Source organism: Methanobrevibacter sp. TLL-48-HuF1 (assembly GCF_023617305.1).
In the GTDB taxonomy this organism is placed as follows: Archaea; Methanobacteriota; Methanobacteria; order Methanobacteriales; family Methanobacteriaceae; genus Methanocatella; species Methanocatella intestini.
Genome location: NZ_CP081485.1, coordinates 1,018,529 through 1,941,274, shown reverse-complemented (window position 1 = coordinate 1,941,274; position 922,746 = coordinate 1,018,529). Strand labels below are relative to the sequence as shown.

Genomic DNA, 922,746 nt, shown 5'->3' with positions numbered 1-922,746 from the left:
TGATTAATTCATCATTCATTTTTGCCTGAACATCGGCAATTGTAGAATCCGGAGTAATAGTTATAACATCACGTATTGTTAAATCTTCAGCTGACTTGACTTTTTTAACTTCTTCCACTTGTTTTTCCTGAGTAATATTTCTGTGAATTACTCCAATACCACCTTCCTGTGCCATAGCTATTGCCAAATCTGCTTCAGTAACAGTGTCCATAGCAGCACTTAAAATTGGTATATTTAACTTAATACCTTTTCCTAATTTAATTCTAGTATCAATATCCTTTGGTTCCACATAACTTGCATTAGGAGTTAATAAAAAATCATCAAAAGTATAAGCTACCTTTGCTTCTTGAACTTTTTTTGAAAACATTTAAAAATCACCTTATTTAAAATGAATCACATAATTCTTTAAGCTCAGCTACAGCACTATGATGTATTTTACCAGTGTTACGATCACCACCTACACAAGCAGCTCCCCTAATACCTACAACATCACAACCAATGTCATTTAAAGGTTTTAACTGTTCTTTTTTAACAGAACCTGCAAGAGCTGTTTTCAAACCATAACTATGAGCTTCATTAACAAATTTTTCTAAATCTTCAATACTTAAATAATCAAATAATGTATGACCGTCTTTAACAGCAGTATCAAGCATAGCTAAATCACATCCAGCATCTTTAGCTACTTTTGGAATTTCCATAGGGTCAACTGCACCAACACGGTGTGCATCTGCATAACCTGCAGCTACAACAATAGTGTCATTATCAACATCTTTAATTGTTTTAGCTACATTTTCCATAACTTCAACTGCTTCATCATAATCTTTTGTTCCATATAATCCTACTTTAATATAATCTGCTCCAGAAACATGAGCTCCCATCGCCGCAAGAGAAACAGTACCTGGCTTATACGGTACATCACCTAAAGTTGCACTAACTAATTTGTCTTCAGGAGTTATCTCCCTAATATCCCTAATAACCCAAGGGAAATTAGCACCTAAAGATCCTTCTTTAGGATTTTTCACATCGACAATATCTGCTCCGCCTTTAATAGATTCGAGAGCTTCTTCATGATTTATAGGACTTATTAATAGAAGCATGTATTTCCTCCGTTTTTACATTTTAAATATAATAATTAAATATAGTATAACCTTACTTATAAATATTTATTATTTTTACTGGCAAAAAATTAAAAAATGATAATAAATTATTTAAACACTAATTTAAAAAATACTTTAATATGAAAACATTAGACATAGTTGTTCCATGTTATAATGAAGAAGAAATGCTTCAAATATTCTACAAAGAAGTTTCAGATAATCTGAAAAACATAAAATGGAATGTTATTTTTGTAAATGACGGATCAAATGACAACACTTTAGAAGTTATCAAAGAACTTGAAAACAGCTATGATAATGTTAAATACATCTCATTTTCAAGAAACTTCGGTAAGGAATCTGCAATATATGCAGGATTAGACTATTCCACTGAAGATTATGTTGTACTAATGGATGCTGATCTGCAAGACCCCCCATCTTTAATTCCTAAAATGATGGAATATATCAAAGAATATGATATTGTAGGAACACGCAGAGTCACAAGAAAAGGAGAACCTTTTATAAGATCATTTTTTGCAAGATTATTCTATAAAATAGCTAATAAAATAACTAAAATAGAACTTGTTGACGGTGCAAGAGACTTTAGATTAATGAAAAGAGAAGTTGTAAATGCAATCCTTGATTTGAAAGAGTATAACCGTTTTTCAAAAGGAATTTTCCAATGGGTCGGATTTGAAACAAAATGGCTGGAATATGAAAATATTGAAAGACAAAAAGGAGAAAGTAGCTGGTCATTTTGGGAACTGTTCAAATACTCCATTGAAGGAATTGTTTCTTTTACAACAGCTCCTCTTCATATAGCTACCATTACAGGGATTTTCTTTTCAATTATTGCATTTTTAGCTATTATAGTTATTGTTATAAAAACTCTTTTATTTGGAGAGCATGTAGAAGGTTGGCCTTCAACTGTTTCAATTATTCTGTTTTTAAGCGGAATTCAGCTATTTGCTGCAGGAATAATTGGAGAATATTTAGCTAAAATTTATCTGGAAAGTAAAAAAAGACCGATTTATATTATAAAAGAAAAAGATTAATATGGAGAATCTTTTTCTATAACAGATTTACTTATTTTTTCATGAGCTTTTGGATGAAGCTGTGAAGATTTTCTCATTTTTTCAATTATGTCATTTGTAGGAATAGATACGGGACAATTAACAGTACATAACCCGCATAAAGTACATTTATACAATCCTGATTCAAAACATTTTTCATCATCTTCAATGAATTTACTCATAGCTACTCCACGACCGCCTAAATAATTGTTGAATCCGAATTCGTTTCCAACAGCATTATATACCGGACAGTTAACTATACAGTTTCCACAGCCAATACACCAGAGGCATTCTTCTCTAGCTTCACTTCTTCCATTGTCAAGCAATATAACAACTACCTTTTCAGCACCATACATATTTTTAAGAAGTTTTTTCTCAATATCTGCTGTTTTTGACGGTCCTGAAATTACATTAATATATGAAGTTACATAATTTCCAGTTGCATAAACTGTTTCAAGTTTTGCAACAGACATTGCATCTTCCAGAGCAGGTACAAATTTATCAATTCCTGCTACAATAATATGCAAATCTTTTAGAGAAACTAATGAAATATTGCCCTCATTATGAACTAAAACAATAGATCCCTCTTCAGCCGCTACAACATTAGCTCCACTTATACCTACAGTTGAATTTTCAAGACGTTTTAATACATCTGCCCTTACAACTTCCATAATTTCACGGGGAACCCTTCCCACATTAGTTTTCATGGATTCATTAACAATACTGGCTATTTCATCTACATTTAAATGAGATGCCGGACCTGTTGGATGCACTGGTTTGTTATCTTCTTTTTTAAGTTGTAAAATCCTATCTCCCAAGTCAGTTTCAACAACATCATAACCTTTAGCAGCCAAATTACTTTTAAGTTCAATTTCACCTAAAGTATTGGATTTGGCTTTAGCGATTACATTAGAACCGTTATCATCTAACAAATCATAAATAATATCCAACGCATCGTCCTTGGTTTTGGCATATTCAACATCAATACCATTTCGCTTAAATGATTCAACAGCCACTTCCATCAGTTCCTCTTTATGAGCAATTGACTCTTTTTCAATTTCCTTAACTCTTTTTTCCAATCGTTTAATGGAAGAGGAATTTTTAATTTTGGAAGATCTGTCTTTAACTGTTTTAAATGACTTCCTCATTGTTTTAAGTTCACTTTCCTTCATTATTCTCCCCCATATTTAATTAAAAATTCTGTTAAATCCAAAACCTCTAAACCATAATCTTTTAAATTAAGTTTACAAAAAGGACATGGTGTAATCAGTATATCACAATTAGTATCCTTAGCCTGACTGATTCTGGCTTCTGCAAGTTCTGATGCAATTTGAGGATAAGCTGACTTTACTCCACCTCCAGCTCCACAGCATAAACTATTTTCTTTAATATTTTCCATTTCAATTAAATTAGCTACTGATTCAATAGCTTCCCTCGGTTCATCAAATACTTTACAATGCCTTCCCAAATGACATGAATCATGATATGTAACATCCAGATCTTTTTTATTGAACTTTAACCTGCCTTCATCAATTAAAATAGCCAGCAGTTCCGAAATATGAATAACATCCAGCCCTTCATAATCCTGAAGTAAAGTCTTATAACATCCCGCACATGAAGTCAGTATTGTTTCATCACCAAAAACTTCAGTATTTTTAGCTATTTGCTTTTTAGCCTCATCTTCAAAACCTGTTCGAAGTAAAACTGAACCGCAACATTTCTCATCATCCAATATATGATAATCCACATTAGCCAATCCCAATAGCTTTTCTGTAGCCTCAGCAATACCTGTTTCTTTTTCTCTTGCAGTACATCCTCTAAAATATAACATTGTAATTATTACTTATGATGTTATTACTAAATATATATGATGGATTTTAAAAGCTAATCTGAAAGTATTATTTTAGAAAAATAAGAATTAAATAAAGTTAAAATAAAAAAAATAAGCTGATTAATCTTCATCATCAGATAATGAAATTTCATTATCCAATGCGATTTCTTTAACCATTTTGTTGATGTCATTTTCCAATTTATCCAACTTGTAATATAATTTGAATATAATATAAGCCATTACAGCAAATACTACAATAAAAATAAAATCAAGTCCCCTTGTTATTCCAAATAAATTAGCAAAGACCATACTGACATCCGGAGCCAGTGCAAAGAGCACTAAGAAAACCCATAATATAATCCACAGCACTAATGTACTAATTGTATTTTTTCCATTTCTAACACGTACAACAAACCATAAAATAGCCAATACTGCAATTATAGGAAATACTAAAGAATAAAAAAACATTAAAATCACCTTTTTAATCGAATAATTTATGTCTAATCATTGTAAACAATATTTTAATTCCGACTTTGTAATTGGTTCCTTTTGCCTGTGTTTCAGGAGTGTAAATAGTCTCAATTGTCACTTCTTCAAAAGGAATATTATTATCATTGATTTCTCGTATAAATTCTGAAGAAATTAAATAACCCTGAGCATTAATAGATATTTTATTTAATGCACTTTTAGTTAATGCCCTAAATCCTGTCTGAGAGTCAGAAACCTCAACACCATAAAAAATATGTGTCAATATATTCATTACAGAATTTCCAAAATTTTTAGATGTAGGCATATCTTTTAAAGAACGTACACCAATAACCGCTTCAGCCCTACCTGTAACTAACGGTTCAAGGACACTTTCCAAATCATCTACAGAGTGTTGCCCGTCAGCATCAATATTTACAATATATTTCGGATTATGTTTTAAAACAGCTTCAAAACCTGTCTGCATAGCTAATCCGACACCACGATTAATAACATGAGAATAAATAAAAATATTTTCAGGATATTTCCTTTGAACATCCTTTAGAATATCTAAAGTACCGTCAGTTGATCCGTCATTAACCAGAATTATCTTAAACCCCATATCAGCTATAGCTTCAATTACCGGTCTGACTCTTGTTTCTTCATTATAAGCTGGAATAATAACATAAGTCTGTTTTCTGTCTTCCATCGATACTTTAAATTCATTTTCAACAGTCATATAAATACACTTTTTATAATGGTCCTACATTAGGCTTTCCTTCACGGACTCCAGTTCCGGCTTCTTTTCTCATAGCTTTTGGATGATACATCATTTTAATAAGATTTTGTGCATGTTCACGTGCTCTGTTTTCAGCCAATACCTTAAGGTCTTCAGGATTATCCTCTTCATCTTCATGGACAAATACTTCCAAAATATGTTTATTAGTCATCAATTGTGCATTAATAAGACCTGTAGATGCTTCATGAGCACATACTTTATCTTTTTCCATAGGTCCCGGCATTCCAAGTGCCATTACAATATCACAATTTTCCTCTTCAATTAGAATTTTAGCTGTAACAGGCAAATCTTTAACTCCAGGAACTGTCTGGCGAATAATAGTTAAATCTGTAGCATTATTCTTTAATTCATCAATAGCTGCAGCTCCCATATCAAAACGAGCAAAAGTTGTATCACAAATTCCAATCCTCATAAGTTCACCTTAAGCTAAAATCTGTTATTTTTAATATATAACTTTTTATTAATTTTTTATCAGTTCTGAAATTTTATCTACTGCTTCATTAATTGTCAAAGGATAATCATTATTTTCAATACTTACTTTATTTTTAATATTCAGTACTTTAAAAAGTTCAGATATTATTGGAAGCTTCAGATTAGCTTTTTTAATTAAATCTTCATTGGAAAATATTTCATTAGGAGTTCCGTCACCTATAATTTCACCGTCAGCCATAACAAATATTTTATTTACATACTGGGAAATCAAATCAACATCATGTGTTGAAATTACAATTGTAATTCCTTCTTTGTTAAGCTCAGATAATAAATTCATGATTTTTAATGCTCCCTGAGGATCCAAACCTGCAGTAGGTTCATCTAAAATCATTATTTCAGGTTTCATAGCCAATATTCCTGCAATGGCTATTCTTTTTTTCTGCCCGCCGCTTAAATGATGTGGTGCTTTTTTCTCAAATCCTTCCATTCCTACTCTTTTTAAAGCTTCTTCTACTCTATGCTGAACTTCATCCATAGGTAATTTTAAATTCAGCGGTCCAAATGCCACGTCTTCCTCTACACTTGGAGCAAATATTTGATTATCCGGATTTTGAAAAACTATTCCTACTTTTTGTCTGCATTTAAGTAATGCTTTTTTGTTATACTTTAATTTTTCACCATCAATTAAAATTTCACCATCATCAGGTTCGTAAATTCCATTGAAATGCAGGAATAATGTTGATTTGCCTGCTCCGTTTTTACCAAGTATTGCTACCATTTCACCATCATCTATTTTTAAACTCACATTTTTTAGAGCTTGTGAATCATTATCATAAGAATAACTAATATTCCTTGCTTCTAACACTAATAATCACCTTCTATTTTGAGGTTTGTAAATTGGAATTTCACCATCATATCCTCTGGAATCCAGAGAATGTTGTAATGATTCTGCTTTATCCATAGATCTTAAAAATATATTGCTTCCCAGCATTGCTACAGATTTAAATGAAGTTTTATATCCATTATAACCTAATCTTGTTTCCTGTGCTTTTTTCATTACATCAAGTTCATTTAAAAATATGAAAATTGTATTATACATAAGCAATGCAATTTCTATTACTATTTTAGGTACTTTTATAACTTCCAAGGAATGTAAAACCTCGGCTATTGGAGTAGTTAAACCTAAAAATCCTAAACATGAAAAACATGCGAAAATTCTAAAAAAGGTATAAATTGCCAGATTAACGGCATCTTTTCTTATTGCAATTCCATAAAAATGGCTGTCCCAAACAATATTTCCCGTTCCAAAGAAAAACAATAAGAATACACAGGTTATTATTGTAAATACTGCTGGAATAGAAATGAACTTCAAATATGATTTAAATGAGATTCTGGCTACTCCCACTATTAAAATTAACATTAAAGTAAATATAATAACATCAAAGTATAGATTATCTAAAAATAATGTAATTATCATTAATCCAATAGCAATAGCTATTTTATAATAGGAATTCATTAAAGTTAATCTATTATGATGAGCAATGTAGTCCATGTCAAATTTCATAAAAATCACTAAAAAAAATAAAAAATGAGGAAATTAATCCTCTTTTTTAGACTGACCTTTCCAATAACCAAATGCATATCCGATTATCAATGCCCCGATAGCTGCCTGAAGTGCAAAAAGCAAACTTTCAATTTCACCACTTGGAGGTTCCCAGATAGAAGAAAACCATGGTTCATAACCGGTTTCTTCAATAGCTTCTCCAGCCTGACCGTCAGCTCCACCAAAGTAGCCTTCGTCTTCACCATATCCATTATACATTACTAATGGTGCAATAAACAAAATAATTACAACTGCTAATAAAATAATTAATGTTGATTTTTTCATAATAATCACCTAATTTTCCTTAGCACTTAATACATCAAGTTTTTTCAACAATTTTGGTTTATATACTTTCAATCTATCCCAAATAATCACAGTCAAAATACCTTCACCAATTGCCAACGGTATTTGAGTAACAGCAAATATTATTAAAAATTTGTATAATGCTGCTCCAAAAGTAGGAAGTGGGAAAGCAAGAGCTAACTGGAATGATGTAGCTACATAAGTCAATAAATCTCCTAAAAATGCTGCAAAGAAAACTGCAATAGTTGATGAAACATCAGATTTTATTAAAGATTTATAAACAATCCATGCTACAAATGGGCCTACAATACCCATTGAAAATATATTTGCTCCTAAAGTTGTAATTCCACCATGTGCAAGTAATAATGCTTGAAAAATTAAAACTATTGAAGCTAACACTGCAGTAACTGCAGGTCCAAATAATACTGCACCAAATCCATTACCGGTCGGATGTGAACAACTTCCAGTAACAGAAGGTAATTTCAATGAAGATAAAATAAACATAAACGCTCCGCTTACAGCAATTAAAGCTTTAGATTCGGGAGTAGTTTCTGTAATCTTCTTTATCTGATATACACCATAGAGTACTATTGGTATTGATATAATAAACCAAACAGCACACCATTCTGCAGGTAAAAAACCTTCCATAATATGCATACTTATATTCCTCCAAAATAAGCCAAAAACATACTCATACTCTCTATCCAATTCAATAAAAAATCAAATTGGTATTACTCTATTTTAATATTATAATATATAAACTTTGCCTGAATAGATGAACTAAATATAAAAATTTAATAAAAAAAATAAAAAAAATATAACAAACTTAAAAATAAAATTTAAACTACACAAAAATTGTATAAAAAGTATTAATAAAGTTATGTACTGCAAAAAACAATTCCTAATTTATATAACCATTAAAAGACAATAAATATAAAGTAACTATAAATCAATAAAGGCGATTCCAAATGAATATTAAAAATAACTTAATATTAGCACTTGATGTAACCAATAAAGACAAAGCACTTGAAATATGTAAACAGGTAAAACCTTATATCAACACAATAAAAATAGGATATCCGTTAACATTAGCTGAAGGATTAAAAATCATTAAAATTATAAAAGATGAATTTAATGCAAATATTATCTGCGATTATAAAGTTGCTGATATTGATGCTACCAATTCCAAAATCTGCGATTTAACATTTGATGCTGGAGCAGATGCAATAATCTGCCATGGTTTTGTAGGATCCGACAGTGTTCGGGCCTGTCTGGACAGTGCAAATGACCATGGAAAAGAAATATTTTTACTTACTGAAATGTCACATCCCGGAGCTAAAATGTTTTTACAAAAAGATGCTGAAGCCATAGCTAAAATGGGAGTCGACATGGGAATTACCAATTATGTTGCACCGGCTACCCGATTAGACAGATTAAGTAAAATAAGAGACATTGCAGGTGATGATGCCTGTATTATTTCTCCAGGTGTTGGAAAACAGGGAGGAGATGCTAAAAAAACTCTTGAATTTGCAAGTGCAATTATCGTTGGAAGAAGCATTTATGAATCTGATAATCCTGCACTAGCTTGTGAAAAAATAATAACGGATTAAAAATCCTTTTTAAATTCTACTTTTTTTAAATAAACCATTTTCAGATATTGAACCTGCAATCAAGTATGCAAACTCAAATAATATAAACAGTACAAAGAACCATATATTAAATATGCCGCAAAGAGCCAGTAAAAATATTGCTACTTTCATTGCAAATCTATACTCAAAAAAACAATTTAAAAATTTATTTTCAGTTAATTTACTTATTAATTCATGGCCTACTTCATCTAAAAGTGCTGAAAATATACATATTAATAAAATAACTAAATTTAGCTCAGGAATACCCATAATCAGTGAAATCAGCACAAAGAGTATTAAAGTTATAATATGATGAATCCCGTCTACTTTCAAGGCAAGTAAATTACCAATTAAAATTCCAATAAATATACATGCTGCAGATGCACTTGATACTGTTGCAAATGCAGAAGTTATTGCACATAATATGCCCAGTGCAATAGCTAATGACTTATCCTCACCTATATCACAGGCATCATCTGACAGTTTCATGAAAAATCCGCTTAAGAAAAATAAAACAGCTAAAATAACATAACTCACTTAAAATCACCAAAAAAGAAAATTAAATTTTATCTAATGCTGCTGCATAGATTAATGGAAATATAATTGTAACATCCCCAACAACAGTAGCTAAATTAGATCCGCATTTTGCTTTTGACCAGGATTTAGCTTCTTCTAGTGGAGCTCCACCTAAACTACCTGCTTCCGGTCTATCCATTGTTATTTGAATTGCACAATCAAGACCACCATTTAAAATGTTTGAAGCTAAAGTATAGTGTTTTGTAAGGCCCCCTCCAAGTAAGATTCCACCTACTTTTTTGCTGCCAAATACAATATCTGATAAATAAGGCATGTCTCCTGCAGCACTTATTGTAAAATCATGGTCCTGTGAAAAAATCCATAGCTGCAGACCAATCATACAATCAATAATACCCGGAGCAAAAATCGGAACATTGTTTCTAGCTGCAGTAGCTATAAAAGAATTTTCATCATCAATTAACATTCCAATTTCATAAATCAATTCCTGAATAGATATTACCGGTTTTTTAGCAGATATTATTTCAAATAATTTAATTATTTCTTTTTCAAAGACTTCAAAATCATTAGATCCTACATTAATATCAGCTATCCTACCAATTCCTTCAGCATTAAGTTCCTCATCATCTTTTCCTTCATCTCTGTAATGAGCACCACCAAATGCTTCAAGTAAATCATGAGTAAGATTAGCTCCACTTGATACAATCAAATCTACATGACCTTCCCTTATCATTTGAGAAACAATATTTCTCATTCCACCTGGAATTAATGGACCTCCAAGGCTCATAAACACATTTGTATCTTCATCTTTAATCATATTAGCTAGAATATCAGTAGCTCTTGCAACTCTGCCAGCACCTAAAACATCAGATGCTTCAAATTGAGCTATTAAATCACTTACTTTCATATCTTTGGAAATATCTATTTGATTTACTTTCATTAAATCACTTGTAAAAAAATAATTATTGGGTAATAATAGGGAATTGACTTAAATTAGTTATAGAATTAATTAAATCTGTTCTTGTAACAATTCCAAGTAAATTATTATCTTTATCAGCAATAAGCACCCTACTAATTGCTTTTTTAAGCATTATTTCAATAGCATTAGCTATTCTCATGTCTTCATTAACAATTACAATATTTGTAGTCATCAAATCTCCAACAAGCAAATCCTCTTTATCATCAGCTATTGCTCGAACAAAGTCAGTTACAGTAAATACTCCTATTGCTTTACCATCTTTCATTACAGGAGCTCCTTTAATATCATTAAAAGCAAAAACTTTTGCAGCTTCTTTTAAAGTAGAATTGACTTTTAAAGATACAACATTGCGACTAGCTATATCACCTACAGTATTTTTAGGAATGCTTCTGATTGTAGTGGTATCTACAAGTAAAATATTGTCCATATCATCCCTGCCTACAATTTTGCCCATTACTCCTAAATTATTAACTGGTGTAGGACCTATTCTGATAGTATCTCCTAAATTTAAATCCTTAATGTTTCCTAAAACTTTAATAGCTGCCTCACATTCACCAGGCTGTGGAATACTGGTAAATTCAATTTTAGCAACGGAAATATCTTTTAATTTTTCTCCACCTTTATAAATAGGTACATTAAAATCCTTATCAGTAACTGAAATGTTTAAAGAATGATATGCTTCAACAGTAGGTTTATAACCACCACGAGGTCCTGGTACTCCTTTAACTAAACCTAAACTTCTAAGAGACTGCATCTGATTACGAATTGTTCCCGGATTTCTACTCATAATTTCAGCAATGTCTTCCCCCTTAATAGATTTACCATTAGCAGATTGGTACAAATTAATCAATGTTTGTAAAATTTCTTTTTGTACTGAGGTTAACATGAAAACACCTAAATATTATTATAAAAATTAATATTATATCTGTAAAATAATGTTTATAAATATAATGATTTATCATAACAAATCCAAAATTAAAAACCATTCAAAAAATATAATTTAAAAATGAAATAATTTTAAAATAACAGTTAAATAAAAAAATAAAAGGTGAAAAACAAAAATTAAAAAGTCATAATTTTGAACAATGAGATTTTAATTTTAAAGAATGTCTGTGAGAATGAATATGTTTAACACCTTCAGATGTATGAATTTCACCAAGTATTTCTACATTTTCATGAGAATGTGCATGTTTACCGTCATCATGATAATGGTAGTGACTATGAATCCTATTTTTATCAAAGTTTCTGTCATATAATAATGCTGCATTTAAAACAACTAAACATGACCCTGCATTATGAACAATAGCCCCAGTTACCGGATTTAACAGTCCCAATACAGAACAGATAATAGCAATAGCATTAATCATCATTGATAAAACTATATTAAACTTAATTGTAAATAATGTAGAATTAGATAACCTTTTAAGATAGGGTATTTTTTCTATATCATCACCTAAAAGTGCAATATCTGCTGCATCAATAGCTATATCACTACCAATTGAACCCATAGCTACACTTACATTAGCTATCTTAAGTGCAGGAGCATCATTAACACCATCACCAACCATACAAACTTTATTTCCTGATTTTTTAAATTTTTCAACCCACTGAAGCTTTTCATTAGGCAGTAAATTTCCATGAACTTCTGAAATTCCTACCTGTTTTGCAAAGTAATTAGCTGTTTTAACATTATCCCCAGTTAAAAGAACTGTTTTAACACCTAACTCATGTAAATTTTCAACCACAGACTGTGAGTCTTCACGAATACTATCTGATAATGCAATTATTCCAATAACCTGATTATTTAATCCTACAATGATAATTGCTTTACCTTCACTGTTTAAATTATCCAAGTAGGTGTTAGTTTTATCTGAAATTTCAAAGTTTTCTTTAATGTAATTTAAATTACCTGCATAAATTTTTCCTTTTGAATTTATTCCAAAAACTCCTCTGCCTGGATACATTTTAAAATTACTTACTTTTTCAACTGCAATATGTTCATCATTGGCTTTATCTGCAATAGCTTTAGCTAATGGATGTTCACTTAAATTTTCCACAGCCGAAGCAATAGCTAAAACTTCATTTTCAGTAAAATCACCTGTTGGAATTATATCAGATACTTTTAAATCACCATAAGTTAATGTTCCTGTTTTGTCAAAAGTTATAGTACTTAATTCTCCTAAATTTTCCAGAGCTTCACCTGATTTAATCAGTATTCCATGTTTTGTAGCCTGGCCAATAGCTGCCATAACTGCAGTTGGTGTAGCTAATATTAAAGCACATGGACAAAATACGACTAAAACTGTAACTCCTCTTTCAATATTTCCTGTAGCAACCCATGCTGCTGCGGCTATTATTAAAGCAACCGGAACCAGCCATGTTGCCCATTTATCAGCTATTCTTTGAGTTGGTGCCTGCTTTTCATCAGCCTGTTTTACTAAATCAATTAATTTTTGAAGTGATGAATTTTCACCTAAACTTGTTGTTTTAATATCAAGTACACCATACATATTTAAAGTACCGCAGAAGACTTCATCACCATCTGATTTATCAACAGGCAGAGATTCACCAGTTATTACAGATTGGTCAATAGAACTGTCTCCATCAATTACTACTCCATCAACCGGAATTTTTTCACCAGGAAGTACTCTTAAAACATCATCAATTTTAATTTCATCAACTGAAATTATTTTTTCCTGTTTTTTTCCGTTTTTCTCATAAATTAATCTGCCTGTTTGAGGAGTAAGTTCTATTAAGTTTTTTAAACCTTTTTTAGCTCTCTCAACTGTCCAGTCTTCAAGAAGTGCTCCCAGTGCCATTATCCATGCTACTTCTGCAGCTGCAAATATTTCTCCAATAGCCAGTGAAGCTATCATAGCTATTGTAATTAATAATGCTGATGAAACCCATTTTTCAAATATTAACCTATCTAAACCCAGATAAAATAAAGGGATTCCGCTAATTATTACAGCTCCCCATGCCGGATCTATAGGACTTTCAATTCCAGATACCATACAAATAATAGCACATAAAAGAAAAACACCTGAAACTATTGTCATTTTAAGTCCTGCAAGGATATCCATTATTTTTATTAACATGTTTTCTCACCTGAAGTATTACTTTTTTTAGTTTTATTTATATATTGAGTATTACTAACATTCAATGAAGAATTACTTTTCATGAAAAAATAATTTAAAAAAATAGAAAAGTATTACTTTTTTGGATTTTATTTAAATACTCAGTATTACTTATTAGTTATGGACAACAATATTAATAAAAGTTTTCAAAATTATTTCAGCAGCCGATCTGATATAACTCAAAACCAGCTTTTCTAATTTTAGGTGAATAAATATTCCTGCCGTCAAAAATAATCTTCTGATTTAATCTTTTAGCTAATTCATCTAAATCAAGAGCTCTGAATTCTTTCCACTCAGTAATTAAAACAAGAGCATCAGCATCATTTAAAACATCATATTTGGAGTTTTCATAAACAATATTTTCAGAATCAAAGTTCTGTTGGAAATTATCAATAGCTTTCGGATCATATGCCTGTATTTTTCCGCCCCTTTCAATAATTTCAGAAGCTATTACTAAAGAAGGTGCACACCTTACATCATCAGTTTGAGGTTTAAAGGAAAGCCCCCAAATAGCAAAAGTAAGACCTGATAAATCCTCTCCAAACTTGTCAACAATCTTATTTACTAAAACAAGCTTTTGATTTTCATTGACCTCATCAACATTAGCCAAAATCTTAGGTTCATAACCATTATCAGCAGCAGTGTTAATTAATCCTTTTACATCTTTAGGAAAACAGCTTCCCCCATAACCGCATCCTGCATAAATAAAGTCATAACCAATTCTTTTATCGCTGCCAATACCTAAACGAACATTCTTAACATTTGCACCAACTTTCTCGCAGATATTAGCTATTTCATTCATGAAAGATATTTTAGTGGCGAGAAGAGCATTAGCTACATATTTGCTCATTTCAGCACTTTTAACATCCATTAAAACAAATCTGTCACTATTAACAATAAATGATGAATATAACTCTTTTAAAGTATCAAAAACTTCATCATTTTGAGCTCCAATAATAACACGGTCAGGATGCATGCAATCATCAATAGCTACACCTTCCTTTAAAAATTCAGGATTGCTGGCTATGTCAATTTTAATGTCTTTATCCAAATTAGATTCAATTAACTCCTTAACCTTAAAAGCAGTACCTACAGGAACAGTGGATTTAATAACAATTAATGAATCATGACTAATAACTTCAGCTATTTCTAAAGCTACATTATAAACATAATCTAAGTTAACACTGCCGTCCTCTTTTTCAGGAGTTCCAACAGCTATAAAAATAACATTGGAACTGTCTAAAGCCTCTTTTAAATCACCAGTAAAAATCAAATCTCCCTTTTCCTGATTAGATTTAACTAATGATGCTAAATTAGGTTCATAAATCGGCAATATATTATTTTTTAAATTAGCTATTTTTTCCAGATTATTATCAACACAGTAAACATTATTTCCCATTTCTGCAAAACAGGTTCCGGTAACAAGACCTACATAGCCGGTTCCAATAATTGTCAGTTTCATACAATTTATATATATCATTTAAATAATTTAAAGTTTATTAATAATTAATTATGGAAAAGAGGATTATCAAAAAAACCGGGGAAAAACTCTCACCAATAGGACTTGGAGCTATGAGATTACCTTCAAAAAACGGTAAAATCAACTATGCAGAATCTGAAAAGTTAATACACCATGCAATAGACAATGGAATAAACATTATTGATACTGCAGCAATCTATAATAATGGAGAAAGTGAAAAAGTCCTTGGAAAAGCTCTAAAAGGAGAATACAGAAATAAAGTTAAAATTTCTACAAAATTACCTGCAATAAACATTAAAAAATACGAAGATATGGAAAAAATATTAAATGAACAGCTGGAAAGACTGCAAACTGATTGCATTGACTATTACTTCCTCCACAATGTTGATTTAAAAGCTATGAACCGTTTACTTAAAAAAGATGTTTTAAAATTCCTGTCAAAAGCAAAGCAGGAAGGCAAAATAAAATATGTCGGTTTTTCATATCACGGCACTACTGAAGAATTTCCATTATTGCTTGATGCATATGACTGGGATATTGTAATGATTCAGTACAACTACTTTGATAATAATGTACAGGCAGATATTGAAGGCATTCACCATGCAGCATCAAAAGGAATGGGAATTTTTGTAATGGAACCTTTAAAAGGTGGAATTTTAGCTGGAAAAATGCCTGCTGAAGTTGAAGACATATTCAAAAAAGCTAACCCCTCTAAAACAAATGCTGAGTGGAGCTTATCCTGGATTTTAAATCATCCTGAAATAACCTGTGTATTTTCAGGAATGAATACATTATCTCAAATTGATGAAAATATAGCTGTCGGAAACCGTGCTGAACCTCATTCCATGACTCTGGAAGAATTGGAAACAATTGATTATGCAAAAAGAGCATTAAAGGAACTGCTTCAGATTAACTGTACAAGCTGCGGATATTGCCTGCCATGCCCCAAGGGAGTAAATATTCCTGAATGTATGAAAATATATAATGAAAAATATTTGTTTAATCAGAAAAGCCTTTTAAATCAAAGCTTAATCGACTATTATTTGACTGTAGGAGGGATTATGATAAACAAATCAAATGCCGGTTTATGTAACGGATGCGGAAAATGTTTAAGAAAATGTCCCCAACACCTGGATATTCCAAAAGAACTTGACAAAGTTAAAAAAGAATTTGAAGGTCATTTCTTTGGATTTAAAGTGTTATTTGTAAAAACTATCGGTATGAAAATATATCAGAAATTTTTTTAAATAATAAAATAAAAAGTGATAAATATGAAACTCGAAGAAATATTGGCTCCATGCCCAAAATGCGGTTCAAAAGATAAACATATACATAGAAAAATGTTAGACAATCACAGAGCACATGCAGAGTTAGACACTGTAAAATGTGAAGATTGCGGATATATTTTCTTTGTAAATGACAGTATGGATGAAGATGAGAAAAAAGAACTTTTAAAAGAATTAAACAAATACTACGGATAAAATGACTTTTCATGTAATGATAATCCCTACTTTAGGTTGCCAATGTAACTGCAAATACTGTTGGGGTTCCGAATCAACAAAAGAAATAATGGACATTAGTGTAATTGATGATATTATCACCTGGTTAAAGGATTTTAGAGATGATAAAGTTCATTTTACATTCCATGGAGGAGAACCCCTTCTTGCAGGCTATGATTTCTATGCACAAGCTTTAGAAAAATTATCCAAAATAGATAATGTAGAAGGCTTTTCCCTTCAAAGTAATATTTGGTTACTTTCAGATGAGTTAATTGATTTATTTTTAAAGTACAATGTTGTTGTAAGTACCAGTATTGACGGACCTGAAGAAATTAATGATTATCAAAGAGCAGAAGGTTATTTTGAAAAAACCATGTCAGGATATGAAAGAGCAAAAGAAAAAGGATTAAACATTAACTTTGTTTTAACAGTAACTCAATATTCTAAAGACTATAGTGATGAGTTATATGACTTTTTCAAATCAAATGGGATGAATTTAAAAATACATGCAGCACTTCCGTCACTACGTGGAGATAATGCTGATCCATGGGCTCTTGATCAGGAAGAACATGGAAAACTTTTAATTAACTGGCTGGATAAGTATCTTTACGATTTAGATAAATTCAGTGTAATGGATTTGGATCATATTGCTAAAAGTACATTCAGAAGAAGAGGAACATTATGTACCTTTGCAGATTGTATAGGTACAACATTAGCTGTTGGTGCAGATGGTTCAATTTATCCATGCTACAGATTTGTAGGAATGGATGAATATATTTTAGGCAATGTCAAAGAAAATCCAAGTTTTGATAAGCTAAAAGAGTCTGATGCATGGGCAAAACTTCAGGAATTTAGAGAATATGTTGATGAAAACTGTGCTAAATGCAGATATGTCAAATATTGTGAAGGCGGATGTCCATATAATGCCATTGTAGCCAGTAAAACTCCAAAAGCTGTTGATCCACAATGTGTAGCTTATAAAATGATTTTTGGTGAAGTTTCTAAAAGACTTAACAAAGAATTTGCAAAAAATGCATTAGGCGGATTAAACGGACCAAGTGTTAAAAAAGAAAATGAAGCTTTCAGCATTATGGATTTAATGATGAAACCCTAATATTTTTCTTATTTCTAATTCCCTATAACCAATACAAAGTAACTGTTCGATAGCTAATCTTAATTTACCATCAGGTGCAGGCATTTTCAACTGGCTACAATCTGTAGCCACTTCAAGACATTCATTACTCTTTTTTATACAAATCTTTCAAATATCCTCTTTCAATACACCAATCCTTAAATTCATTGTATTTTACTGGATCTTTTCTGAGATATAACTGTTCATAAAATAATTTATCATTATGACTCTTCATTTTTTTGATAGCATTCACTATCTGATAATTCATATCTTCACCATAACCCATTTTATCCATTTTTTTAAGCATATAAATCAACTCATACTAAATATATTATATTTACATATAAAGCATAATTTATACACAAAAATATATAAATGTTGTGGTAAAATTAAGTTTAAAAAAAAGAAGTTATAGGAAATATTTAATTTGAAGCTATAATATCTTTCATATAACTGATTAAATCGTTTTTAGATTCTTCATCATCCATTGCAAATTCTATAGATGTTTTCAACCATTCTAAACGATTTCCTATATCATAGGTTTTTCCTTCAAAGGTATTTCCATAAATTTTATCTAATTTAGCCAGCGCATCAGTAAGCTGAATTTCTCCTCCAACTCCAGCTCCGGTTTCTTTGATTTTATCGAAAATGTCTGGAGTGAGTACATATCTTCCCATAATAGCTAAGTTAGACGGTGCCTGATCAACTGGTGGTTTTTCAACAAGTTCATCAATCTGATAAACATCTGTTTCTATTTCTTCTCCTTTAATTATACCGTATCTTTCCACTTTTTCCTGAGGTACCTTTTCAAGAGAAATAGCTGATGCTTCGTATTTGTTGTAAATATCTATTAACTGTTTTGTACATGGAGTTTTTCCTTTCGTTATTGTATCTCCAAGCATTACTGCAAAAGGTTCCTCTCCCACATGTTTTTTGGCACAATAAATTGCATCACCTAATCCTTTTTGCTCTTTTTGACGAATATAACAAATATCGGCCAAATCAGTGATATCCTGAACCTGTTTTAAATATTTAGTCTTACCAGCCTGCTTTAAAGTATACTCCAATTCAAATGATTTATCAAAATGATCTTCAATAGAACGTTTATTTTTACCAGTTACAATTAAAATATCATCAATACCTGAAGCTACAGCTTCCTCAATAACATACTGAATAGTAGGTTTATCAAAAACAGGCAACATTTCTTTAGGTTGTGCTTTAGTAGCTGGCAAAAACCTAGTCCCAAAACCAGCTGCCGGAATTACTGCTTTCATCTAATTATCACCCTCTTAATTTAATTAATAATAACTTATGTTTTAATTGGTTAAATAGTTAATTATTTTTTACATTTATAAAATTTCACTTAATTTTTCCAATATATCATCAATACTGACATTATAACAGACAATTGTTTTTTGAGAAGATTTCTCACCTTTTGAAATACTAACATCACAATTAAATATTTTAGATAATTCTTTTACAATTTCCTTATTGGCCTTGCCTTTTTGAGGAACTTGCTTAATACGTATTTCAAATCTGTTTCTCCATTCGTTAAATCCTGAAATTTGAAATTTATTGGAATTTGGAGAAACCTCAATATCTATAAAAACATTATTATCTAATGAAGAAATTGCATTTAAGTATTTATTAGACATAATAATCAGAAAAATAGTTTATTAATTAAAGTGCGGGAGACGGGACTTGAACCCGCGAAGGGACTAACCCAATAGGCCCTCAACCTATCGCCTTTGACCACTCGACCACCCCCGCATCACACATAACAAAAGTAGTTATTAAAAAATGTGTTTTTTAAAGTATATAAAGTTAACGATTTTAATATAAACAGTAAAAACTGATTTTTTAATTTCATTATCCAGTTACTCATAATCCATCTTTTTAATAGCCTCATAGACTCTTTTACAATTATTTTTATCACTAAACTCAAAGAAATCATCGACTCTTTTAATATACTGATTTTTCATTTCACATTCATTTTCAATATATTCCATTATCAAATCAATTAATTCTTCATGATTATCAACAACTTCTCCAAAACCCATTGTTTTATAATCAAAATAGCTCTCTTCAATATCAAAATGATAATCCTGAGCATAATGATAATAAATAACTGGCTTTTTTAAATAAGCAAAATCAAAAGCTATTGAAGAATAATCTGTTATTACTAAAGAAGCATGTGTGAAAATATTATTATAACTATTGGAAGTTGAATCAATTGTTACATAATCATTAGTTTCAAATAATTCAATGAATCTGTAAACATTTGGATGCGGTTTAAAAATCAATTTATAACCATGTTCTCTACAAAAATCAATTAAACGAGAATCATTAATTAAAGTATTGTATATTTTGAAGTAATTTGATTTTAATATTTTTTCTTTAGTTGAATGATGGAAATGCCTCCTCCAGGAAGGCATAATTACAATTTCTTTATAATCTTCCTTTTTTTCAAGAGCATCATATCTAGGAAACCCCAATAACTGAGGAACATCTTTATGATAGTTATAAGGATACTTAAAAAATGATTGCAATTCCAGTTTTGATGCCGTTACAATTAATGAAATGTTTTTATCCGCTTTATTAAGCCACATTGAAATATTATCCTTTGTAATACCATGCTGTAAAAATACAAGCCTAAATTTAACAAGACCTGATAAAAAAGGATAATTACCCCAAAATGGATATACTAAACCATTATCCGGATGGGAGGATATGACCTTTTCTGCAAATAAAGCATATATCCTATGTTTAATAGAACCGTATTCAATGGTTTTTCCAATTTGAGAAACTTCATCAAATGCAAAATTATCTTTATTTAAAACAAAAACCTTTTCAATACCATCATTTATACCAACAGCATATTTAAAAAGATTAATACCATTATCATCAGCCAAATAAGGCAAATCCATAAAAATCCAAATTCTTCTAGATGATAAAAACGGATATAAAATAAAATAAACAATTCTAAATATCACACCAGTTCTCCAGCCCTGATTAGTTTCATGCAACATTGTGTAAATAGTTGAAATCTCATTTTTCAATATTCTTACCCAATTTTTTGGTTTGACAGTTATTACACTTCCTTTAACCTTAGCAATGTGATTTTTTGAAAGTGAATATTTAGAGGTATTTGAAAGTCTGCAAGGCCTATTAAATTTTATTTCAAGATCTTTAAAATCATTAACATCCGTTTTAAATTGGATTTTAAGATTTTTTGAAGTAATTGGAATAAAAAGCTCAAAATCATTATTGTAGGCATATTCAAAATTTAGAGAAAACCTATCTCTTTGTGGATATTTCAACTCTTTAGTTTCAAAAATCTTATCATTAACAAAGGCAAAAACCTTATCTTTTTTATTGAAAAATGTAGTAATAAATCCTGAAACATAAATAACATTATTTTGTATCTCAAAAATATCAATGAACACCTGATTTAATGATAACTTATCAAGAATATCATTATAAACTTGTTTTCTATATTTACAATCACAATTAGCTAAATAATCATTACCTAAATATTTTAAAAAGAATATATGTGTTTTAAGCTGATTTTGAATATTTTTTTGATTATATATCACATCATCATCAATATTTTGCAAAATAAAAATCAGATTGATGTAAAGTTCATAAATTTCATCATAACTTAAAATATGGTCAATTTTTTTAATTTTGAAAAGCCATTGCAAATCATACATCAATACATATTGAATAAACTTTAAAACTTCACCATAATCTCTTTTAGAACATTCAATTAATTTAAAATGAAACTGTTTAATTCTAGAAATATAGTACTCTTTAGTTTTACTTGAATAATCAAGAAGAGAATTTTTAGCTTCAAATTTTCTATAAAAATAAGATCCGCTTTTAACAAGCCCTAATTTTAGTTTATTTAAAAGAACCTGATTAACAAAAAATGCATCTTCAGCAGTTTGTAATTTATCATTAAATTTAATATTTTCAATAGCTTCTGCTTTAAAAAATGAAGAAGGTCCGGATAATTGAATAAATTCCGGTTGTTTCAATAAATCAACAACTTCTGTTTTTTTAAATTTAAAATTTAAAGGGTGATTACCTTTTTGTGATCCAAAATAATATATTGGAATTGAAACAACATCAATTTCTGAATAATGTTTTTCAAAGAAATTATAAACATCTTTAAATGTATTATGGCTTATATAATCATCACTGTCTAAAAAATTAATATATTTTCCTTGTGCTTCTTTTAATCCCTGATTTCTAGCATGTGCTGGGCCAAAACAATCTTTAGTTGATATATACTTAATATTTTGAGGATATCTAACCCTATATTTCAAACACATTTCTTCTGTATTATCCGTACTTCCATCATTAACTACAATAATTTGAATATTTTTTTCAAAATCCAAACTTTGACTAATAACAGAATCAAATGCTTTTTTTAAATACAAATCAGAGTTATGTGCTGCAATTATAACAGAAAATAAAAATTTATCATGAATTTTTATAGCCCCCCACTATTTTAAAAAATAATCCCAAAAATATATCAGATATAACCATTAATATAATAATATATCTACCAAAGATAATAAAGCTTTTGATGGTGAGAATTATGAAAAAACTATATTTATTATTAATTATACTGATTTTATTAATGGTAGAGGTCAATTTATACAATTACAATGGTTTTGATTTTAATTCAAACAAAATAGAATTCGAAGGTGCCAAGTTTGATTTGCCTGACAATTTCAATATTACTAATGAAAGTAAAAATACAATAAGCCTCTACGATAAAAGTAACAATATAACTATAAATATAACTCATTTAAATGACAATGTTTCAATTAAAACCTATTTCCAAAAAGCTCTAAAAGATAATTTTACAGTAGGCAATGAAACTCAAAAAATAGATGATATTAATGTATATGTAACCTATCGTGAAACAAATTATACTAATTCAACACAATTATTCTTTGAAAAAGATAATACAAATTATCGTATGTGGATACTGAACTATGATAATAAAAATGATTATTCTTCAAAAATAGCTGCTGAAATTATTACAAGCCTAAGACCTGCAAATCAAGGATATATAGGTTAAAAATAACCTTCAAATCCTTATTTTATTGCAAATCTATTTTTTCTTTTATTTTGGACAAATAATTTCTGAATAAAATCCAGAGAATCATCAACATTCAAACATTTTAATGTTTCGTCAATTTTAGGAAAGTAAAGTGATTCATTTGGAATGACATTATAAATAAAAACATCACTTACATAACTATTAACACTTTCAGACTCTGATTCACTGAAAGCACCTAAATAATCTTTAGTAAAAAAAACATTTTCTTGAATAATTTGTACAGGATTACCGCTCAAAAAAGAATTAGACAATCCTTTACAGTTAGGAGGGACAAATGCATTATTATCTACAATAGAACCAGAACCTAAAACAACTCCTGAAGATATATAAGCCAAATGACCTAACCACACATGATCCCCAATAAGAACAGAACCCGGAAAATTAATCCTTTCTTTAGTTTTGGATAAATATATCGGATAAGCAAAAGAAGTTCTAATATTTGTACCACTACCAATATTACAATCATCACCAATAACTAAATTCTGATGTTCCTGAACATTGATGTTTAAAGGAGCAGTCATATTATTATCACGACCAAAAAAGACAACTGAATCATGATAAACCTGTAAATTCAAAGGATATTGTGAATTAGGAGTGGAAGATAAATAAACTAACGAATTATTACCTTCAAAACGTATATTTGCATTAACTAACTTAACCTCACGTTCACAATAAAATAAATTACCTTTACCTCTAAAAGTAACATTGGAATTAACAAATTCTGGTCTACCAATAAAATTATTTTGCTTTAAATTCCCAATTTGATCAATATTACTAACTGACTCCATAAAAACCACAATAATTATTTTTTAATTGAATTTAGAATCGCATCTAATTTATTTTCAAGATTATTCATTCTTCTTTCTAAATTATCTCCACTATTTACTAAAGAACCTGTTTTTTTAGCAACAAGACATGTATCACACCAAGGTTTAGCATCAGCATTTGTAGAAACATGAATAACTTCAAAATCAACATATTTAGCTAATGCCCTCATACCATCTTCATAAAAACGATAGCAGTCAGTATCTGCATCACCATGTTTAGGTCCTCCACTAGGAGCAATAATACAGCAAAAACCACCAGGCCTTAAAACTCTGTCAATTTCAGCCATTGTAAGCCAGAAGAAACCTAAATGTTCAAAAAATTGACCTGAAACAACAACATCATAGCTATTGTCTTCAACTTCATACCAATTGTAAATATCATCAACAACAATATCCACATTAGCCCCTTTTTCAAAATCTAAACCCTGATAAGTCCAATTAGAACTATTAAAAATAGATTTATAATTATAATTAGTACCACTTGTATCTAAAGAACCAACATCCAATATATCTAAAAAATCATTATCATTAAGATAAGTATTTTTAAACCAACTCATTTTATCATGACTAGACTTATGCATGTTATCACCAATTAATTCTCTCTAAAATTAAGACTAAATTATACCAATTTTATTCGACCTTTGATATAAATTATATCTATTACAATTATTTTGTTTTTTAGCTATAAAAACATTATCTAATTACATTAAAAAATATTAAAATTATAAGTTTTCTTCTAATTTTTTCTTTAAAAACATATTTTCTTTTCTTAAAACACCATTATTTTTACAATAAAACTTTTTTTGATCATGTATTTTAATTAATTTTTCTTTTAAAATTTTCTGTTGGAAAAGTAAATGCTCAATTTCTTTTTCATAATTTAAATTCTTATCTGCCAAAAATTGATAATTTTTTGAAATATTATCAAATTCAACAATATGTTTAAGCTGATTAAATTTATCTGAATAATAAGACTTTTCATAATGTGTTCTACCAGAACCCCAAATATGAGATTCATCAGCTAAATAATCTCTACCAAAATACATAATTTCAACATCATAATTATTTTCTATGTATAACTCCAAATCTTCAATATAACTATTAACATTTAACAAATAACTATTTCCACTTTCATCAACAATTGTCTTGTCTTTTTTTAATATTTTTGTTGCATATCTTGCAGAATTCAAAATAATCTTTGAAGATTGACAATTATTTTTTAAAAAATTAAAAAATAAATCTATACTTTCTTCATATAATTTGAAATAAGTTTTTGAATCCTCAATTATTGTCAATGCAGTTGATTTGTCTTTGATAGTTTCATAAAACTTAGTTTTTGGTAAATCCCAATAATTATTTGTAATAATATTTCCATCATCTAAAATTAAAATTCCAAAAATCAATTCATAAATAACATCCATAATAATATAATCTGGAGGATTATTTGCTATTTCAGAAAGCCAACATTTACTTAAATCATACCTAATAGAATCATTGTAATCATTTTCAAATATTATGTCCTTTTCATCAAATTTTATGTTATTTTGCATCAAACTAATGATAGATGTTCTTTGTGAATAAGAAATTATTTGAAAAAAAGTTTTATAATTTGGAACAATTTGTGAATTAAATAAATCCCTTGACACACATGATCCAAAAACACCAACTGTAAAAACCAAAAAGAAACCTCCTTAATTAACTAACAATGAAAGAAAATTAACTTATTCATTAATTTTTTTTAAAATTAAATCTAATTTATTTTCAAGATTATCCATTCTTTTTTCTAGATTATTATTAACACCATACTGTTTTCTAGCTATTAAAACACAATCATACCACGGATAAGAAATTTCATCATCATTAACATAGCATTCCAATATTTGCAATCCTACATAATTAGCTACCTGTTTCATACCATCATCAGTGAATCTGAAACAGTCATAAGGATTTTTGTGAACCGGCCCTGCACTAGGAGCAATAATACAACATAATCCTCCAGGTTTTAAGATTCTTTCAATTTCTTTTATAGCTTTCCAAAAGAATTCCATATGTTCAAAAGCCTGACCAGAAACAACAACATCAAAAGAATTATCTTCAATTTCAATCCAATTATAAATATCTGAAACAACAATGTCTATGTTAGGACCTTTCTGAATATCCATACCCTGATATTTCCAGTTATCTTCTCTTAAAAATCTGCCGTAATTATAAGAAGTATCACTAGCATCATAAGATCCGATGTCCAAAATATTTAAGGGTTTTTCTGGGTTTAAATAATCATTCTTAAATTTTTCCATTGATTGAAATGAACTTTTATGCAAAAAATTATCCTCCAAAACAATTTTCATTAAAAAATATTAAAAATTACAGATAACTAATTAACTCTTAAATTTATTAATCAACTTTTTCCAAGAACTTTTTGAATTAGTTATCTTCAATTTTATCTCTTCTTCCAATTCTTTATTTTCTTCAAATAACTTTTTATTTTTTAAGGATAAATATCTGTTCCTACCTCTTAAAGCAATTAAATCTTTTTTGATAGAATTATACTCCTTATTTAAAAAATTATACTCAGTACTTATAGAGTCATACTCCTTATTTAAAGAATTATACTCAGTACTTATAGAGTCATACTTCTTATTTAAAGAATTATACTCAGTACTTATAGAGTCATACTTCTTATTTAAAGAATTATATTCCTTATTGATAGAATTATATTTATTATTAAGAAGAACAACTTCTTGCTTTATACCATTTAATTCAGAGGATAACTCTTGAATATTATTTTTCAAATTGCCATTTGATACTTCCAAACTATATTTATCCATTTTAACTTCACGAATTTTATAATTTAAAATAAATTCTCCATTCGTTTGGGATTTTAATATCATTCTATAAAAAATTAGATTTTCCACATCTAAATTTAGAATAAAATCCATATAATGTTTATTATTAATTTCATCAAAAAAATGTTTAATTAAATTAAAAATTATATTTTTATTTTCGGCACAAATATAACTTTTTTTAACAAAACAACAAATATAATTAAGTAAATTTCTTGAAACAACATTAAACAAAAACAAATTGTCAAATAAATTAATAATATTAATAAGTGTATCAAAATAACTTTTATTAAATACAATTTTTGAAAAATCATAATTATTTATAAAAAAATAATTGCAAAAATCGTTACCAAAAATAGGATATTCCTCTTTTTTTATATCTTCTTTAATATAATATGGTTGCATTTCTTTTCGTTTAAATGCCATTATACTATCAAAAAAACCAATACTATTTGAACTCAAAAAAGTTTTAAAAAAGAAATATACATTATCAAAACTTATATCCGTTGGAAATGATAAATTCAACTTTTTTAAAAAAGAAACATTATATAAAATATTAGTAATCTCATGAGAACTAAAAAACAAATAATCCATAAAATCTTTTTGATTTTTATGTGAATTTAATAAAGAATACTCAAAATATTCATCGTGCAAAATTTCTTTATTTTCAGTTATAATTCCTGATGGATAAAAAAGCATATCACATTTATTAATGCAAACATAATCATATAATGCATCAAAAGTAATAAACATGAAAAAATCCTCTTGATTAATAAATGTTACATACTCACCATTAATAATATTTATTATATTTTCAGACTTTTTTTTAGAAAATACTTGAAAATGTTCATTTTTACCAGCAAAATATTTTAGCCAATCATCAGAACAATAATTTATACAAACAATTTCAATTTGTTTTAATGTTTGATTTAACAAACTATGCAGACAATCTTTAACATAATTATTATTATCATAAATAGGGATAACAATTGAAATTTTAATATTATTTTTATTAATTTTAATCACCTTTAGCAAATATAATCATAACACAACAAATATTTATTAAATAAGATAAATATCAACCAATAAATCATCATTCAAATACTGGCCAATTACATTTTCAAATAAATTACCATTAAATATAACATTATCCAAAGTATTAGTAGTACTAAACATGAATTTATCATATTCATCAAACCTAATTCCAAAATTTTTAGATAAATACTGATAATGTAATAATGATTTTTTTATAAAATCCTTATTAACAGAAACATCTGCAAAAATAAAAAAATCATTATCATTAAAATCATCTTTTAAACTTAATAAATCTTTTTTTAGAATAAATAAAATATCTTCTTTTTCAAGTTTATTGTAAATATTCCTATTACCTCTTTCATTATCAATTACAACAATTAAATTTTTAAATGGATATTGAATTGAACTAAAATGTTTCTTAATATCTTCAATTTTAGTACTCTTTGTTAAATTATAAAAGATTGTAACATTGGCATATTCCTTTTGATAATCAAAGTTTATTGAATCTAATATATATTGGAAACGTTTAGTATAATTATGATTCTCCAAAACATTATATAAATTATCTTCAATAATATTATCTATATCTAAATTATTAAAATCCAATTTATCCAATTTATCTAAATAAATAACATTATTTTTAAAAATATCATAAATCCCTTTAGAAAAATTTGAAATAACAAAGGTATTTGATGACATTAATTCAAATATTCTCCTTGCAAACATAGTATAAGAATCTACAACAGTATTAATATTTAACCCAAATTTACTTTCCTTATACACTTCAGACATTTTATTAAATGGAACTGCAGGATATATATAGTTAGTATATTTCCTTGGAAAAATTCTATTAGACCAATTTTTTCCATAAGCTCTATCATAAATTTTTAAATCAAAATTACTTTCCAATATTTTATCAAAAAAATCGACCATTACATTGCATCTTTCTTCAAATTGCTTATACCAACTACCTGCAAATACAATCAAATCATCTTTTCTAGTTTCATTATGAATCGGATTAAATAATTTTAGATTAGATGCAAACATCAATGGATAAACATTATAATGTCCCCTAGAATTATATTTAGAAATACACTCTTCAGATGTTGTGAAAATATAATCAAACCTTAATGCAGTATCAATAAAATTATAATCTTGATTATTGAAAGATGTAGGGTCCTCTTTATTCCAAAAAACAGTAGGAATATTATGTTTATTACAATAATCTAATATTTTAAAAAGTTCATTTCTAAACTCTTTTTTAGTATTATAATTAACACCGATTTTTTTAAACCAAGGCCCATCATGTTTACTTTCAACCGCTATTCCATCAACCATTTCATCTTTAAAAAATCCATGATAAGCAGATTCACAGAAAAATATATCTGGTTGATTTTTTTCAAAAGATTCTAACCAATTATGAGGCTCTAAAATAATTGGAATAAATTCATCTTTATACGAATTATATGTGAAAGCATCCATGATTAAAGCAACCTTAATATTTTTCTGTTTTAATCTTTTATTAACTTTAGAAATATTATTTATAGAATTATCGCTCTTTTTAATTGAAGAAATATATTTAATTGCTTCATCATATTTTTTAATATTTAGTAAATCAAATAATAATTTGAAATTAGTTACATTAACATCAAAATCATAAGATTCACTAAAAAGAGGCTGTGCTTTTTTTAAAATTTCAAGCATCTCATCATAACTTAAATCATTACCTACTAAAAAATTGTTTGTAAAATAGACTAATTTAGATTTTAAAAGATATTGAACAAAAGGATATAACATATCTTTTTCCTTACTAATATTTAACATGATTAAATAAGCATCCAATCGACCAAGATTTCGTTTTAAGTCTTTTTGAAAACTTAAAGAATTATTATTTTCATCATTACGAGAGTTATTATAAACATAAATAATTTTATTTAAAAAAACAATACCCCTAGCATTAATTAATGAATTAAATAAAAAAACAGAATCTTCACCAGGAATATATTCTGGAAACTTAATAGTATGTTTTTCTATAAATTTCCTTCTAAAAATTTTACTAGACAACCCAAAATTTCCTAAAAAATATTCCATATCTTTAATTGATGAAAATTTCATCTCATCCCTAAAAACATTATCAAAATCTCGTTGTCTATCTTTCCAAGTATCAAGAGGATTAGTAAAAGAGTTTATTAATAAACCTGGAAAAATTACTTCATCATCATTATCAATTATAGAATGCACACCAGTAACAATATCTGCATTTTCATCCTCAATTTTATTAAAAAGAATTTCACAAGCATCTTCTTTAAGAACATCATCAGGATCTAAAAAAATTAAATAATCAGATGTTGCATATTCCATACCTACATTACGTGGTTTACCTGCAACACCAGAATTTTTATTCAAAAATACTCCTTTAATATTTTCATAAACATTATCATAAGCACTAATAATCTGTTTACTTCTATCTGTAGAACAATCATCAACCAATATAATCTCTAAATTTTCAAATCCTAATGACTGAGCAAATAAAGAAAATAAACATTTTTCTAAATACAATTCAACATTATATACAGGAATTATAATACTAACTTTATATTTCATTTTTTTCAACTCAATCAAAAAATATTATATAAGTTTCCATAATTGTAAAGCTTAATATCTTCAGGTACTTCTTTTATTATATTTTTGGTGTCAAATATAATTGGATTTTTCATGTTTTCTTTGATTAAATCGTAATCAAGGTCTTTAAACTCATCATGGTCGCATAAAATTAAAACAAGGCTCGCATTTTTGGTGGCTTGGTTTAAATCAACATATTCTTCATTGGCTACATGGGGATCACAGATGCTTATTTCATAGTTGTCTTCTTTTAATTTAGCTATTATCTCATATGCCGGACTTTCCCTGTCATCACCAGTGTTTCCTTTATATGCAACTCCTAAAACTGCTATTTTGCCATTTGGTGTTATTTTTTTAACATTTTCATATACAAATTCGGGCATTGAGTTGTTGGTGTCTCTGGCTAGTTTTATTATTTTTGCATATTCCGGTGCTTTTGAATAAATGAAATAAGGGTCAATAGCTAGGCAGTGTCCTCCAACTCCAGGTCCTGGTGAGTGCAGGTTTACTCTTGGATGTTTATTTGCCATTTCAATTACATCCAATGCATTTACTCCTATTTTAGTACATATTTTTGTAAGTTCATTAGCTAGTGCAATGTTAACGTCTCTAAAAGTATTTTCCATACATTTGGATAATTCTGCAGTTTTTGCTTCTGTTTTCATTAATGCACCTTCAACAAACTGACCATAAACTTCACTGGCTTTAATTGAGCATTCAGGGGTTATTCCACCTACAATACGATCATTATGTACTAATTCATACATGATTTTTCCTGGAAGGACTCTCTCAGGGCAATGGGCAAGGTATAAGTCTTTTCCTATTGTGTAACCGGCTTTTTCAAAAATAGGTTTAACATAATCATCCATAGACATTGGAGCTATTGTAGATTCAACAATTACAGTATTTCCTTTTTCCAAATAAGGAAGTATGGATTCACATGCACTGATAACATAACTTAAATCACATGTGTAATTTTCAGCAATGTATGGTGTTGGCACAGTTATTATAAATGCATCAGCTTTTACAGGTGTTGTTGAAGCAGAATATACGCCTTTTTCAACAGCTTTTTTAATTATTTCACCAATTCCAGGTTCTTCAATATGAATTTTTCCCTGATTTAAAGTTTCAACAACCTTTTCATTAACATCTACTCCAACAACTTCGCAATGATTTTTAGTAAAAAGTGCAGCTGTTGGCAATCCGATGTAGCCTTGTCCAATAATACAAATTTTCATAAATATCCTCCAAAAATATTATCTAAACATCATATATCTAAAAAATCATTTTTTCTCAACTAAACTTAAATATTCATCATAAGATTTTGCTTTTAAAACATTCTCTAAAAAATTACTGTTATTCATATATAATAATCCTTCCATAGAACTATTGTACTTTTTAAGATATTTTTTTATATCTTTAAAAAAATCATCCTTATTAATTTCGCCAATATCTAAAAACCATGATTTAATACCAAATACCATATAATTATATAATTCAACTTTAAATTTATCAAAAATATTATAATCTTTAAATAAATCAAAAAGAATATCATAAATTACAAGACAATCCATATACCTATCATCAGCACTTGTAATTATAGAATGTTCCCTATGTCTTCTAAGATAAAGATATTTATTATAAAAATAAATTTTTTTAGCAGCTAACATAACATGAAAATGAAAAACATTATCCTCAAAAATAAGGTTTTCAGGGAAAGATATATCATTATCTAAAAGAAAGTTTTTAGAATACACTTTACAACAAGTTGAATTGCATGTGGAAAACAAAATATCTGATATATCTTTATAAGTGAATATAGACTCGCCAACAGAATCATATAAATCTTTCATTTTAAAATATTTTGTTTCAAATATTTCATTAGTATCATTATCATAATTTAATAACGGGAAAATCAATAAATCTAAATTATTATTCTTTAAAATACGATATAATTCTTCCAATGCGGAATCTAACCTTAAAATATCATCAGAATCTATAAAATATACATATTCCCCTTTAGCATATTTTAGGCCAGTATTTCTTGCACCACCTGGACCCTTATTAATTTGAGATATAACTTTCATATTTTCATTATTACTCTCATATTTATTTAAAATATTTAAAGAATCATCTGTAGAACCATCATCAACACAAATAATTTCAATATCCTTTAATGATTGACTTAAAATACTCCCAATAGATTCTTTTAAATAACTTTCAGAATTAAAAACAGGCATTACAACAGAAATTTTAATCATAAAAAACCACTATCTCCCCTAACGATCTAACAAAGGCCATTTATTATAATATTTTTCTTTAACATATGCAAAATCATATGTAAATTGAGATTCATTAACAAGAATCTTTTTAAATCCAAATTTTAATAAATCACTCTCAAAATTTTCACCATCTATAAAATGTCCCTCACCTACAATTAAATCAAATTTATTTATTAATTTTGATTTAATTAAATCATTAATGATTTTATATTCTGCTCCTTCAGTATCTATTTTCAAAACAATATTGGATGTAATATTATGATTATCAATAATCTCTGAAATAACATTACTAGCTTTTTTGACATTAACCTTTTTTATATACTTATTATTTTCTTTAGTACTAATCTCTTTTTGAATGGGTATGTCAGGAAACATAGTATTAACCCCATCACACCCCTCTAAACAATATAAATCAACTTTACCCTCTTCATCAGAAAGTCCGAAATTATAAGTTGTTATTTTGTCTTGTAAAGTAGGATTAATATGAATATTTTCTAAAGCTAACCTATGAGTTTCATCATCAATCTCAAAACCAAAAACATTATAACAGTTCTCAAAATTAGCGAATTTTAAAGAGGAATAACCTCTATTCATCCCCACATCAAAAACTACAAATTCATCAAACTGATATAATTGAGGAAAAATATATGAATTTAATCCTATAACTTCATATAATGTCCAGATATGATTATTCGTTAATAACTTTATACCATCTTTGGTTTCAAATAATAATCTATTTTCATATGGGGAGTAAGCCAAAAATTCAATATTGTTAAAATAACATAAATCAAATAAAAAATCAGTATCGAGAACTTCCTTTAATAAATTTTCATAGCCTTTAAAAAAATAATTTTTATACTCATAATATTTTTTATATAAATCCTCTCTTAATAAAACCTTGTTAAATTCTTTTTGAAAACTACGAGAATCACCATTTCCATTAAAATCATTATCCGAAATTTTTTGATGCTCCGCAAAAACACCAAAATAATCAATCACATCCAACTTTTGAATTAAATTCAATAATAACTTATTATTATCCTTTATAAGTTTCATTGATTCTTGAATTGATAATTCAATATTATTATTAATCAAAATTTGGTGTTTCTTAAAATTATTAACATCTTTATGTAGTTTCTTAAAATTTACCATATAATCATTTTGTTTATGCGAATAATACTCTATAAACTTCTCAAATATAGTACATTTTTTTAAATATAACTCAAATATAGAATTCACATCATTAGTAAAATCATCAGAATCTAATTTCAATTAAACCCCCCCTTTATTAACCATTTATTAATAAAATCAAAATTATTTATTAATCTCATAAATATCTAAAACGCTACTAAGTTCATTATCATAATTAATTTCATTAAATGTCAGTTACATTAAATTGTTTAATTTAAAATAAATATCATCACCTAATTTATGATTTCAACATCAAGTTCTAGAATTATAATTTAAATATGCTAATCTTTTAAATTAATAAACAAATTATTAACAATAATAATTATATAAATTATACTATTTATATTTTCCTTATTAATAACATAAACACGAATCAATACTGATTTTAAAAGTGTTAATCAATCATTAATTATTTTGCATTTTAAAATAGTATCCGCAATAAATGTCCAGGGCTGTTCTTTAATAATCTCAAATTTATAACCTAGATCTAAATTCTCAATCCAAGGTTTTATTTCAAAGAAATCTTCAACACTATGATACATACTAATAAACAGCATTGGTTTTTGGCTTTTTATTGTTTCAATAGCTCCATTTAAAAGATCCTTTTCCGCTCCTTCAACATCAATAGTAATCAAACCAACATCCAAGTTATTTTCCTTGACAAATTGATCAACAGTCACCTCTTGAACTTTTAGCTCTTCTGTATATTTTCTTAAGTTAGAATCAGATGTAATCCCCTGAAAATTATCATTAGCTAAATATAAACTTCGCTCACCATTAATATTTCCTAAAGATTTGTTTACAGGTTTTATATTTGAAATATTATTTATTTCAACATTTTCTTTTAATAATTTAAAAGACTCTTCAAATGGTTCAAAAGCAAAAACATTTTTATGAGTAACTTCAGATAATGGAATTGCAGTATCTCCAGTAAATGCTCCTGCATCAATTATATCTTTATTTTCAAGAAAATTCTTATCTTCTTTACTTAAATTTAAATCTATAAATCCATGAAGATTATATCCGCCTTTAAAGTTATATTTTCCTATTTTATCCTCAGATACATTATTTATTTTAAAATCTGTCCACTGTTTTTGTTTTTCCAGTTCATCATCAAAAAATAAAGTTTCTCTTCTGTTATAATTAATAGCTAAACTTCTTAAAAAAAGCCATTTAAAGTAGTTTTTTGATTCTTTAGGTAAATTTTCAACCATTTTCTTGAATTTTTCCTCAAAATCATCTCTAAAATAATAATTTATATAAGACCAATTACAAAAGCTAGCTGCAGTATGTTCATTAGCTCTAATTTTACTAAGATTGTTATATTTATCGTTAAGAGAATCAATCTCTTTATGTAAATTTTCTATTTCTTGTTTAAGAACTTTATTTTCCTGAATCAACTTTTTTTTATTTCCAAATAAATTATTCATAATTGTCATAATCTGGCCTGTTAGTTAATTAATTTTCATAAATCCAGTCATAAACTCTTTTAGAGTTATTTTGGTCATTGTATTTGTAGAACTCGTCAACTCTTTTTTTATAAACTTCTTTCATTTCACAATCATTATCCAAATAATCTTTAATTAACTTTATTAAATCATCATCTTTTTTAATAACTTCTCCAAAGCCCATTGTTTTATAATCAAAATAGCTTTTGGATAAATCAAAGTTATAGTCATCTGAGTATTGATAATATATAACTGGCTTTTTAAGATATGAAAAATCAAAAGCAACAGATGAATAATCAGTTATAAGTAATTTTGACTCATTAAATAGTTCCTGATAAGTATTTTTATCATCCACAATAATGTTTTTATCTAAATCAAACAAATGAATAAAATTTGCCAAATTTGGATGCGGTTTAAAAATTATTTTATAACCTTTATCTTTAGCATAACCAATTAACTCTTCATTATTTAATAAATCATTTAATCCTTTAAAGTATTTGGAATTTTTAAGAGCAAATTCACTTTTTTGCAAATATTCTCTCCAGGAAGGCATTATTAATATCTGTTTTTTGAGATTATTATTTTCCAAATTATCAAAACGTGGAAATCCAAGTGTTTGAATAATTTCAGGAGAATAATTATAATCTTCACCTAAAAAGGACTTTCTTTCTAAAGGAGAAACTGTTAAAATTAAAGATAAATCCTTATCATATTTTCTAATCCATTTAGAAATATTATCTTTTGTAACTCCATGCTGTAAGAAGTATTTCTCTGATGTAATCAGTCCACTGTATAAATCTCCATTTTTGGCATAAAAAGGATTTAAAATGTTTTCATCAGGATGTGAAGAGATTATTTTATCTGCAAATAAATAGATTAATCTTTGTTTTAGTGAATAAAATGGTAAAACATTTTTATATTTGTTTGTTAATCTGGAATAATCTTTACTATCCTTTGAAACCGTGAAATATTTTTTAACATGATCTTTTCTGGATAGTGCATACTTAAATAATTGTTCAGCATTATCATCAGCCTCATTTCGCCTATCCATAAATAACCAGATTTTTTTATTTTTTAAAAATGGATATAAAAAAAGATACATTAATCTAAAAGCCAATGCAGAAGTATAATACGGGCCTTTATCATTATAGATTTTCATTAAACATTTATACTCCAATTTTAACATTTTAATAAATGAATATGATGTTATATAAAAAGAATTATCTTTAAAAACCACAATATTATTGTCTTTAATTAAGTAATTGCTGCTAGTTGATAATCTTGCATGCTTTTCAAAAGTAATTGGAAGATTAAATGATTCATTTCCACTTAAAACATTTATAGTTAATTTTTTGTCTTTAATTTCATCTACCGGAATTTCCAAATCAAAATCATAAGGAAATTTATACCCAACTGATAAAAATTTTAATGGTTTCCTTGTAGGATAAACAAATCGTTTAGAGATAAATTCCTTATTTTCACACTTAGCTACTATTTCAATATTGTCCGGATTAAAATTACTCATTAAAAGACCTGATATGTTTAAAAAGCCATTTTTTATATTAACTATATCAATGTAAAATCTGTGAATACCTAAACGGTCATTAAGCTGCAATTCATTAATTGTTTTGGCAGTTAAATCAGACTGTTTGATAGTTAATAAAAACTCGCGAACATTATTATCTAAAGTTTTATAGTTTTTAATAATATCTTCATCAATATAAGATAAGACATCTAAGAAAACTTCCCAAAATTCATTAATTTCTTCTTTAGTTAAAATATTCTCAATTTCTTCAACTTTTACCATCCATTGAAGATCATAAAGTAAAGTATACTGGATAAACTTTGGAGTTTTACCATATTTTTTAACTGAATAATCAATAAGTTCCTTAAAGTAATATTTTAACCTGTCTGTAAAAAATCCTTTCTTTTTTTGAGAATTATCAATTGTAGATGACTCATCAAAGCGTTTTCTATATAAGTAATTGGCATTTTTAACCAAACCTAATTTCGGATTATCAATAAGAATTTTATTAATGAATAATGCATCTTCAGAATTAACAATACCTGTATTAAATCTTAAATTACCAATAGCTTCCCTTTTAATAAAAGCTGATGAAGCTGAAAGCTGCGGATAATCAGGTTCATCTAAAAGATTAACTACTTTTTCGTTTTTATATTTATAATTAAGAATATGTGCTCCTTTCTGATTGTCAAAAAAAGTTATAGGTATTGATATAACATCTGCAGCAGGATTTTTCACTAAAAAATCATAAACTGCTTTAAAAGTACTTGGAGACAGTTTATCATCACTGTCAAGGAAGTTTATATAATCTCCCTTAGCATATTCTAATCCTAAATTACGTGCACTTGCCTGACCGCCATTTTCTTTAGAGATTACCTGAATATTATAAGGATAATTTTTCTGATATTTCTTAGCTATTTTTAAAGAATCATCATTACTTCCATCATCAACTATAATAAGTTCCACATTATGTTCGAATCCAAAATTTTGAACTGTTAAAGATTCAACTGCATCTTCAAGATATTTGTCATTATTATAAGATGCCATTATAACTGAAAATGGCTTATATGAATCCAATTTTTCAAATTCTTCAAGATTATTGGAATTCAATACTTTTAAAGTTCTTGATTTTATTTTAAAATCCAGTTCATCAACATTTAATGAAAAATCTTTTGAATTTTCATTTAATATTTCATTAAATTCTTTTTTCATCAGATTAAAGAAATTTTTTCTATATTTTGGAGCTGTCTGGCTGAATCTCCATAAAATAAGATGGATGAATCTGTTGTAAACCTGTTTTTTATAGACATTTATATAATTAGTTTCAACTAATAAGTCACAAATTAATCTGAAAATATGAATAATATCACTATAATCTTTATCCAAACCTTTAGAAACTGTTGAACCTTTTCTGTTTGTTCTGTAATAATATAAGTTTTCATCAATTAAAGAAATCCTTTTAGCTTTAAGATAAACATTGTAAAAAAAGACTTCATCTTCAAATATATATTTTTCCGGAAATCTGATATTATTTTTTTCAACAAAAGACCTTCGATATAACTTGTTGTAAGGAGTTACTGAAATTAATGAAGTGAACTCTTTAGTATCTAAATTATTAAATACCTCTTTTTTAAACCCGCTGAAACATTTAAGAGAATAATACCATAAATTATCATCAATTACATGTGTTTCATTATCAAAAGAAGAAACCTTACACATTACCAAATCCAAATTTCCATTAACTGATTTATTATACAATTTCTCAAGCATGTCTTTTTTTATAAAATCATCTGCATCAACAAAAGATATAAATTCACCGCAAGCATTGTCCAATCCAACATTACGTGCAGTTCCCTGTCCTTCATTTTCTTTAGAGATTATTTTAATTCGGTTATCTTTTTTAGCATAATTTTCTAAAATTTTTAAAGAATCATCAGTTGACCCATCATTAATGCAAATAATTTCAATATCTTCTAAACTCTGGTTTAAAATACTATCTAATGATGTTGATAAATAAACTCCAACATTAAAAACCGGAACTATTACAGAAACTTTAACTTTCGACATGATTCAGTAACCTATAAATGATATTTAAATTAAATATTAGTATATTGATACTAATTTATAAATTTTTGTGTGGAAGTTATGTTTAAAGAAATGATTAAAAGAAATACAAGTGAGCATTTCCTACTTAAACAATTAATTAAAAAAAATTTCACTGCTAAATACAAAGATTCAATACTTGGAATCTTATGGAGTTTTATAAACCCATTGTTAACTATGCTTTTATTAACTGCAATTTTTTCAACAATATTTTCTGGAAATATTGCAAATTATCCGGTTTATTTTTTAGCAGGTCGATGTTTATTTGATTTTTTTAGTGCCGGGACAAAAATAGCTATGAATTCCATAAAAGGAAACAGCGGTATCTTAAAAAGAATATTCGTTCCAAGATACATCTTTGCTTTTGGAGGAATATGTTCAGAGTTTATCAATTTCATAATTTCATTAATAATACTTGTTGCCGTAATGTATTTAACAGGCCTTCATTTAACCTTAATGTCAGTATTAGCTATTATTCCTATGATAATACTCTTTGTTATGGTAGTGGGAATCGGATTAATATTATCAATCGTATGTACATACTTTAGAGATATTGAATACCTTTACAACATATTTACAATATTATTGATGTATGCATCCGCTATATTTTATCCTGCAGAGATTATTCCAGAAGCATTAAGACAATATTTATATCTTAATCCTGTGTATTTACTAATTGATCAATTCAGAGACATTATAATGTATAATACATTACCAAATATCATGAGTGTTATTAATACCAGTTTATTTGCTCTTATTGTATTAGTTGCCGGAGTTATAATATTTACAAAATACCAAAGGAAAATTACATTAGAATTGTAGGTTGTTTATTATGAAAAAGAATTTAAGATTTAAAAATAATATAAATAGTGATTCCAACAATCAAAACAGAAATTTTAATCAGAGAAAACAACCAAAAGAAGTTATCTTTGACCTGCAAGATGATTACAACAGAATCCCAAATGATATGCAACAGCCTAAATCTCTACACCCTAATGGTTGGCAGCCATCAAAAAATAATGAAGTTCCAGATTACATAGAACCAATTCATAATAATATATTAGAAAAAGAAACTGCAAAACAACATCAGGATGTTGATAATCTAGTTTCACAATTTATTCCAGACTATCATGAAAAAGTTGCAGTTGAACTTAAAAATGTTTCTTTAAGTTTTAAAATATCTAATGATAAAATTGACAATTTAAAGGAATATGTAATACGTACTATTAAAAGAAACAAAGAAAAAAGCAGAAAATTCAAAGCTCTTGATAATGTTTCATTTAAAATCTACCAGGGAGAAAAAGTTGGAGTAATCGGTTTTAACGGTGCTGGAAAAAGTACTTTACTTAAAATAGTATCTGGTGTTTATGACTGTGACAGTGGAGAAGTAACTACTAACGGAATAATCGCACCGTTACTTTCTTTAGGTGCCGGTTTTGATTATAACTATTCAGGAAAAGACAACATCTTTCTAAATGGTGCTATTTTAGGATATACTGAAAAATTTTTAAAATCAAAATATAATGAAATTGTTGAATTTTCAGAACTTGAAGAGTTTATTAACTTTCCTGTTAAAAACTATTCCTCAGGAATGCTTGCAAAACTTGGTTTCTCAATAGCTACTGTTGTAAATCCTGATATTTTAATTATTGATGAAATCCTGTCTGTCGGAGATGTTAAATTCCAGAAAAAAAGTAATGATAAACTTAAATCACTAATGGGCTCAGGTACTACTGTTTTACTTGTATCACACTCAATTCAACAAATCAGAAACATATGTGATAAAGCATTATGGATTAATGAAGGAAAAGTTGTAGCTTTTGATGAAGTAAATAAAGTCTGTGATGCTTATATTAAAGCAGCTGAAAGTGCAAGTAAAGACCAGCTTAAAAACATCAGTCTAGAATAATTGTAACTTCCATTTCTTTTTCATTTTTCAAATCTTCAATTAAATCCAAATCAAGATCTCTGGAGGCTTTGTCTGCATTTACCATTAAAGTACGGGGACAGACATAATCACTGGTTCTGCAGACAATATCTGTCGGATGAGTTAAAGTCAAATCTTCATGACCAAAGCCGACAATCTCATCATAGCCGTTTTCAGTATCTAATATAACAGTTATTTTAGTGTTTTTATTGGCTATTTTAGCTTTAAACTCATCTGAAAAATCATTCATGGAATTATCCATAGCCACTCCAACAATACAGTCTGCAGCAGGCCCAATTTCTGGATCTTTAGTTATTTCAAAAGTGGATCTGTGCATGGAAGATACATTTTTGTGACCTTTAGTTCTAATTTTAAAAATCATAATTGTAATTTTAAACTGTAAAACTAATAAATATTTTCATTGAATATAATTAAAAATAAGTACCATAATATTAGTGATATATTAGTTAACATGTTGAAAAATTAAATGTTATTTTTATTAAATTAATAGCTATGTTAAAAAATAATAAATATATAAAGTTAAATCTACATGTAAAAAAGAAAAAAAGTAAGAGAATTATGAATTCTCTTTAAGGACTGATTTTTATTGTGTTTCCTGTTTGGAAGTCATTCCAGTAGGAAGTTATAATGTATTCGCCGCTCATTAATCTGATTCCTAAGCTTGCGATACCGTCTTTATTAGTAACTTTATGATAGAAAACACCGTTTACGTTAAATGATACGTTTTGGTTAGCTAATGGCTTACCTTGACCATCTAAAGTTAAAGCAGTGAAATTGCTACCGTCAAGGTACTTCATGGAGAGATCTTTTGTTACTAAAGTTGGCATGACAGTGACTTTGTTTCCAATATCCAAACCATCATACATTGTTGTAATAGTATATTCTCCAGGTCTTAAAGCAATTCCCAAGCTTGCAACACCATTTTCATCTGTTTTTTTGTGATAGAACACACCGTTGATGTTAAATGTTACTTCTTTGTTTACTGCTAAAGATCCGTCTTTATTGTAGACAGTTGCTTCAAATCTGGAAGCATTTAAGTAATATTTGGTTAAGTCATTTTGCATGATTAATGATTTTACGGTTATGTTAAATCCTTTTTCTTCGCCGGTTACAGGGTTGTAAGCAGTTAAAATGTAATTTCCAGGTCTTAACATAATGCCTAAATCAGCTACACCATCCTTATCAGTCTTTTTAGTATAGAAAACACCATTAATATTAAATCTGATTTCCTTATTAGCTATTGCTTTTCCAGTGCTGTCAGTAAACTTAGCATAGAATCTTGTAGCGTTCTGATACATTTTAACTAAATCTTTACTTATAATAGTCGGATTAATAGTTACAGTAATGTTTTTAGAAACTGCATTATACTTATCTGAACCATTATATGAAACAGTAGCTTTGTACACATTAGACGCTAAGTTTAATCCCATGGAAGCAGTACCGTTAGCATCAGTGGTTTTATTGTAAGTTTTACCATTGATAGTAAAGTATACAATAGCATTAGCAATAGGATTACCTAAATAATCAGTTAAAACAGCAACCATTCTGGTACCGTCTTTGTAAATCATTACAATATCTGAAATGTTTAATACTGGATTTCTATCAGGAGATATGTTAACTGCAACAGTTTTATTAACAACACCATTATATGAAACAATAGCATCATATTTGCCTACAGCTAATGGAGGTACAATAACTTTAGCTTCTTTACCTGAAACAGTAGCATTGTAAGTTACACCACCAATAGTTACAAATACAAAACCATTAGCTACATGATCAAAGTCCACAGTAAAAGTAACATTGCTTGCAGAATCTGAATCAGAAACAGAAACATTCATTTGTGTATTTTTAACTGAAACAATAGTCATATTACTTGAGTAAGAATTATCTAAATCTCCAGTATAATTAACAAATATTTCACAAGGACCAGTTTTTTCTGCTAACACATCAAAGGAACCCATACCATTTATTAAACTGATAGTTCCTTTTAAAACACTATTAAGATAAACATTCACACTACCATTTAAAAGTTTGCCATTCTTATCACGAACAACAACATTAACAGTAATATAATCTCCAGTTTGCGGAGCATTATTTGAAATAGTCATATTTGTAAATGTATCAATTCTGTAGAAAGTTACATTTAATTTTAAAATATTTCCATCACTTAAAGTTGCAGTTACAGTCTGATTACCAACACCATTATATGTATAATTAGCAGTTAAACCATTAGAGTTAAGAACACCTTTATTTGGAGTAATTACACCATTAGAAACTGTTAAACTAGCATTAACATCCAAAATAGGTACTTTAGAAACATCATAATAAGAATAATCAGTTCCATTAAAAGCCATATAAACAAGCCTAATAACCTGAACAGGACCAGAAGCATTATCCCCAACCAAAACAGGAACAATCCAACTACCACAAGAAATAGAAGGACTATAAACATAAGTAGGCTCAGAACTATTCCAGAAATTATTATCCAAATAAACTATGTATGCAGTTCCAGAAGCAGTAACTTCAGTGTTATAGAAACTAGATCCAGTAACATTACCTCCTATAAACTGAACACCTCTTTCATTGTTTAAGAATAATGAATTAATAATAGTTATAATATTGTTAACACCATCAGGTAATGAATCATCTTTATGTGTGGAAGATATTGATCCTCTAAATAATACTTGATTAGTCATGTTAATAAATTTAGTATTATTAACAACCCACCATGCATCTCTATAACGCATATCAGGACATGCAAATGCTCCACTATTAATAAATGTTGAGTTAATTAACCAGAATATTGGACGATAATCATTAGTTTGACCATAACCATAATCAATATCCCTTGTATTGTTTTCAAAGTAAGTACCCATAATAGTTACATTACATTTATATCCACTACTACTAAATGCATGAATAGCTGAAATATCTTTTAGGTTTATGAATTTAGAATTAATTACAGTAGCATTTGTACCCTCTAAATAAAGAGCAGAACCTACAGTTTTAGTACCATTATAATTTCCATCAAAAGTTACATTATCCAATAATACTTGTGTAACATTATACCTAGGAATAGAACTGGATGAAATAAAAATATCGCTAACTGCAATTAAACCAGTTAAATAAACTGTACGTCCATTCTTATTTACACCTAAATTACAGTTTATAAACTCAGTATTTGCTACGATTACATTTAATGCTTTAGTAGCTGAATAAACTCCACCACTGGATTCTATGAATTTTGTATTGTTAACTATAAGAGTTGAGAATAGTTTATCTGCAGAAATTCCATGACCAGTAGTATTTCTAAATACACAATCATCCACACTTAAATAATAACCATCAATACGAACAAGACCAACATCAACTGTCTTACCACCACCCTGAGTAGGATATGTAGTAGTTACACCGTTTTTAATTGTTAAGTTTTTTAGGTAAACTTTAACGTTGTCGTATGCTGGGGTAAAGTCAAATATGTATTTATTTTTTTCTGCATCGATAATTGAGGTTTCTTTATTTTCACCAACAATAGTTAAATCTATAAGTGGTGCTAAATCAAGATTAACATTACCTTCACCTTTCAAAGTACCGATAATATGGATTGTTAAGCTTAATGTGTTTTGTGACATTCCGTATTCAAATGCTTTTTTAATGGTTGCAAATGGTTTAGCTAATGAACCATCACCAGATTCATCACTACCTGTTCCAGAAACATAAACATCAAAAACAGACACAGGATTAGCATCAACATTTAACACACCTTTAACAACAGTAGTCTTGTTAATATAATCTCCAGAAGCTGAAATTTCGTATTTTCCATCATTAGCAACAGCAACAAAAGTAGCTACACCATTAACTAATGGAGCAGAACCTTTATAAACACCATTTAAATAAAATTTAATATTATATCCGCTTACTTTAAGACCATCTAAATCAAAAATAGCTTTTAATTCAGACCTAATACTAGAAGAATTAGTAGATACTAAAGTTAAAGTATTAGACATATTTAAACATAAACCACCAGTTATACCATTTGGAGCTATGTAACCATATATGTCATCACCGTCATCTGCTTTGTTATTTTCGAAAATACAGTCTTTTAAAGTTAAAACATTTGAATCATGATAAATAGCTCCACCTTTGGTAGCTTTGTTATTTATGAATTTAGCATTGATAAATGTTCCTCCACCTTTAACAGCACCACCAGATACACCATCATTATTTACAAAAGTATCATTTATACTTGTAAAATTAGCACTTCCTCTATTAATGTATAATCCTTTAACAGTGTTGTTTTCGAAAACATTATTAGAAGATACAAAATTAGCATCACTAACATATATTATTCCATAATCATTAGTGGATTTAGCGGTAATTTTGTTATTTATAAATGTAGAATTATATATTCCTTTTTCAGCACTAATATGACCATTACCTGAGTTATTTTCAAATAAAAGATTGTTTATACTAATAACATTAGTAATAAAACTAGAAGAAACAACATTCTCCCTCATTATAACATCATTTACTTTACCATTAATTTGAATTAAAGTTTTTGCATTACATTTTTCGAATGTACAATTATCAATATTTACAGTGAAATCACCAGAACCTCCTTTAATTAAACCAGCATATTTTTTACTGTATAAATTAGTGAATATAATATTTTTAATGTTAACATTTAGTGTAGTGCCAAAGTTAAATGCATAATCTTTACCATTACCATCAATTATTGTTTTACCATCTACACCAATTATATTAAGATAACCTAATAATTTAGTTAACTCTAAATTAACATTTCCAGTACCTGAATAAGTTCCTTCTAAGAGGTAGATGTTTACATAGATATTTTTAGCAAATGCTTCAGTTATTGCTTTATTAATGGTTTTAAATGGTTTATCTTTTGAACCATCATTGTTATCGTCATCACCATTAGGTGATACATAATAATCTACATAGTCACGGTCAATTTTAACATTTGCAGTAGTTGTTTTAACGATTGCATTGTTATTTAAAGGACCTGAAACTGTAACAATATATTTACCATCATCTAATAATTTAGAAAATGTACCAGTTATAAATCCATTTACAGAGCTTGCACTACCTATTCTAATATCATCTAGATAAAATGTGTAAGAACCTCCATGAATTGGATGACCCATATCATCAGTTGCAGTTGCATTAAGAGTAAAAGTAGAACTAGTTACATCTGCAGTTTTACCTTCAAGGATTGTGACTACTCCATTGAATCCAGAAAATGCAAATATGTAGTTTCCATTTCCACTTTTAGATACACAATTAGTCATAGTATTGTTTTTAAGGTTAAAACTAGACCCATAAATAGCTCCACCACCATTACTTGACCCAGTATCAGTAGTTGATGCATTTTCAAATATACAATTAGTAACATTTACATAACTTAAATAAAGTGCACCACCTTGTCTTGCAACAGATGTATCTTTAAATATATTTCTATTTAAAACAGAATATTTGTTACTATTTCCATTAATATAAATGGAACCTCCAGTTGAATATGTACCGGTACCTTTATTTCTTAAAAAAGTAGAATCATAGATACCTACATAGCTATAAGAAAAAACAGCACCACCATTATTTGTAACTACATTATCTTCAAAGGTAGAAGAATAAATGTTTAAATTAGCAGTGGTCCCAGAGTAAATAGCTCCACCAGAAGTAGCAGAGTTATTTTTAAAGTTACAATTTTGAATAGTTAAATTACCATTGTTGTAAATAGCTCCACCATACTTTGTATAACCATTTATAATGGTTAAATTAGTTAAAACTACAGAACTAGTGGACTTAATATCCATAAATTGAGTTTTGTTTAAATCTATTATAGTTTTATCCGCGCCAGCTCCTATAATGGTTATTGATTTGTTTTCAATTGTTAAACCGTTATTGCCAGTACCAATAAATTTTCCTTCAGATAAGTGTATGTTACTTACATTAGAATCTATTGCTTTATTAATTGTAGCAAAAGGATTATTAACATCACCTACATTATTATCATTTCCTGTTGGACTAACATAAACATCAGAGTTAGAATCACTTAGAACACTGACAGAATTACTATCTTCAGCACTAACACAAGAAATAGATACAATAAATAATATCAATAAAGTTAATATTGCGAGTTTATTTCTCAAAAATTAATCCTCCATTAATTATTACGTCAACATAAATTGACAAATATTATATTTTTATTAACTGATATAAAACTGTTCCTAAAGAAATACAATACTGATTAATAATAAAATATGAAATATTAATCTTACTTGAGCAATTACCCCTCCCAAAATAATTTTTTACCATAGAATTGTAACTATAATTAAAAAATAAAGATTTTATTATTTAAAACTTTAAATTACAGTGAATTTTAAATGAATTAATAAAAAATAAGAAAAAATAAGTCAGAAATTAAAATTTAAAAATCAGATCAGATAAAAAAAAATAAGAAATTTATTCATTAAATGAATAAATTAATTTGTATCAGTTACTTTTAAGGTATTATAAAGTAATTTATCTTCATAATTTCTAATAGAAAATGCTGTGATAATTTTATATACACCTGGGTTAAGATTAATGTTTAATTTTGCATAACCAGTTTCATTAACTGACCTAATATATGAAACACCATTAATTTTAAATGATACTTGCCCACCAGATATTGCATTTCCATTAACATCAATTAATTTTACATAAAATGCCGTACCTTTTTTAACCGTTTCATTAACTGCATCCATATTAACTGCCATATTATAAATCCAAATTTGATTAGTATTAACAATACCATTATATTCAGTTGTTATTGTATAAATATTTGAATTTAAATTAATGCTTAAAGCTGCTACACCATCTTTATCAGTAATTCTAGTATATGAAACACCATTAACTGTGAATTTAACAGTTGCATTAGGTTTAACTTTACCTTCACTATCATAGATAACTACTTTAAATTTAGACCCATCCCTATAATACATTGAAAGATCATCACTATCAATATTAGACAATACATTAATGACATTATGATTAACAAAATCACCACATGAAGTTACAACATCATATTTACCAGGATTAAGATTAATAGATAATTTAGCTTCACCAGAACTATTGGTAACACGTGAATAAACAATTCCATTAATAGAAATACTAATTAGTTTACCTTCAATAGGATTTCCAGCATTATCCACAAATTTAACAATAAATTGACTTCCATTTCTTAAAATTTTAGTTAAATCCTTAGAGATGATTTGAGATAAAACTGTAACTGAACTATTAACAAATGATTCAGTCCAATCTCCATAACCTTCAAAAGTGACATTTACATGATAGACACCAGGAGCCAAATTAATATTTAATTTAGCCTCACCTGAGCTATTTGTTATTCTAGTGTATTTCACACCATTAATAGATATAACAACTTCCATATTTGAAATAGGATTGCCATAAATATCCTGCAAACGGACAATATATTGAGTACCGTTTTTATAGAACTTAACTAAATCATTAGCAACTAAAATAGTAGCATATGGATTGAAATCATCAACTGTATCAACTACTATCAAAGTACTTGCATAATTACTGCCATCATACCATTCATTATCATTAAAATCAATTTTCAATAAATAATTACCAATATCTAACTTACATGTTAAATTAGCAATACCTTCACCATTTGTTTTAACTTTAAATATCTGTTTGACACCAGTAGCTTGACTAATTGCTGTAATGATAATTGTTTCATTAACAAGTAAGCGTCCATAAATATCAGTTAATTTAACCAAATAACTATTCATAGTACTATCAAAAATGATTACTGAACTTGCAGAAATTTGAGTAGGTACATGATTAATAGTCATATCTCCTTCAGCAGAAGATGGAGAATTCAATTTATTTCCAGCATATTTTACATAAACATTATACTTGCCAGGGACTAAATTAATAACAACACCTGCACGACCATTTTCATTAGTAGTAACTTTAAATGCTTGGGAAACTTTACCATCAGACAATATTATTTCAACAGTTTCATTAAATAAAACCCTATAATTATTATCTCTAAGCAATACTGTTAAAGTATTGCCTCTACCATTAAATAAAGACTGTTCAATAATTACATTAGTGCCAATAGACAATATATTGAATAAACCAGTACTTGAAGACCCATAATGCCAATTATCACCAGAATAACTTACATTAACATTATAATTCCCACCAGATAAATTAAGGTAGAATCCTGCTTGACCTTTCCAATCAGTAAGGGCATATCTCTTATAAATATTTCCATCAGATGAAGTTATGGTAAATAAAATCATCTGGTTAACCATAGCATCCCCTAAATTATCATAAACATGAGCATAAATGAAATTACCATTTCCATAAAATGTTTGATCTCCCTTAATAAATATAGATGTATAATATGGCATTACAACTAATTTAGCACTCCCTTGTGTTGGTTTAAAATAATTATCTCCATCATAACTAGCTTTAAAAGTATAATTACCCATACTGCAATTAATAATTAAAGTAGCTACTCCTAAAGCATTAGTTGTTAATATGTGTTTTTGATAAACATTAGTTCCATTTAAAATCAACAAAGTAACTGTTTTATTAGATACAACATAACCGTTTACACTTTTTAAAATAAAAGAGTAAGAAGTTCCTTTACCATAAACAATAATATCTCTTAAATCAAATACTGTGTTTTTATTATAAAATACTAAACTAATTGTTTGATTATCAACACGAAGACTAGCTGAAATATCCTCACCATTGAATGAAATATTTACCTTAGCTTGATTATTAATTAATGGAATAACATTAGGATTAATTTTAACCATTGAAGATTCGAATATAGCTATTCTAGAAGGCAGTTTACCAGTAATATTATAAATATTACCTTTACTATCTGTTACTTTATTTAAACTACCAATTAATGTATTATCTTCAATATCAAATGTTAATATAACCCAATTTTTAACATTGACAGTGCCTGCAGCCTTATAAATATTCTCATCATTTGGACCTCTGTTAGATCCCCACCAGCAATCAGAAACAAATACTTCACCACCTTTATTGAAAATATCTTTACCAAATACTGCATTATTATTATAAAATATAGAATTTGTAATATCTAGTTTAGAATAATAAAGTTTTCCAGGACTTACAGTTGTTCCATCATTATAAAATACACCACCATAAAATACGGAATTATTTTCAAAAGTACAATAATCTACAGTCATATTTCCGCCATTTAATATTAATCCTTCCCCACTACTGTTTCTATGGTCTTGAGCATAATAATTTGTATTATTTCCAAAATAACAGTTATATAAATAAATATTATCACCATAGTGGACAAAAGAAGTACTTATAATAACATCTTTATTTTTAGTAAAATTTGAATTAACAATAGATTGCATATTTCTAATTATTGGAATTAAAAATCCTGTTGAAAAACCTACAGACGGACCATAATCTTCAGTTATTAATGTATTATTTAATACTCCAGTTGTTAATGAATAAATAGATCCATGATTACGTATAAATCTTGAATTATCTACTAAAAATGATTTAGATGCATTTACACGAACAGCAGATGCTGTATTATCCTTAAATGTACAATTATCAATTAAGACATTTTCTGCACCTACATTAATTATAAATGAAGGGCTAACAACATCTGCTTTATCAATATAATTTTTACTATCCCAAGTAGTTCCCCACTCCATTGCTTTACAGTTAGTAAATACTGAGTTTTCAATAGTCACATCAAAGTGTTTAAAATAATTACTTCCAGTATAAAAGTATGATCTAATAACAATATCTTCTAAATTACTGAAAACAGAATTATTGATAATTAAATCATTACTAGTGTAAATTATACTTTGATTAGAGAAATATTGATAATGCTGTGCTTCATTACCTTTAAATACATATTTATTTCCACCATTAGCATCTTTAATAATACAATTATCAATGACTGTTTTTCCAGAGTTATTTACAAGTGGAATGAATTTTGATTTATCCATAGCAGATAATGTTAATCCTTTTAATGTTAGAACACCTCTTGGACTAATAGTAAACATTGTATGGAAATCATCCCTACATAATTTAACTTCACCATTATAACTAGAAAAGGTTAAAGTTTTATTAATTAAAAGTCCGGAATTATACAATCCAGAATAACTTCCTTTTCCGATGAAAATAATGTCTCCATTTAAAGCTACACTAACTGCTTTAGTTAAAGATTTGTATGGATTATTAATAGACCCATCTCCTTTTTCATCAGAACCTGAAGTTGAAACATATATTTTTCCATTATTAAATCCAGAACCTACTGTTAAAGTAGCAAAAGAATCATCAAACATTGCAAATATTAATGTGTTTTTAGAATTATCAAAGTAAGTAGTTAAAAATGCATTATTTATTAAATATCCTCCATTTTCTTTGAATCTGCCATTATCTGCTTCAAGTTGAATATAAACAGAAGGTAAACGAACATCAGAAGGTAAATTATATGTAGATTTTCCATTACATGCCTTAAAAGTAACTAAAACATCAACAACTGATTTAGATTTAATTATAGAACTTCCAGTGTTTTTATCTACGAAAATCATAATCAACCATCTATTAGCCTGTTTAGGGATATTTTCATTAGAACACCAGAAATTATTATCAATACTTAATCTTGAATTAACAAAATCATAGGTATTTATAAATGAATAACTGATATCTACAACAGAGTTTGATGTATTAATTAAAGTTACATAAGATTCTTTAATATATATACCACTATCTTTAACAAAAATATCAGAATTTTCAGTGAAGTATGAAGATGAAATATCTATTAAACTTTCTACTTTTTGATATTTATTTGATGAAATATTATTATCGATAAATCTGGAATTTGAAATAAACATATCATATGTATTTAAAATAGCTTCACCTTCTGCAGCAGTATTAGATTCAAATAATGAATTAACAATATTTGCAAAACCAAAATTGGTTATAGCTCCACCATAATATTTTGCAGTATTATTCTTAAATTCAGAATTATTAACAGTTAAATTTCCATAATTCAATATAATACCTGCTCTTAAACCAGTTGCATTATCAAAGAAACTATTTTCAACATTAAGATTACCATAATTTACAATAGCACTATATGTTTTAACAGTTGAATATTCGGTATTTAGAAATTCAATATTTTTCAAAGTTAAAGAACCTTTATCTGTAATATAAAATATATAATCAGTATATTTTCCATTAATTACAGCTGTTCCATCATAAGATTCAATAGTAATTGTTTTATTAATAATTATCCTACTGTTATCCGAAGTATAATAATTTCCACCTTTAATATGAATTACAGAGTTGTTATCTACTGAATTAACAGCATCTTTAATATTATTCATAGGATTGTTTAATGCACCATTCCCACCAATTGTTGCATTTGAATCAACATAAATTGAATCAGTTGCCGGAGCATCATTTACAACTGTAGAATTTAATTCTTCAGCAGATATAGCTCCTAATGAAACCATGAACAATATGAATAATGATAAGATTAAAATTGGTCTAAATTTATTCATTTATTCATCCTCCTTTTTAGAATTACGTTTATATCCAAATATTATTAATAACAAAATTATTGCTAAAACTACAATACCATACATAAAATTATCATCAGATAATACTTTTTTAACATTTTTATTAAGTTCATACATCATGTTTGATGATTGGGCTGCAGAACCTGCATCACTTCCACCAGCACCGGAACTGGAAGAAGATCCCAGATCACCTAGTGAACCTTGGTTTGAGTAAACAGTTCCATTAAATCCAGTTCCTGAACCTAATATTCCACCATTATTTCCAGAGCTTCCACCATTAGAACTTCCACTTCCAGAACCTCTACCATTACCATTACCAAAACCATTTCCAGTACCAGAACCTATACCTGTTCCAAAACCACCAGAATTTGAACCTGATGTTAATGATCCGCCAGTATTCGGACCAATAATTGGATTATTAGTTGATTGACCAGGTCTTGGATTATTTCCAGGATTGTTTGGATTATTATCCTGATTTGGATGACTAATAGTAGACCAAGTAATTTTATTTTTAACCCATTCCCTATAATATTGCGCATTTAACCATACATCTTCTCCAGGACCATTATTACTACCCCACCAATTACCATTTAAATCTATATTATTAACTGGTTTTATAGGGTAAAATATGTTAACTGAAAGGGAATTTTTACCATCTCCGCCAAAATTATTATAAATATTAGAATTTTTAACATTCATATTTAAATCCATAACATAAAACGCCCCACCAGTATAAAATCCTTTATTATTATGAATTGTCGAATTATAAATATTTAAAGTACCAGTAACATGATTTCCAACACGTTCACCATAGAAAACTATAGCTCCACCATGTTCAGCATTATTATCTGTTATATTACATAAATCCATAGTTATATTTGATTTCCAGGCGTCTATTGCACCTCCACTATAACTTGCAGAGTTTTTAAAGAATGTGGAATTATAAATTTTAGCATTGGATTTTGTGAAATACAATGCTCCACCACTATCACCTCCAATTTCATTTGATGTAAATGAAGAATTAGCAATATTTACATTAGCATTTGCAATAAATATAGCTCCCCCACCACCTGCAAAACAGGTATTTTTATCAAATATGGAGTTAATTATTTTAAGATTATGTTTTTTAACATCAGTGATACTTACAATAGCTCCACCCCAATTAAATGCTCTATTAGATGTGAAATTTGAATTATAAATATATAAATCTCCACGGTTGTAGATAGCTCCTCCGGAACCTAAACGAACACCAAAATCATCTTCTTCAAGAAGATATTCTGCATCAACTTTATTATCAGCAAAATTACAGTTATCAATAGTAAGAGTGCCTTTTCCTAAATTATAAATCGCTCCTCCAGAACCTTTAATATAACAACTATTATTAGTGAAATTTGATGATTTAATATCTAATTTATTATAATTAGCTATAACCCCGCCATTTTTCGCTTTATTTAGTGAAAATATAGAATTTACTATAACTAATTCTCCATAATTTACAATAGCTCCACCATAAGTTAAAGCTGTAGAATTTATTATTGAAACATTTTCTAAGTATAATTTTCCTAAATTGCAAAATGTTGAACCAGAAACTGAATATGCATTCATAAATTTAATATTATATACTTTTAATGAACCAGATTTTGTAATATTAAATAGACTACCTTCACAATTAACAATAACATCACCTAATCCCTTAATATTAACTACTTTTGAAATAATAATATTAGATTCAATATATTTACCTGCAATTACATAAACTATTCCTTTATTAATTACCTTACTTAAAGCATGTTTTATTGTTCTAAATGGATTGTTAATAGATCCATTACCTAATTCATCACTACCATCAGGTGATACATAAACATAATAAAGTTCATTATTAGTTAAATTAGCTGATGGTGCATATATCGCATTATCAGAGTATCTGTTCCAATTATCACTAATTAAATAATTGTCAACAATTGAAATTTTATTAGAATCTGCATCTACATAAATTGCATATTCATTTCCAGAAGTATAATTAGAGATAATACTATTTTCTAAAATCAATACATTAGAAGAACCACTTGATAAATAAATACCAGTTTGACCTACATTAGGTGCTAATGGCCTATTATTTAAAGTTCCATTTATTGTGAAATCATTATACCTTATTATATCTCCAGATGTTTTATATCCAAAGTAACCATAAGAACCACCATCAGCTGTAGCGATTAATATATTACTATCAACTAAGGTATTTTTAGCTTCAATTGAGTTAATTAAACAGACAATTGAACCTTTTGCATCAATAAAATTACGAATAATTTTTGTATTTGCAGTCCAAATAGTACTCATAAATACTTTGAAATCATGAGAATAAATATTATAAACACCATATGCAATATTACCTGCAGTTAATTTTATATTATTATCCATTATAATTGTATTATCTGCCATTGCAACATAAATACCAATTACATATTTAGTTGAATCAATTATAATATTATTATTTGAAATTATATTGTTTTTAGGACTTAATCCATAATATCCATCATAATAATTATAAATAGTAATTCCTGTTAATGAAGCACTACCTTTCATATTAATAGTATTGTTATTAATTAAATTGTCAAAACTTTCACCAGTTATTATAATAGCTGAAACATCCTTAGAAGATATTAAATTAATATTAACATTTTCAATAGTAATGTTTCTTGCAAAATTCAAATTAAATGCTGTATTCCCAACTAAATCAAAATTTAAATTTCTAATAGTTGAATTACTTGATTTTGAATTAAAATTTAAAGTTGCATCAATTACTGAAGTTTTATAATAAGAATCTAAAGTAACTACTTGATTAAAAATTAAATTATAATGTTTTAATTTTAAATTATCAAAAAGTAAAATGTCTTTTTGAGTTATTAATGAGTTACTAAATATTCCCTGTGAATCAAAGAATGTTTCAATATTTCCATCATAAATTACATATTTATTTTCATTTAAAATTACGTTTCCATCAATTAACTTTAAAGCATTTGAATAAATTATAGAATTTATTACTTCAACATTATTTAAACCTTTATTAACAAAAGTTGCACTGCTTTTAGATACTCCAATTAAATTAATGAAAGTAGAATTTAACAAAATATTACTATTATTTGAGAAATTCAAAGATTTTACCAAATTAGCAAATGCACTAATATTATTGTTATTCATAATAAAATTATTAGAATTAATTATTTCTAATGGAGAAACAACTTTAGTAGATCTGGCTATTAAATTGTTATATGAGATATTTAAATTATTAGAATTATCAACTAAAACAATGTCAAATACTCCATTTCCCTGAATATGAATAGTATTGTTAACTAAATTAGATACATTTACTGAATTTATAACAATTCCCTTAGCTGTTTTATTTCCTTCTAAAATTACACTATTATTATTAATTGTGATATTATTTGAATGACTAAGTAAAATACCCTGAATTAGTCTATTTTCACCTGTGACATATACATCATTTGATACAATATTGATGTTGTTTGATGAATTTATAGAAATTCCAAAAACATCTTTCATTTTAGAAGTTAACATCATATTAATTTGTTCTAAAGTCACATCATTTACATCATTTAAAACAATTGCACTTTTATCTGTGTTTTTAAAGTTTAGTGACTTAATTGAAGTTCCACTTGCTCCAGATACTAAATATAAAGTAACATTAGATAATATATTAACTGATCCACCATTTAATATAGTCATTTTCTGATTAATTACCATATCCTTATTAGAAAGCTTTGTAATTACTAAAACAATAGACTTAATATTATCAAATTTAAAATATCCATTCTCATTAAAATAGACATAGAAATTATCATCACTAATAACTATACCACTATAATTCAAAAACACACCATTAACAATATTATCCCTAACAACATTTGAAAATGGATCAGTAATATTCTCAACAATACCAATTGCAGCATTTGTAGTAATATTATTATATGTAATAGTAGTATTATAAACAGTTCCCACTAAATAAATCCCATATGACTTAGTATTGATAACATTATCACTAATATTATTATAATTTAATCTACCTTGATTAATTTTTACATAATAAAAAGCTTTTAATACACCACGAGTATAATAATATACTTCAGATGCTGCATCAACATAAACTCCATACAAATTAGAAGATATTTTATTTCCACTAACAATATTTTTAGAAGATAATATATAAATTCCAGAATCAACAGCTGTTTGAATAGTATTATTTAATATATTAGTATTAGTTTTAGCTACTCTAATCCCTTCACCAAAATTACTCACTTTAATATTATTATTTACTATTACTGCATTTTCACCTTCAACATTAACTGCATAATACCCATCAACTAAACTAATAGTATTAGATATTAAAGACGCATTTTCCCCAGATACCCAAATTCCAATTGAAGAATTTGTTATCATATTATTCTTAACAACAATATTATCATTCAATACAGCTATAGCCATAGTCATATCTATGAATGTATTGTTCTCAACAGTTAAATTATCACTATTAACAGATAAACCTAAACTTTCTATGCCTATTATAGTATTCCCTTTTACTATAGAGTTTGAACCTAAACCACTAATACCATCATAAACATTAGCAATAGTATTATTTATAATATATACATTACAATTACTTAAAAGAGACATACCTATAACCCATTCAGAGTTCCTATTTAAAGAACATATATAATTATTACTAAATGTATTATTATAACATACACCATGACCACCAAAATAATCCGCATGACCCCATGGATTATAGTAGATTACATTAGCTAAAGTAGATTGGAAATAATTACCATCAAATATATTATTATCACATTCACTCATAGGTACACAAGTACTCATTGTACTTACAAATTTATTTTTATATATTTTATTATTAGATGATGCACCCATCGGTAATGCAAATACACCCCTACCTTCTGCTAATTGAACTGAGTTATTATAGATATAATTGTTATTTGTATAGAATAAACCAATACCATTTAAATCAATACTTTGTATACCATCAACAACATAATGTGCTTTATCATTAATAATAGTTAATCCATGAACACTAGAACCATCACTACCTTTAACTAGCTTAACATAACCATTTTTAATAATATCACCATTATGCATAGTAGTGATTTCTAGTTGTTTATTGATAACAAATGTTTTATCTGTAACATTACCAATATGTATTCTATCTCCATCATTGATATTAGACTCGGGATTCATCTCACCTGAATAAACATCAAAATAATCATCATAATTATCATCAGTAATATTAATTATATTACCAGTATAAACATTATCACATACAATAACATCATCACTTGGTGAAGTAAATATAGTATTATTACTATTTTCAGCATATAATGGTGTGAATACTACAATAGCTATAATTGCATATATTACTAATAATATACATTTATTAAACCTCATAAGTAACCTCCACTAACTGTTATAATATTATTCATAGTTTTAGCTTCATATGCATTAGATAATAAACCAGAAGTTATCATATAATGACCTGGATTAAGATTAATTTTAAGAGATGCAACACCTAAATCATCAGTTTCACGATAATACATTACTCCATTAACAAATATTCCAACTTTTTGTCCGATGATTGGATTTGACAAAGCATCAGAAAATTTAACCTTATAAAAAGTACCTTGTTGAATATGGATACTAGATGAAACTATAGTAACAGGCATAGCTGCAATTGAAATGGTATTATAAACAGTTTTTCCATCATAACTTGCTGAAATACCATAAACACCAGGATTAAGATTTATATTTAAATAAGCAACACCATTAGAGTCTGTTAATTTATTATAAGTAACTCCATTAACTGTAATTGCCACTTCTTTATTAGATACAATTTTTCCATTAGAATCATATAATTTAGCTGCAAATCTTGTTCCATCTTTATAAAACATGGATATGTCACTAGTTTCAATTGTTGATAAAACATTAACAGAACTTGAAACAACTTCCTGACCATCAGTTACAGCAAAAATATAATTATTCGGATTTAATCTAACATTAAGTCTAGCTTCACCACTACCATTAGTAATACGATTATATTGAACACCATTTGCAATAATAGCTAATGAAGCATTTGTTTTTGGAGTTCCATCATCATTTACCAATTTAACAATAAATTTATTATTATCTACAAATTTTGTAATTATCTTGGATAAAACAACTATTTTATTGGTATTTAATGATTTAACATAATTATCATCATCTTCAAATAAAACAGTTATATTATAAACACCTGGGAAAAGGTTTATAGACAATCTGGCTTCTCCTTTATCATTAGTTATTTTATTATAAGTAACACCATTAATTGTGATTTTAACTATTTTACCAACTAGAACATTACCTAAAACATCTTTAAGGACAACATCAAACTGGGATCCGTTTTTATAATATTTAGTTAAATCTTTAGAAATAATAACTGTTTCAAGAGGAATTGAAGATATTCTTAATATAGCTGAATTTGAAGAATCTGCATATTTATTATTTCCTTTATAAATAACTGAAATATTATAAAATGATTTACTTTCATCAACTGTGATAGATTTACTGATAGCTAATCCAGTAACATTATTTGAACTTATTAATTTATTATTTAAATAAATTTCAACAATACCGAAATCAACTGCCAATCCTGTTTTATTATCCTTAATATTTACATTAATTTCAACTATGTCCCCTATTTTAGCTGTTTTTTGAGATAAATCTATATTAGTATCTACTTTATGCTGATTATAAAGAGTTATATTTAATTTAGTATTATCTGTAAAGCTAACCACTACATTTCTATCATCATTAGCCGTATTAATAAATTCAAAGATATCATTAATCAATGTACCAGAATCTAAAGAATTACTTCCTTTGGAAGTTATTAAAATAAATCTAACCGGTTTTACCGGAACATATCTAACATCATAATTTTTATAATTACTTCCATCAAATAATTTATAAGAAATAACTACTTTATAGCTATCATTAAATAAGTTTTCTGCAGATAAATGTTTAACAATCCAATAATTTAATTTAACATTTGCAGTTGTATCAATCATATTTTTAGGATTGTTATTATTCCAATAATTATAATTAAAATCTAAATTTCCCTTCTGATTATCATTATTAACAATGATTACTTTATTATTATAAAAACTTGAATTTCCAACAGTTATGGTATTTCCTCTAAATTCCACATTTCCTCCATCAAACAAACATCCATTAAAATTACTTTTATAATCATTAATTGAACTGAAAGTTAAAGAGTTTATATTTATAAAAGAAGAATTACAAACATCCCATATCATTCCATTAACAGACCCGCTTAACCAGTTACTATTTTTAAATACAGAATTATCTATTTTCACAAAGGATTTATCATAAGCAACTGCAAAATTGCAATCATTATCTGCATAATTAACATAACTCATAGTAACATTTGTATTACTTGCTCCTAAAAACTTACATCTGGAATCAAAGCTTTTTAAATTTTTAAATGTTGAATTAAAAAACTCCAAATAAACATTTTCTGTATTAACTGCTGTAGAATAAAAAATATCTGTTGAAGAATAATTATTTACAATACAATTATAAAATCTTGCATTAGCATCATAATTAAATAAAACACCACCATAGAATCCCAAGTGTTTTGAATCTACAAATGATGAACTAATAACCTTTAAATTAGCCAAATCATAATTGGATATTGAAGAACCTATAATATTTTTAAAAATACAATTATCAATAGTTAAATCTGCATAATTAGAAATAACCCCAATATTATTTTCTTTTTTATATCCTGTGCTTTTAGCTTTAAAATTAATTAAATTTAAATTAGATAAAACATATTTAAATCCGGAAATTGATCTTTCATTAGCTGCAAACCAATTAGAACCACTTCCATCAATTATGACTTTAGAACCAATACCTGCAATTTGAATATTCATACTACTTGGCAAACTGATATTAGTATTGCCTGCTCCACTATAAACTCCATCTAACAAATACACTTTCAAGTTATATACATTACCCGCTGATTTAGCAATTGCATTAGCTATTGTAGCATAAGGATTATTAAAAGACCCGTTACCATTTTCATCATTACCATTAACAGAAACATACACTACAACTTCATTAGAGTACTTTCCATCATAATCAGCAGGATAAATATTACTTTCCAAAACACCATTAACACTTGAGTTAATTCTCAAAATATTGGAAATACTATTTAAGTATTTAGGTTCAGAATAATAAGATCCACCTACTCCATTATTTCCTGTAACACTAGAATTAATAAAAGAATCATTAAATAAGTTACAGTTTATCATATAAATAGATCCGCCTTTGGCATATTCCCAGTTTGTTCTGAAACTTGTTGAAACAACATAATTATTAATAAAATTACTGTTTTTCACAGAAGGAACATTATTTAAATAAGCACCTACATAAATAGCTCCTCCAGAAATTGCATTTAAACAGTTACCCTTTGCAAAATTACCTACAAATCTGCAGGAATCAACTAATAAATCACTTTTTAATGAATAAACAGCTCCACCATTAGCATTCCCATATTCATCATTACAGGTAACTGAATTATTAATAAATACTGAGTTATAAATTTTACAATCCCCATTTTCTATAGAAGATATAGCTCCCCCGGCATTGAATGCAAAATTATTCCTGAAAATACAGTTATCAACTAACAATGTACCGGAATTGCATATTGCACCACCTTCAACACTTTTACAATCAACAATAGATAAATCTCTTAAAGTAACTACAGAATCAGCATATATATTAAATGCATAATATGCACTACTTCCTTTAATTATAGTTTTATCAGCTCCTGCACCAACAATAGTTATTGAACCACCTTGGCTTAAATGAGCTTTATTGATTGATATCATTACATTTCCATTTCCTTCAAATGTACCTTCCCCTAAATGAATAACAACATTATCACGAGGATTAGATACTTCTACTGCTTTATTTATTGAATTAAATGGACTATTAAGTTGACCGGAGTTACTATCATCTCCACCTAAATCAACATAAAATTCATTTCCATCATAATCCTGAGCAACTATGCTGGAATTAGTATTTTCATCAGTTGCAGAAACTACAGACAAACATAGTAAAAACAATAAAATAAAAAATACTGTTAAGAATTTTTTCCTCATAAAACACCTCATAATTTTATATAATAATAAAATAACTTTATTATGAAGTCAATTATGTTTTTATTAATAAATAAAGTTAATTGAAATATATTTAAAAAAGCATTAAGAAAATAAAAAAAATATATAATAAACTATTATTACAAGGTGTAGAAAAACATGAAAGGAAGCTACTGTCTAATAATCAACATTAAAAAAGATACTGAAATTAAAATCGGTAAAAAATTAGGATTTATTGACTTTAAAAAAGGATGTTATGTTTATGTCGGTTCAGCTATGAACTGCCTTGAATCCAGAGTTAAAAGACACTTGTCAGATAACAAGAAAAAGCATTGGCATATTGATTATCTTTTATTAAATGAAAACTCAAAAATTGAAAAGGTGTATACAAAAGAGTCTGATGAAAAACTGGAATGTGAAATAGCTAAAAAAATAATTGAAAATGAGGAATCAATAGCTGATTTCGGCTGCAGTGACTGCAAATGCCACTCCCATTTAATTTATTTTAAAAACTCAAAATTGGCTAATTTAAAAGTTTCATCCGTTCTCAATAGCTTTGATTAATTTATGTGCCTCTCTTTCAACTTTTTTACGGTTAAATGCTTTAGCTATTCTTTTTATTGCATCTAAATTTTTAACATAGCTATCTAACCATGAAAATATATCTCCGGGATAGACCTGTATCTGATACTTTCTAAACAGTTTGTTTGATATATCAATCGGATCTTTTCCTTTAAGCCTTTCATTTATTATTACTTCAGATATTCCTTTCTGCAGGCAGTCACAAAATGGTCTGTCTTCACATTTGCATTTTAAGAAATCTGATTGAATATTAATTAGAGCATCCTGGAATTTCTTGTCCAGCTTGCCGATTGCTTCACCTGATGAAATAATATCCAGTGTTGACTCTGCAAAAAGCCTTGTTGAAAATTTAATTTTTAAAGCATTTGCTATCTGATTATGAACAACTGAAGATAAATATGCATTTTCAAACATTTCCAGCTGCAGTCCAATAGCTAATATTTTTACTCTTAATTTATTAAATTTGTCTTTTTTCTTATAATACGGAGATTTTCTTAAATAGATTTTTAAATATCCCTTGTCGTCAATTGATTTTTTAATATAGCAGGCATCATCAAGTGATAAAAATGATACTGATACGGCACGGCCATATTTTGTTATGTTTAATTTATTTCCTACAATATCTATTAATCCCAAATCTTCCATTTCATTAATAGCTGTTTTAATATCTACAGGAATATTTATATTTCTATAGAATTTATTTAACTCGTCAATCGTTTTTATTGATCTTGAGGAAATATCCGCCAATATCTGTTCATATGAGCTTTCCTCATCATATTCTATAAATACATCTTCGCTGTCGCTTTCAAGTAAATCCAGGGCTTTTGCCTCTTCACTTTCACCGTCAAAGTCATGCCCTACTTCAGGTAAGAGATAAACTATTCCTCTGTCATGATAGCTTGGTCTTCCTGCACGTCCAAGCATTTGTGAAAATTCATTTGGGCCAATCCATTTGTTTCCCATGACCAATGAGTCAAATATAACCTGAGATGCTGGAAAATCAACTCCTGCTGCCAGTGCTGCTGTAGTTACAACAACTGATATTTTTCCCCTGTCAAAGTCCTTTTCTATTTTTTCCTTTTTATAATATGACAATCCTGCATGATAAGCAGCTGCATTAACTTTTTTATTTTGCAGGAAATTAGCTATTTTGTGAGTTTTTCGCCTTGAATTGGTAAAAATTATAGTTTGTCCTCTGTAACCTTTTTTAGATTTGGTATTGTATTCCCTTTTAGCCAGTTTTTGCATTATATGATGTTTTGATGATTCTGATCTGATATAAACCAAATGACGCTCCAATGGAACAGGCCTTTGAGAATATTCAACTAATTTCATATTAAATTCATCAGCTAAAAAATCAGGATTTTTAACAGTAGCAGATAATCCTATAATTTGTGATTTGGGATATAAATGCTTGATACGTTTTATTAATCCGTTAAGTCTTGTTCCCCTGTCTTCATCATCAATCATATGAATTTCATCAATTAAAACTACACCTAAATTAGACAATAAAGCTGAGTTCCCGTTTCTTAAAAGATAATCCAGACCTTCATATGTTCCAACAATTATATCTGCATCTTTAACATCACTGTCAGGTAATTTTAATTCACCTTTAGCTTTAACTCTATTCCTACCAACTTTAATAGCTACCTTTAAGCCTAATTTTTTATATTTTCTTTTAAAATCACGGTATTTCTGATTAGCCAGTGCCACCAAAGGTGTCAGGAATATAAATTTTTGGCCTTTCAGTGCTTTAGTTATTCCTGCAAGCTCACCAACTAAAGTTTTTCCGCTTCCTGTTGCACTTACAACCAGCAAATCCTGATTTTTTAAAAGACCTTCCTTAATGGCCAGATACTGAACAGGCAATAGCTTTTCATTTCCATTTTTAATTAAAATATCCCTGAACTTATGAGGTATTTTAAGCCTTTTCATTGATACATCAGGTATTTTATACTTGGATTTTGTATCTACCCTGTCAAATAATGTTAAATTTCTGTTAGAAAGGGGATCAAACTTAGGTGATAAGACAGATAATGTTTTTTCCAGGTTTCCTGTTTTATCTAAAATATCTTTAAGGTTTCTGAATATTTTTTTATCAAAACCCTGAAGTTTAATTTCTCTTTTTATTGTTTCATATGCGCACTGTTCACATATTAACTGATTATTATGTTTATATGAAAATTCAGAGTTTACAATTGTAATATTTCCTTCAAATGCACAAAAATCACAAACTCTAGTGTGTCTTACCTTAATATTCAGTGATTTAAGATAATTCCCAACTTCTTCATCCTTACTTGCTAAAAAAACAGCCTGACTCCTTAAAAGTTTAATTACTTCCTGAGGTGGAATCAGTTTCTCGGACAAATTAGATGAATCAGAATAATTATAGTCAGCTACAAATCTGGAAATAGCTATTGAATCATCATATTTTTTAAATTTAACAGTTCCAACATATTCAGGTTCTCGTTTATTGTTTAATGCGCCTTTTGGAGAACCGATTGGGTATAATTTCCACTGTTTTTTTATTTTTTTAAGAATTATCATTATATAATATTATGTTGTTAAAGTTAATAATACTTTAAAAAAAAGTAGAAATTTATTCGATATAATCGAATTTAGTTTCCATAACAACAATTATAACAAATCCAATAACCGCCAGGATAATACAAGGCAGTAATGCAGTAAATGTAAGTGGAGTCGTATTTACAATATTTACAAAAGGAAGTTTCAGTGTACCGATCATGACACCAATAAGAAATGCCATTGTAATACCTTCATGATGTTCAAGCAAATAATTTAAGATTTTGGAAAATCCTAAAATACCAATAAGGGCACCTGCACAAAATACAACAATTTCACTTAAACTCATGGTCTTTAAAGCATTTAACATATACTCATACTGACCTAACAATAAAAGCAAAAATGATCCTGAAATACCCGGTAAAATCATTGCACAGATAGCTATTAAACCTGACATGAACAGTATCGGCAAAGTATGATTCATAGCTATTGGATTTAAACTTACAAAAATATATGCCAAAACAGCTCCAATAATAGTAAATACTAAATGTTTAAGAGTAAGTTCATCCATTTGTCTGTATAACACATATGATGAAGCTATAATTAATCCTAAAAAGAAGGAATAAGTTAAAGCAGTGTATACGTCCATACAATAGGATATAACATTAGCTAATGTCAACATTGCAAGTCCAATACCGCATAATAATGGTATGAAAAATTTAAAGTCGATTTCATAGAATAATCTTTCTTTAAAACCATGTAAATCTCCTTTAAGTAATGGTTTTATGAAAGTAAAATTAATTGTACTGATTGAATGTACCAAACGTTCGTAAATACCTGTGATTAATGCAATTGTTCCTCCGGAAATTCCCGGAACAATATCTGCAGAACCCATAAGTATTCCCCGAATAAAAATTGAGAAAAAATCCATAAATTTCAAAATATTTCACCTTAAATATTAGTTACTTCTAAAAAAGTGAACTTAAAATTAATATGTTATAACTTTATTAAATACTTTGTTGAAAAGAGAAAATTTATTTGCTCATTTTCTCTTTAACAAGCTGTTTGGCATAAGGCGTGATGTTTTCACTAAGGATTTTTTGTAAGAACTCACCAGTATATGTTCCTGATTTAGCTATTTCTTCAGGAGTTCCGGTAGCTATTACTTTTCCACCACCATCTCCACCTTCAGGACCTAAATCAATAATATAATCAGCTGTTTTAATAACATCCAAATTATGTTCAATAACAACAACTGAATTACCTGCATCAGTTAATCTGGCAAGTACTGATAATAATCTTTTAATATCTGCAAAATGAAGACCTGTTGTAGGTTCATCTAAAATATATAATGTATTCCCAGTATTTGACCTTGAAAGCTCTTTAGCTAATTTGATTCTTTGAGCTTCACCACCAGATAAAGTAGTAGCTGGCTGACCTATTTTCATATATCCTAAACCTACATCAAGCAAGGTTTTAAGTTTCTTATGTATTTTAGGTATATGCTCAAAAAATTCCAATGCTTCTTCAACAGTCATTTCCAAAACTTCATAGATATTTTTACCTTTGTAACGAATATCCAAAGTTTCCTCATTGTACCTTTTACCTCCACATACTTCACATGGAACAAATACATCAGCTAAAAAGTGCATTTCAATTTGTACAATTCCATCACCTGAACATGCTTCGCATCTTCCTCCTTTTACATTAAAACTAAATCTACCAGGTTTATATCCTCTGGCTTTAGCTTCAGGAGTTTCTGCAAATAAATCACGAATATCAGTGAAAACTCCAGTATAAGTTGCAGGATTTGATCTTGGAGTACGTCCTATCGGTTTTTGGTCAATAGCTATGATTTTGTCAATGTTACTTACACCCTCAATTTTATCATAATCCCCGGCAAAAGTGAATTTGTTGTTTAATTTTCCGCTTAACCCTTTATATAGAATTTCATTGATTAAACTACTTTTACCAGATCCACTTACTCCAGTAACACATGTAAACTTACCTAAAGGTATTTCAACATCAATATTTTTAAGATTGTTTTGTCTAGCTCCTCTGATTATAAGTGATTCACCATTCCCTGACCTGCGTGTTTGTGGAATTGGTATTGTTTCACGTCTTGAAATATACTGACCTGTAACAGATTCATGAGACTCCATAATCTCTTCCGGAGTTCCGCAAGCAACTACTTTTCCACCGTGTTCTCCTGCTCCAGGACCTATATCTACAACATAATCTGCAGACAATATTGTTTCTTCATCGTGTTCTACAACAATTAAAGTATTTCCCAAGTTTTTAAGTCTTTTTAGTGTTTCAATAAGTTTTACATTATCCCTTTGATGAAGACCAATACTTGGTTCATCTAAAATATATAGAACACCAACTAATCCGGAGCCTATTTGAGTAGCTAATCTGATTCTTTGAGCTTCACCACCAGATAATGTACCTGATGAACGTGCCATTGATAAATAGTCAAGTCCAACATCTACAAGGAATTTAAGTCTTTGTCTGATTTCTTTTAAAACCTCTTTAGCTATGAACTGTTCCCTGTCAGTAAGTTCCAAATTCAAGAAGAACTGATATGAATCCTTAATTGACATTTCCACTACGTCAGCTATTGATTTTCCGCCAACAGTTACAGCCAGTACCTCAGGACGAAGTCTTTTTCCATGACATACATGACATTTTCTGTCACTCATGAATTTGGAAATGTATTTCCTGCTGTAATTTGATTTAGTTTCAATGTATAAACGTTCCATTCTCGGAATAACTCCTTCAAATTGACGATTAACCTGATAAGATTTATTTCTACGTTTAAATGAAAATGGTATTTTATCATCACAGCCATATAATATCATATCCCGCTGTTCTTTAGTTAATTCATTAAATGGAGTATCCATACTAAAGTTAAAATGCTTTGATACTGCTTCCAGCATCTGATGATAATAATTTTCCCTTTTATTTGATTTTGCCCATGGAGTAACTGCTCCGTCATTTAATGAGAGATTTTTATTTGGAATAATCAAATCAGGATCAATTTCCATTTTAACTCCAATACCGTTACATTCAGGACATGCTCCCTGAGGCGCATTAAATGAAAACATTCTTGGAGTAAGCTCCTCAAAGTTTATTCCGCAATCTACACAGGCAAAATGTTCTGAATATTTTTTCTCATAATCTCCATCATCATCTGAGAACAATACATTTATTAATCCGTCTGCAAACTCTGAAGCGGTTTCAAGTGAGTCAACCAATCTTCTTTTAAAGTCAACATCCTTTCTTATTTTAAGTCTGTCTACAACTACTTCAATGCTGTGTCTGTAGGTTTTTGGAAGGTCAATATCCTCTTCCAAATCTCTAATTTCATCATCTATTCTTGCCCTTACAAAACCTTTATTTCTCAAATCATTTAAAACATCTTTATGCTGGCCTTTTTTATCTCTAACAACAGGAGCCAGAATATGTATTTTTTTACCTTCCCCTTCTTCTATTATACTATCTCCAATTTGGCCTAATGTCTGGTGAGATATTTCCTTTCCACATTTTGGACAATGGGGAGTTCCTATTCTTGCAAATAATAATCTAAGATAGTCATAAATTTCAGTAATAGTTCCTACTGTTGATCTTGGGTTTTCTTTTGTGGTTTTTTGGTCTATTGAAATAGCAGGAGACAAACCTTCAATATATTCCATTTCAGGTTTTTTCATTTGCCCTAAAAATTGCCTTGCATAAGCTGATAGAGATTCAACATATCTACGCTGTCCTTCAGCATAAATTGTATCAAATGCAAGTGAAGACTTACCCGATCCGCTTAATCCTGTTATTACAATAAATTCATCACGGGGAATAGCTAAATCTATATTTTGCAAATTATGTTCTTTAGCTCCTTTAATAATAATCTGTTTTTTAGAGTCTTTTGTCATAATAACCTCCTAGTAATAATTATCCAATACTCCATTATTAAATATTAATCTAAGAGCATTTGAAAAATAAAACATTCGTAATGTATCAAACAAATATTAGATGTTTTTATATATAAATATATCTAATCATTTTTCCACTTAATATTTTGGAATTGTATCCGCGCCACCATTATAAAAACTATTAAAATATTGATTTAAAAGTGTTAAATTTACTCAAAACTGTTTTATTTAAGTTATTTACAACTTAACAACTTATATAGTGGTCAATACAAAGTATTAGTGTATTTTATCAAATCGATTTATAGAATATTAAACAATTAAGGAGAGAAAAAATGATTTATCAAAAACAGGATAAATTAATAAAAGGATTAGCAAAATATTATGGTCAAGACCTCTTTGATTATTTAGAAGCATTAGAAAAAGAAACAGATGAAATACATGAACCATTGCCTTGTACAAAAATTAAAAAGGTATATTCTACAGAATTAATAACACCTAATTTTAAGGGTTTATTAATGGATTTTGTATATGAAATGGTTGATGATTCATATATCCATTATGAACATTACAGCGGTAACTTAACTCATGGTAATCTTACCCATACTGGACGTTACGACATGGAATTACACGAAGAAACTGGAAAACCCATAAATACGATTATAATATCTACAGGCAATCCAAACAAATCAGAAACAGAATGCTGGATTGGAAAAGTAAATAAATATACGCCAATAAGAATAATTTTTCTAAAAAAATATCCCGGAGACCAAAGATTAAAGAATGTTAAAATCAAAATAGAAAATAACAAAAAACTAACAACTTTTGACATATTAGATTTAATTTTCATACCATTTTTAAACACAACCAAAAATTCTGAAGAAATAGTTAAAGAAATCTGCGGTTATGTTAGCAAAATTACCAAAATAACAACCAAACAAACTAAAATATTAACATGGGGACTTTGGCTAACAACAGAAATATTCATAAAAAACCCAGAAACATTAGAAAAGGTGAGAACAATGAGTATTCTAAAAGGAGAAAGCATAAACGAAAAACTACACAACAGAGAAATAGAACTTAGACAAGAAGGAAAACAAGAAGGAATAAAAGAAGGAATAAAAGAAGGAAAACAAGAAGGTATACAAGAAGGTATACAAGAAGAAAAAACAAATATGAAAAACACAATAAAAACTCTTGAAAACGAAGGAAAAACCTCCGACGAAATATTAAAAACACTAAAAACAACTTTCTAAAAAAATAATAAAATACTTTAAAAAAAGACAAAAAAAATTTAGAACCCTCTATAAAATAATATTAAACCCACTTGCTTTGATTAACAACAAAAAAAATCCTAAAAAAAATCTCAAACCATTAGAAAAGGTGAGAACAATGAGTATTCTAAAAGGAGAAAGCATAAACGAAAAACTACACAACAGAGAAATAGAACTTAGACAAGAAGGAATAAAAGAAGGAATAAAAGAAGGAATAAAAGAAGGAATAAAAGAAGGAAAACAAGAAGGTATACAAGAAGAAAAAACAAATATGAAAAACACAATAAAAACTCTTGAAAACGAAGGAAAAACCTCCGACGAAATATTAAAAACACTAAAAACAACTTTCTAAAAAAAATAAGTTCTAGCTGTCCATTAAATAAAATGCAAAAATTAAAATTAATGGACAGTTCCCATTTTAAATTATTCTATGAAGAATCTTTTTTTAAACCTTTTAAAGTAGCTATTTGATCTCTTAAACTAGCTGCTCTTTCAAAATCAAGTTTAGATGCTGCTTCTTTCATATCATTTTCTAAATCACTGATAAGTAAACGTAATTCATCTTTAGGTATTTTACTAATATCAGTTCCTTCAATATCCAAATCCTCAGCTACTTTTTTATCCTTAAGTGCCCTTTTAGTAGTTTTAGGAACAATACCATGTTTTTTATTATACTTAATCTGGATTTTTCTTCTTTTATTCGTAATAGCTGTTGCATTTTTAACAGAATCCGTCATTTCATCAACATACATTATTACCTGACCGTTAATATTTCTTGCAGCTCTTCCAATAGTCTGAATTAATGAAGTTTCATTTCTTAAAAATCCTTCTTTATCGGCATCTAAAATAGCTACCAGAGAAACTTCAGGTAAATCAAGCCCTTCCCTAAGTAAATTTACACCAACCAGCACATCAAATGTTCCTCTTCTTAAGTCATCTACAATGTCAATTCTCTCTAAAGTGTCAATTTCAGAGTGCATATATCTGACTTTAACACCTATTTTTGCATAGTAATCAGTTAAATCTTCAGCCATTTTCTTAGTTAAAGTTGTAACTAATACCCTTTCATCTTTTTTAGCTCTTTTTTTAACTTCTCCAAGCAAATCTTCAACCTGACCTTTAACCGGACGGATAATTATTTCAGGATCAACCAAACCTGTTGGACGAATAATCTGCTCAACAACATTACCTGATCTTGATAATTCATAAGCTCCGGGAGTAGCTGAAACATAAATGATTTGATTTATAGATGACTCAAATTCATCAAATCTCAATGGCCGATTTTCCTTTGCAGAAGGTAATCTGAATCCATGCTCCACTAAAGTTTCTTTACGTGCCCTATCTCCATTATACATTCCGCGAATTTGAGGCAGTGTAACATGAGACTCATCAATAATAGTCAGATAATCTTCAGGGAAGTATTTCAATAAGGAGTAAGGTTTTTCACCCCATTTTCTTCCAGACAGATGCATAGAATAGTTTTCCACACCGGGACAGTAACCCATTTCCTGAAGCATTTCAATATCAAAACGTGTTCTTTGTTCCAATCTTTGAGCTTCAAGAAGCTTATTTGATAAATTAAACTCATTTAATCTTTCATCCAACTCATCAGAAATATTTCTAATTGCAGTATCCATCTTATCCTGACCAACAACAAAATGCTTTGCCGGAAAAATCATGTACCTTTTTAAACTTTCTGTTTTTTTACCTGTAACCTTATCAATTAAACTGATTGCATCTATTTCATCACCAAAAAGCTCAACTCGTACAGGTGGAGTACCATGAACAGGATTTATTTCAATTACATCTCCACGTACTCTAAATTGCCCCCTTCCAAATTCAATATCATTTCGTTCATATTGCATAAAAACAAGTCTGCGAATAATGTCTGAACGGTCATAATTATCTCCTACAGCTATTCCAAATGCAAATTCACCGTAATCTTCAGGAGAACCTACACCATAAATACAGCTAACACTGCTAACTACAATTACATCATCACGGGATAACAAAGATTGAGTAGCAGAATGTCTCATTATATCTATTTCTTCATTAACTGAGGATTCCTTATCAATAAAAGTATCAGTTCTTGGAACATATGCTTCAGGCTGATAATAATCATAGTAACTGACAAAATATTCAACTGCATTATCAGGAAAAAACTCTTTAAATTCCTCATAAAGTTGCGCAGCTAATGTTTTGTTATGGGAAATAACAAGGGTGGGTTTTTGAACTTTTTCAATGACATTAGCCATTGTAAATGTTTTACCGGAACCGGTAACTCCTAAAAGAGTTTGTTCCTTTACACCCTTATTTATTCCATCAACTAATGAATTAATGGCTTTTGGCTGGTCACCTAATGGCTGGTAAGGTGAGTTTAGTTTAAATTTTTTCATGATTATTCTAAATTATTTCATCAACATTTATGTGAAAACTAACATGGAAATATGGTACAGAACAGCATGGAGTAACTTTACTGCTTCTTATGCTAATTCTACCATAGTCCTCAAAACTGTTTTCCAAAGCTTTTTCAATATTTTTAACATTCATCTCATTATAAACTCTTAAAGATCCTAAAAAAATAACATGACCTTTTGTATTCATAACAGATATAGATTCAACAACATCGTTTTCATCATATCTCTTTAAAATGATATTAGATCCTTCAATAATTTCTTTTTTAATAGCATCCTTATCAAACATTTTAATCCCTCAAAACATTTGCTATACTTTTTGCAAGAGAAACACGAGAACTGTCTGCAGATAAACTATTGGTAGATATTACACTATTAGCACCAGCTGAATAAATTCTCATAGTAGCTCCATTTACCAAAATCGGATGAACACAGCAAACATCAACTGATTTGGCACCATATTCTTTTAATATCTTAACTGCATTAACAATAGTTCCGCCGGTAGCTATAATATCATCAATGATAAATGCTTTTTTATCTTTAACTGAATCTACATTAACTGTTTCATCAGAACTGCCCTCAACATCAACAATTCTGGTTTCCACATTATCCGGTCCAAGACGAACTTTAGATAAATAAGTGCATTCACACTCAAGAATTCCGGCTATTTCCTGAGCAAAAGGATACGCCCCTTTATCTGGAGCAACAATTAAAGGTTTTTCATCAATTTTTTTATCAATATATTCAGCTATTGCACCCATAGCAGAAATATTTGTAGTTGGAATATCAAAAAAGTCTAAAACACATTTTTCATGAATATTAAATGTAATAAATTCATCAGCACCAGCAGATTGAATTAAATTAGCTACAATTTTTGCAGAAACTGCTTCTCCATCATGGAAACGTTTTTCCTGTCTTGCATAACCCATATACGGAACAACAACCCTAACTTTTTTTGCCCCAAGGTCTTTAAGATTAGCTATTAAAAACAGCAATTCCATTAAATTTTCATCCTGAGGATATCCTGTAGATTGGATAACCGTAACTTCTTCATCAATATTTCCATCAACACGTAAATATCTTTCGCCATCTGGAAATTTTTTAGTTTCTACATAACATAAATCATCATTTAATTCTTCTGCTACATGAGCAGCTAAATCTTGAGATGCTGAACCGCCAATAATCACATTATCACCAAAAATTAATATAATAATTAATATTTGATTTTAACATAAAAAAAGTTAACTATATTAATGCTAAAAACAATTGTAAATCATGAAAATTGGAAGAATTATTTTTGCAGTTATAATACTTGCTGTCATTGTTGTAGTAGGAATAGCTGCAACTTCTAGTGTGTTAATAATAGCTGAAGACGAAAGTGAAGGAGGTATTCCCGGTGTTGACATGGGGGCAACATGGAATTTAAGTAGCGGATTTACCTGGATTTACCCAGGAAGTTCATTTAATGCACAGCACCAAACTCTGCATAATATTCACTTAGATGATCCTGACGATCCTTATGGAGCAGCTAAAGAAATAATGGAATACACTTATCATATATCTCCAAATATTATTATAACAGTAAACAATAATGCATCTGAAAAAATATTTGGTGGAGATATCATATCCGATATTCGCCAATACGACTGGGGTGATGGAATGGATCGTGGAGATGCTGCTGATAAAGCAATGAGCGATTACCATATGAATTATCTGGCAATTCCAGAATGTTTATTAACTGGAGATATGAAAATACATTTTGTTTAAATTAAAAAAAAGTATTGTTTTTTAAAAACAATACTTAAAAACTCTTTTTTTATAACGGTAATGTTCTTATAAACAGGACGAATCCAATAAAAGATATAAATAACTGAATAAAACCATGTTTTTTAATTTTATTATCCCTTGCCTGAAGTAAGAAAAAGGGCATGAAAAATCCGAAAAAGCTAAAAAATCCCATTGAAGTATGTTTAGCTATCAAATCTATGATAAATCCTCCAAATGAAAAAAATATAGTAATTATATAAGAAATAACTATAAATTTCTTGCTAATGTTCGGTTCCACATTCCTATAAACAAAAAATGTATTGGACTGAAGCCCTTCCACTAACGGGGTTCCGCATTTAGCGCAAAAATCATAACTGTCCTGATTTTCAAATCCGCAATTTTTACAAATTCTAACCATAATTATCTAACCAATAAAATTAATATTGTCCGGAATTTCACGTTCAGGAGATGGGATTTTGCAGGGAGCCTCATAACCAACTAAAATACCTGAAACAGGTGTGAAATCTTCTGGAAGATTTAATTTATCTTTAAGTTGAGTTAAAATAGCTATTGGAGATACAACATAACATGTAGCCAATCCCAAATCAGTAGCTGCTAAAATCATTGTTGTTGCAGATGCTGAAACATTTATTTGAGTAAAAGGACCTTCAGGTGCAGAAATAACAATTAAAGTTGGTGCTCCATATAATGGTTCATAACCTGGAATAGAAGCTCTCTGACGCATAAAACCTTCAGAATTTAACATGAACTCCTTAGTTTTATCATTTATTTCACTTAAAAATTCTTTATCCTGAATTACACTAACTTGAAACGGACCTGCATTTGGAGCCTTATTAGCTACTCCGACAATTGTATCCAATTCATCTTCCGTTATCTGTTCATCCTTATAAGCACGGACACTTTTTCTTTTATTAATTGCTTCCAATGTTTCCATATTATCAGCTCATCATATTATTTTTTAAACTCATTACAATTTCTAAATAAGATTTTCCTGCATAATCAATATTCTGTAGTTCATCAAAGTATTTAAAACCTAATTTTTCAAGAACTCTTTTTGATTGATAATTGCTTTTTTTAAATGATGCAAAAATTTTATTTAATTTCAAATCCTCAAAAGCATGCTCCAATAGTTTTTCAGATGCTTCATAAGCATAGTTATTTCCCCAAAAATCTTCTGCAATCCAATATCCAAGTTCTGCATTATTATCTCCCCAATAATAATTTCCGTCAGGATGAATAAGCAAAGCTACACATCCAATAATCTGACCATTTAAAGTTACGGCATAAGTTTCATCTCGAGCAAAAACACTTTGAATTATCTCTAAGCTATTTTCAACATTTTTATGAGGTGACCATCCCGCAATTGGACCAATTTTTGGATTTTTAGCATGATGATATAATTCTTCAGCATCATCTATCTCCAAAGGTCTTAAAATTAAATTTTGTGTTTTAAGAATCATTATGTTAAATAATATTTAAAGTACTAATTATAATTTGTGAATTTAAAACTGCTATTTTTATCAACTTTAAAGATATAATTATATTCATGAAAATCAAAGATGGAATTTGCGGATTTGCTGTTGGCGATGCTTTAGGTGTTCCAGTTGAGTTCAGTTCCCGTGAAACACTTCAAAAAAATCCGGTAAAAACAATGACAGGTTACGGAACATACAATATGCCTCCCGGAACTTTTTCAGATGATACTTCAATGACACTAGCTACTATAAGCAGTATCTGTAATAAAAAAGCTATTGACTATGAAGATATCCAAAGTGAATTTTTAGAATGGTTAATTAACGGCAAATACACACAATATGAAAAAACTTTTGATTATGGCAACACCACTTATGAAGCATTATTAAGGTTTAAAAATGGTTTTGAAGCATTAAATTGTGGTGGAACTAGCGAAAGAGATAATGGAAACGGATCCTTGATGAGAATATTGCCTCTGGCTTTCATTTGTGATATTGACTATGAAACAATTGAAAATGTATCCGGTTTGACCCATGGCCATTTAAGATCAAAAATAGCTTGTGTATTTTATGTTGAACTGGCTAAATCCATGCTTTCAAGTAATTTAACAATAAAGAAACATGTTAAAATAGCCAGTGATAAAATCAGGAAACACTATAAAGGTTCCAAAGAGCTGGAACATTTTGAGAGAATTTTTAATAATAATCTGAAAGACAATATCAACAGTTCAGGTTATGTAATAGACACTCTTGAAAGTGTTATTTATTGTTTGGAAAGTACTGACAGTTATAAAGACAGTGTACTGAAAGCTGTTAATTTAGGTGGGGATACCGATACTGTTGCAGCTATTTGCGGCGGACTTTCTGGAATTTATTATGGATTTGATTCCATCCCTATAGATTGGCTCAATCAAATTCCAAAAATTGAAGAGGTTCTTTCATTATGTGAAAGTTACGAAGGTGTTATCAATGAATGTTGAAAAAACTATTGAAAATATTATAGCTAAATGTGATAATTATATAGATCCCCAACTAGCTATCTGCATAATCCGTGATAATTACACAATGGGTTCCAACAATATTGATGAACTGAAAAAATATGATATTGAAAATGAAGACAGCTATGTTGAAAAAGTCTTAAAAGTCTTAAAACATGAAAATATATTTATAACATTCGGAATGCTTGCTTTTATACCACTATTTAATGAATGTGATATTTTTTCCATTGAAGATAAAACTATAAGTCTCAGCAGTGAAGAATTTCAAAAATATGGTGATTTAAAAGAAGAATACTTTGGAGTTTTAATTGAGAAAAACAGCAATAACTTTATTATCGGCAGCTGTGATTTATGTGGATGTAAAATTGATTCATCATTTAGACAAATCAAAAAAAGCGAAGATAACTTCTATAAAACAATAAATACTATAATTGAAAGTAATATTATTTATTGATTAACTTCTGTTTTATATTTTCCCACATTTCCTGCTCTTCACCGCAACCAGTCATAATTACATAACCATAATCTGAAGTTTTAGCTAAATCCACTAATTTTTTAATTCTTTCATCCATTTTTTCATAACTTAAGGGATAAAAATCAGTATTATCAAATTCCTCAGATATTATACTACAATAATCCTGAGCTTTTTCAATAGATTTTCTTCCAGGAACAACAATTATATGGTCCGGATTTAAATTTTTAATAACATCCAAATGGTCTTCAAAGATTTCCTCTTCATGTTCATCCGGAGTTGTATAAATAAACTCTAAAGGCCCATCAATATATTGATTCATAAATAATGCATTGATTTTAGCTGCATCACCATTATCCCCCTGTCCTAAACCAACATATTTATCTTTTAATTTAACTACTTCAAATCTTCCAGGAGGAATAAAAGACATATCCAGATTATTGAAAACTTCTTTAATAGTATTTTCAATATTGGCTATTTTTGGAGTGAAAGTAGCATATGTACAAACAGAAGCTAATGTGTTGTAAATATTATGGAATCCAAATGGAGGAACATTTATAGTTACTTTAAATGAAATATCCCTGTTATTTGTATAATTGTATAAATTTCCTTCAATTGTCAAATCCCAATTGTCCGGCTTAAAATCGGCACCAACTAATTTAACATTAGGCTCCTGGCGTTTAAAACCACACTCACAACTATAAATTCCTCTGTGATTTAAGAATTTTTGAGAATATTCAAGCTTTTTGCCGCACTTCGGACAATCTGGACTCTCTGATTCAAAAATATCATTAATATCATCAATAGCCAATCCATAAAAATTAACATGAACATCTTCCTGTTTATTAAAAGCAATGTTTGCTGTTACAGGATCATCTACATTGGAAATAATAACTCCACGGGCCATAGCCTGTGAAAGCAGAGATTTGGCATCTACATATTCATCAAATGGATTTTTAACACCTGCTACCTGTGAGTGTTCACGTGAAATTGTTGTATAAACAACTCCCACAGGATCAATAAGCCTTTGAACAGTATCTGGAATTCCATAAATTTTATTTCTAATTCCATATTCAAAAACACCAATATCTCCACTACCTTTTAAAATACCTGTAGTTATTGCATGAATAGTATTGCTTTCAAAACTTTTCCGGATTTCAGTATCACATGAAAGTAATTTAATTAAAAGAGTTGTTGTAGTAGTTTTTCCGTTAGTTCCTGTGATTAAAATAGGGCCTACATTCATTTCATGAGCTAAGTCTTTTAGTGCTTCCTTTCCAGCAACCTTATAAAAAACATATCCCGGAAGATTATTACCACTTCCAAATCCTAATTTAGATACCTGAGAAGCTATTTTAGCTCCAAATTTAGCTATATTAAAACGAAGTTTATTAACCATATTAATCACAATTCAACCTATGACATTATTCTGTATAATATTATTAATATGTACAGATTAACATATTAAATTTACTATATTATTTTAAAAAATAAATAAAATCAAATCAGCAAAGCTATTGAGAAAAACCCGTTAACAAGTTAGCGAAATAAAAAAAATAAGTAAAACCAACTTAGTTAGTAGTTGGTTTTTCAATTTGAGAGTTAGAAACTTTACTTACAACTTTAGAACTTAAATTTTTCATTTTTTCAATTAAATGGTCTTTTTTACTACCGCTAATTAAAATATTTTCTAATACATCACTTAAAGTTTCAGTTGGAACAATCTCAATCATATCTTCATATTTTTTCTCAAGCATGACATCTTTCATGTTAGACTTAGGAATTAATACTTTTTTGATTCCTGCTTCTGCAGCAGCTTCAATTTTAGCTGTTGCACCACCAATAGGCATTACATCTCCACGAACATTTAAAGATCCGGTTAATGCAACAGTCTGATCAATAGGAATATCTTCAACAGCCGAAATTACTGCAGTAGCTATTGAAACACTTGCACTGTCTCCTTCTACACCATCATAAGTTTGGATAAACTGAACATGAATATCATAATCAGAAACATCTTTGTTGGTGTATTTTTTAATTAATGCACTTACGTTTTGAACTGATTCATTAGCTATTTCACCAAGTTTACCTGTAGCTATGATTCTTCCACCTTCTTTAGATTGGGATGGTGCAGCTTCAGCAGCAATAGGTGAAACAATACCGCTTCTATCTCCAATAACTGCAAGTCCATTTACAAGACCAACTCTTCCACCTTCAGGATGAACCATGCTGTATTCTTTTCTTTGTTTAATGGATCTGTCAGCTATTTGCTGTTCTAAGGTTCTGGAGAATTTTTTAGCTTCAATTACATGTTCTGCAGTTACTAAATCAGCACCTTTTTCAATAGCTACATCACCAGAGGATCTTACAAGTCCACCTAAATCTCTTAATTTAAGAGTTAAAGCATCTTGTTTTCCTGAACGACGTTTAGCTTCTAAAATAATTTCATCTAATGCATCAGGAGCGAAGTGAGGAATTCTTCCGTCATTTTTAACTTCCTGAGCTACAAATCTTACTAATTTTTTCCTGTTTTCCGGAGTATCATCCATGGAATCTTTCATGAAAACTTCATAACCATATCCTCTGATTCTTGATCTCATAGCTATATGCATTCCTTCAAGAACCTGAAGATTACCAGATGCTACTAGAACAAAATCACATGGTACTGCCTGAGATCTTACCATTGCACCACTGCTGTTTTCACTTTGACCAGTAATGGCATATTTTTTCTCCTGCATTGCAGATAAGAGCTCCTGTTGTGTTTTCATAGTCATTGTACCAATTTCATCAATGTATAAAACACCTTTGTTAGCTTTATGAATCATTCCAGATTCTACACGTTCATGTGCCGGAGTTCCAAGACCTCCAGATTGATAAGGGTCGTGACGAACATCTCCAAGTAATGCTCCTGCATGAGCACCTGTTGCATCCATAAATGGTGCGAATCTTTTATCTTCATTGTTAACCAATAATTTTGGAGACATGTTATTGTTTTTAGGCTTTATTTGAATAGAAATAAGCAGGATTAATGCTGCTGCAATAATAGCTTCAAGTACTCTGCCGTACATAAATCCAATAACAACAATAGCTGCAATGATAAATGTTGTAATTAGTGTTTTTTTCTCTTCATGGTTTTTAGCAGACCCTTTAGTTGCCTTTACTATTTTTTTACCTTCGCCTGCTGGAACTGACCTTATTAAAGGATGATTATTATCTTCCACATTCGGATAAATTAAAATATCTTCTAATGATTCATGTGGTAAAATTTGAGCCATACCTTTAGCCAGCATTGATTTTCCAACACCTGGATCACCAATAAGTAAAATATTTCTCCTTTGTTTTGCTGCTTTTTTAATAGTTTCAATGGACTCTTCATGTCCAATAACTTGATCAATTAATAATGGAGGAACTTCAATATCTTTTGAACTTTTAATATTACCATAATCTAACATCGGTTCAATTTTTTCAAAAGCCTCATTTTCTTCTATTTCAGGCTTTAATACAGTTTCTTTTGAGGAATCATCTATTGATTCTTGTTCTTCAAATTTCATGAAACCTACCTCAACATAATTTTTTAGTTCAATATAATTCAACAATAAATAATTTAAGTTAATTTACTATTTAAATATTGGCAAATTGCTATATAAAAAGCTTTCTATTTTAGTAAATTTAAGTAAGTAAAATAATATTAAAAAAATAAATTGATGTTTTTAAGTTTAAAGATTTATGAATATAAAAAAAAGCACTGATAATTAAAATTAACAAGAATTATACCTATATTTACTTTTAGAAAAATAATGCACTAAACATAATACTTATGATAGTTATTATTTTAAAAATCACACAAACCCCTAAACGTGTCAATTTTTATTTTAATTTATTAAATAGATAAGTATAATTCTTAAGTTAATTTATCCCATATTTTCCAAATTTACTACATTTTCATTGAAATTAATAGTAAATGATGTTTAACAACAATAGTATAAACTACCATTATAAAATGTAAATTAAAACAAATTTAATTTACATAATTGTATATATTATAAGTAGTATAAAATTGTTACTAAAACAAAATAAACAGAATAAATACCAATTAAAACTAAATAATACAGAATAAAGTTATAAATAAGAAAGTGATTAATGCAATATAAAGACATATAACATGAATAAAAAAGAAAGTGAAGAAAATACTTGGGAAATAATTGGGTTTATAAAAGTATCCCCTTCACGATACAAAACAATAAAGTCATTGTCTGGCAATGATTATAAGATGCCTTCAGAAATTGCAAAAGAGACTAATTTGCGTCCAACACAAGTATCTGGTGCATTAAATGATTTGAAAAGTAAAAAACTAGTAATATGTCTTAATGAAAATGCTAAAAAAGGCAGACTTTACAAAACAACAAAATTAGGATTAAAAATACTTGAAATATTAAAATAGCTATTTTTAAAATTTATAATAAAAAAAGAAAAAGATTAAGAGAATTTATGAAAAATCCTCTTAAGGACTAATTTTTATAGTGTTTCCAGTTTGGAAATCATTCCAGTAGGAAGTAATAATATACTCACCACTCATTAATCTGATTCCTAAGCTTGCGATACCATCTTTATTAGTAACTTTATGATAGAAGACACCATTTACATTAAATGATACATTTTGGTTAGCTAATGGCTTACCTTGACCATCTAAAGTTAAAGCAGTAAAATTGCTGCCGTCCAAGTATTTCATGGAGAGATCTTTAGTTACTAAAGTTGGCAAGACATTAACTTTGTTTCCAATATCAAGTCCTTCAAACATAGTTGTAATAGTATATTCCCCAGGTCTTAAAGCAATACCTAAACTAGCTACACCATTTTCATCTGTTTTTTTGTGATAGAACACACCGTTGATGTTAAATGTTACTTCTTTGTTTACTGCTAAAGATCCGTCTTTGTTGTAGACAGTTGCTTGGAACTTAGAAGCATTTAAGTAGTATTTAGTTAAATCACTTTGTACGATTAATGATTTTACAGTTATGTTGACTCCTTTTTCTTCACCATTTGCCAGATTATATGCAGTTAAGATATAATTTCCAGGTCTTAAATTAATTCCCATATCTGCTACACCATCTTTATCCGTGGTTTTAGTGTAAAATACTCCATTAATGTTAAATTTAACTTCACTGTTAGCTAATGCTTTTCCTGTGCTGTCTAAAAATTTGGCATAGAATCTTGTAGCATTCTGATACATTTTAACTAAATTATCAGCCACAATAGTGGATTTTACAGTTACTGTTACATTAACTGAACTTTCATTATATTTAACTGCTACATTATATGTTCCGGCACCTAAATTAATAGCCATAGAAGCTATTCCTTCATTATTGGTTTTTCTAATGTAATCTTTACCATTAATATTAAATATTACATCAGCACCAGCTATCGGATTACCCTTACTATCAACTAATTTAGCTGTAAGGCTTTCAGGACCTTTGTAATATTTTACAAGATCATCAGCAGTTAATGTAAATGTTTTTTTATTAACAGTTATAGTTCCATTTGCAGTTGCCTTATCATATTTATTATCACCATAATAAGTTACAATAAATTCATGAGTTCCTGCAGAAATATATGGGACAATTATTTTAGCTACACCATCAATAACTTTTGCAAAGTAAGGTCTGTTGTTCATAACTAAAGTTACATTACCAGTAGCATCTTTAGGTAAAATTACAGTAACTGTAGCATTTTCACCCTCATTTACCTCACTAACATTAACTTTAATATCATATCCGGATATTTTAGAAACTTTAAATGAAGTACTGTTACTTGAAGATAAATATTTAGCATCACCATTATAAACAGCATTGATTTTATAATTACCACTAGCTAAATCTTTAACAGTTAAAGTAGCTTTACCATCTTTAATCTCAACAGTTTCAGTCTTATCACCAACAGTAAAAGTAACATTACCAGTAGCACCAGAAATAACGCTAGCTACAATAACAGCATCCTCACCCACATTAATATCATCAACAGATACAGTAATTGAAGAAGGAAGTTTATTTACATTAAATGTATAAACTGCACTGCTTGTTAAATACTTAGCATCACCGTTATAGGTTGCTTCTATTTTATAATCTTCAGCAGTTAAATTTTCAATAGTTACAGTAGCTTTACTGTCTTTAAGCTCAACAACTTGTGATTTACCATTAATAACAACAGTAACATTACCAGTAGCACCAGAAGTAACACTAACAGTCACAACAGCATCTTTACCAATTTCAATATTATCTACAGAAATATCAACTTTTGACTCAACTTTAGAAACTTTAAATGAAGTACTGTTAGATGAAGTTAAATACTTATCATCACCATTATAAACAGCAGATACAGTATAATCGCCACTAACTAAACCTTTAACAGTTAAAGTAGCTTTACCATCTTTAATCTCAACAGTTTCAGTCTTATCACCAACAGTAAAAGTAACATTACCAGTAGCACCAGAAATAACGCTAGCTACAATAACAGCATCCTCACCCACATTAATATCACCAGCAGATACAGTAATTGAAGAAGGAAGTTTATTTACATTAAATGTATAAACTGCACTGCTTGTTAAATACTTAGCATCACCATTATAGGTTGCTTCTATTTTATAATCTTCAGCAGTTAAATTTTCAATAGTTACAGTAGCTTTACTGTCTTTAAGCTCAACAACTTGTGATTTACCATTAATAACAACAGTAACATTACCCGTAGCACCAGAAGTAACACTAACAGTCACAACAGCATTTTCACCAATTTCAATATTATCTACAGAAATATCAACTTTTGACTCAAGTTTAGTAACATTAAATGAAGCTGTTGCTTTTGCACTTCCATATTTATTATCTCCATTATATTGAATGGTAGCTGTGTATTGGCCAACATTTAAATTATTAATAGATACTGAAGCTTTACCATTTTTAATATTTGCACTTTGTGTAATATTTCCAATAACTACTTCAACACTGCCTGTAGCATCACTAGGAAGTTCGATATTGATAATAGCTTCTTCACCTACTTTAATATCCTCAACAGTTACATTAATAGCTGGAGTGACTTTACCTACACCTAATGCATAAACTGTTTTATTAGAATAAACATAGACAGTACCGTTTTTATCCATAACTATTGGTCCTACAGCTGAAGAATCTGCAGCAAATGTCCATAATAATTTAGCATTGCTATCAATAGCTGATACTTTTCCATTATCTGATCCTATATAAACAGTTCCATTATTATCAATCATTATGGAAGATGCTTTATCTCCAAAGTTATAGAAAACAGAAGTTTCACCTTTGTTAAATATATCTATTTTATAGACATTTCCATCACTGCCAACAGTGTATAATACACCATTTTCATCATCTAAAGCTAATGTGCTTCCATTTATAGCTATTTTAGTAGTCCATAATTTATTATTTATGGTTAATGCATTAACTTTTCCATCTTTATCAAATACATATATATTATCATTAGAGTCAATTACCGGACGTCCTACAATACCAATTCCGCCAAAACTTCCAATTACAGTTTTACTTGTAACATTGATTATTTTAAGACCATCTTTTGTATTAACAGCTACTAATCCATTACCAATTAATGTAGGTGCACTAACTGGCTGGGATCCTAAAGCAATCATAGTAGGAGTTCCTCCGGATTTCCACATATTATATGGAATAATTACTAAATTGTAGCTTTGGCTGCTGTACTGATATTCTCCGGAAATGTATACATTAGCATTTTCATCTACAACTGGTGAGAAAATACTTGAACCTTGCCAAATATTGGAATTATATTTTTTACCGGTAGTGGAGTTTATAAAGTATATTGCATCTCCAGATTTTGGAGCAATAATAATATCACGGGAAATTGCTATTCCTGAAGAAATTTCACGTCCAAATGAACCTGCAAATTTCCATCTTAAAGTTCCATTTGAAGTAAATGAATAAATTCCATCATTACAAGCCACATAAATATTTCCTGCATTATCAATAGCCATAGAACCGTTAATTTGGCTTCCGCTTACAACATAATTCCAGATAGCTGCACCATTACTATTTCCTGTGTAATTTGTTTTTCCAGTGTTTTTAGTGTCAAATCCGTCATTATCCCATTGAGGAACAGGATAACCGATTATTTTAATATCGGTTGTATTTTCACAACCATTATACAATCCATTACCACTATAAACTACTTTAACAGTATAATTACCTGCTGCTAAATCAGATACTTTTAAGGAAGCTTTACCAGTATCTTTATCAACTTTTACAATGGTTGATTTATCTCCAATTGTAATATTTACACTGGATCCGTCACTACCTGGAGCTGGTATGACAATTACAGAAATAACAACATCTTCACCTACTTTAGCATCATTTGCATTTACAGTTAAAGTAGAATTAAGTTTAACTTTAGCGAATTGTTGTGTAGCTTCACAGCCAAAGTAGTTATTATCTCCATTATAAACTGCATGAACAGTATGAAGTCCATCATCAAGATCAAATAAAACAATATATGCATTACCATCTTCAATAGTTGCATTTTCACTTTCGCCATCAACAGTAAACATTACTTCTCCAGTTGCATCTTCTGGAAGGCTTACAGTAATTGTAGTATATTTTCCAATACTAATCTTAATATCCATTGATGAAGCTATTTTATTAACTTTAACTGAAGATGTAGCAAGAGCTTCTTCGTAATTATCATCACCATTATATTTAGCTGTAATTTCATACTCTCCGCCAGTTAAACCAGATATTGTTGTAACTCCAGTACCATTTACCAAATCAATAGTATAATCTTTGTTATTAATCTTAACTGTAACAGTACCTGTTGGCCTACTACTTTCCAAAGCTACTTTAATTACAAGGTCTTCTTTTACCTTAATATCCTTAGTATAAATATTTAAATTTGTAAATGCTTTACTTACATCAAATTTTAAAGTGCTGGTTACACCGTAAAGATTAGTAGTTACTGAAGCTTCTCCAGTAGCAGTTGGAGTAAATATAACCTGCAATTTACCGTCAATAAATTTATCACTAACAGCAGTTGCTATACCATTAATGGAAGTAATATTTAAAGTACCCAATGGCAATTTGTCTCCAGCATCATATTTGCTAATTTCACCTTTACTAGAAATTACATTAGCTAAATCAACAGTTATTATTGCATTTTCACTGAAATTCAATTTATCAACATTACTTGTTACATTTAAGAATAACCAATTGTTTAACTCTTTTCTTGGTGCAGCTGTTGCATTTTCAGCAGTATTTCCCCACCAGTTATTATCTAATACAAATGATGCGGAATTACCTACTGTTGAAAATACATCACCTAAACTTGGTAGTTTTTGTTTATTTCCTAAAAAGATTGAATTTACAGCTGTAAGTACACATTTTTTCATAACATAAGCAACACTTCCCACAGATGCATAGTTATTAATAAATACTGAAGATGAAATTTTAATCTGATAGTTATCAGTAGAACTTGAATCAGCAGCCAAACAGCCACCTCTACCTTCTCCAGTGTTATTTATAAAAATAGAGTCAATAATATCTAATCCCTGATTAAAATTACTGCTTTTTACATAAATACAACCTTGATAAACACTGTTATTTTCAAAAGAAGTGCCTGAAATTATTCCCTGTTGGTCTTTAAGGTCCAAGTAAATTAAATTACCTACATCTGAAGTTCTTTTCTCATTTGCAGTATTATTTACAAATTCACAGTTAATCATTTCTAAATAATTAGCATAAATACATTTGAAAACATTATTATTGCTAAATTTGGAATCTGAAATAACTAAATTAGCTACATTAACAAGAATATCTTTTTGATTGTTTGAATAAAAGTTACAGCCAGTTATTTCAACTTCACCAGCATCTAATCCGTTGATAATTTCACCATTAGATACATCAGCAAATTTCAAATTATTAAATGACACATTTGCATTGTTTGAAATTTTAAATATAGGAATAGCTGAATTAGATCCGCCAATAGTAGCTTTTCCATCACCAACAATTTTTAAATCATTGGTAATATTTAACCCATATTCATTGTAATTTCCCTCTAAAATATAAATTCCATTAGTATTTAAAGAAATAGCTTTAGCTATTGTACGTACCGGTGAATTTTTACTTCCGTTATTGTTATCATTACCGTTTACAGACACATAAACATACTGAACAGGTATACCGTTTACAGTAAGATTATTTGAGTTAGTAGCACCGGCAACTGAACGTACATATACTTTATGTTCTTTACCATCATTAAAAGTTAAATTAAAAGACTCACTATAAACTGTTTTTAAATAAACATCATCTACATAAACAAAATAACCTGATTTGGATAAAATATCAGAATCATAATATTTGCTATTTTTTAAATTAAACTGAATATTTAATACTGTTGTATTGCCAATTCTTTCTTCTTCACTGATTTTAGATTTGGAAAATACTAAAGAATTGTTATAATAATAGTTGTCAGACAATTCCAGTACAGATTTGGAAAGATCAATTACTAATAAATCACCAGATTTAGTATGATTAATAAATTTATTACCTACCAATCTAACATTTGGAGATCCGTAACCCTGTGCCTGATTTGCACAAATTGCAGTACCTATAGATGCTGAATTAGTTATGAAAGTAGTGTTGTATACATCTAAATCACCAGCATCCATTATTGAAATAGCTCCACCACGACCAGTACCTGTTGTAGATTCATTAGTAAGAGACCAGCAATTGTTTACATTATATTGGAATAATGAGTCTTCAATATAAATATGTGGGTTGGTTCCGTAGAAACATGCACCAATAGCTCCTCCACCATTGTTGGTTGTACAGTTATTCCTTGTAAAAGTAGTATTGTATATCTGCAAATAACTGTAAGTATACAATGCACCACCATTCCATCCTGCTACATTATCTGTAAAATTAGAATCATATATTGTTGTATTTGCTCCGCTGTGAGTGTGTATTGCTCCAGCCCACCAAAATGCACTGTTTTTATAAAATGTAGAATTTTTAACAATCAATTGCCCGCAATTATTAATACAGCCTGGTTCTGTTGTAGCATAATTATTTTCAAAATAACAGTTTTCAACTAACATATGTGAAGTATTGCAGTTTAAACCAGCATCAGGATCATAAACACTTAAAACACCAAAACAGGTATTAATATTTGTAAAATTACAATTTTTAACAGTTGTATAACCTCTTTTAATATAGTAAACACAGGCATGACTTGATAAAGAAGTTATATTATCAAAAGTACAGTTTTCAAGCAAATTACCTGTGCAATCACCAGCCAACTCTACAAACATTCCACTATCCAAAGATGTTTTTTGTGAAAGAATCATCCATTTAAATGTCAAATTAATTAATTTTAAATTAATTCCTGAATTTTCAGGAGTTTTCATCGGAGTATAATAAATTGTAAATGCATCAGATGATTTATCTCCAAAATAAGCTCCATTATTTCCTAGGATAGTTACATTATTTCGAATAATAATCTGATTAGATTCATCAACTCCATCGCCCGGATAAAAATTAGTATTTTCCTTTAATTGAAGCACATAGTTTTTATCTGTTTTTTCACAGTATGTTTTTAGTTCACCCCAATTATTTACAATAATCACATCATCAGAAGGATTGGCTACCGGAATATCAACATTACTGTTAACTTGAGCAGAATCCTCCATAATTCCCATTGAAGAGTCATCCAATCCCATATCAGATGAATTAACGTCATTCAAATCGTTCGCACTTACACTACTAACTCCTAAAAGGAGAATAAGTAGCATAATGCCTAAAAAGAATTGTTTATTGAATTTCATAAATAATCAACCTTTTTACCAAATTAAAATATATTTTATATTTAATAAAATTTTTTTTATATTTATAAATTTTAGTTTAAATAATATATAATATTATAGATAAATTAACCAATCAACATTTATAAAATATAAATAACAAAAATATCTTTAAAAGAAAAACAAAGTGATTTTAATGGTTAAATGTTTAATGGTTCAGGGAACATCATCAAATGCTGGAAAAAGTATGCTTGTAGCTGCATTATGCAGAATATACAGAAACAGAGGCTATAAAGTAGCTCCTTTTAAATCTCAAAATATGTCTTTAAACTCATATACAACTAAAGAAAATGGAGAAATAGGAATAGCTCAAATGTTACAAGCAGAAGCTGCAATGATTGAACCAAGCATACATATGAACCCGATTCTTTTAAAACCAAAAGGTGATTTTACATCCAATGTAATTATCCAGGGAAAATCCATCGGAGATATGAATTTCTATCAATACCAGCATGACTATCATGACAGGGCTTTTGAAGCCATTAAAGAAAGTTTCAATATCCTAAAAGAAAATTATGACATTATAATCATTGAAGGAGCAGGATCACCTGCAGAAATTAACATGCGTAAAGAAGATCTTGCCAATATGGAAATTGCACATATGGCTGATGCAAATGTTATTTTAATAGCTGATATTGAAATGGGTGGTGTTTTTGCAGCTATTGCTGGAACATATGTTCTTTTAGATGATTATGACAGATCCAGACTAAAAGCCACAGTTATTAATAAATTTAGAGGAAATTTAGATATTTTAAAACCGGGACTTGACAGAATTGAAGAAATCACCAAAGCTCCAGTTTTAGGTGTCCTGCCTTATGATGAAACACTGAAATTACCTGAAGAGGATTCAGCATCATTAACAACACATGTATTTAATGAAAACAAGGACATTATTATTGGAGTTATAAGACTTCCTAAAATCTCCAATTTTACAGATATTGACCCCTTTGAGTTTGAAGAGGATGTCGGAATTAAAATGATTAATCTTAATGATGAAATTGGAGATGTTGATGCTATAATCATTCCCGGAACACGTAATTCAACTAAAGATGCAAAGGAGCTCTTTGACAGCGGACTTGCCGCCAAAATAATAGCCAAATCCCATGAAATTCCTGTTGTTGGAATCTGCGGAGGATATCAAATTCTCGGAAATATAATTTATGATGATGATAAAAAAGAATCCGATGTTGGAACTATTGAAGGACTGAAATTATTAGATATTGAATCAAAATTCCAACGCACAGAAAAAATCGTAACACAGTCTGAAGCTGTCGTACCTGAAAAAGAAGATTTAACCGGAATAGCCGGTGCCATATTTGCAAAGATAGCTGGAGAGAAAGTAACAGGTTATGAAATCCATGAGGGTACATCACACCTGAACCCAAGTAAAGAAGTAAACCCATTGTTAAATGTTCAAAAAGGACAGGGAAATAATGATGAAGGTAACTTTGACGGAGCATGTAGTGGAAATGTCTTTGGAACATATTTCCATGGAATATTTCACAACTACAATTTCAGGCGTGAATTTTTAAATTATCTAAGAGTCAGAAAAGGTATTGAAGCCAAAAATGGTGAAGATCCTTATGAAACACAAAAGGATTATTCATTAAATAAATTAGCACAAATTGTTGAAGAAAATATAGATATGGAAATTATTGATAAACTTCTTTTTTCATAATATAGTAAACATAGCTGTAATCATCACTATTATTTCCATAAACTTCAATTTCTTTTTTAAAATCCTTTTTAAAGTCATTATCTTCCAATTTTTTAAGATTACTTTCCAGATTACTATAATAACTTTCAAAATCACTTTTTGGTAAAATAAAATAATCTATAAATTCATAACCTTCATCCTTTATTTTAGCTATTTTATTTTCAATCGTGCCAATCTCAGGATAATGTGTTTTCCAAAACTTTTTAGATTCTTTTGAAGGTTTTTGAATCCATGTCAGCTCAGAAATAATCAGATAACTGTCTTGCTTTAAAACACGTTTCCAACTTTTAAGTGCTTTAGCAAATCCCATGATATATGCTGAAGCTTCACTAAAAACAATGTCAAATTCGCAGTTGGGATAATCCAGATCATTCATGTCCATCTGACAGGTGTAAACCCTATTATCCAAATCATTGTCAGCTATTTTTTCATCCAAAACCTTCAAATAATGTGGAAATAAATCAATAGCTTCAATTGTTGAATTTTTAAAATAATCAGCCAGCAGCAAAGTTGAAGCTCCCGCTCCACAGCCAATATCCAGAATAGTTAATTGTGAATCATTATTAAAATCAATATAGTCAATAGCTTTTAAAGTGGACTTATCACTTCCCGGAGCCAATCGGTCCATATCCTTAAAAGCAGCATAAAAATAAAGTGGAATATCCATAAAAATCAATAAAAGAGAAATAATTCTCTTTTAAATAAAAAAAGAGTGAAATTAAATCTATTCAATGGATTCAATTTCAATGTCAAAAGTCATAGCTTTGATATTAGCTTTTTCACCAACTTTTTTAATGGTGAATATTGGTGAGTCATTTAACATTAAATTATTGTTAATTTCTCTCATTTTGTTATTTAATACTTCTTTAGGATGGAAGAATTTACCTTCAGCTTCGTCAAAGTATTTGAAACTGTCAACAGATTCTCCTTCTAATTCATATTCGAATTTTTCACTTGGATTTTTAGTATTTACTGCTGTTATTTTAAATTTCATTTTTATACTCTCTCCAAAAATATTTCTAATTAATATATTATACTTTAAAGTATTTAAAAAGAGAAGATGATTATTTAATCAAGATCTCTTCCAAATATATGTACAGCTGCAGTACCTCCAGTACCACCGATATTATGAGTCATACCTATTTCTGCACCATCAACTTGACGTTTGCCTGCTTCTCCTCTAAGTTGCCATACAACTTCAGCAGCCTGAGCAATACCTGTTGCTCCAAGAGGGTGTCCACGAGCTTTTAAACCTCCAGATGGGTTAATTGGGAAATCACCGTCTATTTCTGTTTGACCTTCTTCAATAGCTATTCCACCTTTACCTTTTTCAGCAAAACCTAAGTCTTCTACAGCTAAAAGACCGTTGATTGAGAAACAGTCGTGAACTTCTGCAAGGTCAATGTCTTTAGTAGTAACTCCTGCCATTTCATATGCTTTTCTGGAAGCTACTCTAGTTGAATCAATAGTAGTTAAGTCTTTCCTGTTATGTAATGCAATAGTTCCGGAAGCCTGTGCAGATGCTCTTACATAAATTGGAGTATCAGTGTATTTTTTAGCATCTTCTGCAGGAACCATAACAACAGCTGCTGCTCCGTCAGAAACTGGAGAACAGTCTAAAAGTGTTAAAGGATCAGCTACCACAGTAGAGTTAATTACTTTATCCACACTAATTTCAAATGGGAACTGTGCATTAGGGTTGTTTTTAGCATTTTTATGGTTTACTACTGAAAATTGAGCTAATTGTTCCCTTGTAGTTCCATATTCATACATGTGTCTTTTTGCAATCATCGCATATAATGATGGGAAAGTAGCTCCTTGTTGTGCTTCCCATTCTTGATCAGATGCAGTAGCAATAGCTGGAGTAGCATCTACAACATCAGTCATTTTTTCTACACCTGCAGAAATTACAACATCATGGAAACCTGATGCAACTGCCATGATTCCTTGTCTTAGAGCAAGTCCACCAGATGCACATGCTGCTTCTACTCTTGTAGTTGGAATTGGATTAAGACCCATGTGATCAGAAATAAGTGCAGCAATATGTTCCTGGTCTACAAATAAACCGGAAGACATATTTCCTACATACATTGCTTCAATATCGTCTCCTTCAACTTCAGCATCCATAACAGCTTTTACACCTGCTTCAGCGATTAAATCTCTAAAAGATGAATCCCATAATTCACCGAATTTAGTTTGTGAAACACCTATAATTGCAACATCTCTCATAATTACACCTACATTTTAATTTTGCCTTTAAATTTAGCATAAACAGCATAATCAACATATTGTTTTCTATCAATGATGTCTTGTGTTTTTGGAGCTAAATCTCTTCTTTCTTTAATTTCTTCATTTACTGTTAATGTAAATCCGTCACTACCAGCACCAGATCCATATGAAACAACAAATATTTTATCTCCAGGTTCTGCAACATCTAAAATATTAGATAAAGCTAATGGAACTGCACCAGAATAAGTGTTTCCTATATTTGGAGTTAAAAGACCTTGTTGGATTTGTTCATTAGTAAATCCAAGTTTTTTACCTGCCCTTAAGTAAAATTTACCATTAGGTTGGTGGAAACAAGCGTAATCATAATCTTCAGGTTTTGAATCAGTTTTTTCAAATAAACCTTTTGCAGCACTTAATACATGTTTAAAGTATGCTGGTTCTCCAGTGAAACGGCCACCGTGAGATGGATAGTCTTGTCCTTCCCTTCTATAAAAATCAGGAGTATCAGTAGTAAAACTGTATGTTTCTTCAATATCAGCAAGAGTGTTATCTTTACCAATAATATATGCTGCACCTCCAGCAGATGCAGTGTATTCTAATGCATCTCCAGGTGCACCTTGAGAAGTATCAGCACCAATAGCTAATCCATACTCAATCATATTGGAATCCACAAGTCCCATAGTCATTTGAATTCCAGCAGTTCCAGCTTTACAAGCAAATTCTAAATCCGCAGCAGTTAAAACAGGAGTAGCATTTATAGCTTCTGCAACAATAGTTGCAGACGGTTTTACTGCATAAGGATGTGATTCAGAACCAACATAAATCGCCCCTATTTTTTGCGGGTCAATCTGAGCTCTTGCTAGAGCATATCTAGCAGCAGTTACTGCAATAGTAGCAGTATCTTCATCAGCAGAAGGTACGGATTTTTCGTTTACAATCAAACCCCTTGATAAAGCAACAGGATCATCTCCCCACACTTTAGCAATTTCTTCTACTTTTATTCTATATGACGGCACATACGCCCCATATCCAACAATTCCTACCATAGAATCACCAAGATTTTTTTAATTTTTAATTTAGTTAGAAAACTAACTTTAGTAATTTAATCTTTATAAAAAGTATTATATAAAAGTAACTAAAAAAACTAATCAGTATAATAAGAATTCAGAAAAAAATAAGAAAATTAGATAAAACAAATGCAGTTGCCGGGATTCGAACCCGGGTTGTAGGCTTGGAAGGCCCAAGTAATAACCAGACTATACCACAACTGCATAAATGCGGCGTCCGGGATTTGAACCCGGGTCTCTAACGTGGCAGGCTAGAGTCTTAACCAGGCTGGACTAACACCGCATAACAAACAACAATTATACTTTTGTTTTGATAGTATATAAAGTTTTGGGTAAATCTACATTCCAATAATTTGTTTAAAAATCATTTTATCCTGATTATCAAATGTTTTAGTAAGAATAATAGCTATTAAATAAACCACAACACCTACAAGAATAGCTAACCATAAATTAAGATTAAGAAGATGTAAAACAACACCCATAACACCTGCACAAAGTATAACTTTTAAAATATCAAATAACAGATGTTTATCAGGAAGCTGATTAATTTTATAGATAGTATATAACTCTAAAACTAAAATTAAAATCTCACTAATTACAGTAGCTACTGAAGCACCATAAACTGAAAAATGAGGTATTAAAATAAAATTTAAAACAACATTAAACAGAGCAGCTAAACAATAAATTTTAGTAACTGCAGTTTCCCTGTGAGATGCATTTAAAATCATGGAACAGGCACCGTTAATAAACAGGAAACAGACAGTCCAGATCAGGATTTTTAAAACTTCCCCTGCTTCTGCATATTGATTACCGTAACATAATGAAATTACATCTCCGCCGTAGAAAAAGGTAGCAATAGCTATTGGAATAGTAACCATGGACAGATACTTAATAGACTTGACAAAACTAAACTGCAGCAAATTTCCATCCTGTTTAAAGAGTTTACTCATAACCGGGAAAATAACAGAAGTGTAAATTGTATAAAACAAAGTTAAAACATTGATTAACTTATAAGAAGAATTATAAAGACCTGTAGCATAAGTATTTGCAAACTGAGTAATCATAACCATATCAATTGAATAATAAATCATATAAAATAAGCTAGTTAATGCAAAAGGAAGACCTCCGATAACTAACTTTTTACAAAAAGCCCTGTCAAATAAAGGTTTTGGAACAATAATCTTTTTAGATAAAGCTAAAGTTGCATAAACTAAACCTATTACATTAGCTGCAATATATGCTAAAGTAATTCCCCATAATCCATAATCTGTAAATGTAACAGCTACAATAAATATAAATGTTAAAACATTGAGCAAAGTATTTGTAATAGCCTGATACTTCATCATTTCATGAGCCTGGAATGAAGAATACATTGCAGTTTGAAATGACTTAATTACATTTTCTACAGCAAACAGGAAACAGATTATAACAGTATAATTATCCCAGCCTAATATAAATAAAGCCAGTGATACAACTGATAAGTAAAATACTGACAATATTAATTTAATACCTATAGCATTTCCCAAATATTTCCTTTCAGAGTCAAAATCTGTAGAAATGGATCTGACAATATAAGTAGTAACTCCTAAATCAGCACAAACACCAAAAATAGTTGCAAAAGAAGTAGCTGTACCTAAAAGACCATAATCAGATACACCTAAATAACGAGCAGTTAAAATAGTCCAAACAAAAGCACAGACACTTGTTATGATTTGAGAAAACATTAACCAACTCATATTTGCAAAAACAGTTCTTACTCTACTCATAATATTAAACTCACAAATTACTAGGATTAATATATATCAGTTTTCTATATTAAGCTTTACCTAAAATTTGTTTAATTATGAGCTTATCCTCTTTATCAAAGAATTTTATAAGAGTAATAACTACCAAGTAAACAATAACACCAACTGGAATAGCTAACCATAATGACATGTGAACCAAGTAAAATACTCCGCCCATTACAGCAGATGCAATGATTATTTTAATTAAATCAAAAATCAGATGTCTGTCAGGAAGCTGATTTATTTTACCAACCATATACATTTCTAAAATTAAAATTAAAACATCAGTTAATACTGTTGCAAATGCAGCCCCATGTGCTGAGAAATAAGGTATTAAAAATAAATTTAAACCAGCATTAAAAACTGCAGCTAAAGAATAAATCTTTGTAACGGAAGTTTCTTTATGAGATGCATTTAAAATCATAGAACATGCACCATTAATAAACAGGAAACAGACAGTCCACACCAGTATTTTTAAAACACTGTCTGCATCAGCATACTGATTACCATAACAAAGATAAATCACATCCCCTGCATAAAAAAAGGTAGCTACAGCTATTGGAATAGTAATCATAGATAAATACTTAATGGATTTAACAAAACTAAGACGCAGCATGTCTTGTCCTTGTTTAAATAGCTTACTCATAACCGGAAAGATAACTGCTGAATAAATTGTATAAAACAATGTCAAAACATTAATTAGCTTGTAGGTGGAATTATAAAGTCCTGTTGCATAGGTAGTTGAAAATTGAGTAATCATAACCATGTCAATTGAATAATATAATGTATAAAACAGTGTAGTTAAAGCAAAAGGAATTCCGGCAATTATTAATTTCTTAAAAAATTTCAAATCAAATAATAATTTTGGAACTATAATGTGCTTTGTTAAGGCAGCAATACAATAAATTAAACCAATTAAATTAGCTATAATATATGCAAATGTAATTCCAAGTAAACCAAAATTAGTGAAGCAAATTATTACAATAAATACTAAAGTTAAAACATTAAGCAATGTATTGGTAATTGCCTGATACTTCATTTGTTCGTGAGCTTGGAATGAAGCAAAAAGCAAATTATAAAAGGATTTAATTAAACTTTCAATTGCAAATAAAAAAGTTATTAAAATAGTAAAATTATTCCATCCCAACAAATATGAAATAAAAATAACTAATGCCAAATAAATTACAGATAATATTAATTTAAGAGACAAAGCATTTCCCAAATACTCTGCTTCTACATCATAATCAACGGAAATTGATCTTGTAATATATGTAGTAACTCCTAAATCAGCAACAACAATTATAATAACAGAAAAAGAAGTTGCTGTTCCTAAAATACCATAATCAGATACTCCTAAGTAACGTGCAGTTAAAATGGTCCAAATAAAAGCACAAACACTGGTAATGATTTGAGAAGCCATTAACCAGCTCATATTTGCAAAAATTGTTCGGACTTTATTCATAATTTAACCTTAGAAGTATTTGGAAAATGATATTATATTGTTTTTAATAATTAAGCTTTTCTTGCAGTTACACAAATCCAGTCATTTTCATCATTGATAAATGCCTGAAAATCTTTAAAACCTGCTTTTTTAAGAGCTGATTCTAAAACATCTTCAGAATAAATCTTCATATCCAATAATTCTATTAAATCTTCATATTTATCCATTTCACCTTCCCTGTAAACTGCTTCATTACAGAAAAAGACTAATCCATCTTTTTTAAGAATCCTATTTACTTCTTTTAAGTCATTTATAAAATCCGGCCAGAAATAAATTGTTTCAAATCCTGTTACAATATCAAAGCTTTCATCTTCAAACGGCATTTCAGATACTGAACCCTGTAAGACTTTAACTTTACCTTCATTTATAGCCTGTTTATTTAAATCAGAAGATTTTTCAACACTTACTTCAGAATAATCAATTCCTACAACACAGCCATCATCACATATCTGTTTGGCGAAGCGTTCAAGGTTTCTTCCACCACCACATCCAATATCTAAGATTTTATCTGCTTCATTAATGTTAAAATGACTGACACCCCATCTTGCCATTGTTTCATGAGATTTGTTCATTCTGTCAAGTATTTCATGACCTAATTTTCCTTCAGGTTTTCTTGCATTTTTAATAAGTTTTTTATCTTCCACATTATTGCCGGTATTTACTTTATCAGACATGTTTTATATTCCTCCTTATTTTTTCATTCCTTTACGTGTTTTAATAGCTTGTCCTGTTTGGAAATCCATAATTTCACAGGCTCCAAGTAATGCTTTACCATAAGCAAGTAATTTATCCTCTTCATTTACAATTAGAACTTCATCTTTAGCTCTTATATCATCATCACACTCAATAACAAATTTGGCAAAGACACTTTTTCCTTCAAGTGAAAATGGTTCTGAGTCCTTATTAACTACAACTCTGTTTTTAGGATATTTTGTAGCTGCATGGAGTCTTTTTGCCCCTTCTTTTGAAAGGATTAAAAAGCTGTCAGAAGCTCTCATATTTACAATTAATGTTTTTCCATCATAAATATGTCTTATCTTACCTGTTTTTTTACTTTTTTCAATGTTTATATTTCCCCTAAATAAAGCATCCCCTGCTCCAACACCAAACTGATAGTCAGCTATTGCCTTAACCTTTTTAAGGTCATCTTTTTTATATCTGATTTCATCAGACTGTGAATGAACATTATATAGTCCAATATCTAATTTTTTAATAACATTAGAATGAATCAATACCTGATCATAGTATTCTACAAATTCTGAAATGAAATCTTCAATAAATTCCAGGCTGCTTACATCCCAGGTTCTTGGAGATTCATTTTGACTTAAGGGATATATTTCATCAATTTCAAGCGGAATAAGGCCAAAGGGAATATCCAATACCATAAAATCAGTATTATCCAAATCCAATTCCTGTTCACTTCCATAAATATAGAATTTTCCAAGTTTACCGGAAACATATTTGCTGTAAGGTTTACGTGAAGGAGGCAATATTACCAAATCACGTTTTCTGGGCATCGCCCTTAGCTTTTGAATATGTCTTAAAACTTCACTTCTGTATAATGATTCTGAACCTGTATAGAAAAATGCTGATTTTTTACTTCTCGGATCATATTTTTCCAAATCATCACTATAATTACCTAACTGGCGAAGAGCTTCCAGCAGATTAGGATGTGCTCTGCAGCGTTCTTCAACAAGTTCCATTAATGAACCTTCATAAATTGCCTGTCTAATTAATCTTAACTCGGCAAATGAAACATTTAAATTATGTTGAGCTATTAAATCCCTTCTTTTTTCTTTAGGCATAGCTCTTAAGTCATCTGGAGTGTAGTTACAGCAAACTTCACAGGAACATGGCATTTCCTGTAGGTTTTCAAGTTTGTAAGTTCCTCTTACAGATAATAAACGGTCATCTTCAGCATATAAAATATAAGCTGCTGAATCAAATAAATCACAGCCCATAGCTACAGCCAAGGCAAAAATCATCGGATGGCCTGCACCCATCAAGTGACGGGGCTTACTGTCCGGAAGATGTGCTACACTGTTCATTACAACATCAACAAGCTCCTTATAATGATATGATTCCATTAACGGAACTACTGCACCTATAGGATACAAATCCGCATCTAATTTAGTCAGTTCATCTGCACATTTTCTTCTCAAATCAGGGAAAGTTGAACCCTGAACTACAGAATTCAATTTCATTTCCATATTTTGGGAATTTCTGTAATCAACAGCTTCCTTAGCCCTTTCCAAAGTAACTTCCAAATCTGCTTCAGCCTTTTCACGAGTTACAAAAGGTGCTGTTGGAATATCCAAACTAGTTCCAATGTCTGTTTTAATCAATTCCTGAAACTCAATAACCTCTTTATTTGTAATATCAACATCCCCGTAAACAGACAGTTGGAACGAACCTGAATCCGTCATAATCGGACCGTCAAAATTAATTAACTTATGAAGCCCTATTTCTGCAGCTTTCTTTTTTAAATCCTCATCTTTGTAAATTAAATAAGCATTGGTAATAACTATATCTGCCCCATATTTTTTAACATCAATAGTTTGTTTACGAGGATGGATAACTGGCATTAAATTAGGGGTTTTTACATCACCAGAGTTAGTTTTCAAAACACCAACTCTGCCTCTATTATCTTTAGCTTTAATCTCAAACATTTAATTAACCTTATTTTATTAGTTAAAATAAAATTTAAATTAGAAATTATATAAATTTTCCTCATTTTTAAAATAAAAATTGAATTGAAAATATTAAATTCCGGAAAATTTGTCTAAAACCGGAATTTTACTCATCAGTCTGATGAAAATATTACATACTATAAATACGATAATCCATTCTAAAATTATAGTTAATGCAGCATTTCTCATAATATCAAATGAAATAATTTTATCTAAAATATTGATAAATAAAACATTAGCTAAATAAACTCCATAACTTCCAATACCAAAACAAACAGCGGCATTATTAATTGATTTGGAATATTTTTCCCAATCTGTGTTTGATACCATTATAAATATACCAATAGCCTGAAGACAGGCATTTGGAGTTACATCACCTAAATTAAAGAATAATAAAGATTGTCCCCCAATAGCCATAGAAGACAATATTGTTCCTAAAAATGACACTAAAGTTCCAGCTACAAACAGCAATAGTCCGAAATTTCTATTTTTTAAAATAGATTTCTGTTTAATATACAAATAATATCCCAATATAAAATAACCAATACTTCCTGTGAAATATTTTAAATAATCATACAATAAAAAATCCACATTTGAAAATCCTACAAAGGAAAATAAAGCCCATACAATTAAAAAATATTCAATTTCATAAATTTCAGCATTATGCAGCCATGTAGTAATAATTGGTGAAAATACATAGAGTCCTAAAATCATGTAAACAAACCAGAATTCAATTGAAGCAATAGTAGGGTCTAAAAATGCTTGAATTAAAAAGTATCCAAATTGAAATAAATCAAATGAATGGTTAATCATTACAAATTTAGCTATTACATAAATTACCAGCCAAAAAATAAAAGGAATTAAAATCCGTTTAATTCTTCGAGGAACAGATGAAATTGGTTGGTCTTTTCTTAAAATAAGAAATCCTGAAACCATGATAAATAAAGGAACACCAAATCTGGAAATTGATTCAAAAAATACTCCCCAATACCAATTTGGCTGAAACACACATTCCGGAAGTAAATATTTTGAAGAACAGTGCAATAACAATACAGCAAGTATTGCAATAGTTTTCAACCAATCAACCCAATATATGCGATTTTTACTAACATTAAAATTAAAAAATTCCAAAAGAAGTCACCATATAATAAATTGTATTATAACAGTATTTAAAATTATAGTAATTTAAATTTAAATTATATCAAATTAAGTAAATTATCATAAAAAGAAATTCGGCAAAAATCATGATTTTTAAATAAAATACCTATATTTTATAATAGATTTATATTAATCAAAAATTAATTATTTAAATAGATTAAAATGAGTTATGAAAAAAATGCTAGAGTAATTAACGATGATATTTTTGATTTAATCAACAGCTGTTTTGAAAAAGAAAGAAATAGCAGAAATATTAATTCAAGATGTAATTTTTTTGATGAATACAAGGATTATTTTGTTTTAACTGATGATGGATCATATTCTATTAAATCAAAAGAGATAAATCACAAAGTTGAAACCCTACATACATCTACTGGTGCAATAAGTGAATCATTTGAAAAATTTATTAAACCTATGAAATTTAATTATAATGAAGACATAGCTATTTTAGATATTTGTGCAGGACTTGGATATAATTCATCTGCAGCAATAGCTGATTTTATTAAAAACAGCTCTGATTCTAATTTACAAATAGATATGGTTGAAATTTCAAAAGCTACTCTTGCATGTGGTCTTTTAGTTCCCTCACCCATTCCAGAACATGACATTACAAAAAAGGCTATTGAAAATGAATTAATAAAAAAGGATTATGCCAGCATCAGCTATGAAAAATGCGAAATTCCTGAAAATATTGATATTAATGTTTATATTGAAGATGCAAGACAAACTATTCAAAATTTAGAAGATAACTATTACGATGCAATATTTTTAGATCCATTTAGTCAAAATATGGCTCCAGAATTGTTTTCTCTAGATTTTTTCAGACAGTTCAGACGTGTAATTAAAGACAACGGCATAATAGCTACTTACACTTCTTCTGCACCAGTTAGAGCAGGTTTTATAGAATCAGGATTTCATGTTGGACAAGGTCCTATTTTTGGAAGAAAACAAGGTGGAACCTTAGCCAGTCCAAATCCGGAAGTTCTAGATAAATCCCTTCCAAAAAACGATGAAATTAGAATAGCTTTATCAGATGTAGGCATCCCATTTAGAGATCCTAATCTAAACAATAATAGTGATTTTATTTTAGATAAACGAAGTGAAGTCAGACATAATGCACGACATAACACTAAAATATCTTCTGCTGTTAAAACACCAATCTTTTTAACTAAAAAAATGGATGATGAAAAATTAAAAAGACGTGTTGAACGTAACTTAGCTAAAATGAACATTCCATCAACTACATCCAAAGAAGCTTTCTATATTTTGGAATGTGAAGAAAATTATAAAGAAAAACAGGATTTAAAAAACAATTCAAGAAACAGAATACTTGATATGATTAAAAAATTAGAAAAAGTAAAAAATGGAGATTATAATGCCAAATAAAGCATCTGTCCATTTTTTAATACATATGCTTCAGCTTTAGATGAACTAATAGTTGAAGTAACTTTTTTCAGATTTTTAGAACCTCCGCCATGATTTTTACCATCAATAGCTGAGAAATCGGCATCACATTTAGCACAGAATATATGGCCTTCTGCACTTCCGGATTCTTTTAAACCGGTAACTGGGAAAATTCCCCAATTTGCTGTTTCACTGCCTGCCCAGAATATTCCCCAGTAAAGTTTGTCACTTCCACAACATGGACATATCCTTTCAAATACTGATTTATAGAATTTATAACCATATTTACTTAATTCTCCAGCAGCTGAAGGCCTTCCAATAGACATGACATATTTCCCATCAGGAGAGATACCATAATTGCTGTAGTATTTAATTAAAGCAGGGTCTTCTTCTACATGAATTGTATTAAATGCTTCTTCTCCTGAATTTAAGTTTTTAGAAAATACAGCATGATCTCCTTTTGATAAAGAAAGATTTAAAGTAGCAATACCTTCTTTATTGGTTTTAACAATATATTTAACACCATCAATTATTACTGATACATTAGCTGCACCATCATAAGTTTTAATTACTAATGTTCCAGTTTTATTTTCAATTAATGAAATATCCTCAGCTGAAATAGTAGTTAATACTTTAATAATATTTGATTTTGCTTCACTATTTAAATGCATAGCAGTTAAAATATACTCTCCCGGAAGCAAATTAATATTTAATTTAGCTATACCTTCAGAATCTGTTTGTTTTTCATAAAGCACTCCATTAATATTAAAAGTAACATTACCATTAACTAAAGGATTGCCAAAATCATCTAAAAACTTAGCATAATACTGAGTACCATTCCTGAAGAATTTAACAATATCTTCACCAAAAACAGTAGACAATACAGTGATATTGCTTCCATACATCAAACCACTTGGATGAATTGCAGTTAATATATATTCATTTGGAAGTAATGCAATGTTTAATTTAGCTATACCGCTTGCATTAGTTTGTTTTTTATAGAAAACACCATTAATATTAAAAGTAACATTACCATTAACTAAAGGATTACCTGAACCATCTAAAAACTTAGCATAATACTGAGTACCATTTCTGAAGAATTTAACAACATCATTAGCTTGAATAGTTGATAATACTTCAATATTATTAATTTTAGTAGTTATTTTATCTGCATAAGGATAAAATGTAGTTATTGTGTAATTTCCAGGATTTAAATTAATTCCAATAGAAGCTTTACCGTTTACTAATTCTTTTGTGTAATTCATACCATTAATATTAAAAATTACTAAAGATTTAGCATTGTCCTGATATTTTATAATTCCATCATTATTATATACAGATACTTCATACCTGCTTCCATTTCCATAATACATTGATAAATCTTTGCTGGAAATAATCGGTTCTTGAGTATCTGAAGATTTGGAATAAGTTACAATATTCGTATTATTAATCCCCGATGGAGGATCAATATCCACATCACCTGTTTCAGTATCATCAACTGCTGTTATATTTTCAGCATCTGAAGCTGCATTAACTGCAGATACAGACAACATGAAACAAAGCGTTATTAAAAATATTTTCATTTTATTACCAAACATAAGTTAACCTCTTATGAATCAAGAAATATTTTTTTCTTGTGTAGATACACTTTCTAGTTTTTCTTATAAAAAGCTTTTGAATTTCAAAATAAGCATAAATAGAGTTAAAATAGCTAAAATAAGTAATTTAAAGCTTAAAAAAAATACGAATAATTGTGAGTATTTAAAAATTGTTAATAAGTAATAATTAAAAATCCCTGAAGAGTTTTCCCAAGGTATTTAGTCAAATAAAGCTATGAAAATCAAATAAATAAATAATCATAAATTTAAATTAATTTAAAAACCTATTTTAATAATCAACAATAGCTAGTCACCTATTTTAATAATCAACACTTAATTAACTAGCTAAATTAAAATATAGTAAAAATTAAATTTAAAATCAGCTAAAAAACTATAAATCATCATGGTTAAATTAGACTTAATACTGCTGCAAAGCAATTTATAAAAAACAGACAAATAAAATGTAAAATTAGATTATATCAAATATTTAAACTAATTAAGCTAAACAGAAAAGTTAAACTAAGTTTTGAAAATAATTGTGGAAAAAATTGCTTTTCAATTAACTATCAAAATAATCCAAAAGAAAGTCAATTAAAATAATAGTATAATACAATAAATAGCAAAATAATAGCTATTTAATTAATATAATCAATAGCTACTTCAAAAATATATTTTTTAATCATCTACAAGCATAAGTTCTGAATAAGAATATAAAATATCTTTAATTCCGGATTTTGGATTTTCAAATTTAGATAAGCAGACTATTGCACCATCGTTAAAATCAATACTTTCCCCTAATTCCAACTCTTTTAAATTATTTAAATCCATTAATTCGGAATATTCTTCTTTTAAAGCTTTAACTTCAGGGTCTGTTTCATTAACCCACTCCTGATTAAAATATAAAAATAAATATGGGTTTTTATTAAATTCCAAAGCGAAAATGGCTTTGGATTCTTCCCCATCAAGTTTAAAAATTGAAATCATGAATTTTACTCCACAGTTACACATTTAGCTAAGTTTTTAGGTTTATCCGGATCCAAACCTTTTTCAACAGCCACATAATACGCAAGTAACTGCAACGGTACAATATACACTAAAGGAGCGATAATTTCATTAACATCATCATTTATAGCAAATAAATCATCAGATTTTAATTTTAATCTTTCATCATCTTTAGAACCGATAGCTAAAATATCTGCACCACGGGCTTTAACCTCTTCTAAATTACTCATTGTTTTTCTATGGTTTTCTCCAGGAGGCAATATTACAACAACTGGAATTCCTTCATCAATAAGTGCAAGCGGTCCGTGTTTAAGTTCACCAGCTGCATAACCTTCACCATGAATATAAGTAATTTCCTTAAGTTTTAGGGCTCCTTCCAAAGCTATCGGATAAGAATAACCTCTTCCAATAAAGAAAAAGTCACGGGCAAACTTATATTTTTTAGACATTGCTTTAATTGAATCTACTTCTTTTAATAACTCTTCAATGAAATCAGGAACTTTATAAACATCTTCAAGTAATTTTTCATCATCAGCTATCAATGCTGCAAATAAATAAATGGCAGTTAACTGACTTACATAAGTCTTGGTTGCAGCCACTCCAATTTCAGGACCTGCCTGAGTTTGTATCACATAATCGGCACGTCTTGTAATAGCTGAACCTGCTACATTAACTATACCTAAAGTTTTAGATGTTTTGTTAGCCAAATCCAGTGCTTTAAGACTGTCTGCTGTTTCACCAGATTGAGATATGAAAATAACTAAAGTATCTTCATTTAATGTATTTGCAGAATATTTAAATTCAGAAGCTAAAATAACATCTGTTGGAATGCCAGCTATAGATTCTAAAAGATATTTACCAGTTATTGAAGCATGAAAAGAAGTACCGCATGCTACAAAACAGATTCTTGAAATATCCCCTAAATCATCAATAATTTCCTGAATAGTACTTTTTTCAGTTAAAGTGTTTCTAACTGCTGTAGCCTGTTCATTGATTTCTTTAATCATGAAATAGTCATAACCTTCCTTTTCAGCCATTTCTGGAGTCCAGTCAATAGTTTCAATTTCTTTTTCTACAACATTGTCAAATTCATCCTTAACTATTACTTCATTTTCATCAATAATAACCAGTTCACCTTTTTCAGGATAAATTATATCCCTTGCATATTCCAAGATAGCTGGAGAATCAGAAGCCAGATAATATCCGTCTTTACCAATACCAACAATTAAAGGACTGTCTTTACGGGTAGCTATTATCTTACCCGGTTCATTTTTACTGATAGCTGCTATTGCATAAGCCCCATGAATTATTCCAATTGTTTCACGTAAGGCATCTTCCAAATCAAATCCCTTATCCATGTATTTTTGTATTAAATGAGGAATAACTTCCGTATCGGTATCAGATTTAAATACATGACCTTCTTCTTCAAGTTGAGATTTAATATCCAAATAATTTTCAATAATACCATTGTGAACTACAGCCACTGACTCAGTTTCATCAGTATGCGGATGTGCATTAATTTTATTCGGATCACCATGAGTAGCCCAACGAACATGTGCAATACCATAATGACCAGGCATGTCAGCTAAATCTAATTTAGAATCAACCTCTTTAATTTTTCCTTTATCTTTTTTAATGTTAATACCATCACTAACTGTAGCGATACCTATTGAATCATAACCTCTATATTCTAATTTAGATATGCAATCTAAAAGAACAGGAGCTGCATTTTTATTGTTTTTTAATATGCAACCTACAATTCCACACATTGTTACACCTCAATAATTATAAATGTCTTTATAAAGACTTACTACATCTCCAATAATCAAAATAGCTGGAGTGTTAATTTTTTTATCAGCTATATTTTCAAGAGTTCCAAAAATCACATTTTCATCTGGAAGAGTACCGCTTTCTATAACACAGACTGGTGTATCTCCAGAACGGTATTTCATGATTTCAGTTGTGTTCTCTTTAATATTACCTATACCCATTAATATAACTAATGTATCAGCAGTATAATCCCACTTAACCTGACTTTCTTTTTTAGTAGGGTCTTCATGACCAGTTACTAATGTTACAGAGGTAGCTATAGCTCTATGAGTTACAGGCAGCCCAAGTGATGTTGGTGCTCCAATAGCTGATGTTACACCAGGGATTACTTCAAATTTGATATCATTTTCCATTAAAGCTAATATTTCTTCTCCTCCACGACCAAAAACAAAAGGATCGCCACCTTTAAGACGAACCACATTGTCATTTTCTTTAGCCTGTTTGACAATCAATTCATTAATCTGATCTTGTGTTTTATAATGTTCCCCAGCTTTTTTACCAACATATATTTTTTCGGCATCCTCCGGAGCATGCTCTAAAATTTCATCATTAGCCAAATAATCATATAAAACAACATCTGCTTTATTTAGAGCTTTTATAGCTTTAAGAGTTATTAAATCAGCATCTCCCGGACCTGCACCCACTAAATAAACTACCATCTAAATCACTTATAAAAATCCTTTAAAAAAGTTTAATCCATCGCTAGAACCTAATATTTCTTCACAGGCACGTTCAGGATGAGGCATCATTGCACAAACAAGACCTGACTCATCACAAACACTGGTAATGGCTTCCATAGAACCATTAGGATTTCTGTCTTTAAATTGTAAAACTATCTGATCTTGATCTTTTAATAAATCAATATCCTCTGTGTAAAACCTTCCTTCTGCATGAGCTATTGGAATTTGTAAAGTCTGACCTTTTTTAAATGATTTGGTAAAAGGTGTTCTGGTAGTTCCAACTTTTAAATCAACCCATTCACAGTTAAATTTAGGATTTTCATTAGTTATGAAAACACCTGGAACAAGACCTATTTCACCAAGAATCTGAGCACCGTTACATATTCCTAAAACAGGTTTTTCTTCCTTAACTAATGATTTAATACCATCAATAACAGGAGTAATAGAAGCCATAGCTCCTGCTCTTAAATAATCACCATAAGAAAATCCTCCAGGAATTACAATACCGTCAAAATCTGTTAAATCCTCCTGATTCCACCAGATATATTCAGGAGTTAATCCTGCAAGTTCAATAGCTCTAGCTACATCCCTGTCACAGTTGGTTCCCGGAAATCTAATTACTCCAATTTTCATTATAAAAACTCCTTAAGCCCCGCAAGCAGAGTTTTGCGGAATAACAGTAATTTTATAATTATGAATTACAGGATTACAGAGTAATCTTTCACACATATCTACAACATCTTCCCTTATAGATTCCCTGTCTTCCCCTTCCATTTGGAATTTAATGATGTCTACAGTTTTAGCATTTTTAACATCATAACCAAGTAAAGCAAGAGATCTTTCAATAGTTGTAGCTTCTGGGTTTAACATACCTTCCTTAAGAGATACTTTAACTTCAATATCAAAAATCATTTCAAAAACTCCTTATAATTCTATTTTCTCATCATCAGGGATAATTCTATTATAAACTTCTACATAAGCATCCATAACTTCATTATCTTTACCTTTTCTGAACAATTCCTTATCTAACATATCTAAGGTTTCACTATCCCATAATCTGCATCCGTCCGGGCTAATTTCATCACCTAAAATAATTTCACCATTTTTATCTTTACCAAATTCAACTTTAAAATCAACTAAGATAATTCCGGCTTCCAAAAGGAATTTGGATAAAATTTCATTAATTTTTAATGCTTTTTGAGTTAATTCATCGATTTCTTCCTGAGTAGCTAATCCTAAAGCTTTAATAATAGAATCATTAAGCATAGGATCATGGAATTCATCTGCTTTAAAATCCATTTGAACAATAGGCGGGTTTAATTTAGTACCGTCAGCTATTGGATATTTACGAATTAAACTACCTGTAGCTATATTTCTAACAATAACCTCAATAGGAATCATGTCTAATTTTTTAGCTACCATAACATTAGTTTCAGGCAAATCAATAAATTGTGTTTTAATACCGTTTTCTTCCAATACTTTAAAAAGTTTAGTGGAAATAAGTGCATTATAAGAACCTTTTTTATTCATGACTTCTTTTCTTGCACCGTCACCTGCAGTCATATCATCTCTAAACTCAATGATAACTGCATCTTCATCATCAGTAGTATATACACTTTTTACTTTACCATTATTAATTAACTCTTTTTTATCCATGATATCAACAAATAATTTTTAAATTTATATTATGTATAATTTTGATTAAAATACTATATAACTTATTGGTTAAATTCAAGTTAACTACTATTATTTATATTTATTAATAAAATGTTGGAATGTATTTGTGTTAACTGAAAATAAATTTTTAACTTAGATAAAAAATTAAAAAACTCTTTTTTATTTTCTCTATGGTTATTTTGAATATTTTTTAAAAAGAGGCCATTAAATCCATAAGATACCCTCACAGAAAAGTTTCAGATAAAAAATATCTATTGAAATGGCTTTATCAATAAATTAGATTTGATATTTTTCCTTATTTTGCTTATTTTATAGGCATTTGTTCTTAATTTTCTATTTAAAAGATAAATATAGATGTTTTATTTTAAAAAAACTTGAATTTCTTGAACATAATTTTTATAGATAGAATCAATAATCAACATACATTATTTCTATAAACTACTTTACCAAATTTTTACAAAAATAACATAATAAATCATAATTCCAATAAAAATAACTAGTTACTAATGGCATGAATTGTTCTTTTGGAATAACACCATCAACTCTAAATAATTTAATTTCTTTACCAATATCATTAACTTTATTATTAATGGATAACTTAGACCTTTTGTCAAATTTTTTCTTATCATAAATGATAATCGAACCATCACAATGTTTAAATTTGCCCGTATCTTTTTCAAAAATTGCATGAAAATATCTACTCCCCCTTAAATGTATATTTTCTTTTGAGGGCAATTCCTCACATGTGAAAACAACTTCATTTTCTTTTCTAGGTTTCCATAAATATTCGGTTAATTCGTTGGTTTGATAATTTTGAAACGAACCTTTATCTTCATTTCTTAAATTAATAATATCATTCCAATTTAATGGTTTTGAAAAAACAGTGCTTGAATAGAACATATTATCAAAATTTCTTAAAAAAGGATCTACTCTAATTTTTAAATCTACTTTATTTAAGTTTAACTTATTTAATTCTTGAGTTATCCAATATGATGAATTAAATGCATTAATTGGCAAACATAATCCATATTTATTATTGTTAATAATTATAGAATCTGAAAATTTAATATTTGATTTCTTCACATCAATTAAAAATTCATCATCACAAATATCATTAAATTCTTTTAAATCATAAGGTTTATTATTTAATAATGCATTAAGTCTATCTTCAAATATTGAATCAGCAATTAATTCACCTAATAACAATATCCTTGAATATACCATAACATCAGGAATTTTTTTTGTTTAAAAAATTAATTTGTGTTTCATGCTTTTTATAATATTTTAAAAGATCTTCTTCTTTTAAGATATCCAAATCTTCTTTAAGATTTTGATGCTCAGGATGATTATTATTAAGATAAATATCTAGATACATCTGAGGAGTTAAAACATTATGTAAAAAGTAATTTTTTAATTTAAAATTCATAATTAAACCCATTATCAAAAAATATACAAATTAATTAAAAAACTCTCTCATAAATCCCTCTCTAAACTCATCTTGAGTAACAATTGAATTTTCCATATTTGCAAGTTTTTTAAATGGAGCATATCTTTTCTTTAGTTTTTTATCCATTCTCAAATATTTATAATTTTTACTTTCATTTCTTTTACTATCATGAATATCATTCAAAAATACAACATATAATCTTTTTGGAACATTTAACAACCATGAAAGGAATTCTTCTTTATTATATTTTATATCCTTTTTTTCACAATAATATTTGTAAATTTGAGGTAATGTTAAAAACAATGAATCAGAAGGTTTGATTTTCAAATTACATAATATCTCATCATCATACCTATTTTTAATACTCTCAAGAGCACCAGCCAAATCACTATCATCCACTTTTTCAATACATTTATCCATGATTTCTTCTAAATTCAAAGTAGAATTAAAAGTTCCTTTAAATTCAATTAAATAAAGCCTACCATTTTTGAAATGCAAAGCATCTACAGATAATGGGCGATTGCTTTTAACAGAGCCATTATTCTTCAAATGACTATTCCAACACATATTATCTAAATCAAAAATACAATTATCATCAATAATTAATGGATTTTTAAATGCTCCTGCATCATTGTCTGATTTAGATACTTCACTAAATTTATTAAAAGATTTCCTAGCATTATCATGAAAATTATCATTCTCTTTATAAAAATTTAATAGATTAACAAAATCACTATTGTCAAAAGCCATGTTAATCCCTCAAATCATCTTTTAAATCTGCCTGAACTTTAATTTTATGAATAATGTCAAATGGATTTCCTAAATTATCATAAACCTCAATTATTTCATCATTATCAAGTAAATTATAATTATATTTATCAATACCATCTACTTTTTCTGTTAAGTAAAAATTGGTATCATCAATTAAATTATAATATCTTGAATATGCTTCTATTGCTTCTGCAAAAAATGGACTGTGAGTATTAATATATAATGTAATATTCAAATCCCTAGCAGCTAAAACTAAGATTTCTGCAAATTCTACCTGAAAGCCAGGATGTAAATTAATTTCAGGTTCATCTAAAATTAAAAAACTATTTTTTGTTAATTCATTATTATCAAGCAATAGTTGAATAGTTGCTAATTGTTTTAGTCCAGAAGCAGTATTTTCCATGGAAAAAGTTTCATCATCTTTTTTAAATATAAATACATCTTCTGAATGAACATATTCAAAATTTCCCCCAATTAACTCATCAATTCTTCTTTTAAAATCATTTAAATCTTTAAAAAATTCATCACTATAAATTTCATCAGGATTTTTAATTTTTTTAAGTTTCCTCTCAAGTACTCGCAAATGATATTGAGAACTGCGAGGATTATTTTCTAAAATTGAAGGAGAATCAAGATAAATAACATTTTGAAAATTAAAATAATTCAAAAAATCTTTACTGATGTTACTTTTCCTTTTTTCAACCCCAATTTTAATATCTTGATTAAATTCAACACCATTATAATTTCCATGAAACTTAATATGAGCATTACTAAATCTATTTAATGAACTACCATACTCTGATTCAATAAGAGCATTGAAAACTGTAATATACCTAGAATATTCATCCTTATTCAGTTTAATTATTCTAAATAAATCATTTAAATCATTAATACACAACTCTTTATCTTTAAAATCATAATTTTCTAAGGTAAGTGCAATATTACTATAAATATCATCAAATAGCTCTGAAGAAACAGAATGACGCATCAAAGAATTTCTAATTTGTTTAAATTTATCATCCATTTCCTGTGATCCTTTAGTCCCCCAATATAGAACAAAATTTAAAAGTTTTGAATGAATATCCATATTTGCCAATTGAGTTCCTTCACTAGATGCTGCTGTTAGAAGTGAAAATAGAAACTTACTTGAAGTAGATTTACCTGTGCTATTTTTACCTACAATAACATTTATCTTTCCAATTTCTAAATTTGCTTTATTAATCAGCCCCAAATTTTCAATTTCAAGTAACATTTCAGCAGCCATAATATTGTCTCCATTGATTGATTTCTTTATTAAATAGTATAAACTAAGGTATATATAAACTTATTTAAAATCTTAAAACTTAAAAATCCAATATATGTAAGTGTATTTTTATATTAAAAGCAATTTTACGAAGTTAAAGCAACTTTAAAAAGAATTTGATAAAATATTCATTTTATAAAATCGAATAGATATTTTAAATAAACACCATAAAACTAAATCAGTGCCACTTCAAATTACACCAAAAATAACTAAATTTGTGTTAACCTATAAATGTTGTAAAAACTTTAAATTACATAAATAGTCCAATTATCTTAAACTAAACCATTAGCTACAACAGAAATAAATTTCTTTTTATCTTTCTTTTTCAAAAACCACGGGACAAAAAATGTAGTATGGTGAGGAACCCCGTAGTGTCTTTCCAGATAAATCGGATAAGTTATATGTTTCCATTTAACATAAACATGTTTAAAAAAAGATAACTGTTCCAGATAAATGCGGCGTCGATTATTGGATTTATTCCAGACTTTTTTCTCCTGTTTGGAAAATAAAAATTTGATTTTCAGTCTACGGGAATTCATATCATCATATTCGCCAACAGATAATGGATAAGATAAATTATTGAATATTTCTCTAAATTCTTTAATTTCTTTATTAAGCTGAACTTCAGTTAAATAATATTCATTATCTTGCCTTTTTTTAAAAGATTTGAACTTTCTAGTTTTTGGCATAGTCCAAAACTTCTTTTTGGTTTTTTTACCCATTACCAACACCAATAAACAAAAAACTCAGTTATTTTTCCTAATATTAAACTTTCTATAAAGATTTTTTATTGTCTGATTATTATAAAGGGAAGTATAAAGCTTAGAAATAAAAATAGCCTGTTTAAACTGTTTATTTAAAACTTTATTATTTAAAACAGCTATTTCTTTTCTATGAATATCAATTTTACAATTTAAATGTTTTTCAAACTTGTAAATTTCTTTAACTGCAGACATTTTATGTTTTTTATCCAAATTAGAAAAGATTAAAAGTAAACTCCCAATATTCTCCCCTATTGTTACATATTGAGATAATTTAACTGGTTCTAAAAGATTATTAACTTTATACATACCTTTTAAGAATCTGTTGAATTTTTTAACATCATGACCATGTATAGCTGTTTTTTTATGTTCAAAAGTATTATACATGTAAACCTGAGTATTAGGTAAAACAGAAATCTTGTTTGAATTTATCAGTGCTTTAAAATAAAAATAAGTGTCTTCACATAAAGTATCTTCCGGAAATGTTATATTATTATCTAAAATCAATTCTTTTTTAAACATTTTACCCCAAGGAGCCACAAAATAATTTAAACTTAAGCTGTCAAAGATTTCCTGAGATTCCAAAGGATTTAAGTTCACTAATTTTTCATCACTTTGCAGAAATTTAACTTTAACTTTGTCCCCATCAAGATTAATGACATGTGATCCGATTACAAAATCAGAGTCTTCACTTAAAATAGTATCATAAAGATTTTTAAGACCATCTTTAAGATATTCATCATCAGAATCCAAAAAGGAGATATAATCAGCACTGGCATATTTAATACCTAAACTGCGTGGCTTACCTGGAAGTCCGGAGTTTTCATCTAAAAAAACAGGAATAATATTCTCATATTCATTAGCATAATCAGTTATAATGTTTCTGGAATTATCTGTTGAACAGTCATCAACTATTATTAACTCAATATTTTCAAAACCGAAAGACTGATTTATTATTGAATCAATAGCTGTGTTTAATTCATCTTCAGCATTATAAACAGGCATTATTACACTAATTTTAAAAGTCATATTTTTCATATCCTCTATATAACTAAAAGTATACTAAACATAATTAATAAAAATTTCCATTAGAAAAGTTATATATGTAAATTTAAATAAAATATATTTAACAAGTTTTTTAAAGGTAAAAAAATGCACTATACTGATTATTCTAGCGAAACTATTCACAAACTGCAAAAGTTAGAGCTTATGATTCTAAAGGATTTTATAGCTATTTGTGAAGAGAACAACATTGAGTATTTTATTTACGGAGGTAGTGCATTAGGTGCTGTTAGGCATGGGGGTTTTATTCCCTGGGATGATGATATAGACATTATTATGTTTAGAAAAGACTATGAAAAGTTTAAAAAAGTAGCATTATCCAAATCAAATAATAAATATAACTTTTTAACAAGTAAAACAAAAGATTATTTCTTTTTATTTTCAAAAATCATGTTAAAAGATACTATTTTTGAAGAATGGTGGGTTGATCAGGTAGATTTTGATTTGGGAATTGATATTGACATATTTGTATTGGACAAAGTTCCGGACAACAAATTAAAAAGATTCATCCATGTAAAACGTTGCCGTGTTTTGGACAGATTACTTGCAATGAGTGTTATAAAATTTAAAGGATATCCTATTTTAGTTCAGACATTAGCTAATGCAGGACATGGCTTTTTAAAACTATTTAATATTTCAAGAGAATCCTTATTTGATAAAACTCATAAATTATTGGATAAATATAATGATAAAGACTGCAAATATGTTTGTGATATTTCAGCTCTTCACCATCCGCAAATTTATAAAATAAGTGATTTCAAACCTGGAAAAACAATAATGTTTGAAGATGTTGAAGTTCACTGTCCAAATAATCTTGACAGCATTCTTACACAAATTTATGGAGATTATATGAAGTTACCTCCAGAATCTGAAAGATATAATCATATAACTCAAAAAATAGATTTTGGCCCCTATGAGGACTGATTAATAATTTCTCTTATTTTCTTAGCATTTTTTTCATAAATTGACCTGTTATCTTTAGTTTTGGATGTTGATGATTTGTTTTTAATAGCTGATTTGATAACTGCAGGAATTAATTTCGGAACATCAAGAGATCTTTTAATAATGAACTTTAATCTGTGGAATCTTGACGGATTCGGATAGAAATCCTGCTTAAACGAATCATCATTAATCATTTTTTCTGCATAATCACAAATTCGCTCATAAGCCAGCTTATCTCCAAAATCATAATACTGATCAATCATTTCACGAGAAACCGGGAATTCTTCAGTGTTTTTAAGGGTGTTTAACTTTTCAAATTCCTCGTAAGTGCTGATTGTTTTAGCTCCAACAAGCAATGGATTATCAAAATCAGGATTCAGCTCAACGGGCCTTAAAATATTACACTGTTTTTCCAGCAAGTAAACATCAATAATAGAAGTACTTATAACAGTGTTTAAGTAATCGCATGGCCTGATCCATTCCTGAATTGCATATTTATTGATATAATGGAAATTAGGATATTTTTCATCTAAAATACTGATTGTAGAATCTTCATCAAGTACATTAAATTCAACAGGATGAGGGCGGTAAATAAATTCCTTTTCAGGATGTGTCTTTAGGAATTTCTCAAACCATTCCATTACAATAGCTTTTGATTCAACATTCCATTTTTGCATATATTTACCGTCATCCAGATTATGATTCATACTCATTAAACGTTTAGAGTCTTTTTCATTAAATGTGAAACTTGAAATAAATAAAATCCATTCCTTGGATGAATCCAAATTAAATTCACTGGCCAGCTGATTCTTAGTTTTGAAAAATGAATCAAATCTGTGATTTGAAAAATCAGTTTTAATATCTCCGGTAACAGGTAAATTCTTTTCCTCAATTCCTTCAGCCATCATATCCTGTTTTATCTTTTCACTCCAGCAAACATGACTGGCTTTTTTCATATACTCCTTAGGATAATGGGCCTTGGAATCAAGAATTCTTTTAGCTATTACCTGTTCATACCTTAAATTAAGTATTTTATCTATTTTAGGTTTGAATCTGACAGTATATCTTTCAATGTCATTATTGTTATAACCTGCCTGACCAATCAGTAGTTTCGGTTTATATTCTTTTGGAAAAATAAGTTCCCTGTAATTATAATACCCCAATATATCAACAGAATATCCTCTTTTTTCAAATTCTGCTTTTAAAAGATTAGCATTATTTAATTCCCTTTCCGGAAGTTCATAAAAGATTACAATATCTGCCATTATTTATCCCCTTAACATCGCATTAGCTATTTTAATATCTGATGGTCTTGTAACTTTAAAATTGGTTCTATCCCCTTCAAATAAACCAATTTCATGACCTCTCATGTGAAACAAAATCATAGCTTCATCTAATTTGTCAATTTCTTCATCGGACAAATCACTGTAAATTTCAAGGTAATGATTTATATTAAATGACTGTGGCGTCTGAGACTGCAGCAAATACTGCCTGTCCGGAACATCAGTTAATATTCCCTGTTTTTTAGATTCAAATATTACATCTGTAGCTGGAATAACTGCACTGGCTGCTCCATACTGTTTTGCATACCTGACACTGTCTTTAATTAACTGAGGAGTTACAAATATCCTTGCAGCATCATGAGTAACCATTATTGAATCTTTAGGATAATCATTTTCAAGAGTGTAGTTAATGGAATTTAAAATTGTATCACTACGTCTTTTTCCACCTTCTATAACAGTGATTCTGGGGTCTGTTAATTCATATTCTTTTATTACATCTTTAGTTTTATTAATGCATTCTTTTGGTGAAGATACTATAATTTCATCCATTTCTTCAACTTTTAAGAAAGCTTCCAAGGAATGTATTAAAATTGGTTTATCAGCTATTAAATAAAATTGCTTAGGCATTCCAACATCCAAACGGGTTCCTATACCTCCAGCAAGTAGTGCAGCACATATCATTAAAGTTAGATTTTGTTATTTTTTATATTTATAATAATGTATTTCCAAACATTCATTCTGCAATTACTAAAATTAAGCTTTAAAATATGCAAAACTATAAATTCTATCTAAAAATCAGTGCCTAATCTTAAAATTGATTTAAAATAGAAAAATTGCATTGAAACTGAAAAAAGAAAGATAATAATGAGTTATTAAGAAATAAAATTTAAAAATTGCTGAAAAACATAATGCACATTGATAAATTTTTTAAATGGAAATAAAAGAGCAGAATAGCTTAAAACACAATATACAACCTTTAAAAAACTAAATTTAATTAATTTATATTTAATAACCTTATCCAACCACATTATATTAATATTATGAATAATAAAGATAATAAACATGAATATAGAGTATATTAAAGAAAATTATATTTTCGAAACATTAAACCAACATCATGACCTAAATGATTTTGAGTGCGAGTCACAGGATTTAACAGATTTCTTAAAAAATGATGCATTAAATCAGCAGAATATGAATTTAAACTTAACACAATTAGTAATATGTGATGAAATTATAGTTGGATATGTATCAATTCTAACAGATTCAATGAAATTAAAAATCTTAGAAGATGAAGAAACTAAAAAAGAAATATGCAATGAGTTAAACATTAGTGAAAACAATGAATTGCCTGCAATTAAAATTGGAAGATTTGCAATAGATAAAAAATATGCCAAAAAAGGATTAGGTTCACATATACTTGCTAATGTATTACTTTCAATGCTTAAACTATCAAAAACTAAAATAGGATTTAGAGTCATTATTGTTGAAGCATATGCAATAGCATTAGATTTTTATATTAAAAATAATTTTTACACACGTGAAAGTGATAAGGAAATCCTTAAAAAAATAGATATGATAAAAAAACAAGACCCAACAAGGTGTTTTAACATATATTTAGATTTAAAAGATATAAAAGAGGAACCAAAAAATTAAAATAAAACAGTTCTTTGATTCCTAATTTTTTTTGCAAACTCCCTATCTTTTTCAGTAGGCGGTTGTTGCATCTTTTTTAAAACAGCAATAGCATCTTTACCTTCAAAAACGGGAGTTTTTCCAATAGGTTTAGCCATACTAATCACTCCTTAAAAATATAATATGTAATAACCTTTTTATTAATTATTATTTAAATAATTACTGGTGTTACATATATAACTTTTGTATTACATTTTCAAATTTGATTTAAATTCATCAAAAATGCTCAAATTATCTAAAAAGTCTGTAAAATTAGATTTACAAACAAAACTCTTAAATTTAAACTATTTTCAATACTATTAACTTAGATAAGTAAATAATAAAATATTCTGTTTAAACCAAAAAGAACACATATAAAAATATGTTCTACAATCAATATTATTAAGCTTTAAAATATATAAATCTGTTGATTACACATTAAAAATAGCTATAAAAAACTGTTTAACCTTAAATTGATTTAAAATAGAAAAATTGCTTTGAAACTGAAAAAATAAAGATAAAATAGATATATTATAAGATTAATTATAATTTTTCCCATAATACATAAAATGCTTTTTTAGGACTTTTTTTCAAAATAATAACATCATAAACAAAATTAACAGTTAAACATTCAATATTTAACTTATCACAGATTTCCTTAAGAACAATAGTCGTGTTTTTTCCTTCAAAAAGCACTCCTGTCTGCTCATCCAGGTACACTCCCTGACCGTACCAGATACCCAAAGTATGATTTCTACTTACATTTAATGTAGATGCTGTTATAATATCTCCAAATCCGCAATAATCATCTACTGTTGATCTGTTTCCACCTAATTTCTCAATAATACATTTAGTTTCATTATAACTTTTGGTGAAAACTGCAAATTTAGCATTGTCATTAATGCCCATTCCTTTACAGATTCCCTGAGAAATAGCTAAAATATTTTTAATGATACCGCAAAATTCAGTTCCAATAACATCATGATTAGTGTTAACTTTAAGTTTGGGAGTTGACAATACATTTTTGACTATTTCCAGATCTTTTTTCTTTATACTGGCTATTGTAGTTGCAGAAGGCAGGTTTTTCATCATTTCAGAAGCTATGTTCGGTCCGGATAACACTACTGCAGATCTTCCGGTTTCCTCTTCAATAACTTCACTCATTCTTTTATTTGTCTTGTTTTCAATTCCTTTAGCTGTGCTTACAAAAATACACTTATCTGAAACTATGTCATTTAACTGAACCATTGTCTGGCGCATAACTGATGAAGGAATACATAAAAATATAACATCAACATCCTTCAGGTCACATAAATCATTGACAGCCATAATATTTTTATGCAGTTTAACACTTGGATGATACTCGCAGTTAATATGACCTTCATTTATATCATCACAGATTTCTTTTCTTCTGGCATACAATAACAATTTATTAGTATTTGGTGCAATACACTGAGAAATAGCTGTTCCCATTGCTCCAGCACCTATAACTCCAACATTCAATGACATTAAGCACCTCTTAAAATTATATATTAATCCTTTTTTAATTTAAATTTATTTGTTTACAAATTCCAGTTTAAAAGGAGTTCCTCTGTCAATATCTTCAGCAGCCTTGCATCCGATAATTTCTGTTAAATATTTAGGATGCAAGCCAAAACCTGGCCTGATTGATTTGACATTGTCTTTTGTTATGATTTCCCCTTTTTTGATGTCTTTAACTGCAAATAATGATCTTGAAAACTCCCTGTTTGCCTTCATTTTATCAGATAATTCATAACTAACTTTGCCCAGAGCTTTTTCAACATTTCTTATTGAATCAACCATCTGCTTAAATTCATCAGGTTCCATAGAAAAGTCTGAATCCGGCCCTTCCATAGTTCTGTCTAAAATAAAGTGTTTTTCAATTATTTTAGCTCCCATAGCTACAGATGCAACAGCAACATCACTGCCTAAAGTATGGTCTGAAAGTCCGACAACTGTTTTGAAGTTTTCTTTTAAATCAGGAATTGTCTTAAGATTTATTTCTTCCAATGGGGCGGGATAAGCTGAAGTGCACTTTAAAACAGCTATTTTATCATTACCTGCATCCTTGCATGTTTTAATGGCCAAATCAATGTCTTCTTTTGAAGCTATTCCTGTTGAGATTATAACCGGTTTGTTTTTTCCTGCTACATATTCAATTAACGGAATGTCTGTAATTTCAAAAGAAGCGATTTTATAAGCACCTACATTCATATCTTCTAAAAAATCAACTGAAGTTTCATCAAATGGTGAAGAAAATACAATTAACCCCAAATCTTCAGCTACCTTTTTTAGTTTAGGCTGCCAATCCCATGGCATAAATGCATCCTCATAGAGGTTATACAATACCTGACCGTCCCATATTGTTCCCTGTTTTATCTGAAAATACTCATTGTCACAGTCTAAAGTTATGGTATCCGGAGTATAGGTCTGAAATTTAACTGCATCTGCACCAGATTTTGCCATTGCCTCTATAGTTTTAACAGCTATATCATAATCATTCATATGATTTGCTGAAAGCTCAGCTATTATAAAAGCCGGATGTCCATCCCCAATCATTTTATTTTCAATTTTAAATTCCATAATTCAGCCTCTGTAAATAAATCTTAAAGCACTGCCGTTTCTGATTTCACATTCTTTTTTAAATCCCATAGCCTCAAAAAATGAAACTGACCTTGCATTGCTTTTTTTAATATCTGCAACTAAAGTATCCTGATTATAATTTTCCTTAATATAAGTTATTCCCTTATTTAACAAGTATTTAGACAATCCTAATCCCCTATACTTTTTATTTAAGCTAATGCTAATAACAGGATACTTTTCATCAAAATCAAATCTTAACTGACCAATAATATCTGAGTCATATTCCAAAACCAGAAATTCTGTTGTATTATCATTTAATATCCCATTAAACCATTTTTTATGAGTTTCCAAATCTATTTTATCGCAATTAAAAGAGCTTTTTCTTACTTCTTCATCATTAGCTATTTCAAATATTTTAAGACAGTCCTCTTTTTTAATTTCTCTGAAAACAGAATTTTTCCTGTAATAACTGTTTAGAGCTGTTTTAGCTATTCTTATAGAACCTTTACCATCAACTGCACTGATGCCCATATTTTGCTTTTCTTTTCTTAAAGCAGAATCTTTAAGCAGCTCCAGTTTAGCTAAAATATTTTCTTCTAAATTATCATCATCCCAGAATCCTGCAAACTCAATGAAACCCTGCTTTTGCCAGTTTTGAATATTGTTTATCTGATTGTCAACAACTCCAACAGCAATTGTCGGAACACCTACTCTTGCAAGTTCATATAATGTTTGGCCTGCTGATGAAATAGCCAAATCTGTGCTTTCCATAGCATCAAGCATTTGTCTGCTGTCTGGAGAATAAATCAGTTCATCATCAAACTCCTCGATTTCACCAACATTATCAAAGCTGTTTCCTATGATGACCTTTTTTGCAAAATCCTCATTTTTCAGCAAATTCAGGATTTTAGGAGTCAGATTTCTTAAATCATTTCCGCCTAAAGTAATTAAAACATTTTTTATTTCATCATTAACATCAGTTATCTTTGCATTCCAGAAGTCCTCTCTAAGGGGAATGTATTTTGATCCGTACAGCGCATCTTTTCTTTTAGTTGTTGCAAGGATTGTTCCGTTTACAACTATCCCCTCAGGATAATCTAAACGATCATTATCATCAACATAAATAGCTAATGCTGCTGTTTTAGCTATTTTTCGGTAAAATTCAAGTGGTGCATGATATGAATCTATAATAACAATATCATCATCAGCAAATTCCATATTCTGCCAGTCATAAATAGCATAGTTAATATTTTGCAAAATTGCATCAATTGATTTGTCCCCATTAACAATAAATTGAGGTGTTATGCAGAATTTTCTAAAAGCCTGATATATTGAGCTGCATCTGGCTACATGCCCGAATCCATAGTTTTTTCCGCCTTCAGTCAATATTATTACATTCATATTATCTTTTCAATATACAGTTTAGCTCTATCCAAATCCTGTTTTTCGCATAAATTAAGAACTTCATCCAATTCTTCTTCTAAACTATTGCAAACCTTTTTTTGAGTTATTTCAGAGTTTATATCTTTTAAATAAGGTTTACTGCTAAATAATTCCAAAATATCATCCAGAGAGAAGAATTCATTTTTATCATATAAATTATCATAAACACTGCAGAGCAGAGCATAATCCTGAGGAGTATCTAGTGTAATCCTAATATCAGAGTTGTCGTTTTTTGTTTCATATTGCACTATTTTAAAGTCTTCAGGATGTGTTTTATAGATAAATGGAGTTACATGTTCCTTTTCAAATTTATCAGTGGCATTTTCATATACATTTTCCAAAACATTGAAGTTAATTACCTCAGCATCAATTCCTCTTGGAAATCCTCTGGTTAATGTATTTGAAGTATAATCTGCATTGGAGTCTATATGTTTTTTGACAATTTCATCAATTATATTTGCATCGGCACATGGACAGTCACTGGTTATCCTGACAATAACATCCAAGCTGTTTTCCAAAGCAGCATTATAATATCGTTCCAGAACATTTTCCAGACTGCCTTTGTAAAACTTAATGTTTTCTTTTTTAGCTACTTCAACTATTTTTTCATCTTCATCATGTGTTGTTGTAGCTATTATTATTTCATCAATAAGTTCAGATTTGGCTACTCTTCTAATAACCTGTTGCAGTACATTTATTTTGCTATTGAAAGGTAGCGGTTTTAAAACTTTTTGCGGAAGTCTTGTTGAAGAGGTTCTGGCCTGAATAATTGCTCCAATTTTCATTTTTTTAATACTCACTAAATACTTTGTAAAGTTTTTCTTGTACAAACTCTAAATCTTCATCAGTTAATGTAGGGTACATTGGTATACTAAGTTCTCTTTTGTAAAACTCTTCATCTACTGGACAAAGTCCTTTATTAAATCCAAGGTTTTGATAGTAAGGTTGTAAATAAACAGGTATATAATGCACCTGAACACCTAATCCTTCAGAGCGTAATTTTGAAAATATTTCCTTTTTATGATTTGCATATTTTTCTTTTAACAAAATCGGATATAAATGATATGCAGACTCACCGTCCGGATTTTCTTTAACAACGTCAAAATATGGATTGTCTTCAAACATCTCATCATATTTTTCAGCTATTTTTCTTCTGTTTTCAACAAAAGAATCTAATTTTTTAAGTTGTGATAAACCTAAAGCACATTGAATGTCTGTTATTCTGTAATTGAATCCTAAGTGCTGCATTTCATAATACCAGTCACCGTCACGAGGATTTACTAAATTATTTTTAGTGATTCCATGAGATCTGAATAACTGAAGTCTTTCATAATACTCTTCATCATTTGTAACAATAATTCCGCCTTCACCGGTTGTAATGTGTTTAACAGGATGAAAACTGAACATTGTCATTTCAGAGTATTTTAAAGAGCCTATTTTTTTACCGTCATATTTTGCACCAAGTGCATGTGCACCGTCTTCAATAATCTTAGCATTATTATCTTCAGCAATATCAGCTATTTCCTTTAAGTTAACAGGATTACCGCTATAATGTACAGGAGCTATTAACTTAGTATTTTTACTGACTTCCAGTTTAGATGCATCAATGTTTCCGGTTTGTTTTTCCACATCACAGAAGTTTACTTTAGCCCCTAAATATAATCCTGCATTAGCAGTAGCTACAAAAGTATTAGGAGTTGTAATCATTTCATCTCCCTTTTCAAGACCTAATGCAAAATAAGCACCGTGCAGTGCAGAGGTTCCTGAATTAAAAGCAACTCCATATTTAGCTCCGACATAATTAGCTATTTCCTCTTCAAACTCAGTTATTTTTGGTCCCTGAGTAATGAAATCTTCACTTAATACTTTTGTGACTGCATCAATGTCTTCCTGGTCTATACACTGTTTTCCATAAGGTAAAAATTTAGAAATAGAAATCACCTAGTATACAATATCTATATCTTTTAAAGCTTCTCTAATTTCTTCAACAGATAACCAAACCGGATTATTGTCAGATGCATAGTAGAATCTGTCTTCTACTTTTTTTCCACCTTCTTTTATATTAACATCTTCCCACCATTCCAAATCCGGATAAATTATATAATAATCATCATATTCATAAGCAGATCTTGAATCTTCCTTAGTTATCATTACTTCATGGAGTTTTTCACCAGGTCTAATACCGACATCTTCAAATTCACAATCAGGAAGCATGGCTTTTGCCAAATCAGTTACTTTAAATGAAGGGCATTTATGGATAAATAATTCTCCACCTTTAGCATCACCAATAGCTTTAATTACTAAATCAACTGCTTCATCAAGAGTAATCCAAAATCTGGTCATTCTCATATCAGTAATTGGTATTTTAGTTTGACCTTCATCAATTAAAGTTTTGAAAAATGGAATTACAGATCCGCGACTGCCTGAAACATTTCCATAACGAACTACTGAAAATTGAGTGTTTTTAGCTCCAACATAAGCATTAGCTGCTATAAATAGTTTATCTGAAACCATTTTAGTAGCACCATATAAGTTAACCGGATTAACTGCCTTATCAGTAGATAATGCCACTACCTTTTCAACATGTTTGTCAATAGCTACATCCACAATGTTTCTGGCTCCATCAATATTGGTTTTAATAGCTTCTAAAGGATTGTATTCAGCTGCAGGAACTTGTTTTAATGCAGCTGCATGAACAATAATATCTACACCATCACAAGCACGTGCAAATCTTTCTTTATCTCTAACATCCCCAATAAAGTAACGCATTACTTTTTTATGTTGGGCAAATTGTCTTTGCATCAAATATTGCTTGTATTCATCTCTTGAGTATATAATAATTTTTTTAGGATTATACTGTTCTAATACTCTTTTTGTAAACTTTTTACCGAAAGAACCAGTCCCTCCAGTAATTAAAATAGTTTTATCATTTAACATAACGAAACTCCAATATTAAATTATTTATAGGTTTATTTTTGAAAATATATAAAGATTATTAGAAGCAAGTTTCTATCTTTATAATAAAATTGTATTTGATAAATAAAAGAGTATAGTATTGTTAATTTTTTATTTAATGATAAAATTAGTTTAAAATGAAAAAATAACTATTTAAAATTAGTTTAAAATAAAAAAAAGAAAAAATAAGGATTTATGAAAATCCTTTAAATTTATTTTTTCCTTCTGGAAACTCCAAAACCGAATATTCCAAAGATTAAAACAACCAATAAAGCAAATAATGGATTTCCTGTTTTTGCCATTGCAGCAATATCCATTGTAACTTCATCAGAAATCATAATATCTTTATCAGCCGGACCTACAGGAGTAGGAACAGGAGTTGGAAGTGGATTTACAGTAACTGAAATATTATCATAATTGTTAGACATATTCAAGTCAACTGTACTTCCATTTACAAATACTTCATTAGATATTATACCTGTTTTTAAAACAATACATGTAATTTCCAATGTAGCATTGCTTTTGTTAGTTAAATTGCCAATTGTCCAAATACCTGTTGTCGGATTATATATTCCTACGCTTGCTTTATATGAAACAAATTTAAGAGCATCTGATAATTTATCTACTACATAAATATCTAATGCTGTGTCAGGACCATTGTTTTTAACAATAATAGTGTATATGATTTTATCTCCAACAGTTACTACATTAACATTTACTATTTTTATAACAGATAAATCTGCTGTTTGAGGAACAGTAATATTAACAGTAGCATTGTTGTTAGTTAAGTTAGGATCATAACCAGTTCCATTTACACTTACATTGTTTTGGATAAATCCTGTTTTAATTATTTTTACAGTAATAACTAATTTAGCTGTTTCATTATTAGTTAAATTACCGACTGCCCAAATACCATTTGTTAAATTGTAATATCCTTTAGAAGCATTAGCTGAAATGAATTTGAAATTATCTGCCAATATTTCAGATACTTTAATGTTAGTTGAGTTATCCGGACCGTTGTTTCTTACAATTATTGTGTAGGTTATTTCATCACCATAATTTGGAGTAAGATTATCTACTATTTTAATAATTTCTAAATCAGCGATATTTACATGTATTGTAGTATTTGAAGTGTTTCCTTCAGGATGTTCATCACTAGTGACATTTACACAATTGAAGATATCCTGACCGGTTGTACCTAATATTACAGCATAAATATCTACAACTATCTTACTGCCAGTATACATATTTCCTAATGAAATAATTTGAGTGTAATCAGTTAAATTACCTCCATTTATTCTGTAGGTTGCAGATTTAACATCCAACAATTCAGCATCCAAAATATCTTCTAAATTGACATTCAATGAATCTGAAGACCCTCCAGCAATTACAGTAATGACAAAGTGTGCTGTGTCTCCAGGGTTAAGTGCTTTGATTTCAGCATCCTTAATTACAACCAAAGTAGTATTTGCCATTACATTAACTGTTTCATTATCAGAGAAATTACCTCTAGCATCATCAACACCAGTAATAATATTAACAGTGTTTAAAACATTACCGCGAACAGAAGCATTAACTTTAGCTCTGAAATACACAGTTATATTAGCACCTGCATTAATATCACCTAAACTGACAGATTCATTGTAATTGAACCAATCTTTACCGTTTAATGAATATTGTAAGTTAAGCAATTCATTACTGTTGAATATATCTTTTAGAACAACATCACTGGCAACAGAAGGACCGTAATTGTTTATAACAACTGTGTAACCTACATTTTCACCTGCAACAATTATTGTTGAGTTTGCAACTTTTACAATGTTTAACAATACTGATTCAGGAACATTAACAGTAACAGAATCATTATTGTTAGTTAAATTAGTATCATGACCAGTACCGGTAACATTGACGGCATTGGTAATGTTTCCAATCTTAATAACCTGAACAACAATTTTCAAAGTTACACTTTCATTAGCATCCAAATCACCAACAAACCAAACACCAGTATCTGGGTTGTACTGACCATTAGAGCTGATGAATTTAACACCGTCAGGTAATAAATCACCAACAGTAACATTAAATGACTTATCAGGACCATTATTAACAACAACAATAGTATACTCAATCATATCCAAATACTTAGGAACAGAATTATTTACCAATTTATCAACAGCTAAATCAACAATTCTCACATGAACAGTAGTATTAGAGTTATTTCCTTCAGGATGCTCATCACTAGTAACATTAACTAAATTGAAAACATCCCTATCAGCAGTACTTAACACTTTAGCCCAAATATCAACAGTAACAACAGTTCCTGTAAGCATATTACCTAAATCTAGACTTCCAGTCCACATACCTTTGTTTACACCATCAACAGCATATGTAGCACCATCAACATCCAATAATTTATTATCCAAGATATCTCTCAAGTTTACATTCAATGAATCTGAAGATCCACCAGCAATAACAGTAACAATGAAATGAGCTGTATCATCAGGATTTAACTCCTTAATTTCAGCATCCTTAATCACAACCAAAGTAGTATTAGCCATTACATTAACTGTTTCATTATCAGAGAAATTACCTCTAGCATCATCAACACCAGTAGTAATATTAACAATGTTTAAAACATCCCCACGAACAGAAGCATTAACTTTAGCTCTGAAATACACAGTTATATTAGCACCTGCATTAATATCACCTAAACTGACAGATTCATTGTAATTGAACCAATCTTTACCGTTTAATGAATATTGTAAGTTAAGCAATTCATTACTGTTGAATATGTCTTTTAGAACAACATCACTAGCAACAGAAGGACCATAATTGTTTATAACAACAGTATAACCTACATTTTCACCAGCTACAATAACAGTGGAATTAGCTACTTTAGAAATATCCAAAATAACACAATCAGGAACACTAACACTAACAGAATCATTATTGTTAGTTAAATTAGTATCATGACCAGTACCAGTAACATTAACATTATTAGTAATATTTCCAACCTTAATAACCTGAACAACAATTTTCAAAGTTACACTTTCATTAGCACCCAAATCACCAACAAACCAAACACCAGTATCTGGATTGTACTGACCATTAGAGCTAATGAATTTAACACCATCAGGTAATAAATCACCAACAGTAACATTAAATGACTTATCAGGACCATTATTAACAACAACAATAGTATACTCAATCATATCCAAATACTTAGGAACAGAATTATTTACTAACTTATCAACAGCCAAATCAACAATCCTCACATGAACAGTAGTATTAGAGTTATTTCCATCAGGATGCTCATCACTAGTAACATTAACCAAATTGAAAACATCACTATCAGCAGTATCCAACACTCTAGCCCAAATATCAACAGTAACAGTAGTACCAGTAAGCATATTGCCTAAATAAACATTACCATTATAATCTGCTAAGCCACCTCCATTTATAGAGTATTTAGCTGAATTAATATCTAACAACTTATTATCCAAAATATCTCTCAAGTTAACATTCAATGAATCAGATGATCCACCAGCAGTTACAGTTATTATATAATGTATAGTGTCTCCTGGGTTTAACTCCTTAATTTCAGCATCCTTAATTACAACCAAAGTAGTATTAGCTATAACATTAACTGTTTCATTATCTGTAAAGTTACCTCTAGCATCATCAACACTAGTAGTAATATTAACAGTATTTAAAACATCACCACGAACAGAACCATTAACTTTAGCCCTAAAGTAAACCGTTACACTAGCACCAACATCAATATTACCCAAATTAATAGCCTCATTGTAATTAAACCAATCATTACCGTTTAATGAATATTGTAATCCAAGTAACTCTTTAGCATTATAAATATCTTTTAATACAACATCACTGGCAACAGAAGGACCATAATTGTTTATAACAACTGTGTAACCTACATTTTCACCAGCTACAATTATTGTTGAGTTTGCAACTTTTGTAATGTTTAACAATACTGATTCAGGAACATTAACACTAACAGAATCATTATTATTAGTTAAATTGGTATCATGACCAGTACCTGTGACATTAACATTATTGGTAATATTTCCAACCTTAATAACCTGAACAACAATTTTCAAAGTTGCAGATTCATGATTATCCAAATCACCAACAAACCAAACACCAGTAACCGGGTCGTACTGACCGTTAGATGAAATGAATTTTACACCGTCAGGTAATAAATCACCAACAGTAACATTAAATGACTTATCAGGACCATTATTAACAACAACAATAGTATACTCAATCATATCCAAATACTTAGGAACAGAATTATTTACCAGCTTATCAACAGCCAAATCAACAATCCTCACATGAACACTAACATTAGAAGTATTTCCTTCAGGATGCTCATCACTAGTAACATTAACCAAATTGAAAACATCCCTATCAGCAGTACTTAACACTTTAACCCAAATATCAACAGTAACAGTAGTACCAGTAAGCATATTACCTAAATCTATGCTTCCAGTCCATGAACCTTTATTTACACCATCAACAGCATATGTAGCACCAGCAACATCTAACAATTTAGCATTTAAAATATCTTCTAAATTGACATTCAATGAATCTGAAGATCCACCAGCAATAACAGTAACAATGAAATGAGCTGTATCACCAGGATTTAACTCCTTAATTTCAGCATCCTTAATCACAACCAAAGTAGTATTAGCAATTACATCAACTGTTTCATTATCTGTAAAGTTACCCCTAGCATCATCAACACTGGTAGTAATATTAACAGTATTTAAAACATCCCCACGAACAGAACCATTAACTTTAGCCCTAAAGTAAACCGTTACACTAGCACCAACATCAATATTGCCTAAATTAATAGCCCCATTGTAATCTAACCAATCTACACCATTTAATGAATATTGTAAGTTAAGCAATTCATTACTGTTGAATATGTCCTTTAATACAACATCACTGGCAACAGAAGGACCGTAATTGTTTATAACAACAGTATAACCTACATTTTCACCAGCTACAATAACAGTGGAATTAGCTACTTTAGAAATATCCAAAATAACACAATCTGGAACACTAACAGTAACAGAATCATTATTATTAGTTAAATTAGTATCATGACCAGTACCTGTGACATTAACATTATTGGTAATATTTCCAACCTTAATAACCTGAACAACAATTTTCAAAGTTACACTTTCATTAGCATCTAAATCACCAACAAACCAAACACCAGTATCTAGGTTGTACTGACCATTAGAGCTGATGAATTTTACACCATCAGGCAATAAATCACCAACAGTAACATTAAATGACTTATCAGGACCATTATTAACAACAACAATAGTATACTCAATCATATCCAAATACTTAGGAACAGAATTATTTACCAGCTTATCAACAGCCAAATCAACAATCCTCACATGAACAGTAGTATTAGAGGTATTTCCTTCAGGATGTTCATCACTAGTAACATTAACCAAATTGAAAATATCCTTATCAGCAGTATCCAATATTTTAGCCCAAATATCAACAGTGACAGTAGTTCCTGTAAGCATATTGCCTAAATAAATATTTCCATTAAAGTCACTTAAAATACCACCGTTAATAGAGTATTTAGCTAAATTAATATCTAACAACTTATTATCCAAAATATCATTTAAGTTAACATTCAATGAATCTGAAGATCCTCCAGCAATAACAGTAACAATGAAATGAGCTGTATCACCAGGATTTAACTCCTTAATTTCAGCATCCTTAATTACAACCAAAGTAGTGTTAGCAATTACATTAACTGTTTCATTATCAGAGAAATTACCTCTAGCATCATCAACACCAGTAGTAATATTAACAGTGTTTAAAACATCCCCACGAACAGAAGCATTAACTTTAGCCCTAAAGTAAACAGTTACACTAACACCAACATCAATATTACCTAAATTAATAGCCCCATTGTAATCTAACCAATCTACACCATTTAATGAATATTGTAAGTTAAGCAATTCATTACTGTTGAATATATCTTTTAGAACAACATCACTGGCAACAGAAGGACCGTAATTGTTTATAACAACAGTATAACCTACATTTTCACCAGCAACAATTATTGTTGAATTTGCAACTTTTGTAATGTTTAACAATACTGATTCAGGAACATTAACACTAACAGAATCATTATTATTAGTTAAATTACTGTCATGACCAGTACCTGTGACATTAACATTATTGGTAATGTTTCCAACCTTAATAACCTGAACAACAATTTTCAAAGTTGCAGATTCATGATTATCCAAATCACCAACAAACCAAACACTAGTATCTGGGTTGTACTGACCATTAGAGCTGAGGAATTTTACACCATCAGGTAATAAATCACCAACAGTAACATTAAATGACTTATCAGGACCATTATTAACAACAACAATAGTATACTCAATCATATCCAAATACTTAGGAACAGAATTATTTACCAGCTTATCAACAGCTAAATCAACAATTCTCACATGAACAGTAATATTGGAAGTATTTCCTTCAGGATGCTCATCACTAGTAACATTAACCAAATTGAAAACATCACTATCAGCAGTATCCAATACTTTAGCCCAAATATCAACAGTTACACTATTTCCAGTAGCTATTGTACCTAAACTCACACTTCCAGTCCACATACCTTTGTTTATACCATTAATAGCATATGTAGCACCATTAACATCCAATAGAGTTGAATCCAATATATCTTTTAAAACAACATTTAATGAATCTGAAGATCCGCCAGCAGTTACAGTTATTATATAATGTATAGTGTCTCCCGGGTTTAACTCCTTAATTTCAGCTGTTTTATCAACTTTTAAAGTACTGTTAGATATTACATTTACATGTTCTTCAGCACTAAATATTCCTCTTGCATCATCTGTGTCTGTTGTAATATTTACTATATTGTGCACAATTCCTCTTGTAGAAGCATTCACCATTGCTTTAAAGTAAACAATTATGCTGCTTCCAGAATTCATATCACCTAAATTAATTTTAGCTCCTTTAGTATATGGAATCCACGTAATATTATCTAAAGAGTATGCTACAACAGTTAAATCTTTAGTTTGATAATTATCAGTTAAAACCACATTAGCTGCAGTTGAAGGACCCTGGTTTGATACAAGTACCTGATAAATAACTTCTTCTCCAGCAACTACATTTTTAATACCGCCAGTAATGTTAATAACACCGCCAATAGCTACTTTGTTTACATTTAATATTACACAATCCGGAACTGTTATTGTAATATTATCATGGTTATTAGTTAAATTTACATCATAACCGCTACCAGTTACATTTGCATTATTTGTAATAATTCCAGGGAAGATTGCTTGTGCTGTTATAGTTAAAGTTGCACTTTGACCTTTAGCTAAATGACCAATAAACCAAATTCCAGTTACAGGATTATAATTTCCACTTGCACTAATAAATCTTAAAGTATTTGGCAACATATCACGAACAGTAACATTAAATGAATCATCTGGACCATGATTTGTTACAACAATTGTATAAATTACATTGTCTAAATATTTGTAAATCACTTTATCTGATGTTTTGTTAATAGCTAAATCAACAGTATTTACATGAACTGTTTTATTAGATTCATTAATGAATCCTTCCTCATTTTCAACAATAGCTTTGTTAAATATATCTTTATTTGCACTGTTTAATGCTTTAACTTCAATAGTTACAGTTACTGAATTTCCTGTTTTTAAAGTTCCAATATTATATGAACCGTTCCATTTTCCTACATAATTTCCATTTACATAGAAAACAGCATTTTGAGCATCCAATAAGCTTTGATCTAATTTATCAGTTAAAATAACTCCTAATGAATCAGATGAACCTTCAGCAGTAATTACAATTGTATAATTGAATAAATCTCCAGGATTAATAGCATCAACATTTGAAGTTTTATTAATAACTAAAGTTGAGTTATCAATAGCTTTGACTGTTTCATTAGCTTCAAAGTTACCTCTTGCATCTTTTATGTCAGTTGTGATTCTAACAGTGTTGTTAATTAATCCTCTTGTAGAGTGATTTACAGTTGCTCTAAACAGAATCATTACTGCTTCATTTACATCAATGTCACCTAGTGCAATTCCATTATTATATTTTACCCAGTTGCCGTTTGAATTATATTCCATGTTAAGCAATTCATCAGCATTGAATAAATCAGTTAAATAAACATTAGTTGCTACAGAAGGACCATAATTAGATACAATTACAGTATAAGTTATTTTTTCACCAGCAATAACCTCTTTATATGGTTTTTCAGATATTACTCCATCAGTAACTACTTTAGTAATATTTAAGATTACACAATCCGGAACAGTTATATTAACACTTGCATTGTTATTTGAAAGGTTACTGTCATAACCAGTGCCATTAACTGATACATTGTTTTCAAATTTGCCAATAGCTATTGTTTCAGCAGTAATTGTAAGAGTAGCTATTTCATTAGAACCTAATTCACCAACATTCCAAATTCCAGTAGCGGAATCATATGTACCTGTTGATGTTATGAATTTTAAACCATTTGCCGGCCAAATATCTTTAACAACAACATCTGTAGATGCATCAGGACCATTATTAACAACAGTGATTGTGTAAGTTATTATTGAGCCATATAATGGATTTGCATTATCAACTACTTTTGTAATAGCCAAATCAACTAAAGGAGTTACTTTAATTGTTTCAGAATCATTATTATTTGAGATGTTTGAATCAAATCCAGTACCATTAACTTTAATATCGTTTATAATAGTTACATTTGATTTTGCAGCTTTTGCTATAAGAGTAATTAAAACTTTTTCGCCATTAGCTAGTTTTTCACCATTTATTGTGATTTTATTATTGGATATACTAAGAGTCCATCCACCAGGAACATTAGCATTAATAAATTCCAATCCTTCTGGTAAGTTGTCAGTAGCTATAATATTAGTAGCTATTCCAGGACCATTGTTAATAATTTCAATAACATACTCAACATTATCTCCATAATTATATGTTTTATTTTGATGATTAGCTGTTTTGTTAATTGCTAAATCAATTACATTAATTGGAACAATGTTTGTATCATTAGCTGTTTTGTTATCTGAATTAATTACAGATGCAAAGTTTGTAATGCTGTTTAATTTTCCAACATCAACATATGCTTTGACTGGAACTGTAATTACCACATTAACAGTCGTTCCAGAAGAGAGAGTTCCTAAGTTTACACTTCCTATCCAAACACCTTTATCTATTCCATTTATAGAGTAAGTTGCCTTATTAACATCAAAGAATATTTCACTTAATTTATCAGTTAAAATAACATCTAAAGAATCTGACAATCCTCCAGCAGTTATTTGAACAGTATATTTAATTACATCTCCAGGATTTACAAGAGCAGTATTAACTACTTTTGTGATATCTAATGTAGTGTCTCCTTTAACATTTACAGTAACATCATCTTCTAAAGTACTGTTTTCTCTTAATTTTGTTGTAGAATTAATAATAGCTTTATTTACTATATTTCCACGAATAGTTGTTTTAATAAATCCTTCAAATAATATTGTTTTACTTTGACCATTAGCTAATGTTCCAATATTAATAGAAGCATCATAACGAGTCCATGATTGACCATCTAAAGAATACAACATATTAGTTAATTCGGAATTATTATAAATATCTGTTAAAATAATATCACGTGCATATGAAGGTCCATTATTAGTAATTACTATTTCGTATTTAATAATTTTACCAGCAATTGCTTCAGTAATATTGATTTTAGTAATATGTAATTCAGCTAATGTAGTAACATTTTTAATGTTTGTAGCTTCATTATCATCAAGTTTTAATTCACCAGTGGTTGTGTTGACTCTGACAGTATTGTTTAATATTGTATCATCAACAATACTTCCATCTAAATATCCTCTAATATAAACAGTTTTAGAAGCTTTAGAATTGATACTTCCTAAATCAATAGGATTAGTGTAAACATTCCAAGTTTTACCATCTAAAGAGTATTCTAAATTAGTTAAATATTCTGAATGATAATATTCATTTAATTTAACATTTTGAGCAGTGTCTAGTCCGTTATTTGTAATTATAATTGTGTAGTAAATATCTTCACCAGCTATAACTACTTCATTATTACAGTTTTTAACTACACTAAGATCAGCTTCAGTAACATGAACTTCTTTGGTTGTTTGAGTAGTGTATGTCCTATTATTTGGATTTGTTCCATTAATTGAAACATAAGCTACATCAACTGAGTTTATAAAGTTTTGGCCAATTGGTGAGTATTTTACTCCATCTATCTCCCATTCAGCAAATGAAACTTGATATGTAAAAGTGAATTTGTCACCAACAGTTAAATTAAGACCAGTAATTGTAAATGTTCGTGTATTTTCATCGAATTTAACAACCCATCCATTTGATTTAGAAGTTGAATTAATACCAGAGTATTTTAAACCTAATGGCAGCACATCTTTAATTGTAATATTATATGCCATTCCATTTCCATTATTTGTAATTACAATTGAATAAGTTGCATTTTCATAGTATTCATATTTTTGTTTATCTGATGTTTTAACAACACTTATATTAGGTTCAGCTATTTTAACTTGTGCATTAGAATTATCTATTTTATTATCATTTAAATATAATTCAACATTATTAGATTTAATAGATTGTGCTTTGTTAGATTGATCATTTAAGACAACAGCAGATAAATTAAATATAATGTTGTCAGAATATTTGTAAGATGTAGTATTTCCAAAGTTTATAGTTACAAGGTTTCCATTTACACTGACATCACTGATTAAAGTACCATTTGATAAAATAACTGAATTTTCAAGATATTCAAATCCTTGTGGAAGGATATCTTTAACCTGCAAATTAGTGTAATTACCTTTAGGTAACTTTACCATAATTTGATAAGTTACATTTTCACCAATAGTTGGTGTAAATATGTTGCCGTCTTTATTGCCAAGTGTGGTTCCAATTACTAATTTAGTAATAGTCGGCATTTTAGTTTTTAAAGTATCTTTACTTTCATTATAGTAAATTCTACCGTGATCAGGTGCGGAATATCCGACAGCATAAGCCATATTTACATATTGACTTCCAATTTGGATATCTGACCTTATAACAAATGAATATTTTGCATGAATTATATCTCCAGGATTTAACTGAGCCACATCAATTTCAACATGAGAACCAATCCATTTGATTTTAGCATCAATTGGATTTCCATCAGCATCAGTTACTTTGACAACCACATTATCTTCACCCGGTGTCTGACCAATAAATGAAGCAAGGTCTTCCAAATCATCAATAATAGTCACTTCAAATAATGGAGTTTTACCGTTGTTTTTAACAATTACATCAAATGAAACATGATCTAAACCTTCAACTTCAGTTACATTGAATTTTTTAGTAATGTCTGCTGTAGGTTCTACAATTGTAACCTTTGCACTAGACTTACCCATAGTTTCATCATTTAAGAACAATTCCACATTATTGACTTTTACAGCACCTGCCTTATTGGACGGATCAAATATTGTAGGTCTGGCAGTTAAATTAATAGATAAAATACCATTTGCAAAGCTACTAGAATGAACATTATTGACTGTAATAGTTATATCATAATTATTTACATTTACAGTCCAATCTTTGCCATTTACTAATTTTGTACCATTTGCATAAAATGCATCTGCACCAATATACTCAAATCCCTGAGGCAAAGTATCCTTAATCACCAATTTAGTATAATTACCAACAGGCAAAGATACATTAACACCATAAATTACCTTTTCACCGATAGTTACCTTATCCCTACCATTATCAATAGATGAATCAACAACCCATTTAGTAATTACAGGAAGTTTAGTTTTTAAAGTGTCTTCATCATAATTATAGTAATTTCTACCGTGATCAGGTGCGGAATATCCGACAACATTAGCCATATTTACATATTGACTTCCAATTTGGATATCTGACCTTATAACAAATGAATATTTTGCATGAATTATATCTCCAGGATTTAACTGAGCCACATCAATTTCAACATGAGAACCAATCCATTTGATTTTAGCATCAATTGGATTTCCATCAGCATCAGTTACTTTAATAACCACATTATCTTCACCCGGTGTCTGACCAATAAATAAATCAAAGTCATCTAACCCATCAAAGATAGTTACATTAAATAATGGAGTTTTACCGTTGTTTTTAACAATTACATCAAATGAAACATGATCTAAACCTTCAACTTCAGTTACATTGAATTTTTTAGTAATGTCTGCTGTAGGTTCTACAATTGTAACCTTTGCACTAGACTTACCCATAGTCTTATCATTTAAGAACAATTCCACATTATTGACTTTTACAGCACCTGCCTTATTGGACGGATCAAATATTGTAGGTCTGGCAGTTAAATTAATAGATAAAATACCATTTGCAAAATCACTAGAATGAACATTATTGACTGTAATAGTTATATCATAATTATTTACATTTACAGTCCAATCTTTGCCATTTACTAATTTTGTACCATTTGCATAAAATGCATCTGCACCAATATACTCAAATCCCTGAGGCAAAGTATCCTTAATCACCAATTTAGTATAATTACCAACAGGCAAAGATACATTAACACCATAAATTACCTTTTCACCGATAGTTACATTATCCCTACCATTATCAATAGATGAATCAACAACCCATTTAGTAATTACAGGAAGTTCAGTAGTGAAACTGTCTTTTGCAGTATCAGTATAATTTCTACCATTAGAAAGTGCAGAGTAACCGATAACATTAGCTATGTTAGTATAAGTACTGCCTATGACTACATCTTCCCTTACTTTAAATGTAAATCTATAAGTTAATGATTTGCCTATACCAAGTTCAGCAATATTTATGCTTACAATATTGTTATCCCATGTTGGAGTTACAATAACACCACCAGATGTAACATTGACACTGCCACTGACAAACTTGTTAATCAGATCACTTAAATCATCACTAAGTGTTACATTAAATAATGGGGACTGACCATTGTTAGTTACAGTAATATCAAAGTATAGTACATCTCCACCAATAACATTATCTACATTGAAGTTTTTAGTAATATCTATGACCGGTTCAACAACACTAACAGCTGCATTAGATACAGATTCATGATCATTCCAAGTAAGTACTGCTTTATTAGTTTTAACAGCACCTGCTTTGTTATTGTTAACATTCAAAACAGTAGCATTTAAAAATGCATGGAATTGACCGCCATATTCTTTAATAATTTCATCTGCAAATTCAGAAGCAAATGTTAATTCCACAATATTTCCATTTACAGTTACAGTATAATCCTTACCTTCAATAGCTTTATTTTGAGTATTTCCTTTGTAAACTACAATTGAACCATCAATGTATTTTAAACCCTCTGGAAGAGTATCAGTAACTTTTAAAATGTCGTATTTTCCAACAGCTATATCATTATTCCAACTGAAAATAATTTTACCTGTTTCATTGCCTTTTAGTATAGTTACACCTATATCACTTCTACTATTTACAAAGGTTTTGATAAATTCTGTTAAATCATCTGTAATAGTAGTATTATGAGCAGTACCTTTACCAGTGTTAGTTATAGTAATTGTGAAACTAGCTTCATCATTACCTTGAACTATATTAGGTTCAAATATTTTACTTATGTCTATTTTAGGTTGATATACATTAACATAAACAGTGTTAGAAGTTAATGTATTATTTGTCCAAGTAATACTTGCATAGTTACTAGTTGTTGCACTATCTGCACCAATCGGAATAACATTTTCATTATTAACAACAGTATAATATGCATTAATAATTAATTGATTATTTTTAGTATAATCTGGTATAATATCACCATTAAAGTTAATGGTTAAATAACTTTTTTCAGGATGAGTAGTACTTGGAGTATAAGTTACTGTATATGCATATTCAGGAATAACCACACCCTCACTAGTAGTTATTGTAAAGTTAGTATACTTAATTCCATATGAAGTATCTTTAATAACTAAGTTTGGAATCCTTAAGTCTGGGAAGTTTACGGTTATTCTATAAATACCTATTTCACCAACAAATAGCATATTAGTATTGTCAGTAACATTAGATCCAATGAAGTCTTTTGTAATTTCTAATCCTTTAGCTATAATAGTTGCATTATCCCTATACTTATCTTTGTTATTTGCAAAGTTTGTACTATTAGGATATGCTGCAAAGTTTGTAATCCATACATTGTTAACAATACTTTCCTTTGGGATTAAATATTCACTAAACCTGACAGTATATATAATACTGCAAGAAGTGTTTTGAGCTAATTGAGATATCATATATCCTTTTGTAAATAAGTCATCTTTAAATGCAGTAATATCAACAACAGTTCCATTTGAGTAAACTAAACTAACAGCTTTGACATCTGCTTTTGTAATTCCATTTGAAGTTGTTTTGTTAACAAAATCATCAGCTACAATTATATCATAAGCAGTAGAATGACCTGTGTTAGTTATAGTTATATTATATTTAACATCAGTTGCATTTTCAATATTTTCTAAAATTTTTGTATCATTTACATGCTTTGTAATTTCCAATTCAGGTTCATTAGTAAGCATCAGTACAATATTTGAACTTGCATATATTACATCAACAGAATCTTTAAATTTCATTTCAGCAAGATTAGCTAAATTAAGCTGATCCGCCATAGGTTCTGAGGATACCTGAACTGTCAGCCATAATTTAACATTCACCGGATTAGCCAGGTTATCCAAAGTATTTCCAAAACTAAATGAAATTGCATTATTGAAATTATCTATATTAATTTTAGGAATAATAACTTTGCCGGTGTTTTCATCATATAAAAATCCACTATTGTTTGCATAAGCCCAGTATCCACCTTCAGGAATTACTCCAGTAGTAGAATTAACTAAATTAAATCCTTTTAAGTTAAATAATGGAATTGGTAAATAATCAGTAACAGCAAAATCATGTACAGAACCTGTAGGGAAATAAATATCCAATGCAAAAGTTATGTTCTGACCAGGATAAACTTTATAAAAATCAGCAGGACTTATGATTTCACCATTGACTGCAACAATATCTTTCTTAAGTGTGACACTTGGAACTTTTAATTGTGTATAACTGCTATCAGAAACCGTATTGGTTGTATTTAAAACATCAGCTGATGTTTTAATATGATTAATAACTAAATCATTTGATACAACAGAAGATCCGTTTGAATAATAAATAATAACTTTTGTAGCAAAATTCAAAGATCCTACCATTGCACCTTCATTAATACTTCTGTTTGTATAATATCCGCCTGTTAAGCTTGTACTTATATTGTTATCTTTCAGGAATTTTGAAATGTAAAATGTAACTGATTTATCAATGCTTCCTAAAGAAACAACATTGTAATAACTTTCATTTAATTCATATGTTTTTCCATAAACTGATAAAACAGGTTTATTCTCAGTTAAGAACTTTTGAGCTGAACCTACTTTATGAGTGTCAAATTTATCATAAATTACTAAATTATCAAAAGCAAAGTAATCAGAAATCTCAAAATCAACTTTATAATTAATTGAATTATGAGGAACAACAGTATATGTTCCATCAATAGGTGTGCTTAAAATTTCTGCATATTTTTGAGTAGCTAATGATTTTAAATATACATTATAACTATCAGATACATCATAAGTATTATTATCATAAGTATAATCCATATTTACAGTATTTTTAGCAACAGTACTTACACCAGTTTCAGAATCAATAATGGTTATATTATCATCTGTACTATTATCAAATTCCGGAGCATATGCTTTATACCTTAAACTAAGACTTGTACCACTTAAATCTCCAGTAGCTTCTTTTAATTTTAAAATTATTTTTCCGCCAGTTTTATTACCGTCAGGTTTTTCAACAGTATATAAACTGAAATCTATGATTTTTCCTTTGGAGTCATATAAAACCAGACTGCCCAAATACATTATATTAGATGGAAGTACATCTGCAATAGTGATATTTTCAATTTTTGCACCATTAGCTATGTTAATATTTACATAATACTCAAATGGGAAATTTGAACCTGTAGCAGTTTCATCTTCATGAAGGTTTGAATCTTTATCTATTTTAACAACAACCGGATTTACCCAGCCTGTGACAGTTTCTCCATAAATTGGAGGATAATTCACCGGATCATCAATATGACCGTTCCCATATCTAAATACAGGAGTAACAGTGAAATTAAGTAATTTTCCTATCTCCAAAGCCCCAATACTTGAAGTAACATTTAAAACAGCATCTGGAGCATCAACCGGGAAACTACCTAAAGGATACTGAAGAATATAAAAAGTACTGTTTACAGGACCATGTACTTCTTTTTTAGTAAATGGATCAATTAATGTATATAAACCTGTTGCATTATTATAAGTACTTTCATCAAATACTCCAACTTTTATCGGAACTATATTTCTATTAGAAAATGAAACGGTAAATTGTGTTAATTCTTCAGGAGCTATTAGCTGAACATAAGGCTGAAATCCAGTAGCATCTCCTAAATTCTTAAATACCATTTGAAAGTTAAAGGATTCATTGATAAATACATCTGCAGGATTATTAAAAGACATATCATTACCATTTTCGTCTTTTAAACTAATATCTGGAACAGACGTATTATCATTTTCTACAATAGGACCTTCTTTAATTGGAATATCCCAAATAGAATTATCTCCAATAACGACTTCTTCACCATTATCATTTATGATAAGTTTATCGTAAGTTAAATTAGCATTTTCAACAATAACTGTATCTGAATTCCCATCAACATCCACTCCCTGAATATCTAAAGAATCTGCTTCATTAACACCATAAACTGAACCACAAAAGATGAATAATAGACTAGCTATTACTAATACTTTTAAAAAATTCATTTTAACACCAATATACTAATTTAAACAATAAATCTAAAATTATACAATTATATATGTCTTTTAAGATATATATATAACTTCTATATTTTATTAACCTGAAAAATAAATTTTTTAAACAGCACCAAAAAGAAAAATAAGAGAAAGATAATAATGGTAAACATATTACCATCATCATATAACTAAACACAACAGGTGAATTTGATATTTAATTATTTTAAACAGCCAGTAAATTAATTAATTGATTTGTTTAACATAAATCATAAATCCATCCTCTTCAAAGCTAAATTCAAATTCTACATCCATTGAATTTGCCTCCAATAATAGATTTTTTAAATGTTTAGATTTTTGTGAAACTCCAGTAAAATCACTATCATAATTTCACAATAATTATTTAATGACTTTGTTTTATTTATAGTTAACTGTACAAAAATTAAAGATAATTTTAATTAATGTTCATTATTTTACATGTCAAAATTGACATTTTAGCTATTCATTCAATTTATACAAAATAGGAAAATATAGAAGTTTAAAATACCAAAATAATAATCCACTTCCAATAACTTATAAAACAAAGCTTAATTAGTTAATTTTAAAAAATTAGAATTATTAATTATTAAAAATTATATAAAGTTAAAAAATAACTCTTTAATTTATAAAACAGGAAGTTTAAAAAAATAAAATAAAAAGAAAAAGACATTAAAGTCTTTGCTGTGTTTCATCCCAATCTTTGGATTTTGCAGGTAATTTCTTAAGTATAATAGTGAAACTAACTAAAAGAATAGCTAAAATAGCTAAAATACTTAATTCTACAATTGAACCTGAAGATATAACTCCAAACAACCCACCAATCCATACAAATCCTAAAACAATCGGAATGATATATTTAATTGCAACTATCCACCATTTACCAATTTTTAAGGTTTTACTATTTTTATTAAGTGATGGAATGATTTTACTTGCATCAAATATCCATGCAAACAATATACATTCAAATATAACACCAATTAGCAGAGCTATCTGATTTAAAAATGTATCGGCTATTCCCAGAATATATGAACCCATAGCTGTTGCATAAATCATTGAACAGGCTCCACCAATAATACATAAAACAGTTACTGTTTTATTACGTGACCAGCCAAACTTATTTTGAATAGATACAGATACCGGTTCAAGCAATGCTAAAACACTTGTTATACCAGCCAAATATACTGTAAAGAAGAATAACGGTCCGATAATATTAGCTATACCACCAAGCACATTAAATACTTCAGGATATACAATAAATACCAAACCTGTCCCCTGAGTTACCAAATCAGGTACTGCCACACCGCTTTGAAGTGACATATATCCGAGAATTGAAAACACACCAATAGCTGCAAAGTTTTCAAAACCGCAGTTTGCCACTGCAACATACAAAACATTTGAAACCAGATCAGAGTCATCCTGAGCATAGCTGGCATAGGTAAATGCAATACACATTCCCAAACTTAGGGAGAATATAATCTGACCAAATGCAGCCATCCAAATATTGAAGTCCCCTAACAAACTCCAGTCAGGATTAAAGAGCTGTGAAAGTCCGATACCTGCTCCAGGTAATGTCAATGAAAATATTACGATACCAATCATTATTATAAATAACAGAGGTACCAGTGCTTTTGAAACCCTGCCTATTCCGTCTTCCAGGTTTCTGTGTGAAATAAACCACAATATAAACCATCCTGCAAGAATTGATATAGCTATTATCGGCACAATCGTTGCAATACCACTGACAGATTCTGTTGATTGCAAAAAGGTATTTGTAAAGTAATTGTTGGGATCTGCTCCCCATCCCTTAAATGCAGAGATAATTACATAAAATCCGTCCCATCCGAGAATGGAAATATAATAAACCAGAATCATAAAAATAGCTACCGGTAAAAACCAGCCTAAATATTCCCATTTCTTTGAAATGCTTCTAATTGCCTTTGGAAAAGAAGATTTGAAATTATATCCAACACCATATTCCAAAATCAGAAATGGAATACCTAAAATCAGTACTGCTGTAATATATGGAATGTAAAATGCTCCTCCACCATTGCTATAGAGAACATAAGGAAATCTCCAGATATTACCAAGTCCAACTGCAGAACCTATCATAGCCAGCAGAAATGAGATATTGCTTCCCCATTCATTTTTTTCATTTGCCATAATATCACTTCAATAAAAAATTAAAATAGGATTAAAGTCTCTGTTTGACTTCATCCCATTCGCCGGATTTTGCAGGCAGTTTAGTAAATATAAATGTGGCACCAAGTAAGATTACAGTTAAAATAACCAGAATAGCCAATTCCAACATGGATCCTGAGGAGATAACTTCTAAAATTCCTCCAACCCATACAATTGCAATGAAAATCGGCAATACATATTTAACTACAACAAGCCACCATTTACCTAATTTAATTGATTTGCTTTTTGCATTAAGTTTAGGAATAATGTTTTCTGCTTTAAATATCCAAGCAAATACAATACATTCAAATATAACACCAATTAAAATAGCTATCTGATTAACAAATGTATCGGCTATTCCCAGAATATATGAACCCATAGCTGTTGCATAAATCATTGAAACCGCTGCACCGAAGACACATAAAACAGTCATGGTTTTATTACGTGACCAGCCAAATTTGTTTTGGATGGAAAATGATAAAGGTTCAATTGTTGATAAAATACTTGTCAGACCAGCTAAATATACTGTAAAGAAGAATAACGGTCCAATTACAGAAGCCCAATCTCCAAGTACATTAAATACAGTAGGATATACAATAAATACCAAACCTGTTCCCTGAGTTACCAAATCAGGCACTGCCACACCGCTTTGAAGTGACATATATCCGAGAATTGAAAACACACCAATAGCTGCAAAGTTTTCAAAACCGCAGTTAGCTACAGTTACCCACAATGCATTGGAAACCAAATCTGAATCATCCTTGGTATAGCTTGCATAGGTAAATGCAATAGACATACCTAAACTTAATGAAAATATCATCTGACCAAATGCAGCCATCCAAATATTGAAGTTAAGCAACAAACTCCAGTCAGGATTGTACAGCTCTGCAAGTCCAATACCTGCACCAGGTAATGTTAAAGAGAAAAGTACAATAAAAATCATTATAGCAAATAATAAAGGTACTAAAACTTTAGAAACCCTACCTAAACCTTTTTCCAAGTCAGTATGGGAAATAACCCACATTATAACCCATCCTACAAGCATTGCAATAGCTACAAAAGGCACAAAAGTACCAAGACCTCCTAAAGTATCATTTGCCTGAAGGAAACTGCCTGTGAAATAGGCATTTGGATCAGCTCCCCAGCCTTTAAATGCTGAGATAATTACATAAAATCCGTCCCAACCAAGAATAGCTGAATAATAAATAAGAATCATGAAAACAGCTACTGGTAAAAACCAACCTAAATACTCCCATTTATTTGAAATGCTTTTAACCGCTTTTGGAAAAGAAGATTTGAAATTATATCCCACACCATATTCCAAAATTAAAAAGGGAATCCCCATAATCAAAATTGCAACAATATATGGTATGAAAAATGCTCCACCACCATTACTGTACAAAACATAAGGATATCGCCAAATATTTCCAAGTCCAACTGCCGAACCTATCATAGCCAACAGAAATGACAGGTTACTTCCCCATTCGTTTTTATCTTTCGTTTTCGCCATAAAAAATCAACTGCGATAAAATTAAATTTATTGTTATTAATTCAACATTATTACTTTAGTAGAAAATACTATATTAATTATATACATTTAATTCAGAGATTAAGTGAATAAAAATTAGTTAAAATTTAAAATAAGTTGAATAAAATTTTATGAAAAAAATAACAGATTATATAAAAAGAATTTGGAAAATATGATTCTGGAAATTTTAATAAAAAAAGTTTAAGATAATGATTAAATAACGATTTTGTATTTTCAACTTCCCATATACTTTTGAAACAATCATATAAAATAACTGCAAGATAATATTATAGTTAGCTATTTACACATAACTCTAAAATTTGTTCTTTTAGTTTCTGCTGGTATTTACATCATCAAATATTTTTCATTACAATTCATTTTTTTATACTTTTCACCTAATTTATTTTATACTTTTCATCAATACACATTAAACTGTGAAACTTATGATAATTTAAAATAAGCAATTTGCCCAATAAAATCATTTTAGACAAAATGTAACACTATATAAAAGTTTTTAGCTAATTTAAAACATAAGGTCAATCAGAAAAATGAATCAACCCACATACCTACATGTTCAGTAACATGACCTTCAATAAGTGCTGCAATAATCAGCAAAAAACAGGAAAATACCATAAGAACAATGGACTGTTTTAAATAAATCCTGTTTAACTTCCAGGAATTTTTAGCCCTTAATTTAAAACCCGGAACCTCATTTCTGGTAGTGTCAATTGTTTTTAAAAATCTCCATATAAACAGAAACAGCAAAACACCCGCTGCTGATTCAAAAATCAAAGCAGGAATTTCAAAGATTCCATGAGGAACAATTAAAGCAATAAACATCAGACTCATGCGAAAAGGATCCATACTTACTACTTTTCCGCCAACAATACCTATAGCTATTCCATTAACAATAACACTGACAAATGACATTATTCCAAAGAAAACAGATGAAAAATATGTTGTAAGACCGGCGGTTTCATTGTTAATAAACAGTTCCAAAGCAGGATCCATTGTAAACTCCCTTGACATCTCTGCTTTAATTTCACCTAAAAAAGGATTTAAAATTTCAAGTAACTGAGCATGAAAAATCCAGGCCAGAACCGCTGAAATAACATATAATGAAAACATCAAACAAATCAGACGCTTATTATCCACAATGGAACTTTTAACTTCTCTTTTAGCTATTGAAAAATATCTGTTAATTTCCATATTCTAATATTTGATTTTTATGTTTATGTAGTTTATACATTGAAAAAATATTAATTAAATTTAAAATTATTTATACTATATTCACAACTTTCTTTCCTAATAAAAATATCATTCCTTTTAAATCCTTTGATAAAAACCGGATTCAACAAATTTTTATAAGTTATTCTTTGACCATTATCTTTTATTTTACCTAAAAGCAAACAAGAAATATTATTTATTTCTTCCCCCATATTTTTCATGACATTTACAACTAAACTTCCACTATCTTCAAATTTTTGTCTGACTTTTTTCAAATCCCTTGAACCAGAAGTCAATTCACATAAAATTATATCATACTTATTATCCAAATTAGTTTTTAGTTTAATAATAATACAATCAACAGAACTTCTCCCATTTCTTTTTTCTAGACCATCACCATCAAGAATTACATAATCTTCTTTTTTAATATCTTTAAAAAAGCATCCTTTTTCCCTACATTTATCCAATATGTAATTTTCACCATATTCATTTATAAAATGTTGTTTAAATCCCAAAAAATCACCTTTTTAAAAATTAATTATATCTATAGACTCTTCATATAATTCTTCTGTGATTTTTGAGAAATTATCTTCTGTAAAACCCGTATTATTAACTTCAATTTTTTCTGGAACAAATGAATATTTTGACTGTTCTTTAAAGTGATATATACTAACATCCTTAAAATTCAAAACATTATTTTCATCATAATTTAATTTAAATATTTCATCAGATGTTAAATTTCCCAAACGGATAAGATTATTAAATTGATGGATAACATAATCACTATGAGTTGTAATCAATACATTTAACCCCTTATTAATAGCCTCAGCCAAATACTTAACTAAAATACGTTGATTTTTTGGATGCAAATGAGCTTCAGGTTCTTCAATAATCAATAAATCATCTTCTTTTAATATATATTTCAAATAAAGTATAATTGCAGCCATTTCATTTAAAGAAGTAGACAATAATTTCGGAGATACTTTAATGTTTTCATTAAAATCTAAATATTTTACATTATTAAATAATCCATCTTTTTCTAAAACAATATGACCTCCAGAAAGTTCTTTTTCAAAACTACACGCCAAATCATAAAATTGGCCTTTTTCATCCCCTTTTAAATTAAATAAAGATAGTGCAAAATCTTCCTGATTTTTTGAAAAAGCAATCTTATTTTGAATCCTTTTAGAAATTATTGTTTTATCTTTAGTAAAAATTGATCGTTCAGCTGGAATATAATAAGAATTTTTCAAAAGTGTATCTTCAAATATTGACACTCCAAAAAGAGCATAAATCATATAATGAATCATTTCATCATCATCATCAAAGCGTTTATTAATTAAAAAGGAATTCATATTAATTAATATATTTTCATCATTTTTATCAAATTTTAAAACAATTTCATCATTAATCATCGGTTCTTCAGAAGATGGAACTTCCATAAGTGAACTTTCCATTTTAAAGTTTTTATTAGCTTCTTTAACTAATATATCATCATTTATTTCAATTTTAAAGTAATTTTTTTAAATTGAATTAACTCATCTAAGTTTTTAACATCAAATTGCTTTTTAATTTTATCCCCGAATAATTCTGAAAAATATTTTAAAATCCCATTTTCAATTAAATATTTTAATTCTGAAACAGGAATTTTGAGAGGATCTGAAGATAAAGAAGGATTATCCTTAATATATTTGCTTATTTGATTAGAAAATTTAGAAAATAATTCCTCAGCTCTTTTATCAAAATATTTCGTTGAATTTAAAGCCTCATTAAACATATCCCCATAATTATCAAAACGACTGTTGAAACATTGGATAATATGAGCAATGAATGATTTACCAGAACTATTAGGGCCAATAAAAATAGTTAATGGAGATATATCAATATTTGCCTGTTTTATAGATCCGAAATTTTCTATTTTTAAATTTTTTATATTCCCCATATTATCTGCCTCACAACTTAAGTAACACTTATTTAATAATTTAAACCAAATCATCATATAATTCTTTCTAATAACTAACCGAAAAATTGATTTAAAGATAAAATATTAAAATAAGAATAAAATAAGTGATGAAAATACTATAATTTAAGTAACAAACCAAGACAACACATACTAACAACAGACAATGCTTTTTAATTACATCTAATTTATTTCAATCATATTAAATTATGTAAAATCACCTGGAATAATTTACTGATTTTTTATAATGTATTGCATATTAAAGGATTTTATGAAAATAAAAAGGTAAAATATATTAAGTAATAGTAAAATATATACAATTGAAGTTAAATTCTGAACTGCTTCAAAAAAATATTTTATAAAAGCTTTGTATTGATTAGGTGGATAATTGTGTAGGAAATTTCTCCACCTTTTCTATGTTGGACGGGGTTTTGTAAAAATGATAGGTTGTGTAGCCCCGTCCACTTATTCTTATTTTATGGATTAGCTAATGGATAATGAGTTTTTTATTTATTTGAAGATTTCTATACTTTATCAACTAAAAATTGAAAACGTCTAAAAAAGCTTGTTTTGTTTTAAAAAAAAAATGAACAATAATATTATTGAACAATATTTCCCGACTTTTACAAAAAGATATTATACTAAAAAAAATCAAATGAAAGTATATGAAACCTAAAGTTGGGATTATTAGTGCTGGTGCACTTGGAACTGCTTTAGCACAATCCATTTCAAAAAACAATGATAACATTTTATTATGGGGCAGGAACCCAGAATTAATAAATGAAATCAATAAGGAACATACAAATAGCAAATATTATCCTAATTTTCAATTAAATGAAAATATAACCGGAATTGATGATTTAGAAAAATTACATAATTGTGATGTTATTATACTAGCCATTCCATCATCAGTCATTCGTGAAATGATGGAAAAATTAGCTAAAATAATATCTCCAGACTGTGCAATTATAACAACCATAAAAGGTATTGAATTATCCAGCCATAAAACAATGAGCCAGATTATCAATGAATATGTTGATAATGCAACTTATGTACTGTCCGGTCCTAATATTGCAAAGGAGATTATGAATAATTTTCCAGCAGCTACTTCCATTGCAGGAAAAGGCGATTTTGAGTTAGTTAAATCTGTTTTTGATGGAAGCAATATGAAAGTAGATTATAATGATGATATTATAGGTACTGAATTTTGTGGAATTATTAAAAACATAATAGCTATTTCACAGGGGATTTTAGAAGGAATGGACATTAATTACAATGCAAAATTAGCATTTTTCACTAAAAGTTTCCTTGAAGCTAAAGACATTATTGAAAAATTAGGTGGAAAAAGAGATACTGTGGATCAATACTGTGGATTTGGAGATATTATTACTGCATCATTATTCCCAGTTAGTAGAAATCATACATTAGGAGTTCTAGCTGGACAAAATATAGTAATTGATGAACAGGCAACAGGAGTGCTTTTTGAAGGTAAAAACACATCCAAAGTGTTTAAAAAAATATGTGATGAACATAATATTCACAGTCCAACTGTTGACTTTGTTTACCATACAGTAATTGAAAATAAAAATCCTAAAATCGAGTTTAATAAGATTTGGAATGAATTGTAATTAAAAGGTGTAAAATGACTATAATAAAACTACCTAAGAAATTCAATGAATATGATCCTAAAACTTTAAAACATTTACAAGATGTTTATTTGATGATGTTAAAAGATTTCATCAAAGTTTGTGATGAAAATCAGATAGAATATTTTCTTGATGGAGGCAGTGCACTCGGTGCTGTAAGACATCAAGGATTCATTCCATGGGATGATGATATAGATATTATACTATTCCGAGATGAATACGAACGATTAATAGAAATATTAGAAAAATTACCTCAAGATAAATATGAATTATTAAGTTCAAAAAATAAAAAATGTTATTGTAGGCTCCATTCCCAATGGAATTTAAAAGGAACAAAAACAGAAGCATATTACGACATGAATACTGATTTCACATTAGGAATATGCTTAGATATTTTTGTATTGGATAACATTCCCAATGACGGATTAAGAAAAAAAATATTTTCAATAAAACAAACATTAATAAGGAAATTAATTTGGAGTTATGAAATAACAAATAGTGAAGCATACATCTCCAAAAACAAAGAAAGACTGGGGAAAATATTAAAAATTATTTTCAAAATTCTTAGAATAAATTTTACAAAAATTATAAAAATCAACAATAATTTTATAGAAAAATACCGGAATGAAAATTGCGAAAATGTTTGTAACTTAAGTACAACCTATGAATTAGTTTCAATTCCAAAAAATATATTCCACCCTCCAAAAAAAGTCAAATTTGAAGATGTTGAAGTTAACATCCCAAATGATTATGATAAATACCTAAAAATAATATACGGAGATAATTATATGGAAATACCTCCAAAAGAGGATAGATACAATCATATTTATAATACTGTCGATTTTGGACCTTACAAATAATTCCATCATAAATTATTAAATTTATTATTATCAAAAGCTTCCATTACTGAAGATATTTCCTTAGAAATATTAATATCAATATATGAACCTGTTTTATTTAATTCAATTGATTTTATAAATGCTACAAGTTCATATCTTATTCCTTCACCATCTAACTGGTAGAAATATTTCTTATTTTCATTTTGATTTTCAAAACGTACTTCAAAATAGTCTGTTTTCCACCATGGAGCAGGAACATAAATATATCCTTTTGTTCCAGATATTATTAATTCCCCTTCAGATTTAACTCCTTTTCCAACTTTTATAGAAGCTACTGCATTTTGATATGTGAAATCTATTTTTGTAAATAAATCAAAATTCTCTGCACTGTCTAACAAAAGAGAATTAATGTTTTTATTTTTATAGTCAGTTCCAAGCAATTGGAAAACCGGCAATAAAGCTGTTGGACCCCATGCAGTTATACTGTTCCAGTCATCACCAGACCTATCTGCTAAACTGGTACAGGTTGCATCAACTGATATTACATCTCCAATTTTTCCTTTTTTAGCAAGTAACAACAATCTGTTATAAGCAGTTGAATATGCTGTTTTAATTGAATCCATTAAAATCAAATTATTCTTTTTAGCCAGTTTGAATAATTCACAGAGCTCCTCTTCTTTAAGAGCAATTGGTGATTCACATAAAACATGGACTCCATTTTCAAGTGCCTTTTTTGCTTGTTTGTAATGTTTTGATGGATGAGATACAATAAATATTGCTTCAACATTATCTATCAATTCATCAAAATCCCGAGTTAAAATTAAATCATCCTCAAAGTCTTTAAGTTGATTTTCATCATCCGAACATATTCCCTCAACAGTTAATCCATTGACATACTGGCTTTCATTGTAAAATTTGTTTAAAACTAATCCTTCACCAACTAAACCTAATGTAACCTGTCTATCTTTTGATCTTATATCTGTACTTGAAACTCCTTCAGTTCTCTCCAAATAAACAACATCACAATATTCATTAAGATAATCAAATTCGCCAACCCAATCAGATCCTACAGTGAAAATATCAATATCATATCTTTTGATGTCATCTATTTTTTGACCTTCATATTCTTCTATAATAATTTCATCAGCCAGTCCTGTTGCCCTTACTGATTCTATTCTTTCCATTAATGACTGCTGTACATTGATTTTTCCCCTGTTTTTATCAAAGTCATCAGCAGTAACCCCTACAATTAAATAGTCTCCAAGTGCTTTTGCCCTTTCCAGTAATCTCTGATGACCATAATGAAATAAATCATATGTACCATAGGTTATAACTTTAATCATTAGAATAATCCTCTTTTTTGAATATCTCTAAGTGCATCAATCAAAGTATCATTATCTTCAGTAGATAAATCACCCATATGTCCAACTCTAAAAATCATGTCTTTTGATAAATCATCCCTTGCTGTACTAACCCATATATCATATTCATTTTTTAATATTTCAACAAGATTTACATCAAGAATTTCTTTAGAGTGAACAGTAGTAACTGCATTAGATAAGCATTTACATCTAACTTCAAATGGAAATTCTTTAATTTTATTTCTAAAATCATTAGCTAAATTTGTAGTTCGCTCAATTTCAACTTTAACTCCACCATCATTTTTAATTTGATTCAATCTTGCATTAATCTGTAACAAAATAGTAATAGCTGGAGTATATGGTGTTTGACCTCTCTTAGCATTTAACAACATATCTTTTAAATCAAAATACATTGATTTACATGAATTATTGTTCACCCTATCTACAGCACGTCCAGATAAAGTTATAATAGCAATTCCTGGAGGGCATGCCAATGCTTTTTGAGAACCTGTTATTACGACATCCACTCCGTGCTCGCTCATATTAATATAATCAGCTAAAAAAGAACTAACTGCATCGACAACTAAAAATAGATTATTTCTTTTACAGAAATCACTTATTAAATCAATATCATAATGAACTCCGGAACTTGTTTCACAAATATTAACCATAAATGCAGTATAACCTTTATTATCATACTTTTCCAACATTTGAGAAGTAAGACATGATCCAAAATCTATTTTAATATCATCACAGTCAATATTATGGAGTTTACATAAATCCACAAATCTTTGACCAAATCCTCCACCATTGACTACTAATACTTTATCATTTTCTGTAAAAACATTCATCACAGTAGCTTCCATACCAGAAGTTCCAGATCCCGTTAAAAATATGACTTTGGAATCTTCATCTGCAAAAAGCATTTCTTTCATCAATTTTTCATTCTCAAGAGTGATTTTAGAAAATTCAGGAGTTCTAAAATAAGGAGTTTGTTCACTTCCAACTTTTAAAACTAAATCACTACTCATAACCGGACCTAAAGCAAAATTCAACACAATATCACCTATTAAATATTAAATTAACATTATTAATAAATCTCAAAATAACCTCATTTATTCAAAATCAAAATTATCATTAATTTCTTTTAAATAACTAATAGATTTTGAAAATGATTTATCCATTTCCTCAAATGAACTAAATTGATGTTCTATAAATGGAACTAAACTATGATTTTCAATAATCTTTGGAATATGCATGAAATTCTTACCAAATTGAACTTCCAAGGTATGTTTAATATCTTTAGGACATTTAAATTCATATCCTTCAAATTTTATTGTTTTCAATGGAAATATCTTATCAGTTTCATAAATCAAATCAGAAGTTAACTGTAAAACATCAATTGAATCTGCAAAATACTTTGTCTTAGTATTAACTAATCCTAATTCTTTTTTTACTACATTAAATTCGTTCCAAAAAACTTTTTTACCATTTTTAACATCCTGATTAAACTTATATTTAGTTGACACATAATCCTTTTTAAAAGATTCCAACTTTTCTTCTAAAAGGTAATCTTTCGGAAATAGATCAATCTTAACATAAGGTTTTAGCCATGCAATTTGTAAAAATGAAAATTTATTATCATCTAAAAAACCATTTTCATCATCAACATCATAAACACTTCTAAATCCTTCAAAATAGTTCTTTTGATTTTCAATAAGTAAAGACAAACCACAATTTTCTTTGAAGTATTCATATTTAGAAATTTCTTCTGGAAGAATTTTAATTAGTTTTTCATAGTCTTTTCTCATAATAGACAAATCTATGTCATCATCCCATGGAATAAAACCACCATGGCGAACTGCGCCAATTAATGTACCTCCTTCAAGCCAATAATCAATATTATGCTTTTTACATACATTATCTACAAAACGAAGCAATTCAATATACAATAACTGAACATTTCTTAAATTACCTTTTATTCTTATATCACAACTAGTAAACAATAAATCCAATAACTGATTTTGTGAATTTAACTGATTAGATTTTTTATTTAAATTTTGTAACTTTTTAGGAATCTTTAAAAAGAAATCTAAAATATAATTATTATATTTAATAAAATCCGGCAGCTTTGCATAAATTTTTTCAAAATCCATAAAAATCAATCCAATGTTTATTGAAAAACACACTAATTAAATTAACACTATGTCAATATAAATATAAATAATTTATTAATATCAAAATTTTAAAAAATGTATATTTAAACTTTAATTTTTAAAGCTGATAAACTAAAAATATTTAAAGTATTTGAACTAATTCAATATTAAGTGGTCAACATGAGTAGAATTTATGGAAACATTGAAGAAATAGACTCTGAAAAAATTAAAAAATTTTTCAATAATCGGGCTAAAAAAGACGAAGAAGCACTGCTTGTTAAAACTGAATTTTCAGACAAAGAAAATGTTGAAAAACGTCACAAAGAAGAAAGTGAATTACTATTAAATAAAATTGATTTTGAAAATAAAAAAATTTTAGAAATCGGCTGCGGAATTGGCAGATGGGCTGAAGTTTTCCATGACAAGTGCGACAGTTATTTAGGTATTGATTATTCTGAAGATCTAATTGAAATAGCTAAGGAAAATTATAATTATGATAACTGCCATTTCCAGGTTTTATCCGCTTCCCAACTAGATACTGCAGATTTACTAGTTAATGCTCCTTTTGATATTGTTATAATTACTGGAGTATTAATCTATTTTAATGATGATACTATTAAAAAAATGATTAAAGATTTAAATAGCTTATGTGCTTCCAATAAAACAATTTACATAAGAGAAACTCTTTCATTTTTAGAAACCAGACTTACTTTAAAGGATTTCTTTTCTGAAAATCTGGAAGCTGATTATAATGCAATTTACAGAACTGATGATGAATTTTTAGACTTTATAAACGGAATTGATGGAAATATAACTATTGAAACTGGTGAAATATTTGATGAATTGAAAAATTTCACTGAAACTGGATATAAATACTTTTTAATTAAATCTGTAAATTAATTATAAGTATAAATAGCTACTCCATATAGCTATCCTCATAACCTGTTTCCAACCAATAATATTCATCAGGATATGCCTCTTTTAGTTTCTGATTGGCATAATCAGGTCCTCCGGGAGGGTTATTTGCACAGCTGTGACATACTTTTCCCTGAGTGTACTCATCATTAGCTTCACTAACTGAAAGAGCTTTTCCACAAACTGCACAGTATCCGTATGATTTTTCTGTTTTGACATCAACACTGCTTTCAGCAACTTCCCTGTCAGCTTCAGTTGTGTTATTATTTGTAATATTTACCTCATCAATACTTTCAGGTTCACTGAATAATGTAGCTGCAATAATTCCTCCGCATAAAACAGCTATAATCAAACAAACTACAACAATCACTTTTTTACTTAAATCCATAAACTCACCTTTAATCTTTCAAACCTTTAATCAAACATTCCAAAGCCTCACGGGATTTTTTAACATAACCGGAATTTATATCTCCCCAGTAGGTTTCTATTTCACTAGCTGGAAAGTGAAGAACTGCTGTTGAAGAGATTGTAACTGTTTTTTCTATTTTAATTCCCATCAGCACCCGCAGCTCTACCGGAAAATGCTTATCCAAAACAGTATTGTCTGGAAAAATTTTAGAATAATCTTTAACTTCCCGAGGATGTGGCTTTATTATAATATTGGGATATTTTTCAACAATTTCAGAATATATCCTCATTTCCTCATTTAAATCCATTAAATTGTCTTCACTAAATGCCTGTGTAATCAATAATACATCAATATTTTCCAGATTACTGAAATTGAAAATTTTTAAAATCTTTAAATGATCTTCCAAAGACAGATTCTCCCACAATGCATTTAAATCAATTATTTCTGCTTTAGATGATACATCACAAAAACCTTCATAAGTCAGATAAACCTTTTTAATGTTTTCATGTGTTCCGTATCCTGATTTGGATCCTTTAATATACAATCCCAAAAAGTTAAGAAGCCTGTTTGAAATAAAGTTACTTTCCAGTTTTCTGTAATTAGCAAGACCGTCTTCTATAAGGTATGCATTTTCATATTCATAAAACATATAAGAAAACTGCGTATGCCCATGACCGTATATCTCAACATCATCTCCAACAAACAGCATCAACAACCTAAGTTTCAGAATGCCGTAAAGCTGTCTGAAACACACTCCCAAATTCATAACTGCAAATTTAATTAAATTATCATCAGCACAGAATTTAAAACGGGAAGATGGAAAATAAACATGATTAATATTTTTTCTAACATCTTCAGGAACTCCTGATGAAAATATAAACAAATCATCATCGGAAACTCCATTTATTAAAAAATACAAAAACAGAGAGTATACTGTATCAACTGTACAGATTCTTTTAGTCATTTTTACCATCTCTCAATATCTGTCAGATTGTCAACTTCCATTTTATTTCCAACTATCTTTTTAGCTAATTTATCCGGAATCACTTTGCAAATCAGAAAGGAAGTTAATTTGTTTCTGGCTAAAAATCTGTTGAATCTTTTTATAAGTGCTACATGGTGATAGTCAAATACTTCGTCAAATTCAAAGTCAGCTAACTCAAAATACTTTCTATATAATTTATTGTCTTCATGATGCATATTTAACCATGGTCTGTTAAATATTTCACCGTTTCCTACACAGAAATGCTGAAATACAGGGTTTTCAATTGCATCATCCAGAACTTCCCTTGAATAGTAATTCTTTTGTATATTTCCGTTTAATTTGAAGGTAATGTCATAGTTAGTATTGTGTAGGCTGCCTTCAAGATTATATTTTGGGTTTAAAACAAAGAGATTTTTGGATAAAACATTGTTGATTACTCCCTGATCCATTCCAAAGTGTTTGCCTCTTAAGTTAAACTCAACAAGCTTTTCTAAAAACTGATTTTCAACATTTTCCTGTCTCCATCGCTTAAGGTTGATTAAAAGCATTCCAGCATTAATGTAGGAATCGTCTTCATTTAAGTCTATGGCTTTTTTAACCTCAGCAGTACAGTTCAGCGCCAAAACTCCAGCTGCCAGATAATTATTTAAATCCAGCTCCCAGATTTCCTTAAATGAACCTAAAACCAAAGCATCACAATCAAGATATATTACTTTATCTACAGTTTCAGGAAGGAGACTGGCTATAAATAATCTGGAATAGGTAGCCAGTGAAAAATCCCCTTTAACACTCATTTTATTTAAAGTCAGATTATATTTTTCCTCAATATCTGCAACATGGATAAATGAAATATCAGCACCATAATCATGAGCTATTTTCCTTATTTTTTCCTTATTGATTTTTTTGATTCCGCTGTCCAATACAAAAATTTCTATTTCATCAAAATCACCAATATTATTTTTTAATAGTGAAACAAGACAAATAGCCAAGTATGGTGAATAATTATCATCACATGCAAAACTTACATTTAACATTATTAATGCCTTTGAAAATAATAATATATAATTATTATTAGCTTAAACAAAAAGTTGATTTATAATAGTAAACAAAACAAATCTATGGAAAAAAATACTAAAATAATTATAATTCTGTCTGCTATAATTTGTATTTTGCTTATTTGGGGATCACTGTTTTTTGCAGATAACTATCCTCAAACATTTGAATGTGATGAGTTAAAAATTACAACACCTATTGATGGAGGTTACTATGATGATTCCTTCGGTTCATTGTCTTTAAGTGATGAAAACCAAAGTAATGTCATATTTATTGCAATAAGTCCTGATTCAGAAGAAAGGTTTAATCAGCTATACAATGATGAAAGCACGATTACGGGCACAACAGCAGATTACCAGCTTGACGGCTGCAGCAACATCAGTGTCCAGATGGGTTCATTTAAAAACAAAAAGGCAATTATTGTTTCATATACCTGTGATGGCAGCAATCAGAAAGATTATTTCGTTCCTGTAAACAGTAAAGTAGTTCAGATAAGTGTTAATGAAAGTAATTCACAAGCACAAAGCTATTTAAATGGCCTGGAGTTTAAGGGGTGATTTTATGAAAGACCGTACTGTTTTAATAATCTGCGGAATTGCAATTATAGTATCTGCACTGTTTGCAGCTTATATTATTAATGATACTCTTTCAATATCCACTACAGAATTCCATTTATATGAAAATGATCCTGCAGAATCCGACAGTGCTGTTGAAGATGTATCCGATGATTATCCTGAATATTCACCAACCTTCGGAAATTATAAAATTTTAGGTGATGATCTGGAAGACAGATTAATTGAAACATCTGCTGGAGAAAAATATGTTTTAGGTGGAGACGGGTATTATACCTATGCCGGCACAGATTCAAATGGAAATTACAAAATAGGAACTTATATGGGAAAATATTAATTTCCCATTTTAAATTTAAACTGCTTTTTAAAGAAAATCCAAATTCTTTTTGTTTTATGCAAGCTAATTTGCTTCACTATAAATACACATTTTAAGAAGAAAATTACACAAAATAGGAAAACATTTATAAGGTACAAAAACAATAAGATTAATTGAAAATAGATTTCCATGATTATTATCCTTCAAGATATCTAGCATATACTCACAACAAAAAAATCTATTTTCAAAACAAAAATAGCTTGCAAATAATACGAAGGCCTGTTAAGAGATTACCATGTCGTAAAAGCTAATTAAAAAGAATAGCCTAATAGCTATTCTCCCATTCCAATTTTCCTTATTGAAAATCTTTTAAAAATCATAATCCACATATTTAAATGACTGAGGAGCAACAAAACCGCAAATATCATCAACATCTATAGGATCATTAAAAAGAGTTAACTTAGAAATTTCCATTGCAAATCCCTTTTCTTTTTCCAAAAAATATTCAAAAAAATTTTGTTTAGAAATCCCTGCATCTTTTGAAAAATTATTCCATAAATTATTCGGAGTATCCTCAATAACTTTATCACATTCAAAATATCCCACAATCTCTTTATCAGGAACAGTAGAATAAATAAAAATTTTTTCAACAGGTTTTTTAGGAATATTCTTTCTAAATTCGTATTTTTTTTCTTTAGAAATTATTTTACTAACAAACTGGGGTTTAATTGAAATAATTAAATTCATTTTAACATCTCTTCTTTTAATTTTAAATATTTTTCATGTGCCAACCTTTGAATAGATTGTGGGTGTGCTTTAATAATATTTTTATTAACTAAATCATCCAAAGAAATTTTCTTACATATTCTACTATGTATAAATAATATAACGTTATTCCTATCTTTAAAATTCTAGGAATTCACTGACTTTTTGCCCGATTTATTAAAAAGAAATTAATTAAAAAATATATGTATTAAACTATTAATTTAAGCTGTTAAATAAAAATTTTGTCGGATTTAACATTAATATTCCTAAAATAAAACAATATTCATATATCATACTATTTTACCAAATGGTTGCACTACATATAATATCAATTTTGTTTATTTGACTATAAAAAAATCCTAATTTAATTTTCAGAACACAACATTGAAACAAACACATCTTCAAATGTTTTTTGATTATAACATTTATGCTCCAAATTAACAAAACTTTTTAAATATTTATACTTAGAATCAATTTTATTAGAAATATTTTTTTTATAAATCTTAGACTTGTTTTTATCATCTAAAAATACAACATAAAGTTTTTTGTTAACCTTTAATAGCCAATCCATAAATCCTGAAATTGTTTCATAATAATTTTTATCCAATTCATCACAATATTTTTTATATAATTTAGGAAGCACTACAAAAAGAGATTCAATTGGTTTAATTTTTAAACTGCAAAAAATTTCATCTTCGTACCTTTCATAGGTTCTAGTTAAATTTAACATTAAATTATTAGATATCGGACAGTTTTCTCTAAAATTTACACATTTATCTTTTTCCAAATCCATTTTAATTAATTTAAGAATTTCTTTATAATCTAAAGAATTTATGGGAACTCCTTTAAATTCAATTAAATATAATGTAAAATTATTATTATTGAAATAAAACAAAGCATCAACAGATGCTGGAATAGAATTAGGATTTCCTTGACTATTTAAAGATAAATTATAAGCAATATTATCTAAGTTATACAAACAATGATTACTTTTAATTAAACTTTTCCCACTTTCTGATTTAGAAATTTCAGTTATAGATTCAAATGATTCTTTAGCGTTTTTAGAAAAACAATTTTTATCTTTGAAGAAATTTAACATATCAATAAAATCCTGATTAGTGAAAACCATTAAAACTACCCCATATCTTCTTTTAACTCTGTTTTAAGTCTTATTTTTTCAATTTCATCAAAAGGATTACCTAAATTATCATAAATTTCAACAGCATCATAAAGAGGTATTCTCTTGAATTTACATTTATTTTTACCACTTTCTTCAGTTAAATAAAAATTAACCTCATCATCAAGAGAATAATACTTAGAATATACTTCAATAGCTTCTGCTAAAAAAGGACTATGAGTATTAATATACAATGAAATATTCAACTTTTTAACTAATAAAATTAAAATTTCGGCAAATTTTATTTGCCATTCAGGATGTAAATTAACTTCTGGTTCATCAATTATTAAAAAACTATTTTTAGTCAATCCCCTATTTTCCAATAATAATTGAATAATACCTAACTGTTTTAATCCTGATGCAGTGTTTTTAATTAAATATTCACTTTTATCAGAAATAAAAACAAACTCATTTTTATTATAATCAAATTTAAATCTACCATTTAATAATCCATTTAATTTATTATTAAAATCAATTAAATCTTTATTATAAACATTATCATAAACATCAATATCTTCATTAGGAAGCAATTTTCTATATAATTCATTTAAGTGATACGCATTGTTGTTTTGGACATTATTATAATTAATTTCAAAAATAGATGGAGAATCTATATAAATAACTTTTGAAAAACTAATATTGTCCAAAATTTTACCGGACACATTTCCTTCAATTCCATCATTATTAAAAGTTAAAGTATTTTCAAAATTTTTTTCATCACAAGTTCCATAAAATTTAATTTTAGCACCAGTATAACAAAAATCAAATTCAAAAGCAAATAAAACATTACTAATCTGAATATATCTTCGGGTTTTATTTTTATTGAAATTTATCACTTCACCTATTTCTTTTAAATTTTCAGAGTATTGATTATTAAAATTTTCATCAAAATTAGACGCTAATTTAAAAAGCTCATCATACTCTTTTTCAAGGGAAGTTTCCAAATCATGATTACTAAGTTCAAATTGAATTTTTTTTAATTTAGATTCTTCATCATGATATTCTTCAGATACTTTATTAGACCAGTGAAAAATAAATTCTGAAAGTTTATCCCTTATACTTTTATTTGCTAATTTTACACCTTCATCAGATGCAGCATTTAAAAAACAATACAAAATTTTACTAAATGTGGACTTTCCAGTACCGTTTTTTCCAGCCACAACATTAATTCTACCAATTTTAATATTAGCTTCATCAATTGGACCAAAATCAGATATATTTAACACCATATCATTTAACATAACTATAAGCCCCATTTTAAATTATAATATCAACATTTTTCATATTGTTTTAATAGTAGATTAAACATTTTCTTAAAAAAATATTAATTAATAATTAATATATCATAAATTCAAACTATTAAATATATTTTTTGTAGGATTTAACATCAATATTCCTCTATTAAAACAATTATAACAGAATATTTATCTGTAGCATCCCTCAAAAATAACATACATGAGCCTGCTTGAAAACACAGATAAAATACACACCACCACAATGGGTGTTGGAAGAATTAAAAGAAACCTCAAATTAGATACTGATGATGTCGTTGGCTATTGCATTTCCAAAATTAAAGATAAAAACACTAAAATAAGTCGCAAAGGTAAAAACTATTACATTGAAGCTGACGGATGCATAATAACTGTTAATGCTTCCAGCTATACCATAATAACTGCACATTTAAAATAAGTAAAATACTTTCATCAAATAAAAAGCCATATAGTTGCATTTAACTGCAATATTCCAGAATCAAGGCAATTTTTCAGAATGATAAAAAAAATAGTTTAAATTAAACACAACCGCATGATTTTAAAAATCATTTAATTCAGATAGTTTAGTTGAAATCATATCCTGAATTTCAGCTTTTTTCTTGTGATTTAAATAGATATCCGCACCATGAAATGTTTTTTTAATGCCAATGATTCCCTTTTTGTGTAATTTCTTTACAGCTTTATTTATTTGTTTACAGGGAATATATGATAATCTATTGCATACATTTTTTATAGGAGTGTGCCTTTTATTGTAATATGCTCTCCTATGCAATGCATATACAATTTTTATTTCAATTTCTTCTTCACAAAATTCCATACAACTTAATCACCACCATTATTAATTTATTAAATTAAAGATATAATATTTAATGTATTCAATTTAGACAATTTACAAAAATTTATTAATGGGAATTGTATAATTATTATACATGGAATGATTAAGTATGCTAATAGAAATTTTAGGAAAATGCCCCCAAATAAAAGTATTAGACTATTTATTAGCAAATCCTTTTGAAAGCTATACCAAACAACAAATAGCAATAGGAGCTGAAATATCTAGATCTACATTAGATAAATTTATTGATAAACTGCTGGAAAATAAAATACTGATTTTAAAAAATTCAAAATACGAATTAAATTTCAATTCAGAAATTGTTAAAAAATTAGATGCACTACAGGAATATCTAGCCAAAAAAGAACTTGAAAAACAATCATCATATGAAACTGAAGAATTTATAAAATATTCTGATGAAGAATTAGACAAACTTTTTGACGAAAATACAAAAGATGTTGATTTAGACAAATTAGAAAAAGAAATTGAATTAAATGAAGAAATATTAATCAATAAACAGGAATACAGACAATTAAAATATAATATTACCTGTCCTTCCAAAAACCCAAAAAATAGCTATAATAAATTAGATTTAACAAACACTAAAAAATATTACAAAATTGGAGGATTTTAATATGGCAAATAAAAATAAAGAAATACAAATAAACTCTAGTATAAACATTAAAGATGAATCTGAAGTCATTCATGCATCATCATTTGGAGTGGGAGGAGACGACGAAGAAGTCAGGCTAATTATAGTAAACAACAAATTGATTAATAAAAATGATAATTTTGAGCTAATCAGCGAATCAGATTTACAAATTGTTATGAGTCCAGCTACGGCCATAAAATTAAAAGATATGCTTGAAAATTATACTAAAAATTAAATCCGTTAAATATTCTTATTTTTTTATATCATCAATTATTAAATAAAAAGTAATATAGTTGCATTTAAGTGCAATATTCCAAAGTCAAGGCAATTTTTCAGAATGATAAAAAAAATAGTTTAAATAGTTAAATCAGCAGTTATATTTGGAATTCCATATTTATTAACAGTAAATGATTCTAAAATCTGTTTATTTTCATTATTATGAATTAAAACACCAATAACAACATTAATTGTAATAAATTTATTATCAACAACAACAGTCATATTAAAAAATTTTAAATCATTTAATGAAGATTTTGGAATGTTGAATCTTTTAGAAGCATCCATAATTTCTAAAGAAACTGGCACATCATTTTTATCAAAATCCAATAATACACCATCTTCCAGTTCAACGGTTTCATGATAGATAAAATCATTTTTGACTTTAACTCCTAAAACATCTGAAGAATAATCATACATATACTTTAATACAGTACTATTTTCGTTCAATATCACGCTCACGCCTCCTTTTATTAAATGAATATACTGTTAAAACTTCTACATTATCAAAGTCATCAATTACAATAATAATATATAAATCATCATTTTTATTTTTTTCATGGGTGTCCGCCAAAATTGAATTTTGGCTGACTTGTTGATTTTTTTTAAAATATTGTTACATCAAGTTTTAATTGGTTTTTAATGGATGTGCTTTCGCAGAAATCTTCTAAATCTTCTGTTGTGTTTTTTATTTCTTGTTTTATGTTGTGTAGTCGTATTAAATTATATGCTAATGCATCTAAGTTTATTCTTTCTTCTGTTTTTACCATTCCGATGACTACTTCTTTTTCTATTTGGAATTGTTCTTTGAATATTCCAAATGGTCCTTCAACGCTTGATCTTTTGCTATATTCGTCTTTATATTCCTGTTTTTCCATTTTTTCGTTCATTGCTTTTTGCATTTCTGATCCGTATTCTGTGATGGTTTTGTGTGTTTGTTTGCCTGTTAAGCATTTGTTTCGTGCTTTGCAGTTTTTACAGGCTTCATAATTGTTGTAGAGTCTTTTTATTTTGTCTGGTTTTTCTGGATCTTTGTGTGGTTCGATGTATTTTGCGAAAAAGTGCATATATTGATTTTTTGGGCATTTGAATGCATCTAATTCATAATCATATTCAAAATGGTCTTTATGGTATGGATTTGGATTTAATTTTCCTATTTTTTCTTTACTTTGCTTTCTATTTGGTATTAAACCATCTATTTTTTTATCTGCTAAGTATGATAGTGATATTTGGTTTAAGTATATTGTATCGGCACTTATATACTTTGGTGTGGTGTTAATGTTTCTTATTGCTCTTTCTGCGATTATTGGTAGTTCGTAGTGGTCTGTCGGGTTTTGTGTGACGTTTATTGCACAGATTAATTTGGTATCATAATCGACTGCAGATTGGATATTATAAGCAACCATGAAGTTTCCTTTCTTTCCTTTCATAAATCTTGCTTCTATATCATTTACTGGAATTTTATCCTGTCCTGTGAATGTAAATTGTGTTTTTATTCCATATAATAGTTCTAATTTATCTTCATCATCTATGTCTTTCTTTTCCAATAATCTTTGAGCAGGTTTGTGAAGTTTTTCAAGACATTCAGGGTCAATAGGTCGTCCTTCGTAGTAATCGATCAATATTTGAGTTTCTTTTTTTGTAATGGTGTTGTTGTTGGAATTGTATGCTTTTTTGATGGTTCCATCAATGGCAACGTGATTAAATTCAGTGAATCCTTCATCAAAGGCCTTTTTTAATGTCATTTGCAGCAATACTTCAAAATAATGGCCATATTCTCTTCGATATCTTTGGATTGATCTTTCAGAAGGTCTAATATCATCGCACACGTATTTAAATATATCATGGTATCGCGCCATATCTGCAATTATTGATGTTCTATCAATATGTTGGATTTTGGCATAAATAAGCAATTTTAACATGGAATCCACTGGAAGGGAGTCTCTTCCTTTCTTTTTCTTGGGTTCTTTGATATTTAAAAGTGGAAAAACTTCTTCAACAAATTCAACAACAAAACGAGAAATATGATTCTCCGGAACATTCCAATCAAGAGTATTAATGCCCAATTTTGCCTGATTCCTATCAAACTTTCTTTTAACCATAAATAACAACACCAAAACAACTTATATCTAATATAAAATATGTACAACAAAGTATATAAACTTAACTGTCTTAAAACCATTAAAAATCAAAAATAAGAATAAAATAAAACTAAACAATAATTTAAAAAATAATTAAACCAAATAAAATAAAATAAACAAAAATTAATTGAAATATATTAAAAATAATAAAAATTAAGCCCAAAAATTTTTTTGACGAAAAATCAAAAATCAATTTTGGCGGACACCCTCATGTGGATAAATAAGTTTAAAACGATTTTCACAAGTTTTTGAAATACTTAAAGGCACTTCATTAACTAAACAATTTGCAACATAATTTAAATTATAATCTCGTTCAAACCAATTATCTAAAATATGTGGATGAACCACCAAATCATTAACATTACACTTTCTTAAAATATTTTGAACATCTTCAATATTAAAATTTATCATTTATTACCTCCTTATAATGAACAATAAATATATTAAAAATGTTAATATAAAAAATTAATGTTACATATCACTCCAATTATTCAAAATAATAACAATATTCCTTATTTAAGACAATATCCAGCATAAACAATTAAACAGACCTGAAAATCTTTCTTAAAAAAGTAGATTCTTTTGAAGCTTTCATGATTTTGATAATTAAAATAGCTAAATTAAAGAATCTGTGAACTATAAAAAAGTTAATTATATTTGCCCATCCTTCATTAGCCTTGCATCCAAATCCAGCTTCTTTTTCATAGTTATACAACTTTTTAATCATTGATTTCAAATTACTTCCAGTTGTATTAACATCAATGAAAAATCTGAGCAAATTACGTAAGTAGAATTTAAAATAAAAACTAGCTAAATCTTTTTTATTATATTTATCTAAAATTTTAAACATTTCAGGAACTGAATTAAGTAAGTTTTCCACATGTTTCGGACTGCATTCATGAGATAATGACTCTTCATGCATATCCCAAAAGTATCCGTAATATTTTTCCAAATAAACTAATTTAGATGAGTTGAAAAAGACTTCCAGACAAAAAAGCAAGTCTTCAGCCAGCATGTTTTCTACAAATCTTATATTATTATCTGCAAGGATTTCTTTTTTAAAAATCTTATTCCAGATTGTTATATCTTCAAAATATGCCAGATCATCATTTGAGACTATAATATTCCCATTGGAACTTAACTTTCCGCCAACATACTTTTCAGATACTGGAATATCCTTAATATTATCTCTTTTAACTTTATCACAGGAAGCTATGTCTGCATCTTCTGAAACAATAGCCTCATACAATTTTAAACATAAATCTTCGTCATGTTCATCATCATTATCTGAAAACATAATATATTGGCCACTAGCTATTTCAATACCCTTATTTCTTCCAAATCCCGGAAATCCATGGTTTTTATCAGAGTAAATACCAATTATATTATCATATTTAGCTACATATTCTTCTATAATGCTTTTTGAGTTATCCTGAGAATTATCATCTACCAAAATAAGTTCAATATTTTCAAAACCGATACTCTGATTAATAATTGAATTTATTGTTCTTTTCAGGTATTTTTCCGCATTATAAACAGGTATAATCATAGATATTTTGTACATAGCCAGTCCCCATCTTTATAATTTATTATTAATTTTTGTATCTTATTAATTTTATTAGAATAAACTATATTTGATTACCTGAAAATAGTCAAGATTAGAATTAAACTATTAATTAAACACAAATACTAACTAAAATTATCTTAAACAGCCTATAGGAATTACTTTAACTCCATCTTTCCTAGTATATGCTAATTCCCCACCAGTGATAATAGCTAAAAATGAAGGTTGTTTCATGTTTTTTCTCGCTATTGAATCGTTTAATTTGAGTAAATTTTTTGCACCTTTTTCTTCTTCCATACTACCTAATTTAAATTCGATTAATGCATATTTACCATCTTTTAAATGTAATACACAATCGATTTCAAGATTGGATCTATCTCTATAAAATGAAACCCTTCCTCCAATAGCACTTGAATAAACTTTTAAATCCCTTATACATAAGTTTTCAAAAATAAATCCAAAAGTGTTTAAATCATCCATTAACAATTCTGGAGTCAGTCCAAGTGCGGCTACAGCAATAGAAGGATCTATGAATTGTTTTTTAGAGCTAGTTCTAATACTTGTTTTAGACCGGATATTTGGAGACCATGCTTTTACATTATCAATTACATATAATCTTTTTAAAACATCAATATATTGATAATAAGTTGTTTTACTAATATCCTCAAAATTTGCATTAATATCTGAAATTATTGTTGAATCTTTTGTAGATTCTGAAATATTTCTTGCATATGATGCCAAGATAGTTTTAACTCTATTCGGATCTCTTTTAACACCATCAATTAATGATGCATCATTTTCACATATGCTATCCACATAAACATATGGAAGTAATAATTGGGCTTCTTTAGATTTTTTATTTAATGATTCTGGCCATCCCCCCCTACAAGTTACAAATATTAACTCTTCAATTGATAAATCTGATGTAATTCCATCAATATCCAAATTAGGTGAATAAAATAAATCTACAAGTGAAATTTTACCATTAGATTCGCCACTTTCATACAAACTCATTGGTCTCATCATTAATTTATGAATTCTACCAGTACCAGAATGCATTATTTCAGAATCCTCAACAATTGTAGATCCTGTTAAAATATACAATCCTTCCCCCCCTAATTCATCAACACTATTTCTAACTGTATCCCATAATACTGGAGCTATTTGCCATTCATCAATTAATCTAGGTTTTTCACCTTCTAAAAGTTTTGAGGGTTTAATATCTGCCCATTTTAAGTAGGATTTAATTTTATCTTTATCTTGTAATTTAATAATACTTTTAGCATGGTGTTCTCCAGTTGTTGTTTTTCCACACCATTTTGGACCCACTATAAGAATTGCACCAATAACCTCAAGATATTTTTCAATTTCATCATCAAGATATCTTTTTAAGTAATTTTTCATTATAAAACACAACCTACTTTATTATTTTACATAGTTTTACTTTACTACTTTGTAGTAATATACTTTACCATTTTGTAGTATTTTACTTTACTACTTTGTAGCAATTCACTTTACCATTTTGTAGTATTTTACTTTACTACTTTGTAGGAATTCACTTTACCATTTTGTAATTTTTAATTATTAACAACAAATAATACATAAATAATATTAACTAATAAAATCAAAAATTATAATATTATTAAATTATTTGGAGTAAATTAAATGTCAAGACCCATTGTTGCAATTACAAGGCCTGCTGACAGATCTAAAGCAGCCTGTAAGATTGTTGAAGAGTTAGGAGGCCAATATATTCTAGCTCCTACCTTAGATTTAAAACCGGTTAATAGTGAATCTTTAAAGAATTTAATAGCTAATAAAGATTTGCTGGATTGGATTGTTTTTACCTCTCCAACTACAATTACTTCACTAAATCTTTTTTATCCTGATTTTTTAAAAAATTTAGATTGTAAAGTAGCTGTAATTGGAAATAAAACCGGAAAAATAGCCAGTGAACAGGGCGTTAAAGTTGATTTAATACCTGAAGATTTTACAGCAGAAGGTCTTTTAGAGGAATTTGAAAAAAGAAATATTACAAATCAGACCATTGGAATTCCCAGAACTGCTTCTGCAAGACCTGTTCTGCCGGAAGGCTTAGAAAAGCTTAACAATAAAGTTATACTTGCTGAAGCTTACAAATCATTATTCCCAATGGATGAAGATAAAATCAGTGATTTGATAGCTAAAATAGAAAATAATGAAATTGATGCAATTACTTTTACCAGTCCTTTAACTGTTACCAATTTCTTTAAAATATCTAAAAACAAAGAAAAATTAGCTGATTTACTTTCAAATAATTTATTAACTGTCTGTATTGGTCCCATTACCGGTAAAATTTTAGACCAGTACAATATTAATTATATATATCCTGATACTTACACTGTTCGTGATATGATGGAGTTATTATTCAAAACCTGGAGAAATTCACATGAAAGATAAAATAAGTATTATTCTACCTATTTTTAATGTCGGCCCTCATTTAAGAGGAGGAATTGATTCTTTAATCAACCAAACAATAGGAAATGAAAATTTAGAAATCATTATGGTAGATGACTGTTCTACTGATGAAAGTGGAAAGATTATTGATGAATATGATGAAAAATATGACTGCTGTAAGGCTATTCACCTGGAAAAAAATACTGGTGCAGCTAACGGTCCCCGTAACAGAGGTATTGAAGAATGCAGCGGCGATTACATCATGTTTTTAGATCCTGATGACAGATATACATTAGATGCCTGTGAAGTATTATACAATGCCGTAACCAAATATGATGCAGATATGGCTTTTGGCAGATTTAGAAGAATCTACACTTACGGTGAAACTGTTCAGAAATCATATTCCCCTTATTTGGATGATTTGGAAAGCGCTTATCCTGATGAAACATTTGAAACAGCAAATCCTTTAAATGTTCCGGATTATGTTTGGGACCACATTTTAGAACATGCTTTATACGGCAAAAATATTCAGGGAAAATATGAAAGAAACGAACCTGTTGATGTTATCCATGTTAAGAGCATTAAAGAAGAGCCTGATTTATTGAAAATGGCTCCTTCTGTCTGGAGTAAAATCTTTAAAAGGGAACTTATTATGGATAAAAATATCCGTTATCAGCCATTTGTTTCCGGGGACGATTTGGCATTTACTTTAGAAACTCTTCTTAAAGCTGACGGAATTGTATATTTGAATAATTTCATGTGCTATGACTATTATGTACGTGATTTGCCTGATGACAAGTCAATTACCAATAATGTAAATGTCAGATTCCTCAGCGATTTAATGGACTCATATATTTATGCCAGACAGTGCACTGAAAGGTTTTCCAAAGATATTCAAACAATTTCAGTTAATCCTCATTTAATTTACTGGATGCATACATGGAAAAATTCACCGTTTACCAAAAACGAAAACAGATTACTGTTAAGCAAAGTGGAAAAGCTTAAAAGGATTCATAAAAGCGATTTAAAAACCAAAATGTTATTATCTTCCATGACAACAGCTATTGAATCTGCAATTAAAATACACAAGGAGTAAATATTAATGAAATATGTAATTGTTGGAGCTGGTCTTTCCGGTTTAACAATAGCTGAAAGAATAGCTAACCAGCTTAATGAAGAAGTTCTGATTATTGAAAAAAGAAATCATATCGGCGGAAATATTTATGATTTCTACGAAGACGGCATTTTAATACAAAAATACGGACCTCATATCTTCCATACCAATGAAAAAATCGTTTACGAATACTTGTCCGAGTTTACTGAATGGTTAGACTACGAACATCATGTTTTAAGTAATGTAGACGGAAAATTAGTACCTATGCCTATCTGCATAGATACTTTAAATGCTTTATATGACCTTGATTTAGATGAAGAATCTATGAAAAAATGGATTGAAGAGCACAAAGAAGATATTGATGAAATCAAATCAAGTGAAGATGTTGTTTTAAAAAATGCAGGTCGTGACATTTACAATAAGCTTTTTAAAAACTACACTCAAAAACAGTGGGGAACCTCAGCAGCAAATCTTGATCCGTCAGTAATTTCAAGAATCCCCTTCAGGTTTAATCATGATACAAGATACTTTGAAGACACATATCAGGGAATGCCGAAAGAAGGTTTTACTAAAATGTGTGAAAAGATGATTGACAATGATAAAATCAAAGTCGTCTTAAATACTGATTATAAGGATTATTTAAAAGATATTGAGTATGATACTTTAATCTACACAGGGCCTATTGATTATTTTTACAGTTACAAATACGGGGAATTATTATACAGATGTCTGAACTTTGTATATGAAGTTTTAGACGAAGATTCCTATCAGGAAGTTGGTGTTGTCAATTATCCGAATCATCCATACTTTACCCGTATTACTGAGTTTAAAAAATTAACCATGCAGGATGTTGAAGGCAAAACTGCAATTATGAAGGAATATCCCGGATTCAATGGAGAATTATGTTATCCGTATCCTACTCAGGAATACCTTGACAAATTCCAGCAGTACAAAAAAGAAATGGATAAAGAAGAAAACGTAATATTTGCAGGACGTCTAGCTCAATACAAATATTACAATATGGATTTAGTTGTTAAAAATGCTTTAGAAATATTTGAAACACAAATAAAAAAGAATCATTAAATTTGAAGGTGAATTAATATGATTACAGTATGGCCACAGTATCTGGATAAAAACCTCTCTTTAAATGAAGGCAGAAAAGTATCAAAAGAAATAGCTGTAGAAGACCCAAAACTGCAGGATATTGAAAAAGCTCTAAAAAGACTTAATTTACCTTACAGCACTCAAAAAGAAAGAGCATATCCCAGCAAATGGTATGAAAAATCAGGACGTATCTTAGTTGAAAGTGATAAATCCAAATTAGAGCTTTTAAAAGAAATCAGTTTAAAACTACAGGAAATAAAACAATGATGGAAATACCAAATGAAATGCAGGAGCAGTTTCTTGAAGCTAAACAGTTAATCGAATCTAACAACAACATTAAAATTTATACACATACTGACTGTGACGGAATCTGCTCCGGTGCAATTCTATCTATAATATTGGACCGTTTAAACAAGGATTATGAAATTGAATTTGTTAACTTGGATGAAATAGAAGACCTGAATCTGGATCATGAATTAACAATTTTTTCAGATTTAGGATCTGGTCAGGGAGTTGACAAAAATGCAAAAGACAATCAGAAAATACTGATTTTAGACCACCACCCACCATTAAGAGACATCAACTATAAAAATGACAAAGCATATACTTATTTAGAAATTAATCCGATGTTTTATGGTATTGATGGATCATATTATATTTGCGGTGGAGGATTGTGTTATTTCTTAGCTAAAACATTTGGCTTTAAGGATTTGAGCTGGATTGGTGTCCTGTCAGCTATTGGAGATATGCAAAACAATAAAACAGGACATTTTGAAGGATTAAATGAAATTATCCAGGAAGATGCAATTAATGAAGGTCTTTTGAAAGTAACTAAAAATGATTTAAACATCTATGGACGCAGTACCAGACCGTTATACGTTGCACTCTCTTATTTCAGTGATGTTAAGTTACCGATAACCAACAATCAGCAGGAAGCTAAAGTTGTTTTGGAAGAATTGGGAGTTGATGAAAAACACAACAGAAAAACATTGTCAGAGGTAACTGAAGAGGACAAAATGGAAATCAAGAAATTTTTAAGCAGAATGATTTCCAAAAGAGTTCCTCCAAAATACCTTAAATATGTTCCTAAACTGATTGTCGGAGATGCATACACCTTCTTAAATGAAGAGGAAGGAAGTTTTCTAAGAGACGGTTCTGAATTTTCAACAGCTATGAATGCCTGTGGCAGAAACCGTGAAGAAGCTATTGGAGTAGATATTCTTAAAGGAGACAGAATTGTTGCTCTGGATTCTTTAGAAGAAGTCAGTAAAACACACAAATATAATTTGGCCACTTCCATCAGCAAAGTTGCAGATAATTACCACTCAGAAATTATTGAACTTGATAATTTCCAATATTTTGACTGCAGTGACTTTGATGAAGATATAGCTTCCAATATCATCGGTACAATAACTGGTATGGTTTTAGGTTACTGCAATTGGAAAAAACCTATTTTAGGATTCAGTAAACCAAAAAATAACCAAATCAAAGTCTCACTTAGATGCTCCAAACTTTTAGCTTATGACGGAATTCACTTCGGTAATATAATGCGTGAAATCGCAAAAGAAGTTGGAGGTACCGGTGGAGGCCATGCAATAGCTTGCGGAGCCTACATTCCAAATGAAAAAAAATCAGAATTTCTTGATAAATTTAATAAAAAGTTACAAGGAAAAATAGCAAATTAAATATAACATTAAATCAAAATTAATTATCATTGAAAAAATTGAGGAATGAAAAAATGAAAGCATTTAAAAAAAGAGGTGCCTTAACACATTTTCAAATTTTAAGTGAAATCTCAAAGCAAAACCCTCATCTTAAACAAAAAGATTTGGCAAAAACTTTAGGTATCACCATTCAGGCTGTTTCAGAAAATATTAAGACACTTATTGAACAGGAGTATATAACATCTAAAGATGGCAGATCACCATATAAAATTACCCAAAAAGGTATTGACAAAGTTAAAAGAGATGCTATTTCTCTTAGAAAATACTCTGATTCTGTTTTGGAAACAATGAATCATTATAAAACTGTCTGGCCAGCTATTGCAAAAGAAGATCTTAAAAAAGATGAAATTGTTGGTCTTTATATGGACTCTGGTGTTTTATATGCTCATAAAAAAGAAGAAGATGCGACTGGTGTTGTTTTAGGAGATGCTGCAAAAGGCTGTGATGTAGCATTAAGTAATCTTACCGGTTTAATCGACATGACCATAGGAGAAGCTGTTGTTATTAACCTACCTACTATTAAAGAAGGGGGATCTAATAAAGCTAACCTGGAATTAATTAAAAGTGTCTATGAACAGGGAACAACTAACGGCAGAAAAATAGATAGAGTAGCTATTGCAGGAACTGTTTCCAGAGCAGTAGCTAATATGTTAGATCTCCCAGTTACTATTGAATATGCTGCTCCTCAGGCTACAGCAAATGCAGCTCGTAAAGGATTAAATGTTTTGGCATTATGTGTCGGAGATATGACTAAATCTTTTACCCGTGAACTTGAAGAACAAAAAATAAAATTCGACATTATTGATGGTGGAAAATAATTAATTTTCCTTAACCATTTTTAATAATGCGGCAGCTATGTCTACAGAATCAAAATCTTCTTCCATAGCACCTTCAACTAATTTTACATATTTTTCCAAATTATCTTTTTCAATGGAGTTTTTAACGCTATTCATTAGCTGAGTATTTTTAATATTTTCCATTTCTTTATATGATGGAATTTTTCTTTGTTTGATTTTAGATTTGGTTACTTTTTTAATAGTTCTTAAACTATAGATTTCTTTACCTGCAACAAAGGTAAATGCATATCCCATATTACCTGCTCTACCAGTTCTTCCAATTCTATGAACATAGTATTCAGGATTTTGAGGAACGTCATAGTTAACAACCACTTCAACATTAGGTACATCGATTCCACGTGCAGCAACATCAGTAGCTATTAAGATTTCAATATTTCCATTACGGAATTTATTCATGACTTTATCACGGGATTTCTGATTCATGTCTCCATGAATTCCTTCAGCAGCATAACCTCTGTTTCTTAAGTTTTTAGCAACCCAATCAACCCTTTTTTTAGTGTTACAAAATACCAAGCCTAAATTAATATCATAAACATCAATTAAACGAGTTAAATTTTCAAGTTTATCTCTTTCTTTTGTTTCAAAATAGTATTGAGTTATTTCAGGAACAGTCATCTGACTTTGAGCTACTTTTAAATGCTTAGGCTTTTTTTGATAAAATTTAGTAATTCTTTTAATTTCATTAGGCATTGTAGCTGAAAAAAGTAATGTTTGCCTTTGCTTTGGAGTGTGTCTTAATATTTTTTCAATATCCTCTCTGAAACCCATATCCAACATTTCATCTGCTTCATCCAATACTACAGTTGAAATTCCTTTTAAGTCTAAAGTTTTACGTTCAATATGATCTAAAACACGACCAGGAGTTCCAATAACTACATGAACACCTTTATTTAATACTCTAATCTGCCTCCCAATAGGCTGACCACCATAAACCGGTAAAATTTTAAGTTTTTTCATATGGGAACCTATTTTACCGATTTCACCAGCTACCTGAATACATAATTCCCTTGTAGGGCATAAAACAATAGCTTGTGGAGAATTATCAGGAATAAAAATCTTTTGAAGTAAAGGAACAGTAAATGCTAAGGTTTTTCCAGTACCTGTCTGTGCTTGTCCTATTATATCAATTCCTTTAAGAGCTTCAGGAATAGTTAATTCTTGTATTGGGCTTGGCTCTTCAAAACCCATTTCTTTTATTGATTTTTTAATTTCTGCTAAAATTTCAAAATCATCAAATGTTATATCACTCATTAAAGTTAGTATTTGTTAAACTAACTATTTATAATATATTGATAAAATAAAAATTGCCTAATTTAAAAGATTTTCCTTAATGTCCTTTAAACAATGATTATCTTCAGACAAATAATCATTATTTTCCATAAATGCTCTTTTACGACATCCACCACAAATATATTTGGATTCACAGCATCCGCACTTTCCTTTTAAAAGGCTTCTATTTCTAAGATTTAATAAAACATCATTATTTAGCCACATACTGTCTAAATCATCACGAATATTAGCTATTTTTAAATTCCTGAAATAATCACAGGGGTAAATATCTCCATTTCCATCTATTGCCATGTAAAATCTTCCAGCTCCGCAGCTGCCAATATAATTTCCCAGCTCTTTCATAGCTTCCTTGTCATAATTCAAATTAAAGAAATGTGTTGGAATCATGTTCATGCCATTACACTGAATTGTTGAGGTAATATCACCTAATTGAGGATCATTAGTTAATATCTGCATGTCTTCATTGATATTTTCCATATAAATTAGCTTAAACAGTTCCAGTCTCTGATTATCATTTAAATCTCCATTGATAATATCCAGTTTATACCATCCAACTCCTAACTGCTTTAAAAACTCGATTATTTGAGGAATTTCCAAAAGATTATCCTGAGTTACTTCTGTTGAAACTTCCACATAAACATCATTTTCACTATATTTTTTAATGGATTCAACTGCATTTTCCCATAAATTATCAATTCCAAATTTTTCATTATGCTTTTTAGGACTAATGCTTTCCAGAGAAATATCTACAAATTTAACTCCTGCATCAACATATTTATCAATTTTTTCCAGATTAAATCCATTGCTGATTAAGCAGGGATACATTCCTACATCATTTGCATGTTTAATAAATGATGAATCAGTTTTTCCGATAAATGTAATATGTGCAACTCCAAAATTAGCTAATTTTTCTATTGCATCATGTATCTGTTCAAAAGACAGTTCACCATCTGTTAAATTCCATTGAACCTGAAGAGGTGCTGCAGGAACAAATGGCTTTTCAATTCCTATTTCTCCAAGACCTTTTATTACACTGACCAGACCTTTAGTCCAGTATGAATCCTGCATTAAATCAATCAATTCTTTTTCTGACATTCCAAAAATACTGATGCTATTTCCGACAACTGTTTTAATTACCGGAACAAGCAATCTACATTTTAAACAGATATCTGATCTTTTACCTAAATAATAATCAATTGCAACTTCCAAAGGATTTTTTCCACACCTTCTGCATTTTACAGTTGCTGATTTGATTAATTTTTGAACAAGAGAACTGCCAACTATATTTTCAAAAGTCTGTACTTTATTTGCAATATCTTCGCTGTCTACATCTTTATTTTTGGTAAAACTCAATTTCATCTCTCCAAAATGTAAATTTCATTAATTAAGATAAAATTAAGTTACAATAATATTTAAATTTAACTAAAGAATTATATTTTAAAAACAACAAAATACTACATATGGAAAACAAAATTATCACTGATTTAAACAAAGATTGGGACATTAAATACCATCCAAATATTAAAGGTGTCCAAATTATCGAAGGTAAAAACAATTTCCCTATTAGCTGGTTAAATCAACAGGGATATTGTGAGTATCAGCTATATCTGCAGTACTTCCAGGGAGTAAAAGTAGGTGAAACACAGGCTATGACTACAGGAACCAACGTACACAACCAGTTAGAAGAGAAGTTCCAGGAAAGTGCAACACCTGCAACCTTTGAGGAAGTACTTGAATTTTCAAAAACTGAAAAAACAGTAACAAGAGAAATGTTTGTAATTTCTCCGGAATATGGAATCAGAGGATTTATAGATGAAATATGGATGACTCCTGAGGAATTTGTGATAATTGATGACAAACCAGGAAACAGAGCATATGGATCAACAATAAATCAGGTCAGAGCATATTGTCTTGCATTTAAAAATATGATTAATGACAAAAGAAAAATTGTAGGTGCCTTAAGACAAAGAGGAACTGACAACATATTCTGGAGTGAAGAATTTGATGAAGATGCACAAAAATCAATTAAATTCATAATTGATAGGATGAATGGTTTATTTGAAGGAGAAAAACCATTTATAAAAACAAAAAATCCGAACAAATGTAAAAGCTGCAGATTCCAAAGTTACTGTATACACGATTAAAACACAACATTTATTTAAGTTAAAATACCATATAAAAAAACAATGAAAGCTAGAAACCTCTCCTTAATATTACTTATATTATTTGTTGGAGTATTTGCAGTTTCAACTGCTATGCATTTCATGGATAATGAAGTAGCAGCTGCACCTTCACAGGGAACACTTAATATTGAGGATTCCAAAACTCATGAAGTGCGAAATGTACACTATGAAGCTAGTGGAAAATGTTACAAAGTCGTAGACGGAGATACAATCTGGGTAGAAGGTATTGGAAAAATCAGATTTGTGCAGGTAAACACTCCTGAACGAGGAGAACCGGGCTATCACGAAGCAAAAGACTATGTTAAAGAAAAATGCCTTGGAAAAACAGTTTATTTAGATATTGATGATAAAAAACACTACGACAAATACAACAGAACATTAGCTATTGTTTATACTGAAGATTTAGATATAAACAGAGAATTATTAAACGAAAATCTGGCGGAAATTATGTACATACCTCCAAGCGAATTTGCTAAAGGCAGTGTATAATTTCTCATTTTTATTTTTTAAACAGTTCTATGAAGACCTAAATACAATTTATTTTTCCTGTAAACTTCATCTAAAATATCATTCCACTCTGAAATTTCCAAAAGACCCTTATTTGGAATAATGTCATCAAAATAAGATTCATGTAAATTTAAAATATCAGCCAATACATAAGTTAAAACTTTACCGCTTGGTTTTAAATCATAAGGATCATAACCAGTAACCATTAAAACCCATATATTATCCTTTGAAGAACTGTTATACTCTTTTTTAAGAGCTTCATACCAATGAACAATTTTATTTTCACTATCTCCTATTTCACCAGAACCCACACTGATATAATAGCCTTCATCTGAAAAATCAATAGTTTCAATAGCTTTATTAATTTTATCTTTAAGTTCGGGAGAATCGACAGCTAATTCATATTCTTCATTTGTAATATAATCAGTTAAATAATTCTTAATTTCAGTTTTATTTTTAAAATAATCAATAGGTTGTAATTTATCAGGATCTCGATCACACAAATCAAAAATCAAATCTTCATCTACCTCACAAATTTCATACCCATCAAGTTTATGAGATTTATAAGGTTTAAAGTCCAAGCAATAATTTTCCAAATCATCTTTATTTAAATACCATAAAACCTGCACCCGATTAATCATAAATAACACCAAAAAAAAAGAAAAATAAAAAAGTTTTATCTTAATTCATCAAAAACCCTTGTTTTAGTAATTGAATTTAAAATTCTATCATTTTTACCTAATATTTTACCAATTGCCCAATCAAATATTATTGGGAACCAATATATTTTAGTTAAATTACGGACAATAGCTTGCGGCCATGAAACATATTCTCCGTTGTTGGATCTAACCTGTAAATATAATAAAGCTTTACCAACAGTAGCTCCCTTATACTTTTCACATACAACAAAATAAACCATTATTAAAACAGGCACTACATACGGGAAATAAGAATAAAGTGAATTCATACTATAAGGATTTGCTAACATATACAAAACAAATGATACAATCCACATAAATGCTGAAACTACAAAAAAATCAGCAAGATAAGCTGCAATCCTTCTTGTAAATAAACTTGCCATAATATCACCTAATTAACATACTCTTGGAACCGGATCGGCTATTGGAGCTTCAAGTATTCTTTCCCCACCAATTGGAGTTTCAACAACAACATAATCTCCTTCAATAACTTCACCAATAATAGCTGCATCTTTTCCATATTCTTCAGTTTTAATTGCTTCAAGAACTTCCTCAGCCTTATCAGCTTTAACACCCATAACGACTTTCCCCTCATTAGCCACTTCAAAGGGATCAATACCTAACATTTCAGAAACTGCATGAACTTCTTTTTTAATTGGAATTGCTTCCTGATGAAGTAAAACACCTTTTCCAGATTTTGAAGCCATTTCATTAATTGCATTTGCAAAGCCGCCACGGGTAGGGTCTTTCATAGCAGTAACTCCACCTACATCAAGTGCTTTTTTAACAACATTCCACATCGGAGCAGTATCAGATTTCAAATCAGTTTCAAAACCGAAACCTTCCCTAAAAGACATGAGACTCATTCCATGGTCTCCCAAAGAACCTGTGACAATTATTTTATCACCAACTTCCAAAGTAGAATCACGAACAATCTCTCCTTTTTTAGCTATTCCAATACCTGTTGTTACCATTACAATACCGTCAATCTTACCTTGCTCCATTACCTTGGTATCACCAGTAATAACAGCAACATCAACTTCTTCACAAGTTTCATTTAAGGATTTCATTATCCTGTCCAAATCAGCAATAGGGAAACCCTCTTGCATAATAATCGCATTAGAAATAGCTAGCGGTTTAGCACCCATAACAGAAACATCATTAATAGTTCCTGCTGCGGAAATCCTACCAATATCTCCACCAGGGAAGAATAGCGGGTCGATAGTATGGCCATCAGTAGTTACAACAATCTCATAGTCACCTATTGGAATAGTTGCACCATCATCTAAAGCGTCTAAGCTAATACCACCATTAACACTTTTTTTAGTGATATTATCCAAAACAGCACTGGAGATTAAATTAGCCATTACCTCTCCACCAGCACCATGATTCATACTAATTTTATCTTCTGACATTTTATCTCCTAAAAAATAATTAAAGTTATAATTATATTGTCTGTAATATCAACTATTTAATTATAGTTGTTATATCAGAAATATATTTTTGAAATATTATAGTTAATTAAAATATTGGATTTCACCTATTTTAATAAACCTATAAAAAAAGAAATAAAAAAAATGATTTTTAAAAAGTGTTTTATGTTTTATAACTTCATTTAATAAAATTCATTTAGAAAATAATTTCATTAAACATATTGAACCAAATAAACCTACTAAAAAAACCACTATGTAAATAAGAATATTAGATGTGCTAAATAAAGGATTAGTTTCTTCAACTACCTCCTCTGCAGTACTGTTATCTGTTGTATTTGAATTATTAACCTCATCAACATTCATATCTCCAGAATCAGACACCTCATTTTGTGAATCAACACTGGATTTGGCAGATTTTCCGCCAGTAGAACTATGTGTTTTTTCAGCCACTCCCTGAGAACTTTCAGATTGGTAAGTGTGAGAAGCGAAAGAACCACCTGAAGAATGAGACTGTTGATATGAACCGGAATGTGAAGGAGCTGACTGTGGAGAATCTGAAGATGAAGAAACCTCTTCAATATATTCATGTCCGTGTCCAGGATGTGCAGCTACTCCACCTACACAAACAAATATTAGAGAAATTATTGAGATTAACAATAATATATTTTTAAAATTCATTTAAATCAAAAAAAATATTAAAAGAATTGCATACTAAAAAATTAATATGCAATCCATAAATACAAAAATTCCTATTTTCTATGTTTCATATAACCTACACCAACTAATATTCCTACAATTAATATGACAATTACTACATATGGCATATAATCTGGATTAATGGATTTAGCTGGAGATTTTTTAGAAACTTCATAAGATTTACCATTATCAGAACCTAAATCAGCACTGCTTGGATCTAATGCATTATTTGAATCGCCAACATTAGAATTACTACTTTGCGGTGTGTTACGATTATTATAAACACCTGCACTGCTTGCTGATGAATGAGATATTTCATTAACATTAGAGTTGGAATTAGAGTTAGTATTATTGTTAACATTAGTATTAGTGTTTGAATTGTTATTCTTTTCTAACTGTTTTAACAAATCTTCTTTAGTTACTGAACCGTCAAGACTCTTAATATAAGACATAGTGTTTAATTCACCAGATCCTGACTTTAATAAATTAAATTGCTCAGCAGTAATCCATTTTTCTTCACTGGTTTTAACAACAAATTTTTCTAAAACATTTGGATTATTTATTCCCTTGTATAAATCAATGAATGCTTGAATTTGAGCAGCGCGTTTTGCTTCAGAAGTAGCATACATACTAGTATCTACTTTAGGCCATTTAAATGAAACAATAACAACACGACCAATATTTAAATTATTATCCCAAATAACTAAAGCACCCTCATCAGTAGCTCCCTCCACATATGCAGAAGTTACATCAGAATCAGGTAATTTTTGAACAAAATAAGTTCCCATACCCGGAGATACACCTAACAAATAAGTCAAACTATCATCTTTACAATAAGTACTAGATGCAATGTAATTATATGATTCATTTTCACCTAACGGATGATTCTGTTGAATATAATCAGTTATGAAAAATCCAGGCTGTACACCCGGACAAACATGATTATGGTATAAAAAAGCCATTATTTGATCAAAATTAGGATTTGATTTCCATGCATTTGCAATAGATTGAATATTATTCCAATTTTTATCAGGCATGAAAGTTTTTTGAATTGCTTTTACTTTTACAGAATTGTTTAAAGTTTCAATCCCAATATCAACAACATTACTTCCATTTAATTCACCGACAAACCATGTTCCATCAGGATTATACCTTAAATAAACTGAGTATAAAACATCAGAATTAGGATTACGCAATATAAATGTAAACCATAATGGTTTCCATAATGCCTGGTGATATTGTAACAAGTTTTTACTGTATAGAGTTGCACCAGCAATTTCATGAAGTCCATCACGTATTACAACAGTTTCTTTACCATTTAAATAAACATAACCTGCAGAAGTAAATATACCTAAATCCACATTATCTTTACCTAAATTAATATTTAATTCCTTTTTAAAAATAGCATTAGCTTTATTGAATGCTTCATAAGCAATATTTTTCATTTCTTTATCAGATAATGAAGCAGACCCATTAGAAGAAACAGTTCTTGTTGCTTTAGGTAAATTTAATGATAAAATATAATTCATATCTAATCCATGAGAATCAATAGGATCAATAGATACATTACCATGAACAACACTTTTTGCAGTTCCCATCAAATAATAGTATTGTTCTTCAGTTAAATTAGTAAATTCATATAAAAATGTTGCTAATTCTTCAGGATTTTTATTAATTTTATTAATCCACCAAGTACAATATTTTAATTCTTCTAAGCTTCCAGCATCAGCATTAATACCAGTTTCGGCTTTAAAATCAGCTTTTATCTTCTTAGAATCAAAACTCATTATAATTAAATCACCAAATAATGATTTTGCATCCCATCTAATAAAACCAATCATGTTTTCAGTAGCACCAGTTGCAGTGGTGTCAATTCCAACATATGAAGTTTTACCAATTGTAGCATCTAAGAAAAATAGTACTGCATCATCATCAGAGCCTCCAGGAACTCCTAATATTTTGTAGGAAGTAACATCAGCTGGAGATCCTCCACCAGTTAAAGTTTCTTGAACTGGAGGATAATATTTTATTAAAGCTTTGACAATACTGTAACCACCAAGTGTACCTTCACAGATATGTCCATGAAATGCTGCTTCCTGAAGTACTTCTCTAGAAACACCTGCAACCCATCCATTAGCTAAACTTGCAAATGACCAAGCATTTTGACCATGAATAGACTTGAAATAATTATTCCATTGTTCTCTGGTCATATTTTCAGAAATTGTACCTAAGTAAGAATAAGATCTTGAACCGTTTTCATAAATTACTGCTTTTAATTCATTTCCTCTTTTAACAATAAAAGCAAAATCAATTGGATTAACAGCAGTGTCACGCAACATTAAAACATTTGAATATTTAATTTTAGTTCCGTAGTTTAAAATAGCTTCAAGAGCATCTTCAGTTGATTTACCATTTAACTTGGTAACTCCTGCTGTTGTTACAACAAGAATATCATCAGCAGTTTTAAAGTCCAATAACCTGTCTGCATCAGCAGTTACATCACGACCAAGTTTATATGCATCACTAGCTTTTAAATTAAAAGTAATGGAATCACTGATAATCTGACTTTGAGAGATATATCCTGCAGTCAAAGCAGTTATATTATACCCATTAGAAGAATTATCATTAAATGTAAGAACAAATCTGTTTGAGCTAACCAGCTCCTTGTTATATTCTATTTTATCCTCACCTGAGTAAATATAAAAATCAGGAATTACATTATTATTATCGTTTGCGTATTCGTAATTAACCTCTACATTAATTGATTTAGTTGGTGTTAATGTATCAACATTTGTACCATTAACATCTTCTGCACAAACATTGCCCATCATTAAAGCAATTAATGTCACGACCAATAATATAAACACGAATCGCTTCCCGTTATTTTTAACAACCATTAAATCAAACCTCCTTTTTAATTAATTAAACTTGTATCCACAAAAAAATGAATACAATTCTAATATAAAAAGTAATACCCATATAAATATAATTATTACGGATTATGAAAAAAAAGTAAAAATAGTATTACTTTTTTTAAAAAAAAATTGAAACCCCCTTCGTAGAAAGCACCAATAGCAATACCAAGTTATCCAGCATCACCAAATCAGTTTCAAAGACCTACAAACAGAACAATGTTCATAATATTCGTTAAACCTATGGCAATTTAATTAATATACCATTTAATCAAAAGTAATACTTACTATATTGACAAAGTACCAATTAACGACATACAATTAGTAAAAATGTTTAAAAAGTAATACTTTTCAATGAAAAATGGCAAAAAAGTAATAAAAAGTCTTAAATACATATTACCTTTAAATATATAAGAATATAAATGAAAAAGTGATATAATGCATATACCCGATGGAATAATAACTATAGACCAGGCACTTATCTACTGGATTTTAACAATATTAATTATGGCAATATGTTTCTATAAATTTCAAAAAGACAGTCAAAAAGACAAAAAAATTGTTTCAATGGCTATTTTTAGTGTATTTACAGTAATCATTACATCACTGTCTATTCCTTCACCTCTCGGTGTTCCGATTCATTTCTTTTTAATTCCATTAATTGCAATTATATTAGGACCACATTCCTCAAGCATAGTTGCATTTATAAGTTTAATTATACAGGCATTAGCATTGAATATGGGTGGACTAACTTCTCTTGGAGCTAATTTTATAGTAATAGGCTTTATAATATCCATAACAACATACTTCTTCTACACTTTATTTAAAGACTTAAATGAAAAGTTTGCAATATTTGGAGGAACAGTAATTGGAATTATATTCGCAACACTTGGACAAATAATTATATTATTAATATCTGGAACTATGAGTTTAAACGCATTACTTGCAACATTGCTTCCATTTTATTTATTTATATCAATAATTGAAGGAGCTGCAAATGTGGTTATTATAAGTGCAATTAAAACTATGAAACCTGAAATAATGGAGATTAATGAGTGATACTATGAATAAAAAATATTTAATTATAATTTTATTAATACCTTTAATCATGTCTGCTGTATACGGACATGGAGTTGATGTAACTGCTGATACAATGGTTATCGCAGATGAAACAAACGGACAGTTAGCTAAAGACATAGCTGATTCAAACGGAATGAATATCAGTGTTTATAAATTTACTTCACAGGCTGATGTAGAACATATTTTAGAACACGCTGTAAACAACACAAACAAACGCATATTAATGATAGCATATCAGGACAGCGGAAATGAATTTTTAAAGAAACATTCAGAAGTATCTGATAGGGTTATTGTAGTTGACGACGTTAACAATGATACAATAGAAGACGGGTTAAATAAAATAATGAATGCGCCAACACAAAATGAAGAGTCTCAAAGTTCATTTGCTGTGCCGTTATTCATTGGATTGATAATAGGTATTCTTGTTGGTGCTCCAATTGGAGTACTTTTAATGAAAAGGAAAAAATAAGGAATGAAAATTCCTTTAACTCCTTTTTTAAAAAATAAAGTATAAATCTAAAATAAGCATAAAAAGAAATTTTATAAAAGCTAATTTTCTAATTTTAGTAAAAAAAGTAAATTTAAATAAAATAAATTATTTAAATTAAAATTCCGTTAAGTACACCGTCTTGACCAGGTCTAGAGGTTACTTTTGCATTACCTTCAGGAGTTTCTACAATAGCACCTTTGGTAATGATGTTCCTTCTTACATAGTTTGGGTTTGCAGAGTTTTCAATTACACCTAAAACATCTACAACTTGGGATTTACCAGTAGCAGGATCAGTTAAATTCATTTTATTAGCAGTAGCTAATCTGAGTTTTTCGTTTCCTCCACGGGTTCTGATTTTTTTCAATCTTTTTTCATCTACTCTAGTTTCAGCTGGATCTCTACCTAATTCAGCTTTCCTTTTTCCACGGTTTGCAACATTCCTTGCACCAGATGGTAATCTAGTTGATTTTCCTTGAGAAATTGCCATTATTTCACCTAATAAATATAATTAAATAATAATCGCGTCATTAAGCCTCTTTCATTTAAACTGTTGTGACAAGAAGATAAATAACAATTTAAATCTTGAGAGCAATAAAGAGTCTTAAAGAATAATGATAATAAAATATTACTCTTTCATTATATATAAATGTTTTATTTGCCTTTCAAAATAAGAAAAATTTGGATTTTTCTAAAAAAGAAATTAGCTAGTAATCACAAACTGAAATATTTTGTGAAGTACTAGATCCCTTATAATTACCGTCACCTGAAAAAACACAATCAAATGAATAGACTCCTGGAGTAACATGCATTCCAAAGGTATTTTCCCCACAAGCATCTGTTGTAACATTAAAACTGTTTTTTTCACCTAATACATCAGTTACAATAATTTCAACAGATTTATTGTTAATTGGTTTATTATAAGCATCACTTAATCTTAAAGTAAATGAATCTCCATTATGTAAATTAGAATCACTCATAATCTTCAAATTAGTTTTTTCCTGAGAATATTCTAATGCATAAATTGAAACAATAGCTAAAGCAACTAATGCTACAATAATAATGCAAATATAAATCACATTCTCTTTATCCATAATAAACCAAACCTTAAATTAATTTTCCCGTGAAATTTTTCTATTAAACAATAGAATACTTATACCTAATAATATAATTCCCATTATTAATATAATTATTAGGTTCATAACTATTGCATCTAAACCCTGGCCATAAGTCAGAACCTGACGAATTGCAGTAATTGCCTGATTCCAAGGTAAAATCTCATAAATCTGTATTTGCTGATTATTTATAGTAGCTATAACACAATCAGGTAATGGAATAAATGCTCCTGCGATAAAACTTAATGGAACAGCAATAATTGGAGAAATACTTGAAGCCTGTTTTGCATTTTTTGATAAAGCTACAATTATCAAAGCAACAGCTACTGAAGAAAATGTAGTTACAATACCTACAATACAGGCCAGGAATAAAGTATAAATTCCCCCTTCCCATTTAAATCCAACTAAAATAGCTACCAAAAGCATTATAATTACCTGAATGACACCTACAAAAGACCATGAAATTAAATTTCCAAGTACATAATCTCTTGTTTTCATTTTAGAAAGTCTCAAACGTTTAATCATTCCACTTTCTTCTTCAGTAGCTACATTAGAAGCAACTACCGTTATAGTCATTAAAATTGCAAATACAATCAAACCTGGTGCATATAAATCAAAGGTAGAAGATGAAGAAATATTCAAGTCTTCATATTTTAGCTCAATTTCCGGAATAGTTTGACCTGCAACCTTATTTATAATTTGTTTAGAGAATTCTGAAACAATTCCTGAAATAACACTACTTCCAATACCATAATCTGCATCAATCGGATTTCCTTTAATTACAATCTCCCCTAAACTAGACATATTATTTCCCATATCACTAGTAAAACCTTGAGGAATAATCAGAATTGTAGAAACAGATCCGTTTTCCAGCATTTTTTGAGCCTTATCTTCACTGCTAACCTCATGAACTGTAAATAAACTTTCATTTTCGCTGGAATTAAAGTCTTTAATTACTCCAACCAACTCATTTCCTAAATTAACCCCAGATGCATTGTCATGATTAATGACAGCTATATCCACATCACTTTCCACATTATCTCCAAAACCGATACCGAATATTAACATGAATACTGCAGGAAACAATAATAAGAAGAATAAGTTTTTCTTATCTCTAATTAACTGTTTAAAATTTAATTGGACTATATCAAATATTTTCATTTTAACTCACTCTCTTAATTGTCTTCCTGTTAACTCAATAAATACATCTTCCAAAGTATTTTGACGTATGCTAATATCTACTATTTTAGAATCATTACTTTCAACCAAATGTATTATATCAGGAAGTTTTTTAACTGCATCCAACAAAACAAGAATTATTTTTTCATCAGCTTCAAAGATATTGTTTAAATCAGCAATACTTTTAAGTTTATTGATAATTTTAGTATTGTCTTCAGAATTATCTAATTCAAGTTGAACAGTGTCTCCATTACCAATTATTTGTTTTAATTTCTTCGGAGTGTCTAATTTTAATAATTGACCATGGTCAATAATAGCTACCCTGTCACTTAACATATCTGCTTCATCCATTAAATGAGTAGTTAAAATAACAGTATGGCCTAATTCCTTCTGATGGAGAATATAATCCCACAGCAATCTTCTAGACTGTGGATCCAAACCTTCTGATGGTTCGTCCAAAACAACAACAGATGGATTATGAATAGTAGCCATAGCTATATTCATTCTACGTTTCATTCCTCCAGATAAAGAGGACACCAATTCATCTTTTTTATCTGTCAGATGTAATTTTTCAAGAATTACCAGTATCCTTTCTTTTAAAGTCTTTTTTGGAATATCATACATTTTTCCTATCATGTACAAGTTTTCAAAGCAGGTTAAATTGTTCCACAATACAACATCCTGCGGACAAATTCCTATTTCTTTTTCATCAAGATATGAAGAATCCTTTCCATTAAATAATATATTTCCACTTGTAGGTTTTAATAATCCTACCATCATATTAATAGACGTGCTTTTTCCAGCACCGTTTGGACCTAAAAATCCAAATATTTCGCCTTTTTTAACTTCTAAAGACAGATTATTTACAACTGCAATCTTATCATATTTTTTAACGACATTTTGCAATTCAATTACAGCATCAGACATTATTTTAACCTCTCCCAATAATTTGACCAGTAAGAGGATTAATTTCTATAACATCTGCAACAGCCCCCTTTTCATCATAGATATATGCATGATAATTATCACCATTTAAAAATGGAGTGCCCGCATAATATCCGTCATCATATTCCTTAAGAACAGAATTTACTGTATGTGTAACAGCAATAGGAACATTATTCTCCTGTGGAGCCATAACTAAAATCCTATTAGATATTACACAATCATTACAATAAGTAGAAATAATATATTCACCCGGATTTAATCTAATATTCAAACTGGCTTTACCTTTGTCATTAGATACTTTATTGTAAAATACTCCGTTAATATTGAAAGTAACACTTTGATTAGCTAAAGGATTTCCGCATCCGTCAACAACAGTTGCTACAAAAGAATTTCCCTGAGTTATATTTCCGTCTTTGGCAATTACTGTTGGTAAAACAGTAATATTATTGGAAACCATGCACTCTTTGTAAATTGCAGTGACAATGTATTTTCCAGGGTTTAAATTAATATTTAAAGTAGCTATACCTGATGCATTGGTTGCTTTAGTGTAAAAGACTCCATTAATATTAAATACTACTTTTTCACCTTCCACAGCAACACTGCCGTCATTATTAAGTAATTTAACTGAATATTGTGAAGCATTTCTAAAGTATTTTACAAGTTCTTTATTATCTGCAATATTCGGTTTAACAATGACCTTGTTTCCTATTTGTTCACCATTAACAGGATTTATAGCTGTAATAATATAATTTCCTGGATATAATCTAATATTTAAACCAGCTATTCCCTTATCATTAGTTGTTTTGGTATAAAAGACTCCGTTAATATTAAATGTAACATTAGCATTGGTAAGTAAATTACCTTTAGCATCTACAAATTTGGCGCTGTACTGGGTTTCATTTCTAAATATTTTAACTATGTCAGAACTTGAAATAGTTGATTTGACATTTAAAATAGAATTAACTGTAAGGTTATCTTCCATATAACAGGTTGTAACATTGTAAATATTGCTAACTAAATTAATAGACATTGCAACAATACCTTTTTCATCAGTTACACGATTCATAGTAACTCCGTTAATTGTAACAGTGATATTTTTATTAGCTAATGCTTTTCCTGTTTTGTCAGTTAGTTTAATGATTAATTTAGTTCCGTCATGATAATACATTTCAACATCAGGAACTGTTAAAATACTTGCAATATTTTTAACATTAACATTAACTTTCTGAATTTCATTGTCAACATATGCATGGACAGTATAATCATTTTCAACACTGCTTTTAAATGTTGTAGTGAAATCCAAAGTACCGTTATTGTTTTCTAAAACTCCGCCAGTTGCATTTAATTTAATAGCTCTTAAAGGAACATCTGCATGTACTGCAGTTTTATTCCAAACTAAATCAGCCTTTAAAGTAATCTTTTCATTGACTTCAACAGTTTCAGGATTGGCAGTGAAATTTAAAACTGCAAAACTTTTAGGAACTAAAATATTAACTAATGTAGATGCCCAATTAGGATTATTGCACCCCCACCAGTTATTGTCAAAGTACACTTTCGTAAAATTGCTGTATACCGTATCATTGATAAATACGGAGTTAGATACATTACAGGAAGTAGCTATTAAAGTTATAGCATTGTCTACATCTGAATTATTAATAAATTCGCACCCATAGGCAAATACGGAAGCTGAACCTCCCATATATCCACTATGTGAAAATATAGCTCCTGCACCTCTTGCTGCATAATTGTCAACAAATGATGAATTGTAAATTTCCATATCGGCACAATCCCACTGATAGATAGCTCCGCCATAGCAGTCTTTATAAACTCCGTCAGCACGATTTGCTATAAAAACAGAATTGCTTACTTTTAAATTACCATTTATATTTTTAATAGCTCCACCGTTTCTTGATGCAAAATTATTCACAAAAGTAGAGTTGCTTACTTTAAGTATTCCAACATTGGAAATAGCTCCGCCATCACGATTGACAGCTGTATTTTTTTCAAAATAACAGTTTACAACATTCAGTTTTCCTTCACTATCTATAGCTCCTCCACCATAAGCAATGTTATTTTTAAAAGTAGAATTATCAATTGTCAATTTAGCATCTTTAGATACACTAACGGCCCCACCATAGGAATAGTTAAGTTTATCTACATAATTGTTTTCAAAAACAGAATTGGAAATTAAACCATTATTTCCACCCCAGCATATTGCGCCGCCATATTCCAGACTGCCATTGCCGTTAATAAAAGTTAATCCATTTAAAACTACATTATCACAGGCAACATTAAAAATCCTGCTGGATTTATTGCCGTCAAATACTACATTACCCATTCCCTGAATAGTTAATTCATGGTTTATTGTTAAATTAGTATTTTTAGCTCCAGTATAAGTTCCTTCATTAACATAAACAGTGTCATTATCTGATGCATAACTTAAAGCCAAATCCATATTATTAAATGGATTTTCCTGTGATCCGTCACCATCAATTGTTGTATTTGTTCCTACATACCATTCGGAAGCATCATTAGCTGATGCTATCGGAATAATCAATAATAAAAACAAAGACCAAAAAAATATAATTTTTTTATTCATTCTCTCACATTTATTAATTTACTCAATTAATAGTATATTAAAAATAAATTATAAATATATATGATAATAAAAAAAAGGAGGTATTATTCCTTTTAATAATTACTATCTAATAAAAAATTAAGATCTGGAATCCCATAAGTATTTTCAAATTCATTATTATAAATTTTTACCCCATTTACAAAGATATCAAAGTATATTGAAAGACCATCACAGCCAATACCAATTTTAATATCAGATTCTTCTAAAATTTCTTTTTTAACATTTAAAATATCGGACGCATTATCTATAAAAACAGATACTGGACATCCATTTTTATCAATATTTATAAAAATTCCTTTATTCATTGCATAATTTGCAAAATAGCCATTTTTACCATCTATTTTCCCACAGAAAATATCATTTATTTCATCATAGCTGGAAATTAATCTTTGAGTTTTCATAACATATCACCTTACTTATTGTTATAATCTTATAAAATAAATAATTAACCAAGAAGAGCATTTGAAAAGAAATTATAAGTATTTTTTAAGTAAATAAATAATTTTTAAAGCAATATTTCTAAAACAAACAACATTAACTCAATTAAATATTTCAAAACAATAACAATTTAAATTATCAAAGCAATAATAATAAATAACTAAAATAAAATTGGTGTAAAAAAATTGCCAAAAGAAACAAAAGAACAGCTGGAATTGGAAGCTGAAATTAAAAATCAAGCTCAGAAATTCATAACCAATCTTAATGCAACACTTCCGGAAGTTATGGAATTGGAATATGAAGGATTCTACAGAAGAGGATTCTTTGTAAGTAAAAAAAGATATGCAGTTATTGAAGATGGTGAAATCATAGCAAAAGGTCTGGAATTAGTCAGAAGAGACTGGGCACCAATTGTTAAACAAACACAAAAAGACATACTGAAAGACATACTGAAAGAAGGGAACACCAAAAAAGCAATCAATACCGTTAAAAAAGTTTTAAAAAGACTAAAAAGTGGAAAAATTGAAGGAAAAGAACTGATAATACACACACAAATCACAAAACCTTTAAATGAATACAAACAAATAGGCCCTCATGTAATTGCAGCTAAAAAAATGGAAGAACACGGAATTAAAATAACTAAAGGAACAATTATCCAATATGTAATCATAAAAGGAAAAGGTTCAATTAGCCAAAGAGCAGTTCCTTATGACTATAGCGAAGGATTGGAATATGACAGAGATTACTACATAAATAATCAGATGATTCCAGCTATTGGAAGAATAATGTACTCATTAGGCTACACAAAACAAGATTTGGAAGATTTAGCACAAGGAGAAAAACAAACAAGTTTAGATGCATTTTTCTAATAAAACTTTAAATAAGACTAAAATAATAGGTAAATATAATGATGCACAATAACCCTGATGATGACCGTGTTGTATTTTTTGATGTAGATGATACTTTACTTGACACATCAACATTTGCACAAACCGCAAGAAAAGCAGCTATTGAATTAATGGTAGACAATGGACTTCCATTAGATAAAGATGAAGCTTATGGTGTTTTAAAAACTATTATAAGACAAAAAGGTTCAAATTACGGCAAGCACTTTAATATTTTAACAGAAGTAGTTTTAGGTCATGAAGATCCTATGCTTGTAGCATTAGGTATGATAACTTACCATAATGTTAAAATAGCTCTTTTAAGACCATTTGCCGAAACTATTGACACACTAATTTATCTTAAAAGCCAAGGATATCGTTTAGGTGTTATTTCCAATGGAATTACAATCAAACAATGGGAGAAATTAGTAAGACTTAATGTGTACTCTTTTTTTGATGCTGTAATCACCTCTGAAGAAGTAGGAGCAAAAAAACCAGATAAATTAATCTTTGATGTAGCTCTAAGAAAAATGAATGGTGATCCTGAAAAATCAATAATGATTGGAAATAAATTTAAAGAAGATGCACTTGGAGCCGTGAATGCCGGAATGAGTGCAATACTTGTTAATTCAGATGTTACAGAAGAAGACAGAACATACATCAGAAAAGAACAGTTAGATATCACCATTATTGAAAATATCGGTGATGTGAATACAATATTATAAATCCAGTTCCAAAGTAACCGGACAATGATCAGAACCAAAAACATCATCTTTTATGGTTGCTGATTTTACTTTATTTTTAAATTCTTCATTTACAAAGAAATAATCCAGTCTCCAGCCGGCATTACGGTCTCTTGCACGAGTTCTATAACTCCACCAGGTAAAATTATCTCCAGAATTATCAAACATTCTGAAAGTATCAACAAAACCGCTAGCCAGCAAATCATCTAACCATTCACGTTCTTCAATAAGATAACCTGATTTACCTTCACAATTATCCGGATTATAAACATCAATCGGATTATGAGCTATATTGACATCACCAGTAATGATTAAATTCTGACCCTGATTTTTTAAATCTTCAAGTAAATCAAGCAAAGCATTACAGAAGTCTATTTTATAGTCTAACCTTTTAGCATTCATTCCACTATTTGGAAAATAAATATTGAAAAGAGTAAAATCACTATATTCAAGTCTAAGTACACGACCTTCCTTATCCAGTGCTTCAACTCCCAAACCTCTAATAACATTTTCAGGTTTGATTTTGGAAAATGTGCCGACACCGCTATATCCTTTCTTTTCAGCTTCATTAAAATAAGAGTTAAATCCACTGACATTGGTTAACTTTTCAGGTATTGAATCTTCAGTAGCTCTAACTTCCTGAAAATTAATAATATCTGCATTAGTATTACTAAACCAATCCCAAAACTCTGGCTTTTTACTGGCTGCTCTGATACCATTTACATTCCAAGAAACGAGCTTAACTGACATTTATAACCTAACTCCATTTGTTGTAGGCAATTCACGAAGCCATTTAATATCACTTTTATAAAGCATACGAATATCAGAAATATCATATCTAATCATAGCTAATCTTTCAATACCTAAACCAAACGCAAGAACAGGAACATCTACACCTAACGGTTTAAGAACTTCAGGTCTGAACATTCCAGAACCTCCAAGTTCAATCCAGCTTTCCTTATCTTCAAGGTAAACTTCACATTCAGTAGACAAATAAGTGTATGGGAAGTAAGCAGGTCTGAATCTAACTTCAAAACCTAATTTTTTATAAAATTCTTTTAAAAAGCCCATTAAGTTTTGATAGTTAACACCTTCACCGCCAACAAGCCCTTCTACCTGATGGAACTCAGGCAAGTGTTTATAAGTAATAGTTTCTCTTCTAAATACCCTACCTACAGAAAACATTTTAAACGGAGCTTCATGCTCATATAAATATCTTGTTGAGATTCCAGTTGTATGTGTTCTTAAAACTGTTTGTCTTGCAACATCCTCATCCCAGTCATATTGCCATCCTGTAGAACCTGTGTCCCCACCGGTATTATGAATTTCAGCAGTTTCATCAACTAATTTCTGATCTGGCAAATCACATGTCAAAGGATTTTTAACATAAAAAGTATCCTGCATTTCACGGGCTGCATGATCTTGAGGCTGGAATAAAGAATCAAAGTTCCAGAATGCAGAAGCTACAATAGAACCATTTTCCTCACTGAATCCCATGTTTAAAAAGATTTCTCTGATTTCATCAATAATTTCCCTTAAAGGATGTTTTTTACCTGGGAAAATTTTTGGAGCTTCAGCATTAATATCATAAGGACGGTATTCCAAATCTTTCCATTCCCCGTCTTTTAATTGTTGGTGTGTTAATTGAGTAGCTTGTTTTTGAATAGTGAAACCTTCATTTAATATAGCTTCACCTTTATCTAATATTTTAAAAGAGTGTGAGGTGTTCTTTTTAATATTTAAAATATTTTTCCTGTCATTAAGTTTTTTAAATCCGTCTAATAATTCAGGAGGTAAATTACTTTTAATAGAATTTTTAGCTTCCTGCAAATGTTTTAATAACTTTTCATCAGTTCCTAAGATTTTAAAGGATTCCTGACCATGTTCAGTAATAGTTACAATGCCTTTATTGATTTTAGCCCAATTTTTACGAACTAACCAGCCAATAGCTATGTTAGTTTCTTTTTTATCAATATTAGCATCTTTAGCTAAATCTCCCATGTTCATTTCTTTTTTGGAAGACAATACTTTAAGGATTTTACGTTCTGGAAGTCCCCCATCTGCATATTCATTTCCATTATCAGTTAAAGAAATAACTTCTTCAACATCCTTATCCACTTCAATAATATCCTTAGAAGCAAGGGAACCTGCTGCACTCATAACAGATTTAATATCCATTTGCGTATTTTTAGCTATTTCCTCAGGAGTTGCATCAGGATTAGTTTCCAATTCTTTTAAAAGTTTTTTCTCATAAATATGTAATTCACTAATGGTTTTTTTAATATCCCCACTCATTTAAACACCTTAAATAATAAATAATATTATAATATATGTAAATAGAATTTATAAATGTTAGCTAAAAATAGCTTTTATTTAAAAAGAGGAATTGGAAAAGAAATATTTTAATTTAAGTATGGGCTTTGAAGATAATAAAAAAAGAAAAAAAAGTATTTAGAAATATGATTCCAGATAGCTGACAAAAATAGAAGCTGCAGTTAAATCAGCAGTAGTTCCGGGATTTAATTTGTTTTCATATAAATAATTATCAAATTCATTTAATTTATCTGAAAAACTGCCATCATCCTTAAATAAAAGCAATTCCTTAGCCTGAGATGAAACCTCACTGGCTTTTTTGTCACCATATTTTCTTGAAATTAAAGTATCCGGAATTTCAGATAAAATAGTTAAAAAGGTTAAAACACATGCATCATTAGCTTTCATGGTTTTTCTCAAATCACGGTAAGTCGGATAACCTTTTTCAAAAACAACAGGCATTCCCGTAGTCATTTCATTAGCTAATCTGTCCCATGGTGCAGAAATCTCTAAAACATCAAACATAGTTTGTTTATTTGCCCTTAATTCTTCTTTTGCATTTTCACTAGCTACATCATACTCATCCTGATCACCCATTCCGCCGGCATCTGCAATGTTAATTGCATCATACAAATCCACTGCATCTTCCACAGTAGTTGCTTCCATTAATTGAGAAGTATTTTTTCTGAGCTGAGAAAAATCATCACTGATAGCTGCCCCGCAGGCTATTGGAGTAATCATCATTACAATTCCAAGATTTGTATTATTAGCTATCCATTTATCTGTTTCTTTTACAGCATCCAATATGTATTTACCTAACCTTGCATTCTGAAGACAGTTTTTATTGACTTTTGAAGTTGCTTTTTCAATAGTATCCCCAATTACAATTCCACTTATTATAAAGTCTTCAAATTCCATATCTTCAAAATCACGGGTTCTATGAACATTTCCAGGCTTTGGATATCCACTTACTTCTAATGCTGAAGCTATTTGAGCTATTTTAGCTATTGTTTTTGAATCCATAATATCAACTTAAAGCAAATCATTTAAAAGCACATATGATGCAAAGTTAGTGATTATCAGGTCTGATCCTGCTCTTTTAATAGAGATTAAACTTTCCAAAATTGCATTTTCAGTTAAAAATCCTTTTTCAATAGCTGCCATAATCATTGAGTATTCCCCACTTACATTATAGCTAACTAAAGGTAGTGTAAATTCTTCTCTGATTGTTTTAATAATATCCAGGTAAGGTAAAGCAGGTTTAACCATTAAAAAGTCAGCACCTTCAATAACATCAAGTTCACATTCCCTAATTGCTTCTAAGGCATTTGCAGGGTCCATCTGATAACTTTTACGGTTTCCGCAAGTTGGTGATGAATCAGCTGCTGCTCTAAATGGTTCATAAAATGCAGATGCATATTTTGCTGAATATGACATAATCATAACATTATAAAATCCATTTTCATCCAATGCAGTTCTGATAGCATCCACTCTGCCGTCCATCATATCAGAAGGAGCCACTATATCTACACCAGCTTTAGCATAAGAAACAGCTACTTTAGCAATGTATTTCAATGATTCATCATTTAATATTTCCACTCCGTCGTCAGTATCGTCATTTTCTTTAATTAATCCGCAGTGTCCGTGAGAAGTGTATTGGCATAAACATACATCACCGATAACAACAAGATCTGTCTGTTTTTTAAGTTCGCGAATTGCTCTTTGAACTATTCCTGTAGATGAGTAATCCGGACTAGCCACTTCATCTTTACTTTCAGGTAATGGAACTCCAAAGACAATAATTGATTTTAAACCTTTTTCTTCCAATTGTTTTGCAAATTCAATACCTGCATTTAAAGAATACCTGTATTCTCCAGGCATTGATTCAATAGGTTCTTTTTCATCACCTTCAAGTTCTTCTTTGAAAAAAATAGGATAAATCAAATCTTCTTTGTCCAATTTAGTTTCACGAACAATATCTCTGATTTTAGAGTTTTTTCTATATCTTCTCATTCTTGTAACTGGAAATACCATTTTTTCACCTACATAATTATTAGTAAAATATTACACTTAATATTTATCATATTTTAAATTCACTTAAAAGCGTATCTTCAATCCCGTAAGGCTTTTTTAGATAGTAATTTTTTCCATGCTCAACAATCAATGCATGATACTCCTGATATGCATTAACATCTCCATTAAAACTATCTTCAAATAATTTTTTAATATTCATATACTTTTCTTTTTCATCAAAATATCCCAAATAAGAAAATATCCTTTTAGTATAGGCATCCACTTTAAATTGCTTTTGTTTATATGCAAAAAGTAAAATAGAATCTGCTGTTTCATTACCTACTCCCTTAACTGCTAAAACTTCTTTTCTGGAAGGAATTTCACCATCTAAAGAAATATAAAATTTGGCAATATTTTTAAGATAATTAAATTTCTGATTAAAATAACCTGCAGGGCGAATAGCTTTTTTAAATTCATCTTCACAGGAATCAGCCAGTTCAAGAATATTTTCAGCTGAAAAATCACTTAAAAGACTTAGATTATTTAATGCTTTTTCTACTGAAGGCCAGGAAGTGTTCTGAGTCAGAACAGACCCCATTATAATTTCAAACTGCTCTTTCGAATTTCTTGGAAAACTATAATCTTTTGGATGATAACCTTTAACAGCACCTGTTTTAGTGGGATTTGAGCCGTCATAACCTATAATAGGCCACCATCCCTGATAGGAATATGTCTTAAGTAATTTGTCATAAATCAGATTAATATTATTTTCACTCATACTACTCAACAAAACATTTATTAAATTTATATTATATTACTATGAATATAAGATTTTTATTGGAGAAACAAATATGGGAAATACAATCGGAAAAATGTTTTCAGTAACCAGCTTCGGATCAAGTCACGGCAAAGCTGTTGGAGCAGTTATTGACGGATGTCCTGCCAATCTTGAATTAAGCTCTGAAGATATTCAAAAAGAACTGGACAAACGAAAACCTGGAACAAGCGGAGTAACAACACCACGTAAAGAAGAAGATGAAGTTCAAATTTTATCAGGAATTTTTGAGGGTAAAACTGACGGAACACCTATTACAGGAATTGTTTATAACAATAATCAGCATTCAAAAGATTACTCAATGTTTAAAAACACTCCCCGTCCATCTCATGGAGATTACGGTTGGATGAGCAAATATGGCAATTATGACTACAATGGAGGTGGTCGCGGAAGCGGAAGAATCACTATAGGTCATGTAATTGCAGGAGCAATAGCTAAAAAGCTTTTAAAAACAAAAAATATCGAAATTGTTTCTCAGGTTGTTCAAATCGGTGACATAATGGCTCACAGCAATGATTTTGATACTGTAAAAGAAAATGTTGAGAAAAATTCCGTAAGATGTGGTGATTTAGAAGCTGCTAAAGCTATGGAAGAATTAATTTTAGCTAAAAAACAGGAAGGGGATTCAATTGGAGGAATCGTTGAAACAGTAGCTGTCGGAGTTCCTGCAGGACTTGGAGAACCAGTATTTGAAAGGCTTGATGGTGATTTAGCCAGAATTCTAATGAATATAAATGCTGTAAAAGGAGTGGAAATCGGTTTTGGTTTTGATGTAGCTACAAGCAGTGCATCAGAAATTAATGATGAATACTATATTGAAGATAATGAAATTTATACCTCAACCAACAGTTCCGGAGGAATTATTGGTGGAATAAGTAATGGTATGTCTATTATTTCAAGAATCGCAGTTAAACCTACCCCTTCAATTTCAAAATGTCAAAAAACAGTTAATCTGGAAAAAATGGAAGCTGAGGAAATAAGTATCCAGGGAAGACATGACCCCTGTATCTGTCCAAGAGCAACTATTGTAGCTCAATCCAGCGTAGCTATTGTTCTTGCAGACCATATGATTAGATCCGGATATATTCATCCTTCAAATCTGGAAATCTAACCGTTTCTTCCAATTGTAAGCTCATCATTTTCCCCATTTTTTAATGAAGTCTGGTAAGTATTTTTCCTCTCTCTTCTATTTAAATCAATATTTGAACTGTGAATTTGAGAATTGACATCTTTTAATGTTTTAATTCTAATTCTTGCAGGATTTTGAGTATTTACTTCAAAAGACATCCCATCAAAAGCAGCTAATGTTTTTACACCGCTTTCTTTAGTTATTCTTTTTGCTTCATCAATTGGATCTATACTTAACATTTTAAGACCAAAGTGAGTCATAATAGCTAATTTTGGCTTTACTTCTTTTAATAACTCAATAAAATTACGTGAACATAAATGACCCCTAATAGATTTATTTCCCGGCCTAAGTACACTAGCTATTAAAATATCTGCTCCTTCATGGTATTTATGCAAATCCTCAAAATATCCCGTATCTGAAGTATAGGATATTTTAAAACCTTTATAATCAATCTGAAATCCTACACCTTCAGGGTCACCATGAACTGTTTTTGTACCTTTAACAGAACAGCCATTAATGTTTTCAACCTGATTTGGCTCCAGAACATATTTTTTAGAATGACTTTGATGATAATTTGAAATTCCCGGACCCCATCTCTCATAACCGTCAAGAACACTTTTATTTCCTAAAACAACACCATATTCTTTGGTCATTCCTCTGGTCATGGCTTCAATGAGAATTTCCGCATCATTATAATGGTCAGTATGTGCATGAGAAACAAAAACACCATCTAAGTTTCTTGGGTCAAATCCGAATTGGTAAGTTCTAACAAGTGCCCCAGGACCTGGATCAACATGATAGTTTTTCCCGTTCAGATTATCAATTCTAAAACCGCCAGTCATTCTTCGTTGACTGATAGCTGAAAACCTTCCACCTCCAGTACCTAAAAATGTTATTTTCATTTAAAAAATCCCCTTTATAAACCACATAAAATTATATCACACTTAAGATTGGATTTGTCCTTTTTAAGACATAATTTTTCATTCTGGATAACTACCTTATCTCCAAGTTCTGCATCACCATTGTCGCTGAACATAAAAACAGTTTCATTTGGTTTAGCTATCTGTTTCCAATTTCCATCAAAAGCCTGTGTTTTGCTATTTAATTTAACATGAAGCATTTTTCCATCGACTGAAACAACTTCACCAATATCTCCCTTATCAATAATTTTATCAGCTAACGCTATTTCTTTATTTTTTTGGATTAAATCTTCCTGCAGCTTTTGTCTGAATTTAGATAAAACCTTAATATCCTTGTCAATACTTACATTAAGATGTCTTTGAGCTTCTGATTTATTGAATTTAGGCTGTTTGATTAAAACATCAAACTCATTTCCAATTGTAGGTGTTTTTCTAGAAATTTCAGTTAATATCTCCTCAAAGATGTCACCCATATATTTTAAACTTAATGAAGGTTTCCATTTTTTATTTATTAGCTTTTCTGCTTCCTGTTTGGCAAATTTATTACCGAATACAATAATCGCTTTTTCACCAGCTTCTCTGGAAACAGTTTCAGAGCCTGACAGTTCCACTATTTGGTAACCCATTGTAGTTCCATAAATTCTTTTTCTGTATGTTTCAAAGGCTTTTTTAGTAGTGACTTCCCCTCTTACACAATTTCCTACAGTAGTTATTTTAGTAGCATCTTCAGTTAACTTAATTGCAATGCCATATTCATCAGCTTTCTTTTTAAATTCATCATCATTTTTTATTTTGCCACTATATAACTCGGATTCCAATGCATTTAACTGCTCTTTATTTCCAAAATAACCAATTCTTCTTTTATCACTAGCCATTACACATCCTTTTTTTCCAATATAAGCAATAATCAAACTCATTTCCTAACCCCTAAAATTAACAGTGAATAAAAATTAATTATAATAATTTAAGTTAATATAATATTATATTTATTATAAGTTATATATTTTCATCAAATTTTGATACAACTGTAAAAAAATTTCCATTAAAAAAAATTTATCTTCTAAAAATAAGCAAAAAAATTCGTTATAACACTAACCAAAGTATCAAAAGATACTGTTAAAATTATTAAAAAGATATAGAACTGTTCATAACAACAATCTTTATATAACAATAGAACATAAAATAGTAGTATAATAATTTTTAATTATTTATCATTACAAATTATAACGTCATAAAAATTATAATTTAAATAATGGTAAAAATTAAAGAACTAGGAGAAAAAACCTATGAAAGATCTCAATAAAATGTTTAAACCTGATTCAGTTGCTGTAATCGGAGCTTCAAACACCCCAGGTAAAGTAGGTTATATTATCATAGATAATATCATCTCTGGAGGATATAACGGAAAAGTATACCCAATTAACCCAAAAGGAGGAGAAATCCAAGGGTTAAAAGCATATGAAAATATTAAAGATGTTCCTGAAAAGGTGGACTTAGTAATTATGTCCATTCCTGCAGCTTTTGTAAATGAATCAATAAAAGACTGTGGTGAAGCTGGCGTAGAAAACATGGTAGTTATTAGTGCTGGTTTCAAAGAAATTGGAGAAGAAGGTGCAAAATTAGAAGAAGAATTAGTTGCACTTAGTAAAGAATATGGTATAAATATTATTGGACCAAACAGTTTAGGAATTACAGATTCCCACACTCCATTAAACTCTTCATTTGCACAAATGATGCCACCAAAAGGAAATATTGCATTTATTTCCCAAAGTGGGGCTATGATGGTAGCACTTCTTGACTGGAGTCTTACTTCAGGAATCGGATTCAGTAAAGTAATCAGTCTTGGAAACAAAGCTGGTGTAACTGAAACCGAATTAATGGAGTATTTAGCTGAAGATCCTGAAACTGCAGTTATTATCTGTTATTTAGAATCAATATCTGATGATGATAACTTTGTTAAAGCAATGAGAAAAACCACTGCTAAAAAACCAATCGTTGTACTTAAATCCGGTTCAAGTAATGCTGGTGCAGAAGCAGCATCTTCTCACACAGGTGCTTTAGCAGGTAGTGACTTGGCATTTGATACTGCTTTTGAACAATCCGGAATCCTTCGTGTAAGCAGCATGGCAGAATTGTTTGATATTGGATTGGCATTTTCCAAAGCACCACTTCCAGAAGGAAACAATGTAGCTATCATTACCAATGCCGGTGGTGGAGGAGTGCTTACTGTAGATGAAATGGAAAGACAGGGATTGGAACTTGTTCAATTTGATGAAGAAACAAAAGAAAAATTAAGGAAAGGTATTCCTGAAGAAGGTAGTGTAAACAACCCTATTGATGTTTTAGGAGACGCTCCAGTACAAAGGTACAAAGAAACATTAGATATTGTTTTAAAAGATGATCAAGTAGACAGTTTAATCATCATGGTTTGTCCTACAGCATCTGCAGACCCAGACGGAATTGCAGCTGCAATCTTAGAAGAAAGAGAAAAATTCGGAAAACCTATTTTAGTTGTAAATATGGGTGGACCAACCTTTGAAGCAGCAAATCATGCACTAAGATCCCACAATGTGCCTACTTATGTTTTCCCTGAAAATGCAGTAGATGCACTTGCAGCTATGACAACCTATGCTGAATTGGAACGCAGAGAAGCTGATTCCTGTATTGATGATTTAGACAACATCGATAAAAAAGCTGTAGAAGAAATATTCGCTAAAGTTAAAGCTGACGGCAGAGACACCTTACTTGGTAGTGAGGCATATGCAGTAGCTGAAGCTTATGGAATTGAAGCTGCGCCAATTAAATTAGCTACCAATGCAGATGAAGCAAGCCAATTAGCAGCAGATATGGAATTCCCGGTTGTACTTAAAATAGCTTCTGACAAAATACTTCACAAATCAGATATCGGTGGAGTAAAAGTAGGAATTGAAAGTGAAGAAGAAGCTAAAGCAACTTTCGATGAAATCATAGCTAATGCTAAAAAAGCACATCCTGACATTGTACCTGACGGTGTGGAAGTGCAAAAAATGATGGAAACCGGTCAGGAAGTAATTGTCGGTATGATTAAAGACAAACAATTCGGACCAATGATTGCATTTGGTATGGGTGGAATTTACGTTAACCTTATTGAAGATGTATCCTTTAAATTAGCTAACGGTATCAGCAGTCAGGAAATTGATGAGCAAATCAATGACACTAAAGTTAGCGAATTGCTTAAAGGTTACAGAGGAGAAGCACCATGTGATATTGATGCTGTAAAAGAAGCTATTAAAAGAGTAGCTAGGTTAACCTTAGACTTCCCTGAAATATCCGAATTGGATATTAACCCAATTTTCGTATACGAAAACGGATCAAGTGCTCTTGATATAAAAATCAAATTATAATTTCTCATTTGAGAAATTACTCTTTTTTTCTTTTAAACATTAGTTGGAGGTTATACTATAACTAATGAAATCGATTTGGAATTATATACCATAGCTATAACCAGATTAAACACAGGATTTCAAAATATCGGTGAAATAATTCAAAAAAATGCAGATGAACTTCAAAATAACAATCCTGAAGCTATAAAAATATTAACTGAAGAAATTGAAAACACAGCTCCATCTTTTAAAAATAGTGCCAAAGACTTTAACAGAATGTATTTGGATATTGTAGACAGCTTAAATCAAAAAGAAGTTAATTACAATGAATATGAACCATTTTTTAAATATATAAATCAGATATTTCCACAATACAGGGAAAGTCTTGTAAAAAGTATTGACAATTTAAAAAATATCCGAATAGACAATTCCGAATTGAACCAAGCTATTGCAAATCTGGATAATGCAATTATGGAAATCGTAAATACATTTACAAACTTGTTAAAAATAGCTATTGATTATGTATCTGGGGCAAAAGATATTTAAAAAAACATTGAAATCCATAATTTAAATTAAAACTTGCTTTGATTATATTAAAGTGAAAATAAAACTTTCAAATATAATCATAGCTACTTCTTTTTATTTTGCAATCAAAACATTGTTCAAATTCTTCAAATAGGATACTGTAACTTTCAGCAGCAACAGAATCAAAATTTAAAAAAAATAAGGGGAATGTAACTTATAAAAATTACATTCAAAAGATAAATTAAGCAGTTACATCATAAAAGATTTTTTCTGCAGGGATTTTTTCTTTTAAGACACCTAAATCAACTTCAATATTCATGAAGTCCAATACTTTTTGTTTGTATGCATCATCCAATCCTGAAACAAAATTGATTCCGCTTAAAGATTTTTTCTCAATATCAGGATTAGCTACTATATCTTTTGGTAATTGGGATACTGAATCGTCAGGATTTTCTTGAACATATTTAGTAGCATTATCATGGATTTCTACAATTTTTTTAGCTTCATCAGGATGTTCTTTTAAGAAATCATCAGATGCTGCAACTACACAGCATGGATGTCCAGGTATGATTTCAGATGAGTCAACCAATTCAGTATTGCCGTTTTCAACTGCAGTAGTTACAAACGGTTCATAAGTTAACATACCGTCAATCTGATTAGATTTTAAAGCATCATTCATTGAAGGAACTTTCATTGCAGAAACTTTTAAATCTTTAATATCAATATTATTCTGATTTAAATAATATTTAAGCAACATATATTGAATGGAAGCTTCTCCAGGAGTAGCAATGGATTTGCCTTCTAAATCCTGAACAGAAGTAATTCCTGAACTGTTACTTACAACAATTCCACTACCTTCAGTCTGTACACCAGAAATAACTTTTACTGGTACACCTTTTTCTATTGAAGACAATACTGGAGTGATACCTACATATCCAACATCCACTTCACCACTAGCCATAGCGGTCATTAAGTCTCCACCATTATTGAATTGAACTAATTTAGCATTAATACCTTCTTTTTGATACATGTCTTGAGCGTCAGCAATGAATAAAGCTGCATCATGATCACTTGGAAGATAACCGATAGTTACTGTACCATCATCTTGATTGGAGTAAAACATATATGCTCCAGCTGCAATAATGATAACAGCAACGATTATAACAATAGTTATAATTGATTTTTTATTCATATCATCACCATAATTAAATTACAGTAATATGTATTAAAAATAGCAATATATAAAAGTTTCTGAAACATTCTTAAAATTTAAAATTAAAGCCATGAACAAAACCTTTTTAAAAAAATATCAACAAATAAGCAAAAAATAAATTAAAAAAAGTGAAAGGAATTAATTAATTATAATAATTCTTTTCTCAAATCAATAGTGTCCTTTAAATCCGGACCTGTTGAAATAATAGTTACTGGAACACCAGTTTCAGATTGAATTTCTTCAATGAATTTTTTGGTTTCAGCAGACAAATCATCATAACTTTGTGTTCTAGCACAGTCAGGATATAATCTGTCTACACAGGTTAAAGCTATTTGAGTTGCACCATTGATTCTGCAGGATTCTTTTGCAAGTTCCATATCAAATAAACCTACACGACGCCTACGTCCAGTTACAACACCATATTCTTCAATATTTTTACTTTCAGCTTCTTCTTGTGAAATTTCAGTTGGGAAAGGTCCTTCACCAACACGGGTAATATAAGCTTTAAATACATTGATTACTTCATCAACTTTAGTTGGACCTACACCTACATCAGCAGCAAATGTACTTGCAGTAGTGTCTTTACTAGTTACAAATGGATAAGTTCCATAGTAAAGAGATAATGCAAATCCTTGAGAACCTTCAATAAATACATCCCCTCCATTATCTAAAACATTATTAGTTTCTAAAGAAACATCCGCTAAATAATCTTCAAGCTCAGGAACATCTTTAGCTAATTTAACTGTCCTTAACACCCTATCAGAATTAGCTGGTCCACAGCCGGATCCAGTACTTCCTATTTTTTTAGCTAAATGTTCTGATTTTTTGTCCCTTTCTCTGTGATCTTTAGTAATAATAGCACATCTAGGATCAACAAAAGTTCTTTCTTTTACACCATATTTCTTTAAATCTTCAAATTCTTTAAATAAAACATCTTTATCTACTAATACTCCAGCACCAATCATGAGTTTAGCATCAGTATGTACAAAACCAGAAGGGATAAGCCTTAAACCATATTTTTCACCATTAAACTCTACAGAATGTCCTGCATTTGGACCTACACCTGCACGAGCAATGATATCTGGTTTATCATTACCGCAAAGATAAGTGATACATTTACCTTTACCTTCGTCACCCCATGCTCCACCGACTAAAATACTACAAGTCATTTAATAACTCCTTTCATAATATTAAAACATGAAAAATAAAAATTTTCACAACACTAAAATATTTTGTCAGTACTCTTTTAAAAACTTTTCCAAAAACTCAATTATCAATATATTTTCAGGAGCATTTCCTTTTAAAAAACTAAACAGAAAAACAAATTTCGAAAAAATCAACATTATATGAAAATTAAAAAAAAATATTCAAAAATATAATTAAAAAAACTTAAAAATATTAAAATAAATGTTAAAAAAAGACTACGGAAATAAATAAAATCCAAAAATCATATAAAAAAATAAAAATAACACATAACATACATTAGATAGGCAAATTGAGCAGATATTCTATGCATATCTACCCAAAATATTATATATATAGTATAAATTAAAATTGGATATATGTGGGGTTAATTTAAAAATGCATGTTAAAAAAAGATATGATGAAATCAGTGAAATAGCGGAAATTGAAATACATGATATAAACACAAAAGACATTTACAAACCATCACCTAAGATATTGGACATACACCAGCCCAAACACAGAAAACTATTAAAAGCCATACCTTCAGACATCCACATACTTTTGCCAATACGTGAGGGAAATGATTTTATAGTTATACGTTTAGGCTGGACTACCCTGCAAAAAACAAATCTTGATTCAAACGATATTGAAGGCAGAATGTATAGTGATGTTCTTCCATTTCATTATAATTTATTGAAAGATTATTGCAAAAAAGCAGTAACTACCAAAAAACCAATTAAATTAAGACTTTATTATTATAGAAATAATCGCATACAATCAATAGTCCATACAACTATTTTAGAAGACAACGGAAAACTATATATTGTTGAAGATTATTCCTCAGAGAAAGAAAAAAATAAGCCCAGAATAAAAGAGGATAAAGACAGCAAAAAATTGGAGCTAATTGAATATTTCTCCCAAACTGGAAGTTATTACAAATATAAAAACAAATATACTTGGACCTCTGGAATTTATAACATAATAAATAGAACTCCTGAAATTGACGACCAATATTATAATATTGTTTTTAACTTAGTAGTTGATGAAGACCAGCACAAAGTTGAAAAATTATTAAATAATCTAGATCCTGAATCGTCACATATTGAAGAAATTATAAAAATCAAAACTAAAACTGGCAATATTAAATATCTTGACAGCCATGTTTATGTAAAATTTGATGAAAATAATGAAATTATAAGTAAAACTGGTTTTTTTAAAGATATTAGCCATGAATTAACTGAAAAAAATAGAAGTATGGATTATTTAATAAATGGATTTATAAAAAATTCTAAATTAGCACTACTTATAGAACCATTTAGCAGCAAATATTCATTTAGTGAAGGATTTTACGAAATTTTAGAACTAGATAAACAGCATGACTATAAAAATAATTGGAAACTTATTATTGAAAATATAGAAGAAAAAGATATAGTTCAAAAAATTAACGCATACGGGATGGAAAAATAACTAAACTAAATGAAACTTTTACATATTACCCAAATAAATCAAAAGAGAATAAGAAAATTATTGAATTCTCTCTTGAATCATTTTACATAAATAATGAAATACACCATTTAGGATTTTTAATTGATATTACAAAAGATATTGAAAAAAGTAAACAACTTGAATATGCAAAAAGACAAAGTATAATTATCAAAGAAGTTCACCATAGAATAAAAAACAATTTCCAAATATTGAATAGTTTTATTAATGGGTGTCCGCCAAAATTGAATTTTGGCTGACTTGTTGATTTTTTTTAAAATATTGTTACATCAAGTTTTAATTGGTTTTTAATGGATGTGCTTTCGCAGAAATCTTCTAAATCTTCTGTTGTGTTTTTTATTTCTTGTTTTATGTTGTGTAGTCGTATTAAATTATATGCTAATGCATCTAAGTTTATTCTTTCTTCTGTTTTTACCATTCCGATGACTACTTCTTTTTCTATTTGGAATTGTTCTTTGAATATTCCAAATGGTCCTTCAACGCTTGATCTTTTGCTATATTCGTCTTTATATTCCTGTTTTTCCATTTTTTCGTTCATTGCTTTTTGCATTTCTGATCCGTATTCTGTGATGGTTTTGTGTGTTTGTTTGCCTGTTAAGCATTTGTTTCGTGCTTTGCAGTTTTTACAGGCTTCATAATTGTTGTAGAGTCTTTTTATTTTGTCTGGTTTTTCTGGATCTTTGTGTGGTTCGATGTATTTTGCGAAAAAGTGCATATATTGATTTTTTGGGCATTTGAATGCATCTAATTCATAATCATATTCAAAATGGTCTTTATGGTATGGATTTGGATTTAATTTTCCTATTTTTTCTTTACTTTGCTTTCTATTTGGTATTAAACCATCTATTTTTTTATCTGCTAAGTATGATAGTGATATTTGGTTTAAGTATATTGTATCGGCACTTATATACTTTGGTGTGGTGTTAATGTTTCTTATTGCTCTTTCTGCGATTATTGGTAGTTCGTAGTGGTCTGTCGGGTTTTGTGTGACGTTTATTGCACAGATTAATTTGGTATCATAATCGACTGCAGATTGGATATTATAAGCAACCATGAAGTTTCCTTTCTTTCCTTTCATAAATCTTGCTTCTATATCATTTACTGGAATTTTATCCTGTCCTGTGAATGTAAATTGTGTTTTTATTCCATATAATAGTTCTAATTTATCTTCATCATCTATGTCTTTCTTTTCCAATAATCTTTGAGCAGGTTTGTGAAGTTTTTCAAGACATTCAGGGTCAATAGGTCGTCCTTCGTAGTAATCGATCAATATTTGAGTTTCTTTTTTTGTAATGGTGTTGTTGTTGGAATTGTATGCTTTTTTGATGGTTCCATCAATGGCAACGTGATTAAATTCAGTGAATCCTTCATCAAAGGCCTTTTTTAATGTCATTTGCAGCAATACTTCAAAATAATGGCCATATTCTCTTCGATATCTTTGGATTGATCTTTCAGAAGGTCTAATATCATCGCACACGTATTTAAATATATCATGGTATCGCGCCATATCTGCAATTATTGATGTTCTATCAATATGTTGGATTTTGGCATAAATAAGCAATTTTAACATGGAATCCACTGGAAGGGAGTCTCTTCCTTTCTTTTTCTTGGGTTCTTTGATATTTAAAAGTGGAAAAACTTCTTCAACAAATTCAACAACAAAACGAGAAATATGATTCTCCGGAACATTCCAATCAAGAGTATTAATGCCCAATTTTGCCTGATTCCTATCAAACTTTCTTTTAACCATAAATAACAACACCAAAACAACTTATATCTAATATAAAATATGTACAACAAAGTATATAAACTTAACTGTCTTAAAACCATTAAAAATCAAAAATAAGAATAAAATAAAACTAAACAATAATTTAAAAAATAATTAAACCAAATAAAATAAAATAAACAAAAATTAATTGAAATATATTAAAAATAATAAAAATTAAGCCCAAAAATTTTTTTGACGAAAAATCAAAAATCAATTTTGGCGGACACCCTAATATAGAAAAAAAAGTTTATCAAGATAAACCAGAATTGGTTATTGAACATATGCAAAGTAGATTACAATCATTAGCTGATTTACACAATCAAACATATAAAAATGGTGATTTTGAAATATTAAACTTAAAAACAAACATAGAAAACCAAGATACTGCATTAAATAATTTATTAAGTAAAAATAAAGATATAAATTTTATTTCAAATATTGAACCTGATATTTGTTTGCCAATTTCAATAACAACTCCAATAATGTTAATTATTAATGAATTAACAACCAATTCAATTAAACATGCATTTAATGATGAAAATCAAGAAAAAATAATAACAAAAAGTGCAAAATTAATTAATAATGAAACTTGTGAACTTATATACACAGATAACGGTAAGGGAATTAAAAAAATTGAGAATAAAGAAGGGCATTTAGGATTAAATATTATCCAATCTTTAACAAAACAGATAAATGGAACTCTCAAAATTAACACTCCTGAAAACGGAAGCAGATTTAAAATAATATTCCCAATTAAAGAATAAACATGTGATATACAAAATAATAAATTACATAATTAAGGTCTCAAAAAATGAATATTGAAAAAAAATACTTCCCAATAGAAAAAGTCGAAGAAGTAAAAATATATGATTTAAGTAAAGAAGTAATATTTTATGATTCCCCGAAAGTAACAGATGTTGAACCTACTGAATTTGAATCTATTTTAAATCAAATTTCATCTGATGTTAATCAATTCACTCCTGTTGATAATGGAGAAGATTTAATAGTCACACGATTTGGAAAAACATTACTGCAAAGATTAAATATAAACCCTACAGATATCCTCGGAAGACGTTTTAGTGAATGCCTTCCATTTTATCATAATTTATTCAAGGAACATGTTAAAAAAGTTATAAATAAAAAAAGCGAAGTTGAAAAATTAAGATTACTTTATTTTGAAGAGAATATACTAAGTTTAATTGTAACTACAATAATAATGGAAAAAAGCGGACAAATATACATTATTAACAATTATGAAGCTGAAGCAATTACTAAAAATTCTGCAATTAATAATCAAAGTGATAAATTATATTTAATTGAATATATGTCACAAACAGGCAGTTACTATAAAACAAATAATAAATATGTCTGGACAAATGGAATATACAATATTTTAGGAAGACATCAAAAGTCTTCTGACAAATATTATAATATAATCTTTGATCTGGCACTTAAAGAAGATAAAGAAAAAATTAAAAAAGCCCTGCATGAAAATCTTCCAAGAAAAATGGAAATAAAAGAAAAAATTAGGATTAAAACTGAAAATGGGAAAATAAAAACTTTAGAATGCAATTTATATCCAAAATACAATAATAATGAATATATGGGAATTTATGGTTTTTTTAAAGATATAAGTTCAGAATTAGATTCAAATATCCTTAATCCAATTGATTATATTTTAAATGGATTTACACATACTCAAAAACTTGCACTATTAATAGAGCCATTTAATCCCATAACTTATTCATTTACTGATGGCTTTTATAATATTATTGGAGTAAAAAAACAAGAATATACTCATAATTATAATATTTATAAGCATATTGGAGAAAAAAAAGTAGTTGAAAAACTAAAAAAAATGGAATCCGGGGAAATAAATAAATTTGATGAAACTTTTACTTTTTATAAAGATAAAACTACAAAAAAACCAATAACCTGTGAATTAATACTTGAAAACTTTTATGTGAACAATGAACTCCATACTATTGGATTTTTAATTGACATTACACATGATATTGAAAAAAGAGAACATATAAAAATTATAGAAAAACAAAAAATAATAATTAAAGAAGTTCATCATAGAATAAAAAATAACTTACAAATATTAAATAGTTTTATAAATTTGGAAAAAAGAGAATATTCAAAAGAACCCGAATTAATCATTGAACATATGCAAAGTAGACTAAATTCATTATCAATTTTACATGCACAAACTTGTGAAAGTTTAGATTTTGAAAATTTAAATGTAAGTGAAGCCATTACACAACAAGATGAAACATTAAATAATTTATTGAGTTCACGTAACGACATAAATTTTATAACATGCATTGACTCAGAATTATGGATGCCTATTTCTCTTGTTACACCACTCTTATTAATAATAAACGAATTAACAACTAATTCAATTAAACATGCATTTAATGACAATACAAAAAATAAACAAATATATAAACATATGAAATTAATTGATGACGAAACCTGTGAATTTGTATTTAAAGATAATGGTATCGGGCTGAAAGATACTAAAATGCAAAGTTTAGGTTCAATAATTATTAAATCATTAATTAAACAGATTAACGGAACTTTAGAATTAACTGTAAATAATGGAACTCAATTTAAAATAAAATTTCCAATAAATCAAGAATATGTAGGATATAAATAAAAGAGGAACTTAATATGGAAGAAAAAATATTAATTGTAGAAGATGAATCAATTATTGCACTAGATTTACAATACGGATTAAAAGATTTGGGTTATAAAGTAATCGGCACCGCAGATAACGGTCAGGATGCAATTGACATGGCTGCAGAACATTTACCTGATGTTGTTTTAATGGATATTAAATTAAAAGGCAGTATGAGTGGTATTGAAGCTAGTGAAGTCATATCAGAATTAGGAATTGCAGTTGTATATTTAACTGCAAACAATGATACTGAAACTTTTAACAAATCAAATATAAAAGGATCTTACGGCTTTGTTTCAAAACCATATGACATTAATAAATTAGATAAAACTTTAAAAATAGCAATAGCTAAATCAAAAGTAGAATCAAAGAAAATAAATGATTCATATGGGTTTACAGAATAAATGGGGTTAAAATGAAGTCGGCAACAAAAGAGAATATAAAACAAATTGCAACAACAAAAAATTACACAACCAATGTTTATATTGGAAGTAATGATGATGAATTTATATCCACTATAAATAAATCATTAAACAATGCCAAATATAAAATAATTGGATTTGAAAGTGATGGGAAGAAACTTGTAAAAAATATAAAAAAAGACATTCCCAACATACTTCTTTTAGATACAAAAATCAATAATTCAAGTTACAGTGAAATAACTTCTTCAATTGAAAAAATAAACATACCCCATATAGCTATAATCGATGATATAACTGATAACATAATTGATGAAATAATTCCTGGAAATCCCTTCGGATATTTAATAAAGCCTATTGAAATAGAAGAATTAGAAAGAATGATTGATGTATCTGTAAAAAAACATAATATCAACACACTAAAAACAATAAATGCTAAAGATAAGATTAAAGAAAAAAATGAAGAACTTTTAATTGAAAAATCAAATTCAATATTTCTTCTAGTGACTTGCAGTGCATTAATAATTTTCGGAATACTAGCTAGAAATGTAACATGGCTTCAATGGCTTCTTCTTATTCCAACATTAACCATGCTTTTCTTAGCTATAATCAGTACAAAAAAACAGGAAAAACCTATCCCTTATGAAAAACCTCCTTTTGTTAGTCTTATTATTCCTGCACATAATGAAGAGTATACTATTGCTCAAACAGTAACCAGCATTAGCAAAATAGATTATACTTTAAATGGAAAACCTAACTTTGAGCTTATTGTTGTAAATGACGGTTCAACAGACAGTACTGGTGAAAAATTATCTGAATTAAAGAAAGATATTCCCATATTGAGAATTGTTACAAGAAAACCTCCAAAATCTGGGAAAGGAAAAGGTTTTGTATTGAATGATGCTCTAAATTTATCAAAAGGAGAAATAATTGGAGTTTTTGATGCTGATACCCAAGTAAAAAAAGATTTCTTAAATATTGTTATACCTTATTTAAATAATCCCAAAGTTCAGGGTGTTCAAACTAGAGTTAAAATGTATAACAAAGATGAAAACTTCCTTGCAAATATGCAACATGTAGAATTTGAAAGTTTTGGAAATACATTAATAGCTAAAGATAATTTAGGAAAAAGTGGATTTTTAGGTGGTAATGGACAATTTGTTAAAAAAACAAGCTATTATTGATGGTGAAAAATGGGATGGATTTGCAGTAACTGAAGATTTAAATCTATCCGTTAAAATATTACTTAAAGGTGGTCAAATACGTTATTGTGGAGAAACTGCAGTTTATCAGGAAGCTGTAACTGATTGGAAGTCTTTCTTTAAACAAAGAACAAGGTGGGCTATCGGTAACTTTGAAACCATATTCATATATTTGCCAAAAATTTTAAAATCCCCACTACCACTTATAAAAAAATACGGGATTATCGAACATATTTCATTTTATGCATTTAACTTATTCATATTCTTTGGATTTATTGTTAGTATAATAAATTCAATTTCTTGGTTTATATTTCATGGAGTAACTATAATTAGAATGGATGCTCCAATTATTGTAGGAATAATCTCAACAATAGCATTTATTCCCGGAATTTCTATTGCCCTTTTACGTGAAAAAGCAGGTCCTTTAAAATTTATAAAAGATATTATCAGTTATTGGATTTATTGTTTCCATTTAATACCATTATTTTTCGAAACAATGTTTAAAATGATTATTAGAAAAGAAAGAAAATGGGATAAAACCAAACATAAAAGAATAGAGGAATAATATGCAAAAAAGAGATATTTTTATGAGCATTGTTATTGTTATTATAATAATATTTTTTGTGGCTAATATGAGTGCCATAAATAATTTTTTAAGTGTCCATACAGACAAAACCATTGAATTTGGACATTCAAATATTGTAGTTCCAGAAGCTTGGAACACAACAGATGAAGTAAACATTAGTGGTCAAGCAAAAACAGATAATGGAATTACAAACAACTACACTATTATTGATGTATGGGATGATTGGCCGGAATCAAGTATAACCGACATTTCAAATGCCAAATTTGCTTCTATGGAATCTGGAGGTTTTAAAGTATTGAAAAAAGAAAATGTTGATTTAGGAGGCATTAATGTTTCCAAACAGTATTATTCAAATCCTTCAAGAGATAATGATTATCAATGGGATCATGTCGGAGTAAACTATGTTTTCCCAAAAGAGGATACAAATTATAGTATTGAAGTTCATTACTTCACAACCCATGATTACAACAACAAAACTTATACTAAAGAGTTAGATGACCGTATCGAAGATATGATAAGTAACATACATAATAAAGAATATAATGGATTTTTTTCTGGAATAAATAAAATTTATAACTATTTATTCCCAAACTAATTTTTTTATAATTGCTGGCAAAGTTTTATTGTACATACTTAACAAATATATTTAATGTTCTTATTTTAAAAAAACAATAAAACGGAGAAATAAAAACAAATGATTAAAAAAACAACCGCATTTTATGTAGTGCTTGTAGGGTCACTAGCTAGTTTTATGGCTGCATACACATCAAATGCAGTAACAATGGCTCTGCCGGAACTTGCAAGAGTATTTCACTTAAGCAATATTTTGCAAAATTGGACAATAAACCTTTATCTATTAACCATGGCTGTATTAAGTGTCCCCTTCGGGAAAATTTGTGCTAAAAAAGGACTTAAAAAATCATTCTTCTATGGTGCTCTTGTATTTTTCATAGGGACTGCAGGAATAATAATGGCTGCAAATACTGAAATGCTATTACTGTTCAGATTTATTCAGGCTATAGGGTCTGCTGCAATTTTTGTATCATCCGTAAGTATGATTGTAAAAGCTGTTCCAAATAATCAAAGAGGACGTGCATTGGGAATCAACATAGCTTCAGTTTATATCGGACTGTCTCTGGCTCCAGTACTGGGAGGAAGTTTAACATATAACTTTGGCTGGGAAAGTATCTTTGCAATAACACTTCCAGTAAGTTTTATTGTAGTAGTTCTTACTTATTTAAAAATTAAAGACGAATGGAAATTAGATGCAAATGATCCTATTGATATAAAAGGAAGTGTTTTTTATGGAATTGGAATTTCAGCATTTATGTATGGATTTACAGAACTGCATACACTAACCGGACAGATAATTACAGCAGTTGGAGTAATATTTCTAATAATATTCATCTACTATGAATTAAAACAGAAATATCCAATATTTAATGTAAGATTATATAAGAACCATAAATTCTTATCAAGCAATATAGCAAGCGTAATAAGTTATATTTCCATTTTTAGTGTATCTACAATTATCAATTACCATTTTCAATATATTTTAGGCTGGAATGCACAAATGACAGGATTGATTTTAATCAGCATGCCTATAATGCAGGCAATTGTAACACCACAGTCAGGAAAATTATCTGATTTGATAAATCCTCAAAAACTCTCAGCACTTGGAATGGGGCTTGCAACAATAGCTATATTAATACTGACAACAATGGATGACACCACATCAATATATGTCATAATTATTGCATTGATGATTGGAGGCGTAGGATATGGACTGTTCAGTAGCCCAAATACAAATACAATGATGAGCAGTGTTCCGCCAAATGAAACAACCATGGCATCAGCTGCAGTAGCTACCATGAGAGTTATCGGTCAGACATTAAGTATAGGTATATTAACAGTTATTTTTGCATTTGTAATGGGTAATGTAACTATAACCCCTAGCGTATATCCACAACTTAGTGAAAGCTGTCATTTAGCTTTAATATGTTCTACAATACTTGGATTCATAAGTATTTTAGCATCACTTGTGGGAATGAACTCCAATGATAAACTAAACACCACACAAAGATAATCTCACACTATATTTTAAAAATAAGTACATAAAGGCTATAAGAATTAGTTAAAAAACTAATTCTTATTTTTTTGTAAAAATTGTAATGTTCATCTATTTTAAAAAGAGATGACTTTGTTTGAAAATAGAAACCAATCCCAAGATAACACAGCTGAGCAAAATTATGATTCTAACGAAATTACGGAATCATCTTCAAACAATCATATATAGTAACTAAGTATAATAAATACTTTTTGCTAAAAAAGTATTACTTTTTTTGAAAAAAAATGAAAAAAAATAATAATTAGCACTTTATAGCTTAAAAATCCCCCAAAAATACAAACAAATAATACCATAAAAAGCAATTAGCCAGATAATACAAAAAACAAAAACATATATAAATAAAAAATTTTTAAGTAATACTTTTTTATAAAAAAATGTTAATAAAAATAGGAAAAATTTAGTAAAAAGTAATACTTTTAAAAAACAAATATTTTCCAATAAAACAAGATTATAAAGCATATTAAACTATAAAAACTATAAAATAACAATCATAATTGAAAAAATAAAAAAATAAATCATATTAAGAAATTATAACAAAAATTAAACTAAAATTAAAGAAAATAAAATAAAGCTAAAATAATACTTAAAAAATTAACTGGGTTCTAAATCATTGAATTAATCAATACTCATTCCATTAAAACTAATTTTCTATAAAATACTACCATTACTGTTAAATATGAAAAATAAATCTTATAATCTCTTAAAATAATTAATAAAATTTATATAATTATTACTAAAAACTTTAAATAGATTATTCTTTCTAAAATATTTGATTGAATAATTTAAAAAAATAATTTATTAATTGGAGCTTGGTGATTAAATGGAAATCCATATAGAAAAGGTTGGATTAATAAGATTAAATCCTAACCCTAAAAATAAGCAATTAACATTAAACTTAGACTGGTCTGTAGACTATGAAAACACTGATCAAAAAGTATTAAATTATGATTGCATTTTAAAAAATTATGGCTCTTTTGATATAAAATTAAAAGTTGAAGGTAGAATAATTCTGGAGGAATACGAAAAATTTCAAAAAGAACTATTTTCTCAAATTTTAGTTAAAAAAAGCAGTGATATTCTAATGGAAATGATTAATCTAACAAGACAGCACGTTTATGAAATAAAAAACGAAAACGAAACAACATTTTCAAAAGCATTTTTTGAAAATCAATTGATAAATTGATAGAGTAGTGATATATATGTTAAATTTAAAGCATACAATATGCCCATCATGTAGTACTGGCTGCGGCATAACTTTAATCTCAAATAATAAAGAATTACTTGGAACTTATCCCTACAAAAGACATGAAATTAATGAAGGAAAAAACTGTAAAAATGGTAGATACTGTTTTACAAACTATTCATTTAATAAAATCGATGAACCTTCCATAGTAAATAACGGAAAATTAAATGAATCTGATTTTAAAAGCATTATAGAACAGATTATAGAAGATATAAAAAATGTAGAACCAGAACAGTTTGGGATTTTATGTTCCGGAAATTCAACAAATGAAGAATTGGATTTGATGAAAAAATTTAGCGAAAGCTATGGAAACAAATTATTCTTATATGAAAATGGATTTGTAAACCTTGACAAAACAGTAGCAAATTACGATGACATCAACAATTCCAAAACCATTTTGATTATCGGAGACTTATATGATGAAAACCCTTTAGTTGCCAGAAGAGTAATAATGGCTAAAGAAAATGGTGCAAAAGTTATTTGTGCAGATAATGAAAATAAAAACACTACCTCCATAAACTCCGATAAATATATTCAATTTGACTCTGTAAGTGAATTCCTCAATAGTTTAGATGAAGAAATTTTAGATGAATTAAATGAAGATGCAATTATAATATTCAATAAGGTAGACAATGAAGAAGATTGCCAAAAAATATCTGAAATAGGATTAAAAACCAATGCTAAAATTTTACCTATATACAACAAATGTAACAGTAAAGGAGCATTAAATAAAATAGATCCTATTAATTTAAATGAATTAAAAGAAGAATTGAAAAATATTGAAGTTTTATTAATTGTCAATGAAAATCCTCTTGATTATATAACTGAAGATGATTTAAACAGCATAAAAAAAATAGTTACCATTTCTTATTTTAAAAATGATATTGTAAATAAAAGCGATTATGTAATTCCTGGAAAACCTTGGGCTTTTAAAGAAGGATCTTACACAAACAGTGTAAATACAAATCAAAACTTTAAAATATCTGTTCCAGACATTGTAAATGAAAATCTTTCTGAAATTGAAATTTTAATGAAAATTTCCGAAAAATTAGATATTGATTTATAGAAGGTATGTTTATGAGTTCAAATTATATTCTAGCTCGTTCTAAAGACGAAGAAATATTAAAAAAAGCTGCTGTTGGAGGAGCTGTAACCGGAATTTTACAATATTTATTAGACAACAACATTATAGACTGTGTTTTAACATTAAAACCTGAAGATGATATCTATGATGGAATTCCAACTATTGCAACAACTAGTGAAGAATTATTAAAAACAAGCGGTTCACTCCATTGTGCACCAACAATGACTGCAGACCTCATCAGCAAATATTTATCTGATAAAAAAATCGGAATAGTTGTAAAACCATGTGATGCAAAAGCAGTAAATGAGTTAATTAAAAGACACAGAATCAATCCTGACAATATTTACACTATAGGATTAAACTGTGGGGGAACTATAAGTCCAATAACAGCACGTGAAATGCTTAAACTATACTATGACATTGATCCAAGTTCTGTTGTTAAAGAAGAAATTGCAAAAGGTAAATTCATAGTTGAACTAGAAGACGGCAGCGAAAAAGCTGTCAGTATCGATGAACTGGAAGAAAACGGATATGGTAGAAGACATAACTGCCAAAGATGTGAACTTAAAGTTCCACGTAATGCAGATATAGCCTGTGGAAACTGGGGTGCTGAAGACGGCTGGACATTCATTGAAATAAATTCCGAAAAAGGAGCAAAAATAGTAAACCAGGCAAAAGCTGAAGGTTACATCGAAGGTAAAACACCTAGTGAAAAAGCTATTGGAATAAGAAGCAAAATAGAAAATCTCATGATAAAAATGGGTGAAAAAGAAAAAACCTCACTTTTAGACGAAGATATTTCCATTAGCTCTGATGAATGGAACAGATGTATTCAATGTTATGCATGTAGAGACATATGTCCAATCTGCTGGTGTAATGAATGTGAATTAGAAAAATCATACTTTGAAAATGAAAACGAAAATTGTCCACCAAGTGCTATTTCATTCCAAGGTGTAAGATTATCCCACATGGCATTTAGTTGTGTAAACTGCGGACAGTGCGGAGATGTATGTCCTATGGAAATACCAGTTGATAAACTATTCGACAAAATACAAAGAAAATATAAAAATAGAACTGGATATGTTGCAGGAATATCCGAAGAGAAACCTCCATTATACAGTCCAAAAAAAGAGATTTTATAAAATAAAAGGTGATAATATGAGTGATGTTAAAATAGTAGGATTATTATGTAATTGGTGTTGTTATGGTGGTGCAGATACAGCTGGAACTGCAAGAATGCAATATCCTCCAAACATTAGAATTATAAGAGTAATGTGTTCTGGTAGAATTAACCCGTCTTTAGTTTTTAAAGCATTTAAAGAAGGTGCTGACGGAGTATTCGTAGGTGGATGTCATCTTGGAGATTGTCACTATGATGCAGGAAATTATAAATGGAACAGAAGAGCATTTATGGTTCAAGACATTGTAGAAGAATTTGGTATTGAAAAAGAAAGATTTAGATTTGAATGGGTATCTGCTTCAGAAGGTGAAAAATTCCAAAAAACAATGGAAGAATTTGAAAAAACAGTCAGCAAATTAGGTCCTTTGAATTTAGAATAAAAAAGAGGTTTTGAAATGATTATTTTTAATACTGACGATTGTATTAAATGTGAAGCCTGCGAAGGAATATGTCCTTCAAATGCTATAAAAGTACAACCTAATAACATAATTCACTGTGATACTTGTGGCGATTCCCCTAAATGTGCTGAAATATGTCCCAATGATGCATTAAAAGTAGACTTTTTAACACTTGAAGAAGGTGGCGCCCAGCAAGCAAGATTAATTTTTAATGGCCTAAAATGTGATCAGTGCGGAAAATGTGTAGAAACATGCCCTCAAAACACTATAACATTAACCAACAATCCTAAAATTCCTATTGAGGGATTTTGTGTCATGTGTCAGCAATGTGTTGAAATATGTCCTTTGGATTATGTGGGCATTGAAGGCGTTAAAAATCCAAATCATCGCGAACTTAATATTGAAGGACCGATTTATATTGAAAACTGTGTTGGGTGCGGAACCTGTATTGAAGAATGTCCTGTACAGGCAATCAGTTTAAATGAACTTGGCGAACCAATAGAAATTAATTCTGAAATTTGCATTAAATGCGGTGTTTGTTCTCAAACCTGTCCATGGAATGCAGTGTTTATCTCTGAAAAAATTCCAACAAAAAGAACAAAAGAAATTACTGAATTTAAACTAAATGAATCCTCATGTATAGGTTGTAAAACATGTGTTGAAATATGTCCCGGAGACTTTATTAAATTCAATGACAACAATCTAACAATAACTCTTCCAAAAATGTGTGCAGCATGCGGTTTATGTGAAAAAATGTGTTCAGTAAATGCAATTTCATTAAATGTAAAACTCCATGACGCAACACCATGTACTGAAGAGGGAGTAGTTTGTGATGCAGAAAAATGTGACCATATCGGAGCATGTGCAATGAAATGTCCTACACAAGCTATTCATGTGGTTACAAAAACAGGAATGTCAGTTCCTGAACAGATAAAAACTGATGAAGATCCTTCATTTAAAAGTTGTATACGCTGCGGAGCATGTGCATCATCTTGTCCGAATAATGCATTAACATTAGATACGGAATTTGAAATAAATAAAGATGGCACACTTATAAAAAGACCAAGAATACAATATAATCCATCAAAATGTGACCAATGTGGAGATTGTGTAAACAGTTGCCCATATAATATGCTAAAAACAACAGATAATCCTAAACTTCCAATAGCAGGATTCTGTACATTATGTGGACAATGTATCGAAACATGTCCTGAAAAAGCTTTAAGTTACAAATAGGTGTTAAACACCTATTCTTTTTTTATTTTAAACATATTCAATTTTATTATATTACCATTATTAACAACCTCTTCCCACCAATTAATAATTTTATTTTACCACTAATGAATTTATGATTATAACAGATAAATCAAATAGAAAATTGCATATTACTTAAAAAATACAAACTACATTATAATAAAGAAAAAAGAGAGTTGTTTTTTATGAATGCAAATAAAAAAAGAGATTTTATTGTTATAACTGTAGCCTCTCTCGCCACATTTTACGGTGCATACATGGGAAATGTTACGCCTGTTGCACTGCCTAAAATGGCTGAAATTTTTGGATTAAGTAATATAATGCAAAATTGGGTTACAAACATATTTTTATTAACAATGGGAGTATTGGCTATTCCTTTAGGAAAGCTCTGCAGCAGATATGGAGTTAAGAAAACATTTATTTACTCTGTAATTTTAATGTTAATCGGAAGTATTGGAACTCCATTATCACACACAATTCCGGAATTATTAATATTTAGAGTAATTCAGGGAATCGGAGGTGCCGGCCTTTGTGTAGATTCAATGTTAATAATTGCTGAGGCAATAAGTCCTGAAAAAAGAGGTCAGGCACTGGGAATAACTGTAAGCTGCACATATATCGGAATTGCACTGGCACCAGTACTTGGAGGCAGTCTAACCTATAATTTCGGCTGGGAATCCATATTCTGGGTAATGATTCCATTTATATTATTAAACCTAATATTACTTTTTACAATAAAAGAGGAATGGTTCAAATACCAAAATGAAAAATTCGACTTGAAAGGTTCTATAGTCTTTGCAATTGGAATCTTATTATTGATTTACGGATTTTCAATATTTAATACAGCAATAGGATTTATAATAACTGTTGCTGGAGTGCTTTTACTGATTTTATTTGGTAAAATTGAGTTAAACTCCAAATATCCTGCATATGACATAAAATTATATAAAAATAAGAAATTTTTATCAAGCAATATAGCCAGTATATTAAGTTACATAGCTACCTTTGTAGTAACTACAATTGTCAATTACAATTTCCAGTATGTTCGTGGTTTTGATTCACAGCTTTCAGGACTGATTTTAATTACATTCCCATTATTGATGGCTATTGTAGCTCCGGCAGCTGGAAAATTATCTGATAGAATTGATCCTCAAAAAATTGCAACAATCGGAATGATAATTGTAACTGTCGGTTTAATCCTGCTTGTACCTCTTGATAAAGACACATCAATTGCAATTGTACTTGTATCACTTGCATTGCAGGGTATAGGCTACGGATTATTCGCAAGTCCAAACATCAACACTATAATGAGCAGTGTTCCACCAAAAGATACTCCAATGGCATCAAGTGCAGTAGCTACAATGAGAATACTCGGTCAAACATTAAGTACTGGAATATTAACTGTGATTTTTGCAATAATGATGGGAAATGTAATAATTCAGCCATCTAACTATCCGCAGCTGATTTCCTGTTCCCAAATAACATTACTGATTATAACTATAATCAGTGCTCTTTGTTTTATTGTCTGTCATATAGGTTACAAATCCAAGGACAAACTGTATTTTTAAAAATATAGCTGTTTAAATTAACAGCTATTAATTTTATTTTAAATTAATGTGTTATGTTCACACATCGGATCTTTCATGATAATATTTCTTTTTAAACGATATTTTAAAAAATAAAGAACCCACTGATTAGATAATTCTTTTAAGCTGTCACTGTCTAATTTTAAATTATTAAAAAAGAAATCCATTTTATTTCCGCCAACAACAATAGCTAATTCATTTGTTTCAAGTAAAACAAAGAAATCATTTCTAATATTATGAATATCAAACTCATTATCCATAGTTAGTACTTTTTCCTTTGCATAATTATAAAAAAAGGTATTCAGATATTCAAAATCTAAAAATTTAATTTTTTCAACTTTTAAAACAAAATCTTCATTAATAAAATGGTTTTTAAAATCAAAATTGGCTAAAAACTCAGCATCCCAGATATTATTATAAAAAAAGACAATAAATGACTTGTCTGAAAATCTGAAGGATAAATTTAAACTATCATTATATTTAGGGTTTCCTAACTCAACATCACTAAATTCCAGATATATTGAATCTTGAGCTATTTCTAAAGAATCCCACATTCCAAAAGGAGTCACAACTTCCTCAATTAAATTTAATGATTTTGAATTCATTTTTAACACCTAATTATTATTTATATATGCTTCAAAAGCACCTTCCATTTCATATTCCTTATTTTCATCAAAAATTTTATCCCATTTAATAGAAATTTCAATTTGATTGTTAACTGTTTCATCCCAGTTGACATTAAAATTAGCTTCTTTTAAAGTATTAACAACAATTTTTCCGATTTCCAAAGCTTTATCAGGATTATTTTCAAAATCTCCAAAAGTGATTTTCAGTTTATCGTCTTCAATAGCTTCTTCAACATCTTCAAATGCATAAAAACAAAAACCGACAGGGTCGTATTTATTGTTTTTCAGATGAACAAATAACTCAAAGGCATCAGTTACTCCCTCTTCAATATCATAACCGCAATTATGAATAGCTATAATGTTTTTACCAGCTAATTTGATAAATGCATTTTCCAATACTTCAAAATTAGAGTTATCTCCCTGACTAAAAGATATTTCAATATTGGAAAAATCAATATCCTCTTCAATAAACTGTTCTTCCAATATTTCTACAATATCCCCTTTGCTGAAAAAACCAGAATTAGCTAATAATTCCTTTGTATATTCTATTTCATCAACTAATTCCTGATTCATAAAAAATCACTCATCTTCTAAAAGCATTTGAATATGAGTTACATTACCTCTTTCAGTGAAACTTGCAATAATACGGCTTTCACCAATTTTAGCAACTGCAAACTCTTCTTTCTGTTTGAAAGAATAGCCTTTAAGTTTTGTATATGATTCAAAAGCTATTTTTGGGAAAATTTCAAAATTCTTCTGGAAAGTATAGAATGTATCTCTGAATTTAAGAACTGAATTATTTTCAATTATTAAATCAGATTTAAAAGCTACAAAGATATCCAATCCTTCCATATTAACTCCATAATATCCGTCCATTTTTAAAATAGAGGTAGCTACCATTGCCCAAATATGACAGTCATCAAAAGTTGTTTCAAATTCAGGAGTTATAAACTGGTTAATTTCATATTTTAAACCAATTTCATGAATTTCATTTGCTGCTTCAATCAGACTTTCATCAAAACCGACATTTTCATTATCCCATGCCCATGACCATTTTTTAGCTTCCTCATTAAAGAAACCTAAAATCTGAACATCAAAAGAAATGTCATCACTAAATGTTAAGACACCATTTTCAATATCCAACTGACCTTCCAAATCTCCGATTAATTCTGATAAGTTTTCCTGTTTATCTAAAGCTAAAGCACCGTATTTAGATAAAATAACTTTAAAAGAATCACCTTGTTCAATTTCAACTGGCTTTTCAATTTTTCTCACAAAAAACACCTAAAAATTTAATTTAGAAATTCTATTCATTGCTTCTTTAGTATTTTCTAAAGTATTAAATGCAGTAAGTCTTAAATAACCTTCACCACTTGGTCCAAATCCGGAACCTGGAGTTCCAACTACATTAGCTTCATTTAATAATAAATCAAAGAATGCCCATGAATCCATATTATTTGGAGTTTTAACCCATATATAAGGTGAATTAACTCCACCATAAACTTCAAGACCTAATTCTTCTAAGCTAGATTTGATTACTTTTGCATTTTCCATATAATAGTCAATAGTTTCTTTAATTTCTTTTTTACCTTCATCAGAATAAACTGCAGCAGCTGCAACTTGAACAGGATAAGAAACACCATTGAATTTTGTAGTTTGTCTTCTGTTCCATAATTGGTTTAACTGAACCTCATTACCTTCGCTGTCATAACCTATTAATTCTTTAGGAACAACAGTGTAAGCACAACGGGTACCAGTAAAACCTGCCATTTTAGAAAAGCTTCTGAATTCAATAGCTACATTTTTAGCCCCATCAATTTCATAAATAGTATGAGGCACATCATCTTCACTAATGAAACATTCATATGCTGCATCAAATAAAATAAGTGCTTTATGTTCAATTGCATAATCAACAAATACTTTTAACTGATCATAAGTAAGAGTAGTACCTGTTGGGTTATTTGGATAACATAAGTAAATAATATCAACATCTTCTTTTGGAAGTTCCGGAACAAATCCATTTTCTGCATTGCATTTTAAATATGTAAGTCCTTCATACATACCATCATCTTTCATTTCACCAGTTCTTCCAGCCATTACATTAGTATCAACATATACTGTGTAAACCGGATCTGTAACAGCTATTTTATTACCTAAATCAAAAATTTCCTGAATATTACCAGTATCACATTTAGCTCCATCACTAATAAATACTTCATCAGTGTCAAGAGAAACTCCAAACGGTTCAAAATCATTTTTAATAATTTCTTCAGCTAAAAAATCATATCCTTGTTCAGGACCATAACCTCTAAATGTATCTGCTTTACCCATTTCATCAACAGCACCTTTAAATGCTTTAATAACACTAGGAGCTAATGGTTTAGTAACATCTCCGATACCCATTTTAATAACATCAGCATCAGGATTATTTTTTTGGAATTCAGCTTCTCTTCTTGCTACTTCAACAAAAAGATAACTACTTTTTAATTTAAGATAGTTTTCATTAATTTTAACAACCATGATTGAACCTCATATAATTATTAATATAATTTATATTTTAGCTATCAGAATATATAAACTAACTGCTTTTTAAAAATTTTAAAAAATCTAAAACTATATAATTATAAATAACTGATATATAATTATAAGTTATAAAATTTCAATAAGGAAGTGGAGAAAAAATGAATGAAACTACTATATTAGTGTGGATTAATATTGCGATAATTGGTATAATCGCTATAATTATCGTAAAATTGTATTTTAGAAAAGATGAATTAGAAAAAGACGACTCTCCTTTATTATCTAAGGATAGTTTAGATGGATTAATCCCATCCAATAAAAATAATCAAAATAATTTATCAAAAACCGCTCCAACTAAATCTTTTGTTTCAACATACTTCTCTAAACAAGATCAGCCTAAAGGTACTTCCTTAAGAAAACAAGGTCAAATACCGGAAGATAACTTCAATAGCTATATTGTTCCTGAAACCAATGAACACCTATTTTCCAACAAAATAGAAACAAAAGAAGAAGAACCAGGAAAACCTATAAATTTTAATTATGAAACAAAAGTTCAAAAGTTCCAAGAACCAATTAACGAAACCCAGATGGATATTATGAGTAAAAATAATAAAAACATGAAAAAAGAAAAAAATGAAAATAATATTTCATTGGAAGAAAAACCAAAACATGAATTAAAAGATTTATTCAGTATCGATGAATTGATTAAAGAATCAAAAAGAAAAGATAATGAAAGGGAAAAAGAATCTAAAACCATCAGAAAAGAAAAAGAAGATACGACAGAAATTAAAAAAAGTATCAAACAAATGAAAGAAGGTAAAAAAGAAGAATCTCCAATAACTGAAATTAAAAAAGATTCAATTGAATCCATTACTGAAACACCAGCTGAAAGTAAAAAAGAAGTTAATTTTTATGATGCTGTTAATGACACAACTAAAGATAAAGTTAAAGAAAAATCAGATACTGAAGATATAGCTAATGCAATTAAATCCAGTAAAAAAGAAGAAAAAACACCTAAAGATGAAAGTATCGCAGATATTTTAGCTAAAGATAAAAAAGAAGAAATTACTGATGATGTTTCAAAAGAAGAAAATATTAAAGATATTTTAATTGAAGATGAAACAGAAGATAAAACACCTGAGGAAGAAAATATTGCAGATGTTTTAGCTAATGATGAAGAAATAAAAACACCAACTTTAAAATCTCCAACTAAAATCGAATCAAAAGAAGATGAATTAAGTGTTCTTCCAGCTGTTGAAGAGGATTATGAATTTGGAGCTCCATTAGAAGAATCTGAATTATTTAAAGATGAAGAAGAACCAGAAGAAAATGTATTAAGTGATTTAGACTACAGAAAAGATTTAGCTAAAATAACAAACACTATTAAAAACTCTAAAATATTCAATGAAGTAAAAGAAAAACTTGCACCGGAAAATCAAATAAATGAAAAAGAACACATTACAGATGAAATGTATTTAAGAAATGTTGGTACATACAAAGAAGAAGAACCTGCATTTCCAGAATATGAACCTATCATAAATGAAAGGCATGAAGAGTATCCAAGTGACTATGATTACACTGAACCAACTCAAGAACAATTACTAAGACAGGAAAATACACGTAAAGTATTAAACATGGTTAAAAATTCTGAAACAGACAAAGCATCACAAACACTTAAAATAAAAGAAAAACCAGAAAAAAATAATCTTAAAATAAAAATAAACAATGATGAAGTAATTCTTCGCAAAGGTGCTGAAATTATCTTTAAGCATGACGGTGAATCATACTCAAGTAAAGTCTATGGCATTAGAGGTAATGACATATCTGTAAAATACAGAGGTAAAAAAATTACTATTAATCCAAAAGACATTAAAAAAATATATTAAAATAAGAAAAAAACTTTCTTATTTTTTATTCATTTAACCTATAACTTTCATCTTCCACTATATACTTTGCTTTTCCTATTTTTAATGAACGAATTATATTTAAATAAAAGTCGTCTAATTCTACATCAGCATAGGGATATGCAAATTCAAAAGAATATAAATTATCATCTTTAACAAATAAAAATTCATTACAACGGGCAGATACTTCACCATTATCCATAGAAGAAATAGCTGCATAATAAATATCATCATTAATAGGGATAAAATCAGAAAAAATTAATTTTCCCTCCCCATTTTTAAAGTTTCTTTCAATGCTTTCTTTAATATCCACTAATCCAGCCAGTGTAGGAATAACTGATATTTTAATAGTCATAGGTTTCGTCGAATCAACTAAAAATAACTCAACAAATTCCTCCTGATTATTTACACTTTGAAATCCTTCAGGAATTGGAAGAGTAATATATCCATTAGTAAATAATGTCATAGTTTCTCCTATTTATGAGCATAATAAAATATTAACTCATTATCTTTAATTTCATCTAAACGTGCAAAACCAACTCTTTCAAATTGCACAACATCCCCAACTTTTAAATCTTTTAGTGCTCCTTCACCAAGACCTGTTTTTACAGATGCATCATCCATAACAATACTTACATTAACATTATCTTCAATTGGAACCCATTGGATAATTTTAGCTTTCAAATCTTTTGCTTGTTCAAAAGAAGTTGAATTAAAAGTAATTTTATCCCCATTAATATCAACATTTACTGCATCCATTAATCTGGCTACTCCATTTTTAATATCTTCACTAGCTAAATATGCTTTTCCTGCAAATGGCAATATTCTGTTTCCTCTGTCTTCATGGTCTGCATGTAATGGTCTTTCAATATCAACAGCACCATCTTCATATCCTTCAACAGATACTTCAACAGGATCTTCTACAAAGAAATAACGATTAGCTATAGGTTCCAGAAAATTACGGTTTAATCCGTAAATCTTCTTCCAGCTGATGGCAGAATCAGACATTTTAACTCCAATTTCAGTAATTAAATCATATATTGTCTGAGGTTGGATTCCTCTTCTTGCTATTGCTCTTAATGTACCTAATCTCGGATCATCCCATCCTGAGTATTTACCTGAGCTGATTCCTTCCAGGGCTTTAGAAGTACTTAATGCAATGTCTTCCATTTTTAACCTACCATAATGGATAAATTCAGGAACATCCCACCCCATATGGTCATAAAGGTATTTCTGTTTTTCACTGTTTGCCAAATGGTCTTTTCCTCTAAGTACATGACTCATACCCATTAAATGATCGTCCACAGCTACTGAAAAGTTCATCATAGGGTAAACTCTGTATTTATTTCCTAAACGTGGGTGGGTTTCTTCTACAATACGCATAGCTACCCAGTCACGAATAGCCGGATTTTTATGATTGATATCTGTTTTTACTCTTAAAACAGCTTCTCCAGCATGCATCTGATCAAATTTATCCCATAATTCAAGGTTTTTCTCAACACTGTTGTCCCTACATGGGCAAGGTTTACAGTTATCTTTAAGCTCCTTAAATGTAGCACCGTCACATGTACACATGTAAGCAGCACCTTTTTCTATCAATTGGCGAGCATAATCATAATAAATCTCAAATCTGTCACTTTGATAGTAAACTTCATCTGCTTTTATTCCCAGCCATTCCAAATCCTGAGGAATCAAATCATATGCAGGTTCGAAAACTCTTTTAGGGTCAGTATCTTCTATTCTTAAAATAAGTTTACCACCATATCTTTTAACATATTCTGCATTTGGAACTGCTGCACGGGCATGACCAATGTGTAGAGGTCCGCTTGGGTTTGGAGCAAATCTCATTACTACATTATCATGAGAACCTGGAAGCTCCTGAAGACCTTCTTCTTTTTTCTGTTTATTTTCTTTTACTTCCACATGATATTTAGCCATTTGAGCTGATTGTTCATCTTCACTTAATTTGTTAACCTGAGCTACAATTTTTCCTGCAATTGGACCAATTTCTTTTGCTCTACTTCTTAAATCCGGTTCCTGACTCATAATTGAACCAATAACTGCCCCCGGATTTGCATTTCCTTTATGCTTAGCAGCATTTAATAAAGCATGTTTATAGACAATTTCTTCTAAATCATTCATAAAATCATCATCACAATTTATATAAAAATAGTAATTAATAATATAATTTATTTACTTGAAAATATATAAATATTCACCAAGAGTAGTTATTTATTTTTACGGAGTTGAATAAAAATTTAGGTATGATATAATGAGCAGCAAGCTTGAACAAGCAAAAGAGTTAATAAAAAACAAAGAATATAAAAAAGCTCTTGATATAGCTAAAAAAAGACACGGAAACGATAAAATAAATGAATACTTGATTATTTTAGACTTATTAATTCAAGAAAAATATTTGCCTGCAATTGAAGAAAGGGGCCACTATCATCAATATTACGATCCAAATCATGACAATGGAGATTACGGTGAAAAATATTTTGATATGTACTTGGAAATAGAGCCCCAGTCAATTAACGGATTATGTGATAAAGCAATGTCTTTATCCAATAAAAATAAATTAACAGAAGCTATTGAATATATGGATAAGGCTTTTAAAAATTATGATGCATATTCTCAAAAAGAAGAGCCTAGAATTAGCCATGAAGAAGTTAGAATGGGTAAAATTGAGCTTTTAATGCAGGACAATCAAAATAAAAAAGCATTAAATGAAATAAACAAATATGAAAAGAAATTCGGTCAAAATAAAAAAGAAATTTTCTACAAGGGCCAGCTTCTTGAAAAAACCGGAGAATATGAAAAGGCACTGGAATATCTAGATAAAAGTTTAGATGAAGACCACACAATAATAGCTTTAAATTCAAAAGGAAATGCATTATATGAATTAGGAGAATATAAAAAAGCTTTGGATTCCTATAATTCATGCATTACTCATGAAAAAGATGTTAAAGATGACTTGGAGTTAGTTACTAATTTCAATTATAAAGCTGCATTTTGTAATGTTGAACTTGGAAACTATGATGAAGCAGTCAAGCATTTAAACAAAACCATTGACATGTTGAATGAAAATGGCAGATTAGATAAAAACCTTGAAGAGATTTATCAAAAATGTTCCTTTGAAAAAGACAGATTAATGTATAAAAATAATGTGGAGGACAAACGATTCAGTAATTTTAAATTCCTATCTACAAAAACATCAATAACTGCCCTTATAATTATTATAATAGTTTATATTATCTTGAAAATTATTGGATACTAGTGATACTAAATGAAAATGATGCGACTTGGGAAAACAAATTATAAAGTTAATAAAAATGGATTCGGAGCACTTCCAATACAAAGAAGGAATAAAAAAGATTCCATCGAAATCATACAAAAGGCATATGATAATGGAATCAATTTCTATGATACTGCCCGTTTTTATACAGACAGTGAGGAAAAATTAGGTGCCAGTCTTAATGAAGTACGGGAAAATGTAATTATTGCAACAAAAACCGGAGCTGAAAATGCAGAGGATTTCTGGAAGGATTTAGAAACTTCACTTAAAAATCTTCAAACAGATTATGTGGAAATTTACCAGTTCCACAATCTTCCATTTTGTCCAAAACCTAATGACGGATCAGGACTTTATGAAGCAATGCTGGAAGCTAAAGACGAAGGGAAAATAAAACATATTGGAATTACTTCACATAAATTTACAATAGCCAAACAAGCTCTTTCAAGTGGACTTTATGAAACACTGCAATTTCCGTTTTCATATTTAACCGATGTTCAGGAACTAAATCTGGTTGAAAAATGTAAAAAATTAGATGTCGGATTTTTGGCCATGAAAGCTATGGGTGGAGGATTAATCACAAACTCAAAAGCAGCATATGCATTTATGGCAAATTATGATAATGTATTGCCTATCTGGGGAATTCAAAGAGAGTCAGAATTGGATGAATTTATATCATATCATGAAAATCCTCCGGTTTTAGATGATAAATTAAAAACCGCTATAAAAAAAGACAAACAGGAACTGGGAGACGACTTCTGTCGAGGCTGCGGCTATTGTATGCCTTGTCCAAATGATATTGAGATTAATACATGTGCCAGAATGTCCTTATGGATCAGAAGAATGCCTACACAGCCTAGTTTAAGTGAAGATTTCCAATCTAAAATGAAACAGGCAAAAAAATGTGATGAATGTGGAGAATGTATTAAAAAATGTCCCTACAGTTTAAATATACCTCAATTACTTAAAGAAAATATTCAGGATTATGAAAATATCTTAAACGGAAAAACCATCGTAGATTGATAGGTGAAATTAAATATGGTAAATAAAAAAGCGATTAAACTAATAAACAACGAAGAATATGAAAAGGCAAACCGGCTTTCATTTATATTATTTCAAAAAAAGAACATGAAAGAATTTTTAGAAATCAATAATTTGCTTCTGGAAAAAAATTACATACCTGCACTTCCTCTAAGAGGTTATTACCACCTAATTGAAGACGCATATCATGACAACAATGATTACGGTGAAAAATACTTCAATAAATATTTGGAAGAACGGCCAGACTCAACATCCATTCGTTTTCAAAAAGCTATTGCATCATCTGCAAAAGGAAATGAAGAAGAATCCAAACAAATTATTGACAATCTTATTGAGAATTATCATGAAAGTCCATACAGTGATGAACTAATCACCTGTGAGTCAAAAGAAAAGCTTTGCGAACTTAAATTAATTTACACTTTCGAAAAGGAATCAGACGAAGATTCTCTGAATTATGCAAATCAACTGCTTGGCGAATATCCTGACAGCATTTTAGCCATGCTAATAAAAGCCAAATTATTATGTAAAAATAATGAAAATCAGGAAGCTTTGAAACTAGTTAACAAATGCCTGAAAAAAGAAAGGGTTATTGAAGGGATTCTTATAAAAGGAGACATTTACATTAATTTAAACCAGCACGAAAAAGCTATTAAATGCTTCGATATTGGAATAAAATCATTAAGTGGAAGTAAAGAATACCTAAGTATTGAATGGTATCACAAAAAAGCCTTATCATTAATTCAATTGCAGAAATACGAAGAAGCAATGAAATGTTTAAATAAAACAATGGACATAATCCTTGCTATAGAAATTCGTGCCGATTTAAATGAAGAAGGAATAAAATTATTGAAAGATTGTGAAAAAGAAAAGCAGGAACTGCTTAATATGGGCATAGCTGATCTTAAATATAGCAAACACACAATTAATTTAAGCAAATTAGTTTATATTTTTTTAGCTCTGGCTATTTTAGTTAATTTTCTGCCTGTTAATGGCACAGTTAAATTAGCTGCAAATATAATATTTTTAATTACTGCTGTAGCTTCACTAGCTAAACAGATTTATGAATCACGTTTTTAGGTAAATTAAAAAAAGGAAGTAAATGCAATGAAACAGACTATAACTAATCCGAACGAAGTTGATTGGGTTGAATATTGGCAGGAAGCACTCAAACAAAAGACAGACAAAAACAAAGACTGGGATAAAGCAGCTCCCCATTTTCATAAAAGAGCTAAAAAAGATGATTATCATGATTTATTATTCTCAAAGATTATTTTAAATGAAAATGACAGTCTTTTAGATTTAGGCTGTGGTGAAGGGTCAATTACCCTACCTATAGCTAAACAAGTTAGAAAAGTAACAGGTGTTGATTCATCAACTAAAATGTTGGAACTATTAAACCAAAGAGCTCAAGAACAAAATATCAAAAACGTGGACACTATTTTAAAATCCTTAGAGGACATTAGTTATGAAGAAATTGGAGATTATGATGTCGTACTTGCTTCAAGGTCATTAAATGGAATAATCCCAATTGAAGAAACTCTTAAAACAATAAATGAAATAGCTAACAAATATGTTTTTATCACTTTATTTGGTCCTGAAAATTGGAAAATAGAAAAAGAATTCAATGAATACCTCGGAAAAGAAAATAAGCCGTTTCCAGAGTATAATTATATGTTTAATATACTCTACAATATGGGGATTTATGCCAATATAGAACGCCTGGACATTAAAGCATATAGAGAATACAGCAACATTGAAGAAGCTATGGACAACGGTAAATTTAGGCTGGATTTACTTAATGATGATGAAAAAGCACAATTGAAAAAATACCTTAATGAAATTCTTAAAAAAGACCCTGAAACAGGAAAATTATACAATGAAAAAGATAAAGCTGACTGGATTTTAATTTGGTGGAAAAAGTAGTTATTTATAATTTTCACATTATAAATAACCCTAATTACACAAATCTTTTCAGCAATCAAAAAAGTAAAATAAATGATTTTAATCAGATTTAATCATAGTTAAAATCATTTTATATGGCATATTAACAGCTTGAAGAGCATGAGGCTCATTAGCTGGCATAATAATCATTTCACCTTTTTTTACAATATTTTTATTACCTGAAATAGTTATTTCTGCTTCACCATCAATTACTTGAACCATAGCATCAAATGGTGCAGAGTGTTCACTTAAGCCTTGACCTTTGTCAAATGCAAAAAAAGTTACTGTTCCAAGCTCTTTTTTGATTACTTCCCTACTAACTACTGTATCTTTTTGATAATCAACCAAATTTTCAATGTTTAAAGATTTAGCTTTAATATCTTCGCTCATTTTATTCGCCCATTATTTTTTTAATATCTTCAATCGGATCACCAATTGGTATTAGATTATATGTATTTACTAGGTAATTAAGTATGTCTTCATTTGCCCAGGCAGGTAAAACAGGCCCAATAAGCATATCTGTTTTGCCCAGATATAATAAACTCCATAAAATAGCTGCTGCTTTTTGTTCCATCCAGCTTAAAACAATTGTAAGTGGCAATTCATTTAATCCTACACCAAATAAGTCACATAATGCAAGTGCAATATCTACTGCAACAATTGCATCATTACACTGACCTAAATCTATAAGTCTTGGCACTCCTTCAATATCTCCCAAATCCAAATCATTGAATTTGAATTTACCACAGGCTAATGTCAGTACAACAACATCTTCAGGTAAGTTTTGTACAAATTCTCTGTAGTAGTTAGATTTAGGGAACGGTCCATCACATCCTCCTACTAAGAAGAACCTTCTGATTTTACCTGCTTCAACCAATTCTTTGATTTTATCAGCAAGTGAAAGTACTGTAGATGCTCCAAATCCTGTAGTGATTGTTGTTAATTCTTCAGCTTCCAAACCACCTAATTCAATAGCTTTATCAATGACTGGTTTAAAGTCATAATTTTCCACCACAGGTGTATTTGGCAACTTAGCTACATCCATAGTGAAAATCCTGTCTGCATAGTCATCTTTTGGAAGCAGTACACAGTTGCTTGTTGCTACAATAGCTGCATTATATTTAGAGAATATGTCTTTTTGATCAAACCATGCTCCTCCAAGCTGACCTGCTAAATTTTCATATTTTCTAAGTTCCGGATAACCGTGAGCAGGCAGCATTTCAGAGTGAGTATAAACTTTTACATCAGTTCCTTCAGTCTGTTTTAATAACTCGTCTAATGCTTTCAAATCATGTCCTGTGACAATTATTGCAGGCCCTTCCTGTGCACCAACTTTTACTTCTGCAGGTTCTGGTTCACCATAATGGTCAATATGTGCTTGTTTAAGCATTTTCATTACTTTAACATTGGCTTCACCAGCTTCCAGTCCCAAATTAATCAAGTCTTCAGCATCAAAATTAACATTAGTTAATGTGGAATACAATCCTTTAGTTAAAAATTCATCAACATCAGAGTCTTTAACTCCCAAAACGTTTGCATTATAATTGTATGCACTTATTCCTTTTAAAGCAAAAATCAAATTATCCTGTAATCTAGCTACAGTTGGTTCTTTGCCACAAACTCCACGTACAGTGCATCCAGTACCTTTTGCAGTTTGTGAACATTGATAACAAAACATATCTACCATAATAACCACCTCATTATTTATTATAATAACAGTTGATTTAATCCATTATAAAGATTTTGTAACTTGTTAAGGGTGAAAAGTAAGTTATATTAATGGATAAAACAAAATAATTACTATGAAACAGGAAGACATCAACTTATTAAAACAATTGGGGCTAACCACATACGAAGCTAAAACATATATTACATTAAGTTCACTAATTCATGCCACAGCTGATGAAATAAGTGACAAATCAGATATACCAAGATCCAAAATATATGATGTCTTAAAAAGATTAAATTCAAAAGACTACATCAAAATAGAAAGTGGACGCCCTTTAACATATCATGTAAATCCTCCAATTAATGTATTGAAAAGGGAAAAAGAAAAATTTATCAGAAGAATTAATAAAACCGGCGAAAATCTGAATACATTATATGAAAAGAAAATATCTGAAGTTGAAGCTCCAATTTGGAGAATAAGCGGTTTGGACAATATAATCGATAAAGAACTGGAAATCATCAGACGGTCTAAAAAAACAATAAACATGAAAATAGGATTTTTACTTCAGAACGAAGGATCAAAATTAGTTTATGAACTGCTTTTAAAATCTGAAAATGTTAAAATAAACATTATGGTTTCACCTTACTGCCGGATATCCTATGAAGAATTTAATATTTCCAAATTATTTAATCAGAAAAATGTAAATGTCTATACAACAGATATTCCCTATGTTAAGATGTTAATATCTGATTCAAAAGAAATGATGCACATATATTCAAAATTTTCAAAGGAAAATGGTGAAATACTTCCAAATACTGCTATCGGAATCTGGAACCAGTACGAAGAAATAGCAAACAACTATAATGAACGATTTGAAAATCAGCTAAAAAAAATAGCTAATAATAATGTGAAACAGTAAGTAAAAATAAACCTGCTAAAAACACTATTATTAAAGTTAAAAATAAATCATCCCTATTTTCAAATTTCTCATGTTTTATATTTACTATTAAAGGAATTAAAGGAAGCATTGGAACAAAATATCTTGTTTGAATTCCGACAATGTAACTTGCACCAACAGGAGTCCATGTACAGTATAAAATACCGAATATTGAAAAGTACACAAGCAAAACAATAGCAGTTAATATTAGCCTTCTTTTTCTGGACAGATTTAATTCATGCTGATATCCAACAGAAAATACAGCAAAAAAGACCAGATAAATTGCATTAAATAAAATCAACCCTTTAAAATCTGCAAAATGATAAAATGTTGAATTGACAACAAATACATCAAATACAGATTTGACTGCAAACAACAGCAAAGTACCAATAGCTGCAGGATTACCCATAATATATTCCATCTGAGCAGTAAATGATGCATTACGGCTATTCAATACATAATCCGTGGTGTGTTGACTAGCACCAATAAACTGATTAAAGAAATTTCCAAAATGCAATATTACAATTACAAAAACTGCAAATGTGACAATTGCAGAATATTTCTGAAGTTTTGCAGATGGAAAATTCTCCTTAGGAACAGCAAATATACCCAAAGCTAAAAAGACATAAGGTGGCTTTATTAAACTCATCAGCAAACATGCTATGAAAAATATGGCCAAATCTTTAGTTTCAAACTTATTTTTATACATATGGACAAAATAAGCAAACATCACTATAGCACAGCCAAATATAAATGCATCATAACTAAATGATGAAGCTTGGGAAACTGCAATCGGCAAACAAGCCATAAACAGCAATGGCATCTTATAAACAGGAGCTTTTTTAATTGCAAAATAAACAAAACCCCCATACAATAATAAATTAGCCAGTCTTCCTAACCATAATGTCCATATAACAGACAAATCCAGACATTTAGCTATTAAAATTCCCAAAGCCGAAAACAAATAAGAATAAAATGGAGTGTTTGTAGATGCCGGCCAATAACCCCATGAATCATTTATAGGATTATTAAAATTATAATCAAGAATTGTTGTTCCTGATTTTGCCTGATTCATTTCAAAGAAATAATCATGAACATGATAACCATTCGGAGTTTTTACAGGATATAAAACACCCTCAGTTATAGATTCTGCACGTTCAAAATGAATAGCCTCATCTGGAAATGACAGTGGAGGTGCAAAAAATACCATCAAGAGCCCAAAAAGAAGAATAATTACAAAAGCAACTTTGTGAGGTTCTTTTTTATGTTTAATACTGTACAATACTCCAAAACTTCCAAAAATCAAAAGAATAGTTAAACCTATTAACTCCCCTTTAAAGTAGATAAAGTTATCCCAACAAAACATTGAAAATACAAAAAACACAATCCCCACCAAATAAATTAAAATAAATTTTTTATTGGTTGCGAAAGTTTGTTTATAATCCGAAATAATGTCTCTTGGAGAATTAAAGTTCATATATTAATATTAATATGACATAATATAAATATTGTTAGTTTAATGTTAATTAATCCAACTTTACTAAAATTCAACAGAGAGGCATAATTACTTTCCCATCAGAATTTACAACTGCCTCTTTAAAATTATTTATTGAATGTAAAAAGAATTAATTTCTATTTTAAAATTGTTTTATTTAAAAAAATATCATAAAATGTTTTAATGGATAAAATAAATCGGTTAATCAAAAAAAGAAAAAAATAGGATTTGAAATCCCAAATGAATTTAAGAATGTCTTTCAAGTACAAAATCTGCAAGATCAAAAAGCATCTGTTTACTTTCAGAATCAGGCAATATTTCGAGTACTTTTTTAGCAGAAGCTACATTTTCTAACGCAACATTTTTAGCATATTCAATAGCGCCATATTTATTAAATAAATCAAGAGCCATATCTATATCTTCTTGTGAATTATTATCATCTTTTAAGATTTCTAATAATTTTTTATTGTCTTCACCTTCACAAGCAGCTAAAGCCTTAATAGCTATAATAGTCATTTTACCTTTAGCTATGTCACTTCCAATAGGTTTACCTAATGTTTCTTCATCACTAGCTAAATCTAAATAATCATCCTGAATTTGGAAAGCAAGACCAATTAATCTTCCGTAATCATACATTGCATCAATTACTTCCTGATTGGCTCCACCCATAATAGCTCCAGCTTTAGAAGCTGCGGCTATTAATGCACCAGTCTTTTTAAAGATCATGTCCAAGTATTCATCTTCAGATACATCATATCTGTCTTCAAAACTCATATCAGAAGCCTGACCTTCACAAATTTTAACACATGCATCAGCTACAGTAGCTAATGTTTGGCTTAACTGGGTCGGTGTATTTTTTTCAGGGTCTGAATTCATAATTATTTCAAAAGCTTTTGAAAATAAAGTATCTCCAGCTAAAATAGCTACATTTTCATCCCAAACTTTATGTACAGCAGGTTTTCCCCTTCTCATATCATCATCATCCATGATATCATCATGAATAAGTGAAAATGTATGGATAAGTTCAATAGCTGCAGCAGACTTCAATGAATTATCCCTAGATCCTCCAACTGCTTCAGAAGTAATTAAAGTTAAAGCTGGTCTAAGCATTTTACCTCCAGCTTTAGTTAAATAAATTGAAGCTTCCTGAAGATTATTTGGAACTATGCAAGATAATTCTTCTTCTATTGTTTTACTAATATCAATGGAATAATTTCCCAATTCTTCTATTACATCCATGCTAATTTCCTCCATGTGCACGTTCATTTTCAAAAACTTGTGCTTGTGAATTTCTTAATATATGAACATTATAACCAATTCTATAACCTTCCTCTTCAGCTAATTCCCCATAAGCTGCAAGCATTGATAAATCTCCATGAGCCGGAATAATATGCTGTGGTTTTAACATACGTAAGAATTCTCTGTGGTCTTCCCTTCCAGCATGTCCTGAAACGTGAGCATTTGAATAAATTCTTGCACCTTTTGCTCTTAATTTACTTTCCATAATATGCCTGTTAGCTGCATTAGTCGGATTTGGAATAATCGGTGCAGAAATAATAACATTATCTCCTTCTTTAATATTGAATGGAGTTCTGTTACTGGCTATTCTAGGAAGTAATGCATCTGGTTCTCCTTGGTGTCCAGTAGTTACAAGCAAATATTTTTCCCTGTCTTCATCAGCTCTCATTAAAGCTTTGTTAACTGCTTTCGGGCTTCCATAAATACTTGCATTTTTAGGTAATTTTAAAATACCCTGTTTTTGTGCAATACCACAGAACCTTTCCATAGATCTTCCAAGGAAATAAATTTCCCTGTGGCTTTTTTTAGCAATATCAGCAATAGCCTGAACTCTCTCAATATGAGAAGCGAAAGTAGTAACAATCATACCTTTTTTCTCATATAATGGTCCGTGCATTACATCTTCCAAAATGTTTCTTGCAATTCTTTCAGAATAAGTTTTAACTTCATCTGTGTTTTTTGCATTAGTAGTCTCTACAATAAGAGTAAGAACTCCTTTCCTACCTAATTCTCTTAATCTTTTATAATCAGGTGGTGGAGATACTTTTTGATGATTATCAAATTTAAAATCAAGTGCATAAACAATAATTCCTTCAGGAGTATGTAAAACCGGAAAAACTGCTTGTGGAATACTGTGTGTTGACTGAACAAATTCCAAAGTAATATTTTTAGACAATTTCATTTTACTTCCAGGGTTTAAAGGCCTAATTGGATTATTCACTTTAAATTTACGTTCCCCTTTAATTTGTTTTTCAACAAGTGCAGTTGTATATGGAGTTCCAATTAATGGAGCATCATATCTGTGAGCTAATTTAGCTACTGCACCAATATGGTCCAAGTGACCGTGAGAGAAGATTATTCCTTTTACTTTACCGTCAACATCTTTCATTAAAGTGTCATCTGGAATAATTCCCCTTTCAATCAAATCTAGACTATGCATTCTATCAATATCAGTATCTTCGTGAATATTGATTCTGTCTAAATGTATTCCCATATCAAAAATGATAACATCTTCGCCAATCTTGACAGCAGTCATGTTCTTCCCGACTTCTTCATATCCGCCAATTGCGATTACTTCAACACTCATATGTTTTTATCTCCTTGAATATTTCTTTGTGTTAATTCCTCTTTCATTAAGCCATTCTCTTGTTTTTCCACTTATAATTAAGTTTGAATTTTTGAGTTCTTCGATATTATTTGCGCCAACTAAAAACATAGCTATTCTTAGAGAATCATTGAATCTGTCAATGAATGTGGTTAATTGTTCTTCAGAAACAGAGTGTTTTAAAAATGGTAATGCCATACCTACACTATCTGCTCCAAGAGCAATAGCTTTTGCTGCTTCAAGTCCTGATCTGATACCACCTGATGAAACAACTGGAACATCTACAGCATCAGTAACCTCTACTGTACTGATAGCTGTTGGAATTCCCCAATCCCAAAATGTTTCACCTAAATATCTGTCTTCAGCTCTGTAAGTCTCAACAGCAGCCCAGCTTGTTCCTCCTGCACCTTCAATATCAATATAGCTAACACCAGCACCAACTAACTGCTTTGCTACTTCAGCAGATATTCCACAGCCCGTTTCTTTAGCCATAACAGGAATATCAACTCTTTTAGTTATTTGATTTATTGAATCAAGAAAACCTCTTGCATCCAAATCTCCTTCAGGCTGTATTGATTCCTGAAGAGGATTTAAATGAATAGCTAAAATATCTGCATCTAAAATTTCAACAGCCTTATCAGCCAATTCCAATTGAGGTGCTCCAATATTACCAACAAGCAAACAATCAGGAGCATTTTTTCTAACAACAGTATATGTATCTGCAAGTTCAGGATGTTCAATAGCAGCTCTTTGACTGCCAACACCTAAAGCTATATTTTTACTTTCTGCAGCAATAGCTAATTGTTTATTAATAGCTTTTGCAGAAGGATGACCTCCAGTAATAGCAGTTATAAATAAAGGAGAATCTAATTTTTTACCAAAAACAGAAGTTGATAAATCAATGTCGTTTTTATCAATTTCCGGAAGTGCTTTGTGGATTAATTCAACATCTTCGAAACCAGTTTTTTTATTTTTAAATTCAACATCATAATTTTTACAAATTAATAAATGCTCTAATTTTCTATCTGAAATCATGTTTTTATTATCCCCTTGAAATAACAGTTCCCTTTACTTGATCATTGTTTAAAGCTTTGAAAATATTGTTTTCAATTTCAGCATTTATTATTTTAGATTCTATTCCCAAATCTGCTAAATATAAAAGCTCTTTAATTTTACCAACCATTCCGCCTGTGACATCAACATTAGTAGTTCCTTCTAAAGTATCTAAATCTTCAAGTGAAGAAAATTTATCAAAGAAAACTGCATCATCGTGTATTTTAGGATTTTTATTATAAACACCATCAACATCAGTTCCTAAAATAACTTTATCAGGATTAAGATTTTTAGCTAAATATTGAATAATCTGATCACCAGAAATAACACAGATTTCCAAATCTTTATCTAAAACAACATCCCCATAAATAACTGGAATAAATCCTTTATTTAAATATCTCTTAAAGCTATCTAAATTACCTTCAGTTATTCTTTTATTAGTAGCTACCATAAAACTTGAAGCTGGAATAGCTACAACAGGCAAATCTTCTTTTATAAATTCATCACAAATAAGCATGTTTAATCTTTTAACTGCATTTTGTGTTTTAGAAAATCCTATTCTTTTTTGAGGATATTCTTCTTTGTTAAAAGGTTCTCCGATTTTATATTCTTTAGCTGGAGGATGGCCAAATGAACCTGCACCATGAACAATTATTATCTCTTTAGACTCATTGTCAAGTGAAGATTTAATTTCATTTGCAATCCTTGATAAGTTTTTCTCATCAATTTCGCTTTTAGTTGCATCTTTATTTGTTAAGATGCTCCCTCCAATTTTTAAAATAATCATATAAATCACTTGTAAACCCTTGAAGAAACCCCTTTTCTAGTAAATCTTATTTTTAAAACATTATCTTCAGCAGCAATTCCACGGGCAACTTCATCTACTCTGTTTGGACAAAGTGCTATAATACTTCCTCCACCACCAGCTCCAGTGATTTTAGAACCAATAGCACCATATTCTCTAGCAGTATAAACCATACGGGACAATTCCATAGTATTTACTCCTAAAACATCCAAAAATCCATGATTTATATTCATTAACTCACCAATTTTATTGAAATCACGTTTTAATATAGCCTGTTTAGCATAGTTAGTCAACTGCCCCATTGCACTAATAACAGGGTTGATAATTTTTGGATTTCTATTTTTCAGGAGTCTTACATCCTTAACCATTTTGCCTGTATTACCATGTTTATTTGTGTAACCTACAACAAAAGGCGCATTGAAGTTAACTTTGAAATGTTCCACTTTTTTATTTCTAGATAAATAAACAAGGCCACCATAAGTAGAAACTAATGTATCTAATGGACTGGCTATTCCCTGAACTGCCTGTTCAACCATATGGGCATCATGAGCTAAAGATTTCTTGTTAAATCTTATATTATGAAACCTATATAATGCAGCTAGTGTAGCTACTGTAACTGCAGCAGAAGAACCAAGTCCGGAACCAATAGGAATATTTGAAGATAATTTCATCACAATTGGACTATGATCGTGAACTTTATTAAGAGCTTCTAAAATATATCGAATAATACCCGGCTTTCCTCTTTTTAAATTATATTTCTTATGTTTAGTATCTAACTCAGCTTCAAAATTCAAATCATGAGACTTCAAAATAGATTTATCTGTCTTTGATTCAGTAATTTCAACATATGCTCTTTTATTAACTGCTCCTGCAATCGCAGGTTCATCATAAACAACAGAATGTTCACCAAACAAAATAGTTTTTGCTGGAGCAGAAGCTAAAGCCCTCATATAAACACACCTTATTTAAAAATACCTGAAGCATAACCTACAACAGAACTTAAATCACCAGATATATCACCACTAGTTTTATAAGCCAATATTTCAGATGTATTTTTCCCACACATCTTTGAAAGTATTATTGTAGTCATAACCGGACCATAACCACACATGGTTATATTATACTGAATAATTTCTTCTAAAAGTTTAAACTCATCCATATCTTCAATATCTTCTAAAACAAAACCGTCAACTTTATTAGCTCTCTCTTGAGTATTAAAATGAGATAAATCACTACTGGCTATAACACAGTAAGATTTGCCTAATTTTTCACCAGCTTTAAAAATAGCTGTTGCCAAATCATTTGCTGTTGAAAGTGTTTGTGAACCTAATACAACAGGCACTACTTTAAAGTCATTGGAAAAATATTGTAAAAATGGAAGTTGAACCTCTATACTGTGTTCTTTTATATGGGCAGTAAAATCAGCTGATGCAAAATCTGAAAAAGAAATTAAAGTATCTGCAAATTCATCATCAACCTGAATATTTCCAAGTGGAGTTATCCATTCTCCTTTGTTGAAAACTGAAACTTCACTGCCTAAACCAGTATGATTTGGACCAATTATTATAAAAACTTCAGGAAAACCATTTTTAGCTAATTCACAATAGCTGTGAGCAGCTATTGTTCCAGAATATTGAAAACCTGCATGTGGAACCATAACATTAACTGGATAATCATTACCCTCAAAAGATTTAATGTCTGGAATTTTACCAGGACCAAAAGAGTGTAAAAAACAGCCTTCAACAGTTTTTACAAGCTCATCAGGATCATCTGGATAAAACATTCCAGCAACTGCAGGTTTTCTTAACATAAAACTCACTTAAAATTTAAGTTCAAAGTCAGTAGCTTCAATATCTAAGTCACCATCTTCAGGAATGGTACCTCTTTCTCTTAATATTTGTCTAGCAAGTAACCAGTAAACTAAAGCAATAGCTTTCCTACCTTTGTTGTTTACAGGAATAGCAATGTCAACAAAACTAAGTAAGTTTTCAGTATCACATAATGCAACTACAGGAATTCCGTTTTGTTTAGATTCAAGAACTGCTTGTGCATCTGATCTTGGGTCAGTTACTACAATAATTTTTGGTTCAATGAATTTTGCATAAGTTGGATTAGTTAAGGTTCCAGGAATGAATCTGCCAGGAATGGTTTTTGCACCAGTAATTTCACCGAATTTTTTAACAGGAGCTTGACCGTATTGTCTGGTAGCTACTACTAAAATATCTTCTGGGTCGTATTTTGCTAATAATTTAGCTATTTGTCTAATTCTTTCATCAGTTTTTTGAATATCTAATACGTATAAACCATCAGATCTTACTCTGAATATGTATTTTTCCATATCGCTAGTTTTTTGTTGGGTTCCGATATGTAAACCTGCTGCTAAGTAGTTATCTAATTCAATTAAAAGTTCGGACATAATTATTCACCTTAATTTTTAATAATATATTTTAATAATTTTTTTAAATAAATTTAATCATCATCTTCAACATTGACACATTCTTCAGGACAGACATCCATACAAACTTCACAGAAACTGCAGTCTTCAGGATCTACAATTTCAACTTTGTCTCCTTCAAGAACTAAAACTTCCATTGGGCAAACGTCAACACATTCTGCACAATCAATACCTTTACACTTATCATAATTAATAGTTACAATAGGCATATTTAAATCTCCAATAAGTTATTTAAAATTCACCCATTTTTGGATTAGGAAGTTCTTCTTCAATACGAATGAGTTCGTTTAATTTAGCTATTCTTTCTCCACCTATAGCTCCGGTTTTAATCATAGGAGAACCAAAACCAACAGCTAAGTGAGCAATAGTTGCATCAGTAGTTTCACCAGACCTGTGAGAAACAACAGGTACAATATCATTTTCTTTAGCTAATTTAACAGTAGCATAAGTTTCAGATAAAGAACCGATTTGATTTGGTTTAATAATGATTGCATTAGCTGCATTCATTTCAATACCTTTAGCTAAAATTTCTTTGTTAGTTACAAATAAATCATCACCACAAATAAGGCATTTATCTCCAACTTTGGAAGTTAACTGAGCAAATCCATCAAAATCAGATTCATCAAATGGATCTTCTACATAAAACATATTATAAGTGTCAATAATGTCTTTTACAAAGTCAATTTGATCTCCAGTATCTCTTTTGATACCGTCTTGAGCATAAATATATTTTTGCTCATCTGCATTCCATAATTCAGAAGCAGCCATATCTAAAGAAGGTCTGATTTCAATACCAAGTTCATCACCAACTTCTTCACATGCCTGAGCTTGAATTTCTAAAGCAGCATCATTAGTAATGTTAGGCACCCATCCACCTTCATCTCCTTTTCCACCAGTGAAATTGGAGTCTTTAGTTTGGATTAATTCTTTTAATTTTTTGTGAATGCTTGAATTTGCAAATACAGCTTCAACCATATTTTTTGCACCGACAGGAACTACTAAAAATTCTTGAATATCCGGTGCATTAACTCCTGCATGTGCTCCACCATTCATCATATTTCCAAGAGGGAAAGGCAATTCATTTACTAAATTTCCTCCTAAAAATTTATATAATGGCATATTATATGATGCAGCAGCAGCTTTAGCTACAGCCATGGAAACAGCTACAGTAGTATTACCACCAATAGCTGAAAGATTGTCAGTTCCGTCAACTTCTCTTAAAACTTCATCAATAGTAGCTATATCTTCAGCATCCATTCCAATAAGTTCAGAAGCAATAATATCTTCAATTTCACTTACAATTACGTCTACTCCACCTTCAGGGAATGATACTACTTCTCTTGAACCAGTACTTGCCCCACTTGGTGCAGCAGCTCTGCCGAACCCATTCCAAGTAATTACATCTACTTCAACAGTTGGGTTTCCTCTGCTGTCCAAAATTTTACGAACCTGGACATCTTCTATTATACTATCCAAAAAAAACACCTCAGTGTCAATTAATTTATTACCATATAATCTATACTCATAAAAAATTAGTAAATTTCTTTATAGAGTTATGTTGGTATTTTTTATTTTTTTTAAATAATTTAATAATGAAATAAATAGAATAAACTATTTATTCATCATATCTTATTACATCTAATGGTAAAACTCCAGCTTTGAGTTCTTCGTAAGCTATATCAATTGGATCTAATGAGTCACCAATTTCCACTAAAGGTTTAGCACCCATTGAAATCTGAATTGCTCTAGCTCCAAGAAGTCTAGCTCTTTCAAACCTTGTTAAATTTTCTGTAGTCATGAATATTACTTCCATTTTTTAGGTATTACCGTTTACCAAGATTAATTTTATAAGTAAAAATATATCCCTACAACTTGTAAAAACCTATTCCCATGTTTCAACATGAGAAATTAACATTCTTCTACAACAATATCTGTTTAAGCCTAAGTCATCTAAAATATCTTTTGATTTTTCACCGGCAGCTAATCTTTTATTATATTCATCAAAGTAAGCTGATACCGGTTTTCCACAACTTAAGCATCTTATAGGAATCATTTATATCATCTTTTTAATTTTTTAAATAAAAATTATAAAATTACAGAAAAATTATCTGTAACTTTTTTGTTTACGTGCTCTTGCTCCAGGACCACCATATTTTTTAGGTTCTGAACGTCTTGGGTCACCTACTAACATGGTTCTGTCGTAGTGTATGAATTTATCTTTTAAATTCATATCTTGAGACCATTGGACAAGTCCTTTAGCAATTACCATACGTGCAGCTTCAGCCTGACCCATTACTCCTCCACCAACAACATGGATGTTAATATCCACTTCATTAGCTAAATCTCCAGCTAAGGTTAATGGTTCTTGTAATTTTAAGTTAGCGAGTTCTGGTGAGTAAAGTTCTAAAGGAACTCTGTTAATTCTTACTTTACCAGTACCTTCTTGAACAGTACCTCTTGCGATAGCTGTTTTACGTTTTCCACTTGTATGAATAACTTTAACCATAATCACACATCCATTTATCTAAAAGGTAGCTCCTAAAAGTTTAGAAACTTCACCTAATTCAATACCTTTTTTAAGGTTGTTGTATTCTGCTTCAGGAACTGCAACAAGATCAGCATCAGCATATTCTTCAGGTACACCTACATATGCTTTTAAACCTTTGAAAGCAACTCTACCTTTAGATTTTTTATAAGGTAACATTCCTCTTACAGTTCTTCTGAATATATCATCTGGCCTTCTAGGATATTTAGGACCTAAATCACGAGGGTTAGAGATACTTGCTCTGTCTACTCTTTGTTTGTATTTTGCATAAGCCCAATCCTTATTACCAGTAATCATAATCTTTTCAGCATTAAGAATTACTACTTCTTCGCCTTCTAAGAGATTTTTACTAGTTACACTAGCTAATCTTCCTAAAACGCATCCTTCTCCGTCAATAATCATAATAACAACACATCCATCTTATTCCATGATTCTAATGTTGCTTCCTTTTGGATTAGATTCCATTATATCATCAATTGAGACGCATTCTCCACCAGCACTTTCAATTTTTTCCTGTGCTTTTTGTGAGAATTTAAATGCTGCAACATTTACTTTTTCTGTTAAATCACCATTAGATAATACTTTTCCAGGTACTAAAACAGTTTCATCAGCATTTGCATACCTTGCAATATCTGATAAATTAACTTCTGCAGTTCTTCTGTTAGACCTTCCAAGTCTATTAGCAACATCTTTCCAAATAGCTGCATTTTCTGTTTTTGATTTTTTATTAAGTTTATTAATAAGTTCAATAAGGTTAGGATTTGTTTTGATAATTTTCTTAACCATTATTTACTTCCTCCTTCACTAAATCTGATAAACTTATCTGCTTTTTCACCTAATTCATCGCAAGCTTGCAATAAAACTTCTTTAGGAGGCATTGATCCATCAGTTTCTATTCTAAATATAAAATCATTTTCATGATACCCTACATTGATGTAGCTTTCGTCTTTTCCTTCAGATTGTGCATTTCTAATTGAAGCTCTTACACAGCTTTTACACATACTGCAATTTTCAATGTCTAAAATCTTAATCTCTTTAGATCTTTTATCAGATTTCAAAACACCTCTTGGGCATGCATTAGCACATTCATAATCAATTTCCGTATTCTCATTAAAAGTGATTTCGGGATATTGTTTATAAACACATACAGTAGTTGGCATCCATTTAGCATGTTCTTTTCCATATCCAACTTTTGCAACTGCTTCAATGTTTAGTTTTTCTCCTTCTTTAAGTTTTACTAAAGGAATGGTATCATATACTGGTTTAATTTTTGAGTCTGAAGATATTAAATCCTTAGAATAAACAACTTTAGGTCCTTCTTCTTTTAAAGAAAACATGACGCTATGGTCATCTTCATAATCATCATCACCAGGTAAAGGTAAACCTTCAATTGCGTCCATGTCAGAAACTAAAGGAGTTAAACCAAGCCTATGAGCAAGTACCTCATTAAACATAGCTGAATCATTTCTCATGATATTTACATCTTCAATAGCTATTTTAGGTACATTTACCATTGCACACCTTCTAATAGCATTAATAAAAGGTACTTCTACATCACGGACAATGAAAACAATTTCATCATCTGTTTGACTTTTAACTTCTATCTCCATATTAAACCCTTCTTAGACTCTTCTTCCTCTTTTACCACCAGGTCTTCCAGTACCATCGTGAGGAATAGGAGTGATATCTTCTATTTTACCAATTTTAATTCCAGCTCTTGCTAAAGCACGAATAGTAGCTTGTGCACCAGGTCCCGGACTTCTGTGTCCATTTCCACCAGGAGCTCTTACTCTAATATGTAAGCCAACAAATCCTTTTTCTTTAGCATCATCAGCTATTCTGGTTGCTGCAGCCATAGCTGCGAAAGGTGAAGCTTGTTGCCTATCTGCACGAACAACTTTACCACCAGACCATTGGGAAATGGTTTCAGCACCAGTAATATCTGTTACAGTAATAATAGTGTTATTGTATGATGAGTAAATATTAGCTATACCCCATTTTTCATCTTTTGCCATAATTACACCCTTTATTCCTCAGTAGCTTTTTCATTTTTGTTTTTATTGTACTCTTCAATCTGTTTAGCTACAGGTGATGATGGATAAAATCCAATTTCATCTTCTTGGCCTTTTAATACAACATAACTTGGTGAATTGATTTTTTTACCATTTAAAGTTATGTGACCGTGTACAACAAACATTCTAGCTTCTTTAGGAGTACGAGCTAAACCTTTTTTGTAAACAATAGTTTGTAATCTTCTTCTTAAGATATCTTCAACAGTTAAGTTTAAGACTTCTTCAAGTGCTGCACCTTCAGGCAAAACACCGGTTCTAGCTAAGTGTCCTAATAATTCTAATTTTTCATCTTGCATTTGGTTCGTATCGAACCCGAGTAGGTATCTTGCTTCCCTACTGTATCTTCTAACTAAAGTATCAGCTTTCCAAATTTCTTTTTTGTTTTTTAAGCCGTATTTAGTCATTAATTTATTTTCATTTTTGATTCTTTCTGCATTCCAAGGATGTGGCGGTGTATTATACTTTTTCCTTGATTTTCTAGGTTGTCCCATTAAAACATCTCCTTTATAAAAATAATTAAATTAATACCATCATTGTAAAAAAAATTATTGAGTAATATTAATTATAAAAAAAGTTCTCATGCTTATGAACGTTTTACACCAACTGAAGAACTGTTCCTGAAAGTAGATTTAGTTCTTTGACCTCTAACAGGTAAACCTGCTTCGTGTCTTCTACCTTTGTAACTTCTGGTTTTCTTCATTCTGTTTAAATCATCTCTTAAAGTCATGTCAAGATCTGATTCAATTAAATGAATATTTTTACCAGTTTCATAGTCTTCCCTACGGTTTAACATCCAATCAGGAATATTAAATTTTTGTGGGTTTTCTAAAATTTCTTCAATTTTTAAAACATCTTCATCAGCGATATAACCGATTTGAGCTTCAGAATCTAAATCTAAAGTACGGCACATAGTTGTGGATAAAGATATTCCAACACCTTTGATTTCGGTTAAAGCTTGTTCAATGGTTTTATTACCATCTACATCCTTTCTAGAAATACGCACCAAGTGCTTAAAGTCGTCTTCCATTAAATAACCTCCATTTATAGAGCGAATCTACGAGACGCAAAAGTAATAGATTCGAATGTTTTGATTTCAAAACACAGTTCTTTCAACAATTTAAAACTTAGTGTTACAACTAAGAGTGCAAAATATCAGTTTAACAAATAATTTAATAATCGTGAAAAAAATAATTAAAAAATCGTATGTTAAAAACTAATAAACGCCGAGACTGGGATTTGAACCCAGGAGGGAAAAGCTCCCACGAGATTTCCAGTCTCGCGCCTTACCAGGCTAGACTATCTCGGCATTATTGCTTAAAATAGCTCCAAGTATAATAAAAATACTTAGCCTATCATATTAAACACTAATTAACATGATAACAATATATTTAATTCTCTACCTATATAAAGGTATTGATTTTTTCAATCAAAAATAAGGCCAATATAACAATATTTAACTTCTAAAATTTAAAAGTTGTTAAAAAAATAGAATCAGAATGAAATTCCTATTAAGAATTTCGATGAAAACTATTTAATCAAAAATACTGCTAATTTTATCAACAATTGACTTTATAAAATTAGGATCTTCTTTTTTAACTTTAACATCCTTCATTTCATCAATAGCTCTTTGCTGAAAAAATTCCTGTGAATTGATATGACGTGCCTGCTGTATACATTCATAATCCCCTTCGGAATTTATTCTACGGCCTTTGATGTCATCTTTTAACATGATATCCAAATCTTCAAGAATTCTTGCCTTTATAGCTTCATCCTCAATAGGACATGCAATTTCAACCCTTTTTGCAGTATTTCTTGTCATCATATCTGCACTTGAAATATATAAAATTCTATCTTCACCAACACCAAAAGCATAGACTCTTGAATGTTCCAAATACCTGCCAACAATTCCACGAACTTCAACATTATCTGTTTTGTCTTTAAGACCTGGAATAATACAGCAGATTCCGCGAATAATCATTTTTATTTTAACTCCTGCTTCTGAAGCTTTAGCTATCCTATCAATGATTCGTCTGTCTGTAAATGAATTCATTTTCATTAAAATTTCAGCAGGCTGATTATTTTTAGCTTTAGCTATTTCCTTATCAATCAGATTCATGATTCCTGATCTTAAAGAATTAGGAGCTACAAGAAACTTATTATAATGACCCTGCAAATTAGCTAATGCCAAATTTTTAAAGAATTCAGTAGCATCATCCCCAATTTCCTGATTAGATGTTAAATAACAGTAATCAACATATAATTTTGCAGTTTTTTCATTATAATTACCAGTACCAATTTGTGTGTACTGCTTTATAGTTCCCTTATGTTTTTTAGTTACAGTACATATTTTAGAGTGCACTTTATAATCTAAAAATCCATACAATATTTGACAGCCTGCTTCTTCGAGTAATTCTGCATAGTGAATGTTATTTTTCTCATCAAATCTTGCACGAAGCTCAATTAAAACTGTCACCTCTTTATCATTATCTAAAGCTTCAAGCAAATATTTAATAACAGAAGATGTTCTTGCCACACGATATAAAGTTATTTTAATTGATAAAACTTCAGGATCATTAGCTGCCTCTTTTAAAAAATCAAGAAAATGGTTCATTGTCTGATATGGATAAAATAATAAAATATCTTTCTTATCCAACTGTTTAAACAATGATTTGTTTGGATCAATCTGACTTGTTCTTTGAGGAATAAACTCCGGAAAAGTTAAATCCTCAGTTACATCATCAGGTATTTCTTTTATGAAATCATGGATAAAATCAAGATTTATTGGAGACTGCATAAGAAAAACCTGGTTTTTATGTAATCCCAACTCTTTTCTAAGATATTTAGTGTAGTTATGATCATTGCTTTTGTAAAACTCCAATCTTATTGGTGACAATCTTTTTCTTTTTTTAAGAATGTTTTTCATAAAATGTCTGTAATCTTCATCTTCATCAATAGGAGTTTCCTGAAGGTTAATATCTGCATTTCTTGTTACTGCAGCTACAGTTTTATATTTAACCCTGTAATTTGTAAAAATACCTTCGACAAATGCATAAACCAAATCTTCCATTAAAATAAATTCATTTGTATCCGGAAATTTAATATAATTAGGTAAAGAATATGGAATCGGAATTAATCCAATGTATTCCTTTGAATTTTTCTTCTTTTTTTCATCTCTTTCCAAGATACAATAAATATATAACTTTTTATTTGCCAGGTGAGGAAACGGATGATAGGAGTCAATTATTTGAGGAGATAATAACGGAGCTATATTTTCATAGAAATACTGAGTTGCATATTGTCTAAACTTACTGTTTAACTCATCAAAATTATGTTTAACAATACCATATTTTCTTAAATCTTTAGCTATTTCATCAAAAATCAAATCCCTTTCTTCATATAACGGTTTAGTAGCTTTAAATATGGCATCCAGTTGTTCCTGAGGGCTCCAGCCAGTTTTATTATCCCAGTCATCTTCATCAATAAGAGTCAAATCAAAAAGACTGCCACATCTAATCATATAAAATTCATCTAAATTGCTTGTGAAAATAGATATGAAATTTAGTCTTTCCAACAACGGAACAGTATTGTCTTTTGCCTCTTTTAAAACCCTGTCATCAAATTTAAGCCAAGACAGCTCCCTATTTTGAGTATATGAATAATCTCTCTTTTTCATTATAATCCCTCAGCATCCAAAAGTGAGTATAAAACTCCTTCCCTTATGGAATTTTTACAAACACATATTTTCTCTATATGGAAATATTTTGCAATTGTTTTAATAATTATAATTCCCGGCACAAGTGTGTGAATTCTTTCAGCTTTAACTTTCAGTATTTTATTAAAATTTTCCTTATTATTATATTTAAGTTCATCCAATACATCATCCAGCAAATAAACCGGAATTGTATCTTCTTTTTCATTGATAAAATTAAGATGAACCAGTAATTTTTTAAGATTTCTAACAGTTCCACCTACACCAAATAAATATTTTTTATGAGTTTTAACAAAATCCAAATCTTCAATTTCTTTAATAACTCTTTTTTCAATATTTTCAGATTCCTTTTTATTTGGAAACATAACTCCAACATAATCTTCATAACATGACAGTGATCCGATAGGTAAACTTCCTTTACCAATCGGTGTTTTATTTTCAAAGATAATTATTTCACAGCTGCCTCCACCAACATCAATAAGAATCCCCTCATCACTTCCCAATCCTATGTCTTTAACTGAATTGAAACTTAACTGTGCTTCGGTTTCATCATCAAGAATATGAATCTTTATACCCAATTTTTCTTTTATGAAACCAATTATTTCATAAGTATTTGAAATATTTCTTAAACTGGCTGTTGCAAAGAAATATCTCTTACTTACATTTAATAAATCCATAATTTTATTAAATTTATTTAATATAGATGATAAAATATTTATTCCTTCATCATTTAATTTGCCATCATCACGATAAGCAATAAGGCCTGCTGTTTTCTTTTTAGAAAAAACGGATTTAATTTTGTTATTTTTATATTCATATATTTTTAATCTGATAGTATTTGAGCCAATATCTACAATTCCATATAACATTTTTATCATTCAAATTTATTTATTTGAAACTAATACCTTCCCACAATTTTAGTTTCACTATTTATTATTAAATATTTATATAAAAACTACTATAAATACTCAAAATTATGAGTCTGTAAAATTTTATAGGCTTATTTGTTTTTGAATTTTTTTACAGTTGAACTTTCATTTTGATGAAATTTCATTCTAATTTTTCTTTAATTTTAATATAAATGATTTAAAAATAGTAAATTACTTTAATAAGTGAGGACAAATAATGTTTTATGAGCAAACAAAACAAATCTGCCCTCAATAGTAATATAGACTTCATACAACTTAAACTTTATGATTTTTTTGATGAAAAAATTGATCAAGAAAAAATCATTTCAGAAAAGATTGAATAAAACACTTAATTTTGAAAATACTAATCATAAACTATTTTTAGATGAAAATAATACTTTTAAATATGATAATCCCATTTGTCCAGTTTGTGGAAGCCACAAAATAATCAAAAAAGGCACAATAAAGAAAAACAAACAAAATACTAATGGAAAAACAACAGAATTCAAAGAACAGCAATATCAATGCAAAAAATGTGGAAAAAAATTCTAAAATATACAATAATCCATTAATTGGTGAAAATAAACAATTTTTACAAGAAATAATGGATAAAATTCCAGGAATAATGAAAATAGGGTACCAATCACTTCATAAAAATAAGTAAATACTTTCATAATATTCCTTGGAATCAGAATATCTCATCAAACAATCAAGAACTGGTCTGACAAAAATCACGAAGAAAGCATCAGCAATGAAAAATTTGAATATTCTGGCTATTATTTATATGATGAGCAATTTTTAAGACTTAATGGAACTAGACACTACAGATTAACTTTATTTGATGCAATACTCAATATTCCAGTCACAGAACGAATAGTACGTCGCAGAATACCAAAAAACACGAAAAAATTTATCTTAGAATCAACAGAAAATAAACCATTCATTTGCCTAACAACCGATTTATTCCCACTGTATCGTAATGTAGCAGATGAAATAGGAGTAAAACATCAATTGTGCATATTTCATTTGTTTCAAACAATAAACCATAAAATTAAAAGTATATTGTAGAAGAAACAAGATTAATGGAAAACAAAGAGACCATATTTACGAAAATGCACAAGAATTAAAAAACTGTTTCAGACAAAAATCAAAAAAAGAAGCAATAGAACAATTTAAACAATATTTTACAAAAATATACGACCATACCAGTTGTTTTAAAAGATTTCATAAGAAAACACATCATAAATCACTCCCACAGATACATAGAATATCTTGATGATGAAAATATAGAAAAAACATCCAATAAAGTCGAAAATTACTACAGACAAACCAATCCTAAAAAAATAAAGAAAATATACAAAACCAAAAATGGAATCCTGACATTTTTAGACTATCAAATGCAAAATTGGACTGAAAAACACATTAAAATCAAATAAGCCTATAAAATTTTACAGACTCAAAATTATCTACAATAACAGGTTTGTCATTTTGTTAGTTGGAATTTTATTTTTTTCATCCATCCATTTTTTCTGTTGCATATTTGGTTGAATATTCCGTTCATTGTTTTGTATCGTTTTTTCTCAGCTTTGGGTAGTGTTGCATGGAAGTACATTTCAGAACAATTGTCAGTTCGGGTTAATTTTCCTTTAAATTCTTTTTTAAGGAACCATAAGAATTTTTTATATTCTGGGAAAAATTTTTTTATTAGGTAATTTTTTAAAACTTCTGGAAAATTATTTATTTCATTTTTTAATAAGTTAATGTAATTTATTGCTTTATTATATGTTTGTTGTTCAAATAATTCGAAAAATAATTGTTTATAAATGTTTATTTCATCTTTTAATGTGTTAAGTTCTTTTTTAACTAATTTATTTAATTGGTATTGTGAGATTTTTTTATTTTTATTTTGGAATTGAATTCTAAATTCAATGTCTTTTTGTTTTAAATATTTTTTAATTCGTTCATTAATGGCTAATCTTAGGTGATATATGCAATGTTGGTGTTTAAATCCTAGTTTCATCATGATACTATCGTATCCTGGTTTTAAATCAGTTACAATGGCTTTTCGTTCCTTTGGTTTTAGTGATTTGTTGATGAAATCATATGATGTTTTAAGGTCTTCATTAGGACTTAATAACTCTGCAACTGGTGCATTATTAACTAAATCAAATAATAAATGCCTATAATGGAAACCATCATCCAATGGTTCCCATTGAACATCATAACCATAAAAACCAGAAGGTATTATTTCTTTATTTAAATAAAATAAGTCATCAGTTATTATTTGAGCTTTACGGACTGTTTCATGAGAAATCGCGACTCTGTTGAAATCCTATTTTTCTATTTTGATTGATTGAAGAATATTGTAAAATGTTGTTTTGAGTCTTGTTTCCTTGTTTTGTAGTCTTGTACTTTTACTTTTGTTGTTTCCGTTTAATTTTCTTTTTATAACACTAAATACGCTTTCTGCATTGTTTTCTTAGTGAGTATATTTCTTTGTTGAATGTTTTTTGGCTTAATCGTCTGTACCAACCGTGTCTGAAGTTGGATTTAAGTAGTATTTGGTCGGATGCTTTTATTTCTTTGTTTATGCATTCCCTTATTTTTTCTGTGTCATATGCTTTGCCTGCTATTACATATTCTAGTTTATGTTTTTTTAAACTTCTAATGGACACTATTGCAAAGATTGTATCGTGTTTAGGTCCTCTTGCTGCTTGTGAATACAATATTAATCTTGAATCAACATTGATTGCAATGTGTGATTTGGTTTAAGTGTTTTCGTTCGTTATTGCGTATTTTTGCGTAATAATTTGTCTGCATTGTCGCTAGTGAATCCAGTACCATCAAGAGCCACATATTTAACTTTAATTTCCAAATTATTAAGTATTAATGTTGTTATTTTTTCAAACATGTTTGTAGGCATTCTTTTAAAGAATTTCTGCAATGTTGATGGATCCGGAGCATTTTTAATACTTAAATAACTCCTTAATCTATCTGAAAACTCCAAATATTCACTTATTTGACGATAAGTTAATTTTAAATAAATTTTTAACACCAAAATAGTCAAAAGTGCAGGTTGAGAATATAATTGCTTAGAATAACGACTGGAATACTTATTTAAAGATAATTTAGCATAAACTGTAGGTGTATTCAATTAATTTAATCAATTCATTGGTCTTATAACAGTTTTTACTCTTATTTTTAATTTTTTTGAAAAATTTTCGTGGACTGCTTTTTGAACCCAAAATCCAAAAGAGTTTTATACTTTAAACAACTAATTAATGATTGGAGAATGTTTATTTTCGTTATTCATATATATAAATATTCTCCATTCAAGTATATAAAACTTATTAAAAACTATTTTTAAATATCACTGATTAATTTAAAATTATACCAAATTTAACAAATAAATAACAAGATATAATTAAAATAACTAAAAATTCTTCAAAAAATCATAGTCGATGTGCAACTTCAACTGTAAAAAATTATAGGATTTCAACAGAGTCGAAATCGCAACACCAGAAAAAATTTGATACAAATCTTTCATTTTACGAAACGGATATCCGCTTATTTCACGAACACTAATTGATTGTGCTTTAGTTTCATTAGAAAAATTACAATAATTTTCATACTGATCTGTAAATTCAGTTTGAGAATACTTACCACAAACTGGACAATAATACCTCTGAACTTTAGCAGTATAATGCTCACCATCCTCAGTTATCAAATCCCTAACATTATAACCATGTTTTGTAACTTTATGAGAATAACAATGTTTACAAAAAGGATCCGAATAAGAAAACACACCCTTTTCATCCATATCAAAAGACACATCACTTGGTTTTTCACATTTAACTTCATAAAAAGGATTCATTAACTCTAATTGAACACTATTATCTTCCATTTCAGACACAGATTCACGTTCAACAGTATCTTCACATTCAACACAAAATATATATTGAATAGATTTCATATTATTAATTGGAGATGTTTTTTTAAGCTCATACATAATAATAATTAAGCATCTCCAATAATATAAAACTATTAATTTTAATTTCTGATTTTACAAACACAAAAAAAAATATAAAAAAACCCACACCAAACAATAAAAACAATGGGTGTCCGCCAAAATTGATTTTTGATTTTTCGTCAAAAAAATTTTTGGGCTTAATTTTTATTATTTTTAATATATTTCAATTAATTTTTGTTTATTTTATTTTATTTGGTTTAATTATTTTTTAAATTATTGTTTAGTTTTATTTTATTCTTATTTTTGATTTTTAATGGTTTTAAGACAGTTAAGTTTATATACTTTGTTGTACATATTTTATATTAGATATAAGTTGTTTTGGTGTTGTTATTTATGGTTAAAAGAAAGTTTGATAGGAATCAGGCAAAATTGGGCATTAATACTCTTGATTGGAATGTTCCGGAGAATCATATTTCTCGTTTTGTTGTTGAATTTGTTGAAGAAGTTTTTCCACTTTTAAATATCAAAGAACCCAAGAAAAAGAAAGGAAGAGACTCCCTTCCAGTGGATTCCATGTTAAAATTGCTTATTTATGCCAAAATCCAACATATTGATAGAACATCAATAATTGCAGATATGGCGCGATACCATGATATATTTAAATACGTGTGCGATGATATTAGACCTTCTGAAAGATCAATCCAAAGATATCGAAGAGAATATGGCCATTATTTTGAAGTATTGCTGCAAATGACATTAAAAAAGGCCTTTGATGAAGGATTCACTGAATTTAATCACGTTGCCATTGATGGAACCATCAAAAAAGCATACAATTCCAACAACAACACCATTACAAAAAAAGAAACTCAAATATTGATCGATTACTACGAAGGACGACCTATTGACCCTGAATGTCTTGAAAAACTTCACAAACCTGCTCAAAGATTATTGGAAAAGAAAGACATAGATGATGAAGATAAATTAGAACTATTATATGGAATAAAAACACAATTTACATTCACAGGACAGGATAAAATTCCAGTAAATGATATAGAAGCAAGATTTATGAAAGGAAAGAAAGGAAACTTCATGGTTGCTTATAATATCCAATCTGCAGTCGATTATGATACCAAATTAATCTGTGCAATAAACGTCACACAAAACCCGACAGACCACTACGAACTACCAATAATCGCAGAAAGAGCAATAAGAAACATTAACACCACACCAAAGTATATAAGTGCCGATACAATATACTTAAACCAAATATCACTATCATACTTAGCAGATAAAAAAATAGATGGTTTAATACCAAATAGAAAGCAAAGTAAAGAAAAAATAGGAAAATTAAATCCAAATCCATACCATAAAGACCATTTTGAATATGATTATGAATTAGATGCATTCAAATGCCCAAAAAATCAATATATGCACTTTTTCGCAAAATACATCGAACCACACAAAGATCCAGAAAAACCAGACAAAATAAAAAGACTCTACAACAATTATGAAGCCTGTAAAAACTGCAAAGCACGAAACAAATGCTTAACAGGCAAACAAACACACAAAACCATCACAGAATACGGATCAGAAATGCAAAAAGCAATGAACGAAAAAATGGAAAAACAGGAATATAAAGACGAATATAGCAAAAGATCAAGCGTTGAAGGACCATTTGGAATATTCAAAGAACAATTCCAAATAGAAAAAGAAGTAGTCATCGGAATGGTAAAAACAGAAGAAAGAATAAACTTAGATGCATTAGCATATAATTTAATACGACTACACAACATAAAACAAGAAATAAAAAACACAACAGAAGATTTAGAAGATTTCTGCGAAAGCACATCCATTAAAAACCAATTAAAACTTGATGTAACAATATTTTAAAAAAAATCAACAAGTCAGCCAAAATTCAATTTTGGCGGACACCCCAATAAGAAAAAAAGAAACAACCACCATTTAAACAAAAAAACACCCAATTTAATAAGAAAAAAATCTAAAAAACACACAAATAAATAAGACAAATATATAAATGAGTGTTGGCAGAAATTATTAAGATTTGAACATTTTTTCATTTCACCATCCTCGATATTTTAATATGTTTTTTAACTCGTTGATACGAATCTTATTGAACTGATAACTGAATGTAAGTCTAAATTATGTTCTTTTATGAGGTTGAATAACCGTATTAAATTATAGGCTGCCACAATTGTGTACATTAAGTTTTGAACTCTTTTTAATCCAGTTATGGGGAGCTTGTCATAGTGATAAACATTTTTGAAAGTTCCATTGTGTGCTTCAACAGTCTTGGAATGTTTTTTATATTCTTTTATTCCTTCTTCTGTGGACATTAATCTCTCAGTTTTATATGAAACTTCATGTACATATCTTGTTATTGTTCTATGGTTCTTATTGTAACATATTCCTTTGTATTCACAGTTTTTACATGCAAAGTAGTTGGAATAGACTAATTTGATTTTATTTCCCCTTTCTTTTTCTTGTGGGGCCGGATATGCTCCATCAAGAGTTAATTCTTTATTATTGGGACAAATGAAAACATTTTTATATTCATCAAAAACAAAGTAATCAATAGCAAATGGATTGTCAGGTTGTTTACCTGAATTCTCTCTATTTTGCTGTAATGTTGGAATTAAGGCAGTTATACCCAAGTTATCTAAATATCGCAAATTCGCTAGTGTTGAATAAATTGTATCTGCGCTAATTTTTTGGGGTTTGATTTGTAAATTAACGAGGATTTGATTCATTAATGCAGGAATTTGATAATGATCCGTGGGATTTTGAACTGCATTAACTCCACAAATTAACTTAGATTCTGTATCAGTTCCCAATTGAATGTTAAATGAAATATTTAAGATACTTCTGTCCTTTATCTTTAGTTTTCATTAATCTAGCATCATAATCATTCAAAGCAAGCGACACCTGACCTGAATAATCGAGCAAATGCCACCAATAAAAAAGAATATCAACTTTTTCTTCATCAGATTTTGATTTGTCATTTAAAAATTTCCTTGCAGTCCTTCTAAGCTTTTTAATCTCATCCTTTGTTAATTCTTGAATCACATAATGCCTTATTAACAAACTAATGTCTTTTTCTTTGATTATATTGAAAGGAGAGTTATAAGCTTCTTTAATAGTACCATCAATTGAAACATGTTCAAAATCAGTCAAAACCATCCTATTTGCCACAATTAATATAAAACTCATTACCAATCGATAGATCGGTTGAAAATAAACACAATAATCTCTTATTGTCCTATCACTCGGTTCTATACCATGTGAAATAATATTATACAAATAATTATGCTTAGCATTATAAGCCAACACTATAGAACTTGTTATTTTATTAATATACCCATAAAAAATAAGTTTAATTATATCCTTCAGATTAAAAGGTGGCTTTCCGGGACCTGATGTGTCACGTTCAATTTTAAAGAAATTAAAAGTACCATCAATGATTTTCTGAAGCAAGATACATGAGTTGAAATTCTTCCTCCATTTTTTCAATTTCTCCACTAAAATCATTCAAAATATATCTATTCAAAATCATATATATCAAAACTCCAAATACTCCATTAAATAATTATAAAATTAATTATAATTAATTATATATTTATATTTTCTAATATAAATAGATTTTAATTACTTTTATTAAGAATAACATTACATATAATCTAATTATTAATTATTACTAAAAATACATTAGATTTAGCAAAAATCAATAAAAATTTCATAGTCAAATGTAAAAAATAAAGTATATTCTATAAAAAAAATAGTTCAATATATTAATTGAACATTTTTAAAAAAAATAAGGTAAAAATTAATATTAAATTAAACATTAATCAAATGCTAATAATTTCTGCCAACACTCATATTTTAAAAAAAATCAATAAATCCTCAAAAAATCAATTTTGGCGGACACCCAATATATAAAAAAAGAAAGTAAGAGAATTATTTAAAATTCTCTTTAAGGATTGATTTTTATTGTGTTTCCTGTTTGGAAGTCATTCCAATAGGAAGTTATAATGTATTCACCAGCCATTAATCTGATTCCTAAGCTTGCAATACCATCTTTATTAGTAACTTTGTGATAGAATACACCATTTACGTTAAATGATACATTTTGATTAGCTAATGGCTTACCTTGACCATCTAAAGTTAAAGCAGTAAAATTACTGCCGTCTAAGTATTTCATATTTAAATCTTTAGTTACTAATGTTGGTATGACGCTGACTTTGTTTCCAATATCCAAACCGTCATACATTGTTGTAATGGTATAGTTTCCTGGTCTTAAAGCTATTCCTAAGCTTGCAACACCATTTTCATCTGTTTTTTTGTGATAGAACACACCGTTGATGTTAAATGTTACTTCTTTGTTTACTGCTAAAGATCCGTCTTTGTTGTAGATAGTTGCTTGGAACTTAGAAGAATTTAAGTAATATTTGGTTAAATCGTTTTGCATGATTAATGATTTTACGGTTATGTTAAATCCTTTTTCTTCACCAGTTACAGGGTTGTAAGCAGTTAAAATGTAAGATCCAGGTCTTAACATGATACTCATGTCAGCTACACCATCTTTATCTGTCTTTTTAGTATAGAAAACCCCATGGATGTTAAATTTGATTTCTGTGTTGGCCAGTGCTTTTCCAGTGCTGTCAGTAAACTTAGCATAGAATCTGGTATCATTTTGATACATTTTAACTAAATCATCAGCTACAATAGTAGGATTAATAGTAACGGTAATATTTTTACTTACTTTATCATACATATCAGAACCATTATAATAAACAGAAGCACCATATACACCAGAACCTAAGTTTAACCCTATAGAAGCAGAACCATTAGCATCAGTAAATCTAACATAAGTTACACCATTAATACTAAAGTAAACAGTAGCATTAACAATAGGATTACCTTTATAATCAGTTAAAACAGCAACCATCCTAGTACCATCCTTATAAATCATCACAATATCAGAAATGTTTAAATTAACTTTCTTGTTAATATTCACAGTTACATTAAATTTGATAGATGATTGAACATATTTTTCATCCCCACTGTAAATTACAGTTACATTGTATTTACCTGCATTCAATGGTGCAATGACAACTTTTGCACTACCATTTAATACTGTAGCTGTGTAATGTTTATTATTAATTACAATAGTTACATTATCATGTGCATCATTTGGTAAAAATACTTCAAGTGTAGCACTTTCACCAGCAATTAATGTAGAGACATTAACATTAATTTTATAATCTGATACTTTAGAAACTATAAACTCAGTTGTGTCTTCACTTGATAAATATTTATTATCTCCATTATATGATACTTTTACAGAGTAATTTCCACTTAATAAATCATTTATAGTTAAAGTAACCCCCCCATCAGTGATATTTTCAATATATTGCTTATTACCCACAACAAAAGTAACATTACCAGTTACACCAGAGGTCACAACAGCACGAATAACAACAGTTTCACCAACCAATATATCTTTAATATTATCTAATTTAATTGATGAATCCATTTTTGATACACTAAATATAGTTGAGTTTACACATGGCAAATAATTAGCATTTCCACCATATTTTGCAGATACTGTATAATCACCATAATCTAAATTATCAAATGTTACATTAGCGTTACCATCCATAATAGTGGCTGTTTTAGTAATATTACCTAACTTAAAGACAATGTCTCCAGTAACACCATCAGTTATAACTGCACTAATAAGTGCATTTTCACCAACATTAATATCTTCCCCACGGACAATAATTATAGTTTTAGTTTGATTTACAATAACAACATTAGAACTACTTGATCCAAAGTATTGATTATTTTCACTGAAACTAATTTTAATATTATACTTACCAACATTTAGTTTACCTAAATTAAATATAGCTACCCCTTCATCATTAGATATGGCACTATATTTTTGACCATCAATATCAATAGTAATAGTGGCTCCTTTAATAGGATTTTGATTAACATCACTGATAGAAACATTATATAAAATCATATTTCCATAACCAACAGTTAAGTTATTAGCTACTAAAGAAGTATTAGATTTAGTAATATTTAAAGATAAAACCTGTTTATCAACAATTGCAGTTACTTTACCTTCAGTAGCAGCAATACCCACAACATGAGCAAAATTATTAACAAACTTCACAGTAATATTATTCAAACCATTAAAAGTAACATTTCCTAAAAACTCAGCCAATCTTGTAGGAACAAAATTAGCTAATGTAGAACCATTACTCGATTTAAAAGTAATTGTTAATTCAACAACATCACCAACATGAATGTCACTAACATTAGCAAATAATTCAGCTACAACCCAATTGGTTAATACATATCCAGAACCATTTATTTGTGAAATAATTTCTTCAAAACTTGTATTATTACCCCACCAATTATTATCCACTATAATTTTACCAGAACCATGAAGATAAACAAATGACTGATTATTTGTAAATAAATTTAAATTATTAATAACTACTGAATTATAAACATCCACAACACAATTTGAGTTTACACTAATAAGTGCACCTTCACTTGAATTAACAACATTATTTATGAAAATAGAATCATTAATTAAAAATTTACCAAGATATATTTCAGCTGCACCTTCATATCCCCTAACAGAAACAATATACTTTGATGCAAAATTATTTTTAAAGGTATTATTTATCATCATAACAGACATAGATCCAGTTTGACCTCCTAATGATCTAATTCCTTTATAAACACAACTATCTGTAGAATTAATTAATTCAAAAACAGAATTTGCAATAGTTACATTATAATCATCATATTTATCAAGTACAGAGAAACTTAATGAAATTACCTTATTTCCAGAAATATTCACAAAATTACAATTATCAATATCTGCATTGGCAGAATTAATACTTAAAATATCTATTCCATAAATGTTGCTAAATTCACAATTAATAAATTTTCCACATGCTGTAGTAATAGCTTGATAATAAGTTGGAGGAATCCATCTAACCTCATTAGATATAGAAATTAAACTACAAATAGGCATATTGCTATCTAATAAATTGTAAGTAATATTATTAAATTTAGAATCAACAATGTTTAAATCTCCCCCATCTGAATAAATTAAAAATCCTTTTTGTCCAATTTTATAAGTTCCACTAATGTTTTCAAAAGTACAATTTAAAATATTAATACCTGCAAAAGCAGCCTCTGATTTAATTATTCCATAATCATATCCACAGGTAATATTAATAAATTTACAATTATCAATAGTTAAAGTATCTCCATATGCATCGAAAATAAAATTTTTGGACATGTCCAAATTAATAAAATTTAAATTAATAATATGGGCATCATGATAAAATCTGAAAAATGAAGATGGAGAATTAAATTGAACATTGTTTCCTTCACCAATGATTGATAATCCATAATGGTTAATGTTAATAAAACTTGTATTATAAACACCATCTACAATATGAATAGTTGCACCAACAAAAGAAGATAATGTTAATGCTTTACTTAATGTTGCAACAGGATTATCTTTAGAACCATTACCATTAATATCATCCCCATTAACAGATACCCACACATCATTTAAAACTTGAGAATTATTAAAGTTTAAAACAGCAGTTTTAACAATAACATTATTAGATGTTCCAAAAGTACCATTAAGAATAAAATTACCATTTAATTTCATATTGATTGTTGAAGTAACTATCCCATCTTTTAAATAAGCAGTGCTTATGGAATTTCCATTTAATAAAAATTTAACCATTACATTATTATTTTGTGCAGTTGCAGTAATTGGATGATTCATATCATCAGTTACAGTAGCATTAACAGTAAATGAATTTTCTGAAATATTAGAAGTGCAATTATTATTAATGTTTAAAATCACATTATCAACAACACCTGTAGTTAATACATACTTACCAACAGATGCAGTAGGATTAATCATAGTATTATTTTTTAAATATAAATAATTAGTATTATAAATAACACCACCCTGTTTGGCAGTAGTGTTCACAAATTTAGAATTTATAATATATAAATATCCAGTATTATAAATAGCTCCTCCACGAACAGTAGCCCTAGTTCCAGCAGCAGTAGCATTAATAAAAGAAACATTATCAATAATTAAATTACCATTATTGACAATTGCACCACCTGCAGAATTGCTCTTATAAGTATTAATAATACATAAATCCATTAAATTAACATGTGATTCTTCGAATATATCATCAATAAATCTTCCATTTTTATTTAAATTAATTATAGTTTTATCACCACAACCAGCCATAGTAAAATTACCTTCACCTGCATTTATTTCTAAAGCAGTAGATAAATTAAACATTCCTTCACCAATATAAATAATATTATTATAAGCATTGGCTTCACTTATGCCTTTTTCAATAGTTTTATAAGGTTTATCTTTAGAACCATCCCCCATCTCATCATTACCATCAATAGCTACATAAATTTCACGATTCATTAAAGGAGTGATTTTCAAAGTAGCAGTTTTAACTGTGTAATTTTTAAGATTATCTGAACCTGCAGAAACTAAATATGTGCCATTTAATAATTTTTTATAATTTAATACATATTCACCATTTGCTAAATTATAATCTTCTTCGATTAATTCATCATTTAAATAAAAAGATAAATAATCTACAGTTATTACATTTCCATTATCATCAAGTATTTTAGCTTTTAAAGTAACACCAAAACTTTCAATATCAACAGTTTTATTATCTAAAACACTAACAATAGCATTATTAACTACTCCACCATTAACATAGACATAATTATCTTTAGGAGAAACACAATTAATTACTGTATTATTAGTTAAATATAACTCACCAGAATTCATATAAATTGCTGCGCCCTTACTAGTTGCAGAACTATTAATAAAACGATTATTATTTAAATTAACAACATTATTATCAATATGAATACTTCCACCTAAATCTGATGAACAATTAATAAATGTAGAGTTATCCACAGAAAAACCAGAACCTTTAATTGCACAGCCTTTAATGAATGTACAGTTACTTATATTACCCATACTATAAACTGAAGGCTTTCCATTTTCTACACCATAAAATATAGAATTTGAAATAACAGAAAAACCAGAAGCATAAATTGAATTAGCAGAATTTCCACCATTATTAATAAATATGGAATTATTAATCTGAATATTCTTGTAAACACTGTGTATTGCTCCCGCATAATATCCTTGATTATCTTTAAAAGTACAATTATCTACAATTAAAGAACCATCCTTAAGAACATTAATTACACTAGAAGATCCATATTTACCTTTACCATTTACAAAAGATAAATTATACAATTTTAGATTACAATTAGCCCCAATATTTGTGAAAATATTTTTATTATCCATATTTATAGTAACTTGCCCATCATAACCAATAATAGTCAAAGAAAGACCGGAAATAGTACAATCAATAGGATTTGACATAAGATAATCCCCACATTTTATATAAATTGTACTATCATATGTAGAAGATGCAACTTCAAAACCTTTTTCAATTGTTTTATAAGGATTATCTTCTGAACCATCGCCTAAAACATCATCCCCATCTTCAGCTATGTAAATTTTCTCATTTTTCTTTAGTGAAACTAAAAGAGTTGCATTTTTAACTAAAGTGTACTTAGTAAATGTAGCTGAAACTGTGCAGGCACCATCCAATATAACTTTAGTATTTAAATTTAAAGTTCCATTAATAACATCAGAAGAACCAACATATATACCATCAATATAAAATCTAATAGGCATATCTCCCCAGTCTCTACCTACAGTTATTCCATTACCATTATCATCAGTTAAAGTAGCTTTTAAATAAATATTGGATGAATTAATTCTTACTGAAGAATTATCTAAAATTGTAAGGTAATGAGGGCTTAGTAAACAATCACTCATACTGTTACCTGCTACAAAATATATCCCATTATCTTTCGGGGAAGAACAATTTTTTATTGTATTATTCATCAAATAAAGACTGCACCTAGTATATACATATATTGTTCCTTTATCATTAGCAGTATTATTCTCAAATAAACAATTTCTAATATCTGTACAATGTTCATTATCTAACATCAATGCAACACCCCTATTTCCAACATTATTGACAAATCTGGAATTATAAATAAAAGATTTACCCCTCTGTGTATCAATACACTTACCATTATTATATTCAAATAATGTGTCATTAACATTTAATATAGAATTATAATAATTACTTAACCTAATGGAATTTCCATTGTTTGATTTAAATGTAGAATTAATTATATCTAAATAAACTTTTCCATTATTGCTAATTGAATGTGACACAATTAAACTATTCCCAGTATTATTCACAATATTATTCACAATATTTGAATTTAAAATTTCAAGATTATTATAATTTTTAATTAAACTTCCAAAATTTGTAAATTTATTATTTTTAAAATCACAATTAATAATAAACATATTTCCATTATTAACAATCAAATTATCCGCGCCATAAAGATTCATAAAAACTAAATTTTTTAGAAAAATATTAGCTTCTTTATTTACATTTAAAAAAATACTACTCATCCCATAACCATTTATAATAGGCTGAGTATCACCATAACCACTGAATGATAAACTATTATTATTCTTATGATTAAAATTAATAGTCATATTACCATTATCTGTAATATTATACATTCCAGAAGCTATATGAATAACTGTTGTATGATTTTCAGTAACTACATTTACCGCTTCATTAATAGTTTTATATGGATTATTTTTAGAACCATCTCCCGAAATATCCACACTATTATTAACATAAATTTCAACATCATTTGTAGAATCATCTAAAAGAACATCATCTGAAACATCAGATAACATACTCTTTTCATGATTAAAATTGGCATTATTACAATTAGCAAAAGTATCATTTAAATCCATTGCATTAACAGAACTTAAACAAATAAAAAATACAATTAATAATGATAATACTGCCACACATTTCTTTTTAAAAATATTTTCACCCCAAATAAATTGAATTACTATCAAATTTAATTTAAAAATCCAAGCTTCAAAAAAAAATATTTTTTTATCATTAGCAAAAAATAAATCATTTAACTTCAAGAATTGTTTCACTTTTTAGACCATTTAAAGCATTACATGTAACAATATACTCCCCAGACATTAAACAAATTTTTAAGCTAGCAAACCCTTCACTATCAACCATACGAACATATGAAACATTGTTAACAGATATTGTTATTATTTCACCAATTAATTTAACTCCATCATAATCTGTTAATTTTGCTTTGAAATAATTTCCTTTACCCTCAAACAAAATTTTTGAAGGAACAGATAATACTGGCTGAGACTTTAAAATATTAATATAAGTAGACATTTCAAGTTTTGTAACTGTATCAACAACAGTTGCAATATAATTACCCGCATTTAAATTAATATTTAACCGTACAAATCCTTGATTATCAGTTGTTTTAGTATAAAAAACACCATTAATATTAATAATAACACTGGAATTAGACATTGCCTCACCTTTACCATTAAACAAATAAATATCGTAACCAGTATTTTCCCCTTCCATCATTGTTGTATTAAATAATAACAATGTAGATAAAACTGTTATATTATATGAACTTGCCATTTGTTTTAAATAAGGGTCATAAACTGTCAAAATATAAAATCCCGGATTAAGATTAATATTAAGTTTAACTACACCATTTTCATCAGTGCAACGAACATAAAATACACCATTAATATTCATAGATACATTAACACCTTTTAATGGATTACCTCCCACATCAACTAAATGTGCATAAAATTGACTATCATTACAATAATACTTAATTAAATTATTTGCAAGTATTGTTGAATAAACTGTTATATTATCTATTAAGGAATTTGATCTTTTATATGCTCCATCAGATGAAAAAACACAATAAATAGAATAAATACCTTCCCGTAAATTGATATTGATAGTAGCAACACCATTTTCATCAGTACTTCTAGTATAAACAACACCATTAATCGTGAACAAAATATTTTTAGACATTAAAGGATTATTATTTTCATCAAGTAAACAAACTTTATATTGTCCTTTTCCAATAAATGAAGAATTAGAATATTTTAATAATGTAGTAATTCCCATATAATTAATAACAACTAATTTTGATTTAAATTCGCTTGTAAAATAACCTTCAGAACCTAAATATTTACAATACACATCATAAGATCCTGAATTTAAATTGATGGTTAAACTAGCAACACCTTGATTATTAGTTATTCTGTTATATGTAACTCCATTAACAGTGAAACTAATCTTTTGATTAATTAATGGATTGTTATTTTCATCAAGTAACGTTACATTAAATAAATTGCCTTTACCTCTAAAAACAAGATAATCAGAGGAATTTAAAATAGTATTGATAGCATTTTTATCAACAATGACCAAATCTGAAACACATTCAGTTCCATGATACTCATTATTTCCATTAAAAATAGATTTAATAATATAATGTCCAGTAGCTAATCCAATATCTAAACTTACACAACCCTCATCATTAGTAACTTTATTATAAACTTTACCATTAACAGTTATAATAATATTTTCATTAGATAACGGATTATTTAGCATATCTCTTAAAACAACATTATACATACCATGTCCTTTAAATGTAAATGAATTATTAGTAATTAAAACTGAAGGAATTTTATAATCTTTATTTACAACTAACAAATTAGATGAAATAAAACTGCTAGAATATTTAAGATTTCCTTTAAAATAAGAATAAACCATATATTTTCCATAATTTAAACTAATTTTTAAAAAGGCCCTCCCCATATTATCAGTTATTTTAGTATAGTTTACACCATTAATAGATATTATAACTGTTTCACCAACTAAAGGATTCCCTACAGAATCAGTTAAGTGAACAACATAAAAATTACCTTTTTCTTTTAAAATAAGATTAGGATTAGTTTTTAATACGGATTTATCACCATGAATTGATACTTCTGTCAAAACAGCACCACCACCATACCATTTATCGCCTTCAAATTTAGATAAAACTTGATAATAACCCACCGGCAAATCTAATTTCAAAGATGCTACACCACTTTCATTTGTAAAAATAACATATGAAACATTATAATCTTTAGAATAAAAATTAATGTTAATTTTAGAATTAGTTAAAATATTATAATTATTATCAACTAAAACCCAAGTTAAATAACTTTCATTACCTACAACATCCAATGAAGAAACACCAATTAAAAGAGTTTCTATTTTATTTATAATAATATTAGAACTAAATTTTGAAGCACTGAAAAGTTTATTACCATTATATAAATAATTTATAATAAAATTTCCCGCCCCAAAATTCCAATTAAAAGAAAACAAACCATTATTATTAGTTTTAATTGTGAAATTTTTAATTAGAATATTATCTGAATAAATATTAATAATTAAAGACTCATTAACTAACCCATTACCATTTTTATCAGCCAAACTACCAGAAATATTAATAAATCTACCCGTATTATTCACGGATTCATTAGAATATATAAAAGTATCGATTTTATCAGGATTATCAACAACATTCACTGTCAAAAAAGTATAACAACTAGAATTCTCGCTATCGCCTGCAAAAACTAATTCAAATATATGTTCTCCTTTATTCAATGTATCATCAAGCTTAAATGATCCAACACCCAAATTATCAGTTACAAATGAACCTACAAAATTTCCATTATTATAAACTAAAATTTTTTTATTATCCAAACCAGTCCCATTAAGATAAGATAAATTAGATGTAAAATTAAGGTTCTGAACTTCATTAATAGTAATTGAACTTCCAGTAGTGATTTTAGTATTTAAATTAACTCCTTTTTGATTTATAATAACAATCACAGAAACATTAGCAGAATTATAATAATAATCTTCATCATTAACAAGAGGCAAATATTCTTTAGAAGCATTATATTGTTTTATTAATCCCCCATTGAATAAAATAGTATAAACAAAAACACCAGATTCATTTTCAATAATCGGCATACAAAATTCACCGTAATCAGAAACTAAAAAATCAATAAATGTTAAATTATTAACTGATTTATAATTATACAATTTACCAGAACTAACACATTTTCCCAAATAATCCCTATAATTTTCACATTTTATTAATTCACCGTTTTTATATACTGAAAAGTATCTTAAAGTAGATATATTAAATAATGGTTTATTTCCATCAACCCCTATGAAAAACTCAAACGGAATCTGATCACCAACAGATGCAATAACAATAGGATAATAAGAAAAGAAAATAACATCTTTAAATTTGTCATTATCATCCGGATAAATTGTAATACTTAAATTATTAAATGTACGGGAATGAATTAAATCACCATTATAAACAAAATTAAAATAATGAGTGCCTAAAGTGTTTAAATTATCAAATGATGAATTAACAAAACCAGAATTATCCGTGATTAAAGAATGAGAATAAACTCCATTTTCATAAACCTTAATTTCTGCATTTGGAATAAAATCACCATTTAAATCCACCAAAGTTAAATAAAATGTAAAATTATTGCCTAAACTAAAATTATTTGGATTATTATAATAATAAATATTTAATTTAGATAATTTTACAGATAATAAATTTCCTTTATTTAATAGAATAGGATTTGCTGCATAAGAATAACTACCCATTAAATAATATTCCCCATAATCTAATTTTTTAGAATAATCAACTGAAGCAAAACCCTCAATAACTTCACCAATTCCTAAATCAATTGTTTCACCAGATAACTCATTATATAAAACAAAAGTGACATTTCCGCCAGTAATAGGGTTTCCAAAATTGTCTGTTACATTAACATAGAATTTATTACTATCTGAAGAAACAAAAGTATCATTTAAAAATGAAACAACCAAATAGGAAATAGTAGATGTTGTGAATATATAATGGCCATAACCATAACCATTTAATCTAGCAACACAATCAAGCATACTATTTGAATATAATGTTAAATTAATACCCCCATTATAAATAGCTCCTCCAGAAATATTAGCATTGTCTTGTTTAAATAGATTATAATCAACAATCAACTCATTAGTGATAGTATAAATTGCTCCCCCATATATCGCACCATTTGAATTAAATGTATTATTTTGAATTTTGCCTCCACTTCCAGATAACCAAATTGCTCCTCCTTTAAATGCATGATTATTATTAAAAAATGAATTAACACAATAAATATTGTTTCCAGCACTATAAATTGCTCCACCATTTAAATTTGCAGAATTATTCAAAAATACGCAAGAAAGATACTCACAATCGGAACCTTGGCTAAATATTGCACCACCATTAGAATAATCATCATTTTTAGCTATATTATTTATAAACTTAGATTCATTGAAAATATTACCATTACCCGATGAATAAACAGCACCACCCCAATAGGCAACATTTCCTACAAATTCTAAATTTTTATAATTAATATGGCTACTACTATCATCAATAGCGCCCCCATAACCATTAACAACATTATTTATAAATTTAGAATTTTCATATGTTGAATAAACCTGATTTCCATCACCATTATTCCAAAATGAAGCTGAATAAACTCCACCTCCCCTTTTTAAAGCAAAGTTAGAGGTAAAATTAGAATTATTAATATGAATATTTCCAAGAGAATTACAAATAGCACCTCCATCTTTTGAAAGAGCAAAATTATTTAAAAATGAAGAATTACTTATGCAATTGTTAAAACCTGAACTTGATATAGCCCCACCCATTTCTGCATAATTATCTTTAAATAAAGAATTAGATATTTTAGAATTATTTCCAAAAAGATATAAAGCTCCCCCATTACACTCTTGATATAGATGTGCAAATTGTTTACTATAAATCATCCCATTACTCTCAAAAATTGAATTATTAATCATAATATTATTTAACTTTAAATAACATGCTCCTGCACCATAACCCATACGGAAAAAAATTTCATCAATATTATCATTTTTACTGCATGTGAAATAATTATTTCTAAAACTAGAATTTAAAATAAATACATTATAATATTTATTTAACCCATCAATATAATGAACTTTAGATGACATTTTATTATGATTAAAATCCCATGAAAGAATTGCACATCCTAAATAAGCAGAATTAAACTCAAAATTACATGAATCAAATAATGTATTATTACCTTCAAAATAAATTGCTCCTCCAACATCCGCAGCATTATTTAAAAAAGAACAATTGGTAAAACTCCAATTATTACCTTTGAAATAAATTGCTCCTCCTTCAGAATATACAAAAAACATCGTATGATTTGATGGACAATTTTCAAAAAATATTAATTTATTATAATTAAAAACAGAATTACTGATTATTGAAGAATTAGCTATACAAAATATTGCCCCTCCTTTTTGAAATGCTTGAATATCACTAACATAATTTTTAGAACTATGCTGATTAGAATAATTCCAATTTTTATAAGTGATAATAACATTATTATCAAATAAAGAATTATCAATAATTATTTTACCATAACTCGCAACAGCTCCTCCAAAAGCAAATTTCTGATTTGCACTACCTAATATATTATTAACAAAATAGGAGTTTTTAATATTTAAATAACCTTCATTATAAATTGCAGCACCATAAACATAATCCCATTCATTACCAATATCATAATTCTTAAAAACAAAGGAATTAGAAACTGTATTACTTAAAAAAGTACAATTAATTAATGTCAAATTTCCTGAATTAAATATAGCTCCACCTTTATATAAATCATGACCATTAATAAAAGTCAAATTAATTAAAACAACATTAGAGTTAGAAGAAATTACCAAAAGTCTATTTAAATTATCCCCATCAATAATGGTTTTATTAACTTTTTCACCAATCAAATAAATATTACTTGAATTAATGGATAAATTAGTATTTAATTTCCCAGAGTAATTCCCTTCACCAATATAAATAACTTTATCAGAATTCCCTACATTTAATGCTTTATCTATTGTTTTAAAAGAACTATTCTGAGTCAAACCATTATTTAAATCATTTCCATCCCCACTAACATAAATTGTGTCATTTATATCATTTAGTAAGTTATCTGATGCATTTACACAACCAATTGATAAAACAAACAATATTATTAATATAAATAACTTTAAATATTTTTTCAATTAAAAAACCCCCTACCTTTTATTATTTTTATAAAATCCAATTATCAATAATATAAATAAAATAATTAAAATGAGAATAAAATATTCATTATTCTGATGAATAACTTCTTTATTCACATCTTTTAAAATTTCATAAGAATTGTATGGACTCCCAGATGATGAATCTGAAGATGATGAGTAACTTTTATCTCTTGAAGAATCTTTTGAAGAAAATTCATCCCCATCATTTACAACACCATTTAAACTATTAGAGCTAACACCTACAGATACGGCAACACCATCATTAACTATATGTCCTCCCGAATTATCAGAATCCTTATTAGTAGTCCCATTTATTTTAATTGTATCATGAGAATCGCTTGAATCACTACTTTGAGAGTTATTATTTTGATTGTTAGAATTTTGATTTAGTTTACTAATAATATCTTCAATAGTAATATGATTCCCATTATTTATAGCAATATTACTCCCCTGTGAGTTCAAATAATTAAGAATTTGACCCCAAGTTAAAGATCCAAATATATTTAAATTAGATTGACCACCACTTCCCGTACCAGGTTTTGAACCATTTGCATAACCACTACTCCCACCAGTTCCAAAACCACCATTACCGTTCCCCGGTGGAGAAGATGGATAAGAACCTTGAGCATCATAATACTCCTTAATATACTTACTAATAGATGGACCATCATATTTTCCCACCCATTTACCAATTCCAATAAATTTAGAATCCCTACTTGTCAATAATGAAGAATCTTCAACATATATTCTTTCATTATTATTATGATATGTAAGAAAAGTAATTCCCACATAATGTTTATTTAATAATTTCAACTCCTTTGCTGAAGATAGCAATGATGGAACAACAAGTAATCCTCCAGATTCTGCAGTATTACCTTCAAAAGTACTGCCAATTATAATCACATTATCATCATAAATAGCTCCACCATTATTAATAGGCAGTAATGAGATTGAACTAAGTGAACTTACTTCATTGGGATAAAACCAATTACGACCCATAGACCCCTGCGCCAATAATTGAATAATATCATAAGTATAAACAAGGTTCTGTGAAAAAATACAATTAATATAATTAGTTAAAGAATTGTAAAATATATAAACAGCACCTCCAGATAATGGAGCTAAATTATTTGTAAAATTACAGTTAATGAAATAAAGATCTTGAAGATTCTCATTCAAAACACCATCATCAGCTAATCCAGTATTACTAAAAACACCCCAAATATATTGAAGATTGCTACCAGTATAATAAAATGCACCACCTTGACCATTAGCAGTATTATTAAAAAATATAGTATCTGAAACTATAATTTCATTACCCAATAATTGGCAAATTGCACCACCTACAGAATAAGAAAGTCTATCATCATTAAATCCACCAAAAGCAAGATTATCTATAAATTTACAACTAGAAATATGCAAATCAGCATATGTGTTAAAAATGGCACCACCATGACATGCTTCGTTGCCCATAAACATTGAATCAAAAATCATTAAAAATCCACCTGTATTGAATATCGCTCCTCCTTTATCTACAACAACATGTCCTGTTTTAAAAACATAATGATAATCATGAATATTATTAAATGTAAAATTAGAATCTGAAATTTTTACATTCCCTTGGCTTGAATATAAAGCTGTTTTAGATGAATTTGTAAACAAACATTTTTTAATTGTGATATTTGAATAAAAATTAACAATAGAAGATTTATAAAATATCAAGTTATTAAGTTCAATATTTGAAGTTGTATTAAACACCCAATCATTCAAGATATAAACATTCCCTATTCCTTCAAAAGTTACACCATACTTAGCATCAAAACTATTCAAAGAATTTTGATAATAACCATCTAATAAAATAATACTCCAATGCCCAATAGAAGAATTAATTAAAGATAGTGGTTTATTAATAGAATTATAAGGATTATTTATAGATCCATCACCATCAATTAATGCACTTTCATTAACATAAATTTTAACATCATTAGAAGATAAATTACTGACAACATATCCGTAATTAATAACAATATTTGCATATGCATTTAAATAAGATGCTGAAACTCTAAAATCATTAATTGATGAAACAAAAGTAGATATAGATGCTTTTCCATGATTAAAAGTTGTGTTTAATGAAATTTCTTTAGATTCTATGAAAAATTTAACAATACCTCCAGATATACAATTACCATTATCATCATGAAGATAAGCAACTAGTTCAATATATGGAGAATTTAATTTAATAATTCTATCATCATCAATTGAACTATCTTTAAATATATTTAATACAACATTATCTATTTTACCACTATTGTAAATAGAATAACCTCCACCATGGAAACTCATAGAATTATTTTTAAGTTTTAAGATACCAACATTACAAATAATAGATGATTTATTTGATATAATTAATTTATCAAATATACAATTATTTACTTCCATCACACCATTATTATAAATAATTCCTGATTTAGCAAACAAATTTGAATTATAAAACTTACAATCATAAAAATTCAATATCCCTTTATTATTAAATAAACCGGCATCGTCTTGATTAAAAACACCATTAATAAAAGTTACATTTTTAATATTGATTATTGACTTTGATGATGTTTGTAAAAACCAATTAGATTTTCCATCAATAATAGTATTATAACCTATAAAATCAACTACAAAATCCCTAAGATTTAATTTAAATCCATCAAAAGTACCTTCACCAATATATATAATGCCTTTAATATTTGCAGTTTTATTAGAAATTTTTAAATTTTTTAAATACATTAATGCTTTATTAATAGTTAAAAATGGTTTCTTAAAAGAACCATTACCATTACTATCACTACCATTTAAATTAACATAAATATTAACACTAGTATAATTAATAGCATTAAAAGTAATATTATCTACAACATATGCTTTATTATTAACTAATCTAACTTTACCATTAACAGCATTATCACCAATATATGTAAATTTATTAGAAGTTAAATTATTATATGTTACATATATCCTTGTTAAACTACTATCATCAAAACGAATAGCATAATCTCCACCAAGAACATAATAAGATAAAATATTATTATTAGAAATAGTTAAATTATTGGAATTTTTTATATAACAAATACCTGCATGTCCAGTACCTATAACATCAAAATTATTAGTGATAATTGAAATATCACTACCATTAATTGAAATATCATTCCATATGACATTATGATTATAACAACCATATCCTACAATACCATAACTAGCATTAGATAAAGTAGTTATAATATTACTTGCAATATTAACATTAAAAATATTAAATAATTCAATACCATAAACCATACTCGAAGTAGCATCAATAGTATTGGCACTAATAGTTATATTGCTACAATTATTTATTGAACCAAGTAATTCAGAATACTCTGCAACAATACCATATGCAAAATTTTTTGAAAATAAATTAATATCATTATTACTTACAATAGCATCAGAACCACAAGAAATATAAATTCCAGATACATAATTGTAAGAATTAATTTTTATTGTATTTCCACAGATTTTATTAAATTTAGAATTACCATAACTTTTTGCCCCCCCCCATGGAAGACCCTGTAAATTCTATACCATAAACATAATGATTACCAGGACTAGAATAAGTTATAGCAATTTTATTATAAGAAATAATATTATTTATACATTCACCAAAATTATAAATTCCAACTACATTTGTATAACTAGCATTATTAAAATTAATATTAATATTATTTTCAGCAATTACATTATTTGATGATTGATCTATGTAAATTGGAGGTAAAAAATCACCTTTAGAATAATTAACAACAAAATTTAAATTTTTTAAAATAGAATTAGAACCATCTTCAGTAATTTTAAAACATGAATTTAAAATTGTTGTTGAAGAATTTAAAGAATAAATACTCAAAGATTTATCAATAACAATACTTTTATTAGACATATCTCCAAAATAAATCGTATCTATTGAATTATTAATTAAACAACCATCATTATCAAAATAAGAATCAAAATTGTTATCATCTACAATAACAGTACCATTAGCCATATTAGAATGTTCTGCATTAACAAAACTCATACTTATTAATAAGAAAAATAAACTAATAATACCTATTTTAAATTTATTCATAAAAATAACCATCAAACTATTTATTAATATTTATATAACAACAAAATAGTATATAAAATTTTTCATAATACGACATTCCTAGAAACTTAAGATTTTTTTGATGAAATTTTTTAATTATTTTTTTATCTAATAAGCTTGTTATATTATTTTTGGTTTGATTTTTTGATTTTTCGACTCTGTTGAAATCCTATAATTTTTTACAATTGAAGTTGCACATCGACTATGATTTTTTGAAGAATTTTTAGTTATTTTAATTATATCTTGTTATTTATTTGTTAAATTTAGTATAATTTTAAATTAATCAGCGATATTTAAAAATAGTTTCTAATAAGTTTTATATAGTATAATGGAGAATATTTATATATATGAACAACGAAAATAAACATTCTCCAATCATTAATTAGTCGTTTAAAGTATGAAACTCTTTTGGATTTTGGGTTCAAAAAGCAGTACACGAAAATTTTTCAAAAAAATTAAAAATAAGAGTAAAAACTGTTATAAGACCAATGAATTGATTAAATTAATTGAATACACCTATAGTTTATGCTAAATTATCTTTAAATAAGTATTCCAGTCGTTATTCGAAGCAATTATATTCTCAACCTGCACTTTTGACTATTTTGGTGTTAAAAATTTATTTAAAATTAACTTATCGTCAAATAAGTGAATATTTGGAGTTTTCAGATAGATTAAGGAGTTATTTAAGTATTAAAAATGCTCTGGATCCATCAACATTGCAGAAATTCTTTAAAAGAATGCCTACAAACATGTTTGAAAAAATAACAACATTAATACTTAATAATTTGGAAATTAAAGTTAAATATGTGGCTCTTGATGGTACTGGATTCACTAGCGACAATGCAGACAAATTATTACGCAAAAATACGCAATAACGAACGAAAACACTTACACCAAATCACACATTGCAATCGATGTTGATTCAAGATTAATATTGTATTCACAAGCAGCAAGAGGACCTAAACACGATACAACCTTTGCAATAGCATCCATTAGAAGTTTAAAAAAACATAAACCGGAATATGTAATAGCAGACAAAGCATATGACACAGAAAAAATAAGGGAATGCATAAACAAAGAAATAAAAGCATCCGACCAAATACCACTCAAATCCAACTTCAGACACGGTTGGTACAGACGATTAAGCCAAAAAACATTCAACAAAGAAATATACTCACTAAGAAACAATGTAGAAAGCGTATTTAGTGTTATAAAAAGAAAATTAAACGGAAACAACAAAAGTAAAAGTACAAGACTACAAAACAAAGAAACAAGACTCAAAACAACAATTTACAATATTCTTCAATCAATCAAAATAGAAAAATAGGATTTCAACAGAGTCTAACAAATAATACAATCCATTAACAACATATTAATAAAACTTAAATCAATATATAAATTAATAAAAAAGGAGCAAAAAATATGGATACAACCATGATTATTTTAGTAGTAATTATAATAATCATACTTGCTATTGTGTTATATCTTATTAGTGGATATAATGGCCTTGTTAATGCAAGAAACAGAGTTAAAAACAGTTATTCTCAAATTGATGTTCAGCTCAAAAGGAGAAATGACTTAATACCAAATCTTGTTGAAACTGTTAAAGGTTATGCAAGTCATGAAAAAGGAGTATTTGAAAATGTAACCAAAGCAAGAAGCGGTTTGATGAATGCCAGCAGCGTTAAAGAAGTTAGTGAAGCTAACAATGCTTTAACAGGTGCATTAACATCATTATTCGCTATTGCTGAAAATTATCCTGAATTAAAAGCTGATCAGAATTTCAAAGAATTACAATCAGAGATAACAGAAACTGAAGATAAAATCTCTTACTCAAGACAATTCTATAATGATGCTGTTTTAATGTACAATAACAAATGCGAACAGTTTCCAAGCAATATTATTGCAGGAATGTTTAATTTTAAAGAAGCTGACTTTTTTGAAATAGCCAGTGGTGAGAGAGAAGCACCTAAAGTGCAATTTTAAGGGAGATTAAATACATGGTTAATAAAAAGATAATAACCATCTTCCTTCTACTTTTTTTAATAACATCAACAGTCTCCTGCGTTTATGCAGATGACGATGACAGAAGCTATTCCATTACACAGGCACTTGTAGACATTGTAGTTGATACAAATGGAATGCTTCATATAAATGAAACCTTTGACTATTCCTTTGACGGAACATTTAATGGAGTTTATAGAGATATTCCCCTAAAAGATGGAGAAAGTATTTCAAATATTCATGTATCAGCAGAAGGTGCCTATACAAAAGTAGAGCAACATCAGGAAGATGGAACTCAGCATATAAAAATTTATTTATATTCAGATGCTGCCAAAACCCAGCCAATAAGTGATACAAATGTTAAAGTCCATATCAGCTATGATATGAAAAATGTAGTGACTGTTTATCAGGATACTGCATCCCTGCAATATCAGCTTTGGGGAGACCAATGGGCAGTTGGAGTTGATGAATTAATAACAACTATACATTTACCTAATGATAACGGTAATGAGTACTGGTTAAATCCTACAAAATATACCAAAACCAGCTCATTAGATGGAAATACAATAACTTCAACCAGCAATTACATAGATTCCGGAAACTTTTACGAAATTGAAGTTTTAATGCCTGAAAACGACTTTGAAAACTCACCAAATGCAATCCATATTGATAAAACGGCTAAAAAAGAAATAGAACAACGCTACAATGATTATCAGGCAAATGAAAAGATGTGGGATAATATCGGATCACTTATCGGAATACTGTTTATTATAAGTCCAGTAATTCCATTTTTTATTTACCGCAAATATGGCGTGGAACCTAAAGTGAATTATGAAGGAATTTATGAAAGGGATCTTCCAAGTAACGACCCTCCAGCTGTAGTTAATGCATTAATCCAAAAAAGAGACAATATTGGAACTCCAGATTTAAAAGGATTTGAAGCTACAATAATGGATTTAATCAATCGTAAAATATTTAAAATTAAATCAAATGAAGAAAAACATCTAATCATAGAATTAGATGAAACAAACTACAGCAGCTTAACATTAGATGAAAAAGATGTTTTCGATATCTTCAAAACAATAGCTAAAGATAATCTCTTGGATTTAAGTAATGTCAAAGATTACTTATCTGATGAACATAATGCAGAATGGTTCAATAACAGAATCAAATCCTGGAAAAATGATGTTGTCTACGAACATTTATCAAAATCCAGATTAAAGCAATTCTTTAATAATAAAGGAAATAAAATAGCTCTTTACTATTCAATAGCCTGCATAATTATTGGAGTTCTGTTTGCTGCATTATTCTATATGGTAACTGGTTTAAATACAACAGGAGGAATAATCGGACTTATAGGATCAGTATTTTTATTCATTTCTGGATTTGTGATTTACATATTGCCTGAAGATATCTTTGGGCAATGGACAAAAGAAGGCAGAGTATATATGCTAAAGTGGAAAAACTTTAAGAAGTTTTTAAGCGACAATAGTTTAATGAAAGAACACCCTCCGGAATCAATAGTTATATGGAATCAATACCTTGTATATGCAACAGCTCTTGGAGTAGCTGATAAGGTTTACGAATCCATGAAACTCCATGTTGGTGAAGGAAACATTGATGACGATTATCTTGATTCATACTATTATTATGGAACAGGATATTACATGATGCATACTGCAATAGATACAGGAATACAAACAGCAAATGCAAATACTGACAGCTCCGGCTTTGGTGACATTGGTGGAGGTTCCGGTGGAGGAGGTGGAGGGGCATTTTAGCTTCCCATCTATTTTTCTTCAAATGGTTCTGTGTGTCTACATTTAGGAAAACCACTGCACCCTATAAATAAACTATTATCTTCACCATTATGCCTTTTTACAAGAGGTTTACTACACTTAGGACAGTTTTTACCAATATACTCAAGTTTACTTTTTCCCCTACATCCTGTTTCTTTAAAATTTGTACATCCTAAAAATGGATGCCCGTCACTATGTCTGCGACGTTTTATAAGTATTCCATCACAGTTCGGACAATGTTTTATATCATCTAAATCCTTAAGTTCACTTCCATAATAACCCCCTTTCCAATTACATCGATTAAATGGAGGTGCCATATTATGAGAACATTTAAGGACCCTATTAAGTTTACCATTATTCCAAAAAGATTCCAGCAAAACTATACCTGTTTTACAAACAGGACATTTTAATTTAGTTGGAATCGCATAACGTTCACCATTTTTTTCAATATTTTTAAGAGTTTCAAGCTTATTATTTTCCAAATTAAGCAATTCAACATTTACATCATTTTCCAGCTCCTGAATGAAAACAGAACTTTTAAAATAAGGAGCTAACAGATAAACATTGTTTTTTGTTCTAGTTAATGCAACATAAAACAATCTTCTTTCTTCAGCATAACTAAAAGAATCCCCATTCCTTTTAACAAAATTTAAAACAGGATCATCAACCATTTTATTTGGAAAACCTGCCTTCCAATTTTTCAAATTTATCAAAATTACATTATCACATTCTAAACCTTTAGACTGATGAACAGTACGATATTCAATGTTAACATCCGGATTATACCTATAAACAATTTTTACAAATTTATCTCTTCTTAATTTATCTTCATCTCCCAAAATTTCAAATTTTCTTTTTCCGTCTTCATTTTTTACATTGAAATTCTTCAGCAAATTAAATATGTCCTTATTATTCCTACCTAAAATCAGAATCTTTTTGTTTTCAAACTTTGATTGATTTATGATATTTTTTATTATCAATTCGAATTTTAATATTTCATCAAAATCATTATCAAACTTAACAATTTTAATTGGACATTCCAATGATTTAGAAGATTTTAATTCCTTTCTAGATTGATCGGGATTTTTCATTACAAAGTTACTTGAAGCATCAATTAACTGTTGAGAATTCCTGTATGTTTTTTCAACATATCGGGTTTCACAAACATCAAAGAAATTATCAAATTTGGTAAAAATATTTACATCACAACCGCTGAAACTGTAAATAGATTGCCAATCATCACCTACAACCATTATCTTGGCACCAATATTATCACAGATATTTCTTAACAAATTATATCTAGTAAATGAAGTGTCCTGATATTCATCAACAATTATATATTTATAAGGTAAATTCAACCCATTTTTCACAATACAATCACTAGCTTTATTAATCATATCATTAAAATCAATTTTTTTAATTTTTAATAAATATGCTTCATAGTCATTGTAAATCTCTTCAACAATTTTTAAAAATGCTATTGTCCTATCTTTTGAAAAACTACTTTTAAATCCATCAACATATTCATAGAATTCTTTAAATTTATCTCCATCATAATTGTTTCCTTTAAATAACTCAATAAATGTCTTTAACAATACAATGAAATCTTCCCATTCTTTTATAGTTTTATTTTCCAATAATATTGCATAAACTTGCCTATAATCAATTTCATTAAATTCAACACCTTGAGCTTGTAATTTTTCTGCCAAACGTGTTAACAATCTGTTTTCTGATTGATAATATGAAAAAGTTTCAATTAAAGTAGTTTCATATTTTTTATGTACTTTCCTTTTCCATTCCATTTCTTTAACGTATTCTTCAGATGATTTTCCACCAATTAAATGATTTTCACAGTTACGGTTTAATCCAAAATGTTCTATATAAATATTATAATCATTCAAGTAAAAATCAGGAAAATAATCTTTAATTTCATATTCCTCACAGATATCTGTTAAATTAAGCAAACCCTTTGCAATATCATTTTTTAATTCATCAGGAATCTCTTCATCAAAAGAAAATAAAAATTCTTTAAATTTATTAAATTCTCTTTCAAAGTTTTTATTAGGATATGAATAAATCTTTTCATAAGTATAATTAATTCCATGAATAAACAGGAAATTAGCTATATATAACTCTTCATAACTTCTTACAATCTCATTGTTTAATGTTTCCCTCTGTTTATTTTTAAACCGTCTTTTTAATGTTGAGAAATCTACTCCTTCCTGCCAGTCAAGCAAATCCCCTTCATATTTAATATCCTCTTCAGATGGAGGGACATTTATATAAAAACTGAAAAATTCAATTAACTTTTTACTTATATCCTCACTTTTCAATGCTTTTTTAGTTAAATATCTTTTAATAATACGTTTAAGAGCAGAAGTATCCTGTCTAGAATACTGATTATACTGTGTTAAAATATCTTTTCCAACTTTATGAAATGTTTTAATATCAATCGGTTCAGCAATTCTTTCTTCCAAATCATTAACAGATGCATTGGAAAATGAAATTGCTAAAATCTCACTAGGATCAACATCTCTTTTTTCAGTTAAATATCTAACTTTACCTTGAATTGTAAATGTCTTACCGCTTCCAGCACCTGCAATAACTCTTACTGCATCTTCATCAACAACAATAGCGTTTCTTTGTTGAGAATCTAATGATTTTCCATCTAAATCATCAAATAAATCAGAGTTGTCGTTTAATTCCTGATTTATATACAATTCATTAGCTTGTTTAGTGTCCATTTCAAAAGTTTGAGGTTTATTATAAAATTTTTCAAAAAATTTTTCATCTTCTGAAGAAATGTATTCTGCATAATCTTCTTTAAATTTTTTAACTTTAGGAATTGCGTTTTTATGCCAAAGCAACAATTTCTCTTTCCAGTTATGAGAAAAATAATTATCCGGAGCATATTCTCCGATTTTAGCAAATTTTTTAACAACAGCATTTAAATAGTAACTTACATTCCATCTAATTACCAAATCATCAATATTCTCATAGTTTCTGATAACATCTTCCATCAAATCAAGTTTATCATCGCTGAAAATATGTTTTTTGACACAATACTGTTTAACTTTAGTTAAATTTGAATAAATTTTTTGAATAGATATTTTATACCTTTCCTTTTCTTCATTTTTTATAAAATAAAAAGGATTAACATTATTCAAAGATGCACCCCACAAAATAATTTCATAATTATCCTTAAAGAAAAACTCAACATTTAATCTGGTAATTATATCATCATAATTATCATAATCCTCAATAAATTCACATATAATATCTAAATCAAGATTTGATGGAAATACATTATTATGAAAATCAACTATTTCATTTAATTTATTATAACAGTCTTCAGATGCTTTTAAAGTGTCTTTTTCTTCTTCAAATATATAAGAAGTGATAGTTTTAGATTTTATACCTATGAAATTGTTAATATCATTTAAATTATTAGAAAACCATGTCTGATAATTAATTCTTTGAACTATATTCTCGAAATTTTCATATATTTCAATGAATTCCAATGTTAAATTTTTCCTATTTTGTTTAATATTGGGATTTTGGTTAAAAACATCTCTAATTTTTAAAAGAATATCATAAAGATAATTAACCCCTTTTTTACAATCATCTCTGTTCCTATCAGAAATTTCATATTTTTTAGTTCCTTTTGTAAACAGAATAAATTCATTAATTTCTTTTAAATGTTTATTAAAAAAAGAAGCTATTCTCAAATTACAAATTTCATTATCTAAATTACCATATTCTTCAATAAACTTTAAAAATTCATCTTTTTGAGAATCAGTAATTTTATCATCAAATGAATCAATGATTCTTTTGGAAATAACATAATACTTAGAAAACAGCTCTTTTTGTTTTTCCAAAAACTCAGGAGAACCATTTTCAAAATCTCTCTTATTTACTTCGTTTAAAATTTGTTTAATCCTAAATTTACAATTCTTATCAGCAATTATATCATCTAAATTTTCAAAATTATAAACAAAAGAAGACACAACCTCATCCTGAGATAAAAAAGGACAATTATCTCTAAATTCAACAATCTTATTATACAAACCTTCAGTTTGCTTTTTTAAATCTTCAACATCATCATCCAAAATAAAAGCAGAAATTTCTTCACTCATTTCATTATTAAAATCTGCTAATTTATTTTTATTAAAATCCAACCAGTTATGAACTTTAATTTTATAAATTTTACCATCAATAGAAGAATAAACATCCTTAAACTCATTAATCTTAACTTTTTCAGACTCTAACAAATCATCACTAACACGTGAAACAAAAGAATCACATTTATCAAAGAAAACTTTAAAATCTTCCTTCTGCTTTTCCAAAACATCAACAGAACTACCTAAAACAAAACCAGAAACAGAACCTAAAAAATCTTTAATATCAAAACGATTATTCAAATAAGAAACAATAGCATCAATACCCTCATAATTAGATTTAAATTCATTAACTAACTTAAAATCATCAATATCAAGTAAATCCCAATTTAAATCAAGACAGACACCATACAACTGCTTATAATCTTCCCTAATTACATCAGCATCAAGATGACCAGTAATCTCAGAATCCCTCAAAGCATTAAACCTAACAAAATCACTTCTATTATCATTCAACCACTTCTTAATCTGTTCTTTCCTCTTCTCTTGAATCTTAGCATCTAAAGAATCATAATAATCTATAAAATCAATCAATATTTCTTCATTCTTTTTAGATAACCATTTTGAAAAATTGGCAATTGCATCTTTTGAATAAATATAAGCTTCCTTAAATTCCAATAGCTGATTTACAAGATCATCTAACTCACAAACCTGCTCAATTTTATTAATTTTAATCAGATATGAATTTAACTCATAATGAAAATTAATTTCATCAATATACTCTGCAATATGTGAAAAATTAAAAATAAAATCATCAATGTCTATTTTATTATCATCAGTTATAAACTCCTGAACATTAATAACTTTTTCATTCAAATCAGCATATTTTTTCTCAAAACTCTTTTTGTCAGTTATTTTTATACTGGAAGACTTTTTTAAGCCATTGAAATAAACTAAATTACTCCAATTATCATCAACATATATGGCATCATCAAGTTTATTATCCAATAATTCATAATCATTTTTTATACAATCATACTTAAACGATAAATTATTTTCAAATTTATGCAAAATTTCTGATTTGAAATGTTTAATATTGTTAAAATTAGCTGTTTTACTATTAATTTTAAAATAACAATTAGATTCTTCAACAATATATGGAAATTTCATATAATATTTTATAAAATCATTTAATAAATTTTTATATTGATTGCTAATATTAATATCATTATTCAGGATACAATCTACATTAACTAGGACCATTTTAAAATCAGAGCATAATTCTTTAAATTTAAAATTATCTATAAACTCTTTAGGAAATTTAGTTTCATAATTTTTTATAGATTCCAATATGTTAAAATTATCTTTAATCCAATTTTCAGATCGAAGCAATTTTATTTTACTGTTTAATTTTTTATAAGCCTTTTTGAAATTGTGTAAATTATTTCTGTTAAGTTCAATCTTATTTTTTAAATAATAAAATGACTCATTATCATCAAGCATTTCAATAGCTAAATTATAAAGCCCTTTATAATTTTCTTTTTCTTTTAGAAGCTCATCAAGATTATTGGACCTTGAAATTTCAGAAGATAATTTTATTATTAAATTTAACTTTTGGTCCATATCATAATTATTGTTTAAATCATCTACATTCTGGTTAAAGTTATCGAAATTTGAAATAAAATTAGATATAATTTCCTCCTGAAATTCATTAAAAACATCTGAATTATTTAAAGCATAATCTTTAATTGGCTTAATTAAATCATAATTATCTTTAAACTGATTTTTATAAGATAATTTATCTTTAGAAATGCGTTCATTAGGAATTGAAACTGAAAAAAAATCATTTAACTTTTCTAAATTTAATTTAATGCTGTCAAATGTATTAATACAGTATTCATTATTCTTTTTAGGAATAATATCTGCTAATTCATCATAAATTCTTTTAAATGTATAACAAGACTTTCTTTGATTTATAGATAAATTAAACTTCTTTTCTTCAAAATAATCAGTTAATTTACAAATCATTTCATAAATAGACTTATTTTCTTCCTTAATAGCTGGAATATCCAAAACCAAATTTTCAAAAGAACTCTGATATTTACTTATAAAATCAGCTATTTTGCTTTCATTATTTAATAAAAATTCATTTAAATCTTTTTTATCGCTTTTAGACAAACCTTTACCGAAAGTACCTGAAAATGAATTTTTAAGTTTTTGAAATGATGTAAAATCAACAAAAATATCCTCATTAATATTAGTTCCACAATATGGGCAAATTTCTTCATTATTTAAAACTTTAGAACATATTGGACACTCCATAACCATTTATTATCCCTCAATACCAAATAATCAATATATACATTCAATTACATTTATTTTTCTTATTTAATGTATATAAGTAATTTGAAAGTTATTAATCTGACTCTTAGAAAAAAAAGTAAATTTAATTAAAAATAAAAAAAGTAAAGGTTTAAAAAGTTATTTCCACATTTTAGGATAAATATCTGTTTTCATAAAAACTTTAGAAACATTAACAGCAAACCCGGATTCCAAATTTAAAATCTCATCACTGCTAAATAAAGAATTACCTGAAGCAACCAGTTCACCTTTAAGTGTTTCAATAGCTACTATGGAATTTTTTTGAATATTATCAGATAAATAAGCTATTCCGCCACTGGCTAAGTTAGCACCATGACAGATTGCATCAACTGCAGAATCTTTAATAACTACTTTTGGCAGGTAATCTGCAGCCCTCTCCATTGGCATAATAGCATTTCTTAAAAATGATTCATCTTCATCTTCTTTGTAGAAATGATATGCGTCAGTAACATCCTGAAGAGTGGATAAATGATTATCTTCTGTAAATGAACCTACCTGTGTTCTTCTAAGCTCCGCCATATGCGCACCAACACCAATGGCTTCACCTATATTATGACAATAAGTTCTAACATAAGTTCCAGCTTCACAGCCTATCCTAAATAAAACATCCCTACCATTAATTTCATAGATGGTGGAATAATAAACATTACGAGATCTTAATTCACGTTTAACTGCTGATTTAACTGGAGGAAGCTGGAAAATTTTACCGGTAAACTCATTAAATACTTCACGAATTTTATCCTCATCCACATCATGATGAAAAGTCATTACACAAACATATTCTTTAGGAGCTGTTAAAAGAAGTTGAATAGCTCTTGTTGCATCTCCAAGCCCTACAGGCAAAACACCTGTAACTTTTGGATCCAAAGTTCCGCCGTGTCCTGATTTTTCCAAATTTAAAATACGCTTTACCCATGAATCAATTTCATGAGAAGTTGGTCCAGAGGGTTTGTCTAAATTAATAACACCATGAGAAATATAATCTGAAATTTCACGTTCTTCAGGAGCGCATCCGTATTCAGGATTTGTAAAACTTTTGGATTTTGTAAGAAAGTCTTTCATGAAAAATCACTAAAAATCAATAAATAAAAAAAATAAGTAAATAAAAATAAGTAATGAATAATTTAATTAATTATCCATTTATAAATCAGCTAAAGCTGCTTTAATAGAGTCAGCATCACCAGAAACATCTACAGAATCTGCAGTTGGTTCTAAATGAGCAATGTTACATCTTCTATTTTTAACAGATTCACCGATTACTTCAACGAAGTTTTCATCGATGATTTCTACGATTGCACATTTTTCACCAGCTTCTCTACCAGCGGTTTTAACACAAACTCTTCCTACTTCAATTGCTGCCATTATATCACCTTTAATGTTGTTAGAATAATTTTTGTTATACTTTCAGGATCAAAACTGTCAGTATTAATCATTAAGTCATAGATATCTAAATTACTAATATCTATGTTATGAATATCTAAATATCTTAAAGCTTCACTTTCTTCACGAATTTTAATTTCTTTTTTAGCCACATCAACAGATTTAGATTCTCTTTGACTAATCCTTTGAGCACGAACATCAAGTGGTGCCATTAACCAAAGTTTTAAATCAGCTTCAACAAAATAAGCTGATAGTCTTCCTTCCAATATTAAATTCTCTGAAGATTTAGCAAGTTCAGCTTGTCTTTTATCAATTTCTTTATCGATATTATCATTACTTTCAGCAAACTCACTGAATTCAAGAACAGACATACCTTTTTCTTTAGCCATAGCCCTAAAAATAGAGCCTGAAGAAACAAAAGGAATATCCAATTTTTCAGACAACAGCTCTGCAGTTGTCGTGGTTCCAGTTCCAGCCAGTCCACCAACAGTAATTATCATTATTTTCTAGCCTCGTTTTTGAAATGTTTACGAGCACAGCTTGAGCATAAATACCCACCATATGGACGATTAGGTCTTTTATGGGATTTTGCTAATTTGTTAATTTCATATGGGCGTCCACGTGGAACTCCATGTAATAATTTACCACATTCAGCACAAACATGCTTAGATGGTTTTTTCTTTTTATATCTTAAAACATTTTCTCCGCCAGGAGTGTTTTTATAAACTCTTTTATATGATCTTGATCTATATCTGTTTGCAGGCATTTAATCACCTAAATTAATTTTAAATAATAAATTTAATAATTGTGTAATAGCGTATTCAAAATAGAATATTATACTATATTGTTTTCATTATTAATAAATACATAGGTTAAGGATTAATTAAAATCCTTGTTTGAAACCTAAAAATTTCCTTAATATTTGACTCATACCAAAAGTACATATGAAATACCAGAATAACCATCCAATATTATATCCGACAGAATGGCCTCCATACATAAAACTACCAATAAAATGCCAAATTGGAGCTAATGATACATAAAATGCACCAGGAGGCATAGAGATAACTAAACCACTAATTGGAGAAGCTCTCATCCAAAAGAATATCAAAATAATTGGAATAAAAGTAACAATCATCGGCTTGAAAGAATTAGTCATCATCTTACTTTGATTTTGCATAATTTCAGCTTGTTGAGCTTGAAGTTTAGCTAATTTCTTCCCGTCACCAGATTTTTGAGCTTCCCTAACCTCTTTTTGGTAGTCTTTCATTTTCTGTTGTATTTCATTCATTTCGTCTTGGTCAACTAATAATTTATTAGCTATTGTAGTTATTAATGAAACAATGAATGCAATAACCAAAACAGTTAATGCTGGATTTTGAGGATTCGGATCTAAAGCAAGCAATGGACTGAATATTGCATTTAGTGCCTCAAATACCATGTTAAATATGTCAATCATGAAATTCCTCTATTTATTTAAAACATCCACTAATTTTGAAACTGTAGAAGGTAAATGATTATCGTGATTTTCAATAATTTTTACGGTAGCACCAGTTAATGTAGCATAAGCCATAGATGCTGCCCTATTCATTTCTTGATGTAATTGAATATCTTTTGCTCTTTCAATATCTCTAGAACGAGTATCATCATTTAATCTTCTGTAAATAATTTCATCAGGATTAGCTTCAATCATGACAAAAAGATTAGGTTGCAATTCATTTAAAACCCAAATTGGAAGACCTGGTAAAAACCCAGATGGAGTATTTATAGTACAATGAGTATCTACAATAATATTTTCATTTTCAGATCTTTCTTTAATTCTTTTTGCTGCTTTTTCTTGAATTTCTTTTTGAACATCTGGAGATAATTTTCTTAAAGCATCTCTATCATCAACAATTTTCTCTTCAATTGCGATTTCAGTCATTATATCTCCATAATTTAAATGAATATAATCTACTTCTTCAAGTGCTTTATTAAGCAAAGTGGTACTTCCAGAACCTGGAATACCTGTTAATACTACCAATTTCAATTTAATCCCCCATTTTTAAAAAGATTGATGAAGAAGAATAATTATTCTCCTCCTAAAAATTTCCTGAGTACTGGATTTGCTGACATGAGTTGTTCCTCAGCCATTTCCTCGTATATTTTATGTATAATACCAACAGTAAGCAATACACCAGTACCTCCACCTAATGCTCCAGTTAAGTCTGCACAAAATGCAATTATACCTACATAAAGACCACTTATAATAGTAAGTGCTGGAATGTATTTTTTCAATATTTTATATAATTGACGTTTACTGCTTCTGAAACCCGGTATTTGAATACCTGACTTGTAAAGTTGTTCTGAAATTTTCTTAGCATTTAATCCACTAATTTCAACCCAAAGATATGAGAATAAAATTGAACAAAGCAAGAAGAAAATTGCATATATAATTACACGAACAGGGTCAGTTACTAACAAACTAACATCATTTGGTGTAGATAAGTATAATGCAATACCGCTTACAGCTTTACCATTAACAATTTCACCGAAAATCGGGTAACCAATTTTTTGGAAGACACTTGCAAGAAGGGAAACGTTTACAAGTAATGCACTGGTTAAAATAACAGGCATGTTACTTGCATATACAAATTTTAATGGATATTTACCAACAGACCCTCTAATTCTTCCATGTCCTCTTACTGAACCATGAGAGATAGGAATTTCCACTCTCATAGATTCACCGTATACAACAACAAAGAATACAGCTGCTGTTGCAATTAATGGAATTAATACTGAAAAGTCAATAGAACTTGACCAGAAGGATTGGATAAATGCAGGAATTGCACCACCATAAATACCGTCAGATCCAGGTATGAAACTGAAGGTACCTACAAGAATAGCTTCACAAACACCAGCTGCAATAAATAAACCAATACCACTACCAAATCCCCATTTGGAGATAACTTCATCAAGATAAATTATCAATATTGCTCCAATAACAAGTTGAAGGAATAACACACCAAGATATGAATTATCAATTGGTACTAAACTTCCTGTCAATACCAATACACCAGCTTCAAACATTGTGAAGACTATGGATAATATTTTTTGTGTGGCCTGATACTGGGATTTATCCTCTGGAGAAGACAAATCTAAATCTAACAATTTGGAACCAACTAATAATTGCAATACAATTGACGCAGTTACAATAGGCCCAATTCCTAATGTTAAAATTGAACCGAAACTTCCCGCCATAACTGCTCTTAATTGAGCAAACTGGTCCACTGCTGCAGAACTCAAACCATATAATGGTATTTCAGTTAATATGAAGTATAATACCAAAATAAGAGCAGTCCATTTAAGTTTTTCATTAAAATCTTCATGATGCACAGGAGATTTTACTTCTGGTAAAAACCTAAATAATGGCTCTAAAACTTTTAATGATGACATTTTATTCCTCTAATAAAAAGAAAAAAGAAACTATAACTCGATAGCTTCTCCTCCCATTTCTTCAATTTTTTCAATAGCTGAAGCAGAAAATTGAGGTGCTGAAATAATGAAAGATTTAGTTATTTTACCTTTAGCTAAAACTTTATCATAACCTAATTCAGTAACATCAATAACAATGGAATCTCCATCTTTAGATGCTTTACCACTTTCAATTAACTTATCAGCTTGCTCTTCCAAGTAACTTAAGTTAACAGGATTTGTTTTTTTAATCATTTTTTGAGGTCTTTTGAAACCATGTTTACCATAATGGTCTGGGTCAAATTTTGCAGTCCAAGTCCAATGTTGTTTGGAAGCTCCTGCATTACCTCTACCACCTTTGTTACCTGCACCTCTACATTTTTTGGTACAGCCTCCACCGTTGGATCTAGAACCTCTGAGTTTATTAATTTTACGTTTTGATCTAATCATCTTATACACCTAAAGCATTCTTTCTGCAAGATCTTTAATATTTTCTCCCCTGTAACCTAAGGATCCTCCTTCTTTAACAGAAAGACGGATGTCTTCATATCCTTTCCTTGGAGGGTGTAAACGGAATACAGGTTTAATATCTAAGTCCATTAATTTAACTTCGCCAGCAATTACAGCTTTAGCCAATTCTTCAATATTTTTGTAATCAGAATTTTCAGCTACATATTCATCAGTAACTTTGTTGTTACCTGTGAATTTACCTCTTTTAGCAATAATTTCAGCTAAAAGGTCTGCATCAATTTCACCCCAAGTGATGTAATCCTTAGCTTTTTGAAGCATACCATTGTAACTTGGAGTATCTTCAACTAAAACTGCATGGCTAATTCTGTTAAGTCTTAACATGTCTAAAGTATCAGCGATGTTTTTAATAACACCAGTAGTTCCTCTAACTCTTATAACTAAAAACATATTTAATCACCGTCTAATATTTAACTCCCATTTTCTTAAGGTCAGCTTCACTAGCTTTAACTGCACTTAAAGTTTTTAAAGCATCAAATATAGCATTAGCAAAGTTTACAGTAGTTTGAGTTTGACCGAAAGATTGAGACCATACATCTTTAATACCAGCAAGATTTAAGATTGTTTTACCAACATCTCCAATTACTAAACCTACTCCAGCAGGTGCAGGCATAAGGGAAACATTTACACTACTTGCTTTACCTTGTACTTTGAAAGGTACAGTGTGTTCTTTACCACAAACACAACCCCAATCTCCACAACCTCTTCTTACTTTAATAAGGTTGTATTTAGCATTGTCAACAGCTTTTCTGATAGCTGGACCTACTTCTTTAGCTTTTCCTTGACCTAATCCAACATAACCGTTTTTGTTACCTACAGCAACAATTACTCTGAAGTTAACTTTTCTACCAGATTTGTGCATTCTTTGAACTAAGTTAACATCCATTACTTCTTCTTCTAAATCTGGAACTAAAGCATCTACAATTTCTAATTCCATTATAGGAAGACCTTTTTCAAAGATTTCATCAATATCTGTAATGGTTCCTTCTTTAACTAATTTACCCATTTTAGTTTTAGGTTCCCATTCATCTATATTAAAACTCATAGTTATTCCTCTGCCTCATCGATATTCTTTTTGGTTTCTTCAAAGTTTTTAGGTAAATCTGCTGGTTGAAGGCCTCTTTCTAAATACTTTGAGAATAATTTTGCAATTTCATCATCATCTAAAGACTCAGCATAGTTTGCTACATGTTCTCCATTAATACGGGATTCATCTGGTAAAACAGCTTCACCATAAGGGATATCTAAACCTGCATCTACAGCACCTTTAAGAGCTGCAAATACTTTAGATCCTTTAATAGCAGATTTTAAACCAATGTCTAAAATTGCAGAGTCAATACCTTTAGCTAATGCTCTTTTAGCACAAAGGTAAGCAGTTAAATATACTGCAGAAGTATTACTTGCTCCACCTAAATAACCGTAATTAGCTAATTGTTTACTTACTGCAGATGCTAATGTAATATCTCCTTCAGGAGCATAATCAATAACTTGAACAGTTGCATGAGCATTAGAAAGTCTTACAACTAAACGAGATTTGTCATAATCGACTAATTTCATCCTAGCTGCGTAATCAGTTTTTCCTTCTCTTCTCCTTCTAAATGGTACTTTATAATTTGATCCTTGAGCCACGTTTATTCCTCCTATTTAATTAAATCATGGTCACGAGCATATGTTTTCATGTAAGATTTACTTCTGAAAGCACCACCCTTAGCCATTTTATATAATTTACGGTATGTAGTAGCATCAATTTCGTTTGCATCACGCATGTCTTTAAGATCTTTTCTTAAAGCTCTAATTGTAGTCATCCATTCTTGTTTTTTAGGATTACGAGCTTTTTTAGCTCCTTTTACACTACCTCTACCTTTCCTTTTTCCTTTTTTCTTTTGTTCTGCTAATTTTTTAGACCTGTAGCTACTAATACCTTTTTGAGGTTTAGCTTTAATAGCTCCATTATCTATTAACTGCTTTACACCTTCCCTAGTAATTGCCATGGATACTTCTTCCATTCTTTCAGGATCAATCCATACACGATTGAGTCCTACTTTAAGTATACTAGCAGCTAATCTTTTTTGAGTTGTAAGATTCATATATATAATCCTCCATTTTCAGCATAGCTGATAAATTTAGATAAAAATCTAAATTCCCTTTAAATCAGAAAAATCAATTCATAAAACCCGGAATTGATTCAACTTGAATAAATGTGAATATAATATTTATTTATTTAAAACTTTAATACCTAATTCTGATGCTTTTTCTAACATCAAATCTTTTTTCCTTTTACCAATAGAAGCACTTATTCTTGCAGCATCAGTAGCTGGGTTTAAGTCTTCTAATTCCATCATATTATGAACAAGAACATCATTATAACCTGAAGGATGTAAATCCCTAACCGCTCTAGGAGTTCTGTAACCGATAGCAGGCATATCAGGTTTTCCTGCTTCATATCTTCTCATTTTACTGGTTTTACCCCTAGGACGTCTCCATTTGATTCCAAGTTTTTTATAACGAGCATATTCTTGTCTTTTAAATCTTTTATTAGCCATTTAATCACCAATTCCTTATTCTTTGCTAATTAAATATATTCCATCTTGGAATACTCTAGGATCTCTTCCCCTAATTTTAGTTGCTTGTTCTAAGTTAGCCATGGTTTGACCAACATGTTCCTTATTGATACCAGTAATTGTTACCTCATCACCTTTAACTACTACTTTAGCACTACCTACTATTTTAGCAGTTCTTGGATGTCTTTCCCCGAGGAAATTGTCAATTACTACAATGTCTTTGTTTACTTTCACAGTCATTGGAAAGTGAGCAAATACAATTTTCATATGATATTCGAAACCGTCAGTAACACCAGTAATCATATTACTAATGTGAGCTTTTGTGGTTCCAATCATTGCTTTATCTTTTTTTCTTGGGAATGAAGTTTCTAAAACAACATTGTTTTCAACTTCACTAATATCCACATTAGGATATGTGAATTTTCTGGAGTCTTCTCCATTAGGTCCTTTTACAGTGACCTCATTATTATTAATTATAACTTCAACGCCTTCAGGGATTTCAATTTCTTCCCTTATAGCTGCAGCTACTACCATTTTATCACCTAATACATGTAAGCCAACAAACGTCCACCAATTCCTCTTTCTTTTGCCTCATAATGAGTCATAATTCCTTCAGGAGTTGTAACGATTAAAATACCAAAGTTTTTTGCTGGCAAATATCTTTTTTCAAATTTCTCAAATTCATCTTTTTTAACAGCATGACGAGGTTTAATAACACCACATTTGTTAATGTTACCTTCTAATTCTACTTTGAATTGACCTGCTCTGTTATCATCAATATATTCAAAATTACCAATGTAATTTTCTTTTTGCATTGTGCTTAAAACTTCTCCAATTAATTTGGATGCAGGTGAAATAACACAAGAGTCTTTTACTTGTAATTCGTTATTTCTAATATTAGTTAAAGCATCAGCAAGTGGATCCATGAGACTCATATTAAAACACCTCTAATTATATTTTTTAAAACCTATTTTAGGAGCTATTTCCCTAAAACATTGTCTGCATAAGCTAAGACCGTACCTGCTAATCATAGCAGAGTGGTCTCCACAACGAGTACATTTTTTTGCAGCTTTTCCATATTTTCTTGGCAAAATATCACCTTAACATTTATTCAGTCACGTAATTGACATTAAAATTATCTTCCATGTATTTCATAGTTTCTTCTTTAGAAATTCTATGTTTTGCTGGAACTTTCTTTTGTTGGATTCTTCTTTTAGCAATCCTGTAACCTGGTTTTTCAAAAGTAACAGATACATTCATACCAAAAATACCAATATCAGGATTATATTTCATACCTGGAATATCAATATGTTCTTTAATACCGAAGGAAAGGTTTCCTTGAGCATCAAATTGAGTAGGTTTGATATTTTTATTAATTCCTTCTAAAACCATTTCAATAGCTTTATCAGCTTTTTCCCCACGTAAAGTTAATTTACATGCGATTGGTTGACGTTTTCTAATACCAAATTCAGGGTTGGTAACTTTAGAAAATGTTTTAACTGGAGTTTGATCGAACATTTGTTCTAAAAGGGTAATAGCACGGGATAATTTTTCACCTGCTTCACCGACACCAATGCTGACAGTAGCTTTAGAAATTTGTACTTCGTTCATTGGATTCATTTATTAACCTCCAATAAAGATATTGCTGGTGCATCTTCACCAACTACAAATGCATAATCTTTTAAAGTTAAAAATTCATCTTTAGCACTATTTTCAATAAGAATAGTGTTCGGATTAGAAGATTCGTTTACAATAATTTCAGAAACGGTACCTAATTCACCAGTGTGTTTACCACCAGTAATGAGTACACAAGCACCTTCTTTTAATTCGAAAACTTCATTGATTTCGTGATCAGGTACTTTTAAGTCAATAACATCTCCTACATTGTAATCATTTTCATCAATAATTACGTTTTTACCATCATGAAGGTTTACTTGGATTTTTCCACCTTTGATAGTAGATTTATTAACTATTTTACATAATTTAGAATCGTTTTCTTCAATTTTATTTAATTGTAATCTTCCTTTTTTATCTAAAAGCACCCTATAAACTTCACCAGTTTTTGGGATTTCAATAATATCCATGAAACCAACTGGGAATTTATAATCTTTAATTACTCTTCCATCTACAAGAACATTACCTGAGTTGATGATTCTTTTAGCTTCTCTAGAATTATCAGCTAATTTTAAAATATCTCTAATAACTAAAGTTAAAGATAAAGAATTCTCAATAGAATGTGAACCTGCTGAAGGTTTGACAGTCCAGGTATCTTCTTTAGGATGAATAGGCCAAGTTTTTGGTGCTTTGTATGTTTTTAAATGTTTTCTAGATCCCATTTTAGCCATTTTAATTGTCTCCTGTTACATTTTTAATTCTTCTATCGTCATCCATATCTGCATCAATAATCATTACGTTAGATGGATCTACTGGAAGGAAAACTGCAGTTCCGTCAGGTTTTGATAAAGTTACTTCTTCAATAGTTATTTTGTATGAACCATAGTCCACACCTAAAACTGCACCTTCATGTCCTTTAAAATCTCCACGGAGAACTTGAACTTTGTCTCCTTTCCTAATAGGTAAAGACCTTTTACCAATGTCTGCTCTTAAGTCTTTACTTAAAGTAGCGCTCATGTGTTTTCCACGTGCATGAGCAGGAGCATTGTAAAGAGCTTTTCTTTGTTTTCTTGGTTGTTTTGACATTTTTTCACCTATACTAAAATACTTGCTGCACTACCTACACTAGGCCATCTGTCAGCTGCTTCTTTAGCAACAGGACCTCTTACTTCAGATCCTTTTAAGATTCCTTCCGGAGTGATGATAACTGCTGCATTATCTTCAAATTTAACACGAAGTCCATCAGCACGCATGTATTCCTTTTTTTGTCTGATTACAACAGCGTTTACAACTTCTCTTCTCATGTCAGCAGTTCCTTTTTTAACAGAAGCAACAACTAAATCTCCAACACCAGCAACATCTAATCTCCTCCTTACACCTTTGAAACCTTTTACAGATATAATTTGGATTTCACGTGCACCGGTATTGTCTACACATTGGAGAGTAGCTCCAATTGGTAATGCTTTAGATACATTTGATGTTAATGCTTTCATAACAATTACTCTCCTTTTACTTCAACTAAAACAAAATGTTTAGTTTTACTTAATGGTCTGCATTCTGCAACTTTTACAGAATCTCCAACATTCACACTTAAGCAATCTGGCTTGTGAACGTTAATTTTGGATTTTCTTTTTTCATATCTTTCATATTTTTTTATGAATTTATAGTAACTACGTTCAACACTAATGGTCCTTTCTGCTTTGTTACTCACTACAATTCCTTCAAGAACTTGACCTCTTAAAGGTAAAGTTCCATGAAATGGGCAGTTAGGATCATCACATGTAGTTTCTGGTTCTTGAACATTAAGCCCAACCATATTATCACCGTATTTATATTTTTTTAAATCTTTTTTTTATTCTATCTTCAGGACGAATTGACAAAATATTACCATTAATTTCAACTTTCTCTCCAGTTGGAAGTTCGAATATAAATATTGAACCCTTTTTTGGAATTATTTTTTCAACATCATCAACTTCAATTTTAATGGTATTCTTTGTCTCATCAATAACAGTTCCTTTTAATCTAAGAGACTTGTTAGATACACTAGTAACACTTACACTTAATCCTATGAACTCATGATGGACTAAATTATTTACCGTAATCATATTTGCATCTCTTAAAAAACTGTAATCAGCAAAAAATTATAAAATTTTTATTGAAATGTATCGAAGAGATGAATTACCTTCTTCTTTTTTTATTATTCTTCTTAGATTCACGAATTTCTATTGTATCTGATGAAAAACCCATGTCAGATAAAACTTCTTTGACTCTTACTTTATGATCCCCTTGAAGTTCTATTTGACCGTTTTTAGAAGTACCTCCACAAGCACATTTTGCTTTAAGAGTTTTTGTAAGTTCTTTGATATCAATATCGTGTTCATCTATAACTTCGATAATAGTCATGAGTTTTCCGAATCTTCTCCTTACTGTAAATACTTTAACAGTTTGAACTTCACGTGCAATCTCTTCACACACACAAAGTTCTTCCGGAAGCCCACAGACATCACAGATTTTTGACATTTAATTCTCCTTCTGTTTTTCATTCAATATTGTAAGAACACGAGCAATTGTTCTTTTCAATTCTCTAATTTTTCCTGGGTTTTCAATTACCCCAGCAGCTGCACTTTTAGAAACATTTTTGGATAATTCAGCTCTGAGTTCAACTAATTTATCTTGAATCTCATCAACTTCCATGTCCCAAATTTCTTTACTTCTTAAAATCGCCATTGTTCCAACTCTTTTGAAATAATTAAATTTTTAATAATTTAACTATCCTCTTTTGCTTCTTCAGCAGATTCCTCTTCAACAATCTCTTCTAATTCATCGAGATCTTCTACTTCTTCAACAATTTCATCTTCAACGATTTCATCAATATCATCAAGTTCTTCAACTACTTCGTCGTCTTCGATGATTTCTTCAGTTATTTTAGGTTCGATGATTTCGACTGAATCAGGTAATACAGTTTCTGGAGGCATGATTCTTACATAAATACCAAGTACACCTGGTTTTAATTGAACTGTAGCAAATCCTTCTTCAACTAATCTGATTGATGGTTCACCACATTTTTTGATGTAACCTTCAACAAATTTAGCTACAGCAGATCTTGAACCTCTGATTTTACCAGAAATAGTAACTTCTACACCTTGAGCTCCAGCACCCATAATTCTACGAATAGTAGAGTAAGCAACTCTTCTGAAATGCATACCTCTTTGTAACATGTTAGCTATTTTGTAAGCCATGATTTTTGGGTTGAGTTCAGGAACATTTACTTCTTTAACTTCAATTTGAGGATTATCTAAACCAAATTCGTTTTTAAGAGTATTTGTAATAGCCCTTACGTTTTTTCCACCTCTACCAATTACCATACCTGGTCTTTCTGCATAAACAACGACCATAGTACCTAAAGGTGTAATTTGAACATCCATACCCCCGTATCCTGCTCTTTCAAGTTCTTTTTCTAAGTATTCATCAATTCTGGTTCTTTTAAGGCCCTCAGTGACAAAATCTTTTTCTATCATTAGTTAGCCTCCTGTAATACTATTTGAATATGAGTAGTTGGAGTGTTAAATGGGGTCATCCTACCGAATGCTCTTGGAATAACTCCAGGAAGTACAACTCCTCTGTGGCTGGAGATATGTTCAATGAATAAGTTTTCAGTGTCCATACCTTTGTATTCAGCATTAGCTTCAGCATTTTCTAAAACTTTTAATACTTGTTCTGCTGCTTTTACAGGGTATCTACCTGCTGCCCATCCTTCTTGTCCTTTTCTATGACCAACTTGTCTGTTGTGTCTTTTGAAAGGAACAGATTTTTTCATATCAATAACATCTTCTAAATAATTTTTAGCTTTAGTTACTTCCATTCCTCTTATTGCATTGCAAATTTCAACACAGTGTTTTGGAGAAATCTTAAGAGATTTTGCCATAGCACGTGCAGTTTTTGCTTCATTAGTTTCTTTATTATAAGCATATTTATTAGCCATGATCTAATCTCCCTATTTAAGTGGTACAAACATAGATGATCTTGTAGCTCCCATACCTGGGTCTCCATGTTGAACTTTTTGTCTTGTTGGTGCAAATTCACCAAAGTAACAACCAATCATTTCTGGTTCGATTGTAACTTCAACAAAGTTTTGACCATTGTAAATACCGAAAGTTGTTCCAACCATTTCAGGTAAAACAATCATATCCCTACAATGGGTCCTGATTACAACAGGCCTACCATCTTTGCTGCCTTCTTTATTTAACTTTCTCATTTTATCCAAAACAATTTGTTGTCTTGGTAAAAATCCTCTTTTTAAAGACCTTCTTTGTCTTGCAGGGAATAATTCCATTACTTCCTCTAAAGACATGTCTTGTAATTCTTCAAGAGTATAACCTTTATATTTAAATATTTTTCTTGCCAATGAAACACCCTCTATCTATCTTTTTAATCCTGTTCTTTTAGCTGCAATTGAACCAACTTTTCTTCCTGGTGGTGCATGTCTTGAAACAGTAGTTGGACGACCAGGATGTTGCCTGTTACCTCCCCCGTGAGGGTGATCAACAGCGTTCATAGCTACTCCTCTTACAGTCATGAATTTCTTACCTTTAGCTTTGTAAGCATGCCATCTGTTACCAGCTTTAAGGAATGGTTTTTCTTTTCTTCCTCCTCCAGCTACAACACCGATACTTGCACGGCATCTTGGGTTAAGATATTTTAATTCACCAGATGGTAATTCTACAACAGATTGATTAGCATCATGAGTAATTAAAGAAGCATAAGTTCCAGATGATCTTACAAAACGACCTCCGTCTCCAGGAGTGTTTTCAATATCATAAATAGGAGTTCCTTCTGGAATTTCAGCAAGAGGTAAAGTATTACCAAATTTAATAGGAGCAGAAATACCACATTCAATTTCATCATCAATTTGAATGCTTTCAGGTGCTAAGATAAATTTCTTTTCACCATTTTCAAATTTTACTTCTGCAATTGGAGCAGTTCTTGCTGGATCGTGTACAATATCAGTAACAATTCCTTTAATACTACCTTCTTTTTCTAATGCATCGTAAGACCTGTATCTGATTTTATCTTTAAAACGATGAGAAGCAACACGGTGAGCAGGAGTTCCTCTTCCTCTTCTTTGAATTATTAATCGTTTTCCCATTATAATTCCTCCTTAGAATACTCCTATTTTGACAGCGAGTTCTTCTGCCATTTCTTCTTCAACAAGTTTAATAAATGCTACTTTATTACCACGAGGAGTGATATGAGTAGTTACTCTAGCTACTTTTTCTTCGTATAACTCTTCAAAAGCCCTTTTAATTTGACCTTTGTTAGCACTACGTTTTACAACAAAAGTAATCTCATTATTTTTATCGATTAAATTCATGGTTTTTTCAGTAACATGAGGTTTAATAATAATTGAGTATGAATCCATAATAATCACCTTATTTATCCAAAATTATTGGAATAAACCTCCTAATTTTTCAACAGCTGATTTAGTGAAAATAGTGAGTCTTCCTGGGTGAGTACCTGGTGCTAATAATTCTGCATTTAAGTTTTCAACAGTTACTACATCTACACCAGCATGGTTTCTTGCACCTAATTTGATACCGTTATCTTCACCGACTACTAAAAGAGGTCCTTTTACTTTTTTGTATTTTCTTCCTCTGGTTTTACCCCTACCCGCTCTTATTCTTTTACCTTCTTTAGCACGGGTAATGTCATCGTAAACTCCTAAGTTTTGGAAAATTTCACGAGTTTGTTTAGTAGTTTTTACAGAACAAATATCATCTTCAACAATAATAGGTACTTGTTCAAGGTCTCCTAATTTGTGACCTCTGTTTTCAACAAGTTCTTTATTTGCAGTAGCTGCTACAGCAGATCTGATTGCAAATCTTCTTTCTTTTATGTTGATTTTTTCGTGATGATTTTTTTCAGCTCTTGTAGGATGTGCACGTCTACCACCAACAGCCATTGGTACAAATGCTGCTTTGGAACCGTTTTTAATCCTAGGTACTCTAGCTGTACCTCTACCGGATCCCCAACCTTTTGCAGAAGTTCTTTTACCTGCTTTAGGATCATTACCCCATGGTTGTACTCTAGCGGTTTGTGCTGAAATAACAGCCCTTTTTATTAAATCAGGTCTGTATTCTTCATTAAAAATAGCTGGAAGTTCGATTTCTTCTTTAACTTCCCCTTCCATTGAATAAACGTTTGCTTTCATGATTAGACCCCTTGTTTAGATTTTGTACTTATGTAGTTTATTTGAGGCATATCCTCAGACTTTTTATTAGGTCTAATAGGTTGTCTTAAAATAACTAATCTTTTAGATGGACCTGGTAATGAACCTTTTACTAAAACATAGTCATTTTTAACAAGACCATATTTTACAAATCCTCCATCTGGATTAATTTGATCAACTTCATCAGCAGATGCGATTTTTAAGATTTTTTTATTAAACTCAGTTCTTTTATGGTATCCCATTTGACCTGCTTGTGCTACAGTCCACATGGTTCTTGATGGAGTCCAAGGTCCAATAGAACCTACATGTCTTCCTTTACCTGCTCTTACAGCTTTACCATATTGAATTCTGATTCCCCATCTTTTAACTACACCTTGGAATCCTTTTCCTTTAGTAGTTGCAATTGCATCTACAAATTGACCTTCGTTTAAGATATCACTAGCTTTTACTTCATTACCTAATAATTCTAATGCAGTATTTAATTTTTCTTCAGGATTTGCTCCTCCAATACCACATTCAAATATGTCCGGTTTTTTCTTAGGTACGCTAGTTACTTTTGGATTAGTATGGACTAAAACTTTAATATCTTCAGTTTTGTCTAATACACCTTGTATTTTTGCAATAGCTTCAGATTTATTGTATTCTTTAGGAAGAGAAATTTTCCTTGAGAGTTCTTCATCTAAATTATCTGCAAGTACTTCGGTGATCACTTTTAATCCACGAGAAGTTTTTTCGTATGCTCTAATTCCCATTACTACGACTGGAGGTACTTCCAATACGGTTACTGGAGTGAAAACATCCATACCATTAGTTGGAGAGTTTTTGTCAGAATCAGTCACTAACGCGTGAGTCATACCGACTTTATAACCTGCGAGGCCGAGTAATTTTGGTTCATCATTTTGTGGCCAAGATTTTATCCTAGGGGTTTCTTTAGCTGCTCTTTTCCTTGGACTAAAAGCAACAGACCCTTTTCTTGGCTGGTGATGTCTTACCATTTATTTTACCTCCTTAACTAATATTTTCCTTTATTTTATTATATTCAAATTTTTAAATAATAGCTATAAATAGCTATTTTCAGATTTGGGTAATATTACACCAAGTATAATATTATCCGAGTAATAAATAACCGCAATAAAATCACAGTTAAATAAACATCAAAGTTTAATATATTCTTTTGAGCGAAATTAATTGAAACATAATTAAGCGCTCGTTTAATGTATAAACCATTCTGCGCTAAGTAATTTTTAGGAGAGTCCTAAAAACATCAATGTATAAAAAGTTGAGCAAATTATCTATTAGCCATGTATAAAAACTAATAATTAATAAAGAGAATTAAAATCTCAAAATGTTGAATAAAGAAAGTGTAGCGACAACTGCCTCTTCAGTTCTAACAGTTTCAGTTCCTTGGTTAGGGATAGTATTTAACTTAATATGTTCCCAATTACTGCTAGAAACATCCTCTGAAATTGAAGAATATGGGCCACCAAACAAAATAGCAATATTTTTAAATTCATCTACTTTAAGTTTTAATTCATCAAAAATAGAATCAATATAATCCCCATATCTTGTAGTTTCAACAACAAAATCTGGTTTAATTAATTTTAAGCTATTTTTAAGACTCTTATTAGAGGATATTACATTATATCCCCAGTAAATGTCATCTGGTTTATCAGGTGTGACTATTACTTCTTTCTTAGCAATTTTTGTAATCTTAAAGTTAAAAATTTTCTTAACAGTAAGTTGCTCTTTGCAGAATGCAAGTTTATCCATACCTATATCCACAAAAGTTCCTTTCTTATTTCTTTTAACAGTAAATCCCTGTCTATAGTCGCCCACGTCTGGTTGACTATTAACTGGATGATGAGGAGCTCTAAGTGGTGGAAGAATACCTACATGCTTAAGTTCTGGCATTATAGGAAATGCACTTTTCCTCAAATACTGAGGAGTGTTCATATAATTTAAAACTTCAGCAATAAATTCTCCATCTTCTTCCCCATTTTCATTTTTAATGTGGTCATCATTATAAATAACAACATTATCAATCTGAAATACTGCTAAAGCTCTACCTAAAACTCCCACTTTAAAAGTACGAACTTTAAGATCTTTAGATTCAGATAGAAAAGAATTCGGAATAAATACAGATAGCTCATCTTTATACATTATTTTAATATTAGTAAAATAAAGTATATAAAGATTTCCCTACATTTACATAGCTATCACTAATAGACTTATACATTTTATAAATATTATATCAATTATAATATCTGTAGCCATCTTATTATGCTACCAACTTTTATACTCATAAGGAATATATTAATATAATATATAGATTATGTAGTATATAAAGGTATTGTTTTTCTATTTAAAATAAGTAAAATTTAAAGTAAAGCTCGAATTACTATTATTTCAACATTTGCAGATTCCTTTGTATGAAATTCATAAATTTTAGGAATGGGAAAATTATATCTGAAAATATGGGTAATTTCCAAATCATTTTTTTCAAAATAGCTAATTAAAAACTCCTCAGTTGATGCCATATGAAAGGAATACAAAACTTTTGGAGACAGTTCAATAGCCTTATTGATAAATTTTAAATCAGACCCCTTTTTTGCATTTTTTTGTGATCCGAATGGTGGATTTTGAAAAATAGTATCAACATCAAAGTCATTTTCCAAATCACAAACATCACCACATATAAATTCAACATCCCCACAGTAACTGCTGGCTAAATCAATGGATTCTTTATCAATATCAACACCAACAGCAGAAGTAGCACCTAATAACATAGATGCAATTGCAAATATTCCAGTTCCACAGCCTAAATCCATTACTTTTTTATCTACTATATCATCTAAAGAATATGCATTCCATAACAAATCTGATGCAATAACAGCAGGAGTAGAATACTGTTCAAGGTCTACTTTCGGATTTGGATGACTGGGAACATTTTGTATAGCCATTTCCAAATGTTTCTTTTTAGTAATTTTTTTCATCTAAACAACATATTTAATTATTATTTCTTATATAATTATATTATTAATAAAAATTAAAAAGAGGTTTCGAATGTTTGAAAAGATATTAATTGCAAATAGAGGAGAAATTGCAATAAGAGTTATGCGTGCCTGTCGTGAGCTTGATATCCAAAGCGTAGCTATATACTCTGATGCAGATACAACATCCCTTTATACAAACTATGCTGATGAAAGCTACCCTTTAGGTAATCCTTCCCCAGCCAAGTCTTATTTAAATATAGAAAAAATCATAGATATTGCACTTGAATCTGGAGCCGATGCTATTCACCCAGGATACGGATTTTTAGCTGAAAACCCTAAATTTGGTGAAGCATGTGAAAAAAATGGAATTAAACTTATAGGACCTACCGGTGACGTGATCCATCAAATGGGAGATAAAATAACTTCAAAAGCTCTTATGAAAAAAGCTGGAGTTCCTGTTATCGAAGGTACTCCTGAAGGAGTTACAGACATTGAAGAAGCTAAAGAAATAGCTAGACAAATTGGATATCCTGTAATTGTAAAAGCTTCTGCAGGTGGTGGAGGAATTGGTATGCGTGCTGTTTATGAAGAAGACGAATTAGTGCGCGCAATTGAATCTACACAATCTGTTGCTTCTACAAACTTTGGAGATTCAACTGTATTTATTGAAAAATACCTTGAAAAACCTAGACATATTGAATTCCAGTTATTAGCTGATGAACATGGAAATGTTATTCATGTAGCTGATAGGGAATGTTCTATCCAAAGAAGACATCAGAAATTACTTGAAGAGGCACCTTCCCCAATTATGACTGAAGAACTTAGAGCTGAAATGGGAGCAAGTGCAGTAAAAGCTGCTGAATATATCGGTTATACCAGTGCAGGTACTGTTGAATTCTTATATGACAATGGCCAATATTACTTCCTTGAAATGAACACCCGTATTCAAGTAGAACACCCAATTACCGAACTTGTTACAAATACCGATTTGATTAAAGAACAAATCAGAATAGCTAATGGTGATGAACTCAGTTACGAACAGAAAGATATACAAGTATCAGGTCATGCAATAGAATGTCGTATTAATGCAGAAGATCCGTTAAACGATTTTGCACCAAATCCTGGTAAAATTACCGGTTACAGATCTCCTGGAGGACCTGGTGTACGTTTAGATAGTGGAGTTTATATGAATTATACAATTCCTACTTTCTATGATTCCATGATTTCAAAACTAGTAACCTGGGGAAGAACTAGAGATGACTCCATAGCCAGAATGAAAAGAGCATTAAGCGAATACATTATTTTAGGAGTTAAAACTACAATTCCGTTCCATAAAGCTATTTTAAGAAATCCTAACTTTATTAGTGGTGACTTAAACACTCACTTTATTGACCAATACAAAAACGGTATTGAAAGTGAAATGGTTAATGTGATTGCAGAAGATTTGGAAAATGTAAATAAAATGAAATCCACTTTTATGCCAAGTAAAAAAATAGCTGCAATTTCTGCTGCTGTTGGATCTTATTTAAATACTGCTAAAAACCAACAAATGAATAAAAAATAAATTGGGGATTTAGAAATGCAAAATGAAATAGTAAAGCTATTGAAAAAAGAGGGAAAATTATCTGAAAAAACTATTGATGAAATAAGCAATATTGAGATTGGTGATTTTTCTGATTTAGTCAGAGAACTTGGAAAAGAAGAAACTGAACACATTAAAAGAGATGAAATCTCAAAAAACTTAAACACCAAATACATAGGTAAAGATATCTATATATTTAATGAAGTAATGTCTACAAACACAATAGCTAAATTTTTATCAATGAATGGTGTTGGAAACGGAGCAGTTGTAATTTCTGAAAAGCAAACAAAAGCTAGAGGCAGATCAGGTAAAAACTGGGAATCTCCTCTGGGTGGTGTCTGGTTATCAATTATATTAAATCCAAATGTAAACCACTCCAAAATCCCATTAATTACCCTTGCAACTGGTGTGGCTGTTGAAAATACCTTAAAAAGAATAGGTGTTAAAAATGCCGAAATAAAATGGCCTAATGACATTTTAATTCATGGCAAAAAAGTCTGTGGAATACTGACTGAAGCAATAACCAGCTTTAACACTATTGAAAGTGTTATTATTGGTGTTGGAATTGATGCAAACATAAGCATTGAAAACTTCCCTGAAGAATTACGGGAAAACATGACAACATTAAATGATGAAATTGGTGAAAAAGTCGATGAAAACCTTCTAATTAAATTATTCCTAGAAGAATTTGAAAAAATCAGCGAACAGTTCATAAATGAAGAATACGAAACTATCTTAAAAGAATGGAGAAAAAACTCCTACACTATTGGAAAAATCGTAGAAGTACACGAACCATTCAGCAAACCTTATGACGGTTATGTTTTAGGTATCAGCAGAGACGGATCATTAGTTGTGGAAAAAATTGATGGAACTTTAGAAAAAGTAATATCTGGAGAATGTATAATTAAGAAGTAAATACAATCTCCCTGCATTTATCTTCATTTGTAACTACTTCCTGTAGCTTATTAAATGAAGATTCTATTTTTTTATTTAAATCATTTAAATCTAAATTAAATGCATCTTTTGTAGACAAATCAAATCTTATTGTTGTAGATGCACCGGGCATTGAAACTGGAGGAATTGTAATAATTCCATAGTCTTTTAATAATATAAATGCAAAAATAAATGCCAAATCATTATCAGATAAATTATGTGAAACTTTAACTTCACTAGCTAAACCATGAGATGAAATCATGACTCCTGTTGGAGTTTCACTAAAAGCATTAAAATTCTTACTTAATAATTTAAACAGTTCTTCTTTTCTTGAAAATCCTTTAATTAAATTTTCACCATTAAAATTTTTAATACCGTTAATCATAGCTAAAATAGCTGGAGGCTGTGCTTCAAGACCAAATTGATTAGCTTTAACTTTGATTTTATCAACTAAATCTTCACGACCTGCCATTAATCCGCCTCTAGGACCCGGCATTAATTTATCAGTACTGGTAATTGCAATATCTGCACCTAAATCACAGGCTTTTTTCTGTTTAAATACAACAGTTCTAAGTCTGGCTCCTGATGCATCATCAACCATAACAGGAATATTCTGTTTGTGAGCCATTTCAATGACTTTTTTAAAAATATCTTCATCAATGACTTTATGATCCATTGTTGAACCTGTTACAACAACTAAAGAAGTATTTTCAGGTATTTCAAATTTATCAAAATCATCAGTTTCAAAATAATTAGCTCCAACCAATTCACAGCTTCTCGGAATGGAAGGATGGGCAGGTAATTGGGCAAGGTAATGCACAACATTAGACCCTTTATCAACTAATGAAAGAACAGTAGCTAAAATACCTGAAGAGGTTCTGTTAAGTGGAAGAATTTTTTCCCCACCTAAATGTCTTTTTCCAACTTCCTGAATTTCATCTTCAAAAATAGCTGGTCCTACATAAGTTTCAAGTAAACTTAATTGGGATGATGAAGCAATAAATCCTCCAGCCAAACCAGTTAAATCATATAATCCACTGCGACCTTCAGTTTCAATGATGTTTTTTATAATAGATAAAGCATTTTCTCTTTTTTTAACTTCATCTAAAGAATTGTTAACTATCATCTAATCAGAGTCAAATTCTAATTTAAAGTCTTTGAAAGCTTCAACAAATGCTTTTAAATCTTTTTCAGGTACTGGCATTTGAACAAACTGTTCATTTTCAGGTTCTTCATAAGAATATTCTGCATCAGTAATTTTACCTTCAGGAGTTGTCCATAAAATTAAACTGTCACTTAATTCTTCAGGTTTTTTATTAGGGAAAAATATTTCCACAGAAGCTCCTAACTGTACAAAAAACTTTTCTTTTTCTTCATCACTTTTATTTACTTTTTTAATTTTTCTTACTCTGGATTTCAATTTTTTTTCAGCAAGTTCATTTATATCTGGCATTTATAACACATCCTGAAACTTTATTTATATATAATCTAAATTATAGTTAAAATTCACATATTATATAAGCATTCTTATTTGATTTAAAAATTAGTCGTATAAACTGTTACCATCACTGTCCATAGCTACTATAAGTGGTCCAAAATCTTTAACTTTTAAATTCCACATAGCTTCAGGCATTCCTAAATCCAACCAGTCAACACTTTCAATTTCTTCAACTGCATCAACATAAAGTGCTGCGCATCCGCCAGTAGCTACAACATATAATGCATTGTTTTTAACTAAAGCTTTTCTTACTGTATCATCCATTCCTCCTTTACCTATTACTATTTTAGGACCCATATCAATAACATCACTTTGATAAGGATTCATTCTCATAGAAGTAGTCGGACCTACAGCTACCATTTTATATCCGTTTTCATCTTTGGATATAATTGGTCCTGCATGAAATATAGCTGCACCTTCAATATCTAATGGGGCACCCTGTTCTAAAATTCTTTTATGCGCCTGATCTCTTGCAGTTATAATGTTTCCAGTTAATGTAATTACATCTCCAATTTTCAAATCAGTCAAATCTTCGTTTTTAACCGGCACTTTAATATTTTTTTCCATTTGGTCACCTTGTAAATTATTATAAATATATAAAATTTTTAGCTTTTATAAATTTAATGGGTAGACACCGATGCTCTTTTCAAAAACTTTGTTGATTTAAAATTTTTTGATGAAAATTAGTTTAAAATTTTTAATTCTGTTTAAAAACTTGAAATAATCAGAATTAATGGTATATTATGTTTCAAATCAATTTTTTAAGAAAAAATTTCCTAGTTTTTCTTCATTTATTTTATAATTATCAATAATTTTTCCGTCTTCCATATGCAAAACATGGGAACACACTTCCATTATTAATTCAAAATCATGAGTAATGATAAATGAAGTAATGCCTAATTTTTGAAGATAAACTAAATTTTCACTAACTTTCACCATATTCTTCAAATCAAGCCCGCTTGTCGGTTCATCAAAAATCAGAAATTCCTTATCTGAAGCAATAGCTGATGCAATAGCAACTCTTTGTTTTTCACCGCCAGACAATGCCATAGGGTGCACTTCTTTTAGATGAATCAGATTTAAGTTTGTTAATATTTCCTCAGCACGATCTGTATTTTCATCATCCATACTCAGCAATACTTCATCAAGTACACTTTCAGTGAATAATTGATGATTAACATCCTGCATCACCATATATGTCTTTTTAAGCAAGTTTTTTCTTTTCAAATGATTATCTCCCCAAATAATTTCCCCTTTACAAGACTTTTTAAGTCCGCATAAACAATTTGCAAAAGTAGATTTTCCAGCACCATTTTTTCCGATGACTGCAATTATTTCATTTTTTGGGATTTTAACTCCATCAATACTTAATACCTGATTTTTACCATATTTAAAATTAAAATTTTTAAGTTCAATCATTTCATGATTATTTGAATAATACTCACTATGATTAACATCCAATTTTTTCAAATTTATTTGTCTTAAACCGTAATCCCTATGGTCAATATGTCTGAACTGGTCAATAGACCATTCATTAGTAATTTGCCCTTTTTCCATAAATATAACTCTATCAACAACATTACTTAAAAAGAACAGTTTATGTTCAGCTATAATAACCGTTTTTCCGGATTCTTTCCATTTCTTAATAATGTCCTCCAAATCCCAGCTAGATTCCGAATCTAAATTTGATGAAGGTTCATCAAGAACAAATATGTCTGGGAAAACTGCAGATACTGATGCTCCTGCAATTTTTTGCTTTTCACCACCAGATAATTTAAAAATATTTTTATCAAGAAGATGCTGTAATCTAAAGTCGTTTACAACATAATTCAATCTATTTTTTATTTCATCAGTATTCATTGCAAGATTTTCACACCCAAAAACTATTTCACTTGTTGTATCCACATTGAAGAATTGTGTTTTTGGATTTTGAAAAACAGAACCGACATATCTTGATATTTCATAAATTGGCATTTCACTTATTAAATTACCATCCAAATATACATTTCCATGTCTTGTTCCATCAAAAAAGTTGGGAATAATTCCATTTATCATACGCGTTAATGTTGTTTTTCCGCAACCTGATTCACCACAAAGCAAAATGACCTCACCTTTTTCAATATTCTGATTAATATCTGCCAGATTACAGTTATTCTTACTGTTGTCATATGAAAATGAAACATTATCTATTTTAAGCAAAAAAGACACCACCTAAAAAATAATATGCATAAACTCCCAAACCGATTAATGAAACCGTCAGTAATGTATAATCTATTTTATTTAATTTAACTTCCATAAAATGAGTTCTGGATTCAGGATTACTTAATCCTCTTGTTAAAGAAGCTGCAGAAAGTTCATCTGCTGTTTTAATAGCGCTGACCAGAATAGGAATCATATAAAATTCCACCAGTTTTAAAGGATTTTTCAATGATTTAACATTCAAACCAAAACCTCTCATTTTCATTGCATTGGTTATTGATTTAATTTCTTCATAAACTGACGGAATATACCTAAAGATAACTGAAAGCGGAATAGTGACCTCTTTTGGAATATTGCTTTTTTCCATAGAAGCTATAAATTCACTCACTTTTGTTGTTGTGACTGTATAATATCCCATCATCAAAACAGGCAACATTCTAGTGGTCGTATAACTAAACATTATCATCAATATTGCAATTATGCCTGTTGCAGTTGGAAGAAGATAAATCTGAATATATTTTGCAACAATATACATTAAAATATAACTTAAAGCAATACCGATACGATTTGAAAAAAATAAACAAATAAATGGAATTAAAACTAAAATTCCACTAATGTATAACGGCACTTCATTAAAAACCATGAAACTTATCAAAACCAAAATTATAATTTTAGTTCTTGGATCCAATTTAAAATTTAGTTTTAATCCCATAATATCACCTTAGGCAATACCTGCTTTTTCAAAATGTTTTTTCAAAACAATTTTTCCAATATATGCACCGATTAAAGCAACAACAAATGTAGCAATTATCAAAATAATCAGCATTTCATTTGTTAAAAACGGTAAAATTACATTTACATAGTCAGTTCCCATTGATGCACGAATTGATTCAACAAAATAATCTCTTAAAATGTAAAACGGTAGCATATTACCAAATATTCCCAATGAGAAAAATCCATAACTGATAATTGAATTTTTAATAGAAGAATAATCTCCAATTTTTAAAACTACATCAGCCATCAATCCACAAAGCGTATAGACTACAATTGGAATCCATGTGTGACCGCTTAAAAACATTACAATTCCCAAAACCAAACCCAACAATGAAGTCATTCCAAATTTATCAACTCTTGTTAAAAACAGCATATATGGAATTCCTGCAATTAATGCTACAATGACCGGCAATGCAATCATCAGTATTGGGATATATCCCAGCATTCCAAAAATAAAAATTGAAACTGTCAGTATCACTGCAAAAATACCTACAGTGATTAAATCTTTTACATTTAACATTTTACTCATTAATATTACCTCCTATTTTATATTATACTAATGAAAATAATCCGGAGAATCTAAATTTGCCATTCTCCACTTAAGTTCTGTAAATCAACCATCTTTTTAAACAAACCATTATCTGCAATTAGTTCTTCAGGCATTCCCTGCTCCACAATTTTGCCATCATCTAAAACAACAATTCTATCAGCATTAGCTATTGTTCTCATCCTATGAGCAATGATGATGACTGTCTTGTTTTTAATCAACTCAGACAATGCTTTTTGGATTTTAGATTCATTTTCAACATCTAAAAATGAAGTTGCTTCATCCAATAAAATTACATTTGCATCTTTTAGAAGTGCCCTTGCAATTGAAATTCTTTGTCTTTGACCGCCTGAGAGCAACTCACCATTTTCACCAATTACAGTATCATATCCATTTGGAAGTTTAAAAACAAACTCTTCACATTCTGCAAGACGGGCAGCTTCAATCACTTCTTCATCAGTTGCATCTTTTCTTCCAACACGAATATTTTCCAAAATTGAATTGTTGAACAATATTACGTCCTGAAAAACAATTGAAAAGTTTTCCAGAAGCTTTTCTGAGTCCAATTTTGATAAATCTTGACCTCCAAGTGATACTGTACCTGATACAGGATCCCAAAATCTTGCGGCAAGCTTTGAAACTGTACTTTTACCTCCGCCGGACGGCCCTACAAGAGCTGTAACTTCACCCTGCTTTGCAGTAAATGAAATATCAGTTAAAACATCCTTCAAATCATCGTAATTAAAACTGACATTTTCAAATTCGACATCATAACTGTCCAAAGAATAATCAGCCAAACCTCCTTCAACTACAAGACTTTCAATTTCCTGAGCCCTTGTAATTTTATTGTCCATCATAAATATTTCTGCCAAAAATATCAATCCGTTTTCCAGTGGAGAATAAACTGTTGCAGATGCTATCAAGAATATTAAAAAGGTAAAAATTGATATTTGCGAATTTATTATTAGATATGAACCTAAAAGGATTACAGATACAATTCCTAAATTTAATACAACTTTTCCAACTATTACTCCTGAGGTAGCCATTAATTCAGCATTAATTCTTGATTTTTCAATTGTTGAAGTTAAACTGCCAATTTTTCCATAATATTCCTCTTCACAATTGTAGGATTTCAAATCCTCAATTGATTCAATGCATTCCTGCACTGCATCCCCACAATTAAGCAAATCAGCCATTATTCTATCCCCACCAGTATAAATAAGTCTTTTGGAGATAAATAAGATTATGAATGCAACAGGAACTACCCATAAAAGCGCAATAGCCAATCTCCAGTCAAATAGGAACATCCCCACTGAAACAATACATAGTGAAATGATTGAACCCAGCAATTGCGGAACCGCATGTGAGAAAACATGCTCCAAATCAGTACAATCATTCATTATTGTTGCAGTCAAATCAGCCAAATCCCTATTTTCAAAAAAGGATAATGGAAGTTTCCTTAAATTCTCACCAAGGTTGATTCTTCTGTTTCCACTTTCAACATATGTTGTATTGAATACAAAGTGATACTGCTTCCATGCAAAGGCAAAAATAATTCCTAAAACAATCAGTATCAATAAAATAAATATTCCAAGATTTGGATCAATTATTTCACCACCTGTTAATTGCTCCACCCACAGATAAATAAGTAATGCATATAAAGAAACGGGAAACATAAATGATATATTCAAAAGTGCAGTATAGAAAATTCCTTTAATCAAATTGTCGGAACCCTCTTTTGTAAGTCCAAATCTTTTAGTAAAAAACTCAGATAACATCATATCACCTCACTTTTAACTTTCCACTGAATTGATTGGTTAAATTCATCCCACATTCTAGAGTAAATGCCTTCACTATCAACCAGTGTATGGTGGTTGCCCTCTTCAACAATTCTTCCATTTTCAACCACATAAATTTTGTCTACATTTTTAACTGAAGACAATCTGTGTGCAATCATAATGACTGTTTTGTCTTTAGTAATTTCTGAAATTGCTTTTTGAATCAGGTATTCATTTTCTGGATCTGCAAGTGCAGTTGCCTCATCCAAAATAATTATTGGAGCATCCTTAAGAACCGCTCTTGCAAGTGCAATCCTTTGCTGTTGACCTCCTGAAAGATATGTTCCTTCACTTCCTATTACAGTATCTATTCCATCTGGAAGCTCATCAATAATATCATCACATTGGGTTAAACTCAATGCTTTTTTAACATCCTCTCTTGATGCTCCCTTACGACCAATTGCGACATTATTGTAAATTGAATCTTTAAATAATGTTGTATTCTGGAATACGAAAGAAATATTTTCCATCAATTCCTTTGTTGAAATATCTCTTACATCAACATCCCCAACTTTAATTGAACCCTTATTAACATCCCAAAATCTTGGAATTAATGATGCAATTGTGGTTTTGCCCCCTCCAGAAGGGCCAACTAATGCAACAGTTTCATTTTCATTAATTTTTAAATTCACATCATTTAAAATATGTTCATCACCATCAACATTTTCATAATCAAAATAAACCCCTTCAAACTCTATTGAATGATTTTTAGGTTTTTGAGGATTTATTGGGTCAACTAAAGGGCATTCATTTAGAATAGCCTCTATACTGTCTAAAGCACAACTTGCCAACATCCAATCCTGTGAAACTGTCATTATTTTCATCATCATTACAGCGCAGATTGGTGTGAAAATAATGTAAAACATGAAGTTTGCAAAGAATTTTACATCTACAACTGATCCTGCAAGCAGTATTCCTGCAGGAATTAACAATGCAAAAAATCCGTTGATGGATACTGTAAATGCAGTCATCGGAATGTGAGTTGACATAGAATATTCTGCCGAAAATTTTCCGTAGTTTTTAATGGCATTGATAAAGTTTTTAAATGAGTAAATACTTTGTTGAAATGCTTTTGTAACTGGAATTCCTCTTACATATTCTACTGCTTCCCCATTCATTTCCTCCAAATATTTCTCGTATTTTTCCATACTATTTCGGGATTCTTTTGAAAACATAGGATACATGAATACAAAACACAATATGATTGGAATCAAACAGATTAACCCTAAAAGCCAATCAAAACTAAATAACAAAATTAAAAATACTATTGGAGTTACGATAGCTCCTGTTAAATCAAACAATTGATGGGCAAGGAACACTTCAGTTTTTGCAGTACTGTAATCAATTATCTTTCTAAGACCTCCACTTGTATGGTTTGAAAAATAACCTAAAGGTAGCTTAAGTAAATGGTTTATAGCTGCATCTTTCATGTTTTTCTCATTTTTAAATGCAGACAAGTGCGTACCCATCAGACCAAAAAAGTTTAAAGTTATCCCCAGTATTGCAAATGTAAATGCATTTATCGCATAAACATCCAAGTTTTGGGCTTTTGTAAAATCAGGGGCAACCGCCAATAGGGCATTGACTACATCCCATATATAAATAAACGGAACCAATAAACATATTGCACTTAAAGCTGATAAAAACATACCTATAATTGTCAAATATTTATAATTACCCGAGTAATTCAATAATCTAATAAATTTATTTTTATTTTGAGTTTCTGGCATTATTATCGCCTCAAATAATAATTTAGGTTTACCTAAAAATTTAAAATTAATCTGAAAGGACAAAACACTAAAAATATTCTAAAAAAACAATTAAGAAATAATTTAATGTATTTTAATTAAAAATAACTAGATAACCTAATATTTACTATAAAGTATTATTTAATTAAATATATAAATATTTTTGAACTAAAAAGACAATAAATATACCAAAAAGACAAAATCTATTTTTTATACTCTGACGGAGTGCAACCTATATATTCTTTAAATGCCTGAGTGAATTTCGAAGGTGATGAATAACCCACCATTTTTGATATATCCGAAATTGTATATGAACCCTCTTCGATTAGTTTGCAGGCATATTCCAATTTATATTCCTTTCTCCATTTAAAAATAGGTTTGCCGTGAACTTTTTTAAAACAATTTTTTAAAGTCGTTTTGCTGATGCCATAATTATCTGCAAGTTCATCTATAGTAATTTTATTTTCCAAATCATTAATCAGCTCATTTTTTACATCATCAACAATTTTAACCTGCTGCTTGGTAAGTGAAATATTTTCATGAACATCAAAGTTTGTAATCGAAAAGAACAATAACAATTCAAGACATTTTAATTTAAAATAAGATAATTTAATTCTATTGTCAACATGGTACAATTCACCGATAACATGGTCAATTTTATTATTTGAACGAAGCAATACATATCCATGAGATTTTTTCAGAATTTCATAAAATTCAATCAAGTCAAAATCAGGAATATACTGCTTAACATAATCATTAGCCATATCAACATCAATGAAAATCTCCAAACCATTATAAAATTCTAATGGAAAGTCAGAACATGTTTTTGTCATATCATAAACATTAATGCACAAATCTCCTTTTCCAAAATAAATTATTTCATTATCACCAACACTATAAGCATATCTACCGTCCAAACAATGATTTATCATAAGCAATCTTGAAGAAATTTTTTCTTCAACATATATTTTTTCATGATTTTGCAAATTAATGTCAATAAATGCTAAGACGATTCCTGGAAATAATGAATATGTTTCAAACTGCCCATATTCACCCAAATCAATGATTTTTTTATAGTCGTCTCCAGTTATAGAAAAGTCAGTGACAAACACATCACCAAATAATTCAAAAAGATTTTCATTCATGCCTTTAATTATATCTGCCCTGATATAAAACATTTCAACATACACCACATTAACTAATCAATGTTAAATTTAATATACTGCCGTGACAAAATTTTAATTAAATAAAGTATGCTCTGGTCGATTAGTAAAATGTTTTCTATTTTGACAAATTTAATATATTTGTAGGACCAACTTTTATATGAGTATAAAACAAAAAAAAAGGATAAATTACCATGTCAAGTATGAGTAGTGTTGCCGGACTATCTAAATATATTACAACCTTGCCCAAAACTGAAAAATCAATAATGGCTATGTTTATTATAAGCTTCATATCAGGAGCAGTCTACTTTATAATTAATCCAAGTCCAGAACTTGGTATAATAGAGAATATTATTTTAGGAGGATTATTCAGCTTAATAATACTTGGAATCAGTTCAATAATTGGTGGAGGAGTTAATCAGCAAATTGTAAGTGGCTTACATGGTATTAACTTAAAAATCAAACATTCCATGTTTTTATCAGCACTTTCTATGACTATTATCTGCATTCTTTTAATAATTGGTGGAATTCTTACACACTTTTTTGAAACAGACCTCTTTTTGAATTCATTATTATTCGGATGTGTTCTGATTTACGGAGTCAATACTTTAGTATTTTGGACAACGTCCAAAATCAGTTTTACAAAAGCAGCAACTGTCGGAATAATCCAACCATTGATTATATTGGCCATGTATGTTTTAATTACTTTTTTAGTAACTGACACTAGCTTTTTAGGTTCTGATTTAATTCAAATGACAATAAAAGTAATAATAGCAAGTATTATTTTCATATTAGCTATTTACTCATTTATTACAATAGCCGGATCTCCTTTAAAGAAAAATCTTGGTATTGGAATGCTGGATTTGCTTAGTCTGTTTATTGCTCATATGAATGAAGGATCCAACTCTCTTGAATCATTATTTGAAAACATGAGTGAAACTGTTGAAACAATGGTTACATTTATTAGTTTCAAAGGGAAAAATGGGATAAAATCATTATTTGTTTCACCGTTTGTTCATCCGGGACCTCTAGGAGATTTAGGTGGTTCAAATATGCCAACAATACTTGCAAATAAGTTTGACCATTTTACTATGGTAGCTCACGGACCTTCAACTCATGACTTCAATCCAGTTAGAACAACTGAAATTGACAAAATAGAAAATGCAATAAAAGAAGGATTGGAAGAAATTGAATACACAAAAGATGCAAGTATTTTTACCAGATACCACTCAGAAAAAGCAAACATAGGAGTGCAATTCTTTAATAAAGGTATGGTTATTTTAAGTACATTTGCACCAAATGACAGTGATGATATTGAATTTGGTGTAGGTCTTACAATGATGACTCAAAGTAAAAGCAAATGTAATGTTAAAGATTCTGTCATTGTAGACTGCCACAATTCCTTTGCTCCAGAAAGTGGAGAAGTTCTGCCTGGAAATGAAGAGGTATTCCAGTTAATTGATGTTATTGATAAAATTCAATGTAATCAGCAAAGAGACAATCTGAAAATAGGATGTTATGAAGACACAATGAGTGATTTAAATAAAAATGAGGGTGTTGGTGAAAGCGGTATTAAAACCATGATTGTAGAAGTAGCTAATCAGAGAACTGCATATGTTCTATTTGATTCAAACAATATGGAAATTGGATTTAGACAAGAAATAATTGAAGCTACAAAAGATTTGGATATTGATGAAATAGAAGTAATGACAACTGATACCCATACAGTTAACACAATATCAAGAGGATATAATCCAATTGGAATTGTAAAAAGAGATGAAATTATTGAATATGTAAAAATCAGTATTAACGAAGCTATAAAAGATTTAGAAGAAGTTGAAGTTGGAACTGGAACAAAAAGAATTAAAAACCTTAATACATTCGGCCCCAATAATTCAACAGAGTTAATATCAACAATCAGTTCAATTGTTGCAGTTAGTAAAATTATAGCTCCAGTTTTATTAATTACTGCATTAGTAATTGTATTTATTTGGATATTTTATGGTGGTTTATAAATATGCCACCAATAAAGTATATGTCATAATCCATCCAACAAGGAAAGGCATTATTCCATCCCATAACCATTGGGAAAAACCGGAGATTTCATCTCCAAATTGTTTTTGAGCAAATTGCCCAACAAAATATAATATAATAAATGCAAGTGCTGTTGCAAAAACATCATTTTTAATTCCAAACCAGCTTAATGTAAATCCAGTAGAGATAATACCTGTAATGATACCAACTACTAAATGAAGACTTGTTATTTTAATTGTAGTGTCCATTTATTTCCTCCGAAAAAATTAAATAAATATAATTATTATTAATTATACTATATTAAACTATTGATATTTATAATAAAAGGTGTAAACAATGAAACCTATGTCTAATGTAGACATTTTTACAATAACTGATGAATTAAATAATTTATTAACCGGTGCAAGAGTAGACAAATCATTTCAACCAACTAAAGATATTGTTGTAATGAGATTTCATGTAGCGGGAACCGGAAGGATTGATCTTGTAATGGAATGCGGTAAAAGAATTCATACAAGCAAATATCCTCTTGAAAATCCTATCAATCCTCCTGTTTTCCCTATGCTTTTAAGAAAAAGGATAAAAGGAGCTAATGTAGTTAGTATAACTCAGCACAATTTTGATAGAATTATTGAAATTAAAGTTAAAAAAGACAAATATTATACAATTGTTGTTGAATTATTTGATAAAGGAAATATTATTCTTTTAGACGAAGATGCAAACATTATATTGCCTCTTAAAAGAAAACGTTTCAGTGATAGGGACATCAGTTCTAAAAAAGAATACCAGTTTCCTGAAAAAAGAGGAATTGACCCTATCAATACAAGTAAAAGTGAATTAAAAGAATTGTTTGCTAATTCTGACAAAGATTTAGTTAGAACATTAGCTATGAACAATTTAGGAAGCTTATATGCTGAAGAAATTATTAAAAGGGCTAATGAATTTGAGGAAATTGACAAACATACTCCTTCAGCTGATTTAAGTGAAAGTCAAATAGCTAACTTAAATAAAGCAATTCATTTATTGTTTGATAACCTGCAAGAAGAACATTTCAAACCGCAAATTGTTAAAAAAGACAATAACGAAGATGTAGTTGCTTTTGATTTGATAAAATATGACGGATTTGAAAAAACATACTTCGATAACTTTAATGAAGCCTGTGATGAATTTTATTCCAAAAAGGTAAATAGTGATATTAAAAATATTAAAGAAGCTGCATGGAATAAAAAGGTAAACAAATTCGAAAAAAGGTTGAAGCTACAGGAAGAAACACTTGATAATTTCCATAAAACAATTGAAACTAGCCAACATAAAGGAGAAGTAATTTATTCTAATTATACTGCCATAGAAAATTTAGTAAAAGTAGTGAATGATGCTATAAGTAAAGATTATTCTTACAAAGAAATTGGAAAAACTCTGAAAGAAGCTAAAAAAAATGGTTTGAAAGAAGCAGAAATCTTTGAATCCATTGATAAAATGGGTGTTTTAACACTTAAACTAAATGAAACTTCAATAAACATTGATCCAAAATTAACTATTCCTGAAAATGCTGAAATTTACTATGAAAAAGCTAAAAAAGCTAAAAAGAAAACAAAAGGTGCTGAAATAGCTATTGAAAATACTAAAAAGCAACTTGAAAAAATCAAAGCTAAAAAAGAAGTAGCTATGGAACACATATCAATTCCTAAAAAGAGAGTTAAGAAAAATCTTAAATGGTATGAGAAATTAAGATGGTTTGTAACTTCAGACAATGTTTTAGTAATCGGAGGAAGAGATGCAGGCACTAATGAAGCTGTTGTAAAAAAATATATGGACAATAATGACATTTATTTACATGCAGATATACATGGAGCAACATCAACAGTGATAAAACTAGAAGGCAGTAAAATAAATGACAGTATCCTTAAAGAATCTGGAGAGTTTGCAGCATCATTTTCAACTGCTTGGTCAAAAGGTTTCACAACACAGGATGTATTTTGGGTTAACCCAGAGCAGGTTACAAAAACACCGGAAGCCGGAGAATTTCTGCCTAAAGGATCATTTGTAATAAGAGGAAATCGTAATTATATCCGCAGTGCAAAAGTAAGAATTGCTATTGGAATCGTTGATTATGAAGGAAAAAGATTAATGGCAGGTCCTGTTGATGCTTTAGAAGCACATTGTGACAATTTTATTGTGTTAAAACCAGGATATACTAAAAAAACAGCAATAGCTAAAAAAATACTTCATGAAATAAACGAAGATGACTTAATAACTTTAGATGATATAATCAGAGTGTTGCCATCTGGAAAATGCGATATTGACGAAGAATATCACTTAAGAAAAAAATATGAAAAAAATTAATCCTGATAATTTTCAGGATTATATTCAAAATATTCACCAGGATTTAAAATAACCACATCAATATTCGGATTTAACTGACTAACAAAGTTAGCATAAATAGATGGGTCCTGTTCAATTGGTGGAAATGTATTATAATGCATTGGAAGAGCTACTTTTGGATTAATCCATCTTGTAGCTAATGCTGCTTCAAAAGGACCCATTGTAAACTTATCCCCAATTGGAAGCAATGCAATATCAGGTTTATAAATTTCACCAATAATTGTTTTCATATCCCCAAATAATCCAGTATCCCCTGCATGGAAGAGTTTAGTTCCGTCTTCAAGAGTTATTAAAAAACTGGCTGCATCTCCAGCAGGAAGCGGTTCTTCAACAATGTCCAATACTGAAGAATGTTTAGCATCAAGCATAGTGAATTTAACTCCTCGATATATGAATGATCCCCCAATATTTACACCAATATTGTTAATTCCCTGTTTTGATAAAAATAAAGAAATTTCATGAATTGCTGCTACAGGAACATTATTTTTATTGGACAGTTCCATTGCATCACCTAAATGATCAGAATGACCATGAGTAACCAATATAATATCCGGATTAAATTCTTCAACAGGTATTTGACAAGCAGGATTGTTACTAATAAAAGGGTCAATTAAAATATTTAAACCCTCATCAGTTATTATTTCAAAAGCTGAATGACCTAACCATCTAATTTCCATTTGAATCCACCTCTATTTCATATAATCTGCAACTAAATTTTCATCTAAATTTGCTGCAATATCCCATGTTTTCTCAAAGCTATTTCTAATTTCTGAAATAGATTTCCTATCTTCATAAATAGCACCATATTCCACATCACTGTTACCACTACCTTTAGAAATAATCATAGCATAATCATCATCAGTAATCAAGTTAATTGAATGTACTTGAGGAACTGTTTTAATTTGTACTCCCTGTTTAAGAAGTGAAGAAACTAAAATCATATAAGACATATCAGATACATCAAAATCATTGATAATTACTCTTGAATAAATTGTTGGAACATGTGATAAAAACCTGTCAGACAAATCATTTAAAGATGGGATTTCCAGCATTATCTCTTTATTTACATCAGTAGCCAGTTTATCAAATGCTTCACTGGAAGTTATTAAACCATCCCCATAAACAACAAAGCTTCTAAGCAACTTAGGAACAGGCAAACTTTCAGGATGATTAACATCTATTTTAATATTTCTTGGTTCAGTAATTTTTCTAGGTTTAGGTGGAACGAATGTATCATTTTTTATATAATCATCATCTTGACGTAGTGCCCTTTTAATTTCTTCAGACTTATCATATCCATTTTGAGCGTAATTATGGGAACGTTTTTTAGGTTTTCTAGTGATTTTTAAAGGTTTATCATAATTTGGAGTGAATTTAAGATTATTACCGAAATTAGTTGTGGATTTATCATTATGAACCCTTAAAACTGCTTTAGAGTTATCTTCCTGATTAAAATCAAAGTATTCGTCAGGAGTTTCTTCATAGTACTCCTCTTCATATTCTGGAAGGTCATCTTCATAATAATTATCAAAAGTATCTCTAATTTTTAAAGGACCATTAGAGGTATCAGAATTTTTATTAAATGATGGAGTTCTAATATCATTAGATTCTAAAAATTCTTTAACGATAGAAGATGTTCTATCAGCATTAGCATCAACAAAATAACTGATAATCATGATTATGCCAACTATTGCAATAATAAAACCAATAACTAGCAGAATGTCTATCAAATTATAAACATTTGCCTCATATATTATGAGAACCCCAACTACAAATAAAATAAAACCTGAAATTAATTTCAATGTGTTTCCCACTATCTCACCTATTAATAATTATAACCATTCTATTAATTAAACTTTGTATAATAGAGTTAATAAAGATGTTGATAAAAATGCTGTTTTTTAAGAGAAATTTAGAAAAAAAGATAGCATAATAATTTTTATAAAAATAGTAATATTAATATAATATGAAAAATAAGTATTACTACTGGTGAAAATATGAAAATTTTAAAAAAAATCAACAATGAAAAATCAGGACAAGGCGCAGCAGAATACATATTACTGTTTGGAGGAGTGATAGTTATAGCTATTTTTGCTTTAACCATATACAAATCATATATGCAAACAAGTGATAACAATTTAAAAGTAAAAGACGATATATCCGAGGTTAGAACAACAGTTCGTGAAAACAACAGCATATTAGGATAAAAAATGAAAACAGACAACAAAGGACAAAGTAGTGCCGAATTAATTTTAATTGTTGGAGGTTTAATTATAATAATACTATTCATTGGAACTTATATCTCCAACATAACAAGTACTACTCAAAATAAACTAAAAACAGTAATAACAAAAGAACGAAACTTTTTAATAAATAAAATTTAGAAAAGAGAGTATGAAATCTCTCTTTCTAACTTAAAAGATTAGAAGTTAAAATATCTTTCCAAGACTCTGAATTGATATTATCTAATTTCATTGAAGTTCTTGTAACTTCTCTAATGTTTTGTGGACATGCATTGACACAAGCACCACATAAATTACAGTAATCTAAATTAGTAACCGCTTTATTGTCAATAATTTCTACTGCATCACATGGACAAACATCTTGACATGCGTGACAAGCATCCCCTTTACATATTGCTTCTTCTGTTTCAACTAATTTTAAAGTTCCTTCAAATGGTTTAGTTACATTAATTGTATCAACAGGACAAACTTCCTTACACCATGAACAGTTTACACAGTCATCTTTAAGAATGGATGCTGTACCATTAATTTCAGGAGCTTTAATTTGATCTTGGAACATACATGTTGAACATACTGCTTTAATTGCATCTTGAGGACAAGCTCTCTTACAAACACCACAGTAAATACATTTAGAAGTATCTATCTCAATAGTGTTGTTAAGACAATCATTAGAGAACTTTGAATTATTAGTTAAACTAATAGCTCCTGCAGGACACATTTCTGAACAGATACTGCAGTAAACACATTTATCCTCATCGACACTAATTTCACCAATAACTAAATCTTCTCTAGATGGCAACTCTCTTTTAAACAATATAGTGTCTCTAGGACAAACAGAATAACATCTTCCACAATATATACAATCATCATCATTAATTTCTGATTCAACTTCCCATACAGGATAATTTCCGGTTTCTTTAATATCTTCACCATTAATGGTTAATGATAAAGCATCAAATGGACATGCAACAGAACATAATCCGCATAAAACACAAGTATTAGGAGTTACAGAAACTAAATCCATTTCAATTAAACCACGTGCAATTGGTACAATAGGTCCTAACCTTAAAGAAGATGTTGGACACACATCAGTACAAATTCCACAACCTACACACCTATCATTGTTATGTGATAACTTACGGGTTTCTTCCCCGCTCCTCTCAACATTAAACATTAAAATCCCTCATGCTTTAGATATAGCTTGATTAGGACAGTTTTGAATACAAAGGTCACAGTCATCACATTTTTCAGGGACAACAGTTACATCGCCATCTTCTTCGATGAGAGCACCTTGTTCACAAATCTTTACACATAAACCTTGTACTGGACAATTTTCAATGTGACCACAGAGATCTGAATCTATTTTTACTGCCATATAACCACCTCAAATTTGATATGAAAATTATTTTATGAAAAAATAATATTTTAATATCAATTAATACATTGTCGAAATGCATATATAAACATGTCGATTTAATTTAATAATAAAATACTATCTTAAAATATTTCCTTTTTTATTAATTTCACCACTCCTAATTCGTGTAGACGAAATAGGATGACCATCATCTGCTAAAACAAAGCTAACAACAACAATATCTAATGGAGACATTCCTTTAGAATCTCTAATTTCATTAATTTCAACTGCTACTGGTTCAGTTTCTTCACTAACTACAATTGCATCAAATTCCTCATCAAAAACAGTAGTTCCATATGCATCATCCAAAACCATAACAGTATAATTTAATTTATCATCAAAAAATTCTTTAAGACATTTCATCCGATCTTCACAAGAGTCAATATCCCCCTTAAGACCACCAAAAGCATTAGAAGTTACACCAATTTCAACTTTTTCACCTAACTCAAAAGCAGTTGTAAGTAACTTTTTATGACCATCATGAAACTTATCAAAAGTTCCTCCAACAGCTATTTTCTTATATTTTTTATGATCCATAATATTGTCCTAAATTAGTTTGCTAATATAACTTTATATAAACTATTATAAAATATTAGCGATTAAAAAATGGCACTGTCAATAACTTTGGTGATGAATGCCTCGGAAGTTTCTCTGCACCCAGTATTTGGTTTTGAGAGAAAATCTTGTCCTAGCTCCTTCAAAAGTTCTTAATGTTTTTTTAATATGCTTAGGGAAAACTTTTTGAAAGAAATTTTCAATTTTATTACTTGTAGTTGGAACATTACTATTTTCAAGATGAAATGTTATTGTTTTAAAGTAAGGAATGATGAAAAACCACAATAAATTAAAAATAACTTTCGGCAAATTGTTTTGTATACTAATAAGATAATCTCTACCTTTTTTAGCAGATTCTAAATCATTAGCATCTAAAACATCAAAAACTAATTGTTTACAATAATTTAAGTATTCCAATTCTTCATCAGAATAATTATTTCTTTTTTTATCCTCTCTAATGTTCCTGTTTATCTTTTGTTTTGTGTGAAACATACAGAATTGATGTCTAACCCCAACTTTTTCAATTGCTGGATGATACTCATCTTTTAAATCAGATACAATACAAATCTTAGGCTGATTACGTAGGGAATCATCTAAAAACTTATATATAGTTCCAATATCCTCTGATTCCACCAGATCCATAGAAACAACAGAATTCAATTTAACATCAAATAAGACTAAAAAATAGTTCCAAACACCGTTAATTTTAGTCCAAAGACTATCAAACAAATAATATCCAGAATAAGATTCATTCACACTTATATCATCATTTTCATCAGATATTATGCAAGATTCAATACTTTGATGTGAAATATCTACATTGAAGAATCTTTTGAGCATATACTGAATTTTATAAATACTATTTCCAGAAACAGAGTATATTTCATTGATATATTCTATTACAGGCTTTGTAATATTGCAATTTTCATCAACAATAGATTTAATATCAGTATAAAAAATTTTACCACATTTTTTACATTTATATTTCTGAATAATACATTTTTGTTCTCCAACATTTAAAAAATACAATTTACGAACATAATTCCCATTTTTAACAACATTTGAGGAATAACAATCAGGACAAAATGCATATTTATATTTAAAATAAAAATTACCATGTTTAGTAAGCCTAATTAAATTATCATCCGAATTTAAACATCCATTGCTTAATTTCTCCCCATAAGATTCATATTCAGAAAATTCTTCAAAAAAATCGAAAAGTTTAAGTTGTTTATCCTCCAATATAGAACATGGAGCTTTTGTATTGTCTTTATTCATATTAATATATTAGCTCCACTTAATATATTAAATTTACTATCTTATTTTAAAAAATAAAACCCAAAAAAGCATTTAAAAAATTTTTTGAAATTAAAAATTAAAAATTCAAATCACCAAAGTCCTTGACAGAGCCTAAAAAATTAGTTATAACTAAAAAAAGAATATAAAGAAAAATAAAAAAAAGAAATAGTAAAAATTAGAATGGTAAAGAAATATAATAATTCTTTAAAGTAAATGTATTAATATTCCAATTATTTACTACTCCTAATGAGTTTCTAGAACTTACTGGATCAGCAACTACCCAAGTACCATCAATTAAAACTTGTGCCCAAACATGACCTATAGGTCCGCTTGAAAAAGTACATGTTCCATGAACATATCTTGCTGGAAGATCTGCTGCTCTAAATAATGCTATAACCAAATGAGCCTGATCACAGCAGTTACCTCTTTTATCAGTTAAAGTTTTTTTAGCACCACGAGTAGTATCAAAATAACCCACATATGCTACATTATCAATAACATAATCAAGTATTGCACTAGCTTTTTGTGTTGGTGTTGATAGTCCTGCAGTTAATTTTTGAGCTAAAGCAACAATTGTAGGGTCATCAACTTGACAATTAGCAGTAGCCTGCAAATATTTATCAATATTCGCTAATTCACTTTCAGTAGCTTTTACATTGACTCTATTGATTACAAATTGAGAAGAGTCAGAATCTATTGACTTAACAGCAACATAAGCAGGTAACTGTTGATTATTACCATAAAACGCAACAACACGAGCAAATGCATATATCAAACCATCAAAAGTTACAGTTCCTACACTAGAGGATATGGATTCTGGAGCTTTACCATTAGCATTTACATAATCTATAATAGCTTGTGCAACACTAATATAATCTACCAAATTACCTAAATTAGCACACTTGGTGTAGTTAGACGGGTTAGTTGCATCTTTAGAATTTAAATCGCTTAAATCACCATTATTTATATTTACAGTTGCTATAGCTGCAAGATATAAAAATTGAGCCAAAGTATAACTTTCACCATTAATTAAAACAGAATCTGGTAATTTACCCTCTGATTCAATAAATGATTTTACAACTTTAGATGCATCAATTATATTTACAATTGAGATATTTCCAAACACATGAATATATGCTTGTCCACTGTTTGAGTAATTACCTCCAATTGTAGGATAATAATAATAAGCTATTGGATAATCACCTTTTTCTAAAGAATCAATAGTTATTGTAGCTATACCTCCACTGTTAGTAATTGCAGTTTTAGTAATACCATTATAATAGAACTTAATAGTTGCTCCATTAATTGGATTATTTTTAGCATCAGTTAATTTAACATTGAAATTTCCACTAGTTCCTACATTCATGTTAATATCATCTGCAGTAAGTATAGTTCCGTTAACCAAAATCATATTTGAACCAGACCCTTTACAGAGAGTATCATTTATTGCATATGAAATCTTGTAATAACCTACATTAAGATTAATGTTTAATTTAGCAATACCTGATTGATCAGTATATTTAGTATATGTAACTCCAGAGACTGTAAATAGAACAGCAATGTCTTTAACGGGGTTTTTATCTTTATCAGTGATTGCAACTTCAAAAGCAGAACCGTCGTTTGGTAACATCACCAAATCATTTCCTTTAATATTTAAAGTTTGTTTAGCAACAACAACATTGTTTGATCCATCATTATAATCTAAAGCACCTTTATTAGAATAATAATAAGAAATTACATAATTTCCAGGATATAATCTAATATCTATACTTGCTACACCATTTGAATCAGTTGTACGATTATAAGCAACACCATTAATTAAGAAAGTAATGATTTTATTAGCTAAAGGTTTACCATTTAAATCTGTTAATGTAACTCTAAATTTAGAACCATCATTATAAACCATGCTTACATCATTACCAGTTAATATAGTAGTTGAATTTATAACATGAAGTATGCTACTTGATTTAGAAGGATAATAACCTATAACTCCATTAAAGCCATAAGTTACATTATAATCACCTTTTTCTAAATTAGAAATAGTGATAGTAGCATTACCATTTTCATCAGTAGTGGCAGTTACTTCTTTATTATTATATTTAAAGTAAACTGTTTGATTTTCAATTGGATTTCCTTTTATATCAACTAATGTTACAGTATAATTACTATTAATACTATTTATAATAATATATGCATCTTTACCAATTATAGTAGTATTTGAACTGCTAACACCAATATTATTAGATACCTCAAGACCATTATAACTACTTGTAATAATATAATTATTTGGATAAAGTCTGATACCTAACTTTGCAATACCATTTTCATCAGTAACCTTATCATAGAACACACCATTAATATTAAACTTAACAGTAGTATTTGCTAAAGGTTTACCTTGACCATCAATGACCTTAATAGTAAATGCAGTACCATCCCTATAATACATAGTAATATTATTATTATCTATCAAAGTAGATAATACATTAATATTATAACCATGTGATTCACCATTAGGATGATAAGCAGTTAATATATAACTACCCGGATAAAGTGAAATAGTTAAATTTGCAGTACCTTTATCATTTGTTCTTTTTTCATAGATAACACCATTAATATTAAACCTAACAGTTTCATTAACTAATGGATTACCCATAGCATCATAAAAAGTTGCATAATATTGAGTACCATTCCTGAAGTATTTAATTATATCACTACTATTAATAGTAGATAAAACAGTAATATTATTAGCAGACATTTCACCATTAGGATGGATTGCTGTCAATATATATTTATTAGGATTTAAAGCTATGCTTAAATTAGCTATACCACCATTATTAGTATTACGAGTATAGAAAACACCATTAATATTGAATCTAACTTCTGCATTAACTAATGGGTTTCCATTTCCATCAACAAATTTTGCATAATATTGAGTACCATTTCTATAGAACTTCACAACATCATTTGCAGATATTGTAGATAATACTTCAACTAAATTTGTAACTGAAGAACCTCCATACAATGAAGAACCTGCATAACTTGCTGTAATATTATACTTACCAACAGCCAAGTTAATATTCATAGATGCAACACCATCACTACCAGTAGTACGATTATAAAGTTTACCATTTATTAAAAATGATACAGTTTGATTAGATAATGCTTTACCAGTAATATCAGTTAATTTTACATCATAAGTAGTGCCATTTTTAAAGTACAAAGTTGTATTATGACCACTTAAAGTAGTATTTGAAAGAGAACTTTGAGCTTCAGAAATAACACCATTGTCTGAAATCTGTTGTAATTCTATAACATTATTATTCTCATAATTAGATCGAATTACTCCACTATTGGAATAATCAATATTAGAGTTATAAGAATAATTATCTGAGATAGATCCATTACTAGAAACTTCTAAATTTTGATAAGATAATTGATTATCATCTTGTATCAAGTTTGAATTTTCGATATCAGAAACATTGTTTAAATCCACAGCACATACAGATCCTAACATCAGGAAGAATGCACATATAACTGAAATAAACAATGCTTTATTTATCTTTGAAATTTTTCCACCTCTTAGTTCTCATTACGAAAATTTTAATAAAAATATTATATTATACTAACATATAGTATTCATAATGAGTAATTATAGATTTAGAATTTATTATTATATAAATGTTTTTACAACTTCATTGATAAAAAAACCCATTTAAATTAGCTAAATCCGTGAGAAAATGATTAAAAGTTTTATAAAATTTAAATTAAAAACAAATAATATTGAAATAAGTAAAAAAAGGATAAACTATCTTCAATTTAAATTCAAAAATTAAACACACAATGAAAAATAAATCTTACATATAATCAAGTAGCATATTTAAAATCTAATTCAATTGAAGTTTTAAATAGAAAATACATTGAAAATTTATTTTTATAATGAAAAATACAACGATACAATCCAATAATTATAAAATAATGAATTTAAGTCAAATATTTAAAAAATAAGTAAATTTTCCAAAAAAACCTAAAAATTTCATAGTTGATTCCATGATTTATGAAAAAAATATTTTCCAAAAAAACCATAAAAACATAGATTTAAGATTTGGACTTGCATATCCGAACATCTATAAAACAGCTATGTCATCATTAGGCTATAATATATTATATAATTTAATTAATGAAAGGCAAGACACATGGTGTGAACGAATCATTTATCCCAATACTAAATCTATTGAGTCAAATACTCCTATGAAACACTTTGATATAATCAGTTTTTCCCTGCAATTTGAAGAAGATTATTTTAATGTTTTAGAAATGATTAAACAATCTGAAATTCCCCTTAAAAGAAAAGACAGAAGTGAAAATGATCCTTTAATAATAGCTGGAGGTCCTTGTGCAACTGCAAATCCAATGCCATTATCAGATTATATTGATGTGTTTATAATCGGCGAAGGAGAAGTTACTATAAATAAATTTTTAGATAAATACCTGGAAAATAAAAATTTAGATAATTTTTTAGATATTCCCGGAGTATACATCCCCAAATTTAACAACAATACAAAAATAGCTCTCATAGATGATATGAAAAATGCATACCATATAACACAGCCAATCATTACCAAAACTGACGAAGAAGCTTATAAAACTGTGTTTAGTGATTCAATTATGCTAAATGTTTCAAGAGGATGTACAAGAGGTTGTAGATTCTGCATGTCCAGCTATCTTTACAGACCATTAAGAGAAACTAAAATAGAAGAATTAGTTAACATAGCAATAAAAACACGAGAAAATACTAATTTAAATAAAATAACATTAATTGGAGCTGCTGTTGGAGATTATTATGATTTAGAAGGTCTTACAAAAGCTCTTGAAAGTGAAGACTTTCAAATAGCCACACCATCTCTACGTATAGACTCACTTAGTAGAAAAACTTTAGAAACTTTAAAAAAAAGTGGTTTAAAAAGCATTACAATTGCTCCAGAGTCTATTTCAAAGCTACGTGAAAGGATTAATAAAAATATTTCTGATGAAAAAATATTTTCCGTAATAAAAAATGCAGTTGAACTTGATTTTAATATTAAATTATACTTTTTAATTGGAATTCCCTATGAAAGTAAAGAAGATATAGAAGAGTTAGCTAACTATATTGAAAAAATAGCAAATATGCATAAAAATAGAAAATACATGAAATTTAGTATCAATCCAATTATTCCAAAACCTCAAACTCCATTACAATGGGAATTTTATAATTTTAAAGACATTAAATCAAAAACAAGATATTTAAAAAAGAAATTAAGGAAATATAATGTTAAATTCGAAAGTCCGAAAAAAGGGTTGATTCAATATATATTATCTTGTGGAAATAGGGAAGTTGGTGCACTTATTGAAAAATCTTTAACAGAAGAGGTAACATTGAAAGAATGGCAGAGTTACTTGCCAAATTATAATATCAATGATGAACTACCTTGGTCTAAAATTGATATTGGAATTAAATCTAATTTTTTAAAAACAGAAAACAGAAGATTAAAAACAAAAAAGCAAACCCCATGGTGTGGAGATTCTCCATGTTATAACTGTGGACCATGCAACCAGAAAAAATTTTTAAATTAAAAATGATATAATAAATAATAATACTTAGTGAGGAAAAAATATGATAAATCCTGCAAAAAGAACCAGTACAATTGAATTATCCCAGATAAGAAAAATGTTTGAAGTTACAAATCCTACTGCTATAAATTTAGGAATCGGAGAACCTGACTTTGACGTTCCTGAAAACATTAAATTAGCTATGGAACAATCAATAAAAAATAATGAAACACATTATACTCCAAATAAAGGTTATATTGAATTAAGAGAAGCCATCACTCAAAAATTCAAAAAGGACAACAATATAAATACAAATCCTGAAAACATAATAGTTACTGCAGGAGCTAGTGAAGCATTATATATGTGTGCACAGGCATTTATTGATAAAAATGATGAGGTAATTTTACCAGACCCAAGTTTCCTGTCATATGAAGCCTGTATAAAGTTAGCTGATGGAAAAGTTGTTGGAGTTAATTGTGAAATGGAAAATGAATTTAAATTAAAAGCAAGCGATGTTCAGGAAAAAATAAACAAAAATACTAAAGCTATAATTTTAAATTCACCCTCAAACCCAACTGGAGCAGTGATGGATAAAGAAGATATTAAAGCTATTGCAGATTTATCTATAGACCACGATTTCTTAATTATATCTGATGAAATCTATGAAAAAATCATCTATGATAAAAAACACTATTCCCCTGCAGCATATAGTGATAATGTAATAACCATAAACGGATTTTCAAAAACATATGCAATGACTGGCCTTAGAATAGGTTATTTAAATGCAAAAGAAGAATATTTGGAAGAACTGCTTAAAATTCACCAATATAATATAGCATGTGCTAACTCAACAGCCCAAAGAGGAGCTTATGAAGCATTAACAGGACCTCAAGATACAGTTAACAAAATGGTTAATGAATTTAAAAAGAGAAGAGACTTGATTGTATCCAGATTAAATGAAATGGGATATAAAACTGTAAATGCACAAGGTGCTTTTTATGTATTTCCAAAAATTGAAAATCCTGAAGAATTTGTTAAAAAATCCGCTGAAAATGGAGTTATAACCGTTCCAGGTGCTGCATTTGGACAAAATGGTAAAAATCATGTGAGAATGTCTTATGCAAACTCTTATGAAAATATAGTTAAAGCTATGGATATTTTAGAAAAAGGTGTTAATTAATGGATGAATTTAGAACCAAAGGCGGAACAAAAGCAGCGATTGTCGGAATAGGATCAAATACTTTTCTTACTATTTTTAATATTGCAATTGGAATAATGTCTGGAAGTTATGCATTAATCTCTGAAGGAGCACATACTTTATCAGATGTTGCAACTTCCATAATTGCATATCTTGGATTTAGAATAGGTCAAAAACCGGCTGATGAAGAACATCCTTTAGGACATGGTCGTGCTGAAGCTATTGCAGGACTTATAATTGTATTATTTTTAACTATGGTAGCTTATGAAATCATGACTGGAGCTATAACCAAAATATTCCACCCTGAACTTATAACAACCCCAAGTTATCTTGCTGCAATTATGGCATTAATTGGAATTGGAGTTAATCTTTGTATAAGCAGATATATTATTGCACTTGGAAAAAAAATAAGAAGCCCTGCTATTGTGGCAGATGGAAATCACCAAAAAGTAGACATCTTCTCATCAATAGCTATTTTAGTTGGAGTTTTTGCATCAAATAGTGGATACCCAATAATTGATCCGATTATAGGTCTTATTATAGGATTATTTATTTTAAAAACTGCATATACTATTGGAAAAGAGAATATAGACAATATCATGGGAAAAATACCTTCTAAAAAATTAATTAAAGATATTGAAAAAGCAGCTATTAAAACTCCTCAAGTACAGGGAGCACATAATATCAAAGTAGAATATTTGGGGTCATATTCCGTTGTTTCATTGCATATTGAACTTGATGAAAATATGACATTAAAAGAATCCCATAAAATAGTCCATAGAGCTCAAAACAATGTGCTTAAAAAAGTTCCATTAGTAAAATCAGTAACAATACATGCCTGTCCTGCAGGAATAAAATATGATCATAAGCAAGAAATAGATAAATAAATTAAAAACGCCGGGAACGGGATTTGAACCCGTGTGATCATAAGATCATCGGATTAGCAGTCCGACGCCGTACCAGGCTGGGCCATCCCGACAATATATAAAAAAACAAAGTAATATATAATCTGTTTAAACTTATTAATAAAGTTAATTGTTTTTATAAAAATGGCACGTTCAAAAGTGGACTAATCTCAAAACTATAAGTTATCTAAAAAACCCAACTCCACCCCGTGGTTCTACAAGCATCAACTGTTAATAGTAGAGCTGCTCCCTTCCGGGCCTGACACGTTCCCATATTTAAGATAATTAACTTTTACCCTCCAGTAAAAGTCCTATCACCATCAATCCTGTAGGACGAAGTTTCTATGTCGTTTTTCTTAGGCTCATAATTCCTTAAAAAGCCGCCTTTTGAACTTCAACTGCACCAAAGGGGGTGTGTGCTTACAGAGGACCCCTAACCCTCCAGTCTAGCCATATACATATATGAGACTAATATTATATAAAGGTTAGGTAAAAAATTCCAATTCTAGAAAAAACGCCCATTACTAGAACAAACATATAACACTCTTTAATCTCTAAAAATAGCTATAAATTGATTATATTAAACAATAATAATTTAAATTTGATTAAACTAAATACAAAAGTATTTTAAAATAAACAACTTAAAAATCAAAATTTAGATTATTTTAAAAATAATAACTTGAAAAACAGAATACTGGAAAAAAAACTTATTCCAATAAACCATGGAAATTTATTAAAATAAGAAAAAAATAGAAATTATGAAAGAATTTAGAAAATTAACTTAATTATGTCTCCATCTGAAATAATCCCTACCAATTTACCATTTTCAACAACAGGCAACTGATTTAATATGTTTGAATCAGGAGCATTAGCTTTCATAGTTTCAATAGCTTCAGAAATAGTGTTTTCAGGTGAAACAGTTACAACATCTTTAATCATAATAGATTTAACATCAGTTCCTAACTCATATTTATCCAATATTAAATTATGGCCCAAATCAGTTGCAGTAATAATACCTACTAATTTACCATCATCAACAACAGGCATTGCACTTATTTTATGTTCCATAAGTTCTTCAAATGCATTAACTACATCCACATTAGAAGTTGTAGTAATTACATCAGTTGTCATTATTTCTTTTACTTTCTTGTTTAACATCATAACTTCCTCCATATTTTTCAATAATATCATTAACCATTATATCAATCGTATATGTAACATCAACATTATCAATAATTTTTGAATTATGTTTTATTGCTTGGTCAATCATAAAAGACTGAGTTTTTCTAATTAAATGAAAATTGCTTAAATAATTATCAAGTGACCTCTTAACCCACGGTTGCCTACACCTTGAATAAAACCTGGATTTATGAGTATTTTCATCTCTAACAATTAATGTAAATAAAATAACATTACTTTTACGAATAAGGTCTTCTTTTATGAATCCCGGCACTATATGAACGCCCTCAATAATTATGCTGATTCCTTCTTTTAATGCTCTTTCAATAACCGCTTCCACACCTACATTCACAACATCCACATGACTAATAAAACCTTCAACAACTGGATCCGGACCTAAAAGTGGTGTTCTAATACTTTCATATGCATTAAAACTAGATTTATGAATAACAGGACTTAATTCTTGAGAAACTATTTTACGCATAACTTCACGTATCATATCTGTGCTAATTAAATTCTTTAATCCCAAACGACTAGCTAATTCAAATGCCATAGATGAAGTTCCAACTCCTGAAGCTCCACCAATTAAAATAATAAGTGGTTCTTTTGATTTTCTAACATTTCTCCATTTAATATATTTCTCTGCAAGAACAGGATCAACATAATTTTTCAGATAATTAGTTACAAAGATAGCTAAATCTTCAATAGAAATTTCAGAAATATTTTCTTCAAGAAGTTTATTTTCAATACAAGTAGCTATTTCATAAGATTTATCGTAGCCTAAATCAGTGATGTATAAAGAACGAGCCATTATGCCCTTTGAAAAAGGCTCTTTGTACTTCTTTTTACCAACAGCACCTTTAATCATAATCATAATAATCACAAACTAATTATTTTAATTTTAGGAATATAAATAGATATCTTAAATTAATATTAAATAAAATTTGTGATTTAATTTTTGCTACTGAAAAAAGAATAAAAAAAGAATAAAAAGAGATAAATAAACTATTTATCCATCTAAAGAAATCATATTAATTGTATAATCAGAACCTTCACCAATATCAATTAAAACTGCACCATTATCCTTAAGCATTCCAGGATTAGCTACATCAGTAGTAGTTCCAATTTTACTAATGGATTTTGCTTCGTGAATATGGCCACAAATATTAATTTGAGGTTGGAACTCATGAATAGATTTTAATATTCCTTGACTACCCACATGGTCTCCGCTTTCAGTTAAATCTGCACCAGTATTATAAGGAGGAGCATGAGTAACTAATATTTTTACTTTAGGTACTTCATCATTAGCTACAAAATCATAATTAGCTAACAATTCATAAACATCCCCATAAATTTTATTATCTTGAATTTCACCAGGAGTATCAAATGGTGTAGGATTGGAACCACCATATCCAAATAAAACAACATTATCAAAAGATAAAATGTTATTGTGTAAGCATATTGCATCTGATTCTCTAATTGCTTTACATATTCCTGCAGGATCACAATTACCTGGAACAGCCATTACTTCACAGTCACAGTCAAGTATTTTGCTAATAAATTCATCAACAAATTCCAATGGACCAAAATTAGTAATATCTCCAGTAATAATAACAATGTCAATGTCATTATTATTAAGATATTTGTATAAATTCTCGTTGTCCTCTCCGTGAACGTCACTTATTGCTAAAATTTTCATAAATACCACTTAATTATTCTAAAAAGAAAGACCCCATTTCTTTCAAACCTGTTTTAAGATCTTCTTTATCCCCATGAAGATCAACAGTAACATCATCTTCAAATTCGATTATAAGGCCATTCCATTCAGCTATTTCTTGAACTCTTTCTTCAGCCAATGCTTTTTTCAATGTTATTCTTCCAGTTGTTAATCCTGGAGGAGTGTTAACAATGAATGTTGAACGAGATTTAGGAAATTCAAAAACTTCTTTACCATGCATTGCATCTTTGAATAAACCTAACCATTTATCCACATATTCTTCACTTTCCTGTGAAGCTAATTCCAAGAGTGTTTCTTGAATATTATTTAAAGACATTTCAGCTTTAGCTAAACTATTAATTAAATCAGGATGAGATGGATCTTTTTTATATGAGCTTATTGAAGATCTGATTAAACCTAATTCAGGACTAATTCCCTTAGGAATATCATAACCTTTTTTATTTAAATCAGTTAAAAGATTAAAAACAATTAACCAATTTTGCTCAGAAGGCAAACTCATAAGTGTCCACCTATGATTTTTAAGGTTGTGTGATTGATTTTAGCATCCGCATCTTTTAATTCTTTTTCAATTTCTCTAATATTATTATAAGAATCTAAAAATAATACATGGTGGCTATCAGTACCTGAAATACTTAATATAGCTAAATCATCACCATCTTTTACTTCTCTTTTTTCAATAGTTGCTTTGAATTGTACGTATGGTTCGTACTCTTCAGGAATATCTGGATATTTAAATATACCATCTAATGTTGCTACAAACATATTATCACCTTAAAATATATTTAATTTAAATCATTGAATTTAACAATCATATCTTTTATACTAATAATATATAAAGTTAATTACGAACTATTCGTAAAATATAAAACTAAAATTTAAAATTGTAAAATGCAAATGATAAAAAACAATAAAACTAAAAAAATCTACAAAAAAATGAATGAAAAAATAATTTCATTCAATGATTAAAACCAAAGTGTGTTTTCAATGTCTAAAAAAATGAAAAAATTGAAAGGAAATTAATCCTTACAATTATTTAGCGTTTTCACCTAATGCTTTAGCTAAAGCAGGAGCTGCATCAATAGCTTGTGCATCTAAAGTTAAATCATCAGCTGTTAATCCCATAGCTAATCCGTATAATTGAGCTAAGTGGAAAACAGGTAATGCGTAGTCAGTTCCGTATTTATCATTTACTTCAGTTTGACCTTGGTCAAATTGTAAGTGACAGAATGGACATACGTTAACAATAGCATCTACACCAGCTTCAGTCATGTGTTCGAGTTTTTCTTTAGTGTAGCTTAAAGTTACATCTAAATCTCTGGATCTTAATCCTCCACCTGCACCACAGCACATCATTTTGTCTTCATAAGGTACAGATTTAGCACCAGTGATTTCAACTAAATCATCTAAGATAGATGGATCTTCTGCTTGGTCTTCAATACCGATTTCAGCAGTTGGTTTTAAGAAGTGGCATCCATAGTGAACAGCAACATTTAAGTCTAAAGGTTTTTCAATAAGGGATGCTAATTTTTCGTATCCTACATCATCTCTTAAGATTTGTGCAAAGTGTTTTACTTCAGTAGTTCCTTTGAATTCTTTACCTACTTCAGATAAAACTTCATTAATTTCTGCTTTTTTATCTTCACTTTCTTTTAACATGTGATTACATTCAGTTAAAGAACCAAAACAACCATTACATTCAGTCATAATATCCATTCCCATATCTTCTGCAAGGGATAAGTTACGAGCTGCAATGGAAGCCCATGTTTTTTCATCAAAAGAACCAAATACACCAGGAGCAGGACAACAAGATGCTCCTTCCATGTCTTTTAATTCAATATCTAATGCGTCAAATAATTGTCTGGTTGCTTTTTCAATACCAGGGTAACGGTTGTTCATAATACAACCTAAGAAGTATGCAATTTCCATATTAATACTCTCCTCAATTAATTTATTCTTTTAAATCTCCGGTTGCTTTATCATAACCAATTAATTCATCAAAAGCAGTGATTTCGCATATTTTTTGTACTTCTTCTAAAGCTTCTGGGAATGAATGAGTGGTTGCAGGTAATTCTGAAAGACCAATTTTAGATCTTAAAGCTTTAGTTGCATCATTAATAGGTACTCCGTGACCAGTTTTAATTACAAATAAACCAGTTTTTTTGTGAGCAAGAGCCATGTAACCTGCATGAGCAGCAACGTTACGTGCTTTTTTAATGATTTCAACGATTTTAACACTTCTAGGACATCTTTCTTGACAAGTGTAACAGGTAGTACACATCCATAAAGCGTCATCGGAAATTACTTCTTCTTTTAATCCAAGTAAACATTTCCTTACTATTTGTCTTACTTTATAAGGAGTTCTTCTTCCAGAAGGACAACTTCCACCACAGGTACCACATTGGAAACAATGTTTAACTGTTTCAATTCCAGCATCAATGAATTCTGCTGTAAATTCTTTATCACGATTTGCATCGGTTAATAATTCTTTATCAGTCAATAAAGTCATATTATCTCTCTTTTTATCATTATCTTTTGAAACTTCGTTTTCAACTTTTTCGTCGTTAACTACTTCTTCAGACTCATCAATTGATTCGTCTTCAGTTTCAGTGGTGTCATTTTCATCTTCAGAAACTTCATCATCCTCATTTGAATCATCAGTCAAAATATCCAGTTCGTCAAGAACTTCAGTTTTTTCCTCTACATCATCAATTTTAGGAGCAATTTCTTCGTTTTCTTTAACATCACTAGTTTCAGAAGTTTTAACGTCTTTTTTAAAAGTCATATCCTCATCATCATCTGAACTAATATTAATCTTAACCATAGGTTCAGTAGTTTTAGTTCCAGAAACAATACTTTTATCAAAATTATTGGAAGATGTAACTTTGGTATCTTCAGATTTTAAATCATCAATACCTTTTTCTTCATTATCTTTACCTCTTTTAAATAGAGATTTTAGATTATCAATAATAGACATTGAAAACACACCCTGGATAATCATAGGAATATAATCCTCAAATCCATACTAATATTCTATCAAAAAACCATATATAAAGGTTACTAAAATTTCCAAAAGTGTAACCTAAAAGATTACACTAATGATTATATTTTGGATAACCTTAAAATAGAAAGTAAAACCATATATAATGTTAAGAAAATAAATGGAATGTTTAAATTGATTGAAAAATTTGAAATAAAATCACATGATGGACCTGGAAGAGTTGGAAAAATAAATGATACAATTACTCCTAAATTATTTTTTAAAAATGACATTAAAATAGCGCCTTACGAAGGATCTGCATATAATATTGACCGTGAAATTGCACAATTTAATGTTAAAGAAACATTAAGACTAGCTAAAGAAAATACAGATAAATGTAACATAGCTACAATACAAGGTTCAAAATACATTGATTTAAGAGTTGAATGCTTAAAAGAATTAGAAAAGATAGGTTACAATGGATTTATAATAGCTAATAGTGACGAATTATTATTACATCCAAGAGACCTCAGCAATATGATTGTTAATTTAAGAAAAAATATGCATCCAACCAGCTATTTAATATTTTCATTTGCTGAACCATCATTTATGCCATTATTAGCTTATATGGGTGTTGATGGATTTTTAGCAGATTCCGGCAATTATTACAGTTATTTAAATGTTCTATTAACTCCAACTAAAACATATGACTTGGAAACTTATCCTATTTATGAAAATATAACAAGAGACGAACTTGAAGAAAAAAACATTGAAACTCTTAATTTTGTAATTAAAGAAATTCAGACTCATATGAAAAATAGTTCATTAAGAAATTTAGTTGAAGAAAGGTCACTTACCAATCCCCAAAATGTTTCTGCTTTAAAAATATTAGACAAAGAGCATAAAAATTATCTTTTAGAATATAGTCAGCTATTTTAATATTAAAGTATTAATCATATCTTTAAATTCTGTAACTGGTTCTAAGGAAGCTTCAACAGTTCTTAATTCAAAGATATAAATATTTCCATTTTCTATAAACACATAATTGTGAATATCAAAGTTGATATCAGGAGTATCCATATTTGCATGTGTTTTAATAGCAGGTTTTCCAGCTATTTCAACAAAATCTGATTCTAAAATAACCCCTCCATCATCACTAATAGCATCTTCCATAAATAACTTATAATCTTCAATATTTGTCCTTGTTGGAAACATTACCACATTAAGTAAATTTTCTTCCCCTTTAGACAAAGTAGCTACACAATCAGGATTATTATAAGTATCTGCTTTTTCTTTTTCCCATGTGACAGGATATTTAAAAGTTAAATTTGGAGTGTTTACACTTCTAAATTCCATGATTTAATCTCCTTTTTTGTGTTTAACATCAATAGGTGCTATTTCATCTTCCACATCATCTAATGTGTCAATATATTTGGAAAATGGTTCTGGAAGTTTAGGCATTACTTCTTTTAGAATTTCAGATGCATCAAGTTCCAGTGCCTGACCTGATAAAAATTGTTCAACACTGAAATCAAACTCAAAAGGCTTAAGCAAATCATCAGTAGGTACTCTTAAATTAATCTTATTTTTATTTAATAGCATTTTAATCATACTTGTCTCACGAATTTGCTCATTCATGTCATCAATAGTACTATTTATCTCAAATGCTATAGCTTTATTCTTCTCATTTACATCATGTTTAGCTTTAGAGATGGAATTTTCCAAATTTTCAACCAATTGGGCATTTCTCTTATTAATATTATCTCTTGCTTCATCAATGACAACATTAATTGCATTAAGAATAGATTTGTTCAATTCTACATTGTAAGCTAAAATCATCTTATTTTTATAATCCAGTTCTTTAAAAATAGCTACTCTTTCTTCATCCACTTTATTAAGTTTTTTATTAAGTTCCTGAATTTCATCTTTTGCTTTAATTAATTCATCCTTATCCTTAATTTGTTCTTTTAAATCATCCACATCATCAAAAAATGAATTTTTAAGTATATTTATCTGATTATTTAAATCAGCAATCTGATTATCTTTTTTATTAATAATTTCCTCATAATCATCTAATTTTTTTTGAGAAAACTGATTATCAACTAATTCTTCATATTCTTCACTTGAAAGAACACGAACAAGATCATTATCTTCAAAAGGGTCTTCTTTTTTAAGGCTAACCTGTTTTTGTTTTGATTCCTTTTCAATAACATTACCATCTTTGTCTTTACTAGTGTACTTTTTAGTATAGACCCTAACAGTCCTATAATCATCATTTTCCATTTTGAACACCTATTAATAATAAATACAATTTATTAATTTAAATAGTTTATCCAAAAAAGTAAGAGATTAATTAAAATCCATTATGCAATTACAATTTTCTTTCCAGTTTGTAAACAAATAAAATAAGATATTGTTAAATTGCCCTGTAGAAATTAGCTGTACTTAAACAAATCAAGAAAATACAATCCAATTAACTTCAAAAATAAAAAAAATAAAAAAATAAAAATTTAAAGAGTTTCATTTTCAATCCACAACTCAATTGCCTCTTCAACAGCTTTAGAATACCACCCTGTTTCAAAAAGCATCTTAGAAGAAGCCAGTTTACGAAAATGCAAGTCCAAATCATTATTGATAGTAATGGTTACACGTTTGTTTTTTGTCATGTATAATACTACTGTAACTTATTATACATAAATTAGCAAGTGTTTTTTCACATAAATTCGCTAAACAAAAAACAAAAATTACATTAATTTTCTAAAAAATTAAATAAAAACATTTATATATCATGAAAATAAAGTATAATACGATGTGAAGTAAAATTCATGTCAGACAATGAACATCAGTCAACCATTTTATAATCTCCAAAAATATATTAAGATATGTTTCATTGAATTTAAGAAGTAGAAAATCCAAAAAACACGTTCTACTTCTCTCCCCTTATTTTAATTTAAATTTCATCAAGAATTTCACGGTTAGCTCCAGCTATCTCAACTAAATATTCTGCTTCAACAATGTGAAGTTTGGAAGGAATTACAATACAGTGAAGAGGCCCTCCAAAATCATAATCAATTAACTGGCTGATTTTACCTGCTTTTACAACAACATCTTTAGAACCTACTCTTGCAATACCAACAGCCAAAGTATCCTCAGTAATTGCGCCATCATAATCCAAAGTATTTTTAATATTCATCAGATATTCCAAACCCTGATTAACAGTCATGTAACGGTCATTATGAGCTTGAATATCAAGCAAAACTAAAGTATGCAAATCCATAGCTAAATTTTCTTCAATAGCTATGTATGGAGATTTTGGATAGAAATTATGGTCAGGGAAAGGAATGGTTGTAACTTTACCAAACTTATAACCCTGAAGTCCGGAAATAGCTGGTGCAGAAGATAAAATAGATGATCCATGAATTACTTCATAATCAATGCCTTTTTTAGAACATTGAACCAAAAAATCACTATGAGTAGTAGCTATTAAAGGATCCCCCCCTGTAATCAAAGCTACATCTGAATCAATAGCTTCATCTAAAAATTTACTTTCTTCTTCAACTTCATTTCTAACTAAAACTTCAATTTTTTTACCAATCTGAGCTTCAATCTCATCAAAACTTGAACCAAATAACCTGGAAGTGAAAAATTCCGCATAAATTTTATCGACACTTTTTAAACATTCCAAACCTTTAAGACTAATATCCTTTGCATCAAATAATCCTAATCCAACTAAATAAAACATATTATAAGATTTTAAAAACATAGTATAAAAGTGTTGTTTTAGAAAATATTATAATAAAATTAAAACAAAAATTAGTATATTAGAGGTATTTACTATGAAATCAGTTAAAGTTCCATTAAAAGAATTAAATAACACCAGAAAAAAGTTAATGGAAAAACAGTTAATGAATATGGATTATAAAATAAAAACACAAGATGACTATGGTTTCATACCAATAAATACTCAGGATTTTAAGTGTGATTATGAAATTGTTGATGTTGAATTAGAAGCAATGAAAAGATATCCTAAAAATATAAGTGAATTGCTTAAAGATGATTTGACTTCTAAAGAAATTGAAGATTTAAAAACATCATTTGACATAATCGGAGACATTGTAATTGTAGAAATTCCTGAAAATTTAGAAGAAAAAAAATCAAAAATCGGAAAAGCTACTTTAGAATTTACAAAAAGAAAATCAGTTTACATGAAAAAAAGTGCAATCCATGGAACAATACGAATTAGAGATTTAGAACTTATTGCCGGTGAAAACAATCCTGTAACCGTCCATAAAGAACATAGAACAAGATTAAAGCTAAATGTTGAGGAAGTTTATTTCTCACCAAGACTAGCTACTGAACGAAAAAGAGTAAGCGATAGTGTAAAAGAAAATGAAAATATTTTAGATATGTTTTGTGGAATCGGTCCGTTTCCAACAGTAATAGCTAAAAACAATAATGTAAAAATTACTGCTGTTGACATTAATGAAAATGCAATAAAATACTTAAATGAAAATATCCGCTTAAACAAGTTACATAATATTAAATCCATTTGTGGAGATATCAGAGAAGTCAGCAAAAATCTAAACAAAAATTATGACAGAATTATAATGAATTTACCTGGACTTGCCTATGACTTTTTAGATTTGGCTATGACCCTAATAGCAAACAATGGAATTATAAACTATTATGAATTTTCTGACTCCTATGGGCAGGGAATAGAACGCCTGCAAAAAGCTGCAAAAAAAGAAAATAAAAAAGTTGAGATTTTAAATACCCGCAAAGTTAAATCCAGCAGTCCAGGAATGTGGCATGTTGCAATTGATGCTAAGGTAACTTTTTAGTTATATCATCAATTAAAACATAAGTTTCAATAACCCAAAGACAGACAAATGCAAATATTGACAATATAAATATTAGGGGATTCATAGATTGGAAATTTGGCATGACATATGGCATTGTATAAGCTGTCAAATTCAATATGAAATGAAGAACAATAGTGGAAGCCAAACTTTTTGTTTTAATATAAATAACACCAAATAATAACCCCATAAATGATGCATAAACTATTTGAATAGTTGTATTAGTCCAGTCCCCACCAAAACCTGTAATAACATGAGCAGCACCAAATATAAATGCAGATAAAATTACTGATTTAATTATGCCGTTCTTAGAGTTGCCCCATTTTTTAAGCATATTTGTAAGAATAACTCCACGACAAAGGAATTCTTCCCATAAAGCTATTGCAACACAGTAAATTAAAGCAGCTACCACACCAAATACATTAATTACAATACTGTAATCATAAGTTGATTCCAAAATTCCAGACAATTGAACTAAACAGAACAATAAAACTGGAATTCCTAAAAGCAACCCTTTAAAAACTCCTTTTACATTCCATGGAATATCATCAAACAATCCGATTTTTTTAGCTATAATTATTAAAACAACAAAGGCAACAAGATTGTTAACTGAAGATAAAACATAATCCATTGCAGGCAAACTAAGTATTTCTGGAGGTAGTATAAATATTAAAGCAATAGTTACTGCTCCAAATCCAAAAATCACAACAAAAATCAATGCTAAAAGTATGCTGAACAAAATAACATGTTTTTGTGAAAATTTTTCATTAATATTATCACCTAAATTGGGTCAATAATTCCATTTTCAGTTATAATGCCTGTAATAAGCTCTTTTGGTACAATATCAAATGCCGGATTAATAACTTCAGTTCCTTTAGGACAGATTCTGCATCCCCCATAATATCTTACTTCATCACCGTCTCTTTCTTCAATTTCAGTATCAAATACAGAGGCATTCATGTCAAAAGTAGATAATGGAGCAGCTACATAAAATGGAACATGGAAATGATTAGCTGCTAAAGCAACCATTAAAGAACCGATTTTATTTACAACACCACCTTTAGCTATTCTATCTGCACCAATTACAACTTTATTGATTTTGTATTGAGACATTAAAAAACCGGAAGCCACATCAGAAATCAATTTAACAGGAATGTTTTCCTGCTGCATTTCCCAAACACTTAATCTGGCCCCCTGACCTCTCGGACGTGTTTCATCACAAATTACATCAATATTTTTTCCCTGATGGAATGCAGAACGAATAACGCCTAGAGCAGTACCATAATCAACACAGGCCAGTGCTCCTGCATTACAATGTGTTAAAATAGTATCTCCATCTTCAATTATCTCAGCACCATGTCTTCCGATAGCTAAATTAGTATCAATATCTTCTTTATACATAGTTAAAGCTTCTTTTAATGGATCATCACTATTTAAAACTCTGTCAACTGCCCAAAATAAATTGATAGCTGTTGGTCTTGCTGCTTTAATTTCATCTGCAGCTTTATCTAAATCTTCACCATGTAAATCAGCTAATGCCATCCCAAAAGCAGCTGCAACTCCAATAGCTGGAGCACCTCTAACAATCATATCCTTAATAGCTACAATAACTTCCCTATAATCATTACAATAAACATAAGTCAATTCATCTGGAAGTTTTGTTTGATCAATAAGCTTTAATTTATTATCTTCCCACTCAAGTGTTTTCATAAATAATACCTTCTGTTAATTAGAAATAATAAATCTTTAAAAAAAGGAAAAGCATAATTCCCCGTTAGTTTCTAATTTAAATCTATTAAATAAAATATAATTAATAGTTTTTTTAATTTTAAAATTATGCTTTTCTTCCTAATGAACTATCCATATATTGGAAATTGATTAGAGATGTAAAACTACATCTACTTATATTTTATATTTGAAATATTATATAAATTTTAAGATTTTATTGAAGAAATTGAAAAAAATATTAACAAATATTAGTGAATTAATTTAATTAATCCTAAATTTTATAAAAATTAAAAAAAAGATACAGGATAAAATCCTGTATATCAATTAATCATAGAATTTTCCTAAAAATTCTTTCATTCTTGGATTATCAGAAGCAAAGACTTCTTCAGGACTTCCATTTTCAACTATGAAACCGTCATCCATAAATATAATTGTATCTGCAACTTTTTTAGCAAAACTCATTTCATGTGTAACAATAACCATAGTCATCTTTTCAGCTGCTAAATCCTTTATTACTTTTAAAATTTCACCAGTTAACTCCGGATCAAGAGCTGATGTTGGTTCATCAAAAAATAAAATATCCGGATTCATTGCTAAAGCTCTTGCAATAGAAACCCTTTGCTGTTGACCACCAGACAATTCACATGGATAAGAATCTTCCTTATCACTTAAATCTAATTTTTTAAGTAAATTTCTAGCATCCCTATAAACATCATCTTTATTTCTTTTTTGAACTTTAATAGGTGCATTAGTAATGTTTTTCATAACTGAATGATGAGGGAATAAATTGAAATCCTGAAAAACTAAACCAAAGGTTCCATCAAAATCAATGATTCCACTATCCTGAGTTTCCAAATTAGTTATACATCTAAGTAATGTAGATTTACCTGAACCTGATGGTCCAATTATACATAAAACTTCACCCTTATCCACTTTAAGAGAAATATCTTTCAATACTTCATTTTTACCGAAACTTTTTTTAAGATTTTTAATTTCTAATAAACTCATGATATTTCCCCACTAATCATAATAATCTAATTTTTCTTCGATATATTCCATTACAAATGCAACAATTACATTGAATATATAATAAAATACACCTGCTATAAGCAATGCCATAATTGAAGCTTCTGAAGCAGCAATTTGTTTAGCTACTGTGAACATTTCTGGAATAGCTATTACAAAAGACAAAGATGTATCCTTTACAAGAGTAATTACTTCATTTGTTATTGAAGGCAGAACTATTTTAATGACTTGAGGTAAAATAATTATGAAAAATGTTTCTATTTTACTATAACCTAATACCTGTGCAGCTTCATATTGCCCTTTAGGAATAGCTTCAATTCCGCCTCTGTAAATTTCAGCAAAGTATGCTGCATAATTAATTGAAAAAGCAATAATCACAGATATCATCCTATAATCAGGAGATAAAGAAGCACCAAAAATATAATATGGTGCAAAGAATACCACAATTAATTGTAACATTAATGGTGTGCCTCTCATAATTGAGATATACACTTTCATTAACCATCTTAATGGTTTGAACTTACTCATTCTTCCCCAGGCCACTACAAGACCAAGAGGAAGTGAAAATAATAACGTAAGTAAAAAAATTTCTATGGAGGTAATCATACCTCCACACAATTCTGTTATTACAGTACTTAATAACATATATTATTCGCCTGACTTATTTTCTTATAAGAGAATCTTTAATATCATATTCACTGTATTTATCAGCAATTTTATCAACAGTACCGTCTTTGAACATTTCATCTAAAGTAGACTGTACTTGATCTCTCAATTCAGTATTGCCTTCTTTAAATCCAATACCATACTGCTCTGAAGATATATTGTCATTCAATATTACAAAATCATCAGTGTTATTTTTTGAATTTAATTGGTAATGTGCAACACCAATATCAACTGCAACAGCATCACAAGCTCCAGATTCCAAATCCATAAATGCAGTATTATAATCAGCTACTTCAACTAAGTTTCCAAATGTATCTGCCAATGATTTTTGATCTCCTTGAAGTGCAGCTAATGCAGATGAATCTTTTTGAGTTTCTACATTTTTACCTTTTAAGTCACTTAAAGAATTAATACCTGAACCATTTTTAACAACAATAACCTGTTTGTTATCAAAGTAAGGGTCAGACCATGTGTATTGATCTTCTCTGCCATCCATGGTAAATCCATTCCATATACAATCAATACTGCCTGAATCTAATTCACTGTCTTTAGCATCCCAGTCAATAGGTTGTTTAACTAAAGTCCAATTGTTTCTATCACAAACTTCTTGTGCTAAATCTAAATCAAAACCTACATAATCCCCATTGTCATCTTTGTAACCATATGGTGGAAATTCTGCATCAAATCCAACAACTAATGTCTTATCATCGTTAACTACTTTACTTTCCCCATCAAATACGCCAGAGTATGCCGCCACACCAACAATTGCGAGTATGACTATTATACAAGCGATAATTCCAATTTTCTTATCCATATTTTAACACCAAAATATCTATTAAACATATCTTAAATTCTTAAATTAAGTAAAAAATCTAAGCTATATAATAACTTTTATTTCTTTAAATATTTATTATTTTACACAATTACTGCTGAAAAAATAAATAAAAACAATAAAAAAAATTGAAAAAAAGAAAAATTAGTAATGACTTTGAGGAGTCATTCCTAAATGATGGTCTTCACTTTTTTTACCAGGAATCCCATAAGCATCTGCCCTACATTGGGTACATGCTCTAAATACCGGAATAATTTCTTCAACTTCTTCACGAACCTTTTCCATCATAGAACATCCCGGACGTTTATAAATTTTCATTTTATTTAATGGAATAAGTGGTAAAACATTCATTAAAGAAGCTCCACGTTTTTTAACTTCTTTAGCTATCTCAACAATATGTTCATCATTTAATCCTGGAATTAAAACAGAATTAACTTTAACAACCATGCCATTTTTAGCTGCTTTTTCAACACCTTCAAGTTGATTTTTAATTAATATTTCAGCAGCTTCATAGCCTTTGTAAACTTTCCCTTCATATTTAATAAATGAGTAAATATCCATTGCTATATCTGGATCAATTGCATTAATTGTTACAGTAACAGAATTTACTCCAAGTTCAGCCAATTTATCTGCATATTTAGGAAGTAAAAGACCATTAGTACTCATGCATTTTATTAAATCAGGATGAGTTTTACCTAGCTTTTCAAAAAACTCAAAAGTTTCCTCATTAGCCAGAGAATCTCCAGGTCCAGCTACACCAACTACAGAAATTGGTCCTTCTGCAGTTACATCATCAATATGACTAATAGCATCATCTGGTTTCATTATACAGCTAGTAACCCCCGGTCTATTTTCTTCATCATTTATATTCCTAGTACAGAAATTACAATAAATATTACATTTTGGTGCTACAGGTACATGAGCTCTACCTACTTTATCATGCACTTTTTCATTAAAACATGGATGTGCTTTAGTTATGTGTGCAAATCTAGAACCATTATGTTCATTCATATAACATCACTCCCCTACTTGTAATTATGTTTGTATATAATCGAACTATATTATAAAGTTATCTATAAACCTTTATTTAATTCTGCAATATAGTCATTAGCTTTATCAATCCAATCATCTTTAATTAATTCATCAGTAGCTATTACAGCCACAATATCCCCAACAGAAACATCTTTAATTATTTTAAACCCTTCCGGCAAAATTCTAAAGATTGCATCATAAATTCTTCTTTGAAGATTTGAATGAGGATCATCAACAACCAAATCTTCCAGATCCATTTGATTTCCTTCAAGATCAATATTATACCTGGTCGGCTGATAAAGCTCATCTCTAGAAAATCTCCTCCACAATAACTTCAAAATATTTGGGAGATAATTTTCATTTTCAATAAATATTTTAGTAACATCATTGCTTTTATCATAAGTGAAATTAGCCACATCACCAAATTTAATAACACCAGAAGTCTTTTTCATTTTAATAGCTAAAATAAAAACTGCTTCATCAGGGTTAGCAAAAGCTTTTAAATCTTCAACAGCAGGACCAAGAACCAAATCCTGAAAAATCTGTTTAATAATCATTTCATAGACTTCTGCGCCTTTTTCATCATAGCATTCTACTAACATCAAATCAACTCTTGACTATTTATTATCTTGCCTATGACCCATTCCAGATACTAAAAGAGCAGCACCTACCGCTCCAATATGTTGAGAATATTGAGGTACAATAACATCAATACCACCTAACATTTCACTAACAGCTTCAACAAGTCCAGAAATTAATGATGTTCCACCTACCTGTATGAGAGGTTCCCTTAAATCTATTTCCTGAAGTTGCTGTTCGTAAACTTGTTCAGCTACAGAATGACAGGTTGCGGCAGCAGCATCAGCTTTGGAACCACCTGCTGCAAGAGTAGTAACTAAATCCTGAATACCGAAAACAATACAGTAACTGTTAAGTAATGCTTTTCTGTAATCCCCTTGTAAAGCAAGAGGTCCTAATTCTTCAATAGAAACATCTAAACGACGGGAAGCCATATCTAAAAATCTTCCAGATGCTCCTGCACAGATTCCCCCCATAGTAAAGTTATCAGGAATACCATCATTAACAGTGATTACTTTGTTATCCATACCCCCAATATCCAATACAGTAGCTTCCCCTTTTTGATGATCAGCTAAATATACTGCACCTTTTGCATTAACAGACAACTCTTCCTGAACTAATTCTGCATTTAATTGTTTACCAATATTAATACGACCATAACCAGTTGTACCAATTCCATCAACATCATCAATTGTATATTCAGTATCAGCAAAAGCTTCTTCAACACCTTTATAAACAGAACCCATAATATCTTTTGTTTCTGTCCAGCCAGTACCTATAACTTTATTATTTTCCATAGCTACAACTTTTGTAGTTGTTGAACCAGAATCAATACCTAATGTAAGACCTTCCTGTTTTTCACGAGCAAGAATACTTCTACGGGTTACAGTAGTAGCTAATGCTTCCATACGAATAAATAATTCATCTGCTTTTGTTCTTTCTGTAAATGAATATGTAACTACAGGAATACGAGTATTATCCTGCAGGAATTTACGCACTGCATTTCTTACAAGAGCTCCTTCTGCACATCTAAAACAAGAAGCGATGAATACTGCATCAGGTTTACATCTTCCTTCAACAATTGCCATCGCTCTTGCAATCATTAACTTTAAACTTGAACTTTGAGCAGAAAATCCAAATTTGGCATAAGATTCATCAATATAATCCAAATCAATTTCCGGAAGAATAATTTCTGCACCAAAAGTATTGGCTGCTTTTTCAATTTCCTTTTGAATTCCACTATATTCAGTTCCACATGAAACTAAAGCAATTTTAACCATTATTATTCCTCCTTAAGAGAGTCTAAAAACTCATTAATTTGATTTACCATTAAAAATGTCCCATCCCTATTTTTTGGATATGTAACTTCAAGTATAGGAATATCCCTTTGCCTAAGCAGGAATATGGACAGTTCATTTGTTCTAGCGCAACCTACACAACCAAAACCAAATGGAGCACCATCAACTAAAATAGCTGCTTCAGCTTCATCTATTAAAGGACCTATAATAGACATTCTTCCACGAACACCTGAAGGAACTTCAATAGCTGCATATTTAAGACCTTTAATTGGGTCTTCTTCAGTAATATTCATAGGAGGAGAATCAATTTCAGGATCTTTAATTTTTTGTCTTATTTGTTTTTGAAGAACTAAAGGAGTGTGACCTTTCCTTTCAATTAAATCTGCTAAGATTAATGAATTTGGAGGATAAATAGCTACTTTCACCATGTTTTTTCACCTATCATTATTATTTTCTAAACATTCATTCATAATTTTTTTAAATTCATCAACATCAATTGGTTTTTCAACCGCAACTTTTACATCACGAGGATTTTCCAAAGCATCTGCCACATCACCAAGCAATCTGTATTCATTTTCCATCTGGTGGAAACCTTCCCTTGGTCCAAATCTGTGGCCCCTGCATCTTCTAGGATCCCCAGGAGCAAAACCTCTCTCTTTTGTGAAAATGTGATTCGGATCCAATTTTCTTATTTCACGAATCGCTTCAAAAACATCCTTTGTTTTTCCACTTACCATAGAACCATAACAGGTATTTTTTATTGTAAGAGGTAAATCAAGCATATGTAACTCATTAACAATTTCACTTTCACTAACATGAGCTCCAGGAGCAATTATAATCATACGAGTAATTACATCAGGATCCCAATCTTCTTTATCCAATTCAGGACTAATCGTTAAATTCCTTAACATAAACTATCTCTCCATCTTTAAATTTTTCAAGTTTGGAATAATCAGAAACAACATTACCAACAATGTTAGTTGAACTAAATGATTCTGCAGTTGGCCCAAATTCCTTATTATCTTCAAATCTTACTCCAATTAAACCAACATTTTTTGCAGACATATTAGTTACACCAATTTCACATGCTTTTACAATATTTTCAGGAGTATTTTCTGGAACAAGTCCTTTTGAAATATTTGAATCTCCTTCAAATATTAATATATGCATCCCAGGTACTGAAAAATGAACTTTAATTTTACCAATTGGCTCTTCTAAAAGACCTGACACTAATTTAAAGTATTTTACAGTTCTTGAAGCATTTTCAGTAAAGTCAATTTCACATAAATCATCTTTATGAATGGATTTGGTTGTTACTTTTCCTTCATTTAAAATATCAATCGTGTATTTTGGAGTTTGCTCTACAATTAAAGCATCTTCCCCAGTCACTCCCTCTTTAACATGTTCAATATTTAAACTAGCTAATTTTTCATCAATTTCATTTTGATTATGACCAAGTAACATCAGTCTATCCTGATTAGATTTAACAGTTATAAACTCTCCTTTTTTAGCTATATCAATAATTTCCATACCATTTATGATTTTACCTACATTGGTGTGATTTGGACTTAAAACTCTACTTTCCCTATAAATATATAATTTTCCAACACCTACACCACTGTTTCTAACAGTTATGCTTCCTCTTGTTCTGGAAGCAACATTTTCTTTAGGTTTATCTATCCCTTTCAAATCATAAAATCCTAAAAATGATTCTGATTCAAAATCAACTTTAATTCTGCCGTCTTTAATAATTGAAAACAGATGCTCAACAGAAACTGGAGAATTATTATCCACTTCCAGTGAAACATAAGTAAATAATTCATTGCCCTCTTTTAAAACAGTGTCTAAATCAGATACAGCAGATGAATCTGTAGTTGTACTTCTTTCAATAATAGGCTCAATAGCTTTTACTTCATCATCATCTGTTAGTAAGTTTAAAGTTTTTTTACCACCAATTACCTTTGCAAATATTCCTTTATTAAATGGAGGAACACTGTAAACATTAGTGGTGTTTTCCTTAATAAGAATTAAATGTGTTGACTCATTACTAAAACTAGATAAACTTAAAACAACATCCCCCTCATAATATTTATATTCATCAGAAGTAGGTTTCAAATCAGTGACAACAGGACCAATAGCTACTTCATTTGAAGTTGACCATCTAACAGATAAGTTTTCAAAATCTTTATACTGTTTTTTCCAGACATCAACTAAAGGCTGTGCTTCTTTAGTATCAAGAAGTTCTAAAATAACAGATCCTTGTGTTGTTTTAATTCTAAACTTGCTAACATTTTTTTCAAGCTCTTTTTTACCCTTAATTAAACAGATAATACTGCCGGGAGTGTATGGAGCATTAGATTCATCAATAACATCCTGAATTGTAGAACCTTCTGCCACATTCATTTCTTTTCCATTAATTTTTATTAACATATAATCTCCCAAAAAGAATTTTTTAATTAATATATAAATTTTAAAGCTTATAAAAATAATTACTCTTTTTTAAACTTGAAAACTGGATTTGTTTTTTGATTAAAAACTTCCAATTTTTCACCATCACCATTAACTAAATACAAGGAACAGTCACCAGTAATTTCGCCAACAACATTAGCTTCAATAGAATAATCCTTCAAATACTCTTTAATAAAATCACAATTTTCCTCATCAGCAGTAAATACAAAACCAGAACCAGGATATGATTTTAACCAATTTTCCCATTCAATATTTTTATTTCTTGGAATATCCATTAAATTTACTATTGCTCCTTTAACAGATGTTTCAAGTAACATTTCCAAAGTTCCTAAAATACCAGGGTTACTGATATCTTTTCCAGATTTAATATAATCTTTTTCAGCTAAATATTGAACTGCTGTAATTTGATCTTGAACTAATTGTTTGTCCTTATCATATGTAGTATCCCAATTTAGTGCAAACATTTCATGAGGTTTACCATCTAAATCAATAGCAACAATGATTTTATCACCTACTTCTGCCCCAAAACTAGTGATTAATTTATCTTTCTTTGCAATTCCCACAATAGCTACTCCCAAAGAATCAACTTCACCATCAGGATGTAGATGACCTCCAACCATAGGTACACCAAACTTCAAACAACCATCTTTAATACCTGCCAATAATTCTTCATAAATTTCATCATGTTTTATTGACATTATATTAACCATAGCCAATGGTTTTCCACCCATAGCTGCAATATCATTTACATTAACAAGAACAGAACAATAACCTGCCCAATATGGGTTAACATTCATTATTTGACCCCATATACCATCTGCAGCTACTAAAACTACTTGATTATTTCCAATATCAATAGCTGAAGCATCATCACCAATATCAATTACAACATCACCTGAAACATTATAAGATTCAGTTAAAAGAGATGTTACAGTATCAATAGAAGCTTTACGAGTTACTCCTTCAAATTCCTGAATTGCCTTTACAAGGTTTTTAAAATCTGAAATAAAAACACCTTCCCTCATTCTTTTTTAGATAGTTATAATATTATATTTACAATTTAAAAGATTTGTTATTTTAATGATTTCACCATGAATTTCATCAATATTTTTAGAGTTTCTAGGCCTGATTAAAATCTTTTCATTTTTAAAAATCAATTCATGTATTTTTTCACCGACAATATCATCAGTTCCACTTTCAAATTCAAATATTATGGAATTTTTAGCTTTGAAACCATCTTCAACAACTTTATCCAAATCCCCATCAGTAATGCCAATAATTGGAATATTAAATCTGTACAAAATATCAGAAGCTATTAATGTAGTATCATCTCCAACCGTAACAACCAAATCAGCATCTTTAAATTGATAAACATCTTCTCCAGCATGGTCTAAAAAAGCTATTTTAAAAATATCTGCTGATTTGTTTTTTTCTACAACTCTGGGTTTTACTTTAGACTTTCTTAAAAGCCCCGTTTTTACAATAGCATTTTCCAAATCAACTTTTCCTAATTTTTCAACACCATGCTCTTTTATAGTTCCACCAATAATATCTGTAATATAACCATCTTTAGCTATTAATGTAACTTTATCACTCTTAGATTTACCAATGACCATACTGTTAACCATTATATTCTCATCAGGACTAACACCATGCACAATTCTTTGAATTTTACCATCATCTATTTTATCCTGCTTAAAATGATTATTATAAATTTCTTCAGGAGTAACAATATTCAAATCTAATTTTTGAGACAGATCTTTGATTAAAGCATTATTATCTCCATTCCAAGAGATTATACTGCCATCAATTTCACCTGGCCTTTCAATTTGAATTAGTGGAATGTTATTTTCAGCTACTTTTAATAAATAATGATTATAAACTTTATAACCAAAAACCTGGCCTGTCACTCTGGATTTTCCATAGTTTATTAAAAATATAACATCCGCATTTGCATCATTAAATAATTTTAAAGAGTCACTTGGAACTAATTTTTTAGATATGTCAATGATATCTTCTAAAGACTTGTCAATAACTGCAGTTCTTCCCATAGTTCCACCTAATCTAGCTGAAACCTCACCATATCCAGACAATAAATCAATTAACTTTAAAGCCCAATTCGAATCAATAATATTAGGTCCATGAACTACTACACCAATTTTCATAAAAACACCAATTATAATTTTATTCTTTTTTTAAATATTCTAGACCCACAAACATCACAATCATCAAAAGGATAATTCTCATCAAATTCTTTTTTACAACCTTCACAAATCTTTTTCCAATTGTAAACACCTTTAATCCCTTCAGTTAGGATTCCGGAATAAGGAATATTAATAATTTTTAAAGTATTCTGTATAGTGTAATCATCACTTATAACTTTAATGTTTTTACCTTCGTCTTTAAGCATTAAAGCTAAAGCTATTAATTTTTTATCTGGAGCAGACAAACGTAGAACATCACCAGATTCTGATATAATTTCATTAACCTCATCAATATATTTTTCATCAACATCCCGAATAATTAATTTTCCATCTCTAATAGCCATATCCAATGTTAATTTTGACTCAAAATCTTTAACTTCCTGAGTAATCTCCGGAGCAGTATAATTATTATCTGATTCCAAGTCAAAACCATTGATAAAAGCAGATGCATCTAAAACAAAATAAATTTCCATGATTTTTATTATGATTTTAAAAATTAATAAATATTGCCAAATCGGATTAAATCATTGAAAAAATAGTTATAATTAAGTTATTAACTAATTAACAAAATAATTAAAATTTACATCAAAGTGTACAAAAAATTCTTAAAAATAGCTTAAAAAAGATATAAGTGTTCAAAAATTTTATTAAAGAATTGGAGGAAAATTGGGAACAAATTGGAGGAAAATTTGATGAAAATTTGAAAAATCTATTTAAATCTGTATAAGAAACTTGATATTATACAATTATTGTACAAAAATTGAAAATTGAAGTACAAATTGAAAATTAAAGGAGACAAAAATGATGTCAACAAAATTAGAAAACATGAATCAAAAAATACAATTTTTAACAAAGTCTGGAATAAGACTCCATATATTAAACGTACTGAATAAAAATCCTAAAAATATAAAAGAATTAGTCAATACAACACAAATAACTTATAGCACCCTATCAAGTAATCTCCACAAATTACAGCAAGAAAAATATATCCAAAAAATAAAAAACAAATATTATTTAACTCAAACAACAAAAATGTACTTGAATATAATATTGGAGTTTAAAAATGCAATAAAATTAATAGATCAATTTGATGAATTTTGGGATAAACATGATGTAAAACAGATTAATTTAGACTCATTGAAAAATATAACCAGTTTACATGATTCCCAATTAATTAAAACAACCCCAATTGACATTTATAAAACTCACAATACAATAAAAGGGCAGCTATTAATGTCATATAACATTAAAGCAATATTCCCATATTTACATCCCGATTATCCTGTTATTATTGAACAGGTACTACAAAAAGGAGGTAATGTTGAATTAATAATAAATGATGAAATTTTTGAAAGTTTAATAGACAGTATAGACCCGGAAATTAAAAAGAGAAGTATTGAAAACGGATGTTTAAAAGTACATGAGTTAAAAGATAATTTAAACTTATATTTGATTATATCTGATAAAAATACTAATTTAGGACTTTTTAAAAATGACGGTAGCTTTGATCAAAATAGACTTTTAACATCTGAAAACCAACAAGCCATAAAATGGGCGAATAATCTCTTTGAAAATGTGAAAGCAAACTGGTGATTATTATGGCAACAAAAATTAAAAATGAGTTGAAAGAAGAATATCAAGGTATAAAATACATACTTACATCAACTATGCGGACAAAATTATTATTAAGTATTTATAATGAATCAAAAAATTTAGATGATTTACGAATAGAACTAGAAAAGCCATCAGCAACAATACTGCATGGTTTAAAGGAATTGGAAAATTTAAATTTTGTTAAAAAAGTTCAAAAATATTATCAATTAACATCAAACGGTTATCTGTTAACCACCAACATGATTAAATTAATTGATAATTGGTATGCAACTAACAAAAATGAAGATTTTTGGAATATCCATGATTTAACAGCCATTCCCCAAGAAAATCTCAAAAACATTTATCTTTTAAGAAATGCAGAATGCATAACTTCTACAACAAGCAATCTATCAAAAGCTTACAATAGCTACAGCAAATTAATTGAAAATGCCGAAGAATTAAAAATAACTTTACCTATTTTTTCAGAAAACCATTTGAGGAACATTGTTCAATTAATACAAGAAAAAACACTGCATAAACTTGAATTAATCACCCACCAAGAAATACTAGCATTAATTCATAGAAATCCATTATTTGAAAAATGGCTAATTAATAATGAAAATGTGAAAATAATTAGCATAAAAAATCCTTTAAAAAGCTTTTTAACATTGGGAGAAGAGTTTATGTCACTTACATTATTTTTTAAAGATGGTCACTACGATGACTCACAAATTCTGATTGATAAAAGTCAAGACGGATTAAAATGGGGAAAATTACTATACAATCAGATAAAAGAGTGGAGATGAAAAACAATGACAATCAACAAGCTACTTCATCAAATCTTTTTAAAAAGAAAAGGAGGGAAAACTTCTGCAAAAATTGTTGATTTACTGCTTGTACGTCCATATAATGGAAGTCAAATAGCAAAAATCATAGATATGGATTATAATACCATTGAATACCATTTAGAGATTTTATGCAAAAGTAAATTAGTTATGTGTGAATCTGACAGTTATGGCTCATTATACTACCCTACAGATTTACTATTAAAAAATCATGAGGAATACGAAAAAATAAAAGAGATGATGACAATAACTGCATAATAAAGGGGATTAATTATGAAAAGTGAAACAACCGAAAAACATAAAAAATTATCATCTAATGATATTGCCTGTGGTGTAATAACACTAAGTGACAGCATCACTACGGATAAGGATGATCTATCAGGACAATATCTTGCAGATGAAATATCAAAAAGATACACATTAAAATCCAAAACAATAATACCTGATGATAAAGAATCATTAATTAAAACCATTAAAGAAATGATTAATAAAAATATTGATGTTATCTTAACAACAGGTGGAACAGGACTAGACAGTAGAGATATAACTGTTGAAACTGTAGAGGAACTTTTTGATAAAAAAATTGAAGGTTTTGGTGAAATTTTCAGACATCAATCTTTCTTAGAAATCGGTTCAGGAGCACTTATTTCAAGAGCAACTGCAGGAGTATATAAAAAAACAGTAATCTTTTCCATGCCTGGCTCTCCTAATGCAGTTAAAACAGCATCTAACATCATAATAGATGAATTCCCTCATCTAGTATTCCATGCAAAAAAATAAAAATTTGAAAATGATGAACTTAACCATTCATCATCTTTTTTTAATTAAAAAAATTCATCAACAGTTATTAAAGGTTCTAATTTAATACCTTCACTATCAAAAGCTTCAATAGCTCCTTCCTGCCTATCAACAACAACAAAAGCTCTTTTTACATTTCCTCCATTGTCTTGAATAGCTTTAATAGCTTTAAGCAATGATCCGCCAGTAGTTGTAACATCTTCTACAACAATAACATCATCACCTTCTTTTAATTCACCTTCAATAAGTTTAGAAGTTCCGTAACCTTTTTTCTCTTTTCTAATCATTAACAATGGAATGTTAGATTCAAGAGAAACTGCAGTAGCTATTGGAACAGCTCCCAGTGCTGGACCTGCTACTTTATCAATATTATCTTCACTAATGGATTTTGTGATTAATTTAGCTATTGTTGATAAGATTTCCGGCTCTGTAATAGCTTTTTTCATATTTATGTAATAATCACTTTTCTTACCAGAAGATAATGTGAAATCCCCTTTTAAGAAAACACCGTTTTCTTTTAACAAATTAATTAAATATTCCTTAGTAATCATCTAAATAACCGAAATTTAAATATCATCATCACTTTTAAGTAAAATTTTATCCCCAATGACTTTTACAAGTTCACTAGGAACAACATTTTCTCCGCCAGCTTTAATTTGATCTGTGATGCCTGTTTTTTTAATAACCAAATCAGTTACTTCAAATGTATCCTTATCCATTACAACATCAATAACTTTACCAATTAAATCAGCACCGCCGTCAAGCACTTCTTTGTTAATTAAATCTTCTTTAATCCTCATAAATAATCACCTTATTTTTTAATATGTTTTATTATAATCTTTGACATATATTAAATTTTTCTAAATTTTATTTACTATCTATAATACAAATACTCTCATCATTTTTCATGTCATGATAAAACTCAAGCTTGTTTTTACTGAATTCAAAAATTTTAACCATATCATACAATTCTTTATCAAATTCCGGAATAAATTCACATAATTTATTCGGATAATCTTTAAATAAATTTTTATTGAAATCTAATCTGTTGCTGTTTTCAAAAATAGCTCCATAATAAATATCCGCTTCAACTAAATCCTGAAACATATGACTTCCAAAGGACAATTCAGGAACATAACCCACTTCACTATATGACTCTTCCAAAATAGCTGAAAATTTGCTGATATCTGCAAATACTACTGGAATTCCAAGTTCCGGTGAAGAAGTACCTAACCTTCCAGGAACAATTAACATAGCTTCCTTATTATGATTTTTACAATAACTGTTAATGGCACCTATTAATTTAGCCAATGAAGCTTTTTTAGTAAAAGGATATTCATAATACTTATGCGGGTCAACATAAACTAAAATATCAAAGTCCTGTTTTCTTGATCTTCCCATTGAAGAATTTTTAATATGGAAAAATACTTCTCCTTTATCCTGAGGAATTTCAATAGCTTCTTTAGTAGTTGCAACCTGCAGAGGCCTGCACTGCAATAAATTAATAACAAAAGAACCTTCCTGACCTACATTTACTGTATATTCAATGTCAACAGGGTATTCATAAGCTGCCTCTAAAGTTTGAAGTAATTCCCTCATCAGTGACGTAAATCTGTCATTGTTAACTAAACCATTACAGTTTACAAAAGTAACCTCCCTTCTTTGACCTCTTTCACGGAATCTGCGCTCTGCATCAGTATCATGTTCCACCACTGCTCTTTTTGCATAAACTGGAACCACTTCAACACCTTCATCAACAGAAATTTCACTTACTTTAATATTTTTTAAATCTAAAACATCCAAATAATGTTGGGAATGTTTATGTCTCTCAACAACACTTGGTACATCCATAGCTTTCGGTTTGTCTAAATTAACAATACGCGGATAATCTCTTTGAGTTCTATCTACTGCTTTTGTACCTAAACCCATAACCAATCTTAACATTCCACCATTATGCCCCATATCCGGCAATGGAGAATATGGACTATATGAAAATCCAACTCCTGCTGCAGAAGGGAAGAAATAATCCTGATAATAAGACCCGGATACTCTCTGAACAAGTAAAGACATCTGTTCATCATTATCATCCAAATCATTTAAGCTTCTATATTCTAAAGCAGATATGTTCATTGTACTTGCATATACTGTTTTAACAGCCTCTTCAAAAGCTTCCAGACGTTCTTCAAGAGATCCTCTGTTAACACAGAAAACTGATTCATATTTTCCGGCAAAAGCATTTCCAAAACCGTCTTCCAAAAAACTGCTTGATCTTACAATAATCGGACTTTGACCGAAATAATCCAGAAGCCGTCTAAACTTCTCACGGATATCATCAGAAAATGTACCGTTTTTCAAACCTTTTTCAAGTTCTTTTCCAGCTTCATAATAACCTTCTTTAGTTCTTTGTTTTACCCTAATATCCCATAAATCATTTGAAACAATATATGTATAAAACAAATCAGAACAGATATAAAATGAATCATCCGGTTCGAAATCAGCATAAATATCCGGACGGTCATGTTCTATGATTTTACGTGCAAGCAGCATCCCGCATGCTTTACCTCCAATCATACCACTGCCAACAACACGGTTATAAACTGAAAAATAATCAGGTGGGGAAAAATACTCTTTAACTTTTTCAATCATATTTTTATCTTTAGTCATGAGCATTTTACACATTAAATCACATTTTTCAGATATGTCTTCATTGTTTTCATATTGTAACTTGGTTAATTCAAAGAATCTTTCCCAGCTATCACTGTTCTGCTCATTATGATAATCAGCTGCCCGATTAACAACTTTATAAAAATTACTTACTTCCAAACCATCAGTTAATGTTGTTAAAACTTCTTTTTTAGTTTCATATTTATGGCCTAAAAACATATTTTGAGAATATCTGTTCCATACTTTCAACGGATGTAAATATACATCATCTTTATGAGAATATAAATCTAAAAAAAGTTGTGTTGTTTCACGAATCTTAGCTATTGCTTCAAAGGAATGTTTACCTCTAATAATTGGAAAATAAGCTACTGTATCAAGAGAAAATAAATACGGGCATGTTACTCTGAAGAAATTTCCCATCATCAAATCTGTAGACCATGCTGCCTGTAAATCAGACAAACAGTCAAATACATAAAAAGCATCCCTTCCCTCTTTTGTAATAATATTATGAACTTCCAAAGTAAAAGGTTCAAATTGCTTGTTTGGATCTACCTGATAAATTTTAATCCCGTCACGTTCAATCATAGCAAATTCTGTTTCAGGATTATTTTTTTCAACATCCAATTTTAAGAAATCATCAGCAGTCATATCTATTAACGGCTCATGCTGACCAAAATTTACATAAATCAGGTTTCTATTATCTTTTAAAGCCTGTTTAACAAAAGGTTTGACAAAATATAAAAATTCATCCAGATTAGAAACCTGCCATACTACATTATCCCCTAAACGAATATTATCTAAGGTTTCGTCTAGTTGCGGAATACCGGATTTTATTCTTTCAAAAGCAACCATATTAAAAACTCCTAAAAACATTCAATTTTTCAGCTAAATTTTAACATCAATTATAAATATGTTCAAAGAAGTATTAAAATATTTAAGTTTTATAAAATCTTTTCCATACATACCTTTTGAATTTTCATATCCCTGCCTTTATAAAAATCCATAGCACTGTCATTGCCTTCCCAAACATTTAAAGTAAGATTATAACATCCGATACTTTTTGCATACTCTAAAACATACTCATACAATGCAGTTCCAATTCCTTCATGTCTTGTTTTTTCATCAACACACAAATCATCAATATAAATGGTTTTATGATTGCAAAAAGAAGTTTCATTATGATGATTGATTACAACACAAAACGCATAACCTACTATTTTATTATCTAATTCACAAACAAATATTGGTGTTTCACTATTTTTTACAATTTCCTCAAGTTCAGAATCACTATACTTTTTTCCGCCCTCTTTAAATAAATCAGAACGAATATTTGAATGAACCTTTTGAACCTGAAGCAATAACCTGTTGATTCCGTTAATGTCTCTTATGCCTGCTAATCTTATCATACAATATCATTACTAATTATTATTATAAAAAATTAACTTAAAAATTTATCAATCCAAAATTTTAAAAGCCTGTAAATACAGTAATCACTGCAATTATTTTCTAAAATAGAATCTGCCAAGTTATAAGCTATTTTCTTATCCAATAAATTATTTTCAACTTCATCAATTAAATGTAAAATTGAAGTGGTTATAGCTACATTTTCCTGTTTTCTTGCAGCCGCCTGCAATAATCTTATAAACTCTTCTTTATCAGTTATGTTTTTATAAAATTCGTTAATATCCAAATCATACCTTCTTAATCGAGCTAAAACACTGCATTGTGACTCTTTTGTAATCCAGACTTGTCTTTTAATAGCTTCACTTATTGATTCAATAACACATTTAGCTATTAATTCTCCAAGTTTTGAATGTTTTCCTGCATTAGACAGTATATTATCAGATTCTGAATTTGAAAAAATAGCTATTCCATCAGTTCCAGTTCCTGTTGCAAATCCATTTGAAAACTGGCTGGGAATTCTTAAATTATTTAAAGCAACAGTTTTTGCTTCAGTAGCTGTTACTAATCCATTAGCCAATGTTCCTGGCTCTAAACAAACATTAGTTAAAATAATTACATTAATTGTTCCAACATCGAATTGAAAGTCTCCATTTTCCTCATAATAACTTGCACTGTCCCCTGCTCTTGAGGCATTTACTCTTACACCGGCAGTAGTTATTGCACTAACTTCCAAGTTCCTATACTGTTTTGTAACAACGCATGCATTTTCCATTTGCGCAGAAGTTAAAAGACCTGTAGTAAATTTAGGATCAATTCCCAAAATTCCGCTTTGTCTAACTAAATAATCATTTACACTATGATTTTCTAAAAAATCAATGTTTTCCTGAGATAAATAATGATTAAAAGCTATTTTAAAATTTTTTTTGTATCCGCCATTTAACTCAGATGTTGAAATTCCATTTCTGCAAACTCCAAACTCAACTACTATGGAGTTTTCATAGATATATGCCCTATCTCCAGTTGAATTTTTAAAAATAAGTCGTTTGGTTTGCAAGATAATACCTTAAAAAAATAAAAAGAAAAAAAGAAATTAAATAATTTCTTTAAATTTACATCATTGGAGGCATACCGCCCATAGCAGCAGGATCCATACCGCCCATGTCAGCGTCACCTTTACCGCTAGATGCGATTACATCATCAATTCTTAAAATCATTTCAGCTGCTTCAGAAGCAGATTGGATAGCTTGTTTTTTGACACGTTTAGGTTCAATTACACCAGCTTCTTTCATATCTGCTACTTTACCAGTAAATACATCTAATCCCATTACAGCACTGTTTTCATGAGCAGCTCTTAAGTCTACTAATGAATCAATACTGTCTAAACCTGCATTTTCAGCTAAGGTTTTAGGAACAATTTCTAAAGCTTCTGCAAATGCATTAACTGCTAATTGTTCTCTTCCACTGATTGAATCAGCATAATCTTTGAGTTTTTTAGCCATTGCAATTTCTGGAGCTCCTCCACCAGCTACAACTTTGTCATCTTCAACAGTAGCTGCTACAACACCAATTGCATCTTCAATAGCTCTTACGATTTCATCAACAATGTGTTTGGTACTTCCTCTTACGAATAAAGTTACAGATTTAGCTACACTGCATTCTTCTACAAAGATCATTTCTTCGCCAGATACTTTTCTTTCTTCTACAATACCTGCTTCACCTAAGTCGTCAGCAGTTAAATCTTCTAAATTAGTTACTACATTAGCACCAGTAGCTCTAGCTAATTTTTCAATATCTGATTTTTTAACCCTTCTTACAGCTAAAATACCTGCTTTAGATAAGTAATGTTGTGCTAAATCATCGATACCTTTTTGTGCGAATAATACATTAGCACCAGATTCAGCTACTTTATCTACCATATCTTTAACCATTTTTTCTTCTTGTTCAATGAAAGCTTGCATTTGAGCAGGGTCGGTTATTCTGATTTCTGCATCAACTTCAGTTTCTTTTACTTCAAGAGGAGAGTTAACTAATGCGATTTTTGCATCTTTAACTTCAGAAGGCATACCTGGGTGTACTCTTTCTTTGTCAACAATTACTCCTTCAACTAAAGTAGAATCTTCTACAACAGCACCATCTTTTTTCTCAATTTTAATGTTGTCAGTGTCTACTACACCATCTTCAGCTACTTTTTGAACTGCATCTACGATTAATTTTGCTAATGGTTCACGTGCTGCTTCAGTTCCTTTACCAGTCATAGCAGTCATAGCTACTTTAACTAAAGTTTCTTCATCAACTGAATCAATTGCAATATCATCTAAAATTTCTTGTGCTTTTTCAGCTGCTTGTCTGTATCCCATTGCAATGATTGTTGGGTGAATATCTTGATCTAATAAAGATTCGGATTTTTTCAATAATTCTCCAGCAATAATTACTGCAGTAGTAGTTCCATCTCCAACTTCGTCTTCTTGAGTTTTAGCTACTTCCACCAACATTTTAGCTGCAGGATGTTCAATATCCATTTCTTTTAAGATTGTAACACCATCATTGGTTACAACAATATCTCCAAGTCCATCCACTAACATTTTGTCCATTCCTTTTGGACCTAATGTGGTTCTTACAGTTTCAGCAAGTACTTTTCCTGCTAAAATATTGTTTCTTTGAGCATCTCTTCCGACGGACCTGTTTGTTCCTTCAGGTAAAATAAAAATTGGTTGTCCACCTTGTGCCATTAAAATCACCTTTTAAAATTAATTTATTATTTATAGAACAGTTTAAATATCAACATGAAAAATAATTATATTGTTGAATAACCCTTCTACCATATAATGAGTTTAAGGTTATATAAATACTTATCGGTTGTAAAAAAATGGAATATATTGACCTCACATACAAACTAAAAAATGAAATTCCAGAATACCCTGGAGATCCCAAAACAAAACTTGATTATTTTAAGAAAGCTGATGAAACAGACAGTTCCACATTGTTTAAATTAGAAACTGGACTTCATACAGGGACACATATGGATTCACCATTCCATTACATCACAAATGGGAAAAAAATATCCCAGTTGCCTCTAGAAAATTTTATTGGTGAAGCTAGCATAAATTACGTTGAAAGTAAAAGTAAGGAAATTTTAGTTAAAAATTGTAATTTAAAAAATTCAAAAGAAAAGATAGCTATAATAATCACAGGATGGGGCGAATATTTTGGCAGTAAAAAGTACTTCTATGAAAATCCTTACATCTCTAATGAATTAGCTGACATGATTATAGAAAAAAATATTAAAGGGATTGCAATAGATACATGCTCAGTTGATAAATATGGAGAAAATACAATTCATAAAAAATTACTTGAAAATAATGTTTGGATTGTTGAAAATATAACAAATTGTGATGATTTAAATAAAACCAACTATAACTCATTCTTTATTCCATTAAATATTGAAGCAGAAGCTTCACCAGTTAGAGCTTTTCTAAAAAAAGATTGAAAAAAGAGATTATTTTTTATTAAATCGCTTTTTCTCCAACCTAAATGGGGGAGTCCTGTCCATAGTTTCATAAGCTTCCTGTTCTTCCTGAAGCTCATTAAAGAAATTGTTAATTTCTTCCAAACGTTTAATCTTATCATCTTTAGAAGATAATTCCCTTTGAAGATTAATATAATCCTCTTTAGGAATAGTAGATTCTCTTAAAAGAGATAATTCTTTTTGAAGATTAATATAATTATCTTTAGGAATAGTAGATTCTCTTAAAAGAGATACTTCATTTTCTTTAGCAGTAATTATGTTATTTTTTTCAGATAACTCATTATTTTTATATTCAATTTCTCTTTCAAGATTAGAAATCTTACTTTTAAATTCAGCATTATTTTCCAATTTAATAACCTGAATTTTATAATCATCAATAGTTCTTGAAAGCATGTTAATTTGAGCCTCTTTCTCAGCAATACTTTTAAAAGATTCATTTAATCTTTCATTAACTTCAGCAAGCTCTTTTTTCTTATAATCCCTCAATTGTTCTGCAAAATATTCTTTAATTTCATCAAGAGAATTATTTACATAATCTAATTCATAAATTCTATCTTCTTGATTTTTAATTAGAGCATCTTTTTCATCTAGTTGTTTTTTCAAAAGATTAATTTCATCCTCAGCTTTAAATTTAATAAGAGAAACTTCTTTTTCTTTATTAAGAATATGATTTTCAAGTTCCTGAATCTTCTGAGGAGTGGTATCTTTAGCTTTAGCTATTTCCAATTCAGTTAAATTGAATTTAAGCCTGTTTAACTCTAATAGACAATCACGAATTAAATTTTGTAATGTTTCATTTTCAATACCAGCACCTAATTCCATGTTATCCCTTAATTTAAAAATTTTTATCCCAATATCTAGTTGAATAATAAAAATTCAAATATTATAACTAATAAAGTATTATGAAATTCATACTATTTAAATTAAACTCTAAACATCATCAAAAATTAAAACTAAAAGTAAACAGAAATTATCTTAAAAATAAGAAAAATATTAGGAAAAATAAAAAAATAAAAATGATAAAATCAGAGTATTTTATCATTAATTAATTCAGCATTTAATACAGAAGCTCCAGCAGCTCCACGAATTGTATTATGTCCAACTAACACATATTTAAAACTATTATCAAATACTTTGTCTTTTCTCAACCTTCCAACTGAAACAGACATACCATTACCTGCATTTCTATCCATTCTTGGTTGAGGACGATCAATTTCTTCTTTAACAATGACTGGATTTTTAGGTGCAGAGAATAAATTTAATTTTTGAGGCAATGCTTTGAAATTAGCCATTTTATCTTTAACATCGTTAATATCAAAGTCATCATCCAACTCAACAAATACTGCTTCAGTATGACCATCAATAACCGGAACTCTATGACAGGAAGCACTTAATTTAAAATCAGCATCAGAAACTTTTTCCCCATCATAATTACCTAAAAGATGTAATGTTTCACTTTCCATCTTTTCTTCTTCATTACCAATATAAGGAACAAGATTATCAACAATAGCCATAGAAGGTACACCATTATATCCTGCACCTGACACTGCTTGCATTGTTGAAACCCTAATTGCATCTACATTAAAATTATCAACAATAGGTTTTAATGATAAAGTTAAAGCAATAGTTGAACAATTAGGATTAGTTACAATGAATCCATCCCAGTTATTTTCCTTTTGCTGAGCATCAATCATGTCTAAATATTCTGGATTAACTTCAGGAATAACTAAAGGAATATTTTTCTTCATCCTGTGAGCACTAGCATTACTTGCAACAACATAATCCCTAGCAAAATCTTTTTCAACTTTAGCTGCAAATTCTGTTGGAAGAGATGAAAATACAATATCCACATCATTATCCATTGCATCAGCATCAGTTTCTTTTACAATAATATCTTTAACAGATTCAGGCATTTCATTATCAAGATACCATGTAGTAGCATCCTCGTATCTTTTACCTGCAGATCTTGAAGATGCTGCTAATGCTGTAATTTCAAAATCTGGATGATTATCAAGTAATTGGATAAATCTTTGACCAACCATTCCAGTTGCACCAAGTATACCAACATTTACCATAGATAACACCTATTCTAATCCTAAAACATCATTCATACTACTTACAATACCAGATTCAGCATCTGGAATGTATCTGATAGCTCTAATTACCCCCGCAATAAAAACTTCCCTTGTGTGAGCACGGTGAGTAAATTCTATTCTTTCACCATCACCAACAAACATTACAGTATGGTCTCCAACAATGTCTCCACCACGAATAGCATGTAAACCTATTTCTTCTTTGGTTCTTTTACCGACCATTCCCTGTCTTCCATAAACTCCTACTTCTTCAGGGTCACGGTCAAGTTCATTAGCTATTACTTCAAATGCAGTCATTGCAGTTCCAGATGGAGCGTCTTTTTTCTGATTGTGATGTGCTTCAATAATTTCAATGTCAAAATCATTTAAGACAGGAGTTAATTTTTTCAAAGTATTGAAAAATACATTTACCCCAATAGACATATTAGATGAAATAACTGCTTTTACATCATTGTCTTTTACATTTTTAATATTTTCAGCCATTTGTTCATCAGTAAAACCAGTAGTGCCCACTACAACATTAACACCACATGTAGTAGCTTTTTTAACTGTTTCCACTGCTGCATGAGCTATAGTGAAATCAACTAAAACATCTGCTTCAGATTCTTTTAATGTTTCTTCTAATTTTTCAGCACCGACAATTTTAACTCCAAGTTCACCAGCACCAGCTTGAATACCTGCATCCACTCCAGCTAATGGAGAGTTAGGAATTTCAATAGCTGCAACTACTTCCATATCATCTTGCTGTGTTATTTTTCTAATAATACCGGAGCCCATTCTTCCAGCTGCTCCAGTGACTGCTACTTTAATCATAATATTACCAACTTAAATTAAATCTGCTTCTTTTAAAGCTTTTTTGAGAATTTCAACATTTTCATCTTTCATATCTGCTAATGGTGCCCTAAGAGGTCCTGCAGGAAGACCCATTATATTCATTGCTGTTTTTGCAGGTACTGGATTACTTTCAATGAAAAGAGCATCAATTACATTAATCATTTCGTAATGAAGCTCTTGAGCTCTGGTATAATCATCATTCAATATACTGTCAACCATTAAAACCATCCTTTTAGGATCCACATTAGCTGATGCACTAATTACACCAGTTCCTCCCAAAGCCATAATAGGTAAAGTTAAACCGTCTTCACCAGACAATATATTGAAATCTTCTTCAAGACCTTCTTTTGTTAAAGCTTTATAAAGTTTAGATACTTTATCTATGCTTCCACTAGCTTCTTTAACTGCATCAATACCATCAATTTTAGCTAATTCCACAATAGTTTCAACACTTATGTCCACACCAGTACGTGACGGAACATTATATGCTATAATCGGAATATCAGTTACATCACTAATAGCCTGATAATGTTTAATCAATGCATGCTGTTGTGGTTTATTATAATAAGGGGTGATTACTAAAGCAGCATCAGCACCTAATTCTTCTGCAGATTTAGTTAATTCAATAGCTTCATGTGTAGAATTACTGCCTGATCCTGCTACTGTTTCAACTCTGCCGTCAACTTCATCAATTAAAATTTCTACTACTTTTCTGTGTTCATCATGAGTTAATGTAGCTGATTCACCAGAAGTTCCGGCACCAACCAAACCAGTTACACCTTTATCAATCAAATAATTAATATTGGACCTAAATCCTTCTTCATCAATTTTCCCATCATCAGTAAATGGAGTTATCATTGCAACATATGTTCCTTCAAAATTCATTTTAAAACCTCTTTAATTAATTCAAGTGCTTTTTCACCATCTTTCCAATCGACAAATAATACCACAGCAGTTTGAGAAGAAGATATCTCAACAATGTTGATATTGTTTTTCCTAAGCGGGTTTGTAATATTAGAAATGATGCCCGGTTCATCAATAAACTCAGGACTAACTACAGTAATCATAGCTGTATCATCACCAAGAGATAATGAACTTAAAACATCTTCATCAATTACCCAACTGTGCAATAAATGATATGCTTTATCAGAATCCTTTTTTTCTACAAAGGTTGTTATAGAATTCTGACCTGCTGAAATGCCAAATATATTAATTTTATTTTCTGCAAGGCATGAAGTTAAATTTGCTAAAAGTCCCACTTTCTTAAGCATTTCCTCTCCAACAATAGCAATGACAGAAATAGGATTTTTATATAAAGATACTGTCTTTAACATGTCTCCTTCAAAAGGACCAGTTATTTTTGTACCTTTAGCACTTAAATCACCATTATTGAAGTTGATAATTTTTGCACTTATCAATGGGTCTTTATATTTTAGAGCATGAGGATGTAAAACCTGTGCTCCATGAGTAGCTAAATCTCTCATTTCTTCAACAGAAATTTCATCTAATAATTCAGCTTCTTCTATTTTATTGGGGTCAGTTGACATTACTCCATCAACATCAGTAACAATAACTACATCATTAGCACCTAAACAATGGCCAAGTAAAAATGCAGTTACATCACTTCCACCTCTCCCAATAGTTGTAATTTCACCACTAGGGCCTTTTCCTAAAAATCCGCAAATAACTGGGATAATACCTTGACTAATAAGATCTTTTATTCCATCACATTTTTTATCAGTTGTTGCAAAATCAATTTTGGCATTGAGTGAATTAGAATCTGTTATAACCGGCCATTTATCATTGTATGGATCAATAAATTCTGCCTTCACACCTAAAGATTCAATAGCTGCAGCAAATAATCTTGAGCTAGTTAATTCACCCATAGCCATTATTTCTGCCTTTTGCTTATCAGTTAAACCTCCACCAATAGCTTCAGTAGACAATTCAATTAACTCATCAGTTGAATTATTAACTGCAGAAACAACTACAACTAATTGATTGCCTTTCATATATTCATTTACCACAGATTGCGCTGCTTTTCTAATTCTGGAGCCATCTCCAACCGATGTACCTCCGAATTTTGCTACTATCAAATCCATTAATATTCACCTATTTCCATAAAAATTTCACTAGATTTTTGAATAAACAAAAATACCTAATTATTTATATGAATAAACACATTAATAAACTTTTAAAATAGGCTACAAAAGACTAAAATTAAAAAAAGTAGAATACTAAAATTGAACAAAATAATGATAATAATAAAAAAATTAAAAAAAAATGAAAAAGACTTATTCTTGAGTTTGTTCTAATCTCACAAGTCTTGTAACATATCCTGCGATTTTATTTCTTAAATGTTTAGTACTTACAGTAGAATATTCCATAACTAATTTTTTATTTTGATCAAAATCAGTAGTGAAAACACCTTTGTGAGTTTCTATAAGTTCTTTTGCTAAACGTTTAACAAATGAAGTTCTAATATTACCCATTAACATTCCTCCTTAAAATTTCTTTTTGCTCATTTTTACTTAATGTAGTTAGCATATCCATGATTTGATTACTAATATCAACATCAATATGGTTTTTTTCAGATAACTTCTCAATTTTTTTATGAATTGAATCCTCTCTTTTCTTATCATATACAGGCATACCAATATAGTCCTTTGCAAGGGCTATATCCATAGCAAATGAAGTTCTCTGACAAATTAAATCAAAAATTTCATTATCAATTTCATCAATGCGTTTTCTAGAGTCTAAAAGCACTTTCTCGGCATCTTTTTTATCTTTAAAAGATTTTAGCTTGTAATTATTTTTCAAGAAATCACCATCTTTTGATAATAATGATAATAATATAGTTTATTTGTATTATACTATTTAATACTATGGATTATTTGAAAACTTAACACTAAATTAAACTGCAACCGACATTATCCACTTTAGTTTCAATAATCCTTCCTTCATATTTAGACCAGGTTTCTTTAACATCATCAATTGCTTCATCTTCGCAGACAGCTACAAATGAAGAACCTGTTCCAGATAATCCTGAAGCTATTGCTCCAACTTCCAGAGCATCAATAGCTATATTGGAATCGAAACCTAATGTATTTGCATAAATCAAACCATTTAAATTAAGTGCTTTAAAATAATCCTTGGATTTAGCCAATTCAAAAGCAGTTTCAACAAGTGGAGACAATACTTTCATACGGTTAACATCAGAATTTCCAGATTTGGAACCAAAATTAGGCATATAAACTAAAACAGGATATTCATCCATTTCTTCTTTGATGATAAATTCTCTATTTTTATTATCTGTAACAACAACTCCTCCAAAATATGAAGCTGTTGCATCATCAAATGATCCTGTTATAGTAACTTTTGCCTCCAGGGATGCATCAATAGCTAAATTGATTATTTCCAAATCATCAAGTGGCTTCAAATTAAATTCATCTGCAATAATTTTAGAAGTTACACTTACAACAGCATTGGATAATGCACTGCTGCTTGATAATCCTGATGCCATCGGCAATTCAGATTCTGTTTTAATATTTATTCCAAAATCATCTGGAGAAATTTCATATTTTTCAAAAGTTTTTTTAGCACAGATTTCCATTAATGTAGTTGGTGCTCCAACATCATTAGAACAGGTTATGGAGTTATTTTGAGTATTGGCACTGCATTTTATATCCAAATCAATACCGAAAGCAGAACCAAAGCCTGTAGCTATTGCATTAATTACTGTTGCTGAACCTGGAGACCTTACTGATTTTTTCATTATTTAACCTCATCATAAGGAATTTCAACTTTACTGAATATTTTAGCTCTGTTTCTTGCATTTGAAGCTAAATTACTTCTGAATTCCTCATTTAAAATTATTTTATCAACAGCATCAGCTATAGTTTCAGGACTGTTCGGGTCAATCAACAGCCCCACTTCAGGAGTTATGATTTCTTTAATTCCTCCAACATCACTTCCAACAACAGGTTTGCCGCAAGCTAAAGCTTCAATTAAAACTAAACCAAAACTTTCTGAAAAAGACGGCAACACAAGCACATCTGCACTTGGTATAATCTTTTCTACATCTTTTCTAGCTCCTGTAAAATAAACATCAGAAATATTTTCTTTTTCTGCTTTATCTTTAAGCTGTTTTAAAAGAGGACCGTCACCTACTACAACGAGATTATAATCACTTTTGGCTATTTTTTTAGCTTCCAATAAAGAATCTACATTTTTACGTTTGATAATATTACCTACAAAAAGAACAACAGGTTTATTATTCTTAAAATCGGATTTGAATGAAGTATTTCCATCATTATTAAACTTGGCAATATCTACAGAATTCCAATATAATCTTGTTTTATTTTCAATTCCAGGAACTTCAGTAGCTAATATTTCATCTTTCAAAGCATTACTTACTGCAAAAACAACATCTGCCTTTTTTAATACATTTTTAATAATAGGTCTCATGAAAAATTGTTTTTTATACATTTCAAACATGTCAGAACCATGTGCAGTTATGTATGTTTTAATATTATGTTTTTTTCCAACTTCAACACTGGCTGCGCCTGCCGGAAACAGATAATGGCCATGAATAATGTCAATATCAACTTCTTTCAATAATTTTTCCAATGCCTTTTTTGCATTTATCTTAAACATCAATCCCCGAATTCCGGGAATATTAACTCCTTTGGTTCCGATTACATGAATGCCATCAATATCCTTAATATCCTTATGGGGATAAGTTATTACATAAACTTCATGCCCCTGTTTTACAAGTTCCTTGGATAAAGTATGAATATGAACCCCTACGCCACCTATATGAGGTGGAAACTGACCAACCATTGCTATTTTCATAATAAAAACCTTTCAAAATTATCATTTAAATAGTTACCTTCCATATCAACCAAAATAACATTTAAATCCAATTCAAATCTCTGCATACATCGCTCTTTGATAGCTAATGCAATACTATTACACACATCCAAATGCAAATCTTTTTCATCCAGGATATCCAACATGTCTTCTGTTGTTTTAGAATAATACAGTTTCTTAAGTGTTGATGTATCTGCACCGCAAATACCTGCATGAGTAATCATTATTTCTTTCCTACCATCCGCAACTGCATGTTTAGTATTGAAAATTCCACCAGCGACCTTAATTAATTTTCCGATGTGTCCAAAGAAAGTAAATTCATCAATTCCTCTTTTTTTAGCTTCTTCAAACATGAAGCCAATATAATTACCAGTCTGAATAATATGCTGTTTTGTAATATTTAACTGTTTTAAAGCTAATTTTTCACCAATGTTTCCTGGAACAAAAACCAGATTATCTAAATCCAAAGCCAATGCCACATCTATTTGAGTAACAATAGAATTTTTATATGCTTCACTAGACATTGACCTGGCTATTCCAGTAGTTCCGATAACAGATATTCCATCAACAATACCTAATTTAGGATTCATTGTTTTTTTAGCTATCTTTCGACCTTCAGGAATTGAAATTGTTACTTTAGCTACTTTATCATCAGGCAAAATTTTTTCCAAATTTTTTTTAATCATCCTACGGGGAACAGGATTTATTGCATATTCCCCCACCGGAATTTGAAGGCCAGGTTTTGTTATTTTGCCAACACCCTCACCACCAGTTATTATGACACTATCTTCACCACTGGTTTTATCCAATAATTCAACAGTAGCAACAATAGATAATCCTACAGTAACATCAGGATCATTATAAGGATTCTTATGAGCTACAGCACAAGCAGAAGAATGAGATAATTTTTTACACTCATCAATTATAATGTCTAAAGTTTTTTTAGGTGTTTTGACTTTAACACAATCAATATCTGAAGTATTTAAAATAGATTCTAAAGCTGCAAGAGAACAGGCAGTAGCTATAGTTCCAGTAGTAACTCCAGTATAATTCTCATTTGTCATGTTTACAGGTTATAAAAAAAGAAGATAAAATTAAATCAAAGATTTAACTTTATTAACAAGTTCATCTAAAGCAGGTGCACCAACAAATGCCACTTCATCATTAATAGCTATTGTAGGAACAGCCATAATTCCAAGGCTAATTGCTTTTTGCCTATTTTCTTCTGAAGCAATATTACAAACAATAATATCTGCAGCATCACCTAAAACTTCTTTTGCTTCATTAGCAACACTAACTGCAGCAGGACAGTGAGGACAGCTATCAGATGTAAATACTTCTACTTTCACTACCATGGTTTTTATCTCCTATTAAATTAATTGAATGATGATAATTTATTAAAACTAATATATAATTATTTAGCTAATTCCCTACAGAACCCTTTCAAAAACTTTGTTGATTTTCAAAATCGGTTTTCTATTTTAGCTCCAAATCAAATTTCTGAAATATATTCATTTTAAAACTCCTTGGTTAGTCTTGAATGTTTGTTTCCTAGATTTTTGGCATTGTTTTTTTAAATACATTTTCAATTTTTACTTGTTTTTTTTTTCAATTTTCTTATCTTTTAAGTGATGAATGAAACTTTTATATCTTTGTGCAAGTTTCATAAATATTTGAAATTATTATTAGACGAAATTCAGTTTTATGATAAATTAAAGATTATAATTTATTTGTGAATTCATTGCAATTATTTAAATCAAACAAATATCTAATTATTTTCAGTTGTTGGTAGCATCCATGATATTCTTCATCAGAAATAAGATTCTTGTAGAATATCTTTTTATCTAAATCTGTTGTGATTGCAATTTTATTTTTATTTCATGCAGATTCTTTTAAAAACTTTTCAATAGTTGTTTTATCTTTATTATCATATATTACATCAGCTACAATGCAATTAAAAATAGACTCATGATGTATAGTGATATTTTAATTTCCCGTTGATTTTTATCCATTCTAAATTAAAGACATGATAACTCAATCAAAAACCTAAATCGAATTATATAATGTTTTTGTTAACAAAAAGCCAATCTTCAATTGATTATATTAAACCGTACTTCCAAAGAATTTCAAATAAATTGTAAACATTTTTTAAACTTCCAAGATAATCTGAAATCAAATGTTCAGATTCACTTTTCAATTTATTAGTGGAATTTCTGTTTTTATCAACAATATTTGTTAAAAAAGAAAAAGTTAAGAGAATAATAGAAATTCTCTTAAGGACTAATTTTTATATTGTTTCCTGTTTGGAAATCATTCCAATAAGATGTAATAATGTATTTTCCACTCATTAAATTAATATTTAATGAAGCAATACCAGTATCATCAGTTATTTCATTATAAAATATACCATTTACGTTAAATGATACATTTTGATTAGCTAATGGTTTTCCCTGACCGTCTAAGGTTTGTGCAGTAAATTTGCTGCCGTCCCCATAAGCCATATTAAGGTCATGAGTAACCAGCGTAGGTAAAACAACTATATTGTTACCTATGTCTAATCCCCCATATATTGTTGTGACAATATATCCTCCAGGCCTTAAATTAATATTCAAATTAACTACACCGTTGGAATCTGTGGTTCTTGTATAAAATACTCCGTTGATGTTGAAGGTTACATTTTTATTTACTGCTAAACTTCCGTTTTTATCATAGATAGTTGCTTGGAACTTGGATGTATTCATATAATACTTAGTTAAGTCATTTTGTATTATTAATGATTTTATTGTTATGTTAAATCCTTGTTGCTCACCATTTACCGGATTATATGCAGTTAAAATATAATCTCCCGGCCTTAAATTAATAGCCAAACTGGCTACACCATATTTATCCGTGCTTCTAGTATAGAAAACACCGTTGATGTTAAATTTAACCTGAGTATTAACTAATACTTTTCCATCACTACCTAAGAATTTAGCTCTGAAATCTGTAGCATTTTTATACATTTTAACTAAATCATCAGCTATGATACTTGGATTAATAGTAACTGTAATATTTTTAGAGATTTTACTATAATTAGCAGATCCGTTATAAGTTATGGTTGCTTGATATGTGTTGGAATCTAAATTAAGACCTATAGAAGCAGTACCATTTGCATCAGTTGTTTTAGCATAATTTACACCATTAATACTGAAATATATTGTGGCATTAACTATTGGTTTGCCTTGGAAATCTGTTAATTTGGCAACTAAACGACTTCCATCATGGTAAATCATTTCAACATCACCAACATCAAGATTTACATTTACATTTGGAATTACGGTTATGTTTCCTTTTTTAGTCATGGACTCATATTTAGCATCACCGGAGTAAGTGGTAGTGACATTATAATCTCCAGCACTTAAACCAAAAACAATTACATTTGCGGTTCCATTAATTACATTTGCAGTGTATTTTTTGCTGTCAATTTCAACAGTAACTGTTCCGGTTGCATCTTTAGGTAAATCTACACCAATAGTGGAATTTACTCCTTCTTTAATTTCAGGAACAGAAATATCCATATTGTAATCAGATATTTTGGACACCATAAAGTTCGCTGTGCTTTGATTAGCATTATAATTATCATCCCCTGAATATTCAACTTTAACAGTGTAATTACCACTAGCTAAACCTTTAAAAATAGCAGAAGCTTTACCATCACTAATAGCAACAGTTTGAGTTTTATTACCAACAGTAAAAGTAAAATTACCCGTAGCCCCAGAGGTTACACTAGCATTAACAACTACATCTTCACCTATTTTAACATCATTAACATCAATAATAATTGTTGAATTTCTTTTTTGTCTTTCAACTACTAAAATTTGCTCATAAGCAACAACAGTAGTTTGAACCTTACCATCAGATGAAGTGAGGAAATATGCAGCATTATTTTCTTTAATAATACTAGTTACATCAACAATAAATGCATTACAACTCTCCTGACTACCCCCATCCCAAACATTGACATATTCAACACCATTGAAAGTTAAATTACCATCACCATTGTTACCAGAACCAGCAAAAGCATACCATGTTGCATTAATAACACCATTTATATTTAAATTATTAAATGTAAACAATGAACTAAGTTTATCATCATAACCATATTGATTATAATATGGGTAGAAAATATCACAACAATCACTAAAGTAAACATCTTTAATACTTTTACTGCCTGTAATATTATATAAAACAGCTAAAGTACTAGGATAAAGAGCACAATTGACAGTTTTATTAATTACAAAACTATTGTTTCCATTACTATTGTAATAATCAGTTACATCAAATACTAAACTTCCATATCGATATGCACCATAACCACCTAAATTACCCTGATCAATTTCATGATTAATATACTTATTAGTTATATCATGTCCATTAAATGTTAAATTCCAGCCATTAGGGAATAAACTTGTATCCCAATTATAATTAAAGTAAAGAATTGCTTTAACAACATTAGAATCCTCAGGAATCATAATATTCCAAGTTTCATTTCTAAATTTGGAAAATTGACTCATATACTGAGAAGTAGGTTGACTTGAAATAATCACATCACCGGAAATAGTATAATTACGATTAATAATATTGCCAGAGCCATTATAGGCATAAGTTTTATTTAAATAACCATTATAAGCCAAAATTTTAGTAATAGTCTTATTACTTAAATCAAACTCTTTATATTTTAATTTAACAATAAAATCAATCTTATTACTTGCTGCCTTAGGCCAAACAGTATTTTCATCAATAGGTCTAATAGTAGGATCAACTAAAGTAATCTTATTATTACCAGAAACTAAATTATCAATAGCATAACTAGCAATAAGTTTATTAGTCTCATTAGAATACAGCTCAACAATCACTCCGCCAAGATTAACATACTCTTTATTATTAATGTTAATAGTAAAAATATTATCTACACCAGCATAAATACCAGAAGACCATTGAGTAGAAACAGAGCCAATAACAACATCAGGCAACACTACATTAAATGAAGAACTATTTAAAGCCGGACGATAATTATTATCACCAGAATAAACAACAGTAACATTATACACACCAATACCTAAATCTTTGAAAGTGGCACTAGCCATAGCATCTACAATAGTAACATTTTTAGACACCTCACCAACAGTAAAAGTAACATTACCAGTAGCACCAGAAGTTATATCAACCTTAACAACCACATCATTACCCACAATAACATCATTTACTGTAATATTAATTATTGGGTCTTGTTTTGTAGAAATATTAATTTTTTGAACTTCATTATTTGCAGTTATTGTAAATACACTGCCGCTTGTTGTTAAATCAAAGACAGTGCTAGCTATTCCATCTTTACTTTTAATTACTCTAGATTCAACACCATTATCAAATGCAACATCAATATCCATTAATTTAACAGATGATTTAATGTAGGTTCCTTCACCATCAATACAATTATTAAAGTTTGATGTAATTTCAATATCATTATCTTTAATTTCATAAGTAGTATTCATAACTACCCAATTATCTAAAGTTAAAGTACCTGATTTAACCTGAACATTTTTTGGAATTGCTACTTTAGCATTATTTCCCCACCAGTTATAATTAGCTATAATATTTCCATGACCAATATAAATGTCTTTACCATTTCCCAAATTAACATTATCTGCAAATATGCTTCCATTAATAAGACTGTTTCCCTGTTTAATATAAATACCAGTACCTGTTCCATATCTAGACATTACACTGTCCTGAGGAACAGCATTGTTGCAAACTTTAGAACCAGTCATATTTATACCACGGTCACTAGTTCCTATTGCTCCACCGAAAGGTGCTAAATTGCCATCAAAAATGGAATTTTTAACAGTAAAGAGATATTTGGATACACTATATTCATCACCATCACCCAAATAAATAGCTCCACCACCATAGTATGCAGTATTATTTAAAAAGATAGAATTATCAATATATAAATTACCTAAAGTAACTGAGATAGCTCCACCATAACCTGCTTCTCCTTTTCGTTTAACAATATTATCCATAAAAGTAGAATTTATAATACTTGCATTACCAAAGGATTTAATAGCACCTCCACGATATTGAGCATGATTATTTATAAAAGTACAATTAACTACACTAAGATTTTCATAAACACATATAGCTCCACCATTATAGTCCGCAACACCATTAGATATTGTAGAATTAATTAAAGTAGCTCCATTTCTTGATAAGATAGTTCCACCATTAGACTCTGCCACATTGTTGTTAAATTCACAGTTATAAACATTCAAATGCCCTTCAGAGTTTATTGCACCACCTATAGTCTTTGAAAAACCATCACCATACAATCCTGTCGCATTATTAAATATTAAATTATTGACGGTTAAAGTATTTGATGAATTATTTGAATTAAAGAAATAACCTTTCTTGTTTGCATCTAAAACAACTTTAGCTCCATTATAACTACTAATAGTTAAATTATTTGTAACAGTCATATTAATATCTTCATAGATACCTGCCAAAATATAAATAGTCACTAAATGATCAGCAGTATTTGCTAAATCAACAGCCTCCAAAATAGTTTTAAAAGGATTAAGTAAAGAACCGTTGCCTGATTCACTAATACTTCCATCAACATATAATTCTTTACCTTCAAATTTAGGTTCCACATAAGGAGTTATCTTTAAATTCAATATTTGATTATCAACAATGGCAGTGATATTTTTAGCTTCAATACCATTAAACATAGAAATCATACCTGTTACTGTAGAATTAGGCATCATTTCAGTTGAATTAAAAAATACTTGTCTTTTAACCAAAATACCTTCAATACTGTCAATATTACCTTCTTTATCAGTGAATTTATTTATATTAATTGAAACTTGACCATTATCAGTATTATTAGATGCAATTAGCCAATAATTTAATGTAACATCACCTTTAAAATTATAGTTAACATTAGATACAGGAGCTAAATTGCTTCCCCACCAATTATAATCACAATTAGCTATACAGTTATAGTCAATGTATAAATCATTGGAATTACCTTTAGGATTGGTATTATTTACAAAACTACACCCCATAATATTTAATTTTGTCTCAGAAGTTCCATAAATTCCTCCACCATGCCCATAGCTGGCACTTCCCTGATTATAAGTTGCTTTATTATTTACAAAATTAGAGTTTGTAATACCTGCATTATTACTACCAAGTGCAGAACTCAGATAAATAGCTCCAGATTTACTTCCATTATTTCCTGTAAGATTACAGTTACTTATTAAAGCTTTTGAAAAACTACTTAAATAAATAGCTCCACCATTTCCAGTATTTCTTGTAATAGCCCTATTATTTTCAAAAACACAATTATCAATAGTGATTATTCTACCAACAGAACCAATAGCTCCACCAGCAGTTTTACCAGTATTTCTTATAAATGTCGAATTAACAAAACTTCCAGTTCCTTTATTAGAAATATGAACCGCACCACCAATAGTGCCAGTATTATCTTTAAAAGTACAGCAAATAACATTTAAATTAGCATTATCGCTAACTTCAATAGCACCACCATTAGAGACAATTCCCACTTTGCCTTCACCATTTATGAAAGTTAAAGAATTTACAGTTAAAGAATTTCCTGTTTTAACAACAAAAATATTCCCTAATTTTTCACCATTGATTATAGGGGAGGTATTCTCTAGAGCACTTAATGTTAAGTTTTTAGAGATAACTTGATTTGCGAACTTATATTCACCATCATTAAAATATATTGTCCCATTATCCCCAATATTATCAATAGCAGCAGTCCAATTTGTAGGATTACTGCTAGATCCATCACCCATACCATCAACACTAACATATATTTCAGTTGAATTTACAGGGACCAGATTTTCAGTAGCATATCCTGCCCCTTCCATATTACCGTTTAAATTAGTATATCCACTACCTAATTTATCATTTAAATTATTAACCAGAGCATCATCATTAGAATTATATATTAATTCTTCTGCAGATACAGCAGTTAACGACATGAAAATTAAACAAACAGCTGCTAAAACAACTATTAATCCATTGTTAAAATTCATTTAATTTCCTCCAAATTTTAATAACATAACGAATTAATCCAAATTCATTAATGATAATCCTATTAATCACCAAACTATATAATTATTATGATTTTAATTAAAAAAAGTAATACTTCATTAATAATAAAATAAAAAAAAGTATTAATATAAAAACAGCGCTCAACAAAACAATTAGTGAAAAGCTTAATATATATGAAAAAAATAAATTTTAAATGATTATTATGGAAAATTTGTCAAATGATATAAAAACAATAATAAATACTGCTTATCCCTACATTAAGGAATTCAATCCCGCGCAAAAAGCAGTAATTGAATCAGGTTATTTAGAAGATAATTCCAACTATATTATTTCAATTCCAACTGCCAGTGGTAAAACAGTACTTGGAATTCTCCCTGCTCTAAAAACTATTCTAAATGGTGGAAAAGCAGTTTATGCAGCTCCATTACTTTCAATTCAAAATGAAAAAGTAAAAGAATTTAAAGCATTTGAAGAACATGGAATCAAAGTAGGCAAACACCCCTCCAGTTCAGATTTATCAGTTATGGTTTTTGAATCATTTGATGCACTTACAAGATTTTCCTGGAATGTACTTCGCGAAGTAGATACCTTAATCATTGATGAATTCCATATGATTGGAGAATACTCAAGAGGACCAACATTAGAATCAGCTATTACAAGAGCTAAAATTATTAATCCTAGCTTAAGAATAATTGCCCTTTCAGCTACTTTAAAAAATATTGATGAAATTGAACAGTGGCTTGACGGAAAAACTGTAGAACACGATTACAGACCAGTGCCTTTAAATAAAGAAGTTTTAGATGCTGAAATGTTCAATACAAAAAATAAAAACGATGTTATTGTAAAAATTGTTGAAAAAGCTATTGAAGACAATTCACAGGCATTAAGCTTTGTGTCAACAAGAAGATTTACAGAAAGCTTAGCTACGTATGTTGCTAAAAAAATAGATAAAAAAACAACAAATGAACAAAAACAGAAATTTAAACAGGTAGCTGATAAATTACTGGAAGTTCCAAAGAAAAAAGGATCACTTCCAACTACAACCTGTCTTAAACTGGCTGAAGCTGCTGAAAAAGGTGTTGTGTTCCACCATGCTGGACTTTTCAATGAACAGAAAGAAATAATTGAAGATGAATTCAGAAACGGAAATATACTGATGATTACTGCAACTCCAAGTTTGATGTATGGTGTTAATTTGCCATCAAAATATGTAGTAATTAGAGACCACACCAGATGGACAAGCAACGGTCCTGCATCAATACCTGTTTTTGATTATGAACAGATGTCCGGAAGAGCCGGAAGACCACAATATGATGATGTAGGGTATTCCTATTTGGTAGCTAAAACAATGGATGAGGCATTTGATTTGGAAGCACGTTATGTTAACGGTGAAATTGAATTAACAAATTCAAAATTAATAGACAACAAAGATGCCATCTACAAACAGATTATAGCACAAATCGCATCCTCACTTTCCAAAAACCTTGATGATTTGAATGATTTCTTTGGAAAAACATTATACGGGTTCCAAATGAAAAACAATCCTTCCATGTCCATGTTTGCCCAGGACAGTTTAAACTGGGAGCTTGAAAGTGCTCTTGAATTCCTGCTTCAAAATGGAATAATAAGAGCCACCCCAGAAGGACTTAAAACAACAGACTTCGGTAATTTAATAGCTAAATCAAACTATGCAGTTGAAACAGCCGTTAAAATTAAGGAATATGTTTCAACTATGGAAAAATTAAACACTGCAGAAATGATTTATGCCTTAGCTGAAACTCCTGATTTACCATTAATTTCATTTAAAGGAAGAAAAAGCAAAGATCCTGTTCGTGACAAACTGTCTGAATGCGGCCTTTTTGCAGTTGATATAGGAAACCCCGAAGCCACTGCCGTTTCTTTAATCGAATGGATTGATGAGCGAAATGAGTATGAAATTGAAAATGCATACAATGTTTATTCAGCATCTACCAGAAGATCAGCTTATGAAGCTTCCCGTTTAGTTAAATTTGCTAAAAACACACTTGAAGTTCTTGGAAATTATTCCAACCTGAAAGACATGGATTATTTATCTGCCAGATTATATTACGGAGTAAAAGAAGATATAATCCCCCTTGTTGTAGGAGTTAAAAGACTTGGAAGAAAAAGAGCAAGACTTCTTATGAAAACATTCGGCGATAATTTAAGTGAAGCAAGTGAAAAAGATTTACAAAAAGTAGAAGGTATCGGTCCCCAACTTGCAGGTAAAGTTAAAATATTTACTATGAATCATTAAAAAAAGAAAGGATGAAACTATCCTCCACCATTAGCTGCACTGGAAGATATTTCAACATCCTCAAACATTTTTTCAGAGTTTTTAATGGCTTCAATATCTATATCCTTATCATCATGATAAGTTTTAGTTTTAAAATCTTCATCATTTAATAATTCTAATTTATTTGCAAGATACCATAAATTAGTTTTATCGATTTTAACCCAGGAAGCATCATTTTCCACTTTACTGTCAGTAACCTCACCAACAGTTCCAGTATCTACATATCTTACATGTGATCCAAGATTTATTTCCCTATTTCTTGCATCAACAATCATTTTTAAAAACCCCTTTTTAAGAATACTTATTTATTCTTCTTTTTCTACTTCAACTTTTTGAGCTTCAACTTCTTCTTCAGCTTCTTCAGGTTTAGGTAATTCTTTAGCTAAAATAACATATCCACCAATGGTTTCAATGTCTTCGAAAGGTACTTCAAGTTCTTCTTTAGAAAATACTCCTTTTTTTAAAGAAACAATCATGGAATTGATAGTTCCTTCTTTTTGATCAATGTCGAAATCAGTTACAGTTCCAACTTCATATGCGTTTTTATCTAAAACTTTAGAGTTTAAAACTTCTTTAATATTCATAGTTATCACCTTATTTTTAGATATTTTAAAGAAAATATCTTCTATAAAACAGTAAATATTATAATTATATCAATATAAATAATTAACTATTAAATTTATAAAAGGTTAGAATAATATGGAAAATGCTTGTCGCATAATAATTGAGGACATTTTAAAAAACAAAATAAACACCAGAAAAGAGCTGGAAGTCAAAAAAAGACAGTTATGTCGTGACTTAAAGCTATCCAGATTTATGAGTAATGCAGATATCTTGGAATATGCAACTCCCCAGGAAAAAGAAATTGTTTCAAACATCTTAAAGAAAAAACCTACCCGAACAATGTCCGGTGTTGCAATAGTTGCTGTAATGTGCCATCCTCATGAATGCCCTCACGGAAGGTGTTTCTACTGTCCAAAAAGTAACAATGCACCACCAAGTTATACCGGTGAAGAACCTGCAGCCCTAAGAGGTAGAATGTATGAATTCCATCCATATATACAATGTTTTAACCGTTTGAAACAGCTTAAAAAAATAGGACACCCAATTGATAAAGTGGAACTCATCATAATGGGGGGAACATTCCCTTCCAGAGACTTATGTTATCAGGAATGGTTTGTATCACAATGTCTAAAGGCAATGGTTGATTTTGGATTGATACTTAAAAACAAACCTGAAGACAACGAATACAATTTAGATCCTGCAGAAATAAAATGCTTTGAAAAAGATATTCTTAAAAGCTATGAACCAAGCAATTATGTACTTATTGATGATGTTCAAAAAGCCAATGAAAATTCCAAAGTAAGATGTGTCGGAATGACATTTGAAACACGTCCGGACTACTGTAAAAAAGAACACATAAATAGAATGCTTGATTTTGGAGTTACAAGAGTTGAATTAGGTGTTCAAACTTTATCTGACGAATTATACACTAAAATTAAAAGAGGTCATACAATAGCTGATGTAATAGAATCAAATACACTTCTTCGTGACAGTGCCGTAAAAGTAGCAATGCATATGATGCCTGGATTGTTTGTAAGTCCTGATGAAGATTTAAATATGTTCAAAAAGCTATTTAGCGATGATAATTTTAAACCGGACATGCTTAAGATTTACCCATGTCTTGTTACCAAAGGCAGCGAGTTATATGACCTGTGGAAAGAAGGAAAATATAATCCATATACTGATGAAGAAGCTGTTGATTTAATTGTTAAAATTAAACAGATTCTTCCAAAATGGGTTAGAACCATGAGAATTCAAAGAGACATTCCATCAACATTAATTGAAGCAGGAGTTCAAAAATCCAACCTTGGAGAACTGGTTTACAACAAATTAGAAGAACATGACATTAACTGCCAATGTATCCGCTGCCGCGAAATAGGTCATAAAAAAACAAGTCAGGAATATAGTTTAAATGATTTTAAATTATTTAAAGAATCATACAATGCATGCGGCGGTGAAGAAACCTTTTTATCAATTGAAGATAAAAACGAAGAAAGTATCGCAGGATTTTTAAGATTCAGAATTCCTTCACCAAATCACTACAGACCTGAAATCAGCGATGAAACTGCACTTATACGTGAATTGCACGTCTATGGAAATATGATTAAAATAGGCGGTAAAAATCCCAAAATAGGTCAGCACACAGGATTTGGAGAAAAACTATTAAAAGAAGCTGAAAAATTAGCTATCAAGAAAGGAAAAGATGAAATAGCTATAATTAGCGGAATCGGAACCAGAAATTATTATCGTAAATTTGGATATGAAAGAAAAGGTCCGTATATGGCTAAAAAATTAATCTGAAAAAATCAAGACAAAAGTATTATATAGATTATTCGTAATAGTACTAATTAAATTACTTATATAGGAGTGTTATATAATGTATAAAATAAAAAACTCAAAAGAGTTAGCAAGCCTTATCAATTGTATAAACTTAAATAACATGATAAGTGAAGAAGAAATGGAAGAATATTTAGATAAAGTAGGAAAACTAAACTTTAATTCCATTACAATAAGTCCAACATATGTATCATTAGCTAAAGAAAAATTAGCTGACAGCACTACAAAAATAAGCACCGTTGTTGGATTTCCTTTAGGTTTTGAAACAGCCGAAGGCAAAATAGCACAAGCAGCTAAAGCTCTTGAAGATGGAGCAGATGAAATTGAATCAGTAATCAATTTAAACCACCTAAAAGACCACAAATATAATTTAATTCATGAAGAACTTAAGCAATTAAGAGAACTTTTAGGAGACAAAACTTTAAAAGTCATTGTTGAAATGCAGACAATAGATGACAGCGAAAAAGCAAGTATTGCAAAAGTACTGGAAGAAAATAAAGTAGATTTCATCAAAACATCTACAGGCTTTATTGCACCAGACAATATTTATTCAAAAGTTAATGATATTAATATCATCCAAAAATATGCACCGCAACTTAAAATTGAAATTTATGGTGGTGTTGATACTTATAAATTAGCTAATCAGCTTTTAACCGGTGGAGCTGATTTAATTGGAAGTAACTGCGGTTATGAAATCGTAGAAAAATACCGTACTTTAAGAGAAAACACACAAGTAACTCCAAAACCTATAAGATTCGACTAGAATCTTCCCATCACTTTTTTTATAATTTAAATAATAAAAAATAGCTTTTTTCAATAAAGATAATAATATTTTAAAAATAGTTAATGCCATGGGCCGGACTTGAACCAGCGACATCCAGATCTTCAGTCTGGCGTTCTCCCAACTGAACTACCATGGCATATGGACCGAACGAGATTCGAACTCGTGATCTCCTCCATGTCAAGGAGGAATCATACCCCTAGACCACCGGTCCTGTGCAACATTACTTAATTTATCAAACATAGTATATAAAGTTATCTGTTACAGCTAAACCGATGAAAAATAAAAATATAAAAAAATTGACCAAGAAAATGGCCAATAGATTTAATAAATTGTTAAAAAGCCTATTTGATAGCTAATTTGATATCTTCAGCTTTTACAGTTTTTCTACCAGCGTGGCGTGCGAAATTTACAGCTTTTTGTGCAATTGCGTCACCTTTTTCTTCTAATGCTTCAGCTAATGCAATTTTTGCATCATCACTAATTCTTTGTGCGCCAGCATTTTTTAAGATACGACCGACTGGTGCGATTGGTAATTCACTCATAATGACACCTCCAATTAAAACATAGTACCATATAGTATATAAATGTATCGACAATAATGGCTATTTACTCTCTATATAATAACCATGAACATAATAGGATATAGTTTTCTAAATTGAAAAATTTAAAAAACAAAGTTAAAAATTAAAGAACAAAAATAAGTAATGATAGAAAAATAAACCATAACAGAAAAATAAAAAATTATTTTGACACAACATCACCCTTAAGGTAAGTAGCTGTTGCATCTGTGATTTTAACTTTAATAAAGTCCCCTAAGTTAACATCATCAACAATTACTGGAATATAAGAATCTGTTTTAGCTATAAATCCACCTTTAGAACCTACTTCCACAACAACGGCATTTTGAATAGAACCAACTAATTCTTTGTTTTCTTCTTCAGTAATTTCTGTCTTGATTTTAGACAAATCCTTAGACCTTTTTTTCATGATTTCGTGAGGAATTTCTTTAAGAGAAGATGAAATTGCACCTTTTCTATGCTGATATTTTGACAAATGAATCAGACTTGGCTTTATATTTCTAAGTAAATCAACAGTTAACTGGAAATCTTCATCACTTTCAGTCGGATATCCTACAATAATATCTACTGCCAAAGTCAAATCTGGAATTTCACTTTTAAATTTTGAAACTATATCAATATACTGATCCAATGTGTGGCCTCTTCTCATTTCAGATAAAACTTTGTTACTCCCTGTTTGTACTGGTAAATGGATGAAATTATATACATTAGGATGTTTAATAGCATCAATTATTTCATCAACATTGTTTAAAATATTTTTAGGATGCATCATTCCAACACGAACTCGAAATTCGCCATTTAAATTAGCTACTTCTTTAATTAAATCAGATAGTTTTTCACCACTATCATGTCCAAAAGCAGCAGTGTCCTGAGCAGTAAGTTGAATTTCAACAGCACCATCATCAATAGCTTTTTTAGCTTCAGCGACTATGTCCTTAATTGGATAACTGTTTAATGGCCCTCTTGCAAAACGAGTGCAGCAAAAAGTACATGCTCCTAAACAGCCTTCAGCAATTTGAATTATATGAATTAAAGAACCATCAGAAACTTTAGGAACACCAACTTTACTTTCTTTTGAAAATCCTGACTCACGAATAACATTACCGCAATAAGTTTCATTAACTACATCTGCTGTTTTATTAAGTTGATGAGGTCCTATCCAGCTACAATTCGGAGCTACTTTTTCTAATTTTTCAGGATCAATTTCAACCATACATCCGCTTACAATAATTTTTTTATCTGGAAAGTTTTTTTGTAATTGCTGAATTTTATAAACTACTTTATTTTCAGTCGGCAGCTTTACATAACATGTATTTACAATTATAACATCTGCTATTTCAGGAGCATCCACCAAATCAATTTGATTTTCCTGTAGAATTCCCCCCATTATCTGAGCATCTGCTTTATTAAATGTACAGCCATATGTGTCAATATATACTTTCATGAAACTTACTCACTTAATGTTTTCTTAACAATATACTTAGTTAAATCATAATCAAAATTATTGAATTTAACAGGTTTTCCATAAACTCTTTTAATTACTTCAGCTCTGGCAAATCCAGAGGTAATTTTACGTTCCTGTGTTTTAATAACATGAATTCTAACGATATGCTTGTCAATTTTAACAATATCTTCTGTAGATATTTGGAAATCCCTATCTAAATCCAATTTATAGGAATCAACTTCCCCATGTAAATCAACAGAAAATCCAATACGTGCAGGAATCTCAACTGAATTAGCCCATATTGTAACAATATCCTCAACTAAAGCTTTTTTAACACGTTTATTTTTAATTTCAATACTTGTTATTTCAACATGCCCTTCATCAGTAAGTAAACTATCTCCAACAGCTAATTCATCATTAGGTGATAATTCAATGAATGTTTTTATAGATTCTCCCTGTTTTGAAATGATAACCCTATACAATTGAGGTTTTTTAGATGAAACAACATTTTTAAAAACATATCCGCAATCCACACATTTTAATAAATATTCTTCCGTAATCTTCTTTTTAGATGATTTCTGCTTTGAATTTAAAATATCGAAATCATCAGAACCGCAAATTGGACACTCCATTATTAATGCCTCCAAAAAATAAAAATTATTGTTTTTCTTTTAGATAATGATTAACAAGACCATCATCTTCTAAAATATCCAACATAAACTCTTTAAAAGGTTCAAAAGTAACTGATTCACCAGTAGTTTCATTAGTTAATATTCCTTTTGACAAATCAATGTTTATAATATCTCCGTCTTTTGCCTGAATATCACAAACAATTACTGGCAATCCAATATTAATTGCATTTCTGTAAAAAATTCTGGCGAAAGATTTAGCCACAATAGCATCCACACCTGCAGTTTTAATAGCTACTGGAGCCTGCTCTCTTGATGAACCGCAACCAAAATTTTCATCAGCTACTATTATGTCTCCTTTTTTAACATTCTTTGTAAAATCTGGACGTTCTCCTTCAAGTACATGATCAGCCAAATCTTGAGGATTAAAGGTTCTCAAATATCTTCCTGGAATAATAACATCCGTATCAATATTCTCACCAAAAGTCCATGTTTTTCCTTTAATTATATCCATACATATCACTTATTTTTGGATTTCATGACCATAATTTTGTGCTTTAGTTGTAAGAACTATGCCTCTGTCTCCAACATACTCTTTAATCTCTTCAACTATGTGTTTATTATTTTTATCAAATACTGAATAAACTGTAGGTCCAAAAGAGCTCATACCTACACCATAAGCTCCAATTTCCCTTAATTTATCCATCAAATCCCTGATTTGTTGAGACTGAAGTGAAACTTCCACATTTTTAAAGCCTCTTTTTTGAATTTCATCTATTGAATGGCCAAATGCCGGCAAATCCCTTTCAAGTAAAAAAGGAATCATATTCATAAATATAATGTGAGAAGTTTGTTCCACTTCATTTTTAGGAACAGGACAGTAATCCTGAAATATGTTTACTTCTTTTTGACCGTTTACTGTATTTTTGGAATTAAGAATAACCAGTAAAATCTCCCAATCATCAGGAAAATCATAGTGAGCCAATAATTGAGGCGGTTTAGCTTGTGAAGCAGATGATGGTAAAAATGATGATTTTGATTTTAAGCTATGTCCACCATCCACAATAAATCCTCCAAAATCAAATGAAAACACACCAATTCCAGAAGTTCCTCCACGTCCTATAATTTCTCCTAAAGAATATCCGTTTGAATAAGCACCAATATGTTCAGCAATAAGCTTTCCGGTTGATAAACCCATTTGAGTTCCAGAACCTAAACCAGAATGGGGAAGATAAGCTTCATCTACTCTAAAATAAAATCCTTCGCCAATATCAAAATGGTCAATTACTTTTTGTGCTGCAGAAGTTATTTTAGACACACATTCATTGCGAATCACATCGTTAAACTGAGTATTATCCTTGAAATCAACAGTAATTCCTTTTTCTGCTGGTTCTCCGTATAAGACAAAGTTAGGGTCCTTAATTGTAAGACCTATACCTCCATCTATCCTTCCATAAGACCCATTCATATCAATTAAAGTTAAATGAAGTCTTGAAGGTGACTTAATAATCATGTATTCAAACCCTCAGTTCTTATCTTCTTTTAAAGGTGTTGAGAATTCTTCTTCCACACTTTCACGATACATAGAATTCATAGTACAGAACGGGATAATTCTACCATCGGGAGTTGCATAATGGATAATACATTTTTTAACCCTATCTTCATCAAAATTAAATGGATCCATAAAGTGCATGCAAGAAATAAGCATAGCATCTTTTGAAAATTCTCCTAAAGCATCATAAGATCTTTTAGTAAATACATTTAACAATATTTTCTTAATATCCAAACCTTCAGGTGCTTCATCTGTATTAATCAATTTAGGAAGGTTTTTCACAGCACTAGCTTCAACCCTTTTCTTAATTCCAAATCCCCCTTTTTCAAGTTTGTCGGAATATTTGTCCAATAATTCAAATAAACCTTCAACATCAATGAATTTAGTAATAGGAATCAAATTGTTTAATGTATTTTTACCTTCAGTTTCTTCCATAAACACATAAGTAGCTATTCCACAGTGCTGATTACAGTTTAAAGTAACACCAGGGCTTTCCCCTTCAAGAGCACCGATAAAACGTGCAACAGGTTCTACAGAAGATGGAGGATAAAAATCATCAACCTTTACATCGCCATGAGTTTGTTTAGCAATCTCATTAACAAAATCAGGAATAGTTATCCTTTGTTCTTCAACCTGACTTGCAGGAGTTCTTCCTGCAAATGAAACCGGCTGGAAATTGACTCCATAAACATTTTCCCTATGGTCAAATGCAAATTTAATAATTTCACCGATTTGCTGATCATTGACACCTTTAATTAATGTTGGAACAAGAACTACTCCAAGACCTGCTTTTCTACAATTTTCAATAGCCTGAATCTTTTGAGGAAGTAAATTTTTACCTCTGTTATTGATATATGGTTCAGGAGTTACACCATCAAAAGCCAAGTATACTGTGTTTAAACCAGCATCTTTTAATTCTTTTGCAAAATTTTCTTTTCTAGCTAATCTTAAACCATTAGTAGCTATTTGAACATGAGTAAAACCTTCTTCTTTAGCCATAGCTACAAGTTCGACCAAATCCTTCCTAACAGTCGGTTCACCACCTGCATATTGGATAGCCGGAGTTGGATGAGGTTTTAAATTCCTCAGGTTCCTTAACATTTCCCTAATTTCATCCTGTGTAGGTTCATACAAACGTCCGGAAACAGCCGCATTTGCAAAACAAACAGGACATCTTAAATTACATCTATTTGTAACATCAATTAAACCTAACACAGTAGAGGTTTCATGGTCTTCACAAAGCCCACAATTATTAGGACAATCTCCGAATTTCTCTACAGAAGGGTTTTCAACTGAAGTTATTGTAGGTTCAAATTGTTTAACCCTATTATAAAGCTTATCATCACTCCAATATGTATTTACAAACTCACCATGTTCATCACAGGTTTTTTTAATCAAGATTTTACCGTCTTCATCAAAAACCTCTGCATCAAGTGGTTTGAAACAAATTGGACACAAACTTTTTGTCATTTTTATTCTCACAAAATCACCCTTTGCTAATAATTAATAAACTATTAACCATTCATTACATAATATAAATATATTAACTCAATTTAATATTTAAAGTTAATTAATGTTTTAACATTAAATATAAAAGATAACACATACAAAGATAAAACTTAATAAAAAAATGAGGAACATACATGGTTGATAATACCCAAATTTTTATAATGGCTTGTATTACTATCCTATACTTTATATTACCTGCTTATGTATCAAACGGTTCTGCATTAGTCTTTGGAGGAGGTCTTCCTTTAGATTTCAAAAAAACAGACAAAAATGGCAACCGATGGATAGGTAACGGAGTTACATGGAAAGGATTAATCGGCGGAACAATTATGGGAACCCTTATAGGAGCAATTCAGGGATTGCTTGGGCCAATGATACTTGAAAACTTCGGAGAATTTATTTATACTCCAATCTGTACAAATTTAGTAGAAGGAATAATAGTAGGATTTTTACTTGGATTCGGTGCAATGGTTGGGGATGCAGTAGGAAGTTTTTTAAAAAGAAGAGTGGGAATTGGACAGGGAAAACCTGCCCCAATTTTAGACCAGATTGATTTTCTTATTGTTGCTTTAATATTCAGTTCAGTAATGGTGAGCTTTTCCATAACATTTGTTGCAATAGCTATTGTATTAACATTGATTATACATTTAGTGGCCAATACCGGAGCTTACTTAATAGGAATAAAAGATGTATGGTATTAAACCACACATTTAAACTTTTTTTAATTTAAAAATCTGTTCATCATCACTGCAGTACCAACTGCCGGTGCAACAACACATTCTTCATCAGTTAAAATGGTATCCATAGATTTAACTTCAAGACCTAAGAATTCTGCAGCTTTTTTATCTAAAATATCTTTTCCAAGACCAGTAGTTACAATCAAATCCAAATTTTGAGTTTCAGATACCTGTTTTAAAGCATCTGCAATTTGTTCAACCTGCTTTTGATGGGTGAATTTGGCTAATTCAACAACATCCTCTTCACTTAATGAATCCAAATCAGCACACAATACTCTGGCTATTCTTTTCATGCAACTTTTTTTAGATTTGTTTTCACCATCAAAAGTATCACAAACATAATCATCCAAAGTTATTAAATCCAAAACAGTGTAAACATCTGCAGTTTGTGCAAATAGCTCGGAAGCTACCCTGTATTCTTTTCCATGTAACTGAACCTTATCCAAGAAGCTGGCCAAATTGGTTCTTAATGTTCCTGTATATACCAGTTCGCCGGTAGCCAGTCTTTCAAAATCGGATCTTCCAATTGCACATTCTTTTCCGTCTTTAATTGGAATAATATCAGTTGTTGTACTTCCAGTATCTATGAAAATACAATTATCACTTATTAATGTAGCTATTTGGGCAGTAGCTATCCAGTTAGCAGCTGCTGCCTTTAAAGGAGTTTTTTCAATTTCTTCTTTTGATAACATCCCATCAATTCCAACATAAGCTGTCGGACACTCAAAAGTTTCCTCACATTTTTTAACAACATCTAAAACTCCGTCTTTTTTTGTATCATATGCATCCACCAATTCTGCAGTCATAGATATTCCTACAGCATCAATTTCATCAATCGGACAAATATTTTCAATCAATTCAGTTAAAACTTTAGGTAATGCTTCATTATTGCTCCACATCGGAAGATAAGCAAAATCCACTTCAATATTTTTTACTTCATTATTTTCAAAATCAACAACTGCCAAGTCAGTGTTTGCACCGCCAATATCAAAACCTGCTACTTTCATTCTTAAATACTCCTAATTACTAAATTATCCCCTGATTTTTTAAATTCAATTTTTCCATTTAAATCTATTTTTTCATTTAAATCTTTAATATCTACATTTTTATCAATCAAATCAATGATAGATGAACCAATATTAATATTAGCTATTTTTTTAAGACCTGCGTAAGGAGTGGTGAATCTGGAATTAATTTCAAGAACATAAACATCCTCGATGTCTTTTTCATCATTACTGATTACCAAATCCACACCAACAAATCCTTTTAAACCATCAATTGATTCAACTGCTTTAATGGCTGTTTTAAAAGCCAAATCTTTAAATTTGCTTTCAAATGGGATTTGTCCCCCTAAATAAGTTCCCTTATCAGCAGTTAAATCTATAATCTGTTTATTTAAACTTATTGGAATAGCTGTACTGCCGTCACAAAGCAAACTAACACTAATATCAGTTCCTTCGATAAATTCCTGAACTATTACTCTGGAACCTGGAAGAAATATTTTTTCCAAACTATAATCCAAATCATCAATGCCGTTTATTATTTTAATATTTTCACAATCCACACCAACAAGAGGTTTGATTATAAGTTTTAAATCATCCAATGGTTTTTCAGCATGCCATTTTTTATAAAGGTTTTCCAATGCTCTTTTCCAATATCCCACTTTGTCTATTTTTAATTTAAAAGTTCTAGGCTGTGGAACAATATTGTATAACAATTCATAAGAAACAAATTTGTCAGAGGAATTGTAACATGCTTCAGAAGATGAATTATAAATTTTTACATTATTCTCTTCTAAAATTTTTGTAATATTGTATAGGCTATTATTATTTTCTGCAGCTATGAAAATAGCTTTTTTAAAACTAGCTGCATTTTTTTCAAGCCAGGAAATTATATCTTCATTAATAAATATTGGTGTAACGTTGTCATAATCCCCCATAATCTCCTTGTAAGATTCATTAAGAACAACTGTTACATCATAATCTTTTAAATCATCCAAAAGTGAAAATATTAAAGCTTCCGCTTCTGAAATAATACATTTATCTTTTTCACCGGAAGCTGTAAAATATTCGAACAGTAAAATTGAATCATCATTGATAGACATCATAAGTAATCATCATACCTTTTAAATTTAAATTGTTCAATGGGAAAATCATTTTTTCACCATCAAAAACCATATGCACTAATGCATTTTCATTTTCTTCAAATTCCTTAACAGAAACATCTTCATTAATTTTTATCATTTTACGGTCAAATGATGACATTATATTTTCAGGGGCTTTAATATCCAATAAACAATTATTATATGCTTCTTCGATTGCATCAATAGTTTTAATAGCTGCATCCCCTTTTCCATAAGGATTTTTAGCATTTTTCATTTTATTTGCAAATTCTTCATCATTGAGAATCTTTTCAGCGTTTTCTAAAATATTATTTTTATTAGCTCCCACCAAAATATTTCCCCCTGCACTGACTGTTTCAGGCCTTTCAGTATTATACCTTAAAGTTAAAACAGGAACATCCAAAGTAATTGCTTCTTCCTGAAGACCTCCGGAATCTGTTAAAATTAAAGTAGAATGTGAAGTTAAAATTAAAAAGTCCAAATATCCCAACGGTTTAATAATATGGACATTGTCCAATTCATTTAATTCATCAAATAAATTAAAGTTCTCCAAAGTCTTTTTAGTTCTTGGATGAATCGGAAAAATAATATTCATGTCTTTCAGTTCTTTTAAAGCGGAAATAATATTTATTAACCTTTCCTTATCATCAACATTTTCTGCCCTATGCATAGTCAAAGTTAAAATATTATCCATATTTTCAATGTCCAAGTTAGCTAAAGACTCTTCCTGAATTCCCGCTTTGTTTGCTATTTCCAAATGCCTGAAACAGGCATCAACTACAGTATTTCCTGTAATAAAAAGTTTTTTTCTTGAAATTCCTTCAGCCAAAAGGTTAATTGCAGATTCTTCAGTCGGAATAAAATACATCAAAGAACAGGCATCTGCAGCCATCCTATTTAATTCTTCAGGCATCGTAATATCAAATGATCTGAGTCCCGCTTCAACATGTCCAACAGCAATATGTAATTTAGAAGCCACCAGTGCTCCTGCAAGAACTGCATTTGTATCTCCCTGAACAAGAACTATATCCGGTTTTTCATCAAGCAAAACTTCTTCGATACCCTGCATCATCAAACCAGTTTGTTTTCCATGGGAACCAGAACCAACGTGAATATTATAATCTGGAGATTTGATTTCCAAGTCTTTAAAGAAATTATCCGACATTTCTTTATCATAATGTTGGCCAGTATGAATAAGACAGGAAGTTATACCTCGCTTTTCAATTTCATCAATAATTGGAGCCATTTTAATAATTTCCGGCCTGGTTCCGAGTATAATAGCTATTTTCATTTTATCGACCTATATAAAATTAGTTAATCATGAATAATAAATGTTGGTTATTTAAATAGTATAAACTTCTACTAATACACATTGGGGTGATTATTATGACCGACCTTGATAAAGAAATTGAAGAAAAAATATATGATATATTAAAAAAATATCACAAAGACGAAGACTACAATTTAAATTATCTTATTACAGATGATATTGTAACCTTCTTTTTAAGTATAAATGAAGGTAATTTAGTTACCATGGAAGATTTATACAAAATTTCAGGGATTTTGAATGCTAAAATCAAAGACATGGTTCTTGTAAACCAAGAATACAGATTTTCATTTGAAATGGAAAAATAGAATTTGGGACATCTTATTTCCCGAATTCTTCTTTTTTATCAAAACTTATTTTTAATGCAGAATTTTTTCATAATAAACTCAAGTAACAATAAAAATTACCTGTTTTTTAGTTTATCCGTTCAGATCATCCAAACTTTTTATCAGGGATTCCCTTATAGCATATTTTCTTTGCAAATCGCCTAATGAATCAACTAAATTTCTTTTAAAGCGTTCACAGGCATAATCATCATAAACAAATTTAACCCCATCATATTTAATATCCATTAAAATCAGATAATCCGGATCCAAAACTTTAATATTGGCTCTAGGGTCATTTTCACCAGGATTTAACAATTCTTCAACTTTTTCTAAAGACATTTTTCCAATAGCTGCATCTACAAAAACCCTCATCATTTTACGAACCATATTCCACAAAAAGCTCTCTCCATAAATATCTACAAAAACTGGAGAAATTGTATCATGTAAATTTGGAAATTCCTTTTTATGATAGTCATTAAGAATTCCATTGCTGATTTTAATATCTTCAATAGTTCTGGTTGTTGTTTTTTGAAATCTTTTAGTAAAATTAGTGAAATTATGAGTTCCCTTAAAAATTTCAGCTACTTCATTTAATTTATCTAAATCCAAATCCTGCCTAAACAATATATAACGATATTGCCTCATTTCAGCATATCTCGGTTTGAAACCAAAGCGAACCGGAGCTTTAGCCAATATCTGAATATCATCAGGTAAGCTATTGTTGATTTCATTAACCCTAACTTCATTTTCAGACTGGAAACTGATTACATTACCTAAACTGTGAACTCCTGCATCTGTTCTTCCAGCTATTCTGAATCTGGACTTTTTTAAATCATCAATATAATCAAGTTTACGTAAATGGTAAATCAGCTCTTCTTCAACAGTTCTTAAATCAGGTTGTCTTTGAAAACCATGAAAATTAGATCCTATATAGCCAATTTTTAAAGCTGTTCTTTTCATGATTATTATATTATTGTATAATTAATTAAAATATATTTCTTTTAAAGGACAGCCGCAACATTGACTTTTCGGCTCGAAAAATAAAAAAAAGTAAGTAAATGAAGTTTAATCACTTACTTAACTTTTAATCTGATGATTTCATAAAATAGATTTCTATAGAATCAATAATTAAAATAAAAAATAATTAATAAGCTATTTAAGTACAAATAAATAGGAAAATAAAATTTAGTGTAAAAGACTCTAAAGAATAAAAAAAGGGAAATATCCCTTTATTCAACATCTTTTAGAGCTTCAACCATGTTCAGTTTTCTGATTTTACCTGAAAACATTAAATTAACTAATATAGATAAAGAAAATGTTATTGCAAAACTTATTAGAATATTTCCGACAGTTAATCTTATTGGATAGTAAAATGATGCTCCTGCAGAATCCATCATCAGTTTCATCAAGTAATAACCTAAAGGAACACCAAATATGAATCCGACAGCTGTAAACCATAAATTCTGAGTTAACAGCAGCTTTCTTAAATTAGCTGTTTTAAATCCGATAACTTTTAAAGTAGCTATTTCCCTTTCAATTTCTGTAAATGATAACAAACCCAGGTTATACAGCACTACAACAGCCAATACTGCTGCAAAGAATATTAAAATAGATACCATCATCATCATAGACTGAGTCATATCATCCCATGCAGAAACCAATGTATCCATACTGTTTACCGCATTAATACCATCATATTCCTTAGTAACATTTTCATGAGTTACAATACTTGTTGGTGTATAATTTAATCCCAAATCCTCCAAATAATTCGGAGTCATAACTAAACCTTGGGATATTGGGTCTGCATGAACAGAAGCTATCTTAGTTGTTACCCATTTATCACTTCCGGCAATGTGCCATTTAATTGTATCTCCTTTTTCCACATCAAGTAATTGAGCCATTTTAACAGAAATTGAAACACCATCTTCAGGAATACTTATTGGCTGTCTATCATCACCAGTAGGAGTTACCAGATTTGACTCATTTAAAACCAGCAGCGTTCCTGATTTTTTAACGCCGTTGGCCTCAAGTTCAATTCCCCCTTCCATTAATTTTTCACCATTGACTTCATCAGCAATGTTGTCTACCTGAGTAACAGAAGTTTCATTACCAATTATTAATTTAGATGAAAAATGATTAATGTCTTCATATTCCCAGTCTCTTAAATCATTCATCCCATCATTCATTCCAAATGCAGATATAAGCAATGCAGTACATCCTGCAACACCTACAATTGTCATTAATGCTCTTGTTTTATTTCTTTTTGCATCTCTATAGTTCCAACGGGAATTGAAACCGAATTTTTTCCATATTTTTGATCTTTCTAAAAATCCGGAAACTGAAACCTTTGGAGATTTTGGTCTAATCGAATTAGCAGGATTTTCTTTTGAAATGGATCTTGTTGCCCAATATGATGCAATCAATGAAACTAAAACCATGACAGCTGCAACAACTACAAAGCTAATACTATATCCAAAGTGCCATTCAGGTAAAGTATAAAATGTACTCATAGAACCTAAAAACAGCCATGGAATCGTCATCGGTCCGATTATCAGCCCGGCTATACTTCCTGCAAGAACCAGCCAGAAACCGTAAGAAATGTAATGCAACATGATTGTTCTATCTTTAAACCCTAATGCCTTTAAAACTCCGATTTGAGTTCTTTGGTGATTAATTATTCTTGTCATTGTGGTTAAAAGAGTTAGAACAGCTATTAATATAAACATTACAGGGAAAATATCTCCCATCATCTTATGCTGATCCATTTCTTCATTAAACTGAGAGACACTTGGATGGTTTTCCTGTTTTACAAAAGAGGTGTAATTTTCACCGATAGCTGAATCCAAATCCTTAGCATAATCATCTCCGCTTCCATTAAAATCAACTAACAATACATTATACTGAATATTTGTTGGAAATGCCTTGTAAGATAAATATGCATATCCTGATTTATTGAAATCAGGAAGTATGGAATTTTCTGAAGATGTGTAAACATACTCTGGAGAATAACCTATACCTTTAATTTCCTTTTCAAGAGTCATACCATGACATGAAAATGAAATATTATCTCCGACACTTAAATGTTTAGCATCGGCAAAACGTTTATCTAACCATACACCATTTGCATCATCAATATCAACATCTTCTCCTTCAACTAAATAAAATTTAGAAATATCGTTCTTTTCTAAAAAGTGCAGTGTCACATCCGGATCATTATCAAAATCAGCTACTGAATCAATAACCAGCTGCCTTTCACTAGATGTAGTTTCACTTATATTGTTAACTTTATCTACAGTATTATCATCTAAATGAGCACTATAAATCCACCCGTCAGCTAAATTAGTAGCATCATAAAAATTATTAGCACTTTCTTCAAATCCTGTGTATTCCCCACCAATTCCTGCAAATACAAATACTCCTAAAAAAGCCATTAAAAAGATTGAAATGAATTGAGTTTTATGATTCATAATGTCTCTAAACATCTTTTTAGCTAACATAAACTCACCATTCTAAATCAGTTATCTTTTTAGGATTCTCATTAATAGTTATACTTTCAATCTGACCGTTTTTAATTCTCATAACTTTATCAGCAGCTTCAGCAAGGATTGCATTATGTGTAACAATAATTACTGTTGTATTATCATTAACACTCATATTTTGAAGCAAGGATAAAATAGAAACACCTGTTTTAGAATCCAGTGCACCTGTTGGTTCATCACATAAAAGCATAGACGGTTTTTTAGCAACAGCCCTAGCTATTGAAACTCTTTGTTGTTCTCCACCTGACAACTGTGAAGGAAACTGATTAGCATGCCTGTCCAATCCGACAGATGCCAGAACTTTCATTCCATTAATATCAACATCTACAATATCCTTCATAAGTTCAACATTTTCAAGAGCGGTCAGATTGGGAATTAAGTTATAAAATTGAAATATGAAACCAACGTTTTTAGCTCGGTACTTAGTTAGCTGATTATCATTGAAGCTTTCAATATTGTTTCCATCTACAATAATTTTACCACTGGTGACAGTGTCTAAACCTCCTAAAAGGTTTAAAAGAGTTGATTTTCCAGCTCCTGAAGGACCTAAAATAACAACAAATTCACCTTCTTCAATAGTAAAATCGATATGATCAATAGCTGTTAAAATATGCTCTCCGGATTTATACTCCTTGACCACATTTTCAAATTTTACAATATCACTCATATTAAATCACTTAATAATAATATTAATTAAAATATTATATAAAAATATTATATAAATATTTAGTCATACCTAAATTTATTATTGGCAATATTATATATATTTTTTCCAAAAAAGATTTGCATTTAACAGTAACTATTAAACCATATTAATTATAAAAATATTATAAACCAAAAAATTTAGTAATGGAGTTATAAATGTCATTTAAAAAAGATGAAATGTTAATAATGCCGGCAGTTGATATTAAAAATGGCAAATGTGTACAGCTAGTCCAGGGACAGCCTGGAAGTGAAATGATAGCTATTGAAAATCCTGAAAATGTTGCAAAACACTGGGAAGATTTGGGAGCTAAAAATTTACATATTATTGATTTGGACGGAACAATTGATGGGAAAACCAGCCTCGATGTAATTAAAAAAATATTAAAGGAAGTTAGTGTACCTATACAATTAGGCGGAGGTATAAGAAGCATTGATTATGCCAAAAGACTTCTCGATTTAGACATAGAAAGATTAATTATCGGAACCATGGGAATTGAACATCCTGAAACCATAACCCAGCTGTCAGATGAATACGGATCAGAGCGAATAATGATTTCACTTGACAGTAAAGACAACAGAGTTGTAATTAAAGGATGGCAGGAAAAGATTGATAAAAGTCCAGCAGAACTTTCAAATGAATTTAAAGAACATGGAGCAGGAAGTATTCTTTTTACCAATGTTGATGTTGAAGGTTTATTAGGAGGATTTTATACTGAGCCGGTTATTAAGCTTAAAAACTCTGTTGACTTGCCGATTGTTTATTCCGGAGGAATAACCAGCATTTCCGATGTTAAACAATTAAATGAAAGTGGTGTTGAAGGTATTGTAATTGGTTCTGCACTTTACAAAGATAAAATCGATTTAAAAGAAGCTTTAAAATACCAAAACAGGTAGTGAAATTATGAAAAAAGTAATGGCAACAGGTACATTCGATTTATTACATCCTGGACATGGAATTTACCTTAACGAAGCTAAAAAACTTGGAGGCGAAGACGCTAAACTTTATGTAGTAATTGCTCGTGATTCAACTGTTGAAAAAAGAAAAAGATACCCTATAGTTGGAGAACAACAACGTTTAGAGTTAATAAAGATGATAAAAGGAGTAGATGAAGCCTATCTAGGTAATGAAAATGGAGACTTCCTTAAAATTGTAGAAGAAATTAATCCTGACATAATAGCTATTGGTGCTGATCAAAGACACGACATTACTAAATTACAAAAAGCTATTAACAAAAGAGGATTAAAAGCTAAAGTGGAACGTGTGAAAGCATACCACAATGCAGAATTAGACAGCAGCTGTAAAATTATTAAAAAAATAAAAAAAATGGATTTCAAAGGAAAAATAAACGATAATTGTGATTAATGAGGTAGATAAATATGTATAATGTAGCAATAGTAGGAGCAAGCGGATATACTGGTGGAGAACTTCTTAGAATGTTATTAAATCATAGCGAAGTAGAAGTAAATGATATTACTTCAAGAAAATATGATGGAACACCTGCACATAAAATACACCCGCACATAAGAGATTCCGGATTAGTTTTCAAAAATAAACAGCCAGGTGAATTGGATGCAGATATAATATTTACAGCCACCCCTCACGGAGCATCAATGAAAATAGTTCCGGACTTGCTTGAAACCGGAGTTAAAGTTATTGACTTAAGCGGAGATTACAGATACCGTGACACCAAAGTTTATGAAAAATGGTACGGATTGGAACATACCAGTGACATTAAAGGTGTTTATGGCCTTCCGGAAATTTACAGAGATGAAATTAAAAAAGCTGATTTGGTAGGAAATCCTGGATGTTTCCCAACAGGAGCAATATTATCCTCTTACCCTTTAGTAGATAATGATTTGGTTGACAGAATAGTCATTGATTCAAAAACCGGAGTTAGCGGAGCAGGAGTAAATCCTTCAAGTACCACACATTACCCAAATATTGCAGATAATGTCAATCCCTACAAAATTTCTTCACACAGACATGTTTCTGAAATTCAGCAGGAATTACATGGGTTTGAAGATGTTAAAGTTTCATTTACCCCACATTTAGTTCCGGTGATTCGAGGAATCCAAACAACAAGCCACAGTTTCTTAAAAGAAGAGCATTCAGACATTACTCCTGATGAATTAAGAAAATTCTATGAAAAAACATACGGTAAAGAATACTTCATTAAATTAATGGATGAGGGAGAAATTCCCCATTTAAGTTCTGTTAGAGGATCCAATTTTGTTCATATTGGAGGATTTGAAATTGATGATACTGGAAGAGTTGTAATGCTTTCCTGTATCGACAATCTTGTTAGAGGTGCATCAGGTCAGGCTATACAAAATATGAACATAATGCTTGGATTAGATGAAACAGCAGGATTAAAATATTTTGGGCTTAATCCATAAAATATATAACACCCTAAAACAAACAAATAAAATCAAAGAGAGGGAGATAATATGAAAACTTTGATAATTTATTATTCCCAACATGGAAGTACAGAAGTTGTAGCTAGAACACTTGCAAAAGAGTTAAGAACTGATATACTTGAAGTTACTGATTTGAAAAATAGAAGTGGATTTAAAAATAAACTAACTTCCTGTATTGACTCAATTAAAGAAACAAAAACTGAAATAGCTCCTTCTGAAGTGGATTTAACAGAATATAATTCAATCTACATCGGAACTCCAACTTGGGCAGGAAAACCAACACCTGCAATTATAACATTAATTGACAGATGCAATTTAAGAGGAAAAGACCTATACCTCTTTGCAACAATGACTGGCAGAGGGGGACAGGCTACAGTAGACAGAATGGCTGAAAAAGTAAAAGCTCGTGGAGCCAGAGTTATTGAGACATTTACATTAAACACAAAGGATAAAGATATTGAAACTTTAATCAATGATACTGAAGTAATTATTGACATATTAGACTTAAAAATGTACAGTGGGTAAATTATGAGCGTTGATAAAAAATCTGAATTAAAAATCAGAGCTATTGAAAATGGTACAGTAATTGACCATATTACTGCAAATAAGTCATTGCATATCCTTAAAATACTAGGGCTTCCAGACAGTGAAACTAAAAATGTTACAGTAGCTATGAATGTTTCTTCAAAAGAAATTGGTCGAAAAGACATAGTGAAAATTGAAAACAGAGAATTGAACCATGAAGAACTTGACCAAATTGCATTAATTGCACCTAAAGCCAGTGTTAACATTATCAGAGACTACAAACCAGTAAAAAAAGATAAAATTATACTGCCTGATACAGTTACAGGAATTATCAAATGTACCAACTCCAAATGCATAACCAATTATGCAAATGAACCGATAACTCCTAAATTTAATGTTATAAACAACCATCCGCCAGTTGTCAGATGCCATTACTGTGAAAAATTAATTAAAACAGAAGATATCGAAAAACAATTCGAATAGTCTTCCACTTATTTTTTTATAAAAAAAATCAGCCAATTAAATAATCTGCCAATCTTTTAGATAATGCCAGAATAGTTAAAATCGGAGGTTTTCCTGGAGAAATTGGTAACACACTTGCATCATCAACAAACAAACCTTTAATTTCAGTTTCCAGATTGCTGTCTACAAATTTTCCAATAGCTGCACTGCCGCCAGGATGTGCTCCCCTGTAAACTGTAGAAGCTATTGTAGCTGGATTAACACCTGCTTTTTCCAGAATAAAACCTGCAGCAGCTGCACCTTCAGCCAAATACCTAATATCATTAATAGTGTTTATTTTAACAACATCCCCGCCATCAGTTATGTATCCTTTGCATTCATCAGATGTTTTAACCATGATACTCAATATATCTTTAGGTTCAACATCCCCCCCTATTTTAGACGGAATGAATGATGAGTAATGAGGTGACAGAACAAAGTTTTTGCCAGCAACAAGACCTGCCATCTGAACTTCAGTGTTGAAGTTAATGTCTTTTATAACTCCTCCTACTGAAACAAAGGGATCAAAGAACAGTTCTCTTCCGGCATCAATCCCTATTTTCCTTAAAATTAAAGCAGAACCAATAGCTCCGGCAGACAATACCACTGTATCAGAGTGCAATATTTCCTCTTTTCCATTTTTAATAAATTTGACTCCTTTTATCCGATTATCTTCAGTTATCAAGCCAGTGATTTCAGCTTCATCAATGAATTCTGCACCATTTTCAATAGCTATGTCAACAAAGTGTTTTCCTGTCCATTTTGCATCAACAAGACATCCAAATGCACACTGACCGCACTGAATACATTTTTCTTCATAAATCGCTTTCGGCATTTTAATCGGATTTAAACCCAGCTCTTCAGCTGCATCCAAAAATAATTGTGTTCCTTTGCCTATATGAGTGTCATCCAAACCATGAACCTTAATCAGATTTTCAACATAATCATATTCTTCTGAAAGATCAATTCCATAATCATATAACTCCTCATCTAATGCCCTAACCATATTAGCCATTGAAACCATTGTTGAACCTCCAACACATGTAGCTGTAAGCAAATCAACACTGTCATTGTATTTATCATAATAATTAAAAGCATCTTTAGAGTCAATATATTTTCCTTTTTCGATTATGGTTACTGGCACATTAGATTTAGCTAATTCCATTGCTAATATTGCTCCTCCTGCTCCAGAACCTACAATTATTACCATTTAATCACCTTATAACTTTTAAAAAAAAATCTATAACATGAGTTATATTTTTTATTGTATTTAAACACAAAGGATATATTTGGAAAAAGAAATAAAAAAAGAATTCCCTTTATTACAACACATATATTAAACTTAAACTCTAAAAATAGATAATAATATATTATCATGGATATGAAACAATGAATGAAAATCTTGATTTATTTGAAAAAGTCATTAACAAAACCATTCCCAAAGTAGATTATGTGGATATCAGAGGTGGAAACGGAAATAACACCTCCATAATCATGAAAGACGGAGAAGTACAGGAAATCAACACAGGAAACTCATTAGGCATAAGAATAAGAGTTTTAAATAATGGTGCATGGGGATTTGCTTATACAAATGATTTATCAAAATTAGATGAAATAGCACAAACCTCTATAAAGATATCAAACTCCCTTAAAGGAGATGAATCATTGTCTAAAGCAGATATAATTCAGGATAAAGTATCTACTGATGTTAAAATACCCTTCAGTGATGTTTCAATAGAAGAAAAAAAAGAAATAATGTCTGAAGCCAGCAAAGCTGCCAGTTTAAAAGAAGTAACCAGCACTACTGTTTCCTATTCCGATTCACAAAGCCAGGAAGTTATCTTAAGCAGTGAAGGTACAAACATTGAAATGAACACAAATAGGGTTGCAATGTTTTTAAATGCTGCTGCAAGTGACGGAACCATGATGCAAATCGGACACAACAGTATTGGTGGAGTAAAAGGCTTTGAAGCTATAAGTGACGAAGACATTGAAGCTTTTGGAAGAAAAATAGGTGAAAAGGCTGTAAGATTATTGAAAGCTGAAAGCGCACCTTCAGGAAGATTCCCAATTATTGCTGACCCTAATTTAACCGGAGTATTTGTTCACGAAGCATTAGGTCATGCAGTAGAAGGGGATCTGATTTTGCAAAATGATTCAATTCTTAAAGATAAATTAGGAAGCAAAATAGGTTCAGACATAGTCAATATCTACGATGATGCAAGCTTAAAAGACGGATTCGGATATTATCCTTATGATGTAGAAGGAGTTAAAACCAAACCTAATCAGCTAGTAAAAGACGGTAAATTAATATCTCTTTTAAATTCAAGAGAAACCGCATCAAAATTAAATATGGAATCTTCCGGAAATGCAAGATCAATAATAGCTGACAAACCAATTGTAAGAATGAGTAACACTTACTTAAAACCTGGAGAGATGTCTTTTGAAGAGCTGATAGAAGATATTCCTGACGGAATTTATCTTAAAGGCTCAAGAGGCGGACAAGTTGATACCGGAAAAGGAATATTCCAGTTCAATGCTGCAGAAGGATTTAAAATAGAAAACGGAGAAATAACCACTCCGTTAAGAGACGTTTCATTATCAGGAAATATATTAGAAACCCTAAAAAATGTTGACGCTATCGGCAATGACTTTGAACTAAGTGTTGGATTCTGTGGAAAAGACGGTCAGACTGCACCGGTAGGTGACGGCGGACCACATACAAGAATTTTAAATGCTTTAGTTGGCGGAAGTAGCTAATAAAGAGGTGTAATAAAAATGATAAGCCAAGAACATGGAGAATATTTGTTAAATATAGCTAAAAAAGCGGTAAAAACTTATCTTGAAACCGGCGAACAAATTCTTGTTCCTGAAGACTGTCCTGAAGAACTTAAAGAAAAATTAGGTGTTTTTGTAACTTTAAACAAAAATAATCAGTTAAGAGGATGTATCGGATATCCTGAACCTATTGAAAGTGCAATTCAGGCAACAATCAGTGTAGCAATTGCAGCAGCATCTGAGGACCCGAGATTTCCTCAGGTAATTCCTGAAGAATACGGTAATCTGGAATTTGAGGTTACAGTTTTAACAAAACCCCAATTAATGGAAATTGCACATCCAAGTGAATATCTAAACAATATCAAAATCGGCAAAGACGGATTAATGATTAAAAAAGGATATTCAAAAGGATTGCTGCTTCCTCAAGTAGCAACTGAAAATAACTTTGATGTAGAAACTTTTTTAGAACATACATGTATGAAAGCAGGAATTAGTGCAGACAGCTATTTAGATGAAAGCTGTGATGTATACACATTTCAGGGACAAATATTTAAATAATAAAGTAACATTACTTATAGTGGTGACAAATGGGATTTTCACTAAATTTTCTGAAAATATCCCATCAATCATCATTAAATAATAATTCCTTTTTCTTTCTATCAAATTCATATTTAGTTAATAATCCTTTTTCATATAAATCAGCATATTTAAATAATAATTCATCATTTGATAAGTTAGTTGTTTTAATATAATCCGATGATTCGTTTACTGGAGATTTATCTAATTTTTTACTAGCTTCTGCAATTTTTTTATTAAACCAAGCAGGACTTGATTTAGTTTTACGGGCATCACTATTAAAATATTCCTTTGCAACTTCTATTACTTTTTCATATTGTTGTGTATCATAATATAATGAACATAATCTTTTATATGCAGTTAAATTTTTTGTAAACTCTTTTCTATCCCATAACTGCTCGAAAAAATATAATGCTTTTTTACTAGATCTGGCAGATTTATATTTAAGGCTTAACTCATGATATTCAGATTTTATATTATGTGCCTCCTGAGAAATAATTTTTACCTTTCTTCCACCACTTTGAATTCTTGCTGCAATTGGAACAGGTTCATTTTGTTTGTCTTTATTTTTACGGCCATGTTCATTAAAATAATCCAAACATACGTCAAAATTAGAAAAACTATGACCAGAGTACTTACATGCTTTTTTATATTTTGATTCAAACCACAATACCTGTGATTCATTACAAAATCGTCCACTTTTAAAAAATTCTTCAACTGTGTTTATAACATTCAAATTATCTCTTTTCTTATAATATACTTCAACTAATTTTCTATACGGATAATAATCATTTAAAAAATACATATTAGTTATTAATTTTTTATAAAAATCTTCTGCTTCATCATACTTTCTTGATTTAAGGAGCTTATTTCCAAAATCCTTCTGATTAGCTTTAATTTCAATACCTTTAGAATTATCAAAATCGCTTAAATCAATTAAATTAGCTTTAACATCTTCCTCCTCTACACTATCAAATTCCTTAAATCGGTTAAAATCATCACTATAAATTAATTCTAAATTATTTTCATCTATTAATTCATCAATATATTCAGACTGATTATAATCTTCTGTAAATATATAAACTCCTTTTTTAGCACGAGTAATAGCAACATAAAACAATCTACGTTCTTCTTCCAATTTTTTATCATAATCCCAATCCTGTATTAAATTCACGAAATATGGTGGATAAAATTTATTAGGAAATCCCCAATCCCTATTAAAAACATTGATTAAAACTACATAATCTGCTTCAAGACCTTTTGCTTTATGAATTGTACGATATTCCACATTCTTTATACTTTCATAATCATTTGTTATTTGTTTATAACTACCTTTTGATTTTTTAACTAAGTCAGTATCAAATATAAACTTATCAATATCCCCATTATACCTGCCTAAAATGAATACCTTTTCATTATCTTTTGATAAATTATAAATGAGATTATAAATTGAATCTGAATCACTATCAAAAATTATTTTTACAGGTTTTTCAATAGATTTATCTGATTTTAATGATTTTTTAAATTGTGACTCATTTTTCATTATAAAATTACCTGCAATGTCAATTAATTCCTGAGGATTTCTGTAAGTTTTTTCAATGAAAACCCTATTTGCATTTGGGAAATAATCACAAAAATCATTAAACAGAGTAATATCACTATCTCTGAAACCATAAATAGATTGCCAATCATCCCCAACAACAACCAAATGAGCATTACAAGCTTGTTTGAGAGTTTTTATAAACTGAAAATTTTTATAAGAGATATCCTGATATTCATCAACAAAAATATATTTAAAATTATTGAATATTCCTTCCTTTTCAATCAATTCAATTGCTTTGTTAATCATGTCATTAAAGTCAATTAAATGATTTCTAAAAAGGTAACCCTCATAAAACCTAAAGACTGATTTAACTATCTGAATAAAAGCCATGTTATTTAAATAATTTTTATTTGTATAATATCCGCCATTATTAGTTTCAAAGTCATGTTTACATTTAGATTTAATCTTTTTAAAATCAGAAGCAACATATCCTTTACCTTTAAATAAATCAATGAAACTTTTAATTCTTGAAGAAATATTCGATTTTGAAATTAAATGATTAAATTTTTCAATTTCCCGATCCAACTCTATTAATTTAATCATATCGTGAGAGTTAAGATTATTTTCACAGTAAGTTGTTATATCATCTATTTGTTTATCTGATGCTGTTTTTAAATACTTCTCAAAAATCTTTTTAAAACCTCTACCATCATATACTTCTTTATCCCTGTACTCATTGATTAACGACAGCCCAAAAGAATGAATTGTACTTGTAGGAACATCATAATTTAATTTTTCAATTAATTCTTCTACACAAGATTTTGAAAATGATAAAAATAAAATATCATCAGGAGAAATATTTTTCTTTTCAATCAAATATTCTGCTTTAGCAAGTAATGTATGAGTTTTACCAGTTCCTGCACCTGCAATAATTTCCAAATCACAATCATTCAAAATACAGGCAATTCTTTGTTGTTCGTCTAATGATTTGCCCTCAAAATTATCAAAAAAAGAAGCATTATCTTTAAGTTCATTTTTTAATTCAATTGGCAAATTTTCAATTTGATAATATTCTTTCAATGATTATCCCCCTTAATTAAAATAAATTAAATGTAAAAGATTCTCTTAAAAGTCCAAAAAACATTAACGGTTGTAAACAGCATTAACAAATTATTTTATGTATGTTTAAACTAATATCTTATAAATAATATTGAAACAACTTTTAATTAAACATTAGCCACAAGTTTAATTAAGCATCCTAGCTAAAGAATATTATATAACTATTGAAAGAGAAGCAGTATAAGCAACTGATATTTAAAGTGATAACAATGATGATACCTACAATACCTACTCCTGATGAATTACTTGACAAAGGATTTAGCAGAGGGAAAAAACAGGCAGATTTAATGAGAACACAGAAAATACCTAAACATCTGAAAGGAAAAAGAATTGAAGAAAGAAGAGTTATAACTTCTTGTCAGGTAATCAAAGACAAATTAAAATCCATTTTAGATAGTGTTCCAGATATAGAAGACCTTCCCCCATTCTATCAGGATTACATTGACATTACTGTTGGTGTAGATGATATGAAACAGGCTCTTGGAGGGCTTAACTGGGCTTATGGTATTTTAACACAACTTGAAAAAGAATATGGGAGCAAAATCAGAAAAAATCCATCAGAAAAAGCAACTACCCTTCAAAAACAAGCATATGGTAGAATTGCATCTGTTGTAAACAAAATCAAAAAGGATTTGGATTTCCTTGATTTTGCAAAAGCTAACTTAAGAAATATGCCTACAATTGACTTCAATGCAACAACAATTGTAATAGCAGGATTTCCAAATGTTGGAAAATCCACACTTCTTAACCAGATATCTGGAGCAGACCCCCAAATAGCCAACTATCCTTTTACAACTAAAGGTATTCAAATAGGACATGTGGAAAGACATTGGAAAAGTATTCAAATTATTGACACTCCAGGACTTTTAGACAGACCGGTTTTAGAAATGAATGATATTGAATTAAATGCAATAGTGGCTTTGGAACATTTGGCGGATGCTATTTTATTTATTTTCGATGCATCTGAAACCTGCGGATTTGGTCTGGAAAGTCAGTACAATTTATTAAAACAGATTGAAAAAATATTTGACAACATTCCTGTAATCTACCTATTTAATAAAATGGATCTTATTGAAGACACCAGCTATGTGGAACAGTATGTTGATGAATTAGATAACTCTATTTTCATATCAGCTATTGAGGGAGAAGGTATTGATAAAATAAATAAAGTTTTAGACTCTGTTAAAAAAATAGAAAGAAATGAAGAAGAGGAATATTAAAGATACCTTTATATATTAAAAGTCCATAATAACAATTAAATTTAATTAAACATAATGGAGTCACAAATATGGTAGAGAAAGATATAATCGAAACCAAAATTAGCGAAGGCAAAGAAAAAGCTGAAGAAAAAATTGACGAACACAAAGAAAAGGCTGAAGAAAAAATCAATTACCGCAAGGAAAAATTAAACGAAAAAAGGGAACAGACAAAAAATATGGCTGGAAAAATGACAGAAGATTTATCCAAAGGCTTTGATGATCTTCAAGAAGGTATTAAATCAATTCAAAAAATAATTGATCAGAAAATTGATGATTATAAAAAAGCAACCATCCACAGCTTAGACGTTGATTTAATAGAAACTGAAGAAAAATACTACTTGAAAGTAGATGTTCCAGGTATTGAAAAAGAAGAAATTGATATTGAAGCTGGAGACAAAGACATCTCAATTGTAGCTACTTTCAAACCGTATACTGAAGAAATTGAAGAAGAAGATAAAACTGTTTTAATTTCAGATATAAAACAAGGAAAATGCAGCAAAAGCATCAGATTCAGCAACAATATTGAAATTGATAAAATCAGTGCAAAATTCAATAACGGAACAGTTTTAATAACTATTCCTAAATTAAAAACACCAAAAAATAAAATTAATGTAGAATAAATTTTCTACATATTTCTTTTTTTAAAAAAAATTAATATCTGACTTTTCCGATATGTCTTGTAGCACCAGGGTCTTCACCATTAAAATGTGCCAAATAATAAACAAACCATTCTAAAGGAACTACAAATATTAATGGAGATAATAACGGATTGATATCTGCATAATCTTCCAAATTATAAACAATAGACTTCAATTCTAAATTTTTAGAAAATTCAATAGCTTTGTCAGTTATTTCATCTGATTCAAAACCTGAACGCAGGAAAATAATTGGAACATCTTTTTCTGCACGTTCTATTAAACCATGCCTAAATTCCGCAGAGTAAACAGGACAGGCATGTTTAATTGCTCCTTCCATAAGCATAGTCATAGCTAATTTAAATGAAAGGCCGAAGTTAGGTCCGCTGCCTAAACAGTAAAAGATATCTTCATCTTTAAACTCTTCAGCTAATTTTTTATTATCTTCTTCAGTTGTTTTTAATAATTCTTCAATAATATCCGGAATATGTTTCAAATCACCTAACAGTTCATCTGCCTTATCATAATCAGACCCTTTAAATAAAATCTGATAAAGACAAGCCAATTGAGTTACATATGTTTTAGTTCCAAGAATTGCTGTTTCCCTTTCACATTGTGTTATAATTGGAGTTTTAGCTTCTTTTATCATTGAACTATCAGGTTCATTAGAAATTGAAACAGTCTGAATTCCATATTCATTAGCTCTTTTAAGAGATGCCAAAGTATCTGCAGTTTCACCGGATTGTGATGTGAAAATAGCTACTGAATTTTCCCCGTTGATTAATTTTTTATTGTAATAAAACTCATAGCCGGTAAATACTTCTACACTCATGTCACAGGACATTCTTAATGCATCCCTAACACTATAACATGTAGAAATAGAACTACCACAACCAATTAAATAAATTTTATCTGCTTTTGATACAGCTTCTGAAACACTGTCCATTTTAGACATTTCACTTGCAAATGTCTTTCTAAGTGAATCAGGTTGCTCCATCATTTCATCATACATTTTATAGTTCATTGCTTAAACTCCTTAAAATTAATATATAATACTTATAATATTGTTTATTAACATATAAAAATGTTTTTTAAAAATCGATACTTTAATTAAGTAAATATTATTAAACTTATAAATATGGAAATAAATTTATCTTCAGTTGGAATGGAAAAAGGAAGACAATACGAAACAATAATAACTACAATAAGCCTTGAGGGCAAAAGAAATGCTGCTCCAATTGGAGTTATCTGTACCGGCAAAGATAGTGTAATCTGTCGCATATTCAAAGGAAGCACTACTTTAGAAAACATTATTTCTCAAAAGGAATTTACTGTAAATATTACTGAAAATCCACAACTTTTCACTCTTTCAACAATTGATAACCTTCCAGAAAATTATTTTGATGAAAACAATTCCATTAAAAATATTGAAAGCTATTTTAAATGTGAAGTTACTGACTTAATAGAAGCTGTTAAAAGAAGCGATCCGATTAAAAGTAACTCAAAAGCTATTGTTATAAAAGCCAAAGTTACATCACATGTAATCAATAAAAATATAAAAGCTATTAACCGTGCCATGGGGCTGCTTATAGAAACTTTAGTTAATTTTACAAGAATAGACATGGTTGATGATGAACAAAAAGAATATTATCTTGGAAGATTTAGGGAAGCAAAAAGAGTAATCAATAAAGTTGGATCAAAAGAAGAACAAAAAGCAATCCATGAAATAAAAAAAGAATTAATAAAAAAAGGGTATTCCCCCTAATTTTTAATTACATCAATAAAATCAAAGTTTATACAGTCAAATAAACCTTTATCAGATATTTTGATAGCTGGAATTACTAAAAGAGCCATAAATGACATAGTCATAAACGGAGAATCCAGTTTGCACCCGAAATCAGCAGCTGTTTTTTGCAAATTCTCTAATTTTTCAGCTACTTCATAGCTGTCTTCATTGGTCATCAATCCTGCAATAGGCAATGCCAAAGAATCTTCAAAATCACCGTCAACAATAGCAAAACCGCCTTCATTATCTATCAAACAGTTAACTGCTTTTGCCATATCCTCACTATTTGTTCCTACAACTACAATATTATGGGAATCATGAGCTACAGAAGAGGCAATTGCTCCTTTTTTAAGATTAAATCCAGTTATAAATCCGTTGGCTATTGAATTTCCGCCATAACGCTCAACAACAGCTATTTTTAAAACATCCTCTTCCAAATCAGGCTGTACAAATCCATTTTTAGTTTCCAATGTTGCATTTTCAGCCTCAGTTATTAATTCCCCGTTGAAACATCTGATTACATTAACATCTGCTGAAGGTTCATCACATGAGATTTCAAAATCCTCAGACTCTTTTTTGGAAACATCAAAAGTATTTTTGAATTCTGTTTCATTCACATCAAATAAAACATCTTTACCATCAAAAACACATTTACCTGCAACATATGTCTTTAAAATATTTAAATCATTCAGATTGTCTACAACAACATAATCTGCCTGCATTCCTTTTACAATAGCTCCTGTGTTTAAATTATAATGTGTTGACGGATTAACTGTAACCATCTCAATAGCACTTATCGGACTGACTTCCAAATCAATGGCTTTTTTAATGGATTCATTTAAATGACCTTTAATTAAGTCAGTGGTGTGCTTATCATCACTTACGATAAAATCAAAAATAGGCAGATGTATTCTTTTTTCCAGAACTTCATTGGGCATTTTTCCAAAACTTTCGTGATTTTTCCAGTATTCTAATCTGTCGCTAAAATCAAAAAGAGCTTCCATATTTTTAGCAGAAGACCCTTCACGAACCATTATTTTCATACCTTTTTCTTTTTTCTCAATAGCTTCTGCAAAATTGCTGCATTCATGGTCAGTAGAGATATGTTCACCAACATATTTATCCAAATCTTTTCCAGAAAGCAGAGGCGCATGACCGTCTATAGGTTTTCCAAGTTCTTTTGCCTTTTCCAGTTTGGCCAAAACTTCCTCATCTCCATTTATCACACCTGGAAAATTCATCATTTCACCAAGTGCAACAGCCTCATCTTTTTTAAGAAGTTCTCCTATAGTTTCGCTGTCCAGAATAGCTCCTGATGTTTCAAAACAGGTTGCAGGAACACAGGAAGGAATTGAAAAATAAAAATTAAAAGGAACAGATTTTGAATTTTCAATCATGAAATCTATCCCGTCAGTACCTGCAACATTAGCTATTTCATGAGGATCACAAACAACTGAAGTAGTACCGAACCTTACAGCCAGTTTTGCAAACTGTGCAGGAGTAAGCATTGTACTTTCAATATGGATATGGGAATCAATAAATCCCGGAAGAATAATCCCCTGAATATCCAATTCACTGTCATCGTTAATGACAATAGGAAGTATTTCTTTAAAAAATCCGTCTTCAACTGAAATACGTGCTGGATAAATTGAATCAGTTATAACATCTAACATATATGCACTGAATTGCATCTAATCACTTTCATGTAGGGATTCATATAAAAGAGGTAAAAATGTACCTATATCTGTTACAATACTAACTACCTGAGCACTTCCCCTGTCAGATAATTTGGTAACAGTAGCCGGATTAATATCTACACAGATACTTTTAACTTTTGAAGGAAGTAAATTACCCATAGCTATTGAATGCAACATGGTAGCTATCATAATTACCATATCCACTTCCTGAGCCTGTTTACGCATTAATTTTTGTGACTCGGCAGTGTCAGTTATTACATCAGGCAGAGGACCGTCATCACGAATAGAACCTGCCAAAACATACGGAATATCCTTTTTAATACATTCATACATGATTCCGCCAGTTAATGTGCCATCTTCAACAGCCTGTTTAATTGATCCTGAACGGTTAATTTTATTAATAGCCCTCATATGATGAGTATGCCCATGAGCTATAATTTCTCCTGTTTCCACTTCAATACCCAGGGAAGTTCCAAAAATATTGCTTTCAATATCGTGAGTAGCCAGTGCATTACCTGCAAGAAGAGAATCAATATATCCTTCCCTAATTAAAGCCGCCAGATATTTACCTGATCCTGTATGTACAATAGCCGGACCCCCAACAATAGCTATTTTACCGCCTTTACTTTTGATTTCTTTAATTTCCTTTGCAATTCCCCTGATTAAATTCATCAATGGTTTTTCAGAAGAAACATCACTGTTCATAAATTCAAAAGTTCCGCTTTTTTCTCTGGACCTTTGAGGTGGTGTAACTTTTATTCCATCACGACCAACAACAATCATGTCTCCTGCCTTAATCTCTGCTATCGGTTTAACTGATGCACGAGAATTCTTTTCATCAACACAGATTAAACAATCCATCTCAATGTTTTCAACAACTATCCAATTACCTTTATAGAGAATATGAGTTGTATGATTTGAAGTAGAATAAAAACCTTCCGGAGCAACTTTATCTTTTGAAGATGCAACTAATTCAACCTCTTTTAATTCAGATATTGATGCACCTAATACTGACAATTCATCTAAAATAGAATTTAAAAGGTCGATAGACTCTGCATAAACAGCCATCTTAACCTTACTAGTATCAGTTTTTCTTTTACCTACATCAAATTCTAAGAAATCAAAATCTCCACCTTTATCCATGATAATATCCAGAGCTTTTGGTAAAGTTAATGAATCAATAACATGACCAGAAAGTTCAATTGTTCTACTATTCATAATTTTTGCTCCTAATTAATTAATTATTAATATTTTAATTTTACTTTAAGCTAATATTTAAATAATTCCATATTAATTTTTTATAAAAAAAGCAGATAATCAACTAAAAATTCTAAAAAAGGATGATGAATAAAATAATAAAAGTCAAATCAGATTAAAAATAAAAACAAGTTATCACAATAATGATAAAAAATCATAAATTATTTTTGAAGCCAGAACTGCAGTAATATCCCCTAATCTGTCACCAGCTGTTTCAACAACATCCATACCAACAACATTTTTTAAAGATAAAGTTTTGAGTATTGCTTCTATATGATCATATAATATTCCACCGGGAGTTGGATTGCCAACAGTTGGAGCAACAGACGGGTCAAAAACATCCATATCGATAGAGAGATAAATTGGAGTGTCCACAGCACTTAAATAATATTCTATATTATCAAGATGACTGAATACTTCATTACTTTTAAATGTCATAATGTTAGAGTGATTTTCAACAAAATTCTCCTCTTCCTTTGAAGCTGACCTGATACCTATCTGAATCAATTCCTTAATGCTCATTTCATGAACCCTTTTCATAACACTGGCATGAGAATATTCCTCTCCAATAAAAGTATCTGCCAGATCCCTATGAGCATCTAAATGGACAACAGTCAAATCATCATATTTTTCAGTTAATGAATTAAGAACACCAATAGTTAAACTATGTTCTCCCCCAATAGTCAATGGTTTGATTTTTAAATCAGACAGTTCGTTAACAGTATCTTCAATTATGTCACATGTTTTTTTACAGTTTCCAAAAACAACATTTACGTCTCCGAAATCGTAAAAAATATTGTCCAATTGTGTATTAAAAATAGTATTATATTTTTCAAACCCATAGGAAGCTTCTCTAACTACTATAGGTCCAAAACGTGAACCCGGATGATAAGATGTCGTACTGTCAAACGGAACACCAATTATTCCCCAAGCACCTTCTTCAAGGTTGTTAAAATCAATTTCTTCCTGGGAAAAAGCAAATTTCCATGGCTCATATGTGTTTAAAAGCATAATAAATCAAAAAAGAACTAAATAAAATTATTTAGTTCTCATAATTTTCATATTTCCTAAAGCTACGATGTAATCTACTTCAATACCTTCAGTAATTTGATCTTTTAATTCTTCAGGCATAGGTAAATCTAAAGTGTCGTAATTTTCCATATCCATTAATTGAACATTGTTACCTTGGATAGATAATACCTGACCAACCCTTTTATCGATAATTGGAATATCTACTTTAGTATCTACAGGTTTTACAATACTTCTTTTTTGGTTATCGAAAATACCTACAGCTTCTAATCTAGCTTTAGCAGCACCATGTTTACCAGGGGATGAAGTAGTTAAACTTGTGATTTTAGATGCTTCCCCACCTAATACGATATATTTACCAACTTTTAATGTTTTAATCTCTACAACTTTTGTTGACATTAATTTTCCTCCATAAATTAAAAAATAGATTTAAATAAGTAATCTATAATAAGAATTATTTTAGATTAATAATAATTCTATCCAACATTTTATATAAATTATTCGTTTTAACAACCGGGACTTCAATAATAAATATTAAATAGAAATTACAAATTTAAAACAAAGTGATGAAAATGAAAATAGCTATTGTATCAGGAAAAGATGAGGGTCCGACAAGGTTAAATGCATTTGACAATGCATTAACTGATGCCGGAATAGGAGATGTCAATTTAATTAAAGTATCAAGTATGCTTGGAAAAAATACCAGAGTTAAAAAATTGCCAAAACTCAAAGCCGGAGCTATGGTTAATTGTGTGCTTTCTTCAGTTACCTCAAGTAAACCTGGAGATACAATAACTGCAGTTGTTGCAGTAGCTATTGGGGAAAAATTAGGCTGTGTAGTTGAAACAACTGGAACAAACAAAGACAAAGATGATTTAATCGAAGAAGCTAACTTTATGGTAAATTACATGATGGAAAAACGTGGAGTGGAAATTAAAGAGATTATAATTGAGTCAGCCAGCACAACTGTTGAAAATATAGCTTCAGTTGTAGCTTCAGTTGTTTATTTAAATGATGAAATAATTGAGGGATAAAATATGGATGCAAAAGATAAAAAAATAGCTACAGATCTTTGTTACGAGATTATAAAAGAGGTAGGCAGAGCTATTAGACCATATGTTGGAAAACCTGAATCTGGAGAAAAAGTTAAAATGGGGGCTGACGGCACTCCAACATCATATATTGATGTTATAGCTGAAGATCAGGTAATTAACATTTTAAAAAACGCTCCCATAAACTCCTATATCATCAGTGAAGAAATTGGAGAGCTGAAAGTTGGACATGGAAAAAAAGAAAGTGTTGTTATAACTCAGGAACTTAGAAGAACTGATTTAACTCCGGAGCAAAAACCTAAATTCATCTTCTTAATAGATCCGATTGACGGTACAAGCAATGCAATTAAAGAAATACCTGCTTATGGAATTTCAATAGCAGTTGCAAATGTTCCTGATGGCAGATTAGCTACATTAAATGATGTTGAACTAGGTTTTATCAGCAACTTTGGAAACGGTAATTTCTTTGAAGCTGAAAAAGGAAAAGGATGCTGGTTAAATAATGAAGAAGTACACCCTTCCAACATTGTAAACATCAGTGACATGTCTCTCGGAGGTTTTACTAAAAGTGGAACCAAAGCCGCTTCCAAATTAGTTGATAATGCAAGACGTATGCGTGTTTTAGGTTCTGTTGTTTTAGAACTTTCATATGTGGCCAGTGGAAGATATGATGCATTTCTTGATTTGAGAGGCAGCAGAATAATAGACATTGCAGCATCTAAATTGATTGTTGAAGAAGCAGGGGGAATTATTACCGACAAATACGGTGAAAAACTGGACAATAAATTAAGTATCTATGAAAGAACAATTGTTGTTGCAGCAAATAACAATATACTCCACAAACAGATAATCGATATCTTAAATGACAATGAAAGTGATGTTATCGGAGAAGTTGGAGTAGTGAGCCGTGTAGATGAATATCATGCAATATTATTCTCTGTAAAAATTATAGATTATCTTTTAAATAACGGTATTGATGTAGTTATTGAAAGATCATTGGCCAGAAAACTTGAAAAGCTTAAAAAAGACCCTAATTTGAAAAATATAATTAACACAACTATAAAAGAACATCCTGAGTTAAAGGACCAGTTAAAAAATTTAAACTTTAATATTGAATTTAAATTGCTCTCACGAACCATACAAGACTTTAAAAGTGATATGGCAATTATTCTCGGCGGAGACGGAACACTTTTAAGAACACAAACTAAAATGACTGAAGAAATACCGATATTCGGAATCAATATGGGTACTGTTGGATTTTTAACTGAAATTGAAGTTAATGAAACATTTGATTCACTTAAAAAAATCTTAAAAGGAGAATATTACCTGGAAAAAAGAACAAAATTAGTTGTTTCACATGAAAACCATCATTATTCTGCACTGAATGAAGTTGTTGTAATGACTGACGAACCTTCAAAAATGCTTCACTTCCAGGTACAGGTAGATGGAGAAATTATTGAAGAATTCAGAGCTGACGGTCTCATAATATCAACTCCAAGCGGATCTACAGCATATTCCATGTCTGCAGGAGGTCCAATTGTTGATCCGAATGTTGGAGGATTTATCATTATCCCAATTTGCCCATATAAACTAGGAGTAAGGCCATTTATTGTATCTGATGAAAGTGAAATTATTGTCAAATTACTTAAAAAAGGTAAAACTGCAGTATTTGTAATGGACGGTCAAATAAATGAAGAAGCAGAATACCAGGAAGAAATCAGATTCAAAAAATCAGACAAACACGTTTACTTCATAAGAAACTCAAATAAATGCTTCTATAAAAAAGTTAAAGACAAGTTAAATGAAGGAGGCATCAACAACTAATGAACAGCCTCGTAATTGACATGACACATGGCGGAGTAAAAATAGCCGTCAGCCTTGCAAAAAAAGACGAAACAGTCTATGCCTACGACATTTACAACACTTTGAAAAGTGTTGATAAAAAAATGCTGGATGTTTATAATGTTAAAGTCATAGATTTGGACTATTTAAATAACCTAAATGGAAATTTAAGAGTAATCTATCCTGTTCATTTGCCTTTAACTAAAAGAGATATTGAAAAGTATAATCCTTCCCTAAATTATACTTTTTTAACCCATCACGAAATAATTAAAGAACTTCTGAAAAACTGGGGCAATGATATTCCCAAAATTGAAGTTACAGGAGTTAAAGGAAAAACCAGCTGTGTTTTTATGCTTAAAGAAATTTTAATTGATAAAAACCCTCTAATTTTATCCAGCTTAGGTGCATTATTATATGAAAACGGAGTGAAAAAAACATTAAAACAGAATATATCAATTACTCCTGCAAATATTAAAGAAACAATTGACCTTGCATATAAAATAGCCAACCCAATATGTGAAATAGCTGCAGGTAACTGTGATAGCCAAAATCTTAAAAAATATGGCTGTGCTATTTTTGAAAGTTCTCTCGGAGTCAGCGGAATTGGAGATGTAGGTCTTTTAACAAATATCGTTGAAAATTATCCAATAGCTAAAAATAAAAGAACTGCCAGTGCAGCTAAAAGTCAAATATTTAATTGCAGCATCGTAGCTATCCAAAAAGAAACATTAGATAAATTTTACAAAAACATCAACCATAAAAAGATAAATACATTTTCCCTAAAAAACTATGCCGATGTAACGATTAAAGACATAGAATATGATTTAGATAAAACAAAGATTAATGTAAGTTATAACAATATAATAACCACCAATAATGAAGTAATCTCTGGAGAATTTCAGATTGAAACATTTGCTCCTGGAAAACACCATGTGCAAAATGTTTTAGGAGTTATTACAACTTGTTTATCATTAAATATTCCAAAAGAAAAAATTATTAAAGGATTAGCTAATTATAAAGGAATTAAAGGAAGAACCAATAAAAAAATCATTGAAAATTCAACAATCATAGAAGAAATCAATCCAGGAATCAATACAAAAGCTATTGAAGAGTCTATAAACATGATAAATAATTTAGATGACTATTACATTGCCATTGGCGGAGATTATGGAATAACCTGTGAAGAAATTGATGAATCTAAAGTCAGCGCCTATTTAAACACTCTTGATTACAATATCATTTTAACCGGAGAAGTAGGTGAAGGAATTTTAAAAAAAATGAATAAAAAAGTAGAATATTCAAAAAACTTCCATGATGTTTATAAACAAGCTATACACAATAATAAAAACTTGCTTTTAATTTATCGCTCAGATTATAGAAAACTTAATAAAAGATAGTAAAAAATGTAACATTAGTTTTACATAAAATTGAAACATTTAATAAATATTAGCTAAATATTATAATTTGTAATTTAATGATAGTTATAAGTTAAAATTTATTATTAAATTAGAAATAATACTTTTAAATTGGAGATTATATTTTGAATGTTGGAACAAGAGGAAGTCAATTAGCACTTGCACAAACTAATCAAGTTTGTAAAGATTTAGCATCAATTACTCATGAAAACATTGATGTTAACATAATTAAAACAAAAGGCGACAAAATAACTAATTCTCAATTATACAACATGGATGCAAAAGGTCTTTTTACTAAAGAACTTGATAAAGCATTACTTGAAGAAGAAATAGATTTTGCTGTACATAGTTTTAAAGATTTACCAACTGAATTAGATGAAGAACTTGAAATAGTTGCAGTTCCAAAACGTGTAGCTCCAAATGAAGTATTAATCTCTAATAAAAACTGGAATGAACTAGGTCCCAAGTCCAAACTTGGAACTAGTAGCCTTAGAAGAGAAGCTTTTTGTAATTACCACAATAAAAACTTCGAACTTAAACCAATTAGAGGTAATATTGAAACCAGAATCAGTAAAGTTAATGATAGTGATTTAGATGCAACAATTATGGCTCAGGCAGGATTAATAAGATTAAATCTTACACAGCACATAAAAACAGTGTTTCCTCTAGATTATATCACTCCTGCTGCAGGTCAAGGAGCACTAGCTATTATAACTAGAAAAGATTCTGATAAAAAAGAAATTATTTCTAAATTAAATGACTATCAGTCCAGGCAAGAAGTGCTTGCTGAAAAACAAGTGCTTGAAGAACTAGGTGTAGGTTGTCAATGGCCAATTGGTGCTATAGCACAAATGAAAGACAAACAATTTTGTATATACTCAATCCTATTAACCAAAGAAGGAGAAGTTCTAAAAGAACATAGTGAAAAAGGATCAATAAGAGATGCCATCCAATTTGGTACAAAAATAGGAAAAATTTTTAAGGATTATGTTTAATTGGAGGAATAAAATTGAGAACAGTTAATGTAGGAGTTATTGGAGTAGGTGCAATGGGATACAACCATGCACGTGTATATTATAAATTAGAAGAAGCTAATTTAGTTGCTGTTAGTGATGTAAGTGAAAGAACATTAAATAAAGTAGCTAAAAAATATGATGCAAAAGGTTTCACTGATTATGAAGACTTACTCAAAGATCCTGAAATAGAAGTAGTTAGTGTATGTGTTCCAACTACCTTCCACCATGATGTTGTAATGGAAGCTATTAAATATGGAAAACATGTATTAGTTGAAAAACCAATAGCTTTTACCCTAAAAGAAGCAGAAGACATGATTTCTGCTGCAAAAGAAGCTGGAGTTATTTTAGCAACTGGACATGTGGAAAGATTCAATCCAGCTGTTCAAAAAGCTAAAGAACTCATTGACAATGATGTTATTGGAGATATTGTATCTGCATCTGCAAAAAGAGTAGGCCCATTCCCTCCAAGAATAAAAGATGTTGGAGTAACTATCGATTTAGCTATTCATGATTTAGATGTAATGAATTATTTATTTGATGAAGAGGTCATTCAAGTTTACGGTACTATGAATAGTATCTTAGAAAAATGTGAATTTGAAGACCATGCAGAAATCATGATTAACTTTAAAAATGAATCTACAGGAATTCTCGAAGTAAACTGGTTAACTCCATACAAAAGGAGACAAATTGAAATTACTGGAACTGACGGAATCATTTCAGTAGACTATATCGAACAAAGTATTGACGTATATGGTAAATTTGCTCAAGATATTGATATTAAACATGAAGAACCATTGAAAGAAGAATTAAGATCATTTTTAACTTCAGTTGTTAATGAAACTGAACCGGAAATTACTGGTGAAGATGGTCTTAAAGCACTTAAAATGGTAATAGCTGCTACTAAATCCTCAAAAGAACATAGGCCTATTAGCTTTAATGAACTTGAATAGGTGGTTTTGATGAAAGAAAAATTAATTAAAAAAGCTCAAGAGCTTAGGCAACATGGTTTTACAACTGGAGAGATAGCTGACGAACTTAATGTGAGTATGGATACAGCCAGATGGTTAACTCTTCAAAAACCTGCTGAAGAAAAACCAGAAGCTCCTGTTGACTTTTTTATAAATTGGAAAAGCTTAGGTGGAAATTCAACTCGTTTAAGATATGTTTCAGGAGCTTTAAGTGACATGGCATTATCACATGGAGAAGCTGAAGTAATACTTGGAATAGCTGTTAGCGGAGTGCCATTTGCAACTATGATGGCTGACTTTTTAGAAGATATGAGTGAAGTTGAAACCTCACTTGCAGTATACCACCCACACAAACACAGAAAAGAAAAAGATGACGGTGAAGGAGCTATAAGTACAAACTTCGGATCTGTTGAAGGTAAAAAAGTTGTAATTGTTGATGATGTTATAACTAGTGGTAAAACTGTAAAAGAAGTTATTCATGCAGTAAAAGATCATGGTGGAGAACCAATAGCTGTTACTGTACTAATTGATAAATCAGGACTTTCTGAAATTGAAGAAGTTCCTATTGAATCTTTAATTAAAGTAGGTAGATTATAAACCTACATTTTTACTATTTTTTATAAAAAAAGAAAAAGAATAGTCAAAAAGACTATTTAAATTTTAAATTATTCTTCGTTTAATTTTCTGCGTTTATATCCAACAAATATTAAGAATGCAACGATTATAATCAATATAATGGAAGCGACAATAGTATTTGAATTATCCTTTATTATATTCTTATCAATCTCATATGCTTTTTTGTTTGAAGATTGTCCGTTGTCTTCACCTACAGAACTTCCAGTACTTTTTGCATTTGATCCAGAAGAGGATTTAGTACTACTTGCTGGAGATGGATTTCCTTCAAGACTTGGACTATCACTAGATGAAGTACTTGTATTTGTACGTACAGTACCACTATATGAGTTAGATCTTGAATCTCCACTATCTGTATTTGAAGTCAGGAAATTAATCAAAGCATTAAGCAAGCTTAAACCTAATTTGTTAGAATCTTTATCTGTACTACTAGTACCATTAGAAGGATTTTTTGAATTGCCATCATCACCGGACAAATCAGGAACATCTGTATAACCAGAATCACCATCAGGTCTGTCCGGAATATTTGAAGTTTCTTTATCAGTATCCTCATCAGGGGTTACAATAACACTACTTCCATCACCAGGTTTAGGAAGTAAAGGATTCCTATTAGGGAAACTAGGGAACCATGGTTTTATTTTTGAACCATCAACTTTATTTGTCAAATTGTTCACATTAGTAGGGCTCGTATAATTAAATTCAAAACCACCATCAACATGATTGTAAATTTCCGCATAATAATCAAATGCATTAACTACACGATTATTATAATAGGATGTATTATAAAATTCACCTTTCGTATTGAATGCATCATAACTAGCTTTCGCATCTTTTCTAGTAGATATTAATAAATTATCAACAATAACCGAATTTACAGCACTTATTAGCGAAATTGCATATTTTGCTTCACTAGTAACTGTATTATTTTTAATTATAAAAGTATGGTTACCTTTAGTTGATTGAGAATAACTGATACCATAAATATTATCATTATCCTTAACTTCTGCAACACTATGAACTTCAATTGTATTATTAACAATAGTATCATTAGAATCTTGAGCTTCTATACCTGCAACAAGTGCCCAACTATGATTACCTGCCAATCCAGTAATATTAATCTTATTATTTGCAATATACAACTGAGTATCACCATAATAATTTTGTGAATAAATTCCTATATTTGGCCCATTAGATACTGAATATAAATCATTATTAGTTATATTTATTCTCTTAGAAGGTCCAGTAATTTGTATAGGGTATGCAGTACCAGCAGCTAACATCCCACCAGTTGTTAAAATAGCTATATTATTAGAATCTAATGTCAAACTATTTACACGCCATACATCAATACCATAAAGATAATTATTAAGACCTGGGAAAGTTACGAAATCTTCCATATACAAAGTGTTATTTTTAATAAGACAATTATTTGAATCAGCAATGATTATGCCATCTAATGTAGGAAAAGAACTTCCTGGTCTTTTATTAACAATACTTGCAACAATATTCCCAATAAATGTTAAATTATTACTATACTCAATACCTACACTTGCTACAAAATCAGAGTCTAAAGTAGCTCCAACTGCACCAAAATTAACATCCCTCAATGGAAGTTGAGTATAAATGCTATTATTTGCAATTAATGCATTAGGACAATTACTTAATTTTAAAGCATAACAATATGTATTTTTCTTATAATTATGACCTTCAAAATTAATTGTACAGTTAATAACTTGTAAACCACTAATTGGAGCGATTCTTCTTCCAACTGCAGAAATACCATAACCTTCAGTATCGCGAGGAACAGTATAATTTATAACACAATTACGTATACAAGTATTATCAGCCAATGTAAGAATTGAAGCACCGTCAGCATCTTTAAAATCAAATTCATTAATTAATGTGAAATTAGTTAATGTAACATCTTTACCATTAATCAAAAATGCAATATTTGTCAAGGTAAAATTATTACCTACAACAGTTACATTATTTGCTTTAATTTTTAAAAGACCTAAATTATCAAAGTTTTGAGTTAATACAAATTTAGTATTAGAATGCTCAACTCCTAAAGTACCATTAACAAAATACTCATCAATGTTAAATATAGTCAAATTAACCACATCTGAATTATTATCACCAGTTTCCGGATCATCAGGAGTAACAGGAATATCTGGAATATCCGGCACATCTGGAATATCCGGTGCATCACCAACAGTCATATTAGTTACAGTAGTATTTTCACTTAATGTTGATAAATCATTTGCAGAAACGCATCCCATAATCACGAAAAATAACATTAACAAAGACGTAATAATTATTTTTCGACTTAATTTAATCTTTTTCACCTCCTTTTAGTTTTAATAAAATCTTTTAAAACTAAAATAAGCCATCTCATAAGATTAAAAAAAACTTATTTAAAGTTCAAACTAAAAGACAATTAAGTATATGTAAAAAATAGTTTATATATTTATCTAAAAAAAAATTCAAAAAGAGATTAATTAAATAACCTCTTTTTTTAAGATATTTTTATAGTATTCCCTGTTTGGAAATCATTCCAGTAGGAAGTTATAATGTATTCACCAGCCATCAGTCTGATTCCTAATTTGGCAATACCGTTATTGTCTGTGAGTTTGTGGTAAAATACTCCATTTACATTAAATGAAACATTTTGGTTAGCTATTGGATTGCCTTGACCATCTAATGTTTGTGCAGTGAAGCTGCTTCCGTCCAGGTATTTCATGTCTAAATTTTTAGTAATTAATGTCGGCAATACATTGACTTTGTTCCCTATACTTAATCCATCGACCATCGTGGTTATAATGTATTCTCCAGGTCTTAAAGAAATTCCTAAGCTTGCAACACCATTGTTATCAGTTTTTTTAGTGTAGAAAACACCATTGATGTTAAATGTTACTTCCTTATTTACAGCTAAAGATCCGTCCTTGTTGTAGATGGTTGTCTGGAATCTGGAAGCATTCAAATAGTATTTTGTTAAATCATTTTGAACAATCAGTGATTTTACAGTAATATTATTACCTGACTGCTCACCAGTAACCAGATTGATTGCCGTTATAACATATTTGCCCGGATTTAAGTTAATACCCATCATAGCTATTCCCTTATCATTGGTGGTTTTAGTGTAAAAGACACCATTGATATTAAACTGAATATCTTTGTTTTTAAGAGGATTACCCTGTGAATCAGTAAATATAGCATAATACTGAGTATCGTTTCTAAACATTTTAACAACGTCCAATCCTTTAACTGTCGGTTCAATAGTAACTTTCGCCTGCTTGGTTATCGGAGTATAATCTGCTGTTCCTTTAAATTTAACAACAACAGAATATATTCCACTGTCCAAGCTCAGCCCTAAACTTACAACACCTTTTTCATCTGTTGTTTTAGTATAGGTTTTCCCGTTAATTGTTATTTCAATTGCAGCATCTCTTATAGGATTCCCCTGTTTATCAGTTAAAGTAGCTATAAATCTTGTACCATCATGATAAATCATTTTAACATCAGGAGCATTTAAAATAACATTATACTCAACAGCTTTAACCTCAAAAACACCACTATCTATAGCTCTGGAAATTTTATCAGTTCCTTTATATGTTGCAGAATATGTGTATTTGCCCTCCGGAAGCTTATCAATACTTCTCATACCTGTTCCATTAACTACAACAATTTTATAAAATTCATTGTTAACTTCCAAAGTTACATTACCTGTAATTAGTTGACCGTCTTCTGTTTTAAGAGTTGCACTAAATACAATGTCATCTTCACCTACTTCAACAGTTACTTTTAAAATACTTGTGGTTTGGTTTAATGAAATAACCTTACTTGTATTTGAACTTAAATAGTTATTATCCCCATTATAAGTAGCTACAACTACATATGAACCGCTGTCTAAAGGTGAGATATACCATGATGCATTACCTCCAACAATAGTTTTATTTCTTGGTGAATATAATCCCAATATTCTAAAAGTAACATTACCTGTTGCATCATCATTTACAACAGCCCAAATCCTAATATTTTTATCAAATAATATTTCACTGGTGACAATTTCAATATGGGAACTAGCTTTATTTATATTAAATGATTTTTCATCAGATGACTTTGAATAAACAGAATTTCCCAAATAATCTGCTTTAACACTATAAGTTCCAGCATTTAATTTATTGAAAACAGCTACTGCTTTACCATTTATAATTTCAACTGTTTTAGTTAAATTTCCAATGATGAAAGTAACATTACCAGTTGCTCCAGAAGTTACACTAGCCATTACAGTTATATTTTCACCATAAACAGTGTTATTTACCTCAATGACAGTTTTTGAAAGTGAATTCTTAATACTGAATGTTATGTCTGCAGTATTGTTGTTGTAATTATTGTCTCCAGAATATATCACTTTTAAACTATGATTTCCTAAAGATAAATCAGAGATTGTAACTGTAGCTATTCCATTATTAAGTGTTTTTATATATTTTATTCCATCTACAATAAATGTAACTTCACCTGTTGCATCATTTGGAAGAGTTAATGTGATTACTTCATCTTGTCCTGCAAGAACATCCTTAATATCCACATTTAAGTTTGGAGTAGTTTTAGATACTGTAAATGAAGTTGTTTTTGATAGTTTAGAATTATATATAGCTTCTACAGTATAAGTGCCTAATTTTAATCCACCAAAGCTATAACTAGCATTTCCAGAGATTACCTCAACAGTTTTATTTAAATGATTTTTAATTATAAATGTGATAGTTCCATTAATTAAAGCATTGAAATTAGCCTTAATAACTGCATTTTCACCATATTCAATGTTATCTACAGTCAAATTAAAATCAAGAGGTTTAACTGCAATATTATTGTATATTTTTGTATAGTCATAGGTAGCAGATATTGTGTAATTTCCAGAAGTTAAATTAAGAGGAAGTGAAGCTTTACCGACATTATTTGTAATTACATTGTATTTTTCACCATTAACTTCAATTACAACAACCACATAAGTAAATGGATTGCCCTCCAAGTCAGTTACTTTAACTGTGTATTTAGATCCATCCCCTTCAACCATTATAATATCTTCACCAGTTAAAATACATTTATCAGTTATATTTATCGTTGTATTCCATGATGCTTCATCATAATAGTCATTTCCAGGATAGTATACATAAATGTAATTAGTTCCTTTTGTAAAGTTAACAGAAATATTAGCTATTCCATTAACTAATTTTGCTTGATAAAATACATTGTTTACATAAACTCCAATAAGTCCAGTACAATTTTTAGGATTTGTTTTTATATTAACAATACCTGTAAGATTATCATTTTGAACAACATCAACAGTTAAATTACAACTTTCCTTTAAAACGAAAAATGAAGTTGATGCAGTTGAATTAGCATATTTATTATCTCCCGGATAAATAACAGTCACATTATATTTTCCGCCAGCCAGATCATGTAATGTTACATTAGTTATTTCATCTTTTAAAAATATTTTACTTTCAACACCATTTATAACAAGTATTGCTTCCCCTCTAACATCTTCAGGACTTATTTTAATAGTTATTGTTACATTTTCACCTACCTTAACATCACTAGCATTAACAGTTAAATTTGTTTCATATTTATTTACTTTCAATAATGCACTGGCTGAAGTCATTTCGTAAAGTTGCTCATCAAGTTCACCACCCCATGTTTCAACTGTAATGTTATACACTCCAGCCCCACCATAATTTTTAATTGTAACTGAAGTATTTTCCTTATTTATGACAATCATCTGTACACGTTTACCATTAATACTTAAATATGCCATAATTTGAATTTCTTTAGGAGATGCGTGTATATTCATTTTTGCTATTTCTCCAACTTTAATTTCAGGAATTGAAAGGTTCAAATAAATAGGACATTTATTTACAGTGATATTTTTATAAGCAAATGCTCTAAAATATTCATTATCCCCCATATAAGCAATATTTAATGTATGGTTTCCGGCAAGCAAATTAGGTATGTTAAAAGTTGATTTGCCATTAACTAATCTTTCAGTGTATGTTTTTCCACCAATGATAATTGAAACATTTCCTCCAGGCAGAAGTGAACCTATACCACTTACAGTTACATTAACAACAAGATTTTCAGTATAATAAATATCATTAACACTTACAGTCATATTTGATACAAGTTTACCTACATCAACCAATACTTTCTGAGTAAAATCCCCTAAACTAATTGAAACATCATAGCTTCCTTTCTTTTGAGTCCAATTATAGTTAATAGTAGCACTTCCATCAAATAGTGTTTTTGTTATTGTTTGTGGAGTTCCATTAACCCAAGTATTAAATGAAACATCAAAAATAGGGAATAAATTAATATTAATAGGTTTTCCACTACTGGATTTCCAAATAGCTGAAATATCAGTTGATCCATTTATATCAAGAGCACTATATTCGGGAAATCCAACTAACATTAACCATGACTCCACTTTATTAACATTAGACTTATTAACTGGCTTTTCATTAGATCCCCACCAATTATTATCCAAATAAATGTTTTTACCACCATCTGCAAAGAAATCAGAATAACTTTCAGGTAATGCTTTGTTATTTAAAAATGCAGAGTAACTTATATCTATTTCCCCGACATTGTAAATATTGACAGTACCTTTATAAACCGGAATAGAGCTGTCTTTTACTCCACCATTATTTGTAAAAATACACCCAATAGCTTTTAAATTACCTTCATTATAAACAACGCCAAAAAGAGTATTAAATAAAGCTCTAGTTACAAAAGAATCTTTAATAGTGGAATTTACCATAGTACAATTTCCAGAATTATAAAGAACTGCTCCTTTAACTTGTTGATCAGTTCTACTATCAGACATTACAACCCTAGTTAATGTTAAATTACCATCATTAGAAATTGACCCACCAAATCCAAAATCTCCAATATGTGAACCTTTAAATGTAGAATCAAATATTTTTAAAGAACCATTATTATAAACATCACTTCCATGAGCATAATTCGGTGCATCAGAAGTCATTGAATTGCCAGAAAATCTGGAATTAATAATAGTCATATTACCGAGATTACTAATGGCTCCACCATAATTTGACTTACCTGTAGATTCTATATGCGCCATACGATTATTGTTAAATGTACAATTGTTAATAAAAACTGTTGCTTTTTTAACGTCCAATACTGCACCATATATGCTTTTTTTATCCTGAAGATAATCAAGCTTTTTAAATGCATTAATAAAAGTTATATTGCTAATGCTAACAGTTACACCATCAGAAATCGTGAAAAAATAGTTTTTATTCAATCCATCAAATACCGTGTTAGTAGAACCTACAATATTTACAGACTTATCTATCTTAATTTTTGAATTATCTGAACCCTTATATGTTCCATTATCAATGTAAATAGTAGTATTATCCTTAGCTAAAAACATAGCCCAATCTAATGAATTAGTAGCACTGCTCCAAGAAGTAGCATCAGCAAAACTACTGCCTTTTACACTAACATAAAGAGAATTGCCATTATTTTCTTCACTAATTATTGGATCATTATTCTCACCAATAATCAGATTATTATCATCAATTACAGGATTATCCTGTAAATTCCCAATTGTTTCATTAGTTAAATCTGTAGCACTAACACTGGCAAAACTTAGCATACTACATAAGATTAACATTAACATAACAATTAACAATCTACCATGTTTCAATCTTTTCAAACCTCCATTGAATCATAATTTATTTTATATTTTATAAAATATAATTGATTAATGATAATTAAAATTATCAAAAAATAAACAAACATCTAAAAAAATTACCATTAACTAAACATTATATTCATTATATCAATATATTAAAGAATACAATTAAAGATTTAGTATAAAAATTATATAAAATTAACGATAAAAATCATGTTTAAGATTAAGCTTATTATTTTACCTGATTTTAACTAATTATTTTCCAATTTCAAGCTATAATCTTTTTAGATAATGATTTTAACATGCTCCAATTTGTTTATATTGCTTGTTAAAAAATAGTTTTGATATATTTTCAACTGACAGAAATAAAAATTCACAATTTCTATTCTACAGAGGCCAAATAGTGTTTTATAAAAAAAGAAAAAAATAAGTAATGATCTATTCAGTTTGAACATTACTTGTATCAATAGACTTGATTAAAATGTTTACAGGATTACTATTATCAGAAACATCCCAATCAGAAGGAGTATTTGCAGCACAAACAATATATTGGATATTATTTACTTCACAAACATATCCATATATAGGCATTCCATCTTTATCATAAGATTGCTCAAATACTTTTATATCACCAAATCCAGAAACATCTTTTTGACTTTTAAAGGTATAACCTTTTGATTCAAGAGTTTTTTTTGCATCTTCCGGACTTTTAGCATCACTAGCTAAAACAATAATTGCAAGATTATCTTTAACTAAAGCAGTATTTCCATCATCATCAGTTTGAACTTCAAATCCATCAGGAACTACATAAGTTGCTCCATCAGGTAACGTGACATCTTCAGCAGCTACTATACCTATAGTAACTGCAGCTACAACACAAAAAAGTAATGTAACTAATATTTTTGAATTTAATTTCATTTAAATCTATTTCTCTAAATTAATAAGATATAGCTCACTTCAAAAAAAAGTAATCTATAGTTAATAATTTAAAAATAATACTATTTAAATTTGTATAAAATATTTCAATAAAAATATAAACAATTCAAATCCAGTAAACATTATTAAAGCAAAAATGGAAAAAAATAAATTAACAAACATTATAAATTAACAAAATAAATAAATGTTTATAAAAACCTGCTAAAAATAAACTAAAATTAAAAATAAAATATAGATTATAGTTTACTATGCCCCCAATTATTAAATAAATATGTTTTAAGACATTCTACATAAACTAAAAATATAACTTATTCACATGATCCAAACAAATACCTAAAATTTTTCAATAAAATCCAATAATCAAGTTTTACATAATCCCCCAAAAAACACCCTCACTTAAGCAATGCCAAATATCATCATTACTTTTCAAAAATAATCTCTCCATACCTGACAGACCCCATTAAACAACCATTATAATTTTTTAAATTAAATCATTGCCAAAAACATTTTAATTAGAAAATTTATTAAAAAAAGAAACAGAACAAGTTTCAGCAGGATTAACATTATCTAAAAACAATAGCTTTTTTATTTAATCCTAGGAAATAAAAGCTAAATTAAAATAATTAAAAGAGTTAAGTTTAATCCTGTTAAAAACTATAATCCGTCACTTAACTCATTAAAAAAAATAAAACAGCTATGAAAAATAGCTACTTAATGTACTAATAAAACATCTTTTTTAAAAGAGTGAATAACCTTTTCAGCCACACTTCCAATAAAGAATTTTGTAACTCTACCTTTACCAGATGATGCAATAGCTATTAATTCAACATCTTCATCTTCTGCAACTCCAACAATAGTTTCTGCAGGAAAACCAACAAGAACTTTAGTTGTAATATTAAGATTTGGATCAAATTTAGCTTTCATTTTATCAACATTAAATTGGGCTTCATCTAAGAAAGACTGATTTAATTTATCAATATCATCTTTACTTTGGAATTGGTGTGGAGTTAATTCAGATGCAACTGATAAAATGATGATTTCACCACCTTCAGCAAGTAAATCTCCAACTTTTTCGACTTCTTTTTCCGCAGCTTCTGATCCATCAGTAGGAACTAAAATTTTTTTATACATAATTTTTCACCTCATGAAAAATGTTTAGTTCATGCATTTTTATTTTAATTTAAACTATTTAATAAATATTATGAAAATAATTTTTAACTACTGAACCACTTTATTAATTATAGGCATCTTTTTAATTAACAATACAATTATTACTGAGAGAATATACAAACAGAATGTCCCTAAAATTCTATAAATTAAATTTGTTTGGGCAAAAGGAAAAATAGTGTTAAAAATCGTGTACTTAATTTGAATATGAATTAAATAAACTCCCATAGTACAGCTAGCTAACACAGCTACACTTTTTTCATTTAATTTATCCCATGAAATATTTTTAATTAATAGAAAAACACTTACTGCTAAAAATACACTTAACAGGGAGGTGTAATCAAATAAATGATCAATTAACATGTTTGCATTTATTGACATGCAATAAGTATATCCATAACGAATTATTACAGATAATATCCCAATAATATAGATAATAATCCTTTTTACTCTAGACACATCCATTACAGACAATAAATAACCTAATATCACAAATATCAAATATCCATTTATTTCAATGAAATTACTGGCTATTTCAGGAATTGTAAATCCAAATATATTACTTAATGGAATCAAAATTGATTTAAACATAGCTATAACTATAACAATTCCCCACAAGATATTTCTACCTTCTTTATTTTCAGTTAATGGAGATAAAATTGGAATTAAACAATACATAAATAAAAAAGAAAATGCTCGATTAAAAGAAATTTTAGAAGGAAAAAAAATAAAAGAGATAAATATTAAATTAAAAAAAGAAAATAAAGAACTAAAAAACGCAATAAAAAATAATGATAATGAAATGCTTTTTGATATCCCATTATGTACTATTATTGAGGATGAAGAAATAAGTGATGAAGAACTTGAAAAATTACTTGATGAGCTTGAAGATTTAACTGATGAAAAACAAGATATGGAAATCATTTCTTTATTATCCCGATCTAAAAAAAGATTAGAAGTCCTGGAATCTCTAAAAAATGAAAATAAAATTCCTTCAGTAATTAGTAAAGACATAAATGACAGCAGCCACCACATCTCAAAATATCTGAAAACATTGAAAGAATCTGGATTAGTGGTTTGTCTTAATGAAAATGATAAACGATACAGATATTACAGTATAACACCAAAAGGAACTAAATATCTTAATATTGTAAAAAATAAAAAATAAGAAAGCTATAAAATTAACTATAGCTAAATTAAATGAATCTAAACGATTCCTTGAGCATTCATTGCATCTACTACTTTTTCAAAACCAGCTATGTTTGCACCAACTACATAATTTTTCTCAAATCCGTAGGTTTTAGCTGCTTCATCAACATTAGCAAAGATATTTTCCATAATGACTTTAAGTCTTTTATCAACTTTATCAAAGTCCCATGAGAATCTTTGAGAGTTTTGAGCCATTTCTAATGCAGAAGTAGCTACTCCACCAGCATTGGAAGCTTTTCCTGGTCCAAATAATACATCATTGTCTTGTAAGTATTCAGTAGCTTCAATAGAAGTAGGCATGTTTGCACCTTCAGCAACTGCAACAACACCATTAGCTACTAACTGTTTAGCATCATCTAAAAGTAATTCGTTTTGAGTTGCACATGGAAGAGCAATATCACATTTAACAGACCATACACCTTTACCTTCATGATATTCTGCACTTGGTCTTGCTTCAGCATATTCAGTTAGTCTTGCACGTTTAACTTCTTTTACTTCTTTTAATAATTCTACATCAATTCCTTCAGGATCATAAATCCAACCGGTAGAATCAGAACAGGTTACAGGATTACCGCCTAATTGTTGTGCTTTTTCAATAGCATAAATAGCTACATTACCTGCACCAGACACTGCAATAGTTTTTCCTTTAATATCAATGTCATTTGCTTTTAACATTGCATCAGTAAAGTATAATAATCCGTATCCGGTAGCTTCAGTTCTTGCTAATGAACCACCATAAGATAATGCTTTACCAGTTAATACTCCTTCGGATAATCCTTTAATCCTTTTGTATTGACCATATAAGAAACCAATTTCTCTACCACCAACACCAATATCTCCTGCCGGAACATCAGTGTCTGCACCAATGTATTTGAATAATTCAGTCATGAAACTTTGACAAAATGCCATGATTTCCCTGTCAGATTTTCCTTTAGGATCAAAGTCTGAACCTCCTTTACCTCCACCAATTGCAAGGCCAGTTAAGGAGTTTTTGAAAATTTGTTCAAAACCTAAGAATTTAATAATACCTACATTTACGGAAGGGTGGAAACGTAATCCACCTTTGTAAGGTCCAATTGCACTATTGAATTGTACACGATATCCAGTATTTACTTGTACTTGTCCATTGTCATCTACCCATGGAACACGGAATTTTAATTGTCTTTCCGGGTTAACTAACCTTTCAAGAAGTGCATTCTTTTTATATTCTTCTTCATTTGCTTCAATAACAACCCTTAAAGATTCCAATACTTCTTTTACAGCCTGATGGAATTCTGGTTCAGAAGGGTTCTGTTTTACAGTTAATTCTATTACATCATCTACATAAGACATAATATTTCTCCTCCGTTAATTAAAATATATAATTACAGAATTTTCTAGAAATTGATTAAAAAATTCAAAAATCTATTTGAATAAATAATAATATTTTCTAAAAATTTCCAACACTTGTTCAGTGTATATCATTAAATAACATTCAGATTTTGACCTGGAATAACCAAGAATATTTAACAATATGATAATTACTATATATTTTCTATTATTAAAAACTTTCACTTTTCTAAATAAAAATAAAAAAATATTCAATACAATTAATAAATGAATTGGACAAAATCATATCTTTTCAAAAAAACAGTAGGTATTTATATAGTACTTTTTACATAATAATCTACGAAAACAGGTAAAAATCATTTTTTAGTAGACAAAAAATAAAAATAATGAATGATTTTTAAAGTTTTCCAAAAAATATCTTGCTAACTAAAAAAATATTCAAAAATTAAATAAAAAAAGAGAGAATCAAAATGGCTGTATATAAACCAACTGATGAATTAAAAATATCAAAATCCAAATATGACAAATTGAAAGAAGATTATTTAAAAAATCCAAAAACTACTTATTCACTTTATGCTAAATTCAATAAAGAATATCCTATGGATAAAAAAACATTTATTAAAATTATTGACAAAATTAGAATAGATGAAGGTGCAAATGCATTTAATCCAATTAAAAAAACAAAAAGAGCAAATAATCCATTTAGCTATCATGATAAACATCCAGATAACTATGTTTGTATGGAATATTCAAAATAGAACCATAATGGAATTAAAAATATTTATCCAACATGGTATCTTAAAATAGCTGCAACTCCACCAAATGCTCTTAAGAGTTGCATACCCTCTTCAGTTTCTGTAGAAATAAGTTCCACTGCAGAATTCATTTCTTCAGCTTTTTCAACAAAATCTTCAATTAAAGTTTGTGAAGATTCTTCTTTTAAAGTTTCACCACAATTGGAACATGGTTTTTCAAGTTTATCTGCTTCACTCTGGGATTTGACTGTGATTTCCTCTTCACTGCCACAGCTAGGGCATTTAAAAACTTTACGCATTGAAGTTAAATCTTCAGATAACAATAATGTGTCAACTGCACCCATAATTAAGTTAGTTCTAACTTCCCTTTCACCATAAGATGCAAGTCCTTTGTCTTTAACTAGTTCATGCAAGAATTTTTGAACTACTTTTTTCTCCTGCATAACATCCAAATCATTTAGAATATCTGCAGATTTATCTATTACTTCCCTAATACCAAATTCTCCAGTATATGAAGTATCTACAGTAGCTATGATTTTATCTTTAATTTCATAGTTAAGATAATCCCCTTTTACAAATTCTTCTTTTGTAAAACCCGGACCTCCAATAATAACTCCTTCAAGTTCATCTAAAGCAAGGAAATCTTCATTCATGTGTTCCCCGATACGTTTTTTAAACTCGTGAGCAGCCAAATCAATTACACGATCAAACCTTCTTTGTGATTGACCTCCTGCTTTGTGTTTACCTGGAACACCACTAGTTAAATGATTTAAAATATTTACTTTTTTACCTCTTAAAGTAGCTATTGTAGCTTCTTTTCTGTCGATAACTGCCAAACCATAAGTTTCCCTTTCTTCAATCATGTATTCGAGAGGTTCTAAGAAAAACTCATTGTTACACTGATACCAGTAAGTTGTAATAGGTTCCGGAGGTTCAAAAACATAAGTTTCCATTTTTTCAGTTCCCGGACCACCTTTTGGAATCATACCAACAAAAAGAACCAAACCATTTTCAGGAGGTACTTTAAACAGTCTTATTCTTTGTAAAATTACTTCAATAGCCGATTGTACATTCTTTCTTGTTTGTTTACTTTTAATGTTAGCACTCTGACCGAGCTCATCCCTCATCTGTTTACCTACATCACTGAGTTGTTTATCATGAGGAATATAAACGGAAACAAGCTCTGTACCTCTACCTTTTTTCTCTGATAATTCTTTTAAAGTTTTTTTAAATTTATATAATTCTTTTGATGATACATCTGCCATTTTAATCCCTTAAATTAATATAATAATATATTTATGTAATTTCACCTTATAAATAATTAATGAAAGAACTTTAAATAGTATAAATACTAATTATTAATAACGAAGATGATAATATGGTTTTAAGAAGATGTCCAAAATGTCACTCAACATGTGATGACCAATACGGATTTTGTATCAAATGCGGATATGAATTCCCAAAAATAGCAGAAAATGAAAATGCTTGTCCTTACTGTGGATTTGCAAATCCTGATGAAGCTACATTTTGTGTTAAATGTGGTACTCCACTAATTTTCAAAAACCAGTTAAACGGAATTAACACAACATTAAATCCGATAGTTATTAAAAAAGAAATCAGCAAATCCGCCAGAGAACAAAAAGAATATAAACCTACCAGTAAAATAATCATTATTCTCGGTTATATCTTTTCTTTACTTGGGGGAATAATTGGAGTAATATTAGCTCTTTATCTTGCAACAAGAAAAGATCCGGTAGCTAAAAAACATGGATATATTCAATTAACTATTTTAGTATTATATGGAATTTTAATATTGACATTATACCTAACCGGAAATCTTGATTTAACCACTTTTAATAATGCTACACAAATGTTAAGTGGTAATTTAACCGGCATTAATCCATAATTGGCAGATACATTACCATAGCTCCATCACCATTATTGTAATAATGGGGAACTTTCCTATCTACTTCAAAATTAAATTTTTTATAAAATTCAATAGCTCCATGATTATTCTCATTTACTTCCAAAAGTATTTTATTTATTTTAAATAATGATAAAACAGTTATAGCTTTTGATAATAACTTTGTTCCTGCTTTTTTTCTTTGATAATCCTTATCAACAGCTAAAGAGATGATATGGCCTTCATTTTCATATTTAATCCAAAATAAGACATAACCTACAACATAACCTTCATCTTCAGCTACCAAAAAACCTGCACCAATATCATGCAACTGTTTAAACATGCTAAGTTCATAAGACTCGTCAAAAGACATCTTTTCTATTTCACAAACACGTTTTAAATCATTCGGAACAAATTCTCTAATTATCATCTATAAACCTATAATTTAAATTAATCTTGAAAGATTATATATCAATAAATAAATATATAATTTTTTAGGTTAAAAAATGTGGAATGATTTCGCAGAGTTCATTTTAACACAGGCAACTGAAAATCCGACAAAGATAGTGGAAATAGCTGTTGGAAAATTTGACGGAGTATACCAGTATTTAAAGAGAAATGAAAATATAGAAATTATCAAAACTGATATTTCACCAGATGATGATGAAGTAATAAAAGATGATATTACAAATCCTAATTTAGAGTTATATAAAAATGCTGATATTATCTACTCTATTCGCCCTCCAAGCGAATTACAGCCACATATAGAAAAATTATCTCAAAAAGTAAAGGGAACTTTCATTATAAAACCATTATGTAATGAAGATTTAAATATACGTTCCAAAAAAGCAAGATTAAAAAATTATAAAAAAGCAAGTTTTTACATATTATAGGTGTCTTTAATGGAAGAATTTTTAAAAAAATACCATACTTCAAAAGAAGGGCTGAATTCTAGTGAAGTAACAAAACGCCAAAATCAGAATGGTCTTAATGAATTAAAAGAAAAAAAGAAAAAAAGTCCAGTTATGCTCTTTTTAGAACAGTTCATTGATGTTTTAATAGCTCTACTTATTGTTGCGGCTATTGCGGCATATTTTGTTGGAGATGTTATTGATTCATGCGTAATTTTAATAGCTGTACTCTTAAATACAATAATCGGATTCATACAGGAATACCGTTCAGAAAAAGCAATTGAAATGCTTAAAAGTGTTACAACATCCCATGCAGTTGTTAGAAGAGAGGGACAAGTGCAAAAAATTGATGCAAAAGAACTGACTATTGGAGACATTGTAATTCTTGAAGAAGGAGATAAGATTCCCGCAGATTTAGTGCTGATTGAAACCAACAGACTGAAAGTTGACGAATCAAATTTGACCGGAGAATCTGTACCTGTTGAAAAATCTCCAAAAGAAGAAGCATATATGGATTCAAATGTAACTTTAGGAAACGGAGCGGGAATTGTAACTGCCATAGGTATGGATACATCAATAGGAAAAATAGCTGAAGTAATTCAGGAAGAAAAAGGAGCAACTCCCCTTCAAAAGAAAATGGACAAACTCGGAAAAACACTTTCAGTAATAGCTATTATTGTTTGTGTATTTATATTCATTTTTGAATTATTCAGAGGAATCCCTATTGTTGAAACATTTTTAACAGCAGTTTCACTTGCAGTAGCTGCCATACCTGAAGGTTTGCCTGCAGTTTTAACATTAACTTTAGCTTTAGGAATGCAGCAGTTAACCAAATCCAATGCAATTGTTCGCAGACTGCTTTCAGTAGAAACTTTAGGTTCATGTACAGTTATCTGCAGTGATAAAACAGGAACTTTAACTGAAAATAAAATGGCTGTTAGAGATGTATTTTTTTACAATAAAAGCAAATCTTTAGAAATCAATGCACTGTGTAACAATTCCACAATTAGAGATGGTAAAACTATTGGAGATCCTACAGACGGTGCTGTTTTAAAATACAGTCAGGAAAATAATTATTTTAAAGAGGATTTAGAGGAAAAATATCCCAGAGTTAATGAAATTCCATTAGACAGTAGTCGTAAAATGATGACTACCATACATGAAAATGGTGAAAAGTATTTGGTTCTCTCTAAAGGTGCACCAGAAATTATTATTGATAAATGTAAACACATAGATAACAATGGAAGTATTGAAATTCTTGATGATCCAGTAAAGGAAACACTAACTGAAAAAATAAATGAAATGAGTGATAAAGCTCTGAGAGTTTTAGGAATTGCATATAAAAATACAGCAGATATTGAAAATAATGCAGAAAATGATTTGATATTTACAGGACTTGTTGGAATAATTGATCCTCCAAAAGAAAATGTTGATAAATCAATAGCTGCATGTAAAAAAGCCGGAATTAAAGTAAGAATGATAACAGGAGACCATCTAAAAACAGCCTCAGCTATTGCCCGCGAAATTGGAATCCTGACAGACGGAAAAGTAATTGACGGTGAAACTCTGGATAAATTAAGTGATGAAGAGTACTTTGAGATAGTAGACGACATACAAGTTTATGCAAGAGTAAAACCAGAACAGAAAATGAGAATTGTTGAAACTTTAAAACAAAAAGGCGAAATTGTTTCAATGACTGGAGATGGTGTAAATGATGCTCCTGCACTTAAAAACGCATCTATAGGAGTTGCTATGGGATCAGGTACTGATGTTGCAAAAGAATCCGGAGATATGATTATTCAGGACGACAACTTTGAAACAATAGTAACTGCCATTCGTGAAGGACGTAAAATATACGACAATATTAAAAGATTTGTCAAATTTCAGGTATCAACAAATGTAGGAGCTATTTTAACAATTGTCGGAACAAGTATTTTCATGCTTCCTGTACCATTTAACCCTGTACAACTGCTCTGGATTAACATTGTAATGGATGGACCTCCTGCCCAAACTTTAGGAATGGAAGGCAGCGAAAGAAATATTATGACAAGACAGCCTGAAACAGGAGATATTCTGAATAAAAAGGTATTGATAAAAATATTTATTGCAGGTCTTGTAATGGCAATAGGTTCAATAGCACTGTTCAGCTACAAATTGGCAATTGGCGCAAGTCAAAAGCAGGCAATGACTGTAGCATTTACTTTATTTGTAATGTATCAGTTATTTAATGCATATAATTCAAAATCCAATTCAGATAAAAAAAGCACTTATCTTTATTTGGCTATTATAGCTTGTTTCATATTACAGATATTAATTGTATACATACCTGAACTGCAACTGATATTCAGAACAACCAGCATTGGAATTACAGACTGGATACTGATATTCATAATCGCAGCTACAATATTAGTGTCCAACAAAATAGCAAACAAAATTGTGGTAGAATGAAAAAACTAAACATCCTCCTTATTGGAGGAACAAAAGACGCAAGTAACATAACCAAACACATAAAAGAAAAATATGATTCATATATTCTGACTACAACAACTACAGAGTATGGATCAAAATTAGCTATTGAGTCCGGAAGTGATGACACAATAGCTAAACCACTTTTAAAAGATGAATTCATAACACTTATTGAAACTAATGAATTCAATCTTTTAATTGATGCAACTCATCCTTACGCATCACATATCACCCAAACTACTGTTAGCCTATCCAAATTATTTAACATAACATATATTCGCTTTGAAAGACCTCCATCAAACCTTGATAATGTTGACACATCAAGAGTTCATGAAGTAACTTCCCTTGATGAAGCTGGAAAATTAATAGCTAGTGATTTTACTTCCGGAAATGTACTGCATCTTGCAGGAGCAAATACTATGGAAGCTATTTTAAAATATGTTCCGGTAAACAGATTTTATGCAAGAATTTTAAAAGTTCCCAAATCTCTGGAAAAATGCAAATTGCTGAATGTTCCTGAAGAACATATCATAGAAATGAAAGGTACCTCCAGCTTAGAAGAAAACCTAAAAATAATTGAAGAAACACAAGCAAGTGTTATAATAACAAAAGAGAGTGGTGATATTGGAGGAGTAATCAATAAAATCAATGCTGCTAATTTAAAAGATATAGGTGTCATCATGTTAAAACGTCCAAAAATCAAAGATTTAAATAAGAAAGACATTGTTTCTAATTTAGATGAATTGGACGAAAAAATAAATAACTATTTTTAAATAAAAAAGAACGCCGAGACTGGGATTTGAACCCAGGCGGAGAAACTCCACAGGATTTCAAGTCCTGCGCCTTACCAGACTAGACTATCTCGGCAAATACACTATTAAAAAAAATTAGAAAAAAATATATAAAAAGTAAAAAAGATAACGCCGAGACTGGGATTTGAACCCAGGCGGAGAAACTCCACAGGATTTCAAGTCCTGCGCCTTACCAGACTAGACTATCTCGGCATAAAAACAGAAAAATATTTAGAAAAAATCTAAATATTTATCCTTTAAGTTCTATTTCAATACTTACATTATCAGGAACATTAACTTTCATGACTTGTCTCATAGCACGTTCGTCAGCACCAATTCCAACTAAACGTTTATGAATTCTAAGTTCCCATTTTTCCCAAGAAGCTTTTCCTTCTCCATCTGGAGATTTTCTTGTAGGTACTACTAATTTTTTAGTAGGTAATGGGATAGGACCAGACAAATCAACACCAGTTCTTTCAGCGATTTTTTTAAGTTGATCACAGACATAAGCCAATTTTTCCGGATCAGTTCCTGTAAGCTTAATTCTTGCTTGATGCATTATTATCCTCCAAAAATAAAAAATAAAGAAAGGAATAATCCTTTCTTTTAATTAACTACTTATAAATCTATTTAGCTGGGGTAACGTCAATACATAATCCAGCAGCAACAGTTTGACCCATATCCCTAATAGCGAATCTACCCATTTGAGGGATTTTTTTAGCGTTTTCGATTACCATAGGTTTGGTTGGTTTAACTTTTACGAATGCTGCGTTACCAGTTTTTAAGAAGTCAGGGTTTTCTTCAGCTACTTGACCAGTTGCAGGGTCTAATTTTGCAGTTAATTCTAAGAAAGTACATGCAACTTGAGAAGTGTGACAGTGGAATACAGGAGTGTATCCAACAGTGATTACACCAGGGTGTTGTAAAACAACAATTTGTGCATCAAATTCTTTAGCTACAGCAGGAGCATCATCTACGTGACCAGCTACGTCTCCTCTTCTGATATCGTTTTTACCTACACCTCTTACGTTAAATCCAATGTTGTCACCAGGTTCAGCAGTTTCAAAGGTTTCGTGGTGCATTTCGATAGATTTTACTTCTCCGGAAGCTCCAGCAGGTTCGAAGATTACGTTTTCTCCTTTTTTCATAACACCAGTTTCTACTCTTCCTACAGGTACAGTACCTACACCAGTAATGGAGTAAACATCTTGAATAGGAATCCTTAATGGTAAGGATACAGGTTTTTCAGGAGCTGCTAAATTATCTAAAGCTTGCATTAAAGTGTCACCTTTGTACCAGGAGGTGTTAGGACTTGCATCTTTAATGTTGTCTCCTTCAAATGCAGAAACAGGGATGAAAGGAACATTAGCAGGGTTGAATCCAACAGTTTTAATTAAAGCAGATACTTCGTCTTTTAATTCGTTGAATTTTGCTTCATCATAATCTACTAAATCAATTTTGTTGATTGCAACGATTAATTGGTTAATACCTAAAGTTTTGGATAAGAAAACGTGTTCTTTGGTTTGTGGCATTACACCGTCGTCTGCAGCTACTACTAATACACCAGCGTCTGCTTGGGAAGCACCAGTAATCATGTTTTTAACGAAGTCTCTGTGTCCAGGACAGTCTACAACAGTGTAGTCGTATTTTTTGGTAGAGAATTTTTGGTGAGCAAGGTCGATAGTTACTCCTCTTTCCCTTTCTTCTCCTAATTTGTCCATAACAAATCTGAATTTGTTTTCTCCGTCATCTAATTGTTGTTCAGCGATTGCACCTGCTTTTAATAACAAGTGTCCAACTAATGTGGATTTTCCGTGGTCAACGTGTCCGATAAATGCTAAATTAATATGTTCTTTAGTTTTTGCCATAATAATACCTCTTTTCGTATAAATCGAAATAACATTCATTAAGCTTATAATTTTAGCTTAATTTAAATTTTAATTATTCACATATAAATATGTAATGTTTTTTTCGTAATTTCAAATAAAAAATATAAAAAAATTAAAAATTAAATTTTAATTATCCTACATAATGTTCAGGACCATAAGGTTCTGGAGATAAGCCTTTTCTTTGCCTAATCTCTTTAACGATTTGATTTTGCATTTCACGTGGTAATCTTTCAAATCCAGACATTTCAGTAGACCATAAACATCTACCTTCAGCAGCGGATCTGATATCTCCAGCAAAACCAAACATTTCAGCTACAGGAACTTTAGATTCAATAGTAGCCATGTCTCCTTCTTGACCCATGTCAACTATTTGACCTCTTCTGTTTTGGATTTCCCTGGTACATGGACCCATGTAATCTTGTGGAGTGTTAATGAACACTTTTTGCATAGGTTCAAGTAAAGTAGGACCAGCAGACATCATAGATGCATAAATTGCATTTCTAATAGCTGGCAATACTTGTGCAGGTCCTCTGTGAACTGCATCTTCGTGAAGTTTTGCATCGTGAAGTTTGAATTTTAATCCCATAGCTATTTCTTTAGCTAAAGGTCCGTCATTAAGTGCAGATTCAAATCCTTCAATTAAAAGCTCTTTTACTTCATCTAAGTATTGGATACCACGAGTAGCATTAATGAATAAGCTTCTGTTGTAAACATCCCATACTTTTCTTGCTTCTTCTTTATCCAAACCGTATTCCATGAAGTCATTAGCAGATTCTTTACCTTTAACTTTACCTTCTTTGAGTTTTCCTTCTTGTAATGCTTTGAAAAGTTCATCTTCTAAAGGTTCAACAGTAATGTAGAATCTGTTATGTTTGTTTGGAGATTTACCTTCAACTTGTGGAGATAATTGAGATACAGTTTCTCTGTATACAACAATAGGTTCTGAAGTTTGGATTTCCACACCTTTTTCTTTAATTCTGTAACTGATAACTTCCAAGTGAAGTTCTCCCATACCTGAAACTAAGTGTTCACCGGTTTCTTCGTTAATTTCAACTTTAATGGTTGGGTCTTCTTTAGCTACTTGCCTTAATACTTCAATTAATTTTGGTAAATCTTTAGTATTTTTAGCTTCTACAGCAACTGTAACTACAGGTTCAGAAATATGATCTAATCCTTCAAACTCTTTGATTTTATCTTCAGGAGAACAGATGGTTTCCCCAGCGATTGCACCTTTTGCACCAGCAATATATACAATGTTACCTGCAGGTACAGCATCAGTGTTAACTCTTTCAGGTCCGAAGTATACACCTACTTGCTGAACTCTGGATTTGGAATGAGATCCAACTAAGTAAACTTCAGTACCTTTTTCAATTGATCCTCCGTAAACCCTACCGGTAGCAATTTCACCAGCATGTTTATCTACAGATACATTAGTAACCATTACAGCTAAAGGTCCGTCAGGACTTGTAGTAATCATACCTTGACCTGCAGGAGATTCAATGTCACCTTCCCAGATATTAGGTACCCTGTATTCCTGAGATACTTTAGGAGAAGGTAAGTGTTCTACTACCATACCAAGCAATACTTCAGATAATGGCACTTTTTGAGCTAATTCTTTTTGTTTATCTTCATTACAGTAATCAATGATGTCTTTGAAGTTAACTCCAGTTTCTTGCATCATTGGAACGTTAATAGCCCAATTGTGATAAGCTGAACCGAATGCTACACTACCATCAGTGAAATCAACAGCCCATTCTTCTTTTTTATCTTCAGGAGCCATATTTTTGATTAATTTGTTAGCTTCCATGTAAATGTTAATGAACCTTTTTTGTAATTCATCAGGTTCTAATTTTAACTCGTTGATTAATCTGTCAACTTTGTTAATGAACAAAACAGGTTTAACATTTTCTTTTAAAGCTTGTCTAAGTACAGTTTCAGTTTGAGGCATGATACCTTCAACAGCACAAACAACAACAACTGCACCATCTACAGCTCTCATAGCACGAGTTACATCCCCACCAAAGTCAACGTGACCTGGAGTATCAATTAAGTTGATTAAGTATTCTTCATCTTTGTAATTGTGAACCATTGATACGTTTGCTGCATCAATAGTAATACCACGTGCTTGTTCTTGTTCATCAAAATCTAAAAACCTTTGATCACCAGCAAGTTCTTCGGAAATCATTCCTGCACCTGCTAAAAGGTTATCGGATAATGTAGTTTTACCGTGGTCAATGTGAGCACAGATACCAATATTCCTGATGGAATCCGGTTTATACATTAAATCCTTAATTTTTGCAATCATTTTCTCTCTTCTACTCAAAGAAATCACCTTATATAAATATGATTAGTGTGCTGCTTTTGCAACTCTTTCTTTTTCTTCTTTTTTCTGTAAAGCAAAACTTCTGGAATCTTCTTCAGAAGCAAGAATTAATTCATCAGCTAAACATTCAGCAACAGATTTTCTGTTTTTAAATGCTGATTGTAAAGTTCCTCTAGTTAAAAATCCTAATGAAAGGTCTACCCTTCTTTGTGGAGAAATGTCCACTGCTACTTGGTATCCGATACCACCGTATTTAATACGAGTAGTTTCTTCACGAGGGGAAGTATTTTCAACTGCAGTAACTAAAACTTGAACAGGATTCTTTTTAGTTCTTTTGTTGATAATATCCAATGCATCTTTTACAATATTGTAAGCTTTGTTTTTCTTACCTGAGTTGATGTGAGTCCTCATGATTTTATTCATTAATCTTTCAATGATAGATACTTTAGATTTTGCAAACTGTCTTTTTACATGTCTACCTGAAGTGTGAGGAACAAGAGTTTCATCTAAGCAGATGTATTTTACTAAACCTAAATCTTCGATTTTGACTTCATCGAGTTCCCATTTATCAAATAATTTACTCATAAAAATACCATCCTTATCTTACAGGTTTTTCTATTTTTCCACTTACCATCTCGGATAAAGCTACGTTGTTAACTTTAGATACTTTCCAACGAACTCCAGGAATATCTCCCATAGATCTTCCAGATGGTCCACCAATTCCTTCAATCATAACTTCATCGTGCTCATCGATAAATCCAATAGCTCCGTCACCTGGTGCGAAAGCGGTTAATTGTTTACCGTTTTTGATTAATTGAACACGAACACATTTACGTATAGCAGAGTTAGGTTGTTTTGCTTCTATCCCTACTTTTTCGATTACAATTCCTCTAGCTTGAGGAGCTCCTTCGAGAGGGTCTGCTTTAACATCTAATCTTAAAGCTTTCCTTTTGTAATCTACATCTTTCCACTTAAAATTTTGTCTATTTTTTTTAAGTTTTTTTGCAGCAAAAAGTCCTGGCATAATATTTCCTCTAAACTTTTATTAAACATATCTAAGAATCCACCGCTGCGATTTATACAGCTAAAAATAGCTAATACAATCTAAATTCAAAGATATAACTAGTTAATAATATAATAATTAATTAGACAATTAAATTATCTAAAAATGAAGATATCATGATCTTTTATTGGAAGCATAGTAAAAAGCACACATAACTATGTTCCATTAATTGTCGATATCTTATGATGATTTATCTTTTTTAACATTAATAAAGGTATCTATTTTGACTTGTTGAAAGTCAGTTTTGATTAAATAAAAAAATATTTCAAAGATTTATTTGAATATTATTTCTTTGTTTTTATTGCTTATATTAGTTTTCATCTACATACAAAATAAACTCTATACTCTGTTTTTTAGAGCAGGTATTTTTGTTGTAACAAAAACATGAAAACTGAATTTTGCAATAGCTAATTTCAAAATTAAGATAAAGAAAAAACAATAAAATTAAAGTAAAAAAGAAAGAATTATGGGATTAACAATTGATTGTCATGAAAGAGAAATAAGAACATGTAGGAAAATGAAAAAAGCAGTAAAAAAAACAATGATGAATCATTAAATTACATTTTAAACAATAAAAAACCAAGTAAATCAACAATTTCTAAATTCAAAAATGAAAATGAATTATTGATTTCAGAATTCTTCTATTTTACAGTTAAAAAAGGACAAGAACTAAATTTAATATCAAATAAAGTAATTGAAATTGATGGAACTTTTTTAAAAGTAAACGCTGGAATAAACAATCGAGCCAGTTAAAAAGAAATAAAAATTATTGGAAAAAACAAGCAAAAAAATTCACTTCAAAAAGACCTTAAAAATTACTTTGAAAATAAAATTAAGACATCAAAAATCAATAAAATACTTAAAAAACTAAATAATCCCGCAAAAAAATTATTAGAACAAATCATAAATAAAAGACATATATTAGATTTTTTAAAAGAAATACAGACTTTTTACTCCTTAAAAACCAATTATGACATCAATTTAAGAGATCCTGAATCCAGATTCATAAATGATAAAAAAGGAATATATTGTTACAATTATAATTATCAAGTAGCAACAGACTCAAAAAACCAAATGATAATGTATAACACCGTAAATATTCAAAATAATGATTATGTACCATTAATAAACATGAATGAATCATCAATCATGAGTTTGGAAACAAAACCAGAATTTTTCACCATAGACAATGGATATTATACAGATAAGGCATTAGAATACTGTTTTAAACACAATATAAAAATAATAATTCCCGATAGAACTGAAGCAGAAAGAAAAAGCAATAGGCCAAAAAAGAAATATGCAAAATGCAAATTTACAGAAAATAGGGTAGAAAACTACTTCATTTGCCCAGAAGGAGTAAAATTACCTTTCAAAAATTATAGAAAAATAAATGAGCAATTACATAAAATATATTCAACAACCAAATGTAAACAATGCCCAAAACTAAAATCATGCACTTTTAGCAGAGTTAGAGAAATAACTGAAGTAGTAGACCCATATAAAGAAAAATTAAAAGATGATTACTTCTCTGATTATGGGCAAAAAATTTACAAAAAAAGAACACCCATAACTGAATCAATATTTGGCGTTTTAAAAACAGGACGAAATTACAACGGTTTAAAAAGATTGGGAAAACAAAAATGTATTATAAATTTAAATATTGAAACAACAGCCCATAATCTCAAAATAATTCATAAAAACATCATAGAAAAAAATTAAAAAAATGGGAGTTTTAGGACACATCCAAATAGTATTATTTTTGTTAAAAGTATTACTTTTTTAAATATGGGAATAAAAATAATAAAAATAATAAAAAACATGCAAAATTATTTTTAAAGAAAAAATAAGTAATTTAAATTGATTATTTTCTAAAATAAGTATATTTCAATTAAACCCATTAACTTTAATGAAAAAAAACAATCAAAACATAATTTTAAAATATTAACAAAACTTTTCTAAATGATAAAATCAATTGAATTAACTTAAAACTTGTTTAAATTTATATAAACATTAAATAAAAAATTATAAAATAATTAAATTTAAAATAAAACTATAATAACCTTGTTCATCTATACTAACAATTATATAGTTATTACTCTTTACTATCATTTAATTAATTATCATTCTTAATTAAACAATCAGTTAATCAAATAATGATTTGTTAAATGAAAAATAAATTATATCCCATTTAATACAAAATAAAGCTAATATATATTATTATGCGAATAGTAACATTGTTAGAAGCAAATAATAACTAAAAAATGAGTATTGTTTCCCCAATATTCATTTAAATTACATATTAGTTACAACTTGGTAATTAATAAAGCCAATTCTAGAACATTGTGTAGATTTATGAGCTGAAATTATGGTTAATAATTTTCTTAAAAATAATTTAGCTATTTTATTTGGAAATGTATTTTTTAAAATAGGTGGATATATATACAAATTTTTAATGGTTTATCTTCTAAACAACTATGCTTATGGTATTTTAACAATTATCTCTCCTTTTCAAAATATATTGCAAACATTAGCAGCAGGAGGATTGCCTCCAACCATAAGTAAATATGTGTCAGAATATAATGCTACAAATCAAAAAGAAAATTCCTATAAACTCATATTAGTTTCTATAAAAATTGCAATCTTATTAGGAATAACTTTTGGACTATTAATGATTTTTTTTATAGCACCTTTACTTGTTAAAATTTATAATAACAAATCACTATTACTACCTTTACAAATTATAGGTTTAATCGTCCCATTTAGTGCTATTGTAGGTGTATTTAGAGGAATATTTCAAGGAACATATGAAATGACACATATATTAACTAGTCGAGCTATTGAACAGATCACTATGATTTTATCAGCTATCGTATTAATTATACTTGGTTTTTCAGTTGTAGGTGCCATATTTGGTAGTGTAATTGGTTTTTTCTCTTCATTAATCTCAGTTATTATAATTTTACATAAATATTTTTTAGACGTCTTCCAAGGAATGTTAAAATTAAAAATGGATTTTAAAGAAGAAATAAAAATTGCTTATAAAATAATCTCATTTTCAATTCCAGTTATTTTAACTACAATTTCAGAAATAGGAATATACAGTATGACCACCACAATAATGCCTTTATTCATTACAATCTCTGAAGTTGGATATTTTGGAATAGCAGAACCTATTGCAAGACTACCCCTGATGATTTCTAATTCTTTAGCTACTACAATATTACCTGTAACATCTGAAATGTTTGCATCAAAAAATACAAATATACTTAAAAAATATATGTTTAATGCTTTAAGATATAACTTAATCATAATGGTACCAATATGTTTATTTATAATGATTTTTTCTAAAGAAGTATTGTTAGTGATGTTTTTCACCAAACCATTTTATTCAAAAGGTGCAAATGTTTTAACAATTTTAACATTAGGAATGTTTTTTTATTCCATATTTGCAATAACTTCAAGTATGATTCAAGGTGCAGGTAAACCAAAAAGTTCAATGTATCTTTTAATTGGAGGTTTTATCCAAATATTACTTTTAAGCTTTATATTCATCCCTTATTTTGGGGTAAATGGTGGTGCTATCTCCACTACATTAACAACAGCAACAATGACATTAATTTCATTAATCTATTTAAATAAACACATTTCCTTAAAATTTAACATGGGCCATTATTTAAAAATATTATTTGCTGGAATAATAATCACTATATTTTTATTAATTTTACCCAAAAACTTAATTGGATTCTACATAGGATTATTATTTTTATTCCCCATTTATTTAATCACATTAATGATTATAAAAGGATTTACAACAGATGATTTAAACATATTAATGAAAATTGAAAATAAAATACCATTTAAATTAACAATTATTAAAAAAATGATAATTAAAGGAACGGAAGTGAATTTTAATGAATATAGAAAATAAAATAATAACTACAATTGAAAATGCTAAACAAAATGTAGTTAAAATCACGACCTCAAAAAAGAAAGGTTTTTTAAAAAAAAGAGTCTGTAAAATTTTATAGGCTTATTTGTTTTTGAATTTTTTTACAGTTGAACTTTCATTTTGATGAAATTTCATTCTAATTTTTCTTTAATTTTAATATAAATGATTTAAAAATAGTAAATTACTTTAATAAGTGAGGACAAATAATGTTTTATGAGCAAACAAAACAAATCTGCCCTCAATAGTAATATAGACTTCATACAACTTAAACTTTATGATTTTTTTGATGAAAAAATTGATCAAGAAAAAATCATTTCAGAAAAGATTGAATAAAACACTTAATTTTGAAAATACTAATCATAAACTATTTTTAGATGAAAATAATACTTTTAAATATGATAATCCCATTTGTCCAGTTTGTGGAAGCCACAAAATAATCAAAAAAGGCACAATAAAGAAAAACAAACAAAATACTAATGGAAAAACAACAGAATTCAAAGAACAGCAATATCAATGCAAAAAATGTGGAAAAAAATTCTAAAATATACAATAATCCATTAATTGGTGAAAATAAACAATTTTTACAAGAAATAATGGATAAAATTCCAGGAATAATGAAAATAGGGTACCAATCACTTCATAAAAATAAGTAAATACTTTCATAATATTCCTTGGAATCAGAATATCTCATCAAACAATCAAGAACTGGTCTGACAAAAATCACGAAGAAAGCATCAGCAATGAAAAATTTGAATATTCTGGCTATTATTTATATGATGAGCAATTTTTAAGACTTAATGGAACTAGACACTACAGATTAACTTTATTTGATGCAATACTCAATATTCCAGTCACAGAACGAATAGTACGTCGCAGAATACCAAAAAACACGAAAAAATTTATCTTAGAATCAACAGAAAATAAACCATTCATTTGCCTAACAACCGATTTATTCCCACTGTATCGTAATGTAGCAGATGAAATAGGAGTAAAACATCAATTGTGCATATTTCATTTGTTTCAAACAATAAACCATAAAATTAAAAGTATATTGTAGAAGAAACAAGATTAATGGAAAACAAAGAGACCATATTTACGAAAATGCACAAGAATTAAAAAACTGTTTCAGACAAAAATCAAAAAAAGAAGCAATAGAACAATTTAAACAATATTTTACAAAAATATACAGCCATACCAGTTGTTTTAAAAGATTTCATAAGAAAACACATCATAAATCACTCCCACAGATACGTAGAATATCTTGATGATGAAAATATAGAAAAAACATCCAATAAAGTCGAAAATTACTACAGACAAACCAATCCTGAAAAAATAAAGAAAATATACAAAACCAAAAATGGAATCCTGACATTTTTAGACTATCAAATGCAATATTGGACTGAAAAACACATTAAAATCAAATAAGCCTATAAAATTTTACAGACTCAAAAAAAACAACAACAAATAAACTATGTGGTAGTGGCTTTTTTTAAAAAATAATTATATTATAACAAATACACATGTCGTAGAAAATACGGATAATTTAAAAATCGAATTAATAAATGGAAAAAAATACTCTCCCACAATTATTGGTAAAAATATCGATTATGATATTTGTATTCTAAAAATTAAACCATTTAAAATTGTTAAATTATTAAAATTTAATTCAAAAGATTTAAAAACAGGAAAAATAGTCATATTACAATAAAAAAGCAAAATAGATTTTCCATCTCATTTTAAAAAAGTAAAAATAAATAGCTAAATATAGCTATTTTAAAATAATATTGTTTATATTGTGTTGTCTTTTTGCAATTAACTTAGCTCTTTCAATATTGACACCGTTTTTACCGATAGCAATACGTTTGTTGGTATTATCTGCTGTAACAGTAGCTATTTTTTCACCTGATTCTTTCTGAAGTACTTTAACACCTTGTACTTCTGCAGGGGATAAAAGATTTTTAATAAATTGAATCGGATCGTCGGATAATTCAACGATTTCAATTCCTTTATCTACTGCTCTTTGAACTTTGGAAACAGTGCTTCCGCCTTTTCCAATAGCTAATCCCATATCACCGTTTTTCACGACAAATGTGACTTTACCATGTTCATCATCGATAATACAATCTTTAACCATTGCTCCAGTCATGTTTTCAAAAAGAGCTATGTATCTAATTTCATTTGCAGTGAATTTAATAGACATATGAATCTACCTCAAATCATCTAATATAGTAGAATCTCCTGGATCGTTAACGATTAATGTAGCAACTGTAAATGGTTTACCACAGACAGAACCCAATTCTACACTTGAACCTTCGTAAGTGTATGATGGGATATCTGAAAGATTTGTATAATATTCAACATCTTCAACAATATCTTTAGGAGTGTTTGCAGCAACAATTACAAGCTGACCTTTTCCTAATTTTAAAGATTGAATTGATTTTTCAGAGCCTAATGTCACATCACCAGTATCGACAGCTACCCTGATACTTCTATCTACGTCCATCATCTAGCCTCCTATTCATTTTTATTTGCCATTTTGACACCGATTGAACCGGTACCAAGAGGTATTGGTTGTCCAATAATAATATTTTCGATGATACCAGTTAAATCATCAACTTCACCGCGAATACTTGCACGAAGTAAATGTTTACCAGTTTCTTCAAAAGCTGCACGAGCTAAAACGCTTGATTTTTCACCACTAATACCATGTCTACCAATGGATTTTACTTCTCCTTCAGAAGTCATAATATCTGCAACTAACATAATGTGTCTAACATCAACACTAAGACCTTGGTTTTCAAGAGTATTTCTTGCTTCATTAATAATTGATTGACGAGCTGCTTCAATACCCAATACAGTTTCTATCTCATGAATGTCATTTGTAGTAGTTCTGTATGTGTCAATACCGTCCATAGAGAGAATATCCTTAAGATTAGAACCTTCAGTGTGCATAATCCATTCTCTTTCATCTTTACGGATAATGACTTTTCCAATGTCTTTAATACCACTTATCTGTAAATCACGGAATTTGTCTGCTAAAAGACGAAGCTCCCTAATTTCACGTTTTGGCGGTTCGACAACAATCTTGAGATTATCCTTTTTAATATCAGCTTTTTTAAAGTTTTTCTGAATTTTAGCAAGAATTTCCTCAAGATCAAGTCTTTTATCTTCAATTTTTCTTTCGTCTAAAACTGCTTCAACTTTCATATCCGCATAATTTAAACTGAAATCACTGAGAACATCGTTTACAGTACTTTTACCAATTTTATTAGCTAAAGTTTTAACGAATTCCTCATCCTGACGTTTTTCTTCAGTAAAGTAAATATCCATTGTTGGAGTAGCTATTTTTTTTCTTGCATCCACGATTTCAATAAGTCTTGGAAGACCTAATGTTACGTTTAATTCCATTACCCCTGCATAGTGAAAAGTACGCATAGTCATCTGAGTACCTGGTTCACCTACAGATTGTGCAGCTACTGTTCCAACAGCCTCACCAGCTTCAACATGAGCTCGTTCATAGGCAGTTTTAAGCTCTCCAATAAGCATATCTAACTCATCGTCAGATAAATGTCTGTTAACATAAGCAGATGCTAAATCATCCACATATTTTTCAGGGAATTTTACACGACTTGACGGGTCAACAATTCCGTTTTCAACAAATCTTGCATCAAAGTTTATTTCAGCTTTAAGTAAAGCATCTTCCACTTTTTTAATTATTGCATCATCCATAGTTACACCTATTTACCCTCTTGTTCAACACCTGAATCATAGTTTGGATTAGCATCTCCTAACCTATTTTCATCTATGATTTTATTTAAGTCAGCTGCTTTACCAAAGTCACTTTTAGCCGGATCTACTCCGTCTTCACCAAACATAAGTTGAATAACCATTCCCTGGTTATCAGTAACAAGTCCGGATGGTTTAACTTGTAAATCCTGAAGTGCATTTACCAGTCTTCTTTGCATATAACCGGATTGTGCTGTACGAATCGCTGTATCTACAAGACCTTCTCTTCCTCCCATAGCGTGGAAGAAGAATTCAATTGGATCCAAACCTTTTTTATAACTGGAATGTACAAATCCTTTTGCTTTTGCACCTAACTCATTTTTACGGAAGTGAGGTAAAGTCCTGTCAATATAACCCCTGTGGATACGGCCACCACGAACAGACTGTTGTCCTACACAGGAAGTAATCTGAGTAAGGTTCAACATAGATGCCCTAGCACCGGTACGTGCCATAACTACAGAATGGTTGTGTTCCATAGTAAGGTAGTTTTCTGCAATTTGACCAGATACATCCCTAGCTTCCCCAAGCACTTGCATAATCTTCATTTCTAAAGTTTCTTCAAGGCTTCTACCAGGTAAAGCTTCAAGATAATCGTTTTCATATGCTTCAACTAATTTATCTACCTTATTTTCAGATTCTCTTAAATGCTCATTAATCCTTTCCTGAGCTTCTTCAGGAATTTCCTCATCATTGGTACTTGTGGTAATTCCTGTTTTCATAATTCCACAGATAGCCAAATCAGTAGACCTGTCTAAGAATTCTCTGGCTCTAGCAGGACCATACTCTTTAACAATTTTATCTAAAATACGTCCAGAGAAAGAACCATAAGCTTTTTCATCAATAACACCATGTTTAAGTTCACCATTTTCAATTACAACATAAGCATCAATGTCACAAGCTTCCTCTTTACAGACATCACATTTCTGACAAATCTCAGCCTTATAAACAAGATTCAAATCATCAGGCAGTAATAAAGAGAATAACTCTTTACCGGTCCAGTTTTCATGTTTACGTTTTAAGTGTTTAGGGTCAACATTTTCATTATTGAATAAATGTGATTTTCTGATTATTTGCAGCGCCTGTTCTTCTGTAAATTCAGATCCCGGTTTTGTTAAAAGATATGCTCCGGAAATGTGATCGTGAATAGCACCAATAATAGGTCCACCAAACCTTGGAGATAAAATATGTTCCTGTACACGCATTAAAGACTTAGCCTCAGCACGAGACTCATCAGTTTGGAAAACGTGCATGTTCATTTCGTCTCCATCGAAATCTGCATTGTAAGGAGGACATACACATAAATTAAGACGGAAAGTTTTATAAGGTAAAACCCTTACCTCATGAGCCATCATAGACATTCTGTGAAGAGAAGGCTGACGATTGAATAAAACCATATCCCCATCTTTCAGGTGTCTTTCAATAATATAACCAGGTTCCAACTTCTCTAAAATCATGTCTTTAGTTTCATCATAAACCCTGATTTTCCTTCCGTCAGTTCTTATAACATAGTTGGCTCCAGGATGAACATTAGGACCGTTTTCAATATATGTTCTCATTTCATCCATGTTCCAGTCATTTACATAAGCAGGTACAGTAACCTCTTTTGCAATCATTTCAGGAACACCAACTTCATTAATACTGATGTTTGGATCCGGTGAAATTACAGTACGGGCAGAGAAATTAACCCTTTTACCGGACAAATTACTTCTGAACCTACCTTCTTTACCTTTTAACCTTTGAGCCAAAGTTTTTAAAGGTCTTCCAGACCTGTGTCTTGCAGGAGGAACACCACTAGCCTCATTATCAAAGTAAGTAGTTACATGATACTGCAATAACTCCCACAAATCTTCAACAATAAGTTGAGGAGCACCTGCTTCCATATTTTCAATTAATCTCTGATTAATACGTAAAATATCAACAAGTTTGTGAGTTAAATCATCTTCAGACCTTTCACCAGTATCTAAAGTAATAGAAGGCCTTACAGTAACTGGAGGAACAGGTAAAACTGTTAACACTAACCATTCAGGTCTAGCTACTTCCGGATTAACACCTAAAACAAAAGCATCTTCATCAGAAATCCTTTCAAGCCTTTCACGAACTTCACTAGCAGTTAATTTATAATCCTCACCCTCCATTTTCTGAACAATGGAAACCGGCTTATCAATAGTAATATCATCCTGAGCTGCTTCACAATGAGGACAAACATCACGACGAGCCTCATTATAAATCTCTTTTAAAAGCTTAGTTAAATTTTCATGATGATTCTGAGCATCCTTAATCTTTTCAGTGAATTTAAAGATTTCATCATCAGTTAATAAAACACGACCACACTCATTACATGTTGAACGTAAAATCTTATGAATCACATCACCAAAACCAACATGAATAACAGGCCTAGCCAACTCAATACTACCAAAGTGCCCTTGACACTCTCCACCTCTATAACCACAAGACCTACATTTTAAACTTGGATCAATAACCCCTAAATGAGGATCCATTAAACCATTCTCAATAGGATAACCATCCTCATCGTAAGTATCAGGAGTTTCAATTTTAACTACTGACATTTCACGAATATCCTCAGGAGACATAAGCCCAAAGTTAATTTGTTTGATTTTTTTTATAAATCCTTTCAAAATATTGACTCCTTCATATTAATATAATTATGTTTTGTCTCCTAAAACTAATTTAGGGAAAATACATAAACTCTTAAGTTCATCTAATAATAATTTAAATGCGTATGAAATTTCTATCGGATAAGTTTCAACATCTCCACAAATTGGACAGTATTTTTTATTTTTATTCTTATCATATACTGCTAACATACCACAATTTTCACAGACAATAGCTTCATATTTGTCAGACTCATCTAAAAGCCTTTCTTTTAAGGTAAGAGCTGCACCGTGTGCAATAAGACAATCTCTTTCCATTTCTCCAAACCTTAAACCACCTTCACGAGCTCTTCCTTCAGTAGGCTGACGGGTAAGAACTTGTACAGGACCTCTTGAACGAGCATAAACTTTATCAGTAGTCATGTGGTGTAATTTTTGGTAATATGCAACACCAACAAATATTTCAGCTTCGATTCTTTCTCCGGTTACACCATTATATAATGATTCACAACCTGCAGATTCAAATCCGTGATTTTTAAGTTGCTGTTTGATTTCTTTTTCAAGTTCTGTGTTAAATGGAGTTCCGTCAACACGCTCACCTTCAAGACAGCCTGCTTTACCAGCTACCATCTCAAGCACTTGTCCTACAGACATCCTGGAAGGAATAGCGTGAGGGTTAACAATTAAATCGGGAACAACACCAGATTCTGTAAAAGGAACATCTTCAGGAGATAATATTAAACCAAGAACCCCTTTCTGACCGTGCCTTGATGCAAATTTATCCCCGAACTCAGGTTGCCTGGTATCCCTCACCCTGATTTTAGCCAATCGGCTTCCTTCAACAGTTTCAGTTAAAAGAACAGCATCGACAATACCTTTTTCACCGTGTCTGACTGTTACAGAAGTTTCTCTTCTTTTTTCAGCTACAGTACCAAATTCATCGATTTCTTCCAAGAATCTTGGTGGTGAAGTTTTACCAATTAATACATCACCAGATTCAACATATGATTCAGGGTTAACAACACCATCATCATCTAAATGCCTGTAAGCATCTTCGGAACGGTAACCTTTAATGTTTTTGTCAGGAACCTCAAATTTATCCTCTTGTCCACCAGGATACCTTTTTTCAGCAGTATCATAAGCTCTGAAAAATGAAGACCTAGCTAATCCTCTTTCAAGAGAACCTTTGTTAATAACCATTGCATCTTCCATGTTGTATCCTTCGTAAGACATAAGAGCTACAACAAAGTTCTGACCTGATGGTCTTTTGTCATAATTAGTTGAATCAATAATACGTGTTTTTACAATAGGAGTTTGCGGATGGTGTAATAAGTGAGCCCTTGTATCTGTACGTAATGCATAGTTAGAAACATATAATCCTAATGCTTGTTTTGTCATACCTGCTTCCATAGTATTCCTTGGTGAAGAATTGTGATCGGAAAACGGAATAATACCTGCACAAATTCCAAGCATAGTAGCCGGGTCAATTTCCAAATGAGTATGTTCTTCATTTAAATCAGCAATACTCATAGCAATATAGGAGTTTTCTTCCTCTTCGGCATCCAAGTATTCAATGAAACCATTGTCTATTAAATCGTCCCATTTTAATTCACCTTTAGCTACTTTCTCTAAATGTTTATCTGTGAGAACTGGTTTGCCATCTTTTACAATGATTAACGGCCTTCTTGCCCTACCAGGGTCATTGAATATATAAATCTCATTATTTTTATCATAATAAGTAATATTCATTTCATGAGAAACCTTACCATTTCTCCTTTTTTCTCTCATTTCATTGGTGAAACTTTCCGGATCTTTACAGTATCCTAAAAGCTCCCCATTAATATAAATCTTAGCACTATCCATATTATCTTTCCCTTAATCATCTAAAACATTCATTTTTTTAATAACATCAATGATTTCCTGTTCATCAGAACCTTCAGAAATATTACACATTAAAGCTAAATTCTTTACCAGACCACAGTTAGGACCCTCTGGAGTTTCATTCGGACAAATTTTACCGAATTGTGTTGGGTGCAAATCTCTTGCTTCAAAGTGAGGTTGACTTCTTGTTAAAGGAGATACAACACGTCTTAAATGAGAAAGAGTACCCATATAACTAGTTCTATCTAATAATTGACTTACACCAGCTCTTCCACCAACCCAATTACCAGTTGCAATAGCATGTTTAATATTTTCAGTTAAAACATCACTACGAACTGCCTGTTTGATGGAAAGCTCTTTACCACGGGAGATACTTCTTTCAAGTTGATAACTCATATCTCTAGTTAAACTTGTAAAAGCAACTCTAAATAAATCTTCCATTAAATCTCCAGATACTCTAAGTCTTTTATTTGTATAATGATCCTTATCGTGAGGTTCTCTTTGCTCATCAATAACCTGAAGTAACATTTCAGTCATTTCAGCTAAATAAGTAGCTTTAGCTTCACGTCTTTCTGATTCAATACCCATATGAGGCAATAAGTAACGATTAATTACATCTTCAGCACGTTTAACACGGTATTCCTCAGTCATACCTTTAGCTACACGGTTACCTATGTATTTAATAGCTGCTAATTGTAAATATTGTCTTCTTTCTTCCTTAGTCATGCCATCCATTTCTTTTTGATCTAATTTCAACTGAGAAAGGGATACCTGAATATCATCTGCAATAATCATTTGGAAATTTGGATCATTGGAAATTGCAGTAATAATTTCTTGATCTGTAGCTAAACCAAGAGCTCTTAATAAAATAACAAGTGGAATTTCCCCCGGAACATAAGGGAAAGAAATTCTTAAAAATACACCGCTTTTACGTGGTTTTTTATATTCAAGAGAAATTCTTGCTCTGAAACCACTTTTAATAGAGGTTACAATAGCTTTAGCTCTTCTATCTTCAACTTCACCAATACGCTCAAGAATAATTTTATTTGGTGCAATTTCCTCCATTGTTACAACAGCTCTTTCAGAACCATTTACAATAAAGTAACCACCTAAATCTTGAGGGTCTTCACCTTGTTCAATTAATTCTTCATCACTAAGACCATGAAGATGACAAATATCAGATTTAAGCATTACTGGTAATTCTCCAATATACACTTTTTCTAAAGGATTATCTTCCCCTTCTTCATTTAATGCCATCTCAAGATACATATGTGCAGAATAATTTAAATTTCTAAGTCTTGCTTCCGCAGGATAAATCATACTTTTAGAACCGTCTGCCTCTTTAGTGAATGGCTTTTCAATAAAGAGTTTACCTGTTTTTAAAGTATATTTACCATTTTCTAAAGTAATAGGTTCAGTAATATCTATGATATTTTGAATCCCATTATTTATAAAATCGTTGTATGATTTAATATGATGGTCAACTAAATCATATTTATCAAAAAATGCATCAACTAATTTCCAGTTATTCTCTGTCATGGACTTCCTCCAGCATTCTATAAAACACCATAAAAATAATTAACTAATAAAAATAAGATTAGGAAACCTAATTAAAATTCTTCATTTGATTATTATTCTTAATTTACTCCTAACTATCTCTATTAAGATAATTCCTCTCAAACTAAGTTCAAATTTATTATAATGAATTTCCAAAAACAATAAAAAAATACAGAAATAAACTTATTATACTAAATTTTACTATTCTAACATTATAACTAACTTTTTACAATACGATAAGTAACAAAAGTACCTGCAGTATCACTCTCACGAGTAATCCTTAAAATATCATGTTCTTTAGCATCAATAGCTTTTACAACAGGATCATCAACTTTAATTCTAGGAAGATTTTCAATATCATAGTCAGCACTATTTTTTAAATCTTCAATTTCAGAATCAGTCATTATTTCATGCTTAGGTACAAGCATATGTTCTTGAATATTAATTGTCAATATATAATTCCTCCAGCTAGAAAAGTTAAAATATAAAATTAGAAAACGGGCCCGACGGGAATTGAACCCGCGGCCGCTTGGTTAAAAGCCAAGCGCTCTGCCAGACTGAGCTACGGGCCCTCACATACAACATTTAAATATTAAGCGCCTTGGCCGGGATTTGAACCCGAGTCGCGGGCTCGACAGGCCCACATGATAGCCCCTACACCACCAAGGCAGGAAATACTTAAAATACAGTATAGCTAATCAAACAGTATTAACCATACACCATTAATTACTATATTTAGTATCATATATAAAGGTTTCGGAAAAATTAATTTTCCACAACCATAAATATAATCAATTTAATAAAGTAATCAAATCCCGCCTGCCGGACTTGAACCAGCAACATTTGGATCTACAGTCCAACGCTCTGCCAAATTGAGCTAAGGCGGGACATGAAATGGGACCGCCCGGATTTGAACCGGAGTCTCAGGCTCCCAAAGCCCAAAGGATCGACCAAGCTACCCTACGGTCCCACTTAATACAAACTAGATGCATAACAATACATCATACATTACCTATTTTATACCTCATAGTATATAAATGTTATTGATTACAATATTTTGAAAAAAATGTAATCATAATATGTGTACTAAAAAACACAAAATAGAAAGCCCCGAACGGGAATTGAACCCGCGACCACGAGATTACAAGTCTCGCGCTCCACCAGACTGAGCTATCGAGGCATAATGAAATTAATGTAACAAATAAACTTTTGTATAAACTTATTTAAATACTTTTCTAATACTCAAAAAATAATGAAATTAAACAATGAACTTTTAAAAATAATGATAACTGTTCAATAAAAAACAAAAAATACTCCCTAAATTAAACTTAATTCAAAAAATACACACATCAAATATTATATACTAAAAGTTTTATAATTATAAATCATGATAAATAAAGAAGAATTACTTCAAAAAATACCAAAATTATTAGATGAATTAAAAAACAAAAATCCATTAACTCACTGCATAACTAATTTTGTAACTGTAAATGATTGTGCAAATGCAGTATTGGCTATTGGTGCTTCTCCAATTATGTCTGAAGATATTGAAGAAGTAGCTGAAGTTGTCTCAATAGCTGATGCTTTAGTAATAAATATTGGAAAATTAAGTCATGAACAAGTTGAAGCTATGAAAGTTAGTTCTGCTCAAGCAAATAAAATAAACACCCCAGTTATTCTTGATCCAGTTGGAGTAGGAATAAGTCAATTAAGAAATAAAGTAACATTAGAACTTATTGAAAATTATAAATTAACAGCTATTAGAGGAAATATAACTGAAATAAAAACAATAGCCAAATTAACTGGAATAATTTCCGAATCAAATACTGCAAAAGGCGTAGATGTATCTGAAAGTGATATTATAACTAAAGACAACTTAAATGAAAATGCTAAAATCATTTCTAAACTTGCAGCTAACTTGGATACAGTAATATTAGCCAGTGGCCCAATAGACATTTTATCTGATGGTGAAACTACAATAGCTATTGACAATGGTGATGAAATGATGCCTCAAATTACAGGCAGTGGCTGTATGCTGTCATCTATTGTAGGAAGTTGTATTGGAGCTACCAATCCTCTTGAAGGAACATTACTTGCAGCATTATTAATGACAATAGCCGGTGAAAAAGCAAGAGCTAAAGTAGACAATGAAAATGCAGGAACAGGAAGCTTTAGAGCTTATTTAATAGACTATTTATATAAATTAGATAGTCAAACTTTAATTAACAAAAGCAACATTGAGATATTATGAACAGCCTGAACTTATCACTTTATCTTGTAACTAACAACAGTGAAGATGAAGAAAAATTTTTAAATATTATAGAAGAATCATTAAAAGGTGGAGTCAGTGTAGTTCAACTTAGAGAAAAAAAAGCTGAAACATTAGACTTCTATAATTTGGCTTTGAAAGTTAAGGAAATTACACAAAAATATAATGTGCCTCTAATAATCAATGACAGAATTGATATTGCTCTAGCTATTGATGCTGAGGGCGTACACATCGGACAAAGTGACATGCCTGCACAGATAGCAAGATTACTGATTGGCAAAGATAAAATCTTAGGAGTATCTGCTGCAAATATTAAAGAAGCTAAAAAAGCTCAGAAGGACAGTGCAGATTACATAGGTGTTGGTGCAGTTTATCCGACAAATACAAAAGACGATGCGACATCAGTATCTAAAAAAGAGTTAAAAGAAATAGTAAAATCTGTTGATATTCCTGCTGTAGCTATTGGAGGAATCACTCGGGAAAATGCACATGAATTAAATGACTGTGGAATTGATGGAATATCTGTTGTCAGCGCCATCATGAATTCTCAAAATCCAAAAACAGCTAGTGAAAATTTATTAAAAGAATTTAAAGCGAAAAATAGTTAATTTTTACTATTTTTTGCTGAATCCCTTAATGCCTGAACAGCAGCCAGTTTTTTACCTGCAAGCATACTGATGCAAGCTCCACCTCCGCTGCTTAAATGACTCATTTGGTCTTCATAACCTAAAGCTGAAGTAGCTGCAGCAATATGGCCACCACCAATCAGTGTAAATGCATTTGATTTAGCCATAGCATTAATTAAATCTTCAGTTCCCATTGCAAATTTAGGATTTTCAAATACTCCTGCAGGACCATTTGCAAATACTGTTTTAGAATCACGGATTATTTTTGCATAATAACTAATTGTTTTTACACCAATATCAAAAATAGCTTCATTAGGAATATTATCACAATCAACATCTTTTCTTTCGCCATCTTTTTCAATAGCTACATCAATAGGATATTTTACTTTATTTCCGAATTTTTCAATAAGATTTCTGGCTTTGGAAACCATTGATTCATATCCTTTACTTATTATAAAATTCTTGTTTACTTCACAGATGTCTACACCTGCAGCCCAAAGAACAATGTTTCCTACAATACCTGTTGTTAAAATAGAATCTGCAGTACCGTTACTTAATACATTTTCCATAACATCTATTGAATCATCAGGTTTCATTCCACCAAGCAGGAATACACAGGGATGTTCCACATTATCCAAAGCACTCTGAATTACAGTCAGTTCTTTTTCCATTACCCTGCCTGCAGCTGAAGGAGTGTTAACAGTAAAACCTACTAAAGATGCCTGAGATCTATGAGCTGCTGCAAATGCATCATTAACAAAATAATCAATTACCGGAGACAATTGCCTAACCAGTAATGTTTCTGCCTGAGCTTCAGCAGATCTGGATAAAGATTCTTCAGAAAAGAACCTTACATTTTCAAGTAAAAGAATTTCATGTGGTTTTAGTTGTTTAATAGCTTGTTTTGCAGATTTTGAAAAGATAGAATCTATATATTTCACTCTTAAATTCAAAAGATCAGATAATGCATCAGCATGCTGAGATAAATCTGTGAAATCTTTTTTACCTGGACGGCTTTGATGAGCAAGCAATACAACTTTAGCTCCTTTATTAGATAATTCTTTAATTGTTTTAGCATGCAATTTTAATCTTGTATCATCTAATATAATCCCAGAACTAGGATCAACTGGAGAGTTAATATCAATTCTAACTAACACAGTTTTATTTTCAACATCAAAGTCGTCAATTGTATTAAATTTATCAGCCATCATTTCACTCAAAATATTAAATATAAATAAATTTATAAAAATACAAGTTTTTATAATTTACTAACTAAATCCAATAAAGCTTTTTTAGGATTTTCAGCTTTAACAATTCCGGAAGCTAGTAAAACTCCATCTGCACCTAAATCCATTGCAGCTTTCATATCCTCTCCAGTAGATATTCCTGCACCACACAAGACTTTGATTTTTTTATTGATTGATTTGACTCCTTTAACAGAGTCTTCTACAACTTCTGGTTGTGCCTGAGATACTGGAATTCCACTACCAATAAGTTCTGGAGGTTCTACAGCTACTGCATCAGGATTAAAAGTAGCTATTGCTTTACTTGTTGCAATATTATTTGTACAGACACAGGATTCAATATTATGTTGCTTACACAATTGTATAACTTCATCAATATCAGCTAATTTCATCCTGTTTTCAGAATGGTTAATTAAACTACCGTTAATGCCTACTTCAATTAAAGTTTCAATTAAATTAGAACCTGTATGTCCTCCAGGAGTAATTGGGTCAATGTGCTGTGCAAAAATAGGTAAAGAAATTTGATCGTGAACCCTATAAATATCAGCTGCCTGTGGAGCTGCAACCATAGTGATACCGGATTCTTCTGAAGCACTTTTTAATGCACGAGCTAACTCCAATGCATTTTCCCCACTAGATTCTAAATAAGTTTTATAATTTAATATTACAATTGGCGTATTCATAAATAATTCCCCAAATCATTAATTTAATTAATATTTTTGATTTAAAATCATTTAAATTTAACCAAAATACTTTTAGATAATATCCATATATACACAAAATATATATCTTTCTAGATAAAATTAATATATATGAACAAAGCATCCAAACTTTGTATAATTTTAGTTATGATTATCTGCTTATTTGCCATTATAGCTTATGAATCAAAGACCTCAACTAAAGAGGATACTTTAAATTCAAGTTACGAATATCTGCCACCTACAACCAACATCAGCGACAGCTATCTAAACAGCAGCGAAGATAAAAAAGAAAATAACCACCATACCACAAATCCGATACATCACACCACAACCAGCTATTCTTATGACTACGATGATTCATATGATGATGCTGTAGGTGATGATTACCATTACGATGACGCATACTACGATGACAGGTGCGCAGACAGCTGGGAATATGATGACGAATAGCAGCTCAAATTATTGAGACTGCTAAATAGGATGTCCGCTATATGTTCTCCCATCACCCCTATCTTCCCATACGTGTTTTCCATTATACATTATTCCATTATCCCCTCTTTCACCGAATCTCTCAAATAATTCGCCGTCAGACATTTCAGGATATTTGGCTTTTAATTGTTCACAGGACAAATGATCATCTTCATAATAATTACTTTGAGAAGAAGATGATTTTTGATTAGATGTATCTTTAAATCCATTATTTCCATCCTGAACTACATTATCAATAACACTTACATTTTGAGTTACATTAGTACTTTTATAGTCCCTGTCCCCATCAAAAACACAACCAATAGAATAATTACCAATACCAGTTATATTAAAACTAATTAATCCATCCCCACCAGTGATATATTCAAAATTAGATTTTGACCCGTTTTCATTAGTTAAAGTTACATTAACTGTTTTATTAGCTATTCCAAGACCATTTTCATCAGTTAACTTAACAGTACAATTATCCCCATCATATAAAGTTGCATTACTTGTAATTGTTAAAGATGATTCTTCCTGCGGATTTATAAAAACAAAAGCAGAAACAAAAGCTGCTAAAATTAGTATAACTGCACAAACAAGAACTAAAATTTTATTATTCATAATAAATAATATAAATAAAACAATTATTAAAACCTAACCATTCAACAATTTACTTTTTGATATACATGAATTAAAAATTTAGTCAACAAACAATAATATTAAATTAGTATAATGCTCTAAAATAAACTCATAGCATTAAGGATTTTTAAGATTATGTCATTAACTAGAACACAAGTAGAAAAATTAGAGTCAAGCGGATACAGATTTGTTGGTAGCCACAATCATGCAGCTGCTAAAATATGCCACTGGACCAAACAAAGTATTTTAGACAGAGGAGTCTGTTATAAAGAAAAATTTTACGGTATTGAAAGCCACAGATGTCTTCAGATGGCTCCTGCAGTACCTAACTGTCAGCAAAAATGTGAGTTTTGCTGGAGAGATTTATCATATACCCAGACCCAATGGGAAGGGGAATACGATGATCCGAAAACTATAATTGATGAAGCCATTAAAGCTCAGAATAATTTACTTTGCGGTTTTTTTGGAAATGACAAAGCAAATAAAGAAAAATTAGAAGAATCCAAAACTCCTACAAATGCAGCTATTTCACTAGCTGGAGAACCAATGTTATATCCCGAAATTGATGAATTAATAGCTGAATTTAACCGCCGTAATTTCACAACTTTCGTTGTCAGCAATGGCCAGTGTGTTGATAAATTAAAAAACTTAGAAAATGAACCTTACCAGCTATATCTTTCCTTAGATGCTCCTACTAAGAAAATATATGATGAGGTTTGCCAACCTCAAATTAGTGAAGGATGGGATAATTTAAACCAATCACTTGATACACTAGCTAGTTTTAACTCCCGCACATGTATAAGAACAACATGCGTTAAAGGAAGAAACATGATTAATCCTGAAAAATACGGAGAATTAATTAAAAAATCAAATCCTGATTTTGTAGAAATAAAAGCTTACATGTGTGTCGGATCATCAAGATACAGATTAACCCCTGACAATATGCCAACATTTGATGAAGTTAAAAGTTTTGCCCAAAAAATAGGAGAAAATTGTGGTAAAAAAATAGTTAACGAATCTGAAGTCAGTCGTGTTGTTTTGCTCCAATAGCTATTTTTTCTCCTAATTTAAATGCATTTTCCAAATCAATTGGAAACTGTGTTTTACGTGTTTTTAATTTTTCATCTTCAGTAAAAAGTTCCATTTTATACTTGGAATAATCAAACTGATAGGTGTCGTAAGAATAAAGATGAATAGGCTTTGTAAACATTTTTTCCAAAACAAATTCATTTTTATCGAATAAATCATGGTAGCCCAATTGTCTTGCAGTTTCCTCATCAAGATTCATAGTGTAAATACAACCAATAGCCATCTTTTTTGGAGCTAAGCTAGTCATATCCTCATCATAAACAAAGAATGGAAAGATAAAACGCTCTAAAAAGCACCTCATTACTCCACTTACATCGCCAAAGTAAACTGGAGATCCCAGTATTACACCATCTGCCCGAACAATTTTTTCCAGAATCGGTTTGAAGTCATCTTTATAAACACATTTTCCATAATGACGACCATTAATCTTTTTACATGCAAAACAGCTTTTACAACCATTAAAAGGAATATCATATAAATTAACTGATTCAATTTCTGCATCACTGCAAACTGAGTGTATTCCTTCTAAAGCTTTTTCTAAAAGCTGAGCAGTATTTCCATCTTTTCTATGACTACCATTTATAGCAAAAAATTTCATTCTTCAGCCTTAATTTTATTACAAAGCTCAACAGCTTTTTTAGCTGCTTTTTCCATTGAAATTTCATATGGAATTCCTGCTTCTTCAAGTATTCTTTGACCTTCCTCTTCATTAGTACCTGTTAACCTAATTACAATTGATACTAAGCTTTTAGATTCTCTAATAGCATCAACAACACCATGAGCAACATCATCTGCTTTAGTAATTCCTCCTAAAACATTTAAAAACACTACTTTAACCGGTTCATAATTTAATACTATGTTAAGGGATTTTTTAATACTTTCTTCTGAAGCTCCCCCACCAATATCTAAGAAAGTAGCTGGCTCTCCACCGTGGAATTTAATCATGTCCATACCAGTTAATGTTAAACCTGCACCATTACCAATAACTGCAATATCTCCATCTAATTTAACAAAATCGACTGCTTTTTTCTTATAACGTGCAAGTTTTACTAATTCCGGATGTCTGTACAATGAATCATTTTCCACAACGAATTTTGCATCAGCAGCTATTAATCCTTCATCAGTCAATACTAATGGATTGATTTCGGCGGTTTCTGCATCATATTTCTCAAATAATTTATATAATTTGTATATTACATCACCCATTTGAGATATTAAATTTGATGGAACGCCCATTTTACGAGCTATTTCACGAGCTTCATATGGTAAAAATTCAATTAAAGGATTTGGATGATATTTAATTATCTTTTCAGGGTTTGTTTTAGCTAAATTTTCAATTTCAACCCCACCTTCATTACTTACCATAATAACCGGTCTTTTATTGGCTCTGTCAATGGATATGCTTAAGAAAAATTCTTTAATGATGTTTGCTTTTTTCTCAATTAAAAGCTGATGTACTCTTTCGCCATTAATTGTAGTGCCAATCAATGAATCAGCAACTTTATATGCTTCACCAGGGTTATCTGCAAATTTAATACCACCTGCTTTACCTCTACCACCAACTAATACCTGAGATTTTATTGCAACAGGCACTCCCATGTCTGATGCAATAGAAGTTGCTTCTTCAGCAGAATTAGCAACATGTCCTTCCAAAATTGGAATTCCTTCCTCATTAAAAATTCTTTTTGCCATATATTCGAAAAATTTCATTATAACACCTAATTAGAAATTATATCCTGCTTCAAAAGCAGCTATGTTTTTATCTTCAGTTCCTGCAGGAACACTAGCTTTAATTGATTCGATAGCTGCATCTTTAGATATAACTTCTGTAATTTTTGTAATAGCTCCAACCATAACAATATTGGCCACAATTTTAAGACCAATATCATCCATTGCTGTTTTGGTTGCCGGAGCATTATAAACTTTAATATTATGTTCATCAATAAAATCCTGAACATCTTCAATAGTTGTTGTTCCAGGATCAACAATTAAAACCCCATTATCCTTCAAATCAACAATATATTTAAGTAATGCTTCATGAGACATTGCTACTAAAATATCCGGACTTTGAACTTTAGGATAATCAATTTTTTTATCACTAATAACAACTTCACATTTAGAAGCTCCCCCACGAGCTTCAGGACCATAAGACTGAGTTTGAACTGCTTCATTTTTATCAAAAAGACAAGCAGCTTTTCCTAAAATAATTCCTGCAAGAATTACTCCTTGTCCTCCAAACCCACCTATTCTCAATTCTTTTCTCATATTATCCTCCAGTTTATAAATCTGTTTCATATGCAGAATCAACAAGAGTTCTGCCACCTGATTTGTCTTCGCTTAATTTTTCAATATTTTCACAAAATTCAGGTCTTGATTTGTTAGCAAATTCACCAGTGACAATTTTCCCAATTAATTCATCATCACTCATACCTTCAGCATCTTCTTTTGACAAAGTATTTATTTTCATAGTTACTGCCATAGCTGTTGGGGTTCTAAGTTTGTTTTTACGACCATAATAAGTTGGACATTGAGAAACAACTTCAACAAATGAAAATCCAGGATTTTTTAAAGCTGTTTTAATAGAATCTACCAATTCATCAACTTGAACAGTTGTCCATCTTGCAACATAAGTTGCACCAGCTGCTGCAACAAGTTCGGCTAATTTAAACGGATAATCACCATTTCCATAAGGTGCAGTTGTTCCAAAACTGCCTTTTGGAGAAGTAGGGCTAATCTGACCACCAGTCATTCCATAGATATTGTTGTTAATACAGATAACAGTTAAATTAATGTTTCTTCTAGCTGCATGGATTAAATGGTTACCTCCAATAGAAGCAGCATCACCGTCTCCAGTAAATACAACAACATCCAAATCAGAGTTAGACACTTTTAAACCAGTTGCAAAACTAAGTGCCCTTCCATGAGTTGTGTGCAATGAATCACATTTAACATAACCTGGAATCCTTGAAGAACATCCAATACCTGAAACCATAGCTATATTATCAAAATCCATTTCAGCTTCTTCCATTCCCTTGAAAAAAGCATTCATAATACTACCATTTCCACAACCTGGACAAAAGATATGAGGAAGCCTGTCTTCCCTCATATAAGGAATAAATTTGTTTCCATTGGGATCTTTTTCGATTGACATTTAGTTTCCTCCGATTTCTTCAATTTTTGATAAAATTTCTTCAGGAGTTGGCAATAATCCTCCAATAACACCTAAAAGATGAGTATTAGCTGTAGCATTAACTGCTCTGTCTACTTCATAATACATTTGACCTAAATTCATTTCAACAACTAAAACATCACTTGCATTTTTAGTTAACTGTTTTATCTGTTCATCCGGGAAAGGCCATGGAGTATCAATTTTAATATAACCTACTTTTTTGCCGTTAGCTCTGGCTTCTTTAGTAGCAGTTATAACAGACCTGACCGGAGCACCATAAGATACAATAACAATATCAGCATCTTCACAATTTTCACTTTGAACAGAACAAATTTTATCTTTATTTTTTAACACTTTATTGCATAAACGTTTAACAAGAGTTTGATGAGTTTCCGGAGAGTTGGTGTCTGGATAACCTCTTTCATCATGAGTTAAACCTGTTACATGTATATTGAATCCTGCTCCAAAAGAAGGCATTGGATTGATACCATCGACATTTTCAAATGGTAAAAAGTCATCTTTATCTTCAGGCATTTCCCTGGAAATAACTTCAATATCATCTTCAACAACAATTTTTTCCCTCATGTGCCCAATAACTTCATCAGCTAAAACAAATACAGGAGTTCTGTACTGTTCAGCTAAATTAAAAGCTTTTATAGTGAAATCAAAAAATTCCTGAACACTTGATGGAGATAAAGCTATCGGTTCATAATCACCGTGAGATCCCCAACGGGCCTGCATCATGTCTGCTTGAGCAGCCATTGTTGGCTGACCAGTAGACGGAGAACCTCTTTGAACATTAACAATAACAATCGGAGTCTCTGAAATAAATGCATAACCTATATTTTCTTGCATTAAAGAAATACCCGGTCCAGAAGTAGCAGTCATTGATTTGGATCCTCCCCATGAACCTCCAATAATAGCACCTGCTGATGCAATTTCATCTTCCATTTGAACAAAAGCTCCCCCAACTTTCGGAAGTTCACGAGCTAAAGTTTCAGCTACTTCAGTAGATGGGGTAATAGGATAACCTGCAAAAAATCTGCAACCTGCCTTCAATGCACCTTTTGCACATGCTTCATTTCCTTGAATAAAAAATTCTTCTGACATGATAAATCCTCCTATTTACCCTCTAAATCATTTACTGTGATAGCTTGATCAGGGCAAGCTATTTCACATTTACCACATTTATCACACCTATCTCCAAAATTAACATACGGCAATTGTACGCTTTTTTTATTAGGTTCAGAAGATATTGCGTAAACATTCTGTGGACACATATATAGACAAAGGTGACACCCTTTGCATAAATTTTCGTCAATAATAATCATTCACAATCTCCTAAAAAATTATAATAAATTAAAATAGATTATGTATTATATATGTTTTAATACATTTAAAAAGTTTATTATAAATCATGATAATTTATAGGAAAATAAAAAATAAAGTAGAAACTAAAAATAAATTGATAATTAAACAAACAAGTGTTAATTAAGAAATTTTAAAGTAAATTTTGAACAAAGACAAAATTTAAGACTATTAAATTGTTTAAAATTATAAAATTGTGAGAAATATGAAAAAAATAAAAACACCGACAAATGACGAAGAAATAAATAAACTTCAAATAGGAGATAAAATTTCAATATCTGGAGTAATATATGCCGGAAGAGATGCTGCACTGCCCCAACTTGCAGAGCTAATAAAAAAAGAAAAGTCCCCTATCGATACAAATGGAATAGCTATAATGCACACTGCAGTTAGTGATGCAGGAATAGCTCCAACAACAAGTAATAAAGAAGAAATAGAATCTACAATTCCTTTTTTAAGTGAAAATGGTGTTAAAATCCATATTGGTAAAGGAATGTTAAATGATGAAACTAAAAAAGCATTAAATAAAAATAATTCTATTTTTGTAATAACTCCACCAGTAGCTGCACTGCTTACAAGTAATGTTTTAGAAAAAAAGTGTGTTGCTTTTGAAAATGAAGGCATTGAAGCATTATATGAATTAAAAGTAGAAAATATTCCCGGAATAATAGCTATTGCCCATGGAAAAAGTATTTAGAAGAAGAATTATTCTTCTGCTTCTTCTTCATCTTCTTCTTGTTTTTTCTCAAAGGAATCAACAAAGTTGACTTTTTCAAAGTCCATGTTTTCCCAGATGTCTTTAGCTATTCTGAATCTAGCGAAAGTTACATCCATATAGGATTTTTGATCAAATTTAGTAACATCATCTAAAGTTATATTTACAACATCACCATCAATATCAATTACAGTATTGTCAATATCCATATTAGGAGCTGCATAATGTAACTCAATCATACTTTTAATTTTGTCTTCGTCATTGTCAATGATTTCAGTAACATCAACATCAAAAATTAAATCTTTACCTGCCAATTCATGGTTGAAGTCCACTTTTACTCTTCCGCCGTTAACAGTTAAGATTTTACCAGTGCTTCCTTCAGAAGTAATTTTCATACCAGGTACAGGAGTCATACCTTGTCTTTTGAATTCTTTCATTGGGATTAATTGGATTAATTGTTTGTTTCTAGGTCCAAAAGCATCTTCACTATCAATTTCAATAGTTTTAGAATCTCCTTCTTCTAATCCAACAATAGCTTCTTCAATAGCTGGTAATAAATGATTTCCACCTACAACAATTGGAATAGGTTTGTATTCTTTGTTTTCATCAAATAAATCTGCTTCTTTAGCTACATCTTCAAAAGTAGTATCAAATATTTCATCGTTTTCTTTAATTTTTCCAGTAAAATTTAATCTTACAAAATCTCCGTTATTAATAGCCATAATAAACGCTCCTAAATAAATTTTAATATGTAAACTATGTTAACATTATAACATCTATTAAGTTTATAAATAATACTTTATTAATGTTTTCATAAACCTATCCATATTAGTTAACAAATGCTCTTATAAAACTTATTTAATACACTTAAAATTAAAAATATAAATCATGCAAAGAAAAGGAGCTGTCAATTTACCACTTCATGGAGGCCATCCGCCAAAATGGCTGTTTTCAAGAATGGTTAAACTGTCCAGTGCAATTACAGAAGTTATTCTTGATGAATACGGACCTCATGAATTTTTAAATAGAATATCCAATCCATATTGGTTTCAGTCATTTTCCTGTGTATTAGGATTTGATTGGCACTCCTCAGGAACAACTACAACAACTCTCGGAGCTCTGAAACAATCTATTAAACCCGAAGAACATGGATTATATCTTAGTGGAGGTAAAGGAGCAAAATCTCGTAAAACTCCTGAAGGAATACAAAGAGCTGGAGATATATTCAATTTAAAAACAAAAACTGTTGAAGATATGGTAAAAGGAAGTAAATTATCTGCTAAAGTAGATAACTCCTGTATTCAAGACGGATACACCTTATACCAACATAATTTCTTCATTACAGAAAAAGGAGATTGGGCTGTTGTTCAGCAAGGCTTAAACACCAAAAACAAATATGCCCGACGTTATCATTGGATGAGTGATACTGCAATTGATTTTTTAGAAGATCCCCACAGTGCAATTTCCTGTGATGTTAAAAATCCTGAATCTTTAAATATGACAGATAAAAAAAGTAAAGAAGCTCAAAAGATTAGTGTTGATTTAATTAATGATAATCCCGAACATTTACGTAGCTATTTTAAACGAAAGGATAATCAGATGCTATTAACAGATTTTACAATGCCGTCACATCACCCAGTTCTGGATATGGACATTTCGGATAAAGAATTTGAAGTTCTTAAAAATGCCTGGGAAATTCAGCCTGAAAACTATGAAGAATTAGTTTTGCTTAAAGGAATTGGCCCTAAAAAAATAAGGGCATTAGCTTTAATTTCAGATTTGGTTTTTGGAGAAAGTGCAAGCTGGGAAGATCCTGTAAAATACAGCTTTACTCATGGAGGAAAAGACGGATTTCCATACCCTGTTGATAAAGAAGTTTATGATAATTCAATAAATACAATGAGAGATGCTATCGATCAAGCTAAATTAAAAAAAGATGAGAAAATGAAAGCCATCAAGAGATTAGATGACTTTATTAGTTAATATTATCTGTTTTCATCATGAATATTGACATTTTTACCATGTGCTGTCGGAATAACTTCAAATACAGGATTTTCAAATTCCAAATCAAATTCCTTACCGTCCATCAGCAAATGCTGGAAAACAGCAAGAGAAGAAACTTCAGAGTGAGGCTGTGTAGTTACTGAAACATTCCAATCTGCACTTTTATATACTTTTCCAGGAACTTTAGCTCCACCAACAACAATTAAAATATCAGCACCAGATTCCTGAACTTCCCCAACAATTTCATGAGCCTGAGAGCCGTACATGGTTAAATGAACTACTTTTCCACCATTGTCTTTCCATTTATTAATAACACTCATATAGTTTTTAGCATATTCAATTTCAAAATTTCCTCCCCACCTATCAGCAGTGTCCCTAACATTTTCCATAAGTTTATGGTCTTCTTCACCACTTAAATAGATTTTACTAGCTCCAAAAGCTCTAGAAGTTAAACATACATGAGTTGTTATACGTGTATCCCTTCCAATTCTATGGTCCAATCTTAAAACATTTACATTCATCATATCACTTCATAAAAAGAACAAAGCTACTGACATAAACAACAATGCCATTAACCTTCCAACTTCATTAGACATTCCTAAAACATCACCATTAGCTATAATAAAATTACGTTTAGCAATAAATGCTATTAAAGCTCCTGCAACAACAGCTCCAACTAAACCTATAATTCCAATAATATCTCCAACCAAATATGCAATAACAGCTACAATAACTGTAGAAAGTATATAATTGAATATATTAGTTGAATAAATAAAATAACATCCAATACCATTATTTGAAGGAGTTGAAAGTAATGATGTTGTTAAAAGTGAAGATTTAGCCACCATTTCACAAATAATTATTCCAGCTATACATTCATAATCCAAGACACTATAAATTCCCGCAATTGTTAAAACAGCTACTAAAAATAAAGTTGCAACTCCACCAGCACCTACTGATGAATCTTTCATAACACTTATTTTTCTTTGAGGGTCACCTTGAACCATAACACCATCTGCCATGTCCATTACACCATCTAAATGATTATATCCTGTTATCAACATTAAAAATGCATAAATAATTACTGATGTGAAAAATGGATTTAAATGCAATACATCTGCACAAATTATACCGCAAACAGCTGCTAAAATACCAACAATCAAATGAATAAAAGGCCAACACCAAACCAGCCTTGTCATGTATTCTATTGAAGTATACTGCTTAACTGGAATAATCGTTGAAAAAGATAAAAGCCCTAAAAGAGATTTAATCGGTGAAAATCTCTCATTATTATTATTTTCCATATTTATTTACTCCTCAAAAATTTTTGACATACATCCTGCAATTAATCCTGCAAATATGTCGTCTACCATAGGTCCTAAACCACCAATAATCCCAGGTTTTGCTTCATCATAGCGTTTAAAGTTAAATGTTGCTTTAGTTCCCGCAATCTGATTAGAAATAGCTAATCCCAACACTTCATCTGTGTAGAGATATGCCGGATCATCACTTACATCAACTTCCCTTATTCTTCCGCCAGTAAAATCATCTTCAGTTCTAATAGCTGCCATCAATAAAGCAATAACATTAATATCACATAAGGATTTTAGGATTTGTGCTTCAAGCTTTTCTGAAATTTCTTCAGTAACTTCCACACCTGCAACAAGTGCCAGACCTGCTTCCACTAAATCTCCCAATAAAATACCTTCAGATACAAAGTAATCCAATATTCCAAAAGACAATCCGAGTTTTTCTATCGCATCTTCACAGCTAATTATGACTGCTTCTTCAATTGATGTTGCAAGCTCTTCAAAAACAAACTGATCATCTTCATAATCATTATTTACAATATCTACACTATCTTCATCAATTAAACTGGTTTGAGCCACATTAGCAAGTACAGCTAAAAAATCATTTTTGTTTAAAATATTTTCTATATGTCTAGGTAAACAAAGACTGCGTAAAAACTCTGCTTTAGCTTTAACAACAGTTTTATAAATTTTTAATAACATTCCTGGAGATAAAGTTTTATCAATATATAAAACATGATTTATATCAATTCTAGCATCAACAAAACCCTTAGGAGAATTAGCTACTTTAAGATTTTCAGTGAAATCTTCAATAACCACATCATTAGCCATAAAAGTGAATAATGTTAAATCCCCATAAGTATTTGAAAAATAATCAATTGAATCAACTGCCTGTGCAATATATGAACCTTCAGAGTGATTGAAAGCTTCTGCTTTTTTAGCAGTTTTCTCAAAATCATTTTTACTTTTTAAAATATTGACATTTTCAACAATGTCAATACCATCACTAACAGTAAAGTCACTAAATGCTAGAAAATAATCGGAATTGTTAATACATATTCCATAATCTTTAGTGATAATGTTCAAATTAGTATTTTCCATGATTTAACCTGTTATTATTTATATGTAGTATATGGTATATAGTAATTCTTAATATAAATTTTTTAATAATAAAATAAATAAGAATTATAGAGGAAAAATTATGACACTTATTATCGACCCACAAACTGGAGGAATAGCTGGAAATATGATTATAGGTGCTTTAGTTGACCTGGGAGCTAATCCTGAAGAACTTAAAAAAATTATGGAATCAGTTACCACCCAATTTGGAAAAGTAAAAGTGAACTTTAATAAAGTAAACAAATGCGGAATTGATTCAACCTATTGTAATGTGGAATTGCTAAGTGAAAACAAACACGTCCATTATAAGGATTTAATAGCTAAAATCGACAGTTTAGAATTAGATGAAAAAGTAAAAGAAACTTCCAAAAATATTTTTAAAAGAATAGCCATTGCAGAATCAAAAGTTCATGGTAAAAACTTAGATGAAATTCATTTTCATGAAGTTGGAGCCAGTGATGCAGTAGCTGATGTTATAGGTTCTGTTTATGCATATTATAGTTTAAATTTGGATAAAGAAGAAGTGATTGGATTACCTGTAGCTTTAGGTGGCGGACGAGTTAAAACAGCGCATGGAATATTACCTGTTCCAGCACCTGCAGTTTTAGAGATTCTAAAAGACATCAATTGTATTGGAGGACCTGTAGATAGTGAACTGGCTACACCAACAGGCTGTGCAATTTATGCTGAGCTGTGCAGTGAATTTAAGAAATTTATCCCACCCTGCAAAACCTCAAAAGTAGCTTACGGAGCTGGAAAAAAAGATTTTGATTTTCCTAATGTATTAAGAGTAATTAAAACTAAAGAAATAACTGAAAGTGACCAGATAGATGTTATTGAAACAAATATTGATCATCTGACTGGTGAAGAAATAGGTTATCTATTTGACAAATTACTTGAGGAAGGGGCATCTGATGTGTCTGTTACTCCAATTATAATGAAAAAAAATAGGCAGGGAAGTCTTTTAAAAGTAATAGCTAATCGTAACAAAAGAAATCACTTAATTGAAGTGATGTTTAAAGAAATTGGTACATTAGGTATTCGAATAGCTCCAAATTTACATAGGGGAATAGCTAAACGAGAATTTATTAAAAAATCTGTTGAAATTAATGGAGAAAGATTTGATGTAACCTTTAAAGTTGCATATGTAAACGGAGAAATTATTTCCAACAGACCAGAATACGAAGATTTATTAAAAATAGCCAATAAAACAAATATACCATTAATAGAAGTAAAAAAGATAATAAGTGATTATAATGACTAAAAAAGCAATAGCCGTTTTGTCCGGAGGGCTGGACTCCTGTGTAGCAACATGTGTCTATGCCAAAGACTATGAAATTCATGGAATAACTTTCAATTATGGGCAAAAAAGTTTTAAACAGGAATTAAAAGCATCAAAAGAAATTTGTGAAAAAATGGGCTTTACCCATGAAGTCATTGATCTGCCATGGCTTAATAAAATAAGCAATTCCTCACTTACAAGCGATAATGAAATTCCAACTTTAACTGATGAAGAATTAGACGATTTGGACAAATGTGAAGACACAGCAAATAGTGTTTGGGTTCCTGGAAGAAATATTGTATTTACCTCAATAGCTACAGCATATGCTGAAAGTATTGGTGGTGACATAATAATCGTCGGCTGGGACAAAGAGGAAGCTGCAACATTTCCTGATAACTCCAAAGAATTTTTAGAAAGTTTTAATCATATGTTAAATGTAGGTTCACCTCAAAACATTGAAATTAAAGCACCTGCTATTGATTTGAATAAAGATGAAATTGTAAAATTAGGAGATGAAATTAACGCACCTATGGAACTGAGTTATTCCTGCTATAGCGGAGATGAAAAACACTGTGGTGTCTGTGAAAGTTGCATGAGAAGAAAAAGAGCTTTTAAATTAGCTAATGTTAACGATCCAAGTGAATACAATGAATAAGATAGCTTTATTAATTCAGGAACTGATTAAATACAATCATGGAGATAAAAAAAGAATCGGCCATGCCCTTAAAGTTCACAGTTATGCCAAAACAATAGCTATTTTAGAAAAAGTTAATGAATATGATTTATTTAATTTGGAAAGTGCAGCTATTTTACATGATATTGGAATTAAAGTTTGTGAGGAAAAATATAACTCAGCTAATGGAAAATTACAGGAAAAAGAAGGTCCGGCAGTTGCAAGAGAAATATTAGAAAGCTTGGACTATAAAAATGTCAATAGAATATTGTTTTTAATAGGGCACCACCATACATATACTAATGTTACGGGCATGGATTATCAGATACTAATTGAAGCTGATTTTTTAGTTAATTTTGAAGAAGAAAACACAGATACTGAAGCTATAAAAAAAGTTTATAAAAATATTTTTAAAACAAAAACTGGAAAAGAATTTTGTAGAAATATATTTGATATTTCTCCTTAAATTGTATGAATGTCAAAAGTGAAACCGTCTGGCTTTTGAGGAAGTTTTGTAGTAGTATTTACACTGAAATCTTTAAAACTGTCACCAGTTACTACTGTATCATTAGTTCCAATTAAATTGCCATCTTTATAAAAAGCTAATGTAACTTTTAAAGTATCATAACTTCTGTCATCATTTGAAGCAAAATTCTGAAATACCTTGTATTCATGTGTTGTATCATTCCAATCTATTTGAGAATCTCCAACAAGGTTAAAATTACCATTGATTATTATTTTATCATCATTAGAATTCATAACTGCAAATCCTACTACAATTAAAATCAGAATAGCTATTACAATTCCAACAATTAACCTTTTATCCACACATCTCACCAAATAAAATTATTTCTTATTAAGTATATAAATATTCCTATTTAGTGAAATAATAAAAGAAAAAAAATTAAATAGTTATCTTATTCGATAACCATTAAAATGTCGCCAGAATTAACTGCATCTCCAGCTTCTACAAAGATTTCTTTTACAACTCCTTCTTCTTCAGCCTGAATATCATTTTCCATCTTCATAGCTTCAATAACAGCTACAGTTGATCCTTTAGTTACTTTATCTCCAACATTCACATTAAGTTTAATAATCATACCCTGCATATTTGAAATTAATCCTCCTTCAACAGGAGTAAACGGTCCTTTTTCAGTTTCTTCAACTTCCATGAATCCAGTAGGCATGATTTTAACTTCATATACATCCCCATCAACTTCAACATTATATTGAGTTGGAATTCCAATTTCATTTTCACTTGGAAGAGCTACACTTTGAAGTTCTTCTTCAACTGCTTCACCTTTAAGGAATTTTGGAGCAATAGATGGATATAATGCATAAGTAAGTGCATCTTCATCAGATTTGACAAAACCTTTTTGTTCCCCTTCTGTTTTATATTTGTCAAATTCATCTTCAAGTAAATCTGCAGGTCTGCAAGTAATAACTTCTTCATCACCAATGATTTTTTTAGCTATTTTAGCATTAACTGGTGCAGGAGGTTTGCCGTAGAAACCTTTCATATATTCTTTTACTTCATTAGAAACTGTTTTGTATCTTTCTCCACCTAATACATTCATTACAGCCTGAATACCTACAATTTGACTAGTTGGAGTTACAAGAGGTGGGTAACCCATATCTTTTCTTACACGAGGCATTTCATCAAGAACATCATTATATCTGTCTAAAGCATTTTGTTCTTTAAGTTGTGAAATTAAGTTTGAAAGCATTCCACCGGGAATTTGATACATTAAAACATCAGTATCAACACTTTCAGCAATAGGATCAATTAAAGCTAAATATTTTTCTTTAATTTGATCAAAGTATTTTTTAATAGCAGTTAATGATTTTAAATCCAATCCTGTATCATATGGAGTTCCCTGTAATGCTGCAACCATACTTTCAGTAGGAGGCGGACTTGTTCCTCCAGAAAGAGGAGAAATAGCTGTGTCTAAAATATCCACACCCGCCTGACAAGCTGCATAATAACTAATTTGAGTCATTCCACTAGTACAATGACAATGTAAATCTACTAATAAATCAGTTTCTTCTTTTAATTTAGTTACTAACTCATAAGCCGCCGCAGGAGTTATTAAACCCGCCATATCTTTAATAGATACTGAATCACACTCAAGAGCTTCAAGTTCTTTAGCCAAATCTACAAAATCATCTAATGAATGAACCGGACTTAAAGTATAGCTTATAGTTCCTTGTACATGAGCTCCTTGAGCTTTAGCAACTTTAATTGTTTGTTTCATGTTACGAACATCATTTAAAGCATCAAAAACTCTAAATATGTCAACACCATTTTCATAGGATTTTTCTACAAATTTTGTAACAATATCATCAGGATAATGTTTATATCCGACTAAATTTTGCCCTCTAATTAACATCTGAATTGGAGTTTTGGTAAATTCGGATTTTAAGCTTCTTAACCTTTGCCATGGGTCTTCATTCAAATATCTTATACATGTATCAAAAGTAGCTCCACCCCATGCTTCAACAGAGAAAAAACCTATTTTATCCATTTCTTCAGCAATAGGAATCATGTCCCTAGTTCTCATCCTAGTTGCAAGTAAGGATTGGTGAGCATCACGAAGTGCAGTTTCGGTAAATCTTACTTTAGTCATAGATTAACACCTCTCATTAATGTTTTTTTATAAATCAATAAATAGAATAAATTATACCAAATATTATATATTATTTTAACTAGTATTAATATGTTTGTTTAAAAATAAAAAAAAGAAAAAGAAAAATTATCTTTCTAAATCGCCAGAAATAAATTTTTCAACATTTTCATAAGCTTCATCATCAGTAACTTGAACTGGAGGGTGTTTCATTACATAAGAAGAAATAGAAGTTAACTGACCACCAATACCTCTTTCTAAACCAAGTTTACAACACCTAATGGCATCAATAACACAACCTGCAGAATTCGGAGAATCTTCAACACTTAACCTAAGTTCAATATTCATTGGAACATCCCCGAATGTGCGGCCCTCCATTCTAAGGAAACATAATTTATTATCATTTTGCCATGGAACATAATCACTAGGCCCAATATGAATATCCCTATCATCCATTCTTTCAGCTACAACAGCCTGAACAGCTTCAGTCTTAGATTCTTTTTTAGAATCCAATCTGTCTCTGTTAAGCATATTTAAAAAGTCAGTGTTTCCACCAGTGTTAATCTGATAAGTTCTATCTAATTTAACTCCCCTATCTTTAAATAAATTAGCTAATGTTCTGTGAGTTATTGTAGCTCCAATTTGTGCTTTGATATCATCCCCAACAACAGGAATTCCTTTTTGTCTGAATTTAGCATCCCATTCATCATCACTTACAATAAAAACAGGCATACAATTCACATAAGCAATTCCTGCATCAAGAGCACACTGCGCATAGAACCTAGCTGCTTTTTCAGATCCGACAGGCAAATAATTCACTAAAATCTCAGCACCGCTTTTCTTTAAAACTTCAACAACATCAACTGGTTCTTCATCACTAACAACAAAAGTGTAATCCCCTTCATAATTAGACATATGTGGTGCAACACCATCTAAAACATGCCCCATACTTACACAAACATCATATTTTGGGATTTCTTCTTGAAAAATAGTTGTACAATTTGGTTTTGCAAAAATAGCTTCATCAATGCTCTTACCTACTTTTCTAGCATCAATATCAAAAGCTGCAACAACATCAATATCTGAAGGTGAATATCCCCCAATATCCCAATGCATCAATCCTATTGCTTCATCAGGATTTTTTCCATCATAATAATGTATTCCTTGAATAAGAGAACTTGCACAATTCCCCATCCCTACAATTGCTATTTTAATTTTATTCACAATAACACCGGCCTATTTTAATTAACCATAAATATTAATATAGTTATTTTACCTTAATATAGTTTATAAAAGTATTTATTAAAGAGGAAAAATTATGAACCCCTATGTTGAAATAATCCGTCCGGGAAATGTAATAATGGCGATAATCGCAGTTATTTTAGTAGCTATTCTTGAAAAAAGCATTGATGTTCCTATCATATTAGCTATGTTAGCTGTATTTTTTGCTATGAGTGGTGGAAATGTGATTAACGATTATTTTGACTATAAAATAGATTTAATCAACAAACCTCAAAGACCAATTCCTTCTGGAAGAATTTCACTTAACAATGCAAAAAACTATGCATACCTTTTATTTATTGTTGCAGCAATTATCGGGTTTATAATATCATATTTAGCTGATACTTGGATTCCATGTGGAATCGTAATATTTTCAGACATTGTACTCTACTTATATGCATATAAATTAAAATCCACACCATTAATTGGTAATTTAACTGTGGGATTTATGACAGGATTATGTTTTATATTTGCAGGATACACTTTTAATGAAGGATTAATAATTTACGAATCTTATTTACTTGCATTTTTTGCATTAATAATGACTACTGCCCGAGAAATAACAAAAGACATAGAAGATATAGAAGGAGATAAATTAGAAGGAGCTAAAACATTCCCAATAGTATATGGCTCAAAAATATCTGCAATTATTGCAATTAGCTTAATAATCATTGATTGTGCATTATGTCCTATACTTTACATTTATCACATTTTTAACATTAATTATCTGATTGTTGTAAGCATAGCTGTGTTAATATTTCTTTATGGTGCCATATCACTTAGAAAACAGGATTCAAAAACAGCAAATAAAGTTTCAAAATACCTGAAAATTGGAATGTTAATTGCATTTATTGCATTTGCTATTGGAACATTTACAATAACTTTTTAAAAAATAAATTATAAAAAAATTATTTAATGATTTTTAATGATTTAAATTTGAAAAGTAATGACATTAAGTTTATATTAGTTGTCCTTATAATTAGTTCATTATTAGTTGCCCATTACATTCAATTTACAGAATCAATCGGAATATACTGTTCTGATGTTTTTGTTTATTTATTAAATGCACTATATTACTCTGGAGCCAATATAAACTCCACATCAACAATTTACCTATATCCTTTAATCTCTTTTATAACATCATTATTATTTGATTTGGGATTTAAAAGCGAACTTTCTATTTATTTAGTTACTGGTGTATTCGCAATACTTGGAAATATTGGATTTTATCTTTTGCTTAGAACCAGATTTAATGAAGTATTGAGTTTAACTGGAACTATAATGTATGCTACTTTTGCACTTAATTTAGCATGGTTAGCTAATGGAACTTTGGATATTCCGGCAGTAGCTGTAACTATATGGTGTGTTCTTATCTCATATATGGCTATTAAATTAAATCCAAAATATTATATTATAGCTATGCCTCTTTTTGTAATCTGTTTATTTACAAGATATACTGCAGGATTAATCTTACCCGTTTTAATATTATACTATGTTTATGAAAAAGGATTTAAAATAACACCTGAAGACAAACCATACATTATTAAAGGAATATTATATTCCATTGGCCTTTTTGTTGTTGTTTTAATTATATTAACTATAATGAGTAATTTTGAATTGCCATTAATTCATGAAACTGCAATCAGAGTAGAAGGAAAACGTGGAATGACCGTGAATCAGGCATATAATCCAGATATGAAATACTACTTTACCAATTTCCCAGAATTCATTTCTGCTTCAAAAACCACATTTGTAAATTCTACCCCTCTACTTGAAAACTCAACAATAATTTCATGGATAACTCTTGGATTATTAGCTATTGGAACTATTCTTGGAGGAATGAAACTAAGAATCAAACGCAATAAAGAAAGCATTGGTGCAGCAATTGCATTTTTAATATCTATTGCAACATTCACCCATGTCAGTTCCATTGTTACAATAATAATTACATTTGTTGGCCTTTATTTAATTGGTAAAGACTCCAAACATAAGGAATACCTTGCAATGTTAGGATGGATATTGTCATTTTACATATTCTTTACTTATTTCAATATTAGAGTTAACAGATATATTATTCCAGCCATTCCTCCAATAATATACTTTATTATGCTTAGTATAGAATTAATTCATGAAAAAATCACAATCAATAAAAATATAATTCCATTAGTTTTAATTATAATGTTTGTAATTCAAGGATTTGCTTTTACATCAACTTACGAAGACATTCCAAATTTTAAAGGTCCTGAAGAAATATCAAATTACATAATTCAAAATAATCCAGATTATGAAAACCAGTCAATTGGAGTTTATAATTTAAGACCTTATAGCTGGTATTTACAAACAGATGTTGAAGGAATTCCAACAAGCAATATTACATACATAGATCAGTCTAATGTAACATATTACATTTCCAATAAAGAATTAAGTAATTTAACTAATTATACCCAAGTAAAAAACATAGATGACCTGTATTTATATGAGAAAAATAAGTGATAATTGCTGCAAACTGAGAAATATTAGAAACATATATAATAAAATAATTATAAAAATTAACACAATAAAATAAGGCAAAGCAAAGAGGATAATATGAAAGTTGTATGCTGTAAGAACTGTGGTGCTAAATACCAACTCGATGATGATGACGACATAAGTGCATTCGAGTGTTCTTCATGTGCAGGAGACTTAGAATTCACTGAAAAATATTCTGATGACGACAATTCCTCAAAATCTACAATTTCAACTTCACAAAAGTATGATGATTCTTATATTGTCCAATGTAGCGAATGTGGATTAAAATATAAAATAAATAAAAACGACAACATACTTGATTACGAGTGTGATAGTTGTGGAGGGTCTTTAAGATATTTAGATGAAAATATGAATAAAGAAGTAGGCAAATATCTTGAAGAGAAAAAAAAGGAAGCTCCTGAAACAGTTTATGAAGAAACTAAAAGTGCTGATGAATACACATCTACTGAAAAGAATACAATAACACCTATACAATCAGTTACACATAAAATAGAAAGTTTTTTCTCAGAAGATCAAATGCAAAAAATTGCAGATGAAGAACTAGAAAAAGAAATGGAACAAAAACCAGCTCCAAGAACTGCAAGAACTACTATACCTCAAGCAGTTCTATCTAAGTTTGGAAAAGAATTTTCTATTCCTAAATCAAATGATTATAATGTTTTGAAAAAATATCTTAAAGATGAATTTTTCAAAGGAATGGAAAAGTATTATGTGGACAACCCAGAAACTGAAAAATCCCATAAGTTTTTAGAAAAAATAAGTGATAAATTAACAATAAAGGAACCTGACACTAACATCACATCTGAAACTGATGAAAATATTCAAATAAATGAAATTAAGAATTATAGTAACACCAACAATATCCTAATTGCAATTGGATCTATAATCTTCGTTTTAAGTATCATAGAAATATTAACTATAGATAGCGGATTTGGTATATTTACATTATTAATTAGTGTGATAGTATTATGTTATGGAATCTATAAAACTAGAGACACTAAAGAAACAGAAACTAGAACTAGAATTATCAGAGAACACTTATTAACTCTTCCAGAAGAGTATTATGTTTTCTATAATGTAAAAATACCTGGATCATCTATAGGTATAAATCATGTAGTTATAGGGCCTTCAGGAATTTATGCGCTTATTTCACAAAAATACAAAGCAAAAAATAAACTAGATTCAGAAAATGAAAATCTAAATTTAATTGATTCTATTGAAAATGATGAAAAAATAGAAGAAATTAACTCCAGTTATGGTAGACGCTTTAAGTATACAACCAAACAAGCAAAATTCTCACAGGACAATAAAATAAAACAAAAATCATTAATACTGGGTGAAAACCTAATTAATTTCCTTAATGAAAACAATATAAGACACTGTTTTGTTGAACCTTTAGTCGGTTTCATAAATCATGAAGTTGTTGTAATAAACACCCCATTAACTGATGAAGATTTATTTATGGAAGAATTATTACATAAAATTGAATATGGTTCTACTAAATTAAATTCTGAAACAATAGACAAATGTGCAGTTTTACTTAACAAATATTCTGCAGATTGTTCTTCAGAATTTTAACTTTTTTATTTTTTAAGGGGATTGTCAATAATACCGATTATTGATAGCTTTTCTAATTTTTCTTATTTTCATATTAAAATAGTCATTATTTCTTATTTTAAGTCTGTAAAATGGTTGCTTTTTCATGTATTTTTGATGGTTTTTTGTGGAGGAAAAAATCAAAAAATACCAAAACAAAAAATTCTCAAAAAAAATTAAAAAACAAGATTTCTAAAAAGAATAAAAGAAAAATAAAATATAAATTAATGACTAAACCGCAAAAATAAGTAAAATTATCAAATAATAATTTATTGACAAAGTCCTTAAAAAAAGAATTTAAAAGAATTTATTTAGAATTATCTAAATTAAATTCCCTATATTTAGATTTAACAACACCCCAAACTTCTTCAAAACCATGTTTTAAATCAATTTCCAACATTTTGTTATTCATTGCTTGTCTAAGTTCAAAATCATTAGCTACAATATTGAATTGTTCTATAATATCTTCTTGAGATAAATAAGATCCCATTCCCATATTCACAAATCCATGTTCAGGACTTCCAAAGAGAGTTCTTTCCTCTCTTTCATCCTTACATATAACAATACATGGAACGCCTAAAGAACAGACCTGATACATAATTCTCCCACCAGAAGTGAAAATAATATCTGCAGAAATCATAAAGTCACTAATAGACTCCACAGTTGTATAAAATTGAACATTTTTCATAAATTCATATTTAGATACTAATTCATCATAATTTTCATGTCCTGAACCTAAAATAACATTAATTCTGCCGGAAAAACCACTAGCTAAAAGAGCATCTAAAACTTTTTGAGATAAATTAAGTGTATCATTTGGAGCAAAATCAATCAAAACATTCCTAACATCATTTGTAATTATTTTTGGCTGATGCAAATAAAATTCATCTTTTAAAATGTAGTATTCATGCCCTACAAAGAATTTATCATCACTTTCATGCTCATATAATGAATCAAATACTAAATCTGCAAGATCAGAACCACTTCCAAAATCTTCAAAATTGATTATATAATAACCTCTACTGGTTAAATCCACCATATAATCATAAGAAGTATTTCCTACATCATTGATGACGATTTTTGGATTGAAATGTTCAAACAAACCCAGTAAATCAGATTTACCTTCGTATGTTTGATATTTGTAATTATAACCTTCAATAATATCAATTCCTAACTGATGGTTCCTGTTAATAAAGAATACCACATCATGGAATACAAGTTTTGATGCCATTGACAAACAACGATACATATGTCCAGTTCCAATCTGATCATAAGCATCGACAACAAAAGCTATTTTCATTTTTCTAAGGTAATTATTTGCAATCCACCAATCTTCATAAGTATTTATTTCAACACTTTCTTCACGAGAAATCTCAATTAAATCTATATTCAAACCTAAACGTGATGTTTCAGTTACAAAATTACGGCGAGTAGCTAATATACCACCAGTTTCTTTAAAAGTTTTAGGAAGTAAATCCCTATACAATCTTTCAGCATAAAATGGAAAATACCTCCTATTTTCATCATCAAATCCCCATCTTAAATTTTTATCATCAACAACAGAAATTACACTATCAATATTAAAATCAGCGAATTTTTCAATAGCTTTATCTAATGTTTCAGTTTTTAATAACGGAGAAGAAGGTTGAATTGTAATTACAATATCATATTCATCAAAAGCCTGTTTTTCTTTTTGTAACATTGCACCATAAATAACAGTATCCAATAATGTTTCATCAGTAGCTAATTCTACAGGACGCTTCACAACACTAGTGCCATACTTTTCAACAATTGATGCAATTTCAGAATCCTCAGTAGACACTACCACATCATCAACATATTGTGATGCTTTTGCTATATCTATCGAGTAATAAATAAGAGGTTTTTCACCAAGCAAACGTAAATTTTTACGAGGAATATTTTTTGAATAACCCCTAGCAGGAATCACCACCAATATCTTATTATTTTCAAACATATATATCCCTAAATTACAAAATTTATTTAAACGTTACTAAATAATATAATAATACTAATATTAAATCTTTTAGGTGTTAATGAATGAAAAATATGACAAAAGAGTTGTTAGACAAAATAAATGAAATAGCTACTCCAGTAAAAATAATGCATGTCTGTGGTTCACATGAACATGCAATTATGGAAAATGGAATAAGGTCTTTACTTCCTCCAGAAGTAGAAATTATTGCGGGGCCTGGTTGTCCTGTATGTGTTGTACCTTCCCGTGAAATTGATGAATGTTTAGAATTAGTCGACAAAGGAGTTACAGTAACTACTTTTGGAGATATGTTAAGAGTTCCAGGTTCTGAACGTTCTCTTGCAGAAGCAAAAGCAGAAGGTGGAGATGTAAGAGTAGTATATGGAATCAATAAAGCTATTGAAATAGCCAAAAAAGAAGACAATGATGTTGTATTTATGGCTGCAGGATTTGAAACCACAGCACCAACAACTGCTGCAGAAATTTTATCCAAACCTCCTGAAAACTTTTCAGTATTATCCTGTCACAGATTAATCCCCCCAGCTATCGATTATTTAATAAATTCTGGAGAAACTAATCTTAATGCATTAATTGAACCAGGACATGTTTGTACAATTATTGGAACTAAACCTTTTGAATATCTCTCAACAGATTACGGCATACCTCAGGCAGTTGCCGGATTTAATCCATTAGACATTTTAATGTCTGTTTATATGATTTTAAGGCAAATACGTGATGAAACACCTAAAATAGATAACGAATACCATAGAGCAGTTAGAGATGAAGGAAATGTAATAGCTCAAAAAGTTATCGACCAAGTATTTGAAGTAGGCAGCAGAGAATGGAGAGGATTTCCAAAAATACCTAATTCCATCTTAGAAATTAAAGATGAATTCAGCCAGTATAACGCAAGAGTCAAATATGATATTGAAGTAAAAGATGTTAAAGAAGCTCCTAAAGGATGTATTTGCGGACCTATTTTAAGAGGATTGGCTAGACCTGAAGACTGTAAATTATTTAGAAAAACCTGCAATCCACTCCATCCAATTGGGGCATGTATGGTCAGTAAAGAAGGAACCTGTAACATAGCTCACAGATATTCAAGGGATTAAGATGAATATAGACGCAATAGCTGTAGATATTGATGGAACAATAACTGATAATAAAAGAAGACTTTGTTACTCAGCTATGGAATCTATACGAAAAGCAGAAGATGCAGGAGTTCCTACAATTATCGTAACTGGAAATATTGTAACCTATGCTTATGCAACATTAGTACTCCTTGGAGCTAGTGGAGGAGTAGTAAGTGAAAATGGTGGCGTAATATTCAAAGAAAATTACAACAACAACCAGATAAAAACAATAGTTGATAGAACTTATGTAACTGCTGCTGATGAACACTTAAAAGAAACATTAGGTCCGAAATTTGATAAACACATTTCAAATGACAATATGTACAGGTTAACTGAAAGTGTATTTTACAAAACTATAACTAAAAAAGAGCTTGAAGAAGGTTTGGAAGGCTTTGAATATTTAGATAAAATAGAATTATACGATAGCGGATTTGCCCTACATGTTACAGACAAAAGAGTAAATAAAGGAAGTTCCCTAAAGTATCTTTGCCATGAAATTGGCATTGACATGAATAATGTAATGGCTATGGGAGACAGTGAAAACGATGAAGCATTTCTAAAAGAAGCAGGCATGAAGGTAGCTGTTGGAAATGCTGAAGATTCCTTAAAAAAAAATAGTGATTACATCTGCACAAACAGCTATGGTGATGGTGTAAAGGAAGCTATTGAAAAATTTGTATTATAGAGCTGATAAAATGATATATGAAATAGCTGAAAAATGTGAAAAAGAAGTTAAAAAAATCTGTGATGATTATGAAGTATATGTCAGTACAGGAAAAACAATAGAACTTGATTCTAAAAACGATGAATTAAATTTTGCAAAAGAAGAAATTACCCAAGGAATTGGAATTAGAATATTGAAAGACAATAAAATGGGCTTTGCATTCACTTCAGATTTAAATAAAATTAATCAAACTGCTCTGCAAGCTCTGGAAAATACCAAATTAAATAATCCTGATAAAAATTATGCATTTTCACAAGAAGAAAAAGTAAATAAAATTGATAAACTATATGATAAAAAATTTGAAAATTTAGACTTGGATGAAACTATTGATTTTCTGAATAATATCATAACAAAAGCTAATGAAACCAAATGTGAAGTAACTTCAGCAGGATTTTCAGCAAGCCGTGGAGAATCAATTATATTGAATTCAAATGGAGTTTCAATTGCTGATAAAAGCACTGGATTTGGTGCTGGATTATCTGTAAATATTGAAGAAAAAGGAAATGTAGCTACAGCATATGATTCTGTCTCTTCAAGATTTTATGATCTGGATGGTGACAAATTAGCTGAAGATGTGTGTAAATTAGCTATGGAATCTGTTGATACAAAATCTGTTGAAACTAACGATTATGATGTGATTCTTGATTATTATGCTGCTACTGGTCTTTTATCTACTTTTTTAGCAGCATTCAATGGAGAAAACGTTCAAAGACGAAGGTCCATACTTCATGACAAAATGAATAGTGAAATTGTAAGCCCTAACTTATCAATAACAAATGATGCCACTTTAGAAAAAGGAATGTATTCTGCAAAATGTGACGGTGAAGGAACTGTATCCAAAAAAACCAACCTTGTAGAAAATGGTGTTTTAAAATCATTTATGTATGATATTTACACAGCAAATAAAGAAAATACAACAAGTACTGGAAACGGTTATAGAAACTCATACCTATCTACACCATCAGTCAGTCCGTCAAATATAATTCTTGATTTTGATGAAAAAATAGGAATAGGCGAAATAGCCCAAGGAGTTTTAACTACCAGTGTTTTAGGAGCACATACTGCAAATCCTATTTCCGGTGATTTTTCCGTAGAAGCAAGTAATGCTTTTAAAATAGAAAATGGTGAGATTAGCTACCCTATAAATAAAGCAATGATTTCTGGAAATATATTTGAAATATTGAAAAAAAGTGAAGGTGTCAAATCCGAAATTAAACAATACGGACCATTTATCCTTCCAAAAATCTTAGTCCACAACTTAAGAGTTGTTGGACAACATTAAATTTTTTTTAATTTTCGTCTGTAATTATCAATAGTAGATGAAGAGTAATCTGTTGACAGGTATTTACCTACTAACTCTTTATTTTTATCAAAGTCATTAAGTTGAGTTTGAGAAGCTTTTTCAATTTCTCTTTCTAAATTTTTAATCCTGTTATCAAATGTTCTTTCAGATTTAAAGACATCCACATTAGTTTTACGAGAAATTCTTTTAATTTCTTCATCTATATCTATTTCTTCATTATTTTTAGCCATAATATGACCTACATTTTAATGATTGGCAATCTTATTTCAGTGACATATTCATCTTCACTGTCAGCATTGTGAATATTTTTTATTAAAACTTCAGTAGGTGAACCAATAATATCATAATTGTTTTCTTGAGCTACTTTAACCATTGTATCATAGCTATCTAAAATATTATCAATAGAACCTTCATGAATTCCGCTTAAAACACCATGTTCGAATAAATCTGCAGTTTTAATAATGTCTTTTGCTTGTGCATCACCTTCAATAGCTATACCTACATCAAACACAGCATCTCCTTGATTTACACTATGTCTTGGAGAGTAGTAAATTATAAAAGGTTCTCCAATGGTTTTAATTTCTTCTGTTTCAACCCAGTCCATCAATTTAGAAAGCAATATTTCTAAATCGGAAATTGGTCCTTTATAATTAATAACAGCTATTTTTTGATCAGGAATAATTTTATCTTGAATTTGCATTTGATTCACCTTTTTTTATTTAATATTTTTAATTTATGTTAAATAAATATACCTCAACTTCTTCTCCTTCATCAAGAAGTTCAACAGATTTTGGAACTTTTACATAACCGTCAGCAGTAGATAGAGAAAATATAGCTCCAGAGTCTTTAAATATCGGCTGAATATTTTCACCATCAACTTTCACCAATTGATACTGCATCCTGCCAACTGGAGAATGTATTCTTCTAGTTAGTTTGCCTTTAACAGTACTTTTTTCGAAATTTTTATCAATGCCTGCCAATTTTGTTAAAGGAGGAGCTACAAATGCATTAAAAATCATTAATGCAGACACAGGATTTCCAGGCAATCCAATTACGATTTTACCGTCAACAATACCTATAATAGTAGGTTTTCCCGGCTGTACAGAGATTCCATGAATATAAACCTGACCTAATTCATCCAAAACATGTTTCATTACATCTCCAAGACCTGCAGAAGTTCCTCCAGATCCGATTAAAATATCTACATCATCTAAAGATTCCTGAATTTTAGCTTTAAGTTGATTATAATCATCCTTAACAGTTCCTAAAAACTTAGCATTGGCTCCACAGGATATTGCATCATTTTTAATCATATTTCCATTGACATCATAAATTTTACCATATGGCAATTCATTACCCTGAAGAGTGATTTCATTTCCGGTGGATATAACACCAACAGTAGGTTTTTTATAGACTTCAATTGTTTCAAATCCTTGAGAAAGTAAAACACCAATCTTACCGGGAGTTAAAACATCCCTTTTTTTTAAAATTAATTTAGATTCTTTAGTATCAGAACCTTTTTTAGCTACATCCTGAGTAGGAGTAACAGTAGTCAGTATATTAACATTAGAATCCATTTTTTCACAGTATTCAACCATTACAACTGCATCTGCTCCTTTAGGCATAGCTGCACCAGTACTTATTTCAACACATTTGCCTTCCTCAACAGTTTTATCAGTTGTTGAACCTGCTTCTAAAAAATCAATAACTTCCAAAGTTTTTGGAGATTCTTCACTAGCTCCAAAACTATCCTGTGAAAGAATTGCAAAACCATCTTTTAGGGCTTTATCAAATGGAGGGAAATCCATCCTACTATATACATCACCAGAAAGTATTCTGCCGTATGCATCTTCAACAGCTATTTCCTCACTTTGAAGAGTGTAATATTTATCAAATAATTTTTGAATAATTTCTAAAGCATCTTCAGATTCTTTAATTTTTAAAAATTCAGTTCCCATATTATCCCCTTTAATGAATACATTAATATATTAATAAAAGTAATATATAAATAGTTTAATTTATCATCAACAAAATGGAAAATATAAACTATATTGAGGAGGAGAGTACTTGTCAAAACCAAATAATAACAATAACTCACAAGAATTTAGAAGAGTAAGAACACCTAAAAAAGGGGAAATTCCAGGAGCCGTAGAACAAATTATGGGTCACGGTAAATTAAAAGTTAGATGTGCTGATGGAAACATTAGAATGACTAGAATCCCAGGAAAAATGAAAAAACGTATTTGGATTCGTGAAGGAGATATCATTCTTGTAAAACCATGGGATTTCCAATCAGATGAAAAAGCAGATGTAATATGGAGATATACCAAAACTGAATCTAACTGGCTTGAAAGAAAAGGCTATTTAAAAATGTAAATACCCTTTTACCCCCTTATTATTTTAACTGATTTTAATGGATTCAAAAATCAATAAGGCTGATGCAAAAGTCCAAAAAATACGAGAACGTAAAAGACGAAAAGGCAGTGAAGACCGAAAGGTCGGAAGCGAAGTTTTTGACAAAATAACTTTAGAAACATTATACAAATTAGCTAAACAGGATTATATTGATATTTTAAATGGTGCTATAAGTACTGGAAAGGAAGCTAATGTTTTAAAGGGAATAACTAAAGATGAAACTTATGTAGCTGTTAAAATTTACAGAATAGCTACTTCTGATTTTAAAAAAATGGATTATTATGTCCATGGAGACCCAAGATTTAATGTTAAAACTAAAAATAAAAGACAGCTGATTTATGCTTGGGTAAGTAAAGAATTTAAAAACCTTAAAAGATTACATAATGCAGGAGTTAATGTTCCTGAACCTTACATCAGCTCAAATAATGTTTTAATAATTGAATTTATTGGTGATGAAAAAGGAAATCCGGCACAACCTGTCAGAAACCAGCCTCCAAAAAATCCTGAAGAATTTTTCAATAAGCTTTTAGTGCAGTTGAAAAAGTTTGTACATGAAGGAAAATTAGTTCATGGAGATTTATCCAATTATAACATCCTTAATCAAAATGAAGAACCGATTATCATTGATGTTTCACAGTCTGTTGTTTTAGACAACCCTATTTCTCATGAACTGCTTCAAAGAGATATAAAAACATTAGTTAATGAATATAAAAAATTAGGTGTAAAAACAAGTTATGATGAAGTATACGAATATGTAGACTTCAAACTTTAACTTCTTCTTTTTTAGGTGGTTTGCATAAGATTACCAATGCAACAATAACTATTACCAAACCACAAAGCATTAAAAATGTTGGAATTTCAAAATAACAGACAATACCAAATATTAATGCTGCAATAGGTTCACATCCAGACAGCAATATTGATGCCACACCAGATTCCACATAATTTAAAGCAGTTGTTAAACAGATGTATGGCAAAGCAAATGAAATAAATGAATGCAATATTAAAAACAGCACATTTGAAACTGGATTAATACTGACATAATGATTTATCTGACCAAAATCTGTAAAAGGTAACAGTATCATTACAATCAAAATTAAAGAGTAAAATAAAATACTGTATGTATGGCATCCCCTATTAATCACTTTTGTTGAATCTAATGTATAAACAGCACAAAATATCGCAGCTCCAACACCACCTAAAACTCCGATTAATGAAATTGAACCAATACTGCTTTCTAAAAATCCGCTAGCCAATATACATCCTACAATTGCCAGAAGCATTGATCCTACTTTTTTAACTGTTATTTTTTCACCTAATGTAAAATAAGCACCAATTATAACAAAAATTGGTGAAGTGCCCAATAATACTGCTGCAAGAGACAGATGAATTGAATTCATAGCCTCATTATAACAAAGATTCAATCCTACAATACTAATAGCTGCAATGATAAAATAAGGCAAATACTCCTTTTTGATTTTAAATAATGATTTGTCAGTCAATAACACACAAACAAACATTACCAGAGTAGCTATTGAAAATCTTAAAAATAACAATGTTGTCGGATCAATTCCGTTTTCAGTTAAAGTTCTAACAAAAATTCCACTTGATCCAAACATCATCCCCGCTAAAGCAGGCAATAAAAAATAAATCTTTTTCATAATAATTCCTTTAATTTTTCGTACACCAATAATTTTTATCAAAACATCTATTAAAAAGTATGTCCTCTGAAAAATTTTAGAAATTATTAAATAAAACAATACAAATAACTTATATTACTTATAAAAGGTGATAAGTATGCCAGAAACAGATTATTTAAAAATACCTCAAAATAGAATTGGGGCACTAATTGGAAACAAGGGAGATGTAAAAAAATCAATTGAAAAGGCTACTGAAACAATCTTAGATATTGATAGTGAAGACGGAACTGTTTACATCACCCCACAAGAAAACATGAGCGATCCACTTGGCGTATGGAATGCAAATCACATTGTAAAAGCAGTAGCTCGCGGATTTAATCCGGAAGTTGCTCTTAACTTAGTTAATGATGATATTTATTTAGAAGTCATAAAATTGCCATTATACATTGGAAAATCTAAAAATGCACTTTCTAGATATAAAGGGAGAATAATTGGGCAAAATGGAAAAACACGTGAAATAATTATGGATATGGCTGACGTGCAAATGGCCATCTATGGAAAAACCGTTTCATTAATTGGTGAAATGGACAACATCATGATAGCTAAAGAAGCTATTGAAATGATTTTAAAAGGATCAAGACACAAATCAGTCTATTCTTTTTTAGAGCGTAAAAAAGATGAATTGAAACTTAAAGAATTTAAAGATCTTGTTGGAATCAAAGATGATGAAATCGAATTCAAAGACGGAATCGACTTTGATGAAGAAATGATGAAATAGTAACATTTTTATTAATGTTACTTAACTTTTTTTTACAATGATTTAGAAGCATTGCAATATTTTATTTTGAAGTCAAAAATTTCAAAACAAATAGCAAAATATTATATACTTTACTTAGCATATATAGATAGTGTAATGAAAATATCATGTTTTCTACAATAAAATTATTATTTTTTTATCTATAACTTAATCATAACAGATAGAGTACTCTAAAAATATTACTTTGAAAATGCTCTCTGACTTGATTTAAATAAAGAATAGATTCATAAATAAATTATAAAATTTTAAGGAGGAAAAATTTGTCTCAACAAGCAAATGAACTCTTTGACAATTTCCAACAATTGACACCATCAGAGTTCTTTAGAAAAAACAAGCAAATGTTAGGATTCACTGGTAAAATCCGCTCATTAACAATTGTTTTTCACGAATTAATTACGAACAGTTTTGATGCAGCTGAAGAAGCAGGTATCCTTCCAGAAATCAATATTGAATTAAAAAGAATTGATAAAGAACATTACATTCTCAGACACTCCGATAACGGTCCGGGAATTCCTGAAGACTTTGTAATGCAAGTATACTGTAGTATGTTTGCAGGATCCAAATTCAGAAACATCCAGTCAAGAGGACAACAAGGTTTAGGTTGTAGTGGTTGTGTACTTTTATCACAGATGACTACTGGTGAACCTGCTCGTGTAATCTCCTGTTATCAGGAAGGAGATAAACTTAAAGGAGTTAAAATGAAGTTCAAAATGGATGTTAAGAAAAATAAAGGTATGTTAATGGAAAGAGAAGATTTCCCTGCTGAACATACTGGAGTCTGTATCGAATTACAATTTAAAGATGTTTCTTACTCCATGGCAGAACAAGGTGCTTTTGAATACATCAGAAGAACCATGATTGGAAACCCTCATGCAAAAATTACCTTTAGAGATCCAAGTGGACACAAATATATTTTTAAAAGAGCGGCAAATATTGTTCCGATACTTCCAAAAGAAGTTTTACCACATCCAAAAGGAGTTAGTGCAGATGATATTCTATTTATGGCAAAACATACTGATAAAAGACGATACAAGAGTATGTTAACCAGCTCACTTTCCAGAATGTCCAATAAAAGAGTAAACGAAATTGAGGAAATGACTGGTATTGACATGAATAAACGTCCAAAGGATATGACCTGGGCTGAAGCAGAAGCTATTGTAAACTGTTTCAAAAAAATGAAATTCATGGCTCCTCCAAGTAACGGACTCATACCTATCGGATCAGAACAAATTGAAAAAGGTATGAAACAAATTCTTAAACCTGAATTCATAGCTACACTTACAAGAAAACCTGTAACCTATGGAGGAGGTGTTTCTTTCATTATTGAAGCAGGAATTGCTTATGGTGGAGATTCCGGAAGAGTTGTAAATGAACAAAGAAAATCAGAAATTATGAGATTTGCAAATAGAGTTCCATTAACATTTGATCAAGGAAGCTGTGCAATTACCGAAGCACTAAAAAGTATTGATTGGAAACGTTACGGAATTAAAGACTTTGACAATTCCCCAATTACTTTATTTGTAAACATCATTTCAACACAAGTTCCTTATCTTTCTACCGGAAAACAAAGTGTATCTCCAGAACCTGAAATTGTTCATGAAATAAGACAGGCAACTATGACTTTAGCCCGTAAACTTCAAAAACATTTAAGAGCTAAAAAAGCTGCAAAAGAAAAAGCAATGCGTTCAAAAGTATTCGAAGATTATCTCCCAGTCATCATTGAAGAAGCTGCAAAATTAGGAGAAACTGGAATACCTGAATATAATCAAGTTTTAGCTAAAGTAACTAAAAGGGCACTTGCAGAATTACTTGGTGAAAAAGTTGAAGAAGAGGAAGAAGAAGTAGAAGAAGACGCATTAATTATGGAAGAACTTGATGAATTTGGATATGCTGTTGACGATGACCACAGTAATCTTAAAAACATTGAAGAGGAAGTTCCAGAATATGAGGAAGAAGAATAAACAGGTGATTTAAATGTCTGATGAAATAAAACAAAACCCAGAAGGTAAATCACATAAAGAACTAAGAAAAGAATATACCTTCAACAAATTAAAAGGATTAGGTCAGGAAATTATTGAAGAAATCGAAAAACAAAAAGTTCCTTCTATAAAAGTTCCTTCACGTGGTACCTCAAATATTGTTTATGATGAAGCAAAAAGATATTATGTTTTAGGAGACAGATACGGTAGAAGATCTCTTGGTAATGTAAAACAAATCAGAAAATTAGGGCAAATGGTTTATGTAGCTAATTTCTGTAAAGATTTAGTTCAAAGAGAAAAAACAGCTACAATCAGGGAAATGTATTATGTTTCTGAAGGTTGGGGAATCAGTTTTAAAACACAGCAGGAATCAAACATTGTTGGAGAAGATTTAGAAGTAACCTTAGGAACAACAAGGGAAGATTTAGGATTAATGCCAGAGGAAGATGGTGCCTCAGTATATGGTGATTTAACCTTAAAAGATGGTGATGTTGAAATTAATGCTTTAAAAGCTGGAAAATCAGGATATACTATTTCACCAACAATTGATCAAGTAGATTTCTTAGATTGTAATGTAGATAGAGTTATTGCTGTAGAAACCATGGGAATGTTCCACAGGATGGTTCAGGAAAAAGCATATGACAGATTTAATACCTTAATTGTAGGACTTAAAGGACAAGCAGCTCGTGCTACAAGAAGATTTATTAAAAGAGTAAATGAAGAATTACACTTGCCTGTTTATATCTGTAACGACGGAGACCCTTGGGGATTTCATATTGCACAGGTGATTATTTCAGGAAGTGCAAAATTAGCTCACGTTAATCATGATTTAGCTACTCCTGATGCAAAATTCATGGGAGTAACAGCTAGTGACATTATCAATTATGATTTGCCAACAGATAATCTTAAAGACGTTGATGTTATGAGATTAAAAGAGTTAGCTAAAGACCCAAGGTATAAAAGTGATTTCTGGCAAACTGAAATTAAAAAAATGCTTAAGATTGGTAAAAAAGCAGAACAGCAATCTTTCTCAAAATATGGTCTCGAATATGTAGTAGATACATATTTCCCAGAAAAACTAGAGGCTATGGAATAGATTTATTCCTTAAACTTCAAGCAAATTTTTTTAATTTGCTTTTTTCTTATTTTTTAATTTTCGTAATTTCACAACATAATAGCTATTTTTAAAAATTATTATCCTTTAAGTATGTATTATTAAATATTAACTCCATTTCATATTTAGAAAGAAAATAATCAGTATAAATTTACAAGACGCTCTTTTAGACATTATTTTAAAGTTTTATCGAAAGTTTATCATTTTATATCATCCTATGTTTTATTTATCATTATTTTTTATTTTTTTATTAAAAAGACAATAATAAGTTTTAAATGATACTGAAGAATATTAGCTCTTAAAACAAAATATAAAAAAGAAATGAATTTCAGAAGCATATAACATCAAAAATAAACAGAAAAAGTGTTATTTTTCCTAAAAAGTTTATATAATGAAGTACAAATTGGTTATAGTGTTGTCATATGAAAAATTTAATATTTAAAAAACAGTTGATAATTCTAATATCAGTTTTTATATTGATAGCTGGAATTTCTACTGTAAGTGCAAATGAAAATACTACTGATTTACATCAAAGTATGGAAACATATGATAATAACGTTATTAACACTGATTTAGAAGTTGATGATAATAATATTATCCAACCAAATACCACTGATGTTAAATCCGATGTTAGTATTGACATACATGACTTTGAAATGTACTATAAAAATGGTACAAAATTAAGTGGAAAATTATTAGACAATAATAGTAACCCTATAATTAACCAAACTGTTAGTATTAATATTAATGGTATGAGTTATAATAAGATTACAGATAGCAATGGTACATTTGGAATGAATATTAATTTAGATCCGAATGTTTACAATTTCACAGTAGCTTATAATGGTTCAGATATTTATAATCCTGCACTTAAAAATGCAAAAGTTACAATTTTATCTGTTATTGAATCAAATGATTTAGTTAAGTATTATAGAAATGAATCCCAATACTATGCTACTTTCTTGGATGAAAAGGGAAATCCAATAGCTAACAATACAGCAGTTACATTTAATATCAACGGTGTTTTCTACACACAATACACCAACGAAAACGGTACTGCAAAATTAAACATCCAACTTTATCCTAAAAAATATATAATTACAGCTATACACCCTAAAGGTGAAAAAAAAGGATATACTATTGATGTTTTGCCTACAATTGTTTCCAAGGACTTAGTTAAGTATTATAAAAATGAATCCCAATACTACGCTACTTTCTTGGACAAACAAGGAAATCCAATAGCTAACAATACAGCAGTTACATTTAATATCAACGGTGTTTTCTACACACAATACACCAACGAAAACGGTACTGCCAAGTTAAATATTAACCTTAATCCTGGAAATTATATTATAACTGCTATGCATCCTGACGGATTGCAAACAGGAAATAATGTCTTTGTAAATAAAACTTTAATTACATATGATATTAGTCAGCCATGTAACAAAACAGGTACTGCAACTTTTACTGCAGAAGTTTTAGACGGACAAGGCAGACCACTTAGCAATGCTTCTGTAACATTTCTTATTGCAGGTAAAGTTTTAACTAAAATTACTGATGAAAAAGGTATTGCATTTATTAATATTAAAGCATATCCTGGAGTTTATACTATTACAACAACTTACAACGGTTATTCTGTAGGAAAAACTTTAGAGATTTACAATAATGAAACCGGATTTAAAAGATACAATTTAGGTTCAAATGAAAATGGTACTGTTTATTTATATAAATCCATTGGTAATACCAGTTCAAAGGTAAGAGTAGCTTATATCATTGGTGTTCATGTAACTGAAAACGCTGTTCACAAAGCATTATTTGATGAATTAACTAAAAAATCCGGTGAATTAAATTACTGTTATGATATTTATAAAATAAATGTAACACCAATTGGTAAACCTATTGATGATATTAATAGAATGAGAGGACAACTTTTAGGACGTGATTATGTAGTTCCTGAAGCTATAAAAAACAATTATTCCCTTGTAGTTGATGTACATTCCAATCAAGGCGGAGCATATGTCATTACTAACTTTGCTTTTGCTCCGGCACAGGATAATGTATCAAAAGCCATAGCTACTAAAATAATCAATGATAATCCTGGTTTAAAGGAATATTTCCCTGCTTCACAAACAAGTCCACCATATGTAACTCTCCCTATACAAAAATCAGGTACTCCTACTGTACTTTATGAAACATATAAATACGAAGATTATAATAATGTAACTGTACCATATGTTGATTTATTAATTGAATCAGTTGATACTATATTTGACTATATATCATCTGATAATAAACTAAAAATGGAGAGATAAATTGCAGAAAAATAATATTATACTTGCAATTATTATTGTTTGTATTATCCTCATTGGGTTAGTCTTTTATGCAACAAACATTACCAATTCATCAGATAATACAACTGAACATGATAATAATTCTACAATTAATTTAACTAGCAATAGTACTTTATCTGATCAAAGCAGTTCCAGTTCTGATTCCAGTTCATCTGGAGGAAGTTCTTCAAGTTCTGATTCCAGTTCCAGTTCAACAACTGGAAGCTCTTCAAGTGGAAGTTCAAGCCATCAAAGTGGAACAAGCCACAGTGAAAGCTCTTCAAGTGGAAGCTCTTCAAGCGGAGGGTCTTCAAGCGGAGGTTCAAGCCACAGCGGAAGTTCCTCAAGCGGAGATTCAGGATCAGGCAGTAGTTCTGGTGATGGATCAGGTATTATAGATGTAACCTAAATGTTTACATCATTTTCTTTTTTTCTTTTTGTAAACTCAACAACTCAAAATATTTATATACAACAAGTAAATATATACCCTACTAGGTATAGGTTGTGTTATTTTGAAAAAATGTATGGATTCTGAGAATCTTCACAGAAGATTAAAAAAAATAATAGGTCAACTAAATGCAATTGATCGTATGATTGATGAAGATGTTCCTTGTGAAAATATTTTAATGCAAATAAATGCATCAAAATCAGCACTACACAAAGTAGGACATATAATTGTTGAAGGACATCTTGAACATTGTATTAAAGAAAGTATGGAAAAAGGAGATACTGAAGAAGCATTAGCTGATGTATCTACAATTTTAGAATATTATTCCAGAATTTAATTTTTTTTAAAATAATTTTATACCTATAGGGGTATACCTATACTTTAGGTGATTAAATGAATATTAAAAATTGGCTAGGAAAAGATGAATTAAAAGAAATAATCTTAATGGTTATTTCAGCTATCTCATTAATAACTGGTTTTATAAAACCAGACTTATTATTCTTTGATTTATCATGGATAGCAGTTATATTATGTGGTTTGCCCATAATCAGAGAAGCAATAGAATCATTAATACATGAAAAAGACATAAAAGCAGATTTACTTGTTTCAATAGCTATCATATCATCAATAATAATTGGTGAAGTATTTGCTGCAGGAGTAATTGCTTTAATCATGACTATTGGAGGATTTTTAGAAGAATACACCGTAAGCAAAACTCAAAATGGAATTAAACATTTAATTGACATTACTCCAACAACTGCAACAATAATAAACAGTAATGTGGATGAAAAAGAAATAGCTGCTCAAAATATCAGAATAAACGATATTATCAAAGTATTGCCTGGAGAAATAATTCCCGGAGATGGAGTAATTATAAAAGGTGAATCTTCAATAAACCAAGCAGCATTAACTGGAGAGTCACTTCCTGTGGATAAAACTGTAGGTGATGAAGTATACAGCGGTACAATAAACTTATATGGTTCAATAATCATCAAAGCAACAAAAAATGGAGAAAACAGTTCAGTAAACAAATTAATAAAATTAATTGAATCTTCAAAACCTGAAAATGCAAAAATCGTAAAAGCAGCTGACAGATGGGCAACATGGATTGTTGTAGTTGCATTTATCTGTTCAATAGGAACATGGATTATAACTCATGAAATTTTAAGAGCAGTTACAATACTTGTAGTATTTTGCCCATGTGCATTAGTTTTAGCTACGCCAACAGCAATTATGGCAGCTATTGGAAATTTAAGCAAAAAAGGAATTCTTGTTAAAGATGGAGAAACTCTTGAAGAGCTAGCTAAAGTAAATAGTATAATTTTAGACAAAACCGGAACATTAACTTATGGAGAACCAGAAGTAAATCAAATAATCCCATATGATAAGAAATACACTAAAAATGAAATAATGCATATTCTTGCATCACTTGAAAATAAATCAGAACATCCTCTTGCTAAAGCAATTGTGAAATATTATAAAATCCGTAAAAATCCCCCATTGAAAGAAATAAATGATTTTGAGATTATTTCTGGAAAAGGAGTTAAAGGAAAAATTGGAAATAATGAAATAGTAGCTGGAAACAAAAAGCTTCTAAATGAAAACTATAAAAAATTTGAAAAAACAAAAGTTCAGCCTCATTTAGATGCCGGAGCAACTGCAATTTATCTTTGTATGAATAATCAGTTAATTGGAGCAGTATTATTATCGGACCTTTTAAGAAATAATGCAGTTGATGTTATTCTTAATTTAAAATCAATGAATGTTACTCCGGTACTTATGAGTGGAGACAATCAAAATACAACTCAAACTATTGCTTCGAAAGTCGAGATTGACAATTACAAATATAACTGTTTACCAGAAGATAAAAGTAATTACATTAAAGAATTACAATTAAAAAATAATAAAGTAGCTATGATTGGAGACGGATTAAATGATGCTCCCTCTCTTAAACAAGCTAATGTAGGAATTTCAATGGGCAGCATCGGCAGTGACATTTCAATTGAAGCTTCAAATATTACTTTAATCCATGACAATATCCAAGACTTACCCCATTTATTTAAAGTATCTAAAAAGACTTTAAGAACCATTAATGCTGGAATTGGATTTGCATTAACCTTAAATTTAATAGCAACAGTTTTAGCTATGCTTGGATTATTAAATCCTATTGAAGGAGCATTTGTACATAACATTGGTTCAGTTATTGTAATTGTTTATGCATCACTACTTTTAAATTACAGATAAATATTTTGGCATGACTAAAAGTTTATATATAGTTTCTGGCCAAATACTTAAATATAAACAATTAAGGAGAAAAAATTATGGCAACTGAAGAAAAAACTATTAATGTTGTTGGAATGCACTGTCCATCTTGTGTAGCAGCTGTTGAGCTTTCCATAAAAGATTTAGATGGTGTAGAAGATGCTAAAGCTGACTTAGAAACTAATACTGCAAAAGTTACATTTGATTCCGATAAAGTATCTGATTCTGATTTAGCTGAAGCTGTCCAAGAAGCTGGATTTAAGGTAGAATAAATCTCCTACCTTTGAATCTTTTTATTGCTCTTTTTTATTAATTTTAAAATATCAAATTTTATATAATTTAACTTACAAATTTTAATCCATATAACAAATTTTTTTTAAAAATTTAATATTAAAATTAGGGATTAAAATGAAATCTGTAGCTATAAACGGATATGGAACCATAGGAAAAAGAGTGGCAGATGCAGTAGCTGCTCAAGATGATATGAAAGTAATTGGTGTAAGTAAAACTAGACCTAATTACGAAGCAAGAACTGCAGTTGAAGAAAAAGGTTATGATTTATACATTGGAATTCCTGAAAGAGCCAATCAATTTAAAGAAGCAGGAATTGAAATAGCTGGAACTGTAGAAGACATGATTCAGGAAGCAGATGTTGTTGTAGACTGTACTCCTGGAACTATCGGTCCTCAAAATTTAGAAATGTATAAAAAAGCTGGAGTTAAAGCAATTTACCAAGGTGGAGAAGACCATGAATTAACCGGTCTTTCATTTAATGCTATTTCAAATTATGATGACTCTTACGGTAAAGATTACACCAGAGTTGTTTCATGTAACACCACAGGACTTACACGTACATTAAGTACTATTGACCCTATTGCAGATATTAAAAAAGTTAGAGCAGTAATGGTTAGAAGAGGATCTGACCCTTCAGAAGTTAAAAAAGGACCTATCAACTCCATTGTGCCAAACCCTCCAAAAGTACCGTCCCACCACGGTCCTGATGTAAAAACGGTTATGGAAGGTATTGATGTAACAACAATGGCATTACTTGTTCCTACAACTCTTATGCACCAACACAACATAATGGTTGAAATAAATAATGAAATAGAAACTCAGGAAATTATTGATGCTTTAGAAAAACGTTCCAGAGTTCTTGTTGTAGATGCCAGTGAAGGTTTAGGTTCAACTGCAGAACTTATGGAATATGCTAAAGAACTTGGAAGAAACAGAAACGATTTATATGAAATTCCAGTTTGGAGAGAATCCATAAATGTTGTAGGTAATGAATTATACTATATGCAAGCTGTTCACCAAGAATCAGATGTTGTTCCAGAAAATATTGATGCAATTCGTGCATTACTTGAAATGGAATCAGATAATGAAAAATCAATAGCTAAAACCAACAAAGCAATGGGAATTTTATAATTTCCATTTAACACTTTTTTTGATAAAGATGAAAAATAATGTAATGTTTGGACCTGCCGGAAGTCCTGTTAATTATAAAGGAGCTGCTTACAAAGCACCGAAATATATTAAAGAAGAAGGTCTTGATTCCTACGAATATCAATCCCTTTATGGTGTAAGAATTGGTGAAAAGTCAGCTAAAATTCTAAAAGAAGAATCCGAAAAACATGACATTCTCATTTCAATGCATGGACCATACTACATAAATTTATGCTCTAAAGAAGAAGAGAAAATTAAAAAAAGTCTCAACCATCTAATTGCAACAGCCCGTGCCGGAGAATGGATGGGAGCATACAGATTAGTGTTTCACCCTGGTTTTTATTCAAATAGAAAGCCTGAAAAAGCAATGGAAATTTCTAAAAATACCATTAGCAGATTATTTGAAGAGCTGGAAGCTGAAGGTATTGAAGAGTTTACTTTTGCACCGGAAACCACAGGGAAACGTTCACAACAGGGAAATGTTTCAGAGATTGTTGAATTATGTGCAAGTTTTGATCATTTTGAACCAACAATTGATTTTGCCCATGTTCATGCACGTGGAAGAGGATTTTTAAATAAAAAAGAAGATTATAACTGCATTTTTTCACAACTGGAAGATAATTTGGATATTGATATCCTTCATTGTCATTTTACAACAATAGAATATGGCAATGGTGGTGAAGTAAAACACCACACTCTTGCTGAAAGTAACGAATATGGGCCTAACATTGAGGATTTACTTTCAAATCTCATAGACAATGGCTGGAGAGCAAATATTATTTGTGAAACTCCTCTAAGAGATGAAGATGCTCTGAAAATGAAAGAGCTTTACGAAACCATGATTTAAACTTATTTTTTTCTTAATTTTAATATAACCAATTCTGAATCAGTTCCCCACCTCATAGGAGTGTCCATTGAACCTACCCCAGTAGTGACTGACAGATAATTACCATTTTCTTCAAATATTCCTTTATTGTATTTAAACATCAATTTACAAAACAGATTCATTGGATAAAATTGTCCACCATGAGTATGGCCAGACAACTGAAGATTGTAACCTAATCGGGCAAATAAATCCCAAGCATAAGGAACATGATAATTTATAATATTTACGGTATCATCATCAGTAGCCTGTTTTAACTGTTCATTAGATACATCTTCCTTATCTCCAAAAGTAAAAGACAATCCAAAGATATTCAATCCTTTAAATTCCATTTTTTCATCATCTAAAACAATTATTCCAGCTTTTTTGGCTGCCCTGCAAACATTTTCAATTCCCGGATAGAAATCATGATTTCCAGGTGTAAACAGAATTGGCATGTTTACATTCTTAAATGCATTAAAATCATCTTCTTTAACCTCACAAGATCCGTCAGCCAAATCTCCAGAAATAATAGCAATGTCACAACTGCCAGACAATTCATTTAACTTATTAGCTACCTGATTAATTATTTTTTTATATCTTACAGCACCAAAATGTATATCTGACAAATGGACAATATTAACTTCTTCCTTTAAATTTTTGAATTCTAAAGTATGTTCTTTAACTATTAATTTATGAGCATGATAATAATTATAAACACCTAAAATCGGCACAACAGCTAATAAAATACATACAACACCAAATGAAATGTCAATAAATTGTTTTATTACATAAATAACAATCAGATCTATTAAAATCATCAACATTGACCATTGCCAAATCCCAAATATTTCTGTAAAAAATCTTCCGGCAGCAGTTGATTTTTGCTCTTCAAATATCATGGGGATACATTGAAGGCCACCTAAAAGTAAAGTAGCTATAAACAAATAAACATCCTTAACTCCACCAAAGAGTAAAAATAAATATTTCAACAGGAAAAATTCAAAAAGCATATAAAATGGAGTTGCTATAAAAACTCTCTTTGTTCTAAAACTCATTTTTTCATCTCAAACAACTAATTAGTTGATTTATTTTAAAATTATTTAAAGCTTTAGTCAGGATTATAACGAAATTAATAATAATGATGATTTCTTAATAATGAAACATAGGATATTAATATGTATCCAATAGAGGTGTAAAAATGAATATGAAGAAAATTGTAGTAGCAGGTGGTGGAGTACTAGGTAGTCAAATTGCTCTTCAATCTGCTTTTTGTGGCTTTGATGTAACTATATGGTTAAGAAGCGAAGGATCAATTGAAAGAGCACAACCTAAACTTTTAAGATTAAAAGAAATTTATTTAAACACTCTTGAAGCAATGAAAACAAACCCCACAGCATATTGTAGAGGATTCAGCTGTGAAAGTGAACTGTCTGCAGATAAAATCAACGACCTTAAGCAAAAAGTTGAAGATGCCTATGACAGCATAACCTTAACAACAAGTTATGAAGAAGCAGGAAAGGATGCTGATTTAGTTATTGAAGCTATTGCTGAAGATCCTGAACAAAAAATAGCATTTTATCAGGAATTAGCTAAACATCTTCCTGAAAAAACAATAATTGCAACTAATTCTTCCACAATGCTTCCAAGTGCATTTGCCAAGTACACAGGACGTCCTGAAAAGTATCTTGCACTCCATTTTGCAAATGAAATCTGGAGAAACAATACTGCAGAAATTATGGGCCATTCAGAAACTGGTCAGGAATATTTCAATGCAGTATGTGAATTTGCTGAAAATATCAATATGATTCCATTGAAACTTAAAAAAGAACAACCAGGATACATCCTTAATTCAATGCTCGTTCCATTTTTAAGTGCTGCAGAAGCATTATATGCAGGAGGAGTTGCTGATTTTGAAACTATTGACAAAACATGGATGTTAGCTACAGGTGCTCCATTAGGTCCATTTAGAATACTTGATGTTGTAGGTTTAACTACTGCATATAATATTGGTATGATGAATCCAAAAGCTAGCGATCCAGACACCATTGAGGGAAAAGTAGCAGCTATGCTTAAAGAAAAAATAGATGCTGGAAAAACTGGTATAAACTCAAGTGAAGGTTTCTACAAATATTAAAATAAGAATTTAACCATTCTTATTTTTTTAAAATCTTACTTTTTTTCATCACCGCAATATCTGATAAAACAAATGCAATAACCACCTTAACAATATTTATTATATTTTATATAGTAAAACAAATAAAATACATAGTTAATTAAAAACAACTGTTACAAGTTGGTGACTAAATGAAAACAAACAATAAAACCCATGAAACAAAACCATCTAACCCAAAATCAAAACCCGCGCAAAAAGAAAACACTCCTTTTGCTGAATGTATAGTTTTAAAACCTGTAGGTTATCCTTTTGATTTTGCAATGATGGAAAATAATCTTGAAATTATTGATAAAGCATTATTCGAAGAGTATGCTCGTGAACAATGGTTAGGGTTAGTTGTAAAAGAAAATTCCTATCTTTTCGATCAGAAAATAATTCCTGATTACGGTTTTCAAATAGTATCTCTCAACCCCAATAACTCAATAATCTCTGAAAACACTAAAATTAAACTTTTAGATATTGGAGAAAATACTTTGGATACTGTTAAACGTGTTAAAACAGATGTCAAACTTTCAGATGTTGTAGGACAGGAAAATGCTAAAAATAAAACTAAAGTTTTAATCAAATATCTTGAAAATCCGGATAAATTTGGTCCATGGGCTCCAAAAAACATTTTATTTTATGGATTTCCATGTACTGGTAAAACAATGCTTGTAAAAGCACTGGCTAATGAACTTGATGTTCCATTGTATTTAATAAAAGCCACTTCATTGATTGGAGAACATGTTGGTGACAGTGCATCTAAAATACAGGAATTATTTGAAAAAGCTCAAAAAACAGCACCATCTATAATATTTATTGATGAAATTGATGCAATTGCACTTCACAGAAGTTTCCAGTCACTTAGAGGAGATGTTGCTGAAATTGTAAATTCCCTTTTAACTGAAATGGATGGAATTAATGAAAATAAAGCAGTGATAACAATAGGAGCCACCAACACTCCAAATTCAATTGACTATGCTGTAAGAAGCAGATTTGAAGAAGAAATTGAATTTGTTTTACCTGATGACAATGAGAGAAAAACTATCTTTGAAAATAATCTTAAAACATTTCCACTTGAATATGAATTGAATATTGAAAAGTTAGTTAAAATTAGTAAAAATATGTCTGGAAGAGACATTAAAGAAAAAATTCTAAAAACAGCACTTCACCATGCAATTTCACATGACAAAGAAATTGTAGATAAAAAAGATGTGGAATATGCTTTAAAAGCAAGTAAAATTAAAAATAGTGAAGTAAAAGGAATGTTTGAATAAAAAACATTCTTTAATTATTCTTCAAACATGAATTCAATAGCTCTAATTAATTCTTCATCATTTTCATGAGCTGCCTGTTTGATTTTTTTAGAAATATCAAAAAATATTTTATTAACAATAGAATTTGTTAAATTATCTACTATTTTAGCATTTGCATCTACATCAGAAAGTTTAGCAATTGCTTTCTTAGTTTCTCTTTCTCTTATCTTTTCCATAGATACTCTTAAATTAGCAATAATATCTTCAACACCAATTAGCTTAAAGGATTCTTTAAGTAAAGTGAACTCCTCATCGATGATATTTTCAGCTTCTGCAGATTCCTTTTTTCTGAGTTTAGTATTTTCATCTGCAATCTCACGTAAGTCATCAATATTGAATAATTTAACTCCCAATTCACAGACATCCTGACAGATATCTCTCGGATTAGCTATATCAATCATAAGCAAGTCTTTAAAATCTCCATCAGTCTTTTCCAAACGTTCTTTATTTAAAATATAATGCGGAGCACCAGTTGCACTTATTATTAAATCTGCTGTTTGAACATACTTGCCCAATTCACTGAAAAGAACAGCCTGACCGTTTAAATCATTAGCCAGTTCAACAGCAACATAATAAGTTCTGTTTGCAACAAAAATTGCATTTAAATTTTTTTCAGCCAAAGCTTTAGCCACCAGTTTACCCATCTTTCCAGCACCAATAACTAAAACAGACTTATTTTCAAGATTTCCCAAATGCTTTTCAGCCAGATCAACAGCTGCCGAGCCGATAGAAATTGAACCTTTGTTAATATTAGTTTTGTTTCTTACTACACGACCTACGTGGATAGCTTTAGTAAAAATAGAATCTAAAATCTTGCCGCAATGACGTTCTTTAAATGCCTTTTGCTTAGCATCACTAACCTGGCCTAAAATTTGGTCTTCACCTACAATCATAGACTCCAAACCAGAAGTCATACGAAAAAGATGCTTAATGACATTATCCCCATAATCAATAATAATGCTTTTATTTTCATGAGATAAAAGAGAATCTGAAGCATCTATATTATCATTATGAATATAATATTCCTTACGATTACAAGTAGATATTTCCACATATTCCACAATTGAGTACTTTTCCTGCAGTTCCAAAAACAGCTGATCCATTTCTTTTGCAATATTTTCCATAGCATCAATATTTGCAATTTTATGGTCAACCCTTAAATTAAGTATCATCAAATCCCCTTATTAAATCATCGATATACTTTTTAGCTTCATCTATTTCATTGTTATCAAGCAAATCCTTAATATTTTCATTACTGAAAATTTCATAAAGATACTGCCTTCTTTTTTTCTGGTCAGATATCTTGGATTTAAGCAATTTACGACTATAATCCTGAAGTTCGATTTTTAAGATATCTTCCTTCGTAATGATAGATTGAATTTTTTTTCTTAATTGGCGAGCCATCAATGGACTTTTTCCATTTGTAAAAATAGATATTTCGACATCACCAATATTAAAACTTGTAGGAACAATAATATTTCCATTATCTGGAAAATCAGCCCTATTTAATAATTTATCCCCAGCTATTTTACCAACATAATCAGACAGTTCCCTATCACCGCTAGCTATTACAACTAACTCAGACCATTGAACTAATTTATCTACATCATCAACTGAAGCTAAAACCGCCCCTTTATTAATTAATTCCTTATCTAAAACATCTCCTGCTAATTTAACATTAGCTCCATGGTCAAGAAATTTATTTGCTCTTCTTGTAGCTACTTCACCAGTGCCCAATATAAATACATTTAAATTGGCTGTTTTAAGATATAGGGAAGTCCAATCCATATTAATCAGCATTTCCTAAGGATTTAACACGCAATAATTTTACAGCCATTCTTAAATCATTATTACAATCATTTAAAACATTCATAGCTTCCCTTTCACCAATATTGAAAGTTTCAGCCAATACTTTTACACTTTCATCAGGATCCGGTTTATCAGCACCAACCAATCTTTCGGACAATTCCTTTTTCAAGTCCAGATATTCATCATGAGCCATTCCAATATTTTTTAAAGTAATATCACGTAATGGACATGGTTTAGATGGTTTACAACACCATACTAATGATCCGAAACAAGTTCCAGTTCCTTCACCTAATTTAGTTTCTTTTGCGAATTCCGTTTTAATATCAATATATTCTTGAGGAGTTAAGTTAACTTCATCCAAAGCATTTAATATTGGACAAGGTTTAACTGGAGGGCAACAAAAAGCCAATCCCCTTTTATCTCCACCTCTACAGATATGAGATGGCGCATCTTCCCAAGTCATAATTAACCTCCAAATTAATAATCATTTCTCATGAAATAATTTATACAGATATAATTTATTTTAGTTTATATATAATCTTTTTTATGAAAAAATAATCTGATTAATATTCTATTGTATGACTGATACATTTAAATACATTGCCAAAATCATCTAAATAAGTTTCATCCTTAAGTAAATTGAAATATTTTAATGTTAAAGGAGATAATTTATGAAATACCTGATATTTAGCCAGATTATTTTTAAAATCCTCAATAACTACATCATATACTCCTGCTTTAGGAACAAAACAAATACTGTATTTAATATTATCAGAAAGAAGTACAGTTTCTTCAAATAAAACTGCATTTGAATCATAAAGTTGTTTAATTTTTCCTTTTGATTCCTCTGTTTTTTCAATAATCTCCAATCAAATCACCTAAATCTAATTAAAAAAAAGAATAGAAAAAATATAATTTAATGTTACTTAAAACTGCTCATATCAATTCTTTAGCAACATCAAATGTAAACCCAGCTAGCTTTAAACTAACAAAAAAGTATTTAATAAAATAAAAAATAAAAAAAGGAATTAATTTTTAAACATTCCTTCTTTTTCATCGGCAGTTAACTGTTTAACTATTTCATCAGGAGTTCCTACATCAAGGATTTTTCCACCTCTCATTAAAGCAGACCTGTCACAGACATCCAATACAAAGTCCATATCGTGAGAAATGATAATAAAGGTTTGCTCCAATTCTTTTCTAGCTTTTAAAATAGAATCAGTTACAATTACACGAGTGATTGGATCCATTGTACCTGTCGGTTCATCTAAAATAATTATTTTAGGTTCTTTAATAAGAACTTGTGCAAGAGCTACTCTGTGTTTTTCCCCAACACTTAATTCATCAGGATATTTATCAAGTAAGCATTCAGCTACATTTTCATCAAAACCGACAGTAGTCAATACATGAATAGCTTTGATTTTTGCAAATTCTGCAGGCAATTCCAAACTAATAGCATCAGTCAAGTTTCCTAAAATAGTTCTGTGAGGATATAATGAATATTCCTGATGTAATAATCCCATATATGGAATTACACGACCCCTATTAAGAGGACCGCTTTTACTCATGTCAACCCATTCATCACCAAGTTTTACTTCAATTTTACCGCTACTTGGTTCAGTCAGTCCTATTAACATTTTAGTAAGTGTTGTTTTTCCAGCACCACTTAAACCTACAATACCAAAGATTTCTTCCTTGTTTATGGCTAAATCAATTCCATCAACAGCTTTAACTACTCCCCTTTCAATTGAATAGTAATGTTTTTTAACATCATCCATTCTAACTTCAGGAGCTCCAATTTCCGGATTTTCTACTTTTTCAGGTACTGGAACAGTATCAAGGAAATGATTCACAACATTTTCAGGTTCTCCTTCCTCTTTAATTTCTCCATGTTCCAACCAGATAACATGATCTGCCAGATCATTCATGATTTCAGGCCAGTGAGAGGTGATTAGCATAGTGATTCCTTTATCTTTTACACCTTCAATTAATGTATTGTGAAGTTTTTCAGCAGTTTGAGGATCAAGCGTACCTGTTGGTTCATCAGCTAAAAACATCATAGGCTGTTTTGCTAATTGTCTTGCAAGTACAACTCTTTGTTTTTCTCCACCACTTAAGTCACGTGCAACATGAGTAATTCTGTGGTTCATCTGAACCATTTCCAACAAGTCTAAAGCATCATAAAGATTGTCTTCATAATCATTTTCATCACTCATTGCCCTCATAACATTTTCAATTACAGTTTCTTCATCGTATAATGCAAAGTTACGTTGCAACATGATAGCTATTCTTCTTTTAATACTTGCAAATTCTTTTCTTTCAGCATTGAAGAAATCAACTTCTTTTGCTTCGTAAGTTCCACCACAGGAGCATTTTTCCCCTGCATGAGATGGAGATTCAACAGCCAAACAATCTGGACAAATAGCAAGATTAAAGATAACCTGACCGTTATCAGGTTTGTAATCCAATGTACCTCTAAGCATGTTAATTAATACAGATTTTCCACTACCACTACGTCCTAAAATACCTAAAGTTTCCCCTTCTTTGATTTTCAAATTAATATTTTTAAGAACATCAACACCATTAAATGTTTTTGTAATATTCTTAAGAGTAATAAAATCCATGAAATCACCTTTTATAAAATCAGTATTTATTTATCTTTTAAACCATTTATAATATTTTCTAATAATTATTGTTATATAATGGTGTTATATATTTAAAAATTAGATATATTAAAGTTCAATTTGCCAGAAATAAGTGCCCTAGCTATTGAAAAGCCATAAACTCCTGTTTTAAGCATCTTTTCAATTTTTTGTTCGCTGTCTATAGAATTATTTCCGATAACTTTAATATTAGTATTAGAACAAATTTCAGTTAACAAATCATAATCAGCATCAAAAATTCCTGCTTTCATTGCATCAATATGCAAATAGTCAGCTCCTGCGTTTTCAATCAGTTTAGCTATTTTTAAAGTGCCACTACCTTCAACATTAGCTCGAATCTTAACTGAAACCTCACAAGAAGCATTGTCAACAACATCCTTAATATAATCAGCCAAATCTCCTCTTTTTAACATATTTTGACCACAGCCAATAGCTAAAATTTCTTCCTGGCGACAATGACAATTAATTTCAACAATATCCAAATTGTCTATTTTACTTACTTCAATAATGGGCTGTGGAGTAGTTGACCTGACATTAACTGAGACTTTAACATCAGGATGCTGTTTTTTAATTAAATTAACTTCTTTTTTAATATGGTCTATAATTTCATCCTGAAGAAAATGAAACTCATTTCTTCCTCTTTTGATTATTTTTTCACTGGCTTCTATTGTTTCAGCATCTAAACTGTAACCGCCTAATGTGGCCGTGTCAAATCCAAATGGAATAACTTTATTTAAAAATTCAGCATCTGTTATTCCTGCCATTGGAGCTATGACTTTAATTTAGAAGCCCCCTTAATATTCTTTTTCAATAACCCATGTCCACATTCCGTTGTCATGTTCACGGATTTCTTCAAGTCCTAAATCTGCCATATATGCAGCATCTTCCATATTACGGCCAATACCGATACCCGCTTTAAGACCAATTCCAATTTCATCATTAATTTCAACTAAAATATCTTCAATGTCCTTTTCAGACAATCCGTTACATGGAGCCATAAAGTTATCTCCACCAATGAAAAAGAGTAATGCTCCTTTTTTAATTAATTTAGTCATTAAATAATGCTGTGCTTTATTAACCATGAAATTAGTATCAAATGCAGATTCAATATCGGTTAATGTTTCTGTAACACTATTAATATCAATATGAGCTGCCTGAACTAAATTATCTTCATCTGCAGGAGCTAAACTATCAATAGCTAAAATTTCTTTTCTTTTTGAAGATTGAGCCCCACCTTCTTTTTGTAAGGCAATAGTAGCTAATTTTTGAGCTTCATGAGGAGTTTCAGCTGCTCCAACACCCATACTGATAGTGATTGGATACCTATTTCTAATGGATCTCTGAATTCTCAAGTGGTCTTCCTCATCAATACCATTTGTAACAGCAAGCAAATTATCAAATCGGGTAAAGAAAACCAAACCTTTTTTATTTGCAAATTGTCTTTCCAAATCTGCATATAATTCTGCTTGTAAAATTTGTAAATCTGATTCATTACGTGGTCTTGGAGTCACAGTCCATGGACCATAATTATCAATTTGTATTAAAGTCATTTGTATCATTTAAGCCACCATTTCTCTAAGAAATATCATTTAATATTATTTTAGCTAATTTTTTCTTATCATCTAAAGTTTTCATAATTGTATTTGTAACAATTACTTCACTAACAATTTTTTCTAAATCATCCTTTAAATTATTATCTTTTTTATCAATAACTATTGTATCTAAAAAACTTTCATATAAAGAAGCTACACCTACTGATGAAACTTCAATTCCAAGCGCATTCATAAATTTACTGGCGGGACCGCTTACAGAATCAGTACCTATAATTGGAGAAACTGCTATTACATGGGTATTTTTTAAAGCTTCCTTAACTCCATCTAAAGATAATATTGGAGATATTGAAGTTATCGGATTAGACGGGCCAATAATAACTGCATCTGAATTATTAATAACTTCAATAATTCCTTTTGCAGGAGTTACTTTGGAAAATCTGACATCCAAAACTTCAGGTTTGCTCTGATGTTTTATTAAAAAGTCATGAAATTCCAGTTCCCCCATATCTGTAATGATTTTAATATCTGAATTTTCATTACTCATAGGCAAAATTTTAGAACTTATATGCATATTGCTTGCCTGAATATCAACAGCTTCAGCAAGTGAATGATTTTCCATCAACAGAGTCTTTTGTATTTTAGTAGCTCTATCAATATCCCCTATTCTAAGCAACTCTGGAGTGCCTAATTCATCAAGCCTTTCATGAGTGATAAATGTATCATTTTTAACACCATACCAGAACTCTTCATTAATCATGTCTGCCATAGTGTATAACACAGTGTCAATGTCTGCTGATACATAAACACCTGAAAAGTATTCATTTTCTAAAGTATTGACAATAATAGTCATGTCTTTAGGATTAATAACTTCTTTTAAACCTTGCAACAATTTTGGAGTGCCAGTTCCCCCAGATAATACAGTAATCATTTTAAGTTAGTCTCCAGATTAATTTCTAAATACATCAAATTCTTTTGGTCTGAGCAACGGATTGATTCCAGTATCAGTATCTCTTAGCTTATCAAAATTATCAAATCCGCGAATAATAACAACAGGAAGACCTTCATCAGCCTGACCCATAACAAGAGATGCTGCTGCAGCAAGTTCATCACCAGTAGCTACTTCACTAGTCTGAAGTTCACGACCATATAAATCCTTTTCACCAGCCCGTTTCCATAACGGATTAATTCCAGAGCATCCAATAGCCACACCAACAGCACCATTTCTAAATGCTCTTCCCTGAGTATCAGTAATTAAAACTGCAATTTCCTCATCAAATTCATTTTCCAAAAATTCTCTGATTTGTCTTGCAGACTTATCAGCATCTTCAGGCATGGGAGTAGCTAGCCCTTTATCAACATTAGACTCATCAATACCTGAATTTGCACAGACAAAACCCTGTTTAGTTTCAGTAATAATGAAATCAGGACCAACAGCAACCACTTCCCGGGATTCATTTATAATGGCTTCAACCAATTTAGAATCTTTTTTAGACTGTTTAGCAATAATTATGGATTCTTCAGATGGAATTATATCTCCTAACTTGATAACATTTCCTTCTGCTTTTGAAATTAAAGTTTCAGCTATTAAAATAATATCCCCATGTTTTAATAAACAACCCTGTTTTTCAATTGCATCTTTAATTATTTGACAAATATCATCATTAGGTTCAACTAATGGAATATTGTCTAAACCAATTAATTCTATTGACATATTAATCATCTTAAAAAAAATAAAAAATTAAGGATTGAAATTGCCTATATTCCATTCCCCATCAAAAACAGCTGCACCTGCAGTTACTGCTTTTTTATAATTGACAAAAATACCTCCGTCAAAAATAAATTTTGCAGCATCTTCAGCTGTTTTTGCATCAAAATCTACTGAATCATAGAACTGACTTCCATATGTGGAAATAAATACAGCTTCGCCATATGGGATTTTGTCAACCAATAATTTTTCATCATTAGCTATTCCCACATAGCAGACATAATCATCCTTTTTATTTGTAGATGTAACAACTCCTGCAATACGTGGAGTATGATAATCATCTTTCTCATAATCCAAAGTAAGCAATGAATAAGCTATTGCATCTTTAATATTCATCCCCAAAGCTATTTTATCAGCTATTACATCTGTATGTGAACCATTAGATACAATAGCCATATCTTTTACAATGCGTATACAATTATATGTAATGTAAGTATTTTCAAAAATATCTTTTTCAAAACCTTCCTTTGGCACGATAGATGCTCTATTATCAAATTTTAAACATTGCCTATTAGGAAATGACCTACTAGATACTCTATATGCCACAAAAGGTTTACCATCACAATTCATACCAATAGATAAAATTCTCCCCGTATACATTTTTCAACCTCTTAAGTAGTATTTGGACTTCTAACAGCATCTTCAGGAGACACACCTGCCGGAGTAGTTATAATAATCTCTCCAGGTTTTATTTGTATTTGTCCCTCATCGATAACATTAGCTTTAACACCAATAGCATTTTGCGATATTAAATCAGACATGTCTTTACCATCAACAACAACTTTATGCAAATTAGCTACAGGCACAACATAATATTCAGCATCTCCAGAAACATCAGTTACATTTGGTTTGCCTGTTCCTGAGTCAGTAGAAGATGCATCATCAGCAGACATATCTGATGCTGAGAAATTACTTGTCACAACCAAGAAAATCATAATTGTAAATAAAATATCTATAAGTGGAACTAAGTTAATAGACGGTTTCCTGTTAAGAACCTTCTCTTTATATGATTTAACATCAATTCTCATAAAATCACTTATTGTCTCAATTTACTTTCAATTATTTCAGCATTAACATTGCACTTTTCCAATATAATATTTGAAATACTTTTATCTAACATACTAGGTTTAAATGAAACCTTAATGTTTGCATAAGGATCAGAAATTAGTCTAGTATTAACAACACCTTCGGCTTCTTGAAGAGCTTCTAATGCACATTCAACATTAGCTTCAACTCTTATTTTAACTACTGCATAACCCCAATTAGTCATTTTAGTAGCCAATTCAATTTTATCCATTTCATTTTCAACTAAACCTTGAATATAAGTATGAATCGGTAACATAATAATAGCTACAAGCAAACCTACAATAGTTGTTGTTAAAGCTATATAAATACCTTCTGCCATAGCTGCAGAATTAGGATTAACTCCTAATGCTTTAAAGGTCATCCAGATACCAATTACAGTACCGATTAAACCTAAAAATGGAGCCAATTCAATAATTGTTTTAATTGAATTTAATCCTTTAGTCATTTTACTTACTTCAACAATGAAAATTTGTTCCATACTTTCTTCAACTTCAATTTTGTTTTTATAACCGATTTTTAAAGTTTCAGAAATAATTTTAGAAATAGGATTTTTAAAAGAATTAATTTGTTTTAATGCTTCAACTGCTCCTCCTCTTTCCATAGAAGCAGAAACAATACCTAAAATTTCAGTTGTATCTACCTTACTAATTTTCTTAAGATACACAATTTTTCTTAATGAAACAAGAAGACCATAAATACCAATAAAAAGAATTATATAAGTAATAATTCCCCCCTGAGTAAGTATCTCCATGATATTTTCGAAAAATTGAGTCAGATATTCAACTATCATTTTTATCCTCAATATAATATTTTTATAAAAATAATTTATTTAACCATATACTTAATAGTTTTTAAAAAAATAGCTATTGAGAATTTTTCATTTTCTCAACAGTTGCCCATGATTTCCTAACAAAATCAGGCATTTCATCATATGTAAAATTAGTTAAAAATTTTTTAGTGGTGGGATCAGAAGGATAGCCCGAACCAATTCCACCTATTTTAATATAATCTTTATTGATTTCATTTATATGTGAATCCCTTTCTTGTTTAGCTATGATAGAAGCAGCACTAACTTCAATATAATTATCATCCGCTTTATGTTCAGCTACAACATTCACTCCTGTGTCATTTGCAAGCTTGTTTTGAAAACGTTCTGCTTTAATATCAACTGCATCAACAATAGCTTTTTCAGAATTTAAATTAGAAAGAATTTTCTCCATCCCAATTCTTTCAATTTCATTAAGATTAATTCCCTCTGCCCTCATATTATCAATGTCTTGAGCAGAAATTACTACCAAATCATATTCGAACATTTTTTTTAATTTACGAGACAGAATTGTTCTTCTATTAGGAGTCAATCGCTTAGAGTCCTTTACACCCATTCTTTCTAAAACTTTATCCATTTTTTCAGGGACAATAACTCCTGCAATAACTAATGGCCCTAAAACAGATCCCCTACCAGCTTCATCAATTCCTAATACATCCATAAAAATCAGCAAAAAAAGTTTAAAAAAAAGAAATAATTAAAAAAATTATTTCATAGCTCTAAGACGAACTTCAGGTTCTAATGCAAGAGGTTCTGCAGCAACAATAGCTGTACCTTTTGCTACAACAGTCATAGGATCATCAGAAACTTCAATAGGAATAGATATTTCATCGAAAACTCTTTCTTTTAATCCACGAAGTCTTGAACTTCCTCCAACTGCTACTGCATTATTATAAACTCCCATCATTAATTCAGGAGATAATCTTTCTAAAATCACATTTAAACCATCTACAATTTCTTGCATAAATGGTTCTACAGCATCAGCAACTAACATTGAATCAATAACAACTTTTTTAGGCCTGTTGGTTTCTAATGATTTACCAATAACTTCAACACTTAAATTTTCAAGTTGTTCACTGCAATGAATCATACCAACTTCTATTTTTGCAGCTTCTGCATCATGAATACCAATAGCTACATCGTATTTTTCTGCAACTAATTCAACGATTCTGTTATCAACATCATCTCCACCACACCTAACTGTTTCAATATCGTTAATACCACCGAGAGAAATAATAACAATATCAGTTGAACCTGCACCAATATCAATAACCATAGTTCCATTTGGTTCTGCAATAGGTAAACCAGCACCAATAGCTGCTGCCAATCCTTCACTAATTACAAGAATGTTTTCTGCTCCAGCTTTTCTACCAATTTCTTCAGCTGCATTTTTTTCCACTTCAGAAGAATCTCCTGGAATACCTATAACAATTCTTCCAACACTTTCTCCTTCTTCTATACCAATTTGCATAGCTTTAATAAGTAAAGCTTGTGCTTGAGCTACGTTTTCAATAACTCCTTTTTTCAAAGGCCTTACAGCAAGAATATCTTCAGGAGTCCTACCAAGCATTTTTTTAGCTTCTTCCCCAACTGCTAAAACTTCAGACGGATCATCCTTTTTAACAGCGACAACTGATGGAATTTGATATAAATCAAATTTGTCTCCAGATGGTTTTGCAATTACCGTGTTTAAAGTTCCTAAATCTATTCCCAAACTGTTACTAATGATTCTGGTATCATTAGCTTGTGGTTCCTCTTCTTCATTTCCAAAAATATTCATGACTAATCCTCCGTTACAATATCTTTAAAATCAATGACAAATATCCTATTAGATGTAGCTATACTCTGGACTTTTTCAACATCTTCATCTTTTTCAACTGAAATCAAAACTGTTGATAATACAACATCGCTTATATTATATAATGGCTTTAAAGCAGATTTAATAAAATTTGGTAGTTTAACATTGGAATTTATATCAACATCAATGAAACCTGTAGTTTGAGATTCCTGTAAAATCGCAAATGAAACCTTTGATTTCTCAAGAACATAAACAAGATTTTTAATCATATCATCAGGAGCGACTAAAACCATCAAGTTAGGTTCTTCAGTTAAATAATGGCGAGTTACTTGTATAAAAGCCCCACCCTTCTGATTACAAAGTCTTTTAAATTGATTAATTTTGCCTGAATTACCATACAACATGATAAAATCAAATTTTTTATTTAATCTTTTATCTGTTAATATAACATGTTCTCTAAATAGAATTTTTACAGAATGCTTAGAAGCAATCGCTTTATAGGCTATGTCATCTATCAAATTAACATTTCCTGCAGCTATACACCAAACTTTTTCATCTTGGTTTTCATTATCCGGTGTTAACCGTGCAGCTTGTCTAAGTGCTTGTATATCTTCTATCATTTAACTACTCGCATTATATTAATATTTTACTTCAACTTTAAATAAATTACAACAAAGTAATTGAATTTATTAAAGTTTAACAATTAATAATTACCCATTATTATTATATATATTTTATCTTTAAAAATATAACTTTAACCACAACAATTAGCATAAAGCATAACAATAATTAAAATCAAAAATTAATTCAAGAAATAAATAAATTTTTAAAACTCATATAAATTAGTTTATTTCACTAAAAATACCATTATTCAATCATTAAATAAAGATACAAGAAAAAATAATGAGTAAAACAAGAAAAAATTAATAATAAATGAGTTAAAAAGTATCAATGGAGTTTTACATGAAATTAGAAAGTACAAAGATTCAAAGTTTTTTTGCAATATCCGATGGAATATCACTAATGAACATGATATGTGGATTTATCTCAATCCTTTTTGCGATAAATCATAATTTTGAGTCATCAGCTATTTTAATGATAATAGCCATCATGTTTGACTCTGTAGATGGCTGGGTAGCTAGGAAAATTAATAGAAATGATGCATTAAAATTTGGACAAAATATAGACTCCCTTTCAGACGCCATATCATTTGGTGCAGCACCTGCAGTATTTCTCTATACAATTAGCAGCACAATACCCCATAATCTTTCAATAATTCCAACAATCATTAGCTTATTAATTGTAGCTTGTGGTATCTTAAGATTAACCAGATACAATGCAATAGCAGACCACATTCAAACACATGACTTTATAGGATTTCCAATCCCCGGAATAGCCATTATATTAGCTACATTCTATTTAAGCGGATTATTCAATATTTATCTTGCTTTAATATTAATGATTATAGTGTCTTTATTGATGATTAGTAATGTTACATATCCCAAATTTGATAATTTAATTATTATTGGAGTTTCTGTAGTGTTAATTGTGTTAATTATACTTCCAATAAGTCTAACACTCTTTGGCATAAACATACCTGCATTAATACTATTGATATTTTCCTTATATTACCTGTTAATTAATTTAATTAAAATTAATTAAATTACCCATCTACTTTTTTAAATAAAAGTAGAGGTATAAATTAATGATTGACCAAAAACCAAGAGATCCATTATATCCCCAAGGATTTGAGGATATAGATAACCTTAAAAACCGTCAGATTCCACGACTAAAACCCAAAAAAACAGAAGACAATGATTTAAAAATATTAAAATCATTTAATCAGAAATTAGGAAAATATATTGGTCCAAAACCGGAAAATATAATTGAAAATGAAGAAAAGAAAAAAATAGGTATGATAATTACAACTTTAATTATCTTAACTTTGGTAATATCTGCTTATTATTTCTTAATTTATGAACCCTCCCAAGAAGAACTGAATTTAGCAAAAACAACAAAGCTTAATGAACTTCATAATCTGTATACTGGTGCTCTAACAAGTTCAAGTGAAGCTATGATATTGGAAAATGAAATTAACAATGCAAAAAGCAAAAATGAGGTAGAATCCATAAATATATTGTTACCTGCTACTAAAGACTGGAAAGCATTTCATAAAAAGTCCATAAATGCAAATTTAGACCCATATAATAGAACTATGGTGACCTATACTGACAACAATACCAAAAATGCCATAATACCTGCCAGTGAAGCTTTAACTATTGTTGATGAGAATAATGCAGAAGTTCTCTCTAAAATTAAATTTAAAAAACCGAATACGGTATCAGTACCTATTTTAGTTTCAAGACTTCAGGCAGGAGCAGGGCTTGTAAATGTAGGAAGTATTGTTGATATTTATACTAGTTCAAACTATACAGACAATGGAACACCAAATAACCAAACCAGTCCAGATATAAAAGGATGTACTGTGATTTCAATAATGAGATGTGAAGAAAATGGAGAGATTGACAGCGAATACTCAAAAGCAGATACAATTGTCCAAGGAAATAACACAAATCCAAATGAAAACACACAAACTTTTAAATCAAATGTTTTGGAACTTTTAAAAGGTTCAATAATAAACGGATACAATGAAAAACAGACTGCAGAGCTATTGCAGAATTATGGTATAAAATTATCTAATTATGAAAGACAAATTAATCTTGGAGATTTAGATGCCCAATATATGCTGCTTGTTGAAACACCACAAGACAAAGTTAATTTCTTATTAGATAATATGGATCAAATCATATTAACAATTCCAACAACAAGTGCTCCTGCATGGATGGTTAATGAAATAAATTCAACTTATAAAAAATAGGTAAAATATTTTAAACTAAAAAAATAAAAAGTTGATAACATGAATAAACCAAAAATTACAACTTTAGTTGTTATAATTTGTATAATCATATTAGGATTATATGCTGCGGGAGAAGTTAACTATTTCTCATCAAAAATAGCTGTTGAGAAAAATATAGATTCACCTGTTATAAATATACCAACTATTGGAATTGAAGAGAAAATAAATAATGTATCTCTTTCACAAGGTGTTATGCACGATACAAAATCATTTACGCCAACATATGGAGATGTTATACTATCTGGGCACAGAACTCTTCAGGGATCACCATTCTTAAGACTTAATGAATTAAATAACGGAGACATAATTACCTTAGAATGGCCGAGAATAGGGGAAGTAAACTATACCGTCATAAACAAGACTATAGTTGAACCAACTGCACGCATCAATGCTCAAAGTAATGGAACTCACATATATCTGATTACCTGTGACCCAATTGGATCTACTGCCCACAGATTAATTATTGAAGGTGAGTTAAGCAAAGTCGGTCCGATAAATGATGAAATAATTCAAAACAATCCTCATGAATCATATGCATTAATAATAGCTACTGCATTTTTAGTTATAGGATTAATATTTAGTTATTTCTATCCTAAAGACAATAGAATTTACATATTAGCTGCAGTGTTAATTATATCAGCAATATTATTCTATTTCTATGTTTTCCCAATAGATTCCAATATAATTTATGAAAAAATATTATGGCTAAACGGAGGAATGTAAAAGATGGATGTTGATGAAAAATACTTTTCAAATATAACCTCAAGAGAAAGAGCAATATTTGAAGGTGCAATAAGTATGGGAGCATTATTTCACCAATTTGTTGGAACTCCTGTAAATAAAAGTTCTAAAAAAAGTTTAGAAACAAGTATGGAAGAATCATTAAAATTACAGCCAGCTATTGAAGATGTTGATGTTAAAATTAGATTTGACAAACTGGAAGAATCAATGAGCGATTTTGACTACACCTCTTTAACTGGAGATATGCTTGATGTTAAAATATATACAAAAGTAAAGGATGTACAGGCTACAATAAGAATAGAGTTTATTGAGGAGTTGAATTATCCTTTAATGTATGTAGAGGACATCCATTAAATTATTGCAGGTGTTGTATCTACAACACCCACAAACTATTTTTTTTAATCAATTAACTCAAAATTAATCAATTGATCAGTTTCTAAATTCTCATCATACATATTAACAGATGTCTGAGGACCATCATATGTTTTATAATACAATATTCCTTTATCTGTATTATAACAATCTGAATAAATAGTATATTCAAATTTATCAGGTTCTTCCACCAATGTGCATCCTTTCTGCTGTTCTACAGATGCAAGGATATGGAAAAACTGAGACACACTTTCTTTTTCAGAGTCTCCTGAAACAGAATTCTCCTTAACAAAAGAAGCTTTTACAAAACGGGACTGTGAAGAAACATCACCCGGAAGACCAATTGAACCCATTCCCCTACTATAAATAGCCAAATCCAAATTTCCTCCAAATGTATTTTCAGGTGCCTTATTGGATAATGCCATATAATTATTTAAATTAAACAGCTGTTTATCAAAAGGAGGATTGTTTGTTAAAACCCCTACAGGATTATCATAAACATTCAATCCTTCCTTTACAACCTCTACAACAATTGAAGCATTTCTATCTGAAATAATCCAATGAAGTGGAGATGGAGGCAATTGAGTTGAAAATTTCTCATTTGAAATATTTAAATCAACCAATAATCTTTTGGCATCATTTATTGTTTTTGATTGGGATAATATATATGGAATAATTTCAAAAGAAGCTATGTTAACTTTAGACTCATTTAATGGCTTGTAGTCACAATAATCTGGAAAGTTTAATCCACCCATAGCTAATCCTTTCTCATTACATGCATCATAATACAAAGGATATTCATCAATACCTGCAGCTATGCCAATAATCCCATAATGATTTTCAATGTCTTCAGTATCCCGAAATATTAAAGGATAGTTTCTTGGAGTTATAGTTACTCTTTCATTATATGAAATTTCATAGTCAAAATTACGGCCAAAATAATGGCATTTTGTTAAATAATTTGCAGCAGTACACATAATTAACAAACCTCCGTTGTTAACTAATTATGCATAATATATATTTATAGTTAATTGAATTGTAAAAAAAGAGTGAAAATAAAATAATTAATAAATTTCTGCCAAATCATTTAATAAATCAGTTAAATGCTGCTTAGTAATATGATTCATTAAAACCACACGAATAGCTACAGGACATTTAGCTACTGAAACTCTCCATCCTAAATTTTCCAATTTATCTGCCAAATCATGCGCTTCCATATTCGGATGGTTAAATGCTACAATATTTAATTCAGGTTCTACAACAACATCATAACCTATCTTTTCCAATCCTTCTTTAAAATAATGAGTATTATCCATCAGGTTTCCGGCCAGTTTTTCATAGCCTTCATTTCCAAGATATTTCATAATAGCATAAGTAGCTGCAGAAGCTGCTCCAGAACGAGTTCCGACAATTGTTGATTGTGTTTTAACAGTCAGATATGGGGAATCAACAGCCATTACTTCCAAATACTCTTTTTTTCTAAATAAAATTCCGCCTGCAGGAATTGGTGCTAAACCCATTTTATGAGGATCAACAGTAATAGAACAGACCCCAGGTAATGAAAAATCAAAAGGCGGAAATTCATAACCTATTTTTTTTAAAAAAGGTATTGAAAAACCTCCAAATGCAGCATCAACATGGAAATAAATATTATTTTCATAAGCTATTTTAGACAATTCCTCAATAGGATCAACCAAACCTAATTCGGTTGTTCCTGCAATAGCTACAATAGCTACAGTTTTATCAGAAATATTTTCCTTAACTGATTCAACATCTATCTTGTAGTTTTCATCTAATTTAGCTTCAATAATTTTTAAATTCATCATATCGGCAGCTTTTTTAAATGAAAAATGAGCAGAATCCGGAATTATAATTTCTCCATTTTTAATTCCTTTATATTTTCTAGCATGATTTCTTGCTGCTCTCATAGCCATTATATTAGCTTCAGTTCCACCAGTTACAATATTACCATAAGGTTTACTAATCGACAACAATTCACCAATAGAGTTTATAACTTCATCTTCAATGTATTTTGTTCCTTTGAAAAGACCCGGATCTCCCAAATTAGAGTCTAAAAATTTACAATAAACTTCTTTAGCAAATGGATGTGCTTCTGTGCACATAGAACCTAATATTCTACCGTCACTATATTTATGGTCTTTTGATTGAATTTCATCCAATCCTTCAAGTATGTCTTTTTTGGATATTGGTTTATCTTCCATAGTACAACCTTATAAGGTGATATTTTAAAAAAAAATAAAAAAAGAAATAAAATTTATTCTTGAGATTTACGGGCAGCATCAAGAATAATTTTTTTCTCAGCCCTAGCTACAGTTTTTCTAACTTCAGCTACAGCATCTGCATTTGAGGATACACTGGTAATTCCATATCCTACAAGTTTTTCAACAATATGAGGTACACTGCCTGCCTGACCACAGATACTGCAAGTAACACCCGCTTCAACACATTTTTTAATTGTTCTTTCAATTAATTTCATTACAGCAGGGTGTTCTTCAGTATAATGTTTTGCAACAAATTCATTGTTTCGGTCTACTGCAAGAGTATATTGTGTTAAATCATTAGTTCCTAAACTTACGAAATCAACACCAATTTCAAGGTAATCTTCAATAGTTAAAGCTGCTGCAGGTATTTCCACCATCATACCAAAGTCAATGTCTTTATGAGGGATTAAACCTACACTAGCACAAAGTTCTTTTGCCTGTTTAAGTTCAGCAGGACTTTGTGATAATGGAATCATAATTCCTAAATTAGTATAACCTTTATCATAAAGTTTTTTAATAGCTTTGAATTCGCATTTAAGAATTTCAGGTTGGTCAAGTTCCCTTCTGATTCCCCTCCAACCTAACATCGGATTGTGTTCTTCAGGTTCGTTTTCTCCACCTTTTAAAGTGATGAATTCATCAGTTGGTGCATCTAAAGTTCTGTACCATACTGGTTTTGGATAAAATGCATCTGCTACAACCATTACATTTTCTGCAATAGTGTCAATTAATTCATTTTCCCTTCCATCAGCAATGAATTTTCCAGGATGAATACCTGCAGTTAACATTAAATGTTCAGTTCTAAGTAATCCTACACCATCTGCACCAGTAGCTGCTGCTCTTTGAGCTGCTTCAGGCATACTTACATTAGCTTTTACTTCAGTAACCGTTATAATTGGAGCTGCTTCAACATTAGCTGCTGTTGGAGCTGCTTCTTCTTTACTTTCATGGATTCCTTCATAAACTAAACCTTTTTTACCATCTAAAGTAACTCCAACATTTTCTTCTAAAGTAGTTGTAGCTGAACCTGTTCCTACAACACAAGGAATTCCAAGTTCACGGGAAATAATAGATGCATGGCAGGTTACTCCACCTTCATCAGTAATAATTCCGCTAGCTCTTCTCATAGCCGGAACCATATCAGGAGTGGTCATAGTTGTAACCATAATGTCGCCGTCTTTAATTTTATCCAGTTCATCAATGTCTAAAATGATTTTGACTTTACCGGAAGCTGTACCTGGACTTGCTCCAAGACCTTTAACAATGACATTTTTATCACCAACAGCAGAATCTTCACTAGCTGCACCATTGTCATCACCTAAAGTAGTAATTGGTCTTGCCTGTAATAAGAATAAATTACCTTTTTCAAAAGCCCATTCAGTATCCATTGGTTCACCATAATGAGCCTGAATCCTTTTACCCATTTCAGTTAACTCAACAAGCTCTTCATCAGATAAAACTCTTTCGTTTCTTTTATCCTCTGGAACATCTACCCTTACACTAGTTCCGTCTTCGTCTTTTACATACATTAATTTTTTATCACTTATAGTAACACCAATAACTTCGTCATTGCTTTTGTCTACAACATAATTATCAGGAGTTACATCGCCGGATACAACAGCTTCACCAAGACCCCATGATCCTTCAATTAAAGCTATTTCTTCACCGGTAGATGGGTTTACAGTAAACATTACGCCTGCCTTATCTGCAATAGCCATTTTTTGAACAACAACAGCAATGTACACTTTTGAGTGATCAAAACCGTTTTCTTCCCTGTAAAAAATAGCTCTTGCTTCAAATAAAGATGCCCAACATTTCCTTATGTAATCAATTACATCCTCACTACCAGAAACATGTAAAAAAGTATCTTGCTGACCTGCAAATGAAGCATCAGGTAAATCTTCTGCAGTAGCTGAAGAACGAATAGCTACATCAGTATCTTCTTCACCAACTCTCTGACAAAGTTGATTATAAGCTTCAATAATTAAAGTAGACATGTCTTCTGGAACCGGAGTTTCAATGATAATAGATTTAATCTCTTCAGCAGCAGCTTGAAGTTCTTTAGTATTGTTTATATCTGTTTTAGCAAGAATATCCAATACTTTACCGTTAATTCCAGCATCTTCCATGAATTTTCCATAAGTTTCGGCAGTTACTACAAAACCAGGTGGAACAGGAATACCTGCTTGAGTCAATTCTCCCAAGTTAGCTCCTTTTCCCCCTGCAATTCCAATATCAGATTTGCCTAAATCCTCAAATTTTACAACATACATGAATTATAACCTCTTTGGTTTTAAAATGAATTAATATCAATACATTGACAATATGTTCTCAATAAATAAAAAACATATCCAATATTATATTTAATGTATAAATTTCAACACTTAAATATTTAATCAAAAGAAACTGTAAAAAAATGATTGAAAAAAATTAAAAAAAAGAGTAAGTAAAAATTAGTTAAATTTATAAAACTAATTCTTCGCCTTTGTCAACAACAATTCTGCAGGAAACTGGCAATTTCATTCCTGCTCTTTTTAATGCTAATTTAGCATCTTCAAAGTTTTTCTTGTTGGTGTCAATAGTAATAATTCTTTGACCCGCTTTAACAATAGCTTCAACACTGATTGGTTTACCAAATGCATTTCTCATACCACTTTGAACCCTATCTGCTCCTGCACCAGTAGCCATAGGATTTTCCCTTACAATTTGGTGAGGGTAAGTTCTTAATTTTAAGTGGTAACCTAATCTTCCGGCTTTTCTTTGCATAAGTCTGTTAGAAGCAATCCTTGCTGCTTCTAAAGAGTTGTGTCTAATTTGAGCAGGTTTTTTTACAGCTAAACTTACTGAAACTGGAAACTCGTCAGTTAAATTACCCATATCATATTGAACAATTCTTGAATTTGGGGTTTTTCTAATATAATCTCTTCTTGTATAAGCACGAACCATTATAATTCCTCCGAAAATAATACAAACATCTGAAAATATGTTTGATTAAAAAATAGCTATCTATAATAAAATTTATAGTGTATCTCTAAATAGCTATGTAAAAATTATATATAATAAATATATAGAATACTTAAATATTTAAACTTAGTTATTAATAAATGTTATCCTATTTGAAAAATTAGAAAAATTATTTATTTAAAATAAATTTTGTTCTTTCCAATAATTTTTCAACAAAAGGAGTTGCAGGATGATTTAACACCTCATCTGGAGTATCAAACTGATGAATAATTCCATCCTGCATAACCAACACTTTATCTGCCAAATATAATGCTTCCCGAATATCATGAGTAACAAACATTACTGTAATTTTGGTTTTTTCATGGATTTCTTTCATTTCCTTTTGTAATTGTGTTCTTGTTATCTCATCAACAGCACTAAATGGCTCATCCATCAATAAAATAGCTGGTGATGCTGCAAGTGCTCTTGCAATACCTACTCTTTGCTGCTGACCTCCAGAGAGTTCATGAGGATATCTGTTTAAAATAGATGAATCCAGTCCAACAATATTCAACCATTTATAAATGGCTTCGTCGATTTTTTCACTATCTTTTTCATGAATCAAATTAGGAACATAAGCAATGTTTTCCTTAACATTTAAATGGGGAAACAGCATTGTTCCCTGAATTGCATATCCAATTTTTCTCCTTAACTTAACACGGTCTGATTTAGAAACATCCATTCCATTTACAATGATACTGCCTTCATCAGGGGTGATTAATCCATTAATCATTTTTAAAACTGTAGTCTTTCCACATCCTGAACTACCAATCATTGTAACAAAATCCCCTTTTTCAACATTTAAATTGAAATTGTCTATTGAAAAATCACTATCGCGATAATGTTTACCTATATTTTTAAATTCAATGATTGAACTCATATAATCACCTCATATCAAATGTTTACTTACTAAAAAGTCATGAGCTACATCTGAAGGGTCTTTTCCTTCAACATCAACTTCATAATTCATATGTTTCATGTCCTCTGTTGAAACATTACCAGTTAAATAATCAAGTGCATCAGCTACTTCCGGATGATCTATTAAAGTTTGTTGATTTATTACTGTTCCTCCATAGTATGAAGGATAGAAATTCTTATCATCTTCCAAAACTACAATATTGGAGTTTTCCAAACGCCCGTCAGTTGTATAAATGTCAATTACATCAACCTGACCCTGTTTAACTGCATCATATTTAAGACTTACATCCAAATCCATTGTATCTTTAAAGTTCAACCCATAAGCATCACAGATTGCATCATAACCGTCTTCACGTGCATAAAAATCAGATTCCGCTCCGAAAGATAATTGATTAGAAACTTTAGCCAAATCAGAGTAAGTTGTTAAGTTATATTTATCTGCAACTTCTTTTGTAACTCCTATTCCATAAGTATCTTCAAAACCGTACTTATTATACCACGTCATATTATAATTATCTTCATAATATGAATTCAACTCATTAAATTGAGTTTCATTATATGTGCTGTTTTTATGTAAAATACTTAACCAAGCTACTCCAGTATATTCAGGATATAAATCAAAATCCCCTGATTCCATACCACTATGAATTGTACCTGATCCTCCAGCTACTCCAGAAGTAAGTTCTACATTTAAATCCGTGTGTGCTTCAATAACTTGTTTTAAAAGCTCTCCAGTAATGTATTCTTCAGTATATGCCTTACTTGCAATATGAATTGTGTTTGCAGGATTTTCCTCATGTGCAATATATCCTCCAAGAAGAATGCAAATAATAACTATGCAAGCAAGCACTTTTTTATTTTTGAAATATTTGAAGAATTTAGGTCTTTTTGCACCAGGTGCAGATATTTTTTCAAAGTATCCCAATATCAAATCAATACCTATTGCTAAAACAGAAATCAGTACACTTCCTGCAACAATCAAAGGCATGTTATTTGTAGTGATACCTCTGTAAATAGCTACCCCCAAACCTCCGGCACCAATAAATGATGCAATACCTGCTAAAGCAATTGTCATAACAGACATGTTACGAATTGCAGACATAATATGTGGCAAAGCCAATGGCAATTTAATTTTTAATAAGATTTGAAGATCAGTACTGCCCATTCCTTTTGCAGCTTCAATAATCTTACCATCAATAGTTCGAATCCCAGTATATGTATTTCTAACCATAGGCAATAATCCATAAATAGTTAAAGCTATAACTGCACTGGTATTACCTACTCCTGAAACTGGAATTAAAAATCCGAATAATGCTATTGACGGAATTGTATAAATAAGATTAACAATTGCTAAAATCCATTTATTTTTCGGATACTCACTTATAAAAATACCCAAACCCAATCCAAGTATTATTGCTAAAATAACCGAAATTAAAGAAATTTCCAAATGCTGAATCATTAAATTAGTAAAAAAATCACTTTGATTAACAATCAATGACCATGTTTCAGACAACATTTATTTCACCTGCCAATATAACCACTGTTGAATAAAAAGCAATTTATTTCGTTATATAATCCAAACTATTACAAAAGAAATATTAAACATTAAATAATATTCAACAAAAAGTATTAAAATAATACAGTAATTATAGAAATTAATAAATTAAATATAATTATTTATAATAGCAAAGTAGATAAATGTTACGATTAAGTAAAAAATACTTAAAAATATTAAATAGTTTAAAAAACATAAATTTTAGAGATGAAAATAAAAGGAAAACTGCAACTTAAATACAAAAATTCAAAGATTGCTGAAACTGTTTATGAATCTTTAGAAGTTGACAATATTGGATTTTTAGATTCAAAGTTGAAAAATGACACAATTGAATACAACTTAGACAATAATTCACTTGAAAGTTTTTTATCAACAGCTGATGATTTAATAGCATCTGAAATTGTTGTAGAAAAAATTCTTGAAACAACAAAAAAAGAATAAAAAAACCATTCACTTATTTAAAAACTCAATTTATAATGGCCTATTAAACATTTTAACTATATAATAGGAACTTTTATATAAACAAAAAATATAAATATATTTTATAAATAATTTCTTGATTTATTAAATACAAAATTAGAGAGTGTATATTTATGGAATGTTACTATCATCCAAACAAAGAAGGTGTTAATACTTGTGCCATCTGTGGAAAATCTGTATGTGAAGAATGCAGTTTAGAAATTGCCGGCAAAATGTATTGTAAAGAATGTTTGGAAAAAATTGTAGGAATTGGATTAAATAATAAAACTAATGAACAAAAAGAAACACAAAATATAGCTAGCCAAAATGTTGAAAAAAAATCAGAACCTGTAAGGCTTGGTAAAAAAGAAGAACCTCAAGTTTATGATGAATCTATTTACCAGCCTCCAAAAGAAGAAAAAGCTATTTTTGCCAGTGATTTAAGCAGTAATTTAGATCAAAGTAATGAAAATATTTATGCAGGAGATTTGCAAGAAGAATCTTCTGTTTATAATACTTCACCGCAACAAGATTATTATCCTAAAGAAGAAGTATTTAATAAACCTATTGCAGATGATTCCCCATATAATATAAAAGGAATGAGCTATTCTAAAGAAGTTAATGAAACACCAGAATCATACTTTAGAAAAGAAAGCGCACCTTACTTAGAACCATCTAATAATATAAATCAAGATCAAAGTATGGGTCAAAACATTATTGAAAATCAACAACAAACATTAAGACAACAACCACAAAGTGCTCAAAACGAATTTGATTACTATCCGCAAGAACAAATAGCACCACAACAACAAGCACCTCAAGATTACATTTATCCGGACCATACTTACGAGCCTGAAGAAACAAGCGCAAGACAAGCTTTAGAGGAAAAATACGAAAGATATTTGGATGACTTGTACTTTGATGAAACAGAAGTTCCTTTAGAAGAACAATTAGCTAAAGATGAAGAAGAATACGGTTCATTAACTAAAAAACCATATGTTCCACAAACACCACAACCAACAGAAAAAGAATATAATCAGCAAATAATTGAAGAACCTGCTTATGTTCCTCAACAAATGGAAAGACAAGCATACAATCCGCAAGCTAATGAAAACCAAATGTATGCACAACAACAAAATTACTACCAACAAGAACCTCAAATAAGACAACCACATAGAAGTTATGAAGAAGAACAAGAATTAGACAGACAAATACGTGATCAATTAAACATCCGCAGAGAACAACCTAAAAAATCCAAAAAACCTATTCATAACATCAGATATGAAGATGAAAAAGAACCTTTCGGAATTGTAGATATTATATTAACTATCATATTAATAATAGCTATTATAATTGTATTATTCTACATTGTATACTTATTCTTCTTAACTAATAGCTATCCTACATTTTTAGATGCTGTATTTGGTCTTCAAGACCCTGGAGAATTAATAGGTAATTTAATGAAATAATTCAATTTCATTATTTACTTTTTTTCTAAATTTTTCTAAAACTTCACCATTCTTATAATCCAGCACCCTAATTTTTGCAGGATAATTTTCAATATATTCTGAAATTACTTTTTTGGAAATGGGAATTTCCAGAATACTGAGTATTCTTTCACTAAAATGTGTTGAAAAACCTCTTCCAATAACTTTTTGAACCTCTTCAACATTATCAAAAGGAGAATTATTAAAAATAGTATTAGCCAATCTTTCATTAAACATGTTTAAACCAGCCAAATCATCAAAATCAAAAGTATTTACAGTATTTAAAATAGCTTCTTCATCCCTAACATTATAAATCAGATTATCATTAGCTATTTCATGTTTTAAAACTTCAATTGTTTTATCAGGCATCATGTCCTTAACCTTATCAAAATTATTTTCAGCAATAGAGCGCCTGATTAAAGTTCCGCTTACGCCTCCAATCCGTTTTACAAAAATAAACTTATTTTCATAATCAAAGTTGATTTTACTTAAAGAATTTGAAAAGGAAGCTATGACATAATTATCCTCTTCAAGCTTATCTCTTAGGAGAACTTCGTTAACTGTTTTATCAATTATTTTATAAGGTTTTGGAGCTATCCAATGACCTTCAGATATTCTGTCCATTATTAAATCAAAATTTGGAACTTCCTTATAACCTCTTGGAATATAATCTGTGTTTAAAGCTTTAAACATTTTAGCCAATGACAGAGAATACTGGCCGGAACCCATAATTCCCATAGGCGGACCTTCAACAACAACATCTGCACCTACTGAAATAGCTATTTTTGCTCTAATTTCACGTGGCAATATATATGGAATACCTCGTCCACTCCGCTCAAATAGTCCTGGAACAATAGCTACAAATAATGCATCTGGAACTTGTGACTTTGCAACTTTCATGCAATGAAAATGACCATTATGTAAAGGATTATACTCAGTAAAGTCGGCGATTAATTTCGTTTCAGAATTATTATCTGAACTTTTAGAAGTTATATCCAAATCACTGAAAAACAATTCCTCATCACGCCTAAGAATATCTTCAGTTAATGACATGAATTATAATATGAAATTTAAACTAAATAAGGATATATGTAAAAAAAGAAAAAGTTAAGAGAATTGTGAATTCTCTTTAAGAACTGATTTTTATTGTGTTTCCTGTTTGGAAGTCATTCCAGTAGGAAGTTATGATGTATTCGCCGCTCATTAATCTGATTCCTAAGCTTGCAATACCATCTTTATTAGTAACTTTGTGATAGAATACACCATTTACGTTAAATGATACATTTTGGTTAGCTAATGGTTTACCTTGACCATCTAAAGTTAAAGCAGTGAAATTGCTGCCGTCAAGGTACTTCATGGAGAGATCTTTTGTTACTAAAGTTGGTAAGACAGTGACTTTGTTTCCAATATCCAATCCGTCATACATTGTTGTAATGGTATAGTTTCCTGGTCTTAAACTGATTCCTAAGCTTGCAACACCATTTTCATCTGTTTTTTTGTGATAGAACACACCGTTGATGTTAAAGGTTACATTCTTGTTTACTGCTAAAGATCCGTCTTTGTTGTAGACAGTTGCTTCAAATCTGGAAGCATTTAAGTAATATTTGGTTAAATCGTTTTGCATGATTAATGATTTTACAGTTATGTTAAATCCTTTTTCTTCACCTGTTACAGGGTTGTAAGCAGTTAAAATGTAAGATCCAGGTCTTAACATAATGCCTAAATCAGCCATACCATCTTTATCAGTCTTTTTGGTATAGAAAACACCATTAATATTAAATCTGATTTCTGTGTTAGCCAGTGCTTTTCCAGTGCTGTCAGTGAATTTAGCATGGAATCTGGTATCATTTTGATACATTTTAACCAAATCATCAGCTACAATTGTCGGATTAATAGTTACAGTAATGTTTTTAGATACATTATTATACACTTCTGAACCATTATATGAAACAGTAGTTCCATATACACCAGACACTAAATTAAGTCCCATAGAAGCAGTACCGTTAGCATCAGTAGATTTAGCATAAGTTTTACCATTAATAGTAAAGTATACAGTAGCATTAGCTATAGGATTGCCTTTAATATCAGTTAAAACAGCAACCATTTTAGTACCATCATGATAAATCATCACAATATCTGAAATGTTTAAATCAACTTTCATTGGAGTAACAGTTAAATTAAATACATTATTAGAAACCTCATAAGTTTTATCTCCTGAATAGGTAACATTTACTTTGTAATCACCAGCAATTAAAGAGTTGATTTTTACAGTAGCTACTCCACCAGTTACATTTACTTTGTATGAATCTTTTCCAATAGTAACATTGACAACACCAGTTGCATCTTCAGGTAAAATTATAACAAGAGTTGAATTCTCACCAGCAATGATTTCAGTGTTGTTTAAAGTTATATTATAATCAGAAATTTTACCGATTGAAAAAGTTTTAGTAATGTTGGTTGAGTTATATTTAGCATTACCATTATAAATTACAGTAACATTATAATCTCCAGCACCTAAAACTCCCAAATCATGAACAATAGTTTGTGAAGCATTGAAATTAATAGTTTCAGATTTTCCATTAAACTTAATAGTTACATTACCATAAGCATCAAATGGTAAAACATTAATTTTAATTGTAGCATTTTCATTTATATTAGCAATTACATCTACATCAATAGAAGCTCCGGTAGGAGTGTTGTTTTCTATTATAGTATCATTGATTTTTGTAGTAACTGCATTATTTCCATAATAAGTTTTAGAAATAATATAATTGTTAGTTATAGAATTATTGGTACCTGCAGAAACATATATACCATAATCTTTATCAGAAATAACTAAATTATCGAAAACAGTAGCATTGTTTGCTCCATTAATTTGAATTCCATAACCAGTAGCATTAATCATATTCTTTTCAATTACTGCAGTTTCTTTTCCAAGCAAAATTCCAATATAATCTGAGTTTATAGTATTACCTTCAATGATAAATGTAGCATTACTCCTAGTAGATCCTACCTCAATTGCAGTTTTTGTATTAACAAAAGTGTTGCCAGTTAAAATTATTTTTTCCACATTACCTTGAATACTGACACATTTCATTGCATCAGATACTAAATTACCAGTAAATGTGTTTTGACCAACAGCATATTTATCATTAGCCATTATTCTAATACCCCAGCACATTGCACTACTCATACCAGAAGTTCCATTTAAATAATTATTTTCAAATACATTAAACTCACTGATACCAGAAGTTAATGTAACACCTGGAACTGAGTATAAGAAATAAATAAGATTAGCAGAAGCAGAAAGTATATTATTATTAGATACATTATTATAACTTGATGCAACTACTAAAAAAGTAGATTTACCTCCAAACATACCAGGATTTTCTTTTATTGTACTTAAAGTATTATTTCTAATATTACAATATGTTGCATTTGCTAAAGCAATAGCAAAGTTTGCTGATGAGTGAACATAAGAATTAATAACATTTATACTTTTAGTATGTTGAATTAAAATTGGTATTAACTGAATCTTATTATTATTCACCCATTGTGTAACATTATTTTCAATAGTAATACCATCAACAGTTGCACCTTCACTTCCTGGAACAAAATTAAAACCAACATTAGTTAAAGTAATATTTGAACCAGCAGGCAAGATAGTTAAGTTTTTATTTATTACAAAATATTTATCAGATACATTATCAAATTTTAAAACATCCCCTTCACTGAAAGGAGCATCTTCTAATATATCACCAGTCATATTATTAAAATATGTTTCATAATTGTCATTTGTTATTGTATATTCATTATTATCATTAGTACCAATTTGACCATCCATAATAATTGAATCTACAGGAATATCATCAATATTAATTGATTCAACAGTGCTGTTTACATCTTCAGCAGCACTTACAGCACCAATTGAAATGATAAACATTAAAGACAATATCATTAAATATTTAAAATTCATTAATGAATTTCCTCCATTTTAATTTAATCAAAAATATTAGTAAAAATATCAACTATTTTTGACAATTTAATATATTGAACTTAATATATTTAAACTCACTGATAAAACAATAAAAAAACAGATATATTGCCATGTTAAACATATTAGTTAATGTGACTAAAAAAAAATAAAAAAAGGTTTAAAAATTATTTTTTCTTATATCCAATAGCAAGTAATGCAAATATAGCTATAATAACTACAATAATAAGAATTAAATAATTATTATTTTCAATATTTTTAGAAACATTGCTTTTTTCAATTTCATGAGCTTTTGGTGAAGAAGAATGACTATTTGAAATTGGAATAGATTGACCAGCGCCAACATTTGATTTTGTAGATTTAGATTCAATAGGATTTCCACTATCACACCCAGGAGTTTCTTTAGATGAAGTTAATTTGTCTAAAATATCATCAACATCAGAATTAATACTTGAATCAGTAGAATTACTTTCAATATTATCCTCATTGTGATTTTTATTATTGTTTTCAGAAGTAGAATTATCTGAGATATCAGTACCATTAGAAGTACTATTATCTACAACAGTAGAATTATCAGGAACATCAGTACTATTAGATGGTTTATCTTCCACAGGAGGTTGATATTTTTTATTAAAAGAATCGAAAATATTTTTAATAATCTCTTGAATCATATCAAAAATAGGATTACTATCATCTCCATATTTTTCATTTGCATAATCTTTTAAAGTAGAAGCATTATTTTTAAATTGAGTATAATCTTGGATATTTCCAGTGTAATCTGTAATTTGATTTTCACCAAATATAACATCATTAAAGTAATAGAAATCACTGTCTGTTTTAAATAATAATCCCATAGTATTTTCAATAATATTTCCAATAATTTCAAACTTAGAATTATCTAAATCAAAGACACTGCCTCCATTAAGAGTATTATTACCAAAATAGTTATTTGAAACTTTAACTGTAGGCATTGATGCAGATATCAATCCTGATCTATTAAAAATTTCATTATTTATAAAGAAATTTCCTTCAATTACAACCTCATCATCATAATGAGATTTGATGAAAATTATTCCGCCACATGATCCTTTAATATCACCCATATTAGACTTCAAACCATCAAATATGTTTCCTTTAATTAAAGTCCTATTTGTATTTAAATCAATTCCAGTTCCAAAATTAACTGAATTTCCACCTTTAAAATAATTATTTGTAATATTAAGATCATTTCCAATATATGTATGAATACCCATACTATTATTAATAAATATATTACTGTCTATATTCACCATACTAGCATTATGTAAATATATTCCTATGAAAGAATTGTTAAATATATTATTCCTAATAGTTACATTAGACTCCTCAGTAACATAGTTTTCTGGGAATGCCTCTAAAAATCCTTCATAAGCAATTCCATTACCATTTTCAAAATAATTATATTCAATAACTTCATGCCCTCCTTTAGAAATGAAAATATTAGCACCATCCAACATTTTATTTCCACCAGTATTATTAATAAAAGTATTATTGAAAAATACTGTACTATGACCACGAACATAAATAGATATACCTAAACTATGTTTTGATGCACTGTTATTTAAGAAATAATTATTTGCAATATAACTATTATTACCTACAATATATAATACAGGATTATAAGCACTATTATTTAAAAAAGTATTATTAATAGCTGTTACTTTTAAGGTATAAACAGAAGAAAGACCCTCATTTGATATTTTAAGTTTCAAATAAGAAGATGCCATTGAGTATATCTCATTAGAATCAAATAAGTTATTTATAAGTGTAGATTCTGGAGATATTGTGTAAATTGCAGATGCATATTTCCAATTTAATTGCGTACCCTGATTTTTAGTATAACCATAAATAAAATTTTTACCAAAAACAGAATTTCCAACAGTTAAATTTCCACCACAATCATAAATAGCTCCGCCATATTGAATTCCATTTTCATACCAATCTTTATTATACAATCCATTATGAACAAACTTAGAATTAATAACTTTTAAATTAAATCCACTATTAAAAACTGCTCCACCTTTTAATTCACCGTTTCTGATAGTTCCCAAATTATTAGCAAAATAGGAATTTTGAATAATTAAATTATCTTGAAGATTATATATGGCTCCACCACTAACTGAAACCGTGTTAGATTCAAATGTACAATTATTTAAAATCATGGTCCCATTATTGTAAATAGCACCACCAAAAGTTGCTTTATTATTTACAAAAGTACAATTATTTAATATTAAAGTACCTTCATTGTAAATAGCACCACCATTGATTCCTTTAGCATTTGTTAAATTCAAGTTAGATAAAGTTAACTTACCATTACTAGAAATATTAAAAATAGTATTTTTATTATTGGCTGAAATAGTAGCACCATTTTCAGAACTAATTGAAACATCATCATCAATTAAAATAGTATTATCAACAATATAATTAGAATCATCTAAGACAACATTACTGTCCAAAGTCATATTATTCAAAGAATCAACTGCAGAAACTGAATTAATACACAAAACAAACAACAATCCTAAAAATAAAAATTTTAATTTACAATCCATTTACTTTTCACCTCCATTTAAATTCATAAATAGTCAAATAAATAGGACTATCAATTAATCTATTAAACTACACCATATTTAAAACTTTTATATGAATAATAAAAATATCATATTTAAAAAAAAGAAGATAAAAAGACCAAATAAATAATATAAAAAAAGAAAATTAAGAGAATATTAAATTCCCTTAAGCAATTGTAATATTGTTTCCAACTTGATAACCATTCCACATTGAAGTAATAATGTATTTACCTGCATTTAAATTTATATTTAAACTTGCAACACCATCAGCACCTGAAACTTTGTTGTAGAATACACCATTTACATTGAATGTTACATTTTGATTAGCTAAAGGTTTACCTTGACCATCAAGAATAGTTACATTAAATTTAGAACCATCTTGGAACTTCATAGAGAGATCTTTAGTTATTAAAGTTGGCATGACAGTTATGTTGTTAGCTCTTTCTTCACCGGTTGCTGGGTTGTAAGCTGTTATAACATATGATTTTGGATCTAATTTGATAGTTAAACTAGCTGTACCGTTTTCATCAGTTACACGGGTGTAGAACACACCGTTAATGTTGAATTTTACAGTCGTGTTTGCTAATGCTTTTCCGTTGCTGTCTAAGAATTTAGCTACATATTTTGTTCCGTTGCAGAAGTATAATGTAGTGTCATTTCCTAATACAGTGTTTTTAACTGTTACTGTTGCATTAGCTGTTGCTTTATCATAATCTTTGGTTCCGTTAAATACAGCATTTACTTTGTATTCGTTAGGAACTAATCCGATACCCATGGAAGCTGTACCGTTTTTATCAGTTGTTTTAGCATAAACTTTGCCGTTTACTGTGAAGTAAATAGTTGCGTTAGCTATTGGGTTTCCAAATGCGTCAACTAGTTTAGCTGTGAGATTTTGAGCACCTTTGAAGTATTTTACAACATCGTCCATTGTTAAGGTGGTTTTAGTGTTTTTATTAACTGTTATAGTTCCATTAACAATCATAGAATCATATTTATTGTCTCCAGTGTAGAATGTGACAACTTTATATGTTCCTTCTTTTAAATCAGGGATAACAACTTTAGCAACACCATTATCAACACTACCTTTATACTCTTTACCATCAATAGTAATTATAACTTCACCAGTTCCATCATCAGGAACAACCACAGTCACAGTAGCATTCTCACCCTCAATAATATCCACAATATCAACAGTCACATTATAATCAGATACTTTTGCAACACTGAACTGAGTAGTATTTTCACCAGGTAAATATTTGTTATCACCAGAGTATTTTACAGAAACATTGTAGTTTCCTTTAGCTAAATCAGAAATAGTAACACTAGCAACACCATATTTAACAACAGCCACATAATTTTTACCATTAACCGTTATAGTAACATTACCATTAGCATCATCAGGTAAAACCACATTAACAACTGCATCTTCACCAACAACAATATCATCAACATTAACAAGAACAGAAGAAGGTAATTTAGATATGGTAAATTTAGTAGAATTACTGCTTGCTACATATTTATTATCTCCCGCATAATTCACATTAACATCATAATCACCAGCAGCCAAATTAGAAATAATTAAAACACCTTTACCATCAACAATAGCAACATTATAAGACCTACCATTAACAGTAACATTAACTACACCAGAAACAATATCCGGAACAGACACACCAATAACAGCATCCTCACCAACAACAATATCACCAACATCAACAATCACACTAGATGAAACTTTTGATACTGTGAAATTAGCAGAATTACTACTTGGTAAATATTTATTATCACCAGCATAATTTACATTAACATTATAATTTCCAGCAGCAAATTAGAAATAATTAAAACACCTTTACCATCAACAATAGCAACATTATAAGACCTACCATTAACAGTAACATTAACTACACCAGAAACAATATCCGGAACAGACACACCAATAACAGCATCCTCACCAACAACAATATCACCAACATCAATAATAATAGTCACATTATATTCAGATGCTTTTACAACATCAAAGTGAGTAGCATTTTCACTAGGTAAATATTTGCCATCACCAGAGTATTTTACAGAAACATTGTAGTTTCCTTTAGCTAAATCAGAAATAGCAATATTAGCAACACCATATTTAACATCAACTACATAATCTTTACCATTAACAGTTATAGTAACACTACCAGTAGCATCATCAGGTAAAACCACATTAACAACTGCATCTTCACCAACAACAATATCTTTAACATTAACAAGAACAGATGAAGGTAATTTAGATATACTGAATTTAGTAGAATTACTACTTGGTAAATATTTATTATCTCCCGCATAATTCACATCAACTGCATAATCACCAGCAGCCAAATTAGAAATAATTAAAACACCTTTACCATCAACAATAGCAACATTATAAGACCTACCATTAACAGTAACATTAACTACACCAGAAACAATACCTGGAACAGACACACCAATAACAGCATCCTCACCAACAACAATATCATCAACATCAACTGCAACAGAAGAAGCTAATTTAGATATGGTAAATTTAGTAGAATTACTGCTTGATAAATATTTGTCATCTCCTAAGTAGCTTGCACTAATATTATAGTCACCAGCAACTAAATTAGAAATAGTTAAAGTTCCTTTACCATCAACAATAGCTACATCATAAGATTCATCATTAACAGTAACATTAACTACACCAGAAACAATACCTGGAACAGACACACCAATAACAGCATCCTCACCAACAACAATATCTTTAACATCAACTGCAACAGAAGAAGCTAATTTGGATACTGTGAAACGAACTGTAGTTTGTGCTCTATTATTTTTAGTGTCTTCCGGTGCAATAAATTGAACCAAATAACTTCCTGCAGGCAAATCAGATATTTTTCTTGATTCTTGACCATATATATAGAAAGAATCATATCTATAATAATTTGAATTGTCTAAACGAATAACTAATTCAACTTCTATAGAATATACAGATGAAGACACATTAATAATAACATCTTCGCCACAGTTAATAGAACTAGCATTAATACTAAGGACTGGGTTTAATTTATTCACACTAAATGATGCTGAAGCAAATGAGTCTTTATAATAATTTTGACCTGTGAAGTAAGCAGACACATCATATTTACCTGCTTTTAACCATTTTACTTCTAAAGTTCCTATACCATTTTTAATAGCTACATTATAAGTTTGACCATTTACAACAACTTTTACTGTTCCATTTATTCCAGGAGTAAGTGTTACATTAATTACTGCAGTTTCATCAACATTAATATTACCTACAACAAGTTTAATTCCAGTATTGATTTTATCAACAAAGAAAGTTTTAGTAACAGTAGTGCCATTAAAATTATTATTACCATTATAAGTTACAGTAATATTATGTTCTCCAAATTCTAATAATCCTAAATCATAAACAAGAGATCCTGAACCATTAAAATCAATAGTTTCTATTTTTCCATTGAAGCTAATAGTTATAGTACCATTAACCATAGGTGAAAGTTTAATAGTAGCTGTAGCATTTTTAGTTATGTCTGCATCTATAGCAACATTAATATCCAAAGGTCCATTGCCAGATACTTTACTTTTATCTTTAGCTTTAACAGCATTATCTCCTTTAAATGAACTAGAAACAAGATAATTACCCATAACAGTTACATTATTACTCCTACTATCAGACCATACAGCATATTGTCCTCTAGCAACAACATGATTATTTAAAATTAATAAATCAGAAGAAAATGGTTTTAAAAATATTCCCCTATTTCCAGCATTAATTACATTATCTTCAATTGTTGCAGATCCTCTTGTAATTACAATAGCATCAGTAGTTGCAGTTATATTATTACCGTAAATATATGCTTTTTCAACAACTGCTCTTTGATGAACCATTTCTATACCTGTTCTTACATTAATAAAAGTATTGTTTATTATAGTTGTACCATTTACATCATCTTGAATATAAATACCATCATATGCATTAGATATAGTATTTCCTATAAATGTATTTTGACCAATAGTTTTACCAACATTTGAATTACCTTGTAATTTAATAGCATAACACATTGCACTACTTATACCATTTCCATCAAGAATATTATTTTTAAATAAGTTACCTTCACTAATACCAGCTACAGCAAGAGATGAAAAACCTAATCCAACAAAAATAACATTTGCAGATTTAGAATACATCTTATTATCAGTTATATTATTATAGCTTGATGAAACAATATTCACAGGCACTTTACCTGAAGATTGAGAAATAGTATTATTTCTAATATTACAATAAGATGCATTTACCATATAAACAACATTATTTGGAGCTGGTACAGTACTTGCTGATGAATAAAGATTGGAATTAATAACTGTGATATTTTTAGTATGCTGAATTAAAATAGGTATTAAAAATACAGCATCATTATTACTCCATTTACCAACAGTATTATTAATAGTTACTCCATTTACAATAGAACCTTCACTTCCAGGAACAAAATTAAATCCTACATTTGTAAAAGTAGTATTAGCCCCAGCAGGCAAAATAGTTAAATTTTTACTTATTACGAAACATTTATCTGATACATTATCAATTTTTAAAACATCCCCATTATTAAAAGGAGCAGTATCTAATATATCACCAGTTTCATTATCAAAATAGTTTTCATAATTATCATTTGTTATTGTATATTCCTTAGCATTATTTGCATAAATAGGACTATCCATAATAACTGAATCAACTGATACACTATTTATTGCTGTATCTGCATCAACTGTATTATCTACAGTATTATTTACATCATCTGCAGCACTTACAGCACCAATTGAAACAATGAACATTAAACATAAGAATATTAAATATTTAAAATTCATTAATACAAATCCTCCATTTTATATATAATCAAAAATATTTGTAGAAAAATAAAATAATTTTGACATATTTCAATATAGTTATTAAATTATTTAAATATATATTTTCAAAAAAAGAGAAGTAAAATTAAACAAAAATAAGTTATTTACAACAGATATACTTAAATTGTATTATAAAAAAACAAACTATTTAAAAAAAAGAGGAAATAAAAACCTCATTGAAAAATTTTAAAAATTATTTTTTCTTATATCCAACAACTAACAATGCAAATATAACCACAATAACCACGATAAAAAATATCAAATAATTATTATCATTAATATTTTTAGAAACATTGGATTTTACAATTTCATGAGCTTCTGGTGAAGAAGAAGCACCAGGTGAACGTGGACTAGATTGACCTGCACCAACATTTGATTTTGCAGATTTGGATTCGCTAGGATTTTCATCATTAGTTTTATCACTGTGACTATATGAAGGCAACATATTTAAACTATCACCAACATCAGAATCACTATCTGAGTCTGTAGCATTATTATCAAATTCCGTATTTTTACTATTATCTTCAGATGTAGAATCATCTTTTTTAGTATTATCTTCAGAAGTATTATTATCTGGAATGGTTGTGTTATTATTGACATCAGATGTGGAATTATCTGTATTTGTAGTATTATCAATAATTTCTGTGTTGTTAGATGTAGAATTACTTACATTTGTATTATTAATTTCAGTATTATTCGTAATGTTAGTTGTAGAATTATCAACATCAGTATTATTAGTAATTTCAGATGTAGAATTACTTATATTCTTATTATCATCAACTTTAGTTGGATCTTTAATAGAATCTTTACCTTTGAAAAAGTCATCCCATAAATCTTTAATAAAATCAAATATTTTATCTATAAAGGAGCTACTTTCTCCTGTGTATTTTTTATTATCAGATCCGTTGAAATTTTTGGAATTATAAAGATAAATATAATCCCCAATATTTCCAGTGAAATCTTTAATTTCATTATCCGTGAAATTCATATATTGAATTTGGTAATATGTGTCATTAGCTAAAATTATTAAACCATCATTATTTTCAATAATATTTCGGACAATGTTAATTTTTGAAGCTACAGAATCAAATAACGCTCCATCATTAAGAGAATTATTTGCAAAATAATTATTATTAACTTCAACATTACCTAAAGGACCATCAACATCAGTTATACCATCAATATAATAAAATCCACCGAATAATGAATGAATAATTCCATTACCATGTGCAACAGTATTTTCAATGAAAGCATTACCAGTAATTGTAATATTATCCCTTACTTTAATAGAAATTATAGGACCTAAACTATCATTATTACCTACTTTTCTAAAGACATTTCCTGAAATAACAGTGAAATGAGAATTTATATCAACATACCCCTTATGAGAATTACCATCAGGACCTCCACCATAGAAATAGTTATTTTTAATATTAACATATCTTCCAGTGTAAGTATCAATTGCATAATTTGAATTTATAAATATATTTGAAGTTATATCCACATTATTTCCATGTTCTACAGAAATAGATTTCCTGGAATTATTAAATATATTATTACTAATAGTTAAATTCGCAGTTTTGTCTTCACCAGTAGGATTAAGATAATGAATACCATTAGAATTTTCGAAATAATTAAAGGCAATTGTATTATTTACTCCATCAAGAATTAAAATCTCATAAACTTCCCAATAATTAGGATCTTCAAAATAACCTTTATCAGTAGCATTCCCATCTCTATAAAAAGTATTTCCACTAATAATCATATTATTTCCACTAAGCCACATGGATTGTGCAAGGGAACGTGCATTATTATTAATAAAAGTATTATTTAAAATAAGACAACCTTCACCATCATCAATATCTATAGGAGCAACAGCAGCAGAGTTATTTGAAAATGTATTATTAATTATGAATACTTTATTATATGCTGAAATAGCACTAGCTATACCTTTATTACTTAAATTTATTTTTTTAGTAACATAAGAAGATAACATAGCATATATTTCATTTGAATCAAATTCATTATTTATAAAAGTTGAAACAGTTGCATTTGAGTAAACAGCACCTCCATATTTATCAGATAAATCCACATTTTTATTCATATTGTCTGTGTACCCATAAATATAGTTTTTAATAAATTTAGAATTTCTAACTAATAAATTATCTCCACAGTTATAAATAGCTCCACCATACATTTTTCCGTTTTTATACCAGTTAGTATTAAATAGATGATTTTTTACAAAAGAACAGTTGTCAACAGTTAAATTATTGGCATAATTAGCTATTGCTCCTCCCTGTAAAATACCATTTTTAATTTTTGCATAATTTCCAATGAAAGTGGAATCTTGAATAGTTAAATCATCCTGAAGATTATATACAGCCCCACCACTGACTGAAGCAACATTGGCTTTAAAAGTACAGTTATTTAAAATAATCGTTCCATTATTGTAAATAGCGCCACCAAAAGTTGCTTTATTATTTATAAAACTACAATTATTTAATATTAAAGTACCTTCATTGTAAATAGCACCACCATTTACTCCTTTAGCATCAGTTAAATTCAAGTTAGATAAAGTTAACTTAGAATTACCCGAAACATTAAAAATACTATTTTCATTATTAGCTGAAATAACAGCACCATTTTCAGAACTGATTGAAACATCCCCATCAATTAAAATGGTTTCATCAACAACATAATCAGAATCCTCCAAGATAACATTATCATCTAAAGTCATATTATTCAAAGAATCAACTGCAGAAACTGAATTAACACATAAAACAAATAACAATCCTAAAAGCAAAATCTTTAATTTAAAGTTCATCTTTTTTCACCTCCATTTAATTCCATGATAGTCAATGAAAAATTAAAGAAAAATTGACTATTAATTAAATTATTAAAATGTAATATATTTAAAACTTTTTAATAAAATATAAACAACTAAACAAATATTAACTTAAAACACCAAACTAAACTAAAGGAGGGATAAAATGGATACAATAATTGAAAACTGTAAATTAATAAATAAAATTGGAAATTTTTATGTTGGAATTAAAAATGGAAAAATAGCTAAAATATCCAAAATTCCATTTGAAGGTGGTAAAAAAATTGATATTAATGGAAAACTACTTCTCCCGGGATTTATTGACCCCCATGTTCATTTTAGAGATCCCGGATTAACACAAAAAGAAGATTTCAAAACAGGCAGTGAAAGTGCAGCTAATGGAGGATTTACAACAGTTATAGATATGCCAAATACTATCCCTAAAACAAACACATACAAAGCCCTAAAAGAAAAAATAGCCATTGCTGATAAAAAAAGCATTGTAAATTATGAGCTTCAGGCAGGTTGGAATACTTTAGAAGAAATGGAAAAAATGATTAGCTTAAATCCAATATCCTTTAAAATATTTATGGATTTGGAAAATGATGAAACTTTAGAAGGGATATTTGAAGATTTGGGAACTTTAAAAAAAACTACTTCATATAACGGCCTTGTAGCAGTGCATTGTGAAAATAAAGCTATTATAAAAAAGGAAATCAGTAGATTAAAACAAAAAGAAGAAAATATTCCAATTGATTACAGTTATGCCAGACCTGCTAAAGCAGAAGATGAATCTGTAAAACAGGCTATTGAACTAGCTAGTGCAAATAATTTAAATTTACATATTTGTCATTTAAGCTCTAAAAAATCACTAAATTTAGCTAAATCCAATAATGTAAGCTATGAATTTACACCACATCATTTATTATTAGACAACAGTACATACAATACTTACGGCACAATGATAAAAACAAACCCCCCATTAAGAGAGGCAAAAGATAAAATAAACATAAGTGACATTGATGAAAACACAATTATTGGAACAGACCATGCTCCACATACACTTGAAGATAAAAATCAGGGAGTTTGGAGTTCTTCACCAGGAATTCCCGGATTAGAAACTGTAGTATCTCTTTTGTTAACACAGGTAAACAAAGGAAATCTTGATTTAAAATTAATTCCAAAAATATTATCCAAAAATGCAGCTAAAGTTTACAATTTAAAAAATAAAGGATCAATATCAATCGGGAAAGATGCTGATTTTACAGTTATCGATTTGAAAAAAGAAGGCAAATTCAATATTGAAAATTTCAAAACAAAAGCCAAATATTCACCATTTGACGGTCAGGAATATACTGGCGAAGCAGTAATGACCATAAAAAACGGTAAAACAATAATGAATAAGTTATAATTAAAAAAAAGAAAAATGATGAAAAGGTGTTGATACACCTATGCATCATATAATGCGTTTTTAGGACATGCTTCGATACATTGACCACATAAGGTACAGAATCCCATAATTGGGAATTTTTCATTACCTGTTGCATGGAGCATATTGTATGGACATGCTTCGATACAGTCACCACATTCGTCACATTTATATGGGTTAAATTCTATCCTGTCTCTAGTTACAGTTTCACCATCAATAACTTTTTCTATTGAACCAACAGATAAAGCATTATTGGAACAGACTGCAGCACATGCTCCACATCTAATACAACTTGCAAAAGATGGTTCAGCATCTGTTTCTTCTAATGCAGGACATAACATACCAGTTTTAGTTACTACACGAATTGCTTCAGTAGGACATTTATTAGCACATGCACCAACAAAGTCACATTTTTCAGCATCATAACCTAATCCTTCAGTATCTGCAGGAACTCCGTCAGCCCATTCAACATCCATACTTAATGCATCAGTAGGACAGAGTTTTATACATAATTGGCATGCAGCACATGCATCTGGAATTAATACAGACAAGTTTGCAGCATTAGCTTTAATAAAGTCACCAGGACATGCTTCAACACAAGTATTACATCCAATACATTTAGATAATTCTAAATCGAAGGAATTAATGGTTTTAGCACGTTTTGCAGGTTTTTTCTCAGAAATAAATACTGCATTCCAAGGACAGGTTTGTGAACATAAACCACATTTAATACAAACATCATCAGCTATTGAAATGGTTCCACCAATTTCATCAAGAGTAATTGCACTAACAGGACATGGATCTACACAGGTTCCACAACCTACACAATCATTAATGTAAATAGGTCCTTTACCTTCAAGGTCAATAACTTCGCCTTTAGGTTCTACAATACCAGGAATACCAATTACATCAACAGGACAGATGTTTACACATTTTTGACACATTACACAGAAACCTTCAACTTCCATTAAATCGTTTCCAGTAAGTTTAATAGTGTCTTGCGGACAAGCTTCGGCACATTTACCACAGGAATTACATAAAGTAGAGTTAAATACTAATCTTACTTGATCTTCAGCCCCTTCTGCAATAGAATATGTTTCTACTTTTAATGCGCCTTCAGGACAAACATCAGCACATTTTGGTTCTCCTCCACAAGTATCACAGTGAATAATGGAAGTAGGTGTTACATCAATAGCTGAGGTTGGGCAGGTACCTTCACAAGCACCACACCTGATACAGCCATCTTCATTAAATACTATCATTATTAAAACCCCTCAATTAGAATTTTTTAATGATGTTTCCTTCACTGTCTACAATATCTACTTCAGCTAATCTCATTTGGCTATCCATAGTGTGAGTTGCACAGGATAAACATGGGTCGTATGCTCTGATAACCATTTCCATTAAGTTGAATATTTTATCGTCTACTTCTACACCAGGTTTGATGTAATCTTTAGCTACTTGTTGAATACCCATTTCCATAGCTGGGTTGTTTTGGATAGTAGCTACAACAATGTTAGCTTCAGTTACTAAACCATTGTCATCACATGCATAGTTGTGTATTAAAGTACCACGAGCAGCTTCTACAATACCTGCACCTTCACCAGCAGTTCTTTCTAATTCTTCTGGGAATTTTGGACCAGATAAATCTTGATCTAATGCATCAGCAGCACATTCAGCAGATGCTAATAATTCAATAAGTCTTGCCCAGTGGAATAATAATGGTGCTTGTGCATATCCAAATTTGTCATGGAATTCTTCAAATGCAGCTTGTGCAAGAGGTGCTGCATCTGGCATTTTATCAGCAACGTTAATCCTGGATAATGGTGCTACTCTGTAAATACCTTCAGGATATCCTAATTCTTTAATGTAAGGGAATTTTAACCAAGAGTAAGGTTTTACATGTTCAGCAACAACATCTTTGTATTCTAAGTTTTTGTATTCAGTGTAGATACTACCATCAACATCTTTTATTCTTACATCACCATTGTAAACATCCCATACACCATCATTTACAAGACCACAGTGTCTGGTGTCACCAAAGTAACCTAAAGATTTGACTAAATCCATTTTTTCTTCAAAAATAGGTTTAGCTAAGTCGAGAGTAGCTTGTGCTAATTCTACGTTCCTTTGAGCTCTTTGTAATAAATCTTTTTGAGTTTCATCATCTAATTCAGTAGAAATACCTCCAGGAGTAGAGGAAGTTGGGTGAATTGGACGACCACCGATTTTTCTTACAATTTCTAAACCATTTCTCCTAAGTTCAATTGCTTGAAGTGCAATTTCAGGTTGATCTTTAATAATTTGGAAAACATTTCTGGTTTTTCTGGTTCCATCAGGGATGATTAAATCAGGAGCAGCTAAGAAGTAGAAATGAAGTGCGTGGGAGTGCATAAATGAACCCCAGTTCATAATTTCTCTCATTTTATATGCTGTTGGTAAGATTTTTTCATCTTCGAAACCGAAAATTTGGTCAACTGCTTTTGCAGCTGCTAAGTGGTGTTGAACATCACAAATACCACAGATTCTTGGTACAATCCTAGCTAATTCTTCAACTGGACGACCTTGTAAGAATTTTTCGAAACCTCTGAATTCCATAACATGTAATCTTGTATCGACTACATTTCCATCATCATCGAGCTGTACAGTAATTTTAGCGTGACCTTCAATACGTGTTACAGGCTCCATAGTAAGTTTTACCATATTATTCTCCTCCTTTCTGCATTTTCATAGGGACTAAAGCAGCAGGTAATGTGTAAGTGTAGAAAGTACCTACAATATCATCTAATTGATCTGCTACAGCTTCAGGGTCAACAGTTTTATCTTCGTCGACACCATAATCAGATGCAATAGCACTAATCATTTTTGCTCCTTGGTCTAATACTTTAGAAGTAGGACCGTAACATCCTCTACATTGGATTCCAATAGAAGGACATTCTGCTCCACATAAGGAAACAGTTGCAGGACCCATACAAACTAAACCTTGGGAAATTAAACATAAATCTTTTTCAGGAGCTCCAACTTCAAATTGTCTTTTAATGAAGTCCATAGCTAAACCAGCAGGTGGTTTTTCTCTAGGACATACTTCACAAAGGTTAGTTGCAGGTAATTCGATAGTTTCTCCACGTAATAATGTTAAAACAGCTTCAGCTACAACATCAGAACGAGGTGGGCAACCAGGAATAATTAAATCAATATCCATTGCTGCACTTAATGGTCTTACTCTGCTTTCAAGAGCTGGTACTTCTTCATTAGGAATAATTCCTTCTGGATTAACAGTAGAGCATGAATTAATGTAAGCTTCTTCTTCTAATTCTTCTACAGTCCATAAGTTACCAAGTCCTGGAATTCCTCCATAACATGAACAAGTTCCATAAGCAATAACAAATTTTGCTTTTTCATTTAACATTTCAGCTAATTCCCTGTTTTCATCATTCCTAATTCCACCTTCTACGATGAGAACATCTAATTCTGGTACTTCATCATATTTGGTATCCATAAGTACAGGGGAGAATTCAAAATCAGCTAATTCCATAACATCTAATAAAGATTCGTGGAAATCAGCAATTGATAAGTGGCAACCGGAACATCCACCTAACCACATAGTTCCTATTTTTACTTTATCAGCCATAATAACTCCTCCAATCTAGTTTTCAGCATCTAATTGTTCTTTTAATGGTGCAGGACCTAATTCTTTGATTCTGTTAACCATCATTTTAACAGCTTCAGAGAATTTTTCACCTTCGGATGCGGAAATCCAATCGTGGTGAACTCTTTCTTTTCCAATTCCCATATCTTCAACAAGTTTGTAGATTAATCTCATTCTACGATCTAACTTATAATTTCCAGCATCATAGTGGCAGTCACCCATGTGACATCCAGCTACAAATACACCATCTGCCCCTTCTTTAAATGCTTTTAACACAAATTGTGGGTCAATTCTTCCAGAACACATTACACGAATAACTCTAATATTCGGTGGGTATTGCATCCTTGCAGTACCTGCTGTGTCTGCTCCTCCATAGGAACACCAGTTGCAACAAAACATTACAATTTTTACATCATCAGCCATAGAGTTTATCCTCCTCTATCATATTTTTACTAATTTGAAATTATTTTCAAACCAGATTATTCAAATTTAAAAAATTTTTTAAATTCTTCTTTAAGACAAAAAATTTAGTCATACCTTAATTTTTTACCTTAATTCACAATTTTATGTACTTAATGAGCTAGCTCAGCATAACATTAACGTACTGATTAATATATTACTATAATAATTAATATAAAGGTTACTTAGAACTTAAAGCCAAAAAGTTTATATAGTATAAAACAAGATTTTAAGAAGCTAATAAAAAAAGTTAAAATTTAAAAAAAAGAAAAATAAGATGAATTACATCCCATCTACACTCATATCAATCATTTTTTGAGTATCGGCAGCTAATTCATCAGGAAGTCCTGTAATATCCATACTTAAGAAACCTCTTACAATCATGGAAGCTGCTTCTTCTTCAGTTATTCCTCTTGAAGTCAGATAATTGATTTCGTCTTCATCAATTTTTCCAACTGCTGCTTCGTGAGACATTTCAAGATTTGCAGAACTTGCCTCAAGTTCAGGAACAGCATAAATCATACTGTCATCAGACAATACCAACCCATGACATTCCAAATGACCTTTAACTTCAGGAACAGTTCCAGCTAAATGTCCTCTAGCAAATATTTGAGATTCATCCTGAGATACTGCACGAGAAATAACTTCTCCTCTTGCACCGGGAGCGTTAAGATAAGCTCTTGAACCTACATCAATAACAGAATCTTTTTTACCTCCCTGAATACTTTGGAAAATTGCTCTGGAATTTGCACCATCACAATAAGCAGTAGGATAAGACTGTAAAGTATTGACCGGACTGGTTAAAATATAATTATTTAAGTATGTACCGTTTTCTTCAACCTTAATTCCTGTTCTTGGACGTACTTCCACCTGTTCTGCCCAATTATGAACCATGGTAAAAGTTATTTTAGCACCGGGTTTTACATAGAGTTCAGATACTCCAACATGCATTGCAGATGAAATATCCTCACCAGTTGCACATCCTGTAATTAAATGCAGTTCAGAGTTTTCTTCAGCGATAATAACATTATGGGCAGTTTGCATAATATCTTCATCACTAATAAACATACATGCCTGTACAGGGAAAACCTCTTTAGTTCCAGGTAATGACCTTACAAAATATCCGCTTTTAATTCCGTCTTTTTCTTCACGTAAAGCTGTTTTAGCAGTATATTTATCTGCATCAGGTTTTACAACATTCCACATATAATCTTTAACCCAATGATATTTATCTAAAGCAACACCAATATTCATGACTTCAACTGAATCAGACATTGAATTATTTGTAAATACATTAGACTGATCAACTTGTAAAAATGAACCTGACCTTCCCTTTTCTTCTGTATCTACTCCAACTTTTAAAAGAGTATTCTTAGTCTTTTTAGATACATCATCCAAATCATCTAAAAGATCAATTCCATCTATAATTTCATCTGAAAAATTTTCAATTGTAACATCTACACCAAGTGGAGCTTTTTTATCTTTAGCTCTTTCAGCATCATTTAATACATTGCGCACATTCAACACATCCATTGAAACCTTCTTTCCTAATATCCTCAATAATCTCAGCAGGATTACCTGAACAAGCTATTTTACCATCCATTAAAACATGAGCTTTATCAGCACTTACAAAATTCAAAATATAACCTAAATGAGTAATTAAAAGACCGCTTCTTTTTCTAGAATCATGTTTTAAATCCTTATCAAGTAAAGTACCAATTTCACTAGCTATCAATTCAACATTTTCAATATCCACACCGGAATCCGGCTCATCAAACATAGTGAAATCAGGCATTTGAGCAAGTAACTGTAAAATTTCAGAACGTTTAACTTCCCCTCCGGAAAATCCGAAATTAACATCCCTGTCTAAAAATTCATCATTAAATTTAAGTTTTTGAGCCAATTCCAACATTCTGGCATTTAACGGTTCATTAATTTCTTGATGAGATTCAATTTTAAGCAAATCACGAACTGACACTCCACGAATAGATGGTGGAGATTGGAAACTTACTCCAATTCCTAATTGGACACGTTCAGCTGTAGTTAAATTAGTAATATCTTTACCTTTGAATTTAATTGTTCCATTAACTACATTATATTGTGGAAAACCAAGAATTGTTAAAAACAATGTACTTTTACCAGCACCATTCGGGCCTAAAAGAACATGAGTCTCCCCCTCATCAATTGAAAGATTAATATCCTTCAAAACTCTTTTGCCGGCCACTTCCACAGCCAAATTTTCAATTTCGAGTAACATCTTATCACCTTATTTAAAAAGACATAAATTATACAACACTATTACATTTAAATTAAGATATATAAATATGTTATAATTATAAATCTTACATACAAATGTTTTAAAAAAAGTTAATGCTCAACCAAAAAGAAGCAATTTAAATAAAAAAAATAGACATGGTAACTGAAAAATAATATTATTCAGTTACAATAATGAATTCACCGACTTTTTCTACTTTAGCAAAAGGAACTAATAATATATCTCCATTTCTTTTAGCACCTTTAACATGAATATTGCGACCGCTTTCTACCCTAATAGCTATATCAACAATTTTTCCAGTTTTTTCGTTGATAATTAATTCATCTAAGACACCAAGAATACGAGCATTATTAGTAGCTACCTGATAATTTTTAATTTCGCTCCATAACTTTTCTTCTCTTTTGGGAATTTGTTTATTTTCCATCACATCACCTGACAAATTTTCATTAATTATATAAAATATTTTAATTTCATCATATTTAAATTTAAATAGTTTTATTAATGAAAGCCTGATAAAATTTTTCAGCAACAATACTGTCTTTAAGGGTATTAATATTTAATGCCAATTCAATTTTAGGCAAAATAAGTTGCTCCTCCTCCTGAATTTCATTAACACTTCTTAAAACATTCAAACCAGAAGGTACACTGCCATTAAATTCATAGGAATATTCCAAATCTAATTTTTTAAAAATTTCAACAGGAACCTGAGTAGACAAAGAATCTTTAGCAGATTCCAAATATTTAGTCAATACAAAATCAATAGTTTCACCACTAATAAACGGTAAATCTGCATTAATAAATAATAAGATATCATTTTTTGATTCAGACTCAAAAAGAGTTAGAATATAAGACAAATCATTTAAATAATCAATTCCACTAGTGTCTAAAATTTGAAAATTTCCATTTAATGATTCCAAATATTTGGTTGTTTCTTGAGTATGGGAACTTACAGCAATAACAACATCTTCAACTAATTTAGATGAAGAAATATTATCAAGAACATATTTAATTAAAGGTTTGCCATGTAATTTAAATAGAGGTTTTTCAACATCAACTTTCAGACGAGTTCCCCTACCTCCAGCCATAACAATAGCATAAATCATGACAAAAACCTTTAGAATCAATTATGCATATTTGCTGCCCTGTAATTTCATCCTCTTACCGAGAATACATTTTTGACCTTGGCAGCCCCCAATAGGTGATTTTTGAGTTCCCATAGAATTCATACAGCGAGCCATAATAGCTGAACCTAAAGCCAAACCGTCTTCAACAAATACAACTTTATCAAACTTATCCTGAACCGCTTCTAAAATAAGCTGTGGTTTACGTCCAGTAATACCTGCTCTTCCAGTAATACCTAATGCAGAACCGGGAGTAACAACATTTTCCTCAAATGCAACATCCAAAACACGTGTAACAATTTTAGTACTTACATAATCCATAGTAGACAATAATGTTGGAAGACCATCTCTGTCATAGAATTTAGCTCCAAGATCCATTAAATCTTCTAATTTATCACCATTAACACCTACATCACAACCAATTAAAGTTGTACCTGCATTTTCAGAAGCAACAGGATCTAATGGAACAGTACCGAATCTATCTACATCCATAGGAACTTTACGAATATCAATTAATTTATGAGCTTCTTCAGCATTAGCTTGAGCTTTTTTAGTATTGGCTTTCTTAATCAATTTATCAGAATACAAATCTAAAGCAGCTCCATTATTCTTATCAATTTCACCGGAACCTCTAGCTAAAGAATCACTAACTACACCAGCCAAACCTAAAAAATTACCTACAGTATTTGCATAAGGCTGATTATCATTAACAATACGGCCAGCTAATGTGGATCCGAAATCTAAAGAAATACATGGATTTCTATAATCAACATCAGTCCATTTAGCTCCTAATTTAATACCTGCAGTAACAAGTTCACCTTCCATCTCATTTGCAACAGTTTCCTTACCTTTAGGAGGAACAACACTAACTACAGCACCATCAAACATTACATTATTTAAAAGAGAATGTTTTTGCAATCTTTCAGGAAGTTGGGAAACACTCATAGCAGGAGACATTTTTCTTGGTGGGATGCCTGCATCTAAACAGCCGTCAGCTAATGCAATAACTAATTGGCCTGCTTCTTCAGCAGTAGCAAAACCTGCAGTTACACCAGTAGATCTAACTACAAAATCCAAATCATTATCTTTATCAACATGAGCTTTTTTTAAAGATTCCAAAACCGTATCCTTAATTAAATCAGCAACAGCTTCTTTTGAAAGTTCAATACCCCAAACAGTTTTACCAAAAACTTCTTCATTAGGTTTAGGCGGACGAATATCTCTAGTCATTTTCACTGTTTTATTGAGCAGATAACATTCACTAGTGTTTAAATTAGTAGCCATAACAATACATTTGGTTGTAGTGTTACCTAACTCTACAGAAGCAGTTACATAAAAAACATCTGGTTTTTTAACAGCACCAGGACTTTGCGGTCCAGCCCTATTAGCCCTTAAAGAATCTAAATTTCCTTCATGAGACTTAGCTATTATAGGTTTAGGACCTTTATTAAAAATTTTACCTAAAAAAGACATTATTCAAACCTCAATAAACTGTATTAAAAGTTAGTTAATAATATCTTTTTATAATAATATAAATCTTATTAAATGAATTTGAAAAAAAGTAAGAGAATAGATTAGAATAAACTAATCTATACTAATTTGTTGATTGGGTGATCTTCAACAGCTTCAGTACCGAAGTCAGCAGCTGCTTCTGCAATGAACATATCAGTTTGTGCTACAGCAGGGAATGCTATTTTAGCGTTATCGATAGGTCCAAAGAGAACGAAGTCTCCACCAGTCATAACTTGAACAATGTTTGCACCAATATCACAAACAGTGTAAGCAGTTTTGTTTCCAGCTTTTTTGTAGTCTCTTAACCAATCCCAAGCAGAAGGTACATTGTGAATACCAGAACCTACTGGATATCCCCATTTAGCTTTTTCTGCAAAAGTAGTTTTTGCAGCAATACCTGCACCTTGTCCTAATGGAGTAACTGCAGTATCCATCATGAACTTGTCGATACCACAATCAGCAGCTACTTCAAGTAAACCTTTTTCGTAAGCTCCATCATCTCCGTTTTCCCACATTGCCATTTTACCGTCAACGGTAGCATTCATTGGGTTGAAACCTAAGATAATGGAAGCAGAGATATCAGTTTCTGCAAGAGCATCCAATTCTGATTTATCTGCAGCCATGTTGATGGAGTTGTAAATAGCTCTTTCAGTTAAACCAACTTCATCAGCATATTGTGCACCAGCAACTCTAGCATCACCGGAAGTAGAATCTATAAGGAATGGTTTATCACAGATATCACCAATATACTCAATGTATTTTACAATAGCTTCTTCAGTTTGACCGAAAACTTGTACAATACATGGGTTACCTGTTACATCAGACATTTCAACCATGTCATTAACTAAAGATTCTGCTCTACTTTTATCAAAATCACCTGTTAATTCATCACTAATAATATTGTGTCCACCGTAGAAAATAGTACCTGCTAATACAGTAGGATATTCCCCTGGTTGACCTCCCATTTTTACACCAGCAAAGTCAAATACAACTTGCTCTTTATCAAATCTAAACATTACGCAATCCTCCTATAATATAGCAGCTATTAATGTAAGTAAATTGAATTTCATAACTACTACTAAAATTAATAAACCGATTATTAAACCGTATAAAATACCAACATCTCTACCTGTTTGTTGACCTAAACGTTGATAATATTCCCCCACAGTAAAATCCACTTTTTCTTCAGCATCATCTAATTTAGCGATGATATCTTTTAAATCATCTGATGAAACCATTACTTGAGGTATTGATTTTTCTTCATCACTCATATATAAACACCTCTACATTCCACATAATTTTACAATAGCAGGAATAAGAACTAGTAAAATAACAGCTAAAAGAATACCAATAGCGAAACCTTGAGTCCTAGTTGCTAATAACCCTGCGAAAAGTTTTCCTTCCCTTGCAATGAGTTTTGAACTGTAATCAGCATCTTCAGAAGCATTTTTAATGCCGTTTATATTAGGTTTATTAGAAATTTGTACCATATTTCATGCCTCCTTAAATTAGACCTAAGAATAAAGCTCCAATTACTAAAGAGAATGCTAAACCAATCATAATACCTTGAACTTTACCAGCATAATTACCTGCAAGGTTTCTTTGAATTGATCCTACCATATCTATTTTAGTATTGATATTTCTCATTCTTGCTTCAATGAGAGCAGTTTCAGCTGAAACAACTTTAATTTCTTCTCCTTCATCTTCATCTCCATCGTCACCTTCGACAGAAATAACCATTGCTTCTTCTTCAAAAGCACCAGGGTCTTTTTCAACACATTCATTAATTTTAGCTTGGATTGCTCCAACATCTTCAGTGTCAATTAAATCAACAATTTCTAATTGTTGTTGGAATCTTTCAACACCATCTAAAGGAACATTTTCAACAAAAGGAATTGCACCAGTTGCTCCAATAATTTTCTTTTTATCAGGGTCTGCACCATTTTCATGTAATGCTTTGAAAGATTGACCTGTAATATGACCTTGTACTTCAGCACCAGCTAAAATTAAAAAACGGATATTAGGATTAGATATAATGTTTGCAACAACTTTTTCTACACCTAAATTTTCTGTTTTACATGGACCTGCGATTGCTGCTCCAGAAAGTTCTGCTTCAATATGTGAAGCTAATGTTGTTACTGCAACAGGACTTTCAGGATCTCCTACAATGTAGTCCCCACTAATAACCGGCCAGCCAGCTGCTGGTTCTTTTTTATCAGCCATCTATAAAACCCCCCATCTCATTAAAAGTGGTAATGCAGCAAATATAATAAATGATGCTAATAAAAATCCATAAACAACATTAGTTAACATACCAGCAGTAAGATAAGAACCATCCCTTCCAGGATAAGCACCAACAGGACTAGTATGAGGATCTAAAGAGCTTACTAACTCATCAGCAGCACCTTGAATTTTTGCTACTTCTTCGTTTACTTCATCCATAGATAAAAGGATAACTCCCCCACCTAAAGATGCACCAATAACACCTGAAACTGGATCTAAAGCAAGATTCATATCAGGTACAATTTGAATCATAGGTAACATTTGAGCCATATATAAAACCTCCTATCATTCCTCTACTTTTGGCCATAAACCAGCCCATTTAACTGAAGCTGCAGCATCATATGAAGCTTTAACAAATGCTCTGAAAGAGATAATCCATCCTATTAAACCAACAATGAATACAGCTAACCAACCGAATACGTCACCTGCAACAGATGATACTAAACCAGTAATCATCATAGATAAAAATGCAGTTGAAGTAGCACATTTAAGAGTCCTGGATTGATCTTCATTTGGACCTAAACATGCATTGAAAGGATGTTGAATTGCCATAGTACACATTATAAAGAATAATGCAATGAACCCGTTAGCTACAACATGGTTGAAAATATCAGTAGCATCGTAAGATCCAGTTACAGCAGCAGATAAACCTAAAACAGCTAAAGCACCTGCACCTGCAATTTCAGCAGTACATCTTACCATAATTGGGATTTTCATTCCAACAATTTTAGTAGCAATTAAACCTACAATAGTTGCAATAATCATAGCAAATATTAAACCTATAACAGGTCCTAAAGTACTCATCATAGGGATATCTGGGAATATGAAACCTAAAGCAAGACCAGCTAAAACACCAATAATACTAATGGATAAACACATGTAACCAATAGAAGGAACACCAGTACCTAAACCATAACTTGCTACACTACGAATAGCATTTGCTCCCCATACAGTAGCACATACAGTACCAAGACCTGCAAGAACAGGGCCTATAATACCATTAATATTACATAAGTAAATACCTACTAATCCACCAATAATACCTAAAAGTAATAAATGATTACCATTAATTGAACTATGTGCACCATCAGCACTTCCACCAGCAGACATTTTAAATACCTCCAGTTAATAATACACAGAATATTCCGACTACAACTGATGCTATAGCACAAGCTAATGCTCCAGTACCAATCCTTTTAAATTTAGGATCATGCATACCTTCAATGGTACCACCAATATTATAAGAAGCAACAACAGAGTTAATAAAGAAAACACCAGTACCTAACATAGCAGCTAAACCAATACTTACAGCAGCACTAGAGAAATAAGAAGCAGATTGTACAGCATCATAAATAGCATAGTAGATTAAACCTCCTCCAAAACCACCGAAAGCAGCACCTATAAGACCACTAATGAAACATACACATGGAACACCGTGTCCTTCAGTACCCGGAGTTTTATATTTCTCTTGATTACGTTTAGTAATAGGGTCAACTACGGTTTTAGATGCTGCAGGTACAATACCTACACCATATACATAAATATAATTAGCAATAAGCATGGTGATAGCTAACATAATCATAGCACCTACTGCACCACCAATACCAACTATAATCCAAGGTTGACCTGTCATAGTAGCTGCACCAATAAGACCTGTTAAACCTGCACCAGCAGCTAACATAGCAGTACCAGTACCTACACCAGTAGCTGTTGCCATAGCTGCAGGAGCTCCTCCTACAGGAATAAAGTGCACACCTGCACCAATCATAACACCGCCTATAGCGACAAATAAAATAATTGAAATTGGATCCATAATCGAAACCTCCTTATTCTTCCTCATATGGTCCGTATTGTTTTCTTGCGAATCTTTCTAATTTGTCGTTCATTAATATTAAAATAAGAACAATAATGAAACCAACAACTAATCCGCCGTATAATCCAAATACAACTGAATTCCAGAAACTAAAGAATACTACAAGACCGAAACATAAACCTGTTAAAGGTCCACCAAATTTAACACAGAAATTACCTACATCAAGGGAATTTTTTGCTCCCATTGGTGCTTTAGTAACTATATCTCCTTGAATAGCTACAGGAGTTCCTCCACCAAATTCGAATTTTTGATATTCACTTTCAGCACCGTAGTGAACATCCCCAGTTGAAGAACCGATAGCTCCAAGAGTAATACCCCAAAGCACTGCTAAAAGTGGTAATGGGAATGCGTGTAACGGAGTACCATTTAATGGAATAGTCATTAAATATGAAACTCCAACAAGACAAAATGTAGTTATAAATCCATGTCCAGCAATAGGTCCTAAAGATTGAGTCAATACATCCATAAATAATGGTTGTTCAAATTGAGATTGACCAACAATCCTACCCATGTGAGCAGTAATAGTATAAATACTGTGAACAAAAGCAGCGACACAAGAACCTGCTGCAATAGCAAATAAATCATTAGTAATTCCTAAAGTCATTAATACATATGCAATAGATCCAGCAACACCACACCAAACACCATAAGCGACTGGTTCACCAGAAGCCGCTTTGTTTATCATACGATGTAAATGTCCCATTTGAGGAGCAAGTTGAACTTGAGAGTTAGGGTTACTTTGAGAACCAATATCAGACTCAATATCCTCAGCAGCACCACCAATAGTTGCAACTGCACCCATTAATGCGACAACACCTAATGTTATAGGGTCCATAATTTTTTCCTCCATATTTTTTATTAAATTGATCATTTAATAAACGTGATATATATCCCATAATGAATATATGTGGTAAATTATGATTTTTATTCCATATAAAAATCAATTAAATGATACCAACAGAATTTTTTTCTATTGATACTTAACTTTCTTTCAATATTAATATAAATGTTTTACTAAAAAATTTTAAGGTATACTTAAATTTAAGGAATAAATAGGTGAAAAATCACCTATTTAACCTATTTGTTTAAATTTATTTTGCTGGGGTGATGACAGTTCTTTCACCAGATGGTTCGAACTCTCTTAATGCACCTTTAGCAAATTCTTCACGAACTTTTGAGAAGTCAAATACTAAGTTTTTATCAGCAAATGCGATTTTAATTAATGGGTTGAAAGCCCATGCATCTCCACGAGCTGCGTGAGGAGCTTGAGCGATACCAGCGTATTCACCTTGGTGACCTACGTTCATTGCGTAGTTAGGATAGTTTGGTCCTCTCATTTCGAGTGGTAAACCTTCATCATTTCTGATGGAGAATACGTTAGCTGCACCACATTGATCTTGTAAATCGTAACCGTAGAATCCTAATCTGGAATGTTGTTCTTTGTGTAAGTACATAGCTAAGTACCATGCGCTTAAACCAGTTTGAGCATTACCAGTAGCGAATGCAGTAGATGCACCAGCTGCTGCGGAAATTACGGAAGCTCTTTGAGATCCACCGAAGTGAGTTTCAAGTAATGCTGGGTATTCTTCGTATTGTTCTAATGCGTAGAATGCAACTTCAGAACCTACATCAAGAACAGTGTCCATGTTGTTAGGTGCTTCAGTTAATCCACCATATTTGTCTTCTACATAGTCTTTACCATAGTAAGTAAAGTCATCTAATACATCATCAGTATATGCTGCAGTAGCATATTGGGTGAATCCTACACCACCAGACATGTAAGAACCTAACCAGATTTGGTCGTAAAGTGCAGCACCTAATGCTACTACTTCTAAAGTGGAACGTACAGGGTCATCAGGGTAAACTCTGGAACCTTGACAGATATCTGCCATGAAACCAAATGGAACTCCACCTAACTCGTTTTCTGCTCTTGCTCTTCTTACAGGTAAGTAAGTACCCATGTGAATAACTTCTGCGTGTTTGGATGCGTATGCGAAGTCACCAGTAGCTCCTTCACCAGCACATTGGTTGTATGCAGAAATCATTGACATACCAATTTGCATTGCAGACCATCTTGAGGTAGTACCTCCGTCACAAACTCTTCCTACGATAGCAGGAATTCTTACAGCTTGCCATACACTTCCACCAACTTCTTCTTTTAAAGCTGCTGCTTGTTCATCATTGAACTCTTTGTTGATGTCTAAAACGAATGCTGAATCAATTTCATCAGCTAATTCATCGTCACCAGTAAATACTTTAACATAACTGTCTTGTACTACTAATGGGTCAGTTTCTACCATGTGTTCTTGAACTACTGCTGCACCAGGCATTGCGTGGTTTACAGTTTCTAAGTATTCAGTAATAGTTTCAGGAGTTACTTCAATACCTAACCTTTTTTCAAGAACGTTGTGAGCAGTGTTTAAACCTACAATTACAGTTCTTCTAATATCGTCCCAAGCTTGTTGGATAGCTGCGTTGTTAATGAAGTGTAAATCATCACCTTCTACATAAGTATCAGTAGTAGATAATTGGTAAGACATTAAAGCCCTTTGACCTAAAGGAGTACCAATGTCTGGGTTGTACATTGGAATTCCTCTTTTTTCAGCGATTTCTTTACCTTCTTTTACGAATGCGCTTTTTCTTTCAGATTGTTTCCAACCGCCCATGTTATAGAAAGTGGTTCTTTTATCAGTTGGATCTTCACTGAATTTGTTTTTCATTGCATCTAAGAATTTTTTATCTGCCATACTTAATCCCATCCTTCAACTGGATTGAATGCACCAAATGATCTGGATACGTGAATGTTTTTTAACACTTCAACAGCTTCAGTATCATCTTTGTATGCTTCACCATCAATTCTGTAAATTGTGGTTTTTGATTTTAAGGTTTCTTCATCTAATGGTTCACCTAATACTACTGGTTCGTCTAAGTCTACACCGATTTGGTCTCTTACCATTTCAACATTACCAGTTTCTTTGTTGAATACTTGTCTTCTAAGCATATCAAACATTAAACCATTTTCGTCTAACCTTAAAGAGTGACCGTGTACACCTGCACCTCTAATACCAGTTCTTGCAGTATCGAAGTATTCGGTTTCTAAGAGGTATTTGGAAATACGTTCAATATCTCTTTCCCTAGCTTCGATAACTTGTCTTCCGGATAAAGTACCAGTATCAATTCCTCTGAATCTGTTTAAATAAGACCTTGCTCTTAAGTAAGGTTGAGCTGGTGCGAAGTACATTGAGTCTACAAATTGGATGTATCTAATCCTGTCCCCTGCTTTTGCACCTGCAATAGGGGTAACTAATTCTCTTACAATGTCATCAGGCTCATCCATTTCATCTAATGGTGGGTGAACACTTTTGTATTCTTCACCTGGAGCTCTGTGACCTAATATTTTTACTACGTCTTCATCAGAGATTTCTCTTAACTTTTCTAACTCGTAATCTGGATTACAAAAGTTTCTTCTGTTTTGAGCAACCTGAGAAGTACCTGGATAAATTTGTGCCATAATTATGCATCTCCTAATGCTAATTTAACTTTTCTAATAATTTCATCTAATTTTTCCTGTGAGATTGTTTCTCCACGAATAACTCCACTAACAATATCAACAATGTGTCCTTCTGTTTTAACATCCTCTTCAGATGGCATGACTTTAGAAGTTTTTACACCAATTTTGGCGAAATCTTCACAGTCAACTGGAGATTCACAAATGATAATACAAGGCTTGTTTACATTCCTTAAAATCAATCTAGCTTTGTAGATTAAATGATTTTTGACTCCGCCTAAATGAATAACAAGTAATTTAAAATTACTCATTTGTTCCACTTCCTTATCAGTGAGACCAAATAAGGTACCACCAGAAGCCGGAGCATCATGAGGAACACCTGCACCTGCATTTAATACCATTGTACTAGTTAAAACATTGGATTCACGTAATCCGAAAGTGATTTCACAAACAGGTTTAGTAATATGTCTACGTCCTGGAGACATAGCAACAGCTAAAACTTCAGCTCCACATTCAGCAAATGTGCCTCTTTGTGCAAGACCTCCGCCTTTACCCATACCACCTGTTGCTCTGCAATCAACTACGTGAGTACATCTTCCAATCATTTTAAAAGTCATCCTTTCTAACAATATTTACGTGATCTTCAAAACTTGAATATTGATCAGTCATTCCAATTAATTCATCAGGTAAATCTGCATCCCCATATTTAATTCTATCAGAAACTGTTCTTTCCTTTCTGATGTAATTTGTTTTGTCCTGATTGATATCAAATCCAAAAGGAATATGCTTTTTGCAGATTTCTTCAATTTTTTTAACTGTAGACTCCATTGTCAGTTCAACAAAAATTCTGCCAGTTTTAACTTTAAGAACAACATCTTCGCCATTAATGTTAATCACTCTACGTTCCCTATATTGTGGAGGTAAAGTTTCTTCAGTTTTTGGAAATCTCGGACCATGAATTACAGTCCTTTTAACATCTTCAAGTGATTCAATGTCATTTAACAACTTTTCTGTTGTGTCACTTCCAAGCACTCTATATGGGAATATTTCAATATCCATTTTTTTGCCGTCCATGAAAAATTAGATTTAAATATTAAATTAATTAGATGTCACCTTTAATATCATCAGCTGCTAAAGCAACATATTTGAGAGGTTCTCTAAATTCATCAACTTGACTGTATACTTCTTTAATTAAACCAGAAGTTGCTTCTGGTGAAAAGAGTTGTGTTCCTGCATCTAAGGACATAGCAGCAGCTACACAAGGGATACAGAATCCTTTACTGTGTCTGGTTACAACGTGGTTACCGTTAAAGAGACCAGGGCCTCCTCCACCGTAGATAGAGTGACTGAAGAAAGAGAATCCTACAGCTACACCTTCTGCTCTACCGTAGTCAATACTTGGTAAACCAGTAGCAAATTCAATGTTATCATTGAAGTATAATAAAGTGGATGGAATACCTTGAGCAGCACGAGCAGCACCAATGTTTACCATAACAGCAGCAGTAGCACCAGCAGCAGCATATGCGTTCCATAAAGCTGCGTCATCAGTGTTATAAATTGAGAAATCGGTTAAGTCTTTTTGAGGAGCAATAACTCCGTCAGCTTCAGCTCTAGCGATAGTTCCGTTTACAACACTACCAACAGTACCTTCTTTTGCATTATCTTTTACTAAATCTAAAACCATATTGTCAGCATTCATACCTTGGTAAGCTAAACCTAATAAGTGTAATCTTTCGTATGCACCAATAGCATCACCCATTTCAAACATAGCAGTTTGTTCGAAAATAGATGCTAAAGCAGTAGCTTGGAAAGTGTTTTTTAAGGTAGCAGCAGCAAAATCATTTGCTTTAACACCTCTTAATGCATAACCTGCACCTTCGAGTTTTTGTGGAATGTCTAACATAGTAGCAATGTTGGATCCTTTGTAATCTACGGATTGTGGGTATCTACCTAATACTGCAGCTTTTACGAAGTTTGCATCATAGATACTTACGTCACATACATCAATAATAGCTTGTACTAATGAAGTTGCAGTAGATAATGGAGCAACAGAGTATTCTGCAGCAACATCAATTCTTTTAGATGGAACTTGTACTAATAATCTTTTACCTCCGGAAATAGGTTCAACTTTAGTATCATCATCTTCAGAAATTTGTATCATTTCTTTCATTTTTTCTGCAATTGCACCTGCATTTGCTACAATATCAATATCCAATTCCCTTCCTAATATTTTGGATTTGTCTCCACCGACTGAACCGGTTTTGACAGATTTTTCAAGTCCTTCTAAGTTTACTGCAACAGTTCTTTTTACACCTTTAACAATGTTTTGAATAGCAGTGTTCCTGAGTGGACTTAAAGCTTCGATTGGGACATCAGATACAACTAATGAGCCTCTATCGTCGTATAAATCGACTTTATCATCAAACTTTGCCATTTTTTCCCTCCTAATTAAATAGAGTATTTAATATACCACCTGCATTTGAGTGAAATTTTTCACACAAATTTGGATAAAGCTATACACAATAATTAATTGTAAGATAGCTAACCATATGGTATACAAGTCTTATTTTAATTAAGATATAATATAAACATTACCAATGGGATAATTTAGAAAACTTTATTAACAATAAGCGTTCCTAAAAACTTAGGAAAAATGAAGTCAAAAGTAATACTTTAAAAATAACATATCCCATATTTATTTCAGAGATAATAAAATTAAAAATAATATTTAGAAAAATAAGATATTAATTACTATCTAAAATTATCATATAACAATTATTAGACAATTATTATTTTAAAAAACCAGTTAAATTAATATTTACTAAAATATATCCAACAAAATTTACAATAATACAAAAATGAATAAAATTAATACAATAAATGATAAATTTTTTAAACAAAAAACTATTATTAATTAAAAATACTGTAAAATAATCAAGATTTAGGAAAAACAAAATTATTATAAAAAATAGGCAAAGTAATACTAAATTACTTTATATAATACTAAAAACATAATAAAAATATTATGCAAGTTGTAGCAGATGTTGGAGGAATTCCTGGAAAAGATTGTAATGGTTTTTGTAAATATTGTTACTTTAGAAAGGTAAAAGAAGTTAAAGCATTTGGCTGTGCTCACTGTTTACCTAATAAAATTGGCTGTGACAGATGTAGTAAAGGAATAACCGACTCACAAAGTGAATTTAAATCTCCCTTTGAAGTAATTACAGAAGTTCAAAATGCTTTGATGATGCAACCTAATTTTAGAGAAAAAACTATTAAAGCAAATATCAGCGGAGGAGGAGATGTTAGCTGCTATCCTTATCTTGAAAATTTAACTGCTAATTTAAATCAGTTTTCACTTAATTCCCACTTAGGATATACATGTGGAAAAGGCATTACTGACAGCGCAATAGCTTCCAGATTGATTAATAACGGTGTTGATGAAGTTACATTTACTGTTTTTTCAACAGACCCCAAACTCAGAAAAGAATGGGTAAAAGATCAAAAACCTGAAGAAGCTCTGAAAGCATGTAAAATTTTTTGTGAAAATGTTGATTTAACAGGAGCAGGAGTAATAATTCCCGGAGTTAATGATGGTGATGTACTTAGACAAACATGCAATACCTTAGAAGAATGGGGAGCTAAAGGATTTATCCTAATGCGATTTGCAAATACATTTAATGAAGGACTGATTTTAGGAAACGAACCTATTCTTAAAGGAATTGAATCGCAACCTGTTGAAGAATTTGGGCATTTAGTCGAAGAAATCAATAAAGAATATAACTTCAGAGTAACAGGAACACCATTATGTGATCCTGAAACAGGAGGGCCATTTGCAATAGCTAAAGATGAAAATGAAATATTTTTACAGTTTATTAAAAAAGTAACTGGAGAAGCTACCATAATTACATCTAAAATAGCTGCACCATTCATAAGTAAAATATTTGATAAAATAGATGCAGAGGATGTAAATGTAATAGCTGTTCCAAAAGAGATAGCCTGTTTAATTACAAAAGAAGATTTGGAACAGATTGATTTAAGTGAAGTAAAACAGGCAGTTATCATTCCAGGACGTGCTTTTGTTCATCAATTAGATGCTGAGAGAATTTTAAGTGCTGACGGTATAGAACGTATTGTTGGGCGTGGACCAGATACTTTAACAATAGATGGAGAGCTTAGTTTTGATAAAACCGATGAAAATGTTATTGAAGAAGAATTAACTCAATTTAATGATTTGGTAGATGCTATTAACTTCTTTGGAATGAAAATATAAAAAAAGCAGATGATTTAAGAATCATCAATAATAGAACTTTCAGTATGGATTTTTACTAAAATATAATCATACATGAAAGATTTTTTAATTTCAGCCAAATCAGATAATTTTTTACCTTCTATAACTACATTTTCAATTAATTCATGATATTTATCATAATTTAATTTTACTCTAACTCCGTCAAGTTGAACAGTAATCGGTGCAGGAGATATAACATCTTCAATAGCCGGAACCTGATTTTCAATAGCATTTTTAACTACAATAGAAGGAACAAGTGGTGGATCCAATGCCATTTCTCTTTTTTTATTATTTAAAATTATTTCAATAGTATCCACTAAATCATTAAGAGCTCTTATATCAGGACCTCTTTTAAGCCTTCTTGGAATCCTGCCAAGTCCGCCAACATATGCATCAGCACCTGGAAGTTCTTCAATTGGGATTTCAGGAGCACCAGTTACAATAACTGGAACATTAATATCATCATATAAAAAGGATTTTTCTTGAATACAATTTTTAAAACTGCCTAATGCGAAAACAGCCACATCATGTTCTTCAATTAAGCTTTTTTCTTCTTCAGTAATTCCAGAAGTTCCTTTTCCGTCTCCTCTGGCCAGACCAATCATATTGTCTTTAGCACCGAATTCACGCAAATATTCAGAAATATCACATGCTGCATGAGGCAAATGATGCCTTGCAAGTGTTGGAGATACAATAGCTATTTCAGAACCTGCCATTGGAGCTACTGTTACCTTAGCCAACAATTCTTTAGCCTTGTTTTTAATAATATCCACATCTTCCAAAGGAATAGCTAAATTTAAAACCAATTCCATTTGTAAAATGTTTTCTTGAAGAATGAAACCACCTAAATCTTCAATAAGCTCCTTGACTTCTTCACTTTTATGAACTCCACCAGTATATGTTAATGTTTCATACATGCTAAAAAATCCCTCATATAATTTTATTAAGTAAGTTTTTTACATTATTTCTATATTAACTTTTCCAAAATTTCATATCTTTTTTCAAGTCTTGCAAATGGATTTTTAGATACAAAACTGTGTGAAGAAATCTCAATTAATGGTTTAGTTTCATTTTGAACTTCATTAGCCAAATAATCGGGATATATTACATAATCATAGTTTTTATCATCAATAACAAATCCCATACTTTCAGCAGTGTCCTTTAAAAAGTTAGAATAAACTTTAACGTGAATGCTGTTTTTGATATCATTATTAAGATATTTTTTAGCTAACGGATAATCATCAAAAAATGAAAGTATTTCCTCATCAGTTAACCGGCTGTCAAAATCTATTTTTTTAATACTTTCAAAAATTTGGGCTGATGAATTGACTTTGACTGGAATGGAGTCTATTTCAACCTTACTTTCAGACAATAAAATAGCCAGATTACCATCATCCTTAGTGGGGTGTTTATTAACATTGTAATTTTTTATTCCAACCAATTTTACAAGCTCTTCACACATAGGTGTTGTGACAATTTTCATACTAATAATTATTATAAAAAGTAAAATTTAAAATTAATTAATTTTTATAAATATGAACCATGAAAATTACATTAAGCTTTGAAAAAACACAAACAAAAGATACATCAATAATGGTCGATGCACTTAGGGCAAGTACCACAATTACACTTGCTTTGAATAACTTCAATAAAATCATCCCCTGTTTCACACCAGAAGAAGCATTTGAGTTAAAAAAAGAAGTTAATGGAGTGATAGCTGGTGAAAGAAGTGGAAAACGTGTTGAAGGCTTTGATATTGGAAATTCGCCAAGAGATGTTGAAAATTATAAGACTGATATTGAAACACTTATATTAACTACCAGCAATGGAACCCGAATTCTCAAGGATATGGAATCAACTGTTCTTGTAGGATCTATGGTAAATGCAAAAGCAGCAGCTTATAAAAGCGTGAAAATAGCTGAAAATGAAATTGATGTTGTGATGGCAGGCTATAAAGGAAATTTTGCTCTGGAAGACTTTTTAGCAGCTGGTGAAATTCTTTACTGGATTTGTAATAAGCTAAATAATAACTGTGAAATAAGCGATTATGCAAAAGCAGCTATACTGGCCAGTAGAGATTATAATGCTCTGAAAGAAGGATTTTATACTTGCAATTCCGGGAAAAAACTAACAAGACTTAAATCTAAAAAAGATATTGATTGCTGCGTGTTAAAAAATATAAGTGAAAATGTGGCAGTCTATGAAAACAATATATTAAAATTAATTAAAGATTAGATTTATATACAAATTGTAAAATATATATTATAACATTAATATTAACAGATGTGTTTTTTTTGAAAAGAGAATGTTTAACCATAATAGGAACTGCTCATGTATCTGCAAACAGTGTAGATGAAGTTAAAAATGCAATTTATGAGCAACATCCAGAAATAGTAGCTATTGAATTAGACAAAGGAAGATATACTCGATTGAAAAATGAAATGATGGGTATTAAAGAGGATGACACTATTTCTGTTTCAAAAATTATTAAAGAAGAAAAAGTCGGACTATTTTTAGCTACAACAATTCTTTCATATTTCCAGTCTAAAATCGGAGAAGATGTTGATGTAAAACCCGGATCAGAAATGATTGGAGCTATTGAAGCTGCCCAAGATTTGGAAATTCCAATAGCATTAATTGACAGAGAAATAAATACAACATTACAAAGAGCTCTTAATAAGATGGGATTTGTAGAAAAATTCAAATTTGCATTTAGTTTACTTACTTCAATTTTTTCAGATGATGAAGAAGATGAAATTGATATTGAAGAGCTAAAAAATCCTGATAATCTTGATGAGTTAATGGAATTCTTTAAAGATGAATCTCCAAAAGTATATGAAGTTCTTGTACAGGAAAGAGATGCTTATCTTGCAGGAAATCTTTTAAGAATCCCTCAAGACCATGTGATAGCTGTTGTAGGTGCAGGACATAAACCAGGAATTAACAGATATCTGGACAATCCTGAAACTATTCCTCCTTTAAGTCAATTAGAAATTATTAAAGAAAAAAAAGGAATTCCATGGTTTAAAGTTATTTTAGCTTTAATTCCAATATTATTTATTGTGATATTTTTTCTGGCCTACATTAGCGGGATTAATATAACCTGGAACATTTATGAGTTCATAGTCATAAGTATGATAATGGGATTTGTCGGTTCCATTCTTTCCGGATCAAAAATTCAGTCCGCTGTTGTTGGTGGAATAGTGGCTCCTTTAACTATTATTCACCCATTACTTGCAGCAGGATGGTTTTCAGGACTGGTTGAAGCTAAATATAGGAAAGTTAGAAAAAGAGACATTGGCAATCTTACTAAAGTTGAAAGCTTAAAAGATTTATGGCACAATAATATAGTAAGAATTTTACTTGTTGTAGTTGGAACTAATCTGGGAGTCAGTTTAGCTACACTTGTTATATTGCCTTCACAAGTCTTTATACCATTATTTATGAAAATATTTGGCGGATAAAAAATAATAATTTTTATAAAGTATACTTACATAATTATTAAATAAAAAATTTTAATGGAATTTAATTACTATGTATTTCATATTTCGATGTGACTGCGGAAGAGTATTGTATGCAAAAGAAGGGGTAGCTACCCGCAAGTGTGTTTGTGGAAAAACCCTCAAAGTAAAACAGCGCAGAATATTTAAAAAAGTAGAAACTCGTGAAGAAGCTTCATTAGCAGTTCAGGAAATGCAGGATGAAATATATGGAAACACTGACTTTCAAAGAGCCAGTGATTTATAATCTATAATTTTAACAAAGGTCTGTTTAAAAATGGCTAACGTAATATTTGAAATAGTATTAATAATAATTTTAATTATCCTTACCGGGATTTTATCAATGGCTGAATTAGCTGTTGTTTCGACAAAGAAAGCAAAATTAGAAAAATTATTGAATGAAGGACATAAAAGTGCCCAAATAATCATTGACTTTGCAGAAGATCCAAATCAATTTTTATCTACTGTACAAATAGGAATTACACTTATTGGTATATTAACTGGTGCATACGGTGGAGCTACTTTAGCTGAACCATTATCCCAATTAATTGGACCATATATCCCCTATAGTGGAACAATAAGTATTTTAGTAGTTGTTATTGTTACAACTTATCTAACTTTAGTAATTGGAGAAATTGTACCAAAAGTTATTGCTCTAAATAACCCTGAAAAAGTTTCTTTAAAATTAGCTAAAAGTATGGCCATACTTTCAAAAGTCTGTAGACCAATTAGTGTAGTTCTTGCTAAATCAACTGATTTCGTTTTATGGACAGTAGGTATGAAAAGTACATCTGAATCAATAGTTACAGAAGAAGAAATCGAGTTATTAATTGAAGAAGGAAGAGAAGACGGAACTATTGAAAAAGAAGAAGAAGATATCATTAAAAGAGTCTTTAAATTGGATGATAAAAAAGTTGAATCCATAATGACTCCTAGAAATGAAATTATCTGGGTTAATCTGGAAGATGACAAAAGAGTAAATGAAATCAAAATCATGGAAAGTAAAAGATCCATTTTTCCAATAGCTAGTGGAGAATTAGATGATTTCATCGGTGTTGTTCAAGCAAAAGATATTTTGGCACTTTTATTTAGTGAAGAAAAATTTGATATCAATTCAATTATTAAAAAACCTTTAGTTGTTTCTGAAAATCTTGAAACATTAGAATTGTTAAAAGAATTTAAAGAAAACAAAGAATATGTCCATATGGCTCTTGCTGTTGATGAATTTGGTAGTGTTGAAGGTTTGATAACATTAAACGATTTACTTGAAGGAATTGTTGGAGATATTCCAGGTATTGATGAAACTGATGACCCGATGGCTACTCAAAGAATAGATGGTACATGGTTAATTGATGGAAGATTCCAAATTGACAAATTTAAAGAACTTTTTGATTATGAAAAAGAGTTCCCTGATGAAAAAGAAGATCAATACACTACAATAGCAGGATTTATCTTAAGTTTAAGTGGTAAAATTCCTAATGAAAATGAAGTATACGAATGGGACAGATTCCGCTTTGAAATTATAGATATTGACGGACATCAAATTGATAAAATTCTTGTAACTGATTTAGGTCCTCAAGAAGAAGAAACAGCAGAAGATGTGGAAAATGATTGAATTATTAATACAAATCATATTGCTTGTTGTCGGATTTGCAATTTTAATAAAAGGATCTGACATTTTTGTAAGCGGATCAAGTAATATAGCTACTATTCTAAAAATTCCGACACTTGTAGTAGGATTAACTATTGTAGCTTTTGGTACAAGTGCTCCTGAAGCTGCAGTATCCATATCTGCGTCCATTCAAGGAAGTAATGCACTAGCTGTAAGTAATATTGTTGGAAGTAATATCTTCAATATTTTAGGAATTATTGGTATTTGTGCCCTACTTAAAGAGTTAAAGCTTGGAGAAAATGTACTTGACAAAGACATCCCATTCCTTTTAATTGTTACTTTGCTTGTTGTCGGATTTATATTGCTTAGCTGGAATATAACAAGAATTGAAGGAATTATATTACTGCTCCTTATAATTGGATACACTGCTCATTTAGTATATACATCTAAAAAATCAAAAGGAGCGGATTTTGTTGAAAAACCAAAATTTGGCCTTCCAAAAAGTATTGTTTATGTAATTATAGGTCTTGTTGCAATTATTCTTGGTGCACAACTTGTTGTAAACTCCTCATCATATATTGCAATGGCCTGTGGAATGAGTGAAACATTAGTTGGTTTAACAATTGTAGCTATTGGTACATCTTTACCGGAACTTGTAACTTCCCTAACAGCTCTAAAAAGAGATGAAAACCAACTGGTTATAGGAAATGTGATCGGATCAAATATATTCAATATTTTATTTGTACTGGGTTTAAGCAGTGCCATAACTCCAATTTCAGTAAGTTCAAATATGATTATAGACTTAGGTTTAATGATATTTGTTACAATTTTATGTTTTATATTTGGTAAAACACATAACAAATTTGATAGAAAAGAAGGAATAATCTTATTAGGATTATTCATATTATATATGGCATTCGTGATTCTCAGAAATTAATTTCTTTAGCTCACAGGCCTTACAAATATCAGAAGATGTAGGTTCACCACATAACCTGCATTCATTTAAATTAGATGGAATATCACTTTCAAAGGTTAAAATCTTCTGGAAGGATTCCATAATATTATTTTTTATTCCAGGATATTTATCCTCATTATTATTTAAAAAATCCTTAATTTTAGCTCTTAAAGATAAATGAGAATATGGACATTCATCTAAATGAATATTAATATCATTTAAAATTGCCCAGGTTCCAACTTCTTTTTCAGGAGTGTTCCACAATGGTTTAATACGTGGAATCAACTTTGGATGAATAACATCAAGTTGAGGGCCGAATTTTGAGAATTTAATTAAATCACCACGGGCAAAACTCATTAAAAAAGACTGAATTTCATCATCAAGATTATGACCAGTAGCTATTTTATCTGCCCCAAGTTCATATGCAGTTTTATTTAAAATATTTCTTCTAAAAACGCCACAGGGAATACATGCACTTTTAAATCCTGAGTAAATATCATCCAGTGTAAATCCCTCTTCTGTTTTAAATGATTTTTGAATTAATTCAACATCTAACTTTTCTGCATTATCAATAGCTGAATCAATACCATGCTGACGGTATCCTTCAATACCTTCATCAACACTAATAGCCACTAAATCAAAATCCAAATAATTTTGATAATTTTTTAAAGCATATAAAGTTAAAACACTGTCTTTACCTCCAGACAATGCAACAGCTATCATTTCATGTTCATTTATTAAATTATAATCATGAATTAAATTATTAATTCTTGTAAATATTTTTTCATTAAATTCATTTTTGTTTAATTGAACCATTACTAAATAAATTTATAATAAGATAAATAAATAATTTTACTAGGTGAATTAAAAATGATAAGTGCAGATTTCGCAATATTGCCTGTTGGAACTAAAGATACTGAATGTAAAGAATATGTAACTGCTGCTGTTCAAGCTATTAAAGATTCAGGACTTAACTATCAGTTAACAGGTATGGGAACTCAAATAGAAGCTGAAAACCTTAAAGAATTATATGAAGCAATAGCCAATGCTCAGGAAACAGTATTTAAAACTGGAATTGGCAGAGTTTATACAGTAATCAAAGTTGATGACAGACGTGATTTGGAAAACAGAACTTTAGATGCCAAAGTTGACACAGTAAATAAAATGTTAAAATAAAAAAAAGAAAGAAAATTAGTTAAAGCTGTCACTAGCTTGTTTAACAGCATCAATAACTAAATCCAAATCTTTATGTGTTAATGAAGGATGCACAGGTAAAGAAATTACATGATTTGCAGCAAGTTCTGCATTCTGTGCATTGCCTTCAATACCTAATTTTTTATAAATTGGCTGATTATATAATGGAATAGGATAATGAACACCAGTTCCAATACCTTTTTCAGTTAAGAAATTAACCCAGTCATCTCTTTTTCCTTTTTCAATGAAAATTGTATATTGGTGGTAAACGTGTTTTAAATCATCATTTGAATAAGGAGTTAGAACCCCATCAACATCTTTTAAACCTTCGTTTAAATATTCTGCATTAGCTATTCTTTTATCATTGAATTCATCAATTGAATTTAATTGTGCAAGGCCAATAGCTGCAGAAATATCAGTCATTCTAAAATTATAACCAATTTCATCATGAGTATACTTTATGCTGGAACCGTGAGCTCTGAACATACGTGCTCTTTTAGCTAATTCCTCATCATCAGTAGTTATAATTCCGCCTTCACTGGTAGTCATGTTTTTAGTAGGATAAAAACTGAAACAACCTGCATCCCCAAGTGCACCTACATTTTTACCTTTGTACATTGCACCATGAGCCTGTGCTGCATCTTCAATAACTTTTAAGCCGTGTTTATCAGCAATTTCATTAATTCTATCCATATCTGCAGATTGTCCATATAATTGAACTGGTAAAATAGCTTTTGTTTTATCACTAATCAATGCTTCAATACTATCCGGATCAATAGTGTATGTTTTTAAATCAATGTCTGCAAAAACAGGAGTTGCTCCAGTGTAAACAATTGAATTTCCAGTAGCTATAAATGTAAATGGAGTTGTTATTACTTCATCACCTTTACCTATTCCTGCGGCAAGTAGCGCTACATGTAGAGCAGATGTTCCTGAATTAGTTGCAATTGCATATTTTGTTCCAATCCAAGCAGCAAATTTTTCTTCAAATTCAGCTACCTTAGGACCTTGAGCAATCATTCCTGATTTTAAAACTTCTACAACATTTTTAATTTCTTCTTCTCCAATTATTGGTTTTGCAATTGGAACTTTAATATCCGCCATTTATATCACCAAATCTTAAAAATAGATTAATCTAAACTTACAATAATATTTAAATCTAATAATATTTAAAATATTACTTGATTATTTAAAAAAGTGATAAACTATGGACGAATATAACATTAAAACAGTTGAAGAGGGATTAACAAAAATTCAATTTCCCGAATTCGATAAAATTTCATCTGAGGCACCTGTTTTTTACAATCCACATATGGAATTAAATAGAGACATTTCTATTTTAGCTCTTCAAACTTTTCAAAAACAAGAAAATCAAGACATAAACATTTGTGATTTGTTTGGAGGTAGTGGAATACGTGGTGTTCGTTATAAAAATGAAATTAATGGAGTGGACCATGTTTTTATAAATGACATTAGTGAAACTGCAAATGAATATGAAAGACATAATGTTAAATTAAATAATTTGGAAGACATTGAAATATTTCAACATGATGCAAGTATGTTTTTAAGAATGCACAGAGGAGAATTTGATGTTATAGACATTGATCCATTTGGAACTCCTTCCCCATTTTTAGACTCTGCAGGATACTGTTCACGTAGAAATTCACTGTTATGTGTTACAGCTACTGATACTTCTGCATTATGTGGAACCTACAAAGAACCGTGTATTCGCAAATACAATGCAAAACCTTATAAAAGCGAATATTGTCATGAAACCGGAATCCGTATATTGGCAGGATTTGTAGCCCTTACACTGGCCAAATATAGTAAATCCATAGAAGTTAAATTATCCCACAGTACTGAACATTATATGAGATTATATATAGAAGTTAAGAAAGGTTCCAAAAAAAGTGATGAATGTTTAAAAAATATAGGATACATCAGTCACTGTAAACATTGCCTATATAGAGAACAGAATAAAGGATTAGCTACATCTACACCAGATATCTGTCCTGAATGTGGTGAAAAATTAATTCAGGCAGGACCTTTATGGCTTGGAGATATTCAGAATGCAGAATTTATTTCAAAAATGATTGAAGAATCTGAAAATAAAAAATTGAATACAAAAGAAGATGTTTTAAAACTACTGGAAAGTTGCCGTGTAGAAGCGAAAAGCCCTGCTACATTCTATGACGTGCACAAAATCTGTAAACTCCTAAAAATCAGTGCACCAAAATTAGATCTGGTATTTGACAACCTTGAAAAAGAAGGATTTGAAGCTGTTAAAACACATTTCAACCCTCTTGGAATAAAAACAAACGCTCCACTAAAAAAAATTAAGGAAATAATAAAAACTTTGTCATCATCAAATTAAACAAATATTCAAAATACACAAATAGTGAAAAAACTAGATATAGCCTATGAATTATTTACGAACACTAAATAAACCATAGTTTTACCTCTATCCCTTTTTTTAATAAAAATAAAATAAAATATATGCTGATACAATAATAACTTTTCTTATAATATAATCATTTAAAAAAATACTTAAAAAAATAGATAATTTACAATATACTGCCAATTGTATATTAATTTAATAAAAACAAAAAGACATGATTAATATTCTAATTATATTCAAAAATATGTAACTAATGATTTACAACAAAACCCATTATTTTCCGAATGCCATTTAAAATAATATTAAAAAAATTAAAAAATGTACGAATAATTTATATAATATAAACATAAAACATTAATATGCCTATATTATTTGTTTATTCAGATAAGCAATTAATATAGTCATTTAGAGAGGTTATGAATATGGCTAATGAAAATAAAGAATTTATCAAATTAGATGATATTGATGTTAACATTTTGAAAATAATAAATGAAGACGTCAGAACATCTTATAGACAAATATCACGTAGTTTAGATGTATCTGTTGGAACTGTTCACAATCGTATCGATAAAATGGTTAAAAGCGGAGTAATCAAAAAGTTTTCACCAGTAATTGACCATGAAATATTAGGATATGTCCTCACAACCATAATTGGAGTAAGGGTTAAAGGTGGAAAACTCAAAAACTGGGAAGAAAAAACTTACTTTAATAAAAATGTAGTTGGAATCTATGATGTAACTGGGGAGTATGATGCTTTTTTAATAGCTAAATTCAAAGATACCAATGAATTAAACACATTTATTAAAGATTTAGTTAAAGACCCTAATATAGAAAGAACATATACTCAAACTGTATTAGACGTTATAAAAGAAGATATGGGTTCTTCAAACATATTATAACTTAAATTATAATTTATTAAACCAAACCATCACAACATTCCTTTAAACAATATTACACCAAATAACTTATTTTTACTTGTAAAAAATTGCCAAAAATAAGCTTAAAATATATAAGTTTCAAAAAACATAACATTAAAAATCAATTATATAATAGAGGTTATTAAATGGCAGTTTGTTTACCTGACACCCAAGATGATACTCCCAGCATACCTATTAAATTAACAAGAGTAGGTGTAACTGGAGTTAAAAAATTATTGCAACTCGAAAGAAATAACAAAAGACCTATAATTTTAGTACCTACATTTGATGCATTTGTAGACTTACCAAACGATCAAAAAGGAGTGCATATGTCTAGAAACCCTGAAGCAATTAGTGAAGTATTAGATGAAGTAGCTAATGACAGTTCAGTGGAAGTAGAAACATTATGCGCAAAAATCGTGAGTAAAATGATGTCAAAACACGAATATGCAAAACGTGTTGAAATATCAATGACTACTGATTATATGTTTATGAGAGAATCACCAGTAACTAAAAATAAAACACAAGAAATGGCTAAACTTAAAGCTAAAGCTATTGGTTACAGAGAAGATGGTGAAATTAAAATTAGAAAAAGCATTGGAGCTGAAGTTATTGGAATGACTGTTTGCCCATGTGCTCAGGAATCTGTAAAAGAATCAGACAAAAATAAATTATTGGAATTTTTAGATGAAGAAACTACACAAAAAGTATTAGATACTGTGACTTTTGCTTCCCACAATCAAAGAGGTGTTGGAACTTTATTAATTGAAGTTCCAGAAGGCAAAGAAGTTAAAGGTGAAGACATAATAGAAATAATAGAAGAATCCATGAGCTCCCCAGTCTGCGAATTATTAAAAAGACCGGATGAAAATGCTACAGTTTTAAATGCTCATAAAAAACCTGTTTTTGTCGAAGACTGTGTAAGAAATATGATGGAAAAAATAGCTAAAAAATATGCTGATTTTCCGAAAGACACTCTAATCACATCACGTCAGGAAAATCATGAAAGTATCCACAGACACAATGCTTTTGCAGAAAAAGTAACGACAATGGGTGAATTAAAAGAAGAATTAAGGATCTGATTAAATGCAAAAGTTTTATGAAGTAGCAGGAGAAGTAATGGGGTTTTTTGATGCATTTAAAGGATCAAGACCTGCAATTGACAATGACAAAATCCTAATCGTTAGAGGAAGATCAAGAAAAACATTAGATGTTAATGACTTTAACTCAAAGCTTAATGAAATTGGAAGCATAATAAACGGTAAAGAAATTGAATCCGATTCTAAAAAAATCACCAAACTTTTAGAAAGCGGTGATAAAAGCATACAGGAAAGCGAAGGTCAGACAACAAATATAGACAAACATGGCCTAGAAAGAATGCAGGAAGAACTTGAAGCTATGGGTCTTATAGTTGAGTATAAAGCTTTCGAATTACCATGCTGTTATGCTGTAATTGCAATATGGCAGGATAAACATGGATACCCCCCATTATATGTTGAAGTAACAGTTTCAGAAAAAGAAGAATAAAACATGCAAAGAAAAGAAAAAATTCTCCAGATATTGGAATCAACTGACAGTCAGATTATTGATTTCATGAACAAAGCTTCAGAATATCGGGAGAATAACCTTATTACATACTCTAAAAATATTTTCATTCCCTTAACTGAAATCTGTAAAAATGATTGCGGTTACTGTAATTTTAAAAAAACTCCTGATGATCCTACTGCAATTATTCTAAAAACAAAAGATGAAGTATTGGCTAGTTTAAAAGAAGCTGAAAAATATGGGTGCAGTGAAGCTTTATTTACATTTGGGGAAGATGCTGATGAAGAAGAATCAGTAAAACAGAAATTAGCTGAATTCGGGTATGAAAATATTGTAGATTATGTTTTTGATATTTGTAAAATGACTTTAAATGAAACTACCTTACTACCTCACACAAATGGTGGTAATTTTAGCTATGAAAATCTAAAAAAGCTAAAAGAAGTTAATGCTTCTATGGGTATGATGCTTGAAAGTACATCTAAACGATTAATGAAAACAATAGCACATAATAAAAGTCCGGGTAAAAACCCGGAAATCAGATTAGAAACAATAGCCAATGCAGGAAAACTTAAAATACCTTACACTACCGGAATTTTAATTGGAATTGGTGAAACAAAAGAAGAAATAGCTGAGTCATTATTAGCTATCAGAGACCTGTATGATAAATACGGGCACATTCAAGAAGTAATTATCCAAAATTTCACCACCAGCCCAGGAATTGAAATGGAAAATTGGGAAGAACCTACTTTTTTAGATATGGTAAGAACAGTAATGGCTGGAAAACTGTTATTTAAGGATACAGACGTGAGCATTCAGGTCCCACCTAATTTAAACCATGACACTGCCCAAATATTTTTACTTTGCGGTGCAGATGATTGGGGCGGTGTTTCTCCAGTAAGTCATGATTATGTAAATCCGACCTCTCCCTGGCCAACTCTAAATGAATTAAACAGACTGACACAAGATGCCGGATTTGAATTAATCGAAAGATTGTGTGTTTATGAAAAATACGTTAATGATAAATGGCTAAATAAAACTTTACTTGAAAAAATAGCTAATTTATCCTAGCATCACATACTACATGAAATACTCCCGGAGAGTATTTCTTAACTTTATTTAATTTTAAAAATTCCACCTGCCTGTCTCCAGCCAGTTCTTTAATTCTATTTATCGGACGGATATCCATTAATTTTTCAGGAACTGTTTCATGATAATGAATAACTCCACCTTTATTTAAGCTATCAATAGCTACTTTTAAATAATGGTGAGTTGTTTTTACATATCCCATTATAATCCTGTCTGCTTTATAATCCGGAGTTATGTTTATACAGTCTCCAAGTAAAGGAGTAATATTGCTTATTTTATTTAATTTAATATTTTCCTTTAAATAATGAAATGAATTAGGATTAATTTCTATCGAATAAATCTGTTTTGCATTACTGTGAACTCCTATTGGAATTGAAAAGTAACCTATTCCTGCAAACATATCAATTACTGTTTCATTATCCTCAACAAGTTTAGCTATTCTTATTCTCTCATTGTTATTTCCTTTTGACCACATTACTTTTTTTAAATCCAATTTAAAAAGACATCCATTTTCTTTGTTGATTGTTTCAGTATCATTACCATATAATAATTTTATAACAGGTTCTCTTTTAGTCCCATAAATATGGTCAACTTTCATAATGGTTTTTACATTATGTTTATCTGAAAGTTCTTTTAATTGTGTATCTGATTGTACAGTGAATTTATTGTCTAATATTAAAATATCGCCTATTTTTTTCCATTTCATTAACAAAACTCCATTAAAGCATCTTAAAAAGAAAACTTTATATATGTAAATACATAATGTAATATTAGTTAGTTTATACTAATTAATTGATTCTGATTTTATAAATATTAATAATTAAAAATTACGTGTTTATATAAAATTTATGTATAACCTACAATATAGTTGAAAAATACAAATATTTTAAATACTTACATGAGGTGTTTAACATGGATGATAAAATATTAGAAGGTACAACAACTGTAGGAATAACCTGTAAAGATGGTGTTGTATTTGCTAGCGAAAGAAGAGCTAGTATGGGAAACCTTGTAGCTCATAAAGTCGCAGAAAAAATATTTAAAATAAATGATCATATCGTAACAACCATTGCTGGTAGTGTTGGAGATGCTCAAAATTTAATGAAAATAATTGAAGCAGAAGTTTCTCTTTATCAAATGAGAAATAACGACCACATGAGTGTAAAAGCTGCTGCATCAGTAACAGCAAACATTTTACGTTCCGGCCCAATGTATGTGCAAACATTACTTGGAGGAATGGATGGAGATAAACCTTCATTATACTCTCTTGACCCTGCAGGAGGCATGATTAAAGACACATACATATCCACCGGATCAGGTTCTATTGTAGCATATGGTGTTCTCGAAGACAGATACCATGAAGAAATTACAACTGACGAAGGATTAGAAATAGCTATAAGAGCTATCAAAGCTGCTAGCGAACGTGACACATTTTCAGGAAATGGATATTTAGTAGCTAAAGTAACTAAAGACGGCTTTGAAATGTTAGATAAGGAAAAGGTTAATGATATTGTAGCGAAAATATAAGACTATTTTTCATAACTAACTACTTTTTATATAAATGTGTAAATAGTTTATGAAGTTTTTAACTAATTATAGCAAACAAGCTTTTTCATGGACTATATTTACACAATACTTTTTTTTGAAGGGATTATATGACTTCAGAGATTTTAGAAGATATCAAAAAAGAAATAATGGACAAGTTACCAAAAAATGCTCAGGTTTCAAAAGTAGAATTTGAAGGTCCTGAAGTGGTACTTTACACTAAAAACCCAGAAATTATAACTGACAATGGCGATCTTATACGATCATTAGCTAAAGAACTTAGAAAAAGAATCATTATCAGATCTGATAAAAGTGCATTATTAGGTCCTGAAGAAACAATTAAAAAAGTTCATGAAATAGTTCCTGAAGGAGCAGAAATTACAGACATTTACTTTGATACAGTTACTTGCGAAGTAGTTATCACTGCAAAAAAACCGGGACTTGTTATTGGAAAATATGGTGTAACCTCAAGAACAATTGTTAAAAATACCGGATGGGCACCTAAGATTTTAAGAACACCTCCAATAAGTTCCGATGTTATTGGAAAAATCAGAACTACCTTAAAAAGTAGCAGTAAAGACAGGAAAAAAATGTTGCAGCGTCTTGGTAGACAAATACATCAAGGTACCAAACATCCTAATGATTGGGCTAGAGTAACCTCAATGGGTGGTTTTAAAGAAGTTGGACGTTCATCAATGCTTTTACAAACCCCGAACAGTAGAGTATTATTAGATTGTGGTGTCAATGTAGCTGCATCAGATAATAAAAACGCATTTCCATACTTAAATGTTCCTGAATTTTCAATTGAAGAGTTAGATGCAGTCATTATTTCACACGCTCACTTAGACCACTGCGGATTTGTACCATATCTTTATCATTATGGATATGAAGGACCAATTTACTGTACAACTCCAACAAGAGATTTAACAACACTTTTACAGCTTGATCACTTAGATATTGCTCACAGAGAAGGTAATCCTTTACCATTCAATGTAAAACATGTGCAAAAAGCTATTAAACATACAATAACCTTAGATTATGGTGAAGTAACTGATATCTCACCAGATATTAGATTAACCCTCCATAATGCAGGACATATTTTAGGTTCAGCTATTTCACATATGCATATTGGTGACGGAGCTCATAATTTAGTTTATACTGGAGATTTCAAATATGAAAGAAGCAGATTACTTGAACCTGCAACATTCAGATTCCCACGTGCTGAAACTGTAATCATGGAAAGTACATACGGTGGTCGTGAAGACATACAACCTTCAAGAAACTCTGCAGAAAAAGAAATGATGAAAACTATCTACAAAACTTTAAAACGAGGAGGAAAAGTTTTAGTTCCAGTATTTGCTGTAGGAAGAGCACAAGAGCTTATGGTAGTGCTTGAAGAATACATGAGACATGGAATGATTGATGAAGTTCCTATTTACATCGACGGTATGATCTGGGAAGCTACAGCCATCCATACTGCAAGACCAGAATATTTAAGTAAAGATTTAAGAGATCAAATATTCCACATGGGCAGAAATCCATTTATCTCAGATATGTTTAATAAAGTTCAAAATCTTGACCAAAGAAAAGATATTGTTGAAAGCAACAGTCCAGCAATTATTTTATCCACTTCAGGTATGTTAACTGGAGGTAATTCAGTTGAATACTTTAAATGGTTATGTGAAGATGACAGAAACACATTAATATTTGTAGGATATCAATCTGAAGGTTCATTAGGTAGAAGAATCCAAAAAGGATGGAAAGAAGTGCCTCTTGAAGAAGACAATAAAACAAAAGTATTCAATGTTAAAATGGAAATCAAAACTATCAACGGATTTAGTGGACACTCCAATAGGCGTCAATTAATGGATTATGTAAAAAGACTTAATCCAAGACCGGATAAAGTCATTACCTGTCATGGAGACCCTTATAAAACAACAGACTTGGCTTCATCAATACATAGAAGTTATAAAATTGAAACCAAAAGTCCTGTGAATTTAGACAGTGTAAGAATACACTAATAAATAAATACTAATTGAGATAAATATAATAATATAATTTAAATTTTTATTAATTTTAAAAAATAAAAATACCACTAGGTGTTAAAAAAATGGTTACTTATTCAGAATCCGGTGTTGATATTGACCTTGAAGCAGTTACTGTTTCAAAACTTGCATCAAAACTTAAATCAACATTGGAATATAGAGATATAATAACTGATAGCGGACATTATGCTGCTTTAGTTAGATTAGGCGATAAAGCTATTGCAATGAGTACTGACGGAGTAGGCAGTAAAATTTTAATTGCTGAAATGATGAACAAATACAATACTGTAGGTATAGATTGCATAGCTATGGTTGTAAATGATATTCTTTGTGTCGGTGCAGAACCAATAGCACTAGTAGATTATCTTGCAGTAGAACAACCTGATCCTGAAAGAGCCGAAGAAATAGCTGAAGGTCTTGTAACAGGAGCAAAAGAATCCAGAATTTCAATAATTGGTGGGGAAACTGCATCACTTCCGGGAATAATAAAAGACTTTGATTTAGCTGGAACCGGAATAGGTTTTGTAGATGTGGATAAAATTATTACTGGAGAAGATATTGAAGCTGGAGACGTTTTAATAGGCATTGAAAGTAATGGTATCCATTCAAACGGATATAGTTTAGCTAGAAAAGCATTATTTGATGATGGCGGCTTTTCAATCGATGACAAAATGCCTAATTGTGATACAACTATCGGAGAAGAATTAATAAGACCAACTGAATTATATGTCAAACCAATAGTTGCTTTATTTAAAGAAGAATACGAAATTCATGGATTAGCACATATAACTGGTGGAGGTTTTACTAACCTTAGACGCTTGAAAAAAGGTGTGGGATATAATATTTATGACCTTCCAGAGGCTCCAGAAATATTTAAACTCATATACCAACAAAATGTCCCTCTTGAAGAAATGTACAAAGTTTTCAATATGGGTGTCGGTTTTGTTGTAATTACCAGTGAAAATGAAGCTGAAAAAATAATGAAAACTTTAAAAGAATACTGTAACTGCCAAATTATCGGTAAAGTAACTGATGATGAAAAAATTACCGTTAAAACTTTTGAAGGCAGCGAAGTTACATACTGATTCAATAACTATAAGGAGAGTGAAAACATGAAAATAATGAAAGATAATGAAATAGCTCTTGTAAAAGAAATATTAAAAAAATTAGGAGCTAGCGAAGAAGACAGCGAATTGGTAGCAGAAGCTACAATTGATGCAGATTTAAAAGGATTTACTTCACACGGACTTGGCAGATTCCCACAATACTTGATTAGTATTGAATCAGGAACTATAAACTTAAAAGATAACATAACTATTGAAAAAGAAACTCCTGCTATTGCTTTAATAAATGGTAACAGCGGATTTGGACAAGCTGTTGCATATAAAGCTATGAAATTAGCTGTAAAAAAAGCTAAAGAAGTAGGTATCGGATGTGTAGGTGTACACAATTCAAACCATTTCGGAGTAACTGGATTTTACTCAGATATTGCAGTTAAAGAAGGAGTTATTGGAACTGTACTTGCAAATACTGATCCTGCAATTGCTCCATTTGGTGCAAGTGAAGCACTTATTGGAACAAACCCAATCGCTATCGGTATTCCAAGTGATTCATACATTGCAGTAGATATGGCTACATCAGTTACTGCACGTGGAAAAATATTAGAATCAAAAAGAAAAGGATTAGAATTACCTGAAGGTTGGGCACTTGATAAAGACGGAAACCCAACAACTGATCCAGAAGCTGCCCTTGAAGGTTCAATTTTAGCATTTGGTGGATTTAAAGGATATGCATTAGCATTTATGATTGAAATTTTAACCGGACCTTTAGTAAATGCTGAATATGGAAAAGGAGTAACTGGTACAGCTTCACCAACTAAAAACTGTACAAAAGGAGATTTATACATAGCTATTGATCCAAGTAAATTCGGTTCAATGGAAGATTTCAAAGCAAAAACTACAGATTTCTGTAATCAGGCAAGAGCTGCAGGAGAAAATGTTTCAATTCCAGGAGATTTAGAAGTTAAAAAAATAGCTAATGCTGAAGCTAATGGAATGGAAATAGATGAAAAATTATATGAACAATTAAAAGAAATCTGTGACGATTTAGATATCGACTTTGATTCCTACTTAGAAGAATAAATTTATTCTTCACTATTTTTTATATTTAGCATAAAAACCATCAGTATCTGCATATATTGCATAAAAACCATAATCTTCTGCTTTTTTCATTGCTCTTTTAATATATTGCCTGCCCCATGAAGTAATAGCTTTTGCACATTCATAAGAATACCATCTGAAGCGGGGAAAACCATAAATACCATACATAGTATTAGCTAATCTTTTTATAGCATGTTGCTGCACATCCAACGTCTTTTTTTCAGTAGGATCAACAGATGCTTTCATAGCTTTTTTAATTTTAAATCTTTCATTGAGAATTTTAGATATAACTGATGGAATAAAACCTTTCGGATTCTTTTTAAATTTTAAATCATGTTCAGGAGAAATATTGTAATCTTCCCTATTTTCAACATCTCCAACAACCAGCATGTCTGGAGAAATGTTTTTTGAAATAATTATACTTGGATACAGACTTCTAAAATCGAACTGCACTAAATTTTCATGTAATCCAATTTCAGGTTCTTTAACATATCCCCCTTCATTATCTTCTTCAGCTGCCCTAATTGCAAAGTTTGACCCTCCAGGCTTGTTTGGTACAACCTCATTGTCAAAATATGCTTCCTTAACTAAAAACCATTCAGCTTGCTGACCAGTAGCCATACGACTTAAGTCAAAAAGAGGCTGACCTACAATACGGGTAAGTTCCAGATTAAGCGGAAGTGTCTGCTGAGCAATTTTTAAAGTGGAGACAACATCATCTAAAGAATAATCAAATAAATCGTCCAATTGTGTTGAATCACTATCCCAATACTCCCAAATATGCTCTCCAGGAACATCGACCTTTTCTTCCCCGAATAATTCATAATAAACTCTTTCTAAAGTATATCTTTCCAGAGTCATGTATCTTCTCATAACAAGATACAAATCAACATGGATTAAACCTTTAAAAGATGCTGCATTTGCAAAACCCCTTCTAATAAATTTAATATTAGAATCATCCATTCCCAAATCCAGGTCAATACCATGACTTTTAGCTCTATCCTTAAGATATGGAAAGTCAAAATTATCAGAATTATATCCTACAATAATATCAACATTGCTTTTTTTAACTATGTCAATAAATGTTTCAATCATTTCTTTTTCAGATGCTACCTGATTAACAAAGTCATCTCTGTCTTCGGAATTTGTTTTAGTTGAAATAACCTGATTTATTCCAAAATTACTGGCAACTCCAATCATAATTATTTCATCAACTTCAGAATTCGGCATTCCATGAGGATTCCTAACTTCCAAATCAAAACTTAAGATTCTGAAATCCTGTAAATCATCCCCCACTCTTTCAAGAGGTTTGGTAAGTTTAATAATTTCCAAATCGTGTTTTTTAGAATCCAAATTTAAAAAAGAATCGATTTTTTCCCCGCAGGCTTTAACTTCAGTCATTGGAATAACATCACGGTCAATTAAATATCTTCTATAAAAAGGAATATCATGTTCTCTTATATGGTCCACCTGATCCAAATCACGTAAAGCATCCCTGTTTTTAGCTAATTCCTGAGGATTTAAAAAAGTCACTTTTAAAAATGTTTTTTCCACCTGAAAATCCTTTTTAATAACCTCTTCAATATGTATACCATCTAAAGTATCCAGAATCTGTTCCTGACACTTTTTAACATTATCTTTAGGAGCGACATACAAATAAGGCTCAAAGCTATCATCCAATAAAACTATATTTTTATCTTTATCTTTTGAAAATAAACGAATTACAGGCTTATTTTCATAAGTAACATAGTCAATATCTAAAATAACAACATTTTTTTCCATTGTTTATTCCCCTTTGCTTTTATTAAGTTCTATTCTGAAGTTATCCAAAACAGCATAAGTTATACCTAATATTAACGGGCCTAAAATAAATCCAACAATTCCGTAAACTAATGGACCTGCTAAAAACCCTATAAGTAAAATTAAAGGATGAATATCTGCATAATGGCTGGACAAAGCCGGTCGAATATACATATCACTTAAACTAAGGAAAAATCCAAATAAAAGTACTATTACAACCCTTACATAATTTCCAGAAAGTAAATCTACAATAGCTAATGTCCAATAAATCGGCCAAGGCCCGAATACTGGAATTAACTGGAAAATACCTGTAATCACACCTAAAAATACACCCTGAGAATATCCAAGCAATGAATACCCTATAGCTGCAATAATACCAATAATTAAAGAAGTTAAAAAATGTCCATAAAATATACTTTTTAAAACATCTTTAACAGAATTTACGGTTCTTGTAAAGAAATCCTTACTTTCCCGAGGTATAAATGATTCAACAAAATTATAACATTTGTCCCCATCTCGAATAAAGTAATATATTGATGCAAATAATATAAATAGATCTACAGAAATTGAAAGAAGTTTACTAGCTAAACTTACAATATAATCCAATATAACATTTCCTATATCAGTTATGAAAGTAGATAAAGATGATTTAATTGTTGCAGCATCAATACTTGAACTTACATCAGCAGGTAAGTTATTAATCATCTGATTAATTATAGTATCCAAATTTAAGTTAAATCCAGTTGGATTAACTATCAATACCTCAGATAAAACACCAGATATTACTGAAATGACATATGCAATTAAAATAACCAATGGAATCATAACTAAAATTACAGCCAGAAAAATAGAAATTGATTTGATTTTTATTTTAGAAGTTATTTTTCTAGCTAATGGGCGAATAGCATAAGCTAATATAGCCCCCAGTATAACCATATTCAAAACTGGAGATACAATCATTACTGATATTCCAAGCAGGAACAATACTAACAGTACTGGAGGAGTTATATATTCTTTTAAGTCTTTTTCCATTAGAATCACATTTAATTACTGTTTTATTCCTGCAGCATTTCTTCTGTATTTTCCAAACTCTGAAATTTCTTCTATTTTCTCATTTTTAAAAACCGGACCCTCTACACAAATTCTCCACCCAGTATTATCAACACAACACTGACCACATATACCTAAGGCACATTTCATGTATCTCTCTAGAGAATATTCTGCAGTTATTTCAGCATCTTCAAGTATTTCATAGATCCCTTTCATCATTATCTCAGGACCGCAAACAAATGCAAAATCATAAGACTTATCTTCAAGTAAACTTACAGTACAATCTGTTGCAAATCCTTCAAAGCCAAAACTTCCATCATCAGTACATGGATAAATATCAGCACCGGATTTTTCTAATGAATCCATAAACAATAATTCATCTTTTGTAACAGCTGCCGGAACGACATCGACAGAATTGCCTTTCTTAAGTAAATCACTAGCTATTGCATTAATCGGAGCCATTCCAACCCCACCACCAATAGCTAAAATTTTTTTATTAGTTAAACCATTTGAAAATCCGTTTCCATAGCTGCCTCGAATACCTATTTTATCTCCAACTTTCAAATCATGAAGCTGTGATGAAAATTCACCAACATTTTTAACACTGATAGCTAATCTTGAATTTTCTTTGTCAATTAAAGAAATAGACATTGGTTTTTCATTATGGAAGTTCCAAACCATTACAAATTCCCCCGGAGAAGGAACACCAAACTTATCCATATCCCAATCAAAGATAAAAGTTTTAATAGTCGGAGTCTCTTCAATTATTTCATTAATTTCAACAATTTGTGGAACATCATTCATAAATTACAACTCCTCATGTGCAAGGCCAATCATTTCATCAATAGATCCGTAACCTTTTTTATTCATAAATTCTTCTAAACCTTTGTTAATTTTGCTAAATACTTCTACACCTTCAACCATAATAACAGTACCAATCTGAACTGCCCTGGCTCCAGCAAATAAAAATTCAACAACATCTTCAAAGTTTGAAATTCCTCCAACACCAATAATTGGAATGTCCACATTATCATAAACTGTATAGACATTACGAAGAGCTATTGGTTTTATAGCCTTACCACTCATTCCACCGAACTTATTTGACAAAACAGGTTTTGCAACATCAATATTGATTTTCATTCCAGGACCTAATGAATTGATTAAAGTCAAGGCGTCTGCACCTGCATCCTGAGCCGCCATAGCTATTTCAACAATGTCAGTAACATTCGGAGTTAATTTAGCTATTATTGGTTTATTTGCACTATCCTTAGCAGCACTAACAATTTTATGAGTTAAATTAGCATCCTGACCAATAGATGCACCATAACCTTCCATAGCATGAGGACATGAAATATTTAATTCAATCATATCAACATAATCTCCAATTTCCAAAACTAACTTACTAAATTCCTCAGGAGTTGCTCCATAAATTGAAGCTATTGAAACATTTCCTTTTCTATCAATTCTTTTAAGTTCTTCCTTAAAGTTTTCTACACCAGGATTTGAAAGGCCAATAGCATTAATAATACCACATTCAACACCTACAGTTGTAGGATTTACATAACCTGGATTAGGTTCTAAAGAAAAAGATTTAGAAACAACACCTGCTGCACCAGATTTTAAAATCCAATTCATAGAAGAAGCATTACTCCCCATAACTCCTGCAGCTAACATTAAAGGATTTCTAAATTCAACTCCGCAAACGTTTGTCCTCAACATGATTACACCAAAATTTTTTATATAAAATTAATTATGTATTATAAAACATTTATACATTCTTAATCAAGTTTTTCTTCATATTTCTTAATTAATTCACGATATTTGTCATTTTGTAATTTTAAACTTATTACATTGGTTTTATTAGATTTAATAATTTCTTCTTTATCTTTTAATAAAGATTTGATGTTTTCATCCTGTTTTTCAATTATTAAATCTTTTTGTGCTAAAAGTCCATCATAAGTTTTTGAAATTTTTCTTAACTGAATTTCAAGATTTTCAGTATTATTATGCATCTGCAATTTATAGTCATCAATTAAAGTTCTTAAATATTTTATCTGATCCTGTTTATCATCAATTATATCTTGTTTTTCTTTAAGTTTCTGTTGAAGATTATCCAACTCTTTAATTTTAGCTTTTTCATTGTTAATCTCACTATCCACTTTAAGTTCCAGTGTTTTAAGTTCATATTTTTGTTTAGTGATGTAATTTTTAAACTTGTTAATTTCCTTATCCTTAGTAGCTAACTGCATATTAAGCTCATCAATTTCTGCATTTCTTAGCTCAATTGTTTCTTTAAGGTCCTGAAATTTCTTTTTATTATAATTCGCTTTAGTCATGATTTCCAATTCCACAAAATATTCAATTAAACTATATCTTTTAAATCAATTAAATATTTGCAATTCTCTATATTAATATATCAGTTACAATAAATTTAGTATTAAATTAACAAAGTCATTTTGAGTGGAAAAATATGGAATGTTATATAACCTATTGCATTAAGGGATTTTTAGCTTTTAATGAGGATTTTGAATTAATAGCAAAAAAATTATTTCCAAAAGAAAGTATTGTAACTGCACTGATGGAAATTGAAAATAAAAAAATAGATTCACAGGAAAAAGAGATTATTGAAGAAGTTTCAAAAGACTATGATAAAATCATTATTGAATCAAATAAAAGAATCTCTGATTATTCCAGCTTAAATTCATTTGATAAATTAGAAATTAAAACACCTAATGCAGGTGGAGATTATTTAAGAAGCAATTTAGAAAAATTTGTTGATGAAAACTGCCTGGAAGTTTATCAGCAGTTAGCTATTGCTAAAATGAAAGAAGCATCAAAATCAGAAGATAAACATCTTATTCAAGCTATAAACTCCATTGACGAAATTGATGAATCTATCAGCAAATTAATTGAACGCATTAGAGAATGGTATGCTTTGTATTTCCCTGAAATGGATGTAATTAAAAATAATGAAACATATGTCCGTTTAATAGCTGAAAACAAAACTAAAGAAAAAATCATCCAAGCCAAACCCGATGTATTTTTAATAGACCCTGATTATGATGAGGAAATTAATCAGAAGGATTTAGACATAATGAATAATTATGCAAATTCCATTTATGAATTGCAAAAAAGCAGGAAAGCTATTGAAAATTACATTGAAGATAAAATGGAATCCTTAGCACCGAATTTGAAACTGTTAGTTGGAGCTTCACTTGGTGCTAAATTAATATCCCATGCAGGAGGACTTAAAAGATTAGCTACTTATCCTTCAAGTACTGTTCAGATAATGGGTGCTGAAAAAGCATTGTTCAGACATTTGAAAAGTGGTGACAGACCTCCAAAATACGGTTTAATTTACCAGCATCCACAAATTAGAGGAGCTAACTGGTGGAATCGTGGAAAAATAGCTAGAATGCTTGCATCTAAAATATCACTGGCATGCAGAAAAGATATTTTCACTAAAGATTTTGATCCGAATATTTACGAAGAATTTATCAGAAAAGCAGAACAGATAGAAAAAGAAAATCCATTTCCAACAAAGACTACTAAAAAACGAAAAGAAGAGCGCTCAAAATCTAAAAATAAACACCAGAAATCTAAAAAAAGAAGAAAAAATAAAAGGAGGAAATAAGCTATGAAAGTTTATTTAAAGGACGGACAAATAGCTACCAAAAATTTAACACCTGGAATTTCAGTTTATGGGGAAGAATTAATTCAGGAAAATGAAGAATACAGAATATGGAATCCCAGAAGGTCAAAATTAGCTGCAGCTCTATTAAATGGATTAGAAAAACTAGAGATTCCTGAAAATGCAAAAGTCCTATACTTAGGTGCATCAACTGGAACAACAGTTTCACACATTTCAGACATAGTAACTGACGGAAAAATATATGCAGTTGAATTTTCACCAACAACAGCTAAAAAATTAGTCAGACTAGCCAGACAAAGGACTAATATTGCTCCGATTTTAGGAGATGCTACCAAACCTAAAAATTATTTGAATATAACTGAAAAAGCAGACATTGTATACTGCGATGTAGCTCAACCAACACAAAGTCAATTGTTTATGAAAAATATGAACTTAATAGGGAAAGATAATGCCATAGGAATATTAATGATTAAAGCTAGAAGTATTGATGTTGTACAAAAGCCTAAAAAGATTTTTAAAGAAGAAGAGAAGAAATTAAGAGAAAATGGTTTTAAAATTATTGAAAAAGTAAAACTGGAACCCTACGAAAAAGACCATATTGCATTTGTAGTAGAGAAAAATTTTTAATAAAAAATATCCCGACTACACTTGTAAAAGCTTAAAAAAAGGACAAAGAGAAAATTAAAAAAATAAGTCAAAATACTGAAAAAAGTATTACTTCGATAGCTATTTATAACATAAAATGAAATATACAATATGCTAATGCAAATAAAAAAAAGTTCATTTTAAATGCCTTTAGGGAAAAAATCACTCTATTAATCACTCAAATTGGTAATTCCTAAAGGAATGAACTTATTTTTAAAAAATACTTATTTTTATCAAAATTTTAATAAATATTTAAAAAAAGCTATTTTAACTAAAAAAGTATTACTTTTTAAGGTTCAAACAGTGAAAACATCACTAAAATTTTTCCAAAATAACATCAAAGATTATATTGGCTACTTCTTTTTTTGAAGATAGCGGAACACTTACAATATCATCATCTACAATCCACACCTTATTATTGTCTGAACCGAAATGACAGTTCTCGTCACTAACATCATTGGCTATTACCAAATCAGTTCCGGCATCTTTAATTTGCTGCTTTGCACTGGCTATTATATCTTTCTTAGAAATATTAACTTCGGCCTTAAATCCAACTAAAAAGATATTGGGATTCAGTTCTTTAATTTGGCGAATGATTTTAATAGTTGGCTTTAAATTTATAGACAATGCTTTTGAAGAATCTATTTTATGAATTTCCTTATCTTCAAATTTAAAATCAGAAACAGCAGCTGTTGAAATAAAAATATCCTGTGTAGGAATTAATTCTTTAATCACATCATTCATTTCTCCAGCTGTTTCAACTTTAATAACATCAAATACAGAAGGAATTTTTACACTAACATTAGCTACAATTAATGTAACATCAAATCCACGAATATAAGCCTGTTTAGCTAATTCCAAACCCATTTTTCCAGAGGACTTGTTAGTTATTCCTCTTATTGGATCAATCGGTTCATAAGTTCCACCCATACTTATTAAAACTTTTTCGTGGATAAAACCACCTCATTTATTTAAATTAATTGTTCTTAATGCTTCTAAAACTATATCTTCTTTATCTGGGAATTTTGCTTTACCTTCATCCATTTTAGGTTTGATAAATGAAGCAGAGCCCTCTTTTTTAATTTTATCAATGCTGCCTTTAATAGCCTTAAACATTGAATCATGCATTGACGGAACAAACAAAATTGGAGTGTCATGCCCATATGCAGTAATCAAAAGTGTAGAAATTGGATTATCAGCTATCTTATATGCAAATTTGCTTATAGTATTTGCAGTAGCTGGAGCAACTAATATCAAATCCTCTTGAGAATATTTAACATGCTCAATCTTACCAGTCAACTCAGTCACTACTTCATTACCCGTTGCAAATTCCATAGCATTTGGAGTTATAATGTCACAAGCAGCTTCGCTCATAAAACATTTAACTTCCACATCATTTCTTTTAAGTTCTCTAGCTAATTTAATAGATTCAGTAGCTGCAATACTACCCGTAACACATAATATAATCATAAAAAATACCTCTAAAAAAATAAAAAGAATTATGCACCAATTTGCATATTTTCTAAAATATAATTAAATGAATTTAGATTTTCATCAAATTTATCAATTGGTGCACTATACAATACAACATAAGCTTGGTCGCCCTTATCAAACCATAGAGCTTTGTGTTCTTTAACTACTCCATTAATATTAGATGTATAAACATATTCAGTAGCATTCTTATCTCCAATTAAAACCTGACCAGAAGATGTCAAATTAAAAGAGGAATCATGCTGCATTGCAGTGTAAGTTTGATTTATAAATGAATCAAAACTTCCCTCAATAGGCTGTTTTTCAACATTGATGGTAACTTGCCCTACTTTAGATGAATCTATAGAGTCGGATTTTGCAAGAGCAATTACAGAATCATTTGAAGTCGATTCAGAAAGTACCCAGTCAGAAGGATATTGAACCATAACCCCTCCTTTGGAAGAACTTAACATTTTGGTAGTGTTATCACCACTACCTCCAGTAATGTCAGAAGTAGATACATTATTCATAATCAAGTATCCAAACACACAAATAATTGCTACAATTATTATAACTCCACATATAATATTTTTCTTCATAAATTCACCATAATTAACTTCTATCCACCTTCAGATCCAGCACCTGAAGATTCATAACTTCCTGTGTCAGAACCACTTCCTGACCCAGAATCCTCACTCCACCCAGAATCATAATTTTCAGAACCTTGACTAGAGTATGTATCTCCACTATCATATGAATTATCTGAAGTGTAAGTATCTCCAACTTGAACAGAATCATTACTCGTATCATTTACTTTAACTTCCTCAACTTCAGGAAATGCTGTATCCTCAACAATAGCTTGTGCATCAGTTACTGAAATATTTCCAAAGTCAAAAGTTAAAACTCCGTAACCGATGCCTGCAGTAAATCCAATTACTAAAACTAAAACTGCAACTAATCTAAAAGTACTATTATCCATAGGTTGTTTTTTCTCTTTATTTAAAGATTTATCACCTTTTTTTGGATTAATAATATATTTTTGAACCAAATCTTGCTCCTCTTTTTTCTTTCTATTAAGCTTAGGAGGTTTAGGGTTAGTTTTTCTTTTACCAGATGGTTTACCCTGCATAGACCTAATTCTATTAGTAGCATCACGAGCATCTAATGTATTGAGTTTATCTTCATATTTAGAGCGAAAATATCTGTATTTTTCTTCAGAAATCTTACCATGAGCATAGTCTGCATCCAAACTACGCATAACTCTTAGAAGTTTCTCTTTATCATTTGGCATGTATACCATCCATGAATTTTATCATAATACTATTTTATTAAATCACTAATTTAAAGTTTTTTCTAAAACTCCGGATAAGAACCTAAAACTTTTAAAAAGTAAGTAAGCCCACCCAGTTCATTTAAAATATTCTGAACTGTTTTATCAGTTCTATGACCATAAAAATCAACAAAGAATAAATATTTGCCTAAACCTTTTTTAGAGGGTCTTGATTCAATTTTTGTTAAGTTAACATGTTCTTTTTCAAAAACTCCCAATATCTTATAAAGCATTCCTGGTTTATCTTCATAAATAGAAAATATTATTGAAGTTTTATCTCTATCAGTAGGTTCATGATCATTTTTCGATAAAACAACAAAACGTGTTTCATTATTATCAATATCCTGAATATTTGGTTTAAGGATTACCAAATCATAAATCTCAGCAGCTTTAGAATTTCCAATAGCTGCTTTTGTTTTATCTCCCAAAATACTTTTAGCTGCACTTGCCGTACTTACAGCATAATGAGGACTTATTTTATTACTCTGAATAAACTCCTGACATTGAGCTATTGCTTGAGAATGAGAGTATACATCAGTTATATCATCCATAGTCGTTTCAGGATTAACAATTAAATTTTGATTAATTGGAATTACTATTTCTTTAAATATTTTTAAATCAAATTTATGAGCTAGAGAATCTAAAGTAAGTCCCACAGGACCTTCAATAGAGTTTTCAATTGGTACCACTCCAAACTGACACTCCCCCCCTGAAACACTTTCCATCACTGCAGGAATAGTGCAGTACGGAACTAAATTTTTCCCAAGCATGTGGGCCGCTTCATGAGTAAAAGTTCCTTTTGGACCTAAAAATGAAATATTAATACACATAATACTTTGTGTTATATTATTTAACAGTTAAAAAGTTTATTGTGAAAAATAAAAAAAGAAAAAATAGCTAAAATATTAGCTATTAAATTTTGAATTAAGACTCCAATTTAGCTATAAGTCTTAAAATATCTGTTTGGGTTATAATACCAATTACATTATCGTCTTCAACAACAGGTAATCCATTATAACCAGTATCCATCATTGTGTTAGCCACTTCGGAAATAGATGCATCTTTTGAAATAGACAACGGATTATCAGACATGACTTCTTCAACTAAAATTTCTTTAATTTGAGTTTTCTGATATTTTTCAGGAACATTTTTTCTGAAATTGATAAATGCTTTCATAACATCTTTTGAAGTCATCATACCAACAAGCTCATCTCCATCAATAACAGGCAATCTGCCTACACGGGAATCAATCATGATTCTTCTTGCATGAACTAACCTTTCCTGTGAAGATACTGCTTTAATACTATCAGACATAACTTCCTTAACAGTTATTTTATCAAATGCCCTGCCAACTGCAAGAGTTACAAAATCAGCTTTTGAAACTATTCCAACCATCATATCATCATCAGATACTATAGGTACAGAACCAATACCATTTTCCAGCATTAAATTTGCAACATCTGCCAAATCCATTGTTTCAACAACAGAGATTACATCTTTAACCATAACAGATGAAATATGAAGTCTTGATGCAGGCATATTTTCATATCTTGAAGAACCTAATTTATCAGCTACATCTCTTTCTGAAATAATTCCCACCAATTCTCTTTGATGGTCTTTATTGGTATTAATTACCGGCAAACGTGAAATATCATTTTTAGCCAATAATTTTAAACCATCAGAAAGTTTTTGATCCTTATCAACAGTGATTAAATCTTCAGACATCAAGTTTTTTATTTGCATATTATCATCTCCTTTTCAGTTACGAATAAATTACATCATCGAAAAATAGGAATAAAAGGAAAATACTCCTATTTTTTAAAGTTTATAATGTTTTAATTGCATTTAATATATCTTTTTCAGTAATGATACCTATAATTTCATCATCTTTAGTTACAGGTACACCACCAATATTTTTCTCAGCAAATAATGCACAAATATCTCCAATTCTTTCTGTTTGAGATACAGTAATTGGATCTTCTGCCATAATATTAGAAACTATGTTTTTCAATACTTCTGAAGCAGCATTAGAATTTAAGTTATCAAATAATTCTTTTGCATTGAGATACCTAATAATATCAGTAGAAGTTACTATACCTAATAATTTTTTACTTGCATTAGATATGTCAGCTTCACCTCCAACAATAGGTATTCTTCTTAATCCGTTTCTAACCATTATCTTACAAGCACTTTCAATTGGAGTTCCAGGAGTGGTTGTAAATACTTTAGTAGACATGTAATCTTGTGCAACATCTTCAGTTAATACACCAGCTAATGATAATGCAATATCCCTTTCAGTTACAATACCTGCAAGTTTATCATCAGCATCTACAAGAGGAATAGCACCAATTTGATTAGATAACATTGTTTCAATAGTATCCTTAATAGAAGATTTATTAGAAAGGCAAATTACATCACGAGTCATAATTTCTCTAATAGGTTCATTAATAGCTGCTAAAAAGTTGTCTTCGTATTTTTTCTCAATAATGTTAAATTTCTTTCCTCCACCAAAGAAATCCAAAATATCCATTACTGTAACAATACCTAAAACCTTACCAGAACCCGGATCAGCTATTGGTAACCTCCTAAACTCATGTTCCATCATTACTTTAGCAGTATCTTTGATACTTTTAGTTGGAGGTATAGAAATCACGTCTTTGGTTGCAATAGCCATGATTTCTCCTTCTTTATTAGAAACTTTTGTTTCATGCTCGACTGAGCCCATCTTTATAGATTTTCTTAAAATGGATGATTTATCTTTCATTTTATCACACCTCTAGTAGTTCTAAGTGTACGCCTAACAAAAAACAATTCAATAAAAATTCAAAACAAAAAATATTTCCACATTCACTCAATATTCAATATCTTGTGTACTTGTGGAATGGTGGATACTTCAAAATATTGCCCAACAATTTCTGAAAATTCAAATAATTTAGAATTAGAATTAGAATTACCCCAATCATCTAAAGGACTGGATGGCTGGATAATTATTTGAAGATTGTTTTTGCTTGAAATATTATTAGATAATTTTTCCATTACCTCTTGAATTAATTTTGTTTTTGTTGAAGGCAATACAACTACTTTACAATATAACATTATAGACTTTGCCATTAATAAATTTACTGATTTGATTTCGTTGATAAAAATATCTTTATCAAAATCATTGTTAAAATGTTCAGGTAATTTAATATCTAATGATACAATGTCTAATTTTTCAATAGAATTAATTTTTTCAGGTAAAGTACCGTTTGTTTCCAGAAGAATTTTCAAATCAGTCCTGCTAGCAATTTCATTAATAAATTCAGGATATAAACTAGGTTCACCACCAGTAAAAGAAATTACATGGCAGTCAGGAGTTCTGATATTTTCAATAGCTGCTAAAACTTCTTCAACTGTCATTAATTTTCCTGATTTTTCAGATTTACTGTCATTAGTATCACAATAGTTGCAATTTAAGTTACAACCTGCAAATCTAACAAAAATCTGTCTTTGACCTATGAAAAGGCCTTCCCCTTGAAAACTTGAAAAAATTTCAATTATTGGAGCTTTCATAATTAATCATCAAGCACTTTTTTATAAACTGCACCCTGTCCGATTCCCTCATTAACTCCAACTGCAACATATTCCAGATTATCATATTTTTCAGCTAATTTTTTAGCTAATGTTTCAGCAAAGAATTTAGATAACTCTTCAGCAGAAGAATAAGGAAGAGGTAAGAAAACACAATCTTCACTAGGAATTGAATATCCTTTTCCAGCTATTTTGAAATAAACTGTTTTTTCTTCTTTTAAATCAAAAATGGAATCTGTTTTTTTATCAAAATCTTTAATATCTATTAAATTATTGTAAACAGGAATTAATAATCTGTGATCCAATTCATTACAGATTGCTTTAGTATATGATTTAACATCTTTAAAATCCACTACAAATTCAAATTCTCCTGCACGTTCCCCTTCAATTTCCACATCGACAAAATAAGAATGTCCATGGATATAACCGCAAGATTCATGACCTGGAATAACATGAGCTGAAGAGAACCTTAAATTAGATTGTATACCATTAATCATAATTTTCATAAAATCACCATCTTATAATAAGTTAGTTTTACTAATATCTTTTTCAATTGTTTCTAATTCATCAATATATCTGCCGGCAACATCATTAACTAAGTCAGTTAAGTTATCTTTGTTAAATATCTGATTACCTGCTTCATCTTTAATATCGAAAAGACCAATAGTTTCAACATCATCTGGAGTTCCCTTATCCTCTAAATTTAGAGCAAAATGTATTTTCATGGAACTTAAAGATGCACTAGCTATCGAAATACTTAATTTTCTATTTTCCACAAAGATATCATCACCTTCCCTTTTAGAAACAATTCCTTTTTCAAATAGAACTTCTCTAAAAATCATAACAAGCAGTCTTTGGCGAAGGTAAGCTATTCTCATGTTTGCAGGTTGGCAGTCAAAAAATTCACAAATAAAATTAATCATATAATTAGATTTAATTTCAAGTCCAACATCTGCAAAATCCTTTAAATTATCAGGAGTGATATTTACAGGACCTACCCAAGTAATAACAGATGATCCGTAAATTCCAAATTCATTAAAAGCCCAGGAAGGATTAATCTGACTTCCATCATACTCGAAAATATCATCAATATGTCTGTGAATAATAGTCATGATTTAATGTTAGATACTATTTTTATATAAAAATATTGTGAAGTGCTGAAAAATAAGAAGTGAAAATTAAATAGAAAATTAAGTTTAACATTAATTTCATAATAATAAAACAAGGAAGTTATTTTTATGAAACAAGTTAGAACAAGAGATTTTATTTATTCAACTGATGGACTGTTTTTTGCTTCTACAAACTATGTCCATCCTGACGATAGATTTATCTCATTTTTAAGATATATACCTGACCCAAATGGAGACAGGGAAAAAGAAGGTAAAAGATACAGAAAAGTTACATCTGATGAAGCTTACAGTTACTTAAGAGAAAATCATCCAGACTATTTATACTTCTGTGATGTGACAAATGTTGAAATGATGGGTGTTCCTAAAGACAAAGTAGCTAAAATTATTAAACCTGAAGAAAGACTAGCTGAACTTAGAGATGCTTTCAATAAAGGAGAAGAGTTAAAAAATCCTGAAATAATGGCTAAATTAATGGATGTAAGTGACTTTTTCCATTATGTTGCAGACATACCTTATGAAAACTTAGGAATTTCCGGATCCATCCTTCCAGGACTTCACAAGGAAGATGTTTCTGATATTGACTTTGTAATCTTCGGACTGGAAAATCATAGAAAAGCTATGAAAGCATTTAGAGAAAATAAAGGTAAAAATGTCCATATTGATGAAATTGACAAAGATATCACTGTAAAAGGAATTGTAGATGAATTCTGGGAAAAAGTCTACAACAAACGTATGAAAGATTCCAGTTTGACTATGGACGAATTCAAATGGTATGAAAACAGAAAAGGAAACAGAGGAACTATAGACGGAACCCTATTTGATATTTTATGCACTAAAAATTATGATGAAATCAGCGGCAAATGGGGAGATACTGTTTATGAACCATTAGGAATAGCTCAAATCGAATGTGATATTGCAAGTGCACTTGGTGCATTTGATAATCCTTCATTATACACTATTGAAAACTTAAAAATACTTGATGGAGTTGAAGCGCCAATATCTGAAGTTGTTTCATTTACCCATACATATGCCGGCGAAGTTATTGACAAAGAACATGTCATAGCTAAAGGAAAAGTCGAAAAAGTCATTAGTGAAGGTAAAAACGATTCCTACAGACTTGTTGTTGGAACCACCAGAGAATCCATGGACGAATATGTCAAACTCAAAGAAAGTCCGGCATGATAAAATTGTTTTAATAGCTAAATATTATTAGCTATTCTCTTTTTTTACTTAATTTTAAAGAATTTAGACAGTTTATAACCTCTTATTATTTATATTACTGAATTCTAATCAATAATATCGATTTTAAAGAGGTTAAAAAATGATAAATATATCATCAATAAAAATGCATATGTACTGCCCAATGAAATTATATCTAAAAACACATGTAGACATCTCTCAAAATAATGAATATCAGTTGTATAATGAAATTAAAAATCTTAAAATAGATATTCAGGATTTATTGCAGAAAAATATGCGTAAACTAAAGAAAAGTATGGATTTAAATGAAATAGAAACTGCTTTAGGTCAAAATATAGCTGCATACACAGAAAATAACATAGATACCATAAAGAATTTAAAATTAGACATTACGCAAGAACAGATAGGTGAAATAACAGATGAAACTTATTTCAACATAAAAATATTATCCCTCAAAGCTAAAAAAGCAATGAATATACTGGACAAAAACGGAATGGAAATTGTTGAGATGTTTTTCCCAAATTGCATGTATTCCTACCTAATGAAAGATAAACAACTTGATTTAGTTGGAATATGTGATAAAATAGAAATTATTGATGGAAAATATTATCCAATAAGTTTTAAAAGTTCAAAACCACCACTTAAAGGCATATGGGACTCCGATGCAATAGAACTAGCTGCAAATGCCATTTTAATTGAAGAAGAATTTGACACAGAAGTTTTTGTAGGATTTGTAAAATATTCAAAAATAGATGATAAACGACCTGTAATTATGGATATGAATCTTAGAAAAGGACTATTTAGTGTATTGAATGAAGTTAAAGAGATTATAATTAATAAAAAAATCCCAAAAGTAAAAATAAATGAAAAAAAGTGTAGAAACTGCGAATATTATGCAATTTGTACAAAAGATTAATATTTAATATTTCCATGAAGTTTTTTAATATCAAAGACTGCAGTATCAGCTATTGCCATTACAGCAAGTACCCCTGCCTGTACAGGATCAGTTATAATTAAATCTGCATACTCTGTAACACTTCCAGGCATATTTAAGGAAATTACAATTACACCTTTTTCTTTTTTTATTTTTTTGACAGCCTCAGATATTTCTCCGCCCATTAAAGAACCTGCCAATACTAAAACATGTGCTCTTGGAAGTCTGGATACAGCATCAGTAGCTTCAGCTATATTTTCTTCACCAACAATCGGAAGAGTATCTACACTAATACGTTCTCCACGAATATTATGCCTATCAGCTTCAGTAATTGCTCCTAAAGCTACTTGAGATACTTGCGCTCCCCCACCAACAATAATAATCCGTTTTCCATAAATATTTGATTGGGAAGAATGAATTTCTACAGACTTGACTTCTTTAAGCAATTCCAAATCAGCTATTAATGAATCAATATCTTCTACATTTTCAAGCTCTAAATCTATTGTACCTACATTATTTTTTTCAATGAAAAGATGAGTATAGCTAATATTAACTTCATGAGCAACTATAATTGAAGTAATATCATCTAAAACTCCTTTTTTTTCGTCAGATTTAATAGTTAAACTATAATTTTCCATTTTAATTCCTTATTTTATCTAATTCTGCATGTGCCCTTTTCCACATTTTTAAATAATTATCTTCTTTTGATACAGGAATTACTTCCAGTCCTAACTCTCTGTGTTCTTCAATCCAGCTTTCATCAAAAACTGGAATTTCAATTTTAATAGGTTCAGAGGTTTTATTTATAACTATAAGATTCCTATAAGGAAACTGTGTTTCTACAATATATCCACCAAGACTTACCATGTGTTTTGGCTGCATTACAAATTTCAAATAATCACCTCATAATACTCCAATTACAATAGCTAATACTCCAAGTAAAGATGTTCCAACAATAGTTGGCAATAATTGTCTGTTTGTAAATACTGGAGTGAATGCTGAAAAAATACCCATCATAAATACAAATATTAAAACTACAACAATATTAACTAAAATTCCCCATGAAAATACATTTGGAGGTATTCCAATAAACAGTACTGAAAATAGAGCGCCAAGTACAAACATTAGAAAGCCTCTGGTGATAAATACAACAGACCTGTACTTAGCTGCATATTCCATATATGGACCTTCAATTACATCAGATTTCGCTTTAATAATTGAAAATGGATATTCATTTAACAGTATCATGTATCCTATGAAAAATACGATTGCTGCAATAGCACCGGATACAGTAAATAAAAATGGGCCGTTAGCCTGCTGATATTGAACTATATCCTGAAGGAAAATACTTCCGCAGTATGTTATAGGTGCAAATAATGCTAAATATAATGGGAATGAACCATAAGTAATCATTCTTAAGGATCTTCTTGCACTTATATCTTCCATGAAAGACCTTGTAGTATTTGTATGTGCTGCTCCTTTAGCCAAATCCGGAAACGGCATCCTGACAGACATTACAGATTTGGATAATGCACCCATCAACACATAACATATTTCTTCAACTTTTAACAATCCAACAATAGCTATTAAACTAGCTAATGCAGGAATATGGAATGCCTGAGGAGTTAAAGCAATCAATATACATAATACAGCAATAAAACATATGATTGGCAATGCTTTATACAATTTTGGAAGCGGTGAGACTGCATCAACATTTTCCTTAAATGCAAATTTAATGGGAGCCATTATTCCGGGAGAAGTTACTGGAGGTCCTATTCTTTGCTGAATTCTAGCATGAACATATTTTCGCTCAATACCTGGCAAAAATGTACTTACAATAAAACAAACAACTACTGTAACAACTACTGCCAAAATAGAAAAGATAATAATATTTTGCATCATGATTTTATCTCCTAATTACCTCAATTGCTCTATCAGTACAAGTAAAACATGGATCACATTGTACAATACATAATTGTGCATCAGTTATTTGGTCACCAATACAGGCATACTGCATTGCACCAATATTTGCCATAGAAGGTGTTCTGATAATAGAATGCCTGACTCTTCCACTTTCTAAAGCATATGAATGATACAGTGTTCCTCTTGGAACTTCAATACGGCTTTCAATAATATCAGTATCTTTCATTTCCCAGTCATGAGTTACAACCTGACCTTCTGGTAAGTTTTTAACCGCCTGACGAATGATTTTAATGGATTCCAATGATTCCAATGCCCTCATCATCAAATTAGATTTAACATCACCATCTTCCTGAGTTATAATGTTAAAATCAAATGGATCATATTCTTTCATAGTTGTTCTTAAATCCTGCAATACCCCAGTAGCTCTTAAAGATGGACCGGTAACATCTAATTTAATAGCTTGTTTTTGAGGAAGCACACCTATTCCGGTAATCCTTGACATTAATATTGAATCTGCAGTGAATCTGTTTACAAAGTCTGTTAAGCCTTCTTCCAGTGCATCCATATCATTATTTAATCTTTCAATTCTTTTAGAATCCAATTCACATCTTGGCCTAACACCACCAATAACAGAACATCCATACTGAACTCTATTACCTCCAATCATATTTAGAAGTTCCATTACTATTTCTCTAAGGTAGAAAACCCTCATTGAAAAAGTTTCATGAGATAAAACTTCACAACCATGAGCTAAATAGAGAAAATGACTATGTAACCTTTCCAATTCTCCAACAATTATCCTAATATAACTTGCCCTTTCCGGAATTTCAATATCCAAACCCAATTCTGCAGTTCTTACAGAATTCCAAACATGAGCATTAGAACAAATTCCACATATTTTTTCAGTTAATGCATTGGCTTTTTCAACAGGGAGCCCTTCCATAATTCTTTCTACACCCCTATGGTTAACGCCAATAGTTATTTCAGCTTCCTGTACAATTTCATCCTCTACAAAAAGCCTTACTCTATATGGCTCTAATGCAGCTGGGTGAACTGTACCCATAGGAATTTCTGTTTCTATAATTTTACTATTTGGTATTTTTTCATCCATTTTTTAAACTCCCCTTTTAATCTGCATCTAATAATTTTGGTAAAATTGATACAACACCAGACAAAACATCCTGAGGCCTTACAGCACATCCCGGAACTTTTGCATCTACAGGTATTATGTTTTCAACAGGTCCATCAATTTCTTCAGAAGGAATATCTCCATGAATATTCTTATAAACTCCACCCATTAAAGCACAGCTTCCTGCAGCTACTACCAGTTTAGGTTCAGGTATAGCTTTATAAATTTCCTCTAATGGTTTTCTGTTTAATTTGGTTACAGGACCAGTAACCACTAAAACATCAGCTTCACGAGGATTCCATGTTAGGAAAACCTTATATTGTTCAGCATCAAATCTAGGTGATAATACAGAGTTAACAATCTCAATATCGCACCCATTACATCCGCCAGTATAAACTAACATCAGATGTATTGCTCTTGCTCTTGAAAATGATTTAATTCCCATATAATCCCCCTTAGTCCTCTCTATTTTTTAATATTGTTTTATCTGAAAGATATTGTGAAATAACTTTTAATTTATCATCAGATATTTTAACTGGCTGATTAATAAGTTCTGAAACATCTACTTCCTGATTTCCAACAGTATTCGGATGAATAGTTCCTTTTTCACCGTATAATAAAAATACTGGACAGAAATCATGACAATAATAACATACAACACATTTTAGTGAATTTAACTCAGGAACTTCTGTTTTTGTCCAGCTGTCAGTTAATTTTACTGGAGATGCTAATTTCTTCATTTCAATAGCATTAGTCGGACAAACATTGGCACAGCCTCCACAGCCAATACAGGCATCTTCATCTACTTTTTTTTCTGGTTTGACAGAAAGTGTACTTATCTGTTTTCGCATTTCCATGTCAGTAACTCTATCTGCTGCGAAAAATATTCTTTTAAAGTTAGTAAATGCTCCTTCCAGTGCTATTTTAAGCATGTTTCTCATTTAGATCTCCTCTATAGAATCTTTAAAATTTCTCTCAAACATAAATGCATTTGCAGGACAGGCATTTTTACATGCTCCACAATATTTACATTTATCTTCATCTACTTCAAATTTGCCGTCATTTTTATTAATTGCATCATATGGACAAATATCATAACATAAACCGCAGTGCATACATAACTGCTGTTCAATGAAACAGAATCCGTCAATGATTTCTTTTTTATGCATCGTAGTTCTTGGAATTGCATCAACCGGACAATGAACACTACAATTTTCACATAAAATACACTTATCTAAATCAACGGAAATTGTTCCTCTATGTAAAGTAATAGCTTCCTCAGGACATACTTCACAACATATTCCGCAGGAAATACAATCATCAGTTATTGATCCATCCCATGTAGCTACTTTAAACAATCTTGCATCATTTTCACAGACTTTAACACAGTTTCCACAGGATACACAAAATCCTGAAAGTGTGTTTTGTTCTTCCCCAGTTATTTCATTAACAAGAAGCATTTCATCATCTTCTTTTAATGTAGCTGCCGGACATGAATCAATAGCTATTTTATGTGCTTTTGAAATATTTTCTCCAACATCTTCTGTTGGATCATATCTTAATTTTGAATCCTCATATCTTAAAGAGTCATTTTCAGATAATTCCGCACATAATCCGCAATTAATACAAGAGACAATAGAACCTTCCGGTTTTTGATTAATATGATTTACATTTATTTTAAACTTCTCAATAGATATTGCATTATGAGGGCATGCTTTCAAACAGTTTAAACAAAGTGTACAAGTGCTTTTATTAACAACATGACTTTTATTCATTGCCCCATTAGGACAAACATCACTACAAAGTCCGCAGTCACTGCAAATTCCTTCATCCCTATCTAAAGTTACCTGAATCGTACCGGTCGGACAGTACTTTTCACATCTTCCACAATAAATACAATTATTATAATCTGTTGTAAAATAGCTTCTGCTTACCTCTGTCGTTTCACTAGGCTTATGAGGTACTCCCTTATATGTAGGTAATGCATTGCTTAAAGATTTTATAAATTCCAGCTGTTTTTCTTCAGTTAATTTGAAGCTATCAATTCTGGAATGTGTCGGGCAAGCTTCTTCACAAACTCCACAACGTGAACAAATACCATAAACAACCCCCTCTTCAATTTTAATATTATTTATAGGGCAGTTATACATGCACATTCCACAGCCACTGCATTTAGCTCTGTCTACAACATAACCTCCATAGCTATTAATGAATATTGCATTACTTGGACAGTTCTTATAACATAATCCACAGGTAAGGCAACTTAAAGCTTTTCCATTAATTAAACGAATAGCTTTTGTGGGGCATTGTTTAATACATTCCCCTTTTCCATCACATGTATTAGTCGATACAAACATTATAAACCCCTCAATCTCCTCTGTCAAATAATAATTTACCTACAAAAATACCAATTAATCCGAAGAAAAATCCTGAAGCTATTGGCATGTCTGTATAAAATGGAAATGGGCCCAATTGCCATGCAGAAATTACTCCTACAATAAAAATTATTATGAATGATGCTAAAGTGAACTGTGTATCCATAGCTTTAGTTTTGATTTGAGAACCTATAAGAACACCAAATAAAAATCCGAATATTATTGCTCCTAAATTTAACATATGTTCACCTCAGTTTTCCTCTTCAAATTTCTTAAATCCCATAAAAGCTATAACAATTGCACTTAAACCAACAAACACTTTTAACCCAACTACTATATTTAAATATGGGACTATTCCTGCATTTGTTATATCAGGATAATGGAAAATTGTTCTTACAAACTCCGGAACCACTCCTGAAAGATCTGTTCCTACATTGTATAGGAAAGCACCTGCAAAGAATAAACCTACAAGACCAAGTCCAATATAAACCAAGACTCCGAAACTTTCTACAATATCTACAAAATCATGAGAAAAATTTATTGGAGATTTATCCAATCCATACACTAAAAGACACATAATAACACCTGCAGTAATCATGGCTCCACCTTGAAAACCCCCACCAGGAGTTATATGTCCTCCTAAAATAGTCATTATTCCCATACATGATACAAAAATTGCAATAGGTAAAGCTATCAACTTTAAAATCACACTATTTTGGCTCATTCTTCTTTACCTCCTAATCTTCCTCTACCAAATACAAGTAAAACAACTAAACCTGCAGTTAATAATATAATAGACTCACCTAAGGTATCATAACCTCTAAAATCAAAAATTACAACAGTAATCAAGTTTGGAGATATGCTGGTACCTAAAGCATTGTAAATATTACTTACACCAGGAACAATGACTTTATTTAAGTTAAATAATGCATCAAATAAAGATATGGAAAATAACACTGTTACTACTGATGCAACTAATGTTCTAATACTACTAGACAAGGTTACCACCCCAGTAAACAAATACAACAATTATTCCAAGCACCATCACTGCATAAAATATCATTTTATCTAGAGAATCATCCTGTTCAATTTTAAATTTAGGAATTAACGGCATATTCTTTATTAAAACAACAAGGATAATTAGAGTAACAAGACCTGCAAGCAATATATGAACATGTCTTAATAATAAACAGGCCAACACTAATGAAACAATCAACAATATTTCAGAGGTAATACTTCCAGAAACATCTGCATTAGTTACAGGACCTGGAGAAAAGAATTTTCTAAAATCTTTTACAACATTGAAGATTTGATCATAAAGTTTCATAAAATACCTCCTACAAACTCAGAAATCCCAGTTGTAACAAGACCTGGGAAAAGACCTAATATAATAATTAAAGCTAATAAAACAACCATTGCAAAGACTGCTGATTTAGGAACCTCATTATCAGGAACTTCCAAACCTTTTGGCTTTGGTCTTAAAAACATTCCATAGAACGTTTTAACAAATACAACAAATGTAGCTATACTTACTACAACTGCAAGAATTGATAATTCTGGATATCCGCAACTTAATGAAGCCTGAACAAGCATTAATTTACTTTGGAATCCGCTAAATGGAGGAACTCCAGCCATTGCCAAACCACCAAATAAAAGCATTAAACCAACTTTTGGATGATAAGCAAGCAATCCTCCCAATTTACGAGTGTCTTCCTCTTTAGTTACATAAGCAATAAGTCCGAATCCTATAAATAATAATGCTGTAGTGATTATTTCATTAAGTGCCTGGAAAAGACCTGCAGTAATTGCAAACTGAGTTCCAAGACCAATACCCAATCCGATAAAACCAAGTTCACCAACTGCCAAATAACCAATCATTCTTCTGAAGTCAGTTTGAGTTAAAGCCAGTGAAACACCTAGAATCATAGCTAATACTGAAAACAATACTAATAACAATTCAAATATTGGCAATTCATGGAATATTCTAAACATTATTAATACAATAGAAATCATTGAGATAACTGTAAATGTCTGAAGCAAAGCTGCTCCGTGAGGTTCTGCTTTACTGTACATTCCTGATTTTATGATATGGAACGGAGGTAAACCTGAAGCATATAACCATCCGAAGAATATTAAAGCAAATGACATCAATAATACTGGAGATGTGAAGCTTAAAGTTCCATTGTGAAGAGCTACAACTATATCAGATATATTAATATTACCAGTACTTGCAAGTAAAAATCCAATTCCTAAAAGCATTATTGGGCTTCCAATAGATCCTAAAATCATGTATTTAAGAGCCATTTCATAACTGTAATCCATAGGAGATGCAATTACAATACCCACTTGGACTAATGCAAGTATCTCAAAGAATACAAACATGTTGAATATATCATCAGTAAGCATTAATGCAGTTACAGATGCTGTACCCATAAACAATAAGAACAAATACTGCCCAGATGCTTTTTTATATTTTGACAAGTAAATAAAAGCTACTAAAAATGTTATTAATCCTATTGCAGCTATAAATATTTGTTGCAGCATGTCAAAAGAATATGTAATAGCCGGATGATAAATTACTCCAGTTACATTATCTACCATCGGAGTATATCCTCCAAAGAAGTGCAATCCGTAATTGGAAATTAATGGAATAATCGGTAAACAGATAGCTACTACAAATGTCAATACTTTAATAGATTTATTGAATTTAGCAAAAGCATTTACAAGTATTGCACAAAGCATAGGAACTATTACCATAAGAGGAATCAAATAATTACTCATCATATTCCTCCTGTTTAGATGTGTCTGCCAAAAGTACTTTTGTACTTAAAGTTCCGTATTTTTTGTAAATAACCATTACAATAGCCAACATTACTGCCAGCGTACTTGCACCGATTACAATGCTTGTAAGTACCAATCCAAAAGGCAAAGGATAGGCAGAGTTTGCAGCATACCAAGATGGACTCATTCCAGGCATTAAAATTGGAACTACTCCTCCTGGTTTGTATCCTATAGCTATAATAAATAAATTTGCACCTTCTTCAATAAAACTAATACCAATTATTTTCTTTATAATATTATCAATGAAAATAGCTGCAAAAAGACCAACAACTACCAATGCTCCTGCAGTAAACAATGCTGCTAATTGCATATATGCCATTAGGAACCATCCCTTTGTGTTTTCTTAACAGCCAATGCTAAAAATACAGGAACAATAGCTGCACCAACAATAGCTTGTGTTAAAGCAACATCCGGAGCAAGTAAAAGTTGGAAAAGTACTGCAAGAGCACCACCAGAAAATCCTGTTAAAATTGCTGCTTTTAACAAATCTTTTTGAATAAGAGCAAGAATCGCACTTAAAACTGTAATAATCATTAATATAATACTTAACATCTTATTCATCCTCACTAATCTCTAATGTAGAAATAGAAAATTTAATACTATCATCATTACTCTCATCTGATTTATTTTCCATTTCTTTAACTTTATTTATATTATGAACAAACGGATTTTCATCGTCTGAACTTTCAACTTCCACTTCTTTATTTTTTAAATTATTTACTTTATCTTCTGAGTTATAAAAAGCATTAGCTATTGCATGTGCTGTAAATGGTGCTATAACTAAATAAATACCTGCTAAAAGATATTGTTGTAACCCAATCATTGCTATAATAAATGCAACATCAAAAACACCAACAATATGGATTCTGGCATAAATTAAATTATTCATATTTTTATCCAGAGTTAAAAAACCAATTGCAGATATTATCATTAAAATAGCTGAAATAATAAGAAGAACAGACTGAATCAACTCAACTGCAAACATTAGTCATCTCCTCCTTGTGTAACAGCAAAAGCAACAGTCCCTATAAATCCAAAAAGCACTAAAGCTAATGAAATATCTTTAAAGAATGATATGTCATACATATCTCCAACAACAAGTAAAGATAATGCAAAAGCTACAACTACAACAGAACTACTTAAAAGTCCCATTGTTGTAGATTTATAAGCACTTGCCCTTAACGCAGCAAGCATCATTATCATTGATGCAACAACCACAAAATATTTTGAAACAAATAATATGTCCATTACTATCCCACTCAACAATTATTTAAACATATAAAGAAAACTACTCTAACATCTTCTTTATATATGGTTCAAAAGGAATAATATCTTCCTTACTTCTTGGAGAAATAGCAGCTACTTTAATAATGTTATTTTCAGAATCCAAATCAACTGACAAAGTTCCCGGAGTTAAAGAAATACTGTTAGCCAAAATTGTTTGAGAAACAGGTCTCTCTAAAACTGTTTCAATTTCTACAACTACCGGATCAATATTTTGTCTCATAATTCCATTAACAGCAACATCAAAAGTTGCTTTAAGTATTTCATAAATAAGATCCAAGAAATAAACAATTCCATAACCTAGTCTAGTTAAAAACATTAAATAAGCTCCATTTCGTAGATTAAAAAGTCAACATAATAAAATAAAAAATTGACTACATAAACAATTATTAATTATCATGATTATTTATTATAAATGTATGCATTTGAATTTGGAGCAATAAAAAATTATCAAAATTTAAAAAAGGTGTTGAAAATTTATAAAAATTAAAAATACAACTATAAATTATTTAAAAATAAATATAACTGATTTAAAAAATTTAAATCAAATATCAGACTGTTTAAAAAAAACTTAAAAGAATTAACTATTTAATTTTAAGGCAAAAGCACAAATAAAAAAAATTAATAATACGAACTGACAAAATTTAGACATACCTAAAAAAGTGATTTAAATGGAAATTCTAGAAAAAGCAGAACCAGCAATAATCTTCCTAGCCATCATATTAGGACTTGGATTAAGTGACATATCCATTTTAAGAAACAATAGTGAATCATTAATAACATTATTCCTCTGTCTTATGTTATATGGACTGTTTCTAGAAGTTCCCCTTAAAGATTTAAAAAAGAGTTTTAAAGATTTTAAATTTACAAAAACCAGCTTAATAATTAACTTTATCTGGACACCGTTACTTGGATACTTCCTCGGGTCACTATTTTTAAAAGGAAATACAGATATTCTAATTGGATTTATCATGCTTATCTTAACTCCATGTACTGACTGGTATTTAGTATTTACGAAAATGGCAAGAGGAAATATAAATTTAAGTCTTTCAATCCTTCCAATAAATCTGATACTTCAAATCGTGTTGTTGCCGGTTTATTTAATTCTATTCTTTTCAAGTCACAACTCCATAGATTATTATGAAATCGGATATTCCATATTAATTGTTGTGATAATCCCATTTCTTTTAGCTCAGCTAACTAAATTCCTATTGAAAAATAATGAAAAAATAACCAATTTCTTTTCAAGCTGTCAGATAATCTTTTTAGCTGCTGCAGTATTTGGGATATTTAACAGCAACGGAGATATAGTATTCAGTAATTTAAACTCAATTTTATCAATATTTATCCCATTAATCCTGTTTTTTATTATAAATCTCGTTTTAGATTTCATAGTAGCTAAAAACATGAAATTTAATTATGAAAACTATGCAAGCCTAACAATGACTACTTTAGCTCGAAATTCACCATTGGCACTAGCTATTGCTGTAAATTCATTCCCCGGAAGAGAATTGATATTAATCGGACTGGTAATTGGACCATTAATAGAATTACCTGTTTTATATGGAGTATCAAAGCTATTACTTGCTATTAAAAAAAGATATTAGGAAGCAGTTAATTTAAGTCCAATAATTCCTGTTATAACCAGCCCTATAAAAAATAATCTTAAAAGATTTGCAGATTCTCCCAAAAAGAAAATGCCAAAGATTATAACACCAACTGCTCCAATAGCTGTCCAACAAGCATAAGCAGTACCCATAGGGATTGATTTAAATGAAAATGATAAGAAAATCAAACTTAAAATCATGAATACAACAGTTAAAACTGCAAATAATAATTTTGTGAAATTTTCAGAAAATTTTAGAGCTAAAACCCAGCCCATTTCAAAAATACCTGCAACAAATAAATAAATCCATGAATTCATACAACAACTGTTTTAAAAAAATAATTAATAAATGTTTGGAAAAAAATATGCCATTAAAGAAAGTATTTCAAATCTCCTTAAATAAATGGCCAATATTCCTAAAATTATTATAGATAACATCCCAAATTGCTTATGTGACTTTTTAGAAGATATTGGAGCAAATAACTTTATTCCAGATGGAGAAAAAGCATCCAGTATAATATGACTTAATAATCCTAAAAACAACCCAATAGCTATTTCAATATTGTTTACAGTTAGTGTTCCAAATAAAAATAAGCTAATAAAGAATAATGGCAGGAATATTAAAAGCAATTTCTTATTTAGGAATAAAAAGCTTAAAAGAGCTATTAAAATAGCCATGAATAAGTAAGATGTAGGAATTATTGTTATATTCATAAGAAGCTCATAAGCCCAAATAAGTATTAAAGAAACTGTCGCAGTTAATGTGAGTACACCAAAAATAGAGTGAGTAAAACTCCTGTGCTGGGAAAAATAAAAGACAGTTCCTAAAAATACTATTATTAAACCTAAATAATAAGGTAATTTTAAGATATAAAGAGATATAAACACGATTAATCCCAAAATAATCATTTTATAGACATTGTCTTTTTTAAGTTTATGATCAAAATCAGGAATATTAGCACCAATTACACTTAAGGCAATAATCAGAGGATTATGAAAAAACATTAAAGCCAGAATCAATGCAAATATTGTGTGTCCTTTATATGAAGACAAAAAATCACCTTAACTTTAGATTATAAATTATATTACAAATTAATAGTGATAGCATTTGAAAAGTATTTAAAAAAAATAGCCAATATTCTACAAATTAATAATTCTTAAAAATGAACAATTGATTAATATTATTATAGATACTTAAAAAAGAAGAAATATATCTTAAATACTCATGAAAAATCCTATAGCTAATGTTAATGTTAATTATTATACACGATATTACTACTTCTAAAGGTTGTGCAATACTTAGAAAATGAATTATATTTATTTTATTAATCATGGCAAAAGTGCATTAAATGTATTTACATCATTTAGTGGAAACTGTGTTGATTAAATAAATTGATTAAATATCAAAAAATATTGATTATTCAAAAAATCAAAATGTAACATATATATGTCATTATTAATAAATATTAATATACATCAGAGGTGTGAAAAATGAAAAAAATATTATTCTGTTTGATGATTTTAATAATTGGAATATGTTTGATTTCTGCAAGCTATGCAATTTCACAAGAAAATAATACAATTGGGAGCACATTACCTCAAAGTGAATCACATACAATACAACATAATCCACAAAATATGCAAGCAAATTCAATGACAAATTCTTCAAATTACACAGAAAATAAAATGCAACATTATAAAGACTTAACCAAAACTAACAACAACACATATAAAGAAGTGACTATAAATGGGTCAAAATATATAAGCACTCCTGAAGGATTATGTCCGATTAAAAAAACCCACAATGGAACAGAATATTTTACTACTAAAGAGGGTAAAACTTATTATATAGTTGAACTTGAAACTGGACAGTTATATGTCGCTGACAACACAACCTCAACTAATGGATACTCCACCAGTAACTTCACTTCAAATACTGAAGACAATAATAGCGCATCACAACAAAATATCAATAAAACAACATATACCAACAACAGCATCCCTCTGGAATCAACAGGAATTCCAATAGCTATTTTATTAATCGCCATTGTTGGATCAATTATAGGACTTAAAAGGAAAAAATAATTAATTTTTTCCTTATTTTTTTAAAAAATTCCAAAATAAGATAAAAAACTTTTCATCTGCATTAAAGATTTTTCAACACTGCCTTTTCCAACTAAAGCAAATGGAGATAAAACCTCACAGGTAATTGCAGGAACTCCATTTAAATTACAAACATCTTCAACTGCCCCTTTGTAAATTTTTCCTGCAAATTCAAAGCTGATTACTTTACTTCCTATTTGTGCTGAAATATAATTGGCTATTAAACAGCTTTCAGGAGAAGGATTTCTACTTGAAAATATTGATTCAAAACCGGGATTGCTGTTTTTAGCTGTTGAATGAAAATCACCAACAAAATTAATTTTAAGTTCCTCAATAGCCTGCATAATTAAATTACTTAATGAATTTTTAATATGTGCAGATCTGTTTAAATCTCTTGAATTGAAAGTTCTTTCATTATTCATAGTAGCTTTTGGAGCTGCAAATGGAATCATATAAACCGTATTATCCAAGTCAATATTAATTAATTCCTCCAATAATTTTAAACTGGCCGCCTGTGAAGGCAATTCATTGCCGTGAATTCCAGACATCAATAAAATATTTGCCCCACCACTGCCTAATTTAAATATAGGTGTTCCAAAAACAGATTGTTCTAAAATAAATTGATTTAAAGGAGTTAATTCTATTTCTTCAAAAATATATTTATTTTTAGAGATATAACCTCCAGAATTTTTTGAAATGAAAGCCATTTCCAAACCATTAAAATCATCAAGTACTTCAAAATTCATTACTTAATATATTACTTTAAAACTTTTATTTATATTATAACACAAAGTATAATTTAAGGGATAAAATTGAAAAAATATATTAAACAATTAATCAAGCTTATAAATTATGAGAGAGACGCTGAAATCGAATTAATGACTAATGAAATAAAAAATCTGTCTCCAAAGAAAAGGGAATCATTAGGAAGAGCCATCAACAAAGTAAAAGGAAAATATCTGGGAAAACAGTTAGGTTCCCAAATCGTACAGTTTGGAAGATCTGAAAAAATCGAAACTGAAATCAGTGTTGGAGATATGGTTCTAATCAGTACAGGATATCCTCTTAAAAGTGATTTAACCGGAACCGTTGTTGAAAAAGGTGCGAGATTTATTAAAGTAGCTTTTGAAAAATCAATTCCGAAATGGGCTCTTAAAAAGAAAGTAAGAATTGATTTATATGCAAATGATGTTACCTTCAGACGAATGGAAGATAATCTCTTGCATTTAAGTACAAAAGGTAAAAATGCTCTTGAATACACTTTAAAAAAAAGAGATCCTAAAGAAAATAAAAAGGAAAAATATATTGAGTTTATAGATAAATCCCTTAATACTTCTCAAAAAAACGCTGTTAAAAATGCAGTAAACACTGAAAATTTCTTTTTAATACATGGTCCATTCGGAACTGGAAAAACAAGAACTTTAGTCGAGTTAATCCAGCAGGAAGTAAGGCAAAACAACAAAGTTTTGGTTACAGCTGAAAGCAACAGTGCAGTTGATAACATATTAGACAGATTATCACAAAATAAAAAATTGAAAATTACAAGGTTAGGCCATCCTCAAAGAGTTTCAAAAGAAAACATCCAATACTCATTAGCTTATAAAGCTGAAAATCATCAATTGACCAGTAAAATTAATAAAAATTACAAAAGGATAGAACAAATAAGTGAAACAAGAGACAGATTTACAAAACCAACCCCACAATATCGCAGAGGTTTTAGTGATTCAGATATACTGTTTAATGCCTCAAAAGGTAAAGGTGGTCGTGGAATAAGTCCTTCTAAAATGGAATCAATGGCTAATTGGCTTTTAGAAAATGAAAAAATTGATGAAATTCATGATAAAATTAAAAAACTTGAAAATAAAATAGTAAAAGACATTATTAACAGCAGTGAAATTATTTTATCAACCAATTCTACAGCAGCTATTGAAGAAATAGCCAGAACAAACTTTGATGTAGTAATTGTAGATGAAGCTTCCCAGGCAACAATTCCAAGTATTTTAATTCCATTATCCAAAGCCAGAAGGTTCATTCTTGCAGGTGACCATAAACAGCTGCCTCCAACAATAATTAGTAAAAAAGCACATTTTCTTGAAAAAACATTATTTGAAGAGCTGATTAAAAAATATCCCAATAAAGCAAGTTTATTGAATGTACAGTATAGAATGAATAGTTTTTTAATGAAGTTTCCAAATTCAGAATTTTATAATGGCAATCTGAAAAGCGATTCCAGTGTCAATGACATAAATCTTGATGAAATTATTGATTTGAAAGAGTTGACCCATCTAAAAGAAAATGATGTTGAAAAACAACTACACAACAATTTAAAACCTCTATTATTCATTGATACTTCCAATTTAAAAAACAATGAAGAAAAACATTTAAAAGATTCCAAATCAATTATCAACCAAAGCGAAGCAGATATTGCTACTTCAATAGCTAAATTTTACTTAGAAACTGGAATAGATCCCAAAGATATTGGAATTATAAGCCCCTATGCTGATCAGGTCAATTTAATTAAAGATAAAATTCCTGTTGAAGTAAAAAGTGTAGACGGTTTTCAGGGACGTGAAAAAGAAATTATAATCATTTCAACTGTGAGAAGTAATGAAAATGGAAATATTGGGTTTTTAAAAGATTTAAGAAGGCTTAATGTGGCAATCACTAGAGCTAAACGAAAATTAATAGTAATTGGAAACAAAAATACTTTGAAAAGAAATTCCACATACTCAAAATTAATTAAATTTTGTGCGAAAAATGATTTGTTGATAAATTTTAGGTACACCTAAACTTTTATATACCAGAACATACCAAGTAAATATTAGAGAGAAAAAGTGTTGAACATACTTTTGAATCTCTAACTCTTAATTGGGGGATTTTTTCTCAAATATAAACCCATATAACTTTTCAACCTCAATTATAAGTCCCCAATTAAGAGTTCTCTTCTGTCAAACTATTTTTTATTAAGCTTAACAAGGAAATTCAAAATAAATCTTTTTTATGAAAGACTTTCAAAACCTTTTGTAGCCATCAGTTTTATAAAAGAACCGCTTGGAGACATTACAATGTTTCCTTTAGAATACTCTTCTATAGCTACTTTAGTCATTGTGTCCTTTTTAATTGGATCTTTAGATGCTTCAGAAAGTGCTTTAACTAACACCAATACAGCATCACCTCGAGACATATTTCCAGTTATTCCACTATCTCTGCCAGCATATCCAGCATAATTATCATTTTGTCTAACAATATCTACTGAACTAAGATTAGTTACAACTCCATCAACTTTAAGAGGCCTAATCGAATCTATAATTGCATTCAACCCATCATCATATATAATCACTACTGCATCAGCATGCATTCCAGTATTATATTCCACAATTTCCTTTGCATACTCCATACCCTGTTCCGGCCCATCCCACAGACAGTCATGGAGCATCATCGGTCCTGAAAGACCTCCAAGAGCATGTTTTGTAGGATGAGTCATTCCACCAGGATATACCGGAGTATAATTAGCTATAGTACCATTATCTAATTCAACCATAAATGCCATATCCAAACCGCCTCCAGATTGTTCATTTTTATCAACAGCTAAAACCAATATATTTTTATCACCTAATGTTAAAGTAGGAGTGCTTAAAAATGAATTTGCTATAACTGCCACAATCCCCACAATAATTACAATAACAAGTATTATGATTATTTTATTTCGTCTATTCATGATTATATCACTTTCAAATATTTTTACATTATTTTAATTTTCATATTATTATAATATAATTATTTTGTTAACCTCTTGTTTATATATTGATAAATATTATTAATGAACTCAACAAAAATTAGAAATTCGAGTTTTTCAATTATTATGAAAGACCTTCAAAACCTTTTGTAGTCAATAATTTTACAAAAGAACCGCTTGGAGACATTACAATGTTTCCTTTAGAATACTCTTCCAAAGCCACTCTGGTCATTGTACTTTTCTTAACTGGATCTTTAGATGCTTCAGAAAGTGCTTTAACTAACACCAATACAGCATCGCCCCGAGACATATTTCCAGTTATTCCACTATCTCTGCCAGCATATCCAGCATAATTATCATTTTGTCTAACAATATCTACTGAACTAAGATTAGTTACAACTCCATCAACTTTAAGAGGCCTAATCGAATCTATAATTGCATCCAACCCATCATCATATATAATCACTACTGCATCAGCATGCATTCCAGTATTATATTCCACAATTTCCTTTGCATACTCCATACCCTGTTCCGGCCCATCCCACAGACAGTCATGAAGACGCATTGGCCCTTCAAGACCTCCTAAAGCTTGTTTTGTAGGATGAGTCATTCCACCGGGATATACCGGAGTATAATTAGCTATAGTACCATTTTTCAGTTTAACCATGTATGCCATGTCTACACCACCACCTGGCTGTTCATCTTTGTCACTAGCTAAAACCAATATGTTTTTATCACCTGAAGCCAAGCTAGAACCCCCTAAAAAGAAACTTCCTACAAATGCCAATATCCCTATAATACATACAATAAGGATGAATATAATCAATTTTTTTCTTCTAGTCATGTTTCCACTTATCAAATATTTTTTACATTTATTTTAACTTAATATAATAAATAATTTTTCTTTTCTTAAACATTCTTTTTAATTGATGAAACAATATACTAAGACACCTCCCACATTATTTAATTAAAAAAATTAAAATGATTTTTTAAAATGGAAAATAAATCAGATTTAAAAAACATAAACCATATTTGCAACAAACAAAGAAAAAATAAATTACAAAATTAACTGATAAATTAAAAACACTGATTTTAACTTAATATTAAATACTATTAAAAATAGAAATTAATTTATAATATTTATTATGGTGATTAAATGGACAAAGTAGTTCTTGCATTCAGTGGTGGATTAGACACTTCTGTTTGTGTTAAATTATTAGAAGAAAAATATGATGTTGAAGTTATTACTGCATGTGTAGATGTAGGGCAAGGCGATGAAGAAATAGCTAAAGCTGAAAAAATGGCAAAAGAAATAGGTGGCTATAAACACTACACTATTGATGCTAAAGAAGAATTTGCAAACGAATACATAGCTAGAGGAATTAAAGCTAATGCAGAATATGAAGGATATCCGTTAAGTACTGCACTTGCAAGACCTTTAATTGCTCAAAAAATTATCGATATTGCCAAAAAAGAAGGAGCAACAGCTATTGCACACGGATGTACTGGAAAAGGAAACGATCAATTCAGATTTGAAGCAGTTATTTTAGCTATGTCTGATTTAGATATCATTGCACCAATCAGAGAATTAAACTTAACAAGAACTGAAGAACAAGCTTATGCTGCTGAAAAAGGCATTAAATTAAACTCTGATAAAATTTACAGTATTGATGAAAACATTTGGGGAAGATCAATTGAAGGAGATATCTTAGAAGATCCTGCAAATGAACCTCCTGAAGAAATTTATGCTTGGACTGCTTCTGCTGAAGATGCACTTGACACTCCTCAAAAAGTATCTATTGAATTTGAAGAAGGTATTCCAGTAGCTATAAATGGAAAAATGATGCCTCTTATTGACATTATTAAAGAAGCTAATAAAATTGCCGGTAAAAATGGTATTGGTAGAGTGGATACTATTGAAAACAGAATGATCGGACTTAAAAGTAGGGAAACCTATGAAGTTCCAGGTGCTAAATTACTGATTGCTGCACATCAGGCATTAGAAGAATTAGTACTTACTACTGATGAATTAAGATTTGCAGAGTACATGAGTACACTTTATGCTGACTTAGTTTACAGGGCATTATGGCAAGAACCTTTAAGAGAAGATATCGATCAAGCTATTGACCATATGCAAAGAAGAGTAAGTGGTGAAGTTACAATGAAACTCTTTAAAGGTTCCATTGCACCATTAACTAGAGAATCTCCTTTCAGCTTACACAGTATTGAACAAATTACTTTTGAAGATAAAGAAACTGATCAAAGAGAAGTTGAAGGTATGATTAAATACCACGGTTTGCAAGCTGCAAACTATCAAAAACTTAACAGATAGCTTAAACAGCTATCTTAAATTACTTTTTTTTAAAAAAAATAAAAATTAGTTACCATTACATAAATAGCAACTAATTAAATGGTCCTGGTATTTCACAAACATCATTATCTTTAGCCAGATAAGTATATACTAATGATGCAGCAATAGCTCCTGCAATTGGACCTATTAAATAAATTGGGAAATACATCCAGAGATTTATTCCACCAACCAAATAATCCATCAAATAAGGAGCAAATGTACGTGCCGGATTTATAGAACCTCCAGTAAATGGCCCTAAAAAAATAATAACTGCAGTTACTGTAAAACCAATAGATAAACCTGCAAAGTTAGGAGTAGCTTTTTTATCAACAGCAACACCCATTATTACAAGCACTAAAAAGAAAGTTCCGATAAATTCCGCAAATATTGTTTGTAAATAACTTACACCCATACCCGGAGCAGTTGCACCTAAACCACCAACAACCACTGAAGGCATTCCTAAACATAAAACTAATGCTAAACTACCACAACAAGCACCGATTACCTGAGCTACAATATAATACACAGAATCTGCTAAAGAAATATTTTTACTAACCAGCAATCCAACTGTAACTGCAGGATTTAAATGAGCTCCTGAAATTCTTCCAAAAAGATAGATACAAACCATTACAGTTAACCCAAATGCCAGTGCAATAGCTATCCAATCACCCAAACCGCCTAAAATTCCAATACCTACATTATTTGGATTAACTGATTCTGATATCATCAATGTGATAACTGCAGAACCTGTTCCAAAAAATACTAAGAAAAATGTTCCAAGCAATTCAGCAATGAATTTTTTTCCAATACCACATGGAGCCATAATAACACACTCCATTTATACTGCATCTTTCCACTGACAGAAATCATGCCTGAAATCAATTAATGAAGCAGATGCACAATTTTTACAGCCTTTAACTGGAGATCCTGCATCTTCTTTATTAAGAGCCATGATGTTGGTCATCATAGTTGCAGTTATTGGTTCACTGGTAAGCAAACAAGGATAATCTGCCAATCTCATTAAAGAAGAGAACCTTACAGAAATGGCACATGCAGGATATGCATATCTTTGAGGGTTCATGATTACTTCATTTTCTTCAACAGGATTTAAATTAACTTCAAAACCAGAAACAAATGGTTTTAATATGCCTGATTCAGAAGCTCTGCCTTTTCTAGCTTTATCCAAATATCCCCAACCTCTGTAAATCATATCCATAAAGTCACAGTTGTGCAGCTCTGCAGCAGCACCTCTTGTTGGGAACTGCTGAACAAAATTATGGAAACGTTTAGTTAACAAATCAACAATCATAATTGCATTGAAACCGTCCAGTTCAAGAATATACTCAGTTGCACATGCTGATGAACCAGTAGCAAATGACAATACATCAAAAACACTTTTGAAATTATCTAAATTGCCCCTTAATGATGTTTCAATAACATCAGTTGTAGCTTCAATAATTCCCATAATCATATCATCCTTACACATATTGAATGTTGACTGAGAAATATGGTGAGCAATATCACCTACACAGTATGCGGGAACAGTTAAAATATTACCATAATGGACATCATCTTCCATTGCCCCAATAACTGTACTTCTCATTTTTTTCTTATAGGAATTCATATATTCTCTTACATCAAAAGAAGAGTGACCCGCATTATCCATAAGCTGGCCTTGAGCTTCAATTGGGTTTTTATATATATTTTGTAATGTATCTATTTCTTCACTAACTGCCTCAGCAGCGGTTGAACCCCCTTCCAAAGCATTGGCAAAAGCTTCTCCAACACCATAAGAAGTATTCATACCCCATGATTTAGCAGCTAAAATAGCCTGTTTATGATTTTCAGGAATATCTGTTTCTAACAGTATTTGATTAACAACATTACTTGTGCTTCCGGGAATCAATGCAAAATCAACAACACAAGTAGGGCCATAAAAACCTCCGTAACGTCTTATAACTTCTTTTCCAATTAATGCTTCACATGAAGCTATTTTATCTATAAATTTATCTAAGCTATCTGAAAAACTAGCATCTTCTTCAGTTAATATCTCAAGAATTGCCGGAGTTTGATAATGCTCAACAAAAGGATCATCTTCAGGTATAACCGTATCTGTAAGACTGCACAGTGTATCAAAATGTGTTTTAACAGAATTTATATGCAAGTCAAACACACTTTGAGCCTGATTATCCATAGCCTCCATTTTTGATGCTACTTTAACATAAGGTTCTGCATCTTTTATTTTAAAATCAGTTCCTCTTTTTTTCTTAATTGTGTCAATGTCAGCTCTTTGAGCAGTCATTGACTCATCAATCATTTTCTCAAATAACTCTCTCATTTTAACCCACTCCACAGAAAAGTTGAATTTAAAATAATTCAACTTATTTAATATATGTAATCTTTATAAATTATAAAATTAACTGAAAACTATATATTACATAGCAAATAATGCTATACTATGAACAAAATAGAAAAACTGCAAGAGATTATAGATGCTTCAGACAGTATTGTATTTTTTGGAGGTGCAGGAGTATCAACTGAAAGCGGAATTCCTGATTTTAGAAGTGAATCCGGAATTTTTAAAAGCCTGGAAAAATATGGTGATACACCTGAAAGATTAGTTTCACATAGCTATTACTTAGAACATACTGATAAGTTTTTTAGCTATTATAAAGACTGTTTAATTTTTCCAGAAGCAGAGCCCAATCCTGCACATTATACTCTGGCCAGATTAGAAAAGGAAGGGAAATTAAAGGCAATAATTACACAAAATATTGATGGCCTACACCAGAAAGCAGGAAGCAAAAATGTATTGGAGCTTCACGGAAGTGTTTATCGAAATTACTGTGGAATATGTAAAAAAGAATATGATCTTGACTTTATTTTAGAAAGTGAAGGCATACCACACTGTACCTGCGGAGGAATTATAAAACCTGATGTTATTTTATACGAAGAATCTCTGGACATGAATATTTTAAATAAATCAGCGGAATACATTATGTCTGCAGACACTTTAATTGTTGGGGGAACATCACTTGTAGTATATCCTGCAGCAGGACTTATAAATTATTTCAAAGGCAAAAATTTAGTTTTAATTAACAAAAGCCAGACTGATTATGATAATTTAGCTACTTTAGTAATTAATGAAGCTATCGGAGAAACATTAGCTAAAATAATATGAATTTTACTGTTAACTGAGATATGTTTCTTCAAATCATGCAATCCCCTCTTTTTAATATTTTAATTGAATTGAAAAAATTGAATGTTTAAAAGTGAATATTAAATGAAAATAAATAAAATATGAAGATATGTTAATTTTATCCCCAATGAGTTACATATTAAATTTAATCTTCAATTTTATCATATTGACCCTGACCATCAGTTCTTAAATGATATAAAACCGGGAATCTTTCAGAATACTCTTTTTCACTCATATATTCATAACCACCATTAATCCAAGTTCTCCACGGCCCATTTGAGTAAGATGATGAACCTGAATAAGAACCAGTACTCCCATAACTATAAGTCTGTGACTGACCATCTGAAGAAGAATCTAGTGAAACCACCCTATTTACAATAGATACCTTATGTGTGACATTAGATGAATCATAATTATCATCACCTAAGAATACACATTTTGCGGAATAATTTCCAGAATTGGCATTTATACCAAAACTAGCTATGCCTTTTTCATTAGTAGTGACATTTAAGTTATTAACATTACCCTCATCATCTGTTAAACTTATACAAATAGTTTTATTAGCTATTAGCTCCCCATCACTATCAGTTAGTTTAACCGTGAAATTATCACCATTATTTAATGTTGAATTCGAAGTTATAGTCAAATCCGTTTCCTGTTTAAAAATAGATGAAAAATTACTTCCAAAACATAGAATAACGAGCATACTTATCAAAATAATGACTATAATCGACAAAATAGTTACTCTTTTATCTAACATATTATACACCAATTATAATGTTGTAATTAAAATATTAATAAATATTTTCACATAAAACACAGCCAGAATACTTTGAAATTAACCCAATACATTAATCCAAATCATAATTTAAAGATTCTGGAACTAATTCAATTCCTTCAAGAGTATTATTGCATTTATAGACAAGTATTTCAACACCTGCCTTTTCAGCTTCAACTAAAGTTTGGGAAAACTTAGGATCATTTTCCCAGTTTGGCCGGAAATAGTTGCCTGCAGGATGCTGAATTAAGAAAAATACTACAGCACGATTTCCCTCATTTTTAAGCTTAATTAATTCTTTTAAGTGTTTTGCTCCCCGTTCAGTTGGTGCATCCGGAAATCTTGCCTCACCGTCAACAATCAAAGTTACTCCTTTAACTTCAATATAACAGCTGTTAACTAAAAACTCCATTCCACAGCAATCATCTTCCTGATTAGCCAAGTATATATCAATTCTTGAATCATCGACCTGTTTTTCCCTTTGGTGATATGAATAACCCTGAAGCTCTTTTATTTTGCCATTTAATATTGCATCATAGACAATGCTATTAGCTTCCTGTGAGTAAAGTGACACTAGCTCCCCTTTGTTTACAACAAAATGAAGAGTGAATCTGGTTTTTCTTTTCGGATTATCGGAAGGTTTAAGATAAACTGCAGCACCATCAACCAAAAGCTCTTTGCACCTTCCAGTATTAGGCACATGAGCTATTTCAATTTTTCCGTCAACTTCAACTTCAGCTATGAATCTGTTAGGTCTGTTTTTAAAAATACCTTTAACATAATCCATATTATCCCTTAATTACCTTTCCGATATGTGCAACTACATCTGTAGCTCCAAATCCATAACCTTTTTCCAGATATGCTTCATCTCCTGCAAGACCATTGATGAAAATAGCTAAAGTAGCTGCATCAAATGCATTTAAACCTTTAGATAGTAATGAAACAGCTATTCCTGCCAATGCATCACCTGTTCCTCCAACAGTCATTCCGGGATTTCCGGATTTATTAAGTTTAAATTTATTTTTCTGAATCACCAAATCTATTGCACCTTTAACCACAACAGCACCGTTGATCTGTCTTACGACCTGCTGAAACTCTGAAATATTTTCATCAACTTCAGCAAAATCATAACTGTCCAAATCTAATTTAATGTCTTTGCCAAAAAATGATTTGAACTCAAAAATATGAGGAGTTAAAATTACATCATCCCTATTTTTAATAATTTGAGGTTTAACCTGCTTTAGAGCATCTGCATCTAAAACCAATGGTTTTTTAATTTTACTGGCTAAAATATTTAACAGTTTTCCTGTTTCATCATTAATTCCTGCTCCAGGACCCAATAAAACAGCATCAGCCTTATCAACCATCATCAAAATTTCTTCAGCATGTTCTGCAGTTAAGTAATCTCCTTTTAATGAATTTACAATTAAATCCGGATGTGTTGAAATAGCTAAAGCTGCAGATTCAGGAGCTGCAACATAGACCAAATCAGCTCCTGCACCAATAGCTGCAAGTCCTGCAATACTTGGAGCACCCGAATATTCTTTACTGCCTCCAACAATTAAAACTTTACCGTTATTTCCTTTGTGTGATTTTAAAGATCTTTTATTAAGTTTAATCATGTCTCCATAATTTATAAAGTATTCCGCTTCAATCGGAATTCCAATATCACAGGTTACGATTCCCCCAACTTTTTCTTCACCTGCCTTGTGAATTCCTGTTTTTACTTTATGAAAGCTTACAGTATATTGGGGTTTAACTGCCACGTCATGTATCTGACCGGTTAACGGATCAAGACCAGACGGAACATCAACACTAACTGTCAATCCATTGGAACTGTTTATAACTTCAATAGCTCTTTTTATGTTTTCTCTTAATTTACCATGAATTCCAGTTCCCAAAATTCCGTCTATAATAATAAATTCTGAAAAACTGTCGCTATTAGCTACTTCACAGTTATTTATATCATCAATTGTGTTTAGATTATGAACTGTCAAACGGGAAAATCTTGGTTTCATGTTTTCAAGTATTTCATAGTTAGTTTTAGCTTCAAGTGAATGAATTCCGTTTTTATCTTTTAACATGTAAATATCAACGTCATATCCTCTGTTTAAAAGATATCTTGCCGCTACAAAACCGTCTCCACCGTTTCCTCCAGAGCCTGTAAAAATAATTATTTTAACAGGTTTTGAGAATGTATAAACAGCTATTTTACCTACTTCTTCTGCAAGAGATTTTCCGGCAGATTCCATTAAACAAAGTCTTGATAAACCTAAATATTCACAATTTAAATCTGTAACAGTCATATCTATAGGATCCATAAAAATCACCAGTCAGATATACATTTAAAAATTGTATTTAATAATTCTTTTTAATTTTAAAATTTAAAAATAGAAGTAGTGTCCATGTAAAATGGACACATAACCAATTTAAAGTGTTAAAATATCCAGTTATATATTTAACCAAATACAAAAAGTATGTCCAGCTAGTTAATGCCTAACTGGACTCTTTTTGTATCACAAAAAACTAACCAGACGAATTTGCATCAATATTCATACCATATATCTGCAAACACAGAGCATGCAATAACACCATTACATGCTCCAAAATATCTTATATCCCATGTTAAATATATAATTTCACTTGGATTTGAAAACAATATTTCGAAGTGAAAGCAATTTTTAAAAAACGAGTAAAAATTCAAGAATGAAAAAATTAAAATAAAAAAAAGGGAAAAAGGGACAATACCCTTAGAATAAATCTTGCAAGTTGATTTTGTAAGCTCCTAAGTTTCCACCGAAGTTACCTGCATCGATTTCTAACACTCCAGGAACATTACATGCTGCTTCAATACCTGCTTTCATTGCAGCACGTACTGATTCTTCATCAATACCATCAATAACAATTTCAAATACTCCATCAGCATCTTCCCTAATGTCAGAGTCAACTTTGTCTTTTAAAGTTACACACATTTTTTCGTTGGTAGATGCATTTAAGAATTTGTAATTGTTACAACCTACTTTAGAACCGGAAGCAACCATACCTCCAGGGAAAGGAGTGATTACACCTTCAACAGCTGAAATAGCATCAACAGCAGCTTCAGCAGCCATTACTCCAGCCATTTGATTTTCAGCTAAGATAAAGAAGTTTCCACCAGCTACACCAGCTTTGAAACCAAAAGTAGATTCCACTAAGAAATCACCAGACATAATTGGGATAGAATGCATTTTTCTACCGTCAATTTCTAATTCATCTTCAAATCCGTCACCGAAGAATTTTAATTTAAAACCGGTTTTAAGTTCTTCATCAGCGTCATCAAGAACATTGAATGCTGCAGTAGTAGGTGCAGTTAAAATACACATACCAATTCTTTCAAGAAGTTCATGGTCTAACTGTTTTTTAGATCCTTGACAGAGCATGATAACATAACCTGGCCTTCCGTCAGGAGTTTCAGTTGGTGGTACGTAACAGTCAATACCTGCTTCTGCAGGACATCCAATAACAGAAGTTCCGTATCCAGTAGCTTCAGTAGCTGCAATTTTAGCTAATCTTTTAGTAGCTGCTGTAACTAAAATTCTAGTTACTTTAATTCCAAAACCTTCTGCATAATTATCTTTAATTTCTACGCCATTAATTTCCATATTTTCACCAAATATTTTACAAAAAATCAATTTTTGCTATACTAAAAAATATAGAAAGTAAATAAAATAAAGTTTTCTATTTAATTCATTCCAGCAGTTCATCATCAGATTTATCATCAGAGTTTGAATTAAATGAAATTTTATCAAGAACTGAAGAACCATAATGAGGTAAAATCAGCATTCCTATTACAGTAGCTAACCAGAATGAAATTAATCTTTCAATTACAGTAGCAGCTGCACTTAATGACGGAGTTATTCCTGCCGTTGAGTAAAATAAAATCATTACCCCATCTACAGCACCAAGTCCACCAGGCAAAAGTGGAATCATACCAATTAAAGATGCCATAATAAATACTTCACCAATGATAACCGGACTTACATGAGCTCCAAAGGCTAAAAACACAATATAAACTCTTAAAATCTCAAATACCCATATGACAAAAGATAAAGGCAGAGCATGATGTAAAATCCTTTTATCAGAAATTACAAGTTTCATGGTATCCTGAAATCCATTAATTACAGTATGTACTTTTTGTTCCAATTCCATTGAATTTTTCTTATAAAATCTTCTAATTAATCCAATAATCCAATTATCAACTTTTTTACCGAATTTTGGATTTACAGACATATATATAAGTAAAATTAAACATGCTACAATAGCTATTACTGCAACAACCATCAATATTAAAATCCATAAATCCAGCTTAAAGTAGAAAGTTATTCCAATAATTGTCAAAATAGCCAAGAAAACAAATGGAAAAGTATCTAAAGCTTTATCAGCTACTACAGTTGCAAATGTTTCTTCCATTGGATAACCTTTATCTCTAGACAATATATATGCCCTTACAGGTTCTCCACCACCCCTTCCAGCAGGAGTAATGTTATTTGCAGCTAAACCAACCATAACAATAGGAAATAATTCCTTGATGGATATTTCAATACCGTCCATCTTGTTAATGATTTGCCAACGCAAAGTGTATAAATAATAAGTAACAACCTGAATTAAAACAGCTAATGCGATAAACCATAAATTAGCTATTTTTAAAGCACCTAATATATCACCTATCCCTACAAACCAAAGCATAATGCCCAAAATAAGAAAACTGATAAATAGAAATATTAATGATTTATGTTTCATGATTTCACACAACTAATATAGAATATACTTATTTTAAATTTGCTAGTTAATATTTATATAGCTATTTATTCAAAAACATTAAATGATGAAATATATAACTAAAACAGATTTATACATAGTTAGCCGATATTCAGGAGTAGTAATGATTTGTGTGGGATTAATGTGCTTGTTTCCATTATTAATCGATTTAATCTATTTTGAATTTAACTATGCCTGTTTTATTATTCCGGGAGTTTTTTCAGTTATTTTAGGATACATATGTATGAAAGCTCTTGATAAATACTCCAACAGCAAAATGAGATTAAAACACGGGATGATGATTTCATCAATTGCCTGGATGTGGGCAAGTGTCATCGGCGGTGTTGTAATTTCACTTGCAACAGGGACTGATTTTTTAAATGGTATCTTTGAAAGTACTTCAGCATTAACCGGTACTGGAATCACAATGTTTGATAATGTTGAAATATTGCCTCACAGCATATTATATTTTAGAGCATTTGAACAATGGGTTGGAGGATTAGGAGTAGTGGTGATGATGATTGGTATTTTAACAAGACCCGGTACAGCATCTGCTAAATTATACCAATCTGAAGCTCGTGAAGAACGCTTAAAACCAAGTGTCAAAACCACACTTAAAAAAACTATTGAAATCTATTTAATTTATACAATAATTGGAATAATATTATATCTTTTAGCTGGAATGCCTGCTTTTGATTCTGTCTGTACTACATTCTGTATGATTGCAACCGGAGGAATGAGTATTAAAAATGCAAATATTGGATATTATCACAATGATCTGATTTATCTAATTTCAATTATGCTGATGGTTTTAGGAGCTACAAGCTTTTTAGCACATTATAAAATCATTAAAACAAAAGGAAGGTCATTAATCCAAGATTTACAATTTAAAACATTAATCTGCATAATCACTTTTGTTACAATAATTCTTTATCTGGCATCACATATTATACCGATTGACATTTTATTTACAGTTACCTCAGCAATTACCACAACAGGAGCTAATGTCCAACTGGCTTCCACTATGGCAGGATGGCCGTCATTTGTATTACTTAGTTTAATGATTTTAATGTTAATTGGAGGTTCCAGCGGATCTACTGTAGGTGCAATTAAACTTTTCAGAATAATAACTTATGTCAAAACCATTTACAGACACATAAAAGAAATTCTTTCACCAGACGGCAGAATAATCCCTATTAAAATATCCGGAAGAAGAATATCTGAAAAGGAAATAGGAAAAACTGGAAACTTTATAACATTATATTTAATTATTATTGCAATAACCTGGCTCATATTTTGTTTTTACGGATATCCTCCATTTGACAGCTTATTTAGTATAATATCTCTTCAAGGAAACAACGGATTGGATGTTGGAGTATTGAACAATACTCTCCACCCTGTTTTAAAAGCAGTGTCTATTTTAGATATGTGGGTAGGAAGATTGGAAATTTACCCAATATTAGTCTTATTTAGAGGTATTTTTGAAATATTTAAAAAATGAAAATATTTATAATATTCAAAAATAAATTTAATGTATTATTAAAGAGGGAGAGTTGAAATGTATATTATAATAATGGGTGGAGGTCGTGTAGGCCTTAACCTTGCAAATTTATTAATAGAAGACGGACATGACATTACTTTAATTGAAAGTGACGAATCATTATGTTCAGAAGTAGCTGCAGAACTTGATGCACTTGTAATTTGTGGAAACGGAACTAGTTCAAAACTATTGGAAGAAACCAATATTGAAGATGCTGACTTTTTCATAGCTACAACCGGAAATGATGAAGCAAACTTATTATCCTGTATTTTAGTTAAAAAATATAATGTTCCGACAATTATTGCCAGAGTAAGTAATCCTGATCATGAAGAGGCATTTATGGAAGTTGGAATAGACAATGTAATCAGCCCTGAAGTTACAGCTGCAGGACTTTTAGAAAAACTTGTAACAAGACCTAATGTTGCAGACCTAATCACCCTTGGTGAAGGAGATGCTGAAATCTTCGATATGACAATAACCAACAATAAGGTTGTTGGGAAAAAAATAGGAGAAATATCACCAACAAAAGATTATATAATAATAGCTACATACCAAAAAGGCAAATTAGTGATACCTCAAACAGACAGTGTTATAAGCCGTGGAGAAAAAGTCACTGTTCTTGTAAAAAGAGGGGCATTTAAAAAAGCAGCTAAAAAATTAGAAAAATAATTTAAAAATGAGAATAAGACATTTCAATACTCTTTTTCCCATTATTGTCAATCATCCCATGTCCGGGATAGATTGTTTTAACATCTAATTTTTTCAGTTTTTCTACAGATTCTTTTAAATCAGCCCAGCTGCCGCCAATATCAGTTCTGCCAACGCCACCCTGACCAAATACTGTATCTCCACTAATCAGATTTTCACCATCCCATAAACAGATAGCTCCTTTAGAATGGCCGGGAGTATGAATCACTTCAAAATCTTTTATTTTATCTCCCTCTTCCAATTCAATATCCACTTTATGACAGTTAATTTTGGATCCGAAATGGCTAGCTACAGTATCAGGATTATCTTCTTCCCTTAAAGCTATTGCATCAATTTTATGAATAGCTATTTTAGCATTAGGGAAAAAACAATTACCATTAACATGATCAAAATGACAATGGGTGTTAACAATTAATTTAATATCTTCAGGATTGACACCATGTTCTTTAAGTTTAGAAAAAAGGTATTCTTTATTATCTCCAGCTCCAGTGTCAACTAACATATCATCAATCAGATAACAATTAGAATCTAAATTATAACCTGGAATCCATATAATATCTTCAGAATTCATAAAAATAGTATTGAAATTATAATATTTAAAAGTAGTTTTTTATAAAAATGGGGTCACAGGGATTTGAACCCCGATCCTGGGATGTCTCTTGCCTCAGTACTCCAATTGATCATCACAACGGATACTGTTCAGTTACGCGTATATTTTCTTCAAAGACAACTGGAGTCCCAGATGATGCCAGGTTACACTATAACCCCAACAGATATGTTATAATAACATACTATTATTAGTATGATTTAATTACTATATAAATGTTATTATCAGAATTTCATTTGCCTGTCAATACCTGTAATTTCATCAATTTCCAGGGCTTTTTCAAGGGCAAAATCTTTTTCAATTTTATAATTATCACTTTTAGTGCGTGGAGTTTTCTCAGGTTCTAAAAATAACCATTTTGTATACTTGAATTTAACTCCAATATATGGTTTAGCACCAAATTTTTCAGAAAACTCACATAATGCATCAATTTGAGGAAAATCTATGTAAATTTTATCTTTAGTTGTAGTTTTGACTTCAATAGCCAAATATAATTTACCGTTTCCAGCTACAACATCAGGCAAAGGTTTCTTAGTTGCACCTCCAGAAGCTGGAGCTCTCATAGCTGCAAAATCTCTTTCCCAAAGTTTATGCACTAAATCCCTTTCTTCAGCAGACCCTTTTTTAGCCATAAGAATAATCTCATAAAAAATAGTTTAATAATGGGGCCGGGGCCGAGATTTGAACCCGAGTCACAGGATCCACAGTCCCGTAGGATGACCGCCTACCCTACCCCGGCATAAGAAATAAATAAAAAATTGTTAGAATGCGGGAGCAGGGATTTGAACCCTGGTAGACCTGCGTCAACAGGTCCTAAGCCTGTCCCCTTTGGCCTCTCGGGCACCCCCGCTTATACAAAAGAAAGGATACATAGAAACCATTAAAAATCTTAACAAGTTTTTAAAATGCTCCGGCCGGGATTCGAACCCGAGTCTTCGGCTCGAAAGGCCGAAATGATTGGCCGGACTACACCACCGGAGCAATAAATGACATAATTTAATTGAAATGGGCCCAATGGGGTTCGAACCCATGGCCTTCCGGTTATGAGCCGGACGCTCTACCTGGCTAAGCTATGGGCCCAAAAGCGCCATCGACAGGGCTCGAACCTGTGACCAATCGGTTAACAGCCGAACGCTCTACCTACTGAGCTACGATGGCATATGAGTACCCACCAGTCTTAACCAAATAAACCCATTCAAATCAAAAGACTTCAAACAGTATTAATTAGTTTGAATTTAATACTATATAAATGTTTTGATTAAATTACATCTAAATAAAATTAGAAGCAAACTATAATATAGTTTGGATAAACTAATATATAACTTTAACTATTAATATTAAAACAAACAATAAAGAATAATGATTAAAATGGATTCTAACATATTTGATTTAATAAAAAAGGCAAATGAAACCACACTAAAAAAACATGGAAATGAAATCAGTCTTGAAAGAGCAATATTCCTTTCCTGGTGGTGTGATAAAGGAGATTGTGCTTTTTGTTACATGTCTACTCAAAAAGATAAAATTAAAGACCCAACCAAAGCTAGACGTAATGTACATAACATCTATGCCGAAGCAGAAATGTGTAAGCGTTTAAATTGGAATATTGAATTCCTTTCAGGAGGTTATAAGTCATTTACAACTGCAGAAATTAAAGAAATAGCAACCACCATTAAAAACATTACAGGAGACAGTGTTTGGTTAAATACGGGGATTACAGAGGAGTTGGAAGAATATGGCTCAGAAATAAAAGGAATTACTGGAGCTGTTGAAGTAGCCAATCCTAAACTACATCAGAAAGTATGTCCAAGTAAATCATTAGATAAAATAAGCAATATGTTAGATGTAGCTGGAGATTTAGGATTTGAAAAAGCTATTACTGTAATTTTAGGTCTTGGAGAAACATTAGACGATGTTGATTATTTAATTGATTATATTAAAGATCACAAAATTGACAGAGTAATTTTTTACTCATTGAATCCTCATAAAGAAACTGTATATGCAAATAGCTCACAGCCAGCTTCACTTTATTATGCCCAAGTGGTAGCTAAAGTTAGATTAACATTTCCGGACATTACAATAATCTGCGGAACATGGATTGATAATTTAGCAAATATTGGAATTCTTATTTTAAGCGGAGCCAATGGAATAACTAAATTCCCATTATTTAAAATGTTTGGAACAAAATATGGAAAAAGAGTAGAAGAAGAAGTTAAATGGTCCGGACGCCAACTTAAAGGAACATTTACTGATAAAAAACAACTGGGAAATCCAAAAAGTGATGTTAATTCCGAACTGGACAAATTTATTAAAAGATATATAAAGGAATCTTTGAAAAACAAATATTAAATTTCTAATATGTTAGATTTTGTTTTAAAAGAAACTCCATTAGCTAAATAAGTTAAAGAAGCACCACCAAATGTAATTTTATCCGGAATTACTGCATCATCACCAAAATCCATTTTTAAACTTTCCGTAGATGGAAGTTCTACATCAAAACTGATTGATTTAACTTCACCATCCTCAAAGTTTCCAAAATCATGAGTATAACATTGAGATAATGCCAACACATCTTCTATTAATTCACCAGTATTGTTTTCAACAATCCACTCAATATTTACTTTATTATCATTATCTTTTGATACTAATTTTTGTGTAAATAAAACTTCATCAGACATAAAAATCACAAATATTTATTAATCTATTATTATAAATACTTACATAATATAAATCTATTTTGATTTTCCAAAAAATTGGAGGAATTATTATTAGTGTCAATATGATGTGTGGACTTGAAATCCACGTACAATTAGAAACTGAATCAAAATTATTTTGTGATTGTCCAACAAATTATAAGGAAGCACCAGCAAACTCAAACATTTGTCCGGTTTGTTTAAATCAACCAGGTGCCAAACCATATCCAACAAATGAAAAAGCAATTGAAAATGCATTAATGATTTCTTTAATGCTTAACTGTAAAATCGATAAAGGTTTTACCTACTTTATGAGAAAACATTATGATTATCCTGATTTACCTTCAGGATACCAAAGAACTTCAGTACCTATCGGTTATGAAGGAGAATTAAATGGAGTTAGAATTAGAGAAATCCATATGGAAGAAGATCCGGGTCAATACAAACCTGACAGAGGTACTGTTGATTTTAACCGTTCCGGAATTCCATTAATTGAAATTGTTACAGAACCAGATATAAAATCTCCTGAAGAAGCAAGAACCTTTTTAAAAGAGCTTATTCGTGTATTGCAATATAGTGGAGGGGCTCGTGGAGAAGGTACTATGCGTGCTGATGTAAACATCTCTATAGAAGGTGGAAACAGAGTAGAAATGAAAAACATCAACTCCATTAAAGGAGCTTATAAAGCATTGAAATTTGAGCTTGTTAGACAAAAAAACCTTATGAAGAGAGGTGTCGAAATCAAACAAGAAACACGTGCATACCTTGAATCTCAAATGATTACAGTAGGTATGAGGTTAAAAGAAGATGCTGATGATTACAGATTCATTCCTGATCCCGATTTACCACCAATGGAAATCTCCGATGCTCAAATTGAAAATGTTTTAGAAATAATGCCTGAAGCACCACATAATAAAGTAAAAAGATTTACTGAAGAATATGGAATTGATGCAGAATCTGCTAAAGTATTAACTTCCGAACTTGACTTAGCTATAGCTTATGAAGAAGTAGCTAAACAAATTGATTCCAAATTTGCTTCAATGTGGATGAGAGATGAACTTAAAAGAGTATTATCCTACAACAAACTTGATTTTGCAGATAGTGGAATATTGGTTGAAGACATTGTAGAACTTTTAAAAATGCTTCAAAACAAAGAAATAACCACAAAAGCAGGGCAAAGAATCATTGAGCATATGCCAAACAATAAACAAACTCCAAAAGCAATAGCTGAAGAATTAGGTTTATTGGGTGTTGTAAAAGATGATGAAGTAATAGCTGCAGCAAAACAGGCTATTGATGAAAATCCAAAAGCAGTAAATGATTATTTAGAAGGACAAAAAGCTTCACTTAATTTCCTTGTTGGACAAGTTATGAAATTAACAAGAGGAAAAGCAGACCCTGGAGAAACTGTTAAAATCTTAAAAGAAAACATAGAATAAACAGGAGGTAAACTATGGCTAAAAGCAAGTCATTAGTTAAAGATTATATGACTAAAAATGTTGTTACTGTATCACCGCAAACAACAACATCAGAAGTTATTAAATTAATGAAAGAAAGCGATCACAATAGCTATCCGGTAGTAGAAAACAACAAACTGGTCGGAATGGTAACCTCTTTTGATATTGTAGTAAAAGACTGGGCAGACCATGTCTCAGAACTAATGAGTACAAAATTAGTAGTAGCTAATGAAAATTTAAGTATAAATGATGCTTCCAGAGTAATGTTCAGACGAGGAATCTCCAGAATGCCAGTCATTAATGAAAAAGGTGAAATTGTAGGCATTATTACAAACACAGATATGGTTCGTTCACATATTGAACGTTCCACCCCGAATAAAGTAGATTACTTTAAAAGTACTATGGATCAATTATATGGTATCAAAAGTACTTTGAAACATATGCAAGTTGACACTGATAAAATAAGGCCTACTCAGGACAGAGTTTATGCTGATGAACTTGAAGGAAGAACATATGAACTTAAAATGGGATTAGCTGAACCTGCAATTGTTGTTAAAACTGGAGACAGATGGATTTTAGTAGACGGACATCACAGAACAGTAGCTGCAAAACAGTTAGGCTGTAAAACAATCGATGCATATGTTATTGATTTAGGTAAAGATATTCGTTTAGGCTTAGAAAAAACAGCAGATAAAGCTGGAATAACAACATTTGACGATATTGAGATTATTGATGACGACAAACATCCATTAATAGCTATTACAGAAAGTATACAAGATAACGAGAAAAGTGATTAAATGGCATCAGATGAAATTATTAGAGAAGTTTATAAAGTTTTAGAAGAAAGAAGAGACAATCCTATTGATTCATACACTTCTAAAATAATGCAAGACAGTGATAAAAAAGCAGAAGATAAAATACTTGAAAAAGTAGCAGAAGAATGTGGTGAAGTACTGCTTGCTGCTAAAAATGATGAAAATTTAGTTTATGAATCTGTTGATTTAATATTCCACACTTTGCTTATCCTTGTTTACAAAGGAATAGAAATAGATGAAATTTTTGAAGAATTTGCACGTAGAAGGCATTGAACTTATAATTTAAGTTCCATATTATGCATTCCACGTTCAAAACTTCCTATTTTAACTCTTTTTTTATTGAATTCTCTAAATCCCATTCTTTCATATAATGATTTGGCACCTGTGTTTCTAAAATCTGCATCAAGGGTTACTCTTTTTAGATTATTTTTTTTAGCATAGTCAATTACATCATTTAAAACTTTACTGCCTAAACCTTTTCCTCTTTGAGACTCATCAATAGCTAGCTCTGCAACATGAAAATCTCCTTTTTCTACATCACACAATACAAAATAGTCTAAAATATCAACAATAAGCAATTTTAAACTGACTGTCTTCAAACTATGATAAAATGCTGGTTTTTTAGAAATCCAAAATATCAATAAACCAATAACATTATTATTCTCATCCAAAACAACTTTAGTATCATCAAATGATTCTTCCTTTTTTAACTGTTTTTCAATTGTTGAAATAGCTTTGTCAGAACTTTTAAAAAGCAAATCAAATGTTCTGAAATCAACATCATAAATCAGTTTAGCTACTTTTCTGGAATCATGTTTAGAGGGATTGAATGTTTCATAAATCAATTTATCTACCTTTTATTATAGTTAGAGCAAATACACCTGCACCAAATCCATTATCAATGTTTACAACTGCTATTCCCGGAGCACATGACTGAAGCATCGCGTTTAAAGCAACAACTCCCCCTTCACCTACGCCATAGCCAACAGATGTTGGAACGCCAATAACCGGAATATCAACCAAACCAGCTACAACAGAAGGCAAAGCACCTTCCATTCCTGCACAGACAATTAATACTTCCACACCTTCTTTAATCATGTGTGCTATTTGGGGAAATAATCTGTGAATCCCGGCTACACCAATATCATAAGAAGTTATTGCTTCACATCCTCCTTCTTCAACTATTACCCGTGCTTCTTCTGCAATATTTATATCTGATGTTCCTGCAGTTATAATACCTACTTTTCCTAATGTTTTAGGAACCTCTTTATTTCTGATTACCAGTATCTGAGCTCTTTTATTATAGTTTAATTTAAACCCGTCCAAATCCAAATCATTAGCTAATTTTTCATATCTTTCTGAAGATAATTTAGTTACAATCAGATTTTCAGGATTTTCACTATCCAAATAATTTTTGAGTATCAATAAGAGATCTCCGTAATCTTTACTTGGAGAAAAAACTGCTTCTGGAAAGCCTGTTCTTGAAGAGCGTGATTTGTCAAATTTAGCAACTTCATCAAATTCTAAAATAGTATCTGCCTTTAAAAGTCTTTCACATTCTTCAATACCAATTTCTTCATTGATTAACTTTTCAAGAATTTCTCTCATATTATCATAACTATTTTATACAATAATTATATTTAAATATATATTGACTATGATGGCAAAAAAGATTTTAACTCAGGGAATTGTTCAGGGTGTAGGATTCAGACCTTATATTTACAGACTTGCAAAAGATTTGAATTTAAACGGACATGTAAGAAATTTAGGAAATGTAGTTGAGATAATTCTTGAAGGAGAAAATATTGACTTATTTATTGAGAGATTACCTAAAGAATTGCCCCCAATAGCTAAAATAGACTCAATGAAAACAGAAGATATTGCTGTTGAAGGTTTTGATGATTTTACAATAATTGAAAGTTCAGATGAATTTTCAGGAGTATCTGTAATACCTCCAGATATAGCTATCTGTGACAGCTGTCTTAATGAAATAAGAAATCCGAAAGACAGACGTTATAAATATCCTTTTAATGCATGTACTGACTGCGGTCCCAGATTTACAGTTATTGACAGTGTTCCTTATGACAGAGTTAGAACTTCAATGGATGAATTTCCATTATGCAACAGCTGCCTTAAGGAATATAGCGAACCTTTAAACAGACGTTATCACGGTGAAGCCATTTGCTGCAGTGACTGCGGACCTCAAATGAAGATATATAAAGGATCAGAAGAAATAGACAGTGATAACCCCATTAAAATAGCTACAGATAAACTGAAAGAAGGTAAAATTATATCCATTAAAGGAATCGGCGGAACTCATTTAGCAGCTGATGCATATAATGACAAAACCATTAAAGAATTAAGAAAACGCCTGAATCGTCCAAATCAGGCTTTTGCTGTTATGAGTGAAGATTTATCCTGTGTTAAAAATTATGCCAGATTAACTGATAATGAAATAGCTACAATAACTTCAAATAAAAGACCTATTGTAGTTTTAAAGAAAAACAATAATTATAACTTCCCAGAGTCATTAGCTCCCGGTTTGCACAATATCGGAGTTATGTTACCCTACTCTCCAATGCATTATCTGCTTTTTGATGAAGGAGACATTGATACATATATAATGACCTCAGCCAATACTCCCGGGGAGCCTATGATGATTACAAATACAGAAATTCTGAATTTAGACGGAATTTCAGACTATTCTTTAATCCATAACCGCAGAATTTTAAACAGATGTGATGATTCAGTTATCCGATTTAGAAATGATGCTCTTTCATTTATTCGCAGATCCAGAGGTTATACTCCTGAGCCCTATAAAATCAATTATGAAGTAAATGATTTAAATGTACTTGCCTTAGGCCCCGAGCTTGATGTTACATTTGCAATAGCTAAAGACAATATGTGCTATCCTTCCCAGCATATAGGAAATACAAACAAATTAAAAACTTTAAACTTCATGAAAGAAGCTATTGAAAATATGGAAAGAATCACTAAAATAAAGGACTTTGATGCAATTGCATGTGATTTGCATCCACATTTCTTTACAACAAAACTAGCTCATGAATTCGGTGATGAATTTGAGTGTGATGTAATAGGTGTGCAGCACCATCATGCACATAGTGTTGCACTGGCTAATGATTACGGTCTTGATGAAATGATTGTAATAGCTGCAGACGGTGTAGGCTATGGAAGTGACAACACAAGCTGGGGCGGAGAAATATTATACACCGACATTAACAATTTTGAAAGATTAGGTCACCTGCAGCCACATAAAATGCCTGGTGGAGATATGGCAACCAAACACCCAATAAGAATGCTTTTAAGTATTTTAGATGATGAAGAATTAATTGGCAATTATGTTGATTACTTCAAATACGGAGAAATGGAAATCAAAAATATTTACAAGCAATTGGAAGCAGAAATCAACGTCGGATTAACAACAAGTACCGGAAGAGTATTGGACTCTGTTTCAGCAGCTCTGAAAATATGCAATACCAGAACATATGAAGGAGAATGTTCAATGAAATTGGAATCTGTTGCATATTACTCCAAAAATGATCTCGAAATTCCATTTGAAATCAAAGATAATGTATTAAATACCCGTGAAATCCTCCGTGAAGTTGTCAGATTATATCAAAAAGGAGAAAATAAAGCAGATATTGCAAATGCTGCTCAAAATGCAATAGCAAAAGGACTGTCCCAAATAGCTATTGAAAGTGCAGATAAAAAAGGTATTTTCGACATTGGGGCTACCGGAGGTGTCTTTTACAATGAAGCAATAACCAATACCTGTAAAAATTACATTGAGAAAAACGGATATAACTTTATTCAGCATAAGAACACATGTGCCGGTGACGGATCTGTTTCATTAGGTCAGGCTATTGTAGCTAAAACAATTTTATAATTTCATGTAATTTTTACATGATTAACTAATTTTTTCAAAATAACTTAAACAAACTTTAAATATTATTCAGATTATATGTTCAAATATGACATCCGAAATAATAATTATGAATACTGATGTAATAGCACTGGCTGCGGACAGTACAATTACAATAAATGATAAAAAAACATATAATGGAGTTAATAAAATATTTATGCTTTCAAATGATCCCCCAATGGGAATTATGGTATTTGGATTAGGAAAATTTGAAAATATCTCCATAGAAACTTTAATCAAAGAATATTCTAAGAAAACTGACTTTAAAAAGCTAAAAAATATAATAAATATTAAAAACGATTTTTTAAGGTATCTAACAGAAGTAACTCAAGCAACAAACATAAACATCTTTCTAGATTCACATTTGAAAAATTTTAAGCAAATGATAAATCAGCAGAGAAACTCATGTAATGAATTAGAGTTTTATCAATTTATAGAAACATTTTCTAATGTAGAAATATTCGAATTTTTAAAAGATATTTTTGAAACTGAAAAATACAATGAAAAGTTTAAAGAGATAATAAAAGAGTATGATGAATCTAAAATTAATTTAAATAATTTAAAAAAATGTTTTTGTTCCTATATATTTAATATATCAACAGGAATATTAATTGCAGGATTTAATAAAGAAGATATGTTTCCATCATATGTTTCATTTAATATAATCGCAAATGTTAATAATACACTACTTTATCAAAACATGGATACAAAATTAAATTATTCTGGAACATTAATAATTCCATTTGCCCAAACAGATGTCATTGAAACTTATTTATCTGGAATTGATGCTAATTTAGAAGATGAAATTAAAAAATATTTCGTGAACATTATGGAAAATTATATTTGCAATATGTATGACCACATAAATGTTGAAAAATTAGAAAAAATAAACGAAATTAAAAACCAGCTGACTAAAAACTTTAAAAATAATATTAATTCTTTAAAAAAAGATTTTTATTCTCCAATACTTGAATCATTAGATTTTTTGCCTAGGGAAGAAATAGGAAATTTAGCAGAATCTCTGATACAAATTACTTCATTAAAAAGAAAAATAGATTCAAATTTAGAAAGTGTAGGTGGAAATATTGATGTTGCCCTTATTTCCAAAGGTGATGGATTTATTTGGAAAAAAAGAAATCCCTATTTTGATCCAAAGATAAATCCCCAATTTTTTGATGAAAAAATGAATAAAAATTTTTAAATAAATAAAAAAATGAATTAATATATGAGGTGAAAAAATGAATCTTAAAAGACTCTCACGAGAATGGAGAACAAGAGGCATCGGTATTGACAAAGAATATTTAGAAAAAGTAAATGAACAAAGACACGAAGAATTAATGAAAGAAATAGAATTTGAAAAACGATGGAAAGAAATGGAAAAATAAACAACACAAAAAACTAACCCTGCAAAAATATTCATACCTGCTTAAACACCACAAAAAATAGCCAATAATCTTCTTTTCAAATCTGATAAAAACATTATAATTCTTTATCTCGAATAATTCTAAAAGTTATACATTCTTTTAACAAAAAATTTGACTGCAATTAACTTACAGATTTAAATAAAATATTTTTTAAGGTCAAAAAATAAAAAAAGAATAGATACAAACAACAGCTAATTTATTTATTTTTAAGAGTTCGCTCTAAAATATATTCTGCTCTGTTTTTAAGATTATCATATAACCTTATTTGATTCATAAGTTCTGAAATAGCTTCTGTTTGACCATTATCAATTCTTTTTTCAATATCCAATAATTTAGACCATTCATCACCAGAAGGTAATTGGGGCGTATTTAACATATCTTCACTGAAGTTTACATTAAACGTGTTCTTATTAATGGTAATATGAATATTAACTTCATGATCCAAATCATAATATTTACGAGGTCTACCTCTAACAATCTTTTTATAAGAAGAACTTAATATTCCAACGTTTTCCATAGCCCGCAAGTGTTCTATGATTGCTTTTTGACCAATGTTAAGTTCATTTGAAATTTCACTTACAAACATTGGTTCTTCCCTTAAGAGATTTATAATCTCCCTTCTTGTTTTACAGCCCATTACATCAAGTATATCCTCTTTATCAATTCCACATTCAGAATTTCCATAATTACCATTGATTTCAATTATAGAAACTGAATTGGTGTGAGGATTAGCTTTTTTATTTTCTTCAATTTCGTTTGTATCTTTCATAAATATAGATTATACCGAAACCTTTATATAACTTTTTGTTACTATAATAACATACGAGAAAGATAACTTTTTGTTACTTTAATATTTGGTGCAAAAAACTCTTATTAATAACCCTTGTTTTTTGAACCATTTTCCTATATGTCCATAAATTCCAAAATATGCCAATATTAAGTATCAAAAATAAAAATTCTCTACACAAGGGTTATTTAAAGAGTTTTAAAAATTTGAAAAGGTGACTGAATGGCTAATGACAACAATGAAGACCAAAAAGAAGAAGAAACTAAAACTCTTCAGGAAAAATATGATGAAGTTCTTGAAGAATTAGATTCTAAAAATAAAGAGTTAGCTAAAATAAATGAAGACCTTGAAAAACAGAAAGAAGAAACTCAGGAGTATATTTCACTATCTCAAAGACTTCAGGCTGATTTCGAAAACTTCAAAAAAATCAATGAGAAAAAAAGTAAAGATATCATCAAATTTGCCAATGAACCACTTATCAAAAATATCTTAGACAGTTATGAAGATTTAGGAAGAGCACTTGAAAATTCTAAAACTGAAAAAGAATTGAGAGACGGTGTTGAATTAATATATTCTAAAATTAAAGATGTTTTAACTAAAGAAGGTTTAGAAGAAATCCCTGCAAAAGGGGAAAAATTCGATCCATTTAAACATGAAGCACTTATGGTTGCAAATGATGAAAATGTGGAAAATGGATATATTATTGATGAACTGATGAAAGGATATACCTTAAAAGGTAAAGTTATCAAATACTCTAAAGTTAGAGTCTGTAAAAAATAATGTTTATTAAATTATTATACAATCAAAAAATAAAGGTGATTAATTATGTCTGATACTAAAAAAGAAAAAATTATAGGTATTGATTTAGGAACAAGTAACTCTGCAGCATCTGTACTTGTTGGAGGTAAACCAACTGTAGTACCATCTGCAGAAGGTGCAAGCCAATACGGTAAAGCATTCCCAAGTTATGTTGCATTTACTGATGACGGTCAAATGTTAGTAGGAGAACCTGCTAGAAGACAAGCTGTAACCAACCCTGAAAACACTATCAGTGCAATCAAAAGAAGTATGGGAACTGATTACAAAGTTACAATCCACGGCAAACAATATTCACCACAAGAAATCTCTGCATTCATCTTGCAAAAAATTAAAAAAGATGCAGAATCTTTCTTAGATGAAAAAGTTGAAAAAGCTGTTATTACCGTACCTGCTTACTTTGACGACAACCAAAGGACTGCAACAAAAGATGCTGGAACTATTGCAGGATTAGATGTTGTAAGACTTGTAAACGAACCTACCGCTGCAAGTTTAGCTTATGGTATCGATAAACAGGAAGATGATGATGTAAATATCATGGTATACGATTTAGGTGGAGGTACCTTAGATGTAACCATCATGGAATTCGGTGGAGGAATATTTGAAGTAAAATCCACTAGTGGGGACACCCAGTTAGGTGGTACCGATATGGATAATGTTCTTTTAAAATACTTATCTGATGAATTCGAAAAAGAAAACGGAATTAACCTTATGGATGATGATCAAGCTGTACAAAGGTTAAGAGAAGCTGCTGAAAAAGCAAAAATCGAATTATCCACTACATTAACCACTGAAGTAAACTTACCATTTATTACAATGGGTAAAGACGGATCTCCTAAAAACTTAATCGTAACTCTTACAAGAGCTAAATTAGAAGAATTAGTAGATGACATTGTTAAAAAATCCGGAAAACCAATGCAACAAGCATTAGATGATGCTAAAATGAGCAAATCCGACATTGATAAAATCATTCTTGTTGGTGGACCTACCAGAATGCCAATTGTACAAAAATATGTAGAAAAATTCATCGGCAAATCAATCGAACGTGGTATTGACCCTATGGAATGTGTATCAATGGGAGCAGCTATCCAAGGTGGAGTATTAGCTGGAGAAATTAAAGATTTAGTTCTTTTAGATGTAACTCCATTATCATTAGGTATTGAAACCTTAGGTGGAGTATCAACCACTTTAATTGAAAGGAACACAACAATCCCTACCAAAAAAAGCCAAATCTTTTCTACAGCTGCAGACAACCAACCATCTGTAGATATTAATGTTCTTCAAGGAGAAAGGAAAATGGCTGCAGACAACACTTCACTTGGAAGATTCCAACTTGTAGGTATCCCACCTGCACCAAGAGGAGTTCCTCAAATTGAAGTTACCTTTGATATTGATGCAAACGGTATAATCAATGTATCTGCAAAAGACAAAGGTACAGGTAAGGAACAAGCTATTACAATTACTTCTTCAACCAAATTATCTGACGAAGAAATCGAACAAAAAATTAAAGAAGCTGAAATGAACGCTGAAGCAGATAAACAAAAACAAGAAGAAATTGAAGTTAGAAACAATGCAGATTCCTTAATTTACACATCCGAAAAAGCTTTAGAAGAATTAAAAGACAAAGTAAGTGACGATGAAAAAGAAAAAGTTGAAAAACTTGTTGGTGAATTAAGAGATCTTGTAGCTGGCGATGACATTGCTGCTATTAAAGAAAAATCTGATGAATTATCTGAAGTAGTTCAAGGAATTAGTGCTAAAATCTATCAAGAAGCACAAGCTCAAGCTCAAGCACAACAACAAGCTGACCCAAATGCAGGTGCTCAATCTAATTCCTCAGATGATGATGACGACACAATCGATGCAGATTACGAAGTAAAAGATGATTAGATTAAATAATAACTGTTTTATTATTTCCAAGTAGGTTATATAAAAATCAGAATCAAAAAACTAACTGACTACGAAATATAAAACAAATTATTTATTCTATTTTTTATATTTTTTAAGATAATACTTATAAGGTGACTAAATGGCAGAAAAGCGAGATTATTATGAAGTTCTTGGAGTTGATAAAAATGCTTCAGAAAAGGACATCAAAAAAGCTTATCGTAAACTAGCTATGAAATACCATCCAGACGTAAGTGAGGAAGAGGGAGCTGAAGAAAAATTCAAAGAAGTAAGTGAAGCTTATGCCGTCTTATCTGATGATGAAAAACGTCAAAGATATGATCAATTTGGTCATGCTGGTATGGATGGATTTAGTGCAGAAGATTTCTATCAAAATGTAAACTTCGAGGACATATTCCAGGGCTTCGATATAGGAAACATATTTGATATGTTCGGATTTGGAGGAGGTTCAAACAGAAGGGGCAGACAAGCGGGACCTCAAAGAGGATCAGACATATACACCGAAGTCAAAATAACCTTAGAAGAAGCTTTTAATGGTGTAGAAAAAGAAGTTAAAATACGAAGAAGTAAAATCTGTCCAACATGTAACGGAAATAAATCAAAACCTGGTGTTGAACCAAAAACCTGTCCAACATGTAACGGAACAGGACAAGTAAAACAGGTAAGTAACACAATACTTGGTCAAATGATGAATGTAAGACCTTGTAGAGACTGTGGCGGTACAGGTAAAATCATTACTGACCCATGTGAAGAATGTCATGGAAAAGGTAATGTTAGGGAAAGTAAAACTATTAAAATTGAAATTCCTGCAGGTGTTGATGAAGGTGACCGTTTAAGAGTATCTGGCGAAGGTAACTGTGGAGACCAACCTGGATACGAAGGAGATCTTATAGCTAGTGTTCACATTAGCAGAAATAAAGAATTCCAACGTGAAGGAGACCACCTTTACTACGAACAGCAAATAAGTTTCCCACAGGCAGCACTGGGAGATGTAATTCAAATCCCAACTATTGAAGGGAAAACTGTTGAATTTAAAGTAACTCCCGGAACTCAAAGCGGAACTGTATTTAAACTTAAAGATCAAGGAATGACTTCAGTAAGACATAAAGGTAGAGGAAATCTCTATGTTACTGTAAAAGTTGTTGTTCCTAAAAAATTAAACCACAAACAGAAAAAATTATTAAAAGAATTTGACGAAATAAGTGGAAATGAAATCCACCACGTTGAAAAAGGACTTTTTGACAAAGTCAAAGAAGTTATCAATAGTTAGTTAATTAATTTTAACTAATTATCACCTCTCTTTTTTCCTACAAAATTATTGAATTTGTAATCAATTAAATAATAATTTAAACTACTTTTTTAAAAATTTATAATGATGATTTGATTATAATACTAGCTATTATAAAAAACTAGATATTTAAATTAAATAATGTATATGTAAAAAAAGAAAAAAGTAAGAGAATTATGAATTCTCTTTAAGGACTGATTTTTATTGTGTTTCCAGTTTGGAAGTCGTTCCAGTAGGAAGTTATGATGTATTCGCCGCTCATTAATCTGATTCCTAAGCTTGCAATACCATCTTTATTAGTAACTTTGTGATAGAATACACCATTTACATTAAATGATACATTTTGGTTAGCTAATGGCTTACCTTGACCGTCTAAAGTTAAAGCAGTGAAATTGCTGCCGTCAAGGTACTTCATAGAGAGATCTTTAGTTACTAAAGTTGGCAATACAGTGACTTTGTTTCCAATATCCAATCCGTCATACATTGTTGTAATAGTATAGTTTCCTGGTCTTAAAGCTATTCCTAAGCTTGCAACACCATTTTCATCTGTTTTTTTGTGATAGAACACACCATTGATGTTAAATGTTACTTCTTTATTTACTGCTAAAGATCCGTCTTTATTGTAGACAGTTGCTTCAAATCTGGAAGCATTTAAGTAGTATTTGGTTAAATCATTTTGAACAATTAATGATTTTACAGTTATGTTAAATCCTTTTTCTTCACCAGTTACTGGGTTGTAAGCAGTTAAAATGTATGATCCAGGTCTTAACATAATACCTAAATCAGCTACACCATCCTTATTAGTCTTTTTGGTGTAGAAAACACCATGAATGTTAAATTTAACTTCTGTGTTAGCTAATGCTTTTCCAGTACTGTCAGTGAATTTAGCATAGAATCTGGTAGCGTTCTGATACATTTTAACTAAATCTTTACTTATAAGAGTAGGATTAATAGTTACAGTAATATTCTTACTTATTTTATTATACATATCTGAGCCATTATATGAAACAGTAGCCTGATAAACATTAGATACTAAGTTAAGCCCCATTGAAGCAGTACCGTTAGCATCAGTGGTTTTAGCATAAGTTTGACCATTAATAGTAAAGTACACTGTTGCATTAGCTATAGGATTACCTAAATAATCAGTTAAAACAGCAACCATTCTTGTACCGTCTTTGTAAATCATCACAATGTCAGAAATGTTTAAATTAACTTTTTTATTAATATCTACAGTGAAATTAGTCCTGATTACCTGTTTATCATAATTACTGTCTCCAGGATAAGTAACAGTCACATTATAGTTTCCTGCAGTTAAATCTTTAATGGTTAATTTTGCAGATCCGTTAACAAGAACTACATTATAAACATTTTTATCTACAGTTACAGTAATGTTTTCTTTAAGATCTTTAGGACCATTAACAGTAATTACAACATCTTCACCAGCTACACCCGCATCAATATCTACTTTTAAAGAGTCTTTAGCTTTATTAACAGTTAAAGTAGATGAATTTGTAGTTGGAACAATAACTTTTGAGTCATCGACAGAGTAAACTAAAGTGTATTTTCCAGCATTTAATTGTCCAATGACAAAACTAGCTACACCATTTTCATCAGTAACCATGTAATAAGTTTTACCATTAACTTTCAAGGTTACATTTATATTAGATAATAAATTGCCTTTAGTATCCCTTAAAGTAGCATTAGCTATTATAACTTCACCATAATCAAGAGAAATATCCTTAACATCAAGGATTCCTTTTCCTAAAGAAGCACCACCATTATAAGTTACACTCTGACCGTCAACAGTAGCAGAAATAGTATAATTACCTTCTTTTGCTTCAAAACCATTAATAATATTATTAGCTATTGTACCATTAGTCATGCTTAAAGTAGCATTTGCTGCAGACATGTTGAAGTTACGTACTGGTAAAGAACCATTATAATCAGTAAAATTGGTTCCATTAAATACTTTGAAAGCTAAAACAGCATCCTGCAATAAACCTGTTTTGTTGGTAACATCTAAAGTTAAAACCAAATAATTATCTGGAGTAGCAATCTCTTTACTTAATTCAGTTATTACACTATTATATCCAGATGAAAGACGTATAACTGCATTGTAATAAGTTGCATTATTGCTTCCCCACCAATTATTATCTAAATTAAGAGTTATATTAACACCATTAACTTTACCAACTTTTACATCACCATAAATAACAGAATTTTTAATTATAATAGCATCATTTATAGTTGAGGAAGTAACCTCTACTAAATATTCAACATTATCAAAAATACATCCGTCAAATATTCTTGTAGAGTTAATTTTTTCATAAAATATATTTACAGATAGCAAATTGGAAAATGTTGAATTATATACATAAATATCTTTAGGAGTTTTTGACTTCTACCTCCTCCAACAGTATTCCAACTGTTAAATCCACCAAATACATAAGATCCCATAGTAGAGGATCCATTTCCGTCAACAGTTACATTATTAAAGACTATTTTTTCAGAACTTCCAAAACCAAGACAGGTTACAGATCTATCTCCCTGATAGATATTACTTGAATTAACAAGTTCCAAAGGAGTTTTTCCAGTTACTGAAATTTTAGTGTTTTCAAGAGTTATATTACCAATTTGACCTACATTAAAAGAAGCAATAACCCTATAATCCATGTTCAAAGAAGAAGCAGATATACTGTCAATAATCTGAGAATTATTCATGTATAAATTACCCTGATTTGCAATTGTTGAAGCTCTAGTTGCATGATTTGCTACAAAAGTTGTATTATCAATTGTTAAATAACCATCATTGTAAATTGCTCCACCAGCATATGCATTTTGACGTTTTACTGGGTCTGCATGACCATTATTAAAGAAATATGAATTTTTAATAGTTAGAATACCTGCAGAGTTAATAGCTCCACCATAATTACCTTTTCCATTAATAAATTCCACTGTATCAATCATTACATGAACATTTTTCTCAACATATAATGCAGATTGTGTATCTTTTCCAACTCTATTAATAGTCATATTAGCTATTTTAAGAGAACCTTTACCTTGTAAAGCTGTGATAAAGTATTTGGCATCAGGATTAAAAATTATTGTTTTGTTTTCTCCATCACCAACAATTGAAATATCCGTATTTACCTGAATATCCAAATCAGCATTAAGATTTCCAGTATAAGTACCTTCCAATACATGAACAGTAACTGTCCTAGATTTAGATTGAGCATATTCTAATGCATTTTTAATGGTTTTAAACGGTTTAGCTAAAGATCCATCTGCAGTACTGTCATTACCTTTAGCATCAGACACATAAACTGTGATATTATCTAAAATAGTATTAATTTTAACAGTTATAGTTCCATTTTTATATATGTAATTTTTACCATTTGCATCATAAGTTCCGCTTAAACTATATTTACCGTCTTCAAATCCGACATAATTATAAGTAGCTATGCCATTAACTACATCAGCAATTCCTGCATAATTTCCATCAATTAAAAATGTAACAGTGTTTCCACTAATAACTGCTCCACTAGGATGTGTTACTTGTGCAGTTAATTTACCTGCTAATTCTGCAACATTTAAATCATTGAAAGTAATTGTAAGTCCAGTTACATTTGCAACACCATTATTAGCAACAGGTGTGGAAATATAAATATCCTTACCTTCAGGAGCATTATTATTTTCAAATAAAGAATCATTAGAAATAGTTAAATCTGGAATATTGCTGGTTTTACCATTTGTTACAGAAAATAAATAAATAGCTCCACCCATAGTGTTAGCAGTGTTATCTTTAAAAGTAACATTGTTAAAGGTAGCTCCTGAAACAGTAGCTGCTCCACCATTAGCTCCTGAGTTATTTATAAATTTGACATTTTCAAAAGTTGCAACAGGAACAAAACTGCTACTACTTATGTAAGCATATACAGCACCACCATCACCAGCAGCACGGTTGTTTATAAAAGTATCATTTATAAATGTTGCTTTTGCACCACCAGATACATAAACAGCTCCACCTTTAGTTCCAGCATAATTTGAATCATAAATATTATTTATACTTATAATATTTTGGGCATAAACAGCTCCACCTTCAGCATTGCTATTTTTAGGATTAGTATTATTTATGAATTTAGAATTAGTAACAGTTAAATTGTTAGTTCCTCTTATAACTCCACCAAGAGTAGCACCTACATTATCTGCAAAATAGGAATTGTTTATTGTTGCATAACCTAACCACATATTTCCTTTATTGTTAATATAAGTTAAATTATTAAATACTAATTTTGAGTTTTGAGTATCTATATCATATAATAAATTACTATTAGATGTGGAATTTTTAATAATACAATCATTCATAGTTAATGAAGATCCGTAAATTATTCCCCAATTCCAATTAACAAAAGTTGCTTTTCCATTAGTAAATGTTAAATTAGTAAGAGATACATCTAATCCTTTATCAAAATAGAAGAAATAATCTTTATCCTGACCATCAATAATTGTTTTACCATAATTTTCACCAATTAAATTTAAAACAGCTATTCTATTATATTTTAAATTAACATTGCCAGTACCTAAATAAGTACCATCCATAATATGAATAGTAATGTTGATTGATTTATCTAATCCTGCAGTTATTGCATGATTAATTGTGTTGAACGGATTATTTTTACTTCCGTCACCAGTTGTATCATTACCTTTTGTAGAAACCCAGAATTCCGCAGGGGTTCTGTCAATATTGACAGTTAATGTAGCTGGATTGAAAGTATTATTTTCTCCATTATAATTACCGTTTATTTCATGTTTACCATTGTCAAATAATTTGGAAACAGAAACTGATGCAAAACCATTATCTGAACCACTTTCACCTACTTTCATACCATCTATATTAAATTTAATAGTTCTAACAGAAGAAATAGTATTTCCTACATCATCAGTTATAGTAGCACTTAAAGTAAAAGTAGTTTTATCAGTGAATACATCATTAAATGTAATAACAGCATTCATAAAACCATTATTATAAATTAATCCCATTTTAGAGGAAGAATTTATAAATTTGTTTTGTTTTAATATGTTATTACCTGCTAAATAGATTACTCCATAATTACTTGTACCAGTATTGGAATTAGTACAATTAATAAATACATTATTCATTATTTGACCATTATCACTGGAAATTTGAAGAGCGGCATCATTGTAATTCCCAACAATATCTTTAAAAGTATTTCCGATTATTTTAGCATTTTTAGAATTATATATGAATACAGATGCCCCGCAGGAATATCCTTTATTAATAGCATTGTAAAAAGAAGAATTACCTATATAAACATTACCATTATTGTTATTAAAACATATGTCTGGACCTTGATTTGAAGCAGTGTTGTTTTTAAATATAGAATTAATTACTTTTAAATCCATACCTTTAGAAACAAGAGCTCCTTGAGAGCTAGTTGCATAATTGTTTTCAAATACACAATTATCAACAGTTAAATTACCTCCACAATTAATCATACTTCCAGTATTAGCTTTTCCATTAATAAAAGAAATATTTATCAAAGTTAAAGCAGTATCTCCACTAACAGATTTAAGAAATGGACTTACACTTCCACCATCAATGAATGTTTTATCATTTCCCTGACCAACAATAGTTAAAGAACCGCCATATTTTTCATGAGCTAAATTAATATTTAAATCAGTATTATTACCTCCAGTGAATGTTCCTTTACTTAAATAAATAACTGCATTATCAGAAGCATTGACACTTGAAATACCCTTATTTATTGTAGCATAAGGACTAGTCTGACTACCGGAATTTGAATCATCACCAGTAGTATTCACATAAATCGTCTTATCATAACTTATCCCATCACCTACATGAGATGAAGCACTATCAACTGCCAAAACATCAGCAGAAGAATCCTCCTGAGCACTAACAGCACCAAGAGTCAAAATAGCCAGTAACAACATACCAACTAACATCAGTTTATTCAATTTCATTAAAATTTCACCAAAAAAATTTAAATTATACTTAAAAAATATCAAGTATAATTAAAATATAAGTATATTTAAAATAATATTTAAAATTTATTAAAATAAATTGCTTTTGAAATATGTTAAAAAAAGAAAAAAAAGTAAGAGAATAATAGAAATTCTCTTTAAGGACTTATTTTTATTGTGTTTCCTGTTTGGAAGTCATTCCAGTAGGAAGTTATAATGTATTCCCCACTCATTAATCTGATTCCTAAGCTTGCAATACCGTCTTTATTAGTAACTTTGTGATAGAAGACACCATTTACATTAAATGATACGTTTTGGTTAGCTAATGGCTTACCTTGACCGTCTAAAGTTAAAGCAGTAAAATTACTGCCGTCTAAGTGTTTCATGGAGAGATCTTTTGTTACTAAAGTTGGCATGACAGTGACTTTGTTTCCAATATCTAAACCGTCATACATTGTTGTAATAGTATAGTTTCCTGGTCTTAAGCTGATTCCTAAGCTTGCAACACCGTTTTTATCAGTAGTTTTAGTATAGAATACACCGTTGATGTTAAAGGTTACATTCTTGTTTACTGCTAAAGATCCGTCTTTGTTGTAGACAGTTGCTTCAAATCTGGAAGCATTTAAGTAATATTTAGTTAAATCATTTTGAACGATTAATGATTTTACAGTTATGTTAAATCCTTTTTCTTCACCAGTTACAGGGTTGTAAGCAGTTAAAATGTAAGATCCCGGTCTTAACATAATACCTAAATCAGCCATACCATCTTTATCAGTCTTTTTAGTATAGAAAACACCATGAATGTTAAATTTAACTTCAGTGTTAGCCAGTGCTTTTCCTGTACTGTCAGTAAACTTAGCATAGAATCTAGTAGCGTTCTGATACATTTTAACCAAATCATCAGCTACAATAGTCGGATTAATAGTTACAGTAATGTTTTTAGAAACTGCATTATACATATCTGAACTATTATATGAAACAGCAGCATTATAGATGTTAGATACTAAGTTTAATCCCATGGAAGCAGTACCGTTAGCATCAGTGGTTTTAGCATAAGTTTGACCATTAATAGTAAAGTACACAGTAGCATTAGCAATAGGATTGCCTAAATAATCAGTTAAAACAGCAACCATTCTGGTACCGTCTTTGTAAATCATCACAATGTCAGAAATGTTTAAATTAACTTTTTTATTAATATCTACAGTGAAATTAGTCCTGATTACTTGTTTTTCATAGTTTTTATCACCAGAATAAGTAACAGTCACATTATAGTTTCCTGCAACTAAATCTTTAATGGTTAATTTTGCAGATCCATTAACAAGAACTACATTATAAGATTTGCCATTTACCAATACAGTTACATTGCCTGTTGCATCTTTAGGACCAACAACATTAATTACACTATCCTCACCAGCAACACTAGCATTAACATCTACTTTCAAGGAATCTTTAGCTTTATTAACAGTTAAAGTTGAAGAATTAGTTACATCAGAAATAACTTTACTGCCACTTACAGAGTAAACTAAAGTGTATTTTCCGGCATTTAACTGTCCAATTACAAAACTGACAGTACCATTTTCATCAGTAACTAAAGTATAAGTTTTACCGTTGACTTTCAAGGTCACATTAACATTAGCTAATGGATTATCTTTAGCATCCATTAAAGTAGCATTAGCAATTACAACATCACCATAATCAGCAACAACATCATTAACTTCAATAATACCTTTACCAATACTTGCAACACCATTATAAGTTACACTCTGACCGTCAACAGTAGCAGAAATAGTATAATTACCTTCTTTAGCTTCAAAACCATTAACAACATTATTAGCTATTGTACCATTAGCAATACTTAAAGTACCATTAACCATGGACATATTGAAGTTACGTAATGGTAAAGAACCATTATAATCAGTTAAATTAGTTCCATTAAAGACTTTAAATGCTAAAACAGCATCCTGCAACAAACCGGTGTTATTAGTAACATCTAAAGTTAAAACCAACCAGGTATCAGGAGTCATATTAACAAGGGTTCTGTTTGCATCAACAACAGTAAATACTGGTTGAGTATTGTTACCCCACCAATTGTTATTTAAATCAATGATTCCAGTAGTTGGACTGCCTAAATTAGTCCATGAAACAGCATTTGGATTTACAATATAACAATTAGTAATGTTAAGTATGCCAAATGCATTAGTTGTTAAAACTTTACCTTTAATATCAATAATACAATTATTTAAAGATACATTACCAGATCTGTTTAAATTAGGTCTAAAACCAACATTGTTAATGTTATTGATGTTTATAAAAGTACAATTATCAAATTTAATAATATTTTGCCAGTTATACTCTGCAGAAGAACCATAATATGATCCAAATATATCTCCAGCAGCTATTGATTCATTGTATCTGAAAATACATCCATATGATTCAACTCTATTTAAACCAGCTAAATATATGTAACCTTTTTTATTTTGAATATCTGTTCTTCCAGCATCAGTTGAAGTTCTTCCAAGGTCTTGAATTGTAGTATTAATTAAAGTTATACCAGCATCAATTCCTACAATGTTTCCATAGTGAGATCCACTCCACCAGTAAGCTTCTTCAACTAATGAATTCTGTAAAGTCATGTCTTTAATTACAAAAATATTTGATCCCCTGTATGCATAATTTGCAAAGAAGTAAGAATTATTAACTATTAAAGTACCATTGTTAGTTAATCCTCCACCATATGATGAAAAACCATTTCTTACAAATGAACAGTTGTTAATAATCATATTTCCAGAGTTTAATACTGCTCCCCCAAGAGTTCCTTTATTATTTTCAAAGTAAATATTATTTAAATGAACATTTGAACCTGGCAAAGCAATAATAGGAGAATGAATATTTTTTACATTTTGATATGGATATACTGCACTAGCATCTGCTTTAGAACCATTAACCATACTCATATTTTCAATAGTAATTATATTACTGCCTTTAGCTATTGTAAAGAAATCATTAGTTTGATTACCGCATAAAATAGTTTTATTAACTCCAGCACCAGTAATTGTTACGCTTACAGTAGATGAAAGCTCAATATTTGTATTACCTTCACCTGAATAAATACCTTCCAAAACATGAATAAATAACACAGAACTTTGAGAATATCCGTAGTTTAATGCTTTTTTAATTGTTTTAAATGGTTTAGCTAAACTGCCATCACCATTTACATCATCACCTAATTTATCAGAAACATAAACAGTTACATTATTTTTTAATGGTTTTAAAGCTACTTTAACAGTTCCATTAATGATTTTATCACTTGCATCTGCAAATACATAATCACCAGACAAAGTATAAGTTCCATTTTTAAATCCAAGATAATCTAGTGATGCAATACCATTAACAACCTCAGAAGTTCCCATATAAGTACCATTCAAATAGAACTTAACAGAACCTCCACCAATTACAGCACCAGAAATATGAGATACAGACATAGACACAGTATCTGCTAAAAATTGAGTAGTTAAATTATTGAAAGTTATAGTAAGATTAGTTAACTTAGCATCAACATATTGCTTATTGTCAGAATGTTCTATGTAAATATCCTTACCATTAATTACAGCTGTGTTATCTTTGAAAATACAGCCAGTTAATGTAATATTAGAATCTACAGAATAATAATCAGAAGTATAATGAGGAGCTAAGTAAATTGCACCACCATAATTTGCAGAATTGTTTATAAAAGTACAATCAACAATAGAACCCATAACAGTTTGAATTGCTCCACCTTTATCACCAAAACAATCAATAAAAGTAGAATTAATCACATCACAAAGCATTTTATAATTATTATAAGTATTTGAAAATCCTATAAATGCAGTTCCATTATTTTTCTTGAAATAATCATTTTTAGATAAAATAAAAGAAAGTAATGAACCAGTGTTATTTATAAACTTATTATTAATAGAAATACCTTGCTGAGTAGCCCTAACTAAACCAAAATTATTTTCAAATACAGAATTAGTTATATTAATATAACCTCCTTCAAGGAAATAAAGATTATATGCATTATTTATTTTATTATTAGCTAAATAAGATTTATCAATAGATGAAACACCAGTAATCATACCTGTATTATTGCAAAATGTCAAATTATCAATAGTAGAACTTCCATCTATAATCTTACCACCATAAGTGTTAACATTGTCAGAAATTATACAATCTTCAATAACAGAAGGTGCATTAGTAGTTATTAATGAATATAATCCACTAATATATTTTGTTATAGACCCATTTTTATAAGTTAAATTTTTTAATACAACATTTGTGTAACTACCAGTTTTTAAAAACCAATTTCTATTTTGACCATCAATTAATACTTTATTATATCCTTCACCTACCAAAGTTAAGTTACCAAGATTAGAAAAAGTTAAATTAGTATTATTAACACCACTATAAACTCCACCCATTATATGAATAGTTGGATATAAAGATTTTCCAAAACCATAAGTTATAGCATTACCAATAGTTTTAAACGGATTAAGTTTAGAACCGTCACCAGTTAAATCACTACCACGTGCACCGTCAACCCATAAATCAATAGGAGTTTGATCAATATTAACAGATAAAATACCCGGAGTCATAGAAACATTATTACTGCCCCAAGTACCATTAATAACCAAATCACCATTAGGAACTAACTTAGTTAGAGATAAAACAGCTAAACCATTAGTAACTGCTGCCTGACCTACCTGTTCACCATTAATATAAAAAGTAACACCATTATATGCCTGAGTTTGACCTGAAACATTGTTTCCGTCTACATCAGTTACTCTACATGAAACTTTAAAAGTAGGAGAAGTTGTAGAATTATTTAAAAAAGTAATAATTACATTCATACTTCCACCATTAAATATTTGACCTTTACTTGCAGAAGTAGAATTAACAAAAGCATTACCTTTAACAAAATTCTTACCATTAATATTAATTACAGCACCATTTTTCCCATTATTGTTACAGTTGATAAAAGTATTGTTTACAATAATACCATTTCCATTATATCCGGAATTAGCATATAATGCAGCATCATATGCATTACCTGAAGTGGATATATTAACAAACCTATTATTCTTAATTATAGTACTATTAGATGCATCAATATATGCACCTGCACCAGTACAATAAGTGCTTCTAGCAATAGAATTTTCAAATACACAATTCATAAGTTGTGCATTTTGCATACTACTTGCAAAAATTGATCCACCATAACTATTAACACTATTATTCCTAAAAATAGAATTAGTTACTTTAAAATCATTAGATCGTTGATAAATTGCACCACCATTAGAACCTGTTGCATAATTATCCTCAAACAAACAATTATCAATAGTTAAAACAGCATTACTTGTAATAGCACCACCAGTATTGGATTTACCATTAATAAATGCAATATTTTTAAAAACAATTATAGAATCCCCACTCATTGATTTAAAAATAGGAGCCATCTGCTCCCCATCAATAAATGTCTTATCATATCCCTGACCAATAAAAGTCAAAGACCCATTATAATTTTTATGAGCCAAATTAATACTTAAATCAGTATTATTATCCCCAGTGAATGTTCCCTCACTTAAATAAATAACAGCATTATCAGAAGCATTAACACTTGAAATACCCTTATTTATTGTAGCATAAGGACTAGTCTGACTACCAGAATTTGAATCATCACCAGTAGTATTCACATAAATCGTCTTATCATAACTTACCCCATCACCTAAAACAGGAGATGAAGCACTATCAACTGCCAAAACATCAGCAGAAGAACCCTCCTGAGCACTAACAGCGCCAAGAGTCAAAATAGCCAGTAAAAAAATACCAACTAACATCACTTTATTTAATCTCATTAAAATTTCACCAAAAAAAATTTAAAATTATACTTAAAAAACATCAAGCATAATTAAAAAATAACTATATTTAATCTCATATTTAATAGTTATCATGAAAAATTGGCACTGTCAATAACTTTGGTGATGAATGCCTCGGAAGTTTCTCTGCACCCAGTATTTGGTTTTGAGAGAAAATCTTGTCCTAGCTCCTTCAAAAGTTCTTAATGTTTTTTTAATATGCTTAGGGAAAACTTTTTGAAAGAAATTTTCAATTTTATTACTTGTAGTTGGAACATTACTATTTTCAAGATGAAATGTTATTGTTTTAAAGTAAGGAATGATGAAAAACCACAATAAATTAAAAATAACTTTCGGCAAATTGTTTTGTATACTAATAAGATAATCTCTACCTTTTTTAGCAGATTCTAAATCATTAGCATCTAAAACATCAAAAACTAATTGTTTACAATAATTTAAGTATTCCAATTCTTCATCAGAATAATTATTTCTTTTTTTATCCTCTCTAATGTTCCTGTTTATCTTTTGTTTTGTGTGAAACATACAGAATTGATGTCTAACCCCAACTTTTTCAATTGCTGGATGATACTCATCTTTTAAATCAGATACAATACAAATCTTAGGCTGATTACGTAGGGAATCATCTAAAAACTTATATATAGTTCCAATATCCTCTGATTCCACCAGATCCATAGAAACAACAGAATTCAATTTAACATCAAATAAGACTAAAAAATAGTTCCAAACACCGTTAATTTTAGTCCAAAGACTATCAAACAAATAATATCCAGAATAAGATTCATTCACACTTATATCATCATTTTCATCAGATATTATGCAAGATTCAATACTTTGATGTGAAATATCTACATTGAAGAATCTTTTGAGCATATACTGAATTTTATAAATACTATTTCCAGAAACAGAGTATATTTCATTGATATATTCTATTACAGGCTTTGTAATATTGCAATTTTCATCAACAATAGATTTAATATCAGTATAAAAAATTTTACCACATTTTTTACATTTATATTTCTGAATAATACATTTTTGTTCTCCAACATTTAAAAAATACAATTTACGAACATAATTCCCATTTTTAACAACATTTGAGGAATAACAATCAGGACAAAATGCATATTTATATTTAAAATAAAAATTACCATGTTTAGTAAGCCTAATTAAATTATCATCCGAATTTAAACATCCATTGCTTAATTTCTCCCCATAAGATTCATATTCAGAAAATTCTTCAAAAAAATCGAAAAGTTTAAGTTGTTTATCCTCCAATATAGAACATGGAGCTTTTGTATTGTCTTTATTCATATTAATATATTAGCTCCACTTAATATATTAAATTTACTATCTTATTTTAAAAAATAAAACCCAAAAAAGCATTTAAAAAATTTTTTGAAATTAAAAATTAAAAATTCAAATCACCAAAGTCCTTGACAGAGCCGAAAAATTAAAAAAAATAAAAAAAATGTGAATAAATTATTATAATTTGTTCACTAAAATAGTATTAGAAGTAGCATAACTACCATAGACAGATGTAATAATGTATTTACCAGCCATCAAATTAATATTTAAGCTGGCAACACCATTAACATCAGTAATCTTGTTATAAAATACCCCATTAATGTTGAAAGTCACAGTCTCATTAGCTAATGCACGACCAGTACCGTCAACTAAACGAGCCTTAAACTGACTGCCATCCCTATAATTCATAGTCAGATCACTACCTTCCAAAGTAGGTAAAACAGTTACTTTTTTACCAACTTGAAGACCGTCAGGATGAATAGCTGTTAAAATATATTCCCCAGGATTTAAATTAATATTTAACATAGCTACACCATCCCCACCAGTTTCACGAGTATATAAAACACCATTAATGTTAAACTTAACTTTAGCATTAGCTAATGGATTACCCTGACCGTCTAAAAATTTAGCATAGAACTGAGAGTCATTGCGATAATATTTGACCAAATCGTTAGCTTCTACTGTTGGCAGAACTGTAACATTAAATGACATTAATAAACCATCATAAGGATTATGTACTGTTAAAACATATTTTCCAGCCCATAATTTAATACCTAATGTATCTATGCCCTCATCATTAGTTTTGCGAACATAGAATACACCATTAATATTCATTGACACATTAGTATTAGCTATTGGATTACCTGCACCATCAATTACTTTAACATGGAACTGAGACTCATTAAGATAATATTTAACCAGATTGTCCCCCAATATTGTCGGTAAAACTTTCACAATAGCTTTTGCAAATGCATTGTCTGATTCAGTAGGGCCATAATATGCACATAAAACTTCATATTCGCCAGGTCTAAGGTTAATATTCATAGTTGCCCAACCATTTTCATCAGTTGTGCGATTATAAGTTTTTCCATTAATAGTTATAGCTATTGTACGATTTACCAATGGATTTGAATAGGAATCCAATAATTGTACATAAAATTGTGTTCCATTACGATAATTTTTAGTGCAGTTTAAGGCAAACAGATATGTTGAATTTCCTGAAACAACCAAAGTAGTTTTTACAGATGATTTTTTATAGGTATCGTCACCGCCAAAAGTTGCCTTAATATCATAGAATCCAGGAGATAAAACAGTATCCAAAAATGCCTTACCTTCAGAATCTGTAATAGCATAATAACTTTGATTACCAACTGCAAATTTAATTTCCTTGCCTTTGATATATGTTCCGTTTTCATCAATTAAAACAACATAGTAATTACTGCTACCACTTAATTCAGAATCTCCAGCAATTAAAACTGTTTTAGTAGTATTGCCTACAGATTCCACATTCACATAGTTAACTCCATAACTTCCAAGATAGGAATTACTGCCTAAATAATAAGTGGAAATAATATATCTGCCATAATCTAAATCAAAGCTAAATATTACCTTACCATCTTTTGCAGTTACTCCTTTGTAAGATCCGACAAAATCACCATCAATTGTAGAAATATTAGCTAAAATAGTAGCATAATTAATAGGATTACCTAAAACATCACTTAAAACAACAGTGAAATTCATAGACTCATTATCATAACCATTAACATCACCAGATTCAATGTTAGTAGAAGTCCTGTTAGAATCAACCACCAATATATAAGATGAACCGGATGATGGAATATAATTTGGATTATCTATATGATAACTAATCAGATACTTGCCAACACCAAGACTTAAGAGTAAACGAGCTACACCATCATTATTTGTAGTGGCTGTGTAGTTTGTTCCATTTATATCAATCATGATTTGCATATTTTTAACAGCTGCATTCCTGCTATCAAGTAGTTTTATCACATAATACTTAGCTTCACCAACATTCATAATAACATCAGATGCAAGAATTGTAGTCGGCATACGATAAACAGACACGGTACTTAAATTTTTAGCAAACAAACCATAATATGGGTTAGTGTATTGGTAAGTAATATTATAAATACCAGGATTTAAAGTAATCTGCAAACGGCCATACCCATAAATGTCAGTAACAACATTGTAAGTTTGCTGCCAATCACCGGAAGAAATTGTAACAGCAATATTCTTACCATACAAACTATATGCATTAGTATCATTGAAAGAAATTACAAAATACCTATTTTCACCATAATACTGGACAAAATCACTTGCATTAATAGAAACCTGACCAGGTGCAGTTTGACTATCAACAACAATAGTAGCAGCACCAGTTGAATCAATATACCATATATCACCATCAAAATCAAAAGTAGCTAAATAAGTACCTTCACCTTGAGCAATACGGAAAGTTACTTCTCCATTACCATCAGTTACACCAGTATAAGTTTTTAATAAAACTCCTTTGTACAGATTTAATTTTATAGTTGCATTAGTTACTCTGTGACCAAACATATCAGTTAAAACAATAGTATAAACACCATTTAATGGAATTTTACTATAATGGAAACCTGAAATAACTGTTAAAACCTTATTAACTGTGATAGTTCCACTGCCTTTTGCAGAACCGTAAACATCATCACCTGCATAGCTGGCAGTTATCTGATAAGTACCCGGAAGATAATTAATAGTTAATCTAGCTACTCCATCATCACCAGTTTGCAAAGTAAAAGTATCAGACAAATTGCCCTGAGTTATAACAACATTAATATACTCGCCTCTAATTAATGTACCGTGTTCATCCCTTAAAGTGATGTTATAGTCATTTCCAACACCATAGAAAACAACATCAGGCACTTCAATTGTTGAATTAACCGGACGGATTTCAACATAAGATACAGAAGAGCTTGGCAGATACCAGCCGTCACCTTTATACTCGCATTTAATAGTATATTTTCCAACATCCAAACTTAATAGTGCATCAGCACGCCCAGTAGAATCAGTAGTAATAACAGCTGTCCTTGTTCCTCCTTTAGAATCAATAATAGTGATTGTTATACTTTGATTAACAATTCCTACCTGCCCATTTGTTAAAACTGCATAAAAATTAACATTTTTACCATAAAAAGTGTAATTATAACTAATCAAATAAGTAACAGATGGACTAATAGTAATCTGAGCAGATTTATTACACCCTTCAAAATAACCATTACCATCATAATAAACAGATATGTTATATACCCCTACAGGATAAGTTACTTCAAACTTGGCATATCCTTTTTCATCAGTTACTAAAGTGAAATACTCTTTTTCACCTTTTGGAGTTGTAATAACAACAGTTAAAGTCTGATTGAAAATTCTATGACCGTTTACATTAATTAAAGTAATTTCATAGTTGTTATTGTTTCCATAAAATACTACATCATCCATTACCAGTTGAGTGTTATTATTTCTAAGTGTTAAGTCTAAAAGTTGATTATCAATCCTTGCATAAACATTAAAGTCAGCAGTAGTTTCATTTTGAACAACATATGCATCAGCTTTATTATTTACAAGAGACGTGTTAAGTGGAGATATTATTCCATAATCTGATGAGAAATAAACATCTCTAGTTGGAAGAACCTTATCCAAACCACTAATATTTCCATTATTATCAATTAATTTATTTAAAGCAGCAATAATATGAGTGTTTGTAACAGCATCTAAAGACATGATTACCCAATTATCAAGAGTTAAAGATCCGATATGTACAAAAATCCTATTACCATCAGGTTTTTGATTAGAACCCCACCAGTTACTTGAATAATCAACTTCGCCATCATAAACAAAAATATCATTACCTCCGTAAGTAGCAGAATTATTCAAAAATACAGAATAATGAACAATCTTAGTACCTGCAAGAGCACCACCATAAGCAGCTTTATTTCCAATAAAAACAGAATAATAAACTTCATTAGCAGTAGCTATTCCCCTATATGAATAGGTAGAATCCAGATTACCTATACCTGAATTGTCATTTTTATAGAAATAAGAATTATTGATTAAATCAGCACTTACATAACAAACAGTATTGGAATCAAAGAAAGAATTATTTACAACAGCCCCTCCAATTAACCTACCATTATTTTTAATAAAAGAACAATTGTTTACTTCTCCATGACAGGTTCCATAAACACTGCGTCCTAATCCAAGTCCTATGCGATTACTTGCATAATAATCACTAGGTATGAAATTATTCTCTACAAAAGAACAATTAGTAATGTATGCAAATACAGTACTTTTAGATAAATCCCCAACTATATTTTTACCTAATGGAGATGAAGAAGAATAAATAGTAGGATTTAAATTAACAATGCCAACAGTATTGCTTCTAAATACTGAATTGGAAATAGAAATATAATTCCAGACAGGGAAACAAACATTGTATGCTTCCATACCCCTATAAGTGTAAATATTGCTGCATTTTTCAGCAGATATATTATTAATAGTAATATTGGCTCCGCCTCTAATTAATGGACCTACAATGTTTTTAAAAGTGATGTTGTCCACATATACATTACCGTTATTTTGAACACCATTACTTGTTGAAACAATACCAACAGAACGGATATCATAGAAATTGGAATTTAAAACTGTTAAATTTCCTCCTTTAACAAGAATCAATTCATTAGAATACTGTTTTAAATTAACTGTAAAATTTAAATTTTTAAGAGTCAAACAACCCCATTCTTTAACTATGAATATATTACGGTCATTTTCTCTACTTAAAATTACATTACCAACACCAACAATAGTTAAATTTTTAACAATTTCCAAATTTGAATTCCAATTATTTGTATAAGTACCATTTAACAAATAAATAGTATTTCCATTTAATGCTTTAGCTATTGTATGATCCAAAGTTTTATATGGATTATCATGACTTCCATCACCAAACCCGTTGTGTCCTGTTGGTGAAACATACCAATCATAATCAGTTAATCCTGTACCGACAATAAGTCTTAATCTTTGAGAATTAATTACAGCATAAACAATTGAACTTTCATTATTGTTTCTTAAATAATTAGAAAATGTACCATTAACTAAAGTTCCACTACTATAATCAAATTTACCATTTTGAGACTCGAATTTAACACTCATTTGAGGAAGTAAAGAAGGATTATCCAAATATTTCATGGAATCCCCATCAGTATATTTATTTAAAGTTGCCCTAAACTCCGCATTAGTACCTACTTTAATCGGAGACTCATCACATTCAAAAGTCATTACAACCCAATATTTAGTGTCTGATTTAACATACTTAAGAGAAGGTCCTTTATTTACCCCCCACCAATTATAATTTGCTGAAACATTATTTGCATAAGCACCATTACCATAAATTTCGCCTAATACAACAGAATAAGTTATATTAAGATTAGAATTACCAATATTAATACTGCTATCAAAATATGATGATTTAATAGTTGCATCAGAATTAAATAGAGAAGATAAACCTGAATAACCGGAAGTTCTAAAGTACACATCACTTATATTAACTACAGAGTTTTCTGCTCTAAAACCCGCATCAGCAGTTGTATTTTTAACTACCAATGTACCATTATTACATGCTAATTGCCCTACTTTTGAGTTAATAACAGTCATGGTAATGCTTTTAAAAATATCAACATCAAAATTAGGGTTTGAAGAAATTCCAAAAGTTTGAGAATTATTCACAAATAAATTATGAAAATTATAAATTGCAGGATTCTTATTTGAATAGCTTATAATCAATTTACTATTAACAACACTACAGCCTCCCAAATTAAAAATCATATCCGCATAATTAGAACCAACACAATTAGAAAATTTAGAATCATAAACTTTTAAGTCGCCTTCATTGTAAATAACTCCCATAAAAGAATTAATATTCTTAAATTCCACATTTGACAATGTTAAAAATCCTTTATTGTAAATAACACCATAATAACTAGAATATTCAGTTGTTTTTCCATTGACAAAGTTAATATTTTCCAAAATTAATGATTTGGACTCGAAAATATTAAAAAATGTACTTTGTCCATTACCATTAACTGTTACATTGCCCGTTAATGATTTAATTACCAAATTTTTATTTATTTCAATGTTTAAATCACCTGGACTGCTATAAATTCCATCCATAAGAATAACAGTAGAATTATCACTAGCCATATTAACTGCTTCACCAATTGAAGCATACGGTTTATCCTGACTACCATCCGGCACTATAGATAAATTTGCAGAAGGATTTACATAAACATAGTTATCCCCATTATCTCCAATAATAGAGTCTGTATCATAGTTATTTTCAACAATTACATTATCATCAACATTAGTACTGTTAAAATCATCACTAGCACTAGCTAAACTTATTGAAGACAATATAATCAAAAATAACATGAATATAAATGCATTCTTTTTAACAGAAATAATTAACACCTCTTAATTAAATTATACTTGGTTATAAATCAACCATAATGTTATTACTTTTAATAAAAAGAAGTATAAAAAACTTTCTAAAATATTAGAAAAAAGAAAAAAAGAAGGTTTAATTATTCATTTTCCCTATCTTTTCTGCGTTTATAACCTATAAACAGACAGATTATAAGAATAATGATTAAACCAATAAATGTAAATATTGTTTTTGGATTATCTAATTGCTTAGTCACATCCTCTTCATCAATCTCATATGCTTTAACATCATCACTGCTGGAACTGGATGAACTAGACTCTCCAGCATCAGATGAACTAGATCCTCCAGCACTAGCTGAAGAAGCTGCATTTGCAGTCAAACCTACAGTAAGTAAGTTTTCATTAGCATTACCACCATCTATTTGGCTTAAGCTATTAGCATTAGAACTGCCATTAACTCCCTGATTTGAAGTAGGATTTCCACCTTGAGCAGGTCCGCCATTAGGACCATATTGGCCACCACCACCAGGACCTAAATTACTTCCAGGACCAGGAATTCCACCACCCGGACCGGAAGGACCAGGACCGGTATTTCCACCAGGTTTACCTTGACCTCCAATTTGAGGACCAGTATGCCAAATAGGATTTGTCTTAGTAATCACTGTAGGGCCGGAAGCAGGCTTATCATTACCTCCAGGAGTAACAGTTCCGTTTCCATTTGGCTTGTCTGGTACTACAGTAGGAGCCCAATTAATAATTGACCTAACTAATGGCTTAAATACAATTTTATCACCTAAATTAAAAGGAGAATCATCTGGGACTCCTTTTTTACCATTAGATTCCCAGTAATTATACCTTGCATCAACATATAAATGTGAACTGTCATATACACTGAAACTTTCAGCTTTAGGTGCTTTGTTATTTACAATATTAGAATTGTGTATAACCATATTAGCAGATCCTAAATAAAATGCTCCACCTGATTCCAAACCAAGATTATTAGAGATAGTTGAATTAAAGATATTCAAATTATTCTGAGTGTGGCCATAGTAAACATATGAACCGTAACTGATAGCTCCACCATAACTTGCAGAATTATTGCTTATAATTGTATTAGTAATTAGGAAGTTATTAGATATGTCTAAAGCACCACCTTTACTTCCTGCACGATTATCAGTAATTATACAACCATCAATACGTCCATCATTTGCCTGAACAGATAATGCTCCACCATTAACTACTGCCTTATTATAACGGACAATAGAATCTTTAAGAGTGAATTTATCAAATGTTCCGTAAATTGCTCCACCATCACCATAATTTCTATAAACATAAGAATTCAAGTTAGAATTATTACCTTCAATAGTGGAATTAGCCACATTATTTGTAAAAGAACAGTTAGTTAAGTTCAATGAAGCTTTTGGTTTATATGTTGAATATTCACCATAATTTGAAATAGTTCCAATAGCTCCCCCTTTATAAGCATTATTATGATCAAATATTGAATTAGCAACTTCTAAAACAGTATTTTTGTTAAATATTGCTCCACCAGTACCTAAAGGAACTTCACATACTGATCTGTGTTCATAACGAACACCTTCATCAATAGACCATCCGGTAGAATACCTTTCAAGCATACAATGATCCAAATTAAGAACTGCAACATTCATGTAAAATACAGTATTATTAATTGTAAAAGATTTAGATGAATCTGTGTAAATAGCCCCACCATGAACACCTTTATTATCACGAATTACTGATGAAACAATAGTAGTTTTACCAAAGTCCGCTATAGCTCCACCTCTATGAGCATAATTTCCAGATAATTCAGTCAAATTAATAAATAAATTACCGTAATTTAATATAGCTCCACCTAATCCCGTATTTTTACAGTCAACAGTATACCAGTACTCCTTGCCTCTGTCATCTACAGTTTTATTTATGAAATCAGGATTACTATTATCAAAGTAAGCAGAAGAGTTGCAAATTATTGAATTATTAATGTATAATGTACCATTATTAACAAATAATGAACCTCCATTAACATTATGTCCATTAGATACAATTAATCCATTTATTGTTAAAGTACCATTAGTTAAAATAGTAAATAACTGACTATTATTTGCATCAATAAATACTTTACCCGGATTAATAGCTAAAATAGTAATATTTTTATCAATAACAAGATTAGAATCTTTAAAGGTTCCATCAAGTAAATAAATTACACAATGATTTAAAGATTTACCTAAAGCAAAAGCCAGAGAAGCATAAGGACGCTCTTTACTACCATCACCTGCAGTATCACTACCGCCAATTGCAACATAAAGTGCAAATGGAGTATTATCTATAACCAAATCATGCAATGCATAAACAGCTGCATTTGCACGTTTAGATCCATTACCACTAATAAGATAATTGTTTATGACTTTATTAAACAAATTCTCATTAGTTATAATCATAACTGCATAATCATCTCCTTTCAATGAATAAGAAAATATGTTATTATGAGCTACAGTATTACTTACTGATTTGCCAGTAAAGAAGACAGCTGATTGATTAGTAACGCTTGAATTTCCAGTAATGATTATATCATTGTATTTTATTGAATCATATGCAGAATTATAAGCATAATATCCAAATATGGAAAAGCCACTAATAGTTAAATTATTATGATTAAAGTTAGTATATCCTGAATCAATAGAATAAACAACCTTATCAGCTATTCCGGACATATTATTATGAGCAATTTCATTGTCTTTAGAATTTTTAATAATTACAACATTTTCAAGATTGCTGAAAGTCATATTATTAGAAATTATATGATTTGAAGAAGTATCAAGTAATTTAATCATTACATTACTTTTTCCACCGGATAAACTATTATTAATTACATAATTACCCATATCGCCAACAACAATTACACTAGAGTTTGTTAAATTATTATTTTTAATATAAACTTTAGAAACATTGTTTAATGTTAATGTAGAGTTAATTAAAGTTAAATTAGTAATATTAACTGATGAAGCACCACTATTAAGAATCAGGTTAACAATTGAACTTACATTTTCTTTATAATATGTGATATTAACTGGAATATCAATACTTAAAGTTTGACCTTTAGTTAAATTATTAAGTAGCAACACATCATTGTTTTTAATAATTTTAGAGTTTATAGTATCATTAAAGTATATTCCGCAATTATTATCATCAATAACATAATAAGTAACACCTAACTCAACAATAGAAGTATTATTCTCAACAAATATTGGATTTGTTACATTAGCATAAATTAAATTACCAGTAATATTTGTATTATTTGTAAATTTAATTAATCCAATAGCCCCTTGTCCAATACCTAATATATCATGAATTTCAGTAATTTTAGATAAATTACCGCCAAAGATATTGAAAGTGTTGTTTATAATAGAAATGTTGTCTGACATATATGTGCCAATACCATAAACACCGTTAGAATTACCATAAAGATAATTATTCACAAAAGTGACATTATAATTTTTATGCAACTCGATGAGATATGCCATATCCTTAGAATGAATAACAATATTATTATTAGAAATATTCAAATCATGGGGGCTGCCAATAACATTACAGCTTGCTATACCGTAAGCTGCACCATCAGAAATAATGTTAATATTATTTCCCATAATTTCACTTTCAGTTAAAACATCAGCATAAATAGCTTCAGTTACACCAGTACCAATCATGATAATAGTATTTCCGGAAATTCTAAATCCTGAAGACATTACTTTATTATAAGTTAATCTTATAGGATTATAAGCAGGCATACTAATACCATAAGCATAAGCAGCTTTTGAATTAATATAAATATTATTATTTTTTAGAATTATGCCATTGCATACATCAACAACTGAAATAGCTGAATTAGCAGGACTTTTATCCTTCAACATTAATGTAATATTATTGTTAGATAACGAAACATCATCTACACCATTTAAGACTATAGCTTCTTTATTCATATTATAGAAATTAAAATCACGAATTAATGATCCGCTAGCATCTCCACTTAATGAAATAGTAACATTAAATAAAAGATTGCTTTGTTTATTACTAATAATATTGATTTTTTCTGTTATGAATACATCCTTGTTAGATAAGAATGTAAAGAAGATTACTTTAGTCTTATTTGCTTCAAAAGTATAATTCAAATAACCTCTTTCATCAAAGTATTTGTAGAAATTGTCATCATTAATAACTAAAGCTGTTGCATCATAAATAACCCCATTAATCATGTTGTCAGAGTTATTGTCTGCAAGTTCATCAGTAATCTCTTTGTAGATACCAACACTAGCATTAGTTTCAATTACATTACCTGATATGGTAGTTTTATAGATTAAACCTTTAATAGAAATACCATAACTTTCACTGCGAATAACATTGTTTAAAATATTATTATAATAATATCTCATGACATTTGATGTGGAAGTTACAGATATACCTACAGCATGAGTATCAATCATATTATTTGAAATAGTATTGTTACATCCAATAAATGTAATAGCATTATCATGATTAACTTTAATTTTATTATCATGAACATAAGAACAATTATCAGTGATACTAATACCTACACCATAATTCTTAATATTAACAGTATTGTTAAAAGCTTCAGTATAATTACTTAAACCGATAGCACAATAAATATCTGTAAATGTTACATTATTATGTGCAACAATAGCAGAATATCCTTTTTCACCATTAACTAAAATACCATTACCCTGACTAGTTCCAGTTACGTTATTATAGGTAACAGATATATTCTTACCCATTGCAGAAACTGAAATACTGCTTTCTATAATAGTATTATTATATACTGTAGCATTATCTGAATATAAGCTAATACCATAACTACCGCGAATAATAGTATTATTAGCAATAGTTGTGTTGATATGGTTTTCATAAACTAACTGTAAAACAATAGACATTGCCCCATTACAAAATGCTTTAAGGTAATTATCTGAAATAACGTTACCCAAACATAACGGAGATCCACCATAATCTGCATGTCCAAAGGGATTAAAGTAAATCAGATTACTGACTATCAAATCATTATAATCCAGAGTTTCCAATTTATTTTTAGAAATTATATTATAATGACATTGACCCATAACCATTACACAGGTAATGTAAGTACTCATATCATTACCAATAATTCTATTATAGCTAGACCATCCCATAGGCATTGCATAAACACCTGCAGCATTAGCTATTCTAATTGTATTGTTAACAATTGTATTATTGTTAGATTTAGTTATCCAAATACCGTGTAACTGACCTACATATATTCCATTAATAGATAATGCACCTTTAGTATTGTTAATTGTAAGTCCTGAAACTGTAGATCCGTCACTACCTTTAACTAAATGAATAAATCCATTTGAAATTTTAGAAGTATTATCTAAAGGCATTAAAGTTAACTGACGATCAATAACAAAACCCCTATCAGATATATTGCCTATTTTTAAAGTATCTCCAGCTACAATTCCTGATTCATTTTTGATTTGACCATTGAATTTGTAGAAATAATTATCATAATTATTTTGAGTAATTTCAATAGTTTTGCCGCCAATAATTGGGCTTAAAACAATATCCTGATTACCAATATCCAAATTATTAGATTCATGGTTAATAATTACATTGTTATTTTGTTCCAAAACAATTGTAGAATTATCAGTATCATCTATTGCACTAACTGCACTTAATGATAAAATAAAACAACAAATCATTACCAAAATCAACATACCCTGTTTTTTAATATTTTCACCTCCCTTTAAATTAATTAAATAAAATCATAGTCCAACAAAATAGAATAAAAATATTATTAAATTGACTATGTTATAAATATCTGACATGATATATATTTAAATTTTTATACAATTTTTAAAAAGCATATCTGAATAAAAACAAATAATATAAAAATTTGATGAAAAGTTAATTAAACAATTAAAAAATATTAATAATATTCAAAAAAAGAAAAAAGTAAGTAAATAAAAGTTATTTACTTATTGTCTAATAGTAATAGTGTTTCCAATTTGTAAATTCTCCCAGATAGAAGTAATAATATATTTACCGGACAATAATCTGATACCTAAAGAAGCAATACCATTACTGTCAGTTACTTTATTATAGAATACACCATTAACATTAAATGTTATATTTTGATTTGCATAAGGTTTACCTTGACCGTCAATTAATGTAGCTGTGAATTTGCTGCCGTCATTATACTTCATGTCTAAATTATCAGTAAACATTACATTTTTAACTGTAATTTTATTGGAAACCATACAGTCCTTGTATATTGCAGTAACAATGTAGTCTCCCGGAAGTAAACCAATTCCTAAAGTAGCTACACCATTTGCATCAGTTGTTTTAGTGTAGAATACACCGTTGATGTTAAATGTTACTTTTTCACCAGCTCCTGCAACACTACCATCCTGTTTAATTACTTTAACTGAATATGCAGATGCATTTTTAAAGTATTTTACAAGATCATGGTTTTCAGTAAGTAAAGATAAAACTGTAACTGTGTTACCTTTCTGTTCTCCATTAGGACCAACAGCTGTAATAATGTATTTGCCAGGATATAACTGAATATTTAAACCAGCAGTACCGACTGCATTGGTTTTTTTAGTATACCATACACCATTAATATTAAATTTAACTTCAGTATTTTTTAATAAATTACCATGCCCATCATAGAATACAGCATAATATTGAGTGTCGTTTCTAAACATTTTAGTAACATCCCTACTTGAAATAGTAGATTTTATTAAAACATTTACTTTAGCATCACTGCCCCACTGTTTAGCATTGGAATCAAATTTGATGTAAACTGAATATTCGCCAGCTACTAAATTAAGACCCATTGAGAATTTACCATCTTTATCAGTGGTTTTAGTGTAAGTTACACCATTAATAGTTATTTTTACATCAGCTCCGGCAATTGCATTACCGTTTAAATCTTTAAGAGTTCCTTCTAAACGGGTTCCGTTTTTATAATACATTACAACATCTTTAGCTGAAATTACAGTATAAACCATATCTCCGATAGTTAATTTTGAAGTAGCAGAACTGCCTAAGAAGTAATTATTTTCACTAGCATTGGCAGATATTGGATGTGATCCTGTGAAAGATTTAGGTATTTCATAAACAAATTTAGCTATTCCGTTTTCATCACTTACAGCTTTTCCGGCATATCTTCCATCAGTGAAGAATTCAACAGTAATTCCGCTTACACCATAGCCTAAAGCATTTTTAACAGTAGCTGTGAAATAAACTTTATTACCTGCTTTTCCAATTACTTCATCTACTTTAATGTTTAATTTTCCTTTAGTTACAATTAAATTAGCAGTTGCATTAACTGATTTATAATTAACTTTAGATAAAACAGCAGTAATTGAGTAATATCCAGGAACATAGGACTCATTTAATTGATATTTTAAAGTAGCAACACCATCATTGAAAACAGCACTTCCAATTTTTACACCGTTTATGTAGAATGCTGCTTGAGCTGCAAGACCTCCGGTGTATGGAAGTTTAGCAGTTATTTTAATGGTTGCATTGTCTAAATAAGATACAGTTACATCTGCAAATACAACATTTTCAAAGATATATTTGTAATTATTGTTGACAATATTGTTTTTACTATTATTTACACCGTCATTTCCACTGCCTTCTTTTCCAACCAAGTAATTGTTAGTAATAGTATTGTTAACAGATTTAGTATCTAAATCTACAGGATAACCTACATTAGATACAATTTCATTATTATCTATTATATTACCAGTTGAAATAGCTACAAAACGAATTCCTGCATTTCCTTCTTTAATTGAATCATAATTTTTAAATGAAATTGCTTTACCATTACCATTGGAAGTTATTTTATTATTGGAAATAACATTATTACTTGATGCATAACCTGCAAATCCATAAACCATATTTCCAGTTCCAGAAATAATATTTCCGGAAATTTTATTGTTGTTGGAAGAATAAGCTTCCATTCCGTAAATAACTTCTGCAGCTGCATTAACTTTATTGTTTACAATAGTGGAAGATTGAGATAATTCTAAAGTAATACCATAATTTACATTATCTGCTGAAATTTTTACATCATTATCTTTAATTAAATTATTTTTTGAATTATAACCTGCTATAATACCGGTTGCAAAATAATTTCCGATAACTTCCACATTATTGTCAACAAATTTATTATTTGAAGAATATTTAGAAGATCCTGAACCGGTTTCAGATCCGATTACACCCATACCATATAAATAATTGTCTTTTCCTTCAACATGAATATTGTTTCCAGAAATAATATTGTTACTTGAATCAAAGTAGAAATCAATACCTACTAATGAATTAGTGGAAAAATTACCATTAACAGTAGCTCTAGGTTGATTTACTAAAGATTTAACAGTTACATTATTGTTTAATACTTCATTGTCAGAAGAATAAATCATTAAAATACCATAGGTTCTGAAAATTTCTTTAACATCATTTTTACCGTCAATACATTTTGAAGCTTCATATAAATGTAATTCACCAGTTCCTAAAGTATTAATTACGTTTCCAGAAATAGCACAATTTTCTGCACCATATCCGAGAACTGTGTAAGTTAAATAATTACCGTGAGAGTAAAGAGTGTTATTTACAACTTCAACATTACCTGATCTGTAAATATAAATAGCATATGCTGCATTCGGATCAACAACACTAATATTATTGTTTAATATCATTACCTGATTAGTATCAACTACATTAACTCCCCATCTATTTAAAGAAGAAGAGTTTTTATTAATGATAGTTACATTTTCAATCCATACATGATTTGTAGTTACTTTAAACATTGAATCAGTAAAAACAGCATTTTTACCAAGGATTTTAATACCTTCAGTAATAAGCATTATTTTATTGTTAAAGTTTCCAACAAAGTTTAAAGTATCTCTCATTTTAATAGCTGAATTTAAATTACCGTTTTCATCAAAGAAACTAGAATAATTACTTTCCGTAACTGTGTAAATTGTACCATTAAAAACATACACCGGTTTTGATGGATCTACAGCCCCTTCAGGAGTTAATATTAAAGAACCATGACAGTTGTTGTTTGAAATTGTGTAAGTATCTTTATCTGCTTCAGCAGCATCAATTGCATATTTATTAGTAGTAGTTATGTCATTACCTGTAATAACAATATTTGCAGGGAATTTAGTGCTGGACACTTTTTTAAGTAAAACACCAACACCAGTATTGGAAACTATATTATTATTTGTAACAGTTAAATAATCATATTTACCCATTTGAAAAATACCTGCAGAAGTATTGGTAGTTACATTATTATTTTTAATTGAAATATAATTACCTTCTGCCTGAATTCCATAACCTTTACCATGAACGTCAACAACATTATCAGTTACATTGGAATAATCTCCTGCAAGAATTCCAGCACCAATAAGTAATGCATTTTGAATTATATTATTGGAAACTAAAGAGGAATTACCTACAGCAATTGCATAGTCCCCACCTACAGTTTCATTAGTGTTGAAATCTTTACCTGTAGCATTGATAATTTTATTATCAGTTACAATAGTACCTACACCAGTAGAAGAAATGGATCTGTAATTACCGATGATAGTATTGGAACTTGCATTGTTATAATTTCCCATAAGCTGGATAGCATAATTCCAGGAAGTTGGAAGAACAGTTGCTTTTATAGTATTGTTGAAAATAACATTATAATTAGATATAGCTCCAACAAAAGCTCCCCCACCATAACTGGACAAATAAATTCCATTTGCATCATCAGTGTATAAATAATTATCAGCTATGTAATTGTAATGAGCACCACCAAGTACAATTAAAGAAGTAGACCTGGAACCATGCCCATAAGTTGCTCCATAAGTAGCTAATACATTGTTTGTAATATTATTATAATTAGAACCTGGATTTAAAGTAATAGGGAAAGAACTTGGACCGGAATTGTTTATTTTATTATTGAAAATATTACATTTGGTAGCCTCATTAAGGAATATTCCCTGAATATCAGTACCTTTATTTGCAATATTTAAGTTAGATACGCTACTTCCAGAGGATTCTTTTAAAAGAACCACAGTACAATCCTGCATTTTATTAGTTGATGTACCTACAACATTTAAAGGTTTATTTAAAATAAATTTTTTATCAGCGAAAGTTCCATCTAAACTCATAGTATCTCCAGAATTAACAGAAGAAGATTTAAGATTACCTTCATCATCAAAATAAGTACCATAATTAGATGAACTTACTGTATGAGACGCAGGTGCAGCTATAACACCACTATCAGAATAGTAATTATAACTAACTGGCTCATAAGATACCATACTATCTGAAATTATATTATCATCAACTGTTGCATTAACATCTTCAGCAGCACTAACTGCTCCGAGAGATACAAAAATCAATAATAATAAAATTAAAGAAAATTTAATATTTTTTACCATTTTATATCACATCATTAATTATATTAAATATAATTTAAGCAAAGTTCAATAAAGTATACCTTGCAAAAAATACATTATAATTAAAGATATGGTAAGGGAAAATATTTAAAAATTACTATAAAAAAAGAAATTAAATGAAGAATGATTTAATAATCATCTTCATCGTTTTCGTGTTTGTTTCTAGCATACCCGACGACAAATATTGCAATCAAACAGATTACTGCAATAATAAGTACAACAGGAGTACTTGATTGACCAGCTGCAGATTTAGATGCAGAACTTTTAGAAATTTCATGAGCAGTAGCTCCAGATTGACCTTTAGATGAATCTGATTGTGAAGAAGCATCTTTAGATTGAGGTGATGCAATTTTTGCATCAGCCGGATCAACAGAAGTATCTAATCCAGCCGCAGTTGCCCCACCAGCTTCACCACTGCCACTTTGATCATTATTAGTAGTTCCATTTACCAAGACTTGGTCATTATTATTATCATCAGTATCTGAAGTATCTCCATTTGAATCATCAGGATTAGAACTATCAGAGCTACTGTCATCTTTGTAAAGAGGATCAGTTAATGTAGCTTGAGCCAATATTTGAGAATACTTAGCTTTATCAGCAGAAGATAATGAACTAGACTGTATAAGTTTCATGTTGAAATCCAAATTCTTACATGTGTGGTGACAACAAGCAACACCATACTGAATAGCCATTTGAATCATATTATCTGCTAATTTAGTCACCATGTCTGGACTAGCATCCCATTTACCTTGATAATTTAAATACATCATCCATGCAGCCATAGATTGCCAAGCAGCTGCTTGAGCAACATTACCTACACCACTTGCAAGACCCAAATAAGTATTAGCTATTTCATTACCTAATTGAGTGTTTAAATTCTTATTAGCTACAATCAAACCACCATATAAATTTTGCATTTGAGCAGCATAGGATAATGAACCTGCACGTGTACTGAATAATGCATTATAATATAATGGATTTAATATTTTACTACGAATTTCAAATTCAAGCTCTTCATCGTAAGTTCTACTAATATAGTCATTTTTATTCCTTATATCTACAAATGCAGTGTCAGGTTTAGCACCTAACTGTTTAGCTGCATTGTATAAACCACCAAACCAATCATAGTAATCATCAGAATCGAAGAATCTCCAAGTACTATCAAAGTTTTGAGTAATCAAATCAACTTTACCAAGCAAGTATTCATAGTTTTTCCTTTCGTTGTTAATTACGATATTACCATGTTCATCAAGAGTCCAGGAATAAGATACTCTGCTAAGATAAATATCCGCTAAATCTGAATTAATTGTAGTGATATTCCAGTTTGCAGTATTTGGTATAAGAGAATTCATACCAGTACCTTCCAAAACAGCACCCGGAAGACCAAATAACCTGTCAGTCATCGGATTTTCAGCATAATGCTTTTTCAGGAAGTTGTTTGAAACATCATCATCAGTGGAATTTAAAGCTAAACTAACAGCTGTTAACATTAATTTAATCCAATTAGTATTACTTGTAACCATACTTGCAAATACATCAACTCTAGGTCTGTTTACCACTGAACCATTACTTAATTTTACAGTTAAATTATTAATTGGAATTAACTCAACACCAGTAATGTCTCCAGATCTGGACCATGTCGGTTTACAGCCGAGGAAGTACATAAATTCTGCAACACCAATACCTTCAGTCCTTAATATTTCAGTACCCCACAATATTAAAGCAGTAAGTTCAGGCCAGCATCCATGTTCTTCATAATAATTTGCAAGAAGCAAATCTACAACATTTACTGCAGACTCATAAGCTGCTTTAGAAGGCATTTTTGAAGCATCAGAACTGTGACCAATATGTCCAGTAGGTATTGAATCACTATAAGCAGGATCTGCAAACAAACCTGCAGTAGTATAACTACCAGATAATGCTGCTAACAATGCATCCCATTCATTATTGTTTTGTATTTGAGAAATTACTTTTGAAGCAAATACTAATGATTCATATAATCCAGAAGATTTGTTATAAACTTTAAACTCATCCATTCCAGCTAATTTATCAACACTAGCTGTACCATTTACAAGATTTTCAACAAATGACCTGAACCAGTTAATTACAACTAATTTTTGACCTTCATACTGACGGTCACCTTTAATATCATCATAGTAATCCTTATTTTTTAATTCTGGATAAATATGATGCAATATTTGAGTATATACATCAGTTCTTGAAGTTGTTATTGTAATAACTTCTTCAACAAGTTCAGTTCCATTTAAAACTTTACCAAGAGTATGTAAACCGAAAGTATTGAAATCTTCTGCCATACTATCCAAGTAATTATGTAATCCTTCAAGCCAATCATCAAATTTTTGACCATCAGCAGGTTTGTCAAAACCTAAAGTAGGAGCTAATTCTAAAATTAACTTTTTATAAGCCTCTGCATTAGCTGAAACATTATTTTTTACTTGTTCATTATAGTGGTCGATGTAATTGGATAATGTAGTATAATTACCATATAACTCTGAAATTACCATTGCAGGAGTCATATGAGTGATCATCATAGAACCTATCCTATCTCTAGCTACCATAGCTTCCCCAGGGTTTGATACAATATATGGATATATAGTAGGAGTTAATGTTAACTCAAATGTCCAATCACCTTCATGAACACCAATATTTCTACCAGGTAACCACTCTACAGTACCGTGAGTACCTAAATTAATAATTGCATCACAACCAATAGTCTTATCTAACCATTTATAAAAGGTAACATATTGCTGATGAGGTGGCAATGTCAAATCGTGATAATTTTGAATCTCCTCCCAACCTCTACTTGGTTGGAAAGTGATGAATACCTTACCAAACCACATTCCTGGAATTACAATATATGTCTTATTATATACCATTATTTCTCCAAGACCAGCACCCCAACGGTCAACCATTTGCTTATACAATGTTTGATTCATATCTTTAGTCAAGTTATAAAACTCATCTAATGTAATCAACTGATGATGTTCCATTAACTGATTCCAATATTTTTCAACATACTGATTTAACAAACCTTGAGCCCAGGTACCTTTGTTACCCATTTCAATTATTAAATCAGACAAATCATCAACAGACGGAATGTCGGACTTATCCATTCCAATATCATATCCCGCATCAGCTAAATGCTCAAGTATATCATGAGCACTTTGGAAAACATCTAAATAAGATGCACCAATTTCTGCTTTACCCGGCGGATAATTGTACAAAACAACTGACACAACTTTGGAAGAATTATCCATATCTTTCAAATCTGCCCATCCAGTAGTCATTTTGACCATTTTTTCTATACCTGACTGCACAACATGTACTTTACCCATATTATCTTTATATGATAAAATAACAGGACCAAAGACTCCTTCAAAGCTAGGAATAGAAACTGAAAATGTCCACTCCATTTGAGCACCAAGCTCACTGTCAAAACTGGTTTGAGAAATATCCACCAAACCTTTAACAACAGTTAAATTAATTTTAACCAAATCATCTTCAGCAGATCCTTTACCATAATCTAGAGACCAGCTGTATAATGAAGCTATAGCTGATATACCAATTTGAGAAGTTTGAGTAAGAGTTAATAAAATTGAAGACATTGATGGAGTAATACCTGTTTTAAATATATTAAAAGCAGATCTACCATTTGCTTCATAAGTTCTAATCAAAGCATCCACAACACTTCCACCACAGTAGTAAGAAGCAATAGCTATAAATTTGGTTTCTGGATTTTTCATATTCATATATTTGTTTTCAAATTGTCTGAACAATTCTGCAGGATTCAATTCAGTTTTCATCCACTGCTCATATTCTCCAGTCATCCAATTTAAACTTCCCTTTTTATCATCATTATATCCCGGATGTGATAGAATCCACTGATTAATTTCACTGGCTTTTGGAACTACAGAAAACATTCCAAAATCCGGATGGTAAATACCGCATTCAGGACTTAATTGGGGAGCCCCACCTTCCTGAAGTGTAGGATTTGTGTATTTTTGAGGATTAATTAAATAATAAACATATTTCAAGTAATTTTCCATGTTTGATTTTAAAACATCAGAATTATTAATATCCTGAGCCTGGAAATAAGAACCTATATATGTATTTTCAACAGTATTGTAAGAATTATCTGCTGCACTTGCTCCTACAAAATGAATACCTATATTTTTAATTATTTCATCATTATAAACACCAAAAGTATAAGCAACATTATATTTTGCATTAGCTGGTGAAGAGCTTAACAAATTCTTTAACACCTGAGAAGTAAAAAGACTATATGAACCTTCAGCAAACATATCAACATGCACGAAGTTAGCATACTCTAATAACCATTCTCTAGTCTTGTCATAGTCAGTTGTACTTATATATGCAACCCTTTTAGATAAACTCATTAAATAGTCTACTTTTTCTGAGTGTGATTCATAAGATACTAAAAGCATAATATCTGGAACAAACATGTAATTAACTAAAACAGAAGAATGACTTCCAATATTTACATTTTCTGTGTGAGTCTCATAAGTAGAATAGCTAAGTTGAACTTTATAATTGCCGGCAGCTAAATTACCAATTGAATAAGCACCTCCAGCACCAGTTTTACCAGCAAATACTAGATTATTTGATGAATCCAAAACCGTAATATTAACACCTGCTAAATCCACTCCGTCTTCAACCCAGGTTTTTGTAGTTGGATTATAAGAATCCTTAGTATGAATATCAATACTACTGTCTCCAGCATTAGCAGAAATTACATCAGTATAATAAATATTGCTAACTTCATCTACACTAACACCTATAACATCCCCTAGAACATCATTACTAACTATTGTTTCGTTGTTAGAAACATCCTGCGCAGATACTATGCCCATCGTCATAATAAACATTAATAATAGACAAAAAATAATAAATGCACTTTTATTTAACCTTTTAATCTTTTCACCCCCTGTTCCAATTAATTATTTTAAAAGTATAGCAATATTATTATAAATTACTATAATTGTAAATAATACTTTACAATATATAAAACTTGCTAAAATTTTGAATAACTAAAAAACAATAAAATGAAAATTAATTTATAAATTATCTTAAAGATTATTAAAAAATGTTAATAATTCATACATAAAATAAAAAAATAGCTAAAAAAAGATTAAATCAAATTTCATCCAAATAAAAAAAACTAAAAATAAATATTAATGGCATGTTAAGAGTAACCCACCTTCTGTTTAACAGCATTCATCTTAGCGAACTACTTTTGCCTCTTACAGTAGTCATCAGCATTTTTTGTTCTTGCATCCTATGGAATGGCCGTTTCACCGATTCTTTCAATGTCCTCAATTAAATATCATAGTCAACCATTAAAAGACGTGTCGTTTCTGCTCCAGAGTCATACCTCTCAGTATACGTTTTTCAACGCCATAGTCTGTAACGATGGGCGGAGTTTCCTTAGTTAAAAAACCAACAGCTGTCTTTAACTTGCCATATTTATAAAAAGTAGCAGGGCCTAGATTTGAACTAGGGATCTCGGGGTTATGAGCCCCGCGGGATCACCAGACTACCCCACCCTGCTATATAATAAAAAGGTAGTAATTTAAAACTACAATATATAGTCTATGAAATAAACTATATAAATGTTTCTATAAAAATAAGATGAAGATAATGATTAATTATCTTCCAAACTTTCAATTCTTTTGTCAATTTCTTCTAATTTTTTCTCAGTCTCTTTTTGAAAAGCTTTAGAAGATTTTTTAAATTTTTTAAAGCTTTTTTCCAAATCATCAACAGATTGAGTTGTTTTATCAAATCTGTCTTCAAGGTCTTTTAAATCATTAGTAGTAGCTAAAGACCAACTTTGAATTAATTCTTCACTTTTTTCATCTAAAAAAGCATCAATTTTATTAGAAAATGCATCAGTATTTAATCCAGACATATCAATATCACTTAATTTAATTTTAATTCTTTTACTCATTGATTCTTCCTCTTTAGACTCTTCAACAGTGTCTTTTTCCCTAGATAAATCATCATAGTCAGAATCATTTTGTAATATTTCACCCATATGCGGATCTGCAGTAGTTGGAACATAAGTGCGTAACTTCTGAACAGATGCTGGATTATTTTGCAGATAATAATAAACTAAAACTAAAATAGCTACTATTAAAATTACAATTGCAACAACATCAATAGGACTCATAATATCACCTTATTGTTTTTTGAGTTTAGCTTCTTTAACTTCGATTTCTTTAAGCATTTTTTCTAGTTTTTTCTGTTCTGTTTGTGCTTCCAGGCGAGCTAAACGTTCATTAATTTCACTGTGTAAGTAACCAACTTCACTTCTCACTTGTGTTGTTGATTGTCTTATAGCTGAAAGGCTGTCTTGTTGCTCTTGCGGTAATGGAATTGGATTATCCATTAAACGTTTAGATTCAATATCTTTTTCAACCATTGACATCTTCTTAAGTTCTATCTCTTTTTCAAGAAGTACTATAGAAGCTTTAGATTTAGCAACACTTTTCCATTGAGCAGCAACAATAATCACAACAAAAGCTATTATAATTAAAATAATTAAAATAAAAAGTTGGTCAGGTATTGTTGGAATATCCATAATTGCCTCCATATTAATTTAGTATATTAATAATTAATATAAAATAAAGTATATAAATATTATTATAATAATTAAAGAAAGGTTTGTTAAGATGATTGATTCTTATTTAAAAGCAGGTAAAATTCTTTCCAAAATAAGAAAAGAAGCCTCAAAAATGATTAAAGAAGGAACATTAGTACTTGATTTAGTTGAATTTGTAGAAAATGAAACTATTAAACAGGGAGCAGGTATTTCATTTCCATGTAATGTATCAATAAATGAAGTAGCTGCACATTATACATCTCCATTAAATGATGAAACAATGATTTATGCCGGAGATTTAGTTAAATTAGATTTAGGTACTGAAATTGACGGATATATTGCAGATTCAGCTATTACAGTAATGGCACCGGGTAAAAATTTAGATGAACGTTTTAGCCAGGATGAAATAAATTTAAGGCAGGACATTATTGAAGCATCTGCAGCAGGACTGGATGCAGCCATAAGTACTGTTAGAGCAGGAGTAAGTGTTGGAGAAATTGGTGCTGCTGTTGAAGAAGCTATAAACGAATATAAGTTAAATCCAATAGCTAATCTTACAGGACACAGTTTAGAACAATACAACCTACATGCAGGAATTTCAGTTCCGAATATAGACAACCATGATGAAACAATCCTGGAAGAAGGTCAGGCAGTAGCTATTGAACCATTTGCAACTGACGGAATAGGATTTGTAAATGATGCTCCAGGAACATACATTTATTCTTTCTTAGCTAACAAACCGTTTAGATTAAAACACACAAAAAATGTATTAACTCATATTAAACACAATTATCAGTATTTACCATTTTCCGGAAGATGGTTAACAGAAGAATTTAAAGAAAACAGATTAAATGCATCTTTAAAACAATTATCTGAAGCAATGGCCATTTATCCATACCATCCACTTAAAGAAAAAACAGGCTGCCTTGTAAGTCAGAAAGAACACACAGTAATTGTTGAAAAAGAAGGTTGTACAGTTACAACTTTATAAAAAAAAATAAAAAATAAAAAGAAGATTTAGTAATAAGTAGGAGTCATAACTCCCATTTTTGCTCTTCTTTCTATTTCTTTTTTACCTTTGTCTTTTTTACCTTTAGCTAATTTTTCAAGTAAACCAAGACCAGGTTTTACATCATCCATAGGTTTTGTTTCAATTAAACCAGCATCTACTGCAGCTGAAAAAACATCTACACCTGCACCAGTTCTGGTTAATACAGTAGACCATCCATCTGGAGCACCAACAGATCCTGTTGAAATATCTGCAAATTCACAAACATAATCATTACAGACATTACATCCTGCTTGTTCATATCCATGAGTGGATTTAATTGGAATACCTTGAGGTTCATCACTACCTTCGGTGTATATCCAGAATTTTCCTTTTCCAATATCCATTTTTGTTACTTTATCCAAATCAACATCCATTAAACCTTTAGTAAAAGTATCTAATGAAGCCATTGGGAAGTTTTCCATACAAAAGATACCAATTAATAAGTTAATTTTATCAGCAATAAATCTTGTGGAAAATGGATATGCTTGCATTTTTCTAATACCCTGCATTTGACAAGGAGTAACAACAGTTCCAATTGATTCAATACCATATTGACGTGCTGCTTCTTTTATTCCCCATACATTAGGAGACATTGAATATTTAGTTCCGGCAGCTGCAAGAACTTCATCAGCAGTGGTAGCTATTTCTGGAACAGGAACCCAGTCATCACCTGGGTCTCCAGCTACAACAGCACCTTCAATAATATTATTTTCTAATGCATAAATAAGTAATGCAGAAGCAATACCACCGTCTTGAGCTACTTCCTGAATTCTTTTATCAGTGGATCTAGCTGCTACAGCTTCTTTATAAGTACCTAATACCATAATCAACTCCTCCTAAAGTCCTGTATCCTTTTTAATTTGTGTTAAAGGTAACCATGATCTTGGACACATTGTGTAACAAGAACCACATTTAATACATCTGTCAGTATTAATAGTCGGTCTGCCTTCAACCATATCTATAGCTCTAGTTTGACATGCAAGAGCACAACTTCCACAGCCGCTACATAATCCTTGACGGATAATGTTATTTAATACATCACAACCGCATGCAGTAGCACAAGTTGCTAAATCAAGTGCTGGTTGTAAGTATTCCATATCACCATTACATAATGCAACAACAGTTTTTGCAATCATTTCAGGAGATACTGGACAACCTGGAAGTGCTACATCTACTTTTACTAATGAACTAACTGGTAAGAAAGATTCATGTTTAGGTTGAGCTTGTTGTCCTCCACGAGCATAAGTTGTAAAACAACCATTAAGAGCACAAGAACCAAATGCACAAATCAGATTAGATTTTTCTCTAGCTTCTAAAAGCTCATGTACACTGTGTTCATCTTGCAAACATACAGAACCTTCAATTAAACATAAGTCCATTTCTGGCATTTCCCATAAGTCAACTAAAGTTTGACCATAAACAATATCTACCATATCTGTAAGTACAACATCTAAAATGTCATAGTTTTCAGTTAAGGACATACCATCTCCAGTACAACCACTTAAGTGAATGTAACCTATACGTGGTTTGTTGGTTGCTGTTTCTTTTTTGGTTTCTGCTACAGGAGCTGCTGTTTCTTCAACTTCAGGAGCAGATTCTATTTTTTGTTTGGTTTCTGCTTTAGGTTTTTCAGAACCACCAAAAGCTTTTCTAATTTTATCAAACATTATTTTACCCCGATTTCTTTTAAAATAATATCCATAGCTTCAGGAATTGCCTTTTCAACAGGTTCAGTTAAACCCATTTCAACATCAGGAGAGGAAATCTCTTGAGGTTTGCATCCAACAATAATCACTTCACAATCTTTAGCAAGGTCGTGAAGAGGCTCTTCAACAGGCCAGGAATGAACATTTTCATATTTTCCTCTAGGCATGTCATAAGGGCTAAATACTTTAACAGTCCCAGGTTCTGCATCAAACTCAACAACATCAATTACAATAACTTTTTTCCAATATTCATCAGGAAGAGAAAAAATAAAGTGTGTTGCTCCTGTTCCAGCATCAATAAACATAACTTCGTCAGGCATTTCTTTGTCTTCGAAATATTCTTCCAATTTATGAATCACCAATGGTCCAAAACCATCATCTTTAAATAAAATATTTCCGCATCCCACTACGATTGTCTCTGCATGATAAGGCATATAATTTCCTCCTAGCTCCTTATATTCTCACCATATCGTTTTTAAGTATGCTTTTATCCTCATCATCAACTACCATTACATGAGTTGCACATGATAAACATGGGTCATAAGCTCTGATAACATCTGCACCAAATTCGTGATGGAAACCTTCAGTAGCTGGTCCCATTGTTGGAATATTCCAGGTAGTTGGTACAATAGCTGAATAGAATTGGATTTTACTATCTTTAACAGTAGCCATGTGTACATTAGTACCCCTAGGTCCTTCAATTACACCAATACCTAATTTACCAGTTCCTCTATCATCATAATCAGCTCTAGCTGGAGCAGAAGTATCAATTTGTTCAAGAAGATCAATAGTTAAATTATAATTATTTAACATTTCCTCAGCTCTAGCTACATGTTGAGCAACTACACCTTTGTCTTTAAATCCGTTGAATTTTTCCATTCTTGCTCTAGGACCTGTTTCAACGTTTTTACCATTAATTAAAGGAATGGTTGTACATGCTTTTTTACCTATTTCAGGATCATCATACCAAGCTTCTGGTAAAACTTCTGAGAAATTATCATAATCAAATTCATCAAGATTACCATATGATGGACTAGATGCTAAAAGTGGTACATCAACAACACCTAAACCTTCAGGAAGTTCTCTTGCAGCAATGAATGATTTCATTAATTCCACATGTTTTTCAAAATCAGGTTTAAAAGCTTTTAATCTATCAATTAATTTGTCTTTTGTAGCTGAAGTAATATTTCTAGCCATACCACCTATCCTAATATCAGATGGGTGAATACCTTCACCAGCAAGCATATCAACTACATATTGCACATTTTTCCTAACAGCAGATACACTTTTAACTGCAGTAGTGAAATCTTCTTCAGGTACAAAATCAGGTGCAATTAAAAAATGATGAATTGCAGCACTGTTAACACTGTGAGCAGCCAAAGTAGCTTCCCTTAATAATTTTCCTGCTTTAGGAACTTCGATATCTAATGAATGGTCGACAGCTTCTACAGAAGCTAAAGTGTGTGGTATTGGGCAGACACCACAAATCCTTTGACATAAAACAGGAGCTGTTTCAGGATTTTTACCTGCAACCATTTTTTCTAAACCCCTAACTGGAGTGATACTTAAATATCTACCTTTTGTAACAATCCCTTCATCATCGACTTCCATGACAAGTTCCGCATGACCCTCTTGACGAGATGTTGGGGATATAACTATTCTGTCTTTCAAATGTGTCACCTCTCTTTTCAAAAAATAATTAGAAACTAACATTTAATATTTATAACCAATATTCATATATATAATATAGTTTGTATAATAAATAGAAAAGTATATATACTATAATATAAATTTTTATTAAATGAAGTAAAATAATTAATAATATGGATTAAATTTATAAGTTAAATTAACCTAATAATATATTATTGTAAAAAAAATAGTACATTCTATTTAAAGTTAATTACAATTTTATTAATTAAAAATGGAGGTAATACCTTGGATAAATCAAATATAATAATTTCTATCATAATTGTTATATGTATTGCTGCTGGAGTTGCTGCTTATGGAATAACTAATAGTGAAAATCCGGTTTTCAGTAATTTAAATAGTGTAGACTCCGGTAGTGGTGATTCTGGCAATGGTATTGGAAACAACACAACACACCATGATTCCCAAAGTACCAACAGTCATGGAAGCGGAAATGGAGGAACAGGAACAGGTAGTGGAAGTGGTGTTAGTTCAGGTTCTGGATCAGGTTCAAGCTCAAGCTCTGGATCAGGCTCAGGCTCAGGATCTGGAAGAGGTCATCATCCTACACCTTCACCTACCCCAAGCACTCCAAAAATAACTTCAGGTGAAGCGAAATCAATAGCAAATCAAAATATTGAAGCAGTTGGATGGTATGCTGGAACCCCAACATTATCTGCAGACAAAACTGTTTGGTATGTTCCAATTTTTGATCAAAACGGTGCAACTGTAGACAGTATCGAAATAAATGCCAATACTGGTGCGGTTATTGGAAGAGGATAATTAAATTATCCTCCTTATTTTATTTTTTAAAAATTTTCAATTTTAAAATAATAGCTTTAAATATAGTTAACTATAAATACTAAAACATACAAAATTTAGTATTGTTGTATATAAGGGCCCGTAGCCTAGCTGGATAGGGCGTCGGACTTCTAATCCGAAGACCCCGGGTTCAAATCCCGGCGGGTCCGTATTTCTTATAAAATCTTTTTTTAAAAATACAGAACTTATTAAATAATATTTTAACATGGGCTTGTAGCCTAGTCTGGAAGGGCGTAAGACTCCTAATCTTAAGATCGAGGGTTCAAATCCCTCCAAGTCCGTATTTTTTTTAACTAATTTACAATCATTTAGCGATAGCTTTCTTTAAAAAAATTAATTATTGAGGCAAACAAAAACTTTATATATGTTCATATGAATATATGTTCATATGAGTTCAAATGATGTATGTGAAATCAAAAGTATCAGAACAGATATTGTTGATGATATTGCTCATAAAATGAAAGATGATGATATTGTTCTAAAAACATGTAATCTTTTTAAAATATTAGGAGATGCTAACAGAGTAAAGATTATTTTAGCACTCCAATATGATGAATTATGTGTTTGTGAGCTATCATTACTTCTTGATATGAGCCAATCTAGTATATCACATCAATTAAGACACTTAAGAAATAGTAACATTGTTAAATTTAGAAAAGAAAATAAACAAATATTCTATTCTTTAATTGATGAAGAGATACTCAATATCCTTAAAGAAGGCGAAGAATATGCAAACTAACCATGCTGCACATAAACATGACCATTCAGAAGAACATCATCATCACCATGATGAAGATGACTGCTGTGGCCACGACCACCACGAACATCACCACCATCATGACGGAGATGACTGCTGTGGACATGATCATGGTCCAGGATGTGCATGTGAAGCAGATTTATTAGAAAATATTGATAAAGAAGCAAATGTAGAACAGTCAAAAAAACCATTAGGAATATTTGCAATAGGTATAATCCTTTTAGCATTCGGATATGCATTAGAAATGTTTAATGTTGTCAATCCTATTGTAAGTCAGGTAATCTTCCTAATAGCTGTAATTTATGTAGGAAGATATATAATAATAGAAGGAATTGAACATTTATTTGAAGGAAAAGTTAAAATTGAATTATTAATTACAATAGCTACCTTTGGAGCATTCCTTCTTCAATCTGGAGAAGAAGGTGCAATGTTAATGATTCTTTTCTACTTAGGTGAATACCTAGAACATTACTCCCTAAATAAATCTAAAAGCTCATTAATAGAACTTGTTAAATTAACCCCTGATACAGCTATGGTAAAACATGGTGATCACGAACACGAAAAAGCAGTAGCAGATATTACAATTGGAGATATTGTTGTTGTAAGACCTGGAGACAAAATACCTGTTGACGGAATTATTGTTGAAGGAACAACATCTGTTAACCAGGCTTCAATTACTGGTGAAAGTTTAGCAGTAAGCAAAAGCATTGGAGATGAAGTATATGCATCTACAATAAATGAAGATGGATATATTGAAATTGAAGTAAACAAAGGCAACGATGATACAATATTTGCTAAAATTATTGAATTGATTAAAAATTCAGAACAGAACAAAGCACATATCGACGTATTTATCGACAGATTTGCTGAATATTACACTCCAATTGTTGTAGTATTGGCTATTTTAGTAGCTATTTTACCTCCAATATTATATGGAGCTTCAATAACTGACTGGACTTACAGGGCATTAACCCTTTTAGTTATATCCTGTCCTTGTGCATTAGTAATATCCACTCCTGTATCTATAGTATCAGCTATTACTAAAGGTACTAAAAACGGTATTATTATTAAAGGTGGAGAATATGTTGAAGAATTAGCCAGAATCAAAAAAGTTTTATTTGATAAAACCGGTACTTTAACTGAAGGTAAACTTGAAATAAATGAAGTTCAAACCTGTAGAGAACATGATAAAGAGGAAATACTTAAAATAGCATGTTCTATTGAATCCAAATCAAAACATCCTATTGCACATACATTTGTTCAATACAAAAAAGATCACAGCATTGAATTAGAAGAAGTGGAAAACTTTGAATCAATAGCTGGAAAAGGTTTAAAAGGAGACATTAACGGAAAAACTTACTTCATAGGCAACAAAACTTTATTCAGCCAGGACATTAATCTTGAAAATAATGGAATGAGCACTACTGTAATCATCGGAACTGAAAATGAAGTTTACGGTTTAATTACCTTAAAAGATAAAATTAGAGATGAAACTCCATCTACAATAGCTAATCTTAATGCTAAAGGAATTAAAACAACTATGATTACAGGAGACAATGAAGCAACTGCTAAGTTAGTGGCTGATGAAATTGGATTAAGCAGTTACCATGCAGATTTACTTCCTCAAGATAAAGTTAATATAGTATCAGATGCTGTATCAAAGCATCAGGATGTAGCTATGGTTGGTGATGGTGTAAATGATACTCCATCTCTTGCCCGTGCGAATGTAGGAATAGCTATGGGTCTTGAAGGTGCAGATGTAGCTATTGAAACAGCAGACATTGTTTTACTTGAAGACAAGTTATCCAAAATTAATTTACTTGTTGATTTGGCTAAAAAAACAATGGGCAAAATCAAATTCAATGTTGCTTTCTGTTTAAGTGTGAAAGTAATATTAATGATACTTGGTATTGCAGGATACATCAGCTTATGGGAAGCAGTTCTTATTGGAGATATGGGAATTACTTTACTTGTAGTAGGTAACTCCTTATTGCTTGCAAAATAGATATAGTCAAATTATCTATTTTTTCTTATTTTTTATTGATTTCATTTTTAAATACTGTTTTAAGAATTAAAAATTATTTTTATAAAAAACTACATATTTTAAATAATTTACAAAATAAATTAAAAGTGCATTGCAAAAAAGAGTTAGAAAGTATTAAAAAATACTTAAATAAATTTTAGATATTTCTTAAAAATTATCTAGAGTAGTTAAAGTTTCAGCTTCTCTTTTTTCTGATTTTTTATCAAAAGAAATTTCACCGTATTTTCCTCCACCACCCGGAGTTATGTGTATGCTTTTATTTCTGAAAGCTTCAATAGCTGGAGAAATTGATGAATCTATTTTAGCTATTTCCTCTACAGGTTCATTAATCAGTATATCAATTTCAGTTCCAAAGTTATCTATCAGATTTTGCCATTTTCCCTGAACTGTTTTTGTTGTAACTCCCTTATCATAAACTGTTGATATTAATTCGGCCAAAGGCATTAAATGAACATATTTAGGCCTAAAATCAGGATGTTTCGGTTCATCATAGTCAGCTATTTCACTTATTCTGAAATCCACCCCTTTTTTGATTGTTCCGCCGCAGCTGCATTTCATCTTATTTTCTTTAGCTATTAACGGATCAACTAATTTGTAACATTTGGTACATGCAGTCATATGATATTTTCCAAGGTTCGGCACCAACCCATAATTTGCTTTAATATCTTTGTTTTTTATTGATTTTTTTATTGATGAATAAGACATATCTTCAAGCTCAATTTGATTAAACTCCCTACCTAACCTGTGTGGCCATGGAGAGTGTGCATCAGAATTAGTAAGAAATGGAAAATTCTTAAGTTCAGCTACAGTATCTGCCATAAATGTATCTGCAGACAAACCAAGTTCTACAAAATCCGGAGCCTTATCATAGCAGTCATAAATACTGTCAAAAGATTTGTACATTCCAGTCCATGGAGTAAAAGCATGAGCCGGTCCAATTAAACAGTCATATTCTTTAACCATTTCTAAAAGTTCTGCTCCTGAATATCTTGTTCTAGGTCTTCCGTCGCTTTCTTTATTTTTAGAAACCAGTTTTTCAGACAGTTCTCTTGCAATACCAATATCCGGAATTATAATTAAATGATGAATCCTGTTTTTTCCTTCAACTTCTGTTGTTAAAACAAAATCCATATCATCTGCAGTGTAAATTCCATCTCCTTTATATGTTGTACTTTCCTCAATAATGTTTAACCAGCCCGGATGGAATGCATCGCCAGTTCCCAGAAGTTGCAATCCTTTAAGCTTTGATTTAGGAGCCATATTTTTTATCAGCATATCTTTAGATGAAGCCATTGAAAAACAGCTATGAACATGAAAATCAGCATTAACTAACATGGATAATAATTAGCTATTAATAATATATTAAATCATCTAATATTTTCTTAAACTCCTTGTAATTTAGACTTTTTTTAGGTTTTTTTAAATCAATGTCTAAGTTATCTTCATTAACTATTCCATTAATGGAAGTTAAATTTTTTAAAAAATCATTGGTCCTGTTAATTACATCAATCAAATCATTTCGGGTAGTCGGATAAGCTAATTCCAAAATAGGTACTCCCTTATCTTTAATTAAAGCCATAACCATGTTACGTTCATTAGAACATCCTGAACCACCAAATAAAATTAACTCATTTAATACATCATACATTCTTTTATAATGCTCAGGCCTTTTACCAAGAACAATAAATGCATCTGCCAATTCCAAAACTCTGGAAAATAATGTTAAACGGCCTTTAACTCCTGAAGGTAATTCATTTGAAAAATAAGAACTGCCCAGTAAAATATTATCCCTATTTAAAGTATATGGAGCCTGAGTATCATCACATTTTCCACTGGAAACATCCATATTATTATATTTTGAGAAATTTGTCGGTGATATATATTCGTGACCGTTTTTTTCAATTAATGGAACTACAATCATAGCAGCATCTGGAATAACAGCTACTTTCATGATTAATACCTCCCCATTTTATTAAAACAGCCAAATTTTAAAAAAAAAGTAAATAAATGATATATTTATCCAATATATCTTAAATCATCACTACTGCTAGCATTAGCTTTGTTAATTATGTCTTGTTCCATTTGTTGAGCTTTAGCTAACATTTCTTTAGTTTCTTCAGCTCTTTCTTCTAATTTATCAGTACCAATTTCAAAATTAAGCAAAATAGCTAATTTATTTAAAATAGCTTCAGCTGACTGTGCATCAATGAAATAACCCGGAGTCTGACCCATTAAGCAAATACCATTCATTTCCTGACGAAGACCTAAACCTAAAAACAATCCAGAAGCTCCTACAATTCCGCCATCATTAGATCTGATTTCAACTTCTGCATCTTTTAAAAGTTCAATGTTTTCTTCATTAGTAGCTGCTCCAAAAACTTTAGATTCTTCAACAGGTTGGCCAGTAGCCATTCCACCTAATGTGAATATTTTACTAGCTCCCTTATCCTTAACAAAGTTTAATATATCTTGACATACGCAGTATTGACCTTCTGGAGATAAAGCCTGAGTGTTTCCAACAAGAATAATAATATCCAAATTGTCTTCCCCAACATTTTTAACATAATACAATTCATTAATCATGTTTTCAATTAAACCTTCTTCTCCAACAAAAACTTGCGGAGGAAAACTTGGAGAATAAATTTCTGCAAATTTAGTAGCATTAAATTCATCAATCATGTGATCTGCAGCTAATTTACCTACATGACCAATACCAGGCAATGCTTCTATAAAAATAGGATTATTTAATTCAACATCCTCTAAAACAGTAATTTGTGTGATTTCCATCTAATCATCCTTTTTATTCATAGCATCTTTTTTTAATATGCGACGATACTTTCCGTATTTATCCTCAATAGAAAATTTAGGAGGATAAATAACTTTAAGCTCCCCGCCACATTGAGGGCAAGCATCCTCCATTGTATAAATCTTACAATCAGGACATTTATTCATTTTCATATTCATAAAAATCTAGCTATCCAACTCTCTTAAGAAAGAACCATTTCCTTCAGAAGCTTCAACTATTTCAATACATCTATCAGCTGCTGCTTTAAGAGCTTTTTCAGCTAAAATGTAATCAGTAGATTTTACAGTTATCCTATATCTTGGTGCACCAACACATTGAACCTTAATTTCTTCCTCTTCGTCCCCATTATCTTCAGCTGCTTTAAGAGCTTCAATAATGATATCAACACCATCCGGGACAAAAGTTTCAATATCAACATAACCACTGATATGAACTTCAGGAGGAGTAATATTTTTACTAGCTATTTCAGTTATAGCATCAGCCCACTCTTGAGATATACCTTCATCAGTAAGAGATTTTGCACCATCATCAGCTGCTGTTTCAAAAGCACCGTAAACATCACCGAAAATATCCATTAATTCATAACCTACTTCCTCATAAGCATCATTTAAAGATTTGTCTAATGATTTAGCAGATAATTCCAAGAATTTTTCAGCTTTTTGTTCAATTTTCCAATGCTGGATTTTTTTAGTTCTTTGATCTTCCCTAATTCTTTTTAAAGAAGCATCCACATGCCCTTTTTTAGGATTTACCCTAAGAACACGACAAACTATTTTTTGATTTTCTCTTACATGGTCTCTGATATTTTTTACCCAACCAGAAGATACCTCAGAAATGTGAATAAAAGCTTCTTTACCATGGTATTCCTCTAATTTTGCGAAAGCCCCATAATTAAGAACTTTATAAACAGTACCAATAATAAGTTCTCCTTCGTCAGGCCATTCTTGATTTTTCCTCACCATATAATCACCAAAAATAAAATAAAAATTTAAAAAAAAATAGAAAAAATAATAAGCTAGATTAAAAAATTTCGATTGAATCTAGTTTAAAACTTTATCAATATGTGCCATAATTTTAGCTTTAGCACCACGAGATTTGACAAGTGTTTTACCACAAATGATACATTTTACATCTGATGCAGCACGATCAAAGATGATTTGTTCATTGTCACAATCTAAACATTTTACTTTTAAAAAGTTTCCTCTACCTTTACTAACCATGTTAACCACCTTATTTAGCTACAAATTCTGCTTTACCAGTTCTGAATGATTTTTTAATTTGGGATTTTCCACATTCTTTACATTTAAGTCTTAAATCTAATTTTTTAACTGGTTTGTTTCCAGCAGGTAAAGGCCTTGGATAACCTCTATATCCAGCAGTTACACGTCTGAATTGTCTTTGTCCCCATTTTAACTCACTAGCTTTTCTTTTTTTTGCAGTATGTACTTCGTGCATTGTGTGTTTTTTACAATGTGGACAGTAAGTTCTTTTTTCTTTTGGTATTTTCATATTTCCACCATTAAATTTTACACTAAAAAGTGTCCGATTAATTAAATTATTATAAATCTATATGAGAATTTTATCTAGTCTGAAAAATATCAAAGATCTAGAGGATTAAAACTGTATTGTAACATACTCCGTTTACACAAAGCAGAAATCCAAATTATATAAAAAAATATAATTTCTTATTATCACAAATAGATACGGTTTGTATTTATATTCTTTACAATATTTAAAGGTTTAGATTTTAACAAAACGAGCTTTATGATTTTTAACAAAAATTTTAGCATTGATTTTAGGTAAAACCACTAAATCCTGAGGTCTGAACGGACCATAAACCTTTTCATCAACTCCAACAATAGAATCAACATCATCAAATACAAGCATTGTAACCAGTTCTGAATCTTTAGCTATTTTTCTAGATTCCAAGTCAACAAATTCATCATTATCTCTTGCTAACTCAGATATATCATCTTCAACTTTAGCGGGTTTAATATTTGACTTTTGAATTTGTTTTTCGATTGGCTCTGGCTTTTCATCAGTGATTACTTTCGCTTTGGAAATTTCATCAATTCTATTTAAAACTGCATCATCCCGGGAACTTTTAACTTCATCATCCAAAGTATTGACCGGAGGTTTTGGGGTTTCTTTAACAGGAACATCAGTTTCACTTGGAGTATCATCATCAGAAGATAATTTTTCAAGTGAAATGCTTTTTCTATGATTTGTTAAAGTATCAATTAAAGAAAAGTAAAATTTTTCTTCTTCAGGAGTTAAATTAAGAGGTGTTGTGTCAATTAAATCAAATTGTGGCTTACCTGCAAATAAATGGTAAGACCTGTGAATATTAACAACAGCCGCATCAGTAATTTTGTGTTCGCGCCTTTCACAAATCTCAGTAGCTATTCTTTGAGTATCTTTTAGCAAGTACTGTTCTGCAGCAAATGGATCATTACCTATATGGGTCCTTAACTCATCTAAATACTTATGAATATCTTTATAAAAGGAGTCTTCTACACGAGCTAATGTACCGTTACTACGCTCTTTTTTTTGAATTTTACGCAATTGTTGAAAGAATTGATCCACTTAATACCATCTCTGATGAGTTTAATATAAAAATAAAAAAAAGTTTATAGATGAAAAATTATTCATCTGATTCTAATCTTGGAGCAAGTAAGAAACTAAGTTTACCATCACCAGTAACCATATTAAGAGTTAATTTTAATGGCATGTCAGTACCTAAACCGATTTCAGCTTCTTCAGAGAATTTGTCTGCTTTAAGCATTTCTCTAATTTTGTCCAATGAGAATAAAGATTTTTCTTGAGTGGTGATATTTTCACCATGAAGATATTTAATACTTGCATCACCAAATTCACCATCAGCAGATGCTCTAAAGTAGTCTTCATCAACTTGAAGAGCTATTTTATCTGAGAAAATATCAATATCATTAATTGCATCTTTTAAGATTCCAAAGTGAACTTTGAAAGCTGCAGGATGCTCAAGTTCTGGTGGAGTAGGATTATCATATTCAATATCAATTAATCTTATTTTGAAAGTTCTTGTAGCATCCCCTTCAAAAGTAATTATAAAATTACCTTCATCTAAAGACATGATAACTCTATCTTGAGATTTTGCACGTTTAAGAACACTCATGAATTCCCCAGTATCAATATTAATCTTTTCAGGAACATCACAAACATATTCATCAAATAAACTTGCTTTTAATTCTAAATGTACGAATGTTATATGACTACGGTCTAAGGCATCTAACCTCATACCTTCACTATCAGTTTGAATTTGTACTTCATCAACAATAGATGAAATAGCATCAAAACTTGTTTTTAATATACTAGAATCACTTAATTCCGCTTTGAACATATATAATCCTCTAATAAGAATTTATTAATTATTAATTAGATATTTATATTTTTATCTTTATTACTTATAAAACATTAGGTCAGTATTTAAAAAATTTTAGTAAAGGACTATTAAATAGATCATTTTAATCTATTAACCATAACCTCATGTGCTTTAAGTTCAATTTCATCATTTAACTCTTCAATTGAATCAACATCATATTTATTCTTCATAGCATTAAATATCAAATAATCCGCAATGTGAGGATTTTTTGGTAAAAACGGTCCGTGCAAATATGTTCCTATGAAGTTTTTATAAATCATCCCTTCATTATTATCCTCATCATTATTTCCATGTCCGGATATAACCTTGCCTAAGCTTTTATAATTATGAAATGTCCTTCCACCATGATTTTCAAAACCAACCACTTCTTTCGGTTCTAAACCAAGGTTATTTTCTATTAAAATATCCCCAATCAATCTGTCCTGCTGACTTGTTGTTTTAATATCAAATATTTCAAGACAGGAAACATTGTCTCCGTTAACATCACAATATTCATTGCCGAACATCTGATAACTTCCGCAGATAGTTAATATTACTCCATCGTTTTCAATATAATTTTCTAAATCCTGTCTTTGCTTCAATAAATCATTGGAAACAATGCTTTGAGTTCTGTCAGAACCTCCGCCAATTAAAATCAAGTCAATATCATCATAATCAAAATCCATGTCATGATTTACAGAATAGCTTTTCTGATTAAATTTAATGCCTCTCCATTCACATCTTTTTTTAATGCATTTTAGATTACCTATGTCCCCGTAGATATTCAGAATATCAGAATACATATCAACAACATTTAATTCAAAACTCATGCTTTTTCCCCTTTAAGTTTCATAAGTACTTTTCTAGCTTCAGGCATTGCTGTAAATGTTCCGATAATATATGCCTTATCATTTTCAGCTACAATTTCCTCTACACATTCAGCAACGTCACTTTGATCTTTTGAGTGGTAAATTTCAATTTTAGAGGTTGGGAAATCAACATATTTTAATCTTAAAGCTACTTCTTCAGCTCTTGTTCCAACACAGTAAAATTTATCAATATTTGGAGTATTAGCTATTTCTTTAAAATATGCATCCCAAATCCAGGAAATATCTTTACTGTCAGGCCCATAATCGTTTAAAATAAACATGAAGGATTTTTTATCTTCATCAAATTTTATAGTTGAGAAAACTTCACTTAAACCGACAGGATTTTTAGATAAAACCAAAACAACATCACAGCCATTTACAGCTATCCTTTCCATTCTTCCACGTTTATATTCAAAGTTTTCAATTTGAGATTTAATTACATTATAACTGAAACCGTTTTCCCTTGCAAGAGCAATAGCTGCAAGAGCATTAGAAACATTGTAAATTCCAAGCAGATTTAAGTTGATTTGAGCTGATTCTTTTTTATCTTTAACTGTGAAATTATAACTTCCGTTTTTGAAAGTCACATCATCAATTACATAATCCGCTTCATGGTTTTTGGCTCCGCATTTAGAACATGAAAATTTACCATGATTTCCATAATTGATATATTCATAATCCAGTTTATTTCCACAGACAGGACAGAATACAGATTCTTCAACATTAATACCATTTTTACTGAATGGATTTTTCTTTAAGCTATAGTACACTTTTGGCTGATTGGAATCCTGAAAATAAAGAGAAATTGGACTGTCTGCATCTAAAATAAGTGTGGAATTATGTCTTTTACTTGATTTTTGAACTAATTTAATTGTGTTTTCCACTTCCCCATATCTGTCTAACTGATCTCTAAAAAAATTTGTTATAATTATATAATCACTTGGCAGATATCGGGTAACATTAGGCATAGACCCCTCATCTACTTCAAATATTCCCCAGTCATAATGGCTTTGATGGTTTTGAATAAAAGAGCTGGTAACTCCTGTAATCATGTTGGAACCATTTAAATTAGATACAATATCATAATCTTTACCTTCAAAAATGTGATTTGCCAAATTGTTTGTAGTTGTTTTCCCGTTTGTTCCCGTAATAAGTGCTACTTTATCACATTTTTTTGCAAAATCCTTTAAAATATCTGGTTTAACAGCAAGGGCTATTTTTCCAGTTAAAGATGTTCCTTTTCTGCCTGCCTTTTGAACAACTTTATTTCCAATCATACCCGCCAATACTGCTATTTTTGACCTCATTTCTAATCACAACTAGGATAAGTTATTATTTAATATGCTTTATTTTAAGAGCATTTAAATTATTCTCTAAATTTATACATTAATAAGATATTTTATTTATATTTTTGCTAAAAAAGGAGATGTAAAATCCATCTTGAATAAAAACAATTATTCATTGAACTAACCAAACACCCGTCACTAACCATTCCAATATTAATGTAACTCCAATACAAATACCATTTGCAGCAGTACAATAATTCCAATAATTTTCAAATTCTGTCAAATCCGAAGGAACTATTTTATTCCATAAATCAATGCATAATGACATTGAAAATAAAATAAATGCAATTATTGTTACAATTATCAAAGTAGTTATTGGTATAGGATTAGTTCCATTAAAACTATTAGCAAAACATGCTCCAACTGAAGCACATCCACAGATTACTCCTCCTTCAACTGACAATATATTGATAAATTTTCGTAATTATTACTGGGTCTGGATCTTCTTCAAATGTAGGTTCAGACATTTTCCAGTATTTTTTTCTTCAGAGGAATATGAACGTTACTGTATAAATCATGGAAAAAGCTATGCAAAATCCAAGCAATATTGCTTTTATTGTTATAAAAAAGATTAAAAATGATGAAGAAACACTAATTCCCCTTATTAAGTTTTCTAATACATATCCATCAAATGAAAATTTGTCTGATCTGATTTTATCGTATACATTATTACTATTTGTCTATTTTTTTAGGAATATTTTAAATATAAATTCTGGTATCCAAAAACTGATTCCTATTATAAATATTGGGATAAAAAATTCATAATCCTGTTTAAAAGTCATCATAGCTGAAAGAAAAAGGTAAAAAATGTTACAAAAATAATTTGAAATATAAACTTTTTAATTTTATTTTACCTACACTAAAAATACTTATTTGATTAAATATATAAAAAATTAAATTAAAAATGAATATATCTTATTTAATGAACTATAAAATTTTACAACCAAATAATTAATAGTTAAAGATTTAACAGTTGATTCTAAATAAGTGTAATCTCCTATGTAGTTCTAGTTATTTTATTAAACAATACCAATTTTAGACTAGCAAAATACAAAATTAGACAGAAAACACAAAAATAAATAAACCTATAAAATTTTATAGACTCAAAAAAGGAAAAAATATTATATTTTCCCTTATTTTATTCATTGCAGGCTTTTTTCATAGCTGAGACATATTCTTTTAGAGGTTCTGTTGCATTTTCACCATACTCTTCAATAATTTTTACAATAGCACTTCCTACAATGACCCCGTCAGCTATTTTTCCAATATTGGAAGCCTGTTGAGGTGTGTTAATACCAAAACCAACAGCTAAGGGCAAGTTACTGACTGCACGAATATCAGCTAAAATAGATTCTAAGTCTGTTTTTATTTCACTGCGCATCCCAGTAACACCTAAAGAAGAAACAACATAAATAAAACCTGTTGCATCACCGGCTATTTTTTGAATTCTTTCTTTTGAAGTTGGAGCTATTAAAGAAATAACATCTACCCCATTAGCTAATGCAATGTCTTTAATTTCACCTTTTTCCTCATAAGGCAGGTCAGGTGAGATAATTCCATCAATTCCAAGTTCACCGCATTTTTTAAAGAATTTTTCATAACCATAGAAGAAAACCGGATTGATATAAGTTAGAAATACTAATGGAATATCTGTTTTTTGGCGAACTTTCCGGACTATTTCAAATACATCATCAGTTGTTGTATTATGACTTAATGCCCTTATATTTGCATCCTGAATTACGACTCCTTCAGCCATCGGATCTGAAAATGGAATTCCAATTTCTATTAAATCACAGCCTGCTTCCTCCATAGCTAAAATGTATTCTATGGTTTTTTCGACTGTCGGATCACCTGCAGTTAAAAATCCTATAAATGCCTTACCGTCATTAAATGCATTTGCTATTTTACTCATATAACTCAACTCCCCTATATCTTGCAATTGATGCAACATCCTTGTCTCCCCTTCCTGAAAGACATATCATAATAATTTCATCTTTATCCATTTTTGGAGCTATTTTCATTGCGTGTGCTACTGCATGAGCACTTTCAATAGCCGGAATGATTCCTTCCATTTTTGACAAATATTCAAAAGCATTCACTGCTTCTTCATCTGTAACCGGCACATATTCTGCTCTTCCAATATCTCTTAAATGTGCATGTTCAGGACCTACTCCAGGATAATCAAGACCTGCTGAAACAGAATAAACTTCAGATATCTGCCCATATTCTCCCTGATTAAATATAGATTTCATCCCATGAAATATTCCGATTTGTCCGTTAGTCAAAGCTGCTGCATTATATGGAGTATCCACTCCTTTTCCTCCTGCTTCACATCCGATTAATTTAACATCCTTATCATCTATGAAGTTGTAAAATGCACCCATAGCATTACTTCCACCACCAACACACGCTAAAACTGCATCAGGAAGTTTTCCTTCTTTTTCCAAGAACTGTTTACGGGCTTCAGCACTTATTACTGCCTGGAAGTCTCTAACCATCATTGGAAATGGATGAGGACCCATTGTTGAACCTATTACATAATTTGTATCATGAACTCTTCCAATCCAGTCTCTAAAAGCATCGTTAACTGCATCTTTTAAGGTTTTTGTTCCTGATTTTACCGGATGAACTTTTGCTCCAAGCAGTTCCATCCTATAAACATTTAAAGCCTGACGTTTGGTGTCTAATTCACCCATGTACACTTCACATTCCATATCCAGAAGTGCTGCTGCTGTTGCTGTAGCTACTCCATGCTGACCTGCTCCAGTTTCAGCTATTACTCTTGTTTTTCCCATTTTTTTAGCCAGTAAAACCTGACCAAGGACATTGTTGATTTTATGAGCTCCTGTGTGATTTAAATCTTCACGCTTTAAATAAATTTTAGCTCCTCCCAAATCTTCAGTCATTCTTTTTGCATAGTATAACAAAGAAGGTCTGCCAGCATATTCTTTTAAAAGTGTATTTAATTCTTCTACAAATTCCGAATCATTCATATAATGATAATACTGTTCTTCCAAGTAAATTAATTCATTCATTAAAGTTTCGGAGATATACTGTCCGCCGTATTCCCCATATCTTCCATTATTCATATTTTTAGCCTCCATGACTTTTTTTATTTTATATTCATCTTTAAATCCGTCAGTTTCAACACCACTGCTTAAATCAATTGCATATGGCCTAACTTCCCCAATAGCTTGAGTGATATTTTCACTGTTTAACCCGCCTGCCAGAAAGAATTCCTTTTTTAAGTTTTTTCTAATCAGCCGCCAGTCAAAGGTTTTGTCTGATCCTTTTCCACTGTCAAGCAACAAATAATCAGCTAATGAATCATCATACTCAGAAAAATCTGTATTTTCAGATACTTCAATAGCTTTAATAATCTTTAATTTGTAATCTGTTTTTTCTTTAAGAGTTTTAATATACTCTTTGTTTTCCATCCCATGAAGCTGTGCAATATCAATTGTACCGTCACTGCATAATTTCAGGATTTCACTAATGTCTGCATCTACAAAAACGCCAACACTTTGAATATCTTCGCAGAGTTTTGCTTTCATTTGTTTTGCAAGATTATAATCTACTTTCCTTTTACTTTCAGCAAATACAAATCCTACATAATCCGGTTTGTATTTGTTTGCAAACTCTATATCCTCCAATCGTTTAAGTCCGCAGATTTTGATTTTAACCATTCTTAAACTCCTGAATCATTGCCTTCTTATCTGGTGATTTCATTAAAGTTTCGCCTATCAAAACTGCATCAACATTATTTTCTTTTAATCTGGCAACATCTTCTTTTGTTTTAATACCACTTTCAGAAATAAATAGGATATCTTCCTCTACACATCTATGTAGGCGAATACTGTTTTCAATATCTACACTAAAATCTTTTAAATTTCTATTATTTACACCAATAATATCTGCACCTGCATCAATCGCCCTTTTAATTTCATTTTCATCATGAGCTTCAACAATAGCAGACATTCCCAAAACACGAGTTATAGTCAGATACTGTTCCAATTGCTCATCAGATAAAATAGATACAATAAGCAATACTGCAGATGCTCCAAGTAACTTGGCTTCATAAATCATGTACTCGTCAACAACAAAATCCTTCCTAAGTACTGGAATTTTAACATTTTTAACTATTTCATTTAAATAATCATCAGAACCCTGAAAAAAGTAAGGTTCTGTTAAAACTGAAATAGCTGATGCTCCTGCAGCTTCATATTCTTTTGCAATATTTACATAATCAAAATCTTCAGCTATTAAACCTTTAGATGGAGATGCTTTTTTAACTTCAGCAATAATGCTGATATCATCACTGCCTAGGGCTTTTTTAAAAGGATAATTGAAATAAACATCAAGATCGAATATTTTATATTTGAGTTTATCTAATGAATTAACCTTTTTAGCTTCAGACACCCTTTCTTTTGTTTTTTCAACTATTTTATCTAACATAAAATCAACTGTTTGTGTATTCAATAAATTTCTCAAGCTGTTTTTTAGCTCTACCAGAATCAATAATTTCACTGGCTAATCTAACACCATCAGCTATAGAGTCTGCTTTTCCAGCTACATACAAAGCAGCAGCAGAGTTTAAAACAACTGCATTTCTTTTTGGTCCTTTTTGGCCATTTAAAATAGACAATGTAATTTCTGCATTTTCCCTAGGGTTTCCACCTACAAGATCTTCTTTAGAACATCTCTCCATTCCAAAGTCTTCAGGAGCTATTTCATAACATTTTAACTCTCCATCTTTAAGTTCGCAGATGGATGTTTTATCACTAACTGAAATTTCATCCAGTCCGTCCTGACCGTGTACTGACAATGCAGATTTAACTCCCAGATTTTTAAGGACTTCACAAAGAGGTTTTACAAGTGATTCGTCATAAACTCCCAAAACCTGCATTGCAGCGCCTGCAGGATTTGTCAGAGGTCCTAAAACATTGAATATTGTTCTTATAGATAATTCTTTTCTGACTCCAGCTACAAATTTCATAGCTAAATGATAATTTTGAGCAAATAAGAAGCATAAATTAATCTCTTTTAATATTTCCAGACTTTTTTCTGGCTCAATATAAATATTAACACCTAAAGCTTCTAAAACATCAGCTGCACCACACTTACTTGACGCTGATCTGTTTCCATGTTTAGCTACCGGAACTCCCGCTGCAGAAATTACAATTGAAGATGTTGTTGATATATTGAAACTGTTAGACCCGTCTCCACCGGTTCCAACTATTTCCAGGACTTCTTCATCATTTAACAGTTTTACACAGTGTGCTCTCATAGCTTTTGCAGAAGCTGTAATTTCTTCAATTGTTTCACCCTTCATTGATAAAGCTGTCAGGTAAGCACTCATCTGAACTTCACTAGCTTCCCCAGACATTATTTCATCCATTGTATTATAAGCTTCATCAGCATTTAAATCATTTCCGCTTATGACTTTTAAAATAGCTTCTTTAATCATTTAATTATCCTCCCTAATTATTTTGTTTATGAAATTTTCAATTATTGTAATTCCATCAGGAGTCAATATTGATTCCGGATGAAACTGAAGACCATAAATATCGTATTTTTCATGTTTAACGGCCATTATTTCTCCATTATCTGCTGTTTTGGAAATTATTCTTAAATCTTTAGGCAGTGTAGTTTCAACCAAACTTAAAGAATGATATCTTCCAACAGTAATTTCATCATTTAAACCTTTAAAAATTGGGTCTTTATTTAATTTAGCTATTGATGATTTTCCATGCATTAATTTACTTGCATAAGATATTTTACCTCCAAATGCCACACATATTGCCTGATGACCAAGACAAACTCCTAAAATTGGTATTTTATCATGGAATTTTTTAACAGTGTCGACACAGATTCCCGCATCTTCCGGCCTTCCAGGACCAGGAGATAAAATAATAGCTTCAGGATTTAAATCTTCAATTTCGTCAGGGGTGATTTTGTCATTTCTATAAACTTCAATATCATCATTTACCTGTCCGATTAATTGATACAAGTTATATGAAAAGCTATCATAGTTATCTATTAATAAAATCATAAAATTCCCCCATCAGCTATTTTTAAAGCATCAATAACTGCCGCCGCCTTGTTTAAACATTCATCAAATTCATTATCTGGAACACTGTCAGCTACAATTCCTGCACCTGATCTTATGAAAACTTTATTGTTACGTGCAAAAGCTATTCTAATTGATATACAGGTATCTACATTACCGCTTAAATCAATATATCCAATAGCTCCACCATAAATTCCCCTTTTATTATTTTCAAGTTCATTAATAATTTCACAAGCCCTTATTTTTGGAGCTCCGGACAGTGTTCCTGCAGGAAGTATTGAATCAATAGCTGCAAGTGAATCCAAATCTTTTCTTAAAGTTCCAGATACTGTTGAACCAATATGCATTACATGAGAAAATCTCTCAATTGACAGGTATTTATCAACACTGACAGAACCCATTTCAGATATTTTTCCAATGTCGTTACGTCCCAGATCTACAAGCATATTATGTTCAGCCAGTTCTTTTTCATCACTTAACAACTCTTTTTCAAGAGCCAAATCTTCTTTTTCGGTTTTTCCTCTTGGCCTTGTTCCAGCTAGTGGAAATGTATATAATTTTCTATTGTTTAATTTAACTAAAGTTTCAGGTGAAGCTCCTGCTATTTCAATATCATCACTTGAAAAATAAAACATGTAAGGTGAAGGATTTGTAGTTCTTAAAACCCTGTAAGTATCAAACAGGCTTCCGGAAATGTCTGCTTCAATTCTGTTTGACAGTACAACCTGAAAAATATCTCCTTCTTTAATATACTCTTTAGCCTTATCTACCATTTGACAATATTTTTCACGTGAAAACACCGGTTTGAAATCTGATTTTAAAGTTAATGGTTCAATTTTTGCTTTTTTGCCTGTTTTAATTAATTTGGCTATTTTTTTCAAATCATCACAGGCTTTTTTATAATTTTTATCCAAATTGTCTGTTTTCATATTTGCAATTAAAACAATTTTCTGTCTGAAATTATCAAATGCAACAACCTTATCAAATAACATTAAATCAATATCTTTAAACTGATCCTGATTTTCAGCATCAAGGTTTAAGGAAGGTTCTGCATATTTAATATAATCATAAGCAAAATATCCTACAAAACCACCGGTAAACGGAGGTAAATCAGGTAATTTTGGAGATTTGTTTTGTCTAACCAAATCTTTAATAACTTCACCAGGATCATCTGTTTCGATAATTATCTTATCCTCATCAGTTAATTTGGAGCTGTCTTCAAATTCGCTGTCTCCTTTAATTTGAACCCGTCCATTTTGACAGGTAAATTCTAAAAGTGGATCAAAACCTAAAAAACTGTATCTTCCCCATTTTTGTGAATCTTCAACACTTTCCAGCATATAACAATGTTTACTAATTTCTTTTAAAATCCTTAATACTTCTATTGGAGTAGCTATATCAGAGTACATTTCATAAGCTACCGGAATTCGTTTATATTCGTTATTTTTTGCAATTTCTTTTACTTCATCCAAACTTGGGGAAAACATTTTAATCACTATAATATACTTAGAATAATGTACTATTTAAATCCTTGTTGTACTTTTTTGTACATTATAATTTATTTGAAAAAAAATTATAATTTGTTTTGTTCCCTACTAAAATTAATGACAATCTTTTTAATTTGCCTGCTTTCCAAATAAGGAAGATTTTCAGTAAGTTCTTTTTCCAAACTACGATTCAATTCCATTCTTTTTTGAACATACTCCTCGCCATCATACTGGCTAGAATATTGTTTATTTAAATTAGAATATTTAGTTATTAAAGGTTGAATAACCCTTTCAATATCATCATCTAACCTGTCATTAATTATTTTTTGCTTTTTAACATCAGACAAATAACCTATTAAAGCTATAAGGAATCCGAAAACAACAACAGTCAGTGCAGCAACCATATACTTATAAGAGTCAAAAAACATTACACATAAAGATACTCCTGCAATAACTACTGCAAGGCCCACCATTTTAATATTCATAGTAAAAACACCTAATTATATAATTAATTTTCAGCATATATAAAGTATTATTTCTTATCTAAAAATTTCCATTCAATCTTTAAAGAGTTCAATATTAAATATAAAGATAGAATAGCTAAAATAGTAATTGTAATCATTACCAAATCATTGTTAAAAAGTATTGCATCTCTATCCAAATAAAATAAAGATTCTGCAAAGAAATTATTCATAATATGTGCAAATACAGGAACAAGAATGTTGTCTGTTTTAATATACAAAATACACATACACAATCCAAATACAAATGCTGAAATCATACTTCCATATCCATGAAGAACTCCGAAACATAATGAAGATACCAAAATAGCCATATTAACTGGAACAACTAATTTCAGCCTGTTTAAAATAATTCCTCTGAAAATTATTTCTTCAGAAATTGGAGAGATTAAAATAGTTCCAATTAAGCCTCCAATAAAAGCTATGCTTTTCAGACTTGGAATTAAGCTAAAACTTAAAAGACTCCCTATATTTAAGGTGTTAGCTAAGTACAACATCCCATATGAAAAAAATACATTTACAATAACTATTAAAAATACATATCTAAATTTAATTTTAGAAAAAATATTTACATCAGTTTCAGCTGCATATTTTCTGGATTTAATAAGAATATAAGCAACAATAACTAGGTACATCCATTCCATATCTACATTAAAACCGTAAAACCCAGCTACCAGATATATTAAGTAAAAACACAAAATTATAATTAATAATTCAATCAAAGTAGTCTGTTTAATTGCCTTATTTAATGATGGCATAATAACAAAGCCCTAAATAAAAAAAAGAGGTGAAAAATCACCTAATATTATAAAGTAGACCTTGACAACGGCTTTGGAATATCTGTAAGTAAGGCATTGCAATAAATGTTATTACAAAGTTAATGATTAAAGTTGATACAACACCAGCTACAGTAGCTACACCCATTACTGGAACTGCAGAAACAGTAGCAACCCCTAAAACCATTAAAACTGCTAAAACTATACTAACAACAACACAAATAATTACACTGACAAGTATTACCATTCCAATATATGTTGTAAAGCATCTTGTCCACCCAATGGACTTAGCAATATTTGTTATTTCTTTTACATCAAATGCCGCTTTCATTGATCCGTCATTTGTAGCCATATGAGAAATAGCTAAAAATGAATACAATGCAAATACTAATAAAATAACAATCCCTACTATAAACCCAACAATACTTAAAGAAAGATTATTAGCTTGGCCACAGCCCCATAGAATACCCAAAAATACAAGGATTGGAATAATCAAATAACCTAAATACACAACAAAACATTTAATTCCTTCAACTAGCATCAAAGTCCAGTTTTCGAATTCAGGAAGTTCATCATCACCATTAATCATTCCTTCAGTAGCTATTTTAATAATTCTATAATTATAACCTAAAATGAAGAACATAGGAATGACTAAAAAACCAAATAAGTAAAACACTCCTAAAATCAAGAGATTTTTTACATTTTTAGAAGCATATTCAAAGGAATCTTTATAAATATCTAATATCATCTCTCACTCACCATCATCAATGATGAAAACATCCTCAATGTTTTCTTTATCTAAAATCTTAGTTATTCTAAAGGCTAAAAGTAAAGAAGGATTATATCTAGCATTTTCCAAGGCATTTATTGTTTGTCTTGTGACACCAGTTAAATCTGCCAATTTTTGTTGACTTAATCCTTTTTCATTACGAAATTCTTTAATTTTAGTTTCCAAAAAATCACCTAAGTTTTTTTATACTTAGTAAAAAATAATTTACTAATATATATTCATATCATATATTATAAACTTAACCACCACCACTCATCAAAAAAGATTTAATTAAGAATAGTATAAAATACTAAAAAAATCAATATATTAATATTATTAAATAAAACTGAGATGATATAAAATGGCTATACATCCAATAGAATACAGATATGGTACTCCTGAAATGAAATCCATTTGGGAAACTGAAAACAAATTACAGAGAAAATTAGATGTAGAATCTGCTCTAGCTCAGGCAGAAGGAAAACTTGGCATAATTCCTCAAGAAGTAGCAGATGAAATAGCAGCTAAAGCTAATACCAAATATGTTAAATTAGAAAGAGTAGATGAAATTGAAGCTCAAACTAAACATGACATAGCTGCATTAGTTAAAGCTATTGGAGAAGTCTGTGATAATGATGCTGGAGAATATGTCCACTTCGGAGCTACTTCAAATGATGTTGTAGACAGCTCCAATTCTTTACTTTTAAATGATTCAATTGAAGTTTTAAAAGAAAAAGTAGAAAAATTAACTAAAATAATGCTTGATTTAACTAAAGAAAATATCGATAAAGTCTGCATTGGCCGTACCCATGGTCAGCATGCACTTCCAACTACCTACGGTATGAAATTCGGTATTTGGGCTGATGAACTTCACAGACAATATGAAAGATTGGAAAATGCTCAAAAAAATGTTTGTGTATCTATGATGGATGGTGCAGTTGGTACTACAGCAGCTCTTGGTGAAGACGGATGGAAAATCCATAAAGAAGTAGCTAATATCTTAGGATTACCTGCAGCTACAATTACCAATCAGGTTGTTCAAAGAGACAATCATGTGGAATTCATTTCAACATTAGCTAATATTGCAAGTACTTTAGATAAAATAGCTCTAGAAATCAGAAGCCTCCAAAGAACTGAACTCATGGAACTTGGTGAATACTTTGATCCTGAAAAACAGGTGGGAAGCAGTACAATGCCACATAAAATGAACCCAATTACAGCAGAACGTATTTGTGGTATTGCAAGAATTGTAAAATCATTTGTAAATGCAGCACTTGACAACAACCCTCTCTGGCATGAAAGAGACTTAACCAATTCATCATGTGAAAGAATAATGTTTCCAGAAAGCTGTATTTTAACTGATTACATCCTCAATTTAACTATTAAATTAATGAGCAATTTAGTATTCTACGACGAGAATATTGAAAGAAATTTAAACTTAACTAACGGATTAATTATGGCTGAAAGATTAATGGCAGAACTTACAAGAAGCGGAATGGGAAAACAAACTGCATATGGAATCGTAAGGAGAAATGCTATTAAAGCTAATAAAGAAGGCGGTCTTTTAGGAGAACTTATTTTAGAAGAAGAAGATGTCCAAAAATACCTAACACCTGAAGATGTTGAAAAAATTATGAATCCTCATACATATATCGGTTCATCTAAAACCATTATTAATGAATTACTTGAACAATCTAAAGAATGGTTTAAATAGAACATAGACATAATAAGTAAAATGAGGTGAAAAATACATGAGTGATGTAAAAATTTTAAAATCTATTGATATAACATCATACACAATTATGGGAACTGGGATTGGAGTATTATTCTCAGTTTTAGCCTCCATAATTCTTTTAGTAGCTATAGGTATATTAAATGCTCAAAGCATTGGAATAGTGGCTTATATCATCCCAACACTAATTGTTGGAACTATAATGTGTTCTATATATAATAGATTTGCAGAAGGATATCTCTACAACTGGTTAACAAAAAGGATGAATCCAATTACTTTTGAATTAAAAGACGGCAAAGAAATTACTAAAATTTCAACTGTGCCAACTGCACTTATTGCATCAATTATAACAACAATTCTTGTTATTTTACTTTGTGCAGTGTCTATATTCATTGTTCCAATTATACTATCATCAATAGTTCAAACTTTAATGTTTAGTGGACAAACTGTAATGGCATTTGCACTTTACCAAGTTGCAGCAGTTATAATGCAGCCATCAGTTATTGCAATGATTATAGTCGGATCATTTATTATAACTTTTGTATTTACATTAATTGCAACTTACATCTATAATTTGCTTGGAAGTAAAGGCAAAGGAATTGTCCTAGACTTATCTAAAGATAGTGAAATGACTTCTCTAAATTCCATTAACCCACTTAGTTTAGTTATTGTATTAACAGTAATCAGCTTAGTATTCAACATTATTTTAGCTATCATTTCATTAGTTAGTGGCGGAGATGCTTACCAAGCATTAGGCAATATTGTTGGCGGATTAATAAACGGAGTTATAGGTGGCGGTCTTTTAGCTATATTCTATAATTTCTTAGCTACAAAACTTGGAAAATTAAAAATAGAGTTAATTGACAATTAAATCAATTAACTTTTTGTTTCTTTTTTTATTGCAGGAACATATCCTTTAAGAGCAAGTGACAAGGATATAACTGTTACTGAACTTAATGCCATTGCAAGAGCAGACCATTCCGGCATAAACATTATTCCAAAGCCGGCATACAGCACACCAGCTGCAAGTGGAATTAATATAACATTATATGCAAATGCCCAGAATAAATTTTCTTTAATTCTAGTCATTACTTTTTTAGAAAACTGCACAGCAGCAACCACATTTTCCAAATCTCCTTCCATTACAACAATATCCCCACTTTCCATAGCAATATCTGTTCCATTACCCATAGCTACACCAATATTAGCCTGAGTAAGTGCCGGCGCATCATTAATACCATCTCCAACAAATAAAACTGTTTTATCTTCTTTTTGAAGGTTTTTAACAATGTCTAATTTGTTTTCAGGCAAAACTCCTGCTTTTACATTATCAATACCCACTTGGCTAGCTACATTTAATGCAGTTTTCTTGTTATCTCCTGTAAGCATATATGTTTCAATGCCCATTTTGTGCAATTCTTCAATAGTTCTTTTAGAATTAGCTTTAATTTTATCAGATAAGCTTAAAATACCTTTAACTGCACCATCAATAGCTACAAAAATTATAGTTTTGCTAAGATTTTCTAAATTCTCGTATTCTTCCAGAACACATTGAGGAATTTCAATATTCTGAGACTCCAAAAGCTTTTTATTTCCTGCTAAAACATCTTTATCATCAACTTGAGCTTTTAAACCTTTTCCCGTTATGGTTTCAAATGATGAAGTTTGATTAAGTTCCAGATTCATGTCATTTGCTTTTCTGACAATTGCCTTAGCTATAGGGTGGTTTGAATTTTTCTCTACACTGGCTGCAAGTTCAACTAGTTCATTTTCACTGATTCCATAGCAGATAATATCATCCACTTCCGGCTGACCTTCAGTTATGGTTCCTGTTTTATCAAATGCTGCTACATCAATTTTACCTGCATTTTCCAGAGTATCGCCATTTTTAATCAGAATACCAAATTCTGCAGCTCTGCCAACACCTACAGTTACTGCTGTCGGAGTAGCTAAACCTAATGCACATGGACAGGCTACAACTAAAATTGAAATTAAAGTTGTAAGTGCAAACAACAAAGTAGAGTCAAATACAAAGTACCACAACATGAATACAACGACAGCTATTGTTAAAATTGTTGGTATGAAATAACTAACTGCAGTATTAGCTAGTTTTTGAACTGGAGGTCTGGAACTTTGAGCTTTTTCAACCAAACGAATAATATTTGACAATACAGTTTCACTACCAATCTTTTTAGCTTTAATATGTAAAACGCCCTCCTGATTAATAGTACCTGCAAATACTTCTTCACCATCTCTTTTAGCTTTAGGAATTGGTTCACCATTAATCATTGATTCATCAACATAAGAATGACCACCAATTACTTCACCATCTACAGGTATTTTATCTCCAGGACGAACAAGTAAAGTATCATCAATTTGAATTTCTTTAATATCCACCTCTTTTTGAGATACTATATTTCCAGCATCGTCAAGTTCTATTAAAGTAGCTGCTGTTGGCTGAAGACCAATAAGTTCACGAATTGAATCAGAAGTTTTCTTTTTAGCTCTTGCTTCAAGATACCTACCAATAAGTAAAAATGATGGAAGCATAATAGCTGTTTCATAAAACATGAATGAATGATCAAGAACAATGTTAAATGTTCCAAGAATACTTGAAAGATATGCAACAGTTATACCCATTGAATACATTACATCCATATTTAAATTCTTATGAACAAGACCGTTGAACCCTGCTTTAAGTGTAGGTAACGATACATAAAGAAATGGGATAATACTTATGATTAAAGAAATTATTCCCATAGATAATCCAAATGGATGCCAATGAATATACATTAAAGCCATTAAAACAGCTGATGCTGCAAAACCAACTATAATCCTATTTCTTTTATCCTTCAAATCATTTTTATAAATTTCATCTTCATTTATTTCAAGTTGCCCTTCAATTCCAAGTACTTCAAATCCTAAAGAGTTTATAACTTCCTCCATGTCTTTAACAGTTGCTTTTGTTTTATCATAATTGATACGTGCTGTTTGTGAAGTTAAATCTGCCTTAACATCAAAAATGCCATCCAAACGTATTAAAAAGTTTTCAACATTCATGACACAAGAAGCACAATGCATCCCATTAAGTTTAAGAGTAACTTCATCAGTGTGAAGTTCAAATCCCAAATTTTTAACCAATCTTTCAATTTCATCAAAGGGAAGCTTTTTTGGATTGACAGTTAAATGCAGTTTATTTGAAGCTAAATCTGCATCTACTGATTCCACTCCTTCAACTTTTTCAAAAGTTTTATTTAAACTTAAAACACAAGAAGCACAATGCATTCCTTCAATAGGCAAATCCATTTCTTTAAGTTTTGCCATTATATCACAACCTAATTTTAAATAAATTATTTTTAGTTAAAAGTAATAATCACACATATATAAATTATATGCTTCTTTAATAAAAATTTATGCATGCCTAAATAAAGTTTAAAAAAAGAAAATTAAATGTCTTTAACAAGACATCCGTCCTGAATAACTTTTAGAATATTGTCGTTATCAGCTAAAATACTTACATCATCTAAAGGATTACCATTGACTAAAATTAAATCAGCTATTTTATTTTCACTAACTGAACCTAATGAATCTTCTTTACAAATGAACTCTGCAGCTTTTATTGTTCCACTAGCTATAGCTTCATCATTACTCATTCCAACATCTGTTAAATGAATTAATTCTTCCAGATTATGTCCATGGGCAATTACTCCACTATCTGTTCCCATTAATAAATCCACTCCTTCCCCATAAGCTACAGCTATATTTTCTTTGTGAACTTTAACTATTTCTTTTAATTTGGCTGTTTTTTCAGCTGCATAATTATCCCATGCAGGAAATCCGCTATGATATAAAAAATCATGAACCAACATTGTTGGAACTAATTTTACATTATTTTCAGCCATTTTACGAGATGTTTTTTTATCAATGAATGTTCCATGCTCTATAGAATCAAATCCCACATCTATACAGTTATTAATCCCTTTTAAACTGTGGCAGTGAGCTGAAACCTTTAAATCATTAACATGAGCTTCATCAACTATTGTTTTAAGTTCTTCAACATTGAACTGAGGATAATCTGGAGACGTGTTTGTTGTTAAGACTCCCCCACTAGCCATGACTTTAATAAAGTCTGCTCCTGCTCTTTTTATTTCACGGGTCTTTTTTAGAACTTCCAGAGACCCATCACATCTTCCCTTAGGAAATCCAGGATAAACTATTTCCATGTCAAAACCTGATGGTAAAAATAAATCAAAGTGTCCTCCTGTTGATACTAAAGGAGTGACTGATATTTCCATTTTAGGAGCTATAAATAAACCTTTTTTTTGAGCTATTTTAACTCCGATATCTGCAGGACCACAGTCTTTAATTGTTGTAACACCTGCATCAACTGTCTGTTTTCCATGTTTAATTGCATTGTAAAAATGTAGTGCTAAAGGATTTGCCATGTTTTCTTCTTTGTGAAAGCCATTAGCCATAATATGTGCATGACAATCAATAAACCCCGGCATCAGATAATTATCCTGTCCGTCAATGATTTTAACATTGTCTTTAACAGACAGTTCCTTTCCAGATATTTGTTTAATGTGCTTATCTTCAATTAAAACATTGCATGAAGTTTGAATTTCTTCATTTGGATTTAAAATATTTACATTTTTAATTAAAGTTTCCATAATAACCACATTATTTATAAAATAGCTATTTTACCATTGTCCCCATCAACTTCAACTAAAACACCATTTTTTAGTTTATCAGTGACTTCTGGAGAGTCAACCATTGGAATATCAGACATTATAGCTCCAGTAGCAATAATTGGTTCTGCATTTAAACATATGATGGCTTTAGGTGCAGTATTATTTTTTTTCATTTGAAATATAACATAAGATCCGACAGTTGAACCTTTTCCTCCGGGAATGAATAAAACTTTATCTTTAATGGATTGACCCTTAAGTTCATGATTTGGATCAATTACAATTCCAGTTTCGGGATCCACCCCACCTAAAAAACTAATTGGTTCGTTGCTTACTATTAATTCTCCACTATCCTTTCCTTTAGCAATATTTCTACAGTCAATCATAAAAATCACTTAAGCAATAATTCTTTGATATAATTTTATAAGAACTATTACTTAAAATTAAAGAGCATATTAAAATGAATTATATGAAAATTTCAAAACCAAAAAAACATGTGTAAATGATTTTAATGAATTTAATAAAAATTTAAAAGATGAAAAAGAGTTATAAATCTAGACAACATCTTTTTTCATGACTTCCCTTAAAACAGCCGTAGCATAAGAACCTTTATTTATTGAAAATTCAGTTAAAACCCCTTCATCTGTTGGAATAGCTGAAGCATCCCAAACTTGAATTCTCATAGACCTTCTTAAACCATGACTTCCTAAACGAGGCATTTTAGGAACTTCAAAATCTTCTTTAGTTAAATTATAGCTATTTAAAACTGATTTTTCCATTTCACCAACTTCACCATCGGCAAAAGGTACTTTAGTTCCATATAATGGAGAAGTAGGATTAGCTTCAAAATTATCTATTAATTTCTGATATTCTTCAGGAGTTTTATCACGAACAATTCTCTCTTCATTGTCAATAATAATATCTCCTTCAACATATCTGTTAATTCCCATAGCTACCCTTCTGCTAACGGCATCATTAAATAAATAAGACTGATATGCATGAACAAACATTCTCTGAAGAGGTTTTGGAAGTGCATATAATGCATTTTTATAAGCTTTATCATCTAATGGTCCTTTTTTAGCATCTTTAATAAGTTCACGAACCATCATTTTTTCATAACGCATTCCTTTACTCATAAATTCCAAAGATTCTTCTAAATTTCCATCATCATAAGCCTGTCTTGCCTTCTGATTTTCTTCATGTTCTTCACCTGTAGGATTTCCAATGTATCTTCTAACGGCTTCTTTTAAATCATTTTGAACTAAAGCTTCACCTACCAGGTGAGTGTTTGTTCTTGGTTTACCAAATCTTTGCCATCCAAAGTAATTAGGAACACCAGTAACTTCCAGTTCCTTTAAAATATTATTAGCTACTTCAGCACTTTTTTCAATATCATCAATATCCCGGATAAGAATTCTGAATTTATTTCCCTTTAGCTGTCCCATTCTAAGTTTTTTACGTCCACGAACAACTTTTAAAAAATCAGTTTTATAAATAGTTCCTTCCAAATCCTTAACTTGCCTAAACTGTTCTTCAGATTCCATATTAGATATACAAATCCATTGACGAGTACGGGCTTTTTTATCTTTCATTCCTGCAAAGCCCATTCTTTTTCTACTAATGTGCAAATCTCTTGCAATATCTAAAACAACATCTAAAGTAGTTCTACCTACTTTCTCAATCCAAATCCAAATATTAGGTCCTTCACCAGTTGGAGTCACTTCAGGGATTTCTTCAACATAAAAATCTTCATATTGATTCCTAATAGTTCCGCCAATTCCTTCTTCATCAGTTACATAAGTATTAGCATTTAACATTGTATCACGGAATTTAAAAAAATTATATAATGCCCCGACCGGGATTTGAACCCGGGGAATAGGATCCGCAGTCCTATGTGTTATCCAAACTACACCATCGGGGCGACATTAAAAATAGTTATCAGTCAATATTATGATTTTAATAGTATTTAAAAGCACTGTTTTATTTAAGAATTTTATTTGATTAAAAAGCTTTACAAAAAAACAAAATATAATTTATTGATTTAAACCCCTATTCTAATTTAAAAAAAATAATATTTCATTTATAAAAAAATAAAAACGAATCATTTTTTCAATGATTCTTTTAATTCACCTAAGGTAGCCATACCAATATCACAGGCATAAGAAATGTTATACAAACTAACATCCTTTATTATTAACTTTTTAGCTATTTCAAATTTTGTTTCCTTAATTCCTTTCCACATTCCTTTTCTAAACCCTTCTTCATATTTTTCCTTACCAAATTCCTCTACAGTAACCATATTAACACCTGATTTATAGATATGTTTTATTTTTAGCAATAATTTCTCTTTTAGCTATTTAAATCATCAATCTTGTTTCTCACAATAATTCAATAGTTCCAATCTTCCCACAGACACATCAGTTACTTGCGAAATTAACTCCAGAGGCAAACCCTCCTTCAATAAATTCTCAGCTATCTCCTGCCTAGCCTTCACAATTCCTCTTTTCTCACCTTTTTGTTCGCCTGCTTCATATTTTGACCGACCGAACTCTTCCATCAAACTCATATTACATCACTTTAGATAAATTATCCACATCATTATTTTCCATTATTACTAAACCGCTCCAATCTTTCTACAGACACATCAGTTACTTGCGAAATTAATTCCAAAGGCAACCCTTCTTTCAATAAATTCACAGCTATCTCCTGCCTCGTCTTCACAATTCCTCTCTTCTCACCTATATTTTTACCTTTCTTAATACCTCTCTTCTCACCTTTCTTAATACCTCTCTTCTCACCTTTTTGTTCGCCTGCTTCATATTTTGACTGACCGAACTCTTCCATTAATCTCATGTTATCACTTAATATGTTGCTTAATTTTTGTCGTGTTTCTCCATCTTCGATGAATTTGTCAACTAATATCCAAGTTAAAGTAAATACAAATTTTGAATTCTCTTTAATGGATTTTTTTAGCTTACTTAGTGTTTGCACTGTTTTTTCCAAATGTTGAGCTATTGTGCCATCAAGTGTCATTAATGGTGATAATGCAAGGTTTATTAATTCGTTCTGGTTTATTTTTTGGTTGTTTTTTATTTTAATTTCAATATTATTTATAATTTCGCCTGCATTGTAATCTTTTAAAGATATTACCAATATTTTAAAACTAGATACTGGATTTACTTTATAATCAATTACTTTAGTGTCTTCTACAGTACTAAATACTATAATATATATTGGTTTGTCTCCAAACCTAGCTCTATCTTTAATTGCAGTATAAATATTAAATCGCCGTTTATCATCCAAATAGATAGGTGTCGATTGAAATTCAAACATTAAAATCACATGATCCAATTCCATAATTAAATCTGCACGATAAGCCTTTAAATCTATTTCCATCAACTCAGTAGGATTAAAATTAACCATTTGAGTTAATAATTGTTTTGGATCAATATCTAACATCCTCAAAGGAATCATATTAATTAAACTAAAAGCATCACTTATTCCAAGCCCTTTAAAAAACTTATCGAAATGCTGAGTTGTCATAATTTTCACCTAAATAAAATCTAATTTGTAATAAGTAATATAACTTAAAACTTATTTAAAATTTTCTATTTACAAATACAACAATTATTAAAAAGTATTATAAAAAAACAAAAGCACATAAACAATTTAAAGTGAAAACAATATTTTTTAAATAAAATGAGAAAAATAATTTAAAACCCAGCAATCAGGTCTTAAAAAGTTATAAATCCCATTTTATTCCAAATGAAACCAATACATGCAAAATTTCATTTGTGATTTAACAAATCAAAAAGGAGATAATTTGTTTTGATTATTTAATATCAAATACTAGGATAAATTAAATTATCCAGAAAAAACTATTCTCCGACTTAAAACACTTTAAAAATGTTTTTACTTTCTCAAATATTATTTAAGAAAGGGAACAAAGAAAAAATAAAAAAACTTTATTCCAAGATATACTATATCACAAGGAGTATATAAAGTATTCCTAAGTTTAGAAAGCAATATTTCAAAATCAAATCAATATTACCAAATATATAATGTATATGAATAATCTCCATAACTACGACTAGCTACACTAACATCTTCACCTACCGCTCCAGAGCTAGCCAATACCTTTCCTCCCAAAACATTGTTTTCCTTAAACTGATAATTCTTAAGACCTAATTTCTCAAATTTCTCACGACATAACTTAGAAACTTCCCTTACAGAGTGTTTTGAATTATGATTTTCATCTAAAATATTGGAAATATCTTCTATGAAAACTCTGTCTGTAGAATTGATTTTAGCACTTAATAACTCCATTGTGTCTTGAGCCGATTTAAAGTCATGTGAAGTGCTAGAATAATTAGGATTAGAAGTAGAAACAATTGAATTAACCATCAAAATAGCTATAAGTAAAATTACAATAGTTAAAAATGCATCAATAATGTAAAAATATCCTTTTTCATCTTTCATGATATAAGGATTATAATAAAAAATAGATAAAATTTAAAGAAGTGTGAAAAAGTTAATTTTCACGGATGTGTTTTACCACTTTTTCTTTTTTAAGTATGGATTCATCACATGCCTTTTGAACTTTTTCCTTCATGATTTCAAAGTCTTCAGGTGTTGTATCTCCAACGAACTTTTTAACTTTAGTATAAGCAGCTTCCCTAAATAATGGAACCAGTTTTTCAACATTTCCATCTTCTTTAATTAAGTTTGGTTCACCAGAATTATCAACCTTACCAATTTCACGAATAGGAACATCATATTTAGCTACTGCTTTTTTAATATCTCCAACAATTTCAGGAGGTGCAATCAACATTAATGAATCAGTTGAAACACCTAACGGATCTATATTTAATGTTTCAAGCATGTTTAATACTTTTGGAGCTACGCAGTCACGAATTTCTTTTTCATAGAACTCTAAACCTACTCCTGTTGTATTGGATATTTCATGTGCATCTCCACGTAATCCCCCATTTGTTACGTCAGTCATTGCATGGATATCTTTAATTAAATCAGCTTCAAAAAGTGCATGAGATGCCTGTACAAAGTTTACATTTAATGTATCCCATATTACATCAAAAAACCCATTATATAATGCAGTTGTTGTAATAGTTCCTCCACCAGAACCTTCTGTAAGTAAAATCACATCACCTTCAGTTGCTCCTTTTCTTGCAGTTGGAGGATAATCTGATACCCCGACACTTCCTACAGCAGAAACAAATCTATCGCCTAAAACCATGTCTCCACCTACACGTAATGTACTTCCTGCCACTATCGGAACATCAACAAGTTCAGATACTGCTGCTACACCTGCAGTAAAATCAAATATCTTACCAACATCCCCATCATCTGCCAGATGAACATCACTTAAAATAGCTACAGGATCTGCTCCCATTACACAAACATCTCTTAAAGTAGCTCTTGTAACATGGAATCCTCCTAAAAACGGATAGTCACTTAAACGAGAATGTATTCCATCAACTGCAGTTGTTACATAAACTTCATCATTTTTAACTGGTGCTTTAACTACTCCCCCATCATCCTGTTCAGAAGGGTTTACCAATGAAGCTGTATCTGTACTGGAAACTATTTCTGCAATTTTTCTGTGAACAAAGAAATCTCCAGCTCCGCGAGAACCTACACCCATTTTTCCCATAGCCACATCTGCTTTTGGAATATCTACAATTTCTTTTAAAAAATCATCATCAAGAGAATTTAATTCCAAAGTAGTTTTTACTTCATCAATAACAGCTTCAGCCATTTTACATGAGTTTTCTTCAGACAAATCTTTGTATTCTCTAATTCTACTTGCTAAAAGAGCAGTTAAATCTTCATATGAGTAATCATCAATTCTTTTTCTTACAAAACCTTCAATATCCATAAATATAATCTCCAATCATAATTCTAAATTAACAAAATTCTTTAATATCTTTAAACCTGCAACTCCACTTTTTTCCGGGTGAAACTGTGTTGAAAATAAATTATTTCTACTTAATGCTGCAACAACATCAATTCCATAATTACAGGTGCCTGCAATTATTTCATCATTATCCGGAACAACATGAAAAGAATGAACAAAATAAAAGTACTCTTTATCAACACCTTCCAAAATTGGGCATTCTTTAACAACATTTAATTTGTTCCAGCCCATATGAGGTATTTTAAGCCCTTCTGGAAGATATTGTGCCTGACCTTCAAATAATTTTAAACCCTCAACATTCGGACTTTCTTCACTTGAGTCCATAAGAACCTGCTGACCTAAACAAATTCCCAAAAATGCCTTATCACTGTCTACATGTTCATGAATTACTTTTTTAAATTCTTCAAGATTTTCCATTGCACTGCCAAAAGCTCCAACTCCCGGAAGAACCAGATAATCACTGTCAGCTATTTTCTCAATGCTGCTGGTAATTTCAACATCACATCCAATTTTTTTAAAGCCATTGGAAATGCTTTTTAAATTTCCGCTTTTATAATCAATAATCGTTATCATAATTCTACTTCCAGTCAATAGCTGACCTAATCATTCCTCCAAAGTCAGAAAAAACAATTTTATCAGTTCCTAAAGTTTTTGAGTGAGCATCAAGTTCTGCAACTACATTATCATAACCTAAATCTCTTAATGGTTCAACTAAACGAGGCCCATCAGTTACAGCTATTGATTCACATTCAATTTCTTCAACAGGAAATGCATGAGGAACACCGCATACAACATACAAATCAACAGGGTTTTTCTTTAAGTAGTCTGCAGCAGCTTTTCCAGTTACCGGATACTCATCTAATCCACCAGTAATATAATCAATATCTGCTTTTAACTCCTGTTTAATATTAACTGCATGATTTCTAATTCTTGAAAGGCCGATATTTTCATCTAAATTAGCTATAATTATTGGTTTATTTTCCGGATTAACTTCACGATAATCAAAGTTTAAAATATCTGCAAATAAATAGGAAGTTTCTTTTTTAGCATTTAATACAAATGCGACTTTTTTACCATCGCTTAATGCTTTTATGATTTTTTTAGCCACATCTTCCTTATTATCTCCAAAATTAGGTTGAATGTATTTTCCCTGAGCCATTCCTCTGGTTTTTTCTATTTCAGTGGCTTTTTTAAGCATTTCAATTTGACGGTCCGCCTCTTCACGCGGAATTATCCCGTACTCGACAGCAGAATCTAAAACCATAATTGCTCCTTCGGTATTATCTCCTTCACCAAATCCTCCGTGAGATTCAACAGGAATAACTGTACAATCTAAATCAGCATTAGCAATTGCTTCTTTTAAGTCTTCACCAATAATCATACTGGCACATGTACCTACAACACCTATAAACTCCGGTTTAAACATATCATAAGCTTCTTTTAATGTATTCTCTAGTTTTTCACTAGCTCCTAAAATAAAGTCATTTTCGGCCATTGCTGTAGTTAAAACACGTACACCATCACTTTCTAAAAGTCTGCCAGTTCTAAAACAACAACCATGAGGTCCATGCATTATAATAACATCAACATTCATGTCTCTTAAAGTATAAAGAGATGCAGCTATGGGACTTGGTCTTGGATGCATTTTTTCACCTATTCACTAAATTTTTTATATATAATATTAAATTTTCTTAATTTATAAAATTAAGTTTTAATAGTATAAAGAATATATATCTAATGTATATAAAATATGTTAAATAAATTAAGGAGATAAAATGAATAAAAATATAGCGATTATTCTTTCAATAGCCGCCATACTTATTACATTAACCTGTGTTGGGGCAACTGTAATTAATAGTGATGGCGATATGAAGCAAAATACATTTGATGGAATAAAAATAAATGTTCCTCACGATGCTAAATTTATACAAATACCTGACGGATTTAAAGAAAATACATATGGAATAACAATTCACACCTTTAAAGATAACCAATCAATGGTTAATTTCTTAAATAGTTTACAAAATGCAAAAATCGTGTCTTTACCGGATCAACCACCACAATCTGTTGCATTTACTCAAGGTGATACTACAAACATCTTAGTAACTAATGGAAAAGAAGGAATCTGTGTTGGTGCTCCTGATCAAAATTTAGTGCTTAAAATGGCAAACAGTGTAATTTTCAGTAATGGACATCCATCTGAAAGAAACCACGGAGTTATGGGAGTAGGTCAAAAACATCTTGATAAAGATAAAGATTTCAACCTTATGGTAGGAATCCTTGCATTAGTCGACAATACTGAAATTAACATTGATAATTACAATACTGCAATCATAACCACTGTTGATCAAACTAATATAGATATAGATGAAGGAAATATAGATATGGATGAAAATAATACGGATATGGACTCAAATATTAGTGACATAACCGAAGTTGTAAATGTTAGCGATTCATCATCAGACAACCCAACAGAATCTGGAGATATGGTAAATGCAGAATTAGGCGCTGATAATTCAGTTGATTCAATGTTCACAAGCAGCCCTAATTCTCAACCAAGTTCTGAAAGTGATGATTCAAGTTCTTCCTCCGATGAAGAACCATTATCCAAATCAGAATGTAAAGAAATGGTTATCTCATACCTCTCCGACAGCAATTATGATATAGACCATATAGAACATAAGGGAGACATTTATATATTCTATATTACAGATGACAATGGTGAAGATATTGGTACAATAACTGTTGATAGTATAACTAAAGAACTTGACGACACTGGTCTGTCAATTAAATAAAAAGGAAAAATTTAGATAAATTAATTCCTTTTTTCTTATTTTTTTATAGATGATATCATGGACTTAGATTCAGAATTAGTAGAAGAAAAAATTAGAAAATATCGTGTTTTTAAAAGTTGTTCCCAATCAACCCTCATGGGGCTTTGTGAAGTAGCTAATCATCCAATGAGTCAAGCCAGATTATGCGCATTAGCTAGTGGATTTTCAGGTGGAATTGGAGGTACTTTTGATGAAGGAACCTGTGGTGCTTTAACTGGAGCATTAATAGCATTGGGATTTTTAGAAGATGACGAAATTAAAATAAAAATGGATGCTAAAAAATTATATGATGCTTTTAAAAAAGAATATGGTTCAGTTCAATGCGGTATAATTTCAAAAAATGGAGAAGACAAATCCCCATGTGTTGACTGCTGTGTTTATGCAGCTAACGAAGCAATAAAATTATTAAAAGAATAAAATCTTATTTTTACTTTTTTCATAAATACTTTTCAAATCCTCTTAGAAAAAGAAAATACTATTTATTAAACTAAACTAAGACTATGAAAAGCACAGAGTTTAATGAAAAAGTTCTTGATGTTTATGGTCAATTGCCTCTTGATTGGCTTACACCTGAAGACATATGGTGGAATACTTTAAGAAAAATTTTAAATGAATTAGATGAACCAGAAAGTGTTAAAAAAGAGATTTATGCTCAAATTCAAAAAGATATTACATGAAGAGGCAATTAACCTCTTGTAACAATACTTATAACATCTTTATCTTGCAATTCATAATCAGCAGCAATTCTCATGTTTTTACGTGCATCTACTGCATGCATAAAGTTATCCCCAATATCTGAATGAACAAGATAAGCTAATTCTTTAGGAACCGCACCTTTAGGCACTAAAATTCCATCAGGCAAAACATTTCCTTTTTGATCTGTGTATTTATGTTCATCCTGAACTGGATAAACCACAATCATATTAAGTAAACCAAATATAGCTTCATTTAATGCTGTTTGAATACCTGTTCCACCATATTTTTCTAAAATATTAGTTCTAATATATTCTAAAGCTTTAAGCTGATTATCTGACAATTTATCTTTTTCTAAAATTTCAAAGTCAGAATCTCCCGGAGTATATCTAATTAAACCAGATTCAGCTGCTTTAACTAAAGCTATTTCAGATTCTGCAGATGCAGGTATAACATAAGGATATTTTTCCTGCATTCTTTTAATGTTTTCCTCAGCAGTTGGTAAATCAGCTTTATTAGCTACAATAATCATTGGTTTGGCTATATGCAATATATTACGGATAAGTTCCATGAAATCTTCTTTTTCCCATTTGGTATAATCAGGATTAACTTTTCTTTTAGCTTCAATAATATCTTCCAAAGTTATTCCAGTACCTGACAATTGGTCAAAAATTACTTTAGCTATGTCTAATTTTTCAGCTTCAATTTTACGTACAAGTCTAACCCAATTTCTGTTAAGAATTCCATACATCCACATTACAATTTCATCTTCCAGAAATTCAATATCCTCTAAAGGATCATGAGAACCGGCTTCTACGCTTTGTCCTTCAGCATCAGTAGAACCGGAAGCATCAATAACATGTATTAAAACTTTAGCTTGCATCAAATCATCTAAAAATTGATTACCTAAACCCTTACCTTCATGAGCTCCAGGAACAAGACCTGCAACATCTATTAATTCAACAGGCAACAATCTTTTTCCATCAATACAAATGGAATTTCTAGGATTACAAGTAACATTCAATTCTTTACAAGGACATTCACTAATAACATGAGCAACTGCTTTATTAGCATCAATAGTAGTAAATGGATAATTAGCCATTTCTACACTTGAAGAAGTTGCAGAGTTAAAGAATGAAGATTTTCCAACATTTGGTTTTCCAGTAACTGCAATTTGAAGCATAATATCACAATAAAAAATAAATAATTAATTATATATTTAAGATTTAAATTATATAAATCTAATACAAAAAACATAAGTGAAAAAACATGGATGGCAATAAACCTTCTGCTCTAAAAGTTCGTCAAGGATTACAGGAATTCATGACACAATCAAGAGAAATGAGCTTTGGAACAGAATTTAACAAAGAATTCTTTGATGTTGTTAATGTTGATATTGAATTAAACAACTTAGACCTTGCATTTAACAATTATAAAATTATTAATTTAACAGACATACATATTGGCCAATGGTTAAATCCCGAGTATTTAGAGGGAGTTGTTGAGTATGTAAATACCTTAAAACCAGATATGATAACATTGACCGGAGATTATGTTTCATATATTTTAGAAGGCTATGAAGAGGATTTGAAAAAATCTTTTAAAAAATTAAAAGCAAAAGACGGGAAATTAGCTGTTTTAGGCAATCATGACCATTGGCTTGGAGCCAGTGAAATAAGAAACATCTTAAAAAAAGCCGATGTTAAAGATTTAAGCAATGATGTATACACACTTAAAAAATCTGAAAAAAACGACAATCACGAAAAACTGCTCAATATTGCAGGAGTGGACAGTTATACTGTCGGTGCTGATAATCTGGATAGTGTTTTAAAGAAATTACCTAACCAAGGAGCAGCTATTTTACTTGCTCATGAACCAGACTTTGCTAAAATATCTTCTGAAAGCGGAAGATTCGGACTTCAAATATCCGGACACTCACATGGCGGACAGTTTATTATTCCTAGAACCAATATAGCTCCATTTAGAGGTCCTAAATCAACCAGATATCCTGTTGGAAAATATAAAGTTAAAAATATGATTCAATATACGAGCAGAGGTCTTGGAACAAATACATTTTGGATGAGAATAAACTGCAAACCTGAAATAACATTATTCCATTTAAAAAGTAATGAAAAACAAAAAATAGAAATTATCTAGATTCCTATGGAAAATACAAACCAGTCAAATGTTAATAAAGCTAAAATAATTCTAACTTCAATTACAATTGGAATAGCTAATATATTAATAGTTTTAGCTATGCCTATGCTTAGTGATGATTTTGTTTTGGGCCGTTGGACAAATGCAATAATTATAATCTTTTTATTAACAATTGCAAACACAATATTATGGCCTATTTTTACCAGAATACTGATGAGGTTTTTTATTATAACATTTGGAATAGGTGCACTTCTTCTAAATGGACTTATGTTTTATGGAGTTGCATATTATCTTCCAGAAGTTAATATAGGAATAGGCGGAGCTTTAATCGCAACATTATTCATAAACATAGCTACAACACTTATATTTAATATAGCTAATATTGACTTTTACAATAGACATATCATCAAAAAACTTTCTAAAAAAGTTAATACTGACAAAAAAGCTGCTAGAAAATATTCCGGAGTAATAATGATTGAAATTGACGGATTAGCTAAAGAAATTTTAGATGAAGCTATTGGCAAAGGATATATGCCTACACTTAAAAGATGGATTGAAAATAAAACACATACTCTAAAAGAATGGGAAACTGACTTATCAAGTCAAACAGGAGCAAGTCAGGCGGGAATTTTACATGGAAATAATAAAGACATTATAGCTTACAGATGGGTTGAAAAAGAAAATAATAATAAAATCATAGTTTCATCTAATTTCTCCCACGCTCCATTAATTGAAAATAAAATATCTGATGGAAATGGATTATTAAGTGATAATGGAGCCAGTAGAGCAAATATGTTCAGCGGAGATAGTGATGATTTCATATTTACATCATCTAAAATCATAGAACTGGATAAACTATTTAATAAAACATGGTACTCTGTATTTACCACCTCAAATAGCTTTCAGCGAATATTTGTATTATTTTTATGGGACATTCTTAAGGAATTAAAATCCCAGATAATTCACAAAATCAAGAACATACGTCCCAGAATGAAAAGAGGGATAATATATGCAACATTAAGAGCCGGAGGAAATGTATTTTTAAGAGAAGTTGTAACAGAAACTTTGGCTGGAGATATTCTTAATGGAGAAATAAATTCAGCTTATGCAACTTATGTAGGTTATGATGAAGTAGCCCACCATTCCGGAATACGTGATAATGATGTTTGGAGTGTTTTAAAAGAGATTGATTTAGAGATCAACCGTTTGGAAAATGCTGAAAGTATTTCTAAAAGACATTATGATTTTGTAATTCTTTCAGACCACGGACAGGGAAACGGAGCTACATTTAAACAAAGATACGGAATAACTTTAGGAAACTTTGTAAGGAGATTTTTACCTGAAGATATGAAATCCTTAAAAATAGATGAAGAATTAGACCACTTTAAAAATTCATATATTCCCAGAAATGAATCAATTGAAAATATAAAAGAAAAAATGGATACTATAAAAAATTATGACATATTTAATGAATATGAAGCATTACAAAACTTTAAAGAAAAAAGTATGGATCTTTTAAAAATCGATGAATTATGCAAAACAGAAGAAATTCAAAAACTTAGAAAAAAATATAACGACAGCTTTGATTATATTAGAGGATATGAAGCTTCACAACACACTACTAAAAAAGCATCCGACTCTGAATTGATTGTTTTAGGATCTGGAAACTTAGGTCTGATTTACTTAACACAATGGAAAAATAGATTAACTTATGAGGAAATAATATCATTATTCCCCGATTTAATTCCAGGACTTGTAAAACATCCCGGAATCGGATTTATACTTGTTAATTCAATAGCTAACGGAGGAATGGTTATTGGAGAAAATGGTATTTATTATTTGGAAAGTGATGGAATAATCGGAGAAAATCCACTAGCTAATTTCGGAAAAAATGCTTCGAAACATCTTAAAAGACATAATGCCTTTAAAAATATGCCAGATATTCTTGTAAATAGTTTTTATGACCCTGAAAGTGGAGATATCTGTGCATTTGAAGAACTGATAGGCAGCCATGGCGGACTTGGTGGAACTCAAACCAAACCCTTTATATTATACCCTTCTGATTGGGATTGCCCTGAAGAGCTTGTTGGAGCCAAATCAATATATGACTTCTTAAAAAATGGAATGGAAAAACTGAAAGAGGAATAAAATGGAAAATAAAATTTATATAATTGGAATCGGTCCAGGATCAAGTGAATATTTAACTAAAAAAGCTATAGACACCGTAAAAAGTAGCGATTACACTGTTGGAAGTACAAGAGCAATAGATTTATTTGATGATGTCAACAATAAACTTGCATTTAATGTGAAAGATTTACTAGATAAACTTGAAAAAGGAGTGGATTTGGCTATTGAAGGTAATACTGTATCAATATTATCCACTGGAGATCCGGGATTTTCAGGTGTTTTAAATACTGTTTTAAGAATAGCCAATGATAAAAATTTCCCGAAAGAAAAAATAGAAGTAATTCCAGGAATCAGCTCTCTTCAGTTAGCTGCTGCCCGTAACCACATTCAGTGGGATAATGCAAATGTTATGACTTTTCATGGCAGAGAAAACATTGAAGACATTTTAAAAGTTATAAACAACGGTAAAACAACAATAGCGCTTCCTTCTAAAAAAGTTAGAGACATGGCACAATTTCTATTAGATAACGGAGTAAATGAAAACCGCCAGGTAGTTGTCTGTGAACGTTTAAGTTACGATGATGAAAAAATTGTTCAATCTACATTAAAAGATATTGCAAGTAGTGAATTTACTTACATGTGTATTATGATAATCTATTAGGAATATTTACCTTTAAAATTCATTTTAAAAAGCATTTATCATTTGATTTTAAAATTAAAACTTTTATAATTAGTTAATCATAGTTTAAGTGTTAATTTTTTAAAAAAAGTTAACAGCTGGTAGATACTATGATTAGAAAAATAAACCTGATAAGTTTCATTTTCCTATTTATTTTTTTGATAGGCACTGTTTCTGCCACAACAATTGAAAATGAAACTCAAACAATAAATAGCAAATTAGAAAACACTAATGAACACCAATTTCAAGGAACAAATAATATAGAACCTCAAAATGAAATACTTTCCACACCCAAGGCTAAAACATTAACTGTAATTAATTCACCACCAGTTGAAATGCATTATAAAGATGGGAGTAAACTTATAGCAACATTAACCGACAATAATAACGATATGCACCACCCAATAAGTAATGCTAAAGTTATAATTAATATTAATGGAGCTAATTATACCAAAATTACCAATTCAAATGGTCAGGTTATGTTATCCCTAAATTTAGAATCCGGAGAGTATATGGCAAAAGTGATATTTGAAGGTTGTGATTTTTATCACCCATCAACTTCAACTTCCAAAATAACAATTAAACCTACAATAAATGGTGACGACCTTGTTAAATACCATAAAAATGATACACAGTACTATGTTGGATTTACTGACAATAAAGGAACACCACTAACCAACACTGAAATAACATTTAACATAAATGGAGTATTTTATAAAAAAACTACAAATACTGAAGGAATAGCTAAATTAAACATAAATTTAGACCCCGGAAAATATATTATAACTTCATATAATCCAAAAACTAATGAACAATGCTCCAATAAAGTAACAGTATTGGCAACAATTAGCTGTAACTACGATTTAGCTAAATACTACAAAAATAAAAAAGCATACTCTGTTTACTTACATAATTTAGACGGCAGCTATGCCAGATATTCAAATGTGACTTTTAATATAAACGGAGTATTCTATACTAAAACCTCAGATAATACAGGTTATGCATCATTAAACATTAATTTAAATCCCGGCCATTACATAATAACAGCAATGTACAGGAATTGTTTTGTTTCAAACAGCATACTTGTTAAACCTACAATTCAAACCAGTGATTTAGAAATGAATTTCAAAGATGGAAGTGCTTTTAAAACATTTGTAACAACCAACGAAGGAAAACCTGTAGGATCTGGAGAAAATGTTACATTTAATATAAATGGAGTGTTCTATACTAAAACTACAAATTTAAACAGTATTGCATCTCTAAATATTAACTTAAACCCTGGAAAATACATAATAACCACTTATTATAAGAATGTTCAAATTGGAAATAAAATAATTGTTCACCCTGAAAATTCAACAAAGATATCTAAAAACTTAAACAGAGATTTTACTTATGAAATAGCTATTCCCAATTATGTAAATGTAACCCTTCCTAAAGTAGAAGCTGAAAATAATTATACAGTTAAAGCTGGAGAAAAAGGAATTGTAAAATTACCAAAAAAACAAATTTTTGAAGTCAGTAACGGATTAAAAAATTACACACTTTCAAACTATAAAACAGACAATAAAACAAGTGTTTTAATTAATGACAAATATGTTTTCATACCGTTTGATGAAATTAAAATTAAAACAGGTAAAACAACTAGAATTCAAAAAGATAGTGGTCTTTTAATTTATTCCAGTGAAAATTACACACATATTCGTTATTATAATACTGCTGATAGAGACATCAGTCAATTTGGAGTTACAATAGATAAAGAGGGAAAAATGGCTGAGAGAATTAGTTACATTGAAAATGGTGAAATAAGAGCAAGTCTCCTATTTAACACTACTGGATTTGACGAATATGGAATCAGATATAATTTAGCACTAGCTAATGGTTTAAATCCCGAAACTGAATTAAATACTAATTATATAAAACTTACAAATAACCAAATAAGTCCAATAAAGTTCACCTCAACCAATGAAACCGTGACATTAAATACAGCTAGAGAAAAAATCGTTGGATACATAACTGATGAAAAAATCAGCACCATATTTAAAACTAACAATAATCTAGTTGAAAAAACAGAAAATATAACTTACGGAACTCATCCAAAGTATAATACAAACAATAACTTTGAAATACTTCAGTCATATGCTATTATTAACTCTAAAATTACCCAAACAGATGTAGAAAACTTAGCTTTTGGACTTGATTATTTAACAAGCTATAAATTGAAACATATCCAGGGAATGTTTTTAGCTGGTCTGAATTCTGCTTATTTAAGCGATTTGTATGCAGATAAATATGCTAAAAATTTATCTCTTAACTGGCAGAGAACAAAAACAGCAGTTGTTTTAGGCGGAATTGATAATGACAAACTTTATCTTCACATGGCTAATCCAAATATGGGAATGTCTGCAACTGGAAAAAATACAAGTAAAATAACTGAATTTAACTTTATGACCTCATTATTTTTATCAAAAATAGAACAGCATGTAATGAATCCAATTGGAATTATTTATAACAATAACATAACTAGCTCTTTTGATGATGTGATAAATGCTCTTTTAAAGTCAGAAGTCAGTCTTGTTAATCGCGGAGATTCAATATATGTATTTTGTGAAAATGGGAGCAAATCTGTACTTATCATAAACACAACAACAGGAATTTGCAAGACTGTTTTGGTTGATGATGGTTTTGCATATAAAGGAGCTACTCAAAAAACAGAAAAAGGAGAATGTACAATATGCATAATTCCTAAATTACTTGAAGAAAGTTTAGCTAAACAGTTGAAAAATATCCGGGAAACTATAGATAATGGAATATTCCAGATAAATAAAAATATTGATAATTTCATGAAAAATATCCATCCGGCAACCATAATTGGATACAATATCGGCGCTTTATCTCTAAAAATTCTTGGAGGAGCTGTTTCAGGAATTTCAACAATTGTATTATTCCCAGCTACCTTTGCTGTAGCATTTCAAGCAGTAGCTAATAAAATCAGAGTCACTTTTGCTGATGAAAAAGACACACATTACTGGTACAGTCATTTTACACCAAGCAGACCAGGTTATTTCCAGGATACCAAATTGTTTTTAATTCCTAAAGGAACCCCTGAAGTAGATTATGTTGAAGTACATATCAACCCAGATAATTCCTTAAACCGCAGCCAAGCGAAATATATAAGCAATGGAAATGTGAGAAAATTAACTAAAGAAGAGACCTACCAGTATTTTGATGAAGAATATTGGGATCCTCTCAACACTCCTAGAAAATTAGGAAAATATTAAATGGTGATGCTATGGGAGATAATTGGAAAAAAATAAAAGAAAACTTTCAAAAGGAACCGACAATATCAAAAGTGCTTTATGTTTTAACAGTTATTGTGTTAATTTTGATTATTCTGGTAGAACTTTGTGGATTACAACTCCCAATAGATATTGGAACTCTAAATATGATCTTTTGGGTGTTAATAGCTATATTTCTCTTAGTAGAAATAGTATATAAATTGAAAAAATAAAAAAATTTAAGTTAAAATATTAATTTTAACTTTTTATTTCTTTTTTTAAAGCTGAATAGCTTCCTGTTTAACTTCTGTATTATCCTGATCTTCGTATAAAATTTTAGCTAAATTCAATAACTTTTCCTGACCTTTAATTTCATCTTTAAATAAAGGAACTTGAGCTATAATTTGTTCTGGGAATTTTTGATCAATTAAAGCTAAACGTTTTTGCTGCAATCTGTGTCTGGAGTGGCAGAAATCACAATCTGTAATATCCGGCATTACCTGATTTACAATTACACTATCTACAGTGATGTTATAATTTTCTAAAGCACCTAATGCTCTTTCAGATTCATAGATAGACATTTCTTCAGGAATTACAACCATTTTAAATGTGGTTCTGTCAGGATCAGATAAAACTTTTTTAGCTTCATCAATTTGCTCTTTAGTTCTTTTTAGCTCTTCAGTAGTTTGAGGATTATCAGCAGCATCCATAAATGGAATGAGATTTTTTAAAGAATTAGCTGCAGAACCTAATTTTGCTTTAATCATCATCATTTTACCTACCCATGAGTCCATTACATCAGGGAATGACAATAATCTTAAGGTATGTCCTGTTGGTGCAGTATCAAATACTACAACATCATATTCATTTGAAGTCATGACAGATAAAAATACTTCAAAAGCAGCAGCTTCATCAGCACCAGGAGAAGAGGATGCAATATCCATTTGGTCAGATAAGAAGTCTAAACCCATTAAACTTTCTGAAGTGGAATTAGCTTTTTGAGCATCAAGAACTGCTTGTTTTTGAGCCATAGCTTCATCAGGATCTATTTCAACTGCAAATAAATTTGTTTTAATTTCTCTAGGATAATGGCCAATCGGCACTTCCAAAGAGTCAGATAAAGAATGTGCAGGATCAGTTGATACAATTAATGTTTTTTTACCTTGTTCTGCAAGCCATAATGCTGTTGCTGAAGAAATTGAAGTTTTTCCAACTCCTCCTTTTCCTCCAATAAACATAAAAGTTGTTTCATCTTTGTTAAATTTAAAATAATCTTTAAATGCCAAGAAAATTACCTCCATATTAAAAATTTAATTTTAGTAACTAAAAGTAATTTTATAATTTTTTCATATATAAAAGTTTACTATCTAATATATAAGTTAAAAAAATCATAATAATTATCATTAAAATTTTTCCAAGGAGTGTAAAGCATGAACGAGCTTCCAAAATTAGATACTAAAACAACAAAAGAAAGCATAATCAAATTCATTCAAGACAAAGTATCTGAAGCTAATGCAAAAGGACTTGTTGTTGGATTAAGTGGTGGAATAGATTCAACATTAACTGCATACTTAGCTACAGAAGCTGTTGGTAAAGAAAATGTATTTGGAATTGTTATGCCATCTACAACCACCCCAACAGAAGATAAAATTCATGGAACAGACATTGCTAAAATATTAGGTATTGATTATAAGGAAATGGCTATTGACAGTATTTTAAACGAATTTTTATCTGTTACACAATATAAAACAGAAAACGAACAGTTAGCTATTGGAAACCTTAAAGCCAGAATCAGAATGTCTATCATATATTATTATGCAAATTCAAAAGGTTACCTTGTAAGCGGAACCGGAAATAAAAGTGAAATACTAATTGGATACTTTACAAAACACGGAGACGGAGCCTGTGATATTGAACCAATTGGAGATTTATACAAAACTGATGTATTTGAATTAGCTAAATATATAGGAGTTCCTGAAGAAATAATCAATAAACCTCCCCGCGCAGGTTTATGGAACAATCAGACTGATGAAGATGAAATAGGAATGACCTATGAAAACTTAGATAAAATTCTTTACCAGTACAAAGATAAAGAAACTTCAAAAGAAGAAATAGCTAAAAACTTAGATATTTCAATTGATGAAATTGATATGATTATAAATAAAGTAAAAAGGAACGCACATAAAAGCAAAGTTCCTGAAAGCCCTGAAAAGACTGTAATGGTGATTTAGTGACAGAAAATATAGAAAAAAAATGGCAGAAAAAATGGGAAGATGACAAACTTTTTGAATCTGACCCTAACGATAAAGAAAAATTATTCCTTACTGTAGCATTTCCATATCCTAGTGGTGCTATGCATATTGGACATGGGCGTACATACACTGTTCCTGACGTTTATGCAAGATTTAAAAGAATGGAAGGCTACAACGTATTATTCCCGATGGCATGGCACGTAACCGGAGCTCCCGTTATTGGAATAGCTGAAAGGGTTAGAAGAAAAGATCCATGGACCTTGGATTTATATGAAAATGTTCACAAAGTTCCTAAAGAGGAACTTCCTAATTTAGCAGACCCGGAATACATTGTAAGATATTTCAGTAGCGAATACAATGAAGTAATGCACGATATGGGATATTCCATTGACTGGAGAAGAGAATTCAGAACCATTGATCCGACTTACAAAAAATTTGTAGAATGGCAAATCGGCAAATTAAAAGATAAAGGATTAATTATAAAAGGAGAACATCCAGTAAAATACTGTCCAAGAGATAAAAACCCTGTTGGAGATCATGATTTACTTGAAGGGGAAGGAGTAGGAGTTAATGAATTAACATTACTTAAATTTAAAATGGATGATAAAATCCTTGTTACAGCTACTTTAAGACCAGAAACTATTATCGGAGCTACCAACATTTGGTTAAATCCTGATATTGAATATATTGAGGTCAATGCTGAAGGCGAACACTGGATTATTACAAAAGAAGCTCACCACAATTTAAAACATCAAATTAAAGATTTGGACATTATTCAGGAAATAGACCCTAATGACTTAATTGGAGGATTTGTTGAAAATCCCTTTACCGGCGACAAATTACCAATATTCCCTGCTAGCTTCGTAAGTGGTTCATATGGTAGTGGAGTAGTATTTTCAGAACCTGCAGATGCACCGGCAGACTACATTGCTCTTCAGGACTTAAAAAACAATAAAGAATTAATAGCCAAATATCATTTAGAAGACATTATTGATGATGTAAATCCGATTAACGTATGTAGTGTAAAAGGATACGGAGAAATTCCTGCTGCAGAAATAATTGAAAAATTAGGCATTAAAGATCAAAATGACCCTAAACTTCATGATGCTACTAATGAATTATACAAAGTAGAGCACAGAAAAGGTATTATCAGCGAACATATTCCGGAATATGGTGGTAAAAAAGTATCAGTAGCTAGAGAAGAATTTAAAGCTGATATGATAGCTAAAAACATGGCTACCATCATGTATGACTTTGCAGAAAGGCCAGTTATCTGCAGATGTGGTGAAGACTGTGTTGTTAAAATAATGGACAATCAATGGTTCCTTAAATATTCAGATGAAGAATGGACTGCAAAAACCCATGAAGTTCTTAATGGTGAAACCATCATTCCTAAAGAAGTTAAAAACAACTTTGAATATTATATTGACTGGTTAGATGACTGGGCATGTTCCAGGAATGTCGGACTTGGAACCAGACTTCCTTGGGACAAACAATGGTTAATAGAACCTCTTACAGACTCAACTATCTATATGTCCTATTATACAATAGCTAAATATTTAAGAAACATGAATGCTGATGATTTAAACCCTGCATTCTTTGATAAAGTTCTTTTAGATATTGACAGCGATGATGTAAAAGTTGACAGTGAAACTGTAGCTGAAATCCAGGATGAATTCAATTACTGGTATCCTCTTGACTGGAGATTATCTGCAAAAGATTTAGTTGGAAACCACTTAAGCTTTTTAATGTTCCACCACAGTGCAATTTATCCTAAAGAAAAATGGCCTAGAGGAACTGTAGTCTTCGGTATGGGTCTTTTAGAGGGAAATAAAATGTCTTCCTCAAAAGGAAATGTTATTTTATTAAAAGATGCTATTGAACAGTACAGTGCAGATGTTGTAAGGCTTTTCCTAATGGCATCAGCTGAACCATGGCAAGACTTTGACTGGAGAGAAAAAGAAGTTCTCGGAACCAAAAGAAGATTGGAATGGTTTAGAGAATTTGCCGCTAAAGTAGAAGAAATTAAAAACTCCCCATTAGATTTAACCAATATCGAAAAAGTCGAATTAACTCGTACCATTGATATTTGGATGTTAAGTCAGTTAAATCAGCACATTAAAGAAGCTACTGAAGCTTTAGAAGGATTCCAAACAAGAAAAGCACTTCAGGAATCTTTATTCTTACTTAAAAAAGATGTTGATCATTACTTATACAGAGTAAAACACCTGCTTGACTCCCAGGACCCTGCTATAATCTATGTGCTTTCAACAGTTCTTGAAGCATGGATCAGATTGCTTGCTCCATTTACTCCACATACCTGTGAAGAATTATGGGCAACATATGGTGGAGAAGGTTACGTAAGTCAGGCCAGCTGGCCGGAAGCTGATGAAAGCCTAGTAAGTCCGCAAATTGAAAAATCTGAAGAATTAGTTCAAAATATCATTAAAGATATTAACCAAATCAAGAAAATGGTTAAAGGAGATGTGGAAAAAATCCATGTTTACCTTGCTCCGGATTGGAAATGGGACTTATATGAAATAGCTGAAGAAATTGGAAAACCGGATATTGGTCAGATTATGGGCAGAGCTATTGGAGCAAATATTTATGATGACAAAAAAGAAATAGCTGCAGTAGCTAAAAAAATAGGTCGTGAAATGACTAAAACCAAATATGTAGGTAAAATTGATGAAAATCAAATCATCAGTGATGCACTAGATTATATTGGTGAAGAAACTGACGATGAAGTCATCATACATACTGATGACAGCTATGATCCAGAAAACAAAGCCAGAAATGCAATGCCTTACAAACCGGCTATTTTTATGGAATAAGGGTTAAAAACCTTATTCATTCACTTATTTTTTAAATACATTAAACAAAATTATATATATATATACTTATATAATAACAATTATGAACTTCCAAAACTATAATAAAATAGTTATTTTATTAATTGTTGTAAGTATCATCACAATGATTTCACATATAGACTGGATGACATTTCCTATTTCACACTTTATAGAGATAATTTTAATGCTTTTAGTAGCTATTTATCTTATTTTGTGCATTAAACACCATGAAAATTCAGGAATAATTCTAAGCCTAATATGTTTCATACTACTTTGTGTACTGCTTTATGAAAACGGACCCTATATGATTCTTCATATAGAACCTTTCAATATACCGCTGACATTTCCACTTTAATTTAATAACTTTTTGATAAATTTAAAATACAATCATCACCAAAACTTCTATTAAATAATAGTGATTATTTTAAAATTTTTAATAGGAGATATGAAAATTGAATAAACAATATAAAATAGCTATATCAGTTTTACTAGTTTTCCTATTTGTGCTAACAATCGCTTCAGCCAGTGCAACAGATATTGACGTTGGAGGCAATGGAAGTGATTACACAACAGTTAGTGAAGCTGTAAGCAATTCCCAAAGCGGAGACAATATTTACATAGAAACTGGAAACTATAATGAAAATAACATTAACATTAACCATGATTTAACCATATCCTCAAAAAACAGTGGAAATGTAACAATCAATGCAAATTACAATAAAGTGTTTACTGTTAACAAAAATGCAAAATTAACATTGATTGGAATAAATTTCATAAATGGAAAAGGAGATGGTGGAAGCATAATCTACAATAACGGACAAACCACTATAAAAAACTCCACATTTTCAAATTGTGAAGTAAACGGCTACGGAGGGGTTGTATTTAATAATCTTGGAACTTTAAATGTAGAAAATTCAGTATTTAAAAATAACATTGCAGAAAGCCAGGGGGGATTCCTGCACAATGAAGCAGGAAAAGTAACAATTACCAATTCCACATTCATCAACAATCAGGCCACACGTGGCGGAGCAATATACAATCACCACGGATTTTTAACAATAGATTCATCAATCTTTCAAAAAAACAGCTGCGGAAAACATGGAGAGTTAGGAGGAGCTATTAAAAACTGGGGACCTGCAACAATTACCAATTCCATATTTGAAGATAACAACGGAGCTAACGAAGGAGGAGCTATTTACAATTTTTATACAACATTAACTGTTGAAAACTGTAAATTTATAAACAACATTGCATATTCCGGAGGAGCTATAATAAATATTCAAAATGAATTAACTCCAGAAATAACAACAATAACATATTCAGTATTTAAAAACAATGACATTAAAAATCAAAACCAAAAAGGAGACATAATCCTAAATTACAACAATATTTTAAACTCAACAGTTAAAGGAATAAATATTGATGCTTCCTACAACTGGTGGGGAACAAATAATGTAACTGGAATGAATTTAAGTAACTGGGCAGTAGCTACAATTACATCCAATCCCTCTACACTTGTTCAAAATTCAAAAGGAAACATAACTGTAAGTTTAAATAATCTCTATAATAACCTTACCAAAACAACAACTTCCAAAAATATGAATATAAACGGAGAAGTTCTTTTTGAAAGTTTAAACTACACTCAAAGCATTGATTTGAAAAATGGAATAGCTAAATTAAGTTTTGATACTAAAAATAGAGACAATATAACTGCAAGTATCGGAAATCAAAAATTCACATTGGATATCTTCAAAATAGAAAGCAACAATCTTGTAAAATATTATAAAAATGACTCCCAATTTGCTGTTAAAACATTAGCCAATACAAAAGTGATATTTGAAATCAATGGAAAAAATTACACTAAAACCAGTGATAAAAACGGAATCGCTTCAATGTCCATTAATCTCAGACCCGGAAATTACACCATGAAAACTTACACCCTTGGGAATGTTATAACCAACAATATTACTGTACTTTCAACAATTAATGGAAAAAATATTGTTAAAATGTATAGAAACGGAACTCAATTCTATGCCACATTCCTAAAAGGAGATGGCAGCCCACTAGCTAATACCAATGTGACATTTAACATTAATGGAGTGTTCTACACTAAACAGACTGATAAAAATGGAATAGCTAAATTAAATATTAACTTAAGACCGAATACATATATTTTAACCTGCATTGACCCATTAACAGGATTGGATATAGGATACAACGTTAATGTTTTACCAACTATAGTAGCTAAAAGTATTGTAAAAACTTATTTAAATGACACGCAATTTCATGCAACCCTTTTAGATGAAAAAGGAAACCCTGTAACCAATACAAACATAACATTCAATATTCACGGAGTATTTTACAAAAAATTAACTAATGAATCTGGAATTGCAACATTAAATATCAGGTTAATCCCTGGAGAATATATTTTAACAGCATATGACCCATTTAACGGATTAGATATGGGATACAATATTACTGTTTTAGAAAAAGATTAATTAAAGAGTTTAAATGCTCTTTAATTTTTTTATAATTTACGGGCAAAGACCAAGTATCCAGTATGGCCAACCATGCGAGTTTTTGGTCTGACTCCCTGAGGTCTAACTTCCAGACCTCTTTCTAATGTTTCCAATATTTCAATATTATAAAAATTAAGTTTTTTAGCTACCCTATAAGCTATTTCTGCCTGATCAATATATGGTGCATAAACTGCTAACCATCCGCCGACTTTCAAAGATTCATAAACTTCTTCAAATATTTCAAAAGGCTTTGGCAAATCTAAAAAGACCAAATCAATATCTTTTTCATCAATGCCTTCCTTAATATCCTTGTTTTTAACTTCAATATTTGTAATTCCAAATGTTTCAATGTTTTTTTGAGCAACTTTGGCAAAATCTTCCCTTATTTCATAAGTATAAACCTTACCTGTGTCTCCAACAACATTTCCAAAGTTAAGTGCAATAGCTCCCGCACCAGTTCCAGAATCAACAACTCTGTCTCCTGAACCTAAACCTGTGTAAGCCAGCACTGTTCCAATATCTTTTTTAACCAAAATGGAACAACGCCTATCCATCAAATCAATGAAATCATTAACAGTAGGTTTAACAATTTTAAATGTGTGGTCTAAATGACTTTTAAGCTCATCACCTACTTCACAATTAGCTATCTGCTCTTTAGTAACAATACCTAAATCACTTTGAAATTCACAGTCTTCTTTAAGAAGATATTTCTTACCACGTTCATCTAAAATCATTTTCAAATCAATCACCTAATTTTCTAACTCAGAAAGTCTTTTTACTCTTTTTAATGAATCCGGATGTGTTGAGAATAATTCCATAATTTTATTGGATGTGGAAACATCAACATTTCTTTGACTGAGTTCTTTTAACTCTTCTTCAGAAATGGATCCATCACCATCAAAATCTATTTGTCTGAAGTCATTTAAATCTCTTTTAGCATTATCTACATCATTAACAAAAAATGCACGAACAGTATTTACATCTTTAATTGTTTCGTCATCACATCTTGCAGCCCCATAAGATAATTTATAAAGAGCTGAAACCAAATCTGCAGGACGATTACCATATTCCACACTAGCTTCATCTGCATAATATTCTCTTGTTCTTGATATAAATAGTACAAGGAGCTGTCCTATAAGATAGAATACATAACCCAATATTCCGATGATAATACCTGCATTATTTTCATTACTGCGTGAAAACATAAATGATAATGCAATATAATAACAAATCATTGGAACTAAGCTTACAATAGCTGTAACAATCATATCATTATGTTTAATATGACCCATTTCATGACCTAAAACTGCTTTCAACTCATTTCTATCAAGCAAACCTAAAATTGGACGAGTAATAGCTATATGTCCGCTTCTTTTAGATCTCCCATACGCAAACGCATTTGGAACATTTATTTCAGAAAGTTCAACCTGCGGTTTTGGAACTCCTGCTTCACGTGCAAGCTCTTCAACCATCTGATGAATATTTGGAGCTTCACTTTCAGATAATGGTCTTACATTCATTGAATGTTTAACTAATGTAGGACCAAACCAGTACTGTGCAGCTACAATACAAAGACTCATAATTAAGTAAAATGATGGTCCGCCAATTCCCAAATAGCTGCCAGCCAATACAACAAGGAAATACACAATAGTAAACAATATAATCATGGTAAGTACCATTCTTGCTTTAAGTTTCCATGTACCTTTCATTTAATATACCTCATAATTTTATAAATTTTTTATATACTTTATAACTACCTATTTATTAACCTATTCTTTCTTCAGAAATTGGGCCGCTTGAAGACCAGTATGACTCATATACTCCAGGATTATACTGACCACCTGAAGTTGAAAATACACTTCTATAAATCGGATTTCCGTTTTCATCATACTCCCCGGTTTCATAATCTTCCTGCCAGTCATCATATTCCTTTTGTGAGTCAGAAGATTTGTCAGAATTATCTGAAGAAGTTGAAACCGGAGCATCTTCCTGAGAACTATTAGTAGCATTATTAGTTATATTTGTTTCATTTACATGATTATTATCTGTAGCAGGTATTGAAACAAAATAAAGACACCCTGCAACAACTGCAACTAATGCAACAATCAGAATTATAATTACCACATATTTATTATCCATATCATCACACCTTAATATATAAATTTTATAAGTATTAAATTAGGCAGTACCAAAATCTTAATTTAATAAAAAATACATAAATTATTAGCATATAAATTACGGTGATTGAATGAGCGGACCTTGGGTAGAAAAATATAGACCACAAAAATTAGATGATATTATAGGGCAAAAACAGATTGTAAACAGACTCCAAAAATATGTAGGGGAAGAAAGCATGCCTAATCTAATGTTTACAGGACCTGCAGGTGTTGGAAAAACAACTACTGCAATAGCTCTTGTAAAAGCTATTCTTGGAGAGTACTGGAGACAAAACTTTTTAGAATTAAATGCATCAGATGCAAGGGGAATCGATACTGTAAGAAACGACATTAAAAATTTCTGCAGACTGAAACCTGTTGGAGCCCCATTTAGAATAATATTTTTAGATGAAGTAGACAACATGACTAAAGATGCACAGCATGCTCTTCGTCGTGAAATGGAAATGTATACTAAAACTGCTTCATTTATACTTTCCTGTAATTACTCTTCTAAAATTATTGACCCTATTCAGTCAAGATGTGCAATATTCAGATTTGGACCTATTAAAGGAGAAGAAATTGCAAACAGATTAAAATACATTTGCACATCAGAAGGATTTGAATACACTGACAGAGGAATTGAAGCTATTGAATACTTTGCAGAAGGAGATATGCGTAAAGCAGTTAATGTACTTCAGGCAGCTGCTTCTGAAGGAAAACATGTTGATGAAGATGCAGTTTACGAAGTTGTTTCAAAAGCAAAACCTCAGTATGTTCATAATCTCATAACAAAAGCATTATCTGGAGATTTTATGGGTGCACGTAACCTTTTAAGAGAAACCATGGTTTTACAGGGGACAAGCGGAGAAGACATGGTTAGTCAAATTTACCAGGATGTTTCCAAAAGAGTATTTGAAGGAAAAATGGAAGCAGACATTTATATTGATTTAATTGAAGCAATAGCTGATTGTGATTTTAGAATAAGGGAAGGAGCAAATCCAAGAATCCAACTAGAAGCTCTTTTAACCCAATTCTTATAAGGTATAGAAATGTTATGGACAGACAAATACCGACCAAAAACACTAGATGAAGTGGTTGGCAATAACAAAGAAAAAGCATTAATCCAAAAATGGGTGGATAACTGGAAAGCGGGAAATCCTCAAAAGCCGTTGCTTCTGGTTGGTCCTCCAGGAATTGGAAAAACAACACTTGCTCAGGCAATAGCCAGAGAATTCTCAGAATACATAGAACTAAATGCAAGTGACAAACGTTCCCAGGATGTTATTAAACGTACCATTGGAGAATCATCTTCCAGCAGATCATTATTTGGTGATGAATACAAATTGCTTATCCTTGATGAAGTAGACGGAATTCATGGAACCAATGACCGCGGAGGAGTAAGAGCTATTGGAGACATTATTAAAAAAGCAAAACATCCAATGATTTTAATAGCTAACGACTTTTATTCAAAACGTATTGCATCACTTAAAACAAAATGTGATGTTTTAAAAATGAGTAAAGTCAGAAGCCCAAGTATTAACAAATTGCTTAAACAGATAGCTGCTAATGAAGGAATCAAAGCAAATCCTGCAGCACTTAAGGAATTAGCTAAAAAATCCAACGGAGATATGCGCTCAGCAATAAACACATTTCAGGCACTGGCAAGTAAAAATGAAATTCTTGAACTAAGTGATGTTGAAAATATAACTACAAAAGATGACAGATCAACAATAATCAACGGAGTTACTGCTGTTTTAAAAAGTAAAAATCCGAATCATGTTAAAAAGGCATTAATGGTTGAAGAAGACCCTACACTTGTAATGGAATACATTGCAGAAAATATTCCTCGTGAATACACAAAGAAAAAAGAAATTAAAAAAGCATATGAAAACATTTCAAAAGCTGATTTATACTTTGGAAGAGCAAGAAGCAGCAGATATTACGGTTATTGGAAATATGCAACTGATTTCATGGGAGTTGGAGTCAGTGATGCGAAAGATGAAACTTATAAAAAGTTTACAAGGATTACCTCCCCTACTGTATTTACATTAATGGGACGTAACAGAGGAAAAAGAAATTTAAGAGACAGAATAGCTGAAAAAATGTCTCAAAAAATGCATATTTCACATAGTGTAGCTATTTCAATGTTTCCATACCTTGAAATTATGTTTGAAGACAATGAGCTTGCCTGGGAAATATCTGACTTTTTAGGTTTTGAAGAAGATGAAATAAAACGTTTCAGAACCAGAAAAATACCTAAAAAAGTTATTGAAAAAATGGAAAAGCAAAAAGCTCAAAAAAGAGTTGAACAAAGAGATGCGAGAGCTCAGGAAATCAAAGACGGATTACTTGCTACCATTCCTCCTCAAAAGGAATCTTCCGAAAAAATAAAAAAAGAAGTTGAAAAAGAACCTGCTGAAGAAATAAAAAAAGAAGTTAAAGAAAAACCTAAAAAGAAAACAGACAAACAAGTTTCCTTATTTAACTTCTAATTCTTTTTCAATATACTCATAAGCTTTTAAAACATTTTCACGATACTGAGGAGCTACATCTTCTAAAAATTCCATAAATGATGTAGACAAATCATCATAATCCTCAGTTTCGATTATTTTTTTACCATCCATTTCCAAAAATGAATTAATCCAATCTAAAGGCACATTAATTAAAGGATAAATCTCATTATCTTTTTTATTGAATGTCAATCCTTTTCCTTTGAAAATATCTGAAAATATGGAGTTTACTTTACTGTCTAAAATAATCGGATTAACAGTTAAATCAGGATTTCCGCCGTGAACCAGTTTTACACCATATTTACGAGTATATGGCTCCAGTATAATTTCAATCAGAGCATTATTTTCAGGAATCAGAATTGTGCTGTTCGGTTTTATTTCATCAGCAAGGACTTTAGAAGATTTGGAGCAGATTTTCTGAAATAAAGAGTTTCTAACTACTTCAATGTCAGGATATTCCTTATTAAATGTCGCCTGTCTTTTTCTTGAAAATTTGGAAAATCTCAGGTTATTAATATAAATTTTTTCAGCAGTATAGCTAACAAAACGTGTATCAATGCCAATTATTTTTAAAAATTTCAACACATCTTTTTTAGAGGCTGTAAATTTATCTTCATCCCTTTCAATGGCAAAATTAAATATAGAATCCATTTTATCTACTCAAATCAAGTGTTTTTCTAAGTGTTTTTTCCATGACTTCAACAGGTGCCTTCTTTCCTGTCCAGATTTCAAAACTCTCTGCACCCTGGTACAATAACATTTTAATTCCATAAACAGGAGTTGCACCTGCTTTAATAGCTTCACTAAGAAGTACAGTTTCATTAGGATTGTAAACAATATCATTAACAACCAAATCAGAATGCATATCCTCTGCTTTAACAATAGCTTCGTCATTTGTATGGGGACTCATTCCTACAGGAGTAGTATCTATTAAAATATCTGCATCACTTACATAACCTGCTATTTTATCAGTTGAATCAAAATTAACATTATCCATTAATTTAGAGTTTTTAACATCCTCAGCTAATGATTTTGCTTTATTCATATTCCTGTTTAAAATAGCTATGCTTTGAGGATTTTCACGAGCCAGATAAAAAGAAATTGCTCTTGAAGCTCCTCCAGCACCTGCCACTACAACATTTTTATCTTTAATCGAAGTTACTTCTTCAATTGCTCTAATACATCCTATTCCATCAGTATTGTATCCTTTCATTTCTTTAAAATCAATTGTATTTACCGCACCAATCAGTTCAGCTATCGGATCCAATTTGTCCAAATACTTCATTACATTGATTTTATGAGGAATAGTTACATTAAATCCTTTTATATTAAGAGATTTTGCTCCTAAAATAGCTGATTTTAAGTTTTCAGGATAAACATTAAATGGAATGTAAGCGTAGTCCATCCCCAATTCCCCAAAAGCTGCATTATGCATAGGTGGAGAAAAACTATGTTCTACAGGATGACCTATCAGACCTACAATTTTTGTACTTCCACTAATCATATACTAGTGATATTTATTTAATTGTATAAATATTTCTTTTTACAGATATTTAATTATGGATTTTAATATCACTAATTTCAATGAAAGATTAAAATCAGTAAAACTTAGAGAGTTGGTAGTTGCAGGAATAGCAGCTATAATCCTTGGAGTAATTTTAAGTGAAATATTTCCGGCCATTTATGATTCTGATGAATTATATTTTGTTGTAATTACATTTTTAATATTAATATTCTTTATTTATGCTCTGAAAGGTACTCATGGATTAAATTCAAATATCCATAAAGTTTTTGAAACTGAAAATCAAAAAGAAATCATTTATGTATTTTTAATAAACCTGTTTTTTGCAATGCTTTTCCTTGCATTGTTTTCTGGTTTAGATATTATAATCGGATTTTTGGACCCGACCTGGGAAACAGGATTTGAATTTGATTATACTAGCCTTACACCAGTTGCATTTTTTATAGATGCCCTTGGAACAATTATTCTTGCACCTCTTGTTGAAGAGCTAGTTTTTAGAGGAGTACTGCTTAATCGGTTAAAACTAAGAATCGGAATTATTCCCGCTATTTTAGTTTCTTCATTTTTATTTGGAATTGGCCATGAATTTGGAGGAATGATAAGTGCATTTTTATTTGGAATCTGTATGTGTATTTTATATCTGAAAACAGACAATATTCTAATTCCAATAACTGTCCATTTCATCAATAATTTAGTTGTAACTCTCTTAGAATCAACATATATTGATATGATAATGTTAGAATTTCCTTGGATAATTCCAACATTGATTATTTCAGTAGTATCTGCTGTTTTGTTAATTTTATACATTTATAAAGGGTTTAAGAAGGTAAAAAGCCTTACTTAAACTCCCAATTTATTTATTTAATCTTGTTTTCTTAATTTATTAACTACCACTTATAAATATATTAAATAATAAAATCTATAATATTATAAAATTATTGATAAAATAATGGAGGGCAATTATGGAATTTACAAGACCTAGAGGAACTAGAGATTTTCTTTTTGATGAAATGAGAGAGAGAAAAAAAGCAGAAAACATATTGCGCAATGTATTTGAAAATTATGCTTATCAAGAAATTAAAACACCTTTATTTGAAGAATTAAAATTATTTACAACAAAATCTGGAGAGGAAATTGTAGATCAATTATACAATTTCAAAGACAAATCCGATAGAGAACTAACTTTAAGACCTGAAATTACTGCTCCAGTAGCTAGATTATACTTAAATGAACTTCAAAAAACTGCATCAAAACCTATCAAACTTTATTATTACGGCAGCTGTTTCAGATATGAAAGACCGCAAAAAGGAAGATTCAGACAATTCTGGCAATTTGGCTGTGAATTAATCGGAGCAAAATCACCGCAGGGCGAAGCTGAAGTTATTGCAATGTGTTCAGAATCCATTGAAAAACTTGGAATTCCTGGTGCAGATGTTAATATAAATCATTTAGGAATTATCCGCGGATTATTCAAACATTTCAACATAGATACAGCTACCCAAAGAGAAGTTATGGTTGTTATTGATAAAGGAGATAAAGACCTTCTAAAAGAATCATTAACTGGTGAAAATCCTATTATCGACAATGAGGAGTTAAACAATGTTTTATTTAAATTAATTGATTTGGTTGGAGACAAATCCATTATTAAAGACATTGAAGAGTTAGTTGCACCATACCCTGAATCACATGATGCTTTAAATGAGCTTGAAGAGTTAATTGATACACTTGCCAGTTTTAAAATGGAAAATTACACTTTAAACTTAGGTGTAGCCAGAGGACTTGACTATTATACCGGAATTGTATTTGAAGTTTATATTCCATCTCTCGGAGCTCAAAAGCAGGTCTGCGGAGGAGGAACATACAGTTTAATTAAAATATTTGGCGGTGAAGAAGTAGTTTCCACAGGTTTTGCATTTGGTTTTGACAGATTGATGAATGCAATTGAAGAACTTGCAACACCGGAAGAACTTCCATGCCCTATTGACATTTACATAGCTCCAATTTCTGATGATGTAAGACTTAAAGCTTATGAAATAACTCAAACTTTAAGGTCTGCAGGAATAGCCTGTGATGTTGATTTAAACGGCAAAAAATTCAAGAAAATAATGAACCATGCAAATAAAATCAAAGTAAAACAGGTAGCTATTATTGGAGCTAAAGACCTGGAAAACAATCAGATTACCATTAAAAATATGGAAAGCGGTAACCAGGAATTAGTAGACCTTGACAATATAGTGGAATATATTAAAGGTGTATGAACAATGGAAATTAATTTTAGACATGAAATAAATGGTCAGAAAGTCATTACAGCTATTGCCCAAGATTGGAAAACTGGGCAAATACTGATGGTGGCCAATATGAATAAAGAAGCCCTTCAAAAAACAGTTGAAACTGGAAAAGCCCATTACTGGAGTACTTCCCGCAATTCCCAATGGCTGAAAGGTGAAAGTTCAGGTCATACTCAGGAAGTTAAAGAATTACTTGTTGACTGTGATATGGATGCAGTTGTTTTGAAAGTCAAACAGAACGGAGCTGCATGCCATGAAGGCTACTTTTCATGTTTTTTTAGAAAATTAAACACTAAAAATATTGAAAACATAAAAGAAGAGGAACTTGAAACAATTTTAGAAAAAGTTTTCAATCCCGATGATGTGTATTAAAATGAAAACAATAATACCAGATACAAGTGCTGTAATAGAAGGAGCTATAAGTAAAATAATAGCTAAAGAGGATTTGGATTATCCTGAAATTATTGTTCCTGAAGCTGTTGTTTGTGAACTTGAACATCAGGCAAATACAAATAGAAATGAAGGAATAAATGGTTTAAAAGAACTTCAGAAATTACAGGAAGCTCAAGACAATGGCGAGTTAGCTATTACCTTTAAAGGAAAACGTCCGACTAATTATGACATCAGATATGCCAAAAGCGGAGAAATTGACAGCTTAATCAGAGATTTAGCCAGAAGTGAATTTGGAACATTAGTTACAAACGATAAAGTTCAGGCTGAAACTGCAAAAGCTCAGGGAATTTCTGTTTACTACTTCAAACAGGAATATAAACATGCAGAACTGTCTATTGAAAAATTATTTGACGACGACACAATGTCTGTTCATTTAAAAGAAAATGTTGTTCCAATGGCTAAAAAAGGAAACCCTGGACATGTGGAATTTGTAAAAATTGGAGACAAAGCTTACACATACTCTGACATGTTAGATATCTATAATGAAATCCTGGAAAAAAGCAGAAGCGATCCTAAAAGTTATCTGGAATCAGACAAAGACGGATCAACAGTTATTCAATCCAGAGAATATAGAATTTCAATGGCCAAACCTCCATTTTCAGAAGCTTTTGAAATAACCGCAGTCAGACCTGTAGCTAATGTTAGTTTGGATGAATACAACATCTCTGAAAAGCTGATGGAAAGGATAAGCAAAAGCGCTGAAGGAATACTTATTTCAGGTTCTCCAGGAGCAGGTAAAAGTACATTTGTTCAGGCACTAGCTAAATATTATGCTGAAGATTTAAATAAAATTGTAAAAACAATGGAATCTCCAAGAGATCTGCAACTTCCGGCAGAAATTACACAATATGCTCCTTTAGAAGGAAGTATGGAAAATACTGCTGATGTTTTATTGCTTGTCAGACCGGACTACACAATTTATGATGAACTTAGAAAAAACAGTGATTTTAACATATTTGCAGATATGAGAATGGCCGGAGTCGGAATGATTGGAGTAGTTCATGCTACAAGACCAATAGATGCTATACAGAGGATTTCATCAAGAGTTGAACTTGGAATAATTACTTCAGTAGTAGACACCAGCATTTACATTGAAGATGGAGATATTAAAGAAGTATTTGAAACAAAAATGACTGTTAAAGTTCCATCAGGTATGAAGGAAGCAGATTTAGCCAGACCAGTTATTGAAATTCGTGATTTTGAAACTGGAGAGCTTAAAAATGAAATCTACACATATGGTGAGCAGACAATTGTAATGGACCTTGATTTAGTTAACAATTCTTCAGGAGATTCATCTACTTCCAAATCTGCTGTAGACAGACTAGCTGAACAGCAAATCCTTAGAAAAATTAAAAGATTAATTCCAAAATCCAAAGTAGGAGTAGAAATAATTTCTCCTGAAAGGGCAAATATCTACATTAATGAAAAGTATATTCCAAAAATCATCGGTAAAAACGGGAAAAGAATAGCTGAGATTGAAAAGGATATTGGAATAAGTTTAGGTGTTGAAATTCTTGAAAACACTCCGGGACATCTGGCCCGCGGTGAAAAATTTGAAGTAGATATTATCCACACTAAAAAACAGCTGATTTTAGATTTGGGAAAAGTCAATGGTACACAAAACTTTGATATTTTTGTTGGAGAAGAATATTTGCTTACAGCTACAACAAGCCGAAAAGGAGAAATTAAAATAAAAAGAGGCATCGAATTATCTGACATGTTGCTCGATGCCATAGAAATGGGTTTAGAGATAACTGCAGTTAAAAAATAGGTGAAATAAATGAAAATAGGTGCATCAACATTATCAGGATTTAAAGATGATATAGGAACAAATTTAGAATATTTTGAGGAATTAGGACTGGATTATGCAGAGATATTGCATCAGTATCCAAATCAGGATTTAGATACAGATATCTTTGAGAATTACAGTTTAAAATATACTGTCCATTCTCCTATTATCAATTTGAACATAGCATCATTAACTGAAAACATCAGACAGGCTTCAATAGCTGAAATTAAAAAATCCATTGACCTTGCAAATGAAATTGATGCTGAAATTGTTGTTGTTCATCCAGGATCCATTCCTTTTTTAGGCAGAGACTTTGAAGATAAAATTTTTAAATTGAATAAACAGTCTATTGAAGAAATTGGAGAATATGGAAAAGATTTAGGTGTAAATGCAGCTATTGAAAATATGCCTACCTTTGAAGGATACATATACTCAAATCCCTATGAATTAAATGAACTGGTTACTTCCTTGGACATGTCTATGACCTTAGATATAGGTCATGCAAATCATGCAGGATATGGGCCGGAGGATATGTACTTTGATTCCATTAAACACATACATGCCCATGATAATAATGGTGATGATGACTCACACTATGCATTAGGTGATGGCTCTATTGATTTAAAAAGTATCATCTCTACTTTTGAAGATAAAAAGTATAATGGTACCTACATCATAGAAGTAAATGAGAAGGATTGGGTTAAAAAAAGTTATGATTATTTAAAAAATAACTTTTAAATCCCTTATTTTTACACCTTCCAATTTCAATAATTTAATCTTATTTTCCAAACCGCCAGCATAACCGGTTAATTTGCCGTTAAAACCAACAACTCTATGACATGGAACAATAATAGAAATAGGATTATGACCTACAGCACCGCCAACTGCCTGAGAAGACATATCAGAACTTATCTTTTTTGCAATATCCCCATAGCTAACAACTTCACCATAAGGAATTTCTTTAAGCAAATTCCAGACTTTTAATCTGAACTCAGTTCCCTGCAGATTTAAATCCAAATTTTTAACTGAAGGATTTCCCCCTCTAAAATAGCTATCCAGCCACTTTTCAGTTTTTTTAAAAATAGTTAAATCATTATTTTCCCCTGTTTTATCTTTAAAATTTCCAAAAAAATGTTTCTGACCTTCAATCCACAAACCAATCAGTTTATTGTTTTTGCTAGCTAATGTTAATTTTCCCAAAGGAGAATCATAGCAAGTTGTATAAATCATGATGAAAGTTTTAAATAATAAAATATTTAAAATAATAACTTGGTGATGGGGTTCACCAGAAACTTATTTTCAAACCGCAAAAATTGCTGATAACTCCTATGTTATATAAAAAATACTTAGGAGGATAATTTAATGGCTGATGTATTTCCATTAATTTTAGGGATAATAATACTTCTAGCTAGTGTAATTTCTATTAAAACTGGAATTAGTGTAACAGTAGTTGAAATTGCAGTAGGAGTAATAATAGGAAATCTGGGACTCTTCCACAGCGAATCTTGGATGATTTATATAGCTAGTTTTGGAGGAATATTGCTTACATTTCTAGCTGGAGTCGAAATTGATGTTGACTTAATGAAAGATAATTTTAAAGAAAGTTTTACAATAGGATTTTTATCATTTCTAATTCCTTTTGTAATAGTGTTTTTAGTAACTTATTACATTATAGGATGGGAATTAAATCCTGCGCTATTAACAAGTACCGCATTATCTGAAACAAGTATTGCAGTTGTTTATTCCGTTTTAACTCAAAAAGGACTATTTAAATACAAAATCGGAAAATTAATAATGGTTGCAACATTTATAACAGACATATGTACTGCAATAGCTTTAAGTGTTTTATTTACAAAATTTGACATTTATACATTATTATTTTATGTAGTGTCTTTAGCAGTTCTTGTAATGGCTTATTATAAATCTGATTTATTTTTCGAAAATCCATTATTTAAAAATAAAATAGGAGAACTGGAAATAAAATATGTTTTTGTCTTACTTTTAGGATTTATATTCTTTGGAAGTCTTGGTGGCGGACAAGCCATATTACCTGCATTTATATTGGGAGTAATACTTTCCGATCACTTTAAAAACACACAAAAAGGAGAAGTTAAAGCCAGATTCAAAACCGTTGCATTTGCTATTATAACTCCAATATTTTTCATAATTGGAGGAATGAAAGTTTCAATACCTTTAATATATAGCTGTTTTGGAATCTTTTTAACATTATTTGTATTACGTCAACTAAGCAAATACATTGGAGTTTATTATCCAAGTAAAATCTTTTTAAAACAAAACTATAACTATGTTACAATGATGATGAGTACCGGTTTAACCTTTGGGCTTGTTGCTGCAGTATTCGGACTAAATAATGCATTAATCAATCAGACAGAATATAGTGTAATAACTGGAATACTCGTATTAAGTGCTATTTTACCTACATTTGTAGCTGAAAAATATTATACTCCGGTACATAGTGAAGATTTAGGAGATTGATGGTTAAATTACCTTCAGTTTTCCTACAATAATTTTTTTTCCTTAATCTCATTTTGGAAATAGAGATACTTGGAATCAACTACTTTTCGAATATTGGCTGCAGTTTTTTTACCGATACCTTCAACTTCCTGAAGCTGACTTTCAGAAGCATTAATAATATTAGCTACTGTTCCAAAATGCTCCAATAAGTTTTTAGCATTAACAGGCCCTATATTTGGAAGAGATTCTATTATAAACAGCTGCTGTTCCCATAAGTTAACAGGTTTTTTATCAGTTCTTATCTGAATTGGTGTTTTTTCACCACTTTGCTCTCTGATAGCTATTCTTTTAATCATAGCTGCAGTATCCTGAGCGTTTCTTGTTGGTATAATACTGATTCCAAAGTCAAGAGCTATTGAAGCTATTGAACCTCTAATTGCATTCGGATTAATCATACCATTGTACAAATCATCCCCTTCAAGAATAATTAAAGGACGTTTAAATTCCTCCATTAAAGACCTTGCCTGTTTAAAGAGTCTTTTATCAACAATTGAATCAACAAAGTCTTTAGCTGTTTTACGTTCTATGACAACTTCATCACTTACCTGATAATCACCAACAGCCATTGCCTGAACTTTAACATCAATTTCCATTTCAGACAAATGACGTATGACCTTTGAATTACCTTCACGAGTATCTGCAAAAACAACCGGAAGTTCTTCCTTTTTGGGAGCAGGATCTAAAACTTTTACTCTTTTTTCATTTTCCATCCTTTCAATAGCATTGGAATTCAACTCTTCCAATACCTCGGGATCAATTAACTGGCGTTTCATTCTGCGTTCCTTATTAATTGAAGCCCAGTAATAACCTTCATCTCTGGTTCCATTTGTAATAAGAACTTTTACACGACCTGAACGTTTACGGCCTGTTCTTCCTCTCCTTTGAATCATTCTAACTTCAGAAGGAACAGGTTCATACAGAATAACCAAATCAACAGCAGGAATATCAATTCCCTCTTCAGCTACACTTGTTGAGAGAAGTACATCATATTCACCAATTTTAAAGGCTTTAATGATTTCTTTTTGTTCCTTTTGAGTTAATCCCTTTTCACCATCTCTTGAAGCCTGACCAAAGAACTTGGCAGATTTAATTCCTTCTTTTTCAAGTTTCTGATGAATCATTTCAAGAGAATCCCTATACTGAGTGAAAACCATTATTTTTGAAGATTTCTGGTCAGCATCTTTAACATACCTCTCAGACTGCAATTTGGTTTGACCATTTTGCCCCAATTCTTTTTTAATGATATCAGTTACTTTTTTAAGTTTAGGATGTTCCAAACCATGTTTTTCAGCTTCTCTTGCAAGATAAATAGCTTTACCAAAATTAGGATCCTGAATTAATGATTTGGCAGCTTTTGTTTTCTTTTTACGTAATCTAGCTACATATTTGTTAAATGTAACTACTCCCTGTGTTTCAATAAGTTCCTGAGAATGTTGTATATTGATAACTGCACTCAAAATTGAAATAGCCTGGAAACATTCCTTTTTAGGATTTACAGTTCTTGCAATTGCACTTTGAACTCTTCCTCTTGCTCTCAATATATCTGTTTTGTTAACAGAAACTGTTCTAATAATTCCCATATTCTTAAGACCTTTAAGACGAACTTTAAGAGCTTTATCAACATGTTTTTTAATTTTTTCCAATTCAGAACTCATTTTAACCCTAACCCAATCGATTGCAACCGGATTAAAATAAGGCCTTACATCATAATCCTCTTCAGTTTTAACTACAATATTTTGAACATATAAATTATCACAAACTTCTTTTATTTTTTCTTTATCAGAACCTGGAGAAGCAGTCAGTCCTAAAATCAGGTTAAATTTAGATTCTTTAACATATCTTGAAGCCAAATATACATAAGAATAAGATCCAACACCGTGATGACACTCATCAAAAACAACTAAAGATACATCTTTTAGAGAATATCTTCCTTTCAACAAGTCAGATTCAACAGTTTGCGGAGTTGCACAGATTATTTGAGATTCTTCCCATCTTTTAACTCTTTCATCAGTTTTAACAGCACCCGTAATTGATGAACAGGGGACAGTTAAAAATTCCTTAAAAGTAGACTCGTGCTGTATAGCTAATGGTTTACTTGGAGCCAATACTAATATTTTAGAGTTTTTAACTTTATCCAATCTATCTGCTGCTACTAAAGTAGCTACTATAGTTTTACCTAATGCCGTAGGTGCAACAATCATCGTATTTCCTTTCTTTAACACATCGGCAGCTAAAACCTGTTGATATAACCTAGCTTCGATAGAATCGGATTTTATTAATGGGTGGTCAATATAATGTGCCATGATAGAACATAGTAACTGAATGTTTATAAATGTTTAATAAGAGCATGTGAAAACTAATCAAAAAGTAGTGTAATTTAATTTTAAAGTAAAGAACTTGTTAAAAAAAAGAAAAAGGAGAGATTAATTAAAATCTCCCAAATTAAGATATTATTATTGTGTTTCCTGTTTGGAAATCATTCCAGTAAGATGTAATAATGTATTTTCCACTCATTAATCTCATAGCTAATGAAGCAACACCATTTTCATCAGTGACTTTATTATAGAACACACCATTTATGTTAAATGTTACATTTTGGTTAGCTAATGGTTTACCTTGACCATCTAGTGTTTGTGCAGTGAAGTTACTGCCATCTTCATGAGTCATATTAAGGTCACGGGTAACTAAAGTAGGTAAAACAGTTATATTGTTACCTACAGCTAATCCTTCATATATTGTTGTAATGATATATTCTCCAGGTCTTAAACTGATTCCCAAACTTACTACACCTTTATCATCAGTGCTTCTAGTATAGAATACTCCATGAATGTTGAAAGTTACAGTTTTGTTTACTGCTAAGCTTCCGTTTTTATCATAGATAGTTGCCTCAAATTTGGAAGCGTTTAAGTAATATTTGGTTAAGTCATTTTGCACGATTAATGATTTTACGGTTATGTTAAATCCTTGTTCTTCACCAGTTACAGGGTTGTAAGCAGTTAAAATATAATTTCCAGGTCTTAACATAATACCTAACTCAGCAATACCATCATCATTAGTAGTTCTATTGTAGAATACACCGTGAATGTTAAATCTGACAGTAGTGTTAACTAATGCTTTTCCATCACTGCCAATGAATTTAGCATAGAATTTAGTATCATTTTGATACATTTTAACTAAATCTTTAGCTATGATACTTGGATTAATAGTAACAGTAACATTTTTGGAGATTTTACTGTAGATATCAGATCCATTATAAGTTACAGTTACTGCATATACATTGGAATCTAAATTAAGACCCATAGATGCAGTACCGTTATCATCAGTAGATTTAGCATAGTCCACACCATTAATATTGAAGTATATAGTAGCATTAACTATTGGTTTACCTTGAGAATCTGTTAATTTAGCAACTAAACGGGTTCCGTCATGGTAAAACATTACAACATCATTAACATCTAAGTTTACATTTGGAATTACAGTTATGTTTCCTTTTTTAGTCATGGAATCATATTTAGCATCACCAGAGTAAGTTGTAGTGATATTATGATTTCCAGCACTTAAAGCAGGAATATTTACTTTTGCAGTTCCGTTAGTTACATTTGCAGTGTATTTTTTACCGTCGATTTCAACAGTAACTGTTCCAGTTGCATCTTTAGGTAAATCCACACTAATAGTAGAGTTTACTCCTTCTTTAAATTCAGGAACAGAAACATTCATGTTATAATCAGTTACTTTAGATACAACTACAGTTGCATTAGCTTTGTTTTGTGCATATTTGTCATCAGCGAAAGTAGCTGAAACATTATAAACACCAGCACCTAAACCAGAAACAACAACTTTAGCAGAACCATTACTAATTACAGCATTATAAACATCTTTACCAACACTAACAGTAACATTACCTGAAGCGTCTTTAGGAACGTTTACTATAATAACAGCATCTTCTCCAACTTTAACATCACCAGGAACAGTAATGTTCATATTATAGTCAGATATTTTGGATACTGTGAATTTGGTTGTGTTCTGATTAGGATTATAATTGTTGTCTCCATCGTATTTAACAGTTACAGTGTAATTGTTTGCTTTAAGATCAGATATTGTTTTAACTGCTTTACCATCTACAATAGCTACAGTGTAATCTTTACCGTCAACAGTAACAATCACATTACCTGTAGCATCAGAAGGCACATTTACACTTACTGTTACATTTTCACCAACTTTAATGTCATCAGCATTAACTGCAACAGTTGAGTTTAATTTATTAACTTTGAAATCACCGTTTTCATCAACAGCAGCATAATTATCATTTCCTGCCCAAACAGCAGTAAATCCATAAGTACCTGCAGCTAATTTAACACCAGTTAAAGTACCTTTACCGTCAGTAACATTCACAACATAGAATTTACCATTAACAGTAACAATTACATTACCATTTAAAGGAGTACTGTTAACACCAGTTAAGGTAGCTTCAATAGCAAATTCATTGCCGTAATTTACATCAGCAATAACAACACCTAAAACAGGTTGTGCTTTATCAACAATTACAAATCCGTCAACTACAACATCATTATATTTATCATCACCACCGTATTTGACACCAACAGTGTGATAACCAGCAGTTAAATCTTTAACAACTTGTGTAGCTTTACCATCAGTAATATTTGCAGTATATGGAGTTCCATCAACAACAATAACTACTTTACCAGTAACATCAGCAGGTAAAACAGCTTCAACAGTTAAATCTTCACCAAAGACAATGCCATCAACAGTTACATCCATAGTAGGATCAACTTTAGACACAGTAAAGCTGGAAGTAGCAACTGCATCATTATAATTGTTATCACCAGAATATTTAACAGCTACATCATAAGTATCAGCTTTAAGACCAGACACTTTTACATTAGCCATACCATTGATAACAGTTCCATTGTAATTTTTACCATTTACATTAACAGTTACATTACCAGTAGCATCACTAAGTAATTTAACAGTAATAACAGCATCTTCCCCAACTTTAATGTCACTAACAGCAACATCAATAGCAGAATCTACCTTATTAACATTGAATTTACCGGAATCACTAACTGCATTATAATTATTATCACCTGCAAATTTAGCAGTGAAATCATAAGATCCGGCAGCTAATTTAACACCAGTAACATTACCTTTACCATTAACGACGTTTACAGTGTAATCTTTACCATTAACAGTAACAATCACATCACCGGTTAAAGGAGCATTATTAACACCAGTTAAAACAGCATTAACAGTAAATACATTACCATAATCTACATTATTAATAATAACATTTAAAGCAGCATCTGCTTTAGCAACATTAACAACGTCAGTAAATTCAACACCAGCGTATTTATCATCACCAGCATATTTAACAACTACAGTGTAATCACCAGCAGCTAAATCTTTAACAACTTGTACAGCTTCACCATTATCAATAGCTACATGATAATCTTTACCATTAACAGTGATAACTACTTCACCAGTAGCATCAGCAGGTAAAACAGCATCAACAATTAAATCTTCACCAAATACAATGTTATTAACAGTTACATCCATATCAGAAGTTATTTTAGATACACTAAATTCAGCACTGCCAGTTGCTCCATTATAATTGTTGTCACCAGCATATTTAACAGCTACAGTGTAATCACCAGCTTTAAGATCAGATACAGTTGCACTAGCTACACCATTTTCAATAGCTGCTGTGTAATCTTCACCATTTACAGTAATAATTACTTCACCAGTAGCATCATTAGCTAATTTAACACTAATAACAGCATCTTCCCCAACTTTAATATCACTAACCGCAACATCAATAGCAGAATCTACTTTATTAACTTTGAAATCACCGTTTTCAGTAACACTAGCATAATTATTATTTCCTGTCCAAGCAGCAGCAAAACCATAAGTATCCGCAGCTAATTTATCACCAGTTAAAGTACCTTTACCATTAATAACATTCACAACATAGAATTTACTATTAACAGCAACAAGCACATTACCATTTAAAGGAGCATTGTTAACACCAGTTAAGGTAGCTTCAATAACAAATCCATTGCCATAATCAACATCAGCAATAACAACACCTAAAACAGGTTGTGCTTTAGCAACATTAACAACACCAGTAACTTCAACACCAGAGTATTTATCATCACCAGCATATTTAACAACTACAGTGTAATCACCAGCAGCTAAACCACCAATAGTTTTAATAGCTTTACCATTATCAATAGCTACATGATAATCTTTACCATTAACAGTGATAACTACTTCACCAGTAGCATCAGCAGGTAAAACAGCATTAACAGTTAAATCTTCACCAAATACAATATCATCAACAGTTACATCCATAGTAGAATCAACTTTAGACACAGTAAAACTGGAAGTAGCAACTACAGCATTATAATTGTTGTCACCAGCATATTTAACAGCTACAGTGTAATCACCAGCTTTAAGATCAGATACAGTTACAGTAGCTACACCATTATTAATAGCTGCAGTGTAATCTTCACCATTTACAGTAATAACTACTTCACCAGTAGCATCATCAGCTAATTTAACATTAATAACAGCATCTTCGCCGACATTAATGTCACTAACAGCAACATCAATAGCAGAATCTACTTTATAAACATTGAATTTACCAGAATCACTAACTTCATTATAATTATTGCTTCCTGCGAATCTAGCATTGAAGTTATAAGATCCAGCAGCTAATTTATCAGCATGGAAAGTACCTTTACCATTAACAATAGCTACAATGTAGTTTTTACCATTAACTGTTACAATTATATTAGTATCTAAAGGAGCATTATTAACACCAGTTAAAACAGCATTAACAGTAAATACATTACCATAATCTACATTATTAATAATAACATTTAAAGCAGCATCTGCTTTAGCAACATTAACACCTTTAGTAACATCAACTGCATTATAATTGTTATCACCAGCATATTTAACAGAAACAGTGTAATAACCAGCGTTAATACCAGAAACAGTTGCACTAGCTACACCATTTTCAATAACTGCAGAGTAATCTTTACCATTAACAGTAATAACTACTTCACCAGTAGCATCAGCAGGTAAAACAGCGACAACAGTTAAATCTTCACCAAATACAGCACCATCAACAGTTACATCCATGTCCGGAGTTATTTTAAGTACACTAAATTCAGCACTGCCAGTTGCTCCATTATAATTGTTGTCACCAGCATATTTAACAGAAACAGTGTAATCATCAGCTTTAAGATCAGATACAGTTACAGTAGCTTCACCATTTTCAATAGCTGTAGTGTAATCTTCACCATTTACAGTAATAACTACTTCACCAGTAGCATCATCAGCTAATTTAACACTAATAACAGCATCTTCACCAAAGTCAATAGTATCAACAGCAACATCAATAGATGAATCTACCTTATTAACTTTGAAATCACCGTTTTCAGTAACAATATTGTAATTATCATTTCCTGCCCAGACAGCAGCAAAACCATGAGATCCAGCAGCTAATTTATCACCAGTAGCAATACCTTTACCATCAGCAGCAACTTCAACAGTATATTCTTTACCATTAACAGTAACAATCACATTACCAGATAAAGGAGCATTATTAACACCAGTTAAAGTAGCTTCAATAACAAATCCATTGCCATAATCAACATCAGCAATAACAACACCTAAAACAGCATCTGCTTTAGCAACATTAACAACTTCAGTAACTTCAACACCAGAGTATTTATCATCACCAGCATATTTAACAACTACAGTATGATCACCAGCAGTTAAATCTTTAATAGTTCCAGTAGCTTTACCATCGATAATAGTTGCAGGATATGAAGTTCCATCAACAACAATAACTACCTCACCAGTAGCATCATCAGGTAAAACAGCTTCAACAGTTAAATCTTCACCAAATACAATGTCATCAACAGTTACATCCATGATAGAGTCAACTTTAGACACAGTAAAGCTGGAAGTAGCAACTGCAGTATTATAATTGTTATCACCAGAATATTTAACAGCTACATCATAAGTATCAGCTTTAAGACCAGACACTTTTACATTAACTACACCATTAACAACAGGTTCAGTATAATCTTTACCATTTACATTAACAGTTACACTACCAGTAGCATCACCAAATAATTTAACAGTAATAACAGCATCTTCACCAACTTTAATATCATTAACAGCAACATAAATAGCAGAATCTACCTTATTAACTTTGAAATTACCGGAATCACTAACATCATTATAATTATCACTACCTGCGAATTTAGCAGTGAAATCATAAGTACCAGCAGCTAATTTAACACCAGTAGCATTACCCTTACCGTCAGTAACTGCAACAGTATAATCTTTATTATTAACGGTGACAATCACATTACCATTTAAACCAATAGCATCCACACCAGTTAAGGCAACATTAATGTTAAATATTCCACCATAATCAACATCTGAAATAAATACATTTAATGCAGGGTCAGCTTTAGATACAGTTAATAAAGCATTGCTTACACCAGGCAAGTATTTATCATTACCTGCAAATACTGCAGATATATTATAATCACCAGCATTTAATTCACGTAATGGAAGTTTTGCAAATCCATTTTCAACAGTTACAGGATAAATTTTACCATTTACATTAACAGTAACTACTGAACCGTCAATATCAGAAGGTAAAGTGATTATAACAAGTCCGTTTTCACCAAAAGTAATATCTTCAACATTTATTTTTAAGTTAGCTAAAACTTTATCTACTTTAAAGACTGTTGAATTTTCAGCAGCTACATAATGATTATCACCAGAATAACTTGCAGATACTTCATACTCATCAGCAGTTAAATCTTGGAAGTAGAATTTAGCTTCACCATTGTAAATAGGCAATATATAATCAATACCATTTAAAGTTAAAGTTATAAGACCAGTTGCATCTTTAGGTCCGGTTACAGTAATTATTTCAAGATCTCCAACAGTAATATTTAATGCACCGACAGTTAAATCAGGAGTTGCTTTTGATATATTTAACATACCTGTTTTAATATTAACATCTGATCCGTCATAAACAATGCCGACTGTTTTACTACCAACATCTTTTACTTCATAAGATGCAATATAAGAACCGTTTCCTAAACTATTTGCTATATACTCAACATTATCAATAACGAAGAATAATTTTTGACCAGCTACAAGAACACCATCAGCAACAACAGTAGCATGTAAAGTTACAACATCACCGTAACAAACATTTACAGTTTTATTATCTAAAACAGTTACAATTATTCCACCAGTACTTGAAATAGTATTTATATCACCAATATTAATAATTGGAGCTTTGTTTTCAGTGTAATTACTATACTTGTTACCATTAATACTTAAGATACCTTCCTTATTGTAAATCTTATTATTGTAAATAATATCTCCAAATTGTGCTTTATTATTGTCAAATTCTGAACCGGAAACTGTTAAATCACCAAGATTATAAATAGCTCCAGCATAAGAACCTGCAGTATTGTTTACAAATTTAGAAGAATCAACAGTAGCGATAATTTTAGTATATTGTGAATCAAATCCAATAGCTCCAGCAGTAGTAGTAGCTGTGTTGTTTATAAAGTTAGAACCGTCAATATCAACAGTTCCTTCATTAATCCAAGCAGCTCCACCATATTGAGCTTTGTTATTAGTGAAATTAGAGTTAACTATTTTACCTGAAACAGGTATATTATCCTGAGTTACTATAAGTGCTCCACCATTATTGTCATTAGGACTCATATCACCTTTACCAAATGCTGAATTGTTATCAAATACAGAGTTGGAAATAGTGTAATTAGATGCCCATACAAACATTGCTCCACCATATAAAGCTGTGTTGTTAACAAATTTAGTTCCATCTACACTAATAGTGTTTATAGCACTGCCAGATACTCCACCAGTTGCAGCTAAAGCTCCACCCCAACGGCCAGAGTTATTAACAAAGTAAGAATCACGAATAGTAGCATTACCAATAGTAGTTACAGCACCAACTAAACGATCACCATTTACATAGTTTTTAATATTGTTTGTAAAGTTAGATTTTGAAATATCTAATTTAGCATTTTCCCAGTTGTAGATAGCAGCTCCACCATGATCAACACCAGCAGAACCACGATTAAGAATATCATTAGCATCAAATACAGAGTTAGTAACAATCAATTCACCATTGTTTAATACAGCACCACCATAACTATCAGCAGCATTATCTTTAAATGTAGAATTATCAACAGTTAATTTTGCACCATTCTCATTTAAAACAGCTCCACCTTTTGATGCTGTGTTTTTAGTGAAGTTTGAATTTGTAATCTTTGAATCAACATTTGTAAAAATAGCTCCAGCAACAGGTGCTTTATTACCTACAAATGAAGAATTATTTATTGATACAACTAAATCTTTAACACTTGCACGAGAAAAGCCAACAGCTCCACCTTCAGCAGTAGCTATGTTATTTTCAAATACGGAATCAGTAATAGTTACAAATCCTTTATTGAAGTAAGCAGCACCACCATATTGAGCTTTATTATTAGTAAATTTAGAACCGGAAATAGTACCAGTGATTGGTTCATTGAATTTACTTACTTGAGATACAACAAGAGCACCACCATTATTATTATTTGGAGTCATATTACCTTTACCAAACGCAGTATTGTTATCAAATACACAATCAGCTATATTGTAATTAGATCCCCATATGTAAACAGCACCAGCATATAAAGCAGCATTATCCCTAAATATAGTATTAGATACTGTTAAAGTACTTGAATTTTTCCTTAATTCAGCACCAGTAGCTGAAATAGCTCCACCCCAACGGCCAGAGTTATTAACAAAGTTAGAACCACTAACAGTAGCATTACCAATAGTAGTAATAGCACCAACTAAATTATCACCATTCTTATAATTCTTAATATTATTAGTAAAATTAGAATTAGTTACTTTTAATGTGCCCTCTTTCCAATTATAAATCGCTGCACCACCATAATCAACACTAGCACTACCACGATTAACAATATCATTAGAATCAAATACAGAATCAGAAACAACTAAATGACCATTGTTGAAAACAGCACCACCATAACTATCAGCAGCATTATCACTTAATTTAACATCACTTAAAGTTAAAGAACCATCATTATAAATAGCTCCACCCTTATCAGCTTTACCATTAATTAAAGTAGCATTAGTTAAAGTAACAGTAAATCCTTCACCAATACTGAAAATCCTACCTAAATCCCTAGCATCAATAGTATGACCTTTACCATCAATTCTAATATTCTTATTAATAACTACACCATTTACAAAGTTAGCAGCTTCATCATCAGTCATTACAACATTTTGATTAAGAGTTAAAGTACCGGTAACAAGACCAATAGCATTTTGCAAATCAGTGAAATTCTCAATACCTAAATCAAGGTTGCCTCCAAAGCCAACATAATTAAATATAGTATCAGGAGCATTGTTAACAAATTCAGTGTTTCTAACAGTTAAATCTTTCACATTAACTATAGCACCACCATAGGATGCGCTATTGTTAATGAATTTAGAACCAGAAATTGAAACTTCAGGATTACCATTAACAGTATTAATATCAATAGCTCCACCTTCAACATCAGCAGAGTTATTAACAAATTCTGAATCCGTAATTTTAATGTTACCTTCACAAATATCAATAGCTCCACCATACTGAGCTTTATTATTAATAAATTTAGAACCAGTAATAGTTCCAGCAATAGCTTTATTAGTATCAGTTACTTCAATAGCTGCTCCATTGTTATTATTTGGAGTCATATCACCTTTACCAGATGCAGTATTCTTATCAAATACACAATCAGACACAATAAAGTCAGATCCCCATACAAAAATACCTGCACCATACAATCCGCCATTCTCTTTAAAAGTAGAACCAGATACAGTTAAAGTATTTACATCATCACCAGCAATCAAAGCGCCAGAAGTAGTAATAGCTCCACCCCAACGGCCAGCATTATTAACAAAGTAAGAATCGGAAATTGTAGCATCACCAATAGTAGCAATAGCACCAACTAAACGATCACCATTCTTATAATTCTTAATATTGTTAGTGAAATTAGAACCAGATACAGTTAAAACACCATCATACCAGTTATAAATCGCTGCACCACCATAATCAACACTAGCAGAACCACGATTAACAATATCATTAGAATCAAATACAGAATCAGAAACAACTAAATGACCATTGTTGAAAACAGCACCACCATAACTATCAGCAGCATTATCACTTAATTTAACATCACTTAAAGTTAAAGAACCATCATTATAAATAGCCCCACCTTCAGTAGCCTTACCATTAATTAAAGTAGCATTAGTTAAAGTAACAGTAAATCCTTCACCAATACTGAAAATCCTACCTAAATCTTCTGCACTAATAGTATGACCTTTACCATCAATTCTAATATTTTTATTAATAGCAACACCATCTACAAAGCCAGCAGCTTCATCATCAGTCATTGCAATATCAGAATCAAGAGTTAAAATACCATCAACAAGATTTATAGCATTTTGCAAATCAGTGAATGTTTCAATACCTAAATGCAATTCTTTAGAGTTGTGAATAGCTTGTGGAGTATTATTAACAAATTTAGAATCTTCAATAGTAACTACGGGATTATTTATTGCAGAACCAATATCAATAGCTCCACCTTCAACATCAGCAGAGTTATTTTCAAATAATGAATCAGAAATTGCAATATTACCCTCACAAATATATATAGCTCCACCATATTGAGCTTTATTATTAGTAAATTTAGAACCAGTTATAGCACCAGTAATATCTTTACCAGTATCAGTTACTACAATAGCTGCTCCATTGTTATTATTAGGAGTCATATCACCTTTACCAAATGCAGTATTCTTATCAAATACACAATCAGATACTGTAAAGTCAGACCCTGCTACAAAAATACCAGCACCATACAATCCACCATTCTCTTTAAAAGTAGAACCAGATACAGTTAAAGTATTTACATCATCACCAGCAAGCAAATAACCTGCAGTTGAGATAGCTCCACCCCAACGGCCAGCATTATTAACAAAGTAAGAATCGGAAATTGTAGCATCACCAATAGTAGCAATAGCACCAACTAAACGATCACCATTCTTATAATTCTTAATATTGTTAGTGAAATTAGAACCAGATACAGTTAAAACACCATCATACCAGTTATAAATCGCTGCACCACCATAATCAACACTAGCACTACCACGATTAACAATATCATTAGAATCAAATACAGAATCAGAAACAACTAAATGACCATTGTTGAAAACAGCACCACCATAACTATCAGCAGCATTATCACTTAATTTAACATCACTTAAAGTTAAAGAACCATCATTATAAATAGCCCCACCTTTATCCGCCTTACCATTAATTAAAGTAGCATTAGTTAAAGTAACAGTAAATCCTTCACCAATATTGAAAATCCTACCTAAATTCTTAGCATCAATAGTATGACCTTTACCGTCAATAACAATATTCTTATTAATAACTACACCATCTTTAAAGTTAGCAGCTTCATCATCAGTCATTGCAATATCAGAATCAAGAGTCAAAGTACCTCTAACAAGACCAATAGCATTTTGCAAATCAGTGAAAGTTTTGATACCTAAATCAAGATTTGCTACTCTGAAATTATAAATGGTATCTTTGGAATTGTTAGTAAATGTTGAATCAACAACTGTTAAATTATAATAGTTATATATAGCTCCACCATATTCTGCAGAGTTACTATCAAATTTAGAATTAATTATTTCTACAGCAGGTTTATTTATCTGTGAATCAACAGCAATAGCTCCAGCACAATACTCCGCAGAGTTATTTACAAATATTGAATTTTTAATTGTGATTTTTCCTTCACAAATATCAACAGCTCCACTGAAATGAGCTTTGTTATTAGTAAAGTTAGAATCAGTTATAATACCAGTAATATCTTTACCAGTATCAGTTACTACAATAGCTGCTCCATTGTTATTATTAGGAGTCATATCACCTTTACCAAATGCAGAGTTTTTATCAAATACACAATCAGATACTGTAAAGTCAGACCCTGCTACAAAAATACCAGCACCATACAATCCACCATTTTCTTTAAAAGTAGAACCAGATACAGTTAAAGTATTTACATCATCACCAGCAAGCAAATAACCTGCAGTTGAGATAGCTCCACCCCAACGGCCAGTATTATTAACAAAGTAAGAATCGGAAATTGTAGCATCACCAATAGTAGCAATAGCACCTACTAAACGATTACCATTCTTATAATTCTTAATATTGTTAGTGAAATTAGAACCAGATACAGTTAAAACACCATCATACCAGTTATAAATCGCTGCACCACCATAATCAACACTAGCACTACCACGATTAACAATATCATTAGAATCAAATACAGAATTACCAACAACTAAGTTACCATTGTTGAATACAGCACCACCATAACTATCAGCAGTGTTATCACTTAATTTAACATCACTTAAAGTTAAAGAACCATCATTATAAATAGCTCCACCTTTATCAGCTTTACCATTAATTAAAGTAGCATTAGTTAAAGTAACAGTAAATCCTTCACCAATATTGAAAATCCTACCTAAATTCTTAGCATCAATAGTATGACCTTTACCATCAATAGCAATATTCTTATTAATAACTACACCATTTACAAAGTTAGCTGCTTCTTTAGCAGTCATTGCAACATTTTGATTAAGAGTTAAAGTACCTGTAACAAGACCAATAGCATTTTGTAAATCAGTAAAAGTCTTTATATTTAAATTAAGATTACCTCCAGCACCTACCCAATTAAATATAGTATTAGGAGTATTGTCAATAAAAGTAGATCCTTTAACAGTTAAATCATGTACATTGCATATAGCTCCACCAACTGGTGCACTATTGTTAATAAAATTAGAACTGGAAATTGTAACTTTAGGGTTACCATTTGCAGCATTAATATCTATAGCTCCACCTTCAACATCAGCAGAGTTATTAATGAATTTTGAATTTAAAATTTTAATGGTTCCTGCACAAATATCAATAGCTCCACCATATTGAGCTTTGTTATTGGTAAATTTAGTTTTACTTATAGTTCCAGTAATAGCTTTATCAGTATTGGTTACTTCAATAGCTGCTCCATTATTATCATTTGGAGTCATATTACCTTTACCAGATGCAGTATTGCTATCAAATACACAACTAGTAATCGTGAACTTAGAACCTTCTATAAATATACCTGCACCGTATAATCCTCCATTTTTACTAAATGTAGACTCACTAATACTTAATTCATTAACTTTCTTACCAGGTAATGAACTGCCTGAAGTAGTAATAGCTCCACCCCAACGGCCAGAGTTATTAACAAAATAAGAATTTTGTGAAATTGTAGTTTTACCAAGAGAAGTTACAGCACCAACAATATAATCCCCATTTTTATAATTTTTAAGGTTGTTGGAAATAGTACTATTTTTAATAAATAATGTACTATCATACCAGTTATAGATAGCTGCACCACCATAATCTTCAGAGGCAGAAGAAGTACGTTTGGTTATATCATTACTATCCACTATACATTTTTGAATAGTTAAAGTTCCTTTGTTGAATACTGCACCACCCATAGTAGCAGCAGTATTGTCTTTAAAAGCAGTGTCGTATGCATATACAGAACCAGTATTATATATTGCACCACCAATATCAGCATTACCATTAATTAAATTAGCATTATATATATTTAATTTATCAGCTGTTGAGGTAACATTAAATATCCTACCTAAATTATTAGCATTAATAGTAAAACCGTCACATTTAAGATTAACAAGATGGTCAACAACAATACCATTTACAAACTTATCAGCTTCACTATCTAACATAGTTACATTAGAACTTAAATGGATATCACCTTCAACCATATTTATAGCTTTTTGCAAATCAGTAAAGGTTTTAATTTCACTTATGTTTAAAGTACCAGTATAATACATATAAACCATATTATTAGTAAATGTTGTATCATCATCAATATTTAAAGTATATCCATTATAAATAGCACTACCTTCTTTTTTTGCAGAGTTATTGGTAAATGTGGAATTTTTAATATCTAAAGTAGCTTTACCTGTTTTTCCACCTTCATATATAGCACCACCTTGATTAGTTGCAGTATTGTTTATAAAAGTACAGCTGTCAACACTGGCACTGGAAACACCATTATGATCATCACCTAATCTATAAGCAGCACCATTCTCTGCAGTATTGTTTATAAAATTACAATCAGATATTGTACCTTCACAACCATACCATGTAAGAAGAGCCCCTACATTAGGATTATCACTTCCATAACCAACACCTTTATTGTTGGTGAAATTGGTTCCGGATATTTTGAAAGTAGAACCTATAACATTTACAGCTGCACCTTGGAATGCTCTATTTGCATCAAATACTGAATTTTCAATGATAATCTGATTTTTACCTGCGCTAGTGTAACCTAAAGAAGTTACAGCACCACCATAACATCCGCTGTTATTTCTAAAGTAAGATTTTGAAATTTTAGTATATCCTGTTGCAACTACTACACCGTCTACAAGATCTCCAACATTATTGTCACGAATAACCATGTTTTTATGGTTATTAATTATTTGTGAATTAGAGATTAATAATGAAGCACCATTATCTGCATAGATAGCTGCACCTCCATTATCAATATTTTGACTTCTGAATTGCACATCATTTCCATCAAAAACAGAACTGTCTACAATACAAGTTCCAGTAGTGTAAATTGCACCACCATATTTATAGACAGTATTGTTTTTGAAATTCACATTATTTACAATTAAAGTAGAACCATCAAAGTAAACAGCCCCACCATTACTTACAATTCCTGAACTATCAGAAACAGGATTTGCATTAATTAAAGTCAAATCATTTAATGTTAATGTAACAGAAGGATCTTTTACTAAAAAAATACTTCCATGACCATTAGCATCAATTGTATGACCATTTCCGTTAATTATAGTAGTCTTTGTAATAGAAATACCATAATTATCCTTTTCATCATCTCCATGTTTGACATCATAATTAAGCTCAAATACATTTTGAGAATTATCAATGTCTGTTTGTAAAGATGTGAAATCTTTTTGAATTTCATTTGGTGCCTGATAAGTATTATTAGTATCAACAGATACATCTTCAGCAGAAACTGCAGACATGCTTAAAAGTACTAATAAAAGAACTAACACACCAATATTCTTTTTTAGACTCATGAGATTTTTCTCCTTTTCTAAAAATTACAATTAAACACATTAAAATTTAAACTGAACTAACAAATAGTTAGACAATGTATATATCTTTTACACAACTTATATAAAACTACCTATTTAATATGAATAAATTAAAATATAACATAATCAATCAAATAGTTAATCAAACAAAAAACCATTTTTAAAATATAAAAATGAACAAAATTAAAATAAACCAAATAATAAAAATAAGTAAAAAAAGGTATAGGATTAATAAATAAAAATTAAATTATGTGTAAAAAATAATATTAAAAATAATAATAAGTAAACAAAATATATATTAAATAGCTAAAATTTAAAAAACATGATTAAACATAAACTATTTAATTTATAAATTATCAACACATTTTTTAAATTTTGTAGCAGCCTCCCCAATAGCTATTACCTTATTACAGTCTAGTTTTAATGCCTGATTAATTCCCTCCCGGACTTCATCAAAAGTTGCACCAAGAGTGCCTTTTTTAACAAAATCATCAACATGATTCAGCATAATTTTTTCTTTAAGTTCAGGATGTTCACTTATTTTATCACTAGCTATTTTTTGAGAAGCACTTGAAGCAGGAACAACATATTTGGAAAATTCTAAAACATTATCAAATATTTCCAAATCCCCTTTAGCACCGGATTCTGATGAAATTGTAATAACTGTAGTAATATCACCATATAACTTTTTAAATTCCCGTAAAACCGTTTCAACACCTGCAGGGTTATGTGCAAAATCTACAACAACATCCTTTTCGCCAATGGTGGCTACTTTTTCCATTCTACCGGAAACCCCTCCAAAAGTAGCTATTGATTCCAATATTTTATCATAAGGTAATTTTAGAAATTCATGAGCTGCAATAATTACGCCTGAAACATTATAAACATTATGAATTCCATCAAGAAGCATTTTAACTTCCAGTTTTTCATCTGGAGTATGTAACTCAAAGGATCTATTTTTCAAATCAATATTAGTTGCAATATAATCCAGCTGCGGAGTTGTTAGACCGCATTCACATAAATAATATCCTGAACCTGAAATAATCTCTTTAACATCAACGGTTTTGCCGCAAACACATTCTTTAGAAGATACACATACAGGCATTTCATCTACTCCAAAAGTAATTACTTCACCTGCAAAGTTCAATTCCCTTAAAAGCCCCATAATTGTCGGATCCTGACCGTTTACAATAAGTTGCTTTCCATTTAATCCTTTTATAAATTCTGCCTTGACATGTGCATACTCCATAAAGCTCCCCAAATCATTTAAATGATCAGGAGTTATATTAGTTATTAGTCCGGAACTTAACTGAGAATTTCCAACTATTCTCTCAATAGTACCTGGAACTCCAAATGTGCCTACTTCCAAAATTCCCACATCACCATTTAACCGGGACTGTAAAATTGGAATATACTCGGCATTTCCCTGCATTTTTTCCAAGTTATGTTCAACAGGTACAATATTATTATCACAGGCTATTTTTTTCAAAAGAGTTGTGGTAGTCGTCTTACCGTTAGTGCCGGTTATTCCAAATACCGGTTTGTTTACTTTAAAAATATCTATAATATCACTAACTTCCAAAACAGGAATGTTTTTTTCCTGAATAATGTCAAATACTTTAGCTGTTTTAGGTAAACTTATTGGTGGAATTATATAATCTGCTTTTTCAAAAAACTCTTCCGGATGAGATTCATAAAATACTTCAATATCATACCCTTCCAAAGATTTTTTAAACCTGCAGTCATTAGCAGATGCCATGTCTGTTCCAATAACATCAAATCCGCGGTCTTTAAGAATTCTGGCTACCAGATTACAGTTAGCTCCACAAATCCCAATTACACCAAATGTGGTATCTTTCGAAAAATCAGACTCATTCATATTTTTTACTTCCCTCTTCAAGTCCTTTCATGATTTTTTCAACAGTGGTGAGTCTGTCATAAGCTATAAGTGGCCCCATATGCAAAATAATGTCTCCAGGTTTGGAATATTTGAATGTTAAAGCAGCAGCTTCAGTAATATCTCTGGTAGCTACCTTAACCGCATTCGGATTTTCAACAGCATCTAAAACTTCATATGCCGCATCCATTTCAACTTTCTGGTTAACTTCATTAAATCCGCTAGCTATTATAACATCTACATATTGTCCAACAAGCTTTCCAACTTCTGCCTTATCTCTTTTAGACAATGTATCAAAATGATCTAAAAACAGTACAACATTGTCATCTTTAAAATAATCAAGAGTGATTTTCATTCCATCATATAAAAATGCAGAATCCAGAATAACTTTTCTTCCATTGTACTCACCAACATCCTCCATATGTGCCGGAAGTCCTTTAAATTCAGATAATGCATCAGTAATATCTTCCTGAGAAACGCCATAAGTTAAAGCAACACTGCTGGCCCCTACAGAGTTTTCAAAGAAATAGCTGACCATGTGGAATGGTGTTGTAAATTCCCCTTTTGAATATCTGACGGTTAATTTTTCATCACCTGCAGTTCCAATGAAATCACAGTTATCATCTAAAGCATAATAAAGAGCATTGTCCCTTACCGGAGCTATAATGTCTCTACAGGAATTATTTGCAATAAATATTTCACTCATTTTTTCCAAAATCAGTTTACGTTGCTGATATTTCTCAAGAGAACCTCCAAATTCAGACAGATGGTCTTCAGCAATATTGGTTAAAAGACCAATTTTAATATCCAATTCATCCAGAAGTCCGATAGTTCCATGAGGAAGTTCAAAAATAGCTATATCACAATTTTGAGCTTTACCTTTAACTATGCCATCAATAATAGCTTCACTAACTAAATTATTAACTAAAGAAGAACAGGACCATACTTTATAACCTGCCTGTTTAAAAATGCTTGTTGTGATAAATGTAGTAGTTGTTTTACCCATAGTTCCCGTGATTCCAATAATATCAACAGGAATTAAATCATTTACCATTTTTGAAAAGTCTTCATTAGTAATAACATCTAAATCAGCTTCAGCAACCTTTTTTGCAATAGGTGCACTGTCAGGCAAACTTGGAGCCATATAAACCTTATCAATACCCTCAACAGAAGGATTATCATTTTCCAAATCTAAAACGACACCTTCCTTTTCCATCTGTTTTAAAATACTTTGTACATCCTGTTTAAAATCAGACAAATGTTTCGGATCAGTTATAATAACATTATGATTTTGATTATTAAGCAACCTTGCAACAGGTCTGCCGGCATTTCCCGCACCAATAACTAAATAATTCATAAATTTATCCACCTATAATTATTATATGATTTTATTAAATTTAAAGTTGAAGACCATTCCTTAAAAAGTTAATTGCATTTAAATAATATTTTTCAATACCAATTATAAACTGTTTCCTATAAAATACGCTTTTAAGAAAAATAGCTGAAAAGTATTCTATAGAAATTTATTGAAATTTAAAAAAAATAGTGGAAAAAATTATTCAAAGTGAATTAAATTTTCCACATCATCATAAACAACATCAAGTCCGCACATAGAGGGAACATAATTAGCTGCTTTTGCTGAATTTACACCAATTACTTCAAAGCCCATATCTTCAATAGGCGCTACGACCATACAGGTATCACAGACCACATTACCACCTGAATCTTCAATAGCTTTTGTATAACCCATTCTGTCAGCTGTTGCTTTTACGCTAACTGATGTACAAATCCATAATTTATTTTTAATTGATTTTCCCCTGACAATATTTGCAACTTCTTTTATTTCTTCCAATGAAGCATGAGGACAGCCTAAACAGATTAAATCCGGTTCATCAGCTGTAGTGGATAATTTGTTACGGGTGTCTAAAATGTCGTCTTCAGAGATTGTAATATGATCATCAGCTTCACTTTTAGCAGCCAATTCATATTCCGGAGTAACGTTCTCCATATGATAAAGAGCTACTGAACCTGATGAGGCAAGTGCTGCTCCCAATGTTTTTAAATTATTATTATCAGGAATATTTTTAAGGGTGAAGTAAGGCACTCCTCCACCGACAATTTTCCCAACAATATATCCGAGAGCTCCGAAATCAGCACCTGCGAGTTCGGTTTCAACATCCACTACTAAATTAGCCTTCCTATTTTCATCTAAATGGAATCCATAAAGAGGAGTTTTACCAACAATAGCTGCAGCTAATGCTGCCGGACCACCTTCACGATTAGTTTTAGCACCAATTACAGAATTAACATAAGCTACTGCTGAAGATTCTGACCAGGACACATGGTCTCTAAATCTGGGAACATTTCCAACAAGATAAGGAGTACAAGTACATGTTTTTGAGATTCCAAGTTTGCCGTAAGCTTCTACAATCTGATTTTGCTTAACTGAAAATTCTTTTGGAAATCCGAGAGCTTCCCAATTATCCAAATCAGTTCCTGGAGGATTTAGGGAAGAATTAACACTAGCTACTCCTTTATCATCACTGGCTAAATCCTGAAGATATTCCAGTCCCGCATCACCAATAGTTTTATAAGAAACTCCAGAAACCTGTGCTGAAGTGATATCCACCAATTTAGAAGCACCATAAATATCTCCTAAAGCTACTAAAATATCCATACTTTTTCTAACAGTTTCTCCAAACTCCCCATCACACATTTGTTCTTCTTTTTTTGTTAAAAACATATTAATCATTATTTATTTGATATTCAACCATATCATTAACCAAGTTTAAAAAGTTGTCTTTACTGTCAAATGGAATCATAGCTCCTGCAGCAATATCATGACCTCCACCCTGGCCACCGAAATTGTTGGAACTGTCCTGTAAGGCTTTTCCCAAATTAACTCCATTTTCAACTTGCTGTCTGGTTGTTCTTCCGGAAACTTTAATATCCTTATGAAGTCTGGATAATCCTAAAACAGGTTTTGAATCATCCAACAGGTTAATAGACAAACCTATACTAGCTATTGTACCCATTACAGATTTCAACACTTTATCTTCACTGTATAAATATTGAATATGAGAAAGATTAACTGAACCTTCCTTTTTAATCCATTCCAAACCTTTAACAAGCTGATCGCGATATTTGCGCTGCAAATCAGTAGCTGTTTTTAAGGCTTTTTCACGTTCTCCAAGAGCAATGCTTAAACCTAATCCAAACTTCTTATTTTTACCGCATGCATCAAGAATATATGAATACTCTTCCAAATCACGAAGCAGAGGTATTTCTTTTGGAACTGTATAACAGTCACCGAAAATATCCGGATTAATCTTAATAAGTTCATCTTTAAGAATATCTTTTTCCTCTTCACCTAAATCAGAAAATTTAATTCCATAAGACAGATTCATCCTTTCTAAAAACTCAGTTGAACCTTCCAAATCCCCAGTTATTCCGGGAAGCGGCGGAGAAAAAGTGTAAGCTAAAGACTTGAAAAGTGGTTCAGAGGATTTGGAAACTATTTTCAAACCGTCATGAATTTCCAGATTACCACTTTGTTTAGCATCATCAATAATGAGTTTATTAACTCCAGTAAATCCGTCCTGACCTTGCATATCACCAAAAGCACCAATTAAAGCAAAATAAGCCAAGTGTTTTTTATCAAGGTCCCTAACTGCCAAATAGCTGGAACCTGCTCCACTTAAATCCCTGCTTCCGTCAATATCAAACAGATGAGGATTTATGTGAACCACATTGCTTTCTGCTTCAACATCACTGACCTGATGATGATCAGCTATAATAACATCACATTTAAAGGAATTAAGTTCACCTACAAAAGAACTTCCCATATCTGAAAAAATGACCAAATCATGTTTTTCATGTCTTAACTGATTTATTAAATCTTCTTTAAGACGAGGAACAATTGTAGTGTGAAACTGAACCTTTTCCTCTTTTAAAGCATTAGCTAATACAGCTGCTGCTGAAATTCCATCAGCATCGTTATGAGAAATAATTCTTATAACGTTGTTGTTTTCTATGTGCTCTTTAAGCACATTACTAGCTTCACTAGCTCTATTTAACAAGGAGTGCTGCTTCTTTTGGATTGTATCTCCATCCTTCAGGTAATGCACCTTCATTTACATAATATGAAGCTAATCTCCTGATTCTAGATTCAATGATAGTTAAACCTCTTTTAGAGTGTAAATCTTTAGGATTTTCAGCTAAATGATCTCTTATATTTACTGCTCTTTTGATTAAGTTCATTAAATCTTCAGGGTATTTTCCAGCTTGATCATTTCTTTTTAAGATTTGGGTGATTCTTTCACCGGTTACTTCTTTAACACTAGGAATACCGTATTGGTCTCTTAAGATAATACCAATTTCACTGGTACTTTTTCCTTCTTTGTTAAATTTTAAAATCATTTCTTCAATTTCTTCATCACTGTAAGTTACCCATTCTGGTCTTGCCATAATAATTACCTCTTAATATTAGTTATAAAGTAAGCCCATAATAATAAATTAGAAAATTATTGAACAGAATACCATTTAATAAATTTTTCTAAAGAATTTTTTCTATGTGAAAACTGGTTTTTTTCTTCAGTTGTAAGTTCTCCAAAAGTCTTATCTTCATCTGGAACATAGAAAATAGGATCAAAAGCAAAACCTAAATCTCCTTTTTCCTCAACTGCGATTTCACCTATGACCTTACCTAAAAAGATCTTGGGCTCAGAATTGGGGGCGCAGTACCCAATAACTGACCTGAATTCGGCATAACGGTCATCGACACCATCTAAAAGCTTTAATATTCCCTGATTTCCAAGAGTTTCTTGAACATAAGAAGAATATGTTCCCGGAAAACCTTTTAAAGCTTTTATGAATAAACCAGCGTCTTCAACAATCACAGGTTTATTAAGTTTACGACTAGCATATTTTGCACCTGATATAGCTACTTCCTCAAGAGTTCCCTGAGGTTCACAGTAACCTAAATCAATATGCTCCAAGTTAATGTCATAATCTTTAAATATATTCTCTGCTTCTATAACTTTATGTTTGTTACCAGTTATAAATGTTATCATAAAGTTAATTATGAACTAAATTTTTTATAAAATTAACCATAATCAGTTAAAAGATTTAAATGAACAATTAATTGTTTAGGAAATTTTAGCTAATCTAAAGTAATTATATATTATCATCAGTCTCCAATAATGGTTTAAATTCCCTTCCAATAGTTTTATCATTTCCCAATATGTAAAAAACTTGAACATTATTGTTTTATTTGCTTTTCTTACAAACTTAATCCTTTAGCGAATGCTCTTATGAAAATTGATACTTTTTATTTTATGATTTAAAAAATTATTAGAATAGCATTGATTATATGTAAATTTCAAAATTCTTGAGAAACATAAGAAACATAAGAAACATAAATTTTTTTTATGTTTTTTATGAAATGTATTATCAGAGGTTATAAACATGAAAAATAATCCTTTTAGAAAACGAACTGGAATTTTGCCTTCGTATTTCACTGGGCGTGAAAATGAATTAAATGAACTTAAAAAAATATATAACTCAACTAAAATAGGAATTCCCGGCCATTTAATATTATATGGACCAAAAGATATTGGAAAAACATCTTTATTATTAAAATTTCAAGAGGAAATAACTAATCTTGATGATGTATATTCAGTTAGAATTCCATTAATGGAAGGAAATTTTGAAGACATTTACTCATTAATAATAGAAAAATGTTCTGACACGTTAAATATTAATATTAGCCATTTTTGGGAGAAAATAAGTTCATTAGGTATTAATATACCATTTATCGGAGGCATATCTGTATCACGTGAAATTCCCCAAAGCAGCCCTGCAGTTGCATTTGAAAAAATTTTAAACGTGATTTATGATGAGCTAGGCTCTGACAATCCTGTTTTAATCCTGTTGTTTGATGATCTTCAAAGGATTATGGGCAATGATGAAACAATGAAGATATTGAGTATCTTGCAGAATGCTCTTGTAGAATTAAATCTAAAAGGAAAAAACATAATGTTTGTAGCTACTGGTTCAGAAGACATTTTCAACAAAATACAAGACAAACTTGACTCAGCAGTACGGATATTCGAACCTTACTTAATTGGACCATTATCATACGGCGAAGTATATGATGCAATCAATATTCCTACTAAAGAACAAAATGTGGCCTTTGAAGAGAATGTCATAAAAGAAATATATGAATTATCAAACGGAATTCCATATTACATGCAAATCCTAGCTTACAGCTGCTTTGAAGAAACAAATGAAGATGATAAAGTGACTATGGATGAGTTTAAAAAGGCATCTGTGTATTCCTTAAACATTTTGGCCCAACGTGAATTTAAATCATTATTCTCTAAATCCACTACGGAAGAGCGAAAAATACTATGCTTAATGGCTGAAAGCAACGAAACAATTTTATCCTATTCCCATATCAAAGATAATGCTCACCTAAACTCAGAACCTTCAGCATTGCTAAAAAGTTTAATTAACAAAAACATGATAATCAAACCAGCAAGAGGCAAATACAAATTAAAAAGTAATCTTTTCAAATTATACCTGCAAAATTTACGTATAAATCAGGATACTGGATTAATTAGATAGTGATAAACTTGCCTAAGTTACACTATCCAATATTATTTAAAACAAGCATATTCAAAAAACAAAAAATGAAAATGAACCAAAATGATGAAACAATCGATATGACAAGAAAACATACCTATTTTTCGAAAAAAAATATTGCTTTTCAAAATGCTCTAAATAAAATAAGTAACAGATTTTTGTATTAGAAAAAATGTAAAATAAAATATGGAAAAATTGTAAAGTAATATATAGAAAAATTGTAAAATTAAGGAGTAATCATTATGGTTGTTAAGTATTTGCCGAGAATATTGGATGAAGATTTGGAAAAATATCTTACAATGATTGGTGCAATTCTCATTGTTGGACCAAAATGGTGTGGCAAGACAACTACTGCTGAACAGCATGCCAAAAGTGTATTAAAACTACAAGACAAAGATAATTATAAAACAAATATGATGTGGGCAGACATAGAGCCTTCCAGATTATTAAAAGGAAACAAACCGCGATTGATTGATGAATGGCAGGTGGCTCCAGTATTGTGGGATTCCGTCAGAACAAGCGTAGATGAAAGCGAAGGATATGGATTATATATTCTAACCGGTTCAACAGTGGTTGATGAAGACAGCATTATGCACTCAGGAACCGGAAGAATCCATAGAATGTTAATGAGGCCTATGAGTTTGTATGAAAGCGGTGAATCAAACGGGCAGATTTCAATTATGGACTTATTTGACAATCCAGACATTAACATTAATGACTGTGAATCCTCTTTAACAATAGATGATTTGATATTTGCTGCCTGCCGTGGGGGTTGGCCAGATTCATTGAATCAAAAAACCCGAGAAGGCAAACTCTTTGTTGCATATAATTATTTGGAAAACATTTGTAACACAGATGTTTCTGCTGTTGATGGGGTTAAAAGAGATCCTGATAGGGTAAGAGTATTATTACGTTCGCTTGCAAGAAACAATTCCCCACTGGCTAAAAATCAAACCATTATAGAGGATATTAATGCTAATTTTATGGATATAAGTAGACCCACATACTATTCATATGTTGATGCCTTGAAAAAATTATTTGTAATTGAAGACAACAGAGGATGGTCGCCAAACATCAAATCAAAATCAGCAATCAGATCAGGAAATAAAAAAGTATTCATTGATCCTTCAATTGCCGTAGCAGCATTGAATGCAAATCCTAAATCAATGGAAAATGATTTGGAAACATTCGAATTTATTTTTGAAAATTTATGCATTCGTGACTTAAATGTTTATACAAATTCCTATGGCGGAAAAGTTTCATATTATCATGACAAGTCAGATTTGGAAATTGACTGTGTTGTTCACTTGAGAGACGGAAGATATGCATTAATAGAATGCAAGCTTGGAAGTGAAAGAATAGAGGAAGGTGCCCAAAATCTTCTTAAAATCAATAAGTTAATTGAAAAGAATAAAAAATTGGATAATCCCACATTTCTTGCAGTGCTGACTGGCGGAAAAGATGCATATACTCGTCCGGATGGTGTTAAAGTAATTCCAATCGGTTGTTTAAGATAGTATTTAATATATCCAGTCAGTTATCCTGATTAACATAATAACTGCTGAATGCATATTCTTCAAATAACTACAAAAGAAATTTTGTATCAGAGTTTTAGTGCAAAAATCAATAAGCATCAGAATTATATGAACTGATTAGAAATTTACTCTCATCCCTTATATTTCATACACTAGAAAAAGAGGTTCAGCAATACATAAAGAATTAAATTATGATTTCCTAATGGGTATAACGTCCTCTTGATTCAATTTCTTTTATTTTTTTAATTATTTTATCTTTATTTTCCCCGTATGAATCAGCATAACCGTCTAAAACATCGTCAAAATATTTACTGGCTGTAGTGCTGTCTATACTTTGCAGAGATTTCTTTAATACAAGCAAATCAACTGCCTTATCTTCAAATAAATCAGAATGTCTTCCAAGACCAAAATCTAAAAATACCAATTTTCCGTCTCTAAGCATTATATTTGAAGTTGTAATATCTCCATGAATAATATCCAAACTGTGTATTTTAGCTATTTCAACTCCGATTTTATAAGCTAAACTGTCATCAATAACTTCTTTAAGCATCTTCCCTTCAATAGCTTCCATCAATATAGATTTATTTTCCAAATCAACATCATATAATACAGGAGCAGTTACACCTGCTTTTTTAACATCAGACAATAATTTGGCTTCAAGTTTGGTTCTTGACTTTCTTATTTTAGAATCAATCTCAGCAATTCTGTAAGCTTTCGGAATTCTGCTTTTCAATACGGCATTTCTGCCCAAATATGAACTTTTAATAATATCTGATTCAGCACCTTTAGCTATTAAATTATCAGGTAATTTCAAATGTGATTCCTCACTATTTACCCATGGAGCCTCTACTTCATCAGTTCTGAAACGCTGAATAATCCCAGTATCCCTAATATCCAAAGGACCAAACTGATTGTACATAAGCAATCCCAGCCATGCAATCATTACTCCGTTATCCCCACATAGTTTCATTTCAGGCATATAGAATTTGGCTCCATGCTCTTCAGACATTGTCTTAAGCATCTCCCTAAGTCTTGAGTTTGCAGAAACACCACCGCACAACATAACTTCATCTTTTTGTGTATGGGACAATGCCCTTTCTGTTACCTCAACAAGCATTGAAAAAGCTGTTTCCTGAAGTGAAAAACAAACATCCTCAATTGGAGTGCCTTTTTTAACTTTTCTTAAAGCTGCAGAGAGCAATCCTGAAAATGAGAAATCCATTCCTTTTACAACATAAGGTAAATCAACATAAGAACCTTTTTTAGCCAGTTTTTCAATTACAGGACCTCCAGGATGGCCTAAACCTGTTTCACGACCGAAATGATCAAGACAGTTTCCCGCAGCAATGTCTAGTGTTTCACCAAAAATCCTATACCTTCCGCTTTCATGAGAGATTACCTGACTATTTCCACCACTTACATAAAGAGTTACAGGATTAACTGCACCAGTATCTAATTTTCCCACTTCAACATGACCAATACAATGATTAACACCAATTATTGGTTTATTTAAAGATAGTGCCAGTGTTCTTGCAGAAGTAGCTACAATTCTTAAAGCAGGACCAAGACCAGGACCCTGTGAAAAAGATATTAAATCCAAATCATCATAAGAGATTCCAGCTTCATCAATAGCTTTTGGAATTAACTTTGGAATCCAATATCCATGATGTTCAGCAGCTATTCTTGGATGAATACCTCCTTTTTCCGGGAATAACTGTTCCCCAGCCATAGCCAATATATTTCCATCACTATCAACGATTCCTACACCTGTCTTTTCAGCAGTTCCTTCAATTCCTAAACATATCAAAATAATCAACTTAAAAAAATAATTTAATTTAATATTAGTTATTTGAAATATAAATAAGATACAGTTCACAAATATTGCAGAAATACACATTTTATTAATTTCACATTTCCTACAAATATTTAAATTTCAAAAATAAATTACAAATTATGGGATTTTATAGCACGAAAACTTCTGAAGAAAAAAGAGTTACGCAATTAACAGGAGATGTACACCTTAGTGAAGAGTTTAAAGAAGAAATCGAAAACAGAGGAATACCAATTTACCAGGGATACAACATCCAAAAAAGACTGAGATTTGAAGTTGAACAGGGACAGCTTAAAGGTGATGAAGTAGATTCAAGATTAATGGAACTGTTAGAAGAAAACAGTAAACAGACCGTCTCAAATATTTACACCAAAGACATTAAAAAAGATTCTGACAGTCAAAATAGGATTCCTCCAAGACCTCAAACAAATGAAATCAAAATACCTCCAAGAGCCAGAGACGGAAAAACATTCAGCACGGATTTGACTCAAAAAGAGATGTTGGAAAAAATTATTAAGCAAAATCAAAAAATTATAAATCAAAATAAAATTATTATTGAAGAATTAAAAAAGGTGAATAAATGATTGACGGAATAACAACATACGGTTCTGATGAATTAATAAACCAAATAAAATATGGGGAACCAGTATTTATATGTGTAATTGGTACAACTGAAACTTCCAAAATACCTGGAATATCTGGAGCTGGAGCAACTCCCGAATTAACTGAATATACTCCTGCAGCAGATGCTGAAATAATGGTTCATGGAAGTGTTCATTGTATGGAAGAAATTCCACAAACAGTGGTTGGAGAAACTGCTGCACCAACACCATCAATGCTGACTAAAGCATCCTTACAACTTGCTGATATACCATTTGTTATAGTAGATGCTGGTTCTAAAGTTACCCCTCATTTAGAATGCAACAGACTTGGAAATGAATATGGAAGAGATATCAGAACCGGAAAAGGAGTTTTAAATCCATTGGAAATTTATGAAAATGCAAAAGAACTTGGAGCAAAGCTTTCAATGATGCATGATTATCTAGTAATCGGAGAAAGTATAGCTGCAGGAACAACTACTGCTCTTGGAGTCTTAAGAGCTCTTGGATATGATGCTAATGAGAAAGTCAGCGGAAGTATGCCTACAAATCCTCATGATTTAAAAACAAAAGTAGTAGATGAAGGATTGAAAAATGCAGGTCTTGACCCTGAAACTGATGAAATTGATGCAATGCAAGCTATTGGAGCTGTTGGAGATCCAACCCTTGCAGGAATGGCTGGACTTGTAATATCTACAGATATCCCAATAATTTTAGGCGGGGGAACACAAATGGCTGCTGTTTGTGCAATTGTAAAATCCATAAATCCTAATTTTGATTTCTCAAGAATAAACTTAGCTACTACAGTTTTTGTGGCTAATGATGAAACAGCTGATTTATTTGACCTTGTAAAACAGATTGATGAAGATATTACAGTCAATATTGTAGACCCTAATTTTGAAGAAGCAGAATATCCTGGATTGAAAAATTATCTGGACGGTTTTGTTAAAGAAGGTGTTGGAGCTGGGGGTGCAATGTTTACAGCATTAATTAGAGGAAACTCTGTTGAAAGATTAAGAAAAAAAATAGAAAAGATTTGCAGTGAATAGTATTTAGAATAAATGGGTTATTGAACCCATAAATACTATTATTCCTACAATCCAACAGTAATATGCGAAAATATCCAAACTTCTTTTTTGAATTAATTCAAGTAACCATTTAATAGCCAAATAACCAGATATTAATGCTGCTAAAAATCCTAATAAAACAGCTAAAGCATTGAAATCAGTAATTGTTCCAATATCCTTAAGTTGAACTATAAATGCTCCTAAAATAGCCGGAATAGATAATATAAAACTGAATTTAGCAGCAAATTCTTTATCCAATCCAATTACAAGACCTGCAGCTATTGTAGTACCTGAACGTGAAAGACCAGGTAATATAGCACATGCCTGACCTAATCCCATAAATATTGATTCTTTAAGTGAAAGATTTGATAAATCAACCTCTCCAGAATTCATTCTTTGAGACAAGTAAAGAATAGTACCGGTTACAAATAGGAAAAATGCCGGAACATACAATGCACCTGCAAACAATGACTCTACCTGACTTTCAAATAATACTCCAACTAAACCTACAGGAATAGTAGCTATAATTACATACCAGACCAATCTTTTATAAGGATCAGAGTAAAATCCCTCCTTAAATCTGTGTTGAATAATATCTCCAATACTTAATAAGAATGCCTGAATCATTCTGATAATATCTGCACGGAAGAACCATAATACAGCCATTAAACTTCCTAAATGAAGAAAAACATCAAAAGCAAGAGAAGATTCTACCCCTAATGCATTTTGAGCAAAGATTAAATGAGCTGAACTACTTACAGGTAAGAATTCAGTTAATCCCTGAACAATACCAATAATAATTGCCTGAATTATATCCATTTCCCACACCATTTAAATATAATCCAACCAGCCAAATTTATCATCCTTTTTACCTTCAACAATGTCAAAGAAAGTTTTTTGTAATTTTTCTGAAATTGGACCTCTTTTACCTGCACCAATGATTTTATGATCAATTGAACGAATAGGAGTAACTTCAGCAGCAGTTCCACTGAAAAATACTTCATCAGCAAAGTATAATCTTTCTCTTGAAATTCCTTCTTCAACAACTTCATATCCTAAATCATTAGCTAGCTGTTTGATAGATTCTCTTGTAATTCCTTTAAGATTGGAAGAATCCATTGAAGGAGTGTATAATACACCATCTTCTACAATGAAAATGTTTTCTCCACTACCTTCAGAAACATGGCCTTCATAATCAAGCATAATAGCTTCATCATAACCATGTTCAATAGCTTCCAATTTAGCCAATTGGGAATTCATATAATTAGCACCGCATTTAGCTAATGTTGGAAAAGTATCTGGAGCTGGTTTTCTCCAGGAGGAAACTCCGACATTTACACCATTAGCCATTCCTTCTTCACCTAAATATGATCCCCATTCCCAAGCAGCTATTACACTATTAACAGGACAGGTTAATGGATTTACTCCTAACTGACCATACCCTCTAAATACAACAGGACGTATGTAACAGGAAGCTAACTCATTGATTTTAACGGTATCCCTAATTGCCTGTGCAATTTCCTCCTGAGTATAAGGAATATCAATTTTATAAACTTTTGCAGAATTAAATAAACGTTTTACATGTTCATTTAAACGAAAGATACATGTGCCTTTTTTATTATCATATGCCCTAATACCTTCAAAAACACTTGTACCATAATGGACTACATGTGAAAGTGCATGAATTTTTGCATCTTTCCAATCAACCATATTTCCGTCCATCCATATTTTGCTAGCAGAATCATCCCATGCCATTTATATCACTTTTAATTAATAATTTATTAATATATAATATGGTTTTATTTTTATTTATAAGTTACTTTTAGATATAGGCTACTTTTATACACAAAGTAAACCCATGATTTTATAAAGTATAAAAAATAAAGTAATAACAAATATGGTGGTAAAATGAGTAAAGATGATAGAAGTGGCCTTAACCCATTTACTGGAAAATCACATTATGACAATGTAGATGATGATAAATTTTTAGATGAATATTATAATCACTATTACGATATGATAAACAAGTATGAAATATTAGACCAAACACAACAAGGCCAATTAATCTTAAAAGTTACTTCAAATTTAATAAATGCTGTTGAAAAATATTTAGCTAAAATCGGTAGGTCAGATTATACTGCAGACTATTATGACTGGGAAGTCCATTTAGTTGAAGATGACACAGTAAATGCAATGTGTATACCCGGAGGAAAAATCATTGTACTTTCAGGAATTTTGCCAATAGCAAATACTGAAGAAAAAATAGCATTTATTTTAGGTCATGAAATTGCCCATGCTCTTTTAGACCACTCCAGAACCGAATCCAGTATCAGAAATACAAAAAATACAATAACAACCATTTCCAGAATCGGAAGCATCGGACTTATTCTTTTAGGTCAGGAAGAGCTGGGACTTGCTGCAGGTGCAATTACAAATATTGCAGATATCGGATCTGAACTTTTTTTAATACAGCCATTTGGAAGGTCTCAAGAAATAGAAGCTGATAAACTTGGAATGATGATAATTCACTGGGCAGGTTATGACATAAGTGAAATTCCGGCATTCTGGCAGTCCATGAGTGAAGAAAATGCCAATGATTTTGATTTCTTTTCTACCCACCCCTCTGATGATAAAAGAATTGCTGCAATGAATGAAATGATATTTGAAATAGAAAACAGAACAGACTTTTATAGTCAGCCAGTTTTATCCGACAGCACATCAACAAGTTCAAATATGCTTGAAAAAGTACCTACATTAGGTACTGCAAGTGCTGAAGTATCAGGAATAAGTGCAGCTAAAAATAAGCATTCTGCCAATACCTGCAAATATTGTGGAAATACTATAAAAGCAGATGATATATTCTGTACCAACTGCGGAAACAAATTAAAATATGAATTAACTTGTAATAAGTGCGGACATCAGGTAAATGATGATGATGCATTTTGCACCAACTGCGGAAACAAATTAAAACATGAATTGAAATGCAGCAATTGCGGAAGTGCAATAAAAGAAGATGATGTTTTTTGTTTCAATTGTGGAAATAAAATATAAATTCCTTAAAAAACCAAAAGCTTTATATATTATAACATCAATAAATAATGATGTGCTATGGTTCCGTGGTCTAGTGGTATGATACCTCCCTTACAAGGAGGGGATCACGAGTTCGAATCTCGTCGGAACCACTTCCCAACTATTTTTAAAAATTTAACTATTATTTCATGAATATTTTATCATTTTCTAACTACTTTTTCTAAAATTTTTGAACAAAATATAAAAAATATTCAAATTAATTAATCAGAGCTAAATCAAAAGATTAATAAATATACAATTCTATAAACAATTGTATAAAAATAATAGGTGAATTAAAATGGTTGTAAAAATAGGTATTATAAAAAGTGGAAATATTGGAACCTCTCCAGTATTAGACCTTCTTTTAGATGAAAGAGCAGACAGACCAAATATTGATGTAAGAGTATTTGGATCTGGAGCAAAAATGAATCCTGAACAAGTTGAAGATGTTGTACCAAAAGTTGATCAATTTGACCCAGATTTCTGTATCTTCATTAGCCCAAACCCAGGAGCACCAGGACCAGCTAAAGCAAGAGAAATGTTATCTGAAAAAGACATTCCAGCTATTATCATTGGTGATGCACCAGGTAAAGGTAAAAAAGATGAAATGGATGAACAAGGATTAGGTTACATTATTGTAATGTCTGACCCTATGATTGGTGCAAAAAGAGAATGGTTAGACCCAACTGAAATGGCTATTTTCAATGCAGATATTCTCAAAGTGCTTGCAGAAACCGGAGCTTTAAGATTAGTTCAAAACACAATTGACGGTGTAATTGACGGAGCTGCAGCAGGAAATATCGAATTGCCTAAACTTATAATTACTGCTGAAAAAGCTGTTGAAGCAGCAGGATTTGAAAACCCATATGCAAAAGCAAAAGCTATTGCAGCATATGAAATGGCTGGAGCTGTTGCAAACTTAGATATGAAAGGATGTTTCATGACCAAAGGTTTCGAAAACTTCATCCCATTAGTAGCAGCGGCACACGAAATGGCAGCATCTGCAGCAGCATTAGCTGATGAAGCTAGAGAAATTGAAAAAGGTAACGATTCTGTTTTAAGAACCCCTCACATGAAAGAGGGAAATACTGGTTGCAAAACAGATTTAATCAGCAAACCAGAATAAATACAAAATTAAAAGTAGCTTTTTAGCTACTTACATTATCTTTTTTTATACATCTAAAAAAAATTAACTCTTTATAAATCTTTTAGCTATTTTTTTTATCACTGCTGCAAAAAGCACAACAACATAAACATACATTCCTGCTAAAGGATTAAACAGTGCCAATATTATTGATATCAAAGCCAATATTGGAGGAATACTTAATCCAATAATCATTATCCTTTTATGAGGTTCTATAAACTTATAAATCCGTTCTTTAACTAAATTTTCTTTAAATAAATAAATATATAAAATTAAATAAAGTAATCCCACTAATAAGATAATTAAACTAAAAACAATTACACTTTGACTGTATTGATAAAAAGACAATACAAAAGAAGTTGAAAAGGGTATTAAAACCACTAATGCCAAAATAGCTAAATTTATTGTAAGAATAGTATTATCCACTTTTTTATACATTGGAATAGCATTAGTAGATGCCCAAAAATTTGAAAGTATAATGAAACTAACAAAATACAAAGATAACTGAGGTAACAAATTATTAAGCACATAAATATTTAATTGAGAAGAAGAATGTATTGAATTAACTGATGGAACAACAATCTCCAAAGCAAGTAAAGTTAAAGCTACAGCATAAACTCCATCAGTTATTGCACTTAAACGATCATGAGATGCACGTTGAGAAAAGTCTTCACCTGCCAATTATAAAACACCTTTTGTACTTGGAATTTCATCATGTTCTATTTTTATTGCTTCTTTTAATGCTTTAGCAAAAGCTTTAAAGACCGCTTCTGCTTGATGATGGTCATTTGCTCCTTTTGAGACACCATAAATATTTAATTTAGCTGAAGATGCAAAAGACTCGAAAAAATGAATAACAATTTCAGAAGTCATGTCCCCAATTTTTTCATTAGTAAAGTCAAATTCCATATTACAATAGCTGCGTCCTCCAATATCAACAGCTACTTTAGCTACTGATTCATCCATAGGCACTGTAGCATCAGCCATTCTTTTAATGCCTCTTTTATCTCCAATAGCTTGATTGAAAGCTTCCCCCAACAATATACCAACATCTTCAATAGTATGATGATCATCAATTTCAATGTCTCCTTTTGCATCAACAATCAGATCAATCATTGAATGCTTTGAAAATGCTTCCAGCATATGATTAAAAAAATTCACACCAGTTGAAATATCATATTTACCTTTTCCGTCAAGATCCATTTTTATTTTTATATCTGTTTCAGATGTAGTTCTTGAAACATTTGATTTTCTATCCATAGCTATTCCTCAAACTATTGTTAAATTAAAAGAAGAGCAAATAATTCACTCTTCCGGAGCATTGCGTATAATTTTAATGCAATCTTCAGGGCATGCCATTGCACATATAGTACAAACATGACAATATCTTAAATCCAATACATGTGCAACAGTATTTATTTTCCATATTTTGCCTGCTTTTGGACAAATATCATAACAGGATCCGCACCCTGTACACTTACTTTCATCAACCTCAATTTTTAAAATAAGAATTCCCCCAAAATTATAACTTTAAAGTAGCAACAGACATGGCTTTAAATCCAATATACACTTCTTTACCAATTGTAAGATTTAAATCTTTTTCTGCAGACAGAGTTATGTCAGAATACAAACCAAGCCCACCAACATCTATCTTTACACGAATAACCTCTTTTTCCAGTTTCATTTCAATGATTTTTCCTTTAATAATATTACGAATACTGGAAGTTTGAGGCTCCAGCATAACAAAAATATTATCATAGCTGATTAATGCCAGTAATTTATCTCCCACTTTATAATTTCTGTTTAATGGAGTGTTAATCTCAAACTGGTTCATTTTAATAGTCATGATTCCTTTAGATTCATCAACATTTAAAACTTCAGATTCAATTTCATTAACATCCTTATGTAATTCCATAATAGCATTGATTTTCTTACATTCTTTTAAAATTGAATAACCTTCATCAGTAAGGGTAGTTCCCCCACCCCCACCTTTTCCACCTTTAGTTGTATTAACAATTTTAACATTAAGTGCAGATTCTATTTTATCAATATAATTCAATGCAGTTCTATAAGAAACCTTAATTGATTTAGCTGATTCAGTCATTGACTCAGTATTAAGGATACTTTCAAGCAACTGATATTTTTTACTGTCCAATAAGAACGAATTCCCATCAACATTAATCTTATACTCAACACCTGCCTTCACATCGGTCATAAAATTCCTCCAAAATATAATATAGAATTAATATGATTTTTATAATTAAATAATGTTTCGATGAAAAATATTAAAAATATAAATAAATACTTATAAAAAATCATTAAATAATCAAACAGAGTTATTTTAAAAAGCAATATTTATTAATTATCGATATTTTTCAATGTATCTTTAAATATATGCTGAATAAATTAAAATAATAAAAATAAAAATAAAATAATCTTAATAATCAAATATAAAACTTAAAATATTATTTTTTAGCTATTTTAAGAAATATCAATAAATAAAAGAAAAATTAAAAAAATATAATCGTGCCTTATCTGAATTCGATTTTTTCGACCAAGTCTAACATTTTGTTCATAATTTTAGATAAAGGTCCGAATTTAGATGATAATGCTCTTAAACTAATAATATCCTCCTGAGTAAAGAATTTTACAAGTATTAATGCAAAGAAGTACACAATAATACAGACAATAATTCCTACAAATAACCAGGAAGTTGTTTTAGGCATAATATATGCAACAACACCCATTATCATTGAAGCAGCTAATATTTTAACTACTGAAACTTTAGGAGCTTTAACTTTAGTTAATTTAAATACCATATAAAGTATAGGCACCATCATTGCAAAACAAGCTATTGAAGTAGCTGCAGCACCTCCGGCAATACCTAATGTAGGAACCATGACCCAATTTAAAATAGCTGTTAAAATAGATCCAAATATTAATATATACATAGGAATCCTTGGATTTCCAATTCCCTGAACAATACTTGTTGAAATTGAAAACAATGAGTAAAATGTCATACCAACAGACAAAATAGCTAATGCAGATGCCCCTGCAACATAAGCAGGATTAGTGAAATAAAGCAATCTTAAAATAGGTGCTGCAAAACAAGCTAATCCTATACACATTGGAACAACAAACAGTAAAGAAAACTTATATGCTTCAGAAACATATTTTTCTAGTGCTACCTTATTTCCAGATTTAAATGCTTCAGAAGAAGCAGGTAAAATTGTTGTAGCTATTGAAATAGAAATCATCAACGGCAATCTGGATATAGGATCCGCAGCTGCGAAAAATCCAACAGCTTCCAAAGTTAAAAATTTACCCATAACCATAGTACAGATATTATAAATAAGCATTTCAGCAATAGCAGTAATAATTACTGGAATTGAGAATTTAACTAAAGTAGTGGCTAAATCTAATTCATCTCTCCAGGTAAATTTAAAATCCACACTAGCTGGAGGAATATATTTTGCCATATGATATTTAAATATATATACTGCAGAAACAGCTGCTGCTGCAAAACCTATTACAGTACCCCATAATGCACCAGTAACAGAAAATCCAATTAAAACAAATGCTGTTGCAAACAAAATCATTCCCAACTGCTCTACAGCACGGGTATATACAATATACTCCATTTTATATACTCCCTGAAATGCTCCTCTAAAAGCACCGACAATAACACTAAAAGGAGTAATAAGACCTACAATTTGCAAAGGAACAAGTGTTTCAGGCTTTCCCAAATAATTGTAAGCAAGCCATGGAGCAACAACGAAAACCATAATCACTCCAAAGAATATTCCCAGAAATACCATGATTTTTAAAGCTACATAAATCGTTTTACGAGCCATGTCATGTTCATTTACAATTTCATATTCTGCAACATACTTAGCTATTGCAGGAGGAAGCCCCCCAGCAGACAATGTTTGGAATATTCCCTGAAATGGCAAAGTAGTAGCTAAAATACCCCAGCTAGTTGGGCCTAAAAGAGCAGCCATTAAAAAACGGTACAGATATCCTCCAATACGGAAGATAATATTACCTATAAAAATAATAAAGCTGCCTCTAACTAACTTACTCGCCATAACATAACCTAATAAAAAAAATTTGATTAAATTAAAAAAACTATACTAATATAAATTAATTTTACTATATAAATATACTCATTGCAATAACTTAATCAATATATTTTTTTAAAAATTTTTCAAATTCCACTAATGTTCTGTTTAATGATTCAAATCCGTAATCATCTTTTTTTATATCTTCAAGAGAATCCCTAGACCAGAAAGAAGCTCCTAAATTAGATCCGAAAGGACCTCCACTTACCGGAATTATTCCATGTATCATGAAATAAGTTATATTTTTTAAATGGGCAAAATCCTGACCGCCAGTTCTGTCTCCGCCAACAGCTATGCTCATTCCAATTTTACCTCTTAAAATATTATAATCAACAGCTTCCAGAGCACGTGTTCTGTCCATAATAGCTGACAGATTACTGCTTATGCCTCCGCTTTGAACCGGAGTAGCCAGTATCAGTCCGTCACATTGCTGAAGTTTTTCATATACCTCCAGCATATCATCATTATTAATACATTTTTTGTGTTCCAAACAATAATCACAATGCATACAAGGTCCAATATTCTTTCCAGAACAACTAAACAGATATGTTTCAAATCTATTGTCCTCTAATTTATTTAATGCTTCTTTTAAAACATAATATGTTGTACTGTTTCTAGGGCTTCCACAAATACCAAAAACTTTCATTTAATCAGCCTCAGCTAAATGTTTATAATTAAATACTTTAAATAGTTTAAACAAATTTAAAAATAATTAAATTAAATTTGGTGAGAAATATTACAAAAGATAAAACAACATGACTCCCACTTATACTGGTGGCATTAGCTTCATTTATAATAACTCTGGACTCGACTTTCATGAATGTAAGTATTTCACAGCTGGTTATAGACCTGAATACTTCATTAAGCACAATACAATTAATTATCTGTTTTTATACTTTAATTACCGCTTCACTGATGCTTGTTGGATCTAAATTACAAGACATCGTTGGAAAAAAGAAAATATTTTTAGCAGGTGCGCTAATTTATGGAATCGGTGCATTAATCGCATCTGTAAGTCAAAATGCAATTACTTTATTTATTGGATGGTCTCTGCTTGAGGGATTAGGGGGAGCATTAATGACTCCTGCTACAATCTCCATTATCAGCGGAACATACAAAGATGACAAACGTACCTTTGCCCTTGCAATCAGCAGTGCAATTGCAGGAATAGCTGCAGCTATAGGACCATTATTTGGAGGAGTTGTAACTACATTTTTGAGCTGGAGAGTTGGATTCATACTTGAACTGTTAATAGTTGTGTTCATATTTTTATTCTCATATAAAATTAAAAACTTTAAACCTCACCTCAATAAAAGTGATTTCGACATAATCGGAGCTATTTTATGTGTAAGCGGATTGATAAGCCTTGTTTTAGGAATATTATGTTTAAAACACCACCACCTAACAACACTGATTTTAATTTCATTGTCAGTTATTTTACTTGTAGCCTTTGGAATATTCGAAAATAAACAAAAGAAAAAAGGAAAAATACCTTTAGTAGATATCAGTTTACTTAAAAACCATAATTTAAAAACAGGAATGGGAATACGTTTAATAACTAATTTATCATTAGGAGGAGCATTATTTGCAGTATCTGTATTTTTACAAAGTGTATTGCATTTAAGTGCATTCAGAACCGGATTAACTTTACTTCCGGCTACATTTGGACTTTTAGTAACTTCCATACTTGCTCCAAAATTAGCTATGAAATTCAACCATAAAATCATAATGATTATAGGATTTATATTAGCTATCGGATCAACATTTTTACTCAAATACCAATTTGGATTAAATACTCACTTTATAGACATAGCTCCGGGATTAACTGTCTTTGGATTAGGTTTAGGATTTGTCATTTCCCTAGGTGTGGACATTTCACTTAATACTACTCCTGAAGAAAAGCAAAGTACAGCATCAGGACTTATTACAACAAGCCAGACACTAGGTTCATCAATGGGTACTGCTATAATCGGTTGTATTCTTATAATTGGAGCATTTAGCGGATTACATGATGCAGTAGATACTTATGCGCCAGATTATCTAGACAGCAACAATCTTACTCACCATAGTGGAAAATATCTTGAAAAATTAGGGCATGTAAACACAACAGAATTAAAACACGAACACAGCTTAACTGAAAAAATTGTAGATACCATATTAAAAGATGCAATGAAACTTGTAATGGATGTTACGGCAATCCTGCTAACAGTCGGATTATGTCTAACATTAACATTAAACGATGAGAAAATTAGAAAAAGATATAATAACTAAACTACAAAATTATAATGTTAAAATATTGAGGAATAAAATATGAAAACTGGAAAAGGTATTGTAAAAAAATATTCTAGAGAATACAACAGGACTCTTAAAAATGGTGAAAAGAAAAAATACACAACAAAACAGATACAAATCACAATACCTAAACATGATGACATATACGAAGATCAAGAAGAAGTTTTAATTATTCCTCAAAGTGAAGTTAAAGAGTTTGAAAACCTGGAAGATAAAGTTAGTGCACTTGAAATAGCTAATTATCTATACACCAACCAAATAGAAACCACCCCAAAAGTAGATGTTGAAGCATTTGAAAATGAAATTAATCTACTTAAACAGGAAAAAGAACAGTTATCAGCTACTCTTGAAAATGAATCTTCAAAATTAGAAAGTTTAAAAGACAAGCATTCTAAATTAATTGAAGAAAATGAAAACATTAAAACCAAGTTCGTAAATATCAAGCAGGAAACTGAAAATATTAAAACCAAATTCACAAGCATAAAAGAAGAAAACAAAAACCTTAAAGACAAATGCTCCTACATAAAAGAAGAAAACAAAAGTATTAAAGACAGCTATGAAAGAATAAGCAATAAATATACTACTTTAAAACAGGATACACTTAATACCAAAACCAGCTATGCAAACATTTTTGAGAGTAATGAAAAGCTAGAAAAAGAACTTAAAAGTATGTATGATGAATACAACGAATTAGTTGATAAATATAATGAATTAGAAGAAGAAAATTACTTCCTCAAATCAAATAAAAGTCATGATGAGTATATAGCTAATAGAATTAAAGAATTTATTTTAAAAACAGACTAAAATTTATCGTCCCAATATTCTTCGGGACACCATCTTTTTAAACCTGGTATAAATCCAACAGTAATACCTGTAGCCTGGTTTTCAGGTAATCTAGGATTTTTTTCCATCATTTCTTTTGTTTTTCTTATAATCATTTCTTCAAGAGTTATATCTGGTTCTGTAAATTCCCCATTTTGAAAACAATCTTTACAATATTCATCATTTAAACTACCATCTGCGTTAGTGCCGTAATCTGCTTTTACAATTGGCCTACCACAAGAATTACAAAATCCCATATTATAATCTCCTTTTTTAAAAAAAAGTAAAATAAATTAAATCAAAAAGATTTAATTTACTTGTTCGTCTTCGTCAAGTGCAAGTCTCATACTATCTGGATCTTGTGGGAAATGTGCTAAGAAGTCTTCAGCAGCTCTTCTTACATCTCTAGAACCAATAATGTATCTACCTGCAATAATAATATCTGCACCTTTTGAAGTAGCTTCTTCCACTTTATTAGGAGTGATTCCTCCAGCTACTGCAACTAAACCATCACCAATGAGTTTTTTAATGGATTTGATATTACCCCATTCAGTCATTTCACTGGTATCTTCACCTTTTTCAGCTTTGTAAGTTTCTAAATCCACATTTCTGTGTAATAAAACTATATCTGGTTTTAAATCATCTGGAAGAGCAGATAATTTTTCTTCAAAGTCAGATACATTCATCATATCAAGAATTGAGTAAATACCTTGTTTTTGAGTTTCATGAATAGCTTTCTTAATAGATTCAATAGTTCCAAGACCAGAAATAGCTACTGCATCTGCTGTTTCATCTGCAGCCATTTTTATTTCTACCCTACCAACATCTAAAGTTTTTAAGTCAGCTATAATAAATGCACTTGGACGTAATTCTCTAATTTTTCCAACAACACCAACACCGAATTTTTTAACAAGTGGAGTTCCAGCTTCAATAAGAACTCTTTCTTTGTCCGGTAAATCATTAATGATTCTTTCCATAGCATCTAAGTTGTCTAAATCAAGTGCAACTTGTAAATATGGTGGAGACCAAAGTTTTTGTACTCTGAAGCCCATAATTGGGTGAGTTCCACGGTCTTTTTCTGCAAGTACTTTGTCAATAGATGGATAACCTTCCATAGCTCTTCTAATAGCTAATTTAGTTGCTCCATAGTTGTACTGATATATTTTCCTATAATTTTTTGCAGCAGGGTCAATGAATACACTTACATTAATTACGATATCTTCAACAATATCTTTTGGAATGTATCCTTCTTCTACTGCATCAGCTACTGCTCTACCGACAGCAGTTTGTGCAGGTCCGAATACTTTAGCAGCATCATCTAAATCTCCAACAGTAACTTTAGGAATAATTAAAGTTGCTGGTTTAGTCATTAAGTTTGGTCTAATTACAGTGGTTAATGGAGTGTGGCCAACAGATAAATTTGATAATCCATTTGCAAAAGCTTGACCTACAGGTCCTTCTTTTTCACCGATTATTAAATCAATATGAGCTAACTCGTTTCCATCACCAATGAGAGCTTCTCCTATATTGTACATTAAATAGTTCCTCCGTATATTATATACAGTATATAATTATATTTTTTTAATTAAATAAAGCTAACTACTAAAAAACAGATTATGATAATATTGATTTAAAAGTGTAAATTTTGATTTAAAATACAATAATAACATTATAACATATAATTAAAGCTTAAAAAAAGATAAAAAATATATACAAGTCTTTACAGAGTATAATCTGGAATATGTGATTAAAACATATTTCAAAAACTTAGTCGTGAATGTATTATCAAACCTCCATATATTCAAAACACATCACTTAAATAAACAGATATGTGGATTTTATCCCCCCCACATATCTATAAAATATATTTTAATTAGTTTACACTAAAAAGAGAGATTAAAAGAATTATTTTCAAAAAAAGAAGATTAAAAACCTTCAAAAAAGAAGGTTTATTGGAAATTAATCCTTGTTGAGATATCTTTTGGTAAAGGTAGACCTCTGTAAGGCATTCCTTTAGTTTTATCAAGAACCTCTTTAATTAACTCATCAACAGTCATGTCAACTTTTTCACCGGTTTCACGAACTGTTACAGAAAATACGCCAGATTCTTTTTCATTGTCTCCAACAACAAATATGTAAGGAATCCATTCAGTAGCTGCATTCCTTATTTTTTTACCGACACTTTCATCTCTGTCATCTACATCAACACGAATATTTTCAGCATTGATTTTATCATATAATTCATTAGCAAAGTCTTTGTGATCTTCACCAACAGTTATGATTCTTACTTCAATCGGACTTAACCAGGTAGGTAACATTGGAGCTTTTTCATCTATTTCAATAGCTGTTTTTTCAAGTAAACTGCAGATAACCCTTTCTATACTTCCAGTTGGACTGCAGTGAAGAATAGTTGGATAATGTTCTTTTCCGTCTTCTCCAAGATAGGTAATGTCAAATCTTTTACCGCTTTCAACATCTATCTGAACTGTCGGATTTTCAATTGGCCTTCCCAAGTAGTCAATAGCTGCAAAGTCAATTTTACAGGACCAGTAATGTTTTCTTTCAGGTAAAATTTCAAGTAAAACAGGTTTACCTATTTTTTTACCAATACTGTACATCCAATCTTTATTTTCATCATAGAAGTCTTTAGTAGCTCTGAAAATTATTTCATAATTAACATCTAAATCCAAACCAGTCTGAATACACATATCCGTTTGTTTTGAGAATTCTTCTAAGGTACTATCCATATCAGCACAGAAACTATGGAAATCCGGCATGGTAAATGCCCTTAATCTTTTAAGACCTACAACTTCTCCTTTTTTCTCAAAACGGAAACTGTAAGTAGATAATTCATAGAGTTTTGCTGGTAAATTTTTCCATGTAATAAATGGGTCAGCCATTACTCTAAATGCACCAAAACAGCATGCAAATCTAAGCATTAAGTTTTTCTTAGTGTCTGTTCTGTATTGTCTTTCTCCAAATTTAGCTGCATGAACATTAATAGCTTCATTATCCAAATCATAGAAAATCGGAGTTTCAATAGGCATTGCTCCTTGTTCTACAACTAAATTATAAACATAATCAGCAAGTAAATCACGAACTAAACGTCCTTTTGGGAACCATTTAAGGTTTCCTACATCAGATGCACTTTCATAGTCACATAACTCTTTTTCTCTCATTAATTTAACATGAGGAGGTTCACCTGCATCAGATGCTCCGGTACCAAGTTCATAGCTAACAAGTTTTTCTAACTGATCATTTTCAAATTTAAAATCATCAATATCAATGAGTTTATCTCCGTCAAGAATAGACCATGAAGAAGGTTTTTTCTCTACTTCCTCTTCGTCTTCCTCTTCAGCAGTAATAGTTCTTGAAAGTTCACTTAACGGATGTCCTTTACAGGAGATTTCAAATGCTTTATACCATCCGAAGGGTACTCTTTTAACATTTAATCCTTCGCCAACCAAAGCTTCTTCAGCATCTTTCAATACTTGAACAGCTACTTTTGGAGAGCTTAAAGAAGAAGATAAATGAGCATATGGATATAAAACTATGTTTTCTGCTTTAACTTGGTCATTAGTTTTAATAACTTCTTTAACTAAATTTTTAACAATCCCTTGTGGGTTATTTTCGTCGTCTTTTTCAACAGCTGTAAATACAACTAAAGATTCATCAAATGCTCCTTGTTTTTTAGCATCTTCGATTTCTTCAGCTACAGGTGTCTTATTTTTTACATTGTAATTTAAATAATCAGAATGAATAAGTAGTATTCTCATTTAACCACCATAAATATATTAATTTAAAATATATTGATTATCTTATTTAAAACATGTTATGCGATAAATAATTATACAACAACAATCCATAAAATAATATTATGAGAATTATATTAGCAGGAACTGGTAGTGCAGTTGGAAAAACAACAATAGCTACTGGAATTATGAAAGCATTAAGCGAAGAATATAATGTCCAGCCATTTAAAGTAGGGCCAGACTATATTGATCCGACTTATCACACATTAGCTACTGGAAATACCTCAAGAAATCTTGATTCATTTTTTATGAAAGAAGGCCAGGTAAGAGATGCTTTCTTAAAAGCTATGGAAAAAAAAGATATTGCAATTATTGAAGGAGTCCGTGGACTTTATGAAGGTATTGATTCCATAAATGATATTGGAAGTACTGCATCAATAGCTAAATCTTTAAATGCTCCTGTTATTTTAATTATTAATTCCAGAAGTTTAGTGAAAAGTGCTGCTGCTTTAGTTTTAGGATTTAAAGCTTTAGACCCAGAAATTAATATTGCCGGAGTTATATTAAATAAAGTAAAAAACAACGCCCATTACTTAAAAACTAAAAGATCCATTGAAGAAATTACAGGCATTGAGGTAATTGGAGGAATTGTCCGTGATGATGCAATATCCATTGAACAGAGGCATTTAGGATTAGTTCCTGCAGTTGAAAGAGATAATTCCCTGTCTTTTATTGAACTCTGGTCAGATATAATAAAAAAATCTATTGATTTAGACAGATTAGTTGAAATAGCTAAAGAAGCTCCTAAATTAACTTCACCAAGAGAAGATATCTGGAATAAACTAAATAAACAGAAAGTTAAAATTGGAGTGGCTTACGATGAAGTATTTAATTTTTATTATAAAGAAAATATTGAATCTCTGGAAGCCAACAGCTGCAAAATAGAATATTTTTCACCTCTGAAAGATGAATCATTACCTGATGTAGACGGATTATACATTGGAGGAGGCTATCCTGAATTATTTTCTAAAGAGCTTTGCGAAAATACAAATCTGCTGAAACAGATAAAACAGTTCCATATGGAAAACAGACCTATTTTTGCTGAATGTGGCGGTTTGATGTATCTTATGAATTCTATTCATGGAGACAAACAGGTTGGAATTTATCCATATAATGCCATTTTAACTGATAAAGTTCAGGCCTTAAAATATACAGTAGCAGAAGTAAAGGAAGATAATATAATCTCCAAAAAAGGTGAAAAATTTAACGGACATGAATTCCATTACTCAAAAGTTTTAGTAGACTCTTCCAATATAAAACACAATTTAGCTTTTAATATTTTAAGAGGAAAAGGTTCATATAACAATCAGGACGGATTTATAGAAAAAAACACACTTGCAAGCTATGTTCATACACATGTAGCAGCTATGCCTAATTTTGGAGGGAATCTGGCAATTTCTGCAAGAGAAGTTGGAGGATAATTTCATGAACTTTAAAAACTTTGACTTTTTTTCACCATATATTGTAGCAGCTGCAATAATAGTGTTTTTATCAATGGGATATATTGGATCATTTAATTACAGATTCGAATATCCCTTAAGTTTAGAAACCATCGGAACCGTTCTACTTACAACACTGGTATTTTTAATTGGAGCGGGAATTGTAAAATTCAAAGTTACAATAGATGAAACAGCATCATCTCCAATATATGCGAAAATAAATGATTTTTTTAACAGAAAAATATTAATTGCACTTGTTTTAATAGCTATTATACTTCAATCAATAAATATGATTCTTATTGGAGGAATCCCACTTTTTAACAGCGTATTGAAATCCAATGCAACTACAAACATCTGGAGAATAGCTTATCCATTATTTTTAATTATGATAAATCTACTAATAGCAAAATATTATAAAAAGAGATATCTGATTTTGGTTTTAATTGGAGCTTTAATTTTTGGATTAAATGGATATAGAACATCAGTACTTGGAATTTTAGCTAGTGTATTTATTACAATGTATTATATTAATAAAATAAATAGAAAAATAGGAATTTTATTTGTAGGATTGATTGTAATTGGTTTGCTGGCTATTGGTTATATTGCATCACAGTCTATTTCTGGCCAGCACTGGATGTTAAATCCTCTTGAATTAATATTTTACAGAGCAGGATTTACCCTGGAAGTATTTCAAAGAATTTTAAACCTAGGGGGCACTACCCATGGTCATATTTTATCAATGATCTTTTCAAGCGGCAGTCCAAGAACTTTTATCGGGCAGTATGTTCTTACAGATAATGTCTGCATAACTTCAACTATGTTTGGACCTGCATATCTTGATTTCGGATTGATAGGTGTTTTAATACAGATGTTCTTCATGGGAGTATTCTTAAAAGTCGTCAATATAGTTGGAAAATATAAAAAAGAAATTGGAATTGGAATTTATTCCATAATTTTAGCACATACCCTAATATGGATTGAAACAGGCCCTACAGATATTATGATATGGTTCTTGTATTTATTAGGATTTATTTTAATTATTTTAAATTATAAAAATATTAAATTAAATAAAAATTAATATAATCAATATAATTAATGAAATAAAGAATATGACAGTTCCTCTAATGATGAAATATCTGTTTCTTTCTGAAAAGAAATAAGTCAATCCATAGGACATGACTAATGCAACAAGCATTTCGACTAAGCCACCTATTCCACCACCAGCTTTTAAAACACTGCCTAATAGATAGGATAATGCATAAGAAACAATTACAACTAAAAGTATAACTGCAATAGGATTAGCTAAGATTTTAGATACTGTTTCACCAATATTAAAATTCATTCTTGGTTTAGAATCATAATAATAAGAGTTTACAGGAGCTAAACTTGCTCTTTGTTGAGACTCATTATGCCCACCAAATTTAGATAATAATCTATGAGAATGATGGGAATTATCATGAGGATACAAAGAATTTGAATTATTATAAATAAATTCTTTTTCGTCCTGTTTTCTCATTAAATAATCCATGTCATCTGAATCATACGAATAATCGTAATAATCTTCGTTAACTACTTCCTCTTCTTTTTCAACATCCAAAGTTGATTGAGTTTCGGTTTTATCTTGATATTTTTTAGCTAATTCAACTAAGTCGTCCCTATCAACAAGTTTAATATTTTTTCTAAGAGCATAATTAGTAGCTTGATTGGTGAAACTAGATGATGCAATAATAGCTACTTTAGAAGCTTTTAAACTTTCAGCTACGCTTTCCATCTCTCTTAATACATCAACACCGACTTCAAAATTTTTATCATAGTTTTTACATGCTACAACTACACCAAAATCCCCGATTGTTGTAGGTAAAATTGCATAAATATCTATAACCCTTTGTGAAGTTTTAAAATTCTTATAAACTTTAAAACCTGAATCCTCCATCACTTTAGCTATAAAATTAATCAATTGTGGTTTTTCCAATTTTCCACCCGTAAGTGTTTATTTCAAAAAAAATTTACTAATATATTTTATACATTAAATTGTTATTAAAGTTTATCATATCAGCATAAATTATTTTAAGTACCAAAATATTATTAAAATATATGAAAGCATTAATAAGTAACGATGATGGAGTAAATGCCACAGGAATATTAGCTGCTAAAAATGCAATTGAAGATTTATGTGATGTTTATGTAGTAGCTCCTGAAACCCAACAAAGTGGAATTGGACATGCAATAACTCTTTATGATCCTTTAAGAATAAATCCAACAACTTTAAGAGATAAAAGCCAAGCTTATGGAGTAACTGGAACACCAACTGATGCAGTTACCTTTGGATTATTTGAAATTATGGGAGAAAAACCGGATATAATGATTTCTGGAATAAATACCGGTTTCAATATTGGAAAAGCTGAATTAACAACTTCTGGAACAATAGGTGCAGCACTTGAAGCTGCAAGTTTTGGAATACCCTCAATAGCTATTTCTCAAGAAGTTACAAGAGATTATATTAAATTTGAAAATGGAACCGTAGATATTGATTTTAGTTTTGCAGGTAAAATGCTTAAAAAACTTGTAAAAATAGTATTGAAAAAAGGATTGCCTGAAGGTATTGACTTATTAAATGTAAATATACCTGAAAATCCGGTAGATGAAGAATTTGAAGTTGCAAAACTTGGAAATAGAATGTACACCCCAATAATTCAAAGAAGATTGGACCCACGTGGAAAACCTTATTATTGGATTGGTGGAGACCCTTACAATTCAGATTGTGAAGGTACAGATGGTCACTGCCTTAAAAAACTAAATAAAGCAACCATAACCCCACTTACAATTGATTTAACTGGAGATATGGATTTAATAAAAGAATGGTTAAAATAGCTTAAAGTTTTAAATCTTTAAGTATTTTATCTCTTTCTTCACGAAGTTCATTTAAAATTTTCTCGTCATTACAGCCTTCTTTTTGCAATCTGGCTAAGGTTTGTGTAATTGCTTCTAAATTTTGTTCTAATAAATTAATTGCCATAATTTATTTTATGTAACAATTAAGTATATGAACTTTTTTAACAAGGCACTGCATAACTTATATAAAGCTAAAAAATTAATATTATACTATAAAAATCAAGGGTTGATTTAATGAACAACAATGAAGAAATTAATAAATTATTTTTACAGTTTAAAGGTAAAAATGTTAGTGTAGATCTTAGAGACGATAATCACAGTGAAGGAAAAGTAATAGCTGTTGATAATTACTTAAATCTAGTCCTTGAAACTGAAAACGGATTAGAAACTATAAAAGGTGGAAATGTAGTTTTAGTTAGTTTAAAAGACTAGCTAATAATCTACTAAAATCCCCAAAATCTCTTTTTTACCATTATAAACATCCATAGCTATTTGTGCTGCACCAATAGCTCCAGATTCTTTAGAAATAACTTTTAAAGAATACTTATTTTTAAAATACTTGTTAATCTCATTTTCAAAATTAAAAGGTTTGGTTGCACTACCTACAGAACCTGTTAAAACAATACCTTCAATTTCATTTTCACAAACAACATCCAATCCTGCAATTTCCATAGCTACAGTCATTATTAAAGTATCAATAGCTAATTTAGCTTTTTCATCTCCAGATTCATAATTATTTAATAACTGATCTTTTATATTAGCTACTTTACCGTCAATATCAGCTATTTTTATAGCTCCCGCATGTGAAAAACGATTATTTGCTGAAAAATCTTCCTCATCAATTTGTCTTATCATTTCCAAATCAATTGGCCCATGGACAATACCCATAGCACCTAAACAGGCATCCATAGCCCCTTTAATTTTACCGTTTTCAATTAAAATATCTACACTATTGGAACTGATATCTGCTACAATCATATTTTTCCAACCAGTTTCTAAAAAAGCATTATAGCATATGCTAACTTTCTCTGGACTGGCCTGATGAGAGTAAGCTGCTCTAAATAATTTATCCAATGAATCAGAATCTTTATGAAGGCCAGGTATCATGACCGCAGGAATATTTGAGTCTTCTATTTCACTAAAAACAGAGGTTCCTCCGCCAGTGACCTTTCCAGCCCCGTTAATAGATAAAATTCCCCTATTTTTTACCTGATCAATGTTTTGAATCTTATTTATTCCATCCCCCATTGCATAAGTAACTGCCATTAAATCAATAGACTCCAAATCAACTCTTTTAGATAATTCCTCAATAGCTGATACTTTGCCCTGTTTACTTTCTTCCCTTCCAATTTTAAAAACATCTACAACTTCACCATCATCAGACATAATACAAAAAGAGATTCCAGTAGTTCCATGATCCATTCCTATAAAAACCATAATAATTGCATCCAAAAAATAATTATAAAAAAAAGAGAAAAAAGAGAATAATGATTAAATTATTTAATCATCTTTTTGTAATCCGCAAGCTTTTCTGAGTCTTTCCCCAACAACTTCAATAGTTTCTTGGTCTTCAGCAGCTCTCATTTCTTTTAAGTTTGCTGCATCAGTTGCATTTTCATCAGCAAATTGTTTTTTGAAAGTACCGTCTTGAATTTCAGATAAAACTTTTTTCATACCTTTTTTAGTTTCTTCAGTTATGACATAGTCCCTTCTGGTTAATCCACCATATTCTGCAGTATTACTTACATCTTTCCACATTCCGCCGAAACCATGTTCATAAATATCGTCAACAATAAGTTTTACTTCGTGACAGGTTTCAAAGTAAGCAATTTCAGGTTGGTAACCAGCTTCCACTAAAGTTTGGAAACCAGCGTTAATTAATGCAGTAAGTCCACCACATAAAACAGCTTGTTCACCAAATAAATCAGTTTCAGTTTCTTCTTTAAAAGTAGTTTCAATTACACCAGCTTTAGTGAAACCACAAGCTTTTGCCATACCTAATGCAAGTTGTAATGCATCACCAGTAGCATCTTGTTCAATAGCTACTAATCCAGGAATTCCAAAACCGTCTAAGTAAGTAGTTCTTACTCTAGAACCTGGTCCTTTAGGAGCAAACATTACAATGTTAACATCTTCATCAGGTTTGATTAAACCAAAGTGAATGTTGTATCCGTGAGAGAAGGAAATGGTATTTCCAGCTTCAACATAAGGTGCAATTTGTTCATTGTAGATTTTTTCTTGAATTTCATCAGGAAGTAAAATGTGGATGATATCTGCTTCTTTAGCTGCATCAGAGAAGGATTTTACAGTCATACCATCTTCTTTAGCTAAATTCCAGGAATTACCATTTTCCCTAAGTCCAACAATAACATTGACACCACTGTCAGCCATGTTTCTAGATTGTGCTCTACCTTGGCTTCCATAACCCATTACAGCTACGGTTTTACCTTCAAGAGCATCAGTATTTACATCTGATTCGTAATACATTTTCATTTTAACTTCTCCTATATAATTGATAAATGTGAGATATTTAAAGTACTTCAAATATCAAATAGTATATATTATTTTTTCTACTTATAAAAGTAACTAATGTTAAGAAAAATTATTATTTTATAGAAAACTTATTGATTTAACATCAATATTTCCCAATCAGGTTAATTTTAAAGTATAAGAACAATATTCCAATTAAAAGTAATTTTAACTGGTTAAAATACGTTTAAATTTATATAAGTTAAAATACAACTATATTTTAAAAATATAGACTGAAAATTAATCGAATAAGAGGCATTACAACATTGACAAATGTCAATATTCTCTTATTACTAAGTAATAAGGAGGTACTCTTATGTTTTATCGAAATTTATCTATAATTCATATAATTATATGTTTTTTCATAATTTTAATTCTTGAAAAAATATTATAATCAATAATATAGATTAAGAGAATTGAAATTGGTTTTTTATCTCTGCTAAATCCCCAATTTAGCACAGTCTAATCATTTTTTCCAATTTAATTCTCAAAATAATAATCATAACTATAAAAAAATAATTAAAAATAGAACTATGCTGTTATGATTATAAATTTATATTTATAATCCCCCAATAACAGCATTTTAATCGAATAAAAGATTTCACATCTTACAAACTATACGAAATTAAGCAAACACCTTTGGCTTTGCTTATTAATTAGTAGTCAATAATAATATATATAATTTCTGTTTAAACAAAAGAAAAATTGATAATACCTTAAAAAATTGCTTTAGATGTGAAATATTTAATTAAAATAGCTAAAAATAGAAAAAAGTAGATAATAATTTATCTATCATCTACTACAACATCTAATTTACCTGTAACAATGTCCATCATAAGACCATGAATTGGTACATCTGGAATAAGAGGATGATTTCTAATTTTTTCAACTGTGTCTATAACATTTTCCTCTTCATCTTCAAATCCGCCAATCCAAGATTTTAAATCAACTTTGTCAATTTCTTCTTGAGGGATTCCTCTCTCAATCATAGCATTTCTTAATTTTTCAGGGTCAGAACCAGCCATTCCACATTCGGTGTGGCCAATAACCAAAACTTCCTCAGCACCAAGTGAGAAAATTGCAGCTGCTATTGAACGAATAGCGTCTTCACCTACAATTGTATTTCCTGCATTTTTGATTATCTTAGCATCACCCCTTCCAATACCAAGTGCTGGTTCTAAAAATCCAGTTAATCTACAATCCATACAAGTTAAGATAGCTAACTTTTTTTGGGGATGGTGGGATAATTCCTCACCTTCAAATTCATCTACAAATTTCTTATTATTCTCCAAAATTTCATTAAGAATCATCATGAACGAAATCCACGGGACATTGCAGTAAGACCAGTACGTGAAATCTTTTTAATACCATATCCTTTTAAAAGGGATAGGAATGCATCTATCTTTTCAATGTCTCCGGTAATTTCAATAATTAAAGCTTCTTCACAAACATCTACAATTTTAGCTCTAAAGATGTTTACATACTGCATTATTTCTGCTCTAGCTTTTTCATTTGGAATATTAACTTTAACTAGACATAACTCTCTTTTAACAGCATTTTCAGTAATATCTTTTATTTTAATAACATCTACAAGCTTATTCAGTTGTTTTGTAACTTGCTCCAATAATTTTTGGTCTGCTTTAACAGTAATAATCATACGGGCCAATCCTTCAACTTCAGATTCTCCAACTGTAATACTGTCAATGTTAAAACCTCTTCTTGTAAATAGGCCAGCAACTTTTTGCAATACTCCCGGCTTATCTTCAACTAATGCATTTATAACATGATACTCTAAAGCCATTTAACTCACCTATACATCTTTTTCAAGTTTATATTCACCAATCATTTCATCAATAGCTGCACCTGGCGGCACCATAGGTAAAGTTTCATCTTTATCTATTATAACATCAAGCAAAATAGGTTCATTATCCTTAATAGCTGATTTTAATGCCTCTTTAGTTTCTCCAGGTTTTGTAATTCTGGTTGCATTAACTCCAAAACTTTCAGCTAATTTAACAAAATCAGGACTTGCTCCTAATTTAGTTTCAGAATATCTTCCATTATATAATAAGTTTTGCCATTGATAAACCATTCCAAGAGTCCTATTTTCTAAAACAACTGCAATAACAGGAATATCATAATCTCTAATAGTAGCCAACTCCTGACAAACCATTAAAAATCCTCCGTCACCGTTAATAGATACAACAGGATCTTCAGGACATGCTACTTTAGCACCAATAGCTGCAGGCAATCCGAATCCCATAGTTCCCAAACCTCCGGAAGATATGAATTTACGTGGCTTTTGAGTATCATAGAAATGAGCCGCCCACATTTGATTTTGACCTACATCAGTTGTTAAAATAGAATCAGGAGTTAAAACTTCACTGATTTCTCGTATAACACTTTGTGGTTTTAATGGAATATCATCATAAGTAACTCTAGGGAGACATTCTTTTTTACGTTCTATAAGAAGTTTAACCCATTTTTTTGCATCTTCATTACTTTCATAATCTTTTAAAACATTAATTAATGAAGATAAAACATTTTTAGCATCACCTACAATAGGCAAATCAACATCTACATTTTTACCTATTTCAGCAGGATCAATGTCTATATGGATAATTTTAGAATTAGGTGCAAAACTGTCTAATCTTCCTGTTGCCCTGTCTGAAAATCTTATACCTACAGCTATAATCAAATCACTATCATTTATTGAATCATTAGCTACTTTTCTTCCATGCATTCCAAGCATACCTAATGCCATATCATCTGTTTCATCAATAGCTCCTTTACCAAGTAAGGATGTCATGACCGGAGCATTTATTAAATAAGATAATTCTTTTAACTCCTGTGAAGCATTAGCTAATATAACTCCTGCACCTGCAAGGATAATCGGTTTTTTAGATTCCCTTATCAAATCACGGGCTTTTCTAACTTGTTTAATGTTTCCTTTTAAAGTTGGATTATAACCTGGTGTTGAAATTAATGAATCATCAAAAGAATCCAATTCTCCTTCCTGAATTTCTTTTGGAACATCAATTAAAACCGGACCTGGCCTTCCACTTTCAGCTATTTCAAAGCTTGTTTTAACAATGGAAGGTATTAAATTAGGATCTTTTGGCTGGAAACTGTGTTTAGTAATAGGCATGGTAATTCCTATAATATCAGCTTCTTGAAAAGCGTCATTACCTATTAAATGTGTTGGTACTTGACCAGTAATAGCTATGATTGGAGAAGAATCCATATAAGCAGTAGCAATACCAGTTACAAGATTAGTTGCACCGGGGCCAGAAGTAGCCAAACACACACCCACTTTACCGGAAGCTCTTGCAAATCCATCTGCTGCATGAGCTGCACACTGTTCATGTCTAACCAATATATGATCCATGTCTGCATCATATAACATGTCATAAAACGGTATGGTTTGTCCTCCAGGATAACCAAAGATTGTATTTACCCCCATTCTTTTTAGGGATTCAATTATTGCTTCTCCGCCTCTCATTATAAAAACCTTAATTTTTTTTATTTAATAATTAAAGTTTATTAATGAAAATATATAAAAGTATCTTAGTTTTTTTAAGAAAAATAGTGAAAATTAAAATTTGAAAAAAAAGTTATTTTAAAAAGTGATAAAGAACCGCTTTTTGTGCATGAAGTCTGTTTTCAGCTTCATCAAAGACCACTGATTGGGGACCGTCAATAACTTCACCGCTAACTTCCTGACCACGAATAGCCGGTAAGCAATGCATAAAAATAGCCCCATCATTAGCTAAACTCATTAAATCTGAATTAACTTGATAAGGTGCAAAATCTTTTTGTCTTTGTTCTGCTTCTTTTTCATCACCCATGCTTACCCAAACATCAGTATAGACTACATCCACATTATCAAGAGCGACTTTTAAATCAGAACTGATAGTAATTTCCTTATTATGATCTTTCGCTAATTTTTTGGCCGTATTAACAATGTCTTCGTTAGGTTCATAACCTTCAGGGCATGCTACAGACATGTCCATTCCAACAAGAGGTGCCATTAAAAGCAAAGAATTACATACATTGTTTCCGTCACCAACAAAACAAAGTTTTTTGCCTTCCAATTTACCTAAATGTTCCTTAATAGTTAACATATCAGCTAAAGCCTGACAGGGATGTTCCAAGTTAGTTAAACCACTGATAACCGGAACATCAGAATATTTAGCTAATTCCACAACATCATCATGTTCAATAGCACGTATCATTATTCCGTCTACAAAACGACTTAAAACTTTTGCAGTATCCGGAATAGGTTCTCCTCTACCCATTTGTAATTCTGAAGAGGATAAAAACAAAGCCTGACCACCTAACTGATACATACCTACATCAAAAGATACCCTAGTCCTTGTAGATGATTTTTGAAATATCATAGCTAATGATTTACCTGCTAAAGGTTTTTCTTCCATTTTTCCTTCTTTGAAATTTTTAGCTAATTCTAAAATATCCAGTACTTCATCTTTGATGTCACAAACAGACAATAAATTGCTCATAGTTTAACCCTTCTTTAATCTTAACAAAATAAAATATATATAATTATTATATATTAAAGTTTTCTATAGCATTTAATATAACAAACAGAAATAAAAGCATATTATAAAGCTAAAAGGATTTTTAAGGTTTAACCCTGAAAAATAAAGCGAAAGTTTTAAAAAAAGGATTGAAAAAGAATTTAAAAATCTTTTTTACCTATTTTTTAAAAAATAATAATCCTAAAATTTAATTTAGGATTTCTTTCATGTGTTCTACTCTTTTATTAACAAGGTCCGTAGTTCCCACATCACTTCTGTGATATACATTACCTTTTATACAAGCACATGCTTTTTCAGCTATTTTTTCAGCTTCTTCAATACTGTCACCATCAGCTACAATACCTAATGCCCTGGAACCTGAAAGGTGAATACCGTCATCTTCAAGACCGACTGCTGCATAAAATACTTTAGCTCCCAACTCTTCAATAGCTCTTTCATCCACTTCAATGAGTTCTCCGCCATGAGAAGTTTCCGGATATCCCTCAGGAACTATATATTTACATACACTAGCTTTGTCATTGAATTCCACTTTATCTAAACTGCCATCTACAATAGCCTGACATACATCAGCTAATGGAGTTTTAAGTAATGGTAAAACATTCATAGCTTCAGGATCTCCAAATCTTGCATTATATTCTATTAATTTAGGCCCATCTGCAGTTAACATAAATTGACCATAAAGAATACCTTTATAAGGTTCTGCTTCTTTTGCAATAGCTTCCAATGTAGCTTCCATTATTTTTACTGCTTTATCATAATCATCCTGAGATAAAAATGGTAATAATCCTCCTTTATCAGAGTAAGAACCCATTCCACCAGTAATTGCACCTACATCTCCTTCAAAAGCATGAGGATGATCCTGTGCTGCAGGCATTGGTGCAAGGTGAGTTCCATCACAAAAAGCCTGAATAGTAAATTCTTCACCGATTAACCTTTCTTCAATGATAACTTGAGTAAAACCACCCATTGCATTGTCAATTACTTCTTTGGAATATTCTTTAGCTTCATGATTATCTTTTAAGTGGTCACCTACGATTTTAACTCCTTTTCCACCAGTTAAACCTACAGGTTTTACTACAACATCCCTGTCAAAGTCATCTAAAAATGCACTAACATCATCATAATTGTCAAATACTTTGTAAACAAGAGATCCTTCAATATTATAATCTTCAAATAATTTTCTCATGAAAGATTTGTCAGTTTCTATTCTGGCTGCACTTTGAGATGGTCCGACACAGCTAATTCCATTTTTTTCAAGTTCATCAACTATTCCTTTTCCTAAAGGAGCTTCAGGACCAATAAATGCTATGTCAATATTGTTATCCACAGCAAACTTGGCTACTTTTTCAATTTCTCCTTCATCACCCTGTGCAAATTCGGCTATTTTTGAAATACCTGGATTTACTTTACTCATATAACAATATAACTCAACATCATCTTTAAGTGCATCAGCTATTGCATGTTCACGAGCACCAGTTCCAACTACTAAGACCTTCATAATAATTCACCAATTTCTTAATATATTATAAATTTATATAAATTGACATTAAAATATATTACCTATATTTTAAGGGGAAATCGAATGGAACTAAATAATAATATGAAAGATATTACCGGAGATCCTAAAAAAGCTGTTAAAAAACTGGCTTATCCCATTATAATAAGTATGCTTCTTATAATGAGCAATAATTTAATTGACAGTATTTGGGTTGCTGGATTAGGTCCCGGACCACTAGCTGCAATCGGTTTTGTAACTCCATTATTTCTTATTTTAGTAGGAATTGGAACAGGTATTGGTGCAGGTGTAAATTCATTAATTTCCCGCTATGTAGGAAGCAAAAATCAAACTAAAGCAAATGAAGCAGCTGTTCAGTCAGTAGTTTTAGGTATTATTGTTTCCATAATAGTTACAGTTATTTTTGTAGTGATTCTAGAACCAACACTTTACATTATGGGGGCTAAAGACGTATTTAGCTATGCAATTGACTATGGTAGGCCATTATTTATATTTTCAATTGTTACAATACTTCCGGTAGCTTATGCAGGAATATTCAGAGCTGAAGGAGATATTAAAAGAGCAACCCTTCCAATGTGTATTTCAGCTATTCTAAACATGATTTTAGATCCTATTTTTATTTATACTTTAAATTTAGGAATAAGTGGTGCAGCAATAGCTACATTACTTAGTATTTTTATTGAACTGCTGATAATTCTTTATTGGATGTTTATAAAAAAAGATACTTACTTCAAATACACATTTAAAAACTTTAAAATTAATTTAGGAATGTATAAAGAGATTTTAAATGTAGGAATCCCAGCAGGACTTGAAGAACTTCTAATGGCAGTTGTTGCAATTGCAGTTAATTTAATCTTTGAAATAGTTGGAGGAACATCAGCTGTAGCTACCTATACGATTGTAATGAGATTAATAAGTATTGCAATAATGCCAACTATTGGAATTGCAACTTCAACTATTACAGTTGTCGGAATAGCTTATGGAGCAAAGAATTATAAAAATATCAAAATAGCTACAAGATATTCAATTAAATTTAGGATTTATATTTTCAATTGTAACTTCACTGATATTTATTGTATTTTCCAACCAAATTGCGTTTCTCTTTTCATATTCGGCAAACAGCAGTTCACTTGCTCCAACAATCAGCTACATCTTAAATTTTGTATGGCTATTTATAATTCCAGTAGCTTTCGGTGCAACAGCAAGTTATGCATTTCAGGGAATGGGTAAAGGAATAACAAGTTTTCTTTTAACAATGCAAAGAGAGGCTATTTTAGTGATTATATTTACATTTATCCTTGGAATCTGCCTGTCATTAGGAGTTCGTGGAGTTTATTACGGATTAGTTATCGGTAATGCTATCGGATCTGCTGTAGGACTTTTATGTATTGAAATATTTATTAGCCGCTTACTTAAAAAAGCAAATAGTTAATTGTATTTAACACCCCCCTCTACTCCCATTTTAACTTAGCTATATGATAATCAAAATAATCCGTCAAATACCTGGCATGACTTATTTTTGGAAGATTTTTAAGTTCTGAAGCCATGGAAGACTTACTAAAATTAGTTTCATTGCTATTTGCAACATAACCTACTTTATCACTACCTACATAGACAGCTATTGCATCCTTATCGTAAGAATTATCCGGTTCCTTAACTAATTTTAATTTCATTCCTTCTTTAAATTGTACCTGTTTTTGAAAAGAAGTCCCAACTATTGTAATTAAATCTTTTTTTGAGTGTTGATTAATAGTTATTAGTTGCCTTACTTTTTTTCTAGCTTCTGTCTCCCTTTTTTTTAGTAAATCATCATCAATATTTAGTTTTATTTCTTTATTAATTTCTGTCCAGTATTTTCTTGGTGAATAATCATCTAATAATTCAAGTATTACCCAACCAGAATCAGGCACATAATTATATCTTCCAGGATATCTGCAAAAATACTTGGCATATGATACTTTTGGAAGATTTGTAAGCTCACTAACTGATGAATAACATATTTCATGACCCCAATTTTCTGAAACATAACCTATTTTCATGTCACCATAACATACGTTAATAAATCCGCTCTTTTCTTTTACCAATCTAAAAACTAAATCATTGGAATTAAACATGCGGTCATATCCGCACATATGAACTAATTTATCCCTACCTTTCCTTTTTAAAATACCTTCATAGCGTTTATCGGCAGCAACATCCTCCATTTCTCCCTTAATTTCAGATTTTAAAGACAATGCCCATTGTTTTAAATCATTTAATTCACCATAACTACCAATTTCATCAATAGCACTATTAACTAATCTCATAGCCTCTTTTAAATTATGATTAGCCCTTTTTTCAAACATTGCAGATTCTAATTTTTCGTCTGCACTGTACCTTATTGCCTCTAAATCCACATAAGGATCATCACATACCTCTTCATCACCTTCATCATATTCATCATATTCATCATATTCAACCTCTCTGACTCCACCACAAGATCTGCATACATCTCCTTCATCAACCCAACTACCGCATCTTGGACAAATTCCCATTATATCACATCTTCAATTTTATCTATTAAGCCATGTTTTTTCATCATCCAATATTGGAACTTCTATTTCATCACTATAGTGACCTTTTCCAAGAGCTAAAAGGTCTGCTTCTATGTGTGTAGGACATATGCATAAATCATATGCATAATGAATAAGATTTGCTGCACCACTGTTTTTATTCCTATAAAAGAATTCGAAAAACTCCTCTTTTCCACTACCTATATTTAAACTAACATCTCCAAAACTATCTGCTTCATAATCAATTTCAGGAAATTCTCCCCTTATTATTTCTTCATAAACATCATCGTCATGTAATGCTATTATCGGATCATAGCCTTCCGGTTGTATGCAATACAGCCATCCTGTTTTTCCATCATCATTTTTGTACTTTATAGCTGAAGCAACAGTTGTATGAGGGCCACAACAATCGAAACATGTATCATATCCACATTTAACATCTTCAATAAAATATCTGCTCATTTTTGAATTTCACCTTATTTAATGTCTATGTATATAACTTGTGTATTTAATATATTTAAAATTTTCCATTACTTAATAGAATTGTTAATAGCCAATGTAAAAATAATTAAAAAAAGTACAGATAATAAACCAATTCAGAATATATTTTTATAATGTAAAGATGTAAAAAGAATCTAAAAGCATTAATAAGTGAAAATGGAATGTTTCTAATTGTTTGGAAAGTAATTTTTTTAAAAAAGGATAATCAAACAATTATAAATCAATTTTCCACTAACTGCCACAACATTTATATACTAACAGTTGCATATGCAAGAGTAATACTTGCACATGCAAGAGTCGAGGTGGAAAATGTCAGAAAATGCAAATGTGGAATTATTAAGAGGAGACCCAAAAAAAGCAATAAACAAATTAGCTTACCCTATTATAGGAAGTTTGCTTCTGATAATGCTAAATAACATTATAGACAGTGTATGGGTTGCAGGTTTAGGTTCAGACCCTCTAGCTGCAATAGGTTATATTACTCCATTATTTATGATTTTAGTAGGAGTAGGAAATGGTATAGGAGCAGGGGCAAACTCTCTTATTTCAAGATTCATCGGAGCAAAAGATAAAAAAGGAGCAGACAGTGCAACAGCACATTCATTAATACTGAGTATAGTTATCTCAATAGCATTTATGGTGCTTTTTCTTATAATTTTAGATCCTATATTAAAAATTATGGGAGCTGCTGAAGTATTGGATTACTGTAAACAATATGGAGTAGTACTGTTTATCTGGACTTTTGCATTAGTAATACCTACAATCATCGGAGGAATATTTAGAGCAGAAGGAGATGTAAATAGAGCAACAATTCCCCTTGCAGTTACAGCTATTGCAAATATGATTTTAGACCCAATATTCATCTACACATTAAATCAAGGAATTGCCGGAGCAGCTATGGCAACAGGAATAGCTGGATTTATCGGTCTTTTAATGCAAATTTACTGGATTTATGTTAAAAAGAACACTTATCTTTCATACTCTCTTAAAAACTTTAAAAACAATATGAAAATGTATTTGGATATTTTAACAGTAGGAATTCCAGCCAGTTTAGAACAGCTTATTATGTCTGTACTAGCTATTGTTGTTAACTTCTTACTAACTATCGTAGCTGGAACAACAGCAGTTGCAGTATATACAGCAGGCTGGAGAATTATTTCAGTTGGAATCATACCAGCAGTAGGAGTAGGAACAGCAGCAGTTACAGTAGCGGGAGTAGCTTATGGTGCTCGAAATTATGATAAAATAAAAACAACAGTAAGATATGCTGTTAAAATCGGATTTATCGTTTCATTAATTACATGTTTATTAATCCATTTCTTTGCAGGTCAAATTGCATATATATTCTCATATTCATCAACAAGTGCTGCATTAGCTCCATTAATCACAGATTTCTTAAAAATAATGTGCTTATTTGTATTGTTTGTACCATTTGGTGCAACTGCAGGAAATGTATTCCAGGGACTTGGAAAAGGAACAATCTCCCTTGTACTAACAACATTCAGAGAATTGATATTAGTTTTAATATTTGCATGTCTCCTAGGACTTGTATTTAATATGGGTGAAATTGGAGTGTATATTGGAATGCTTATAGGAGGACTTATCGGTTCCGTAATAGCTTACGGAATTATTGAAATTTATGTCAAACGCCTAATCAGGAGAAATCAAAATGGGGCTTGAAGACGAAAAAGACGTTCCCACAATTCCTTTTGTTGGAACAATACACCGAAAATATGGGATATTCATAAATAATAAAATGAAAAAGTATAATTTAAGTTTTGGACAGTACCCCTTTTTAATAGAATTATATGATAAAGGACCGTCAACACAGCAAAATCTAGCTAAAATATTCCAACTTAATGAAAGTACCATAACACGAGCACTAAACAAACTAGAAGAAAAAGGATATATTGAAAAACACCCAAACTATGAAAACAAAAGAAAAAATTATGTCAAAGTTACTTCCAAAGGTGCCAAAATAGCTAAAGAAGTTATGGACTACGATAAACAGTGGGACAAAATTTGCAGTGAAAATTTAAGCGAAAAAGAGTTTGAAGAATTTAAAACCACACTTAAAAAAATATATTCAACTATAGTAAAAAGAGAAGAAAAATGAGTTTTTCAACTCATTTACATTTTTTGAGGAGCTGGAACTCCTAAAATATCTAAAGCATTTTTTAAAGTAGTTTTAGCCCTATCAACTAAAACAAGTCTTGTATCTTCTACATCTGAACCAATAACTTGTTCAGCTTTATAGAATTTATTAAATGCACCAGCCAAATCCTGACAGTATTGTGTAATATTGTGAATCCTTTTTTTGTTAGCACAGTCTTCAATAACCTGTGGGAACTTAGCTATTGTCCTAATTAAATCTTTTTCATTTTCATCAGGGACCCAGTCATCAGATACAGCTAAAGAAGATACATCTTTACCTGATTTTTTAAGTAATTTACATGCTCTTGCATGAGCATACTGAATAGAAGCACATCCTCGCTCAAAGCTTAATGCCTCATCCCATTTAAAGGTTAAGTGTTTTTCAGGGGATAATTTAGCTATAAAGAACCTGATAGCTCCAACACCAATATCTTCAGCCATAGGTTTAATTTCTTCATCAGTTAAATCAGGATTTCTGGATTTAATTTCATCAGCTGCTCTTTTTACAGCTTCATCAACCAGTTCATCAACTGAAACAAATACTCCTTTTCTTGTAGACATGGATCCTGAAGGAAGCGTAATAAATTCATAGAATATAACTTCCGGAGGAATTTCTCTTAAAATTTCTTTAAAGATTACATTAATCTGTTGAGCTGCTAATTTGTGGTCTGAACCTAAAATATCTAAAACCACATCTCCCTGAGTGGCTTTGTATCTGTGATAAGCTAAATCTCTTGTTGAGTAAAGTGAAGTACCGTCAGACCTTCTAAGTACAAATTCTTTTTCGATTTGGAAGCAGGTTAAATCAATATAAGTTACATCACCATATGAGACAAATCCTTCATGGTCAAAGTATTTAATCATATCATCCACTTCACCACTTCTTACAAACTGACCTTCCCATACAAAATCATCGTGGTTTATATTGATTCTATGAAGTGTTTCCTTAATTCCTAAAAGACAGCTTTCAACTACTTCTTCGAATATTTTATTTAATTCAGGTTCTGCTCCACCTTCATATCTTTCAATCAGATTATCTACATGTGAAACTAAACTTTCATCTTCGTTTAATTTTTGATTGGCTTTGAAATATAATCTTCCAATCTTATGGTCGATTTTATCTCCTTCCTGATCTTCAATTTTTAAACCAAGTTCAGTAATTCCAAATACAATAATAGCTATCTGTCTTCCCATATCATTTACATAATACTGTGTTTCAACTTCCCTACCGGCTACTTTTAAAAGACGATTTAATGAATCACCAAAAATAGAATTCCTTACATGTCCAATATGTAACGGACCATTAGGATTAGCTGAAGTGTGTTCCAATATTATTTTTTCATCTGCCTTTGGAAGCTGACCATAATCTTTTCCGACATGCTCTAAAAGCTTTTTAGAAAAAGCTGAGTAATCAATGAAAAAATTAACATATGGGCCGATAGCTTCTACTTTTTCAAATATTTCGGGAATTTCAAGTTTTTCTACAATTTCAGAAGCTATAAGATTAGGGGCTTTCCTTAATTTTTTAGCAAGTGAAAATGCAATAGTACTAGCTAAATCTCCCATGTCCGGATTTGGGGGAAATTCCAATCTAAAATTCTTTTCATCTTCAACCTGAAAATTTTCTAAAGTATCATCTACTTCAAACTTGTCTAAAGCATCACTTATAGCATCAATCGCCTGTTTTTCTATCTCAAAATACATTAACTCACCTTTAAATTACAAACCTCTTAACCAAAGAGAAATATTTCCAATATATGGAATAACAATAGGATGGCCATCCCAAGTCAATACCCTTTCATTTATTTGATCTGCTGTTGCATAATATGGGTCAGGATGACTGTTATGGTCTCCTTTAATCATATAATACGTTGTCCCATTTATTTCTGTAATATTAATTACCCTATGAATTACAGGTTCATTATACCATGTTGCATCATAAACAACAATATCTCCTACCTGTACATCATTAGGATCAAATTCATGAATTCCTAAAAAATCAGCTTTTTCAACAGCTACAATATCTCCCCTATAGAAAACAGGTTCCATACTTCCTGAAACAACTACATTTAAGTGTTGGGCAGCTATTAAAACTACTGCAAGAATAACGATGTAAGATATGATTTCTTTATAATCTGTCACGCTAACACCTTAATAATTAAATATATATTAATAATTATAAATAATTTAGCTAAAACTTATAAAATATTTTTAAACATGAAATTGGATTGATGGTTAAATTACTGATAAAATAAAATAAAAAATAATGTCAAACAGATGACACTATCCTTTTTTCTTAAAAGCTACTTCCAAAGCCATTTCAATAGCTTCTGCAGTCTGTGTTAAGTCCTCCATAGTGTGAGCACTTGAAATAAAGTTACATTCAAACTGACTTGGAGGAATGAAAACCCCTTCTTTCAGTAATGCTCTGAAGTATCTCAAGAATCTTTTTGCATCAGAATTATGGGCATCTTCATTATTGTAAACTGGAGCAGGGTTGAAATATATCTGAAACATTGATCCGCAGCCTACAGGAGTAATATTGTATCCCTGTTCATCAATTACTGATTGAATATTGCTTCTTAAAAAGTTTCCTTTTCTTTCCAAATCTTTGTAGAACTGATTATCTAACTGTTTTAATGTAGATATTCCTGCCTGAACAGATATTGGATTACCGCTAAAAGTACCTGCCTGATAAACTGGACCGTTAGGTGCTATCAATTCCATTATTTCTTTTTTACCTGCAAAGGCACCCATAGGCAAACCTCCACCTACAATTTTACCCATTGTAGTTAAATCAGGAGTTACACCATAATATTCCTGAGCACCGCCTCTGGCTAATCTAAAACCTGTTATAACTTCATCAAATATTAATAAAATATTATTTTCTTTGGTGATTTTTCTTACAAATTCCAAAAATCCTTTTTTAGGTTCAATACATCCAATATTACCCATAACTACTTCCATAATAAGACATGCTATGTTATCTCCATCTTTTTGGATTAAATCACTTAAAGCTTCTTCATCATTGAAAGGTACAGAATAAGTGTTTTTAGCTGTATCAAGAGGAATTCCTTTAGTATCCGGAACACAAGCCTCACCAGGTTTTCCCTTAACCAATGTATAATCATGAGCGCCATGGTAAGCACCATCAAATTTAATGATTTTATCCTTACCAGTAAAACCACGGGCTAATCTAATAGCACTCATAGTAGCTTCCCCACCACTATTTACAAATCTTACCATTTCAGCACTAGGTATTCTGTCAACAACTTCTTTTGCTAAAATAATTTCATTTTCAGTTGGAGCACCATAAGCAGAACCAATTGTTAATTGATTAGAAACTTCCCTGACTACTTTCGGATCTGCATGTCCAAGTATTAAAGGACCATAAGCTAAACAATGGTCAATATACTTATTTCCATCAACATCATATATTTTTGAACCGCTAGCTTTTTTAACAAAAAACGGATACGGTTCAAATGCACGAACTGGAGAACTAACTCCTCCAGGAATGAATTTTTTAGATTCTTGGAACAAATCTTTGGAAAACATATTATCACATTATAAATTTTGAATTAAAGAGTTTACACAGGCCACAGCTATTGGTGTTCCACCTTTAGGGCCTTCAACAATAATATTTGGAATATTTGAATTTCTCAAAGCTTCTTTTGAATCAGCAGCACCAACAAAACCAACAGGAACTCCAACAATAGCTTTAAGGTTCATTTCACCTTTTTCATATAAGTCCATAGCTTCAAAAACAGCTGTTGGAGCATTACCAGAAACAACAATTCCTTCAAAATCATTTTCTGCAGCATACCTCATAGCAGCAGCCGCTCTTGTAATCTGATTTTCTTTAGCTATTTTTTTAACTTCCTCATTTTTAATAAAGCATTCAACTTCTCCATCATATTGAGTTATACCATATTTAACCATATTAATATCAGTTAAAATTGTTTCATTATTTCTTAAAGAAGTCATAGCTGCTTCAACAAAATCAGCACTCATATGTACAAGTTTAGCATATTCTGGATCAGCTGTAGAGTGAACAATACGTTCAACAATATCTCTTTCAGCCGGAGCCAAATCTTTAATGTCATCACCAATAAGGCCACGAATAATTTCCCTACTTTTAGTAGCTATATCATAACCTTGTTTAGTTGATGCGCCCATAAACATCTGATTTTTCATAATATAATATATAATGTTAATATATTTATAATTTTAAAAATGCAATTATTTACCGTTAAAAATGTTATTTTAAGCTGTATGAATCAAATACTCCTATAAAACAATAATATTGCTTTTATTCTCTTAAAATGAAAATAAGCTTCACTTACATAATACTAAAAAGAATATATTTCTGATTCAGGTTTTTTAAAAAACAAATCATGTTACAATATTGTTTTGCTTAAACCAAAGTGATTGATTACAAGATTAATAATAGCTGTAGCTTTAAAATACTAGCAATATCTCTAAAAAACAAAGACGGTGATGAAGCTATAACTATTATTGAAAATAAAATAAAAAATAACCAAAAAATAAACTGGACTGAATTGATAAACCTTGCATTATCACCATTAATGAGTTTTGAATGCACTATAGAAAAACAGCTAGAAAAAACTGTGCAGACACTAAATAAATTAATAAAATCAATACACCACAAGTCAGAATTTGTATTAGGCATAACTTGACTATTAGTAGATAAATTTATTGAAAATAAAGAAACACGAATAAAATTAAGCAATATACTAAGTGATAATATGAGATTATTAGAAGAATTTGGTCAGTCCAGATTTGAAGCTGGAGAAAAAAAAGGCATAGAAAAAAATAAAGTAGAAACAGCTGAAAAATTATTAAAAAGAGATTTGTCAATGAAATTTGTATCAGAGATAACAGACATCCCAACAAGAGAATTAGAAACAATATACAAAAAGTAAGGTCATAATATGTTTACATTAGAAGAAGAATATGGAGAACAAAAATACAACGAAGGATTCGAAAAAGGATTCAAAGAATGAATAAAAAGAGGAATAAAAGAATCCAGCTTTGAAATAGCTGAGGAACTGATAAAAAAAGAAATGGATTTATATGACGTATCCTATGTAACCAATATTGGAATGGCAACTCTTGGTGAACTAAAGGAATCCATAAAAAATAATACATCATCTAAATTATCTGCAAAAAATGAATAGCTAAAATAATTCTATTTTATTTTTTAGATGCAGATAAACCTGCCAAATATCCTGTAGAAAATGCTATTTTGAGATTATATCCACCTGTAGGACCGACAGGTTCTAAAACTTCACCTGCAAAATATAAATCTTCAGTTATTGTTGATTCCATAGTTTTAGGATTAATATTCTCAATAGCTATCCCACCTAAAGTAACATGACTTAAATCTTTATTGAAAGCGGATATTTCAAATTTAAAATTTTTTAAAGCTTCAACTAACTTATTTTTTTGTTTTTTATTAATTCTGCTTAATTGAGTTTCCCCTTCAATTTCAACAGATTCTAAAAAGAATGGAATAAAATTATTAGTTAAAAAGTATTTTAAGTAGTTTTTAATGTATGTTTTTCCTTTATCCTGAAAATCATTAGTGAATTTAGTTTTTAATTCTTCCTGATTAAAATCAGGGCATAAATCAACAGACAAGACTTCATCTAATTTAACATCAGCATTATCCAAAATATTATAATCCACATTTCTGGAAATTTCACTACTTATATTTAAAATTCCAGGACCTGTTAAACCAACATGACTTATTAGAACATTATCTTTAATTTTGAAGTTTTTATATTTTATAACAACATCATATAAGGTAATTCCTGCAATATCTGACAAGTCTTTTTTAGTTATTAAAGGAACCAGCCCATATTTAATATCTGTAACCGGATTATCTGTCAGACAATATCCGTCTCCTGCAGAACCTGTTTTTGGAAATGTAGCTCCCCCAGTAGCTATTATGACTTTTTTAGCAATAATGTCATTATTTATTACAAAATTATTTTCTTTTTTAATATCGGGTGTCCGCCAAAATTGAATTTTGGCTGACTTGTTGATTTTTTTTAAAATATTGTTACATCAAGTTTTAATTGGTTTTTAATGGATGTGCTTTCGCAGAAATCTTCTAAATCTTCTGTTGTGTTTTTTATTTCTTGTTTTATGTTGTGTAGTCGTATTAAATTATATGCTAATGCATCTAAGTTTATTCTTTCTTCTGTTTTTACCATTCCGATGACTACTTCTTTTTCTATTTGGAATTGTTCTTTGAATATTCCAAATGGTCCTTCAACGCTTGATCTTTTGCTATATTCGTCTTTATATTCCTGTTTTTCCATTTTTTCGTTCATTGCTTTTTGCATTTCTGATCCGTATTCTGTGATGGTTTTGTGTGTTTGTTTGCCTGTTAAGCATTTGTTTCGTGCTTTGCAGTTTTTACAGGCTTCATAATTGTTGTAGAGTCTTTTTATTTTGTCTGGTTTTTCTGGATCTTTGTGTGGTTCGATGTATTTTGCGAAAAAGTGCATATATTGATTTTTTGGGCATTTGAATGCATCTAATTCATAATCATATTCAAAATGGTCTTTATGGTATGGATTTGGATTTAATTTTCCTATTTTTTCTTTACTTTGCTTTCTATTTGGTATTAAACCATCTATTTTTTTATCTGCTAAGTATGATAGTGATATTTGGTTTAAGTATATTGTATCGGCACTTATATACTTTGGTGTGGTGTTAATGTTTCTTATTGCTCTTTCTGCGATTATTGGTAGTTCGTAGTGGTCTGTCGGGTTTTGTGTGACGTTTATTGCACAGATTAATTTGGTATCATAATCGACTGCAGATTGGATATTATAAGCAACCATGAAGTTTCCTTTCTTTCCTTTCATAAATCTTGCTTCTATATCATTTACTGGAATTTTATCCTGTCCTGTGAATGTAAATTGTGTTTTTATTCCATATAATAGTTCTAATTTATCTTCATCATCTATGTCTTTCTTTTCCAATAATCTTTGAGCAGGTTTGTGAAGTTTTTCAAGACATTCAGGGTCAATAGGTCGTCCTTCGTAGTAATCGATCAATATTTGAGTTTCTTTTTTTGTAATGGTGTTGTTGTTGGAATTGTATGCTTTTTTGATGGTTCCATCAATGGCAACGTGATTAAATTCAGTGAATCCTTCATCAAAGGCCTTTTTTAATGTCATTTGCAGCAATACTTCAAAATAATGGCCATATTCTCTTCGATATCTTTGGATTGATCTTTCAGAAGGTCTAATATCATCGCACACGTATTTAAATATATCATGGTATCGCGCCATATCTGCAATTATTGATGTTCTATCAATATGTTGGATTTTGGCATAAATAAGCAATTTTAACATGGAATCCACTGGAAGGGAGTCTCTTCCTTTCTTTTTCTTGGGTTCTTTGATATTTAAAAGTGGAAAAACTTCTTCAACAAATTCAACAACAAAACGAGAAATATGATTCTCCGGAACATTCCAATCAAGAGTATTAATGCCCAATTTTGCCTGATTCCTATCAAACTTTCTTTTAACCATAAATAACAACACCAAAACAACTTATATCTAATATAAAATATGTACAACAAAGTATATAAACTTAACTGTCTTAAAACCATTAAAAATCAAAAATAAGAATAAAATAAAACTAAACAATAATTTAAAAAATAATTAAACCAAATAAAATAAAATAAACAAAAATTAATTGAAATATATTAAAAATAATAAAAATTAAGCCCAAAAATTTTTTTGACGAAAAATCAAAAATCAATTTTGGCGGACACCCTATCTGAAACTTTATAATTGTATTTTATAGTTATATCTTTTAAGTAATCTTTTAAAATAGCTAATATATCTTGAGATTTCTCAGTTTCTGGAAATACTCTATTATTATCTTCAATTATAAAATCAAGACCTCTGTTTCTAAATAAGTCCAGTAGCATTTCATTTGTAAAAGTGTAAAAAGAGTGTTTTAAAAAGTTTTTATCATGAAAAGAATTTAATAGCTTTTTAATTGGCTTTTCATTAGTTATATTGCATCTGCCTCCCCCAGTAATAAGAAGTTTATGACCTAAAGAGGAGTTTTTTTCAAGCAATACAACATTTGAATCTGCAGAAGCAACTATTGCAGCCATTATTCCTGCAGGACCCCCGCCAATTACAGCTATATCAAATTCTTCCATAACAATCAAAATTTAAGGAGTTAATCTGTGTCTGTCTCTTGGGAAGAGAACTGTTTCACGAATATTTTCAACACCAGTAAGTACCATAGCTAATCTGTCAGCACCTACACCCCATCCAGCGTGAGGAGGCATACCATATTCGAAAGCTTTTAAGTAGCTACCAAATGAAGCTACATTCAATCCTTTATCTTCAATTTGTTTTACTAAAACATCGTATTGGTGTACACGGGTAGCACCAGAAGATAATTCCAAGTTATTATACATTAAATCAAATGCATGTGCTTTAGTAGGATCTTTAGAATTAGGCATTACATAAAACGGTTTAATTTCAGAAGGCCATTCAGTTAAGAAGTAGAATCCTCCCATTACATCACCTAATGCTTTTTCACCTGCACGGGATAAATCTTCACCCCAGCTCATTTCAACATCTCTGGAGTTTACAATATCTACTGCTTCATCATAAGTTACAACAGGGAAAGGACCGTCTGGAACAGGCATTTCATGTTCCAATATGTTTAATTCTTCTTTACAGTCTTCATTGATGTCAATAATAACCTGTTCAATCATATTGTTGAGTATTTTCATTACATCAACATCATCCATAAAAGAAGCTTCTGCATCAATAGAAACAGCTTCGTTTAAATGTCTTAAAGTATCATGTTCTTCAGCTCTGAAAATTTGGCCGATTTCAAATACCCTATCCATTCCACTAGACATCATCATCTGTTTGTATAATTGTGGAGATTGACCTAAGAATGCTTCTTTTTCGAAATATGTAATTGGGAAAAGTTCAGTTCCTCCTTCAGTAGCAGAAGCTACAAGTTTTGGAGTGTTAATTTCCATAAATCCATTTTCATAGAAGAAATCCCTTACAGTATGGAACATTCTATTTTTAATTTTGAAAATAGCACTGACATTATCCCTTCTTAAATCAATGAATCTTGAATCTAATCTTGTATCAATTTCAGCTTTAACTTTATCAGTAGGATCCATAGGAAGTGGCTGATTAGCTAAATTTAAAAGATTAATTTCTTTAGGAATAATTTCAACACCAGTAGGTGCTTGGTTAGCTTCTTGAACTGTACCTTTAATAGCTACAACAGATTCTTTTCTAAGTTTTCTGATATCTTCAAGTATTTCTGCATCCACTTTTTTACTTGGTGCGGTAATTTGTACTTTACCTTCTCTATCTCTAATAATAACAAAGATGATTCCACCTAAATCACGGATTTCATGTACCCAACCCATGACGATGACATCTTGTCCAGTTAAATCAGGAGTAACATTTTTAGTATAATTTGTTCTTCTCCATTCGTTTAATAAACCTTGCATTGGTTCACCTCTAGGTTTTTTAAAAAAATAATTATAATAAAATTAAGTTTTCATTATATTAAGAAATTTAATTTTTATATTTAATAAAGTATTTGATTAACAGGCCAAAATCCATTTTTTATAAGTTAATTCAATAAAATCAGAAGCTCTAAAAAGATTAATTATCAAAAGTTACAGATTAAAATCAGCTAATAATTAATAAAAAAGAATATAAATCATGTATAAAATCAGTTAAATTATTAAACTTTATTAAATCGTGAATAAATCAACAGATTAAATTATTCCCTTTTAAAATAAGTAACATAGCTTTTATTTATTATTAAATATTATATATTAAAATACTAAAGACTAAATTGTGTGATTAGATGAAAAGTGACAATATTAAAAAAGGAATTCAAAGAGCACCACATAGGTCTTTACTTAGAGCATGCGGTCTTGGAGATAATGATTTTGATAAACCTTTTATTGGAATAGCTAACAGTTTTACAGAAATTGTTCCCGGACATATTCATCTCAGAAAACTTGTTGAATTTGTAAAAGAAGGAATAATAGCTGCTGGAGGTATTCCATTTGAATTTAACACTATGGCTATTTGTGATGGAATAAGTATGAATCACGAAGGAATGAAATATTCCCTTCCTTCCAGAGAAATTATAGCTGCTACTGTTGAAAGTATGGCTAAAGGACATAGTTTTGACGGATTAGTACTTATGCCTAGCTGTGATAAAGTAGTTCCAGGTATGATTATGGGTGCAGCCAGAGTAAATGTTCCTGCAATCGTAGTTACCGGTGGGCCAATGGCTGCCGGACAATATAACGGTAAAAATGCAGATTTGATTACTGTATTTGAAGCTGTCGGTCAGGAATCTGCAGGTAAAATCTCAGAAGAGGAAGTTTACGAAATTGAAAAATGCGCCTGTCCAGGTGCAGGGAGCTGTTCCGGATTATTTACTGCAAATACTATGGCATGTGTAACAGAAACTTTAGGATTATCCCTGCCATTTTGTGCTACAACTCATGCAGCAGATAAAGCTAATGAAGAAATGGCTTACAATTCAGGTAAACAAATCATCAAATTAGTAGAAGCTGATTTGAAACCGTCAGATATTTTAACACAGGAAGCATTTAACAATGCAATTACAGTAGACATGGCTCTTGGCGGATCAAGTAACACTGCACTTCATATACCTGCAATAGCTAATGAAGTTGAAGGTGTTGAAGTTACTCTTGATTTATTTGACAAAATCAGCAGAGTAGTTCCCCATATTTGTCTAATTTCTCCAGCAGGTACAGACACAATGATGGACTTACATAAAGCTGGAGGAATTCCTGGAGTATTAAAAACACTTGGAGATAAAATTGATACATCTGCTGTTACTGTTACAACAAAAACATTAGAAGAAAACATTGAAGATGTTGAAGTTACAAATACTGATGTTATCCATCCGTTAGATAATCCTATACATAAAGATGGTGGAATAGCTATATTAAAAGGAAATATTGCACCTAACGGATCAGTTGTTAAAAAAGGTGCAGTTTCACCAGATTTAATGCATCTTAAAGGACCTGCCAAAGTATTTAATAGTGAAGAAGAAGTTACTCAGGCTATATTTGACCATAAAGTAGAAGAGGGAGATATTTTAGTAATCAGATATGAAGGCCCTAAAGGCGGTCCCGGAATGAGGGAAATGTTAAATCCTACTTCTGCACTTGCAGGTATGGAAATTAAAGATGTAGGTCTTATTACAGATGGAAGATTCTCTGGAGGAACAAGGGGTCCCTGTATTGGACATGTATCACCTGAAGCAATGTCTGACGGTCCTATTGGAGCTATTGAAGATGGAGACATAATAGAAATTGATATTGAAAACAGATTTATAAATGTGGAATTATCTGATGAGGAAATATCAAATAGATTAGCCAATAGAAAGAATCCAAAAAGAGATGTTGACGGATGGTTATCAATATACAGCAAAGTTGTTCAATCAGCAGATACTGGAGCTATATTGAGGTAATTTAGATGGAACTTTTAAGATATGATGATATTGATTTATCACAAACTGTTAAAAGATCAGAAGAAGATGTAAACAATGTTTTAGATGCTGTATCTGATATTCTAAAAAATGTCAGGCAAAACAAAGATCAGGCATTGAAAGATTATACACAAAAATTCGACAAAGTCACAATAGATAATTTAAAAGTTACAGATGAAGAAATAAAAGAAGCTTATGATACAATAGATGATACTTTATTGGAAGCTCTAAAAAAAGCAGCTGCAAATATTGAAAAATTTCATAAAAAAGAAATTCCTGAAGAATGGAATATTGAAGTTAGGGAAGGAATAACTGCCGGACAGATTGTAAGGCCAATAAACAGTGTTGGATGTTATATTCCCGGAGGAAGAGCAGCTTATCCGTCTACAATTTTAATGACTGTAATTCCTGCAAAAATAGCTGGAGTTAAAAAAATTATCTGCTGTTCACCACCACAAAAAGACGGTAAAATAGGTAATGCAATTTTAGTAGCTGCTCATTTAGCTGGAGCAGATGAAATATATAAAGTAGGAGGAGCTCAGGCTATTGGAGCTATGGCTTATAGTACTGAAAGTGTTCCTAAAGTTGAAAAAATTGTAGGTCCCGGAAATATTTTCGTAACAGCTGCTAAAAAATTAGTATTTGGTCAAGTAGATATTGAGTTTCCAGCAGGACCATCTGAAGTGCTGATACTTGCAGATAAAACAGCTAATGCAGAATATATTGCTACAGACATATTATCACAAGCAGAACACGACCCTAAAGCGTCATGTTTTTTTGTAACAGATGATGAAAAATTAGCTGAAGATATTTCAGAAATTGTAGATAAAAAAACCGAAGATGCTCCAAGATCTGAAATCATAAAAGAAGCTCTAGCTAACAGTGGAAAAATTATTCTTACTGAAAACTTTGAAGATGCAATATATGTTACAAATGAATATGCTCCGGAACACTTAGTTATTATGACAAAAGATGACGAAGGGGTATTAAGTAAAATAAATAATGCAGGATCAATATTCTTAGGCAAATATTCTCCGGTTGCATGTGGAGATTATGGATCCGGAACTAACCATGTTCTTCCAACTGGTGGAGGAGCTAAAATGTATTCCGGATTGTCTACAGAATCATTTATTAAAAAACCAACAGTTCAAAAAATCACACAAGAAGGTTTGGAAAAAATATCTAAGACCTGTATCCCAATAGCTGAATATGAAGGATTATTTGCACATGTTGACTCAATCAAAACCAGATTAAATAAATAGTCTGGTTTATTTTTTATTTTTCATATGCTTGCCAAAAGCATTAATTATAACTAATATATAATAATTAATCATGTCCACTTTACATAAGATGAAAGTTTTAACTGACTCTGCTCAGTATGATTTATGTGATTATGTAAATCATCAAAAATCATCACAAGTAAATCTGCCTGGAATATACCATGCTACAGGTCATAATGGATGTCAAATACCATTATTTAAAACACTGCTTACAAACAAATGTAAAAATGACTGTAAATACTGCATTAATCAGTCTAAAAGAACTTTCACCAGATTAGAGTTAAAACCTGAAGAACTAGCTAAAGCTTTTATGACATACTACAATAAAGGTCTTGTAAATGGTCTGTTTCTAAGTTCAGGTATTGCAGACAATGAAGATTCTACAATGGAAAAAACAATAGAAACCTGCAGATGTCTTAGAAAAGATTATGGTTACGATGATTATATACATCTAAAAATTGTTCCTGGAGCATCAAAAGATTCTATTAAAAGAGCTATGGCACTAGCTAATAGAGTCAGTATTAATATTGAAGCTGCTACACCAAGCGGTTTGGCTGAACTGTCATCTACAAAGGATTATAAAAAAGATATACTGAAAAGATTACATTGGATAGATTCACTGGAAAACAGTTCTACAACATATCCAAATTCTACTCATACTACACAGTTAATTATCGGTGCAAATAACGAAACAGACAGAGAAATTCTACATAGAATAGATAAAATATACAAGAATTCCAAATTGCATAGTGCATATTACAGTGGATTTACACCTATTGAAGGTACTGAATTTGAAAAAAAAGACAGCTGCAGTAGTCAAAGAGTAGGTAAGCTTTACAATGCAGACAGTTTATTAAATGATTATAATTACAAACTTAAAGAATTAGTATTTGAAGATGATGACAGATTATCCTTAGATACTGATCCTAAAATTTTAGCTGCAAATAATATGAATATATTTCCTGTAGAAATTAATAGTGCACCATTTATTGACCTGATAAGAGTTCCGGGCATTGGTGTAAAATCAGCTAAAAAAATAATTTCTATTAGAAAAAAATACAGATTTACAAAAAAAGAAGAATTGAAAAGATTAGGAATAGCTGTAAATAGAGCTGAAAAATACATTAAATTAGACGGAGAATATCAGCCTAGTTTAGATATCTTCGAATAATTCCCAAATCTCAGGATATTTTTTAGAAACTGCTTCATCAATTAAAACTGAAGCCTCTTTACTAATACTAAATTCAGGTTCTGTTTTTCTTAAATATCTAAATACTGCTGCAGATTGTGAAGACCATAAAGTAATTCTTGGATTTTTATCAACTATCTCTTTAACTTCAGCTACATTCTCTAAGATTTTTTCCTGTTCTTTTTGATTTTGTATGCTTTCTTCATCACTTTCACTGCCAGATAAGTCTTCGGATGATGTTTCAATATCTTCAACTTCCTCTTGGTTGACATCCTCATCGCTATCCTCTTCCTCATTATCTATTTGTTGATTTTCATCTTCCTCTACAATATCTTCTTGATTATCTACAATATCTTCACCAGTTTCATCTTCTTCAGAAGTATCATCATCAAGAGATTTCGTATCTTCTACAATTTCCTCACTAGACTCCTCATTTTCAGCAGCTTCTTCTACAATTTCTTCATTAGATTCATCATTTTCAGGACTTTCTTCTGCAGATTCTTCACTAGAAGAATCATCTTCATCAATATTTTCTACAATATCTTCACTAGATTCTTCTTGTTTTTCATCTTCACTTAACATGTCTTCCAGAGATACTGCAGAATTACTGTCAAAGTCTTCATCATAAAAATCAGGAATTAAAGAATCTAATCCTTTCCCTAAACCTGTTGATTTTTTAGCCATCTAATTACCTCCATCCCGTTCTATAATTTCTTTAGCTAAACTTAAATAAGCTTTTGTACCTGTACTTTCAGAATCATAAATTAAACAAGGTTTACCATAACTTGGAGCTTCAGCTAATCTGATATTTCTTGGAATCACTGTGTTAAATAATAGATTTGTACTTCCAAAATGATTCTTAAGTTCTTTGTAGACATCTTTACTAAGTCTTGTTCTTTTATCATATAATGTCAGAAGAATACCTTTAATCGGAACAGGTGTTCTAAGTCTTTTTTTAACTAAGTTAATAGTATTAATTAAATCAGCTACTCCTTCCAATGCATAATATTCTGCCTGAATAGGTATAAGTACACTGTCTGCTGCAACTAATGCATTAACTGTTATAACACCTAAAGAAGGAGGCAAATCAATAAAAATATAGTCAAACAAAGGAGGCAATTCCTTAAGAGTTTCCTTTAAAACAATATGATAATTTTCCTTTTTGCTTAATTCAACACCTGCTCCACTTAATGAAATATTACTTGGGATAATAAATAAATTCTTGATAAATGTAGGGATTGTTACTTTTTTAACACTTACATCCCCAATAATTGCATCATAAATTGTATTTTCTAATTTTGTTTTATCAATCCCAAAGCTGGTAGTTGCATTACCTTGAGGATCCATATCAATTACCAAAACAGTTTTACCCATTACAGCTAGTGAAGTTGCTGTATTAACTACAGTTGTAGTCTTTCCACAGCCTCCTTTTTGATTCATTACAGCTATTATTTCACTCATTAGTTAATTCTCCTTATAAATGATAAGTTTTAAGTTATTAGAAATAAGTTTTAAGTTATATCTTACAAGAGATAACTTCTAAGTTATTAGAAATAAGTTTTAACTTTTAAGAAATAACTTATAGGATATAACTTTTAAGAAATAAGTTAAAAGAGATAACTTTTAATTAATAACTTATACCTCATAACTTAAAAGAGATAAGTTTTAAGTTAAAAGGTTTAATGTATAAGTTATATTTTATAACTTCTATCTTATAAATTCTACGTTTTAAGGAATAAGTTATAAGTTAGATATTTTAAGTGATAACTTATAAAGAATAAGAAATAAGTTAATAGTTAGTAGTTATTAGTTATAAGTTTTTAGTTATAAGTTATAAATTATAAATAAAATGTAATTGAAAAAATTTATAAATCAACAAAACAAATATTACATGAAATTAATTTTGTCTTAATTCATTAGCATTATCCAAATTAGAAAATATAGCATTAAGTTACGGGAAATTCAAGTAACTGTTCTTTAGAATCATTATACAACTCCATAATCAATAATAATTTTACAATACTAAAAAACAAAGATACATTCAGCATTATGTCTACAGAAGTTGTACATCTATTTTGGAGGCAATAGAATCAGCAGTTAGTTTAATGATAGGATATGGTGAATTTACTGTTCAAGTGAGAAATGATTTAAAACCTATGGATACTTGGCAATACTTCAGTTATCATCCATCTCTGATTCAAGATAGAACAAAAACCTTTTGTTTTAAAGATAATAATGGATATGAAGCATTTATTGAAGTTCCAGTTTTAAGTGATGGTAGATTAGATAGAGATAATGCTATTTATATTAACGGCAAAAATGGAGCAAGAAAAATGGATAGAAATGAAACATATTCCTATTTTAAACATGACAAAATAGATGCATGGGATTATTTAGGATATAATGCTCTTAGATAATGGTGAATAAATATGAAAAATATAGAACTAAAATATCTCAAAATATTATATACTATGCTAATAATACAATATAGCTACATGATCATAATGAGATTATTTAACATAGATATAAACAATACATATACCAAGTTTATACTGATGATTCCATTCCTATCAATGATAATATTCACAATATATTCTAAAATTAAACCATTTAACAAAAAATATCAAAAATATGAGGAATACTGGTTGCTTTTAGAAAGTTTGTACTGTATAATATTCCAAATAGTATTTTACGGAATACTTTCAAATTAATAGAGTAGAGAATTAATCTCAACTCTATTTACTGTTTGGCATTTCACCAGAGAAGTAGTTTGCATAACCTTTTAAATCCAACATACCATGACCTGAAAAGTTAATAACAATGGTTTTTTCTTCTCCTGTTTGTCTGCATTTAATAGCTTCATCAATACCTGCCTTAATTGCATGAGTAGTTTCTGGTGCCGGAACTATTCCTTCACATTTGGCAAATTGAATTCCTGCATTAAATACATCTCTTTGATGAGCGGTTACAGGATTAATATATCCTTCATGTGCAAGTAATGAGATTTGTGGACACATTCCATGATATCTTAAACCTCCGGCATGTACAGAAGGTGCTACAAAGTCATGACCTAAGGTATACATTTTAAGAAGCGGAGTAAATCCATTGGAATCTCCAAAGTCATATTCATATTTACCTTCAGTTAATGTTGGGCATGCACTTGGTTCTACTGCAATAAATTCAGTATCACTGTTTCCATCAAGTTTATCTTTGATAAACGGATATAAAGCACCTGCAAAGTTACTTCCTCCGCCAACACATGCAATCATAGTGTCCGGTTCTTCATTAGCTATTTCCAGTTGTGTTTTAAGTTCCTGACCGATGACAGTCTGATGTAACATTACATGATTCAACACACTGCCTAAAGTGTATTTTACATTGTCATTGTTGAGAGCTTCTTCCATTGCTTCTGAAATAGCTATTCCAAGTGATCCTACATGGTCAGGGTTTTCAGCTAATACTTTACGTCCAAATTCTGTATTTTCACTTGGGGAGGCAAATACTTCGCCGCCATAAATATTCATTATGTTTTTCCTGTCCGGTTTTTGGTTAAATGATACTTTAACCATGTATACAGTACAGTCCAAATCAAGTAATGAACAGGCAAGTGACAAGGCAGTTCCCCATTGCCCTGCACCTGTTTCTGTTGTTAATCTTTCAACACCTTCTTTTTTAGCAAAGTATGCCTGAGGAATTGCACTGTTTAATTTATGTGATCCTGTAGGAGAGGTATCTTCCCTTTTGTAATAGATTTTAGCAGGAGTGTTTAATTTTTCTTCAAGACGCCTAGCTCTAAATAAAGGAGTTGGCCTTCCCATCTGCATGTATAATTCCCTTACTTTTTGTGGAATTTTAATATATCTTTCAGTTGCAAACTCTTGTTCCAGTGCTGCTTTTGTAAATGCTTTTTGCAAATCTCCAATCTGGTCTTTTCCTTCACTGTTTTTTGGCATTGGAAGTTCGCAAGGTAAATCAGCGTTAATATTGTACCATTTTTTTGGCACATCTTCAGATGATAATACGATTTTATAATTCATATTAATAAATTAGTTAATGTACTATTTAAAACTTTAGTGTACAGTTTTGTACAATCAATATTTTAATAGAATAAAAACCTATTTAAAAATATGAAAATTTTAGCTATTGATGTTGGAACAGGGACTCAGGACATACTAATTTACAACGACGAAAAAGAGCTGGAAAACTCAATTAAATTAGTCTTACCTTCACCGCACCTATACATCTCCCAGCAGATTAAAGAAGTTGAAAATGACATTTACTTTGATGGAGAAATTATGGGCGGGGGAAAATTAAAAAGAAGCATTCTTGAACATATGGAAAAAGGTTACGATGTAGTAATGGAAGCAAAATGTGCTAAAACAATAAGAGATGACTTGGAACAGGTAAAATCCTATGGAATTAAAATAGCTGATGAAAATAAAAGCTATGAAGGATATACTAAAATTCATTTAGGAGATATAAACATCAAAAAGTTATCTGAATTTGTATTAGGATATGATTTGGACTTTGATATAGATAAAATAGCTATTGCTGTTCAGGATCATGGATACAATGAGAATATGGGAGACAGGGACTTCAGATTTGAAAAAATCAGAGAAAAACTAAGTGAACCTGTAGAACCTGAAAGCTTTGGATTTAACGGAAATGTTCCTGATTACTACTCCAGAATGAAATCTGTAGAATCTGCTCTTAAAAAAGAAGGCATTGAAGAAACACCTCTTTTAATGGATACAAAATTTGCTTCAATAGCCGGAATGTGCTATGATGAAGAAGCTTTGAAATTAAACAGTTTTATAGCTATTGATATTGGAAACGGACATACTACTGCTGCATCAATAGAAAATGGTAAAATTCAGGGATTATTTGAACATCACACCTCTAACTTAACTGGTGAATCACTGGAAAATTACATCAACAGACTAGCCAGCGGAGAAATAACAAATGAAGAAATATATAATGATCATGGTCATGGAGCACATGTGCTAAATCCAATAACCAAATTAGAAAAAGTCATTGTTAGCGGCCCTAAACGAGAATTAATTGAAAAAACTAACCTTGACTGGCGTCATGCATGTCCCGGAGGAGATGTTATGATGACTGGAACTGTAGGATTAATCAAAACCATTGAATGGAATGAATAAAATGTATAAACTAGATTCTCATATACATTGCCAGTATTCCCCGGACTCTTCTACAAAAATAGATGATATAATAAAAAAATCTATTGAAGACAAAATTGATATCATAGCTATCAGTGATCATAATACAGTAGAAGGTTCTGAAGTTGCAATTGAAAAAACAAAAAATATTGAGAATCTACTTGTAATTCCTTCAATTGAAATTTCATCTTCCAAAGGCCATATTCTTGGTTTTGGTTGTGAAGAAGCAGTTCCAAGAGATTTAGAGCCCGAAGAAACAATTGATAAAATACACGACCAGGGAGGATTAGCCATTATTCCCCATCCTTTTTGTTTTTACAGACACGGATTATTCTGTAAAAGCAATCCTGATGAACTGAATTTTGATGCTATAGAAACTAAAAATGCCCGTTTTATTGTTGGTTGGTGTAACTATAAAGCTAAAAAATTAGCTAATAAAAAAAATATACCCTCTTTAGGTGCAAGTGACTCTCATTATATTGATTTCTTAGGTGACTGTTATAGTTTAATTGACTGTGAATTAAATATTGACAGTGTTTTGAAATCTATTAAAAAAGGTCAAGTAGAAGCTCATGGAAAAGGAACTTCAAATATAAAATTATCAAAATATCTGTTTGACAAGCATATTCGTAAATTATATTAAAAAAAATAAAATGGATAAGAGTTATTCACTCTTTTTTACAATTTTTATTTCAATAGTTGAAACATTTGTTTTTTCACCGTTGTAAGTGTCTATCTGTTCTGTAGCAATACTAATATCTTCAACATCAGCGTTTGGGATAAACCCATTTCTAACAATTTCTGCAGTGTCTACAGCACGACTAATAGCTTTACCTCTTGCTTTAAGAGATACATGGTCTGCACCACCGTTAAATTGTGTCACTACCGCTAGAACATAGTTCATTACTGGTTTACTGCCAATAAAGATAACATTTTCTTCCATAGTATCATGACTCCATATAGACTGTTATACAATTAAATGTATAATTTTTTTAACATATAAATATTGCTTTAGCTAATTTTTTTCCATCAATAGAATTTTATTAATAGAATCTAAAACAGCCAATATACTGGCCATTATCACATCATCATTAGTTGCCCTACCAGTTGATTTATTGCCTTCACCATCAGAAGAAATAACAAATACTTCAGCTAATGCATCAGTACCTCCAGTAATAGCTTCCAGATTGTATTCTTCAAGTTCAATATCCATTGTATCTTGAATTAATTCTCTTATAGCATTTATAGCTGCATCAACTGGACCTACACCAGTGCAGGATGTTTCTTTTAATTTTCCATTAATATTTAATTTAACAGTAGCTGTTGGTGATACAATAGCTCCAGACAATATTCCTAAACCTTCAAGTTTAATAGGAGTTTCTTTAGCACTGCTTATTTCAGTTATTGCAATAGCTCTTAAATCATCATCAGTAACTGTTTTACCTTTATCTCCCAGTGCTTTAATTTGATCAAATACATTTTGGAATTGTTCCTCTGTTAAATCTATGTTATATTTTTCTAATTTAGCTTTTACTGCATTAGCTCCAGTGTGTTTTCCTAAAACTATTCTTCTTGAATGTCCTACAAGTTCTGGAGAAATCGGTTCATAAGTTAAAGCATTATTTAACACTCCATGAACATGTATACCGGATTCATGTGCAAATGCATTAGCTCCAACAATAGGTTTGTTAACAGGCATTTTAATACCGGTAATACGGCCTACAAATTCAGATAAACTATATAATTGTGTTGTATCAATGTTTAAGTCAATGTTGTAAGCGGCATGAAGTGCAACAATAAGTTCTTCAAGAGAAGCATTACCTGTTCTTTCTCCCATACCATTAACTGTTACATGAGCCTGATCTGCTCCACATTCAATAGCAGTTAATGTATTTGCAGTAGCTAAACCGAAATCATTGTGAAAATGAACACTAATTGGAGTAGTGTATCTTTCCTTAAGATTAGTAATTAATTCTTTAGTTATAACTGGAATCAATACTCCAACAGTGTCTGGAACATTTAAAAAGTCTGCTCCTGCATCTACAACAGCATCATAAACATCAAATAAATAATCATGTTCTGTTCTTGTTGCATCTTCTGCAGAAAATTCAACAGTTAAACCATGATCTTTTGCATATTCAACAGATTCAACAGCTGTTTCAATGACTTTTTCTTTAGACATTTTAAGTTTATAGTCTCTGTGCAATGGAGAAGTGCCGATAAAAGTATGTATGTAGTCCAATCCGGAATCAAGAACAGCATCAATATCTTTTTGCACACTGCGAGCTAAACCTAAAACTGTAGCATTCAAACCTAATGAATTAAGTTCTTTTGCAGCTTTTCTTTCACCGTTTGAGGATACAGGAAAACCTGCTTCTATTTTATCTACACCAAGTTTATCAAGCTTTTGAGCAATTTGGATTTTTTCATCAACTGTTAGAGCAACTCCAGGGGCTTGTTCACCATCCCTGAGAGTTGTATCAAAAATATAAATCTTATCAGCAAGATTCATATTTTCCTTTTTTAATGTCTCGATATTTTTACCATACATAATTAAAACTTCCCATTTTAATGTAATTAGTAATTACTTCTTTTTAGATATTTAAAGTTTATCTTTTATTGTGTTTTTTTATGGTTTTAACTACAACAACAATCACAACTAAAATTACAACAAAAATAGCTAATGTATAATACAGATATTCGCTAGCCGGAACTTCATTTTTATCTATGTTTAATGAATATACATGTCCACTATGATCTGCGAAGAATAGACTATTTCCATTAATAACAGGAGAGGAAGTTATTTCTGAGTTAAATAATATAGTTCCTGGATTGTAAGTAAATTCCTCTTCACCAGTGTATTTATTTAAAACATAGCCAGTTCCATCATTGGAACCAAATGCAATTAAATCTTCTTTTATAGCGGGAGTTGACTGAACTGGAGCTCCAGTAGCATGACTCCATTTAAAAGTTCCGTCTCTTAAATCAAGACAGGTTAAATTACCTTCATCAGAACCTATATAAACATTATTATTATACTCATCAATACATGGAGAGGATTTAACTTTATTGTTTAAATCATAATCCCAGCATAAATCCCCGTTTGTTTCATTTAAAGCATAAAGGGAATCATCATCAGAACCTATTATAATTTTACCATCTGCATATGATGGAGAAGAGTAAATTGCATCTCCTGTAGCATATTGCCAGGTTATATTTGTGTTATTTAAATTTATGCAGTAAACATTACCATTAGTTGAACCAACATAAAGAGATCCGTTAACAACAATCGGAGAAGATACTATTTCATCATCCCCTAAATCTGCTTCAAAAGTTTTATTACCGTCAGCTATGTTAAATCCATAAATATGCCCATTATCACAACCTACATAAACAGTATCGTTATCTACATAAGCTGCACCTTGAATAGATTCGTCAGAAGTATTATATTTCCATAAAATATCTTGTGATTCAATATCTATAGCTTTAAAACTTTGATTATTTCCTACAAATACTGTATTGTTACTTACTACAGGTGTTGCATTACTGTCTCCTTTTAAATTAAATGACCAGTCTTCAGTTCCATTTTCCATGTCAATTACTTTTAAAATACCTTCCTGTGAAACAACATATAAAAAGTCTCCATAGATTGCCGGTGAGCCTACAACTGGTGATTCCATATTAAAGGCCCATAAATTTGTAACAAAGTCAGAATTATCATCAACATATCCCGTGTGATTTAAATTACCCTGAAATGTGTTCCAATCAATATTTGCACCAGCTATTGGGCTGATACATAATATACAGATTATAAATCCGATTAATAATTTATTATATTTAGACATCTTTTTAACCTCCTTAAATATCTCTATTAAACCTTTTAACTCCAATGATAAAGAACAGTGCAGTAAATCCTAAAAGTATAACTAAATCTAACCATACATCACCTAAACTTTGACCTTTAATCATAACTCCCCTCATTGCATCGTTAAGATAAGTTAATGGGAAGATATAAGCTATTTTTTGTAAAATCCAGGGCATGGTTTCAATAGGATAAAATACTCCTGAAACAAACATCATAGGCATTGAAAACGGCATAGCTATTTGAGTATAGTCTTCCTGAGTATTTGTTCTTGCAGATAACATAATACCAAAACCAACAAAACACAGTGCTCCAAAGAAAAGAACAATAAATGTCTGTAAGATTCCTCCTTTAATACTTACATTAAACAATACAATAGCCATGAATATTAATATAAGAGCTCTAACTAATTCAACTATAAGTTTAGATGCAATTTTACCTCCAACTACAGTTGAAATTGATGTTGGAGTCATAAATAATCTAGCCAATTCACCGGTTTCACGTTCTCCTGCTATTGATGCACCCATACCCATCATACATGACATCATTACTGTCATTCCTAAAACTGCAGGAACTAAAAAGTCAATGTACTTGATATTTCCATATATTTTGTTAATATGCAGTGCAATATCATCTTTAAAATTATCAAATGTATGTCCAATTGAATTTGTAACATTTGCACTTTGGGTAGTGGTAGCTAATTCAGATTGATTAAGTGAACTTGTACTATTTTCCAACTCTTGTGATGAAGGATTAGAAACAATAGCATTAGATGCTTCCATATTTGATAATTTAGCAAATATTCCCTGAGTTACACTTTCCAATGTTGAAGAAGCCATCTGATCAGATGAATCCAAATACAGTGTAACTGCCTTTTGAGACACATTGCTGTCATAATTTTCCGGCAGTATAATTGCTGCTTTTACTTCTCCGCTATCAACCCGTTCTTTTGCATCATCAACATCATCCATAACCTCTACTACCTTATACTGATCTGTCGTTTTAATAGTATCCAATGTTACATCAGTCAAATCACCATGACTTTGAGAAACAACAACTACCGGCAGATCTGTCATGTCTCCACCCATACCATAACCAAATAATAAAATCATGATAATAGGGAAAACTAAAATTGAAATTAACCTTGGAGGATGTCTTTTTAAACTTAAAAGTTCTTTTTTAATCATCCATCCAAATTTTCTAAGCTCTATCATCTTCATTCACCTCAGCTGTTGCTTTAATAAATACATCTTCCAGAGACGGTTCCTGTGTAAATATTGATTTAACAACACCGCCTGCCCCAATAATGTCTTTTAAAACATCATTAACAGCATCATCATCAAAATTATCAATTCTTAAATTAAAACGTCCGTTTTTAGCTACTTCAACACCATGTACCTTTGGATTAGATTGAATAGCTGAAATAATTGAATCATTGGTTTCTTTAAGTAAAAATGACATTTTCTTTAAGTTTAATGTTTCAATATCTTCTTTAGTTGATTTATTTACTTCATTTTCATTTGAAATATCTCTTAAAGTATCTTTCATTTTAATTTCATGCTCTTCTTTTTCTTCTTTTAAAAGAGAATCTTTAAGACCCTGTGGAGTATCATAAGCTACTAAATTACCAGTATTTATAATCCCTACATTATCACAAAGCATATCTACCTCATGCATGTCGTGAGAACACAAAATAATTGTATTTCCTTCATCATTTAATTCACGAATCAAATCCCATAATGTTCTTTTGGTAGTAGGGTCAAGCCCGATTGTTGGTTCATCTAGAAATAATATCTCCGGCCTGTGTACCAAACTAGCTACAAGAGATGCCTTTTGTTTTTGTCCACCGGACAATTGTCCAACTCTTTTATTTCTAGCATATTTAATATCTACCAATTCCATTAAATCTTCAATACGGTCGTATTTTTCATCAACTGGAACACCATAGTAATCAGCACACAATTCTGAATTTTCCTGAACTGTTAAATCCTTATATAAACTAACCTGTTGAGGAACCATACCTAACAAATTTCTTACTTCATTGGGATTTTTTTGAACATCATAACCTCCAACAGTAGCCTGACCTGAAGTAGGTTGAATTAAACAGGTAAGCATTTTAATTGTTGTGGTTTTTCCTGCTCCATTTGGACCAAGCAATCCAAAAATACTTTTTTCAGGAATTTCTAAATTTAAAGAATTAACAGCAGTGAAATTTTTATAAATCTTTGTAAGATTCTTAGTTTCAATTGCATTTTTCATCGTTTTCCACCTTATGCATTTCATTATCTGACATATCTTCAATAAAACTTAACCAAAGAGGATTATTAAGGAGGTAAGCAAACTCACTTTTAAAATTTTTAAGTAAACATTCCCCTTCTTCTGTAAGAGAGTAATACTTAACATTTTTATTGTTACTGACTCCCCATTCTCCTTCTATAATCCCAGTTTTTTCTAATTTCCTTAGAATCGGATAAATTTTACTTGAATTTGTTTTATTATACTCATTAGGATTACAAGAACTAAAAAATTCATCTAACTTCTTCATAATTCCATAACCATGGATTTTTTCTTTACTAATAATCCACAATATAATAATATGAGTTAAACCATTAGAACAATGCCTCATAATTTTTTTTGAAAGCTGATCAACATTTTTCTTACGTCTAAACATGGCCAACTCAAACCTCCTAGTTGTTATTTAAAAAAATTATATATGTTAAATTTTGATATATAACAAAATAACCTATATATAATTATAATATATAAAGTTAATCTTAAATTATGAAATTAGGTTTTACAACATTAGCAATGTTTACCCAACCAAATAGTGACATAATAGAAACTGCTAAAAAATATGAATTTGAAATGATAGAAATACTTGGAGAAGGCCCTTTTTTTAAAAATGACAATTTAGAATTTGCAAATACTGATTTGGAAATTTGTATACATGCCCCAACAGTTGATTTGAATATCGCCAGCCTAAACACAGGAATTAGAAAAGAAAGTATTAAGCAAATGAAAGATGCTCTGAATTATGGGAGTAAAATAAATGCAACTGCACTAACCCTCCATCCAGGACAAATCGGAAGAAATGAAGAGAGAATAAGAAAATATGCACTGGAACTAGCTATTGAAAGCATTGGAGAACTTGTTGACTATTCAGACATTATTGTTTCCGTTGAAAATATGCCCGAACGATTTTCATTTTTAGGAAATAAAGTTGAAGAGCTTGAAAGAATACAAAATGAAACTGGCTGCGGCTTAACAGTTGATGTAGGTCATGGAAACACCTGTGGAAATTGTGAAGACTTTCTGGATTTAAAAAACATTAGCTACTGTCACTTAAATGACAATAATGGTATTAAAGACCAGCACATTACATTAGGTGAAGGAACTCTTGATTTAAACCTTCTTAAAAAAGTAGATAAAGGAATTATTGAGTTAAATAACTTTGACAATGTTTTAAAAAGTAAAGAAGTTATTAAAAATCTATTGAAATAACTTCTGAAATTTTCTGAATAACATAATCTGTTTTATTAATCAGCTTTGGAGAAACTTCTTCTTCCTGTTCAACAGTCAAAACAGATACATCAGCATTATTAAAAGCTAAAACATCATTAAGACCATCTCCAACCATCATTACTTTATATCCCCTATCTTTTAAACATCTGACAACTTTGCATTTGCCCTTTGGGGAAACAGTTCCAAAAGCATGCTTTTTATTAACATTTAAAATTTCGGCTAATTTGTTAATAGCTCCCTTTCTGTCTCCAGATGCAATATAAATTTCAATGCCTCTGGATTGTAAAATCTTAATCGTATCTGTGACTTCAGAAAACAGTTTCCCTGCAGAAGTAATAGTATAAGCTATTTTACTTTTATTAATGTCAATAATTACTGCAGATCCATTACAAAGTTCCATTTTAGGGATTTTTTCTTTTAAAATAGAAAAACCATCAGTAATATCACTAATAGTAGCCTGATTTTCATTTTCTAAAATATCACTAACTTCCTCTTTAGTAGTTTCACAGCTTGTAAAGCTAACATCAAAATCAATATTATGCTGTTTAATTACATCTGAAATTAAAGTGTTACTATCCAAATTCAAAAGACAGTTCGTATTAAACTGAAGAACTACAAGTGCTAAGGAATCCATAGAATCAATTAAGTGCAATGAATTAACATCAGTGAATAATTCTCCAGTTGAAACATCTTTAATAACCCTGTAGCGTTCAAGTAAAGTTCCAGAATTATCAAACACAATAGCTTTTTTCATTTTGACCCCTCTTTAATTTTATTTAATTACTTGTACACTATTTATAATTTTGTAAAAAAATATTCGTTTAGGCAAAATATTATTTTAGTTTCTATTGGTATGTTAATTGGCATTTGTACATATTATAGGAATTTCATAAACTGAAACCTCTGTAAACCCTGCATGCAGTTTAGCTTCTCCATTAGTTATAGGCAGACAATTTTTAAGCCAAGTTTGGTATTGATTGTAGGGCCAGAAATCGGTGTAATCATTATCAAATTAATCTACAAATTCTTATACTCGGGTAAAGAAGCTTCACTTAACTAAAATCAATCTTTAAATTACTCATAAATTAAATATAGGTCTTATCTACTTTTTTTAAAAAAATTATCAATAACTTATATAAACCTTAAAAAATAAAATATCACTTATTATATATTATTATGATTACTCAGGTGTTTTAATGAGTGTTATTGAAAAATTAAATTCCATTCAAAATAAAGAAATGACTGCTAAGGAGAATGTGGAAAACTTTATTAAAGTTATTGATGAAAAAAATGAAGAATTAAATATTTTCTTAGAAGTTAATAAAGAATCTGCTCTAAAACAAGCAGAAGCTATTGATAAAAAAATAGCTAACGGAGAAAAAGTTGGATTTTTATCTGGTTTAGTTTTTGGTATTAAAGCAAATATTAATGTTGAAGATTATATTATCTCTGCAGCTTCCAAAACACTGGATAATTACTTCGGAAGTTATAATGCAACTGTAATTGATAAAATATTAGCTGAAGACGGAATTATTCTCGGTATTACCAATATGGATGAATTTGCAGCTGGAAGTTCAACTGAAACTTCCTGTTTTGGACCTACACAAAACCCTGCAGCTCCTGGAAGAATCCCTGGAGGATCCAGTGGAGGAAGTGCTGCTGCAGTAGCTGCGGAAATGTGTGATATCGCTCTTGGTTCAGATACTGGAGGTTCAATCAGGAATCCTGCATCCCATTGTGGAGTTGTTGGATTTAAACCAACTTACGGTGCGGTATCAAGACAAGGTTTACTTGATTTATCAATGAGTTTAGACCAAATCGGACCATTAGCTAATGATACCAGTGGAATTGCACTTGCACTAAATGCAATATCCGATTATGATGAAACAGAATGTACAACCTTAAAAGGGGAAAGGTCAGATTTCACCAGCGTACTTGAAGAAAAATCTCTTGAAGGTATGAAAATAGCTGTTTGTAAAGAGTTTATTGATGTTACAGATGCTGAAATTAATGTTGCTGTAAACAAAGCTATTCATAAATTAGTTGAAGCTGGTGCTGAACTTGTAGAAGTAAGCTTTGATCATATTGACTTATGTCTTCCAACTTACTATTTAATCAACTATGTAGAATTCTTCTCAGCTACCAGAAAATATGACGGAAGAGATTACGGTTATAGAATAGAAAATGTTTGTGGAGAGGAAGTATTAAGAAGAATTGAAATAGGTTCTTATATTTCACAAAAAGAATACAGCGGAAAATTCTATAAAAAAGCTCTTCAAGCAAGATCACTTATTAGAGATGAAATCAATGCTATGTTGGAAAATGTTGATTTAATCGTAGGGCCTACTGTTCCTAAACTTCCTCACAAAATTGGTGATGAATTAACTCCTATGGAAATGTATGCCTACGATGTATTAACTGTAATAGCTAACCTTGCAGGAATTCCAGCTGGAAGTATTAAAGCTGGTGAAGTAGACGGTATTCCTGTTGGTTTACAAATTCAAGCTAAACCATTAGATGATTTGAAAATCATTAAGGCAATGAGTGTCTTTGAAAATGAAAATTAGTCCTAATAAATTATCATTTATTAGAATTATATTTTCTTTATTGCTTTTTTTTACAAAACCTTTATCTTACTTATTTTTCATTATATATCTAATCTGTAGCATCAGCGATGTACTGGATGGGTATGTTGCTCGCAAATACAACTTAGTTACTGATTTTGGAGCAAAATTAGACTCAATAGCAGACATGACAATGTTTTTATCATTAATAATAGTTTTATTGCCTGTTTTGAATTTTACACTTGAAATATATGTTTTAATTCTGATTATAGTAATACTAAAAATTGCATCTGCTATATATTGTTATATTAAATTTGAAAAATTATCAACAATTCATAGATATCTCAATAAAATAACCGGATTACTAATAATTTTAATTCCGGTTTTATTAATTTTTGCACCATCTGAAAATTTAATAGCAATTATCTGTATTATTGCAACAATCGCAGCTATTGAAGAATTTTTAATAATCCGTTATTCACAGTATTTAGATATTAACTGTGAAAGTATTATAAAGCTTAAAATAAAATAATTACACGAGGTTTACTTATGAAAAAAATAGGACTCGTCTATGTAAAAGGAGCTGTTCCGGGATTTGAAGACTTTGGAAAATTACCTACAGATATTGTCAAATCAAACGGTTTGGTTAATGGTATTAAAGCTAGTGAAGAATTAGATGCATTAATTATACCTGGCGGAACTATCCTTGAATCAGAAGATATTAGCTGTGAATTAGCTAGTGAAATAAAACAAATAGCTAAAGATGGAAAACCGATTGTTGGTGTTTGTGCAGGTTTTCAGTTATTAGCAAATCAGACAGATATCGGACGAAAATCAGAAGTTCCAATAATAAAAGAAGGTCTTGGCTTAATAGACATTGACTTTTCACCACTCATAAGCAGTGACCGTGTTAAAGCTAAAGTCTATGATAATTCTTTTATTACAAAAGGCCAAAATGAAGATGTTACAGGTTTCCACACACATACATACGGTAAAGCTGAAGGTGATGCCAAACCTTTATTTTACTCTCAGATTCAAAGAATGAACTATGGAGATGTAAATAAAAAATCCGAGTACAATATTTTCTCAGGAGCCTGTAACGACGAAGGAAATGTTATAGGAACTATGATTCATAATATTTTAGATGAAAACCCTATTATTAGAAATAATTTCCTGGATTACATTGATGCCTCCAGTGAAGATATCAAAAATATATCCAGTAAAAATAAGGAAGTTAAAGCTAAAATAAACAAAGATTTAGGAGTGAATTCCGGATATAAAATAGAAACACTAGCTGAACCGTTTTTAAAATATAAAAATAATGGAAAAGGCCCTAAATTCTTAATGATTGGAAGTAATGGATCTGATTCCGGAAAAACATTTATTTTAACTGGACTGGCTGGAGCTCTAAGAAAAAGAGGATTAAAAGTGGCTCTTATGAAAGTAGGTCCTGATGCAAGAGATATTGTTCCCGGTCTGTATTTAACAAACGGGAAAATGGAAGATTACGGATCTATAAAAATCGGACACTTAGGATGGATGGATATTAAACTAGCTATTGATAAATTAAACAAATCAGACTATGATATTGTATTAATTGAAGGAGTTATGAGTGTATTTACCGGACTGCTTAATGAAAAAGTTCCATATTCTGCAAGTGAAATAGCTATGTCATCAGATATTCCAATGCTGCTTATGTCTGGTGTTAATAAAGGAGGAATTGAATCAGCAGCAGTTGATTTGGTAGCTCATGCAAATATGTTGGAAAAACTTGGAGTTACAGTTGAAGCAATACTTCTAAACAAAGTTTATAACCAAAATATATTTGAAAATGTAGTACCATACATTAAAAATAACACCAAAGTTAAGAATGTCTTAAATGTATCAAAATTAAAAATAGAAGGGCGCGGATTTACTCCGGAAGTTGAAATCAGATATGATTTATTTTCAAAATATGCTTTGGAATGTGTTGAAGAAAATATAGATATAAATACAATAGCCAGCATGGCTAAAAATGTAAATTTCAATAGAATAATTCCATTTAAAGAAATAAAAAACAAGGTGATATAAATGGCACTTAATTTAAGTCCGGAACAGGGCGTTAAGTTAACAAAGAAAGATAGAGTTCATGTTGCAAAAAAAATTAAACAGGGTTGGAAAGCAACATGTCTAATTCCAGATTATGGCTTTGATGATAATGGAGATATTCAGGTAATGTCTGAAAGAAACCGCAGAGCTGTTAAAATCGTGAAAATCAAAGATGACGGAATCTATATTGAAAAAGCTTTAAAATCTAAAAATCTTAGAATTCCATGGGATAAAATAAGTTTAGTTAGTCCAACTAAAGAAATTAAAGATGGAGTAAAAATAGATATGTATGATGGCAAATATGTTGTATTTAATATTTACAATTCATATAAAATCCAGCAAATTACCCAATACATCTTTAATTACATAAATGATAAAAGAATGAATAATCAAGCTATGTACAGCTAATTATTCTTCTAAATATTTTTTTATAATGTCTTCCCCTTTAAGCAAGACCAGTCCGTTTTCTTCTGCATATTTTTTAGCATCAGCTACTGATGTTGCCTGACCTGTTTCACTATCCATCATTTCACAAACAACACAAACCGGAGTCACACCAGCCATTTCACACATAGCTAAACCTATTTCTGTATGACCTCTTCTGTTTTTAACTAAACCGTCAGCTCCTCTTAAAAGACATACATGACCTGGAGATCTGAATGTTTTTCCAAAATCATCATATCTTTCTTCTTTTAACATAACAGCCATTTCACTAATAGTCATGGCCCTATCATGGTCAGTAACTCCAGTGAATGAATCTCTATGATTTACCCATATTGAAAATGAAGACCTTTCATCATATGGAATATCATTTGGAGCAAGTTTAGTTAAATCAGGATATTTTGAACTAGCAGCTTCCATAATATCTGTCATAAATGGTAAATTAATAGCATCACAGTACTGCGGAGCTAAACAGTTACAGATTAATCCTCCTGCATTATCTCTCATAGTAGCTACTGATTTTGGTGTAACAAATTCAGAAGCGATAATCATGTCTACCTCTCCTTCTCTGTCATCATCATCATAAACTAAAATAAATTCACCATTTCTTAATGCCTCAAAACCCATTTCTAAATCGTTTTTACTCATAGTAACATCTCCTTAAATAGTGTAGAAACAGGGCTAAAAATAAAAAAATAACTTTCTTATTCTCTTCCATCCGGACTATAACCGTCGGTTTTGGACTCTAACCAAATCAACACATTTTGTGCTCGTGGACTTATCTATTTAGAAACACCACCGGTGGAGAATTTCACTCCGCCCTGAGAATTGTACAATGAAATAATATATTAATTATATTATAAAAAAGTTTCTTAATAAATTTAAAACTCAATAGTTACTACATCATCGTCTTCAAGATTTAACTTATCTCTAAGTTTATCTTTAGCTATAAATTCCAAATAATTTTCTTCATGTGTAGTTTTAGCTGGAAATACAATAGCTCCAGTAATTTCATCATTTAATCTTGCTTTTATATATTTAACAGCTCCAAAACCTTCATCAGGTTTTATAATATTTTTACATTCATTTTTTACTTTGTTGATTTGAGGAAGGTACTCCTCTGGAACTATAACATTTAAAGTTCCTGGATATGGACGAAATCCGCAATTTTTCTCAAAATTGTTAACATAAAAATCCTGTGATAAAAAATAAGCGGCTTTGCCTAAACCAGTTGTGACTGTTCCATCAATTTTCATTAAAAAACCTCCAAATATATGCAATGAATTATAATTACATTTAAAATTATTGATTATATAATTAATTTAATCAAAAGTAACTGTTTTAGAATAAAATTTAACTTATATCAGCTACTGTCAAATACTAATTTATTTCTATTTACTAATATTTATTATGATATAACCCACTTTTTTAAAAAACAAATTTATTTTAACAATCAGTTATAAATTTAAAAACAGTATAAATTTTACAGGTAATAACTATGGAAACTAAAACAATTTCAACCGATGTTTTAATTATTGGTTCAGGAGGAGCTGGTTCAAGAGCAGCTATTGAAGTAGATGAAGCTGGTCTTAAAGGACTTATTGTTTCAAAAGGACTAACTTTTAGATCAGGATGCACTGGAATGGCTGAAGGAGGATATAATGCTGTTTTTAAAGCTGTCGATGCTGATGATTCAATAGAAGCACATATTGAAGATACCTTAAAAGGAGGCAGCTATCTTAATGATAAAAAACTTGTAGATATACTTGTTCACGAATCTCCAGACAGATTAATCGACTTAGAAAATTATGGGGCGATTTTTGACCGCCAAGAATCCGGTAAAATAAATCAAAGACCATTCGGTGGACAGCAATACAGAAGAACCTGTTTTCAGGGAGACAGAACAGGTCATGAATTAATGAGTGCTCTTAAAGAAGAAATCATTAAAAGAGACATTGAAACTATTGAAGAAGTAATGGTTACCTCTCTTGTTTTAGATGAAAATTTAAGACAGGTTATAGGAGCTGTTGGACTGGATTTGGCAAAGTCTCAAATAATTTATTTTAAAGCTAAAGCTGTTATACTAGCTAGTGGAGGAGCAGGTAACTTATATCCAATTACATCCAACACTATTCAAAAAAACGGTGACGGATTCATGCTTGCCTGGAATGCAGGAGCTAATCTGATAGATATGGAACAGATTCAATTCCACCCAACAGGAATGGTAACACCTGATTCCAAAAAAGGAGTCCTTGTAACTGAAGCTGTAAGGGCTGAAGGTGGAAAATTATTAAATAAAGACGGCCAACGCTTCATGAAAAAATATGCTCCTGAAAAAATGGAACTGGCTACCCGTGATGTTGTTGCAAGATCCATTTATCAGGAAATCATTGAAGGAAGAGGCAGTGAACATGGTGGAGTTTATTTAGACATAACACATCTTCCTGATGAGTTAATTGATGAAAAATTAGAAACTATGGTTCTGCAGTTTAAAAATGTAGGTATTGATATTAAAAATGAAAAAATAGAAGTAGCTCCAACTGCACATCACTTTATGGGTGGTGTTAAAATCAAACCTGATTGCTCTACAAATGTAGCTAATTTATTTGCTGCAGGGGAAGTATCTGGAGGAGTCCACGGAGCTAATCGTTTAGGTGGAAATGCACTGGCTGATACCCAGGTATTTGGAAAAAGAGCTGGTGAAAGTGCTGCGAAAGCTGCAAGTGAAACTGACTTTAAAGAAAATCCTGAAATGGTTCATGAAGAAAAAACAAGAATTGAAAGCCTAATTAAAGACGGTTCCATTAATCCTACAGAATTCAAAAACAATCTTAAACAGTTAATGTGGGAAAAAGTAGGAATTGTCAGAGACGAAAAAAATTTAAACAAAGCTTTAAGACAATTGCAAGAAATGAAAAAAGACTTAAATGATTTAAAAGTTGAAAATAAAGCTCAATATAATACAGAACTTGTAACTGCTCTTGAAGTAATAAACATGGTTGAAATAGCTATTTTAGTTGTAAAATCAGCAATATTACGTAGAGAAAGTAGAGGAGCTCATTTCAGATCTGATTTCCCTGAAAGCCATAATATCTGGAAAAGAAGCATTGTTTTAAACAAAAATAAAATAAAATTTGAAGCTAGATAAACTTATTTTCTAGCTTCTTTAAGCTCTTCAATAGCTTTTCTGGCTTTTTTATAAATTTCTTCTTCATCTAATGTAGTTAATTTTTTATTTTCCATTAAAATTTTACCATCACAGATAGTGGTATCTACATTATAACCATTTGCTGAGTAAATAATATTGGAACTTGTAACTGAACTATCAGGTATCATATTAGCATTATTGGTATCGATTAAAATCAAATCTGCTTTTTTACCAACTTCAATTGATCCTATTTCCTGTTCAAGCCCTAAAACTTCTGCACCTTTGATAGTTCCCATAGCTAATGCTTCATTAGAAGTTAAAGCTTTAGGATTTAATAAATTAACTTTTTGAAGTAAAGAAGCTGTTCTTAACTCTTCAATTAAGTCTAAATTATTATTTGATGATGCCCCATCTGTTCCAATTCCAACACAAATATCATTATTAATTAAATCATAAATTGGAGCTATACCTGAAGCCAGTTTCATATTACTGCATGGATTATGTGAAATTTTAACATTATTCCTTTTAATAATTTCAATTTCATTATGGGATAACCATACACTATGTGCAGCTACAACATCAGGACCTAAAAATCCTATTGAATCCAAATATTCAAATGGTCTTAAATTATGTGCTTCAAGTGAATCATTTATCTCCTTTTGAGTTTCACTAACATGAATATGAATTCCAGTATTATACTCATTAGCTAACCATCTTACATCTTCCAACAAGTCTTTTGAAGCAGTGTATGGAGAATGAGGCCCAAAAAATACTTTAATTCTTCCATCAGCCATTCCGTTGCATTTTTCAAACAAGGCTATGTTTTCTTTAATTTCATGTTCTCTTTTTTCATCATCACCAAAATCAATCATACCATAAGATAAAACTGCTCTAATTCCTGATTCTTCAACAGCTTTTGCAACATCTTCCATGTAAAAGTACATGTCACTAAAAGTAGTTGTTCCAGATTTGATTAATTCAATAGCTCCTAAAAGAGCACCAATATAACAGTATTCAGATGTAAGATTTGCTTCCATTGGCCAGATATTATCATTTAACCATGAATCCAAACTTAAATCATCAGCTAATCCTCTAAACAAAGTCATTGATAAATGTGTATGAGTATTTACAAATCCTGGAAGTAATATTTTACCCTTACCATCAATAACCTTATCTGCATTACTTTCATCAATATCAGTATCAATTTCTGCGATTTTATCATTTTTTATTAAAAGAGAACCTTTTATTTCTTTAAAATCTGAAGGGTTTAAAATTAATGTGTCTTTAATTAAAATAGTATTATCAGTCATAATAACACCTAAAAAAAATAAAAAAAGTCAATTAAAATAACTATTCTAAATTTTTAATAGCTAATTTAATATCTTCTGGTTTGATAGTTTTACGTTTAGCGATTTTAGCAACATTATTTGCTTCAATTGCAACATTACGAGCTACTTCTTCAAGATATGCAGCTAATTCAGCTTTTGCATCTTCACTAACTCTTTCAGCACCAGTATCTTTAATAATCCTTGCGATAGGAGCTTTTGGTATTTCAGACATATATTTCACCTCAAACAGTTAATTTGTAACTTATGATAATTTTAAATTAATCTTAAGCTTAATATCATTATAATTTCTATTATATTTAAAGATTTTGTATTATTTGATAGTAAAAACTGAAAATATTAAAAAATATTAAGAATTTTAACACTTTAAAAAAGTATTAATAAAAAAAATAATATATCATATCACATAAATAAAATGAGAAGATTTAAAATGAAATTAAAAATTGCTGTACCTTCTAAAGGAAGAATTAGTGATCCTTCAATAGCCATCTTAGAGAAAGCTGGATTAGGATTAAAAGATAATGCTAATAGAAAATTAATTTCTGCTACTTTTAATAAAGATATTGATGTTATGTTTGCTCGTGCATCAGATATTCCAAAATTTGTTGAAGATGAAATTGTTGATATGGGAATAACTGGTGTAGACTTGATTAATGAAAGTGAAGCTAATGTTAAGGAATTAGTTGATTTATCTTTCGGACAAACAAAATTAGTTTTAGCATCACCGGAAGATTCCAATATAAATTCTATTGATGATTTAACATCAGATATGGTAGTAGCTACTGAATTTCCAACATTAACAAAAAAATACTTGGAAAAACATGATTTAACATCAAAAATAATAACATTAAGCGGTTCTACAGAAATCGCACCATTAATTGGAATAGCTGATTTAATTACTGATTTAACCAGTACTGGAACTACATTAAAAATGAATCATTTGAAAATTGTTGATGTAATTTTAGAAAGTACTATTAAACTTATTACTAATGACAATAGCTTTGAAAATAAAAAAGAGTTAGTTGAAGCCGTAAGTACAAGTATAAAGGGAGTAATTGAAGCTGAAAGGAAAAAGCTTGTAATGATGAATGTTAAAAAAGAAAATTTAGATAATGTTAAAAAAGTTATGCCGGCAATGACAGGTCCGACAATTTCTGAAGTATTATCTAAAGAAGAAACTGTAGCTGTACAGGCAGTTATAGATGAAGATGTAGTATTCGAACTTGTTAACGATTTAAGAAATGCAGGTGCAAAAGATATTCTTGTCGTGCCAATTGAAAGGATTATATGAAAATAGCAATAATTTACTCAACATCCAGTGGAATAACAAAAAAGGCTGCAAAAATTTTATCAAATAAAATAAAAGCTAAAATACAGTTAATTCCAATTGAAAAAGCCAAAACAGCCTGTTTGTTAAAATATGATTTTATTATATTAGCTGGATCATTATACCATGGAAAAGTCCAAGGAATCTTAAAAAGATACATATCCAGAAATATGGGAACATTGATGGAAAAACCGGTTGCTCTTTTTATGAACTGTGATGAAAAATCAAATACTAAAAGTCATCTGAACAAAACATTTTCAGAACAACTTGTTAAATCATCATTTATTTCTTCAAATTTTGGTTATGAAATAAATCCAGATGAAGGAAACTTTATAGATAAAATAAAAGCTAAAAAAACACTTTCCAGTGAAAATATTCCTGTATTGGATATGGATGAAATTGATAAATTTGCCAGTTATATTAATAATTTAATTGATAAAAGAATTGAATGAAATGGGTTGATTAAAATTTTTAAACTAAAAAGTATTATTTCAATAAAAGATTTTGAAAGAAAGGATATTGATTATATTCTGGATGAAGCATCAAAATTAGAAGATATAGCTAAATCAAAAGAATGTTGTGACGAATTAAAAGGTAAAATCCTTGGATTAATGTTTTTTGAACCATCTACAAGAACAAGATTATCATTTGAAACATCTATGAAACGTTTAGGCGGAAATTGCATAGGTATTGAAAGTACAAGATCATGTTCTGTTTCCAAAGGGGAAAGCATAGCTGATACTGCAAAAATGTTTGAAGGCTACAGCGATGCTTTAGTTATTAGACATGAATTGGAAGGTGTATCTAAATTTATATCAGATATTGTAGATGTTCCAGTGATAAATGCCGGAGATGGTGCTGGTCAACATCCTACTCAAACATTACTTGATTTATACACTATTAAAAAAGAATTAGGGCAGATTGATAATTTAAAAATAGCTTTGGTTGGAGATTTAAAATTTGGCCGTACAGTACATTCATTATCTAATGCATTAGGATTATATGACAATGTAGAACTTTATTTTGTTGCTCCTAAAGAATTAAAAATGCCTCAGGAAGTTTTACACGATTTAAACAAAAAGAATATCCCATATACTGAAGTTGATAGTATAGAAGAAATCATTGATAAAGTAGATGTTTTATATGTAACCAGAATTCAAAAAGAACGCTTTGGAGATTTGGATGAATATTTAAAAATAAAAGGAGCTTATATTGTTAATAAAAAAATGTTGGAAGGTAAGGATGTTATTGTTATGCACCCGTTACCAAGAATTGATGAAATAGCTACTGATTTAGATAATACTAAACATAATAAATATTTCAATCAGGCATTTAATGCTGTTCCAGTTAGAATGGCTATTTTAAAAACTTTAATAAAAAACAATCCCAAATGGAATCATATGGAATAAAGTGTTTTTTCAAGTAGATTAGTATCGCATTGAAGTGTTATAATATTAGTTCTTCCTTTTCCACGTCCACGTGATATAGTATTGGTTGAAATAATACCTAACATTTCAAGTTCATTTATAAAATCAAAAATTCTTCTGTATGTTACAGAATCTCCTTTTGATACTTCTTTATAAGTATCATATAATTTACCTGAGGTTATTTCCTCATTATTTTGAGTAAGTCTTAAAATAGCATCTAAAACTCTTTGTTGCTGAGTTGGTAAGGTTAAAATAATATCAGTGATTTTATTATGTTCAATTCTGTCTTTCGCCCTTCTTACATAATCACCAATGATTTTATCAGATTCTTCTTCATCAGCTATTTCTCCAGCAGTTCTAAGTAAATCCAGTGCATATCTTGCATCTCCTTCTTCTTTAGCTGCCATAGCTGAACATAATGGTATAACATCACTTTCAATTGTATCTTCTTTAAATGATAAATGAGCTCTTTCACTTAAAATATCAGCTAACTGATCAGCACCATAAGGTGGGAAAACAATTTCTTTATCCCTCAAACTGCTCATTACTCTAGGTGTTATAAATTGCTTAAATTCAACATAATTACTAATGGATAATATAGATACATTGTCAGTTCTTGTTAAAGTGTATAAAATTCCATCTCCGTCTTTACTAAGCAATATGTCAATTTCATCTAAAATAACAATTAAAATTAGTTTTTTTCCATATGCATTTCTTCTGAAAATGTCTCTGAAAGTATTAATAACTTCCCCTTTTGTCCAGCCTCTGTGAGGAACATTTCTTCCAAGTTTTTGACATAACTGTGCAATAACCTGATATTCTGTTGTGTAATCAGTACAACGAATATATTCAACTTTTATGAAAACATTCTTATTAGATGCTGCTTCATTTAGTTGTTCACGAGCAAATTTTGCTGCTGCTGTTTTTCCAGTTCCTGTTTTTCCGTAAATTGTAATATCAGATGGAGTAACATTATTTAATGCTTCAATCCAATATTTAGCTATTTGTGTTATCTGTTCTTTTCTGTGAGGTAAATTTTCAGGTAAAAACCTATGATCTAAAGGTTGTTTATCTTTAAAAACTGATTTTCCTACCTCCAAGTCATCAAATATATTTGCCATATGTTCACCATTCTTAAAAAGTAATAAAAGTAAAATAATCTTAAAAAATATGAAAAAATTATAAGTATTATTTCCAGTGTTAATATATGAAAACAGTGTTAAATAAAGGTTTGTATTACAAAATTGTATTGAGATAATAAATTTTCATTAAAAAATAAAAATTAAAGAAATTAAATAAATTAAAATTAACTAAAAAATGTTTAAAATACTTAAATTTATAAAAAATAGTCAATTAATAGCTTAAATAAAAATTAAAGTAAATAAAAATAGTTAAAATTAAAACATGAAAATTAACTATTTCAATTATAAAGACATATATTTCAAGTGAAAAAATAGTGATGAAAACAAAATTAACATAATTGTAAAATAATTTTATAATTTTTCAATTACAAAATAAAAGGTATATATTACTTATTTTTAAAAAATAAATGTTTTATATCAATTTTTTATAAAATAAATTAATTTAAAAATTTATTAAAAAATTATCATTTAAAAAAATAAGACTAAAACAATTTTTATTTCAAATTTAAAGAAGAAGTATTTCAATTGTAATATTTTCAGTATAATATAATATTTATCTGAGCATTTGAAAAATAAAACATATATTTCAAGTGAAAAAAAATTCAATAAGAGTTTTATCAAAAAAAAATATAATGATTTAACATGAATAGTGAGAGATAAATTTCAACTGTAATGCAATTTTTAGTGCGAAGCAAAAATCAAGACATATGTTTCAAGTGAAAAAAAATTTTTAACTTGGTTAAAATGATTATTTTTATAAAAAAAGAATAATAAAGGCTTTATTTTCAATTTTAACTACAAAAAATTAAGATAAATTTCAAGTGTTTTTACAGATGAAATGCATGTCTTCATTCCTACAGAACCTTCGCAGAGCTTTCACTTGAAATTTATGTCTGTCTGTCTAAAATTTATGAAAAAATTATACAAACATACTATTTTCATTATGTGGTTTGGAAATATTAGTGTTTGAATTACCAAAAGCGTAATTTAATAACATTATACAATGTAATTTAGCTTTAAAAACACGTTTAATAGTTTTAAATAAAGCATCTTTACTTAATCCATCTTCAAATATATTATCAGTAACTACAAATTGCTGTAAAATATCTTGATCCACTTTCAATTCATAATCAACTAAAAATAAGTTTAAATTAGTACTTACATCAAATAAAAATTTATTTTTATCTTGAGGAGATGCATTTTGCATTAAATTAATATGTTCTGGTGCTACTTGTGTTGCACATCCAATAACAATAACATCTTTTTCTTTTGGTTTTACAACATCCATTATATTATCTTTAGGAAATTCAATGACAAAATGAAAGTCTGCATTTTCATCTGCAGCTTTTTCTCTAAAGACACCTTCATCAGCTAACCAGTTTTTAACATCTTGTTCAATACTCATTTTTTCACCATATTTAAAATTATAATAAAATATTTATTTATTTTAATATTATATATTAAATAATGTATTATACTTTTGATTTAATAAATAATTTCAATATATTTAATAATATTAATTTTTCATATAATATTTTAATATTTATATTATTTTCATTATTTTTAGCTATTTCTTTTGATATTACATATGGCGAACTTCCAACTAAGATTCATCCTGTTGTAATGATCGGATCTGTAATATCCTTTTTCAAAATCAGATTTATAAAAATAACAAATAAATGGTCAGGTTTGTTTTTAACAGCTGCTACCTGTATTGCTTCAAGTGTATTAGTGATTATATTAGTTTATTTATCTTCATTTAATGCATTTATATTTTTTATATTATTTACATTAATTTTATCATCTACTTTTTCTATTAAAATGCTGTTGGGTACTGCTATTAATGTTGAAGCAGATTTGAAAGAAGATATTGATAAAGCAAGACAGGCAGTTTCATATTTAGTCAGCAGGAACACTGATGAACTGACTGAAGAACATATTGTTTCAGCTACTATTGAAAGCTTAACAGAAAATATTACTGATTCATACATTTCACCTGTATTTTATTTCATGATTTGCAGTCTTGCTGGAATTTTTATACATTCCTATTTGCTTTTATTTATTTTAATTTTAATTCCATTTAATTACAGAATATTCAATACACTTGATGCAATGGTTGGTTATAAAACTGATGAACTGATTAATATTGGTTTTGTTCCAGCTAAAATAGATGATATTTTAAATTATATTCCATCAAGAATAGCTGGTTTATTTGTTGTTTTATCTGCATTTTGCCTGAGGTTTGATTATAAAAACAGTTATAAAATATTGAAAAGAGATGCCAGAAACTGTCCAAGTCCAAACTCTGGTTTTACAATGGCTTCAGCTGCAGGAGCTTTAGATATACAATTAATTAAATTAGATACTTATATATTGGGAGACAATAATAAAAATATTGAAATAAATGATATAAGCAGTGCTGTTAAACTGTCAAAATTAACAATATTATTATTTACCATTGCAATAATTTTATTTATAATTATATTATATGTGATATTATGAAAATAGCTATTATTTCTGTTTCAAAAAAAGGTTATGATTTATCTTTATTATTAAAAAAACATTTAGATAAAGATTCAACTATTATTAACACTGATATTTATTATAAAGATGTTAAAAATACTTTTAAAATATTATTCTATGAATATGATGCAATTATAGCTATTATGGCTTCTGGAATTTTAATTAGAAGTATTGCACCATTAATCAAATCAAAAGTTTCAGATCCTGCTATTTTGAATATTGATGAAAATGCTAATTTTGTAATCAGCACATTATCAGGTCACTTAGGAGGAGCCAATAAACTGACATCAAAAGTAGCTGATATGTTAAATGCAACAGAAGTTATTACAACTGCAACTGATGTCAATAAAAAATTAGGTGTTGATGTAATAGCTAAAGATTTGTATTTGACAGTTAAAAATCCAAAAGAAATTGTATATTTCAATAAAGCTATTTTAAACAATGAAGAAATAATGTTCAGAGTCAACAGTAAAGAAAACTATGATTTTTTATTTGATTATTTAAATGATAATACACTTGAAATTGATGTTTCAATTGAATTTACCAGTTCCATAAATACAGATGAAATACATGTCTTATATAAAAATCATAAACTAATAATGAAAATTGAAGATATTGTTGTTGGTATTGGATGCAAACGAGGTAAATCCAAAAAAGATATTTTAATAGGTCTTAATAAGGCACTTGATGACTTGAATATTTCTAAAAACAGATTATCTAAACTGGCTTCAGGTGAAATTAAGAAAAATGAAAAAGGTATCTTGGATTTAAGTAAAATGTTAAATATTCCTGTTAATTTTGTTGAAATGGATAAATTGACTTTATTTAAATCAGATGAGATACATGAATCAGAATTTGTAAAATCCAAATTTGGTGTCGGCAGTGTGTCTGAAGCTTCTGCTTTAATTACAGCAGGCTTTGATTCAAAATTAATTTATAAAAAAACAGCTTTTAATGGAGTTACAATAGCTTTAGCTATTTCTAAAAAAGATTAAAAAAAATTAGATAGATTCTAATTTGGAAAGAACTTCCCATATTAAAGTTCTTGCATGAACCGGTATGTTAGGATCATTACTAATTTCATCTAACTTAGTTAAAACAGTACTTATTTTTACAGATTGATCCTGGGATTCATCTTTTAATAAAGTGTTGGATTCCTGTGCTGCTTCTCTTATGTTACGTGGAACTGAATTGTTCTCCATAATATATTCTAATATTTCTGATACTTCATCGATTGTTTGATTAGACATAAAATTTCCCCTCCAAAATAATATATATTTAAAAAATCAGTATGTTAAACTTATATTATTATATTAATCTTTAAATATTTTTTGGTAAATTTCATTTTAGAAAAAAGTATATAAAATATGATAAACAATTATATAATTATGTCAGATATAAGTAAAACAACTATAAATATGCCCGTAGATTTGAAAAAAGAATTAAAAAAAATAGCTATTGATAAAGATACTTCTTTATCTGGTTTAATTTTAGATATTATAACTGATTATGTTGATTCTGGAAAAGAAAGTGAATCTTCACAAGAAGATTCATATTAAATCTTCAGTTGAATTTAACATATAAGTTATAAACTGTGTTTTAGCTGTTTCTTCAACGAAAGTTGCAAGTAAAGTAGCTTCTTTTAAACTGTCACCAACACATAAAACACCATGCTGTTTTAATATTAAAACATCTTCGTCACCGATAGCGTTTGAAGCATTTTTAGCTAGTTTCATACTTCCAGGAGTTTCATATTCAATGTCTTCTAAAAATGGTGTATTAATAGCTCCGAAACCTTCGTGTCTTTTAATTCTTTTTGAAGAAAATGCAAATCCTGTTGCATATGGTGAATGAGTATGGACAATTCCATTTACGTCGCTTCTTTTTTTATAAATTTCTAAATGAAGATCAACTTCAGAAGAAGGTTTGCCTTTTGTTAATAAATTACCTTCTAAATCCACTAATACAATATCTTCTTCATTTAAACCATATAATGATTTTAAAGTAGGTGTAATAGCAATCACATCACCATCTTCACCTTTAAATCTAGCACTAACATTTCCAGCTTTTCCGGCAACAAGTTTATTGTTATAAAGATAATCTGAAACATTAATAATTTCTTCAATATTTTTTTCCATTTTTTCACCTAAACTTAATATTATTTAAGTTGTTATTATTTATAAAAATTTTTAAATGAACTTTAAACATTTATATTGCCCTTTGTAAAGTACGGGAACTTCAGCAGGGGTTGGTTCAATATTATAAATTTTCTGGAATTCTGTTTGAGTCTGAAATGTTCCGGAGTTAATTAAATGAATGCCATTGAATTTTTTATGAGTATTAATATGAACATGTCCTGTATGGAAGACATCAGGAACTTCATCAATTACTAAGTAGTCTTCAAGTTCTGAAGCAAGAGGAGTTCTTTCTCCATAAATTGGAGCTAAATGTCTTTTTTTAAGTAATTCTTCCATTAATAAATCATTTTTCTCATGAGTAAACTCTTTAACCGCCATTACTAAATCATCAAAACTACGTCCGTGATAAATTAAGACATTAATACCGTCTAAAGATACAACACCAGGATTACTTATGAATTCTACATTATCAAGTTCATATAAAGCTTTTGCATACTCTTCAGGTACTGCAGGCTGAGGTTCTGCTACTCTTGATGCATCGTGGTTTCCCGGAGCAATAATTATTTTAATGTCACTTCTAATGTTTCCTAAGAATCTGGCAGCTTCATTGTATTGCTGAGTAATATCTTTAATAGCTAGTTCTTTTTCCTGATTTGGATATACACCAATACCATCTACAATATCTCCACCAATAACAAGATATTTAACACTTTCAGCTATTTTTACCTGTTCTTCATTTCCGAATTCACAGTTTATCCAATCTATAAATCTGGTAAATGCATCTTCTAAAAAGGTTAAACTTCCAATGTGAACATCAGATAAAAATACAATACTGAAATCCATTTCTTTTTTAGGTATTCTCATAACTCCAGGATTTATGATTTCATTTCCAATAGCTAAATCACCATTTTTATCAGCGAGAACACCAATAACTTCATCTTTAACTAGCTTTTCAGCTTCTTTAAAGACTTCCTCATTTTTATTTGAGAATAATATAGGAATAGTTCCAGTATCATCTTCAAATTCAATAAGTTTATGGCCATTTTTAGTGGATCTGATTTCCCTAACCATTAAAATAAGACTTAAATTGCTTTGACCTTCTTCAATATCTGCTACTTTTGTGTAATTTTTAAGTTCTGGTCTTTTAACTAAAATATTAGCTAGTTTTTCATATCTGCTTTGGAAATAAGCAATTAAGTTTTCAAGTTCTCCGCTGGTGTATGATTTTTTACTTGTATCCTGTATGATTTTAAAGTCATATTCAACATTGGTTTTGGTTAAATTCCTTTTAAATTTGATTTTTTTGTTTTCAACTGTTTCTAAAGCTTCTGCATTTTCTTTATTAACATATTTTTCTTTAACATCAGATTCTTTTTTAAAATCACTAATACTGGCTGTTTTTTTAGGTTTTTCTTTAGGTTTAGGTTCTGGAGTAGGTTTTTTAGTTTCCTTTTGTGTTAATTGAGGTCTTGTAGTTGATTTTTCAATTGTGCTATTTTCCATTATTTCATCAACAGTTTGACCGCTAACTGAAACTAAATCTTTAGATTTAAAATCACCTCCTTTTAATTTAACAATTAATGAAGATGTAAAATCTAGAGGATTTTCTGCTTCAATAACTTTTTTATAAGCCTCTGGTGATAGATTAATTCCCTTTTTTGCAAATTTTAATAAAATTTTATTAGTCATATTAATTAAAATTTTTATTTTCTATATTAATAAACTTTGAGAATTTGAACTTTGAATTTTCACGTTTATTAAAAATTTTTTTCTATTAATTAAATTTAGTAGTTACTTTTATTATACATTAGAAATATAGTTAAATCATTAATATTTCTGTTTTATACAGGGATAAAAAGTAATGTGATAAAATGGCAAAAGCACTTAGAATAATACTAGTCGTTGTACTATTTGTAGTATTTTTTGAAATAGGGCTCTTTAGTTCATATACTATAGTTGCTGCAGAAGCTCCTGACATTCAAGGATTAATAGATATGCAGATTTCAGAAATCACAGGCATTTTTAATTCTGAGAATGTTAATAATGTTTTAGTTAAAGATCCAAGTGTTGTAAACATCACTAATAAAAAGGATGTGGCTCAATCACTGGAGGATTTATCAAAGGTAGATGGAGTTAATGTAGATTCAATGAATGTCACAACTTATGATGACAAAGATAATGAAGAGTTAAATGTAACTATTGAAGCTTTAGGTTATGCATCACCATCTTCCAATTCTTCACAAATTGTAATTAGTCAGGACCCGTCATATAAGATTGTAGCTGAGGGTAATGCAACATTTAAGAGTGGAAATTTAGTTGTTGATGTTGATTCTATCACTATACAGTCTATTTTAAAATTATACTGAGCTGGTTATATGATTAATGTAATTGGAATTGGCCAAAATAGAGAGAACATGACTTTAGGAGCCATTAGAGCTATTGAAGAATCTGATGTTATTGTGGGATACAAAAAGTATGTAGCTCAAATTTCTGATTTGGTTTCTGATAAAGAAATTATAAAAAAAGGAATGGGTGATGAAATAGATAGGGCTCAACTAGCTATTGATAAAAGTTTAGCTGGTCAAACAGTTTCATTAATAAGTTCCGGAGATCCTGGTGTCTTTGGAATGGCAAATGTTTTGTACCAAATAATTAGCAAGTATGATGAGGATATTGAAGTTAAAATTTATCCTGGTGTATCTGCAGCTAATTATGCAGCAGATAAACTTGGAGCTCCTTTAAATGATTATGCAAATATTAGTTTAAGTAATATTTTAACTCCTTTATCTGAAATAGAAAAAAAATTAGAATTTGCCCTAAAAGCTAATTTAGTTATAGCAATTTACAATCCTATTAGTAAAACACGTAAAGAACCTTTTAGAAGGTTTGTAAAGACGGTTTTAAAAATTAAGGGTGAAAATGCATTAATCGGAATTGTAGATAGTACTTATGAACCTGCAAAAGAGACTATTGTCAAAATTAAGGATTTGACTGAAGATATGGTCAACATGTCTTGTACTTTAATTGTTGGAAATGATTTAACTTACATACAAGAAGATAAGTTAATTACTCCAAGAGGATATGTGATTAAGTCTAAAATACATCCTCTTTCTCATGATCATTATGAGAAGTTTTTAAATGGAGAAATTTCTCACGGACCAAATAGGGAATGTGAGTTTTATCCGTGTCATTATGACGGCCAGTACTGTGATTTTTGTTACTGTCCGTTTTACCCATGTGGAGACAGTTCAACTGGTGGACAATGGATAAAAGGTAAAAATGTTTGGAATTGTAAAGAATGCATGTGGGTTCATGAAAAGGAAGCTGTAGATTGCTTAAGAAAACCTTTAGAAGAACTTTTAGAGGAAACAGATGATTTAAAAACTAAGAAAAAAATGTTATTAAAACTTAGAAGAGCTTGTTTATTAAAAAATAATCCATATGATCTTTAGAGGTAATAAGAATGTCAATTAAAAATATTTTAATTGAAATGAAAAATATGTCGGAATTGATGGTTGATTTAGCTTATTCTGCTGTTTTATTTAATAGTAAAGATGCAGCTGAAGAAGTTTTGAAACTTGAAAATAAAGTAAATTCAATGAATTATGAAATTAAAAAAGAATCGCTAGTTGCAGCACGTTCTTATGAGGATGCTGAGAAATTAACTGCATTACTTGAAGTGGCTGAGGCTGCTGAAAGTATAGCTAATGCTGCTAAAGATTTAGCTGATTTGGTAATTACAGGATTCAAACCACATCCTGTATTTAAAATGGTCATGTCTGAATCTGATAAGATGATTGTTAGAGTTTCTGTAGAATTGGATTCAGATTTAGCTAATAAAACTTTAGGGGAATTGCTTTTAGTAAATCGTACCGGAATGAGAGTTATAGCTATTAGACGTGGAGATTCCTGGATATATGGTCCGGATAAAAATACATTGATACTTCCAGATGATACTTTACTTTTAAAAGGTACTGAAGCCGGTGCAGATCTTTTAGAAAAACTTGCATCTGGAGCATGTTCTCTAGAAGATATTTCTGATGAATTAGAAGAAGACGAAGATTAATTATTTTTATTTGAATAAACAAGTGGTTAAAAATGAGGAGGGGTAGTGATATTTATGAAACAGAAGATGATTCGACATCCTTATTCTACCTTTTCATCATTTTTAAAAGAACATGATAATATTTTAAAAGAAAGTCTTATAGCTTTATTAATTTGTGCCTGTGGTGATTTAATTGCAGGTGTAATTCTTGGAAAAATGAATATTTTTCTTGAAACTTTTCCGGGATTATTAGTTCTTATTCCTGGAGCTATAGGAATGAGAGGAAATATTTTTGGTTCTTTTGCCTCTAGATTATCTACTGCATTACATATTGGTATAATAGATCCTAAATTTAACCATTCTGAAGAGTTAATTAATAATATTTTCTCTTCATTTGTGTTAACTTTATTTTTATCTTTATTTTTAGCTATTATTGCTAAAGTTATCTGTGTAATATTTGGATTTCCATCAATGGATATTGTAGATTTTATTCTAATTAGTCTAATAGCTGGAATAATTTCCATAGCTATAATGCTTCCAGTTACTATGTTCATTTCATTTAGAAGTTTTGAACGTGGCTGGGATCCAGATAATGTTACAACTCCATTAGTTGCTGCTGTTGGTGATTTATTTACATTACCTGCTATTGTAGTAGCTATTTTTATAATTTCTGCTCTAAAATCAGTTGTATATTTAGAGTTAATAGTCTTTATGATAATAATTCCACTTGTATTATTTAGTTTTGTGTACTGTTATAATTATTCAGAGGAAAATAGAATAATTATAAGGCAATCTACACCAGTTTTACTAATCTGTTCTGTTTTAGGAGTATCTGCAGGAGGAATTCTTAACAGTTCACTTGAAACTTTACTTACAAATCCAAGCTTACTTACATTAGTGCCTTTATTTTCAGGAGAAAGTGGTGGTTTAGTAAGTATTTTATCAGCAAGACTATCTTCCGGTATACATTCTGGTCTTATAGAACCTCTTAAAAGACCTGAAGGTGAATCCATACATAATTTTGCAATTATAATATTATTGATGCTTGTAATGTATCCATTTATAGGAATTCTTGCAGAATCTTCATCAGTTTTATTAAAAGTAGTTGGTATAGGCTTTGATAAAATAATATTAATCAGTTCAATTGCAGGTTTTATTTTAATTCCAATTATGTTAATTTTAGTTTATTATATTTCTATTCTTTCATATAATAGAGGATATGACCCAGATAATATATTAATTCCAATTTCAACAAGTGTTACAGATTCAATATCTAGTTTAATACTTATTTCAGTGTCATTAGTTATTACTGGGGCCATTTTTATCTAATACCATCCCTTTAAGATAAATTCACAATTATTTGTTCTAAAATAATCATAATCCAGTTTTGATTTATCAAAATCTTTTGGAACACAAACTAAAAGAGCTTTAACATCTTTTTTATTGAAATGGATAAACATTATTGAACTAAAATCTGTTATTGGAAATTCTAAGTTTATTCTATTGTTTAAATATATTTTATTACTTGTAACACTTTCTAAAGCAGGTAATTTTATTTTTGTATTGTCCATACTCCATCTTAAGTTATCTGTTGAATCTTTGTCAATTAACAGATAATAATCATTGCTTCTTAAATAACTTCTATATATCTTGAAATAATTGCAGCTATAGTCATCTTTGTGATTATGATTACATTTTCCTTTTGTTTGAAAGTCTTTTACAACATATTTTTTATAAAAATCACATTTAATCATTCTATTTACACTGTAAACATTTTTCCCATCATCCTGCGAACCAATTTTTACACTTGAAATGCTGCTCTCTTTAGGTATGATTTCCATTGAAGTTTTAATTTTTGAATCAAAAATATTCTTATCAACCAATTTCTTATAATTTTTACCTAAAATTAAAAATTTATCATAAGAAATACTGTTTGGAATAATAGCTTCATTTTCATTTGAAATAGCTAATCCTGGCGTACCTAGTAAATATTTTTCCCAGTTTGGAGTTCCAAGATTATTAATTAAATTATCAGCACTTTGAGAAAGCAGTAATTCAATATTTTCATTTTCTGCTGATGTAGCTAGTTTATCTAATGTAATTTCACTGAATTTAGCTGTTATACCAATTATTAATAAAATAACAACTAACACAACTAATATTTCAGTTGAAATACTTCCCTTTTCATTCATTATACCAATACTCCATACTTGGTTCTATGAGCAACATCTAAAAATAGCTCAGTTGGATTTTCAGGATTTATTTTATGTCCCGGATATCTGTCATGAAATACAACATGATCTGAACCTGAAACAGAATATTCAACACCTACACAGTGTGGAACAATAAAAACTTCAAATCCGTAGTGCGGGCAGATTCCTTTTCCTTCAAGTCTACATAAATAACAGCTGCCGTCAGCACTTTCGTGGAAATAACCATTTTTTAAGCAGTTTTGCAGAGTATTTCCGTCACCGTGATGAATATATGGATCATATGGGCATTTCTTTATTGTTAAGGGACTGGTTGCACCTAAATAGCCTTCAGGTTTGTCAATGCCATGTGCAGTTAGATAGGCAGTTAAAGTAGCTCCATAATGAATTTTTTTATCATCATGCCAAATTCCACTATAGGGAGTTAAAATAGCATAGGGCAGGGGGTCTTTTAAGCCTTCAACAGATGTTATACTTTTTAAATTACCTGAAAATTTGTCTTTATTTTTTGAAAGCGTTAAATGTGTTGTAACTTCTAAATTAATAGGATCATCTGTGTTTTTGATAGATATGACATCAGAAGATATTGAAACACCATATTTTTTTTCATATTCCTTGTTTTTATCATCTAATTTTTTATTTAAAACTTTTTTAATTTCTCTTTCAGAATTGAAAATATGTTTTCCGTGATAAACTTCTTCTGTAACTTCAGCTATTGAATCACGAGATAAAACCTCTAAATTTCTATTATAATCATTAACAATATATTTGAGATTATCATTAGCTATTGAATCAGTATTTTCATTTTCTAAAGTATATATACTTGTTAAAACAAAAATTAGAATTAATATTAGAGAAGCAATTAAAATCACAGTTGTTCCAGTTATTATATTTCCTTTAGAGTCTATTTTTAAATATTTCATCACTTGAAATTTAACTTCCAATTTATAAATTACTTTTTCAAGTGCACCAATGTGAAAAAGTGAAAATGTGTTTTTTAATGGGAATTATAAAACATATCTAACAGATTTTATTTTGAAAAATAACTTAATTTCACAAACAATTAGATATAATAATTTTTCTTGTTTTACAAAACTGAAAATCGTAAAACAACTCCTCATACAATAATTAATTATATGGATTATGCAAGAAATGCTTTTATTTTGTATCAAATTAAACGTGAAAATATTAAACAAAAAAAGAAGCTATTAATATCTGATAAATATTATCTTGTTGATCCTGGATTTTATTTTATTTTTAATGGGTTCACTCAAAGGAATTGGGGTCAGTTATTAGAAAATATCGTGTTTTTAGAATTAATAAGACAAGGATATTCAATAACAATAGGAAAAATCCAAGATTTGGAAGTAGATTTTGTTTGCAGGAGGGCTAATCAGATAAAATACATTCAGGTATCTCAATCTATTTTAGATGAAAATACTAGAAAAAGAGAGTTTAAACCATTAGAGAAAATATCTGACAGCTATCCGAAGTATGTTATATCAATGGATTCATTTGACTTTTCAGCTAATGGGATAATTCATCTTAATATAATTGATTTTTTAAAATCAGAAAATTTTTAATTAGTATTACATTATCTCTAAATTTTCAGTTTTAAGTATTAAAAAAAATACTTTTTTATATTATTGTGTAGATACTATACTGTAATAAAAAAATTTTTTAAATTAATGGAGGATTTGTATGTCAGATACTGTTAGAACATGGCGTCATATACAACAAAGATATAATCTTATAGGTTCCAAATGTAACACTTGTGGAGAATTATTCTTCCCATCTCGTGTAGTTTGTCCTAATTGTAGGAGGAAAGGAGATCTTGAACCTTTCCAATTCAGTGGTAAAGGAAAAATATTTACTTACTCTGTAATTAGGTCAGCTCCAGACGACTTTAAAAAAGTAGCACCTTATGCTGTTGCTGTAATTGAGTTAGAAGAAGGAGCTAAATTAACTGCACAACTTGTTGACTGTGATGTTGACAATCTTGAAATTGGAGACCCTGTTGAAATGGTCTTCAGAAAAATTAGAGAAGATGGTGAGGACGGAGTAATCTCCTATGGTTTCAAATTTAGAGTTACAAAATAAAATTGCAATTCTATTAGTAAGCCATGGAAGTAGTCTCCCTTTTGCAGAAACTACATTTAATGAGATTAAAGATAAATTTAACAAGGCTACTGGATTTGCTACGGAAGTAGGTTATATGAAAGTAGCCCAACCTTCCATTTCTGGAGCTGTTGAAAATTTAAAAAAAGAAGTTCCAGAACTTGAAAAAATAATAGCTATTCCTGTATTTTTAGCTCCTGGAATTCATACCAATATTGATATTCCAACTCTTTTAGGATTAAGTCCACTGGAAACTGATCCTAGATGCCCTGATGGTAATTATCCTGATGACCATTATTTATCTATTGCTGACGATGTTGATTTTAATGGAGATATTGAGTTATTACCAGCTATTGGCCCAGATGATGATCTTTTAGAAGTTATCAATAAAAGAATTAATGAAGCATTAGCTGACTCTGAGTTAAATGGTGATGCTAAAACAGGAATTTTATTAGTTTCTCATGGAAGCAGATTAAAATATAATAAAGAGTTTATAAGTGAAGTCTATAGGAAATTTAGCGAAACTACTGAATATCCATCTAATTTTGGATTTATGGAACTTGTAGAACCTAACATTCCGACTTCTATTAACAAGCTTATTAATGAGAATGAAATTGACAGATTAGTTGTTGTACCGGTGTTTATAGCTCCTGGAGTTCATACAACTTCTGATATTCCAACTATTTTGGGTTTAAAAGAGGCTGATTCCCATTCACATTCACATAGTCATGAACATGGTCATGAGCATCATCATCACCATCATCATGATTTGGAAGCAATTGATTTTGAAGGGGAAATTTTATATCCGGAACCTATTGGTTCAGATAATATTTTAATTGATATTTTAGTAAAAAATATGGAAAAAGCTTTATAGATTTTTCATATTTTTTAATTTAATTTTTTATGTGATTATAATGACTAGTGATTTATCTAAAACTGGAATTTTACTTTTAAGTCATGGTAGTAGGTTAGACCAAGGTGAAAAAGTAATTGAAGCATATACACAAATGTATAAAGAAGAATTCCCTGAAGCTATTGTTGAATATGGATTTATGGAAATGAGGGAACCTAATATTCCTCAAAGTATTAATAAATTAACTAATGGAAACGATTTGGAAAAAATCATTGTTGTCCCTGTATTTGTAGCTCATGGACTTCATACAAGAAGAGATATTCCAAAATTATTAGGAATTGAAAATGATTTTGATGAATCTGAAATATCCGGGGAACATCATGACCATGATCATGGACATCATCATCACCACCACCATCATGACCATGACCATGATCACGATCACGAAGAAGCATTTGATTTTGATGGTGAAATCGTTTTAGCTGACCCTTTAGGTATTGATACTCGATTATATGAAATTATAAAAGACAGAGTATCTCAAAATTTATAATTCCTTAATCATCACCACTTTGGTGGTGGTGAACTACTTTTCATATTAAACATTTATATATTATAAAATGTATAATTTATATTACATTATTGAAAAAATAATGATATTTTTTGTGATATTATGAAGTTTAATAAAATATTTTTATTTACTTTAATATTATTAGCAGCTTTATCTTTTTCAGCTGTAAGTGCTGAATCTGTTGATGGTGATGATACTGTTGCTATAAATGATGCTAATAATGTTATTGTATCAGAACAAAGTTTTACAGATGTAATTAGCGCATCTGAACCTACTGTTTCAGATGATGTTAATCAAAATTCAAGTACTGGTGGGGATGTACCTGCTCCTTCTACTAATACTTCCACTGGCGATAATGGAACTGCTGGTGGCAATGGAACTAATTCCTCAACTCCTGAAAAAAATAGTACTATAATTTCTGAGGATATTTCATTATTCTATAAAAATGGTACTAAATTTTCTGCTATTTTCTTAGATGAAAACGGAAAAGCATTAGCTAATCAAAACATTACCTTTGTTATTAATGGTGTAGCTTATAATAAAACCACTGATAAAAACGGTGCTGCTGATATTGGTATTAATCTTGCACCAGGTAGCTATGTTATAGAATCTAAAAATTTAGCTACTAATGAATCAGTTAAAAATAATGTAACTGTTATTTCAACAATTAATACAGCTAATGTTGTTAAATTATATAGAAATGGCACTCATTATTATGCTACTTTTGTAGATGGTCAAGGCAATGTTTTAGCTAATAAAACTGTTAAATTTAATATTAATGGTGTTTTCTATACTAAACCTACTGATGCAAATGGTACTGCTAGATTAAACATTTGGTTATATCCTGGTAAATACATATTAACTGCTTATAATCCAATTAATAATGAAGCAAAAGCATGTAATGTTACTGTTTTATCTACTATTAATGGAACTGACGTTACAAAATACTACAGAAATGATACTCATTATTCTGCAGTTATTGTAGATAGTAACGGTACTCCTGTAGCTAATAAAACTGTTAGATTAAACATTAATGGTGTTTTCTATAACAAAACCACTGATGAAAACGGTACTGTTAGACTAAATATTTGGTTACTTCCAGGTAATTATACTATAACTGTTTACAATCCAAGTAATGGGGAAGAAAACTCAAACAAAGTAATTGTTTTACCTAAACTTATTGCAAAAGACATGACTATGGATTATCAGGCTGGTAAAAATTACACAGTTAAAGTAGTAGATGGACAAGGAAAAGCTTTAGCTAACCAAACTGTTAAAATAAATATTAATGGTGTAATATATACTAAAACCACTGATGCAAATGGTATTGCTTATTTAGGTATTAGATTAAACCCAGGTAATTATGTATGTACTTCTTACTGGAATGATTCATTTGTTTCAACTAAAATTGTTGTAAATAAATTAACAGCTTCAATATCTATTTTAACTCCTACAGTTAAAAAAGGAGATTACTACAAAGTTAAAATTACAGATAAAAAATCTAACAATCCTATTGTAAATCACTTAGTTATATTTGTCTACAATGGAACTGCATATGGTGCATATTCTGATAATGAAGGTATTGCTAAAATTAAAATAGGATTACCTGCTGGATCTTATCAATTAATCACTGCTATCCAAAACAGTAATTGGTATCAAAATATTCAGGTACATAGTACTCTTAAGGTTACAGCTTAATTAAGTGGGATTTTTCCCACAATTTTTACTTTTTTTAACTATATATTAAAAATTTTTAATATATTCGATAATAAAATTTCTTTTAGTATATTTTTTCTTAATTTCATTAAAAGTTATTCTAAAGCCTCTTATTAACTATACTTTAATTTTCATAAAATTAATTAGAAAAAAATATATTCTACTTTTATATACATGATTATTATATGGTAGTTAGATTGTAAGTTTACCTAATGTCTATTTAGCATATATTTAAGTTAAAATAATTATAAGTGTTTACATGAATTTTAAGTATGTCATTGTATTATTTATTTTAGTTTTAGTTAGTTCTGTATCTTTTGTATCAGCTACAGATTCATCATTTTCTGAAATAGATAATGCTAATTTTAAAAGTAATCAGAGTTTATATGAAGATTTAGAAGTACAGGACACTAATAAAATAGAAAATAATTTTGATTTAAAAAAGGTTAATTCTGATTTTATTGAAGATACTAGCAATATAACTGAAGAGTATAATATCAATATTAAAAATATTACTATTGGAAATGGAACTAATAATACAAATATTTTTAAAACAGTAATTAAAGGAGATGATATATCTATAACAAATTCAAATAATCTTCCAATTACTATTAAAACATACACTACAACTATTTATCAAACAGAACAGCTTAATTTGTATCTTTTAACATCAAGTGGAAGAGTGATATTAAATAATCAACCAATAACTATCACTTTAAATGGTGTTTCATATACTAAATATTTTGATGAAAACGGAATTGCTTCTATAAATATAAATTTATTGGCACGTTCAACACCGTATTCAGTTAACTGCTATTTTTCAGGCTATGGTAATTTTTTATCATCTTCATTATCCTTTAATATGAAAGTTATACAAAAAAGTGTTAATTTATATTATTTAACAAATGTGGTTAATAAAGGTGTTAGTGACGAAGGATTTAGGGTAAAACTAATTGATCAATTTAAAGTCCCAGTCGGAAATAAAGTAGTTAAAATTAAAATAAATGGTGTTACTTATTCAAAAAATTCTAATAGCCAGGGCATTGCAAATTTAAATATTAATCTTAATCCTGGAATATATAGTGTTGATTATTGGTATGATAATGAAGAAAAAGGATATAGTTCTTTAGCTAAGCAAACAGTGAGTTTAACGGTAAAAAATGATGGTAATAATTTAATTAAAACAACAATTTCACGTTTAAATTATACAATTCAAGAATCTGGTGAAATTTCAATTAAACTATCTGATGTAAATGGAAATCCAATTTCAAACAAAAATATAAAATTATTTTTGGATAATTATAATTTAATATCTAGTACTACAAATAATGAAGGTATAGCTTATTTTAACCTATTTGGTACTAGTTTTCTTAATACTGTAATTACTTTTGTTTTTGAGGGAGATTCTGTTTATAGAGCTACAGGAGTTGCTGATACATACATAGGTATTGAAAAAAGTACATCTAATAAATATTCTTCTTCAGATTCAAATGGTGGATCAAACATACCATTATATTATTATAAAACATATTATAATGTATATGATAATTATACTAGTGCATATATTCAAAAATTAGCTAGTACATTAACTGCATCATGTAATGATGATTTAGAAAAAACAATGGCAATTCATCATTATGTGTATATGATAAATTATGAAAATTATGGTAATCATAAATATGGGGGAAAAGAAAGTTTGCTTAGATATGCTGGAAATTGTCTTGATAAAACTTCTGCTTTTGTAACATTATTAAGGGCAGTTAATATTCCTGTTCGTTATGTTTTAGGTGATAATTTTCCTTCATCTACTGAGGGTCATGCATGGGCACAAGTTTGTTTTGATAATACATGGATTGTTTCAGAAGTAACTAATACTCTTTTATTTGGGGATTGGGAACATGGTGCATCATATTCAAATAAACAATATGGTGTAATTGTTTCTTAAATTATACTTTTTTAATTTTCTTTTTTTGAGTCTGTAAAATTTTTACATAATTTTTCCTAAAATTTAGATAGTAAAATATATATGCCATCATTGTAAAATATATTTAACATAGTACTAAGTTATAATGTACTATTTGAAAAAGCAAGGATGATGCTATGAAATTTAAAAAAACATTTTTAATTTTATTATTCGCATTAACTATCTTTTCAATTTCTGCTGTAAGTGCTGAAGATGTTGATTCCAATAATACTTATGAAGTATCTTTAGATTCAGCCGAAATTTTAATGTCTGGAGAAATAACTGAAATGCCAGTTAAAGACACTCCAGTAGAACAAACAGGTATTATTTCAGAGAATATGACTAAACATTATGGAGATGATGCTCCGTTTTGTGCTAATTTCACTGATAAAAACGGCACTCCATTAGCTAATGAAACTGTAACTTTCACAATTAATAATGTAAGTTATAATAAAACTACAGATTCTGATGGTGTTGCTAAATTAAATATTACTTTAGAGTCTGGAAAATATATTATAGCTACTTACAATCCGTCTACTAATAAAACAGCAATCAACACTATAAATATTTTATCAGGTATTGAAGGTAAGGATATTACTAAATTCTGTAGAAATGGAACTCACTACATTGCTAAATTATACGATAAAACAGGTAAAGCATTAGTTAATCAAACAGTTCGTTTTAATATTCATGGAGTATTTTACAACAGAACTACTGATGAAAATGGAAGAGTTATATTAAATATTAGTCTGGATCCAGGCAAATATGTTATAACTGTTTATAATTTAGTCACTGGTGAACAGGCAGCAAATAATGTTACTGTATTATCAAGAATGACAATGGTTGATTTAGTTCAAAAATCTAAAGACATGATAATATATGTAAGGGATCATCACAGTGTCGGATGTTTGGTTACTGTTCTTGATGATTTGGGAAAACCTTTAGCTAATCAGAATGTAACATTAAATGTTAACGGAATAATTCAAAATAAAACCACAGGCGGAAACGGAACAGTTGAAGTATGGTTTGCTTTAAAAGAGTATAAAGAATATAATATTTGTACTGCAACTTCTGGAAACTTTTTTGTTTCACAAAAGCTTTTAACAAATAGGGCTTTTATTACAGGAGATGATTCAAAATATCAGCCATCTGCTGTGAATGCGGGTAAAATATAATTTTTTGAAAGTTATTTAACTTTCATTTCTTTTTTTCTAAAAACTTATTTAATCTATAAAACTTATATTATTATTCATGACTTTAAAGGTCTCAGATATTGGTGAAAAGGAATTAATTAAGTATATTCTAGCTAATTGTAAAACTATAACTCCAGATGACACTGCAGTTACTCCAATAGCTAATACTAATTTAATTTCTACTTGTGATATGCTTATTCAATCAAAGCATTTCCCTGAAAACATGTCTTATTTTCAAATGGGTTTTAAAAGCGTAACTGTTAATGTCAGTGATTTGGCAGCTATGGGAGCTACTCCTTTAGGCTTTTTATTGTCAATAGCTCTTCCAAAAGACTTTGAAGTTGATAATTTTAAACAAATCATTAAAGGAGTTCTGAAAGCCTGCGAATATTATGATATTTCTTTAATTGGGGGAGATACTAATGAAGCCAGTGAAATTATAATATCCGGAACTGCACTTGGTCTTTGTGATAGTCCATTAATGAAAAACACTTCTAAAAAAGGGGATCTGGTAGTTTTAACAGGTAAGATTGGACTTGCTGCTTTAGGTTTTAATTTGGAAGATAAGAACATATACACTAAAAAGGCTTTGGAACCAATAGCTAAGATTAAAGAAGGAATTAATATTAAAAATGCAGGTGGAACTTCAGCTACTGATATTACTGACGGGTTAGCTAGTGAACTTTATGAAATGAAAAGGGAAGATATTGGATTTATGATTTATGAAGACAAATTAAATGTTTCCAGTGAATTTAAGTCACTGGCTGCTGAGCTAAATCTTGATTATCTTGATTTGCTTTTCCATGTTGGCGAAGATTTTGAACTTGTTTTTACAATAGATAGAAAGAATTTAGACAAGTTAGATTTTAATTATCAGGTTATTGGTGAAATTACTGATTCCAAAAAGGTTGAAATTACATTAAGTGATTCTACAGTTAAAGAAATTACATCCAGAGGATATGATCATTATGTTAGTTAGCAGCAATCTTTTTAAGAAAAGTTCAAAGTCACGAAAAGTAAGATGTGAGATTTGCGCCAATTATTGTAAAATAGCTGACGGATCTTATGGGATTTGTAAACAGCATAAAAACATTAATGGAGAGTTATTTGATGAAAGTTTTGGAGTAGTCTCTTCTTTAAATGCTGATCCTATTGAAAAAAAGCCGCTATATCATTTTTTACCTGGAACTTTAACATACTCTGTAGGTGGTTTTGGGTGTAATATGGGCTGTTTGCACTGTCAGAACTACATGATTTCACAGGAATTTGATAAAATTTCTGATAAGTTTAATATACTTCCAGAAACAATTGTGGAAAATGCAATTAATCAAGGTTGCAAGTCAATTGCATGGACCTATAATGAACCTACTATACATTTACCATTCAACAAAAAAACTTCACTGCTGGCTAAAAGGAAAAATCTTAAAATTGTCTATGTAAGTAACGGGTATATGTCTGACCAGTCTTTAAGCGAAATTTTAAATTTTGTTGATGCGTTCAATATAGACTTGAAATCCATGTCTCAAAATTTTTATAAAAAAATATGCAAGGCAGATTTAAACATTGTTTTAGATAATTTAAAAAGAATTTATGATGCAGATAAACACCTGGAAATTACAAATCTGCTTATAAATGGATATAATGATTTAACAGAAGAAATTACAAAATTAGCTAATTTCATTGCTGATAATCTAGGTTGTGATATTCCGCTGCATTTTTCAAGAGCATTTCCATACTATAAATTAAATGATATTTCACCGACAGCTGAAGATAAATTATTTGAAGCTAAAAGAATAGCTGATGACTGCGGGCTTGAATATGTTTATATTGGAAATTTAGACTGTGATGCAAATACTTACTGTCCTGATTGTGGTGAAATCCTTTTAAAAAGAAATAATTATTCTACAGAAGTTTTAAATAATGATAAAAAATGCATAAAATGTGGAAAAGAATTAAATATCAGGTTTTAATTCTTTTTTCTATAATTTGTTTAATGAATATAAGAATAGCTAACATATTTCCATAATAAAAGAATATGTACATTCTCTCCATTGGCGGAATTGATGGAGTAAAACCAAACATTATTGTAGAGGCAAATCCAACAAACATTATACTGTATACTGGCCATAAAACACTTTTTTGATTTTTATAGATTATATATAATCCATATAGGAATGTCATAATAAAAATTCCATAAATTGTTAAGCTTAAAATCATTCTTTTTAAACTTATTGGAACATAACCGTAGCGAGCAATATTGGCATTCATTATTTGAAGAAGCATTAAGTTATCAGTTAGTGTAAGAATCCAAAATCCACTAGCTATTATAAATGGAATTAAAGATATCATTGCTTTTTTCTTATTTTTAGTAAGTAAATAAACACTTACTGCAATAATTCCCAGTAATATTAATGTTGTAAGATCACACCATGTAACACATCTGTTTATAATAGAGGATAGACCAATATTTAGTTTATTTAGTAAATTTAGCTGTAAATAATCATGAAACCATTTTAATTCTGAAATAAATCGTTTAGGAACTCCTGGACAGATAATAGTATTAATAATTCCTATAACTGCTGATAATCCTATTAAATAACATTTTTTATTGATTTCTGTTTTATAGTTAAACAGATAATACAGTACAAACAATCCGAGTAAAATAACAGCTAGCTGTTCGTTATTTACTGCAAACAGCAGACAAAGTACTGAAATTATATAAGCTAATATTCTTTTTATTTTGCCGGTATCATTTGCAGTATAATTTTTTAAAATATATATAGCCAGTAATCCGCTGAACAATGGCCAGGCATAATTAATACTAGTTGTAATAAATCCGGCTGAGCTTAAAGCATAATAACTTGAAAATATAAAGGATAAACACAATACGCAAGATAATGTAGCATAAAAACTCTTATTTTTACCGTCAATGAGTTTAAAAGTTAATATGCCAATAAACGTGAAAATTAAACTGTCTAAATACCACCAAAGTATAAGGGGCAATTGTAAAATATGACATAAAACATATTCAATCAGTGTTCTGGAGCTCCAAATATCATATCTTTCTGTAACAAAGCTTATAATATCTGATTCCTGAGGAATGGTATAAAAAAATAAGTCATCTGCTGATAATCCAATCGAATAGTGCCAATTCAATAAAATTAGAAATAAAAATAGAAAAGGTAATAAGAATAAATAATTCTTATACTTTTTAATATTCATAATTACTCTCCAAAACTAACTCTTTCAAATTTATCTAAGGTTTTTAAGGATTTGGTAGCATCCAAACCTATTTTTGTTGTTGTACCGTCACTTTGGGCTACTGGATCAAGAGATGAACCACGTACATTAGGAACAATCATTAAATCTCTGTCTCCTTTTACACGGGTAGCTATTGCATATTCAATATCCTGAGGATCAAACACGTCTACATCAGTGTCTACAACAACTGCATGTTTAAGTGAAGGATGTGCAGACAATGCAGCCATAATTGCATTTTTTCCGTCTCCTTCTGTTTGTTTGTTAATGGAAATAGCTGCATGTAACCAGCAACAACCTCCTTCTGTTAAAACAACATTTTCAACAGTTGGAACTGCATTTTTAACAGATTTGAAAATTCTAGGTTCCTGAGGAAGGCCCTGCAATAATTTATGTTCAAATCCAGCAGGTAGAATTCCATGATAATAAGGATTGTCCTTTTTAATATGCATTTTGCTTAAGCTGATAACTGGCTGATCACGAATAATATCATAAGTATCAGTTAAATCTACAAATGGACCTTCTGATGTAGTTTCACTTACAGATATTTTACCTTCTAAAATAATGTCTGCCTGAGGAACTTCCAAGTCTCCGCATTTAATTAGGGTCAGTTCTCCATTTTTAAATGCATTAGCTACATCCATTTCATTGTAATCAATTGGAATTGAAGTTGTACTTGCAAGTAAAATTGCAGGATCCATTCCAATAGCAATTGCAATTTCCAGATCTTTGCCTAATTTTTGGGCTTTTTGGAAATAAGTGTAGAGATTTCTTGGAACAATCCTAATAGCTAATCTTTTATCATCTAAAACAAGCATTCTGTGAATTGATGCATTTTGAATGCCAGTTTCAGGGTCACGTGCAAATACTACGCCTGCAGTAATGTACTTTCCGCCGTCTCTTTTATAATGAGTTAAAATAGGTATTTTATCTAAATTAGCTTCTGTAGTGTTATAATCTGAAAAGTCAGTAAATTTATCTACTTTAATTGGATTATCACTAGCTTCTATGATTTTTTGAGTAATTTCACTTACTTCACAATTAATAGATTTAGCTATTTTTTCTCTTGTATTGCAGATTCCGGAAATAATTGGCAAATCATATCCTTTTACATTTTTTATAATAACAGTGTCTTTAGGATATTTCCTTAACTCTTTGGCTACTTCAAATTCACTTGAAAGCTCTGCTGTTATTTCAATAATGTTTTCATCTTTAATATCCATAATTATCCCTTATAAGTTGATTTTTTTATTTTTTAATTTTTCTAAAAGCTCTAAAAGAACAGGATTGTTAATAGAAAGTATTTCACCACTTAAAACAGCTGCATTCCGACCATTGTTAACACCAACAGTAGCTACAGGCACTCCAGGAGGCATATTTACAGTTGAAAGTAGGTAATTGTTTCCAAGTTCGTTTTCACATGGAACTCCAATAACCGGCTTTTCAGTAAGACCTACAAGACCTCCACTTACTTGAGAAGAATTGGAATTGATTCCAATAAATATTTTAGCATTTTTCATAGTGTTTACATATGCTCTGAATTTTTTGCCTGATCTGATTGGACAAATTACTTGCATATCATAAGGTATTTTAAGTCTGTCTAGTGTAACACTTACTTTTTTTCCAGTAATCAAATCAGTATGTCTTCCAACAATAATAACTACATCTGCATCTTTATTAATGCAGCTGCCTTTAAATTCTTCTGTAGATTCATTTAATTCAAGGTTTTTAATCCTTAAAAAGTCATTAGTAATATGTGGATTGTCTATTTTTTGAACAATTTCTTCATTGCTTCTAATAACTTTTTGCTTGTATTCCTCTTTTAGTTCTATTACTTTTCTGCGTATGTCCTCATCATAAAGTCCTAAGATTTGTGCAGCTAAAATAGCTCCGTTATCTCCCCTGTCAATTCCAACAGTAGCTACTGGAGAAGGATAAGGCATTTGGACTGAAGAATATAGTGCATCCAGTCCGCTAACTTTAACATCTACAGGAACTCCAATAACCGGTTTGTGAGTATATGCAGCTATTGCACCCGGAAGGTGAGCAGCTAATCCTGCAATTCCAATAAATACTTTTATACCTGCATTGGTTCCCTGTACAACAAGTTCTCTTACAAGATCAGGTGTTCTATGTGCTGAAGCTATTTTCAAACTATATGGTATTTCAAGTTTTTCCAAAATCTTCATACTTTTTTCAGCGATAGCAATATCTGACCCACTTCCCAGAATTATCATTACTTTTGGTGTCATTTTAAAATACCTTCTAAAAAAATATTAATAATTGATATTTGTTTAATTTTATATTAAAAGTTATTTAATTTCAACTTCATAAGCAGTGTATTTATCTAAGTCTATTGGAAGCTTTTTAAGATTATATGTATCATGATTTAGAGTTATTTCATTATCATAATGTTTATAATTTATGAAAAAGACTTTACTTCCATGAGATATTTCATTTTGAATACCTGGGTCAGCTAAAACATCACTAATCTGATTAGCAGTAGTATTAAAATCTTTATCCTCTGTTACTGTCAGCATAAAATTATGGTCATCTGTCAGATAATAGGAATTCATCTCAAAGTACGGAACAAAAGCATCATAAATAATAAGATTTCCACTACCAAAGGTTTCTTCTAGTGACTGTATTTTATTGCTGTCATTAATTTGGTCGTTAATTTGAGTTTGTGTAAAATTAACACAGCCAACTGAAGCTACAAGTAAGATAATCACGAAAATTGGAATAAATATCTTTTTATTGCTGAAGTTTTTGCCAAGTAAAATACTTACTCCCAACCATAAACATCCTAAAACAGGTATTAAATAACGTGGATGAAAAACAGGTTTGATAATTAAAGATAAGATTATTCCGATAATCGGAACACAAACAGCAATTAAAATCCCGTAGGTGTCTTTTTTATCACTTTTAATTAGTAGAACAATAACTCCAATTAGAAGTAATAATCCTAAAACAGAAAATGCAGCTATCTGATTTGCATTAATAACCTGATTATCCGGTGATAAAACAAACCAGAAATATCCTAAAATCTTATTTAGTGTAATTGGAGCTATCCAGTAACTGCTGCTTACACTTGCAGCCTGTTGTTTTAGAATAATCAGCCATGGTGTAAAACTTAAAATAGCTATAATTGCTGATGTGAAGTATTTTTTAAGCTCATTTTTATTATTTCTAATTAAATCAGCAAGTAAAAATAAATAAATGACAAATGAAGCTACTGCTGAGAAATAATGTGTGTAAGCAGAAGCTATTGTTAGTAAAGTTAAAATTCCCCAGCTTTTCCATGTTGAGTTTTTATTTAAAATATCATAAGCATAAATAAAACTTGCTGTTACAAAGAACAGTCCCCAGCTGTACATTCTTAATTCAACAGCAAAATTCATTAGCTGAGGCATGCTAACTATACAAAAAGCAAATAAACCTGCAGTTAAGTATCCCCAGTTTTTCCTAACTTTCGTTGCTGCTAGTACAAGTATTAAATAAAATGGAAGCAGTGAGGTGAATTTACCTACTATAATCGGATTTATTCCTAAAAAGACTCCGATTTTGTAAAATACTTTAAAAATCAGATAATAAAGTGGAGGGTGGACATCAAGAAAAGCAAAATTAATAAAATCATTAAATGGAGATTTAACCATTCCCAAAGAGTATATTTCATCATACCACATTCCTAATTTTGTAAATCCAATATAGGAAACATAAAGCAATGTAATTATGCTTATTATAAAAAGTATTTTTCCTAATTTGTCTTCTTTATTTAAATTTTTCATAATAATTTCCAACTTAAAGTTTTTTCCCATAAAACATAACTCTACGTGCTGTGAAATTCCAGAACATTACTATAATGGATGCTATAATTTTAGACCAGATGTAGTTTATATTTCCATAGTCTACAAATGCGTATAATAATATTTCAGTAAAAATAAGCCCGATAAAGCTGATTAAAATAAATAAATTGAAATCCAGAACCTTATTATTTCTGTCTGTCTGATTAAATACCCATGAAGTAGACATGTAATAATTAGCCAGCACTGATATAAAAAAAGCAATAGCTGCTGAAATTAAATAATTTTGTCCTAAAAAGTTAATTAATGATAAATAAATAATGAAATCTATTAAAAAAGATGCAGTTCCTACAAATAGGTATCTAAACATTTGTAAGAAAATGTTGTCAGTACTTTTTCTAAATAACTTATTAATTAATTTATCCATAGTTATAATCTTAATTTTAATTATTTAATAAGTTTTAGTTTTAATTTTGTTTACAGTGTCTGTGTTGTTGTAGCTGCTTGTTGTGATGTAGTCACCAGGATTTAACAAATAAAAATTATAATCATAAATAATTAATACTATTAGTCATAAAATCTTTATTATAATGAAAACTGCAGTTTTAATCCCCTGTTATAATGAGGAACTTACAATAAAAAAAGTTATCCTGGATTTTAAAAAAGCCTTACCTAAGGCAGATATTTATGTCTATGATAATAATTCAACAGATAATTCTTATGAAATAGCTAAAGACACAGGAGCTATTGTAAAAAGAGAATATAGACAAGGTAAGGGAAATGTTGTAAGATCCATGTTTAGAGATATTGATGCGGACTGTTATATTTTAGTTGATGGTGATGATACCTATCCTGCTGAGGCATCAAAAGAAATAGAAGAGTTAATTCTATCTAAAAAAGCGGATATGGTAATTGGAGACAGGCTGTCCAGTACTTATTTTGAAGAAAACAAAAGAAGATTTCATAATTCAGGAAATAAACTGGTTAGAAAACTTATAAACACTATTTTTAACAGTGATATTTCAGATATCATGACCGGTATGAGAGGATTTAGCTATGAATTTGTTAAATCATTTCCTATTTCATCTAAAGAATTTGAAATTGAAACTGAAATGACTATTTTTGCACTAAATCATAATTTTTTAATTAAGGAACTGCCAATAGAATATAGGGACAGAATGGATGGCAGTGAATCTAAATTAAATACTTTCAGTGATGGTTATAAGGTTATTAGCTTGCTTTTCGGACTTTTCAGAGATATAAGACCTTTGTTTTTCTTTTCTTTAGTAACGTTAGTTCTTTTAATAATAGCTGGTCTGTACTTTTTCCCGATTTTAATTGATTTTTATAGAACCGGATTTGTGGAAAAGGTTCCTACACTTATTACTGTAGGAGTAGTAGCTATTGTAGCTGTTATTATATTTTTCACAGGTGTTGTTTTGCATGTTATTAGAAAACAGCATGATGAAAACTTTGAACATCATTTAAATTTAATAGCTCAAAATAAAAAAAGGTAAAATGTTAATATTTAACAGCTGTTGTCAGCATTAACATTCCGGAAATAAAACTGATAGCTACAGTCAGTACTAAAAAGCTTAAAGTTTGTTTATCTATTTTTTTATTGCCTATTCCAAATATAAACGGTAAAAATATTAGCAACGGCATGAAGTAACGACTGAATACACCACTTGTTACATTTTCCCCTCCAACTGGAGACCATGTTAAGTATTGAATAGCCATTACACCACTATAGATTAAAATAATTATTAAAAATCCTTTAATACGTGTTTTTAAATTTAAATCTTTGAAATTACAATAAAATACACTAAATAAACAGAAGAATACAAAGTAAAGTCCTGCAAGAAGAGTTGATGAATATTCTCTTACACTATTTGAGAAATAAAAGAATCTGTCAATAACAGTTGGCAGTGCAGTACTGTAGATCTCACCAAATCTTTGAAGTGCAATTAACGGATTGGCCAGTAAGTAATCAATTTGACCACTTGCACTTACATTTCTTTGGATAAAATATTCTCCTCTCCAGGAATTAGCTAGTTGCGTTGTTGCATAGCTGCTCCAAGCAATTCCAATACCTAAAGCAACTAAAATACAAAGTTTAGATATGATATTTTGCTTTTTATCACTAAAATGGGTATTTGGAACCAGGAAAATCAATAGACTTAGAGCCAAGTAAGGAGTTTTAAGCAGTCCGCATAGAATTACAGCTATGTAAAATATTCCTAAATCTGTCCAGGTAATTTTAGGTGTTTTATAGAAATATAAGAAATAGCTGAATGCTAAAATAGCCAGTGCACTAAATAATCCGTCACAGCTTGTTGATGCAGCTTGATAAATAGCCAGCGGCAGCAGTGACACTATAAGTAATGGAAACTTAAAGACTGGTGCTTTTTTAATAGCTATTGTAATTATTCCAGCATATAATAATAAATTAAAGAATCTTCCAAGCCACAACATCCAAATTGCATTTAAATCCAGACATTTTGCTAAAAATACTCCAAGACCCTGTGCCAAATAGGCATAAAATGGATTTTGAGCAAAAGCAGAGTTGAAATATGACGGAGTATAATTTATTTTTTCATCATCTACATGTGTATTAAATACAATTGCACCTGCATTGTCAAAAAATGAGGTTACACTTGCAATTGTTTTATAACCGTTTGCAGTTGTATTTGGGATTGGCACATAGCTGGTTGATAATTCTCCGGTTGATACTATTTCTGAGCGAACAAAATGCTCACTTTCATCAGATACATCATAGATTGGTGTTAAAAATAAACTTATTATTCCAAATATTATTATTAGCACCAGTGCGACTTTATGTAAATTTTCATTGTTTTTTGTATAATATGCAATGGAAAATATTCCGGCTATTAGCAATATACAAAACATAAGCACTTCAAATTCGGGATTTGAAAAGTTTGCCCTATATGTGAAATACAGGCTGAATAAGCTTAATATTAAAGCATATATTCCAATGAAATATTTCTTATTTTCTAATTTAAACATTTTAATAACCTTTATTTATATTAACATTGATAATTGTATTCTATTTCTAGCTAAATCAACATCTAAAACCTTAACATCAACAATATCTCCGACACTTACAATATCCAGAGGGTGCTTTACAAATTTATCAGCCAGCTGTGAAATATGAACTAAACCGTCCTGATGAACTCCAATATCTACAAAAGCACCAAAATCAACAATATTTCTAACAGTTCCTTGCATAATCATGCCTTCTTCCAGATCATCTATTGATAAAACATTTTTTCTTAAAACAGGTTTTGGCATGTCTTCACGAGGATCTCTTCCAGGTTTTTTAAGTTCTTTAACAATATCCTGCAGGGTAATAACACCAACATCTAACTGCTTAGATAATTCATCATAATTCAGGTTATCTAATTTTAAGTTATCTGAACCGATATCTGCCAAACTGTATCCCAATTTATCTAAGAGTTTGACTGCAGCATCGTAAGATTCGGGATGTATTGTAGTGTTGTCTAAAGGATGTTCGGGATTGTCTATTTTTACAAATCCTGCACATTGCTCAAAAGTCTTTTTACCAAGTTTTTTAACATTTAAAAGTTCATTTCTATTGTCAAATTTACCGTTTTCTTCTCTGTAGCTAATAATATTTTTAGCAGTTGATTTAGTAATTCCAGAAACATAATTAAGTAAGCTAGGTGATGCAGTATTTAAATCAACACCAACTTCATTAACTGCTCTTTCAACAACTCCTCCTAAAGACTCGTTTAGCTGTTTCTGATTCATGTCATGCTGATACTGGCCAACACCAATGGATTTGGGGTCAATTTTAACAAGTTCAGCTAACGGGTCCTGCAGTCTTCTAGCTATTGAAACAGCACTGCGTTCACCTTCATTAAAATCAGGAAATTCTTCATCAGCTAGTTTACTTGCAGAATAAACAGATGCACCAGCTTCATTAACAATAATGTACTCAACAGAAGTGTTTTTAATTATATCTGACACTATTTCTTCAGATTCTCTTGAAGCAGTTCCATTTCCAATAGCTATTACATCAATATCATATTTTTTAATCAAATCAAGTACGACTTTCTTGGATTCTTTAACTTTATTTTGAGGTTCAGTCGGGTATATTAAGGATGTTTCTAAAACCTTGCCTGTCGGATCAATAACAGCTAATTTGCAGCCTGTTCTGAAAGCAGGATCCCAGCCTAAAATAGTTTTTCCACTTAAAGGACTTTCCATAAGAAGCTGACTTAAATTTTTAGCAAAAACTTCAATGGATTTCTCTTCAGCTTTTTTAGTTAGATAACTTCTAATTTCCCGTTCAATAGCTGGTGAAATTAAACGTTTATAAGAATCTTTAATGGCTTCTGTAATGATTGGAGTAGTATAAGGATTGTGTTCAATCATTTCAGGAACTTTAGAGCAGTTTTTAAGAGTATGTCTTTTAAGATATTGAATGATATCATCTTCTTCAATATCAACTTTTCCTCTAATGATTCCTTCATTTTCTGCTCTGTTAATAGCTAATATCCTATGTGGGGGAATTTTAGATAGTTTTTCTGAATAATTAAAATAAATTTCATATTCTGAAGCTGATTCATCTTTAGTTTTAGCTTTAGTTTCAATTAATCCATTGTAAAAAGTGTTCTGTCTGATTTTTTTTCTGAAACCTGAATTATCAGAAATAATCTCAGCAATTATGTCCTGTGCTCCTTTAATAGCTTCATGCGGTGTTTTAACATCACCTGTAACATAATTTTGAGCTATTTTAGAAACAGGTTCTTTAATTTCTTGAGCTAAAATAAGATTGGCCAATGGTTCCAGACCTTTTTCTTTAGCTATTGTTGCACGTGTTCTTTTTTTACTTTTATAAGGTCTGTATAAATCATCAAGCTCAACTAATGTTTGTGCATTAAGAATCTGATTTTTTAAGGTGTCATCTAACTTTCCTAAGCTATCGATTCGCTCAATGATTTTAGTTTTTTTATCTTCCAAATTTCTAAGATATTTAAGCCTTTCATCAAATTTTCTTAAAAGCTCATCATTTAAAGAGCCGGTAACATCCTTTCTGTATCTTGCAATAAAAGGAATAGTGTTACCATCATCAATTAACTTGATTACTTTGTTAACTTGCCATGGTTCCAGGTTTAATTCTTTTTCGAGTGTTTTAGCTATCATTAAAATTACATTCCTATATATTACAAGAAATTATCTTTTTTTTAATTAATATAATTTCATCTTTTAAAAATTCATATTCAGAAAATTCTTCAAAAAATCGAAAAGTTTAAGTTGTTTATCTTCCAATATAGAATATGGAGCTTTTATATTGTCTTTATTCATATTAATATATTAGCTCCACTTAATATATTAAATTTACTATCTTATTTTAAAAAATAAAAGCCAAAAAAGCATTTAAAAAATTTTTTGAAATTAAAAATTCAAATCACCAAAGTCCTTGACAGAGCCAAATCAAAATTATTAAATTCCTGCAATAAATTTTGAGCTTATTTTAAAACTTTATTATATACTGAAAAGATACTATGATTTAATCAAAAACTTTATTATATACTGAAAAGATATTATGATTTAATCAAAAACTTTATTATATACTGAAAAGTTAGTGGTGTAATAAATGGTTAAACGAGAATTATATATTGATAAAATCAGGCCTTTAATTGATAAGGATATAATTAAAGTTATAACTGGGATTAGAAGGTGTGGAAAATCCTATTTTTTAAATTTAATAGTTGAAGAACTTAAAAATAATGGGATTAAAGATGAAAATATAATTTTAATAAATTTGGAATCTATGAAATATAATTCTTTAAAAACAAAAGAAGAACTGGATGATGTTGTTTTAAATTTAACTAAAAATATTTCTGGCAGGTTTTATCTTCTTTTTGATGAAATACAAAATATTGAAAGATGGGAGAAAGCAATAACTGGTTATAAAGTTGATTTTAACTGTGATATTTACATTACTGGATCTAATTCTAAATTATTGTCTGGCGAACTTGCAACATTTTTAGCTGGAAGGTATATGGAAATAAAAATGTATCCTTTTTCATTTAATGAATTTTTAAGTTATAAAGGTGATAACAATGAAATGAAACTGTTTCAAGAGTATTTTAAATACGGTGGAATGCCATTTACTTTAGAATTAAATTCTCAACAAAAAATAGATTATTTAAATGATATTTATAATTCCATTGTATTAAAGGATATAGTTGAAAAATATAAGTTAAGGGATGTTAATTTATTAAATAGACTAATTTTATACATATTGGACAATATTGGAAATCCTTTTTCAGTTACTGGTATTTCTAAGTATTTGAAACATTTTAATATAGGATTTTCAAATAATACTCTATATAATTATTTGCAATATTTGGAAAATGCATTAATAATCTCTAAATTGCCGCGAGAGGATATTCAAGGCAAAAAATTATTTAAACTATCTGAAAAGTATTATGTTACGGATCATGGTTTTGCAGCAGCACTGCTTGGTGAAAGACAGCAGAATATAGGTGGAATTTTAGAAAATATTGTTTATATTGAATTTTTAAGACATGGCTATGATGTTTCTGTTGGCAGAATTAAAAATTATGAAATTGATTTTATCTGCAGAAAAAACAAACGGAAAGTTTATGTTCAAGTTTGTTTCCAATTAAATTCACCTGAAACTCAAGAAAGAGAATTCAGACCTCTTAAATTAATTGATGATAATTTTGAAAAGATTGTTATAAGCATGGATGATTTTGATTTTTCCCGTGACGGGATTAAACATTTAAATATGATTAAGTTTTTAAAAGAATTTATCTAGGATGTGATATTATGGCAGATTTTGAAGAAGTTGTAAATACAAGACGCAGTATTCGTGAATATGACTCAAAGGAAGTGGAAGATGAAAAAATAGAAAAAATTCTTAAAGCAGCTATGCAGGCTCCTGGAAGCAGACTTAAAGCTGAGCCATGGGAATTCATTGTAGTTAAAAATAAGGAAACCCTTAAAAAAATAGGTGAAATAAAACCTAGAGTCACTGATGCTCCGGTAGCTATTGTACTTGTAGCCAATATTGAAAGAGCATTTTATAAAACAATGTGGCAGCAGGATATGAGTGCAGCAGCTGAAAATATGTTACTTGAAGCTTGCAATTTAGGTTTGGGAGGTCTTTGGAATGGAGTAGCTCCTGAAGAAGAACGTATGAATAAAATAGCTAAATTAGTAGGTATTAATGATGAAAATCTGAAAGTATTCTGTTTAATTACATTAGGCTATCCAAAAGAAGGTTTAAAAAACGAGTTTATGGATAAATTTGATGAGTCAAGAATTCACTATGAAAAATACTAAACATTTATACTATTTAAATAACATATGTATATAAAGTATTAAATTATTATAGGTGAATTTATTGTCTTGGCTTGTTGTGCTTCTTGTATTTTTATTAGCTGCATTTAAAACAGAAAAACCTAAAAAATATATGAAGGTTTCTGTTATTATTCCTGCCTTTAACGAAGAAGAAACAGTAGCTAATGTTATTAAAGTTGTTAAAAAGGTGAAATATGTTGATGAAGTTATTGTAGTTAATGACGGATCAACAGACAGGACTGAATCAGAAGCTAAAAGTGCCGGGGCAATTGTAATTAACCATGAAGTAAACAGAGGTAAGGGGGAAGCTCTTACTACTGGTTATAAAAAATCTGACAGTGATATTATTGCATTTATCGATGCAGATATTCATAATTTAACTTCTAAAAAAGTAGATGCTATAATCAGGCCGATTTTAGAAGGCAAAACCGATATTACTAAAACTAAATTTGCAAGAGAAAGTGGCAGAGTAACAGAGTTAACTGCTAAACCTCTTTTAAACTTTTTTTTCCCGGAAATTTCATTTGAACAACCTTTAAGTGGGCAGTTTGCTGCAAAAAGGGCTGCTTTAAAAAAAATAGATTTTGAAAAAGATTATGGTGTTGATGTTGGTATTGTTATTGATGCTGATGTTTTAGGTATTTCAGTAGAGGAAGTGGATATTGGAGAAATTGAACATGACATGTCTCCCTTATCTGATTTAAATTTAATGGCTAATGAAGTTGTAAGAACAATTATTGACCGTGCTAACAAGTATGGTCGTGTTGTAATGATTGATGAAATTGGTTACTTTATCAGAATGTCAATTGTAGGATTGTCCTTAATTATTTTAGGATTATTTGCAATATTTTTTGTAAAGCCTATTCCTTTAGCTGTAGGAGTTATTGTTTCTATTGTAGGTCTTATAATAGCTATCTGTTATATTATTAAAGTAATTATAAAGTCTGTTGTCATATATAGAAAAGCTCCAACAGGCAATTTAATTAAATCATTTATTAAAGTTCATTTTCCATTAATTATTTCAGTTATTATTCTGATTTTAATGATTTCAACATTTATTGGAGCAGCTACTTTTGAAGAAGGCACTATTTCTATTGAACCAAGTTCCAGAAATTTAATTATTTTTGCAGATGACAGCAACAATACAATTTCTGTAAGAGGTCCATATACTGTAGACTCTGCAATTGAAAATGAAACAGATGTAATTCGCATGCCATCAGATAGCTTACAGACATTAGGTATGAATTATGGTGACACTCTTGTTGTGAATGGTGTGCCTTATGTAATAAATGATACTCGAAATGGAGAAGGAGATATATTAAGACTTCCTATTGATGCTAAAAATACACTTAATCTGGAAGACGGTGATGTCCTGCAGGACAGCCGTTTAAGTCAAATCTTTGAAGGAACAGTAGTGCATCATATTTTCAACAAAGGCAATGTTAGTTTAGATGAGTCATACATCATATCTCCAAAAGGTGGAAATAGTTATTCCTACAGCATATATTTGGATAATGAATCAATAGCTAATTCAACAGCAATATTTGGAGATAATAGTACTTATGCTGTAGCTTTAAATCAGGAAGAAATAGGAACAATTGATTATCAGAATGCTTCATTTACAAATAATACTCAAAGCTTTTATTATGACGGTCATGTAATTGAAATTAAATTTGAAAATAGTACTGTTAATTCAATAAAACATATAACTAATATTAATCAGGGATTCTTTATTAATTTAAATTTATAAAAGTAAAAAAAGAAAGTTTATGATTTGTCATAAACTTTTACAGCTTCTTCAACATCATTATAAAGTCCAAGAGCTGCAAGAGCACCAACTTTTCCTTGGTCTCCTGTAACAGCTATTAAATCAATACCTAATTCTTTAGCTGTAGCTTCAGCAGTTTCAATATCCATCATTCCAGACTTGGTAGCTATTGAATACTGTCTTAATTTTTCAGGAATTTCTAATCCTTCTAAAACTGCAATTGCGGTTTTATCAGATAATGTATCTCTTTTAAGAATTTCTACAGTTCTTTTGATTAATTCTTCTTTTTTATCTTCAGGCACTGCAAAAGTTAATGCAATTGAAACGCAATTTTGTGTTTTGTGTGGGTTATGGGGATATAACTGAACAATAATGTGATCCAAATATTCAAATCCTTCATTTTTAAGTTCAACACCTAAATTATGAGCCATTGTCCAGGTAGCACCAGCATCTTTAATATCAGTGTCATCGACACCAATAACTACTTTTTCAAGTTTAGGGGTAACTACTCTGGCTCTTCCTACTTTAGAACCTCCCCCTTCTTCAAGAAGTTCAATGTATTTAACACCTTCGCCCATTCCTCTACACATTCCAGCACCTACACCAGCTCCAGCAAGGCCTGCATGAGTTACTTTGACTTCATCTCCATCAACAATAATCTCATCAATTCCTGCTGCATTAAAACTAGCTTTTAAATCAAGTGGAGCACAACCTATATGGCATGAATAAACATGTTTGTTTCCATCTCTGTATGCAGAATCAATTAAATCACTGTTGTTTTTGTATTGGTAAAGTAACCAGTGTGATCCTGAAATACAAGGGTGGAATTCAACGATTTCGACTTTATCTCCATCTACCATTGTCAATACTTTTTGGTAGGGTGCAATCCAGGGGTCATTAAATTTTTCTTTTAACTGATCAGGTTTTAGAATTTCCATGTAATCATCTAAATTTCGTTTAATCTATCGCACATTTTAATAGCTGCTTCAACAGCTCTTTTACCGTAATCTACACGTTTGTGTGCATCTAATCTTGTCATACCTGGTCCGCTGATTCCTAAAGCTACTGGTTTTTCGTATTCTAAGGATAAGTCAGCTATTTTACGGGATGCATGCTGTGCTACAATTTGGTCGTGGTCTGTAGCTCCTTCAATTACTGCTCCAAGAGTGATTACTGCATCAATTTCATCTTTTTCAAGTAATTTTTTAATAGCTAATGCCATATCAAATACTCCAGGAACGGTTACTACCTGTGTAATTTCACAGTCTCTGGATTTAGCTTCTTCTTTAGCTAAACCTAACATCATCTGAGTTATGTCATAATTAAATTCAGCGACTACTGCGCCTATATTATATTTTGCCATTTTTAAGTCCTCCAATTAGATAACCATTAACATAAAACTTGCAACACCACTTAATACCATAATTAAGATGATAAAAAGTGCAGCTGCTCTTTTTTTATCGATTTTCATATTATTTTCCTCATTTAGATAATATTATAATTTAAGATTTTTATTATTATTTAAATTTTCTTTTAATTTTTCTTAACTTTTCAGTAGCCTTCCAACTATTTGAATTTAATATTTGGGAATTAATATTTTCTAATTCACTGATTTTATTTTCATATTCACTGTCTTTTCTAAACTCTTCTTGGCATACATCAATTAATTCGGATATTTTTTGGGTTAATTGTATTAGTCTTTGATGATAGTACTCTTCTGGATTAATGTCATTATTCAAAACATTATTTTCAATATTTAGTTTGTCTTTTACAATATTTTCAATGGCTGTTTTTCCAGAATCAATATTATTTAATTTGGATTTGTAATCAATATCTAAGTTGTCCATTACACTTTCAGATTCACAAACTCCCCAAATTGAACTTCCACTGCCTTTATAGTCGGAGATTTTTGAAGGCAGATAGGGATTAATTTTAAAATTGCCTTTTTGGCTGTCTTCAACAAGCAAAACATCAAATTTTGTTGTAAGGTTTAAAAATTCTAAAAAATCAACTGAAGGGTTTAAAATAGTTTTTTCATATATTTTTGAACTTAATACCTGTTGAAATAGAGTTATAGATGATGTAAATATGTGTAAACGAATTTTATTTCTTATATTTTCATTTAAACTATCAAATGCATTTATAAAGTCTTCAAAATGTCTATTGCTGTATATATCCCCGAAATATGCTAAATTTAAATAGTTATTGTCTATATTATAGCTACTTTTAAAAGCATAGTAATATTTCATATCTAATGTGGGATGGGAGCTAATTTTAGCTTTTTTATTAACAATATCTTTAACATCATAGGGATTGGTGCTAATCATAACCTCTTTCTGATTTTTATTGGTAAAGATTATCTCATCACACAATAAAAAGGTTAAATACTCACAAATGCAGTTTATATCATCATTAACTGATAAATTCAGATTTAATTTTTCATTAATTCTTCCAATGTAGTCTTCATCTTCAATAGCTACACTTAATTTGTCTTTTCCGAAGGCGTAAATTAATGGATCTGAAAATTCTGCACGCCAATAGGTTTCAGGATGGGCTAATTTATATTCAATCGCTAAAAAATGTGAATGGACAAAATTGGCTCTACTGTAAATTTTATCATAGACTTCTGCATTGTCTAAAGCAGCCATTGATTTTTTTACAAAGTTTTTAATATTTTCCCAGCCAGTGGAAAAATTGCTTTCAATTACTATTTTATTTATTAAAAATTGATTAACAATATTTTCAAGTGTAAAATCTTTATCCAATTCATCCAGACTTCCACAAATAACATCTACATTTTTTTTCTCAGTTAAAATTCTTTTAGCTACTGTATTGCTTGTTGCAGTGTTTGTTGGGCTAAAAGCATAAGATATTATTAATTCTCTTTTAGGATTATCTAATTTGGAGATATCTTCATTTAAATATTTAAATGGGAAAAAATCAAAGTTATAACTATTTATATCTTCCAATACTTTTTTATAATCCTCAGGATGTTTTTCCAAGTATTGATTTATTTTAAAAACTTGTCCTCCAGTTAATGTTTTTAAAAAACTGGTGACTTCTATTTTTTTAGCTCTTTTTAAATTCTTATTAATTTCATTAATTACTTTTAAACGGTCTGTAACATTAAAATCATAAGATAAAGGCATTCTTGAAATAGAATTATCTCTTAGCAGACGATAATAATTGGCACCTTGGTTTTTATCAATTATGTAAAATTCAAAGTCATAATCTACATAAAGTTGAATATAATAGGCGATATCAACACCATTTTTTAAATCAGGATTAAAAGAGTATTTTTTTACAATATCAGTTGGAACTAATTTGTCTGTTGTAATTGTAAGCATTTCTCTTAAATTATCATAAGGATTTTTGAATAATCCTGATTTTTCTAATTTGGGAGTTAAATAAGAGTCTCTGACTTCACCGCTATTTTGATCAACATCATAAAAAGTTCCAATAACTATACGGTCTTTTTTAGCATATTCATACATTTTTTCAAAGTAATTATAGCTGATGTAGTCATCATCATCAATAAAAATAGTGTACTCTTTATTTATAAGTTCAATTCCATGATTTCGAGCATTAGATACTCCGGGGTCACTATAAGTTAAAATAATATTGATTTGAGGATTTTCCTCCTGGTATTTTTTAATAATGTCTGGTGTTGAATCTAATTCTCCGTTAACAATAAAAACAGCTTCAAAAAGATTTGGATTAATGGTTTGGTTAATTAAAGAATCCAATAATTTAGAAATAAACGCTTCTCCCTTGTATGTTGGGATAATGGCACTTATGCCTTTTTCTAAATTAGATTCTTTAATCATATGATTTCCTCTTATAATGCATTTTTAACAGCTTGTGCTACTTTCATGGTAGTTGCACTGCCGCCTAAATCACCAGTTAAGGTTTTACCTTCACTTAATACTTTTAAAATAGCAGCATCAAATTTGTCAGCAGCATCATTTTCACCAAGGTATCTAAGCATCATAATTGCTGAGAGCATCATAGCTATTGGATTTGCTTTTTGCTGACCTGCAATATCCGGTGCTGAACCATGAACAGGTTCAAATAAAGCACCATCTGCTCCAATATTTGCTGATGGAATTAAACCAAGTCCGCCAACAAGTCCTGCACCTTCATCAGATAAAATATCTCCAAATAAATTGGTAGTTACAACAACCTGGAATTCCTGAGGCTGTGTTACAAGATACATTGCTGTTGCATCAACGTAAAAGTCTTCAGTATCAATATCCGGATATTTTTCGCCGACTTCGTAGAATATTTTTTTAAATAATCCGTCGGTTTTTTTAAGAACATTAGCTTTGTGAACTGCAGTAACTTTAGTTCTGTTGTTGTCCTTTGCATATTGAAAAGCATAATCAATAATACGTTCTTCAGCTTCTCTTGTAATAACACGTTTAGCTATTGCACCATCTTCGGTTTCTTCTTCCTGGTCTGCAATGTATAATCCTTCTGTATTTTCCCTTACAATCATAAAGTCAACATTTTCAAATAATGATTTGGTGTTAGGATAAGATTTGACAGGTCTTAAATTAGCAAACATTTTCATTTCCTGACGGATTTTTACAATAACATCTGCTGCAGTTTCTCCGGCAGCTCCAAATAAACATGCATCAGAATCCCTTACAATATCGATAGTTTCCTGAGGAAGAGGTGTTCCATGTTCTTCATTGCATTCGTCACCTGCTATACCATAAATATAATCAAAATCAACATCTAATTCGTCTAAAACAGAGATTGTTGCTTCCATAACTTCTTTACCTATTCCATCACCTGGAATAACAGCTATCTGATATTTATTGTCTTTTTTGTTTGAGGTACTCAATTAAACCACCTTTTTCTAATATTTCTAACATAAATGGAGGTAATTTTTTAAATGTAATTGTTTCTCCATTTTCGGATGTTATAGTTCCTTTATCCATGTCTACTTCTATTTCTTCTCCATTTTCTACAAGTTTACTTATACCTGGAGCTTCAAGAAGTGGAACTCCAACATTTGTAGCATTTCTGTAAAAGATTCTTGCAAATGATTCAGCTATTACTGCAGCTACTCCAACACCTTTTAAAGCTATTGGGGCATGTTCTCTGGAAGATCCGCATCCAAAGTTTTTGCCAGCTACAATAAAGTCACCTTTTTTGCATTTTTCATTAAATTTATCATCTAATCCTTCCATACAGTGTTGGGATAATCTTTCTTCATTTGTATAAATTAAATATCTTCCTGGAAGGATAATGTCAGTATCAATATCGTCTCCGAATTTCCAAACAGTTCCTTTCATATTCTCACTCCGGTGCAACAATTCTTCCTTCAATAGCTGAAGCAGCAGCTACTGCAGCAGAAGACAGGTAAACTTTTCCATCTGGACTTCCTTGTCTGCCTTTAAAGTTTCTGTTAGATGTGGAAAGGCTTACTTCTCCAGGTCCTATGATTCCGGTATGTCCTCCAAGACATGGACCGCAGCATGGAGCAGATACTAAAGCTCCTGCATCAACAAATATTTTAAGTAATCCTTCATCAAGTGCTTTAGAGTATACTTCTTTGGAAGCTGGAATAACTAACATTCTGGTTCCTTTAGCTACTTTTTTACCTTTTAATATTTTAGCAGCATCTCTTAAGTCACTAATCCTACCATTGGTACAGGATCCGAGGAATACTTGGTCAATTTCCTGATCCACTTCACTTACTGCTTTAACATTGTCTACATGGTGAGGACAGGCTACTTGCGGTTCCAACTCACTTACGTCAATATCAATAATATTAAGTGACGGAGCATCTAAGTCAGTTTTAAATACTTTATATGCTTTGTTGGAACGGCTTTCTACATAATCAATAGTTTTTTTATCAGGTTCTACTAAACCAGTTTTTCCACCCATTTCAATAGCCATATTTGTTAAAACCATTCTGTCAGAAATGCTCATATTTGAAACAGTTTCTCCTGCAAATTCACAGGCTTTATATGTTGAACCGTCAACGCCTACCTGGCCGATAATATTTAAAATAACATCTTTAGCATAAACATTATCTTTTAATTCACCGGTGATTTCAAATCTGTTGGTTTCAGGTACTTTAAACCATAAATTACCTTCTGCAAATACCATAGCCATATCTGTAGAACCAATTCCTGTTGAAAACGCACCTAAAGCTCCATGAGTACAGGTATGTGAATCTGCACCAACAATAACTTCTCCAGGAACAACATGTCCTAATTCTGGAAGAATCTGATGGCAGACTCCTGCATTAACATCATAAAAGTTTTCAATTTTCTGTTCTTTAACAAATTTTCTCATTATAATATGATTGTTAGCTGAGTCGATAGAATCAGCTGGAACTTGATGATCGAATGGTATTACAATTTTTGACGGGTCCCAGACTTTAGTAGCACCAATTTTCTCAAAAGATTGTACTGAAAGAGGTCCGGTTAAATCATGAGTCATTGCAACATCAATATTGGCGATAACAATATCTCCAGCCTCAACTTCGTCTTTACCAGCTGCTTTAGCTAATATTTTTTCAGACATTGTTTTTGGCATATTTTTAAACCTCACATATTAATGATAAATATATAGATGTTTGTACTATATAAACTATTTTAGAATGGGGCTTTGTTTATTTTTTTTTCAAAATTTCATTTTTTTTTATTGAATATTAAAAATAGAGTATAAGTTTTCCCATTGATTTGTTATATCTGTATTAGTATAAGGTATTCCGTCTAATTTTTCAACTAAAACATCACATTGCTTGCATAATTCTAAGTTTTTTCTGCTATTTTCTTTTTTATAGAGAATTTCACGTATTTCTTTAGCTTTTTTACCATTCCAAATATCTACAAGTTTTGCAGTGTTTAAATCTCCTAAAATAACTTTTCCAAAAGGATCACAACAGCATAATGGGACTTTACCATCTGGTTGAACAACTATTTTGTTAAATGGTAATAAACAGGATGATTTTAAGGTTAAAATTTCATTTCTGTTGTCTGACTGCCCGCCTCTGCTTGTTAAAATTTGATTTTGAAGTCTTAAATCAATTAAAACTTTCTTTTTAAGTTCGGGATGTTGGATACAATAGTCAAAAATTTCTTTTACTGGTTCAATAAGTTGTATGTTATCATTATAGTTATCAATAACTATTAAATCCAAATTTTCGGTTAAATCAAGAAATTT

At 30.2% G+C, this 922,746-nt stretch carries 810 protein-coding genes, 25 tRNA genes, 2 other RNA genes, 9 pseudogenes and 2 riboswitches (2 of these 848 only partly in view); of the genes and pseudogenes, 270 read left to right on the top strand and 576 right to left on the bottom strand.

The features are described from left to right. Nucleotides 1–367, bottom strand: the 5' end (the start) of a protein-coding gene (gene guaB, locus K4897_RS09030) for an IMP dehydrogenase (RefSeq protein WP_019264422.1). It extends 1,115 nt beyond the left edge of the window; the window shows 367 of its 1,482 coding nt (coding positions 1–367); its start codon is at nucleotides 365–367; its stop codon lies beyond the left edge, outside the window. A 16-nt stretch (nucleotides 368–383) separates the two neighbouring features. Next, the gene (locus tag K4897_RS09025) at nucleotides 384–1,097 is read right to left on the bottom strand and encodes a (5-formylfuran-3-yl)methyl phosphate synthase (RefSeq protein ID WP_019264423.1); all 714 of its coding nucleotides are present in this window, start codon (nucleotides 1,095–1,097) and stop codon (nucleotides 384–386) included. Between the two features lie 140 nt (nucleotides 1,098–1,237). Here K4897_RS09025 and K4897_RS09020 point away from each other — a divergent pair, with 140 nt between their 5' ends. Beyond that, nucleotides 1,238–2,149, top strand: a complete 912-nt coding sequence (locus K4897_RS09020) for a glycosyltransferase family 2 protein (protein ID WP_019267078.1) — start codon at nucleotides 1,238–1,240, stop codon at nucleotides 2,147–2,149. On the opposite strand, the gene K4897_RS09015 is transcribed toward K4897_RS09020, so the two are convergent. The 9 genes from K4897_RS09015 to K4897_RS08975 all read right to left on the bottom strand — a co-directional run bounded on the left by K4897_RS09015 (nucleotide 2,146) and on the right by K4897_RS08975 (nucleotide 8,257). Next, nucleotides 2,146–3,339, bottom strand: coding sequence for an LUD domain-containing protein (locus K4897_RS09015; RefSeq protein ID WP_019264425.1), 1,194 nt, complete (start codon nucleotides 3,337–3,339; stop codon nucleotides 2,146–2,148). The genes K4897_RS09020 and K4897_RS09015 overlap by 4 nt on opposite strands. Next, nucleotides 3,339–3,998 carry a (Fe-S)-binding protein gene (locus K4897_RS09010; RefSeq protein ID WP_019267076.1) on the bottom strand — a complete coding sequence of 220 codons (660 nt, stop codon included), beginning with the start codon at nucleotides 3,996–3,998 and terminating at the stop codon, nucleotides 3,339–3,341. Before K4897_RS09010 ends, K4897_RS09015 begins: the two co-directional genes overlap by 1 nt. A 120-nt stretch (nucleotides 3,999–4,118) precedes the next feature. Further along, nucleotides 4,119–4,466, bottom strand: a complete 348-nt coding sequence (locus K4897_RS09005) for a DUF2304 domain-containing protein (protein ID WP_019264427.1) — start codon at nucleotides 4,464–4,466, stop codon at nucleotides 4,119–4,121. A gap of 13 nt (nucleotides 4,467–4,479) precedes the next feature. Beyond that, complete coding sequence (locus K4897_RS09000; RefSeq protein WP_019264428.1) at nucleotides 4,480–5,202, bottom strand: glycosyltransferase family 2 protein; 723 nt, start codon at nucleotides 5,200–5,202, stop codon at nucleotides 4,480–4,482. 13 nt (nucleotides 5,203–5,215) lie between these two features. Then, the gene (ribC, locus tag K4897_RS08995) at nucleotides 5,216–5,674 is read right to left on the bottom strand and encodes a riboflavin synthase (protein WP_019264429.1); all 459 of its coding nucleotides are present in this window, start codon (nucleotides 5,672–5,674) and stop codon (nucleotides 5,216–5,218) included. A gap of 48 nt (nucleotides 5,675–5,722) precedes the next feature. Next, the gene (locus tag K4897_RS08990) at nucleotides 5,723–6,559 is read right to left on the bottom strand and encodes an ATP-binding cassette domain-containing protein (protein WP_019267075.1); all 837 of its coding nucleotides are present in this window, start codon (nucleotides 6,557–6,559) and stop codon (nucleotides 5,723–5,725) included. Nucleotides 6,560–6,565: 6 nt separating this feature from the next. After that, on the bottom strand, nucleotides 6,566–7,258 hold the full coding sequence (gene cbiQ, locus K4897_RS08985; RefSeq protein WP_019264431.1) for a cobalt ECF transporter T component CbiQ: 693 nt from the start codon (nucleotides 7,256–7,258) through the stop codon (nucleotides 6,566–6,568). Nucleotides 7,259–7,291: 33 nt separating this feature from the next. After that, on the bottom strand, nucleotides 7,292–7,582 hold the full coding sequence (locus tag K4897_RS08980) for an energy-coupling factor ABC transporter substrate-binding protein (protein ID WP_019264432.1): 291 nt from the start codon (nucleotides 7,580–7,582) through the stop codon (nucleotides 7,292–7,294). A gap of 9 nt (nucleotides 7,583–7,591) precedes the next feature. Continuing rightward, nucleotides 7,592–8,257 carry an energy-coupling factor ABC transporter permease gene (locus tag K4897_RS08975; protein ID WP_019264433.1) on the bottom strand — a complete coding sequence of 222 codons (666 nt, stop codon included), beginning with the start codon at nucleotides 8,255–8,257 and terminating at the stop codon, nucleotides 7,592–7,594. Between the two features lie 311 nt (nucleotides 8,258–8,568). Here K4897_RS08975 and pyrF point away from each other — a divergent pair, with 311 nt between their 5' ends. Further along, nucleotides 8,569–9,210 carry an orotidine-5'-phosphate decarboxylase gene (pyrF, locus tag K4897_RS08970; protein WP_019268229.1) on the top strand — a complete coding sequence of 214 codons (642 nt, stop codon included), beginning with the start codon at nucleotides 8,569–8,571 and terminating at the stop codon, nucleotides 9,208–9,210. A 9-nt stretch (nucleotides 9,211–9,219) separates the two neighbouring features. Here the strand turns inward: pyrF and K4897_RS08965 are convergent, their stop codons facing one another. The 5 genes from K4897_RS08965 to K4897_RS08945 form a co-directional block, all read right to left on the bottom strand. Beyond that, a complete protein-coding gene (locus tag K4897_RS08965) occupies nucleotides 9,220–9,765 on the bottom strand; it encodes a hypothetical protein (RefSeq protein WP_019268228.1) in 546 nt (181 codons plus the stop codon). Nucleotides 9,766–9,787: 22 nt separating this feature from the next. Beyond that, nucleotides 9,788–10,702: a deoxyhypusine synthase gene (locus tag K4897_RS08960; RefSeq protein WP_019264436.1), complete on the bottom strand. Its 915-nt coding sequence runs from the start codon at nucleotides 10,700–10,702 to the stop codon at nucleotides 9,788–9,790. A gap of 22 nt (nucleotides 10,703–10,724) precedes the next feature. Next, nucleotides 10,725–11,627, bottom strand: a complete 903-nt coding sequence (locus tag K4897_RS08955) for a CBS domain-containing protein (RefSeq protein ID WP_019264437.1) — start codon at nucleotides 11,625–11,627, stop codon at nucleotides 10,725–10,727. A gap of 184 nt (nucleotides 11,628–11,811) precedes the next feature. Then, entirely contained in the window at nucleotides 11,812–13,839 is a 2,028-nt protein-coding gene (locus K4897_RS08950; protein ID WP_250416116.1) for a cation-translocating P-type ATPase, read from the bottom strand. 196 nt (nucleotides 13,840–14,035) lie between these two features. Further along, nucleotides 14,036–15,340, bottom strand: coding sequence for a UDP-glucose/GDP-mannose dehydrogenase family protein (locus K4897_RS08945; RefSeq protein ID WP_019268227.1), 1,305 nt, complete (start codon nucleotides 15,338–15,340; stop codon nucleotides 14,036–14,038). Between the two features lie 50 nt (nucleotides 15,341–15,390). Between K4897_RS08945 and K4897_RS08940 the strand changes: the two genes are divergently transcribed. The 3 genes from K4897_RS08940 to K4897_RS08930 are packed head-to-tail and all read left to right on the top strand — an operon-like array spanning nucleotide 15,391 to nucleotide 17,971. After that, nucleotides 15,391–16,605 (top strand): aldo/keto reductase, encoded by a 1,215-nt coding sequence (locus K4897_RS08940; RefSeq protein WP_250416115.1) that lies wholly within the window; start codon nucleotides 15,391–15,393, stop codon nucleotides 16,603–16,605. 24 nt (nucleotides 16,606–16,629) lie between these two features. After that, complete coding sequence (locus K4897_RS08935) at nucleotides 16,630–16,839, top strand: TIGR04165 family Cys-rich peptide (RefSeq protein WP_019264441.1); 210 nt, start codon at nucleotides 16,630–16,632, stop codon at nucleotides 16,837–16,839. A 1-nt stretch (nucleotide 16,840) separates the two neighbouring features. Next, on the top strand, nucleotides 16,841–17,971 hold the full coding sequence (locus K4897_RS08930; RefSeq protein WP_250416113.1) for a TIGR04083 family peptide-modifying radical SAM enzyme: 1,131 nt from the start codon (nucleotides 16,841–16,843) through the stop codon (nucleotides 17,969–17,971). On the opposite strand, the gene K4897_RS09130 is transcribed toward K4897_RS08930, so the two are convergent. The 6 genes from K4897_RS09130 to K4897_RS08905 all read right to left on the bottom strand — a co-directional run bounded on the left by K4897_RS09130 (nucleotide 17,954) and on the right by K4897_RS08905 (nucleotide 22,434). After that, on the bottom strand, nucleotides 17,954–18,082 hold the full coding sequence (locus tag K4897_RS09130; protein ID WP_256468691.1) for a hypothetical protein: 129 nt from the start codon (nucleotides 18,080–18,082) through the stop codon (nucleotides 17,954–17,956). The two genes, K4897_RS08930 and K4897_RS09130, sit on opposite strands and share 18 nt — an antisense overlap. 13 nt (nucleotides 18,083–18,095) lie before the next feature. Further along, nucleotides 18,096–18,296, bottom strand: a complete 201-nt coding sequence (locus K4897_RS08925) for a hypothetical protein (RefSeq protein ID WP_019264443.1) — start codon at nucleotides 18,294–18,296, stop codon at nucleotides 18,096–18,098. A gap of 115 nt (nucleotides 18,297–18,411) precedes the next feature. Further along, nucleotides 18,412–19,263, bottom strand: coding sequence for a UTP--glucose-1-phosphate uridylyltransferase GalU (galU, locus tag K4897_RS08920; RefSeq protein ID WP_094516554.1), 852 nt, complete (start codon nucleotides 19,261–19,263; stop codon nucleotides 18,412–18,414). Nucleotides 19,264–19,338: 75 nt separating this feature from the next. Beyond that, entirely contained in the window at nucleotides 19,339–19,644 is a 306-nt protein-coding gene (locus tag K4897_RS08915; RefSeq protein ID WP_250416111.1) for a DUF167 family protein, read from the bottom strand. Between the two features lie 31 nt (nucleotides 19,645–19,675). Continuing rightward, nucleotides 19,676–19,759: transfer RNA gene (locus K4897_RS08910), tRNA-Leu, on the bottom strand. Nucleotides 19,760–19,866: 107 nt separating this feature from the next. Beyond that, a complete protein-coding gene (locus K4897_RS08905; RefSeq protein WP_250416109.1) occupies nucleotides 19,867–22,434 on the bottom strand; it encodes a CDP-glycerol glycerophosphotransferase family protein in 2,568 nt (855 codons plus the stop codon). A gap of 161 nt (nucleotides 22,435–22,595) precedes the next feature. Here K4897_RS08905 and K4897_RS08900 point away from each other — a divergent pair, with 161 nt between their 5' ends. Then, nucleotides 22,596–23,084, top strand: coding sequence for a hypothetical protein (locus K4897_RS08900; protein ID WP_019264446.1), 489 nt, complete (start codon nucleotides 22,596–22,598; stop codon nucleotides 23,082–23,084). Between the two features lie 17 nt (nucleotides 23,085–23,101). On the opposite strand, the gene K4897_RS08895 is transcribed toward K4897_RS08900, so the two are convergent. From K4897_RS08895 to K4897_RS08845, 11 genes are all read right to left on the bottom strand, one after another. Continuing rightward, nucleotides 23,102–23,914, bottom strand: coding sequence for a DapH/DapD/GlmU-related protein (locus K4897_RS08895; RefSeq protein WP_011954623.1), 813 nt, complete (start codon nucleotides 23,912–23,914; stop codon nucleotides 23,102–23,104). 14 nt (nucleotides 23,915–23,928) lie between these two features. After that, nucleotides 23,929–24,534 (bottom strand): methyltransferase domain-containing protein, encoded by a 606-nt coding sequence (locus K4897_RS08890; RefSeq protein WP_250416107.1) that lies wholly within the window; start codon nucleotides 24,532–24,534, stop codon nucleotides 23,929–23,931. 141 nt (nucleotides 24,535–24,675) lie between these two features. Continuing rightward, nucleotides 24,676–25,632, bottom strand: coding sequence for a DUF6270 domain-containing protein (locus K4897_RS08885; protein WP_019267066.1), 957 nt, complete (start codon nucleotides 25,630–25,632; stop codon nucleotides 24,676–24,678). A gap of 42 nt (nucleotides 25,633–25,674) precedes the next feature. Further along, nucleotides 25,675–26,274 carry a class I SAM-dependent methyltransferase gene (locus K4897_RS08880; protein ID WP_019267312.1) on the bottom strand — a complete coding sequence of 200 codons (600 nt, stop codon included), beginning with the start codon at nucleotides 26,272–26,274 and terminating at the stop codon, nucleotides 25,675–25,677. Between the two features lie 57 nt (nucleotides 26,275–26,331). Next, nucleotides 26,332–27,822: a glycosyltransferase gene (locus K4897_RS08875; protein WP_176607317.1), complete on the bottom strand. Its 1,491-nt coding sequence runs from the start codon at nucleotides 27,820–27,822 to the stop codon at nucleotides 26,332–26,334. Between the two features lie 36 nt (nucleotides 27,823–27,858). Beyond that, the gene (locus tag K4897_RS08870) at nucleotides 27,859–30,435 is read right to left on the bottom strand and encodes a glycosyltransferase (RefSeq protein WP_019267063.1); all 2,577 of its coding nucleotides are present in this window, start codon (nucleotides 30,433–30,435) and stop codon (nucleotides 27,859–27,861) included. Nucleotides 30,436–30,449: 14 nt separating this feature from the next. Continuing rightward, nucleotides 30,450–31,691: a nucleotide sugar dehydrogenase gene (locus tag K4897_RS08865; protein ID WP_250416105.1), complete on the bottom strand. Its 1,242-nt coding sequence runs from the start codon at nucleotides 31,689–31,691 to the stop codon at nucleotides 30,450–30,452. A gap of 45 nt (nucleotides 31,692–31,736) precedes the next feature. Then, nucleotides 31,737–32,714, bottom strand: a complete 978-nt coding sequence (locus K4897_RS08860) for a glycosyltransferase family 2 protein (protein WP_019267061.1) — start codon at nucleotides 32,712–32,714, stop codon at nucleotides 31,737–31,739. 18 nt (nucleotides 32,715–32,732) lie between these two features. Further along, the gene (locus K4897_RS08855) at nucleotides 32,733–34,007 is read right to left on the bottom strand and encodes an FkbM family methyltransferase (RefSeq protein WP_019267060.1); all 1,275 of its coding nucleotides are present in this window, start codon (nucleotides 34,005–34,007) and stop codon (nucleotides 32,733–32,735) included. Between the two features lie 317 nt (nucleotides 34,008–34,324). Further along, complete coding sequence (locus K4897_RS08850; RefSeq protein ID WP_019267059.1) at nucleotides 34,325–35,365, bottom strand: FkbM family methyltransferase; 1,041 nt, start codon at nucleotides 35,363–35,365, stop codon at nucleotides 34,325–34,327. 19 nt (nucleotides 35,366–35,384) lie between these two features. After that, nucleotides 35,385–38,966, bottom strand: a complete 3,582-nt coding sequence (locus tag K4897_RS08845) for a glycosyltransferase (protein ID WP_250416104.1) — start codon at nucleotides 38,964–38,966, stop codon at nucleotides 35,385–35,387. A 78-nt stretch (nucleotides 38,967–39,044) separates the two neighbouring features. Between K4897_RS08845 and K4897_RS08840 the strand changes: the two genes are divergently transcribed. Next, a complete protein-coding gene (locus tag K4897_RS08840; RefSeq protein WP_011954617.1) occupies nucleotides 39,045–39,824 on the top strand; it encodes an ABC transporter permease in 780 nt (259 codons plus the stop codon). A gap of 10 nt (nucleotides 39,825–39,834) precedes the next feature. After that, on the top strand, nucleotides 39,835–40,911 hold the full coding sequence (locus K4897_RS08835) for an ABC transporter ATP-binding protein (protein ID WP_019265768.1): 1,077 nt from the start codon (nucleotides 39,835–39,837) through the stop codon (nucleotides 40,909–40,911). Here K4897_RS08835 and K4897_RS08830 read toward each other — a convergent pair. The 5 genes from K4897_RS08830 to K4897_RS08810 all read right to left on the bottom strand — a co-directional run bounded on the left by K4897_RS08830 (nucleotide 40,898) and on the right by K4897_RS08810 (nucleotide 61,831). Continuing rightward, on the bottom strand, nucleotides 40,898–41,311 hold the full coding sequence (locus K4897_RS08830) for a DUF371 domain-containing protein (protein WP_250416102.1): 414 nt from the start codon (nucleotides 41,309–41,311) through the stop codon (nucleotides 40,898–40,900). The genes K4897_RS08835 and K4897_RS08830 overlap by 14 nt on opposite strands. Before the next feature lie 208 nt (nucleotides 41,312–41,519). Further along, on the bottom strand, nucleotides 41,520–47,120 hold the full coding sequence (locus K4897_RS08825; RefSeq protein ID WP_250416101.1) for a right-handed parallel beta-helix repeat-containing protein: 5,601 nt from the start codon (nucleotides 47,118–47,120) through the stop codon (nucleotides 41,520–41,522). 333 nt (nucleotides 47,121–47,453) lie between these two features. After that, nucleotides 47,454–52,568 carry a carboxypeptidase-like regulatory domain-containing protein gene (locus tag K4897_RS08820; RefSeq protein ID WP_250416099.1) on the bottom strand — a complete coding sequence of 1,705 codons (5,115 nt, stop codon included), beginning with the start codon at nucleotides 52,566–52,568 and terminating at the stop codon, nucleotides 47,454–47,456. Continuing rightward, the gene (locus K4897_RS08815; protein WP_250416098.1) at nucleotides 52,569–58,058 is read right to left on the bottom strand and encodes a right-handed parallel beta-helix repeat-containing protein; all 5,490 of its coding nucleotides are present in this window, start codon (nucleotides 58,056–58,058) and stop codon (nucleotides 52,569–52,571) included. After that, nucleotides 58,055–61,831 carry an adhesin gene (locus K4897_RS08810; protein WP_250416096.1) on the bottom strand — a complete coding sequence of 1,259 codons (3,777 nt, stop codon included), beginning with the start codon at nucleotides 61,829–61,831 and terminating at the stop codon, nucleotides 58,055–58,057. The genes K4897_RS08815 and K4897_RS08810 overlap by 4 nt, the downstream gene beginning before the upstream one ends. Nucleotides 61,832–61,987: 156 nt before the next feature. Between K4897_RS08810 and K4897_RS08805 the strand changes: the two genes are divergently transcribed. Then, complete coding sequence (locus K4897_RS08805; protein ID WP_019267052.1) at nucleotides 61,988–62,392, top strand: DUF123 domain-containing protein; 405 nt, start codon at nucleotides 61,988–61,990, stop codon at nucleotides 62,390–62,392. Here K4897_RS08805 and K4897_RS08800 read toward each other — a convergent pair. From K4897_RS08800 to uvrA, 3 genes are all read right to left on the bottom strand, one after another. After that, a complete protein-coding gene (locus tag K4897_RS08800) occupies nucleotides 62,366–64,957 on the bottom strand; it encodes a DUF5814 domain-containing protein (protein ID WP_019267396.1) in 2,592 nt (863 codons plus the stop codon). The genes K4897_RS08805 and K4897_RS08800 overlap by 27 nt on opposite strands. Before the next feature lie 52 nt (nucleotides 64,958–65,009). After that, nucleotides 65,010–65,828, bottom strand: a complete 819-nt coding sequence (locus K4897_RS08795; RefSeq protein WP_019267051.1) for a DUF368 domain-containing protein — start codon at nucleotides 65,826–65,828, stop codon at nucleotides 65,010–65,012. A gap of 139 nt (nucleotides 65,829–65,967) precedes the next feature. Next, nucleotides 65,968–68,859, bottom strand: a complete 2,892-nt coding sequence (gene uvrA / locus K4897_RS08790) for an excinuclease ABC subunit UvrA (protein ID WP_250416094.1) — start codon at nucleotides 68,857–68,859, stop codon at nucleotides 65,968–65,970. 332 nt (nucleotides 68,860–69,191) lie between these two features. Between uvrA and K4897_RS08785 the strand changes: the two genes are divergently transcribed. Both K4897_RS08785 and K4897_RS08780 read left to right on the top strand, forming a co-directional pair. Beyond that, a complete protein-coding gene (locus K4897_RS08785) occupies nucleotides 69,192–70,112 on the top strand; it encodes a hypothetical protein (protein WP_250416092.1) in 921 nt (306 codons plus the stop codon). A 118-nt stretch (nucleotides 70,113–70,230) separates the two neighbouring features. Next, nucleotides 70,231–70,482 (top strand): annotated as a pseudogene (locus tag K4897_RS08780) (hypothetical protein); the annotation flags it as partial. A gap of 76 nt (nucleotides 70,483–70,558) precedes the next feature. Here K4897_RS08780 and uvrB read toward each other — a convergent pair. From uvrB to K4897_RS08765, 3 genes are read right to left on the bottom strand one after another with little or no spacing between them, the layout of a single operon-like run. Continuing rightward, nucleotides 70,559–72,526: an excinuclease ABC subunit UvrB gene (gene uvrB, locus K4897_RS08775; protein WP_019265421.1), complete on the bottom strand. Its 1,968-nt coding sequence runs from the start codon at nucleotides 72,524–72,526 to the stop codon at nucleotides 70,559–70,561. 7 nt (nucleotides 72,527–72,533) lie between these two features. Beyond that, nucleotides 72,534–72,833 (bottom strand): hypothetical protein, encoded by a 300-nt coding sequence (locus K4897_RS08770; RefSeq protein ID WP_019265420.1) that lies wholly within the window; start codon nucleotides 72,831–72,833, stop codon nucleotides 72,534–72,536. A 1-nt stretch (nucleotide 72,834) separates the two neighbouring features. Beyond that, a complete protein-coding gene (locus K4897_RS08765; RefSeq protein ID WP_019268203.1) occupies nucleotides 72,835–73,731 on the bottom strand; it encodes a ribose-phosphate diphosphokinase in 897 nt (298 codons plus the stop codon). 88 nt (nucleotides 73,732–73,819) lie between these two features. On the opposite strand from K4897_RS08765, the gene K4897_RS08760 reads away from it, so the two are divergent. Then, a complete protein-coding gene (locus K4897_RS08760) occupies nucleotides 73,820–74,311 on the top strand; it encodes a hypothetical protein (RefSeq protein ID WP_019268202.1) in 492 nt (163 codons plus the stop codon). A gap of 49 nt (nucleotides 74,312–74,360) precedes the next feature. Here the strand turns inward: K4897_RS08760 and K4897_RS08755 are convergent, their stop codons facing one another. Genes K4897_RS08755 through K4897_RS08745 form a run of 3 tightly spaced genes read right to left on the bottom strand, consistent with a single transcriptional unit; the run spans nucleotide 74,361 to nucleotide 75,792 of the window. After that, nucleotides 74,361–74,729: a zinc-ribbon domain-containing protein gene (locus tag K4897_RS08755; protein WP_250416090.1), complete on the bottom strand. Its 369-nt coding sequence runs from the start codon at nucleotides 74,727–74,729 to the stop codon at nucleotides 74,361–74,363. Nucleotides 74,730–74,735: 6 nt separating this feature from the next. Continuing rightward, nucleotides 74,736–75,266 (bottom strand): nitroreductase family protein, encoded by a 531-nt coding sequence (locus K4897_RS08750; protein WP_019265416.1) that lies wholly within the window; start codon nucleotides 75,264–75,266, stop codon nucleotides 74,736–74,738. A gap of 4 nt (nucleotides 75,267–75,270) precedes the next feature. Next, nucleotides 75,271–75,792 carry a GNAT family N-acetyltransferase gene (locus K4897_RS08745; protein ID WP_250416089.1) on the bottom strand — a complete coding sequence of 174 codons (522 nt, stop codon included), beginning with the start codon at nucleotides 75,790–75,792 and terminating at the stop codon, nucleotides 75,271–75,273. Nucleotides 75,793–75,878: 86 nt separating this feature from the next. Between K4897_RS08745 and K4897_RS08740 the strand changes: the two genes are divergently transcribed. Further along, complete coding sequence (locus tag K4897_RS08740; RefSeq protein WP_019265414.1) at nucleotides 75,879–76,784, top strand: ADP-ribosylglycohydrolase family protein; 906 nt, start codon at nucleotides 75,879–75,881, stop codon at nucleotides 76,782–76,784. Then, complete coding sequence (locus K4897_RS08735; RefSeq protein ID WP_019265413.1) at nucleotides 76,774–77,256, top strand: hypothetical protein; 483 nt, start codon at nucleotides 76,774–76,776, stop codon at nucleotides 77,254–77,256. Before K4897_RS08740 ends, K4897_RS08735 begins: the two co-directional genes overlap by 11 nt. On the opposite strand, the gene K4897_RS08730 is transcribed toward K4897_RS08735, so the two are convergent. Together K4897_RS08730 and lonB are read right to left on the bottom strand one after the other, a co-directional pair. Then, complete coding sequence (locus tag K4897_RS08730) at nucleotides 77,246–78,673, bottom strand: Mur ligase family protein (protein ID WP_250416087.1); 1,428 nt, start codon at nucleotides 78,671–78,673, stop codon at nucleotides 77,246–77,248. The genes K4897_RS08735 and K4897_RS08730 overlap by 11 nt on opposite strands. Before the next feature lie 172 nt (nucleotides 78,674–78,845). Beyond that, on the bottom strand, nucleotides 78,846–80,726 hold the full coding sequence (lonB, locus tag K4897_RS08725) for an ATP-dependent protease LonB (RefSeq protein ID WP_250416971.1): 1,881 nt from the start codon (nucleotides 80,724–80,726) through the stop codon (nucleotides 78,846–78,848). A gap of 710 nt (nucleotides 80,727–81,436) precedes the next feature. Between lonB and K4897_RS08720 the strand changes: the two genes are divergently transcribed. Continuing rightward, complete coding sequence (locus K4897_RS08720) at nucleotides 81,437–81,715, top strand: MarR family transcriptional regulator (RefSeq protein ID WP_019265410.1); 279 nt, start codon at nucleotides 81,437–81,439, stop codon at nucleotides 81,713–81,715. 60 nt (nucleotides 81,716–81,775) lie between these two features. Here the strand turns inward: K4897_RS08720 and K4897_RS08715 are convergent, their stop codons facing one another. Further along, nucleotides 81,776–89,137 carry an Ig-like domain repeat protein gene (locus tag K4897_RS08715; protein ID WP_250416086.1) on the bottom strand — a complete coding sequence of 2,454 codons (7,362 nt, stop codon included), beginning with the start codon at nucleotides 89,135–89,137 and terminating at the stop codon, nucleotides 81,776–81,778. A 172-nt stretch (nucleotides 89,138–89,309) separates the two neighbouring features. Here K4897_RS08715 and cobQ point away from each other — a divergent pair, with 172 nt between their 5' ends. Next, entirely contained in the window at nucleotides 89,310–90,851 is a 1,542-nt protein-coding gene (cobQ, locus tag K4897_RS08710) for a cobyric acid synthase CobQ (RefSeq protein ID WP_250416084.1), read from the top strand. On the opposite strand, the gene K4897_RS08705 is transcribed toward cobQ, so the two are convergent. The 11 genes from K4897_RS08705 to K4897_RS08655 form a co-directional block, all read right to left on the bottom strand. Beyond that, on the bottom strand, nucleotides 90,826–91,557 hold the full coding sequence (locus K4897_RS08705) for a class I SAM-dependent methyltransferase (protein ID WP_250416082.1): 732 nt from the start codon (nucleotides 91,555–91,557) through the stop codon (nucleotides 90,826–90,828). The genes cobQ and K4897_RS08705 overlap by 26 nt on opposite strands. A gap of 57 nt (nucleotides 91,558–91,614) precedes the next feature. Then, on the bottom strand, nucleotides 91,615–91,884 hold the full coding sequence (locus tag K4897_RS08700) for a hypothetical protein (protein WP_094516572.1): 270 nt from the start codon (nucleotides 91,882–91,884) through the stop codon (nucleotides 91,615–91,617). A gap of 74 nt (nucleotides 91,885–91,958) precedes the next feature. Beyond that, nucleotides 91,959–93,119 (bottom strand): thiolase domain-containing protein, encoded by a 1,161-nt coding sequence (locus tag K4897_RS08695; RefSeq protein ID WP_019265405.1) that lies wholly within the window; start codon nucleotides 93,117–93,119, stop codon nucleotides 91,959–91,961. An 8-nt stretch (nucleotides 93,120–93,127) separates the two neighbouring features. After that, the gene (locus K4897_RS08690) at nucleotides 93,128–94,165 is read right to left on the bottom strand and encodes a hydroxymethylglutaryl-CoA synthase (protein WP_019265404.1); all 1,038 of its coding nucleotides are present in this window, start codon (nucleotides 94,163–94,165) and stop codon (nucleotides 93,128–93,130) included. 151 nt (nucleotides 94,166–94,316) lie between these two features. After that, nucleotides 94,317–94,390: transfer RNA gene (locus tag K4897_RS08685), tRNA-Gly, on the bottom strand. A gap of 5 nt (nucleotides 94,391–94,395) precedes the next feature. Continuing rightward, a tRNA-Gly gene (locus K4897_RS08680) sits at nucleotides 94,396–94,469 on the bottom strand. Between the two features lie 55 nt (nucleotides 94,470–94,524). Next, nucleotides 94,525–95,952 carry a flippase gene (locus K4897_RS08675; RefSeq protein ID WP_250416080.1) on the bottom strand — a complete coding sequence of 476 codons (1,428 nt, stop codon included), beginning with the start codon at nucleotides 95,950–95,952 and terminating at the stop codon, nucleotides 94,525–94,527. Between the two features lie 49 nt (nucleotides 95,953–96,001). Next, entirely contained in the window at nucleotides 96,002–97,432 is a 1,431-nt protein-coding gene (locus K4897_RS08670) for a flippase (protein WP_019267297.1), read from the bottom strand. A gap of 50 nt (nucleotides 97,433–97,482) precedes the next feature. Further along, nucleotides 97,483–98,145: a class I SAM-dependent methyltransferase gene (locus K4897_RS08665; RefSeq protein WP_250416079.1), complete on the bottom strand. Its 663-nt coding sequence runs from the start codon at nucleotides 98,143–98,145 to the stop codon at nucleotides 97,483–97,485. 15 nt (nucleotides 98,146–98,160) lie between these two features. Continuing rightward, a complete protein-coding gene (tgtA, locus tag K4897_RS08660; protein ID WP_250416077.1) occupies nucleotides 98,161–100,140 on the bottom strand; it encodes a tRNA guanosine(15) transglycosylase TgtA in 1,980 nt (659 codons plus the stop codon). Between the two features lie 93 nt (nucleotides 100,141–100,233). Continuing rightward, on the bottom strand, nucleotides 100,234–101,292 hold the full coding sequence (locus tag K4897_RS08655; RefSeq protein ID WP_029143267.1) for an acyltransferase: 1,059 nt from the start codon (nucleotides 101,290–101,292) through the stop codon (nucleotides 100,234–100,236). A 189-nt stretch (nucleotides 101,293–101,481) separates the two neighbouring features. Between K4897_RS08655 and K4897_RS08650 the strand changes: the two genes are divergently transcribed. Then, entirely contained in the window at nucleotides 101,482–102,705 is a 1,224-nt protein-coding gene (locus K4897_RS08650) for an MnmC family methyltransferase (protein ID WP_019267033.1), read from the top strand. Here K4897_RS08650 and K4897_RS08645 read toward each other — a convergent pair. The 13 genes from K4897_RS08645 to K4897_RS08585 form a co-directional block, all read right to left on the bottom strand. Further along, on the bottom strand, nucleotides 102,690–104,321 hold the full coding sequence (locus tag K4897_RS08645) for an Ig-like domain-containing protein (protein WP_250416076.1): 1,632 nt from the start codon (nucleotides 104,319–104,321) through the stop codon (nucleotides 102,690–102,692). The two genes, K4897_RS08650 and K4897_RS08645, sit on opposite strands and share 16 nt — an antisense overlap. A gap of 675 nt (nucleotides 104,322–104,996) precedes the next feature. Next, nucleotides 104,997–105,305 carry a hypothetical protein gene (locus K4897_RS08640; protein ID WP_019265395.1) on the bottom strand — a complete coding sequence of 103 codons (309 nt, stop codon included), beginning with the start codon at nucleotides 105,303–105,305 and terminating at the stop codon, nucleotides 104,997–104,999. A gap of 5 nt (nucleotides 105,306–105,310) precedes the next feature. After that, on the bottom strand, nucleotides 105,311–107,092 hold the full coding sequence (glmS, locus tag K4897_RS08635) for a glutamine--fructose-6-phosphate transaminase (isomerizing) (RefSeq protein ID WP_250416074.1): 1,782 nt from the start codon (nucleotides 107,090–107,092) through the stop codon (nucleotides 105,311–105,313). A 9-nt stretch (nucleotides 107,093–107,101) separates the two neighbouring features. Next, a complete protein-coding gene (gene cobA, locus K4897_RS08630) occupies nucleotides 107,102–107,812 on the bottom strand; it encodes a uroporphyrinogen-III C-methyltransferase (RefSeq protein ID WP_019265393.1) in 711 nt (236 codons plus the stop codon). Nucleotides 107,813–107,821: 9 nt separating this feature from the next. Continuing rightward, a complete protein-coding gene (purQ, locus tag K4897_RS08625; protein WP_019265392.1) occupies nucleotides 107,822–108,466 on the bottom strand; it encodes a phosphoribosylformylglycinamidine synthase subunit PurQ in 645 nt (214 codons plus the stop codon). Between the two features lie 12 nt (nucleotides 108,467–108,478). Beyond that, a complete protein-coding gene (purS, locus tag K4897_RS08620; RefSeq protein ID WP_019265391.1) occupies nucleotides 108,479–108,745 on the bottom strand; it encodes a phosphoribosylformylglycinamidine synthase subunit PurS in 267 nt (88 codons plus the stop codon). A 12-nt stretch (nucleotides 108,746–108,757) separates the two neighbouring features. Continuing rightward, on the bottom strand, nucleotides 108,758–109,489 hold the full coding sequence (gene purC, locus K4897_RS08615) for a phosphoribosylaminoimidazolesuccinocarboxamide synthase (RefSeq protein WP_019265390.1): 732 nt from the start codon (nucleotides 109,487–109,489) through the stop codon (nucleotides 108,758–108,760). 459 nt (nucleotides 109,490–109,948) lie between these two features. Beyond that, nucleotides 109,949–110,734, bottom strand: coding sequence for a hypothetical protein (locus tag K4897_RS08610; RefSeq protein ID WP_250416072.1), 786 nt, complete (start codon nucleotides 110,732–110,734; stop codon nucleotides 109,949–109,951). 4 nt (nucleotides 110,735–110,738) lie between these two features. Continuing rightward, nucleotides 110,739–110,936 (bottom strand): hypothetical protein, encoded by a 198-nt coding sequence (locus K4897_RS08605; protein WP_250416070.1) that lies wholly within the window; start codon nucleotides 110,934–110,936, stop codon nucleotides 110,739–110,741. A gap of 30 nt (nucleotides 110,937–110,966) precedes the next feature. Next, nucleotides 110,967–111,707 carry a hypothetical protein gene (locus K4897_RS08600; protein WP_250416069.1) on the bottom strand — a complete coding sequence of 247 codons (741 nt, stop codon included), beginning with the start codon at nucleotides 111,705–111,707 and terminating at the stop codon, nucleotides 110,967–110,969. Nucleotide 111,708: 1 nt separating this feature from the next. After that, nucleotides 111,709–112,992, bottom strand: a complete 1,284-nt coding sequence (locus tag K4897_RS08595; RefSeq protein WP_250416067.1) for an AAA family ATPase — start codon at nucleotides 112,990–112,992, stop codon at nucleotides 111,709–111,711. A gap of 311 nt (nucleotides 112,993–113,303) precedes the next feature. Then, nucleotides 113,304–113,753: a hypothetical protein gene (locus K4897_RS08590; protein WP_019265385.1), complete on the bottom strand. Its 450-nt coding sequence runs from the start codon at nucleotides 113,751–113,753 to the stop codon at nucleotides 113,304–113,306. Between the two features lie 24 nt (nucleotides 113,754–113,777). Then, nucleotides 113,778–114,821, bottom strand: a complete 1,044-nt coding sequence (locus tag K4897_RS08585; protein WP_019265384.1) for a glycosyltransferase family 2 protein — start codon at nucleotides 114,819–114,821, stop codon at nucleotides 113,778–113,780. Between the two features lie 123 nt (nucleotides 114,822–114,944). On the opposite strand from K4897_RS08585, the gene K4897_RS08580 reads away from it, so the two are divergent. Next, the gene (locus K4897_RS08580) at nucleotides 114,945–115,778 is read left to right on the top strand and encodes a phosphorylcholine transferase LicD (protein WP_019265383.1); all 834 of its coding nucleotides are present in this window, start codon (nucleotides 114,945–114,947) and stop codon (nucleotides 115,776–115,778) included. On the opposite strand, the gene K4897_RS08575 is transcribed toward K4897_RS08580, so the two are convergent. Then, nucleotides 115,766–117,061: a surface carbohydrate biosynthesis protein gene (locus K4897_RS08575; RefSeq protein ID WP_250416065.1), complete on the bottom strand. Its 1,296-nt coding sequence runs from the start codon at nucleotides 117,059–117,061 to the stop codon at nucleotides 115,766–115,768. The genes K4897_RS08580 and K4897_RS08575 overlap by 13 nt on opposite strands. A gap of 3 nt (nucleotides 117,062–117,064) precedes the next feature. After that, complete coding sequence (locus tag K4897_RS08570; RefSeq protein WP_019267287.1) at nucleotides 117,065–117,760, bottom strand: 2-C-methyl-D-erythritol 4-phosphate cytidylyltransferase; 696 nt, start codon at nucleotides 117,758–117,760, stop codon at nucleotides 117,065–117,067. Nucleotides 117,761–118,141: 381 nt separating this feature from the next. Between K4897_RS08570 and K4897_RS08565 the strand changes: the two genes are divergently transcribed. Next, a complete protein-coding gene (locus K4897_RS08565) occupies nucleotides 118,142–118,735 on the top strand; it encodes a GNAT family N-acetyltransferase (RefSeq protein WP_250416063.1) in 594 nt (197 codons plus the stop codon). Here the strand turns inward: K4897_RS08565 and K4897_RS08560 are convergent. The 14 genes from K4897_RS08560 to K4897_RS08495 form a co-directional block, all read right to left on the bottom strand. Beyond that, nucleotides 118,732–118,872: a hypothetical protein gene (locus K4897_RS08560; protein ID WP_019265757.1), complete on the bottom strand. Its 141-nt coding sequence runs from the start codon at nucleotides 118,870–118,872 to the stop codon at nucleotides 118,732–118,734. The genes K4897_RS08565 and K4897_RS08560 overlap by 4 nt on opposite strands. Nucleotides 118,873–119,296: 424 nt before the next feature. Continuing rightward, a complete protein-coding gene (locus K4897_RS08555) occupies nucleotides 119,297–120,262 on the bottom strand; it encodes an NAD(P)H-dependent glycerol-3-phosphate dehydrogenase (RefSeq protein WP_019267018.1) in 966 nt (321 codons plus the stop codon). Nucleotides 120,263–120,307: 45 nt separating this feature from the next. Next, nucleotides 120,308–121,357: a pseudaminic acid synthase gene (gene pseI / locus K4897_RS08550; protein WP_250416061.1), complete on the bottom strand. Its 1,050-nt coding sequence runs from the start codon at nucleotides 121,355–121,357 to the stop codon at nucleotides 120,308–120,310. A gap of 3 nt (nucleotides 121,358–121,360) precedes the next feature. Next, complete coding sequence (locus K4897_RS08545) at nucleotides 121,361–122,758, bottom strand: GNAT family N-acetyltransferase (protein WP_019265376.1); 1,398 nt, start codon at nucleotides 122,756–122,758, stop codon at nucleotides 121,361–121,363. Further along, nucleotides 122,755–123,585, bottom strand: coding sequence for a glycosyltransferase family protein (locus K4897_RS08540; protein ID WP_250416060.1), 831 nt, complete (start codon nucleotides 123,583–123,585; stop codon nucleotides 122,755–122,757). The genes K4897_RS08545 and K4897_RS08540 overlap by 4 nt, the downstream gene beginning before the upstream one ends. Nucleotides 123,586–123,589: 4 nt before the next feature. After that, the gene (gene pseC / locus K4897_RS08535; protein ID WP_019265374.1) at nucleotides 123,590–124,741 is read right to left on the bottom strand and encodes a UDP-4-amino-4,6-dideoxy-N-acetyl-beta-L-altrosamine transaminase; all 1,152 of its coding nucleotides are present in this window, start codon (nucleotides 124,739–124,741) and stop codon (nucleotides 123,590–123,592) included. Beyond that, nucleotides 124,742–125,737, bottom strand: a complete 996-nt coding sequence (gene pseB, locus K4897_RS08530) for a UDP-N-acetylglucosamine 4,6-dehydratase (inverting) (protein WP_004033459.1) — start codon at nucleotides 125,735–125,737, stop codon at nucleotides 124,742–124,744. 230 nt (nucleotides 125,738–125,967) lie between these two features. Then, on the bottom strand, nucleotides 125,968–142,746 hold the full coding sequence (locus tag K4897_RS08525; protein ID WP_250416058.1) for an isopeptide-forming domain-containing fimbrial protein: 16,779 nt from the start codon (nucleotides 142,744–142,746) through the stop codon (nucleotides 125,968–125,970). Between the two features lie 696 nt (nucleotides 142,747–143,442). After that, nucleotides 143,443–144,933 (bottom strand): sodium-dependent transporter, encoded by a 1,491-nt coding sequence (locus tag K4897_RS08520; protein WP_250416057.1) that lies wholly within the window; start codon nucleotides 144,931–144,933, stop codon nucleotides 143,443–143,445. Nucleotides 144,934–144,964: 31 nt separating this feature from the next. Further along, nucleotides 144,965–146,461 (bottom strand): sodium-dependent transporter, encoded by a 1,497-nt coding sequence (locus K4897_RS08515; RefSeq protein ID WP_019265370.1) that lies wholly within the window; start codon nucleotides 146,459–146,461, stop codon nucleotides 144,965–144,967. Between the two features lie 558 nt (nucleotides 146,462–147,019). Next, nucleotides 147,020–147,688, bottom strand: coding sequence for a stage II sporulation protein M (locus tag K4897_RS08510; RefSeq protein ID WP_250416055.1), 669 nt, complete (start codon nucleotides 147,686–147,688; stop codon nucleotides 147,020–147,022). A gap of 50 nt (nucleotides 147,689–147,738) precedes the next feature. Beyond that, nucleotides 147,739–148,221, bottom strand: coding sequence for a hypothetical protein (locus K4897_RS08505; protein ID WP_019268184.1), 483 nt, complete (start codon nucleotides 148,219–148,221; stop codon nucleotides 147,739–147,741). Between the two features lie 12 nt (nucleotides 148,222–148,233). Next, entirely contained in the window at nucleotides 148,234–149,163 is a 930-nt protein-coding gene (locus K4897_RS08500) for an AAA family ATPase (RefSeq protein ID WP_250416053.1), read from the bottom strand. Nucleotides 149,164–149,204: 41 nt separating this feature from the next. Continuing rightward, nucleotides 149,205–149,648, bottom strand: coding sequence for an AAA family ATPase (locus tag K4897_RS08495; protein WP_019267279.1), 444 nt, complete (start codon nucleotides 149,646–149,648; stop codon nucleotides 149,205–149,207). Nucleotides 149,649–150,331: 683 nt separating this feature from the next. Between K4897_RS08495 and K4897_RS08490 the strand changes: the two genes are divergently transcribed. Both K4897_RS08490 and K4897_RS08485 read left to right on the top strand, forming a co-directional pair. Beyond that, a complete protein-coding gene (locus K4897_RS08490; protein ID WP_019265360.1) occupies nucleotides 150,332–151,294 on the top strand; it encodes an NAD(P)H-dependent glycerol-3-phosphate dehydrogenase in 963 nt (320 codons plus the stop codon). A gap of 14 nt (nucleotides 151,295–151,308) precedes the next feature. Further along, nucleotides 151,309–152,172 (top strand): phosphorylcholine transferase LicD, encoded by an 864-nt coding sequence (locus tag K4897_RS08485; protein ID WP_250416052.1) that lies wholly within the window; start codon nucleotides 151,309–151,311, stop codon nucleotides 152,170–152,172. A 5-nt stretch (nucleotides 152,173–152,177) separates the two neighbouring features. On the opposite strand, the gene K4897_RS08480 is transcribed toward K4897_RS08485, so the two are convergent. From K4897_RS08480 to K4897_RS08470, 3 genes are read right to left on the bottom strand one after another with little or no spacing between them, the layout of a single operon-like run. After that, entirely contained in the window at nucleotides 152,178–153,494 is a 1,317-nt protein-coding gene (locus K4897_RS08480) for a Gfo/Idh/MocA family oxidoreductase (protein WP_250416050.1), read from the bottom strand. Continuing rightward, nucleotides 153,494–154,570, bottom strand: a complete 1,077-nt coding sequence (locus K4897_RS08475) for an alanine--glyoxylate aminotransferase family protein (protein ID WP_019267004.1) — start codon at nucleotides 154,568–154,570, stop codon at nucleotides 153,494–153,496. The genes K4897_RS08480 and K4897_RS08475 overlap by 1 nt, the downstream gene beginning before the upstream one ends. Nucleotides 154,571–154,627: 57 nt before the next feature. Continuing rightward, the gene (locus tag K4897_RS08470) at nucleotides 154,628–155,668 is read right to left on the bottom strand and encodes a phosphorylcholine transferase LicD (protein WP_019265751.1); all 1,041 of its coding nucleotides are present in this window, start codon (nucleotides 155,666–155,668) and stop codon (nucleotides 154,628–154,630) included. A 180-nt stretch (nucleotides 155,669–155,848) separates the two neighbouring features. Here K4897_RS08470 and K4897_RS08465 point away from each other — a divergent pair, with 180 nt between their 5' ends. Further along, nucleotides 155,849–156,568, top strand: coding sequence for a bifunctional 2-polyprenyl-6-hydroxyphenol methylase/3-demethylubiquinol 3-O-methyltransferase UbiG (locus K4897_RS08465; protein ID WP_250416048.1), 720 nt, complete (start codon nucleotides 155,849–155,851; stop codon nucleotides 156,566–156,568). A gap of 16 nt (nucleotides 156,569–156,584) precedes the next feature. Here K4897_RS08465 and K4897_RS08460 read toward each other — a convergent pair whose 3' ends face one another. Genes K4897_RS08460 through K4897_RS08450 form a run of 3 tightly spaced genes read right to left on the bottom strand, consistent with a single transcriptional unit; the run spans nucleotide 156,585 to nucleotide 159,011 of the window. Then, nucleotides 156,585–156,971: a hypothetical protein gene (locus K4897_RS08460; RefSeq protein ID WP_250416046.1), complete on the bottom strand. Its 387-nt coding sequence runs from the start codon at nucleotides 156,969–156,971 to the stop codon at nucleotides 156,585–156,587. Nucleotides 156,972–156,981: 10 nt separating this feature from the next. Beyond that, nucleotides 156,982–157,956, bottom strand: a complete 975-nt coding sequence (locus tag K4897_RS08455) for a glycosyltransferase family 52 (protein ID WP_250416045.1) — start codon at nucleotides 157,954–157,956, stop codon at nucleotides 156,982–156,984. A 2-nt stretch (nucleotides 157,957–157,958) separates the two neighbouring features. After that, nucleotides 157,959–159,011 (bottom strand): glycosyltransferase family 8 protein, encoded by a 1,053-nt coding sequence (locus tag K4897_RS08450; protein ID WP_250416043.1) that lies wholly within the window; start codon nucleotides 159,009–159,011, stop codon nucleotides 157,959–157,961. 84 nt (nucleotides 159,012–159,095) lie between these two features. Between K4897_RS08450 and K4897_RS08445 the strand changes: the two genes are divergently transcribed. Beyond that, the gene (locus tag K4897_RS08445) at nucleotides 159,096–159,587 is read left to right on the top strand and encodes a hypothetical protein (protein ID WP_250416041.1); all 492 of its coding nucleotides are present in this window, start codon (nucleotides 159,096–159,098) and stop codon (nucleotides 159,585–159,587) included. Nucleotides 159,588–159,591: 4 nt separating this feature from the next. After that, a complete protein-coding gene (locus K4897_RS08440; RefSeq protein WP_019265351.1) occupies nucleotides 159,592–159,939 on the top strand; it encodes a hypothetical protein in 348 nt (115 codons plus the stop codon). Between the two features lie 348 nt (nucleotides 159,940–160,287). Here K4897_RS08440 and K4897_RS08435 read toward each other — a convergent pair whose 3' ends face one another. From K4897_RS08435 to K4897_RS08425, 3 genes are all read right to left on the bottom strand, one after another. Further along, nucleotides 160,288–160,665 (bottom strand): hypothetical protein, encoded by a 378-nt coding sequence (locus tag K4897_RS08435; RefSeq protein WP_250416039.1) that lies wholly within the window; start codon nucleotides 160,663–160,665, stop codon nucleotides 160,288–160,290. Nucleotides 160,666–161,047: 382 nt separating this feature from the next. Then, on the bottom strand, nucleotides 161,048–161,812 hold the full coding sequence (locus K4897_RS08430) for a hypothetical protein (protein ID WP_250416037.1): 765 nt from the start codon (nucleotides 161,810–161,812) through the stop codon (nucleotides 161,048–161,050). Between the two features lie 5 nt (nucleotides 161,813–161,817). Beyond that, entirely contained in the window at nucleotides 161,818–163,101 is a 1,284-nt protein-coding gene (locus K4897_RS08425; protein WP_250416036.1) for an AAA family ATPase, read from the bottom strand. Nucleotides 163,102–163,315: 214 nt separating this feature from the next. Between K4897_RS08425 and K4897_RS08420 the strand changes: the two genes are divergently transcribed. After that, complete coding sequence (locus K4897_RS08420) at nucleotides 163,316–163,549, top strand: DUF3781 domain-containing protein (protein WP_250416034.1); 234 nt, start codon at nucleotides 163,316–163,318, stop codon at nucleotides 163,547–163,549. Between the two features lie 120 nt (nucleotides 163,550–163,669). Here K4897_RS08420 and K4897_RS08415 read toward each other — a convergent pair whose 3' ends face one another. Beyond that, entirely contained in the window at nucleotides 163,670–163,948 is a 279-nt protein-coding gene (locus tag K4897_RS08415) for a hypothetical protein (RefSeq protein ID WP_019265344.1), read from the bottom strand. 127 nt (nucleotides 163,949–164,075) lie between these two features. Between K4897_RS08415 and K4897_RS08410 the strand changes: the two genes are divergently transcribed. Both K4897_RS08410 and K4897_RS08405 read left to right on the top strand, forming a co-directional pair. Continuing rightward, nucleotides 164,076–164,597 (top strand): hypothetical protein, encoded by a 522-nt coding sequence (locus K4897_RS08410; protein WP_019265343.1) that lies wholly within the window; start codon nucleotides 164,076–164,078, stop codon nucleotides 164,595–164,597. A gap of 1 nt (nucleotide 164,598) precedes the next feature. Next, entirely contained in the window at nucleotides 164,599–164,850 is a 252-nt protein-coding gene (locus K4897_RS08405) for a hypothetical protein (protein WP_019265342.1), read from the top strand. Between the two features lie 119 nt (nucleotides 164,851–164,969). Here the strand turns inward: K4897_RS08405 and K4897_RS08400 are convergent, their stop codons facing one another. The 5 genes from K4897_RS08400 to K4897_RS08380 all read right to left on the bottom strand — a co-directional run bounded on the left by K4897_RS08400 (nucleotide 164,970) and on the right by K4897_RS08380 (nucleotide 170,000). Next, nucleotides 164,970–165,347: a DUF2283 domain-containing protein gene (locus tag K4897_RS08400; RefSeq protein ID WP_019262841.1), complete on the bottom strand. Its 378-nt coding sequence runs from the start codon at nucleotides 165,345–165,347 to the stop codon at nucleotides 164,970–164,972. 149 nt (nucleotides 165,348–165,496) lie between these two features. Then, on the bottom strand, nucleotides 165,497–166,993 hold the full coding sequence (locus K4897_RS08395) for a transposase (protein ID WP_250415666.1): 1,497 nt from the start codon (nucleotides 166,991–166,993) through the stop codon (nucleotides 165,497–165,499). A 228-nt stretch (nucleotides 166,994–167,221) separates the two neighbouring features. Then, nucleotides 167,222–167,443: a hypothetical protein gene (locus K4897_RS08390; RefSeq protein ID WP_250416032.1), complete on the bottom strand. Its 222-nt coding sequence runs from the start codon at nucleotides 167,441–167,443 to the stop codon at nucleotides 167,222–167,224. A 130-nt stretch (nucleotides 167,444–167,573) separates the two neighbouring features. Further along, a complete protein-coding gene (locus K4897_RS08385; protein ID WP_250416030.1) occupies nucleotides 167,574–168,596 on the bottom strand; it encodes a glycosyltransferase family 2 protein in 1,023 nt (340 codons plus the stop codon). Between the two features lie 135 nt (nucleotides 168,597–168,731). Continuing rightward, nucleotides 168,732–170,000 (bottom strand): ATP-binding protein, encoded by a 1,269-nt coding sequence (locus tag K4897_RS08380; RefSeq protein WP_250416028.1) that lies wholly within the window; start codon nucleotides 169,998–170,000, stop codon nucleotides 168,732–168,734. Between the two features lie 261 nt (nucleotides 170,001–170,261). Between K4897_RS08380 and K4897_RS08375 the strand changes: the two genes are divergently transcribed. The 6 genes from K4897_RS08375 to K4897_RS08350 are packed head-to-tail and all read left to right on the top strand — an operon-like array spanning nucleotide 170,262 to nucleotide 175,792. Beyond that, complete coding sequence (locus K4897_RS08375; protein ID WP_019265338.1) at nucleotides 170,262–171,035, top strand: uroporphyrinogen-III synthase; 774 nt, start codon at nucleotides 170,262–170,264, stop codon at nucleotides 171,033–171,035. Beyond that, nucleotides 171,025–172,128, top strand: a complete 1,104-nt coding sequence (locus K4897_RS08370) for a glycosyltransferase family 2 protein (RefSeq protein ID WP_019265337.1) — start codon at nucleotides 171,025–171,027, stop codon at nucleotides 172,126–172,128. The genes K4897_RS08375 and K4897_RS08370 overlap by 11 nt, the downstream gene beginning before the upstream one ends. A 6-nt stretch (nucleotides 172,129–172,134) precedes the next feature. Beyond that, nucleotides 172,135–173,229: a UDP-galactopyranose mutase gene (gene glf, locus K4897_RS08365; RefSeq protein ID WP_019265336.1), complete on the top strand. Its 1,095-nt coding sequence runs from the start codon at nucleotides 172,135–172,137 to the stop codon at nucleotides 173,227–173,229. Nucleotides 173,230–173,247: 18 nt separating this feature from the next. Continuing rightward, a complete protein-coding gene (locus tag K4897_RS08360) occupies nucleotides 173,248–173,517 on the top strand; it encodes a signal recognition particle subunit SRP19/SEC65 family protein (protein WP_019265335.1) in 270 nt (89 codons plus the stop codon). Next, on the top strand, nucleotides 173,514–174,935 hold the full coding sequence (locus K4897_RS08355; protein ID WP_019265334.1) for a DHH family phosphoesterase: 1,422 nt from the start codon (nucleotides 173,514–173,516) through the stop codon (nucleotides 174,933–174,935). The genes K4897_RS08360 and K4897_RS08355 overlap by 4 nt, the downstream gene beginning before the upstream one ends. Nucleotides 174,936–174,988: 53 nt before the next feature. Continuing rightward, nucleotides 174,989–175,792, top strand: a complete 804-nt coding sequence (locus K4897_RS08350; protein WP_250416026.1) for a winged helix-turn-helix transcriptional regulator — start codon at nucleotides 174,989–174,991, stop codon at nucleotides 175,790–175,792. On the opposite strand, the gene K4897_RS08345 is transcribed toward K4897_RS08350, so the two are convergent. Further along, a complete protein-coding gene (locus K4897_RS08345) occupies nucleotides 175,793–177,082 on the bottom strand; it encodes a DEAD/DEAH box helicase (RefSeq protein WP_250416025.1) in 1,290 nt (429 codons plus the stop codon). A 57-nt stretch (nucleotides 177,083–177,139) separates the two neighbouring features. Beyond that, complete coding sequence (locus K4897_RS08340; protein ID WP_250416023.1) at nucleotides 177,140–178,474, bottom strand: radical SAM/SPASM domain-containing protein; 1,335 nt, start codon at nucleotides 178,472–178,474, stop codon at nucleotides 177,140–177,142. A 107-nt stretch (nucleotides 178,475–178,581) separates the two neighbouring features. On the opposite strand from K4897_RS08340, the gene cas4 reads away from it, so the two are divergent. Both cas4 and K4897_RS08330 read left to right on the top strand, forming a co-directional pair. After that, nucleotides 178,582–179,265 (top strand): CRISPR-associated protein Cas4, encoded by a 684-nt coding sequence (gene cas4, locus K4897_RS08335; protein ID WP_250416021.1) that lies wholly within the window; start codon nucleotides 178,582–178,584, stop codon nucleotides 179,263–179,265. Between the two features lie 120 nt (nucleotides 179,266–179,385). Then, nucleotides 179,386–179,793 (top strand): thermonuclease family protein, encoded by a 408-nt coding sequence (locus K4897_RS08330; protein WP_029143262.1) that lies wholly within the window; start codon nucleotides 179,386–179,388, stop codon nucleotides 179,791–179,793. Between the two features lie 17 nt (nucleotides 179,794–179,810). On the opposite strand, the gene K4897_RS08325 is transcribed toward K4897_RS08330, so the two are convergent. The 5 genes from K4897_RS08325 to K4897_RS08305 form a co-directional block, all read right to left on the bottom strand. Next, complete coding sequence (locus K4897_RS08325; protein WP_250416020.1) at nucleotides 179,811–180,452, bottom strand: hypothetical protein; 642 nt, start codon at nucleotides 180,450–180,452, stop codon at nucleotides 179,811–179,813. A gap of 35 nt (nucleotides 180,453–180,487) precedes the next feature. Next, a complete protein-coding gene (locus tag K4897_RS08320; protein WP_250416018.1) occupies nucleotides 180,488–180,892 on the bottom strand; it encodes an RDD family protein in 405 nt (134 codons plus the stop codon). Nucleotides 180,893–180,904: 12 nt separating this feature from the next. Then, on the bottom strand, nucleotides 180,905–181,924 hold the full coding sequence (gene hypE, locus K4897_RS08315) for a hydrogenase expression/formation protein HypE (protein ID WP_019268160.1): 1,020 nt from the start codon (nucleotides 181,922–181,924) through the stop codon (nucleotides 180,905–180,907). A gap of 210 nt (nucleotides 181,925–182,134) precedes the next feature. Further along, the gene (locus K4897_RS08310; RefSeq protein ID WP_250416016.1) at nucleotides 182,135–182,620 is read right to left on the bottom strand and encodes a hypothetical protein; all 486 of its coding nucleotides are present in this window, start codon (nucleotides 182,618–182,620) and stop codon (nucleotides 182,135–182,137) included. Between the two features lie 71 nt (nucleotides 182,621–182,691). Further along, nucleotides 182,692–185,535 (bottom strand): FmdE family protein, encoded by a 2,844-nt coding sequence (locus tag K4897_RS08305; protein WP_250416015.1) that lies wholly within the window; start codon nucleotides 185,533–185,535, stop codon nucleotides 182,692–182,694. Nucleotides 185,536–185,988: 453 nt separating this feature from the next. Here K4897_RS08305 and K4897_RS08300 point away from each other — a divergent pair, with 453 nt between their 5' ends. After that, nucleotides 185,989–186,609: an energy-coupling factor ABC transporter permease gene (locus K4897_RS08300; protein ID WP_250416013.1), complete on the top strand. Its 621-nt coding sequence runs from the start codon at nucleotides 185,989–185,991 to the stop codon at nucleotides 186,607–186,609. Then, on the top strand, nucleotides 186,602–187,099 hold the full coding sequence (locus tag K4897_RS08295; RefSeq protein WP_250416012.1) for a hypothetical protein: 498 nt from the start codon (nucleotides 186,602–186,604) through the stop codon (nucleotides 187,097–187,099). The genes K4897_RS08300 and K4897_RS08295 overlap by 8 nt, the downstream gene beginning before the upstream one ends. A gap of 130 nt (nucleotides 187,100–187,229) precedes the next feature. Here K4897_RS08295 and K4897_RS08290 read toward each other — a convergent pair whose 3' ends face one another. The 6 genes from K4897_RS08290 to K4897_RS08265 form a co-directional block, all read right to left on the bottom strand. Then, entirely contained in the window at nucleotides 187,230–187,607 is a 378-nt protein-coding gene (locus K4897_RS08290; protein WP_004033374.1) for a 30S ribosomal protein S8e, read from the bottom strand. Nucleotides 187,608–187,824: 217 nt separating this feature from the next. Then, nucleotides 187,825–188,211 carry an adhesin gene (locus K4897_RS08285; RefSeq protein WP_250416010.1) on the bottom strand — a complete coding sequence of 129 codons (387 nt, stop codon included), beginning with the start codon at nucleotides 188,209–188,211 and terminating at the stop codon, nucleotides 187,825–187,827. 18 nt (nucleotides 188,212–188,229) lie between these two features. Beyond that, nucleotides 188,230–189,393 (bottom strand): ABC transporter permease, encoded by a 1,164-nt coding sequence (locus K4897_RS08280; RefSeq protein ID WP_019266978.1) that lies wholly within the window; start codon nucleotides 189,391–189,393, stop codon nucleotides 188,230–188,232. A gap of 6 nt (nucleotides 189,394–189,399) precedes the next feature. Further along, on the bottom strand, nucleotides 189,400–190,338 hold the full coding sequence (locus K4897_RS08275) for an ABC transporter ATP-binding protein (protein WP_019266977.1): 939 nt from the start codon (nucleotides 190,336–190,338) through the stop codon (nucleotides 189,400–189,402). A gap of 4 nt (nucleotides 190,339–190,342) precedes the next feature. Further along, entirely contained in the window at nucleotides 190,343–192,955 is a 2,613-nt protein-coding gene (locus K4897_RS08270; RefSeq protein WP_250416009.1) for a hypothetical protein, read from the bottom strand. Nucleotides 192,956–193,047: 92 nt separating this feature from the next. Then, nucleotides 193,048–193,395, bottom strand: a complete 348-nt coding sequence (locus K4897_RS08265) for a hypothetical protein (RefSeq protein WP_094516185.1) — start codon at nucleotides 193,393–193,395, stop codon at nucleotides 193,048–193,050. 222 nt (nucleotides 193,396–193,617) lie between these two features. On the opposite strand from K4897_RS08265, the gene K4897_RS08260 reads away from it, so the two are divergent. Together K4897_RS08260 and K4897_RS08255 are read left to right on the top strand one after the other, a co-directional pair. Continuing rightward, nucleotides 193,618–194,301 carry a DNA polymerase domain-containing protein gene (locus tag K4897_RS08260; protein ID WP_019265320.1) on the top strand — a complete coding sequence of 228 codons (684 nt, stop codon included), beginning with the start codon at nucleotides 193,618–193,620 and terminating at the stop codon, nucleotides 194,299–194,301. 38 nt (nucleotides 194,302–194,339) lie between these two features. After that, entirely contained in the window at nucleotides 194,340–195,041 is a 702-nt protein-coding gene (locus K4897_RS08255) for a TIGR02253 family HAD-type hydrolase (RefSeq protein WP_019265319.1), read from the top strand. On the opposite strand, the gene K4897_RS08250 is transcribed toward K4897_RS08255, so the two are convergent. The 5 genes from K4897_RS08250 to K4897_RS08230 all read right to left on the bottom strand — a co-directional run bounded on the left by K4897_RS08250 (nucleotide 195,036) and on the right by K4897_RS08230 (nucleotide 200,163). Next, nucleotides 195,036–195,809 carry an exodeoxyribonuclease III gene (locus K4897_RS08250; protein WP_019265318.1) on the bottom strand — a complete coding sequence of 258 codons (774 nt, stop codon included), beginning with the start codon at nucleotides 195,807–195,809 and terminating at the stop codon, nucleotides 195,036–195,038. The two genes, K4897_RS08255 and K4897_RS08250, sit on opposite strands and share 6 nt — an antisense overlap. After that, nucleotides 195,810–197,354 (bottom strand): phenylalanine--tRNA ligase subunit alpha, encoded by a 1,545-nt coding sequence (locus tag K4897_RS08245; RefSeq protein WP_019266974.1) that lies wholly within the window; start codon nucleotides 197,352–197,354, stop codon nucleotides 195,810–195,812. It lies immediately after the preceding gene. Nucleotides 197,355–197,510: 156 nt separating this feature from the next. Next, nucleotides 197,511–198,395, bottom strand: a complete 885-nt coding sequence (locus tag K4897_RS08240; protein WP_094516184.1) for a triphosphoribosyl-dephospho-CoA synthase — start codon at nucleotides 198,393–198,395, stop codon at nucleotides 197,511–197,513. 9 nt (nucleotides 198,396–198,404) lie between these two features. Next, on the bottom strand, nucleotides 198,405–199,406 hold the full coding sequence (gene hemB / locus K4897_RS08235; RefSeq protein ID WP_019266972.1) for a porphobilinogen synthase: 1,002 nt from the start codon (nucleotides 199,404–199,406) through the stop codon (nucleotides 198,405–198,407). A 46-nt stretch (nucleotides 199,407–199,452) separates the two neighbouring features. Next, a complete protein-coding gene (locus tag K4897_RS08230; protein WP_250416007.1) occupies nucleotides 199,453–200,163 on the bottom strand; it encodes an endonuclease III domain-containing protein in 711 nt (236 codons plus the stop codon). A gap of 73 nt (nucleotides 200,164–200,236) precedes the next feature. On the opposite strand from K4897_RS08230, the gene aroC reads away from it, so the two are divergent. Further along, the gene (gene aroC / locus K4897_RS08225; protein ID WP_250416005.1) at nucleotides 200,237–201,331 is read left to right on the top strand and encodes a chorismate synthase; all 1,095 of its coding nucleotides are present in this window, start codon (nucleotides 200,237–200,239) and stop codon (nucleotides 201,329–201,331) included. On the opposite strand, the gene K4897_RS08220 is transcribed toward aroC, so the two are convergent. Both K4897_RS08220 and K4897_RS08215 read right to left on the bottom strand, forming a co-directional pair. Next, nucleotides 201,328–202,251 (bottom strand): MBL fold metallo-hydrolase, encoded by a 924-nt coding sequence (locus K4897_RS08220; RefSeq protein ID WP_250416004.1) that lies wholly within the window; start codon nucleotides 202,249–202,251, stop codon nucleotides 201,328–201,330. The two genes, aroC and K4897_RS08220, sit on opposite strands and share 4 nt — an antisense overlap. A gap of 14 nt (nucleotides 202,252–202,265) precedes the next feature. Further along, the gene (locus K4897_RS08215; protein ID WP_019266968.1) at nucleotides 202,266–203,186 is read right to left on the bottom strand and encodes a DUF2121 domain-containing protein; all 921 of its coding nucleotides are present in this window, start codon (nucleotides 203,184–203,186) and stop codon (nucleotides 202,266–202,268) included. A 369-nt stretch (nucleotides 203,187–203,555) separates the two neighbouring features. Between K4897_RS08215 and acs the strand changes: the two genes are divergently transcribed. Next, nucleotides 203,556–205,652, top strand: coding sequence for an acetate--CoA ligase alpha subunit (acs, locus tag K4897_RS08210; RefSeq protein ID WP_094516182.1), 2,097 nt, complete (start codon nucleotides 203,556–203,558; stop codon nucleotides 205,650–205,652). Between the two features lie 75 nt (nucleotides 205,653–205,727). Beyond that, nucleotides 205,728–206,177 (top strand): hypothetical protein, encoded by a 450-nt coding sequence (locus K4897_RS08205; protein ID WP_250416002.1) that lies wholly within the window; start codon nucleotides 205,728–205,730, stop codon nucleotides 206,175–206,177. A 220-nt stretch (nucleotides 206,178–206,397) separates the two neighbouring features. Here the strand turns inward: K4897_RS08205 and K4897_RS08200 are convergent, their stop codons facing one another. Both K4897_RS08200 and K4897_RS08195 read right to left on the bottom strand, forming a co-directional pair. Further along, the gene (locus K4897_RS08200; protein ID WP_250416001.1) at nucleotides 206,398–207,348 is read right to left on the bottom strand and encodes an ABC transporter substrate-binding protein; all 951 of its coding nucleotides are present in this window, start codon (nucleotides 207,346–207,348) and stop codon (nucleotides 206,398–206,400) included. A gap of 167 nt (nucleotides 207,349–207,515) precedes the next feature. After that, nucleotides 207,516–208,538, bottom strand: coding sequence for an adenylosuccinate synthetase (locus tag K4897_RS08195; protein ID WP_250415999.1), 1,023 nt, complete (start codon nucleotides 208,536–208,538; stop codon nucleotides 207,516–207,518). 412 nt (nucleotides 208,539–208,950) lie between these two features. On the opposite strand from K4897_RS08195, the gene K4897_RS08190 reads away from it, so the two are divergent. Continuing rightward, a complete protein-coding gene (locus tag K4897_RS08190) occupies nucleotides 208,951–210,021 on the top strand; it encodes a hypothetical protein (protein WP_250415997.1) in 1,071 nt (356 codons plus the stop codon). Then, complete coding sequence (locus K4897_RS09165) at nucleotides 210,003–210,296, top strand: histidine kinase dimerization/phosphoacceptor domain -containing protein (RefSeq protein ID WP_371921671.1); 294 nt, start codon at nucleotides 210,003–210,005, stop codon at nucleotides 210,294–210,296. Before K4897_RS08190 ends, K4897_RS09165 begins: the two co-directional genes overlap by 19 nt. Nucleotides 210,297–210,310: 14 nt before the next feature. On the opposite strand, the gene K4897_RS08180 is transcribed toward K4897_RS09165, so the two are convergent. Continuing rightward, on the bottom strand, nucleotides 210,311–211,807 hold the full coding sequence (locus K4897_RS08180; RefSeq protein WP_250415666.1) for a transposase: 1,497 nt from the start codon (nucleotides 211,805–211,807) through the stop codon (nucleotides 210,311–210,313). A gap of 299 nt (nucleotides 211,808–212,106) precedes the next feature. Between K4897_RS08180 and K4897_RS08175 the strand changes: the two genes are divergently transcribed. The 13 genes from K4897_RS08175 to K4897_RS08115 all read left to right on the top strand — a co-directional run bounded on the left by K4897_RS08175 (nucleotide 212,107) and on the right by K4897_RS08115 (nucleotide 225,570). Then, on the top strand, nucleotides 212,107–212,589 hold the full coding sequence (locus tag K4897_RS08175) for a sensor histidine kinase (protein ID WP_250415996.1): 483 nt from the start codon (nucleotides 212,107–212,109) through the stop codon (nucleotides 212,587–212,589). Nucleotides 212,590–212,636: 47 nt separating this feature from the next. Continuing rightward, a complete protein-coding gene (locus K4897_RS08170) occupies nucleotides 212,637–214,487 on the top strand; it encodes a sensor histidine kinase (protein ID WP_250415993.1) in 1,851 nt (616 codons plus the stop codon). 14 nt (nucleotides 214,488–214,501) lie between these two features. Next, nucleotides 214,502–214,912, top strand: coding sequence for a response regulator (locus K4897_RS08165; RefSeq protein WP_250415992.1), 411 nt, complete (start codon nucleotides 214,502–214,504; stop codon nucleotides 214,910–214,912). Between the two features lie 11 nt (nucleotides 214,913–214,923). After that, a complete protein-coding gene (locus tag K4897_RS08160; RefSeq protein ID WP_250415990.1) occupies nucleotides 214,924–216,111 on the top strand; it encodes a glycosyltransferase family 2 protein in 1,188 nt (395 codons plus the stop codon). Beyond that, on the top strand, nucleotides 216,077–216,694 hold the full coding sequence (locus K4897_RS08155) for a glycosyltransferase family 2 protein (RefSeq protein ID WP_250415988.1): 618 nt from the start codon (nucleotides 216,077–216,079) through the stop codon (nucleotides 216,692–216,694). Before K4897_RS08160 ends, K4897_RS08155 begins: the two co-directional genes overlap by 35 nt. 1 nt (nucleotide 216,695) lies before the next feature. Further along, nucleotides 216,696–217,310: a hypothetical protein gene (locus K4897_RS08150; RefSeq protein WP_371921665.1), complete on the top strand. Its 615-nt coding sequence runs from the start codon at nucleotides 216,696–216,698 to the stop codon at nucleotides 217,308–217,310. A gap of 99 nt (nucleotides 217,311–217,409) precedes the next feature. Next, a complete protein-coding gene (locus K4897_RS08145; RefSeq protein WP_250415984.1) occupies nucleotides 217,410–218,801 on the top strand; it encodes an MFS transporter in 1,392 nt (463 codons plus the stop codon). A gap of 862 nt (nucleotides 218,802–219,663) precedes the next feature. Beyond that, complete coding sequence (locus tag K4897_RS08140) at nucleotides 219,664–220,026, top strand: pilus assembly protein (RefSeq protein WP_250415983.1); 363 nt, start codon at nucleotides 219,664–219,666, stop codon at nucleotides 220,024–220,026. A gap of 16 nt (nucleotides 220,027–220,042) precedes the next feature. Further along, the gene (locus K4897_RS08135; protein WP_250415981.1) at nucleotides 220,043–221,152 is read left to right on the top strand and encodes a molybdopterin-dependent oxidoreductase; all 1,110 of its coding nucleotides are present in this window, start codon (nucleotides 220,043–220,045) and stop codon (nucleotides 221,150–221,152) included. Between the two features lie 11 nt (nucleotides 221,153–221,163). After that, entirely contained in the window at nucleotides 221,164–222,312 is a 1,149-nt protein-coding gene (locus K4897_RS08130) for a Coenzyme F420 hydrogenase/dehydrogenase, beta subunit C-terminal domain (RefSeq protein ID WP_250415979.1), read from the top strand. Nucleotides 222,313–222,328: 16 nt separating this feature from the next. Then, the gene (locus K4897_RS08125; RefSeq protein WP_250415977.1) at nucleotides 222,329–222,730 is read left to right on the top strand and encodes a hydrogenase iron-sulfur subunit; all 402 of its coding nucleotides are present in this window, start codon (nucleotides 222,329–222,331) and stop codon (nucleotides 222,728–222,730) included. A gap of 15 nt (nucleotides 222,731–222,745) precedes the next feature. After that, on the top strand, nucleotides 222,746–223,984 hold the full coding sequence (locus K4897_RS08120) for a 4Fe-4S binding protein (protein WP_250415976.1): 1,239 nt from the start codon (nucleotides 222,746–222,748) through the stop codon (nucleotides 223,982–223,984). Between the two features lie 203 nt (nucleotides 223,985–224,187). Then, on the top strand, nucleotides 224,188–225,570 hold the full coding sequence (locus K4897_RS08115) for an MFS transporter (RefSeq protein ID WP_250415974.1): 1,383 nt from the start codon (nucleotides 224,188–224,190) through the stop codon (nucleotides 225,568–225,570). Between the two features lie 38 nt (nucleotides 225,571–225,608). Here the strand turns inward: K4897_RS08115 and K4897_RS08110 are convergent, their stop codons facing one another. From K4897_RS08110 to K4897_RS08095, 4 genes are read right to left on the bottom strand one after another with little or no spacing between them, the layout of a single operon-like run. Then, nucleotides 225,609–226,193 (bottom strand): hypothetical protein, encoded by a 585-nt coding sequence (locus K4897_RS08110; protein WP_019266950.1) that lies wholly within the window; start codon nucleotides 226,191–226,193, stop codon nucleotides 225,609–225,611. A gap of 9 nt (nucleotides 226,194–226,202) precedes the next feature. Continuing rightward, nucleotides 226,203–226,787, bottom strand: a complete 585-nt coding sequence (locus K4897_RS08105; RefSeq protein WP_250415973.1) for a hypothetical protein — start codon at nucleotides 226,785–226,787, stop codon at nucleotides 226,203–226,205. A gap of 6 nt (nucleotides 226,788–226,793) precedes the next feature. After that, complete coding sequence (locus K4897_RS08100) at nucleotides 226,794–227,489, bottom strand: DUF6882 domain-containing protein (RefSeq protein WP_250415971.1); 696 nt, start codon at nucleotides 227,487–227,489, stop codon at nucleotides 226,794–226,796. Nucleotides 227,490–227,498: 9 nt separating this feature from the next. Then, nucleotides 227,499–228,734: an LL-diaminopimelate aminotransferase gene (locus tag K4897_RS08095; protein WP_250415969.1), complete on the bottom strand. Its 1,236-nt coding sequence runs from the start codon at nucleotides 228,732–228,734 to the stop codon at nucleotides 227,499–227,501. A 161-nt stretch (nucleotides 228,735–228,895) separates the two neighbouring features. Here K4897_RS08095 and K4897_RS08090 point away from each other — a divergent pair, with 161 nt between their 5' ends. Further along, the gene (locus tag K4897_RS08090; RefSeq protein ID WP_250415967.1) at nucleotides 228,896–230,620 is read left to right on the top strand and encodes an ATPase; all 1,725 of its coding nucleotides are present in this window, start codon (nucleotides 228,896–228,898) and stop codon (nucleotides 230,618–230,620) included. Nucleotides 230,621–230,645: 25 nt separating this feature from the next. Here the strand turns inward: K4897_RS08090 and K4897_RS08085 are convergent, their stop codons facing one another. After that, nucleotides 230,646–231,104 (bottom strand): hypothetical protein, encoded by a 459-nt coding sequence (locus K4897_RS08085; protein WP_019266945.1) that lies wholly within the window; start codon nucleotides 231,102–231,104, stop codon nucleotides 230,646–230,648. A gap of 8 nt (nucleotides 231,105–231,112) precedes the next feature. Beyond that, on the bottom strand, nucleotides 231,113–232,780 hold the full coding sequence (locus K4897_RS08080) for a glutamate--tRNA ligase (RefSeq protein WP_250415966.1): 1,668 nt from the start codon (nucleotides 232,778–232,780) through the stop codon (nucleotides 231,113–231,115). A 130-nt stretch (nucleotides 232,781–232,910) separates the two neighbouring features. Here K4897_RS08080 and K4897_RS08075 point away from each other — a divergent pair, with 130 nt between their 5' ends. From K4897_RS08075 to K4897_RS08060, 4 genes are read left to right on the top strand one after another with little or no spacing between them, the layout of a single operon-like run. Continuing rightward, entirely contained in the window at nucleotides 232,911–233,915 is a 1,005-nt protein-coding gene (locus tag K4897_RS08075; RefSeq protein WP_250415965.1) for a tetratricopeptide repeat protein, read from the top strand. 9 nt (nucleotides 233,916–233,924) lie between these two features. After that, entirely contained in the window at nucleotides 233,925–234,953 is a 1,029-nt protein-coding gene (locus K4897_RS08070) for an aldo/keto reductase (protein WP_250415963.1), read from the top strand. A gap of 15 nt (nucleotides 234,954–234,968) precedes the next feature. After that, on the top strand, nucleotides 234,969–236,048 hold the full coding sequence (locus K4897_RS08065) for a lipopolysaccharide assembly protein LapB (RefSeq protein ID WP_250415962.1): 1,080 nt from the start codon (nucleotides 234,969–234,971) through the stop codon (nucleotides 236,046–236,048). A gap of 27 nt (nucleotides 236,049–236,075) precedes the next feature. Further along, a complete protein-coding gene (locus K4897_RS08060) occupies nucleotides 236,076–236,894 on the top strand; it encodes a class I SAM-dependent methyltransferase (protein ID WP_250415960.1) in 819 nt (272 codons plus the stop codon). A gap of 78 nt (nucleotides 236,895–236,972) precedes the next feature. Here K4897_RS08060 and K4897_RS08055 read toward each other — a convergent pair whose 3' ends face one another. Together K4897_RS08055 and hcp are read right to left on the bottom strand one after the other, a co-directional pair. Further along, a complete protein-coding gene (locus K4897_RS08055; RefSeq protein ID WP_004033310.1) occupies nucleotides 236,973–237,302 on the bottom strand; it encodes a cupin domain-containing protein in 330 nt (109 codons plus the stop codon). A 1-nt stretch (nucleotide 237,303) separates the two neighbouring features. Then, nucleotides 237,304–238,599: a hydroxylamine reductase gene (gene hcp, locus K4897_RS08050; RefSeq protein ID WP_250415958.1), complete on the bottom strand. Its 1,296-nt coding sequence runs from the start codon at nucleotides 238,597–238,599 to the stop codon at nucleotides 237,304–237,306. Between the two features lie 115 nt (nucleotides 238,600–238,714). Here hcp and K4897_RS08045 point away from each other — a divergent pair, with 115 nt between their 5' ends. Beyond that, complete coding sequence (locus K4897_RS08045; RefSeq protein WP_250415957.1) at nucleotides 238,715–239,500, top strand: TrmB family transcriptional regulator; 786 nt, start codon at nucleotides 238,715–238,717, stop codon at nucleotides 239,498–239,500. Here the strand turns inward: K4897_RS08045 and K4897_RS08040 are convergent. From K4897_RS08040 to K4897_RS07935, 22 genes are all read right to left on the bottom strand, one after another. Continuing rightward, the gene (locus tag K4897_RS08040; protein WP_250416967.1) at nucleotides 239,478–240,884 is read right to left on the bottom strand and encodes a DUF2142 domain-containing protein; all 1,407 of its coding nucleotides are present in this window, start codon (nucleotides 240,882–240,884) and stop codon (nucleotides 239,478–239,480) included. The two genes, K4897_RS08045 and K4897_RS08040, sit on opposite strands and share 23 nt — an antisense overlap. A gap of 375 nt (nucleotides 240,885–241,259) precedes the next feature. Further along, nucleotides 241,260–242,252 carry a short chain isoprenyl diphosphate synthase IdsA gene (gene idsA, locus K4897_RS08035; protein ID WP_019265289.1) on the bottom strand — a complete coding sequence of 331 codons (993 nt, stop codon included), beginning with the start codon at nucleotides 242,250–242,252 and terminating at the stop codon, nucleotides 241,260–241,262. A 1-nt stretch (nucleotide 242,253) separates the two neighbouring features. Continuing rightward, nucleotides 242,254–243,618, bottom strand: coding sequence for an RNase J family beta-CASP ribonuclease (locus K4897_RS08030; RefSeq protein WP_019265288.1), 1,365 nt, complete (start codon nucleotides 243,616–243,618; stop codon nucleotides 242,254–242,256). 6 nt (nucleotides 243,619–243,624) lie between these two features. After that, nucleotides 243,625–244,671, bottom strand: coding sequence for a type 2 isopentenyl-diphosphate Delta-isomerase (gene fni, locus K4897_RS08025; RefSeq protein WP_019268134.1), 1,047 nt, complete (start codon nucleotides 244,669–244,671; stop codon nucleotides 243,625–243,627). Between the two features lie 7 nt (nucleotides 244,672–244,678). Further along, a complete protein-coding gene (locus K4897_RS08020; RefSeq protein ID WP_019265286.1) occupies nucleotides 244,679–245,476 on the bottom strand; it encodes an isopentenyl phosphate kinase in 798 nt (265 codons plus the stop codon). A gap of 5 nt (nucleotides 245,477–245,481) precedes the next feature. Then, nucleotides 245,482–246,444, bottom strand: coding sequence for a mevalonate kinase (gene mvk, locus K4897_RS08015; protein ID WP_019266937.1), 963 nt, complete (start codon nucleotides 246,442–246,444; stop codon nucleotides 245,482–245,484). Nucleotides 246,445–246,455: 11 nt separating this feature from the next. After that, nucleotides 246,456–247,304, bottom strand: a complete 849-nt coding sequence (gene amrB / locus K4897_RS08010) for an AmmeMemoRadiSam system protein B (RefSeq protein ID WP_019268133.1) — start codon at nucleotides 247,302–247,304, stop codon at nucleotides 246,456–246,458. A 9-nt stretch (nucleotides 247,305–247,313) separates the two neighbouring features. Further along, the gene (rpsB, locus tag K4897_RS08005) at nucleotides 247,314–247,910 is read right to left on the bottom strand and encodes a 30S ribosomal protein S2 (protein ID WP_019265283.1); all 597 of its coding nucleotides are present in this window, start codon (nucleotides 247,908–247,910) and stop codon (nucleotides 247,314–247,316) included. Nucleotides 247,911–247,963: 53 nt separating this feature from the next. Continuing rightward, entirely contained in the window at nucleotides 247,964–248,158 is a 195-nt protein-coding gene (locus tag K4897_RS08000) for a 4Fe-4S dicluster domain-containing protein (RefSeq protein WP_004033287.1), read from the bottom strand. 22 nt (nucleotides 248,159–248,180) lie between these two features. Continuing rightward, on the bottom strand, nucleotides 248,181–249,425 hold the full coding sequence (gene eno, locus K4897_RS07995; RefSeq protein ID WP_250415955.1) for a phosphopyruvate hydratase: 1,245 nt from the start codon (nucleotides 249,423–249,425) through the stop codon (nucleotides 248,181–248,183). Between the two features lie 139 nt (nucleotides 249,426–249,564). Continuing rightward, nucleotides 249,565–249,762, bottom strand: coding sequence for a DNA-directed RNA polymerase subunit K (locus tag K4897_RS07990; protein WP_004033277.1), 198 nt, complete (start codon nucleotides 249,760–249,762; stop codon nucleotides 249,565–249,567). A gap of 69 nt (nucleotides 249,763–249,831) precedes the next feature. Beyond that, entirely contained in the window at nucleotides 249,832–250,002 is a 171-nt protein-coding gene (locus tag K4897_RS07985) for a DNA-directed RNA polymerase subunit N (protein WP_004033275.1), read from the bottom strand. A gap of 51 nt (nucleotides 250,003–250,053) precedes the next feature. After that, nucleotides 250,054–250,455, bottom strand: coding sequence for a 30S ribosomal protein S9 (locus K4897_RS07980; protein WP_004033272.1), 402 nt, complete (start codon nucleotides 250,453–250,455; stop codon nucleotides 250,054–250,056). Nucleotides 250,456–250,473: 18 nt separating this feature from the next. Then, nucleotides 250,474–250,896 carry a 50S ribosomal protein L13 gene (locus K4897_RS07975; RefSeq protein WP_004033270.1) on the bottom strand — a complete coding sequence of 141 codons (423 nt, stop codon included), beginning with the start codon at nucleotides 250,894–250,896 and terminating at the stop codon, nucleotides 250,474–250,476. Between the two features lie 18 nt (nucleotides 250,897–250,914). Next, on the bottom strand, nucleotides 250,915–251,280 hold the full coding sequence (locus K4897_RS07970) for a 50S ribosomal protein L18e (RefSeq protein ID WP_004033268.1): 366 nt from the start codon (nucleotides 251,278–251,280) through the stop codon (nucleotides 250,915–250,917). Then, complete coding sequence (locus K4897_RS07965; protein WP_019265281.1) at nucleotides 251,280–252,104, bottom strand: DNA-directed RNA polymerase subunit D; 825 nt, start codon at nucleotides 252,102–252,104, stop codon at nucleotides 251,280–251,282. The genes K4897_RS07970 and K4897_RS07965 overlap by 1 nt, the downstream gene beginning before the upstream one ends. A 12-nt stretch (nucleotides 252,105–252,116) precedes the next feature. After that, nucleotides 252,117–252,509 carry a 30S ribosomal protein S11 gene (locus tag K4897_RS07960; protein ID WP_004033264.1) on the bottom strand — a complete coding sequence of 131 codons (393 nt, stop codon included), beginning with the start codon at nucleotides 252,507–252,509 and terminating at the stop codon, nucleotides 252,117–252,119. Nucleotides 252,510–252,520: 11 nt separating this feature from the next. Further along, the gene (locus tag K4897_RS07955) at nucleotides 252,521–253,057 is read right to left on the bottom strand and encodes a 30S ribosomal protein S4 (protein ID WP_019265280.1); all 537 of its coding nucleotides are present in this window, start codon (nucleotides 253,055–253,057) and stop codon (nucleotides 252,521–252,523) included. A 92-nt stretch (nucleotides 253,058–253,149) separates the two neighbouring features. Beyond that, complete coding sequence (locus tag K4897_RS07950; protein ID WP_019265279.1) at nucleotides 253,150–253,593, bottom strand: 30S ribosomal protein S13; 444 nt, start codon at nucleotides 253,591–253,593, stop codon at nucleotides 253,150–253,152. Nucleotides 253,594–253,787: 194 nt separating this feature from the next. Beyond that, a tRNA-Ser gene (locus tag K4897_RS07945) sits at nucleotides 253,788–253,872 on the bottom strand. A gap of 225 nt (nucleotides 253,873–254,097) precedes the next feature. Beyond that, complete coding sequence (locus K4897_RS07940) at nucleotides 254,098–256,239, bottom strand: RNA degradosome polyphosphate kinase (RefSeq protein WP_019265278.1); 2,142 nt, start codon at nucleotides 256,237–256,239, stop codon at nucleotides 254,098–254,100. Next, entirely contained in the window at nucleotides 256,239–257,153 is a 915-nt protein-coding gene (locus K4897_RS07935) for an exopolyphosphatase (protein ID WP_250415953.1), read from the bottom strand. The genes K4897_RS07940 and K4897_RS07935 overlap by 1 nt, the downstream gene beginning before the upstream one ends. A 254-nt stretch (nucleotides 257,154–257,407) precedes the next feature. Between K4897_RS07935 and K4897_RS07930 the strand changes: the two are divergent. Next, a pseudogene (locus K4897_RS07930) lies at nucleotides 257,408–258,619 on the top strand (transposase). A gap of 47 nt (nucleotides 258,620–258,666) precedes the next feature. Here the strand turns inward: K4897_RS07930 and K4897_RS07925 are convergent. The 3 genes from K4897_RS07925 to K4897_RS07915 form a co-directional block, all read right to left on the bottom strand. Next, complete coding sequence (locus K4897_RS07925; protein ID WP_250415952.1) at nucleotides 258,667–259,386, bottom strand: hypothetical protein; 720 nt, start codon at nucleotides 259,384–259,386, stop codon at nucleotides 258,667–258,669. A gap of 582 nt (nucleotides 259,387–259,968) precedes the next feature. After that, on the bottom strand, nucleotides 259,969–260,337 hold the full coding sequence (locus tag K4897_RS07920; protein WP_250415950.1) for a transposase: 369 nt from the start codon (nucleotides 260,335–260,337) through the stop codon (nucleotides 259,969–259,971). 279 nt (nucleotides 260,338–260,616) lie between these two features. Further along, nucleotides 260,617–261,192 carry a hypothetical protein gene (locus tag K4897_RS07915; RefSeq protein WP_250415949.1) on the bottom strand — a complete coding sequence of 192 codons (576 nt, stop codon included), beginning with the start codon at nucleotides 261,190–261,192 and terminating at the stop codon, nucleotides 260,617–260,619. A 354-nt stretch (nucleotides 261,193–261,546) separates the two neighbouring features. Between K4897_RS07915 and K4897_RS07910 the strand changes: the two genes are divergently transcribed. Continuing rightward, nucleotides 261,547–263,043: a transposase gene (locus K4897_RS07910; RefSeq protein ID WP_250415666.1), complete on the top strand. Its 1,497-nt coding sequence runs from the start codon at nucleotides 261,547–261,549 to the stop codon at nucleotides 263,041–263,043. Between the two features lie 218 nt (nucleotides 263,044–263,261). On the opposite strand, the gene K4897_RS07905 is transcribed toward K4897_RS07910, so the two are convergent. The 6 genes from K4897_RS07905 to K4897_RS07880 all read right to left on the bottom strand — a co-directional run bounded on the left by K4897_RS07905 (nucleotide 263,262) and on the right by K4897_RS07880 (nucleotide 282,573). Next, nucleotides 263,262–264,005 carry a transposase gene (locus K4897_RS07905; RefSeq protein WP_250415947.1) on the bottom strand — a complete coding sequence of 248 codons (744 nt, stop codon included), beginning with the start codon at nucleotides 264,003–264,005 and terminating at the stop codon, nucleotides 263,262–263,264. A gap of 7 nt (nucleotides 264,006–264,012) precedes the next feature. Beyond that, on the bottom strand, nucleotides 264,013–264,381 hold the full coding sequence (locus K4897_RS07900) for a hypothetical protein (RefSeq protein WP_250415945.1): 369 nt from the start codon (nucleotides 264,379–264,381) through the stop codon (nucleotides 264,013–264,015). A gap of 760 nt (nucleotides 264,382–265,141) precedes the next feature. Next, nucleotides 265,142–272,191, bottom strand: coding sequence for an Ig-like domain repeat protein (locus K4897_RS07895; protein ID WP_250415943.1), 7,050 nt, complete (start codon nucleotides 272,189–272,191; stop codon nucleotides 265,142–265,144). A gap of 112 nt (nucleotides 272,192–272,303) precedes the next feature. Continuing rightward, on the bottom strand, nucleotides 272,304–278,411 hold the full coding sequence (locus K4897_RS07890; RefSeq protein ID WP_250415941.1) for a hypothetical protein: 6,108 nt from the start codon (nucleotides 278,409–278,411) through the stop codon (nucleotides 272,304–272,306). A gap of 12 nt (nucleotides 278,412–278,423) precedes the next feature. Continuing rightward, nucleotides 278,424–281,756, bottom strand: a complete 3,333-nt coding sequence (locus K4897_RS07885) for a hypothetical protein (protein ID WP_250415940.1) — start codon at nucleotides 281,754–281,756, stop codon at nucleotides 278,424–278,426. A 232-nt stretch (nucleotides 281,757–281,988) separates the two neighbouring features. Further along, nucleotides 281,989–282,573 carry a hypothetical protein gene (locus K4897_RS07880; RefSeq protein WP_250415938.1) on the bottom strand — a complete coding sequence of 195 codons (585 nt, stop codon included), beginning with the start codon at nucleotides 282,571–282,573 and terminating at the stop codon, nucleotides 281,989–281,991. A gap of 524 nt (nucleotides 282,574–283,097) precedes the next feature. Here K4897_RS07880 and K4897_RS07875 point away from each other — a divergent pair. From K4897_RS07875 to K4897_RS07860, 4 genes are all read left to right on the top strand, one after another. After that, nucleotides 283,098–283,466, top strand: a complete 369-nt coding sequence (locus K4897_RS07875; protein ID WP_250415936.1) for a transposase — start codon at nucleotides 283,098–283,100, stop codon at nucleotides 283,464–283,466. A gap of 59 nt (nucleotides 283,467–283,525) precedes the next feature. Continuing rightward, a complete protein-coding gene (locus K4897_RS07870; RefSeq protein ID WP_371921664.1) occupies nucleotides 283,526–283,918 on the top strand; it encodes a transposase in 393 nt (130 codons plus the stop codon). A 95-nt stretch (nucleotides 283,919–284,013) separates the two neighbouring features. Continuing rightward, nucleotides 284,014–284,577: a LemA family protein gene (locus K4897_RS07865; protein ID WP_019265276.1), complete on the top strand. Its 564-nt coding sequence runs from the start codon at nucleotides 284,014–284,016 to the stop codon at nucleotides 284,575–284,577. A gap of 14 nt (nucleotides 284,578–284,591) precedes the next feature. Continuing rightward, a complete protein-coding gene (locus tag K4897_RS07860) occupies nucleotides 284,592–286,376 on the top strand; it encodes a DUF2207 domain-containing protein (RefSeq protein ID WP_250415935.1) in 1,785 nt (594 codons plus the stop codon). 8 nt (nucleotides 286,377–286,384) lie between these two features. Here K4897_RS07860 and K4897_RS07855 read toward each other — a convergent pair whose 3' ends face one another. From K4897_RS07855 to K4897_RS07690, 34 genes are all read right to left on the bottom strand, one after another. Beyond that, a complete protein-coding gene (locus K4897_RS07855; RefSeq protein WP_250415933.1) occupies nucleotides 286,385–292,840 on the bottom strand; it encodes a UvrD-helicase domain-containing protein in 6,456 nt (2,151 codons plus the stop codon). 153 nt (nucleotides 292,841–292,993) lie between these two features. Then, a complete protein-coding gene (locus tag K4897_RS07850) occupies nucleotides 292,994–293,956 on the bottom strand; it encodes an RNA-guided pseudouridylation complex pseudouridine synthase subunit Cbf5 (RefSeq protein WP_250415932.1) in 963 nt (320 codons plus the stop codon). 78 nt (nucleotides 293,957–294,034) lie between these two features. Continuing rightward, on the bottom strand, nucleotides 294,035–294,256 hold the full coding sequence (locus tag K4897_RS07845) for a 50S ribosomal protein L14e (protein ID WP_004033248.1): 222 nt from the start codon (nucleotides 294,254–294,256) through the stop codon (nucleotides 294,035–294,037). Further along, a complete protein-coding gene (gene cmk / locus K4897_RS07840) occupies nucleotides 294,256–294,774 on the bottom strand; it encodes a (d)CMP kinase (protein WP_019264639.1) in 519 nt (172 codons plus the stop codon). Before cmk ends, K4897_RS07845 begins: the two co-directional genes overlap by 1 nt. Then, nucleotides 294,774–295,040: a 50S ribosomal protein L34e gene (locus K4897_RS07835; protein ID WP_004033246.1), complete on the bottom strand. Its 267-nt coding sequence runs from the start codon at nucleotides 295,038–295,040 to the stop codon at nucleotides 294,774–294,776. Before K4897_RS07835 ends, cmk begins: the two co-directional genes overlap by 1 nt. Before the next feature lie 117 nt (nucleotides 295,041–295,157). Continuing rightward, nucleotides 295,158–295,733, bottom strand: a complete 576-nt coding sequence (locus K4897_RS07830) for a DUF106 domain-containing protein (RefSeq protein WP_004033244.1) — start codon at nucleotides 295,731–295,733, stop codon at nucleotides 295,158–295,160. 9 nt (nucleotides 295,734–295,742) lie between these two features. Continuing rightward, nucleotides 295,743–296,303, bottom strand: coding sequence for an adenylate kinase (locus K4897_RS07825; RefSeq protein ID WP_019264640.1), 561 nt, complete (start codon nucleotides 296,301–296,303; stop codon nucleotides 295,743–295,745). Nucleotides 296,304–296,344: 41 nt separating this feature from the next. Further along, nucleotides 296,345–297,709, bottom strand: a complete 1,365-nt coding sequence (gene secY, locus K4897_RS07820; RefSeq protein WP_019264641.1) for a preprotein translocase subunit SecY — start codon at nucleotides 297,707–297,709, stop codon at nucleotides 296,345–296,347. Between the two features lie 30 nt (nucleotides 297,710–297,739). Beyond that, nucleotides 297,740–298,177, bottom strand: a complete 438-nt coding sequence (locus tag K4897_RS07815) for an uL15m family ribosomal protein (RefSeq protein ID WP_250415930.1) — start codon at nucleotides 298,175–298,177, stop codon at nucleotides 297,740–297,742. A 9-nt stretch (nucleotides 298,178–298,186) separates the two neighbouring features. After that, on the bottom strand, nucleotides 298,187–298,645 hold the full coding sequence (locus tag K4897_RS07810) for a 50S ribosomal protein L30 (protein WP_019266550.1): 459 nt from the start codon (nucleotides 298,643–298,645) through the stop codon (nucleotides 298,187–298,189). Between the two features lie 13 nt (nucleotides 298,646–298,658). Beyond that, nucleotides 298,659–299,300, bottom strand: coding sequence for a 30S ribosomal protein S5 (gene rpsE, locus K4897_RS07805; protein WP_019264644.1), 642 nt, complete (start codon nucleotides 299,298–299,300; stop codon nucleotides 298,659–298,661). A gap of 2 nt (nucleotides 299,301–299,302) precedes the next feature. Beyond that, nucleotides 299,303–299,884 carry a 50S ribosomal protein L18 gene (locus K4897_RS07800; RefSeq protein WP_019264645.1) on the bottom strand — a complete coding sequence of 194 codons (582 nt, stop codon included), beginning with the start codon at nucleotides 299,882–299,884 and terminating at the stop codon, nucleotides 299,303–299,305. Between the two features lie 11 nt (nucleotides 299,885–299,895). Beyond that, entirely contained in the window at nucleotides 299,896–300,342 is a 447-nt protein-coding gene (locus K4897_RS07795; RefSeq protein WP_019264646.1) for a 50S ribosomal protein L19e, read from the bottom strand. Between the two features lie 126 nt (nucleotides 300,343–300,468). Continuing rightward, nucleotides 300,469–300,798 (bottom strand): 50S ribosomal protein L32e, encoded by a 330-nt coding sequence (locus K4897_RS07790; protein ID WP_019264647.1) that lies wholly within the window; start codon nucleotides 300,796–300,798, stop codon nucleotides 300,469–300,471. 15 nt (nucleotides 300,799–300,813) lie between these two features. Then, the gene (locus tag K4897_RS07785) at nucleotides 300,814–301,350 is read right to left on the bottom strand and encodes a 50S ribosomal protein L6 (RefSeq protein WP_019266551.1); all 537 of its coding nucleotides are present in this window, start codon (nucleotides 301,348–301,350) and stop codon (nucleotides 300,814–300,816) included. A gap of 8 nt (nucleotides 301,351–301,358) precedes the next feature. Next, on the bottom strand, nucleotides 301,359–301,751 hold the full coding sequence (locus K4897_RS07780; RefSeq protein WP_004033225.1) for a 30S ribosomal protein S8: 393 nt from the start codon (nucleotides 301,749–301,751) through the stop codon (nucleotides 301,359–301,361). A 12-nt stretch (nucleotides 301,752–301,763) separates the two neighbouring features. Then, nucleotides 301,764–301,907 (bottom strand): 30S ribosomal protein S14, encoded by a 144-nt coding sequence (locus K4897_RS07775; protein WP_004033224.1) that lies wholly within the window; start codon nucleotides 301,905–301,907, stop codon nucleotides 301,764–301,766. A 16-nt stretch (nucleotides 301,908–301,923) separates the two neighbouring features. Further along, nucleotides 301,924–302,436, bottom strand: a complete 513-nt coding sequence (locus tag K4897_RS07770) for a 50S ribosomal protein L5 (RefSeq protein WP_004033223.1) — start codon at nucleotides 302,434–302,436, stop codon at nucleotides 301,924–301,926. After that, a complete protein-coding gene (locus tag K4897_RS07765) occupies nucleotides 302,433–303,161 on the bottom strand; it encodes a 30S ribosomal protein S4e (protein WP_244371155.1) in 729 nt (242 codons plus the stop codon). Before K4897_RS07765 ends, K4897_RS07770 begins: the two co-directional genes overlap by 4 nt. A 1-nt stretch (nucleotide 303,162) precedes the next feature. Further along, the gene (gene rplX, locus K4897_RS07760) at nucleotides 303,163–303,516 is read right to left on the bottom strand and encodes a 50S ribosomal protein L24 (RefSeq protein WP_004033221.1); all 354 of its coding nucleotides are present in this window, start codon (nucleotides 303,514–303,516) and stop codon (nucleotides 303,163–303,165) included. A gap of 8 nt (nucleotides 303,517–303,524) precedes the next feature. Continuing rightward, on the bottom strand, nucleotides 303,525–303,923 hold the full coding sequence (locus K4897_RS07755) for a 50S ribosomal protein L14 (protein ID WP_004033220.1): 399 nt from the start codon (nucleotides 303,921–303,923) through the stop codon (nucleotides 303,525–303,527). A gap of 5 nt (nucleotides 303,924–303,928) precedes the next feature. Next, nucleotides 303,929–304,246 carry a 30S ribosomal protein S17 gene (locus tag K4897_RS07750; RefSeq protein WP_004033219.1) on the bottom strand — a complete coding sequence of 106 codons (318 nt, stop codon included), beginning with the start codon at nucleotides 304,244–304,246 and terminating at the stop codon, nucleotides 303,929–303,931. Nucleotides 304,247–304,259: 13 nt separating this feature from the next. Next, nucleotides 304,260–304,535, bottom strand: coding sequence for a ribonuclease P protein component 1 (rnp1, locus tag K4897_RS07745; RefSeq protein ID WP_019266552.1), 276 nt, complete (start codon nucleotides 304,533–304,535; stop codon nucleotides 304,260–304,262). A 73-nt stretch (nucleotides 304,536–304,608) separates the two neighbouring features. Further along, a complete protein-coding gene (gene yciH, locus K4897_RS07740; RefSeq protein WP_250415928.1) occupies nucleotides 304,609–304,950 on the bottom strand; it encodes a stress response translation initiation inhibitor YciH in 342 nt (113 codons plus the stop codon). Beyond that, nucleotides 304,951–305,157, bottom strand: a complete 207-nt coding sequence (gene rpmC / locus K4897_RS07735) for a 50S ribosomal protein L29 (protein ID WP_004033214.1) — start codon at nucleotides 305,155–305,157, stop codon at nucleotides 304,951–304,953. It abuts the gene before it with no gap. A 38-nt stretch (nucleotides 305,158–305,195) separates the two neighbouring features. Beyond that, nucleotides 305,196–305,948 carry a 30S ribosomal protein S3 gene (locus tag K4897_RS07730; protein WP_250415926.1) on the bottom strand — a complete coding sequence of 251 codons (753 nt, stop codon included), beginning with the start codon at nucleotides 305,946–305,948 and terminating at the stop codon, nucleotides 305,196–305,198. After that, nucleotides 305,948–306,412, bottom strand: a complete 465-nt coding sequence (locus tag K4897_RS07725) for a 50S ribosomal protein L22 (protein ID WP_004033210.1) — start codon at nucleotides 306,410–306,412, stop codon at nucleotides 305,948–305,950. The genes K4897_RS07730 and K4897_RS07725 overlap by 1 nt, the downstream gene beginning before the upstream one ends. A gap of 12 nt (nucleotides 306,413–306,424) precedes the next feature. Next, nucleotides 306,425–306,835 carry a 30S ribosomal protein S19 gene (gene rpsS, locus K4897_RS07720; RefSeq protein WP_004033209.1) on the bottom strand — a complete coding sequence of 137 codons (411 nt, stop codon included), beginning with the start codon at nucleotides 306,833–306,835 and terminating at the stop codon, nucleotides 306,425–306,427. 15 nt (nucleotides 306,836–306,850) lie between these two features. Then, nucleotides 306,851–307,576 carry a 50S ribosomal protein L2 gene (locus K4897_RS07715; RefSeq protein ID WP_004033206.1) on the bottom strand — a complete coding sequence of 242 codons (726 nt, stop codon included), beginning with the start codon at nucleotides 307,574–307,576 and terminating at the stop codon, nucleotides 306,851–306,853. 12 nt (nucleotides 307,577–307,588) lie between these two features. Further along, on the bottom strand, nucleotides 307,589–307,849 hold the full coding sequence (locus K4897_RS07710) for a 50S ribosomal protein L23 (RefSeq protein WP_019264654.1): 261 nt from the start codon (nucleotides 307,847–307,849) through the stop codon (nucleotides 307,589–307,591). A gap of 24 nt (nucleotides 307,850–307,873) precedes the next feature. Beyond that, complete coding sequence (gene rpl4p, locus K4897_RS07705; RefSeq protein ID WP_019264655.1) at nucleotides 307,874–308,638, bottom strand: 50S ribosomal protein L4; 765 nt, start codon at nucleotides 308,636–308,638, stop codon at nucleotides 307,874–307,876. Between the two features lie 2 nt (nucleotides 308,639–308,640). Continuing rightward, nucleotides 308,641–309,651 (bottom strand): 50S ribosomal protein L3, encoded by a 1,011-nt coding sequence (gene rpl3p / locus K4897_RS07700; RefSeq protein WP_019266554.1) that lies wholly within the window; start codon nucleotides 309,649–309,651, stop codon nucleotides 308,641–308,643. Nucleotides 309,652–309,988: 337 nt separating this feature from the next. Further along, nucleotides 309,989–310,816 (bottom strand): putative RNA uridine N3 methyltransferase, encoded by an 828-nt coding sequence (locus tag K4897_RS07695; protein ID WP_250415924.1) that lies wholly within the window; start codon nucleotides 310,814–310,816, stop codon nucleotides 309,989–309,991. 218 nt (nucleotides 310,817–311,034) lie between these two features. Continuing rightward, nucleotides 311,035–311,649 carry an METTL5 family protein gene (locus K4897_RS07690; protein WP_250415923.1) on the bottom strand — a complete coding sequence of 205 codons (615 nt, stop codon included), beginning with the start codon at nucleotides 311,647–311,649 and terminating at the stop codon, nucleotides 311,035–311,037. 70 nt (nucleotides 311,650–311,719) lie between these two features. Between K4897_RS07690 and K4897_RS07685 the strand changes: the two genes are divergently transcribed. Together K4897_RS07685 and K4897_RS07680 are read left to right on the top strand one after the other, a co-directional pair. Beyond that, nucleotides 311,720–313,213: an acetyl-CoA carboxylase biotin carboxylase subunit gene (locus K4897_RS07685; protein WP_019267791.1), complete on the top strand. Its 1,494-nt coding sequence runs from the start codon at nucleotides 311,720–311,722 to the stop codon at nucleotides 313,211–313,213. A 15-nt stretch (nucleotides 313,214–313,228) separates the two neighbouring features. Continuing rightward, on the top strand, nucleotides 313,229–314,146 hold the full coding sequence (locus tag K4897_RS07680) for a biotin--[acetyl-CoA-carboxylase] ligase (RefSeq protein WP_019264660.1): 918 nt from the start codon (nucleotides 313,229–313,231) through the stop codon (nucleotides 314,144–314,146). Here the strand turns inward: K4897_RS07680 and K4897_RS07675 are convergent. The 9 genes from K4897_RS07675 to K4897_RS07635 form a co-directional block, all read right to left on the bottom strand. Further along, a complete protein-coding gene (locus tag K4897_RS07675) occupies nucleotides 314,136–315,290 on the bottom strand; it encodes a TIGR03576 family pyridoxal phosphate-dependent enzyme (RefSeq protein WP_250415921.1) in 1,155 nt (384 codons plus the stop codon). The two genes, K4897_RS07680 and K4897_RS07675, sit on opposite strands and share 11 nt — an antisense overlap. Further along, a complete protein-coding gene (locus K4897_RS07670) occupies nucleotides 315,291–315,617 on the bottom strand; it encodes a hypothetical protein (protein ID WP_019264662.1) in 327 nt (108 codons plus the stop codon). 90 nt (nucleotides 315,618–315,707) lie between these two features. Then, a complete protein-coding gene (locus K4897_RS07665; protein WP_019264663.1) occupies nucleotides 315,708–316,229 on the bottom strand; it encodes a FumA C-terminus/TtdB family hydratase beta subunit in 522 nt (173 codons plus the stop codon). A gap of 186 nt (nucleotides 316,230–316,415) precedes the next feature. Next, nucleotides 316,416–317,861 (bottom strand): ABC transporter ATP-binding protein, encoded by a 1,446-nt coding sequence (locus K4897_RS07660; RefSeq protein WP_250415920.1) that lies wholly within the window; start codon nucleotides 317,859–317,861, stop codon nucleotides 316,416–316,418. Then, a complete protein-coding gene (locus K4897_RS07655; protein WP_250415918.1) occupies nucleotides 317,854–318,573 on the bottom strand; it encodes an energy-coupling factor transporter transmembrane component T in 720 nt (239 codons plus the stop codon). Before K4897_RS07655 ends, K4897_RS07660 begins: the two co-directional genes overlap by 8 nt. 9 nt (nucleotides 318,574–318,582) lie before the next feature. Further along, nucleotides 318,583–319,164: an MptD family putative ECF transporter S component gene (locus K4897_RS07650; RefSeq protein ID WP_019262787.1), complete on the bottom strand. Its 582-nt coding sequence runs from the start codon at nucleotides 319,162–319,164 to the stop codon at nucleotides 318,583–318,585. Nucleotides 319,165–319,214: 50 nt separating this feature from the next. Further along, nucleotides 319,215–320,960: an ABC transporter ATP-binding protein gene (locus tag K4897_RS07645; protein ID WP_250415916.1), complete on the bottom strand. Its 1,746-nt coding sequence runs from the start codon at nucleotides 320,958–320,960 to the stop codon at nucleotides 319,215–319,217. Further along, a complete protein-coding gene (locus tag K4897_RS07640; protein WP_250415915.1) occupies nucleotides 320,960–322,750 on the bottom strand; it encodes an ABC transporter ATP-binding protein in 1,791 nt (596 codons plus the stop codon). The genes K4897_RS07645 and K4897_RS07640 overlap by 1 nt, the downstream gene beginning before the upstream one ends. 221 nt (nucleotides 322,751–322,971) lie before the next feature. Next, on the bottom strand, nucleotides 322,972–323,946 hold the full coding sequence (locus K4897_RS07635) for an AraC family transcriptional regulator (RefSeq protein ID WP_250415914.1): 975 nt from the start codon (nucleotides 323,944–323,946) through the stop codon (nucleotides 322,972–322,974). 179 nt (nucleotides 323,947–324,125) lie between these two features. On the opposite strand from K4897_RS07635, the gene K4897_RS07630 reads away from it, so the two are divergent. Further along, nucleotides 324,126–325,946: a DUF2070 family protein gene (locus tag K4897_RS07630; RefSeq protein ID WP_019268672.1), complete on the top strand. Its 1,821-nt coding sequence runs from the start codon at nucleotides 324,126–324,128 to the stop codon at nucleotides 325,944–325,946. Here K4897_RS07630 and K4897_RS07625 read toward each other — a convergent pair. Further along, on the bottom strand, nucleotides 325,941–326,213 hold the full coding sequence (locus K4897_RS07625) for a hypothetical protein (protein ID WP_019264671.1): 273 nt from the start codon (nucleotides 326,211–326,213) through the stop codon (nucleotides 325,941–325,943). The two genes, K4897_RS07630 and K4897_RS07625, sit on opposite strands and share 6 nt — an antisense overlap. An 88-nt stretch (nucleotides 326,214–326,301) precedes the next feature. Here K4897_RS07625 and rqcH point away from each other — a divergent pair, with 88 nt between their 5' ends. Further along, on the top strand, nucleotides 326,302–328,308 hold the full coding sequence (gene rqcH / locus K4897_RS07620; RefSeq protein WP_250415912.1) for a ribosome rescue protein RqcH: 2,007 nt from the start codon (nucleotides 326,302–326,304) through the stop codon (nucleotides 328,306–328,308). Here the strand turns inward: rqcH and K4897_RS07615 are convergent. Together K4897_RS07615 and K4897_RS07610 are read right to left on the bottom strand one after the other, a co-directional pair. Next, nucleotides 328,305–329,024, bottom strand: coding sequence for a metal-dependent hydrolase (locus K4897_RS07615; protein ID WP_250415910.1), 720 nt, complete (start codon nucleotides 329,022–329,024; stop codon nucleotides 328,305–328,307). The two genes, rqcH and K4897_RS07615, sit on opposite strands and share 4 nt — an antisense overlap. Before the next feature lie 12 nt (nucleotides 329,025–329,036). Beyond that, nucleotides 329,037–330,161 (bottom strand): hypothetical protein, encoded by a 1,125-nt coding sequence (locus K4897_RS07610; protein WP_250415908.1) that lies wholly within the window; start codon nucleotides 330,159–330,161, stop codon nucleotides 329,037–329,039. A 183-nt stretch (nucleotides 330,162–330,344) separates the two neighbouring features. Here K4897_RS07610 and K4897_RS07605 point away from each other — a divergent pair, with 183 nt between their 5' ends. Together K4897_RS07605 and K4897_RS07600 are read left to right on the top strand one after the other, a co-directional pair. Next, the gene (locus K4897_RS07605; protein WP_019266565.1) at nucleotides 330,345–330,554 is read left to right on the top strand and encodes a class III signal peptide-containing protein; all 210 of its coding nucleotides are present in this window, start codon (nucleotides 330,345–330,347) and stop codon (nucleotides 330,552–330,554) included. A 3-nt stretch (nucleotides 330,555–330,557) separates the two neighbouring features. Further along, the gene (locus tag K4897_RS07600; RefSeq protein WP_019266566.1) at nucleotides 330,558–330,731 is read left to right on the top strand and encodes a class III signal peptide-containing protein; all 174 of its coding nucleotides are present in this window, start codon (nucleotides 330,558–330,560) and stop codon (nucleotides 330,729–330,731) included. 25 nt (nucleotides 330,732–330,756) lie between these two features. Here the strand turns inward: K4897_RS07600 and fwdF are convergent, their stop codons facing one another. The 5 genes from fwdF to K4897_RS07575 form a co-directional block, all read right to left on the bottom strand. Beyond that, nucleotides 330,757–331,764 (bottom strand): tungsten-dependent formylmethanofuran dehydrogenase subunit FwdF, encoded by a 1,008-nt coding sequence (gene fwdF, locus K4897_RS07595; protein ID WP_250415907.1) that lies wholly within the window; start codon nucleotides 331,762–331,764, stop codon nucleotides 330,757–330,759. A 9-nt stretch (nucleotides 331,765–331,773) separates the two neighbouring features. Further along, on the bottom strand, nucleotides 331,774–331,965 hold the full coding sequence (locus tag K4897_RS07590; RefSeq protein WP_250415905.1) for a 4Fe-4S binding protein: 192 nt from the start codon (nucleotides 331,963–331,965) through the stop codon (nucleotides 331,774–331,776). A gap of 117 nt (nucleotides 331,966–332,082) precedes the next feature. Then, nucleotides 332,083–332,541 (bottom strand): phosphopantetheine adenylyltransferase, encoded by a 459-nt coding sequence (locus tag K4897_RS07585; protein ID WP_250415904.1) that lies wholly within the window; start codon nucleotides 332,539–332,541, stop codon nucleotides 332,083–332,085. Between the two features lie 78 nt (nucleotides 332,542–332,619). After that, nucleotides 332,620–333,837, bottom strand: coding sequence for a hypothetical protein (locus K4897_RS07580; protein ID WP_250415713.1), 1,218 nt, complete (start codon nucleotides 333,835–333,837; stop codon nucleotides 332,620–332,622). A 196-nt stretch (nucleotides 333,838–334,033) separates the two neighbouring features. Beyond that, entirely contained in the window at nucleotides 334,034–337,372 is a 3,339-nt protein-coding gene (locus K4897_RS07575; RefSeq protein ID WP_250415902.1) for an Ig-like domain-containing protein, read from the bottom strand. Between the two features lie 533 nt (nucleotides 337,373–337,905). Here K4897_RS07575 and K4897_RS07570 point away from each other — a divergent pair. From K4897_RS07570 to K4897_RS07560, 3 genes are read left to right on the top strand one after another with little or no spacing between them, the layout of a single operon-like run. After that, on the top strand, nucleotides 337,906–339,468 hold the full coding sequence (locus K4897_RS07570; protein ID WP_250415900.1) for a radical SAM protein: 1,563 nt from the start codon (nucleotides 337,906–337,908) through the stop codon (nucleotides 339,466–339,468). Nucleotides 339,469–339,508: 40 nt separating this feature from the next. Further along, the gene (locus K4897_RS07565; protein ID WP_019264679.1) at nucleotides 339,509–340,624 is read left to right on the top strand and encodes a pyridoxal phosphate-dependent aminotransferase; all 1,116 of its coding nucleotides are present in this window, start codon (nucleotides 339,509–339,511) and stop codon (nucleotides 340,622–340,624) included. Continuing rightward, nucleotides 340,624–341,529, top strand: a complete 906-nt coding sequence (locus K4897_RS07560) for a cation diffusion facilitator family transporter (protein WP_019264680.1) — start codon at nucleotides 340,624–340,626, stop codon at nucleotides 341,527–341,529. Before K4897_RS07565 ends, K4897_RS07560 begins: the two co-directional genes overlap by 1 nt. An 8-nt stretch (nucleotides 341,530–341,537) precedes the next feature. Here the strand turns inward: K4897_RS07560 and K4897_RS07555 are convergent. The 9 genes from K4897_RS07555 to hdrC form a co-directional block, all read right to left on the bottom strand. Then, nucleotides 341,538–341,621, bottom strand: a tRNA-Ser gene (locus tag K4897_RS07555). 67 nt (nucleotides 341,622–341,688) lie between these two features. Beyond that, nucleotides 341,689–342,004: signal recognition particle sRNA (gene ffs / locus K4897_RS07550), an RNA gene on the bottom strand. 311 nt (nucleotides 342,005–342,315) lie between these two features. Then, nucleotides 342,316–342,708, bottom strand: a complete 393-nt coding sequence (locus tag K4897_RS07545; RefSeq protein ID WP_019264681.1) for a CBS domain-containing protein — start codon at nucleotides 342,706–342,708, stop codon at nucleotides 342,316–342,318. Then, nucleotides 342,668–343,600 (bottom strand): 2-phosphoglycerate kinase, encoded by a 933-nt coding sequence (locus K4897_RS07540; protein WP_019264682.1) that lies wholly within the window; start codon nucleotides 343,598–343,600, stop codon nucleotides 342,668–342,670. Before K4897_RS07540 ends, K4897_RS07545 begins: the two co-directional genes overlap by 41 nt. A gap of 135 nt (nucleotides 343,601–343,735) precedes the next feature. Next, a complete protein-coding gene (locus tag K4897_RS07535; protein ID WP_094516406.1) occupies nucleotides 343,736–344,425 on the bottom strand; it encodes a metallophosphoesterase in 690 nt (229 codons plus the stop codon). Nucleotides 344,426–344,438: 13 nt separating this feature from the next. Then, a complete protein-coding gene (locus K4897_RS07530; protein WP_019266573.1) occupies nucleotides 344,439–344,963 on the bottom strand; it encodes a DUF2096 domain-containing protein in 525 nt (174 codons plus the stop codon). Next, nucleotides 344,960–345,226: a DUF749 domain-containing protein gene (locus K4897_RS07525; protein WP_004033134.1), complete on the bottom strand. Its 267-nt coding sequence runs from the start codon at nucleotides 345,224–345,226 to the stop codon at nucleotides 344,960–344,962. The genes K4897_RS07530 and K4897_RS07525 overlap by 4 nt, the downstream gene beginning before the upstream one ends. 267 nt (nucleotides 345,227–345,493) lie before the next feature. Then, nucleotides 345,494–346,390, bottom strand: a complete 897-nt coding sequence (gene hdrB, locus K4897_RS07520; RefSeq protein ID WP_019266575.1) for a CoB--CoM heterodisulfide reductase subunit B — start codon at nucleotides 346,388–346,390, stop codon at nucleotides 345,494–345,496. Nucleotides 346,391–346,412: 22 nt separating this feature from the next. Then, nucleotides 346,413–347,438: a CoB--CoM heterodisulfide reductase subunit C gene (gene hdrC / locus K4897_RS07515; protein ID WP_019264686.1), complete on the bottom strand. Its 1,026-nt coding sequence runs from the start codon at nucleotides 347,436–347,438 to the stop codon at nucleotides 346,413–346,415. A 189-nt stretch (nucleotides 347,439–347,627) separates the two neighbouring features. Here hdrC and K4897_RS07510 point away from each other — a divergent pair, with 189 nt between their 5' ends. Further along, nucleotides 347,628–348,380, top strand: coding sequence for an archaeosine tRNA-ribosyltransferase (locus K4897_RS07510; RefSeq protein ID WP_250416963.1), 753 nt, complete (start codon nucleotides 347,628–347,630; stop codon nucleotides 348,378–348,380). Here K4897_RS07510 and K4897_RS07505 read toward each other — a convergent pair. The 4 genes from K4897_RS07505 to dph5 form a co-directional block, all read right to left on the bottom strand. After that, on the bottom strand, nucleotides 348,372–348,797 hold the full coding sequence (locus K4897_RS07505; RefSeq protein WP_019264688.1) for a hypothetical protein: 426 nt from the start codon (nucleotides 348,795–348,797) through the stop codon (nucleotides 348,372–348,374). The genes K4897_RS07510 and K4897_RS07505 overlap by 9 nt on opposite strands. Before the next feature lie 3 nt (nucleotides 348,798–348,800). Continuing rightward, nucleotides 348,801–349,724: a hypothetical protein gene (locus tag K4897_RS07500; protein ID WP_250415898.1), complete on the bottom strand. Its 924-nt coding sequence runs from the start codon at nucleotides 349,722–349,724 to the stop codon at nucleotides 348,801–348,803. Nucleotides 349,725–349,951: 227 nt separating this feature from the next. Further along, a complete protein-coding gene (locus tag K4897_RS07495) occupies nucleotides 349,952–350,107 on the bottom strand; it encodes a hypothetical protein (protein ID WP_019264690.1) in 156 nt (51 codons plus the stop codon). 284 nt (nucleotides 350,108–350,391) lie between these two features. Next, nucleotides 350,392–351,204: a diphthine synthase gene (gene dph5 / locus K4897_RS07490; RefSeq protein WP_019267805.1), complete on the bottom strand. Its 813-nt coding sequence runs from the start codon at nucleotides 351,202–351,204 to the stop codon at nucleotides 350,392–350,394. Nucleotides 351,205–351,277: 73 nt separating this feature from the next. Here dph5 and K4897_RS07485 point away from each other — a divergent pair, with 73 nt between their 5' ends. Next, on the top strand, nucleotides 351,278–352,282 hold the full coding sequence (locus K4897_RS07485) for a class I SAM-dependent methyltransferase family protein (protein ID WP_250415896.1): 1,005 nt from the start codon (nucleotides 351,278–351,280) through the stop codon (nucleotides 352,280–352,282). Here the strand turns inward: K4897_RS07485 and K4897_RS07480 are convergent. The 14 genes from K4897_RS07480 to K4897_RS07415 all read right to left on the bottom strand — a co-directional run bounded on the left by K4897_RS07480 (nucleotide 352,266) and on the right by K4897_RS07415 (nucleotide 364,607). Then, nucleotides 352,266–353,039 (bottom strand): CPBP family intramembrane glutamic endopeptidase, encoded by a 774-nt coding sequence (locus K4897_RS07480; protein ID WP_019266580.1) that lies wholly within the window; start codon nucleotides 353,037–353,039, stop codon nucleotides 352,266–352,268. The genes K4897_RS07485 and K4897_RS07480 overlap by 17 nt on opposite strands. Nucleotides 353,040–353,080: 41 nt before the next feature. Then, entirely contained in the window at nucleotides 353,081–354,010 is a 930-nt protein-coding gene (mtnA, locus tag K4897_RS07475; protein ID WP_019267808.1) for an S-methyl-5-thioribose-1-phosphate isomerase, read from the bottom strand. Between the two features lie 342 nt (nucleotides 354,011–354,352). After that, nucleotides 354,353–355,036: an amino acid ABC transporter ATP-binding protein gene (locus K4897_RS07470; RefSeq protein ID WP_019264696.1), complete on the bottom strand. Its 684-nt coding sequence runs from the start codon at nucleotides 355,034–355,036 to the stop codon at nucleotides 354,353–354,355. Between the two features lie 12 nt (nucleotides 355,037–355,048). Continuing rightward, the gene (locus K4897_RS07465; RefSeq protein ID WP_019264697.1) at nucleotides 355,049–355,699 is read right to left on the bottom strand and encodes an amino acid ABC transporter permease; all 651 of its coding nucleotides are present in this window, start codon (nucleotides 355,697–355,699) and stop codon (nucleotides 355,049–355,051) included. 16 nt (nucleotides 355,700–355,715) lie between these two features. Next, nucleotides 355,716–356,534 carry an amino acid ABC transporter substrate-binding protein gene (locus K4897_RS07460; protein WP_019264698.1) on the bottom strand — a complete coding sequence of 273 codons (819 nt, stop codon included), beginning with the start codon at nucleotides 356,532–356,534 and terminating at the stop codon, nucleotides 355,716–355,718. Nucleotides 356,535–356,696: 162 nt separating this feature from the next. After that, the gene (locus K4897_RS07455) at nucleotides 356,697–357,563 is read right to left on the bottom strand and encodes a radical SAM protein (protein WP_019266582.1); all 867 of its coding nucleotides are present in this window, start codon (nucleotides 357,561–357,563) and stop codon (nucleotides 356,697–356,699) included. A gap of 62 nt (nucleotides 357,564–357,625) precedes the next feature. Further along, nucleotides 357,626–358,186, bottom strand: coding sequence for a methanogenesis marker 17 protein (locus K4897_RS07450; protein WP_019264700.1), 561 nt, complete (start codon nucleotides 358,184–358,186; stop codon nucleotides 357,626–357,628). A 15-nt stretch (nucleotides 358,187–358,201) separates the two neighbouring features. Next, the gene (locus K4897_RS07445) at nucleotides 358,202–359,443 is read right to left on the bottom strand and encodes a methanogenesis marker 15 protein (protein WP_019264701.1); all 1,242 of its coding nucleotides are present in this window, start codon (nucleotides 359,441–359,443) and stop codon (nucleotides 358,202–358,204) included. 2 nt (nucleotides 359,444–359,445) lie between these two features. After that, nucleotides 359,446–359,889 carry a methanogenesis marker 5 protein gene (locus tag K4897_RS07440; protein ID WP_019266583.1) on the bottom strand — a complete coding sequence of 148 codons (444 nt, stop codon included), beginning with the start codon at nucleotides 359,887–359,889 and terminating at the stop codon, nucleotides 359,446–359,448. A gap of 6 nt (nucleotides 359,890–359,895) precedes the next feature. After that, complete coding sequence (locus K4897_RS07435; protein ID WP_019266584.1) at nucleotides 359,896–360,372, bottom strand: methanogenesis marker 6 protein; 477 nt, start codon at nucleotides 360,370–360,372, stop codon at nucleotides 359,896–359,898. Then, a complete protein-coding gene (locus K4897_RS07430; RefSeq protein WP_019264704.1) occupies nucleotides 360,350–361,891 on the bottom strand; it encodes a methanogenesis marker 3 protein in 1,542 nt (513 codons plus the stop codon). The genes K4897_RS07435 and K4897_RS07430 overlap by 23 nt, the downstream gene beginning before the upstream one ends. A 59-nt stretch (nucleotides 361,892–361,950) precedes the next feature. Next, complete coding sequence (locus K4897_RS07425; protein ID WP_250415895.1) at nucleotides 361,951–362,955, bottom strand: methanogenesis marker 2 protein; 1,005 nt, start codon at nucleotides 362,953–362,955, stop codon at nucleotides 361,951–361,953. 6 nt (nucleotides 362,956–362,961) lie between these two features. Next, on the bottom strand, nucleotides 362,962–364,095 hold the full coding sequence (locus K4897_RS07420) for a DUF2117 domain-containing protein (protein ID WP_250415893.1): 1,134 nt from the start codon (nucleotides 364,093–364,095) through the stop codon (nucleotides 362,962–362,964). Between the two features lie 11 nt (nucleotides 364,096–364,106). Then, nucleotides 364,107–364,607, bottom strand: coding sequence for a type II toxin-antitoxin system VapC family toxin (locus tag K4897_RS07415; protein WP_250415891.1), 501 nt, complete (start codon nucleotides 364,605–364,607; stop codon nucleotides 364,107–364,109). Nucleotides 364,608–364,935: 328 nt separating this feature from the next. Here K4897_RS07415 and K4897_RS07410 point away from each other — a divergent pair, with 328 nt between their 5' ends. Genes K4897_RS07410 through K4897_RS07395 form a run of 4 tightly spaced genes read left to right on the top strand, consistent with a single transcriptional unit; the run spans nucleotide 364,936 to nucleotide 367,352 of the window. Then, nucleotides 364,936–365,727, top strand: coding sequence for a winged helix-turn-helix domain-containing protein (locus K4897_RS07410; RefSeq protein WP_019264708.1), 792 nt, complete (start codon nucleotides 364,936–364,938; stop codon nucleotides 365,725–365,727). Between the two features lie 5 nt (nucleotides 365,728–365,732). Then, nucleotides 365,733–366,533, top strand: a complete 801-nt coding sequence (locus K4897_RS07405) for a winged helix-turn-helix domain-containing protein (protein WP_019267811.1) — start codon at nucleotides 365,733–365,735, stop codon at nucleotides 366,531–366,533. A 6-nt stretch (nucleotides 366,534–366,539) separates the two neighbouring features. Beyond that, nucleotides 366,540–366,830: a winged helix-turn-helix domain-containing protein gene (locus tag K4897_RS07400; RefSeq protein ID WP_019264710.1), complete on the top strand. Its 291-nt coding sequence runs from the start codon at nucleotides 366,540–366,542 to the stop codon at nucleotides 366,828–366,830. 15 nt (nucleotides 366,831–366,845) lie between these two features. Next, the gene (locus K4897_RS07395) at nucleotides 366,846–367,352 is read left to right on the top strand and encodes a molybdenum cofactor biosynthesis protein B (protein ID WP_019264711.1); all 507 of its coding nucleotides are present in this window, start codon (nucleotides 366,846–366,848) and stop codon (nucleotides 367,350–367,352) included. A 44-nt stretch (nucleotides 367,353–367,396) separates the two neighbouring features. Here the strand turns inward: K4897_RS07395 and pyrE are convergent, their stop codons facing one another. From pyrE to thsA, 6 genes are all read right to left on the bottom strand, one after another. After that, complete coding sequence (gene pyrE / locus K4897_RS07390) at nucleotides 367,397–367,921, bottom strand: orotate phosphoribosyltransferase (protein ID WP_250415890.1); 525 nt, start codon at nucleotides 367,919–367,921, stop codon at nucleotides 367,397–367,399. Nucleotides 367,922–367,936: 15 nt separating this feature from the next. Then, nucleotides 367,937–368,170 (bottom strand): PRC-barrel domain-containing protein, encoded by a 234-nt coding sequence (locus tag K4897_RS07385; protein WP_250415888.1) that lies wholly within the window; start codon nucleotides 368,168–368,170, stop codon nucleotides 367,937–367,939. A 67-nt stretch (nucleotides 368,171–368,237) separates the two neighbouring features. Further along, nucleotides 368,238–370,907: a PEP/pyruvate-binding domain-containing protein gene (locus tag K4897_RS07380; protein WP_250415887.1), complete on the bottom strand. Its 2,670-nt coding sequence runs from the start codon at nucleotides 370,905–370,907 to the stop codon at nucleotides 368,238–368,240. A gap of 68 nt (nucleotides 370,908–370,975) precedes the next feature. Next, nucleotides 370,976–371,440, bottom strand: coding sequence for a GNAT family N-acetyltransferase (locus K4897_RS07375; RefSeq protein ID WP_250415885.1), 465 nt, complete (start codon nucleotides 371,438–371,440; stop codon nucleotides 370,976–370,978). A 32-nt stretch (nucleotides 371,441–371,472) separates the two neighbouring features. Further along, entirely contained in the window at nucleotides 371,473–372,492 is a 1,020-nt protein-coding gene (locus K4897_RS07370; protein ID WP_250415883.1) for an adenosylcobinamide amidohydrolase, read from the bottom strand. Nucleotides 372,493–372,547: 55 nt separating this feature from the next. Beyond that, nucleotides 372,548–374,167: a thermosome subunit alpha gene (gene thsA / locus K4897_RS07365; protein ID WP_019264717.1), complete on the bottom strand. Its 1,620-nt coding sequence runs from the start codon at nucleotides 374,165–374,167 to the stop codon at nucleotides 372,548–372,550. Between the two features lie 137 nt (nucleotides 374,168–374,304). Between thsA and K4897_RS07360 the strand changes: the two genes are divergently transcribed. After that, nucleotides 374,305–374,925 (top strand): cyclase family protein, encoded by a 621-nt coding sequence (locus K4897_RS07360; RefSeq protein ID WP_250415881.1) that lies wholly within the window; start codon nucleotides 374,305–374,307, stop codon nucleotides 374,923–374,925. A gap of 9 nt (nucleotides 374,926–374,934) precedes the next feature. On the opposite strand, the gene K4897_RS07355 is transcribed toward K4897_RS07360, so the two are convergent. The 12 genes from K4897_RS07355 to K4897_RS07300 all read right to left on the bottom strand — a co-directional run bounded on the left by K4897_RS07355 (nucleotide 374,935) and on the right by K4897_RS07300 (nucleotide 390,862). After that, a complete protein-coding gene (locus K4897_RS07355; RefSeq protein ID WP_019265699.1) occupies nucleotides 374,935–375,786 on the bottom strand; it encodes a hypothetical protein in 852 nt (283 codons plus the stop codon). A gap of 203 nt (nucleotides 375,787–375,989) precedes the next feature. Continuing rightward, nucleotides 375,990–377,039, bottom strand: coding sequence for an aspartate-semialdehyde dehydrogenase (gene asd / locus K4897_RS07350; RefSeq protein WP_019264720.1), 1,050 nt, complete (start codon nucleotides 377,037–377,039; stop codon nucleotides 375,990–375,992). A gap of 9 nt (nucleotides 377,040–377,048) precedes the next feature. Further along, nucleotides 377,049–377,870, bottom strand: a complete 822-nt coding sequence (gene dapB / locus K4897_RS07345) for a 4-hydroxy-tetrahydrodipicolinate reductase (RefSeq protein WP_250415879.1) — start codon at nucleotides 377,868–377,870, stop codon at nucleotides 377,049–377,051. A gap of 12 nt (nucleotides 377,871–377,882) precedes the next feature. Continuing rightward, a complete protein-coding gene (dapA, locus tag K4897_RS07340) occupies nucleotides 377,883–378,776 on the bottom strand; it encodes a 4-hydroxy-tetrahydrodipicolinate synthase (protein WP_019264722.1) in 894 nt (297 codons plus the stop codon). Then, nucleotides 378,773–379,993, bottom strand: coding sequence for an aspartate kinase (locus K4897_RS07335; RefSeq protein ID WP_019264723.1), 1,221 nt, complete (start codon nucleotides 379,991–379,993; stop codon nucleotides 378,773–378,775). The genes dapA and K4897_RS07335 overlap by 4 nt, the downstream gene beginning before the upstream one ends. A 192-nt stretch (nucleotides 379,994–380,185) precedes the next feature. After that, a complete protein-coding gene (locus tag K4897_RS07330) occupies nucleotides 380,186–380,383 on the bottom strand; it encodes a 30S ribosomal protein S17e (protein WP_011954113.1) in 198 nt (65 codons plus the stop codon). Beyond that, on the bottom strand, nucleotides 380,376–380,711 hold the full coding sequence (locus K4897_RS07325) for a chorismate mutase (RefSeq protein ID WP_019264724.1): 336 nt from the start codon (nucleotides 380,709–380,711) through the stop codon (nucleotides 380,376–380,378). The genes K4897_RS07330 and K4897_RS07325 overlap by 8 nt, the downstream gene beginning before the upstream one ends. Nucleotides 380,712–380,799: 88 nt before the next feature. Continuing rightward, nucleotides 380,800–381,666: a shikimate kinase gene (locus tag K4897_RS07320; RefSeq protein WP_250415878.1), complete on the bottom strand. Its 867-nt coding sequence runs from the start codon at nucleotides 381,664–381,666 to the stop codon at nucleotides 380,800–380,802. After that, nucleotides 381,666–382,745, bottom strand: a complete 1,080-nt coding sequence (locus K4897_RS07315; protein ID WP_250415877.1) for a glycosyltransferase family 4 protein — start codon at nucleotides 382,743–382,745, stop codon at nucleotides 381,666–381,668. Before K4897_RS07315 ends, K4897_RS07320 begins: the two co-directional genes overlap by 1 nt. After that, nucleotides 382,742–383,827, bottom strand: a complete 1,086-nt coding sequence (gene cbiD / locus K4897_RS07310; RefSeq protein ID WP_250415875.1) for a cobalt-precorrin-5B (C(1))-methyltransferase CbiD — start codon at nucleotides 383,825–383,827, stop codon at nucleotides 382,742–382,744. The genes K4897_RS07315 and cbiD overlap by 4 nt, the downstream gene beginning before the upstream one ends. 30 nt (nucleotides 383,828–383,857) lie before the next feature. After that, nucleotides 383,858–384,118, bottom strand: coding sequence for an MJ0307 family thioredoxin (locus K4897_RS07305; RefSeq protein WP_250415873.1), 261 nt, complete (start codon nucleotides 384,116–384,118; stop codon nucleotides 383,858–383,860). Nucleotides 384,119–385,036: 918 nt separating this feature from the next. After that, the gene (locus tag K4897_RS07300) at nucleotides 385,037–390,862 is read right to left on the bottom strand and encodes an Ig-like domain repeat protein (protein WP_250415872.1); all 5,826 of its coding nucleotides are present in this window, start codon (nucleotides 390,860–390,862) and stop codon (nucleotides 385,037–385,039) included. Nucleotides 390,863–391,074: 212 nt separating this feature from the next. Between K4897_RS07300 and K4897_RS07295 the strand changes: the two genes are divergently transcribed. Continuing rightward, nucleotides 391,075–393,156: a DEAD/DEAH box helicase gene (locus K4897_RS07295; protein ID WP_305883882.1), complete on the top strand. Its 2,082-nt coding sequence runs from the start codon at nucleotides 391,075–391,077 to the stop codon at nucleotides 393,154–393,156. A gap of 17 nt (nucleotides 393,157–393,173) precedes the next feature. Here K4897_RS07295 and K4897_RS07290 read toward each other — a convergent pair whose 3' ends face one another. Further along, nucleotides 393,174–393,470 carry a DUF2098 domain-containing protein gene (locus K4897_RS07290; protein WP_004033088.1) on the bottom strand — a complete coding sequence of 99 codons (297 nt, stop codon included), beginning with the start codon at nucleotides 393,468–393,470 and terminating at the stop codon, nucleotides 393,174–393,176. Nucleotides 393,471–393,500: 30 nt separating this feature from the next. Beyond that, nucleotides 393,501–393,779, bottom strand: a complete 279-nt coding sequence (locus tag K4897_RS07285; RefSeq protein WP_004033087.1) for a PRC-barrel domain-containing protein — start codon at nucleotides 393,777–393,779, stop codon at nucleotides 393,501–393,503. A gap of 115 nt (nucleotides 393,780–393,894) precedes the next feature. Here K4897_RS07285 and K4897_RS07280 point away from each other — a divergent pair, with 115 nt between their 5' ends. Then, the gene (locus tag K4897_RS07280) at nucleotides 393,895–395,559 is read left to right on the top strand and encodes a tRNA uridine(34) 5-carboxymethylaminomethyl modification radical SAM/GNAT enzyme Elp3 (protein WP_250415869.1); all 1,665 of its coding nucleotides are present in this window, start codon (nucleotides 393,895–393,897) and stop codon (nucleotides 395,557–395,559) included. A 76-nt stretch (nucleotides 395,560–395,635) separates the two neighbouring features. Beyond that, entirely contained in the window at nucleotides 395,636–396,358 is a 723-nt protein-coding gene (gene deoC / locus K4897_RS07275; RefSeq protein WP_250415867.1) for a deoxyribose-phosphate aldolase, read from the top strand. 84 nt (nucleotides 396,359–396,442) lie between these two features. Here deoC and K4897_RS07270 read toward each other — a convergent pair. From K4897_RS07270 to tes, 8 genes are all read right to left on the bottom strand, one after another. Continuing rightward, nucleotides 396,443–396,515: transfer RNA gene (locus K4897_RS07270), tRNA-Phe, on the bottom strand. Between the two features lie 3 nt (nucleotides 396,516–396,518). Then, a tRNA-Val gene (locus tag K4897_RS07265) sits at nucleotides 396,519–396,590 on the bottom strand. A 130-nt stretch (nucleotides 396,591–396,720) separates the two neighbouring features. After that, on the bottom strand, nucleotides 396,721–396,921 hold the full coding sequence (locus tag K4897_RS07260) for a histone family protein (protein WP_004033084.1): 201 nt from the start codon (nucleotides 396,919–396,921) through the stop codon (nucleotides 396,721–396,723). Nucleotides 396,922–397,120: 199 nt separating this feature from the next. Beyond that, complete coding sequence (locus K4897_RS07255) at nucleotides 397,121–398,401, bottom strand: tRNA (N(6)-L-threonylcarbamoyladenosine(37)-C(2))-methylthiotransferase (RefSeq protein WP_250415865.1); 1,281 nt, start codon at nucleotides 398,399–398,401, stop codon at nucleotides 397,121–397,123. A gap of 5 nt (nucleotides 398,402–398,406) precedes the next feature. After that, nucleotides 398,407–399,033, bottom strand: a complete 627-nt coding sequence (locus tag K4897_RS07250; RefSeq protein WP_250415863.1) for an HVO_0476 family zinc finger protein — start codon at nucleotides 399,031–399,033, stop codon at nucleotides 398,407–398,409. Nucleotides 399,034–399,058: 25 nt separating this feature from the next. After that, entirely contained in the window at nucleotides 399,059–399,544 is a 486-nt protein-coding gene (gene hacB / locus K4897_RS07245; RefSeq protein ID WP_250415861.1) for a homoaconitase small subunit, read from the bottom strand. A 9-nt stretch (nucleotides 399,545–399,553) separates the two neighbouring features. After that, nucleotides 399,554–400,543 (bottom strand): beta-ribofuranosylaminobenzene 5'-phosphate synthase, encoded by a 990-nt coding sequence (locus K4897_RS07240; protein WP_250415860.1) that lies wholly within the window; start codon nucleotides 400,541–400,543, stop codon nucleotides 399,554–399,556. 12 nt (nucleotides 400,544–400,555) lie between these two features. Next, on the bottom strand, nucleotides 400,556–402,052 hold the full coding sequence (gene tes, locus K4897_RS07235) for a tetraether lipid synthase Tes (protein WP_250416962.1): 1,497 nt from the start codon (nucleotides 402,050–402,052) through the stop codon (nucleotides 400,556–400,558). A 173-nt stretch (nucleotides 402,053–402,225) separates the two neighbouring features. Between tes and K4897_RS07230 the strand changes: the two genes are divergently transcribed. Continuing rightward, nucleotides 402,226–402,792, top strand: coding sequence for a CDP-2,3-bis-(O-geranylgeranyl)-sn-glycerol synthase (locus K4897_RS07230; protein ID WP_250415858.1), 567 nt, complete (start codon nucleotides 402,226–402,228; stop codon nucleotides 402,790–402,792). Nucleotides 402,793–402,812: 20 nt separating this feature from the next. Here K4897_RS07230 and K4897_RS07225 read toward each other — a convergent pair whose 3' ends face one another. From K4897_RS07225 to wecB, 3 genes are read right to left on the bottom strand one after another with little or no spacing between them, the layout of a single operon-like run. Beyond that, nucleotides 402,813–403,835, bottom strand: a complete 1,023-nt coding sequence (locus K4897_RS07225) for a hydantoinase/oxoprolinase family protein (RefSeq protein WP_250415857.1) — start codon at nucleotides 403,833–403,835, stop codon at nucleotides 402,813–402,815. A 2-nt stretch (nucleotides 403,836–403,837) separates the two neighbouring features. Beyond that, nucleotides 403,838–404,935 carry an ATP-grasp domain-containing protein gene (locus tag K4897_RS07220; RefSeq protein WP_250415855.1) on the bottom strand — a complete coding sequence of 366 codons (1,098 nt, stop codon included), beginning with the start codon at nucleotides 404,933–404,935 and terminating at the stop codon, nucleotides 403,838–403,840. Continuing rightward, nucleotides 404,919–406,241, bottom strand: a complete 1,323-nt coding sequence (gene wecB, locus K4897_RS07215) for a non-hydrolyzing UDP-N-acetylglucosamine 2-epimerase (RefSeq protein ID WP_250415854.1) — start codon at nucleotides 406,239–406,241, stop codon at nucleotides 404,919–404,921. Before wecB ends, K4897_RS07220 begins: the two co-directional genes overlap by 17 nt. Before the next feature lie 95 nt (nucleotides 406,242–406,336). Here wecB and K4897_RS07210 point away from each other — a divergent pair, with 95 nt between their 5' ends. Then, nucleotides 406,337–406,585, top strand: coding sequence for a hypothetical protein (locus tag K4897_RS07210; RefSeq protein ID WP_004033074.1), 249 nt, complete (start codon nucleotides 406,337–406,339; stop codon nucleotides 406,583–406,585). A 111-nt stretch (nucleotides 406,586–406,696) separates the two neighbouring features. Here the strand turns inward: K4897_RS07210 and truA are convergent, their stop codons facing one another. The 3 genes from truA to K4897_RS07195 all read right to left on the bottom strand — a co-directional run bounded on the left by truA (nucleotide 406,697) and on the right by K4897_RS07195 (nucleotide 410,809). Beyond that, nucleotides 406,697–407,563: a tRNA pseudouridine(38-40) synthase TruA gene (gene truA / locus K4897_RS07205; RefSeq protein WP_250415852.1), complete on the bottom strand. Its 867-nt coding sequence runs from the start codon at nucleotides 407,561–407,563 to the stop codon at nucleotides 406,697–406,699. 269 nt (nucleotides 407,564–407,832) lie between these two features. Further along, a complete protein-coding gene (locus tag K4897_RS07200) occupies nucleotides 407,833–410,100 on the bottom strand; it encodes an ABC transporter permease (protein WP_250415850.1) in 2,268 nt (755 codons plus the stop codon). A gap of 4 nt (nucleotides 410,101–410,104) precedes the next feature. Beyond that, nucleotides 410,105–410,809 carry an ABC transporter ATP-binding protein gene (locus K4897_RS07195; RefSeq protein WP_250415848.1) on the bottom strand — a complete coding sequence of 235 codons (705 nt, stop codon included), beginning with the start codon at nucleotides 410,807–410,809 and terminating at the stop codon, nucleotides 410,105–410,107. A 194-nt stretch (nucleotides 410,810–411,003) separates the two neighbouring features. Here K4897_RS07195 and hisA point away from each other — a divergent pair, with 194 nt between their 5' ends. The 5 genes from hisA to pyrI are packed head-to-tail and all read left to right on the top strand — an operon-like array spanning nucleotide 411,004 to nucleotide 414,273. Then, nucleotides 411,004–411,741, top strand: a complete 738-nt coding sequence (gene hisA / locus K4897_RS07190; RefSeq protein WP_250415847.1) for a 1-(5-phosphoribosyl)-5-[(5-phosphoribosylamino)methylideneamino]imidazole-4-carboxamide isomerase — start codon at nucleotides 411,004–411,006, stop codon at nucleotides 411,739–411,741. 7 nt (nucleotides 411,742–411,748) lie between these two features. Next, a complete protein-coding gene (locus tag K4897_RS07185) occupies nucleotides 411,749–412,210 on the top strand; it encodes an adenylyltransferase/cytidyltransferase family protein (protein WP_004033069.1) in 462 nt (153 codons plus the stop codon). A gap of 14 nt (nucleotides 412,211–412,224) precedes the next feature. Continuing rightward, on the top strand, nucleotides 412,225–413,244 hold the full coding sequence (gene argC / locus K4897_RS07180; RefSeq protein ID WP_250415846.1) for an N-acetyl-gamma-glutamyl-phosphate reductase: 1,020 nt from the start codon (nucleotides 412,225–412,227) through the stop codon (nucleotides 413,242–413,244). Nucleotides 413,245–413,295: 51 nt separating this feature from the next. Next, nucleotides 413,296–413,790 (top strand): flavodoxin, encoded by a 495-nt coding sequence (locus tag K4897_RS07175; RefSeq protein ID WP_100815605.1) that lies wholly within the window; start codon nucleotides 413,296–413,298, stop codon nucleotides 413,788–413,790. Nucleotides 413,791–413,793: 3 nt separating this feature from the next. Beyond that, complete coding sequence (gene pyrI / locus K4897_RS07170; protein WP_019267830.1) at nucleotides 413,794–414,273, top strand: aspartate carbamoyltransferase regulatory subunit; 480 nt, start codon at nucleotides 413,794–413,796, stop codon at nucleotides 414,271–414,273. Between the two features lie 28 nt (nucleotides 414,274–414,301). Here pyrI and K4897_RS07165 read toward each other — a convergent pair whose 3' ends face one another. Beyond that, nucleotides 414,302–415,501 carry a GMC family oxidoreductase N-terminal domain-containing protein gene (locus K4897_RS07165; RefSeq protein WP_250415844.1) on the bottom strand — a complete coding sequence of 400 codons (1,200 nt, stop codon included), beginning with the start codon at nucleotides 415,499–415,501 and terminating at the stop codon, nucleotides 414,302–414,304. Nucleotides 415,502–415,680: 179 nt separating this feature from the next. Between K4897_RS07165 and K4897_RS07160 the strand changes: the two genes are divergently transcribed. Both K4897_RS07160 and K4897_RS07155 read left to right on the top strand, forming a co-directional pair. Next, entirely contained in the window at nucleotides 415,681–417,051 is a 1,371-nt protein-coding gene (locus K4897_RS07160; protein WP_019262742.1) for a TldD/PmbA family protein, read from the top strand. A gap of 18 nt (nucleotides 417,052–417,069) precedes the next feature. After that, the gene (locus tag K4897_RS07155; RefSeq protein ID WP_094516286.1) at nucleotides 417,070–417,627 is read left to right on the top strand and encodes a TIGR00296 family protein; all 558 of its coding nucleotides are present in this window, start codon (nucleotides 417,070–417,072) and stop codon (nucleotides 417,625–417,627) included. A gap of 64 nt (nucleotides 417,628–417,691) precedes the next feature. Here K4897_RS07155 and K4897_RS07150 read toward each other — a convergent pair whose 3' ends face one another. Next, nucleotides 417,692–420,268 (bottom strand): UvrD-helicase domain-containing protein, encoded by a 2,577-nt coding sequence (locus K4897_RS07150; RefSeq protein WP_250415843.1) that lies wholly within the window; start codon nucleotides 420,266–420,268, stop codon nucleotides 417,692–417,694. A 248-nt stretch (nucleotides 420,269–420,516) separates the two neighbouring features. Here K4897_RS07150 and K4897_RS07145 point away from each other — a divergent pair, with 248 nt between their 5' ends. Together K4897_RS07145 and K4897_RS07140 are read left to right on the top strand one after the other, a co-directional pair. Further along, nucleotides 420,517–421,527 carry an NOG1 family protein gene (locus K4897_RS07145; RefSeq protein ID WP_094516288.1) on the top strand — a complete coding sequence of 337 codons (1,011 nt, stop codon included), beginning with the start codon at nucleotides 420,517–420,519 and terminating at the stop codon, nucleotides 421,525–421,527. A 68-nt stretch (nucleotides 421,528–421,595) separates the two neighbouring features. Further along, entirely contained in the window at nucleotides 421,596–422,186 is a 591-nt protein-coding gene (locus K4897_RS07140) for an Hsp20/alpha crystallin family protein (protein ID WP_250415841.1), read from the top strand. 31 nt (nucleotides 422,187–422,217) lie between these two features. Here the strand turns inward: K4897_RS07140 and K4897_RS07135 are convergent, their stop codons facing one another. Beyond that, complete coding sequence (locus K4897_RS07135) at nucleotides 422,218–423,225, bottom strand: SIS domain-containing protein (protein WP_250415840.1); 1,008 nt, start codon at nucleotides 423,223–423,225, stop codon at nucleotides 422,218–422,220. Between the two features lie 114 nt (nucleotides 423,226–423,339). On the opposite strand from K4897_RS07135, the gene K4897_RS07130 reads away from it, so the two are divergent. Further along, on the top strand, nucleotides 423,340–423,966 hold the full coding sequence (locus K4897_RS07130; protein ID WP_250415839.1) for a DUF447 domain-containing protein: 627 nt from the start codon (nucleotides 423,340–423,342) through the stop codon (nucleotides 423,964–423,966). Here K4897_RS07130 and ade read toward each other — a convergent pair. From ade to K4897_RS07110, 4 genes are all read right to left on the bottom strand, one after another. Next, entirely contained in the window at nucleotides 423,963–425,678 is a 1,716-nt protein-coding gene (ade, locus tag K4897_RS07125) for an adenine deaminase (RefSeq protein ID WP_250415837.1), read from the bottom strand. The two genes, K4897_RS07130 and ade, sit on opposite strands and share 4 nt — an antisense overlap. Then, entirely contained in the window at nucleotides 425,679–426,902 is a 1,224-nt protein-coding gene (locus tag K4897_RS07120) for a TIGR00300 family protein (protein ID WP_011954141.1), read from the bottom strand. It lies immediately after the preceding gene. Nucleotides 426,903–427,076: 174 nt separating this feature from the next. Next, complete coding sequence (gene speB / locus K4897_RS07115; RefSeq protein ID WP_250415835.1) at nucleotides 427,077–427,952, bottom strand: agmatinase; 876 nt, start codon at nucleotides 427,950–427,952, stop codon at nucleotides 427,077–427,079. Between the two features lie 27 nt (nucleotides 427,953–427,979). Further along, the gene (locus K4897_RS07110) at nucleotides 427,980–428,369 is read right to left on the bottom strand and encodes a translation initiation factor IF-5A (protein ID WP_004033052.1); all 390 of its coding nucleotides are present in this window, start codon (nucleotides 428,367–428,369) and stop codon (nucleotides 427,980–427,982) included. 173 nt (nucleotides 428,370–428,542) lie between these two features. Between K4897_RS07110 and K4897_RS07105 the strand changes: the two genes are divergently transcribed. The 6 genes from K4897_RS07105 (at nucleotide 428,543) to K4897_RS07080 (ending at nucleotide 434,860) form a co-directional block, all read left to right on the top strand. After that, on the top strand, nucleotides 428,543–429,004 hold the full coding sequence (locus tag K4897_RS07105) for a pyruvoyl-dependent arginine decarboxylase (protein ID WP_250415833.1): 462 nt from the start codon (nucleotides 428,543–428,545) through the stop codon (nucleotides 429,002–429,004). A 3-nt stretch (nucleotides 429,005–429,007) separates the two neighbouring features. After that, nucleotides 429,008–430,846 (top strand): bifunctional NADP phosphatase/NAD kinase, encoded by a 1,839-nt coding sequence (locus K4897_RS07100; protein WP_019264781.1) that lies wholly within the window; start codon nucleotides 429,008–429,010, stop codon nucleotides 430,844–430,846. Then, the gene (cfbE, locus tag K4897_RS07095) at nucleotides 430,846–432,261 is read left to right on the top strand and encodes a coenzyme F430 synthase (RefSeq protein WP_250415832.1); all 1,416 of its coding nucleotides are present in this window, start codon (nucleotides 430,846–430,848) and stop codon (nucleotides 432,259–432,261) included. Before K4897_RS07100 ends, cfbE begins: the two co-directional genes overlap by 1 nt. A 143-nt stretch (nucleotides 432,262–432,404) precedes the next feature. Next, complete coding sequence (gene hemC, locus K4897_RS07090) at nucleotides 432,405–433,274, top strand: hydroxymethylbilane synthase (RefSeq protein ID WP_019266629.1); 870 nt, start codon at nucleotides 432,405–432,407, stop codon at nucleotides 433,272–433,274. A gap of 14 nt (nucleotides 433,275–433,288) precedes the next feature. Further along, a complete protein-coding gene (locus K4897_RS07085) occupies nucleotides 433,289–434,245 on the top strand; it encodes a Gfo/Idh/MocA family protein (protein ID WP_019264784.1) in 957 nt (318 codons plus the stop codon). A 9-nt stretch (nucleotides 434,246–434,254) separates the two neighbouring features. Further along, complete coding sequence (locus K4897_RS07080) at nucleotides 434,255–434,860, top strand: orotate phosphoribosyltransferase-like protein (protein ID WP_019264785.1); 606 nt, start codon at nucleotides 434,255–434,257, stop codon at nucleotides 434,858–434,860. A 68-nt stretch (nucleotides 434,861–434,928) separates the two neighbouring features. On the opposite strand, the gene K4897_RS07075 is transcribed toward K4897_RS07080, so the two are convergent. From K4897_RS07075 to K4897_RS07055, 5 genes are all read right to left on the bottom strand, one after another. After that, nucleotides 434,929–437,175: a right-handed parallel beta-helix repeat-containing protein gene (locus K4897_RS07075; protein WP_250416960.1), complete on the bottom strand. Its 2,247-nt coding sequence runs from the start codon at nucleotides 437,173–437,175 to the stop codon at nucleotides 434,929–434,931. 236 nt (nucleotides 437,176–437,411) lie between these two features. After that, the gene (locus tag K4897_RS07070) at nucleotides 437,412–442,622 is read right to left on the bottom strand and encodes an Ig-like domain-containing protein (protein ID WP_250415831.1); all 5,211 of its coding nucleotides are present in this window, start codon (nucleotides 442,620–442,622) and stop codon (nucleotides 437,412–437,414) included. 426 nt (nucleotides 442,623–443,048) lie between these two features. Then, nucleotides 443,049–443,528, bottom strand: a complete 480-nt coding sequence (locus K4897_RS07065; protein WP_019266633.1) for a hypothetical protein — start codon at nucleotides 443,526–443,528, stop codon at nucleotides 443,049–443,051. Between the two features lie 729 nt (nucleotides 443,529–444,257). After that, nucleotides 444,258–444,677 (bottom strand): universal stress protein, encoded by a 420-nt coding sequence (locus tag K4897_RS07060; protein ID WP_019264790.1) that lies wholly within the window; start codon nucleotides 444,675–444,677, stop codon nucleotides 444,258–444,260. A gap of 87 nt (nucleotides 444,678–444,764) precedes the next feature. Further along, on the bottom strand, nucleotides 444,765–445,391 hold the full coding sequence (locus K4897_RS07055; protein WP_250415829.1) for an acyltransferase family protein: 627 nt from the start codon (nucleotides 445,389–445,391) through the stop codon (nucleotides 444,765–444,767). A gap of 124 nt (nucleotides 445,392–445,515) precedes the next feature. On the opposite strand from K4897_RS07055, the gene K4897_RS07050 reads away from it, so the two are divergent. Next, complete coding sequence (locus K4897_RS07050; protein WP_250415827.1) at nucleotides 445,516–445,881, top strand: helix-turn-helix transcriptional regulator; 366 nt, start codon at nucleotides 445,516–445,518, stop codon at nucleotides 445,879–445,881. Between the two features lie 38 nt (nucleotides 445,882–445,919). Here K4897_RS07050 and gdhA read toward each other — a convergent pair whose 3' ends face one another. Further along, on the bottom strand, nucleotides 445,920–447,254 hold the full coding sequence (gdhA, locus tag K4897_RS07045; protein ID WP_019264794.1) for an NADP-specific glutamate dehydrogenase: 1,335 nt from the start codon (nucleotides 447,252–447,254) through the stop codon (nucleotides 445,920–445,922). A gap of 467 nt (nucleotides 447,255–447,721) precedes the next feature. Between gdhA and K4897_RS07040 the strand changes: the two genes are divergently transcribed. Continuing rightward, entirely contained in the window at nucleotides 447,722–448,009 is a 288-nt protein-coding gene (locus tag K4897_RS07040) for a hypothetical protein (protein WP_250415825.1), read from the top strand. A gap of 23 nt (nucleotides 448,010–448,032) precedes the next feature. On the opposite strand, the gene prf1 is transcribed toward K4897_RS07040, so the two are convergent. Further along, complete coding sequence (gene prf1 / locus K4897_RS07035; RefSeq protein WP_019264796.1) at nucleotides 448,033–449,271, bottom strand: peptide chain release factor aRF-1; 1,239 nt, start codon at nucleotides 449,269–449,271, stop codon at nucleotides 448,033–448,035. A gap of 113 nt (nucleotides 449,272–449,384) precedes the next feature. Between prf1 and K4897_RS07030 the strand changes: the two genes are divergently transcribed. Beyond that, nucleotides 449,385–449,912, top strand: coding sequence for a zinc ribbon domain-containing protein (locus tag K4897_RS07030; RefSeq protein ID WP_019266635.1), 528 nt, complete (start codon nucleotides 449,385–449,387; stop codon nucleotides 449,910–449,912). Here the strand turns inward: K4897_RS07030 and rimI are convergent. Next, nucleotides 449,902–450,339 carry a ribosomal protein S18-alanine N-acetyltransferase gene (gene rimI, locus K4897_RS07025; protein ID WP_250415823.1) on the bottom strand — a complete coding sequence of 146 codons (438 nt, stop codon included), beginning with the start codon at nucleotides 450,337–450,339 and terminating at the stop codon, nucleotides 449,902–449,904. The genes K4897_RS07030 and rimI overlap by 11 nt on opposite strands. A gap of 76 nt (nucleotides 450,340–450,415) precedes the next feature. Here rimI and K4897_RS07020 point away from each other — a divergent pair, with 76 nt between their 5' ends. From K4897_RS07020 to cobK, 3 genes are read left to right on the top strand one after another with little or no spacing between them, the layout of a single operon-like run. Further along, nucleotides 450,416–450,802, top strand: a complete 387-nt coding sequence (locus K4897_RS07020; RefSeq protein ID WP_250415821.1) for a UPF0146 family protein — start codon at nucleotides 450,416–450,418, stop codon at nucleotides 450,800–450,802. 9 nt (nucleotides 450,803–450,811) lie between these two features. Further along, entirely contained in the window at nucleotides 450,812–453,268 is a 2,457-nt protein-coding gene (locus tag K4897_RS07015) for a calcium-translocating P-type ATPase, PMCA-type (protein WP_250415819.1), read from the top strand. Further along, nucleotides 453,265–454,059 (top strand): precorrin-6A reductase, encoded by a 795-nt coding sequence (gene cobK / locus K4897_RS07010; protein ID WP_019267856.1) that lies wholly within the window; start codon nucleotides 453,265–453,267, stop codon nucleotides 454,057–454,059. The genes K4897_RS07015 and cobK overlap by 4 nt, the downstream gene beginning before the upstream one ends. An 11-nt stretch (nucleotides 454,060–454,070) precedes the next feature. Here the strand turns inward: cobK and K4897_RS07005 are convergent. From K4897_RS07005 to K4897_RS06975, 7 genes are all read right to left on the bottom strand, one after another. Continuing rightward, a tRNA-Ser gene (locus K4897_RS07005) sits at nucleotides 454,071–454,153 on the bottom strand. 54 nt (nucleotides 454,154–454,207) lie between these two features. Then, a tRNA-Ser gene (locus K4897_RS07000) sits at nucleotides 454,208–454,290 on the bottom strand. Nucleotides 454,291–454,327: 37 nt separating this feature from the next. Next, nucleotides 454,328–454,636, bottom strand: a complete 309-nt coding sequence (rpsJ, locus tag K4897_RS06995; protein ID WP_004033033.1) for a 30S ribosomal protein S10 — start codon at nucleotides 454,634–454,636, stop codon at nucleotides 454,328–454,330. Nucleotides 454,637–454,703: 67 nt separating this feature from the next. Continuing rightward, nucleotides 454,704–455,945 carry a translation elongation factor EF-1 subunit alpha gene (tuf, locus tag K4897_RS06990; RefSeq protein ID WP_049780201.1) on the bottom strand — a complete coding sequence of 414 codons (1,242 nt, stop codon included), beginning with the start codon at nucleotides 455,943–455,945 and terminating at the stop codon, nucleotides 454,704–454,706. Between the two features lie 151 nt (nucleotides 455,946–456,096). Further along, entirely contained in the window at nucleotides 456,097–458,289 is a 2,193-nt protein-coding gene (locus K4897_RS06985) for an elongation factor EF-2 (protein ID WP_019264803.1), read from the bottom strand. A gap of 24 nt (nucleotides 458,290–458,313) precedes the next feature. Continuing rightward, nucleotides 458,314–458,874 (bottom strand): 30S ribosomal protein S7, encoded by a 561-nt coding sequence (locus tag K4897_RS06980; RefSeq protein WP_004033030.1) that lies wholly within the window; start codon nucleotides 458,872–458,874, stop codon nucleotides 458,314–458,316. 13 nt (nucleotides 458,875–458,887) lie between these two features. Next, nucleotides 458,888–459,313 (bottom strand): 30S ribosomal protein S12, encoded by a 426-nt coding sequence (locus tag K4897_RS06975; protein ID WP_004033029.1) that lies wholly within the window; start codon nucleotides 459,311–459,313, stop codon nucleotides 458,888–458,890. Between the two features lie 1,170 nt (nucleotides 459,314–460,483). Here K4897_RS06975 and K4897_RS06970 point away from each other — a divergent pair. The 4 genes and pseudogenes from K4897_RS06970 to K4897_RS09160 all read left to right on the top strand — a co-directional run bounded on the left by K4897_RS06970 (nucleotide 460,484) and on the right by K4897_RS09160 (nucleotide 465,012). Next, the gene (locus tag K4897_RS06970; RefSeq protein ID WP_250415818.1) at nucleotides 460,484–461,074 is read left to right on the top strand and encodes a transposase; all 591 of its coding nucleotides are present in this window, start codon (nucleotides 460,484–460,486) and stop codon (nucleotides 461,072–461,074) included. Nucleotides 461,075–461,720: 646 nt separating this feature from the next. Next, complete coding sequence (locus K4897_RS06965) at nucleotides 461,721–463,283, top strand: flippase (protein WP_250415817.1); 1,563 nt, start codon at nucleotides 461,721–461,723, stop codon at nucleotides 463,281–463,283. Between the two features lie 234 nt (nucleotides 463,284–463,517). Beyond that, nucleotides 463,518–464,729: pseudogene (locus K4897_RS06960) on the top strand (transposase). A gap of 79 nt (nucleotides 464,730–464,808) precedes the next feature. Next, nucleotides 464,809–465,012, top strand: coding sequence for a hypothetical protein (locus K4897_RS09160; protein WP_331865170.1), 204 nt, complete (start codon nucleotides 464,809–464,811; stop codon nucleotides 465,010–465,012). 60 nt (nucleotides 465,013–465,072) lie between these two features. Here the strand turns inward: K4897_RS09160 and K4897_RS06955 are convergent, their stop codons facing one another. The 12 genes from K4897_RS06955 to K4897_RS06900 form a co-directional block, all read right to left on the bottom strand. Beyond that, entirely contained in the window at nucleotides 465,073–465,504 is a 432-nt protein-coding gene (locus tag K4897_RS06955) for a NusA-like transcription termination signal-binding factor (RefSeq protein ID WP_004033026.1), read from the bottom strand. Between the two features lie 6 nt (nucleotides 465,505–465,510). After that, nucleotides 465,511–465,810 (bottom strand): 50S ribosomal protein L30e, encoded by a 300-nt coding sequence (locus K4897_RS06950; RefSeq protein ID WP_004033025.1) that lies wholly within the window; start codon nucleotides 465,808–465,810, stop codon nucleotides 465,511–465,513. Between the two features lie 8 nt (nucleotides 465,811–465,818). Then, a complete protein-coding gene (gene rpoA2, locus K4897_RS06945) occupies nucleotides 465,819–467,033 on the bottom strand; it encodes a DNA-directed RNA polymerase subunit A'' (RefSeq protein ID WP_019264806.1) in 1,215 nt (404 codons plus the stop codon). A gap of 8 nt (nucleotides 467,034–467,041) precedes the next feature. Next, nucleotides 467,042–469,726 (bottom strand): DNA-directed RNA polymerase subunit A', encoded by a 2,685-nt coding sequence (locus K4897_RS06940; RefSeq protein WP_250415815.1) that lies wholly within the window; start codon nucleotides 469,724–469,726, stop codon nucleotides 467,042–467,044. A gap of 27 nt (nucleotides 469,727–469,753) precedes the next feature. Then, nucleotides 469,754–471,565: a DNA-directed RNA polymerase subunit B gene (gene rpoB / locus K4897_RS06935; RefSeq protein WP_019264808.1), complete on the bottom strand. Its 1,812-nt coding sequence runs from the start codon at nucleotides 471,563–471,565 to the stop codon at nucleotides 469,754–469,756. A gap of 12 nt (nucleotides 471,566–471,577) precedes the next feature. Further along, nucleotides 471,578–473,122: a DNA-directed RNA polymerase subunit B'' gene (locus K4897_RS06930; RefSeq protein ID WP_019264809.1), complete on the bottom strand. Its 1,545-nt coding sequence runs from the start codon at nucleotides 473,120–473,122 to the stop codon at nucleotides 471,578–471,580. Nucleotides 473,123–473,358: 236 nt separating this feature from the next. After that, nucleotides 473,359–473,592 (bottom strand): DNA-directed RNA polymerase subunit H, encoded by a 234-nt coding sequence (locus tag K4897_RS06925; protein ID WP_019264810.1) that lies wholly within the window; start codon nucleotides 473,590–473,592, stop codon nucleotides 473,359–473,361. A gap of 46 nt (nucleotides 473,593–473,638) precedes the next feature. Then, nucleotides 473,639–473,712: transfer RNA gene (locus K4897_RS06920), tRNA-Lys, on the bottom strand. A gap of 25 nt (nucleotides 473,713–473,737) precedes the next feature. Continuing rightward, nucleotides 473,738–473,809 (bottom strand) — tRNA-Asp (locus K4897_RS06915). A 144-nt stretch (nucleotides 473,810–473,953) separates the two neighbouring features. Then, nucleotides 473,954–474,027 (bottom strand) — tRNA-Tyr (locus tag K4897_RS06910). A gap of 8 nt (nucleotides 474,028–474,035) precedes the next feature. After that, nucleotides 474,036–474,110, bottom strand: a tRNA-Pro gene (locus K4897_RS06905). A 136-nt stretch (nucleotides 474,111–474,246) separates the two neighbouring features. Beyond that, nucleotides 474,247–474,320 (bottom strand) — tRNA-Thr (locus K4897_RS06900). Nucleotides 474,321–474,527: 207 nt separating this feature from the next. Here K4897_RS06900 and thiM point away from each other — a divergent pair. Together thiM and thiE are read left to right on the top strand one after the other, a co-directional pair. Further along, nucleotides 474,528–475,391, top strand: coding sequence for a hydroxyethylthiazole kinase (thiM, locus tag K4897_RS06895; RefSeq protein WP_019266645.1), 864 nt, complete (start codon nucleotides 474,528–474,530; stop codon nucleotides 475,389–475,391). Next, entirely contained in the window at nucleotides 475,388–476,017 is a 630-nt protein-coding gene (gene thiE, locus K4897_RS06890) for a thiamine phosphate synthase (protein ID WP_250415813.1), read from the top strand. Before thiM ends, thiE begins: the two co-directional genes overlap by 4 nt. Here thiE and K4897_RS06885 read toward each other — a convergent pair. Both K4897_RS06885 and tpiA read right to left on the bottom strand, forming a co-directional pair. Further along, nucleotides 476,014–477,246, bottom strand: a complete 1,233-nt coding sequence (locus tag K4897_RS06885) for a phosphoglycerate kinase (protein WP_019264813.1) — start codon at nucleotides 477,244–477,246, stop codon at nucleotides 476,014–476,016. The two genes, thiE and K4897_RS06885, sit on opposite strands and share 4 nt — an antisense overlap. A gap of 47 nt (nucleotides 477,247–477,293) precedes the next feature. Beyond that, nucleotides 477,294–477,962, bottom strand: coding sequence for a triose-phosphate isomerase (tpiA, locus tag K4897_RS06880; protein WP_250415811.1), 669 nt, complete (start codon nucleotides 477,960–477,962; stop codon nucleotides 477,294–477,296). 129 nt (nucleotides 477,963–478,091) lie between these two features. On the opposite strand from tpiA, the gene K4897_RS06875 reads away from it, so the two are divergent. Further along, nucleotides 478,092–478,430 carry a hypothetical protein gene (locus K4897_RS06875; RefSeq protein WP_250415809.1) on the top strand — a complete coding sequence of 113 codons (339 nt, stop codon included), beginning with the start codon at nucleotides 478,092–478,094 and terminating at the stop codon, nucleotides 478,428–478,430. A 21-nt stretch (nucleotides 478,431–478,451) separates the two neighbouring features. Here K4897_RS06875 and K4897_RS06870 read toward each other — a convergent pair whose 3' ends face one another. Continuing rightward, complete coding sequence (locus K4897_RS06870) at nucleotides 478,452–479,072, bottom strand: type IV pilin N-terminal domain-containing protein (protein ID WP_250415808.1); 621 nt, start codon at nucleotides 479,070–479,072, stop codon at nucleotides 478,452–478,454. 153 nt (nucleotides 479,073–479,225) lie between these two features. Between K4897_RS06870 and twy1 the strand changes: the two genes are divergently transcribed. Then, entirely contained in the window at nucleotides 479,226–480,140 is a 915-nt protein-coding gene (gene twy1, locus K4897_RS06865; protein ID WP_250415806.1) for a 4-demethylwyosine synthase TYW1, read from the top strand. Here twy1 and K4897_RS06860 read toward each other — a convergent pair. The 6 genes from K4897_RS06860 to K4897_RS06835 are packed head-to-tail and all read right to left on the bottom strand — an operon-like array spanning nucleotide 480,115 to nucleotide 484,679. Continuing rightward, nucleotides 480,115–480,777: a flavodoxin family protein gene (locus tag K4897_RS06860; protein WP_250415804.1), complete on the bottom strand. Its 663-nt coding sequence runs from the start codon at nucleotides 480,775–480,777 to the stop codon at nucleotides 480,115–480,117. The two genes, twy1 and K4897_RS06860, sit on opposite strands and share 26 nt — an antisense overlap. Then, a complete protein-coding gene (sucC, locus tag K4897_RS06855; protein ID WP_019266650.1) occupies nucleotides 480,774–481,889 on the bottom strand; it encodes an ADP-forming succinate--CoA ligase subunit beta in 1,116 nt (371 codons plus the stop codon). The genes K4897_RS06860 and sucC overlap by 4 nt, the downstream gene beginning before the upstream one ends. 12 nt (nucleotides 481,890–481,901) lie before the next feature. Continuing rightward, entirely contained in the window at nucleotides 481,902–482,444 is a 543-nt protein-coding gene (locus tag K4897_RS06850; RefSeq protein ID WP_250415803.1) for a 2-oxoacid:ferredoxin oxidoreductase subunit gamma, read from the bottom strand. 13 nt (nucleotides 482,445–482,457) lie between these two features. Continuing rightward, nucleotides 482,458–483,330, bottom strand: coding sequence for a 2-oxoacid:ferredoxin oxidoreductase subunit beta (locus tag K4897_RS06845; protein ID WP_019264821.1), 873 nt, complete (start codon nucleotides 483,328–483,330; stop codon nucleotides 482,458–482,460). Further along, a complete protein-coding gene (locus K4897_RS06840) occupies nucleotides 483,331–484,458 on the bottom strand; it encodes a 2-oxoacid:acceptor oxidoreductase subunit alpha (protein ID WP_019264822.1) in 1,128 nt (375 codons plus the stop codon). Nucleotides 484,459–484,469: 11 nt separating this feature from the next. Beyond that, on the bottom strand, nucleotides 484,470–484,679 hold the full coding sequence (locus K4897_RS06835) for a 4Fe-4S binding protein (RefSeq protein ID WP_019264823.1): 210 nt from the start codon (nucleotides 484,677–484,679) through the stop codon (nucleotides 484,470–484,472). 242 nt (nucleotides 484,680–484,921) lie between these two features. On the opposite strand from K4897_RS06835, the gene K4897_RS06830 reads away from it, so the two are divergent. Then, nucleotides 484,922–485,413, top strand: a complete 492-nt coding sequence (locus K4897_RS06830) for a fumarate hydratase C-terminal domain-containing protein (protein ID WP_019264824.1) — start codon at nucleotides 484,922–484,924, stop codon at nucleotides 485,411–485,413. 8 nt (nucleotides 485,414–485,421) lie between these two features. Here K4897_RS06830 and K4897_RS06825 read toward each other — a convergent pair whose 3' ends face one another. Beyond that, a complete protein-coding gene (locus K4897_RS06825; protein WP_250415801.1) occupies nucleotides 485,422–486,153 on the bottom strand; it encodes a peptidylprolyl isomerase in 732 nt (243 codons plus the stop codon). A 166-nt stretch (nucleotides 486,154–486,319) separates the two neighbouring features. On the opposite strand from K4897_RS06825, the gene K4897_RS06820 reads away from it, so the two are divergent. After that, nucleotides 486,320–487,414 carry a DUF763 domain-containing protein gene (locus K4897_RS06820; RefSeq protein WP_250415799.1) on the top strand — a complete coding sequence of 365 codons (1,095 nt, stop codon included), beginning with the start codon at nucleotides 486,320–486,322 and terminating at the stop codon, nucleotides 487,412–487,414. A 2-nt stretch (nucleotides 487,415–487,416) separates the two neighbouring features. On the opposite strand, the gene K4897_RS06815 is transcribed toward K4897_RS06820, so the two are convergent. From K4897_RS06815 to K4897_RS06805, 3 genes are read right to left on the bottom strand one after another with little or no spacing between them, the layout of a single operon-like run. Then, entirely contained in the window at nucleotides 487,417–487,959 is a 543-nt protein-coding gene (locus K4897_RS06815; protein ID WP_019267875.1) for a tRNA methyltransferase, read from the bottom strand. A gap of 6 nt (nucleotides 487,960–487,965) precedes the next feature. Next, nucleotides 487,966–488,739 carry an adenosylcobinamide-GDP ribazoletransferase gene (gene cobS / locus K4897_RS06810; RefSeq protein ID WP_250415798.1) on the bottom strand — a complete coding sequence of 258 codons (774 nt, stop codon included), beginning with the start codon at nucleotides 488,737–488,739 and terminating at the stop codon, nucleotides 487,966–487,968. Nucleotides 488,740–488,745: 6 nt separating this feature from the next. Beyond that, nucleotides 488,746–489,846: a phosphatidylglycerophosphatase A gene (locus K4897_RS06805; protein WP_019264829.1), complete on the bottom strand. Its 1,101-nt coding sequence runs from the start codon at nucleotides 489,844–489,846 to the stop codon at nucleotides 488,746–488,748. Nucleotides 489,847–489,946: 100 nt separating this feature from the next. Here K4897_RS06805 and larC point away from each other — a divergent pair, with 100 nt between their 5' ends. Genes larC through K4897_RS06790 form a run of 3 tightly spaced genes read left to right on the top strand, consistent with a single transcriptional unit; the run spans nucleotide 489,947 to nucleotide 492,285 of the window. After that, nucleotides 489,947–491,128 carry a nickel pincer cofactor biosynthesis protein LarC gene (larC, locus tag K4897_RS06800; RefSeq protein ID WP_019264830.1) on the top strand — a complete coding sequence of 394 codons (1,182 nt, stop codon included), beginning with the start codon at nucleotides 489,947–489,949 and terminating at the stop codon, nucleotides 491,126–491,128. Then, entirely contained in the window at nucleotides 491,112–491,801 is a 690-nt protein-coding gene (gene queC / locus K4897_RS06795) for a 7-cyano-7-deazaguanine synthase QueC (RefSeq protein WP_019264831.1), read from the top strand. The genes larC and queC overlap by 17 nt, the downstream gene beginning before the upstream one ends. Beyond that, the gene (locus K4897_RS06790) at nucleotides 491,794–492,285 is read left to right on the top strand and encodes an HD domain-containing protein (protein ID WP_019266654.1); all 492 of its coding nucleotides are present in this window, start codon (nucleotides 491,794–491,796) and stop codon (nucleotides 492,283–492,285) included. Before queC ends, K4897_RS06790 begins: the two co-directional genes overlap by 8 nt. Here K4897_RS06790 and K4897_RS06785 read toward each other — a convergent pair. The 3 genes from K4897_RS06785 to K4897_RS06775 all read right to left on the bottom strand — a co-directional run bounded on the left by K4897_RS06785 (nucleotide 492,282) and on the right by K4897_RS06775 (nucleotide 495,667). Continuing rightward, complete coding sequence (locus K4897_RS06785) at nucleotides 492,282–492,647, bottom strand: hypothetical protein (protein WP_250415796.1); 366 nt, start codon at nucleotides 492,645–492,647, stop codon at nucleotides 492,282–492,284. The genes K4897_RS06790 and K4897_RS06785 overlap by 4 nt on opposite strands. 89 nt (nucleotides 492,648–492,736) lie before the next feature. Next, the gene (gene oadA / locus K4897_RS06780; RefSeq protein ID WP_250415795.1) at nucleotides 492,737–494,446 is read right to left on the bottom strand and encodes a sodium-extruding oxaloacetate decarboxylase subunit alpha; all 1,710 of its coding nucleotides are present in this window, start codon (nucleotides 494,444–494,446) and stop codon (nucleotides 492,737–492,739) included. A gap of 126 nt (nucleotides 494,447–494,572) precedes the next feature. Further along, complete coding sequence (locus K4897_RS06775) at nucleotides 494,573–495,667, bottom strand: inositol-3-phosphate synthase (protein WP_019264835.1); 1,095 nt, start codon at nucleotides 495,665–495,667, stop codon at nucleotides 494,573–494,575. A 94-nt stretch (nucleotides 495,668–495,761) separates the two neighbouring features. Between K4897_RS06775 and K4897_RS06770 the strand changes: the two genes are divergently transcribed. The 3 genes from K4897_RS06770 (at nucleotide 495,762) to K4897_RS06760 (ending at nucleotide 499,831) form a co-directional block, all read left to right on the top strand. Next, nucleotides 495,762–496,613, top strand: coding sequence for a UbiA family prenyltransferase (locus tag K4897_RS06770; RefSeq protein WP_250415793.1), 852 nt, complete (start codon nucleotides 495,762–495,764; stop codon nucleotides 496,611–496,613). A gap of 26 nt (nucleotides 496,614–496,639) precedes the next feature. Next, nucleotides 496,640–498,217, top strand: coding sequence for a glycosyltransferase family 39 protein (locus K4897_RS06765; RefSeq protein WP_019266656.1), 1,578 nt, complete (start codon nucleotides 496,640–496,642; stop codon nucleotides 498,215–498,217). A gap of 93 nt (nucleotides 498,218–498,310) precedes the next feature. Continuing rightward, nucleotides 498,311–499,831 (top strand): zinc-ribbon domain-containing protein, encoded by a 1,521-nt coding sequence (locus tag K4897_RS06760; RefSeq protein ID WP_250415792.1) that lies wholly within the window; start codon nucleotides 498,311–498,313, stop codon nucleotides 499,829–499,831. A 325-nt stretch (nucleotides 499,832–500,156) separates the two neighbouring features. Here K4897_RS06760 and K4897_RS06755 read toward each other — a convergent pair whose 3' ends face one another. Further along, nucleotides 500,157–501,824, bottom strand: a complete 1,668-nt coding sequence (locus K4897_RS06755; protein ID WP_019264840.1) for a cytidylyltransferase domain-containing protein — start codon at nucleotides 501,822–501,824, stop codon at nucleotides 500,157–500,159. A gap of 83 nt (nucleotides 501,825–501,907) precedes the next feature. Here K4897_RS06755 and hypD point away from each other — a divergent pair, with 83 nt between their 5' ends. The 3 genes from hypD to K4897_RS06740 are packed head-to-tail and all read left to right on the top strand — an operon-like array spanning nucleotide 501,908 to nucleotide 504,981. Then, nucleotides 501,908–502,954 (top strand): hydrogenase formation protein HypD, encoded by a 1,047-nt coding sequence (hypD, locus tag K4897_RS06750; RefSeq protein ID WP_019267883.1) that lies wholly within the window; start codon nucleotides 501,908–501,910, stop codon nucleotides 502,952–502,954. Between the two features lies 1 nt (nucleotide 502,955). Then, on the top strand, nucleotides 502,956–503,660 hold the full coding sequence (locus K4897_RS06745; RefSeq protein ID WP_250415790.1) for a phosphoglycolate phosphatase: 705 nt from the start codon (nucleotides 502,956–502,958) through the stop codon (nucleotides 503,658–503,660). A gap of 10 nt (nucleotides 503,661–503,670) precedes the next feature. Then, nucleotides 503,671–504,981, top strand: a complete 1,311-nt coding sequence (locus K4897_RS06740; RefSeq protein WP_250415789.1) for a TldD/PmbA family protein — start codon at nucleotides 503,671–503,673, stop codon at nucleotides 504,979–504,981. Here K4897_RS06740 and K4897_RS06735 read toward each other — a convergent pair. Genes K4897_RS06735 through glp form a run of 3 tightly spaced genes read right to left on the bottom strand, consistent with a single transcriptional unit; the run spans nucleotide 504,978 to nucleotide 506,960 of the window. Beyond that, nucleotides 504,978–505,232: a hypothetical protein gene (locus K4897_RS06735; protein ID WP_250415787.1), complete on the bottom strand. Its 255-nt coding sequence runs from the start codon at nucleotides 505,230–505,232 to the stop codon at nucleotides 504,978–504,980. The genes K4897_RS06740 and K4897_RS06735 overlap by 4 nt on opposite strands. Before the next feature lie 8 nt (nucleotides 505,233–505,240). After that, nucleotides 505,241–505,702, bottom strand: coding sequence for a GyrI-like domain-containing protein (locus K4897_RS06730; protein WP_019264845.1), 462 nt, complete (start codon nucleotides 505,700–505,702; stop codon nucleotides 505,241–505,243). Nucleotides 505,703–505,730: 28 nt separating this feature from the next. Beyond that, nucleotides 505,731–506,960 carry a gephyrin-like molybdotransferase Glp gene (gene glp / locus K4897_RS06725; RefSeq protein WP_250415785.1) on the bottom strand — a complete coding sequence of 410 codons (1,230 nt, stop codon included), beginning with the start codon at nucleotides 506,958–506,960 and terminating at the stop codon, nucleotides 505,731–505,733. Nucleotides 506,961–507,069: 109 nt separating this feature from the next. Here glp and eif1A point away from each other — a divergent pair, with 109 nt between their 5' ends. Together eif1A and K4897_RS06715 are read left to right on the top strand one after the other, a co-directional pair. Next, nucleotides 507,070–507,378 (top strand): translation initiation factor eIF-1A, encoded by a 309-nt coding sequence (eif1A, locus tag K4897_RS06720; RefSeq protein WP_029143199.1) that lies wholly within the window; start codon nucleotides 507,070–507,072, stop codon nucleotides 507,376–507,378. A 37-nt stretch (nucleotides 507,379–507,415) separates the two neighbouring features. After that, entirely contained in the window at nucleotides 507,416–508,189 is a 774-nt protein-coding gene (locus K4897_RS06715) for a serine protein kinase RIO (protein ID WP_019264847.1), read from the top strand. On the opposite strand, the gene K4897_RS06710 is transcribed toward K4897_RS06715, so the two are convergent. Further along, nucleotides 508,179–509,078 (bottom strand): DMT family transporter, encoded by a 900-nt coding sequence (locus K4897_RS06710; protein ID WP_250415784.1) that lies wholly within the window; start codon nucleotides 509,076–509,078, stop codon nucleotides 508,179–508,181. The genes K4897_RS06715 and K4897_RS06710 overlap by 11 nt on opposite strands. Before the next feature lie 136 nt (nucleotides 509,079–509,214). Here K4897_RS06710 and K4897_RS06705 point away from each other — a divergent pair, with 136 nt between their 5' ends. The 10 genes from K4897_RS06705 (at nucleotide 509,215) to K4897_RS06660 (ending at nucleotide 520,297) form a co-directional block, all read left to right on the top strand. Next, the gene (locus K4897_RS06705; protein WP_019264849.1) at nucleotides 509,215–509,835 is read left to right on the top strand and encodes a KH domain-containing protein; all 621 of its coding nucleotides are present in this window, start codon (nucleotides 509,215–509,217) and stop codon (nucleotides 509,833–509,835) included. Nucleotides 509,836–510,134: 299 nt separating this feature from the next. Then, nucleotides 510,135–511,835, top strand: a complete 1,701-nt coding sequence (gene top6B, locus K4897_RS06700; protein WP_019264850.1) for a DNA topoisomerase VI subunit B — start codon at nucleotides 510,135–510,137, stop codon at nucleotides 511,833–511,835. Between the two features lie 13 nt (nucleotides 511,836–511,848). Continuing rightward, entirely contained in the window at nucleotides 511,849–512,949 is a 1,101-nt protein-coding gene (locus K4897_RS06695) for a DNA topoisomerase IV subunit A (protein WP_019264851.1), read from the top strand. A 440-nt stretch (nucleotides 512,950–513,389) separates the two neighbouring features. Continuing rightward, entirely contained in the window at nucleotides 513,390–515,279 is a 1,890-nt protein-coding gene (locus tag K4897_RS06690) for an Ig-like domain-containing protein (protein WP_250415782.1), read from the top strand. A gap of 1 nt (nucleotide 515,280) precedes the next feature. Beyond that, nucleotides 515,281–515,706 carry a 1,4-beta-cellobiosidase gene (locus K4897_RS06685; RefSeq protein WP_250415780.1) on the top strand — a complete coding sequence of 142 codons (426 nt, stop codon included), beginning with the start codon at nucleotides 515,281–515,283 and terminating at the stop codon, nucleotides 515,704–515,706. A gap of 103 nt (nucleotides 515,707–515,809) precedes the next feature. After that, a complete protein-coding gene (locus tag K4897_RS06680) occupies nucleotides 515,810–516,082 on the top strand; it encodes a metal-sensing transcriptional repressor (protein ID WP_019264854.1) in 273 nt (90 codons plus the stop codon). A 56-nt stretch (nucleotides 516,083–516,138) separates the two neighbouring features. Continuing rightward, the gene (locus tag K4897_RS06675) at nucleotides 516,139–517,989 is read left to right on the top strand and encodes a cation-translocating P-type ATPase (RefSeq protein ID WP_250415779.1); all 1,851 of its coding nucleotides are present in this window, start codon (nucleotides 516,139–516,141) and stop codon (nucleotides 517,987–517,989) included. A gap of 77 nt (nucleotides 517,990–518,066) precedes the next feature. Continuing rightward, nucleotides 518,067–518,279, top strand: a complete 213-nt coding sequence (locus K4897_RS06670) for a heavy-metal-associated domain-containing protein (RefSeq protein WP_019264856.1) — start codon at nucleotides 518,067–518,069, stop codon at nucleotides 518,277–518,279. A gap of 136 nt (nucleotides 518,280–518,415) precedes the next feature. Then, nucleotides 518,416–519,432 carry a phosphorylating glyceraldehyde-3-phosphate dehydrogenase gene (locus tag K4897_RS06665; RefSeq protein WP_019264857.1) on the top strand — a complete coding sequence of 339 codons (1,017 nt, stop codon included), beginning with the start codon at nucleotides 518,416–518,418 and terminating at the stop codon, nucleotides 519,430–519,432. Between the two features lie 28 nt (nucleotides 519,433–519,460). Continuing rightward, the gene (locus K4897_RS06660; protein ID WP_250415777.1) at nucleotides 519,461–520,297 is read left to right on the top strand and encodes a TIM barrel protein; all 837 of its coding nucleotides are present in this window, start codon (nucleotides 519,461–519,463) and stop codon (nucleotides 520,295–520,297) included. A gap of 2 nt (nucleotides 520,298–520,299) precedes the next feature. On the opposite strand, the gene K4897_RS06655 is transcribed toward K4897_RS06660, so the two are convergent. After that, on the bottom strand, nucleotides 520,300–521,370 hold the full coding sequence (locus K4897_RS06655) for a metallophosphoesterase (protein WP_250415776.1): 1,071 nt from the start codon (nucleotides 521,368–521,370) through the stop codon (nucleotides 520,300–520,302). Between the two features lie 143 nt (nucleotides 521,371–521,513). Here K4897_RS06655 and K4897_RS06650 point away from each other — a divergent pair, with 143 nt between their 5' ends. Together K4897_RS06650 and K4897_RS06645 are read left to right on the top strand one after the other, a co-directional pair. After that, a complete protein-coding gene (locus tag K4897_RS06650) occupies nucleotides 521,514–522,449 on the top strand; it encodes a 3-hydroxyacyl-CoA dehydrogenase (RefSeq protein WP_250415775.1) in 936 nt (311 codons plus the stop codon). Nucleotides 522,450–522,619: 170 nt separating this feature from the next. Continuing rightward, a complete protein-coding gene (locus K4897_RS06645; protein ID WP_250415773.1) occupies nucleotides 522,620–523,744 on the top strand; it encodes an AAA family ATPase in 1,125 nt (374 codons plus the stop codon). Nucleotides 523,745–523,758: 14 nt separating this feature from the next. On the opposite strand, the gene hemA is transcribed toward K4897_RS06645, so the two are convergent. The 15 genes from hemA to K4897_RS06570 all read right to left on the bottom strand — a co-directional run bounded on the left by hemA (nucleotide 523,759) and on the right by K4897_RS06570 (nucleotide 535,903). Further along, nucleotides 523,759–524,955 carry a glutamyl-tRNA reductase gene (hemA, locus tag K4897_RS06640; RefSeq protein ID WP_250415771.1) on the bottom strand — a complete coding sequence of 399 codons (1,197 nt, stop codon included), beginning with the start codon at nucleotides 524,953–524,955 and terminating at the stop codon, nucleotides 523,759–523,761. Further along, entirely contained in the window at nucleotides 524,945–525,571 is a 627-nt protein-coding gene (locus K4897_RS06635) for a bifunctional precorrin-2 dehydrogenase/sirohydrochlorin ferrochelatase (protein WP_019264863.1), read from the bottom strand. The genes hemA and K4897_RS06635 overlap by 11 nt, the downstream gene beginning before the upstream one ends. Before the next feature lies 1 nt (nucleotide 525,572). Further along, on the bottom strand, nucleotides 525,573–526,055 hold the full coding sequence (locus K4897_RS06630; RefSeq protein ID WP_250415769.1) for a methanogenesis marker 9 domain-containing protein: 483 nt from the start codon (nucleotides 526,053–526,055) through the stop codon (nucleotides 525,573–525,575). A gap of 100 nt (nucleotides 526,056–526,155) precedes the next feature. Beyond that, nucleotides 526,156–526,461, bottom strand: a complete 306-nt coding sequence (locus K4897_RS06625; RefSeq protein WP_019266673.1) for a hypothetical protein — start codon at nucleotides 526,459–526,461, stop codon at nucleotides 526,156–526,158. 159 nt (nucleotides 526,462–526,620) lie between these two features. Continuing rightward, complete coding sequence (gene atwA, locus K4897_RS06620; RefSeq protein WP_250415768.1) at nucleotides 526,621–528,216, bottom strand: methyl coenzyme M reductase system, component A2; 1,596 nt, start codon at nucleotides 528,214–528,216, stop codon at nucleotides 526,621–526,623. Nucleotides 528,217–528,308: 92 nt separating this feature from the next. Next, nucleotides 528,309–529,019: a tRNA-dihydrouridine synthase gene (locus K4897_RS06615; protein WP_250415766.1), complete on the bottom strand. Its 711-nt coding sequence runs from the start codon at nucleotides 529,017–529,019 to the stop codon at nucleotides 528,309–528,311. Nucleotides 529,020–529,049: 30 nt separating this feature from the next. Beyond that, the gene (locus K4897_RS06610) at nucleotides 529,050–529,814 is read right to left on the bottom strand and encodes a GTP cyclohydrolase III (protein WP_019264868.1); all 765 of its coding nucleotides are present in this window, start codon (nucleotides 529,812–529,814) and stop codon (nucleotides 529,050–529,052) included. Between the two features lie 16 nt (nucleotides 529,815–529,830). Beyond that, the gene (cofD, locus tag K4897_RS06605; RefSeq protein ID WP_250415765.1) at nucleotides 529,831–530,736 is read right to left on the bottom strand and encodes a 2-phospho-L-lactate transferase; all 906 of its coding nucleotides are present in this window, start codon (nucleotides 530,734–530,736) and stop codon (nucleotides 529,831–529,833) included. Nucleotides 530,737–530,754: 18 nt separating this feature from the next. Further along, the gene (locus K4897_RS06600; protein WP_019264870.1) at nucleotides 530,755–531,528 is read right to left on the bottom strand and encodes a coenzyme F420-0:L-glutamate ligase; all 774 of its coding nucleotides are present in this window, start codon (nucleotides 531,526–531,528) and stop codon (nucleotides 530,755–530,757) included. Nucleotides 531,529–531,546: 18 nt separating this feature from the next. Next, complete coding sequence (locus K4897_RS06595) at nucleotides 531,547–532,173, bottom strand: IMP cyclohydrolase (RefSeq protein WP_019266677.1); 627 nt, start codon at nucleotides 532,171–532,173, stop codon at nucleotides 531,547–531,549. Between the two features lie 11 nt (nucleotides 532,174–532,184). Next, nucleotides 532,185–532,601, bottom strand: a complete 417-nt coding sequence (locus tag K4897_RS06590) for a biopolymer transporter ExbD (protein WP_019264872.1) — start codon at nucleotides 532,599–532,601, stop codon at nucleotides 532,185–532,187. Nucleotides 532,602–532,609: 8 nt separating this feature from the next. Further along, nucleotides 532,610–533,449, bottom strand: coding sequence for a MotA/TolQ/ExbB proton channel family protein (locus K4897_RS06585; protein ID WP_019264873.1), 840 nt, complete (start codon nucleotides 533,447–533,449; stop codon nucleotides 532,610–532,612). A 73-nt stretch (nucleotides 533,450–533,522) separates the two neighbouring features. Continuing rightward, nucleotides 533,523–534,146, bottom strand: a complete 624-nt coding sequence (gene rnhB / locus K4897_RS06580) for a ribonuclease HII (RefSeq protein ID WP_250415764.1) — start codon at nucleotides 534,144–534,146, stop codon at nucleotides 533,523–533,525. 45 nt (nucleotides 534,147–534,191) lie between these two features. Further along, entirely contained in the window at nucleotides 534,192–535,265 is a 1,074-nt protein-coding gene (locus K4897_RS06575; protein ID WP_019264875.1) for a rod shape-determining protein, read from the bottom strand. Nucleotides 535,266–535,267: 2 nt separating this feature from the next. Further along, nucleotides 535,268–535,903: a hypothetical protein gene (locus tag K4897_RS06570; protein WP_019264876.1), complete on the bottom strand. Its 636-nt coding sequence runs from the start codon at nucleotides 535,901–535,903 to the stop codon at nucleotides 535,268–535,270. Between the two features lie 343 nt (nucleotides 535,904–536,246). On the opposite strand from K4897_RS06570, the gene K4897_RS06565 reads away from it, so the two are divergent. Genes K4897_RS06565 through K4897_RS06550 form a run of 4 tightly spaced genes read left to right on the top strand, consistent with a single transcriptional unit; the run spans nucleotide 536,247 to nucleotide 539,295 of the window. Continuing rightward, nucleotides 536,247–536,945, top strand: a complete 699-nt coding sequence (locus tag K4897_RS06565) for an archaetidylserine synthase (protein ID WP_019264877.1) — start codon at nucleotides 536,247–536,249, stop codon at nucleotides 536,943–536,945. A 43-nt stretch (nucleotides 536,946–536,988) separates the two neighbouring features. Then, on the top strand, nucleotides 536,989–538,161 hold the full coding sequence (locus tag K4897_RS06560; protein ID WP_250415762.1) for a hypothetical protein: 1,173 nt from the start codon (nucleotides 536,989–536,991) through the stop codon (nucleotides 538,159–538,161). Between the two features lie 39 nt (nucleotides 538,162–538,200). After that, complete coding sequence (locus tag K4897_RS06555; RefSeq protein ID WP_250415760.1) at nucleotides 538,201–538,923, top strand: class E sortase; 723 nt, start codon at nucleotides 538,201–538,203, stop codon at nucleotides 538,921–538,923. Nucleotides 538,924–538,926: 3 nt separating this feature from the next. Beyond that, nucleotides 538,927–539,295, top strand: a complete 369-nt coding sequence (locus K4897_RS06550; protein ID WP_019264880.1) for a dihydroneopterin aldolase family protein — start codon at nucleotides 538,927–538,929, stop codon at nucleotides 539,293–539,295. A gap of 44 nt (nucleotides 539,296–539,339) precedes the next feature. On the opposite strand, the gene bsh is transcribed toward K4897_RS06550, so the two are convergent. The 6 genes from bsh to K4897_RS06520 form a co-directional block, all read right to left on the bottom strand. Continuing rightward, the gene (gene bsh / locus K4897_RS06545) at nucleotides 539,340–540,290 is read right to left on the bottom strand and encodes a choloylglycine hydrolase (RefSeq protein ID WP_250415758.1); all 951 of its coding nucleotides are present in this window, start codon (nucleotides 540,288–540,290) and stop codon (nucleotides 539,340–539,342) included. 87 nt (nucleotides 540,291–540,377) lie between these two features. Next, nucleotides 540,378–541,535, bottom strand: coding sequence for a tyrosine decarboxylase MfnA (gene mfnA, locus K4897_RS06540; protein WP_250415756.1), 1,158 nt, complete (start codon nucleotides 541,533–541,535; stop codon nucleotides 540,378–540,380). 53 nt (nucleotides 541,536–541,588) lie between these two features. Further along, nucleotides 541,589–543,868: a phosphoenolpyruvate synthase gene (gene ppsA / locus K4897_RS06535; protein WP_250415754.1), complete on the bottom strand. Its 2,280-nt coding sequence runs from the start codon at nucleotides 543,866–543,868 to the stop codon at nucleotides 541,589–541,591. 190 nt (nucleotides 543,869–544,058) lie between these two features. Beyond that, entirely contained in the window at nucleotides 544,059–544,541 is a 483-nt protein-coding gene (gene rplJ, locus K4897_RS06530) for a 50S ribosomal protein L16 (protein ID WP_004032946.1), read from the bottom strand. A gap of 187 nt (nucleotides 544,542–544,728) precedes the next feature. Further along, nucleotides 544,729–545,478, bottom strand: coding sequence for an ABC transporter ATP-binding protein (locus K4897_RS06525; protein ID WP_250415753.1), 750 nt, complete (start codon nucleotides 545,476–545,478; stop codon nucleotides 544,729–544,731). A 9-nt stretch (nucleotides 545,479–545,487) separates the two neighbouring features. After that, nucleotides 545,488–547,032 (bottom strand): glycine betaine ABC transporter substrate-binding protein, encoded by a 1,545-nt coding sequence (locus K4897_RS06520; RefSeq protein WP_250415751.1) that lies wholly within the window; start codon nucleotides 547,030–547,032, stop codon nucleotides 545,488–545,490. A 246-nt stretch (nucleotides 547,033–547,278) separates the two neighbouring features. Between K4897_RS06520 and K4897_RS06515 the strand changes: the two genes are divergently transcribed. Together K4897_RS06515 and K4897_RS06510 are read left to right on the top strand one after the other, a co-directional pair. Further along, nucleotides 547,279–547,512, top strand: a complete 234-nt coding sequence (locus K4897_RS06515) for a KEOPS complex subunit Pcc1 (RefSeq protein ID WP_004032943.1) — start codon at nucleotides 547,279–547,281, stop codon at nucleotides 547,510–547,512. A gap of 152 nt (nucleotides 547,513–547,664) precedes the next feature. Further along, on the top strand, nucleotides 547,665–548,999 hold the full coding sequence (locus K4897_RS06510; protein ID WP_019264885.1) for an ATPase: 1,335 nt from the start codon (nucleotides 547,665–547,667) through the stop codon (nucleotides 548,997–548,999). Here K4897_RS06510 and K4897_RS06505 read toward each other — a convergent pair. From K4897_RS06505 to K4897_RS06485, 5 genes and pseudogenes are all read right to left on the bottom strand, one after another. Further along, a complete protein-coding gene (locus K4897_RS06505; protein ID WP_250415749.1) occupies nucleotides 548,988–550,070 on the bottom strand; it encodes a nucleotidyltransferase family protein in 1,083 nt (360 codons plus the stop codon). The two genes, K4897_RS06510 and K4897_RS06505, sit on opposite strands and share 12 nt — an antisense overlap. 76 nt (nucleotides 550,071–550,146) lie before the next feature. Beyond that, nucleotides 550,147–552,993 (bottom strand): NosD domain-containing protein, encoded by a 2,847-nt coding sequence (locus K4897_RS06500; protein ID WP_250415748.1) that lies wholly within the window; start codon nucleotides 552,991–552,993, stop codon nucleotides 550,147–550,149. Nucleotides 552,994–553,178: 185 nt separating this feature from the next. Beyond that, nucleotides 553,179–555,599 (bottom strand): right-handed parallel beta-helix repeat-containing protein, encoded by a 2,421-nt coding sequence (locus K4897_RS06495; protein ID WP_004032939.1) that lies wholly within the window; start codon nucleotides 555,597–555,599, stop codon nucleotides 553,179–553,181. A gap of 184 nt (nucleotides 555,600–555,783) precedes the next feature. Beyond that, nucleotides 555,784–560,498: pseudogene (locus tag K4897_RS06490) on the bottom strand (Ig-like domain repeat protein). A gap of 232 nt (nucleotides 560,499–560,730) precedes the next feature. After that, entirely contained in the window at nucleotides 560,731–563,361 is a 2,631-nt protein-coding gene (locus K4897_RS06485; RefSeq protein WP_250415747.1) for an adhesin, read from the bottom strand. Nucleotides 563,362–563,527: 166 nt separating this feature from the next. On the opposite strand from K4897_RS06485, the gene K4897_RS06480 reads away from it, so the two are divergent. After that, on the top strand, nucleotides 563,528–564,772 hold the full coding sequence (locus tag K4897_RS06480; protein ID WP_019266688.1) for a dihydroorotase family protein: 1,245 nt from the start codon (nucleotides 563,528–563,530) through the stop codon (nucleotides 564,770–564,772). A 38-nt stretch (nucleotides 564,773–564,810) separates the two neighbouring features. Here K4897_RS06480 and K4897_RS06475 read toward each other — a convergent pair whose 3' ends face one another. The 22 genes from K4897_RS06475 to mcrB all read right to left on the bottom strand — a co-directional run bounded on the left by K4897_RS06475 (nucleotide 564,811) and on the right by mcrB (nucleotide 583,904). Continuing rightward, complete coding sequence (locus K4897_RS06475) at nucleotides 564,811–566,052, bottom strand: 4Fe-4S binding protein (protein WP_019264890.1); 1,242 nt, start codon at nucleotides 566,050–566,052, stop codon at nucleotides 564,811–564,813. Between the two features lie 16 nt (nucleotides 566,053–566,068). Further along, entirely contained in the window at nucleotides 566,069–567,493 is a 1,425-nt protein-coding gene (locus tag K4897_RS06470; RefSeq protein WP_019264891.1) for a Ni/Fe hydrogenase subunit alpha, read from the bottom strand. A 1-nt stretch (nucleotide 567,494) separates the two neighbouring features. Continuing rightward, nucleotides 567,495–568,421 carry a F420-non-reducing hydrogenase subunit G gene (locus K4897_RS06465; protein ID WP_019264892.1) on the bottom strand — a complete coding sequence of 309 codons (927 nt, stop codon included), beginning with the start codon at nucleotides 568,419–568,421 and terminating at the stop codon, nucleotides 567,495–567,497. A 15-nt stretch (nucleotides 568,422–568,436) separates the two neighbouring features. After that, nucleotides 568,437–568,862 carry a hydrogenase iron-sulfur subunit gene (locus K4897_RS06460; RefSeq protein ID WP_004032932.1) on the bottom strand — a complete coding sequence of 142 codons (426 nt, stop codon included), beginning with the start codon at nucleotides 568,860–568,862 and terminating at the stop codon, nucleotides 568,437–568,439. A 318-nt stretch (nucleotides 568,863–569,180) separates the two neighbouring features. Then, nucleotides 569,181–570,431, bottom strand: coding sequence for a SufD family Fe-S cluster assembly protein (locus K4897_RS06455; protein ID WP_019264893.1), 1,251 nt, complete (start codon nucleotides 570,429–570,431; stop codon nucleotides 569,181–569,183). After that, nucleotides 570,397–571,155, bottom strand: a complete 759-nt coding sequence (gene sufC / locus K4897_RS06450) for a Fe-S cluster assembly ATPase SufC (protein ID WP_019266689.1) — start codon at nucleotides 571,153–571,155, stop codon at nucleotides 570,397–570,399. Before sufC ends, K4897_RS06455 begins: the two co-directional genes overlap by 35 nt. A gap of 175 nt (nucleotides 571,156–571,330) precedes the next feature. Beyond that, nucleotides 571,331–571,597, bottom strand: a complete 267-nt coding sequence (locus tag K4897_RS06445) for a PRC-barrel domain-containing protein (RefSeq protein ID WP_011954228.1) — start codon at nucleotides 571,595–571,597, stop codon at nucleotides 571,331–571,333. A gap of 61 nt (nucleotides 571,598–571,658) precedes the next feature. Beyond that, a complete protein-coding gene (locus K4897_RS06440; RefSeq protein WP_019264895.1) occupies nucleotides 571,659–572,276 on the bottom strand; it encodes a GTP--adenosylcobinamide-phosphate guanylyltransferase CobY in 618 nt (205 codons plus the stop codon). Between the two features lie 21 nt (nucleotides 572,277–572,297). After that, a complete protein-coding gene (locus tag K4897_RS06435) occupies nucleotides 572,298–573,767 on the bottom strand; it encodes a methanogenesis marker 14 protein (RefSeq protein ID WP_019264896.1) in 1,470 nt (489 codons plus the stop codon). A gap of 116 nt (nucleotides 573,768–573,883) precedes the next feature. Further along, on the bottom strand, nucleotides 573,884–574,822 hold the full coding sequence (gene mtrH, locus K4897_RS06430; RefSeq protein WP_019264897.1) for a tetrahydromethanopterin S-methyltransferase subunit H: 939 nt from the start codon (nucleotides 574,820–574,822) through the stop codon (nucleotides 573,884–573,886). 12 nt (nucleotides 574,823–574,834) lie between these two features. Next, complete coding sequence (gene mtrG, locus K4897_RS06425) at nucleotides 574,835–575,077, bottom strand: tetrahydromethanopterin S-methyltransferase subunit MtrG (RefSeq protein ID WP_019264898.1); 243 nt, start codon at nucleotides 575,075–575,077, stop codon at nucleotides 574,835–574,837. A gap of 12 nt (nucleotides 575,078–575,089) precedes the next feature. After that, nucleotides 575,090–575,296, bottom strand: a complete 207-nt coding sequence (locus tag K4897_RS06420) for a tetrahydromethanopterin S-methyltransferase subunit F (protein WP_019264899.1) — start codon at nucleotides 575,294–575,296, stop codon at nucleotides 575,090–575,092. Nucleotides 575,297–575,309: 13 nt separating this feature from the next. Beyond that, on the bottom strand, nucleotides 575,310–576,029 hold the full coding sequence (gene mtrA, locus K4897_RS06415) for a tetrahydromethanopterin S-methyltransferase subunit A (protein ID WP_019264900.1): 720 nt from the start codon (nucleotides 576,027–576,029) through the stop codon (nucleotides 575,310–575,312). After that, nucleotides 576,030–576,359 (bottom strand): tetrahydromethanopterin S-methyltransferase subunit B, encoded by a 330-nt coding sequence (locus K4897_RS06410; protein ID WP_019266690.1) that lies wholly within the window; start codon nucleotides 576,357–576,359, stop codon nucleotides 576,030–576,032. It abuts the gene before it with no gap. A 15-nt stretch (nucleotides 576,360–576,374) separates the two neighbouring features. Then, nucleotides 576,375–577,199 (bottom strand): tetrahydromethanopterin S-methyltransferase subunit MtrC, encoded by an 825-nt coding sequence (mtrC, locus tag K4897_RS06405; RefSeq protein ID WP_019266691.1) that lies wholly within the window; start codon nucleotides 577,197–577,199, stop codon nucleotides 576,375–576,377. A 1-nt stretch (nucleotide 577,200) separates the two neighbouring features. Next, entirely contained in the window at nucleotides 577,201–577,902 is a 702-nt protein-coding gene (mtrD, locus tag K4897_RS06400; RefSeq protein WP_250415746.1) for a tetrahydromethanopterin S-methyltransferase subunit D, read from the bottom strand. 13 nt (nucleotides 577,903–577,915) lie between these two features. Continuing rightward, the gene (gene mtrE / locus K4897_RS06395) at nucleotides 577,916–578,833 is read right to left on the bottom strand and encodes a tetrahydromethanopterin S-methyltransferase subunit E (RefSeq protein WP_019264904.1); all 918 of its coding nucleotides are present in this window, start codon (nucleotides 578,831–578,833) and stop codon (nucleotides 577,916–577,918) included. 220 nt (nucleotides 578,834–579,053) lie between these two features. Beyond that, on the bottom strand, nucleotides 579,054–580,709 hold the full coding sequence (gene mcrA / locus K4897_RS06390) for a coenzyme-B sulfoethylthiotransferase subunit alpha (protein WP_049780206.1): 1,656 nt from the start codon (nucleotides 580,707–580,709) through the stop codon (nucleotides 579,054–579,056). Nucleotides 580,710–580,711: 2 nt separating this feature from the next. Next, nucleotides 580,712–581,473, bottom strand: coding sequence for a coenzyme-B sulfoethylthiotransferase subunit gamma (gene mcrG, locus K4897_RS06385; protein WP_019264906.1), 762 nt, complete (start codon nucleotides 581,471–581,473; stop codon nucleotides 580,712–580,714). Between the two features lie 2 nt (nucleotides 581,474–581,475). Further along, nucleotides 581,476–582,087 (bottom strand): methyl-coenzyme M reductase I operon protein C, encoded by a 612-nt coding sequence (gene mcrC, locus K4897_RS06380; protein WP_004035805.1) that lies wholly within the window; start codon nucleotides 582,085–582,087, stop codon nucleotides 581,476–581,478. Then, on the bottom strand, nucleotides 582,077–582,544 hold the full coding sequence (mcrD, locus tag K4897_RS06375) for a methyl-coenzyme M reductase operon protein D (RefSeq protein ID WP_004032915.1): 468 nt from the start codon (nucleotides 582,542–582,544) through the stop codon (nucleotides 582,077–582,079). Before mcrD ends, mcrC begins: the two co-directional genes overlap by 11 nt. Nucleotides 582,545–582,572: 28 nt before the next feature. After that, on the bottom strand, nucleotides 582,573–583,904 hold the full coding sequence (gene mcrB, locus K4897_RS06370) for a coenzyme-B sulfoethylthiotransferase subunit beta (protein ID WP_004035807.1): 1,332 nt from the start codon (nucleotides 583,902–583,904) through the stop codon (nucleotides 582,573–582,575). Nucleotides 583,905–584,495: 591 nt separating this feature from the next. Here mcrB and mmp10 point away from each other — a divergent pair. Continuing rightward, on the top strand, nucleotides 584,496–585,743 hold the full coding sequence (gene mmp10 / locus K4897_RS06365) for a methyl coenzyme M reductase-arginine methyltransferase Mmp10 (protein WP_019264908.1): 1,248 nt from the start codon (nucleotides 584,496–584,498) through the stop codon (nucleotides 585,741–585,743). A gap of 14 nt (nucleotides 585,744–585,757) precedes the next feature. On the opposite strand, the gene K4897_RS06360 is transcribed toward mmp10, so the two are convergent. Together K4897_RS06360 and K4897_RS06355 are read right to left on the bottom strand one after the other, a co-directional pair. Next, on the bottom strand, nucleotides 585,758–586,678 hold the full coding sequence (locus K4897_RS06360; protein ID WP_019264909.1) for a methanogenesis marker 7 protein: 921 nt from the start codon (nucleotides 586,676–586,678) through the stop codon (nucleotides 585,758–585,760). A gap of 50 nt (nucleotides 586,679–586,728) precedes the next feature. Next, nucleotides 586,729–587,244: a hypothetical protein gene (locus tag K4897_RS06355; RefSeq protein WP_019264910.1), complete on the bottom strand. Its 516-nt coding sequence runs from the start codon at nucleotides 587,242–587,244 to the stop codon at nucleotides 586,729–586,731. Nucleotides 587,245–587,303: 59 nt separating this feature from the next. Between K4897_RS06355 and comB the strand changes: the two genes are divergently transcribed. The 5 genes from comB to K4897_RS06330 all read left to right on the top strand — a co-directional run bounded on the left by comB (nucleotide 587,304) and on the right by K4897_RS06330 (nucleotide 591,810). Beyond that, a complete protein-coding gene (gene comB / locus K4897_RS06350; protein ID WP_019264911.1) occupies nucleotides 587,304–587,996 on the top strand; it encodes a 2-phosphosulfolactate phosphatase in 693 nt (230 codons plus the stop codon). A 50-nt stretch (nucleotides 587,997–588,046) separates the two neighbouring features. Beyond that, complete coding sequence (locus K4897_RS06345) at nucleotides 588,047–589,225, top strand: TraB/GumN family protein (protein ID WP_250415745.1); 1,179 nt, start codon at nucleotides 588,047–588,049, stop codon at nucleotides 589,223–589,225. 70 nt (nucleotides 589,226–589,295) lie between these two features. Beyond that, a complete protein-coding gene (locus K4897_RS06340) occupies nucleotides 589,296–589,508 on the top strand; it encodes a DUF1922 domain-containing protein (protein WP_019264913.1) in 213 nt (70 codons plus the stop codon). Between the two features lie 30 nt (nucleotides 589,509–589,538). Then, the gene (locus K4897_RS06335; RefSeq protein ID WP_019266695.1) at nucleotides 589,539–590,876 is read left to right on the top strand and encodes a hemolysin family protein; all 1,338 of its coding nucleotides are present in this window, start codon (nucleotides 589,539–589,541) and stop codon (nucleotides 590,874–590,876) included. After that, the gene (locus K4897_RS06330; protein WP_019264915.1) at nucleotides 590,869–591,810 is read left to right on the top strand and encodes a calcium/sodium antiporter; all 942 of its coding nucleotides are present in this window, start codon (nucleotides 590,869–590,871) and stop codon (nucleotides 591,808–591,810) included. Before K4897_RS06335 ends, K4897_RS06330 begins: the two co-directional genes overlap by 8 nt. On the opposite strand, the gene K4897_RS06325 is transcribed toward K4897_RS06330, so the two are convergent. Continuing rightward, a complete protein-coding gene (locus K4897_RS06325) occupies nucleotides 591,778–592,644 on the bottom strand; it encodes a TIGR00269 family protein (RefSeq protein WP_250415744.1) in 867 nt (288 codons plus the stop codon). The genes K4897_RS06330 and K4897_RS06325 overlap by 33 nt on opposite strands. Before the next feature lie 54 nt (nucleotides 592,645–592,698). Here K4897_RS06325 and K4897_RS06320 point away from each other — a divergent pair, with 54 nt between their 5' ends. Continuing rightward, a complete protein-coding gene (locus tag K4897_RS06320) occupies nucleotides 592,699–593,004 on the top strand; it encodes an MTH1187 family thiamine-binding protein (protein ID WP_250415743.1) in 306 nt (101 codons plus the stop codon). 15 nt (nucleotides 593,005–593,019) lie between these two features. Here the strand turns inward: K4897_RS06320 and K4897_RS06315 are convergent, their stop codons facing one another. Further along, nucleotides 593,020–594,126 (bottom strand): DegT/DnrJ/EryC1/StrS aminotransferase family protein, encoded by a 1,107-nt coding sequence (locus K4897_RS06315; RefSeq protein WP_019264918.1) that lies wholly within the window; start codon nucleotides 594,124–594,126, stop codon nucleotides 593,020–593,022. A 103-nt stretch (nucleotides 594,127–594,229) separates the two neighbouring features. Here K4897_RS06315 and K4897_RS06310 point away from each other — a divergent pair, with 103 nt between their 5' ends. The 5 genes from K4897_RS06310 to cofG all read left to right on the top strand — a co-directional run bounded on the left by K4897_RS06310 (nucleotide 594,230) and on the right by cofG (nucleotide 598,950). Further along, the gene (locus K4897_RS06310; protein ID WP_250415742.1) at nucleotides 594,230–595,396 is read left to right on the top strand and encodes a tRNA (guanine(10)-N(2))-dimethyltransferase; all 1,167 of its coding nucleotides are present in this window, start codon (nucleotides 594,230–594,232) and stop codon (nucleotides 595,394–595,396) included. A gap of 446 nt (nucleotides 595,397–595,842) precedes the next feature. Beyond that, nucleotides 595,843–596,319, top strand: coding sequence for an Lrp/AsnC family transcriptional regulator (locus K4897_RS06305; RefSeq protein WP_019264920.1), 477 nt, complete (start codon nucleotides 595,843–595,845; stop codon nucleotides 596,317–596,319). Nucleotides 596,320–596,483: 164 nt separating this feature from the next. Further along, the gene (gene mptA / locus K4897_RS06300; RefSeq protein ID WP_019264921.1) at nucleotides 596,484–597,419 is read left to right on the top strand and encodes a GTP cyclohydrolase MptA; all 936 of its coding nucleotides are present in this window, start codon (nucleotides 596,484–596,486) and stop codon (nucleotides 597,417–597,419) included. 4 nt (nucleotides 597,420–597,423) lie between these two features. Next, nucleotides 597,424–597,864 carry a DUF2120 family protein gene (locus K4897_RS06295; RefSeq protein WP_019264922.1) on the top strand — a complete coding sequence of 147 codons (441 nt, stop codon included), beginning with the start codon at nucleotides 597,424–597,426 and terminating at the stop codon, nucleotides 597,862–597,864. Nucleotides 597,865–597,867: 3 nt separating this feature from the next. Further along, nucleotides 597,868–598,950 carry a 7,8-didemethyl-8-hydroxy-5-deazariboflavin synthase subunit CofG gene (cofG, locus tag K4897_RS06290; protein WP_094516352.1) on the top strand — a complete coding sequence of 361 codons (1,083 nt, stop codon included), beginning with the start codon at nucleotides 597,868–597,870 and terminating at the stop codon, nucleotides 598,948–598,950. On the opposite strand, the gene K4897_RS06285 is transcribed toward cofG, so the two are convergent. Next, nucleotides 598,937–599,674, bottom strand: a complete 738-nt coding sequence (locus K4897_RS06285; RefSeq protein ID WP_019266700.1) for a class I SAM-dependent methyltransferase family protein — start codon at nucleotides 599,672–599,674, stop codon at nucleotides 598,937–598,939. The two genes, cofG and K4897_RS06285, sit on opposite strands and share 14 nt — an antisense overlap. A gap of 206 nt (nucleotides 599,675–599,880) precedes the next feature. Here K4897_RS06285 and psmB point away from each other — a divergent pair, with 206 nt between their 5' ends. From psmB to comC, 4 genes are all read left to right on the top strand, one after another. After that, complete coding sequence (gene psmB, locus K4897_RS06280) at nucleotides 599,881–600,495, top strand: archaeal proteasome endopeptidase complex subunit beta (RefSeq protein ID WP_019264924.1); 615 nt, start codon at nucleotides 599,881–599,883, stop codon at nucleotides 600,493–600,495. Nucleotides 600,496–600,623: 128 nt separating this feature from the next. Further along, on the top strand, nucleotides 600,624–602,534 hold the full coding sequence (locus K4897_RS06275) for a beta-CASP ribonuclease aCPSF1 (protein WP_019264925.1): 1,911 nt from the start codon (nucleotides 600,624–600,626) through the stop codon (nucleotides 602,532–602,534). A gap of 89 nt (nucleotides 602,535–602,623) precedes the next feature. Beyond that, on the top strand, nucleotides 602,624–603,643 hold the full coding sequence (gene purM / locus K4897_RS06270; protein WP_250415741.1) for a phosphoribosylformylglycinamidine cyclo-ligase: 1,020 nt from the start codon (nucleotides 602,624–602,626) through the stop codon (nucleotides 603,641–603,643). A 27-nt stretch (nucleotides 603,644–603,670) separates the two neighbouring features. Then, nucleotides 603,671–604,699, top strand: a complete 1,029-nt coding sequence (gene comC, locus K4897_RS06265; RefSeq protein WP_019264927.1) for an L-sulfolactate dehydrogenase — start codon at nucleotides 603,671–603,673, stop codon at nucleotides 604,697–604,699. Between the two features lie 12 nt (nucleotides 604,700–604,711). Here comC and K4897_RS06260 read toward each other — a convergent pair whose 3' ends face one another. The 5 genes from K4897_RS06260 to K4897_RS06240 are packed head-to-tail and all read right to left on the bottom strand — an operon-like array spanning nucleotide 604,712 to nucleotide 609,903. Beyond that, on the bottom strand, nucleotides 604,712–606,499 hold the full coding sequence (locus tag K4897_RS06260; protein ID WP_250415740.1) for a DNA-directed DNA polymerase: 1,788 nt from the start codon (nucleotides 606,497–606,499) through the stop codon (nucleotides 604,712–604,714). A gap of 3 nt (nucleotides 606,500–606,502) precedes the next feature. Continuing rightward, nucleotides 606,503–607,549: an AI-2E family transporter gene (locus K4897_RS06255; protein WP_094516356.1), complete on the bottom strand. Its 1,047-nt coding sequence runs from the start codon at nucleotides 607,547–607,549 to the stop codon at nucleotides 606,503–606,505. Nucleotides 607,550–607,564: 15 nt separating this feature from the next. Continuing rightward, nucleotides 607,565–608,371 (bottom strand): dihydroorotate dehydrogenase electron transfer subunit, encoded by an 807-nt coding sequence (locus K4897_RS06250; RefSeq protein ID WP_019264930.1) that lies wholly within the window; start codon nucleotides 608,369–608,371, stop codon nucleotides 607,565–607,567. Between the two features lie 3 nt (nucleotides 608,372–608,374). Next, on the bottom strand, nucleotides 608,375–609,286 hold the full coding sequence (locus tag K4897_RS06245; protein WP_250415739.1) for a dihydroorotate dehydrogenase: 912 nt from the start codon (nucleotides 609,284–609,286) through the stop codon (nucleotides 608,375–608,377). Nucleotides 609,287–609,345: 59 nt separating this feature from the next. Beyond that, nucleotides 609,346–609,903 (bottom strand): hypothetical protein, encoded by a 558-nt coding sequence (locus tag K4897_RS06240; RefSeq protein ID WP_019265714.1) that lies wholly within the window; start codon nucleotides 609,901–609,903, stop codon nucleotides 609,346–609,348. 134 nt (nucleotides 609,904–610,037) lie between these two features. Here K4897_RS06240 and K4897_RS06235 point away from each other — a divergent pair, with 134 nt between their 5' ends. Both K4897_RS06235 and K4897_RS06230 read left to right on the top strand, forming a co-directional pair. After that, on the top strand, nucleotides 610,038–611,201 hold the full coding sequence (locus tag K4897_RS06235; protein ID WP_019267921.1) for an NOP5/NOP56 family protein: 1,164 nt from the start codon (nucleotides 610,038–610,040) through the stop codon (nucleotides 611,199–611,201). 3 nt (nucleotides 611,202–611,204) lie between these two features. After that, nucleotides 611,205–611,846, top strand: coding sequence for a fibrillarin-like rRNA/tRNA 2'-O-methyltransferase (locus K4897_RS06230; RefSeq protein WP_019264935.1), 642 nt, complete (start codon nucleotides 611,205–611,207; stop codon nucleotides 611,844–611,846). Nucleotides 611,847–612,179: 333 nt separating this feature from the next. Here K4897_RS06230 and K4897_RS06225 read toward each other — a convergent pair whose 3' ends face one another. From K4897_RS06225 to K4897_RS06180, 10 genes are all read right to left on the bottom strand, one after another. Next, entirely contained in the window at nucleotides 612,180–612,800 is a 621-nt protein-coding gene (locus K4897_RS06225; RefSeq protein WP_256468730.1) for a phosphopantothenoylcysteine decarboxylase, read from the bottom strand. Nucleotides 612,801–612,827: 27 nt separating this feature from the next. Continuing rightward, entirely contained in the window at nucleotides 612,828–613,334 is a 507-nt protein-coding gene (locus K4897_RS06220) for a flavoprotein (protein WP_019267922.1), read from the bottom strand. Between the two features lie 29 nt (nucleotides 613,335–613,363). Further along, a complete protein-coding gene (locus K4897_RS06215; protein WP_019264938.1) occupies nucleotides 613,364–613,933 on the bottom strand; it encodes a PsbP-related protein in 570 nt (189 codons plus the stop codon). Between the two features lie 20 nt (nucleotides 613,934–613,953). After that, nucleotides 613,954–614,625: an endoglucanase gene (locus tag K4897_RS06210; protein WP_094516361.1), complete on the bottom strand. Its 672-nt coding sequence runs from the start codon at nucleotides 614,623–614,625 to the stop codon at nucleotides 613,954–613,956. A 62-nt stretch (nucleotides 614,626–614,687) separates the two neighbouring features. Next, nucleotides 614,688–615,494, bottom strand: coding sequence for a prephenate dehydratase (gene pheA, locus K4897_RS06205; RefSeq protein ID WP_250415738.1), 807 nt, complete (start codon nucleotides 615,492–615,494; stop codon nucleotides 614,688–614,690). A 94-nt stretch (nucleotides 615,495–615,588) separates the two neighbouring features. Continuing rightward, nucleotides 615,589–616,407: an HPP family protein gene (locus K4897_RS06200; protein WP_019264941.1), complete on the bottom strand. Its 819-nt coding sequence runs from the start codon at nucleotides 616,405–616,407 to the stop codon at nucleotides 615,589–615,591. Nucleotides 616,408–616,489: 82 nt separating this feature from the next. Continuing rightward, complete coding sequence (locus tag K4897_RS06195; RefSeq protein ID WP_250415737.1) at nucleotides 616,490–617,428, bottom strand: CBS domain-containing protein; 939 nt, start codon at nucleotides 617,426–617,428, stop codon at nucleotides 616,490–616,492. An 83-nt stretch (nucleotides 617,429–617,511) separates the two neighbouring features. Further along, on the bottom strand, nucleotides 617,512–618,216 hold the full coding sequence (locus tag K4897_RS06190) for a 7-carboxy-7-deazaguanine synthase QueE (protein ID WP_250415736.1): 705 nt from the start codon (nucleotides 618,214–618,216) through the stop codon (nucleotides 617,512–617,514). 2 nt (nucleotides 618,217–618,218) lie between these two features. Continuing rightward, nucleotides 618,219–618,740, bottom strand: a complete 522-nt coding sequence (locus K4897_RS06185; protein WP_250415735.1) for a 6-carboxytetrahydropterin synthase — start codon at nucleotides 618,738–618,740, stop codon at nucleotides 618,219–618,221. A gap of 12 nt (nucleotides 618,741–618,752) precedes the next feature. Next, nucleotides 618,753–619,346 carry a DUF366 family protein gene (locus K4897_RS06180; RefSeq protein ID WP_019267926.1) on the bottom strand — a complete coding sequence of 198 codons (594 nt, stop codon included), beginning with the start codon at nucleotides 619,344–619,346 and terminating at the stop codon, nucleotides 618,753–618,755. A 126-nt stretch (nucleotides 619,347–619,472) separates the two neighbouring features. Between K4897_RS06180 and K4897_RS06175 the strand changes: the two genes are divergently transcribed. Together K4897_RS06175 and K4897_RS06170 are read left to right on the top strand one after the other, a co-directional pair. After that, the gene (locus tag K4897_RS06175) at nucleotides 619,473–620,546 is read left to right on the top strand and encodes a DNA polymerase subunit beta (protein WP_019264946.1); all 1,074 of its coding nucleotides are present in this window, start codon (nucleotides 619,473–619,475) and stop codon (nucleotides 620,544–620,546) included. Between the two features lie 139 nt (nucleotides 620,547–620,685). Beyond that, nucleotides 620,686–621,480 (top strand): Dna2/Cas4 domain-containing protein, encoded by a 795-nt coding sequence (locus K4897_RS06170; RefSeq protein ID WP_250415734.1) that lies wholly within the window; start codon nucleotides 620,686–620,688, stop codon nucleotides 621,478–621,480. On the opposite strand, the gene K4897_RS06165 is transcribed toward K4897_RS06170, so the two are convergent. Genes K4897_RS06165 through K4897_RS06085 form a run of 17 tightly spaced genes read right to left on the bottom strand, consistent with a single transcriptional unit; the run spans nucleotide 621,477 to nucleotide 631,369 of the window. After that, entirely contained in the window at nucleotides 621,477–622,136 is a 660-nt protein-coding gene (locus K4897_RS06165) for a DUF5612 domain-containing protein (RefSeq protein ID WP_019264948.1), read from the bottom strand. The two genes, K4897_RS06170 and K4897_RS06165, sit on opposite strands and share 4 nt — an antisense overlap. A 1-nt stretch (nucleotide 622,137) precedes the next feature. Further along, on the bottom strand, nucleotides 622,138–622,392 hold the full coding sequence (locus K4897_RS06160; RefSeq protein WP_019262596.1) for an energy-converting hydrogenase B subunit P: 255 nt from the start codon (nucleotides 622,390–622,392) through the stop codon (nucleotides 622,138–622,140). Nucleotides 622,393–622,401: 9 nt separating this feature from the next. Beyond that, nucleotides 622,402–623,400, bottom strand: a complete 999-nt coding sequence (locus tag K4897_RS06155; protein ID WP_250415733.1) for a respiratory chain complex I subunit 1 family protein — start codon at nucleotides 623,398–623,400, stop codon at nucleotides 622,402–622,404. 4 nt (nucleotides 623,401–623,404) lie between these two features. Next, nucleotides 623,405–624,532 carry a nickel-dependent hydrogenase large subunit gene (locus K4897_RS06150; RefSeq protein WP_250415732.1) on the bottom strand — a complete coding sequence of 376 codons (1,128 nt, stop codon included), beginning with the start codon at nucleotides 624,530–624,532 and terminating at the stop codon, nucleotides 623,405–623,407. A 16-nt stretch (nucleotides 624,533–624,548) separates the two neighbouring features. Beyond that, a complete protein-coding gene (locus tag K4897_RS06145) occupies nucleotides 624,549–624,995 on the bottom strand; it encodes an NADH-quinone oxidoreductase subunit B family protein (protein ID WP_019264951.1) in 447 nt (148 codons plus the stop codon). Nucleotides 624,996–625,005: 10 nt separating this feature from the next. Next, entirely contained in the window at nucleotides 625,006–625,491 is a 486-nt protein-coding gene (locus K4897_RS06140; RefSeq protein WP_019266716.1) for a 4Fe-4S binding protein, read from the bottom strand. Beyond that, a complete protein-coding gene (locus K4897_RS06135) occupies nucleotides 625,492–626,907 on the bottom strand; it encodes a 4Fe-4S binding protein (protein ID WP_250415731.1) in 1,416 nt (471 codons plus the stop codon). It abuts the gene before it with no gap. A 10-nt stretch (nucleotides 626,908–626,917) separates the two neighbouring features. Further along, entirely contained in the window at nucleotides 626,918–627,166 is a 249-nt protein-coding gene (locus K4897_RS06130) for a hypothetical protein (protein WP_019267929.1), read from the bottom strand. Between the two features lie 9 nt (nucleotides 627,167–627,175). Continuing rightward, nucleotides 627,176–627,649, bottom strand: a complete 474-nt coding sequence (locus K4897_RS06125) for an MnhB domain-containing protein (RefSeq protein WP_019267930.1) — start codon at nucleotides 627,647–627,649, stop codon at nucleotides 627,176–627,178. Beyond that, nucleotides 627,646–627,924: an energy-converting hydrogenase B, subunit H gene (locus tag K4897_RS06120; RefSeq protein ID WP_019264956.1), complete on the bottom strand. Its 279-nt coding sequence runs from the start codon at nucleotides 627,922–627,924 to the stop codon at nucleotides 627,646–627,648. Before K4897_RS06120 ends, K4897_RS06125 begins: the two co-directional genes overlap by 4 nt. Continuing rightward, on the bottom strand, nucleotides 627,917–628,252 hold the full coding sequence (locus tag K4897_RS06115) for a hydrogenase (RefSeq protein WP_250415730.1): 336 nt from the start codon (nucleotides 628,250–628,252) through the stop codon (nucleotides 627,917–627,919). Before K4897_RS06115 ends, K4897_RS06120 begins: the two co-directional genes overlap by 8 nt. Continuing rightward, nucleotides 628,249–629,706 (bottom strand): energy conserving hydrogenase EhbF, encoded by a 1,458-nt coding sequence (gene ehbF / locus K4897_RS06110; protein ID WP_019264958.1) that lies wholly within the window; start codon nucleotides 629,704–629,706, stop codon nucleotides 628,249–628,251. The genes K4897_RS06115 and ehbF overlap by 4 nt, the downstream gene beginning before the upstream one ends. Further along, a complete protein-coding gene (locus tag K4897_RS06105) occupies nucleotides 629,699–630,085 on the bottom strand; it encodes a cation:proton antiporter subunit C (RefSeq protein WP_019267931.1) in 387 nt (128 codons plus the stop codon). Before K4897_RS06105 ends, ehbF begins: the two co-directional genes overlap by 8 nt. After that, entirely contained in the window at nucleotides 630,085–630,327 is a 243-nt protein-coding gene (locus K4897_RS06100; RefSeq protein WP_004032860.1) for a DUF4040 domain-containing protein, read from the bottom strand. The genes K4897_RS06105 and K4897_RS06100 overlap by 1 nt, the downstream gene beginning before the upstream one ends. Continuing rightward, nucleotides 630,320–630,751 (bottom strand): cation:proton antiporter, encoded by a 432-nt coding sequence (locus K4897_RS06095; protein ID WP_019268421.1) that lies wholly within the window; start codon nucleotides 630,749–630,751, stop codon nucleotides 630,320–630,322. The genes K4897_RS06100 and K4897_RS06095 overlap by 8 nt, the downstream gene beginning before the upstream one ends. Next, nucleotides 630,751–631,014, bottom strand: a complete 264-nt coding sequence (locus K4897_RS06090; protein WP_019264961.1) for a monovalent cation/H+ antiporter complex subunit F — start codon at nucleotides 631,012–631,014, stop codon at nucleotides 630,751–630,753. The genes K4897_RS06095 and K4897_RS06090 overlap by 1 nt, the downstream gene beginning before the upstream one ends. Before the next feature lie 40 nt (nucleotides 631,015–631,054). Then, nucleotides 631,055–631,369 (bottom strand): monovalent cation/H+ antiporter subunit E, encoded by a 315-nt coding sequence (locus K4897_RS06085; RefSeq protein WP_019264962.1) that lies wholly within the window; start codon nucleotides 631,367–631,369, stop codon nucleotides 631,055–631,057. Between the two features lie 352 nt (nucleotides 631,370–631,721). Here K4897_RS06085 and K4897_RS06080 point away from each other — a divergent pair, with 352 nt between their 5' ends. Continuing rightward, nucleotides 631,722–632,657 (top strand): arsenic resistance protein, encoded by a 936-nt coding sequence (locus K4897_RS06080; protein WP_019264963.1) that lies wholly within the window; start codon nucleotides 631,722–631,724, stop codon nucleotides 632,655–632,657. On the opposite strand, the gene K4897_RS06075 is transcribed toward K4897_RS06080, so the two are convergent. Together K4897_RS06075 and K4897_RS06070 are read right to left on the bottom strand one after the other, a co-directional pair. Next, on the bottom strand, nucleotides 632,654–632,974 hold the full coding sequence (locus K4897_RS06075; RefSeq protein ID WP_019264964.1) for a multidrug efflux SMR transporter: 321 nt from the start codon (nucleotides 632,972–632,974) through the stop codon (nucleotides 632,654–632,656). The two genes, K4897_RS06080 and K4897_RS06075, sit on opposite strands and share 4 nt — an antisense overlap. A 24-nt stretch (nucleotides 632,975–632,998) precedes the next feature. After that, the gene (locus K4897_RS06070; protein ID WP_094516366.1) at nucleotides 632,999–633,709 is read right to left on the bottom strand and encodes a metal-dependent hydrolase; all 711 of its coding nucleotides are present in this window, start codon (nucleotides 633,707–633,709) and stop codon (nucleotides 632,999–633,001) included. A gap of 438 nt (nucleotides 633,710–634,147) precedes the next feature. Here K4897_RS06070 and K4897_RS06065 point away from each other — a divergent pair, with 438 nt between their 5' ends. Next, nucleotides 634,148–634,741, top strand: a complete 594-nt coding sequence (locus K4897_RS06065) for a hypothetical protein (protein WP_094516367.1) — start codon at nucleotides 634,148–634,150, stop codon at nucleotides 634,739–634,741. A gap of 20 nt (nucleotides 634,742–634,761) precedes the next feature. On the opposite strand, the gene K4897_RS06060 is transcribed toward K4897_RS06065, so the two are convergent. After that, nucleotides 634,762–635,505: a succinylglutamate desuccinylase/aspartoacylase family protein gene (locus K4897_RS06060; RefSeq protein WP_250415729.1), complete on the bottom strand. Its 744-nt coding sequence runs from the start codon at nucleotides 635,503–635,505 to the stop codon at nucleotides 634,762–634,764. Nucleotides 635,506–635,571: 66 nt separating this feature from the next. On the opposite strand from K4897_RS06060, the gene K4897_RS06055 reads away from it, so the two are divergent. Continuing rightward, entirely contained in the window at nucleotides 635,572–637,548 is a 1,977-nt protein-coding gene (locus K4897_RS06055) for an IGHMBP2 family helicase (RefSeq protein ID WP_250415728.1), read from the top strand. A gap of 209 nt (nucleotides 637,549–637,757) precedes the next feature. Here the strand turns inward: K4897_RS06055 and K4897_RS06050 are convergent, their stop codons facing one another. Both K4897_RS06050 and K4897_RS06045 read right to left on the bottom strand, forming a co-directional pair. After that, nucleotides 637,758–638,477: a DUF4012 domain-containing protein gene (locus tag K4897_RS06050; RefSeq protein ID WP_250415727.1), complete on the bottom strand. Its 720-nt coding sequence runs from the start codon at nucleotides 638,475–638,477 to the stop codon at nucleotides 637,758–637,760. A gap of 142 nt (nucleotides 638,478–638,619) precedes the next feature. Beyond that, nucleotides 638,620–639,339 (bottom strand): DUF4012 domain-containing protein, encoded by a 720-nt coding sequence (locus K4897_RS06045; protein ID WP_019264970.1) that lies wholly within the window; start codon nucleotides 639,337–639,339, stop codon nucleotides 638,620–638,622. A gap of 312 nt (nucleotides 639,340–639,651) precedes the next feature. On the opposite strand from K4897_RS06045, the gene K4897_RS06040 reads away from it, so the two are divergent. After that, a complete protein-coding gene (locus K4897_RS06040) occupies nucleotides 639,652–640,827 on the top strand; it encodes an argininosuccinate synthase (RefSeq protein WP_250415726.1) in 1,176 nt (391 codons plus the stop codon). A 70-nt stretch (nucleotides 640,828–640,897) separates the two neighbouring features. Here the strand turns inward: K4897_RS06040 and K4897_RS06035 are convergent, their stop codons facing one another. Continuing rightward, the gene (locus K4897_RS06035; protein WP_250416958.1) at nucleotides 640,898–641,668 is read right to left on the bottom strand and encodes an MIP/aquaporin family protein; all 771 of its coding nucleotides are present in this window, start codon (nucleotides 641,666–641,668) and stop codon (nucleotides 640,898–640,900) included. Nucleotides 641,669–641,683: 15 nt separating this feature from the next. Next, nucleotides 641,684–643,183, bottom strand: coding sequence for a DUF2193 domain-containing protein (locus K4897_RS06030; RefSeq protein ID WP_250415725.1), 1,500 nt, complete (start codon nucleotides 643,181–643,183; stop codon nucleotides 641,684–641,686). Nucleotides 643,184–643,303: 120 nt separating this feature from the next. On the opposite strand from K4897_RS06030, the gene K4897_RS06025 reads away from it, so the two are divergent. After that, nucleotides 643,304–644,026, top strand: coding sequence for an NAD-dependent protein deacylase (locus K4897_RS06025; protein ID WP_250415724.1), 723 nt, complete (start codon nucleotides 643,304–643,306; stop codon nucleotides 644,024–644,026). A 163-nt stretch (nucleotides 644,027–644,189) separates the two neighbouring features. Here K4897_RS06025 and K4897_RS06020 read toward each other — a convergent pair whose 3' ends face one another. The 5 genes from K4897_RS06020 to K4897_RS06000 all read right to left on the bottom strand — a co-directional run bounded on the left by K4897_RS06020 (nucleotide 644,190) and on the right by K4897_RS06000 (nucleotide 649,601). Further along, nucleotides 644,190–644,804: a hypothetical protein gene (locus K4897_RS06020; RefSeq protein ID WP_019264975.1), complete on the bottom strand. Its 615-nt coding sequence runs from the start codon at nucleotides 644,802–644,804 to the stop codon at nucleotides 644,190–644,192. A gap of 91 nt (nucleotides 644,805–644,895) precedes the next feature. Next, a complete protein-coding gene (sfsA, locus tag K4897_RS06015) occupies nucleotides 644,896–645,609 on the bottom strand; it encodes a DNA/RNA nuclease SfsA (RefSeq protein WP_250415723.1) in 714 nt (237 codons plus the stop codon). A 1-nt stretch (nucleotide 645,610) separates the two neighbouring features. Continuing rightward, nucleotides 645,611–647,143, bottom strand: coding sequence for an NAD(P)H-hydrate dehydratase (locus K4897_RS06010; RefSeq protein WP_250415722.1), 1,533 nt, complete (start codon nucleotides 647,141–647,143; stop codon nucleotides 645,611–645,613). Nucleotides 647,144–647,572: 429 nt separating this feature from the next. Then, nucleotides 647,573–648,463, bottom strand: coding sequence for a formylmethanofuran--tetrahydromethanopterin N-formyltransferase (fhcD, locus tag K4897_RS06005; protein ID WP_019264978.1), 891 nt, complete (start codon nucleotides 648,461–648,463; stop codon nucleotides 647,573–647,575). 85 nt (nucleotides 648,464–648,548) lie between these two features. Continuing rightward, nucleotides 648,549–649,601, bottom strand: a complete 1,053-nt coding sequence (locus tag K4897_RS06000; protein WP_019264979.1) for a UPF0104 family protein — start codon at nucleotides 649,599–649,601, stop codon at nucleotides 648,549–648,551. An 82-nt stretch (nucleotides 649,602–649,683) separates the two neighbouring features. Here K4897_RS06000 and K4897_RS05995 point away from each other — a divergent pair, with 82 nt between their 5' ends. Continuing rightward, the gene (locus tag K4897_RS05995) at nucleotides 649,684–651,120 is read left to right on the top strand and encodes a TrkH family potassium uptake protein (protein ID WP_250415721.1); all 1,437 of its coding nucleotides are present in this window, start codon (nucleotides 649,684–649,686) and stop codon (nucleotides 651,118–651,120) included. A gap of 57 nt (nucleotides 651,121–651,177) precedes the next feature. Then, nucleotides 651,178–651,828 carry a TrkA family potassium uptake protein gene (locus K4897_RS05990; RefSeq protein WP_250415720.1) on the top strand — a complete coding sequence of 217 codons (651 nt, stop codon included), beginning with the start codon at nucleotides 651,178–651,180 and terminating at the stop codon, nucleotides 651,826–651,828. Nucleotide 651,829: 1 nt separating this feature from the next. Here the strand turns inward: K4897_RS05990 and K4897_RS05985 are convergent, their stop codons facing one another. The 8 genes from K4897_RS05985 to K4897_RS05950 all read right to left on the bottom strand — a co-directional run bounded on the left by K4897_RS05985 (nucleotide 651,830) and on the right by K4897_RS05950 (nucleotide 653,632). Further along, nucleotides 651,830–652,438 (bottom strand): MBL fold metallo-hydrolase, encoded by a 609-nt coding sequence (locus K4897_RS05985; protein ID WP_019266732.1) that lies wholly within the window; start codon nucleotides 652,436–652,438, stop codon nucleotides 651,830–651,832. A gap of 48 nt (nucleotides 652,439–652,486) precedes the next feature. After that, nucleotides 652,487–652,635: transfer RNA gene (locus K4897_RS05980), tRNA-Trp, on the bottom strand. A 63-nt stretch (nucleotides 652,636–652,698) separates the two neighbouring features. After that, nucleotides 652,699–653,106 (bottom strand): Holliday junction resolvase Hjc, encoded by a 408-nt coding sequence (gene hjc / locus K4897_RS05975; protein ID WP_004032839.1) that lies wholly within the window; start codon nucleotides 653,104–653,106, stop codon nucleotides 652,699–652,701. 31 nt (nucleotides 653,107–653,137) lie between these two features. Beyond that, a tRNA-His gene (locus K4897_RS05970) sits at nucleotides 653,138–653,213 on the bottom strand. A 28-nt stretch (nucleotides 653,214–653,241) separates the two neighbouring features. Beyond that, nucleotides 653,242–653,324, bottom strand: a tRNA-Leu gene (locus K4897_RS05965). Between the two features lie 56 nt (nucleotides 653,325–653,380). After that, nucleotides 653,381–653,455 (bottom strand) — tRNA-Glu (locus tag K4897_RS05960). A 25-nt stretch (nucleotides 653,456–653,480) separates the two neighbouring features. Next, a tRNA-Ile gene (locus tag K4897_RS05955) sits at nucleotides 653,481–653,554 on the bottom strand. A gap of 5 nt (nucleotides 653,555–653,559) precedes the next feature. Then, nucleotides 653,560–653,632 (bottom strand) — tRNA-Asn (locus K4897_RS05950). Between the two features lie 201 nt (nucleotides 653,633–653,833). Between K4897_RS05950 and K4897_RS05945 the strand changes: the two genes are divergently transcribed. Further along, entirely contained in the window at nucleotides 653,834–654,823 is a 990-nt protein-coding gene (locus K4897_RS05945) for a radical SAM protein (RefSeq protein WP_019264984.1), read from the top strand. Here the strand turns inward: K4897_RS05945 and K4897_RS05940 are convergent. Continuing rightward, nucleotides 654,820–655,152: a hypothetical protein gene (locus K4897_RS05940; protein WP_019264985.1), complete on the bottom strand. Its 333-nt coding sequence runs from the start codon at nucleotides 655,150–655,152 to the stop codon at nucleotides 654,820–654,822. The genes K4897_RS05945 and K4897_RS05940 overlap by 4 nt on opposite strands. A gap of 101 nt (nucleotides 655,153–655,253) precedes the next feature. Between K4897_RS05940 and gatB the strand changes: the two genes are divergently transcribed. Genes gatB through hisE form a run of 3 tightly spaced genes read left to right on the top strand, consistent with a single transcriptional unit; the run spans nucleotide 655,254 to nucleotide 657,712 of the window. Continuing rightward, nucleotides 655,254–656,606, top strand: coding sequence for an Asp-tRNA(Asn)/Glu-tRNA(Gln) amidotransferase subunit GatB (gene gatB, locus K4897_RS05935; RefSeq protein WP_019266735.1), 1,353 nt, complete (start codon nucleotides 655,254–655,256; stop codon nucleotides 656,604–656,606). Nucleotides 656,607–656,620: 14 nt separating this feature from the next. Next, complete coding sequence (locus K4897_RS05930; RefSeq protein WP_019264987.1) at nucleotides 656,621–657,421, top strand: CBS domain-containing protein; 801 nt, start codon at nucleotides 656,621–656,623, stop codon at nucleotides 657,419–657,421. Further along, the gene (hisE, locus tag K4897_RS05925) at nucleotides 657,422–657,712 is read left to right on the top strand and encodes a phosphoribosyl-ATP diphosphatase (RefSeq protein WP_019264988.1); all 291 of its coding nucleotides are present in this window, start codon (nucleotides 657,422–657,424) and stop codon (nucleotides 657,710–657,712) included. A 2-nt stretch (nucleotides 657,713–657,714) separates the two neighbouring features. On the opposite strand, the gene K4897_RS05920 is transcribed toward hisE, so the two are convergent. Together K4897_RS05920 and larB are read right to left on the bottom strand one after the other, a co-directional pair. Then, nucleotides 657,715–658,284, bottom strand: a complete 570-nt coding sequence (locus tag K4897_RS05920; protein ID WP_019264989.1) for a GNAT family N-acetyltransferase — start codon at nucleotides 658,282–658,284, stop codon at nucleotides 657,715–657,717. 1 nt (nucleotide 658,285) lies between these two features. Further along, nucleotides 658,286–659,047, bottom strand: coding sequence for a nickel pincer cofactor biosynthesis protein LarB (gene larB, locus K4897_RS05915; RefSeq protein WP_250415719.1), 762 nt, complete (start codon nucleotides 659,045–659,047; stop codon nucleotides 658,286–658,288). Nucleotides 659,048–659,096: 49 nt separating this feature from the next. Between larB and hypF the strand changes: the two genes are divergently transcribed. The 3 genes from hypF to K4897_RS05900 all read left to right on the top strand — a co-directional run bounded on the left by hypF (nucleotide 659,097) and on the right by K4897_RS05900 (nucleotide 662,767). Next, nucleotides 659,097–661,346, top strand: a complete 2,250-nt coding sequence (gene hypF / locus K4897_RS05910; RefSeq protein ID WP_250415718.1) for a carbamoyltransferase HypF — start codon at nucleotides 659,097–659,099, stop codon at nucleotides 661,344–661,346. Between the two features lie 85 nt (nucleotides 661,347–661,431). Continuing rightward, entirely contained in the window at nucleotides 661,432–662,583 is a 1,152-nt protein-coding gene (locus K4897_RS05905) for a hypothetical protein (protein ID WP_371921663.1), read from the top strand. Between the two features lie 37 nt (nucleotides 662,584–662,620). Then, nucleotides 662,621–662,767 (top strand): hypothetical protein, encoded by a 147-nt coding sequence (locus K4897_RS05900; RefSeq protein ID WP_250415716.1) that lies wholly within the window; start codon nucleotides 662,621–662,623, stop codon nucleotides 662,765–662,767. Nucleotides 662,768–663,002: 235 nt separating this feature from the next. Here K4897_RS05900 and K4897_RS05895 read toward each other — a convergent pair whose 3' ends face one another. Beyond that, the gene (locus tag K4897_RS05895) at nucleotides 663,003–663,575 is read right to left on the bottom strand and encodes an ArsR family transcriptional regulator (protein ID WP_019266740.1); all 573 of its coding nucleotides are present in this window, start codon (nucleotides 663,573–663,575) and stop codon (nucleotides 663,003–663,005) included. Between the two features lie 240 nt (nucleotides 663,576–663,815). Between K4897_RS05895 and grpE the strand changes: the two genes are divergently transcribed. The 3 genes from grpE to dnaJ all read left to right on the top strand — a co-directional run bounded on the left by grpE (nucleotide 663,816) and on the right by dnaJ (nucleotide 667,587). Beyond that, nucleotides 663,816–664,373: a nucleotide exchange factor GrpE gene (grpE, locus tag K4897_RS05890; protein ID WP_019266741.1), complete on the top strand. Its 558-nt coding sequence runs from the start codon at nucleotides 663,816–663,818 to the stop codon at nucleotides 664,371–664,373. A gap of 45 nt (nucleotides 664,374–664,418) precedes the next feature. Then, complete coding sequence (dnaK, locus tag K4897_RS05885; protein ID WP_250415715.1) at nucleotides 664,419–666,299, top strand: molecular chaperone DnaK; 1,881 nt, start codon at nucleotides 664,419–664,421, stop codon at nucleotides 666,297–666,299. A gap of 139 nt (nucleotides 666,300–666,438) precedes the next feature. Continuing rightward, a complete protein-coding gene (dnaJ, locus tag K4897_RS05880; RefSeq protein WP_011954293.1) occupies nucleotides 666,439–667,587 on the top strand; it encodes a molecular chaperone DnaJ in 1,149 nt (382 codons plus the stop codon). Nucleotides 667,588–667,792: 205 nt separating this feature from the next. Here the strand turns inward: dnaJ and K4897_RS05875 are convergent. The 11 genes and pseudogenes from K4897_RS05875 to K4897_RS05825 form a co-directional block, all read right to left on the bottom strand. Beyond that, a pseudogene (locus K4897_RS05875) lies at nucleotides 667,793–673,608 on the bottom strand (hypothetical protein). A 158-nt stretch (nucleotides 673,609–673,766) separates the two neighbouring features. Continuing rightward, nucleotides 673,767–679,499, bottom strand: coding sequence for an S-layer family protein (locus K4897_RS05870; protein ID WP_250415714.1), 5,733 nt, complete (start codon nucleotides 679,497–679,499; stop codon nucleotides 673,767–673,769). A 111-nt stretch (nucleotides 679,500–679,610) separates the two neighbouring features. Then, complete coding sequence (locus tag K4897_RS05865) at nucleotides 679,611–680,828, bottom strand: hypothetical protein (protein ID WP_250415713.1); 1,218 nt, start codon at nucleotides 680,826–680,828, stop codon at nucleotides 679,611–679,613. Between the two features lie 171 nt (nucleotides 680,829–680,999). Then, the gene (locus K4897_RS05860; RefSeq protein ID WP_250415712.1) at nucleotides 681,000–687,305 is read right to left on the bottom strand and encodes an Ig-like domain repeat protein; all 6,306 of its coding nucleotides are present in this window, start codon (nucleotides 687,303–687,305) and stop codon (nucleotides 681,000–681,002) included. 152 nt (nucleotides 687,306–687,457) lie between these two features. Next, nucleotides 687,458–693,097, bottom strand: coding sequence for an adhesin (locus K4897_RS05855; protein ID WP_250415711.1), 5,640 nt, complete (start codon nucleotides 693,095–693,097; stop codon nucleotides 687,458–687,460). A gap of 261 nt (nucleotides 693,098–693,358) precedes the next feature. Further along, on the bottom strand, nucleotides 693,359–697,834 hold the full coding sequence (locus K4897_RS05850; RefSeq protein ID WP_250415710.1) for a right-handed parallel beta-helix repeat-containing protein: 4,476 nt from the start codon (nucleotides 697,832–697,834) through the stop codon (nucleotides 693,359–693,361). A 146-nt stretch (nucleotides 697,835–697,980) separates the two neighbouring features. Beyond that, the gene (locus K4897_RS05845) at nucleotides 697,981–702,744 is read right to left on the bottom strand and encodes a cobaltochelatase subunit CobN (protein ID WP_250416957.1); all 4,764 of its coding nucleotides are present in this window, start codon (nucleotides 702,742–702,744) and stop codon (nucleotides 697,981–697,983) included. A gap of 327 nt (nucleotides 702,745–703,071) precedes the next feature. Beyond that, nucleotides 703,072–703,352: RNase P RNA component (gene rnpB / locus K4897_RS05840), an RNA gene on the bottom strand. Nucleotides 703,353–703,367: 15 nt separating this feature from the next. Next, nucleotides 703,368–703,442, bottom strand: a tRNA-Met gene (locus tag K4897_RS05835). A 93-nt stretch (nucleotides 703,443–703,535) separates the two neighbouring features. Beyond that, nucleotides 703,536–704,063 (bottom strand): hypothetical protein, encoded by a 528-nt coding sequence (locus K4897_RS05830; protein ID WP_019265005.1) that lies wholly within the window; start codon nucleotides 704,061–704,063, stop codon nucleotides 703,536–703,538. Nucleotides 704,064–704,072: 9 nt separating this feature from the next. After that, nucleotides 704,073–704,474, bottom strand: coding sequence for a hypothetical protein (locus K4897_RS05825; RefSeq protein ID WP_250415709.1), 402 nt, complete (start codon nucleotides 704,472–704,474; stop codon nucleotides 704,073–704,075). A gap of 91 nt (nucleotides 704,475–704,565) precedes the next feature. Between K4897_RS05825 and map the strand changes: the two genes are divergently transcribed. Next, nucleotides 704,566–705,486: a type II methionyl aminopeptidase gene (gene map, locus K4897_RS05820; RefSeq protein WP_019265007.1), complete on the top strand. Its 921-nt coding sequence runs from the start codon at nucleotides 704,566–704,568 to the stop codon at nucleotides 705,484–705,486. A gap of 26 nt (nucleotides 705,487–705,512) precedes the next feature. Here map and frhB read toward each other — a convergent pair whose 3' ends face one another. The 4 genes from frhB to frhA are packed head-to-tail and all read right to left on the bottom strand — an operon-like array spanning nucleotide 705,513 to nucleotide 708,923. After that, entirely contained in the window at nucleotides 705,513–706,370 is an 858-nt protein-coding gene (gene frhB / locus K4897_RS05815) for a coenzyme F420 hydrogenase subunit beta (protein ID WP_019265008.1), read from the bottom strand. A gap of 12 nt (nucleotides 706,371–706,382) precedes the next feature. Continuing rightward, complete coding sequence (gene frhG, locus K4897_RS05810; protein ID WP_250415708.1) at nucleotides 706,383–707,213, bottom strand: coenzyme F420 hydrogenase subunit gamma; 831 nt, start codon at nucleotides 707,211–707,213, stop codon at nucleotides 706,383–706,385. Next, nucleotides 707,213–707,686, bottom strand: a complete 474-nt coding sequence (gene frhD, locus K4897_RS05805; protein ID WP_250415707.1) for a coenzyme F420-reducing hydrogenase, FrhD protein — start codon at nucleotides 707,684–707,686, stop codon at nucleotides 707,213–707,215. The genes frhG and frhD overlap by 1 nt, the downstream gene beginning before the upstream one ends. Nucleotides 707,687–707,705: 19 nt before the next feature. Next, entirely contained in the window at nucleotides 707,706–708,923 is a 1,218-nt protein-coding gene (gene frhA, locus K4897_RS05800) for a coenzyme F420 hydrogenase subunit alpha (RefSeq protein ID WP_019265011.1), read from the bottom strand. A gap of 264 nt (nucleotides 708,924–709,187) precedes the next feature. Between frhA and K4897_RS05795 the strand changes: the two genes are divergently transcribed. From K4897_RS05795 to K4897_RS05775, 5 genes are all read left to right on the top strand, one after another. Then, nucleotides 709,188–709,721 (top strand): PepSY domain-containing protein, encoded by a 534-nt coding sequence (locus K4897_RS05795; protein ID WP_019265012.1) that lies wholly within the window; start codon nucleotides 709,188–709,190, stop codon nucleotides 709,719–709,721. Nucleotides 709,722–709,835: 114 nt separating this feature from the next. Further along, a tRNA-Arg gene (locus K4897_RS05790) sits at nucleotides 709,836–709,909 on the top strand. 58 nt (nucleotides 709,910–709,967) lie between these two features. Then, nucleotides 709,968–710,041, top strand: a tRNA-Arg gene (locus tag K4897_RS05785). Between the two features lie 107 nt (nucleotides 710,042–710,148). Next, nucleotides 710,149–710,499, top strand: coding sequence for a helix-turn-helix transcriptional regulator (locus K4897_RS05780; RefSeq protein ID WP_019266751.1), 351 nt, complete (start codon nucleotides 710,149–710,151; stop codon nucleotides 710,497–710,499). Further along, on the top strand, nucleotides 710,489–712,522 hold the full coding sequence (locus K4897_RS05775) for a cation-translocating P-type ATPase (protein WP_250415706.1): 2,034 nt from the start codon (nucleotides 710,489–710,491) through the stop codon (nucleotides 712,520–712,522). Before K4897_RS05780 ends, K4897_RS05775 begins: the two co-directional genes overlap by 11 nt. A 186-nt stretch (nucleotides 712,523–712,708) precedes the next feature. On the opposite strand, the gene K4897_RS05770 is transcribed toward K4897_RS05775, so the two are convergent. From K4897_RS05770 to K4897_RS05660, 23 genes and pseudogenes are all read right to left on the bottom strand, one after another. Continuing rightward, complete coding sequence (locus tag K4897_RS05770) at nucleotides 712,709–713,896, bottom strand: TIGR00375 family protein (protein ID WP_094516384.1); 1,188 nt, start codon at nucleotides 713,894–713,896, stop codon at nucleotides 712,709–712,711. Nucleotides 713,897–713,912: 16 nt separating this feature from the next. Beyond that, entirely contained in the window at nucleotides 713,913–714,512 is a 600-nt protein-coding gene (locus K4897_RS05765) for a DUF2112 family protein (RefSeq protein WP_019265016.1), read from the bottom strand. 65 nt (nucleotides 714,513–714,577) lie between these two features. Next, a complete protein-coding gene (locus K4897_RS05760; protein WP_019266754.1) occupies nucleotides 714,578–715,348 on the bottom strand; it encodes a proteasome assembly chaperone family protein in 771 nt (256 codons plus the stop codon). Beyond that, entirely contained in the window at nucleotides 715,349–715,525 is a 177-nt protein-coding gene (locus K4897_RS05755; protein WP_019265018.1) for an RNA-protein complex protein Nop10, read from the bottom strand. 6 nt (nucleotides 715,526–715,531) lie between these two features. Next, nucleotides 715,532–716,329: a translation initiation factor IF-2 subunit alpha gene (locus K4897_RS05750; protein ID WP_019265019.1), complete on the bottom strand. Its 798-nt coding sequence runs from the start codon at nucleotides 716,327–716,329 to the stop codon at nucleotides 715,532–715,534. A gap of 78 nt (nucleotides 716,330–716,407) precedes the next feature. After that, nucleotides 716,408–716,587, bottom strand: coding sequence for a 30S ribosomal protein S27e (locus K4897_RS05745; protein ID WP_004032804.1), 180 nt, complete (start codon nucleotides 716,585–716,587; stop codon nucleotides 716,408–716,410). 10 nt (nucleotides 716,588–716,597) lie between these two features. Next, nucleotides 716,598–716,876 carry a 50S ribosomal protein L44e gene (locus tag K4897_RS05740; protein ID WP_004032803.1) on the bottom strand — a complete coding sequence of 93 codons (279 nt, stop codon included), beginning with the start codon at nucleotides 716,874–716,876 and terminating at the stop codon, nucleotides 716,598–716,600. 231 nt (nucleotides 716,877–717,107) lie between these two features. Beyond that, entirely contained in the window at nucleotides 717,108–717,953 is an 846-nt protein-coding gene (locus K4897_RS05735) for a hypothetical protein (RefSeq protein WP_019266756.1), read from the bottom strand. A 58-nt stretch (nucleotides 717,954–718,011) separates the two neighbouring features. Beyond that, nucleotides 718,012–718,746, bottom strand: a complete 735-nt coding sequence (pcn, locus tag K4897_RS05730) for a proliferating cell nuclear antigen (pcna) (RefSeq protein ID WP_019266757.1) — start codon at nucleotides 718,744–718,746, stop codon at nucleotides 718,012–718,014. Nucleotides 718,747–718,865: 119 nt separating this feature from the next. Continuing rightward, on the bottom strand, nucleotides 718,866–719,597 hold the full coding sequence (locus K4897_RS05725; protein WP_019266758.1) for a type 1 glutamine amidotransferase: 732 nt from the start codon (nucleotides 719,595–719,597) through the stop codon (nucleotides 718,866–718,868). Further along, a complete protein-coding gene (locus tag K4897_RS05720) occupies nucleotides 719,594–720,943 on the bottom strand; it encodes a MurT ligase domain-containing protein (RefSeq protein ID WP_019266759.1) in 1,350 nt (449 codons plus the stop codon). Before K4897_RS05720 ends, K4897_RS05725 begins: the two co-directional genes overlap by 4 nt. A gap of 151 nt (nucleotides 720,944–721,094) precedes the next feature. Beyond that, nucleotides 721,095–721,385, bottom strand: a complete 291-nt coding sequence (locus K4897_RS05715) for a hypothetical protein (RefSeq protein ID WP_019266760.1) — start codon at nucleotides 721,383–721,385, stop codon at nucleotides 721,095–721,097. A 735-nt stretch (nucleotides 721,386–722,120) separates the two neighbouring features. Beyond that, complete coding sequence (gene trpA, locus K4897_RS05710; protein ID WP_250415705.1) at nucleotides 722,121–722,894, bottom strand: tryptophan synthase subunit alpha; 774 nt, start codon at nucleotides 722,892–722,894, stop codon at nucleotides 722,121–722,123. Then, on the bottom strand, nucleotides 722,887–724,071 hold the full coding sequence (gene trpB, locus K4897_RS05705) for a tryptophan synthase subunit beta (protein ID WP_250416955.1): 1,185 nt from the start codon (nucleotides 724,069–724,071) through the stop codon (nucleotides 722,887–722,889). Before trpB ends, trpA begins: the two co-directional genes overlap by 8 nt. Before the next feature lie 21 nt (nucleotides 724,072–724,092). Next, nucleotides 724,093–724,668, bottom strand: a pseudogene (locus K4897_RS05700) (tryptophan synthase subunit beta); the annotation flags it as partial. Next, nucleotides 724,661–725,437 carry an indole-3-glycerol phosphate synthase TrpC gene (gene trpC / locus K4897_RS05695; protein ID WP_250415704.1) on the bottom strand — a complete coding sequence of 259 codons (777 nt, stop codon included), beginning with the start codon at nucleotides 725,435–725,437 and terminating at the stop codon, nucleotides 724,661–724,663. The pseudogene K4897_RS05700 and the gene trpC, both read right to left, overlap by 8 nt. A gap of 4 nt (nucleotides 725,438–725,441) precedes the next feature. Then, entirely contained in the window at nucleotides 725,442–726,449 is a 1,008-nt protein-coding gene (gene trpD, locus K4897_RS05690; protein ID WP_250415703.1) for an anthranilate phosphoribosyltransferase, read from the bottom strand. Then, nucleotides 726,450–727,034, bottom strand: coding sequence for an aminodeoxychorismate/anthranilate synthase component II (locus tag K4897_RS05685; RefSeq protein WP_250415702.1), 585 nt, complete (start codon nucleotides 727,032–727,034; stop codon nucleotides 726,450–726,452). Continuing rightward, nucleotides 727,031–728,539 (bottom strand): anthranilate synthase component I, encoded by a 1,509-nt coding sequence (gene trpE / locus K4897_RS05680; RefSeq protein ID WP_250416953.1) that lies wholly within the window; start codon nucleotides 728,537–728,539, stop codon nucleotides 727,031–727,033. Before trpE ends, K4897_RS05685 begins: the two co-directional genes overlap by 4 nt. An 86-nt stretch (nucleotides 728,540–728,625) precedes the next feature. Continuing rightward, on the bottom strand, nucleotides 728,626–729,024 hold the full coding sequence (locus K4897_RS05675) for a hypothetical protein (RefSeq protein ID WP_019266774.1): 399 nt from the start codon (nucleotides 729,022–729,024) through the stop codon (nucleotides 728,626–728,628). Nucleotides 729,025–729,071: 47 nt separating this feature from the next. Then, on the bottom strand, nucleotides 729,072–729,818 hold the full coding sequence (locus K4897_RS05670; protein ID WP_019266775.1) for a CPBP family intramembrane glutamic endopeptidase: 747 nt from the start codon (nucleotides 729,816–729,818) through the stop codon (nucleotides 729,072–729,074). 37 nt (nucleotides 729,819–729,855) lie between these two features. Then, complete coding sequence (locus tag K4897_RS05665; protein ID WP_019265037.1) at nucleotides 729,856–730,584, bottom strand: DUF4013 domain-containing protein; 729 nt, start codon at nucleotides 730,582–730,584, stop codon at nucleotides 729,856–729,858. Nucleotides 730,585–730,587: 3 nt separating this feature from the next. After that, nucleotides 730,588–730,791 (bottom strand): helix-turn-helix transcriptional regulator, encoded by a 204-nt coding sequence (locus K4897_RS05660; protein ID WP_004032788.1) that lies wholly within the window; start codon nucleotides 730,789–730,791, stop codon nucleotides 730,588–730,590. A gap of 175 nt (nucleotides 730,792–730,966) precedes the next feature. Here K4897_RS05660 and purB point away from each other — a divergent pair, with 175 nt between their 5' ends. Both purB and K4897_RS05650 read left to right on the top strand, forming a co-directional pair. After that, a complete protein-coding gene (gene purB, locus K4897_RS05655) occupies nucleotides 730,967–732,319 on the top strand; it encodes an adenylosuccinate lyase (protein ID WP_019267967.1) in 1,353 nt (450 codons plus the stop codon). Between the two features lie 37 nt (nucleotides 732,320–732,356). Next, complete coding sequence (locus K4897_RS05650) at nucleotides 732,357–733,208, top strand: hypothetical protein (protein WP_019266778.1); 852 nt, start codon at nucleotides 732,357–732,359, stop codon at nucleotides 733,206–733,208. A 5-nt stretch (nucleotides 733,209–733,213) separates the two neighbouring features. Here the strand turns inward: K4897_RS05650 and K4897_RS05645 are convergent, their stop codons facing one another. The 12 genes from K4897_RS05645 to cfbD form a co-directional block, all read right to left on the bottom strand. Next, nucleotides 733,214–735,661, bottom strand: coding sequence for a heavy metal translocating P-type ATPase (locus tag K4897_RS05645; RefSeq protein ID WP_250415701.1), 2,448 nt, complete (start codon nucleotides 735,659–735,661; stop codon nucleotides 733,214–733,216). A 122-nt stretch (nucleotides 735,662–735,783) separates the two neighbouring features. Further along, nucleotides 735,784–737,007: an amidohydrolase family protein gene (locus tag K4897_RS05640; RefSeq protein WP_250415700.1), complete on the bottom strand. Its 1,224-nt coding sequence runs from the start codon at nucleotides 737,005–737,007 to the stop codon at nucleotides 735,784–735,786. A 14-nt stretch (nucleotides 737,008–737,021) separates the two neighbouring features. Then, nucleotides 737,022–737,411, bottom strand: a complete 390-nt coding sequence (locus tag K4897_RS05635; protein ID WP_019265042.1) for a DUF126 domain-containing protein — start codon at nucleotides 737,409–737,411, stop codon at nucleotides 737,022–737,024. 168 nt (nucleotides 737,412–737,579) lie between these two features. Further along, nucleotides 737,580–738,842 carry a tRNA pseudouridine(13) synthase TruD gene (truD, locus tag K4897_RS05630; RefSeq protein ID WP_029143205.1) on the bottom strand — a complete coding sequence of 421 codons (1,263 nt, stop codon included), beginning with the start codon at nucleotides 738,840–738,842 and terminating at the stop codon, nucleotides 737,580–737,582. A gap of 30 nt (nucleotides 738,843–738,872) precedes the next feature. After that, nucleotides 738,873–738,946 (bottom strand) — tRNA-Arg (locus tag K4897_RS05625). A gap of 180 nt (nucleotides 738,947–739,126) precedes the next feature. Beyond that, nucleotides 739,127–739,324: a hypothetical protein gene (locus tag K4897_RS05620; protein WP_019265043.1), complete on the bottom strand. Its 198-nt coding sequence runs from the start codon at nucleotides 739,322–739,324 to the stop codon at nucleotides 739,127–739,129. Between the two features lie 66 nt (nucleotides 739,325–739,390). Then, nucleotides 739,391–739,591 carry a hypothetical protein gene (locus K4897_RS05615; protein ID WP_250415699.1) on the bottom strand — a complete coding sequence of 67 codons (201 nt, stop codon included), beginning with the start codon at nucleotides 739,589–739,591 and terminating at the stop codon, nucleotides 739,391–739,393. A gap of 32 nt (nucleotides 739,592–739,623) precedes the next feature. Beyond that, entirely contained in the window at nucleotides 739,624–740,568 is a 945-nt protein-coding gene (locus K4897_RS05610) for a hypothetical protein (protein WP_250415698.1), read from the bottom strand. A 504-nt stretch (nucleotides 740,569–741,072) separates the two neighbouring features. Then, on the bottom strand, nucleotides 741,073–741,504 hold the full coding sequence (locus K4897_RS05605) for a hypothetical protein (protein WP_250415697.1): 432 nt from the start codon (nucleotides 741,502–741,504) through the stop codon (nucleotides 741,073–741,075). 52 nt (nucleotides 741,505–741,556) lie between these two features. After that, nucleotides 741,557–742,921: an AIR synthase-related protein gene (locus K4897_RS05600; RefSeq protein WP_019267971.1), complete on the bottom strand. Its 1,365-nt coding sequence runs from the start codon at nucleotides 742,919–742,921 to the stop codon at nucleotides 741,557–741,559. A 15-nt stretch (nucleotides 742,922–742,936) separates the two neighbouring features. Then, nucleotides 742,937–743,533: an imidazole glycerol phosphate synthase subunit HisH gene (hisH, locus tag K4897_RS05595; RefSeq protein WP_019265048.1), complete on the bottom strand. Its 597-nt coding sequence runs from the start codon at nucleotides 743,531–743,533 to the stop codon at nucleotides 742,937–742,939. A 4-nt stretch (nucleotides 743,534–743,537) separates the two neighbouring features. Then, on the bottom strand, nucleotides 743,538–744,605 hold the full coding sequence (gene cfbD, locus K4897_RS05590; RefSeq protein WP_250415696.1) for a Ni-sirohydrochlorin a,c-diamide reductive cyclase catalytic subunit: 1,068 nt from the start codon (nucleotides 744,603–744,605) through the stop codon (nucleotides 743,538–743,540). A 130-nt stretch (nucleotides 744,606–744,735) separates the two neighbouring features. Here cfbD and K4897_RS05585 point away from each other — a divergent pair, with 130 nt between their 5' ends. The 3 genes from K4897_RS05585 (at nucleotide 744,736) to K4897_RS05575 (ending at nucleotide 746,471) form a co-directional block, all read left to right on the top strand. Further along, complete coding sequence (locus K4897_RS05585; RefSeq protein ID WP_250415695.1) at nucleotides 744,736–745,755, top strand: hypothetical protein; 1,020 nt, start codon at nucleotides 744,736–744,738, stop codon at nucleotides 745,753–745,755. Between the two features lie 57 nt (nucleotides 745,756–745,812). Next, nucleotides 745,813–746,211, top strand: a complete 399-nt coding sequence (locus K4897_RS05580) for a C-GCAxxG-C-C family protein (RefSeq protein WP_250415694.1) — start codon at nucleotides 745,813–745,815, stop codon at nucleotides 746,209–746,211. A gap of 83 nt (nucleotides 746,212–746,294) precedes the next feature. Next, entirely contained in the window at nucleotides 746,295–746,471 is a 177-nt protein-coding gene (locus K4897_RS05575; protein WP_019266787.1) for a hypothetical protein, read from the top strand. Nucleotides 746,472–746,479: 8 nt separating this feature from the next. On the opposite strand, the gene K4897_RS05570 is transcribed toward K4897_RS05575, so the two are convergent. Beyond that, a complete protein-coding gene (locus K4897_RS05570) occupies nucleotides 746,480–747,670 on the bottom strand; it encodes a redox-regulated ATPase YchF (RefSeq protein WP_250415693.1) in 1,191 nt (396 codons plus the stop codon). Nucleotides 747,671–747,756: 86 nt separating this feature from the next. Here K4897_RS05570 and K4897_RS05565 point away from each other — a divergent pair, with 86 nt between their 5' ends. From K4897_RS05565 to K4897_RS05545, 5 genes are all read left to right on the top strand, one after another. Next, a complete protein-coding gene (locus tag K4897_RS05565; protein ID WP_250415692.1) occupies nucleotides 747,757–748,644 on the top strand; it encodes a metallophosphoesterase in 888 nt (295 codons plus the stop codon). Nucleotides 748,645–748,650: 6 nt separating this feature from the next. Then, nucleotides 748,651–750,792 (top strand): phage holin family protein, encoded by a 2,142-nt coding sequence (locus K4897_RS05560; RefSeq protein ID WP_250415691.1) that lies wholly within the window; start codon nucleotides 748,651–748,653, stop codon nucleotides 750,790–750,792. A gap of 1 nt (nucleotide 750,793) precedes the next feature. Then, entirely contained in the window at nucleotides 750,794–751,432 is a 639-nt protein-coding gene (locus K4897_RS05555; RefSeq protein ID WP_019265056.1) for a cobalt-precorrin-7 (C(5))-methyltransferase, read from the top strand. A 128-nt stretch (nucleotides 751,433–751,560) separates the two neighbouring features. Continuing rightward, nucleotides 751,561–754,728, top strand: coding sequence for an adhesin (locus tag K4897_RS05550; RefSeq protein ID WP_250415690.1), 3,168 nt, complete (start codon nucleotides 751,561–751,563; stop codon nucleotides 754,726–754,728). Nucleotides 754,729–754,739: 11 nt separating this feature from the next. Next, the gene (locus K4897_RS05545) at nucleotides 754,740–754,958 is read left to right on the top strand and encodes a hypothetical protein (protein WP_250415689.1); all 219 of its coding nucleotides are present in this window, start codon (nucleotides 754,740–754,742) and stop codon (nucleotides 754,956–754,958) included. A gap of 45 nt (nucleotides 754,959–755,003) precedes the next feature. Here K4897_RS05545 and K4897_RS05540 read toward each other — a convergent pair whose 3' ends face one another. Continuing rightward, nucleotides 755,004–756,026 carry an ArsA family ATPase gene (locus K4897_RS05540; RefSeq protein ID WP_019265059.1) on the bottom strand — a complete coding sequence of 341 codons (1,023 nt, stop codon included), beginning with the start codon at nucleotides 756,024–756,026 and terminating at the stop codon, nucleotides 755,004–755,006. A 129-nt stretch (nucleotides 756,027–756,155) separates the two neighbouring features. Between K4897_RS05540 and K4897_RS05535 the strand changes: the two genes are divergently transcribed. From K4897_RS05535 to K4897_RS05525, 3 genes are all read left to right on the top strand, one after another. Then, nucleotides 756,156–756,956, top strand: coding sequence for an NAD+ synthase (locus K4897_RS05535; protein WP_019265060.1), 801 nt, complete (start codon nucleotides 756,156–756,158; stop codon nucleotides 756,954–756,956). Further along, a complete protein-coding gene (leuS, locus tag K4897_RS05530) occupies nucleotides 756,956–759,811 on the top strand; it encodes a leucine--tRNA ligase (RefSeq protein WP_250415688.1) in 2,856 nt (951 codons plus the stop codon). The genes K4897_RS05535 and leuS overlap by 1 nt, the downstream gene beginning before the upstream one ends. Nucleotides 759,812–760,281: 470 nt before the next feature. After that, nucleotides 760,282–762,327 (top strand): right-handed parallel beta-helix repeat-containing protein, encoded by a 2,046-nt coding sequence (locus tag K4897_RS05525; protein WP_019265062.1) that lies wholly within the window; start codon nucleotides 760,282–760,284, stop codon nucleotides 762,325–762,327. 29 nt (nucleotides 762,328–762,356) lie between these two features. Here the strand turns inward: K4897_RS05525 and K4897_RS05520 are convergent, their stop codons facing one another. From K4897_RS05520 to K4897_RS05510, 3 genes are read right to left on the bottom strand one after another with little or no spacing between them, the layout of a single operon-like run. Next, complete coding sequence (locus K4897_RS05520; protein ID WP_019265063.1) at nucleotides 762,357–763,082, bottom strand: tRNA (adenine-N1)-methyltransferase; 726 nt, start codon at nucleotides 763,080–763,082, stop codon at nucleotides 762,357–762,359. 15 nt (nucleotides 763,083–763,097) lie between these two features. Next, the gene (locus tag K4897_RS05515; protein ID WP_019265064.1) at nucleotides 763,098–764,057 is read right to left on the bottom strand and encodes a zinc metalloprotease HtpX; all 960 of its coding nucleotides are present in this window, start codon (nucleotides 764,055–764,057) and stop codon (nucleotides 763,098–763,100) included. 55 nt (nucleotides 764,058–764,112) lie between these two features. Continuing rightward, complete coding sequence (locus K4897_RS05510; RefSeq protein ID WP_019265065.1) at nucleotides 764,113–764,487, bottom strand: hypothetical protein; 375 nt, start codon at nucleotides 764,485–764,487, stop codon at nucleotides 764,113–764,115. 109 nt (nucleotides 764,488–764,596) lie between these two features. Here K4897_RS05510 and K4897_RS05505 point away from each other — a divergent pair, with 109 nt between their 5' ends. Both K4897_RS05505 and K4897_RS05500 read left to right on the top strand, forming a co-directional pair. After that, nucleotides 764,597–765,544, top strand: coding sequence for a replication factor C small subunit (locus K4897_RS05505; protein ID WP_019265066.1), 948 nt, complete (start codon nucleotides 764,597–764,599; stop codon nucleotides 765,542–765,544). A 9-nt stretch (nucleotides 765,545–765,553) separates the two neighbouring features. Continuing rightward, nucleotides 765,554–766,996 carry a replication factor C large subunit gene (locus tag K4897_RS05500; RefSeq protein ID WP_019265067.1) on the top strand — a complete coding sequence of 481 codons (1,443 nt, stop codon included), beginning with the start codon at nucleotides 765,554–765,556 and terminating at the stop codon, nucleotides 766,994–766,996. Here K4897_RS05500 and K4897_RS05495 read toward each other — a convergent pair. Together K4897_RS05495 and aroE are read right to left on the bottom strand one after the other, a co-directional pair. Next, nucleotides 766,982–767,665: a hypothetical protein gene (locus K4897_RS05495; protein WP_019265068.1), complete on the bottom strand. Its 684-nt coding sequence runs from the start codon at nucleotides 767,663–767,665 to the stop codon at nucleotides 766,982–766,984. The two genes, K4897_RS05500 and K4897_RS05495, sit on opposite strands and share 15 nt — an antisense overlap. Before the next feature lies 1 nt (nucleotide 767,666). Next, a complete protein-coding gene (aroE, locus tag K4897_RS05490; RefSeq protein ID WP_019265069.1) occupies nucleotides 767,667–768,518 on the bottom strand; it encodes a shikimate dehydrogenase in 852 nt (283 codons plus the stop codon). Between the two features lie 55 nt (nucleotides 768,519–768,573). On the opposite strand from aroE, the gene K4897_RS05485 reads away from it, so the two are divergent. The 5 genes from K4897_RS05485 (at nucleotide 768,574) to K4897_RS05465 (ending at nucleotide 773,804) form a co-directional block, all read left to right on the top strand. Beyond that, nucleotides 768,574–769,380 (top strand): CPBP family intramembrane glutamic endopeptidase, encoded by an 807-nt coding sequence (locus K4897_RS05485; RefSeq protein ID WP_019265070.1) that lies wholly within the window; start codon nucleotides 768,574–768,576, stop codon nucleotides 769,378–769,380. Nucleotides 769,381–769,498: 118 nt separating this feature from the next. After that, on the top strand, nucleotides 769,499–770,794 hold the full coding sequence (gene hisS, locus K4897_RS05480; protein WP_019267986.1) for a histidine--tRNA ligase: 1,296 nt from the start codon (nucleotides 769,499–769,501) through the stop codon (nucleotides 770,792–770,794). Nucleotides 770,795–770,797: 3 nt separating this feature from the next. Then, complete coding sequence (gene hisI / locus K4897_RS05475; RefSeq protein WP_250415687.1) at nucleotides 770,798–771,196, top strand: phosphoribosyl-AMP cyclohydrolase; 399 nt, start codon at nucleotides 770,798–770,800, stop codon at nucleotides 771,194–771,196. Between the two features lies 1 nt (nucleotide 771,197). Next, nucleotides 771,198–773,048: a PINc/VapC family ATPase gene (locus tag K4897_RS05470; RefSeq protein ID WP_250415686.1), complete on the top strand. Its 1,851-nt coding sequence runs from the start codon at nucleotides 771,198–771,200 to the stop codon at nucleotides 773,046–773,048. Between the two features lie 9 nt (nucleotides 773,049–773,057). Then, nucleotides 773,058–773,804, top strand: coding sequence for a sugar phosphate isomerase/epimerase (locus K4897_RS05465; RefSeq protein ID WP_250415685.1), 747 nt, complete (start codon nucleotides 773,058–773,060; stop codon nucleotides 773,802–773,804). Here K4897_RS05465 and K4897_RS05460 read toward each other — a convergent pair. After that, nucleotides 773,787–774,296 carry a methylated-DNA--[protein]-cysteine S-methyltransferase gene (locus K4897_RS05460; protein ID WP_019267989.1) on the bottom strand — a complete coding sequence of 170 codons (510 nt, stop codon included), beginning with the start codon at nucleotides 774,294–774,296 and terminating at the stop codon, nucleotides 773,787–773,789. The two genes, K4897_RS05465 and K4897_RS05460, sit on opposite strands and share 18 nt — an antisense overlap. Nucleotides 774,297–774,328: 32 nt before the next feature. Beyond that, a riboswitch (Fluoride riboswitch) is annotated at nucleotides 774,329–774,402 on the top strand. 26 nt (nucleotides 774,403–774,428) lie between these two features. Between K4897_RS05460 and K4897_RS05455 the strand changes: the two genes are divergently transcribed. Next, on the top strand, nucleotides 774,429–775,562 hold the full coding sequence (locus K4897_RS05455) for a cation:proton antiporter (protein WP_250415684.1): 1,134 nt from the start codon (nucleotides 774,429–774,431) through the stop codon (nucleotides 775,560–775,562). Between the two features lie 23 nt (nucleotides 775,563–775,585). Here K4897_RS05455 and K4897_RS05450 read toward each other — a convergent pair whose 3' ends face one another. The 8 genes from K4897_RS05450 to K4897_RS05415 form a co-directional block, all read right to left on the bottom strand. Next, on the bottom strand, nucleotides 775,586–777,904 hold the full coding sequence (locus tag K4897_RS05450; RefSeq protein WP_019268788.1) for a DEAD/DEAH box helicase: 2,319 nt from the start codon (nucleotides 777,902–777,904) through the stop codon (nucleotides 775,586–775,588). Between the two features lie 139 nt (nucleotides 777,905–778,043). Further along, complete coding sequence (locus tag K4897_RS05445; protein WP_250415683.1) at nucleotides 778,044–792,935, bottom strand: S-layer family protein; 14,892 nt, start codon at nucleotides 792,933–792,935, stop codon at nucleotides 778,044–778,046. A gap of 364 nt (nucleotides 792,936–793,299) precedes the next feature. Beyond that, complete coding sequence (locus tag K4897_RS05440; protein ID WP_019266807.1) at nucleotides 793,300–794,832, bottom strand: Mur ligase family protein; 1,533 nt, start codon at nucleotides 794,830–794,832, stop codon at nucleotides 793,300–793,302. Further along, nucleotides 794,825–796,207 (bottom strand): Mur ligase family protein, encoded by a 1,383-nt coding sequence (locus tag K4897_RS05435; RefSeq protein ID WP_094516600.1) that lies wholly within the window; start codon nucleotides 796,205–796,207, stop codon nucleotides 794,825–794,827. The genes K4897_RS05440 and K4897_RS05435 overlap by 8 nt, the downstream gene beginning before the upstream one ends. Before the next feature lie 198 nt (nucleotides 796,208–796,405). Next, nucleotides 796,406–797,593: an aconitase X catalytic domain-containing protein gene (locus tag K4897_RS05430; RefSeq protein WP_305883881.1), complete on the bottom strand. Its 1,188-nt coding sequence runs from the start codon at nucleotides 797,591–797,593 to the stop codon at nucleotides 796,406–796,408. Between the two features lies 1 nt (nucleotide 797,594). Next, nucleotides 797,595–798,929 (bottom strand): DHH family phosphoesterase, encoded by a 1,335-nt coding sequence (locus K4897_RS05425; protein WP_019266810.1) that lies wholly within the window; start codon nucleotides 798,927–798,929, stop codon nucleotides 797,595–797,597. Then, nucleotides 798,919–799,317 carry a 30S ribosomal protein S15 gene (locus K4897_RS05420; RefSeq protein ID WP_004032740.1) on the bottom strand — a complete coding sequence of 133 codons (399 nt, stop codon included), beginning with the start codon at nucleotides 799,315–799,317 and terminating at the stop codon, nucleotides 798,919–798,921. Before K4897_RS05420 ends, K4897_RS05425 begins: the two co-directional genes overlap by 11 nt. A gap of 56 nt (nucleotides 799,318–799,373) precedes the next feature. Beyond that, nucleotides 799,374–799,922 carry an XTP/dITP diphosphatase gene (locus tag K4897_RS05415; RefSeq protein ID WP_019266811.1) on the bottom strand — a complete coding sequence of 183 codons (549 nt, stop codon included), beginning with the start codon at nucleotides 799,920–799,922 and terminating at the stop codon, nucleotides 799,374–799,376. A 394-nt stretch (nucleotides 799,923–800,316) separates the two neighbouring features. Between K4897_RS05415 and K4897_RS05410 the strand changes: the two genes are divergently transcribed. Together K4897_RS05410 and K4897_RS05405 are read left to right on the top strand one after the other, a co-directional pair. Further along, a complete protein-coding gene (locus K4897_RS05410) occupies nucleotides 800,317–801,477 on the top strand; it encodes an ATP-binding protein (RefSeq protein ID WP_019267997.1) in 1,161 nt (386 codons plus the stop codon). A 260-nt stretch (nucleotides 801,478–801,737) separates the two neighbouring features. Beyond that, on the top strand, nucleotides 801,738–803,012 hold the full coding sequence (locus K4897_RS05405; protein WP_250415681.1) for an ATP-binding protein: 1,275 nt from the start codon (nucleotides 801,738–801,740) through the stop codon (nucleotides 803,010–803,012). Nucleotides 803,013–803,229: 217 nt separating this feature from the next. Here K4897_RS05405 and K4897_RS05400 read toward each other — a convergent pair whose 3' ends face one another. Then, nucleotides 803,230–804,846 (bottom strand): bifunctional N(6)-L-threonylcarbamoyladenine synthase/serine/threonine protein kinase, encoded by a 1,617-nt coding sequence (locus tag K4897_RS05400; RefSeq protein ID WP_250415680.1) that lies wholly within the window; start codon nucleotides 804,844–804,846, stop codon nucleotides 803,230–803,232. 137 nt (nucleotides 804,847–804,983) lie between these two features. On the opposite strand from K4897_RS05400, the gene K4897_RS05395 reads away from it, so the two are divergent. Continuing rightward, entirely contained in the window at nucleotides 804,984–805,445 is a 462-nt protein-coding gene (locus tag K4897_RS05395) for a hypothetical protein (RefSeq protein ID WP_250415679.1), read from the top strand. Beyond that, complete coding sequence (cobT, locus tag K4897_RS05390) at nucleotides 805,442–806,509, top strand: nicotinate mononucleotide-dependent phosphoribosyltransferase CobT (RefSeq protein WP_019266816.1); 1,068 nt, start codon at nucleotides 805,442–805,444, stop codon at nucleotides 806,507–806,509. The genes K4897_RS05395 and cobT overlap by 4 nt, the downstream gene beginning before the upstream one ends. Before the next feature lie 3 nt (nucleotides 806,510–806,512). Here the strand turns inward: cobT and uppP are convergent, their stop codons facing one another. Next, nucleotides 806,513–807,346: an undecaprenyl-diphosphatase UppP gene (gene uppP, locus K4897_RS05385; protein WP_250416951.1), complete on the bottom strand. Its 834-nt coding sequence runs from the start codon at nucleotides 807,344–807,346 to the stop codon at nucleotides 806,513–806,515. A 12-nt stretch (nucleotides 807,347–807,358) separates the two neighbouring features. After that, nucleotides 807,359–808,282, bottom strand: a complete 924-nt coding sequence (locus K4897_RS05380; protein WP_019265091.1) for a branched-chain amino acid transaminase — start codon at nucleotides 808,280–808,282, stop codon at nucleotides 807,359–807,361. 153 nt (nucleotides 808,283–808,435) lie between these two features. Here K4897_RS05380 and K4897_RS05375 point away from each other — a divergent pair, with 153 nt between their 5' ends. The 3 genes from K4897_RS05375 (at nucleotide 808,436) to K4897_RS05365 (ending at nucleotide 810,722) form a co-directional block, all read left to right on the top strand. Beyond that, nucleotides 808,436–809,578, top strand: a complete 1,143-nt coding sequence (locus K4897_RS05375) for a M48 family metallopeptidase (RefSeq protein ID WP_250415678.1) — start codon at nucleotides 808,436–808,438, stop codon at nucleotides 809,576–809,578. 59 nt (nucleotides 809,579–809,637) lie between these two features. Next, nucleotides 809,638–809,709: transfer RNA gene (locus tag K4897_RS05370), tRNA-Val, on the top strand. Between the two features lie 185 nt (nucleotides 809,710–809,894). After that, nucleotides 809,895–810,722, top strand: a complete 828-nt coding sequence (locus K4897_RS05365; RefSeq protein WP_019265093.1) for a F420-dependent methylenetetrahydromethanopterin dehydrogenase — start codon at nucleotides 809,895–809,897, stop codon at nucleotides 810,720–810,722. A 63-nt stretch (nucleotides 810,723–810,785) separates the two neighbouring features. Here the strand turns inward: K4897_RS05365 and K4897_RS05360 are convergent, their stop codons facing one another. The 6 genes from K4897_RS05360 to K4897_RS05335 form a co-directional block, all read right to left on the bottom strand. Beyond that, nucleotides 810,786–811,421 (bottom strand): TMEM175 family protein, encoded by a 636-nt coding sequence (locus K4897_RS05360; RefSeq protein WP_019266818.1) that lies wholly within the window; start codon nucleotides 811,419–811,421, stop codon nucleotides 810,786–810,788. After that, a complete protein-coding gene (gene hisB, locus K4897_RS05355; protein WP_019265095.1) occupies nucleotides 811,422–812,000 on the bottom strand; it encodes an imidazoleglycerol-phosphate dehydratase HisB in 579 nt (192 codons plus the stop codon). 45 nt (nucleotides 812,001–812,045) lie between these two features. Continuing rightward, on the bottom strand, nucleotides 812,046–812,237 hold the full coding sequence (locus tag K4897_RS05350; RefSeq protein ID WP_238523686.1) for a 4Fe-4S binding protein: 192 nt from the start codon (nucleotides 812,235–812,237) through the stop codon (nucleotides 812,046–812,048). A gap of 25 nt (nucleotides 812,238–812,262) precedes the next feature. After that, a complete protein-coding gene (locus tag K4897_RS05345; protein ID WP_019265096.1) occupies nucleotides 812,263–812,955 on the bottom strand; it encodes a TOBE domain-containing protein in 693 nt (230 codons plus the stop codon). Nucleotides 812,956–813,271: 316 nt separating this feature from the next. Next, nucleotides 813,272–814,828, bottom strand: a complete 1,557-nt coding sequence (locus K4897_RS05340; protein ID WP_019266819.1) for a flippase — start codon at nucleotides 814,826–814,828, stop codon at nucleotides 813,272–813,274. Nucleotides 814,829–814,919: 91 nt separating this feature from the next. Next, entirely contained in the window at nucleotides 814,920–815,507 is a 588-nt protein-coding gene (locus tag K4897_RS05335) for a flavodoxin family protein (protein ID WP_250415677.1), read from the bottom strand. A gap of 125 nt (nucleotides 815,508–815,632) precedes the next feature. Between K4897_RS05335 and K4897_RS05330 the strand changes: the two genes are divergently transcribed. Both K4897_RS05330 and K4897_RS05325 read left to right on the top strand, forming a co-directional pair. Next, the gene (locus tag K4897_RS05330; protein ID WP_080564949.1) at nucleotides 815,633–817,132 is read left to right on the top strand and encodes an MFS transporter; all 1,500 of its coding nucleotides are present in this window, start codon (nucleotides 815,633–815,635) and stop codon (nucleotides 817,130–817,132) included. 39 nt (nucleotides 817,133–817,171) lie between these two features. Continuing rightward, the gene (locus tag K4897_RS05325; protein WP_019265102.1) at nucleotides 817,172–817,957 is read left to right on the top strand and encodes a phosphoserine phosphatase; all 786 of its coding nucleotides are present in this window, start codon (nucleotides 817,172–817,174) and stop codon (nucleotides 817,955–817,957) included. Here the strand turns inward: K4897_RS05325 and K4897_RS05320 are convergent. The 3 genes from K4897_RS05320 to K4897_RS05310 all read right to left on the bottom strand — a co-directional run bounded on the left by K4897_RS05320 (nucleotide 817,954) and on the right by K4897_RS05310 (nucleotide 821,751). Next, entirely contained in the window at nucleotides 817,954–818,232 is a 279-nt protein-coding gene (locus K4897_RS05320; protein ID WP_019265103.1) for a zinc ribbon domain-containing protein, read from the bottom strand. The genes K4897_RS05325 and K4897_RS05320 overlap by 4 nt on opposite strands. 51 nt (nucleotides 818,233–818,283) lie before the next feature. Beyond that, a complete protein-coding gene (locus K4897_RS05315; RefSeq protein ID WP_019265104.1) occupies nucleotides 818,284–819,510 on the bottom strand; it encodes a bifunctional 5,6,7,8-tetrahydromethanopterin hydro-lyase/3-hexulose-6-phosphate synthase in 1,227 nt (408 codons plus the stop codon). 414 nt (nucleotides 819,511–819,924) lie between these two features. Further along, complete coding sequence (locus K4897_RS05310) at nucleotides 819,925–821,751, bottom strand: threonine--tRNA ligase (RefSeq protein ID WP_250415676.1); 1,827 nt, start codon at nucleotides 821,749–821,751, stop codon at nucleotides 819,925–819,927. Nucleotides 821,752–821,852: 101 nt separating this feature from the next. On the opposite strand from K4897_RS05310, the gene cfbB reads away from it, so the two are divergent. Both cfbB and K4897_RS05300 read left to right on the top strand, forming a co-directional pair. Continuing rightward, on the top strand, nucleotides 821,853–823,208 hold the full coding sequence (gene cfbB, locus K4897_RS05305; RefSeq protein WP_250415675.1) for a Ni-sirohydrochlorin a,c-diamide synthase: 1,356 nt from the start codon (nucleotides 821,853–821,855) through the stop codon (nucleotides 823,206–823,208). 4 nt (nucleotides 823,209–823,212) lie between these two features. Continuing rightward, complete coding sequence (locus K4897_RS05300) at nucleotides 823,213–824,304, top strand: oligosaccharide repeat unit polymerase family protein (protein WP_250415674.1); 1,092 nt, start codon at nucleotides 823,213–823,215, stop codon at nucleotides 824,302–824,304. Here the strand turns inward: K4897_RS05300 and K4897_RS05295 are convergent. Beyond that, nucleotides 824,290–825,198, bottom strand: a complete 909-nt coding sequence (locus tag K4897_RS05295; protein ID WP_250415673.1) for a restriction endonuclease — start codon at nucleotides 825,196–825,198, stop codon at nucleotides 824,290–824,292. The genes K4897_RS05300 and K4897_RS05295 overlap by 15 nt on opposite strands. A gap of 122 nt (nucleotides 825,199–825,320) precedes the next feature. Here K4897_RS05295 and surE point away from each other — a divergent pair, with 122 nt between their 5' ends. Next, nucleotides 825,321–826,097, top strand: a complete 777-nt coding sequence (gene surE / locus K4897_RS05290; RefSeq protein ID WP_019265109.1) for a 5'/3'-nucleotidase SurE — start codon at nucleotides 825,321–825,323, stop codon at nucleotides 826,095–826,097. 1 nt (nucleotide 826,098) lies between these two features. On the opposite strand, the gene K4897_RS05285 is transcribed toward surE, so the two are convergent. After that, the gene (locus K4897_RS05285; RefSeq protein WP_004032715.1) at nucleotides 826,099–826,242 is read right to left on the bottom strand and encodes a hypothetical protein; all 144 of its coding nucleotides are present in this window, start codon (nucleotides 826,240–826,242) and stop codon (nucleotides 826,099–826,101) included. 110 nt (nucleotides 826,243–826,352) lie between these two features. On the opposite strand from K4897_RS05285, the gene K4897_RS05280 reads away from it, so the two are divergent. Beyond that, on the top strand, nucleotides 826,353–826,550 hold the full coding sequence (locus K4897_RS05280; RefSeq protein WP_019265110.1) for an LSM domain-containing protein: 198 nt from the start codon (nucleotides 826,353–826,355) through the stop codon (nucleotides 826,548–826,550). Here the strand turns inward: K4897_RS05280 and K4897_RS05275 are convergent, their stop codons facing one another. From K4897_RS05275 to purD, 7 genes are all read right to left on the bottom strand, one after another. Further along, nucleotides 826,551–827,555, bottom strand: coding sequence for a methanogenesis marker 12 protein (locus K4897_RS05275; RefSeq protein WP_019268005.1), 1,005 nt, complete (start codon nucleotides 827,553–827,555; stop codon nucleotides 826,551–826,553). A gap of 63 nt (nucleotides 827,556–827,618) precedes the next feature. Then, nucleotides 827,619–828,611 (bottom strand): ketol-acid reductoisomerase, encoded by a 993-nt coding sequence (ilvC, locus tag K4897_RS05270; RefSeq protein ID WP_019265112.1) that lies wholly within the window; start codon nucleotides 828,609–828,611, stop codon nucleotides 827,619–827,621. 821 nt (nucleotides 828,612–829,432) lie between these two features. Then, on the bottom strand, nucleotides 829,433–829,960 hold the full coding sequence (locus tag K4897_RS05265; RefSeq protein WP_019265113.1) for a carbonic anhydrase: 528 nt from the start codon (nucleotides 829,958–829,960) through the stop codon (nucleotides 829,433–829,435). Then, a complete protein-coding gene (gene ilvN / locus K4897_RS05260) occupies nucleotides 829,957–830,448 on the bottom strand; it encodes an acetolactate synthase small subunit (RefSeq protein ID WP_004032708.1) in 492 nt (163 codons plus the stop codon). The genes K4897_RS05265 and ilvN overlap by 4 nt, the downstream gene beginning before the upstream one ends. Before the next feature lie 9 nt (nucleotides 830,449–830,457). Continuing rightward, nucleotides 830,458–832,149 carry an acetolactate synthase large subunit gene (locus tag K4897_RS05255; protein WP_019265114.1) on the bottom strand — a complete coding sequence of 564 codons (1,692 nt, stop codon included), beginning with the start codon at nucleotides 832,147–832,149 and terminating at the stop codon, nucleotides 830,458–830,460. 112 nt (nucleotides 832,150–832,261) lie between these two features. After that, complete coding sequence (argF, locus tag K4897_RS05250) at nucleotides 832,262–833,167, bottom strand: ornithine carbamoyltransferase (protein WP_019265115.1); 906 nt, start codon at nucleotides 833,165–833,167, stop codon at nucleotides 832,262–832,264. A gap of 226 nt (nucleotides 833,168–833,393) precedes the next feature. Next, entirely contained in the window at nucleotides 833,394–834,704 is a 1,311-nt protein-coding gene (purD, locus tag K4897_RS05245; protein ID WP_019265116.1) for a phosphoribosylamine--glycine ligase, read from the bottom strand. 84 nt (nucleotides 834,705–834,788) lie between these two features. On the opposite strand from purD, the pseudogene K4897_RS05240 reads away from it, so the two are divergent. After that, nucleotides 834,789–836,154, top strand: a pseudogene (locus K4897_RS05240) (MATE family efflux transporter). A 19-nt stretch (nucleotides 836,155–836,173) separates the two neighbouring features. On the opposite strand, the gene K4897_RS05235 reads toward K4897_RS05240, so the two are convergent. Both K4897_RS05235 and K4897_RS05230 read right to left on the bottom strand, forming a co-directional pair. Continuing rightward, nucleotides 836,174–837,256, bottom strand: coding sequence for an HIRAN domain-containing protein (locus K4897_RS05235; protein WP_250415672.1), 1,083 nt, complete (start codon nucleotides 837,254–837,256; stop codon nucleotides 836,174–836,176). An 18-nt stretch (nucleotides 837,257–837,274) separates the two neighbouring features. Beyond that, a complete protein-coding gene (locus K4897_RS05230; RefSeq protein WP_004036090.1) occupies nucleotides 837,275–837,736 on the bottom strand; it encodes a hypothetical protein in 462 nt (153 codons plus the stop codon). Nucleotides 837,737–838,084: 348 nt separating this feature from the next. On the opposite strand from K4897_RS05230, the gene K4897_RS05225 reads away from it, so the two are divergent. Further along, on the top strand, nucleotides 838,085–839,455 hold the full coding sequence (locus tag K4897_RS05225) for an MATE family efflux transporter (RefSeq protein WP_250415671.1): 1,371 nt from the start codon (nucleotides 838,085–838,087) through the stop codon (nucleotides 839,453–839,455). After that, nucleotides 839,445–839,891 (top strand): MarR family winged helix-turn-helix transcriptional regulator, encoded by a 447-nt coding sequence (locus K4897_RS05220; RefSeq protein ID WP_019266833.1) that lies wholly within the window; start codon nucleotides 839,445–839,447, stop codon nucleotides 839,889–839,891. Before K4897_RS05225 ends, K4897_RS05220 begins: the two co-directional genes overlap by 11 nt. A 14-nt stretch (nucleotides 839,892–839,905) precedes the next feature. On the opposite strand, the gene argS is transcribed toward K4897_RS05220, so the two are convergent. From argS to K4897_RS05200, 4 genes are all read right to left on the bottom strand, one after another. Further along, nucleotides 839,906–841,633 (bottom strand): arginine--tRNA ligase, encoded by a 1,728-nt coding sequence (gene argS / locus K4897_RS05215; protein ID WP_250415670.1) that lies wholly within the window; start codon nucleotides 841,631–841,633, stop codon nucleotides 839,906–839,908. 15 nt (nucleotides 841,634–841,648) lie between these two features. Further along, the gene (locus K4897_RS05210; protein WP_004032699.1) at nucleotides 841,649–842,071 is read right to left on the bottom strand and encodes a signal peptidase I; all 423 of its coding nucleotides are present in this window, start codon (nucleotides 842,069–842,071) and stop codon (nucleotides 841,649–841,651) included. A 141-nt stretch (nucleotides 842,072–842,212) separates the two neighbouring features. Then, the gene (hemL, locus tag K4897_RS05205; protein WP_250415669.1) at nucleotides 842,213–843,484 is read right to left on the bottom strand and encodes a glutamate-1-semialdehyde 2,1-aminomutase; all 1,272 of its coding nucleotides are present in this window, start codon (nucleotides 843,482–843,484) and stop codon (nucleotides 842,213–842,215) included. Between the two features lie 9 nt (nucleotides 843,485–843,493). After that, nucleotides 843,494–844,123: a cobalt-precorrin-8 methylmutase gene (locus K4897_RS05200; RefSeq protein WP_094516612.1), complete on the bottom strand. Its 630-nt coding sequence runs from the start codon at nucleotides 844,121–844,123 to the stop codon at nucleotides 843,494–843,496. A 230-nt stretch (nucleotides 844,124–844,353) separates the two neighbouring features. Between K4897_RS05200 and K4897_RS05195 the strand changes: the two genes are divergently transcribed. Continuing rightward, nucleotides 844,354–844,626 carry a hypothetical protein gene (locus K4897_RS05195; protein WP_250415668.1) on the top strand — a complete coding sequence of 91 codons (273 nt, stop codon included), beginning with the start codon at nucleotides 844,354–844,356 and terminating at the stop codon, nucleotides 844,624–844,626. A 69-nt stretch (nucleotides 844,627–844,695) separates the two neighbouring features. After that, on the top strand, nucleotides 844,696–844,872 hold the full coding sequence (locus K4897_RS05190) for a hypothetical protein (RefSeq protein ID WP_250415667.1): 177 nt from the start codon (nucleotides 844,696–844,698) through the stop codon (nucleotides 844,870–844,872). 271 nt (nucleotides 844,873–845,143) lie between these two features. Here the strand turns inward: K4897_RS05190 and K4897_RS05185 are convergent. From K4897_RS05185 to aspS, 4 genes and pseudogenes are all read right to left on the bottom strand, one after another. Further along, nucleotides 845,144–845,962, bottom strand: a pseudogene (locus tag K4897_RS05185) (aminoacetone oxidase family FAD-binding enzyme); the annotation flags it as partial. Nucleotides 845,963–846,003: 41 nt separating this feature from the next. Further along, on the bottom strand, nucleotides 846,004–847,500 hold the full coding sequence (locus K4897_RS05180; RefSeq protein WP_250415666.1) for a transposase: 1,497 nt from the start codon (nucleotides 847,498–847,500) through the stop codon (nucleotides 846,004–846,006). A 248-nt stretch (nucleotides 847,501–847,748) separates the two neighbouring features. Continuing rightward, nucleotides 847,749–848,144: pseudogene (locus K4897_RS05175) on the bottom strand (NAD(P)/FAD-dependent oxidoreductase); the annotation flags it as partial. A gap of 12 nt (nucleotides 848,145–848,156) precedes the next feature. Beyond that, on the bottom strand, nucleotides 848,157–849,476 hold the full coding sequence (gene aspS, locus K4897_RS05170) for an aspartate--tRNA(Asn) ligase (protein ID WP_019266840.1): 1,320 nt from the start codon (nucleotides 849,474–849,476) through the stop codon (nucleotides 848,157–848,159). Nucleotides 849,477–849,841: 365 nt separating this feature from the next. On the opposite strand from aspS, the gene ilvD reads away from it, so the two are divergent. The 3 genes from ilvD (at nucleotide 849,842) to K4897_RS05155 (ending at nucleotide 853,960) form a co-directional block, all read left to right on the top strand. Next, complete coding sequence (gene ilvD, locus K4897_RS05165) at nucleotides 849,842–851,491, top strand: dihydroxy-acid dehydratase (RefSeq protein WP_250415665.1); 1,650 nt, start codon at nucleotides 849,842–849,844, stop codon at nucleotides 851,489–851,491. A gap of 5 nt (nucleotides 851,492–851,496) precedes the next feature. Next, nucleotides 851,497–852,771, top strand: a complete 1,275-nt coding sequence (hisD, locus tag K4897_RS05160; protein ID WP_250415664.1) for a histidinol dehydrogenase — start codon at nucleotides 851,497–851,499, stop codon at nucleotides 852,769–852,771. A 70-nt stretch (nucleotides 852,772–852,841) separates the two neighbouring features. Then, nucleotides 852,842–853,960: a radical SAM protein gene (locus K4897_RS05155; protein WP_019265126.1), complete on the top strand. Its 1,119-nt coding sequence runs from the start codon at nucleotides 852,842–852,844 to the stop codon at nucleotides 853,958–853,960. On the opposite strand, the gene K4897_RS05150 is transcribed toward K4897_RS05155, so the two are convergent. Both K4897_RS05150 and K4897_RS05145 read right to left on the bottom strand, forming a co-directional pair. Further along, on the bottom strand, nucleotides 853,943–854,662 hold the full coding sequence (locus K4897_RS05150; RefSeq protein WP_250415663.1) for an AAA family ATPase: 720 nt from the start codon (nucleotides 854,660–854,662) through the stop codon (nucleotides 853,943–853,945). The two genes, K4897_RS05155 and K4897_RS05150, sit on opposite strands and share 18 nt — an antisense overlap. Continuing rightward, nucleotides 854,663–855,439 (bottom strand): ParA family protein, encoded by a 777-nt coding sequence (locus K4897_RS05145; RefSeq protein ID WP_019265128.1) that lies wholly within the window; start codon nucleotides 855,437–855,439, stop codon nucleotides 854,663–854,665. 614 nt (nucleotides 855,440–856,053) lie between these two features. Here K4897_RS05145 and K4897_RS05140 point away from each other — a divergent pair. Beyond that, the gene (locus K4897_RS05140; RefSeq protein ID WP_250415662.1) at nucleotides 856,054–856,395 is read left to right on the top strand and encodes a hypothetical protein; all 342 of its coding nucleotides are present in this window, start codon (nucleotides 856,054–856,056) and stop codon (nucleotides 856,393–856,395) included. A gap of 12 nt (nucleotides 856,396–856,407) precedes the next feature. Continuing rightward, nucleotides 856,408–856,689, top strand: coding sequence for a hypothetical protein (locus K4897_RS05135; protein WP_141562255.1), 282 nt, complete (start codon nucleotides 856,408–856,410; stop codon nucleotides 856,687–856,689). Nucleotides 856,690–856,713: 24 nt separating this feature from the next. Here the strand turns inward: K4897_RS05135 and K4897_RS05130 are convergent, their stop codons facing one another. Then, complete coding sequence (locus K4897_RS05130) at nucleotides 856,714–858,015, bottom strand: TrpB-like pyridoxal phosphate-dependent enzyme (protein ID WP_019265130.1); 1,302 nt, start codon at nucleotides 858,013–858,015, stop codon at nucleotides 856,714–856,716. 90 nt (nucleotides 858,016–858,105) lie between these two features. On the opposite strand from K4897_RS05130, the gene K4897_RS05125 reads away from it, so the two are divergent. Together K4897_RS05125 and K4897_RS05120 are read left to right on the top strand one after the other, a co-directional pair. After that, a complete protein-coding gene (locus K4897_RS05125; RefSeq protein WP_019265131.1) occupies nucleotides 858,106–859,140 on the top strand; it encodes a DUF1786 domain-containing protein in 1,035 nt (344 codons plus the stop codon). Continuing rightward, complete coding sequence (locus K4897_RS05120; protein WP_019265132.1) at nucleotides 859,133–859,801, top strand: PHP domain-containing protein; 669 nt, start codon at nucleotides 859,133–859,135, stop codon at nucleotides 859,799–859,801. Before K4897_RS05125 ends, K4897_RS05120 begins: the two co-directional genes overlap by 8 nt. Nucleotides 859,802–859,822: 21 nt before the next feature. Here the strand turns inward: K4897_RS05120 and albA are convergent, their stop codons facing one another. The 6 genes from albA to K4897_RS05090 all read right to left on the bottom strand — a co-directional run bounded on the left by albA (nucleotide 859,823) and on the right by K4897_RS05090 (nucleotide 865,697). Beyond that, a complete protein-coding gene (gene albA / locus K4897_RS05115) occupies nucleotides 859,823–860,101 on the bottom strand; it encodes a DNA-binding protein Alba (protein WP_004032678.1) in 279 nt (92 codons plus the stop codon). Between the two features lie 72 nt (nucleotides 860,102–860,173). Beyond that, entirely contained in the window at nucleotides 860,174–861,709 is a 1,536-nt protein-coding gene (locus K4897_RS05110) for a 2-isopropylmalate synthase (RefSeq protein WP_019265133.1), read from the bottom strand. 58 nt (nucleotides 861,710–861,767) lie between these two features. Then, nucleotides 861,768–863,003: a PQQ-binding-like beta-propeller repeat protein gene (locus K4897_RS05105; RefSeq protein ID WP_019265134.1), complete on the bottom strand. Its 1,236-nt coding sequence runs from the start codon at nucleotides 863,001–863,003 to the stop codon at nucleotides 861,768–861,770. A 13-nt stretch (nucleotides 863,004–863,016) separates the two neighbouring features. Next, the gene (locus tag K4897_RS05100; protein WP_019265135.1) at nucleotides 863,017–864,234 is read right to left on the bottom strand and encodes an ABC transporter permease; all 1,218 of its coding nucleotides are present in this window, start codon (nucleotides 864,232–864,234) and stop codon (nucleotides 863,017–863,019) included. After that, entirely contained in the window at nucleotides 864,221–865,279 is a 1,059-nt protein-coding gene (locus K4897_RS05095) for an ATP-binding cassette domain-containing protein (protein WP_019265136.1), read from the bottom strand. The genes K4897_RS05100 and K4897_RS05095 overlap by 14 nt, the downstream gene beginning before the upstream one ends. Further along, a complete protein-coding gene (locus K4897_RS05090) occupies nucleotides 865,263–865,697 on the bottom strand; it encodes a PadR family transcriptional regulator (protein ID WP_019265137.1) in 435 nt (144 codons plus the stop codon). The genes K4897_RS05095 and K4897_RS05090 overlap by 17 nt, the downstream gene beginning before the upstream one ends. Before the next feature lie 104 nt (nucleotides 865,698–865,801). On the opposite strand from K4897_RS05090, the gene K4897_RS05085 reads away from it, so the two are divergent. Continuing rightward, nucleotides 865,802–866,521: a sugar phosphate isomerase/epimerase gene (locus K4897_RS05085; RefSeq protein ID WP_019265138.1), complete on the top strand. Its 720-nt coding sequence runs from the start codon at nucleotides 865,802–865,804 to the stop codon at nucleotides 866,519–866,521. Here K4897_RS05085 and K4897_RS05080 read toward each other — a convergent pair. Continuing rightward, nucleotides 866,502–867,296, bottom strand: coding sequence for an HAD-IC family P-type ATPase (locus tag K4897_RS05080; protein ID WP_019265139.1), 795 nt, complete (start codon nucleotides 867,294–867,296; stop codon nucleotides 866,502–866,504). The two genes, K4897_RS05085 and K4897_RS05080, sit on opposite strands and share 20 nt — an antisense overlap. 442 nt (nucleotides 867,297–867,738) lie before the next feature. Here K4897_RS05080 and gatA point away from each other — a divergent pair, with 442 nt between their 5' ends. From gatA to K4897_RS05060, 4 genes are read left to right on the top strand one after another with little or no spacing between them, the layout of a single operon-like run. Next, nucleotides 867,739–869,109: an Asp-tRNA(Asn)/Glu-tRNA(Gln) amidotransferase subunit GatA gene (gene gatA / locus K4897_RS05075; protein ID WP_019266850.1), complete on the top strand. Its 1,371-nt coding sequence runs from the start codon at nucleotides 867,739–867,741 to the stop codon at nucleotides 869,107–869,109. Continuing rightward, nucleotides 869,099–869,638 (top strand): CDP-alcohol phosphatidyltransferase family protein, encoded by a 540-nt coding sequence (locus K4897_RS05070; protein WP_019265141.1) that lies wholly within the window; start codon nucleotides 869,099–869,101, stop codon nucleotides 869,636–869,638. Before gatA ends, K4897_RS05070 begins: the two co-directional genes overlap by 11 nt. 17 nt (nucleotides 869,639–869,655) lie before the next feature. Continuing rightward, a complete protein-coding gene (locus K4897_RS05065) occupies nucleotides 869,656–871,176 on the top strand; it encodes a cobyrinic acid a,c-diamide synthase (RefSeq protein WP_019265142.1) in 1,521 nt (506 codons plus the stop codon). Continuing rightward, nucleotides 871,177–871,602 (top strand): hypothetical protein, encoded by a 426-nt coding sequence (locus tag K4897_RS05060; RefSeq protein WP_019266853.1) that lies wholly within the window; start codon nucleotides 871,177–871,179, stop codon nucleotides 871,600–871,602. It begins immediately after the preceding gene. Here K4897_RS05060 and ribB read toward each other — a convergent pair whose 3' ends face one another. Both ribB and K4897_RS05050 read right to left on the bottom strand, forming a co-directional pair. Then, a complete protein-coding gene (gene ribB, locus K4897_RS05055; RefSeq protein ID WP_019265144.1) occupies nucleotides 871,603–872,283 on the bottom strand; it encodes a 3,4-dihydroxy-2-butanone-4-phosphate synthase in 681 nt (226 codons plus the stop codon). It lies immediately after the preceding gene. A 54-nt stretch (nucleotides 872,284–872,337) separates the two neighbouring features. Beyond that, nucleotides 872,338–872,468, bottom strand: a riboswitch (FMN riboswitch). Nucleotides 872,469–872,516: 48 nt separating this feature from the next. After that, nucleotides 872,517–872,891 carry a DUF120 domain-containing protein gene (locus K4897_RS05050; protein WP_019265145.1) on the bottom strand — a complete coding sequence of 125 codons (375 nt, stop codon included), beginning with the start codon at nucleotides 872,889–872,891 and terminating at the stop codon, nucleotides 872,517–872,519. Between the two features lie 242 nt (nucleotides 872,892–873,133). Here K4897_RS05050 and tfrA point away from each other — a divergent pair, with 242 nt between their 5' ends. Beyond that, nucleotides 873,134–874,783: a fumarate reductase (CoM/CoB) subunit TfrA gene (gene tfrA, locus K4897_RS05045; RefSeq protein WP_250415661.1), complete on the top strand. Its 1,650-nt coding sequence runs from the start codon at nucleotides 873,134–873,136 to the stop codon at nucleotides 874,781–874,783. 2 nt (nucleotides 874,784–874,785) lie between these two features. Here the strand turns inward: tfrA and K4897_RS05040 are convergent, their stop codons facing one another. After that, nucleotides 874,786–876,093, bottom strand: coding sequence for an amidohydrolase family protein (locus tag K4897_RS05040; RefSeq protein ID WP_019265147.1), 1,308 nt, complete (start codon nucleotides 876,091–876,093; stop codon nucleotides 874,786–874,788). Nucleotides 876,094–876,133: 40 nt separating this feature from the next. Continuing rightward, entirely contained in the window at nucleotides 876,134–876,343 is a 210-nt protein-coding gene (locus tag K4897_RS05035) for a histone family protein (protein WP_019265148.1), read from the bottom strand. Between the two features lie 216 nt (nucleotides 876,344–876,559). Between K4897_RS05035 and hisG the strand changes: the two genes are divergently transcribed. The 3 genes from hisG to pyrB are packed head-to-tail and all read left to right on the top strand — an operon-like array spanning nucleotide 876,560 to nucleotide 878,865. Beyond that, nucleotides 876,560–877,420, top strand: coding sequence for an ATP phosphoribosyltransferase (hisG, locus tag K4897_RS05030; protein WP_049780215.1), 861 nt, complete (start codon nucleotides 876,560–876,562; stop codon nucleotides 877,418–877,420). Further along, nucleotides 877,417–877,908, top strand: a complete 492-nt coding sequence (locus K4897_RS05025) for a flavodoxin domain-containing protein (protein ID WP_019265150.1) — start codon at nucleotides 877,417–877,419, stop codon at nucleotides 877,906–877,908. The genes hisG and K4897_RS05025 overlap by 4 nt, the downstream gene beginning before the upstream one ends. 6 nt (nucleotides 877,909–877,914) lie before the next feature. Beyond that, the gene (gene pyrB / locus K4897_RS05020; protein ID WP_019265151.1) at nucleotides 877,915–878,865 is read left to right on the top strand and encodes an aspartate carbamoyltransferase; all 951 of its coding nucleotides are present in this window, start codon (nucleotides 877,915–877,917) and stop codon (nucleotides 878,863–878,865) included. Here the strand turns inward: pyrB and K4897_RS05015 are convergent. Together K4897_RS05015 and K4897_RS05010 are read right to left on the bottom strand one after the other, a co-directional pair. Then, entirely contained in the window at nucleotides 878,853–880,004 is a 1,152-nt protein-coding gene (locus tag K4897_RS05015; protein ID WP_019265152.1) for a Cdc6/Cdc18 family protein, read from the bottom strand. The genes pyrB and K4897_RS05015 overlap by 13 nt on opposite strands. Before the next feature lie 940 nt (nucleotides 880,005–880,944). After that, nucleotides 880,945–881,430: a DUF2299 domain-containing protein gene (locus K4897_RS05010; RefSeq protein WP_019265153.1), complete on the bottom strand. Its 486-nt coding sequence runs from the start codon at nucleotides 881,428–881,430 to the stop codon at nucleotides 880,945–880,947. A gap of 62 nt (nucleotides 881,431–881,492) precedes the next feature. On the opposite strand from K4897_RS05010, the gene K4897_RS05005 reads away from it, so the two are divergent. Together K4897_RS05005 and K4897_RS05000 are read left to right on the top strand one after the other, a co-directional pair. Continuing rightward, nucleotides 881,493–882,527: a cobalamin biosynthesis protein gene (locus K4897_RS05005; RefSeq protein WP_250415660.1), complete on the top strand. Its 1,035-nt coding sequence runs from the start codon at nucleotides 881,493–881,495 to the stop codon at nucleotides 882,525–882,527. Then, nucleotides 882,524–883,543, top strand: a complete 1,020-nt coding sequence (locus tag K4897_RS05000) for a cobalt-precorrin 5A hydrolase (RefSeq protein ID WP_250415659.1) — start codon at nucleotides 882,524–882,526, stop codon at nucleotides 883,541–883,543. The genes K4897_RS05005 and K4897_RS05000 overlap by 4 nt, the downstream gene beginning before the upstream one ends. 6 nt (nucleotides 883,544–883,549) lie before the next feature. Here the strand turns inward: K4897_RS05000 and K4897_RS04995 are convergent, their stop codons facing one another. Further along, nucleotides 883,550–883,798, bottom strand: a complete 249-nt coding sequence (locus K4897_RS04995) for a UPF0147 family protein (protein ID WP_019265156.1) — start codon at nucleotides 883,796–883,798, stop codon at nucleotides 883,550–883,552. A gap of 117 nt (nucleotides 883,799–883,915) precedes the next feature. On the opposite strand from K4897_RS04995, the gene K4897_RS04990 reads away from it, so the two are divergent. Beyond that, the gene (locus tag K4897_RS04990) at nucleotides 883,916–884,107 is read left to right on the top strand and encodes a hypothetical protein (RefSeq protein WP_019265870.1); all 192 of its coding nucleotides are present in this window, start codon (nucleotides 883,916–883,918) and stop codon (nucleotides 884,105–884,107) included. On the opposite strand, the gene K4897_RS04985 is transcribed toward K4897_RS04990, so the two are convergent. Further along, nucleotides 884,099–884,686, bottom strand: a complete 588-nt coding sequence (locus K4897_RS04985) for a class II aldolase/adducin family protein (protein ID WP_019266863.1) — start codon at nucleotides 884,684–884,686, stop codon at nucleotides 884,099–884,101. The genes K4897_RS04990 and K4897_RS04985 overlap by 9 nt on opposite strands. A 51-nt stretch (nucleotides 884,687–884,737) precedes the next feature. Further along, nucleotides 884,738–886,375 (bottom strand): DNA-directed DNA polymerase II small subunit, encoded by a 1,638-nt coding sequence (locus K4897_RS04980; RefSeq protein ID WP_019265159.1) that lies wholly within the window; start codon nucleotides 886,373–886,375, stop codon nucleotides 884,738–884,740. Between the two features lie 182 nt (nucleotides 886,376–886,557). Between K4897_RS04980 and K4897_RS04975 the strand changes: the two genes are divergently transcribed. The 4 genes from K4897_RS04975 to K4897_RS04960 are packed head-to-tail and all read left to right on the top strand — an operon-like array spanning nucleotide 886,558 to nucleotide 890,060. Beyond that, a complete protein-coding gene (locus K4897_RS04975; protein WP_019265160.1) occupies nucleotides 886,558–887,052 on the top strand; it encodes a hypothetical protein in 495 nt (164 codons plus the stop codon). A 9-nt stretch (nucleotides 887,053–887,061) separates the two neighbouring features. Next, on the top strand, nucleotides 887,062–888,138 hold the full coding sequence (gene cobJ / locus K4897_RS04970; RefSeq protein WP_019265161.1) for a precorrin-3B C(17)-methyltransferase: 1,077 nt from the start codon (nucleotides 887,062–887,064) through the stop codon (nucleotides 888,136–888,138). 11 nt (nucleotides 888,139–888,149) lie between these two features. Continuing rightward, nucleotides 888,150–888,752: a potassium channel family protein gene (locus K4897_RS04965; protein ID WP_019265162.1), complete on the top strand. Its 603-nt coding sequence runs from the start codon at nucleotides 888,150–888,152 to the stop codon at nucleotides 888,750–888,752. Nucleotides 888,753–888,806: 54 nt separating this feature from the next. Then, a complete protein-coding gene (locus K4897_RS04960; protein WP_019266866.1) occupies nucleotides 888,807–890,060 on the top strand; it encodes a magnesium transporter in 1,254 nt (417 codons plus the stop codon). Here the strand turns inward: K4897_RS04960 and K4897_RS04955 are convergent. Next, nucleotides 890,057–890,923 carry a hypothetical protein gene (locus tag K4897_RS04955; RefSeq protein ID WP_019268443.1) on the bottom strand — a complete coding sequence of 289 codons (867 nt, stop codon included), beginning with the start codon at nucleotides 890,921–890,923 and terminating at the stop codon, nucleotides 890,057–890,059. The genes K4897_RS04960 and K4897_RS04955 overlap by 4 nt on opposite strands. After that, on the bottom strand, nucleotides 890,923–891,864 hold the full coding sequence (locus tag K4897_RS04950; RefSeq protein ID WP_250415658.1) for a hypothetical protein: 942 nt from the start codon (nucleotides 891,862–891,864) through the stop codon (nucleotides 890,923–890,925). Before K4897_RS04950 ends, K4897_RS04955 begins: the two co-directional genes overlap by 1 nt. A 213-nt stretch (nucleotides 891,865–892,077) precedes the next feature. Here K4897_RS04950 and K4897_RS04945 point away from each other — a divergent pair, with 213 nt between their 5' ends. The 9 genes from K4897_RS04945 to amrS all read left to right on the top strand — a co-directional run bounded on the left by K4897_RS04945 (nucleotide 892,078) and on the right by amrS (nucleotide 901,322). After that, the gene (locus K4897_RS04945) at nucleotides 892,078–892,524 is read left to right on the top strand and encodes a DUF4143 domain-containing protein (RefSeq protein ID WP_250415657.1); all 447 of its coding nucleotides are present in this window, start codon (nucleotides 892,078–892,080) and stop codon (nucleotides 892,522–892,524) included. Between the two features lie 118 nt (nucleotides 892,525–892,642). Beyond that, on the top strand, nucleotides 892,643–893,041 hold the full coding sequence (locus K4897_RS04940; RefSeq protein WP_004032642.1) for a Zn-ribbon domain-containing OB-fold protein: 399 nt from the start codon (nucleotides 892,643–892,645) through the stop codon (nucleotides 893,039–893,041). Next, complete coding sequence (cfbA, locus tag K4897_RS04935) at nucleotides 893,013–893,933, top strand: sirohydrochlorin nickelochelatase (protein WP_019265166.1); 921 nt, start codon at nucleotides 893,013–893,015, stop codon at nucleotides 893,931–893,933. Before K4897_RS04940 ends, cfbA (K4897_RS04935) begins: the two co-directional genes overlap by 29 nt. Nucleotides 893,934–893,973: 40 nt before the next feature. Further along, nucleotides 893,974–894,462, top strand: coding sequence for a sirohydrochlorin nickelochelatase (cfbA, locus tag K4897_RS04930; RefSeq protein WP_019266869.1), 489 nt, complete (start codon nucleotides 893,974–893,976; stop codon nucleotides 894,460–894,462). Between the two features lie 120 nt (nucleotides 894,463–894,582). Further along, entirely contained in the window at nucleotides 894,583–896,178 is a 1,596-nt protein-coding gene (locus K4897_RS04925; RefSeq protein WP_019265168.1) for an adhesin, read from the top strand. A 277-nt stretch (nucleotides 896,179–896,455) separates the two neighbouring features. Beyond that, nucleotides 896,456–898,141 (top strand): transglutaminase family protein, encoded by a 1,686-nt coding sequence (locus K4897_RS04920; protein WP_019266870.1) that lies wholly within the window; start codon nucleotides 896,456–896,458, stop codon nucleotides 898,139–898,141. A 155-nt stretch (nucleotides 898,142–898,296) separates the two neighbouring features. Next, a complete protein-coding gene (locus K4897_RS04915; RefSeq protein WP_019265172.1) occupies nucleotides 898,297–899,334 on the top strand; it encodes an Ig-like domain-containing protein in 1,038 nt (345 codons plus the stop codon). A 76-nt stretch (nucleotides 899,335–899,410) separates the two neighbouring features. Then, entirely contained in the window at nucleotides 899,411–900,331 is a 921-nt protein-coding gene (gene thiL / locus K4897_RS04910; protein ID WP_019266871.1) for a thiamine-phosphate kinase, read from the top strand. Beyond that, nucleotides 900,321–901,322 (top strand): AmmeMemoRadiSam system radical SAM enzyme, encoded by a 1,002-nt coding sequence (gene amrS / locus K4897_RS04905; RefSeq protein WP_250415656.1) that lies wholly within the window; start codon nucleotides 900,321–900,323, stop codon nucleotides 901,320–901,322. The genes thiL and amrS overlap by 11 nt, the downstream gene beginning before the upstream one ends. Here the strand turns inward: amrS and K4897_RS04900 are convergent. From K4897_RS04900 to K4897_RS04880, 5 genes are read right to left on the bottom strand one after another with little or no spacing between them, the layout of a single operon-like run. Next, nucleotides 901,312–902,574 (bottom strand): DUF6056 family protein, encoded by a 1,263-nt coding sequence (locus K4897_RS04900; protein WP_250415655.1) that lies wholly within the window; start codon nucleotides 902,572–902,574, stop codon nucleotides 901,312–901,314. The genes amrS and K4897_RS04900 overlap by 11 nt on opposite strands. A 2-nt stretch (nucleotides 902,575–902,576) precedes the next feature. Then, nucleotides 902,577–903,833: a UbiD family decarboxylase gene (locus tag K4897_RS04895; protein ID WP_250415654.1), complete on the bottom strand. Its 1,257-nt coding sequence runs from the start codon at nucleotides 903,831–903,833 to the stop codon at nucleotides 902,577–902,579. 9 nt (nucleotides 903,834–903,842) lie between these two features. Beyond that, nucleotides 903,843–904,862 carry a 5-(carboxyamino)imidazole ribonucleotide mutase gene (gene purE / locus K4897_RS04890; protein WP_019265177.1) on the bottom strand — a complete coding sequence of 340 codons (1,020 nt, stop codon included), beginning with the start codon at nucleotides 904,860–904,862 and terminating at the stop codon, nucleotides 903,843–903,845. A gap of 60 nt (nucleotides 904,863–904,922) precedes the next feature. Next, a complete protein-coding gene (locus K4897_RS04885) occupies nucleotides 904,923–906,428 on the bottom strand; it encodes a glycosyltransferase family 39 protein (RefSeq protein WP_048058629.1) in 1,506 nt (501 codons plus the stop codon). Further along, nucleotides 906,412–906,840, bottom strand: a complete 429-nt coding sequence (locus tag K4897_RS04880; protein WP_011954413.1) for a GtrA family protein — start codon at nucleotides 906,838–906,840, stop codon at nucleotides 906,412–906,414. Before K4897_RS04880 ends, K4897_RS04885 begins: the two co-directional genes overlap by 17 nt. Before the next feature lie 163 nt (nucleotides 906,841–907,003). On the opposite strand from K4897_RS04880, the gene K4897_RS04875 reads away from it, so the two are divergent. Next, entirely contained in the window at nucleotides 907,004–907,930 is a 927-nt protein-coding gene (locus K4897_RS04875) for a glycosyltransferase family 2 protein (protein ID WP_011954414.1), read from the top strand. A gap of 4 nt (nucleotides 907,931–907,934) precedes the next feature. Here K4897_RS04875 and K4897_RS04870 read toward each other — a convergent pair whose 3' ends face one another. Beyond that, nucleotides 907,935–909,440, bottom strand: a complete 1,506-nt coding sequence (locus K4897_RS04870) for a DUF2142 domain-containing protein (protein ID WP_250415653.1) — start codon at nucleotides 909,438–909,440, stop codon at nucleotides 907,935–907,937. Nucleotides 909,441–909,455: 15 nt separating this feature from the next. After that, entirely contained in the window at nucleotides 909,456–911,603 is a 2,148-nt protein-coding gene (locus tag K4897_RS04865) for a Tex family protein (RefSeq protein WP_250415652.1), read from the bottom strand. A 454-nt stretch (nucleotides 911,604–912,057) separates the two neighbouring features. Between K4897_RS04865 and K4897_RS04860 the strand changes: the two genes are divergently transcribed. From K4897_RS04860 to K4897_RS04850, 3 genes are all read left to right on the top strand, one after another. Beyond that, complete coding sequence (locus tag K4897_RS04860; protein ID WP_250415651.1) at nucleotides 912,058–913,248, top strand: ATP-binding protein; 1,191 nt, start codon at nucleotides 912,058–912,060, stop codon at nucleotides 913,246–913,248. Nucleotides 913,249–913,259: 11 nt separating this feature from the next. After that, a complete protein-coding gene (locus K4897_RS04855; protein WP_004032622.1) occupies nucleotides 913,260–913,775 on the top strand; it encodes a nitroreductase family protein in 516 nt (171 codons plus the stop codon). A 61-nt stretch (nucleotides 913,776–913,836) separates the two neighbouring features. After that, a complete protein-coding gene (locus K4897_RS04850) occupies nucleotides 913,837–915,543 on the top strand; it encodes a glycosyltransferase (RefSeq protein WP_250415650.1) in 1,707 nt (568 codons plus the stop codon). A 17-nt stretch (nucleotides 915,544–915,560) separates the two neighbouring features. Here the strand turns inward: K4897_RS04850 and mmp11 are convergent, their stop codons facing one another. From mmp11 to K4897_RS04815, 7 genes are all read right to left on the bottom strand, one after another. Then, a complete protein-coding gene (gene mmp11 / locus K4897_RS04845; RefSeq protein WP_011954419.1) occupies nucleotides 915,561–916,499 on the bottom strand; it encodes a methanogenesis marker protein 11 in 939 nt (312 codons plus the stop codon). 8 nt (nucleotides 916,500–916,507) lie between these two features. Continuing rightward, nucleotides 916,508–916,924 (bottom strand): 6,7-dimethyl-8-ribityllumazine synthase, encoded by a 417-nt coding sequence (gene ribH / locus K4897_RS04840; RefSeq protein WP_004032619.1) that lies wholly within the window; start codon nucleotides 916,922–916,924, stop codon nucleotides 916,508–916,510. 154 nt (nucleotides 916,925–917,078) lie between these two features. Continuing rightward, a complete protein-coding gene (locus K4897_RS04835; protein ID WP_011954420.1) occupies nucleotides 917,079–919,388 on the bottom strand; it encodes a glycosyltransferase family 2 protein in 2,310 nt (769 codons plus the stop codon). 11 nt (nucleotides 919,389–919,399) lie between these two features. Further along, nucleotides 919,400–920,410, bottom strand: coding sequence for an isocitrate/isopropylmalate family dehydrogenase (locus K4897_RS04830; RefSeq protein WP_250415649.1), 1,011 nt, complete (start codon nucleotides 920,408–920,410; stop codon nucleotides 919,400–919,402). Further along, nucleotides 920,382–920,864, bottom strand: a complete 483-nt coding sequence (locus K4897_RS04825) for a 3-isopropylmalate dehydratase small subunit (RefSeq protein WP_250415648.1) — start codon at nucleotides 920,862–920,864, stop codon at nucleotides 920,382–920,384. Before K4897_RS04825 ends, K4897_RS04830 begins: the two co-directional genes overlap by 29 nt. Nucleotides 920,865–920,868: 4 nt before the next feature. Then, nucleotides 920,869–922,116, bottom strand: a complete 1,248-nt coding sequence (gene hacA / locus K4897_RS04820; protein ID WP_011954423.1) for a homoaconitase large subunit — start codon at nucleotides 922,114–922,116, stop codon at nucleotides 920,869–920,871. A gap of 105 nt (nucleotides 922,117–922,221) precedes the next feature. After that, nucleotides 922,222–922,746: the 3' portion of a radical SAM/SPASM domain-containing protein gene (locus K4897_RS04815; RefSeq protein ID WP_011954424.1), read on the bottom strand. 477 nt of this gene lie beyond the right edge of the window; 525 of the gene's 1,002 nt are visible here — the last part of the coding sequence; its start codon lies beyond the right edge, outside the window — the gene reads right to left on this strand; its stop codon occupies nucleotides 922,222–922,224.

Excerpts from the sequence above, each read along its gene's own strand:
- ilvN (WP_004032708.1), bottom strand. The coding sequence starts at position 830,448 with ATGGCTTTAGAGTATCATGTTATAAATGCATTAGTTGAAGATAAGCCG.
- tfrA (WP_250415661.1), top strand. The coding sequence starts at position 873,134 with ATGGAAACTAAAACAATTTCAACCGATGTTTTAATTATTGGTTCAGGA.
- K4897_RS05945 (WP_019264984.1), top strand. The coding sequence starts at position 653,834 with ATGATTAAAATGGATTCTAACATATTTGATTTAATAAAAAAGGCAAAT.
- K4897_RS05015 (WP_019265152.1), bottom strand. The coding sequence starts at position 880,004 with ATGGCAAATATATTTGATGACTTGGAGGTAGGAAAATCAGTTTTTAAA.
- K4897_RS08870 (WP_019267063.1), bottom strand. The coding sequence starts at position 30,435 with ATGAAATATAAAGTTAGTATTATAATTCCTGTATATAATGTTGAATTG.
- hypF (WP_250415718.1), top strand. The coding sequence starts at position 659,097 with ATGATGGCAAAAAAGATTTTAACTCAGGGAATTGTTCAGGGTGTAGGA.
- K4897_RS06140 (WP_019266716.1), bottom strand. The coding sequence starts at position 625,491 with ATGAGAAACATGCTTAAAATAGCACTGGAAGGAGCATTTACTAACTTT.
- K4897_RS05995 (WP_250415721.1), top strand. The coding sequence starts at position 649,684 with ATGATGAAATATATAACTAAAACAGATTTATACATAGTTAGCCGATAT.
- K4897_RS08675 (WP_250416080.1), bottom strand. The coding sequence starts at position 95,952 with ATGAGTAGAGTAAGAACTGTTTTTGCAAATATGAGTTGGTTAATGTTT.
- K4897_RS05845 (WP_250416957.1), bottom strand. The coding sequence starts at position 702,744 with ATGGGCATAGTATCTGCGCAGGATGTTTCTAACAACGAAACAATAGTT.
- K4897_RS08770 (WP_019265420.1), bottom strand. The coding sequence starts at position 72,833 with ATGTTTGATAAGGATGCTATTAAAAAAGAAATTATTGAAGGATCTAAT.
- K4897_RS06330 (WP_019264915.1), top strand. The coding sequence starts at position 590,869 with ATGATTGAATTATTAATACAAATCATATTGCTTGTTGTCGGATTTGCA.
- K4897_RS08405 (WP_019265342.1), top strand. The coding sequence starts at position 164,599 with ATGGCAAATAAAAATAAAGAAATACAAATAAACTCTAGTATAAACATT.
- K4897_RS08435 (WP_250416039.1), bottom strand. The coding sequence starts at position 160,665 with ATGAATTTAATTATTTCAATTAAACCCCAGTTTGTTAGTAAAATAATT.
- K4897_RS06115 (WP_250415730.1), bottom strand. The coding sequence starts at position 628,252 with ATGAAACTTTATGATCAAATCTTCAATGTTGTAAAAGATTTTAGAAAA.
- K4897_RS05780 (WP_019266751.1), top strand. The coding sequence starts at position 710,149 with ATGAGTTCAAATGATGTATGTGAAATCAAAAGTATCAGAACAGATATT.
- K4897_RS05550 (WP_250415690.1), top strand. The coding sequence starts at position 751,561 with ATGATTAGAAAAATAAACCTGATAAGTTTCATTTTCCTATTTATTTTT.
- ade (WP_250415837.1), bottom strand. The coding sequence starts at position 425,678 with ATGCAATTCAGTGCATATATGTTAGATGTTATAACTGATTCAATTTAT.
- cobA (WP_019265393.1), bottom strand. The coding sequence starts at position 107,812 with ATGGTAGTTTATTTAGTGGGTGCAGGTCCGGGAGATGCTGATTTAATA.
- K4897_RS06980 (WP_004033030.1), bottom strand. The coding sequence starts at position 458,874 with ATGAGTAAATTATTTGATAAATGGGAACTCGATGAAGTCAAAATCGAA.
- cfbA (WP_019266869.1), top strand. The coding sequence starts at position 893,974 with ATGACTAGTGATTTATCTAAAACTGGAATTTTACTTTTAAGTCATGGT.
- K4897_RS05610 (WP_250415698.1), bottom strand. The coding sequence starts at position 740,568 with ATGACAACTCAGCATTTCGATAAGTTTTTTAAAGGGCTTGGAATAAGT.
- K4897_RS06670 (WP_019264856.1), top strand. The coding sequence starts at position 518,067 with ATGGCAACTGAAGAAAAAACTATTAATGTTGTTGGAATGCACTGTCCA.
- K4897_RS06335 (WP_019266695.1), top strand. The coding sequence starts at position 589,539 with ATGGCTAACGTAATATTTGAAATAGTATTAATAATAATTTTAATTATC.
- K4897_RS08385 (WP_250416030.1), bottom strand. The coding sequence starts at position 168,596 with ATGTACAAAATATCTATGATTATACCTGTTTATAATGCGGAAAAATAC.
- mcrA (WP_049780206.1), bottom strand. The coding sequence starts at position 580,709 with ATGGCAGATAAAAAATTCTTAGATGCAATGAAAAACAAATTCAGTGAA.
- K4897_RS05230 (WP_004036090.1), bottom strand. The coding sequence starts at position 837,736 with ATGAGCAGATATTTTATTGAAGATGTTAAATGTGGATATGATACATGT.
- K4897_RS05035 (WP_019265148.1), bottom strand. The coding sequence starts at position 876,343 with ATGTCTGAAATACCAAAAGCTCCTATCGCAAGGATTATTAAAGATACT.
- lonB (WP_250416971.1), bottom strand. The coding sequence starts at position 80,726 with ATGTTAGATTATGGTAATATTAAAAGTTCAAAAGATATTGAAGTTCCT.
- K4897_RS07200 (WP_250415850.1), bottom strand. The coding sequence starts at position 410,100 with ATGTTAGCTAAAAAGATGTTTAGAGACATTATGAATCATAAAACTCAA.
- K4897_RS06695 (WP_019264851.1), top strand. The coding sequence starts at position 511,849 with ATGTCTGATGAAATAAAACAAAACCCAGAAGGTAAATCACATAAAGAA.
- K4897_RS07570 (WP_250415900.1), top strand. The coding sequence starts at position 337,906 with ATGATTTATGAAAAAAATATTTTCCAAAAAAACCATAAAAACATAGAT.
- K4897_RS07960 (WP_004033264.1), bottom strand. The coding sequence starts at position 252,509 with ATGGCAAAAGATGAAAAATGGGGTATAGCTAATATTTACTCATCATAC.
- K4897_RS08455 (WP_250416045.1), bottom strand. The coding sequence starts at position 157,956 with ATGACTAAAAGAATCTGTACAGTTGATACAGTATACTCTCTGTTTTTG.
- K4897_RS07315 (WP_250415877.1), bottom strand. The coding sequence starts at position 382,745 with ATGAAAATAGCAATGGTTGGTCAGTTTCCACCTCATATAGGTGGCGTA.
- K4897_RS08940 (WP_250416115.1), top strand. The coding sequence starts at position 15,391 with ATGGAAAAGAGGATTATCAAAAAAACCGGGGAAAAACTCTCACCAATA.
- K4897_RS06850 (WP_250415803.1), bottom strand. The coding sequence starts at position 482,444 with ATGAGAAAAGAATTGAGAATAGGTGGGTTTGGAGGACAAGGAGTAATT.
- K4897_RS07685 (WP_019267791.1), top strand. The coding sequence starts at position 311,720 with ATGTTTGAAAAGATATTAATTGCAAATAGAGGAGAAATTGCAATAAGA.
- K4897_RS05285 (WP_004032715.1), bottom strand. The coding sequence starts at position 826,242 with ATGGCAATTAATTTATTAGAACAAAATTTAGAAGCAATTACACAAACC.
- K4897_RS06435 (WP_019264896.1), bottom strand. The coding sequence starts at position 573,767 with ATGTCTTTTTTAGGTAAAATTTTTAATAAAGGTCCTAAACCTATAATA.
- K4897_RS07440 (WP_019266583.1), bottom strand. The coding sequence starts at position 359,889 with ATGGTGAAAGTAGCTATTTATCCTCCAAATTCATTAATCTTAGCAGAT.
- K4897_RS07220 (WP_250415855.1), bottom strand. The coding sequence starts at position 404,935 with ATGATGTCTATCAATGATGATTCAATTTTACTGTTCGAATATTTTACA.
- K4897_RS04885 (WP_048058629.1), bottom strand. The coding sequence starts at position 906,428 with ATGGGAAAAAACTTTAAGTTGGAAATTATTATGAAAAATTTAAATAAA.
- K4897_RS06495 (WP_004032939.1), bottom strand. The coding sequence starts at position 555,599 with ATGGATTGTAAATTAAAATTTTTATTTTTAGGATTGTTGTTTGTTTTG.
- K4897_RS05005 (WP_250415660.1), top strand. The coding sequence starts at position 881,493 with ATGTATTATACTTTTGATTTAATAAATAATTTCAATATATTTAATAAT.
- cofD (WP_250415765.1), bottom strand. The coding sequence starts at position 530,736 with ATGATTACTGTATTATCTGGGGGAACTGGCACTCCAAAATTGTTGCAA.
- K4897_RS06105 (WP_019267931.1), bottom strand. The coding sequence starts at position 630,085 with ATGGCATATATGCAATTAGCAGCATTGTTTACTGCAGGAGCATTGGTA.
- K4897_RS05685 (WP_250415702.1), bottom strand. The coding sequence starts at position 727,034 with ATGATTTTATTAATAGATAACTATGATAGCTTTTCATATAACTTGTAT.
- K4897_RS05445 (WP_250415683.1), bottom strand. The coding sequence starts at position 792,935 with ATGAGTCTAAAAAAGAATATTGGTGTGTTAGTTCTTTTATTAGTACTT.
- K4897_RS07060 (WP_019264790.1), bottom strand. The coding sequence starts at position 444,677 with ATGTATAAAAAAATTTTAGTTCCTACTGATGGATCAGAAGCTGCGGAA.
- K4897_RS08690 (WP_019265404.1), bottom strand. The coding sequence starts at position 94,165 with ATGGTAGGAATTGTTGGATATGGGGCGTATGTGCCGTCATATAGAATA.
- K4897_RS06235 (WP_019267921.1), top strand. The coding sequence starts at position 610,038 with ATGGAATGTTATATAACCTATTGCATTAAGGGATTTTTAGCTTTTAAT.
- K4897_RS07680 (WP_019264660.1), top strand. The coding sequence starts at position 313,229 with ATGCAAAATGAAATAGTAAAGCTATTGAAAAAAGAGGGAAAATTATCT.
- K4897_RS08125 (WP_250415977.1), top strand. The coding sequence starts at position 222,329 with ATGAGTGATGTTAAAATAGTAGGATTATTATGTAATTGGTGTTGTTAT.
- K4897_RS07625 (WP_019264671.1), bottom strand. The coding sequence starts at position 326,213 with ATGGACACTACAATTAAAATAACAAGTCTTCATTTAGTAGTTGGTATC.
- K4897_RS06585 (WP_019264873.1), bottom strand. The coding sequence starts at position 533,449 with ATGATAGTTGAATATCTGACTCAATTTTTCGAAAATATCATGGAGATA.
- K4897_RS07535 (WP_094516406.1), bottom strand. The coding sequence starts at position 344,425 with ATGAAAATTTTAGCAATAAGTGACGTTCACGGAGAGGACAACGAGAAT.
- K4897_RS06630 (WP_250415769.1), bottom strand. The coding sequence starts at position 526,055 with ATGACTTGGGAAGATGCGCCATCTCATATCTGTAGAGGTGGAGATAAA.
- tpiA (WP_250415811.1), bottom strand. The coding sequence starts at position 477,962 with ATGAATACGCCAATTGTAATATTAAATTATAAAACTTATTTAGAATCT.
- K4897_RS08975 (WP_019264433.1), bottom strand. The coding sequence starts at position 8,257 with ATGCATATTATGGAAGGTTTTTTACCTGCAGAATGGTGTGCTGTTTGG.
- mcrD (WP_004032915.1), bottom strand. The coding sequence starts at position 582,544 with ATGGACGGCAAAAAAATGGATATTGAAATATTCCCATATAGAGTGCTT.
- purC (WP_019265390.1), bottom strand. The coding sequence starts at position 109,489 with ATGGATAAAAAAGAGTTAATTAATAATGGTAAAGTAAAAAGTGTATAT.
- K4897_RS08750 (WP_019265416.1), bottom strand. The coding sequence starts at position 75,266 with ATGGAAACATTGGAAGCAATTAATAAAAGAAAAAGTGTCCGTGCTTAT.
- K4897_RS07030 (WP_019266635.1), top strand. The coding sequence starts at position 449,385 with ATGGTTTTAAGAAGATGTCCAAAATGTCACTCAACATGTGATGACCAA.
- thiE (WP_250415813.1), top strand. The coding sequence starts at position 475,388 with ATGAACAGCCTGAACTTATCACTTTATCTTGTAACTAACAACAGTGAA.
- K4897_RS06475 (WP_019264890.1), bottom strand. The coding sequence starts at position 566,052 with ATGATAGTATTTAATGAAGATGGCTGTATCAGGTGTGGTGCTTGTGAA.
- tes (WP_250416962.1), bottom strand. The coding sequence starts at position 402,052 with ATGACAAAAAGTTTGTGTCCAATTTGTTTCAAACCACTTGATGCAGAG.
- K4897_RS06230 (WP_019264935.1), top strand. The coding sequence starts at position 611,205 with ATGAAAGTTTATTTAAAGGACGGACAAATAGCTACCAAAAATTTAACA.
- K4897_RS04980 (WP_019265159.1), bottom strand. The coding sequence starts at position 886,375 with ATGACTAATAAAATTTTATTAAAATTTGCAAAAAAGGGAATTAATCTA.
- albA (WP_004032678.1), bottom strand. The coding sequence starts at position 860,101 with ATGGAAGAAAATGTTATCTTTATTGGCAGTAAACCAGTAATGAACTAT.
- thsA (WP_019264717.1), bottom strand. The coding sequence starts at position 374,167 with ATGGCACAAGGTGGACAACCAATTTTTATTTTACCTGAAGGAACAAAC.
- K4897_RS05070 (WP_019265141.1), top strand. The coding sequence starts at position 869,099 with ATGAAAATTAGTCCTAATAAATTATCATTTATTAGAATTATATTTTCT.
- K4897_RS08155 (WP_250415988.1), top strand. The coding sequence starts at position 216,077 with ATGGACAATTTGTTAAAAAAACAAGCTATTATTGATGGTGAAAAATGG.
- K4897_RS06740 (WP_250415789.1), top strand. The coding sequence starts at position 503,671 with ATGATATATGAAATAGCTGAAAAATGTGAAAAAGAAGTTAAAAAAATC.
- K4897_RS08265 (WP_094516185.1), bottom strand. The coding sequence starts at position 193,395 with ATGAAAACTCAAAGATTAATTTCCAGCTATGATGAAATAAATGATATT.
- K4897_RS08470 (WP_019265751.1), bottom strand. The coding sequence starts at position 155,668 with ATGGATTTTGAAAAAATTTATGCAAAGCTGCCGGATTTTATTAAATAT.
- K4897_RS06950 (WP_004033025.1), bottom strand. The coding sequence starts at position 465,810 with ATGATGGACGTAGATAGAAGTATCAGGGTAGCTGTCGATACTGGTGAT.
- K4897_RS07530 (WP_019266573.1), bottom strand. The coding sequence starts at position 344,963 with ATGAGTTTGCCTTCTGAGCAAAATTGGTTAATTGTTTTTAATCTTTTA.
- hacB (WP_250415861.1), bottom strand. The coding sequence starts at position 399,544 with ATGGATATAATTAAAGGAAAAACATGGACTTTTGGTGAGAATATTGAT.
- K4897_RS08665 (WP_250416079.1), bottom strand. The coding sequence starts at position 98,145 with ATGTCTGATAAAGTAAATACCGGCAATAATGTGGAAGATAAAAAACTT.
- argS (WP_250415670.1), bottom strand. The coding sequence starts at position 841,633 with ATGTATTTTGAGATAGAAAAACAGGCGATTGATGCTATAAGTGATGCT.
- K4897_RS07880 (WP_250415938.1), bottom strand. The coding sequence starts at position 282,573 with ATGAATAAATTTAAAATAGGTATTATTAGTTTATTTTTCTTATTAATA.
- K4897_RS08895 (WP_011954623.1), bottom strand. The coding sequence starts at position 23,914 with ATGGAGTCAGTTAGTAATATTGATCAAATTGGGAATTTAAAGCAAAAT.
- K4897_RS08220 (WP_250416004.1), bottom strand. The coding sequence starts at position 202,251 with ATGAAAATAACATTTTTAGGTACTGGAGGTGGAAGGTTTTCAGCTATC.
- larB (WP_250415719.1), bottom strand. The coding sequence starts at position 659,047 with ATGAGAGAAATTCTTGAAAAGTTAATCAATGAAGAAATTGGTATTGAA.
- K4897_RS08835 (WP_019265768.1), top strand. The coding sequence starts at position 39,835 with ATGAAAAAGAATTTAAGATTTAAAAATAATATAAATAGTGATTCCAAC.
- K4897_RS09010 (WP_019267076.1), bottom strand. The coding sequence starts at position 3,998 with ATGTTATATTTTAGAGGATGTACTGCAAGAGAAAAAGAAACAGGTATT.
- K4897_RS08140 (WP_250415983.1), top strand. The coding sequence starts at position 219,664 with ATGGAAATCCATATAGAAAAGGTTGGATTAATAAGATTAAATCCTAAC.
- glf (WP_019265336.1), top strand. The coding sequence starts at position 172,135 with ATGAAATATGTAATTGTTGGAGCTGGTCTTTCCGGTTTAACAATAGCT.
- asd (WP_019264720.1), bottom strand. The coding sequence starts at position 377,039 with ATGGTAAATGTTGGTATACTTGGTGCAACTGGAATGGTTGGTCAAAGA.
- K4897_RS05895 (WP_019266740.1), bottom strand. The coding sequence starts at position 663,575 with ATGAAAGATACAAACGAAATTGAAGAAAATAAAAAAGCTAATCCTCAC.
- K4897_RS07460 (WP_019264698.1), bottom strand. The coding sequence starts at position 356,534 with ATGGATAAGAAAATTGGAATTATCGCTTGTATAATAGTCATACTCGCA.
- K4897_RS08330 (WP_029143262.1), top strand. The coding sequence starts at position 179,386 with ATGGATAATGAAGTAGCAGCTGCACCTTCACAGGGAACACTTAATATT.
- hemA (WP_250415771.1), bottom strand. The coding sequence starts at position 524,955 with ATGATACTTAATTTAAGGGTTGACCATAAAATTGCAAATATTGATGCT.
- hcp (WP_250415958.1), bottom strand. The coding sequence starts at position 238,599 with ATGGTAGATATGTTTTGTTATCAATGTTCACAAACTGCAAAAGGTACT.
- K4897_RS04835 (WP_011954420.1), bottom strand. The coding sequence starts at position 919,388 with ATGATTAAAGAATCTAATTTAGAAAAAGGCATAAGTGCCATTATCCCA.
- K4897_RS05860 (WP_250415712.1), bottom strand. The coding sequence starts at position 687,305 with ATGTTATTTTTGATTATATTGTCTTCAATAAGTTTAGCTAGTGCTAGT.
- K4897_RS06485 (WP_250415747.1), bottom strand. The coding sequence starts at position 563,361 with ATGAACTTTAAATTAAAGATTTTGCTTTTAGGATTGTTATTTGTTTTA.
- K4897_RS04940 (WP_004032642.1), top strand. The coding sequence starts at position 892,643 with ATGTCAGATACTGTTAGAACATGGCGTCATATACAACAAAGATATAAT.
- K4897_RS08030 (WP_019265288.1), bottom strand. The coding sequence starts at position 243,618 with ATGAGTGTTGAAGTAATCGCAATTGGCGGATATGAAGAAGTCGGGAAG.
- K4897_RS08425 (WP_250416036.1), bottom strand. The coding sequence starts at position 163,101 with ATGTTAAATGATATGGTGTTAAATATATCTGATTTTGGTCCAATTGAT.
- K4897_RS08085 (WP_019266945.1), bottom strand. The coding sequence starts at position 231,104 with ATGACATTATTTACTAATGGATATATTACTCTTCCAATTCCTGAAGGA.
- K4897_RS08760 (WP_019268202.1), top strand. The coding sequence starts at position 73,820 with ATGAAAATTGGAAGAATTATTTTTGCAGTTATAATACTTGCTGTCATT.
- K4897_RS06445 (WP_011954228.1), bottom strand. The coding sequence starts at position 571,597 with ATGGAAAATAAACAAATTCCCAAAAGAGAAGAAAAGTTATGGAGCGAA.
- K4897_RS08345 (WP_250416025.1), bottom strand. The coding sequence starts at position 177,082 with ATGAGTGATATAACATTTGATGATTTTGAAATTTTAGCAGAAATTAAA.
- K4897_RS05865 (WP_250415713.1), bottom strand. The coding sequence starts at position 680,828 with ATGAATAAAGACAATACAAAAGCTCCATGTTCTATATTGGAGGATAAA.
- K4897_RS05720 (WP_019266759.1), bottom strand. The coding sequence starts at position 720,943 with ATGAGGTCAAAAATAGCAGTATTGGCGGGTATGATTGGAAATAAAGTT.
- K4897_RS06150 (WP_250415732.1), bottom strand. The coding sequence starts at position 624,532 with ATGGATGAAAAAATACCAAATAGTAAAATTATAGAAACAGAAATTCCT.
- K4897_RS08410 (WP_019265343.1), top strand. The coding sequence starts at position 164,076 with ATGCTAATAGAAATTTTAGGAAAATGCCCCCAAATAAAAGTATTAGAC.
- K4897_RS05515 (WP_019265064.1), bottom strand. The coding sequence starts at position 764,057 with ATGAAAGGTACATGGAAACTTAAAGCAAGAATGGTACTTACCATGATT.
- K4897_RS07495 (WP_019264690.1), bottom strand. The coding sequence starts at position 350,107 with ATGACAAAAAACAAACGTGTAACCATTACTATCAATAATGATTTGGAC.
- K4897_RS08590 (WP_019265385.1), bottom strand. The coding sequence starts at position 113,753 with ATGGGTAAAAAAACCAAAAAGAAGTTTTGGACTATGCCAAAAACTAGA.
- K4897_RS08605 (WP_250416070.1), bottom strand. The coding sequence starts at position 110,936 with ATGAATTTTAAATTAAAAAATTACTTTTTACATAATGTTTTAACTCCT.
- K4897_RS06440 (WP_019264895.1), bottom strand. The coding sequence starts at position 572,276 with ATGATTTATGCTATTGTTATGGCTGGAGGTAGGGGAACTCGTCTGAAA.
- K4897_RS08070 (WP_250415963.1), top strand. The coding sequence starts at position 233,925 with ATGAAAATGATGCGACTTGGGAAAACAAATTATAAAGTTAATAAAAAT.
- K4897_RS08420 (WP_250416034.1), top strand. The coding sequence starts at position 163,316 with ATGAGCCTGCTTGAAAACACAGATAAAATACACACCACCACAATGGGT.
- K4897_RS07675 (WP_250415921.1), bottom strand. The coding sequence starts at position 315,290 with ATGATAGTTAACAATTCTTTAGATGAAGTTAAAAAAAGAGAAAATGCT.
- K4897_RS08595 (WP_250416067.1), bottom strand. The coding sequence starts at position 112,992 with ATGGCTGCTGAAATGTTACTTGAAATTGAAAATTTGGGGCTGATTAAT.
- K4897_RS06030 (WP_250415725.1), bottom strand. The coding sequence starts at position 643,183 with ATGAGAGAGTTATTTGAGAAAATGATTGATGAGTCAATGACTGCTCAA.
- K4897_RS06285 (WP_019266700.1), bottom strand. The coding sequence starts at position 599,674 with ATGAAATGGAAAAAAATAGGCGATATTTTAATATTAGACAATAAATTC.
- atwA (WP_250415768.1), bottom strand. The coding sequence starts at position 528,216 with ATGGATTTTATTACTCTTAAGAATATTACAAAAACATTTAATGGTGTT.
- K4897_RS06975 (WP_004033029.1), bottom strand. The coding sequence starts at position 459,313 with ATGCCAGGACTTTTTGCTGCAAAAAAACTTAAAAAAAATAGACAAAAT.
- K4897_RS08500 (WP_250416053.1), bottom strand. The coding sequence starts at position 149,163 with ATGGAAAGTTCACTTATGGAAGTTCCATCTTCTGAAGAACCGATGATT.
- K4897_RS08960 (WP_019264436.1), bottom strand. The coding sequence starts at position 10,702 with ATGAAAGTAAATCAAATAGATATTTCCAAAGATATGAAAGTAAGTGAT.
- rpoA2 (WP_019264806.1), bottom strand. The coding sequence starts at position 467,033 with ATGGATGATGCAATAATTAAAAAAGTGGAAGATGCTTTACTTAAAGCT.
- K4897_RS08175 (WP_250415996.1), top strand. The coding sequence starts at position 212,107 with ATGCAAAGTAGATTACAATCATTAGCTGATTTACACAATCAAACATAT.
- K4897_RS05105 (WP_019265134.1), bottom strand. The coding sequence starts at position 863,003 with ATGTCTAAATATAATAAATTATTAATCGGATTTATAATCTGTATATTA.
- K4897_RS06715 (WP_019264847.1), top strand. The coding sequence starts at position 507,416 with ATGGATTCAAAAATCAATAAGGCTGATGCAAAAGTCCAAAAAATACGA.
- K4897_RS08755 (WP_250416090.1), bottom strand. The coding sequence starts at position 74,729 with ATGGTTAGAATTTGTAAAAATTGCGGATTTGAAAATCAGGACAGTTAT.
- K4897_RS08200 (WP_250416001.1), bottom strand. The coding sequence starts at position 207,348 with ATGAATAAAAAATCAATTATAACTATTGTTATAATCGTTGCTGTTATC.
- K4897_RS06650 (WP_250415775.1), top strand. The coding sequence starts at position 521,514 with ATGAATATGAAGAAAATTGTAGTAGCAGGTGGTGGAGTACTAGGTAGT.
- K4897_RS07420 (WP_250415893.1), bottom strand. The coding sequence starts at position 364,095 with ATGAAAATTGGTGTAGTAGTTCATGGACCTAATATTATTGATTCGAAT.
- mfnA (WP_250415756.1), bottom strand. The coding sequence starts at position 541,535 with ATGGAAGATAAACCAATATCCAAAAAAGACATACTTGAAGGATTGGAT.
- K4897_RS08600 (WP_250416069.1), bottom strand. The coding sequence starts at position 111,707 with ATGGCTTTTGACAATAGTGATTTTGTTAATCTATTAAATTTTTATAAA.
- K4897_RS07585 (WP_250415904.1), bottom strand. The coding sequence starts at position 332,541 with ATGGATCATAAAAAATATAAGAAAATAGCTGTTGGAGGAACTTTTGAT.
- mptA (WP_019264921.1), top strand. The coding sequence starts at position 596,484 with ATGGCAGTTTGTTTACCTGACACCCAAGATGATACTCCCAGCATACCT.
- rpoB (WP_019264808.1), bottom strand. The coding sequence starts at position 471,565 with ATGGATAGTGCTAAGATTTATATTAATGGGGAGCTTTTAGGATACTGT.
- rpsE (WP_019264644.1), bottom strand. The coding sequence starts at position 299,300 with ATGAGTTTTAATATAGATGAATGGGAACCTAAAACTAAAATGGGTAAA.
- K4897_RS05560 (WP_250415691.1), top strand. The coding sequence starts at position 748,651 with ATGGAAAATACAAACCAGTCAAATGTTAATAAAGCTAAAATAATTCTA.
- cmk (WP_019264639.1), bottom strand. The coding sequence starts at position 294,774 with ATGATAATTACTGTTGGTGGACTGGCTGGAACTGGAACCACGACAACT.
- K4897_RS05220 (WP_019266833.1), top strand. The coding sequence starts at position 839,445 with ATGGGGCTTGAAGACGAAAAAGACGTTCCCACAATTCCTTTTGTTGGA.
- K4897_RS08045 (WP_250415957.1), top strand. The coding sequence starts at position 238,715 with ATGAAACAGGAAGACATCAACTTATTAAAACAATTGGGGCTAACCACA.
- rnp1 (WP_019266552.1), bottom strand. The coding sequence starts at position 304,535 with ATGATTACGGTAAATAATTTAGTCCATCATGAGTTCATAGGATTAAGT.
- K4897_RS06645 (WP_250415773.1), top strand. The coding sequence starts at position 522,620 with ATGAAAACAAACAATAAAACCCATGAAACAAAACCATCTAACCCAAAA.
- K4897_RS06665 (WP_019264857.1), top strand. The coding sequence starts at position 518,416 with ATGAAATCTGTAGCTATAAACGGATATGGAACCATAGGAAAAAGAGTG.
- K4897_RS08715 (WP_250416086.1), bottom strand. The coding sequence starts at position 89,137 with ATGAAATTCAATAAACAATTCTTTTTAGGCATTATGCTACTTATTCTC.
- K4897_RS05575 (WP_019266787.1), top strand. The coding sequence starts at position 746,295 with ATGAAAAGCACAGAGTTTAATGAAAAAGTTCTTGATGTTTATGGTCAA.
- K4897_RS07430 (WP_019264704.1), bottom strand. The coding sequence starts at position 361,891 with ATGTTAATAAAAATTAATGGAAAAGAAATGAATGTGGCAGAAGGTTCT.
- K4897_RS08570 (WP_019267287.1), bottom strand. The coding sequence starts at position 117,760 with ATGATATGTGCTGCACTACTTGCTGGAGGTATAGGAACCCGTTTGGAT.
- purM (WP_250415741.1), top strand. The coding sequence starts at position 602,624 with ATGGTTACTTATTCAGAATCCGGTGTTGATATTGACCTTGAAGCAGTT.
- K4897_RS06220 (WP_019267922.1), bottom strand. The coding sequence starts at position 613,334 with ATGATTATATTATGTGTTACGGGTAGTATTGCAGCTACTGAATCTATT.
- K4897_RS07105 (WP_250415833.1), top strand. The coding sequence starts at position 428,543 with ATGAAAATAGCTATTGTATCAGGAAAAGATGAGGGTCCGACAAGGTTA.
- K4897_RS07590 (WP_250415905.1), bottom strand. The coding sequence starts at position 331,965 with ATGGCAGTAAAAATAGATTCAGATCTCTGTGGTCACATTGAAAATTGT.
- surE (WP_019265109.1), top strand. The coding sequence starts at position 825,321 with ATGAAAGCATTAATAAGTAACGATGATGGAGTAAATGCCACAGGAATA.
- cobJ (WP_019265161.1), top strand. The coding sequence starts at position 887,062 with ATGATTAATGTAATTGGAATTGGCCAAAATAGAGAGAACATGACTTTA.
- K4897_RS06035 (WP_250416958.1), bottom strand. The coding sequence starts at position 641,668 with ATGGCTCCATGTGGTATTGGAAAAAAATTCATTGCTGAATTGCTTGGA.
- K4897_RS08650 (WP_019267033.1), top strand. The coding sequence starts at position 101,482 with ATGAGTTATGAAAAAAATGCTAGAGTAATTAACGATGATATTTTTGAT.
- K4897_RS06610 (WP_019264868.1), bottom strand. The coding sequence starts at position 529,814 with ATGATACAAATGACTTTAATACAAATTGATAATTATGGTCCATGGACT.
- K4897_RS05675 (WP_019266774.1), bottom strand. The coding sequence starts at position 729,024 with ATGAATATTAAAATGGTGGGCCTTGCAGTAGTTATTGCAGGAGTATCT.
- K4897_RS08230 (WP_250416007.1), bottom strand. The coding sequence starts at position 200,163 with ATGAGTGAAAATAATATTAATCTGATTTATGACAAATTACTTAAGACA.
- rpl3p (WP_019266554.1), bottom strand. The coding sequence starts at position 309,651 with ATGGTAAGACATCACCAGCCAAGAAAAGGGTCTGTTGCTTTTAGTCCA.
- K4897_RS07300 (WP_250415872.1), bottom strand. The coding sequence starts at position 390,862 with ATGAATTTTAACAATGGATTAATAGTTGTTTTAGCAGCTGTTTGTTTA.
- K4897_RS07040 (WP_250415825.1), top strand. The coding sequence starts at position 447,722 with ATGGCTGTATATAAACCAACTGATGAATTAAAAATATCAAAATCCAAA.
- K4897_RS08610 (WP_250416072.1), bottom strand. The coding sequence starts at position 110,734 with ATGGTATATTCAAGGATATTGTTATTAGGTGAATTAATTGCTGATTCA.
- K4897_RS05870 (WP_250415714.1), bottom strand. The coding sequence starts at position 679,499 with ATGAGATTAAATAAAGTGATGTTAGTTGGTATTTTTTTACTGGCTATT.
- K4897_RS05255 (WP_019265114.1), bottom strand. The coding sequence starts at position 832,149 with ATGAGAGGCGGAGAAGCAATAATTGAATCCCTAAAAAGAATGGGGGTA.
- K4897_RS07295 (WP_305883882.1), top strand. The coding sequence starts at position 391,075 with ATGATTATTATGGAAAATTTGTCAAATGATATAAAAACAATAATAAAT.
- hemL (WP_250415669.1), bottom strand. The coding sequence starts at position 843,484 with ATGTTTTCCAAAGATTTGTTCCAAGAATCTAAAAAATTCATTCCTGGA.
- rnhB (WP_250415764.1), bottom strand. The coding sequence starts at position 534,146 with ATGGATGTATTAGGAATTGATGAAGCTGGTAGGGGATCTGTTTTAGGG.
- bsh (WP_250415758.1), bottom strand. The coding sequence starts at position 540,290 with ATGTGTACTGCTGCAAATTATTTAACAAAATGCCATTATTTTGGCCGT.
- K4897_RS07195 (WP_250415848.1), bottom strand. The coding sequence starts at position 410,809 with ATGAGTGATATTGTAAAATTTGAAAATGTGGTCAAGGAGTATAAATCC.
- K4897_RS06045 (WP_019264970.1), bottom strand. The coding sequence starts at position 639,339 with ATGACTAGAAGAAAAAAATTGATTATATTCATCCTTATTGTATGTATT.
- glp (WP_250415785.1), bottom strand. The coding sequence starts at position 506,960 with ATGGGAACTGAATTTTTAAAAATTAAAGAATCTGAAGATGCTTTAGAA.
- K4897_RS07725 (WP_004033210.1), bottom strand. The coding sequence starts at position 306,412 with ATGGCTAATAAATATGCTTATAATAAAGAAACTAATGAAGCAAAAACT.
- K4897_RS05545 (WP_250415689.1), top strand. The coding sequence starts at position 754,740 with ATGGGAGATAATTGGAAAAAAATAAAAGAAAACTTTCAAAAGGAACCG.
- K4897_RS05455 (WP_250415684.1), top strand. The coding sequence starts at position 774,429 with ATGGCTGATGTATTTCCATTAATTTTAGGGATAATAATACTTCTAGCT.
- K4897_RS04965 (WP_019265162.1), top strand. The coding sequence starts at position 888,150 with ATGTCAATTAAAAATATTTTAATTGAAATGAAAAATATGTCGGAATTG.
- truA (WP_250415852.1), bottom strand. The coding sequence starts at position 407,563 with ATGAAAAGAACAGCTTTAAAAATTGGCTATATAGGATCTAATTTTCAT.
- K4897_RS06460 (WP_004032932.1), bottom strand. The coding sequence starts at position 568,862 with ATGGCTGATGATGTAAAAATTGTAATGTTTTGTTGCAACTGGTGTTCC.
- mvk (WP_019266937.1), bottom strand. The coding sequence starts at position 246,444 with ATGAGGGCTTTAGCTTCTGCTCCAGCAAAAACTATTTTGTTTGGTGAA.
- K4897_RS06825 (WP_250415801.1), bottom strand. The coding sequence starts at position 486,153 with ATGGCTATTAATAACGGAGATTTTGTAAGATTAAATTTTACTGGAAAA.
- K4897_RS08150 (WP_371921665.1), top strand. The coding sequence starts at position 216,696 with ATGCAAAAAAGAGATATTTTTATGAGCATTGTTATTGTTATTATAATA.
- hypE (WP_019268160.1), bottom strand. The coding sequence starts at position 181,924 with ATGTCAGAAGATAAAATTAGTATGAATCATGGTGCTGGTGGAGAGGTA.
- K4897_RS07255 (WP_250415865.1), bottom strand. The coding sequence starts at position 398,401 with ATGAAAGTATATATTGACACATATGGCTGTACATTTAATAAAGCAGAT.
- K4897_RS06255 (WP_094516356.1), bottom strand. The coding sequence starts at position 607,549 with ATGGAAAAAGACTTAAAAGAATATATAACTCCTCCAGTACTGTTAGTA.
- pseB (WP_004033459.1), bottom strand. The coding sequence starts at position 125,737 with ATGTTAAATGATAAAACTATTTTAATTACTGGAGGGACTGGTTCTTTC.
- K4897_RS05830 (WP_019265005.1), bottom strand. The coding sequence starts at position 704,063 with ATGAGTCCTATTGATGTTGTTGCAATTGTAATTTTAATAGTAGCTATT.
- K4897_RS05405 (WP_250415681.1), top strand. The coding sequence starts at position 801,738 with ATGGTTGTTAAGTATTTGCCGAGAATATTGGATGAAGATTTGGAAAAA.
- K4897_RS08115 (WP_250415974.1), top strand. The coding sequence starts at position 224,188 with ATGAATGCAAATAAAAAAAGAGATTTTATTGTTATAACTGTAGCCTCT.
- K4897_RS05725 (WP_019266758.1), bottom strand. The coding sequence starts at position 719,597 with ATGAGTTTTGAATTAAATGTTGTTGATATGTATTCTGATATTCTGAAT.
- K4897_RS06835 (WP_019264823.1), bottom strand. The coding sequence starts at position 484,679 with ATGATTATTATTGACGAAAATTTATGCAAAGGGTGTCACCTTTGTCTA.
- map (WP_019265007.1), top strand. The coding sequence starts at position 704,566 with ATGATTGATTCTTATTTAAAAGCAGGTAAAATTCTTTCCAAAATAAGA.
- K4897_RS08900 (WP_019264446.1), top strand. The coding sequence starts at position 22,596 with ATGAAAAAACTATATTTATTATTAATTATACTGATTTTATTAATGGTA.
- K4897_RS08380 (WP_250416028.1), bottom strand. The coding sequence starts at position 170,000 with ATGAAAAATTACTTAAAAAGATATCTTGATGATGAAATTGAAAAATAT.
- K4897_RS08145 (WP_250415984.1), top strand. The coding sequence starts at position 217,410 with ATGATTAAAAAAACAACCGCATTTTATGTAGTGCTTGTAGGGTCACTA.
- K4897_RS06240 (WP_019265714.1), bottom strand. The coding sequence starts at position 609,903 with ATGACTAAAGCGAATTATAATAAAAAGAAATTTCAGGACCTTAAAGAA.
- K4897_RS05465 (WP_250415685.1), top strand. The coding sequence starts at position 773,058 with ATGAAAATAGGTGCATCAACATTATCAGGATTTAAAGATGATATAGGA.
- larC (WP_019264830.1), top strand. The coding sequence starts at position 489,947 with ATGACACTTATTATCGACCCACAAACTGGAGGAATAGCTGGAAATATG.
- K4897_RS08890 (WP_250416107.1), bottom strand. The coding sequence starts at position 24,534 with ATGCATAAGTCTAGTCATGATAAAATGAGTTGGTTTAAAAATACTTAT.
- acs (WP_094516182.1), top strand. The coding sequence starts at position 203,556 with ATGAAAGATCTCAATAAAATGTTTAAACCTGATTCAGTTGCTGTAATC.
- oadA (WP_250415795.1), bottom strand. The coding sequence starts at position 494,446 with ATGACTAAAGTAAGATTTACCGAAACTGCACTTCGTGATGCTCACCAA.
- K4897_RS05755 (WP_019265018.1), bottom strand. The coding sequence starts at position 715,525 with ATGAATATGAAAATGAATAAATGTCCTGATTGTAAGATTTATACAATG.
- K4897_RS07250 (WP_250415863.1), bottom strand. The coding sequence starts at position 399,033 with ATGGAGTGTCCAATTTGCGGTTCTGATGATTTCGATATTTTAAATTCA.
- K4897_RS06550 (WP_019264880.1), top strand. The coding sequence starts at position 538,927 with ATGGATGTTGATGAAAAATACTTTTCAAATATAACCTCAAGAGAAAGA.
- K4897_RS07055 (WP_250415829.1), bottom strand. The coding sequence starts at position 445,391 with ATGTATTGTTTAATTCCAATTTTATCTCCATTAACTGAAAATAAAGAA.
- pyrE (WP_250415890.1), bottom strand. The coding sequence starts at position 367,921 with ATGATTACTAAGGAATATTTAATTAATTTGTTAAAAGAAAACGGTGTT.
- K4897_RS06180 (WP_019267926.1), bottom strand. The coding sequence starts at position 619,346 with ATGACTATTATTCACAGACATATTGATGATATTTTCGAGTATGATGGA.
- rpl4p (WP_019264655.1), bottom strand. The coding sequence starts at position 308,638 with ATGAAAGCAAACGTTTATTCAATGGAAGGGGAAGTTAAAGAAGAAATC.
- K4897_RS07335 (WP_019264723.1), bottom strand. The coding sequence starts at position 379,993 with ATGGATTTGATAGTAGCAAAATTCGGAGGTACATCGGTTGGAGATGGC.
- K4897_RS06010 (WP_250415722.1), bottom strand. The coding sequence starts at position 647,143 with ATGGATCCTATAGATATGACTGTTACAGATTTAAATTGTGAATATTTA.
- rplX (WP_004033221.1), bottom strand. The coding sequence starts at position 303,516 with ATGTCAAAACAACCAAGAAAACAAAGAAAAGCTCTTTACAATGCTCCT.
- K4897_RS05470 (WP_250415686.1), top strand. The coding sequence starts at position 771,198 with ATGAAAACAATAATACCAGATACAAGTGCTGTAATAGAAGGAGCTATA.
- K4897_RS05095 (WP_019265136.1), bottom strand. The coding sequence starts at position 865,279 with ATGAAAAATGCAATTGAAACTAAGAATCTTACAAAGATTTATAAAAAT.
- thiM (WP_019266645.1), top strand. The coding sequence starts at position 474,528 with ATGATAAATAAAGAAGAATTACTTCAAAAAATACCAAAATTATTAGAT.
- K4897_RS06815 (WP_019267875.1), bottom strand. The coding sequence starts at position 487,959 with ATGATGAATGTAAATGTTTTAAGATTGGACCATAGAATTGGAAGGGAT.
- hdrC (WP_019264686.1), bottom strand. The coding sequence starts at position 347,438 with ATGTCTATTATTGATAATCTAAAATCTCTATTTAAAAGAGGTAAAGAT.
- K4897_RS05135 (WP_141562255.1), top strand. The coding sequence starts at position 856,408 with ATGAAAAATATAGAACTAAAATATCTCAAAATATTATATACTATGCTA.
- K4897_RS08415 (WP_019265344.1), bottom strand. The coding sequence starts at position 163,948 with ATGGAATTTTGTGAAGAAGAAATTGAAATAAAAATTGTATATGCATTG.
- K4897_RS06090 (WP_019264961.1), bottom strand. The coding sequence starts at position 631,014 with ATGGACATATTATTTGTTTCAAAATATTTTGTGGTTGTTGCATCAATG.
- K4897_RS06875 (WP_250415809.1), top strand. The coding sequence starts at position 478,092 with ATGAACAAAGCATCCAAACTTTGTATAATTTTAGTTATGATTATCTGC.
- K4897_RS05000 (WP_250415659.1), top strand. The coding sequence starts at position 882,524 with ATGAAAATAGCTATTATTTCTGTTTCAAAAAAAGGTTATGATTTATCT.
- K4897_RS07860 (WP_250415935.1), top strand. The coding sequence starts at position 284,592 with ATGGTTAATAAAAAGATAATAACCATCTTCCTTCTACTTTTTTTAATA.
- K4897_RS08840 (WP_011954617.1), top strand. The coding sequence starts at position 39,045 with ATGTTTAAAGAAATGATTAAAAGAAATACAAGTGAGCATTTCCTACTT.
- K4897_RS07665 (WP_019264663.1), bottom strand. The coding sequence starts at position 316,229 with ATGGAAAAAAATATTAAAGTGCCGGTTAAAAACGAAGATTTGACTGAT.
- idsA (WP_019265289.1), bottom strand. The coding sequence starts at position 242,252 with ATGGATGTAATAGAAGAATTGGGAAATTATTCCATTGATATTAGTAAA.
- K4897_RS07410 (WP_019264708.1), top strand. The coding sequence starts at position 364,936 with ATGATGTCAACAAAATTAGAAAACATGAATCAAAAAATACAATTTTTA.
- K4897_RS08980 (WP_019264432.1), bottom strand. The coding sequence starts at position 7,582 with ATGAAAAAATCAACATTAATTATTTTATTAGCAGTTGTAATTATTTTG.
- K4897_RS05320 (WP_019265103.1), bottom strand. The coding sequence starts at position 818,232 with ATGGGATTTTGTAATTCTTGTGGTAGGCCAATTGTAAAAGCAGATTAC.
- K4897_RS08735 (WP_019265413.1), top strand. The coding sequence starts at position 76,774 with ATGAATGTTGAAAAAACTATTGAAAATATTATAGCTAAATGTGATAAT.
- K4897_RS07375 (WP_250415885.1), bottom strand. The coding sequence starts at position 371,440 with ATGATAAGATTAGCAGGCATAAGAGACATTAACGGAATCAACAGGTTA.
- aspS (WP_019266840.1), bottom strand. The coding sequence starts at position 849,476 with ATGCAAGGTTTATTAAACGAATGGAGAAGAACAAATTATACTAAAAAT.
- K4897_RS07785 (WP_019266551.1), bottom strand. The coding sequence starts at position 301,350 with ATGGTAGTAGCTGCAGCTATAAGGGAAGAAATTGAAATCCCTGAAGGC.
- K4897_RS05930 (WP_019264987.1), top strand. The coding sequence starts at position 656,621 with ATGGCTAAAAGCAAGTCATTAGTTAAAGATTATATGACTAAAAATGTT.
- K4897_RS06060 (WP_250415729.1), bottom strand. The coding sequence starts at position 635,505 with ATGAATTTTGAAGTACTTGATGATTTTAATGGTTTGGAAATGGCTTTC.
- K4897_RS07175 (WP_100815605.1), top strand. The coding sequence starts at position 413,296 with ATGAAAACTTTGATAATTTATTATTCCCAACATGGAAGTACAGAAGTT.
- K4897_RS05665 (WP_019265037.1), bottom strand. The coding sequence starts at position 730,584 with ATGATATTAGATATTTATAAAGATTCCTTTGAATATGCTTCTAAAAAT.
- K4897_RS08955 (WP_019264437.1), bottom strand. The coding sequence starts at position 11,627 with ATGTTAACCTCAGTACAAAAAGAAATTTTACAAACATTGATTAATTTG.
- K4897_RS08105 (WP_250415973.1), bottom strand. The coding sequence starts at position 226,787 with ATGAATCAGGAATTAGTTGATGAAATAGAATATACAAAGGAATTATTA.
- K4897_RS07630 (WP_019268672.1), top strand. The coding sequence starts at position 324,126 with ATGTCAAGTATGAGTAGTGTTGCCGGACTATCTAAATATATTACAACC.
- K4897_RS05900 (WP_250415716.1), top strand. The coding sequence starts at position 662,621 with ATGAATCTTAAAAGACTCTCACGAGAATGGAGAACAAGAGGCATCGGT.
- K4897_RS07210 (WP_004033074.1), top strand. The coding sequence starts at position 406,337 with ATGACCGACCTTGATAAAGAAATTGAAGAAAAAATATATGATATATTA.
- K4897_RS07135 (WP_250415840.1), bottom strand. The coding sequence starts at position 423,225 with ATGAACTATAAAATGTATGATGAAATGATGGAGCAACCTGATTCACTT.
- K4897_RS07885 (WP_250415940.1), bottom strand. The coding sequence starts at position 281,756 with ATGGTTTATGGTATTGAATTATTTAATATTTTTAATGTTAATATTGCA.
- K4897_RS07540 (WP_019264682.1), bottom strand. The coding sequence starts at position 343,600 with ATGATTATGATTAAAGGTGCTGTTGGTAAAAAGAAGTACAAAGAGCCT.
- K4897_RS08465 (WP_250416048.1), top strand. The coding sequence starts at position 155,849 with ATGAGTAGAATTTATGGAAACATTGAAGAAATAGACTCTGAAAAAATT.
- K4897_RS07140 (WP_250415841.1), top strand. The coding sequence starts at position 421,596 with ATGGTAGAGAAAGATATAATCGAAACCAAAATTAGCGAAGGCAAAGAA.
- K4897_RS08815 (WP_250416098.1), bottom strand. The coding sequence starts at position 58,058 with ATGAGGTTTAATAAATGTATATTATTAGTAATATATGCAATTATAGCT.
- K4897_RS06125 (WP_019267930.1), bottom strand. The coding sequence starts at position 627,649 with ATGAGCCAAAATAGTGTGATTTTAAAGTTGATAGCTTTACCTATTGCA.
- K4897_RS05635 (WP_019265042.1), bottom strand. The coding sequence starts at position 737,411 with ATGATTGACTGTAGAAATATTGCTAAAGGAAAGGATAGTGGAGAATTA.
- K4897_RS05085 (WP_019265138.1), top strand. The coding sequence starts at position 865,802 with ATGAAATTAGGTTTTACAACATTAGCAATGTTTACCCAACCAAATAGT.
- pyrI (WP_019267830.1), top strand. The coding sequence starts at position 413,794 with ATGAGCGTTGATAAAAAATCTGAATTAAAAATCAGAGCTATTGAAAAT.
- rpsB (WP_019265283.1), bottom strand. The coding sequence starts at position 247,910 with ATGTCCGAACTTTTAATTGAATTAGATAACTACTTAGCAGCAGGTTTA.
- K4897_RS05025 (WP_019265150.1), top strand. The coding sequence starts at position 877,417 with ATGAAAATAGCAATAATTTACTCAACATCCAGTGGAATAACAAAAAAG.
- K4897_RS06195 (WP_250415737.1), bottom strand. The coding sequence starts at position 617,428 with ATGAAAGATAAATCATCCATTTTAAGAAAATCTATAAAGATGGGCTCA.
- K4897_RS07940 (WP_019265278.1), bottom strand. The coding sequence starts at position 256,239 with ATGAAAAAGAGAGATTATTCATATACTCAAAATAGGGAGCTGTCTTGG.
- K4897_RS08800 (WP_019267396.1), bottom strand. The coding sequence starts at position 64,957 with ATGATAATTCTTAAAAAAATAAAAAAACAGTGGAAATTATACCCAATC.
- K4897_RS08930 (WP_250416113.1), top strand. The coding sequence starts at position 16,841 with ATGACTTTTCATGTAATGATAATCCCTACTTTAGGTTGCCAATGTAAC.
- K4897_RS05380 (WP_019265091.1), bottom strand. The coding sequence starts at position 808,282 with ATGGCATGGGATGATTCTGCTAGCAAAATATGGATGGACGGAAATATG.
- K4897_RS05375 (WP_250415678.1), top strand. The coding sequence starts at position 808,436 with ATGAGTAAAGATGATAGAAGTGGCCTTAACCCATTTACTGGAAAATCA.
- K4897_RS07605 (WP_019266565.1), top strand. The coding sequence starts at position 330,345 with ATGAAAATTTTAAAAAAAATCAACAATGAAAAATCAGGACAAGGCGCA.
- K4897_RS05535 (WP_019265060.1), top strand. The coding sequence starts at position 756,156 with ATGAACGAGCTTCCAAAATTAGATACTAAAACAACAAAAGAAAGCATA.
- K4897_RS08865 (WP_250416105.1), bottom strand. The coding sequence starts at position 31,691 with ATGAAAATTTGTATTATTGGACAAGGCTACATCGGATTGCCAACAGCT.
- K4897_RS06555 (WP_250415760.1), top strand. The coding sequence starts at position 538,201 with ATGAATAAACCAAAAATTACAACTTTAGTTGTTATAATTTGTATAATC.
- K4897_RS09000 (WP_019264428.1), bottom strand. The coding sequence starts at position 5,202 with ATGACTGTTGAAAATGAATTTAAAGTATCGATGGAAGACAGAAAACAG.
- K4897_RS05060 (WP_019266853.1), top strand. The coding sequence starts at position 871,177 with ATGGCACTTAATTTAAGTCCGGAACAGGGCGTTAAGTTAACAAAGAAA.
- K4897_RS08160 (WP_250415990.1), top strand. The coding sequence starts at position 214,924 with ATGAAGTCGGCAACAAAAGAGAATATAAAACAAATTGCAACAACAAAA.
- K4897_RS04995 (WP_019265156.1), bottom strand. The coding sequence starts at position 883,798 with ATGTCTAATCAAACAATCGATGAAGTATCAGAAATATTAGAATATATT.
- K4897_RS06065 (WP_094516367.1), top strand. The coding sequence starts at position 634,148 with ATGAAAAAAATATTATTCTGTTTGATGATTTTAATAATTGGAATATGT.
- ppsA (WP_250415754.1), bottom strand. The coding sequence starts at position 543,868 with ATGTATGTTGTAAAATTTGAGGATTTAGGCAAATCTGATATTGGAATT.
- K4897_RS06595 (WP_019266677.1), bottom strand. The coding sequence starts at position 532,173 with ATGTATACGGGGAGAATTTTATCTATTGGTATGAATTGTGATGGTAAA.
- mtrD (WP_250415746.1), bottom strand. The coding sequence starts at position 577,902 with ATGGATCCAATTTCAATTATTTTATTTGTCGCTATAGGCGGTGTTATG.
- K4897_RS05585 (WP_250415695.1), top strand. The coding sequence starts at position 744,736 with ATGAATAAAAATATAGCGATTATTCTTTCAATAGCCGCCATACTTATT.
- K4897_RS08215 (WP_019266968.1), bottom strand. The coding sequence starts at position 203,186 with ATGAGTTTGATTATTGCTTATATTGGAAAAAAAGGATGTGTAATGGCT.
- K4897_RS08170 (WP_250415993.1), top strand. The coding sequence starts at position 212,637 with ATGAATATTGAAAAAAAATACTTCCCAATAGAAAAAGTCGAAGAAGTA.
- K4897_RS07710 (WP_019264654.1), bottom strand. The coding sequence starts at position 307,849 with ATGGATTCATACTCAATTATTATTAAACCTCATGTTACTGAAAAAACC.
- K4897_RS06305 (WP_019264920.1), top strand. The coding sequence starts at position 595,843 with ATGGCTAATGAAAATAAAGAATTTATCAAATTAGATGATATTGATGTT.
- K4897_RS08355 (WP_019265334.1), top strand. The coding sequence starts at position 173,514 with ATGATGGAAATACCAAATGAAATGCAGGAGCAGTTTCTTGAAGCTAAA.
- K4897_RS06845 (WP_019264821.1), bottom strand. The coding sequence starts at position 483,330 with ATGTCAATCGAAAAAGATCCCAATGGAAACAAATTTATTCCTTATATG.
- K4897_RS05125 (WP_019265131.1), top strand. The coding sequence starts at position 858,106 with ATGAAAATTTTAGCTATTGATGTTGGAACAGGGACTCAGGACATACTA.
- K4897_RS06145 (WP_019264951.1), bottom strand. The coding sequence starts at position 624,995 with ATGGGAATTAAATCATTTTCAAGAGCAAGAGCAATACATCTGATGTTA.
- K4897_RS05040 (WP_019265147.1), bottom strand. The coding sequence starts at position 876,093 with ATGACTGATAATACTATTTTAATTAAAGACACATTAATTTTAAACCCT.
- K4897_RS04855 (WP_004032622.1), top strand. The coding sequence starts at position 913,260 with ATGGCAGATTTTGAAGAAGTTGTAAATACAAGACGCAGTATTCGTGAA.
- K4897_RS07120 (WP_011954141.1), bottom strand. The coding sequence starts at position 426,902 with ATGAATAGTAGAACAATTGAACTTTCTGGTCATGTTATTGATTCATTA.
- K4897_RS08700 (WP_094516572.1), bottom strand. The coding sequence starts at position 91,884 with ATGAAATTTAAAATAACAGCAGTAAATACTAAAAATCCAAGTGAAAAA.
- K4897_RS06830 (WP_019264824.1), top strand. The coding sequence starts at position 484,922 with ATGAAAAAAATAAAAACACCGACAAATGACGAAGAAATAAATAAACTT.
- K4897_RS06710 (WP_250415784.1), bottom strand. The coding sequence starts at position 509,078 with ATGAAAAAGATTTATTTTTTATTGCCTGCTTTAGCGGGGATGATGTTT.
- K4897_RS07810 (WP_019266550.1), bottom strand. The coding sequence starts at position 298,645 with ATGTTTTTAGTTATAAGAGTTAGAGGAACTACTGGTGTTATTAAAAAC.
- K4897_RS05645 (WP_250415701.1), bottom strand. The coding sequence starts at position 735,661 with ATGGCAAAACTTAAAGAAATGGATTTGCCTATTGAAGGAATGCATTGT.
- K4897_RS07020 (WP_250415821.1), top strand. The coding sequence starts at position 450,416 with ATGTGGAATGATTTCGCAGAGTTCATTTTAACACAGGCAACTGAAAAT.
- K4897_RS07165 (WP_250415844.1), bottom strand. The coding sequence starts at position 415,501 with ATGGTAATAATTGTAGGTTCTGGAGCAGGAGGAGCAATATTAGCAATG.
- rplJ (WP_004032946.1), bottom strand. The coding sequence starts at position 544,541 with ATGGTTCGTGCTTATACAAGAAGAGATTATATTAGAAAAACCCCAAAT.
- K4897_RS08095 (WP_250415969.1), bottom strand. The coding sequence starts at position 228,734 with ATGGTTGTTAAAATTAATGAAAACTATCTTAAATTAAAAAGTAGTTAT.
- hisB (WP_019265095.1), bottom strand. The coding sequence starts at position 812,000 with ATGGATAGAAAATCAAATGTTTCAAGAACTACATCTGAAACAGATATA.
- K4897_RS08245 (WP_019266974.1), bottom strand. The coding sequence starts at position 197,354 with ATGAGTGGGGATATTAAAAAAACCATTAGTGAATTACATATTTATGAG.
- K4897_RS08705 (WP_250416082.1), bottom strand. The coding sequence starts at position 91,557 with ATGGATATTCCACTTTATTTTTATGCTGCTTTTAAGGATATGGACCGA.
- K4897_RS04955 (WP_019268443.1), bottom strand. The coding sequence starts at position 890,923 with ATGAATGAAAAGGGAAGTATTTCAACTGAAATATTAGTTGTGTTAGTT.
- K4897_RS08295 (WP_250416012.1), top strand. The coding sequence starts at position 186,602 with ATGAGTGATACTATGAATAAAAAATATTTAATTATAATTTTATTAATA.
- K4897_RS07455 (WP_019266582.1), bottom strand. The coding sequence starts at position 357,563 with ATGAATGAACATAATGGTTCTAGATTTGCACACATAACTAAAGCACAT.
- K4897_RS06095 (WP_019268421.1), bottom strand. The coding sequence starts at position 630,751 with ATGTTTGCAGTTGAGTTGATTCAGTCTGTTCTTCTTATTATTTCAGCT.
- ilvD (WP_250415665.1), top strand. The coding sequence starts at position 849,842 with ATGAAAAGTGACAATATTAAAAAAGGAATTCAAAGAGCACCACATAGG.
- thiL (WP_019266871.1), top strand. The coding sequence starts at position 899,411 with ATGACTTTAAAGGTCTCAGATATTGGTGAAAAGGAATTAATTAAGTAT.
- K4897_RS07225 (WP_250415857.1), bottom strand. The coding sequence starts at position 403,835 with ATGAAAGTAGCAGGTTTTGATATTGGCGGTGCAAACACTGACTTGGCA.
- K4897_RS06175 (WP_019264946.1), top strand. The coding sequence starts at position 619,473 with ATGAAACAAGTTAGAACAAGAGATTTTATTTATTCAACTGATGGACTG.
- K4897_RS08490 (WP_019265360.1), top strand. The coding sequence starts at position 150,332 with ATGAAACCTAAAGTTGGGATTATTAGTGCTGGTGCACTTGGAACTGCT.
- hdrB (WP_019266575.1), bottom strand. The coding sequence starts at position 346,390 with ATGGAAATTGCATACTTCTTAGGTTGTATTATGAACAACCGTTACCCT.
- K4897_RS05600 (WP_019267971.1), bottom strand. The coding sequence starts at position 742,921 with ATGGATATTGAAGGTTTTGTAAGAAAAAGAATTGATGATTACTCATAT.
- cbiD (WP_250415875.1), bottom strand. The coding sequence starts at position 383,827 with ATGACAAATGAGAATTATACTGGAGTTACTACTGGAACTATAGCTACT.
- K4897_RS05180 (WP_250415666.1), bottom strand. The coding sequence starts at position 847,500 with ATGGTTAAAAGAAAGTTTGATAGGAATCAGGCAAAATTGGGCATTAAT.
- dph5 (WP_019267805.1), bottom strand. The coding sequence starts at position 351,204 with ATGTTTTTAAAATCTTATAATATGTTTTATTTAGTTGGATTAGGATTA.
- K4897_RS07425 (WP_250415895.1), bottom strand. The coding sequence starts at position 362,955 with ATGAGGGAAGGTGTTTTTATTTCAGATTTTAAAAACCTTGTAAAGGCA.
- K4897_RS07510 (WP_250416963.1), top strand. The coding sequence starts at position 347,628 with ATGTTTAAATTGATTGAAAAATTTGAAATAAAATCACATGATGGACCT.
- K4897_RS07965 (WP_019265281.1), bottom strand. The coding sequence starts at position 252,104 with ATGGAGATAGAAGTTAAAAGTCAAACAGATGATGAAATTGTTTTCATT.
- K4897_RS06745 (WP_250415790.1), top strand. The coding sequence starts at position 502,956 with ATGAATATAGACGCAATAGCTGTAGATATTGATGGAACAATAACTGAT.
- K4897_RS07050 (WP_250415827.1), top strand. The coding sequence starts at position 445,516 with ATGCTTTTTGATATCCCATTATGTACTATTATTGAGGATGAAGAAATA.
- K4897_RS08510 (WP_250416055.1), bottom strand. The coding sequence starts at position 147,688 with ATGGAAATTAACAGATATTTTTCAATAGCTAAAAGAGAAGTTAAAAGT.
- K4897_RS05540 (WP_019265059.1), bottom strand. The coding sequence starts at position 756,026 with ATGGAGGTAATTTTCTTGGCATTTAAAGATTATTTTAAATTTAACAAA.
- K4897_RS06525 (WP_250415753.1), bottom strand. The coding sequence starts at position 545,478 with ATGAGTTCAATCATTGAATTTAAAAATATAGGTAAACATTATCGCGAT.
- K4897_RS06930 (WP_019264809.1), bottom strand. The coding sequence starts at position 473,122 with ATGACAGAGAATAACTGGAAATTAGTTGATGCATTTTTTGATAAATAT.
- K4897_RS08075 (WP_250415965.1), top strand. The coding sequence starts at position 232,911 with ATGAGCAGCAAGCTTGAACAAGCAAAAGAGTTAATAAAAAACAAAGAA.
- K4897_RS05570 (WP_250415693.1), bottom strand. The coding sequence starts at position 747,670 with ATGCTTCAAATTGCAGTTACTGGAAAACCAAATGTTGGAAAATCTTCA.
- K4897_RS04825 (WP_250415648.1), bottom strand. The coding sequence starts at position 920,864 with ATGAAAGGAACTGTTTGGAAATTCGGAGACGATATTGATACTGACATT.
- K4897_RS08190 (WP_250415997.1), top strand. The coding sequence starts at position 208,951 with ATGCATGTTAAAAAAAGATATGATGAAATCAGTGAAATAGCGGAAATT.
- K4897_RS06210 (WP_094516361.1), bottom strand. The coding sequence starts at position 614,625 with ATGCCAAATGATAAAGAGAAACTTCTAAGAGTTATGCGTAGTTTGGAT.
- K4897_RS04960 (WP_019266866.1), top strand. The coding sequence starts at position 888,807 with ATGAAACAGAAGATGATTCGACATCCTTATTCTACCTTTTCATCATTT.
- K4897_RS07545 (WP_019264681.1), bottom strand. The coding sequence starts at position 342,708 with ATGATGTTAAACAAGAAAGTAAAAGAAATAATGACAACTGATGTAATT.
- K4897_RS08360 (WP_019265335.1), top strand. The coding sequence starts at position 173,248 with ATGATTACAGTATGGCCACAGTATCTGGATAAAAACCTCTCTTTAAAT.
- speB (WP_250415835.1), bottom strand. The coding sequence starts at position 427,952 with ATGCTTTTAAACACATATGAGCCATGGAAATTTGCTTTTTCCCAGGAA.
- K4897_RS07850 (WP_250415932.1), bottom strand. The coding sequence starts at position 293,956 with ATGAAAGACTTTCTTACAAAATCCAAAAGTTTTACAAATCCTGAATAC.
- yciH (WP_250415928.1), bottom strand. The coding sequence starts at position 304,950 with ATGTCAAAAATCTGTGATGTCTGTGGGCTTCCGGAAGAACTTTGTGTG.
- K4897_RS07770 (WP_004033223.1), bottom strand. The coding sequence starts at position 302,436 with ATGAATCCAATGAACGAAGTACAAATTTCTAAAGCTACTGTCAGCATT.
- K4897_RS05650 (WP_019266778.1), top strand. The coding sequence starts at position 732,357 with ATGAGTGATGTAAAAATTTTAAAATCTATTGATATAACATCATACACA.
- K4897_RS05340 (WP_019266819.1), bottom strand. The coding sequence starts at position 814,828 with ATGGCGAGTAAGTTAGTTAGAGGCAGCTTTATTATTTTTATAGGTAAT.
- K4897_RS05990 (WP_250415720.1), top strand. The coding sequence starts at position 651,178 with ATGTATATTATAATAATGGGTGGAGGTCGTGTAGGCCTTAACCTTGCA.
- K4897_RS06040 (WP_250415726.1), top strand. The coding sequence starts at position 639,652 with ATGGACAAAGTAGTTCTTGCATTCAGTGGTGGATTAGACACTTCTGTT.
- K4897_RS08320 (WP_250416018.1), bottom strand. The coding sequence starts at position 180,892 with ATGGCAAGTTTATTTACAAGAAGGATTGCAGCTTATCTTGCTGATTTT.
- K4897_RS06275 (WP_019264925.1), top strand. The coding sequence starts at position 600,624 with ATGACTTCAGAGATTTTAGAAGATATCAAAAAAGAAATAATGGACAAG.
- K4897_RS08810 (WP_250416096.1), bottom strand. The coding sequence starts at position 61,831 with ATGAGGAAAAAATTCTTAACAGTATTTTTTATTTTATTGTTTTTACTA.
- K4897_RS08565 (WP_250416063.1), top strand. The coding sequence starts at position 118,142 with ATGAATATAGAGTATATTAAAGAAAATTATATTTTCGAAACATTAAAC.
- K4897_RS08515 (WP_019265370.1), bottom strand. The coding sequence starts at position 146,461 with ATGGCGAAAACGAAAGATAAAAACGAATGGGGAAGTAACCTGTCATTT.
- cfbA (WP_019265166.1), top strand. The coding sequence starts at position 893,013 with ATGGTTTCAAATTTAGAGTTACAAAATAAAATTGCAATTCTATTAGTA.
- hisD (WP_250415664.1), top strand. The coding sequence starts at position 851,497 with ATGGAACTTTTAAGATATGATGATATTGATTTATCACAAACTGTTAAA.
- K4897_RS07640 (WP_250415915.1), bottom strand. The coding sequence starts at position 322,750 with ATGCCAGAAACTCAAAATAAAAATAAATTTATTAGATTATTGAATTAC.
- K4897_RS07855 (WP_250415933.1), bottom strand. The coding sequence starts at position 292,840 with ATGGTTATGGAGTGTCCAATATGTTCTAAAGTTTTAAATAATGAAGAA.
- K4897_RS07500 (WP_250415898.1), bottom strand. The coding sequence starts at position 349,724 with ATGGAAAATGATGATTATAGGACTGTTAGGGTCTATACTAAAAAGTAC.
- cfbB (WP_250415675.1), top strand. The coding sequence starts at position 821,853 with ATGAGAATTATATTAGCAGGAACTGGTAGTGCAGTTGGAAAAACAACA.
- K4897_RS07670 (WP_019264662.1), bottom strand. The coding sequence starts at position 315,617 with ATGCCAGATATAAATGAACTTGCTGAAAAAAAATTGAAATCCAGAGTA.
- K4897_RS04950 (WP_250415658.1), bottom strand. The coding sequence starts at position 891,864 with ATGAAATATTTAAAAATAGACTCTAAAGGAAATATAATAACTGGAACA.
- pseI (WP_250416061.1), bottom strand. The coding sequence starts at position 121,357 with ATGGAATTTAAAATTGAAAATAAAATGATTGGGGATGGACATCCGGCT.
- hisE (WP_019264988.1), top strand. The coding sequence starts at position 657,422 with ATGGCATCAGATGAAATTATTAGAGAAGTTTATAAAGTTTTAGAAGAA.
- K4897_RS07395 (WP_019264711.1), top strand. The coding sequence starts at position 366,846 with ATGAAAAGTGAAACAACCGAAAAACATAAAAAATTATCATCTAATGAT.
- K4897_RS06870 (WP_250415808.1), bottom strand. The coding sequence starts at position 479,072 with ATGAATAATAAAATTTTAGTTCTTGTTTGTGCAGTTATACTAATTTTA.
- K4897_RS08545 (WP_019265376.1), bottom strand. The coding sequence starts at position 122,758 with ATGAATGTAATAATATTGACTGAAGGCGGAAAAAACTATGGATTCGGG.
- K4897_RS08695 (WP_019265405.1), bottom strand. The coding sequence starts at position 93,119 with ATGAGAGATGTTGCAATTATAGGTGTTTCACAAACTAAATTCGGTGAA.
- K4897_RS06675 (WP_250415779.1), top strand. The coding sequence starts at position 516,139 with ATGAATATTAAAAATTGGCTAGGAAAAGATGAATTAAAAGAAATAATC.
- rpmC (WP_004033214.1), bottom strand. The coding sequence starts at position 305,157 with ATGGCGATTTTAAGAAGTAAAGAAATTTGGGACATGGAAGTTGATGAG.
- mtrH (WP_019264897.1), bottom strand. The coding sequence starts at position 574,822 with ATGTTTAGATTTGATAAAGAGCAAGTTGTATTTGACTTTGCTGGTGTA.
- K4897_RS06840 (WP_019264822.1), bottom strand. The coding sequence starts at position 484,458 with ATGTCAGAAGAATTTTTTATTCAAGGAAATGAAGCATGTGCAAAAGGT.
- K4897_RS07580 (WP_250415713.1), bottom strand. The coding sequence starts at position 333,837 with ATGAATAAAGACAATACAAAAGCTCCATGTTCTATATTGGAGGATAAA.
- trpC (WP_250415704.1), bottom strand. The coding sequence starts at position 725,437 with ATGTTAGATAAAATAGTTGAAAAAACAAAAGAAAGGGTGTCTGAAGCT.
- K4897_RS08820 (WP_250416099.1), bottom strand. The coding sequence starts at position 52,568 with ATGAATAAATTTAGACCAATTTTAATCTTATCATTATTCATATTGTTC.
- frhG (WP_250415708.1), bottom strand. The coding sequence starts at position 707,213 with ATGTTTGATAAAATTAGAAAAGCTTTTGGTGGTTCTGAAAAACCTAAA.
- purB (WP_019267967.1), top strand. The coding sequence starts at position 730,967 with ATGGCTATACATCCAATAGAATACAGATATGGTACTCCTGAAATGAAA.
- K4897_RS08065 (WP_250415962.1), top strand. The coding sequence starts at position 234,969 with ATGGTAAATAAAAAAGCGATTAAACTAATAAACAACGAAGAATATGAA.
- K4897_RS06565 (WP_019264877.1), top strand. The coding sequence starts at position 536,247 with ATGAAATTAGAAAGTACAAAGATTCAAAGTTTTTTTGCAATATCCGAT.
- K4897_RS06170 (WP_250415734.1), top strand. The coding sequence starts at position 620,686 with ATGATAAATATATCATCAATAAAAATGCATATGTACTGCCCAATGAAA.
- K4897_RS08240 (WP_094516184.1), bottom strand. The coding sequence starts at position 198,395 with ATGGATTCAAAAACAATAGCTAAAATAGCTCAAATAGCTTCAGCATTA.
- K4897_RS07380 (WP_250415887.1), bottom strand. The coding sequence starts at position 370,907 with ATGTTTTTAGGAGTTTTTAATATGGTTGCTTTTGAAAGAATAAAATCC.
- mtnA (WP_019267808.1), bottom strand. The coding sequence starts at position 354,010 with ATGAAAACACTTGAGTGGGAAGATAATAAATTAAAGCTTATTGATCAA.
- K4897_RS08120 (WP_250415976.1), top strand. The coding sequence starts at position 222,746 with ATGATTATTTTTAATACTGACGATTGTATTAAATGTGAAGCCTGCGAA.
- purE (WP_019265177.1), bottom strand. The coding sequence starts at position 904,862 with ATGACACCAAAAGTAATGATAATTCTGGGAAGTGGGTCAGATATTGCT.
- prf1 (WP_019264796.1), bottom strand. The coding sequence starts at position 449,271 with ATGGCAGATGTATCATCAAAAGAATTATATAAATTTAAAAAAACTTTA.
- hisH (WP_019265048.1), bottom strand. The coding sequence starts at position 743,533 with ATGATAACGATTATTGATTATAAAAGCGGAAATTTAAAAAGCATTTCC.
- cobK (WP_019267856.1), top strand. The coding sequence starts at position 453,265 with ATGAAAAAACTAAACATCCTCCTTATTGGAGGAACAAAAGACGCAAGT.
- trpA (WP_250415705.1), bottom strand. The coding sequence starts at position 722,894 with ATGAGTAAAATAGCAAATGCATTTAATGACGGTAAGGCATTTATAGGA.
- K4897_RS08110 (WP_019266950.1), bottom strand. The coding sequence starts at position 226,193 with ATGAATTCAAAATCATTAAATTTAATTGAGGAAGTTGTGACTCCTTTT.
- K4897_RS08370 (WP_019265337.1), top strand. The coding sequence starts at position 171,025 with ATGAAAGATAAAATAAGTATTATTCTACCTATTTTTAATGTCGGCCCT.
- K4897_RS07790 (WP_019264647.1), bottom strand. The coding sequence starts at position 300,798 with ATGGCTAATAAAAGATTTAAAAGACAAGAATATGCTCGTTATAAAAAA.
- K4897_RS04915 (WP_019265172.1), top strand. The coding sequence starts at position 898,297 with ATGAAATTTAAAAAAACATTTTTAATTTTATTATTCGCATTAACTATC.
- K4897_RS06790 (WP_019266654.1), top strand. The coding sequence starts at position 491,794 with ATGAATAAGATAGCTTTATTAATTCAGGAACTGATTAAATACAATCAT.
- K4897_RS05150 (WP_250415663.1), bottom strand. The coding sequence starts at position 854,662 with ATGGCTAAAAAATCAACAGGTTTAGGGAAAGGATTAGATTCTTTAATT.
- cas4 (WP_250416021.1), top strand. The coding sequence starts at position 178,582 with ATGGAAAACAAAATTATCACTGATTTAAACAAAGATTGGGACATTAAA.
- K4897_RS06765 (WP_019266656.1), top strand. The coding sequence starts at position 496,640 with ATGATTTTTAATGATTTAAATTTGAAAAGTAATGACATTAAGTTTATA.
- tgtA (WP_250416077.1), bottom strand. The coding sequence starts at position 100,140 with ATGTTTGAGATTAAAGCTAAAGATAATAGAGGCAGAGTTGGTGTTTTG.
- K4897_RS06080 (WP_019264963.1), top strand. The coding sequence starts at position 631,722 with ATGGAAATTCTAGAAAAAGCAGAACCAGCAATAATCTTCCTAGCCATC.
- galU (WP_094516554.1), bottom strand. The coding sequence starts at position 19,263 with ATGAAAGCAGTAATTCCGGCAGCTGGTTTTGGGACTAGGTTTTTGCCA.
- sucC (WP_019266650.1), bottom strand. The coding sequence starts at position 481,889 with ATGAAATTTTTCGAATATATGGCAAAAAGAATTTTTAATGAGGAAGGA.
- trpB (WP_250416955.1), bottom strand. The coding sequence starts at position 724,071 with ATGAATAATGGAAGATATGGGGAATACGGCGGACAGTATATCTCCGAA.
- K4897_RS07155 (WP_094516286.1), top strand. The coding sequence starts at position 417,070 with ATGATAAGCCAAGAACATGGAGAATATTTGTTAAATATAGCTAAAAAA.
- K4897_RS05235 (WP_250415672.1), bottom strand. The coding sequence starts at position 837,256 with ATGGGAATTTGTCCAAGATGCGGTAGTTGGGTTGATGAAGGAGATGTA.
- K4897_RS05760 (WP_019266754.1), bottom strand. The coding sequence starts at position 715,348 with ATGGAAATCACACAAATTACTGTTTTAGAGGATGTTGAATTAAATAAT.
- K4897_RS06505 (WP_250415749.1), bottom strand. The coding sequence starts at position 550,070 with ATGTCATTAACTGAAGATATTCTTAGGCGTGATGAGGAATTGTTTTTC.
- K4897_RS06025 (WP_250415724.1), top strand. The coding sequence starts at position 643,304 with ATGAACAAAATAGAAAAACTGCAAGAGATTATAGATGCTTCAGACAGT.
- K4897_RS07950 (WP_019265279.1), bottom strand. The coding sequence starts at position 253,593 with ATGGAAGACGACTTTAAGCACTTGGTGCGTATTTCTAGAAAGGATGTA.
- K4897_RS06520 (WP_250415751.1), bottom strand. The coding sequence starts at position 547,032 with ATGTTGTCTGAAACATGGTCATTGATTGTTAATCAAAGTGATTTTTTT.
- K4897_RS05985 (WP_019266732.1), bottom strand. The coding sequence starts at position 652,438 with ATGAATTCTGAAGATATTATATGGATTCCAGGTTATAATTTAGATTCT.
- K4897_RS07845 (WP_004033248.1), bottom strand. The coding sequence starts at position 294,256 with ATGGCAGCAATTGAAGTAGGAAGAGTTTGTGTTAAAACCGCTGGTAGA.
- K4897_RS05050 (WP_019265145.1), bottom strand. The coding sequence starts at position 872,891 with ATGAAAATTGATGGAACAGTCACAACTGGTTTAGGCAAAGCCGCTTAT.
- K4897_RS05495 (WP_019265068.1), bottom strand. The coding sequence starts at position 767,665 with ATGGATTCTATATTTAATTTTGCCATTGAAAGGGATGAAGATAAATTT.
- K4897_RS08060 (WP_250415960.1), top strand. The coding sequence starts at position 236,076 with ATGAAACAGACTATAACTAATCCGAACGAAGTTGATTGGGTTGAATAT.
- K4897_RS07280 (WP_250415869.1), top strand. The coding sequence starts at position 393,895 with ATGGAAAATGCTTGTCGCATAATAATTGAGGACATTTTAAAAAACAAA.
- K4897_RS06805 (WP_019264829.1), bottom strand. The coding sequence starts at position 489,846 with ATGGAAAATACTAATTTGAACATTATCACTAAAGATTATGGAATATGT.
- dnaK (WP_250415715.1), top strand. The coding sequence starts at position 664,419 with ATGTCTGATACTAAAAAAGAAAAAATTATAGGTATTGATTTAGGAACA.
- K4897_RS06965 (WP_250415817.1), top strand. The coding sequence starts at position 461,721 with ATGGTTAATAATTTTCTTAAAAATAATTTAGCTATTTTATTTGGAAAT.
- K4897_RS06455 (WP_019264893.1), bottom strand. The coding sequence starts at position 570,431 with ATGGATGTGTTGAATGTGCGCAATGTATTAAATGATGCTGAAAGAGCT.
- K4897_RS08915 (WP_250416111.1), bottom strand. The coding sequence starts at position 19,644 with ATGTCTAATAAATACTTAAATGCAATTTCTTCATTAGATAATAATGTT.
- K4897_RS07690 (WP_250415923.1), bottom strand. The coding sequence starts at position 311,649 with ATGAAAAAAATTACTAAAAAGAAACATTTGGAAATGGCTATACAAAAT.
- K4897_RS06515 (WP_004032943.1), top strand. The coding sequence starts at position 547,279 with ATGAAAATAAAAGGAAAACTGCAACTTAAATACAAAAATTCAAAGATT.
- K4897_RS07730 (WP_250415926.1), bottom strand. The coding sequence starts at position 305,948 with ATGATAGAAAAAGATTTTGTCACTGAGGGCCTTAAAAGAACCAGAATT.
- K4897_RS06510 (WP_019264885.1), top strand. The coding sequence starts at position 547,665 with ATGGAATGTTACTATCATCCAAACAAAGAAGGTGTTAATACTTGTGCC.
- K4897_RS07935 (WP_250415953.1), bottom strand. The coding sequence starts at position 257,153 with ATGATAAAAATGTTATATGGAATTGTAGATATTGGCTCAAATACTATC.
- K4897_RS07145 (WP_094516288.1), top strand. The coding sequence starts at position 420,517 with ATGATGATACCTACAATACCTACTCCTGATGAATTACTTGACAAAGGA.
- K4897_RS05410 (WP_019267997.1), top strand. The coding sequence starts at position 800,317 with ATGAAAAATAATCCTTTTAGAAAACGAACTGGAATTTTGCCTTCGTAT.
- K4897_RS06730 (WP_019264845.1), bottom strand. The coding sequence starts at position 505,702 with ATGCAAATTCAAGATAAAATTATTCCTGATCAAAAAATAGCTGTTATT.
- K4897_RS08845 (WP_250416104.1), bottom strand. The coding sequence starts at position 38,966 with ATGTCGAAAGTTAAAGTTTCTGTAATAGTTCCGGTTTTTAATGTTGGA.
- hisG (WP_049780215.1), top strand. The coding sequence starts at position 876,560 with ATGAAATTAAAAATTGCTGTACCTTCTAAAGGAAGAATTAGTGATCCT.
- K4897_RS07835 (WP_004033246.1), bottom strand. The coding sequence starts at position 295,040 with ATGCCTGCAAACAGATATAGATCAAGATCATATAAAAGAGTTTATAAA.
- gatA (WP_019266850.1), top strand. The coding sequence starts at position 867,739 with ATGAGTGTTATTGAAAAATTAAATTCCATTCAAAATAAAGAAATGACT.
- K4897_RS05740 (WP_004032803.1), bottom strand. The coding sequence starts at position 716,876 with ATGAAAATACCAAAAGAAAAAAGAACTTACTGTCCACATTGTAAAAAA.
- K4897_RS06885 (WP_019264813.1), bottom strand. The coding sequence starts at position 477,246 with ATGATGGCTGATAAATTTAATACAATTGACGACTTTGATGTTGAAAAT.
- K4897_RS05450 (WP_019268788.1), bottom strand. The coding sequence starts at position 777,904 with ATGGCACATTATATTGACCACCCATTAATAAAATCCGATTCTATCGAA.
- K4897_RS08375 (WP_019265338.1), top strand. The coding sequence starts at position 170,262 with ATGTCAAGACCCATTGTTGCAATTACAAGGCCTGCTGACAGATCTAAA.
- amrS (WP_250415656.1), top strand. The coding sequence starts at position 900,321 with ATGTTAGTTAGCAGCAATCTTTTTAAGAAAAGTTCAAAGTCACGAAAA.
- K4897_RS06245 (WP_250415739.1), bottom strand. The coding sequence starts at position 609,286 with ATGTTGAGGACAAACGTTTGCGGAGTTGAATTTAGAAATCCTTTAATG.
- K4897_RS06500 (WP_250415748.1), bottom strand. The coding sequence starts at position 552,993 with ATGAATTTTAAATATTTAATGATATTGTCTTTAATGTTTATCATTTCA.
- K4897_RS06325 (WP_250415744.1), bottom strand. The coding sequence starts at position 592,644 with ATGGTTCAATTAAACAAAAATGAATTTAATGAAAAAATATTTACAAGA.
- K4897_RS08180 (WP_250415666.1), bottom strand. The coding sequence starts at position 211,807 with ATGGTTAAAAGAAAGTTTGATAGGAATCAGGCAAAATTGGGCATTAAT.
- K4897_RS05420 (WP_004032740.1), bottom strand. The coding sequence starts at position 799,317 with ATGGCAAGACCAGAATGGGTAACTTACAGTGATGAAGAAATTGAAGAA.
- K4897_RS08300 (WP_250416013.1), top strand. The coding sequence starts at position 185,989 with ATGCATATACCCGATGGAATAATAACTATAGACCAGGCACTTATCTAC.
- K4897_RS09020 (WP_019267078.1), top strand. The coding sequence starts at position 1,238 with ATGAAAACATTAGACATAGTTGTTCCATGTTATAATGAAGAAGAAATG.
- K4897_RS05010 (WP_019265153.1), bottom strand. The coding sequence starts at position 881,430 with ATGAGTATTGAACAAGATGTTAAAAACTGGTTAGCTGATGAAGGTGTC.
- K4897_RS08795 (WP_019267051.1), bottom strand. The coding sequence starts at position 65,828 with ATGGGTTCTGCAGATATTGTTCCGGGAATTTCCGGAGGAACAATTGCA.
- K4897_RS04945 (WP_250415657.1), top strand. The coding sequence starts at position 892,078 with ATGGATTATGCAAGAAATGCTTTTATTTTGTATCAAATTAAACGTGAA.
- K4897_RS05110 (WP_019265133.1), bottom strand. The coding sequence starts at position 861,709 with ATGTATGGTAAAAATATCGAGACATTAAAAAAGGAAAATATGAATCTT.
- K4897_RS07975 (WP_004033270.1), bottom strand. The coding sequence starts at position 250,896 with ATGATTATTGACGGAGAAGGATGCGTTTTAGGAAGATTAGCTAGTGTA.
- dnaJ (WP_011954293.1), top strand. The coding sequence starts at position 666,439 with ATGGCAGAAAAGCGAGATTATTATGAAGTTCTTGGAGTTGATAAAAAT.
- K4897_RS07990 (WP_004033277.1), bottom strand. The coding sequence starts at position 249,762 with ATGGAAGTAATATTCATGACTACAGAAAATTTAACAAGGTTTGAAAGA.
- K4897_RS07980 (WP_004033272.1), bottom strand. The coding sequence starts at position 250,455 with ATGGTTAAAGTTATTCATACAAGTGGAAAACGTAAAACAGCTATCGCA.
- K4897_RS05280 (WP_019265110.1), top strand. The coding sequence starts at position 826,353 with ATGAACAACAATGAAGAAATTAATAAATTATTTTTACAGTTTAAAGGT.
- mtrC (WP_019266691.1), bottom strand. The coding sequence starts at position 577,199 with ATGTCTGCTGGTGGAAGTGCTGATGGTGCACATAGTTCAATTAATGGT.
- K4897_RS08555 (WP_019267018.1), bottom strand. The coding sequence starts at position 120,262 with ATGTCATTGAATGTTGGAGTTATAGGTGCTGGAGCAATGGGAACAGCT.
- hisI (WP_250415687.1), top strand. The coding sequence starts at position 770,798 with ATGGAAATTAATTTTAGACATGAAATAAATGGTCAGAAAGTCATTACA.
- K4897_RS08450 (WP_250416043.1), bottom strand. The coding sequence starts at position 159,011 with ATGTTAAATGTAAGTTTTGCATGTGATGATAATTATTCACCATACTTG.
- K4897_RS05765 (WP_019265016.1), bottom strand. The coding sequence starts at position 714,512 with ATGAAAGTAGCTGTTATTCCAGATGCTGCTATGATTGTAGTTCCATTA.
- K4897_RS06655 (WP_250415776.1), bottom strand. The coding sequence starts at position 521,370 with ATGAGTTTTAGAACAAAGAGAGTTTTTATAGCAACTCCATTTTATATG.
- K4897_RS07360 (WP_250415881.1), top strand. The coding sequence starts at position 374,305 with ATGGAATATATTGACCTCACATACAAACTAAAAAATGAAATTCCAGAA.
- K4897_RS08645 (WP_250416076.1), bottom strand. The coding sequence starts at position 104,321 with ATGTTTGGTAATAAAATGAAAATATTTTTAATAACGCTTTGTTTCATG.
- purQ (WP_019265392.1), bottom strand. The coding sequence starts at position 108,466 with ATGAAAATTGGAGTAATTAGATTTCCGGGAACCAACTGTGACAGGGAT.
- K4897_RS09015 (WP_019264425.1), bottom strand. The coding sequence starts at position 3,339 with ATGAAGGAAAGTGAACTTAAAACAATGAGGAAGTCATTTAAAACAGTT.
- K4897_RS05485 (WP_019265070.1), top strand. The coding sequence starts at position 768,574 with ATGGATTTTAATATCACTAATTTCAATGAAAGATTAAAATCAGTAAAA.
- K4897_RS07765 (WP_244371155.1), bottom strand. The coding sequence starts at position 303,161 with ATGGCTAAAATGGGATCTAGAAAACATTTAAAAACATACAAAGCACCA.
- K4897_RS05415 (WP_019266811.1), bottom strand. The coding sequence starts at position 799,922 with ATGATAACATTTATAACTGGTAACAAACATAAAGTTATAGAAGCAGAG.
- hypD (WP_019267883.1), top strand. The coding sequence starts at position 501,908 with ATGAAAAATATGACAAAAGAGTTGTTAGACAAAATAAATGAAATAGCT.
- K4897_RS07285 (WP_004033087.1), bottom strand. The coding sequence starts at position 393,779 with ATGAATATTAAAGAAGTTTTAAACTCTAAAGTTTTAGATAAAAACGCA.
- K4897_RS08090 (WP_250415967.1), top strand. The coding sequence starts at position 228,896 with ATGAATGAAACTACTATATTAGTGTGGATTAATATTGCGATAATTGGT.
- K4897_RS06260 (WP_250415740.1), bottom strand. The coding sequence starts at position 606,499 with ATGGAAAAAAATGTTGTTATTTTAGATATTGACTATGTTACTTATGAA.
- mmp10 (WP_019264908.1), top strand. The coding sequence starts at position 584,496 with ATGCAAGTTGTAGCAGATGTTGGAGGAATTCCTGGAAAAGATTGTAAT.
- K4897_RS08585 (WP_019265384.1), bottom strand. The coding sequence starts at position 114,821 with ATGACTTTTAAAATTAGTGTAATAATGCCTGTTTATAATGCTGAAGAT.
- K4897_RS08055 (WP_004033310.1), bottom strand. The coding sequence starts at position 237,302 with ATGAGCGAAGATATTAAAGCTAAATCTTTAAACATTGAAAATTTGGTT.
- K4897_RS05120 (WP_019265132.1), top strand. The coding sequence starts at position 859,133 with ATGAATAAAATGTATAAACTAGATTCTCATATACATTGCCAGTATTCC.
- K4897_RS07795 (WP_019264646.1), bottom strand. The coding sequence starts at position 300,342 with ATGAATCTTACAACTCAAAAAAGATTAGCTGCTAGTATACTTAAAGTA.
- K4897_RS06190 (WP_250415736.1), bottom strand. The coding sequence starts at position 618,216 with ATGAAAGCTCCAATAATTGAAATTTTTTCAAGTTTTCAAGGGGAAGGC.
- K4897_RS06590 (WP_019264872.1), bottom strand. The coding sequence starts at position 532,601 with ATGAGAATTGATGTTAAATCATATAAAGAGAAGGTTCTTAACAGGAAA.
- K4897_RS06355 (WP_019264910.1), bottom strand. The coding sequence starts at position 587,244 with ATGAAAATTGTCACAACACCTATGTGTGAAGAGCTTGTAAAATTGGTT.
- K4897_RS07405 (WP_019267811.1), top strand. The coding sequence starts at position 365,733 with ATGGCAACAAAAATTAAAAATGAGTTGAAAGAAGAATATCAAGGTATA.
- K4897_RS07505 (WP_019264688.1), bottom strand. The coding sequence starts at position 348,797 with ATGGAATTTAGAAGTGTAAACACTCCAAATTTAACTTTTAAATATCCT.
- K4897_RS08805 (WP_019267052.1), top strand. The coding sequence starts at position 61,988 with ATGAAAGGAAGCTACTGTCTAATAATCAACATTAAAAAAGATACTGAA.
- dapA (WP_019264722.1), bottom strand. The coding sequence starts at position 378,776 with ATGAATTTTGAAGGAACATATGTTGCAATGATAACTCCATTTACTGAT.
- K4897_RS08950 (WP_250416116.1), bottom strand. The coding sequence starts at position 13,839 with ATGTTAATAAAAATAATGGATATCCTTGCAGGACTTAAAATGACAATA.
- K4897_RS04895 (WP_250415654.1), bottom strand. The coding sequence starts at position 903,833 with ATGGATATTAAAGATGAAAACATTATTGAAATAACAGCAGAGCTTTCA.
- K4897_RS08730 (WP_250416087.1), bottom strand. The coding sequence starts at position 78,673 with ATGGTTAATAAACTTCGTTTTAATATAGCTAAATTTGGAGCTAAAATA.
- truD (WP_029143205.1), bottom strand. The coding sequence starts at position 738,842 with ATGTTAAATGCTAATACTTATGTAACTGATGAAGAAGGAATTGGCGGA.
- rqcH (WP_250415912.1), top strand. The coding sequence starts at position 326,302 with ATGAAACCTATGTCTAATGTAGACATTTTTACAATAACTGATGAATTA.
- K4897_RS06770 (WP_250415793.1), top strand. The coding sequence starts at position 495,762 with ATGAACCCCTATGTTGAAATAATCCGTCCGGGAAATGTAATAATGGCG.
- K4897_RS06075 (WP_019264964.1), bottom strand. The coding sequence starts at position 632,974 with ATGAATTCATGGATTTATTTATTTGTTGCAGGTATTTTTGAAATGGGC.
- dapB (WP_250415879.1), bottom strand. The coding sequence starts at position 377,870 with ATGATTAAAGTAGCAGTCACTGGAGCAGCTGGAAGAATGGGCTCCGGT.
- K4897_RS05620 (WP_019265043.1), bottom strand. The coding sequence starts at position 739,324 with ATGGTTACTGTAGAGGAATTTGGTAAGGAAAAATATGAAGAAGGGTTT.
- K4897_RS05745 (WP_004032804.1), bottom strand. The coding sequence starts at position 716,587 with ATGGTTAGTAAAGGTAGAGGAAACTTTTTAAAAGTAAAATGTTTAGAT.
- K4897_RS06185 (WP_250415735.1), bottom strand. The coding sequence starts at position 618,740 with ATGAAAATTATGATTAATGGTATACAATCTAATTTAAGGTTCTCTTCA.
- K4897_RS04925 (WP_019265168.1), top strand. The coding sequence starts at position 894,583 with ATGAAGTTTAATAAAATATTTTTATTTACTTTAATATTATTAGCAGCT.
- K4897_RS05500 (WP_019265067.1), top strand. The coding sequence starts at position 765,554 with ATGTTATGGACAGACAAATACCGACCAAAAACACTAGATGAAGTGGTT.
- K4897_RS07015 (WP_250415819.1), top strand. The coding sequence starts at position 450,812 with ATGGAAGAATTTTTAAAAAAATACCATACTTCAAAAGAAGGGCTGAAT.
- uvrB (WP_019265421.1), bottom strand. The coding sequence starts at position 72,526 with ATGAAAAAATTTAAACTAAACTCACCTTACCAGCCATTAGGTGACCAG.
- K4897_RS05440 (WP_019266807.1), bottom strand. The coding sequence starts at position 794,832 with ATGAATGAGTCTGATTTTTCGAAAGATACCACATTTGGTGTAATTGGG.
- K4897_RS05155 (WP_019265126.1), top strand. The coding sequence starts at position 852,842 with ATGTCCACTTTACATAAGATGAAAGTTTTAACTGACTCTGCTCAGTAT.
- K4897_RS08445 (WP_250416041.1), top strand. The coding sequence starts at position 159,096 with ATGGAAAAAAATACTAAAATAATTATAATTCTGTCTGCTATAATTTGT.
- rpsJ (WP_004033033.1), bottom strand. The coding sequence starts at position 454,636 with ATGCATCAAGCAAGAATTAAGCTTACAGGAACTGATCCGGAAAAATTG.
- K4897_RS08000 (WP_004033287.1), bottom strand. The coding sequence starts at position 248,158 with ATGCCTATTGTAACTATTAATTATGATAAGTGTAAAGGTATTGATTGT.
- K4897_RS08575 (WP_250416065.1), bottom strand. The coding sequence starts at position 117,061 with ATGGCAGATATTGTAATCTTTTATGAACTTCCGGAAAGGGAATTAAAT.
- K4897_RS07445 (WP_019264701.1), bottom strand. The coding sequence starts at position 359,443 with ATGGTTAAAATTGCTTTAGTTTCATGTGGAACTGAATATAGTGGAATT.
- K4897_RS07435 (WP_019266584.1), bottom strand. The coding sequence starts at position 360,372 with ATGTTAAGGAATTTAACGATTAGTCCTGAATTGGATAAAGAAGATTGG.
- K4897_RS07715 (WP_004033206.1), bottom strand. The coding sequence starts at position 307,576 with ATGGGAAAACGATTAATAATTCAAAGAAGAGGAAGAGGAACTCCTGCT.
- K4897_RS08135 (WP_250415981.1), top strand. The coding sequence starts at position 220,043 with ATGTTAAATTTAAAGCATACAATATGCCCATCATGTAGTACTGGCTGC.
- ehbF (WP_019264958.1), bottom strand. The coding sequence starts at position 629,706 with ATGAGTAATTATTTGATTCCTCTTATGGTAATAGTTCCTATGCTTTGT.
- K4897_RS07955 (WP_019265280.1), bottom strand. The coding sequence starts at position 253,057 with ATGGGACAACCTAGAAAATCAAGGAAAAAGTATAATACACCGCCACAT.
- K4897_RS05510 (WP_019265065.1), bottom strand. The coding sequence starts at position 764,487 with ATGGATAATAAATATGTGGTAATTATAATTCTGATTGTTGCATTAGTT.
- K4897_RS08285 (WP_250416010.1), bottom strand. The coding sequence starts at position 188,211 with ATGGATAAAGAGAATGTGATTTATATTTGCATTATTATTGTAGCATTA.
- K4897_RS07130 (WP_250415839.1), top strand. The coding sequence starts at position 423,340 with ATGGAAATAAATTTATCTTCAGTTGGAATGGAAAAAGGAAGACAATAC.
- K4897_RS06560 (WP_250415762.1), top strand. The coding sequence starts at position 536,989 with ATGATTGACCAAAAACCAAGAGATCCATTATATCCCCAAGGATTTGAG.
- K4897_RS08165 (WP_250415992.1), top strand. The coding sequence starts at position 214,502 with ATGGAAGAAAAAATATTAATTGTAGAAGATGAATCAATTATTGCACTA.
- K4897_RS07400 (WP_019264710.1), top strand. The coding sequence starts at position 366,540 with ATGACAATCAACAAGCTACTTCATCAAATCTTTTTAAAAAGAAAAGGA.
- K4897_RS08745 (WP_250416089.1), bottom strand. The coding sequence starts at position 75,792 with ATGATTCTTAAAACACAAAATTTAATTTTAAGACCTTTGGAGATAGAT.
- K4897_RS07815 (WP_250415930.1), bottom strand. The coding sequence starts at position 298,177 with ATGATTAGATCAAAACGTAAAATTAATAAACTCAGAGGTTCTAGATCC.
- hjc (WP_004032839.1), bottom strand. The coding sequence starts at position 653,106 with ATGGCTAAAAAAGGGTCTGCTGAAGAAAGGGATTTAGTGCATAAACTT.
- mcrG (WP_019264906.1), bottom strand. The coding sequence starts at position 581,473 with ATGGCACAAATTTATCCAGGTACTTCTCAGGTTGCTCAAAACAGAAGA.
- K4897_RS07385 (WP_250415888.1), bottom strand. The coding sequence starts at position 368,170 with ATGAGGATTAAAGAAGATTTAATTAACAAAGAAGTGCTTGACGGCGGT.
- K4897_RS04900 (WP_250415655.1), bottom strand. The coding sequence starts at position 902,574 with ATGAATATTAAAAAGTATAAGAATTATTTATTCTTATTACCTTTTCTA.
- K4897_RS05565 (WP_250415692.1), top strand. The coding sequence starts at position 747,757 with ATGGATGGCAATAAACCTTCTGCTCTAAAAGTTCGTCAAGGATTACAG.
- K4897_RS04975 (WP_019265160.1), top strand. The coding sequence starts at position 886,558 with ATGGCAAAAGCACTTAGAATAATACTAGTCGTTGTACTATTTGTAGTA.
- deoC (WP_250415867.1), top strand. The coding sequence starts at position 395,636 with ATGTATAAAATAAAAAACTCAAAAGAGTTAGCAAGCCTTATCAATTGT.
- K4897_RS06955 (WP_004033026.1), bottom strand. The coding sequence starts at position 465,504 with ATGTCTATTAAATTCACTGCAAATGAAATTAGATACATAGCTCTTTTT.
- K4897_RS08460 (WP_250416046.1), bottom strand. The coding sequence starts at position 156,971 with ATGGATTTAAGTAAAAAAGTGATTGTTGTAGTTTGTTTGATTATAGCT.
- fwdF (WP_250415907.1), bottom strand. The coding sequence starts at position 331,764 with ATGTTTAATGTTGAGAGGAGCGGGGAAGAAACCCGTAAGTTATCACAT.
- K4897_RS06310 (WP_250415742.1), top strand. The coding sequence starts at position 594,230 with ATGGACGAATATAACATTAAAACAGTTGAAGAGGGATTAACAAAAATT.
- K4897_RS07320 (WP_250415878.1), bottom strand. The coding sequence starts at position 381,666 with ATGAAAAAATCAGTAAGGTCTCCAGGTTCAGCAACAGTAATTAATGCA.
- grpE (WP_019266741.1), top strand. The coding sequence starts at position 663,816 with ATGGCTAATGACAACAATGAAGACCAAAAAGAAGAAGAAACTAAAACT.
- K4897_RS06315 (WP_019264918.1), bottom strand. The coding sequence starts at position 594,126 with ATGGCGGATATTAAAGTTCCAATTGCAAAACCAATAATTGGAGAAGAA.
- K4897_RS05080 (WP_019265139.1), bottom strand. The coding sequence starts at position 867,296 with ATGAAAAAAGCTATTGTGTTTGATAATTCTGGAACTTTACTTGAACGC.
- K4897_RS07600 (WP_019266566.1), top strand. The coding sequence starts at position 330,558 with ATGAAAACAGACAACAAAGGACAAAGTAGTGCCGAATTAATTTTAATT.
- K4897_RS07900 (WP_250415945.1), bottom strand. The coding sequence starts at position 264,381 with ATGAGTTTTATATTAATTGTGGCAAATAGGATGGTTTTGACTGATTTT.
- K4897_RS08290 (WP_004033374.1), bottom strand. The coding sequence starts at position 187,607 with ATGGCAATTTCTCAAGGAAAATCAACTAGATTACCATCTGGTGCAAGG.
- K4897_RS04990 (WP_019265870.1), top strand. The coding sequence starts at position 883,916 with ATGATAAACAATTATATAATTATGTCAGATATAAGTAAAACAACTATA.
- K4897_RS07910 (WP_250415666.1), top strand. The coding sequence starts at position 261,547 with ATGGTTAAAAGAAAGTTTGATAGGAATCAGGCAAAATTGGGCATTAAT.
- K4897_RS06660 (WP_250415777.1), top strand. The coding sequence starts at position 519,461 with ATGAAAAATAATGTAATGTTTGGACCTGCCGGAAGTCCTGTTAATTAT.
- purS (WP_019265391.1), bottom strand. The coding sequence starts at position 108,745 with ATGATTTTTGATATTGAAGTTAAAGTATCTCTTAAGGAAGGTATGTTA.
- K4897_RS06860 (WP_250415804.1), bottom strand. The coding sequence starts at position 480,777 with ATGAAATTTTTTGCTATAAATGGTAGTCATAGAAAAGATGGAAATACT.
- K4897_RS07470 (WP_019264696.1), bottom strand. The coding sequence starts at position 355,036 with ATGAGTTTATTAGAAATTAAAAATCTTAAAAAAAGTTTCGGTAAAAAT.
- amrB (WP_019268133.1), bottom strand. The coding sequence starts at position 247,304 with ATGTTAAGAAAACCTGCAGTTGCTGGAATGTTTTATCCAGATGATCCT.
- K4897_RS06690 (WP_250415782.1), top strand. The coding sequence starts at position 513,390 with ATGAAAAATTTAATATTTAAAAAACAGTTGATAATTCTAATATCAGTT.
- K4897_RS08250 (WP_019265318.1), bottom strand. The coding sequence starts at position 195,809 with ATGTCAGTTAAGCTCGTTTCTTGGAATGTAAATGGTATCAGAGCAGCC.
- mcrC (WP_004035805.1), bottom strand. The coding sequence starts at position 582,087 with ATGACTTTTAAAATGATTGGAAGATGTACTCACGTAGTTGATTGCAGA.
- tuf (WP_049780201.1), bottom strand. The coding sequence starts at position 455,945 with ATGGCAAAAACTAAAGAACATATTAATTTAGCATTTATCGGACACGTT.
- K4897_RS05555 (WP_019265056.1), top strand. The coding sequence starts at position 750,794 with ATGGAAAATAAAATTTATATAATTGGAATCGGTCCAGGATCAAGTGAA.
- K4897_RS05225 (WP_250415671.1), top strand. The coding sequence starts at position 838,085 with ATGTCAGAAAATGCAAATGTGGAATTATTAAGAGGAGACCCAAAAAAA.
- rimI (WP_250415823.1), bottom strand. The coding sequence starts at position 450,339 with ATGATAATTAGAGAATTTGTTCCGAATGATTTAAAACGTGTTTGTGAA.
- K4897_RS04865 (WP_250415652.1), bottom strand. The coding sequence starts at position 911,603 with ATGATAGCTAAAACACTCGAAAAAGAATTAAACCTGGAACCATGGCAA.
- K4897_RS05775 (WP_250415706.1), top strand. The coding sequence starts at position 710,489 with ATGCAAACTAACCATGCTGCACATAAACATGACCATTCAGAAGAACAT.
- K4897_RS08520 (WP_250416057.1), bottom strand. The coding sequence starts at position 144,933 with ATGGCAAATGAAAAAAATGAATGGGGAAGCAATATCTCATTTCTGCTG.
- fhcD (WP_019264978.1), bottom strand. The coding sequence starts at position 648,463 with ATGGAAATTAATGGCGTAGAAATTAAAGATAATTATGCAGAAGGTTTT.
- K4897_RS07525 (WP_004033134.1), bottom strand. The coding sequence starts at position 345,226 with ATGTTTGTAGCAACATTAGATGGTATATTTAAATATCCAGATATTCCT.
- K4897_RS07160 (WP_019262742.1), top strand. The coding sequence starts at position 415,681 with ATGAATGAAAATCTTGATTTATTTGAAAAAGTCATTAACAAAACCATT.
- hisA (WP_250415847.1), top strand. The coding sequence starts at position 411,004 with ATGTCATTTAAAAAAGATGAAATGTTAATAATGCCGGCAGTTGATATT.
- K4897_RS05145 (WP_019265128.1), bottom strand. The coding sequence starts at position 855,439 with ATGAGTGAAATAATAGCTGTAATGAATCAAAAAGGAGGCTGTGGAAAG.
- argC (WP_250415846.1), top strand. The coding sequence starts at position 412,225 with ATGTATAATGTAGCAATAGTAGGAGCAAGCGGATATACTGGTGGAGAA.
- K4897_RS06410 (WP_019266690.1), bottom strand. The coding sequence starts at position 576,359 with ATGGCTCAAATGTTACCTATGATTCAAATTGTACCTGATATGAATCTT.
- K4897_RS08390 (WP_250416032.1), bottom strand. The coding sequence starts at position 167,443 with ATGATAAATTTTAATATTGAAGATGTTCAAAATATTTTAAGAAAGTGT.
- K4897_RS07355 (WP_019265699.1), bottom strand. The coding sequence starts at position 375,786 with ATGGAATTAGGTGCTGGTATTGAAAATGAAACATTACAAAATTTAATT.
- K4897_RS07750 (WP_004033219.1), bottom strand. The coding sequence starts at position 304,246 with ATGGTTGGGCTTAATGTTCAAGAACCAGAAACTACATGTGATGATCCT.
- mtrA (WP_019264900.1), bottom strand. The coding sequence starts at position 576,029 with ATGGCTGATAAAAAAGAACCAGCAGCTGGCTGGCCGGTTATTAGTGGG.
- aroE (WP_019265069.1), bottom strand. The coding sequence starts at position 768,518 with ATGATTAGTGGAAGTACAAAAATTGTAGGTCTGATAGGTCATCCTGTA.
- K4897_RS06480 (WP_019266688.1), top strand. The coding sequence starts at position 563,528 with ATGGATACAATAATTGAAAACTGTAAATTAATAAATAAAATTGGAAAT.
- K4897_RS06575 (WP_019264875.1), bottom strand. The coding sequence starts at position 535,265 with ATGAATATTTTTGGAAATGAAGAAGAGGAACCACAAGCTAATGATACC.
- K4897_RS06360 (WP_019264909.1), bottom strand. The coding sequence starts at position 586,678 with ATGTATGAAACATTAACATATACTGGTGGAGTTCATAAAAGTGAAGAA.
- K4897_RS07290 (WP_004033088.1), bottom strand. The coding sequence starts at position 393,470 with ATGATTGTTGATGCAAGAAATAGGGAAATAAATCTTGGATCACATGTA.
- K4897_RS07560 (WP_019264680.1), top strand. The coding sequence starts at position 340,624 with ATGGATGAATTTAGAACCAAAGGCGGAACAAAAGCAGCGATTGTCGGA.
- aroC (WP_250416005.1), top strand. The coding sequence starts at position 200,237 with ATGGGAAATACAATCGGAAAAATGTTTTCAGTAACCAGCTTCGGATCA.
- K4897_RS08495 (WP_019267279.1), bottom strand. The coding sequence starts at position 149,648 with ATGGGGAATATAAAAAATTTAAAAATAGAAAATTTCGGATCTATAAAA.
- K4897_RS05310 (WP_250415676.1), bottom strand. The coding sequence starts at position 821,751 with ATGAGAATACTACTTATTCATTCTGATTATTTAAATTACAATGTAAAA.
- K4897_RS07970 (WP_004033268.1), bottom strand. The coding sequence starts at position 251,280 with ATGGTTAAGAAAATTATCAAAACAAATCCTAACCTTATTGAACTTATT.
- K4897_RS09025 (WP_019264423.1), bottom strand. The coding sequence starts at position 1,097 with ATGCTTCTATTAATAAGTCCTATAAATCATGAAGAAGCTCTCGAATCT.
- K4897_RS06135 (WP_250415731.1), bottom strand. The coding sequence starts at position 626,907 with ATGTTTGTATCGACTAATACATGTGATGGAAAAGGGGAATGTATTAAA.
- trpE (WP_250416953.1), bottom strand. The coding sequence starts at position 728,539 with ATGTTTTCCCCAAGTTTGGATGAAGTAAAAGAAATTGCAAAAAATAAC.
- ilvC (WP_019265112.1), bottom strand. The coding sequence starts at position 828,611 with ATGAAAATGTATTACGAATCAGATGTAAATACTGATGCTCTTGAAGGT.
- K4897_RS08480 (WP_250416050.1), bottom strand. The coding sequence starts at position 153,494 with ATGATTAAAGTTATAACCTATGGTACATATGATTTATTTCATTATGGT.
- K4897_RS05130 (WP_019265130.1), bottom strand. The coding sequence starts at position 858,015 with ATGAATTATAAAATCGTATTATCATCTGAAGATGTGCCAAAAAAATGG.
- K4897_RS06970 (WP_250415818.1), top strand. The coding sequence starts at position 460,484 with ATGAATGAATCATCAATCATGAGTTTGGAAACAAAACCAGAATTTTTC.
- K4897_RS08430 (WP_250416037.1), bottom strand. The coding sequence starts at position 161,812 with ATGGTTTTCACTAATCAGGATTTTATTGATATGTTAAATTTCTTCAAA.
- mtrG (WP_019264898.1), bottom strand. The coding sequence starts at position 575,077 with ATGAGTGATGAAGAAAAATCAATACCTCAAGTAATGGTTTCATCAGAT.
- K4897_RS05435 (WP_094516600.1), bottom strand. The coding sequence starts at position 796,207 with ATGAATTATTTAGTTATTGGTGCGGGAAATGCCGGCAGACCTGTTGCA.
- K4897_RS06215 (WP_019264938.1), bottom strand. The coding sequence starts at position 613,933 with ATGAAGAAAAATATTATATGTGGAGTTATAATAATTGTAGCAATTATT.
- K4897_RS07080 (WP_019264785.1), top strand. The coding sequence starts at position 434,255 with ATGAAAGAAAAATTAATTAAAAAAGCTCAAGAGCTTAGGCAACATGGT.
- K4897_RS07645 (WP_250415916.1), bottom strand. The coding sequence starts at position 320,960 with ATGTTATCTGAGTTTTTTACTAAAAGATTTGGACTTACAAAAGAGGGT.
- K4897_RS06465 (WP_019264892.1), bottom strand. The coding sequence starts at position 568,421 with ATGGCTGATAAAGTAAAAATAGGAACTATGTGGTTAGGTGGATGTTCC.
- wecB (WP_250415854.1), bottom strand. The coding sequence starts at position 406,241 with ATGAAAATAGCTATTATACTCGGAACCAGGCCGGAAATTATTAAAATG.
- K4897_RS07985 (WP_004033275.1), bottom strand. The coding sequence starts at position 250,002 with ATGATTCCTATAAGATGCTTAAGTTGTGGAAAACCGGTATCAGCTTAC.
- K4897_RS08305 (WP_250416015.1), bottom strand. The coding sequence starts at position 185,535 with ATGGTTGTTAAAAATAACGGGAAGCGATTCGTGTTTATATTATTGGTC.
- K4897_RS04985 (WP_019266863.1), bottom strand. The coding sequence starts at position 884,686 with ATGGAAAAAAATATTGAAGAAATTATTAATGTTTCAGATTATCTTTAT.
- K4897_RS05460 (WP_019267989.1), bottom strand. The coding sequence starts at position 774,296 with ATGATTTATACAACTTGCTATGATTCTCCTTTGGGAAAATTAACATTA.
- K4897_RS04860 (WP_250415651.1), top strand. The coding sequence starts at position 912,058 with ATGGTTAAACGAGAATTATATATTGATAAAATCAGGCCTTTAATTGAT.
- K4897_RS05300 (WP_250415674.1), top strand. The coding sequence starts at position 823,213 with ATGAACTTTAAAAACTTTGACTTTTTTTCACCATATATTGTAGCAGCT.
- gatB (WP_019266735.1), top strand. The coding sequence starts at position 655,254 with ATGATGTGTGGACTTGAAATCCACGTACAATTAGAAACTGAATCAAAA.
- K4897_RS05365 (WP_019265093.1), top strand. The coding sequence starts at position 809,895 with ATGGTTGTAAAAATAGGTATTATAAAAAGTGGAAATATTGGAACCTCT.
- K4897_RS08640 (WP_019265395.1), bottom strand. The coding sequence starts at position 105,305 with ATGATTTCAATTTTTAAACTTGATGGGGAAGAATCCAAAGCCATTTTC.
- K4897_RS08935 (WP_019264441.1), top strand. The coding sequence starts at position 16,630 with ATGAAACTCGAAGAAATATTGGCTCCATGCCCAAAATGCGGTTCAAAA.
- K4897_RS05345 (WP_019265096.1), bottom strand. The coding sequence starts at position 812,955 with ATGACCGATGTGAAGGCAGGTGTTGAGTATAAGATTAATGTTGATGGG.
- K4897_RS08850 (WP_019267059.1), bottom strand. The coding sequence starts at position 35,365 with ATGACAATTATGAATAATTTATTTGGAAATAAAAAAAAGTTGATTCAG.
- K4897_RS05275 (WP_019268005.1), bottom strand. The coding sequence starts at position 827,555 with ATGGTTTTTATAGGAATGGATCATGGAACTACTGGAATCTCTTTTTGT.
- K4897_RS07065 (WP_019266633.1), bottom strand. The coding sequence starts at position 443,528 with ATGAAATTAAATTCAAAAATATTAGTTACATTACTTTTTTGTGTTGTA.
- K4897_RS05850 (WP_250415710.1), bottom strand. The coding sequence starts at position 697,834 with ATGGTAAAAAATATTAAATTTTCTTTAATTTTATTATTATTGATTTTT.
- K4897_RS08945 (WP_019268227.1), bottom strand. The coding sequence starts at position 15,340 with ATGAAACTGACAATTATTGGAACCGGCTATGTAGGTCTTGTTACCGGA.
- K4897_RS06420 (WP_019264899.1), bottom strand. The coding sequence starts at position 575,296 with ATGGTACAAATTTCTAATAAACCTAATATAAACGGCATTAAAAATGCT.
- K4897_RS08350 (WP_250416026.1), top strand. The coding sequence starts at position 174,989 with ATGAAAGCATTTAAAAAAAGAGGTGCCTTAACACATTTTCAAATTTTA.
- K4897_RS07575 (WP_250415902.1), bottom strand. The coding sequence starts at position 337,372 with ATGTTAGGATCTGTATGTGCTGTGGATTTAAACAATGTTTCTGATATC.
- K4897_RS05100 (WP_019265135.1), bottom strand. The coding sequence starts at position 864,234 with ATGATAGAGCTTAGAAAATTTGGATGGATGATTAAAAAAGAACTTTTA.
- K4897_RS08275 (WP_019266977.1), bottom strand. The coding sequence starts at position 190,338 with ATGTCTGATGCTGTAATTGAATTGCAAAATGTCGTTAAAAAATATGAT.
- K4897_RS05505 (WP_019265066.1), top strand. The coding sequence starts at position 764,597 with ATGAGCGGACCTTGGGTAGAAAAATATAGACCACAAAAATTAGATGAT.
- argF (WP_019265115.1), bottom strand. The coding sequence starts at position 833,167 with ATGAGCAATTTATTGTCTGTTTGTGACATCAAAGATGAAGTACTGGAT.
- K4897_RS08395 (WP_250415666.1), bottom strand. The coding sequence starts at position 166,993 with ATGGTTAAAAGAAAGTTTGATAGGAATCAGGCAAAATTGGGCATTAAT.
- K4897_RS04870 (WP_250415653.1), bottom strand. The coding sequence starts at position 909,440 with ATGTTTAAATTAGAAAATAAGAAATATTTCATTGGAATATATGCTTTA.
- K4897_RS08540 (WP_250416060.1), bottom strand. The coding sequence starts at position 123,585 with ATGAAAATTGGAGCAATTATTCAGGCCAGAACCTCTTCAACAAGACTT.
- sufC (WP_019266689.1), bottom strand. The coding sequence starts at position 571,155 with ATGTTACTCGAAATTGAAAATTTGGCTGTGGAAGTGGCCGGCAAAAGA.
- K4897_RS08195 (WP_250415999.1), bottom strand. The coding sequence starts at position 208,538 with ATGACTTGTAGTATTTTAGTCGGTGGAGCATGGGGTGACGAAGGTAAA.
- sfsA (WP_250415723.1), bottom strand. The coding sequence starts at position 645,609 with ATGGATTATGTTAAAGGTATTTTTAAAAACAGACCTAACAGATTCATA.
- pheA (WP_250415738.1), bottom strand. The coding sequence starts at position 615,494 with ATGTGTATTAATATTTCATTTTTAGGTCCAAAAGGAACTTTTACTCAT.
- K4897_RS09005 (WP_019264427.1), bottom strand. The coding sequence starts at position 4,466 with ATGTTTTTTTATTCTTTAGTATTTCCTATAATTGCAGTATTGGCTATT.
- K4897_RS07465 (WP_019264697.1), bottom strand. The coding sequence starts at position 355,699 with ATGTTATTAAGTACTGTAATAACAGAATTGTGTGGAGGTATGATTACC.
- comC (WP_019264927.1), top strand. The coding sequence starts at position 603,671 with ATGAAAATAATGAAAGATAATGAAATAGCTCTTGTAAAAGAAATATTA.
- K4897_RS08580 (WP_019265383.1), top strand. The coding sequence starts at position 114,945 with ATGCACTATACTGATTATTCTAGCGAAACTATTCACAAACTGCAAAAG.
- K4897_RS06155 (WP_250415733.1), bottom strand. The coding sequence starts at position 623,400 with ATGATGCAAAATATTATTATCTTTTCTATTTTGGCAGTAGTTGTTACA.
- K4897_RS08440 (WP_019265351.1), top strand. The coding sequence starts at position 159,592 with ATGAAAGACCGTACTGTTTTAATAATCTGCGGAATTGCAATTATAGTA.
- K4897_RS06050 (WP_250415727.1), bottom strand. The coding sequence starts at position 638,477 with ATGAATAGACGAAATAAAATAATCATAATACTTGTTATTGTAATTATT.
- ribC (WP_019264429.1), bottom strand. The coding sequence starts at position 5,674 with ATGAGGATTGGAATTTGTGATACAACTTTTGCTCGTTTTGATATGGGA.
- hacA (WP_011954423.1), bottom strand. The coding sequence starts at position 922,116 with ATGCCAAAAACAATGTCTGAAAAAATATTAGCTAAAGCAGCTGGTAAA.
- K4897_RS07485 (WP_250415896.1), top strand. The coding sequence starts at position 351,278 with ATGAAATCAGTTAAAGTTCCATTAAAAGAATTAAATAACACCAGAAAA.
- K4897_RS07565 (WP_019264679.1), top strand. The coding sequence starts at position 339,509 with ATGATAAATCCTGCAAAAAGAACCAGTACAATTGAATTATCCCAGATA.
- K4897_RS07330 (WP_011954113.1), bottom strand. The coding sequence starts at position 380,383 with ATGGGTAATATTAGAACTTCATTTGTTAAACGTTTAGCAAAAGAACTT.
- K4897_RS08280 (WP_019266978.1), bottom strand. The coding sequence starts at position 189,393 with ATGAAAATATTTGATATAGTCCAATTAAATTTTAAACAGTTAATTAGA.
- frhD (WP_250415707.1), bottom strand. The coding sequence starts at position 707,686 with ATGCCTTATCATGCAGAGACAATCGTAGTGGGATGCGGAAATATTTTA.
- K4897_RS06820 (WP_250415799.1), top strand. The coding sequence starts at position 486,320 with ATGCAAAGAAAAGGAGCTGTCAATTTACCACTTCATGGAGGCCATCCG.
- K4897_RS06020 (WP_019264975.1), bottom strand. The coding sequence starts at position 644,804 with ATGTTAGATAAAAGAGTAACTATTTTGTCGATTATAGTCATTATTTTG.
- K4897_RS05825 (WP_250415709.1), bottom strand. The coding sequence starts at position 704,474 with ATGGATATTCCAACAATACCTGACCAACTTTTTATTTTAATTATTTTA.
- K4897_RS06570 (WP_019264876.1), bottom strand. The coding sequence starts at position 535,903 with ATGATAGAAGATATACAAGCACTTAGACAAGCTGCACGGTTAACACCG.
- K4897_RS07635 (WP_250415914.1), bottom strand. The coding sequence starts at position 323,946 with ATGTTTTATATCAGGGCAGATATAATTAAAGGCATGAATGAAAATCTT.
- K4897_RS07450 (WP_019264700.1), bottom strand. The coding sequence starts at position 358,186 with ATGTTAGTAGAATGCTATGATGAAAAAGGCGCAGAAGTCTATGAAATG.
- K4897_RS06760 (WP_250415792.1), top strand. The coding sequence starts at position 498,311 with ATGAAAGTTGTATGCTGTAAGAACTGTGGTGCTAAATACCAACTCGAT.
- K4897_RS05855 (WP_250415711.1), bottom strand. The coding sequence starts at position 693,097 with ATGTTGATTTTGGTAATGATTTGTTGTTTTATTTTATCATTAAGTGCA.
- K4897_RS07100 (WP_019264781.1), top strand. The coding sequence starts at position 429,008 with ATGGATGCAAAAGATAAAAAAATAGCTACAGATCTTTGTTACGAGATT.
- K4897_RS04875 (WP_011954414.1), top strand. The coding sequence starts at position 907,004 with ATGAAAACTGCAGTTTTAATCCCCTGTTATAATGAGGAACTTACAATA.
- K4897_RS06635 (WP_019264863.1), bottom strand. The coding sequence starts at position 525,571 with ATGGATTGGACTTCCCTATATCTTAAAACAGCCAATTTAAATGTATTT.
- K4897_RS08740 (WP_019265414.1), top strand. The coding sequence starts at position 75,879 with ATGAAAATCAAAGATGGAATTTGCGGATTTGCTGTTGGCGATGCTTTA.
- K4897_RS08830 (WP_250416102.1), bottom strand. The coding sequence starts at position 41,311 with ATGATTTTTAAAATTAGAACTAAAGGTCACAAAAATGTATCTTCCATG.
- K4897_RS07695 (WP_250415924.1), bottom strand. The coding sequence starts at position 310,816 with ATGTATAAAGATGAGCTATCTGTATTTATTCCGAATTCTTTTCTATCT.
- ribH (WP_004032619.1), bottom strand. The coding sequence starts at position 916,924 with ATGGCAAAATATAATATAGGCGCAGTAGTCGCTGAATTTAATTATGAC.
- K4897_RS07865 (WP_019265276.1), top strand. The coding sequence starts at position 284,014 with ATGGATACAACCATGATTATTTTAGTAGTAATTATAATAATCATACTT.
- K4897_RS08560 (WP_019265757.1), bottom strand. The coding sequence starts at position 118,872 with ATGGCTAAACCTATTGGAAAAACTCCCGTTTTTGAAGGTAAAGATGCT.
- glmS (WP_250416074.1), bottom strand. The coding sequence starts at position 107,092 with ATGTGTGGAATTGTAGGTTGCATATTAAAAAACAATAAAAATGCAGCT.
- K4897_RS04920 (WP_019266870.1), top strand. The coding sequence starts at position 896,456 with ATGAATTTTAAGTATGTCATTGTATTATTTATTTTAGTTTTAGTTAGT.
- K4897_RS07755 (WP_004033220.1), bottom strand. The coding sequence starts at position 303,923 with ATGAAAGCATTAACATCAAATGTATCTAAAGCATTACCAATTGGAGCT.
- K4897_RS05905 (WP_371921663.1), top strand. The coding sequence starts at position 661,432 with ATGACATCCGAAATAATAATTATGAATACTGATGTAATAGCACTGGCT.
- K4897_RS08925 (WP_019264443.1), bottom strand. The coding sequence starts at position 18,296 with ATGCTTAAAAAAATGGATAAAATGGGTTATGGTGAAGATATGAATTAT.
- secY (WP_019264641.1), bottom strand. The coding sequence starts at position 297,709 with ATGTCATCATTAAAAGTTTTAGAGCCATTATTTAGGTTTTTACCAGAA.
- cobS (WP_250415798.1), bottom strand. The coding sequence starts at position 488,739 with ATGGAAAATAATAATAATGAGAGATTTTCACCGATTAAATCTCTTTTA.
- K4897_RS05395 (WP_250415679.1), top strand. The coding sequence starts at position 804,984 with ATGGGATTTTATAGCACGAAAACTTCTGAAGAAAAAAGAGTTACGCAA.
- K4897_RS05065 (WP_019265142.1), top strand. The coding sequence starts at position 869,656 with ATGAAAAAAATAGGACTCGTCTATGTAAAAGGAGCTGTTCCGGGATTT.
- K4897_RS06615 (WP_250415766.1), bottom strand. The coding sequence starts at position 529,019 with ATGGCAGGAATAACAGATGCTGAATTTTTAAATAAAGTTATTCCATTT.
- K4897_RS06320 (WP_250415743.1), top strand. The coding sequence starts at position 592,699 with ATGATAAGTGCAGATTTCGCAATATTGCCTGTTGGAACTAAAGATACT.
- K4897_RS08720 (WP_019265410.1), top strand. The coding sequence starts at position 81,437 with ATGAATAAAAAAGAAAGTGAAGAAAATACTTGGGAAATAATTGGGTTT.
- cobT (WP_019266816.1), top strand. The coding sequence starts at position 805,442 with ATGATTGACGGAATAACAACATACGGTTCTGATGAATTAATAAACCAA.
- K4897_RS05605 (WP_250415697.1), bottom strand. The coding sequence starts at position 741,504 with ATGAAAGATGAAAAAGGATATTTTTACATTATTGATGCATTTTTAACT.
- mmp11 (WP_011954419.1), bottom strand. The coding sequence starts at position 916,499 with ATGGAAATTCTAAAACCTGATCAGTTAAAAGAAAAATTTAATGACCCC.
- K4897_RS06085 (WP_019264962.1), bottom strand. The coding sequence starts at position 631,369 with ATGTTTTTAACTAGACTAGGTTATGGAATTGTTTATTTCTTGGATCTT.
- K4897_RS07260 (WP_004033084.1), bottom strand. The coding sequence starts at position 396,921 with ATGAGTGAATTACCAATCGCACCAGTCGGTCGTATCTTAAAAAATGCT.
- mcrB (WP_004035807.1), bottom strand. The coding sequence starts at position 583,904 with ATGGCAAAGTTTGATGATAAAGTCGATTTATACGACGATAGAGGCTCA.
- K4897_RS06295 (WP_019264922.1), top strand. The coding sequence starts at position 597,424 with ATGCAAAAGTTTTATGAAGTAGCAGGAGAAGTAATGGGGTTTTTTGAT.
- K4897_RS08310 (WP_250416016.1), bottom strand. The coding sequence starts at position 182,620 with ATGAATTTTAAAAATATATTATTGTTAATCTCAATAATTTCTCTAATA.
- mtrE (WP_019264904.1), bottom strand. The coding sequence starts at position 578,833 with ATGATCAATTTAATAAAAAATATGGAGGAAAAAATTATGGACCCTATA.
- K4897_RS07185 (WP_004033069.1), top strand. The coding sequence starts at position 411,749 with ATGAAAAAAGTAATGGCAACAGGTACATTCGATTTATTACATCCTGGA.
- K4897_RS05430 (WP_305883881.1), bottom strand. The coding sequence starts at position 797,593 with ATGTTTTTAACAAAAAAAGAAGAACAAATGTGTGATGGGGAGTTTGGA.
- K4897_RS08255 (WP_019265319.1), top strand. The coding sequence starts at position 194,340 with ATGATGCACAATAACCCTGATGATGACCGTGTTGTATTTTTTGATGTA.
- K4897_RS08020 (WP_019265286.1), bottom strand. The coding sequence starts at position 245,476 with ATGATTATTTTAAAAATTGGAGGGAGCATCTTAACAAATAAAGATGCA.
- K4897_RS06200 (WP_019264941.1), bottom strand. The coding sequence starts at position 616,407 with ATGCAAATAAAAAACTTGATGTCTGAAGATTTAATCACTGTTGATAAG.
- cofG (WP_094516352.1), top strand. The coding sequence starts at position 597,868 with ATGCAAAGAAAAGAAAAAATTCTCCAGATATTGGAATCAACTGACAGT.
- cobQ (WP_250416084.1), top strand. The coding sequence starts at position 89,310 with ATGGTTAAATGTTTAATGGTTCAGGGAACATCATCAAATGCTGGAAAA.
- K4897_RS08525 (WP_250416058.1), bottom strand. The coding sequence starts at position 142,746 with ATGAATTTTTTAAAAGTATTAGTAATAGCTAGTCTATTATTCATCTTT.
- psmB (WP_019264924.1), top strand. The coding sequence starts at position 599,881 with ATGGATGATAAAATATTAGAAGGTACAACAACTGTAGGAATAACCTGT.
- K4897_RS07650 (WP_019262787.1), bottom strand. The coding sequence starts at position 319,164 with ATGAGTAAAATGTTAAATGTAAAAGATTTAATCACTGTAGGTATTTTT.
- purD (WP_019265116.1), bottom strand. The coding sequence starts at position 834,704 with ATGAAGGTCTTAGTAGTTGGAACTGGTGCTCGTGAACATGCAATAGCT.
- twy1 (WP_250415806.1), top strand. The coding sequence starts at position 479,226 with ATGTCATTAACTAGAACACAAGTAGAAAAATTAGAGTCAAGCGGATAC.
- K4897_RS06735 (WP_250415787.1), bottom strand. The coding sequence starts at position 505,232 with ATGGCTAAAAATAATGAAGAAATAGATATAGATGAAGAAATTAAAAGA.
- K4897_RS07240 (WP_250415860.1), bottom strand. The coding sequence starts at position 400,543 with ATGATTATTAAGTCACCTTCAAGACTTCATTTAACTTTAATTGATATG.
- K4897_RS07830 (WP_004033244.1), bottom strand. The coding sequence starts at position 295,733 with ATGATTGACATATTTAACATGGTATTTGAGGCACTAAATGCAATATTC.
- K4897_RS06705 (WP_019264849.1), top strand. The coding sequence starts at position 509,215 with ATGCCAGAAACAGATTATTTAAAAATACCTCAAAATAGAATTGGGGCA.
- K4897_RS06165 (WP_019264948.1), bottom strand. The coding sequence starts at position 622,136 with ATGGAAAATTATAGTTTAACTATTAAATCTGACGAAAAAAAAGGAGTT.
- K4897_RS08670 (WP_019267297.1), bottom strand. The coding sequence starts at position 97,432 with ATGAATAAAGTCCGAACAATTTTTGCAAATATGAGCTGGTTAATGGCT.
- frhB (WP_019265008.1), bottom strand. The coding sequence starts at position 706,370 with ATGGTATTAGGTACTTATAAAGAAGCTGTAGCAGCTAGATCCACTGAT.
- K4897_RS07305 (WP_250415873.1), bottom strand. The coding sequence starts at position 384,118 with ATGGTAGTGAAAGTAGAAGTATTTACATCTGATAGCTGTCCTCACTGT.
- K4897_RS08325 (WP_250416020.1), bottom strand. The coding sequence starts at position 180,452 with ATGATTAATCGGGTGCAGGTTTTATGGTATTTAAATAAAGATGATTTG.
- K4897_RS07780 (WP_004033225.1), bottom strand. The coding sequence starts at position 301,751 with ATGAGTCTCATGGATCCACTTGCTGATGCTTTAACTAATATTAGAAAT.
- comB (WP_019264911.1), top strand. The coding sequence starts at position 587,304 with ATGAAAATTACATTAAGCTTTGAAAAAACACAAACAAAAGATACATCA.
- hemB (WP_019266972.1), bottom strand. The coding sequence starts at position 199,406 with ATGGTATTTCCAGTTACAAGAATGAGAAGATATAGAAAAAACTCTAAA.
- K4897_RS05750 (WP_019265019.1), bottom strand. The coding sequence starts at position 716,329 with ATGGTGAGGAAAAATCAAGAATGGCCTGACGAAGGAGAACTTATTATT.
- K4897_RS07415 (WP_250415891.1), bottom strand. The coding sequence starts at position 364,607 with ATGGAAATTTATTTTGTTTTAGATGCATCTGCTTTTATCAATGGTTTT.
- K4897_RS05200 (WP_094516612.1), bottom strand. The coding sequence starts at position 844,123 with ATGAAAAATCAGATGTTTATGGGCGCATCAACTAAACAAGGTTATGAT.
- K4897_RS05190 (WP_250415667.1), top strand. The coding sequence starts at position 844,696 with ATGAGATTATTAGAAGAATTTGGTCAGTCCAGATTTGAAGCTGGAGAA.
- K4897_RS05640 (WP_250415700.1), bottom strand. The coding sequence starts at position 737,007 with ATGGAAACTTTAATTAAAAATGTAAATATTTTAAATCCAAATGAAGAA.
- K4897_RS06000 (WP_019264979.1), bottom strand. The coding sequence starts at position 649,601 with ATGAAACATAAATCATTAATATTTCTATTTATCAGTTTTCTTATTTTG.
- K4897_RS07915 (WP_250415949.1), bottom strand. The coding sequence starts at position 261,192 with ATGTATGAGCTTAAAAAAACATCTCCAATTAATAATATGAAATCTATT.
- K4897_RS05315 (WP_019265104.1), bottom strand. The coding sequence starts at position 819,510 with ATGTACAATATAGGAGAAGCTCTCATTGGTGATGGAAACGAGTTAGCT.
- pcn (WP_019266757.1), bottom strand. The coding sequence starts at position 718,746 with ATGTTCAAAGCGGAATTAAGTGATTCTAGTATATTAAAAACAAGTTTT.
- K4897_RS05615 (WP_250415699.1), bottom strand. The coding sequence starts at position 739,591 with ATGAGTTTGATGGAAGAGTTCGGTCGGTCAAAATATGAAGCAGGCGAA.
- K4897_RS06340 (WP_019264913.1), top strand. The coding sequence starts at position 589,296 with ATGTATTTCATATTTCGATGTGACTGCGGAAGAGTATTGTATGCAAAA.
- K4897_RS05670 (WP_019266775.1), bottom strand. The coding sequence starts at position 729,818 with ATGCCATCATTAAATAAGGCAATTAAACAGACTACTTTGATTGAATTA.
- uppP (WP_250416951.1), bottom strand. The coding sequence starts at position 807,346 with ATGGATATAATTCAGGCAATTATTATTGGTATTGTTCAGGGATTAACT.
- fni (WP_019268134.1), bottom strand. The coding sequence starts at position 244,671 with ATGATTTCAGATAGAAAATTAGAGCATTTATTAATTTGTAAAAATTAT.
- uvrA (WP_250416094.1), bottom strand. The coding sequence starts at position 68,859 with ATGACAAAAGACTCTAAAAAACAGATTATTATTAAAGGAGCTAAAGAA.
- K4897_RS05580 (WP_250415694.1), top strand. The coding sequence starts at position 745,813 with ATGGACTTAGATTCAGAATTAGTAGAAGAAAAAATTAGAAAATATCGT.
- gdhA (WP_019264794.1), bottom strand. The coding sequence starts at position 447,254 with ATGTCTTATGTAGATGATGTAATAGAATTAACTGTAAAACAGAACCCT.
- K4897_RS05520 (WP_019265063.1), bottom strand. The coding sequence starts at position 763,082 with ATGATTTTAGATGAACGTGGTAAGAAATATCTTCTTAAAGAAGACTGT.
- K4897_RS05940 (WP_019264985.1), bottom strand. The coding sequence starts at position 655,152 with ATGTCTGATGAAGTTTTATTTACACAAAAATTAGTATCAAAAGATAAT.
- K4897_RS07075 (WP_250416960.1), bottom strand. The coding sequence starts at position 437,175 with ATGGGATGCGTTTCTGCAAATGATTTATCAACATTAAGTGAAAATACT.
- K4897_RS08485 (WP_250416052.1), top strand. The coding sequence starts at position 151,309 with ATGACTATAATAAAACTACCTAAGAAATTCAATGAATATGATCCTAAA.
- K4897_RS05325 (WP_019265102.1), top strand. The coding sequence starts at position 817,172 with ATGAAAACTGGAAAAGGTATTGTAAAAAAATATTCTAGAGAATACAAC.
- K4897_RS08040 (WP_250416967.1), bottom strand. The coding sequence starts at position 240,884 with ATGTTTTGTTGGGATAACTTTATCTACTTTAAAGGGGAGTTAATAGGT.
- cbiQ (WP_019264431.1), bottom strand. The coding sequence starts at position 7,258 with ATGAAATTTGACATGGACTACATTGCTCATCATAATAGATTAACTTTA.
- K4897_RS08785 (WP_250416092.1), top strand. The coding sequence starts at position 69,192 with ATGATTTATCAAAAACAGGATAAATTAATAAAAGGATTAGCAAAATAT.
- K4897_RS08860 (WP_019267061.1), bottom strand. The coding sequence starts at position 32,714 with ATGATTAAAATTTCTGTTGTAATGCCTGTTTTTAATTCTGAAAGTTAT.
- K4897_RS06755 (WP_019264840.1), bottom strand. The coding sequence starts at position 501,824 with ATGTTTGAAAATAATAAGATATTGGTGGTGATTCCTGCTAGGGGTTAT.
- cfbD (WP_250415696.1), bottom strand. The coding sequence starts at position 744,605 with ATGCATCCAAGACCAAGTCCCATAGCTGCATCTCTTTATACTTTAAGA.
- K4897_RS05770 (WP_094516384.1), bottom strand. The coding sequence starts at position 713,896 with ATGTTAGTTAATGCTGATTTTCATGTTCATAGCTGTTTTTCAATGGCT.
- hisS (WP_019267986.1), top strand. The coding sequence starts at position 769,499 with ATGGAATTTACAAGACCTAGAGGAACTAGAGATTTTCTTTTTGATGAA.
- K4897_RS06470 (WP_019264891.1), bottom strand. The coding sequence starts at position 567,493 with ATGGTAAAACTTACTATGGAGCCTGTAACACGTATTGAAGGTCACGCT.
- K4897_RS08270 (WP_250416009.1), bottom strand. The coding sequence starts at position 192,955 with ATGAATAAAAAAATTATATTTTTTTGGTCTTTGTTTTTATTATTGATT.
- K4897_RS05265 (WP_019265113.1), bottom strand. The coding sequence starts at position 829,960 with ATGATGATTCTTAATGAAATTTTGGAGAATAATAAGAAATTTGTAGAT.
- K4897_RS06600 (WP_019264870.1), bottom strand. The coding sequence starts at position 531,528 with ATGATTAATATGTCAATAGAATTAATTGGTTTAGACAATATTCCATTA.
- cfbE (WP_250415832.1), top strand. The coding sequence starts at position 430,846 with ATGAACAGCCTCGTAATTGACATGACACATGGCGGAGTAAAAATAGCC.
- K4897_RS07655 (WP_250415918.1), bottom strand. The coding sequence starts at position 318,573 with ATGGGATTAAAACTAAATTTTAAATTGGATCCAAGAACTAAAATTATA.
- K4897_RS07110 (WP_004033052.1), bottom strand. The coding sequence starts at position 428,369 with ATGTCAACAAAAGTTGTAGAGATTAAAACATTAAAAGTTGGTAAATAT.
- K4897_RS07230 (WP_250415858.1), top strand. The coding sequence starts at position 402,226 with ATGGTTGATAATACCCAAATTTTTATAATGGCTTGTATTACTATCCTA.
- K4897_RS06100 (WP_004032860.1), bottom strand. The coding sequence starts at position 630,327 with ATGAATAAGATGTTAAGTATTATATTAATGATTATTACAGTTTTAAGT.
- ribB (WP_019265144.1), bottom strand. The coding sequence starts at position 872,283 with ATGAGTAAAAACGATTTAGAAATGGGTTTTGAGGCATTAAGAAATGGT.
- K4897_RS08130 (WP_250415979.1), top strand. The coding sequence starts at position 221,164 with ATGAGTTCAAATTATATTCTAGCTCGTTCTAAAGACGAAGAAATATTA.
- trpD (WP_250415703.1), bottom strand. The coding sequence starts at position 726,449 with ATGATTAAAGAAGCTATTTTAAAAGTCATAAGCGGAAATGATTTAAAT.
- K4897_RS08080 (WP_250415966.1), bottom strand. The coding sequence starts at position 232,780 with ATGAATGATTTAGAAGAAATTGTCTATAAACATGCTTTATTAAATGCT.
- K4897_RS07615 (WP_250415910.1), bottom strand. The coding sequence starts at position 329,024 with ATGGAAATTAGATGGTTAGGTCATTCAGCTTTTGAAATAATAACTGAT.
- K4897_RS05335 (WP_250415677.1), bottom strand. The coding sequence starts at position 815,507 with ATGAAAGTTTTTGGTATTTGTGGAAGCCCTAGAAACAGTACAACATAT.
- K4897_RS06130 (WP_019267929.1), bottom strand. The coding sequence starts at position 627,166 with ATGTTAAATTTAGGAGCAATAATATTCGGATTTTTATTTGGTGTTCTT.
- pyrF (WP_019268229.1), top strand. The coding sequence starts at position 8,569 with ATGAATATTAAAAATAACTTAATATTAGCACTTGATGTAACCAATAAA.
- K4897_RS04880 (WP_011954413.1), bottom strand. The coding sequence starts at position 906,840 with ATGGATAAATTAATTAATAAGTTATTTAGAAAAAGTACTGACAACATT.
- K4897_RS06250 (WP_019264930.1), bottom strand. The coding sequence starts at position 608,371 with ATGAATGATGTTCCACAAATTGTTGAAATTAATGAAATAATTGAAGAG.